This window comes from Aeromonas sp. CD, assembly GCF_033349375.1.
Taxonomy (GTDB): Bacteria; Pseudomonadota; Gammaproteobacteria; order Enterobacterales; family Aeromonadaceae; genus Aeromonas; species Aeromonas hydrophila.
In genome coordinates, this window is sequence record NZ_CP137631.1 from 2532622 (window position 1) to 3455367 (window position 922746).

Genomic DNA, 922746 nt, shown 5'->3' on the forward strand with positions numbered 1-922746 from the left:
ACGGTGGGGGTGATCACCCGCTTGAGATAGGGCAGCACGAAGGAGGAGCCCATCACCAGGAAGGCCCCGACGAAGGAGACCCCGAGCAGGGTCGAGACGATCAGCTCCTCGTGTAGGCCATCTTTTTTCATGGCGCTGCCCAGCGCGATCATCACGGTGACGAAGGAGAAGTTGACCGACTGGATGGAGAGCAGCCCCGAGCCGATGGGGCCGTAACGGTTCACCTGCAGCCAGGTGCCGATGCCGGAGGCGATCATCGCCATGGAGACCAGGTAAGCGGTGGTCTCGGTGGAGAGGCCAAGGGCCCCGCCCACGATGAGGGCCGGCGTCACCATGGGCACGAAGATGGCCAGCAGGTGGGTCACGGCCCCCATCAGGGTTTGATAAAAGGGAGGTTTGTCTTCGAGCGCGTAAATCAGGTCCGAGTGCTTGCGTGTTGTTTTAGACATCTTGATTGTCCCATCACACAGAATATGGGCGGAGTACTCATTCCGCTGTCAGGTGCTGGGGGCGAGCCTGCGCCCGCCCCTCACCTTTTCTTTTGTTATGCCGACGCTTGTTACTCCAGCTTGCACAGTTCGCGCAGGATCTGCTCCGGCGTGAAGTGCCACTTGCGCAGCCAGACACCGCAGGCGTCGTGGATGGCGGTGGCGATGGCAGGTGCGGCGCCGTTGACCCCGATCTCCGAGATGGACTTGGCGCCGTAAGGGCCGACCTTGTCATCACTCGGTACCAGGAAGGCCCGAAAATCGCGCGGAATGTCGCCAATCTTGGGCGCGCCATAGCTCTTCAGATCCCGGGTGAGCGGAATACCCATGCCGTCGTAGCAGATCTCCTCGGTCATGGTGTGGCCGATGGCCCGCATGGTCGCCCCGTAGATCTGGCCGAGCGCCAGCTCCGGGTTGATGGGGGTGCCGCAGTCGAGCAGGGCGTAGAACTTGTCGAGCCGGATCTCGCCGGTTCTGACGTTGACCGCCACCTCGGCGAAGTTGGCGCCGTACGGGAAGGCGAGCTCAGAGGTGATGTAGCTGGCAGTGCCCACCAGAATGCCGAAGCCGGTACCGGTCTCGGCCTTGTGGGCCAGCTTGGCGAGGCTCACCTCCCCCAGCTTGCCGCGCACCAGGCCCGGGAACGCCAGCTCAACATCGGCTACCGGCTCGCCCAGCATGGCGGCACCGTGAAACAGGATCTTCTCCTTGAGGTTCTCGGCCGCCTTCTTGGCCGCGTTGCCGGAGAAGCAGGTACCGGACGAGGCGTAGGCCCCCTTGTCGAACAGGGCGTGGTCGGTGTCACCCGAGATGACGTGCACATCCCCGAGCGGGCAGTGCAGCACCTCGGCGGTCAGCTTGGCCACCACGGTATCGAGGCCGGTGCCGATATCGGCGCCACCGGAGTGGACGATAAAGGTGCCGTCCGATTCCAGCTTGACCATGCAGTTGGCCTGATCGATATCCGGGATCCCCGATTTTTGCATGATGATGGCGACGCCACGACCGATGCGCCAATCCCCGTCGGCGGCTTTGGGGCTGTCCCACGCGATAAGTTCGCGACCCTGTTTGAGGATGGGTTCGAGGGCGCAGCTGGCCGCATGGGGCACAGAAGTGGGCATCTTGCCCTCGCCGATGGCCCCCAGCACCTTGAGGATGTCCCCCTCGTGCACCCGGTTGTGCTCCACCATGTCGAGCTGATCGATGCCGAGTTTCTCGGCAAGTTCCGCAATGGCCATGGTCAGCGCGAAGTTGCCCTTGGGTGCGCCGTAACCCTGATAGGCCCCGGTCGGGCAGATGTTGCTGTAGTAGGTGTTGACGGTAAAGCGCACGTTCTCGCACGGATAGAGCGGCAGGGAGAGCGCCGGGCCGTTGCTTGGCACCGTCAATGAGTGGTTGCCGTAAGGGCCTGTGTTGGCGCGAAAATCCATCTCGATGGCGGTGATGGTGCCATCTTTCTTGGCCCCCACTTTCACCTTCACCTTGGCCACGTGGCGGGAGGTGTTGCTGATGAACTCCTCTTCACGGGTGTAGCGGAAGGTGACGGGACGGCCGGTCACCCTGGTCGCCCAGGCGCACACCTCTTCCAGCAGGATATCCTGCTTGGAGCCAAAGCCGCCCCCTACCCGCTCCTTGATCACGTGCACCTGGTGCTGCTTCATGCCGACGATGCGCGCCACCTGACGGCGCACGTGCCAGGGCACCTGAGTGGAGGCGTGAATGACCAGACGCTCCCCATCCATGTAGGTGAAGCAGATGTGCGGCTCGGTCGGGCACTGCTGGGCCTGGGTCGACTCGTAGGTGCGCTCGACAATCTCGTCCGCCTCGGCAAAGCCCTTGGCCACATCGCCAATCTGGCCATGGACGCTGGCGGCTAGGTTCTCGTGGGGACGGGAGCCGATGGGGAAGTTGATGATCATGTGCTCGTCGCCGCGGCGCACCGAGCAGGCGTTCTGCTGTTCGAGATCCGCTGGCGCACCGGCCATGTAGACGATGGGCTCGTCATGCACCAGGGGTGCATTGGGGGCCATCGCCTCGTCGATGTTCATGACTGCGGGCAGCACCTGATACTCGACCTCGATGAGTTTGAGCGCCGCCAATGCGATGGCTTCGCTCTCGGCCACCACGGCGGCAACACGATCACCCACGTGGCGCAGCTTGCGGCCAAACATGCGGCGATCGAGCGGTGACGGCTCGGGGGCACTCTGGCCACCCGGGGTGTAGTAGACATCCGGGCAGTTGAGGTGGGTGATGACGTGCACCACTCCCGCCATGGCTTCGGCGCGGCTCACGTCGAGTTTGGTGATCACCGCATGGGGATGGGGACTGCGCAGCATCTTGATGATCAGCGCATCCTCGCTGACCCTGTCCTCCACGTAGCAGGGCTTGGCCTGCACCATCTTGGCGGCGTCCACTTTCGGGCAGCTCTTGCCGATGTGGCGCAGATCGTCACGAAACTCGGGGGCAATCTGGCACAGGTAATCGGGATCCTTGAGGCGCGAGCTGGCAAGCTCGATGGCCTGATAGAACTGCTGGTAGCCGCCATCGCGGTGAAACAGACCCGAGAGCGCGTCGTCGATTTGATCACGGCTGGGGCTGGGGTGGCGATCAAGCAGGTCGGTGACGATGAGCGCCGCAGCCGGATCATTGTAGCCGGACTGCACCACGCCCACATCTACCATCGCCTGCTGCACCAGACTGAGCTGGTTCCAGCTGCCGAGCGACTCGGCGGTGCGCACCTCTGATCCATCCAGTTGGGCGGCGATCAGCAGGGAGGCGTTGATCACCTTGTCGTTGAACAGGATGGCGTCGGAGCCGGCAAAGCCAAAGCCGTCGTCGCTGTTGCGCACCGAGTGCATCCGGCACTGGTTGAACAGCACCCGCTGGGCATTCTCGCCAGCCGGGGCGATGACGGTGCGCAGGGCACCGTTCAGGGTAAAGTTGAGTTCCATCATGCCTGTACCTCCTGCTGCTGGCACTCCACCAGCAGATCCGCCACCACCACGCCGCTGATATAGCGCTTGTAGGCCACGCTGCCACCGAGATCCGCGCGCGGCGCAATCAGCGCGCTCACCGCCGCCTCCAGCGCCGCATCCCGCAGCTCATGACGCTCCACATCCCGCAGGCGCATCGGCTGCGGTGTGACGCCCGCCAGGGCGACCCGCATCTCGCCAAGGGCGTCGAGGGCCACGGCGGCCGTCATCACCGCCAGGCCATCGGCGTTGCGGCTGATGCGGCGAGTGGCGCAGCGCAGCTCGGGCTCCGGCAGCACCACCCCCAGCACCAGCTCCTTGCGCTGGCCGGCCAGGTAGGCATCTATGGGTTGCAGCTGGTTGTTCTCCAGCACCACCACGGCTTCGAGCACCAGCAGCACCGGCAGCAGCGGGGAGCCCTGCTGCTGGCAGGCAATTTCGCCGCCGAGGGTGGCCTGATTGCGCACATGGCGGGAGTAGACAAACCCCAGCGCCTCGCACAGGGCGGCCGGGGTACGGGGGTCATCTTTGAGGGCTTGCAGGGTAACGGTGGCACCGATGTGGAGTTGACCATGCTGCTGCTCAATCTGGCCAAGTCCGAGCCTGTCCAGCGAGATGGCGACCTTCTTGTCGGTGCGGGTCGGCGCGGCGTTGAGCTTGCTGCCGCCCCCCATGTAGACGGCGTCGTTGCCAAAGCGGGCCTTGAGTTCCAAAGCCTGACCCAGTTGCTCGGGTCGGAAGAATTGCTCAATCATGTGTCGTCCTTACTCTTGCAGCCCGCCGCCGGGCAAATCCACAGGGCGGGCAATCCAGTCCAAACGTGCGGAGGGCGGCCTCAGGCCAGCGCGTCCATGCGTTGCCACAGGCGGCTCGCCACCTTGCTGGCCTGCTGATAAATGGGCTCGACGTCAAAGGCGAACTCGCGATCCTGATAGACCATGCGCCCCTCCACCATCACGCTGTTGACCGAAGATGAGCCCATGCCGAAGGCGAGATGGCCACCAAGGTTGCGCGGGGCCAGCGGGGTCGGTGCTGCGTAGTCGCAGATGGTGAGGTCGGCCTTGTAACCTGGCTCCAGTCGGCCAAATTTGGCGCCGAAGTTGCGCTCCAGCAGGCGGTTGCCGTTCCAGAGGAAGCGGGCAAAGCTGTCGGGCCAGAGCGCTCCGCCGGCATCCTTGTGTTTGAAGTAGGCAAACTTGAGCTCTTCAAGCATGTCGGAGCCGATACCATCGGTGCCAAGTGCCAGATTGCGATACTCCGGCAGGTGCATGTTGTAGCCCACGTGGTTGTTCATGTTGGAGCGGGCGTTGTGCACCAGGAAGGCATCGCGGCTGTTGAGCAGCTCGATGTCGGCCGGGCTCAGGTAGATGCCGTGGGCGATCAGGGTCTTGCTGTCGACAAGGCCATACTCGTCCAGCCGGGCGATGGGCTCCTTGCCATGGTGGTGGTGGCCGTGGGCCATGTCGTAGCGGTCTTCCGCCACATGGATATGCAGACCGCGGCCGGTCACCTGCACCGCTTCGCGCAGCATGGCGAGCCCTTCGTCGGGCACGGTGAAGGGGGCGTGGGCACCGATATGGGCCTCCACCAGATAGGGTTCGCTCCCCTTAGCCTTGGCGGCATCAATGGCTTGCGCGAACAATATGTTCTCCTCCACCCCGGCCTGCAGTTCGGCGAGGCCACCGTTGCGATCCGTGGTCTCGAAGCAGGTCATGCCGCGCAGACCCGCCTCCACAAACCCTTTACGCAGCACATTCAGAGAGCCCTTGATGAAGTTGGGCGAGGCGTGGTGGTCGATTACCGCGCTGCAGCCGCTCTTGATCGCTTCCAGCGAGCAGATGAGGCCGCTGTAGTAGAGGGACTCCTCATCGAGCGCCCGATCGAGCCGCCACCAGAGGTTTTTCAGGGTGGAGATAAAGTCCGGGCAGGGGGCGATATTGGCCATAATCCCCCGCGACAGGCCGGAGTAGAAGTGGTTGTGGGCACAGACGATGCCTGGCATCACCAGCTTGCCGCCCATCTCCCGATAGTTGGCCTGCGGGTAGAGGGCCCGCAGATTGGGCCCCACCGCTTTGATAAGCGATCCTTCGATGGCGATATCCACCCCCTCCAGCACCCGGGTCGGCTCCAGCTGGACGGCGGTGACGTTCTTCAGAATAAACATGGTTGGCTCCTTCGCTTATTCGTTGTTCGCTCAGGCCTCGACGGCCCCCAGCAGGTAGTGGTGATGGGCATGGACATGGCTGATGATCCGGCACATGTCGCTAAGGACCGCTGGCGCATCCTTGATCCGGCTCTGGGCATCTATGGTCAGGCGATAGGTCTCGCCATCCTGACGCACCCGCAGTTCGCCACCGTCAGCCAGATAGAAACCGGGGTTGCGGCTGTTGTCGAAGTCCTCGGGCAGGCTGAAGATGGTGACCTTGTCCTGATAGGGCTTGCCCTGCCACGGGCAGAACTGGGCGCAGTTGCCGCACTCGTTGCAGTAGGCATCCAGGTGCAATGTCTGGAACTGATCCTTGAAGCCCGGCACCGCGATGGCGACGTTGGCCCGGTTGGGACAGACATCCACGCACTTGCTGCAGAGGTAGTTGCACTCGAGGCAGCGGTGCGCCTCCTGCGCCACGAAGGCATCGCGTTCGCTCTTGTCAACCAGGGTGACGGCGATGTTTCCCTTGCGGCGGTAGATCTCGTCCTTGCCCGACGGCTGGGTGGTCACGTCATGCTGCTGGCTGGCGATATGCTCACGGGCCAGCACCAGATCCGCGGCGCGGCGGGCACCGCCGATGGCACCGACGATGGAGGACGGGCCGCTCTGCACGTCACCGATGAGGAAGACGTTGCGACGGCTGGTTTCGCCGGTCTGGCCATCCACCTCGGGCCAGCCATCGCTGCCAAGAGGAATGCCCATGGCTTTGAGCACCTCGCAGTCAGGCTGCTCGCCGATGGCGGTGATCAGGGCATCCATCTGCATCACTTCGGTCTGCTCGGTGGGCACCGGACGGCGGCGGCCCTGCTCGTCAGGATCCCCCAGCGCCATCATCCGCACAACAAGCTTGCCATCTTTGTCAAAGCGCTCCGGATTGGTGAGGAAGCAAAAACGCACCCCATCCTCTACCGCTTCCAGATACTCCTCGCGATAGGCGGGCATCTCTTTCTCGCTGCGACGGTAGATCACGGTCACATCGCTGACACCGGGCACCTTGAGGGCGGCGCGGGCGCAGTCCATGGCGGTGTTGCCGGCACCAACCACAGCCACATGGCGGCCCAGCGGCAGCGGCTTGCCCTGATTGAAGCTGCGCAGGAAGTGGAAGGATTTGTAAATCCGTTCGTGCCCCCCCTCAAGGCGCATGCCGCCATTCTTGTCGGCACCGATGCCGACGAAGACATAGGTAAAGCCCTGGGCGTGCAGCTTGTCGACGGTGAGCGCCGGATCGCAACCGAACTCGAACTTGACCCCGTGAGCGGCGACAAAGTCGATATCGTGCGCGATAAGCTCGGCCGGGATGCGGAACTCGGGGATGATGTGCTTGACCACGCCACCGGCATCGGCTTCGCGCTCGAACAGGGTGACCGGATGACCGGCACGGGCCAGGAAGTAACCGGCGGAGAGACCGGCCGGGCCGGCGCCAATCACCGCCACCGGGTGCTTGTCACCGCTGCCTGCCGGTTTGTGCCAGCGCGCCTTGTACCCTTCCCAGCCCAACTCGAGGGCCACCTTTTTCAGCTCGCGGATATTGAGCGGGCTGTCGTAATCGAGACGGGTGCAGTTGTACTGGCACTGGTGATCGCAGATATGGCCGGTGATGGCGGGCAAGGCGTTGCGCTGATAAATCAGCTCAAGGGCAGCGACATATTCCCCCTCGCCCATCAGGCGAATGTACTCGGGGATATCCTGATGCACGGCGCAGGCGGTGACACAGGGCGCCACGTAGCAGTCAGTCAGCGGCAGACCACCGCCGACCTCGATGCGATCGTCGGACTTCCACTCCTTCTGGGTGTAATCCATGGTGAGCGCCTTGGCGGCCAGGGCCTCCAGCTTCTCGACATCCACCTGACTCATGCCCCAGCTGCCCGACGCGTCGATCTCGTTGAGGCACTCGATCTGGCGCAGGTAGCCACCCGGTTTGAGCAGGTCGGTGGCCATGGTGATGGGACGAATGCCAGTCTCGAAGATATCACTGATGTTGAACTTGCTGGCACCGCCCGAGTAGGAGATGGGCAGCTTGCCATCAAAGGCGCGGGACAGCACGGCCGCCACGTTGATGGAGAGCGGGAACAGCGCCCGGCCGGACATATACATCTCATCCCCCGGCAGCGCCCCCTTGCGGTTGATGGTACCGAGGGTGTTGGTGAGCTTGACCCCGAAGGTGAGCCCCTTCTCGGCCCCCAGCGCCATCAATCGGGTCAGCATGGCCTTGGCCTGATCCAGCTTGAGGTCGTGATCGAACGACGCTTCGCTCAGCCCGATGTAATCAAAGCCGCAGGTATCGAGGATCTCGCGCACCCGCGGGTAGCCCAACAGGGTCGGGTTCAGTTTGACGAAGGTGTTGAGTCCCTTCTCTTCCAGCATGTAGCGGCAGATGGCCTCGATTTCGTTGGGCGGACAGCCGTGCATGGTGGAGAGGGTGACACCGTGCACCAGCTCGGCCGGAATGCGCTCCACCAGCTGTTGCAGGCGAGCCCGCCGCGCCCCCAGCCCCAGCTCGGCGATAAACTGCTCGTCGGCCACGAGGTCTCGCACCACCTGCTGGTACTCGGCAAATTTCGGATTGCTGCCGGCATCCATCAGGCTGTGAATGAACTGCTGCATCGGCGGCTGTTTGATGCCATCGAGGTTGTAACCCACGCTCATGTTGAAGATGAAGGACTTGGCCTCCCCGTCGAGACGGGGGTCGAACACCTCCTCCAGCAGGTAGAGGGCAAACCAGGCCTTCAGGTACTCGTCGAACGCCTTGGGCAGGGTGAACTCGGTGGACCACTCGGTGTTGAAGCATTCGTCTTCGGCATCGATGCAGGGTTTTTCCAGTTCGAGACGGTCCAGGATCTGCACCGTCTTGAGCTCGATAAAGCGCCCGCCGGTCAGCCAGGAGGTGACGATGTTCTGGGCCAGCTGGGTATGGGGGCCGGCTGCCGGGCCGATGGGGGTCTCGCAGGTTTCACCGAACACCTTGATCTTGCGCTCGTCCTGCTTGCGATAGAATTGCGCGGCGGGAATGCCGAAGATGGATTGACTCGCTTTATATTCCGAGAAGATACGGACCAGAAGGTTCTTGAAGGGAACGGGTCGCATAATATCGCCCATGTTGATCTCCTTGCAGCGGCACTGCTCATTGACAGGGTGAATAAATGGGGCCCATCCATAACCACGCATAAAAAGCCCCTTGAAACTGACTAGAGCAACAATCAGGCCAGCGCCGGATCTTTTTATTTTTCAGCCATAAAAACGTGAGGCACCTCCAATTAATAAAACATCGAAAGCCGATACCAGTTTCGACAATGAGAGTGGCTATCAACACCGAATTTAAATAATGGAAACGCCTCTCTCGTTGCTGAAAATGATCTCACTTTGGCGTGGCGCGCTATCAGTTTGATAAAGAGCGAGGCCGCCGCCATTATCAGGCAGGCCAGGATGATAATGGCCGCGGTCGGCCCCTGATAACGGGTTAGACAAGGGGATAAATATGCAAAGCAAGGCCCGGCAAGCCTCTGCCAGTCGACCAGTTCAGCGCTCGAATGATTCGCTTGCCAGCAGTGCCTGATAGCGCTCCGGGGTGTCCACATCCTGCAGGATGGCGGCGCTCTGCACCTCGATGAATCGATGGGGGTGCGCCAGCAGCCAGCGGCGCACAGAACCCTGTGCCGGTGCCGCCGCCAGCGCTGTGGCAAGGGCTCTGGGCAACAGCACGGGGTGGCCCGCTTCCCCCTGATAGGAGGGAAAGAGGGTCTCGTCCCCCCGCGCCTGCCAGAGCGTGCGGTACACCTCGGGGGGGATGCAGGGCAGATCGCCGTGGCTTATGAAGAGGTGTTCGCTGCTACAGGCGGCGAGCCCCGCGCGGATGGAGCTGCCAAGCCCCTGTGCATAATCATGGTTGTGTACCAGCCGGATACGGGGGTGATTGGCGTAGCGACTGATCAGCTCATCGGCGCGATGCCCCACCACCAGAATGACCCGGTCACACAGCACCAGGGCATTTTTGAGACTCTCATCAAGAATCGTGCTCTGGCGATACGGTAGCATCAATTTCCACGCGCCCATTCGTGATGAGAGCCCGGCCGCCGTAATTAGGCAGTCGCACCGCTCACGCGAATGCCAGTGCTTCTCACTGACCGCGCCTCTATTTTCATCGGTCGTCGCCATGGCTATTTCATCACCCATTCTGCTCACCTCGCCAAATATCGAGAGTGTATTAAACCCGCTCACCGAAAATATTGATGGGCGTACCACTTTAATTAGTCTTTGCGGCGCCGGGGGGAAAACCAGCACCCTCTTCTGGCTGGCCGACTATTTCCATCAACAGGGCAACAAGGTGCTGCTCACCACCAGCACCCGGATGTTTCTGCCCGCCTCCTCCTCTCGGCGCACCCTGCTGATCGAGGCCGACCCCATCCGGCAGCTGACCCGCTGCCAGGCCCTGCCCGATGAGCCGATGCAGCTGGTGCTGTTCAGCCACCTCGATCGGGCCAGCGGCAAGGCGGTGGGGCCGAGCCCTCAGCAGATCGATCTGCTCAAGGGGCAGCAACGCTTCGACATCATCCTGGTGGAGGCGGACGGCGCCCATCACAAGTTATTGAAAGCGCCCGCTTTGCACGAACCTTGCATTCCTCAGCACAGTGACTGGGTGATCGCCCTGGTGGGCGGCGCCATGGTGGGCGCCAGCGCCGACCCGGCGCAGATCCACCGCTGGGCCGAGTTCCAGGCCCGGTGCGGGATTGCGGCCGGTGAACGGCTCGACTGGGCCCTGTTTGATCGGCTCATCGCCCACCCCGAGGGGGCGTTCAAGGGCACCCCGCCCGGGGCGCGCCGAGTCTGGTTTATCAATGGCGATTATCAAAATGAGCAGCAGTGGCTGCCCGCCCTGATAAACCTGCTGCAACGCCACCCCGAGCTCCACGCCATCTGGCAGGGGGCCGTGCGTGAACCCGGCGCCATTCACCATGTTTGCTGTCGGCCTGCCCCCGAAGCCGCGCAGTCGCTGACCCGTTAAGGATGATACGAGGTACCTTATGAATCTGCTTGCACACGCTGCCCGACTGGAGCAGGAGAACACCCCCTTTGCCATGGCCCAGATCATCGAGAGTCGCGGATCCACCCCGCGCCATCAGGCCCAGATGCTGGTGATGGCTGATGGCCGGATCCTCGGTACCATCGGCGGCGGCATGATAGAGCGGCTGGTGATCGAAGAAGCCGTGGCGGCCATTGCCGAGCGCAAGCCGCGCATCTTCCACGGCCGGATGGCCCGCAACGGTGAGCATGCGGTGGGCTCGGATTGTGGCGGCGCCATGTCGGTCTATATCGACGTCTACGGCCTGCGCCCCCGTCTGGTATTGATCGGCGCCGGCCACGTCAACCGGGCGCTGGCCCATGCCGCAGCGCCGCTCGGCTTTGATATCCATGTAGGGGACTGCTTCGAGGGGAGCCTCAGCCCAGATCGCTTCCCGGCCGGTACCCACCTGCAGCAGGCCGACACCATCAGCGCGGTGATCGAGCAGCTTGCCATCGAGCCCGCCAACTTCGTCATCATCGCCACCAACCACCAGGACAAGGAGGCGCTGGAGCGGCTCATCAGCCGTCCCCTCGCCTACCTGGGGTTGCTCGCCAGCAAGCGCAAGGTGCAGACCTTCACCCAGGCCCTGCGCCAGCAAGGGGTGAGTCAGGAGCAACTGCAGCGGCTGCACGCCCCCATCGGCTACAACATAGGTGCCGAAACCCCGGAGGAGATCGCCATCAGCATCCTCGCCGAGCTGTTGCAGGTTAAAAACGGTAAATCGGGTGGCCTGATGCAGGATGACGTGCGCCTCAAGCGGGATCAGCTGGTGGTGATGCGCGGCTCCGGCGATATCGCCACCGGGGTGGCGCTGCGTCTCCACCATGCCGGCTTCAAGGTGGTGATGCTGGATCTCGACAAGCCCACGGTGATCCGCCGCACCGTCGCCTTCGCCCAGGGGATGTTCAACGGTGAAACCAGCGTCGAAGGGGTGCGAGCCAAGCGGGTCGAGAGCGTCGAGCAGGCGTTCGAGCAGCTGGATCTGGGCGTCATTCCGCTGCTGGTTGACCCCGACTGCGCGACCCTCGCCGAACTCAAGCCCCGCTATCTGGTGGATGCCATCTTGGCCAAGCAGAATCTCGGCACCCACAGGGAGATGGCCCCCATCACGGTGGCCCTTGGCCCGGGCTTTGAGGCGGGTCGCGACTGCGATGCGGTGATCGAGACCAACCGCGGCCACCATCTGGGCCGGGTCATCTATCAGGGCCCTGCCCAGCCCAATACCGGCATTCCCGGGGTGATCGAGGGGCACTCCGCCCGCCGGGTGGTGCGCGCCCCCGTCGCCGGGGTGATGAAGAGCCTGATCAAGCTCGGCGATCTGGTGCAGGAGGGGGATGTGATCGCCCACGTGGGGGACGCCCCCATCATTGCGCCGCTCTCGGGCATGGTGCGGGGGCTGCTCAGCGATGGCATCGAGGTGACCGTCGGCTTCAAGATCGGTGATATCGACCCCAGGGGCGAGCGGGCCGATCCTACTACCGTCTCTGACAAGGCGCGAGCGATCGGTGGCGCCGTGCTGGAGGCCATGATGCATCTGGCCCAGCGCAGATAGGCCAGCACAGAAGCAAAAAAGGGCCCGCCATGATGGCGGGCCCTTTTTATCTCTTTGCCGGCAATCGGCTTAGCCCTGCTTGACCCGGGTCTCCCCCGCCACCGACACCAGGGACCGCTTGCCCTTGCGGCTGATGACGATAAGCGCCAGCACGATCAGGGCGATGCCGCTCCCCTCCACCGGCCCCGGGTTCTCACCGAGCAGCCACCAGGAGAGCAGCACGCCGCTCACCGGCACCGCCAGGGTACTGAGCCCGGCGATCCCCGCCGGCAGCTTTTTCAGCACGAACAGCCAGAGGCTCCAGGCCAGCGCCGTGGCAAAGATGGCGCTGTAGGCGAGCGCGCCAAACACATAGGGCTGCCAGTCGATAGGCCGCTCCGGCACCAGAACCGCCACCAGCGCCATCACCAAGGTGGCGTAGATCATCTGCCAGGTGGTGAGAGACATCAGATCCACCCCGGGGTGGCGGGCATACATCCGCTTGGCGATGATGGCGCTGATCCCCCAGCAGATGCCGGAGGCAATGCCCAGCAGCGCGCTCTTCATGGAATCGAGGCGCAGTTGCCAGGGCTCGATCACCAACAGCAGTCCGCAAGCCGCCACCCCGACCGCCAGATAGTGCAGCTTGCGCATCCGCTCACCGAGAAAGAGCGCCGCGAAGATCACCACCCAGAACGGCATGGTGTAACTCAGAATGGCCACCTTGCCCGCCCCGCCGCTGATGAGCGCCCACTGGGCCAGCCCCACCATGCCGCAGGTCTGGAACAGGGCGATGGCGAGGGTGTAGCGAAACGGGGTGGGTTTGAGATAACGGCGGCCGCGCAGGCACTGCACCAGCAGCAACACCAGGGATCCGCACAGGCAGCGCAGGGCGGTAAACTCGAACGCCCCCGCGTAGAGCATCACCTGCTTCATCACGATCCAGCTGTAACTCCAGATGGCGGTGAGCAGGACCAATCCCCCCAGCGCCGCCATGTTCAACTTGCCATTCATTGTGCTGCCTTGTTGCTGCGGTCGGTACGTCCGCCATTCGGGGCGCCATCTTACTCCTCTGCCGCCCCCCTGCCCACCGCAGATAAGAGCTGGCCGGCCCATGCTTCCCTCTGCCAATCCCTGGCACCAGCCAACAGAAAGGGGGCCGACGGCCCCCAGGTTACAACCTTGCTCGCCCCTACTGGCTTATCAGGGTGCCGGTCTTGCCGGCAATGCCGTCGGCGGCCTTCTCCAGCAGGGTGATCAGGGATTTGCGCCCCGCCATGGAGGTGGCGAACGAGAGCGCCGCCTCCACCTTGGGCAGCATGGAGCCTTTGGCAAACTGCCCCTGCTCGATAAAACGCTGGGCATCCCCCACGCTCAACTGATCGAGCCACTGCACCTCGGGCTTGCCGAAGTTGATGGCGACCTTCTCCACCGCGGTGAGGATGATCAGCATGTCGGCATCGATGAGCTCCGCCAGCCTGGCACTGGCCCAATCCTTGTCGATCACCGCGCTGGCTCCGCGCAGGTGATTGCCCTCCCGCAGCACCGGAATGCCGCCGCCACCGACGGTGATCACCACCTGACCGGCGGCCAGCATGGCAGAGACGGTCTCCTTCTCGATGATGTCGACGGGTTTGGGAGATGCCACCACCCGGCGATAGCCACGACCGGCATCCTCTTTGAGCCGCTCGCCCTGTGCCATCAGCGCCTCCGCCTCCTCCTTGCTGAAGAAGCCACCGATGGGTTTGCTCGGGTCGAGGAAGGCGGGATCGTTTTTATCCACCTCAACCTGGGTCACCAGGGTGGCCACCGGTTTGTGGATACCACGCGCTAGCAAGGCTTCGCGCAGGGCGTTTTGCAGGTCATAGCCGATATACCCCTGACTCAGGGCCACGCAGACCGACATGGGCAGGTGGGGTGCCTTGGGATCGTGGCGGGCCGCCACCTCGAACGCCTGCTGGATCATCCCCACCTGCGGGCCGTTGCCGTGAGTCACCACCACCTCGTGCCCCTGGGCGATCAGGTCGGCAATGGTGCCCGCCGTGCTCTGCACCGCCTTCATCTGCTCGGGCAGGTTGTTGCCCAGCGCATTGCCACCAAGGGCCAGTACGATTCGCTGTTTCATCTTGTTATCTCCAGTGAGGGGACAAGCCGGCGCGATACCGGCCCACCTTTCGTTGTTCACATAACCTTGCTGAACTGCGTGTTTTGAACGGATTGTTAGCCTGCCACCACGGGGCAAGGCGAGTGCAGCTCCGGCGCCAAGGCCGGGTCAAAGGGCGCTCTGGCCAGAAAGCGGCCATGGCCGCGTTGCCCCAGAAACTCGCCATCGCGGGCGACCATCTCGCCGCGACTCAGGGTCAGTCTGATCTGGCCCGGGCAGCGCATCCCCTCGTAGGGGCTGTAGTCGCCGTTGTCGTGCAGCAGTCGGTGAGAAATCAGGGTGTCACCGCGGGGATCCATGATCACGAGATCGGCATCAGACCCCAGTTGCAGGTTGCCCTTGCGCGGCCAGAGGCCAAACAGGCGCGCCGGGTTGGCACTGGTGAGGGCCACAAAGCGGGACGGCGAGATGCGCCCGCCCAATACCCCGTGGGCAAACAGCAGCTGCATCCGGTTTTCGACCCCGGGCAAGCCGTTGGGGCAGCGGCTGAAATCGCCGCCCGAGAGGGTCATGCGCTGGGCGTGGGAGAAGTTGCAGTGATCGGTGGCCACCGTATCGATGTCGCCCGCAGCGATACCGACCCACAGCTTGTCCTGCTCGCTACGCCCACGCAGCGGCGGGCTCAGCAGATAGTCGACCCCGTTTTCCTTGTAATAACACTGCTCATCGAGCAGCAGATATTGCGGGCAGGTCTCCACCCAGACCGGCTGCCCCTGACGGCGCGCCAGTTTCAGATACTCCAGCCCCAAGCCGTTGGAGAGATGGACGATATAGAGCGGCGCATTGCCCGCGAGCCCCGCCAGATTGATCATCCGGGCGATCGCCTCCGCCTCGCACTCCAGCGGGCGGCTTTGCGGGTGATACCAAGGCTCACAGTGGCCGGCGGCCAGCAGGGCTGCCCGGCGCGCCGCGATGGCGGCGTCGTTCTCGGGGTGAACGGTGGCAAGCGCCCCCACCTCCTTGAGGCGGGCCAGGGCGCGCAGCACGTCGTGGTCCCCCAGCTTGTACTGGTAGGTGAGATAGAGCTTGAAGCTGCTGATCCCCTCCTCCTGCACCATGGCGGCCATTTCGTGGAGGATGGCGTCATCCACATGCTGGACAACGCCGTGAAAGCTGTAGTCGACCACCGCCTGATTGGCGGCGTAGTCGTGATAGCGGGCCAGCTGGTGATGCAGGTTGCACCCCGCCGGGCCAAATCCCATGTGATCGACGATGGTGGTGGTGCCACCACAGGCGGCGGCACGGGTACCGCTGAAAAAGTCATCGCAACTGCGGGCAATCCCGACATCGATGTTGAAGTGGGTGTGGACGTCGATGCCGCCCGGCATCACATAACAGCCGCTGGTATCGATCACTTCGGTCTCGCCATCGGGCTCGATAGCGGCGGCGCGCGCGCGGATCACCCCGTTCTCGATCAGCAGATCCTGACGATATTCCCCCTGCGCATCGACCAGCACACCGTGTTTGATCAGCCGTTTCATCCCCACCACCTCGCACATCCGATCGCGTCAAACAGCAAGGCCCCGCCTGCTAAAGACGGGGCACTTGCCACAGCCGGGCGGTGATGAGAGTCACCGCCCGGCAGACCCCTTATTTGTCCAGCTCGGCCAGATAGAGCATGGGGATCACGGCGTACATGGCGGCGCACTTGACCAGATGCTCCTTCCAGGTCTTCTCGTTCGGCGCGTGGGCCTCCGGCTCTTTGCCCGGACCAAAGCCGATGACCGGGATGCCGTGACGACCCATGATGGAGACGCCGTTGGTCGAGAAGGTCCACTTGTCCACCACAGGCGCCTTGTTGAACAGCTGGGTGTACGCCTTGGAGAGGGTTTTGACCGTGATGTGATCCTCTTCCACCTTCCAGGTCGGGAAGTAGCACTCGGTCGGGTAGACCAGGCCGGTGTAGGCCGGACGGTCGTACTGATACATGGAGACCTCGGCACCGGCGGCTTTTACCGCTGGCAGGGCGCGGATCTCGTCGAGTGCCCCTTGCCAGGTCTCGCCCCAGGTCAGACGGCGGTCGATGGAGACGGCGCAGCTGTCCGCCACGGCGCAGCGGCTTGGCGAAGTAAAGAAGATCTCGGAGACGGTCAGGGTGCCCTTGCCGAGGAAGTCGTCGTTGCCGAGGTTGTGGCTGAGTTCCTGCAATTCGCCGAGGATGGGGCCCATCTTGAAGATGGCGTTGTCACCGCGCTCCGGCGCGGAGCCGTGGCAGCTGACACCCTGCACCTCGACGCGGATCTCCATGCGGCCGCGCTGGCCACGGTAGATCTGGCAGTCGGTGGGTTCGGTACTGACCACGAACTCGGGGCGGATCTTGCTCTGCTCAATGATGTACTGCCAGCAGAGGCCATCGCAATCCTCTTCCTGCACGGTACCGGTCACCAGCAGGGTGTACTCGTCTTCCAGTCCCAGATCCTTGATGATCTTGCCGGCATAAACCATGGAGGCCATGCCCCCTTCCTGATCGGAAGCGCCGCGACCGCCGATGATCTCGTGATCTTCCATCCCCTCATAGGGGTCGAAGGTCCAGTTGGCGCGGTTGCCGATACCGACGGTATCGATGTGAGCATCCATGGCAATCAGGTGCGGACCGTGGCCGATATAGCCCAGCACGTTGCCCATGGGGTCGATCTCGACCTTGTCGAAGCCAACTTTTTCCATCTCCTGCTTGATGCGCAGCACCACCCGCTCTTCATCGCAGCTCTCGCTCGGGATGGCGATCATGTCGCGCAGGAACTGAGTCATCTCGGCCTTGTACTGGTAGGCCTTCTCCAACACCATTTCAAACGGAATTTGCTTGCTCATTGTGATTCTCCATAACAACTGAGAGTGCGCGACCTGTTCGTCGGCAGCGCCCTGTGCCCGTTACCGCGCCCCGTTGGCGAGGCGCGATCAGTTCTTCAATTCGTGTCTCTGTTCTCGCAGGGATTAGTCACAGGCAGGGTGCTTGCCTTCCCACACGACTTCCCGGTAATGGGCCACGTCGGTGTCCCCTTCGGTGTTGATCACCAGCACCACCGACTGCTCATCGAGCCCCAGCCGGGCCATCAGCGCGGCGCGATCCGGGTGGTGCCGCACCGCCGCCAGCACGCCGGTGCCAACCGAGCCGGATTCGCCGGAGATGATGCGGGGATCATCGCCAAGGGGGTTGCCGAGCACGCGCATGCCGAGCGCCGATACCTTGTCGTGACAGGAGATGAACTGGGTGGTGCAGCCGCGCAGCACAGGCCAGCCGAGGGGATTGGGTTCGCCGCAGGCGAGGCCGGCCATGATGGTGCGCATGTCGCCCCCCACGTTGACCATCTCCCCCGCCACGCCGGAGCGGTAGATGCAGTCGGCCTGATCCGGCTCGACCACGATACTGTGCAGATTCTTCGCCCCGAAGCAGTCCACCAGATAGCCGAGCACGCCGCCCGCCAGCGCCCCGACCCCGGCCTGTAGCAGCACGTGGGTGGGCTGCTTGATGCCCATGGCCTGCATCTGCTCGACCGCTTCGTCGGCCAGGGTGGCGTAACCCTGCATGATCCAGGTCGGGATCTTGGTGTAACCCTCCCAGGCGGTGTCCTGCACTATGTGCCAGCCGCGCTCCTCGGCCATCTTCATGGTCAGGCGCACTGTGTCGTCGTAGTTCATGTCGGTGACGATGCACTCGGCCCCCAGCGCCAGGATGTGGTCCACCCGCTCCTGGGCCGAGCCCTTGGGCATGTAGACCACCGCATGCTGGCCCACCTGCTTGGCGGCCCAGGCGACGCCGCGACCGTGGTTGCCATCTGTGGTGGTGGCGAAGGTCATCGGCTCCTTGATGGTGCGCTTGATGAGATCGAAGGTGAAATCCTCCACCGCCACCCCGTATTTTTCACAGAGCAGGTTGGCGATGGCGTAGACGCCACCGAGCATCTTGAAGGCGTTGAGGCCAAAGCGTTTGGACTCATCCTTCACCAGGATGTTCTTCACCCCGATATAGCCGGCAAGCGCTGTCAGATCGCACAGGGGGGTGGGCTCATAACCGGCCAGTTTTTTATGAAAGGCGCGGGCCTTTTGCGCCTGCGCACGGGAAAACAGGGGCAGCGACTCACCGGTAAAGAAACGGTTATCGGCAATCTCCATCTTCAGGGAAAATTGGGACATGAATACCTCGCAAAGAGTCATCTCGCCGGGGATCATCGAGTGAAAAGCGCCCCGGGGAGAGAACCCGTGACAATAACTGCGTGATGACGACGGCCGGACGGGACTTATTTCCCGCCCGGCCAGGCCATTATTTGACGCGTTTTTGCGCCTCTTTTATCAAGCCTTCGAGGGCGGTGCCCGGTGCCGAGAATTTACGGGCAACAATCATGGCGGCGATAATATAGGGCTTCCAGCTCGCCTCTTTATAAGTGGCGATCCGGTATTTCTCGAATACCCCTTCACTCACTTCCCCTTCCTTGCAGGAGACACCTGAAATATCCGCCGGCAGGCAGTGCATATAGAGCGCCTCGCCCCCCTTGGTGAGTTTCATCATCTCTTCGGTGCAATGCCAATCCTTGTGTTTGGCGTTCTGCGCCAGACAATGCTGCTCCAGCTCCTTGAGGCCCGCATGGTCGTTGGCCCGCAGCAGCTCGGTGCGCTGCTCCATCACCTGATAGGGCGCCCAGGACTTGGGATAGACGATGTCGGCATCCTTGAATGCCTCTTCCATGGAGGTAACCTGGCGGAAACTGCCGCCGGAGGCCTTGGCATTCTCCCGGGCCACTTCGATCACGTCCGGGATCAGGTCATACCCTTCCGGATGAGCCAGGGTCACGTCCATACCAAAACGAGTCATCAGGCCGATGATGCCCTGCGGCACGGAGAGCGGCTTGCCGTAGCTCGGCGAGTAGGCCCAGGTCATGGCAATCTTCTTGCCCTTGAGGTTCTCGAGGCTGCCGAAGTGCTCCTGCAACCAGGCGAGATCAGCCATGGACTGGGTCGGGTGATCAATGTCGCACTGCAGGTTGACCAGCGCCGGGCGCTGGGGCAGCACGCCCTTCTCGAACCCCTCGTCGAGCGCGGCGCCCACTTCGCGCATGTAGGCGTTACCGGCCCCCAGGTACATGTCGTCGCGAATGCCGATGGCATCGGCGCAGAAGGAGATCATGTTGGCGGTTTCACGGACGGTCTCGCCGTGGGCAATCTGGGACTTGCCCTCGTCCAGATCCTGCTGGGTCAGGCCGAGCAGGTTGAGGGCGGAGGCGTAGGAGAAACGGGTACGGGTGGAGTTGTCACGAAACACCGAGATGCCAAGACCGGTATTGAACAGCTTGGTGGCGATGTTTTCGGCGCGCAGTCCCTTGAGGGCCTCGGCCAGTTTGAGCACCAGCGCCAGCTCCTGAGGGGTCTGCTCCCAGGTCAGCAGGAAGTCTTTTTCATGCAGGTTGGACTTGAGTTCATTGATCTCTTTGATTAACTGGTTCACTGCTTTCATCGTTAGCCCCAATCTGTTGATGAGAAATACATTGCTCCCCTTCCACTCACAGGTCACCGAAACAAGGGCCATTGGGTGAGTTCATCGGTCAGCGTCAAATAAGGGCAATCAATAAGCGTGCCAACGCATAAATAAGCGGGAAATAACCAGAAAAGGTGTCTTGAATGTGAGCCGGCGCACAGCCTGAGGCTATATGTCGCCCCGCCAAGGCTGTTAAGTCTGCTTATTTTCCAGCTGATGGCTGCGCGCTGCTGAAATAGCGCGAGAATAGGGTGAGAGGAGGCCAAGCCGGTGCTGATAATTATCAGTCCGGCTATCACCAGCACCTGCCAATTGATAGAAAGCGGGGCCACATTCTCATAATGATAACGCCGCGATTGTCGGTCGCGGCGCGGTCAAACGGGGCCGCCAGGCGACCCGCGGCGGGCTCAGGCCTGCACGGCTATCTCGTACTTCTTTATCTTGCGATAGAGGGTGGCGATGCCGATCCCGAGTGCCTGGGCGGCCAGCTTCTTGTTGCCAAGGCGCAGCAGGGTCTCCTCTATCATCTGCTTTTCCATGTTCTCCAGCCCGTTTTCGCCAAGTGGCAGCGCCAACCCGCGCTCGACCTGGCCGGTAGCCGGCTCTGGCTGGCTTGCCTCTGGCGATGGCCAGTGCCCCCCCGTAGCCGGCACCGAGTTGCCAGCGGCAGGAGTGAGCGCAGGGTCGGCCAGCACGCCATGGGGATAAGGGTCGGGCGAGAGCGGCATGCGCGCGATTTGCACCGTGCTGCGTGACGGCTCGTCCGCCCCGCTGCGCTGGTTGCGCAGGATATTGGGGGGCAGCAGGATGCTCTCGATCACCTCCCCCGCCTGCACCACGTTCACCAGGTACTCAATGAGGTTGCTGAGCTCGCGCACGTTGCCGGGCCAACGGTAACCCTCCAGCAGAGCCATCACCTCCGGGCTCAGCCCCGGATACAGCAGGCCGATACGGCTGGTGTGCAGGTTGAGGAAATAGTGGGTCAGCAGCGCCACGTCCCCCTCCCGCTCGCGCAGGGGCGGCAGGTGGATGGGAATGACGTTGAGGCGATAGAAGAGATCCTCGCGAAACTTGCCCTCGGCGATGTACTGCTCCAGATGCTGGTGGGTCGCGGCTATGATGCGAATGTCCACCGGCACCGGCCGACTGGCGCCGATGGGGGTCACCTCCCGCAGCTCCAGCACCCGCAGCAGCTTGGCCTGCATGGTGAGCGGCATGTCCCCGATCTCGTCGAGAAACAGGGTGCCCTGCTGAGCGGCCTGGATCAGCCCCTGCTTGCCGGTGCTGGAGGCCCCGGTGAAGGCCCCCTTCACGTAGCCAAACAGCTCGCTCTCGAGCAGCTGCTCGGGGATGGCAGCGCAGTTGATGGCGATGAAGGGCTTGTCGCGGCGCGGGCTGAGCCGGTGGATGGCGCGGGCCACCACCTCCTTGCCGGTGCCGCTCTCGCCGCACACCAGCACGCTGGAGGGGCTCAGGGCGATGCGATGGAGCAGCTTTTTCAGGGCCCGCATCGGCTTGCTCTCTCCGATCAGCATGCTGACCCCCTCGTCGGGCTCCAGCGGTGGGTTCGGCGTGCCGTGGGACTGATGAAACGCCATCAGAAACAGCTGCTGTCCCTGCACGTGGTGCAATTGGCCGATGATCAGCTCCTGACGATCCCCCAGGGTGACGATGTGCTGCAGGTGGCCGGTCAACCCCTGCTGGGCAAAGGTGAGCGGGCGCAGCCCTATCTCGCAGCCCAACAGCGCCTCCTGCTGGCAGTTGAGCTGCTTGAGCGCGACCTCGTTGGCGTAAAGCACCTGGCTCTTCTCGTCGAGCAGCAGGCAGCCCTGATCCATGTGGTTCATCAGGCTCAAAAAGACCTTGTTGACCCCGTCCGACAGGCCGCGCGAGTCGAGCAGCTTGGCCACGAAGATGCTGGAGATGTGCTGCACATAGTCGCACACCTCCTGCAGGTTGTTGTTGAGGCGGGCCTGCTGCTCCGGATTGAAGGCCACCAGGCTGATCACTCCGATGCAGTTCTCCTCCACCATGATGGGCACCCCGAGAAAGGCCCGCTCCCGGCAGCTCTCCTTGCAGCTGCACCCCTCGCAGACCGGATCCTCGCTGGTGTGGGTGACAATCTTCTCGCGCTGATGCTCGATGACGTAGCGCAACAGGCGGGAGTCCCCCTCCAGCTGGCGACCGAAGAACTTGCCGTAAGGGCCGGTTCCCGCCACCCGCACCATGTTGGCGTCCACGATTTCCACTTCCAGTTGCAGCACGCTGGCCAGCATCTTGGCAAAGCGCAAAATGGTGGGCTGGATCTGCATCAACAAACATTGGTTACTGACGGACATCATGTTGTAAATCCCCTGGCTCCCACCCCGGGTGGGATTCATGCTGGCCAGATACTATGCCAATTCGATGGCAACGACTTCGCCGAGGATCACGAAAAGGGAACTTGCACCCACCCCGCTACCGGGAGTGAGAGCTGGCGCAGGCTGGACGTTCTGGTCAGTCTTGAGGGCCTGGTGGTCGTAATCGATCAGGATGTCTTGCCCAAGGGCTTTGGCACGGGCAATCAGAGCTGCAGCGATCTGCCCGTCCAGTTGCCAGTGGCCACTCGCTACATCGAACGGGCGACCATCACGAGCCTTGAATGGGCCGACCGGCAACAGCTGGTACCAGCCATCGTCTTGGGGAGTGAGTTGCGCATCGAGCACCGCCAGCCGCTCCCCGCTGACGGGGTTGGCTTGGAGGATGGCCACGAAGGGCGCTGAGTATGGGGTCTTGGATATGTTCATGCCGCCATAGTGCGGCGGCATGAAGGGGGATGGGGTTTATGGTGGGTTACTCATACACCATTGTAATATTTTGGGCATCATGGAAAATAATGATATTTTACATTGAGTTATAAACATTATTTTTATCTATCTGGAGGCTACCTTGGCACGTGATAACTTTACAAAACTTGTTATTGAAACGTTAAGATCCAGGGTTTCTCATCGATGTTCAAACCCTGATTGTCGTGTCCCTACATCCGCACCATCTAGTGGCAACAAGGCTCACACCATCGGAGTAGCGGCGCATATCTGTGCTGCATCACCAGGAGGCCCTAGATACGATGCTGAGATGAGCACGCACGAAAGAAAAGACATTAATAATGCCATCTGGTTGTGTCAAAACTGCTCAGTGAAAATTGATCGAGACCCTAATTCATTCTCTGTAGATCTTTTAAATAGTTGGAAAATTGAAGCCGAGCGTAAAGCCACATTAGAGTTAGGTAAAAAATTACCCAGCGATGAAGAGGCTGTTAGTTTGCTAACAGCCGCACTAACAGGGCACACAAACAATGCAATAACAAATGTGATTCGCAACTCACACAAAGCGACAGATACAGCATTGGAAAACCTCGACCCCAGATTCAAAGTGCAAAGTTCCTATAATAATGGCATTACAACATTCACTTTACATGCTAAAGAAAATGTTCCTATTGCAATGACGGTTTTCAATAAAAAAGATAACCCTTATGACTTTAAAAAATTATTTGAACAAGGCCAACCACTTGAAATAAAATCGGGTGATTTGCATTTAGAAGGTTCAAAGCTTCTAGAAAAAATCACGGGAGAGAATAAGGGTTCATTTTACTTCGAACCGAACAAGCTCAAAGCTATACATAAGTTGTGGCTGGTTAACGAAAAAACTCATGAAACTTATTTTTTTGATGAGATTGATGGGCATGTATCTATAGGTTCAAAATACCTTTCATACAAAGGTAGCGCATGTGATGGACTTTTTGAGATAGGTTACTTAAAATCACGCAATGCTGCAGACAAAAAGACAACAATGAGTATGTCTTTAAAAATAGCAAAATGGAATGATGTAAACATAATAAACTTACCATTCTTTGAGAAACTAAAATGCCTTATATCTAATATAGCCAATGGCTGGATAGTTTTTACATCATTAGAAATAGATGGCGAAACCATACTAAAAAACACTGGTTCAAAATATGATGACAATGACTTCACCAACGAAGCATACGGCATACTTGAATACACAAACAATTGTAGAATTATCGCAAGGAATTGTAAGAAGGACATCCTATTTTCATCATCCGTTTTAGTTTCACAGGAAGATTCTTTTTTTATCGCTGAACTAGCCCATGGATTGGAAAACACTATTACTTACAACGCAAGTGATATTAAAGAGAATCCCACATTGGAGTTAATAGCTGATAATGGATGTCAAAATATCCATAAAATTAAAAACTGTAATGACCCTGGGTCAATTAGAATAGTTCAATCATCAGGTGACACCGTAAGAATATTTAACCAAGACGTTACCTTGCCACCTAAAGTATTTGCTTTTGAATCTGTGATCCCTAGAGTCTTGGATGATATGGAAGAGATTAAAGAAAATGACCATGTTCTTATCGAACTGTCACCTCATGATAATTTCACAGCTCAGATATTTTACGAAAATGGCATATACAGACAATGTTAACGGTTGATGAGCTCTGATCAATCAGGCTATATAACTTGTTTTTTATAAATCAAGATACATTTAAACGACAAGGAGATGAGCAAACTCTCCCCCTTGAATTTTTTACTTTACATCCCCCCCAGACCACGCTATCAATTGAGCGCCGCTGTATCGTAAGGTGAGCGGTGTAAGGCTGATCCGGTTGTGCCGGTCAGTACCCGCTCTGAGCCTATGCAGGCCGACGGGACTTCAACTTGAACCGAAGTCCGTCCGGCCATTCTCCAATCCATACCGTCACGGACTTCAATATCAAACTGATTGAGGTCACGACCATGGGTAACATCGCCAAACAACGCCACCAAGCTGCCGTTCGTCAATCCTTTCACTGCTTCTATTGCGGACTGCCGATGTGGGAAGCCTCCCCTGCCGCACTGATGCAGCAATATCGCCTCACCCCTGCCGAAGCTCGGCTATTGCAGTGCACGGGGGAACATCTACAACCACGCAGCAACGGCGGTTCGAACCAGACCGCCAATATCGTGGCCGCCTGTCGGCACTGCAACGGCTCCCGCCACAAAACGCCCAAGGTGCTATCCCCTGAGCAGTATCAGAAAAAGGTGCGGGAGCGTGTGGGTAAAGGGGGCTGGTTTCCTAAAGGGATCACCAGCAAGGTCAAGGGGAACAAAACCAATGGTGTTTAAGGCTGTTTAACCGCGCCAATGGCCAACACCTTGCTATCAGGCTGATCATACGCCTTGGCGGGTAACGCGAACGCAGGGCCGTAGGTTCGATTAGCGAAGCGGAATCGGACATTTGTGGCCGCTAGAAAAAAGGACGCCCTCAGGCGTCCTTTTTATTGCTGAAGAGGATCAACTGCCCAGATGCAGGGCCAGCCAGACTGCCAGCGGGATCACCAGGACCGAGAGCGCATTGCCGCCAAGCACTATGCTGGCCACTTTCTCGGGCTGGCACTGGTACTGCTCGCACAGCATGTAGTTGAGCACCGCCGGGGGCAGCGCCACCGACAGCATCAGCAGCGGGATCCAGGCAGGTTGCAACGGCAGCAACCAGACAGTAAGCCCCAGGGAGATGCCACCGGCCAGCAGATAGAGCAGGTTGCACTTGAGGGCGAGCCCCAGGTGATCCAGCTCCCCTTCCATCAGCCGGATGCCGAGAGCAAACAGCATCAGCGGCACCGAGATCTGGCCGAGCAAAGAGGCGCTGGTCACCAAGTATTCGGGCAGCGGGATATGCAGATTGGCCACCAGCAGGCCGGCCAGGGCGGCCCACAGCACAGGGCTTTTCAGCCAGAGCCAGCGGGAGGTGTTGGCCGAGAGGATGAACATGCCCACCGAGAAGTGGAGCAGGTTGGAGAGCACGAACAGTATGACGATGGCGCCCAGCTGCTGCTCGCCGAAGGCCAGCACCATCAGCGGAATGCCGAGGTTGCCGGTGTTGCGAAACATGGCGGGCAGGATCAGGGCCGGTCGGCTGATGCTGCGAAGCCTGAGCAGGGAGAGCAGCAGCCCCGGCAGCAGGATCACCAGGGCCCCCGCCGCGATGAGCGAGAGGTGAGCCATCAGATCCAGCGGGTATTTGACCAGCGCCGAGAACACCAGCGCCGGGGTGAACAGCTCGATATTGGCCCGGTTGACGTAACCCAGCGCACCGCCCGGGCGCAACCGGCCGTAGAGGGCGCCAAGCCCCACCACCGCAAACACCGGAACGACGATATTGAGCAGCGCGCTGAACATGGGCGAGTCCTTTACAGTTCGCGGGCGGGGGTACCCATCAGCAGCACGGGATCCAGGGTCACTTCCTGGCGGCCGTTGCTCACCCAGAGCTGGCCGTCGGATATGGTGCAGGTGAGCTGCATGGTCCGCTCCACCATCTCGGTCAGCGGCAGGGTCTGGCCGTCGGAGAGCTCAATCACGGTGAGGTTGTCGTGCAGGCCGAGTTTGCCCTGGTTCTGCTTCCACCAGACGCTGGTGCCACGGCCGCCGTAGAGATAGAGCACCACATGACGGGAGCGGTTGCACGCCTTCTTGAGACGGCGCTCGTCGGGCTGGCCGAGCTCTATCCAGAGTTCAATCTCGTCGGAATAGTTCTTGCGCCACAGTTCCGGCTCGTCATCGGCAGAGAGGCCCTTGGTGAACTCCAGCCGCTCGGCGGCGTGCCAGGCGAAGGCCGCCAGCCGGATCATCATCCGCTCGTCGGTCTCGGAGGGGTGGCGGGCCAGGGTGAGAGAGAAGTCCTGATACAGATTGCGATCCATGTCGGACAGGCTGAGCTGAGCCTTGAATACGGTTGCCTTGAGAGCCATAGAAAACCTTGAATACCTTGGGAAGCGGGCCGAAACGAAAAACTGCGCGCCAGTGTAATCAAAATCGGCGGCCGGTTCGACCTCAAGCAGCACACATTTGTGCCCCTGGAGCGCAGATAACTGCCTGCCAAGGCTCAAAAAACAAATGCCAGTCCGAAGACTGGCATTTGGCGGTATGAACGAAAGAAGCGGATCACTTCTCGGCGGACTTGACCCCGAAGGCATTGAGCAGCAGGCAGCAGGTCACTGCCACCGCCACAAACCCGCTCAGGAAGATAAAGGGCATGGCCCCGTATCCCAATACAGTCCAGATGGTTTGTTCAAGCAGACTCATTATGTGTCCTTCATCCAGTGAAATGGGTGTCCCTTTCGTGACGGGGTTATCCCCCCGTTCCTGATAATGCTATTTGACCCCAACCAGCGCCTGAGTCCTATGCCACCAAAGTAATAAATAGGGGGCTAGTTTGAGTTGGATCAACAATTTATCCCTTGCCGAGGAAAAATATGGACGGGATTCAACCAGTTGTCAGCCTGCTGCTCCCGCATTTTCCATCTTGGCGCCAAAAAGAAGGAGGCGACCCCGGGGTCGCCTCCTTGTCGGTTGGCCTGTTGCCGCGAGCGGCGCCCCCTCAATAGAAGCGCTGCTGCTCCGCCGCCATCGCCTTGAGGCGATCGCAGGGGGCGAAGCGGTCGCCGTAGCGCTTCTGGTAGTGCTCAAGGCGCCCCACCAGGTGCTCGATGCCGAGGCTGTCCATGTAACGGAACGGGCCACCCAGGAACGGCGGGAAGCCGATGCCGAAGATGGCGCCGATGTCGCCGTCGCGAGCCGAGGCCACTACTCCGCTGTCCAGCGCCATGGCCGCTTCGTTGAGCATCATCAGCACGCAGCGCTCGGCTAGCTCCGCCTTGGCCAGCTTGGCCTGGGGGGAGATGCCGAGCACACCGTAGACGCTCTCGTCCACCGTCTTCTTGCCCTCTTTGCCGGTGAGCTTGCTGCGCGGGGCCGCCTTGCCGTAGAGGTAGAAGCCCTTGCCGTTCTTGCGCCCCTTGCGATCGTTTTGCAGCAGTTTGTCAAAGGCCGCCGGGGCCTGGAACTGCTCGCCCCCCAGCTCTTTTTCGAGGATCGGGGAGATCTTGGCACCCACGTCGATCCCCACCTCGTCCAGCAGGGTGATGGGGCCGACCGGGAAGCCGAAATCGAGCAGGGCGCCGTCCAGCACCTCCACCGGCTCCCCTTCCAGCACCAGGCGCGCCGCCTCGTTCATGTAGGGGGCCAGGATGCGGTTGACGTAGAAGCCCGCCTCGTCCTTGACCACGATGGGGGTCTTGCCCTGAGCGCGGGCAAAGGCCAGGGTGGTGGCGACCGTCTCGGCACTGGTGCCGGCGTGGGGGATGATCTCCGCCAGCGGCATCTTGTCCACCGGGCTGAAGTAGTGCAGCCCCACCACCCGCTCCGGGTGCGCCGCCGCCGAGGCGATCTGGTGAATAGGCAGAGAGGAGGTGTTGGAGGCAAACACGGTGTGCTCGCCGCACTCGCGCTCCACGTCCTTCACCATCTGGTGCTTGAGGGAAAGATCTTCGAACACCGCTTCCACCACCATGTCGACCCGGTGGAAACCGGAGTAGTCGAGGGTGCCGGTCAGCAGGCTCATCTGCTTCTCAAGCTCGCTGCGCAGCAGTTGGCGGCGCTTGAGCTTCTTGGCCAGGATGTCGTAGCTGTAGCGCATGGCATTGCCGATGCCACTGCTGGCCACGTCCTTGATCCGCACCGGTACGCCTGCCTTGGTGGCGGTGACGAAGGCGATACCGCCCCCCATCAGACCGCCGCCCAGCACGGCGGCATGACCCACTTTGCGCGGCTCGGCCCCCTGATAGGTGACCTCCTTCTTCATCTCGGTGGTGGCAAAGAAGATGGAGCGCAGGGCGGCTGATTCGCTGGTCATCACCAACTCGCCAAAGTGGCGGGATTCGGCGGCAAGGCCGGCCTGCATCCCCTCTTCCACCCCGATGCGCACCACTTCCAGGATCAGATCCGGCGCCGGGTAGTTGCCGCGGGTCTTCGCTTTCACCCCTTTGCGGGCCTGATCGAACAGCACCTTGCGGCCAAGTTTGTTGGTCTCCAGCAGTTTGCCCTGCAGATCCCGCTTGAGCTCGTGACGGGGCTTGCCCTTCTTGGCCAGCTTGATGGCGGCATCCAGCAGGATGGAGGGCGGCACCACGTCGTCCACCAGCCCCAGTTTCTTGGCCTGCTTGGCCCGCACCTGCTTGCCGGTCAGCATCAGATCGAGCGCCTTGGCCACCCCGATGAGGCGCGGCAGACGCTGGGTCCCGCCGGAGCCCGGCAGCAAGCCCAGTTGCACCTCGGGCAGGCCGAGCACCGTCTTGCCGTGATCGGTGACCACCCGGCCATGGCAGGCCAGCGCCAGCTCCAACCCGCCGCCGAGGCAGGGGCCGTGAATGGCGGCGATCACCGGGATCGGCAGCGACTCGATCTCGGCGAAGATCACCTGCCCTTCCCGCGACAGCGTCTCGGCATCCTTGGCGCTGGTACAGGCCGCCAGCATGCTGATGTCGGCGCCGGCGATGAAGGAGTCCTTCTTGCCGGAGACCACCACCAGGCCGATCAGCTCTTTATTGGCTTTCACCTCGGCCAGCACCGCGCGGATCTCCTCCACGAAGGCGGCCTTGAGGGTATTCATGCTCTCGCCCGGCACATCCATGGTGAGAATGCCGATGCCATCCTGGCGCACCGCCAGGGAAAAAGTCTTCTCGCTCATCACTCTACCTCCAACACCATGGCCACGCCGAGACCACCTGCAGCACAGGCGGTGTTAAGCCCCAATCCCCCACCCCGGCGCCGCAGCTCGTGCAGGGTCTGGGTGATCATCCGCGCACCGGTCGCGGCAAAGGGGTGACCAAAGGCCAGCGAGCCACCGAGGACGTTGAACTTGTCCATGTCCACCTCGCCGATGGCCTGATCGCGACCCAGCTTGCTCTGGGCAAACTCTTTGCTGGCAAACATCTTGAGGTTGGCCAGGGTCTGGGCGGCGAAGGCCTCGTGCATGTCGATCAGGGTGAGATCGGCCAGCGTGATGCCGGCGCGGTCCAGCGCCAGCGGGGTGGCGTAGGAGGGGCCCATCAGCATGTCCTGCCACACGTCGATGGCAGAAAACGCGAAACTGCGGATGTAGCCGAGCGGCTCGAGGCCAAGCTCACGGGCCCGCCCTTCGCGCATCAGCAGCACGGCGGCGGCGCCGTCGGTGAGCGGAGTGGCGTTGGCAGCGGTAACGGAGCCGTGCACCCGGTCAAACACCGGCTTGAGCTTGGCGTAGCTCGCCAGATCCGAGCTTTCGCGGATGTTGTTGTCTCGCTCCAGCGGCGCCTTGTAGGGAGGCACGTGGGCGGTAAACACCTCGCCACTGAGTTTGCCATCGGCCCAGGCCTGGGCGGCCAGGGTGTGGGAGCGGTGCGCCAGCGCATCTTGCGCCTCGCGGCTGATCTGGTGGCTCTTGGCCATCTGCTCCGCGGTCTGCCCCATGGAGAGGCCGGTGGAGTACTCGGCCACTGCGGGCGGCACCGGCAGCAGATCCTTGACCCGCAACTGGCGCAGGATATTGAAACGCTGCTGCAGATTGCGCGCCTTGTTGAGATCCACCAGGGCGCGAGCCAGCTTCTTGCTCACCCCGATGGGCAGCACGGAGGAGGAGTCGGCGCCGCCGGCGATGGCGATGTCCACCGTGCCGGCCATGATGGATTCGGTGACGTTGGCGACAGCCTGGAAACTGGTGGCGCAGGCGCGCGACACGCTATAGGCATCGGTGCTGACGCTCATGCCGGTGCCGAGCACGATCTCGCGGGCAATGTTGGGAGCTTCCGGCATCTGTACCACCTGGCCGAACACCAGCTGGTCGATGAGCTTGGGATCGAGATCGGTGCGAGCGAGCATCTCGCTCACCACCAGTTTGCCCAGATCCACCGCAGGCACGCCGTGAAAGGCGGTGGCCTGCTTGGCAAAGGGAGTGCGCAAACCCGCCACGACGGCAATCCGTTCGCCCTGGCGAGTCGTCAGTTTCAATGGCTCTTTCATCCTGGCTCCTTGGTTAAACGAGAAGACTAAAGGGAGAGGTCTGACCTCATTGCGCCACATCTTAACAATCCACTCACAAATTTCATACGACTGATTGAAACTAAATTACCGCCATCTTGGCCCCCTCCCTCGCCCTTGTGCGCCAACTGGAGTATAAAAAGATCAACTTCTATGAAAACAACGGGTTTATTGCATGGCAGCGGCCGAGTTCAGACAGCTTGGGGACTATCTGGGTAGTCAAATTCTGGGACAGGGCCCCCTCATCGAGGGGCTGCTGATCGCCCTGTTATGTGAAGGACATGTGTTGATCGAGGGTGCCCCCGGTCTTGCCAAGACCCGGGCCGTCAAGGCGCTGGCCGGCGCGGTGGAGGGGCGCTTCGCCCGCATCCAGTTCACCCCCGACCTGCTGCCTGCCGATCTGACCGGCAGCGAGGTGTTTCATCCCCAGGATGCCAGCTTCGTGTTTCAGCCTGGCCCCCTCTTCAACCACCTGGTGCTGGCGGACGAAATCAACCGGGCCCCGGCCAAGGTGCAGTCCGCCCTCTTGGAGGCGATGGCCGAGCATCAGATCACCGTGGGCAAAAAGAGCTGGCGCCTTCCGCCGCTCTTTATGGTGGCCGCCACGCAAAACCCGATAGAACAGGAGGGGACCTATCCCCTGCCGGAGGCCCAGCTCGATCGCTTCTTGCTCAAGCTGCTGGTGGACTACCCGAGCCCCGCCATGGAGCTGGCCATCCTCCAGCTCAACGCCCGCGGCGACACCCTGCCGACGCCGCCGCTCACCCTGAGCCAGGTCGATCTGCTGGCGGCCCGCAGCGCGGTGCAGGCGGTGCAGATGCAGGGGCGCCTCGAGCACTATCTGGTGCAGCTGGTCTGTGCCACCCGGCCGGGCAGCGGCCTGTGTCCGGAACTCGAACCCCTGGTCGCGGTGGGCGCCAGCCCCAGGGCCAGCATAGGTCTGGCCAGAGCGGCTCGCGCCAGGGCCTGGCTGGCCGGACGGGATTTCGTGCTGCCCGAAGACATCCAGCAGCTGGCGCCGGCCGTGCTGCGCCATCGCCTCATTCCCAGTTATCAGGCGCTGGCGGACAACCTCGACAACGAGGCGCTCATCACCCTGCTGCTGGACGCGATCCCATGCCCCTGAGCCCGCTCGCTTCCTCTGTGCGGGTCCTGTTGCCATGACGAGTGCCGCCGATCCCCTCGCCCATCCCGATATCGCCCTGCCGCTTGCCAGGCTGCTGGCGATCAGGCTGTGGGCCCGGCAGGGGCCACGCTCGCGCATTCAACCGGTGGCGCAGGGGCGGCTTGGCCGTACGCCGGGGCTCACCTTTCGCGAGCTGCGCGCCTATCAGGCCGGCGACGAGGTACGCCATATCGACTGGCGGGTGACCGCCCGTCTTGGTCGCCCCTATACCCGGCTCTACAGCGAAGAGCAGGATCAGGCCCACTGGCTGCTGCTCGATCTCTCTCCGGCCATGTACTTCGGTTCTTGCCACCAGCTCAAGGCGCGCCTGGGTTGCGAGCTGGCCGCCGCCCTGCTCTGGCAAGGTGAAAAGCAGGCCAACACCCTGATCTGCCACGGTGTGGAGCCACACCTGCAACACCAGCGCGGCCCCCTGGTGCCCTTGCTGGAGGCCCTCTGCCACCACTACCGGCTGGGGTTGGCGCGCACGCCGCCCCCCCACGACCTGGCCCATACCCTGGCCCGGCTCAACCTGCCCCACGGTGCCAGATTGACTCTCATCACCGATCACAGCCCTTTCGACGAGGCACTCTGCCGCCAGTTGCAACTGCTCGGCCGGCGCCACGACCTGCATTGCTGGCAAATTCGGGATCCGCTGGAGGCAGCCCTGCCCGCCCAGGGCCGTCTGGCGGTGCGCGCCGGCCAGCAAAGCGGCTGGCTCGAGGCCGGCGAACCGGGGTTCGCCTGGCGCTATCAAGAGGCCGCCGAGCAGCTGGCCCGCCAGAGCCATCAGCAACTGCTGCCGCTGGTGCAGCGCCTCTACCGGCTCGACAACGGCCAGCCGCTGCAACGCCAGTGGCAGGAGGGGGCATGCCGTCAATTCTGAACTGGCTCGCCAGCGCCGTGCCGGGTCGCAGCGTCCCCACCTCCCCGCTGGCGGCCCAGCTGCGCGACATTCACCCCGGCCCGCCGCTGCAGCTGGCCTCTGATCCCCGCCTGCTGGGCTGGTGTTGGCTGCTGATCGCGCTGCTGGTCGGCGTCATGATCATCCTCGGCGTGCAGAGCCTGCTGCGTTATCACCGCTGGCGGCGACAGCTCGACTGGCAGGCCCTCGATCTGGTGCCCCAGCTGCAAGCCGTGTTGCGCGAGGCCGTATTGCCCCGCTGGCCCGAGGCGGCCGTACTGCAAGGAGAGCCTTGGCTCGTCTTTCTCGATTCTTTGGGGCTCGATTCTCTGGGGCTCGATGCTCTGGGGGGCAGCCGCTTTCGCGAGCTGGCCCCGCACTGGTCTGCCTGGCTCTACGGTGGTCAGAGCCCGGATGCGCAGCAGCGCCTAGCGCTGCGCCGGGCCTACCTCGCCTGGGGACGTCACTGCATCTGCCCGCCAGCCTGGTTACTGGACCTGCGCACTCGCTGGCGGCGGGCGCGAACCCGCGCCAGCGACGTGCACGCCGGGAGAGAGTCATGATCCTCGCCTGGCCCTGGTTTGCCCTGGCGCTGGTGTTGCCGCTGCTGGTGCGCTTTGGTCTGCCGCCCCGCCCCCGCGGCGCACATGATCCTGGCGTATTGACCCATGCCGGCTTTCCCCTGCTGCGCCCCCATGCCGGCCAGCCCCTGTGGCGGATGGCGCTGTGCTGGTGCGCCCTGGTGCTGGCGCTCTGCCGCCCCCAGTGGCAGGAGCCGCCTCAGGTGAGCTATCAGAGCAGCCGGGATCTCATCCTGGCGGTGGATCTTTCCGACAGCATGCGCACCCAGGACATGCTGGATGAAGGGGAGCAAAAAGACCGGCTCAGCGCGGTGCGCCAGCAGATAGACAGGCTCATCGCCGCCCGCCCCGGCGATCGCATCGCCCTCATCGTATTCGCCGATCACGCCTACCTGCTCTCGCCCCTGACCCAGGAGACCAACGCCCTGCTCGGCCTGACCCGCGAGCTCGATTTCGAGCTGGTGGGACGCACCACCGCCCTCGGCGAGGCCATCCTGCTTGCGCGCCAACACAAGGCCCCCGAACGCTCCACCGCCCTGTTGCTGGTCACCGACGGGCGCAACACCGCCGGCAGCGCTGACCCCCTGCGCGAGGCCAAGCAGGCCGCCGCCGCAGGCATTCGTATCTATACCCTGGGGGTGGGCGCCGATCCGGATACCTTTGCCGAGGCGATGACCCCCGCGCAGGCCCCGGCCCAGAGCGACCCCAGTGCCGAGCTCGACGAAGCCCTCTTGCAGCAGCTGGCCGAAGTGGGCCATGGCCGTTACTTTCGGGCACGCACCCAGGGGGATCTCGAGGCCATCAATCAGGCGCTGGATACCCTGGAGCCCGTCGCCACCGCGCAGACCCGCTATCGCCCCAATCAGGAGCTCTACCCCTGGCCGCTGGCGCTGGCCTGGCTGCTGCTGAGCTGGCCTGCCCGGTTGCGCTGGCCGCTGCGGCTGAGCCGCAAAGCCGCACTGCCTGACAATCCGTCCCGAGGCGCCCCATGATGGAGCTCACCCTGCTGCGCCCGCTCTGGTTGCTGGCCCTGCTGCCCTGGCTGTGGCAGGGATGGCGCCGTCGTCGCCAGGCCCCGCTGCTGGCCCCCGCCATGCAGGCTTATCTGCTGCCGGGGCAGCGGCGCCACTTCCCCTGGCTCTGGCTGGCCTGCCTGCCGCTGATCCTGGCCTTGAGCGGCCCGGCCCTGCGTCAGCAGAGCCAGAGCGTTCCAAGCCCGGCCCTCGACATCTGGCTGCTGGATCTCTCCCGCTCCATGCTGGCCACCGATCTGCTGCCGGACCGGGCCACCCGGGTGCGGGTGTTGCTGCAGGATCTATTGGCTGACAGAGCCCAGCAGGAAGCGGCCCATCCCATCGCCCTCATCCTGTTTGCCGGGGATGCCTACCTCGCCATGCCGCCGACCCGGGATCTCCAGGCCCTCGCCCTGCTGCTGCCCGACCTGCGCCCGGCCATCATGCCGAGGCAAGGCAGCGCACCCGAGCGTGCGGTGGCGCTGGCACTCAAGCAGATCCCCGCCGGCCAGCAGGCCCGCCTGCTGCTGATCACCGACGACCTGACCGCCCGTCAGGCCGAGCGGATCAAGGCGGTGTGGCCCTGCCAGGGCAGCCTCTTTTGCCACGCCCAGGTACAAGCGCGCCTCGACGTCTTGCTGGTCAACAGCGGCCAGGCCAGTCGCCTGCCCGCCACCATAGGCGGTGGCTTCGGCCGCGCCCTGTCAGCACCCGATATGGCTACCCTGCAGCAGTTGGCCGGCGATCTCGGCGGTCAACTGCAGTGGCTGCAACAGGGGGCGCCACGCTTTGCCCCCCTGCCCATGAGCCAGACCACAGGTGCACACCAGGCCATGGATCTCGGCCCCTGGCTGCTGCTGCCCTTGCTGCCGCTGGCGCTGCTGGCCCGTATCGGCACCCTCTGGCTGATGCTGGTGGGGGCGCTGCTGCTGACCCCCCCCTCTCTGCAAGCCAGTCCGGCGCCAACTGCGCTGCCGCCTGCTGCCCATGACAATCAGGCCTGGCAAGCCTTCTTGCAAAAGCGCTATCAGGAGGCAGCCCGCGCCTTTGCGGATCCCGTCTGGCAAGGCAATGCCTGGTATCGGGCTGGCGACTACGCCAAGGCGGCCGCCGCCTATGGCCGGGCCAGCACGGCCACTGCCCACTACAACCGGGGCAATGCCTTGGTGCAGCTCGGTCAGCTGGCGGCCGCCGAGCAGGCCTATCTGGCGGCGCTGGCGCTGGAGCCGGGCCATCAGGATGCGCGCTACAACCTGACCTTGCTGCGTGCCCAACCGCCCGAGGCAACCCCACAGGCGCAGGATCCCAAGCCCCTCGATGCCCCGGAGCAGGCCGCCACCCCGGATGCCCCTCTGCCTCCGTCACCTCCCGTCCTGCTGCTGGAGCAGCGGCTGCGCAAGGAAGATCAACGTCGGCGCCAGCAGGAGAGCGATCGCGGCCTCGCCCCTGGCACCTTGAAGGGAGAGGATCCCTGGTGAGCCGCTTCTTAGCCCCTAGCCATGCCCTGTACCTGTTGCTGCTCTGGCTGATGACGGCGCAGGTTTTTGCCGCCCCGCCCCGGGCCGAGCTGCTGCCGGGGACCGATCGCCGCGACTGGTTGCTGATCATTGAAGCGGACGGCGAGCGCCAGAGCAGTGAGCTTGCCATCCCCCCTCTGCTGCGCCAGTTTGCGGTGGGCAAGGTGACCATGAGCCGGATCAGCGCCCCGCAGCAGAGCCTGACCCGCTGGCAGATCCCCCTGCACCTGCTGGATACCAGCCCGCAGCAGGTGCCGGCCCTGCCACTGGGGGCGGAGCAGACTCCGTCCATCCCCTTTCCACCACGCAGCGAAGCCGGCAACCTGGCGCCAGCGCCTGCCATCTCCCCCATTGAACTGCAGGCCCGGGTGCTGCAACAGGGGCCGCTCTACCCCGGCCAGCCGTTTGTCTATCAGCTCAGCCTCTGGCTGCCGGCCAACATGGAGGCCCCCAACCTCACCGAGCCGGCCAGCGATGCCTTCACCATTCGCCGCCTCGGCAACGATCAGTGGCAGCCACCGGCAAGCCCCGGCCTGCCCGGCCGCCTGACCCGCAGCTGGCTGCTGCAGGCCAAAGAGGCAGGGCGCCATCCGCTGGAATCCCCCCGCTTTCAGGGGCGCCTGCCGCAAGATGACGGCGGCAGTGACCCGCTCTCGGCCCGGGCGGCCACCCTGTTCGTGCAGATCGACGAGCCCCCGCTGCAACCGGTGGCGAGCCAGCTCACCCTGGGTCAGCGGCTGGATCCGCCCACGGCGGCCAGAGCGGGTGAGCCGGTGATCCGCACCCTGACCCTCACCCTGGAGGGGGGTGATGGCAACCGCCTCAATCTGGCGCGCCTGCTCGGCTCATCCGGCCTGCCCACCGGCATCAGGGCCAGGCCGGATGGGGAGCAGCAGCAGGAGCGCTATCTCGCCAGGGGGACGCTGCGCTTCGAGCGCGAGTGGCGCCAGGCCTTGACCGTGGACGAGCCCGGTGACTACCTGCTGCCCGCCATCGAGCTGGCCTGGTTCAACACCCAGCGCGGGCGCATCGAATATGTTCGGCTGCCCGCCACGCCCCTGCACATCGCCGCAAGCACGCAGTCGCCGCCGGCGCAGGATGGGCCGAACGACGAGAGCCTGCGGTGGGTGATCTGGGCCCTGCTGCTGCGCGCCTGCTGGCGCCACGGGCCGCGCTGGCACGCCTTCTATCGCCTGCAACAGGCGCTGTGTCGGGCCGATGCCGAGCAGGCCCGGGCCCGCTTGCTGGCGTGGGCCAGCCTGCGCTGGTCACTGCCCCATCCCCGCCTCGATACCCTACCCTGTCGTCGCGATCCCGCCCTGGTGCCCCATTTTGCCGCCCTGGAGCGCGCCTGCTTCGCTACCGTATCCCCTGCTGAGAGCCACCCGCCAACCTGGGCGGACTTTGCCAGCGCCCTATGCGGCCACGAAACTTTTGCGATAGCCTATGGCCTCAGGCAACTGGCCAGGATCGGTTGATCCTGGCCTTCATTCAAATAAGGAAGCCCAGCGATGGCTTTAGGTTTTTTCAGAAAAAAAGGTGCCACGGTCGGAAAGGATCCCACGACCTCCCCGGTCTATGGAGGTATGGCAGACAAACAAACCAAATACGAAGCCTTGGTACATGCCCTGCACGGGGACATCTACCGCTACGCCTACTGGCTGTGCCGGGATCCGCAAGTGGCGGAAGATCTGGTGCAGGAGACCTTTCTGCGCGCCTGGAAGAGCATCGACTCCCTGCTCGACGACAAGGCCGCCAAGGCCTGGCTCATCACCATACTGCGGCGGGAAAATGCACGCCGGTTCGAGCGCAAACAGTTTGACCTCGTCGATCTCGACGAGCATCCCCAGAGCGATCAGGAGGCACTGCACAGCGAGCAAGAGATGGAGAACGAGTGGCTCAGACGCCACATCGCCCGCCTGCCGGCCGAATATCAGGAACCCCTGCTGCTGCAGGTGCTGGGGGGCTTTAGCGGCGACGAGATCGCGGCGCAGCTGGGGCTCAACAAGAACACCGTCATGACTCGCCTGTTTCGGGCCCGCAATCAGATAAAAGAGGCCATGGAGTCAACGACCCAACAGAGAGGACACACCAATGGATGAGCTGGAATTTCGCCGTCGGGCCATAGCCCATCCACATGAGCAGGATCCCGCGTTTCTCGCGCAGGCCCAGCGCTCCCCCGCCAATCGCAAGCATCTGGACGAGATGAAGCAGCTCGATCGCAGCCTACAGCGAGCGATGGAGGTCGAGGTGCCGGCCGGGCTGGCCGAACGCATCCTGCTCAGACAGGCGCTGGAAGCTGATCAGGAACAGGTGGTTCCCCTGCCGGTGCGCCCGCACAACAACTGGCGTGCGCTGGCGATGGCTGCCTCAGTCGCCTTCCTGCTCGGCATGAGCACTCGCTGGCTGAGCTGGCCGCTGGCCGCTCCCGACGAGCTCTCGCTGGCCCAGGTCGCCATGGCCCACGTCTATGGTGAGGAGCCCTTCATCAAGGATGTGGACGAGCAGGTGAGCTTGCACACCATCAACGCCAAGATGGAGAAATATGGCGCCACCTTGATGGGCATGCAGGGGCTGAAGATCACCTATGTCAACCACTGCTCCTTCTATCAGGGGCCGGCGCTGCACATGGTATTGCAGGGCAAGATGGGCCCGGTCACCCTGTTCCTGGTGCCCAAACACGTGCCACTCACCCTGCAGCCCAGCTTTGAAGATGGCCAGCTCAAGGGCGAGATCCTGCAACTCAAGGGGGCCAACATGGTGCTGATCGGTGGGATGGAGGAGCCGCTGGCGCCGGTGGCAGAGCAGCTGGAATCCCGGCTGCACTGGTCGATTTAACAGGCATTAACCCAATCTTGACTCGCCTCAAACCGGGTCAAGCCAACGGGCAGACCAATCAGGTTGGCTGCCCGTTTATCTCCTTTCCCGTCACGATTCTCCCCTATTCGCCGCTCATTCCCCGCAAATACCCAAAAATATTTTTGTGATGCAGATCGCCGTATGTGGGTGTTTTTTATCCAATTAATGGTAAAAGAGACTATTTAAGCGGCGAATTCAAACAAATGATTAACACTCTGGAAACTTTTATGTATTCTGCTGTCACTGGTCTGATTTCTTACCTCCTACCAGATCCATAGAATCACGCCAGAATTGAATGGGAAGAAGCTGAAATAACAACAGATCTTGTCACATACAGAGGCAAAATAGCCCTGATGCCGACGGAAAATCTGCCTACAAGAGAGAACACTATGACAACTGCCTTTTTCAAAAAGAGCCTGATCGCTGCCGCCGTCACCCTGGCCAGTACCCAAACCTTCGCCGCCGCGTTCCAATTGAACGAACACTCAGCCTCCGGCCTGGGTCGTGCGTATGCAGGGGAAGCCGCCGTGGCGGACAACGCCTCCGTGTTGTCCCGCAACCCGGCAGCCATGACCCAGTTTGACAAGATGGCGTTCTCTGTCTCCGGTACCTATATCAAGCCGGACGTGGATGTAAATGGTGACATCTATGCAGGCTCCGCCAAGATGGCCGGTGCCAGCGAAAGCGGCATTGCGCCGAGCGCCTTCGTGCCCGCCACCTACTTCATCCAGCCGCTGAACGACCAGTGGGCCTGGGGTATCGGCCTGTTCTCCAACTACGGTCTGTCGACCGAGTACACCGAGAACTTCAACGGTGGCTCCATTGCCGGTAACACCGAACTGCTCACCTTCAACATCAACCCGAACATCGCCTACCGCGTCAACCAGCACTTCAGCGTCGGCGCCGGTCTGAACCTGGTCTATGCCAAGGCTGAGCTGAACCGCCGTGCCGGCGTACTGGCCGCCGTGCCGCCGCTGAGCAGCGTGCCGGGTATCGGCAAGGACACCATCGTCAGCCACCTGAAGGGCGACGACTGGGGTTACGGCTGGAACGTGGGCACCATGTATGAAGTGAACGAGAACAACCGCTTCGCACTGACCTATCGCTCCCAGGTAGACCTGAAGTTCAAGGGTGACTACCAGGGCACCTCTTCCGGCTTCAAGACCGTCGGTGGCGAACTGCCGTTGGATCTGCCGGCCCAGGCCGAGTTCGCCGGTTACCACCGTCTGAACCAGCAGTTTGCCGTGCACTACTCCGTCAACTGGACCGACTGGAGCGCCTTCCAGGAGCTCAAAGCCACCAGCGGTCAGTGCAACAGCACCGACGGTGCCGGCGTCTGCCTCTACAAGCCGGAGAAGTTCAAGGACTCCACCCGTTACTCTCTGGGTGGTACCTGGTACGTCAACCCCTCTTGGGAAGCCCGTATCGGCTTTGCCTACGACAACACCCCGATCGAGCCGGAATACCGCAGCCTGAGCATCCCGGATTCCGACCGCGTATGGTATAGCGCTGGCGCCACCTACCACATCGACAAGGACATGAGCGTCGACTTCGGCATGGCCTATCTGGACGGCAAGAAAGTGGACGTCAACGAGAAGCTGGTCGAAAGCAACGAAGCCCTGCGCTGGAAAGGCACCTCCCACGGCAACGCCTTCCTCGCTTCCGCTCAGTTCAACATGAAGTTCTGATAATCAGCGAATTGACCAGAGCGCCTGCGGGCGCTCTTTTTTATTCCAAATTCATGTTTCAGCGTACATCTGTAGTAAACAACTGTACGCTTTTCTTTTTTTATCAAGCTATTAGCAGCACATCCCCCAGCATTTAATCCCGTTTTCATCCCCTCGCCCCCACGCCCGTTGCCTTACTGGTCATACCATATAAAATCCTGCCTCCAACCATAAGAACGTTCGAACTTCAGGTTCATTTTCAAGGACAATGCAATGCACTCCATCATGAAGCCGTCTCTCATCGCCCTGCTGGTGCTGTCGAGCCAGGCCCAGGCGGCAGGTTTTCAGCTGGCCGAGCAATCCGCAACCGGCATGGGCCGCGCCTTCGCCGGCGAAGCCGCCATCGCCGACAATGCCAGCGTACTCTCCCGCAACGCCGCCGCCATGACCCGTTTCGATACCATGGCCTTCTCCGGTGGCTTCATCTATGTGCGCCCCGACGTCAACATCGAGGGCACCACCCGGGTACCGACCCCCAAGGGGCCGGTCAGCCTGGATGCGGCGGCCCACGACATCGCCGATGATGCCTGGGTGCCCAACGCCTACCTCATAGTACCGCTCAACGACCAGTGGCGCCTGGGGCTGGCTGCCACCTCCTATTACGGGCTCGGCGTCAAGATGCCGGACAACTACAATGCCGGTCACTTCGGCAATGTCTCCGACATCAAGACCGTGGATCTGGGTGCGTCGCTGGCCTACCGCGTCAACCGCGTCTGGTCCGTCGGTGCCGGCCTCTCCGCCATTCAGGGCGAAGGGGAAGTGGGTGGCACCTTCCCGTCCAACAACCAGATCGCCAAGCACCTGAAAGGGGATGGCTGGGCCATGGGCTGGAACCTGGGCACCCTGCTGGAGCTGTCGGAAGCGACCCGCGTCGGTCTCTCCTACCGCCACGACGTCACCCTGAAGCTCTCCGGCGACGCCATCGGCATCGATCAGAACGGGCAACCCTTCACCGATACCGGCAGCCTGGATCTGCCGCTGCCCGCCACCGCCGAGCTGGCCCTGTTCCATCAGCTGACGCCGGCACTGGCGCTGCATTCGAGCATCAACTGGACCAACTGGAGCAAGTTCGTGCAGCTCGAGTCCGAGCTCGATCACCACGGTGTCATGCACATCAAGGACGAGCACTGGGAAGACAGCTGGCGCTATGCGCTGGGTCTGACCTATCAGCTGGCTCCCCAATGGCAGCTGCGTTCAGGCCTTGCCTACGACCGCAGCCCGGTCCCGGCGGATCGCCGCACCATCTCCATCCCCGACTCGGATCGGGTCTGGTACAGCGCCGGCGTGGGTTATCAGATCGATCGCAACCTCTCGCTGGATCTGGGGGTGACACTGATCGACGGCAAGAAGGTGGACGTGAGCGAGACCATGCAGCTCAAACCCGGCATCCCGCAGACCACCTCCACCTTCCAGGGCACCTCGGAAGGGGACGCCTGGCTGGCTGGTCTGCAGCTCAATTACCTGTTCTGATGCGAGCGGGCTCTCCCGCCCGCTCATTCAAACACTATGCCAGTTATTGACCGTTTCTGGTCCCCAAGCGCTGGCATAGTGGAGTGCTTCACAATAAAATCAATCCAGTACACACGCTGGAGAGATGCATGTATTCCTACGTAGCAAGGCAGCCCATCCTGGATCGGGAGTTGAAGACCCACGCCTATGAGCTGCTGTTTCGCGACAGTCTGGATAACGTGTTCCCCTCCATCTCCTCCCAGCAGGCCACCGCCAGGCTGGTGGTCGAACAGTTCCTGCAACAGAACATCGATCAGCTGCTCGGCGGTCGCCCCTGCTTCATCAACTTTCCCCACTCCCTGCTGCTCGATGGTCTGGCCGAGTGCCTGCCGCCGGAGAAGGCGGTGATCGAGATCCTGGAAGATGCCGATCCCGACGATGCGCTGCTGGCCAAGGTGAAGCAGTTGCACGGGCTGGGCTATCAGCTCGCCCTCGACGACTTCACCCTGTCGCCGGACTGGGAGCGCTTCCTCCCCTACATCCACATCATCAAGTTCGATCTGCGCGCCACGTCGCTGCTGCAGATCAAGGTGTTCATCCAGCAGCATCAGCAGCTCAAGCTCACCTATCTGGCGGAGAAGGTGGAAGACAAGGCGGAATTTGAACGGGTCAAGCGCCTCGGCATCGATCTGTTCCAGGGCTTCTTCTTCAGTCGACCCGAGATGGTCAAGCAGGCGACCATGGAGCCGGCCCAGGTGGTAGTGATGCAACTGCTCAACGTGGTCAACCAGCCCGAACCCGACCTCAACCGCATCGAGCAACTGCTGAGTCAGGACATCTCCCTGTCCCTCAAGTTGCTGCGTTACGTCAATCACCTCAAAAGCCACGCCAATCCCATCTCCTCCTTTCGCCAGGCGGCGGTCTATCTCGGCCACACCCAACTCAAACGCTTCGTAACCCTGGTCGCCGCCACCAGCGCCGGCCACGGCAAGAGTGCCGAGCTCTATCAGATGTCGATGATCCGGGCCCGCTTCTGCGAGCTGCTGGCCCACACCCATGCACCGACCCAGGAAGCCCAGCAGGCCTTCATCACCGGCCTCTTCTCCCTGCTCGATGTGTTGATGGAACAGCCGATGGACAAGCTGCTCGGCACCATTCCGCTGATCGAGGAGATCCGGGTCGCCCTGCTGGAACGCAAGGGCAACCTGGGGTTCTATCTGTCGTTTTGCGAGGATTACGAGAGTGCGAACTGGCAGCGGATCACGGCCAGAACGGCCCGGCTCGGGCTCAATGAAGAGAAGGTCAGTCAGCTCTATCTGACCGCCACCGCCTGGGTCAACCAGCAACTCCAGGCGATGGCGGAAACAGATTAACCCAGCTCGATGGCGACCGCCGTCGCCTCCCCGCCCCCGATGCACAGACTGGCCACCCCGCGTTTGAGACCGCGTTCGCGCAAGGCATGGATCAGGGTCACCAGGATCCTGGCACCACTCGCCCCCAGCGGATGACCGAGCGCGCAGGCGCCGCCATTCACGTTGACCTTGTCATGGGGCAGCTGGCAACCGGCCATCGCCAGCAGGCTGACCATGGCAAACGCCTCGTTGACCTCGAACAAGTCCACCTCCTCCACCCGCCAACCCACCTTGGCCAGCAGGCCCTTGATGGCCCCGATCGGCGCGCTGGTAAACTCGACGGGCAGGGCCGCATGGCTCTGATAACCCACCAGTCGCGCCAGCACCGGCAGCCCCAGCTGCGCGGCAGTGTCGGAGCGCATCAGGATCAGCGCCGCCGCGCCATCCGAGATGGAGCTGGCATTGGCCGCCGTGATGGTGCCCGTCTTGCTGAAGGCCGGCTTGAGCTGGGGGATCTTCTCGGGCCTGGCCTTGGCAGGCTGCTCATCCTCGGCCAGCAGCAGGGTATCTGCGGCCCTCACCGGCGCCAGCTCCGCCGCAAAGGCCCCGCTGCGCTGGGCCGCCAGCGCCCGCTCCAGCGATGCGATGGCAAAGGCATCCATGTCGGCACGGGTCAACCCGGCGCGATCGGCGCTCAGCTGGGCATAATGCCCCATCAGCTGGCCTTCGTAGGCATCCTGCAGTCCGTCGAGGAACATGTGATCGAGCACGCTCTGGTGCCCCATCCGAAAACCGCTGCGCGCCTTGTCGAGCAGATAGGGGGCACGGCTCATGCTCTCCATCCCGCCGGCGATCACCACGTTCGTGTCGCCGAGCCGCAACCCATCGGCCGCCAGCATCACCGCCTTCATGCCGGAGCCGCACACCTTGTTGACCGTGGTGCAGGGGATGCTGTCCGGCAGACCCGCCTTCAATACCGCCTGACGGGCGGGTGCCTGGCCGACCCCGGCACTCAGCACGTTGCCCAGATAGGCTTCATCGATCTGCTCTCCCCTGAGCCCCGCTTCTGCCATGGCCGCAGCAATGGCACAGGCGCCCAGTTCGGGTGCCGTCAGGTTGGCCAGGGCTCCCTGGAAGGCCCCCATGGGGGTACGTTTGGCCGCAACAATCACGATATCCATCAATTGCACTCTCCTTGTTACATTGAAATAACATATGCTGCCACCGCTGCGGGAACAAGACTTGCGGGGCAGTTGACGTTTGGGTAAGGTGCCAGCCAGGATTGACAGTCAAGATAGCGCCATGAACCGAACCAAGGATGACACGCGGACCTACAGCATCAGCGAACTGGCCCGTGAATTTGATGTTACGACCCGAAGTATTCGTTTTTATGAAGATCAGGGACTTTTGAATCCTGCCCGCCAGGGACAGACCCGGATCTACAGTCGGCAGGACCGAGTGCGACTCAAGCTGACCCTGCGCGGCAAGCGACTGGGCTTCAGCCTGGCGGATATCCGCGATCTGTTCGATCTCTACGATGCGGACAAGAGCAGCCGTACCCAGCTGCAGACCATGCTGGGGCTGGTGGCCGACAAACGGGAGACCCTGCAGCAGCAGCTGGAAGACATCAAGATGGTGCTGCTGGAGCTGGACGCCGCCGAGCAGCGCTGCCAGCAGGCGCTCGCTCAGCTCGGCTGACGGTCACAGCAACAAGCATAAAGAAAGGGGCCCGCGGGCCCCTTGTTCATTGCAGCTGGATTATTTGTTCCAGCGGTCCGGATCGTAATCCGGGCTGTAGCGGTCGACGATGACGGCGCAGGCCGCATCGCCGGTGATGTTGAGGGCGGTACGGATCATGTCGAACAGGCGATCCAGCGCAAACAACAGCGGCAGCCCTTCGATGGGGATCCCGGCTGCCAGCAGCACGGCGACCACCAGGAAGCTCGGGCCCGGCACGCCGGCCTGGCCGATGGCCCCCAGGGTGGCGGTCACTATGATGGCGGCCCAGGCACCCATGGAGAGATCGATCTGGTAGACCTGGGCGAAGAAGATGGCGACCAGGCCGTAATAGATGGCGTTGCCGCTCATGTTGATGGTGGCGCCCAACGGCAGCACGAAGGAGGCCGTGGCATTGGTCACCTTCAACTCCTCCTCGCAGGTCTCCATGTTGACCGGCAGGGTCGCCATGGAAGAGGCGGTGGAGAAGGCGACGATCTGCGGCTTCTTCATGGCAGACAGATACTTGCGTACCGGCGTGTTGGAGAACAGCACGATCAGCAGCGGATAGACCACAAAGGCGAAGATCAGGATGGCGGCCAGATAGACCACGAACAGCTTGAGCACCAGGGTCAGCACGTCGAAACCGTAGGTGCCGATGGCATCGGCCATCAGGCCGAACACGCCGAGCGGCGCGATCAGCATCACCTTGTTGATCATCCAGACGAAGGCATCCACCAGGGTGTTGAGGCCGTCCACCAGGGGTTTGGCCCGCTCGCGGGGTTGCTTGGCCAGGGCGATGCCGAGGAACATGCAGAACACCAGGATCTGCAGTATGTTGGCTTCGTTGAGCGACTGGAAGACGTTGGTCGGGATCATCCCGAGCAGGGTGGCGACCGCATCGGGCAGCGCGCCCTTGTCGGCATAGTCACCGGAGAACATGGAGGCCATGGAGCCGAACTCGACCCCGACACCGGGTTTGAAGATCTGCCCCATCACCAGGGCCAGCAGTACCGCCAGCGCCGAAGTACCGAGGAAGAAGGCCAGCGTGGTGACGCCAATCTTGCCCGCCGCCGGGCTGGCGCCGAGGTTGGCCGCCCCCGACAGGATGGCCACCGCCACCAGCGGGATCACCAGCATCTTGATCAGCTGGATGAAGAGAGTACCGAGCGGTGCAAACACGGTGGCTTGTTCACCCATGAACGCCCCCACCAGTGCCCCCAGCACCATGGCGACCACTACCTGGAAGCCAACGTTCTTAATGAGTCCTTTTGTTAACACAGAATGTTCCTTTAAGTAGCAAATATTCGCACTTTCCCAGTGCAATCAACCAAACAGGGGATGAGCAGCTGTCCATTCCCCTGAGCGCGCGCTTTATCTCATATTTATTCGCTGTTTTAAATCGTCAAATCGTTAACGGGAGTTATTGATAAGTTTGCAACAAAGTAAAGATTCAAAAGGCTCACGGCAATTTTTCCCGCTTTATTCATGACAACTGGCAAAAGATTGTGCTATTTTGGCTGGGCAAACGTGCATACAGGGATGAAAACATGCTGAAAGTTAACGAGTATTTTGATGGAAATGTAAAATCCATCGGTTTCGAGCAAAAAGGCGACAAAGCCACTGTGGGTGTGATGGAAGCCGGTGACTACCAGTTCAATACCGCCGCCCCCGAGAGGATGACGGTGGTCAAGGGTGCGCTCACCATCCAGCTGGCCGATGAAGACGAATGGCACACCTATGAGCAGGGTCAATCCTTCGACGTGGCCGGCCACTCCTCCTTCAAGCTGGAAGTGAAAACCCCCACCGCCTATCTGTGCGAGTTTCTCGATTAAACCGCCGGCAACCCTTGCCTGAACACGCACAAAGGAGCAGCCCCCGGGCCGCTCCTTCTTTTTTGACGCAAAGCGCCCTCCTCTTTGCCACCCATCCTTGCTTTCATTTGCGTGCCGCCATCACACCCCTCGGTTTTCCCGCTTTCCATCGACTACAAAAAATTTACAATATTTAGACGAAACCCATAATCGGAGTGGTGTCATGATCAGTGTCTTCGACCTGTTTTCCATCGGGATCGGTCCCTCTTCTTCTCATACCGTGGGGCCGATGCGCGCCTCCTACGCCTTTGTTAACGCGCTCAAGCAGCAGGGTGTGCTGCCCAGCACCGAACGGGTAGAAGTGGAGTGCTACGGCTCGCTCGGCCAGACCGGCAAGGGCCATGGCACCGGCAAGGCCATCATCCTGGGACTGGCCGGTTTCGAACCCGAGTCGGTGGACATCGAAGCCATCCCCGCCTTTTTGACCGAAGTGGAGCGCAGCCAGTCGCTGCTGCTGGCGGGTGAACAGCCGAGCCAGTTTGCCCGCAGCGGCGCCATCATCTTCAACCGGCGCAAGACCCTGCCCGCCCACTCCAACGGCATGACCCTGCGCGCCTTCGCCGGGGAACAGCTGCTGTTTAGCCAGACCTACTACTCCATCGGCGGCGGTTTCATCATCGAGGAGAGCCACTTCGCCAACGCCAAGGAGGAGGCCGCCCGCTTCGATGCGGCCCACCCCATCCCCTACCCGTTCGAGAGCGGCGCCCAGTTGCTGGCCCACTGCCAGGAGAGCGGCCTCTCCATCTCCGGCGTGATGCTGGCCAACGAGAAGGTGTTTCGCACCGAAGCCGAGATCAAGGCCGGCCTGCGCAAGATCTGGCAGGCCATGCAGGGCTGCGTCGAGCGCGGTTGCCGCAGCGAGGGGGTGCTGCCCGGCGGCCTCAAGGTGAAACGGCGGGCCCCGGCGCTCTATCGTCAGCTCAGCTGCGAGACCAATTTCAACAAGGATCCGCTGATGGTGATGGAGTGGGTGGATCTGTTCGCGCTGGCCGTCAACGAGGAGAACGCCGCCGGCGGCCGGGTGGTGACCGCCCCCACCAACGGCGCAGCCGGCATCATCCCCGCCGTGCTGCACTACTACGATCGCTTCGTGCGCAAGGTGGATGATGAGCTGCTGCTGAGCTACTTCCTCGCCGCCGCCGCCATCGGCATCCTTTACAAGAAGAACGCATCGCTCTCCGGCGCCGAGGTGGGCTGCCAGGGCGAGGTGGGCGTCGCCTGCTCCATGGCGGCGGGGGCGCTGACCGAGATCCTGGGCGGCAGCCCGGCGATTGTCGAAAACGCCGCCGAAATAGGCATGGAGCACAACCTTGGGCTCACCTGCGATCCGGTAGGTGGTCAGGTGCAGGTGCCCTGCATCGAGCGCAACGCCATGGGGGCGGTCAAGGCGATCAACGCCGCGCGCCTGGCCCTGCGCGGTACCGGCGAGCACAAGGTGTCGCTGGACAAGGTGATCAAGACCATGTGGGAAACCGGCAACGACATGAAGACCAAATACAAGGAAACCGCCCGCGGTGGCCTGGCGGTTAACATTACCGAGTGTTAAAAATCGGTAACTTGCTCCATTTGGTTCCTAAATACCCGGCATTGTCGGGTATTTTTATGGGCAAACGCTTAACAAAATGGATAAGCATCAAAATAAATTTTATACTCGCCCGCTCTGATTCAACAAAAATAGATCTATTTCAACTTTTTTTGGGCTTTGAGCCGTTACACTGTGGTTATCTGGTTCATTGACCTCGGCGACGACGCCCTCGTCCCATGGATCACCCCGTTTCTGCGAGTGGGCATGGCGCCCCCTTCTATCCTGAGGTAATTGTTACATGATCAGCGTTTTTGATATCTTCAAAATCGGTGTTGGCCCCTCCTCTTCCCACACTGTCGGCCCGATGAAAGCAGCCAAACAGTTCGTGGATGAACTGCGTGCAGGCGGCAAGATCCGTGACATCACCCGGATCCAGGTCGATGTCTACGGCTCACTCTCCTGGACCGGCAAAGGTCACCACACCGATACCGCTATCATCATGGGTCTGGCGGGCAACCTGCCGGAAAATGTCGACATCGACGGCATCCCCGAGTTCATCTCCCGCGTCGAGCAGACCGGTCGTCTGCCCATCGGCCTGCACTGCCATACCGTCAGCTTCCCGCGCGACGCCATGGTATTCCATGACGAAGCCCTGCCGCTGCATGAAAACGGCATGAAGCTGACCGCCTTCATCGAAGATACTGCCGTCTACAGCAAGACCTACTACTCCATCGGCGGTGGCTTCATCGTTGACGAAGAGAACTTCGGCAAGGCCGACAGCGGCGACATGTCCGTCAGCTACCCGTTCAAGAGCGCGGCCGAGCTCATCGCCCACTGCAGCCAGACCGGCCTCTCCATCTCCGCCCTGATGATGGAGAACGAGAAGTGCTTCAATACCCCGGAAGAGATCTACAAGAAACTTGGCAAGATCTGGACCACCATGCGTGAAGGTATCGAGCGTGGCTGCCGCACCGAGGGCGTTCTCGCCGGCCCGCTGCGCGTACCGCGCCGCGCCGCGCCGCTCTATCGTCAGCTGACCACCAACGAGAACCTCTCCAACGATCCGATGAACATCGTGGACTGGGTCAACATGTTCGCCCTGGCGGTGAGTGAAGAGAACGCGGCCGGTGGCCGTGTGGTGACCGCGCCGACCAACGGTGCCGCCGGCATCATCCCGGCCGTGCTGGCCTACTACGACAAGTTCATCCAGCCGGTTGGCCGCGACGACTACACCCGCTTCTATCTGGCCGCAGCCGCCGTCGGCATGCTCTACAAGATGAACGCTTCCATCTCCGGCGCCGAAGTGGGCTGTCAGGGTGAAGTAGGCGTCTCCTGCTCCATGGCCGCCGCCGGTCTGACCGAGTTGATGGGCGGCAGCCCGGAGCACGTCTGTGAAGCCGCCGAGATCGGCATGGAACACAACCTGGGTCTGACCTGTGACCCGGTCGCCGGTCAGGTGCAGGTACCCTGCATCGAGCGCAACGCCATCGCCGCCATGAAGGCGGTCAACGCCTCCCGCATGGCGCTGCGTCGCACCTCCAAGCCGCGCGTCTCGCTGGACAAGGTCATCGAGACCATGTACATCACCGGCAAGGACATGGACTCCAAGTACCGTGAAACCTCCCGCGGTGGCCTGGCCATCAAGGTGATGCAAGTCGCCTGCGAATAAGTCGGCGTGGCAACAATAAAAACGGCGGGAATTCCCGCCGTTTTTATTGTCTGTCGTTTGGATATTCCGTCCCGTCTCGTCCGGCGAGTCCGCCGCCTCCGATCGTTATTCCCACGCTGATGGCTTGCCCCCAATGGCAAATCCGGCGGCACCATTCCGATCGCTATTCCCACGCTCGCTGCTTGCCCCCGGCGACAAATCCGGCGGCACCATTATCGATTATTCCACGATACGATCGGCCAGGGTGCCCACCGCCACCACGAAATAGTGGGAGCGATTCCAGTCCCGCAGCACCCGATAATTGGGATAGGCGAGATAGGCTGCCCCGCCCTCCCCATCGGGCTGCACCAGCGAGGCTTGCAGCAACGCCTGCGGCAAGTCTGTCCCATCTGCTTTGCGCACTCCGAGAGCCTGCCATGCCGACAGCGCCCGGGTCTCCTCCAGTCCGACCAGCGCAGGATCCAGCCCTGCCGGTACCCTCACCCGACGACCCCAGGTTTCATCCCCGTGCCAGCCGTTCTGATGCAGATAATTGGCTGCCGAACCAAACACATCCGCCAGATTGCCCCATAGATCCTGCTTGCCGTCCCCGTCCTGATCGACCGCATATTTAAGATAGGACGAGGGCATGAACTGCACCTGTCCCATGGCGCCGGCCCAGGATCCCTTGAGATCGGCTGGCGCCATTTTCTGCTGCTCCAGAATGCGCAGGGCATCGAACAACTGCCCCTTGAAGAAGGCTTCACGGCGCCCCTCCCAGGCCAGGGTCGCCAATGACGACACCAGCGGATATTTGCCGGTCAATTTGCCGAAATTGGTTTCAATGCCCCACAGCGCGACAATAAAACGCGGTTGCACATCATATTCCGCCCCTATTTTTGTGAGCAGCGGCAAATACTGACGATATAGCCGTTTGGCTTGATTGACTTTCCATTGCGGCACGGCGCGAGGAATATAAGTGGCGAGGGTCTGTTTAAATTCCGGCTGATTTTTATCGTGCCGAATGGCGACCTCAATGAGGTGAATATCGGCGAAGGCGGCAGTGACCGTCGCCGGCGAGATCCCGGCGGCCAGGGCCTCTTGTTTGAGACCCGTCACATAATGTTCAAAATCGGGGCTGGCCTGCAGCGGGTAACTGATGATCCCGCTTATCAATAACAGAGCCAGCCGACCCTTCATTCCCGTTCGGCCTTTAATTGGGCCTTGTGTTGTTCCAGCAGGTTTTCCGGTGGCGGTGGCACCTGCAGATAGAAACCCTGACTCTGCAGCGCCTCCATCACCCGGCTGGTGGAGGCGATCCCCAAGGGCTTGGCTGGGTCCAGTTTGGTCATCAATACCAGTTCGGGACGGCCGAATGCACTCATCAGCACCTCGGGTACGCGGGAAAAATCCTCTCTTCTTTCAACAAAAAGATAGGTCTCGGCTTTTTTGCGACTTTTATAGACTGCACACAACATGGAAATTGATATAATCCAACCGGTTTATTGCCTCTGAGGATGGCAAACTATAACATCGGGAATTGAATAACAATAACGGATTACCGTCTCTGTCTCGGGGAAGATTCATGGTTGAGCGCGATAACGAATTGAAAGGGACCACCTTCACTATTTCTGTGTTGCATATCAGCGATGGCAAACCTGAGCGGATCCGCCAGTTGCTGGCGGCCAAAGTGGCTCAGGCGCCCCAGTTTTTTAATTGTGCCCCCCTCGTCATCAATGTGGAACGGCTCACCGATATCCCCGACTTCGAGCAGCTCAAGGAGCTGGTGGAATCGGAAGACTTCGTGCTGGTCGGGATCACGGGGGCCCAGAGCGAGGCGATGAAGACGGCGGCCAAGGCGGCCGGACTGGCGGTGATGGCCTCCGGCAAGAGCCGCAAGGCCGAGCCGCAACCCCAGCCAGAACCGGCACCAGCCCCGGCCCCCATCGTCGAGGTGAAAGCTGTGCCGGCGCCGCTGGTAGCGAGCAAGGTGCATGTGGGCCCGGTGCGCTCCGGCCAGCAGCTCTATGCCGCCGGCACCTCGCTGGTGGTGTTGGGTTCGGTCAGTCCGGGCGCCGAAGTGATCGCCGACGACAGTATTCATATTTATGGCACTCTGCGCGGCAGGGCCATTGCCGGTGCCAAGGGCAACCCCCAGGCACGGATCTATTGCCAGCAATTGCAGGCCGAGCTGCTCTCCATCGCAGGCACATTCCAGCTGAGCGATGCATTGCCGGCCGGCCTCATCCAGCAGCCGGTTCATGTCCGGCTGGATAACGAACAACTCCGTATAGACCGTATCAAATAGAGTTACAAGGAAGCGAGAATGGCGCGAATCATAGTCGTTACATCGGGTAAAGGTGGCGTTGGCAAGACCACAACCAGCGCGGCCCTGAGTACCGGTTTAGCTCAGCGTGGCCACAAGACCGTGGTCATCGATTTTGACATTGGTCTGAGAAATCTGGACCTCATCATGGGCTGCGAACGGCGCGTGGTGTATGACTTCGTCAACGTCATCAATGGCGAGGCCAACCTCAACCAGGCCCTCATCAAGGACAAGCGCTGCGAAAACCTGTTCATCCTGCCCGCCTCCCAGACCCGGGACAAGGACGCCCTCACCCGTGAAGGGGTCGAGAAGATCCTGGATCAGCTGACCGAGATGAAGTTCGACTACATCGTCTGCGACTCCCCGGCGGGGATCGAAGCGGGGGCCCTGATGGCGCTCTACTTCGCCGACGAGGCCATCGTCACCACCAACCCGGAAGTCTCGTCGGTGCGCGACTCGGACCGCATCCTCGGCATCCTGGCCTCCAAGTCCCGCCGCGCCGAGCGTGGCGAAGACCCGATCAAGGAACACCTGCTGCTCACCCGCTACTGCCCGACTCGCGTCAACCGTGGCGACATGCTGAGCGTGCAGGACGTGCAGGAGATCCTGGCCATCAAATTGCTCGGGGTGATCCCGGAGTCCCAGGCGGTGCTGCGTGCCTCCAACTCGGGGGAACCCGTCATCCTGGACAAGGAGTCCGATGCCGGTCAGGCCTATGAGGATGCCGTTGCCCGTCTGCTGGGCGACACCAAGGATTTTCGTTTTCTGGAAGAAGAAAAGAAGGGCTTCTTTAGCCGACTGTTCGGGAGTTAAGCATGTCATTATTGGATTATTTTCGTTCCAACAAGAAACAGAGCACCGCACAACTGGCCAAAGAGCGGTTGCAGATCATCGTGGCTCACGAGCGTTCATCCAGAGGGGGGCCGGATTACCTGCCCCAGCTCAAGCAGGATATCCTCGACGTGATCCGTAAATATGTGCAGATCGACCCTGACAAGATCACGGTCCAGCTGGACAAGAAGAGTGATGAGTTGTCCGTGCTGGAGCTCAACATCACCTTCGCCGATGACAAGAAGGGATGAGCTGACGCCCTATGCGTGACCCCTTCCCCCAATGAAGACCGGATCCTGTGCCAGGATCCGGTTTTTTATTGCCACGGCGCCGCCAGCCGTACTCGCCAAGCAAGCAGGGGCCAGCTAGAATACCGCGCGCCACCGGCCGGCCTTGCCGACGGGGTTTTTCTTTTATTTTCAGCTGGAACAGACCGCTTATGTCTTCGAATGACGAAATGCACAGCGTCGAGGAACTGCTCGACACCGCTCTGGAACTCTTCATGGAGCTGGCCTCCGACAACCTGCCGGAGCAGGAGATTGCCCGCTTCAATCAGGAGTTCAACGATCGCGGCCTGCTGGCGGAAACCGATCCGGCCGATGACTGGGAAGCGGACGTGGGATTCGAAGTCAGCGACGCCGACTATGCCGAAGTCTGGATCGGGCTTGGCAACGAGCAGGAAGAGTACGAGCACCTGTTCGCCCGCATGCTGCTCTCCCGCCGTGTTGACGAGAAGTTCTGCCACATCGAATGGCTGCCCCAATAATTCCGGATCCCGATGATCCCAGCCACTACGTCTGGGAGCCAGAACCGGAGCCCGACCCCGTGCGTCCCGCCCTCGCCAGACGCCTGCTGAGCGGGCTCGGCAAACTGCTGCTGGCGGCACTGCTCAGCACCATCGTCTCGGTGGCATTGCTGCGCTTCATCGATCCGCCCATATGGACCTGGCGCCTCGAGCGGGCGCTGTTTCCACCGGCCAAGGTGGCCGAGGTGAAGCACGACTGGGTGCCGCTCGAGCAGATCTCCCGCGAGCTGCAACTGGCGGTGATCGCCGCCGAAGATCAACGCTTTGCCGAGCACAATGGCTTCGACATGGATGCCATCAGCTCGGCGCTCAAGCACAATCAGCACAGCGAGCGGGTGCGCGGCGCCAGCACCCTCAGCCAGCAGACCGCCAAGAACCTCTTCATGTGGAGCGATCGCAGCTTCCTGCGCAAGGGGATCGAGGCCTGGTTCACCCTGCTGATGGAGCTGGGCTGGGACAAGTCCCGCATCCTCGAGATGTACCTGAATATCGTGGAGTTCGGGCCCGGCATCTACGGCGCCGAGGCCGCTGCCAGGCACTACTTCGGCAAACCGGCCGCCCGCCTGACCCGCTACGAGGCCTCCCTGCTGGCCGCCGCCCTGCCCAATCCCTGGCGCTACCGGGTCAAGCCTCCTTCACCCTACGTTCAGCAGCGCTCGGCCTGGATCCGCCGTCAGATGGGCCAGCTGGGTCAGATCACCCTCAACAAGGTGCATGAGGCCGATTGACGATCCGGCCGCCAAGGCTCAACTACTGGCGGCCGGATCGTCTGCCGGCGGGCCCAGATGGCCGCCTATGGTGCCCCGATGCAGCGGCAGATAGTGCCACCACCAGGCCTCTCGCCGCCGTTTGATCTGCTGTCGCCTTGTCCGTCGTTTCATGGCACCTCTCCCTTGGCCATTCCCCCTTCAACCATACCCCTTTGCCGGCGCCCTTGCCCAGACCTGGCGCACCATGGCCACTGGTCTGGCCGCCACCGCCAATAATTGCTACAGTAGCGAACCTCGATGTATCTGGAGTGATTTCATGGAACAGCGTACCCCGGATCAACTGGTCGAATGGGCCTATGATCAGTTTCTTGAGCAGGCCGCAGACATGCTGGCCCCCGAACAAATCGTCGACATCACCCTGGAATTCGAACAGCGTGGCGCCGTCGAGGCGACCCTGCCCAACGCCGACTGGTCAGCCGAACTCGGTGTGCCGGTCGACATGGAACGCTGGGTCGAGGTGTGGGTCGGCTTGCTGGATCATCAGGAGGAGTTTGAGGTGATTTTTGCCACCTTCCTGCTGCCCCGCCATCTCAATGAGCACGATGTCCATGTGCGCTGGCACCGCCAGCAACAGGCATGAAAAAGGCGCCCTCGGCGCCTTTCTCTTTTCTGCAGAGCCCCTCAGGGGCGGGCCGCAATGGCCTTGACCAGACAGCGGCGGCACCAGCAGGCGCTGGCCTCCCCCATGGGCAGGGCCGGCAACTGGCTGCACCAGCACTCGGCGATGGTCGCGCCAGCTGACACGGCGCAAAATGCCGGTTCACCGCAGCCGGGACAGCGGTGGGTGCTGGTTGAGCCGTCCAGCTGCGCCATCACCGCCAGCTGGGCATCACTGTCCATGGCGGACCAGCGGCCTATCTCGGTCAGGGTACGGCCACAGCCAAGACAGAGGCCGTCTTTCGCCTGGCAATGGCCAATGCAGGGGCTCGGCACTTATTCGCCATCCGGCGCGCTATCGGCAGCCACGAGCGTGATGCAGTTGTCCTCGAGCACAATCTTGCCCTGCTTGTAGAGGCCGCCGATGGCCTTCTTGAAGGTGCCCTTGCTCATGCCGAGCAGCTTGTAGATGAGCTCGGGTTCGCTCTTGTCACCCACCGCCAGGCTGCCGCCCTGCTTCTTGAGACGGGCCAGGATCAGCTCACCGGCATCGTCCATCCGCGCCATGCCCGGCTTTTGCAGGGTCAGGTCCAGCTTGCCGTCATCACGCACCTGCTTGACCCAGGCGGTCAACGGCCGGCCCGTGGTCACCCGGCCGAACACCTCGTTCTTGAACAGCATGCCGGCGTATTCGCCGTTGACGATGGCCTTGATGCCGAGCGGCGTGCGCTCGCCGGGCAGGGCAGTCACTTCGTCACCCGCCTTGAAGGGGGGCTTGTCGGTGCGCAGGAAGCGTTCGAGGCGGCTGGTGCCTACCATGCGGCCTTCGTGGTCGAGCATCAGCCGCACCAGATAGACGTGGCCCACCTGCATCGGTTTGTTCTGCTCACGGGTCGGCACGAACAGATCCTTCTTCATGCCCCAGTCGAGGAAGGCGCCAATCTTGTTGGCATTGACCACCTTGAGGCCGACGATGTCGTCCACCATGGCAAATGGCTTGTCGGTGGTGATCACCGGCTCGCAGTCGGCATCCAGATAGAGGAAGACCTTGACCTCACTGCCCTCGGCCACCCCTTCCGGCAGTTGGCGTTTGGGCAGCAGCAGCTCGCCATATTCGTCGGCTGCAAGCCAGGCGCCGCGCTCTTCGAGCTCGACTACGGTAAGGGTGTTCATCTTGCCAATCTGTAGCATGGTGTTCTCTTCTTTCATTGTCCGGATGGCCAATTTTTCATTGTCCGTATGGGCGCGCATGTTACCCCAAGAGCGGTAACAGGGCCTAGTCCCTTGCCCTGTTCGCGGGTGATTTTCAGGGCCTTTTGGCCACGTTACGGCGATATAATCGCCAGTCAGCCGCCCTTTAGCTGCAAATAACCCCACTTTTGGGTAGACTTCGCCGCTGTCAAAATCCAGAGGAACTGTCGATGAATCCATCCACTCGTACCCGTCATCTCAATCAATGGATCCAGACCCACAGTGGGCAGGACATGACCTACCCGGCGCTGCACGGCTTTTTGTGCGCCCGCCTGGTCGGACCGGATGCCCCTGACTGGCAGGCCCCGCTGGCCGGTCTGTTGCCCCATGACGCCGAGCTGGATGAGAAGAGCCGCGCCGCGCTGCACCATCTGATCGCCGAGCTGGAAGCCCAGGCCGATGAGGCCCAGCTCGCCCTGCCGAGCCAGTGCCGTCTCTCCACCGAGAGCCCGGAGCAGGTATTCGAGCAGAGCCACCCGCTCGGTCAGTGGTGCTACGGCTTCAGCCAGGGCTTTGCCACCTGGCCCAAGCCCAAGGATCTGAACGACCCGACCACCCAGTACCGTTTCAGCCTGGCCGCCGAGCTGAGCCTGTTTCGCGACAAACCCATGGCGCAGATGCTGCACTCGGCCGCCGGCAGTGACCTCCCCTTCATGGAGTTCTGCAAGCGCCAGCGCCAGAACATGAAGACCGCCCTCAACCAGCTGCTGCAACTGGACGAGTATCAGGCCGTGCCAAGCACGGAGCAGACGCTGGACAGCGAGCAGGCCGAGCAGTGGCAGCAGTGGTTCGAACTGGCCGATGCCAGTCGCGATCCGCACAGCCGTCTCGGCTGGTTCGACAAGGTGATCGCCGACGCCGAGCCGCTGTTCGACGCGGCTTTCTGGCAGCAGATTGCCGGCCATGGCTGGAGTGCCCACGAAGCGCGCCCGCTGCTGGCCGCCCGGGCCGGGCGGGCCGACTGCCTGCTGCGCCTCGGCCAGCTGGAACCGGCGCACAGCGAATATCTGGCGCTGCTCGAGCTGTGCGTGGCCGATGAGCTGGGTTGCCGCTATCCCCTCTCCAGCCTCTATGCCCTGCAAGGGGAGTGGCAGGCGCTGCAGGCATTGCTGGTGCGCTTTGATGAAGCCTCCAGCTGGCTGCTCTACAACAAGGCGCTGATGACGTTTGTCTGCGCGGGGGCCGAGGCCGCACAGCCGCTGCTGAGCGCCGCTATCAAGGCCAACGCCCATGTGCCGGCCTGTCTGCTGGGCCAGCGCAAACTGCCCAAGCAGGAGCCCCACAGCTGGCAGGCAGGCAGTCGCGATGAGGCGGCGCTCTACACCCTGCAAAGCCGCGAGGCCTGGCTCAAGCACAACGCCTTGATCTGGCTGCGCAAAGGCTGAGCCCGCAGCCACAAAACCAGCCTCGAACAGACCCGGTTGCGGCGGAGGACGTGCGCAACCGCACATTTCTCTGGTGCATGTTCAGACAAACGGCCTTGTGTTACGTATCATCAAGGCCAAAGTATCAAGAGAAACTGCACCCGATGCAGCCGTCACAGCAGGATGTCATATGTCAAAGATCATAGAGCTGCTTGCCCACTATCCCCCCTATCAGCTGGTTCACGCCGCCGAGATGGTGCGCGACACCTTTGAGCAGTTTTACCAGCAGCGCTATCAGCTGACGGTGCCCCAATGGCGCCTGATGATGGTGCTCGGCCCCAACTACCCCATCAGCCAGAAAGAGCTGGTCGAGGCGAGCGGGATGGACAAGGTGCGGATCTCCCGTGAAATTCACCGGCTGGTGGAAAAAGGGATCCTGTTCACCGAGAGCAGCGAACACGACAAGCGGGTCAGCCTGGTCTCCTTCACCCAGGCGGGGCTCACTCTGTTCCAGCAGCTCAAGACCGAAGCGGGCAGCTGGCAGCACACCCTCACCGACTACCTGCCGGCCGAGGCGCGTCAATCCATTCGTCTGCACCTGCAAAGCGTCAGCGACGCCATCGAACAACTTCACCTGCTGGATAGCGAGCGACCCTCATGAACCTGAACAACTTTGCCACCATGGACGTCAACATGCTGCTGAGCCTGGTCAACATGCAGCTGCGTGATCGCTTCGATGATCTCGATGATCTCTGCAAGGCGCAGGATCTCGACAAGGAAGCGCTGGTCGCCAGGCTGGCCAGCGGCGATTTCCACTATCAGGAAGATCAGAAGCAGTTCAGATAGGGATCCGGATCACAACCCGGCCCATGCCGCTGGCTCCGGCGGCAAAAGCTGCTATGGTGATGGCTACCCCGGTCAACTGACCTGCGGCAAGAGGTATGGATACATCTTGCTGTCACAGACCGCGGTTAGCCTTCTACTCACCAGCCGCAGCCAAGGATGACCCATGATGTTCCTGACCCGCCCAACCAGCCTGATCACCCTCTGTGCCCTGCTGATGATCAGCCTCTTCTCACCGCGCCTGCCCGACAGCGCCGAGCAGTGGCTCACCACCCTGCTGCTGGGCTCCCTGGTAGCGGTCTGCCTGATGGTCGGCAGCGGCTGTCGCCGCTTTCTGCGGGATTGACCTGACGGGCCGCTTCATCCGATCAGGCACCAAAAAAACAACGCAGCCCGAGGGCTGCGTTGTTGCTTTCTGGCTTGTGGCTGGTTGCTCTCTTGATCAGAGCGCCAGGGTCTCCAGCTGGCCCTTGGCCTGCTCGATGCCCTTGGCCTGGGCATCCGGGCCCATGCCCATGCCTTCGGCGTAGATGAAGTCCACCTCCTTGATGCCGATGAAGCCCAGCACGGTACGCATGTAGGGGGTCACCAGATCGGTGGCGCTGCCGACGTGCATGCCGCCGCGGGGGCTGATCACCAGGGCGCGGGTGTTTTCCACCAGGCCGACCGGACCGGTTTCGGTGTAACGGAAGGTGACGCCGGCGCGGGCCACCAGATCGATCCAGTTTTTCAGCTGGGTCGGGATGTTGAAGTTGTACATGGGGGCGGCAATCACCACCAGATCGCTTGCCTTCAATTCGGCAACCAGCTCGTCGGACTGGGCCAGCACGGCCAGTTGACGCTCATTGAGGTTCTCACCACCGCGCAGGCCCATGGCCAGCTCGCCATCCAGTACCGGCAGGTTCAGGGACGCCAGATCACGCACGGTGACGGTGTCGGACGGATGGTCGGCCAGGAAGCCGTCGATCAGGGCGTTGGATTGGGAATATTGGCCCAGGATGCTGGACTTGAGTACGAGGATATTGGCCATGGTGAAACTCCATTTGGTTGTCGGTTGAACAGCGGTGCTGTCGATGGAGGTCACTCTAAACATTGGGCTTCTATACAGATAGCGAAAATAGATGCTCAACTTATTCAAAATATTTGATGTTAGCTCACTCTCTCGCCAGCCACCGATCCTCCGCCCCGCCAAGGCTTGGCAGAACAAACGATTGCCGTTATGATCCGCCGCACTTTTTTCAGCGTTCCGGATCCCATGACACCCTTGCGCAGGCACTCTCCCTTTGCCGGTGCAGTCTGGATGATGGTAGCGGGCCTCTGCTTCGCCGCCGTCAACAGCCTGAGCCAGTATGTCAGCTTCAAGCTCGGCCTTCCTTCGACCCAGGTCGCCTTCCATCAATATCTGATTGCCCTGGTCTGCCTGCTGCCCTGGCTCATTCGTCACGGTCTGCGCCAGTCGCTGATGACCAACCAGCTGCGGCTGCACCTGCTGCGGGTCGCCCTGGCGGTGGTCGGCATCCAGTTCTGGCTGTGGGCGTTGGCGGTGCCCGTTCCCATCTGGCAGGGCATCGCGCTGCTGATGACGTCGCCGCTGTTTGCCACCCTGGGGTCGGCCCTCTTTCTCAAAGAGCAGGTGAGCCGGGCCCGCATTCTGGCGACCCTGGCCGGCTTTGTCGGCGCCATGCTGATCCTGGCCCCCTGGACCGACGATTTCAGCTGGGCCTCCCTGCTGCCGGTGGCGGCGGCCCTGTTCTGGGCCGGCTACTCCTTGCTGGTGCGCTATCAGGCGGCGAGCGAGTCGTCCCACACCATCGTCGTCTACCTGCTCATCTTCAGCACCCCGTTCAACGCCATGCTGGCGCTGCCGGAGTGGCAGTGGCCGAGCGAAACCCAGTGGCTGCTGGTGGCTGCCTCCGGCGTGCTGTCGGCACTGGCCCAGATGTCCATCGCTCGCGCCTACAGCGTGGCCGAGGCCTCGTTCGTGCAACCTTTTGATTTTGCCAAGCTGCCGATGAACGTGCTGGCCGGCTGGCTGGTGTTTGGCTGGGCGCCGCCCGGCCGATTGTGGCTCGGGGCCGCCATCATCATCGGCGCCATCACCCTGCTCACCCATCTGGAGCAGCGCGCCCACAAATCCGTTTCCTGAGGTACGCCATGCGTGCCTCTTTTTTTGCCCGCTATTCGCGCAATAGCGGCCATCAACCATCACTCACGACATCAGGAGAGATCACATGTTTGGAACCGCTACCCGCCCCGGCGCCACCCGCACCCTGCTGCTGGGCTCCGGCGAACTTGGCAAGGAGGTCGCCATCGAGCTGCAACGCTTCGGCATCGAGGTGATCGCTGCCGACCGCTATGCCGATGCCCCCGCCATGCAGGTGGCGCACAGCGCTCATGTGCTGGACATGCTGGACGGCGCCGCCCTGCGCGCCTTGGTCAATGAGGTCAAACCGGATCTGATCATTCCCGAGCTTGAAGCCATCGCCACCGATACCCTGGCCGCCCTGGAGCAGGAAGGCGTCAAGGTGGTGCCGAACGCACGCGCCACCCAGCTCACCATGAACCGGGAGGGGATCCGCCGCCTCGCCGCCGAGACCCTCGGCTTGCCCACTTCCCCCTACCGCTTTGCCCAGAGCAAGGAAGAGTTCATCGCCGCCGTTGACACTATCGGCCTGCCCTGCGTGGTGAAGCCGGTGATGAGTTCGTCCGGCAAGGGCCAGAGCGTGCTGCGCGATCTCGCCAAACTGGACGAGAGCTGGACCTATGCCCAGGAGGGCGGTCGCGCCGGCCGTGGCAAGGTGATCGTCGAAGGGTTTGTCCCCTTCGAGTACGAGATCACCCTGCTCACGGTGCGTGCCGTCGACGGCATCCACTTCTGTCAGCCCATCGGTCATCGCCAGGAAGATGGCGACTACCGCGAATCCTGGCAGCCGCAAGCGATGAGTGAACTGGCGCTGGCCCGCTCCAAAGCCGTGGCGGCCAAGGTGGTCGAAGCCCTCAGCGGTTACGGCCTGTTCGGGGTCGAGCTCTTCATCAAGGGTGATGAGGTCTGGTTCAGCGAAGTATCCCCCCGCCCCCACGACACCGGCATGGTGACCCTGATCTCTCAGGATTTCTCCGAGTTCGCCCTGCACGTGCGCGCCATTCTGGGGCTGCCCATCGGCACCATCACCCAGTACGGGCCGAGCGCCTCCGCCGTGGTGCTGCGCGAAGGTCACAGCCAGGACATCCGCTATCAGGGGATTGGCGAAGCGCTGGCCCTGGTGCCGGGTGCCCAATTGCGGCTGTTTGGCAAGCCGGAGAGCGCCGGTCGCCGCCGACTCGGCGTGGCGCTGGTCCGGGCTGAAGATTGCCCCACCGCAGTCGAGCAGGCCAAAGCCGTGGCCGCCAAGGTGGACGTGCTCTTCTGACCACTGTTTTTTGCCTCGCACAAACAAACGTTTGCCTGCGTGATCCGGCGCAAGGGGCATGGCAATGCCCCTTTTGCATTGAGGCGCCTCGCTTATAATCCCCCCTTCACCTATGTCAGGAGTACAAGATGTTAACTGCCGTGATCTTCGATATGGATGGTGTTCTGATCGACTCGGAACCCTTTTGGCAACGGGCCCAGATGGCCGTGTTCTCCGAGCTGGGACATCCCCACACGGTGGAAGATTGCGAATCGACCATCGGCGTGCGCATCGATCAGCTGGTGGCCCACTGGTATCGCCTGCGCCCCTGGAGCGGCCCGAGTCAGGAAGAAGTGGTGCAGCGCATCCTGGATCGAGTCAACGCGCTGATCCTCTCCGAAGGTCAGGCCAAGGCCGGCGTGCTGGAAGCGCTCGATCTCATCGAAGCCCTCGGCCTCAAGGTGGGTCTGGCCACCTCCTCCCCCTTTGCCATGGTGGAAGCGGTGCTCGGCAAGCTCGGCATTCGCGATCGCTTCCTGGCGGTTCACTCCGCCGAGGTGGAGCGCTTCGGCAAACCGCACCCGGATGTCTATATCCACGCCGCCGAGAAGCTGGGAGTGGAGCCGGTGCATTGCCTGGCCATCGAAGACAGCTTCACCGGCCTGCTGGCGGCCAAGGCGGCCTCCATGAAGGCGCTGATCGTACCCGACCCCGCACTGGTGGGCGATCCCCGTCTGGCCATTGCCGATCATCAGCTACGCTCGCTCACCGAGCTGGATGCCGAGATGCTGGCCAACTGGACCAAATAAACAACAAACAGGCGCCGATCGTTCCCATGCACCCAGCATGAGTGAGCGATCCCCGTCTGGCCATTGCCAATCATCAGCTGCGCTCGCTCACCGAGCTGGATGCCCCGATACTGGCCAGCTGGGTCAAGTAAACAACAGGCAGGTGCTGTCGGACTGACCTCCTGCCTCCCTTGATCCCGGTCATAAACGTGCGCTTGCTCGCGGTCAGGACAGAGCGAACCAACTAGAATCAGGGGAGATAGGCGGCCCACGGGCCCGAGGAGGTCATCATGATCGAGTACACCAGCAAGCGCATCGTCTGCCCCCACTGTGGCCATCATACCCGGGTCGAGCTGGATGCCAGCCAGGGGGATCAGGAGTTCTACGAGGATTGCATGGCCTGCTGCAACCCCATCCACCTGCGACTGCACCGGGATGAGGCGCGCGACTGCCTGCAACTGTTTGTGGACGCAGACGATGAACAGATGTTCTGACTGCGAGTGAACCCACCCACCAGATCGCCAAGGGCCTGCGTGATGCAGGCCCTTTTCAATGGCAAATCCCTGAGAGCGCGTTGGTCAGCTTACCCCGGCTGACGGGCCGCCAGTACCCGCTCCACCGTGTCGACGATAGCCTGGGTCTGGGGGTCAATCTCGATGTTGGTATGCCAGCCGGCTTTGACCCAACCCAGGTTGGTACGGGCCAGCGTCTCGGGAATGAGATTGACGCAGAACTCGTTGCTGCGCACTTCCCCCACCGTCAGGCTGATGCCGTCGATGCCGATGTAACCCTTGGTCAGCACGTATCTCATCAGTTCGGGGGCGAGGCGATACCACACCTGCCGGTTGTTGGGAGTGTCGATGACCGAGACGACCTGCGCGGTGCCCATGATGTGGCCGGACATGGCGTGGCCGCCAATCTCGTCGCCGAAGCGGGCCGCCCGCTCCACGTTGACCTTGTCCCCCGGCTGCAGCTGGCCGAGGTTGGTGAGGCGCAGGGTCTCCTGCATCAGATCGAAGCTGACCAGCTCCCCCTCGACCCGGGTGACGGTCAGGCAGCAGCCGTTGTGGGCCACGGAGGCGCCCAGCGCCAGCCCCTCGCCCCAGGCCGGGCTCGGCATCCGGATCACGTGGGTACGAAAGTTGGGCAGCTCGTCGATGGCCACCAGTTCGGCGGTTCCCTGTACTATGCCGGTGAACATGTCTCGTCTCCTGCTATGAAAAAAGGCAGGGTAACCTCGCCCCGGACCCCAGACAAGCGCGCTGGCTGACAAGCGGGCGGCCGATCGCTATAGTGACGGCATTCAAACCAGCGCTGACAAGGAAATAAAAATGCAGGTATATCAATGCTGTGAGGCCATTCGCATCGCCTACAACCAGATTGGCTCCGGGGAGCAGGGCTATGTGCCACAGGCCATTGCCGCCACCATCAGGGCGCTCAACGCCGTGGCATCGGACGAGCGGGTACCGGCGGATCTGCGCGAACAGGCCGCCTACGCCGCCGCCAACCTGCTGATCAGCGATCACGAAGACGCCTGATCCGGCCCTTGCGCCAAACGTTTCGTCCCGGATGAATTTCAGGCTAGAATGACCCCCCCGCACTTTGCATTCCCGTTTCGGGAGTGCAAAGGCTCTTCCCGCTACCCGCTCTTTTTACGCTTTATCTGATCCACTCGGAGGTGTCAGTGCAACGTTATTGGTCCGAGGCGAGGCAACTCGTTCGTCTAGCCAGTCCCATTCTGGTGGCCCAGGTGGCCCAGGTCGCCATGAGCTTCGTCGATACCGTGATGGCGGGCCAGGTCAGCGCCGTGGATCTGGCGGCGGTGTCGGTGGCCTCCAGTTTCTGGCTGCCGATCATCTTGCTGACCCAGGGCATCATCATGGCCCTCACCCCCATCGTTTCCCAGCTCAACGGGGCCCGCAAGCGGGACGAGGTACGTCCCGCCGTGCATCAGGGCTTCTGGCTGGCGCTGATGGTGATCCCGATCGCCATGCTGGCACTCTATTTCAGCCCGCTGGCGCTGCAGCTCATGGACGTGGATCCGGTGATGGCCGCCAAGACCACCGGCTTTTTGCACGCCATCATGTGGGGCCTGCCCGCCTTCGTGATGTTCCAGGTGCTGCGCAACTTCAGCGAAGGGCTCTCCCACACCATGCCAACCATGGTGATCGGCTTCGTGGGGCTGGCGGTCAATATTCCCGCCAACTACATCTTCATCCACGGCCACCTCGGCATGCCCAAGCTCGGCGGGGTCGGCTGCGGCGTGGCTACCGCCATCGTGCTGTGGGCCATGCTGCTGGCGATGATCGTCTATGTGAAGCTCTCCTCCCACTTCAAGGAGATCAACCTGTTCTCCCGGCTCGCCCGCCCCAATGGCAGCCGGATCTGGCGCCTGTTCCGCTTGGGCTTCCCCATCGCCATGGCCATCTTCTGCGAGGTGACCCTGTTCACCGTGGTGGCACTGATGCTGGCCCCCTTCGGTGCGGAGACGGTGGCGAGCCACCAGATAGCCCTCAACTTCTCCAGCCTGGTGTTTATGCTGCCCTTGTCGATTGGGGTGGGTGTCACCATCCGGGTCGGCCACAGCATCGGCGAGGGTCAGCCCGAGCACGCCCGCGTCGCCGCCCGCACCGGCCTGATGCTGGGCATGGCGGTGGCTGCCGGTACCGCCGCCCTCACCGTGCTGCTGCGCGAGCATATCGCCAGTATCTACACCGACGACCTGCAGGTGATCACCCTCGCAGCCATACTGCTGTTCTTCGCCGCCATCTATCAGATCTCCGACTCGGTACAGGTGGTGGCCGCAGCCGCCCTGCGTGGTTACAAGGACACCAAGGCGATCTTCTACGTCACCATCGTCGCCTACTGGGGCCTCGGACTACCCACCGGCATGATCCTGGGGCTGACCGACTGGCTGGTGCCGCGCATGGGGCCGCAGGGCTTCTGGATCGGTTTCATCGTCGGCCTGACCGGCGCCGCCCTGATGCTGGGTGCCCGGTTGCGTCATATCTATGGCCGCTTTGCCAGCCCGGAGGCCTGCAGCGCCCTCTCCAAGGCGCAATAGGGCAAACTCGCCTGCAAAATCAACAGGCTGCGCAAGAACTGGGCAAACAGTCTGCTTTGTGCGTGCGGCCTGTTGACAGCCTTGGGGGGCATGGGTAGTATGCCGACCACGCCAGCAGTGCTGGTGTGGTGAAACGGGTTTCTGACCCGGTTTGCAAAGTGGGTTTATAGCTCAGTTGGTTAGAGCACTACCTTGACATGGTAGGGGTCGTTGGTTCGAATCCAATTAAACCCACCACTTTTCCGTGATGCGTCCTTAGCTCAGCTGGTTAGAGCACCACCTTGACATGGTGGGGGTCGGTGGTTCGAATCCACTAGGACGCACCATCATGGAAACCTGTTATGCGTCCTTAGCTCAGCTGGTTAGAGCATCACCTTGACATGGTGGGGGTCGGTGGTTCGAATCCACTAGGACGCACCATAACAGTTTGAATAAGTTGCAGGAATTGAGTGTGAGCCGATGGCTCAAGTACAGATGTGGGTTTATAGCTCAGTTGGTTAGAGCACTACCTTGACATGGTAGGGGTCGTTGGTTCGAATCCAATTAAACCCACCACTCCCCTGCAATCAGATAAAGTCGCCTTGCGCACCCTGCGTCCTTAGCTCAGCTGGTTAGAGCATCACCTTGACATGGTGGGGGTCGGTGGTTCGAATCCACTAGGACGCACCAGATTAGGAAAGCCCGCTCCTCGAGCGGGCTTTTTGCATTTCCCCTTTCCTGCTTCTCGCGGCATCCTCACGGCTGCACCCGCCATACGCTCAACCATGCCTGGCAGGCCAACCTCCCCGCCCGCTCCACACCGCTCAGAAGAGATCGAGCTGCTGGCCGCAGATCCGCTCGAACGACTCGCCAATAAAGGGGAGGATCGCATCGGCAATGGGCCTTAACTGCTTGTCGATGTAGTGCTCGTAGTCGATGGCGCTGCGCCGGTATTCCAGCGGCTCGGGGCCATTGAGAGTCATCAGATAGGCAATAGAACCCCGATGCTGATAGCGCTGGGGCAGGCCGCGGCGCAGGTTCTCCTCGTCCGCCAGACGCGCCGCCCGCACATGGGGTGGCACGTTCTTCTGGTACTCCTCGAGTTTCTGGCGCAGCCGCTTGCGATAGACCAACAGCTCGTCGTGCTGGCCGGCCCGGGTCTCGTCCACCATGGTGCGCACATAGCCGCTGGGATCCTGGTCGTGAAACACCATTTCGTAGAGGCGGGTCTGAAACGCCTTGGCAAGGGGCGTCCAGTCGGTGCGCACCGATTCGAGCCCCTTGAACACCAGCTGCTCCTCTTCACCTGCCTGATGGCCCGCCACCAGCCCCGCATAGCGCTTCTTGCTCCCTTTCTCCAGCCCGCGAATGGTGGGCATCAGGAAGCGGCGATAGTGGGTCTCGTACTGGATCTCCAGATAGCTTGGCAGGTTGAACTCGCGCTTGATCAGCGCAGCCCAGTTGTCGTTGATCATCTTCGCCAGCCGCCGGCCAATCTCGTCCGCCTGCTCGGGGCTGGCATCCCGCCCCAGGTGCACGAAGGTGGAGTCGGTGTCGCCATAGATCACCTCGAAGCCCTCCCCTTCGATCCACTCCCGGGTCTGCTGCATGATGCCGTGACCGCGCAAGGTGATGGAGGAGGCAAGCCGCGGGTCGTAGAAGCGGCAGCCCCCCGAGCCCAGCACCCCGTAGAAGGAGTTCATGATGATCTTGATGGCCTGGGAGAGCGCCTTGTTGCTGGCGGCCTTGGCCCGATCCCGCGCCGCCCACAGAGTAGCGATGAGATCCGGCAGGAAGTGGCGCTCGCGGGAGAACATGGCGCCGCGAAAGCCCGCAATGGCGTGCTCGGGATGCTGCAGCCCCTCGATGAGCCCCATGGGATCGATGCAGAAGGTGCGGATGATGCTGGGATAGAGGCTCTTGAAATCGAGCACCAGCACGTGGCGATAGAGGCCGGGTTTGGAGTCCATCACATAGCCGCCGGGGCTTGCGAGCCCGCCGTCGGCCGGCAAATTGGGGGCCACGTAGCCGCCGCGATGTAGCCGTGGCAGATAGAGATTGGTAAAGGCGGCCACCGAGCCCCCTACCCGGTCCAGCTCAAGGCCGGTGAGGGAGGCGCGCTCGATGGCAAAGGGGATGAGGTGGCAGAAATCGAAAATCTCCCACACCAGCCGGCAATCTTCCAGGTTGTAGCGGGCCAGCGCCTCCTTGTCGGAGTGGAACAGCTCGGTGATCTTCTCGCCCCGGTTGGCCACGTCCTCGATATCCTTGCCGCGGCCGAGCAGCTCGCTTGCCACCGCATCCAGGCTGTAGCTCGGGAACTGCCAGGTGGCGCTTTTGAGGGTGTCGATGCCATCCAGCACCATACGCCCGGGAATGATGACGCTGCCGCTCTGGGGGTCGTTGCGCGAGGATCGCCAGAAGCAAAGCTCGTGGCCGCGCCCCAGCCGCAACCGCCGTTTGTTGAGCTCGGCGCGGCGCAGCAGCAGGCGAAAGTCGAAGTTGACCACGTTCCAGCCGATCACCAGATCCGGGTCGTGCCGCACAAACCAGCGCTCCAGCGCACTCAGCAGGGCGCTCTCGTCCGCGACCCACTCGACCTGGGTTCCCCAGCTGTCGGCATCCGCCTCCGGCGTACCGATCATGATGACCCGCGCATCCTGTTCGCTGTAGAGCCCTACCGAGAAGAGCGCCCCGTCCATGGCGCACTCCACGTCCAGCGACACCCAGGAGAGGGTCGGCGTCACCGCCTGCGGTGCGCAGCGCGCCTCGTTGACCTCCCAGTAGCCGTGCTTGCCCCCTTTCTTGAGGGTGCGCCCCTCGAAGCGCACGCCGGCGGTGATGAAACGCTCCATCAGGTAGCGCTCCGGCAGCCGGATATCCGCCTCGAAGTGCTCCAGCCCGCGGATGAGCAGCAGCTCGATGGCGCGGTGAAAGGCGCTCAAGGTGGCAAAGTAGCAGCCCACCACGGCGCGGCCATCGAAGGTGTGCATTGGCAGGCGGCGAAACCGCCCGCTCACCCCGGCCCCCTTGAACAGCTCGGCGGCTTCTTCCATATGGCTCTGGGGCAGGAAGAAGACCGGCTCCTGCCCCGGCACCACCAGTCGCACCGGCCCCTGCGCGCTCCAGAGCCACATCACGATCTCGGTGCGTTCGCCATGCCCGTTGCGACCGCGCACATCCCGCCCGTGACGGGTCAGAATAAAGCCGTCTCGCGGTGGTGTAGTGGATGGGATGGGCGGGTGATCGGTCATGCAAGTCATCGGATCAACATGGAAATGGGAGTATTGTACGTTCATACAGTGCTTTGCTGCAATTGCCACGCCAGCCGCCATGGCCACGCCAGGCTGCGAGTCGCGCCGCAAACTGGTAAGCTCGGCCAGAGTGGCAGCTTTATGCGCCATGCCATTCATCCAACACCCCACTCTTCACCCGACATCAGGAGGTCATGGTGGCGCTTTACTCTCTGCTGGATCAGCTGGCCATTCCCTATCAACGCATCGATCACCCCCCCGTCTTCACCTGCGAGGAGGCCAGCCGGCTGCTGCCCAAGCTGCCCGCCGCCAAGACCAAGAACCTCTTTTTGCGCGACCCGAAGAGCGAGCGACTGTTTCTGGTGGTGACCCCGGAAGAGAGCCGGGTCGATCTCAAGGCACTGGCTGCCGCCCTTGGGGTCAAGCGGCTGAGCTTTGGCTCGCCGGAGCGGCTGGAATCCGTGCTTGGCCTCATCCCGGGTGCGGTCACCCTGCTCGCCATGGTGCGCGACAGGGAAAAAGCGGTAGAACTGGTGGTGGATGAAACGATCTGGCAGGCCGAGCGGGTGCAGTGCCACCCGCTGGTCAATACCGCCACCCTGCTTATCCGCCTCGACGACGTGCGCCGCCTGCTGGCCCACCTCGGCCGGGAGGCCACCGTCATGCGGCTGCCGGTCGTGACCTCAGCATGAGATAAGCATAAACGCCCCGGCGTCATGCCCCGCCCCTGATTAATCGAGTCAGCAGCCCTCTTGTGGCGGTTGTTGCCGCGATCGTGCCCGGATCACTTAAACCATTGCTCAGCGGCGCAATTCATGCTGTGATCCGGCCCAGTCACCCGGCCCTGAGGTCGCTGCGCCGTTCCCGGCAGGAAGAGCCCAAACCCTTGATGCAGAGTCTGTTTTCCTCGGCCCAGTTGCTGAGTCTGGTGCTGTTCGTCAGCCTGTCGCATATCGGGGTCGCGGCCATCTTCGCCTACCTGTGGCATACCCAGCGACCGCTGCGCTCCCTGCTCTACTGGTCGGCCAGCGAACTGGCCATCGCCGCCGCCTTTGGCTGCCTGCTGCTGCGAACCCTCACGGGGGATAGCTCCCTTGCCAATATCCTGCTCACCAACCTGCTGCTCATCGCCACCCCGCTGCTCTATGAGCGGGGGCTGCGCCATTTCTTTCGGCGCGAGGCCGACCGTTTTGGCTGGCTCTGCCCGCTCCTCGCCCTCGCCGGCTTCCTGCTGTTTGCCGTTACCGCCGCGCAGCTGCCACCGGATGACATACACAGCCGGATCGTGGTGCTCTCCGGGGCCATCTCACTGCAGATATGCCTGCTGCTGTGGCAGCTCTGGCGCTATCAGCGGCTGGCGCCCGCCTACCGGGTGTTGCGCTTCGCCATCCTGCTGCTCGCCCTGCAACTGGCCCTGCAACTGGTCAGGATGGCCAAGCATCAGTGGTGGCCGGAGTCGGCCGCCTCCAGCCTGACCGATCCCCTGCTCGGCCCGGTGATCCTGCTCAGCCTGCTCTTTACCATTGCCCGCAGCTTCATTTTGCTGAGCCTGGTGCACACTCGCCAGCAGCAGGCGCTGCTTGCCACCCAGCACGAGCTGGAGCGACGCGCCAACCTGGATACCCTGACCGGGCTGGACAGCCGCCACCATTTCGAGCAGCAGCTGGCGACGCGCGCCTGTCGCAGCGCCCGCCCCTGGCAGCTGCTGCTGATCGACCTGGACAACTTCAAGCAGATCAACGACCGCCACGGTCACCCCGCCGGCGACGCCATGTTGCGGGCGGTGGGCCGGGTGATCCGGGAGAGCCTGCCGCCGGCGGGGCTGGCCGGGCGCCTTGGCGGCGACGAGCTGGCGCTGCTGGTGATGGAGACATCGCAGACGCTGCCGGCCTGCTGCCAGACCCTGCAGCAGCGGGTCGCAGACGCCACCCGGCTGCTGGCCGGCGGCCCCATCAGCCTCAGCATCGGGCTGACTTCGCTGCTGCAGGGCGAGAGCTTCGAGCAGGCCTATCCGCGCGCGGATCGGGCACTCTATGCCGCCAAACAGGCTGGCCGCCAGCGCGCCTGCATCCAGGAGCCGCACCACAGCGAGCCCAGGCCGCTGTGGCCCCTGGCCACCCAGACCTGATGCAACCCCCCATCGAGTGCCGGGCCGCTCGGCCGACCGACGCCCCCGCCTACCGCCGCTACGTGGCCGAATGTGGCGCCGCCGGGTTGCCGCTCTATCAGGTGGCGCAATTCGACCCGGATCAGTGGCTGCAGGAGTTGCTCGCCCATGCCGATGGGCTGCATCTGCCACTGGGCTACCCACCCACCACCACCTATTTTGCCCTCGAAGGGGAAGAGATCCTCGCCACCTTGCGCCTGCGTCACGGCGACAACCCCGCCACCCGCCAGTGGCTCGGCCACATCGGTTACGAGACCCGTCCCACCCGCCGGGGTGAAGGCGTCGCCCGCACCCTGCTCGGCTGGCTGCAGCGCCATGTGCTGAGGGAACCCGTGCTCATCAGCTGTGACGAGGCAAATCCGGCCTCGCTCAAGGTCATTGCCGCCGCCGGCGGGCAATGGCTGGATCGCCGCTATCATGCCGGCGATCGCTGCTGGATCCGGTTTTACCGGCTGGCCCCGGCCAAGGGGCCAGGACCGAGCGGTAGACAATAAAAAAGAGCGCCTCAGGCGCTCTTTGTTCGCTGGTCACAACCACCAGCAAGATCAGTAGCTGTCTTCCTCTTCGGCCTTCATCCTGGCCTGACGGGCCAACGCCTCCTCCTGGGCGCTCTCAATCTCGTGCAGCACGGAGTCGAGATCCACCTGCTCGCGGCTCTCCTCGAACATGCCGGTCAGCTCGCTGTCGGGGGTCAGCTTGCCATCTTCATACAGGGCCCACATCTCCCGGGCGTAGCGGGTCTTGAGCAGCTCTGGGGCATACATGCCGTAGTAGTTGCGCATGTTGTTGACGTCTCGCTCCAGCATGGCTTTGGCCTGGTTGTTGGCGGCGGCATCCACCACCTGGGGCAGGTCGATGATGACCGGGCCCTGTTCATCCACCAGCACGTTGAACTCGGAGAGATCGCCGTGGATGAGGCCGGCGCAGAGCATGCGCACCACATAACGGATCACCTTGGAATGGTCGATGACCGCCTGCTCGGCAGAGAGCGCCACGTCGTTGAGACGGGGAGCGACATTGCCCTCTTCGTCGGTGATGAGCTCCATCAGCAGCACGCCATCGAGGCAGACATAGGGCCTGGGCACCCGCACCCCGGCCGCCGCCAGCTTGAACAGGGCATCCACTTCGGTGTTTTGCCACACCTCTTCGTGCTGCTTGCGACCGTATTTGGAGCCTTTCTCCATGGCGCGGGCATCGCGACTGCCGCGCACCTTGCGCCCTTCCTGATAGACCACAGCCTGCTTGAAGCTGCGCTTGGACGCCTCTTTATAGACTTTGGCGCAGCGGATCTCGTCGCCGCAGCGCACCACATAGACGTCGGCCTCTTTGCCGCTCATCAGCCGGCTGATGACGTCATCGACCAGGCCGTCATCAACCAGAGGTTGGATTCGATTTGGAATTTTCATGGCCGCCCTTTTACCCTATTTGCGCATCAGAAGATAGCCCCTCCCGGGCCACTTGCCTATCCCTGTTTCCTGACGGCGCCCGACGTGCCGGCAACCGCGGTGATCCCGGTGCGATAACCCGCGCCGCCGGGTCGGCCGGCCTCACTCCCTGGGAGGAAGATCGCCACGGATCCGCTTAATGCCCTCTTCGTAGAACCCATCCGATCCTTGCTGGTGCTCCATGGTCTCGAAGATCTTGAGAAACCACATGTACTGTTCGGGATGCTGGCGCAGCTGCTGCTCCACCATGGCGTTCATGGCACAGACATCGGCCACCAGATCCGCACCGGGATAGGGGTCGAAAGGCGGCTCGATCTCCAGCCGGTAGCAGCCCTCCTCCTCGTCATAACAGGCGAGAATGGGCACCGCCCTGGCGCCGGTCAGTTTCACCAGTTTGGGCAAGGCCGGCAGGGTCGCCTTGGGATGGCCGAAGAAAGGCACGAAGATGCTGGCCTCGCGGCCGTGATCCTGATCCGGCAGGTAGAAGAAGCTGGCGCCGCTGCGGATCGCCTTGATGGCCGGCTTGATGCCGACGCTGCGCTCATATACCTTGCCGCCCTTGGCCCGCTCGCGGTTGATGTACCAGTCAAACACCTGATCCTTCGGGCTCTTCATCATGGTGCACATGGTCAGCCCCCGAATGGCGAAGTAGCGGCCGATCATGTCCACCGCCCAGGTGTGGGGCACCACCAGGATCACCGGCCGGCCGGCGGCCTGCTCTGCCTCGATATGCTCCCAGCCACGCACCTTGACGCGGCTGGCCAGATGAGCGGCGCTGCGCAGGGTCAGCTCGGCAAAGCCCATGAAGGTCTTGAGACCGACCCGGATCGATTTGAGCAGCAGGGCCTGACGGCCAGCCTCGTCCAGCTCGGGAAAACAGATCTTGAGGTTGGTCTCGGCAATGTAGGCCTGCTTCTTTGAAATTCGCAGCAGAGTAGGCGCCAGACGATTGGCGAGCCGGTCGCGCAGGCCATGGGGCACCAGCGCCAGCAGACAGAGCAGACCGAGCGCCAGCCAGCTGCCCCACCAGCGCGGATGCAGCAGACGGGGATGAAATGAGGTGTCAAAAACCGGATCGTGTGAGGACATGGCCGCCATCAAGTCATAGAAAATAAACGGTTATTTTAATTATCCTGACAGATTTTTCCACTTTGGCGGCCAGGCCCCCCGGCCATCGGGCTGGCAGACAAGGAAGCCCTTCCCTCATGGCGGGTCACCATCGCCAACAAAAATGGCCCCGCAGGGCCATATGACATAAAGGGTGCCGCCTCAGGGCAGCGGTTGCAAGCCACTGCGGATGCGCTGGATCCCCGCCTCGTAGCGGCCATCCAGGCCAACCTGATCCTCGCGGGTATCGAAGATCTTGAGGAACCACATGTACTGACCTGGGTCGCGGCAGAGCTGCTGCTGCACCATGTCGTTCATCCGGCAGGTGTCGGCCATCACGTCCTCGGTGGGATAGTTGTCAAACGGCGCGTCGATCTCCAGCCGGTAGCAGTGCTTGGCCTCGTCATAACAGGCCAGCAGCGGTACCGCCTTGGCGCCGCTCACCTGCACCAGCCGTGGCAACGCCGGCAGCGTCGCCTTGGGGTGCCCGAAGAAGGGGGCAAAGATGCTCTTCTCGCGGCCATGATCCTGATCCGGCAGATAGAAGAAGCTGCGACCGCCCTTGATGGTACGGATCACCGCCTTGATGCCGGCACTGCGCTCATAAACCCGGCAACCGTTGCGGGCGCGGGCCCGATTGAGGTGCCAGTCAAAGACCGGGTTGCGCGCCCGCTTCATCATGGTGCACATGGGTACCCCGCGCCGGGTGAAGTAGTACCCGGCCGCATCTACCGGCCAGCTGTGGGGCACCACCAGGATCACCGGTCGGCCGGCGGCCTGCTCCGCCTCGATATGTTCCCAGCCGCTGACCTGCATCCGGCTCATCAGATAGGCGGGGCTGCGTACGGAGAACTCGCCAAAGCCGAGCAGACTCTTGAGACCGACCCGGATCGAGGTCATCAGGATGGCGTCGCGTTCGGCCTCGCTCTTTTGCGGAAAACAGAGTGCCAGGTTGGTTCTGGCGATATAGATCTGCTTTTTCGAGATACGGAACACCAGCGGTGCCAGGGCGGCGGCGAGACGGTCGCGCAGACGGACCGGCACGAAGGCCAGCAGCATCAGTACGCCAAGCGCCAGCCAGCTCAGCCAATAGCGTGGATGCAGGAATCTGGCCTCGAAGCGGGTGTCAAACACGGGATCATGGGAAGACATGGATGGGGATCAAACTAAGAAAATGGAGCTGCATTGTATTCGTCCTGACAGGTAATACCAGTGAAATTCATCATTGTCCCCCCAGGCTGGGCGCTGGCGCAAAAAACGGGGCGCCAACGGGCATGAATGGCACCTTTCGCTGCCAGAACCGGTACAAAAAGCGCTTCACCCGAGGGTGAAGCGCTTGGTCATTATCCGGTTGATGGCCCCTGTCTGTCGCAAGGCTGCTCATCAACGCCCCGTATCCCGGCTCTCGCCGTCTTCTTCTTAGCGACGAACCATGCCGTGCGCCACCTCGTCGCTGCCGTCGAGCGGCAGGAAGAACATCAGGTAACGCAGGGCCACATAACCGACGATCAGGGTGGCGGCGCCCAGTTCGAAGTGGGCCAGCAGCCGGATCTGCTCGACATACTCGGCAGCCTGGGGCCACTGCTCGACCAGGTGGCTCACCTTGAACAGGGCGGTGGCACCGATCACCAGCGGGAAGGTGAAGGCGGCGTAGCCCGGTGAGAACGGCAGACGCAGCAGCTTGATGAAGGCCAGATAGATGATGCCGGTCATCAGCACCGCAATCCCCAGCAGCACGGCCACCAGCAGCAAGGAGGGGTCCTCGCTCACGGTCAGGTAACCGGCCAGTGACAGGCTGGCGGGGGCCGCCAGGATGGCGATGGTCGGCTTGGCGGCATCCGGCACTTCATGGCTGAAGATGAGGCGATAGAGCATCAGCGGCAGCATCAGGCCATAGCAGAGCATGCCGAACCAGAGCAGGCCGTTGGCCAGCGCCGCAAACTGGCCGCCCGGGAAGGCGACGTCCGCGACTATGATCCCCACCGGCGGCACGAACCAGCTCGGCACCATGTGGTGGATTTCAAACTGTTTGGCCCGATGCCAGACGAAAGTGGCCAGGAACGCCAGGTGCAGCAGCACGGCAAACAGCCAGAGCCCTTCCCCCAGACCGGCGTCGAGCATGCCGACCGCCTTGGAAACCACCATGGTGCCCATGGCATAGGTGGGCACCACGCTGCCAACCACGGGGTGGGCCAGATCCTGCCACAGCAGGCGCGGGTGCAGCAGAAACTTGAAGGTCAGGATCACCAGCAGCACGGCGGCAATGGCTGCCCCCAGCAACTGCAGGCGGCCATCGAAGTGACCGGCATTTTCCCAGCACCAACCGAGACTGGCGATCCCGAGCGCCAGCCCTGCCATGGGAGTCGGGGCTTTGCCTAAGGATTGACGGGTTCTTGCGATCATGTCTGAAACCTCTGATGAGAGACGATGGGCATAGGATAATGGCCCCGTATCGTTTACGATATCTAAATGAATTAAATCAATCGTTCAGAATATCCAAACATGAAGCTGACCCTGCAACAACTCAAGGTCTTTGCCACCATCGCCCGTTACGGCAATCTGGGGCTGGCCGCCAATGAACTGTGCCTGAGCAAGGGTGCCGTCTCCCAGTCGTTGCAGGAGCTGGAGCGCCAGCTCGCCACCCCGCTGTTCGATCGCATTCACCCCAGATTGCAGCTCAACAACGAGGGGCGCCTGCTGCAACCGGCGGCCGAGGAGCTGCTGACCCGGATGCAGGACATCGAGACCCTGTTCAGCCCGGATGCCGAACCGAGCGGCCAGCTGCGTCTGGGCGCCAGCCAGACCATCGGCAACTACCTGCTGCCGGCCCTGCTCGCCACCAGCAAGCAGGAGCTGGGACAGCCGCCCCGCGTCACCATCACCAATACCCACCAACTCTGCCACCTGCTGGCCAACTTCGAGCTGGATCTGGCGCTGATCGAGGGGGAGAACCATCACCCGGATCTGGTCAGCGAGCCCTGGCTCCACGACGAGATGCTGATCGTGGCCCAGCCCGCTCACCCCCTCGCCGGCCGCAGCCGTCTCTCCCTCGCCCAGCTGAGCGACGAGACCTGGGTGCTGCGCGAGCCCCAGTCCGGCAGCCGCGAGCAGTTCGAGCAGCAGATCCAGCCCGAACTGCCGCGCTGGCAGGCGGGGCTCGAACTCAACACCCTGGAGGCGGTGATGCTGGCGGTCGAGAAGGGGCTTGGCATCTCCTTCATCTCCCACCTGGCGGTGTCGGATCGGCTGCAGGCCGGCCGTCTGGTGGCCCTGCCCCTGACCCGTCGCTTCCCCCGTCAGCTCTCCCTCATCTGGCACCGGCAGAAGTATCACTCCGCCACCCTGCGCCGCTTTCTGCAATTTTGCCGCGCCCAGGAGGATGTGTTGCCCAGCCAGACCAGCAGCACCTGAGCCAATGGGATGATCGGGCAGCCTATTGCCCGGCATTGCCTTTGCCACCAGGATATCGGCAGCAATAGAAGAGGGAGAGCCCAGGCTCTCCCTCTTTGTCATTCAGCCTTGTGACTCAGCGTTTCGCGGGCTGCAATCCCCGCTCGACCCAGCCCAGCACTTGTCTGCTCAGCGCCTGCGGCACCCAGGGCGAGTCGCTCAATCCTTCTCTGACGCAGGCGGCAAAGTGATCCGCCTCGTGCTGCATGCCGCCGCCCCCGACCGGCTGCGCGATGTCGTGCGGCCAGGCTGGCAGGGGGTCGCCACCACGCCAGGCTATCTGCTGGGGATTCCACCACTTGCCCACCAGCTCCAGCGCCCAGCCGGGCCCGGACAGCCAGGCCGACTTGTCGAGCTCCGCGACGATGGAGGCGGCCAGTTCGGCCTTGAGCGGGCCGGCAAACTCAAAGCGGGCGGCTTCGTCCACCTCGCCCGCCTGACGAGACAGCGTGACCTCGGGCTCACCCGCCGCCAGCCCGAGCTGGTGACAGAGGGCGGCATAGAGCCAGAGCGGATAGACCCCCACATCCCAGGCGGCGCCGCCGGCCAACGCCGGGTCGAACAGCTTGCCGTCCCGCGCCTGCACCGAGCCAAAGGCGGCCCGCAGCCTGTCGGGGGCAGGCAGGGCTGCAAGCCGTCCCAGCAATTCGCGCATGGCGGGGAAGCACATCACCTTCATCGCCTCCATCAGCAGCAGGCCTCGCTCGGCGGCGAGCCGCACCAGCCGATCCCAGTCCGCCACCCGGGTCACCGCCGGTTTTTCCACCAGCACGTGCTTGCCCGCCAGCAACATGAGTTCGATCAGGGCGGCGTGCTCCGGGTGGATCACCGCCACATAGACAGCCTCCACCTGGGAACTGGCCGCCAGCGCCTGATAGCTGCCATGGGCGTGGGGCAGCCCCTGTTCGTCGGCAAAGGCCTGCGCCCGCGCTTGATCACGGGCGGCGATCGCCACCACCCGGCTGCCACTGGCGTGCCCGTTCACATCCTGACAAAAACGGCGGGCAATGGCCCCCGCGCCGGCAATCCCCCAGCGCAGCGGCTGGTCGCTTGATCTCTGTTGCATCCCTGTTTCCTTATGCTGTCTGCCGGTCGGTCATCATGCCTTCGCCAGGCTGCGCAACCAGCGGATCTCGTCACCCCAGATGGACTCGTCGATGGTCTCCAGGATCAGCGGAATGCCGTCGAAGCGATGGTCATTCATGATGTGATGGAACACCGCCTCCCCCAGGTTCCCCTCGCGCAGGCTGTGGTGGCGATCGACCCGGCTGCCGAAGGTGCACTTGGCGCCGTTGATGTGCATCCCCTTCAGATAGTTGAAGCCCACCGTCTGTTCGAACTCGGCAAAGACGGCGGCGCAAGCGTCTGCGGTGCGCAGGTCATAACCGGCAGCAAAGGCGTGACAGGTGTCAAAGCAGATGCCGACCCGGCTCTTGTCCTCCACCCCGTCGATGATGGTGGCCAGATGCTCGAACGACCAGCCGAGGTTGGTGCCCTGGCCGGCGGTGTTTTCGATCACCGCCGTCACTCCCTGGCTGCGCTCCAGCGCCCAGTTGATGGATTCGCTCACCAGCTTGAGGCTGGCCGCCTCCGGGATCTGCTTCAGGTGGCTGCCCGGATGAAAATTGAGGTAGCAGAGCCCCAGCTGTTCGCAGCGCTTCATTTCGTCCAGAAAGGCGTCACGGGACTTGGCGAGGCCATCGGGGTCGGGATGACCCAGATTGATGAGGTAGCTGTCGTGGGGCAGGATCTGCTCGGGGCGAAAGCCCCCCTTCTCGCAGGCCAGCTTGAAGGCGCGGATGCTGGTCTCGGAGAGCGGCGCCGCCTGCCACTGGCGCTGGTTCTTGGTAAACAGGGCGAAGGCATTGGCGCCGATGGCCTGGGCGCGGGCGATGGTATTCTCCACCCCGCCGGCCGCACTGACGTGGGCTCCGATAAATTTCATCTCATCTCCTCTGCACTGTTGCTGGGTCTGGCCGCGCAGCAAAGGGGCGGCCAACATGGGGCGCCATTATGCCCAAGCCCGCCCCTTGCGCCAAACCGGGATTGTCGATGGCAACCATAGAGAGGCCCGCAGTGCCGGCCGCCGATGAGCGGAACGTCAACGAGTCAATCGGCCACGTCGCTCCCGATGCTGTGCTGCACGCCATCGCGCAGTTTGTCAGGCTCCAGTGCCGACGCCAGAATGCCGCTCAACCACAGGATGAACGCCTGCACCCGGGTGGCCAGCTGACGGCGATGGGCATAGAGGGCATGAATGGGCAGCGGGGGCGGCTGCCACTTTGGCAGGATGGCCACCAGCTCTCCGCTGGCCAGCAGTGGCTCCACCCCGACCTGCGGCAGCTGGATGATGCCAAGCCCGGCCAGCGCCGCCGCCAGATAGGATTCGCTGTCGTTCACCGTGAGTGCCCCGCTCATCGCCAGCACGGCGCGAGAGCCATCCGCCTGCAGATACTCGAAACCGCTCTCCCTGGGTCCGCTGCCGCCACCGTAGTGCACCAGCCGATGGCCACTCAGCTCGCTCAGGTTGCCCGGTGTCCCATGGCGGGCCAGGTAGGCAGCACTGGCACAGTTGATTTGGCGGTAGTGGCCGAGGGGGCGCGCCACCAAGCTGGAGGGCTCGAGTGCCCCGACCCGGATCACGCAGTCAAAGCCCTCCCGCACCAGATCGACCCGCCGGTCCGTGCTGCTCAGCAGCAGTTGCAGGTCGGGGTGGGCCGCAAGCCAGGCGGGCAGCGCCGGGATCACCAGATGGCGGGCCATCCGGCTCGGCATGTCCACCCGCAGCTGGCCGCTCAGCTGCCCCTGCTGGCGAAACAGCGCGTTGAACTCCTCCATGTCCGCCAGCAGATCCTGGCAGCGGGCGTAACAGAGCTTGCCATCCGGGGTCAGCTGCACCCGCCGCGTGGTGCGCTGCAGCAAGCGGGTGCCCATCTGCTCCTCCAGCCGCCGAATGGTCGCCGAGAGCGTCGCCTTGGGGACTCCTAGCTGTTCGGCACTGCGGGTAAAGCTCTCCAGCTCCGCCACCCGCACAAACATCCTCATCGCATCCAGTTGATCCATGCCGCTATTGTCTCGCCAATTGGAACAGTGCATTCATTATCACCTTATTTATCCAATCAACAACGGACAATAGAGTGATCACATCGGCTCATCCCGAGCGCATTACCCACAGACAGGAGTCCTCACATGACCCACCCCATCGCACTCATCACTGGCGCCAGCCGCGGCCTTGGCAAATAGGCGGCGCTGGCCCTCGCCGCTCGCGGCGTCGATCTCATCATCACCTATCGCAGTCAGGCCGATGAAGCGGCGGCCGTGGTGGCCGAGGCGACCGCACTCGGTGTCAAGGCCCACGCCTTGCCCCTCGATGTGGCCGACAGCAGCAGCTTTGCCGCCTTCGCCCGCCAGGTACAGGAGCAGCTGGGCGCATGGCAGCGCCAGCAGATCGATTTTCTGGTCAACAACGCCGGCATCGGCATTCACGCCACCATAGAGCAGACCACCGAACAGCAGTTCGATACCCTGTTCAACATTCACCTGAAGGGGGTGTTTTTTCTGACGCAACAGTTGCTGCCGCTTCTCCGCGATGGCGGGCGCATCCTCAACCTGTCGAGCGGGCTCACCCGCTTTGCGCTGCCCGGTTATGCCGCCTATGCGGCCATGAAGGGGGGTGTCGAAGTGCTGACCCGCTATCTGGCCAAGGAGCTGGGGCCGCGCGGCATCGCCGTCAACGTGGTGGCGCCGGGGGCCATCGAAACCGACTTTGGCGGGGGTGTGGTGCGGGACAATCAGGCCGTCAACGACTTCATCGCCAGTCAGACCGCCCTGGGACGGGTGGGCCAGCCGGAAGACATCGGTGGCGTGATTGCCGCCCTGCTCTCCCCTGACAGCCGCTGGATCAATGCCCAGCGCATCGAAGCCTCGGGCGGCATGTTCCTCTAGACCTGTCCCCGCAGAGGATGCGCGCTGCCAACAGCGGCAGCCCGTCAGTGACTTGAGCTGACGTCAGGCACCTGCCCGCAGGCGGCACACAGCGCTTGCGGCAGATGGGCGGCCAGGGTCGCAACCACTTCCACATCGACCCGGCGCTGGCTGGCCAGTTGCTGCAAAAAGCCGAGCGCCTGCCCGGCGCTCAACCCCTCCCGGTAGGGTCGGTTCTGCACCATGGCCTGGAAGATGTCGGCCACCCGCAGGATCCTCGCCTCCAGCGGCATCGCTTCGGCGGTCAGGTGGAAAGGGTAACCGCAGCCATTGGGCTCTTCATGGTGATAGGAGGCCCACAGGGCGATCGCCTCGAAGCCGTCGATATGGCGCAGGATCTGGTAGGTCTCGAAACTGTGGGTATTGATGATGGCCCGCTCCCGCTCATCAAGTGACCCCGCCTTGTCGAGGATCTCGTCAGGCACCCGCAGCTTGCCAAGATCGTGCAGCAACCCGGCAATCTCCAGCTGCTCGCAGTGCCCCTCTTCAATGCCCATCAGCTCGGCCAGCAGCCGGGCCAGTCTGGCCACGCCGAGGGAGTGGGCCACGGTGAAGGGACTCTTGGCATCGACGATGGCCGAAAAGATCCGCGCCAGCTGCTTGAGCTCGCCGTTGCTGGTGAGACAGGGTTCCCGCTCGCTCAGCATGTCGTGCATGTAGTCGCTGATGGCACGCCCCTCCAGTTGCAGCCAGAACGCCTCCGAGCGGGACGCCAAGAGGAAGGCCGCCACCAGCTCGGGATCGAAAAACTCGCCGGCACACGCCTCGATCCGTTGCCGGATCTAGTGGGTGTGTATCAACAGAGAGCCGTCACCGTAATGAGGTGCCGCCAGGGCATCCACCCGGTCCACCAGGAAAATGATATTGGCCTGGCGCATCACGCCCGCCGCCAGTCCAGGGGTTTGTACCAACCGGTGCCAGTGGGTGTGGTGATACCGGATGGGTTCGGCCAGGGGCGCCAGCGGCGGAAAGTCCTTGAGCAGGTCATGACCGACCTCGCAGTGGCGCTGGGAGGACTCCCAGTCAAACTCGCTGACCAGATGGCTGTGGATGAAGGTGGAGGAGACGCCGATGTCGTGCAGCACCCCCAGCTCGAACAGGCAGGCTCGCTCGCTGGCGTTTGCTCCCAGCGCCTTGCCGCACTCGGCGGCCATGATGCCGACCCGCTTGCCGTGCGCCACATCGCCGATGCCGACCAGATCCAGCGACGCCGACAAGGCGTATACCACCTGGCGCAGATCAACCTGCTGGGAAACGTGCTCACCGCTGCGGGTATGAGGGGTGTTGCTGTTCATGATGCGCATCCACATCTGCCAACGTGAAACATCCCGTGTCTGGGGCCGAGTTAACACATTGAATCTAAATCAGGAAACAGGGTCTCGACGGGCGCGGCGCTCTCTGAATCCGCACTAATTGATAAAAAGATGAGTTGGATCAATCGGGCAATATGCGTGCCCGTTGTGCGAACAATGTCGTCGCTCCAGAGCGTCGCCAAATGCCGGGAACCCAGGGGTCATAGTCATTCGGAAATGGTCTATGGTTAGAGCGAAACGGTCGCAACAGGCTGGATATCAATGAGTTTCCCATAAGGAACCCACCATGAAAGCGCTAACCTTACCCCTGTTTTACCTCTTGTCTTTACTCTTCAGCGGCCAGGCCAACAGTGCCGATGAAGTCATCCTCAGCGTCGCCGCCAAGGGTTGCTGCAACAACGCCGGCAAGATGGAGTACAGCCGCGCCCAGCTGCAGGCGCTGCCGCAAGCCAGCGTCACCACCACCACCCCCTGGACCCAGGGTTCCCATGTCTATCGCGGCGTCTTGCTCAAGACGCTGCTCGATACCCTCGGCGTCACTGCCGACAAGATAAAAGTGATGGCCCAGAACGACTACTTTGCGGTGATTCCGCGAGAAGATGTCGAGAAATACCCTGTGCTGCTGGCCATCGAGGAAGATGGCAAGGCACTGACCCTGCGCAACAAGGGCCCAGTCTGGGTCATCTACCCCCTGTCGGACCACCCCGAGCTCAATATCGAGCAATATCACAGCCTGATGGTGTGGCAAGTGCTCAAGCTTGAAGGGATGTAATGATGATCAAGGGCAAGTTCCTCTCCCTTGCCTTTATCATGGTCTCCTTTCTGGGGGTGACCATCTGGTCACTCTTCAATTACGATCGCACCTTCAATGACATGGTCAAATACAACCAGCTCTCCGCCTGGTCTCTGGCCCAGCTGGAGCTGGAGCTGCACGGTTTTGACGAGCAGCTGTCGCTCTATCGCAGCGGTCAGACCGATGCCGGGCAGTTGAACAAGGCCTATGACATCGCCTGGAACCGGCTGGACATCTTCTTGACCGGGCAGGAGACCGCGCTTATTCGTTCCCGCTACCAGGCCAGCGAGAGAGTCGGTGCCTTCTTTGAGGTGCTCAAGGAGTATGAGCAGGACGTGGTCAACCCCACCCCCGATTCAGCCCGGCTGGCCGAGATGGAAGGCAGGCTGAACAAGCTGCTGCCCGCCATCCGGGATCTGATGGTGATGAACTTCACCGGCCCCTCCGCCATCAAACAACGCCAGGAGCTGCAGCAGTCCAAGGAGGGACACGTACTGGTGCTGGTCGTCCTGCTGGCCATCGGCCTGCTCATCCTGTTCGTGGTCTCCCGGGAGATGAAGCTGCAATACTTCCTGGCCTGGAACGACCCGCTGACCCTGCTGCCCAACCGGGCCGCCTTCATGACCCGGCTGGAGCGGCTGGCCAAGGGCAAGCAGCCCGCCGATTGTACCCTGACCATCTGCCTGGTCGAGTTGAACAATTTCAAGGAGGTCAACGACAGCCTGGGCTATGCCGCCGGGGATGAACTGCTCACCATGGTGGCCAACCAGATCAGAGAGTATGCCCATGACCAGGCCTTCATCGCCCGCATGGGCGGCGATGAATTTGCCCTCTTCATCTATGGCGCCATGCCCATCGAGCACCGTGTTCCCTACCTTGTCCGGCTGCTGGCTGAATTGAGGCCCACCGTCTTTCAGGCCGATCCGGCGCATCGGGTGCGCGTCAGCATGGGAATAAGCCAGCACCCCATCACGGCCCACAAGATCGAGGAGCTGATCCTGTTCGCCGACATTGCCCTCGCCAATGCCAAAAAACTCAAGGAGAACCACCTGCAGGTGTTCAACCACCGGATGTTCGAGCACTACAGTCGCAACCGGAAACTGGCCGCCGAGCTGCGTGAACATTTGAATGTCATCTCCAACAGCACCCTCTATCTGCACTATCAGCCGGTGATAAAACCGGGCAATGCCTACAACATGGGCGCCGAGGTGCTGATCCGCTGGCATCACCCCGAATACGGCTTCATCAACCCGCTGGACATCATCGCCATGGCAGAGGAGAACGGCCTCGGCGAGCTGCTCGGCAAATGGATCTTCAGCCGGGTCAACCACGACATGTCGCAGCTGCCGGCCAGCTTCGTGGACAAGCTGGAGCTGGCCATCAACCTCTCCAACTCCATGTTCACCCCGGCTCTGTTCCACCAGGTCAACGAGATGCTGCAACAGAGCCCGCTGCGCGCCGAACAACTCATTCTGGAGCTGACCGAAACCATCGCACTCGACGATCTGCCGCTCAGCCAGCGCATCTTCAAGGAGCTCAAACAGATCCACGTGCGCATCGCGCTGGATGATTTCGGCACCGGCTGGTCCTCCTTCTCCTATCTGATGTCCCTGAACTTTGACAAGCTCAAGATTGACAAGTCCTTCGTCAGCAACATCGAGACCGACCCACGGCAATTCATGTTCGTCGAGTCCATCACCAAGCTATCCCATCAGCTGGGGCTGGTAGTGGTGGCCGAGGGGGTCGAGAGCCTGTATGAACTGCAGCAACTGGCCCATATCGGGGTGGACGAGATCCAGGGCTACTACTACTCCAAGCCGCTCTCCCCAGCCGAATTCTTCATCTATGCCATGACCCATCTTGCCCACAACACGGAAGAGACCGTGGACGCCAGCTATCACTGACCTCACATCCCATTGCGGATCACCCCCTCTTTCACCTCACCGTCTCGTTTCCACCAAAAATAACAGGCCCCGCCGGTGGGCGGAGCCTGTCAAAGTACTGCTGCTCGATTTGCTTAGAGCGTTTTGCCGCCCGAGCTTATCACCGTCTGGTACCAGTAGAAGCTGTCCTTCTTGAGCCGGCGCAGGGAGCCGCCCTGCTCGTCACGCTCCACAAAGACGAAGCCGTAGCGCTTCTGGTAACCGTTGAGCCAGCTCAGGATGTCGGTGAACGACCAGGCGCAATAGCCAAGCAGTTCCACCCCATCCTGCAGCGCCTCCTGGCACGCCTTGACGTGGCTGCGCAGATAGTCGATGCGGTAGTCGTCGTGCACCCGATCTCCCGCTGCCAGCTTGTCGAACTCGCCGAGGCCGTTCTCGGTGATCATCAGTGGCAGACCGTAGCGGGAAGAGAGCCGGCGCAGGGCGATGCGCATCCCGGTCGGGTCGATGGCCCAGTCCCAGTTGCTGGTCTCAAGGTGCGGGTTGGGGGCCGTCTTGTAGAGGCCGGGAATGCCGCTCGAAGGGGTGGTGCCCTTTTGCCCCGTGGTGTTGATGCGCTGCAGGGTCTGGCCGCCGAGCGGATTGTCGGTGAAGGTCAGGGTGTAGTAGTAGTTGACCCCGATGTAGTCGGGTGTCCCTTCCCGCAGCAGCTCGAGATCGCCCGGCAGGATATCCGGCGCCTCGCCGGTTTCCCGCAGGTAGGCGAGCGCCGCCTGCGGATAGCGGCCAAAGCAGTAGGCATCCAGCCACCAGAGGTTGGTGAACTCCTCGGCGTTTTCAAACGCCAGCATGTCTTTGGGATCGCACGACGCCGGATAGGCAGGCGAATAGGCAAAGCTTGGGCCGATCAGCCCCCCCGGCACGTGCTGGCGGAACGCCTTGATGACCCGGGCGTTGGCCAGGAACGCGATGTGGTTGGCGGCAAAGAAGCGCTTGCGGTCCTGCACTGCGGGCGGGTGCGTGCCGAGCTGATAGGCGTTGGTCAGGTTGTAGTTCTGCTCGTTGAGCGACACCCAGTACTTCACCTTGCCGGCAAAGCGCTGATACAGGGTCACGCAGTAGCACTCGAAATCCTCGATGATGCGTCGGTCTTCCCAGCCGCCGTACTCATCCTGCAGCGCCTGGGGCAGATCCCAGTGATAGAGGGTGAGCACCGGCTCTATCTGGTGCGCCAGCAGGGTGTCGATGAGTTTCTCGTAGAAGGCCAGCCCCGCCTCGTTCACCTCGCCGCGGCCGGTGGGATAGATGCGCGGCCAGCTCACCGAGAAGCGGTAGGCCTTGAGCCCCATTTCCGCCATCAGCGCCACGTCCTCCTCCATGCGGTGGTAGTGATCCACCGCCACGTCGCCGTTGCTGCCCTCAAAGGTCTTGCCCGGCAACTTGGTGAACAGATCCCACACCGAGGGGCCCTTGCCATCGGCGTTCCAGGCCCCTTCCACCTGGTAGGCGGCGGAGGCGGCGCCCCACAGAAAATCGGCGGGGAAGTCGTTGAACTTGTGGTGATGCATCTGGGTTGCTCCTTCTGCGGCGGTGGCACCGGCCACCTCTATCGCGCCGGCTGGCGGCGCCCAATGGAATTGGCATAAGCATCGAACAGTTATAAAATTCCGTCCAATGACAAATCAAACCATTCAACATTCCAAATAGGAATCATGGGAGCCGGCATGGAGTTACGGGATCTGAAAGCCTTCGTCACTTTGGGGGAGGTGCTGCACTTCGGTCAGGCAGCAGTTCGCCAGCACGTCACCCAGTCGGCCCTGAGCAAACAAATACGGAGACTGGAAGAGGAGCTGGGCGGCGAGCTGTTCGAGCGCAATGCCAGCAGTACCCGCCTCACCGTGCTGGGGCGGGCCCTTTACCAGGATGCCAGCGCCTTGGTGGCGGCCAGCGAGCAACTCGGTCGCACCGCCCGTGACGTGCTGGCGGGCAACAGCGGCACCCTGCGCATCGGCTTTGGCGTTGCCACCAAGATCCTGGTGCCCGCCGCCATCGCCCGTTTTCGCACCGAACGCCCGCAGGTCACCATAGAGCTCAACGATCTCTCCACTCACCACCAGTTGCTGGCCTTGAGCGAGGGCAAGCTGGATCTGGGTTTTTGCCGCCTGCCCGCTCCCAAGGGGTGGCACTGTCTGCCGGTGGTGCGGGCGCACTTTGTCGCCGTGCTGCCGGCCAGCTACGCCGGCGTGAGCGAACTGGCGGATCTGGTGGACAAGCCGCTGGCTATCTTGCGCCGGGACAAGGCCCCCTCGTTTTATGATCACCTGATGAACTATCTGGCCCAGAGCGGGCTGCGCTTTCGCGATATCCAGTACGTCAACGACTTCGCCGCCGGCGTCGCCACCGCCGCCGCCGACATCGCCTGGACCCTGGTGCCCTCCTCCACCACCATAGAGCACCCGGATGTGCTGACCCTGCCGCTGCGTGATACCGAGGCGAGCTGGATTATTGGCCTGATCCGCCCGCCCCACAGCAAGGGCCCGCTCATCGACGCCTTCTGGCAGATTGTCGCCGAGTTGAGTGAGCCTGCTCCCGCGCTGCAAGCGGGGTCTTATCCAGAGCAGCCATGAGCCTGCGCGGCGCCTCTGTCATCCCGTCTGGCAGGCGGCCGCTTGGTGATAGCGCGGACATCCCTTTGTCGATCAAGCCATTATGGTGAACCAGGAGGCTGGATAGTGATAGCTTTTCGGCAGTTGGCTCCATTAGAATCAATCACTTTACGACCACTCACCCCCATCGCGGACGCCACACTGCCATGCTGCTTCACCGGTTATTGAAAATTGATCTGCGTCGTCTGATCCTGGCGCTGGCCGTCGTCGGCGTCATGGCGACCCTGAGCAACAGTTTTTATGCCACCTACGAGGCGCAGCGGGAGCTGTTGATCTCCAATACCCTGGATGCCAACCGCGTCTACGCCGCCAAGCTGGCCGACATGACCAATACCATGATCCAGTCCAGCCAGAGCCAGCTGGCCTACAGCGCCACCCTGCTCGCCCCTGCCATGGCCGATGATGTCGTCCTGCTGGGCGAAGTCCGGCGCTTGCAACAGCAGACCGCGACCTTCAACTCGGTGGCCGTGGTCAATGCCGATGCCGTGGTGATGAGCGTCTACCCGGATACCCTCAAGATCAAGGGTGCCAAGCTCACCTCCGCCGGTTCCAGAGCCGCCATCACGACCCGGCGGCCGGTGATCACGGATCCGTTTATTTCCCTCTCCGGCAACTATCTCATCAGCCTCTCCAGTCCCATCTTCGACAAGGAGAAGAACTATCTCGGCTATGTGGCAGGCACCATCTATCTCCAGTCACCCAATTTGCTCTCCGGCATGCTGGGCCAGCACTACTACCAGGATGGATCCTCCCTCTATGTGGTCGATCGCAACAGAACCCGCATCTATCATCCGGACCGTGCCAGGGTCGGTGAAAAAATCCGTGACAACGGGGTGGTCGACCTGGTGTTGAACGGCGAAGAGGGGGCGCTCGAGCTGACCGACGAGACGGGCACCGAGATGCTGGCCGGCTTTGCCCCCATCCGGCAGACCCACTGGGGAGTGGTGGCGCAGCGCCCCCGTGCCGCCACCCTGACCGGGCTGGATCAGCAGATGATGCGGGTGCTGCTCAAGATCATTCCCATCAACCTGCTGATCCTGCTGTTCATCTGGATTTCCGCCATCTTCATCTCCAGGCCGCTGTGGCAACTGGCCCACAAGGCCAAGCTGATGGATCAGCAAGAATCGCTCAAGAACCTCGCCAGGATCCGGGCCTGGTACTTCGAGGCGGCGCAGCTCAAGCAGGCCATGCTCAAGGGGCTGGGGCTGCTCAATACCCGGATCACCCAGTTGCACAATGACAGCCATACCGACGCCATGACCGGCCTGTTCAACCGCCGGGGCATGCAGCAGGTGCTCGACAGTTATCAGACACTGGATCAACCCCTCGCCGTGATTGCGCTGGATATCGACCATTTCAAGCAGATCAACGACGGTTTCGGCCATGATGTCGGGGATCAGGTGCTGGCCACCCTCGCCACCCTGATGCAGCAAGGTGCCAGGCAGGCTGATGCCGTGTGCCGCAGCGGCGGTGAAGAGTTTCTGATCTTGCTGCCCGGCCTGTCGCTCCCTCTCGCCTTCGAGATCGCCGAGCGGCTGCGCCAGCGGGTCGCTGCGCAACCCATGCCCGGCGCCGGCCACATCACCATCTCGCTCGGGGTCGCCCATTGGCCCGGCAGCCATGACGATCTCAACGTCGTCCTGAAGCAGGCCGACCAGGCACTTTATGAAGCCAAGCGACGGGGCCGCAATCGTACCGTACAGACTGGTCGTGACCAGCAACGTGCCCCCGACGGCGCTCTGCCACCGCCCGAGGATGCTCCCGAGCGCGTGCAACACGGCTAGACAACGTCAGTTGGGCAACCAGGTGTACAGACCCGGGGCCATGGACGTCAGCTGCGGCAAGCGGCTTGATGCGATCGGCGGTTCGCCGTCAGCCAGCACATAGCCCGACTCGATGGCTCATTGCCCAGATCAGACGTCGAGCCTGCGCTGGGTCAGCCACTCCACCATGGCCGGATCGCGGTGCGAGAAGAAGGCGCTGACCGCCGTACCTTCAAGATGGCAACGCCGCTCAATCCCGCCACCAGATTGTGAAACCGGCCCGCCCGATACAGAGCGGAATCCTGGTGTTCGGGCAACCCCGATTGCACTACAGACGAGATGAGACCGGCCATCACGGCACCTGTGAGTCATAACAACAGAACGGCCCCGGCGAACCGGGGCGACGCGAGCCAGCGTCTCGACACGCGGCAGTGGCCGACTCGCTTTCCAGCAGGGCGCCTCAGCGCCCCACCAGTTTTCCCAGGTGCGCCGGGTAGCGCCCCCCTTCCAGCTCGATGCCTGCCACGGCGGCGTCAATGTCGGCCAGCTCGCGGCTGCCGAGCCTGATGGCAGCCGCCCCCAGGTTCTCTTCCAGCCGGTGCAGCTTGGTGGTGCCCGGAATGGGCACGATCCAGGGCCGCTGGGCCAGCAGCCAGGCGAGCGCTACCTGGGCCGGCGTCACCCCCTTGCTGGCAGCCAAATCCCCCAGCACCTCCACCAGGCGCAGGTTGGCTGCGCGGGCGCCTTCGGCAAAGCGCGGCACTATGCTGCGAAAATCGTTCGCCTCGAACCGGGTATCAGCCTTGATGGCCCCCGTCAGAAAGCCCTTGCCGAGCGGGCTGAACGGCACAAAACCTATCCCCAGTTCGTCGAGCAGCGGCAGGATCCCCTGCTCCGGCTCACGCCACCAGAGGGAGTATTCGCTCTGCAGCGCCGCTACCGGTTGCACCTTGTGGGCACGGCGGATGGAATCGACGCCGGCCTCGGACAGGCCGAAGTGACGCACTTTCCCCTCGCGGATCAGATCCTGTACGGTGCCGGCCACCTCTTCCATCGGCACATCGGGATCGACGCGGTGCTGGTAGAAGAGATCGATGACGTCGGTGTTGAGGCGGCGCAGCGATGCTTCCGCCACGGCGCGGATATTCTCCGGCCGGCTGTCCAGCCCATCAGGCACCTTGCCATTTTTGAAGCCGAACTTGGTGGCGATCACCACCTTGTCGCGAAACGGGGCCAGCGCCTCCCCCAGCAACAACTCGTTGTCGCCAGGGCCATAGGCCTCGGCGGTATCGAAGAAGGTGACCCCGAGCTCATGGGCACGCCGGATCAGGGCGATCGCCTCTGCCTTGTCGGTCGCGGGGCCATAGCCAAAGCTCAAGCCCATGCAACCCAGACCGATGGCGGACACCGTCAGCCCGCTGTTACCCAATTGACGTGTTTGCATGTTTGCTCCTGTTCTCACAATGCAGCCGAAACTGCCCTGATAACCATGGATGCTCAGCCTCTTGTCTCAACCCAACCGAGGGGAGACAAGCGTTAAAGGCTGGCACCTTGGATGGACGAACTATAGAGATGGGATAAACATCGAACTAGACGGTAAATAGCGGAATCAGTTACAACCAAATGATGTAAATCCATGAGCAAGACCATGATCAACGAATTGCGATCCATCACCACCTTCGTCCATACGGCCGAGCTTGGCAGTCTCAGCAAGGCGGCCGAGGCCCAGCAGATCTCCCCTCAGGCCGCCAGCAAGGCGCTCGGCCAGCTGGAAGCGTATCTGGGGGTGCGCCTGTTTCATCGCACCACCCGCAGCATGTCGCTGACCGAAGAGGGTCAGCGGTTTCTGGAGGCGTCGCAGCCTGCCCTGCTCGGCCTGCAGCAAGCCCTGACGGCAGCGCGCCAGACCCGTGAGGAGTTCGCCGGTCCGCTGCGGATCGTGGGCCCGCGCTCCGTGGTGCAGACCATCATAGGGCCGGTGCTGGAGGAGTACTGCCGGCGCTATCCCGATGTGCAACCGGATATCCAGCTCGATGACAGGGTCGGCAACTGGGTGGAGGAGCGGGTCGATGTGGGACTGCGTATCGGCATCTCTCCCCAGGAGGGGCTGATCGCGCGCCGCCTGTTCCCCATGCAGCTCATCATCTGCGCCGCCCCAGCTTATCTGCGCAAATATGGCGTCCCCCTCACCCTGCATGATCTCGGCCTGCACCGCTGCAGTGCCTTTCGCCACGCGGGCAACGGTCGCCTGGTGCCCTGGCATGTCAAGATAGGGGACGAACTGCAGGAACATCCGGTACGCCCGGCACTCTCCACCAACGACGAGATGGTGGAGCTCGGGGCCGTGCTGGCTGGTGACGTCATCGGCCAGCTGGCTGGGCCGACGGCAGCGGCGCATATCCGCGCCGGCCGCCTGGTGCCCCTGCTGCTCGAGCACATGACCCAGATGCACGGCCTGTTTCTCTACTATGGCAGTCGCGCCGCCCAGCCCGCTCGGGTACGCCACTTCATCGATCTGGCGATAGCCTGCCTCGCGGACAAGCGCGACTATGTGCTCGAGATGGATGAACTGGCGCAGGCCCATCTGGCCGGCACGGCGTCACTGCAACCGACATAACGCCCCAAATAAGCTCTCGGGGTTACTGATTGCCGGGTGCTTTCCTGGCTTGGGCGTTGGCGCACGGCAAGCACTTCTCTTTCGAAAAAGGGTCGTAGAGTAGTGAGGATAAAGAGGATGAAATGGCAATAGAGGCCACGGAAAGTGACTGAAGGGAAAATGCTCACAAGGGGACCGCGCTGAAGATCAAGGGGAAGTTTGCGCCAGACTCCAGGGCACCTAGCGGTCGTACCTGACACCTTGCCGCAGAGAGTCGGAGATCCGAGATGAAGACGCCGAGCTCATCCACACAAAGTGGATTACCAAGCGGTCTGAAGGGGGTATTAGCTGTAACTTATTGAAGTGCAGAAACAAGTGGTGGCCCTACCAGCCACATCCCGGCACTCGAGTCCCCCGCCTTGGCTGCTACCTTCCGGTCCTGACCAGGTCGACGGGTTATCAATGCGAGAGGACCAATAGGACCACCGGCGAGGAGAATAGGCAAACTGGCCTCTCAATGCAACGGCTTTCTGCCCTCGCCCGTGCTGTTCGCCTTATTTTTCAACAATCTGGCCAAGGGTTCAGCTAAACAGCATGAATTTGGCGCCCACCAGCAGCATCAGCAGGGCGAACGCCTGCTTGAGCCGCTGGGGAGAGAGCCGGTGCGCCAGCTTGGCCCCGACCCGGGCAAACTGGGTACTGGTGAGCACGATGCCGAGCAGCGCCGGCAGATAGATGAACCCCAGGCTCCACTCTGGCAGGTCTGGATGGTTCCAGCCGGCGTAGAGGTAGCTGAGGCTGCCCGCCAGGGCAATGGGCATGCTGCAGGCGGCGGAGGCCGCCACGGCGTTGCGCATCGGCACGCTGTTCCAGCTCAGATAAGGCACGGTCAGCGAGCCGCCACCGATGCCGAACAAGGCCGACATCCAGCCGATGACAGTGCCGGCGATGCCGGTGCCGAGCGCCCCCGGCAGATGACGCTCCGCTTTGGGCTTGAGGTTGAGCCCCATCTGCAGCGCCATGGTCCAGGCGAAGCAGCCGATGATGATGTTGAGGGTGCTGGCGCTGAGCAGGTTGGCGGTCATGCCGCCGAGCCAGGCCCCGACCAGCATGCCGGCGCCGAGCCGGCGGATCATCACCCAGTCGACCGCACCGGCCTCCTGGTGGGCACGCAGCGAGCTGAAGCCGGTGAAGATCATGGTGGGCAGCGAGGTACCGAGTGCCAGATGGGTAATGATGTCGGGCGCAACGCCCTGGGCGTGAAAGCTCAGCACCAGCACGGGCACTATGATGAGACCGCCGCCGATGCCGAACAATCCCGCCAGCATGCCGGCGAACGCCCCCAGCAGCAGATAACCCATAAACAGCATAAAAATTCCTTCCGAGGCGGTGCAGCGAGCAAAGAGTGCGCTGCACATAAAAAAAAAGAGATGGCCCTTGGGCCATCTCTTTATTGTGCCGGTTAACTCAAGGGAATGGTACCGTCCATCACCTTGTAGAAGGCCAGCACCGCGCAACCGAGCAGGGCCGCCGTCATCCCCTGCTCCAGCCGGTTGAGGCCGCGCAGCCCGTGGTGCTGACGCGCCTTCCAGTAGATGAAGATACCGGGGCTATAGAGCAGCGCCACCAGCAGCAGGTACTCGACCCCGGCGGCATAGACCAGCCAGCAGCCGTAGCCGGTGGCCACCAGCGCCAGGAACAGGTCGCGCTTGCGCTGATGGGGTTGACCTGCGTAGGTCTCCCCTTTCAGCGCCAGCTTCAGCCCGTAGGCACCGGAGAAGACGTAGGGCACCAGCGCCGCCGAAGTGGCGATGTTGACCAGCGCCAGATAGGTGCTGCTCTGGAAGTAGATGATGATAAGGAAGGTCTGCACCAGGCAAGTGGAGCACCAGAGCGACACCTGCGGCGAGCCGTTCTTGTTCTCCTTGGCAAACCAGCCGGGGAATACGCCGGTCTTGCCCGCGATGTAGGGCACTTCCGCCGCCAGCACGGTCCAGCTCAGCAGGGCCCCCATCACCGAGATCACCAGGCCGATGTTGATGAGCCAGGCGCCCCAGGGGCCGACCACGGCTTCCAGGATCATGGCGGTGGAGGGGTTCTTGAGGGCCGCCAGTTGCGGCTGGTTCATGACCCCCAGCGAGAACAGGGTCACCATCACGTAGAGCGCCAGGGCACCCAGCAGCGCCAGCACGGTGGCACGGCCCACGTCCTTGCGGTGGCGGGCACGGGCGGAGACCACCACGGCCCCCTCGATACCGATGAAGACCCAGAGCGTCACCTTCATGGTGGACTTGACCTGATCCATCACCGAGCCCAGCTCAGGGGTGCCCTGACCCCAGATATCCAGGGTGAAGGTCTCCATATTGAAGGCGAGCAGGATGGCCACGCAGAACACGATGAGCGGCACCATCTTGGCGATGGTGGTGACTATGTTCACCAGCGCCGCCACCTGAATGCCGCGCAGCACCAGAGCGTGCACCGACCAGATCAGGATGGACGCCAAGGTGATGGCCACCGGCGTGTTGCCGTCACCGAAGATGACCTTGTCCGGCGTGTCGAAGAAGTAGCTCAGCGCACTGAACACCACGATGGCGTAGGAGACGTTGGCCAGCAGCTGACAGAGCCAATAGCCCCAGGCGGCGTTGAAGCCGATGAAATCGCCGAAACCGGCCTTGGCATAGCTGAAGATGCCGCCATCGAGATCCGGGCGACGCATGGAGAGGTTCTGATACACCAGCGCGAGGCAGATCATGCCGATACCGGTGATGGCCCATCCCAGCGCGACGGCCCCGGCACTGGCATGAGCGGCAATGTTTTGCGGCAGACTGAAGACTCCGGCACCGACCATGGAGCCGATCACCAGCGAGATGAGGGCACCAAGCCCCAGTTTCTTGTCCATCTCAATCCTGTTTAATTAGGCGGCGGCAGAGCGTCCGTATTCATACTGCGCGCAATATGGGAGGGGCTAGAAATCCGTACCCCGTGAAAAAGGCGGCAACTATATTGCATGACTATTCCGACCGCAATCCCTCGTACCGTCAATCATGCACCGTCTTGACCGCGCGCAATTTTACAGCACTGACCCCGGGGGCCTGTGAGCTGGCTCAAATTAAGAAAGACCCGTTGATATTTCACATTTTTCCATGACCTGAGCCCCGTTTTTACGGATCAGACCTGCATGAGAATGCAGCTTGCAGCCGAGGTCGACAAACCCGGCTGCTGACAAACGTTTCAATAAAAATGCCCCTGCGCCGAGGGCCAGGGGCATCTGCAACAGAGCGCCGATATTCAGAGGCGCAAGCCGCCGTCCAGCTCGATCATCCGCCCCGACAGATAGTCATTGGCGAGAATAAAATGCACCGTCTGGGCCAGCTGCGCCGCCTGCCCGAGGGTGCCCACCGGGATGGCCTGCTGCATGCGGGCCATCGCCTCCGGCTTCATCGCCGCCGTCATGTCGGTGGCAAACACCCCGGGAGCGATGCCCATCACCCGGATGCCGTGGCGAGCCAGCTCCTTCCCCCAGGTGACCACCAGCGAGGCCACCCCCGCCTTGCTGGCGGCATAGTTGCTCTGGCCGATGTTGCCGGCGCGAGCGATGGAGGAGATGTTGATGATGACGCCCCCCTCCCCGCCGGTGGCCATCAGCGCCGCCCCCTCGCGCCCGCACAGGAAGGTGCCGGTAAGGTTGACGTCGATGACGCTCTGCCACTGGGCCAGGCTCATCTTCTCCGTCAGCCCCCCCTCCTTCACCTTGATCAACATGCCGTCGCGCAGAATGCCGGCGCAGTTGATGAGGCCGTGCAGAGCACCGAACTGCCCCTTGATGGCGGCGAAGGTCGCCTCGACCTCCGGCTCGCTCGCCACGTTGCAGACGAACAGGGCGCACTGACCGTCACGGCTGCGCACTTCCGCCTCGGTCACCTCCAGATCGGTGCGGTTGACGTCGATGAGCGCAAGTTGTGCGCCCTGCTCCGCCAGACTCAGGGCGATGGCGCGGCCCAGCCCCCTGCCCGCCCCCGTGATGGCGATGACTTTCTGTGTGATATCCATAAATGCTCCTGGTGAGATGGCAGGTCAATACCGGGTAAAAAAGCGGGCAGCGACGCTTAACCCGGCTCTGTCTTGTCCAGATAAAGTTCGACGATGCTGGAAAAATCCCGAGCCCCCTGCCCCTTGGTGGCGTGCAGGTTGAAGAGGTTGCGGGCCAGGGCCCCCATCGGCACGGCGCTGTGGGCATGCTCGGCCAGGGCCATGGCCAATCCCAGGTCTTTGACCATCAGCCGGGTCATGAAGCCCCCCTGATAGTTGCGCGACGCCGGCACGTTCTCCATCACCCCGGGCCAGGGGTTGTAGCGCTCGAGACTCCAGTTGTTGCCCGAGCTCTTGCCCATGATGGTGGAGAGCACCCCCGGATCCAGCCCCTCCTTGACCCCGAGCGCCAGCGCCTCGGCGGTGCCCGCCATGTGGATGGCGAGCAGCATGTTGTTGCACATCTTGGCGATCTGGCCGGCGCCGAGCGCCCCGGCGTGAAACAGGTTCTGCCCCATGCAGGCGAGCACGGGTTTGGCCGCCTCAAAATCCGCTTGTTCGCCACCCACGATGAAAGTGAGCGTACCCGCCACCGCACCGGCCACGCCTCCCGAGACGGGGGCATCGAGAAAACGGATGCCGCGCGCCTGCGCCGCCGCCCCCACCTGACGGGCCGAGGCCACGTCGATGGTGGAGCAGTCGATGGCCAGGGCGCCGAGCGGCAGGGCCGCCAGCAGATCCTGCCCGCCCCGCTCACCGGCACCCTCGCCCAGCCAGAGGCTGCGCACATGCTCGCCCGCCGGCAGCATGCTGATCACCAGCTCGCAGCCGCTCACCGCCTCGCGGGCGTCGCCGGCGGCGATACAGCCGGCCTCGATGGCGCGGGTCAGGCTCTCAGCCACCAGATCAAACACCTGCACCGTGTGCCCCGCCCTGGCCAGGTTGGCGGCCATGGGGCCGCCCATGTTGCCAAGCCCGATAAATCCAATCCTTGTCATGGTCTGTTCCTTGTGTGTGATCGCCCGTCAGCAGGGACGCAGGGGGTTGTTCCCCTCGGGCCAACGATAGAAGTCATCCAGCCAGGCCTCGCCCGCCTGCGGGGCCTGCCAGCGGGGTGATTTGTCCTTGTCGATGAGCAGCGCCCGCACCCCTTCCACGAAATCCCCTTTGAGCACGCAGTTGACCGAGAGGGCCAGCTCGTCGGCAAACACCTCGGCCAGCGACTGGCGCCGAGCCTGCCAGAACTGACGCCAGAGGATGGCGCGGCTGATGGGGCTGCCGCTCTGGCAAGTCTCTCGCGCCAGGGCCAGCGCCGGTTCGTCCAGCTCGGTGCCCGCGAGGCGTGCCAACACCCCTTGCAACGAGCGGCCGGCCAACAGCGCATCGATGCAAGCCTGGTGGGGCAAGAGCACGGGGGCCGGCAGCGTCTGGCCAAGGGATCGCTGCAACCCAGCCAGCAGCCCCTCGATCTGCTCGCCAGTATCGGCAGAGTCAGACCAGTCGAGGGCGGCGAGGCGCGCCGGCAGCTCCATCCGCTCACGGCTCGCCATGGCGTGATCCGCCAGACCCAGGCCGATGGCATCCGCCCCGTTGAAGCGGGCCCCGGTGAGGCCGAGCCAGAGCCCGAGCCGCCCCGGCATACGGCTCAAAAACCAGCTGGCCCCCACATCCGGATAGAGGCCGATGGTCACCTCCGGCATGGCGAACAGGCTCTTTTCGGTCACCACCCGGAATCCGGCCCCGGCAAAGAGGCCTATGCCGCCGCCCATGCAGATACCGTCCGCCACGCAGATGAGGGGCTTGCTATAGCGATGGATGTGATGATCGAGCCGGTACTCCTGCAGGAAGAAGTCGCGAGCATAGCCAAACAGTGCCGACTCGCTCGCCTCCTGTTTGCGGTAGTAGAAGGAGCGGATGTCGCCACCGGCGCAAAACGCCTTCTCGCTGGCTCCCTGCAGCAGCACGCAGACGATGGCCGGATCCTGCTCCCAGCGGGTCAGCGCCGCCTGCAACAACTGGATCATCTCAAGGCTCAGGGCGTTGAGGGAGGCGGGGCTGTCCAGGGTCAACATGCCGATGTGGCGACCATCCGCCGTGGGATGGGTCTCGATGCGCACAGGCTCACTCATGGCGAGCCCCCGCAGACCGGGTATCAGCCCCTGCGGCATGGCGGGCCGCCATCATTACCTCATTCATCCTTCACTCCCTCACTCTTCATCGGCTTGGATTGGTCGTAATGCCAGCGCGGGGCTCGCTTCTCGAGGAAGGCGGCCACCCCTTCACGCTGGTTGGCATCGTCAAACAGGGTGAGAAACAGGCTGCGCTCGAGCGGCAGTGCCGTGTCCCGATGGCTGCTGCGCCCCTGATTAATGAGGGTCTTGCAGGCGCGCAGCGCGCTCGGGCTCTGACGCTCCGCCAGCTGGGCCATCTGGTGCGCCGCCTCCCAGGCGTGGCCCTCCTTCACCACCTCCTCCACCAGCCCCATCTCGTAGGCCAGAGTGGCGCTCACCTTCTCGCCGCAGAGGATCATCCGTTTGGCCCAGCCCGGCCCCACCAGTTCAGTCAGGCGCTGGGTGCCGCCGGCGCAAGGCAAGAGCCCCACCGAGGCCTCCGGCAAGCCCAGCTTGGCCTGCTGCTCGGCAATGCGGATGTCACAGGCCAGCGCCACCTCGAGGCCCCCCCCCATGGCGTAGCCATTGATGGCGGCGATGCTGACCCCGTGAAAGCGGGCCAGCGCCTCGAAGGCGTGGCCAAAGGCCTCGGCCACTTCGCGGGCGTGCTCCAGGTTGCCGTCGGCAAACATGTTGAGGTCGGCGCCGGCACAGAAGAACTTGTCTCCGGCCCCGCGGATCACCAGCGCCACCACGTCGGGGCGGCTGTCGAGCTCCACCATCATCTGCAAGAAGGCCTGCAGGCTGGCGAGGGTCCAGGTGTTGGCGGGAGGATGGTCGAGGGTGATGTAGGCCACGTGACCGTGATATTCGAGCCTGATCCTTGTCATTGCGTTGTCCTTGTCAAAAAACCTGCCCCATGATGACAGGGTTGAATGGAGCCGACCTGCGGCTGGCTCACAAAGCCTGACGACGCGTCACGCCAGCCGCGTCGTCAGGGCGGGCTGCCGGGCACGGCGGCCCCACCCCGCTACTCCAGCGCCAGCCCGGGCTCAGCCAGCAGGCGGCGGGCGATGATGAGCCGCATCACTTCATTCGTCCCTTCCAGAATGCGGTGGACCCGGGTATCGCGCAGGTAGCGCTCGAGCGGGTACTCGCGGATATAACCATAGCCGCCAAAGAGTTGCAGGGCGTCGTCACAGATGCGGTGACCCACGTCGGTGGCAAAACGCTTGGCCATGGCGCACCAGGCGCTCTTGTCTGGCGCCCCGGCATCGAGTCTCGCGGCCGCCTGACGCACCAGCAGCCGGGCAGCAGCCAGTTCAGTGGCCATGTCGGCCAGACGGAACTGCACGCTCTGAAATTCGCTGATCGGGTGGCCAAATTGCTGGCGCTGCTGTACATGGGCCAGGGAATCGTCGAGGGCCTGCTGGGCAGTGCCGACCGAGCAGGTGGCGATGTTGATGCGCCCGCCATCGAGCGCCTGCATGGCGAACTTGAACCCTTCCCCCTCCTGCCCCAGCCGGTAACGGGCGGGAATGCGCACGGCGCTGAAGTTCACCTCCCGGGTCGGCTGGCTGTTCCAGCCCATCTTCTCCTCCGCCTTGCCATAACTCACGCCGGGCGTCTGGGCCGGTACCATGAAGGCGGAGATCCCCTTCGCCCCCTCGCCACCGGTGCGGGCCATCACCACCAGCACGTCGGTGCTGCCGGCGCCCGAGATGAACACCTTGCTGCCATCGAGAAGGTAATCCTCGCCGTCACGCACCGCGCGGGTCTTGAGGGCCGCCGCATCGGATCCAGCGCCCGGCTCGGTGAGGCAGTAGGAGCCCAGCAGTTCGCCGCCGGCGAGCCTTGGCACCCACTCCTCGGCCACCTCGGGAGGCAACCAGCTGCCCAGCATCCAGCTCACCATGTTGTGGATGGTCAGATAGGCGGTGGTGGAGGTGCAACCCATGGCGAGGCGCTCGAAGATAAGGCTGGCATCGAGCCTTGGCAGGCCGAGGCCGCCGTACTGCTCCGGGGTGTAGAGGCCACAAAAGCCGAGCGCCGCCGCCTGCTTGATAGTCAGGACGGGAAACTCGTGCTCCTTGTCCCAGCGCGCGGCGTGGGGCTTGAGCGCCTCCTCGGCAAAAGCGCTGGCGGCCTCCACATAGGCCTGCTGGTCCGGGGTCAGGTTAAAATCCATCTTGTTTGCTTCCTTATACTTGTTCGGTCGATCCGTTGCTGTCAGTGAGTGCGCCCGAGCAACCTGCCGTCAGCGCAGCTGGATGGTCATGTTGGGGCCGGTCGGGATGTCTTCGTCGAACCAGCGTTCGGTCACCGTCTTGGTCTCGGTGTAAAAACGCACCGCCTGCTTGCCGTAGGCGTGCAGATCCCCGTAGAAGGAGCCGCGCCAGCCGGTGAAGGAGAAGAACGGCAGCGGCACCGGGATGGGCACGTTGATCCCCACCTGGCCCACCGCCACCTCATGACGAAACTTGCGGGCGGCAGCGCCACAACCGGTGAAGATAGAGGTGCCGTTGCCGTAGGGGTTGTCGTTGATGAGGGCGAGCGCCTCATCGAGGCTCGCCACTTCAAGACAGGCCAGCACGGGCCCGAAGATCTCCTCCTGGTAGATGCGCATCTCGGGGCTCACGCCGCGAAACAGGGTCGGCCCCACCCAGTTGCCCACCGGGTAGCCGGGCACATCGCAAAAACGGCCGTCCAGCAGGCACTCGGCTCCCTCGGCGATCCCCGCCTCAATGAGCCCCTCCACCCTGACTTTGGCCTCCGGGCTGATGAGGGGGCCATAAGCCGCCTCGGGATCGTGCCAGACGCCGGGCTTCACCTTGGCGAACTCGGCGGCGAGCTCGGGGATCCACTCCCGGGCACTGCCTACGAACACCGCAACGCTGATGGCCATGCAGCGCTGACCGGCGGCGCCGATCCCGGCCCCCACCAGGTTGCTGAGCACCTGCGCCTTGTTGGCATCCGGCATGATCACCATGTGGTTCTTGGCACCAACAAAGCACTGGGCCCGCTTGAGCTGCGACGTGGCGCTGCGATAGACGTGACCGCCAACCCGGGCCGAGCCGACGAAACTGACCGCCTTGATGTCGGGATGGGCCAGCAGCGCATCCACCTGCTCGGCGCCGCCGTGCACCACCGACAGAATGCCCTTGGGGGCACCCGCCTCGGCAAACAGCTCGGCCAGCCGCATGGGGGTGAGCGGATCCTGCTCGGAAGGCTTGAGCACAAAACCGTTGCCGCAAGCCACCGCCAGCGGGAACATCCAGAGCGGGATCATGGCCGGAAAATTGAAAGGAGTGATGCCAAGGCAGACCCCGAGCGGCTGCACCCAGGAGTGACCGTCGACCCGCCGCGCCACGTTGCCCATGGTCTCCCCCAGGGTTTGGCTCGCGATGGCGCAGGCCTGCTCCACCACCTCGATGCCGCGCCACACATCCCCCTTGGCATCCGCCAGATTCTTGCCGGTCTCCTGGGCCAGCAGGGCCGCCAGCTCGTCGTGATGCGTCTTCAAGAGATGCTGGTAGTTGAACATCACCCGGGCCCGCTCGGAGGCCGGCACCTCCCGCCACAGCAGATAGGCGTCGTGAGCGGTGCGCACCGCCAGTTCAATTTCCGCCGAGGTGGCCTTCGGCACCCGCGCCAGCAGGCTCTGATCCGCCGGGTCGGTCACCTCGATCCACTGCTCGCTCGCGGAAGGATACGCCTCCCCGCCGATGTGCAGCGGCACGTCACCGAACCGGGTCTGATGGTTGTTCATGGGCACTCTCTCCTTGCTGGCACATCATGGGCCGCTTGCGAACGGACCATGGGCACTCCTGTGACGGGGACCATCACGACCGGGCAATCGCCCTTGCCGTCATGGCGCAACAAATTTACCTTAGACTAACAATCAACTTACGTTTACGCTAACGTAAACTTAAATCACAAATGGACTGACCAGTTTGGCCCCCTGTTTCAGCTCGGCTGCCAAGCTGTCATCCCCTTCATATGAGGAGAGCAAGGATGCATGCAGTGATGGACGAGACCCTGTGCGCCCTGACCGAGCAGGTCGAGGCCTTCTGCCAGAAAGTGATCGCGCCGCGCGCCGGCGACATCGATCAGAGCAACGTCTTCCCCCGCGATCTCTGGCCCCGCATGGGGGAGCTGGGTCTGCACGGCATCACGGTGGCGGAGGAGTATGACGGGGTGAACCTCGGCTATCTGGCCCATGTGCTGGTGATGGAGCAGGTGAGCCGCGCCAGCGCCTCGGTCGGCCTCTCCTACGGCGCCCACTCCAACCTCTGCATCAACCAGCTCCACCGCCACGGCACGGCGGAGCAAAAAGCGCGCTACCTGCCCCCGCTGGTAAGCGGCGAGCATGTGGGAGCGCTGGCCATGAGCGAGCCGGGTGCAGGTTCCGACGTGGTCAGCATGCGCCTCACCGCGGTGCGCGAGGGGGATCACTTTGTGCTCAATGGCAACAAGATGTGGATCACCAACGGGCCCGATGCCGACACCTTCGTCATCTATGCCAAGACCGATCCCGCTGCCGGCCCCAAAGGGATTTCCGCTTTTATTGTCGAGGCGGGCACTCCCGGTTTCACTACTGCACAGAAGCTCGACAAGCTCGGTATGCGCGGCTCCAGCACCTGCGAGCTGGTGTTCGACAACTGCCGGGTGCCGCAGGAAAACCTGCTGGGCCCCCTGCACGGCGGGGTCAAGGTGCTGATGAGCGGGCTGGATTACGAGCGGGTGGTGCTGGCGGCGGGCCCCCTTGGCATCATGCAGGCCTGCATGGACGTGGTGCTGCCCTATGTGCGCGAGCGCAAGCAGTTCGGCCAACCCATAGGCGAGTTCCAGCTGGTGCAGGGCAAGCTCGCCGACATGTATACCCGCCTCGCCAGCAGCCGGGCGCTGGTCTACTCGGTGGCGAGCGCCTGCGATCAGGGCCGTACCAGCCGCAAGGATTGCGCCGCCGCCATCCTGTTTGCCGCCGAAAATGCCACCCAGATGGCGCTCGATGCCATCCAGCTGCTCGGCGGCAACGGCTACATCAACGAATACCCCACCGGCCGCCTGCTGCGGGACGCCAAACTCTACGAGATCGGCGCCGGCACCTCGGAGATCCGCCGCTGGCTCATCGGCCGCGAGCTGATGGGAGAGAACGCATGAGCAGGCTCCACTCCCGCCTCGACACGGCGAGTCCGGAATATGCGGCCAATCGGGCCGCCATGCAGGCACTGGTCGACGATCTCAATGCCCGCCTGGAAGAGATAGCCTTGGGCGGGGGCGCTGCCAACAACACCCGCCATCAGGCCCGTGGCAAGCTGCTGCCCCGCGAGCGCATCAACCAGTTGCTGGACCCAGGTTCCCCCTTTCTCGAGCTCTCGGCGCTAGCCGGCTGGCAGGTCTATGACGAGCCGGTGCCCGCCGCCGGCATCATCACCGGCATCGGCCGGGTCTCTGGGCGCCTGTGCATGCTGGTGGTGAATGACGCCACCGTGAAGGGCGGCACCTACTACCCGCTCACGGTGAAAAAACACCTGCGTGCCCAAGCCATCGCCGAGCGGCTGCGCCTCCCCTGCCTCTATCTGGTGGATTCCGGCGGTGCCTTCCTGCCGATGCAGGACGAGGTGTTCCCCGACCGGGATCACTTTGGCCGCATATTCTACAACCAGGCCCGCATGTCGGCCCAGAACATCCCCCAGCTGGCGGTAGTGATGGGCCTCTGTACCGCCGGCGGCGCCTATGTGCCCGCCATGGCGGACGAGTCGATCATGGTCAGGGAGCAGGCCACCATCTTTCTGGCGGGGCCGCCGCTGGTCAAGGCCGCCACCGGCGAAGAGATCAGCGCCGAGGCGCTGGGCGGGGCCGAAGTGCACTGCGCCCACTCCGGGGTGGCGGATCACATGGCCCGCGACGATGGCCACGCCCTGGCCATCGCCCGCACACTGGTGACCCACCTGGGCAACGAGCCGGTAGAGACCAGTCCCGGCTATGAGCCCCCCTGCTACCCCATCGAGGATCTCTACGGCCTGGTGGGCACCAGCCTCAAGCGCCCCTATGACGCACGGGAGCTGATCGCCAGGTTGGTGGATGGCTCGGACTTTGACGAATTCAAGGCGCTGTTCGGCACTACACTGGTGACCGGCTTTGCCCGGATCTGCGGCATGCCGGTGGGGATCCTCGCCAACAATGGCGTGCTGCACAGCGACAGCGCCCAGAAAGGGGCCCACTTCATCCAGCTTTGTAACCGGCGCGCCATCCCGCTGATCTTTTTGCAAAACATCACCGGCTTTATGGTGGGAAGCCAAGCTGAGCGCGAAGGGATCGCCAAGCACGGCGCCAAGCTGGTCACCGCCGTGGCCTGCAGCCGGGTGCCCAAGATCACCCTGATCGTCGGCGGCAGCTTTGGTGCCGGCAACTACGGCATGTGCGGGCGCGCCTACGACCCCGATTTTCTGTTCAGCTGGCCCAACAGCCGCATCTCCGTCATGGGCGGCGAGCAGGCGGCCGGGGTGCTGGTGCAGGTGCGCCGGGACAAGCTGGCGGCTGAGGGCAAGCCATTGAGCGAGCAGGAGGCGGCCGCCATCCGCGCCCCGGTGATCGAGCAGTATGAGCGTCAGGGTCACCCCTACTACGCCAGCGCTCGCCTGTGGGATGACGGCGTCATCGACCCGGCCCAGAGTCGCACCGTGCTGGCGTTGGCGCTGGCGGCCTGTCAGGGGGCCGAGACCGGCCCGGAACAGTACGGCATCTTCCGGATGTAAGGAGTTCACATGTCCGATCCACTCAGTCACGCCCTCCAGCCCGGTTTTCGGCTGGAGCGACATGGCCCGCTGGCCGAGCTGGTGCTCGACCGCCCGGCCCGCCACAACGCCTTCGACGCCGACCTCATGCTGGGGCTGCTCGACGGTCTCGACGAGCTGGCCCACACCCACGGCCAGGCCCTCGCCGATCGCCCCCACGCCTTGCTGCTGCGGGCCGAAGGCAAGCATTTTTGCGCCGGCGCCGACCTCAACTGGATGCGCAACCTGGCCCATGCCGATTTCGAGCACAACCGGGAAGACGCCCGGGTGCTGGCCCGGCTGATGCAAACCCTGGACGAGCTCCCTTTCCCTACGGTGGCGCTGGTACAGGGCGCCGCCTACGGCGGAGCGCTCGGCCTCATCTGCGCCTGCGATCTGGTGCTGGCCGCCGATGACGCCCGTTTCTGCCTCTCCGAGGTGAGCCTCGGGCTGGTGCCCGCGGTGATCAGCCCCTACGTGGTGCGCGCCATGGGGATGCGCCAGGCCCGCGCCCTGATGCTCTGCGCCGAACCGTTCGATGCGGTGACCGCCTGCCGGCTCAATGTGGCGCACCGGCGCTGCCCGCCGGATCAGCTGCTGGCCGAAGGACGCGCGCAGGCCCTGCGCCTGTGCCGCAACGGGCCGGAGGCGATGAAAGAGACCAAGCGGCTGCTGGCCGCCCTCGAGAGCCACGGCGCCAGCCTGCACGAAGAGAAAACCGTCGAGACCATCGCCCGGGTAAGGGTCGGTCTCGAGGCTCAGGAGGGGATGCAAGCCTTCTTCGACAAACGCCCTCCCGCCTGGCGCCCCCGTTTCAAGGACGAAGCATGACTCAATACCACCCCATCAAGCCCCTGCTGATCGCTAACTGTGCTCAATATAACTGGCGTGTTGATCAACACGCTTCGCACTTGTGCGCCTTGAACGACAGGGAGCCAGCATGACCCATCACACTCCAATTAAGCGCCTGCTGATCGCCAACCGCGGCGAAATCGCCGTGCGCATCATCAAGACCGCTCGGCGCCTCGGCATTCACACCATCGCCCTCTACTCGGACGCCGACGCCCGCGCCATGCATGTGCGGGAAGCCGACGAAGCCTGGCATCTGGGGCCGGCCCCCGCCCGGGAGAGCTACCTCGACACCGGCAAGGTGCTGCGCATCGCCCAGCAGGCGAACGCCGATGCCATCCACCCGGGCTACGGTTTCCTGTCCGAAAACAGCGACTTTGCCACCGCCTGCGAGCAGCGGGGCTTGCGCTTCATCGGGCCAAGCGGTGCCGCCATTCTCGCCATGGGCGACAAGTCGGGCGCCAAGGCGCTGATGCAGGCAGCCGGCGTGCCGGTGCTGCCCGGTTATCACGGCGCGGATCAGCACCCCGACTTTTTGCGCGATCAGGCGAGCCTGGTGGGCTTCCCGCTCCTTATCAAGGCGGCCAGCGGCGGCGGTGGCAAGGGGATGCGCCGGGTCGATCAGCTCGCTGACTTTGACGACGCCCTGGCGGCGGTCAAGCGGGAGGCAAGCGCCGCCTTCGGTGACGACCACGTGCTGCTGGAGCGCTATCTTGCCCGCGCCCGCCACGTGGAGGTACAGGTATTTGCCGATACCCTTGGCAACGCCATCTATCTGGGGGATCGGGACTGCTCGTTGCAGCGCCGCCACCAGAAGGTGATCGAGGAGGCCCCCGCCCCCGACATCGCACCAGTGCTGCGCCGTGCCATGGGCGAGGCCGCCGTCGCCGCCGCCCGGGCCATCACATATCGGGGGGCCGGCACCATCGAGTTTCTGCTGTGCGGGGAGGAGTTCTTCTTCATGGAGATGAACACCCGGCTGCAGGTGGAGCATCCGGTCACCGAGGCTGTCACCGGCCAGGATCTGGTGGCCTGGCAGCTGGCGGTGGCCGAAGGCAAGCCGCTGCCGCTCACCCAGGAGGAAGTGGTGCTGCACGGTCACGCGGTGGAGGCGCGCCTCTACGCCGAAGACGTGGCCGCCGGTTTTCTGCCCGCCAGCGGCCCCATCCAATGGCTCCACTGGCCGGCTGGCGTGCGCATCGACACCGGCGTCGGCGCTGGCGATGCGGTGAGCCCCTATTACGACCCCATGATCGCCAAGCTGATCGCCCACGCACCGAGCCGCAGCGAGGCCTTTGCCAGCCTGGCCGACGCGCTGGCGGCGCTGGAACTCGGCCCCTTGGTGCACAACGGCCCGCTCTTGCTGCGCCTGTGCGAAGAGCCCGAGGTATTGGCCATAGACCACCACACCCAGTGGCCCATTCCCACCGATACCCTGCCCGTTCCGGCGCTGGCCTGGCCGCTCGCCGCGCTCTGGCTCGCCAGTCGCGAGCACGGCGCCTCCCCCTGGCAACAGGCCGCAGGCTTTCGGCTGGGCCCCACCCACAGCTTTAGCGCAGCGGTGCGCATCGGCGAGGAGGCCCGCGTGCTGACCCTCGTCGAGCGGGCCGGCAGCCTGCTCTGGCAGGGCGAGCAGATCCCGTTCGAGCTCGGGGCGGATCAGATCCGCCTGCAGCAAGCCGGCAGCTGGCGGCGCTACCCGCTGCACACCCTCGGCGAGGGCGACTATCTGCTGCAACTGGCGGGCAGGCGCATCCGCTTTTCAGCCGATGATCAGCATCATCAGCTGCACCATGATCACGAGGCAGGCGACACCCCCGGCATCTTGGCCCCCATGCACGGCATCGTCGTGGCGTTGCAGGTCGAGGCCGGCCAGCCGGTCAGCAAGGGGCAGCCCCTGCTGGTGCTGGAGGCGATGAAGATGGAGCACGTCCTCAAGGCCGACCGGGATGGGGTGATCGAGGCGCTGCAGTGCCGCCAGGGCGAACAGGTGAGTCAGGGCGCCCTGCTGGTGCGCTTTGCCGAGCAGCATACCGCGCAGGAGGAGCGCTCATGAGCCGAGCACAGGAGAGCCGGGACGACAAGGTCAGCCTGGTGGAGATGGGGCCGCGGGACGGCCTGCAAAATGAGGCCGCCACCCTCTCGCTGGTGCAGCGGCTGGAGCTCATCGCCCGCCTGGCCGAGAGCGGGCTGCAGCGCATCGAGGTGGGCGCCTTCGTCTCCCCCAAAAAGGTGCCGCAGATGGCGGATTCCGCCGCACTGTTCAACGCCCTGCCGCGCAGGGGGCCGACCCGCTATGGCGCCCTGGTGCCCAATCTGCAGGGTCTGCAGGCCGCCATTGCCGCCCGCGCCGACGAGATAGGCCTCTTCACCGCCTGCTCCGATGGCTTTACTCAGGCCAACATCGGCATCAGCGTGGAAGAGTCGCTGGTGCGCTTCGCCCCGCTGGTGCAGGAGGCCCGCAGCCTCGGCATCAAGGTGCGCGGCTACCTCTCCACCGTCATCGCCTGCCCGTTCGATGGCCCGACCCGGCCCAAGCGGGTCGCCGCCATGGCCGAGCGACTGCTGGATCTGGGCTGCCACGAGATATCGCTCGGCGACACCATCGGCGTCGGCACCCCGGGCACCGTGGCCCCCATGCTGGATGCGGTGCTGCACGAGATCCCGGCCGGCCGGCTTGCGGTCCATTTTCACGACACCTATGGCCAGGGGCTGGCCAACCTGCTGCCGGCGCTGGAGCGCGGCATCCGCACCATCGACAGCTCGGTGGCCGGGCTCGGCGGCTGTCCCTATGCACCCGGCGCCTCCGGCAACGTCGCCTCGGAGGAGGTGGTCTACCTGCTGCACGGCCTTGGCATGAGCACCGGCGTCGATCTCGACCAGCTGGCTGCCACCGGCCAGTGGGTGAGCGAGCAGCTCGGTCGCCCCAACGGCTCGCGGGTCGGCCGGGCCCTGCACGCCAATGCCGAGCGGCTGCGCACCCGGCTGTGCCAGCCATCCCCGCAATAAGGAGCCCCGCCATGTCCAATACCCTCGTCCACGGGCTCGCCGGCAAGGAGGTGACCTACAGCATCTCCGAGCTGGCCCACGAGTTCGACATCACGCCGCGCACCATCCGCTACTACGAGGACGAGGGGCTCATCACCCCGACCCGGGAGGGGCAGACCCGCATCTACAGCCACAAGGACAAGATCCGGCTCAAGCTGACCCTGCGCGGCAAGCGGCTCGGCTTCAGCCTGGCGGAGATCCGCGAGCTGTTCGACATGTATGACACCGACCGCTCCAGCAAGACCCAGCTCAACTCCATGATCCAGCTCATCGAGGCCAAGCGTCACTCCCTGCGCCAGCAGCTGGAGGACATCCAGATGGTGATGGCCGAGCTGGAGGCAGCCGAGCAGCGCTGCGTTAATTCCCTTAACAGCTTGAAAACCAGCGCAGATTAACCGAATCTGGGATTATCTCTGCCTCCTGGGAGACCCCATGAAACGCTGGTGCTGGTTGTTGCTGCTGCTCTGCTGTACGGCATGGGGCCACCCGCTGATCCGGGTCGGTGGCTACCCCTATGCCCCCTTCGTCGTAAAAGACGACAGCGGCCACTATCGCGGGCTGACCCTGGATCTCATCGCCCTGCTCAACGACATCCAGCAGGATGTGCACTTCGTGTTCGTGCCCACCTCTGCCCCCCACCGCTACAAGGCGCTGGCCCTCGGCCGCTTCTCGCTGATGCTGTTCGAAGATATCCGCTGGGACTGGAATGCCGACCAGGTGCGCATCAGCCATCCGCTGCTGCTGGGCGGCGAGCGCTACGTCGCCCTCAAGGCACCGGGGCGGGATCAATCCTTCTTTGACAACCTGGCCCAGCGCCAGCTGATCGGGGTCAGCGGCTATCACTACGGCATCGCCGACTTCGATGCCAGCGCGAGTACCCTGAAGCAGCGCTTCAATATCACCCTGGTCAAGGACAACATCAGCGCCCTGCTGGGACTGTTCAAGGGGCGCGGCGAGGTGGCCATCCTCAACCTCTCCTACCTCAACCAGTTCGACAAGGAGTACCCCGAGCAGGCAAGCCAGCTGCTGCGATCCAACCGGTGGGATCAGCAGTATGAGCTGCGCGCCCTGCTCAGCCCGGACGCCGGGATCTCGGTACAGCAGCTGGAACAGTGGCTGGCCCAGCTGAAAGAGAGTGGGAAATTGGCAAGCCTTTGGACAAAGTACGGCGTACAGCATCAAGTGGCACCATGATCATGCCCTGAAAGTTTGTTACCCTATGCGCATCAATTGGAGACCCTCATGCCCAAGCCTCTGCGTGCCCGTCTGCTGCGCTACGCCCTCTACCTCTGCGCCGCCCTGCTGCTCTCCCTGCTTATTCTGTTATGGCAAGCCCCCACGCTGACCCAGCGCCACCTGCCGAGCTGGCTGGCCAAACACTACGGCCTGCACCTGAGCCTGGGGGAGATCGACGTCGGCCTGCGCCACCCCTCCCTCGCCATTGGCCCCACCACCCTGTTCGATGACCAGCAGCAGCCCCTCGTCGCCTTCGAGCGTCTGCAACTCACCCCCTTGCTGGGGGAAAGCTGGCGCCAGCGCGCCCTGATCCTCGGCGAGGCGCGCCTCGTCAAGCCAACCGTCAACCTGGTGCGGCTGGCGGATCAAGGCAAAACCGTCCGTTTCAATCTGACCGAGGCGCTGGCCAGCCTGCTCGCGCCAAGTGACGCCGCGACCACCGACAGCGGTGCCCCCTTGCTGGTGCAGATCAACCAGCTGGCGGCAGAGCAGGGTCACATCGCCTATCAAGACAGCCGCAAGCAGAGCAGCCCCGGCTGGGTGCCCACCCTGACCCTGAGCGGGCTCGACCTGCAACTGCCGACCTTCTCCACCGCCCCTGGTCGCGCCAACCCCTTCGCGCTCGCCGCCACCCTCAACCAGCAGAGCCCGCTCAAGGCGAGCGGTGAGCTCGACATCATGAGCGGCGCCGGCAAGGGTAAGATCAGCCTTGGCAAGCTGGCGCTCGCCCCCTTCGCCCCGCTCTGGGCCCCTTATCTCGACGTCAAGCTGGCCAAGGGCGAGGCCAACGCCGAGCTTGCCTACCAGATAGCCGAGGGCAAGCAGGGGCTGAGCTGGCAGCTTTCCAAGGGCAAGCTGACCCTCAATGACTGGCAGCTCCAGCGTCGCAAGGGCGGCGAATTTGCCCGCTTCAAGCAGCTGGCGCTGACCGGCATCGCACTCGACGGCAACAAGCAGGCGCTGCAGATCGACCGGCTGGCGCTCAAGGCGCCGGCCGTCAGTGCGGTGCTCGATGCCGACCAGCAGCTGGATCTGGCAACCCTGCTGCTCCCCCAGCCGCCGGTCAACACCAGTAAAGCCGCCAAACCGGCGGCACCGAACCAACCCTGGCGCTGGAGCCTCAAGCAGACTCGCATCGAACAGGGCCAGCTCAAGCTGACCGAATCGAGCAGCGGCAAACCACTGCTGCGCGAGCTCTCCGCCCTGACGCTGGCGCTGGGCCCGCTGGGCAGCCAGAGCGGACAGAGCAGCCCGCTCACCTTGAGCGGGGCGCTCAACAACCAGGCGAAACTGGACTTTGACGGCGACCTCGCCCTCGCCCCCTTCAGCCTCAACGGCGAGATCAGGCAACAGGGCCTGCCGCTCAGCTGGGCCCAGCCCTATCTGCAGGATCTGCTGCGCATCAGCGTGCGCGATGGCCAGCTTGCCAGCCGCACCAAGCTGGCGCTGGCCACCGATGCCAAGGGGGCATTGAGCAAGCTGGAGCTGAGCGGCGGACTCGATATCGAACGGCTCAACGTGCTGGATCGGGCCGACAACCAGCGCCTGCTGCAAATTGAGCAGTTGCAGCTGAGCGGCCTGCACTACGACGGCATCAGCCAGCAGGTGAAGATCGACGACATCCTGCTGCGCAAACCCTTCGCCCGCATCGAGATCAACGAAGACAGGGTCACCAACGTGCAGCAACTGCTGCTGCCGCAACCCGCCACGGCCAAGCCCGCCAGCAGCGGGCCGGCCCCCCGCGTCAGCATTGCCCAGGTCCGCACCGAGCAGGGCAACCTGCGTTTTGCCGATCGCAGCCTGAGCCCGGAATTCGTGGTGGACATCGCGGCCCTCAGCGGCCAGAGCCGCCACATCAGCAACATCCCCGGCCAGCGCTCCGAGCTGGCCTTCAACGGCAAGGTGGACCGCTACGCCCCGGTGACCATCCGCGGCGGCACCAATCTGCTGATCGAGCAGCCGGTGCTGGACGTGGCCGTCACCTTCAACAATCTGGAGCTCACCACCTTCACTCCCTACTCCAGCACCTACGCCGGCTATGCCATCGACAAGGGCCAGCTCTCCATGAAGCTCAACTACCAGTTGCAGGGCAACCGGCTGGAGGGGGACAACGACATCACCATCAAGAAGCTGCAGCTGGGGGAAAAGGTCAAAAGCGAGCAGGCCAAGGATCTGCCGCTGGGACTGGCGGTCGCCCTGCTGAGCGATGCCAACGGCGTCATCCAGATGAACCTGAAGGTGAAGGGCAATCTGGATCAGCCGGACTTCAGCCTCGGCAACATCTTCTGGGACGTGCTCGGCAACACCCTGCGCAAGGCGGTCACCTCCCCCTTCTCGCTGCTCGCCTCCCTGGCGGGCGGCAGCGAGGATCTCGATGAGCTGCCCTTCCTGCCCGGTGAGCCGGATCTCACCCCCACCCAGCAGGAGAAGCTGGCCAAACTGGCGCAGGCCCTCAAGGACAGGCCCAAGCTCAGCATGAACATTCGCGGCAAGGTCAACTTCAACGAAGAGCGCCCCATCCTGCAGCGCCAGAAGCTGGAGCGAGTGCTGGCCAAGATCACCGGCGGCCCGGTGGACCTCGAGCTGCTGGAGCAGGACCCCGCCATGCAATCGGCGCTGGCACAAGCTTATGAGGCCCGTTTCAACGAAGATCTCGGGGATCTGGCCGATCGGCGGAAGCTCGATGAAGAGAGCCCGGCCCTGCGCGCCCAAGCGGTGCTCCTGCTGCGGGATCAGCAGCTCATCACCGCCAAGTCCCTGCGCAATCTGGCCATGCGCCGCGCCCAGAACACCAAGGAGTTTCTGGTGGATCGCCAGGGGATCGCACCGGAGCGGCTGTTCGTGCTGGACAGCCAGGTCAAGGAGGCCGACAAGGAGGCCAAGGTGGTGCTGACCCTGGACGATTAAGCCGCTGACCTCAGCAGGATGAGGGGGATGTCATCCCCCTCATCCTTAATATGGCACGCTCGTCTCCTCCTGGCCCCCACCACCAAATCCATCGTCTCGCCGCAGCCTCGCCTTCCCCTTGCTTCGACCAGCCACTGGCTCTCTCGGCAATTCAGCCACCGCACGGCCACGCCTGCGCGCGATGACACTGCCACAGCCACTTATCAGCCCAGAATTCTCTCACTTATCCCCCTTTTGTCTTCGGTCGTTTCACACCTTAACTCCCTAAGCGAACCAGTCAGGCGCCTAACAAGTCCGGCACAAAGATCCCTGCTCGACCTTGAGGGTGCTGCGAGCAGACAGCTTGGCCGTTTGCCTTAATCAAGTAATGAACGCCTCTTGTCTGATGGCATATGAGAGTTTTTTTTAGCCTCAAATGTACTCGGGCTTGGCAATGGGCATCCCGTTTACGGCACTGCTCAGCCCATCGGACAGATTTGTATGAAACTTTCAGAATCGTGCTGCTAAATACAATTTTTCAACCTTGTCCACACCATTCATTCACCTGTCATCTACCTGGATCGCACGAATGGTCAGCCAGGTAAAAATTCCCGTTATTTTTTTACCGTTTCGGCCATTCCCCCCCTTGCCCAGCGCCAAGAGCCTGCCTAAAATCGCGCGTCTTTTATCAACCCCCACCTCTATTTTTGGAGAACGCCACGTGAGCGAAAAATTGGCCAACCCTGCCCCTCTGGGTCTGATGGGTTTCGGTATGACCACCATTCTGCTGAACATCCATAACGCAGGTTTCTTCCCCATCAGCGCCATGATCCTGGCCATGGGCCTGTGCTATGGCGGTCTGGCCCAGATCATCGCCGGTATCATGGAGTACAAGCGCGGCAACACCTTCGGTGTGACTGCCTTTATCTCCTACGGCACCTTCTGGTGGAGCCTGGTGTTCCTGCTGGTGATGCCGACCATGGGTCTGGCCGAAGCCACCCCGCACGCCTACATGGGCTGGTACCTGCTGATGTGGGGCATGTTCACCCTGTTCATGCTGATCGGGACCGTCAACTACCCGCGCGTGAAGCAGTTCGTGTTCGCCTCCCTGACCGTGCTGTTCTTCCTGCTGGCCGCCCGTGACTTCACCGGCAGCACCCTGATCGGCACCATCGCCGGTTTCGAAGGCATCATCTGTGGCGCCAGCGCCATCTACCTGGCTATGGCCACCGTGATCAACGAGCAGTTCGGCCGCACCGTGATGCCCATCGGCGATCACAAGAAAGCCGCCGCCGTTCAGCTCAAAGCCGCTGCCTAAGCACCCGGCCGACACAGCTGTCACGAAAAAGGCACCCCGCGGGGTGCCTTTTTGTTGGGCGCGATTTACCAGGATCGCCCGGCTAGCCGTGATGCTCGGGCTCCCCCGCCAGCAGCCGGGTGGCAGGAAAACGCGCTGCCGGTTGCTGGCCGAAGAAGCGGGTGAACTGCTGGTACACCGCCGGATAGGTATCGCGCAGGCGCAGCGGATCGGTAAAAAAGCACTCGCTGCACACCGCAAAAAATTCGGCCGGGTGCGAGGCGGCATAAGGATCGATGGCGGTAGGCTCGTGACGATCCAGTTGCGCCTGCATGTCATCGAATGCCGTCTGCAGCGCACCGCTCCACTGGCGCGGATCCATGCCCGCCGGCAGCGGCGGCGCCCCGTCTGCCTCCCCTCCCAGCATGTCGAGCTTGTGGGTCAGCTCGTGGATCACCAGATTGAAGCCGTCCCAGTCCCCGTCCTGCTGCAGCTCGCTCCAGGCCAGCACCAACGGCCCCTGCGGCCAGGATTCGCCGGCGTTCTCCTCTTCAACCTCACTCACCAACCCGAACTCGTCCTGCACCTGCTGCCGGCGCACCACCGGCTCGGGGATCAGAATGATCTCGTGAAAGCCCCGATACCAGTCGAGCCCCAGGTGCAGAATGGGCAGCGCCGCCTGCAGGGCCAGCACCGCCTGCTGACGGGGAGTGAGCGACACCCCGAGCTGGGTCAGGGTCTTGCGGGCCAGCAGCTGCTGCGCCAGCCCGATCAGGGTCTGCTCCTCCTCCCGGGAAAAGCCCTGCAAAATGGGCACCGCAGCCAGGGCCTGCTGCCACTCCAGCGCGCCGGGCCCATTGTCATCTTGCCGGGACGCACCACCAAACACACTTCGTAAGCGAGACCAGAACACGCAGACTCCTCTTGCTGATCAGACTGTTTTCACAAACCGTTTCGGACGCTCGACATACCCCTGCGCCAGATAGAAGCGATGGGCCCCCTCTCGCTTGAGGCTGCTGGAGAGCTCCAGCTGGCTGCAACCCAGCGCTCGTGCCCGCTCCTCTGCCGCCGCCAGCAGGTCGGCGCCGACGCCGCGTCCCCTTGCACCCTCATCGACAACCAGCGCCGAGATCAGGCCCCACGCTGGTGCAACGTGCAGCGGGCTCAGCCAGTGCCACACCAGCACGCCCGCTATCTCCTCCCCCAGGCAGGCCACCAGCACCTCGCGAGCCGGATCTTGCGCCAGCCACCGCTCGCCCAGCACCTGCGGGCTGACCGAGTAACCCAGCTGGCCGAACAGGTCGGCCATGGCGGCCGTATCCTCGGCACACGCCGGGCGGATCATCGCGATTTCTTGCTCCATCTTCATCCTTGGCCTTGATTTTGCTCTCCCTCTCCCGCCGCAGAGCGCCGACGAAAGAGGAGATGATACCGGGCCGGCACCGCATTCTGTCCAGTTGCACCGGCCATTTGTTAATGTCAATTCACAAATTAACAAGATAACAACATATTTCGCTGGGAAGCCCCAGCACAAATCGATATGTTAAAACCCGCGGACTGGCCAGTGGAAACATCCACCGACCCGTCCCACACCATAACGAGTGACCCGAGGGTCACCACCAATTTGAGGGAGCGGGGCACAGACCCCGCCAACAAGACAGCACAACAAAGGAGTTGTTGTACATGAATGAGATCGTCAATGCCATCAATGGTGTGATTTGGAGCCCGGCGCTCATCTATCTGTGTCTGGGGGTAGGCCTCTACTTCTCCCTGCGCAGCCGCTTTTTGCAACTGCGTCACATCAAGGAGATGATCCGGCTGATGTTTGATGGCAAGAGCACGGATGCGGGCGTCTCCTCCTTCCAGGCGCTGGCCATGACCCTGGCTGGTCGCGTGGGTACCGGCAACATCGCCGGGGTCGCCACCGCCATCACCTTCGGCGGCCCGGGTGCCATGTTCTGGATGTGGATGGTGGCCTTCCTCGGCTCCAGCTCCGCCTTCGTGGAGTCCACCCTGGGCCAGGTCTACAAGGAGAAGATCAACGGCGAATACCGCGGCGGCCCGGCCTTCTACATCGAGAAAGGGCTCGGCATGAAGTGGTACGCCTGGACGTTCGCCATCGCCACCATCTTTGCCTGCGGCGTATTGCTGCCGGGGGTGCAGGCCAACTCCATCGGCGCCAGCCTGCAAACCGCGTTTGATATCGATCCGAACGTCACCGCCGCCGGTCTGGCGCTGCTGCTCGGCTTCATCATCTTCGGCGGCGTCAAGCGCATCGCCAACTTCGCCAGTACCGTGGTGCCCTTCATGGCGCTCGGCTACATCATCGTCGCCTGCGTCATCATCGCCCTCAACATCCACGCCCTGCCTGGCGTGATCCTGCTGATCTGGAAGAGTGCCTTCGGCTTTGATGCCGGCTTCGGCGCCATTCTGGGTCTGGCCATCATGTGGGGGGTCAAGCGCGGGGTCTACTCCAACGAAGCGGGTCAGGGTACCGGGCCGCACGCCTCCTCCGCGGCTGCGGTAAGTCACCCGGCCAAACAGGGCCTAGTGCAGGCGTTCTCGGTCTATATCGACACCCTGTTCGTCTGCTCCGCCACCGGCTTTATGTTGCTCATCACCGGCCTCTACAACGTGCAGGGTCCGGACGGTGCCGCCCTCTACACCGGCATCGCCGGGGTGGCCGCGGGCCCAGGCTACGTGCAGACCGCTATGGAGAGCATGATGCCTGGCTTTGGCAGCATGTTCGTGGCCATCGCGCTGTTCTTCTTCGCCTTCACCACCATCGTCGCCTACTACTACATCGCCGAGACCAACATCGCCTACATCAACCGCAAGGTGAACCGTCCCTGGCTGACCTTCGTGCTGAAATTGACCCTGATGGCCTCCACCGTCTATGGCACCGTCAAGACCGCCGAGCTCGCCTGGGGCATGGGTGACATCGGCGTCGGGCTGATGGCCTGGCTCAACATCATCGCCATCCTGCTGCTGCAAAAGACCGCCTTTGCCTGCCTGCGCGACTATGAAGCGCAGCAAGCCAAGGGGCTGGATCCGGTGTTCCACCCGGAGAAGCTCGGCATCAAGAACGCCGACTACTGGGCCGGCCACCGCTCCGAAGACAACCTGGAGCAGGAGAAATCCGGTCACCCCTTCGAACCGGACCAGGATCGCAAGATCTCCTGATCGCGCACCACTCCCCAACAAAAATGGCAGCCGAGGCTGCCATTTTTATTTCTTTAAATTCAACACCTTGCATTAACTCAATTAGTTGAATGCCAAAAGCATCGACGACGCCTACCTGGACGATGACGAAGAGGCTGGCACTGCCACCGATGAGGGCACCCTGCATACCGTGGCCTGGGCCAGTTGGTGGGGCATTCGCACCTTCCAGCAGATCGGCGGCGCCCCGGTTGGGGGATGGCGCGAGCTACGTCGCATCAGCAACGCCAAGCAGCATGCCGAACTGGTTGGCCCACCCAAGCCCGTGCTGCAAGACCCGCGCTTTGAGGCAGCCCGCTTTGCCGCAGATAACGGCATCTTTCGCTGCTACCTGCACGCCATGGGCGGCGCACTGGCGACCTGCGCCGAACACCCCATCAAGCTGGCCCACCTTATCGAGGAGCAGGCCAATGCTCAAGGCGAAGACATCAAGCGCCTGATGGGCATTACCTCCGCTAGCCTGGGCATCAAGACCCGCCTGCAAGGGTGGGAAATTGTGCCTGCCGGCACCCATGAAGCCAGGAAAGCCGCCGAGGCTGCAGCGAGGGGGGTTGGGGTTAAGACGGGCGACAGCCCGGCACCTTGGCGCTCTGACAATAACTGTACGCTACCGGATCCTTGTGCCTTCACAGACCAGATCATGAGGGAACAATGGGGGTTATCCCCCTTCTCCATTGAGCGTTTGCGGGCGGGTGCCAGCATCAGCGCGGACGGTTTCCCCCTCTGGCTTGAGAACGGCCAGGCCGCTTGACCCCATCGGACGATGACGGGCCCTTGATAGAGCTGGAGTGGCTACATGCCATGGTCGGTGTATCAGAACCGGACGAACAGCCCGACACTATTCCTCCCGATGATGAGCATTGGCCGATACTGGTGATGGATTGCTACGAGCAGTTCAACGCCTGCGGATTCGAGGCATGCCAGCAGTGAATCGAAGCACAACCCATATCGGTGTGAACTCTGGAGAGTGCTTGATAAATTAGACTGGGCAGAGCGGCACGAAGTGGAAAGCCCGTTGTTTGACGAACTGATGAGCGAAGTAGAGTTTGACTGACCTATTTTCAAAGCTGAAAGCCCTGCCGGGCGAATTGCTCGTCACAACCCATACCTACAGGCCTTTGACGGCACCGCAGTATGAGGCACTGGAATGCCTGATATACCAGATGGGCCCTCAGATTGACGACACACCGGCATGGTCGACTGAACGGATGCTTGAATGGCTACAACAACACACACCGCATATCAGAGGGGTGGCCATCGCCATGATGCGTTGGAACTATCGACCTGAATGTACGGGCCTCACCCTCTACCTCTGGCGATTAATGGCTGCAAGAAAGCCCTTAAGTGGAAGGCCGAGTACCGGTGATATGAGTGTCAATCAAATACATATAGACATCAGATATATGCTGGCAATATCATTATCTGCATTAAATAATTTGGCATCAGCGTTAAGGAATAGCGTCATAAAAATTGGTTTATTATTGAACGATTTTTCCGTCATCTTGACACTCTTATTATAAAGAATTGGAGTTAAAAATTGCCATATCAAACAGATGAGAGACTGAAAAGTTATCTAGATACAAACCAGTTACACAGAGAACAACTGTGCAGGGCTGTATTAGCCATAGACAAACGATTTTTTGATGTGAAGCCTAGACACCCTAGGGGCGGCCCTGATGGAGGCAGAGATATAGAAGCATTCTTTCGAGATGAATTATTAGCATATGGAGCTGTCGGTTTCGTAAATCAAGCTAATGACTCCAAAGAGCAAAAAAAAACCATTAGTGAAAAATTTACTAGTGATCTAGATAGCGCTCTTGACTCCAAAGAAAAGCCAAATGTTTTTGTATTCTTCACAAATGTCAACCTTACAGTTGGAGAGAAAGACGCCCTTGTCGATAAAGCGAGACGTCGAGGTATTACACACTGCGAAATCCTTGATCGAGAAAGATTAAGAATAACTTTAGACAGTCCAGATGGATTCTCATTAAGATTTCAATACTTGAATATTACGTTATCTGAAGAAGAGCAGGCTAGTTTTTTTGCTCGATGGGGTGATGATATACAATCCGTTATTTCAACCGGCTTCCAACGTATAGAGGGGACTCTTAACAGACTCCTTTTCTTACAGGAATCAACTGACCCTCTGAATCACCTAACCCTATCGTTTGAGTTGAAGGAAAAGTATTCTGCAGATGAAATAGGTCATTTCCGGCTATTCTGTACTATGTTTTTAAAAGAGCCAAAGCAGAAGATATTTGAAATAATTTTTGGCAGCTCAGATAAATCAAACAGAATGAGAAATGACGTTGACTTTACAGAGCAGCCATCTGGTATTAAACATGGTATATCTAGAGGACAATGGGAGAGCTACCTTAATATTGAAAGCTCCGGAGAAAGTGAAATAGATAATGAGAATGATGAAGAATTTAAACAAGTTGGGAGTGGTTCAGCGATAGGGCTAAGCGAAGTTGAATTTATCTCAATACATTACAGCAAGGATAGTTTTATAAGATACCGTCCAAGCATATGTCTTAAAGATCTTGATGATGCTATGTTCTTGCCAATGACCAACAAATCGCTTGCAGAAAAAATTAAAGCCATTCACATATATTCAAATGGCTACAAGATTCAAGAGATAGGTCCTGGAGATTTAAAATTTGACGATGATAAATATGAACCTGACATTCCAGTAACATTTACACCAGAGGAATTAGAAGACCCTTGGGTAAGAATACGCCCAAGCCACTTTTCATCGGCATTCCACATTCGTTTTTTTGAACAGACCCCTAAAAGAATGTTTGCTCCAGTTCAAGTAAAAAATAGCCTAGAAGGTCCAGGTGGAAATACATAACAAAGAGAAATATTTTGGCAATGCTTTTTATGGAGATATTTCCGCTTTTTAAAATTAATATTCATTGCTATATCGGAGATAGAAATGCCATTAATTCACAATGAAAAAAATATTAATACACTCAAAGAAGAGCACTCTCTTTTTTTAGATTTATTAGCTCCAGTGATTAAGAAAGTCAGACCCCGTTCAGATTTAAAAAGTACAAAACTATGGAGTATAAAGGAAAATCTTGATAATTTTTACAATCTATCTGAGGAACAGTGCAATAAACTAGTCCCTATAGTTGTAAAATATATATCAATAAACAACCTTCTCAATCCCGCACATGATATTTAATTCACGAACAAAGAAATACTAAACATAATAACGCAAGATTTTGATTTTGATGACTTTGACCAAAAATATAATGACTATTTTTTTGAACTTAGTATGGCAAGCCGATTTTTAAATATGTACACGCCGTCAAAAATAAACCTTGGAACAATTTGCGACATAATTATAGATAATGAACTAGCCATCGAGCGCAAGTATATTCACAGCAAAGAAAATATCTGCAAGAACATCACGAGCGCTATGAAGCAAATTGATTCCAGGGTTGGTGAAAACCTAGCAAAATATGGTTTTATAGCTATAGACATATCGAATGTTGTGAATTTTGACGCTGGAAAAAAGTTCGCAATAGAACATTTCAACAACCTCTACAAAGATAATCAAAACAATGTATCCCCTATGGATGTACTTAAATCAAAAGAATTTAAAAAACCGATAATGGAAAGCTTTTTGTCTGCCGCCAGAGATATGTTTATTTCTGCCATCAACGGAAATGACATGAGCAACAACCTTAATCTGAATACTCGTGCCATTTTAATTCAGGCAAATACTTCATTTCATGTTGAGACTGCAGATAAAATAATTCCAGCTCCATTTAGAATGCTAGATCACTATATCTACCCACTGTTGGATGAAAACCTTCAACACATAACAAAACAAAGAATCATGTCATTGTGCAAAGGTATATGATTTATTTTCGAAAAAGTAATACAGTGTTATTAATAATGTAGATTATTATCATAATCTCATTCAGTCTGCACTTTCTTACAGGGGCGCTATTGCGCCCCCAGCCCTTTCAGTATCAACTGCCGCCCCTCTGGCGTCAGCGACCCCATCAAGCTCAGTACCAGCTGGTTGGTGGTCTTGGCCGAGGGGCTTAGGGTATGGGCGAACGACAAGGTGGCCACCCAGCTGTGGCCACATTCTGCATCAGTGCACTGGCAGTAAACATCCGAAACATCATCGCTCAGTCGGTTGGTCTTGGTAATGCGGCCCCGCTGGCCACACACTTTGCAATAAACCCGCATTGCCCCTTTTCTATCCAAATCAACAGCCTGTCTTGCCACGGCAAACTCTGAGTCCTGCGATCCGACCTATTACACTGCCGTCATCTGGCCGGAGCACGACCGCAGGTCAAACTTCGGCGTGGTTCTGGCGTTCAACACCAAAGAAGTCAATGGCAAGCTCAAGCTGTTCGCCATCCTCTGCCCAAACCGCGATCTCATCTACTAGAACCAGAACGGCCAGTATCAGCTCTGTTCCATCGACCCCTTCGAGAACTTCACCTACCTGGGGTGCACCTACTTGCTGGGCCCCGGCGTCACCGATGAGCCCAACCCGCAGATGAGGAAATGAAACCAGAACGGTTCGATCAGATGCTGGGGGCCCTCAATGGCCTTGGCACCAGATCGATACCATTTCTTGTTTATCCCTGCCTGTCAGAGCGCGTTGCGGCGCGGCCCGAACGGCAGGCGCCAGCGAAACAGGCTGTTGAGGGTGGCGCGCCACTGGTTGGGGCGTCCCAGGATCTGCTTTTGCAACCGGGTCTCTTCCTTCAGCATCACCTCGTCGCTGCGGGCCCAGGCCTGATTGTAGAGCTGCTTGATCCCCGCCAGCGCGTCCGGCGACTTGGTGATGAGGGTTCTCGCGAACTCCCGCGCCTCGGCCAGCGGATCGTCGCAGACCCGGCTCACCAGACCGAGGGACTTGGCCTCCGGTGCCGGCAGCTCGCGCCCGCTCATGGCCAGCTCCATGGCGGTATCCACCCCCATCAGGTTGCGCATGGTGACGCTGCCGCTCATGTCGGGGATGATGCCCCACTTGATCTCCATCACCGAGAAACGGCAATCGGGGGTGCTGAAGCGAAAGTCGGCGCCGAGCGCGATCTGCAACCCGCCGCCAAAGCAGACCCCCTGAGTCACGGCGATCACCGGCACCGGCAACTGATGCCAGCCATAGGCCACCCGCTGGGCCAGGTTGGTGGCTTCATCCGCCTCGCGTTTTAAGATCTCGAGCGCCGCCACCGGCTGCTTGAGCATGGATTTCACATCCAGCCCGGCACAAAAGGCCCGCCCCTCCCCGTGCAGGATCACCGCCCGCAGCCCCTTGTGCTGGCGCAGCTGGTCGAGTACCCCGTCGATGGCGCTGAACATGGCCCTGTCCAGCGCATTGAGCTTGTCGCCCCGTGCCAGCATTACCTCGGCGATGCCGTCCCGGATCTCGCATTTGACCCTTGGTTTTTCCATTTTCCCCTGCCCTCTCCTGAGTTCGCACTGGTCATACCACAACGTTATCAGAGTGTTATCGCCAGGTACAGCGAGGAGCCCGGTTTCCCCACTGCCGAGGCACGTGCGACTAAAGTCGGCTGGCTGGCCAGGCGGCGCTTTGTCAGACTGGCTTGACGCCAACGGCCAAGGATTGCCATGACCAGCCTGTTCAACTTTGCCCGCCCACCGTTTGACTGCTTGAGCGCAGAGGAGCGTCAACGGCTCGAGCAGCACCTCTCCATCTGCTACTTTCGCGCCGGCCAGCCAGTGCTCAAGGCGGGCGATGCCCCCCCCGGCCTCTATCTCGTCCTCAAGGGGGCGGTGGAGGAGTCGAGCCCCCATCACCAGTTTGGCGACTATGGCGAGGGGGACTTGTTCGATGTGCGCGCCCAGTTCGACGGCCACTGCCGCCACCAGTTCAGTGCGCTGGAAGATCTGCTCTGCCAGCTGATCCCCAGAGCCACCTTCATCGAGCTGTGCGAGGGCAACCCCGCCTTCGCCCGCTACTTCACCGCCAGCCTGGCACAGCGGCAACAACAGCAGGAGCAGCGCGCCCAGCTGGGGCAGAAGAATCTGGCGGAGTTCATCCTGACCCGCATCGAGCCTAGCCATCTGCAGCCGCCGCTCATCGTCGACAGCCGCCTGTCGCTCTTAGCCGCCACCGAGGCCATGGTGGCCAAGGGCACCGACTGCCTGCTCTACCCGGCCACGGATGGCAGCCTGAGTCTGGCGACCCGTAAAACCCTGCTGCACGCCCTGACGCTCAAGGGACTGCCGCTGACGACGCCGCTGGCGGTACTGGATCCAACCCCGCTCATCGGCCTGCCGCTAGGCAGCTATCTGTTCGACGCCCTGCTGCTGATGACCCGTCATCGCATCAAGCGGCTGGTGGTCTGGCAGGGGCAGGCCGTGGCGGGGATCCTGCACCTGACCCAGGTGCTCGGCCTCTTCTCCACCCACTCCCATGTGCTGACCCTGCGCATCGCCCGCGCCGACACCCTGCCGGCGCTGGAAGCGGTGGCCCGCGAGCAGCAACAGCTGACCCGCTCCCTGTTCAGCCAGGGGATCCACATCGCCTTTTTGATGAAGCTCATCGCCACCATCAACGAGCAGCTGATCGCCAAGGCCTTTGCGCTGGTGATCCCTCCCGCGGTGCAGGAGCGGGTCTGTCTGCTGATGCTGGGCTCGGAGGGGCGCGGCGAGCAGATCCTCAAAACCGATCAGGACAATGCCCTGATCCTGCCCGCCGACCTGCACTGGCCGACCCAGCAGGCCGACCTGGCCGCCTTCAGCGATCTGCTGGCCCGGCTCGGCTACCCACCCTGCCCCGGCCGGGTGATGGTCAACAATCCGGCCTGGGTGAAGCCTCTGGCGCTCTGGCAGCAGGAGATCGAGCGGGCCTGCGTCGAGGCCAGTGAAGCAGACTTGCTCTGGCTCGCCACCCTGGCCGATGCCCACCCCATCGCCGGCGATCACGCCCTGCTTCCTCCTCTCGCGCGCAAATTGCGCGAGCAACTGGCCGAGCGGGGAGATCTGCTGGCGGAGATGGTGCGACCGGCGGTGGCGTTTCATGCGCCGCTCACCCTGTTTGGCCGTCTGGAACGGGCGCCGGAGGGACTGGATCTGAAACGCGGTGGCCTCTTCCCGCTGGTACACGGCATTCGCATGCTGGCGCTGGAAGCCGCCATTCTGGAGACCTCTACCCTGGCACGGATCGAGGCACTGGTAACGGCCGGGCGGCTCAGCGCCGGCTTTGGCGACAATCTGGCGGAGGCGTTCAGGCTCTTTATCCGACTGAGGCTACGCAGCCAACTCAAGGAGGGGGAGAGCCGGGTGCAGGTGAATGATCTTAGCCACGGCGAGCGGGATCTGCTGCGCCAGGCGCTGCATCAGGTGAAGAAGTTCCAGCAGTGGCTCACCTTGCACTTTCGTCTGAGGCAATAGCCATGTTGAGCCGCCTGCGCCGTCATTGGCATGGTCGCCGTGTTCAAGACCCGGCGTTTGCCCCGCTCTATGCCGCCCCACCCGCCGACGAGTGGGTCGCCCTCGACTTCGAGACCACCAGCCTGGATCCCGCCCAGGCCGAGATCGTCGCCATCGGCGCGGTGCGCATCCAGGGCAACCGGGTGCTGACCGGCGAGGCGCTGTCCATCCGGGTGCAAGCGCCGGCCAGCCTGAGCGAACACTCGGTGGTGATCCACGGTCTGCGCCATCAGGATCTGCAACAGGGCATGACGCTGGAAGCCGCGCTGCGCCTGCTGCTCGCCTTTATCGGCCCGCGCGAACTGGTGGGGTATCACATCGCCTATGACCTGCGTATCCTCAATCTCGCCTGTCAGCGATACTGGGGGCTGACCCTGGCGCAACGGGGGATAGAGGTGAGCCGGCTCTACCACGATCACCTCTATCGCCGCTATCCCGATGCCGCCATCGACCTGCATCTGGCCGCCATCAGCAGCCACCTGGGCCTGCCGGCCCTGCCCGCTCACGACGCCCTGAGTGACGCCATCACCGCCGCCCTCATCTTCTTGCGCCTCACCCGGGGCGGGCCACTGGCTTATCCCAAAGTCTAATTGTCCATAAATAACATTTGATTCACATTTTGCTTACATGAGCAGCCCTGCTGCTCGGTAGGGACCTCCCTTCATTCACCGTCGACACTCAATGTCATGGAGCACTGCAATGGAACAGCAACCGTATCTTCGGATCCAGCAAGATCCCAACTTCCAGGAGTTGGTCGCCAAGCGCCAGCGCTTTGCCTGGTCCCTCTCCATCCTGATGCTGGGGCTCTATCTGGCCTTCATCATGCTCATCGCCTTCGCCCCCGGCTGGCTTGGCACCCCCTTGAGCGAAGGGTCCACCATTACCCGCGGCATCCCGGTCGGGGTGGGCCTCATCCTTTCCTCCTTCGTGTTGACCGGCATCTATGTGTTTCGGGCCAACGGCGAGTTTGACGAACTGAACCAGAAGATCCTCAAGGGAGCCCAATCATGAAAGGCAAGTCTCTGCTGTTGCTGGCCACGCTGGCCTCCTCCCCCCTGCTGGCAGCCGATGCGCTGACCGGCGAGGTCCATCGCCAACCGCTCAATATCTCGGCCATCGTGATGTTCGTGATCTTCGTGGCGGCCACCCTGTTCATCACCTACTGGGCCTCCAAGCGCAACCGCTCGGCCTCCGACTACTACGCCGCTGGCGGGCGCATCACCGGCTTCCAGAATGGCCTGGCCATCGCCGGTGACTACATGTCCGCCGCCTCTTTCCTCGGCATCTCCGCGCTGGTCTACACCTCCGGCTACGATGGCCTCATCTACTCCATCGGCTTTCTGGTGGGCTGGCCCATCATCCTGTTCCTGATCGCGGAGCGGCTGCGCAACCTCGGCAAGTACACCTTTGCCGACGTGGCCTCCTACCGCCTCAAGCAGACCGAGGTGCGCACCCTCTCCGCCAGCGGCTCGCTGGTGGTGGTCGCCCTCTACCTGATCGCCCAGATGGTGGGCGCCGGCAAACTGATCGAGCTGCTGTTCGGCCTGCAATACCATGTGGCCGTGGTGCTGGTCGGCATTCTGATGGTGCTCTACGTGCTGTTCGGCGGCATGCTGGCCACCACCTGGGTGCAGATCATCAAGGCAGTGATGCTGCTCTCCGGTGCCAGCTTCATGGCCATCATGGTGATGAAGTCGGTCAACTTCGACATCGGCACCCTGTTCAGTGAAGCGGTCAAGGTGCACGAGAAGGGCATCGCCATCATGAGCCCGGGCGGCCTGGTCGCCGATCCCATCTCCGCCATCTCGCTGGGTCTGGCCCTGATGTTCGGCACCGCCGGCCTGCCCCACATCCTGATGCGCTTCTTCACCGTGAGTGACGCCAAGGAAGCGCGCAAGAGCGTGTTCTACGCCACCGGCTTCATCGGCTACTTCTACATCCTGACCTTCATCATCGGCTTTGGCGCCATCCTGCTGGTCAGCACCAACCCGGACTTCAAGGACGCCACCGGCGCCCTGCTGGGCGGCACCAACATGGCTGCCATTCACCTGGCCGATGCGGTGGGCGGCAGCCTGTTCCTCGGCTTCATCTCCGCCGTGGCGTTTGCCACCATACTGGCGGTGGTGGCCGGGCTGACCCTGGCCGGTGCCTCGGCGGTCTCCCACGATCTCTATGCCAGCGTCATCAAGAAGGGCAAGGCCAACGAAGCCGACGAGCTGCGCGTCTCCAAGTACACCACTGTGGTGCTGGGGGTGGTCGCCATCGGTCTCGGCATCCTGTTCGAGAAGCAGAACATCGCCTTCATGGTGGGGCTCGCCTTCTCCATCGCCGCCAGCTGCAACTTCCCGGTGCTGTTCCTCTCCATGTTCTGGTCTCGCCTGACCACTCGCGGCGCCGTCTACGGCGGCTGGCTGGGGCTGGTGAGTGCGGTCAGCCTGATGATCCTGGGCCCGACCGTGTGGGTGAAGGTGCTGGGCCATGCCCAGGCCATCTTCCCCTACGAGTACCCCGCCCTCTTCTCCATGGCGGTGGCCTTCGTCGGGATCTGGCTGTTCTCGGTCACCGACAAGTCACAAAATGCGCTCGACGAGCACGCCAAGTTCTTCCCGCAGTTTGTCCGCTCCCAGACCGGACTGGGGGCAGCCAGCGCCAGCGCCCACTGAACCTTCGATTGACGGTTGCAAGCCGGCCCCTGGGCCGGCTTTTTTCATGTCGAGAGGCAGTAGTCAGCACCCGTTGCAATAGGATCGATGCGGCCATCGCCGCCAGGGTGCGCGAGCACACAACACCACCCTCTCTATCCCCCCTGCAATAGGCCCGGATCACAGTTCTTGCTAAAACTTTCGGGGGATCTGTGCCATAATGCGCGCCATTTGACAGACCAACCGGGACATTCCAGTGCTTTCGAGTAACAACATCACCATGCAGTTCGGCGCCAAGCCGCTGTTTGAGAACATCAGCGTCAAGTTTGGCGGCGGCAACCGCTACGGCCTTATCGGTGCCAACGGCTGTGGCAAGTCCACCTTTATGAAGATCCTCGGCGGCGATCTGGAGCCCACTGGCGGTAATGTGAGCCTGGACGTCAACGAGCGTATCGGTAAGCTGCGTCAGGATCAGTTCGCCTACGAAGAGATGCGCGTACTGGACGTGGTCATGATGGGTCACACCGAGCTGTGGGCCGCCATCGCCGAGCGCGATGCCATCTACGCCAACCTGGAAGCGACCGACGACGACTACATGAAGGCCGCCGAGCTGGAAGGCCTGGTCGCCGAGTATGACGGCTATACCGCCGAATCCCGCGCAGGCGAGCTGCTGCTGGGTGCCGGCATTCCCATCGAGCAGCACAACGGCCCGATGAGCGAAGTGGCACCGGGCTGGAAACTGCGGGTGCTGCTGGCACAGGCCCTCTTCTCCAACCCCGACATCCTGTTGCTGGACGAACCGACCAACAACCTGGACATCAACACCATTCGCTGGCTGGAACAGGTGCTCAACGATCGCGAGAGCACCATGATCATCATCTCTCACGACCGTCACTTCCTGAACTCCGTCTGCACCCACATGGCGGATCTGGACTACGGCGAGCTGCGCGTCTACCCGGGCAACTACGACGAGTACATGACGGCCGCCACCCAGGCCCGTGAGCGCCTGCTGGCCGACAACGCCAAGAAGAAGGCCCAGATCGCCGATCTGCAATCCTTCGTGTCGCGCTTCAGCGCCAACGCCTCCAAGTCCAGCCAGGCCACCTCCCGCCTCAAGCAGATCGACAAGATCAAGATTGAGGAAGTGAAGGTCTCCAGCCGGCAGAACCCCTTCATCCGCTTCGAGCAGGAGAAGAAGCTCTACCGCAACATCCTGGAGATCGAAGGCGTATCCAAAGGCTATGGCGAGGCTCCGCTGTTCAAGGGCCTCAACATGATGCTGGAAGTGGGCGAGAAGGTCGCCATTCTGGGTACCAACGGGATCGGTAAATCCACCCTGATCAAAACCCTGGTGGGCGCGCTGGCACCGGACACCGGCACCATCAAGTGGTCCGAAAACGCCCAGATCGGTTACTACGCCCAGGATCACGCCGAGGACTTCGACACCGATCTCAACGTGTTCGACTGGATGGCCCAGTGGAAACAGGAGAACGAAGACGAGCAGGCGGTACGCTCCGTACTGGGCCGTCTGCTGTTCTCCCAGGACGACATCAAGAAGCCGGTCAAGGTGCTCTCCGGTGGTGAGCAGGGCCGCATGCTGTTCGGCAAGCTGATGATGCAGCGCCCCAACATCCTGATCATGGATGAGCCGACCAACCACCTGGACATGGAATCCATCGAATCCTTGAACCTGGCGCTGGAGATGTACAAGGGCACCCTGATCTTCGTCTCCCACGACCGCGAATTCGTCTCCTCCCTGGCGACCCGCATCCTGGAGCTGACTGAAGACGGCATCCGCGACTTCGGTGGCACCTATGAGGATTACCTGCGTACTCAGGGTGTGGTGTAACCCCCTCCTGCCCGCATATCCCGTCAATGAAAACCGGCACCTGAGTGCCGGTTTTTTTATGCCTGCGATATCTGCCGGACGATACGGATCATCCCGAGCGTCATATCCCCTTCCCCCTGCCAGGACCGGGTTGTCATTCCGCCAGAAAGGAGACCGGATACCACCTTGCAGAAAAAGAAACGGCCCCATCAAGGGGCCGTTTTCACATGGATTGGGGTCGGTTCGACTTATTCGACCGTGGCTTCCACATCGGTGAAGTACTCGATCTTGGCAGACTTGCGCAGCTCGTCGATGAGAGACTTGTAGCTCACCTGAGCCTTGCCCTGACCCAGCTGGCCTTGCAGCAGCTTGGCCATGCCAGACGGCTCCTTGGCGACAGTCACCTTGTCCAGGGCCACCACCACGCGGTCGCCATTGGCTTCGGTCACCAGCTCGACGCTCGGCTTGCCGTCGATCGGATGAGGCATGCGGAAGGCCTGCGCCACCAGGTTCTGATCCAGATCCTGAGCGAAGCGGGCTACCCCGTCATGATTCTCCACCTTCAGACCCAGCGCGGTCAGCTCGGCCTGGATATTCTCGCCAGCCTTGAGCTTGTCCAGCAGACCCTGCGCCTTGCCACGGGCCACTTCACTGGCCTTGTCGTGCTTGATGGCTGCAATCACCTGGTCTTTCACCTCCGCCAGCGGTTTGGCCGCTTTCGGCTGGTGACCGGTGATGTGCATGACCAGCGCCTTGCCATCCGCCAGCTCGATCACGTCGGAGTTGGTGTTGTCATCGCGCAGCTGCTCGGAGAAGGCGGCGGAGACCACCTTGGGATCGTTCAGCGGTGCCGGCGCATCAGCCTGGCTGAAGTAACCGGTGGACTGCACCTTCAGACCCATGGTGTCGGCGGTCAAGTCCAGCGAATCCGGGTTCTCGAAGCTGCTGTCGGCCATCTTCTGCTGCTCGGCAAAGAACAGCTCCTTGGCCTTGTCTGCCTGCAGACGGCTGATGGTCTCTGCTTTCACATCGGCAAACGGCTTGGTCTGGGCCGGTTCAACCCCCAGCAGCTTGATGACGTGGAAACCAAACGGGCTCTTCACCACGCTGGAGAGATCGCCGGCCTTGGCCAGCGCAAACGCGGCCTTCTCGAACGCCGGATCCATCACCCCTTTCTCGAACCAATCCAGCTCGCCGCCTTTTTTGGCGGAGAAGGTATCGGAAGAGTCGGCCTTGGCCAGCGCGGCGAAATCGTCACCGGCCTTGGCTTTGGCCAGCACGGCCTCGGCCTTCTGCTCGGCGGCTTTCTCGTCCTTGCCGAACGGGATCAGGATATGAGCCACATGACGACGCTCGGCACGCTGGAACAGATCCTGGTGCTGATCGTAGTAATCCTGGGCATCCTGCTCGCTCACCTTGACGTCTTTGCCAAGGGCGGCAGCGTCCAGCAGCAGATAGTCAACCTTGACCTGCTCATCATTCATGAAGTGGCTGCTGTTGGCCTTGTAGTACTGCTCCACCTCTTCATCGGAGACTTTCACGTCCCCCAGGTAGGCAGATGCGGCCAGGCGCACCAGACGCAGATCGCGAGTCTGGTTGTAGAGCTTGTCCAGTTGCTCGGCTTCACCCTTGAGTGCAAATTCGGTGCCCAGCAGGGCGCCCATCAGTTGCTGGCGAACCATGTCCTGACGCAGGGAGTCACGGAACATCTCCGGGGTCATGCCGGCGCGGCGGATCAGCTGCAGATAGCGATCGTTGTTGAACTTGCCATCTTCGGCAAACTCGGGCATGGCGACGATGGCCTGCTTGATCTGCTCATCGCTGACGCGCAGACCCAGTTCACGGGCCTTGCTGTCGAACAGGGCCTGATCGATCAGACGGTCCAGCACGCCACGGCGGAACTGCTTCATGTAGTCAGGATTGGCGGCCAACTGGCTGAAAGACTCCCCCATTTGGGATTCCATGCGGGCCCGCTCGTTGCGATAGGCATTTTCCAGCGCAGCGGAGCTGATGTCATTGCCGTTGACGGTGGCGGGGGCGGTACGAGCCGGGCCGTTGAGGTAGCTACCTACACCGGCCAAGGCAAAGGAGAGGATGATCAGGCCCAAGATAACCTTGGCTACCTTGCCCTGCGCCCCTTCGCGTAGTTTATCCAACATCATGTTTGTACTTATGCTCCCGAACTCGATGGGCGTAAATAATGAAAAGGCGCACCGATTGCGATGCGCCTTGGTCAATCAGTATGAGGGAGAGCCCTCTCACTTGTCTGGTCTGTGACCAAGGACGGTGGCCGATGTGATATCAGCGCCCGGCTTAGTTGACAGCGTCTTTCAGGGCCTTACCGGCTTTGAAGGCAGGAACTTTACCAGCGGCGATTTCGATGGTCGCGCCAGTTTGCGGGTTACGGCCAGAACGGGCAGCACGCTCGCGCACGGCGAAAGTACCGAAACCCACCAGAGCAACCTGGTCACCCTCTTTCAGGGCTTCACCCACGGCGTCAATGAAAGCATCCAGCGCACGGCCAGCAGCGGCTTTGGAGATATCAGCACCGTCTGCAATCTTGTCAATCAGTTGAGATTTATTCACTCTTATATTCCCCTTTTATCGAACATCGCTGCGGCGCCGATTTCCCTGGCCACAACAAGTGGAGGTTTTATAGCAAGCCTCCTGATCAGTTGCAAGTGACAATCTAGCGCAAACCCGCGCCACATCACGCATTGCGACTCATCATGAGTACCCGATCGGTGGTCAAGGCTACTTCCGTTATCCGGCGCATGCAAGCCTTAACCACCCCCCGAATGCGCCAAATTTGCGGCGCATCAACATTTACACGACAGAAACGCGCTCAAACCCTTGCGGATTGTCCTGCAACGCCAGTTCCAGCACCTCGTCAATCCAGCGAACAGGATAGATTTCAAGGTCTTGTTTGACGTTGTCCGGGATCTCCTCGAGGTCACGCTCGTTCTCTTTCGGGATCAGCACCCGCTTGATGCCACCGCGATGGGCGGCCAGCAGCTTCTCTTTGAGACCGCCAATCGGCAGCACTTCGCCGCGCAGGGTGATCTCCCCCGTCATGGCCACATCAGCACGAACCGGATTACCGGTCAAGCTGGAGACCAGGGCGGTACACATGGCGATACCGGCGCTCGGACCGTCTTTCGGGGTCGCCCCTTCCGGTACGTGCACGTGAATATCGCGCTTCTCGTAGAAGTCGGCATTGATACGCAGCTTCTCGGCACGGGCCCGAACCACCGTCATGGCGGCCTGGATGGACTCCTGCATCACATCCCCGAGGGAACCTGTGTAGGTGAGCTTGCCCTTGCCCGGCATGTTGGTGGTCTCGATGGTGAGCAGATCGCCCCCCACCTCGGTCCACGCCAAACCACACACCTGACCCACCTGGTTCTGGTCGGTGGCCTTGCCGTAGTCAAAGCGCTGCACCCCGAGGAACTCCTTGAGGTTGGCCTGATTGACCTGAACATGCTTGATGCTCTTGTCCAGCAGGATGCGCTTGACCGCTTTGCGACAAATCTTGGAGATCTCGCGCTCCAGGCTACGCACCCCCGCCTCGCGGGTGTAGTAGCGGATCACCCCGACCAGAGCGGAATCCTCGATGGTGATCTCGGACTCTTTCAGGCCGTTGCGCTGGATCTGCTTGGAGACCAGATGCTGCTTGGCGATGTTGAGCTTCTCATCTTCGGTGTAACCGGAAAGGCGGATCACTTCCATCCGGTCCAGCAGCGGACCCGGGATGTTCATGGAGTTGGAGGTGGCCACGAACATCACGTCCGACAGGTCATAATCCACTTCCAGATAGTGATCGTTGAAGCTGTTGTTCTGCTCGGGATCCAGCACTTCCAGCAGGGCAGACGCGGGATCGCCACGCATGTCCGAGCTCATCTTGTCGATTTCATCGAGCAGGAACAGCGGGTTCTTCACGCCGACTTTCGCCATCTTCTGGATGAGCTTGCCGGGCATGGAACCGATATAGGTACGGCGGTGACCGCGGATCTCCGCCTCGTCACGCACGCCGCCCAGCGCCATGCGTACGTATTTGCGGCCGGTCGCCTTGGCGATGGACTGACCGAGCGAGGTCTTGCCCACGCCGGGAGGCCCTACCAGACAGAGGATCGGCCCCTTGAGCTTGTTGACGCGCGCCTGCACCGCCAGATACTCGAGAATGCGATCCTTGACCTTCTCCAGGCCATAGTGATCGGCATCCAGCACCTCTTGCGCCTTGCCCAGGTCTTTCTTGACCTTGGAGCGCGCCTTCCACGGCACCTGTACCATCCAGTCGACGTAGCTGCGCACCACAGTGGCCTCGGCCGACATGGGCGACATCATCTTCAGCTTGGCGAGCTCGGCCTGCGCCTTCTCACGGGCATCTTCCGGCATGCCGGCCTCTTCAATCTTGCGATTGAGGGCTTCGAACTCATCCGGACTGTCTTCCAGCTCACCCAGCTCTTTCTGGATGGCCTTCATCTGCTCGTTGAGATAGTACTCGCGCTGGCTCTTCTCCATCTGTTTCTTGACCCGGGAGCGGATGCGTTTCTCGACCTGCAGCAGGTCAATCTCCGACTCCATCATGGCCATCAGAAACTCGATGCGCTCGGACACGGAGGCGATTTCCAGCACCTTCTGCTTGTCTTCGAGCTTGAGCGGCATGTGGGCGGCCATGGTATCGGCCAGGCGCGCCGCATCGTCGATCGCCGAAATCGAGGTGAGCACCTCGGGCGGGATCTTCTTGTTGAGCTTGATATAGCCTTCGAACTGACCGATGGCGGAGCGCACCAGCACATCCTGGTCCTTCTCCTCAATCGCCTTGGAGGCGATGTACTGCGCCTCGCCAACGAAAAAGTCCCGGTCGTCGATCATCCGCTCAAGACGGGCACGCTGGCCCCCTTCCACCAGCACCTTGACGGTGCCATCGGGCAGCTTGAGCATCTGTAGAATATTGGCCACTGTCCCGACAGAGAAGATCTCCTCCACCGTCGGCTCATCGGTTGACGCATCCTTCTGGGCCACCAGCAGAACTTTCTTGTCCTGCTCCATGGCCGCTTCCAGACAGCGAATGGATTTTTCCCGCCCCACAAAGAGTGGAATGACCATGTGGGGGTAAACCACCACGTCACGAAGAGGCAGGACGGGAATCTCGATGCGTTCTGAACGCTCTAGGTTCATATATGTCCTCTCGGCTTGTTATACCGTTGGCAAAGCGCTTGGCTGAGTATATGGGGGCGCTTAGATGAGATTCAATCGCCGAAACCGCAAAAAGCATGAAAGGGGCAAAAAGCCCCTTTCATTTGATTAAAAATCAGACATTTACTCTGATGCGGCGGCCTGGGTCTCGGGATTTTCGTAGATCATCAAGGGCGCGGAGTCCCCTTTGATCACGGTTTCGTCGATCACCACCTTGCTGACACCGTCCAGCGACGGCAGGTCATACATGGTATCGAGCAGCACGGCTTCCACGATGGAACGCAGACCGCGGGCGCCGGTTTTACGCTCCATCGCCTTGCGGGCAATGGCGTTCAACGCGTCGTCACGGAACTCCAGCTCCACCCCTTCCAGATCGAACAGCGCGGCATATTGCTTGGTCAGCGCGTTCTTCGGCTCTTTCAGGATCTGGATGAGGGCAGCCTCGTCCAGCTCGGTCAGGGTCGCAACCACCGGCAGACGGCCGATGAACTCGGGGATCAGACCGTATTTGATCAGATCTTCCGGCTCCACCTTGGCAAAGCTCTCGCTCAGGGTCGCCTTGGCGCTCTTGGACTTGACCTCGGCACCAAAGCCGATACCGGTGCCCTTGACGGAGCGCTGCTCGATCACCTTGTCCAGACCGGCAAAGGCGCCACCGCAGATGAACAGGATCTTGGAGGTATCAACCTGCAAGAATTCCTGCTGCGGGTGCTTGCGGCCACCTTGCGGCGGCACGGAAGCGATGGTCCCTTCGATCAGCTTGAGCAGGGCCTGCTGCACCCCTTCCCCGGACACGTCGCGGGTGATGGAGGGGTTGTCCGACTTGCGGGAGATCTTGTCGATCTCGTCGATGTAGACGATGCCGCGCTGGGCCTTTTCCACGTCGTAGTCGCACTTTTGCAGCAGCTTCTGGATGATGTTCTCCACGTCCTCGCCCACATAACCGGCTTCGGTCAGGGTGGTGGCGTCGGCCATGGTGAAGGGAACGTCCAGCAGACGAGCCAGGGTTTCAGCCAGCAGGGTCTTGCCGCTGCCGGTCGGACCGATCAGCAGGATGTTGGATTTGCCCAGCTCCACACCACCGGACTCGCTGCCGCTGCGCAGCCGCTTGTAGTGGTTGTAGACGGCTACCGCCAGCACCTTCTTGGCGTACTCCTGCCCGATCACATAGTCATCCAGATGAGCGCGGATTTCATGAGGGGTCGGCAGCTCGCTACCATCGCGCTTGGGCGAGATCTCGCGGATCTCTTCGCGGATGATGTCGTTACACAGCTCGACACACTCATCACATATGTAGACGGAAGGGCCAGCGATCAGCTTGCGCACTTCATGCTGGCTTTTGCCGCAAAAAGAGCAGTAGAGCAGCTTATCACCCTCACCCTTGCGTTTTTCTGTCATTCAGCAACCTCGTTTTATCAATAGAGGATGGATTGTCCTGTTGAGTTTACAACAGTCCGGAACACCCTGCCCATGCCTGATCTGCCGATTGAGGGCATCATCAAACCAGATGATGCCCTCGACGATGGTACGGGCTAGCTCGTCGCTCAGCCGCGGCGGCTCAGGACACCGTCAACCAGACCATAGGCCACGGCCTGCTCGGCCGACATGAAGTTGTCACGGTCGGTGTCACGCTCGATGGTGGCCATGTCCTGACCGGTATGGAAGGCCAGACGCTCGTTCAGGGTATTCTTGATCTTCAGGATCTCCTGGGCATGGATCTGGATATCAGATGCCTGGCCCTGGAAACCGCCCAGCGGCTGGTGGATCATCACGCGGGCATTGGGCAGGCAGAAACGCTTGCCCTTGGCACCACCGGCCAGCAGGAAGGCACCCATGGAGCAGGCCTGCCCCATGCACACCGTGCTGACGTCCGGCTTGATGAACTGCATGGTGTCATAAATGGACATACCGGCCGTGACGGCCCCACCCGGAGAGTTGATGTAGATGCTGATGTCCTGATCCGGATTTTCAGATTCCAGGAACAGCAGCTGAGCCACCACCAGATTCGCCATGTGATCTTCAACCTGACCGGTCAGGAAGATCACCCGCTCCTTCAGCAGACGAGAATAGATGTCGTAGGAACGCTCCCCTTTCGCGGTTTGCTCTACCACCATCGGGATGAGCGCATTGCGTGGGGATTCAGTCACATCGTTATAGTTCTTGTACATAAGGCATTGTCCCTAAAATAAAATGGCCCGAGTGGAGATCACACGAGCCATTATACTTAACAGTCTTGACCTTAAGTCAAATGTTCTTAGGCAGCGGCACCGGACTTGTTGATCACTTCGTCAAATGCAACTTCCTTCTCGGTCACCTGAGCCTTGGACAGGATCAGGTCGATGGCTTGATCTTCGACTGCCAGGTTGCGAACGCCGTTCAGCATCTGTTCGTTCTTCTGGTAGTACTCGATCACTTCCTTCGGATCTTCGTAGGCAGTGGCCATGGATTCGATGATGCTGTTGACGCGTGCTTCATCAGCCTTGATCTCGTTGGTACGGATCACGTCACCCAGCAGCAGACCTACGCGTACACGACGCTCGGCCTGACCCTGGAACAGCTCGGCCGGCAGTTCAGGAGCGTTGCCGCCCTGGAAGCCGCCGAAACGCTGCAGCGCCTGCTGACGCAGGGCATCGATTTCCTGAGCAACGGCAGCCTTCGGCAGATCGATCTGGTTGGCTTCAACCAGACCGTTCAGAACCTGCTCTTTCACGCTGTTTTTCAGGGCTTGAGCCAGTTCGCGCTCCATGTTCTTGCGCACTTCGGCTTTCAGCTCTTCAACGTTGCCGCTCTCGATGCCGAAACGCTTGACGAACTCTTCGGTCAGCTCAGGCAGGATCTGCTCTTCAACCTTGTTCAGCTTGGAAGCGAACTTGGCGGCTTTGCCTTTCAGGTTTTCAGCGTGGTAGTCAGCCGGGAAGGTCACGTCGATGGTGAACTCGTCGCCTGCTTTCTTGCCCATGATGGCGTCTTCGAAGCCCGGGATCATGCGACCGGCACCCAAAACCAGGTTGAAGCCTTCGGCCTTGCCGCCGTCGAACTCTTCACCGTCGATGGAACCGACGAAGTCCATGGTCACACGCATGCCATCAGCAGCGGCGGCGTCCACTTCACTCCAAGTAGCGTGCTGCTTGCGCAGGGTGTCGATCATGTTGGCCAGATCTTCATCCTTCACGGTAGCAACCGGTTTCTCGACCTTGATGGTCTCGAGGCCAGCCACTTCAAACTCAGGGTACACTTCGAAGGTCGCGGTGAATTCGAAGTCCTGACCTTCCTGGATCTCTTTCGGATCCATGGTCGGGGCACCGGCCGGGCTCAGTTTGTTTTCGATGATGGCCTTGATGAAGTTGCTCTGCATCATTTCGTCAGCAACGCGAGCATGAGCCATGGCGCCGAACATCTTCTTGATGATGGCAACCGGAGCCTTGCCAGGACGGAAACCGTCGATGCGACGGGTTTTGGCCAGGCCGTTCAATTCTTTGCGCACGGCGGCGTCAACGGTAGCGGCCGGTACGGTGATGGTAAGACGGCGTTCCAGACCCTGGGTTGTCTCTACAGAAACTTGCATTCTTCTACCTCGTTCAACTCAGCACTGCGTGCTGACCCTTTATTGCCCCTGGGCAAAGCCCGGAGTCTTCCTGTTTATAAAGACAACGACTGTCTTTGTGATGAGAAAATATGACGCGACATTATAGCGGCGCACTTTGATCGAGTCGAGCCACACGTCCCCCAACCGGGCAGGGGATGGCACAATTCCCGCCAAACTGCCCCTTATATGGGGAATAGCGGGGCCGACTTCAAGCACACAAGCCGCAAGAATTTGCACTTGCTCACCTTTTTTCGTGCAAGAGCCTACTTTTTCACCTCATATCCCTCCATCGCGGTCTCTTTTCACCCCCTGCGACCCAAATTGTCCACCCCGCCCCTTCAACCATTGCGTCCATGACCATCGCTCGTTATGGTGGCAGCCATCTTGATAAGTCTGGAGTCACCGACATGGCCTTTTTCCGCTTCTTGTTCAATCTGCTCTGGTTCGTACTGGGAGGCGTCTTCATGGGGCTGGCCTGGTGGCTGGCCGGGCTGATCTGTTTTATCTCCCTCATCGGGATCCCCTGGGGACGTGCCTGTTTCGTCATCGGCACCTTCACCTTCTTCCCGTTCGGCAAGCAGGCGGTCAACCGCAAGACCATGACCGGTCTGAGCGACATGGGTACCGGTACCATGGGGCTGATTGGCAACATCATCTGGTTCGTGCTGATCGGGATCTGGCTGGCCATCGGCCACATCGCCTCGGCGCTGGCCTGCTTCGTCACCATCGTCGGCATCCCGTTCGGCATCCAGCACCTCAAGCTGGCGCTCATCAGCCTGGCCCCCATCGGCCAGATGATCGTCACCAATCAGGAGGCCGAATCCGGCCGTTATATTCGCTGAAGGCGATGCCGCCAGCCGCAAAAAAGGGCAGACTAGGGTCTGCCCTTTTTCATTGCCACTCTTCGAGGTCATCCATGCTGCCCAGCCACTTCTTCGCCAATCTCGCCCGCATGAAGCTCATCTACCGCTGGCCGCTGATGCGCAACATCCAGCCCGAGAACATCGCCGAGCACAGTCTGCAGGTGGCCATGGTGGCCCACGCCCTCGGCCTCATCAAAAACCGGCTCTTTGGTGGCAGCGTGGATGCCGATCGCGCCGCCGTCATGGCCCTCTATCACGACAGCAGCGAAGTGCTGACCGGCGATCTGCCCACCCCGGTCAAGTACTTCAATCCCGAGATTGCCCGCGAATACAAGAAGATTGAGCTGGCCGCCGAGCAGCGCCTGCTCGGCATGTTGCCGCCGGAGCTGGTCGAGGATTTTCGCCCGCTGCTCGATTCGGCAGCTCAGGATGGCGAACTGGCCAGGCTGGTGAAGGATGCCGACACCCTCTGCGCCTATACCAAGTGCCTGGAAGAGATCAATGCCGGCAACCGGGAGTTCGAGCCGGCACGCAAGCGCCTCGAGCAGATGCTGGCGGCCCGGATGAGCGACGAGATGCGCTACTTCATCGACATTTTCGTGGCGAGCTTCTCGCTGCCGCTGGATGAACTCAACGCCCACTGAACCCGCCAGATACCCCAAACGGAAGGGCCCGCCGGTTTGCACCGGCGGGCCCTTCATTTTTATCAGCAGACAGATGCCGCCTATCAGTGCCCCAACTCGCGGGACGGCACCAGCCCGCTCGCCCGCCAGGCGGGGTAGAGGGTGGCCAGCAGGCTCATCAGGATGGCAGCGCCAGTCACGATGAGCAAGTCCTGCATGTGCAGCTCGGTCGGCAGGAAGTCGATGAAGTAGATGTCCGGGTTGAGGAAGCGATGGCCAATGAGCTTCTCGATGACCCCCAGGATCTGGGTCAGCTTGCTGGAGAGCAGGCCGCCCAGCAGGGCGCCGAGCAAGGCACCCGCCACCCCGTTTACCATTCCCTGAATGACGAAGGTGAGCCGGATCTGGCCCGGGCTCGCCCCCATGGTCTTCAAGATGGCGATTTCGCTGCGCTTCTCGTTCACCGCCATCACCAGGGTGGAGACGATGTTGAAACAGGCCACCGCCACCACCATCAGCATCACCACGTACATCACGGTGCGCACCATCTGGATGTCCTGATAGAGATAGCCCTGGCGGCTCATCCAGCTGCTGATGTAGACGTAGTGCGGGAACTTCTGGGCGGCCGCCACCGTGATGGACTGCGCCTTGAGCACGTCGTTCACCTTGAGGCTGAAGCCCTCCACCGCGCTGCCCATGCCGGTGATGGCCTGGGCATCCGCCAGATGCATGAAGCCGAGCACACCGTCCAGCTGGCCACCGATCTCGAGCAGCCCCACCACCTTGAGAGACTCACGCTTCGGGTTCTTGATGCCGGCGGCATCGCCGCCCTGGGGCAGCAGCAGGGTGACAGTGTCCCCTATCTTGACCCCCAGCTTGTCGGCGATGGTCTTGCCGAGGATGAGGCCGTGCTCGCCGGCTTCCAGCTCGCGCAGACCGCGGCCCGTCATGTAGTTGCCCGCATCGGACAGATTGGCTTCGAGCTCCGGCAGCACGGCGCGCACCTGCAGTCCCTTGAGGGCACTGCCGTGCTCCAGCAGGCCGTCGAGCCGGATCACCGGGGCGGCAGCCTCCACTCCGGGCTGGGCCAGCAGGTAGTCCCGCAGCTTGGGCCAGTTGGGGAGTGGTGCCTCCATCCCCATCAGCTCGCCGTGGGGCACCACGGAGAGCACCCTGTTTTTAAGCTCCCGCTCAAAGCCGTTCATGGCGGAGAGCCCCAGGATCAGCGCCATCACCCCGAGGGCGATGCCGATGAGGGAGGAGGCGGAAATAAAGGCGATGAAACCGTTGCGACGGCGGGAGCGGCTGTAACGCAGGCCCAGAAACAGGGGCAGCGGTTTGAACATCAGGCGACCTCCGCCATCACGCCGCTCACCAGGGTCACCCGGCGATGGAGCTTGGCTGCCAGGCTGAGATCGTGGGTCACCACCACGAACGCGGTGCCGAGCTCGCGGTTGAGCTCGCAGAGCAGCTCATAGACGGCGGTGGCGCTGGCGTGATCCAGGTTGCCAGTGGGCTCGTCCGCCAGCACCAGGCTGGGCTCGTTGACCAGGGCACGGGCGATGGCCACCCGCTGGCGCTCGCCACCGGAGAGCTCGGACGGTCTGTGGTTGAGACGGTGGGAGAGCCCTACCCGCCCCAGCATCCGGCTCGCCTTGTCGGTCGCGCTCTTCACCGATTCACCGGCGATCAGCAGCGGCATGGCGGCATTTTCCAGCGCGGTGAACTCGGAAAGCAGGTGGTGGAACTGGTAAACGAAACCCAGCTCCTGATTGCGAAACTTCGCCTGGGTACGGCTGTCCCAGCGATGGATGTCCTGCCCCTTGAACAGCACGGCGCCGCTGGAGGGGTTGTCGAGCGCCCCCATCAGGTGCAGCAGGGTGGTCTTGCCGGAGCCCGAGCTGCCCACCACCGCCAGCATCTCACCGGGCGCCACGCTAAGATCGATGCCCTTGAGTACCTGGGTCTCCAGATCGCCCTCTTTGTAGACATGGTTGAGGGCCTGACAGCGCAGCAGCGGCTCGCAGGAGACGGATTGATTCATAAAGGAGGCTCCACTTGCACCTGTAACAACGCCGGCGCCGGCAGCAACACCGGCACCAGTAACAACAGAAGATGAATTATTCATAACGCAGCGCCTCGGCCGGTTTGACCCGGGCCGCACGGGCCGCCGGGTAGAGGGTGGCGCTGAAGCTGAGCAGCACGGCGCCCAGCAAAATGGTCACGACCTGGGCGGGTTCGACGATGACCGGCAGGCCCGAGCCGCCGGCCGTCATGTAGAGGTTGAGCCCCACCGCATCGAGCAAGGGGTTGAGCCCCATGGAGAGTGCCAGTCCCGCCAGACCGCCGAACAGGGCGCCGATGACGCCGCTGGAGGCCCCCAGCACCATGAAGATCTTGACGATGCCGGCCTCGCTCATACCCATGGTGCGCAGGATGGCCACCTCCCCTTCCTTGTCGGTCACCACCATCACCAGGGCGGAGAGGATGTTGAAGGTGGCGACCGCGATGATCAGCACCAGCATCAGCCCCATCATCCGTTTTTCCATGGCCACCGCCTGGAACAGCTCGCCGCGCTCGCGGCGCCAGTCCTGCCACTCCAGGCCGTCCGGCAGCGCCGTTTTCACCACCTCGTCGGCGGCGAAGGGGTCATCCAGCCAGAGGCGGATGCCGCCCACCTGATCCGCAGGCAACCGCAGCATGCGCTGGGCATCCCCCAGCGCAATCAGGGCGACCTGACTGTCCACGTCGGCACCGACCCCGAAGATGCCGGAGACGGTGAAGAGGCGCTGGGCCGGCACCCGACCAAACGGGGTGAAGCGGGTGCCTTCGGTCAGGATCAGACGGACCTGGTCGCCCATGGAGACCTTGAGGCGATTGGCCACCCCCTGCCCCAGCACTATGTGGTATTCGCCCGCCTGCAGGCTGTCCAGACGCCCCATCTGCATCTGGGCGTGCAGGATGTCGTCCTTGGGCCACTGGGCGGGATCGATGCCCTGCACGCTGACGCCGGTGAGCTGACCGGGGCTTTGCAGCATGCCTTCGCTGTCGAGCATGGGGGCATGGGCAATCACGTGCGGCAGCCTGGCCAGATCGGGCAGGCCCTGCGGCGCGGCATCGATGCGCCCCGCCGGGCTGGTCACCACCACATGGGGGATCACCCCGAGGATGCGGCCCTTGAGCTGCCCTTCAAAACCGTTCATCACCGAGATGACCACCATCAGGGCGGCGACCCCGATGGCGATGCCGAAAGTGGAAAACAGGGAGATAAATGAAACGAAGCGATTGCTGCGTCGCGAGCCTGCATAACGCAGGCCGATGGCCAGCGACAGTGGCTGAAAAAGTCCAGTCTTCAAGGATATCTACATTGCCAACAAAATAAGATACCGGATAATAAAGGGAAACCGTCTATGACAACAAGGGATAGCCTCCATGCAGGAACAGTTCTTCAGTGTCACCCATGCCACACCGGTCAATGTGATCCCCATGCCCGGTGACTTTCATCTGCCCTCGCTGGAAGCACTGGAGGCCGAGCTGCCCGAACCCTTTCGCATCGCCTCCGCCATTACCTCCATCGACATGGTGACCAGCCGCCTGATCCGCAATCAGAACGATTCGATGCACGATCTGGTGGAGATCATCAACCAGCAGTCGCGCAAGATCGATATGATCATGGGCTATGTGCTGTCGGTACAGGATCACCCGGAACATCGCTTCCACACCCTGCGCTTTGGTGCCGGTCAGCTGACCTATCTGCATCCGCGCCAGGGCCACGGCGAGGTGCCGCACCTGCACCAGATAGTGCGGCTCAAGATCTTCCTGCGCGAAGAGGCCTCCGCCATCTACTGCTACGGCCAGGTCAAGCAGCTGGAGCCGAGCGAGCACGGCACCCACGTGATGCTCGACTATGTGCGGATCCGCGAGGATGACCGCGAACTGCTGGTGCGTGCCAGCCTGCATATCCAGTCCAAACAACTCAAACTTCGTGCGCAAGACCGTCAACGTTAAAAGAATCGAATGATGCCAATGAAGCTTCCCGCCTTGCCCGCCAAGGCGGGCCAAAAGTTAACGCTCGGCCAGCTGACAGGCAGCAGCCTCTCGCTGATGGCCGCCCGCCTCACCCAGGAGGCAGATCGTCCCGTCCTGCTGGTGACCGCCGATACCCCGAGCGCCCTGCGCCTCGAACAGGAACTGCAATACCTGCTGGCCGACACGGGCTGCCCGGTGCTGCTGTTCCCGGACTGGGAGACCCTGCCCTACGACACCTTCTCCCCCCATCAGGACATCATCTCCCAGCGGCTCGAGACCCTCTACAAGCTGCCGCAGATGAGCAGCGGCGTGCTGATCGTGCCCATCTCCACCCTGATGCTGCGCACGGCGCCCCGGGTCTATCTCGACAAATACAGCCTGATGGTGAAAAGCGGCCAGCGCCTCAATCTGCAGCAGCTGCGCGCGCGCCTCGCCGAGGCGGGCTATGTGGCGGTGGAGCAGGTGCTGGAGCACGGCGAATTTGCCGCCCGCGGCTCCCTGCTCGACCTCTTCCCCATGGGCAGCAGCAGCCCCTATCGCATCGACTTCTTCGACGACGAGGTGGACTCCATCCGCCCGTTCGACCCCGAGACCCAGCGCTCCAGCGAGCCGGTCAAGAGCGTCAGCCTGTTGCCGGCCAGGGAGTTTCCCACCGACGAGGGGGCCATCGAGCTGTTTCGTGGCCAGTATCGCGAACAGTTCGAGATCTCCCGTGCCGAGGGCTCCGTCTATCAGGAGGTGAGCAAGGGACGCTGGCCGGCCGGCATCGAGTACTATCTGCCGCTCTTCTTCCAGCAGACCGCCAGCCTGTTTGATCACCTGCCGGACAACACCCTGCTGCTGACCGTGGGGGAGATCTACCCCGCCGCCCAGCGCTTCTGGAACGACATCGCTCAACGCTACGAGGACAGGCGCTGGGACAATACCCGTCCCCTGCTGCCACCCCAGCAGATCTATCTGCCGGTGGAGCAGCTGTTTGCGGCGCTCGGCCAGTACGCGGCCGTGCGGCTGCAGGAGGCCCCCACCGCCGGTGATGCGGGCCAGCACGACCTGCCCATCTCGGCGCTGCCCGAGCTGCAGCTCGATCACAGCAAGGAGCAGCCACTGCTGGCCCTCAACCAGTTCCTGCAAGGTTTTACCGGCCGCACCCTGTTTGCGGTGGAGTCCGAGGGGCGACGCGAAGTGCTGGGCGATCTGCTGGCCCGTATCGCGCTGCAGCCCAAGGAGTTCGCGTCACTCGACGCCTTCATCACCAGCAAGGCCCGTCACGGCCTGCTGGTGGCACCGCTCGAGCGCGGCTTCTTGCTGCGAGAGCCGGGGCAAGAGGAGCTGGCGCTCATCACCGAGACCGAACTGCTGGGCGGCAAGATCCGCAGCAAACGGCAACGGGAGAAGAGCAAGAACCTGAGCTCGGATGCGGTGATCCGCAACCTCGGCGAGCTGACCCAGGGTCAGCCGGTGGTGCACCTGGATCACGGGGTCGGCCGCTATCTGGGGCTGGAAACCATCGATGCCGGCGGCCTGCCCACCGAGTTTCTGACCCTGGAATATGCCGGCGGCGACAAGCTGTTCGTGCCGGTCACCAGTTTGCACCTGATCAGCCGTTATACCGGATCGGACAACCCGCCCAGCCACAAGCTCGGCGGCGAGGCCTGGGTCAAGGCCCGGCGCAAGGCGGCCGAAAAGGTGCGCGACGTGGCAGCCGAGCTGCTGGATGTCTATGCCATGCGGGCGGCCCGTCACGGCTTTGCCTTCAAACACGACCGCGAGGCCTATCGCCAGTTTGCCGCCGGCTTCCCGTTCGAGGAGACCGATGACCAGCTCAACGCCATCAATGCGGTGCTCGGCGACATGTGCCAGGCCAAGAGCATGGATCGGCTGGTGTGCGGCGACGTGGGCTTCGGCAAGACCGAGGTGGCGATGCGGGCGGCGTTTGTGGCAGTGCACGGCGGCAAGCAGGTGGCCGTGCTGGTGCCCACCACCCTGCTCGCCCAGCAGCACTACGACAACTTCCGCGACCGCTTCGCCAACTGGCCGGTACGGGTCGAGGTGCTGAGCCGCTTCCGCTCCGCCAAGGAGCAGACCGCGGTGATGAAAGAGCTCGCCGAGGGCAAGGTCGACATCATCATCGGCACCCACAAGCTCCTCGGCGCCGAGCTCACCTTCAAGGATCTGGGGCTGCTCATCGTCGATGAGGAGCATCGCTTCGGGGTGCGCCAGAAGGAGAAAATCAAGGCGCTGCGGGCCGACGTGGACATCCTCACCCTCACCGCCACCCCCATTCCGCGTACCCTCAACATGGCGATGTCGGGCATGCGGGATCTCTCCATCATCGCCACCCCGCCCGCCAAGCGGCTGGCCATCAAGACCTTCGTGCGCCAGCAGGAGCCGGCGGTCACCCGCGAGGCAGTGCTGCGGGAATTGAAGCGCGGCGGCCAGGTCTACTACCTGCACAACGACGTGGAGAGCATCGAGAAGTGCGCGGCGGATCTTGCCGAGCTGGTGCCGGAGGCGCGCATCGGCATCGCCCACGGCCAGATGCGCGAGCGCGAGCTCGAGCGGGTGATGTCGGACTTCTACCACCAACGCTTCAACCTGCTGGTCTGCACCACCATCATCGAGACCGGCATCGACGTGCCGAGCGCCAACACCATCATCATGGATCGGGCAGATCATCTCGGTCTGGCCCAGCTGCACCAGCTGCGGGGTCGGGTCGGTCGCTCCCACCACCAGGCCTATGCCTACCTGCTCACCCCCCATCCCAAGCTGATGACCAAGGATGCGGCCAAGCGGCTGGAGGCCATTGCGTCCCTTGAAGATCTCGGCGCCGGCTTTGCGCTGGCGACCCACGATCTGGAGATCCGCGGTGCCGGCGAACTGCTCGGTGACGATCAGAGCGGCCAGATTGAATCGGTCGGCTTCACCCTCTACATGGAGATGCTGGAGCAGGCGGTCGAGGCGCTGAAATCGGGCAAGGAGCCGTCGCTCGAACAACTCATGAGCCAGCACACCGAAGTGGAGCTGCGCCTGCCGGCGCTGTTGCCGGACGACTACATCCCGGACGTCAACATGCGGCTCTCCATGTACAAACGGATCGCCAGTGCGGCGGACGAGCAGGAGCTGCGCGAACTGAAAGTGGAGCTCATCGATCGCTTCGGCCTGTTGCCGGAGCCGACCAAAACCCTGCTGGAGCTGGCGGCCTTCCGCCAGCGCGCCACGGCGCTGGGCATTCGCCGGGTGGAGATGAGCGAGCGCGGCGGCTATCTGGACTTTACCCAGGAAACCAAGGTCAACCCTGCCTATCTGGTCAAGCTGCTCTCCGAGCAGCCGCGCATCTACAAGATGGACGGGCCGACCCGGCTGCGCTTCCAGGTGCCGACCCAGGACAGGGCCATGCGCCTCAAGCTGGTGGACGGCCTGCTGGCGGATCTGGCCAACAACAGCCTGTAGGCGGAAAGCGAAACAAAACGGGAGCCACTGTGGCTCCCGTTTTGTTTATGTTGGCTGGTGACGAGCGTCTCCCTTCTCCCCTTGTGGGAGAAGGGTCGGGGATGAGGGACCATTCCCCTCACCCTGCCCTCTCCCAGAGGGAGAGGGAATCGCACCGGTAAACGTTGGGCTTCGCTGCGCTCAGCACCAACCTACACCTCTGACGATCAACCCTGATTAGCCGGATCCTCATGGGAAGAGAACTCGCGCATAAAGGCCTCGGCCCGATCCACCATATTGGTGGAACCCACAAAATAAGGGGTACGCTGGTGCAGCGCGGTGGGCTGGATGTCCATGATGCGGCCAAAGCCGTCTGACGCCTTGCCCCCGGCCTGCTCCACCAGGAACGCCATGGGGTTGCACTCATAGAGCAGACGCAGCTTGCCGTTCGGCGAGTTGGTGCCGGACGGATAGATGTAGATGCCGCCCTTGAGCAGGTTGCGGTGAAAATCGGAGACCAGGGAGCCGATGTAACGGGAGGTATAGGGTCTGTGGGTCGCCTCGTCCCGCTCCTGACAATATTTGAGGTACTTCTTCACCCCGTCCGGGAACTTGATGTAGTTGCCCTCGTTGATGGAGTAGATCTTGCCCTCCTCCGGAATGCGGATGTTCTCGTGGGAGAGGCAGAAGCAGCCGATGGAAGGGTCGTAGGTAAAGCCGTTGACGCCAAAGCCGGTGGTGTAGACCAGCATGGTCGAGGAGCCATAGACCACGTAACCGGCGGCGACCTGGCGATTGCCCGGCTGCAGGAAGTCTTCCAGGGTGACGCCGGCGCCCGGCTTGCTGACCCGGCGGTAGATGGAGAAGATGGTGCCGACGGAGACGTTGACGTCGATGTTGGAGGAGCCATCGAGGGGGTCGATCAATACCACGTACTTGGAGTGACGGGAGAGCTCGGAATCGAAGGAGACGAAGTCTTCCTCCTCTTCGGAGGCCATGCCGCACACTTCGCCACGGGCTTCCAGCGCCGCCTTGAAGCGCTCGTTGGCGTAGACGTCCAGCTTCTGCTGCACCTCGCCCTGCACGTTTTCAGCGCCCATGGAGCCGATGATGTCCGCCAGCCCCGCCTTGTTGATCTCCCGGTTCACCACCTTGGCGGCCAGGCGGATGGAGCTGAGCAGCGAGGTCAGCTCGCCGGTCGCGGTGGGATAATCCGCCTGTTTTTTGACGATGAACTCGCCCATGGTGATCATGTTTCGCATTATTGTTCCTTTAAGATCGTTTCCGTTGGCTTTGAAAACGTTTGCACGCATAGACAAAAAAAGTGCCGATCCTCGGCAGCCTTGTTTTGTAACCTAATGTAACGCCTGTTTTTTGTTTTTGCAGCGAATTAAGCCGCTGAATAAACGCACATCTCCCCCACCTTTTTCGTCCTAAATCGCCCTCAAAGTGGTTTCAATCGGTAACTTTCCCGATGTTAATTCGTGGCAAAAACTCACAAAGATGTCGCCATGAGGATGGCAACATCCCCGCCATGCCCCCTATCTGGGACCCATGCCATGGGGGACCTGTCTGCCTCTTGAGATCTCGCCATCAATCCCGCACACTGGCCCGGCTTTGGAAGCAAAAAAACATAAGGATATTCAATGAAAAGGACACTCATTGCCGGCACGGTTGCCGCCCTGTTCGCACTCCCCGCCCTGGCAGCCCAGGTACCGGCAGGTACCAAGTTGCTGCCGGCAGAACAGCAAACCTTCATCCGCAACATAGGTACCGAACCCGCCTCCATCGACCCCCAGATGGTGGAAGAGACAGCGGGCAGCGAAATCGTCAACGACCTGTTCGAGGGGCTCTACACCCTGGACGGGGACGGCAAACTGCAACTTGCCGGCGCCCTTGGCTACGAGCTCGACCCCACGGGCACCGTCTACACCTTCAAGCTCAGACCCGATGCCAAATGGTCCAACGGCGAGCCGGTGACGGCGGCCGATTACGTCTATGGCTGGCAGCGGGCGGCGGATCCCAAGAATGCCTCCAACTACGCCTGGTTCATCGAGCTGACCGGCGTCACCAATGCCGCCGAGGTCATACAGGGCAAACAGAGCCCGGATACGCTGGGCATCAAGGCGCTCGATGCCCATACCCTGCAGATCACCTTGAAAAACCCGGTGCCCTTCTTCCTGAAGACCCTCTCCCACTACACCACCTTCCCGGCGCCGAGGGCAACCATCGAGAAGTTCGGTCATGAGTGGGTCAAGCCGGGCAACATCGTCTCCAACGGGGCCTTCGTGCTCAAGGAGTGGACCCCCAACGAGCGTCTCATCTCCGAGCGCAACCCCTATTACTGGGACAACCAGCATACGGTGCTGAACAAGGTGTTCTATCTGGAGATCGTCTCCGACACCGCCGCCTACAACCGCTATCGCGCCGGCGAGCTGCACTACACCAGCTATCCGCTCGAGCAGTACAAGCAGCTCAAGCAGCAGAGTCCGCAGGAGCTGGTGAGCGTGCCGACCCTGGCCACCTACTACTACGTGTTCAACACCCAGCGCAAACCGTTCGACAACCCCAAGGTGCGCAAGGCGCTCTCCCTGGCCATCGACCGCGACACCATCACCGAGAAGATCCTGGGGCAAGGCCAGATCTCCGCCTTCAGCCTGACGCCGCCCATAGTGGACGGCTTCGAGCTCAAGCGACCGGCCAGCGAGCAGATGAGCAAGGAGGAGCGGATCAAGCAGGCCAAGGCGCTGCTCGCCGAAGCGGGCTACGGCCCGGGCAAGCCGCTGGATGTGGACATCCTCTACAACACCAACGAGGGGCACAAGAAGATAGCCTTGGCCATCTCCTCCATGTGGAAGCACAACCTGGGGGTGCAGGCCAAGCTCAACAACATGGAGTGGAAGACCATGGTGTCGGCCCTCAACGAAGGGGACTTCGGGGTCAGCCGCTACGCCTGGAACGGGGATTACAACGATGCCTCCACCTTCCTCGACATCATGACCTCCAGCAGCAGCGCCAACAGCGGCAAGTGGTTCAACAAGCAGTATGATGCCCTGCTGGCCAAGGCTCATGACGCCAGGGATCCGGCGGAACGCAACCAGCTCTATCAGCAGGCCGAGGCCCTGATCGATGCAGAAGCGCCCATCGCCCCGGTCTATTTCTACGTCAAGTCCCGCCTGCTCAAACCCAACATCAAGGGCTACCCCTATCAGAACCCGCAGGATCTGGTCTACTCGAAAGACCTCTATCTGACTGCGCAATAAGGCTCGCTACCCCGCAGACAAAAAGACCGCCTTTCGGCGGTCTTTTTTCTCACTCGTCCCGGCAGGCGGCCAGCGCCACCCTGCGCCGGCGCAACACCACAGGCTGCACCAGCAACTGGGCCAGCAGCACCCCAAACAGGGTCATGCCACCACCGATCAGATGATAACTGGTCAATCTCTCGCCGAGCCAGCTGATGGCCAGAGCGGCGGTCATCACCGGCAGCAGGTTCATGAAGATGGCGGTACGGCTTGCCCCGAGCAGGGCGATGCCCTGCATCCACAACCAGGGCGACAGGGCCGAGGTCGGGATCCCCGCATAGAGGATCAGCCAGAGCGCCCGGCCATCCGGCCACTGCCCATCCACCAGCAGGTAGAACGGAGTGAGAAACAGCAGGCTGCAGAGCACCTGGCCGTAGAGCATGGACCAGTTGTCGAGCCCCAGATCCCACTTCTTGAGCAACACGCTGTAGAGCGCATAGGTGCCCGCCGACAGCAGCATGTAGACGGAACCGATGTGGATGCCCTGAGTAAAGAGGCGAGCGGGATCCCCCTGCCCCAGCAAGATCGCCAGCCCCAGGATGGAGATGACGCCGCCAAGCAGCGCCCCCCAGGTGGGGCGCTCGCGCAGCAACCAGATGCTGAGCAGCACCGTCATCAAGGGGGTGAGCCCCATCATCAGGCCAATCTCGGTGGCCCCCAGGGTCTGCGCCGCGTAATAGCCGAAGGTCTGGTTGAGCACCATGCCGAGCAGGGCCAGCGCCGCCAGCTGATAGAAGCCGGCGCGCAGCTTGGCGCGATCCCGCCAGGCCCGGTGCGCAAGGAACGGCGTCAAGATGATGGCGGCCACCATCCAGCGTGACCAAGCCAGCGCCGCTGGCGAGAGCACGCCCACCGCCAGTTTGCTGACGATAGCATTGCCGGCCCAGATGGCCATGCAGGAGAAGGGAAACAAGAAGGCAAGTGGCATCGCTATATCCAGAAAAAAGCAGCGGGTATTTCTGGCGGCAGTATAGGGGGGTCAACAGGATTAGCAAGCGCCGCGCCGCCAAGGCAGAATTGGCTGACATAAAGGGGGTTCGAACAGCGCTGAAGAGGCCGGAGGGAGCCCAAAAACAATCATGCCCGCACGGTGGCGGGCATGACGCAGATCAGCGAGGTGACGAAGCAATCACGCCGCATCCATGTGCAGTCTCGAGATCAACTCGTTGACCTCGACCACGGTCTGACGGTGGGGAATGTCCGCCGACGTGGGCATCATCAGCAGGCCGGACTGGAAGTCAAAGCGTCCTCTGCCGTGGATGTAAATCCGCCCCTTGAAGAAGGTTTTGACATGTTTTGCCACCATCAGCGGCAGGTACTTCTTGAACACTCTCATCGTTTGCAACCTCTTGCAGTTGTATCCGTATGACAGCAGCTTCTGCGAAATAATTCCGTAAATTCTGTATAAAAATCCGGAAAAATCGCGACTCTCTTCCCCAAAAAACCAATCTATAACTTTTTATTAACTTTTAGCGTATTGTATGTGGTCCTTCCAACCAGAGCAAGACCCCCTTGCCATCTTGCCACTCGATACAGGCCAGACCTGAGGTGGCAAACATGGGGGCACCGGCTGCCGGACAGAGGCTCTGCACCAGATATCCCACCAGCGGCAGGTGGCTCACCATCAGGATGCTGTCGTGTTTGGCTGCCAGCGCGGTGAGGTAGCTCGCCACGAAGGCCGGATCGCCATAAGGGGTGATGTCACCACTCTCTTCGACGGCCCCTGCCTTGGGTAATTCACTGCATATGCTCTGCCAGGTTTGTTTGGCGCGCAGGTAGTTGCTGTGGATCACCCGATCCAGCTTGTCGCCAAGCTGGGGGGCCAGCCAGCGGGCCATGTGGATGGACTCTTCGATTCCCTGCTCGGTCAGTGGACGCTGTTCATCTGTTTTCGCATTCATGCCAGCCTGGCCATGACGCATGATGTAGATTTTCATTACAACCTCGCCCAACGGGCCTGTTTTGATAGCGGGGGGATCTTACCCCGCCATGCCGGGGGAAACAATTGCGCTACCTCTCAGAAAAGGGTTTGCCTCACCGGGTAGCGGGGTCGATAATCATGTTTAAATTCAAATAAATCCAACAAGAGTCACGCGCCAATGAGCCCATATGCCAGTCCCAACGACCATCGGCAGTACCACTATCTGGAGCTGGCAAACCGGCTCAGGGTCTTGTTGATCTGCGATCCCGACACCGACAAGTCTGCCGCCTCCCTGGCCGTCAACACCGGCCACTTCGACGATCCGGCGGACCGGCAGGGGATGGCTCATTTCCTTGAGCATATGCTGTTCCTTGGCACCTGCACCTATCCCAAACCTGGTGAATACCAGCAATTTATGAGCCGTCATGGCGGCAGCAACAACGCCTGGACCGGCACCGAGTTCACCAACTTCTTCTTCGAGATCGACAACGGCTTCTTCGAGGCCGGGCTGGATCGCTTCTCCCAGTTCTTCATCTGCCCCACCTTCGATCCCGAGTGGGTAGACAAGGAGCGCAACGCGGTCGACTCCGAATACCGCCTCAAACTGCAGGACGACGTGCGCCGCAGCTACCAGGTGCATAAGGAGACGGTCAATCCCGTTCACCCCTTCGCCAAATTCTCGGTGGGCAATCTGGATACCCTGGCCGATCTGCCCGGTCGGGATCTGCGCTCCGACCTCATCCGGTTTTACGAAACCCACTACAGCGCGGATCGCATGGCGCTGGTGATGATCTCTCCAGCCACCATCGAGACCCAGCTCGGCTGGTGCGATCGCTTTTTCGCTCCCATTTTGAATCGCAATTTGGGAACGCCGCCCCTCGAGATGCCCCTCTACCGGCTCGATGACCTGGGCATTCGCATCCAGATCAACCCGGTCAAGGAGACCCGCAAACTCGCGCTCACCTTCCCGTTGCCCAACGTGGATGAGTATTACGACAAGAAGCCCCTCACCTTCCTGAGCCACCTCATCGGCTACGAAGGAGACGGCAGCCTGCTCTCTCTGCTGAAAGCGAAGGGCTGGGTCAACCAGCTCTCCGCCGGCGGTGGCATCAGCGGCGCCAACTTCAAGGACTTTGGCGTCAACTTCGGCCTGACCCCGCTCGGGCTCGAGTACGTCAACGAGATAGTGGCGGCCCTGTTTGGTTACTTGAAGCTCATCGAGCGCTGCGGGGTGGAAGCCTGGCGCTATGACGAGAAGCGCACCGTGCTTGAGTCCGCCTTCCGCTTCCAGGAGCGGGGCCGGGCGCTCGACACCGTCTCCGGGCTGGTGTTGAACCTGTTCAGCTATGCTCCCGACGACCTGCTCTACGGCGACTACATGATGCGCGCATACGACGAGCCGCTCATTCGCCGCCTGCTCGCCAAGCTCACGCCACACAACCTGCGCCTGACCATCACGGCGCCGGAGCTCGGCACGGACCGGCTGGCCCGCTGGTATCAGACCCCCTACAGCGTGACCACCATCACCGAGGCGGAGAAGATCCGCTGGCAGCAGAGCGAACCGGATCCAGCGCTGGCCCTGCCGCTGCCCAACCCCTTCATCAGCAACCGGCTCGACGTACGCACGCCCGAGCTCACCGCCGACATGCCCGCCTGCCTGATTGATCGGCCCGGCTTTCGGCTCTGGCACCTGCACGAACATCAGTTCAGCGTGCCCAAGGGCAACCTCTACATCTCCATCGACAGCGAGCATGCGGTCAAGAGCCCGCGCCACATCGCCATGGCACGCCTGGCGGTGGAGCTGCTCACCGACCACCTCAACGCCCTCACCTACCCGGCGGAGCTGGCGGGGCTCGGTTACCAGATTTATGCCCATCAGGGCGGCTTTACCATCAACCTGAGCGGCTTTGCCGACAAGCAGCCGCTGCTGCTCGACATGATCCTCGGCAACCGCACCCTGGGTTACCCGGATCCGGCCCGCTTTGCCGAAATCAAAGAGCAGCTCATTCGCAACTGGGACAACCAGTCCAAGGCGCGCCCCATCTCCCAGCTGTTCAACCAGCTCACCAGCCTGCTGCAGCCCAACAACCCGCCGTTCGAGCAGCTGCTGCGCCACCTGCGCAGTGTCGAGCTGAGCGAGATGCCCGCCTTCGTGGCGAGCCTCTTTGCCGAGGTGCATGTCGAGACCCTGGTGCACGGCGACTGGACCGCCGCCGAGGCCCTCGAGCTTGCCGCCCTGCTGGAGCGCCACCTCGGCGTCAACAGCCAGCCCAGTGCCGAGACCCGTCGTCCACTCATCTCCATTCAGGACAGGGGCACCCTCATTCGCGAACAGGGCTGCGAGCATGAAGACTCGGCTCTGCTGGTCTACTACCAGTCGCGCACCACCCGGGCGCGGGATCTGGCCTGCTTCACCCTGGCCAACCACATCATGTCCTCCACCTTCTTTCACGAGCTGCGCACCCGTCAGCAGCTCGGCTACGTGGTGGGGGCCGGCAACCTGCCCCTCAACCGCCATCCCGGCCTCATCTTCTATATCCAGTCGCCGGTGGCCGGGCCACAGATCCTGCTGGATGCGGTGGAAGAGTTCATCGACCTGTTTCCGCTGGCCATGCTCGAGCTCACCGCCCGTCAATGGCAGGACAGCAAGGCGGGCCTGCAGGCCCAGCTGAGCGAGCGGGATGCCAACCTGCGCAGCCGCGGCCAGCGGCTGTGGGTCAGCATCGGCAACAAGGATCTGGGCTTTGATCAGCGCGAAAGGGTGTGCGAGGAGGTCGGCAACCTGAGCCGCGCCGATCTGGTGCGCTTTATCACCCAGCTAAGATCGAGAACGTCGGATCGACTGATCCTCTGCAGCTATGGTCAGGGCCACGAGCACGACGAGCGCATCACCGGCCAGTTCATCGACGACCCGCGTGCGTTCCGGCTCAATGCCGCCACCTTCGAGGCCTGATCAGGCCTCCTGCGCCCCTTCTTGCAGCCAATAAAAAGCCGACCCCGTGGGGTCGGCTGGAAAAACCATAATCAATTGCGACCAGAGCCGCCAAAAGTGAACATGAGCGTGAAAATCAGACACTGAGTTGATGGTCGACGGGCAGTCCCAAACCAGAGCGCGCCTGCCGATGACAACAGTGATTGAGAAACAGGCTCATCTTAGGCACTCCCCTCCCTTGTCACGTTGATCTATGTCAAAGGAGGTAATAAAGAGTCAACCAGCTGCAGCTTTATGGCGAATTTTATCGCCTCAGCTCACGCTTTTGGTCAAGCCTCTGGACGGCGCACCAGCCGGTAGGCCACCTCGTCGAAGTAGGAGAGCTGGCCAGACAGCACCCTGGGGTGATCGAGCTCGGCTGCTCGCCCCAGCACCTCAACCTGGAAGTGGCGCTCGAACAGGGTGCGCACCTCCATCTCCCCCACCGAGAACGGCGGCTGACGCTGCTGCTCCGGCTGATATTCCAGAGTCACCAGCAGGATCTGACCACCCGCCTCGATAAGCCGGCTCATCAGCTCGGCATATTGACGGCGCATGGCGGTCGGCAGCGCGATGAGGGCTGCCCTGTCGTAGGCCAGCCGATAGCGGCGGCCAAGTTCGGGGGCGGCGAAAAAATCCCCCTCATAGATGCGCAGGCTGTCGTGCTGATGGCACTGATAGGGCCCCTCGGTACTCACAGTGTCGCTCAGCTTGTTCTCGCTGAAAAAGCTGTCGATGGCGACGGCCGAGAGCTCGAACCCGTCGACCGGATGGCCCTGCCCGCTCAGCCAGAGCATGTCGCGGGACTTGCCGCACAGGGGCACCAGCACGGGCTCGCCCTGCTGCTGGGCCGACCACCAGGATTGCAGCCAGCGATTGAAATCCGCCTGATGAAAGCCGATCCGGTTCTCTTCCCAACGCTGATGCCAAAAAGCCGCTTCCATCCAGTCACCCCTGTCATATAAAGATGCCTCAATATCACAACTTAGCCCGCTGCACGCAAGCACCAACAAGGCGGCAGCCGTAACTTTTGCCCAAAAAAGCGGGACAAAACAAAAAAGGGCCCCAAGGCCCCCTTTTGACATCTTTTTGTCATCCACTCCTGCTCTTTTTCGCCTGCTTTGCGCCTGCTTGCTACCGCGACGGCAGGGCGAGCCGGATCAGAGCAAGACTGGCTCGGCGCAGATGACCGGCGCCACCGCAGCAAGCCTGGCAGCAATCTCGGCAAAGTCGGGGCGCGCCGCCACCACCGCGGCGAGACAGTCATCCACCAGCACATGCAGGGCATCCAGTTTGTCATCACGGGGAGCACAGCGGGCCAGCAGCTCTTCCAGCAGGCAGCCGAAGGCTCTCACTTCCAGTCGCTCCAGCAAGCCGGCCAGCTCACCATCGGTTCGCTCATAACAGGAGGCGGCGCCGAAATCCCCGAGCAGCAGCCGCCCCTCCTCTTGCAAGGAGTGCAGCATGTTGTGGGCGTAGAGATCGCCGTGCAGGATGCCGCGCCCGTGCAGATGCAGCGCGGCGCTCGCCACCCCCTGCACCATGGCCAGCAGCGCGGCCGGGGTAAAGCGGGCATCGGCCGGGTAGATGTCGCGAGTGCAGGAGTCCAGGCTCGGCGGCCCCGCCAGGTTGATAAAATCAGGGTCTATCAGCGCCATCACCAACGCTGGGATGCCGGAGGGGTGATCGCCCACCCGCCCCTCGACCCCGACCAGATGGGGATGACGACCAGTCGCCAGCGACACAGCCAGCTCGCAGCGGGGCAGCCCATCGCTGGTCACGGCCCCTTTGAAGCACTTGACCGCCACCGCCCGCGACCCCGCCGGCGTGGCCAGCTCGGCGCCATGGATGACACCGGATGCCCCCTGCCCCAGCAGTTCGCCCACCTTAAGTGAATCCCACGGGATATCGGCCACCGAGGCGCACTGGCCCAGCCGCTGCTCTTGCTTGTCGCTGAAGGGATTGCCCGCATACGCCAGCCAGGCTAGGCGCGGCAGGCTCGCCAGCCAATCCGGGAGCGCCTCGAGCCGGTTGGCGGCGATGCGCACCAGCTCCAGGCGCTGGCAGTTGGCGAGGGTTACCGGCAGCTCGCGCAGGCGATTGCCCGAGAGCATCAGCTTTTGCAAGGCGTTGCACTGACCCAGCTCATCGGGCAGCTGCTCCACCGCGTTGTCGGTCAGGATAAGCCAGCGCAGCCCCACCGGCAGCGACGCAGCAGGCACCGTGGCGATCCGGTTGGCCTTGAAGCCCACCATGGTAAGTGCCGGGCAGCGCCCCAGCACCTCGGGCAGCTCGGTAAAGCGGTTCTCGGAGCAGAAAATGATGCGCAGCTTGCTGAACCCGGCCAGCTCGTCAGGCAGCCGGTTCAACTGGTTGCCGGTGAGGTCCAGCACCTCCAGCGTCTCTTTGAGACTAAAGATCTCGGGCGGGAACTCCGTCAGGTTTTCGGCGAGTTTGAGGTGGCGGGCGCCGCAGAGTTCACCTGCGCGCAGCTGTTCCAGGGTATGCATGACATCGTCTCTATCGGGGTGACCGGCTCGCGGCCAACGGCGCTGCCGGTGGTTGGCCCAACAGTCAAACCGGCAGTCAAAAAAAGAGGGGGCATTATAGAGAATGACGGCCGAAGATCCCCTGTTTTGTTGCCTCAGGGCTGCTATCTGCGCGCAGCAAGGCGGCATGGGGGTAAAGAGAGCAAGATCCGGGTCGTGTCAGCGAGGGCCGGTTGCCATAGTGGGGTCAAACCAGAGTGGGGTCGAACCCGTTGAGGTTCCAACCCACTGCCAACCCCGTGCGCCACTTAGCTGGCGCACAACACACCTGCGAGGGAACTGCCATGTCATTACTGTCCAACAAGGTCGCCATTATCACCGGCGCCAGCTCCGGCATCGGCCGCGCCAGCGCCATCCTGTTTGCCCGGGAAGGCGCCAGCGTCGTCGTCGGCGCCCGCCGCCAGAGCGAGCTGGATCTGCTGGTGGAGGAGATCCGCCATGAGGGGGGCCTGGCGGTGAGCCTGGCGGGAGACGTGAAAAGCGAAACCTATGCCCGCGCCCTGGTGGATCTCGCACTGACCCGTTTCGGCGGGCTCGATATCGCCTTCAACAACGCAGGCACCACGGGGACACCGAGCAGTGTGCCAGCGCTTGAACTGGCGCAGTGGCAGGAGACCCTGGATACCAACCTCACCAGCGCCTTTGTGGGGGCCAAGTACCAGATCCCCGCCATGCAGGCACGCGGCGGCGGCTCGCTCATCTTTACCTCCACCTTCGTCGGCCATACTCTGGGGCTGCCCGGCATGGCGGCCTATGCCGCAAGCAAGGTGGGCCTCATTGGCCTGACCCAGGTGCTGGCCGCCGAATATGGGGCACAAGGGGTGCGGGTCAACGCCCTGCTGCCGGGGGGCACCGACACCCCCATGGGACGGGCCTTTACCAATACCCCGGAGAGCCTCGCTTTTGTGCAGAATATGCATGCCCTAAAACGGCTGGCCCAACCGGAGGAGATCGCCCGCTCGGCCCTTTATCTCGCGTCCCATGCATCCAGCTTTACCACCGGCATTGCCCTGCTGGCCGATGGTGGGGTATCTATTTGTCGCACATGACCCTGTCGCACCCAAGATCCTGCGGCTGCAAACCTATCGTGAGAGCGCCTTATGTCTGATTACGCCCGCATCGCCGATGCCATCCGTTTTATCGCAAGCCAGGTGGCGCGTCAGCCCACTCTGGACGAGATAGCGGCGCACGTGCACTTAAGCCCCTTTCACTTCCAGCGGCTGTTCAGCCGCTGGGCCGGGGTGACGCCCAAACGCTATCTGCAGGTGCTGACCCTGGAGCGGGCCAAGGCGCTGTTGCAGGAGTCACGCCCACTGCTGGAGGTGGCCGATACCCTGGGCCTTAGCAGCGGCTCGCGGCTCTACGATCACTTCGTGCAGCTCGAAGCGGTGACGCCGGGCGAGTACAAGCAGCGCGGCGCCGGGCTGATCATCGATCACGGGGTGCACGACACCCCCTTCGGCCAGGCGTTTGTCGCCCTGACCCCGCGGGGGGTGTGCAACTTCTCGTTTCTCGATGAAAAGGCCCCAGAGGCGCCGCTGGCTGCTCTCGCCCGGAGCTGGCCAGAGGCAGAACTGAGGGAGGCACCATCACGCACCCAGGGGGTCATCCACACCATGTTCGACAGCAGCAAGGCGCCGGATCGCCCCATCTCGCTGCATGTGAGCGGCACCAACTTTCAGATCAGTGTCTGGCGGGCGCTGTTGCAGATCCCGCCCGCCAAGGTGGTGAGCTACGCCCAGGTGGCAAGCGCCGTCGGCAACCCCAAGGCCGCCCGCGCCGTGGGGCTGGCGGTGGGCGCCAACCCCGTCGCCTTGATGATCCCTTGCCACAGAGTCATCCAGCAAAACGGCAAACTCGGCGGCTATCACTGGGGCGAAACCCGCAAACAGGCGATACACGCCTGGGAAGCGGCGAGGTATGAGTAAACTTGGCCTGTTTCTGCTCGCCCTGATGGGGGAGAAACTGGAGTGTTGGTTGTGAGTCAGCAGACTATCAGGTCACGCCGAACGAGCTGGCAGTGATATAAAACGGGAATATGAGAAGAATCGGGGCGCAAATCGCCCCTCTTGTTGCTTTGGCGAGGCATGGTGCCTAGCCACCCCACCCCAGCGGATTTACGAAGAGACGTAGGGTGCAATAAGCGCAGCGCATTGCACCGTTTTCAGAGCGATTTTTTGGCAAACTAGAAGGAACAAAAGTAGAGGTGCAATTTCATTCCACCCTACGACACTCTAAATAGCGGAGGAATACCCCAGCCAGATTAACATTTCTCTGGTGAAGTAAGAGTTTCAATACGATCTTGATTTGATAGACAAACGTCAATTCCGTACTCAGTTAACTTGTAGCTAAAATACTCATTACCATTGAAATCAGAGCTATTTAATTTTTCGATCATGCCTAAACGGGTGAGTTTTATTATAGCCAAGTTGATTTTAGCCGAACTTAAATCATATTTAATGAAACGATTATACAAATACCAACTAACGCAACCATCAACATCTGAGTTTACAGACTCAAGCAACACTGACAATGCGATCATATCTGTATCGGTGAGCGTTGCTAATTGAGCATTTACATCAATGCGTGGTTTTTCCTGAACAGAATCAAGTTCAAGCAAACCTTGTAGTTTGAAAGCTCGTTTTATTTGTGTAGCGGAGTAATTGAGAGATGACGCTAAGTCTTCATCACTTCTGTTTGCATCAAAATCAGTTGGAGTAATACCTAGAAGATCACTTGGGAAATGCAAGTCAACGCCACGTGGCTTTACAATAAAACACCGGTTCTTTCCTATTGCACCAATAAACAAACCAAGTTCAAAAACTACGTTATCTCTTACAACATACTTTTCTCTAGATCTAATAATTGTCAGATCATCAGGAGAAAAAATGAAAATAGAGAAATCCACAGACTTAGCTTTTGAAATCAAATCATCAAGAGCGTTACTCGAAATATTAAATGTACCATTCCGCCATATTGTAACTTCTGCATCAAACTCTAAGTTTTCAGCAATTGCATCTGCTATAGGTAGGCTTTCAACAGATGAACCGATAAATACTCTTGGCTTTCTCATAGTCTCTCCAATTTTTTGTTAAAAAATTTGCAAAGCCGTGAACGAAGTAAATAATATATTAAGGGTCATTTATTGAAATATGTCTCTAATACATTACCTGATGCCTCATCAACTCTGCAGTTGAATCCCGCAAAATTCCCTACCCATAATGGAGATTCACTTGTAATGTAGGTGTAGGCATCAACCGCACCTTGACCAATATCTGATGCCCGCCAAATAAAACTCCCCGCACGAGCATAGCAAAATAGGTTTCTAGCCGGGCTATTTCTCTCAAAGGCCATCCAGTCATATATGACCAAAACGTGTTCGTGAATCAGTGATGCACTGAGGACTGGATATTCACCTTTAAAGCGAACACCATCACCTTCAATCCAGTTTTCATGCACTGTAAGCTGCATGTGACCTCTAATGGCGATTAGATGGGAAGCGGTACAGGTCAGTTTACTGAGCTTGCCATATAACTCTGCGGCTACTCTAACTTGACGAAAAAAGGCTGTTACCGAGCCAGTATGCTAGCGAGCAAGGAAGATAATAAAAAGTGTGAGATGGCTGTTTCCTGAGCAAGATCAACAAATTAAATAAGAAGTACCAATGCTGGCCACATATCAACGGTGCCGGATCCTAGATAAAGAAAAGACGCCCTAAGGCGTCTTTCTTGTTGCTGGACGTTGGAGCCAACCGGTTGAGGGCTTTTCCCCTTCCCGCCTTGCCTCGCAACCTAATCAGATCGGGGTGATGGAGGTGATATGGGCCGAGCCATCCAGGGATTGGAAGATCTGCACCACGGCTTCCCCGTGGATCGGGTTGGGCAGCGGCACTGTGGTTTTGCACTTGAAACGGTAGTTGGTGCCGGCGACGACCTGGGTGGAGACTTCAAAGGGGGTGTACTGCACCCCGACAAATCCTTCCAGCGCCTGGTTGAATACGGCCTGATCTTTGGCGCTCAGCTTGTGGTAGGCAGTCCATCCGCCCAGCAACACTGCTTGTTCTGACATAACAAACCCTCCGTGATCTCTTGTCCCTACTCGTTTGGCTGTTCGGGTTCCGCCCCGTTTATTCAAGTGGTGTCCGGACTCCACCGGGGGCCATACCAGACATCGGTATGTCCGGTGTCGACAGTGCACATAAAAGCGTTGCTGTCGTCACCCTCCCCTGCTGCCACGGCCGCAGCCTCACGGCGTCGGTCTCAATTGGCATGGCTGAGCCTAGTGCGAGATCCATAAAACACCCCCTGTCAGATATGACAGAGGCAGGGAGGTGAGAAAGCGGCTAGCGAGCAGAAAAGTGAGGCGCAAACGATTGGAAAAAGAAAAGACGCCGCAAGGGCGTCTTTTTTACATTTTTATGCTTGAAGGGTGAAAGGGCCTACGCCGCTTATTCCCATTCGATGGTTGCAGGCGGCTTGCCGGAGACGTCGTACACCACGCGGGAGATGCCGTTGATCTCGTTGATAATGCGGTTCGACACGTGACCGAGGAAGTCGTACGGCAGGTGGGCCCAGTGGGCGGTCATGAAGTCGATGGTCTCGACGGCGCGCAGGGCAATGACCCAGTCATATTTGCGACCATCGCCCATCACGCCAACGGAGCGTACCGGCAGGAACACGGCGAACGCCTGGCTGACCTGGTTGTAGAGGTCGGCCTTGCGCAGCTCTTCGATAAAGACCGCATCGGCCTTGCGCAGCAGATCGCAGTACTCTTTCTTCACTTCGCCAAGCACCCGCACGCCCAGACCCGGACCCGGGAACGGGTGACGGTAGAGCATGTCGTAGGGCAGACCCAGCTCGAGGCCAACGCGGCGCACTTCGTCTTTGAACAGCTCGCGCAGCGGCTCCACCAGACCCATCTTCATCTCTTCCGGCAGGCCGCCGACGTTGTGGTGAGACTTGATGACGTGAGCCTTGCCGGTCTTGCTGGCGGCAGATTCGATGACGTCCGGATAGATGGTGCCTTGCGCCAGCCAGCGGGCGTTTTTCAGCTTTTTCGCTTCATCGTCGAACACTTCGACGAAGACGCGGCCGATAATCTTGCGCTTGGCTTCTGGCTCATCTTCACCGGCCAGGGCGGAGAGGAAGCGTTCTTCGGCGTCGACCTTGACGATGTTCAGACCAAAGTGATCGCCAAACATCTCCATCACCTGCTGGCCTTCGTTCAGGCGCAGCAGACCGTTGTCGACGAAGACGCAGGTCAGGCGATCGCCGATGGCACGGTGCACCAGCATGGCAACCACGGAGGAATCGACCCCGCCGGAGAGGCCCAGGATCACCTCGTCGTCACCCACCTGCTCGCGGATGCGGGCAACGGCGTCGTCGATGATGGTGGCCGGGGTCCACAGGCATTCGCAGCCGCAGATGTCTTTGACGAAGTGCTCCAGCATGCGGGCACCCTGACGGGTGTGGGTCACTTCCGGGTGGAACTGCACGCCGTAGAAACGCTTGGCCTCGTTGGCCATGGCGGCGTGCGGGCAGGTGGCGGTCTGGGCGATGGTGGTGAAGTCGGCCGGGATGGTGGTGACCTTGTCACCGTGGCTCATCCACACATCCAGCAGCGCATTGCCGTTGTCGGCGATGGCATCTTCGATGTTGCGCAAGAGGGCACTGGTCTTGCCAGAGTTGCCCAGCACTTCCACCTTGGCGTAGCCGAATTCACGCTCGGTGGAGGATTGCACCTTGCCACCCAGCTGCTCGGCCATGGTTTGCATGCCGTAGCAGATGCCGAACACCGGCACGCCGGCGTTGAACACGTACTCGGGGGCGCGCGGGCTGCCCGCTTCGGTGACGGACTCGGGGCCGCCGGAGAGGATGATGCCGCTCGGATTGAATTCGCGGATCTGCTCTTCGGTCACATCCCAGGCCCACAGTTCGCAGTAGACGCCGATTTCGCGCACGCGGCGGGCGATCAGCTGGGTGTACTGGGAACCGAAGTCGAGGATAAGGATACGGTGCTGGTGAATGTCTTTAGTCATTTTATTCCTGCATCAGGCTGATGTTGTCACAAAAAGCACGGGATAAAAAAGCGGTGGAGAAACGGGGCCGCAGCCCCGTTTTATCAGCCCATCCGATAGTTGGGGGCTTCTTTGGTAATGGTCACGTCGTGAACGTGGGACTCTTTCATCCCGGCGCCCGAGATGCGCACGAATTCGGCCTTGGTGCGCATGTCGTCGATGGTGGCGCTGCCGGTCAACCCCATGGAGGAGCGCAGGCCGCCCATCTGCTGGTGGATGATCTCTTTGAGGCGGCCCTTGTACGGCACGCGGCCTTCAATCCCTTCCGGCACCAGCTTGTCAGCGGCGTTGTCGGTCTGGAAGTAGCGGTCGCTGGAGCCCTTGGACATGGCGCCGAGGGACCCCATGCCACGGTAGGATTTGAAGGAGCGACCCTGATAGAGCTCGATCTCGCCCGGCGCCTCTTCGGTACCGGCGAACATGGAGCCCACCATGACGCAGCTGGCGCCAGCGGCGATGGCCTTGGCCACATCACCGGAGAAGCGGATGCCGCCATCGGCAATTACCGGGATACCGGTGCCTTCCAGCGCGTCGACGGCGTCGGAGATGGCGGTGATCTGGGGCACGCCCACGCCGGTCACGATACGGGTAGTACAGATGGAGCCCGGGCCGATACCCACCTTGACGGCGTTGACGCCGGCAGCGGCCAGCGCCTTGGCACCGGCGGCGGTGGCGACGTTGCCGCCGATGATCTGCAGATCAGGGTAGGCTTCGCGGGTCGCCTTGATGCGATCCAGCACGCCCTGGGAGTGGCCGTGGGAGGAGTCGATCAGCAGCACGTCCACACCGGCTTCCACCAGGGCGGCGACGCGCTCTTCGTTGCCGGCACCGGCACCGACGGCAGCACCCACCCGCAGACGACCCTTGTCGTCTTTACAGGCGTTCGGCTTGCGCTCGGCTTTCTGGAAGTCTTTGACGGTGATCATGCCCTTGAGTTTGAAGTCGGCGTTGACCACCAGCACCTTCTCGATACGGTGCTTCTGCATCAGGCCAACCACCTCTTCGCGGGGGGCGCCTTCACGCACGGTGACCAGACGATCCTTCTGGGTCATGATCTGTTCGACAGTCTGGGAGAGATCGATCACGAAGCGCACATCACGACCGGTGATGATGCCCACCAGCTGATTGCCCTCGGTCACCACCGGATAACCGGCGAAACCGTTCTTGTGGCTCAGCTCCTTGATCTGGGCGATGGTCATGTCGGGGCGTACGGTGACGGGGTCAGTGACCACGCCGCTCTCGTACTTCTTGACCTTGCGCACTTCGGCAGCCTGCTGCTCGATGGACATGTTCTTGTGGATAAAGCCGATACCGCCTTCCTGGGCCAGTGCGATAGCCAGACGGGCTTCGGTCACTGTGTCCATGGCAGCGGAGATCATAGGGATGTTCAGGCTGATGGCAGAGGTCAGCTTGGTACGCAGATCGGCAGTATTGGGAAGAACTTCGGAGTGGGCGGGAACCAACAGTACATCGTCGAAGGTTAACGCTTCTTTGGCAATCCTGAGCATGGCAATATCTCACCGTTGAGGAAGTGGGGGTGTAAAATATTGCCGACGAAGTTTACTCACGCATTGGTCACTGGTAAAGAAGTTTTTTGAATTTTTTATGGCGTTTTGGCCTTTTCAGCCGCCAAGCCGCTAAAAAACCAACATTTTCAGTCGCAAAACAGCCTTTTGGGGACAAAAGAGTTGTCTCATTGCGGTTTTATGCAAAAAAGTTCCTGTTTCATTTTTTCAGACAGCCCTGCTTCCCCTCCCCCGTTGCAGACTGTTTGGCCCTGGTCGAGCGCACTCGACAACCAGCTCATGCGCGCTTGGCCGTCCCCCTCAAACACTAAATCGGGCAGAGCAACATCCGGGGTGTGTCACCTAAACCAGCACGCCCAACGAAAGGGCCTTTTCGTGGTGCGGGTTTCCTTTGTGATTGTGCCTGCGTATCATGATTAACAGTCTGAATTGAAATGGAATTTCATGATGAGCCACGGACACCAGCAAGGGCGCATGGCCATTACCCTGGCGGCACTGGGGGTCGTCTATGGCGATCTCGGCACCAGCCCGCTCTATGCCCTCAAGGAGAGCTTCGCCAGACACCTGGGTCTGCAGCCCACCCGGCGGGGATCCTCTCCATCGTCTCCCTCTTCTTCTGGACCATCATGATCGTGGTCTCATTCAAATATGTGCTGCTGGTGCTCCGGGCCGACGACAAGGGAGAAGGGGGGATCCTCACCCTCGCCTCGCTGGCCTCCCGCCGCCTTCCGGCCAAGCCGCACGCCCTGCTCATGCTGCTCGGTCTGGTCGGCGTGGGGCTGTTTATCGGGGATGCGGTGATCACCCCCGCCATCTCGGTGCTCTCGGCGGTCGAAGGGTTGCAGGTGATCACGCCGGAGCTGGCGCCGTTCGTGCTGCCCATCACCCTCACCGTACTGGTGATCCTGTTCGGGGCCCAACATTACGGCACCGCCGGCATCGGTCGCCTGTTCGGCCCGATCATGCTGATCTGGTTCGGGGTGCTGGCGGCGCTCGGGGCCTATGAGATCGGGCAAAACCCCGCCATCCTGCAGACCGTCAACCCGCTCTACGCCCTCGATTTCATGGTCAACCGACCGGGTATCGCCTTCATCACCCTGGGGGCCGTCGTGCTCTGCGTCACCGGGACGGAGGCGCTCTACGCCGACATGGGCCACTTTGGTCGTGGCGCCATCCAGCTGGCCTGGGGCTCCCTGGTGATGCCCGCCCTGCTGCTCAACTACTTCGGCCAGGGCGCCCTGCTGCTGCGCAATCCCGCCGCCATCGAGAATCCCTTCTACCTGCTTGCCCCCTCCTGGCTGGCCTTTCCCCTGCTGATCCTCGCCACCCTGGCCACCGTCATCGCCTCCCAGGCGGTGATCTCGGGCACTTACTCGGTGGTGCGCCAGGCCATTTTACTCGGCTACCTGCCGCGCCAGGAGATCCGTCACACCTCGGAGCACGAGATAGGCCAGATCTACCTGCCGCTGGTGAACTGGCTGCTGCTGGGAAGCATCGTCATCGTCATCCTCTGGTTCCAGAGTTCTAGCAACCTGGCCGCTGCCTACGGCATCGCGGTGACCGGCACCATGGCACTGACCACCCTGCTGTTGATGGTGGTGGCCGCCCGCCGCTGGAAGTGGTCGCGCTGGCTGATCGCGCTGGTGTGCGCGCCGCTGCTGCTGGTCGATGTCACCTTCTTTGCCGCCAATACCACCAAGTTTCTGGCCGGTGGCTGACTCCCCATCCTGTTTGCGCTGCTGGCCATCATAGTGATGACCACCTGGAAGCGCGGACGGGAGCTGGTGCTCGACAAGCTGGAGCACAAGTCACTGGCGCTGAAGGGGTTTGTCGACAACATGCTGGTGCACCCGCCGCTGCAGGTACCCGGCACCGCCGTGTTTCTCTCCAAGTCGGTGCAGGTGGTGCCCCACGCCATGCTGCACAACCTCAAACACAACAAGATCCTGCACGAACGGGTCATTTTCCTGACTGTTCAGATCAAGGACGAGCCTTGGCTCTCCTTCAAGGAGCGCATCGAGCTCACCCACCTTGGCGAGGGGTTCTGGCAGGTGGTCGCCCACTTTGGCTACAAGGAGGTGCCCTCCATGGAGGAGATCTTCCAGGCCTGCGCCCAGGAGGATCTGAAGGTCACCATGGCCAAGACCTCCTTCTTCCTCTCCCACGAGAACCTGGTCAGCACCGATCTGCCCGGCATGGCGCGCTGGCGAGAAGGCTTGTTCGTCTGGATGAACCGCAACTCCCTCAAGGCGACCGACTTCTTTCATATTCCCGCCAACCGGGTGGTGGAGCTGGGGGTATTGCTGGAGTTGTGACGCTGCCCTCTGTCGCCCCCACCAGAGTCATGACCAAATAGGAAAATCGTTTTTCTTGCAGTGTTCTTTCGGGAACAGAAGTGATCATCTACACGGGATATGATGAACCCCATCATGGCAACGGTGCATAAACCGACCATAGCAATGGGGTAAAGGGCGCGCAGTATCTGGCCTGACAACTTGATACCAGGACAAATGAGAATGAACAATGACATTGTCTGGCCATGCTCGCTTCATCCATCCACACAAGCGAGCCTGCTGGCGCTGGCTAAACCATTTGATTGCCAGCGCCTGACGGGCAGTCTGCCGGGGGTGCTCTATGTCTCGTCCGGTTGTCTGGTTGCTTATGCGGCCAATGCCAGCATAAGCAACTCCCTTGGTCTGATTTTTGGACGTGGCTGCTGGCTGGGAACACAGTCCATTCATAACCCGGCTTATGCCCCCTCCGAGTGCTATGAGACGCTGCTACCGACCGAGTTGTTGTTGTTTCCCAGAGCAGACATTGAATCGTTATCAGAGCAAGAGCCGGAAGTATTCAAGTTTCTGTTTCATATCGCCCAGCAGGTGGTGCGCATCAGTTTGCAGATGGGGAGCAATACGCTGTTTTGCCTGACTACGCGCATCGTTTATGTGTTGCTGGAGCTGGTCGCCAAAAATACAGCGGCAAATACGCCTGTCCCCTCGCTCAATATTACCCAGCAGCGGTTGAGCCAGATCACCGGAATTAGCCGCCCCAGAGTCAATGAGGTGCTGAAGGAACTGGCTCGTACCGGCGAGATAGCGATTCGGCGCAGTGAATTGAATATCACCGACATGGCCGCCTTGAAGGCCAGGTTGCATCCGTTCAGCCTGATGTATTACGACCCAGTACCACACATCCAGCCCCCAATAAGCGGGTAGCCAGAGGGGGCGTGTCACAACGCCTTCTGGATATTCATCACATTGTTTAGCAGAGGATTTCATGAACCAACCCAGTTTGCAGTTACCTCCTCTTCCGGCCGGACGCCATTATCGTTTTCACACCATGGTGAAGCCCGGTGGCGCACGCTGCAACATCGACTGCGATTACTGCTTCTATCTGCACAAGAGTGACTTGCTGGGCCACGAGCGGCACGCCCGGATGGACGATAACGTGCTCGAGCAGCACATACGCCAATACATAGAGGCCCAGACCGGGGATGAGGTGATTTTTTCATGGCAAGGAGGCGAGCCCACGCTGATGGGGTTGGCATTCTTTGAGCGCATTGTTGAACTGCAGGCACGTTATGCCAAACCCGGCCAATACATTGGCAACGACCTGCAGACCAACGGCATTGCACTGGATGATGACTGGATTGCCTTTCTCAAAACCCACGGTTTTCATGTCGGATTGTCCATTGACGGGCCTCGTTCCCTGCACGATGCCTATCGCAAGAGTCGTAGCGGCAAGTCGACCTTCGATCAGGTCATGGTGGCAGCCCGGCGCCTGCGTGAGGCCGATATCCCCTTTGCCGCGTTATGCGTAGTCAATCGACTCAATGCCCTGCATCCGGTGGCCGTGTATCGCTTTCTGGTCGATGAGGTCGGGGCTGCGCGGGTACAGTTTACCCCGGCAGTCGAGCCGCAGGCATTCAAGGTTCAAGCCCCCTCTCTGCTCTCGGCCAAAAGCCAGCCCAAACAGGGAGACGCCCGGGCGACCCCGGCCCATCCCCTTTCCATCGTGACCGCCTGGTCGGTCGATCCTGACGACTACGGTGCTTTCCTTTGCCAGGTCTGGGATGAGTGGTTTCAAAAAGACATAGGAACTGTCCACGTCAATCTGTTTGAAACTGCCATAGCCCAATCGGCAGGTCTGCCAGCCCAGACCTGTACCCAGTCAGAGTTTTGCGGCAAGGCGCTGGCCATTGAACATAACGGAGATGTCTTTTCCTGCGACCATTTCGTTTATGAGAACTATCGCATCGGCAATATCTTGCATACCCACCTCGGCGATATGGCATTTTCCAGCGTACAGCAGCAATTTGGCATGAATAAAAAAGCGTCATTGCCAACACAATGCCGCCGTTGCGACTACCTGAAATTATGTTGGGGGGAGTGTCCCAAGAACCGCATCATCAACACAAAAAGTGGTGAGCCTGGCTTGAATTATCTTTGCCAGGGGCTTTATCGATTCTATGACCATATAGGCCCAGATGTTGTACGAATTCTAAAAGCGCTGGGTTATCTCACTTGATAATTCAGCCGACTTGAAACAAGGCAGAGTCGTTGTTTATTTAAATACAACCGAGGAGAGTTATCATGCGTAAAACGCTTATCGCGACCGCGATGCTCACGGCAATGTCCGTCGTGCCATCGCTGCATGCCGCAGAAGCAAAAAAACCAAATATTCTGGTCATTTTTGGTGATGATATCGGCTGGCAAAACGTGAGTGCCTACGGCATGGGCACTATGGGTTACCGTACTCCCAATATTGACAGCATTGCCCAGCAAGGGGCCATGTTTACCGATCATTACGCCCAGCCCAGCTCAACGGCAGGACGAGCAGCCTTTATCACCGGGCAGTACCCCATTCGTTCCGGTATGACGACGGTCAGTATGCCGGGGGGCTCGCTGGGTCTGAAAAGCGCCTCCCCCTCCTTGGCCGAAGTGTTGAAGGCGCAGGGTTATGCCACCGGTCAGTTTGGCAAAAACCACCTGGGCGATCACAACTTCTCCCTGCCCACGGTTCACGGCTTTGACGAGTTCTTTGGCAATCTCTACCACCTCAACACCCAGGAAGAGTCCGAGCAGCGGGATTACCAGCGCTTCGCCAAAGAGCACTCCGGCTCTGTCGAAAAGTACGACCAGAAGTTCGGTACCAGAGGTGTGCTCCACTGTTACGCCACAACGACAGACGACAAGACGGTCGAGCCGCGCTTTGGCGAGGTGGGCAAACAGAAGTGTACCGATACGGGTCCGCTAACCCAGGAGCGCATGAAGGCATTTGACGAGGACGAGGTGATCCCGAAAGCGCTGGGCTTTATGGACAAGGCTGGCTCTGCCGACAAACCCTTCTTTGTCTGGCTCAATACCAGCCGCATGCATCTCTATACCCGGCTCAATGAGAAATGGCGTTATGCCGCGGAAGAGTACACCAGCGAATATGACTATCACGGCAGCGGCATGCTGCAGCATGACCATGATATTGGCCTCGTACTCGATTATTTGAAGAAAAAAGGGCTAGATAAAGACACCATTGTTGTTTACAGCACGGACAATGGCCCGGAACACTCCTCCTGGCCTTATGGCGGTACCACCCCCTTCCGTGGCGAAAAAATGTCAACCTATGAAGGCGGGGTGAGAGTCCCCATGATGGTGCGCTGGCCGGGTCATATTCCTGCTGGTACCGTCTTGAACGGTATTCAGGGGCATCAGGATCTGTTTACTACCCTGGCAGCAGCGGCAGGTGAAACCAATGTCGCAGACAAGATGATGAAAGAGAAGAAACAATATATCGATGGCATCAACAACCTCGATTATTGGGAAGGAAAAACCAGTAAATCCAACCGCGACTCCATTCTTTATTATTACGAAGACAAACTGACTGCGGTGCGACTCGGCCAGTGGAAATTCCACTTCTCCACCAAGGAGGATTATTATGCCAATGTGGTGCCATTGACCGTTCCCAAGATATACAACCTGCGAGCCGACCCTTTCGAAAGCTATGATGCCCGCGATGCGCAGGGCCATCTGCTGCAAAAAATGTCGTGGCTGCTGGCCCCCGTCAATGAAATCGTCGGCGATCACCTCAAGACGCTGGTGCAATATCCCCCTGTTCAGGGCGGTACCAGTTTCGACATGTCCAATCTGGTTTCCGAGACGATCAAAAAAGGCCAGCAGTAAATCACTCTTCATGAACCCAATGCGGCCCCCCAAGGGCCGCTTTTTATTGTCTCCAGCACTGCCATCTGGCGCGATATTGCTTCTCACCGTCGCGTAATGCCGCCCTGCCACGGCGTTTGGATCCAGGCTTCATTGCGCTTCCTTTCATATCAAGACCAAAGCGCTAGGCCTTTGATGACCAACGGCACACCCCTTTATCTCACCCAGCCGGCGCTTGGCATCAGCGGCTGCCTTTACGATTAAAATGCGATTGATAATGGTTGTTGTTTGTGATTCTTGTTATCAGGCATGCTAGCAGCCTGACGCCTGTTCTGGCGCCTTCACACTAGCCGTTTGAGTATGAATATGAAGACCTGGAAGGGAGACAAGTGATGGACTCCTGCAGCCCGAGACCAACACTGCCCGCCAACGATCCCGACGCCGCCCGTCTCGTTTGCCTTGCCATCGCGATCTCTCTGCATCTTGCCGCCTTCTGGTGGCTCTATGCGCACCAGCCTGCGCCCATCACCCCGCCCCTGCCGCTGACCCTGTCGGCCCGCTGGGTTGGTGAGGCAGCGACCAATGACGCGCCAGCCAAGGCGGCCCCCGCCCCTGCTCCCACAGCGCAGCACGTACAAAAAGTGCAGCAAGTACAAAAAGTGCCGCAAAAAGCCAAGCCGTTGCCGACCCCCAAAAAACCGCCGCTCAAGCCAGTTAAAAAGAGCGTCAAGCCGGTGGTCAAACCGCTTAAACACAGTCCCCCGCCGGTGCAGCCCGCCAAGGTCATGCCGGTGAGCAGTCCGCAACCGCCGGCCAGTGCGCCCGCTCCTGCGACGGCGGCAACGGCCGCACAAGCGAGCGGCGGAAGTACCAGTCAAAGTCCTGCCCACAAGGCTGGCGGCGGCGCGGGCAACAGCGCCCCCATCGCCCGCGATGCCCGGCTCAACAACCCCGAGCCCCAATACCCCTATGAGTCGAGACGACGGGGAGAAGAGGGGCGGGTCATCCTCAATGTGCGGGTGACGGCCGAGGGCACCGCCGCCTCGGTGGAGGTGGACAAGAGCAGCGGCTATCGGCGGCTGGACATGACGGCCCGCAAGACCGTCAGCCGCTGGAAATTCATTCCTGCCAAACAGAACAACGTGGCCGTCGAGGCCTCGGCAAAAGTCACCATCATTTTCAAATTAAGGGCTTGAACATGGATCCTGAAATCGCAAGCAACGGCATGGGCATCGCCCACCTGCTCAGCCAGAACAGCGGTGTGGGGCTGATCCCCTTCATCCTGCTGGTATTGATGTCCCTTGGCACCTGCTATTACGCCCTGCTCAAGGGCTACCTCGCGCAGCGGGAACAACGCCTCAACGCCCGCTTCATCGCCGATTTCTGGCAACACGACAGCGTGCAGGAGATGGAGCGCCAGCTGGCCCACCTGCCGCCGCAGGAGGCCTATGGCCGGCTGACCGGCGCCGCGCTGGCGGCCGTGGCCCAGTTGAACCGGGCCGAGGAGCGTGCGGTCAGCTGCAAGCTGGGCTCGCCGGATGAATATCTGCTGCGCGCCATGCGCCGTGCCATCACCCAGGAGCGGGTGCGGCTGGAGCAGGGGCTGGCCTTCCTCGCCTCGGTGGGCTCGGCAGCCCCCTTCATCGGGCTGTTCGGCACCGTCTGGGGCATCTACCACGCCCTGCTGGCCATCGGCGCCGCCGGCCAGAGCAGTCTGGACAAGGTCGCCGGCCCCGTGGGCGAGGCGCTGATCATGACCGGCTTCGGCCTCGCGGTCGCCCTGCCGGCCGTGCTCATCTACAACTTCTTCGTGCGGCGCAATCGCCTCAGGCTCGCGGCGCTGGAAGAGTTTGGCCACGATCTGTTCACCCTGCTGGTGACCGGCTTCGAGCAGGTCGCCACCAACAACGTCACCCCGCTGGTCGAGCGGGAAACCAGACAGGGGCGCGGCTGATGGCATTTGGCAAACTGTCGGACGAGGGGGACGATCAACCCCTCTCCGAGATCAACATGATCCCGATGATCGACGTCATGCTGGTGCTGCTCATCGTCTTCATGATCACCGCCCCCTTGCTCACCAACGCGGTCAAGCTGGAGCTGCCAGAGGCCAGCAGCCAGCTCAACCAGCCAGACAAGCAGGACATCAATCTCGCAATCGATGGCGCCGGCAAGATCTACTGGAACGATCAGGAGGTCGACGAGGCCGCCCTGCTCGCCAAGATGGAGAGCGCCGGCCAGGCCGAGGGGGAGCTGCCCGAGATCCAGCTGCGCATCGATCGCAAGGTGGAGTACGGCATCATCGCCAGGGTGATGGCCCAGGCCTCCCAACACGGCCTGCACAAGATTGCCTTCGTGAGTCAGCCGGAGCCGTAACGCTCCCGTCACCCACACACCGGTACGCCAGGGCATGGATGCCCTGCTGCCATCCAGGCAGTTGCCAGCACAGGCACCTTGTCGGCATCATGCCGATGCAGCGCCAATATTGGCCACCATCACCTCAAGGACGACACCATGAAACCTGCCGATTATGGGCGCCTGCTCCTGCTGGCCGCCATCTGGGGCGCCAGCTTCCTGTTCATGCGCATCGCCGCCCCGGCGTTTGGCGCCGTCAACACCACCTTCCTGCGGGTCCTGTTCGCCCTCATCGGGCTTGCCGTCATGCTCCTGCTGCTGCGCGCCCCCATGGGCTTTCAGGGCAAGCTCAAGTCCGCCATGCTGCTCGGCGTCATCAACTCCGCCATCCCGTTTCTGATGTACGCCATCGCCGCCCTCTGGCTGCCGGCCGGCTACTCGGCCATCCTCAACGCCACCACGCCGCTGATGGGGGCCCTCATCGGCTTTTCCTGCTTCAACGAGCACCTTGACAGGCGCAAATGGCTGGGGGTGGTATTGGGGGTGATCGGGATCAGCCTCATCACCACCACCGGCGAGGTGAGTGCCGGTGGGCATCTGCTGCCCGGGGTGCTGGCCTGCCTGTTTGCCACCGCTTGCTACGGCCTCGCCGGCTTTCTCACCCGCAGCTGGATCACCCATCGCGGCGGGCTCGATGCCAAGCTGGTGGCCTTTGGCAGCCAGCTGGGTGCCAGCCTGTTCCTGCTGCCCTTTTTCGCTTACCAGCTGGCGGCCGGCCCCGCGGTCGACTGGGCCGTGCCCACCGCCTGGGCCAGCGTGCTGGCGGTCGGCGTGGTCTGCACCGCCCTCGCCTATCTGCTCTATTTTCGACTGATCGCCGATATCGGCCCGCTGCGCAGTCTCACCGTCACCTTCCTCATTCCCCCTTTTGGCATCTTGTGGGGCGCGCTGGTGCTGGGCGAGACCTTGAACCAGGGCTTCGTGCTGGGGGGCCTGGTCGTCTGCCTCTCGGTCTGGCTGGTGACCAGCCAGACCAGCACCCCGGCCGTTCAGGCCCGGGCGCAGCCTCAGGATCCGGACGCACGCTGAGCCCGACAGGGCCAGCGCCGCTCGGCGTTCGCCCCGAACTGCGTTAAGATGGCGCCATTGTTTTATGCCCCCGCCCCCAAGGCGGGGCACACAGTGCAGGACCAGCCTTGAACTACCGCAACGAACCGAGTCAAAGCAGACAACAGCAGGTCTTTACCGTCACCCGCCTCAACAGCGCCGTGCGCATGATCCTGGAGCAGGATCTGGGGCTGGTGTGGCTGACCGGCGAGCTCTCCAACCTGGCGATGCCAAGCTCCGGCCACTGGTACTTCTCGCTCAAGGACATGTCGGCCCAGGTGCGCTGTGCCATGTTCAAGGGCAACAACCGGCGGGTGGCCTTCCGCCCTCAGGACGGCATGCAGGTGCTGGTGCAGGCGCGGGTCTCGCTTTATGAGCCGCGCGGCGACTACCAGCTGATCATCGAATCGATGCAGCCGGCGGGTGATGGCGTGCTGGCGCTGCGCTTTGAGGAACTCAAGCGTCGTCTCGGCGCCGAGGGACTGTTCGACGAGGGGCGCAAGCGACCGCTGCCCCGCGAACCGCGCGCGGTGGGCCTCATCACCTCCGCCACCGGCGCTGCCCTGCACGACATGCTGACCGTGCTCAAACGCCGCGCGCCGGATCTGCCGGTGTTTATCTACCCGACTCAAGTACAGGGCAGCGCCGCCATCGGCCAGATCGTCTCTGCCATTGCCCTGGCCAACCGCCGCGCCGAGGTGGATGTGTTGATCGTCGGTCGCGGCGGCGGGTCGCTCGAAGATCTCTGGTGCTTCAACGAAGAGGCGGTGGCGCGCGCCATCGCCAACTCTGCCATCCCGGTGGTGAGCGCGGTGGGCCACGAGGTGGACGTCACCATCAGCGACTTTGCCGCCGACTTGCGCGCCCCGACCCCGTCGGCGGCGGCCGAGCTGGTGGCGCCGGATCAGAGCGCCCGTGCCCAGCGCCTCGCCCATCTCAAGCAGCAACTGCTGCAGGCCATGAGCCGCCAGCAGACCGCCGCCCGCCACGATTTCATCCTGCTGCAAAAGCGGCTCGACCATCAGGATCCGAAGCGGCGGCTGGAGCAGCAATCCCAGCGCCTCGACGAGCTCTCCGCCCGTTTGCAGCAACTGATGAATCACAGACTGCATCAGGGGGAGCGGCGCCTCGCCAATCTGGAGCTGCGCCTGCAGGGCAAGAGCCCGGAGCGCTTGCTGGCCGCCGGCAAGCGTCGCCACCAGCTGGCCGAGGAGCGCCTCCATGCCCTCATCGCCAAGCGCCAAGACCTTGCTAGCCACCGCCTCGCCATGCTCAGCGCCCGCCTCGACGGGGTGAGCCCGCTCGCCACCCTGGGGCGCGGCTACTCCATCACCCGCACCCAGAGCGGTGAGGTGATCAGCCGCGCCGCCCAGGTCGATGCCGGCCAGACGCTGGTCACCCAGCTTGCAGAGGGGCAGCTGCGGGTGCGGGTGGAAGAGGTCCACCAGCCATAACGAACAAGGGGGCACATCAGGTGCCCCCTTGTTTATCATCCTCTCTTTGTTAGGCCCTCTCGGCCAGTGCACTCACACCAGCGAATGGCGCACCGCCTGCGCCGGATCGGCAGGTGACGTACCCGACCCCGCCAGCGGGTTGAGCTGCAAGTATTCAAACAGTCCGGCCTGCAGATTGACGTTCCAGAAGCGCCCCGCCAGGGTGAGCTCAAACCGCGCCTCGCTCAGCGTTGCCAGTCCGTGCTGCTGCCAGGCCTCGAACAAGGGTTGCAGATGTACCCGCAGCGGCGTCGGCAAGCGGGCCAGCGCCAGCCAGCCGCTGTCGAGCGCGCCGCGCAGCAGACCATCGAGGCGGCCATTGGGATTGCGCCCCATCACCATGCCGGGGGCCCGCTGCTCCGCCGCCAGCGCCTCGTGCCAGAGCGCCAGATCCCGGCCATACATGAGGCCGTGCCCATGCACGTTGCCGCCGGCCCCGGCCCCGAAGGGGAGGATCTCGGCGCCGCGCTTGGCCATCTGGTTGTAGCGGCTCTGTTCGGCCTCGCCGCGCCGCCAGTGGCTGCAGGAGAGCCGCTGCCAGCCCCCCTGCTCCAGCGTCTGGGCGCCATAGGCATACATGACAGCGCGCTGCTGACCGTCGGCGGCCCAGCCGAGCTTGCCCCTCGCCTCGGCACGGGCCAGATTGGTGCCGGCCATGGCGATGAGCTGATAGAGATCCACCCCGTGCACTCCGCTCGCCATCACATCCGCGATGTCCTGACGCCACACGGCATCATCCTGGCCCGGCAGGCCGAAGATGAGATCGGCCACGATCACCGCGTCGTTGTGACGGGTCAGCTCCCCCAGCCGGGTCAGCAGGGTCTCCCTATCGTCGAAGCGGGCCGCCTCTTGGCGCACCTCGGTATCAAAGCTCTGCACCCCGAACGAGAAACGGTTGAAGCCGCCCGCCAGCGCATTGTGCCACTTGGCATCATCAAAACCGTTGAGGCGCCCCTCCAGGGTCACCTCCGCATCTGAAGTCAGGGGAAAACGACGGATGGCAGCGGCCAGCATCGCCAGCTCGTCGGCGCTCATGTCCGTCGGCGTGCCGCCCCCCACATAGACGGCCGAAAAGGGACGGCTCTGGGTGAAGGGTGTCTCGGCAGCCTGGGCAAGCGCGCGACAGAGCGCGTCGACATAGCGGGTGATGCGGGCCGGGTTGGCGCCATTTTCAAAGAAATTGCAGAAGCTGCAGCGCTTGCGGCAAAACGGGATGTGGATATAGAGCGCCCGCTCGTCCGCCTCGCTCTCGCGGCGCCACCAGGCTTGCCAGTCGGCATGGTCGAGGGTGAGCGGGCGCATGCCACCTCGACTGGCGTGGGCCGAGGTCTTGGCGCCAAAGGCAAACTTGAGGGGATCCGGGGTGGCAAGACCGGTCATGGTCGGGGTCAGCAGTGGTGTCATCGCAGGCAGGGTTATCAAGTGAAATAATGCAAATGATAACCACTATCAATAAATGCCAAGTTTGTGCTGGATCAACTCAACGACGAACAACCTTCGTTTGCTACGCACCATTAACCTCCAACACGGATCCAGTTAACAGATAATTTACTCAAGATGAGGTAGGGTGTGCCGATAGAGAACCATCTCCCCCGTTCTGATGAGCGAGCGTGGGGAGAGTCATCAACCATTGACGATCGCTCACCTGCGCATGGACCTGCCAACGATGCAAAATCTGTCTCTGAACTGGAAAATCTTTCTCCCCCTCGCCCTGGTCATCGGCTGCACCTTCGCCCTCAGCTTCGAGCTCTCCGCCTGGCTGCAACGGGATCTCGCCATCCGGCTGGCGGGTGAAAAGGTGGAGAGCGCCGCCAACACCTACATGGATCAGCTCAACGTGCTGATGATGACGGGGGCCATCGCCAACCGCCAGATCGTGCAGACCAAGCTCAAGAGCGAGGCCGGCATCGTCGAGGCCCGCCTGATCCGGGCCCCGGCGGTGACCAGCCTGTTCGGCCCCGGCCACCCGGATCAGCAGATTGAAGACAAGCTGGACGAGCGTGCCATCAACCAGGGGGAGACCATTCTCGAACAGCAGGGCAACCAGCTCACCCTGATCAAGCCCTTCAAGGCCTACAAGGAGTACCGCGGCACCCAGTGCACCACCTGCCACCAGGTGGCGGAAGGTACCGTCATGGGGGCGGTGCGCATCAGTTACGATCTCAGCCACACCTTTGGCGAGATCCATCGCAACAACCTGATCCTGAGCGGCAGCCTGGTGGCGGTGTTCGGGCTGGGCTTCGGCCTGCTGGGCTGGGTGCTGCAGCGCTACATCAAGCGGCCGGTACGCCACCTGCAGCTGGCCATGACCCGCATGGCCAAGGAGCGGGATCTCTCCCTCCCCCTGATCAATCCCAACCGGGATGAGCTGGGCGAGATGACCCGCGCCGTCAGCGACATGGTGCAGGGGTTTCGCCACAGCCTGCAGGAGGTGGAAAGTGCCACCCACCAGCTCTATCAGGAGTCCAACCAGATCCGCCAGGTGGCGACCCAGACCGAAGGCTCGGCCCGCCAGCAGGAGAGCATGACGGTACAGGTGGCCGCCGCCGTCAGCGAGCTGGCCGCCAGCTCCCACGAGGTGCGCGAGCACGCCCGCAAGAGCGCCGAGCTCTCCGCCCTCACCAACCAGGATGCGGCCAACACCAGTCGCCTCGCCCAGCACTCCATCAACGACATGGGTGAAATGTCGGCGGAAATAGAGCGAGTCGACAGGGTGATCCAGCAGCTCGACAACCGCTGTCTGGCGGTCGACGGGGTGCTGGAGGTGATCAAGGGCATTGCGGATCAGACCAACCTGCTGGCCCTCAACGCCGCCATCGAAGCGGCCCGGGCCGGCGAGCAGGGCCGTGGCTTTGCGGTGGTGGCCGACGAGGTGCGCGCCCTCTCCAACCGCAGCCGCGCCGCCAGCGAGGAGATCTCCCAGATGATCGCCGCCCTGCAAAACGAGGCCCAGAGCGCGGTGTCGGTGATCGGGGATGCCAAGGCCAAGGCGGACGAGAGCATCCACAAGACAGAGGCGACCCTGGCCGCCATGCAGAACATCATCGGCCGCATCAGCAGCATCAACGACCTCAACGCCCAGATGGCGCAGTCCGCCGAGGAGCAGGACAGGGTCTGCAGCGAGGTGGACGGCTCGGTGAGCAACATTCGCAACACCTCCAACGACACCCTGGGCCAGGCTCACGCCGCCAATCTTGCCAGCGTCCAGCTGGTGGAGCAGTGCCGCAAGCTCGAGCAACTGCTCAAGACCTACCGCTGGTGATCATGCCTGCCGCCCGCTGTGGCCAATAAAAAAGCGCGACCCAGGGTCGCGCTTTTGTTTTGTGCCGTAGCTCAGGCGCGCCACGCGGCGCCGCCAGGCCGGGATCAGCCTGCGTTGCGGGTGGCCACCGCATCGGCCAGATTGCGCAGCAGGATTTCGGTGTCGGCCCAGCCGATGCAAGCATCTGTGATGCTCTGACCGACGGTGAGCTCGCACCCTTCCACCAGATCCTGACGCCCTTCCACCAGATGGCTCTCCACCATGACGCCGAACACAGCCCGGCTGCCGGCACGCAGCTGACCGGCCACGTCCTCGGCCACCAGCATCTGGTTCTTGAACTGCTTGCTGCTGTTGGCGTGGCTGAAGTCGATCATCACCTTCTGTGGCAGACCGGCCTTGTCCAGCCCCTTCACCACCTCGTCCACGTGGGCGGCGCTGTAGTTCGGCTCACGACCGCCGCGCAGGATGATGTGGCAGTCCGGGTTGCCCCGGGTCGCAACGATGGCGGAGTGGCCGTACTTGGTCACCGACAGGAAGTGGTGCGGCGCACTGGCAGCCCCGATGGCGTCGATGGCCACCTTGATGGTGCCGTCGGTGCCGTTCTTGAAACCCACCGGGCAGGAGAGACCGGAGGCCAGCTCGCGGTGCACCTGGGATTCGGTGGTACGGGCACCGATGGCGCCCCAGCTCATCAGATCCGCCACGTATTGCGGAGTGATCATGTCGAGGAATTCGGAGGCGGTCGGCAGCCCCATGTCGTTGAGATCCAGCAGCAGCTTGCGACCGATGCGCAGGCCGTCGTTGATCTGGCAGCTGTTGTCGAGGTAAGGGTCGTTGATCAGCCCCTTCCAGCCCACCGTGGTACGCGGCTTCTCGAAGTAGACCCGCATCACGATCTCCAGCTGGCCCTTGAGTTCGTCACGTAGCACCTTGAGGCGCTTGCCGTACTCCAGCGCGGCGGCGGGGTCGTGAATGGAACAGGGGCCGATCACCACCAGCAGGCGCTGATCTTCACCGGCCAGGATCTGATGGATGGCCTGACGGGATTCAAAGACGGTACTGGATGCGGTCTCGGTGGCCGGAAACTTCTCAAGCACCGCAACCGGGGGCAATAACTCTTTGATTTCACTGATACGAACGTCGTCGGTTTGATGCTGCATGACAAGGCTTCCTGCTAGATGACTGCGATAAAGAAACTTCAATCTAGCCCGCACGGGCAGCGGTGTAAATAGAAAATTACATTATCTTGGAAGGAATTTTCTTATCCTGCCTTGCAAGTTTTAATAATACTGCTAAGCGAGGATGAAGAGAGGGGGTAGCAGAGCGGGACAGCCCAAAGAAACAGGCCCGCAGCGAGGCGGGCCTGGGTTCATCACGCGCGCTGACTGATGCTGGCCAGCTTGTCGAAGTAGTCCGGGAAGGTCTTGGAGGTACAACCCGGATCATTGATGGTGACGGCGGTATCGGACAGCGCCACCAGCGAGAAGCACATGGCGATGCGGTGATCGTTGTAGGTATCGATGGCCGCATGCTTGAGCTGTGCTGACGGGGTGACGGTGATGAAGTCACGCCCCTCCTCCACCTCGACGCCCAGCTTGCGCAGCTCGGTCGCCATGGCGTGCAGGCGGTCGGTCTCCTTCACCCGCCAGTTGTAGATGTTGCGAATCGAGGTAGGCCCCTCGGCGAACAGTGCGGCCACGGCGATGGTCATGGCCGCATCGGGGATGTGGTTCATGTCCATGTCGATGCCGTGCAACGGCGCCTGCTCGGCCTCGATGAAGTCATCGCCCCAGGTGATGCGCGCGCCCATCTTCTCCAGCACGTCGGCGAAGTGGATGTCGCCCTGAATGCTGTGCTTGCCGATGCCGGTGACCCGCACCTTGCCCTTGATGGCGCCTGCCGCGAGGAAGTAGGAGGCGCTGGAGGCATCCCCTTCCACCAGGAAGTCACCCGGGCTGACGTAGCTCTGGTTGCCCTTGATGTAGAACAGCTTGTAGTTGTCGTGCTCGATGACCACCCCGAACTGCTTCATGATGTGCAGGGTGATGTCGATGTAGGGCTTGGAGACCAGCTCCCCCTTGATGTGGATGCGGGTGTCGCCCGCCGCCATCGGCGCCGCCATCAAAAACGCCGTCAGGAACTGGCTGGAAACAGAACCATCGACATGGACGTCGCCGCCCCACAGCCCCTTGGCATCCACCACCAACGGCGGATAGCCATCTTTCTTCAGGTACTGGATATGGGCGCCCGCTTCACGCAGGGCATCCACCAGATGGCCAATGGGGCGCTCTTCCATGCGCGGTTCCCCGCCCAGGGTGTATTCACCGGAGCCCAGACACAGCGCGGCACACAGCGGTCGCATGGCGGTGCCAGCGTTGCCGAGGAACAGATTGACCGGCTCTTTCACCGCGAAGCTGCGACCCAGACCGTGCACGGTGCACTCGGTCTTGTCGGCGGAGAGCTTGTACTTGACCCCGAGCTGGGTCAGCGCCGCCAGCATGTGACGAATGTCATCGCTGTCGAGCAGGTTGGTGAGCCGGGTGGTGCCACGGGCCAGGGCTGCCAGCAGCAGGGCCCGGTTGGACACGCTCTTGGAGCCGGGCAGATTGACCTCACCGGCCACACGAGAAATAGGTTCCAAACGCAACGAATTCATAGACTTCCTGTACGATCTCAAAAAAATGACCTGACCGGACGTTAGCAGCCCGCGCCCTGCTCGGCAAGACTGCGGGTGGCACAAAAGCAGGCGGCGAGGGCGGCCGGTCCGGCATCACGGAAAAAACAGACGCCGGGGAGTCCCCGGCGTCGGCAATCGGGGAAAAACGCCTCAGCCGTGGCGCTTGGCAAAGCCGTCCATAAAGCTGACCAGCGCCTTCACCCCTTCCAGCGGCATGGCGTTGTAGAGGCTGGCGCGCATGCCGCCGACAATGCGGTGTCCCTTGAGCGCCAGCAGGCCGGCGGCTTCCGATTCGGCCAGGAACAGCTTGTCCAGCTCGGCATTTTTCAGCTGGAACGGGATGTTCATCCGCGAACGGCAGCTGGCATCCACCTGGTTGCCATAGAAGCTCGACTGATCGAGATAGCCGTAGAGGAAATCGGCCTTCTCCTTGTTGCGTGCTTCCATCGCCGCAAGGCCGCCCTGTTCTTTCAGCCACTCAAATACCAGCCCGGCCAGATACCAGGCGTAGGTGGGCGGGGTGTTGAACATGGAGTCGTTCTTGGCAGTGAGCTGGTAGTCGAAGATCGACGGCACATCGGCACGAGCCTGGTTCAGCAGATCATCGCGCACGATGGCGATGGCCAGCCCAGAGGGGCCGATGTTCTTCTGGGCGCCAGCATAGATGATGCCGAAGCGGCTCACGTCGATGGGACGGGAGAGGATGGTGGAGGAGAGATCCGCCACCAGCGGCACCTTGCCGGTTGCCGGGATGTCAAACATCTCGATGCCGTCGATGGTTTCATTCGGGCAGTAGTGCACATAGGCCGCATCGGCGCGAAACGCCGGGGTCGGCAGCAGGTGAGAAATACCCTCGGCACTCTTGGCCACCCCGTCAAAGGTCTGGATGTCGCCGTACTTGCGCGCCTCGTCCACGGCACTCGCAGCCCAGACACCGGTCAGCAGATAGTCAGCCTTCTTGTTGGCGCCCCCCAGCAGGTTCATGGGCACGGCGGAAAACTGGCCACGGCCGCCGCCGTGCATGAACAGCACCTTGTAGTTGTCCGGCACCGCCAGCAGCTCGCGCAGATCGGCTTCGGCCTTGGCGGCGACCGCCATGTAGGGCTTGCCGCGGTGGGAAAGCTCCATGACCGAGGCTCCCAGCCCCTGGAAATTACAAAATTCGCGCTGGGCGCGCTCCATGACTTCGACCGGCAGCATGGCGGGGCCGGCGCAGAAGTTGTAAATCTGTTTGCTCATGACGCTTTCCGTGAGTGGATGAGTGTGATCGGTGACTTGTCTGGTTTTACACAAGTGCAGCCCCCGGATCAAAGGCTTTTTGGGAGCTGGCTCAACCTTTTGTCGACCCGCCGCCGGCGCAGTTGGCAGAAAAAAGCCCTGAACGGGTCAGGGCTTGCAGAGAACATGCGTGGAAACGGGCGCTTGCCGGCGCTCAATGCCCCCAGCCCCCTTTTTTCACCAGGTTACAGCTTGGCGGTGAGCTCCGGCAGCAAGGTGAAGAGATCCCCCACCAGCCCGTAGTCGGCCACCTGGAAGATGGGGGCCTCGCTGTCCTTGTTGATGGCGACGATCACCTTGGACTCTTTCATCCCCGCCAGATGCTGGATGGCGCCGGAAATACCGACCGCGATATAGAGCTCGGGGGCCACCACCTTGCCGGTCTGGCCCACTTGCAGATCGTTGGCGACAAAGCCCGCATCCACCGCCGCCCGCGAGGCGCCCACCGCGCCGCCCAGCTTGTCAGCCAGCGCCTCGATGAGCGCGAACTGCGCCTTGGAGCCCAGTGCCCGCCCGCCGGAGACCACCACCCGCGCCGCCGCGAGCTCGGGTCTGGCGGAGCGCACGGCGCGCCGTTCGATAAGGCGGGTACGGCATGCTACCTCGCTCACCGGCAACCGCGCTACCTGAGCCTGGCCACCGCCCACCGCCTTGGCGAAGGCGGTGGGCCGGATGGTCAGCACCTTGATGGGGGCGCTGCTCGCCACCCGGGCCACGGCGTTGCCCGCATAGATAGGGCGCAGGAAGGTGTCACCACTCTCGATGCCGGTCACCTCGGAGAGCATCTCCACCCCGAGTCTGGCCGCCACCCGCGGCAGCAGATCCTTGCCCTGGGTGCTGGCGGCCATCAGGCAGTGCTGATAATCCCGCGCGATGTGGGCCAGCAGCGGATCTACTCCGTCGCTCAGCCCCTCCGCCAGCATGGGATGCTCGGCCAGCAGCACCCGGCTCACTCCCTGCAGGGCGGCGGCCTGCTCGCCCGCCTCGGTCAGCCCCTGCCCCAGCAACAGCAGATGCACCTCGCCGCCCAGCTGGCTCCCGGCGGTGACCAGGCGGGCCACGTTGTCGGCCAACCGGCCCTGATGATGTTCGGCAATGATCAATACGCTCATGACTGCCCCTTGCTATCGTCCGTTGATGTCCCTGCCTGTGCGCCCATCACGCCCCCGAGCTTGTCGCCGGCGGGCGGGGTTCTGTTGATTGCTGGCAGCATCAGAGTACCTTCGCTTCGTGCTTGAGTTTGTCCAGCAGCTCGTCCACCGAGCCCACCATGATGCCGGCGCTGCGGGCTGCGGGGGCCATCACCCCGAGCAGCCGGGTCTGAGCGGCCGGTTCGACGCCGAGGTCGGCGAAGGGCGCGCTCTCGAGCGGCTTGCGCTTGGCCTTCATGATGTTGGGGAGCGAGGCAAAACGCGGCTCGTTGAGGCGCAGATCCACGGTCACCACCGCCGGCAGCGGCATGCCAAGGGTCTCGAGGCCGCCGTCGATCTCGCGGGTCACCTGCAATTCCCCCTCCACCAGCTTGATGGCGGAGGCGAAGGTGGCGAGCGGCCAGTCATTGAGGGCGGCGAGCATCTGGCCCACCTGGTTGTTGTCGGAGTCGATGGACTGCTTGCCGAGCAGCACCAGATCGGGCTGCTCCAGCTCGCACACCTGTTGCAGGGCGCGAGCCACGGTGAGCGGCGTCAGGGTCTCGCCAGTCACGTAATGACGCGCCCGATCCGCCCCCAGCGCCAGGGCGTGACGCAGCTGTTCGGCCGCCGCCTCGGGGCCGAAGGTCACCACCACCAGCTCGCTCGCCACGCCGGCTTCACGCAGCCTGACCCCCTCTTCCACCGCAATTTCACAAAACGGGTTGATCCCCATCTTGACGTTGACCAGCTCCACGTCTGAGCCATCGCTCTTGACCCGGACCTTGACGTTGTAATCCAGCACCCGCTTGACCGCGACCAGCAGCTTCATGACGCGCATCCCTCGCTTCTGTTGAGTGAATCCATGAAAACCCTCACATTTTTTTGCTTACATTCACTTTACGTTTACGTAAACTACCAGCACTACCCTAGGCCAAGTCGAGCACAGAGGCAAGATGGAACGCGAAGCAATGGAATTTGATGTCGTCATCGTCGGTGGCGGCCCGGCGGGACTCAGTGCCGCCATCGCCCTCAAACAACACAATGCCGAGCTGTCGGTCTGCCTGCTGGAGAAGGGGGCGGAGATCGGCGCCCATCTGCTCTCCGGCGCCCTGCTGGATCCCGTCGCCCTCAAGGAGCTGCTGCCAGAGAGCTGGCAACAGGCCCCGCTCGGGGTCGAGGTCAACGACGATCAGGTGCACCTGCTGCAAAGCGACAGTCGCGCCCTGCAACTGCCCAACTGGGCGGTGCCGCCGCGCATGCACAACGAGGGCAGCCACATCATCAGCCTCGGCAACCTCTGTCGCTGGCTCGGTCAGCAGGCCGAACAGTTGGGAGTCGAAATATACCCGGGTTTTACCGCAAGCGAACTCATCATGGAAGCGGGACGGGTCAAGGGTGTGATCACCGGCGATCTCGGGCTGGATCGAGCGGGCAATCCGAAAGCGGATCACGTGCCCGGCATGGCGCTGCTCGGTCGCTACACCCTGTTTGCCGAAGGGGCGCGCGGCCATCTCGGCAAGCAGCTGATCGCCGACTTTCAGCTGGAAAACGCCGCCCAGCCGCAGCATTACGCCATCGGCTTCAAGGAGCTGTGGCAGCTCCCCCCTGGTCAGGGCAAACCGGGCCGGGTGCTGCACGGCAGCGGCTGGCCGCTCTCTGAGGGGAAGGAAGACAAGAGCCAGGGCGGCTTCTATCTCTACCATCTGGAGCAGGATCAGGTGGCGGTCGGTCTCATCGTCGATCTCAACTACCGCAACCCCTGGCTCAGCCCGTTTGACGAGTTTCAACGCCTCAAGCACCACCCGCTCATCGCCGCGGCTTTGCAGGGGGGCGAGCGCATCAGCTACGGCGCCCGCGCCATCGCCAAGGGGGGCTGGCACTCCCTGCCCCGCATGCACTTTCCTGGCGGCCTGCTCATCGGTTGCGATGCCGGCACCCTCGACTTCTCCCGCATCAAGGGGATCCACACCGCCATGAAGTCCGGCATGCTGGCGGCCAGGACAGTCGCCATGAGTCTGCACGGCGGCGATGAAGGGGGCCGGGATCTGGCCGAATACGGCGATGCGCTGCAACAGAGCTGGCTGGCCCATGAGCTCAAAACAGCGCGCAACTTCGGCGCCGCCCTGCACCGCTGGGGCCCCTGGCTCGGCGGCGCCTTCAACTGGCTGGAGCAGCGGCTGTTTGCTCGTACCTCGCCGTTCACCCTGCTGGACAAGGAGCCGGACTACCGCCAGCTGCGCATGGCCAGCCGCTGCCAGCCCATCGACTACCCCAAGCCGGACGGCAAGCTCAGCTTCGACAAGCTCTCGTCTGTCTACCTCGCCAACACCAGCCACGACGAGGATCAGCCCTGCCATCTCAAGCTGCAGGACGAGACTATCCCGGTGGCGGTCAACCTGCCCACCTGGGCCGAACCCGCCCAGCGCTACTGCCCGGCCGGGGTGTTCGAGATCCTGGGTTCGGAGAGCCTGCCCCGCCTGCAGATCAACGCGGCCAACTGCATCCACTGCAAGACCTGCGACATCAAGGATCCGAGCCAGAACATCGTCTGGACCCCGCCGCAAGGCGGCTCTGGCCCCAACTATCCCAACATGTAACAGGCTTGCCCATGCAGACCTGCGCAGACAACAAATGCGCAGACAACAAAAATGCTCAGCCCCAACACATCAAATAGAGGCGATTTCCGGCGCACGGCCGGGGGCTGTCGCAGGACACTCGGCAGCCTATCATCCCGGCCGGTGAACCCGACTCCTCCCTCGTGCCGGGGGGAATAAAGGAGGCGACGCCGGGATCACCCGTTTCGAGGTCGGCGTGGCTGCTCCGACCTCGCTGTTTTTTTGAGCGAACAGGCTGAACCTCCGATGAATAGGCCCTGACAAGCGCGGCCCGCCCCTGTATAGTTCGCCGCATTCAGGTTTTCCATCGGCCCGTTCAGCTTGTCCACGGGATCGCTTTCTACGCGCTCTAAGGCCGCATGACCTGTGCAACCATCCCTGATTACCCATGACTTCTTAAGGGGGGACAGATGATCACCGCCTACATTCTCAATAACAAGGTACTGGACATAGTCACGCTCGGGCCTGACGACATAGTGCCTGACAACACCGTCTGGCTGGATGCCTACAAGCCGGACACGGCGGAACGAGAATGGTTGACGGGCCTGTTTCTGGAAGAGGTGCCCGACAAGGAGGAGCTGGATGACATCGAAGCATCCGCCCGTTTCTACTGGGATACCGACGGTCTGCACATTCACTCCCTGTTTCCCCAGCGGATCGGCCGTGACACCAAGGGTGTCCACGTCTCCTTTACCCTGCGCAACAACCTGCTGATCAGTATCCGCGAGGATGACATCGGTCTGGTGCGCCTGCTGCGCCACTATATGCGCCAGGATCGACTGGAGGTGGAAGACGCCCTCGACATCCTGTTGGAGGTGCAGAATCTGAAAGTCGAATACCTCTCCGATCTCATCGAAGATGGCTACAAGACCCTGGAAAACACCGCCGATCAGATCTTCGAGCCGGATCAGATCAATCCCATGCTCAAGGAGTTGATGGCCCAGGAAGAGGCCAACGGCCAGATCCGTCTCTCCCTGCACGATACCCGTCGCGCCCTGCGCTTCTTGAAGCGCAGCCTGCGCCAGCGGATGAGCAACGAGCAGAACAAGTGGATCGACGAGATGCTGCACGACGTGGAGTCTCTGTTGCCCCACACCCAGTTCCTGTTCGACAAGATCAACTTCCAGCTGGAGGCCTCCATGGGGGTCACCAACCTGGAGCAGAACAAGGTGATCAAGATCTTCTCGGTGGCCGCGGTGATCTTCCTGCCGCCGACGCTGATCGCCAGCATCTACGGCATGAACTTCGGTCGCATGCCGGAACTCGCCTGGGAATACGGCTATCCGCTCTCTCTGGTGTTGATGGTGATGTCGTCGCTCGGCACCGGTCTGTTCTTCAAGCGAAAAGGCTGGCTGTGACACCGGCGGCCCGGCACGAAAAGAGATAAGCGGATTGGGGGGCATGGCCCCCCGATTAATTCCCGTCCCCCACCCCCGCCTTGCAAAGGGCCCCCCTTCGCCCCATATCCCCTTCATCCTTTGCACAGACGACCCCGGGCAACCATGACCCTCTACCCCGAACACAGATATGACGATCACGGCCAGCTGCGTCCTCCGCTCTGGTTCTGGCCCATCGCCCTCTTACTGACCCGCTCGGTCTGGCTGTTTCTGATGGCCGGCGTCACCCGCGAGAGCGGCAGCGCCATCCTGACCCTCTTCTACCCGGACCGGCTCGCCCTCTACATCAGCCTGCTGACCGACGTGCCCGCCATACTGGCGCTGCTCGCCTGCGGCGGCACCTATCAGCAGACCCGCAGCCTCCGGGCCTGGCTCAGGCGCCACAGCCCTTTGCTGCTGCTCTGCTCCGCCACCAGCGGCCTGCTGATGCAACTGCACAGCCTCAATTTGCAAAAGTGGTCGTTCAGCTGGCCCACCGCTTTGGTACTGGTCGCTACCCTCTGGTCACTCTGGTATCTGCTGCGCAGCCGCCAGCTGCGTGAATACGCAGCCGATCAGCCCCACGCCGGCAACTGATCAGCCAGGTTCAACCAAGATGACCAATCACCCGAGGGGCAAGGTCATCAACCAGGCGCCTCACTGGCGCGTGACCCGGATCTGCAGGGTCTGGCGATCGCTCTGACTGCCACTGCCCCCCTGCAACTGGGTGCCCAGGCTGCTGCCCTGCTGCGCCGCGCTGGTGGAGAGCTCCCCCACCGTCAGCCACTGCCCCGGGGCACCGCTCACCTCGGTGGCACTCTGCCCCCGGTTGATGGTGCCCTGCTCCAGCCTGGCCTGCTCGCTGCTGAGCGCTATCTGTACCCTGTCGCCGATCAGGGTGGCCGTAGCATAGAGGCCGTTGATGAGCGGTATCAGCCCCACTACCTGGCCTCCACTCCACTGATAGAAGGTGACCGGTTGATAGGTGCCCATCTGCAATAGCACCGGCCGACCCGACAGGCCGCGTACCTGCCAGCTGTCGTTCTGGCTGCGCTGATACTGCTGGGCATTGCCCTCCAGCAGCCACTGCCGCTTGGCCGCATCCCGGCCCAGCCCTACCCCGGCCTGCTGACTGCTGGAAGCGCCGTCCACCCGCCACTCGATGAGCAGACTCTGGGGCGGCTGGTTGAATTTGGCCAGCGCCGCTTCGGCTTCCTGCAGTTGGGCGGCGCTGCCGCTCAGCACCAGCTGGTTGCCCATGGCGCTCACCCCCAGCTCCGGATAGAGATCCTTGAGGGTCTGCACCGCCGCCTGGGTCTCGAATACCGGGATCACCTTCACCTCGGCCTGCAGCGGCAGGCACCAGAGTCCCCACAGCAGCCAGAGTCCAAACCCGCGCCATCTTCTCATCTTCTCCTCCCGTCCCACTCGGCGGCCAACCAGATCATGGCCTGCATATCACCTCGTCATCATGGGCCATCCGCCCCGCTTTTCAATGATTTTGCCCGTGAGCAATGCGCGCCGTGAAGGTCAGGCCCTTCATTTTTCTATGAAAAGAGCGGAGACAGATCAAATAACACAAATAAAAATGATTACCATTTGTTGTCACGAAAAAATCGCTCGGATACAATTCGGTCTCATTTTTTTGAGCTTGCCGTCGATGAAGCCAGTGACCACCACCCCCGCCGCCATCCACCTGGCCCTGCTTGTCAACATGCTCTCCATGGGCAGCATGATGATGGTGATGCCGCTCGGGCCGGATCTGGTCATCAGCCTCGGCATGCAGCCGGAACAAACCGGCTACTTCAGCGGCGGTGCCACCCTGGGTGCAGCCCTGATGGGGCTCATCGCCGCCCCCTGGCTCGATCGGGTCAACCGCAAGCCCGCCCTGCTGGTGCTGCTCACCCTGCGTTTTCTGCTGCTGATGGCCTGCGCCCTGGTGCAAAACAGCCAGCAGCTGCTGGTGTTGTTCGTCCTGTCGGGCTGTGTGGCCGGGCCCCTCGCCGCCATCCTGATGGCGGCCGTGCTGGATCTGGTACCGCCTGCCGAGCGGGGCCGCCGCCTCGCCTACGTGGGCATGGCGTTCTCGCTGGCCGCCATCCTGGTGGTGCCCATCGCCCTGGTGCTGGCCCAGTGGTTTGGCTGGCAGAGCCCCTTCCTGCTGTTTGGCATCTGCGGCCTGCTGCTGGCCCTGCTCTGCGCCACCCTGCTGCCTTCGCTGCCGGTCAGCCGCGCCCCTCACGGCAGCGGCCTGCGCCAGTTGCTGGCCTCCCCGCTCTGCCAGGGCGCCCTGTTCGTCCTCTGTTTGCAGATGTTCGGTCACTTCCTGCTGATCCCGCACTTTGCCAACTACTTCCAGTTCAACCTGGCGTTCCCGCGCGAGCAGATCGCCGCCCTCTATCTGTGCGGCGGCCTCGCCAGCATGGCCACCATGCGGCTGTGCGGCAGCTGGATTGATCAAGGCCGTGCCCAGGCCGCCATCCTGATCACCAGCCTGCTGCTGGCGCTGATCACATTGCTCGGTTTCGCCATGCCGGTCGGCGTGCCCGTCTACCTGCTGTTCACCCTGTTCATGGCGCTGAGCTCGGCCCGCTCCAGCACCACCCTCGCCATCACGGCCTCCATCCCGGCCCCCCATCAGCGCGCCGCCTTCATGTCTTTTCAGGGCACGGTCACCAATGTGGCGGCCGGGCTCGGCAGCCTGCTCTCCGCCAGGTTGCTGGTGTCGGATCAGAGCGGCGTCCTGCACGGATTTGCCCATCTGGCCTGGATCAATATCGGCTGCGGCCTGCTGGCCTGCGGCGGTGTCTGGCTCCTGCTCAAGGGGCTGGCACAGACAAGGAATAACAATAACCCCGAGTCTGGCACCGCCAGACAAGGAAGTCAGTGAGCCACCGGCCCCAGAGCCGGACCCCATAACCTCTGTTTTATTCATGGAGTTTTGACTATGCAGTTGCAGCCTGGCGTATTTCGCTTGAACCCGATTTTGCTCTCCCTCGGCCTGTTTGCCTTGCCGGGCCTGGCCCAGGCCGAAGCGGTCAAGGCCAACGAGACCATGGTGGTTACCGCCACCCAGACCCAGCACACCGAACTCTCCGCCCCGGCCAGCGTCTCTGTGGTGACCCGCGCCGATCTGGACAAGATGAACGCCAACAACGTCGGCGAAGCACTCAAGCACGTGCCCGGCGTCAACATCATCGGCACCAACCCCACCGGCCGCAGCGAGATCAAGATCCGCGGCATGGGCGGCGACTACACCCTGCTGCTGATCAACGGCAAGCGGGTCAACGCTCGCGAAACCCTGGGCAGCTCGTTTGGCAATGACTTCGACTTGAGCTCCATCCCCATGGCCGCCATCGAGCGCATCGAGGTGATCCGCGGTCCCGTCTCCTCCCTCTATGGCGCCGACGCCCTCGGCGGCGTGGTCAACGTGATCCTGCGCCAGGCCAAGGAGCAGACCGAGGCAGCCTTCGGCTACACCCACACCATGCCCACCAAGGGTGATGGTGGTGATGCCAACCGTGGCAACGCCTTCGTCTCCGGCGCCCTGATCGACAACAAGCTGCTCGGCAGCGTGGTGGTGGAAGGCTATCAGCGCGACCGCTGGCACAGCGATCAGTCCAACAACCCGGACGCCGATGCGCTGGAGAAACGGGAAGTGGTCAACATGCTCTCCAGCCTGAAGTGGCTGGTGGCCGACAACCAGGATGTGGAGTTCGATCTGGGCTACAACCAGAACGACATGGACAGCTATTTCAACAACGTGCCGCGTGCCCCCACCGCCCCGGCTACCCCGCACAACGTGCAAAAACTCGATCGCCTGAGCTTGGGGCTGACCCACAACGGTCGTTGGGAGCACTTCGACAGCCGCGCCCGCTACTACTTCGAGCAGACCGATCTGATGGATGACTCCCAGCTCAACGGCGGCGCCGCTGATGTTACTCAGACCAACCACACGGTCGACGGCCAGCTGAGCGGCTACCTGGGGGATCACCTGCTGACCTCAGGGGCGGAATTCCGCAAAACCGAGCTGGAGCACAGCCGCAGCATCACCAGCGGCAGCGTGGATGCCAGCCAGAGCGCCCTCTACCTGCAGGATGAGTTCAGCCTGGGGGATCTGGCGCTGACCCTCTCCGGTCGTCTGGATCACCACGAGACCTATGGCAACGAGTTCAGCCCGCGCGCCTATGCGCTCTACAAGCTGAGCGACGAGTGGGTGATCAAGGGCGGCGCCGGCAAGGCGTTCAAGGCCCCGACCCTGGCCCAGTCCAGCGAAGGCTTCGCCACCACCGCCTGCCGCGGCGCCTGCAAGGTGATCGGCAACCCGGATCTGAAACCGGAAACCGCCGTCAGCTATGAGCTGGGCACCGCCTATGAAGCCGATCGCTTCGGCGCCGGCCTCACCGGCTTCCACAACGACATCGAGGATCTGATCCAGAGCGATCAGTGGGGCCCGGGCTACCGTCCGACCGTCATGACCTACCTCAACGTCAAGAAGGCGCGGGTCAAGGGGCTGGAGCTGACCGGCTGGGTCGATGTGATGGACGACGTCAAGCTGACCGGCAACTGGACCATGCTGGACTCCGAAGACAAGAGCACTGGCGACGATCTGGCCAAGACCCCGGATCACACCGGCAACCTGAGCCTGGATTGGCAGGCCACCGAGATCGTCAGCACCAACCTGGCCTGGCAGTACGTAGGCAGCCAGTTCATCAAGGTGCCGATGCACAACTCCCAGGCACTCAAGTCCGACAGCTACCAGACCCTGGACGTCAACACCAAGTGGAAGGTCACCCCGGCGCTCGACTTCAAGCTGGGCATCACCAACCTCACCAACACCAAGCGTGACCAGGTCGCCACCGACGCCGACTTCATTCTGGAAGGTCGTACCGTCTACGCCGGCGTGGATTACAAGCTGTAAACCCCGCAGGGAGCCCGTCAGGGCTCCCTTTTCTGCTGTTATTGCCTCGACGTGAAGGAGTAGCCGGGTGCACAGACACCAAACACACCTGTTCTGGCTGGGAGTGGTTCTCCTGCTCCTGCTCATCTGTCTTTCACTGGCCACCGGCGCCGGTGTCTATGGTGGCCGCGAGGTCGCCGGATTTCTGCTGGGCGATCCCGCCCTCATGGCCGACGAAAAGCTCGCCATGATCGTTCATACCCTGCGTCTGCCCCGCACCCTGTGTGCCCTGGTGGTGGGCGTCTGTCTTGCGCTGGCGGCCTCCATGCTGCAAAGCGCCACCCGCAATCCGCTGGCCGAACCCGGCCTGCTCGGGGTCAACGCCGGCGCCGTGTTCGCCCTGGTGATCGGCCTCACCTATTTTGGCGTCGAATCCGCCTACGGTTACCTGCTCTGGTCCGGCATGGGGGCCCTGCTCGGCAACCTCATCGTGCTCGGCCTCGGCCTGATGGTGGGGCGCTCCAACCCCCTCAAGCTCATCCTGGTGGGGGTCGCCCTCTCCGCCACCTTCGGCGGCCTCTCCAACTTCCTGCTGCTCTCCAACCAGGTGGTGCTGGAACAGTTCCGTTTCTGGAATCTGGGGTCGCTGGCCGCCTCGGATCTCGATGCCGTGCTCACCGTGATGCCCTTTGCCCTGCTCGGCCTGCTGCTGACCCTGGCGCTCTGTCGTCAGCTCACCCTGATGCAGATGGGTGACAACCAGGCGCTGGCGCTCGGCATCCGGCCGACCCGGGTGCGCATCGGCGTGCTCTTGGCCGCCACCCTGTTTACCGCCTGCGCCATCGCCATCGCCGGCCCCATCGGCTTCGTCGGTTTTCTCGCCGCCTACTGCGCCCGTCTGGTGGAGCCGGTGCGCCTCGCCATCCAGGTGCGCTTCTCCGCCCTGTTCGGGGTGCTGTTCCTGCTCGGCGCCGACATCCTGGCGCGCTGGCTGATCCAGCCGTTCGAACTGCCCAACGGAGTGATCCTGGCGCTGATCGGTGCCCCCGTGCTCATCCTGGTGGTGCGCAGCGGCGGTTTCCGCTCCCTGCTGGCCGTCAAATAAGGTTGCCTGCCTCATGAACAATTCCATCAATCCCTCCCTCACCACGGCGCTTCCTACCGGCACCGTCTGCCTGCGCATTGGCAGCCGCACCCTGTTGCTGCACCGCCGCGCCTGGCTGATCACCCTGGGGCTCTTGGTCGCACTGGTGCTGCTCTCCCTGCTGGCGCTGACCCTGGGCTCCGGCAAGCTCACCATGCTGGGGGTGATCCAGACCCTGCTTGGCGAGGGCAACCGGCTGAGCGAGGTGACCGTCTTCAAGATCCGGCTGCCGCGCATCGTCGCCGTGCTGGTGGCGGGCGCGGCCATGGGCCTCTCCGGCTGCCTGGTGCAGACCCTCATTCGCAACCGCCTCGCCACCCCGGACATGATCGGGGTCAACGAGGGGGCCTCCTTGGCCATCATCGCCTTCTCCCTCTACCTGACCCTCGGCAGCTGGCCCTGGTGGGCCGCGCCGCTTGGCGCCCTGTTTGCCGCCGCCGTGCTCTATGCCCTGTGCAACAAGCCGGGGGAGCAGGGCTACCTGTTCGTGGTGATCGGCATCGGCGTCTCCGAGCTGATGAACGCCATCGGCCAGTTCGTGATGTCCACCCAGTCGCTGGTGCACCTCACCAGCCTCTACCTGTGGAACATGGGCAATTTCGTCGGCCAGGGCTACAGCACTGTGCTGCCGGTGGGGATCCTGATCCTGCTGGTCTGCCCCTGGATCATTTATCTCTCCCGGGCCCTGGGCGTACTGCGCCTCGGCCCCATCACCGCCCAGAGTCTGGGGGTGAACGTCAACCGGGTGCAGCTCGGCGTGCTGGCCCAGGCCATCGTCGTGGCGGCGCTTGGCACCGCCATCGGTGGCCCCGTGGTGTTCATCGCCATGGCGGCCCCGGTGCTCGCCTCCTGGCTCAGCCGGGATCGCATCGTGCCGCTGTGGATTGCCGCCCTGTGCGGCGCCCTGCTGCTGCTGGCCAGCGACACCCTGGTGCGGGTGCTGGCCAGCCCCCACGAGGTGGCCACCGGCATCATGACCCGCATTCTCGGCGGCCTGCTGCTGCTGTTCATCCTGCTCAAAGACCGCCAGAAGGCCGACTGACGATGCCATTCATCCATTTTCAAGACAGACCGAGGGCCGCCTGATGACGCTCACCATCAATCACCTGCAATTTGGCTATCAGCACAAGCCCGTCTTCAAGGACATCTCCTTCACCATTCCCCAGGGCAAGCTGGTGGGGATCGTCGGCCCCAACGGCGGCGGCAAGTCCACCCTGCTCAAACTCCTGGCAGGCCAGGAGCAACAGCAGGCCGGCGAGATCCTGCTCAAGGGCAAGCCGCTGGCCAGCTACGGCAAGAAGGCGCTGGCTCGCGAGCTCGCCTACCTGCCCCAGCGTCCGCTGGTGCCCGCCGGCATCCAGGTCGAGCAGCTGGTGCAGTACGGCCGCCATCCCCATCAGGGCTGGTTCAATCAGTGGAGCGAGGAGGATGCCCGCATGGTGCGCTGGGCCTGCGAGCGGATGCAGCTGGGCGACATTTTGCAGCAGAGCGCCAGCTCTCTCTCCGGCGGCCAGGCCCAGCGGGTGTGGCTCGCCATGGTGCTGGCCCAGGATGCGGACATCATCCTGCTGGATGAACCCACCAGCGCCCTCGACATCGGCCACCAGACCGAGGTGATGGAGGCCATCCATCAGATCACCGCCGAGGGCAAGACGGTGCTCATCGTCATCCACGATCTCGCCACCGCCGCCCGCTACTGCGACGAGCTGATCGCGCTGGGGGACGGCGGCATCCAGGCCATGGGGCCGGCCCGCGAGGTGGTGACCAAGTCCCTCATCGACCGCCTCTACCAGACCGACGTGGACATACTGCATGCCCCCGGTGACGGCGCCCCCATCATAGTGCCGCGCCGCAGACCGCACGCCTTTGCCATGCGCCAACCAGCCTGAGCCCCATAAAAAAACCGCCGAGAGGCGGTTTTTTATGCTTGTGTCTCGGCGCGCCGCCACTCACAGCAGCAGGCTGGTGAGCACCCCGCCCGGCCGTGTTTGCCAGAGCCCTGTTTGCCAATGCAGTGCCTGCCAGTACATTGGCTGCCAGTACAACGTGCAGCGCCAACCCGCCGGCAGTGTCGGGGTCAGCCCGCCCACCAGTTCGAGGGTGAGGATCTGCTCCGTCATGGCCAGCCAGCGGGCATCGAGAAAGTCAAAATAGCGCCCCACCCTGGGGTAGAGCGCCTTGAACAGGCTCTCCTTGGCCGAGAAGATCAAGGTGAGCGCCTCAGCCCTGCTGAGGCCAACGGCGTGGGCAGCGGCCGCCAGCCGGTCCCACTCCTCCCCGCTGGCAATGCCGGGCCAGAGCTCGCTCGCCTGCCCCTCTGCCAGCCAGCCCTCCAGATCCAGCCCCATCCCCGCCCGGCCGGGGCGCACCGCACACAGCGCCATGCCGCCCCCCTGCAACAGGCTGTGGCTGATACTGCCCTCAAACCCCGCAGGCCAGCAGGGTTCGCGGGCGGCCCCTATGCTCACCTGCTGCTGGCCCAGACCAAAGGGGTGCAAGGCCCGGCGCGCCGCCAGCCGGCCGGCCAGAAACTCCCCCAGCCGCTTGGGGGCCGCGCGCTGCAAGCTGGCGGGCAGCACCATGCCGGCCGCATCGTAACAGGCCGGGGTGAAGGCGGCGGGGTCAAAGCAGACCCGTTGCAGCGCCATGTGCGCCGTGCCGGGCAGCGGCAGGCTGTCGGCCTGCACGATAAAGCGATCCAGTGAACAGGCTGGCGCAGTGGCAATGAACATCACGAAGAGCCCTTGGTGGGTGAGCCCGCATGGTAGCAAACCGCGCCCTCCTCATGCCACAAACACAAATGACAATTCTTATCATTTGAATTTGTGGTAGCATGAGTTCGCCCGTTTGGGGCCCAGTGTCCCACTGATTTCACCAAGAAGGATGTAACGATGAAGATCTCCTCTCCCCTGGCTGCCGTGCTGATGCTGGCCAGCCTGGTCGGCTTCCAGGCACAGGCCGGCAGCGAGACCCGTCAGGTGACCGATGCCGACGGCAAGACCCAGGTCGTACCGGCCCAGCCCAAGCGGGTGGTGGTGCTGAGCGAAATCGATCTGGACAGCGCCCTGACCCTGGGGCTGCAACCGGTCGGCACCGTCAATGGCCGTGGCCAGTCCACCCTGCCCCGCTACCTGCTGCAACAGGCGGGCAAGGAGATCGCCGTGGTCGGCGATCTGGACAACCCCAACCTGGAGAAGCTGATCGATCTGGAACCCGACCTCATCCTCACCGGCCAGACCAAGCCCGAGCTGCTGGCCCTGCTCAAGGAGATCGCCCCCACCGTGGTCACCGGCAACTGGGGTGACTCCTGGAAAGAGATCTTCAATCGCAGCGCCCACGTGCTGAACCGGGACGCCGAAGCCAAGACCTTCCTCGCCCAGTATGACGCCCGCCTGCAGCAAGCCCGCAGCAAGCTTGCCAAGCATCAGGGCGAGCGCCTGAGCATAGTGCGCTGGAACCCCAAGGGCCCGAGCTACATGCACAGCGGCACCTTCGCCAGCAGCGTGGTGGAAGAGATGGGGCTGACCCGACCGACCCACCAGATCGGTGACAAGACCCCCCACTCCCCGGCCCTGAGCCTCGAATCCCTCAATCTGCTGGACGGCGACTGGCTGGTGATCGGCACCCTCAGCGCCAGCGGCGATGCGGTGGATGCCATGAGGCAGGCCGAGCAGACCCCGGCCTTCCAGCAGCTCGGCGCCATCAAGAGCAAGCGCTTCGGCGCCGTGGACGGATCCCTGTGGACCTCCACCGGCGGCCCCCAGGCGGCCCTCAAGGTGATCGACGACGTCGAGCAGCTGCTGGCCAAACCCGATGCGGCCCCCATCACCCAATAAGCCCGCGTGATCAGCGCCCAAAAAGAAGCCCGCATATGCGGGCTTCTTTTTTATCCATGGCTTTTAACGTCCAACTTATTCCGGCAAGGGCAGCGCCTTCCTATCTAATTTTCCGCTGCCGGTCTTGGGCAGGGCATCCAGCAGCATGAGCCGCGCCGGCACCATGTAGTGCGGCAGCGTCGCCTGCAGCCCCTTGCGCAGGGCCAGCCGGTTGAGGGTCACCCCGCTTTTCGCCTCCACGTAGCCCACCAGCATGGCCTCGTCCCCCTCGCCCACCAGACGCACCGCCGCCTCCTGCACCCCGGCCTGACGACGCAGTCCCGCCTCCACCTCGCCGAGCTCGATGCGAAAGCCGCGCAGCTTGACCTGATCGTCGCGCCGCCCCAGATAGAGGAAGCTGTCCGCCCCCAGCCGCCGCACCCGATCGCCGGTGCGATAGAGGCGATGGGTGGCAAGGCGCAGGAAGGCGGCGCTGGTCAAGGCCGGCTTGCGCCAGTACCCCTCGCACAGGGCCGGACTTTCGATGCAGAGCTCGCCGCACTCTCCCTCTGCCACCGGCTGCCCCGCCTCGTCCAGCACCCAGTGCCGATAGCCGGGCAGGCTGTGGCTGATGGTGATCTGGCCATCAGTCGGTGGCCAGCGCACCTCGCTCACCAGCGACCAGACGGTGGCCTCGGTGGGCCCGTAGCAGTTCCACAGCCGCCGGGTGCGGGCACAGAGCTGCTCGGCCAGAGCTGGGTCCAGCGCCTCGCCACCGCACAGGGCGGTGAGGGTATTGCGCCCCTGCCAGCCGGCCTTGAGCAGCATGCGCCAGCAGGCCGGGGTGGCCTGCAGCCAGTTGATGGAGGGGTCGCCCTCAAGCAGCGCCAGCATCCCCAGTGGATCCTTGTTGTGCTCGCCGCCCGCCACCGTCAACCGGCCACCGCCCCAGAGCGGTCCCAGCATCTCCAGCAGGGAGATGTCGAAGGCCGGGGTGGTGATAAAGAGCCAGTGGCAGCCAGGTGAGAGCCCGAGCCGCTCGCGGATCCCGTCGAGGAAGCAGAGCAGGGCCCGCCGGCTGATGACCACCCCCTTGGGCTCGCCGGTGGAGCCCGAGGTGAACATCATGTAGGCGGCCAGGGCGTCATCCACCTGAGGCCAGGAAACGGGCCCTGCCGCTACCGGCCCGTCGAGGGTGCGCAGCGGACAGCCGAAGGCGGGAGCCGGCCTGTCGCCGTCGCAGATCACCGCCGACAGGCGCGCCTGACGGGCGATCCCCTGCAGCCGCTCCACCGGAAAGTCCGGCTCAAGGGGCACGAAGGTGAGGCCGAGCCGCAGGCAGGCCAGCAGGCTGGCCACCAGATCGGGGCTGCGGGAGAGATAGAGGCCGACTCGCTCCCCCACCGCCAGCCCCTGCAGGCGGGCGGCAATCTGGGCCACCCGATCATTGAGCGCGCCGTAGCTAAGCCACTGCTCATCTGATCCGCCCTCACTGATGCCCTCCCCGCCCATACGGATGGCGGGGGCCAGCGGGGTGGCGGCCAGACATGCCGCCAGCCGCACACCCAGGTTGGCCGCCCCCTCACGGGGGGCAGGCCGGGTTTGCACGAGCGAAGCCTCATGCTTGATGGTCACCGTCATAGCGCGACCTCCGTTTGGCGCACCAGCCAGTGCCGATAGAGCCGGCTGGGGGATGGATGGGCCTTGAGGGTCTGCAGGGTGAGCGGCGCCCGCTCCTGGCCAAACGCCTCGTTGAGGGCCGCTAGCAGGGCGAGTTGCTGCACCGAATCCACCCCGAGTTCACACAGGGTCTGCTGCCAGATGCCGGGTACGCCGCACTGGCGCTCCCACAGGGCCACCAGAACGCGGGCCTCGGCCGGTGGCTGAGCCAGGCCGGACTCAGCCTTGGTGGCGGCCACCTGTGTGACAGTCGATGGTGTGGCAGCTCCTTGTGCTGGGAACGGCGCGGCCGCCGCCACTCTGGCCGGTTGGCTCAGATCCGCCTGCGCCAGCCAGTCGAGCTCGGCCAGCCAGGCAGCCAGCACCGCCTCGGCCCGGGCCTCGGGGATCTGCTCGCCGTCAAACTCGAGGCGCAGCTGGAACGTCTCGCCCCGGCTGCTGACCACGAGCGACAGAGGCAGCTCCACCTTCTCCACCACGGCGCCAAAGCGCGGCACCAGCTGGTGGGGTTCGGGGGCGGCAGGGGCCGCCGGCATGGGGTAGTTCTCGAACACGAACAGACTCTGAAACAGGCGCGCCCGGCCTTTGGTCAGTGCCGCCAGCGACTGGGTGCCGTGCTCGTTGAGCGCCATCAGGTCGGTCTGCAACCGGGCGATATGCTCGGCCAGAGTCAGTTCGGTGCGCCACGCCAGCGCCAGTGGCAGGCTGTTGATGTAGAGCCCGACGCTCGCGGTGATCCCCTCGATGGGGTAATCCCGCCCCGGGGTCACGTTGCCCACCAGGGTGACGGCATCGCCAGAACGGCGTGCCAGCAGACGGTGCCAGGCATATTGAGCCAACAGGCCCGCAGTCACGCCAAGGTCGCGGGCACGATGGGCGAGCAAGGTTGCCACCTCGGCCGGCAGCGCCGTGGCACACACCGCCGGTCGCTGCTGGGTATGGCGCCCGCTTGAGCTAGCGTCCAGCGTCACCCCGAACAGGCAGGCGAGATCGTTGGGCGTTGCCAAGAGCTCGCCTCGCCCCTGCCAGTAGGCCTCGGCGCTGCGGGCTTGGCTGGCGATATGGCGGCCAAATTCTAGCCAGGCGGTATCCGGCTCGCCCTGCGGCAGCAGGCCGTTCATCAGCGCCTGATAGCCGCGATGCAGGGCACCCAGCAACACGGGGCCGCTCCAGCCATCCAGCACGCCGTGATGGGCGCTGAAGATCACCTTGTGGTGATCGGGGGCCAATTTGAAGCAGGCAAGTCGCAGCAGGGGCGCCTGCTCGAGCGGGATCGGGCTGGCCAGATCCTGCTCGCGGTAGGCCTGGACCCGTGCCTCTGCATGTTCCACTTCAGACAAGTCTTCATAGTGGAACGGCAACTCGGCATGCTTGAGGATGCGCTGCAGCGCGACCCTATTCGCCAGCACCAGTTCGCTGCGAAGGGCCGGCCAGCGGGCGATCTGACCCTGCCAGGCCTGACGGTAAACCGCCACGTCCAGCGGCTGGTGATAGTCGATCTCGGTCTGCAGGTGATAGGCGTGATCCCGGGGCAGCAGCGCCCTGTGATGGAACATGCTCTGCTGAAGCGATGTCATCGGCAGCAGGGTCTCCACCTCACGCCCGCTCAGCACCCGATCGAGCGCGGCTTGCGAGAGGCCAAGCCCCGGGAAGTCGCTCGGGGTATGGCGCGGGGCCTTCAGGTTGCAGCAGTGTTCCACCAGCGCCGTCAGGTTGTCCGCCAGCCGCGCCATCAGGGCGTCGCTCGCCTGCTGGTTGAGGGCGCCCACCTGGCGCAGGGTGAGGCGACCATCAAACACACCACCGTGCAGGCTGACCAGCTCGCGCGGCAGGTTGTCAGGGGAACTGGGTGCCCCCGGCGCCATCGGCAGGGGTTGCCAGGGTTGAGCGGCCTCGCCCTGATGGCTGACCCCCAGGTAGTTGAAGACCACCAGGGCTTCGGGCAGTGCCCAGCCACGTGGGTGGTGCAGCCGCAGGGCGTTGAAGCCCACCCCCTTGTCCGGCACGGCGCGCAGCTGCTCCTTGGTGGCGCACACCAGCGCATCCCACGCTCCGGCATCCGCCAGCGCCAGCGGGTAGGTGCTGGTGAACCAGCCGAGGGTACGGCTCACATCCAGTTCAGCATCGATGGCCTCACGACCGTGTCCCTCCAGCATCACGCAGTGACGGCTGCCGTAACCCTGCTCGCTCAGGGTGCGGGTCAGGGCCGCCAGCAACAAGTCGGGCACCCGGGTGAAGTAGGCCTGGTTGGCGGTGTCGATGAGCCGGGCAGTGGTCTCCTGACTCAGTTGCAGCAGGCTGGCGGCGGCGCGGCCATCGGCGGCGCGCGCCGCTTCCAGCAGGTGACCCTGGCTGCCCTCCCCCTGAGCCAACCAGAAGCCAAGCTGATCCTCTTCCCGTTTGGCGTAGGCTGCGAGCCCCTCGCCCCACTGGCGATAGCTGCTGCCCTTGGCGGGCAGCGGCTCGCCCCTGCTCACCCGGGCCAGATCCTCGGCCAGAATGCGCCAGGAGACCGCATCGATCACCAGGTGATGGAAGGCGAGGAAGAGCCCCTCCACCGTCTCGCCCTCCCGCTCACCTTCCAGAGAGAGATTGCGCAGGCGGGCCCAGGCCAGGGTGTGGCCGCTGGCGGGGTCGAAATCTCCCTGCAGCTCGGTCAGGCGGGCCTGCAGCTCGGCCTCATCGAGGCTGCCGGCATCCAGGGTCGGCAGCGGCGGCAATGTCAGCTCGGCCAGATAGCGCTGACCGGCCGGGGTCACCGCCAGGCGCAGGGCATCGTGGTGCTGGCGCAGGGTATCCAGCCAGCCGCGCAGGGCCTCATCGTCCACCCCGGCCGGCAGGCGCAGGATCACCCCCTGGTTCCAGTGACCGGACTTGGCAAAGCCCTGCTCGAAGAACCAGTGCTGAATGGGGTGGAGCGGGAACTCGCCGGTCAGGCTGCCCTGCTCGCTCCTGTGGCTGACGGCCTGCTGCTGGCCGAGCTGGCGGCAGAGGCGGCGCACCGTCTTGGCTTCGAACACGTCCTTCACGCTGCAGTGCAGTCCCGCATCCCGCAGCCTGGTGGTGAGCTGGATGCTGAGGATGGAGTCACCGCCCAAACGGAAGAAGTCATCCTCCACCCCGAGCGGTTGCTTGAGCACCCCTTGCCAGATGGCGAGCACGGTCTGCTCCAGTTCGTTTTGCGGCTCGCCCTTGCTCTGCTGCCAGACGATGGCGGGCAGGCGGCGCAAGTCCAGCTTGCCGTTGGGGGTGAGCGGCATCTCGGGCAACCAGCAGAGGCGCGCCGGCACCATGTATTCGGGCAGGCACTCGCCGGCCCGCTGCAGCAGGGTGTCGCCGTCGGGCTCCCTTGCCCCGGCCTGCAAACAGGCATACGCCAGCAGGCGCCCCTCCTGCACCACCACCTTGATCTGGCGGATGATCGGGCACAATTCGGCGAGCCGGGTCTCTATCTCACCCGGCTCGATGCGATAGCCACGCAGCTTGATCTGCTCGTCTATCCGGCCCAGATACTGGATGTTGCCATCGCGGCGCAGCAGGGCCCGATCGCCGGTGCGATAGAGGCGATGGGGTCGATCCGCCAGCACCAGCTCGATAAAGGCCTCCTGGGTACGCTCCGGCAAATTGAGGTAGCCGCGGGCCAGCCCCAGCCCCGCCAGGCAGAGCTCTCCGGGGACCCCCACCGGGCAGAGGTTGCCCGCCTCGTCCAGGATCAGCGCCTTCAGGTTGTTGATGGGGCGACCGATTGTGATGGGCGCCCCTGGGGTGAGCCGCGCGCAGAGCGCGGTGACGGTGCACTCGGTCGGGCCGTACATGTTGAACAGGGCCACCCGCTCCCCCCAACGCTCCACCAGGCTGCTCGGGCACGCCTCGCCGCCAAAACCGATGGCCTTGAGGGAACCGAGATCCGCCGGTGGCAACAGATTCGCCAGCAGGGCGGTCGGCAAAATCATGTGGCTGGCGCCGCAAGCGATCGCGGCACCGATCACCCCCTCGCCCGGCTCGCCGAAGTGCAGGGCCGCGCCGCAGTACAGGGGCAGCAAGCTGGTCATGTTGCCGGCATCAAACGAGAGGGACATGCAGTTGAACATGGCGCCATTCTGATCAAGAGCGATCCGCTCGCCGTGATCCGCCATCAGGTTGACCAGGCTGCCCTGCTCCACCATGACTCCCTTGGGCAGGCCGGTGCTGCCGGAGGTGTAGATGATCTGGGCCAGCATGGCGGCGTCCCGAGGCAGTGTAGGCGTGCTGGTTGGCATCTTGTCCAGCGCAAGCTGGTGCAGATCGTGATACGCGGCACCCGTGCCCGCCAGCGCCTCGCCAAGCCGCGGGTCCGGCACGCCGCCCAGCACCAGGCTGATGGATGCATCGCCTAAGATATGGGCCAGCCGCTCGGCGGGATAGGCAGGATCGAGGGGCACATAGGCCGCCCCCGCCTTCCAGCAGGCAAGCAGGGCGATGACGAAGGCGACATCGCGTCTGGCCTGAATGCCGATGGCGGTGCCCGGGGTAACGCCACAGGATTGCAGCCAGTGGGCCAACTGGTTGGAACGCACCTCCAGCTCGCCATAGGTCAACGATTGCGCGCCGTCGCTGACCGCCAGCGCGTCCGGGCACTGCCCAGCGCGCCGCTCGATATGACAGAGCAGGGTGTCGCGGCTCGGGTAATCCCGCGGCAGATCGGCAAGCTGTGCGGCGAGCGCCGCCTGGTCAGTGCCCGCCTCCAGCGGCAGTTGCCAGATGTCGGTCTCGGGGGCCGCCACCACGGCGCGCATCAGGTGCAACAAGCGATCGGCAAGAGCCTGGATGGTCTCTCGCTCGAACAGGGCGGTGGCAAACAGCCAGTCCACCCTGACGGAGTCCATCAGCTCGGTCACCTTGACCGAGATGTCGGTCTTGGCCGGCAGCACAGGCGAGGTCTCCTCCACCAGCTGGCAGCCGGGGATGAGATCGTTGAAGTCCACCTTGGCCTGATAGACCAGCATGATCTGGAAGATGGGGTTGATGGCGGTAGTGCGATCGGCGCCGATGGCCTCGGCCAGCGCCTCGAAGCGGTAGAGCTGGTGATCGAAGGCCGCCAGATCCTCCTCCCGGCACTGCTGCAGATAGTCGACAAAGCTGGGCTTGCCGCTGAGTTGAGTGCGCAGCACCAGGGTGTTGACGAAAAAGCCCACCAGCGACTCGATCTCGTGGCGCTCGCGATAGGCGAGCGGGGTGCCGATCACCACCTCCTTCTCGCCGCTCTGGCGCACCATCAGCAATGCAAACAGGGCGTGCAGACCGATGAAGTTGGAGGTGCTGTGACGTTGGCACAGGCGCTTGAAGCTCTCCCACAGATCGTTGTCGATGGTGGAGAAGACCAGCTCGCCGCCGCTGTCCTGATGGGCCGGGCGCGGCTTGTCCAGCGGCAGACCGTGTACCTCGGGGCTGCCACCGAGCCGGTCGACCCAGAACGGCTTGAACTCGGCGTGATAATCGAGAAAACGCGGTGAGTTGAACCAGCGGGCATAGTCGATGTAGGTGAGCGGCAGTTCGCTCACCTGCAGGGGCTCGCGGTTCTGATGGGCAAGAAAGGCGCGCTTGAGATCCGCGAACATGTTCTTGACCGACCAGCCGTCGGAGATGATGTGGTGCTGGGTGATCAGCAACACGTGCTCGCGGCTGCCCAACCGAATAAGGTGTACCCGGCTGAGATCCCCCTGGGTCAGGGAGAAGGGGCGGCCTATCTCCTCGCGCACCCGGCGGGCCACATAGGCCTCCCGCTCGGCACCGGGCTCTGCGCTCACGTCCTCAATCTGCAGCGTGAAGGGCGTGTGGGGCAGGATCTCCTGCGCGCCCCTGCCCGCCTCGTCCTTGATGAAGCGGGTGCGCATGCTAGGGTGGCGGGCAAACAGGTGGTCGAAGGCAAACTCCAGCGCCGCCGTGTCCAGCTCTCCCTTGACGCGAAAATAGACCGGCATGTTGTAGAGGTGGGAGGCCTCCTCGTACTGCTCGATAAACCAGAGCCCGCTCTGGGATGACGAGAGCGGCCCCTGCCGGGCGCCCTCGGCGACGATAGGCGCCTCGAAGGCGGCGCGGGCCGCCAGGCAGCGCACCAGTTCATCCTTGTGGGCCTTGATGGTGGCGCCGATGGCCGGCGTCACCGCCTCCTTGCTCGACTGGGAGATAAGCTGGCCTTTCTCGTTCAGCGCCAGCTTGACCCCCTGCCGTTCCAGCTGTTTCAACAGCAAAATCATATTGTTCATCTGTTTCTCAAGCCTCAGGCACTCAGGGTGGCGCCGCCGTCGACGACCAGATCCTGCAGCGTGATGTGGCTGGCCAGATCCGAGGCCAGGAAGAGGACGGTATGGGCGATCTCCGCCGGGGTGGCTACCTTGCGCAGGGGGATGCCGAGCTTGAACTGCTCCGGCAACCCGACAATGGTGCGGGCCATGGCCTCCTCGCTTGGCAGCATGCCGCGCAGCATGGGGGTATCCGTCGAGCCCGGCGACACCAGGTTGGCGCGCACGCCGAAGGGGGCCAGCTCCAGCCCCACCGTCTGGGTCAGGCTGGTGACGGCCGCCTTGGAGGCGCAATAGGCCGCCATCTGCATGCGCGGCACATGGGCGGCGTTGGAGCCGATGGTGACGATGGCGCCGCGCTGCTGCTCCTTGAAGTGGGGCACCAGGGCCCGCAGCAGATAGAAGACGCCGCTGGCGTTGACCGTCATGCAGTCGTGCCAGTCGTCATCGCTCAGGGCGTCGGTGGGGCCGAGGCGCAAGACCCCGGCCCCGTTCACCAGCACATCGAGCCCGCCGTCTGCCAGCAGCGCTGCGCAGCAGGCGTTGACCGCCTTCGAATCGCCAATATCGAGCAGCCGGGTGGCATAGGGGTAGTCGGCTTCGGGAAACGCCAGATCCAGCCCCACCACGGCGGCGCCGGCTGCCACGAACTGCGTTGCCACCTCGCGGCCGATGCCGCGCCCGGCTCCGGTCACCCAGACCCGCTTGCCAGTGAAATCAAAGGCCATTGCTTGTTGCTCCTTGCTCATCACCACACCATCTCCACGCTCTCTTCGTCCTCGGCAAGCAGGCCGTCGAGGAAACGGCAGAAGTCATCGAGGCGCGGGTGATCGAACACGTCGGAGACCTTGACCTGCACCCCGAACTCGGCGCCGAGCCGGTTGACGATCTGGATGGTCTGCAGGGACTGCCCCCCCAGTTCGAAGAAGTTGTCCGTGGGCGCCATGGTGGCGAGCCCCAGGATCTGCTGCCAGATGGCGCCGACCCGGTTCTCGGTCTCGCTGCCCAGGGTCAACGCTTCGCCGCCCGCCTGATAGGCGGCCAGCAGGGCCTTGCGATCCAGCTTGTTGGAGCCGGTGCGGGGCAGCTGGTCATAGTGGCGATAGTCGGTGGGGATCATGGCGGCAGGCAGCACCTTGGCCAGCTGCGTCTTGATGACCCGGCTGTCGCGCTCCGGCCCCGCCACGAAGGCCACCAGCCGGCGCACGCTGCCGATGCTCACCCCCTGCACGCAGGCCTCATCCACCCCCGGCAGGGCCAGCAGCTGGGCCTCCACCTCGCCGGGCTGGATGCGATAGCCGCTTATCTTGAATTCGTTGTCGCGCCGGCCGAGGTAGACCAGCCGGCCAGCCACCAGGCGCACCCGATCGCCGGTGCGATAGACGGGCAGCTCCTCCCCACCTATCCGCAGGGTGCCAAAGCTGCCTTGTACACCCCCCACATAGCCGTTGGCCAGCTGCGGGCCGAACAGCACCAGCTCCCCCTCGCTGGCGGGTTGTTCCCCTGCCCCCAGGATGAGCGCCTGCATGCCGGGCAGCGGCAGGCCGATGGGCAACTGGGCCTGGCTCGGGTCTTCCTGCTGCAGCTCCTGAGTGGTCACCACCACTGTGGTCTCGGTGGGACCGTAGGTGTTGAAGAGGCGCACATCGGAGCGGCCCTGACGCTGCCACTGGGCTAGCTGCTCGGGGTAGACTGCCTCGCCGCCGATGATTACGGTGGTAAGCCCGGCAGGGATATGGGCCTGACCCGCCGTCAACGCCACTACCCACTCGTTCCAGAAGGCGGTGGGCAGGTCGAGGTGGGTGATCCCCATCTGCTCCACCCCGGTCGCAAAGGCGGGCATGGATTCGAGCAGGGCGTCGGTGCGCAGCACCAGGGTGGCACCGGCGCTCAAGGTGGCGAACACCTCCTCGATGCTGGCGTCGAAGTTGAAGGGGGCGAATTGCAACATCCGCGCGTCTTCATCCAGGTGATAACGGCAGCGGGCGGCGGCGGCGAAGTGATCCAGCGCGCCGTGGCTCACCGCCACCCCCTTGGGCAGGCCGGTCGAGCCCGAGGTGAACATCAGGTAGGCGACGGCGCGGCCGGCGGCCGGCTGGTTCAAGCGGTTATCGCTCACCAGATCCCCCGCGAGGAGCGTGCGCCCCTCAAACAGGCTGGCCAGCTTGTGGCGGTACTCGGCCTGGGTGATCAGGGTCTTGACCTCCCCCAGCCGCAGAATATGGCCCTGGCGCTCCAGCGGCTGCTCGGGGTCGAGCGGCACGTAGACGGCGCCCGCCAGCAGCACCGCCAACTGGGCGAAGATGGCCTGGGGGGTGCGGGCCAGCATGACCCCCACCTTGTCGCCGGGGGCGACGCCTGCGGCTTGCAGGGCGGCCGCCATCTGTTCGGCTCTGGCCAGCAGCGCCTCGTAGCTGAAGCGGGCCTCTCCCTGCTCCAGCGCGATCTTGTCCGGGGTCTGGGCGGCGAAGTGGCAGAGCGCCTCCAGCACCGGCCGTGTCTTGATCACTTCATGGGCAGGGCCGGCGATCAGGGCGCTGGCTCGCTGCTCGGCCAGCCAGTCGGCCTTGAGCGCACCCAGGGTCTGGGCGGGCTCGGCCAGCCAACGTCCCAGCAGGGCAAACAGGGTATCGGCGATGGCTGCCAACTCTCCCTGCTGGTAGCAGCCGGGGTTAGCGTCCAGATCCAGTCTGGGCTGGCCATCGACGCCGACCTGCACCTCGATGGTGAGATCCTCCACCGGGCCGGCGCTGATATTGAGAATATGGGCAGATAGCGGCCCGAAGCGGCGAGCGTGATCAAACGGCATGATGTTGACCAGGGGGCCGAACAGGCGCTTGTCGCCCCCCACCAGGCCAAGGTCGCGGCGCAGCAGTTCGTAGCGGTAGTGCTGGTGCTTGCGCACCCCACGCTTGGCCTTGGCCACGGCGCCGGCGGCTCCCGCCAGACTCAGCCCCTCTTCGAGCTCCAGAGCAAGGGGGGTAATGTTCATCTGCATACAGGGCACGGTCAGCGATACCGAGCCAATGCGGTTCATCATCATCAGGCCGAGCAGGGTCTTATCCTGGCCGCTCGACAGCGCCAGCTGGGCCGACAGGCCGGCCAGCAGCAGATCGGGCCAGCCCAGCTTGTGCTCGTCGGCAAAGCCGGTCAGGGATTGCCACAGCGCCGCCGGCAGCGGACGGCTCTCGCGGATAAAGTCGGCCGCGATGGGCGCGCGGGTCTCGCCAAAGGACTTCACCTCGGGCCAGGCTTGCAGCTGCTCCTGCCAGAAGGCGCAGGCGGAGGCGTTCTTGCCACTCTGCTCGCGGCTCGCCTCTTCCGCCAGCACCTCAGCCAACGAGCCGAAGGGCGATGGGGAGTTCATCTCACCGGCCAGCCCCTCTGCATACAGTTCGGCGATGCGCTGGAACAGCAAGGTGGTGCCAAAGCCATCGAGGGCGATATGGTGCACGCAGCTGTAGAGGTAATCGCGGCCGGGGCCGCGCAGCAGGGCGAAACGGCAGGGCGCCTCTTGGGTCAGCTCGAACGGGCGGCGCAGATCGGCCCAGGCCCAGGCGCGGGCCTGCGTCTCGTCATCGCGCTCGAGGGAGACCTCTTCATAGGCCAGGGGCAGCTCATGCGAGACGAAGCAGACCGTCTCGCCGTCCTGTTCGAAATGGCCCTTGAGCGCCTCGCACTCCCCCACCGCCTTGGCAAGGGCTGCGACCAGTACGGCCGCCTCGACCTTGCCATCGAAGGCAATACACTCGGCGGTGTTGAACATCGCCTTGTCATCGTTCAGCAGATGTCCGGACCAGAGCCCCTGCTGGGGGATGGTCAAGGGGAAGCGGTTCATGGGGTCACCTCCAGCGCCTGGGCTGCCAGCTTGGCCTCGATGAGGCGCCACCAACCGTTGAGGGTCGGCAGCTTGGCGAGATCCACGAAGCCGAGCTCGACCCCGGCGGCGCGCCACTCGGTGAGCAGGGCCATGATCCGTACCGAATCCAGGCCATAGTCGATCAGGCTCTCGTCCGCATCGAACTCTTCTTCATCCTCGTCGATATGGCTCAGCAACCGTGCCTTGAGCCCCTCATACGTCAGCAACGGATTGGTCAGCAAGGGATTAGTGGGCTGGGCGGCAGAAGCGGAAGCCGGGGCAAGGGCCAGCACCTCCTCGCAGGGGATCACCTTGCCGCAGCGGGTCGCCACGTAGTCCAGCGCCATCTGGTGATCGGCCAGGGAGAAGTCTGCCACCCCGTCCGCCAGGAAGAAGGGCTGGATATCGCGCATGAAGGCGTCGCAGGCAGTCATCATGCAGCCGATATGGCCGTAGATGCCGCCGATGATCAGCTGATCCCGCCCCAGTTCTTTGAGCATCTGCTCCAGCTCGGAGCGCTGGAAGGCGCTGTAGCGCCACTTGACCAGCACGGTGTCGTCACGCTCTGGGCGCAGTGCTGCCACCACCTGCTGCTGCTCGGGCCGCTTGTTGAGGCCCGGGCCCCACATGTCGTTGAGCAGGGCGCGATCTTCAGGGGATTGATCCTTGGGCTGGGCGGTGTAGAAGACCGGAATGCCAAGGGCCTTGCACTGCTTGCGCACGGCAGCCAGGTGCTCGGTGAGCGCCGCAATCAGCGGGCTGTTTTCGCCATAGAAGGCGGTGAAGTACTCCTGCATGTCGTGGATCAGCAGGGCGGCGCGTTTGGGATCCAGAGACCAGTCGACCTTGTTGGCCTTCCACTGGCTGGGCATGGCGTAATTGTTCAGGGTTGGGATAGCCATAACGTCATGATTCCTTTTTTAGTTTTATGCTGTTGTCAGGGGCTGGTTGGCGGCGATGGCGTGCGCAATGCGTGCCCGCAGCCCCTGCTTGTCAATCTTGCCCACCGCCGTCATGGGCAGGGCGTCCAGGGTTTCGAAACGGTCGGGCAGCTTGAAGTCCGCCACCCCGCGCTCACGCAGAAACTTGCGCAAGGCCAGCGGCTTGAGCCCCGGCTCGGTGGTGACGATAAAGGCGCAGCTCTTCTCCCCCATGGCGCTGTCGGGCATGGAGACCAGGGCCGCATGGGTGATGGCCGGGTGGTGCAGCAGCTGGTTTTCCACCTCTTCCGCCGCGATCTTCTCGCCGCCCCGGTTGATCTGATCCTTCTGCCGCCCGACCACGGTGAGGTAACCATCGGCATCCTGTACCACCAGATCGCCGGAGCAGTAGAAGCCCTCGGCATCGAACACCCGGGCGTTGTGGGCCGGGCTCTGGTAGTAACCGCGGAAGGTATAGGGGCCGCGGGTGTGCAGGGCGCCAGGCTCGCCGGGGGCGACCGGGTTGCCCGCCTCATCGAGGATGCGCACCTCGTCATCCGGGCTCATGGGGCAGCCCTGGGTGTGGATCACCTTCTCGTCGGGATCAGAGAGCCGGGTGTAGTTGACCAGCCCTTCCGCCATACCGAACACCTGCTGCAGCCGGCAGCCGAGCAGCGGCCCTATCTTGCTGGCCACCGCCTCCCCCAGCTTGGCGCCGCCCACTTGCAACAAGTCGAGGCTCTCGAGCTGAGTGCGCGCAGTGGGATCCGCTTCCGCAGCCTGCAGCCAGAGCGAGACCGCCGGCGGCACCAAAGAGGTGAAATTGACCCGGTGGCGGGCAATCAGCGGGAAACAGCTGATGGGGCTGGGGTCGGGCGCGAGCACCACGGTGCCGCCCGCCTCGAACACCCCCAGAGCGCCAGGGGAGCTCAGGGGGAAGTTGTGGGGCGCCGGCAGGGCGCACAGATAGCGGGTATGGGGCCCCAATTCACAGATTTCATTGCTGCGGCGCACGCTGTACAGGTAGTCGTCATGGGTACGGGGAATGAGCTTGGGAGTGCCGGTGCTGCCACCGGAGAGCTGGAAGAAGGCCACCTCGTCCGCCGGGGTCGGGCCAGATTTCACCGGCTCACTCTCAGCCCCCTTCGCCAACCAGCGGGTCAGCCCCAGCTCTCCCCCATCGCCATCCAGCAGCACCAGCTCGGCGCCTATGGTGGTCAGCAACTCGCTCTCGCGCCCCTTGCTTGCAAACAGCGGATGAGCCAGCGAGCCGATAAAGAGGCGCGGTGTGATCTGCTCGGCATAAGAGAGGAGTTCCAGCCGGTTGTGGCTAAAGAGCGCATTGACCGGCGCGATGCCGGCCTTGAGCAGGGCGAAGAACACCAGATAGAACTCGGCCACGTTGGGGAGCTGCACCAGCGCGGTATCCCCCGCCCCCAGGCCGTGGTGAGCCAGATTCGCGGCCAGTCGGCTCGAGGCGGCGTCCAGCTCGCCATAGCTGAAGCGGCGCTCACCGCAGAGGATGGCCTCGGCGTCGGGGGCCAGCTCGCACTGGCGCGCCAGCATGGCGGTCAGCGGCTCGCCGCGCCAATAGCCCTTGGCGCGGTACAGCTCCGCCAACGCGTCAGGCCAGCGGGTATAGGGCAGGAAGCGGTTGGACTGGGTCATTGCGCCACCTCCGGACTCAGGCCCAGGGCTTTCAGATCCGGCTGCCCACTCTGCCAGCCCAGATATTGAAGCTGGCTCATTGCGCCACCTCCAAATCCAGGCCCAGGGCTTTTAGCATGGTGCCCAGCTTGGTGCCGGTCTCGGCCCACTCCATGGCGGGATCCGAGCCCGCGACGATGCCGGCGCCGGCGAACAGCTCGACCTGATGGCCGTCGAGCACGCCGCAGCGGATCACCACGGCCCACTCGCCGTTGCCCTGGCTGTCACACCAGCCGACGATGCCGCTGAACAGGGCGCGCCGGAAGGGCTCCTGCTCGCGGATGAACTGGCGGGCCAGATCGGTGGGATAGCCGCACAGGGCCGGGGTGGGATGAAGCTGACAGGCAAGTGACAGTACCGACGCCTCGCCGCCATTGAGCCGGCCGGCGATGGGGGTGCCCAGATGCCAGAGGGTATCCGTGCTCATCAGCGAGGGATGAGCGGGGATCGCCAGCTCGCGGCAGTGGGGCGTCAGCACCCGGCGGATCTCGTCGATCACCAGACGGTGCTCATGCTGATCCTTGCGAGAGGCCAGCAGATCCCGGGCCACCATTTCATCTTGCGCCGGCTCGCTCGCCCGTCTGGCGGAGCCCGCCAGCGGATGGGTGAACACCTCTCCCCCGCTGACCCGCAGCAGCAGCTCGGGGCTGGCGCCAAGCAGGCGGCGGTCCTGGCCGAGCGGCAGGGAGAAGTGGAAGGCGTGGGGATTCTGGGCCATCAAACGGGCCATCACCTGCTTAGGGTCGGCGGGCTGGTACAGGGTAAGGGTGAGTTTGCGCGACAGCACCACCTTGGCGAGCCGGCCCTCGGCAAACGCATCCAGCGCCGCACTGACCGAGGCCTGGAATTCGCTGGCCGGCGGGGTGCTCTGCACCGAGATGACCCGGTTGGCCTCAATGGCCTGCTCTGCCATCGCCGCTGTTGCCGGCACCTGTGCCAGCGGGACAGGGCGATCGCCCCGCTCATAGCGGCCGGGCACATAGAGGCAGGAGGCTTCCGCCGGGTCAAACGCGAAGGCACCGATAAGCAGGGGGTTGGCCTGGCCGGCGGCGCTGGCCGCGGCCAGCGCGTCGGCGATCTGTTGTTCCAGCAAAGGCCATTCACAGGCGGGGGTGGTGATAGGCTGGCCCAGGTCAGTGGCACTGAGCGTGCCCTGACCCGAGGTAAACAAGAATTCGGGCGAAGACGCAGCCTGGGCAGGCGCGCTATTTTCCATCACAAGAGTATCCACGTTACACCCTCAAATATGATTCAAAATGATAATGATTATCAGTTTGTATTTGTGCGGCGGTAAAATACTCGCTTTGAAATCCCCCGGTCAATGGGATTTTTATGCCGATAAAACTGGAACTTATCTGTGGATATGGCGGGTGCCACGGCTGCTGCGGCCCACCGTGCAGGTCCGGCCAGCCTTGTCCGTATGAGCACCGCAGCCAACCCCCCATATGAGGCTGCGACAAAAACCGCGGACTCGCCGCCCACGCTGGCAGCGAACGCCATTTCCCCCTAAGATGGCGCCATCTTTATGACCATTGTCTCAACCCACGGGATCCTCGATGTTAAAGCACCTGCTTCTGCTCCCCCTCAGCCTGCTGCTGGCCGCCTGCTCACTCACCCAGTACAACGTCAGCGAAGGGGAGATCAACCAATACCTCAAAGAGAGGGTCGCCTTCGAAAAGCAGCTGGGGATCCCCGGCATCATGTCGAGCAAGATCCGCCTCGATGAGATGCAAAGCCGCATCGGTCGCCGCCAGGCCGACCGGGTCGAACTGGATGCCGCCGGCGATCTGCAGGTAGCGAGCCCCCTTGGCAGCCAGCAGATGAAGATCCGCCTCTCCCTGAGCGCCCGCCCCGACTACGTGGCCGAGCAGGGCGCCATCTATCTGCGCGATCTCGAGCTCATCTCGGTCAAGACCGAGCCGGCCGACGTGGGTACCGCCCTCACTCCGCTGCTGCCCACCTTCAACCAGTCGCTCTCGCTGTTCCTCTCCCAGACCCCCGTCTACCGGCTTGACGGCAGTCGCAAGAACGAAGCCAGGATCAAAGATAAAGTCGAGGCGCTCAAGGTGGAGCCCGGCCGGCTGGTCATCCCCTTCAAGCTGCTCTGACCCCCAACCGCGCCCCTCTTCTCTTCAACTCCAGGGGCGCGGTTTTTTCTTCTCAAGCCCCGCCCTTTGCCTCATAATGCACACCATTCTCATTTAGATTCATGAGAAGCGTCATAATAAAATCAAACATATGGTGAGAAGGGACATGAGAAAAACCGTACTGGTCCAGGCGATCGCCTGCGCGATCCTGAGCGGCGCCGCACACGCCGCCGTCAAGGTAGAAGACAAGACATTCAACACCGCCGCCAACATGCTGGCCTACACCGAGTTCGAACTCTCCGGCGAGCCGCTGGCCGAGGCCCTCGGTCTGGATCTGGATGTGCTGGACGCCAACCGCGCCGATGAGCCGACCCCGTTCGACTTCGCCGCCGGCATCGAATCCTACGAATACTCCGAAGAGGCGATGTACGCCCTCAACTACCAATCCGGCATGGGCCCCCATCTGGTGAACGGGCCGCAAAACCAGGCTCGCGGCGGCACCATGGCCTCCCTCGGCCAGCGGGTGCTGGCCATGGCCGATGCGGTCGGTTTCCCGGCCGATGAAGTGCCGCAGGGCATGTATCCCCTCTCCCTGCCCTACTCCTCCGCCAACCCGGAGTTCGCTCAAGCCGTCAACGCCACCCCGGTCAACGGCGACCAGATCACCATCAAGACCGCCAAGGGCAACGAGAAGAGCGTCAAGACCCAGGTACCGGCCTACTTCCGCGACTACGCCACCCTGCGCTGGAGCGGCAGTGACAACCTGCTGGTGCCGGCGGCCGTGGGCGGCATCCTGCTCAAAGAGGTGATGTGGTCCCAGGACTTCCTCGGCGGCATGCACGTGGCCGAGACCGATGAAGAGGTGGAAGCCGCGTCCGCCACCATGGATCAGGACGGCAAGCACAAGCTGGGCGTCTCTGCCGCCGACGGCTTCAACGGCATGATGCTGACCGAGCAGTCCATCGACAAGCTGGCCATCCTGCAGGGTCAGCTCGGCTTTGACGGCAAGCAGCTGGGTGCCAAGATCACCCCGCAGTACGATCCGGCCAAGGGTATCGTCTACTTCCCCCATCAGGTGAAAGTGACCGAGACCGGCAAGAACGACGTCGGCGCCATCGGCAAGCTCGAGGTGGTGGACGGCTCAGCCCAGCTGCGCGACGCCTGGATGATGCTGTGGCCGCTCTCCGAGTTCTACGCCTTCACCGATCAGCGCAGCGCCAACACCAACCAGAACCCGGCCTTCCACGCCGTGTTTGACGGTGCCCCGTTCGCCGCCGCACCGGCTGCCAACAAGGGCAGCGATGCCGCCAAGCTGGTGGCGGGTGACGATGCCTTCTCCCTGGCACTGAACCTCTCCGGCATGGTGTTCAAGAACCTCAATGCCCTGCACTTCGAACCCAAGGCTGGCACCCTGGTGGACAGCTGGCAGGCCGGCAAACAGGGCAAGCACGTCACCACCTTTGACGCTGCCTACAGTCTGGTCGCTCTGCAGATCTTCCAGCGCGCCCAGGATGCGCTGCCGGTCGGCTACGCCGCTGGTGACAATGGCGAGCTGAACCTGAAAACCGCCCAGGGCCAGCAGGCGCTGGTGCTGATCCGCCAGCAGGCCGACTTCATCCTGGCCAATCTCAAGGGCAAAAATGGGCTGGTACACGATGGAGTCACCCTGGGTGGCAAGCTCGATGCCGGCCAGTCCATCGATGCGCAGTTTGCCGCCATCCGCGGCCTGACCGCCGCCTTCCTGGCAACCTCGGATGCCAAGTACCGCACGGCGGCGCGCGAGCTGTTCATCGCCGCCGATAAGGCCTACTTCAACCAGAAGGCCGGTACCTGGCTCGCCGGCAAGCAGGGTGAATACACCCCCTGGACCCAGGCCGCCATCTCCGGCGCCCTGCGCTCCGCCATGCTGAACCTGCGCAACGAAGGCGGCGAGAAAGCCCCGGCGCTGGAGCTGGCCCAGCTGACCCAGCGCTACGTGAGCTGGTTCCGTGGCACCGTCAACGGCGGCATGCAGATGGCCGAGTGGATCGGCGACTCCGGCGAGAACGTCATCGAAGGGGCCGGTGGTGACACTGACGAAGATGGCGTCCCGCAAGTGACCGCCGCCGGTGGCAAGCACGGCACCGCCATGGTGATGGCCGCCAAGGCGCTGATCACCGAAAAATAATCAGCCACTCGCTGAATAGAAAAAGGGAGCCATATCGGCTCCCTTTTTAGTTGTGGCGTCTGGCGTTGTGCATGACATCACCCCAGCTTGGCCAGCATCTCCTTGGTTACCAGCACGATACCCTGCTCGGAGCGATAGAAGCGGCGGCTGTCCTCGTCGGCGTTCTCCCCCACCACCAGCCCGTCGGGCAGCTTGCAGCCCTTGTCCACCACCACCCGCCGTAACCGGCAACCCGAGCCGATCTCGACGCCGGGGAAAATGATGGCCTGATCCAGGGTGCAGAAGGAGTGCACCCGTACATGGGTGAACAGCACGGAGTTGAGCACGAAGGAGCCGCTGACGATGGATCCCCCCGCGAACATGGAGTTGATGGTCATGCCGTGCTGGCCGTTTCTGTCCTGCACGAACTTGGCCGGCGGCGTCATGGTCTGGCTGGTCCAGATGGGCCAGTTCTCGTCATAGATGTCGAGCTCGGGCACCACGGAGGCGAGATCCATGTTGGCCTCCCAGAACGAATCCAGGGTACCCACGTCGCGCCAGTAGGGTTTCTGCCCCTCCTTGGCCCCCACGCAGGACATGGTGAACGGGTGGGCAAACGCCTTGCCCTCTCCCACGATGCGCGGGATCACGTCCATGCCGAAATCGTGTTTGGATTCCTGGTTGTGGATGTCCTCTTCCAGCAGCTGATAGAGGTACTCCGCCTCGAAGATGTAGATGCCCATGGAGGCCAGGGAGACGTTCTCGTTGCCCGGCATGGCGGGCGGATTGGCCGGCTTCTCCACGAAGGCGCGGATCTTGCGCTGCTCGTCGATGTCCATCACCCCGAAGGCGGAGGCCTCCGCGCGCGGCACCTCAATGCAGGCCACCGTCACCTTGGCGCCGAGGCGCACGTGATCGAGCAGCATGGCGGCATAGTCCATCTTGTAGATGTGATCCCCCGCCAGCACGACGATGTATTTGGGGCCGTAGTCACGGATGATGTCGACGTTCTGGTAGATGGCGTCGGCGGTGCCGCGATACCAGTGCACCTCGTCCACCCGCTGCTGGGCGGGCAACAAGTCGATGAACTCGTTCATCTGGTAGCGCAGGAAGGACCAGCCCGATTGCAGGTGGCGCAGCAGGCTGTGGGACTTGTACTGGGTCACCACCCCGACCCGACGGATGCCGGAGTTGATGCAGTTGGAGAGCACGAAGTCGATGATGCGGAACTTGCCGCCAAAATGGACGGCAGGCTTGGCGCGGTTGTCGGTCAACTGCTTCAGGCGACTGCCCCGTCCCCCCGCGAGCACCAAGGCCATACTCTGGTTCAATAGTTGCCGTGCTTTGGCAGTATTTACGGGTTCTAACAACATAATTACCTCTGCCTTGTTTTGGTCCATTTTCGATTCATCTTCGCCTGTTTCCGGCGCCATGAAAGTGGTTTCACTCACATTTAACTGATTTCAATTGGCCCTTTTCCAGGAGTTGAGCGGGATCTCATGCTTTGCGGCGCGAGCTTGGTTAGAATTTCAACATCAACGACATCATCAAGGATGACACCATGTTGAACAAGCTCGGGAGCAACCAGCTGCTGGTGATCGCTCTCCTCTGTGCTCCCCTGCTGCTGTTGCAGGGGCTCTGGCTCGCCTTCACCAGCACGCTGCTGACCCTGCTTATCATCCTCGCCACCAGCCTGCTCGGCTTTGGCTTGCTGAGCATGCTGACCCTGCGCCTCCAGCAGGCAGAGCGCAGCCACCAGGAGCAGGTGTGGTGCCGGGCGCTGCAGCTGCGTGACCCCACCTGTCTCACCACCCCCGAGGCCCAGGCCACCCTGCAGCAACTGCTCGCCCACTTCAACGAGGCCGAGCGCGACGCCCACCGCCAGATCAGCGAGCTGCACAATCAGGCGACCCAGGACGAGCTGACCCAGCTGCAAAACCGCCATGCCTTTCGGCGCGACATGACCGAGCTGCTGCAGCGGGATCAGGACACCCAGACCGCCACCCTGGTGCTGATCCGCGCCACCGAGCTTGGCAAGCTCAACGCCCAGCGCGGCTTTCAGTCGGGGGATGCCTACATCAAGGATATCGCCAATATCATCACCAGGGTGGTGAGCCGCTTCCCGGGCCATCAGGTCTATCGCATCTCGGGGGCCGACTTCGCGGTGCTGGTGCAGCCAGTCGCCAACATCCCGCCCCCCCTGCTCGGGCGGGATCTGAAGATCGCCTTCGATCACTATCAGCAGCAGCATGAACTGGAGAGCGCCGCCTACTCCGGGCTGACCCGGCTCAGCAGCGGCCAGAAGATCGAGGCCATTCTGGCCAGGGCGGATCTGGCGCTGGCCCGCGCCCAGACCGAGACGGTCAATGGCTGGGCCATCCAGCAGGATGACAGCGTGGTGGAGCTGCAGGGGCAGCATCACTGGAAGCTGGTGCTGACCGAGCTGCTGGAGCAGGAGCGCATCAGCTTCACCTACCAGCCGATCCAGCCGATGCACCGCAGCATGCTGGCCTACAACGAGATCTACACCCGTTTCAGCAGTGCCGACGGCACTGTGCTGCCCACCGACACCCTGTTCGCCATGGCCCAGCGGCTGGACATGGTGATGCGGCTGGAACAGATGCTGGTGACCCACGTGATGCGCCAGTACCGGGCCTTTGGCTCGAATCAGAGTCGTTGGGGCATCAACCTCTCCAGCAACCTGCTGCAAAACAGCGCCTTTCTGATCTGGCTTGACCGACAGCTGCTCAACGACCCCAACACCAGCGCCAACCTGGTGTTCGAACTGGATGAAGAGCATCTGGAGCGCAACCTGACCGGGGCCAAGCGGGTGTTCGAACTGCTCAGGCGCAACGGCAGCCGCTCCGCCATCTGCAACTTCGGCAAGGGGATAGGGTCATTCAACCTGTTTCGCGAGCTCAAGCCCGACTACATCAAGCTGGATCCGGCCCTCATCACCGGGCTGGAGCAGGATCTGACCAATCAACAGTTCGTGCGGATGATCGTCGACGTGTCACACCGGATGGGGTGTCAGGTGATTGCGGAAGGGGTGGAGCAGCTGGGTCAGAAGCAGCTGCTGCAGGGCATGTATGTGGACGGGCTGCAGGGCTATCTCATCGCCAAGCCCCAGCAGTTGCGACCGGATATCAGCCAGCTCGGGCTGTTTACTGAGGATGCTTCAACTTCAACAGAGTCAGAATGATGTCGTTGAGCTGGCGATAGCGCTCCAGTTCCTTCTGATCGTAACGGGTCGCCAAGGTGGTGGGATTGTGGCGATTCTTGAGGTAACGGTTGATCTGCAGCCGGTTGAAACCGGCCACCTGATAGACCTGCCCCAGCAGGGCATTGAGCTCTTCGTGTTCAAGACCGGCCTTGACGAGGTAATCCTCCTGGGCCGGGCTCTCCAGCTGGCAGCTCTGCTTGGCGATGCGGCCGGTCTCCTGCAGATAGCTGAGCCACTGCTCCAGGTAGAGCGGCTTGCAGCCCGCCAGCAGATTGAAGAAACCCACCGCATCGCAGCGGCAGTCGGTCAGCAGCAGCACCGCCAGTTGATCGTCATCGCAGCGGAAGGTGACGGGGCCGCTCTGCCCCCAGTCCAGCGCCTGAACCCGGATCTCGGCTCGCGCCCCTGCAACGCCGGTGACGTCGAATACAAACATGGCTCCTCCCGCTCGGCAAAAGGTTGATGATGGACCATCCCTCTGGCGGGTGCAAAGCCAAATCGCCTTTTCATTCAGTATTCTGCAAGCCGGCCATAAAAAAACCGACATCCTCGCGGATATCGGTTCTCGTCAGACGGGCCCAGGCCCGGCTCAATGCAGTGTGGTTCAGGCGTCCAGTTCCACCAGCGCCTTGGCCAGCTCGATGGGCTCGAGCTCCTGCCCTTCCAGATCGGCGTTCCAGTTCGGGCCGACCAGCACGTCGTCTTCGTCCAGATCGTTGATCCAGATGTCGAGAAACTCTTCCAGCTCGATCACTTCCGGCTCGTAGTCGGCCCATTCGTCCACGCAGTGCAGGCGGGCATCCCCTTCGGCAGACCAGAGCGGCATCACGTCGGCATCTTCGAACTCGGCAGAGCGGCAGACGACCCAGTCTTCACCGTAACGCAAGCCCCATACCTGACCCGACTCGCGGACTTCTTCGATGAACAGTTGGAAATTGGCGTCAAGATTGTCAGTTAACTTACTCATGGGGCTCTCTCTCTATCGGGTGCTGCGGCCACGGCAGTGCCGAGTGGCAATGCGGTGGCCAAATGGTGTCGCAAAAGTGACATGGACTCAAGCATCTTGGGGTTTATCACACAAAAAACTGCCCGCGGCCGGGTTTTACCTGACAAAACGCCTCCCGAAGGAGGCGTTTTCAGCGCAAGAGGCGGGATCAACGCTCCCAGTACACCTCTTCCAGGCTGTCTTCCTTCTCCGGCAGACCGCGCGACAAACGCGGGCTGCTCTGGGCCAGCACCTCGTAGCTCACCCGGTTGGCGTACTTGCACACCTGGGAGAGCGAGGAGTAGGTGAGAAACTCGGCCACGTGCTTGGCGGAGTTGGGCACGGCGCTGCGGTGATAGGCGTTGGCCACCATGTCGTGCAGCACGGCGGAGAGTGCCCCGTCCCCTGCCCCGTTGGTGTTCTTGATCTTCTCCGGCCCGCCCATGTAGGGAGAGATGTGGGAGTAGATGCGCTTGGGCACGCGGCAGCCACTGCGGGTCATGGGGCGGCTGAACTCGTACATGTTGAACTCGGGGATGACACCGGGCAGCAGCGGCAGCGTGGTTTCACGCTTGAAGTCCTCTTCGGTGTAGGCAGCCATGTAGAGCCCCACCGGCCCTGCGGTGCAGAGCACCATGTCGGCCCAGTCCAGCGCCTTGTCGGCGGCGGCCAGCGGATCGGAGAAGCCGGTCAGGGCCTCGCCCTCCTCCTCGTTCATGGCGAGCACGGTGACGTTCTCGCTGATGAAATCGCGCCACCACTGGGGGTCGGACTCGATGACGAAGCGGGTACCCAGGGTCAGCACCACCGGCACACCGGCCTCGCGGGCATAGCGTACGGCGGTCATGGCCGCGTCCTTCATCGGGGTGCCATCTTCACCGCGCACCAGGTAGGCGGTGATGACCAGGGCGGAGGACTCCTTGATGATGGTCTCGGGGATGTGGGCCACATCCAGATGGTCCATCTTGCCGGCGTTGATGCCGAAGCTGCGTTCGCCCCCTTCGGTGATGAAGGTGAAGCAGCGGCCGACCGGGCCGTCTACCGGCTGCAGGTAGTCGAGGTTGACCCGTGACGAGGTGTTGCACAGGTAACGGTAGGCGTAACTGCCGATGCGGATGTCCTGGCTCATGACGCCGAGCAGGATGGAGTGGGAGTCCGCCAGCACCGAGTAGTTGTGCATGGTGTTGCCGATGGTGCCGCCGGCAAACTCGCTCACCACCATGTTGTTGCTCTTGAGCTCGTCGTAGATCTGCTCGGCCACGTCATCGGAGATGAGCATGGAGTGGCCGCGGCTCAGGCCGTAACGCTCGAGAAATGCCAGATCAACGTGCGCCTCGATGTCGACCAGTGTCTGGTCAATCCCGACCACATAGGCCTTGCCCCGCTCCGCAAGCACCGCGCTCTGGGAGATGAGGGGATCACGACGATCCACTGGAAAGTAGTGTTTGGACTTGCGCTGACCGGGAAATTTCATGGCAATGTTCTTGTGCTCTGGGGGAAAGAGGGGCGGGATTTTAACACAATCCGCCGCGCCGAAAAGTCGCCTGATTAAAATATGAAGTCAGTATAGACACGGGCTGCAGAGGAAAACGTTTACCAAAACCCATCAAAAAAACCACCTCGCAAGGAGGTGATTTTTGCAGCGAACAAGACTCAGCCGGCGGCGAACCCCTGTGCCAGCGCCAGCACCGAGAAGAGCCCCAGCGCCAGCCAGAACAGCAGGGTGCCGACCAGCCTCGGCAGGTTGGGTGCCTTGGGGATCTGGATGCCGATGGCATGCAGGATGCGTCCCACCAGCAACGCCAGGCCGCCGGCATGGAGCCAGAAGGCCCCGACACCCGCCAGCTCGCACAGCGCCATCAGCAGCAGGGTGAGCGGCACGTACTCGGCAAAGTTGCCGTGGGCCCGGATGGCGGCGCGCATCTCGGGCGCCTCCCCTTCCCCTATCATCACCTTGAACTGGGCCCGGCGCTTGACCACCCAGAAGGAGAGCAAGAGGAACAGCAGCCCCAAGAGGCCGGCGTAAATCAGGGTGATATGCATCATGGTGAAACTCCTTCTCCTTGGATAGCGAACGACTGGCAGCCGGTGCCGATGGGCGGCACCAGCTGTATGTCTGTCAGGCCAGCTCGCGGCAGATCAGCGACACCATCATGCGGATGTGGGCCTGATCGCTGTTGAGGGCTGGAATGTATTCAAACTGCTCGCCACCGGCGGCCATGAAGATCTCCCGGTTCTGCACCTGGATCTCCTCCAGGGTTTCGAGGCAGTCGGCGGCAAAGGCGGGGCAAATCACGTCAAGCCGCTTGATCCCGGTGGCCGGCAGGCCACCGATGGTCACGTCGGTGTAGGGCTTGAGCCACTCCTCCTTGCCAAAGCGGGACTGGAAGCTGGCGGTCCACTGGCTGGCATCGAGCCCGAGCGCCTCGGCCAGCAGGGCGGCGGTGCGCCGGCACTGGTGACCATAGGGATCCCCTTCCCGCTCGTAGCGCTCGGGAATGCCGTGGAACGACATCAGCAGGTGCTCGCCCTGGCCGTGCTGTTTCCAGTGGCGGCGCACGCTCATGGCCAGCGCCTGGATATATTCGGGGTGAGCATGGTAATCACGAATGAGCCGCACCACCGGCAGGTTGCGCTCTTTTTTCATCGCCTTGGCCCAGCCATCGAACACCGAGGCGGTGGTGCTGACCGAATACTGGGGATAGAGCGGCAACAGGATCACCCGGTTGACCCCCTTGGCCTTGAGCGCCTGCCAGCCCTCATCCAGCGAAGGGGAGCCGTAGGTCATGGCCAGCTCCACCGGCACCTCGACCCCTTCGCGCTTGAGCTCCTGCTCCAGCGCCGCGCGTTGCTGCTTGCTTATCACCATCAGCGGCGAGCCCTGCTCGGTCCACACCTGCTGATAGAGCTTGGCCACCTTGGGAGAGCGGGTCGGCAGGATGATGAAGTGGAGCAGAGGACACCAGAGGTAGCGCGGCAGGTCGACGACCCGCTGATCGTGCAGAAACTGGCTGAGAAACGCCTTGACGGCGGCCGTGGTGGGCGCGGCTGGGGTACCCAGATTGACCAGCAAGATCCCGGTTTTCGTGGTCACGTATGCTTCCTGTCGTTCTGTTGTTATGTCTGAATGCAAGAAAGGGCCCATGCCGGGCCCTTGTCTCACTGGCACATTGCCGCTGGCCCCTTGGGGACGATTGCAATGGCGGGCTTAGCCCAGGATGGTCGCCAGCTGCTTGCTGACCAGATCCACCGGCTGGGTGCCATCGATCTTGACGTAACGGGTGTTGCCCGCTTCCGCTTCCTTGCCGTAGAAGCCGATGAGCGGTGCGGTCTGCTGATGGTACACATCCAGACGCTTGCGCACTGTGGTCTCTTCGTCGTCGGCACGGATCACCAGATCTTCACCGGTCACGTCGTCCTTGCCTTCCACTTTCGGCGGGTTGAACACCACGTGGTAGGTACGGCCGGAGCCGGAGTGAACGCGACGACCGCTCATGCGCTTGACGATCTCTTCGTCCGGCACGTCGAATTCCAGTACAAAGTCCACGGCAACACCGGCGTCCTTCATGGCTTGCGCCTGGGGAATGGTGCGCGGGAAACCGTCCAGCAGGAAGCCGTTGGCGCAATCCGGTTGGGCAATACGCTCTTTGACCAGGCCGATGATGATGTCGTCAGAGACGAGCTGACCTGCGTCCATCACGGCTTTGGCCTTGAGGCCCAGCTCGGTGCCCGCCTTGATCGCGGCACGCAGCATGTCGCCGGTGGAGATCTGCGGAATACCGTGTTTTTCCATGATGAACTGAGCCTGAGTACCCTTGCCGGCACCCGGAGCCCCCAACAGAACAATGCGCATACACGCTCCTATTGATTGGTTATTCAATTCTTGAGAAGGCAAAAAACTACACGGTTTCGCCCATTTTCACAAGCTTGCCCCGTGTGAGTGGCTTATTTTTCACCATCTTTCCGACATGGCAATACGACCATTGGCGCAGATCCGTGTACGAAAAATGAGTGAAAATGCAGCAGCGCTGCACGCAACTGGCGCCCACCCCAAACGGGGCAGGCGCCAGAAAAGAAAGAGCCCACTGCACGCAGTGGGCCCAAACATCATGCCTGGAGTAACAGACGGTTGATACGGGAGACGAAGCTCGCCGGATCATTGAGCCCACCCTGCTCGGCCAGCTGGGCCTGTTCGTGCAAGAGGGTGACCCACTCGCCGAACAGCGCCTCGTCCTGGATGGTATCGAGTTTCTTCACCAAGGCGTGGTCGGGGTTCAGTTCCAGAATGTACTTCTGCTCCGGCACCGGCTGACCGGCGGCGCGCATCAGCTTGATCATCTGGGTGCTCATGCCGTGGGCATCGGTGACGATGCAGGACGGTGAGTCGGTCAGACGGTGGGTGACGCGCACCTCTTTTACCGCCTCACCCAGGCTCTGCTTGACCCGCTCCACCAGACCGGCGTTGGCTTTCTCGGCCTCTTCCTGCGCCTGTTTGGAGGCTTCGTCTTCCAGATCGCCCAGATCCAGCTCGCCACGGGTGACGGAGACCAGCTGCTTGCCGTCGAACTCGGTCAGGTGGCTCATCAGCCACTCGTCGACCCGCTCCCACATCAGCAGCACTTCGACACCCTTCTTGCGGAAGATCTCGAGGTGCGGGCTGTTCTTGGCGGCAGCGTAAGAGTCGGCGGTGATGTAGTAAATCTTCTGCTGGCCTTCCTTCATGCGGCCAACGTAATCCTCCAGCGACACGGTCTGGGCTTCGCCCTCGCCGGCGGTGCTGGCAAAGCGCAGCAGCTTGGCGATCTCTTCGCGGTTGGCGTAATCCTCGGCCGGGCCTTCTTTCAGCACATTGCCGAACTCGCTCCAGAACTTGGCGTACTTCTCGGCATCATCCTTGGCCAGCTTGGCGAGCATGGTCAAGACACGCTTGGAGCAGGCCTTACGCAGGGAGACGGTCACCTTGTTGTCTTGCAGGATCTCACGGCTGACGTTGAGCGGCAGATCGTTGGAGTCCAGCACCCCTTTGACGAAGCGCAGGTAAGCCGGCATGAACTGCTCGGCGTCGTCCATGATGAAGACGCGCTGCACGTAGAGCTTCAGGCCGTGTTTCTGATCCCGGTTGTAGAGATCGAACGGTGCGCGGGCCGGCACGTAGAGCAGGCTGGTGTACTCCTGCGCCCCTTCCACCCGGTTGTGACCCCACAAGAGCGGATCTTCGAAGTCGTGGGCGACGTGCTTGTAGAACTCCTGATACTCCTCGTCCTTGATCTCTTTCGGGTTGCGGGTCCAGAGCGCAGTGGCGCGGTTGACCTGCTCCCACTCGCCCGGGGTGCCGACGATGGTTTCACCGTCTTCTTCGCCCTCTCCAACACTATCCGGGGTGCCCTCTTTGAACATCTCCACCGGCACGCTGATGTGATCGGAGTATTTGCTGACCACGGAGCGCAGACGCCAGTCGTCGAGGAACTCGTCCTCTTCGGCACGCAGGTGCAGGATGACGTCGGTACCGCGACCGGCTTTGGTCACGTCAGCCACGGTGAAGGAGCCTTCCCCTTCCGACTCCCACTGCACGCCCTGCTCCGGAGCCGTACCGGCGGCGCGGGACACCACGGTCACCTTGTCGGCAACGATGAAGGCGGAGTAGAAGCCCACCCCGAACTGACCGATCAGCTGGGAGTCGCGGCCCTGATCACCGGAGAGGTTCTTGAAGAACTCGGCGGTGCCGGACTTGGCGATGGTGCCCAGGTGCTCGATCACCTGATCACGGGTCATACCGATCCCGTTGTCGGAGATGGTCAGGGTCCGATTTTCTTTATCAACCACCAGGCGAACGCGCAACTGGCCGTCGTTTTCGAACAAAGAGGCATCGGAAAGCGCCTTGAAGCGCAGCTTGTCCGCCGCATCGGAGGCGTTGGAGATCAGCTCGCGCAGGAACACTTCTTTGTTGGAGTAGAGGCTGTGGGCCATCAGGCTCAGCAGTTGTTTGACTTCAGTCTGAAACCCGTGGGTTTCGGCATGAACGCTTTGGGTCATCGACACTATCCTCAGGCGATTCGGGTTGAACATATTCCCGATCCAAGATGGGGCCGGCGATCGCCATTTCAAGGGGGACAAAACGTCGAGGCGTGTGAATGGCGATTTTTGCGCCAATCGACCCTCTTGCCCAACAAAAAACCCGCCGAGGCGGGTTCTGGTATTGCTGCTGAGTCGCGACACAGGGCCTGTTGAAGAACAGACGCTGACTCAGTTGAGGGGCTGACGCCCCATCAGAGAGTGGGAGAGCGTGGTGCCGTCCACCAGCTCCAGCTCGCCGCCCACCGGCACCCCGTGGGCAATCCGGCTCACCTTGACGCCGGCGGCGCGGGCCATGTCGGCGATGTACCAGGCGGTGGCATCCCCTTCGATGGTGGGGTTGGTGGCCAGAATAAGCTCGCTGATCGCCTCGTCTTTCAACCGTCGCTCCAGGATCTCCAACCCCAGCTCCTCGGGGCCAATGCCGTCCAGCGGCGAGAGGTGGCCCATCAGCACGAAGTAGCGGCCGGAAAACTGACCGGTCTGCTCGATGGCAGCCACGTCCGCCGGGCTCTCCACCACGCACAGCAGGCCGTTCTCTTCGCGCTTGGGATTGGCGCAGATCTCGCAGCGCTCGTTCTCGGTGAAGGTGCGGCAGTGGCTGCAGTGGCCAATCTCGGTGAGGGCGCGAGAGAGCAGCTGGGCCAGCCGCAGGCCGCCGCTGCGCTCACGCTCGAGCAGGGTAAATGCCATGCGCTGGGCCGACTTGGGGCCGACACCCGGCAGCACCTGCAGGGCTTTCATCATCTCATCCAGCAGCGGGCTGAATTTCATGGGCTTGGTATCCTTTGACGCTGTGTCGGCCGCGGCGCCCTGACTGGCAAGGAGCGCAACCGAACCTATCTTGTTGGCGCAGGACTATACCCGAGCCAACTCCGAGCGCCAATGGCCTTGTGCCCTCAGCCCTCTGCCGAAACGGGGGATGACGCCGCGCTTGCCAGCAGGATGCGCTGGCGGCCGCTGTAGATCTCCGCCCGCCCCGGGCGGCAAAAGCCCACCAGGGTGAGCCCGGTCTGCTCGGCCCGCTCGACCGCGAGCTCGGTGGCAGCCGAGATGGCGAGCAAGATCTCCACCCCGGCGCTGGCGCACTTTTGTACCATCTCGAAGCTGGCGCGGCTGGTCACCAGGATGGCACCGTCACGGCGACCAGTACGGCACAGATGGCCTACCAGCTTGTCCAGCGCGATATGGCGCCCCACGTCCTCGCGAATGGCGAGGATGTTGCCCTCGCCGTCCACGTGCACGGCGGCATGGGTCGCCCCCGTGCTCTGCCCGAGCAGCTGGAGCGGGCGCAGCGCCGCCAGCACCTTGTCGATATGACCCACCGCAAAGCGCTGGCTGTCGGGCAGCCTTGGCTGGGCGCGAACCACCTGCTCCAGACTCTCGCTGCCACAGATGCCGCACCCGGTGCGCCCGACCAGGGTGCGCCGTTTCTCTTTCAGGCGATGAACGCAGCGATTGGCCAGGGTGATGTGCAGCTCGATGCCGCGGCAGGCGCTCTGCTGCTCGATGTCGTGGATATCGAGCAGGCTGTCGATGATCCCCTCACAGAGCGAGAAGCCGATGGCGAAATCCTCCAGATCGGCGGCCGAGCACATCATCACACTGTGGGCGATGCCGTTGTAGACCAGCGCCACCGGGGTTTCGCAGGGCAGCTGCATGGCGCTGTCGGTGGTGACGCCGCGCTGATGGTAATGGACCACCTCGCGGTGGGCGCTGAGCGCCTGCGGGGTGTCGGGGTCAAGTTCAAGCAACATCTGGGGGCCTTAGTTGAGGGTGCGGGGATCTTTGGCCGAGATCCCGAGCCGTTTCATTTTCGACAGCAAGGTGGTGCGCTTCATGCCGAGGCGCTGGGCCGCGCCCCGCTCGCCGGCAACGATACCGTTGCACGCCTTCAGCGCACGGATGATGCTAACCCGCTCATCCTCCCCCTGTGCCGCTTCACCCTGCGGCAAGGCGGGCAGCGGCTCACGGAACAGCTCCCGGGCCGGCTCGTCATAGACCAGGGTCTCTATCTTGTGAAAGCCCTTGAGGGGCAGCAGCTCGTCCGGCGAGAGATTGAGCACGTGGCCGCGGGTCATCACCACCGCCCGCTCGATGATGTTTTCGAGCTCACGGATGTTGCCGTACCAGGGGAGCGACACCAGCATCTTCATGGCGTCGGCCGGGATGGAGGTGATGGTGCGGCGCATCCGCTTGGCGATCTTCTTGATGAAGAAATTCACCAGCAGCGGAATATCCTCGCGCCGCTCGCGCAGGGGCGGCAGCTCGATGGGAAAGACGTTGAGCCGGTAATAGAGGTCGCTTCTAAAGCGCTTGTTCTTGACCATGGAGAGCAGATCGCAGTTGGTGGCTGCCACCAGCCGCACGTCGATGGCAATGGGGTTGCTGTTGCCCACCCGCTCCAGCTCGTGCTCCTGCAATACCCGCAACAGTTTCGGCTGCAAATCCAGTGGCATGTCCCCCACCTCGTCGAGGAACAGGGTGCCATTGTGGGCCCGCTCGAAGCGACCGATGCGCTGGGTCAGCGCCCCGGTGAAGGCCCCCTTCTCGTGGCCGAACAGATCGCTCTCGATGAGGCCAGTGGGGATGGCGGCGCAGTTCACCTTGACCATCTCGTGATCGTGGCGAGCACTCAGGGCGTGAATGGCCTGGGCGATCAGCTCCTTGCCGGTGCCGGTCTCCCCCAGAATGAGCACGGTGCAGTCGCTCTGGGCCACCAGCTTCACCTTCTCCAGCACCTTCTCCATCACGGCGCTCTGGTAGATGATGTTGGCAAAGTCCCCCTGCGGCGCGGGTCCGTCGACCCGAAGGGTCTTCTCCCTGGCGCCGGTGGTGTTGGAGATCTCCTGCTGCGCCTGCACGTTGTTCATGGCAATCGCCGTGCGCGCCGCCACTTGTTCGAGCAGCGAGATATCGAGATCGGCGAAGAAATCCGCCTCGGGGTGAGAGAGGATCAACACCCCCAGCAGGTTGCCCCGATAGCGCAGCGGCAGAATGCAGGAGCTGTCGGCGTCGGGGGGCAGGATCTGGGAGGTGAAGCGGCAGCTCGACTGGCAGCCGTGGCCCTGCTCGCGATAGAGGAAGAAGGGCTCGCTGTGACCGAGGGCCCCCTGCAGGCAGTTCTTCTCAAAACACGAATGGTTGATGATGCCGGGCTGTTCGCGCTGCTGCTGATTGACCAGGTAGCTCTTGAAGCTGTCGGAGGTGGCGTTGTACTCGGCCAGGCACAGGCTGCTGATGCCAAAGTGGTGGTGCAGTATGGTGAACAGGCTCTGGGGCAACTCGGCGATGCGCACCAGTTTGATCACCGCGTTGGTCACGTCCACCAGGATCTTGCAGCTGTCGCGCTCAAGGCGCAGGGAGTTGGCCTGCTCCAGGGTGCGCTCCTTGTCCAGCACGTTCTCCAGCGCAATGGCGACGATGGCCGCCAGCTGGGTCAGCTTGGCCAGGGTCTCCATCGGGAAGGCGTTGGCCTCGCGGCTGATGAACTCCACCCCGCCCAAATGGCTGCGGGCGGTGGTGATGGGCAGCTGGCAGTAGGATTGCAAACCGTCATAGACAGGAGTGCTCGCCAGCTGTTCGCAGCGGTGGCGAAAGCGGCTCGCCGGCAGCACGATGGCCTGCTCGCGGGAAAAATGGAGATCGGCCTTGCGGCAGATGAGGTGCGCCGGCCCCAGCTCCCCCAGGTAGTAGAAGACCGCCTCCTCCCCCGTCCCCAGATTGAGGATGAGGTTGACCCGATCCACTTGGCGAAAGCAGGGCTGGATCCGGTTCAGCTTTTTGATGAAGTCGTCCAGGGTGACGGCGGAGAGCAGGTTCTTGGAGAGGGAGAGAAAGCCGTCATCCCAGATGGGGGAGATGTCGGTCAACGGAATGGCACTCACATTCAGCATTCAGGCCTCGCATTACATCTAGATGGGTACCCTTGCCGGCCAATTGCAGCACGGCAACAACGGTAAACAATGCATCAGCCATCGCAGTCAGATGTTATAATTAATTTTTAAAAACTTAACGCTTAATTATAAAAACTAACATGCAGAGAAATAGCATCGCGCAGATTATCGCAGGATGGCTGGCATAATAAGTTAGCCCCATCCCCATTACAACCAAGCCGGCCCTGGCACATATTACAGCTCCGTCAGCGGATATTTCCCGCCACGCCCAAATATGGCGTCACTATCGCCGTCATTCGCCGCATATCGCTGCCAACTGGCCCCTCCTCTGCCCCTGTTGCCGCTGTCGCAGGCTCATGAGGAGAGCAGCCGGTAGTTGTGCAGCTTCAGCCCGCCGAAGATGAAGGCGGCCGAAAAGAGCTGAAGCCCCAGCAATAACCCACTGATATTGTCAGCTATTTCCACCGACACTACCCGATGGGTGAGATAGACCCCGAGCCCCAGCACGCCCGCCAGCAGGCAGTTGACCAGGGTGGTGGAGAGAAAGGCGATGAGCCAGGCCGCCTGCACGCTCAATGCCGCCAGCACGGCGCTCATGGCGATGCGCGCGGCGATAAAACAGCCGAAGAAGGCAAACCCCAGCAGAAATATCAATTCGTCGTGCCATAGAAAACACCCAATCCCTAACAACATCACCAGCAAATAAGCGGAGACATAAAAGATCCCGAACGAAAGATTTAATTCATTTTTCATGATGGACACCTGCCAGCTGAAAAAAGGATGAGCGGATCCGGGCCCTGTATACAGAGCCTGGATCCACTTTATTAACGACGATTACCCTTTGGCGGCGCTGCGCAATTTCGCCTTGAGCGCGCTGTATTCAGTCTGGACGTACACTTCCGCCCCCGGCTGCTCCTCGATACGCTCAATTTTCACTGCGCAGTACTTGTACTCCGGCGTGTAGGAGACGGGGTCCACGTGCTCGATAGTGAGCTCGTTGCAGGCCCCGATCCACCACTGGTAGGTCATGTAGACCACCCCGGCGTTGACCCGCTCGTTGTAGTTGGCGCGGGTGATCACCTTGCCACGGCGCGACGAGATCCAGACCAGCGCCTGATCCTTCACCCCAAGCTTTTTGGCATCGCTCGGGTGGATCTGCACATAGCCGGGCTCATCGGCCAGGGTCTGCAGCGCCGAGCAGTTGCCGGTCATGGAGCGGCAGGAGTAGTGACCTACCTCGCGCACGGTGGAGAGCACCAGCGGGTACTCGGCACAGGGCTGCTCCAGCGGCGGCCGCCACTCGGAGGCTATCAGCTGGCCCTTGCCGCTCGGGGTGGTGAACACGTTCCCCTCGAACAGGGTGCTGGTGCCCGGGTGATCCTCGGTCGGACAGGGCCACTGCACGCTCTTGAGATCGGCCATCTTGTCATAGCTGACCCCGGCGTAGAGCGGGCAGAGTCCGCGCAGCTCGTCCCAGATCTGCTCGGTGTCGCGATACTCCATGGGATACCCCATGGCGGTCGCCATCAGCGAGAAGATGGCCCAGTCGGGTTTCACGTTGTCCGGCGGCGTCACCGCCTTGTAGAAGCGCTGGAAGCCGCGATCCGCCGAGCTGTAGACCCCCTCGTGCTCGCCCCAACTGGTGGCGGGCAAAATGACGTCGGCCATCTCGGCCGTCTGGGTCATGAAGATATCCTGCACGATCACCAGCTCCATCCCCGCCAGGGTACGGCGGAACTGACCCAAGTCTGCCTCGGTCTGGGCCGGATCTTCCCCAAAGATATAGAAGGCCTTGCACTTGCCCTCCTCCACCTTGTGGCCAAGCTCGGTCAGCCGATAGCCGGGTTTCTGGGAAAGCGACTCCACGCCCCACGCCTTGGCAAACTTGGCGCTGATGGCGGGGTCGCTCACCGACTGATAACCCGGGAACTGGTGCGGCAGCATCCCCATGTCGCAGGTGCCCTGCACGTTGTTCTGCCCGCGTACCGGCCCGCAGCCGGTACCACGGCGACCGAAGTTGCCGGTCAGCAGCGCAATCCCCGCCAGCCCCTTGACCACGTCCACCGCCTGACCGTACTGGGTCACCCCCATGCCCCACAGGATCATGGAAGCAGGCGATGCGGCATAGGTGCGAATGGCGGCGCGGATATCGGCGGCTTTGAGGCCGGTGATCCCCTCCACATATTCCGGGGTGTACTTGGCGACCGTGGCCTTGAAGGTGTCGAACCCTTCGGTGTAGTTGGCGACGAACGCCTTGTTGTAGAGCCCTTCATTGATCAAGACGTTGGCGAAGGCGTTGACCAGCGCCATGTTGGAACCGTTTTTGAGCGGCAGCCACTGATCGGCGATGCGGGCGGTCTCCACCATGCGGGGATCACACACAATCACCTTGGCCCCGTTTGCCTTCGCCTTGAGGATATGGCGGGCGACGATGGGGTGAGAGTCAGCAGCGTTGTAACCAAACACCAGCAGGCACTTGGTCTCTTGAATTTCGGGAATGGCGTTGCTCATGGCGCCGTTGCCTACCGTTGTCTCCAGACCGGAGACTGAGGGTGCGTGTCACACCCTCGCGCAGTGATCGACGTTGTTCGTCCCAAGCACCGCACGGGCAAATTTCTGCATCACATAGTTGGCTTCGTTGCCGGGGCCACGGGCAGAGCCGGTGGTCATGATGGCGTCCGGGCCATATTTCGCCTTGATGGCAGAAAGGCGACTGCTGGCGAACTCGATCGCTTCATCCCAGGAGACGGCTTCGAGCTTGCCACCGCGCTCGCGGCGGATCATCGGGCTCTTGAGACGGGGGGTCAGCAGGTTGGTGTCGTTCAAGAAATCCCAACCGTAATAGCCCTTGAGGCAGAGCTGCCCCTCGTTGGTCCGGCCGTTGGCGCCTTCGGCCCCCACCACCTTGTCGTTTTCAACCAGCAGGTTGATCTTGCAACCGGTGCCGCAATAGGGGCACACGGTAATGACTTTTTTCATGACTCACACTCTTGTTTGTTAACGAAAAACGGCTCGGCAAGCCCGCTCACACCCGCGCCGGCATCGCCAGCAGGGCCTCGGCACTGGCCAACTGCTTCTGCCGGTTCAGGGTGTCAAGGTGGGCCGGCGTGACCAGCCGCAGCGCCTGGGTCGGGCACACCTCGACGCAGGCCGGGCCCGCCTCGCGGTGCTGGCAGAGATCGCACTTGAGCGCCTGCGCCTTGGTCTGCGGCCGCTTGAAGAGCGAATCGGCCGTGGGGGCCACCTCTTTCACCACCACCGCCATGGCGCCGTAAGGACAGGCCACCACGCAAGACTTGCAGCCGATGCAGCGCGCCTGCAACACCTTGACGCAACCATCCTCGCTGACGATGGCATTGTTCGGGCAGGCCATGGCGCACGGCTTGTCTTCACACTGGCGGCAGAGCACCGGCGTGGTCACCTTGCTGCCCACGATCACCTTCAGGCGCGGCTGAAAATGGCTGTCCTTGGAGACCAGATGTCCATCCTCGATGGCAAGATGCAGGCCGCCCTCCCGCTCAAGGGTCCCGCTGCAGGACCCTGACTGGTGTGAAACGGCGCAGGCCACCTCACAGGTACGACACCCAATACAGAGACTGGGATCTGCAATCACGAAGCTGTTCATAGAGAGGGATCCTAAATGGTTCGTTACACCCGACCGCCCTCACCCACCTGGCAGGCGACAACACGGTCTGCCCCCACAAAGCATTTATCAGACCAACACGGGCAGATGGCCGCCATAAAATCACAAACCAATGAAAATAAAGAGGTAATCTGGATGGTAAAGGCGGCATTTGCCGTAACTGACGAGGGTGACGAAGGGGCCAGCCCCCTGCTCGACATGACAAAAGTGACGAGGTCGACACTGGCTGACAAGACCCTGCCCCAACCACTTTACGGAGCAGATCAGAGGGATTTAGAGCAAGGATCGGACACCATAAAACACGCAAGCAAAGGGACGAAATCCGGGGAAGCAAGCCAAGAGCCCAAAATGAGCCGCCTCTTGGCTGATTTGTTGAGCCAGAGCCGGTTTTAGGCCCCTGCCCCTTCATTTTTCTATCCCTCCGGTTAATATGTATCACTTGGCAGCCAGCGCCTTAAGTATTCTTTCAATGAAATGAAACTCTAAAGTAGAACAGATTAAAAACAGGAAATTTATGTCTCTCACTGCAAATAATGATCGTGATGCTTTACAGAAGCTATCTGTTGAAATAAATCCGATATCAATGCTGGATCTAGCGAGTGATTTACTTTTTATCAGGGGCCATCATCAAATTAGAATTACTGATGGGCCAGGTGATGGAGCGAGAGATATTCACTCCCTTGATCCAAAAGGGAACATACACATTACCCAATGTAAATATCATAACAACCCAGATAAGTCTGTTAGCTCTAGAGAACTCGCAGAATTACCTATCGCACTCACAAAGTTCTCTTGCTCGAAAGGACTTTTTATTACGAATATCAAAATCAGCCCACAGGGTAAACGAGAATATTTAAATGACTACCCTAATTTTGATTTGGACTTTACAGATGGCTTAACTTTAATTCGTGAGATTCGAGCAAATCCAATTCTTCGAGCTAGATGGATTGACTGTGGTGGGCAAGACTGGTCCTTTTCATTAACATTCCCAGTTTTAATCCGACGCCACTCAGATGACATCCCCATACTACCTGAATTTTCATATGAAAATAACCTACTTGAAAAAATAGTAGATGCGCTCAATAAACTCATTAAGCCAATTGTGTCAACTAGTACAACTGGATTTATAGATGAAGAACACTTTCCATTATACCGAGAACCTAAAAGATTAACGCAAGAGGAAGGCCTATTACCACAATTACGTTGTTCAATTATTAAGTGTAGTGGCATTAAAACTATTGCTGATAAACAGTTTCTTGAAGAAGCTATTTCAGCCACAACTTTAAATATAATTGGAGAAAAGGAGACTCACTATTCTGTTTGCATTGGGATACCCGCTTTAGTAGATTTGTCTGGCTCAACGAAAGACCATATTGTAAGACTGGGGTCTGATGCAATTACAAAAGTAAAGACTCCTTGCGGGATATACGATGAATATAAATTTTTCTCTCTAGAAAACTCAAAATGGACTGCAACAACTGATGCTCGAGTTAGTCAAGCTGATTATATAAGATTATTTAGTGATACTTTAAACACTCTTATTGATTTCACACATATCTCACCTGTATCTCGAGCTCAATCTCGTTGTAATAGAACAATACGCCTGAACCAACTTGAATCATGGCAATTATCAAAATTTGCATTATCTAAATATAACCCTGACTCTTGGCGATGTGATAAAGTTCCACCACCGAATGAAAAAATCAAATGGCCTTGGAATGAGTCTTGGCTTTGCGGGTGGCTTCATATAAATTTACTCAACGGATTTGTATCTGTACCGTCCACAACCTCAGAGTCATCCTTTTTTTCTGTTGATGAGGTGGAAGAAACATCTCGATTAACTGCACTGCATAATGCTTTACTAGAGGATGATAATTTTGAGTTAATAGAGCCTAATCGCGCACGACATATGTTAGCTTCTATAGCTTATGATCCTTTTGAAGAGGAAGGTGATGTTATCTTCAGAACGGCAGATCTTATTGTAGATGAAAATAGCATTCCTACTCCAGTATTACCTGCTCAGAGAAATATTGAGGCAGCAATTTTCTTCTCTGAGAACCCAAATAATTTCATTGATAATACTATTGAAAAAAGCCATATAAATAAAAGAAACATAAAAGTAACACATAAAGTTAAAAAAATCACAGAACCAATTAATGTTTGGATGGTGGCCATTAACTTTAAATTCATCAATATTAATGACATTCCATCTAGTTCAATATTGGATGACATATACATTTGGCTTGATGGTTTTATCTCTGAGATGAAATTGCAAATACCAACATTAGAAGTTCATACCAAGGATGCATGGAAGAATTTAACTGGTGTAACTTTAGGCCTCCCATGGTATGAGTCTGATATGGTTTATATGACTTTGGGTACCGATGATAGCATTGTTGAAATTCGAGGTAAGAATAAATAACCAAGTTAAAATAGAATATTTATCGTTCTAGTACGCGATTTAAAATTAGTGGTGCAATTCACTTCGTTCATTGCACCCTACTTGCTGTCTCTTGATAAATAAAGACTCCATCGCAGCCTAACCCCCTCTCCTTTACTGCTAAAGCCCCTCTTTATTGGTCAGCATTTTATCGTTTATTTCTTAGCCAGCTTGATGCAAAACGCTGGCAAAAATGGATAGCCAGCTAAAACAATCACTTACCAGGGGTTGGACGGGGTATTTCAATCAGCGGCCAATTAATAATTTCGTTAGCCACCCCTTTTTGATTATTTATACCTGAGCATAAACCCACGACGGGTGTGTCATTATACCCTTAACGGCAGATGAACAGACTGTGTCCCATGATGAGCCTCTTTATATCCAGTTAGCTCCCTTTCCCATCGCAATCCATTAATGCGTTCCTGCGGCACCTGCCGCACGCCCGATAGACGGGGGCGGCCCGTGCTGGCCAATCGTCACCATCAAACTGACAGACAACTTCATGAACGGTAATCACAAACAAGCCCTGTCCGGCGTTACGCTGGCGGCGATCGGCGTGGTCTATGGCGACATCGGCACCAGCCCGCTCTATACCCTGCGCGAGTGCCTCTCCGGCCAGTTCGGTTTCGGGGTGGAGCCCGCCTCCATCCTGGGCTTTCTTTCACTGATCTTCTGGCTGCTGATCCTGGTGGTCTCGGTCAAGTATCTCTCCTTCGTGATGCGGGCCGACAACGCCGGCGAAGGGGGCATTCTCACCCTGATGTCGCTGGCCACCCGCAACACCCCGGCCAAGTGGACCCCCTTGCTGATCATCCTGGGGCTCATTGGCGGCAGCTTCTTCTATGGCGAGGTGGTGATCACCCCGGCCATGTCGGTGATGTCGGCCATCGAGGGCTTGAACATCGCCGCCCCCTCCCTCGACCCTTATATAGTGCCGCTCTCGGTGCTGGTGCTGACCCTGCTGTTCGCCATCCAGAAACACGGCACCGCCACCGTGGGCAAGCTGTTCGCCCCCATCATGCTCACCTGGTTCATCACCCTGGCGGTGCTGGGCCTGAACAGCATCTTCCAGCATCCCGAGGTGCTGGGGGCGCTCAACCCCGTCTGGGCGCTGCGCTTTTTTGCCAAGTACCAGACCGCCTCCTTCTTTGCCCTCGGCGCCGTGGTGCTGGCCATCACCGGGGTGGAGGCGCTCTACGCCGACATGGGGCATTTTGGCAAGAGCCCGATCCGGCGCGCCTGGTTTATGGTGGTGTTGCCCTCCCTGGTGCTCAACTACTTCGGCCAGGGGGCGCTGCTGCTGGCCCATCCCGAGGCCATCACCAACCCCTTCTTCCTGCTCGCACCGAAATGGGCGCTGCTGCCGCTGCTGCTGCTGGCGACCCTGGCCACGGTGATCGCCTCGCAGGCCGTGATCTCCGGGGTCTTCTCGCTCACCCGGCAGGCGGTGCGGCTCGGTTATCTCTCTCCCATCCGCATCGTGCACACCTCCGAGCAGGAGTCCGGCCAGATCTATATTCCGGTCATCAACTGGATGCTCTATATCTCGGTGGTGATCGTCATCATGAGCTTCGAGCACTCCAGCAATCTGGCGGCGGCCTACGGCATCGCCGTCACCGGCACCATGGTGCTGACCTCCATCCTCTCCTGCTCGGTGGCTCGCCACAGCTGGCACTGGAACAAGTACCTGGTGGCCGCGCTGTTTATCGCGCTGCTGGCCATCGACGTGCCGCTGTTTGCCGCCAACCTCGCCAAGATCTTCTCCGGCGGCTGGCTGCCGCTCACCCTGGGGGCGGTGATGTTCACCGTGATGACCAGCTGGAAGAGCGAGCGCTTTCAGCTTATTCGCCGCCTCAACGAGCACGGCAACTCGCTGGAGCCGATGATCGCCTCGCTGGAAAAATCCCCGCCGACCCGGGTGGCCGGCACGGCGGTCTATATGTCGCGGGTGGTCAACGTGATCCCCCACGCGCTCTTGCACAACCTCAAGCACAACAAGGTGCTGCACGAGCGGATCATCCTGCTCACCCTGCGGGTGGAAGAGGTGCCCTACGTCCACAACGTGCGCCGGGTCTGCATCGAGCAACTCTCCCCCACCTTCTGGCGGGTGGTGGCGAGCTACGGCTGGCGCGAGACCCCCAACGTGGAGGAGATCTTCCACCGCTGCAACGCCGAGGGACTGAGCTGCCGGATGATGGAGACCTCGTTCTTCATGGCCCATGAGTCGCTGATCATGAAGGAGCGCCCCTGGTATCTCTACCTGCGCGGCAAGCTCTTTATGCTGTTGCAGCGCAACGCCCTGCGGGCACCGGATCAGTTCGAGATCCCGCCCAACCGGGTTATCGAGCTGGGATCCCAGGTGGATATCTGATGGCGTGAGTTGCGCTAAAGAGAGAGGGAGGCATTGGCCTCCCTCTCTTGTTTCTGCTAACCCCGATTACGGCCCCTCATCCCCAGCCCTTCTCCCGCAAGGGGAGAAGGGTGCAAACCGCAGATACCTCCCCTTCTCACGACAGCCGTAGGGTGCAACAAGCGCAGCGCCGTGCACCGCGACCATATAGCTGACTTCCCCCCTCATCCCCAGCCCTTCTCCCACAAGGGGAGAAGGGAGCACACCACCGCGGCCATATGTTGGGGAACGCTGCAATTCACGTCGTTCTTTGCTCCCTACTCTCTCCCACCGATGCCCTACCGCAGACCCATAGCCCTTTCGCCCCTTGTCACAACCCCGCATTCATCCATGCCGATACCGTTTTGCGGGGTGACGAACCCTCTCCTCCCCTTCGTCACAAGTGACGAACGTCACGCTTCGACAGTGGGTCAAGCCCTCGACACCTGTCGGCGCTATTTTTAACGTCATTTAAAAACAAACACTTACACTCATCCAGCTAGGCAAAACCAAGCTGGCCCGTATCTTGCCAACCTGCCCCTACTTTCTCCGTTCGCGACACGACAAGGTAGGCTATGAACCGCTTCGTTATCGCTGACCCCAAGCTTTGTATCGGCTGTGGCACCTGTATGGCGGCCTGCAGCGAGGTACACAAAGCGCAAGGTTTGCAACAAGCCCCCCGTTTAACCGTTATGCGACACGAGCAGGCGACCATGCCGGTTCAGTGCCGTCACTGTGACGATGCCCCCTGCAGCAAGGTGTGCCCGGTCGAGGCAATTCGCCAGACCGGCGATTGCGTGCAACTCAACGAGTCGCTCTGCATCGGCTGCAACCTCTGCGCCGTGGCCTGCCCGTTTGGCGCCATCCAGAGCGGCGGCAGCCGTCCGGTGGCCGTGGCCACCAGTTACGACACCTATATCCCCTGCTCCATCCGCTCCAGCAACCCCTCCACCTCTGCCGGCCTGCGCTGCTTTGGCGAGGATCTGCTGAGCTGGGAGCCGGGCGTGCGCAGCATCGCGGTCAAATGCGACCTGTGCGAGTTTCGCACCGATGGCCCGGCCTGTGTCGGTGCCTGCCCCTCCCAGGCACTGAAGCTGGTCAATGACGGCGACACCGAACGCGCCGCCCGTATCCGTCGCCAGCATGCGGCCGACACCAACCCGCAAGGGGCCTCTGCCTTCTCGGCGCCCGCCACGGCGCTCCCTGCATCCGATTTATCCACCACAGAGGGAGCGTGCTGATGTTGTCCCCCCTTGTTATGGCCACGCTCCTGCTCTTTTTGCTGGGCGCCGCCGCCGGTTTGCTCCTGCAAAAGCTGCCCGCACTGGCCAACCGCCTCAACAGTGGCTTTGCCCTGCTGGGTTCGCTCGCGGGTCTGGTCGCCGCCATCCAGATCTTTGCTCAAGGCGCGCCCGTCGACGGCCAGCTCTGGCTGCTGGGTTCGGTTCACCTCGATATGCTCTCTGCGCTGATGCTGCTGGTGATTAGCACCGTCGGCATCGCCGTCGCCCTCTACTCCTTTGCCTACATCCGCGAATATCAGGGCAAGGGCGATGTGGCCATCGGCGCCTTGATGAACCTCTTCCTGTTTGCCATGGTGGGCATGGTGCTGGCCGACAACGCACTCGGTTTCTTGCTCTGCTACGAGCTGGTGACCCTCACCACCTACTGGCTGGTCAAGACCAACCCGCAGGCTGCCAAGCAGAGCCGCCTTTATCTGGTGATGAACCATATTGGCATGGCACTGGTGCTGATCGCCTTCTGGCTGCTCTGCCGTGAAAGCGGTTCGCTGGAGTTCGCCGCGCTGCGCGAGCACCATCTGGCGGGCGCCCTGGCCTCCCTGGTGTTCCTGCTCAGCTTCTGCGGCTTTGGTCTGCGCGCCGGTTTCGTGCCGCTGCACGGCTGGTTGCCGGTGGCCGAGCCAGTTGCGCCGTCCCATATCTCGGCGCTGATGTCCGGTGTGATGGTGAAGCTGGGTCTCTTTGGCATCTTGCGGGTCAGCATCGATTTTCTCGGCGCCAGCCAGCTCTGGTGGGGCTATGTGGTGCTGATCTTCGGTGCCTGTTCGGCAGTGCTCGGGGTGCTGTTTGCGCTGGCCGAGCACGATCTCAAGCGGCTGCTCGCCTACCACACGGTGGAGAACATCGGCATCATCCTGATGGGGATGGGGATCGGCATGATCGGCATCGCCAACCAGCAACCGGCGCTGGTGGTGCTGGGGCTGCTCGGCGCCCTCTATCACCTGCTCAACCACGCCATCTTCAAGAGTCTGCTCTTTATGGGCACCGGCTCGGTGATGTTCCGCCTGCACACCCGCGATATGGACAAGATGGGGGGGCTGGCCAAGCTGATGCCCTGGACCGCGCTGGCGTTCCTCATCGGTGCCATGGCCATCTCGGCGCTGCCGCCGCTCAACGGCTTTGTCAGCGAGTGGTTTATCTATCAGTCGCTCCTTTCCATGACCAAACTCGGCACCTCCGTCGTCGCGCCGCTCGCGGCAGTGATGCTGGCGGTGACCGGCGCCATGGCGGTGATGTGTTTCGTCAAGGTGTACGGCATCTGCTTCTGCGGCGCACCGCGCAGCGAGAAAGCGAGCCACGCCCGCGAAGTGCCGGGCGCCATGGTGGCAGGCACCCTGCTGCTGGCCGCGGTCTGTCTGGTGCTGGGTCTGGGCGCCCCCTGGATTGCCCCACATATCGCCAGCTATGGTCAAGCCTTGGTAAGCGGCCAAATGAACGTGGCCACTGGCGCCACCCTGCTGCCACTCGATAGCAGTCAGGCGATCCTCTCCCCGCCCGTTATCGCCATCACCTTGCTGGGGCTGTTCCTCATCCCGCTGCTGGTATTGGCCATCTTCAAGGGGCCCAAGCTGGGTCGTCGTCACGCTGGCACCCCGTGGGCCTGTGGTTACGCCTATGAGGAGCGCATGAGCCTCACCTCGGGCGGTGTCACCCACACCTTGCGCCAACTCTGCGCGCCGCTCTATCGCAAGCAGCCGCAGCTCGATCTGGCCAGCGCCCTGCACGGGGTGAGCGATACCAGCAGCAACACCGGCTGGCTGCTGCACGGCCTTGTGCTGGCGCTCTTTATCCTGATGGCTGTAGGAGTCTGATATGCCTATTCTTGAAATGCCGAGCTGGGGCATGGTTGCCCTTGCCCTGACCCAGGCCATCGCCATGCTGGCGCTGGCGCCGCTCGCCACCGGTTTCAACCGGGTGCTGCGGGCCAAGATGCACTCCCGTCAGGGGCCGGGCCTGCTGCAGGATTACCGGGATATCGCCAAGCTCCTGCGCCGTCAGGAGGTAACCCCCGAGCCTGCCGGCATCATCTTCAACCTGATGCCTGCGCTGCTCATCGCCGCCCTCTTGCTGGTGGGGATGGCGCTGCCGACCCTGACTCACGAATCTCCCTTCCCCATCGCCGGGGATCTCATCACCGATATCTATCTATTCGCCATCTTCCGCTTCTTCTTCTCCCTCTCGGGGCTCGACAGCGGCAGCATGTTTGCAGGGATCGGCGCCCGCCGCGAACTGACCCTCGGCATTCTGGTGGAGCCCATTCTGGTGCTCGCCTGCTTCATCATGGCGATGATGGTGGGCAGCTCGGATCTGGGCAACATCAGCAGCTATGTGGCGACCCAGCCACTGGCCGCCCCCATCGCCACCCTGCTGGCCGGCGCCGCCTGCGCCTTCGCGGTGTTTGTCGAGATGGGCAAGCTGCCCTTTGACTGCGCCGAAGCCGAGCAGGAGCTGCAGGAAGGACCGCTTACCGAGTACTCCGGTGCGGGGCTGGCCCTGCTCAAGCTCTCCATCGGCCTCAAGCAACTGGTGGTGGTGCAGCTCTTTCTGGTGATTTTCCTCCCCTTCGGCAAGGCGGCCAACTGGAGTCTGCCTGCGCTCATCGGCGCAGCGCTGATCCTCGCCTGCAAGCTGCTGGTGGCCTTTTTGCTGGCTGGCATCATCGAAAACGCCATGGCCCGAACCCAGTTCGTGCGCACCCACAAGCTCACCCGCTACGGGTTGGGACTGGCCCTGCTGGCGCTGCTCGCCTATCTGGTCGGGATCTGAATCATGCCCGCCAGCACAGCAACTTTTTCCGATTTCATCATTTGTGAATGCTCATTCCCGAACATTAAAGTGAGAACTGCATGACCATCGCCATTTCGGATCGCATCGGCTGCGACTACATCCAGCAGGTGCGAGCACAACTGCCCCACGCCATCGTCGACGAGGAGTGGCAAACCGCCGATCAGGCCACCATCACCGTCAAGCCCACCAGTCTGGTTGAGACCGCCAGCCTGATCTTCCATCAGCTGGGGGGCTGGCTTCCGCTCTCCTTTGCCAATGACGAGCGCAGCCTCAACGGCCACTTCGCCGTCTACCACGTCTTCTCCATGGAGGGCGACACCAAGTGCTGGATCACCGTCAAGGTGCTGGTGGATGCCGATACCCAGGAGTACCCCTCCATCACCCCGACCATTCCGGCGGCGGTGTGGGGCGAGCGGGAGATCCGCGACTTGTACGGCCTGCGCGCCATCGGTCTGCCGGATGAACGCCGTCTGGTACTGCCGGATGACTGGCCGGAGGATATCCACCCCCTGCGCAAGGACGCCATGGATTATCGCCAGCGCCCGATGCCCACCACCGACACCGAGACCTACCCCTTCGTCAATGAGCTCGGCAGTGATGCCAACCGCATCGTGCCGGTCGGCCCGCTGCACATCACCTCGGATGAACCGGGCCACTTTCGTCTGTTCGTCGATGGCGAAGACATCATCGATGCCGACTACCGCCTCTTCTATGTCCATCGCGGCATGGAGAAGCTGGCGGAAACCCGGATGGGCTACAACGAAGTGGCGTTTCTGACCGACCGGGTCTGCGGCATCTGCGGCTTTACCCACAGCGTCGCCTACACCACCTCGGTGGAGAACGCCATGGGCATTCCGGTGCCGGAGCGGGCCAAGATGATCCGCGCCGTGCTGCTGGAGGTGGAGCGCCTGCACAGCCATATCCTCAACATCGGCCTGTCGAGCCACTTCACCGGTTTCGACACCGGCTTCATGCAGTTCTTCCGGGTGCGGGAAAAATCCATGACCCTGGCCGAGCTGCTGACCGGTGCCCGCAAGACCTACGGCCTCAACCTGATTGGCGGGGTGCGCCGCGACATCTTCAAGGAAGATCGCATCAAGGGGGCCCAGCTGGTGCGCGAACTGCGTGATGAGCTCAAACCCCTGGTGGCCATGCTGCTTGATACCGCCAACATCTCTTCCCGCCTCATCGGTATCGGCAAGCTCGACCCGCAAATTGCCCGCGATTTCAGCTGCGTCGGCCCCATGGTGCGGGCGAGCGGCTTCAAGCGCGACGTGCGCCGGGTCCACGACTTTGCCGGCTACCGCGAGCTGCCGATGGAGATCCAGACCAAGGCGGGCTGCGATGTGCAATCCCGGGTGCTGGTGCGCATCCACGAGCTCTACGACTCCCTCGACATGATTGAGTTCGGCCTCGAGCACCTGCCGGAAGGGCCACTGCTCACCGAAGGCTTCACCTATCAGCCGGGCAAGTTTGCGCTGGGCTTTACCGAGGCGCCCCGCGGCGAGAACGTCCACTGGAGCATGACCGGGGACAACCAGAAACTGTTCCGCTGGCGCTGCCGCGCCGCCACCTACGCCAACTGGCCTGCTCTGCGCTACATGCTGCGCGGCAATACCGTGGCGGATGCGCCGCTCATCATCGGCAGTCTGGATCCCTGCTACTCCTGTACCGACCGGGTCACTCTGGTCGACCCCAAGAAGGGCAAATCCACCGTGGTCTCCTACAAGGAGATCGAGCGCTACGGCATCGATCGCAAAAACTCTCCGCTGAAATAAGGGGTCATCATGATCAAGCTGTTCAAGACCATCCTCAAGGCTGGCACCCCGACCGCCAAATACCCCTTCGCCCCTTATGAGGTGAATAGGGATTTTCGCGGCAAACCGAAATATCAGGCGGATCAATGCATCGCCTGCGCCGCCTGCACCAAGGCCTGCCCGGCCAATGCGCTGGTGATGGAAGTGGACATGGAGACCGGCGAACGGCGCTGGGAGATCTCCATGGCGCGCTGCATCTTCTGCGGCCGCTGCGAGGAGGTCTGCCCGACCCGCGCCATCGCCCTCTCCCCCGAGTTCGAGCTGGCGGTGACCAACAAGGCGGATCTCTATGAGGAGGCCCGCTTTGCGCTGGCCCCCTGCACCCTGTGCGGCACCTACTTTGCCCCGAGCAAACTGGTGGCGCTGGTGGAGGACACCCTCAAGCAGGCGGGCACGCCGCTCGCGACCCCGGAGCGCCTGCACCACTGCCCCGACTGCAAACGAAAACAGAGCATGCTGAGCCAGCCTGACTCGGCCCTGATCACACCGATAGCCACACCGATGGCCGCACAAAAGGAGTGGATGTGATGAGCAAGATCAAAGGCATAGAACCGGTTGTCGGCCATGCCCATACCCGCGCCGTGCCGCTGGCACAGGATCCCGAGATCACCAAACTCAAGAAGACCCTGCTCAAGGACATTCGCCGCTCGGCCTATGTCTACCGGGTCGATTGCGGCGGCTGCAACGCCTGCGAGATCGAGATCTTCGCCACCATCACCCCGCTGTTCGATGCCGAGCGTTTCGGCATCAAGGTGGTCGCCTCCCCCCGCCACGCCGACATCCTGCTCTTTACCGGCGCGGTGACCCGGGCGATGCGGGTACCGGCCCTGCGCGCCTACGAGGCGGCGCCCGATCCCAAGATCTGTATCGCCTACGGCGCCTGCGGCTGTGACGGCGGCATCTTCCACGACCTCTACTGCGTCTGGGGCGGCACCGACAAGATCGTACCGGTGGATGTCTATATTCCCGGCTGCCCGCCTACTCCCGCCGCCACCATCTACGGCTTTGCCGTGGCGCTCGGTCTGCTTGAACAGAAACTCAAAGCTACCAGCCACCAGGTGCAACCGGGTGAGCGGGTCGAACTGCGCCACACCGGCATCCCCAACGAAATCCGGGTAATGATCGAGCGCGAAGCGCGCCGCATGGCCGGTTACCGGCAGGGACGGATCATCGCCGACGAGTTTATGGCCCTGCTCGAAGGGGCGACCCAGCAGGATGTGGATCTGCGCATCCAGAGCTACCTCGATCAGCACGACGATCCGCGCCTGGCGGAGATCGTCAACAACCTCGCAAACGCCTGCCTCAACCGGGCGGCCGGCAAGGGAGAGGCGGTGCATGGCTGACCAGGTTTTCTTCTATCGCCTCTCCCGCAAGTTCGTCGACGAGCAGTTCGATGTCCCCGAGGAAGCCAAAGAGGTGATGTACTACAGCCTCGCCATCGGCCACCACCTCGGCATTGTCGATTGCCTGCGAGCAGACCTGGTCTGCTCGCTGACCGGTTATCGCGACTGGGTAGCGAAACTGGAGGCAGGCAGCGAAGCGCGCCGCAAGATGGAGGGGTTTCTCACCTTTGGCGAGATCACCATCTATCGCGAGCACTGCCATATGCTGGCCTGTGCCTTCGACCGGCTGCGCAAAGCAGGCAATCTGCTCGATGAGCAGGAGCTGGGCTGGACCAACACCTTTATGGATCAGCTCACCGCCCTCTATAACGACCCCCATATGTACCTGATGGTAAGGAGCCGCTGATGGGCTGCAATCTCGTGTTGACCGTGGGCAATGCCATGATGGGGGACGACGGTGCCGGCCCTTATCTCGCCGACAAGCTGCAAGCCGCCCCCCTGCCCGGCTGGCTCCATATCGACGGCGGCATCGCACCGGAGAATGTGGTCTACAAGGTGCGGGAGCTGCAACCGGAGCGAGTGGTGCTGGTGGATGCCGCCGAGATCGGCGAGAAGGCGGGTACCCTGCAGGTGATCCCCCCCGACACCATCGCCGAGATGTTTATCTTCTCGACCCACAATATGCCGCTCAATTTTTTGATCGATGAGCTCAAGACTTTTGTCCCCGAGGTGATCTTTGTCGGGGTACAACCGGCCATAGTCGCGTTCTCCTTCCCGATGACCGAGATGGTGAGCCGCGCCATGGATTATCTTTACGATCATCTGGAAGAGGCTAAAGATAGCGAGTTGTTAATAAACCGGCTGGCCCAGTGGAATATCACCAATGCGGCCACCGATTATTTGCCGGCTTGTTAACGGCAGCAGTCTGCGCTCCCTCTAAAGGCATATATAAACGCCCGATGTTAAATTAAAAACATCGGGCTAATTGCCATGAAATTGATATAAATCAACGCGCGAACATTTTTCAGAAAATCGGCCAACTCGCTATTTTTAAACATAAAAAAGCGTTGCCAGTCACAGAAAATTGCCACAAAATGGTGGCCATTGCGGAAGCTGATGGGGTCTGGTGGCCTCCTCGGTCTTCAAAACCGATGAGAGCCGAGAAGGCTTTGGCAGGTTCGATTCCTGCCTCTTCCGCCAAATTTCATATATTGGAGAGAAACCGTCAATTATTTTTCAGACTGGTTGACGACTGTTTCACACATTGTTCTAACAAGGCGCCTGTCGCATTGCCAATATAATCTGAATGCGCTCCGACACCCTTATTTATCTGCTCGAACATTAATTTATCCATTCGCCTTTTTTATTAATTCATGAATGGCGAAAAGCAGCAAATAAGCAGCGTTGAAGCGGCCTTCCTCCGGCAAGGCGGCGTGCATGTCACTCCCACGCACAGCCCGGGTCATCCCATGCCAACTCCGTCTGACGTATCCTCCCTCGCCCCCAGCGCCTCTTATGCCGCGACTCCAGCAAACCAGCGTCGCTTGCCACAAGTAGAACAGCTGCTGCAGCAACCCTTTCTCGCCGGTTTTATCGAGGCGCTGAGCCGCCCGCTGGTGACCCAGGCGGTGCGCGACACCCTGAGTGAACTGCGCCAGAGCGAGGCGTTTCGCCAGCATGGGGTTACCCCTGAGCACCTTGAGGCGCTGATTGCCAAGCGCTGCCAGCAGCAGTTGCGCCAGCGTCAGACCCGGGTGATCAACGCCACCGGCACCCTGGTGCACACCAATCTGGGGCGCTCGCCGTTAAGTGCCGATCTGTGGGACGAGGTGCGTGACCTCAATACCGGCTACAACAATCTGGAGCTGGATCTCGCCACCGGCAAGCGCGGTGGGCGCAAGGGGCTGATCGCCCCCCTGCTCCGTTGCCTCACCCAGGCCGAGGATTCGCTGGTGGTCAACAACAACGCCGCGTCGCTCTTTTTGCTGCTGCAGGAGGTGGCCAAGGGGCGCGAGGTGATCGTCTCGCGCGGCGAGCAGATCCAGATTGGCGGCGGCTTTCGCATCCCCGACATTCTGGCCCTCTCCGGCGCCAAGCTGGTGGAGGTGGGCACCACCAATATCACCACCGCCAAGGATTACCTGGATGCCATCACAGAGCAGACCGCCTTGGTGCTGATGGTTCACAGATCCAATTTCGCCATTCGCGGCTTTACCGAATCCCCCGATATCGGCGAGGTGGCCCGCGCCCTGCCCGAGCACGTGGTGCTGGCGGTGGATCAGGGCTCCGGCTTGACCACCGAGGAGTTTGCGCCGGATGAAACCTCGGTGCGCCAGTACATCAAGGCAGGGGCGGATCTGGTCTGCTACTCAGGCGACAAGCTCTTGGGGGGCCCGCAATCGGGCATCATCAGCGGCCGCAGCGACCTTATCAAGCGGCTGGAAAAACACCCCATGATGCGCACCTTCCGCTCGAGCCGCATCATCCACTCCCTGCTCGAGCGCCTGCTCATCCACAAGCTCAACAAATCTCCCGTCGGCGAGGGTATCGCCCAGCGCACCTTGAGCAATCCTGCCGCCATGCAGGCGAGAGCCTCCCAGCTGATATCTGCCCTGCCCGGCTGCTTTGTGCCGGTCCCCGCCCAGCTGGTAGTGGGTGGCGGCACCTTGCCGGACGAGTTCTACCCGGCCCCTGCGCTGGAGTGCACCGACCCGCGCCCAGCCCAGCAACTGCTCGACGCCCTGCGCGAACTGCCGGTGCCGGTCATCGCCACCGTGCGCCAGCAGAAGGTGCTGCTCAATATGGCGACCCTGCTGCCAGCGGAAATGGATCTGCTGATCGCCCAACTCAAGGCGTTGCTGCTGCCCACCCCGATCACTGCGAGCGAGGAGCCCTGATCCCATGACCCCCTATCGCGCCGTTATCGGCCTTGCCGGCCACGTGGATCACGGCAAGACCCTGCTGATCAAGGCCCTCACCGGCATCACCACCGCCCGCGCCCACGAGCAGGCCACCGGCATGACTCAGGATCTCGGCTTTGCCCACTTTGACGACGGTCAGGGCAACACCATAGGCGTCATCGATGTGCCCGGCCACGAGCGCTATATCCGCAACATGGTGGCGGGGCTCTGGAGTCTGGATCTGGTGCTGCTGGTGATCGCCGCCGACGAGGGGTGGATGCCGATGACCGGCGATCATCTGAGCCTGCTCAAGGCGATGGGGGTGCCGCGCCTCTTGGTCTGCATCAACAAGTGCGATCTGGTAACGCCCGATGAGCTTTTACTGCTTGAAGAGAGCCTGCTGGAGCGGGTGATGGACGAGAGCGGCATGGTGCCCGATATCGTCAGCGTCAGCGCCAAAACCGGCGCCAATATGACTGCCCTGCACGCCGCTATCGTTCGCCAGCTTGCCGATCTGCCTGAATCACATACAACCCGCGAACAGGCCGCCCCGCGACTGTATGTGGACAGGGTCTTTACCGCCAATGGCACCGGCACAGTGCTCACCGGCACCTTGCAACAGGGCCGCCTCAAGGTGGGGGACAAGCTGCGCCTCTACCCCGCCGATCGGGAGGTGCAGGTGCGCTCCCTGCAGGCCTATCACCAGAGCGTCGACGAGATTGGCGCCGTCTGCCGGGTGGCAGTGGGCCTGAAAAAAGTGCCCCACAAGGAGGTGGCACGCGGTCACTGCCTCACCAGCGCTGCCGGCCAGTGCGAGGCAGCGACTCATCTGATCGTGCGGCTAAATGTGGTCGGCGGCAGCATCCGGGAGCAGCGCAACCGCGAGGTCGAAGTGGCCCTCGGCAGCTGGCATGGCCGGGCCCGTTTCGTGCCCATCAAGGACACCCAGCTGGCACGGCTGATCTTTGCCAGCCCCATCCCCTGCTTCTTTGGCCAGCCGCTTGCCATCATTCGCCACGGCAGCAGCGAGCTGTTGCACGGCGCCCGCATCGTCTGGTGCGGTGACATCCATCCCGCCAGACGCAAGGCGCTGCACGCCCTGCTGGGCGAGCTGCCTGATGACTTGGCGCGCTACAACCCGGCCACCCTGCAGCTGGGGCTCAATGGCTATGTGCTGGCCAGCCGCTTTGACCAGCGGCCCGAGCAGGTCACCCCCCTCGGTGACTGGCTGCTGGATAGCTGCTGGCTCACCCAGAGCCGCGACCAGCTGCTCGCCACCCTGGTCGGCGAACCGCTCAGCGCAGCGGAGCTCACGACCCGCTTTGGCATAGCCCTACCGGTCACTCAGGCCCTGCTCCAGCAGCTCAAAAGCGAGCAGCTGATCCGTCTGCACCATGACAAGTGGCAGCCGGGCAGCGGCGAGTCGGAAGATGATCTGGGAGAAGAGGCACTGCTGGTGCTCAAGGTGGTGCGAGATCAAGGCAAGGAGGGGTACGAGCCCGGTAAACTGGGCCCCGGCGGCGTGGCGCTGGATCCCTTTATCACCCGCAAGCTGCCCGCGGCCCTGCAGCAGGGCTTGCTGCAAAAAGGCGCCCTGCAAAAGCAGCTGCGCAATCTGGCGCGACTCAAGTATCTGGTGCAGCTCGATGGCCCCATCTACTACGACGCCGCCCTGTACAACCAGATGGTCGCCGCCGTGCTGGCGGGCCAGCAGGTGGGAGATCTGATCGACATGGCATCCTTCAAGGAGATCACCGGTTTGTCGCGCAAATACGCCATTCCGTTCTGCCTGCGCATGGAGATGGATGGCTGGGTGCGGCGCGAGGAGAACGAGCGCCGGGTGCTGCGTTTGCCAGCCACTCAAGATGAGATGGAGCCTGCATGAGCGCTGCCATCGCCCCCGCTATCTCTCCGAGTCATGCGGCCAACCGGCTGCGCCGCGAATTTCATATCGACGGTATAGTGCAGGGGGTCGGCTTTCGCCCCTTCGTCTATGGGCTGGCACTGCGCCACGGCATTGCCGGTTATGTGTTGAACGATGCCAACGGCGTCACCATTGGCGCCGAAGGATCCCCTGAGCAGCTCACAGCCTTTGCCCGCGAACTGCGGGAACTGGCGCCGCCGCTTAGCCGCATTGATCACTTCAGCGAGCGGGAACTGCCCCTCGCTCATGATCCCGACTTCGATGGCCAATTTCATGGCCAGTTTCGAATTAAAGCGAGCCAGCAGCAGAGCGCCGCCACGGTCGCCATCTCGCCGGATCAGGGGATGTGCGAGGCGTGCGCCAACGATGTGGCCAACCCTGCGGATCGCCACCATCGCTACCCCTTTACCAACTGCACCCACTGCGGCCCGCGCTACACCATTATCCGCCGCCTCCCCTATGACAGACCCCACACCGCCATGGCGGGCTTTGCCATGTGCCCGCGCTGCGCAGCGGCCTATGAAAACCCGCTGGACAGACGCTACCACGCCCAGCCGGTGAGCTGCCCCGAGTGCGGGCCCCATCTCAGCTGGCGCAGTGGCCGCGGCGATGCGCTGGCCGAGCGCGAGGACGCCCTGCAAGCAGCTGCAAGCGCTCTGCAAGCGGGGGCGCTGATTGCGGTCAAGGGGATGGGGGGTTATCACCTGATGTGCGATGCCCGCAATGAACAGAGTGTTGCCAGATTGCGAACGCTCAAGCGGCGCGCGCGCAAGCCGCTGGCGGTGATGATGGGCTCCCTTGCCGAGGCCAAATTGCATGTCACCGGCAGCGAAGCCGAGTGGAAGCTGCTCGCCTCTCAGGCCAGACCCATCACCCTGCTGCGCAAGCGCAAAAATGATGATCGACCGTCAGAATCCCAACTGACAACCGCGCCGCTGGCCGAGGGGATTGCCCCCGGCATCCCCTACCTTGGCATCATGCTCCCCTATACCCCGCTCCATCAGCTGCTGCTGGACGCCTGTGCCATGCCGCTGGTGGCGACCAGCGCCAATGGTCGCGGCAGCCCGATCCATATCGAGTGCGAGGCGGTGGTCAGGGAACTCGGGGGCGAGATTGACGGCATCCTGGATCACAACCGCCCCATCCTGCACCCCTGCGACGACAGTCTGGTGCAGTGGGCGGGCGGGCGGCGCCAGACGTTGCGCCTCGCCCGGGGCTATGCCCCCTGCACTCCCAGCCTGCAAGAGGCGGTCAAGGCGCCGCTGCTGGCTGTCGGGGCGCAACAGAAGAACCAGCTGGCGCTCGCCTTCGGCCGCCAGCGCATCTACAGCCCCTATATCGGCGATCTGCACAGCCTGCCGATGCAGGAGCACTTCGAGCAGACCCTGGCCACCTTTCGCGAACTCTACGATCTCAACCCCGAACGGCTGGTCTCGGATCGCCACCCCGGCTACCTCAGCCACCAGTGGGCCAAAAGGTATTGCCAGAATCAGGGTGCCACCCACCTCGAGGTGCAGCACCATCACGCCCACCTGCTGGGGGTGATGGCCGAGCACAACATCACGGGCCCGGTGCTGGGTGTTGCCTTCGATGGCACCGGCCTTGGCGATGACGGCACCCTCTGGGGCGGCGAGCTGCTGATCGCAGACGTTCGGGGATTTGAGCGGGTTGCCCACCTCAAACCCTTCAAGCTGATCGGCGGCGAGGCGGCCATCCGCGAGCCGGTGCGCCAGCTGCTGGGGCTGCTGTTCGAATCCTATGGCGTGGATGAGATCAGTGCCCTCGATATTCCGTTGATCAACAAACTGCCCCTTGAGCGGATCCGCAACCTGCACCAGCTCTGGCAGCTGGGTCGCAACGCCCCCTACACCAGCTCCATCGGTCGGCTGTTCGATGCGGTGGCGGCGCTCTTGGGGGTGATTGATACCCCGGATTACGAGGGCGAAGCGGGGCTCTTGCTGGAGGCAGCCGCCTCGCGGCTAGCCCCCGATGAATTGCCCTTCCCCCTCGCCTTTGATCTCAGCCAATCAGCAGAGGGGCCACTGCAGATCGAGTGGGCCGAGCTCATCCATACCCTTGTCCACGAGCGGCGCCAAGGCACCTCAACCGCCCGCCTGGCCGCCGGTTTTATCCGCGCCATCAGCAATCTGGTTATCGCCCTGGCCGAGCGTTTCCCCGGCTATCCGGTGGTGCTGGGGGGCGGCGTGTTTCAAAACCGGGTGCTGATGGACCAGCTGGTGCCCGCTCTCGAAGCCGCCAGTCGGCAGGTATTGACCAGCGAAACCCTGCCGCTCAATGACGGTGGCATCGCCGCCGGTCAGCTCTGGTTTGCCATCCACCATCTTGCCACGCACCAGCCTGTCACCACCGGTTGTGCCACCTTGTCGGAGTCCTGAAATCCATGTGTCTATCCATCCCTTCTCAGGTGGTGCAGCTGCACCCCGAAGATAACTGCGTCACCGTCGATACCCTGGGGGTGCAGCGACGCGTCAGCTGCATGCTGCTCGAAGAGCCCCTCCAGGTGGGCGACTATGTGCTGCTCCACATCGGCTTTGTGATGAGCAAGATTGACCAGGAGGAGGCGCAGGCCAGCCTGGAGAGTTTCCGCCAGATGGTGGCCCTGATGCCCAACCAGGATATCTTGCCATGCTGACCTTGAATGATCTCTTTCAGGGCTTTCGTCAGCCCGAGGTGATCCGCGCCCTCGCCGCCCAGATCACCGAACTGGCCAAAGATCTGCCCGAGCCGCTGCGGGTGATGGAGGTGTGCGGCGGCCATACCCATACCATCATGAAATACGGCCTGCACCAGCTGCTGCCGGCCAGCATCGAGTTTGTCCACGGCCCCGGCTGCCCGGTCTGCATCATGCCCAAAGAGCGCATCGATCAGGCCATCGAGCTGGCTAGCCAGCCCAGCGTCATTCTGGTCACCCTGGGTGATATGATCCGGGTGCCGGGCTCCAAAGGCACGCTGGCCCAGCAGCGGGCCAAGGGGAGCGATATCCGCCCGGTCTATGACCCCCTCGACGCCCTGCGCATCGCCCGTGAGAACCCGGAGAAAACCGTGGTCTTCTTCGCCATCGGTTTCGAGACCTCTACCCCCATGACCGCCGCGCTCTTGGCCGCAGCTGAAGCTGAAGGGGTAGAGAACCTCTTGTTTCATATCAACCATGTGCTGGTGCCCCCTGCCATTCATGCGGTGATGGCTGACGGGGTGGCCAAGGTAAACGCCTTTATCGGCCCCTCCCACGTCAGCGTCATCACCGGCGCCGATATCTACCTGCCCATCGTCGAGCGTTATCAGGTGCCGGTGGTGGTGAGCGGCTTCGAGCCGGTGGATGTGATGGAGGCGCTCTTGATGATGGTGCGCCAGAAGGTGGAGGGTCGCTACGCCCTGGAGGTGCAATACAGCCGCGCGGTCACCGCCAGTGGCAATAAAGCCGCCCAGCGGCTGGTCGAGCGCTTTTTCGAGACCCGCGAGCACTTTCGCTGGCGAGGTCTGGGGGATATCAACGCCTCCGCCCTGCGCCTGCGCGATGCGTTTGCCAAACGCGATGCGGAGCGTCACTTCGCGCTCAATCAGACTCCCATCGATGACCACAAGGCGTGCCAGTGCGCCGATATCCTGCGCGGCCTGGCCAAGCCGAACCAGTGCAAAGTCTTTGGCCGGGGCTGCACCCCGACCCAGCCCATGGGCAGCTGCATGGTCAGCTCCGAAGGGGCCTGCAATGCCTACTACCGATATATGGGGATCCAATGAGAGAAATTCAGTCAAGCCACGGCGGTCGGGTGATGAGGAGAGATGAACCAGCCTGTTTCTGCAATCTTGTGGAGAACCAGACCCGATGAGAGAAATCCAGTTAAGCCACGGCGGCGGCGGTGTCGAGATGAATCAGCTGATCAACCAGCTCTTCTTTCGCCACTTTGGCAACGAGATCCTGCTGCGCGGTGAAGATGCCGCCCTGCTGCCGGTGAGCGGCCCCGTCGCCTTCACCACCGACAGTTTTACCGTCTCGCCGCTCTTCTTCGAGGGGGGCGATATCGGCAAGCTGGCCATCGCCGGTACGGTCAACGATCTGGCCATGATGGGGGCCAAGCCCGAGTATCTTAGCTGCAGTTTTATCATCGAGGAGGGTTTCCCCTACGCCGATCTCGCCCGCATCGTCGAGTCGATGGCGGCCGAGCTTGCCAAGAGCGGCGCCCGTATCGTCTGCGGCGACACCAAGGTGGTGCCCAAGGGGGCCGCCGACAAGATCTTTATCAACACCAGCGGGGTCGGCACCTTCCCGCGGCCTGAGCAGAGCCGGGGCATCTCGGTGCGCAACCTCAAGGCCGGTGACGCCATCCTGGTGTCGCGGGATATCGGCAGCCACGGCGCCTGCATCCTGATGGCCCGTGACGCCCTGCAACTGGGCTCCGATCTCAAGAGCGACTGCACCACCCTCTGGCCGCAGGTAGAAGCGCTGCTAAAAGCGGGGATTACCCCGCACGCCCTGCGCGATGCCACCCGCGGCGGCCTTGCCGCCGTGCTCAACGAGTGGAGCACGGCCTCCGGCGTTGCCATCGAGCTGGAGGAGTCCGCCATTCCGGTGTGCGATCCGGTGCGTGGCCTGTGCGAGCTCTACGGTTTCGAGCCCCATGATCTCGCCAACGAGGGGACCATGGTGCTGGCCCTGCCTGCCGAACAGGCGCAGGACGCACTGGGCATCTTGCGGCAATTCAACCCAGCAGCCAGCCAGATCGGCGTGGTGCAGGCGAGCGATGGTCACAAGGTGATCCTCAATAACCCCTGGGGTAGCCGCCGTTATCTGGAGCTGCCGCAAGGAGAGCTGCTGCCGCGGATCTGTTGAGCGGCCATGCCGTTCAGCCATATGCCGTTTTCTCAATTAGGGGGAGGAGTCACTGCTCCTTCCCATATCGGTTAAGGAGCCACCATGCACGAAATGTCTCTGGCCATGGCCGCCATCGATCTGGCGGCTGAACAGGCCACCCAGCGGGGCTTTACCAAGGTGACCGCCCTCTGGCTCGAGGTCGGCAGCTTCTCCTGCGTTGACCCGGACACCATTGCCTTCTGTTTCGAGGCGGCCGCCAAGGGCACCGCCGTCGAAGGGGCCCAGCTGCACTTTCAGCACCAGGCGGCAGAGGCCTGGTGTTACGACTGCAACCAGACGGTCACCCTCACCGAGCGCGGGCAGGCCTGTCCCGAGTGTGGTGGGTACAAATTACGAGTCGCGCAGGGTGATAGCCTGCGCATCACCGACATTGAGGTAAGTTGATATGTGTAGCGTATGCGGATGCGGCCAGGCGCGGATCGCCGGCCATGAGCACGATCATGAGCATCATCACGAACATGAACATCACCATGAACATGGGCATGAGCATGAGCATGAGCATGAGCATGAGCATGAGCATGGCCATCATCATGCTCATGACGCCCATCACCATCATGACCACGAGCAGAGCGCGCCGCGCACCCTGATCATTCACCACCACTATCACCATCAGGGGGATGTCCATCACCACTACCACGGGGTGCGGGCTCCCATGGGCCATGAGGGGCATGATCAGCCTCATGAGCACTACCATGATCACCCCCATGACCATCATCATGAACATGCCCACTCTCATGACCACGGCCATTCCCACGCGCATCCCCATGATCACAGCCATGACCATGACCATGACCATGACCATGACCATGACCATGACCATGACCATGACCATCAGCAGGGTGATCTGCACTACGGCAAAGGGGAAGCGGGATTGTCGGTGCCCGGCATGGGGCAGCGTCAGCTGATCGCCATCGAGATGGATGTGCTGGCCAAGAACAACGCGCTGGCCGCCCACAACCGCGAACACTTCGATGAGGCGGCCCAGCTGGTACTCAATCTGGTGTCTAGCCCGGGTTCAGGCAAGACAACCCTGCTGTGCGAAACCCTGCGCCAACTGGCTGACAAGCGCCCTTGCGCCGTGATCGAAGGGGATCAGCAGACCAGCGCCGATGCGGATCGCATCCGTGCCACCGGCGTCCCTGCCGTGCAGATCAACACCGGCAAGGGCTGCCATCTGGACGCCAAGATGGTCCACGACGCCTGCCACCAGCTGCCCGCCAATGAAGGGGGCATCCTCTTTATCGAGAACGTGGGCAATCTGGTCTGCCCCGCCAGCTTCGATCTCGGCGAGAAGTACAAGGTGGCGATCCTCTCCGTCACCGAAGGGGAAGAGAAGCCGGTGAAATACCCGGATATGTTCGCCGCCGCCCAGCTGATGGTGATCAACAAGATCGATCTGCTGCCCTACGTCAGCTTTGATGTGGCCCGCTGCATTGAGAACGCCAAACGGGTCAACCCCTATATTCAGGTGATCCAGGTCAGCGCCACCACAGGCGAAGGGATGGATGCCTGGCTGAACTGGCTGGCCAGTGCCTAAACCGGTTAAACGCCGCTGATAACGGTAGAAAACAAGAGAGGGAGGCTGATGCCTCCCTCTCTTTTATCTGTGGACCTTGTCGGCCGTCCTATCTGTCCAGAGTGGCCAGCCTCTCACACTCGCGTCTCCTCACCCTGGCCCTCTCCCCAGGGAGAGGGAACCGGTTCGTGGATGCCGACAGCGTGCTGCAACAATACGATTCCCTCAAACGCCTCAGAGGGGCTTCGAGCATAACAACCAGCCCTGTTTTCCAAACCCCGAGATTTTCCAAACCCTAAACCCTGAGCCTAGTGAAATGGCACCTTCCGCTCCCTTCTCCCCTTGCGGGAGAAGGGCTGGGGATGAGGGGACCTAACCCTCAAGCCGCGCTTTCGGTCAGCTCCCCAGATTCGGGCTGCATCGCGCCAAAACGCAGCACCCGATGGCAGATCTGGCGCAGCAGTGCCTGCTGGTGACTGAAGACAAGCATGCCAAGACCACGCAGCTCGCACTCCATCATCAACTCCCGCCAGAGTTGACGCTGGATTTGCGGATCCAGCTGGGCGGTCACCTCGTCGGCAATCAGCAGACGGGTGCGAGGATCGAGGGCGCGCAGCAGCGCGATGCGGGCCAGCTCACCGCCGGAGAGTTGACCGGGCTTGCGACCGAGCCACGCAGGCTTGACCATAAAGCGGGCCAGCATGGCGTCATCGGGGCGCCATACATCCCACAGCGCCTGCCCGGTGGTGCGGTAGGGATTGAAGGTGAGTTCCGGGTGCTGGGGCACCAGCTGGATGGGGTTATAACCCTTCACCGGTTCGGCCAACGGCTGCCCATCCAGCAGGATCTGCCCGCCGTCCCCAACCGATTGCCAACCGGCCAATACTCGCCCCAGCGTGGTCTTGCCATGGCCGCTCGGCGCGGAAATGCCCAGCCGCTCCCCCGCCTTCACCGTCAGCGACAACCCCTGCCAGAGGGAGCGTTCCCCCTGGGCGATGGTGAGATTTCGTAGTTCCAACATCAGGAAACCTCCGGCACAGAGAAGAGAGCATTGAATTCCGGCAGCGCCTGCCAGTGGGCGCGGAGCATCTCGCTCCCCTGTCCCTGGCGCAGATGGTGGCAGCTCAAGGTGTCGCTCACCTGGCCCTGATGCAGCGCGACGATGCGATCGGCAAAGCGGGCCGCCAGCGCCAGATCGTGGGTGACCCAGAGGATGCCGCTGCCCTGATTGGCCAATTCACGCAACTGGCCGAGCAGCTGGCAGGCCAGCCCCTCGTCGAGCCAGGCGGTGATCTCGTCTGCCAGAATGTAGCGGGCACCGCCGAGCGCCGCGGTGCAGGCCAGAATGCGCTTGGCCATGCCGCCGGAGAGCTGGCGCGGGAATCTGTCCAGGGTGGTCGCGGGCAGCTGGTAGCGCAGCAGCTGCTGGCCGAGCCGCTCGCGAGAACCGCTCTGGCCGCAGAGGCGTGCCGCCCGTCCCAGCTGACGCTCCACCGTCAGCAACGGATTGAGGGCACTCACCCCCTGCGGCACATAGCAGAGGGTGTGGCCGCGCAGTCCGGCACGGCTGGCGTCGCACAGGGGCACGCCATCGAGGGAGATGGTGCCGCGCATGCGCAGGTTGTCCGGCAGCAGGGTCAGGGCACTTTGCAGCAGCAGGCTCTTGCCCTCGCCGCTCCCCCCCACCAGTGCAACTATCTCCCCCGGCGCCAGTTGCAGACTGATATTGGTCAGCAAAGGCTGCCAACTGCGCCGCCCCAGCCAGGAGTAGTGAGCCGCCTCTATGGTCACCTGGTCGAAGCTCAGCATGGTTCACTCCTGTGCCACAGCAACTGTTGCAGGGCCCGCGAGTCATCTGAGCGAACAGCAGCGCCAGCCAGACTGTGCTGACGCCAGATGGCGTTTTCAAATCTCAGCATGGTTCTCCCCCAAACCCAAACCAGAGTTGTTGCAGGGCGCGAGTGGCCTGATCAAACAGTAAAACCAAGGTCAGCAACATCAGACCGGGGAAGAGGGCCAGCCACCAGCCACCGCCGGCCAGATAGCGCAGGGCATCGGCCAGCAGCAGACCCAACGAGGCCTCGTGGGCCGCCAGGCCAAAGCCGAGGAAGCTCAGCGCCGCGCTGTGCAGCACCGCGTGGGGGAACATCAGCAAGGTGCCTATAAACCACTGGGGCAACAGCCCCGGCAACAGGTGGGTACGCCAGCGACGCAGCGCCCCCATCCCCTGACAGCCGGCCAGCACCACGTAATCGCTGCTGGCGATCCGCCGCGCCTCGGCACAGAGAATGAGCGCCAGCTTGGGCCAGTGGGTGAGCGCCACCGCCAGGATCACCCCGCGCATGCCGCCCCCTGCGGTAAAGCAGATCAGGATCAACAGCAGCATATGGGGCAGCGCCAGCATGGCATCGATCACCAGCCGCACCGCCGCATCACATCTGGGGTGAATGAGCGAGACACTGGCCGCCACCATGGCCAGCAAGCCGCTGCACAGGGCCGTGCTGATGCCCAGCTCCAGACTGGTGAGGGTACCCTGAAAGGCCCGCAGCCAGAGATCCCGCCCCATCTGGTCGGTACCGAACCAGTGAACCAGCGAGGGGGGCTGCTGGCGCGCCAGCAGATCCATCGGCACATCCTGATGAGAGAGGCTCCAGCCGTAGCTGGCCAGCAGCAGCAGGCAGATCAGCGCAAAACCCAGACGCAGCAGGGAGGGGAGCGGATTAAACAGCATGCACACCCTCCCAACCGCGGTTGATGCGGGCCAGCAGCACCCGCGCCGCCGTGTTACCCAAAAAGACCAGCAGGGTGCAGAAGAGCACGATTCCCATCAGCAGGGGGATATCCCCCCTCAGCCCCGCATCCACGGTGGCCTGGCCGAGCCCCGGGTAGGAGAAGACCTTTTCGGCCAATAACGATCCGCCAATCAGCTCCCCCAGCGAGGCAAACTGCAGACAGATGGCCGGGGTCAGGGCATGACGCAGCACGTGAAAGCGCAGCATGGGCCAGCCGCCATCGCCCTGGGCGCGGGCGTAGCGAATAAAATCGCTCGCCAGCACCTCGGCCACCCGCTCCCGGGTGTGCAGGGCAATATTGCCAAGCCCCAGCAGGGCCAGGGTGGTGACCGGCAGCAACAGATGACGCAACCGCATCAACCAGTCCGCCTCATCGGCAGAGAGACCCGGCGTCCAGGCGCAGCAGACCGGCAACAAAGGCCAGTGCACCGCAAACAGCGCCAGCAGCAAGAGGCCGACCCAGAAGGTGGGCAAGGAGGCGAGCAGGTAAGCAAAGCGGCAAATCAGGCGATCGGGCCAGCGGTTGAGATAGCGACCGGCGCAGAGGCCCAGCAGAATGCCGAAAAAGCCGGAGAGCAGCCAAGCCCCCGCCAACAGCAGGAAGGAGGCAGCAAAGCGCTGGCCAATTACCTCACCCACAGGTGCGTTGTAGAGCATGGAGTAGCCGAGATCCCCCCGCAGCACCTGGGTGAACCAGTGCCAGTAGCGCAGCCAGAGCGGTTGATCCAACCCCCAGCGGGCGGCAATGCGGGCGTACTGCTCCGGCGGCACATGGAGCAGATCGTTGCCGATATAGGCCTTGATGGGGTCGATGGGGGAGTAACTCAGCAACACAAAGGTGGCGACCGAGACCAGACATAACAGCCCTGCCAAACGCAGCAGGGCTTTTAGCAACAGATAACCTGAATGACTCAAGGGCGAACTTAACGGCACGTCCACCGCCAATCCTGCAGGTTGTTGAGCAGTGACCAGCTACCGTGAATTTCCGGCGCCCCCTTGCCAAGGTCGATGCAGCGGTTCGCCAGATAGGTGTGCTGCACGTTGAGCAGCCAGGCCCAGGCCGCATCCCCCTGTACCCCGGCGCCACGCTTGCCATCCCACTCCACCTGCTGCCAGAACGGCACGGCCGCCTGCCAGTTCGGGGCATCCAGCGCCTGCTTGAGGTGACCATCCACCACCGGATTCTGGTAATAGCCCGGGTTGTAAAACTCCACACCGGCGGAACCGCTCTGGTAATGGTGATAGAGCTCCATGGGATCCAGACTCCCCCACCCCATCAGCACCGGATTGGCGTGCATCTCGCGCTCCACCTGCTCCCAGCTACCGGACTTGAGGCTCACCTCGAGGCCGATGGGTTTGAGCATGGCCCGCACCGCTTCCGCCAAATCCCGGCGGGTGCTGTCGCCACTGGTGTACCAGAGGGTAACGGCGGCGCGCAGGGAACCCTTGTGGCGAATGCCGTCACTGCCCATCTTCCAGCCGGCCTCGTCGAGCAGGGCATTGGCGTGGGCCGCATCGCCATCCTTGAAGGCGGTGGCTTTATTCAGCCAGGGCAGGCCTTCTACCGCGCTGTAGGCGGGAATGGCGTGTCCTTCCAGCAGTTGATCGGCCAGCAGCTTGCGGTCGATGGCGTAGTTGATGGCGCGGCGCACCGCCACGTCCGAAGTCACGTCGTTGCCGATGGGATAACCCTTGGCATCCTTGCCGCCCGCTGGCGGGATGGGGAAGACGATGCCGCGATTCTCCACGCTCGGGCGCACCCACAGCTTGAGGGAGGCAGGGACTGTGGGCGCCAGCGACGGGGCGATGCGTACCAGGTCGAGCTGGCTGCGCTGGGCGGCGGCATAGGCGCTCTCTTCATCGATAAAGACAAACACCAGCCGCTTGAAGTCATTGCTGCCGCCGGCGTAATGGGGGTTGGCCTCCACCACCAGCTGCTGGCCGGGCAGGAAGCTCACCAGCTGGTAAGGGCCGGCGCCGACCGGATGGCGGGCGTAAGCCTTGGGATCGTAATCCCGCTTCGACACTATCCCGAGCGATCCCAGCACGTTGACGAAGGTGCTCTGGGGGGCGCTTAAAGATATGGCAACCTCGGTAGGCGAGAGCACCTTGGCCGAGACAAAGTTGCCCATGTCGATCTTGCCGCCGCCCTGGGCTGCGCTGTTGTAGGTAAAGGCCACGTCTTCGGCGGTGAGCGGCGCGCCGTTGGAGAATGTCAGATCCGGCTTGAGGCGGATAAGCCACCCCTTGCCATCCTGGTTCGGGGTCACCGCCTGGGTAAGCACGTTTTGCCAGCTGAGGTCGGCGTTTTGCTTGAGCAGCGGGCTGTGCAGCAGCAGGTAGCTGCCGTGGCTCCAGCCAAGCAGCGGGTCGAACCCTTCGGTGGGCTCACTGCCGATGGCGAGCTTGAGTTCGGCGGGGACGGGCTGGGCAGCCAGCGCCATGGAAGAGAAACCGCCCGAGAGCAGGGCCAGCAAGGCGGCCGCCGTGACAGAGAGGCCTTTGCGGCGGGCGATGTTGCTGCCTGAGTGGCAGCCAAAGCATTGAATGGTCATAAGATCCCTTGTTCGTTTTACCACTCACTACCCAAAAAACAGGGGCACGACAGAAGCGAGTGAGGGGCCAAAACGGCCCCTATTCTAAACCTGATTGCAGATGAGACCTAGCGCTGGGTGTCGCCCACAGGGTCGCCGCGCCGGCCGCTGAACAGGCGGCGCCGGCTCAAGTTCACGCCGCCCTCCCCCTGCTGCACCGGAAGCGAAAGCAGCATCTTGAGGGTGCTGCTCACCAGCGCGCGCCCCTCGTCGGCCCCCAGATGCGGGTCGATGGGGGACATGAGCGAGCAGGCCAGCAACTGCCCCGTCTCGGGCAATGCCCCCACCATAAAGGTCAGGTTGCCGCAGGGGAGCTGCAGGGCGAGCCGATCGCTGCTGCTGCGCACCGGCCAAAGCTGATCCGGCCCCGGCAGCACCACCACGCTCAACATCCAGGGGGTGAGCACGCAGCCAAGCCACTGCCCTTCAAACAGGGTGCACTCGGCCACGATGGGCATGGCCGGGTGATAGAACGGCAGGGCCTGCATCTCTTCTCTGGCGATCCGCTCGTACTGGGCCACCAGCAAGGGTGCGGGATTGGTGGCAAAACCGATAAACTCCTGCGCCGGCTCTGTCGCGGCTTCGTTCACTGCCTCATTCACAATGGATTGCGCCATACGCCCTCCCGCGCTCGCTCGGCCTTCTCCTGCTCAGAGAGCGGAATGGCCGGTGCCCCCAGGCTGGCCAGCAGGGTCAGGATCCGATCCGTTGCCTCCCCCATGGCAGCCGCCACCACAGGAGTGAGGCCGATGCGGGGCTCGAGGGATTCAGGCTCGACCCCGATCAGGGTGAGCCGCCTGGGGGATTCCCCCGTCATGTGCAGCGCCGAGAGCACGTCCGCCAGCCCCAGCTGGTGCGGGGAGATCTTGCGACCAAACAGGGTCGGGATCTCCTCATCCTTCAGGGTCACCACGGTACCCGGCGGATTGCCGCTGCGCACCGCGTCCGCCAGTATGATGTGGTCGCGACTGGCCATGGCTTCGAGCAGCTCCATGCCTGCGGTGCCGCCATCGAGCAGCTCGATGCCGGGGGCGAAGCGGTAGTCGCGCTCCAGCCCCTCGACGATCCGCACGCCGACGGCCTCATCGCTCAATAGCAGGTTGCCCACGCCCAGGATCAGGGTGTTCATCACAGCACCTTCACCTGAGTTGTTTCACCACTCTGGGTATCCACCACGTGCACCGCACAGGACATGCAGGGGTCGAACGAGTGAATGGTGCGCACCACCTCCAGCGGCTTGGCCGGATCGGCCACCGGGGTGCCCACCAGGGACTGCTCGTAGGGACCGGGTTCATCATTGAAGTTGCGCGGGCCCGAGTTCCAGGTCGACGGCACCACCGCCTGATAGTTCTCGATCTTGCCGCCCTTGATGACGATCCAGTGGGAGAGCATGCCGCGCGGCGCCTCTTCAAAGCCCACCCCGCGAAACTCCTTGTCCGCCGGGATCTCGGTCTTGATGTAGGCGCTGACATCCCCCTTGCCGATGTTGTCCACCAGCGCCTTCCACTGATGTGACAGGGTGTCTTTGAGCACACAGCAGCGCACCGCACGACCGATGATGCGGCCCAGGGTGGAGTGCAGCTGTTCGGTCTTGATGGCTGAACCGGTGAGCGTCTTGTAGAGACCGTTCAGCTGATCGAAGTGCGCCACCGTCTCCGGGTGCTTGGCGGCGAGCTTCACCAAGAGGTCTGCGAGGGGCCCCACCTCCACCACCTTGCCGTAGAAGGTGGGAGATTTGACCCAGGAGTACTTGCCGTCATCCTGCCAGCCGGTGTAGTCGGGCTCGGTCTTGCCCTCCCAGGGCTTGAGGGGGGCGTCATCCTTGTACCAGGCGTGCTTGTTGCTCTCGGCGATGCCATCCATCAGCCAGGCATCCTGATGGCTCTCGATGGGACGATAGCCGGCCAGATCGCCGTTCTCGATGTAGCCACCCGGCATCAGGAAGCTGCCGCCGTCACCGTCGGTGGGCAGCTCAGGCACGCTCAGGTAGTGCTTGGCCCCCTGCCCCAGGTTCAGCCACTCGGGGTAGTGCGCGGCTATGATGGCGGCATCCACCTTGTAGACCTGCTCGATGAACTCGCCGAGCCGATCGATGAAGCTCTTCACGTAGAGCAGCCGTTCCAGGTTGAGCACGCTCGGCGCATCCAGGTTGATGGGGTTGGCCACCCCGCCCACCGCCAGGTTCTGAATGTGGGGAGTCTTGCCGCCGAGGATGGCGACGATGCGGTTGGCATCGCGCTGGCACTCCAGTGCCTGCAGGTAGTGGGCCACGGCGATGAGGTTCACCTCCGGGCTCAGTTTCATCGCCTTGTGACCCCAGTAGCCGTTGGCGAAGATGCCGAGCTGACCGCTCGCCACCAGGGCGCGGATCTTGTCCTGCACCTTGGTCAGCTCGTCGGCGCTGTTGAGGGACCAGGTCGATACTCCCTTGAGCAGGTCGGCCGCTTTTTGCGGATTGGCCTGCAGTGCGGCGGTGATGTCCACCCAGTCCAGCGCGGAGAGCTGATAGAAGTGGACGATGTGATCGTGGATGTTGTGGGCCGCAATGATCAGGTTGCGGATGTACTGGGCGTTGACCGGCACCTTGGCGCCGATGGCGTTCTCCACCGCCCGCACCGAGGCGATGGCGTGAATGGAGGTGCACACCCCGCAGATGCGCTGCACTATCATCCAGGCATCGTGCGGGTCGTTGCCCTTGACGATCTCCTCCATCCCGCGCCACATGGTGCCGGACGACCAGGCCTTGGTGACGACGCCGCCTTCGATTTCACAGTCGATACGCAGGTGACCCTCGATGCGGGTGATGGGGTCTATGGTGATACGTTGGCTCATACGTTGGCTTTCCCTCGGGCCTGATAATCTTGGTGAACACGTTCAAGTGATGGCAGTACCGGCAGCAGCCGGATCAGCAGCAAATAGGCACACACCTCGATGGCGACGAAGCCCAAGGAGATCAGCACTTCCGCCGCGGAGGGGAAGTAGTGGTAGCCATTGCCGGGGTTGAAGGCGAGCAGGGAGTAGTCCAGTCGCCAGAGGGCGGCGCCCAGCAGCATGCTGAGGGCCCCCAGGAACAACATGCGCGAATCGCGGCGGCTCTTGTCCCAGTGGAACACCAGCAGCGGGAAGATCATCAGCGCGATCTCGCTCCAGAACATCAAGGCGTAGCGATCCCACTGGGAGAGGTACTCCGACTTGTCGTTGATGACGATCTCGGCAAAGCGCAGCGCCACGAACAGGATCAGGAAGATGTCGATCACCTGGGTCAGCTTGTAGAACAGCGGCTTCTCGTTGGGGCCGCGCCCCGCCAGCCCGGCCTGCACCAGAGAGCCCTCAAACACCACGATGGAGAAGCCCATGATGAAGGCGGTGAGCAAGGAGAAGACCGGCAGCAGCTCGTAGCTTTGCCAGAGCGGATGGATCTTCTCCCCCGCCACTATCATCAGGGAGCCCATGGAGGATTGGTGCATGGTGGGCAGCAGGGCCCCCAGCGCCAGGATGAAGAACATGACCTTGTTGATCCGCGCAAGGGAGACCTTCCAGCCAAACTTCTCCATCAGCACGGGGGCAAACTCCAGCGCCATCACCCCGATGTAGATGGTCATGCAGACCGCCGTCTCGAACAGCACCGAGGAGGTGTTGAAGAAACCCGGAATGTAGAAGTAGGGCAGGTTCCAGTAACGGCCGACGTCGATGGTGATGGAGAGGCCGCCCAGCGAATAGCCGAACAGGCTCGCCAGCAGGGCCGGTCGCACCAGCGGATGATACTCACCCCGGTTGAAGACGTAGACCGCCCAGGCCAGCGCCCAGCCGCCGCAGGCGAAACCGGTGCCGATCAGCAGATCGAACGAGATCCAGAGCCCCCAGGGGTAGCCGCCGTTGAGATCGGTGACCGAGCCCAGCCCGAAGATGAGGCGTTTGAGGATCAGCATGCCGCACAGGATGACGAACGGCGCCAGCACCATGACCGGCCAGCTGACCAGCCTGCCCCCCAGCGGATGTGCCTTGTGATTACTCATGATCCTTGCCTCCCGATTGCTTGTCATGGCCCGCGTGCGAGTCATGATCGTCGCCATCCTGATGGTCCTTGGTGTTGCGGCGAATGAGCACCGACAGCCCGGTCAGCACCACCAGCGGCAGCACCATCCCCTTGTAGAGGGTGTGCTGGATGTGCTCGGAGCGCGCCCCGGAGGAGAGCTCCGGCAAGTCAGGCATGTCGAGCTTGGTGTAGGGCACCCCGGCCAGCACCAGCACCTGGGTGCCGCCCCCCTCCTTCTCGCCATAGACGTAAGGCTGGTAGTTGGGCACCTCGTGCAGGTAGGGATCGTTGGCGCTGAAGGTCTGGCGCGGGTAGGCGTATTCGCTGCCCGGCGTGGCCAGCAGCCGGCGCTTGGCCTCGGCCATCAGCTCTTCGCGGGTGCCGAAGATGACGGCGCCGGTGGGGCACACCTCGACACAGCCGGGCAATTTGCCCTGATCGATGCGCTCAAGCCCCTTCTGGTTGCAGAGCTCGCACTTGTGGATCGCCCCGAACGGGTTGTCGTAGTCATATTTGGGCACGTCGAACGGGCAGCCCACCATGCAGTAGCGGCAGCCGGTGCAGACGTCCGGGTCGTAATGGACGATGCCGGTCTTGGGATCCTTGGTCAGCGCCTGCACCGGGCAGACGGAGACGCAGTTGGGATCGACACAGTGCATGCACTGCTTCTTGATGTAGGCATAGCCATCCACCAGCTGATCCTTGTGCTCACCCGTGCCACTCTTCCACACCTGAATGATGTTGTTGGTGTAGGGGCTCAGCTTGTCATTGTTGGACCAGGTTGCTTCCCCGGCCGGATTGGCCGGGTTGCCGTTGAGGCGCTGACACTCAGCCACGCAGGCCTGGCAACCGATGCAGAGGGTGGAGTCGTAGAGCATGCCGAGCGCGCCGGGAATGGGCGGCTTGTTCTCGGCCGCCGCCAGGGCACTGCCGGAGACGGTGGTGCCCGCCGCCAGCGCACCGACGGAGGCGAATTTGAGGAAATTGCGTCTGTTCACGGTCACTCCTCCCGTGAGGTGTGCTGCCCGGCTTCATGGCGCTTCTGCTGGCGACCGAGCTCGCGCACCGTCATCAGACTCACCCCGACCAGCACCCCGAGCGCACCACCGATAAGGCCGGTGGCGGTGGGCGACATGTGTCCTCCCTCCTGGATGGCCACGTCGGGCTTGTTCACCCGCGGGGTGGGATTCTCCACCTTGGCGAGCTGGAAGATCCCCTTGCTGAAACCCACTCCCTGCTCGTTGCAGCCGTAGCAGGGATGGCCGATACCCACCGGCCAGATGCCGCCGCCCACGTCGCAGAACTCCAGGGTCGAGCAGTTGCCGTAGGTCTCCGGCCCCTTGCAGCCAAGATGGTAGAGACACCAGCCCTGACGGTGACCCTCGTCGCCAAACTCCTTGGCGAAACGGCCGGCATCGAAGTGCGGGCGGCGCTCGCAGTTTTCGTGGATGAGCCGCTCATAGGCAAACAGCGGCCGCTTCTTGGCATCGAGCGCCGGCAGCTTGCCGTAGGTGATGTAGTAGGCGACCGTGGTGAGGAAGTTGTGGGGATTGGGCGGGCAGCCCGGGATATTGATAATCGGCGTGCCGAGGTTGCCGAGGGCCTCTTCCAGGCTGACGGCGCCGGTCGGGTTGCCGCCGCTGGCGGGCACCCCGCCCCAGGCGGCGCAAGAGCCGATGGCGATGACGGCAGCCGCATCGGCAGCCGCGCGGCGAATATGGTCGACGATGGGTTCACCGGCCACCATGCAGTAGATGCCGCCATCTTTAAGCGGGATGGAACCATCCACCACCAGCACATACTTGCCCTTGTAGCGTTCGATGGCATTGTGCTTGTTCTCTTCGGCCTGATGGCCGAAGGCCGCCGAGAGCACCTCGTGGTACTCCAGCGAAATGGTGTTGAGGATCAGGTTCTCGATGGTGGGGTGGGTGGCGCGCAACAGCGATTCGGTGCAACCGGTACACTCCTGCGCCCCTATCCAGATCACCGGTGGCCGCTCGGGGCTGGTGAGCGCGGTGGCCATCCTGGCCACGGCATGCTGGCTTAATCCAAGGGTTGCGGCCATCCCGGCGCACAGTTTCATAAAGTCACGGCGATTAATTCCATGAGCCGATAAAAAAGTATCCTCGACCATTCTTTTTATTCCCGTAGTGAGCACTTGTTTGATAAATGCTTAATAGCGGAAATGCTAAGTACTCCCCCCCTGCCCCGCGTTGATCTCCATCAAGTGACGGAACATTATTAAAATAGAAAACTCATCAGCATGGATTTAAAAATTTCATATGTAGCATAGACTTAGAAAGCATGACACTAACCACAGAAATACCCACTAGGGGGTATTTTTGTGTGTTAATGAATTTAATTCATTTAAATTACCCGTTAATTCGTGATGTTAAATAATCAGAATGAAAGCGTTGTCACACTATTTTACCCGGTCTTTATGTTACCAGCCATAGGCTATTTCACCTCGTCAAAAGTGGCTGATAATATATACCTTTATATTTGTATAATTATATGTAAACAAGTGGAATGGACGCGCAAACGATATTTATTATCAGCTTCAAAAATAAGCTTACCTGCCTATTTCAAGAAATATCCCCCTTGCTTGATTAATTAACTGTCATCAACAGGGTATCTGCATTTCCCCCCTATTTCCCCTCTTGCAACATGTGGCCCACCCCCTCCTTCCCGGCCCGGCTGCGCCACCTGGCCCATACAACTGGTTCCATTTGCCTCTATTAGTCAGTGATGACATAAAAATCTCTCCAACATCAAGCTGTTGAACAACAATTATCACTGAGCCCTGAGTGGGCTCTGCCCTTGGCGCTAAGGGCAAGGAACCCATGAAGTCGATGAGGATGACCGATGAGCAAAACCATACTGGTGGTGGATGATTCCGTGGGGATCAGGGCTGCCATCACCATGACGCTCAGCAGCGCCGGTTTTGAGGTGATTGAGGCCGGCGACGGCGCAGCCGCCCTCATCGAACTGGATCAGCGGCGGGTACACCTCATCATCTCCGATCTCAACATGCCCGGCATGGATGGCATGACCCTGCTAAGACGGGTCAAGGCCCAGCAGACTACCCGCTACCTCCCCTTCATCATGCTGACCACCGAAGACTCTGAGCAGATCAAGCGGGAAGGATTCGAGGCCGGCGCCCGAGTCTGGCTCACCAAGCCGTTCGAACCGCTCAAGCTGCTGGACGATGTCTGCAAGGTGGTGCAGCCATGAGCCTGACGATCGACACCCGGCAGACGCCGGTGACCGCCACCCTGAGCGGCGAACTCAGCGTCATCACGCTGGGGGATCTGCAGGATGAACTGTTCGGTCTGCTCAATTTCTCGGTATTGACGCTGGATCTCACCCCGCTGGAGATGCTCGATGGCTGCGGTGCCCAGCTCATCGCCATCCTGCGGCAGGAGGCTGGCCAGCAGGGCAAGCAGCTGCGACTCGAGGCCGCTGAAGGGAGCCAGGCCCGCCATGTCTTGAGCCTGATGGGATTGTGGTCAGCCGACCATGGGGAGGGCCGCGTGGATGGACATCAATAAGGCCCGCGCCCTCTTCTTTGAGGAGGCCTACGAGCAGTGCGACAATCTGGAACACGCTCTGCTGGATCGCGACACCTATCCGGCCAACCCCGACACCTACAACCTGATGTTTCGCACCGCCCATACCATCAAGGGCTCGGCCGGCATGCTGGGGCTGGCCATGCTGGTGCGCTTCGCCCACGCCATGGAGAACATGCTGGAGCGGCTGCGCAGCGGCGAGATCGCGCTGGACGAACACCTCATCAACCTGCTGCTGGCCTGCAACGATCAACTGCGCGACCTGCTGCAAGGAGCCGAACACAACCCCGAGCTGCAGCAGACCGAGACCCAACAGATCCTGGCCCTGCTCTCCCAGCTGCAAGGGCACCAGACCCTGCCCAGCCAGCCGCTGATCATGCCGGCTCCCGCACCGGTCAATCAGGCGGATCGGCGCGTCTGGCATCTCTCCCTGCGCTTTTATCCCGCTCTCTATCAGGACGGCTTCGATCTGCTGGCCTTCATTCGCTACCTCGGCAACCTGGGGGAGATCCGCGTCATCGAGCCGGTCTGGCAGGAGTGGCCCCCGCTGCAACTGCTCGATGCCACCGAGTGTTTTCTCGGCTACGAGATTGGCCTGCTCAGCGCCGAGCCGGCCGAGCGGATCCGGAGCACTTTTGATTTCGTTGCCCACGCCAGTCTCATCTGCCTGCTCAGCCCCCATCAGGATCTGGCGCAGTTTTCAGAACAGGGGCAAAAGCTGGCGGCCTGGTGCAATGAGCCGCTCGCGGCCCAGCTGCAGCGCTGGGTGCAGGCCGGCGCCCTGAGCGAAGAGGAAGCGGCCTGCATCGCGCGGGGCGAACTGACGCCCGGCGCGGCAAGCGCAGAACCGGCCCTGGCGCCGCCCATCCAGTCAGCCCCCCCGCCGCAGGAGGCCCCCCCACAGCAGGCCAGACCCGCACCGCTGCGGGCGGAGGGACACTACATCCGCATCGAGGCGGCCAAGCTCGATCGGCTGATCAATCGGGTCGGCGAGCTGGTGATCGCCACCTCGGCCACCACTCTGCAGGCGAGGATGAGGGGCGATGCGGAGCTCATCGAATCAGTGGCCATCGTCAACACCCTGGTGGAAGGGATCCGCGACGACGCGCTCACCCTGCGCATGGTACCCATCAACGAGATCTTCAACCGCTTCCCGCGACTGGTGCACGAACTGTCCCAGCAGACCGGCAAGGAGATCCAGCTGCAGATCCGCAACGCCGATACCGACATCGACAAGTCGATGGTCGAGAAGCTGACCGACCCCCTGATGCACCTGGTGCGCAACGCCGCCGATCATGGCCTTGAGGAGCAACAGGCTCGGCTCGCCGCCGGCAAGCCGGCGCAGGGAACCATCACCCTCAACGCCTATCACGACGCCGGTGCCGTGGTGGTGGAGGTCAGCGATGACGGCCGCGGCATCGACCGCGACAAGATCCTCGCCAAGGCCCATGGCCAGGGGCTGCTGCCGGAAGGCAAGGTATTGAGTGAACAGGAGATCTTTCAACTGCTGTTTCTGCCCGGCTTCTCGACGGCCAGCGATGTCAGCGATCTCTCCGGGCGGGGAGTCGGGCTCGACGTGGTCAAGCGCAATCTGGAGTTTCTGCGCGGCGAAACCACCATCGACAGCCGGCTGGGGCTGGGCACCACCTTCAGGCTGAGACTGCCGCTCACCCTGGCCATCATCGACGGTTTTCGCATCGAGGTGGATCACGCCTCCCTGGTGATCCCCCTCGACATGATGGTCGAGTGCATCGATCTGCCGCCGGATGCCCTGCGTACCCCAGCCCGCCAGATCAACGTGCGCGGCGAGTGGGTGCCCTTCATCGTCCTGCGCGAGCTGTTTGCCCTGCCCCCTGCCGACGAACCCGAATTCGTGGTGATGGTGGACTATGCCGACCATCGTGCCGGCATCGTGGTGGATCGCCTGATTGGCGAGGTGCAGGCGGTCATCAAGCCGCTCGGCGAGCTGTTCAAGTCCCTGCGCTACGTGAGCGGATCCACCATTCTTGGCAACGGTCAGCCGGCGCTCATCCTCGACGTCCCCCAGCTCATCCAGCTGGCCTGGCGGCGGGAACAACATGCGCTCCGGCAACAGGCCGATGCCCTTTACAGCCTCAGAGATTGACCACACACCTTAAGCACATCAACGGAATTGACGGAGTCAGACCATGGACTGGTTTCACAACTTGCAAGTCAGAACAAAGCTGGTGTTCTCGTTCTCCATCCTCATGGTGCTGCTGGTGGTGCTGTCGCTCACCAGCTACTACTCCACCAGGACCATGGTGCAACTGGTCAGCAACATGCACGCCAACCAGCTGTTGCCGATCAAGGACATCGCCAACGCCAACATCTATGCGGTCTACCAGAACCGGGCCCTCTATCGCTACATCGGCGAGGTCGACCCGGATCTCAAGGCCCAGGCGTTGGTCAATGTCGACAAGTTCGAGAAGGGGATGTGGGATTTTCTGGCCAGCTACCGCAAGACCTATCTCACCCAGCGGGAGGTGGACCTGCTGACCCGCTTCGATCAGGCCTGGGCCACTTACAAGCAGTACGCCAGCGAGATCCTGAAGCAGGCTCAGACACCGGGCCAGGATGGGGAGCCCGAGCGCAACGCCTTTCGGCTGATGGGTGACAAGGGACGCCCCGCCTTCGACATCGCCGATGGACTGCTGAGTGATCTGGTCAAGGTGAATGCCGAACTGGCATCCCAGTCCATGGATGAGAGCCAGGCCATCTATCAGGACAACCTGCAGATCCTCATCGCCATCGCCAGCGCCGCCTTTCTCATCTGCCTCATCCTGGCCCTGCTGGTGACCCGCAGCATATTGCGCCAGCTGGGGGGCGACCCTTCCTACACGGTGCAGGTGGTAGCCCGGGTCGCCGAGGGGGATCTCTCCACCCCGGTGCAGCTCAAGGCCGACGACACTTCGAGCCTGCTCTATGCAATCAAGAGCATGGCCCACCGCCTCTCCGACACCCTCAACGAGGTGGGCGCCATGTCGGAAGCCATCGGTTCCGCCTCCGAGCAGGTGGCCGCCACCGCCAATGCCCTCTCCCAGACCTCTTCCGAGCTTGCCTCCAGCGTCGAGCAGACCAGTGCCTCGGTCGAGGAGATGACCGCCACCGTCAGCCAGAATGCCGACAATGCCAAGGTGACCGAAAACATCTCCACCCGGGCGGCCAGCAGCGCCACCGACAGCGGCAAGGCGGTCGGCGAGATGGTGCACGCCATGAAGGAGATAGCGTCGCGCATCACCGTCATCAACGACATCGCCAACAAGACCGACTTGCTGGCCATCAACGCCGCCATCGAAGCGGCCCGCGCCGGCGAGCACGGCAAGGGCTTTGCCACCGTCGCCGCCGAGGTGCGCAAACTGGCCGAACGCTCCCAGACCGCCGCCAAGGAGATTGGCGAGCTGGCCGGGCGCTCGGTCAGCGTCGCCGAGCAGGCGGGATCCTTGCTGCGTGAAATGCTGCCCGGCATCGATCAGACCGCCACCCTGGTGCAGGAGATCGCCTCCGCCTCCCGCGAGCAGCGGGCCAGCGTCTCCCAGATCAACATCGCCGTGACCCAGATAAGCGACGGCATGCAGGCCTCGGCCGCCTCGGCGGAAGAGCTCAGCTCCACCTCGGAAGAGCTGAGCTCCACCGCCCTGCAGTTGCAGGAGCTGATGCAGCAGTTCACCCTGCGCGGCGGCAACACCCGCCAGCCCTATACCCCGCACGGCGGCGCCCATGTTGTCCGGCGCAGCAAACCGAAGTCTGCATTCTCCCGCCCCTACCCTTTTCATGAAGAGGATCTGGAGCGAGAGATAGACGATGGCAAGTTCACCAACTACTAGGAGCCGGCGATGAGAGACAAGCTTGCCCCTGATACCAGCGCCCACTTTCACTGCGTCACCTTCATGCTGGGCGGTGAACTGTACGGCATCGACATCGGCTGCATTCGCGAGATCATCGAGTTCGAGGGGATGACCCCGGTGCCCATGATGCCGCGCTTCGTGCGGGGCATCATCAACCTGCGCGGCGCCGTGGTGCCGGTGATCGACCTCTCAATCCGTTTCGGCCGGGGCCAGACCCTGCTGCAACCCACCACCTGCGTCGCCATCCTCTCCCTGCCCAACAGCACCGGCGAGGAGCAGGAGATCGGCATGCTGTTGGATGCGGTCTGCGAGGTGCTGGAGATCCGCAGCGACGCCATCGAACCGGCTCCCACCTTCGGCACCCACATCCGCGGCGACTTCATTCAGGGGGTGGTCACCATCGATCAGCAGTTCGCCATCCTGCTCGACATGCACAAGGCCCTCTCCATCGCCGAGCTGAGCGCCATGGCCGAGGCGGCCACCGAGCAGCAGTTCTCCCCGGAACAGGGCGGCTGACCATGGTGGCGCCCCCCTTCACGGCCGAACTCACCCCGACTCTCAGCCAGGGCGAGTTCGATCTGTTTCGCCGCTTCATCCTGAATTCGGCCGGCATCGATCTTGCCCCCTGCAAGCGGGCGCTGGTGCAATCCCGACTCGCCAAACGGCTGCGGGCGCTGCACCTTACCAGCTATCACTCCTACTGGGAGCGGATCAATCAGTCCATCGATCCCCACGAGCGGCAAGTCGCCATCAACCTGCTCTCCACCAACGAGACCTATTTCTTTCGTGAATCCCAGCACTTCAGCTGGCTCAAGCACCATGCCGAACAGCTGCTTGCCACTCGCCGCCAGCCGCTGCGAGTCTGGTCCGCCGCCTGCTCCACCGGGGAAGAGGCCTACTCCGCCGCCATGGTGCTGGCCGAACAGCTCGGCATCAACGATCGCTGGAGCATCCACGGCACCGACATCAACACCCGGGTCATCCCTTTTGCCCGCCGCGCCGTCTACTCGGTCGAGCGGGCCCAGCACGTGCCGCCCCATTTGTGGCTACGCTATTTTCAGCGCGGCCATGACGAGTTCGCCGGCAAGATCCGGGTCAAGCCGGAGCTGGCCGGCAAGGTCACCTTTGCCAATCTCAACCTGCTGACATGCGGCGACTATCCGGAACGCAACTTCGACGTCATCTTCCTGCGCAATGTGCTCATCTACTTCAATGACGAGACCAAGGCCCGGGTGCTGTCGCAGCTTTGCAACCTGTTGCGCCCGGACGGCTACCTGCTGGTCGGCCACTCCGAGATCATCCGCCAGCAGGATCTGCCGCTGGTGCAGGAGGCCCCCTCCCGCTACCGCTGCCTGCCCCTTCAGCCCAAGGAGCTGCCATGACCATACGGGTGCTTATCGTCGACGACTCGGCCCTGGTTCGAGAGGTTCTGACCCAGATGCTGAGCAAGGCGGAGGACATCGAGGTGATCGGCGCCGCCTTCGACCCCATCTTCGCCATGCAGCAGATGAAGAAGTGCTGGCCCGACGTCATCATTCTCGACATCGAGATGCCACGCATGGACGGCCTCACCTTCCTCAAGAAGATCATGGCCGAGCACCCCACCCCGGTCATCATCTGCTCCTCCCTCACCGAAGAGGGAGCCATGATCACCCTGGAAGCGATGTCGGCGGGGGCCATCTCCATCGTCACCAAGCCCAGCGTCGGCATCAAGAGCTTCCTGCAGCAGTCCGCCAACGACTTCATCCAGGAGATCCGGGGCGCCGTCGGCGCCAAGCTGCGCAATCTGCTGCCCGGTGCCGCCCCGCTGCCGGTCACCCCGAGGCGCAATGCCGACGAGGTGCTCTCCCCGCCGGCGGAGCGGATCTCCTTTCGCACCACCGAAAAGATCGTTGCACTCGGCACCTCCACCGGTGGCACCCAGGCGCTGGAGTACCTGCTCTCCCGCCTGCCCGCAAGCTGCCCGGGGATCGCCATCGTTCAGCACATGCCGGCCCGCTTCACCGCCTCCTTTGCCGAGCGGCTCAACGGCCTCTCCCAGCTGGAGGTGAAAGAGGCCGAGACCGGCGATCGCCTGCTGCCCGGGGTCGCTATCATAGCCCCGGGGGGCAAGCACCTGCTGATCCAGCGCAGCGGCACCCAGTATCTGGCAGAAGTCAAAGAGGGGCCGCCGGTCTCCCGTCACTGCCCCTCGGTGGACGTGCTGTTTCGCTCGGTGGCGGTGAGTGCGGGGCGCAACGCCCTCGGCGTCATCATGACCGGCATGGGGGATGACGGCGCCCGCGGCATGCGGGAGCTGCACGACACGGGCGCTCGCACCATCGCCCAGGATGAAGCCAGTTGCGTGGTATTCGGCATGCCCAAAGAGGCCATAGCCCACGGCGGAGTGGATGAAGTCATGTCCCTCACCCACATTACCCAGACGCTCAGCCGTCCGGATCTACGAGGCGTGTAATTATGTCATTGGAAAAATGGCAAGGCCGCAGTGCCATGGTGGTGGATGACTCCCGCACCCAGCAGTACGAAGTGACCTGCCTGCTGCAGGAGCTGGGGTTCGGCCAGATCCACGTTGCCCATGATGGCCAGGATGCCCTGGACAAACTGCAGCAGCTCGAGCGCATCGATCTGCTGCTGACCGACCTCAACATGCCCGGCATGGACGGAGTCGAGCTCATCAGCAACCTGGAGAAGAATACCCACTACCGGATGTTCGTGGCCGTGATGAGCGGGGTGGAGCGGGACGTGCTGGACGTGATCCACGCCATCGCCGATGCCAGCACCCTGGAGGTGATCGGCGTGCTGTCAAAACCGCTGCGACAAAGCGATCTGCGCAACATGCTGCAGCATTGCGATCCGCTGGCACACCGGGAAAACAAGAAGTGGATGCAGCTCACCTTCACCGCCGAGGATGTGCAGCAGGCGCTGGACAACCGCCAGCTGATCCCCTTTCTGCAGCCCAAGGTGCTGATGGCGGACGCCAGTCTCTATGGCTTCGAGGCGCTGGTGCGCTGGATCCATCCAGAGCACGGGGTCATTCCCCCCATCTGCTTCGTTCACCACCTCGAAGAGGGGCAGCTGGCGCTCGATTTCTTCTACCAGTTTCTGCATGCCACCTGCGAGGCGATCACCACCCTGGGCGCACTGTCCGAGCATCCCACCTGCTCCATCAACATGCCGGTCAGCCTGCTGCTGACGGACAAGCTGGTCGAGAACATGATTGCCATCGTGCAGGCCCATCAACTGCTCTGCAGCGCCATCATCATCGAAGTCACCGAGACCACCTTCATGTCCAACCTCGCCATGTCGCTGGGCACCCTGGCACGATTGAGACTGCGGGGATTCGGCATCGCAATGGATGATTATGGCACCGGCTACTCCTCCATGAAGCAGCTATCTCGCTGTCCTTTCACCGAGATCAAGATTGACAAGGAATTCGTGCACGACGCCCATAGCAGCCCCAAGAAGCTGGCTATATTGACCTCAGCCATCGTCATGAGCCAGAAGCTCAACCTCAAGACGGTCGCCGAGGGAGTGGAGACCGAAGAGGACTGGAAGCAGCTGGCAATGCTCGGCTGCGAGCTGGCGCAAGGCTATTACATCAGCCGACCGCTGCCGGTCGATCAGATTGAAAAATGGTTTGCCGAATGGCAGGCCAGGGCGACCTGAATCGTGTCCCTTTGCGCTATTGAGGAACCCCGCTCTGAGAGGGCGGGATAACAACAACACCGGCAGTATCGACATCGCTGCATGGACGCTTGAAACAAGCATGAGGCTACCATGAACAACCTACTTCGCCAGCTCTCCATCAAGACGCGGCTTATCGTCTCCTTCCTGTTGCTGAATCTCATCCTGATCGGGGTCGGCCTCTACGGCAAGCAGAACACCAACACCATCAATGACATGCTCAACGACATGTACCTCAACATCCTGACCCCCATCACGGATGTCGCCAACGCCAACATGCAGGCCATCTATCACAACCGCTCGCTGTTCGATTATGTCATCGAGCCGAGCAAAAGCGGCATGGACCAGATTGCCAGGGATATGGATCTGCACGAGCAGAAGATGGCCGCCCTGCTGGACAAGTACCGGGCAACCCAGCTGAGCGAACCGGAGAAACTGGCTCTGGCGGACTTTGACCGCGCCTGGCCGCTTTACAAGGAAGCGGCGCACAAGGCGATGGCGGCAAGTGCAGCCAACGACAACGACAGCGCCATCAAGCTGATGAAGGGCGAGGCCGCCACCACGTTTCAGGTGGTGGACGATCTGCTCAGCAAGCTGGTCGACATCAACCAGGGGCTGGGCAAACAGGCCTTTGATGAGAGCGACGTGATTGCCAGCGACATCACCACCGCCACCTACACCATACTCGCCATCTCGGTGCTGCTCTCCTTGCTGCTGGGCTGGTTGCTCAGCAGCAGCATCAACCAGCCGCTGCTCGCCATCATGCAGGATCTGCAACAACTGGCGCAGGGCAGGCTCACCGCCCCGGATCAGGCCGAGGGCAACGACGAACTGACCCGCATGCAGCAGGCGATGATCAGCACCCGCCGCAGCCTGCGCGACATCGTCTCGACCATGCAACATGCCGCCGAGAGCCTCACCGCCAGCGCCTCCCAGTTGGGAGCGGCGGCCGAGCAGGTCAATACCAGCTCCCAGCAGCAGTCCCTCGCCACCGCCAACACCGCCGCCTCGGTCGAACAGCTCACCACCTCCGTCTCCCAGCTCTCCTCGTTCGCCAATCAGGCCAACAGCGTGGTGATGCAATCCGGGGAGATAGCCCAAGCCGGCGAGAAGCAGGTCAAGCACGCCTCCCAGGAGGTGCTCAGGGTCACCACGGCGGTCAACGACTCCGCCAAGCAGGTGCAGGGACTGTTTGACGACATCACCCGCATCAGCCAGATCTCGGTGATGATCCAGGGGGTCGCGGATCAGACCAACCTGCTGGCGCTCAACGCCGCCATCGAAGCGGCCCGGGCCGGCGACATGGGCCGCGGCTTCGCCGTGGTAGCCGACGAGGTACGGACCCTGGCGGCGCGCACCACCCAGGCCACCCAGGAGATCAACGAGATGCTCACCTCCATCCAGCAAGGGGCCACCAGCGCGGTCAAGGGGATGAACGCCTGCTCCGACAGCATGAGCACGGTGCGGGAGACCACCGAGGGGTCCAGCGAAACCATGGCCCAGGTGGATCAGAGCTCCCGCAAGGTGGTGGAGCTGATCCAGGAGATAAGCTCCATGCTCCACGAGCAGGCCGCCGCCAGCCAGCTCATCGCCCAGTCGGTGGAAGAGATCACCCAGATGTCGCTGGAGAACGTCTCCGCCGCCGAAAGCGTCAATCATGACGCCTCCCAGCTGACCACCATCATCCAGCAGCTCAATCAGGGCATCGGGTTCTTCAAGGTCTAATATAAACGCCGAGACCTGCCCGGCCATGGGTCGGGCGGGTCTCTCCCCCTCACTCTGCCATCAAGATCCCATCTTTACCCCGCCTCTTTGCCACGGGTTTGCCACGGGCTCACGACGGCCGGCGCTGGAATGCCGACATCAGAACAGCGTTCACTCAAACATCCATCAAACACAGCCCAAAACTGCCTCATTCCCCTCTCGTTTGGAGGGGCAAAACCAGTGATAAATACTGGGTCATAGGGAGCCAGAGAAAGCGTTGGCAGGCAAATTTATACAGAGGAATATCCCGTATTTTGCGCATTTTCATATTCCCATTCGCCACATAATTTACCAACCAAAAAACAACTGATAACATCTTTTTACATTTTAAAGCATATAAAACAACATGATTCAGTGCCCCCCCGTTTGCCCGTCGCGGCAGCCAGGATCACCGGATCAGGATTGAAACCAGCAGCCAACTTCTCATCGAGCAGACACCCGACCCCATGATGAACACAGTTACGGCCAGCATCGATATCGATGCACTCCAGCACAATTTCGCCGTGGTGCGCCGCCATGCCCCCCACAGCAAGATCATCGCGGTACTCAAGGCCAATGCCTATGGCCACGGGCTGCTGCCGGTGGCCCATGCACTCGCCCAGGCCGATGCCTATGCAGTGGCCAGGGTCGAGGAGGCACTGGTGCTGCGCTCCAACGCCATCACCAAGCCCATTCTGGTGCTGGGAGGCTTCTTCAGTGCCGAAGCGCTGCCGCTGCTGGTGAAACACGAACTGCAAACCACCTTGCATACCTGGGAGCAGCTGGCACTGCTCGAGCAGGCCAGTCTGCCCGCCCCCATCAAGGTGTGGCTCAAGCTCGATACCGGGATGAACCGGCTCGGGCTGCGCGCCGAGGAGTTGCCCGCCTTCATCGAGCGGCTGAGCCATTGTCGCAACGTGGTGCAGCCGTTCCATCTGATGACGCACTTCAGCCAGTCCGATGAGCAGGATACCCAGGCCACTCAGTTGCAGATCGAGGAGTTCAACCGCCTCTCTGCTCATCTGCCGGGCGAGCGGGCCATGGCCAACTCCGCCGGCATCCTCGCCTGGCCGGCATCGCGCAGCGACTGGATCCGGCCTGGCCTCATGCTCTACGGCGCCTCCCCGTTTGCCGGTCAGCTCGCCGCCGACCATGACCTGCGCCCGGTCATGACCCTCAAGAGCCAGCTCATCGCCACCCGCGCCTGCGCGCAGGGCGAGGCGGTCGGCTATGGGGGACACTGGGTCGCGGATCGAAATACCACCCTCGGCGTGGTGGCGGCGGGCTACGGGGATGGCTACCCCCGCATGGCGCCCGAAGGGACCCCCATGCTGATCAATGGCCGCCGGGTACCCATCGTGGGTCGGGTTTCCATGGACATGATCACCGTCGATCTGGGGCCGGCGGCCCGCGACAAGGTAGGAGACGAGGTGACGCTGTGGGGGGAAGGGCTGCCGGTGGAACAGGTGGCCGAAAAGATAGGCACCATCCCCTACGAGCTGCTGACCCGCCTGACCAGCCGGGTCCATCTCACGCACTGCGACAAGCGCGACCAGATGCCGATGTTAAAGCTGGCCTGAGCAAGCGGGTACGGGCCTGCAATGTGGGCCCTGTTATGCCGTCATCAGGCAATAAGTGGGCCGCTCCTCATGGCGGGAGCAGCAATACCACGGCAGGGGCACCCTTCCTCTCAGCGTTGGGATGAAGGGCGCCCCTGTTGCCCGGTTCAAGGAAGATCGAAGCCAACCAGGCTCTGCTCGATGCGGGCGTCAGGCATCATGCGCCGCAGCCCGTCCACCAGCCTGGCAGCGGCCTCCTGCAACGCCGCCAGCGGCATCTCGGGCAGGCTCTCCAGAATGAACCACATCTGTCTGGCATCGCAATCCAGGCGCGTTCTCACCCCCTGACGCCAGTTCCAGCGCCGGCAGGTAACGCCCAGATCGTCGCGCCAGATCACCTCGCCCGCCTCCGGGCACTCCTGCGCCGGCGCCCCCTCTTTCATGGTGTCAAAGGCTTCGCTGCCATCGGCAATGACCAGCCGGGGCGTCCCGACATAGGCGGCCAGGTTTTCCCCGCCGACCGGGAGGGCGTAGGCGAGGCTGATGGCATTGTAGAGATCCACCACGGGATCGATGCTCGGCAGAGCGCCATCACGCAGCACCCGCTTGCGCAGGGCATCCGCCGAACAGGGAGTACGCTGGGGCTTGGCGCCAAACCCCTTGAATACCGCGCCCCAGGCGGCCAGATGCGCTTCGGTCCAGGGCGCGGGGTCGTGCAGAACCCGCTGGCAGGCCTGCGCCAGCGCCTCCGTAGCGATGGCCGGATTGACGATCTCGTCGGTCTGCAGGGTAATGCTGATAGCCCGAAAGCCCGGGGCCAGCGTCGCCAGCGCGGGATCGATTGACGGTTGTACCGATCTCATGGAATATCCTTATATCGACTATTTTATTTCATGATAATGACCGATGACCAAGAGAGTCAATATAACGACCGATGCCGGCGCCGATGTGGGGCATGTCACTGCCGCCGTCTCCCGCCGGCTCAAGGAGTACAGACAACAGGGCCGACTGTCGCTCGATGAGCTGTCGCGCCGGGCTGGTGTGAGCAAGGGGATGCTGGTCGAAATCGAAAAGGGAGCGGCCAACCCCAGCATCGCCATCCTGTGCAAGCTGGCCGCTGCGCTCGGGGTATCGGTTGCCGATATCGTCGACGTGGCCAGCACCCCGACGGTGCACCTGATCGAGCCGCAAGCCATCCCGACCCTGTGGCAGGGCCCGCTCGGCGGCTCGGCCCGCCTGCTGGCCGGCACCCGGGGACCGGACATGATAGAGCTGTGGCATTGGCAACTGCACCCCGGCGAGCAGTTTGACTCTGACGGCCACCCACCCGGCACGGTGGAGCTGTTTCACGTCGAGCAGGGCACCCTGCAACTGCAGTTGGGAGCGAGCGAGCTTGCCGTCACTCAGGGTTGTTCGGCCGTGGCCCGCACCGACCTGCCCCATGCCTATCGCAACGCAGGTGACAGCGTGCTGCGCTTTACCATGACGGTGGTGGAACCGCACGGCTGAAGCTGACCGCTACGAGGTGACAAACCGTGTCCTGATAAACAACGCCTCCTGATAAACAAAAAGGCCCCGTCTTGCGACGGGGCCTTTGCCAATTAGTGGCGAGCACGGATATTCCTACGCCCAAAGCAAAAAACCGACCATCAGGTCGGTTCTTCAATATGGGCGATGGGCCGGGATTGACTCGCGCCATCCCTGACGCTCGCCCTGCGGGCGGCCTCTGGCCGTCCAGATGGGCTATCCTGCCCACCTGTCGAACCAGGGCTCGAACCAAGCCGCCCGTCACCGGATAAAGTAAAAGGGCCTGTCTTGCGACAGGCCCTTTTACTTTATTTGGCGGTGAGGGAGGGATGATTCGCCACTGCGTGGCTCACCCCTTCGGGGCGGCCTGCGGCCGTTCATCGCAGCAAGCTGCTCTGCTCGAACCCGGCGAGGGTTCTTACCCTCCCTCTTCGACATGAGCTGATAATTCTTCCCCCAAAGCAAAAAACCGACCATCAGGTCGGTTTTTTGTAATTTGGCGGTGAGGGAGGGATTCGAACCCTCGATACGTTGCCGTATACACACTTTCCAGGCGTGCTCCTTCAGCCACTCGGACACCTCACCAAATTTTGGTCTGCTGTTTAACGTGCTCAGCCAGCACGATGTTCGCTGCGCTGTTGCGCTGGAACGGGGCGTAATGTACGGGATACGACGGCATGCGGTCAATGCAATTTTTCACTTTTTGCGTTCGCTTGCTCATTATCCGAACCAAGTGACTAAAAACATGCCGTTTCGTATCCCTTTCCATCAATTTCCAGTCGCTTCGTGCAAGTGCTCGCCTTTGAGCGCCTCTTCCAGCGAGCCGTAAAACTCCAGCTGACCGGGCACCGGACGCACCTTGGCGCGCGCCAGGGTCTTGAGCGGCTGGAACTGCAACTCGGCGACCCGCAGTTGCACCCCCGCCTTGGCCATCTGCTTTTCAAATTGCAGGAAGGCGGAGAGCCCGCCGGCGTCCAGGATGGAGACCGCCTCCATCTGCAGCACCAGCAGCTTGTGGCCCTTGACCTGGGCTACCAGCTCGCCGAACACCCGCTCGGCAGCGGCAAAGAACAGCGGGCCGTTGATCTTGTAGAGCAGCGCCTGCTCCGGCACCTCATGGGCGTAGCGCTTGTGATCCGCCAGATCGTGCAGCTTGGTCATCTTGGCAATCTCGCGCATGAACAGCAGGGAGGCGAGGATCACCCCGAAGGTGATGGCGATGACCATGTCGAAGATCACGGTCAGCGACAGACAGACCAGCAGCACCAGCACGTCGGATTTGGGGGCACGGCGGATCAGCTCCACCACCTTATGCGCCTCGCTCATGTTCCAGGCGACGATGAGCAGCAGGGCCGCCATGGCCGAGAGCGGCAGCCAGGAGAGCCAGGGCGCCAGCACCAGAATGGCCGCCAGCACCACCAGCGCATGCACGATGCCGGAGATGGGAGAGGTAGCCCCGGCCCGCACGTTGGCGGCGGAGCGGGCAATGGCGGCGGTGGCGGTGATGCCGCCGAAAAAGGGGGCGACTATGTTGCCAAGCCCCTGCCCCACCAGCTCGGCGTTGGAGCTGTGCTTGCGACCTGTCATGCCGTCCAGCACCACGGCGCAGAGCAAGGATTCGATGGCTCCCAACATCGCCATGGAGAAGGCGGCGGGCAACAGGCGCTCGATGGCGGCCAGGTTCCACTCTACCGGCGAGCCATCCGGCCCCGGCAGAGCCCAAGGCATCACCAGGGTCGGCGCGATGGGCGGGATCCCCATGCCCTGACTGCCGTCGGCCAGGGTATAGCTGAACTTGCTGCCGATGGTGGCGACGTCCACCCCGAACTGATGCAGGCCAAAGCCAAGGCCCACCCCCACCAGCACGGCGGGCAGGTGGCCTGGCACCGGCAGCCGCAGGCGCGGCCAGAGCAGCAGCACCGCCAGGGTCGCAACCCCGACCAGCGTATCCCCCCACTGCCAGCTGGGCAGGGCATGGGCCAGCGCCTCGACCTTGCCGAGGTAGGTTTCCGGCATCTCGGGCACGTGCAGACCGAAGAAGTCCTTGATCTGCAGGGTTGCAATCACGATGGCGATACCACCGGTGAACCCCAGGGTCACCGAAGGCGGAATGTACTCGATGAGGCGTCCGAGCCGGGCCACCCCCATGGCCACCAGAAAGAAGCCCGAGATCAGGGTCGCCATCAACAGGCCACCCACGCCGAACTGCTGGGCCACCGGATAGAGGATCACCACGAAAGCGGCGGTCGGCCCCGAAATGGAGAAGCGGGAACCGCCGGTCACGGCGATGACGATGCCGGCGATGATGGCGGTATAGAGACCGTGCTGCGGCGGCACGCCACTGGCGATGGCCAGCGCCATGGCCAGTGGAATGGCGATGATGCCGACCGTGATGCCGGCGATCAGGTCGCGGCCGAAGCGGGGAACGCTGTAGGGTTCGTCAATACAGGATTGGCGTAAAGCAATGGCCAGCTTCACGCTTTGCAAAGGTGCTTGGTTGTGCATGTATTCGTAATACCAGAAGAGGGAGATAAAGGCCGGATTGAACCGGCGCCCGATCATCATCAAGGGCCGGCAGAGCTGTCGACACGGCGATGGTATCCTGGCCAACCATACCCCAGCCGATGAAATATTTCGATGGGCGGGATCAATGAATGGCCGTTACCACGCAAAATTACCGTTTATTGTCAGCATATCGACCACTTTTCTCACCATTACGCAGCACACTCACTTCGCCTGCTAACCAATTTCTCCCGCCCTTATGCGTGTCCCTGCCTCTCCCCTCCTTTATGTCTACCATTGTTCGGCCATAAGACAGCTGCTTATCCCGCACCATGCCTCGGCATATCCTCATCCATCCCCTCTTCATGCCACTGAGCCGTCTCGATGAACCCGAGAGGTCAACGCCAAGCTGCTGATTGTGCTGAAAATAGTCCGCAGCGGCCAAGTTTTGGGCAAACGGGCCAAAATCCCCTTTTTGCAGCGGATCGCGGGTTGACACCCGGCGGATGGGCCATTAATATCCGCACCGTCTCGACGAGACAGGCAATTCCTCCTTAGTTCAGTCGGTAGAACGGCGGACTGTTAATCCGTATGTCACTGGTTCAAGTCCAGTAGGAGGAGCCAATTCCCTCGTAGTTCAGTCGGTAGAACGGCGGACTGTTAATCCGTATGTCACAGGTTCAAGTCCTGTCGAGGGAGCCACATTTTAAAGCCCAGCCTTATGGCTGGGCTTTTTTCGTTTCCCCTTTCTCTGCCGCCATCAGCCCTCTGTGCGCAAACAGGGATGCCCTCGATGGCGGATCCGCGCCATAATCAGCGCAACCTCACCCTCTTCAGGAGTTTTCATGCGCCGTTTCAACTTCATGCTCAATGGCAGCCGGTTGATGATGTTCCCCTTCTATGTCTGCATTCTGGTCTGCGTGGCCCTGCTGATGGTGAAATTCGCCATGCTGCTTTATGCCCTGTGCATCGACATCGTGGGCATTCACTACATGGATCTCATCACCGGCGTGCTCACCCTGGTGGACTTCGTGCTGGTGGCCCAGATGCTGATCCTGGTCTCCATCTGCGGCTATGTGCAGTTCATCCAGACCCAGGAGCAGCGCGAGGCACTTGGCAACAACTGGCTCAGCAAGATCAACTTCGCCTCCCTCAAGCTCATCGTCATCAACTCCCTGGTCACCATTGCCGGGATTGAAGTGCTCAAGGCCTTCCTGGATGACGGGGTCGGCAACGAGGTGGAGATGAAGTGGTCGGTGATCGTGTTCCTCGCCTTCTCCACCGCGGCGCTCATCTACGCGGTCACCGAGCGGCTGGCGGACCACAAATAGCGCCGGTTTTCATTCAGCCTTTATTCATCAAGAGCGGAATTGATAACTCTTTTCATTACCTTTCCTGCATTGTAAACTTGCTCCCCCGGGCTGCACTGCCCGGGCGTTGGAGCACCTATGACAAGCCTTTCCCTCTCACCACGACACTGCTGGCAGTGGCTGGCCTATCACCATCAGGCCGCCGAGGGCTCCCTCTATCTGATGTTCTTCTCCGGCCTGCTGCTGTGGGAACCGCTGACCCCGCTCTGGTCGCTGGCACGCTGGAACCTGTTCCTGCATGTCGCCCTCTCGCTCACCCTGTTCCCCCTGCTGTTCGGCGCATTCTGGCTCTCCCATCGCAGCCTGCTGCGCAAAAGCCGCAAGCCTTTCCTGCGCACCACCGGCCGCATCATCGAAGCCTTGCTGTTGATCTGTCTGGCCAGCGGGTTGCTGCTGGTGCTGCACGGTACCCCGGGCGATAGCCTGGGCAACCTTGCCAGCTGGGCCCACTGGCTGAGCGCGCTCGCGTTGACTCCTCTGGTGCTGCGCCATGCCTGGCGCTGGACCATCTTGAAATGGCGCACCTGATCTTATGTTGAAGTTGTTGTTATCCCTGATGTTGGCCACCCTGCTGCTGGGGACCGCCTCGGCCCAGGAGATGGGCGCCGCCATGATTGCCTATGACGAGGGGAGTGCCCCGCGCCTGGTCACCGCCAACCAGAGCGCCGGCTCGGTCACCCTGCTTGAGCGCGATAGCGGCAAGCGGCTGAAAGAGGTACAGCTGGGGGGCGATCTGCGCCAGATGGCTCGCGCAGACGACGGCACCCTGCTGGTGAGCGACTATCGCGGCGATCGCCTGCTGCTGCTGGATGATGATCTCACCCTGGACCAGGCGATCCCCACCGGCCATCGTCCCTACGGGGTCATCTTCGATCCCAAGCGGCAGTGGTTCTGGGTCACGCTGTTCGAATCAGCTCGCCTGCAGGCCTATGACACGGCGGGCAAGCTGCAGCTGGATGTGGCCACTGCCGAGACCCCGCGCGGGCTGGCCTTGACCGACAATGATCGCCTGCTGCTCACCCACACCATGACCGGCCAGCTCGCCATCTATGATCTCGCCAAGCTTGAGAAGGACGCGAAGAGTGCTGCCTTGCCCAAGCCCAAACTCATCACCCTGGCCGAGACCCACAGCGACACCCCAAGCGACTCGCAGGGCTTGCCGCGCCTGCTGGATGGCATCACCCTCTCCCCCGATGGCAGCGAAGCCTGGCTGCCCCACGTGCTGTGGAGCTTCGACCACCCCTTCCAGTTTCAGAGCACCGTCTTCCCGGCCGTCTCCATCATCGATCTGGATGAAGAGAAAGAGCGGGTGGACGAGCGCAAGCAGCTCTTTTTGCAAATCAACCTGCCCAGCGTCGGCAACCGCAGCCAGATCGTCTCCAACCCGTTCGCGGCGCGCTTCGCCGCCGATGGCAAGCGGGTCTATCTGACTCTGGCGGGCTCGGAGGATCTGCTGGTGTTCGACCTGTCGCGCAGCGGCAAGCAGAACAGCAACCGCCACCGCCGCAAGAAGTTCCAGGGGGGCGCCAAGGCGACCCAGCTCCTTCGCCACCTGCCGGGCCAGAATCCGCGGGACTTGTTTGTAGACGGCGACCACATCCTGGTGCACAACGTCATGGGGCAGGATCTCACCCGCCTCAACACCGGCGGCAACGGCCCGTTTGCCCGGGTCACCGTGGATGTGCCCCACTTCGCCAAACTGGTAGAGATGGATCCGCGCCCCGAAGCGCTCAAGCGCGGCGAGCGGCTGTTCCATCTTGGTAACACGCTCGGCAACAACGGCGCCAACAGCCGCTTCCCCATGGCGGGGGACAACTGGATGAGCTGCAACTCCTGCCATCTGGACGGTTTCAACTTCACCAACCGCTATCTGATGGCGGCCCATCGCCAGCAGAGCGGTGACAACGCCATTAACGGCCACGCCAACCTCGCCAACATGGTGGCGGGGGACTTTATCGGCGAATACCTGCGCATGACCCAGCAGACCCAGGGCGGCATGGGCCATGATACCCGCGATGGCGCCGAGCCGGTTGACCCCGCCAAACCCCAGCCCGAGGTGAAAGCGATGATGGAGGATCTGCACACCTTCGTCACCGCCGATGGCAACCTCCCCTATCTTGCCAACTGGCTCAGGCTCGATGCCCCGCGCACGGATCCCACCAAGGCGCCGACCACTCATCCCAAGGAGTGGCTCAACTCCGCCTCCTGCCAGAACTGCCACCAACAGGCGTTCCAGGATTGGAGCGAGAGCAACCACCGGCTGATGGGCAACTCCCACCCCTACTACAAGGTGGTGCAGGCGCTGGCTCGCGAAACCGAGGGCGAAGCCTTCGGCCAGTGGTGCCAGGGCTGCCACATGCCCCAGCAGGTGATGAACGGCCAGCAGGATCTGCCCAAGGGCTCCCACATGTTTGAGCGCGGTGGTACCTCGCTCATTGCCGCCCACAAAGCAGGCGAGCCCGTGGTGGAAGAAGGCACAAGCTGCGTGCTGTGCCATCGCATCACCAAGGTAGAAGATGCGGGCGGCAACAGCGCCTTTACCGTGAATCTGAAAGACCGCGAGAGCTATGTGTTCGAGGATGCCGCCGGTGGCAGCCTCCAGCACTGGCTGGCGGAGCGGCAGATCAACGCCCGCCCCGCCATGCACAAGGCCTCCTACCAGAAGGATTTCTACCGCGACGCCGCCCTGTGCAAGTCGTGCCACAACGAGTTTGCCCCCGGTACCGGCGCCAACATCGTCAACACCTGGGACGAGTGGGAGAACTCCAGCTTCGCCAAGGCGGACGATCCCGCCAAGCGGCGCACCTGCATCGACTGCCACATGAACCCGGAGCCGGGCAACGGCGGCGCGCCGGTGGCCGGCCAGTCCACCGAAAATGGCACCGTGAAAGAACGGCTCTATCGCCACAACTTTACCGGCGCCCAGCACCAGCTGGTGGGGCTGAGAAGTGCAACGCTCGAGCAGGAGAGCCTGGCCCTCTTGCGCTCAAGCGCCACCCTCTCGGCCCGTATCGAGCGGGGGGCCGCTAGCCCGCAGCTGGTGGTGCGGGTCGCCAATACCGGCGCCGGCCACGCCCTGCCCACCGGGGTCGCCGATTTCCGTGAACTCTGGCTGGAGCTGACCGTCACCGACGCCAGCGGCAAACTGGTAGTCCACAGCGGCCAGCCGGTGGATGGCGCCGTCCCTGAAGATGCGCGGCTATTTAGAAAAGTGTTCGGCGATGCCGAGGGCAAGCCGGTGGGGCTCAAGTTCTGGCGCTACGCCAAACTGCTGGAAGACACCCGCATTCCGGCCGATGGCTGGCGCGATGAAGCCTGGCCGCTGCCAGCGGATGCCAAGGGGCCCTTCAAGGCCGATATCAAACTCAATTTCCGCACCTACCCCAAGTGGGTCAATGATGCGGTGCGCGCCGCCGAGCCGAGCTTGCCGGAGCCACCCATAGTGCTACTCAATCGGTTGCAACTCACCTTGCCGCCTCTTCCCGTCACGCCCGCTACGGAGCCTCAATCCTGATGTTTGCAAGTTTTCTCATTACCCTGCGCGAGGGGCTGGAAGCCTTCCTGCTGGTCGGCATCTGTCTCTCCTACCTCGCCAAGCTGGGGGCGAGCCGCTACAACAAGTTCGTCTATCTGGGGGTGGGGCTGGGTCTGTTTGCCTCCCTCGTCGTCGCCTTCCTGTTCCAGGTGGTGGTGAGCCAGTTCGAGAGCGAGCGCTACAACCATTTGCTGATGGCGGGGATCCTCATTTTCGCCACCCTGGTGCTCACCTACATGGCAGTCTGGATGCAGAAGCAGGCCAAATCCCAGGTGGGAGCCATGACGGCGCGCATCGATGCCGCCATCGACGGCGGCAATCTGTTTGGTCTGGTGCTGCTCGCCTTCCTGGCGGTGATGCGCGAAGGCTTTGAAACCGTGCTGTTCTTCTCGGCCCTGGTCTACTCCGGACAAGGGGTGGATCTGCACGAGGGGCTGATGGGAGCGCTGGGCGGCCTGCTGCTGTCGGTGGTGCTGGTGTGGGGGCTGCTGCGCTCCACCCGCAAGGTGGCGCTGGCCCCCTTCTTCCGCTGGACCGGCCTGCTCATCATCATCATCGCCGCCGGGCTGCTATCGTCCGCCGTCAACATGTTGCAGGCAGCCGGGCTCATCACCTTCTGGACGACGCCTGTCTTCAACATCAGTCACATTCTCGACGATCAGGGGGTATTTGGTACCTTCCTGCGCGCCCTGTTTGGCTACAATGCCTCACCAGCCGGCCTGCAGTTGCTGACCTGGGCCAGCTACCTGGTGATCTTCGTCACCGTCTGGCATCGCAACTATCGTCCCCAGCGCTGATCGCCCAGCGCGGCACCGGATGACAAGGCGGCTCAGCGGGCCGCCTTTTCAACGTCTTCTCTTTTGGTCAGCTTTTCGGATAACAGAGTCATGAGCGACAACAACACACAACACATTGCGGTACTGGGCGCCGGCCCTGCCGGTCTGATGGCCGCCTGGCGCCTGCGCCAGGCCGGTTTTGCGGTCACCCTGTTCGAGCAGGAGAGCGTGGTGGGCGGCATGTGCGCCACCCAGACCTTCAAGGGGCGCGACGGTGAGTATCGCTTCGACTACGGCGGCCACCGTTTCATCACCAAGAACCCCGAGCTGCTCGCCTTTATCGACGAGCTGATGGGGGACGATCTGCTCCATGCCGAGCGCAAGAGCGTGATCCGCTTTGGCGGGCGCACCTATGACTACCCCTTGAACCTGCCCAACCTGCTCAAGACGGCACCGCTCGCCCTGATGGCCGGGGCGGTGAAAGACTTGCTGCTGTTGCCCTTTGCCAAGAAGCCCACCGATTTTGCCAAGGCGAGCTTTGCCGAGTGGATCCAGAGTCACTTCGGCCGCACCCTCTATCGCCAGTTCTTCGAGGGTTACACGGCTAAGCTGTGGGGCATCAACCCGAACCAGCTCTCCGCCGACTGGGCCGGTCAGCGCATCAGCCTGATCGATCTCAAAGACGTGGCGCGCCGCCTGCTGCCAAGACGCAACGGCAGCATTTCGGTGCGCACCTATGCCCGCAAGTACCGCTACCCCAAATATGGCTTCGGCCAGATCTTCACCACCCTGGGGGAGCGGTTGGTTGCCGAAGGGGTTGAGCTGAAAACCGGCGCCACCATCACTCGTCTCGAGCAGGCTGATGGCCGCATCGAACGGGTCTATTGGTCACAAGATAACGTGGAGCAGAGCGCCGCTTTCGATCAGGTGATCTCTACCCTGCCGCTGCCGCTCACCTGCCAGCACCTGGGCTTGCCGTGCGATCTGCACTACCGCTCCCTGCGTTTCGTCAACATGCCGCTCAAACAGGAGAACCTGTCGGACAACACCTGGCAGTACCTCTCCGACCCCCATATTCTGGCGACCCGCCTGCAGGAGCCGCGCCGCCGCAGCCCCTTTATGGCGCCAATGGGGCAAACATCCGTGATGCTGGAGATCCCCTGCAACCCGGGAGATGCCACCTGGCAGGCGCCGCTCGCTGATCTGCGCGGCCGGGTCACCGCCGATCTCGCCAGCCTCGGCGTCGATACCCAGAAGCTTGGCGATGAGACCTTCGAGGCCCGCAGCGAGTACGCCTATCCGCTGATGGATCTCGGCTATCAGGCCCGCCGCAACGAAGCCATCAAGGCGCTGATGCCGATCACCAACCTCATCATGACCGGCCGTCAGGGGACATTCCGCTACATCTTCACCGACACCGCCATGGAGATGGGGATGATGGCGGCCGACATGGTGATCGACGGGGTGGACAGACGCCACGCCATCTTTAACCATCGCAACGAAAACACCGTGATCGAAACCCAGAGCGTGGCCTGACCGCGCCATTGGCATAAGTAAGGAGAACAGGATGACCATCCGCCCGGGTTTACTTGCCCTCACCCTGCTGCTGACCCTGAGCGGGCAGGCGCAGGCTTACTCCTACGCCGCCGCCGGCAAGGAGCCGCTGATCGACGCACGCGAAGCGCTGCTGGGCGCCGCCACTGACGGCAAGGATGCCAGCGCCACCTTGAGCGAGATTGCCGAGGAGCTGACCTATCTGGAACAGCACCACAAGGTCGAGCTGCAAGCACCGCTGGCCGCCGCCATCAAGGCCAAAGACGCCGCGGCTACCGCCACCCTGCTCAACCGTGCCTACAAGGCGGAGATCGAGCGCCGTCTCGAGGGGGCCAGCCAGAACCTTGGCGACTACCAGACTGCCAAGGTGCTGGTGGTCAAGAGCAAGCGCTTCCTCGACTTGATCCTCCCCTCCCTCGGTGAGGAGGATCGCAAGGCCGCCGAACAGGCGCTGGCCAAGGTGCTGGATGCCATCGGCAACCCGGGGGTGTTTGGGGTGGGTGCCAAGCCTGCCGATGCCACCGCCTTCGCCGCAGCCGAAAAAGCGCTGATGGCCGTGCTGGCGCCGCTTTGATGACCTCTCATTGATGCCGACGGCCCCCCTCATCCCCGCCCCTTCTCCCGCAAGGGGAGAAGGGGGGCGTCATCTCGGCCGATTACGCTTCGCCAATCGGCCCTACTTGCTAATCCTGCTGCAACTGGCCTGGCTCGGCTGGCTGCTGGCCTTCCCGGTGGCGCTCGATTCCGACGATGCCCTCAATTTTGCCCACGGGGTGACGCGCTTTAGCGTGCTGGAGTTCTCCCCCCACTTTCCGGGCTACCCCGCCTTTATCTGGCTGGCGCGGCTGATCAATCTGCTGGTGGACGAGCCGGCCCGCGCGGTGCAGTGGGCCAGCCTCTTGGGTAGCAGTTTGCTGGCGCCGCTCGCCGCCTCCCTCGCGGTGAGATTGTGGCAGCGGCCAAGCCTGCTGGCGCCGGTCTGGCTGCTGGTGCTGGCCCTGCCGCTCACCCCGACGCTCGCTCTTTCCGGCCTCTCGGACGGGCCGGCGCTGGCCGCCTGGCTAGGCGCGCTCCTGGCCTTGCAACAGCGCAAAATAGCGCTGGCGGGTTTGCTGCTGGGCCTTATGCTGGCGCTGCGTCCCTCCTATTTTGTGCTGGCGCTGCTGCCCCTGTGGCTGGGGATGGCGCAAAAGGGCACGCGCATCAGGTTTGTGCTCCCCATCGCCTTGGTAGGAGTTATCAGCCTGCTGTTTGTCTGGCAGGCCGATGGCTGGGCCTATTTCAGCGAGGGACGCCGCTTTACCGACGGCCACTTTACCCTCTGGGGCAACACGGCGGCGGCCCACGGCGATCGGCTGCTGAGCTGGGCGAATACCTTCAACGAGCAGCTCACCCCGCTCTGGCCCCTATTGATGGGAGCCTTGCTGGTACTGCCACTCTGGCAACGGTCAAAGGATCACCATCCAGCTCCTTCCGTGCTCTGGACCCTCTACTGGCTCGTCCTGCTGCTGTGGACCCTGTTTGGCCAGAATCCGGACAATCCCCGCCATCTGGCGCCCATCACTCTGCTCGGCCTGGTGCTGCTGGCAGGCTGGCTGCCGCGCCGGGGCGAGCTGCCAGCCATGCTGGGATCCCTGTTGCTACTGCTCTGCACCCTCACCCCGCCGGCGGCACCAGCCATGACCCGGGCTGCCAAGGTGGCAAAACAAACGTGCCCGGCGTTGGTGACCCAGTGGGGAGTGAGGCTGCTGCGCGAAACCACGGCCCTGCCCGTCACCGACGGCTGGTATCAGGGGGATGCTCGCCTTGCATTGGCGCAAGGGGCCTGCCGGCTCAGCCGGCGTCCCCTCGGCCCGGAGGAGCTGCCCGCCGGTGGCCAACGGGTCTGGTTTGCCCCCCGCTTTCACGCCGAGCCCGGCCTGTGGCTCGGCATACAGGATCACCCCCGTCACCAAAACTGGTAGACTGGATGTTTGTCACTCCCTGACTTCGCACTCATCAAGACTGGATAGCCTATGCCCCAACCCGCAGCCCTCTCCCCCCGTTTTCTGTTCATCCTGCTCGGCGCGCTGGCGGGCCTGACCCCGCTCGCGGTCGACATGTATCTGCCCGCCATTCCGGCCATCGCCCGGGATCTGGCCACCAGCATCGACGGTGCCCAGCTCACCATCAGTGCCTTTCTGGGCGGCTTTGCCATCGGCCAGCTGTTCTACGGCCCGCTCGCCGACAGCTATGGCCGCAAGCCGGTGATCCTGGCGGGACTGGTGATGTTTGCCATCGCCTCGGTGGGCTGCGCCATGGCGGACTCCCTGCCCGAGCTGCTGGCGTATCGGATGTTGCAGGCAGCTGGCGGGGCGGCCGGCTCGGTGGTGGTCAATGCGCTGCTGCGCGACCTGTTCGAGAAGGAGGCCTTCTCCCGCGCCATGTCGTTCGTCATTCTGGTGATGACGCTCGCCCCTCTTGTCGCGCCGGTGGTGGGAGGCTACATCAGCGCCCACAGCGACTGGCGGGTGATCTTCTGGCTGCTGGTGGGGATCAGCCTGCTCATCTGCCTGATGATGCAGTGGAAAATTCAGGAGACCCTGAAACCAGAGCACAAGCAGCCCCTCAACCTCGGCCAGATCCTGAAGAACTACTGGGGCGTGCTCTCCCATCGCGGCGCCATGGGCTACGTGCTGTGCGGCTCGCTCTCAAGCTCGGGTATGTTCGCCTTCCTGAGCGCCTCTCCCTACGTCTACATCGAGTACTTCAAGGTACCGACCGAGCACTATGGCTGGCTGTTTGGCCTCAACATCCTGCTGATGATGGTGGTCACCTTCGTCAACAGCCGGCTGGTGAAGGGGGTGGGCGCCGAGCGGATGCTGCAATACGGCCTGCTGGTACTGCCCTGTGCCGGCGCCCTGCTCATCTACAACGCCTGGAGCCAGACCGGCGGCCTGTGGGGCATCGTCATTCCGGTGGTGTTGTTCGTCGGCCACATCAGTCTGGTGGGTGCCAACGCCATGACCGGCCTGATGGGCCACTTCCCGCAATCGGCAGGCACCGCCTCGGCGCTGGCGGGCACCTTGCGCTTTGGCATCGGCGCCGTGGTGGGGATCCTGGTCAACCTCAACCCCCCCGAATCCCCGCTGCCGATGGCCATCGCCATCGCCGGCTGCGGGTTCGGCTCGACCCTGAGCTACTGGCTGCTGACCGGCAAAAAATAGGTCCCGGCCCCGACAAACAACAAGGCCGCCCACCTGCATCGCAGGGGGCGGCCTTGTGTTATCTGCACCTTGTCAACGCATCTCTGCCCAGAGGGGTGAGGGCTCAGCCTATTTCTTGCCAAACCCCGAGCGCTTGAGGGTGTAGCCGGCACTGTTTTGCCAGGCGTCCAGCCCGCTGCGGTTGTTGCCCGCCACCAGGCTGGCGGCCAGGCTCGGGCTGTTGAACAGCTGATCGGCAGTGAAGACGAAGCCCCCTTCGCTGCGCGGGGCCAGGATCCCCTTGCCCAGCAGCTCCTGGCGCAGTTCGATCACCGCTTCGCGCAGGGAAGCCGCATCCTCGCCGTTGGCGGTGGAGCCCGCCAGCACCATGAAGCCGGGGTTCTGCCGCTTGCCCACCGGATAACCGTGCGCCTCGGCCCCCTTGCCGTTGAAGTGGTAAAGCTCGCGCTCGCCCGGCTTGTTGTCGGAGAGCGCCTTTTGCAGGGTCATCAGCTCGTTGTAAATCTCGATGGGGACCACGGCAGCCTGCTTGTTGCCCTTGCTGTCGATGATAAAACTGACTTGCTTGTGTAACATCCTTGCGCATCCTGTGACCCATGGAGGCCCCTATTCTAACCACCACAGGCGAGCGGGATCCAGCCAGGATCCTCACCTCTTTTGCAGCCTTGATCACTAACTGGCACTCTCGCGCAAGGACAAAGCCGTGTGATCATTAGGCAGGGGAGCAACGTACATGGCATGATGAAAGCCATTGACCATCAACCGGTTATCCCATGCTGACCCTGCGCAATCTCGGCAAGAGCTTCGATAACGGCAGCGAACGGCTGCCGCTGTTTCACCACCTTGATCTGACCCTGGCGGCCGGCGAGATCACCCTGCTGCTGGGGCAGAGCGGCTGCGGCAAGTCGACCCTGCTCAATCTCATTGCCGGCCTCCTCCCCCCGGATGAGGGGGAGATCTGGCTGGGGGAGACCCGCCTTGACAACCAGTCGGCGGACGAGCGGGCCCGTCTGCGCGGCCGCCACTTCGGCATCGTCTATCAGGACTTCAACCTGCTGCCGACTCTGACCGTGGCCGAGAACCTCGCCCTTCCCCTTGCCATCAACCAGCTTGTCCACGATGAGGCACGCATTGACGGCCTGCTGGAGCGCCTCGATCTCGCTCACAAGCGCCACGCCTGGCCGGAGCAGCTCTCCGGCGGCCAGCGCCAGCGGGTGGCGCTGGCCCGCGCCCTCATTCACCAGCCCCAGTGGCTGCTCGCCGACGAGCCCACCGGCAGTCTCGATGAACACAACGCCGAACAGGTGATGGCGCTGATGATGACGGCGGTGCGGGGCACCGGCGCCGGCCTCTTGCTGGTGAGCCACAACCCCGCCTATGGCGCCCTGGCGGATCGGGTGCTGCGCCTTGAAGGGGGTCAGCTGGTCGAGCTCAAGGGGCACCACCATGACTGACGCCCGCCACGGAGGGCAGTGATGTTGCCGCTGCCGCTCAAGGCGCTGCTGCGCCTCTATCGCGCTCATCCCTGGCTGCTGCTGATGAGCCTGGTCGGGCTCACCCTGGGGGTCTCTTTGGTGGTGGCCATCGAGCTCTTGAACCACAGCGCCCGCACCAACTTTGTCGCCGCCCGCAGCCAGCTGGCGGGGGAAGCGAACTACCGGCTGGCGCCGGACGGCGGGCTGGACGAGCAGCTCTATGTGACGCTGGTGCGCAGCCAGCCGAACCTCGACGCCATGCCCCAGCTGCACGGCTGGCTGCAAGATGAGCAGGGGCGCAGTTTTCAGCTGCTGGGGATGGATCTGTTCAACCCCGGCCCCTTGCGCCGGCTGTTTGGCGCCGTGCCGGACAATAAGCCCACCTTCTCCCTCACCCGCGCCGACAGCGTCTGGCTGGCTGCCCCCGAGGCCAAGCGCCTGGGCTGGCAAACGGGCCAGAGCCGGCGCTTCGTGCTGGGCGGCGGTAAAGGGGCGTCGCCCCGCCTGCTGACCCTCACCCTGGCCGGCACCTTCGAGCCCGGCGCCGTGCCCATGGAGCGGCTGCTGGTGACCGACATCGGCCTCGCCCAGCCGCTGCTGGGCAAGGAAGGACGGCTCGATCGCATCGTCTTCAAACTCAGCGAGGGCGAGGCCAATACCTTGCAAAGAGCCTTGCAGGCGGCCCTGCAATCCTATGCCCCCCATCAGCCCCTGTGGCTTGAGCCCATCAGCCCGGCGCTCGATGCCAGCCAGCTCGGCGATGCGCTGGCGCTGAACCTCACGGCACTCTCCCTGCTCGCCATGGCGGTGGGGCTCTTTCTGGTGTTCAACGCCCAGCGCTTCGTGCAGAGCGTGCGCCGCCCCCAGCTGGCCCAGCTCATCATCCTCGGCATGCCGCCGCGCCGACTGCTGCGCTGGCTGACCCTGGAGATCCTGATCCTCGCCAGCATCGGTACCCTGCTCGGGCTGCTGTTCGGCAGCCTCCTGGCCCTCGCCCTGATGGGGCAGCTCACCCAGGCGCTGGCCGATCTCTATGGCCCCAACCCCATCGATCTGCTGCGCCTCTCCCCCGCGAGCCTTGGCAAGGCGCTGGTGATCGGCCTTCTGGGCACGCTCGCCGCCAACCTGCCCGGCTGGTGGCAACTGCTGCGCCAATCTCCCCTTGAGCTGCGAGAGGGCAACAGCCGCCCGCCGGCTCATCCCTGGCAACGTCGGGGGCTCGCCATCGCCATCTTGTTGCTCTGCGCCCTCTGTCTGTGGCGGCCAGAAAGCGGGCTGGGCGGCGCCCTCTTCGTGGCCGGCGGCTGGCTGCTGGCCATGGCGCTCGCCCTGCCCGATGTGCTGCGCGCCGTGCTGGGCCGGCTACGCCGACGCGAGCGCGGCTCCCTCAGCGCCCGGCTCGGGGTGGCCGAAACCCTCTATCACCTGGATCGCACCGCCATCGCGGTGATGGCGCTGCAACTGGCCATCGCGGCGGCCATCGGCATCGGCGTCATGGTATCGAGCTTTCGCTCGAGCGTGGAGATCTGGCTCGGCCAGCGCCTGGCCGCCGATCTCTATGTCACCGCCCCCAAGGGGGTGGCCGGCAGCAAGGGCACCCTGAGCGAGCAGACCCTCAACACCATCCTCGCCGCGCCGGATGTACGCGCCGCCTCGCGCCGCTCGGTGCACCCGGCCCGCTGGCAGGGGCAGCCCATCGAGTGGGCGCAGATGGACTTTATCCCCGAGCTCAAAGCCGCCTATCCGCTGCTGGCCGGACGCTGGCCCGCCACTCCCGACGAGGTGCTGGCGAGCGAACCGCTGACGGTACGCCTCGGGGTCAAGGTGGGCCAGCGCCTCGAGGTGAGCGGCGAGCAGGGGCCACGCACGTTCACCGTCACCGGCGTCTATCAGGATTACGGCAGCGACAAGGGGCAGATACTGCACGCCTTCGAAGGGGGCAAGGTGCAATCCCTGGCCCTCTTCAGCCCGCACGTGGATCGCCTCGCCGATCGCCTGCGGGCCCAGTTTGGCGAGCGGGTGAACCTGTTGCCCGCCCCTGCCATCCACGCCGCCGCCCTCAGGGTGTTCGATCAGACCTTTGTGGTGACCGAGCTATTGAAGTTGCTGATCCTGGGGATCGCCTTCGTCGGCATCGGCTCGGCCTTTATGGTGCTGGGGCTGGCCCGGCGCGGCGAGTTGCAGACCCTGCAAAGCCTTGGCCTGAGCCCACGCCACTGCCGCCGGCTGCTGGTGTGGCAGGGGGCGGGATTGGGGCTGCTCACCGCGCTGTTGGCCCTGCCGGTGGGTTATGGCCTTGCCTGGGTGCTGATTGAGGTGGTCAACCCCCGCGCCTTCGGCTGGCGGCTGGCCTTCGAGGCCGCCCCCCTGCACGCCGTCACGGCGCTCCTGCTCGCCCCTGTCTGTGGTGCGCTTGCCTCCTGGTACGCCGCAAGGAGAGTGGTATGAAAACATTCAACATCTGCTCGCTGGCGCTGATCTGCACCCTGTATGGCGCCGGGATCAGCGCCAACGATCTGGGCGCCATCCTTGGTGGCGGCAACGATCACTTCAAAAAGGCCCTGCCGGGTCAGTCCATCCACCTGCCCGCGGATCACGATGCCCACCCCGACTACCGCTCCGAGTGGTGGTATCTCACCGGCAACCTGAAAGACGAGCAGGGGCGCGGCTACGGCATGCAGTGGACCCTGTTTCGCCAAGGCATCGAGCAGGAGATCACCTCGGAGAACCCCTGGCTCACGCCCCAGCTCTGGCTGGCCCAGTTCGCCATCACCGATTTGAGCAAAGGCAGCCACCAGCAGGACGAGCGCACCAGCCGCCAGGGGCCAGGACTGGCCGGTGCCAGCGGCGGCCAGTATTGGCTTAAAGAGTGGCGGCTTACCTCTCAAGGAGAGGCGCTTTTTCCCGCCACCCTCAAGGTGCAGAGCAAGGCGGGGGATCTTGATTTGCAGGTGAGTGCCGCCAAGCCGGCGGTGCTGCAGGGCAAACAGGGTTACAGCGAGAAGAGCCCGGGCAACGCCTCTTTCTACTACTCCTACCCGCGCCTGACCATCAGCGGCACCTTGACCCTGGATGGCGAGACCCGCAACGTCAGCGGTGAGGGCTGGTTTGATCACGAGTGGAGCAGCTCGGTATTGGCCCAGTGGCAATCGGGCTGGGACTGGTTTTCGCTGCAATTTGAAGATGGCCGCGAGCTGATGCTGTTTCGCCTGCGCACCAAGGCAGGACGCACTGAACCGGAGAACCGCTACGGCATCCTGATTGAACAAGACGGCAGCAGCCGGGTGCTGGATCCTGAGCAGATCCGCCTCACCCCCGGCAAGACCTGGCGCGGCCCCAAGGGGCAACCCTACCCCATCGAGTGGCAGCTTAAGGCCGGGGATCTCAACCTCCGCATTCAGGCGCGCCAGCCCGATCAGGCCATGACGGGACGCTTTGACTACTGGGAGGGAGCGGTCTCCGTCTCGGGGGATGCCAAGGGGGTCGGCTATCTGGAGATGACGGGGTATTGAGCTGTTCAGATATTCGGAAATGAGTTTGTTCACCTGATTTCTGAATGGCTTTCTCTTACCATACTTAATAGATTGAAAATAAAGGTTTTTTATTCTCAGACAAAATAGCAGAGATCCACTGCATGCAAAGTGTCAGATCTTGCAGTTGATACTTATATAGAGAGTGTTGAACATCTATCGGCAATCAGAAAAATCTTCATGCCTTTAATTTCATCAGTGTCCTTGATGGCAAGTTAAGTCGTCCATCCGGCCTCTTCGAAATTAAAAAATAGCATCATTACTACAAATTAGAGGATGATAATATGGGAAGTTTAACCATAGTGAATGCCCTGGGTGTTGATGTAGAAATTATCGAAGCAAGCCCTTATCAATTCATGACACTGACCATCAAGAATGGCCAGTCAGCAGTGGCAAACGTTGCAACCAATTTTGAACGATTCATATTGAAAATCAGAGTGCTGGGAAATATATATTTCTATGACCTTAATAAAGGTCATTGGTATGGCGGTGATGGTGATAACCACTACCCTAACCCAAACAGCAAAGTGAATATAATTTTGATTGGCGATCGCGGCAGTTATATTGAGACCAGCTATAACTATGCCGCTGATAATACAACCACCATGTGCAAATATGCATCAGACACCAAAGCATTGGATAAAGTCTAAATCCTCCCCTGACACATTTTAAGATTGTGCCAATCAGACCCTAGGCAGCCCCAGGGTCTGATTGATAACACAGGATGATCAGTATTTTTCACCCACCATCATCAGACCATGCTGTTCGGGGAAGCCCACCACCAGGGTCGTCTTGCGGGTATCCGGCATCTCGAATGCGGTGACGTAGGCCGTTGCCCCCTCTTTGGCCTTGCCCAGGCCCAGCATCCACTTGTTCTCAAGCGGGCTGAGATCGCTTGATGGCTTGAAGCTGCACTTGCCAAACCCGCTCAGGTTAAGCTTGCTGAGCCCCTTGCCAGACTCTGCATTGCCCTTGCCGGTCAGGGTACAGCCCGCCTTGGGAAATTCGATCTCCAGGGTCAGGGAGCCGCCGTTGTTGGTGCTGCGGATCAGCCCCACCATGGCATCGCCAAAGCCGGCGTCCTCTGCCACCCGCCAGCTGTCGCTGGTGATCGTCCGGGTGGCGAGCTTGTTCACGGCAAGGTGGCCGCTCCAGTCGCGATAGAGGGCGGTGCTCTGATCCGGATCCCGGAACTGGGTGCCGGTACGGCTGAAGTCAAAGGTCCAGCGCTTGACCTCCTTGCCAGCCAGATCGGTTACCGCCTCGTCTTGAAAACTGATGAGGTTGTGGTCGTTGCTCTGGGCATCGAGCCGCTTGCCCCGCACCGAAGTGCGCTCCAGCAGCACCGGATAGATGCCATCCTTGTTCTCTTTCTGGGCCGCCTGCCCCATCCATTGTGAAGAGGTAATCGACTTGCCGTCGTTCTCGACCCAGACGCCCCAGCGCTGCTCACCATCCCCCTTGGGATAGACCAGCGCCAATCCTTCCAGTCCCTTGATCATCTTGAGCGGCCCCTGATCGCCGTTGCGGCTGAGCAGGTTTGCCTCATAGACGCCGGCATCGGGCAACGGCAGCGGCGCGCGCTTGGCGATGCTGTTGGCCGCCTTCTCGCTGTCACAGGCGGACAGGGCGGCGGTGCAGGCGATGGCCAGCATGGCTTTGTGGTGCATTCTCATGACTCTTGTTCCTTGCAATTGCTTTGTTATGTGAGGTGCATTCAATCGCCGCTGAATTTACTGGAGGAAGGGTTCGCCGGTCGACGCAAGATCTGTAACCAGCTGTTACAAGGCATTTGTTGATAAAGCGATAACTAGACTCTAACAGCGACAGCCATTGATTCGTGTGGCTGTAGACAATGAGTAGCGATTCTGACTACCTGAAAAAGCATCCCCATCCCGGTAGACGCTAGTGGTGTTGGCTATCGGAGATGGCCGGTGACTAAGTTACTAAATTCTACGGGTGAACCAACGCTCACAAGTAAGGCATAGGCTTAGCCACCATTGGAATTGTGGACTTAAATTTTTTTCACATATTGATCATCGACCTGTCTCCTTTACATTTCTTCCCAACACTAGGTTCCTGAACACTGTAAAACCTTCAAAATACTAATTTTATTTTACTTACTAAATAGGTAATGATTTAATGCAGTACCCATACGAGACATTACCAGTGCGAATTTATGAAAGCATCTGACTGGATAGCAACAAGGGTTTATTAACACTCACGAATGGAACCGTGAAAATAAACCACAGATATTTTATTAAATTTACTTAATGTCCATTAAGATATGAATATGCCATTAATTTACTACCCTACATATAGAAATCCAGACAAATTAAAACTAAGCGAAATCAAAAAACACAAATAAAACCACGCTATGTGGCATAATTAACCACAATGGAGCACGTATGAAAAAATCAATGCTATTTATTATGATGACATGTTCTCTTTCTGCACAGGCTGACTGGCATAAAGCATATGAAACGGACAACTCTGGCAATGTTGTTTATGGTGAATTATGCGCATTAAAAACATATATAGAGAATGGTTATGATGTGAAAGTAATCATTTCTGGAAATGGACCACACAATAATTACTGGAACTCTTCAATATCACCATCAGCCATTTCTTTTAAAGACAACTATATTTATGCCAGAGCTACCCCCGGTATTGCTGAAAAATTTAATGAACAAGGGCTAATTGACTTTCAAAACACAAACAATGCTGCAGATATGTATAAAGCAGAAAGTATAATAGATAGTTCTGGTCGCGTAGTAACACAACGCTATAGTCTTAATGGCGATAGATTAAGAGAAAAAACCATTTTTGTAGCAGCAACAAAATGGTTTGTTGATACAGCATCGCCTCTGCTTTCAAAGAATTCATGTCAGTAAACTTATATAATAAGGTTGATATGTAACATAAAAACTTAATTGTATCTATATCATCAGAGAGCCATTAATGAGTTGACTTAGGTTAGCCTCTCTGAAAACTAAAATTTTTATTCTCAGACACCGGCCGAAACCGGTGTCTTTTTTATAAAAACGTTGAGCAGGATGGTATGTTCGACAGATAAAATTCTGCCAAATTTTTCATCTCGCCGCCTGATCCACCAGATAGAGGATGCTGTGATAGGGAATGCCGGCGTGCTGGCTGAGCCCCATTTCACAGGTACGGCTGTTGCTGAATCCCTGGCGGCAATCCCTGGGTACCTGGGCGGGCAGGCTGGCGAGGGCGGCGGCGTTGAGCTCCGGGGTCATCAACCCCTTGTCGCCGGCAAAGCCGCAGCACTGGATATGCTCGGGAACTATCACCTCGCGGGCGCAGGTGCGAGCTACCGCCAGCATCTTCTCCCCCAGCCCCATGCGCCGGCTGCTGCAGGTGATATGGAGCATCACTGTCTCATCAATGGGGGTCAGCTCAAGGTGGGGCAGCAGGTGTTCCAGCACAAAGGCGGAAGGTTCGAACACCCGAAGGCCCTTGCCGAGCGCCCCCGAGAGCAGTCGCTGCACGCAGGGGCTGGTGTCGAGCAGCACGGGCCAGCGCCCCTGCTCGCTTGCCTGCCACAGCGCAGCCGCCAGCTCCGTACGCTTGGCGGCTGCCACCTCTGTCATCCCCTTGCTGTCATAGGGCATGCCGCAGCAGAGCCCCTCAACTCTCGCCGGCACGATGACCCGGCAGCCCGCTTTATTGAGCAGGGATAACACCACATCCGGCAGTGACGGGGCATCCTCCTGCTGGCCGAATACCCGGCTGGCGCACGACGGCAGATAGACCACAGCGCGTTCGCGTGAACCATCATTGCACCCCTCCCCTTGCGACCACTGGTAGCGGCTCGGCCCCGGCAGGGTCGGCAACCAGGCGGGCGTGCGCTGCCCGCTCAGATGGCGAACCCCGTTTACCAATCCGGCCAGCGCCTTGTCTCCCAACACCTTGCCGGCAATGGCTTTGAGGCCGAGGGCCCCACGGGCGGTGCGGGTAACGCCGGCGAAGTGATCGGCGCTCCAGCGGGCAATGGGCACGAAGCGCCGGTATTTGTCAGTGCGCAGCTTCTTGATGAGCGCTCCGGTGTTGATGCCGACCGGGCAGCGATCGGCGCAGAGCCCAGTCGCGGCGCAGGTGTCGATGCCCTGATAGTCAAACAGCCGGGCCAGCTCGCGGGAGGGCTCATCGGCACGATTGCGGCGGGCCAGTTCGCGATAGAGCACGATGCGCTGGCGCGGCGAGAGGGACAGGGTGCGCGAGGGGCAGACCGCCTCGCAAAAGCCGCACTCGATGCACGGATCCACGATGGCATCGCTCGCCGGCATGGGCTTGAGATGGGCCAGGTGGGCTCTGGGGTCGTCGTTGATGATGACGCCGGGATTAAGCAAGCCATCCGGGTCCAGCAGCGCCTTGATGCGGCGCATCAGCGCCATCCCCTCCGGCCCCCATTCGAGCTCCACATAGGGGGCCATGTTGCGGCCGGTGCCGTGCTCGGCCTTGAGGGACCCGCCAAAGCGCACGGCGACGAGCTCGGCCACCGCATCCATAAAGGCGCCGTAGCGGGCCACCTGCGCCGGATCGTCAAAACCCTGGGTAAAGACGAAGTGCAGGTTTCCCTCCAGCGCGTGGCCAAAGATGATGGCTTCAGCGTATTCAAAGCGATCGAACAAGGCTTGCAGCCCTGCCACCCCTTCGGCCAGACGCTCGATGGGAAAGGCGACATCCTCGATGATGACGGTGGTGCCGGTGGTGCGCACCGCCCCCACCGCCGGGAAGAGCCCCTTGCGAATGGCCCAGAGGCCAGCGCTGTCGCCGGTAAAAGGCACAGAGGCGACCTGAGCAAACTCGGCCGCCATGGCCATCACCTGCTCGCAGCGATCCACCAGCTCCTCTTTCGATTCCCCATGCACTTCGATCAGCAAGGCGCAGGCAGCCACCAGCGTCTTGATAAAGCCCGGCAGGCCGGGCTTGCCCGCCACCGAGTGAAGGGATCGTCCATCCATCAGCTCCACCGCCGCCACCGGCGCACTTTTCAGGCGCGAGGTGGCCAGACAGGCCTGCTCGGCGTCCCGGAACACCAGCAGGGCCGAGGCCTTGTGGGGGTATTCCGGCACGGTGTCGAGCACCACCTCGGCGATAAAACCGAGGGTCCCCTCCGAGCCGATCATCAGGCGGGTGAGGATATCGATAGGGTCCTCATGGTCGAGCAGGGCATTGATGGCGTAGCCGGTGGTGTTCTTGAGCCGGTACTTGTGGCGAATCTTGGCGGCAAGCGCCTCATTTGCCAGCACCTCGGCGCGCAGGGCGGCGAGCCCCGAGAGCAGCTCCGGACGCTTGGCCGCCAAGGCGGCGCGGCTGTGGGGGTCGCCGCTGTCCAGCACGGTGCCATCGGCCAGCAGCAAGGTCATGGCGTGCAGGGTGTGATAGCTGTTGTGGGCGGTGCCGCAGCACATGCCGCTCGCGTTGTTGGCGGCGATGCCGCCCAGCTTGCAGGCGTTGATGGAGGCGGGATCCGGTCCAATCTTGCGCCCCAGAGGCGCCAGATAGCGGTTGGCATCGGCGCCGATCACCCCGGGTTGCAGGGCAATGCGCGCCCCCTCGTCCAGAATGCGGTGGCCGCGCCAGCTGTCGGTCAGGGTGATGAGTACCGAATCGCTCAGGGCCTGGCCCGAGAGGCTGGTGCCGGCGGCGCGAAAGGTGCACGGCAGGCTCAATTCGCGGCACACCGCCAGCACGAAGCGCACCTCATCCAAGGAGTCGAGGCGCACGATGCGCTCGGGCACCAGCCGGTAGAAGCTGGCGTCCGTGCCGTGGGCCAGCCGAAGATCAGGGTCGCTCACCAGCCGCTCCGGCGGGATACGCGAGAGCACGGAAGCGTCAAATTCATTCCAGGGCATCAGCAATCCTCCACCAGCACTACCAGCAGGCGGCTCGGGCCGTGGGCGCCGTAGGCCAGGGTCTGCTGGATGTCGGCGGTCTTGGAGGGGCCGGAGACCAACAGCAGGTTGGTGGGCATGGCCTGCTGCCAGCGCCCGGCCGCCACCAGCCCCGCCAGGTTGTCGGCGATGGTGGAGGCCGCCAGCAGGGCGATATGGCAGGGGGGCACCAGGGACAAGGTGCGCGGCTCGCCGCCATCCGGCAGCAACACCAGGGTGCCGGTATCGGCGATGGCGCCCGCGCAGTGGGTGATGCCCGCCTGACAGACGTCGAACAGATCGTCCTTCCAGCCGGCAAACTCCCCCGCCGGGGTCAGCACAGAGCGCCCGGCGCAGGCGGCCGCGACCGCCGCTTGCCAGCGGCCGCCCTGGCCACAAGCCAGACTCGTCACTCCCTCTTCATCCAGCCAGGCGGCCAGATCCCGGGCAAGGTTTGCCTCCTTGACGGTGAGGATCTCGGCGTGGCTGGCGCTGATCCCGGCAACAAAGCGCTCGCGCCGCGCGCCGTCATCGGCCCCGTGCCATGGCTGCCAGCCATGGGGGGCGTGGGCTATGGGGGTAGCGGCGCCGCGCAGGCGGCTTAATATGGCCTCTTTGCTCGACATCTCAGGACTCCTTCTTCTTGCGCAGCAGGGCGTGCAGGCTCTGGGGGGCGGGTTTGGGGGCTTCGCGGCACTGGGTCCAGGGGCCCAGGTGTTTGGGCATCAAGCCCCGCAGGCGACCGGCCACCCCGGTCGCGGCGTGATAGAGGCGCGGGTGGGTGGCGGCAAAGGCAAAGCCCTGCATGGCGAGGGTCTCGAGCCGGCTCTTGGCCACCCCCTGCCCCGCCAGCGGTTCGTGGCCGGGCTGTGCGTCGTGTTTGGCCTCCCGGCGCAGGCGCTGCAACAGGTCGGGAATGGGGATGCGCACCGGGCACACCTCGCCGCAGGCACCGCACAGGCTGGATGCAGTCACCAGATCCTGGGTGCTTTCCAGCCCCAGCAGGTGGGGGGAGATGATTTTGCCGATGGGGCCCGGGTAGATGGTGCCGTAGGCGTGGCCACCGATGCGGGTGTAGACCGGGCAGTGGTTCATGCAGGCGCCGCAGCGGATGCACTGCAAGGTCTTGCGCAGTTCCTCGTCCCGGTAAGCCTGGCTGCGGCCGTTGTCGAGCAGCACCAGGTGCACCTCGTCCGGGCCATCCAGCTCCCCTGCCCGGCGCGGGCCGCTGATGACGTTGAAGTAGGTGGTGATGGCCTGGCCGGTGGCCGAGCGGGTCAGGGCGCTATAAAGCGGCGGCACATCGGATAAAAACTCCACCACCTTCTCGATGCCGGTGATGGCCACGTGCACTTTCGGCACCGTGGTGCACATGCGCCCGTTTCCCTCGTTCTCGACGAGGCACAGGCTGCCGGTCTCCGCCACCGCGAAGTTGACGCCGGAGAGCCCCATGCCGGCACGGCGAAACTCTTCACGCAAGGCCCGCCGCCCGGTCTGGATCAGCTCGTCCACGTCGGTGGTGGGGGTGAAATCCGCCAGATTGCCGGCAAAGGTGTCGCTCACCTCCTGCTTGTTCTTGTGGATGGCGGGCATGATGATGTGGGACGGGGTATCGCCATCGAGCTGGACGATAAACTCCCCCATGTCGCTCTCAAGGCAGCGGATACCGTGGCGCGCCATCTCGTGGTTGAACCCCACCTCCTCGCTCACCATGGACTTGCCCTTGACGATGGAGCTCACCCCATGTTTTTGGGCGATGCCGAGGATGATGGTGTTGGCCTCGGCCGGTGTCTGGGCCCAGTGCACCCGGATGCCGTTGCGCTCGCAGTTGGTTTCGAGCTGCTCCAAGAGTTCCGGCAGGCGCGAGAGACAGCGCTGGCGAATTTGCTCCGCCGCATCGCGCACCGCCGCTTCTTCGGCGGGGTCAGAGAAGGCATCCCGCCGCTTGCCGCGCAGGTAATCCATGGCACCGCGAAAATTCTGGCGCAGCACGGGGTCGGCCAGGGCCGCCTCGGCCTGGGGATGGAAGCGGCGCGGCGAATACTTGGTGTGCTCACTCATGATGGGCCTCCTCTTTGTCTGACAACCGCTTGCTGTGGGCGAGCAGGAAGCTGGCCAGATGCATGGCGGGCAGTGTCTTGCCCTGATAGGCCAGGGAGCCCTTGATGTTGAGCAGGCACCCCCAGTCGGCGCTCACCAGGGTGTCGGCGCCGGTGGCCAGCAGGTGGCGGGTCTTGTCCTCCACCATGGCCTGGCTGATGTGGGGATGGCGCACCGAGAAGGTGCCGCCAAAGCCGCAGCACTCGCTCTCGTAGGCCTGCTCATGCAAGGTGACCCCATCGAGCTGGCCCAGCAGGGCACGGGCCCGGCTGTGCACCTGCATCTCGCGCCGGGCCGAGCAGGAGGTGTGCATGACGATGCTCGCCCTCCCCACCCCGTGCCAGCACACCCGGCAGACCTGGGCCAGAAACTCGGTGAGCTCGAACACCCGCTCGCAAAACGCCGCCACCTCGCGGCGCTCGGGAAAGAGGCGCGCATAGTGATGGTGCATCATGCCGCCACAGGAGCCCGACAGCACCACCACCGGCCAGGGCTCGGGGAAGAGCGCCATCTGGCTTTGCGCCACCTGGCGCGCCTCCTCTTCATGGCCCGAGGTGTAGGCCGGCTGCCCGCAGCAGGTCTGTTTCTCGACAAAGTGCACCCTTATCCCTTCCCGCTCGAGCAGGGCGATGGCATCGAGCCCCGCCACCGGGTCGAACAGGTCCACCAGACAGGTGGCGTAGAGATAGACATCGGCCGGCTTGGCCGGATAGACCCGCATTACCTTCATCACTTGCTCTCCTTACTTGAGCTGCAGCAGTGCGTCCGAGATGTGGAAGCTGTACATGAGCGCCAGCCCGATCAGGCCTGTGGCCAGCAGGTAGTAGAGGGTCGGCAGCGCGGTCTTGCGTAGCGTCGCCCCCTCACGGCCGAGCAGCCCCACGGTGGCCGACGCCGCCACCACGTTGTGAATGGCAATCATGTTGCCGGCCGCCGCGCCCACCGCCTGCAGCGCCAGCATGGCGGCGGTGGAGACCCCCAGGGTCTGCGCCACTTCAAACTGGAACTGGCTGAACATCATGTTCGACACCGTGTTGGAGCCGGCGATAAAGGCCCCCAGCGCGCCGATAGTGGCGCTGAGCGCCGGGAAGAACTCCCCCACCAGCCCGGCGGCGAAGTTCGCGGTGGTCACCGGCATGCTGGCGAGATCCGCCCCGTTGACGCCGGAGTTGATGAAGATGCGCACCATGGGCACGGTGAAGATCAGCACGAAGCCGGCGCCGATCAGGGTGCGGCTGGACTCCCCAAGAGCCCTCCCGAAGGGGGCGAGAGAGCGCGATTGCAACAAGGTGGCGAGCAGGGCGCAGAGCACCAGCAGGCCCCCCGGCAGGTAGAGCGGCTCAATGGAGGCGCTGACCCCCTTCTCCCCCAGCAGATCCGTGAAGGCAAGGCTCACCGACAAGAGGCTGGCCTTGAATTCCGGGCTCACCCGGCTGGCCACCAGCAGGAGGGCCAGCGCCACATAGGGGAGCCAGGCCAGCAGCAGCGACATGGGGCGGGCGGCGGCCTCTTTGAGATCGAGCTTGAGGGAACCCAGCCACTCGGCGGGCCACTCCTGTTCGGGGGCGAAATCCCAGCTGGATTTCGGCACCAGAAAACCGGCTCGCGCCGCCGTCACCACCAGGGCCAGCCCCACCAGGCCGCCGATGAGGGACGGGAACTCGGGGCCAAGCAGCATGCCGGTCAGGGCATAGGGCACGGTGAAGGCGAGCCCGGCAAAAATCGCAAACGGCAGGATGGCGAGCCCCTCGGTCCAGCTGCGGTGGCGGCCGAAGAAGCGGGTCAGCATCATCACCATCAGCACCGGCATCAGGGTGCCGACGGTGGCGTGAATAAGGGCCACGTTGGTGGTCACCTGTTGCAGGTAGATGTCCCAGCTACTGCCACCGGCGCTCAAGGTCTGGCCGATGGCCTGGCTGTCGAGCCCCTTGTTGATCCCCACCAGAATGGGGGTACCCACCGCACCGAACGAGACCGGGGTGGACTGGATCATCATGCCGAGCAGCACCGCGGCCAGCGCCGGAAAGCCGATGGCCACCAGCAGCGGCGCCGCGATGGCAGCCGGAGTGCCAAAACCGGAGGCCCCTTCGATAAAGGCGCCGAAGCACCAGGCGATGATGATGGCCTGGATGCGCCGGTCCGGCGAGATGTTGGTAAAGCCGCCGCGAATGGCGCTGATGGCGCCGGTGTGCTTGAGGGTGTTGAGCATCAGGATGGCGCCGAACACGATCCAGAGCACGGTCACCGTGATCACCAGCCCCTGCAGGGTGGAGGCAAAGACCCGGGTCGGGCTCATCTGCCAGCCCCACAGGGCGATGAACACGGTCAACAAAAAGGCGACGGGCATGGCGCGCTTGGCGGGCCAGTTGAGGCCGACCAGCAGCACGGCGGCCACTAGGATCGGCGAGAAGGCCACCAGGGCCAGCAGGGTGTCTGTCATCATTGCGTCCTTGTCCGAGCGGTGCAGAGGCGCACCTTGTTGTTGTTTTGTTAAGCGGACGTGACCTTACCCTGTTCCTTTTTCGTGATATATGGAAATAATGAACAACATTCGTTCCAAAAGTTGATCAATATGGCCAGTACCGACGACCTCATCCTCTTCGCCCAGGTGGTGGAGGCCGGTTCCTTCAGCAAGGTGGCTGAACAAAATTCCCTGACAAATTCGGTAGTTAGTAAACGGATCGGGCGCCTGGAGGAAGATCTCGGGGTGCAGCTGCTCTATCGCACCACCCGCCGGCTCACCCTGAGCGAGGCGGGCAAGGAGCTCTATCAGGGTGCCAAAAATGTGAAGGCCGCCGCACTGGACGCCTTCGACGCGGTGGCGGGTTTTGGTGAAAAGGTGAGCGGTCATGTGCGGATGTCGGTGCCCACCATCTCCGGCGAGCTGCTGCTGGCCGATGCGGTGGCCGATTTTTGCCAGCAACACCCTGGGCTCACGGTGGAGATGTCGCTGGACAACCGCTTCGTCAATCTGGTGGAAGAGGGGTTCGACCTGGTCATTCGCACCGGTTATCTGGATGACTCGAGCCTCATTGCCCGCCACATCCTCGACTCCCAGTGGGTGATCTGCGCCGCCCCCGCCTACGTGCGCCGCTTCGGGGCGCCGCGCGAGCCGTCTGACTTGCTCACCCACAACTGCCTGCGCTACGCCTACCAGAGCACGGGGGCCTCGGAGTGGGCCTTCAAGGGGGAAGAGGGCAACTATCTGCTGTCGGTATCGGGCAGCTTTTGCACCGACAACGCCGGCGCCCTGCGCAAGGCGGCGCTGGGGGGACGCGGCATCGTCTATGTGCCGCGCTGCCTGGTCTATCACGACCTGATGAATGGCGAGCTGGTGGATCTCTTCCCCGATCAGGTAGGCAAGAAGCTCGGCATCTACGCCGTCTACCCCTTTACCCGCCAGCCGCCGCGCAAGATCCGGCTGCTGATCGAGCACATCCGCCAGCGCTACCTCGACATTGCCCACTATTTTGGCTGACGGGGGGTGGCGGTCATCCCGTATCAACGGAGGGGCTTTTTTGACCCAGGCGGCAGAGTTGCCTACCATGGCCCTCCCCTTTACCGCTCAGGACCAGCCCATGTGCACCGTCTTCTCCGGCCAGGATCCCAGTCACTACGCCTGCACCACCCGCTCGGTGCGGATCTGCGGCCACAGCACCAGCATCCGGCTGGAAAACAAGTTCTGGACCATCCTGGAGCAGCTCTGCCAGGCCCAGGGGCGCTCCATGGGGCTGTTTCTCTCCGAGCTCTATCAGGAGGCGCTCGGCAACGGCATGGAGATGAGCAACTTTGCCTCCCTGCTGCGCTGCTCCTGCCTGGTTCATCTGGAAGCAAGACAGGAGCCGGACGTCGCCGCCTGAGGAGCCTTTTCCTTCCTCATGAAAAAAGGGCCGCAGCACCAGGCTGCGGCCCCTTCCTATTCCACGCTTCAAGTTCAGGCGAAGCGGCCGGCCCGCTCGATGAACTCGATCTGGTAACCGTCGGGGTCGGTCAAAAAGAACAGTCGGGTCAGCAGGGTGCCCTCATGGTGCATCGCCTTGACCGGCGCAGGGGCCAGACCCAGCGCCGTCAGACGCTGATGCGCCGCCTCGATGTTTTCCACCGTCACCGCCAGATGGCCATAGCCGTTGCCGTGGCTGTAGGGCTCGGCCTGGCCCTGATTGTGCGTCAATTCGAGCTCGAAGCCACTCTGATCATTGGCAAGGTAGGTGAGGGAAAAACCATCGAAGGGGAAGTGCTCCCGCACTTCCAGCTCGAGGGCCTCGCGGTAGAAACGCACGGATCTATCCAGGTCGCGAACCCGGATCATGGTGTGGATGAGTTTGGTCATAGGGACTCCTTGGTGATGGGAGTCACAGGGTAACCAAGGGCTCAGCCCGCCGGGTAGTAGTGGACTAGCACCCGGAGATTGGCGGCCAAAACCTGACATTGCCTCACAGGCTCAAGCCACCAGGGCCGCATCAAATCGGCGGCTGGCGCCGATTCAGCCGGGCTGGGCGGTGAGAAAGGCCAGCGACTGGCGGTTGAAGTGCTCGGGCCGCTCCACGTTGCAGACGTGGCCGCAACCGTCGATGATCTCGAGCCGGCTGTAGGGATCACGCGCCACCTGCTCGCGCACCGGCGCCAGGAACATGTGATCCTCCTCCCCCATCACATAGAGGGTCGGAATGGGCAGGGCCCGCTCCTTGAAGTAGCGCATCAAGGGGTTCACCTCGGTGGCGAGGCGAAACCAGCGCTTGAACTCTTTTTGGCACAATTTGCGCGCCTCGCGCACGAACAGGTTGCGCGACTCCTGATGGTGCTGACGGGGCATGATGATGAAGGCAAACAGCCGGTAGAGCCACATGTAAGGCAGGATGTGCTGGCCGAGGCGGCCGAGCTGTACCAGCACCCGCGAGCGGATGTCGAGCCGCAAAATGGCGCCGCCCAGCACCATGCTCTTGACCCGCTCGGGGCAGAGCTCCGCCAGATGGCGAATGAGGATGGTGCCAAGGGAGATGCCGACGAAGTGGGCGCGGCGAATGTTGAGGTGATCGAGCAGTTGCAGGATATCCTCGGTCACCGCCCGAAAGCTGTAGTGGCCCTTGATCACCTGCTGCAGCTTGTGGGACTGGCCGTGGCCGCGCAGGTCCAGCAGCAGCACGTTGAAGTGTTCGCGATAGGCGCGCAACTGCTTGAACCAGATGGAGGAGCTGCCGCCCGCCCCGTGCACGAATACTACCCAATCCCGCTCGGGACCCAGCTCGAAGGTCTTGTGATACAGCATCTTGCGACTCCCTCATCGACGGCATTGGGGTATAGTAGGCGCGCATCTTAGCAGATTTTTTCACCCGACTAATACGTTTGCACCGCAAGCGGCCAGGAGCATGACCATGGAGTTGACCCGTTTGAGATCCTTTCTGCTGACCCTGCCGGGCGCTCAGGAGGATACCCCCTTCGGCCCAGAGATCCTGGTCTATCGCATCGCCGGCAAAATGTTTGCCCTGCTGGACTGGCAGGCCGAGCCGCTACGGCTGAACCTCAAGTGCGAACCCGAGCTGGCCCTGCTGCTGCGCGAACTCCACCCCGAGGTCAAACCGGGCTGGCACATGAACAAGCAGCACTGGAACACGGTCACCTTCAGCGACGGCCTGGCCGACGATCTCTGGCAGGGCTGGGTGCATCACTCCTACGAGCGGGTGGTGGCCGGTCTGCCCAAGGCCAAGCGTCCGCAGGCGCCGCAGCGATGAGCCCCGCCATGGCGGCAGAGCCCAGGCTCGTCCAGCTGAACGAGCAGCACATCCCCGCCCTTTGCGCCCTGTTCGAGCAGTCGGTGCGAAGGATTGGCCCGCAGCACTACAGCCCGGAGCAGGTGGAGCAGTGGGCCCTCGGCGCCCATCATCCCGGCTTTGCCGGCCAGCTGCGCGAGCACCACGGCTGGGTGCTGGAGCAAGGCGGCGAGCCACTCGGTTTCGTCACCCTGAGTCAGGATGGCCACCTCAGCCTGCTCTATGTGAGCGCCGATCACCCGCGCCGGGGCTATGGCGGCCTGCTGCTGGCTGCGGCCCTCGCCGAGGCAAAACGGCTCGGACTCACACAGCTGACAACGGAAGCCAGCGCCTTCAGCTATGGGCTATTTTTACGGTATGGCTTTGAGCTGACCGGATTGGAGAGCGTGGAACGTGGCGGGGTCGGTTTTATCCGTTATCGCCTGCACTGCCGCTTGCCAAGCTAGGTCCAGCCACTAAAATACGCACAGTTTTTCGTATTGTTGAGGATTGAGGCCGCCATGGTTGTAGAAAGCGAAGGCTATATCGCCCTGATTGAGTATCTGGTGGAGAGTCTGGGACTGTTTGAAACCCAGCAACAGAGCAGTGGTGAACAGACCATCGAAGATCTGGTGAGTGGCCGGGTGGCCAGCAACCTGATGGCCATTTGCGAGCAGAACCCGCAGCTCGATCCCAAGTTGCGCTTCGTGATCATGCAGGAAGCCGATGCGGTGGTGGCCGATCTGGAAGAGGTGCTCTCCGCCGTCTGGCTGCGCGCCCCGACCCCGGAGCAGAAAGCCTTCCTCGAAGAGTTCATCGACCTCATCAAGAACCTGTTTGACGGCGCCATCAGCTGATCACAATGGCGAACGCCAAGTTCGCCACTCCCCCGCAAATTTTCCGCACCGCAAACATGAAAAGGGCCGCCTTCAACGGGCAGCCCTGCTTGCTATCATTTCAACTCATCAAGCTTTTCAATGACTTTTATGAATTTTCGAGGCAAGAAATGTGTCTGGTCTTAGCCGCCATCCATGGTGGCTACTAGGTTAGGCAAAGCGGGTTCAATTTAGTTCCCGCTCATGATACATTTTTTTATGATTTTTTTCACTCTCCTGACAAAACCCGATAAAAAGGCCGCAAACGCGGCCTTTTTCTTTTCACCATCAATGACAAGTAACAGATACCCGTCATCTTCACCTAGCGGTTGAGGCTCGGTGGCAGGCAGACACCGATGCCACCCAGGCCGCAATACCCGTCCGGATTCTTCTCCAGATATTGCTGATGGTAATCCTCGGCGTAATAGAAGGGCGCCAGCGGCAGAATGCGGGTGGTGATGGTGCGCCCGTCACCGCTCGCCGTCATCGCCTGCTGATAGGCAGCCAGACTCTGCTGGGCAATCGCCTCCTGGGTGTCGTCCCCGAAGAAGATGACGGAGCGGTACTGGGTGCCGATGTCACCGCCCTGGCGCATGCCCTGAGCCGGATCGTGCTGCTCCCAGAACAGCTTGAGCAGGTCGCCGTAACTGATCACCTTGGGATCAAACACCACCTGCACCGTCTCGGCATGGCCGGTCAATCCGCTGCACACCTCCTTGTAGGTGGGATTCTGGGTCACCCCGCCCTGATAGCCGGCGGCGGTGGAGTAGACCCCGGGCTGTTGCCAGAACAGGCGTTCCACCCCCCAGAAGCAGCCCATGCCGAACCAGGCCACCGCCATCCCTTCAGGCCAGGGTCCCTGAGTCGGGTGACCATTGACCGCATGCTGCTGGCCAATCACCATCGCCTCGCGGCGTCCCGGCAGCGCGTCTGCCGGCGAAATAATCTGTTCCATGCACCCTGTCCTTGTATAAAAACCTGTGCGATCGCACAGCTGACGAAAAGGAATATCGAAGATAACAGTTTATGGGCCGGGATCAACCTGAGGCGTACCCTCACACCGCTGACACCCCTGCCCCACCTGGTGTTCCCGCTGTTCGGGCCGCCTGACCGCCACGATGACAAAATCACGTCAAATCAATATTTAGTCTTGATTTGTGCATTTATTTTCATATATTGAGCCTATTGCTGTTTTTTTATGGAAGAAGCCTCAAGTGCGTGAACGCGAACCCAGCCTGGTCTATGCCTTTCGGCAGTCTACCCCCTACGTCAATGTGCACAGAGGCGCCACCTTCGTGCTGATGATGGGGGGGGAAGCCCTCTGCCACCCCAATTTCGCCAACATCGTCAGCGATATCGCCCTGCTGCAGACCTTAGGGATACGCCTGGTGCTGGTGTTCGGCTCCCGTCCGCAAAACGACGAGGCGCTGGCCCGTGCCGGCATCGAGGCCCAGTACCACAAGCGCATCCGGGTCACCGATGACGAGAGCTTCGCCATCATCAAGCAGGTGTGCGGTGGGTTGCAGTACGACATCACCGCCCAGCTCTCCATGGGGCTCGCCAACACTCCCATGCAGGGGGCCCGCATCAGCGTGGTGAGCGGCAACTTCGTCACCGCCCAGCCGCTCGGGGTGGATGACGGCATCGATTTTTGCCACAGCGGCCGGGTACGCCGCATCGACGTGGAGGGGATCACCCGCCAGCTGGATCAGAAGAGCCTGGTGCTCATCTCCCCCATCGGCTGCTCGGTCACCGGCGAGAGCTTCAACCTGAGTTCGGAAGAGGTGGCCCGCCGGGTGGCGGTGGATTTGAAAGCGGACAAACTCATCTGCTTCAGCAGCACCCAGGGGGTGATGGATCGCCACGGCGAAGCCATCTCCGAGCTCTTCCCCGAGCAGGCCGAAGAGCTGCTGGTGGAGCTGGAGCAGGCGGGGGAAGAGATGTCCGGCACCGCCCGCTACCTGCGCGCGGCCATCGCCTCCTGCCGCGGCGGCGTGCCCCGCTCCCACCTGGTGAGCTATCAGGATGACGGCGCCATGCTGCAGGAGTTGTTCAGCCGCGACGGCCTCGGCACCCAGATCGTGCGCGAAAGCGCCGAGCAGGCGCGCGCCGCCACCATCGAGGATATTGGCGGCATCCTGGATCTCATCCGCCCGCTAGAGGAGGAAGGTATTCTGGTACGCCGCTCCCGCGAGCAGCTGGAGATGGAGATCGACAAGTTCACCATCATCGAGCGCGACGGCCTCATCATCGGCTGCGCGGCGCTCTACTGCTTCATGGAAGAAGCGATGGCGGAGATGGCCTGCGTCGCCATCCACCCCGACTACCGCAACTCCAACCGGGGGGATCAGCTGGTGGCCAAGGTGGCCGAGCGGGCCAAGCGACTCGGCATCCGCCGCCTGTTCGTACTCACCACCCGCTCCATTCACTGGTTCCGGGAACGGGGCTTCGATCCGCTGGAGGTGGAAGATCTGCCGGTGGCGCGCCAGCGCCTCTACAACTGGCAGCGTCGCTCCAAGGTTTTGTCAAAGGCAATCGTATAAGCCATTGATTTTGCGTTGGCTTGGCTGACTTTTTGAACTTTTTCACAAACTCGATTGACAGTGCAATCCAACGCAAGGTATTTCTAAATGCACTCCACCGCCCTGGTGGAGCCAGAAGAGGAGCGCTGCCCAGGCAGCCCGAGGGAGGACACCAGTGTCCGGTGAACTTGGGTCAGGGGGAGCAGCGCCGAGACATCTGAGGCAACTGGATACCTCAGTGTCGGCTGCGGGGGCTGAATCCCCCGGGTTGTCATCGGTAGTGGTCATCCCCCACCGCGCCCCGTCAGGGGCGGGTACGGGATGGGCTCTGCGGGTGGAGTGCTTCTGGCCGGGATAGCTTCGATCATTCCTGCCATTTTCAGCCTCCTCCTCTCTTTTTGCCCGATGGATCCGGATTTTCATATTAAGACAGGAGTAAGCAATGAGCCCGATCAATGTCGCCAAGTTTGGCGGAACCAGCGTCGCCAACGCGGCAGCCATGAACAACTGCGCCGATGTGGTGCTGGCCAACCCGGCCACCCGGGTGGTGGTGCTGAGCGCCAGCGCCGGCGTCACCAACCTGCTGGTGGCACTGGCTCAGGGCGATCTGGACGAGGCAGGCCAGGAGGCGCAACTGGTCAGGCTCACCGAGATCCAGCAGGCCATTCTGACGGAGCTGGGCGACCCAGGCGATCTGAGCGACCTCATCCACGGCCAGCTCGGCGAAATCCGCACCATGGCACGCCAGGCCCATCTGCACACCGATGCCGAGCTGGCCGACAGGCTCATCGCCTGCGGCGAGCTGATGTCCACCCGCCTCTTTACCGAACTGCTGCGCCAGCGTGGCGTCAAGGCCTGCTGGCAGGATGCGCGCCAGCTGCTGCGCACCGACAGCCGCTTTGGCAAGGCCAGTGTGGATCTGACCGCCACCCGCACCCTCTGCCAGGCCGAGCTGGGCCCCCTGCTTGGCGACAGCCTCATCATCACCCAGGGCTTTATCGGTGCCGACGGCGATGGGCGCACCACCACCCTCGGCCGGGGCGGCTCCGACTACAGCGCGGCCCTCTTGGCCGAGGCACTCGACGCCGGAACCATCGAGATCTGGACCGACGTGCCCGGCATCTACACCACGGATCCGCGCCTGGTCACCCGAGCCCGCCCCATCCCCGAAATCAGCTTCGTGGAGGCGGCCGAGATGGCCACCTTCGGCGCCAAGGTGCTGCACCCGGCCACCTTGCAGCCGGCGGTGCGCCAGGACATCCCGGTGTTTGTCGGCTCCAGCAAGGATCCGGCCGCCGGCGGCACCTGGATCCGCGCCAGCACTCGCACCAATCCGCTGTTTCGCGCCGTGGCCCTGCGCCGCAACCAGGTGCTGGTCACCCTGCACAGCCTCAACATGTTCCACGCCTACGGTTTTCTGGCCGAGGTGTTCGGCATCCTGGCCCGCCACCGCATCTCGGTGGATCTCATCACCACCTCGGAGGTGAGCGTGTCGCTCACCCTGGATCACACCGGCAACCAGAGCAACGGCGAGCCCATCCTCGGCGACAAGGTGCTGGCAGAGCTTGGCCAGCTGTGCAAGGTGCAGGTGGAGACGGGGCTGGCGCTGGTGGCGCTCATCGGCAACCGGATGAGCGAGGCGGCCGGGGTGGGCAGTCAGGTCTTTGACGCCATTCGCGAGCACAACATCCGCATGATCTGTTACGGCGCCAGCGCCCACAATCTCTGCTTCCTGGTCAAGGAGGACGAGGCAGGCCACATCGTCAACCGCCTCCACCAGGAGCTGCTCGACTGATGTACTGACACCGCATGGAAATAACAAAGAGGGGCCGGTTGGCCCCTCTTTTTATATAGGGTGATACGCAGATGAGATCTAAGTGCGGTTCTCCCTAGCCCACCAGGGTCGGTACCGGCAGCAGGTTGGCCCGGATCTCCTCGCGCAGCCCTTCCAGCCGGCTCAGCAGCGCCGCCTGACTTAAGCCCGCCTCGTCGGGGCCCAGGTTGTCCACCAGCTCGGCGAAGTGTTCGGCCACCGCCTGCTGCAACCAGTCGAGCCGGCGCAGAGTGAGCGGGCCGCAGCTCTTGCCGCTGAGATCGTCGGCAATGTCGAGCCGATGGCTGCGATACATGTCGCGCCACCAGTTGGCAGCCAGCGCTTCCTCGCTGGCCAGGGCCGAGCGCCACTCTCCCAGCAGGCTCTGCAAACGGGCCAGCACCGGTGCGCTAGCCCCCTCCCGGGTCAGGTGTTGCAGCTCCCGCTGCGCCCAATTGATACACAGGCCGCGCCAGTAGCGAAACTGCGGCAGCGGATCCGGCTCGTCGAGCCACAGGCCCGAGAGGGTGCGGGTCTCCAGCCGCTCCGGCACGTGAAATGCGGGATCGGTGAGGCCGTTGGAATTGAATTCATGGCGGGGGTCAAAGGGCCACATATAGCCAAAGTCGAACACGCTGATCTGCTGGCCATCGTCGAGCAGGTTGCCGGGGCTCGGATCCCAGTCGAACCAGCCCCAATGGGCCAGCTCCGCCTGCACCGCCAGCATCTGTGCCAGGTTGCGCTCGTTCAGTTCATGCACCGGCACGCCCCGCAGCCAGGGGGAGACCAGCACGCCAGCACGGGCCGAGCCAAAACAGGTACAGACCACGTTGGCCAGGATGGTGGGATGCAACTCCCGCAGGGCCTCAATCTCGCGGCGGCGCTCCAGCTCGGTCAGGAAGGCGGTTCTGCCGTCCACGTTGGCCACCAGGGAGTCGTGCCGGCGCCGCTTCAGGCACCAGTGATGTCCCTCCACCTTGAGGTGGAACACCTCGGCGGTGAGGCCGTGACGATAGACCTTGAGCACCGCCGGATGATCCTCCTTGAGTCGCACCAGCTTGGCCACGGACAAGGGACAGTCCTGCTCGCGCCCGATCCGGATCTCCTGTTTGCTCTCCAGCATACGGAGCAATCTTGCCTGACGTGCCGCTACTTTGGGATTCATACATGTACCTCCATCCATATTGAGAGACTAAGCAGCAAGGCAGAGGCAGGCCAGTGGCAAAGCGCCATGATGACGCTTTCATCACAGAATGAGTGCGGCCCCCGGATCGGGATCACAGTTTGCATGGTTTCACGGTCACGTAATGTTCATTGTCCGGTCATTAAATTGACAACAAGGAACAAGCCCATCACCATCGGGTCAAATTAAATGCAGCAGCCATGTTTCATCGCCACTCGCTCAAAGGATGAGCCCATATGAAAGCCCCCACTTCAGCGCGCTTGTCAGCCAGGGTGCCCGCTCTGCCCGCCGTGCTGCTCGCCATGCTGGCCGCGCTGCTGCTGCTGACCCTGTTGCTGCCGCAGATCAACCCCACCAGCTGGCTCGGTCGGGCCCAGCCGCTGGTGCTGGGGCCGGCGGACAACCCCATCGCCACCCTCACCCGTCACGCCCTGCTCTACAAGAGCGACAGCCGCGGCCTCTATCTGGTGGTTCGCAGCCAGTGGCAGTTGCGCGGGCCGCTGCAGGAGGGTGACAAGGTCAGGGTGGAGCTGCTCAATGAGAGGGGCGAGCGCATCGATCAGCTGAGCCAGCCGGTGGACAAGCGCCAGCAGTGCCGCAAGGGGCGCTGCACCCTGGATCTCAACAGCACCCTGCGCGCCCCCGACGACGCCCTGGCCAGCCGCTATCAGCTGCGGATCGGCCTGCTGCTCAAGGAGAGACCCGAGAGCGGTGAATTCAGCCAGATCCTGCAAACCCTGCCGGAGCGGGGTTTCAACCTCACCTATCTCTGCACCAGTCTGCTGCTGGTGCTGGCCCTGAGCGCCGCCGTGCTGAAGGTGGTGCTGCCCACCCTCAGGCGCAATCTGCGCTGGCGCATCGCCGGCAGCCTGCTGCTCGGCAACCTCACCTTCGTGCTGCTGCACGGCTTCGTGGTGTTCAAGCTGGGGGAGTTTCTGCTCTGGTCAGGCTTTCGCCCGGAGCACTACTACCTGGCCTGGGGCAGCATGGTGCTGGGCTGGAGCCTCTGCGCGCTGGCGGGCTTCAACCTCTACATGGGGCTGGTGTTCACGGCGCTGTCCGGCATCGGGCTGCTGGCGAATTTCATGAAGATCGCCATCTACGGGGTACCGCTCGGGGGAGACGATCTCGGCAACCTGGTGGCGCTGCTGCGCATCCTGCTGGAGCAGCACCCGGTGCTGCCGCTGCTGGGCGGTGCGCTCGCCCTCTTCTTGTGCTGGCACTTCGCCCTGTCGCGCTGGATCCTGCGCACCCTGGCCGCCACCGCCGCCTTCTTTGCGCTGTGCGTGTTCGCCACCCAGACCGGCAACAAGCTGCTGGGGCCCAACATTCGCTATGTGGACAGAGCGGTCAACTACCACAGGGACATCATCCGCTCGGGGCCCGGCCTCTATCTGTTCAACCTGGTGGACGAGATGCTGCAAAGTGGCAGCGTGTTTCGCTATCCCTTGCAGATCAACGAGTTCACCCCTCAGCTCAGCCACGTCAGCCTGAGCCAGCCACCCCGTTTCGATCTGGTGATCGTGCTGCAATATGAATCCCTTTGGCTCGGCTGGCAGGGCAAGATCTGTGCGCCGCCCCCCACCCTGAGCCTGCCGGCCAGCGTGCAGCAGTGGCACAAGACCATCCACTCCCCCACCACCGGCGGCATGACGGTACTGGCGGAGTTCGAGATGAACACCGGTCTGCCGGTGGGGCTGCTCAAACAGGGGATGGTGCCCTACTACTACCTCTCGGAGCAGGTGCCGGGCCTGGCGCAAAGTGCGAAGCAAAGTGGCTACCAGACCCTGTTTGCCCACCCCTATGTGGAGAAATTCTGGGGCCGCGCCAAGGCGATCCCGGCCCTTGGCTATGAGGAGCGCTGGTTCGATACCCGCTTCACCACGCTCGAACACAAGGGGCTCTATATCTCGGACGATGCCCTCATCGACCACCTGCTCAAGCGCAGTGAGCAGGATGAGCAGCCGCTGTTTGCCTACGCGGTCACCATGCAGGGGCACGGCCCCTTCGACGGGGATCGCTACCAGGCCCAACAGCTCGACAAGGCATGCCCGGATCAGAGCGATGCCGATCGCCAGCTGCTCAACACCTACTACACCGGTGTGGTGGATGCCATGGCGTCGCTGGAGCATCTGCTGACCAGCCTGGATCGTTCAGGCAAACGCTACCTGGTGGTGGCGTTTGGCGATCACCAGCCGTTCCTGATGTCCGCCGGCAAGGGCATTCACGGCGACAAGCCGCCCCGCGATGCCAGCTACCAGATCCCCATGATGGCCTTTGCCCGCGCCGATGACTCCCTCAATCTGGCGACCCAGTTTGCCCCGGTACGCCAGCTCTATCAGATGGGCCAGGCCACTCGCCAGCTGCTGGCGGGCGACATGACCCCCATCCCGGATCTGGCCCTGCTCCACCCGGTGCTGGGCGAAGAGAAGGGTTTCGATGTCGCGCCCCTGGTGCCGCAGATCCGCGCCAGCTTCCGACCCGACGCCCTGCCCTGAGCCCCGCTATCGCGGCACATAGACAAAGAGGTCGCCCGGGCGACCTCTTTGTCTATGTGCCGATGCGGCGATGGCAGCCAACGCGGGCTCACTCGCCGAGCCAGGGCTCGCACAGGGTGAGATGCTGGGCATCGAGATCCAGCATCGCCTCGATGCCAAGGGGCAGGGTCAGCATGGGGTGGGTGTGGGCGCAGTCATACTCCGCCAAAATGGGGAAGGTCGGTTCCCCCACCACCTCCAGCAGGATGTCGAGCGGCCGCCGACCGCTGCCCTGGCTGTCGAACAGCTCGTGTTTGCCGAGCACCAGGGCACCGATGCGATCAAACACCCCGCACAGCTTGAGGTGGGCAAACGAGCGCTCCACCGTCGTTGCCAAATGGAGGCTGTCTTCCAGCAGCAGAATGTCCCCCTGCTCGATGGCCGGCATATAGGGGGAGCCCCAGATCCCCGCCATCGTATTGAGGTTGCCGCCGATAAGCCGGCCACGCACCCGACCGGTACCCACCGAGATCAGCCGATTGGGCTGACAGACCTTGGCCCGGGTCTGGTTCTCCCAGTCAAGCCGCTCCTCGGTCCATTGCGCCGGGGTCGGCACCGTGTGGGGCACGGCGGCGCCACCGGCCTGGCAGATCTGGCGAAAGCCCGACAGCGTCTCGTCCACCAGCGGAGAGAGCTCGCCGAACGAGGCCACCAGCGCCGGCCCGTAGAAGGTGACGAGGCCAGTGCGGGCATGAATGCCGAGCAGCAGGGCCGTCACGTCGGAGTAACCGATGACTATCTTGGGATCGCGCTTGAGTGCATCAAAATCGAGGTAGGGCAGCAGGGAGTTGGAGTTGTTGCCGCCAATCACCGACATGATGCAGCGCACCTCCGGATCGCGAATGAGGGCATTGAGCTCGTCAGCCCGGGCGGCAATGGAGCCGGATCGCCAGTGATCGCGCTGGCCGGTGAGGCTGCCTGCCTTGAGTCTGAAGCCCTGCCCCTCCAAAAACGCTCCGGCACGGGCAAAGCGGTTTGGCGCCCAGGCGGTGGCCGCACTGGAGGGAGAAAAAAAGCCGATGGTATCGCCGGGCTTGAGCCCCGGCGGTTTGAGTAGCGTCATCCGATAAGCCCTGTTCCGAATATGACCATTCAGGGCATAACGCCCACAAGAAAGGACTCATAATAGCCATACCATGACTCTAAAGACAGCAGGAAAAGAGGGCAAAGCCAAGGGAGTGGCCGGCGCAACCCGGCCAGTCATCAGGAGCTCGAGTGCTGCATGGAGGTACAAAGCAACTCATTCGCTCGCCGGTTTGATCCAGAAGCGGTGCACCCATTTCTGGGTGATCTCCTCGTAGGAGCCATCACTGCGCATCTGATCGAATGCCTTCTGCAGCAGCTTGATGGTGGCTTCATCCGTGTTGCGGCTGAAGGCGAAGTAGAACAGCATGGTCTCCTGAAACTGGAACATGGGGACAAAATCCGAGTAATGATGTCCCAATGACTCTATGTGATAGGCAGCTCCCATCTGCATGGCCGGGGCTATGTCCGCCCTCCTGCGCAGCATCATGCGAAACTTGTCATCCTCGTCGTGCACCAATACCAAATTGAGCCCTTTTCCCGACAACTCACGGGCCATCGCCGAATCTCGCACCACGGCAATCCGCCAGGGAGCCAGCTCGGCCAGCTGACTGGCCACCAGATCGTCGCGGTTTGCCAAGCGATAGAACCAGATGACACGAGGACCGATTGGACCAACCCAATGGAAGAGCGCCTCCCGCTCCGGCAGCCGTATCATGCTGAAGATGACGGTATTGGGATCATACTGCGCCATCTGATAGGCCCGCGCCCAAGGCAGCAGCTGTATCCCCTTGCTGTCGAGCGTGACACCGCTGACCTCCAGCATTCGGTGCAGCATATCCACCGACAGCCCGGTGACCTGACCATTTCCGTCCCGGTAGTTATAAGGGGGCAGCTCCTCTGTCACCGCCTGAATGCTTGCCCCCATGGCGCTGCCCAGCCAGCACCACAGCAATAACCAGCGAACATGGGACATGATTGACCTCCGGACCGTCCTCTCTTGTGACAAGTATGGCGCGCATCAGCCGTACTGCTTATAGCGGCTGGCCATCAAGAGCAGACGGCGGCTCGGTCGCCATCACTCCACGCCGACACGCAGAAACAGAAAAACCGGCACGAGGTGGCCGGTTTTTTGTTGTTTCAAGGGGTCAGACCAGCACGGCGGTGCCGCTGATGCTGACCATCAGCATGCTGCCGCTTTGCCCCACCACCTCGTAGTCGATGTCGATGCCGACCACCGCATTGGCCCCCAGTGCCGCGGCGCGCTCCTTGAGCTCGTCGAAGGCGATTTCCCGGGCCCGGGCCAGCTCTTTTTCATAGGCACCGGAGCGGCCGCCGATGATGTCGCGGATGCCTGCGAACAGATCCTTGAACACGTTGGCGCCGAGAATGGCTTCGCCCACGACGATGCCGCGGTACTCGCGAATGGTCTTGCCTTCCAGGGTGGGAGTGGTTGAGAGGATCATCTTGCTTTCCTTGTGGAGTGTACTGGGGAGACAGCCTAAAGCAGCGCAGGAGACCAGGCAAGCAGACAGACTCGATACGTGCCAGTCAGACCCTGGCTGATCGTGCCCCATATCCCGAAGCCAGTGCCCGTTGGCAGGCCTGTTTACCGGTGGAAGGCACCGGTGAAAAGCAACACCGGGCCACCGGCATGCCCCGTGCAGACGCCCCTTTCATTAGCCGATCCGGCTCAAACATCAAGTGACAAAACTATCAGTTGTGGCCCATTTTGCCTTTCCCTAGGGTGAGTCTGTCCCGGCACCAGCGCAGGGACAGACCCACTTCGTCACGAGGAGAGCAGCATGATGCAGCAGGATACCCGACTACCTCACCCCACCCTCGCACTGGGGGCATGTTCCCCCGCCAGCCCGCTCGCCGACACCGCGATGGAGGCCATGTCATGACCACGATCACCACCCTGGATCTGGGGGATCAAGGTCTGCTGGCCGCCTACCTGTCGGCGACCTCACCCGCCCTGCTCAACCAGACCTATGCGAACTTGCTGTTGATACAGCAGTCCTTGGCCAACAGCGAGATCGACTCCACCCTCGCGGTAAAAATCGAGGCCTACCAGGCCCAGATGATGAATCAGGCACGCTATTACCAGCAGACCAACCTGTCCGGTCTTATCCACCTGCTGAGCAACGGCTCCAACTTCTACGCCCTGGTCGCCGCGTTCAACCGCCTGCTGGGTCAGGAAGACGACGCCGCCGTTCTCGCGGGCGGGGCACGGCTGGGACAACAACTGACGTCACTCGTCGATCAGGCCCAGAGCTACCGGCTAAATGCCCAGGCACTCAATACCCGCGTGCAGGTGGCCTGGAGCTCCCTGCGCCCCCTGATGACCCAGTTCAACGGCGTCATCACCCAGCTCGAGCAGGATCTGATGGCCGACGCCAAGCGTCAGACCGAGATCATTGACGCCCTCAACCAGGCTATCGCCGCCAATATCCAGGCGATCGTCGACGAGGGCGGCAAAGCCGGTGAAGGGGTCAACCAGCTGGGACGGGCCATCGTCACCTCGCTGACGCTGGAGCAGAAACCGGCCGACAAGGGGGCCAAACCCGCCACGTCGCAGGAGATAGCCAAAGAGACCGATCAGCAGACCCAGTACATGATCTCCGGCCTCAAGGCGCTCTCCTCAGGCATCGCTGGCTCCAGCCAGGCGGCCCGCGAGCTCAAGACCAACACCGACAAGCTGGCCCAGGCCTATCAGGCGCTGGCTGCCACCAACACCCTGCTGAGCGTGGCCAAGTCGGTGCAGGCGCAAAACCAGCTGTTTGTCGACACCTACAGCCGGGTTGCCGACACCGTCACCCAGTTGCCCGCAGGCTGGCAGAAGGTGGCCGACGCCTATCAAGGGGCCGTGCCCGTGGTCACTGACCTCAACAGCCCCGACGACGTACGCCAGCTGCGGCGCACCGTGGCGCTCAACACCCAGTCCTGGCAACTGCTCTCGAGCCAGGTTGACGACATCAAGGCAGCCTACGCCGGCAACGGCATCCTGCCCGACGCTTAATCCCACCACGCAAGGACACGCCAAATGACCAACGCAACAACCATCACCATGGACCAGGGTATGGCCAACCAGGCTTCCCAAGCCATGCAGATCCAGACCTACTGCAACAGCGTCAAGCAGCAGGTGCCGGTGGACTTCAGCCAGTTCCCGAACCTCAAGGACAACCAGACCCAGATCAACCAGGGGCTCGATCTGGCGAAGGGGCACGCCGACCTCTATCTCAATACCATCCAGCCGCAGATCATCACCAACATCAGCAACATCTCCAACTACTTTGCCCTGCAAAACGCCATTCCGGCCGTGCTGCCGCCCGGCTCCACCAAGGCTCAGTGGCTCAGGCAGCTGAGCGTCATCAAGGAACAGGCTACCGAATATCAGCGGCTCTCCGCCGACACCCGCCTGGTGATCGTCAATCTCAACAACAACCTCATCACCGACTCCAGCAACTTCCAGGGAATCGTGGTGAACCTCAACAGCAAGGTGCAGGGGGATAACGGGGTGCTCGCCCAGCTCAACGGCGACATCGACAAGGTGAACGCAGCCATCGACGGCGCCATCGCCGGCATCGTCGCCGGGGGGCTGCTGGTGATTGGTGGCGCCTTCGTCACCGCCATCGGTGCCGTGGCCGACTTTGTGACCGCCGGCACCTCGACCCCGGTGGTCATCGGCGGGGTCGCCATGATGGTCGCCGGGGCCGGTGGCATCACGGCTGGCGCCATTGTGCTGCACAACTCCCTCGGCGCCCGCCAGGATCTGTACCAGAAACGCAGCAGCCTCAACAGCGAGGTGCTGATCGCCACCCAGATCGGCAACGGCTACAAGGGGCTGCAGGTGCAGGCGCAAAACGCCGTCACCGCCGCCACCCAGATGAGCAACGCTTGGGACTCCCTCACCTCCGATCTGGGCAGCCTGATCACCGACCTGGACAAGGGGATCACCAGCGGCGACGACATCCGTCAGCTCTGGCTGACCGCCGCCGACACCACGGTCAAGACGGTGCTCACCGACGTGACCACCATCAAGGCCCAGATGGCCGGGGTGAGCCCGCTGCAAGTGCCGCAAACCGACACCATCGCCAACTTCGTGGCGCGCCTGGCCGCCTAAACCCCGGGAGGGCGGCCTGGCCGCCCTCTTCCATCAAGGAGACTCCATGAGCAACGGCATTCTTTCCCAATCCATTGCCAACATGCAGCAGGCCGAAGCGACCATTCAGTCCTTCAGCGGTCTGCCGCAAAACGCCGTCAACATCCAGCAGAACGTCGGTGAGGTGGTCGCGGCCCTGCTGCCCCAGGTGCAAACCATGCAGCAGCAGGTCCTGGCATTTGCTGCCCGCCTGGAGCTGCAACTGACGCAACAGCTGGCCAATACCGGCCCGTTCAACCCCGAGGCGCTCAAGGCGTTCGTCGATCTGGTCCAGCAGGAGATTGCCCCCATCCAGACCCTGACCGCCCAGACTCTGACCGCCAGCCAGAGCGCCAACGATCGCATCACGCAAGACAACATAGCGTTGCAACGGATCGGCGTGGAGCTGCAAGCCACCATCGCCGGGCTGCAATCCAATCTGGACGGCGCCCGGCAGGAGCTGGACTCCCTCAACAAGAAAAAACTCTACCTACTGGGGCTGGGATTGCTGGGGCTGCCGGGCCTCATCGCCCTGGCCGTTACCCTGACGCAGACCCAGAACAAGGTGAGCAGCCTGGAGGGACAGGTGAACCAGATTGAGGGGCAGATCCAGCGTCAGCAAGGCTTCCTCGGCCAGACGACGGCCTTCTCCCAGCAATTCGGTTCCCTCATCGATCGGGTAAGCAAGGTGGGCAACACCATCACCCTGCTCGGCGGCGACATTGCCAACGTCGCCCGCGATGCCGGGCAAGGAGACCCGGAACTGGCGCGGCTGTTCTTCACCGCCGCCCTCACCGAGGTGCGCACCCTGCAAGTGGACGCCTCCTGATACGCCTGCAACAAAAAAGGAGAGGCCAGGGCCTCTCCTTTTTCATAGTGCGCGTTTCATGGTGTGCGGGGCCGTTGCCGCCCCGCCACGTTCGCCCCAGGCGGCTTAGTGCAGCTTCAGGGTCGGGCGCAGCACCCGGTTGATGCGGCCCACCAGCATGATGAGGCCGGTCTTGACGTAGCCGTGCAGAGCGATCTGGTGCATCCGGTAGAGCGAGATGTAGACCAGACGGGCGATGTAGCCCTCCACCATCATGGAACCGCGCATCAAGTTGCCCATCAGGCTGCCCACGGTGGAGAAGCGGCTCAAGGATACCAGCGAACCGTGGTCGTGGTAGAGGTAGGGCTTCATTTCGCCGCCGTTCATCTTGGCCAGGATGTTCTTGAACGCCTGGGTCGCCATCTGGTGGGCGGACTGGGCGCGCGGCGGCACGAACTTGCCATCCGGCTGCGGGCAGGCGGCGCAGTCACCGATGACGAAGATGTTCTCGTCACGGGTAGTCTGCAGGGTCTCTTTCACCACCAGCTGGTTGATGCGGTTGGTCTCAAGGCCGGCGATATCCTTCATGAAGTCCGGCGCCTTGATACCGGCCGCCCACACCATCAGGTCCGCTTCAATCAGCTCGCCATCCTTGGTATGCAGACCATCGGCAGTCGCTTCGGTGATCATGGTGGCGGTACGCACGTCCACACCGAGCTTGACCAGCTCCTGGTGAGCTGCGCCGCTGATGCGCTCCGGCAGGGCCGGCAGGATGCGGGGGCCCGCTTCCACCAGGGTCACCTTCAGGCTGTCGGTGGTCAGGTTCTTGAAGCCGTAGGCGTAGAGCTGCTCGACCGCGTTGTAGAGCTCGGCAGAGAGCTCTACACCGGTGGCGCCGCCGCCGACGATGGCAATCTTCACCTTATCGCCCGGCTGGTATTCGGTGGCGAACTGCAGGAAGCGGTTCATCATGCTGTTGTGGAAGCGGTGCGCCTGGGAGGGGCTGTCCAGGAAGATGCAGTGATCCTTGATGCCCTTGGTGTTGAAGTCGTTGGAGACGGAACCGATGGCCATCACCAGGTAGTCGTAGGGCAGCTCGCGCTCGTTGACCACGATGTCGCCGTTATCGTCGACGATCTTCCCCAGCACGATGCGTTTCTCGTCGCGCTTGATGTCGGTCAGGGTACCCAGCTGGAAGTCGAAGCCGTGGTTCTTGGCGTGGGACTGGTAGCTCAGGGCGTCGATGCCCGCGTCCATGGAGCCGGTGGCCACTTCGTGCAGCAGGGGTTTCCACAGGTGGGTACGGTTGCGATCAACCAGGGTGATCTTGGCCTTGTTCTTCTTGCCCAGCTTGCGGCCCAGGCTGGTGGCCAGCTCCAGACCGCCGGCACCGCCGCCGACGACAACAATATTGGTCATGGTTAATTACCTCGGTTCCATTAAAGCGAAGGGAGCCATCGGCTCCCTTGATAGTTGAATCCATGACGTGACGATCAATCAGGCTTCTTTGAAAGCCTTCATCTGTTGCAGGTGATGAGAGATGTTCTTGAACTTGTGCGTCTCTCGCTCATCCCACACGATGTTGTAATAATTCTTCAATTCACGCTCAGTTTCGCCATTATCGCGCACTTCATCCTGAACGGAAAGGATGCAGAGGCAATTTCCTGAATTTTTACTACGAAATTCAGACACACATTTGGTGCCGATATCCTCGTACTCTTCCGGTCGGTCGATCTTGCCCTGCATGGTGATTTCGGGGTGCAGGTTGGGGTTGAAGATCACCTGCTTGATGCCGCACAGGAAGCCAATGCGCTCGCTCCAGTACCCACCCAGCCCCACCCCGCAGATGAGGGGTTTGGGATCGGTGCTCATGTCGAGCTGCTTCTTCACTTCCTTGAGCAGGTGGCTCATGTCATGACGGGGGTGAACCGTGCTGTAGTGCACGAAACGCACATCATCATCAATAAACTGCAACTGCAGCACTTTCTCGTGATTGCCCGGGCTGGTGGCATCGAAGCCATGCAGATAGATGATCATGGATAAGACCTCAGGATCTGTGTCGGTTTTATCGAAACTACCCCAGCGGCATGGCCCTGCGCCACCAAAACATCCTACTTTCTTGCTTTGGATCACGCCCTCGGTTACGGATGAAACCAGACGGCGCGCAACAGTCCACTGCCGGCTATCAATCTGAGAGCCCGACCGACCGAAATGATAACCGGGCTACCAATCTGAAAGCCCGGTCCCATCGACTGGCAAACGATTGTCAGCCATCGGCGCGTGCAAGCGTGATCCCGCCTGCAAAAATGCGCATGAACAGGGCCAACAGACACCCATGCATACCGACTGAGCACGGTTCCTGCACTCCCCCTGCGATACCGCGTGAAGGCAACCTTCGCCTGCGCGGCCGGATCCAGGGCGACCCGGACCCCATCCATGAACGGGGCAGCCAGCCTGCCCCATCTTGCCCGGCCAGAGCCGCCGGGTCGCAAGGAGTGATCTGTTCATGAACCAGACCCAGCCCCCCGGGGCGGCCAAGGGCCGCGCCATCGACGAAGTGGAGCGCCTGCTCCCCCCCGGCCAGCTCTTTACCCTCGGCCTGCAGCATGTGCTGGTGATGTATGCCGGCGCCGTGGCGGTGCCGCTGGTCATCGGCGGCAGCCTGGGGCTGCCCAAGGATCAAATCTCCTATCTCATCAGTTCGGATCTCTTCTGCTGCGGCATCGTCACCCTGCTGCAGTGCCTTGGCATCGGCCGCTTCGCCGGCATCCGCCTGCCGGTCATCATGTCGGTCACCTTCGCCGCCGTCATGCCCATGCTGGCCATCGGCGCCAATCCGGCGCTGGGGCTCACCGGCATCTTCGGCGCCACCATCGCCGCCGGCATCCTCTCCACCCTGCTGGTGCCGCTCATCGGCCGCTTGATGCCGCTCTTCCCCACCGTGGTGACCGGGGTGGTCATCACCTCCATCGGCATCAGCATCATGCAGGTGGGCATCGACTGGATGGCGGGGGGCAAGGACAACCCCGAGTACGGCAGCCTGCGCTACATCGGCACCAGCTTTCTGGTGCTGGCCTTCATCCTGCTGGTGACCCGCTTCACCAAGGGTTTTTTCAGCAACATTTCGGTACTGCTCGGGATCATCTTCGGTTTCGGAGTGGCCATCGCCATGGGAGAAGTGAGCCTGGACGGGCTCGGCGAGGCGGCCTGGTTCGCCCCCATAGTACCGTTCGCCTTCGGCTGGCCCACCTTCGATCCCATCTCCATCGCCACCCTCACCGTCATCATGCTGATCACCTTCATCGAGTCGATGGGGATGTTTCTGGCGCTCGGCGACATCGTCGGCCACCCGGCCAGCCGGGGCGACATAGTACGCGGCCTGCGGGTGGACGGCATCGGCACCATCATCGGCGGCATCTTCAACAGCTTCCCCCACACCTCCTTCTCCCAGAACATCGGCCTGGTGAGCGTGACCGGGGTGTCGAGCCGCTGGGTCTGCGTCATGTCGGGGGGGATCCTGCTCGCCTTTGGGCTGGTGCCCAAGATGTCGGTGCTGGTCGCCTCCATTCCCCCCTTCGTGCTGGGGGGCGCCGGCATCGTGATGTTCGGCATGGTGCTGGCCACCGGCATCCGCATCCTGGCCAGGGCCGACTACAACAGCAATCGCCACAACCTCTATATCGTCGCCATCAGCTTAGGCGTCGGCATGATCCCCACCGTCTCCGGCCACTTCTTCCAGCACTTCCCCGCCGCCCTGCAACCGCTGTTTCACAGCGGCATTCTGCTGGCCACCCTCAGCTCGGTGCTGCTCAACCTCTTTTTCAACGGCTACCAGCCGGACCTGCGCCACCAGCCGAGGCCCCTGCTGGTGGGGCCGGTGCGCCCGCCCGCTCAGCCGCAGCCAGGCAAACCCGCCTCATAAAAAACCGCCGGGCAGTATGGCTGCCCGGCGGTTTCATTCAGCAAGCCTGTGTTAGCCGCGAGTCTGGGCGAAGCGCTCCACCGCCGCGGCCACCAGCGCCAGGCTGCCCTGCCAGAAGACGCTCTGGCGAATGTCCTGGCCCAGGTGCTTGGCCACCAGATCTTCGGCGCTCATGCGGCCGGTATCGCGCAGCAGGTCGCGATAGGCCTGGGCCACATTCTGTTCTCCCGCCTTCTGGCGATGCATCAGTTGCTGATAGACGCCGAGGCTGAACAGATAGCCGAACAGGTAGGGGTAGTTGTAAAAACCCAGCCCGGCGATGGAGAAGTGCGCCTTGGCCGCCCAGAACAGGGGGTGATAGCGGCACAGACTCTGCTCATACCAGCGGCCCCAGGCCTCGTCGGTCAGCGCCTTGAGCCGCGCCGGCGAGACATAGCCAGACGCCCGCTCCGCCACCAGGGCGCGCTCGAAATCAAAGCGGGCCGGGATATTGACCAGGAAGGTGGCGGCGCCGTCCGCTTCCGCCCAGGCGATGGCCTGCTGCTCTTCGGGGGTCTGCGCCTGCTCGAACAGGGCGCTGCGCACCAGGGTCTCGGCGAAGATGGAGGCTGTCTCCGCCAGCGTCATGGGGTAGCTGCGCTGGCTCATGGGCAGATCGCGAATGAGCCAGTTGTGCCAGGCGTGGCCAAGCTCGTGGGCCAGGGTGATGACGTTGTCCATGGTGCCGGCATAGGTGATGAACACCCGCGGCTCCACCGGCTCGGCAAACTTGGTGCAGTAGGCCCCGGTGCGCCGGTTGGGGGTGGGCGCGGCATCGATCCACCCCTTTTCGGCCATCATGCGGGCAAATTCCCCCATCTCGGGATCAAAACGGGAGAACGCCTCGGCGATGATCTCGATGGCCTCCTCGAACGGGATCTCGCGGCTCACCGCGGCCGGTGGCGGGGCGAACAAATCCTCCGGCCCCAGCTCTTCGATGCCAAGGCGCTCGGCCATCAGCCCCAGCGCCCGCTGACCGAGCCCGCGTGCGCGCCAGGTCTCCTGCATCAGGGTATCCAGGGTCGCCCGCTCGATGTGGCTCTGATGGCAGGAGAGATCGAGCGCATCGAGCTGGCGGCTGCGGCCGCGCTGGCGCGCGAGCTCAAGCCGCCAGCCGTTGAGGGCGTTGAGGATGGCGGCCACCGTCTCCTGCTCCCCCTCCCAGCCGGCGCTGATGGCATCGAACGCTTCCCGGCGCAGGGCCCGCAGCGGGCTGGAGAGCAGGTTGCTCGCCTCGGCCAGCCCCATCTCGCGGCCATCGATCACCAGCCGGATCTTGCCCACCAGATCGTTGTAGAGGTTGCCCCAGGCGTGCAAGCCGTCGGTGCCAAGGCCGATCACCAGTTGCTCCGCCTGCACCGGCAGGCGCTGATCCTGCAAGCGGCGCTCGTGACGCAGCCGGTATGCCTCCTCCCCCAGCAGGGAGTCGGCCATCAGCTGCTCGAATTCAGCCTCCGGCAGCGCCAGCATCAGATCCTCGACCGGGGCCAGGGTCTTGAACAGATCGGCATTGAGGGCGCGGGCGCGGGAGGCCAGCTGCTTGGCCAGCTCGTCGCGGGCATCCTGACTGCCCTGACAGGCCGCCAGCACGGCCAGGTTCCAGCCGATGTTGCGAATGCGCTGGGCCCGCAGCCGCACCTCGCGCAAGAAATCCTGCAGCGCCTGCGCATTGGCCCGCACGGCGCCAAGCCCCTCGAGGAACAGCCCGAGCTCGTCCACACTGGCGCGCGCCAGGGCGAGATCGGCTGCCACCTGCGGGCAGTCGAGGGCGGGATAGATATGCTGGTTTTGCCACTGTTGTGGGTAGATTCGTTGCTGCATCAAATGCTCGTCATCAGGTTGCGGGGCCGGGCCCCTTTGAATGCGCGTGGCGAGCCACAGGGCCCGCCACCAGGATAAAAACCGCCGGGCTGCCTACACCAGCCGCTCGAGGCGAGCGACCGCCTCTTCCACATAATCGAGGCTCTCCTGCCAGAAGGCGGGCTCACGGATGTCGACCCCCAAATGCTTCTCCACCAGCTCTTCTGCGCTCATGCGGCCGGTGTCGCGCAGCAGCTCGCGATAGGCGTGAACGAACTCACGCCCCGCCCGCGCCTGCTGGGCATAGAGTCCCAGGCTGAACAGGTAGCCAAACAGGTAGGGGTAGTTATAGAACCCGAGCTCGGCGATGGAGAAGTGGCCCTTGCTGGCCCAGAACAGCTCGTCATATTGACTCAGGGTGTCACCATACCACTGCTGCTGCGCCGATTTCATCATCTGCCGCAGCTGGCCGGCCCCCACGTAGCCCTCCTCCCGCGCCGCCACCAGGGCCCGCTCGAAGGTAAAGCGGGCCGGCACGTCGAGCAGCAGGCTGGCGGCGCGCTCCCCGTCCAGCCAGGCGATGGCCCGGCGCTGCTCCATGTTGTCGGTGGCCGCCAGCAGGGCATCGCGCACCAGCGCCTCGGCAAATAGGGAGGCGGTCTCCGCCAGCGTCTTGGGGTAGTCGCGCTGCTCCAGCGGCAACTCCCGCAGCAGCCAGCTGTGCCAGGCGTGCCCCAACTCATGAGCGAGCGTGATGACGTTGTCCAGGGTCCCCTCGAAGGTGAGAAACACCCGCGGTTCGGGCGGATCGGCATACTCGGTGCTGTAGGCGCCGCTGCGCCTGTGCTCGCTCGGTGCTGCGTCAATCCAGCCATTGGCCGCCATCATGCGGGCAAAGGCCCCCATCTCGGGGTCAAAGCCGGTGAAGGCGTCGGCCACCAGGACCAGCGCCTGTTCGAAACTGATCAGGCCGCTCGCCGCAGCCGGCGCCGGGGCATAGAGATCCCAGGGGGCGAAATCACTAATCTGCTGGGCGCAGGCCATGGCACGCAGGGCCCGTCGCCCCAGCGCCTTGTGCTCGCCGGCTGCCGTCATCAGGGTCTCCAGGGTTACCCGCTCCAGGTGTCCCTGATGGCAGGAAACGTCGAGCTCATCCCACCTGCGTTCCCTGCCACGCTGGCGGGTCAGCTCGTTGCGCCAGCCGTTGATGGCGTTGAGGATGGCGGCCACCGTCTCCTGCTCCGCCCCCCAGGCGGCCTGGATGGCGTGCCAGGCGGCGGCGCGCCGCGCCCGCTGCGGGTGGGCCAGCAGGTTGTCCGCCTGGGCCAGCCCCATGGGTTGCCCCTCCACCACCGGCCTGAGCCTTCCTACCAGGTTGTCGTAGAGATCCCCCCACCCCTGCAGGCCATCCACGCTCAGCCCCGCGATCAGCTGCTCACTCTCGAGCGACAACCACTGATCCTGCTGGCGCCGGTCGTGGCGAATGGCATAGGCGAGCTCGAACAGCTCGGGATCCTGCAGCAGGGCGCGTACCAGCTCCTCGGGAGCGCGCACCCAGAACAGGGTCACCGGCTTGCAAAGCTGGGACAGGTTTGCCTGCAGCTGCTGGCCGCGGGAGAGCAGCACCCTGGCCGCCTCGTCGCGCCCATCCCGGCTGAGCCGGTTGTAACCGTAGGTCTGGCAGTTCCACTCCAGCCGGCGCACCTCGCGCCAGCAGGCCCGGATGGCCCGAAGCAGATGGCGCAAGGCATTGATGTCGTGGGTCTTGGGCAGTTCATCCAGCAGGGGTGGCAGGCGGTTAAGGGCCTCGCGGGCACACTGGAAATCGGCGTCGATCGCCGGGCAGTCGGGGGCGGCATAGATGTGATCATCCAGCCAAACGGGTGGTTTCATGACCTTCCTTGTCTGTTTGCGTCCATGTGGGCTGACCCCGCCTCTGTGAGCGGGTGTCAGCCGGATAGTACGAAGGGGGCAGGCCCTTGCCTAGCCCCCATCCGAGGCAACAGACGAGACAGTCTCTGACGGAATGGCTCCCATCGCAGGGATATGCTCCGCGAGGTTCAGCCCGCCGCCACTATTTGGCGGGCTTGAGCTTGCTCACCAGGGTCATGGCCAGCACCAGCACCAGCCCGGCCACCACGCCGGCCACGGCGTTGAGCAGGGTCGGCGTCACCAGCGCGAGGGCGGCGCCGACCGCAGGCAAGGTGGCCACGGCGGCGGCGGCCCCTTCAATCAGGTGGTGCACAAAAGGCCAGCCGTGCACCAGGATGCCGCCCCCCACCATGAACATGGCAATGGTGCCGACCAGTGCCAGCAGGTGCATCAGCCGCGGCGCCGTCACCAGCAGCCCCTGCCCCACCGCCCGGCGCAAGGCACTGCCATTGGGCTTTTGCAGCAGGTGCAGGCCGATGTCGTCGAGCTTGACGATGAGCCCCACCAGGCCGTAGACCCCCACCGTCATCAGCAGGGCGATGCCCGCCACCACCGACAGCTGCAGCGCCAGGCTCGCCCCCTGTACAGTGCCAAGGGCGATGACGATGATCTCGGCCGACAGAATAAAGTCGGTGCGAATGGCCCCCTTTATCTTCTGCTGTTCAAACGCCACCAAATCATCGGGAATGGGTGCGGTGTACGCCTCCCCCTCACTCGCCTCATGGGGCAGAAACTTGTGGGCCAGCTTCTCGGCCCCCTCGAAGCAGAGGTAGGCGCCCCCCAGCATCAAGAGCGGGGTGATGAGCCAGGGCACCAGGGCACTGATGGCGATGGCGGCAGGCACCAGGATCAGCTTGTTGCGAAACGACCCCTTGGCCACCGCCCACACCACCGGCAGCTCCCGCTCGGCGCGCACCCCGGAGACCTGCTCGGCATTGAGGGCCAGATCGTCCCCCAACACCCCGGCGGTCTTCTTTGCCGCCATCTTGGTCATCAGCGCCACGTCGTCGAGCACGCTGGCAATATCGTCGAGCAGGGCCAACAAACTGGTTCCGGCCATATCAGAGAATCCTTATGTCAGTAGAAGAGAGCTTCCCGCAGCACACCACGCCCTTGTTGGCCACGACCTTGGTCATCAGCGCCACGTCACCCGGCACGCTGGCAATATCGCCCGGCAGGGCCAACAAACTGGTTTCGGCCATATCAGAAAATCCTCATTAGGGTGGCAAGGGCCCCACGGTTAGCCGATTTGCATTGCAGGCTCCGAGAGCGATGCCGGCCGAAGGGGGATCCCTATTGCGGGAAAAGATGGCACAGTGTAACGAGAAGCCGCCCGTTCGGCAGCAACCACATCAGGGTCATTTGGCCTTGTTTCATCCGGTGCCCGCAGGCCCAAGGAGTATTCCATGCAACCCTGGCAACCGCTGATCACATTCTGGTTTGGCGAAGAGACCGACGACGTCACCCGCGCCAAACGCCAAGCGCCCCTCTGGTGGGGCAAAAACAGCGACACCGACGCCCTGCTCGCCAGCCGCTTCGGTGACCTGGCCGTGGCAGCCACCGCCGGCGAGCTCGCCCACTGGGCCGACTCGGCCGAGGGCCGGCTGGCCCTTATCCTGCTGCTGGACCAGCTGCCGCGCAACATCCACCGCGGCACCCCCGCCGCCTTTGCCCAGGATGCCAAGGCGCGGGATCTCTGCCTCAAGGGGCTCTCTCTGGGGGCGGATCTGGCGCTGCCCCCGCTGGGGCGGGTCTTTTTCTACCTGCCGCTGGAGCACGCTGAATCCCGCGAGCAGCAGGCCAGAAGCGTGACCCTGTTCGAGGGACTGGCGGCCGAGCAGGCAGACGGCCCGGCGCGGGAGACCTTCGCCGGCTTTGCCGACTTTGCCCGCCGCCATCAGGTGATCGTCGAGCGTTTTGGCCGCTTCCCCCACCGCAACGCCATCCTGGGCCGCCAGGACACCGCCGAGGAGGCCGCCTTCTTGCTGCAACCTGGCTCGGGCTTTTGAGCCTCATTTCAGCTGCGCATAAAAAAACGGGCCCGAGGGCCCGTTTTGCATGGGAATGGCGGAGTTATGCCGCCTCCGCCAGCTCCTCTTCTTTTTTCTGGTAAGCCTGCGGCGAGAGGCCCAGCAGCTCCTGCACGGTGGAGGCCACCGTGATGGAGGAGATGGTGCCCACCAGGATGCCGGCGAATAGGGTGAAGGAGAAACCGTAGAGGGCATCACCACCGAACAGCAACAGGGCTCCCACCGTGAACAGGGTGGTGCCCGAGGTGATCATGGTGCGGCTGAAGGTGGCCTTGATGGCCACGTCGGAGCAGTCGTGGATCCCCATCTGGGTGCGCGAGCTGAGCAAGTCCCGCAAGCGGTCGGAGATGACGATGCTGTCGTTGAGGGAGTAGCCGATCACCGCCATCAAACCGGCGATGACGTTGAGATCGAACTCGATGTTGAACAGCGCCAGCAGCCCCAGCGCCACCAGGCCGTCGTGCAGCACCGACACCAGGATGCCGATGGCTTGGCGCCACTCGAAGCGCACCGCCAGGTAGGCGGAGATGGCCAGCGAGGCCACCAGCACCGCCAGCATCCCCTGCTGGAACAGCTCGGCGCCCACCTGAGGGCCGACGATGGTGGTGCGCAGCAGCTCCACCGGCAGGTTGAGCTGCTGACCCAGCATCACCGCCAGCTCCTCGGCCGCCCAGGGCAGCTCGTGAGGCGGCAGCTTGATCAGCCACTCGCCGGGCACGCCGGCGCCGTGCAGCTCGACCACGCCCGCCAGAGGGGCCGTCAACAGGGCGTTGAGCTCGTGGGCCTCCTTCAAGGTCTGGATGCGAAACTCCAGCAGGATGCCGCCGGTGAAGTCGAGCCCGAGCGACAGCCCGTTGATGGCCAGCACCGCGATGCTCGCCACGGTCAGCAGCACGGAGGCCCACAGGCCGATGTAACGCCAGCGGGTCAACCCCATGGCAATGATCATTCTCAGCATTGTTGTTCCCTCGACAGCAGATGGCTCGGGCTTCCCGCAAGGAAGCGCGTGACGCGGGCGCGGAGCAGGCTCGAACGCGCGGCGCGATGACACAGGTGGTGGTCAGTCATGGTCACACCCTCAGCAGCTTGGCGCTGCTCTTGCCCCACAGGGGGTTGATGATGGCGCGCGTGCCCCAGATGCCGGTCACCATGCTGGAGATGAGGCCCAGGATCAGGGTGATGGAGAAGCCCTGCAGCGGCCCGGAACCGATGGCATAGAGCACCACGGCGCAGATCAGGGTGGTGATGTTGGCGTCGAAGATGGTGCGAAACGCCGAGCGGTAACCAAAGTCGATGGCGTTGGCCAACGAACCCCCTTCCCGCAGTCGGTCCTTGATCCGCTCAAAGATCAGCACATGGGTATCCACCGCCATGCCGACGGTGAGCACCAGACCGGCGATCCCCGGCAGGGTCAGTACGGCGCCCGGCAGCACTGCCAGCATGCCCACCTGCATCAACAGGTTGGCGATGAGCGCGGTGATGGCGACCCAGCCGAACTTGCGATACCAGGCCATCATGAACAGCATCATGCCGGCCATACCGAACGCCAATGCGGTGAAGCCCGCCTCGATGTTCTGCAGACCCAAGGTCGGGCCTATGCTGCGCTCTTCCAGGATCTTGAGGGGCGCGGTGAGGGCGCCCGCGCGCAGCAGCATGGCCAGCTCCTGGGCTTCCGGCAGGCTGCCGATCCCGGTGATGCGGAACTGGTTGCCAAGGGCGGTCTGGATGGTGGCGACGTTGATCACCTCGCTCCTGGCCCGCAGCTTGCCTTCGGCATTGGTCTTGTACTCGGTAAAAACGGTGGCCATCGGCTTGCCCACGTTCTGGCGGCTGAACTGGTTCATCTTGCTGCCGCCCAGACTGTCGAGCACGATGTTGACCTGGGGTTGCCCCATCTCGCCCATGTTGGCGCGGGCATCGACGATGTGCTCACCGGTCAGCACCGGCTTGCGGGCCAGCCCCACCGCCTGGCCGTTGCGATCCGCCATGAAGAAGCGGCTGTCGGCCTGGGCCTCGTAGAAGGCCAGCGAGGCAGTGGCCCCGATCACCTCTTTCGCCTGCTTGGGATTGTGCACCCCGGGCAGCTCGATGCGGATGCCGTCCTGACCCTGGCGCTGTACCGAGGCCTCGACGATGCCGAGCTCGTTGATCCGCTTTTTCAGGATCGACAGGTTCTGGGTCACCGCGTTGTTGGCCAGCAGGGTACGCTCGGCCTCGCTCATCACCAGCCGCAGCTCGTTGCCGCTGCGCTTGAGGGTCCACTGATCCTGCCGGGTGCCGGCGGAATCCTTGATGATGGTGAGCCAGGGCGCCTGATCGGCCACCTCAGGCAAAATCACCCTCACCTCCCCTTCGCTCACCCGGGCCACGTTGGCGCCGCGCAGGCGCGCCTCGCGAAACTGGGTGCGCAGCATGTCCACCAGGTTTTTGGTCTGGTTGTCGACCACGAAGCTCAGATCGACCCCGATCAGCAGCTGGGAGCCGCCACGCAGATCCAGCCCGAGCTTGATGGGGGCGGCGCCGAGCTGGCTGATCCAGCCCGGGGCGTTGGAGTAGAACTCCAGGGTCAGCGCCGAGCTGTCATAGCCCTGCTGCTCCAGCAGCTGCTTGGCACGCTGCTGTTCGGCCTGGCTGGCAAACACCAGCTCGACCCGCTCGCCCTGTTGCACCTGTTTCTGCGGCTCGATGCGGTTGTCGGCCAGCAGGGTACGCTGCGCCTCGGTCAGGCTGGTCTGGCCGTGCAGACCGAGGGAGGGCTGCTCACCGAAGAAGGTGGGCAGGGAGTAAAACGCAAAGGTGAACAGCATGAGCAGCAGCAGGGCGTACTGCCACATGTTCATGCGATTCAAGGTGATACGACTCTTTTTTCTCATGAAATCAGCCTCTGTCAGGAGAAGGCTGCGCACTCGCCACGCTGGCGGCACGCAAGAAAATACGAATGAGACAGTGGCCCGTTCACGCGCGGTGAGCAGGCAGCAGGAGGCGATGAGGTGGTGCGAAAGGACCGGACCCCATCGGGATCAGGCGAGGTAACTCTGACAGAAACGGTATTGCAGGTGCTGGCGTTGCAACCGGTGCCGATGGATGGTGGCAAACCGATCGCGGAAACTGTGTCTGCGATAGAAGAGGGCGGCATAGAACAGCAGGCCGCACAGCAGCAGCAGGATCGCCTGCTGGGACCAGCTCATGATCAGCTGGTACACCACGTTGCCGGGCTGATGATCGCTGCGCAGGGAGTGTTCGAGCCGCAGCAGGTAATTCTGGTGGGAGCTGACGAACTTGACGACCCCGTCGTCACTGTCGCTGGCACTGTGGATCACCTGAGCGCCATCGGTCGGCGCCGCACTATCCCCCATCAGCTGTACCTGCTGGCTCGACTGCTGGGCTGCGGGCAGCTTGAATCCCTCCACCGAGAGGGTAGAGAACAACAGAGCGAGGGTGATGAGCAGGGTCATCAGCGCCAGTTTCACTTTGTCGGTCAGGCTCAAAAAGTTAATTCCCGCATAATAGAAAGGGCAAACTACCACAGGGGGCCCGTTGGAACAAGGATGAAGGGAGTCGCCAACCCCCTACCCCACAGGCTGGCCGCAACTATCATCCCTCAGACATCTGTCTGAAATCGCGGGCATAACCCTTGAGCAGGCTGTAGAGGTGGGCCCGCTGGGAGATGTCCAGCGACTGGCTTAGATCGCTCAGCCAGTTGACGGTGCGCTGGCGCGACTGATCGGTGTAGCCGGTGAAGCGGCCATCCATCAGGCCGTCCCCCTGTTGCAGCAGGGCGGTGAGCTGGGCGCCGAAGTCCTGGCTCTGGCGCTGCTTCATCAGCCGGTCCAGCTCCTTGGTCCAGGCGGTCTGGAACTCAAGCCAGGGAGCCAGCAGCTCGTACTGCCACTGGGCCCACTGGGCCACCAGCGGGGCCTGGGCCGGTTTCACCTCGCCAATCCAGAACACCAGCCGCTCGTTCATCTTGTCGCGAAACTCCTTGAGCATCTCCTCCCTCGGCTTGTCGGCAAACTCCTTTTCCCGTTCGGCCTGGCGGGTGAGCCGGTCCTTCATGAACATGGCCACCTGCGCCTCGGTCAGGGTGCGTGCCAGCCGCACCGCCCGCGGCACCGTGTTCTCCAGGGTGCGGGTCAGGCTCTGCTGGGCCGCATCCAGATGGCGGGAGACCTGGGCCGGGGTCATGGGGCTCGCCACCGCCTTGGCCAGCGCATCGAGATCGTCGGCATAACGGGGCACCTCGCGCTGGCGGTGCCAGGCCATCAGCCCCTTCACTTCGTTGTCCAGCAGCCGCTTCTGGCTGCGATCCAGCGAGAAGTAGTCGTCCAGCTGCCAGACGATGGCCACGTCGAGCCAGTAATAGACGACCCGGGTGGAGCAGCCGGCCAGCAGCAGACAGAGCAGCAGCAGACTCCAGCTACTGGGCTTGCGCCAGGAAAAGGTGGTCACCATGCAAGGCTCCAATGTTGATGAAACAGGGTTGACGCAACGGATGATTCATAATGCCTGATGCCTACTCCAGCCGCTGCCGGTTGAGAGCGATCAGCGCCTGGTAGTCGGGCCCCGGTTGCTGCTCCGCCATCAGCAGCGCCCACAGCAGCCCGATGTAATCGACCCAGGGCAAAAAGGCCCGGCTCTGAAAGCCGTGTGGGCCGACCGGCCCCCCTGCCCGCTCGCAGTAGGCCTGCTCCAGTGCCTCGCGCTGGGCATCCTGCCAGCCGTGGGTGCGCTGGATGCTGGCCACCTCGAAACCGGGATGCCCGGCGGCGCCATACTCCCAGTCGATGACCCAGGGCCGGCTCCCCAACAAATTAGCCGGATTGAGATCATGATGGCAAGGGAGCCAGCAATCGGCAGGCTCGCGGCTGGCCAGCAGCCCCCGCTCCAGCGCCGGCAGCCAGACCGGCACCCGGGCCAGCCGGGCACGATAGCCTGCACTGTGGGCCCGCACCGCCATCACCACGCTCGGCACCGGCAGCCGGTGCAGCCGCGTCAGCACCCCGGCCAGCAGCACTGGCTGCAACGCAGCCGGGGGCGGCGCCGCCAGCCAGTTCGGCTCGTCGCACCAGTCCAGCAGCATCAGGCCAGTGGCGGGATCGCTGTGATGGCAGGGCAAGGCCAGCCCCTGCCCCACGGCCCCCTGATAGAGCTGCCATTCGGTGGCCCGATCGATGCCAAGGCGCACCGGATCGGGGTGGCCCTGGCGCAAAAAGTGACTGCGCCCCGAGGGGAGGCGCAGTCGATAGTTGCAGTTGGTCAGGCCGCTGGCCAATGGCGCCAGCCGGCCCGAGCGCCAGGGTGGCGGCAGGCGGGCCAGCAGGGCGCGCTCGGCCGCCGCCAGAGAGCCCTCGCTCGACTTACCAGCCAAAGGTGGACTTCTTGGCCTGCTTGCGGATCTCCTTCTGGTCTGCCCACAGCAGCTCGCCGTTTTGCAGATCCATCAGGTTCATGGTCATCTGGTAGTAGACATCCTTCACCTTGCCATTGTCCTTGACGATGCTGGCGAGGTTGCCATAGACCATGTAGCGGGCGCCGGTCTGCTTGCCCAGGCGCACCATGGAGGCAGGATCCACCATGCCGCTGCTCTGCTGGTATTCGAGCTGCTGCTTGACCGCCGCCACCTTGCTCATGTCGACGAAGCGGAACTTGCCGGCGCGCAGCAGCTTGGTACGGATGGTGTCGGTGATGGCCTCGGTGTCGATGTGCTCGGAGGTCTTGTTGCGGATGGAGTCCATGAACATCACCGGACGGCCGCCGGCGGTGATCTCGCTGGTGGCCGGCGACGCCAGCATGGAATCCGCCATCTTGTCGGCGATGGCCTGCAGATCGCTGGAACCGTAATCGACGGTTACCGTCTCGGTTTCGGTCGGGTCGCCATAGCTGACGGTAGTGCTGGAGCAGCCGCCCAGCAGCAGGGCGCCAGTCAGGATCAGCAGGGCATGATTCATTTTCATCAGTAGGATTCCTCAATCACTTCGCGTACGTAAATCCGGTAGCCCCGGGCGGCCGGGCTCGGCGCCAGGGCAGACAGGATGCGGGTCTGATAGCCGTGCAGCTTGAGCGGCGTCCAGCCGCGGCCATCGCTGGCCACCTCCTGCCCCGCCTCATCATACCAATAGAACAGGTATTGCAGCTTGTTGTCGCCGCGCTGGGTGCTGGCCGCCGCCACATTGACCTGCAGCAGGCCGTTCTGTTCGCGCCGGCTGAGCTCGGTCAGGGTGACATTGACGTTTTGATGCTGCTCCGCCACTGGTGCGGCACCCGCCGCCCCATAGAGCGCAACACCGGAGGTATTGGTGGCGCAGCCTGCCAGCAGCAGAACCAGGCCCAGGGCCAACCCGTGTGCTTTCATCTTGCTCTCCTTGCCGGCGACCCCGAGGGGCCCGACCGGTCACTCATGTGTATTGCCATCGTTCGCCGTCACAGCGGCATCACCCGCGTCGTCAGCCCGGCGCCGAGCCGCTGCACCCACACCAGGGTGGTGCGTCCCTGGTGGATGGTGAGCGGCAATTGCCGCTGCGCTGCCCCCGCGCCCAGGGTGAGGACCACCTCGCCCGCAGGCAGCATCCCCTGCCAGCTCGCTGCCTGCGCCGGCAACGTCAGCCAGCTGCGGGTATCAGCCCGCTCCGAGAGGGTATTGAAGATGCCAACCAGAATGTTGCCCACATCGCCCCCCTCCTTGGCCGCGGTGCGCCGCACCTGCTCCTTGGCCACCAGCCGCAGCGCCTGGCGGGTCAGCATGCCGGGCAGCCGCTCCTGCAGATCTTTGGCCGCCAGCGCCTCCAGCCTGACCAGCTCGCTGGTCTGCTCGACCCGCTTGCCCACCGATACCGTGAGCGGCCCGGTGTCGCTGGCCCGATTATCGTAATAGGGGATGGCCACGGTAAAGGTGCGAAAATCGCCGCCGGAGGTGGCAATGGGCAGCGGCAGGAACAGCTCGCGCCGTGCCGGGATCAGCCCATCTTCAAACAGCACCACCAGCTGGCCCTGATCCTTGGCCAGGGGCGGCGCCTTGCGGCCCACCTTTTTCTCGGTCTCGCGGATCTCGTCCGCGGCGCCACGCAGCACAGCCAGGCGCAGCAAGGCATCCTGCAGACTGCGGTTGTCCGGCGCTATCTGGTAACCGCGCTGATAGTCGACCCAGGCATCGTTGAGATCGCCGGCCGCCTCATAGAGCACACCGGAGAAATAGAAGGTGTAGGCGTTCTGAAAACCGTTCTTGACCCGCCCGATCAGCCGGTCGAGCTCGGGGGCGCCGCGCGACATCAGCTGGCGCATCTCCCCTTCGGCCTCGGCCTCTTCGCTCTCATCCTTTGCCTTGCGCACCTCGTCGGCCCGCCGTTTGAGGGCCTGCTCCTGCACCTGGTTGGCGCGGCGCACCTCCACCAGGGCGCCCTCGGCATCCCCGCGCTGCAGGTAGTTGAGAGCCAGATAGTGGTGCAGCATGGTGCGCTCGTAATCGGGCGCCCGGTAGGCCATGGTCTGGTCGTTGGTGAGCAGGCTGCCCGCCTGGGCCAGCCCCTGGCTGACCCGGTACTCGGCCTGATTGTCTTCCCACGCCAGCCGGCTGTCGGCGGCGGCAAAGGCCTGCTTGCTGGCGGCATCCTGACTCGCCAGCCAGGCGATGCGCCCCTGCTCGAGCCGGTCCAGCACATAGGTATCGTCCCCCGGCGTGGAGTCGCGCACCTCGGGCAGCGCCTCGGCGGCATGACCCAGCAACAGCTGGTTGCGCAGCGGCACCATCTGATCGGAATAGGAGACGAACATGTCTTGCCAGTGGGAGGCACACCCCCCCAGCAGGGAACCGGCCAGCAACAGACCGGCCAGAGGAAGGCGCGGCATCACAGGCTGAGCAGGGGTCCCAGCGGCTGGCCGCCGACCAGATGCAGATGGATGTGGTAGACCTCCTGCCCGCCGTGGCGATTGCAGTTCATGATGAGGCGGTAACCATCCTCGGCAATGCCCGCTTCGCTGGCCAGCTTGCGGGCCACGGTGAACATCCGGCCCAGCGCCAGCTCGTGATCCGGCTCCACGTCGTTGACGGTGGGGATCAGCACGTTGGGGATGATCAGAATATGGGTCTTGGCCTTGGGCTGGATGTCGCGAAAGGCGGTCACCAGGTCGTCTTGATAAAGGATGTCGGCGGGGATCTCTTTGCGGATGATTTTGCTGAAAATGGTTTCTTGCGCCATGGATAACTCCTTTATATGAAAAAGAAAATTCAATGCCTGTCTCAAGCGGTTCCAACGCCCGTCATCGAGGCCCGGCAAGTGTGACACAAGCCGACATTTGACACAGCCGTTGTCCCATTCTCTTCAGTTATTGTTAAAAATACCGATAGCCGGAAGACGTCTGCCGACGTTGCTCGCCCACAGTGGTAGCAGGGTATCAAATGGACGGGGTATTCAGGCAAGGGACTTTTGCATATACAGCGGGACAATAATGAAACAAACAATGTCAGACCTCTCCATTTTGCAGAGGGTCTATCTTGGCTTTGCCATCCTGGTGGCCGTGATGGCGGCCACCTCGGTACTCACCTTCCGCAGCCAGAGCGAGCTCAATCAGGCGCTGGATCAGGTCACCCGGCAGACCATGCCGCTGGTGATCGCCAGCAGCCAGACCCAGATCAGCCTGCTCAGCGCCAACAAGTGGCTCACCGACGTGCTGACCGAGCAGGATCTCAAGCAGATCCCGGCCGAAGTGGCCGAGCTGCAGCAGGCCAAGGCGCTGGTCGACCAGACCCTCGCCACCCTCGCCCGGCAGGCGGCGGAGCACCCGGAGCTGCAGGGGGAGCTCGGCGCGCTCAACCAGCTGGTCAAGGACTACCTGCAACTGACCGACACCCTGCCCACCGAACACCAGGCCCTGCTCACCCGGCTCTACAAGGTGAACCAGGCCAAGGGCCAGTTCCAGGTCAGCCTGCCCCAGTTCAAGAAGAACCTGGGGGACATGATGATCACCATCGACGACAGCTTCATCAAGATGCTCTCCGAGACCCTGACCACCAAGCTCTCCGCCATTGAACTCTCCACCATGGATGCCCTCAACCAGAGCATCCCCGCCCCCATCGAGGCGGCGCTCAAGCGCAACAAGATGCAGATCGAGGGCTTCAACAGCACCATCAAGGATCTGCAGGGGGAGCTCAAGGATTTTGACAACAACATGGGCCACTACGTGCACGGCTTCGTGCGCGACACCACCGCCAGCGACGGCGTGCTGGCCCAGTACCTGGCGCTGATGCAGCAGCAGGAGCGGATGCGCGAGCAGAGCAAGCAGGCCAGCAAGCTCATCGTCAACATTCAGAGCAAGCTCGAGCAGATCACCGCCCAGAGCCAGCAACTGATGAACAACAGCATCCGCGCCTCCGGCAAGGTACAGACCCAGAGCACCCTCACCCAGGGGGTGGCACTGGTCATCGCCATCACCATCGCCATCCTGGTGGCCTACACCCTCGGCAAGGCCATTCGCCGTCCGCTCAAGGAGCTGCTGCGGGTGCTGACCGAAGTGACCCAGGGCGACATGACCCAGCGCATCGGTTTTCGCAGCAACAATGAGTTCGGCCGGCTCGGCAGCCAGGTCAACCTGCTGATCGAGCAGATGGGCGAAGTGCTGAGCCAGCTCTCCCAAGCGTCGGCCCAGCTCAACAACGCCGCCCATGACAACCGCCACACCACCGAATCGGTGCGGGCGGACCTGGAAAAACAGCGCCAGGAGACCGCCTCGGTCGCCGCCGCCATGACCCAGATGGAGGCCTCGGTGCGCGAGGTGGCCCAGGCCGCCAACCAGACCCTGGAGCGGGTGATGGACGTGGAGAAAGCCTCCGAGACCGGCCGCAAGGTGATGGCCGGCAACATCACCACCACCCACCAGCTGGCGGGCAAGCTGCAGCAGACCGGCAAGGTGATTGGCGACGTGAGTGCCATGAGCGGCCAGATCGGCAACATCCTCGACGTCATTCGCGGCATCGCCGAGCAGACCAACCTGCTGGCCCTCAATGCGGCCATCGAAGCGGCGCGGGCCGGCGAGCAGGGACGCGGCTTTGCGGTGGTGGCCGACGAGGTGCGCAGCCTGGCCGGGCGCACCGCCCAGTCCACCAGCGAAATCCATACCATGATCGAGAACCTGCAGCAGGGGGTCGCCAAGGCGGTGACCGTGATGCAGGAGTGCTCGCGCGAGATGGACAGCTGCATGGATCAGAGCTCCCACGCCAACAACGCCATGGAGGAGGTGCAGGGCATAGTGGTGCTCATCAGCGACATGTCGAGCCAGATCGCCTCTGCCGCCGAGCAGCAGCAGGCCACCAGCGCCGACATCGCCACCAACCTCAACCGTATCTCCGACATCTCGGATCTCAACTATCAGGGCATAGAGCGGGTGGCCGAGACCAGCCAGCAGCTGGACTCGCTGGCCGAGCAGCAGGAGAGCCTGGTCAAGCGCTTTAGGCTCAGCGCCTGACGCCCACGCCAGCCCCGGCAACGACAAGGCCCCGCAGATGCGGGGCCTTGTTTTTTTACTGGCAAGCGGCGCGGGATCAGGCGTAGGCGATGGCGCCCTTGCCCACCCCTTCATAGGCGACAATCTTGATGAACTTGTCGCCCACGCTCTTCTTCACTTCGCGGGCAATGTAGTGGGCCAGCAGCTCGATGGTGGTGTCGGTGTCGATCATCTCCACCTCCGCCGCCGGCATGGCCAGCTGGAACAGCCCTTGCGGCGCCACATACTTGAAGCCGACGTAGTGCTCGCCAGCCTCTTGCAGGATGGCCTTGGCCTGCTCGCTCAACGCGAGATCGCCGAAGGCCACCCGATCCTCGTCGGTCCCCAGATAGATGTCGGCCCAGCGCTCGGCCCAGTTGAGCTCAAGCTCCTGGTCGCGCTCGCCGTCCACGTGGATCTCGATGGGAGAGCGGTGGCCGTGGGCGATGCGCTGGCAGTTGCCGTCGTGCTTCTTGAGGCCGTGGCTGTAGTGGTAGAAGGCGCCGTCAATGGCCTCCTGGCGCAGGGTCAGCGACAAGTCCTTGATGTTGCCCGGCAGCCGCTTGGCCAGCACCGCCAGCAGATAGCGGGTGACGGACTCCTTGTCTACCTGGGGGGCCGGAATGAAGGCGAAGCCCTGGCTCGGGCAGCGCAGGTGAATGGAGCGACCCGGCCGCAGCAGATCGACGGTGCTCTCGTCACCGTCCAGCTGGGCCACCTGCACCAGGGGGCACTCGGTCGGCACCAGCAGCTTGTGATCCACCTCATCGTCGATGATCGACTTGATCAGTTTCTTGACCCGGCCGAAGTCCAGCAACATGCTCATCTCGTTGAGCTCGCCGCTCATTTCGATGTCCACCAGCCAGCTCTCCCCCACCATACCACGGCGTTCGCACAGGTAGCTGGAGTCGATCACGGTCAAATCTTTTACAAATAACTTCATCAGTCAGGCCTTGCTACAGAGAAAGGGCGGTTTGCGCTATTATGACCCGCGATTATCGGCAAAGGAACTGGAACCCCCCATGAACAAATTGCTTATCAAGAATGCCACCCTGGTCAACGAAGGCCGCATCTATGCCTCCGACGTGCTGATCGAGGGGGAACGGATCGCCCACATCGCCCCGGATATCAGCGCCCCCGATGCAGTGGTGATCGATGCCGCGGGCCGTCACCTCATCCCCGGAATGATCGATGATCAGGTCCACTTCCGGGAGCCAGGGCTGACCCACAAGGGGACCATCGCCAGTGAATCCCGGGCCGCCGTGGCCGGTGGCACCACCAGCTTCATGGAAATGCCCAACGTCAATCCCCAGACCACCACCCTCGATGCCCTCGAAGCCAAATACCAGATAGCCGCCAACTCCTCCGCCGCCAACTACAGCTTCTACCTCGGCGCCACCAACGACAACCTGGAAGAGATCAAGAAGCTCGATCCGAAACAGTCCTGCGGCATCAAGATCTTCATGGGTGCCTCCACCGGCAACATGCTGGTGGACAATCAGGAGACCCTGGCCGCCATCTTCCGCGAGAGCCCGGTGATGATCGTCACCCACTGCGAGGACACCCCCACCATCAAGGTGCTGGAAGACGAAGCCCGCGCCAAGTGGGGCGAGGATGTGCCGATGCGCGAGCACGGCCGCATCCGCAGCGCCGACGCCTGCTACAAATCTTCCAGCCTGGCGGTCTCCCTGGCCAAGCAGTACGGCGCCAAGCTGCACGTGCTGCACCTGACCACCGCCAAGGAGCTGTCGCTCTTCACCGCCACCCCGGATCTGAAGGATCTCAAGGACAAGAACATCACCGCCGAGGTGTGCGTTCACCATCTGTTCTTCAACGAGGCGGACTACGACACCCTGGGCAGCCAGATCAAGTGCAACCCGGCGGTGAAGAGCGCCGCCGACCAGCACGCCCTGCTGGATGCGGTGCGCAATGACGTGCTCGACATCATCGCCACCGACCACGCCCCCCATACCTGGGAAGAGAAGCAGAACAGCTACTTCAAGGCGCCGTCCGGCGTGCCGCTGGTGCAGCACTCCCTGCTGGCCCTGCTGGAGCTCTACCACAACGGGGTATTCTCGCTGGAGACCATCGTCAAGAAGACCTCCCACGCGGTGGCCGAGCGCTTCCAGGTGCAGGATCGCGGCTACATCCGCGAGGGTTACTTCGCCGACCTGGTGCTGCTGGATCTGGGCAAGCCCTACGTGGTCAACGACAGCAACCTGCTCTATCTGTGCGGCTGGTCGCCCTTCAACGGCTACCGTTTCCACAGCACGGTGGAGATGACCCTGGTGAACGGTCAAATAGCCTGGCAAAACGGCCAGGTCACCAACGAGGTGCTGGGCAAGCGGCTCACCTTCACCCGCTGATCCCTCTTGTATGTGCGCCGTCACCACAGTGCCATCACAGGCCGCCCACCCGGGCGGCCTGTTTTTTTGCAGTCGCTCACGGCCCTGTCATGCGCGGTTTTTCGGCGATTGGCGGCACTTTAAGCGCAGATTGCTCGCAAAGCAGGCGAACGATCCCGGAGTGGAATTTCCGCTGTTGACAGGCAGGGTCCATCTCCATAAACTCAGCCCCCGTCAGCCGAGCTGACTCCGTCGGTGTGTAGCGCAGCCAGGTAGCGCATCTGCATGGGGTGTAGAGGGTCGGAGGTTCGAATCCTCTCACACCGACCAAATTCCCCGAGAAAGGCCTTGTCAGATGACAAGGCCTTTTCTTTTTGGCGCGGCGCAGCCCTTAGCGGCACAACGCTGCCCGCATTGTGTCGCCGATCGGTTTGTGCTGTAGTGATGCCGTGTTTTGCCAACCGGTGTTCGAGATGCCCTCTCCCCGCCCCTTTTGCCAGCGTCTGCTGTGGCTCGGCCTCTGCGCTCTCCTGCTGCTCGGCTGCGCTACCCCTTATCAGAGCCAGCCATCGTTCTGGAACGGCCAGACCGGTTTCTCCCAGACCCGGCTCGGGCCTGACAAGTGGCAGCTGGAATTTGTCGGCAACGATCTGGTGAGCCGGGAGACCGCTCGTAAGTATGTGCTGAAACGGGCGGGTGAAGTGGCGCAAGCTGAAGGTTATCAGTGGCTTGAGGTCAATGAATTGACCCTGCAACGGGACGCGGTCAGGGTGACGCCGAGTCGCCCCCTGTTCGGGTTCGATGACGACGAGCCAGATCCCTTTCTGGATCAGCGCACCGTAGAGCACCGCATCTCGGCGTTGCTCATCTTCACCCTCACTCACAGCGCGAAAAACGACCAAACCATGAAAGCCGATTATCTTGCAAACATTAAAATAAACAGCGATTAATATAGCTAAATTGCAAGATCTATATCACATACAACTAATGACAAGATAAAATTCTGCCACAAGGCGCTGGATTTACCCCCCCGGATTAGGCATGCTGCCAGCACACCGGCTGTCAGGAATCTACGGCTCGGATCACAAAAACGGACTGAAGTGGCACCCTTGCCGCTTGAAACGCTCTGCACTTATCAAAACTGGGACCCACCCCATGAAAATGAACAAATTGACGGTTGCCATCCTCATCGCGATGCTGGTTGGTATCCTGACTGGCCAGGGCTATCGCATGTTTGCCCCTGACCAGGCCGCCGGCTTTGCCAGCGACATCACCCTGTTGACCGATATCTTCCTGCGGCTGATCAAGATGATCATCGCCCCCCTGGTGTTTACCACCCTGGTGGTCGGCATCGCCAAGATGGGCGATACCCGCACCGTGGGCCGTATCGGCGCCAAGACCCTGGGCTGGTTCATGCTGGCCTCCCTGCTGTCACTGACCCTGGGTCTGGTGATGGTCACCCTGATGCAACCGGGCGTGGGGCTCTCCCTCTCCCTGCCTGACGACACCGCCAGCTCCGGCGTGGTTGCCAGCGCCATCTCCCTCAAGGATTTCGTCACCCACGCCATTCCCAAAAGCGTGATCGAGGCGATGGCCACCAACGAGATCCTGCAGATCGTGGTGTTCTCCCTGTTCTTCGGGCTGGCTGCCGCCGCACTGGGTGATGCCGCCAAACCGGTGGTGATGCTGATGGCCAGCGCCGCCGAGATCATGCTCAAAGTGACCGGCTACGTGATGAACTTCGCTCCGTTCGCGGTGTTTGGCGCCATTGCCGCCATGGTCGCCAAGGAAGGGCTCGGCATCCTCGCCACCTATGGCACCTTCATGGCGCAGTTCTACCTGGCTCTGGGTTGCCTCTGGCTGCTGCTGATCGCCATGGGCAGCCTGTTTATCCGCCGCCGCATCGTGACCCTGCTGGCGATGATCCGCGAGCCGATCCTGCTGGCCTTCTCCACCGCCAGCTCCGAGGCTGCCTACCCCAAGACCCTGGATCGTCTGGAGAAGTTCGGTTGTGACAAACGCATCGCCAGCTTCGTGCTGCCGATGGGCTACTCCTTCAACCTGGATGGCTCCATGATGTACTGCACCTTCGCGGTGATGTTCATCGCCCAGGCCTACGGCATCGAGCTCTCCATGGCCCAGCAGATCACCATGCTGCTGCTGCTGATGGTCACCTCCAAGGGGATGGCCGGCGTACCGCGCGCCTCTCTGGTGGTGATTGCCGCCACCCTCAACCAGTTCCACATCCCGGAAGCGGGCATCCTGCTGCTGCTCGGCATCGACCACTTCCTCGACATGGGTCGCTCCGCCACCAACGTGCTGGGCAACGCCATCGCCGCCAGCGTGGTCGCCAAGAGCGAAGACAGCCTGGGTGAAACCGAACCTCTGGGTGAGGTGGATACCGCCAAGGCGTGATCCCCGCATCATTCACATACAAACGGCCCGCAGATGCGGGCCGTTTTTTATGTCTCATGGCGACACAGCAAGGCTCAGCACCAACGCCTCACCCGCCGGCAATAATCGGCATAGCCATCGCCAAAGCGGGCCTGCAGCGCCCGCTCCTCCGGCACTATCTGCCAGCGGCTGAGCCAGCCCCACAGCAGCAGCGGGCCGAGCCACACCAGCAGCCCGCCCAGATAACAGGCCAGCGCCATCGTCCAGCAGAGCAGCCCCAGGTACATGGGATTGCGGCTGAGGCGATAGAGCCCGCCCGTTACCAGCGCACTGGCCTGCTCGGGGTGCAGCGGCGTCACCGTGGTGCCCTGGCGGCGAAAGCGCAGCACGCCTCCCAAGCCAAACACAGTGCCCAGCACCGCCAGCAACAGAGCAGCCAGCCACCAACCGGCGCCAATGCCACTCTCGGCGGCGCCCCCCCATCCCAGCATGGCCGCCACGATCAGACCAAACAACAGCAGCGGTGGCACCCGACACTCAAGACTCATCATCTATTGACTCCTGGAGGGTGCCACGATCGGCACCTTGCGTTACACTTCCCGACGGGAATAGCGCCCTGGAAAATTGTCAAAGTTCATAACAATAACAATGCCTTGGCTACACTTTATCCCATCTGCGTGAAAACGGCCCCCTAGCGACCGTCATGCACCTCAACCCAAACAATAAAAAAGGAACCACCCCATGCACAAGAAGACACTGCTGGCCACGCTGATCCTGGGCCTGCTGGCCGGTCAGGCCGTCGCGGCCCCTTACCTGCCGCTGGCCAGCGATCATCGCAACGGCGAAGTGCAGACCGCCAGCAATGCCTGGCTGGAAGTCGATCTCGGCGCCTTCGAACACAACATCCAGACCCTCAAGGATCGCCTCGGTGACAAAGGGCCGAAGATCTGCGCCATCATGAAGGCAGACGCCTACGGCCACGGTATCGACCTGCTGGTGCCCTCGGTGGTCAAGGCCGGCATCCCCTGCATCGGCATCGCCAGCAACGAAGAGGCCCGTGTCGCCCGCGAGAAAGGCTTCGAAGGCCGACTGATGCGGGTGCGCGCCGCCACCCCGACCGAGGTGGAACAGGCCCTGCCCTACAAGATGGAAGAGCTCATCGGCAGCCTGGTGAGTGCCCAGGGCATCGCCGACATCGCCCAGCGCCACCACACCAATATCCCGGTGCATATCGCGCTCAACTCCGCCGGCATGAGCCGCAACGGCATCGATCTGCGCCTGGCTGACTCCAAGGAAGACGCGCTGGCCATGCTCAAGCTCAAGGGGATCACCCCGGTCGGCATCATGACCCACTTCCCGGTGGAGGAGAAAGAGGACGTCAAGCTGGGGCTGGCCCAGTTCAAGCTGGACTCCCAGTGGCTACTGGAAGCGGGCAAGCTGGATCGCAGCAAGATCACCATCCACGCCGCCAACTCCTTCGCCACCCTGGAAGTGCCGGACGCCTACTTCGACATGGTGCGCCCGGGCGGCCTGCTGTACGGTGACTCCATCCCCTCCTACACCGAGTACAAGCGGGTGATGGCGTTCAAGACCCAGGTTGCCTCCGTCAACCACTACCCGGCCGGCAACACCGTCGGTTATGACCGCACCTTCACCCTCAAGCGCGACTCCTGGCTCGCCAACCTGCCGCTGGGCTACTCCGATGGCTATCGCCGGGCGCTGAGCAACAAGGCCTATGTGCTGATCCAGGGCCAGAAGGTGCCGGTGGTGGGCAAGACCTCCATGAACACCATCATGGTGGACGTGACCGATCTCAAAGGGGTGAAACCCGGTGACGAGGTGGTGCTGTTCGGCCGCCAGGGTGAAGCCGAGGTGAAACAGGCGGATCTCGAGGAGTACAACGGCGCCCTGCTGGCGGACATGTACACCATCTGGGGCTACACCAACCCCAAGAAGATCAAGCGCTAAACCAGTCTTTGCCATAAAAAAGGGCTCCCGCGGGAGCCCTTTTGCTTGTTTGCCAATTATGCCGTTTTCTTGCGAGTCACCCAGAGGCTCAACCCCATGGAGGCCAGCAGGATCAGCGCAACCACACCCAATGCAATGCCGGTGGGGATCTTGAAGATATCCAGCAGCAGCATCTTGACCCCGATGAACATCAGGATCAGCGCCAGGCCGTACTTGAGCAGGGCGAAGCGCTCGGCCACGCCGGCCAGCAGGAAGTACATGGCACGCAGACCCATGATGGCGAAGATGTTGGAGGTCAGCACGATGAAGGGATCCGTGGTCACCGCGAAGATGGCCGGGATGCTGTCCACCGCGAAGATGAGATCGCTCACCTCCACCAGCACCAGAATGAGCAGCAGCGGCGTGGCGTAGCGCACGCCATCGCGCCAGACGAAGAAGTTCTCCCCCTCCAGCGTCTCCGTCACCTTGAAGCGGCGACGCATCCAGCCCAGCAGCGGGTTGTTGGCGAGATCCGGCTCCTTGTCGGCCGCCCACAGCATCTTGACCCCGGTCAGCAGCAAGAAGGCGCCAAACAGGTAGAGGATCCAGTGGAACTGCTCGATGAGCCAGCTGCCGGCGAACACCATGCCGGCCCGCATCACGATGGCACCTAGTACCCCGTACAGCAGCACCCGGCGCTGCAGCTCGGCCGGAATGGCAAAGTAGCCGAACAGCATCAGCCAGACGAAGACGTTGTCCACCGCCAGCGCCTTCTCGATGAGGTAGCCGGTGAGGAACTCCAGCCCCTTCTGGTTGGCAATTTCACGGCCTGCACTGTGATCCAGCCAGAACCAGATGGCCAGGTTGAACAAGAGCGCCACGCTGATCCAGATGAGGGACCAGATCCCTGCCTCTTTGAGCGACACCTTGTGCGCCTTGCCACCGCCGACAAAGCGGATATCAATCCATAACAGGACCAGCACTATGCTGAAGAAACCGGCCCACATCCACCATTCACCCATTTTTCACTTCTCCCAAAAACGACAAAACCCACGACCGAGAGGCGTGGGTTTGCGTTTGGAGCAGATACACCTTGCCTCTCGGCAAGGTCTCACTTACAGCCGACTTGCGTCAACTGCCCGGTTGCCGGGTGCACTGCAGGATATGGGTGCACCGTAATGACGACAAACCGGCGAGAAGTTACTCCCCTTGTTGCGCGGATAGTAACAGCGGAAAAAGATAACGCCAAGAGGCATCTTCATGCCGGCTGCAAAAAAACAGGGCGCCACCCGGGCGCCCTGTTCTACCTGCTCATCCTCAGAGCGGATCCGCCTTGAGGCAGGAGACCGCATGGTCGAAGTTGCCCTCGAGCTGAGGCCGGGTCTTGGCACACTCCGGACCGGCCACCGGGCAGCGGGTACGGAACACGCAGCCTGACGGCGGGTTCATCGGCGATGGCAAGTCCCCCTCCAGGATCTGGATGGTCTTGCTGCGCTCCAGATCCGGATCCGGAATGGGCACCGCCGACATCAGCGCCTTGGTATAGGGGTGCAAGGGGTTGGCGAAGATCTCCTTGCGGGTCCCCAGCTCCACCGCATTGCCCAGATACATCACCAGCACCCGATCCGAGATATGCTTGACCACCGACAGGTCGTGGGCGATGAAGATGAGCGACAGCCCCATCTCCTTCTGGATAGCCTTGAGCAGGTTGACTACCTGGGCCTGGATGGAGACATCCAGCGCCGATACCGGCTCGTCACAGATGATCATCTTGGGCTCGAGGATCAGCGCCCGGGCGATGCCGATGCGCTGGCACTGACCGCCGGAGAACTCATGGGGGTAGCGGTTGACCAGGTTGGGCAAGAGCCCCACCTTGCTCATCATGGCCCGCACCTTCTCCTTCACCTGATCTCGGGAGAGGTCGGGATAGAAGGTGATGAGCGGCTCGGCGATGATGTCGCCGATGGTCATGCGCGGGTTGAGGGAGGCCAGCGGATCCTGGAAGATCATCTGGATCTCTTTGCGCTTCTCGCGCAGCGCCTTCTGGTCGAGCTTGGTCAGATCGTTGCCAAGCCACACCACCTTGCCGTCGGTGGCCGGCACCAGGCCGATCAGCGCCCGGGCAAAGGTGGATTTGCCACAACCCGACTCGCCCACCACGCCGAGGGTCTCCCCTTCGTACAGGCGCAGGGTCACCCCGTCCACCGCCTTCAGGGCGGAGGGTTTGGCCCAGGGCCAGGCCTTGTCACTCTTGATGCTGAAGTGGACCTTGAGGTCGGACACTTCCAGCAGCAGTTTCTTGTCAGTCCCCATTTAGTTCACTCCCTTGATCATGGCATCCGATACCCAGTGGCAGGCCCGCTCCCGGCCGTTGTTGAACGGCGTCAGGAGCTTGGAGGATTGCTGGCCGCATATAACAGCATTCATACGCTCACCTCCTTGGCATTGATGGCATCAGACACCCAATGGCAGGCCCGCTCCCGGCCGTCGTTGAACGGCGTCAGGATCGGCGACTGCTGGCCGCAAATCTCGCTCACCCGGTGGCAGCGCTCCTGGAAGGGGCAGCCGGTGGGCAGACGCAGCAGGTTGGGCGGATTGCCCGGGATGGTGGGCAGCTCTTCCCCTTCGGTGTCGAGGCGGGGAATGGCGCGCAACAAGCCCTCGGTATAGGGGTGGCTCGGGCGATAGAAGATATCGTTGACCTTGCCGTACTCCATGGTACGACCGGCATACATCACCAGCACCTTGTCGCAGATCCCCGCCACCACGCCTAGATCGTGGGTGATCATGATGATGGCGGTGTTGAACTCGCGCTTGAGCTCGTTCATCAGGGTCATGATCTGGGCCTGCACGGTCACGTCCAGCGCCGTGGTCGGCTCGTCGGCGATCAGCAGTTGCGGCCGGCACAACAGCGCCATGGCGATCATCACCCGCTGGCGCATGCCACCGGAAAATTCGTGAGGATACATCCCCATCCGCTTGCGCGCTTCCGGGATCTTGACCGCATCCAGCATGCGTACCGACTCTTCGAACGCTTCGGCCTTGCTGACACCCTTGTGCAGCATCAGCACTTCCATCAGCTGATCCTTCACCTTCATGTAGGGGTTGAGCGAGGTCATGGGGTCCTGGAAGATCATGGCGATCTTCTCGGAGCGGATCTTGTTGAGCTTGTGCTCGGGCAGGTTCAGGATCTCGTCGCCCTGAAATTTGGCCGAACCGGTGATGACGCCGTTCTTGGCCAGCAGCCCCATGATGGCAAACGCGGTCTGGGATTTGCCCGAACCGGACTCGCCGACGATCCCCAGGGTCTCGCCCGCAGCGAGGGAGAAGTTGAGGTCGTTGACCGCCACCACATTGCCGTCCGGGGTCTTGAACTCGACCCGCAGATCTTTTACATCCAGTAATTTCATAAAAACTCCTTATCGATCTTTCGTGACGTTTTCCTGTCGATCCGATGCGCCATCCGCCCGATTGAGCCGCACTCTGCGGCCCCTCGGCGCGTTGTTTCAGCGCTCCTTCGCCGTTCTATCAGCGATCTTTCGCCGCTTTCTCAGCGATCCTTCGGATCGAGGGCGTCACGCAGACCATCCCCGAGGAAGTTGAAGCAAAACAGGGTCACCACCATGAAACCGGCGGGGAACAGGAGTTGCCAGATGGCCACTTCCATCGACTTGGAGCCTTCATCCAGCAGAGCGCCCCAGCTGGTCATGGGCTCTTGTACGCCCAGCCCCAGGAAGCTCAGGAAGGATTCGAACATGATCATGCCCGGCACCAGCAGGGTGGCGTAGACCGCCACGATCCCCAGCACGTTCGGCACGATGTGACGGGTGATGATCTTCCACTTGGAGACGCCGCAGACGTGAGCCGCCTCGATGAACTCCTTGCTCTTGAGGCTCAGGGTCTGGCCTCGCACGATCCGCGCCATGTCGAGCCAGCTCACCGCGCCGATGGCGATGAAGATGAGCGCCAGGTTGCGGCCGAAGAAGGTCACCAGCATGATCACGAAGAACATGAAGGGGAAGGCGTTGAGGATCTCAAGCACCCGCATCATCAGGCTGTCGACCCGACCGCCGATAAAGCCGGAGGCCGCGCCGTAGAGGGTACCGATGATGACGGCCACCATGGCCCCCATGATGCCGACCATCAGCGAGATACGCCCGCCGAGCAGGGTGCGCACGAACAGATCGCGCCCCAGGCTGTCGGTGCCAAACCAGTGGCCGGTTTCCATGTCCGGAGCCGCCTGCATGGCGCCCCAGTCAGGATCGTCGAAGGTGTATTGGGACAGATGCGGTCCCACGATCACCGCCAGACCTATGATGGTCAGGATGATCAGGCTGGTAAGCGCAGCCTTGTTGCGCAGGAAACGGCGACGGGCATCCTTCCACAGGGAGCGTCCTTCCACCACTTCCACTTGCTGGGCGAACGCCTCGACGGCTTCGCGTTTTTCAGTTGTGACAACCATGATGTACTCCCGACTTAGTAACGGATCTTGGGATCGATAAAGGCATAGAGAATATCGACCACGGCGTTAAAGGTGATGGTGAGGGCGCCGACCAGAATGGTCAGACCGAGCACCATGGAGTAATCACGGTTGAGGGCACCGTTGACGAACAGCTGACCAATCCCCGGCAGGCCGAAGATGGTCTCGATCACCACGGAACCCGTGATGATGCCCACGAACGCCGGTCCCAGATAGGAGACCACCGGCAGCATGGCCGGACGCAGCGCGTGTTTGAGGATGATGTGGCGCAGCGGCAAGCCCTTGGCGCGGGCGGTACGGATGAAGTTGGAGTTCATGGTCTCGATCATGCTGCCCCGCATGATCCGCGAGATGGCGGAGATGTAGTACATCATCATGCCGAACACCGGCAGCACCATGAATTGCACCCCGCCGCCCTGCCAGCCACCGGCCGGGAACCAGCCGAGATGGATACTGAACAGCAACACCAGCAAGGGCGCCAGCACAAAGCCCGGGATCACCACCCCGGCCATGGCCGACGACATCAACAGGTAGTCGATGACGGTATTCTGTTTCAAGGCGGCAATGGTGCCGAAGGTGACCCCCAGTGTCACCGCGAACAGAAAGGCAAAAGAACCAATCTTGGCCGACACCGGCAGCGCCTGGCTCACCAGATCGTTGACGGTGAAGTCCTTGTATTTGAAGGAGGGACCGAGGTCACCCTGCACCAGATTGCCCAGATAGGTGAGGTATTGCACGCCGATGGGCTTGTCGAGGCCATATTTGGCTTCGATGTTGGCCAGAACTTCCGGCGGCAGAGAGCGTTCGCTGGTGAAGGGGTTGCCCGGCGCGAAACGCATCATGAAGAAGGAGACGGTGATCAAGACCAGCAGAGTCGGGATCGCTTCCAGTAGACGTTTAAAAATGAATTTCAACATAGACAATTCCTGTCCTGTACTGCTTCCAAAGGGTCGCGGTTGTAATAAAGGCCCGCCATCCGGCGGGCCTGCTTTGTTATGCGACGTGTTACTTTACTCAGTGAGCAATGATGTACATGTCTTTGCTGTAGAGGTTGTCCAGCGGGTTGGCCGGGTAGCCGCCCACGTAGGACTTGACCATGCGGGAGGTCACGTACTGATAGATGGGAGCGATCGGCATGTCCTTGGCCAGGATCTCTTCAGCCTGCACATAGAGCTTGTTGCGGGCATCGGCATCCACCTGATTGCGCGACTCGTTCATCAGCTTGTCAAACGCCGGGTTGGAGTATTTGCCGTCGTTGTTGCCGTGAGTGGTCTGCATCAGATCCAGCATGGAAGAGGCTTCGTTGTAGTCGGCGATCCAGCCGGCACGGCCCACATCAAACTGACCCTGTTTCTTGGTTTCCAGGTAGGTCTTCCACTCCTGGTTGACCAGGCTCACCTGCACGCCCAGCTTCTTCCACATGGAGGCCACGGCAACCGCCACCTTCTTGTGGTTGTCGTCGGTGTTGTAGAGCAGCTCGAACTTGAGCGGTTTGCCCGGGCCGAAACCGGCTTCGGTCAGCAGCTCTTTCGCCTTGGCATCACGCTCTGCCTGGGTCAGCTTGGACCAGGCCGGCGCCACCGGCTTGAAGCCGTCCACGAAATCAGGCACCAGGGTGTAGCCCGGGGTCTCGCCCTTGCCCATCACCTTGTCGGCGATCACGTTGCGGTCGATGGCATAAGAGAGGGCGGTACGCACCCGCACGTCATCAAACGGCTTGTGCTTGAAGTTGTACTGGTAGTAGTAGGTACCGACATAGCCGCTCACCTTCACCTCGTTCGGCAGCTCTTTCTTCATCTGCTTGAAGCGCTCGATGGGCATGTTGTAGGTGAGATCCACTTCGCCGGCCAGATAGCGGTTCAGCTCGGCGTTGGTGGACTGGATCGGCAGATAGGTCACCTTGTTGATGACGGTCTTGGCGTTGTTCCAGTAGTTCGGGTTGCGCTCGACGTCGACGCGCTCGTTGACCACCCAATCCTTCAGCACATAGGCACCGTTGGATACCATGTTGCCGGGCTGGGTCCACTTGTCACCGAACTTCTCGATCACCTTCTTCGGCACCGGGTAGGTGGTGGTGTGGGAGAGCATGCTGACGAAGTAAGGCACCGCCTTCTCCAGCTGTACCTCGAAGGTATAGTCGTCCACTGCCTTCACGCCCAGGGTGTCGGCCGCTTTCTTGCCGGCGATGATCTCGCTGGCATTGACGATGGTCGGGATCTCCAGATACCAGGAGTAGGGAGACGCCGTCTTGGGATCCACGGCCCGCTTGAAGGCGAACTCGAAATCGTGGGCTGTCACGGGATCCCCGTTGGACCACTTGGCATCTTTGCGCAGGTGGAACACGAAGTGTTTGTTGTCCTTGGTTTCCCAGGACTCGGCCATGGCGGGAAGCACTTCCCCTTTGGGGCCGGAGGCAACGAGACCTTCGAACAGGTCACGCAGAATATTGGATTCAACCGTTCCTTCGGTTTTATGCGGGTCGAGAGTGGCAGGCTCGGAGCCATTGCCTTTTACCAGCTGCTGAACGTCAGCCAGTTTGGTACCTGCGGGAACATCGGCGGCTTGTGCCGCGTTGACACCGCCGAACAGTGCTGCCACCAAGAGGGTATTAATCATTGTTTTTTTATGAGTCATTTCCATACTCCACAAGAACATTCCATGCAATTTTCCATCAACGGGACAAGTACCCCGCTGCCAGCATAATTCCCTGACATTTCTGATAATGCAATAGATATTGTCAGGCAGGACTGGACTTCATGGTCAAAAAAGCAGCTTTTAACCAATTATTCAGAATTTAAATATCGCGTGATGGACGTTTTTTATACAAACCCGCTCGATTCTAGGAAATGACCAACAAAAAAGAAACAATAAAAAGCCGGTCACGAGGACCGGCTCCAACAAAACAGACCTGAATCACATCAATCCGGGGAAGACCCCCTTGATCCCCGCCACCATGATCTCGATGCCAAGCGACATCATGATGAGACCCATGATCCGGGTGACCACGTTGATGCCGGTGTTGCCCATCACCTTGAACAGCAGGGGGGCGGCGCGGAAGATGAGCCAGGAGCAGAAGGCAAACACCATCACCACCACCGACATCCCCAGCATCTGGGACCAGGTGCTCTGGCTGGCATAGACAATAGAGGAAGAGATGGCGCCGGGGCCGGCCATCAGCGGCAGCGCCAGCGGCACCACAGCGACAGATTCCCGCGCGGCGAGCTCCCCTTTCTCCTGCTTGTTGTGCTTCACCTCCCCCAGCTTGCCCTGCAGCATGGACCAGGCGATCAGGGTGATGAGCGAGCCGCCGGCAATGCGAAACGACGCCAGCGAGATGCCGAAACCATCGAGGATCAGCTGCCCCATGTACATGGAGACCAGCAGGATGATCATCACCGCAATGTTGGCGGTGGTGTTGGTCTTCATCCGCTCTTCCGGCGTTTGGTGGCTGGTCAGGCTGACAAACACCGGCAACAGGCCGAGCGGGTTGATGATTGCGAACAAACCGATGAAAAACTTCAGATATAAAGAGACGTCAATTGCTGCCATAGGCGCCATCCAGAAGTAGAACGAGGCCCTGCGGGCCACCCCGATAAACCGTGCGTAAATTTACACCATGGCCGAAACCTTCACCAATCAAATAATCTCACCCTTTCCGTGGCTTTTCAGTTAGTTCCTCTAATGTCACGACGAAATTCAACATATCGAGTTGTTAATAAAGATTGTCGCCATTTAACACTCTGATAAAATCACTTCGAGCTTTATGCGGCCACGGAGTTTTGGCGCAACATTTCATCTTCGTAAAAAAGGATTTTGTAATGATTGATACGGACATCAAGTTGCAATGGCATCTGGATTCACTGCCCGCAGGCAGTGTCGCCCCGCTGCAGGGCTTCTTCGACCGGCTGCCGGTTGATCCCTATATCCAGGGCCGCTTTCGCGAACGCCGTTACGGCCGGGTTGAAAAAGAGGGCAGCCGCTTTTACCCCCTCGACAACGGCGTCTTCTTTCAGGCGGCCGCCATCAACAAGTTTTTGGGGGATGTGCCCAGAACCTATGCCGAGCTGGATCCCGCCTTCGTCGCCCACCCGACCTTCCAGCTGATGCTGACCCGCTTTGCCCGCCACACCCGGCTGGCGGATGGCCAGGCCATCGGTATTCACCAGATGCGCATCGTCACCGGCGAAGGTGAAAGCGTGCCGCCCGCCCCGGAAGGTGTACATCAGGACGGCTTTGATTTTATCGGGGTGTTCTTTTGTGGCAGTGACGGGGTCAGCGGCGGCGCCTTGCAGCTCTATCATGGATTAAAAGAACAACCATTTTTTCAACAACAATTAAACGCTGGCGAGTATCTGATCCTGGATGATCGCCGTTTCTATCACAATGCCGCCCCCATACTGCCCCAGGGTCCGCACCGGGGACACTGGGACGTAATCGTGCTAACTGCTTGAAAAATGGTGCGTGAGCCCCTGTTCACGCCCCATTCATCCCGCTTCTGGCCCACTCAACAACTGCGCAACATCTGGCAAACATGTATTGTGAAACAAAATTTCTTTTGTTCTTTTGTTACACATGATCCAGATCAAGTTTTTCTGAGTCAGCCCCGCTCTATAATCGACTCAGAAAGCGATTTAGTAAGGCATGTAAATACCCCGTTGTGGTGATTCTGTTCTTGACAGGGCATCTATAATTGCCGGGCATTGCCAACGTCTTACTAAACAGTTTTCAAATCATCAGGAGATAAACATGGCAGTAACCAATATGGCTGAACTGGATGCACTGGTCGCCCGCGTTAAGGAAGCCCAGCGTGAATTCGCCAGCTTCTCGCAAGAGCAGGTAGACAAGATCTTCCGTGCCGCCGCCCTGGCCGCCAGCAATGCCCGTATCCCCCTGGCCCAGATGGCCGTGGAAGAGTCCGGTATGGGTATCATCGAAGACAAGGTTATCAAGAACCACTTCGCCTCCGAATACATCTACAACAAGTACAAAGAAGAGAAGACCTGCGGCATCCTCAGTGAAGATGACGAGATGGGCACCATCACCATCGCCGAGCCGGTAGGTATCATCTGCGGTATCGTACCGACCACCAACCCGACCTCCACTGCGATCTTCAAATCTCTGATCTCCCTGAAGACCCGCAACGCCATCATCTTCTCCCCGCACCCCCGTGCCAAGAACTCCACCAATACCGCTGCCAAGCTGGTACTGGATGCAGCCATTGCCGCCGGTGCACCGAAAGACATCATCGGCTGGATCGATCAACCGACCGTTGAACTCTCCAACGCCCTGATGAAGCACAACGACATCAACCTGATCCTGGCCACCGGTGGCCCGGGCATGGTGAAAGCCGCTTACTCCTCTGGCAAACCTGCCATCGGTGTGGGTGCCGGTAACGTACCCGTTGTCATCGACGAAACTGCCGATGTGAAGCGCGCCGTCGCCTCCATCCTGATGTCCAAAACCTTCGACAACGGCGTGGTCTGTGCCTCCGAGCAAGCCGTCATCGTGGTTGACTCCATCTATGACCAGGTGAAAGAGCGTTTCGCGACTCACAACGGTTATGTGCTGACCAAAGAAGAAGCTGACAAGGTCCGCAAGGTCATCCTGATCAACGGTGCCATGAACGCCAATATCGTGGGCCAGCCTGCTACCAAGATCGCCGAAATGTCCGGCGTGACCGTGCCCCCCACCACCAAGATCCTCATCGGTGAAGGTCTGGAAGTGTGTGAAGAGGAAGAGTTCGCTCACGAGAAGCTCTCCCCGACCCTGGGTATGTTCCGCGCCAAGAACTTCGAAGAAGCCGTCGAAATGGCCTGCACCATGGTCAACCTGGGTGGTATCGGCCACACCTCCGGTCTGTACACCGACCAGGACCGCAACGCCGACCGCATCAAGTACTTCGGCGACAAGATGAAAACCGCCCGTATCCTGATCAACACCCCGACCACTCAGGGTGGTATCGGTGACCTGTACAACTTTGCCATCGCACCGTCCTTGACGCTGGGTTGCGGTTCCTGGGGTGGTAACTCCATCTCCGAAAACGTGGGTCCCAAGCACCTGATCAACAAGAAGACAGTCGCAAAACGGGCAGAAAATATGCTGTGGCACAAACTTCCGAAATCCATCTACTTCCGTCGTGGTTCCCTGCCGATCGCCCTGGGCGACCTGGAAGGTAAAAAACGCGCACTGGTCGTGACCGACCGCTTCCTGTTCAACAACGGCTACGCCGACGAAGTGGTTCGTCTGCTCAAGGGCCTGAAGATGGAAGTGGAAGTGTTCTACGAAGTAGAAGCCGACCCGACCCTGTCTGTGGTTCGCAAAGGTGCCGAGATGGCCCACTCCTTCAAGCCGGACGTGATCGTCGCGCTGGGCGGTGGTTCACCGATGGATGCGGCCAAGATCATGTGGGTGATGTACGAGCACCCGGAAACCGCGTTCGAAGATCTGGCCATGCGCTTCATGGACATCCGCAAGCGTATCTACAAGTTCCCGAAAATGGGCGTGAAGGCCGAACTGGTCTGTATCACCACCACTTCCGGTACCGGCTCTGAAGTGACCCCGTTTGCGGTCGTGACCGACGACGCCACCGGCATGAAATACCCGCTGGCCGACTACGAGCTGACCCCGAACATGGCCATCGTCGACGCCAACCTGGTCATGGGCATGCCCAAATCCCTGTGTGCCTTCGGCGGTATCGATGCCGTGACTCACGCCATGGAAGCCTACGTTTCCGTACTGGCCAACGAGTACTCCGACGGTCAGGCGCTGCAAGCCCTGAAACTGCTGAAAGAGTACCTGCCGTCCAGCTACCAGAACGGTGCCAACGACCCGGTTGCTCGCGAGAAAGTACACAACGCCGCCACCATCGCCGGTATCGCGTTCGCCAACGCCTTCCTGGGTGTGTGCCACTCCATGGCTCACAAACTGGGTGCTGAGTTCCACATTCCGCACGGCCTGGCCAACGCCCTGCTGATCAGCAACGTGATCCGCTACAACGCCAACGACAACCCGACCAAGCAGACTGCGTTCTCCCAGTACGACCGTCCGCAGGCTCGTCGTCGCTACGCCGAAGTGGCCGACCACCTGGGTCTGACTGCCGCCGGTGACCGTACCGCAGCCAAGATCGAGAAGCTGCTGGTATGGCTGGACGAGCTGAAAGCCACCCTGGGCATCCCGGCCTCCATCCGTGAAGCCGGCGTGTCTGAAGCTGACTTCCTGGCCAAGGTTGACCAGCTGGCCGTGGAAGCCTTCGATGACCAGTGCACCGGCGCTAACCCGCGCTACCCGCTGATCAGCGAGCTGAAAGCCATCCTGCTGGACACTTACTACGGCCGTCCCTTCACCGAAGACGCTCAAGTAGCTGCCAAGGTTGAAGCCAAAGTTGAAGGCAAGAAGAAGTCCAAAGCCTGATAAGCTGAACCGACTCGAGAGCCCGCGCACATGCGCGGGCTTTTTTGTTTGTCTATCTGCTTAATTTTGCTAGCTTGTTCATAGGCATTCATGAAATGCGAGCTAGCGTATGGCGCTGATACAAGCCTCCATCGAGCAGTTGCGGGTAGGCCACTACATCCATCTCCCCACGGGATGGACCAACCACCCTTTTATGTTCAATGCATTCAAGATCAAGGATCAGCAGCAACTCGACATCATTCGCCATCTCGATCTCAGCCTGCTGATGGTGGATCCCGACAAGAGCGACCTGCCTATCGAACCCATCTTGCGCGGTGACATTCCTTCCGCCGGGCCTGACCTCTCGATCATCGAAGAGCTGGTGGAGAGCGGCCCTGCCCCGTTTGATGAAAAAGCCTTTCGCCGCTCCCTGCGTGCCGCCGACAAGGCGTTTGGCCAATCCATGTCCGAGCTGCGCGATGCGCTGGGAGCACTTAACCTCAAACCAGATGAAGGGCTCGCCAATACGGCGCAGATAGTGCGCAATGCCGCCGCCCGCATCAGTGCCCACGAGGGGCCGCTCGGCCTGCACCTCATTCGCAGTCCACACACCGACATCCTGTTGCAGCACAGCCTGAACGTAGCCTTCATCGCCATGCTGATGGCCCGCGAGCTCGGCATGAACCCCATCGAGATCGAGGAGACCGGGCTGGCCGGCCTGGTGCACGACATAGGCGAGCTGAAGATCCCGACCCAGATCACCCAGAAACGGGGGGAGCTCAACAAGTCCGAGCAAAACTTCCTCAAGATGCACCCCCAGTACGGGCTGGAGATGCTGACCCAGCTGCAGGCCTTCGAGCCCAAGATCCGCCAGGTGGCTCATCTGCATCATGAGCGCCTCGACGGCAGCGGCTTTCCCCTTGGCATCAAGGGGGGCGAGATCCCGCCGCTGGCGCGGATCATCGGGCTGGTGGATTACTATGACGAGCTGCTGCACCCGCGCAACAGCGCCACGCCGGCGGCGCCGAGCCAGGCCATCAGCCAGCTCTACAAGCTGTCGCAGAAGAAATTCGACCAGGATCTGGTCAAGCTGCTGATCAAGGTGCTGGGGGTCTATCCGCCCGGCTCGCTGGTGATGCTCTCCGACGACTCGGTGGCGCTGGTGCTCTCCACCGAGCCCACCATGCCGCTCAAGCCCAAGGTGCTGCCCTACATCAAGGCACAGCGGCCGGAAGGGGTGGCGATGATCGACCTGCGGGAAGATGAGCGCACCATCAAATCATTTATCAAGCAGGAAGAGCTGGATGAGGGGCAACGGCTGTTTTTCAACCTGACCCGACGCTTCTGTTACTATTTTGCCTTCTGAGTTATCCCCAGAAGCTGGGGATAACTCATTGGACAAACCTGAATAATCACTCGATTGCCCGCAAAATTGTTCGCCATCCACCATGGATAAAAAACGCCCAGCCAAGGGGCCGGGCGGAGCATGCCACCTCCGTGTGGCGTATCCAGCGGATACATTCATGCTCCATCCAGCAATATCAACCCTGGGGCGATTACACAAATATCAATTTAACATGCTGATTTAATATGGTTTTATTTCACGTTTCTGGCACACTACGGCCGCAATCCCGTCCTGGCGCCCCGCAGAACAAGATCCTGATCACACTTATTCAAGACTGCCACTTTTTTCGGCATGGACTCTGAGGAACGTTTTTTATGCAGTTGGTCCTCTCCCTGCTTCAACAGATGAGCGTCAGCCTGGTCATCGCCTACCTCTTTTCCAAGAGTCCGCTGCTGCGTCCGCTGGCCAACTACTCGGTCAGGCTGCCTCACAAGGTGCTCATCTATATTACCTTCTCCTGCTTCTGCATTCTCGGCACCTACGTGGGGCTGGACATCGACGACGCCATCGCCAATACCCGCGCCGTCGGCGCCGTGCTGGGCGGGCTGCTGGGGGGCCCACTGGTGGGCTTTCTGGTGGGGCTGACCGGCGGCCTGCACCGCTATAGCCTGGGTGGCTTCACCGATCTCGCCTGCGCCATCTCCACCACCTGCGAGGGGCTGCTGGGCGGGCTGGTGCACTGGCGGCTGATGCGGGCGGGCAAGATGGATGCGCTGTTCGAGCCGCGCATCGCCTTCTTCACCACCCTCTACGCCGAGATCATGCAGATGGTGATCATCCTGCTGGTGGCCACGCCATTCGATAAATCCCTGCTGCTAGTGCGCACCATCGCCACCCCCATGATCCTGGCCAACTCCTGCGGCGCCGCGCTCTTCATCAGCATGATCCGCGATCAGCAGCAGATGTACGAGAAGTTCTCCCGGGTCTTCTCCGCCAAGGCGCTCAATATCGCCAACCGCACCGTCGGCATCATGAGCCAGGGCTTCACCCCCGAGGCCAGCCACAAGATTGCCCGCATCATTCAGGAGGAGACCGGGGTGGGCGCCGTCGCCATCACGGATACCGACAAGATCCTCGCCTTCATCGGCATCGGTGAGGATCACCACCAGCCTGGTACCCCCATCACCTCGGCCATCACCATGCAGGCCATCGCCCGCAACAAGGTGCTGTTTGCCGACGGCAACAGCCAGCCCTACCGCTGCAGCATCTCGCCCCAGTGCCAGCTCGGCTCGGTGCTGGTGATCCCGCTGCACGGCGACGAGGGGGTGATCGGCACCATCAAGCTCTATGAGCCCAAGAAGCGGCTGTTTCTCAAGATCAACCACACCCTGGGGGAAGGGATTGCCAACCTGCTCTCCCAGCAGTTGCTGACCGGCCGGCTGGAGCAGCAGCAGCGGCTGCTGGTGCAATCCGAGCTCAAGCTGGTGCAGGCCCAGATCAATCCCCACTTCCTGTTCAACACCCTCAACACCATCAGCGCCATCACCCGGCGCGAGCCGGAGCGGGCGCGCCAGCTGCTGCTGCACCTATCCCTGTTCTTTCGCAAGAACCTCAAGCGCCAGAGCGGCCTGGCCACCCTGCAGGAAGAGCAGGAGCACTGCCAATCCTATCTGGAGATCGAGCTGGCCCGCTTTGGTGACCGGCTGACGGTGCAAAACGAGATCCCGCCGGCCCTCGCCGACCTCAAGCTGCCGAGCTTCACCCTGCAGCCTCTCATCGAGAACGCCATCAAACACGGCATCTCCACCCTGCTGGAGCAGGGGCACATCCGCCTCTACACCGAGCAGACGGCAGAGCGGGTCACCATCCACGTGGAGGACAATGCCGGCACCTGGCAGGAGAAACCGGCCGGCGACGGGCTCGGCATGACCCTGGTGGACCGCCGTCTCAAGAGCGCCTTCGGCAACCGCTATGGTCTGAGCGTCAGTTGCGAGCCCGACTGCTGGACCCGGGTCTCCGTCACCCTGCCAAGGGAGCTGCCATGATCCGGCCGCCGTCCACTTCATTTTCACCCACCACCCCAATCACGCAGGAGACCCCCATGATCCGCACCCTCATCGTCGATGATGAGCTTTACGCCCGCGAGGAGCTGATGCAGCACCTGGCCGCCGAGCCCGATATCGAACTGCTGGGGGCGGCCGCCAATGCCATCGAGGCGCTGCCGCTTATTCAGCGGCTCAAACCCGACGTGGTGTTTCTCGACATCCAGATGCCCAAGCTCAGCGGCATGGAGCTGGTGGCCATGCTCGATCCCCTGCCCCGCATCGTCTTTGTCACCGCCTTTGACGAGTACGCCATCCAGGCATTCGAGGAGAACGCCTTCGACTACCTGCTCAAACCGGTGGAACCGGCCCGTCTCGCCAAGACGCTGGCGCGGCTCAGGCAAGATCTAACCCCCCAGCCCATGACGGCGCTCGCCCCCGCCATTCGCCATATCCCTGGCTACCTGCACAACCGGGTACGGCTGCTGCCCATCGAGCAGGTGGAGTACGCCTTCTCCGATCTCGGCGGAGTGCACGTGGCGAGCCAGGGCGAACTGTTCCATACCCAGCTCACCCTTAAATCGCTGGAGGAGAAGACCCCGCTGCTGCGCTGCCACCGCCAGTACCTGGTGGCCCCGGCCGCCATCTTCGAGATCCGGCTGCTGGAGAACCTGCTGGCGGAGATAGTGACGCCGAGCGGCGCCCGGGTGCCGGTCAGCCGCCGTTACCTGAAAGAGTTGAAGGAGATGCTGGGGCTGGAGTAAGCCCCGCGATGTGAGCCGGATCACGAGCGCCGACCGCTCGGTCCGCCATATGACCGCTCATGCCGTTTTACCTGCCGTCAACAGAGCAAGCCCCTACACTGGCCGCGCACACCCAACAATAACAAAGCAGGAGCGTAGCAATGATCTGGTTCTTCCTCTGTGTCGGCTTACTTGTGGCCGGCTATTTCGTATACGGCAAATTCATCGAACGGATATTTGGCCCCAAGCCGGAGCTGAAAACCCCCGCCATCACCATGGCAGACGGGGTGGACTATGTCCCCATGTCGGACAAGAAGGTCTATCTGGTTCAACTGCTCAATATCGCCGGCGTCGGCCCCATCTTCGGCCCCATCCTGGGTGCCCTCTACGGTCCGGTCGCCATGCTCTGGATCGTGTTCGGCTGCATCTTCGCCGGTGCGGTGCACGACTACTTCTCCGGCATGCTGTCGGTGCGCGCCAAGGGCGCCTCGGTGCCCACCGTGGTTGGTGAGCATCTGGGCACCACCGCCAAGCACTTCATGAACCTGTTCGCCGTGGTGTTGTTGATGCTGGTGGGCGTGGTGTTCGTGCTGAGCCCGGCAGGCCTTCTGGCCAACCTCACCTCCACCGATCTGGTCTACTGGATTGCGGCCATCTTCGCCTACTACATCCTGGCGACCATAGTGCCCATCGACAAGATCATCGGCCGTTTCTACCCCATCTTCGGCGCCCTGCTGGTGTTCATGTCGGTCGGCCTCATCATCGGCCTCATCGTCTCCGGCAAAGGCTTCTACAACACCGGGATGGATTTCTCCAACCTGCACCCAACCGAGCTGCCGCTCTGGCCGCTGCTCTTCATCACCATCGCCTGCGGCGCCGTGTCGGGCTTCCACGCCACCCAGTCACCGCTGATGGCGCGCTGCATGCAAAACGAGAGCTCCGGCCGCTTCATCTTCTACGGCGCCATGATTGGTGAAGGAATCATCGCCCTCATCTGGTGCACCCTGGGTCTCTCCTTCTACGACAGCACCGAGGCGCTCAACGCCACCCTGGCCAGCGGCGGCCCCTCTGCCGTGGTGCACGAGGTCTCCACCAGCCTGCTCGGTACCGTCGGCGGCATCCTCGCCATCCTCGGCGTGGTGATCCTGCCCATCACCTCCGGCGATACCGCGTTTCGCAGTGCCCGTCTCATCGTCGCGGACTTCCTGAAACTGACCCAGAAGCCCATGGCCAAGCGGCTGCTGATCGCCATCCCCATGTTCATCCTCGGTTTCATCATCTCCAAGGCCGAATTCGGGGTGATCTGGCGCTACTTCGGCTGGGCCAACCAGACCACCGCGGTGATGATGCTGTGGGCGGCGGCGGCCTACCTCGCCAAAGAGGGCAAGCTGCACTGGGTCTGCACCATTCCCGCCATGTTCATGACCGCCGTGGTGTTCACCTACCTGGCCAGCGCCCCCATCGGGTTCGGGCTGGAGATGGGCATCTCAACCATGATTGGGCTGGCCAGCACCCTGATCGTCACGGTGGCCTTCCTAGTGAAATTCAGGCCTGCGCTGATCAACAAGCCCAGCGAAAGTTGATCCACGCCAACCATGTCAAAAAAGGAGCCGTAAAGGCTCCTTTTTTTGCTGAACATTTCCCTTCAGCAATGCCATACTCCCAGCGTAAGTCCTTGTCATGGATACGACTTTACGGACTTGCCCCCAACAACATCAGCATCTGTTTTGACGACTTGGAAACTACTTAAGCTTCAGTACAACAAAACAACTTAAGATTTCGGGCCCGACAGGAGGGAAATCAGGTGGCTGACTGCCTTGCAGAGCCCTGATCCCAATGACAATGCGGTGCGTCAAGCCAGCGGAGGCGTAAATGGCACTCGATTATTTTGCTCTTGGTCTGCTTTTTTTTGTGGGTTTGGTCATTTTTTATGGAGTCATCGTCATTCACGACATTCCCTATGAAATAGCCAAACATCGTCAGCACCCCCATCAGGACGCCATTCACGTGGCTGGCTGGGTCAGTCTGTTCACTCTGCACGTGCTGTGGCCCTTCCTCTGGATCTGGGCCACCCTCTATCGTCCCGAGCGGGGCTGGGGCTTCAACCAGCGGCTGCAGCAGGATGAAGATGATATCCAGCAGCTCAAACAGGAGCTGGCCGACCTCAAGGCCCGCCTCAATACCATCGAACAGACCGAGCAACAGGGATAAATCATGGACCTGCTACTGATCCTGACCTACACGGCCGTCTGCGTGGCCATCTTCAAAATCTTCCGTATCCCGCTCAACAAGTGGACCGTGCCCACCGCCGCGCTGGGCGGCGTGCTGCTCATCGGCACCCTGATCATGCTGATGAACTACAACCATCCCTATTCCGAGATGGCGCGCAACTACTATGTCTCCACCCCGATCGTGCCGCTGGTCAAGGGCCGGGTCATCGAGGTGCCGGTACAGGCCAACCAGCCGGTGAAGAAGGGCGACGTGCTGTTTCGCCTAGATGCCGCCCCCTTCCAGCTCAAAGCAGACAGTCTGACGGCGCGGGTTGAATCCAACCGCAACCACCTCAAGTCCATCGAGGCCAGGTTGCGCTCCGCCAAGCTCGACCGGGATCGCGCCAGCGATCTGATGCGTCGCGGCGTCGGCAAGCAGCGCGACCTCGACGTCACCCAGGCCAACGTGGACGACATCGTGGCCCAGCTTGAGCAGCAACAGGCAACGCTGGAAGATCTGCAGGCCCAACTTGACGAGGCCAAATATCAGGTCGCGCAGACCGTGGTCTATGCCCCGAGCAACGGTCACGTGGTGCAGCTGGCCCTGCGCCCCGGCATGATCGCCACCCCCTACATGTATCGCCCGGTGATGACCTTCATTCACGAGGATGAGAACGCTTACGTGGGCTGGTTCTGGCAGAACAGCATGCAGCGCCTGGCGGTAGGCGATGAGGCCGAGGTGGTGATCGACGGCATCCCCGGCAAGATCTTCCAGGGCAAGGTGACCGCCGTGATCCCGGCCATCGCCGCAGGCAATGTGCAGGCCAACGCCGGCCTGCTGGATCAGACCAGTGCCGTGCGGCCGGGCCGCCTGCCGGTCCTCATCTCCATCACCGACCCAGAGTGGGCCAAGTATCAGGTGATCGCCGGGGCCAGCGGCCAAGCCGCCATCTACACCAAGCACTTCCACCATGTCTCGGTGATGCGCAAGGTGCTGCTGCGCATGGCCAGCTGGATGAACTACGTCTTCCCCTTCCACTAAGCGAAGACGTCAACGCCAGCGGGCCGGCACCATGCCGGCCCGCTGTTTTTTGGCGCCAAGATCCCTATAATGGCGCCATCCTGCACCACCCCATATCGATACCCCAAGCCTGCATGTTCGTTCTCAGACCCTATCAGACCGACGCCGTCAACGCCGTGATCAGCCACTTTCGTCAGCACCCGGATCCCGCCGTGGTGGTGCTGCCCACCGGGGCTGGCAAGAGTCTGGTGATCGCCGAACTGGCCCGCAAGGCGCGCGGCCGGGTGCTGGTGCTGGCCCACGTCAAGGAGCTGGTAGAGCAGAACCACGCCAAGTACGAAGCATGGGGACTCAAGGCCGACATCTTCGCCGCCGGGCTCGCTCGCAAGGAGGCGAGCGCCCAGGTGGTGTTTGGCTCGGTGCAGTCGGTGGCGCGCAATCTGGCTGCCTTCGACGGGGCGTTTTCGCTGCTCATCATCGACGAGTGCCATCGGGTCTCGCTGGATGACGACAGCCAGTACCATCAGGTGTTAGGCCACCTCAAGGCCGCCAATCCGGCCCTCAAGATCCTCGGTCTCACCGCCACCCCCTATCGGCTCGGGCTGGGCTGGATCTATCGGCGCCACTACCACGGCATGGTCAAGAGCCACGGTGAGCGGCTGTTCGGCGACTGCGTGTTCGAGCTGCCCCTGCGCTTCATGGTCAAGAACGGCTATCTGACCCCGCCCAGGCTGGTGGATGCCCCCATCGTCCACTACGACTTCAGCAAGCTGGTGGCACGGGAGAACGGTCTGTTCAGCGAGGCGGATCTCAACGGCGAGATCAAGCGCCAACAGCGGGTCACCCCCCATATCCTGAGCCAGGTGCTGGAGTATGCGGCCGACCGGCAGGGGGGGATGATCTTCGCCGCCACCGTCGAGCATGCCCGCGAAATTCATGGCCTGCTCGGCGCCAGAGGCCAGCAGGCCGCCCTCATCACCGGCGAGACGCCGGGGCCGGAGCGCGACGCCCTCATCAACGCCTTCAAGGCGCGCGAGCTCAAGTTTCTAGTCAACGTGGCGGTGCTCACTACCGGCTTCGACGCCCCCCACGTGGATCTCATCGTGATGCTGCGCCCCACCGAGTCGGTGTCGCTCTACCAGCAGATCGTGGGTCGCGGCCTGCGCCTCTCGCCCGGCAAGACGGACTGTCTGGTGCTCGACTACGCCGGCAACAACTTCAACCTGTTCGCCCCCGAAGTGGGGGAACCCAGGCCCCACGCCGGTACCGAGCCGGTGCAGGTGCCCTGCCCTGCCTGCGGCTTTGCCAACACCTTCTGGGGCAAGACCGACGAGGATGGCAAGGTGATTGAGCACTACGGCCGCCGCTGTCAGGGGCTGTTTGAAGATGACGAGGGCCATCGCGAGGAGTGTGACTACCGCTTTCGCGCCAAGATCTGCCCCGCTTGCGGCAGCGAAAACGACATCGCCGCCCGCCGCTGCCAGAGCTGCGATCAGCTGCTGGTGGATCCGGACGACAAGCTCAAAGAGGCGCTCAATCTCAAGGATTGCATGGTGATCCGCTGCGCTGGGCTGACCCTCACTGCAGGGCGCGGCAAACAGGGGGAGCGGCTGGAGGTGATCTATCACGATGAGGATGGTCTCACCCTCAATGAGTACTTCGGATTTCACTCCGAGGGCGCACGGCGCTTGTTTCAACAGCACTTTGTGCGTCATCATTGGCCCGCCCCGGGTCTGGAGCCCGAATTTGCCACCCTGGCGAGCGTGCTGGCGGCAGAAAGCCAGTTCCGCCACCCCGATTTCGTCATCGCCCGCAAAGCGGGACGGTTCTGGCAGATAAAAGAGAAGATTTTTGATTATGAGGGTCGCTATCGCACCGCCAACTCGATGGCGTGATGGCCAGTGGCGACCGGCATAAATCGTATGAATTGCTTTGCCACGGTCGATCCCGCATCGGCGGGTGAAACCAGGTTGAATTGTCAGGGCCGGCACCACTGCCGAGCCCTTCGTCACGTTTAGAGGATGTTATGCAGCGGCTGTTGATTGGTTTTTGTGCTCTCTTTTCCCTGGCGGCCCAGGCCGCCCCGCTGACCCCGCCCCAGGGGGGCCAGTACGCCATCATAGTGCAGGGCAACAACGGGGTTGAATTTGCCCGTCATGCGGATCAGATGATCGCCCCCGCCTCCACCATGAAGGTACTCACCGCGCTGGCGGCCCGTCTCGAGCTCGGTGCCGACTTCCGCTTTGCCACCGACATTCAGGCTCAGCCCGGCGCCAAACAGGGTGATGTCATCAATGGCGACATCTGGATCAACTTCGTCGGCGACCCCACCCTCTCCCGCATGGATCTGCTGGCCCTGTTCAAGCAGCTCGGCGTGAACCGCATCAAGGGCAACGTCTACGTCAATACCGGCGCCTACAACGGCTACGAGCGTGGCAACGGCTGGTCGTGGGGGGATCAGACTCTCTGTTTCGCCGCCCCGGTCTCCTCGGTCATCATCGACAAGAACTGCGCCTACGGCACCATCACCGCCACCCAGATCGGCAAACCGGCCACCGGCAACGTGGCCACCGGCGTGCCCATCGGCATCGGTGCCGACAACGTGGAGGTGATGAGCTATGGCGACATGGCGCGCCAGTTCTGCGCACTGGAAGTGGACATGGCCAAGGGCAACTTCTACGAGCTCAAGGGCTGCATCACCCCGAACAAGGAGCCCCAAGGGCTGCGCTTCGCCATCCACGACGTGGAGGCCTGGGGCTGGGACAACATCCGCTGGGCCATGGACAGGGCCGGTATCAAGCATGAGGGCCTGCTGCGGGTGACCCACAAATCGCCGGACAATGCCGAGACGCTGGGCACCCACTACTCGGTCTCATTGCCGGTGATGCTGGCCAAGATGCTGAAAAAATCGGACAACCTCTATGCCGATACCTTCCTCAAGACCGTCGGGCGCCACTACTACAACAAGCCGGGCAGCTATCGCAGCGGCACCATGGCGGTGCGCGCCATTCTGACCAAGAACGGCATCGATCTGGGCAACGCCACCCTGGCCGACGGCTCGGGCCTCTCTGCCCACAACCTCATCAGCGCCCGCCAGATGCTGTCGGTGCTGAACTTCATCCAGAAAAATGATGCCGAGCTTGGCCTCATCAAGCTGCTGCCGAGCTCCCAGGTGGACGGCACCCTGGCATGGCGGCGCAGCGTCACCGCCCCCATGATGAAGAACAAGGTGCACGCCAAGACCGGCACCATCACCGGCACCTCCAACCTGGTGGGCTTCATCGATACCGCCGGCGGCCAGCGCAAGGCCTTCGTGATGTTCCAGCGCGGCCTGTCGCAGGATCCGGCAACCCACGAGCGCTACCGCGCCAGCAAGGCCGCCTGGCCCTGGACCCTGTTCGAGAAGGGGGTGCTGGAGAGCATCTATCAGCAGCAGCCGATCCAGATCGCCGATCAGGGTTGAGCTGCCATAAGGTGATTGACGATCACGGCCGGCGAAGCGCGCCTTATCGAAGATGGCGAACGGCCGTATCGACAATTTCCACTTTGACTAGTCACGAGGCGGGGCTATCCTGTTCCCAGCCTCATATGAATGGAGAGAGAACATGTTTGCAGTGATTTTTGGCCGTCCCGGTTGCCCCTATTGTGTCCGTGCCAAGCAGATCGCCGAGCAGCTGGTTGAACAGCGTGACGATTTCAAATTCCGCTACGTGGACATCCACGCCGAAGGCATCACCAAGGAAGATCTGGCCAAGAGCGCCGGCAAGCCGGTCAATACCGTGCCGCAAATCTTCCTGGACGAGCAGCACATCGGTGGCTGCACCGATTTCGAAGCCTATGCCAAAGAGAACCTGGGTCTCTACCAGTAAGCTCACATTGTGAAAAAGGCGCCATCAGGCGCCTTTTTCATGGTCAATGGTCAGCCTCAGCCGGCAACCGGGGTGAAACGGCTCACCACATCTCCCTGATGCTCGATCCACTCCATGAACATGGCCACCGGGCGGGCATAGACGGCGCCATCCTGCTCGCTCTGGTAGATCACCAGCTGCTCCCCGGTTTCGGTGTGCAGGGCCAGGGTCAACACCTGATAATACCCACCCTTGAAATGGCGGTAGCGACCAACTGCGGGGGCTTGCATGGGAACTCCTTCGATATCGACGCCGGGCGGCGCCAGCATGGCGCGCAGACCACATGCTCTGCTTTTGGGGCCGGCGCCGACAAAAATAATGACATTTTTCACGCAAGCCAATCGTGCCAGCGAGAGTGAATATTTCAACACAGTCGGGTAGCTTTGTTAATCAGCCCCTCATCTTTCACTGGTGAAACTCGGTTACCACAAACGATCGTGCTGAATTTAACGCTTTGGCAACCCTGTTTTAGGGCTAAAAATCAGGGAATTCTACTAAAAAGAGGATTGTTCTAGCATTCAATTCTGTGAAGAATAGGGGAAAAGAAATTTGATACTAAAAAACGCCTTTTTCGCCAACGCGCCCCCAGGGGGAAGGAATCACAGTCACCATGTTCACTATCGACAAGTCGCACAAGCTCGACGATGTCTGCTATGACATCCGCGGCCCGGTGCATAAAGAAGCTCGCCGTCTCGAAGACGAAGGCCACCGCATCATCAAGCTCAACATCGGCAACCCGGCCCCGTTCGGTTTCGATGCGCCGGAAGAGATCATCAAGGATGTGATCCTCAACATGCCGCTCAGCCAGGGCTACTGCGACTCCAAGGGGCTGTTCTCGGCCCGCAAGGCGGTGATGCAGTACTACCAGCAAAAAGGGATGCGCAAGGTCGACATCGACGACATCTACATCGGCAACGGTGCCAGCGAGCTCATCGTGATGGCGATGCAGGCGCTGCTCAACAACGGCGACGAGATGCTGGTGCCCTCCCCCGACTACCCGCTATGGACTGCGGCGGTGACCCTCTCTGGTGGCCATGCGGTGCACTATCGCTGCGACGAAGGGGCCGACTGGTATCCGGATCTCGACGACATCCGTGCCCGCATCACCCCGCGCACCCGCGGCCTGGTGCTGATCAACCCCAACAACCCGACTGGCGCCGTCTACGGCAGCGAGTTCCTGCTGGAGGTGATCGAAATCGCCCGCCAGCACAACCTCATCATCTTCGCCGACGAGATCTACGACAAGATCCTCTACGACGACATCTCCCACACCAGCGTCTGCACCCTGTGCGACGATGTCATGGTGGTGACCTTCAACGGCCTCTCCAAGGCCTACCGTGCCTGCGGCTTCCGTCAGGGCTGGATGGTCATCACCGGTCCCAAGGGCCGTGCCAAGGGCTACATCGAGGGGCTGGAGATGCTGGCCTCCATGCGGCTCTGTGCCAACGTGCCGATGCAGCACGCCATCCAGACCGCCCTTGGCGGCTACCAGAGCATCAACGAGCTGATCCTGCCGGGCGGCCGCCTGCGCCGCCAGCGCGACAAGGCGTGGGAGCTGCTCAACGACATCCCTGGGGTCTCCTGCGTCAAACCCAAAGGGGCGCTCTACATGTTCCCGCGCCTCGACCCCAAGGTGTACGACATCCGCGACGACCAGAAGATGGTGTTCGATCTGCTGCAGCAGGAAAAATTGCTGCTGGTGCAGGGCACCGGCTTCAACTGGCCGGCGCCGGATCACTTCCGGCTGGTGTTCCTGCCCCGGGAAGAGGAGCTGGAAGAGGCCATCGGCCGTCTCGCCCGCTTCCTCAAGGGCTACAAGCAGTAAGCAAGGCTCATGAAAAAGGCTCCCGCGGGAGCCTTTTTGTTGTCTGTCGTTTGCTAGCCGCGCCATCAGCCGTGCAGCAGGGCACCGGCCACCAGCACCGCCATGGTGATGAGAGCCACCCCGATGATGAAGGGCAGCACCCAGCGCACGAAGCGATCGTAGGGGATCTTGGCGAGCGCCAGCCCCGCCACCAGATGAGCGGCGGTGGGGGCGAACAGGTTGATCCAGCCAGAGGCGGACTGATAGGCGGTGATCACCAGATCCCGCGAAATGCCGGAGAAGTCTGCCAGCGGCCCCATCAGCGGCATGGAGACGGTCGCCAGCCCCGAGGTGGAGGGGATGAAGAAGCTCAGGATGATGTGCACCAGATAGGCCATCAGGATGAACACCGACGACGACAGCCCGCTCACCAGCCCCTCGGCCCAGTGCAGTATGGTGTCGATGATGACCCCATGCTCCATCACCACATAGATGCCGCGTGCCACCGCCACCACCAGCGCCACCCCGATGAGGTCCCGCGCGCCGTTGAGGAAGGTCGCCACGTAGTTGGACTCCGGCATCCGGTTGATCAGCGCGATCAGGATGGAGGCGCTGAAGAACAGGGTGGAGAGCTCGTCGAACCACCAGCCCAGGGTGGGTAGCAGGTCGATGCCCAGATCCGACCAGGGCACCACCGCATAGATCATCAGCAGGAAGGTGCCGAAGAAGACCAGCATGGTGAGCTTCTGCTTGCCGCTGAAGGCGAGGTTGCCGCTCTTCATCTGGGAGAACTCGTCGTCATAGGCGATGTCGGCCAGTACGGAGCGGGACTTGTCCTGCTGCACCTGCTTGGCATAGCGCATCACGAACCAGGAGGCGAAGATCACCAGCAGCAGCCACTGCACAACCCTAAGGCCAATCCCCTCACCGATGGGGATACCGGCAAAACCGGAGGCGATGCCGGTGGCAAACGGGTTGACGGTGGAGGCGAGCACCCCGACCCCGGAGCCAAGCAGGATGATCCCCGCCGCCACCATGCGATCGAAGCCTGCCGCCATCATCACCGGCACGATGAGTGCCCAGAAGGCCACCGTCTCCTCCGCCATGCCGAAGGTGGAGCCGCCCAGGGCAAACAGGGCGATCAGCACGGGAATAAGCAGCCGCTCGCGCCCGGCAAAGCCGCGCACGATGGCGCCTACACCGGCATCCAGTGCTCCGCTCTGCATGGTCACCGCCAGAAAACCGCCGATGATAAGCACGAACAGCGCCACGTCGGCTGCCTTGTGAAAACCCTGAATGGGCGCCTTGAGCACATCGAATACCCCCTGCGGTTGGGAGGGGAGCTCGGTGTAGCTGCCGGGCACCGGCAACAGTCGCTCGTCGCCGCTGTAGTCGGCCACGGCCGCCGCCGCAATCGGCTGCTGGGTCTTGGCCGTCACGTAGTTGTATTTGCCCGCCGGCAGCACCCAGGTCAAGGCCGCCATCAGGGCGATGATGATGAAAAGCAGGGTATAGACAGTGGGGAGTTGGCGCTTTTTGGGCGCTTCATGTGGAGTGGTCATAGCTTCCGTACCTCGGCAATGCCGTCATGTGATCCGATCACCGCCAGACTAGCGGGTTTGATATGGGAAAAAGGTGATCGCGGATAATAAAATTTCGCAACTTAGCGGGATTTTTGCCAAAAAAACAGGGCCCCGCGGGGCCCTGTTTTCACTTGGGTCAGACTCAGAGCTCGACCACATCGAATTTCACGTCCGGATTCACATCCGCATCGTAATCCACCTCGTCCAGCCCGAAACCGAACAGACGCAGGAACTCCTGCTTGTAACCGGTGTAGTCGGTCAGCTCACAGAGGTTCTCGCTGGTGATGGACGGCCACAGGTCGCGGCAGGTCTGCTGCACGTCTTCGCGCAGTTCCCAGTCATCCATACGGATGCGGGCCTGATCGTCCAGCGCCATGTCGGCAGCGTAGAGACGGGTGCGCATCATGCGATCCACCTGCTCCATGCAGCCCTCGTGAATGCCCTTCTCCTTCATGATCTTGAAGGCCATGGAGATATAGAGCGGCATCACCGGAATGGCGCTCGATGCCTGGGTCACCACGGACTTGAGCACGGCCACGTGGGCGGTGCCGCCCTTGGCGGCCAGATCGCCACGGATGGCGGCGGCGGCGCGGTCCAGATCTTCCTTGGCGCGGCCCAGAGTACCGTGCCAGTAGATTGGCCAGGTCAGGTCGGTGCCGATGTAGGAGTAAGCCACCGACTTGGCGCCGTCGGCCAGCACACCTGCATCGCGCAGGGCCGCCATCCACAGCTCCCAGTCCTGACCACCCATGACGGTGATGGTGTTCTGGATCTCTTCCTCATTCGCCGGCTCGACGGTGGCGGTGATGATCTGATCCTTGTTGGTATCGATGGCGGTGGTGGTGTAGACCTCGCCGATGGGCTTGAGGGCAGAGCGCACCACTTCGCCGGTATCCGGCAGTTTGCGCACCGGCGAGGCCAGGGAGTAGACCACCAGATCGATTTGACCCAGATCCTGCTTGATGAGCTCAATCACCTTGGCGCGGCACTCGTTGGAGAAGGCATCGCCGTTGATGCTCTTGGCGTAGAGGCCCGCCTCTTTGGCGGCCTTGTCGAAGGCAGCGGAGTTGTACCAGCCGGCGGTGGCAGTCTTGGTCTCACTGCCGGCTTTTTCGAAGAAGACACCGAGGGTGGCAGCGCCGGAGCCGAAGGCGGCGGCAATGCGGGAAGCCAGGCCATAACCGGTGGAAGCGCCGATCACCAGCACCTTCTTGGGACCATTCTCGATGGTGCCCTTGGCCTTGGTATAAGCGATCTGGCGACGAACATTGGCTTCACAACCGACCGGGTGAGTGGTGGTGCAGATAAAGCCGCGAACCTTGGGTTTGATGATCATATGGGGTCTCGGATCCGTTTAATGGATGAAATCGGGGCATAAGATACCTCATCTTGCCGCGATAAGGTGCTCTGATGTGTTGAATCGCGGGGAAAATGAGCAAAGCGTGGGACAAATGCCGCCCAAGGGGCCTGCCGTCAGCCTGCCGGAGCGGGGCTGACCTCCCCGCCCCTCTGCATGGCTTGCCGACATGACAAGATCAATAATGACAAAACAAACAATTAACCCTGATGGCTGAGGCGACAGCCAAACAACCTGTACTAGTATTCAGCCGGTCGGGTATTGTCATGAAAGGCCTCGTCAGGGTCTTAACAAGGAGCTCCGCCATGTTTTGGAATCGCACGGGTAAAAGTGAACAGAGTGAACAAGCGGCACAGATCGCAGAACTTGGCGCCTTTGAGCAGGCCATCCAGTCACGGGTTCCCTATATCGAGTTCACCCCGGAAGGGGTGGTCACCTTCGTCAACGATCGCTTTCTCGCCATCGTGGGCTACGCCCGGGAGGAGGTGATCGGCAAGCACCACAGCGCCCTCTGCTTTCCCGAGGATGTGAAAACCCGCGAATATGAGCAGCTGTGGCAGGATCTGCGCAGAGGGGAGTCGCGCAACGGCCGTTTCATCCGGCAGGCCAAATCGGGCAAGGCGGTCTGGCTCGAAGCCAGCTACTTCCCGATCCTCCTCGATGGCAAGGTGATCAAGGTGGCCAAGGTGGCCTCCAACGTCACCGAACAGCAATCCACCCTGGAGCGCACCCAGGCCCTGCTGGCGGCACTGGACAAATCCCTGGCCGTCATCGACTTCCAGCCCGATGGCACCGTCATCACCGCCAACCAGAATTTCCTGCACTGCTTCGGCTACCGGCTGGACGAGGTGGTGGGCCAGTCCCACCGCATGTTCTGTGACGAGGCCTTCTATCAGCAGAATCCCAACTTCTGGCGGGATCTGGGGACGGGTTCCATCCAGTCCGGGCTCTTCATGCGCCGTGGCCGCCACGGCGAGAAGATCTGGCTGGAGGCCACCTACAACCCCATCTTCAACCATGAGGGCAAGGTGATCAAAATCATCAAGCTGGCGAGCAACATCAGCGAGCGGGTGGAGAAATCCATCTCGGTGCGCGAAGCGGCCCAGAAAGCCTGCGCCATCGCCGGAGAGACGGTGCTGAGCGCCGCCAGGGGACGAGAGGTGATCGACAAGGTGCTGGAAACCTCGGCCCACATCAACAGCTCGGTCAGTGAAGTCAGCCGGCAGATAGAGAACCTCAACCAGCAATCCAGAAGCATAGAGTCCATCATCTCGACCATCAGCAGCATCGCGGATCAAACCAACCTGCTGGCGCTCAACGCCGCCATCGAGGCAGCCCGCGCCGGCGAGCAGGGCCGCGGGTTTGCGGTGGTGGCCGATGAAGTGCGCCAGCTGGCGGCCAGAACCTCCACCTCTACCGGCGAGATAGTCTCCGTCATCCGGCTCAACTCCGACATCACCTCCAGGATCACCCAGACCGTCTCGGTGGTATCGGATAAGGCGATGGCGGGCCAGGCCCAGGCCGACATCATCGCCGGCGTCATTCAGGAGATCATCGAGGACGCCAACTCGGTGTCGGACACCGTCAAGGGCCTCTCCATCTAAAGGCCTCGCCATCACAACACACGGGGCCAGGCCCCGTGTTTTTTATCTTCCGATCAAAGCGTCAATCCCGCCCCGACAGATAGTGCCTGGCCTCCTCGTCGGCCTGCTGCAGGGCGCACTCCCACAGCTCGGCGATGCAGAGCCCCTCCTCGCCCACCGCTTCCTCTTCCAGCGCCTCCAGTGCCCGCGCATCGGCCAGGGTGAAGGGATTGTGGCCAAGCAGCAGTCGCGCCTGCGCCAATAACCTCATGTCACTCATGATCCCGCTCCTCGCTGCTACCAGCCCTGACTGTAGTCAATTTGCGGCCGTCACGAGCCTGTGGTGGCCGCCGGCATCCGCACGCGCCTTGCCGGCAGCTGTCCCACCGCGATCCCCAGCAGCACGGCGCCACAGGCCACCCATTGCAAGGCGTTGAGGGTCTCTCCCAGCAGCAAATAGGCCAGCAGCAGGGTGAACACCGGGATGAGATTGACGTAGGCCGCCGCCAGCGTCACCTTCACCTGAGTCACCGACCAGTTGTAGAGCAGGTAGGCCCCCAGGGTCACGCAGACGCCGAGAAAGACGATGACCGCCATGTCCTGCCAGACCCAGGCCGTCGGCCAGGGTTCGCCAAAGGCAAAGGGGGCGAAGAAGAGGGTGCCGACGAAGGCCTGCAACGCAGTCAGGGTCAACACGCTGTAGCGGCTGCAGAGCTTCTTGAACACCACCGAGTAGGTAGCGGCGCAGAACATGGCCGCCATCTCCAGGCTGTTGCCAAGCAGGGCATTGGGGGAAAATTCATCCGCCCCGCTGCCAAAGCCGAGCAGCGCGATGCCGAAGATGGCGATGGCAAAGCCGAGCAACTGGCGGCTGCTCACCCGCTCGCGGATCAGCACGAAGGCCACCAGCGCCACGATGAGCGGCAACAGGGCACAGACCATGCCGGCCTGACCGGCACTGGTGTAGCGCAGGGCGTTGACCTCCAGCAGGAAATAGAGGCAGGGCTCCAGTGCCCCCATCAACACCAGCCAGCGCCAGTCCCCTTGCTGATAGCGGAAATTGCCGAGATAGCGGTAGCAGCACAGCCAGCAGAGCGCCGCCACGCTCATGCGCATGAACAGCACCTGACCGAAGCCCCAGACCCCCAACACGTGCTTGAGCGCGATGAAGGAGCTGGACCAGAGCAGCATCGCCAGGGTCAGGGTAAAAATGGGTAAAGGGCGCACGTTTCCTCCATGAAATTGGCCATTTGAATAATAACCATGCGGCCTTGCGGTTGTTAAAAGGCACCTAAAATCAGATAATACCGCCGCCTTCACACCGGATAACCAACCTGCAATGACTGAGTACCTGCTTTTATTGGTCGGCACTGTGCTGATTAACAACTTCGTGCTGGTGAAATTCCTCGGCCTGTGCCCCTTCATGGGCGTCTCCGGCAAGCTGGAAACCGCCATCGGCATGGGGCTGGCGACCACCTTCGTGATGACCCTGGCCAGCGCCTGTTCCTATCTGATGGAACACTATATCCTGATCCCGCTGAACATCGCCTACCTGCGCACGCTCGCCTTCATTCTTGTGATCGCCGTCGTGGTTCAGTTTACCGAGATGGTTATCCGCAAAAGCAGCCCCACCCTCTATCGTCTGCTGGGCATCTTCCTGCCGCTCATCACCACCAACTGCGCCGTGCTGGGGGTGGCGCTGCTGAGCATCAACGAGCACCACAATTTCATCCAGAGCATCATCTACGGCTTCGGCGCCGCCACCGGTTTCTCGCTGGTGCTGATCCTGTTTGCCGCCATGCGCGAACGTCTGGTGGCCGCCGACGTCCCGACCCCGTTTCGCGGCGTCTCCATCGCCATGATCACCGCCGGCCTGATGTCGCTGGCCTTTATGGGCTTTACCGGCCTCATCAAGATATAGCGCTATGACTCACATACTCTTTGCCGTTCTGGTGTTGGCTCTGCTGGCTCTGGCCTTCGGCATCATCCTGGGCTTTGCCGCCGTCAAATTTCATGTGGAAGCCGATCCCATCGTCGATCAGCTTGACGCCCTGCTGCCGCAAACCCAGTGCGGCCAGTGCGGCTACCCGGGCTGTAAGCCCTACGCCGAGGCGCTGGCCAATGGCGACCAGATCAACAAGTGCGTGCCAGGTGGCGATGCCACCATGCGCAAGATTGCCGACCTGATGGGGGTCGAACCCCAACCACTGGGCGGCGCCGAAGCCGCCGCTCCCATCAAGAAAGTCGCCTTCATTCATGAAGATCAATGCATCGGCTGCACCAAGTGCATCCAGGCCTGTCCGGTCGATGCCATCGTCGGCGCCACCAAGGCGATGCACACCGTCATTGCCGACGAGTGCACCGGCTGCGATCTCTGTGTCGATCCCTGCCCGACCGACTGTATCGAAATGATCCCGGTGCCGACCACGGTCGACAACTGGAAGTGGGATCTGGCCAACGTCGCCATTCCGGTCAAGATAGTGGAATAAGTAACCATGCAGTCCTTACTCGAACGCATCAAAGCCGGCACTCTGTGGGATTTTCACGGCGGCATTCACCCTCCCGAGAACAAAGACCAATCCAGTCTCACCCCGGTGGTGGACGCGGGTCTGCCGCCCCAGCTCATCATCCCGGTGCGCCAGCACGCGGGCCCGGCCGGCGACCTGCTGGTGCGGGTCGGCGACAAGGTCAAGAAGGGCCAGCCGCTCACTCGCCATGACAAGGGGCGTTTCGTGCCGGTGCACGCCTCCACCTCCGGCACCATCACCGCCATCGGTCACCATACTGTGGCCCACCCCTCCGGGCTCGACGATCTCTGCATCACCCTCACCCCGGATGGCGAAGATGCCTGGGGCGAACGTCAGGGCCGCAGCGACTACTGGAATCTGGAGCGGGGCGAGCTGCTCGAACGCATCCAGCAGGCCGGCATCGCGGGCCTTGGCGGCGCCGTGTTCCCGACCCACAGCAAGCTCGATGGCCGCGGTCAGCTGACCGAGATCCTGATCGTCAACGGGCTGGAGTGCGAACCCTACATCACCACCGATGACCGGCTGATGCAGGAGTACGCCGACGAGATCATGGACGGTATCCGGGTGCTCAAGCACCTGCTCAAGCCCAGGCTGACCCTGATCGGGGTGGAAGACAACAAGCCAGCCGCCATCGGTGAGCTGACCCGTCATACCACAGACGAAGACGTACTGGTCAAGACGGTGCCCACCAAGTATCCCTCGGGCGGCGCCAAGCAGACCATCGAGCTGCTCACCGGCCGCCAGGTTCCCAAGGGGGGCCGCGCTGTGGACATGGGCATCATGGTGCTCAACGTGGCCACCGTGTTTGCCATCAAGCGCGCCATCATCGACGGCGAGCCGCTCATCTCCCGCATCGTCACCCTCACCGGCGACGCCTTCAAGAAGCCGGGCAACGCCTGGGTGCTGCTGGGCACCCCGGTGCGCTGGTTGCTGCAGCGTTTCGAGCTGCAGCCCGAGGCGGATCAGCGGGTGATCATGGGCGGGCCCATGATGGGCTTTACCCTGCCCCATGCCATGGTGCCGGTGGTCAAGGCTACCAACTGCCTGCTCTCCCCCACCCGGGCCGAGCTGCCGCCGCCCGGTCCGGAGCAGGCCTGCATTCGCTGCAGCGCCTGTGCCGACGCCTGCCCGGCCAACCTGCTGCCGCAGGAGCTCTACTGGTACAGCCGGGCCAAGGAGTACGACAAGGCAGAGGGGCTCAACCTGTTCGACTGCATCGAATGTGGCGCCTGTGCCTGGGTCTGCCCGAGCGAAATCCCACTGGTGCAGTACTACAAGATTGCCAAGGATGACATTCGCGAGGCGCGTGCCGAGGCCGAGAAGGCCGAGCGCGCCAAGCAGCGCTTCGAGGCCAAGCAGGCCCGCTTCGAGCGGGAAAAAGCCGCCCGCGAAGCCCGTCATGCCGAGGCTGCCGCCCAGCGTCGCCAGGCCATGACGGCGGCCGGCGGAGAAGATCCGGTGGCCGCGGCATTGGCCCGCATCAAGGCCAAGCAGGACGCTGCGCCGGTCAGCACCAGCGAACTCGCACCGGACAACAGCGCCATGATTGCCGCCCGCGAGGCGCGCAAGCAGGAGGCCATCGCCCGCCGCGCCGCCAAGGCGGCCGCCAGCGAGTCCGACTCGGCTCAGGCCGATACGCCGGCAGCAGACGGGCAGGATGCCAAGAAAGCGGCGATTGCGGCGGCGCTGGCGCGTGCCAAGGCCAAAAAAGCGGCTCAGGAGCCAGGCGAAGCAGCGGCTGTGGATAGCCCTGCTGCTGCGTCTCAGTCTGACCCCGTTGCCGACACGGATCCCAAAAAGGCGGCCATCGCGGCAGCCATTGCCCGCGCCAAAGCCAAAAAAGCTGCCAGCACGCAAGGTGATGAAGCGGCTGCGGATAGCCCTGTAGGCGCGCCCCAGTCTGACACCGCCGCCGACACGGATCCCAAGAAGGCGGCTATCGCTGCTGCCATTGCCCGTGCCAAGGCCAAGAAGGCCACTCAGGCGCAAGGGGACGCAGCCGTGACCGAAGGTGAAGAGACCGCCGTGGCAGTCCCTGCAACAGCGCCGCAGCCTGACTCAGCCGCCGACGCGGATCCCAAGAAGGCGGCAATCGCAGCAGCCATTGCCCGCGCCAAGGCCAAGAAGGCCGCTCAGGCGCAAGGGAATGCAGCCGTGACCGAAGGTGAAGAGACCGCCGTGGCAGCCCCTGCCGCAGCGCCGCAGCCTGACTCTGCCGCCGAGGTCGACCCCAAGAAAGCGGCCATCGCTGCCGCCATCGCCCGCGCCAAGGCCAAGAAGGCCGCTCAGGCGCAAGGTGAGGAGGCCGTTGCCAAGCCCGCAGAGGCGCAAGACGAGGAGGCCACAGCCAAACCCGAGGTGACCACAGTGGCGGCACCGGCTGCCGATGCGTTGCAGCCAGCCTCCGATGCGGATCCCAAGAAAGCGGCCATTGCCGCCGCCGTGGCCCGTGCCAAGGCCCGGAAACTGGCGGCCGAGGCAGCAGCCCAAGCCTCTCTTTCTCCATCGACCGACAAGAGCCACTGATCCATGTTCAATATCGCGAGTGCGCCGTTTGCCCACAACCGCAAACAGACCCAAACCCTGATGTTGCTGGTGATCCTGGCCTGCCTGCCCGGTTTTCTGGCGCAGAGCTGGTTCTTTGGTTGGGGCACCCTGATCCAAATCCTGCTGGCGCTGGTCACGGCGCTGGGCTCGGAGGCGCTGGTACTGCGCTTGCGCGGACGCCCCGTCAAGCCGGCCCTGCTGGATGGCAGCGCGGCCCTGACCGCCGTGCTGATCGGTCTCTCCCTGCCGCCGCTGCTGCCCTGGTGGATGCTGGTGCTGGGCACGGCGTTTGCCATCATCATCGCCAAACACCTCTATGGCGGGTTGGGTCAAAACCTGTTCAACCCCGCCATGGTGGCCTATGTGCTGTTGCTGGTCTCCTTCCCGGTGCAGATGACCAGCTGGCTGCCGCCCTCCAGCATCGCCGCCTATGACATCGGCTTTGGCGATGCGGCCTCGGTGATCTTCACCGGCTTTAGCCTCGACGGTTACAGCATGGCGCAGCTCAAGCAGGGGGTGGATGGGCTGACCATGGCCACGCCGCTCGACACCCTGAAAACCGGGCTGACTCAGGGCCTCACCGCCGGCGAGGTGATGACCCACACCGTATTCGAAGGCTGGGGCGGCATCGGCTGGAGCTGGGTCAACCTCGGCTACCTGTTGGGCGGCCTGTTCCTGCTGCAGCAGAAGGTGATCAACTGGCGCATTCCGGGGGCCATCCTCGGTTCCTTGCTGCTGGCAGCCACCCTGGGTTATCTGATCACCCCGGATGCCACCGCCACCCCCATGTTCCACCTGTTCAGCGGCGCCACCATGCTGGGGGCCTTCTTCATCGCCACCGATCCGGTGAGTGCCAGCACCACCCCGCGCGGCCGCCTGGTCTATGGCGTGCTCATCGGCGTGCTGGTCTATGTCATCCGCCGCTTTGGTGGCTACCCGGATGCCTTCGCCTTTGCCGTGCTGCTGGCCAACCTGTGCGTACCGCTGATCGACAGCCTGACACGCCCGAAAGTCTACGGAGCCCGTCGCAAATGATCCTCGCGCACACCTCACCCTCAGGAATGATGCAATGTTAAAGAGCATGCGCAAAAACGGCGTCACTCTCGCCCTGTTTGCCCTCGCCTGCACCGCCGTGGTGGTGCTGACCAACGAGCTGACCCAGGGGCGGATCGCCCATCAGCAACAGCTGGAGAAGCTGCGCACCCTCTCCGCCCTGCTGCCGGAGGGAAGCTATGACAACGATCTGGTCGCCAGCTGCAAGCTGGTGCAGAGCAGACGCTATCTGGGCAGCGACCAAGCCATGCCGCTCTACACCGCGACCAAGCAGGGCGAAATCACCGGCTACGCGCTGGAAACCGTCGCCCCCGACGGCTACAGTGGGGCCATTCGCCTCATCGTGGGCACCGATGCCAAAGGCGCCGTCAGCGCGGTGCGGGTGTTGGCCCACAAGGAAACCCCCGGCCTTGGCGACAAGATCGAACTGAAGAAGTCGGACTGGATCAACAGCTTCGTCGGCAAGTTTCTCAGCCACGACAACGAGGCCAGCTGGGCCGTGAAGAAAGACGGCGGCAAGTTCGATGCCTTCACCGGCGCCACTATCACCCCCCGGGCCGTAGTCAAGGCGGTGAAGAACCTGTTGCTGCTGCAACAGGAGCACCCAGAGTTGCTGCGCGACGCCCCCGCCTGTGACGCCACCCCCTAACGCCGGAGCACAAGCTTATGGAACAAGTCGATGTGATTGACGGGCAGAGCCCGCTCAGCGAGAGCAATAGCCGCCGCGAAGAGCTCAAGGAGCTGATGCTGCAGGGGCTGTGGAAGAACAACCCCTCCCTGGTACAGGTGCTGGGCCTCTGCCCCACCCTGGCAGTCTCCTCCACCTTCACCAATGCGCTGGGGCTTGGCCTTGCCACCATGGCGGTGCTGGTCAGCTCCAACCTCGCCATCTCGCTGGTGCGCAACCTGGTGCCCAAGGATATCCGCATCCCGGTCTACGTGATGATCATCGCGGCGCTGGTGACCAGCGTGCAGTTGCTGATGAACGCCTACACCTACGGCCTCTATCAGGCGCTCGGCATCTTCATCGCCCTCATCGTCACCAACTGCGTCATCATCGGCCGGGCCGAGGCGTATGCCTCCAAGAACCCGCCGCTGCTGGCGGCCCTCGACGGCTTCATGATGGGGCTCGGCTTTACCCTGGTGCTGCTGATGCTGGGTGGACTGCGCGAAATCATCGGCATGGGCACCCTGTTCGACGGTGCCGACCTGCTACTGGGAGAGTGGGCCAAGTCACTGCGCATCGAGCTGTTCCACGCCGATGCCAGCCTGCTGCTGGCAATCCTGCCCCCTGGCGGCTTCATCGGTCTCGGCCTGATGATCGCCGGCAAGAACGCCATCAACGACTGGATGGGTCGCAAGCAGAGCGCCGAGAAGGCCCACTGCAGCGTGCCGGCCGCGGGTGCCCGCGCGACCCAGCTCTGAGCCAAGAGAGAGCCATGAACAATCAGAAACGTAGGCAGATACTGGAGCGACTGCGGGACGACAACCCCCACCCCACCACCGAGCTCAACTTCAAGACGCCCTTCGAGCTGCTGATCGCCGTGCTGCTGTCGGCCCAGGCCACCGATGTCAGCGTCAACAAGGCCACCGACAAGCTCTACCCGGTGGCCAACACCCCCCAGGCCATGCTGGAACTGGGGGTAGACGGGGTCAAGGAGTACATCAAGACCATCGGCCTGTTCAACACCAAGGCCGAGAACGTCATCAAGACCTGCGCCATCCTGCTGGAGCGCCACGGCGGTGAAGTGCCGGAGAACCGCGAAGCCCTCGAGGCCCTGCCCGGGGTCGGCCGCAAGACCGCCAACGTGGTGCTCAACACCGCCTTCGGCTGGCCCACCATCGCCGTCGATACCCATATCTTCCGGGTCTCCAACCGCACCGGCTTTGCGGTGGGCAAGAACGTCGATCAGGTGGAGGAGAAGCTGCTCAAGGTGGTTCCCGCCGAGTTCAAGCTGGACGTGCACCACTGGCTGATCCTGCACGGACGCTACACCTGTCTGGCTCGCAAACCGCGCTGCGGTTCCTGTATCATCGAGGACTTGTGCGAGTACAAGGAAAAGGTCTACCCGGAGGGCTGAACACGGCTGCCGGCTCGCATGCGGCGCAGCCATGGCGCAGCTCCTGGCGAGCACGGGCTTGAGCCAAGCGCCGGTATCCGCCCCCCGGGCGGCACCCATACCACAAAAACCACTACCCGGAGAATTGAGCAATGAGAATCCTGCATACCATGTTGCGCGTCGGCGATCTGCAACGCTCCATCGACTTCTATACCCGAGTGCTGGGGATGAAACTGCTGCGCAAGAGCGAGAACAGCGAATACAAGTACACCCTGGCCTTCGTCGGCTACGGTGACGAGAAAGATGAAGCGGTGATCGAACTCACCTACAACTGGGGTGTCAGCGAGTACGAGCTGGGCTCGGCCTACGGTCACATCGCGCTGGAAGCGGACGACATCTATGCCACCTGCGAGGCGCTGCGCGCCGCCGGCGCCAAGATCACCCGCGAGCCGGGCCCGGTCAAGGGCGGCACCACAGTAATTGCCTTCGTGGAAGATCCGGACGGTTACAAGATTGAGCTGATCGCCAAGAAGGATGCCGGCAGCGGCCTCGGCGACAGTTTCTGATCCAGACTGAGCCCCGAAAAACAAAAAAGAGCGCCAAGGCGCTCTTTTTTATGGATTCGTTTTCCTCAAATGGAGCCGTTGCGGCCCATGTTGATCACCACCCGCCGGTTCTTGGCGCGACCATCTTCGGTTTCGTTGGAGGCGACGTGCTGCTTCTCGCCGTGCCCCTCCACCGAGATCTTGCCGGGTTCGATGCCCAGATCCACAAACACCTTCTTGATGGCATCGGCCCGTTTCTCGGAGAGCTTCTGGTTCGGCCAGCGGCCGCCATAACTGTCGCTGTAGGCGTCGATTACCACCACGTCGATGCTCTTGTCCACCTTCACATACTCACCGATCATCGCCAGCCGCCGCTTGGAAGCCAGCGACAGCTCGTCACTGTTCTTGTCATAGGTGAGCACGCTGAAGGCAATGTCGTTGAAACTGTAGGGCAGCAGACCATTGAGGCAATCCACGAAGGCCTGATACTTGACCCGGAAGTTGACCGAGGAGAGCGAGACCCGCACCGGCCGATTCTGCCGATACCAGTCGCGGTACTGGAAAGTCGGCATACGCCCCCCTTCCAGCTCGTCCAGCATGGTCCAGGCGGTCTGCCCCTCCACCAGCCCGTCAAACTGCTGGTAGAAGCGCAGCTGGCTCACTTCCCGCCCGGCGATGCCGGGGCGCCAGACCGGCGGCATGATGCCCAGGCTGACCGTCTGGGTCTGGGCCTGCTGGCGCAGCCCCTTGAGCTCGAAATCCAGATTGATCTTGCGACCGGCGCGGCTGACGAATGCCCCCGTGCCCCAGTTGGGGATGGGGTGCTCGAGCCGGCACTCCACCTGGGTATCGGAGGTCAAACGCCAGACGGATTGATCCAGGCCGGCACCGAATTCGGTGACTCCCGCCTGTAACTGCATACTCACGGATATGCTGACCAACCCCAACATCCAAGCGTTCAACTGCCTGCCCTCCACACGATCTCAGGTTAGATATCGGCAGGGGCAGGACAAGCTTTAGGGCAAACCGATCAGTGGGTCGAGGCGGCGTCCATCAGTTTGAAGCGAGCGATGCGCCCCGCCAGCTCCCGCGCCAGCTGATCCAGCTCGGCGCTGTTTTGCTGCAGGGTTTCCGAGTGCTGGCGATGCGCCTCGTACACCTCGCGGATGGTCATCACGTTGTGCTGGATGTCGTCGGTGACATAGCGCTGCTCCTCGGTGGCGGTGGCCACCTGGGCGGTCATGTCACTCACCTTGCGCACCTCGTTGACGATGTCGGTCAGCTCGCTGCCCGCCCGCTTGGCCTCGGTCACGCTCAGCCCCGCCTGCTCGGTCCCCAGGTGCATGGCGGTGACCGCCTGATTGGCCCCCTGCCGCAGCCGCACCAGCATCCGCTCTATGTCGTCGGCGGCCTGCTGGGTGCGCGACGCCAGCGCCCGCACCTCTTCCGCCACCACCGCAAAACCGCGGCCGGATTCGCCGGCGCGGGCCGCCTCGATGGCGGCGTTGAGGGCCAGCAGGTTGGTGCGATCCGAGATCTGCTTGATGAGGTTGAGCGCCTCGCCCACCGATTCGGTGTCCTGATGCAGGCTGTCCACCAGCTGCTGGGTATCACTCAAGGTACCCGCGACCTGCTGGATAGCATCGATGGTCTGATCCACCTCCTTATCACCCTGCCGGGCCCGACCGATGGCCTGCTGGGTCGCCAGCGAGGTCTGGGTCGCGTTGCGTGCGATCTCGGCGACCGTCGAGGCCATCTCGGTGGCCGCCGTCGCCACCAGATCCACCTGGCCAAACCCCTTGGCCACCCCGGCGTTGACTTCCGCAATGACGTTGGCCGAGGCGGCGGCGCTGCGGGCCAGCACCTCGCAGGAGCGGCGCACCGCCAGCATCAGCCCCTCCAGATGTTCGAGGAAGTGGTTCAGATCCCGCGACAATGCCCCCAGTTCATCACCGGATCGCCAGTTGACCCGCACCGTCAGATCGTTCTCCTGCACCAGCCGCTTGAAGGTATGGTGCAGGGCCATGAAGCCCAGGTGCAGATCCCGCACCACCCACCAGCAGACAAAACTGGTGAGTAGCACGCACAGCAGAACCCCGGTGGCGGCCCACCAGAAGTCGCTGGCACTCTTCGCCCGCATCTGATCCACCCGCTCGGACAGCTGCTGATAGAGGCGGTCTTCACTCTCCTTGAGCAGGCTGATCTTGTCGGTGCTCAAGGCAAACCAGGCCTCGGCATCCACCCCGAAGCCGCCGCTGGCCGCCTTGTCCAGCGCCAGCTTCTCCATGGCGGCCACCTTGCTCACCACCGGCGAAGCCAGGCTGTCGGCCAGCAACTGGCGCTGGGAGGGGCTCGCCACCGCCTGGAAACGCTCGAGATAGGTATTCTGGGCCGCCAACAGGGAGATGAACTGCTGCAACAGCGCCGGCGTGAAGCTGTCACGGCCGAACACGTTGCTTAAGGTTGCCCGCTCCAGCCCCATCCGCTCCTTGCTCTGCAAGAAGGCGGCATAGGCATTGGTCTGCAGCGCTATGGTGGCATCCCGGCTATTGATGCTGATCTGATCCACCACCGCCAGCAACTGGGTGATCATCCGGGTATAGAAGCTGACCTGCTCCGCCACCTCGACCCCCAGCGCACTGACCCGCTCGCGCATGGCGGTGAGCCCGGCCAGCTCCTGCTGCACCTCTTTGAGTGCCAGCAGGGCGGGATCCTCACGAAAGCGCTGCAGCAGGGTATCGACCTGCTTGCGCTGCGCCGGCAGGGCATCGCGGAACTTGTTGCCGCCAGAACCCAGGAAGCCGGCCGACATGCCACGCTCCTTTTGCAGCTCGTGGGCCAGCTGCGCCGCTTCCCGCACCACCGCCAGTGCGGCCTGGGCCTGACTCATCTCCTGCTCGACCCGATAACGCTCATAGACGTATCGGCCGGAGAAGAACAGCAAGGCCAGCAGTGGCAGGCAGACCACCAGCAACATCTTGTGCGCCAATCCCAGCTTCTTCATCGTTGCTCCCCATTCCATTGTTGAAGTGGTCAATTATAAGCCCGCGTGTCGATAATAGAATCGGCCAGCGCGCCGATGGCGGCCGATGAGGGACAAAGGCCGGCTTTTTTGCCATAATGCCGCCTCATTTCACGCCGACCGAGATACCATGACCGACGCTGTTCACACCCTCAAGGGCCGTTTTCGTGGCTTTTACCCCGTCGTCATCGATGTTGAAACCGCCGGGTTCAATGCCAGAACCGACGCCTTGCTGGAAATCGCCGCCTATACCCTCAAGATGGACGAGCAGGGCTGGCTCGTGCCCGACCAGATCTTCCATTTTCATGTCGAGCCGTTTGAAGGGGCCAATCTGGAAAAAGCGGCGCTGGAGTTCACCGGCATCGACCCCTTCAATCCGCTGCGCGGCGCCGTCAGCGAGAAAGAGGCGCTGACCGAGATCTTCAAGGGCATCCGCAAGGGGATGAAGGAGCAGGATTGCGGCCGCGCCATCATAGTGGCTCACAACGCCACCTTCGATCACGGCTTCGTCATGGCCGCCGCCGAGCGGGCCGGCCTCAAGCGCAATCCGTTCCATCCGTTTGCCACCTTCGACACCGCCGCCCTCTCCGGCTTGGCGCTGGGCCAGACCGTGCTGGCCAAGGCGTGCCAGAGCGCGCGCATTCCGTTTGACAATAAAGAGGCGCACTCCGCCCTCTACGACACCGAGCGCACCACCGAGCTGTTCTGTCATATCGTCAACCGCTGGAAGAGCCTGGGTGGCTGGCCCCCGGCCCACCCGGACGATGTGGCCGACGACGCCAGCGAGTAACGACGCCCCCTTCCCAAGAGGCTGCCACGGCAGCCTCTTTTCTTGCGTCATCTGGTTTGACCAGAATGTCGAAAAAAGGCCCATCCAGCACCGTTTTTTACCTCTCCCGACTCATTACCTGGGTTGAACCGCCGGGAATCCTGTAGATAGGCCATTCACCTGATTTTTTACTCGACATTTGTCACATTTTTCGCAAACTAACTGCCTTTCACACGACAGACAGCAACACAAACTATAAGGAAAGCAAATGAATCCTGTTGTTATCGCGGTGGCGCTGATGCTGGTGCTCAGCCTGCTGCGGATCAATGTGGTGGTCTCTCTCGCCATCGGCGCCATCGTCGGCGGCCTGATCGGCGGTCTCTCCCTCGAGCAGACCCTCAGCACCTTCAGCGGTGGCCTGGGCGGCGGCGCCGAGATCGCCCTCTCCTACGCCATGCTGGGGGCCTTCGCAGTCGCCATCTCCCGCTCCGGCATCACGGATCTGCTGGCGCGCAAAGTGATCAGCCAACTCGGCAAGGATGCCAGCAGCTCCCGCATCCTCTGGGTCAAGACCCTGCTGCTCAGCTCGGTACTGGGGGTCTCCATCTCCTCCCAGAACCTGATCCCGGTCCATATCGCCTTCATTCCCATCCTGATCCCGCCGCTGTTGCACGTCATGGCCCAGATGCAGATCGACCGCCGTCAGGTGGCCTGCGTCATCACCTTTGGCCTGACCGCGACCTATATGCTGCTGCCGGTGGGCTTTGGCGGCATCTTCCTCAACAACATCCTGGCCAAGAACCTGATCGACAACGGCGTGCCGGTCGAACACAGTCAGCTGCCGCTGGCCATGGCTATTCCGGTGCTGGGCATGTTCGTCGGCCTGCTGATCGCCGTCTTCTTCAGCTACCGCAAGCCGCGCCAGTATGATCTGGAGAAGATCCTGGCCGCCGAGCCGGAAACGGTCGATCTCAACCTCAACCACATCTGGGTCGCCCTGCTGGCCATCGCCGTGGCGCTGGGGCTGCAGCTGATGACCAACAGCATCGTGCTGGGGGCGCTGGCCGGCTTCGTCATCTTCACCTGTGGCGGCGTCATCAAGTTCCGCGAGAGCCAGGATGCCTTCACCCAGGGGGTGCGCATGATGTCCCTCATCGGCTTCATCATGATCTCCGCCGCCGGCTTCGCCGCCGTGATGAAAGAGACCCACGGGGTGGAGAGCCTGGTACAGGCCGTCTCCGGCATGATGGCCGGCCACAAGGGGCTGGCCGCCTTCCTGATGCTGCTGGTGGGCCTGCTCATCACCATGGGGATAGGTTCCTCCTTCTCCACCGTGCCCATCATCGCCACCATCTATGTGCCGCTGTGCCTCCATCTCGGCTTCTCCCCCCTGGCGACCATCTCTCTGGTGGGCACCGCCGGCGCCCTGGGGGATGCGGGCTCCCCCGCCTCCGACTCGACCCTGGGCCCCACCTCGGGCCTCAACGCCGACGGCCAGCACGACCATATCTGGGACAGCGTGGTGCCCACCTTCATCCACTACAACATCCCGCTCATCATCTTCGGCTGGATTGCCGCCATGGTGCTCTAATCCCCCCAAGATGCATAAACATAAAAGGCGACCCCAGGGTCGCCTTTTTGTTGCCGTCACCGCGATGACATAGAGCCGGACAAACCAGCACGGGCGCCCCTCTCAGCCTGCTCTTGCTGCTGTATCCTTACCTTTTATGCTGGCGTCGCTCGTCCCAACCCTCCGCTACCCTGCGTTTACCCGTCTCTTCCCTGCCCCATCCCCACACTACCAGGACGATGTCAGGCAACCCATCGGCGATATCAACAGTGCGCCATGGACTGACCCCCTTTCACATCCCCCCAATGCGGTGCTGCGGCGTCGCCTGGGTGAACGACGGGCAACAAAAAGGCCGCTCGATGAGCGGCCTTTTTAGCTAGCAGTCAGGGTTTAGCTGTCGCGGCGCTTGCCACCGAATTTGCGACCCTTGTCGAAACCGCCTTCACGGCGATCCTTGTTGAAGGGACGGTCACCCTGCGGACGGCGATCCTTGTTGAAAGGACGGTCGCCACGGAACGGACGATCACCGCGGGGCGGACGGGGAGCAGTGTTGCTGCCGGCCGGCACTTCGGTATAGCGGCTGATCTGCAGCGGACGCTGGCAGACGCGGGCCTTCTTGATCACTTCCAGCACTTCGGCGCTCATGCCCTTGGGCAGATCGACGGTGGAGAAGTCATCGGCGATGTCGATGTTGCCAATGAAACGGCTCTCGATGTTCGCTTCGTTGGCGATGGCACCCACGATCTGGCCCGGCTTGACGCCGTGATGGGCACCCACGTCGACGCGGTAGCGCTCCATCTCCACGTCCGGGTTGTCTTTGAGCGGACGCGGCTCCAGGGACGGCATGCGACGAGCCGGGCGATCGCCACGGTCGGCGAAATCACGGCCACCACGGTCGTTGAAGTCACGACGCTCGAAACCACCGCGATCGTTGCCGGCGTTGAACACCGGATCCGGAATGGAGTCATCCAGCAGCAGCGGTTGGTCGCCCTGTACCAGTTTGGCTAGTGCGGCAGCCAGTTCCAGCGGATCGGCAGAGTCTTCTTCGATCAGCTCGTTCACCAGGTTCACGTAGATCTCGAGCTCTTCGCCCATCATGGTTTCGCGGATGCGCTCCTTGAACTTGGCCAGACGGTGCTGGTTGATGTCCTCGGTGCTCGGCATCTTCATCGGCTCGATGGCCTGACGGGTTGCGTGCTCGATGGCACGCAGCATGCGACGCTCGCGCGGTGCCACGAACAGGATGGCTTCACCCTTGCGACCGGCACGACCGGTACGGCCGATACGGTGAACGTAGGATTCGGTGTCGTAGGGGATGTCGTAGTTCACCACGTGGGTGATGCGCTCAACGTCCAGACCACGGGCGACCACGTCGGTGGCGATCAGGATGTCCAGCTGGCCTTGGCGCAGCTTGTCGACGGTACGCTCACGCAGCTTCTGCGGGATGTCACCGTGCAGCGCTTCACAGGCGTGACCACGGGCAGCCAGCTTGCCAGCCAGTTCTTCGGCGGCGTTCTTGGTGCGTACGAACACCAGCAGGGCTTCGTAGGGCTCGACTTCCAGCAGACGGGTCATGGCGTCCAGCTTGTGCAGACCGGTCACCTGCCAGTAACGCTGACGGATGGTGGTAGCGGTCGCAGTCTTGGAGGCGATCTTGATCTCTTTGGGCTGCTTCAGGTGCTTCTGGGCCACACGACGGATCTGCTCCGGCATGGTGGCGGAGAACAGGGCAACCTGACGACCGGCCGGGCACTGTTCCATGATCCAGTCCACGTCGTCGATGAAGCCCATGCGCAGCATCTCGTCCGCTTCGTCCAGCACCAGGGCTTTCAGGCCGGAGAGGTCCAGGTTCTTGCGACGGATCAGGTCCATCACACGGCCCGGGGTACCCACGACAACCTGAGCACCGCGGCGCAGGGCGCGGGTCTGGGTTTCGTAGGAGGCGCCGCCGTAGATGGGCAGCACGTGGAAATCAGGCATGTGGTGGGCATAGCGTTGGCACGCTTCAGCCACCTGCAGGGCCAGTTCACGCGTCGGTGCCAGCACCAGGATCTGGGTGTTGCGGTTACCAGCTTCCAGACGAGACAACAGAGGCAAGGCAAAAGCAGCGGTCTTCCCTGTACCGGTTTGCGCCTGCCCCAGCAGATCATGGCCCGCCATCAGGTGGGGAATTGCTGCGGCCTGGATGGGGGACGGGCGCTCATAGCCCACGTCCTGCAGCGCTTTCAGTACAGGCGCGGCCAGTCCAAGCTCACTAAAAAGGGGCAGTTGTTCGGTATCAGACATAGATTCTTCCAGATTAAGGCAGGCGGCTAACACCGCGGAATAGCAAAAAGGCGGCGATTATAGCGCCACTTTGTTCTGCTGTCTTGAAAAATGTGATAAGCCTCTCAAGACGTTGGCAATTATAGAGGGATCTTGCGACTATGGCTTGCTTATTTTTCACTCATGGTGCGTTATTGCAGATCACGCTTCGCCAGAGTCCTTGTCCCGCTTGTGTTTGAGCACCGCCATGGTCAACCGGCTGGTGCACAATAAACGACCACGTTCATCGCGAATTTCTATCTGCCACACCTGAGTCGTCGCCCCCAGATGCAATGGCGTGCAGCGCCCCGTCACCACCCCTTCCCGCTTGGCTCTCAGGTGGTTGGCATTGACCTCCAGCCCCACGCAGTAACTGTCGGGTCCGACCGCCATGTTGGCCGCGAGCGATCCCAGCGTCTCCGCCAGCACCACAGATGCGCCGCCGTGCAACATGCCAAGCGGCTGATGGGTGCGGTGATCCACCGGCATGGTGGCCTCCAGCCAGTCGGGACCAAAGGCGCTGTAGACGATGTCGAGGTGGGCCATCAGAGTATTGCGGGAGCTGGCGTTGAGCCCTTCAAGGCTCATGGGCTTGCGCCAGATGGGGCTGCTTTCTTGACTCATGGTGAGCGGACTCCTTGCGTGATCAACGGGTTATCGCTGCGCCGTAGCGGCAAACCAGCAGTGTCGGCGAAAAAAGAGCAAAAAAAAAGATGCCCACGCACGGGCATCTTGCATCGAGGTTGACCCTCACCAGGGATAGGTCACCCCTGGCCACTCGGCCCAGGGCTGGTCCCGCCCCGGCAGGCGTGGCTCGGGCCACTGCCATACCTTGCCGAGCCAGGCGCGCAATTCGGCCTCCAGTTCGGCATCGGTGAGCGGCGCCTCGGTCACCTTCCAGAAGAACAGCTCTACCGCTACCTCCGGCAGCACCGAGGGGTAGAGGTAAATCCCGCCCCAGAACTCGGGCTCCCGTGCCGGGCTCCAGAGGCCATAGGCAAAGGAGCGTTTGGCCAGAAACTCGGAGTGCTGCCACTCCAGATCGGCCTCGTGCTGGCTCAGGCTGAAATTGGCGGAGGGCCACACGTCGTCCGGGCGAAACAGCTGATGAAGCTGCTCGCGCTCGCGCAGCATGGCGACGAACTCCACCACTGCCTGGGTCGGGTTGACCGGCAGCAGCAGGAAGTGCGGGTGCCGATAGGCTTGTGGCACCCGAAACCGCTTGGGCAGGGTCAGCATCAGAGCAGTTCCAGCAGGGCCTGCAGCGGGTGTTTGAGCTTCTCCCCCTCCATCCGCTTGACTTGGCTGCGGCACGAATATCCGGTGGCCAGACAACGGGCTTGCGGCAGGCGAGCCAGGGGCTCGGCCCAGCTCAGGCCATAGATCCCCTTGGAGTTCTCCACCTGTTTGGCATCGTGGCCATAGGTACCGGCCATGCCGCAGCAGCCCACCGACACCGGTTGCAGCGTGGCACCGAAGCGGCGGAACAGGGCACTCCAGTCACCGTGGGTCGATGGCTTGGCGGTCTTCTCGGTACAGTGGGCGAACAGATACCAGGGCTCGACGCCGGCATCCGCTTCTCGCACCGGCAACGCCTCGGCCGGCAAGGAGAGCAGCCACTCCTGGGGCAGCAGCACCTGGAAGTCGCCACGGGCAGGACCGAGCGCCTTCACGTATTCGTCCCGATAGCAGAGCACCAGAGAGGGATCGACCCCCACCATGGGGATGCCGAGCGCCGCCACCTTGTTGAGGAACTGGGCGCTGCTGGCGGCGGTACGGGCAAAGGCGCGCAGGAAACCTTTCACGTGCTGGGGCTTGCCGTTGGGCTTGAACGGCAGCAGATAGGGCTGCAGGCCGAGCTTGCTGGCGAGCTTCACCAGATCACGCACCACGGGGGCGTCGTAATAGCTGGTGAAGGGATCCTGCACGATGAGCACCACTTTTCGACGCTGCTCGGGGCTCATGGCCTCCAGGCCCGGCAGATCGAAGTAGCGGGCGCGATGGTCGCGCAGCTCCTCGGCCAGGGTCGGCACGCTCAATAACGGCACGTCCACCATGCCGATGCTCTTCTCGGTCGCCTTCTGGGCCCACTCTTTCTCGAGGAAGAAGTTGACCAGTTTCGGCGCCTTGGCCAGCAGGGGGGCGTAAGCTTCCACCGTGCCGACGAAGTAATCCTTGGGGCCGCGCAGGTAGCGGCTGTGATAGAGCTGCATGAAGCGGGCGCGGAAGGTGGGCACATCCACCTTGATGGGGCACTGGCTGGTGCAGGCTTTGCAGGCCAGACACCCCTCCATCGCCTCCATCACCTCGTGGGAGAAGTCATACTCGCCGCGGGCGCGGGCCACCGTGTTGCGAAACTTGTCGACAATCTGCTTGAAGCGCAGACCGCCGCTTTGCAGCGCCACCTCCTCACTCAGCGGATCGAAGCCCTGCTCTGCCAGCTGGCGCAGCCATTCGCGCATCAGGCCGGCCCGCCCCTTGGGAGAGTGACGGCGGTCGCGGCTGATCTTGACCGAGGGGCACATGGGGGAGTCGGTCTCGAAGGTGAAACAGAGGCCGTTGCCGTTGCAATCGAGGGCACGGGTATAGCTGGTGCGCACCGCCAGCGGGATCTGGCGGTCGAACATGCCGCGCTTGGGCCCGTCCACCGACACCAGCTCGGCGCCGCTGCCATAAGGCATGCAGATCTTGCCCGGGTTGATGCGGTTGGCGGGGTCAAACGCCCCCTTGACCCGTTGCAGCTCCTCCCACAGCTCGCCGAAGAAGGCGGGGCTGTATTCGGAGCGAAAGCCCTTGCCGTGCTCGCCCCACATCAGGCCGCCGTATTTGGCGGTGAGTGCCACCACCTGATCGGAGATGCGCCGCAGCAGCACCTCCTGCTCGGGATCGCACAAGTCCAGCGCCGGGCGCACGTGCAGCACCCCGGCATCGACGTGGCCGAACATGCCGTAGTCAAGGCCGTGGGCATCGAGCAGGGCTCGAAACTCCATGATGAAGTCCGCCAACGACTCCGGCGGCACGGCAGTGTCTTCGGTGAAGGCCACCGGCTTCTTGCGCCCTTCGGCATTGCCGAGCAGCCCCACCGACTTCTTGCGCATGGCGTAGATGGTCTCGATGCTGGCCAGGTGGTTGCACACCTGATAGCCGATGATCCCCGCCTCCCCCTTGGCCAGCAGGGCGTCGATGCGCCGGCACAGCTCGGCCACCTTGGCCTTGTGCTCATTCTCGTCAGTGTCGGCAAACTCGACGATGTTGAGCCCCTGCAGATCCTTGCCCGGCACCTCCTGAATGAACTCTTTGACCGAGTGCCAGATGATGTCGGCGCGGGCCAGTCCCAGCACCCGGGAGTCCACCGTCTCCACCGACAGCGCCTGGGCCTCGACCATAAAGGGGGCATTGCGCAGGGCCGACGGGAAGCTGTCGTACTTGACGTTGACGAGCGTGCGGTAACGCGGGATGGGGGTGATGTTGAGCCTGGCTTCGGTGATAAAGCCCAAGGAGCCTTCCGAGCCGCACAGCACCCGGCTGACGTCCAGAGTGTCGGTATCGGGCTGATAGAGGTGCTTGAGATCGTAACCGGTCAGAAAGCGGTTAAGCTTGGGGAAGGTGGCTTTGATGTCGGCGCGGCGCTCCTTGCCGATGCGATAGAGGGTGCGATAGATCTCCCCTTCACGGCTCTCCAGCGCCAACTTGTCAGCCAGACGCGGGCCGGTCACCGGCTCGGTGGCCATGAGATCGCCGTTTTCCAGCACGGCCTTGAGGCCCAGCACGTGATCCGAGGTCTTGCCGTACACCAGCGACCCCTGGCCGGAGGCGTCGGTGTTGACCATGCCGCCCAGGGTAGCGCGGTTGGAGGTGGAGAGATCCGGCGAGAAGAAGTAGCCGTGGGGCTTCAAATAGGCGTTGAGCTGGTCTTTGACCACCCCGGCCTGGGCCCGCACCCAGCCCTCTTCCAGATTAATTTCCATGATCTGGTTCATATGGCGCGAGAGATCGACGATAATGCCGCCGCCCAAGGATTGACCATTGGTGCCGGTACCGCCGCCGCGAGGGAAGAAACTCAAGGTTGCGTACTCGGGCCCCTGGGCCAGCTTGAGCATCACCGCAATATCGTCCGCACTGCGCGGATAGAGAACCGCCTGAGGTACTACCTGATAGACGCTGTTATCCGTCGCCATCGCCAACCGGCTTGCATAAGACTTTTCGATATCACCACGAAATGCTGATCGCGCCAGCAACTCAAGAAACTGCAGGGTTGTAGGTGACAAACTGTCCTGGTAATCGAGTCTCGGGATCATGAATCCTTGTTCCCTTCCTTTGCTTGATGCCGGAACTCCGGCGACAACGACCGTTCGGGCCAGCCTCTTCGCGGGCCCCCGAACCAGTCCGCTCACATGTGAGCGGGCAGTATATCAGCTAGAAAACCGCTTGCGCGCGCAATCTTCACCATTTGAAAGGAGGACTTTTATGGCTCATTACAGCCATGTTATCAGTACGCTTATTCGCACCGAAAAACAGGCGCTGACCTTGTCGCTGTTTGGTTGCATCACCTTTGCCATTTTCGGGATCGGCTATGGCCTGTTCGTCGGTTCCAACGCCATCATGCTGGACGGCATCTTCACCCTGTTCAGCATGGGCATGACGGGCCTGGGGCTCATCACCGCCTACCTGGTTACCCGTCCCTCCGACGCCCGTTTTCAATACGGCTACGCCCACTTCGAACCCATCGCCAACGTCATCAACGGCACCATCATTCTGCTGCTCTGCCTGGCGGCACTCTACAACGGCCTCACCACCCTGCTGGCGGGCGGACGGGAGATCGATCTCGGCCACGCCCTCATCTATGCCGTCGTATCCACCTTCTTCTGCGGCATCATCTACCGGGTCGAGGCCGACGTGGCCGAGCGGGTCAACTCCGAGCTGGTACGGGTGGACTCCAAGGAGTGGCTGGTCGACACCCTGCTCAGCACCACCCTGCTCATCGGCTTCGTGGTCGCCATCGGCCTCGATGCCATCGGCTACGGCCACTACAACCGCTACATAGACCCGGTACTGGTTTCGCTGCTGGCCCTGTGCGCCACTCTCATCCCCATCAAGGTGCTCGGTCGCAACCTGCGGGAAGTGCTGAAGATCGCCCCCAAGGGGGATGTCTCCCGGCTGGTGGCCAGCGAAGTCGAAGCCCTGCGCCTGCGCCATGGCTTTGAGTGCTACAGCCATCTGGCGAAAAGCGGCCGCCGCTTCGATCTCGAACTCAACATTCTGGTGGCCCCCGGTCAGGAGTGGCCCGTCGAGCGCCAGGATGCCCTGCGCCAGGAGCTCTGGTCCCGCCTCGGCGATACCCTGGGGGACGCCTGGCTGTCGGTCTGCTTCACCCGCGAGAAACGCTGGCTGTAAGCCACACGGCGGGGCTTGCCTGGCAAGCTCCGTCCGCGCCTGTCGCCCCAGAGGGCGAGCGCGCCTTTCTCGGAGCTCCCCCCTCTTGCCAAATACGGGATTCCCGTTATCATCAGGGCTCACTTTTAACCCGAGGTTTTATTGCCCATCATGGACAATCCCCGAAGTTGCCCTTCGTTTCTTCCCGTCAAAGCCTATCTTTATCTGCTCAATCAGCGCCTCTGAATAACGCCATTGCCTTGCTGTCACTGCGGCCATCGTACGCAGTGCTTACCCTTTGCTCTGTCTGTTTTTATTGAGGTCACTACATGGAATTGCTGCTGGATCCCCACATCTGGATCGGTCTGTTTACTCTGATCGTCCTGGAAATCGTGCTCGGGATCGACAACCTGGTCTTCATCGCCATCCTGGTGAAAAAGCTGCCCCCCGCCCAGCGGGACAAGGCCCGCGTCATCGGCCTGTCACTGGCCCTGCTGATGCGCCTGGGGCTCCTGAGCGTGATGTCCTGGCTGGTCACCCTGACCACCCCCATTTTGCACCTGTGGGATCACCCCTTCTCCGGTCGGGACCTGATCCTGATGGGGGGCGGTCTGTTCCTGCTGTTCAAGGCCACCTCAGAGCTGCATGAGCGGCTGGAAGCCAAGCCGCCCGAAGACGGGCCGGTCGGCGTCTACGCCAGCTTCGGCGTGGTGATCACCCAGATCCTGGTGCTGGATGCCATCTTCTCGCTGGACTCCATCATCACCGCCGTCGGCATGGTGGAACACCTCGGCGTCATGATGGCGGCCGTCACCATCGCCATGCTGGTGATGGTGCTCGCCTCCAAGCCGCTGACCCGCTTCGTCAACGCCCACCCCACCGTCGTGGTACTCTGTCTGAGCTTCCTGCTGATGATCGGTTTTAGCCTGGTGGCGGAAGGGTTTGGCTTCCATATTCCGAAGGGTTACCTCTACGCAGCCATCGGCTTCTCGGTGCTGATCGAATTCTTCAACCAGCTCTCCCAGCGCAGTGCCGAGCGCCACGAAGCCAAGCAGCCCCTGCGCGAGCGCACCACTGCCGCCATCTTCAAACTGATGGGCAGCAAGGCGTATCAGGACCGACCGGACGACGATCTGGACGCCCCCGCCGCCGAGCCGGTGAGCTTTGGCGAGGAGGAGCGCTACATGGTGACCGGGGTGCTGTCGCTGGCCGAACGCTCCATCCGCACCATCATGACCCCGCGCTCCGAGATGGCCTGGATCGACGTCAACGACTCCAACGACGAGATCCGCGCCCTGCTGCAGCAGGAGCCCCACAGCCTGTTCCCGGTCTGTGACGGCGATCTGGACGAGGTGATCGGGGTGGTCAAGGCGCGCGACCTGCTGTTTGCCCTCAACGAAGGGCAATCCTTGAGCGAGCTGGCCAAGCAGAACGACCCCATCATAGTGCCGCAGACCATCAACGTGATTAAGCTGCTGGCAGAGCTGCGCCAGGCCAAGGGCAGCCTCATCCTGGTGGCCGACGAGTTCGGCGTGATCCAGGGGCTGGTGACCACCCACGACCTGCTGGAGGCCATCGTCGGCGAGCTGCCCGATGAAGATGAAACGCCGGACATCGTCCGCGATGGGGAAGGCTGGCTCATCAACGGCAGCACCAACATCCACCATGTGGAGCAGGTGCTGGAACACGAAGGGCTGGTGAGCGAGAGCGACGAGTACGTGACCCTGGCCGGCATGCTGCTCTCCCACTTCGGCACCCTGCCCGCCCCGGGCCAGCGGCTGCAACTGCAGCAGCTCGGCTTCGAGGTGGTCGAGGTGAGCGAGCGGCGCATCGAGCGGGTGCGCGTCATGCCGCTGGAGGCCTGACGCCATTGCGTGAACCATGTCTAGTCCTGAAATAGGTTTACACATTTTCAGTTAACTTCTGACACCCAGAACCCCCGATGTACTACATCGGGGGTTCTGTATTTCAAGGCCTGGTGTGGCCGCTCCAGATTGTAGATATCCACCGCTTCACGCACCATCTCCCGTGCTTGCGCCAGGTTCTGCGGGCTTTGCAACAGCAGTTCTCCTTTCAAAATCCCGTTCACCCGCTCTGCCAGCGCATTCTGGTAACAGTCATAACCATCTGTCATCGAGCACCGTACTCCGTGCCGTTCATGCAGCGCTTGATACAACCCCGAACAATACTGCACGCCGCGGTCCGAGTGATGAACAAGTTCCCCGTCACCACGCCGTTGCTTCAGTGCGTTCTTGAACGCCATCGCCACCGACTCGGCATGCATTCCTTCGTGTACATGATGGCCCACTATCTTGCGTGAGTAGACATCCGTCACCACGCTCAGGTAGAGCGGCCCGCTCTTGGCTGGCAGGTAGGTGATATCGGCGACCCAAACCTGCTCTGGCGCCACCGCAGTGATTTGCACCGGGCTGGGTTTGAGCAAGTTGGGATGGCGATAGAAGCGGTGAAAACTGTGGGTGGTCTTGTGATATGCCCGCCTGGGCTGTACCAGCAGGCGGTGCTCGACCAATATCCGAAACAGCCTGTCCCGCCCGACCTTCAGCCCGGCATCGTCCTGACCTTGCAGCAGATAATGTAGCTTGCGGGTACCCACCCGTGGTTGTCGCAGCCGAACTTTGCGTACGAAACGCACCACCTGCAGCTCCTGCGCATGGCGCAGGTCGGCGACCCGATTGCGCTTGTAGTAAGCCTGACGGCTTATTCCCAGAAACCGACAAGCACTGACGATGGTCAGCCCGTCGACTTGCCGCCGCGAGAGGACTTGCCGGGTCGCTTTTTTACGATGGAGACGCCGTAGTCATTCTTCAGCACATCGACCACAGCCTCAAAGAACTGGGCCTTCTGGCTCATTATCGCCAGCTGCTGCTCGAGCTCCTTGATACGCTGTTCAGGCGTCTGGTTGTCGGGGTCAGGCATGGTGATACTCCTGCCGGCTCGCACAGAAGCCCCTTGGCTCCAATCCTGCCGTCCATGTTTACGCAACCATACCAGAATGGTCGAATTGCCCTGAATGCCATAGCGGGATTGTGCCTGGTGGCAGGTGAGTTCACCTTTTTCAATCTGCTCCACCACGGCCAGTTTAAAAGTCAGCGAGTAATCGCGTTGTGTCCGTTTCACACCTTGTCCCATTGGGAGCTCCATCTATTCGGGGGAAGAAGGTGTAAACCATATTCAGGACGGGACACCATGCTGAAAAAGGGGGCCTTGCGGGCCCCCTTTTTATTCAGGCGCCTCCCCCTGCCCCTCCCTCTTTTCACCATTGCTGCCATCAGCGCAATTCTTTTCTGCAATTACCCCTCTTTTTCGCAAGGGATGCCGGCACTAGAGTGAGCCCATCATCACCATGAGGAATTCACCATGCACCACGATCACCTGTTCTGCCCCCTGCGCCTCGGCCAGCTGCACCTCAACAATCGCATCGTCATGCCCCCCATGACCCGCTCCCGCGCCAGCCAGCCCGGTGACGTGGCCAATGCCATGATGGCCACCTACTACGCCCAGCGCGCCGGGGCCGGCCTCATCATCAGCGAAGGCACCCAGATTGACCCCATGGGCAAGGGCTACGCCTGGACGCCGGGGATCCACAGCGCCGAGCAAGTGGCCGGCTGGAAGCAGGTGACCGACGCCGTGCACGCCAAGGGCGGCACCATGTTCGCCCAGCTCTGGCACGTGGGCCGGGTCACTCACCCTGACAACCTCGGCGGTGCCCAGCCCATCTCCTCCTCCGCCATTCAGGCAAAAGGGGTGCGGGTATTCGTCGACAACGGCAGCGATGCCCCCGGGTTCGTCGAAACCGTCACCCCGCGCGCCATGACCCAGGCCGATATCGACGCGGTGGTGGGGCAGTTTCGTCAGGCGGCTCGCAACGCCATGCTGGCCGGCTTTGACGGCATCGAGCTGCACGCCGCCAACGGCTACCTCATCAACCAGTTCCTCGACTCCGAGTCCAATACCCGCACCGACGGCTACGGCGGTTCCTTGGAGAACCGGCTGCGTTTCCTCAAAGAGGTGACCGAGGCAGTCTGCAGCGAGATCGGGGCCGACCGGGTCGGGGTGCGCCTCGCGCCGCTCACCACCCTCAACGGCACCGTCGATGCCAACCCGCAGGAGACCTACCTGGCCGCCGCCCGCCTGCTGGGCCGGCTCGACGTGGTCTACCTGCACATCGCCGAGGCGGACTGGGACGATGCCCCGCTGATGGCGGAAGGCTTCAAGCAGGGGCTGCGCGACGCCTTCCCCAACACCCTCATCTATGCCGGCAAGTACGATGGCGAGCGTGCCCGGGCGGCGCTCGAGGCGGGCTGGGCCGACATGATAGGCTTCGGTCGCCCCTTCGTGGCCAACCCCGATCTGCCCGAGCGGCTGCGCCACGGCTATCCGCTGGCCCCTCACGATCCGGCCACCCTGTTTGGCGGCGGCGAAAAGGGCTTGACTGACTACCCGACCTATCAGGCGGCCGCCCAGCCCCACACGGCCTGAGTCACACCCGCCCAGGCATAAAAAAACGCGCCCACCCTCTCTGGTGGGCGCGTTTTTTTGCCTGTCATGCTTGCCGGCGCCGCAGGCTAATGAAGGCTGACCCCGTAGCAGGCGGCGTAGCTTCTGATCTCCCGGGTCAGCCGCGCCTTGTCGGCCAGGCTCAGCCAGCTCGCCTCCACCGCGTTCAGTGACAAGCGGCAGAGCTGGTTCATGCTGGCCCCCAGCTCATGGGCCAGGGCGTGGAAGTTGGCATTCATGTAGCCGCCGAAATAGGCGGGATCGTCGGAGTTGATGGTGACGCACAGCCCCTGCTCCAGCAGCGCCAGCACGTTGTGGTGGGCCATCTTGTCAAACACCTTGAGGCGGGTGTTGGAGAGGGGACAGACGGTGAGCGGCAGCCGGGTATCGGCCAGATAGCGCAGCAGATCGGGATCGTCAACGCAGCGCACCCCGTGATCGATGCGCCGCACCTCAAGCTCCCGGATGGCCTGCCAGATGTAGTCCGCCGGCCCCTCTTCGCCGGCGTGGGCCACCACCGGCAACCCCAGCTCGCGGCAGCGGGCAAAGACCCGGGCAAACTTGCTGGGCGGGTTGCCCCGCTCCCCCGAGTCAAGGCCGATGCCGTGAATGCGCGACAGGAAGGGAGTGGCCTCTGCCAACGTGGCAAAGGCATCCTCCTCGCTCAGGTGGCGCAAGAAGCTCATGATGAGCCGCCAGCTGATGCCAAACTCCCGCTCTCCGCGCTGCAGCGCCCGCTCGATCCCGCCCAGCACGGTGGCGAAGGGCACGCCACGGGCGGTGTGAGTCTGCGGGTCGAAGAAGATCTCCACGTGCACCACCTTGTCGGTGGCGCAGCGTTCCAGATAGGCCCAGGTGAGGTCGAAGAAATCCTGCTCGGTGATGAGCACGCTGGCCCCCAGGTAGTAGAGATCGAGAAAGGATTGCAGACAGTCGAACTCATAGGCGGCACGCACGCTGGCCACGTCGGGCCAGGGCAGGGCCACGCCGTTGCGCTGGCCCAGGGCAAACATCAATTCCGGCTCGAGCGAGCCTTCGATATGGAGGTGCAGCTCCAGCTTGGGCAGACCGGCAATAAAGTTATCCATGATGACGGCTCCATCGGTTCACAGACAGCGGGACCAGCCAGTGGCAGAGCGGATCCCTCCCCTCTGTCGTTCATTGTGCACCTATCTCTGTTTATGGGGGAGACTTGTCATCAAACAGACTTATAATGGCGTCACAAAAACAACATAACTATTTGAAGATCTTGAGAGTTGGCGCAACTTTCCGCCGCCTCTTGCGCCTACACAAGGAGTCCCCATGAAGAAAAACGTCATCTGCGACATCGACGGCGTCATCCTGCACAACAACGATCTGGTGCCCGGTGCCGACCGCTTCGTCCACCGCCTGCTGGAGCAGGGCAGCAAGCTGCTGTTTCTGACCAACTACCCGGCCCAGACCCAGAAAGATCTGCAAAACCGCTTCCGCTCCGCCGGGATCGAGGTGCCGGAGGAGTGCTTCTACACCTCCGCCATGGGCACCGCCGACTTTCTCAAGCGCCAGGATGGCAAGAAGGCCTATGTGATCGGCGAAGGGGCGCTGACCCACGAGCTCTACAAGGCCGGCTTCACCATCACCGACATCGACCCCGACTTCGTGGTGGTGGGCGAGACCCGCAACTACAACTGGACCATGATGCAGCTGGGGGCCAAGTTCGTCGATCAGGGGGCCCGCTTCATCGCCACCAACCCGGATACCCACGGCCCCATGATGCACCCGGCCTGCGGCGCCCTGTGCGCCCCCATCGAGCGGATGACCGGCAAGAAGCCGTTCTACGTCGGCAAACCGAGCGCCTGGATCATCCGCGCGGCGCTCAACCGGATGGAGGCCCACTCCGACGACACCATCATCATCGGCGACAACCTGCGCACCGACATTCTGGCGGGCTTCCAGGCCGGCCTCGAGACGGTGCTGGTGCTCTCCGGGGTGAGCAAGGTGGCCGACATCGACCGCATGCCGTTTCGGCCGAACCACATCTTCGACTCAGTGGTGGATATCGACATCGTCTGATCCCTGCCGGCTGACGGGCCGGCCTGGCGCCAGGTCCAGGTCGGCCTCGTTACTCCTGAAGGACGCGCAATGGAACCTGTCATGATCGCCGTGGCCTTCGGCTGCGGCATGCTCGTCAACCTCATCGGCCTGCCGCCCCTGCTGGGCTTTCTGGCGGCCGGCTTCATGCTCAATGGCATGGGTTATCAGAACACCCCGGCCCTGAACGAAATTGCCGATCTCGGCGTCACCCTGCTGCTGTTCACCATCGGCCTCAAGCTCAACGTCAAGATCCTGATGCGGCGCGACGTCTGGGGCACCACCAGTTTGCACCTGCTGCTCTCCACCCTGCTGTTCACCGTGGTGCTGCTGGTGTGCAAGGGGCTCGGGCTGGCGCTGGCCATGTCGCTGGACTGGCGGCTGGCGCTGCTGCTGGGCTTTGCCCTCTCCTTCTCCAGTACCGTGTTTGCGGTCAAGGTGCTGGAGGAGCGCAGCGACATGAACGCCCTCTATGCCCGCCTCGCCGTCGGCGTGCTGGTGATGCAGGATCTGTTCGCGGTGGCCTTCCTGGCGGTCTCCAGCGGTCAGTGGCCCAGCATCTGGGCACTCTGGATCCTGGGCCTGCCGCTGCTGCGCCCCTTGCTGCTGAAACTGCTGGAGCGGGCCGGTCACGGCGAGCTGCAGGTGCTGTTCGGGATCTTCCTGGCGCTGGTGGTGGGGGCCGCCGGCTTCGAGGTGGTGGGGCTCAAACCGGATCTGGGGGCGCTGGTCATCGGCATGCTGATCGCCTCTCACCCCGCCTCCGCAGGGCTGGCCAAGTCGCTGTTCAACCTCAAAGATCTGTTTCTTATCTGCTTCTTTCTCACCATCGGCCTCAACGGCCTGCCGACCCACGATACTATGTTGCTGGCGCTGGCACTGGTACTGGCCCTGCCGCTCAAAAGCGCGCTCTACTACTTGGTCTACAGCGGCGCCCACCTGCGGGTGCGTACCGCCCTGCTCTCCACCCTGGCGCTCACCAACTTCTCGGAGTTCGGTCTCATCGTCGCGGCCATCGCCGCCAAGGCGGGCTGGATCTCCCACGAGTGGCTGGTTGCGATCTCCCTGGCGCTGGCGGCCAGCTTCATGATCTCGGCCCCCCTCAACGGCCAGAGCGAGCGCATTTACCATCGGCTCGGCAACTGGCTGCGCGGCATGCAGGCCACCACCCTGCACCCGGAGGACAGGCCCATCGAGCTCGGCGATGCCGAGGTGATCATCCTCGGCATGGGGCGGATCGGTCAGGGCGCCTACTTCGAGCTGGAGAACAAGTACGGCACCGTGATCCTCGGGGTGGAGAACGACAGCGAGAAGCTGCCCACCCTGCGCGCCCAGGGCATGAACGTCATCGAGGGGGATGCCACCGATACCGATTTCTGGGACAAGGTGCTGCTCTCCAACCAGGTCAACTTGGTGCTGCTGGCCATGCCTCACCACTCGGGCAACCTCTACGCCATCGAGAAACTGCGCAGCCACGGCTTTGCCGGCAAGATTGCCGCCATCGTCCGCTTCGAGGACGACATCGCCTCCCTGAAAGAGCAAGGGGTGGATGCGGTGTTCAACGTCTACGACGAAGCGGGCAGCGGCTTTGCCCGCCACGTCATCAAGCGGCTGCAGCCACGCTGACGGGGGGCGGCGGCCCCCTTGGCAAGGGAGGCGCTATCGTTTACGTTATGCGCAACCTCGTTTAATAAAACGAACAATTACGGGGCCTGGATGGCCCCGTTTTTTATCCCTTGCCAAGGAGGCAGCATGAAGACCCTCAACGACTGGATCCTGCTCGATCGCCATGAGGCGGCCCCCACCCCGCTGATGCCCGCCCCCGAGCGCCTGCGCGCCGGCAATCCGCGCCAGACGGTATGGAACCACTATACCGACCCGAGCAAGCAGTTTCACGTGGGCTTCTGGGCTTGCGAGCCCGGCCGCTGGGCCATCCACTACACCGAGCACGAATACTGCCAGCTGCTGGAGGGCGAGGCGGTGATCCACGACGGCCAGGGCGGCAAATTGCCCCTCAAGCCCGGCGATCAGTTCGTCATCCCGGCCGGCTTTGTCGGCGAGTGGGAAACCCTCACCCCCTGCCGCAAGCTCTACGTGATCTTCGAGCCCGCCGCGACTTGACGTCTGCGTCAACCCGGGCCGCCGTAGCCGCCCTTTTTCAGGTCGACCGGGTTGACGTGTACGGCATGATTTTCTGCGGTTTTCCCGCTTGCAAAAGGTTTTTGCACTAGGCATTGTGATTGGCGAGGAATGTAAATGGAATTTCGAGCCCGAACGTGGGGGGCTCATATAAAAATCAAGAGGATTACCGCCAATGTGTTCTATTTTCGGCATTCTGGACATCAAATCCGATGCGGCCGCACTGCGCAAATCGGCGCTGGAGATGTCCAAGCGATTGCGCCACCGCGGTCCTGACTGGTCCGGCGTCTACAGCTCCGACAAAGCCATTCTGGTGCACGAGCGCCTGGCCATCGTCGATCCGGGCAACGGCGCCCAGCCGCTCTACAACCCCGAGCGCACCCACGTGCTGGCCGTCAACGGCGAGATCTACAACCACAAGGAGCTGGAGAAGAACCTCAAGGTCGACTTCCAGTTCCAGACCCACTCTGACTGTGAGGTGCTGCTGGCCCTCTACAAGGAGAAGGGCCCCGCCTTTTTGGACGATCTCAACGGCATCTTCGCCTTCATCCTCTATGACGCGGAGCAGGATGCCTACCTGATTGGTCGCGACCACATGGGGATCATCCCCCTCTATACCGGCCGCGACGAGCACGGCAACTTCTACGTCGCCTCCGAGATGAAGGCGCTGGTACCGGTCTGCAAGAGCGTCGAAACCTTCCCACCGGGACACTACCTGTGGAGCAAGGATGGCGAGCTCAAGCAGTGGTACAAACGCGACTGGATGGAGTACGGCGCGGTCGAGCACAACGTCAGTGACAAGGCCGAGCTGAAAGCCGCGCTGGAAGCGGCGGTCAAGCGCCAGCTGATGTGCGACGTGCCCTATGGCGTGCTGCTCTCCGGCGGGCTGGATTCGTCCGTCATCTCCGCCATCACCAAGCTCTATGCCGCCCGTCGGGTGGAAGACGATGGCAAGAGCGAAGCCTGGTGGCCGCAGCTGCACTCCTTCGCCGTCGGCCTGGAAGGCTCGCCGGATCTCGCCGCCGCCCGCAAGGTGGCTGATCACCTGGGTACCATCCACCACCAGATCCACTTCACGGTGCAGGAGGGACTGGATGCCCTGCGGGACGTCATCTATCACCTCGAGACCTATGACGTCACCACCATCCGCGCCTCCACGCCGATGTACCTGATGGCCCGCTACATCAAGGCGATGGGGATCAAGATGGTGCTCTCCGGCGAAGGTTCCGACGAGCTGTTCGGCGGCTACCTCTACTTCCACAAGGCGCCCAACGCTCGCGAGTTCCACGAAGAGAACGTGCGCAAGCTCGCCTCGCTGCACCTCTATGACTGCCTGCGCGCCAACAAGTCGATGGCCGCCTGGGGTGTGGAGGGTCGTGTGCCCTTCCTCGACAAGGAGTTCATGGACGTGGCGATGCGCCTGCAGCCCGCCGACAAGATGTGCGGCAAAGGCAAGATCGAGAAGCACATCCTGCGCGAAGCGTTCGAGGATCTGCTGCCCTTTGAGGTGGCGTGGCGCCAGAAGGAGCAGTTCTCCGACGGCGTAGGCTATTCGTGGATCGACAGCCTGAAAGCCATGGTCGAGGAAGAGGTGACGGATCAGATGTTAGAGGCGGCGGCCTTCCGCTTCCCCGTCAACACCCCGCTCACCAAGGAGGCCTACTTCTATCGCGCCATCTTTGACGAGCACTTCCCGCTGGAGTCCGCCGCCCGTACCGTGCCCTACGGCAAGTCGGTCGCCTGCTCCACCCCGACCGCGCTGGAGTGGGATGCCAAGTTCAAGGAGATGGCAGACCCGTCCGGTCGCGCCGTGATGGACGTCCACCAGCAGGGTTACTGATCTGCCGGCGACCTCCTTTGCCTGAATGCCAAGCCCCTCCTGCGAGGGGCTTGGTTTTTTCCCGCCGACCCATTCCCGCTTTTTGCATAACAAGCGCCCATCTCGCCCTTGGCGGCCAGGCTCGCTCGTGTCACATTGTTGCGGCTTGGAAGCAACCACAACAACACAAGGAGCACGTGATGAACCGACTGCTATTGCCGCTGGTGCTTGGCACCGCCCTGTTTCATGGCGAGGCGTACAGCGCCGGCCACCTCTGGAGCCAGACCCTGCCCGATTACAGCCAGGGCTATGACGAGCAACGAGACCCGGCCCGCGATCTCGCCGCCGCTACCGCCAAGGCCAGTGCCGAGGGCAAGAAAGTCCTGCTGCTGGTGGGCGGCGAGTGGTGCAGCTGGTGCCAGGAGATGAACCACTTTCTGGACCAACAACCCGACCTTGCCAGTCAGCTCAACCGCACCTTCGTGGTGGTCAAGGTGAACGTCAGCAAACAGAACAAGAACGAATCCTTCCTCAAAGGTTATCCCGAGTATCTGGGGGTGCCCCACTTCTACGTGCTGGATGCCAAGGGCAAGCTGCTGGAATCCTTCAACACCGGGCTGCTGGAGAAGGGGGACAGCTACGACGGGGAGAAATTCGGCAAGTTCATCGCCTTCTTCCAGCCCAAGACCACCCACGGCTGACTCGCCAATCGATGCAATCAGGGCCCAGCACGGTCGATGACTGTGTTGGGCCTCGATGGCCGTGCAAGCAGGGGATTGTAGGCCTGCGGCAAGCCGGCCATCCCCCCGACAAGGACGAAAAGATGTTACGGATACTGGGCAAAGCCTCTTCCATCAATGTGCGCAAGGTGCTGTGGGCCTGCGCCGAGCTGGATCTCCCGTTCGAGCTGGAGGAGTGGGGTGCCGGCTTCAAGCCGACGGACACCCCGGCGTTTCTGGCACTCAACCCCAATGCCATGGTGCCGGTCATTCAGGATGACGACTTCACCCTGTGGGAGTCGAACACCATCATCCGCTATCTGGCGACGCGCTACGGTGACAACGCGCTCTATCCCGTCGAGGCGAGAGCCAGGGCCCGGGTCGATCAATGGATTGACTGGCAGGCATCGGACTTGAACAGCGCCTGGCGCTACGCCTTCCTGTCGCTGGTGCGGCGCTCCCCCCAGCATCAAGACCATCAGGCCCTTCACGCAGCTTGCCTGCAGTGGTCTCACTGCATGGGGATCCTGGAGAAACAGCTTCAAGCAGCGGGGGGATATGTGGCCGGCCCCCACTTCTCGCTGGCGGACATTCCCATCGGGCTGTCGGTCAACCGCTGGCTGGAGACGCCCTATGATCGCCCGCAACTGCCGGCCGTGAACGACTACTACCAGCGACTGGGCGAGCGACCCGGCTTTCGGCGCTATGGCTGCAACGGAACGCCCTGAGGCGAACGAGAAGGGAGGGAGTTGGCAGAGTGAACACGGCAGGCCGGGCCGGGATGACCGGGCCCGGCCTGCCGTATGTCAGGGCTGGGCATCCGGCTGCTGCTCTGGCGCGGCCTTGATAAAGGCCTGCAGCTGCTCGCAGTTGGCGACGATACGGTTGATGGTGGGGTAGTCTTCCAGCGACATGTCGTAGCGGCGGGCGTTGTAGACCTGGGGCACCAGCATGCAGTCCGCCAGGGTCACCTCGTTGCCGACGCAATAGATGCCGGCGGTGGTCATCAGCAACTGCTCCAGCGCGGCGAAGGTCTCGTCAATCCAGTGGCGATACCACTCGTCGCGGTGTGCCTTGCCCTGCCCCAGCGACTGCTCCAGATAGTTGAGCACCCGCAGGTTGTTGAGGGGGTGGATGTCGCAGGCGATCATGTTGACGATCTGGCGTACCCGGGCGCGCTCCTGCGGGGCCGAGGGCATCAGCGGGTGGGCGGGATAGGTTTCGTCGAGGTACTCCATGATGGCCACCGACTGACCTACCTGCACCTCGCCATCCACCAGAAACGGCACCAGCCCCTGGGGGTTGAGCCGGCGATAGGCCTTCTCGCGCTGCTCGCCCTGCCGCAGATTGACCGGATGTTGCTCATAATCGAGCCCCTTGAGCTGCATCACGATCCGTACCCGATAACTTGCCGATGAACGCCAATATCCAAACAACTGCAACATAATCTGTCCCTGTGTTGGCAGGTGCAAGGGCACCTGCCGCTCACCAGCCGGCCTCGTATCCATGCTGGCCCCTCACTTCGTCTGACTGGCCCCCGCCGGCGTGACCCGCTGCAAAATGGTGCCAAACAGACTCATCCCGTTGCGATCCTGCATCGCGATGGACACTGTATCACCAAAGCGCAGAAAGGGTGTAGTGGCTTGACCTGACTCGATAATTTCCAGCATTCGCAGCTCGGCGAGGCAGGATGAACCGCGGCTTCGGTCGTAGTTGGAGACGGTGCCCGAGCCGATGATGCAGCCCGCCCCGAGCGGCCGGGTCTTGGCGGCATGAGCGATCAGCTCATAAAAGTTGAAGGTCATGTCCACTCCGGCGTCGGGGGCCCCGAACAGGGCGCCGTTGAGGTGGGTCTCGAGGGGCAGGTGCACCTTGCCGTCGCGCCAGTCATCCCCCAGCTCGTCCGGGGTGATGGCCAGCGGAGAGAAGCTGCTGGAGGGCTTGGACTGGAAGAAGCCAAAGCCCTTGGCCAGCTCCCCCGGGATGAGGTTGCGCAGGCTGACGTCGTTGACCAGCATCAGCAGCTTGATGTGGCCGGCGGCTGCCTGCGGGCTGGTGCCCATCGGCACGTCGTCGGTGATGACGGCGATCTCCGACTCGAAATCGATGCCCCACTCCTCCGACCCCATCGGGATGGAACCCCGCGGCGACAGGAAGCTGTCCGAGCCCCCCTGATACATCAGGGGATCGTGCCAGAAGCTTTCTGGCATCTCGGCGCCGCGGGCCTTGCGCACCAGCTCCACGTGGTTGACGTAGGCGCTGCCATCGGCCCACTGGTAGGCGCGCGGCAACGGGGAGAGACAGGCCGTCTCGTCGAACGGGAAAGCATCGGCGCAGGCACCATCGTTGAGCTGCTGATAGACGGCGGTCAGCTTGGGCGCCAGTTCGGCCCACTCGTCGAGGGCCGCCTGCAGGGTGGCGGCCAGCTGCGGCACGCGCACCGCGCGGCTCAGATCGCGACTCACCACCACCAGGGCGCCGTCCCGTTTGCCATTGTTCAGGGTTGCCAGTTTCATAGGGATTCCTCTTATTTGCCGTTCGTGGCTGGCGTGAGTTCCGGGCGCAACCAGCTGGTGACGTAACGCGGGTTCTCCACCCCGTCACACAAGCTGCCGACGTTGAGCGCATCGCGGGTATCGAGCATCACCGCCACCTCGTCAGTGAACTTCTTGGCGTAGGCCTGACCCGCCGCAAACGCCTTGGGATGGGGACCGTGGGTGAACCCGGCAGGATGGAAGGTGACCATGCCCCGCTCGATGTTGTCCCGGCTGAAGAAATCCCCGGCGTGGTAGAAGAGCACCTCGTCGTAGTCGTCGTTGCTGTGATAGAAGGGCACCTTGAGGGCGCCGGGATCGCTCTCGATGGGGCGCGGCACGAAGGTGCAGACCACGAACCGGCTCGCCACGAAGGTGGAGTGGGCCGAGGGCGGCAGGTGGTAGCGATGGCTCATCAGCGGGCGGATGTCCCGCCAGTTGAGGCGCACCACGCAGAGATCCCCGTGCCACCCTTGCGCATCCAGCGGATTGAACGGCCAGGTGATGACCGAGACCTGGTTGTGACGCTTCACCTGCAGCGACCAGGGGTTCTCATCCTGCTGGGCCAGGAAGCGCTCGTTGATGGCCGGCACGTCCAGCGCCGCCGGATCGAAGATGGCGTGATTGCCCACCAGCCCCTTGTCCGGCAGCTGGTAGCTGTCGTTGGTCGCCTCGATCATCAGGATGAACAGGGGCGCCGTCGGCTCGATGCGCCACATGGTGCCGCGGGGGATCACCAGGTAGTCGCCATCGCGCAGGGTCAGGTGACCATAGTCGCAATAGAACTCGCCGCTCCCCTCGTGGATAAACAGGAGCTCGTCGCCATCGGCGTTGCGCACCAGAAACGGCATGGGCTCATGCAGGCGCCAGATGCGGTAGCGGCAGTGGGGGTTGCTGAGAATATCCGGCATCACCCAGGGGGAGAGGGAACTCACCTCCTCGCCGAGGGCGTTGAGATCGAACAGGCGCGGGCGCAGCGGCCCCTCCCAGTTGACCCAGTCGGTGGGGGCATGCTTGTGGTGCATGTGGGTGGCCGGTCCGAAAAAGCCGGAGCGACCCAGTTCGCGCTCATAGATGGCCTGCTCGGGCAGGTCGGCATGAGCCTGACGGGAGTGTGTCCCCTCCCGGTGGGGAAAGTTAATCCAGTTGCGCATCGCCAACCTCCCTTGCTTGACAACCAACCCGTGTGTGGCAGCTCCCGTTACGCATCATTGAGCACCCCGCGACGGATCTGATCCAGCTCGATGGATTCGAAGAGTGCCTGGAAGTTGCCCTCGCCAAAGCCTTCGTTGCCCTTGCGCTGGATGATCTCGAAGAACACCGGGCCAATGACGGTGTCAGTGAAAATCTGCAGCAGGATACCGTCCTTGGTGGGGGAGCCGTCGATGAGGATGCGCAGCTCTTTGAGCGCCGCCAGATCCTCCTGGTGCCCCTCGACCCGGCTGTCCACCTTCTCGTAGTAGGTGTCCGGGGTCGGCATAAAGCCGGTGCCACGGCCACGCAGGGTACGGATGGTGTGGTAGATGTCGCTCGACGCCATGGCGATGTGCTGGATCCCCTCCCCCTTGTACTGACGCAGGTACTCCTCGATCTGGGACTTGTCGTCGGAGGATTCATTGATGGGGATGCGAATTTTGCCGCAAGGGGCTGTCATGGCGCGGGAATGGAGCCCGGTCAGCTTGCCCTCGATATCGAAGTAGCGAATTTCGCGGAAGTTGCCGATCCGCTCGTAGAAATTGGACCAGACGTCCATGTTGCCACGCTGCACGTTGTGGGTCAGGTGGTCAATCTCGTACAGCCCGGCGTCCACCTCGGCCATGCGCGCCTGCCAGTCGGGATAGAAGACGAAGTCCACGTCATAGATGGAGCCCTTGTCGCCGTAGCGGTCGACAAAGGAGAGGGTGCTCTCGCCGATGCCGTAGATGGCGGGGATGTTGAGCTCCATGGGGCCAATCTTGCCGACGAACGGCTTGGCGCCCTTGCCGATGGCGTACTGTTGGGCCTTGCCGGCATCGCTCACCCGAAACGCCATGCCGCAGACGCTCGGCCCGTGCAGGCTGGCAAACTGCTCGGCCTGGGAGTGGGGCTCGGCATTGACCACGAAGTTGATGTCCCCCTGGCGGTAGAGCCAGCACTGCTTGTGCTTGTGCTGCGCCACCTCGGCAAAGCCCAGCGAGACGAACAGCGCCTTGAGGGCGGCAATCCCTTTGGCATCCGGCGCCGTGTACTCGACGAATTCAAAACCATCGGTGCCGAGCGGATTGATGGTGTGAGTACGGGCAGAAGAAGTGGTCGTCATGATGCGCTCCTTGCGATTGACTGATAACGAAGAGGGTCACACCGGGGCGCTGCGGGCAGCCGCCACCGGCATTGTTAACAACTTGTTTCATTAGAGGTGGCGGCGCGGTGGAAGAGAAGAGGCGGCGTTCAGATAGTTTGCCGGGGGGATGGCCAAAAGATGTAAATAGATTGTGACATTAAGGCCGCAACCTTGTGGCGCGCTCGGTGGCGCCCCGCAAGGCTGTCAGCTTTGCCTTACAGGGACCAGTGTCTGGGCTCGATGCGGGGCAATGCCTGCCGCGCTTGTTGCAGCCGCGCCGGGGTGGGGTTGATGAGCCACGCCGCCTGCCCCTCTGCCAGCAGCGGCAAGTCGTGCAGGCTGTCGCTCAGTGCCAGGGTTGCGCCGAGGGCGTGGATCCCGGGCAGGATCTTGTGGCGGCCGTGGCAGTAAAAACGCGGCATCAGGCCGCCGAGGCGATAGTGCATCCGCGAACCCAGAATGCGATGGGGCAGATGGCCGGGCAGTTGCTGATGCAGTTGCCCCCGCACTAGGGCGCGAGGGCTGGCGGAGAGCACCCAGCAGCGCTGCCCTTCGGCCAGCAGCAGGGCGCGCGCCTCACGAAACAGCCCAGGCCGGGTGCGGCAGTAGGCCCGCACCAGGCGGCGCCACCCCAGCGGCGACAGCCCGAGGGTGATGGCCCACCAGATCAGTGAAATGCCGCGTCGGCGCTGGCTTGGCAGCAGATAGACCAGCCCGCCCAACGCCATCACCGGCCACAGCAGCAGCGGCCAGATGCGGCGGCGCAGGATGAAACGCAGCAGCCCGGCATGGCTGTCATCCGGCGCCAGGGTGTCGTCAAAATCCGCCAGGATCCAGCCGCTGGCGGGCAGATCCGGCACGCCTGGTACTGTTGCCCCCTTCATTCGGCCAGCCCCGCGATGGCGGCGTGCAACTCGGGCAGCACAAACAGCGTGCCTTCATCGGGCGGGCAGACGAAGTCGAACGCCTCCCCCGCCAGAGTGAACGCGAGACGCCAGGCGTGCAGATAGCCGCGATCGGCCGCCGTGCCGCCGTAGCGCTCATCCCCGAGGATCGGCGCCCCCACGCTCTTCAAGGCCACCCGGATCTGGTGGGTCTTGCCGGTTCTGGGCTTGATCCGGTAGAGCCGCAAGCCTTCGCGCACCGAGACGGAGTCGAACCAGCTGATGGCCGGGTTGTCCTGGCTGCGCGCCAGCATCCAGCTGCCACCCCGCCCCTTCTGCATGTCCCCCTTCACCCAGCCCTGCTTCTTCTTGGGCTTGCGATCGGAGAGGGCCAGATACTGCTTGCTCACTTCCCGCGCGGCAAAGGCCATGCTGAGGGCCCGGTTGGCCTCGGTGGTGCGCGCCAAGAGCACCAGCCCGGAGGTCATCTTGTCGAGCCGATGCACCGGATAGAGCAACAGACCGGTGTCGGCCTTGACCCGACTGACCAGCCCCGGATGGAGCAGGCCGGCCTCGTCGGTCTCGTCATGCATGCCGAGCCCGGGCCCCTTGTTGATAACCATGAAATCTTTGTGCTGCGCTAGTATCCGGTACATCAATAACCCTTTAGAATGTTTTTAATTACAAGAACATGACCCTGCGGGGTCGCACCCCATGAACACTCAGAACAAGACTCGCACGGATGAAGAGATACCTGCTTTGGCTGCTGCTGATTGGCATCAGTCATGCTGTTCCCTTGCGGGCCAGCGAATCCACCCTTGAAGCGCCGGAGCGGGTCGTACTCCAGCTGCGCTGGCTGCATCAGCCCCAGTTCGTTGGCTATCACATGGCCAAGGCCAAGGGCTTTTATGCCAGTGCCGGGCTGGACGTCGAGATACGGCCCGGCGGCAAGGACATCAGCCCGGTAGAAGAGGTGCTGAGCGGACGGGCCGACTTCGGGGTCGGCAACACCGAGGTGCTCACCAGCTACGCCAGCGGCAAGCCGCTGCTGGCGCTCGCCAGCGTCTATCAGCACTCGCCGTCCATCTTTCTGGCCCGCCGTGACAGCGGCATTCTCACCGTTGACGACATGCGTGGCAAACGGATCATGATGTTTTCGGCCCATCAGGACGCCGAACTGCTGGCCACCCTCTTCTACCAGGGGCTGAGTGAGCGTCAACTCATCCCGCTGCCCACCTCGGTCAACATCGAGGATCTCATCGAAGGCCAGGTCGACATCTTCAACGCCTACCTCAGCAACGAGCCCTTCTATCTGGAAGAGCGCGGCATCCCCGTCTCCGTCATCAATCCGCGCAACTACGGCATCGATTTCTACAGTGACATCCTGTTCACCACCCAGGCGCAGGAGCGCGCCCATCCGGATCGGGTAGCCCGGTTTCGGGCCGCGAGCCTGGCGGGCTGGCGCTACGCCCTCGCCCACCCGCAGGAGGCCATCGCCCTGCTGCGCAAGGAGTATGGCGTCAACCGCAGTCAGGCCCACATGGAGTACGAGCTGCAGGTGAGCAAGGAGATGATCCAGCCGCTCTATGTGGAGATCGGGTATATGAATCCCGATCGCATGACCCACATCATGCAGCAGCTGGTCGAGATCGGGCTGGTGTCCAAGCCGGTCTCTTTGCACGAATTTCTCTATCAGGCCCCTTCCGAGCAGTGGATCTTCTGGCGTCCCTGGTTCCTGCTGAGCCTGGCGGCCAGCGTGCTGATCCTGCTGCTGGCCCTCTATCTATTGATGTGCAACCAGCGGCTCAACCGCGAAATCGCCCTGCGCCGCCAACGGGAGGAGGAGATCTGGCAGCTGGCCCGCCGCGACCCGCTCACCGGCCTGCCCAACCGGCTGAGCCTGATGGAGCGGCTCGATGCCCAGATCAAGGGCCCGGCCCCCGGCTGCCTGCTGTTTTGCGATCTCGACGACTTCAAACAGGTCAACGACAACTTCGGCCACAGCCACGGCGATGCCCTCCTCTGCCAGCTGGCGGAGCGGATCAGCCGCAGCCTGGGCCCGCAGCACTTCTTCGCCAGGCTGGCCGGCGACGAGTTCGTGCTGCTGTTGCCGGGCCACAGCCAGCCGCAGGCCGACGCCATCGCCGAGCAGATCAGGGTCACCATGCAATCGCCATTCGAGGTGGAAGGAGTTCCGCTGGCGGTCGGCATCAGCATCGGCACCAGCCAGTACCAGCCGGGCTGGCGCGCCGAGCAGTGGCTGATCCAGGCCGACCGTGCCATGTACCAGGACAAGGGGGCTCCGCTGGCTGAGCCCCCAGGCTGACCCCAAGTCCCCGACAGCACAAGGCCACCCGCAGGTGGCCTTGTTGTTGTATATATGGATGGCAGCGGCGACTAACCGAAGGTCTGCCCCAGGGATTTGAGCTGTCTGGCCTTGGTCAGCAGGATCTCGCTCGACTCGTCCACATCCTGCATCTTGCTGCTGTTGGCATGGGAGTGCTGGGAGATGAGATTGACGTTCTGGCTGATGTCTTCCACCACCGCCTGCTGCTGTTCCGCCGCCGCCGAGATCTGGGCCGAGAAGTCCATCACCAGCTCGATCTCCGTCAGTACCTGATGCAGGCTGTCCGACCCCATCCGGGTCATCGCTACGCAGGCCTGGGTCTGTTGCAGGTTGTTCTGCATCATCCCCTTCCAGCCGTTCAAGGTGCGCTGGATCTGGCCGATGCTGCTCTGGATCTGTTCGGTCGCCTTGTGGGTGCGGGTAGACAAGGTGCGTACCTCGTCCGCCACCACCGCAAAACCGCGCCCCTGTTCGCCGGCCCGGGCCGCCTCGATGGCGGCGTTGAGCGCCAGCAGGTTGGTCTGATCGGCAATGCCCTGAATTTCCCCCATCAGCACCCCGATGCGATCCGACTCGCTGGCCAGCGCCACCGCCGAGGCAAAGGCGTGCTCCGCCTCCTTCGCCAGATCGGTGATCTTGTGCTCGGTCTCGATCAACTGCTGATCCGTGTGCTGGCAGTGAGCCTTGGCCTCGGCAATCTGGCTGTTGGTGTCCTGGATGTTGCGGGCGATCTCCTGGGCCGTGCTCGCCATCTCGGTGATGGCGGCCGCCATCTGCTGGGTCTGGGCATCCTGCTCGGCGATGTCCGAGCTGGCCTCGCTGGAGGCGCTCTTCAGGTGCACCGCCAGATCCTGCAGGGCGTGAGTGGCATCATCCACCCGGCCGAGCACGGTGCGAATACGGGCCTGCAGCAGCTTGATGTGGAAGTCGGCGATGGCGCTTGGCTCCTGGCCCGAGTAGATGAGCCGGGTCAGGCTGTCGTACTCGCCGGCCAGTTGCTGCAGATAACGAGGGGTGGTAATGAGCTCGTGGCGATAGAGCAGCCCCAGCAAGATCAGCGGCAGCGCCATGTAAAGCGCGGCCCAGCCGCCCAGTTGCACGGTGCCGAGCCAGCCCAGTGCCAGCAACCCGGCCACCGCGACCCCGTGGCGCAGCCGTGCCAGCGAAATCCTGGGCCTGCCGCCGCCCTGCTCCGCCGCCCGCAGCCGGGCATAGGTACGGGCGGCGATCTGCTTCATCTGCGGATCGGCGCGGCAGCGCACCGACTGATAGCCGCTGATCTTGCCCTGCTCGAAGATGGGGGTGACGTAGGCATCCACCCAGTAATAACGACCATCCAGGCAGCGGTTCTTCACCATGCCGCGCCATGGCTGGCCCTGCTTGAGTTTGCCCCACAAGTCGGCAAATGCCGCCTTGGGCATGTCGGGATGGCGCACCATGTTGTGGTGCTGCCCCACCAGCTCGGCCCGGCTGTAACCGGCGACCCGGCAGAAGTTGTCATTGGCGTAGGTGATCACGCCCCGCAGATCCGTGGTGGACACCAGCTGTTCATCAGCTGCGAAATCCACTTCCTGATCAACAAGATGGCCTTTTTGTTCGCGCATGTAGCCCCCACTCTTACGTTGTTGCTCAGTAGAGTGTTGGGAAGCAATCAGCACCTGTAAAGGTCAATGCAAAAAGATTCTGACGGGGAGAAAACGGATCGGGCCGACAGGAAATAATCATTGATTTAAATCAACATTTCCTGCCGGCGCGCGATATTTATTGCAGTGAAAGATGGCTGGCAATGGTCTTGAACAGCACCGGGTAGTCATCCTCGAAATGGTGCGAACCAGGCAGGGTCACCGTGGTCACGTTGGGTTGTTGCAGACGGGGACAGAGCCGTACCGGCGAGTCGTCATCCGCCCCCTGCACGCAGAGCATCGGCAGGGTGTGGATGGCGTTGACCTCGGGCTGGGTGGGATAGCTGCCCGCCTTGTCGTGGGTCACCATGTCGCTGACGTGGATCTCGAAGTCGGAGGCGGTCGAGGGTGAGAGCATCACGGCCCCGATCAGGCTCTGGCGATAAGGTTCGGGCAACCGGTTGATCACGAAGGGCACTATCTCGGCACCGAAGGAGAAGCCCACCAGCAGCCAGCGCTGGCGCCCCCAACGGGACTGGTAATCGTCCAGGATCCGCACCAGATCGGCGGTGACCTGCTGTGGATCCTTCTTCTTCCAGTAGTAGGTGAGCGAGCTCCAGCCCACCACCGGCATACCGTGCTGCTGCAGCTGGGCGCTGAGCCCCTTGTCCAGCGCCGCCCAGCCGCCGTCACCGCTCATGAACACCACCATGGGTGCGCTTGAGGCTTGCGCCACCGGCAGCTCCACCAGCCCCAGCTCCTCTTTCACCGGCGCGGCAGAGAGCGAAAAGGCGCAGCACGCCAACAGCAATAACAGGATTTTCATGGCCGACTCCTATTTTTTGATGAGCCCGAACGGGCCTCGGCTGATCAGGGATATCAGGTTGGTCAGCACCCTCGGCAGCACCAGCTTGCTGGTACAGAGCAGGTAGCGCGGCTCCCAGTCTGGCGAGAACTTCTCCTTGTAGCGTCTGAGCCCCTGGAAATTGTAGAAACGGCTGCCCCGGGTGAAGATGGTGTTGCCAAGCCGGGTCCAGTAGCTGCTCAGGGGGTGATCGTTGAAACCGGACATGGGCGCCATGCCGAGGTTGAAGCTGGCGTAGCCCTCGGCCTTGCCCCACAGCAGCAGCTCGACGAACAGGAAGTCCATGATGGGCGCCGTGCCCGTGTCCAGGCTGTAGCGCATCAGATCGATGGAGAGGCTCTCCTTGTTGTCGCTGACCCAGAGGTTGGCAAAACCGACGATCTGCCCCTCGTGACGCACCAGCGCGGCCGGGCTCAGGCTGAGATAGGCGGGCTCGAAACTGCCCACCGAGAAGCCCTTCTCCTTGCCCTGCTTGCTCTGCAGCCAGGTGTCCGACACCTCCTTGAGGCGCGGTAACAGTGCAGGCACATATTCAGGCGCCACCACCTCGAACGACAACCCCTCCCGCTTGCCCTTGGCATGGCTCTGGCGCAGGTTGCGCAGCCGGCTGCCAGCCAGCTCGAAGGCCGCCAGCTCGACGATGGCCTCCTCCCCCAGCTTGAACGGGATCAGGCCCAGCTCCAGATAGAGCGGCAGGTAGCGGGCCGACACCTGATAGAACACCGGGCTGGCATCGTGCTGATCGCACAGCTCGCGAAACTGCCAGAGCAGCTCCTCGATAAGCTCAGGCTGACCGATGGGATCCCCCATCACGATCCAGCCATTGCCCTCGACGCCGTACATCAAAAACGCCTCGCCGCCGGGATGAAACAGCAGTGACTTGTCGCCAAGCTGGGCCAGGTAGCCATGACCACCCCCCTCGCGCAGCACCAGGGCATGGGCGCGGGCCAGCTCCTCTGCTTCCGGCTTGCGCCCGGAGACTCGCAGCGGCGCCAGCAGCTGGGCCACCCCGACCACGGCCAGCACAGCCACCACGCTGCCCATGGCCCGCAGCCCGCGGGAGGCGGCGCCATGGGGCGAGAAGTGGAACCAGAGGGCGTGGTCATATTCCACCTGACGGTAGGAGAAGAGCAGCAGCCAGAGCGCCCCCAGCAGCACGGCCCCCACCGAGATGAGCCAGCCCGGGGTGAACTGGGCGTGCAGCAGGGAGCCCTTGCGATAGAACAGTGAGCGGCAGGGAGTGATGATGAGCAGGAACAGCCCGAGCAGCAGGGCCGACTCCCAGTCAAACCCCTTGAGCAAGGAAAAGACCATCCCCAGTCCCAGCAGCAGCTGGGTGATGCGAAACGCCGCATCGTGGCGCCGGTAGAGGCTGCGGGCCAGCAGGATCAGCAGCACGCCACTGACGCTGCCAAGCACATGGGAGAGCTCCAGCAGGTGCAGCGGCAATACCTGCAGGAACATCTCGATACGCCCGCGCATGGTGGGGATCATCCCCGAGCAGAGCAGCAGGCTGCCCGCCGCGAACGCACCCAGGCTGATCAGCGCCGGCAGGAACTCGCGCACCGCGGTCATGATGCCCTGCAGCCGGCTCCAGCGCGCCTTCTGCTGCAACAGCTCCTGGCTGGTGAACAGCAGCAGGGCGCACAGGAAAGGCAGCACATAGTAGATGCAGCGATAGAGCAGCAGGGAGGCCAAGAGCTTGTCCACCGGCAGGTATTTGGCCAGCAGCAGGCTCATGCTCGCCTCGAACACCCCGATCCCGCCGGGCACATGGGCCAGCACCCCGAGGAAACTGGCCAGTACGAAGGCACTGAGCAGCACCGGATAGGAGACGCTGTCCGCCGGCAGCAGCACATAGAGCACGGCGGCGGCGGCCATCCAGTCCAGCAGCGCCACCAGCAGTTGCAGCAACCGGGTTCTGAATACCGGCAACACCAGCTCGTGGCCACGCCAGATCAGCGCGGATTTTGGCCAGAACAGGTAGCCAAGCACCGCCAAGAGTGCCAGCCCACCCGCCACGTTGAGCAGCTGATCGGCCCACAGCGGCCAGTCCGGCAGCAAGGTGGTAGCCTGTCCCACCAGCAGGGCCGTGCCCCCCCAGGCCAGCAGGCCGAGGAAGAAGGTCACCGAGCAGAAGACGATGATCCTGGCCACCTCCCCAGTGCCAAGACCCAGCGACGAGTAGATGCGATAGCGCACCGACGAGCCGGTCAGCAGGGCGAACCCCAGGGTATTGGAGAGGGTGTAAGCGATGAACGAGGTGACCCCCACCTGCTGCCAGGGCAGCCGCTTGCCGAGGGCGTGCACCGCCAGCAGGTCGTAGCAGCAGAGGCAGGCATAGCTGAGCAGGGTCAGTAACAGGGCACCGCCCAGCAGCGGCAGCGGTAAAGACCAGATGGCCAGCCGGATGTCGTGCCAGTGCCAGAGGTGAGTCAGACGATAGAGCACGGCCAGCGCCGCCCCCAACAACAACAAGCTACATAACGGGCCTAACCAGATAAACAGATGACGCCGCATTGCCGATCCCTACCGACGCGAGGCCATGGCCATGCGCGTCACGTTGCTGAACATGGCCACCCGCAGCGGGAGCGCAGACCGCACTCCTTCGCGCCTTGGCCTTCAAATAGATGTTTTATGGGCCGTGGGCGGCGAACGGTCGGCACTGATGACATGGCCAGTTTGGCCCTGGCTGCCCGGAAAATACCCCCGCCCAGCATGGCATCCCACTTTATATCGACTTTTTTGCAAAAGACGAGCCTTGCATTCGAAATAAAATTACTCGGCTGCCGGCAGATTAATTCACCAACAAGGGCCCTGGTGAACCAGACTCGCAACAAGCGGCACCATTGCCCAATCAATAACCAATACCGATCCACCCTACAGGTAAAACGGCCATATTACCCATCACTCATGCATGGTTGCCACCTTTCCCAAATAACGACCAACGAGCAATCCGGGCCAATAAAAAAGGGAGCCAGGCTCCCCTTTATCTCAATATGGCGTTACTGCACGCTGCGACATTGGCTGAAAATATCCAGCTGCTGGTCATATACCGCCGTATTCACATCCCAGATCCCCAGCATGGACGAGAACAGGTTATCGTGGGAATAACGGCCATTGGTCGCCTTCTGCTGCAGGCAATCAACATTGACGCCCTTCTCTTTGGCAAAACCGGGCGACATCCATACCTGCATGGGGACCCGGGTCTGATCATCCGGCGCAAATTTGTAGGGGGTGCCGTGCAAATAGAGCCCCAATGCCCCCAGTGACTCACCATGGTCGGAAATATAGATCAGCGCCGTGTTGTATTTGTCTTCATATTTCTTCAGCCGTTCGATCATGCTGGCAATCACAAAATCGGTGTAGCGAATGGTGTTGTCGTAGGTATTCTCCAGCTCCTGATCGGTGCAGTTTTCGATATCGCTGCGCTGGCAATCCGGCAGGAAATGGCGATGTGACCCCGGATAACGCTTGTAATAGGTCGGGCCATGGCTGCCAATGAGGTGAAAGCCCACCAGCTTGTCCCCCTTCATGCCGGCCAGCTCGTCGTCCAGCCCCTCCAGCACCACCTCGTCATAGCAGGTGTTCTTGTCGCAGAACTTGGGGTGATCCTTGGGCTTGACCACCATGTTCGGCACCCGATCGCACACGCCCTTGCAGCCGCCGTCATTCTCCTTCCAGAAGATGGAGATACCGCTCTTTTGCAGCACATCCAGCAGCCCTTCGCTGTTGCGGGCCTGGTTGCCGTCGAACTGGTTGTGCCCCATGTTGGAGAACATGCAGGGCACCGAGACCACCGTCGCCGTGCCGCAGGAGCGCACGTCGTTGAAGGAGATGATCCCCGCCTGTTTGCTGGTGAAGGGGTTGGTCTCCTTGTGATAGCCGTTCATGGAGAAGTTCTTGCCGCGTGCCGTCTCCCCCACCACCAGGAACATCATGGTCGGCTTCTCCTTGCCGGCCACCCGCCTGGCATCGTCGCCCATGCGCTGGAACGGCACCGGCTCCGCCAGATAGCGTTTGTAGAGATACTTGGTGGTGCTGTACATGTAGTTGGCCGGCGTGATCTCCCGGTTCAGGGTCTGGTTGTTGCGCCCGACCGAGGCATAGTCCTGATAGTAGGCTGCGGCGATGAGCCCCAATACCGCCAGCGAGGCCAGCATGGAGAGCCCGCGCTGCAACAGGCCCTGATACCATTTGGCCGGATACTCTATCTTGACGAAGAACAGCAGTACCGCCGGCAGCACCCCGGCCAGCAATACCCAGACCACGATGGGTACGCTCAGGTAGGAGTAAGCCTCGCTCTGGTTGGTCTCAAAGATGTTCTGGATCATGTCGCCATCAAACAGCACCTTGTATTTCATCATGGTGTAGCTGGCAATCGCACCGGTGATAAACAGAAAGGCAAAGAAAGGCTTGATGAAATAACGCACAGAAAATGGCATGAATACAAAGTTCAATGCCGCTACCAATACGATGGGAATGGAGATGGCAAACCCGATTTTAAAATGCTCAAGCTGCGTCAATATCTCATAAAAATGCAGCAGGACTGGCCAGTTGAGCAAGAAGGCAAAGATAAATGCCAACAACAAAATAAATGGAACAATTCTTATTCTAAGAAAAGAAGGCATGCATATCTCCCTGTTACTCTTCTTTATTACACGTCGAAATAGCCGAACCAGAGTCGACTCGCCGATATTTTTCGCCGGATGGTAACAGCGGGCTGAAAACACCAAATATACTATTTTCAAACATCTTCAATAATATGAGGTATATCAACAAGCATCAGCAGACTGACAGCCTAGCCGGCGATACTTAAGGAAAAATTAAGATGCCCGTGTTATGCAACCGCTCAAAAAACAGCCATGCATATACGACTCACCTCCCCGCCTGGCGCTCGCACCACTCTTTTTCAAGACGGCCGCTCCTCCTTAAGTTTTGCTTAAGACAGCTCGGCGAGGCTGTTCCCTGACGAGTCCTCGTCACACGACAGATGCGAGAGAGGGTTAACATGCACAACAGCAACAGCGCAGCAATCAGCAAGGTGCCAGAGATCACCCTGGCGTTCTGGATCATCAAGATTCTGGCGACCACCCTGGGGAAGACGGGGGGACGCCGTCTCCATGTCGATGGAACTCGGTTATCTGGTGAGCACGGCCATCTCTGCCGTGATCTTTTTCGTGTCGGTCAGCGCGCAGATCGCGGCAACCTCCTATAACCCCCTCCTTTACTGGACCACCATCATCGCCACCACCACGGTCGGCACCACCCTGGCAGACTTTGCCGATCGCTCGCTCGGGCTGGGCTATGCCGGTGGTTCCACCCTGCTGCTGGCTTTGCTGATGGGCTCCTTCCTGCTCTGGTATCGGCTGCAGGGCAGCATCTCCACCGGCAGCATTACCACGCCGCGCACCGAGCTGTTCTACTGGGTCACCATCATGTTCTCCCAGACACTGGGTACCGCACTGGGTGACTGGACCGCAGACGAGGCCGGCTTTGGTTATGCAGGCAGCGCCGTGCTGTTCGGCGTCATGCTGGCCGCCATCGCCGCACTGGTGCTGATCTCCACCCTGCGCAACCGGCAACCGGTTCGGGCTGAACTCGATATCGAACAGTAATCACGCAGCAAGCCAACCCGGCCACCTCTGGGTCGCCGGGCTGGCTATGCTCTGTGGGAATTGATGCGAGGCAAGGCTCCCCCCGATGACGACAGGCAACAGACAAGACCCGGCCCCACCCTCCCGCCGGATCCCGCGCGGGGTCTGGGTGCTGGGCTTCGTCAGCCTGCTGATGGACATCTCGTCCGAGATGATCTACAGCCTGCTGCCCCTGTTCATGGTGACGGTGCTCGGCAGCAGCGCCCTCACCATAGGGCTCATCGAAGGGATGGCGGAGGCCACGGCACTGATGGTCAAGGTCTTCTCCGGCACCTTGAGCGACTATTTGGGGAGACGAAAGGGGTTGGCCCTGCTGGGTTACGGGCTGGGAGCCCTGACCAAGCCGCTGTTCGCCATCGCCACCGGCAGCGGGCTGATCCTGACCGCCCGCCTGCTGGACAGAGTTGGCAAGGGCATTCGTGGTGCCCCTCGCGATGCACTGGTAGCAGACCTCACCCCCCCTGAGCTGCGCGGCGCCGGCTTTGGCCTGCGCCAGTCCCTCGACACGGTCGGCGCCCTGCTGGGGCCACTGCTGGCCGTGGGGTTGATGCTGCTCTGGCACGATGATTTTCGCGCCATCTTCTGGCTGGCGGTCATTCCTGGGCTGGCCTCGGTCACCCTGCTCGCCATCGGCCTGCGTGAACCCAAAGAGAGCGATGGGCGCGAGCGCCGCAACCCCCTGCGGCGCGACAACCTGCGCCGGCTGGGTAAACCCTATCGCTGGGTGCTGCTGATCGGCGCCCTGTTCACCCTGGCCCGCTTCAGCGAAGCCTTTCTGGTGCTGCGTGCCCAACAAAGCGGCATGGCGCTGGCGCTGGTGCCGCTGGTCATGGTGGCGATGAATCTGATCTATGCCCTTAGCGCCTACCCGTTCGGCCGCCTCTCGGATCGCATGAGCCACCGCACCCTGCTGATCTGGGGGTTGTTGGTACTGATTGCCGCCGACCTGGTGCTGGCGGCCAGCACTCACTGGGGCGTGCTGCTGGCAGGGGTGATGCTGTGGGGCATTCACATGGGGATGACCCAGGGGCTGCTGGCCGCCATGGTGGCCGCCACGGCCCCGGCGGATCTGCGCGGTAGCGCGTTTGGCTTCTTCAACCTCGTCTGCGGCCTCGCTATGTTGCTGGCCAGCCTGCTGGCCGGCCTGCTGTGGGACCATCTGGGCCCCGCCTTCACCTTCTACGCCGGCGCCGCCTGCTGCCTGCTCACCCTGCTGATACTCTGCTGGTACAAGCCGCCGATATCCAACACGGCGCCATGACCCGAAAACACCGGCGTCCGGATAGCAAAAAGCCCCCTGCAACCAGGTTGCCGGGGGCTTTTCTAAAGATGGCGGAGGCGCTCAACCCCATCATCAACGGTGATTTTCAGACAAATAGATTGCTAGCCTGGACGGGGCCCACATCCTCTGGCGCCTGCAACAACGGCAGCAAAGTGACATGTGCTCAGTGGCGCAAATCACCTGACATGGTACAGATTAATGAGCAGGATGGTCGCCCCGCTCAAGCGTCGTGGAAATAGCCCGTGACAGTGCCTCCAGCTGGCCATCCAGACTGGCATCAATGATCCCCACTTCGGTTTCCAGGATACATCCCCCCTGATCGAGCCGGGCATCGGCGGAAATATCCAGATAACCGATCTCCGGAAAATCCTTGTGCACCCTGGCGATTTGATCCCGTACCGCCGTGACTTGCTCAGGGTGCACCCGCACCGTGACCTGCTTCTGGTTGCTCACCAACGAGAGTGCCTCGCGCACAACCTTGAGGGTCAACGCAACCTGGTCATAGTCATGCAGGATCTTGCGCACGGCCTGCAACACCACCTCGCTCATCTGCTGTTCTACAGTGCGATAGTACTCTTGGCACTGCAGTTGAGTCTGGTGGATCAACACCGCCTGTTCACGGCGAGCCTGCTCCATGCCAGCTTGCCAACCAAGCTCGCGCTGTTGCTCGTACACGGTACGAGCTTCCTGCACAATCTCGGCCGCCTGTTCCCTGGCCGCCTCAACCAGTGCCTGGGCACTCAGATAAGATTGGTAATCCTGACTGCGCAGGATCCGCTGACCAGGCTCCAGTTGTAGGTGTTCACTCTTTATTTCAACAAATGGCAGCATTGTGGTGTGACCTGTTTGGCGATTTTAAGACAGAGCGCCCGAGCCAGTGGCAACGACTCACTCGCCAGATGCCAGGATGGTACGGTGGATGATGGGGGAAGACGCAGGGCAAGCCTGCGAGCCCAGCCAGGTTCAGCATTCCCTGCGGCTGCCAACCAGAATTGCAAGCCAGCCGCTTCCAGATAAGAGCCATTCAGTTCAAGCGGCAACGGCTGCTGCCAGCCTGCAGGCCAGGGGCCGATCAACAGATCAAGCTGGGACAGCAGATTCCTGTGCCCCTCTTCCCCCAACAAGCCGATGATATGGCGCAGCGTGCTCCCCTGCAGACAATGACGAATGGCCTCCCCATGCAACACGGCACCAAGGTGTGACAAGGTACTCGCGAGCTCAGATTGGGGGAACAATGCCAAGCCGCCAAGGGATGAGGGCGACTCATAGGCAATCTCCAAGGCCAGCGCCTCAAGCAGCGCCTCATTAACGGCGGGGTGGGTACGCCAGTCCGGCAGTGCGTCCTGCAGCCAGCGCCATGGATCGGGAAAATGGCCGTCATCAAGATAGGCTGCCGGACAGAAGCGCAATTGATAAGGTGTCAGGCCTACCGTCATCAACGACTCCGGCTCCGGTGCCACATGTACTGGGCCAGATTGGTGGTCACGACCAGCATCAACAACAGGGCAATCAGTCCTGCCAGCCGCCACTTCGACGACTCACTCACCTCGATGGAGAAGAGGCTGGTGTTTCGCGATACCAGAGGCATCTGGCGAATATCGGCCGAAGGTACCAGCACCACGCTGATCCGATCATAAGCCAACCCCTCAATGCTGTTGTTGACCAGCTGCTTGATCTGCGGAATATAACTGTCCAGCTGGATATCGGCGGCATGCTTGATGAAAACGGATGCCGAAGCGGGTAAGGGTTTCTTGCTGATCCCTTCATTTCCTTCAGGCAGCACCACATGTACTCTCGCGACCAATACGCCATCGATCTCCGAGAGGGTATGGGAAATCTCCTGGGCTTTGGCATAGTTGAGCCTCGCCCGCTCTTCGGTAGGCGAAGAGATGAGACCATCCTTGGGAAATACGTCCTGCAAGGTGGAGAAACTCTCCCGCGGGTAGCCCTTGCGCTTGAGTGCCTCGATGGCTTGCGCTACATCGGACTCCTCCACCAACAACTTGATATTGCCATCCTTGTCCGGTTGCTTGTCTGAGGAGATCCCCTCGGTACGCAGCAACGCCAGCATTTCATTGCCTTCTTTCTGACTGACTCCGGTATAGAGCTCCACTTTGCAGCCACCTAGCAGCAGTGAGGTGCACAACACCCCCATCAGCATCGATCTCTTCACACTACCTCACTGGGTCTTCAACAGGGTTTCTACGTTCTGACTCATCTTGCCAACTGTCTTGGCAATCAGCTCTTCCTGCATGGTGATACGCATCAGCGCCCACTGCATCTGCATCAGGCTGTTGGGATCGTCTCCCGGCGTCGACAGCTCGGCCCGCAGGCTCTCCTTGGCCTCCACAAACTGCTGCTTTATTTCCCCCAGCTCACCAAGCAAAGAACCGCCTATGCCCTGGGATGGAGTACTCATCGCCTGTTCAAAGCTGGCAACTTGGGAAGAGGCAGTGTCCGCCGTTTTCAACTCATCCAGGCTGGTCACGACCGCCTGGGCTGACTGGGTAATCTCCATTACGCCTCCAGATCAAGTTTGTGTGAATGCCGTATCAGGTTGTTCACCACGCCGTTAAGCGGGATCAACGTCATCAGCTCACGACGAGCCAATTCCTCGAGATATGCCAAGTCAACCTGAGTTCCATTGGCAGCCTTCTTGATGTCTGCCATCACGTTCAGCAGCACAGTCTCCCGCCGTGATGACAGTGGATCAAACTCTCGCATCCGCGCACGCAGCTCAGGCTGGTCAATGGCAGCAACGACAGGCAGCTGACGGCCGGAAAAATGTGCCACCAACCTCTCGGTGACAGGCTGGAACAGTCGCTTGCCAACCGCCTGGGCATGCTCTCCTCCCTGCTGATGGATCTGCCAGAGCAGGTCCCGCTGGGCAGAAGGCGAAGCACCCTCAAGCAGGGTCTCAAGCCCGGTCCCCTGCTGCCAGCGACTGAACAGGGTAGGCTCATCTGCTTTTGCCAGCAGCCGTTCAAACTGATGTTGAACCTGTTGCCTGGGAAGTGGTTCGGTATCGGCAAATCCGCTTCGAGGCGGATGCTCGCTGCCTTCAATCTTCATAATGCCATCTGCTCACGCAAGCCGGCTGCAAACTGACACAGGGAGGGCTGACCGCTCGCTTCCAGCCTTGCCAACCGCAATACCAGCTCATCGTGCATGCCGAGCCGCCATTCACACAGGGCGAACCAGGGTTCAACATCCGCAGAGTGGTGCGAGGTTTCCAGCAGCAGTGCGCTCTGATAGTCCCCTTGATTCATCAAGGATGAGAGGCGGATCAACGTGACGCATTCGGCCATGCACTCCTCTTGCGCCAGCCAGTCGGCAATGGATGCGGCCTCCTGGTGGCAATGATGACCTGTTCCAGCCAGGGCCAGTTCTGCCAGTTGTTTTTTGAGTTGGACGTTCATCATCAGATCTTCTGTAAAATGCCCTGCATCAAGTCTTTCATCGCCCGCGTCACGGTAGAGTTGATGTTGTACACCACCGACCATTTGTTGATCTTGTGCTGCAGCTCGGCCAGCAGGGCCGGGTTGTCAGAGGCATTTTTCATGTCCTCGATTGCCGCTTTGACCTCTTTATTGGCGGCATTGGCCTGTGTGGAGAGGTTTGATGCTACCTGGTCGAGGGTAATGGAACTCGTATTCTTGTACTCGAAGTAATCAGCCATGGTTGTGCTCCTCTATCTTGCCAATAATCTTGAGCCCCGCCTCGATGGCGTCGGCTTCCTGTTGCCACTGCTGATACTGCTGCTGGGTCCCCCCGCGCAGCAGTTGCCGCTTCACGTCACCCAGCGCCTGGACAAGCTGCGCATGCAGCTCGCGGGCAAATACCGGATCAGCGCCGGACAGTCGCGTTTCCAAATTGGTCATCATGACGCTCGGTTCCTTTTAACTTGACGATGTATTGCTGTTTGCCCTTGCTGACCACCACGGCATCAGGACGAATCGCTAATACGCGAACCCCGTTGGCAGTCGCCCCGCCGATTGGATAACGCTGGTTATCCACCAGGGTCACGTAAGGAATCCGGCCAAACGAGACACTGCGTACCTCAAACTCCAGCTCATCCTGACGTGGGATCCGCTCCTGATTGACCAGCTCCAGCACAGGGTGGGAACCGAACTCGCGCTTGAATTGCTGCTGGGTCAGTTGAAACTTGGCCAGCTGGGCACTGTCCAGCTGGCCGGACACCTCGATACGGCCGCTGGTTTCAGCCACGCGCAACAGCCCGGCCAACCCCTGCTCCTGCAGCAGGTCATCGAGTCGTTTACGATAGGCCCCTGCCACCTGAACCTGATTCTCAATCCCCAGCACACCGGGCACTTCTTGCCTTAGTAGCGTATCAAGCGTGCTCCACTTCGGGTCCTGGGTATCAATCTCGCCACTTAGCCGCAGCCAGCCAGGTTCCTTGCCATTGCGGATCTGGAGTCGCTCATACCCCAGCTTTTGCAAGATGAAGCCGGCTCCCTGACGCAGATCCTCCATGGTGCGAACGTCCAGCCGATAATTGAAACCATTCCCTTCCAGATACTGCTGCAGGGCCAGTCGCGTGCTGTTCTCATCGACATAACCAGCCAGCTGCCAAATGCCATGGGCATCGTTAATCAGCGTGACCTGCTGATAGGCTGGTGCCGCAAGGAAACGCTTCAGAGCCTGCTCCTGGCGTGCCGCATCATTTTCACTGCTCCCCTGCCACCAGCCATGTCCTAGCAGTGCCAGCACGGCGATGATCAACATCAGGCATAGCCCTCCCATCCAGACATCGGCACGTGCAGCCCGTTTCGGTGGGCGAAGGGCTGTCTGCACGGTAGTCAGTGGCTCAAGTTGCTCTGGCAACGAACGACTGCTATCACAAAAACTCCAGAGCAGCGGGCCAGCTTCCAGCCGGGTTGCCGCCTTGAGCAAAGCCCCAGCAGCCAACACTTCCCCATCCTGGGTCGGCATCACGCCCTCGGCCCACTCCTGCAGTACGATGCCCTCTGCCGTCACCATCAACGTCAGATGAACAGGCGCCATGCCCTCGTCCACCAATACCAGGTCGGCTTGCAGCGGATCGGCACCGATTATCAGGCGCCCCTCCGGCAGGGGCACTTCAACGCCGTGGTTCAACCCGCGGTATATGCGACATTTCCAGCTCATCGCGCTTCCCCGGCTTGCACGCACCAGGTCAATGCCGGCGTACACTTCTGCGCCTTGCCCATTTCGACCAGCCGCCACCCCAGTTCATTGCCCATCTGGCATTGCGTCAAAGACGAACTCTTGCCTCCCTGGCGCATCAGTTGCTGCACCTCGCGAGCGGCCGCCAACGGCTGACACTGGGCACCTCCCAGTACCTTGCCAAGAGAGAGACTCTGGTTGGATATCTCGTCAACTCCCAGCACACCTGCACGCAGATCCTGACCATGCCCCAGCGACAGATAGTGGGCGATGCCATCGTCGATCAGCCGAGGCTCGATGATGAAGAGTCGAACCTGACGGCGTGTCTGACTCTCTTTGCTGCGAAACAGGGCGCCCAGGTAGGGGATGTCGCCCAGAAAAGGCACCTTGCTCAGGCTCTCGCTCAGTTCATCGCGGTAGATACCGCCGATCAGCAGGCTCTGGCCATGTCCTACCCGGGCTATGGTATCCACCACGGTACGACTGATGGTAGGAATGCCATCCAGACCCGAGCTGTTTGGTTTTTGATTACCATCCTCGATATGCAGGCTCAGACTCACTTCCGGCCTATCTCCCAGCTGGATCACTCTGGGCGTCATTCTCAACATGGTGCCATAGGTGATCCCTTTCAGCTCCGCCACTCGCTCACCACTGATCTTGACGTAGTAGGTTTCGCTGTGGTCGATCACCGCCTGGGTATTTTCCTGAGTCAGCAGTGTCGGCCGGGAGACGACCTGGGCATTGCCCTGGTTCTCCAGCAGATTCACTCTGGCCAGCAGATAGTCGAGCCCCTTGGAATCAACCAGGCTACCCAGCGCCGCGCCGCCCTCGATCCCTTTGCGATCGCCGGTGGTCTTGATAATCACCTGCTGATTGGATCCGGTACGGATCCCGACTCGCCAATCCACCCCCAGTTGGGAGAGATCCTCGGCATTGATATCAATGATGGAGAGAGCCACTTCAATACGGGCAGACGGCTTGTCCAGTGCAGCAATCAATTTGCCATACATGGCCATCCGCTCCGGAGCATCGCGCACCAGCACGGCATTAAGGGAAGGATCAGCCTGCACGATTGCCTGCCCTGAATGGGATGTGCCCCCTTTTGTGCCCTCACCATTGACCATCTGTACGCCAGCATCGCTGAGCAAGCGAGAGAGAATGGTGGCAACGCCGGGTGCCTCAACATCCGTATCGCGATACTGAATGGAACGATCGGTCGCGGAAGCGTACTTGAGCGGGAAGATCTCGATGGCAAGCGGTCCCGTCTTCTCGCTACGCAATTGGGACTGTTGCTCCAGCGCCAGGGCAGTTTGTTCAACCAGCTCAAGGTAGCGGGGAGGGCCGGAAACATAGACCAAGCGATTGTCTGTGTCTGGTCGCCAGCCAAAACGCGCCTCCCAGATCCCGGCACGCTGCAGAGCTTGCTGCAATTCCGCCGCACCAGTCTGTGCCAATTTGATGAGACGAGACTGAACTTCACTGTTCTTGAACACGTACAGCACGTTGCCATCGTAGTACCAGACCAGGTTGTAGAGAGAGGCGAGCTGCTGCAAGAACGCCTGCGGCTCATCATGTTCGAACTGGCCATTGACCTGATCATTGACCTTGTCGCTGACGACGACCGACACCTCGTAGTTGGCACCGAAGTTGACCAGCACATCACGCAGGCTTTCCCCTTCCGCCACATAGCTATAGGGCATAGGCAACCAGTCAAGCTCTTGTGCCAATGTGGGACGCGACCACATCATCATCCCCATGCCGAGCCATAGCAGAGGATGCAGCAGACGTTGCATGTTTACGGATGCCATATCATCTGTCTCCATTCCGGGGCTAAGGCCGCCTCATTCAACTGGGGCTCCAACCGCTCCAGCAAGGTAATGTGCTGGCTCAGAAAGACTTCCAGCTGGTGTTCATCAAGCCCGTCAAGCTCCAGCCTGGCTTCCAGTTGCAGATTGCCGAGATCATCGAGTGTCAGAGCCTGGGGCGCATGGCGTCCCCAGGCCACGACCTGTTGCAAGAGGCGTTTCAACAATGCCGGATCCAGAGATTTACCTTCTGACGTGACGGCGCTTGCCAGGGGAGTGCTCAGCAGCAGTTCGTTGTGCCTGGGTAGCAAAAACAGAGGATAACCATCGAGGCGCAAATGATATTTGCCCTGAACGTCGGCAACAAAAGGCCCTTGGCCAAGCTTTTCGGCCAATCGATTAAGTAGATTTTGCATAGTTCCTCGGGTTATCTAGCGGGCCGGTGGCTGCCAGTAGAAGCGGTCCTGAGAAAGGGCCAGCCCTCTTTCAGCAAGCCACTCGTGCAACATCTGAGCAGCTGTGGATTGATGCGGTAACACCTGCAGGGCATGCCAGAATGCCTCCAGCTCGAGCGGTACCGGCATGAGCACAGCCGGGTCCCCCTCCTCAGTCTGCTGCCCATACCAGGCAGGCCAGGACAGATGAAGGCGATCTTCACATTCGGCCTGCAGCTGTTGCAGTTCCCGTTCACGCTGAGCCAGCTGAGCCAGCTGGGCTGCAATCTTGCTCTCAATGCCAGACTGTACATCCACCACCGTCTGCCAGAAGGCGGCCTGAGCATGCAACTGCCGCCGCATGACCTGCAACTGTGCCAACTCATTGATCCAGCCGGTGTGAAGGGGTTCCTGATGACGGACCCACCAGCGATGCAAGGGATATAACACCCAATGCCATAACTGCGACCGCTCTGCCAGATTGATGCTATCCCCCAGTTGGGCAATCCAGTCACCCTCCTCACCCGCACCCAACCGCAGGATCCGCTGCAGATCCTGACGTGACACGGCCATGGCTACATCCACGCGGCGCTGAAACCAGACCGATGCCAGCAGACACTCCAGACGGGTTCTGGGTAACAGCCGCTGCAACAGGCTCATCTGCTGGGCAGTCAACACACCGGCATCCTGATAGCTGAGCACGGACTGCTGGCCAACCAGCTGGTCTTTACAAAGAGACGCTGACTGGACGACAGTGACCCGGCGGCCTGCAAACAGACCTTGTTTGGGAGAGTGGTGATCTTGCTGACTCATGCTATGCCTTGCTCATCTTGCTGCGGGCAATAATGGGATAATGTTTTGATATGCGACCATTCTATCCATTACGCCCTTCCCTGACTTATAAAAAACGTCAGATTATTTTAGTCCGACGTTAATCTTTGCCATGTCTGGCACGACTTGGCGTACAACCGAAACGGCGGCGATAACTCTGGGTGAAATAGGACTGGCTGGAGAAACCGGCTTCCATCGCAATATCCACTATGCTCATCTCGCTATTGAGTAATAACTGATGAGCATAGAGAATACGCCGCTCGCTGATCCAGGCTCGGGGAGATACCCCATAAATAGACCCGAAAAGCTCCTTGAATGTGGTCAAGCCCATGCCAAATTCTTTGGCAAATTCACTGAGTTTCCACTCCATCAAGTAATGCTTTTCCATGAAGTGCTGCAACCGTTCAACCTGGCGGTTGCTCAATTGACGCAAAATCGACATCAGTTGCGGGCCGGACTCACCAAAAGCCAATAGAAACAACAGCTCCTCAGTACGTAGCTGAGCTAATGCTGGCGGGTATTCATGTTCGGTCAAGCCACGTAAACCCTGAATACATTGGGTCAATAGTGGCGAGGCACAAAATGGCAACAGACTGGGTGCCATGGCGTCAATTCTGGGCACGTCGCTCAGCAGTGAACCAAAACGTTGCAAGAAGCCTTGCAGAAAGGTATTTGAAAGGGGTAACCAAAGCAGGTGGCAAGGTGCTTCACCGGTACAAACCGCATAATTGCCACGGCGTACGAACATCAACTCATTGGCGGATAACTCGTAGGTATCGGTGCAGTCTTGCCAGGTCATGGAGCCTTCCAGCAGGATGTATATTCCCTCCTGTGTATGCTCAATGACGTTAAAAGCAGACATGCACCACTGGAGCTGGGCTATATCGCCCTTCTCTGTGGTTGTAATGCCTTTCATATTTTTCGTTTTCCTGAATCTGCGTGTGGTGCCTGTGACGCCTCAGCAAAGACAGGATTTCTGCTGGGAGTCTTATTATTGGCGTTTTATTTTTAAATTAATTCATCTCAATACCAGCAACTAATTAATCACCATTGAAATGAGGGGGAGCATCCTACAACAGCTATACGCAAGAAAACCAGCCACAAATTAGAGTCAATACACTAGCTATGCGTTATTTGGAGATTCAAATTAAGTTACTGTTATATGCTGGGATAGTTTGTTACAAAAAGAAACTTTACCATTGAATCATAAGAGCCATAAACAGCTGATTTCAGTATTGTTTGTGAACAATGTCATTATTGACATAATGGATAGCAAGTCTTGGCCTGCAAATTAATGACGTAACCATCAGGATTAAACGCCTTAAAAACTTTCTGCTGATGACTGGCTTGTACTGCTGAACTGCCGATGAAACGCAATCGCGTACGCAGATATAAGTCACCCTCAGCCATTTGCAAAGGTGTCAGGCGCAGCTCAAATACCAATGGCAACATGGTCACGTCATATTCCGTTGCCGCCACAGCCAAAGGACGACCATCGATCACGCTCAGCACAGTGACCTCCACCCGGGCTGGGAAAGGCAATCTTCCCGCCAGACGCACCTCTCCTTTTACCTGTGTCAACGCGGGTTTGAACACGGGTGTCGTGACGCAACCACTCAGCGCAGTCAGCAACACCAGCGCAAGCCATATTCTCATACGACCCTGATCCTGCGAGCGGACAGCGGCAAATGCTCACCCTGCTGCAGACGCTGCAACGCCACTTCCTGAACCCGATCGAGGGCAATGGAACCACGCAACAATACCGACAAGGGCTGCTGAACGCGGGTCATGGGGAGCACATGCATCGCTCGCCCGGCAAAGCTGCCATCTCTTGCTTGGAGCGTGCCTTGCGATACCGTCATCGCTTGCTGTTCCTGTATCTTCATGGCTATACCCGAACTCCCCTCATCTCTTCATGGCTATGCTCGACCTCATGCCGTGATTGCAGCAACTCCTGCCAGAACTCGGCATGTTCCAGCATGCTGGCCAGACTCTCTTCGAGGGCTGTCAGTGTCAGTTGACTGGCGGACATCTGACGATATAGCTGTACCGTCAGGCTTTCGTCATCAAAACCGAAGTGCAGATTGAACTGATACCAATGGCGGTTGAAACTGGCCAGTTGACGAAAAATACCTTCGCCAACCTGATGCAATTCGGCGACGTCAACCTGCAAAACCAGATGATCCCGCTCTGGTACCAGGATCAGACCCAGCTTTAGCTGGTCATCAAAGCACAATGCCGCAACGCCTTCCGGATTCAAGGCTAAAGATGGCAAGCCATATTTGGTCGCAAACTCAGCAAACAGCTGATTGATGGTGAGGGTTAGATCCATGATGTCCTCCAGCAGAGAGGAGAGGATGTTAGCCTGCCCGTACCACGCTGGCTGTCACTCAAAGGCGGCTCTTTTAAGAAAAATGATAAAAAAAGCGCCCGGATGGGCGCTTGACACACATTGGTGATGAGGCCGTTATGCCACGCCAAATGCGGCACGCATGGCCTGATTGTGGCTCTGGGCGTATTGCTGCATCATCTGAAGCACATCTTTCATGAAGTTGTTGTTGAAGTTCATCAGATCTTCCACTTTTTGCTTCTGCGTCTGGGCAATGCTGGAACGCACTTCATCTTCCTTGGCATTGGCCTGGGAATAGCCCTGGAAAACCTGCGTGGTGCTATTGCCCATTTGGGCAGACCCTTGCAACACGGTGCCAGCCAGCTGCTGACGCGCATTGTTAGCCTCAAACTTCTTGTTCAGTGTTTTCAAGGCAGCCTTGTCATGCTGGTTCCTGGTCATTAACTCCTGACCAGCATCCCCCATTTCTTGCCCCGTACTCTTCTTCACGTCCGCCATTTTTTGCAGATCTTTCTCTCGACCCGCCATATTGGCGTTCAGTGCCTTATCCTGTTTGATGGCTTTGGCAGACTTGCTCAAGGAAAAGCCGCCCATGACGGCCGAAGCGACGGTCATCACACCGGATACCACCGCCATGGCGATCATCAGATTGGCGCCATGTCGCATCTCGCTCACCTGATCCTTCTGGGCGGCGATCACGGCCTGATTTTCCATGTCCCGCTGCAGCAAACCCATCTCGCGGGCCTTGCGCGCCATCTCGAACAGCAGGCTCATAATACTGAGAACATTGTCGAGCTCAGACCCCCCCTTGGTCAGCAGGCTCGAATCCAGCCCCTGACGTGGCCCTATCAACTCGGGCAACGCTTGACGTTGCGGGGTCGTGTGCACAGTCTTGTGACCTGGCTCATGGGTGGTCCCCTGCCCTGTCAAACCTTCTTTGTTTTCTACCCCCTGCCCATCGGCAGGCGCAACATAGGTGTTACCCGGGATGTAGTTATTCGCATTGATATTGTTCATCTTGTATTCTCCTTAAATGGCTGTCGGTCTGCTGGCAAGGCTGTTGAGCATGGCCCCCTTGGCCGTGATCATCTGGAAAATCATCTCCATTACCTGCTGGAATGATTCCGTCATCTGCGACAAGGCTTCCTTGAGTTTGTCCATCACCCCTTGCAACTCGGTCATCACCTGCCGATTCTCCAGCAGGTTCGCCTGTTTGATCTGCGCATCGGCCTGCAACCCGCTATCGATGGCCTTGGCTGTCCCGGTGCCAATATCAACTACAAGATCGGCCGCCTGAGTGGCAAATTTGACGGCCTTCATGGCGGTACTGGCGGCACTTGCCCCAAAAGTGACCGCAATAGAAACAATGGCCACTAAAATCTCGGCCGCAATCATGATGGGCCCCAATACTTTCATCGTTTCGGGCGAAATACGGCCATCTGCAGCGGCTTGCTGGATCGCCATATTCGCGACCCCAACGGCACCGCCGACGATCATCATGGCTCCAACGGCAGCCCCTACGCCGGTAGCGATCAAGATGGCACCAATGACCATGGAGGCGATGGCGCTGATCCAGCCAAAGATTTTGGAAGCCAGACCCGACTTCTTGGCCTTGTCGGCAGCCTCGCTGGCTTCCTTCATCTTGGTCTGGTTTTCATCAATTTTTTTCAGATTCTCGGCGCGGATCCGCTCGAGATCGGCCAGTTTCAACTTCTTCTGGGTCTGCTCCAGTTCGCTGGTCATCTTGCCCAGCTCAATCTCGAACTCTTCGGGAGACGCAAACGCCAGTTTGTTCAGCAAGGTACTGCTGCCCAGCAGCTTGGCCGCGTTGGCAGCCCCCAGCTGTGCCGTCTTCCTCAATTGATCAAGTTCCTGCTGTTGGGATGCACCCACCTGCTGCCTGATACCTGGCATGGGTTGCGGTAACACCACCCCCTGCCCATGTTTTTCGACGTGACGATGGCTATCCCCGGCAGCCACCTGAGTGGCTTGGCTGCTCCCCTTGTTGTCCTCGACCAGAGGGGGTTGCATCCCTCCGATGGAGAAAGGGCGTTCACTGCTTATCGAATGCATGCTCCATATCCTTTTTGGTTTTGACTACTTCCAACATGATGCCGGCACGGGCGGCCAGTTCCGCCAGCTCCGGCTTTGCTGCCGCCAGCAACTGGGCCGAGTGGAAGCCACTCTCGGCCCCCTCGAGTTCTCCCAACTGCAGGAGACACTCGGCGGCATGGAAGGGAAAGCGGGGCTCCTGCAGGTCCATCATGGCGCCATAGCTGTAACTGTCGATGGCCAGCCGGAATTGTCCCAGCGCCTGGCGGCAAGCCCCCAGTCCCAGAAAAAAACGCGCTTCGTAATGGTCCAGCACGCAGAGTGCCTGAAAAATCTTGTGTGCCTCGTCATGCTTGCCGGCGTGATATTGATTGAAACCCAGGGTATAGAGCTGCTCGAGGGTATCTGTAGATACCTCATTGAGCATGGCGAGGGTGCCACCATCCTGCAGGAAGGCCTCTACCGCCTGCTCATTCACTTGGGTCATGTCGTGTTCCATTACTGCTCCTGAAAATTAAATAGCCTGAAGGATCTGCTGCATTACGCTTTCATATTTCTGGATAAAACGATTGAGCGCTTCAATAACCGAGTTATAACGAGAGCTGATATCATTCAGCTCCGTGGTCTTCTGGCCGAGTTTGTCATTGAGGGGTTTGGCCCGATCGCCCACTGTGGTCGCAAAATTGCTCAGTGGGTTGTTATCTTTTTCATATTTATAGGAATGATGAACGTTGTTCAAAGCACCGGTATCTTTCTTTGGTGAGGTCAGAAAATCCCTAGCCGAGAGGAATACCGGTTTGTCACTTTTAAGATCGCTCAGTTCATTTCTTAACTTAGCGCGATATTGCTCACTGGTAATGCCCAGCTCTGAAGCTTCATAATCCACTATTTTATCAATATCACCATTACCGCTGACCAACATTGCCTCTTTTCTCTCGATGGCTATTTCTTTCAGCAGCTGGTACTGAGGATTATATTGACCATTGGCATCTTTCTTGGCAAAAGCCTCATGGCTGTCATAACCATAATGCTTGTAATCGAATATATTGACGCCTTTCCTGCCGACTTCTACGGTACCGTTATGTTGCTGTGCGGTGCTGATCTCCGTCTGTATGATCGAGTAGCTTCGCAACTCGGCGGTCAACTTGCCCACCTCGTGTTTGAGCGTATCCCGTTTACTGCTGTGGCTGCCCATGGCATCGAGCATGGCTCCGATGACATCATCATCGATGCGATCGGGGGTCAGGGAAAAGTGGGTGGCAGCCAAAAACTCTCGCAGGGTAAATTTCGTCTTGCCAGCGGCGGCAGCCTCATTAATTAACTTATGAAGCTGCTCAAATCCAGCTTTTATCTGAAGATCGTATTGTCCGCCCGGATTTTTCGAGTCGGCAGGCATAAAATAGGCGAGTACTTTTTTAAAAAGTGCTTCATTGTCTGTTACGACTTGGCTGTCAAAATATTTACCGTCTATTTTAGGGTCATGGGTCGCGGTAATTACTATTTTCTTATCTTTGATAAGTTTGACCAGTTCATCTAATGCCGACGAACTGCCACCTTGCAGCTGATTCAGTTCAACCTTTCCAAGATCCGACAGAAACAATTGGGGATCTTTTTTGTACGAGCTAATTTCCATCGCTATATCCTATATGACCAAACCGCGCATCATGGCCGGGCGTTTGGGACGGGCCCCACTGTTTTTTTCCTGTGGGGAGTGTTGACGACGTCGATGCAGCTCCCCCAGCAACTCCTGCTCAGCCTGTGACTTTTGTGCCGCGGAACCTTCCGCAAACAACAAGTGGGTTATTTGTGGGCTGATACCGAGGGAATCCCACATTTCATTCAATAAAGCGGCGCGCTGCTCACTGTCTTTTATTGCCAGCTCCGCTTGCGCAATCGTTGCCTCATCGGTATTGCCCGGGCGTTCTTTCATCTTGCCTCCCATTTTAATTTTGCGTGCAGTCCCTTCCTATCAAGGGAGGTCGCTGTTTTGTTGTTTTCTCATGGATGTCAACGAGATAACTTTTGCAACATCGAGTGAAAACCAACCTGGCTGCGGCTCACTTGCCCCGGCCCAACAACGGTAAAAACGGGATAGCCGGTCACTGCTCAGGGGGCTGTCGCCCAGCACACAGACATTGCCATACAGCACATAACCGCTCCCCAAGACGGAAAAACCGGCTCGGGCCAAAAGATAAAGGGCGGCGAATGGATTACTGAGCCCTGATCGTTCATGCACTCGCTCAATAAATACAATCCAGATACGCCGCTCTGACGCCTCGACACGCCAGGCAACCCGTAGCCCTGCATGCTCAAATACATGGCCAAGCGGGATAGGCGTTCTGCACAAGGTATGCACGGCGCAGGCAATCCCTCTTTCTGCAAACCAGGGCAGCAAGGGATCCTGCGTCATAGACCCACTCTCCCCAGCGGCTGAATATTGATCTGCTGAGTCAACTCCTGATAGGAGAGTACCGGCAGCGCATGGTAATCACCTTCGATGAGCTTGCGCACATAGCGGCGAATATCCATGGAGACGATGAGCACCGGCTTGTTCTGCATCTGGGTCAGGTCTCCTACCGTATGGCGCACCTGTTCCAGAAAGCTCTGGGTAATAGTGGGGTCGAGCGCCAGGTAACTGCCCGCGCTGGTTTGACGAACACCGCCACGGATCTGCTCCTCCACCTGCTGATCAAGCAGATAAGCAGGCAGAATATTGTTGCCGTTGGCGTACTTGTAGCAGATGTAGCGTTTGAGGCTGCTGCGGATATATTCGGTGAGCTGCACCACATCCTTCTCCTTCTGGCCCCATTCAACCATGGCCTCCAGAATCGCACGCATGTTGCGGATGGAGATGTCCTCCCCCACCAGCCGTTGCAATATTTCAGTCATCCGCTGCAACGGGATGATCCGCTGAGCCTCTTTCACCAACTCTCCATAGCTCCCCTCCATCTGCTCCAGCAGATAGCGGGTCTCCTGAATACCGATAAAGTCCTCGGCATACTCACGCAGCACATGGGATAGGTGCCAGGTCACCACCTGATCGGGGGTAAGAGCAGCAAGGCGCATCTTCTCGATCCGCTCCTGATGCTCCTTGGCCACCCACAGGGTGGGCTGCCCCGGCAACAGCGGAGTGCCCTCTTCATAGGGGATCCCCAACAGCTCAAGCTGAGAGGCATTCTCCTGTACCAGCAGATAGCCCGGTCTCAGCAGGCCACGGGCTACTGGTACCTCCTGCAGCTGGATCAGATATTCACCGGCGCCCACACCTTCGTTGAATCGCAGGTGGATCCCAGGAAAAGGCACCCCCAGATCGAGGTAGAGAGCCCGCCTCACCCGCACCAACTCATCGTTGAGGGCGATGGCCTCCAGCTCAGCTTGCAGGGCGGCGTCCACATCGATCAGCAGAGGAACCGTCATGGCAAACTCTTCCTTTTCACCGAGCTTGCCGCGGGGTTTACCACCGGCCTTGGGTTTGCTGCGAGCCGCCGGGGCCCCTGCTCCCTGCGCCAGGACAGTGGGCAAATCCTGGTTGCTGGTCTGCGCGTTACGCTGGCGCAATCCGATAAAGTAGCCACCAGCGGTCACGACCGCGGCCAGGGTGAAGAAGGTCACCATCGGGAAGCCAGGGATCAGACCAAACAGCACCAGCAGCACACCACCGATCAGCATCGCCTTGGGCTGGGCCACCACCTGGGCACCGATGTCGGAACCGAGATCGGCCGACTCTTCGGAAGAAACCCGGGTCACGATAATGCCCGCCGTGATGGCGATAAGTAGCGCCGGCACCTGAGAGACCATGCCGTCCCCTACCGTCAGGATGGAGTAGAGCTGCAACGCATCGGCCGCCGACAACCCCTTCTGGGTCACCCCTATGGTGACGCCACCGAGTATGTTGACAAAGATGATGATGAGGCCCGCGATGGCGTCCCCCTTCACGAACTTCATGGCGCCATCCATGGAGCCAAACATCTGGCTCTCCTTCTCGATGACGCTGCGCCGCTCCCGCGCCTCATGAACGTCGATCACCCCGGCACGCATGTCGCCGTCGATACTCATCTGCTTGCCGGGCATGGCATCGAGGGAGAAGCGGGCGCTAACCTCCGCCACCCGCTCCGAGCCCTTGGTGATCACCAGAAACTGGACGATGGTGATGATGAGGAAGATGACAATCCCCACTACCAGATTGCCCCCCACCACGAAGTTGCCGAAGGTGTAGACGATCTGGCCGGCATCGGCCTGCAGCAGGATCATTCGGGTAGTGCTCACCGAGAGGGCGAGCCGGAACAGGGTGGTGATCAGCAACACCGCCGGGAAGGCGGAGAACTGCAATGGTGAGTTGATATAGACCGCCATCATCAGCAGCACCACCGAGATGGTCATGTTGATGGCGATGAGAATATCGAGCGCCACCGGCGGCAACGGCAGTACCATCATGAAGACGATGGCAAGCAGCAATACCGCCAGCATGATGTCCTTGCGCTCGCCAATCCGGCGCAGCAGCTCAAGGGTGCGTTGATTCATTCTGCTCTTCCAGTTCGAGATAGTATTGATAGGCAAAACGGGCTTCATCGAGTCGCCCTGCCAGCTGGCAGGCTCGACTGCGGCAGAGCCATAAAGCTTCGTCGGTCACGCCTTCCGAGACCAGATAATCGACATGAGCCAGTGCTTCCTCTCCTCTGCCCAGCTTGAGCAAGGCCACCAACAGCGTACGTCGCCCGCTCTCGTGTCCTGGATGGAGCTGCAACAGTGCCGTCAACAGGGTACGGGCACGATCAGGGTGGCCGTACTGCAAATGCAGCCAGCCGGTGAGCAACAACAGATCCTGTTGCTGTGACGAAAGGGTCATGGTCATACCTTGTGCAACAGATGAAGCGTCATCTGCATCAGTTGTTCATCTTCATGCATCTGTTCGAGCAATACCGACGCCGCCATGAGCTCGTCCGTTCCCCCCTCTTTCAATAGGGCTCGCAACCCCTGCATCGCCAGGGTGAAATCCCGTGGCCGCAGCAAATCGTGAAAGCCGTGGGCGGGAGCGGCAAAGTCCAGCAGTGCTCGTTCTGCCAGGCGTTCGGGATAGAGCCGGTTGATGTGAGGTTCGATGGACTGTCCATCAGGCAACAGGGCGTAGCGTCCGGGCAAGCTCTGCTCTTGCTCATCCAGAGTGAGGGCGCTGAGCTGCTCGATGCCGATATGGGCGGCAGTAATACGGCTCATCGTCTCCATCCCTTGCGAAAGCGCTCAGTGATCCCCTCGGAGCAGGCGATTGCTGGATGACAGGCTGTCGTGATCCAGCTCATGGTGCCAGGGCCTCGCGTTGCAGCTGCGTCAGGGTTCTCAGCGCCTGATGCAGCAGCGGCAGAGTGATCGCTCGCTCATCCAGCGTGACAAACAAAAGCAGTTGATCCTCACCCAGCCAACCACAACGCACTGGCAAGACGGGAGCCTGCGCCGCAGCGGTAAGGGTCATCGCATGGCGAATGGCATCCGCACTCTGATGCCACGGCACTCGGCGAGCCAACCAGAGGGTGAGCCGTCCCTGATGACGCTCCAGTTGCAGCGTACCGCTCTGTTCCAGTTCCAGCTGGATCAGGTGGTGAGGATGCTCTCCAATGGGAATGCCCAGATCCTGGCAAAACTGTACCAGCTGAGGTTCAATCCAGTTCATGACGGGTCTCCAGACAATTCATCCTCTTCCCGCTCGATGGCGTTATCGAGCGCCCCCTGACAACATTGCAGCAGGTTTTGACGCTGCTCTTCCTCACTGAACAGTTCGATCGGCAACAAACGGATCAACCGCTTGAGCTCCTGATAGAGCTGCACCTGTTGCCGGGTATCCGCCAATTCCAATGCAGTCCCGACCAGCTCTACATCCCGTACCGTTGCCCAGCGCTTCTCCACCAATGCAATCAGATCGCCCATCAGATCAGAAGGCCCGTATGCCATGGGCCGCCCCCTCCTTCACCCGCTGCCACAGTTCATCTACCTGAGCCGAGAGGGTATTGAGCAACCGCAGCTTGTGCATGTCGCTCATCACCCGCTCCAACTTGACCGGATCGAGCCAGCGCTGCTGTGAGTCGAGATCAGCACTGAGTGCCTTCATCATGAAACCGGTCACTTTTTCCAGAGAACCGTTGCCAAAACGATGGTGAATATCACGCCACGCGCTGGAGAGGGCGCGATAGTCCTGCACCGCATCACGATAGAGGTCCCGCAGTGCCTGCTCACTCCCCACACCTTGCCTGGCAGCTTCGGCTGCCGGGCCCGTGATGCGCGCGCCAAGTACGATGGCAGTGCCCTGCTCATCAGCCAGTTTGGCCAGCGCCTGCTCAATGAGATTGAGAGTGCCCTGCATCTCGGGGCGTCCCGCCAGGTTTTTTCGCGCCTGGCAAAGCGCTTCAAACTGCTCGCTAACCTCACCGGAATAGCTCTCCAGGTAGGCCAGAAGTTGCGATAGATTGGCCAGTCGCCCGCTGCCAAGATGACTCACCATTTCCTTTATCTTCTGCTGACGTTCAAGCTCGGGAACCTTGTCCAGGTACTCCCCCACCAGCGCCTCGATCTCGCTGATCCGGGCATGGCTGTCGCTCAGCTTGCGCTTGGACAGGGATAATTCGGCTCGTTCAGAAAAGGCAAACGTGAGCTCTTCAGCCGCATCAGCCAAGGATTGGGATGCAGGCACCAGGGCGACCCGCTCGCCCTGAAATTGCCCTCTCTGCAAAGCAGGTTGCCGGGACACCTCCTCTGCCGCGTGCCCTTCAGGCTGGGCGGCAGAGAGGTAGGGGTTGCTCTGGATAATGGCCATGGAAACTCCCGTGATGAATGGATTGACGAGGATTGCATTATAAAAATCACCGTTCCTCACCTATGCCAAAATCAGCCGTGAATTTTTAGCCCTCTCCCAACTGTTTTCTAAAAAGTCCCGACTCGCGCTGAAATCCAGCTCTGGCCACCATCACTTATAGTGCTCACCGTTTTTACTGGTGTTGCTTCCTATGAATCTTTCCTTCGACCACATTGCAGGCCAACTGCGTCACGCCATTGACGACGCTCGGTTGATCCAGATCCGTGGCCGGGTCACCCAGGTGACCGGGACCCTGCTGAAAGCCGTGGTCCCCGGCGTTCGCATCGGCGAGTTGTGCCATCTGCGCAACCCGGACAACACCCTCTCCTTGCAAGCAGAAGTGATCGGATTTGCCCAGCATCAGGCGCTGCTCACCCCCCTTGGCGAGATGTTCGGCATCTCCTCCAACACCGAGGTGAGCCCTACCGGCGCCATGCATCAGGTCGGAGTGGGCGAGCATTTGCTTGGCCAGGTATTGGATGGGCTTGGCAATCCTTTTGCCGGCGGACACCTGCCAGAGCCAGCCGCCTGGTATCCGGTCTATCGGGATGCTCCTCCTCCCATGAGCCGAAAACGGATCGCACAACCCATTTCGCTGGGTATTCGCGCCATCGATGGTCTGCTGACCTGTGGCGAGGGACAGCGGATGGGGATCTTCGCTGCAGCCGGTGGCGGCAAGAGCACCCTGCTGGCTTCGCTTATTCGCAGCGCCGAAGTGGATGTCACCGTGCTTGCCCTCATCGGCGAACGTGGCCGGGAAGTGCGGGAGTTTATCGAGGCGGATCTGGGAGAAGAGGGGTTAAAAAAGGCCGTCCTGGTGGTGGCAACCTCTGATCGCCCCGCCATGGAGCGCGCCAAAGCCGGCTTTGTCGCCACTTCTATCGCTGAATACTTCCGGGATCAGGGCAAACGCGTGCTGCTGTTGATGGATTCCGTCACCCGCTTCGCCCGTGCCCAGCGTGAGATTGGCCTGGCCGCCGGTGAACCGCCAACCCGCCGCGGCTACCCGCCGTCGGTGTTTGCCGCCCTGCCCCGTCTGATGGAACGGGCAGGCCAGTCGGACAAAGGTTCCATCACCGCTCTTTATACCGTGCTGGTGGAAGGTGATGACATGACCGAACCCGTAGCCGATGAAACCCGCTCCATCCTCGATGGCCACATCATCCTCTCGCGCAAGCTGGCGGCCGCCAATCACTACCCGGCTATCGACGTACTGCGTTCCGCCAGCCGGGTCATGAACCAGATCATCGAGCCTGGACATCAGGTACAGGCCGGTCGCCTGCGCAGCTGGCTGGCCAAGTACGAAGAGGTCGAACTGCTGCTGCAGATCGGCGAATACCAGAAGGGTCAAGACAAGGTGGCCGACGAGGCAATCGCCCGCATTGAAGCGATCCGCCAGTGGCTCAAACAAGGCACCCATGAGCCGAGCTCGCTGCCCGAGGCGCTCGCCACCCTGGAGGCGTTGACCCGATGATCAGCCGTCTGCAACAGATAAAACAGTTGCGGCTGGAGCGGGCCGAGCAGCAACTCGCCGCCCAGCAGGCCAGATTGCAGCAGGCCCATGCTCGGCAACGAGAGGCGCAGCAGGAGTGCCTTGACTACCGTCAGTGGCGCCTCGTCGAAGAAGATCGTCTGTTTGCCCTCTGTCAGGCAGAGCAGCTTGATCGCAAAGGACTCAAAGAGTGGCAACAGCAGGTCGCCCTGCTGCGAGAACAAGAAGCCCACCTTGAACAACTGGCCGCCGAACAGGGCGAGCGGGTAGCCGAAGAGCGCACCCGGCTACAGGCGTGCCAGCTAGCGGTGCACCGTGCCCGCCAGCAACAGGAAAAGTTTGCCGAATTACACCGGCAGGAGCTGACAGCCCAGCAAGCCCTGCGCGACTACAACGAAGAGCAGGAACAGGAAGAGTTCCGCCAGCAGATCAGGATGTGACCAGAGATGAACCGACTCACCGCCCCCCGCGCTGATACCAAGATTGCTTGCGAGCAGCACAGCTTGCAACGCGAAGCGAACAAGGCTGATCCGGCGCAGCAGCAGCGCTTCGAACAGGCCCTGCTGCTCGAGTCCGCATCACAGAAAGTGCGTGATCAAAAAAGAGTGCCAGGCAGACAGGAGCAAGAGCGTCGGTCAAAACCGGATGCCCCCCTGTCAAACAGCAAAGCGGCGAACAAGGAGGCGGAGCTGGCAGAGAGGACGCTGGCACGTCCAGCCCCACACGCCAAAGCCCCTCATGGAAAGCAGGAGGGAAGCAATTGGCTGGAATCCCTATTGCTTCCTGCGACATCGCCTCAGATCCACGAGGGTATGCAGGCACCAACCACGCAGCAAGAGCGTGAGACCGCACAAGCTGAGCAGTCTAGGAGAGTGCCGAGTGATATCACCGGCAGTCCTAAGTTACTTGGCGCAGCCGAACCGGAGACTAAGGACGGAATCAATGAAAATACAGCAGACCTGCCACTGACCGAGGTTTCCAACGAAATACTCAGCCGGCTACAGCTAAGCGACAGCAACAAACTGCAAGGGCCCAGCGAACTGGCCACTCGGCCTGAGGTCAGCGAACGGCTGCAAACAGAAGATGAACCTATTGAACTGGCACCAGTGGCCAGCGAGGAAGAGTCGTTTGCGCAAGAGAACTTTGCCGGCTCGGCCATCCGGGTTACTCCTCTCGCGACCACGCCGGGAGATCTGCTGCTGGCCCGGGTAACGCCCAGTGTCAATCATCACGAACTGGGCCAGCTGATCAGCCGGCTGGCAGTGGATATGCACCTTGAACTGGGTCGTCTGGAACGCCCCCCTTTGCTGCAACTCTCCCTGCCCGCGCTCGGGGAACTCACCATCCGCATCGATCGCCATCAGGGCATGCTGCAGGTGGAGATGCTGGCCAGCGAACAGGGTTCCCAGCTGCTCAATCAAGGGCGCGGTGAGCTTATCGATCGCCTGCAACGCCTCTACCCCGGTGAGCGAGTCGCCGTTGATCTCTTTACCCGGGGCGACAGCGAGCAGGGGTCGCGCCAGAAACGATCCATCTATGACGAGTGGGATGCCGACGCATGACATCGATTGCCTTTACCTCCGCCTCACCGGCGGAGCTGACCCTGCAACAGCGGCTCAGCCAGTGCCGCCACCACTATGGCTGGAGCGGCGGCGAGCTCATACTCGCCATCGCATCGCAGCCAGCGTCCCTCGACTACCGGTTGCAACTGCAGTGGCAGGGGCTCTCCCTGCCGCTTTTGTGCCATGGCGCCGAACTGGCCCGCTGGCTTGCGCCGGACTTGCAGCAGGCAGCGCTTTTCAGCCTGCCAGAATCGCTGCAACTGGCGCTGATCGAGCGCCTTGGTCAACCTCTTGGCAACCTCAGCTGCTCGGCGTTGGCTCCGCTCGCCACCAGCGACACCGCCGGTCAGCCGGCACTACAACTGCTGCTCAAGCGGGAGGGGGCCACCCTCACCTTCTGGCTTGCCGAACCAGGCCCGCTGTTTGGCAAGCTGCCCACTCGACCAAGCCAACAGCGCCTGGCGCTGCCCCTCACCCTCTCCTTGCAGTGGGGAGCGATGCGGGTCGCCATTAGCGAGCTTGAGACGCTGAGCTGCGGCGATGTGTTGTTGCCACCACCTCACCCATTGATCGGCCAGCAGTTGCTGGTCTGCGTCGAGGGGCGACCCTTCGCCTATTGCCTTCCCCATCAACAACATCTGGAACTGACTGCCATGCACAACGCCGCCGATGACAATCTCGATGCAACCCAGCTGGATAACCTCCCCATCCAAGTTACCTTTGAAGTGGGCCGCCAGACGCTGGACTGGCACTCTCTGACCACCTTGCAACCGGGCTCACTCATCGATCTCGGCGCCCCCGTCGACGGCGAGGTACGCATCATCAGCAATGGCCATCAGCTCGGTAGCGGCAGGCTGGTTGAGATCCAGGGGCGACTCGGTGTGCGGGTCGAGAGCCTCAAGAGCGAGTCGCCGTCATGATCCAGTTGCCAGACGAGCTAAACCTTATCGTCGGGCTGGCGCTGCTGGCGCTGCTCCCTTTTATTGCCGTGATGGCTACCTCCTTCGTCAAGCTGGCGGTGGTCTTCTCGCTGCTGCGCAACGCCCTGGGGGTACAGCAGATCCCCCCCAACATGGCGATGTACGGACTGGCCATCATCCTCAGCATCTATGTGATGGCCCCGGTCGGTTTCGCAACCCAGGATTATCTGCGCCAAAACGAGGTCTCGCTGGCCAAATCCGAATCGGTGGAGAAGTTTCTCGACGAGGGAATGGCTCCCTATCGCGCCTTCCTGAAAAAACAGATCAAACCGCGGGAGCACGCCTTCTTCATCGACAGCACCAAACAGCTTTGGCCCAGCGAGTATGCCGATCGACTGGAATCCGACAGCCTGCTGATCCTGTTGCCTGCTTTTACCGTGAGCGAGTTGAGCCGGGCTTTCGAGATAGGGTTCCTGATTTATCTCCCCTTTATCGCCATCGACCTCATCATCTCCAACATTCTGCTGGCGATGGGGATGATGATGGTGTCCCCCATGACCATCTCGCTGCCCTTCAAACTGCTGCTGTTTGTGCTGCTTGATGGCTGGGCCCGTCTCACCCACGGGCTGGTCATCAGTTACGGAGGCTAATATGAGTCACGCCGATATCCTCCACTTCACCAGCCAGACCCTCTGGCTGGTGCTGATCCTCTCCATGCCGCCGGTGTTGGTGGCAGCGCTGGTGGGGACGCTTGTCTCTTTATTGCAAGCCTTGACCCAGATCCAGGAACAAACACTGGGCTTCGTCGCCAAACTGATTGCCGTGGTGATCACCCTGTTTGCCACTACCGCCTGGCTTGGCAACGAACTCTACAGCTTTGCCGACATGGTGCTATTCAAGGTGCCTCAGATCCAATGAACCTGGATAGCCTGCAGGGCCAGATGCTGGCCTACACCCTGTTGCTGCCGCGCTTTATCAGCTGTTTCGTCATGTTGCCGGTACTGAGCAAACAGATGCTGGGGGGGGCGATGATCCGCAATGGCGTAATCTGTTCGCTGGCCCTCTTTGCCTACCCCATGGTGGCCGACACGTTGCCACCCACCATCACAGCACTGGATCTTGCCCTGCTGGTAGCAAAAGAAGTACTGCTTGGCCTGCTGATCGGCTTTGTGGCCGCCATCCCCTTCTGGGCTATCGAGGCAAGCGGCTTTCTCATCGACAACCAGCGTGGCGCCGCCATGGCCTCCATTTTCAACCCGAGTCTTGCCAGCCAAACCAGCCCGACCGGACTATTGCTGACCCAGACTCTTATCACCCTCTTCTTTGCCAGCGGTGCCTTTCTCGCCCTCCTTTCTGCTCTGTTTCAGAGCTATGCCAGCTGGCCTGTCGCACACTTCTTCCCCACCATCGGCGATCGCTGGGTGAGCTTCTTCTACAGCCAGTTCAGCCAGATGCTGCTGCTTTGCGCTCTGCTGGCCGCACCGCTGCTTATCGCCATGTTTCTGGCTGAATTCGGGCTGGCACTCATCAGCCGCTTTGCCCCCTCCCTCAACGTCTTCGTACTGGCAATGCCGATCAAGAGCGCCGTTGCCAGTCTGCTGCTGGTTATCTACATCAAGTTGATGATGGACCACGCCTATAGGCAGGTGCTGGCGGTCATGGATCCGCTGCGACTGCTGATCCCCATTCTGGAGGCTCGATGAGCGGAGAGAAAACCGAGCTGCCCACCCCTAAAAAATTGCGAGACGCACGCAAGAAGGGGCAGGTGGTCAAAAGCAAGGAGGTGGTTTCCACCGCCATCATTCTGAGTCTTATCGGCATGTTGATGGCGATGTCCGATTACTATCTGGAACACCTGGGCAAATTGATGCTGATCCCGGAATCCCACCTCAACCTCCCCTTTACCCAGGCCCTCAACCATGTGCTGGAAAACCTGATGCAGGAGATGGCTTATCTCTGCATCCCGCTGCTCGGAGTCTCGGTACTGGTGGTACTCATCTCCCACTTTGCCCAGTACGGCTTTCTGCTGAGCGGCGAATCCATCAGACCGGACATCAAGAAAATTAACCCGGTGGAAGGGGCCAAGAAGATTTTCTCCATCAAAAGCCTGATGGAGTTCGTCAAATCCCTGCTTAAAGTCACCCTACTCAGCCTGCTGGTCTGGATCACCATCGAGGGCAACTTGCAGGCGCTGTTACAACTGCCAGGGTGCGGCATGAGCTGTATTCCGCCTGTGCTGGGAGGCATGCTGAGCCAGCTGATGGCAGTCTGCGCCATGGGCTTCGTGGTGATCGCCATCGCCGACTACGCTTTCGAACACTATCAGCACACCAAGCAACTCAAGATGAGCAAGGACGAGGTAAAACGGGAATACAAAGAAATGGAAGGGAGTCCAGAGATCAAGAGCAAGCGCCGTCAATTCCATCAGGAGCTGCAGTCGAGCAACATGCGTGCCGACGTGAAGCGTTCCTCGGTCATCGTCGCCAACCCGACCCATATTGCCATCGGCATCCGCTACGAGCGAGGTGAGACCCCCCTGCCTGTGGTGACTCTCAAATTCACCGATGTCCAGGCTCTGCAGGTTCGCAAGATAGCAGAAGAGGAAGGTATTCCAGTACTGCAGCGTATCCCATTGGCCCGTGCCCTCTATCGAGATGCGCTGATCAACAACTACATCCCTGCCGATCAGATCGAAGCGACCGCCGAGGTGCTGCGCTGGCTGGAGCAGTGGCGCCAAAATGAAGGGCCGCAATGGTAACCGCCATCGGGTTATCTGCGTACCGCTTCATCTAAAAATACCCGACTTCAATTTATATCCAGCTGACCCCTGTTCTTGCGACCCTGTGCACCAACATCATCAATCACACGAAGAGATGGGTATGAAACTCAATTCCCGATTGCCCCAACAACTGCATACCTCTCAACCCAGTCAACTGTCTGCTGACGAGTGGCAGCTGCTCGCAGCGGATAGACGCTCGCCAGCCGACACTCCAGACAGAACATTGATGACTAATCGACGGCCACAAGCAACGTTCGTTTTTGACACCACCAGCCAGGAATTCCCATGACATTCGATGCCATGCTATCCGCCCTCTGCCGCCATCTGTACCTGCCTCCGCACTACCGACATGCAAATGGACTGGACATCCCGGCGGGCTCCTTCACTCTTCATATCAGACAACAGGATCGGCTGGTGACTCTGTTCATTCCACTGGGCGATATTCAGGCCACATCGCTCGCCAACATGGCTGATTGGCCGATACTCCAGCTCAGCAACACAGATGAACGTAATACCCTGCTCTGGGCTCGCGAGTGGCTCGACAAGCTCAACCAAGACATCATGGTAGATTTGATTAGCCGCATGTTGCATCAGGCGCAAGCCTTAACGCTGAGCTGTCAACCGTCCACGACCTTATCAGACAATCGACACTCGGCAGCTCTTCACGGCTAAATTCCATAGAAGTAACTTATCCCGACAAGATTTCGGCTAAATGTTGAGCGGCCGGATAGCAAAAAGCCCCCGGCAACCAGGTTGCTGGGGGCTTTTCTGAAGATGGCGGAGGAGGTGGGATTTGAACCCACGGATGGTCGCCCATCGCCGGTTTTCAAGACCGGTGCATTCAGCCGCTCTGCCACCCCTCCGAACGGCGTGCATACTACGTCAGCCCCTTGTTCATATGCAATACATATTTGATTTGGGATAGTAGGGGACAACAGGCTGGGGTGGGGCTTGAAATCAGCGCTCGTCATCCCGACATTCAGTGCATACAATGCGTTAACGAGGCGGATTGCCGCCTCACCCCGGAAATCAAGAGGACACCCAAGATGGATACCCGTTCTATCTATACCGGCACCCAGAGTGCCGCGCGCGATACCAACAAGGTACTGCGCAACACCTATATGCTGCTCTCCCTCACTCTTGGCTTCTCTGCCGTGGTGGCCGGGGTAGCCACCGTGATGAACATGCCGCCCCTGCACTGGGCCATCTTCCTCATCGGCGTCTACGGTCTGATGTTCCTGACCGAGAAGAATCGCGAAAACGGCATGGGGCTGGTGTTCACCTTCGCCCTGACCGGTCTGCTGGGCTATAGCCTCGGCCCCATCATCAACATATACATGAACAATGGCGGCGGCGAGATCGTGATGACCGCGCTCGGCGGCACCGCGCTCACCTTCTTCGGTCTGTCGGCTTATGCCCTGACTACCAAGCGTGACCTCTCCTTCATCGGCGGCATGCTGTTCGTCGGCTTCTGGGTACTGCTGGTGGCCATGATCGCCAACATCTTCCTGCAGATGAGCGCCCTGAGCCTGGCCCTGTCCGCCATGTTCATGCTGTTCTCCTCCGGTGCCATCCTGCTGACCACCCAGCAGATCGTACGCGGCGGCGAGACCAACTACATCTCCGCTACCGTCACCCTGTACGTCTCCATCTACAACATCTTCCTGAGCCTGCTGAGTCTGCTTGGCGGCAACCGCAACTAATCAAACACCCCGCTTCGGCGGGGTTTTTATTGGCACCTGTTTCTGTCAGGATAAGTTGTAAATCAAGGATATGAAGCGAAGTGGCCCTGATCCAAATCAGGGCCGTTTCGTTGTTGACCGGTTATGCTCTGGTTTTCGTTTCGCTCAAGGGTTACGCTCTCCCATGCCCACGGATTTCTCTGGCCTGTTGCGCCGTTTGCTGACTGACAGTCATATCTATTTCGCCCTCAAGGTACTGCTGGCCATCATGGGGCTGCTTGCCTTCACCCTGGCGACCGGCGACATCCAGCTCACCGTGCTGCTCTCCCTCGGGGTGGTGGCTGGCGCCATCGCCGAGACCGACGACAGTCTGTGGGGCCGGGTCAAGAACCTCGCCATGACCCTGCTCTGCTTCCTGTTCGCCTCCCTGTGCGTGCAGTACCTCTTCCCCACGCCCTGGCTGTTCGCCCTGGGGCTGGCGGGTTCCACCTTTATCTTCGTGATGGTGGGGGCGCTCGGTCAGCGCTACGCCACCATCAGCTTCGGCTCCCTGCTCATCGCCATCTACACCATGCTGGGGGCCGCCAAGGCGCCGGATCTCTTCTATCAGCCGCTGGCGCTCGGCGCCGGGGCACTCTGGTATGGCCTGGTGTCGCTGGTCTGGCTCTGGCTGCTGCCCTACAAGACCCTGCACGAACAGCTGGCCCAGAGCTACTTTGCCCTCTCCCGCTATCTGCTGGAAAAATCCCGCTTCTTTCCGGCCGACGAGCACGGCGCCCAGGCCATTCGTCACAACCTGGCCCAGCTCAACATCAACCTGGTCAACGCCCTGACGCTCACCAAGTCGGCGCTCAACGCCCGCCTCAGCACCCGTCACCGGGCCTCCCCCGAGCTGGCCAGCCTGCTGCGCCTCTACCTGCTAGCGCTGGAGATCCACGAGCGGGCCACCTCCAGCCACTATCCCTACAGCAAGCTGGAGGCCGAGCTCAAGCAGGGCATCGTGCTTGACGGCTTTCAGGAGGTGTTCCTGCAGCTCTCCGAGGCGTGCCAACGGCTCGGCTACGCCATCCTGGTGCACAAGCCCTATGCCCACAACAAGCGCATCCACTGGACGCTGGAGGCCCTCGGCGATCAGCTGGAGTTCACCCACCTCAAGCAGCACTACCCGAAAACCCTGCTGACACCGATGAAGTTTCTGCGCCGCAATCTGGCCAGCATCAACCAGCTGCTGCAAAGCGCCGAGGAGCTGCAAAATCCCGAGCTGGCGCCGCAGAGCCTGCCGCCCCTGGCTCGCCCCGCCCGCCTGCCGCTGCTGACCCAGCTCAAACAGCACCTAACCCCCAACTCCATGGTGTTTCGCCATGCCCTGCGCCTGTCGCTCGGGCTGGTGGTGGGCTATGGCATCCTGCAGGCGTTCCACTTGGACAAGGGCTACTGGATCCTGCTGACCGTGCTGTTCGTCTGTCAGCCGAGCTACAGCGCCACCCGCCGCCGGCTGGTGCAGCGCATGCTCGGCACCTTCGCCGGCCTGCTGGTGGGGATCCCGGTGCTCTGGCTGTTCCCCGAATTGCACGTACAGCTGGTGGTGATGGGGCTGGCCGCCTTCCTCTTCTTCACCCAGGTGCGCAGCAACTACAGCGCCGCGGTCTGCTTCATCACCCTCTACGTGTTGATGGCGTTCAACCTGCTGGACGGCATCGGCTTCGCCATCCTGGGGCCGCGCATGCTCGATACCTTCCTCGGCTGCCTGCTCTCCTACGCTCTGGTGGCCTGGCTGTGGCCGGACTGGCAGTACAAGCGGCTGCCCACCCTGATCGCCAATTCGCTCTCGGCCAACGCCCGCTACCTCTCGGCGGTGCTCGCCAGCCTGCAGCAGCAGCGGGATGAGTCCATCGACTACCGGGTAGCGCGCAAAAGCGCCCATCTGGCAGACAGCGAGCTGGCCATGGCCTGGCAGAGCATGCTGGTGGAGCCGCAGAAGCGCCGTCGTTTTCTCGACCTCTGCTTCACCCTCACCTGGCGCAACCACGCCCTGCTCTCCTATATCTCGGCGCTGGGAGCCCATCGCGACAAGCTGGAGGCCATCGGCGAGCTGGACGAGATCAGCCGTCACCTGAGCCACACCCTGGAGCGGGCTGCCGGTCACCTGGCGGGAGAGATGCCGGAGCAGATCGAGGGGCAGTGCCCGGTCATCACCCCCGACAGCAGCGAGGAGCAGCTGATGCTGACCCAGCAGCTCAACCTCATCAGCCAGCTGGCGGATGAGTTGCTCACCCTGGCCAACGAGAGCCGGTTGCTCACCCGGGAACAAGGCGCTACCATGCCCGCCCAATCCTGACAGGCCACAAGGAGCCCACCATGTCCGAGCACCACCAGCTGGAATTCAACGGCCAACTCATCGAAACCGATGCCAAGGGTTATCTGCTCAACAGCAGCGACTGGAGCGAGGCGCTGGCACTGGTACTGGCCGAGCAGGAAGGTATCGTGCTGGAGGAGCCGCACTGGGAAGTGGTGCGCTTCGTGCGCGCCTTCTATCTGGAGTTCAACACCTCCCCCGCCATCCGCGCCCTGGTCAAGGCGATGGAGAAGCAGTACGGCCCCGAGAAGGGCAACAGCCGCTACCTCTACAAGCTGTTCCCGGAAGGCCCCGCCAAGCAGGCCACCAAGATTGGCGGCCTGCCTAAACCGGTGAAATGCATCTAAAAAAATACCGCGCCCATCCAAGATGCCGCGCGGTATTTTTTTACCTTGTCGACCCTGTTAGGGGTTGTAAGCCACCACGGAACCACTCAAGCCGGTCATCTGGCCGATGCGGCTCTGCATGCCCTGCAGCTTGGCCTTGGAGACATCCGGCCCGATGAAGACCCGGTTGAGCTGACCCTGGACCGGCGTGCGCGGCGAGGTGTGCGCCGAGTAGCCCGCAGCCCGCAGCTTGCCCACCAGCGCATTGACACTGTCGACGTTCTTGAAGGCGCCGAGCTGCAGGATCCAGCTGCCCTGAGCCGGCGCAGTAGCGGCAGGCGCCGGGGCTGTCGTTGTGGTCGGTTGTCCCATCTTGCTGGCAATGAGATCGTCCATCGACTTGATCTGGCCCGCCTGCGGCTTGTTCTCAACCGGTTTTTGCACCTCGACCGGCTTGGGCGGCACCACCTTGGGCTTGGGCTGCTCCACCGGTTTCTTGGCAATCACTTCGGGCTTGGGCTGGGGCTTGACCACAGGCGGAGTGACGGGCTGGGTCACCGGCTTGGCGGCCGGTTGCTGCACCGGCGGCTGGCCCTGCTTGGCCCCCAGGGTTACCGGCTCGGGCACCTCTTCCACCTGCCACTGCTCGGCGGCAGAGGCCTGCTGCTGGCTGGCCAGGTGTTCCGCCGGCAGGGTGCTGGCGGCCGATACCTGCAAGGCGGGCTTGGCGGGCTCCAGCTCCGGGCGCAGCGGGATCTTGGCAAACGCCTCTTCCTTCTGCTCCAGCTTGTGGCCGTCCATCAAATCCGGCAGAAAAATGACAACTAGGGCCACCAGGATGACGGTGCCCACCAGACGGTTTTGAAACTTAGAGGCCAAGTTGAATCCTACCTTTACGTAACTCAATATGCGATTCGGCTCCCCGCCAGAGGGCCGGGGAGCCGGGGTGTGGCCTAGACGGCGACACCCGCCAGAATGTCGGCAACAGTGTAAAACGAACCAAACACAATGACCATATCATCAGGACTCGATGCGGCCAACGCAGCAGCATAGGCCTGCCCCACGCTGTCAAAGGTGGTCGCCGGCCCCCGCTCGCTGCCAAGGGCGGCCGCCAGCTGGGCCGCGCTCGCCGCCCGCGGGCCGGTCAGGCCGGCCAGATACCACTCACCGATAAGGCCATCGAGCTCGGCGAGCGACCCCGCCATGTCCTTGTCCTTGAGCATGCCGACCACGGCGCGGCGCACGCCGGTGCAGGGCATCTTGCGCAGCTGGGCTGCCAGGTAGGCTGCCGAATGGGGGTTGTGGGCCACATCGACGATGACCAGCGGCGCGCTTTGCAGTTGCTGCATCCGGCCGGCCAGCCGGGCATTGGTCAGTCCTTGTCGAATAGCCTCTTCCGGCAGCGGCAGGCCGAGGGACTCCAGCGCCGCCAGCACGGTGACCGCGTTCATCAGCGGCAGGGCCGGTTTGGGCAGGTCTCGCCACTGATGAAGGCCGTGATAATCCCAGCCGCTGGCGTGCTCATCACCACGAAAATCAATGCCGACCTGACGCAGGCAGGCACCGAGACGGGCAGCCTCGCTGGCGATGGTGACGGGCGGATTGGGCTCACCGCTGATGGCGGGTTTGCCGGCGCGATACACCCCCGCCTTCTCCACCGCCACCGCCTCGCGGGTATCCCCGAGCCAGTCGCAGTGATCGAGCGCAATGGAGGTGATCATGGCGACATCGGACTCCACCACATTGGTGGCATCGAGCCGACCGCCCAGCCCCACTTCCAGCAGCAACACATCCGGCGCGGCGCGCCGGAACAGCCACAAGCCCGCCAGGGTGGCGAACTCGAAGAAGGTGAGCGCAATCTCGCCGCGGGCCGCTTCCACCTCGGCAAAGGCGGTGCAGTGATCGCTGTCGGCCAGTTCGGCCCCGTTGATCCGCACCCGCTCGGTGAAGCGCAGCAGATGGGGAGAGGAGTAGACGCCGACCTGGTAGCCGGCTTCCATCAGTATGCTGGCCGCCATGGCACAGCTGGAGCCCTTGCCATTGGTGCCAGCCACCGTGATCACCTTGAACGGCAGTTGGGTAAGACCCATGCGGCGGGCCACGGCGCCGACCCGATCCAGCCCCATGTCGATGTTGACCGGGTGGATCTGCTCCAAATAAGAAAGCCAGTCGACCAGCGACCGGCTTTGGGATTGTTGCATGTTGGAACTCATCTTCACTCTTCGATGACGTGAGTATTCAGCATTTTGGCGAGCAGGCTGGCCAGACGGTTGCGCATCTCGCGGCGATCGATGATGAGGTCGATGGCGCCCTTCTCCAGCAGGAACTCGGAGCGCTGGAAGCCTTCCGGCAGCTTCTCGCGCACGGTCTGCTCGATGACGCGCGGACCGGCAAACCCGATCAGTGCCTTGGGCTCGCCCACGTTGATGTCACCCAGCATGGCCAGACTGGCGGAGACGCCACCCATGGTGGGGTCGGTCAGCACGGAGATATAGGGCAGGCCGGCTTTGGACAGACGGTCCAGCGCCGCACTGGTCTTGGCCATCTGCATCAGGGAGAACAGCGCCTCCTGCATGCGGGCACCACCCGAGGTGGAGAAACAGACCAGACCGCGACCTTCCTTGATGCTCTCCTCGACGGCGCGCACGAAGCGGGCACCCACCACGGAGGACATGGAGCCACCGATGAAGGAGAACTCGAATGAACAGGCGACGACCGGCACCCCCTTGAGGGTCCCTTTCATCACCACCAGCGCATCTTTTTCTCCCGTCTCTTTCTGGGCGGCAGACAAACGATCCTTGTAGCGCTTGGAATCCTTGAATTTCAAGACATCCTGCGGCTCCAGCTCGGCACCGATCTCGGTGCGGCCCTGCTCGTCGAGAAAGCTCTCGAGACGGGCACGGGCGCTGATGCGCATATGATGATCACACTTGGGGCACACTTCGAGATTGCGCTCCAACTCTGCCCGGTAGAGCACCTGTTCACAAGCACTGCACTTGGTCCACACCCCTTCCGGAATGTTGTGACGACGAGGTGTAGTGATCTTGCTCTTGGGAAGGATCTTCTCAAGCCAGCTCATGGAATTCCTTAATGCTTTTGTGCCTGACAAAACGCATCGAGCCTAGATTGTTCAATGACTTAATAGCTCGATGGCAATAAATGACGGATCATTAAACCACAAATTTTCGGGGCCAGTTACTAAAAACTGGTCGTACCCGGTGCCGAGTCCGGCAGCCACAACGGGCCGAGCGGCATCCGCGGCAACCCCAGCTCCGCCGGGTAATCCACGTCCACCAGATAGAGTCCCCCCGCCTTGGCAGTCGGGCCTGCCAGGTTGCGATCCTTTGCCGCCAGCACCTCGGCAATCCACTCCACCGGCTGGAGCCCCTGCCCCACCAGCAGCAGGGAGCCGGTGATGTTGCGCACCATGTGGTGCAGGAAGGCGTTGGCCTTGATGTCGAGCACGATGTAGGGGCCGGAGCGGCTGACACACAGGTGCGTCACATTGCGCCAGGGGGTGTTGGACTGGCAGGCGACGGCCCGGAAGGTGCTGAAGTCGTGCTCCCCGAGCAGGCTCTGGCCCGCCTGGTGCATCAGATCGGCATCGATGGTTTCGTGGTAGTGACTGACGCCACTGCCGAGGATGGCTGGCCGGTAGTTGTGGTTGTAGATGACGTAGCGGTAGCGACGGGCGGTGGCGCTGAAGCGGGCATGAAACCCCTCCTCCACCTGCTTGACCCAGCGCACGGCGATGTCCGGCGGCAGGTTGGAGTTGAGACCCAGGGTCCAGGCCCCTTCGGCGCGATTCGCATCGGTATCGAAGTGGATCACCTGGCCGGTAGCGTGGACACCGGCATCGGTGCGCCCTGCGCACTGGATGGCGACGGGGTGATTGGCGATCCGGCTGAGGGCCTTTTCCAGCTCCTCCTGTACACTGATCACTTCGCGCTGACGCTGCCAGCCGAAATACCGGCTGCCGTCGTATTCAATACCTAGGGCAATTCGCATGGATAAACTTGTCTTCTGATGAAAAGGGGCGGTGAACGAAACGGGGCGGATTATACGCGCCTCGCCTCAAAAATCCCAAATAGCCGCGTCCAGGCCGAACCAGGCGCCAAAACACCGATGCCAAAAACAAGGGGCAGCCCATCGGCTGCCCCTGCTTTCACCACTATGCGCTGGCTCTCTAGCCAAGGCGCTTGAGCAGCTTCTCGGCCTCGGCCCGTTGATGCTCGGTGCCCTGCTCCGCCGCTTCTTGCAGCAGTTCGCGGGCACTATCCTTGTCGTCGATCTCGAGGTAGGCACGAGCCAGATCCAGCTTGGCACCCACACCGCCATCGTCGGCATCCACGTCAAACCCGGTAGACTCCGGCAGCACCTCGGGGAAGCCATCCAGCCCCACATCCAGCGAGAATCCCTGATAGGGTTCCTGCTCGGTGGTGGTGGCGTCGGCCTCGGCCAGCAGCTTGTCGATCTCGACATAGCCGCTCTCCTGGGCCTGCTCCCGTGGCTTCACTTCGCCCGGATGGGACTCCACCTCGGCGAAGGCATCCTCGAAATCGGCCAGGGCCAGCTCGTTGGGATCCCACTCCAGATCTGCAGCGGCCTCCTGTTTCCCCTTGGTCGGCTCGGGCTCCAGCCCCAGCTCCGCCAACAGCTCATCGGCACTGGCGTCGGCCGTGGCACTGGCCGCCTTGTCGGCACCCGGCTCGGCAAAGGCGCTCTCGAAGTCGCTCAAATCGAAGGAGGCGAGATCCTCGTCGCTGACCATGGTGTCGCCATCGGGCTGACCGTCATCGCTGCCATCCAGCGCCAGATCGGCTTCCAGGTCTGCGTCCAGCTCGGCGAACAGGGCTGCCTGCAGCTCCTCTTCGCTCATGATCTCGTTGCCAGCCTTGGGCTTGGGATTGAATTCGCTGGCAAGGTCCAGATCCGGCTCGGTGTCGAGGGTGATGGACTCGTCATGGGCCAGATCCAGCTCGGGCACCAGATCCGGATCCCGGATGGCGGCCTTGGCGGGCGGGGCCGGCTCGGCATCGAAGCTGGCCAGGTCCATCTCGCCGTCGTCGCTGAACACCAGATCGGCCGGCGCGGCAGGCTCTTCCACCGCCATGTAGCCATCCGGCGTGTTGAGGTCCGGGCGCGGTCGTACCGGCTCGTCGTCGGTGATGCCGACCGTCATCAGCTCGTCAAATTCGCTGCTCTCCTGATCCATCACCATGGCGGTGGATTCGGACAGACTCTTCTCCTGCTCTTCCAACTCGCGACGGGCCCGCGCCCGCAACCACAGGGTCACCAGCGCCAGCACCAGCAGCACCGGCAACAGGATGATCATGGCCAGGTTGAGCGGCGAGGAGAGCAGGTCCATCAACCAGTTCTGCTTAGGCTCGGGGGCCGGTGCCACCGGCGGAACCGGCTTGGCCTTGAGCTCGGCAATCTCTTTTTGCAGCGCGGTCTGATCCTGCAACTGGGCCTTGAGGGTCTCCACCTCTTCGGTCAGGGATTGCAGCCGCAGCTTGAGCCTGTGGTTCATCTCGGTGACCTGGCCGAGCTGGGCATTGGCATCTTCCAGTGCCAGCGCCATCTCGGTGGAGGGCTTGCCGACCGGTTGATTGACATCGGCCGGCAACGGCGCCGGTGCGCTGGCCGTGGCGGCGCTGGTGGCAGCCGCCTGGCTGGCTACCGGCTCGGGAGCCTTGGCAACCGCCTTCACCTCGGTGGCCGGCTGGGGTGTCTCCACCTTGGGTGCCGGGGCCGGAATGGGCGCCGCCTTGGCGGGCGCGACCTTGGCTACCTCGGGTTTGGCCGGCTCGGCCGCCTTGGTCGGGGCCGCTTTGGTGGTCACCGGCTTGGCCGGCTGGGTATGCTTGCTCGCCAGGTATTTCGGGCTCAGCCCTTTCCAGCTGGCGTTGTCACTGCGGAATTTGGCGCGGGCCTCGGCATCGGTGATGACGCTGGCCTCGGCGGTGGTGGGCAGCTGGATGCGCGAGCCCACCAGAATGTGGTTGATGTTGCCATCGGCGAAACTGCGGGGGTTCTTCTCGTAGATCGCCACCATGGTCTGGTAGACGCTGACACTGCTGGAGGGGCGGTACTTGCTCGCCAGGCTCCAGAGGGTATCGGTGGGACGAATGGGGCCATAACTGCCGGCATTGCTCGCGACCTGCCGCACGATCGGCTGGGCCGTGGCTCGGCTGGGTTGAGACGTGGCGCGGGGAGCGGCGACGGGTTGTGCCAGCGGCTGGGAATTGACGGCGGGCGGAGCCGGCTCGTCCGGGCCTTTGAGCTCAACAAAAAAAGGCTCCCGCGCCGAGTCTTCGGCCTGGGCCGTGCCCAGCAGACCCAATGCGAGTAGCGTTGCCAATGTTATGCGGGAATGTCCCATATTCGTTCCTTCGTATGACGGCCCTATCACATTGAAAAATCTGGATAGTTACCCCAAAACAGTCGGTTCAATATAAATCAGGCTCAGGTTGCAAGCCAGCAGTCCGACACATTTAGCACCCAACTTGCCCCTGAGTGTAGGAAAAAACTTAATCAGTTGATATCACGAAAAATTCTCGGGGCTGCAGAGTGCGCCCCCGGTCACATCCACCCCATGGGTACACTGGCTGGCAGCCTGGCGGGTTTCCCTCCCCGCCAGGCCAATGGACCCGACGATCAGAGGTAATCGCGCACCAGCAGTTCAGCAATCTGCACGCTGTTGGTCGCCGCGCCCTTACGAACGTTATCGGCCACGATCCACATATTTATACCGCAGGGGTGAGAAATATCCTGGCGAACCCGGCCCACCAGCACCTCGTCCTTGCCGGTTGCGTCGCGCACCGGGGTCGGATAGTCGTTCTCATCGTCAAACAGGGTGACGCCCGGCGCATTGCGCAGCAGCTCCTTCACCTGTTCGGCGTCGAGCGGTTGATGCAGCTCGACGTGGACCGCCTCGGCGTGACCGTAGAACACCGGCACCCGCACGCAGGTGGGGTTCACGGCGATGCTGACATCCCCCAGGATCTTCTGGGTCTCCCACACCATCTTCATCTCTTCCCGGGTGTAGCCGTTGTCGGTGAAGCTGTCGATCTGCGGGATCAGGTTGAAGGCGATCTGCTGCGGGTAGAGGCTCGGCTCCACCGGACGACCGTTGAGCAAATGGGCGGTCTGGCCGGCCAGCTCGCTCACCCCCTCCTTGCCGGAGCCGGAGACGGACTGATAGGTCGCCACGTTGATGCGGGCGATACCTACTTCATCGTGCAGCGGTTTGAGCGCCACCAGCATCTGGATGGTGGAGCAGTTGGGGTTGGCGATGATGTTGCGGTTGCGAAAATCGGCCAGCGCATCCGGGTTCACTTCCGGAATGACCAGCGGGATATCTTCGTCGTAACGGAAGCAGGAGGTGTTGTCGATGACGATGCAGCCGTGCTCGGCGGCAATCGGCGCCCACTTGGCAGAGACCTCGGCCCCGGCGGAGAAGAGGGCGATCTGCACCTGGCTCCAGTCAAACTCCTCCACATCCAGGATCTCGACGTTCTTGCCGGCAAAACGCACCGTGTCGCCGGCGCTGCGGCTGGAGGCCAGCGGATAGAGGGTGGCGATCGGGAAGGCACGCTCTTCCAGGATCTCGATCATCGCCTCGCCCACGGCGCCGCTGGCGCCCAATACCGCTACGTTGAATTGCTGACTCACTGCTGTTCTCTCCTATGATGGTGCCGGTGACGCGCGCTGGCATCACCGCTGGCAGGCGGACCTGCCTGATAGCGGGTCTGGCGTCGGGCCAGACCGGGTATGGGCGGGACAAGGCTCCCGCCCCTTCAAGTATGTAAAGTATTCAGTCTGGCTGGCAGACAAACCCGAGCCGGGCCAGGACAGCGCCGGCAAACGGCCCCTTCAACTGCAGGGAAGAGAGCTCGCGCCGCTCCGGATAGTGTTTGCGCTGCTCATCGAAGCTGCCCGCCACACCGAGTCGGTTGCGAAAACGGGCGTCATCGCGGCGCACGTCATAAATAAGGTGGACCAGCTGCTTGATCAAGGCCTGATCCGTCGGCTGGCCCGGTGTCACCTCCCGCACCTCGGGGGTCGGCAACAAACTCTGCAGATCCTGGCGCGGCGTACGCCCCAGCTGCCGGCAGAGAGCCTCATAGAGCATCCAGGTGCCGCGGGCCTTGCCTTCCAGGCTGTAACCCGCGATGTGCGGGGTCGCGAGCTCAGTGTGGGGCACCAGGGCCTGCAGCGGCTCCGGCTCTCCTTCCCACACGTCCATCACCAGCCGCAGCGGCGCCTGACTCTGCTGGCGCGCCAGCAAGGCCCGGTTGTCCCACACCTCGCCACGGGAGGCGTTGATGAGGATCTGCCCGGCCGGCCGGGCGGCAATCTGCGCCGCATCCAGCAGGTGGAAGGTGGCGTCCGGTCCCAGGTGGGTGATGGGAACGTGGAAGCTGACGATGTCGGCGCCGAGGGCCTGCTGGTAGTCGACAAACTGCGCCGCCTCGTTGGCCTCGGCGGCGCGGGCACGGGGCGGATCGCAGCGCAGCACCCGCATGCCGAGGGCCTCGGCCTTGCCTGCCACACACTCGCCGGTGTTGCCGGCGCCGATGACCGCTAGGCTCATCTCGCTCAAGTTGAGCTCATGGCGCTCGGCCAACACCAGCAGGGCGGAGAGCACATAGTCGCCGACCGAATATTTGTTGCAGCCGGGGGCGCTGAAGAAGGGTATACCCCGCTCGGCCAGCAGCCCCTTGTCCACGTGATCGGTGCCGATGGTGGCGGTGCCGACGAAGCTCAGTCGTGGGCAGCTGGCCAGCAGTGCGTCGTCCACCCGGGTGACAGAGCGCACCAGCAGCACGTCGGCCTCTTGCAGATCCGCCGCCAGCATCTGCCTGCCGGGCAGCGGGATGACCTCGCCAAATTCGGCAAACAGTTCACGGGCGTGGGGCATATTTTCATCAACGACGATCTTCATCGGGCTCTCTCACTTCGCTAGCGGCCACAAGCGCGCCATTCTAGCCCAAACAGACCGAAGTTTCAGATGCTTATTCATCCATGAGCGGCCGCCACCGTGACTTTCTGGCGGGAATCTGCGCGCTGCTGACCCATCTCTGCTCAACCGAGTGGCGCGGCCTGCACAAGCACCCTCGGGAGCTCCCCTTGCCACCAGTCGGATTGCACGCGGCGGGTTGGCCATCACCACACTCATTTGTAACCCCATGTTACAGCGAGCCGGGCGCGACTTGACCGACCGCACTGGGCTGGCACAATGGCGCCTCTTTTTTTGCTGCCCATAAGTGGGCACCTTGCCGAGCCCCGTTATGCCGACTCACGCCTCTTCCCTGCCGCGCCGCCAGGTGCTGTGTTTCAGTGCCGCCCTGATCCTGCCGCTGCTCCTGCTGGCCTGCCTGCCCTGGCAGCCGTTCATGAGCCAGGCCCTGCACTCGGACTGGCTCTGGTGGCCCTACGCCCTCACCCGCATGGTGGATGTGCCCGGCATCGGCGTCAGCATCCTGGCCCTGCTGCTGCTGACCCGACACAAGCTGACGCTGAGCCTGCCGGCGCTGCTGGCCCTCGGCGGAGCCCTGTTTGCCGTGCTGGCCGGCGACTGGCTCATCAAGAGCCTGATCAAGCATCTGACCGAGGAGCCCCGCCCCTACCTGCTCTGGCTGGAGAGCCAACAGCTGATCCCCGCCATCCAGCAGTTCTACACCGGCAAGGTGGAGGTGCGCAGCGAGCAGGTCCATGCCGCCAGCCAGCTGCTGGCACTGCCCGAGTGGCTCGCCAACCACTGGCAGGCGGAGGTCAACTACGCCTTCCCTTCCGGCCACAGCATCGCCGCCATGAGCCTGGCCCAGTTCTTCGGCCTGATCTGGCTGGCGCGCGCCCCTGCCGGCGCCTGGCTGCTGCCGCTGTGGGCCATCGGTGTCGGCCTGTCGCGCATGCTGATCGGCATGCACTGGCCGCTGGATGTGCTGGCGAGCGCCCTGCTCGGCAGCCTCACCGCGTTGTTCGCCGCCCGCTGGTGGCTGCGCCATTACTGACATCTGCACGACACAAAAAAACGGGCACCCGCGGGTGCCCGTTTTTGTTCAAAGCCTGTGACGCTGGCCACTCAGTTGCTGGCGCTCGCGCCTTGCCACCCTTCGGGGTACTTGTAACCGACGAAGCGCTTGGCGGCATAAGCCTTGAAGGCGGCCGAGTTGTAAGCCGCAGCCACATCTTTGGCAAAGGGCTTGTCCGCATCGGCACTTTTTACTACCACCCAGTTGATGAAGTTGTAGCTGCGCTCAAGGAACAGCCCGGAGCTGAAGGGAATGCCGCTTGAGGCGGCAAAGTTGCCGTTGATGACCGAGAAGTCCACGTCTTCGCGCGAGCGGGGCAGTTGAGCCGCCTCCAGCAACACCAGCTTGAGGTTGTGCGGGTTTTTCACCACGTCGAACTCGCTCGCCTTGAGCGGGTTGATCCCCTCCTTCAGGGTCAGCCAGCCCAGATCCTGCAGCATCAGCAGCGCCCGCGCCTGATTGGTGGGGTCGTTCGGAATGGCCACCGTGCTCCCCTCCTTCACCGCCTTCAGCTCTCCCAGCTTGCCGGCATAGAGGCCCATGGGGCCGGTCGGCACCTGGGTGATGGGGGCAAGCGACAGCCCCCGATCCTTGGCAAAGCTCTCCAGATAGGGCTTGTGCTGGAAGCAGTTCACGTCGAGCGAGCCGTCGGCCAGCGCGATATTGGGGGTCACGTAGTCGGTGAACTCCACCAGTTTGACCTGGTAACCCTTGGCTTCGAGCTGCGGCTTGATGGAGTCGGTCACCATGTCGGCAAAATCCCCCACCGTGGTACCGATGACGATCTCCTGTTTGGCCGGATCGGCGGCCAGCGCGGCCAATGGCAGAGTACCGGCCAGCAGGGCCAGGGCGGAAAGGGCAAAGAAGGAACGACGCTGCATAAAAACTCCCTGTAAACATCTCAACGGCTGGCGCGATGGCAGAGTCGTGCTTGAATCACCAAAACCATCTAGCCATCCAAACGGCTAATTAAGCACACCATAACAGAGCCGTTTCTCTTCGCCAAGCAACAAAACCGGGCAAGCTTTACCGGATGGCAGTGAAAGCGGGCACTCAGCGCTGCGGGGTACCCAGAACAAGAAATCTTTGATAAACCACACAGTTATTGCCTGACCCCCTCCCCAAGCGGGCCTCAAGTGACTTATTGTGGTCATTCGGTACCATTTTGCGTCAGGGTGCCAGGTTCGCTGTGTCAGGCTCACCCTGTGGGAGAAGGCGCGCGCTGACAGCGTCATTCAGGCACAGTAGCGGCGATATGAACACCAGCCCCTTATGCTCGCAATTAACAGAGGAGATAGTTTTATTCAGCCAGCCAAGGAGTTGCCGTGATCGATCACGTTGAAATCAAGACAATGCATTTTGCCGACTGCAAGCACTTCTACCAAACCGTGCTCCGCCCACTGCATATGGAACTCAAGTGGGCAGATGACGCTGCTGCCGGTTTTGGTCTGATCGGTTATAACAAGGTGAGCTTTTTGATCGAGAAATTCGACCGAAACACCCCCTGCCATCTTGCCTTCAGCGCCACGACGTCAGCACAAGTCGATGCTTTTCACTTGGCAGGTATGCAAGCGGGCTTTCGCTGTAACGGACAACCGGGACCTCGCATTCACTATTCCCCTGATTATTACGCCGCATTTTTGCTTGATCCAGATGGGAACAATGTAGAGGCCGTGGTACATATTTAATTACTATAAATGTCGATGTTGAGCAGGCCTAAATAGCTTAACCAGACGATAACGTTAAAAATAGGGACAAGGAATATGTCAAAAGCGATTCAAGGATTTGAGTATTCAATTAAAGATGCCGAAGAGCTGCTAGCCCATTTCGACGGTATCAATGCCAATCCCCCACCACCCAGCAGTGAAGTTTTAAAACGCGCAGGTCTGGTAATGGCACTCACTGCTTGGGAAACCTATGTGGAAGATCGGCTGGTTGAGGAAATGCATAAAAAATTAGCCATAGTACAGGGCAGTTACTTGGGTGATTTTATCCTGAAAAAATTACATACAGATTTAAAGTCATTTCATAATCCAACCTCAGATAAAACGAAAAAAATATTTATGGATTATCTTGGATTTGATGTCACAGAGGGGTGGCGCTGGTCGAACTACGAGCCAGATAAAGCGCGCTCAACACTCAATCAATGGATTAAAAAACGTGGTGAAGCTGCGCATCGTTCTAAGCCTATCAGCACTGGCGTACTAGCCCCCCATCTTATAAAACGCGATGAGTTGGAAAAAGTTATCCGATTTATCAGAGATCTGGTTAAATCTACCGACTGTTATATAAATGAAAAAATTGATCTGCACCACGCTGCAGTTTTTGAACGCCAAAACCAGCTTTCAAGCTGATTGAGGAGCCAATAAATGGAGTGGTTAGTTGCTTTAATTATTTTTGTCGTGATAGCTGCCATTTTTGGAAAGCCATCATCTTGCAGTATCTGTGGCCAGTCTATAAAAAAGACATATTATAAATGGACCATCAGTGGAAAGAAGCAGATTCTTTGCCCTAAATGCAATTCACAGATGGAACGAAAAGTTAGCAAAGAGGCGTTTAATCGTCGCTTTGGTTAATAAACAGCCTCTTGTTAACAGGCCAATATTGAGTATTTCAACTGGCGGCCCATCGTTTAACTGTCACAACATTTACAATTTGAATTACTTTATTTTTGACCTGCTCCGTCCCTGCCGGTAGGTTTATGCCTTATCGACACAGTGCCGTGACTCATATTTTATACGTCACCTTGTCAGTCGCGAACGACATGGAGGGTTCGCAAACTCACCAGCAGGGAGCAAGACCACGCCATATTCAAGGAGTATTCATGACCCCCAAACAACATCTGCTCGCCAAGGCCATCTTTATCGTTGCGACCATGCTCTCCCTCGCCATGATTGCATTCGTTGCCTGGGCCGTCGTCACGGTCAGTCCGCTCCACCCGGCTGACATGGCGCCGTCGCAGAGTCTCAGCCTTGGCCTGGCAATCGCCATCGCCCTGTTTGTGCTCGCCTTCAACTATGTGGCCTACCGCGGGCTCACCGAACAGGTGACGGCCTTCAAGGTGGTCTTCTGGTGCTTCGTCGCCCTGCAGTTGTTCGCCTTTCCGATCGGTACCGTCATCGCGCTGACCCTCATCTATCTGTGGAACCAGTCGCGCGCATCCCTCGCCCGCCCACTCGGCGCCACTGTCTCACTCTGATCCGGGAGAATATCCATGCTGACCACCACGAACACCGGCCTGCTGGTCGTCGATATTCAGGGCAAACTGGCCCGTCTGGTCGAGGGGAGCGACGCCCTGATCGCCAACACCGCCAGACTGGTGGCGGGGGCCAGACTGCTGGGCCTGCCGGTTGTCTGGCTGGAGCAAAACCCGGACAAGCTCGGGGCTACCGTGCCCGAGCTGCAGTTGATGCAGGCAGGCGATCTTGTGCTGCCCAAGCACAGCTTCGGCGCCCTGGGGGAATCGGCGCTGGCCAACGCCCTCGCCCGCCAGGGCGTCAGCCACTGGCTGGTGTGCGGCATCGAGGCCCATATCTGCATCTACCAGACGGTACAGGGACTGCTGGACGCGGGCAGCCAGGTGTCGCTGGTGGTGGATGCGGTGTCGTCGCGCAGCGCCGCCAACCGGGAGCTCGCCATCCACAAGCTGGCGGCGCACGGGGCCGAACTCACCTCGGTGGAGATGTGCCTCTACGAGCTACTAGGCGATTGCCGCCATCCGGCCTTTCGATCCATTCTGGCGTTGATCAAATAGCCCTCCTGCCGGATGGCCTCTCCATCCGGTCATCCGACGTTTCGCGCCATATTGCTGGTGCTGATCAAATCAGCCCTCCTGTCGACCGGCCTCACCATCCAGCCTTTCGCGCAATATTGCTGGCGCTGATCAAATCAGCCCTCCTGTCGACCGGCCTCACCATCCAGCCTTTCGCGCAATATTGCTGGCGCTGATCAAATAGCCTCCCCTGCCGACCAGCGACTTCATCCCACACGGCGCCATTGGCGCCGTGTGGCTTGCCTGCACTGACCCTCACTCTGTTTTCGATCTCGGCAGCCCCCGCCAGCACGGGGCGCCTCCCATTTCGCGCCGCTCCGCCCGTCCCCTTTCGCACCGGCTTGTCCCGCCAAACGTTAATGAACAGTTACTAATAGGTTGATCTACAAAGATAAATATCAACATCAGCCAGCTGAGAAAAGTTCTCAATACACCACATAAAAGGATTCACAGGAACCCCCAGATGGTCTGTAAAATATTTGTTGTGGGATTTTTTTGAGCCTTATCTCAGAATCAAAACGAGTGCTTTTTGACTCTGTTTTTCCCGTGTATAGATGCCAGTCGCACCCAGGACGGTGCGATATAAGATGGAGTTTATTAATGAGAAAAACATCGTTAGCGTTGGCAATCTCGGCCCTGCTCTCGGCCCTGCCCATCGCTTCAGTTCAGGCGAGTGAGAGTTGCACCCCATTGACCGGCAAGGAAGTCGGCCTCGATACCGGCCGCAGCAGCGCAGCACGCTGCCTGCCCGGCATCAACCCGCTGCAGGATCAGCAGTGGCACCTGCTCAACAGCGGCCAGAATGCCTTCAGCTCCCGCGGCGGCGTGGCAGGCAACGACCTCAACCTCTGGTGGGCACATCGCACCGGCGTGCAGGGTCAGGGCATCAACGTGGCCGTGGTGGATGACGGCCTGGCCATCGCCCACCCGGACTTGGCCGACAATGTACGCCCCGGTTCGAAGAACGTGGTCACCGGCAGCAGCGACCCCACCCCGACCGATCCGGACAGTGCCCACGGCACCTCGGTCTCTGGCCTGATCGGGGCGGTTGACAATAGCATCGGCACTCTGGGGGTGGCCCCCCGCGTCCAGCTGCAGGGGTTCAACCTGTTGGATGAGCGCAGCAAGCAGCTGCAGAAAGACTGGATCTATGCGCTGGGCGGCAGCACTGCCACCGCCGACAACCGGGTCTTCAACCAGAGCTACGGCATGAGCCTGGTGGATCCGCAAAGCGCCAGCGGGCTGGATCAGGTTCAGCTCGATCGCCTGTTCGAGCAGCAGACCCAGCAGGCGCAGGGCGCGGCCTACATCAAGGCGGCAGGCAACGGCTTCAACCGCATCGCAGCGGGCGACTACATGTTCAGCCGCACCGGCGTCCTGCCCAAGCTGCCGTTCGAGAACAGCAACATAGACCCCTCCAACAGCAACTTCTGGAACCTGGTGGTGAGCGCCATCAACGCCGACGGAGTGCGTTCTTCCTACTCCAGCGTCGGCAGCAACGTCTTCCTGAGCGCCCCCGGCGGGGAGTACGGTACCGATGCGCCGGCCATGGTGACCACGGATCTGCCCGGCTGCGACATGGGCTACAACCGCACCGACGATCCCAGCACCAACCGGCTGCACAACAACCCGCAGCTGGATGCCACTTGCGACTATAACGGCGTGATGAACGGCACCTCGTCGGCCACCCCCAACACCTCGGGCGCCATGGCGCTGCTGATGTCCGCCTATCCGGATCTGTCGGTGCGGGATCTGCGCGATCTGCTGGCCCGCAACGCCACCCGCATCGATGCCGGCCAGCAGCCGGTCCAGGTCAGCTATACCGCCGCCAACGGTCAACCCCGCCAGGTCACCGGCCTGGAAGGGTGGGAGCGCAACGCCGCCGGCCTCTGGTACAGCCCCACCTATGGCTTTGGTCTCATCGACGTGAACAAGGCCCTGACCGCCGCCGCCAACCACACCCCGCTGCCGCCGCTGGTGCAGTTGCCGGCTCAGAAGGTCACCGTACCGCGCAGTGAAGGGAGCATCGCGGATGTGGGCAGCAGTGCCACCCGCTCCAGCACCCAGGTGGCGCAAGCCTTGACCGTGGAAGCGGTCCAGGTCACGGTGAGCCTGGATCATCAGCGCCTGCCCGACCTGCTGATCGAGCTGGTCTCCCCGTCCGGCACTCGCAGCGTGCTGCTCAACCCCAACAACAGCCTGGTAGGGCAATCCCTCGACCGGCAGCAGCTGGGTTACGTGCGCACCAAGGGGCTGCGCGACATGCGCATGCTCTCCCACAAGTTCTATGGCGAAGCGGCCCAGGGCGAGTGGCGACTGGAGGTGACCGACGTCTCCAACAGCAGCCGCCAGCTGACGCTGGTTGACCTCAACACCAACCGCCGCAGCACCCTGACCGAGCGCAACAACAGCCAGCCGGGTCAACTGCTCAACTGGTCCCTGCGGGTGATCGGCCACGATGCCGCCCGCTCATGATCACAAGGAGTCACAAGATGAAACACAGCTTACTCGGCCTGGCCCTGGCCGGCCTCCTGGCTTCGGCCGGCGTGCACGCCGCCGATGAGTCGGTGGTGATCGACGGCAAGCAGTACCGCACCATCGAGGTGAACGGTCAGACCTACCTCACCCCGGACAACGGCAGCAAGCAGCGGGTCGCCCGCAGCGCGGACGGCAAAGCGCCCCGGCAAACCCTGCGCAGCGGCGACGTGCTGCTGCAAGGGGTGGCCAGCCCACAGCTCACCGCCAGCGGCACCCTGCTGGTGGAAGCCGATGACAACCAGGCCAGCGCGCTGGCCAGCCGCCACGGCCTGCGCTTCAAGCAGAGCAGCGGCGGTATCGCCCTGCTGGAAGCCAAGCCGGGCACCGATCTGAACGCCGTCGCCACGGCGCTCAAGCAGGAGGGGGTCAAGGTGCAGATTGAACTCGCCGGGGCCCTCAAACAGCCCAAGTGAGCCGTCCCGGGCCCTTGCCCGGGCATATCAGCTGACCTTCGAGGGGGCCGCCGGCCCCCTCGCGTGTTGCGCGCGGTCATCCTCAGTGGCCATCAGGCCACCCGTTTTTTCCGCATATACCCTGCCCTTCTCCCCTCTTGCCACCTTCCACCCTTGGTTTGGCACCGCCTTTCGATGCGACCTCGCTCACAACTCGGCCCCTTTGCTCCCGCCGGCACATTTCTCGCTCCCCCGGGGCAAGGCGGCCCTCGCCCGGCTTGTTAACCTGCCTGCAGCCAAACGCCAGCCCACGGGTCCGTTCGGCCTTCCTTGCGATATCCAATGGCAGCCGCCAGCAGAGCGGCCCAGCCCGGGTGGATGCCTTCCACCCGGTGTCGATATCTCCTTTTTATTTTTATTCAGACAGTTACGAGGACGTCTTCATGCCTATCACCACAAAATTGAAAGCGGTTTCACTGGGCGTCAGCCTGGCGCTGGCCGGCCTGCTGGTCGGTTGCAACCAAAATGACTCGGATCCCCTGGTCAAGGACGATGCCTATTACCGCGGCCAGGCCGAGGCCATGGTGGCCAAGCTGACCCTCGGCGAGAAGCTGGACCTGCTCTCCGGCCCCGGTTACGGCAGTGCCAACGGCGCCATCAACGTCAAACAGGACGTGCCCGGCGTGGCGGGTTACATCAACGGCGTGCTGCGCAGCGCGGACGGCATCGACATTCCGGCCCTCAAACTGGCCGACGGGCCGGCCGGGGTGCGGATCAACGCCAACCGCGACGGTGACAGCGCCAGCTACTACGCCACCGCCTGGCCCATCGGCTCGCTGCTCGCCTCCAGCTGGGACGTCAAGCTGGTCAAGGCCGTCGGCGAAGCCATGGGGGACGAGGTGCGCCAGTACGGGGTCGACATCCTGCTGGCTCCGGGCATGAACATCCAGCGCAACCCGCTCAATGGCCGCAACTTCGAGTACTACTCGGAAGACCCTCTGCTCACCGGCAAAATCGGCGCCGCCATGGTCAACGGGGTGGAGAGCAACGGGGTAGGCACCACCATCAAGCACTACTTTGGCAACAACTCCGAGACAAACCGCAACCAGATCAACGACATCGGCGAACCGAGAACCTTCCGCGAGATCTACCTGCGCGGCTTCCAGATAGCGGTGGACGAGGCCCAACCCTGGGCGGTGATGACCTCCTACAACAAGGTCAACGGCACCTATGTCAACGAGCGCAGGGATGCGGTGACCGACCTGCTGCGCGGCGAGTGGAAGTTCGACGGCCTGGTGATGTCCGACTGGTTTGCTGGCGACGTGGCCAACAACGCCTACAAGCAGGTGCTGGCGGGGCAGGATTTGATCGAGCCGGGCAACGTCAAGGAGCAGTTGCAGCAATCCATCGAGCACGGCGATCTCGACGAGGCCAAGGTGAACGAGGCCGCCATCCACATTCTGACCCAGGTGATGAAGAGCCCCTCCTACAGCCAGCTGGCCATCAGCAACAGCCCGGATCTGACCGCCCACGCCAAACTGGCCCGTCAGGCCGGCGCCGAGAGCATGGTGCTGCTGCGCAACGACGCCGCGGCCCTGCCGCTGGCGGCAAGCAGCACCCTGGCCAGTTTTGGCATCAACCAGATCAACACCTACAAGGGTGGCACCGGCAGCGGGGATGTGAACGCCGCCAGCACCACCACCATCGCGCAGGGACTGGCGGCACGCTTCCCGGTCAACGAGGCGTTGCAGAGCTACTACCGCGATTTTTACGAGAACAACAAGGTCTATCACGAGGGGCAATTTGGCGCCAAGGGCTACTACACCTGCGCCGAGGCGCCGATCAGCGGCGATCTGGCGACCCTGATCGCCAGTGCGGCCGCCACCCAGCAAGCCGCCGTCATCAGCATCGGCCGCCAGGCCGGGGAAGGGGCGGATCGCAGCAGCGGCAAGGGGGACTATCTGCTCGGTGATGACGAGCGCGCCCTCATCGACGCGGTGAGCAGCGCCTTCCACGCCCAGGGCAAGAAGGTGGTGGTGGTGCTCAACGTCAACGGCGTCATCGACACCGCCCAGTGGAGCGACAAGGTGGATGGCATCCTGCTGGCCTACATGGCTGGCCAGGAGACCGGCCACGCGGTGGCCGACGTGCTCTCCGGCGCGGTCAACCCGAGCGGCAAGCTGGCCCAGAGCTTCCCGCACAGCTACGCCAGCGTACCCTCCGCCAGCACCTTCCCGGGCGAGGACACCGACGGGGACGGCGAACCGGACGATCTCTACTACAACGAGGGGATCTACGTGGGCTATCGCTACTACAGCACCTTCGAGCAGGCGGTCTCCTACCCGTTCGGCTTCGGTCTCTCCTACACCAGCTTCAGCTACACCAGCCCCGCCATCGCCAGCAATACCCTGGAGGGTGGCAGCGCCGGCAGCCTGGTGCTGACCGCCACCATCACCAACACCGGTGCCGTGGCAGGCAAGGAGGCGGCCCAGGTCTATGTGAGCGCCCCCGAGGTCAAGCTGAAGAAACCGCTCATCGAGCTCAAGGCCTTTGCCAAGACGGCGCAACTGGCACCGGGGGCCAGCGAACAGCTGAGCTTCACCATTCCGGCCAGCATCCTCGCCAGCTTCGATGAGGCCAGCAACCAGTGGATCGTGGAGCCGGGTCGCTACAGCGCCTACATCAGCCCCTCGTCGGATGTCTTTGCCAGCACGCCGGTCAGCTTCACGGTGAGCAAGGAGATAGTGGTGAGCAACACCACGCCGGGGGCACTGGCACTGCCGGCCGGGGTGGATCCCGCCAGCGTCACCACCATCACCCGCTAACAGGGGCAGGCACGGCCGGGCACCCAGCCCGGCCTTGCCCGAACATTGCCCAACAATGACCCGACCACGGGACCGGCCTTGCGCCGGTCCCGTTGTTATTGGCGGGCGTTGCGATAGGCCAGCGGCGTCATCCGGGTGTTGGCCTTGAAGAAGCGGTTGAAGGCACTCTGGGACGAGAAGCCGACCCGATCGCTGATGTTCTGCAGCGGTTGATCCCCCTCGCCCAGCAAGCGGCAGGCTTCGCTCACCCTCGCTTCCCTGAGCAGGGTCGAGAAGCTGCTCCCCTCCCCCTGCAATTTGCGATTGAGGGTCCAGCGGCTGACATTCATGGCCGCGCACACCTCCTTGAGCAGGCTCTCGTCGCTCTCCAGCTCTCCTTCCCGGATCTTGTGGCGGATCCGCTCCCCCACCAGATAGGCAAAGGGAGCCCGCTCGGCGATGTCGGCACAGATCTGTGCCAGCTGAACCTGTTGCAGATGACCCAGCGGCTCGTTGTAGCAGTGGCTTGGGCAGTCGAGTTGGGCATTGTCGATGGTCAGGGTGTTTTCCCCCTGCTCCCAGCGGCAACGGGTGGCGAAGAAGTGATCCAGCAGCTGATGGCGCGGTGGCGGCCGCCCCGTGAAGCCCACCAAGACCCGGGGATCCGCCAGATAGACCCGCAAAATCCGGTAGAGCATGATGAAGTTGGGGATGGCTTGACTCGCCCCCAGGCTGGCAGGCCCCTGATTGACATACAGGTATTGGCTGGCCTGCGTCCCCCGCCGTACCCGCAGCTCGTCACAACTGCCGATGATGGGGCGATAGGCCAACAGCACCTCGAGCGCCGCCCGCGGCGAGGGCTGGTTCAGACACAGGCTGATGAGGGGTGGATAGTGCTGGTAGAGCTGGCCGATGTCGTAGGAGAGAATGGTTTCGTGAAAACTGGCCAGATAGGGCTGCATCAGTTGCAGCATCCGGTAGTGGCTGTGGGCCGGCAGCCGGCCCTGCTCCCGCTCGATGTCGAACGACGTGAGGCCGCCCGCCATCAGGATGGCATCGGGATCGCCCCCCTGCTGCTGGCAGGCTCCCAGCATTCGTCTGATCACCTGATTTGATACGCTCTGTGACATCTGCCGTCCTGGCCTCCGTGCTGACAGGAAACTGCTCGTGATCCCCCGGCCCGCCACTGACGGTAGGCCTGCCACCCCGTGCGGCGGGCTGGCGGGACCATTATGGGGCGGTTGCAAAGCGAGCAGATGTAACGGAGTGTAAAAGCACGCGCCAGCGCGCCATTTTGGGCAGATGTGGCCGCCATATCGGACCAGTAGCGTCAGGTTCAGCCATGAAAAATGGCGCCCGTGGGCGCCATTTTGGTGGGGGGGTGTGCAGCCTGCGTCAGTTCGCCTTGTGCTGCTCGGCCAGATAGAGCCAGGTGTCGACCACGGTATCCGGGTTGAGGGACACCGAGTCGATGCCCTGCTCGACCAGCCAGGCGGCGAAGTCCGGGTGATCGGATGGCCCCTGGCCGCAGATCCCCACGTACTTGCCCGCCTTGCGGGCGGCGGCAATGGCCATCGCCAGCAGCGCCTTGACCGCCTCGTTGCGCTCGTCGAACAGGTGGGCGATAAGCCCCGAGTCCCTATCAAGTCCGAGCGTCAGCTGGGTCATGTCGTTGGATCCGATGGAGAAGCCGTCCACGTGCTCGAGGAACTTGTCTGCCAGGAGAGCGTTGCTCGGGATCTCGCACATCATGATCACCTTGAGCCCCCGCTCGCCACGGCGCAGACCGTTCTCGGCCAGGATGTCGATCACCTGCTCTGCCTCGCCTACGGTGCGCACGAAGGGGATCATCACCTCGACGTTGGTCAGCCCCATGACATCACGCACCCGCTTGATCGCCTCGCACTCGAGGGCAAAACAGGGGCGGAAGCTGTCGGCGATGTAGCGCGACGCACCGCGGAAACCGATCATCGGGTTCTCTTCGTGAGGCTCATAACCACGGCCGCCCACCAGGTTGGCGTACTCGTTGGACTTGAAGTCCGACATTCGCACGATCACCCGCTCCGGCCAAAAGGCGGCGGCCAGGGTGGCGATGCCCTCAGTCAGCTTGGCGACGTAGAACTCACGCGGGCTCTCGTAGCCGGCAATCATCTTGCCGATGGTGGCCTTGAGCTCGGGGCTCTGCTGGTCGAACTCTAGCAGCGCCTTGGGGTGCACCCCGATCATCCGGTTGATGATGAACTCGAGGCGGGCCAGCCCGACGCCGGCATTCGGCAGCTGGGCGAAGTCGAATGCCCTGTCCGGGTTGCCGACGTTCATCATGATCTTGATGGGCAGGCGCGGCATGTTGCCCACCTCGGTCACCGCCACGTCGAAGTCGAGTTCGCCGTCGTAGATGAAACCGGTATCCCCTTCCGCACAGGAGACGGTAATGAGTTGACCCGGTTCAATACGCTTGGTGGCATCACCGCAACCCACCACCGCCGGAATGCCCAGTTCGCGAGCGATGATGGCGGCGTGACAGGTGCGCCCACCCCGGTTGGTGACGATGGCGGAGGCCCGCTTCATGATGGGCTCCCAGTCCGGGTCGGTCATGTCGGTGACCAGCACGTCGCCGGGCTGCACTTCGTCCATCTGGCTGATGGAGGAGATGACCCGCGCCGGGCCCGCCCCGATCTTGTGGCCGATGGCGCGCCCCTCGATCAGCACCTTGCCCGCTTGCTTGAGGGCGAAGCGCTCGAGGGTGTTGGCCTCCTGGCGGCTGCGCACAGTTTCCGGGCGAGCCTGCACGATGTAGAGCTTGCCATCCTGCCCGTCCTTGGCCCACTCGATGTCCATCGGCCGGCCATAGTGCTGCTCGATGATGAGGGCCTGCTTGGCCAGCTCCATCACCTCGGCATCCGTGATGCAGAAGCGGCTGCGCTCAGCCTCGCTGGTGTCGACGATCTGCACCTGGCGGCCGTGGCTGGCATCGCCGGAATAGGTCATCTTGATGAGCTTGGAGCCGAGAGTCTTGCGCACCACCGCCGGGCGTCCTGCCTTGAGGGTCGGTTTGTGCACGTAGAACTCGTCGGGGTTGACCGCACCCTGTACCACCATCTCGCCAAGTCCCTGGGCGCCGGTGATGAACACCACGTCGTTGAAACCCGACTCGGTATCCAGGGTGAACATGACGCCGGAGGCGGCGAGATCCGAGCGCACCATGCGCTGGATCCCGGCCGACAGGGCGACGCCCTTGTGGTCATAGCCCTGATGCACCCGATAGGAGATGGCGCGATCGTTGAACAGTGAAGCAAACACATGCTTGACGGCAATCATGACGGCGTCGATGCCGCGCACGTTGAGGAAGGTCTCCTGCTGGCCGGCAAAGGAGGCATCCGGCATGTCCTCGGCAGTGGCGGAGGAGCGCACCGCAAAGGATGCGTCAAGCCCACCGCTGAGCTTGTCGTAGGCAACCCGGATCGCCTGTTCCAGCGCGCTCTGGAACGGGGCTTCGATCACCCAGTCACGGATCTGCTGGCCGGCCCGGTTGAGGGCGGCGATGTCGTCCACATCCAGGCTGTCGAGCAGGTCGTGGATCTTGCCGTTGAGGCCGCTTGACTCCAGAAACTCGTTAAACGCAAAGGCGGTGGTGGCAAACCCGCCCGGCACCGACACGCCGGCACCAGAGAGGTTGCTGATCATCTCGCCAAGGGATGCATTTTTGCCGCCAACTCGTTCTACGTCCTGCATTCCGAGTTGCTCGTACCAGAGTACGTACTGTTGCACTTGCATGTCTCCAGGTTGGTGGGCACTGTGCCGCCATGGCACCTTGTGCGCCAGTTTATGTGCGTTATTGTCTGTTTCTACTGTTGCCAACGACCATGAAAACGTTTTCTACTTATTGTCAAAAAAATCCCCGAGCAAGATTTGGGGATGGTCGAATGACACAGACATTCTACAATGCCAACACAAAAAGGTAACGACTCAGGTTTGCAAGCCACTTCACAACTTGGGCACGGCAGACCGGTTGACAAAAACGATATGGTTTCGAGAGATACTTCTTGCTTGCCAGCTCGCCGACCCCCTCACAGGAGCCCCCAGTGCACACCGTATTTTATGTTTCAGACGGCACCGCCATCACCGCCGAAGTGTTCGGCCACGCCGTGTTGAGCCAGTTTCCGCTGGCCTTCGAGCAGATCACCATCCCCTTTGTCGAAACCCTGGAGAAGGCACGCCAGGTACGGATGCGCATCGACGAGCAGTTCCGCCAGACCGGGGTACGCCCCATTTTGTTCCACACCATCGTCGATCATCAGGTGCGCGAGGAGGTGCTCAAGGCCCAGGCCAGCAGCCACGACTTTCTCAACACCTTCGTCAGCCCGCTGGAACACGAGCTCGGGGTGAAGGCCGAACCCAGGCTGCACCGCACCCACGGCATGGAGAACCGCAAGCTCTATGACGATCGCATCGAGGCAGTCAACTTCGCGCTGGCCAACGACGATGGCATCACCACCAAGGAGTATGAGGAGGCCGACATCATCCTGATCGGGGTCTCCCGCTGCGGCAAGACGCCGACCAGCCTCTATCTGGCGCTGCAGTTCGGCATTCGCGCCGCCAACTACCCCTTCATCGAGCAGGACATGGGAGTCCTGGATCTGCCGGCTGCCCTCAAGGCCAATCGCCACAAGCTGTTCGGCCTCACCATCGCCCCCCAGCGGCTGCACGAAATCCGCAACCAGCGCCGCGCCAACAGCCGCTACTCCTCGCTGGAGCAGTGCGAACAGGAGCTGGCCTGCGTCGAGCGGCTGTTTCGCCAGGAGGCGATCCGCTTCCTCGACACCAGTTCCCACTCAGTGGAGGAGATCAGCGCCAAGATCCTCGAGGCCACCGGCCTGCGCCGTCAGCTTTATTGAGAAGCCTGCCCGCTGGCAAGCTGACGACACGGCAAACGCCAATAAAAAAGCGCCGGATACAACCGTATCCGGCGCTTGTCGACTGGACCTTAGCGGGGCTGGGAGCCCGGGCGGTTCAGCTCTTTGTTGTTCATCAGCATGGCGTAGAAGTTGAGCACACCGTGACGCCGGCGTACCCGCTCGGTCAGCCAGAGGGCCGGTAGCAGGCCGATGGCACCGGCGATCAACAAGACCGTCCGCAAGTGCATCACCAGATAATCATCACCCTGTACGGCCCACACCAGCAGACACCCCGCCGCCATGGTCAGCAACAGGGGCGAAAGCCACACGGTGAGCCACAGCGCGACGGCCAGCAAACTGCCAATAATACGTTGCATGAAGTGCATCCTTGTTGCAAACGAGGCTTCATAAAACAGGAATTGCCGACAGAGTCAACCAAACCGCACTCAATTGCTCACAATGCAACCAACCACTTCCCCACCAGCTTCACCGCTCTCTAAAAACCTGCCTTTCGCCGAAAAAACCAGCGAATGATGAGGAAAACAGGTGCATCCGCGATGGATTATCACTATTCTGCTTCCGTTGGTAGTCGCCATAAAAAACAGAAAGCGACTCACTGTAACGAAATAAATACGGATTTCGTCACGCTTCAGGCACGCTTTGCCGTGCACGGTCACATGGAGTGACCCGACGGACGAGATGACAGACGAATGACTTCAGAAGACGTAAGGAAGGAAGAATGGATCTTCAACAAAACGGCGAGGAGCTGAAACGCGGTTTGAAAAACCGCCATATCCAGCTCATCGCACTGGGCGGCGCCATCGGCACCGGCCTGTTTCTCGGCATTGCCCAGACCATCAAGATGGCGGGCCCCTCTGTGCTGCTTGGCTATGCCATCGGTGGTTTTATCGCCTTCCTGATCATGCGCCAGCTGGGCGAGATGGTGGTGGAAGAGCCGGTAGCCGGCTCCTTCAGCCACTTCGCCTACAAATACTGGGGTGACTTCGCCGGCTTTGCCTCCGGCTGGAACTACTGGGTGCTCTACGTGCTGGTGAGCATGGCCGAGCTGACCGCGGTGGGTATTTATGTCCAGTACTGGTGGTCCGAGATCCCGACCTGGATGTCGGCGGCCTTCTTCTTCGTGTTGATCAACGCCATCAACCTCTCCAACGTCAAGGCGTTTGGCGAGATGGAATTCTGGTTCGCCATCATCAAGGTGGTGGCCATCATCGGCATGATCGGCTTTGGCGGCTACCTGCTGGCCAGCGGCAACGGCGGCCCGGACGCCAGCGTCAGCAACCTGTGGGCCCAGGGCGGTTTCTTCCCCAACGGCATCAGCGGTCTGGTGATGGCGATGGCGGTGATCATGTTCTCGTTCGGCGGGCTCGAGCTGGTCGGCATCACGGCTGCCGAAGCCGACAATCCCGAGAAGAGCATTCCCAAGGCCACCAATCAGGTGATCTACCGGATCCTCATCTTCTACATCGGCGCCCTGGCCGTGCTGATGTCCCTCTACCCCTGGGGCAAGGTGGTGGAAGGTGGCAGTCCCTTCGTCATGATCTTCCACGCACTGGACAGCAATCTGGTGGCCACCGTGCTCAACATGGTGGTACTGACCGCGGCCCTGTCGGTTTACAACAGCTGTGTCTACTGCAACAGCCGCATGCTGTTTGGTCTGGCCAAACAGGGCAACGGCCCGCGCAGCCTGCTCAAGACCAACAAGAGCGGGGTGCCGGTGGTGGCCATCTCCGTCTCCGCCGCGGCAACCCTGCTGTGCGTACTCATCAACTACCTGATGCCGGGCAAGGCGTTCGAGCTGTTGATGGCACTGGTGGTCTCCGCCCTGGTCATCAACTGGGCCATGATAAGCCTCGCGCACCTGAAGTTTCGCAAGAGCAAGCAGGCCGAAGGCGTGGTTCCCAAGTTCAAGGCGTTCTGGTATCCGTTCGGCAATTACCTCTGCCTCGCCTTCATGGCCGGCATCCTGGTCATCATGTACCTGACCCCGGGCATCCAGATCTCGGTACTGCTCATCCCGGTCTGGATCATCGTGCTGGCCATCGGCTATCAATTCAAGCAGAAGCGCCAGGCTCGCGTCGCGGCCAACCTGGGCTGATGGCAGCAGCCTCATCGCCCCTCAAAAGCCGGTCACTGACCGGCTTTTTTCTACCCGGATATTCCCCTGCAAGCAGGCACCACCCGCCTCCCCTCTTCAGTCCACCATGACCCTGTGAGCACGAGCTCAGCAAGCGGCCATCGCCAGCCCTCTCTCTTTGGCAAGCATCCTTGCGCGTCTAAAAACAACAAGCCCGAGACTGAGCGCTCGGGCTTGTTGCAGAAAGGCAGGTAGAAAACTGCAGGATTATTCCAGCAGGAAGACGGCTTCCACGTTGTCCGTGATGGTGATCTGCTGTTGTTGGTAGCTGTTTTCCATCATGTCGGCGGCAGGTGCCATGGCGGCAGCCTTGAGGGCCCGACTGTAGATCGGCATGGGGCTATTGTTGCGGTACTCGACGCTGTAAACCTTGCCGAGTTTCATGCCAAACGCCTTGGCCAGAGACTCAGCCTTGGTTTTGGCATCTTCAACCGCTCCGAGGCGCGCCTGCTCCTTGATGGTTTGCGGCGCCTTGAGCCCGTACTCAATCTGGGACACGGATTCCAGCCCTGCCTTGAGTGCGGTGTCCATCAGCTCGCTCAGCTTGTCGAGTTGATAGAGTTTGACCGCAAGCTGGCGCTGGGCACGGTAGCCCACCAGTTCCGGCTTCTTGTTCTGCGGATACTGGTATTCCGGAGAGATCACCAGATTGCCCGCCTCAACGTCGCTGCGCTTGATGCCCAGCCCTTCCAGCTGGCCAAAGAAGGCGGCAACCTTGCCATCCACCTGCTGCTTGGCCTTGATGCCCTGTTTTTCCAGCGCCGTCACGGAGACATTCAGCGTCAGCATGTCGGGCTCGGCTTTTTGCTCGGCATAACCGCTCACCACCAGATGGGGGGCTTGCGGCACTTCAAGGGCAAACAGGGGGGCACTGATAACCAGGGCAGACAGGGTAAGCAGGGGACGCCACATAAAAAAAGACCTCAATCTATTGGAGTGAGGTCATTATGCCCGTCGTCGAATGGGATTCATATATCGTGCAACGGCGGGATCTGATCCAGCACCTGATTGGTCATATCGATATTGATGCTGATCTCGCCACCCGGCAGCCCCTGATGAGCTGCAGCCAGTGGCGTGGCGCTGCGGGAACCCAGCAGCACATCATCATCAAAATGGAAGGAGTCCCACGACAGAACATGTCCGGCCAGCGGAGCTACCGGCTCTGTCATCGTGGTAGTCACCAGGGGGGCACAGTCGATGTTGTCGGAGTGGCCGAGCAGATCCTGCAGGCATACATCGCTCAAACTCTGCAACGTATACTCCTGCTGCCCCTGTTCATGACCGACCAACACCATCATGTGGGGTGGCGCTGCATCGACGGCTGGCGTGAATGAGATAGTAGCCGCCGCAAAGTCCACATTCAGTGAACCAGCAACCTCGCCATCATCGCTCTCCAGATCCAGCGCATCAATCCGATCACCCGCCATCGTGGCATGATAGCCAAACTGGCCGGTACAGGTAATGCTGCCCTGCCCGTCCCAGCTATAGCGAATGCCATCGATATCAACCCAATTAAATGACTGCATGGTGACCCTCTCCTGTACTGCCGCTATCTTAGCCGCCCCCTCAGTCAAAAAACAGGGGCCAGGTATTACCCGGCCCCCTTGGCTGGTTACGGATCAACCTTGAGGTTGCCGTCATCCAGCAGTTGCTTGATGATGTCGTGGTTGGTCGTCAGCCCACCGCTGTGATCCAGATCCAGGCTGCCCTGGAACTGTACCGTCAACTGTGAACCACCACTGGTAAGCCCATTTGTATCAATGGTCAGCTTGTTGGTCGCAGTATCAAACTTCAAGTAGTTGTCCAGTGCCGTCGCCAGATCGTTGTTGTTGGCTGCCGAGGGAACACCAACCAGCAGATCCGACAGATCCAGTACATCACCACCGCTGGTCGGATTACCCAACGTGAAATCAGTAATGTTGTCGGTACTGCCATCCGCATCGCCAGCAAGCCACTTGAAGGTATCACTGCCCGCGCCACCGGTCATGGTATCGCTACCCAGACCACCGATCAGAATGTCATCTCCAAGCCCGCCAATCAAGGTGTCGCTACCAGCACCACTAATCAGAGTGTCATTTCCTGATCCACCATACAGGTAATCATCCCCATCCCCTCCATCAAGGAGGTCGCTTCCTTCCTGACCGAAGAGGATGTCATTGCCACTGCCTCCATCCAGAGTGTCATTACCACCACTACGACCACTCTCCTCGCTCAGTTCAGTGAGATGGGTTCGGATGTAATCCACCGTCTGTGCTCGCGTCCAGCCATGGTCGGACTCCAACGTTTCAAAGACCAGCCAACCGGAACCCGCAGGTAGACTCAGTCCAAGCTGAGTGGACAACGCATCAGTATTGAGCGCATCACCAAACAGAATGTCATTGCCTGCGCCTCCTTCCACCACATCATTGCCGGCCCCCAGCAGCACAGTGATCTGATCCCCCTCGGTCAGCGCCGCCGTCAACTGCTCGGCACTGGTCACAATCTGGGCCTCCCCTATCGGAGCGTTAAAACCCTGCTCAATTCCTATATTGTCTATCCGTACTTCAGCCGTCCGAGAATTGGAACTGTCGAGCAATTCGAACACAAACCCGTATTGCCCAACCGCCAACCCATCGGTGGTAATAGTGCTGTAAGAGGTGGTACCGGAATTACTGATACCCGTGACGGTACCGCTTTGCAGGGGATTGGTCAGATCCCAGACGCCGCCATCTAGTTTCACCAATTTCCAGGTGAAGCTGTCGCTCGCATTGACAGAACTCAATGCATACTGGAATTGCAAACTTGCCCCGGCTTGTGCGGCAGAAATCTGGATGGCATTTGCCACAGCCAGCGCCAGCACAGTCCGATCCGTATCGGAGCTCGTGCGATCCTCACGAATCCGCAAGTAACCGTCGGTAACTATATGCGTTCCCTGTTGATCACCGCTACGTACCCACCCGGCAGCCGCATTGATACCACTACCTCCAGAACCAAAGGTAGCCAGATCAAGGAAACTACCAGCAGAGTAGAACTGCGAGCCGGTTTCCGTTGTATTGTCAAAGAACTTGAGTAGTTCCTGATTGACACTGCTAGTCACCCCGATGGAATTGACCTGGCTGATGCTGCTCAGTGATTCAAACGCATCTATAGACTCCTTGATTACTATGTAGTTAGTACTATCACCCGGGCCGGCAACCTGATTGCTGTCGTTGATGTAGTAGGTTGGATTGCCATCTGTTACGAAGAAGGTCAGGTTTTCATAATCGGGCTCTGCCTGACTGCCGTTGTTGAACCACTGCACTGCCTGATTGAAGGCAGCCTCATAATTGGTCCCTCCATTGGCAACCAGGGCATCAATGGCATCGGTCAGGTTGATTACATTACTATCATCCAGGCCCACAATGGTCACGAGTTCACTGGCATTGGTGGCAAAACTGATCAGGGTAATATTGATCTCGCCATCATGATCTTTGAGCTGATTAGCCAGATGAGTCAGGGATGACTTAAGCATATTCATGCGGTCCCCATCCATACTGCCAGAGACGTCGACCAAGAGGGCTATATTGTAGCTCTGGCCGGGTATAAACTTGGTGGTGGTGCCACCCACATCTCCCACCAAAATATCGTGACCTGCACCACTTGCCACAACACCATCTACACTTCCATCCGAATTGGGCACTTTGTGGTCATCCCCAATAGTAGCCGTTCCCATACTGTCAGGGGTATCCGACATATTGCTGCCAACCACCAGAATATTTGAGGCAATAGGGGGCTCATTGCTTTTGACCGATACAGTGAAGTTGGTGCTGGCCTGATCGCCATCCCCATCCGTCAAGGTAGCGCTGAAATCGAGATCAATATCGGGGGGAGTGATCTTGTCTATCACCCCAAAGTTCTCGATGCGCACCGAATCATTACCATCTAGCACAAATCGTACGTTGAGCTGGCTGAACTCACCATCCGGTTCTATGCTGGCCAGCTGCATCGATCCTTTGAGTCCAGACAGGGTGAGTTCACCTGTGTCGACGACTGTCACACCATCGGCAGCATAAGCCACCCATTGTATGGTGCTGGTATTGGTATTGCCGACCCCATACACGTTGAAAGAGAGCCCATCAACGGCCGTCGTAGCGGATACCTTGAACCCTTCGTTATTGTCTAGGTTACCATTCTTGATCCCAAAGCCGTTATTATTCGGGTTAAGATCATCCGCATCACTGCTCGGCAGATTTTGAGGGTTGTTCACACTGCCATTGAACAGCAAGCCATCAAACAGGACTCCAATCCCGCCAGCCGTCACCCCGATAGTCTCGACAGGCCCACCGGCACCGAACTGAGATCCAATAGAGAAAGTTTGCGTTGGCTGAGGGGTGACAAGTTCAAAGCTATAAGTATTGTCATCATTGAGTGTCAGGGTATAGAAGACTTCTGGTGGTTGCCCGCTGCCATCTATGGTAGCTACCAGAGTCTTGCCATCTATGGATAAGGTCTCGGTGATCCCCGCCAAATCCGGCCATCCTGTTAATTTCAATCCACCAGTAGCCAGAGGCCCATCGGCACCAAAAGAGATGCCAGATAGCCCACCGGTTGTGATGGCGGCAACATTCACTACCTCAAGACTTTCAATACCGGTAATCACTGGTATATCATCTTCAATAATCACATTGACCTGCTTAGTATCACTCAAGTCACCGTCGCTGGCCGACAAGTTGAAGGTAAATGCTCTCACTCCTTCCTGATTATCTCCAAACTCATGATCAATGGGGCCCAGTAGGTCAACCGTGTATTTTCCCATCGAATTCACCGATACCTGTATAATTGGATTACCACCCGCAGAACCAACCAAGATCGCAGAACCTATACCGCTCCACACAACAGACTCCCCGCCAGAGCTCAAGCTAGATGGTGCGGAGAGAGTAAAGGTAAAGACACTGCTGTCGATATCCGTTACACCTGCCGTGGCATTGGCTGATGCGCTGTCAGTGGTATCGCCCGGATTAGGTGAATTATCCGGATTGGCGCCAAATAACCCCTCTTCAGATATACGCAGATCCGAAACGGTCAACATAGGTGCATCGTTGGCCGTATTGACTGTCACAGTGAAGTTCTGATTGGCCGTGCCCCCCTCGTCCGTGGTCCCTGCCACATTGCCATTCACCACCCCACTCCAGTCCGCTGGCAAGCTAAAGCCCGGCACACCCGCTGCGCTCGCACCGCTCCAGCTGTAACTGCCCGCCACCGCGCCAGCCACCCAGCCTGCCCCCATCACTGCTCCTGCCGGCACCCCACTCAGTGTCACCGTCACGTCGGTCACCTGCTCCGAACCATCCGCGTCGGTCGCATTGACACTCAGCTGCCCCGCCAGCGATACCGCCACCGGTGCATCCGTTTCATCCAGCACCAAGCTGGTAGCGCTGACACTGATATCCCCTTCCACTCCGATAGTGACCGTGCCACTGCTGTTGGCCGTGCCTTCATTGGTGGCCGCCACCACGGTGTAACTGATGGGCGCACCGGTGTTGTTCGCACTGCCCAACACCCCGGCCGTTGAATAGTCCGCCGGGAACACCAGCCCGAACGCCGGCGGCAATGCCCCCGCCACCACGTTCACTGTCAGGATGTTACCCACCAGAGTACCGCCCACCGCCGTGGTTCCCGCCGGCAAGCTGTTGAAGGTGTATACCAAGCTGGTCCAGCTCTCCGACCCATCACTGTCGCTGATGCTCACCGTGTTGGTCAACAGCACCTGCACTGTGGCATCCGCCTCGTTGCCTACCGCATTCAGCGCCTCGGCGTTGAAGTCGATGTCATGGCTAGCATTGAGGGTCACAGTGAAGTTCTGATTGGCCGTGCCCCCCTCGTCCGTGGTCCCTGCCACATTGCCATTCACCACCCCACTCCAGTCCGCTGGCAAGCTAAAGCCCGGCACACCCGCTGTGCTCGCACCGCTCCAGCTGTAACTACCCGCCACCGCGCCAGCCACCCAGCCTGCCCCCATCACTGCTCCTGCCGGCACCCCACTCAGTGTCACCGTCACGTCGGTCACCTGCTCCGAACCATCCGCGTCGGTCGCATTGACACTCAGCTGCCCCGCCAGCGATACCGCCACCGGTGCATCCGTTTCATCCAGCACCAAGCTGGTAGCGCTGACACTGATATCCCCTTCCACTCCGATAGTGACCGTGCCACTGCTGTTGGCCGTGCCTTCATTGGTGGCCGCCACCACGGTGTAACTGATGGGCGCACCGGTGTTGTTCGCACTGCCCAACACCCCGGCCGTTGAATAGTCCGCCGGGAACACCAGCCCGAACGCCGGCGGCAATGCCCCCGCCACCACGTTCACTGTCAGGATGTTACCCACCAGAGTACCGCCCACCGCCGTGGTTCCCGCCGGCAAGCTGTTGAAGGTGTATACCAAGCTGGTCCAGCTCTCCGACCCATCACTGTCGCTGATGCTCACCGTGTTGGTCAACAGCACCTGCACTGTGGCATCCGCCTCGTTGCCTACCGCATTCAGCGCCTCGGCGTTGAAGTCGATGTCATGGCTAGCATTGAGGGTCACAGTGAAGTTCTGATTGGCCGTGCCCCCCTCGTCCGTGGTCCCTGCCACATTGCCATTCACCACCCCACTCCAGTCCGCTGGCAAGCTAAAGCCCGGCACACCCGCTGTGCTCGCACCGCTCCAGCTGTAACTGCCCGCCACCGCGCCAGCCACCCAGCCTGCCCCCATCACTGCTCCTGCCGGCACCCCACTCAGTGTCACCGTCACGTCGGTCACCTGCTCCGAACCATCCGCGTCGGTCGCATTGACACTCAGCTGCCCCGCCAGCGATACCGCCACCGGTGCATCCGTTTCATCCAGCACCAAGCTGGTAGCGCTGACACTGATATCCCCTTCCACTCCGATAGTGACCGTGCCACTGCTGTTGGCCGTGCCTTCATTGGTGGCCGCCACCACGGTGTAACTGATGGGCGCACCGGTGTTGTTCGCACTGCCCAACACCCCGGCCGTTGAATAGTCCGCCGGGAACACCAGCCCGAACGCCGGCGGCAATGCCCCCGCCACCACGTTCACTGTCAGGATGTTACCCACCAGAGTACCGCCCACCGCCGTGGTTCCCGCCGGCAAGCTGTTGAAGGTGTATACCAAGCTGGTCCAGCTCTCCGACCCATCACTGTCGCTGATGCTCACCGTGTTGGTCAACAGCACCTGCACTGTGGCATCCGCCTCGTTGCCTACCGCATTCAGCGCCTCGGCGTTGAAGTCGATGTCATGGCTAGCATTGAGGGTCACAGTGAAGTTCTGATTGGCCGTGCCCCCCTCGTCCGTGGTCCCTGCCACATTGCCATTCACCACCCCACTCCAGTCCGCTGGCAAGCTAAAGCCCGGCACACCCGCTGTGCTCGCACCGCTCCAGCTGTAACTACCCGCCACCGCGCCAGCCACCCAGCCTGCCCCCATCACTGCTCCTGCCGGCACCCCACTCAGTGTCACCGTCACGTCGGTCACCTGCTCCGAACCATCCGCGTCGGTCGCATTGACACTCAGCTGCCCCGCCAGCGATACCGCCACCGGTGCATCCGTTTCATCCAGCACCAAGCTGGTAGCGCTGACACTGATATCCCCTTCCACTCCGATAGTGACCGTGCCACTGCTGTTGGCCGTGCCTTCATTGGTGGCCGCCACCACGGTGTAACTGATGGGCGCACCGGTGTTGTTCGCACTGCCCAACACCCCGGCCGTTGAATAGTCCGCCGGGAACACCAGCCCGAACGCCGGCGGCAATGCCCCCGCCACCACGTTCACTGTCAGGATGTTACCCACCAGAGTACCGCCCACCGCCGTGGTTCCCGCCGGCAAGCTGTTGAAGGTGTATACCAAGCTGGTCCAGCTCTCCGACCCATCACTGTCGCTGATGCTCACCGTGTTGGTCAACAGCACCTGCACTGTGGCATCCGCCTCGTTGCCTACCGCATTCAGCGCCTCGGCGTTGAAGTCGATGTCATGGCTAGCATTGAGGGTCACAGTGAAGTTCTGATTGGCCGTGCCCCCCTCGTCCGTGGTCCCTGCCACATTGCCATTCACCACCCCACTCCAGTCCGCTGGCAAGCTAAAGCCCGGCACACCCGCTGTGCTCGCACCGCTCCAGCTGTAACTACCCGCCACCGCGCCAGCCACCCAGCCTGCCCCCATCACTGCTCCTGCCGGCACCCCACTCAGTGTCACCGTCACGTCGGTCACCTGCTCCGAACCATCCGCGTCGGTCGCATTGACACTCAGCTGCCCCGCCAGCGATACCGCCACCGGTGCATCCGTTTCATCCAGCACCAAGCTGGTAGCGCTGACACTGATATCCCCTTCCACTCCGATAGTGACCGTGCCACTGCTGTTGGCCGTGCCTTCATTGGTGGCCGCCACCACGGTGTAACTGATGGGCGCACCGGTGTTGTTCGCACTGCCCAACACCCCGGCCGTTGAATAGTCCGCCGGGAACACCAGCCCGAACGCCGGCGGCAATGCCCCCGCCACCACGTTCACTGTCAGGATGTTACCCACCAGAGTACCGCCCACCGCCGTGGTTCCCGCCGGCAAGCTGTTGAAGGTGTATACCAAGCTGGTCCAGCTCTCCGACCCATCACTGTCGCTGATGCTCACCGTGTTGGTCAACAGCACCTGCACTGTGGCATCCGCCTCGTTGCCTACCGCATTCAGCGCCTCGGCGTTGAAGTCGATGTCATGGCTAGCATTGAGGGTCACAGTGAAGTTCTGATTGGCCGTGCCCCCCTCGTCCGTGGTCCCTGCCACATTGCCATTCACCACCCCACTCCAGTCCGCTGGCAAGCTAAAGCCCGGCACACCCGCTGTGCTCGCACCGCTCCAGCTGTAACTGCCCGCCACCGCGCCAGCCACCCAGCCTGCCCCCATCACTGCTCCTGCCGGCACCCCACTCAGTGTCACCGTCACGTCGGTCACCTGCTCCGAACCATCCGCGTCGGTCGCATTGACACTCAGCTGCCCCGCCAGCGATACCGCCACCGGTGCATCCGTTTCATCCAGCACCAAGCTGGTAGCGCTGACACTGATATCCCCTTCCACTCCGATAGTGACCGTGCCACTGCTGTTGGCCGTGCCTTCATTGGTGGCCGCCACCACGGTGTAACTGATGGGCGCACCGGTGTTGTTCGCACTGCCCAACACCCCGGCCGTTGAATAGTCCGCCGGGAACACCAGCCCGAACGCCGGCGGCAATGCCCCCGCCACCACGTTCACTGTCAGGATGTTACCCACCAGAGTACCGCCCACCGCCGTGGTTCCCGCCGGCAAGCTGTTGAAGGTGTATACCAAGCTGGTCCAGCTCTCCGACCCATCACTGTCGCTGATGCTCACCGTGTTGGTCAACAGCACCTGCACTGTGGCATCCGCCTCGTTGCCTACCGCATTCAGCGCCTCGGCGTTGAAGTCGATGTCATGGCTAGCATTGAGGGTCACAGTGAAGTTCTGATTGGCCGTGCCCCCCTCGTCCGTGGTCCCTGCCACATTGCCATTCACCACCCCACTCCAGTCCGCTGGCAAGCTAAAGCCCGGCACACCCGCTGTGCTCGCACCGCTCCAGCTGTAACTACCCGCCACCGCGCCAGCCACCCAGCCTGCCCCCATCACTGCTCCTGCCGGCACCCCACTCAGTGTCACCGTCACGTCGGTCACCTGCTCCGAACCATCCGCGTCGGTCGCATTGACACTCAGCTGCCCCGCCAGCGATACCGCCACCGGTGCATCCGTTTCATCCAGCACCAAGCTGGTAGCGCTGACACTGATATCCCCTTCCACTCCGATAGTGACCGTGCCACTGCTGTTGGCCGTGCCTTCATTGGTGGCCGCCACCACGGTGTAACTGATGGGCGCACCGGTGTTGTTCGCACTGCCCAACACCCCGGCCGTTGAATAGTCCGCCGGGAACACCAGCCCGAACGCCGGCGGCAATGCCCCCGCCACCACGTTCACTGTCAGGATGTTACCCACCAGAGTACCGCCCACCGCCGTGGTTCCCGCCGGCAAGCTGTTGAAGGTGTATACCAAGCTGGTCCAGCTCTCCGACCCATCACTGTCGCTGATGCTCACCGTGTTGGTCAACAGCACCTGCACTGTGGCATCCGCCTCGTTGCCTACCGCATTCAGCGCCTCGGCGTTGAAGTCGATGTCATGGCTAGCATTGAGGGTCACAGTGAAGTTCTGATTGGCCGTGCCCCCCTCGTCCGTGGTCCCTGCCACATTGCCATTCACCACCCCACTCCAGTCCGCTGGCAAGCTAAAGCCCGGCACACCCGCTGTGCTCGCACCGCTCCAGCTGTAACTGCCCGCCACCGCGCCAGCCACCCAGCCTGCCCCCATCACTGCTCCTGCCGGCACCCCACTCAGTGTCACCGTCACGTCGGTCACCTGCTCCGAACCATCCGCGTCGGTCGCATTGACACTCAGCTGCCCCGCCAGCGATACCGCCACCGGTGCATCCGTTTCATCCAGCACCAAGCTGGTAGCGCTGACACTGATATCCCCTTCCACTCCGATAGTGACCGTGCCACTGCTGTTGGCCGTGCCTTCATTGGTGGCCGCCACCACGGTGTAACTGATGGGCGCACCGGTGTTGTTCGCACTGCCCAACACCCCGGCCGTTGAATAGTCCGCCGGGAACACCAGCCCGAACGCCGGCGGCAATGCCCCCGCCACCACGTTCACTGTCAGGATGTTACCCACCAGAGTACCGCCCACCGCCGTGGTTCCCGCCGGCAAGCTGTTGAAGGTGTATACCAAGCTGGTCCAGCTCTCCGACCCATCACTGTCGCTGATGCTCACCGTGTTGGTCAGCAGCACCTGCACTGTGGCATCCGCCTCGTTGCCTACCGCATTCAGCGCCTCGGCGTTGAAGTCGATATCTCCGGATGGAGTTACATTTATGACGAGAATGGAATCAACTGTAGATTCCCCATCAGTCACTGTGTATTGCACTGGGGGAACAGCACCGTCGTAGTTGGGAGCCGGGGTGAATGTGAAGCTGCCATCACCATTGACGACAAGCGTACCGATCCCGTCGATTGTCACACTGGTTCCGACAGCCACATTGACGTTGCCTCCCCAGCTGAAGAGCAGAACCGACGCAGCTGACGGCCCATCGGTATTGACCGTGTTGTCCAGCAAATTGCCATTCAATACATCGTCTTCCGCAACAACCAGCTGTTCACCCTGATCCGTCAGTTCATTGACCAGCAAGGGCTCTACTACTTGTTGTGTCTCTACAACCGGCTCTGTCTGATATGTGGTGTCAAAGCCTGCGGCAGCAATGGTTGCATCACCAATACGGTCAATGGTGACAAAGCCACCATTACCACTGGCACCGGCCACTCCACCGATCCCACCACCACCACCGGCGGCAGGTGCCCCACCGGCAGCAGAGGCTTCAAAGTTCTGCGTCGGGTCAATCCCTTGCAAGATCGATTGTTGCAATGCGGCAATATCAGGAGAGGTCGCACTTCCTGCATCTGGAGCTTGTGGCTGTCCCGGTACCGGAGCATCAGGGGCTGCGGCATCTGGAGTGGCGGATGCAGGAGAATCGTCATAGGGAGCCAATACCAGTTTGGCGTCATCTGCAATATTGAGCTTGGCTCCTGGCTGGAGGATCTCGCCTTTTTGCAATGGGCGGCTGCTTCCATCAGCCAGCACGATTTGAACATTGCCTTCAATGGAAGAAACCACAACCGTTTTGTCGATGATTTGAGTGCGCATATCCTTTGCTCCAACGTGACAGATCTCGATGTCTACACCATAGATGTCGATACGCTTCGCATCCGTTGCAAAAATGTATTGGATTTGTTCCGTCTTGGGGGAATGCAATGTATTAAATCGAAGGGTCTTTTTTATAATGTCAAATCAATCACTTGACAGTGCCTCAAGCGAATCTCAAACAGGGAGGTGCCCTAAAAATACCTATTCTTATTCATCTTTAGAATAAAAAAAGGGCCCTTATGGGCCCCTTTTAATTTGATAACGTTCAAGCCAGTGGGAATGCGGGATGAACAAAACCCTGATAACCATCGATATGCAATTTGGCCAGCAACTCAACCTGATGTTGATCTTCAACCCGGGTCGCAATGGTTGTTACTCCTGCATTGTGAGCCGCGCGGCACACTGCTGCCAGGAAGGAGGTATCCGCTCCCGGCTCCATCACCTGACTGGTATAACCATGGTCGACCTTGACATAGGCTGGAGCCAGCTCCTCCAGATATCCCAGTGACTGGAAGTGACGTCCATAATGATCCACCCCCCACTGGAATCCATGTTCTTGCAAGGCCTTCACCAAGGCGGTGACATGATCTTTATGCTTCATGATGGCGGCTTCCGGGATTTCAAACAGCAGCCGATCTTGCAGCTCGGCATGATCCGCCAGATAGCCGGTCAACCACGCTCTGAACTCATCGGAACACAGCGAGCCAGCGGTAATATTGACCGCCAAGACCAGGTCCGCCTGTTGCTGGAGCAATGGAATAGAAGCTTCAAGTATCGCCTGATCGAATTCACCACCCAATTTGAACTGTTCGATGGCCGGCAAGAATTGACCGGCAAAATAATCGGTGCCATCACGAGAAATAGAGGCAAACAATTCGGCATGCAAACGAACACCGTTATCAAATCTGCAGGCAGGTTGCGCCTTGAAGCGCCACAAGTGCCGAGCGATGGCATCTTGTACCAGATCGCGCCAAGCCAGACGACCCATCAACCCTTGATCAACACCGCCCTCCATGACTACTGCGCCACGACGTTCATTACGCGCTTTGCCCAAGGCGTTGTCGGCCTTGGTCAGCAACGCTGACAAATCGTCATTGCCATCCCTGCCTGCAATACCGATAACGGAGAGTGCACCGCCCTCACCCATGGGATTCACAACCAGGTCGGCAATGCGACCGTTGATCACCTCCGCCAAATCTTTCAGCTGGGCCAGATCATCGGTAGGGCACAGCAAGGCATATTCCGTGGCCGAAATCCGCGCCAGTGCCGACCCATCCCAGCCTTTCAACTGCTCTTTCAGAGCCTGTGCTATCGACTTGACCATGTTGTCACGAGCAGCAAACCCCTCCTCACGGTACAGGTCATCCAGCATATCGACAGCGACCAGCATGACGCCGCCTTGTCCCGCCTCGGCAATCCATGCGTTTACCTGACCCACGAAATAAGCCCGGTTGCCCAAGCCGGATACGGCGTCCACATAAACCCGCTCCCGCAATTTTTCAGCCTCATCAGCCTGTTCCTTGAACTGCAGGGCCAGCTTGCTGGAAAGCGTATTGATGGCTTGTACCACCTGTTTCAATTCATGGGTCTTGGGTTCAGGAATGGCATGGCCAAAGTGATGCAGCTCGATCTCCACCGCCTGCTCGCAGATCTGCTTGAGCGGCTTGAGCAAATAGTTGAGCGCACGCATCAACAAAATGGTGGTGATGAGAAAACCTATCAGAAACCAGCTCGCCAGTTCGCTCATACCACGCCACAGCTCGTAGTAGGCTTGCCCGGGGTGACCAACAACCTTTAATTTGCCCAGTTGCAGCCAGCCAGAGGTCAGAATCGATTCGTTGGATACTTCCGGAAACAGGCCCAAATTAATGAACCACTGCGGCACTCCCTGAATATTGTTGGTATTTTCCTGCTCAATGACATCCTTGGAAGCCAACAAGTCCAGACGGACCAAGCGATAATACCCCCCATCAAATATCGCTTGGATGACGGATTCAGCCCCCACCTTGTCACCATTTTCTAGATAAGGTGTCAACGCCAATCCCAGAGATGTGGCGGTGTTGATGACAGTGGTTTCCTGTTGCTGCGCCAGGTAGGTACGAGTCGAGTTGAATTGCACCCAATAGGTGGCTGCAAACAACAACCCGAACAGGATCAACATGGTGGCCAGTAATTGTCTGTAGAGCGTCATAGGTTAATCATCCAAATTCAACACAGGCTGAGCCAATCGCCCCGAAGTCATGCGATTGCGTAAATCATTCCATAATCCCAGGCGTGAGGACTGTCCAGCCAGTTCCCCTTGACCACGCGCCTTCATCAACCACAAGTGACTACCGTTAAAGCTGTATATCGGCATCAGATCCCGGCGCTGGCTGGCTGGCCGGATCGACCCAATCAAGTTATCCAAAATCACAGGAACTGAGGATGGCGTGTCATAGTAAGCAACCACCATATGAAACTGGTTGTAATCCAATGCCTTGACATAGACCATCCGCATTTTTTCATCCGGCACCCCCAATTCCAGCAGGGTAAAGTACTTTGAAATGCTGAAGTCTTCACAATCACCACCCGCTGCGCCTAAAAATTCCAACGGGGTCGCCCAATAGTCTTTTTTGCGCCACAACTTGATGTCGTCGATAAAACGCATCTGGTTAAAAAACTGGTTTACCTTCTCCAGTTTCTGACGGTCTGTCAGACCGGCGGCACGATTCTGCATGACCAGCGTGCGCCAAGTAGTGACCCGTTTGCCGGCTCTGACACCGTACGTTTCCTGTGCCCGCTGTACCAGTTTGAGATCTTCGGGGGTAAGAGGCTGGCTGGCAGAAAGCAGCAAAGGCAGCGAAACCAACAGCAACCAGAGTGACCAGCGCAACCAGCGTGCGCGCAAAAACGGAGCCAAGCCGAAGCTTGACGCCATGCCGACACTGCCTGCCCGATGCTGCTCAGTCACATGCATCTTCAAAAGACCCACTGGCTGTTACTACGCTGGCCAGAAGTGGCCGTCAGAGACAAGGGATGGCGGCAGCCCGGCTGCAGCCATCCCTTTCACTCGCATCAAACCTGATGCGCACTCCATTACTGTTTAGCTTGCCAATCGGCGGGCTGCTTCACATTAAACGCATTGAGCAGACTGCCAGTGGCATTGAGGATCCGATAATCCGCCAACAAGGAGTCGTACTCGGCCGTGATGTAGCTGCGACGGGCCTCAAACAGTTCGTTCTCGGTGTTCAGTACGTCAAGCAAGGTACGCTGGCCCAATCCGAATTGCTTCTTGTACGCCTGTACGGTGTCATAGCTGGCATCCACGTGCTCTTTCAGGAAGGTCTTCTGTTTGGTCAAAGACTCTTTGGCGTTCCAGGCCAGGCGGGTTCCCTCTTCAACCTGACGGAAAGCATTCATATGAATATCTTTCGCCTGGGAATAGAGAGCAGACGTCGCCTTGCTCTGCGCCAGATCGGAACCACCACGGAACAGGTTGTAACGCATGCGTACCATGGCGGTCAGGTCGTCATTGCGTCCTTTTACTGCATCAATGTCCTCGTTCCAGTTCTGATCCACTTCAAACGTGACGTTGGGATAAAAACCGGACTTGGAGCCTTCATGCTGATACTTGGCGGCTTCGATATCCTGCAAGGATGACAGCAAGGTCGGATGCACTTCGGTCGCCGTCTTCAAGGCGGCATCCAGGCTGCCCGGAATGAGCTGAGCATCCGGCACCGGCTGTACCAAATCTTTTGGCATCTCGTTGACTACCCGGATGAATTCGCTCTCGGCATCCCGGTAGTTGTTTTCGGCAGCCGCCTGATTGGCATAGGCTCTGGCAACACGACCATCAATTTGGGTCTGGTCTGCAGTGGATCCCAAGCCAGAATCGGTCCGCTTGCTGATGTCGCTGCGGATCTGCTCGTGAGTTTCCAGGTTCTGTTTGGACAGCTCGAGGATCTCCTGCTGACGCAGCATGTTGAGGTAAACCTCAGCCACGCGCAGGGCTGTATTCTCCGCCTCGGAGATCATGGCCAGACGCTGGGCGTTGGCTTCGGCATCGGTACGAGCCACGTTGCTGCTGACGTTGAAACCATCAAACAGCATCTGGCGCAGGCTGATACCGGCCTCTTTACGGGTCATGGAATCATCGATGGTGGTCGAGTTCGCCCCGGCCGCACGAGTTGACGGGCTGTCAGTCTTCTCATAGCCGACACCGCCGCGCAGATCGATGGTGGGATAGTAACCACCTTTGGCTCCATCATGCTGATACAGTCGCGCCTGATAGAGATCAAAAGCTTCCTTGATTTTGGGATGGGTAGCCAGTGACTGTGCCACTGACTGTTCCAATGTTTGGGCCTGGGTAAGGCCCGGGAACAGCACGGCGCCACTTACTAACATGGCAACAATCGTCTTCTTCATGGTATCTCCAGTCATGTTGTTTTTAGATTGTTGGCTTATCGTTCTCTCAGTGCCGACTGCTTTGCCCGTAAAATCGGCTTAAGCAAATAGTCTAGGACACTTTTTTTACCAGTAATAATATCTGCACTGGCTAACATACCGGGGATGATGGGAAGTGCGTTAAGCTCATCGCCCAAGTAACTTTTCTCGGTGCGTACTCGTACCAGGTAAAAGGAGTTGCCCTCTTCATCCTGGATCGAGTCAGCACTTATCTGTTCAACCTTGCCATGTAATCCTCCATAAATTGTGAAGTCATAGGCAGTAATCTTGACCACGGCCTCCAGCCCTGGCCGCAAGAACGCGATATCTTTGGGCGACACTTTGGCCTCGACCAGCAGAGTGTCTTCCAGCGGAACAATTTCCATCAGATCCATGCCGGGTTGCACCACACCACCCAGCGTGTTGATCTTGAGTTTCTTGATGGTACCCTTGAGCGGCGCGATCACGCTGGTGCGATCCACCCGATCCCGTAGCCCAACCTGGCCTTCGGACAGCTGGCTCAATTTGCCTTGCCGTTCATTGAGCTCGGTCTGCGAATCGGCCCGGAATTTCAAGGCAATGTCGTTGCGCTTGGAGATGGTCTCCCGCAACACGGAATCGAGCTTGGGAATAAGCAGCCGGTTGCTCTCCAATTCCCCCTGCATTTCGTTGACCTGCCGTTCCAGCTTGATCAGTTCGACCTGAGGTACTATCCCCTCCTTGGCTAAGGGGCGGCTGATATTGAGTTCCTGCCGCGCCAGATCCACACTACGCGCCACCGTCCTGATCTTGGCGTTGAGCTCTATGGTCTCCTGCTCTTTCTGTTCAATCTGTTGCCCCAGAATATAGAGCTGGTTGTTCAAGTTGTTGAGGCGCTCATCCTGAACTGATTTTTCTCGAGCCGCATATTCGGCAAAGACGTTTTCGAAACCATCCGGGAAATCGATGGGTTGCTTGTCGACCACGACCTGCTCGCGCCACCCCAGATTGGGGCCGGTCTTGACCACCACGCTCTGGATTTCGGCGCGCAGCCTGGCAATATCCCCCTTGAGGGTCACCAGCTCCTGCTCCCGTTCACGAAAATCGGAGCGAAAGCGAGTGTCATCGATGCGCAAGAGCGGCTGCCCTTTTTCAACGATGTCACCCTCTTTGACGAAGATCTCCTTGACGATCCCCCCCTCCAGGTTCTGGATCACCTGCAACTGACGGGAAGGGATGACCTTGCCCTGGCCAACGGTGACCTCATCGAGCTCAGCCCAGGCAGCCCAGACGATGGCGCTCATAAAAAACAGGAAGCAGGCCCACAGCAATGCCCTGGCCCTAGTCGGGGTACTCAGTAATACTGCAGCCGCACCGTCATCGACGAATTCAAGGTGTTCTGGTGACGGCAACATGGTATCGGATGGCGCCTTCTTGAACAGGCCAAATTTAGCCATTGGACGCCTCCTGTACACGCACCTTGCCCTCTTTCAACTGCTGCAGCACAGCCTCTTTGGGCCCATCGGCCACCACCTGCCCCTGTTCAACCACGATGACCCGTGAAGCGACATCGAGCATGGAGGTTTTATGAGTGATCAGGATCAGGGTCGTTTCCGGCCCCAATCGTGCCAACTCATGCTTGACCTGCATCTCGGACTGGTTATCCATGTTGGAGGTGGGTTCGTCCATCACCAGAATGGGGGGGTCGTTGAGCAGGGCTCGCGCCAGCAGAATGGCCTGACGCTGACCACCGGAGAGCTGGCGGCCCCCTTCACCGATCTGCCGATCCAGCCCGTTGGGATCCCGATTGGTAAAATTGGTGACGCCGGCCCGTTTGGCTGCCCGCATGACCCGTACATCATCCACCAACGGATTGCCCAGCATGATGTTGTCGCGTACCGAGCCAAAAAACAGGGTCACGTCCTGCGGGACACAACCTATGTTGCGCCGGATCACCGAGGCCGGCAGCTGATCCAGCTCGAATCCATCGAGCCGCACCGAGCCATCAGTGGGCCGATACAAGCCCATTAATATTTTCTCGAGCGTGGTTTTACCCGCCCCGATCCGGCCTATGATGGCCACCTTCTCGCCCGGCTCGATCCGCAGATTGATGTTGTGCAGGGTGCTGGTTTCCATCCCAGGGTACTTGAATGATACATTGTCAAACTCGATCCGACCGGAGATCACGGGATGGTGGATATACTGTTTGCCCTCTTCCTGCTCGCCCGGTGTCACCATGATTTTTTCCAGGATTTCCAGGGCGGACTTGGCCTGGTTGTAGCGGGTGGAGAGCACAGACAACTGCACCATGGGCGCAATGGCACGGCTTGACAGCATGACGGCAGCAATCATGCCCCCCATGGTGACCAGCCCTTCCGAAATCTGATAAACGCCGACAATCACCAATGCCACCGTCACCACCTGCTGGATGTAACTGGCCAGCGAAGACATGGAGTTGGTGATGCGGCGGGTCTGCACGCCCCAGGTCGAGATATGGGAAACGGCCTGCTCCCAGCGATGCTGGAACATGCTCTCGGCCCCGAAAATCTTGACGGTCTCAAGGCCTGAAATACTCTCGATCAGGTTGGCGTTCTTCTGGGAAGCAAGACGCGACCCCTCTTCGATGGACTGCTTGAGCGGCGCCTGAATATAGAAGCTGTAAATAATGAGGATTAGCATGGCAACGATCGGTACCACGACCATGACCCCGGCGAAAATCCAGATGATGAACAGGAAGAAGACCGCAAACGGCAGGTCGATGAGGGTAGAGACGGTGGCGGAGGTAAAAAATTCCCGTACTGATTCGAACTCCTGCAGATGTTTGGCAAACGCACCGGTCGAGGCCGGCCGCGACTCCATCCGCATGCCCATCACCTTGGCGAAGATCTTGGCCGACAACAGCACATCCGATTTTTTACCGGCGATGTCAATGAAGTAGCTGCGCAGCTGGCGCATCACGAAATCGAAGGTGAACACCACCATGGCCCCGACCGCAAGCACCCAAAGGGAATCGAATGCCAGATTGGGCACTATCTTGTCGTAGACGTTCATGGTGAACAGCGGGCTGGCGATGGCAAACAGGTTGATGAGGATGGACGCGATCAATACGTCCCGATAGATGCCACGGGATTCAAACAGAGTGCTCCAGAACCAGTGCCCGTCACGGGTCTCCAGCACCTTGGGGGAGCGCTCATCGAACTTGAACTGCTTTTTGACAAAAAACAGTCGGCCCAGATACTCATCACCCAGCTGGGCAGCAGTGAGCCACTGGGCCGCATCTCCCGCCTGAGGAAAGATGACCTTGCCCTGACTCCTGTCTTCATTCCACTCCAGCAGAATGCAGGCGCCACCGTTACGCATCTGCAGCACGCAAGGCAGCAACAAGGGGGAGATTTCGGCAAGCGGCTGGATCACTTCCCGGGCCGACAGTCCGCCCCGCTCGGCGGCACGGCCAAACAGGTTGGGCGTCAGCAGGCCGGACACCAGTGGCAAACCGGTCGTCAGGGCATCCTTGCTGTTGGGCACCCCATAAAAGCGGGTCAGAAAGACCAGGCACTCCAACAACTCGTCAATACGGTTAGTTTCTGCTTGCATAGCATCCTGTCACTGCATGATTGGGCCGGCTCTATCGCCACACCGATATTCAAGCTTCACGGGCGCAGTTTGGCGCAGACGATCCCGTGACATAAAGAACAGAGCTCCCCGAGAAGGGATCAACAGCCTGATACACATTAAGCACAGGTACATGACACTGAATGTCATTGGCAGACCTGATAGGCATTACACCCAAAGGCGAGACGGGCAGTTTAGTTGCGGATCGCGACACAAGATGGCGCCACCTCCGATATATCCCGTCCAAATTGGAAATAATACAAGCTTATTGATAATGATATCTTTTTCAAGCCAAGTACTATATCAAGACAATTTTACCGAAACTATACCGCAAAGACTGAATTTCATCTAATAACTCACTGTTTTTTTGATGAAATCTGATTACCTAGTCGATATTGCCAGAAAGCGAAAAAGGGCGCCCCAGCGCATGACCCTGGGCGCCGGAGCGGGCCAGTTCACTAGCAATGTCAGCCATGGCTGTCCAGCGATTCTCGCACCAGGCCGGCGCCAACAGAGTCGGACGGCGTGCCGACGCCGAGATGCGGTGGTACACCACCTCGGGCGGCGTGTGCTGGATCATGGCGACCGCCGCTTCCACATACTGCGCCAGGCTCGGCACCTCCAGTCGACCCGCCTGCCACGCCTTGCCGAGGGTGCTCCCCTCTACCACGTGCAGCGGGTGCAGTTTTATCCCCTCCACACCCGTCTCCACGATGCGCTGCAGCGTATTCAGGCTGTCCATGGCGACTTCACCGGGCAGACCGACAATCAGGTGGGCGCACACCTTGATGCCCCGTTGATGGGCTCTGGTCACAGCGTCAACATAGGCGGCATAACCATGGCCCCGGTTGATGCGCTGCAGCGTCTTGTCGTTGGCGCTCTGCAACCCCAGCTCCAGCCATACCTCGTAACCCCGGGCCTGATAACCGGCCAGCAGGTCCAGTACCGCATCCGGTACGCAATCTGGACGCGTCCCTACACACAAGCCCACCATGTCGCTCACCGACAGCGCCTCTTCATACATGCGCTGCAGGTACTCCACTTCGGCATAGGTGCTGGTATAGGCCTGAAAGTAGGCGAGATAACGTTTGGCCCGGGTCACTTCATCCCGGCGAGCCAGCAGTTGCTGCACTACCGAAAGCTGCTGGGCCGACTCGTCGGCAAAGGAGGAGACATTGCAGAAGGTACAGCCGCCACGGCCCAGCGTACCGTCCCGGTTCGGGCAGGTGAAGGCACCGTGAATGGAGAGCTTGTGGATCTTCTGGCCATGGCGCTGCTTGAGATCCTGGCCGAATGTATTGACGAGTTCGTGTAACTGCATGACACCTCCAGTAAAGGGGCGTCATTGTACGAGCTTGGCCGCGCGCAGCGCTGCGCTGGATCAAGAGAGGATAGAGTCGGGAAAACATATAAATATTCACCAATAGCTGGATAAATATCAGCAAATGGGTAGTTATCGACGCTTTCGAGACTCATCCCCAATTTGGCGAAGGCCCAACACCACCACAAAACCATCTTCTAACAGTTTGTTGAATAATGAAAATTTTCTCATAGACGGTGGTTTTGCAAATGCAAGTCATCTACTTCGTTATTGTGATCTCGGCCATTCACTTGTCGAGTGGATTGGTAAAATTACTACAAATCCTTGCCCCCATTGAGTCAACCAACAAAGCCCTATATGACAATACAAAACTCTACAAAAACAAAAATAACCAGAGCAATCGCCAGTTAATACCCCATATAGACCCGCACCCCGACATTTTGTTATGAGTTTGTGATAATGAAAACAGCCGGGATGTCCAATTGACCTTGCCGAAAAATCCCATTAGTTTGGAGATTCGCCACCTCAGGCGGACGGAACCACAAGAGCCAATCGCAATTTATGCAGTCTGTTGATGACAGTGCGATGCAAGGCCGAGCAAGGGAGAAATGCAATGTCACTATATGATCCAAAGCTGGAGAGGGATAACTGTGGCTTCGGCCTGTTGGCCCACATGGAAGGTGAAGCCAGCCACAAGCTTGTCCGTCTCGCGATGTCAGCATTGGCTCGCATGCAGCACCGCGGCGGTATCTCCGCCGACGGCAAGACCGGCGACGGCTGCGGTCTGTTGCTGCAAAAACCCGACAGCTTCTTCAGAGCTGTCGCCGAAGAGAAGGGATGGCACCTGGGCCGCAACTACGCGGTCGGCATGCTGTTTCTCAACCCCGATCCCGTCTTGGCGCAAGCCACTCGCGACATCATCGACGAAGAGCTGGAAAAGGAAACCCTGAGTCTGGTCGGTTGGCGCAAGGTGCCTATCGATACCAATGTACTCGGCCCCATCGCCAAGGCCTCCCTGCCCAGCATCGAACAGGTCTTTGTCAACGCCCCGCCCGGCTGGGTCGACAAGGATCTCGAGCGCCGCCTCTATATCGTGCGCCGCCGCATCGAGAAACGCATCAGCGACGACTACTTCTACGTGGTCAGCCTCTCCAACCTGGTCACCGTCTACAAAGGACTGTGCATGCCGGTGGATTTGCCGCGCTTCTATCTGGATTTGGCCGACATTCGCATGCAGGCGGCCATCTGCGTGTTCCACCAGCGTTTCTCCACCAACACCAGCCCACGCTGGCCGCTGGCGCAGCCGTTCCGCTACCTCGCCCACAACGGCGAGATCAACACCATCGCCGGCAACCGCCAGTGGGCCAAGGCACGCAGCTACAAGTTCGCCACCCCGCTGATCCCCGATCTGCAAGAGGCCGCCCCCTTCGTCAACACCACGGGGTCGGATTCATCCAGCCTCGACAACATGCTGGATCTGTTCCTGGCCGGCGGCATGGACTTGTTCCGTGCCATGCGCCTGTTGATCCCACCTGCGTGGCAGAAGCACCCGAACATGGATGACGACCTGCGCGCCTTCTACGACTTCAACTCTATGCATATGGAGCCCTGGGATGGCCCGGCCGGCATCGTCATGACCGACGGTCGCTACGCCACCTGCGCGCTCGACAGAAACGGTCTGCGTCCGGCCCGCTACGTCATCACCAAGGACAAGTTCATCACGCTGGCCTCTGAAGTGGGCACCTGGGACTACACCCCGGACGAAGTGCTGGAGAAGGGCCGGGTCGGCCCGGGCGAGCTGTTCGTGGTGGATACCAGCAACGGCAAGATCTGGACCAGCTTCGAGATCGATGACGATCTCAAGAGCCGTCACACCTACAAGCAGTGGATGGACAAGCACTGCAAGCGGCTGGTGCCGTTCGAGCAGATGGATGACGCCAGCACCGGCGCCCGCGAATTCTCCGACGATCAGCTGAAAACCTATCAGAAGCTGTTCGGCTACTCCTATGAGGAGCTGGATCAGATCATCCGGGTACTGGGTGAGAACGGCCAGGAAGCGGTGGGCTCCATGGGTGATGACACCCCGATGGCGGTGCTCTCCTCCAGCCAGCGCACCCTGTACGACTACTTCCGCCAGATGTTCGCCCAGGTCACCAACCCGCCCATCGATCCGCTGCGGGAAAACCACGTCATGTCGCTGGCCACCTGTATCGGCCGCGAGCAGAACGTGTTCAACGAGACCTTCGGCCACGCCCACCGGGTGCTGTTCCAGTCACCGATCCTGCTCTACTCCGACTTCCACCAGTTGCTGGCACTGGAAGGGGAACACTATCGCCATCAGGTGATCAGCCTCAACTTCAAGCCCGAAGAAGGCCTGGAAGCGGCGATCCTGCGCATCTGTGAAGAGGCCAAGGCTGCCGCCAAGGCCGGTACCGTGCTGTTGATCCTCTCGGATCGGGACGTCAGTGCCGACAGCCTGCCCATCCCGGCCGCCATGGCGGTAGGGGCGGTGCAGCGCACCCTGGTGGACAACAACCTGCGCTGCGACGCCAACATCCTGGTGGAAACCGCCAGCGTGCGCGACCCGCACCACTTCTCGGTGTTGCTGGGCTTTGGCGCCACCGCCATCTACCCCTACCTCGCCTACGAGACGCTCGCCAAGCAGGTAGAAGAGGGCGTGCTCAAGATGAGCCTGCGCCAGGCCATGCTCAACTACCGCAACGGCATCAACAAGGGGCTCTACAAGGTGATGTCCAAGATGGGCATCAGCACGGTGGCCAGCTACCGCTGCTCCCAGCTGTTTGAAGCGGTGGGCCTCTCCAAAGCCGTGGTCGAGATGTGTTTTCGCGGTGTATCGAGCCGCATCCAGGGCGCCGATTTTGCCGACATCCAGCAGGATCAGTTCAATCTGGCCCGTCAGGCCTGGCTGGCCCGCAAGGCCCTCACCCAGGGTGGCCTGCTCAAATTCGTCCACGGCGGCGAGTACCACACCTACAACCCGGACGTGGTGCAGACCCTGCAAGTGGCGGTGCGCTCCGGCAACTATGCCGATTACAAGGAATACGCCCGTCTGGTGAACGAGCGCCCGGTCGCCACCCTGCGCGATCTGCTCACCCTGAAGAAGGTCGACAACCCGGTGGCACTGGAGCAGGTGGAGCCGGCTGCCAAGCTGTTCCCCCGCTTCGACTCCGCCGCCATGTCCATCGGCGCGCTGGGCCCGGAAGCCCACGAAGCGCTGGCGGTGGCCATGAACCGTCTGGGCGGCCAGAGCAACTCGGGTGAAGGCGGCGAGGATCCCAAGCGCTTCGGCACCGAGAAGAATTCGCGCATCAAGCAGGTGGCATCGGGGCGCTTTGGCGTCACCCCCCACTACCTGATGAACGCCGACGTGGTGCAGATCAAGGTGGCCCAAGGCGCCAAGCCCGGCGAAGGGGGCCAGCTGCCCGGTGACAAGGTGACGGCCCAGATCGCCAAGCTGCGTTACTCCGTGCCCGGCGTGACCCTGATCTCGCCGCCGCCCCACCACGACATCTACTCCATCGAGGATCTGGCCCAGCTCATCTTCGACATCAAGCAGATCAACCCGAACTGCCTGGTGTCGGTGAAACTGGTGTCCGAGCCCGGCGTTGGCACCATCGCCTGCGGCGTGGCCAAGGCCTATGCGGACTTCATCACCGTCTCCGGCTACGACGGCGGCACCGGCGCGAGCCCGCTCACCTCGGTCAAATACGCCGGCTCCCCCTGGGAGCTGGGGCTGGCCGAGACCCAGCAGGCGCTGGTCGCCAACGGCCTGCGTCACAAGGTGCGGCTGCAGGTGGACGGCGGTCTCAAGACGGGTCTGGACATCATCAAGGCGGCCATTCTCGGCGCCGAGAGCTTCGGTTTTGGCACCGGCCCCATGGTGGCGCTGGGCTGCAAATACCTGCGTATCTGCCACCTGAACAACTGCGCCACCGGCGTCGCCACTCAGGATGAGAAGCTGCGCCGCGAGCACTTCACCGGCCTGCCGGAGATGGTGATGAACTACTTCAAGTTCATCGCCGAGGAGACCCGCGAGCTGATGGCCCAGCTTGGCGTCACCCAGCTGACCGATCTCATCGGTCGTACCGACCTGCTGGAAGCGCTGCCCGGCCTCACCGCCCGTCAGGCCAAGCTGGATCTCTCCGGCATTCTGGCCAGCCCGGTGGCACCGGCAGGCTCCAGCCTGTTCAGCCAGCAGCACAACCCCACCTTCGACAAGGGGCCACTGAACCTCAAGATGGTGGAAGATCTGCTGGAGGCGGTGGAAAACATGAGCGGCGGCGAGTTTCGCTACGACATCCGCAACACCGACCGCTCGGTGGGAGCGCGTCTGTCCGGCGAAATCGTCAAGCGCCACGGCAACCAGGGGATGGCGGCCGATCCGGTGCGGGTCCACTTCAACGGTACCGCCGGCCAGAGCTTCGGCGTCTGGAACGCCGGCGGCCTTGAGATGATCCTCACCGGGGACGCCAACGACTACGTGGGCAAGGGGATGACCGGCGGCAAGCTGGTGATCAAACCCCATGTCGGCGTGGCATTCAAATCCCACGAGGCGGCCATCATCGGCAACACCTGCCTCTACGGCGCCACCGGCGGCAAACTTTACGCTGCGGGCACCGCCGGCGAGCGCTTTGCGGTGCGCAACTCAGGGGCGCTGGCGGTAGTCGAGGGGATCGGTGACAACGGTTGTGAATACATGACCGGCGGCATCGTCACCGTGCTCGGCACCACAGGCGTCAACTTCGCGGCGGGCATGACCGGCGGCTTCGCCTACGTGCTCGACGAGTGCGGCAACTTTGCCAAGCGCACCAACCCCGAGCTGGTAGAACTGCTGGACGTGGCGGATCTCGCCATCCATCAGGAGCACCTGCGCGGCATCATCACGGCGCACCTCAATGAAACCGGCAGCTCGCGCGCCGAGGAGATCCTGGCCAACTTCGACTCCTATGTGCCCAAGTTCAGGCTGATCAAACCCAAGTCCAGCGACGTCAAATCGCTGCTTGGCCACACCAGCCGTTCCAGTGCAGAACTCAGAATCCAGGCGCAATAAGGAGGGAACCCTATGAGCCAGAACGTATTTCAGTTTATCGACGTGCAGCGGGTCGACCCGCCCAAGAAGCCGCTCAAGATCCGCAAGATCCAGTTCGTGGAGATCTACGAGTCCTTCAACCAGGCCCAGGTCGGCATGCAGGCGGATCGCTGCCTCGACTGCGGCAACCCTTACTGCGAGTGGAAGTGCCCGGTGCACAACTACATCCCCAACTGGCTGAAGCTGGCCAACGAGGGCCGCATTCTGGAGGCGGTGGAACTCTCCCATCAGACCAACAGTCTGCCGGAGGTGTGTGGCCGGGTCTGCCCGCAAGACAGACTGTGTGAGGGTGCCTGCACCCTCAACGATCGCTTTGGCGCCGTCACCATCGGCAACATCGAAAAATACATCACCGACAAGGCGTTCGAGATGGGCTGGAAGCCCGATCTCTCCAAGGTGGTCAAGACCGGCAAGCGGGTCGCCGTCATCGGCGCCGGCCCGGCGGGCCTCGCCTGTGCCGACGTGCTGGCTCGGGGCGGTGTCACCCCGGTGGTGTTCGACAAGTATCCGGAGATCGGCGGTCTGCTCACCTTTGGCATCCCCTCCTTCAAGCTGGAAAAAGAGGTGATGCAGCGTCGCCGCGAGATCTTCGAGGGGATGGGGGTGGAGTTTCGCCTCGAGACCGAGGTGGGCCGCGATGTCACCTTCGCCGACCTGCTCGGCGAGTTCGATGCGGTCTTCCTCGGGGTCGGCACCTACAAGTACATGAAGGGCGGCTTTGCCAACGAGGAGGCGCCGGGAGTCTATGACGCCCTGCCCTACCTCATCGCCAACGCCAACCGGTTGCTGGGCTTTGAGAAGGCGCAAGCCGATTACATCGACTTCGCCGGCAAGCAGGTAGTGGTGCTCGGCGGTGGTGATACCGCCATGGACTGCGTGCGTACCGCCATCCGTCAGGGGGCCGACAAGGTGATCTGCGCCTATCGCCGCGACGAGGAGAACATGCCGGGCTCCAAGCGGGAGGTGAAGAATGCCCGCGAAGAGGGGGTTGAATTCATGTTCAACCTGCAGCCGGTCGGCGTCGAGCTGGACGCCCAGGGCCGCACCTGCGGCATCAAGGTGGTGAGCACAGAGCTCGGCGCCCCCGATGCCAATGGTCGCCGCAATCCGGTGGTTGTGACAGGCTCCGAGCAGGTGCTGGCTGCCGATGCGGTGGTGATGGCGTTCGGCTTCCAGCCCAATCCTCAGCCCTGGATGGCGGAACACGGCATTGAGCTTGATGGCCGGGATCGCATCAAGGCCTCGGAGCAGGCCGAGCATGCCTTCCAGACCAGCAACCCCAAAGTATTCGCCGGTGGCGACGCGGTGCGCGGCTCCGATCTGGTGGTGACCGCCATCTATGAGGGGCGCAAGGCGGCCGAAGGGATCATGGACTATCTGGCCGTGTGATCTGCCGTCGCAACCAAGCCATCATGCAAACAGCCCCGCTCGTGCGGGGCTGTTTTTTTATGTCGCTCAGCCACAACCGGCTAGATGCTCCAGCTCTCCGGCAGCCGCTCGGTGAGGGTGGAGATGTATTCGAAGGTACGCGCCCGCTTGGGGGTGGTGAACATCTGGCGCGCACTGCCCGCCTCCACCACCTCTCCCGCCTCCAGAAAGATCACCTGCTGGGCGATCTGGGCCGCCAGACGCAAGTCGTGGGTGGCGATCAGCATGGTGGTGCCCTCACTGGCCAGCTGGCGCAGCACCGCCACTACCTCCTGGGCAAGCTCGGGATCCAGCGCCGAGGTGGGCTCGTCACAGAGCAGCACCTTGGGGGCCGGCGCCAGCGCCCGGGCAATGGCCACCCGTTGCTGCTGACCGCCGGAGAGGGTGGCGGGCACCGCCTGGGCCTTGTGTCTGAGCCCCACCTTGTCGAGCAGTTGCAGGGCGCGCGCCGCCGCCCGCTCCCTGGGCCACTTCAACACGGTCACCAACCCTTCCATCACGTTCTCCAGCACCGTCATGTGCGGGAACAACTGGAAATTCTGGAACACCATGCCGGTCTGCTGGCGCAAAGCCAGCACGCTTTGCCGTGACAGATGCCGGGTAAAGTCGAGCTCGCTGCCCCCCAGCACCAGCTGGCCTGCGTCGGGTCGCTCCAGCAGGTTCACGCAGCGCAGCAAGGTACTCTTGCCGCTGCCGGAGGGGCCGATCAGGGCGGTGACGCTGCCCGCGGCCACCGCCAGCCCCACCCCTTTCAACACCCGCTGCCCCGCAAACTGTTTCTCGATGTCACTCAAGCGGATCATAGGGCGACCTCCCGGGTCTCTTTGTAAGCCAGTCGCTGCTCCAGCTTGTCTTGCAGGGTGGAGAGCACCGAGCTGAACAACAGGTAGATGAGGGCCGTCTCGACATAGAGGATGAGCGGCTCATAGGTGACGGAGGCGAGCCGCTGAGCCGCCTGAAACAGCTCGGGCACGGTCACCGCCGCCGCCAGCGAGGTGTCCTTGACCAGGGAGATGAAGGTGTTGGAGAGCGGCGGCACCGCGATACGCGCCGCCTGCGGCAGGATCACCCGCCACATCACCTGGGGCCAGTTCATGCCAATCGAGTAGGCCGCCTCCCACTGCCCCTTGGGGATGGCCGCCAGGGTGGCACGGATGATCTCCGAGCTGTAGGCACCGATGTTGAGGGTGAAGCCGATCACCGCGGCGGTGAAGGCATCCAGCACTATGCCGGCGCTCGGCAGACCGTAAAAGATCAGAAACAGCTGCACCAGCAGCGGGGTGCCCCGAATAAGCCAGACATAGAAGCGGACCAGCATCACCAGCGGGGCCGGACCATATAATCTGGCCAGCGCCACCGACAAGCCGAGCACGATTCCCAGCACGAAGGTGATCAGGGTGAGTGGCACGGTAAAAATAAGCCCCGCACTGAGCAGGGGCCAAAAAGAGTCGATCATTAACTGCAACCAGGCCGGCACGTTAATATCCTCAGTTGTTATTATGTTGCCGCGATATTATTGCGAGACGTCGGTGCCGAAATATTTCTGCGATATTTTCTGATATTCGCCATCCTGCTTGGCATTGCGCAGCGCCTGATTGATGGCGGCCAGCAACTCGGGTTGTCCCTTGGCGAGCAGGGCGGCAGATTGATCCCCCTTGGCCTCGGTGGCCGCCACCTTCAGCTTGGCGTCCGGCTTCTGTTTCTTGAAGTCGAGGAAGGAGAGGCTGTCGTTGAGGGTGGCATCCACCCGCCCGGTCAACACCAGTTCAAGGGACTGGTTGAATCCCTCGGTGGCCACCACCTCGGCGCCCGATGATTTCGCCAGCTGGGCAAAGTTGCTGGTCAGCGACTGGGAGGATTTCTTGCCCTTCAGATCGGCAAAACTCTTGATGCTGTGGTTGTCGCTGTGCACCACGATCACCGCCTTGGAGGTGATGTAGGGATCTGAAAAATCATACTTTTTCAGCCGCTCCGGGGTGATGGCCACTTCGTTGAGCACCAGGTCGTAGCGCTTGGCGTCCACCCCGGCGATGAGCCCGTCCCACTTGCCCTCGACGAACTGCGGCTTCACGCCGAGACCGCTTGCAATCAGCTCGCCTATCTCCACGTCAAAGCCCACCAGCTTGCCGCTCTTGTCGTGATAAGTGAAGGGAGGATAAGCCCCTTCGGTACCGATCTTGATCACCCCGGCCCGCTGGATCTCGGCCAGGCTGGACTGTGCCTGTACCGATGTCATGAGTGCCAGCGGCAGTGCCGCCATTAAAAACAGGGAGTGCCGTTTTTTCATTATTCACCTCGTTATATTTATGAACATCCAGAGCGCTTGCCAACCACCACAAAATAAAACCAGCCGGTTATCATGTGTAAATTAATTATCGGTAGAGATAACCTTCATAGTGCTTGCTGGCGGTATGGATGAAACATAACGTGGCTCATGGCATGACCCAACCATGAAATACGAGGATATTTAGCGAAATAATGGATAACGAAAAATAATGACCGGACTGGCCGAGGAATAGCCCCGCTGGCGGCGCTCCGCCAGCGGAAACCATGTCAGGCGGGTTGCGACTCCCGCGGGATGCTGGTGACCCAGTGACGACGCCAGTGCGGCGCCTCGTAGAGATCGGGCCAGAATTCGGTCTGATGGCAGATGGTATTGCCACGCACCGTGTGGAAGGTGATGGCACGCGCCTCAACTTCACCGTCGGTGATCACCACTTCGGTCACCACCTCCCGCCCCTGCTCCAGCAGGCGGACGACATCGAAATTCCAGGGCCCGGCCGCCGGGTAGCGTCGATTGATCTCGACGAAGTTGGCCCGCCCCTCGATCCGCTCCCCCGACTGGGGCCAGTCACAGAGGAAGTCATCGCTCAGCCACCTGGAGGCCTTGACGAAATCGTTGCTCTGCATGGCCTGCCAGTAGGCCTCCACCACTGCTTTTGGTTCCATGGTCTTGTTTTCCATGCCTGTCCCCTACAACCGCACCACCAGCCACTCCCCCTTGCCCACCGGCACCAGCGAGGTCGCAAAGGCCGGATCCTGCTCCACCTCTGCCATCCACTCGGCCAGCTCCTCGCGATGGGAGATGGCATTGTCCACCACCAGCAGACCGCGGGGGGCCAGCAGGCGCTGGATCTCGGGCCACCAGGCCTGGTAGTGCTGGCGATCGGAGTCGAGGAAGATGAGCGGGTAAGCGGCCGTCGGCAGGGTGGGCAGCAGCGTACCGGCTTCCCCTGCCAACTGCTCAATCCAGGATTCAAGCCCGGCCCGCTGAAAGTTGGCGGCCGCCATGGCCCGTTTGCTCTCGTCCAGCTCGATGGTGGTGACCCGGCCCCCCAGCCGTTTGACTGCCTCGGCCAGCCAGAGGGTGGAGTAACCGTTGGAGGTGCCGATCTCCAGCACCGCATCGGCCCCCCTAGTTTGTACCAGCACCGCCAGCAGCTCGCCGGTATCGCGGGTAATGTTGAGCATCTTGCTGCCACGGGACTGTTGCGCGCCGTCATTCTGCTCGCCAAACAGCTCCAACTCCCGTTTCAGTTGTTCCAGTGCCATGTCTCCTCCTTGACGGTGTAAACGAGTCGGCCCGGTGCATGGCATGGCTGGACCGCCCCTCATGTTCATCATTTTGCTGTCGGCCCGCTCGGTGCCGTATCCCCCAGCAGGTAGCGGGGACCCTCGCCCTGCCCGGCGGCCTGATCATCCGGATTGTAAAGTGCGCAGTGCTCCAGCGAGAGGCAACCGCAACCAATGCAGGCGCCAAGCTTCTCCTTGAGCTGCTGCAGAGTGGTGATGCGCCGATCGAGCAGGCTCTGCCACTGGCCGGCAATGCCGTCCCAGTCGCGGCGATCCGGGGTGCGCCCTTCCGGCAGACCGGCCAGGGCCTCCCCTATCTCGCCCAGACTCAGCCCCATGCCCTGCGCCACCCGGATGAAGGCGATGCGGCGCAGCACATCCTGCGGATAGAGCCGCTGGCCCCCCTCGCTGCGCACACTGCCAATCAGCCCCTTCTGCTCGTAGAAGCGCAGGGCGCTGGCCTTGACGCCCGAGCGTTTGGCTATCTGGCCGATGGCCAGCCATTTGCGTTCCATCGCCACGCTTGACCTCAAGTTAGCTTTAACTTGCACAATCCTGTCTCCCCTTATGAAAGGAGTCAAATGATTATGCATCATCTTCATCATCTGCTCGATGCCAATCGAGCCTTTGCCCTCAACGGGCGCGGCACCACCAACCACTGCCCGATGGCATTGCACGCCCTGCACGAGATGGGCGCCAATCCCCGCCAGCTGCAGCAGTTCTTCGCACACTGGCAGGCCAACTATGCCCTGCCGGGGGGTGAACAACGGCAGGGGGATGAGGAGGAGCTGCAGTTTGTCCGGCTGCGTCAGCAGTTGGCAACACGGCTGGACGACGAGGGTTGGCTGCCCACCTTTGCCAGCCTGCTGGAACAGGGTCTCTCGCCGGCCGGCGGCGCCTTCCATCCGCTGATCCGCTTTGCCTGCGCGCTGGAAAATGGCCATCTGGGAGAGCAGGCCGCCGCATTGGCCGCCTGGCAGTGCAGACCCTTACGGGTGCCGGCCGGGCAGCGGGCGCCGGTGCAGGATATCGACGCTCTGCTGAGTGCGCTGGCCCAACAATGGGAAGGCGCATGCTGGCAGGGGGAGTGGATCACCGAGCGACTGCGGCAGGTGACGGATGCGCCGACCTGGGCCACCGGGTTGCCGAGCGGGGTATCGTCATCGGATCTGCTGGTGCAGCTGGCCGACGCGGCCCTCGCCCTCTACTGGCAGACCGGCAATTTTACCGTGCTGCACATGGTGACCGGCAGTCGCGCTGCCGCCATCGTCACCAGCCACCTGCCAACGCCATGGCAAGCGCGCTGGCAGGCTTTGATGTGGCAGGCAGTGGCGGCCGCCTATGTCACGGTCGGCGCGCCGTCACTGCAGACGCCGGTCTGGCCCGATACCGGCAAGCTGTCGTGGCAAAACGTGCTGGCCCGGGCAGTGGCGAGCCTCGATGATCATGTGATCAAGCTGGTGCATTGCTGCTGGCGGGAGGGACTCGCCAGGCCTTTGCTGGCAGACCGTTATCTGGCGGTGGCCGCCCGCGCGGCAGGCCTGCTGGCGCCGCTCACCGGGCCGGATGCTATTTAGGTAGTACGCAGGGGCTGCCCTAGGAGGCGGGCAGCCGGGTGAAGTGAATGACGGGGCAGCGGGGAGCCACGCCCCGGGTCAGGGTCAGCGGCTGGGCGCGGTAGCTCAGTTGGTAGCGGCCGGGGTGGGAGAGATCGTAGACCAGGGTCAGATCCGCGTCGGCCTGGCTCTGCTGACCGGCCCCCAGCAAGAAGAAATCCTCGGCGCCCGGGTTGCCCCGCTTGGCCAATGGGCCCTTGTAAGGTATCGGCCGATCATCGAGGGTGAGATCAATGGCATCGGCAAACCAGCCTTCGAACGGTGTGAACCAGCTCAGCACTTCAAGCGGCCCCTCCCCCCGGTTGGTCAGGGTCATCACCAGCGGCAGCGGCTCGTTGACCCGGCTTTGTGCCTTGACCGACAGGTCGCACTGCAGGGGGGCCAGCGCCAGGGTGGTGAGCAAGAGTGTCATCATGATCGCTCCTTCCTGTGACAAACAACATGGACAAGAAGGGGCCTTGCGGCCCCCGGTCGGCAAATCAGTTTTCGCTCGGCGTATTCTCGGCGAAGTACTCGTGGTTGTCGGCGTTGTTGAGCGCCTTGACCGGATCCGTCTTCGCCAGGTTGCGGGCATTGGCCTGACCGTAACCCAGATCGTCGGTGCCCGCCACCACGTTGAAGTGGCTCAGCTCGTGGACGATGGTGCCGGCACGGGAGTCGGTCCCGCTGACCGGTGCAGTCCAGAAGCTCTTGCACAGGTAGACCTTGTAGGGCTGATCCGGATAGACATAGGCAAAGTAGCTCTGCTTGCAACCGCAGTCGAAGGTGAGCGGCTTGTTGTCGATGGCATCCTTGATCTTGCTGAAGTGGGTCTCGGCCTGCTCCCAGCGCGATGCATCATAGGCGCCAAACCAGCTGCGATAACGCTGGCCTTCCGGCTTGTCCACCGCCAGGTAGCTGCTGGAGTTGTTGGTGATGCCGCTGGCCGCATCGAGCGCCGCCAGGATGTCGCTCTTCTGGGTGTTGGTGCAGCGGCCGCTGAAGCTGACCGAGGCGGTCACCGCCTGCGGCTCGGCCAGGGGGGCCGCCTTGGCCAGCACCCGCTCGTCACTCACTCCGTCCACCCACAGGGTCACCACATTGGATTCGCTCACCTGGGCCTGCTTGGCCTTGGCGGCTTTCGCCTCTTGCGGCAACGTCGGCAGCAGGTAGCGGATGCTGTACTGGCCCTGGGCACTCATGTCGTAGAGACCGGAGACCTCGGCCTGCACCGTCAGGCTCTGGCCGGCCTTGAGCAGCTGGAAGTCCTTGTCGGTCGGGGCTGCCCGCTTGATCAGGGCCCCCTCGTAGCTGACCGGCTGGCCGTCCCGCTCCACCAGGAACAGGGGGGCATCTTCGCTGCCCGGCAATTGCCATTTGAGCAGGCGGACCGGCTTGTCCCCACTGTTGGTCAGGGTCAGGTTGACGCGCACGTCGTCACTGTTGCCATCCACCAGGGTGAGCTGGGCGTCGAGCCCTGCGGCGCAGAGCGGGGAGGCCAGCACGCCGGCCAGCAACAGGGCAATGGGAGTCGCTTTCATCATGTTTCCTCATTCATTGAGTGTCGCCTTGTCAGGCGGTTTGCTTCCTTCAAGGCCCTCTTTGGGGCCCACTCACCCTAGAGCAGTTTTTTTCCGCGACCATCCCACCATATGGGGGACGCCCCCCAGGATAGGGGGAATGCCCAATGTCCCCGCTTGCTGCGACAAGAGTCGCGCCGCCCTCCCCCTTTCCCCTGCCTGCAACTACGCCCCGCGCTCATAAAAAACCCCGGCACCGGGCCGGGGTTTCAGACAAATGAAGCAGACCCCGTTCAGGGGCCTACCAGCAGCGCCAGCGCCGGTTGTGCATTGTCCGGCACCAGCCGGTAAGCCTTGTGGTGCTTGACCAGGGTGGTTTTCTTGTTGCCCTGGCTCAGCAGCAGGTGGTGGGCAAAGGCCGCCCGTGCCAGCCGGGCCTCGTCGCCGCGCACATAGAGGGTGAGCGGCTTGATAAGCTCACCCGCCTCGATGTGGCCCTGATACTCGCTGGCGCTGATGATGAGGCTCGGCTGACCGCCCGATTGCAGACGCAGCTTGGCGCTCACCTCGCTGTCGGTAATCACTAACCAACCCTCGGCCACGAGCTCGGCCAACAGGGCGGCCAGCCGGCTGCCGAGCCCGGTCGGCTCGGCCATGGCCCGCTCATACTGGCTCATGATCCGCTCAAGCAGCCCCTTAAGATCGGCGCCGGCCCCCAGGGTGCGGCCAAGTTGCACCCAATCTTTCAAATCCTCCATCACCAGCCGGGAGAAGCGCTTCTCCTTGAGGGAGTCGGCCATCCAGGTGCAGAGAAAATGGCTCTCTTGCGCCGGGGTACGCTTGCCAGCCTTCTGCTCGGCGGTGCGGGCCAGTTCGGCCAGACTCTGGCTGGCCATCTCGAACAGGGCCTGATTGTAGGTAGGAGCGGTCATAAGCAATCCTTGAGTTGACCACCAGGGGTCAACACCGATGACAGAGATGGCAAAGGCGCCAGTGGCGCCTTTGCGGTTCAATAGAGCGGCCTGCGCGCCTTATTTCGGCTGGCGCGGCTTCTTGGCGGCAGCCAGGCGCTTGAGGCGCTGGCCCTGCAGCTTGGCCTCGGCCATGGCCTGGGCGGCGGCGTTGTCTTCCCGCTGCGGGCGCTTGCCGAAGCGGCGACGCTCCTGCAACTGCTTGATCAGCTCGTCGCGGCTGCTCACCTCGTAGCCCGGCACCATGATGCGGCGGATCTTCTGGCCGATCAGCGCCTCGATCTCCAGCAGGGTGCGCTCTTCTTCACGGCTGACGAAGGAGATGGCCATGCCGCTCTTGCCGGCACGGCCGGTACGGCCGATGCGGTGCACGTAGTCTTCCGCCAGGAACGGCAGATCATAGTTGACCACGTACTCGAGATCCGGGATGTCCAGGCCACGGGCGGCCACTTCGGTGGCCACCAGCACCCGCAGCTTGCCTTCGGTGAACTCGCGCAGGGCGCGGCGACGGCTGCCCTGAGCCTTGTCGCCGTGCACCACGGCGGACTTGATGCCGTCGAGGTTCAGCTCGGCCACCAGCTCGTCGCAGCTCTCGCGGGTACTGGCAAACACCAGCACCTGCGGCCAGTTCTGCTTGCCGATGAGCTCGGAGAGCAGCTCGCGCTTGCGCTTCTGCTCCACCGGATAGACGGTGTGGCTGACGGTATCGGCAGTGGAGTTCTGCTTGTTGACGCTCACTATCTGGGGCTTGTCCAGCATCAGGTTGGCCAGTTTTTTCACCGCCTCGGAGAAGGTGGCGGAGAACAGCAGGTTCTGACGGGTCTTGTTGACCGCCTGCAGGATCTGCTGCACATCGGCACTGAAGCCCATGTCGAGGATACGGTCCGCTTCATCCAGCACCAGGCACTCGACACCGGAGAGGCTCAGGTTGCAGGCGGTGAGGTGCTCCAGCAGCCGGCCCGGGGTCGCCACTATGATGTGAGCGCCCGCTTTCAGTTTTCTGGCCTGCACATCCTGCTTGCCACCGCCGTAGATGGTGAGGGTGGTGATATCCAGATGCTTGGCGAAGTCATTGATGTTGCTCGCCACCTGGGCCGCCAGCTCGCGGGTCGGGGTCAGGATCAGCACCCGGGCGTTGGACGGCTGCACCGGCGCGGGGTTGTCCACCAGCCGCTGCAGGATGGGCAGGGCAAAGGCAGCGGTCTTGCCGGTGCCGGTCTGGGCGCTGGCCAGCACGTCACGACCGCGGCGGATGGCCGGGATCGCCTGCTGCTGCACAGGGGTCATCTCCTGATAACCGCACTCTGAGATGGCGCGCAAAATCTCTGGGGCAAAATCGAACGATTCAAATCTCATAATGGGTTCCTGTGTTCCAGCTGGACTGTGGCTGGCTTGGTTAGCTCGGCATGAGCGAAAAGTCGGTGCAGACCACCGACGGCTGTGCCTGACATCAAGTCAGAGAGTGGCCGGAAAATGGCGGGCGCGAAGTGTAACAGATAGATGGCGCAAATTCTGCCTCAAATACACGCCCTTTTCATGGGGGTCAGGGCCACTGGCTGGCAAGGCGAACACGCCCCGTCAGCAGCCCTTCACGTCCGTACGGGAGTTCAGCCACCTCGACCATTCTGGGCCAGGAAGTCTCTTTGGAACAGGCACATGCGAATGGCGGTGCGGTATTGGCCATCGATGAAGAACTCCTCTTTGAGCTCCCCCTCCGGCTCGAAGCCCAGCTCCTGATAGATGTGGATCGCCCGGGCGTTGTCCCGATCGACGATGAGATAGAGCTTGTGCAGATTGAGCACGTTGAAGCCGTACTTCATCGCCTTCAAGGTGGCGGTCTTGGCATAGCCTTTCCCCTGATGGGCGGGGGCGATGATGATCTGGAATTCGGCGCGGCGATGGATGCTGCGGATGTCCACCAGCTCCACCAGCCCCACGTTGTCCCCCGCTACCTCGAGGATGAAACGGCGCTCGTGCTGGTCGTGAATGTGCTTGTCATAGAGCTGGGCCAGCTCCATGTACGCCTCGTACGGCTCCTCGAACCAGTAGCGCATGATGCTGGCGTTGTTGTTGAGTTGATGGACGAACTTGAGATCCTCGCGCTCGAGGGGGCGAAGGGTCAAGGTGTCGTGGGATGGCATAAGGTACCTGATTGCAGCGTGAAGGGGCGCCGGCCAGCCAGGAGCGGCGGCGCCATGAAAAATGAGAGCAACAGACGGCGGGGGCCCTGCCCCGACCGGTCAGCGAATGCGGTTGGTCGGGCGCTTGAGCAGCCGGATGGCGATGGCGGCCATGGCGATGACGAACAGGCCGAGGGAGGTCACCAGCAGGCACTTGGTCAGCAACTCGTGATACTGGGCAAACACCGGGGCCGCCATCACCGCCTTGCCCACCAGACTCAGCACCAGGGCCCAGAGGAAGGCGCTGGCAAAACTGGCGATCATTACCCGCGGCAGGTGCAGCCGCGAGACCCCCATCAGCATGGGCGTCAGCACCCGCACGAAGGGCACGAAACGGGAGGAGAACATGGCCCAGAAGCCGTAGTTGTGCAGCAGGCGGGAGGCCCGTGGCAGGCTGCCGTCCGGGATCATCCGCTCCACGTGCCCCATGAAGGCGGTGCCGTGCAGCGCCTGCCCCTGCACATAGGCGATCAGGCTGCCAAGCCCCGCCGCCAGCGGCATGTAGAGCAGCGTCACCTCGGGGCCGAGCACCCCCATCCCCACCAGCCCGCCGGCCAGCAGCACCAGGCTGTCGCCGGGCAGGGGCAGAAACACGAAACTCGATTCGAGAAAAAGGATCACCACCAGGCAGGTGACGAGCAGGCCCACCGCCTGCATCTGGATCAATTGGTCAAAGTCCTGTTGCCATATGGCAAGCAGCATGTCCTGCATCTGGTGACTCCCATCAACTTCGTGAGCATCCATCCTGGGCGGCCTGACGGCCTCCGGTGCGGCAGACCCTCCCTGTCGCCAACCCCTTTTCTCCCTGAGGGTGGCCCGTTATACACCCGGCCAAGTGAACAAGAAATTAATACAGGTCATGGATAGGGGAGATAATCGGCCAAGGCCAGCAAAAAATCGGGCCCGCTCCGGCTGGAGGGGCCCAGACAGCAACACGGCGTCAACTGCGCTTGAGGCGCTGCAGCTTGGTGAGGGTGAGCAGGGTCTGGGCCGAGAGATCGCACACCGACAGCACGAAGGCAAGTTCGTCGGGATGCCATACCTCGCTCAGTCTGGCCCGCTCGGCGATGATGAAGCCGAGCAGCTCATCTCCCTGCTTGAGGGGAGCCATCAAGATGGTGCCGGAGAGCCCCTCCAGCCCGAGCTGGGCCAGCATGGCGCCAAAGCGCGTCAGATCGTAGGGCTCGCGCAGGATGAGGCAGGGCTCATGCTCGGGCTTGGAGACCTCGTAGCGCCCCTGGATCAAGGCATAGGGCAGGTGAAAGCCCTGCTGGTGATGGAGCTTGGGCAAAAAGAACAGATCCTGGCAGTACATGCTCTGCTTGTCTTCGGCACTGAACCAGACGCTGGCCCGCGCCGCGCCGGTGCCGGAGCAGATCGCCTCGTTGATGTGGCGCGCCGCCTGGCCCGGATCCTCGCCACTCAGCAGATCGCTCTTGGCCAGATGAATGAGGGCACCGTGCTGCAGTTTCTGGCGGGCTTCGCTGTCGAGCTGGCGCTGACGCAGGCTGTCCAGATGATCGAGCATCCGATTGCAGTCGATCGCCACCTGGGAGATCTCGTCATTGCCCTCCACCAGCAGCCGGCGCACCACGCCGTCGTCGCCGATGAGCCGCAGATTGGCGCTCAGCCGCTGCAGACGGGCGGCGATATAGCCGTTGAGGATCAGCAGCACCAGGGCCCCGAACAGCAAGGTCCCCAGGCTCAGCAGCCAGAAGATGTGGCGCTCGATGGCCTTGCCCTCCAGCATCAGATCCCGTGGCAGGGTGAAGCGAAAGATGAGGGGGGAGTCCTCCTGCAGGGTATCGATCTGGGCCAGGGTGAGCAGTCGCTCCTCCTGCGGCAGGATCAGGCTGTCGTTGGCCCTGAGCCGGGCCAGGGTGGTGACCCCCAGGCTGGTGGCCAGCTGCTGTGGGCTCAAAAAGGAGAGCGAGAGATTGGTGCGCTTTTGCAACTGATGGACCAGCCGGGTGGTGAAGGCCTTGAGCAGCAGCAGGGTGCCGCGACTCGGCCCCTCCCCCTCGCTGGTCAGGATCTGGGTGGCGGCCAGCAGGTAGTAACGCTCGCCGTCAAACCAGATGCCGGCATTGGGCTTGAGGCTGCCGTAGCGCACCAGATAATCGGTCAGAGGAGCCAGCTGGGCCGGTGTCTGCGTCACCAGCTGGCCACCATGATAGGCAAACGCCGCCTGCGGCTGTTTGTCGGCATCATAGAGCGCCACCAGATCCACTCCCAGGGTCTCGAAGGTGCGCACGTTGAGATTGGCTGCCAGATAGGCGGGATCGCGGCTCACCATGTAGGCGTAGGTCTCGTCCCACTCGGACCAGTCCTGCCCCAGCATGGTGAGCTGGCCAAGCTCGGCCTGCACCACGGCCCGGACCCGCTCGCGGTTGCGCTCCACGCTCATGCGCTCCAGCTCGCCGAACTTGTTGCCTACCACATAATGAAGGCCGACATAGCCGACCCCCAGCAACAGCAGCAGCGTCAGCACTATGGTCAGCGTAATCTTGCGGCTGATCTTCATCTTTACCCACACTCCCGGACAGGTGACCCATTGAGTTTAATGGATTTTGCCTCTGCGCCTGTCCCTTGCGCGAAAAAGCTCGCCAGGGCGACCAACCTGCGATGCCGGGGAACGAATGGGCACAAATGGCGTCATCCGGCTCACGTCGGAGCTGCCAAGCGAGCAAATAATCGCTACAGTGTAACCGTGCCTCATCGGAAGAGGCTTCACGGGATCCCGGCATGTTCACACCTCTCCCCCTTCCACTGCGCCCCGCCCTGCTGCTTGGCCTGCTGTGCAGCTGCCAGGCCATGGCCGACGACGACTCGCGGGTGCAACAACGCGCCAACGCCGTGGTGTCGCTGATGACCTTCACCGTGGTGCCCGACATCACCGCCAGCAACATCAACATCGGCAGCGGCACCAATCAATCCTCGGCCCTCAACATGACCCAGATCGGCGGCGGCGCCACCATGAGCGAGAGCGTGCCGATTTATCTGGAAGGAACCCTGGGATTCAGCCGCTACGATCCCCAGTTCGTGGTCAGCAACGGCAGCGAGAGCCGCACCGTTCCCACCAAGTGGAACAGCCTGACCGCCACCGGCGGGATTGGCTGGGACATAGGGCTGCACCGGGACAGCCACGGCGGCAACTGGGTGCTGCGCCCCATCGGCAACGTCACCCTCGGCACGGTGGCGAGCGATCTGCGCATCGGCAACTGGCTGCTGGGCCAGTACACCGGCAAGAACCTCGATTTTCTCGATGGTGGCCGACTCGACGTCTACGGCCTCGGCGGCGCCATGATGCTGGACTACGAGCTGTTTTCCCCCGGCCAGGACATCGACGCCGAGCTGCGCTACTCCTATCAACACCTGCAGAGCTTCGGCGGCACCGCCGCCAGTGTGACCGGTCAGGCCAACGCCGAAAACCTCGGCCTCTATCTGCGCCGGCGCGCCCCCATCGGCAATCTGACGCTGCTGGGCAAACCCGTGCGCTACGTGATGGAGGGGGCCCGCACCGAATACCTGGGCGAGCAGCGCGGCCTGCTCGGCTTCAACTCCCTCAACTCCCTCGGCCTCGGAGTGGAGCTCGACAGCAGTAAGTACGATATCTTCGTCACCCGTACCCGGCTGGTAGCCCGTTATATGTTCAGCCACAACACCAGCGGCTACGGCGTTGGGCTGGCGATGAGTTTCTAGGCCACTCCCTGCGGCTGCTTCCCTCTCTGGCATTGGCACAAAAAGAGTGATGCGCCGCTCAGTTGGTGCAAGCGGTCACACATTCCTTCTGGTCAACTCGCTACAGTGCTCACTTCGGCACCCCATTTTCCGGATGGCGCCAATCCTCTGGTGCCACACCAGGCTCACACCATAAGAGTGCCCCGTCACCAGGGAGAGGTATCGGGAGCGAGGAGAGATGACATGGACGTTACCGCCCTGATGGCCGTTCTGCTGAACCAGCTCTGGTTTCTGCTGCCACTGTTTTTGCTGGCCACCATCGCCAAGAGCCCCTGGTTCAAGGGCATGATCGGGGAGTGGCTGCTCAATCTCAGCATCCGGCTCTTTCTCGATCGGCAGGAATATCATCTGCTTAGCAATGTCACCTTGCCGCTCGAGCAGGGCAGCACCCAGATCGATCAGGTGATCATCTCCCGCTTCGGGGTATTCGTGATAGAAACCAAAAACATGAAAGGGTGGATCTTCGGCGATCCCAGACACAAGCGCTGGACCCAGCAGCTGTTTCGACGCCGGCACGGCTTTCAAAACCCGCTGCATCAAAACTATCTGCACCTGATGACCCTCAAATCCCTGCTGGGGCTGGCGGATCACCAGTTGCATTCCATCGTCTATTTTATTGGCGACTGCACCTTCAAGACCCCCATGCCGGAGAACGTCATGCGTCGCGGACTGATCAGCCATATCAAGAGCAAGACCACTCCCGTCTTGAGCACCGCCGACGTTGATCGGATTGTCGACACCATTCAGCAAGGCCGCTTGACCGCCAGTTGGCAAACCCACCGGCAGCATGTCACCCAGCTCAAGGCACGCCATGCCGACCCATCCGCCAACCATGTTTCCACCCGCACGCCTGTCAGGCAATCAGTTGCAAACCCACCCTCACAGAGCGTATCGCCAGCGGACAATCCACCCCCGCTCTGCCCCAGATGTGGCAGCACAATGGTATTGCGCACCGCAACTCGAGGGGAGAACAAGGGCAATCAGTTTTGGGGATGCAGCGGATTTCCAAAATGTAGAGGCATTTTGCAGGGGAATTGATCCACTTCACGACATAAAACAAAGGCGGCCCATTGGCCGCCTTTGTTATTGCAGTTACAGCGACCCCAGCCGCTTCAGACAGGTTTGCTGGCGCCACTGCACCCGCTTGGCAAACCAGGCGGTGGTGAGGTTGCGGGTGATCTTGGGGCTCTTGAGAGAGATGCCCGGCAGCACAGCGCGGGGCAACCGGCTGCCCGCCTTGCGATCGGCCAGCACGAAGACCCTGTGATAGAGATCGCTTTGGGCAAACTCGCTGGTGTCGCCGAGCTTCAGGCTCTGGTGGATGGCCTGCGTGCTCATGCTGAGCTGGCTGGCGATGGTATGCACCGCCAACTCGGTCTTGCCCGGCAGCTCGGAGTCGTAGCGAATGAGATCCCCATCCAGCGCCAGCGGCTTGCCGCTCAGCCGGCTCACCGCCGCCTGGAAGGCGGCGTTGCGGCTCGCATACCAGCCGGCATTGAAGTCGGCATAGCGGTAGAGGTGATCCGGATACTGGGCCGGGTAGTTGAGCAGGTGACGGGTGCCGAACCAGATGCCGCCACGACGACTGAACACCTCGTGGCGAATGGACTCCTTGATCGGATAGGGATAGCCATTGGTATTGGCCTCGGCAAAGGCGATGCTCACCTGCATGGGGCCGCCGGTGCGCACCGGGTTCATGTTGCCAAACAGGGTCTTGCCCATGGGCACCTCCCCTATCATGTCCTCGAAGATCTCGCTCATCTCCCGCTCGGTGCGCAACTTGTCGATGCGTTCGGCGTAAGTTTTGCCGGTGGGCGAGTTGATGGAGAGCGCAGTGCGCACCACGAACTCGGGGATCAGCAGCTTGCCGGCGCGGGCGTTGATCTCCTTCCAAGCGATCTTGCCAAGGCCCGGCACCACGGGGTCGGCCTGAAAGGTGGACTCCTGCTCCGCCACCGCCAGCACGGAGCAGACGTTCTCGTCGGTCACCGCCAGATCCTGTTTGGCGAGAGCGGTGACGATATCCTGGGCCCAGCCGTTGCGATCCACGGTGCGGGCCGGCAGCAGCCGCACGATGCGTGACTGCATGCTGGCAGGCGCCCGGGGGACCTGGGCCTTGGGCAGCGGAGCGGGTCTGGCGATGGCTGGCCCGGTGACGGCGGCGCTGCCAGGCTTGCTGGCATCGCCCTGACTGACGGGTTCACTGGCACAGGCGGCCAGCAGCAAGGTGGCCAGCAGCGGGGCCAGATAATGACGACAGACGATGAGATGAGACATGAATGCTTCCCGGTGGATGAGGCGTCCCGGCACCCGCAAAGGGTATCCGGACGCAGACAGGCAGGGCATTGTAGAGGATTGGGACGGGGAGCAGAAGCCATCAATGACAAGGGCCCCCGCCTGTGTGGCGAGGGCCCCCAAGGGTCGGGACGACGCCGGGATCAGGCGCTCTGGCGCAGCGCCTCTATCTGGGCGGCGCCATTGATCACTGCCTGCAGGGAGGCGCTGACCACGTCGCGGCCGATGGCCACCCCGCAGGTGCGGGTCCCGTCGACGCTCAGCAGCACGTAGGCGGCGGCGCGGGACTCGGTGCCGGCGCTCAAGGCATGCTCGGAGTAGTCCAGCACATCGATGTGCATCCCGGTCTGGCGCTGCCAGCCGTTGACCAGCGCCGTGATGGCTCCCTCCCCTTCACCACTCAATTGCAGCGAGCCGGTCGGGGTCTGCAGCTCGAGGCGCAGGCTCTCCTGGCTGTCGCGACCAAGCTGGAAGCGACCGATGCGATAGCCGTGGGCGGGTTCGAGATAGTGGCGCTCGAACAGGGTGCGGATCTGCTCCGGACTTATCTCGCTGCTGCAAGCCTCAGCCTCGGCCTGGACCCGGCGGCTGAAGTCAATTTGCAGCCAGCGCGGCAGTTGCAGGCCAAGGTCGCGCTCCAGCAGGTAGGTGACACCTCCCTTGCCGGACTGGCTGTTGATGCGGATCACCGCCTCGTAGCTGCGACCGAGATCGGCAGGGTCGATGGGCAGGTAAGCCACGTCCCAGTAGTGATCCGGCTTTTCCGCCGCCAGCGATTTGCGGATGGCGTCCTGGTGGCTGCCGGAAAACGCCGTGTAGACCAGCTCGCCGGCATAGGGGTGGCGCGGGTGCAGGGCAATCTGGGTGCAGGCCCCCACGGTGGCAACGATGGCATCCATGTCCGCCAGGTTGAGCTCGGGATCGATCCCCTGGCTGTAGAGGTTCATGGCCATGGTGACGATGTCCATGTTGCCGGTGCGCTCGCCGTTGCCGAGCAGGGTGCCCTCGATGCGATCCGCCCCCGCCAGCACCGCCAGCTCGGCGGCGGCCACCCCGCAGCCCCGATCGTTGTGGGTGTGAATGGAGATGCTCACCTCCGGGCGCGCCTTGAGGTGGCGGCAGAACCACTCCACCTGATCGGCAAACACGTTGGGGGTGCTCACCTCCACCGTCGCCGGCAGGTTCAGGATCATCGGGCGGGCAGCCGGGCGCCACTCGTCGATCACCGCGTCACACACCTCGACGGCAAACTCCACCTCGGTGCTGCTGAAGCTCTCCGGCGAGTACTGAAAGCTCCACTCGGTGCCGGGATTGCGGGCCGCATACTCCCGCACCCAGCGCGCCCCCTGCACGGCGATGGCCTTGACCCCTTCGCGCCCGGAGTTGAACACATAGTTGCGCTGGGTCGGGTTGACCGAGTTGTAGACATGAACGATGGCCCGCTTCGCCCCCTTGAGGGCCTCAAAGGTACGGGCAATCAGATCTTCGCGCGCCTGCACCAGCACCTGGATGGTGACGTCGTCCGGAATGAGATTGCGATCGATAAGTTCGCGCACGAAGTCGAAATCGGGCTGGGAGGCGGCCGGAAAGCCCACCTCGATGTGCTTGAAGCCGATGTGCACCATCAGCGCCCACATCTGCAGCTTCTGGGCCACCGTCATCGGCTCGACCAGCGCCTGGTTGCCGTCGCGCAGATCCACCGCGCACCAGAGCGGGGCCCGCTCCAGCACCCGGTTGGGCCACTGGCGATCCGCCAGATTGATGACGGGGGCACGGCGGTATTTGCGATGATCGAAGCTCATATTCTGATTCCCTTGGCAGATGTCCTGGCGGTACGGCTGGGCTGATTGACGGGGACAAGGAGGGGAAGCGGGTTGGCGCGGTAACGCTGGCCCTGGCCGGTCGTGCGGCGGTAGCCCCACGCCCGGTTTCCTGTGGCCCCTTCCGGTAAGTGGGGGCCGGCCGCACAACCCGATAAGGCTGCGGGCCCGATCTGCTCGCCCTGCGTTGGCAGGCGCAGACGACCTGGGTCGATAAATCCTGTGACGAGAAACCAGTATAGAGAGGCGACGCGGGCGAGAGATTGCAAAGAACGCTGTCAAATACATCTATTGCGCAATCATTGCGACACTTTCTGCTTCACGGTGGTGAATATCACCCAGAGCCTGTTGCTCGGTGACGCCGGTTACCATGGCTCCCAATCTCTTTGCCAATAAAAAACCCCGCCATCGCTGACGGGGTTTTATCGGGTCACGAAGGAGGCGTCCCTCCTTCATCACTCGGTCTTAGCGGCTTTTCAGCTGGCTCTCGACCTTCTGGTGCAGCTCCTGCACCGAGTTGACGTTGGCGGTGGCATCCACGCTGATGGCCATGCAGGTGGCAAACGCCTCATTCATGGTGGTGGTATACGCCACCTTGTTCTGCAAGGCGGCGCGACGCAGTTGCTTGGAGTCCTGGATCGCCACCCGCCCTTCGGCGGTGTTGACGATGTAGGTGTACTCGCCATTCTTGATGCGGTCGAGAATGTGCGGGCGACCTTCATGCACCTTGTTGACCAGGCGCGGGTTGATGCTCGCTTCACCCAGTGCGACTGCGGTACCGTGAGTGGCATCCAGCTCGTAGCCCAGCTCCAGCAGCTTGGCAGCCAAATCGACCACCTGCGCCTTGTCGCTGTGACGCACTGACAAGAGGGCACGGCCCTCTTTCGGTACGGCGTGGTTGGCCCCCAGCTGCGCCTTGGCATAGGCCTCGGCGAAGCTGCTGCCCACCCCCATTACCTCACCGGTAGAGCGCATCTCCGGCCCCAGCAGCGGGTCAACCCCCGGGAACTTGGCGAACGGCAGCACCACCTCTTTCACCGAGTAGTAGGGCGGGATGATCTCTTTGGTAAAGCCCTGTTCTTGCAGCGACTGGCCGGCCATCACACGAGCGGCAATCTTGGCCAGCGGGGCACCGGTCGCCTTGGAGACGAACGGCACGGTACGGGCGGCACGCGGGTTCACCTCGATGAGGTAGATGTCATCGCCCTTGACCGCGAACTGCACGTTCATCAGGCCGATAACGCCGAGCTCCAGCGCCAGCTTGCGCACCTGCTCACGGATCTCGTCCTGAATCTTCTTGGACAAGGTATAAGGAGGCAGGGAGCAACCGGAGTCACCGGAGTGGATACCGGCCTGCTCGATATGCTCCATGATGCCGCCGATGACCACATCCACGCCGTCGCAGATGGCATCCACGTCCAGCTCAGTCGCATCGTCCAGGAAGCGGTCCAGCAGTACCGGCGATTCGTTGGAGACGCTCACCGCCTCGGCGAAGTAGCGACGCAGATCCTGCTCGTCATAGACGATTTCCATCGCGCGGCCACCCAGCACGTAAGAGGGGCGAACCACCAGCGGGTAGGTAATACGCTCGGCCAGCAGCACGGCCTGCTCCAGCGCGGTGACGGTGCCGTTTTCCGGCTGCTTGAGGCCTAGGCGCTCGACGGCAGACTGGAAGCGCTCGCGATCTTCGGCGCGGTCGATGGCATCCGGGCTGGTACCGATAATCGGCACACCGTTGGCTTCCAACGCCCGTGCAAGCTTCAGCGGGGTCTGGCCACCGTACTGGACAATCACACCCTTGGGTTTTTCGATGCGCACGATTTCCAGCACATCTTCCAGGGTGACCGGTTCGAAGTAGAGACGGTCGGAAGTGTCGTAATCGGTGGAGACGGTCTCCGGGTTGCAGTTGACCATGATGGTCTCATAACCGTCTTCACGCAGGGCCAGCGCCGCGTGCACGCAGCAGTAGTCGAACTCGATACCCTGACCGATACGGTTCGGGCCGCCGCCGATGATCATGATCTTGTCGCGGTTGCTCGGGGCCGCTTCGCACTCCTCGTCATAGCTGGAGTACATGTAGGCGGTGTTGGTGGCGAACTCGGCGGCGCAGGTATCGACCCGCTTGTAGACCGGGAAGATGTTGTGGCGGGCACGCAGTTTGCGCACTTCCCCTTCGGCCACACCGAGGATCTTGGCCAGACGGGCATCGGCAAAGCCTTTGCGCTTGAGGGCACGCAGGAAGTCGGCATCCAGACCGGCCATGCCGCGCTCTTTCACCTCTTCTTCCAGCTTCACCAGCTCTTCAATCTGTACCAGGAACCAGGGGTCAATCTTGGTCAGCTTAAAGATGCCATCCATGGAGAGACCGGCGCGGAACGCATCGGCGATGTAGAAGATACGGTCGCTACCGGCATCCTGCAGTTCGTGACGGATGCGGGTCAGGGAGTCCGGGGCGTTCAGATCCACCATGGGGTCGAAGCCGGTCTTGCCGGTCTCGAGGCTGCGCAACGCCTTGTGCAGGGACTCCTGGAAGTTACGGCCGATAGCCATCACTTCGCCGACCGATTTCATCTGGGTAGTCAGACGGTCGTTGGCACCGGCGAACTTCTCGAAGTTGAAGCGTGGCACCTTGGTGACCACGTAGTCGATGGCCGGCTCGAAGGAGGCCGGAGTGCGACCGCCGGTGATGTCGTTCATCAGCTCGTCGAGGGTGTAACCGATGGCGAGCTTGGCGGCGATCTTGGCGATGGGGAAACCGGTCGCCTTGGAGGCCAGCGCGGAGGAGCGCGACACCCGCGGGTTCATCTCGATGATGACCATGCGGCCATCTTTCGGGTTGATACCGAACTGGACGTTGGAGCCGCCGGTCTCGACGCCGATCTCGCGCAGCACCGCCATGGAGGCGTTGCGCATCAGCTGGTACTCCTTGTCGGTCAGCGTCTGGGCTGGCGCGACCGTGATGGAGTCACCGGTGTGGATACCCATGGGGTCGAAGTTTTCGATGGCGCAGACGATGATGCAGTTGTCGTTGCGATCCCGTACTACCTCCATCTCGTACTCTTTCCAGCCGATGAGCGACTCGTCGATGAGCAGCTCTTTGGTCGGCGACAAGTCCAGACCACGCTCGCAAATTTCGACGAACTCTTCGGTGTTGTAGGCGATGCCGCCACCGGAGCCGCCCATGGTAAAGGAGGGACGGATGATGCAGGGGAAGCCGACCATCTGCTGCACGCCCCACGCCTCTTCCATGTTGTGGGCGATGCCGGCACGCGGGCACTCCAGGCCAATGCTGCGCATCGCCTTGTCAAAGCGGGAGCGGTCTTCAGCCTTGTCGATGGCGTCGGCGGTGGCGCCGATCATCTCGACACCGAACTCGGCCAGCACGCCGTGCTTCTCCAGCGCCAATGCGCAGTTGAGCGCAGTCTGGCCACCCATGGTGGGCAGGATGGCGTCCGGGCGCTCTTTCTTGATGATCTCGCGCACTACTTCCCAGGTGATGGGCTCGATGTAGGTGGCGTCCGCCATCTCCGGGTCGGTCATGATGGTGGCCGGGTTGGAGTTGACCAGAATGACGCGGTAGCCCTCCTCGCGCAGTGCTTTGCAGGCCTGGGCGCCGGAGTAGTCGAATTCGCAGGCCTGGCCGATGACGATGGGGCCGGCGCCGAGGATCAGGATGCTCTGAAGGTCGTTACGTTTTGGCATGGCTTCTCTTTTCCTCTTAAGCGCGATACTGCTTGATCAATTCAATAAAGTGGTCGAACAGACCGGCACAATCGTGCGGGCCCGGGCTCGCTTCGGGGTGACCCTGGAAGCTGAAGGCCGGACGGTCGGTGCGATGGATGCCCTGCAGTGACCCGTCGAACAGGGAGACGTGGGTCGCGCGCAGGCAATCCGGCAGGGTCTGCTCGTCCACCGCAAAGCCGTGGTTCTGGGCGGTGATCATGACGGTGTTGTCGTCCAGGCTCTTCACCGGGTGGTTGGCACCGTGGTGACCAAACTTCATCTTGATGGTCTTGGCGCCGGAGGCCAGACCCAGCAGCTGGTGACCCAGGCAGATGCCGAACACCGGAATATTGGTCTTGAGGAAGGCCTCGATGGCCTCGATGGCGTAGTCGCACGGCTCGGGATCGCCGGGGCCGTTGGAGAGGAAGATGCCATCGGGGTTCAGCGCCAGTACCTCGGCAGCCGGGGTCTTGGCAGGCACCACGGTCAGGCGGCAGCCACGGTCCACCAGCATGCGCAGGATGTTGCGCTTGACGCCAAAGTCATAGGCCACCACGTGGTATTTGAGCTGGTCGGCAGCCGGGGTGACGTGCCCCTTGCCAAGCTGCCAGCTGCCTTCGGTCCAGTTGTACGCCTCGCCAACCGTCACCTCTTTGGCCAGATCCATCCCCTTCAGGCCGGGGAAGGCGCGGGCCTGTTCGAGGGCATAGGCTTCATCAACCTGTTTCCCGGCCAGAATGCAGCCAGCCTGGGCGCCTTTCTCGCGCAGGATGCGGGTCAGTTTGCGGGTGTCGATGTCGGCGATGCCAACGATGTTGTGAGACTTGAGGTATTCGGAGAGGGATTGCTGATTGCGGAAATTGGAGGCAAGTATCGGAAGGTCCCGGATGATCAATCCCTGCGCGTGGATTTGACTGGACTCTTCATCTTCGCTGTTGGTGCCGGTGTTGCCTATATGGGGGTAAGTGAGGGTGACTATCTGACGGGAATAAGAGGGATCGGTGAGAATTTCCTGATAGCCCGTCATCGACGTATTGAAAACCACTTCACCAACGGAACATCCCTCGGCGCCTATCGACACGCCTTTGAACACAGTTCCATCTTCCAGCACTAGCAATGCAGTGTGATTCAAGACAACCTCCAGTTATTTAGCTTTAAATTCAGCAATTTACCTGGGTGTTGCGGGCTCGGTTCCGGCCTTGGACAGGACTCGAACCCGGCAGATTTCTGGCAAATTGGGCGCATTCTACTTAAAAACGATCGCATTTCAACGTCTTTTCTCATCTGAAATGCATCTAAATTCAATAAACAAGCAACATTACCCATTATCTATGCACTCAATCGCTTTGCAACCCCCACCCTGAAAAGAAAAGGCAAAAGTTGCTACCAATCCAGACCAAGAGACCAACATTGATACAAAAACCAATTTTTAATCCTTAAAAAACAACACAGTGAAGTTTCATATAAAAAATCTCAATGCCTTAAAACAGCTTTTTGAGGGAGGATGAGTGGCCTTGAAAAATGGAAAACGTTTTTCTATGTTTGAATTTTTAGTCTGTTTTGGTGGATGTAAAAAAATGCCCTGACAGGGGCTGTTGAGGCCCAATTTCGTTACCAGCCGATGACATTTGTGCAATGGCAGATCCAGCGCAGCAGCAGAGAGGAAGGATTTATGCCACTTCGCATGAAAATCGCTGCGTAAGCGGCATTTATACAAATCACCAATAAAAAACCCCGCATGAGCGGGGTTTTTAGCAGACAAACGGGCCGGGCAGCCTCTTCGTGCGCACCACGGGTGCCGTGATGTCAGTGGATGTGGTTACTTGAGGCCGAGCACGTCCTGCATGTCATAGAGGCCGGCGCCCTGCCCCTTGAGCCACTTGCCGGCGCGCACCGCACCGTTGGCGAAGGTGAGGCGGCTGGAGGCCTTGTGGCTGATCTCCACCCGCTCGCCGATGTCGGCGAACATGACGGTGTGCTCCCCCACCAGATCGCCGGCGCGAATGGTGGCAAAGCCGATGGTGTTGCGATCCCGCTCGCCGGTGATCCCCTCGCGGCCGTAGACGGCGCACTCTTTCAAGTCACGTCCGAGCGTCTTGGCCACCACCTCGCCCATGGAGAGCGCGGTGCCGGACGGTGCATCCACCTTGTGTCTGTGGTGCCCCTCGATGATCTCGATGTCGGTGTAATCCCCCATCACCCTGGCGGCCTGCTCCAGCAGCTTGAACACCAGGTTGACGCCGACCGAGTAGTTGGAGGCGAAGACGATGCCAATTTCGCCGGCGGCAGCCTTGAGCGCCGCTTTGCCCGCGTCGTCAAAGCCGGTGGTGCCGATCACCATCTGCTTGTGGTGAGCCCGGGCGAAGGCCAGGTTGGCCAGGGTTACCTCGGGGCGGGTGAAGTCGATGATGAGATCAAACTCGTCCCGTACCTTGTCCAGGCTGTCGCTGATGATGACGCCGAGCCGACCCAGCCCGTTGAGTTCGCCGGCATCCAGCCCGATCACGGCGGAGCCCGGTCGCTCCAGCGCCGCCCCGACCACCACGCCTTCGGCATGGCTGATCGCCTCCAGCAGCACCTTGCCCATACGACCATTACAGCCCATCACGGCCACACGGATCGGATTGTCCATCTCCACCCTCTCATCTCTATTAAGGAAAGAGACCGTTTTACCAGCCTGCGCCCGCTTTGAAAAGCCCGCCGTGGCCGCCGTTAGCCACCCGAAAATTCAACAACATATCTCTTTAAATCCGAATATTTGACGGATTTAATCAATTAGGCAAAATCACCAGACAAAAAGCAGTATCCATCTGGACGGCTATCTTGACCCGGCGGGCACGACTCACTACTGTAGACGCCCCATAGCGGCAGGATGCCCGCCACGCTCACCCCACTGCGGGCTGGCTGAGACAGGGAGGTCATGTTCAACCATCGAGGAACACATGATCCAGACTCAACCCAGCGCCAGAGCCCTGCTGCCTCTGCTGGTCTTTCTTGCTCTCTTTATCGGTACCGGCACCTGGCTGACCCTGCAGGAGGTCGAGTTCGCCTTCTATCAGCTGCCCGCCCCCGTCGCCGCCCTCCCCGCCGTCATGCTGGCGCTGGTGCTGGGCAAGGAGGGATTCAACAAGAACCTCGAGACCTTCTTCAAGGGGGTCGGTGACAGCAACATCATGGCGATGTGCCTCATCTATCTGCTGGCGGGTGCCTTCGCCACCGTGGCCAAGGCCACCGGCGGGGTGGATGCCACGGTCGCGCTCGGCCTCTCCCTCATCCCCGGCTGGTTCCTGTTGCCGGGGCTGTTCCTCATCTCCGCCTTCATCGCCACCGCCATGGGTACCTCCATGGGCACCATCGGCGCCGTGGCACCGGTGGCGCTGGGCGTGGCCCAGGCTGCCGGCATCGATCCGGTGCTGATGGCCGGTACCATCCTCTCTGGCGCCATGTTTGGTGACAACCTCTCCATCATCTCCGACACCACCATTGCGGCCACCCGCAGCCAGGGCTGCGAGATGAAGGACAAGTTTCGCGAGAACTTCAAGATTGCCGCTCCGGCCGCCATCGGGGTGATCCTGCTCTATCTGACCCTGGGGTCGGTCGGGGATGCCCCCGCCACCGAGGCCCATGTCGAGCTGCTCAAGGTGATGCCCTACCTGCTGATCCTGGTGCTGGCCCTCTCTGGCATGAACGTCTTCATGGTGCTGGGGCTCGGCATTCTGGCGGCCGGCGGAGTCGGCCTGCTGGGGGATTACCCCCTCGGCCAGTTCAGCAAGGATATCTATCAGGGCTTCACCGGCATGCAGGAGATCTTCCTGCTCTCCATGCTGATCGGCGGCCTCGGCGCCCTGATGGAGCGCCAGGGGGGGCTGGCCTGGATAAGCGCCCGCATCAGCGCCCTCATCGCCCGCTTCACCCGTCAGCACGACGGCGAGCAGAACGAGAAGGCGGCCGAGCTCGGCATCGCCGGGGTGGTGAGCCTCACCAACCTCTGCACCGCCAACAACACGGTGGCCATCATAGTCGCCAGCAAGGTGGCCAAGGAGCTGGCGGATCATCACGGGGTCACCCCGCGCCGCGCCGCCTCCATGCTCGACATCTTCTCCTGCGTGGTGCAGGGGCTAATCCCCTGGGGTGCTCAGGCACTGCTGCTGGGCTCCATCTTCGCCCTCTCGCCGCTGGCAGTGGTGAGCATGAGCTTCTACCCCATGGCGCTGGCGCTGGCCGCCCTGGTGGCGGTGTTCGTCAAGCACCAGATGCGCAAAGCCGCCCACGCCTGATAGTGCGGCCGCCGGGTCCCCGAGGATCCGGCGGCCGAGCCGCGCTGTTCAACCCGGCGCGGCCTTGTTAAGGTGATCGCCTGTCAGCGCGATCCGCTCGTCGCCCCCCGCCCGTTCATCAGAGGAGCCCCCATGCCGGATACCCAGCCTGAAAGACAATCCCTGCGCCAACTCATCCGCCAGCGCAGAAAAAGCCTGACCCAGGCCGAGCAGCAGCAGGCGGCCCAGCAGCTGGTTGCCCAGTTCAAGCAGCATCCCGAGATCCTGGCGGCCAAACGCATCGCCCTCTATCTGGCCAACGACGGCGAGCTCAATCCCCTGCCCGCCATCCACTGGCTGTGGGCCCAGCAAAAAGAGGTCTACCTGCCGGTGCTGCACCCCTTCACCCCGGGTCACCTGCTCTTCTTGCGCTACACCGCCACCAGCCCCATGACCCGCAACCGTTACGGCATCGCCGAACCTGAGCTCGACATGCAGCAGGTGGTGCCCCACAGCACCCTCGATCTGATTTGCACCCCGCTGGTGGCGTTCGATGCGGCAGGCAACCGGCTCGGCATGGGCGGCGGTTACTACGATCGCACCCTCGCCTGCTGGCATGAACATCGGCTCGGCCCCAAGCCGCTGGGGCTCGCCCACGACTGCCAGCAGGTGGACGCGGTGCCGCAGGAAGAGTGGGACGTGCCGCTGCCCCAGATCATCACCCCCAGCCGCTGCTGGCACTTTCCCGGCTAGGACCATCCGCCCCCCTCTGCCGCGATCGTCACTCCCTGCTGCCACCGCCATGGTGCAATGACATGGCGCAATAAACAGGCAAACGATTTACATCTTGCGAGTTTTTGGCCCGGAACGTGAGCTGGGTGGTCGCTCTGGGGGGGCGGCTTGGATATAATGCGGCCGCTTTTTTCCAAAGGATCGATCATGACTCAAGATGAAATGAAGAAGGCGGCCGGTTGGGCTGCGCTCAAGTATGTGGTTCCCGGCACCATCGTCGGGGTAGGCACCGGCTCTACCGTCAACCACTTCATCGATGCACTGGCGACCATGAAGGACGAGATCAAGGGGGCGGTATCCAGCTCCGTGGCCTCCACCGAACGCCTCAAGGGCTTCGGCATCACAGTGTATGACCTCAACGAGATCGACGCCCTCTCCGTCTACGTGGACGGTGCCGACGAGATCAACGGCACCCGCGACATGATCAAGGGCGGCGGCGCAGCCCTCACCCGCGAGAAGATCGTCGCCGCCGTGGCCGACAAGTTCATCTGCATCATCGACAACACCAAGACGGTCGACGTGCTCGGCACCTTCCCGCTGCCGGTGGAAGTGATCCCCATGGCCCGCGAATACGTGGCCCGCGAGATCAGAAAGCTCGGCGGCAACCCGGTCTGGCGTGAAGGGGTGGTCACCGACAACGGCAACCACATCCTGGACGTGAAAGGCATGGCCATCACCGACGCCAAGGGGCTGGAAGTGCAGCTCAATGCCATCGTCGGCACCGTCACCAACGGCCTGTTCGCCCACCGCGGTGCAGACGTGGTGCTGATTGGTACTCCCGACGGGGTCATCACCCAATAAGGTTGCCTGCCAAGACGCAGCTCAATGGCATCATGGTCGGCACCGTCACCCACGGTATGTTCGCCCACCGCGGTGCAGACGTGGTGCTGATTGGTACTCCCGACGGGGTCATCACCCAATAAGGTTGCCTGCCAAGAGGCAGCTCAACGGCATCATGGTCAGCACCGTCACCCACGGTCTGTTTGCCCACCACGGTGCGGATGTGGTGCTGATTGGTACTCCCGACGGGGTCATCACCCAATAAGGTGCCTGCCAAGATACCCCAATGAAAGACGGCGCCCCATGGCGCCGTTTTTATTGGTTGCTCAATGAGTTGCAAACCCTCGTTTACAACTATCGTTGAAAACTTCAAAGAATTTGACTTTCGTCACAAATATTCCCTCTCCCAAACGTTTTTGCTACTTTACGGTTTTCTTCACACACCATATCTGCACTCACTTTTGCAAACATAGAGGGATCGTCATGACTGCCAAGTTTTCACTGGACAAGGATAAAATCAAGGTACTGCTGCTGGAGGGGGTTCACCCCAACACGGTGGAAACCTTTCGTGCCGCAGGTTATACCAGTGTGGAGTATCTGAAGACCTCTCTCTCCGAAGAAGATCTGATCGAGCGCATTCGTGACGTGCATTTCGTGGGGCTGCGCTCGCGCACCCAGATCACCGAGAAGGTGCTGGATGCCGCCAACAAGCTGGTGGCCATCGGCTGCTTCTGCATCGGTACCAACCAGGTCGAGCTCGACGCCGCCCATCTACGCGGCATCCCGGTGTTCAACGCCCCCTTCTCCAACACCCGTTCGGTGGCCGAACTGGTGCTGGGCGAGATCCTGCTGCTGCTGCGCGGCATCCCGGAGAAGAACGCCAAGTGCCATCGCGGTGTGTGGGAAAAGCTAGCCAACCGCTCGGTGGAAGCCCGTGGCAAGAAACTCGGCATCATCGGCTACGGCCACATCGGTACCCAGCTCGGCATCATCGCCGAGAGCATCGGCATGAAGGTCTACTACTACGACATCGAGAACAAACTCTCCCTGGGCAACGCCATCCAGGTGCCGAGCATGGTCGAGCTGCTCAACATGTCCGATGTCATCAGTCTGCACGTGCCTGAGACCGCCTCCACCAAGGATCTGATCGGTGCCGAGCAACTGCGCATGATGAAACCGGGCGCCATCTTCATCAACGCCTCCCGCGGCACCGTGGTGGATATCGATGCCCTGGCCGATGTCATCAAGAGCGGCCACATCTCCGGCGCCGCCATCGACGTCTTCCCCAGCGAGCCCAAGTCCAATGACGAGGAGTTTCTGACTCCGCTGCGCGGGCTGGACAACGTGATCCTGACCCCCCACATCGGCGGCTCCACCCAGGAAGCCCAGGAGAACATCGGGCTGGAAGTGGCCAACAAGCTGGTCAAATACTCGGACAACGGCTCCACCCTCTCCGCCGTCAACTTCCCCGAGGTCTCCCTGCCCGGCCACAAGGGCTCCAGCCGCCTGCTGCACATTCACCGCAACCAGCCCGGCGTGATGAACCAGATCAACCAGATCTTCGCCGACGAGGGGATCAACATCGCCGGTCAATACCTGCAGACCAGCAGCCACATCGGCTACGTGGTGATCGACGTGGAGACCGAGCACAGCGAGAAGGCGCTGGCCAAGCTCAAGGAGATCGGCGGCACCATCCGTGCCCGCATCCTGCACTGATTGGCCTGCAGAGCCGTCCAGCAAAAAGCCCGTCGTGATGACGGGCTTTTTTATGCTGCAGCGCCTGAATCCTGTTCGCCCCCTGCTCCCCTCGCGGTAGCAGGAAAATAGGCGATAGAAAATGCGGCCTGACTTACCACCAACCCAGCAGGTTGCGGCCAACCAAAGCGCCCCACACCAGGGCGTTCAGGGCCAGCGCGATAAAGACGGCGGCGGAGCCCAGATCCTTGGCGCGACCGGAGAGCTCATGATGTTCGGAGCCGATGCGATCTACCACCGCCTCAACCGCGGAGTTGAGCACCTCGACGATCACCACCAGCCAGCTGATGCAGACCAGCAGCAGGATTTGCTCGAGGGTATCTCCAATCCAGAACGCCAGCGGCATCAACAGCAGGATCAGCATCAGCTCCTGCCGGAAGGCCGCCTCGTTGATCCAGGCTGACTTGAGCCCCTTCATGCTGTAACCGGTTGCATTGATGATGCGGGTGACCCCGGTTGCCCCTGGCTTTGCCACGCTATCTACCTCATTTGGAATCGTTTTGGGGCTCACATCCTATCAGAGCCCCTCGAGGTTTCCATCAGGGGTTTTTTGCTTTATTTTATCCCTTTGCCTCTTCGGCACTCAGTCATTGCTACTGCCCACGCCACCCATTTCGAGAATCGAGTCGTATGTCCATTCACACCGATGAATTGCGCACCCGTCGCCTGGAGTCCCTGATCACTCCCAGCGAACTGGCGCACGCCTTCCCGTTAAGCGACACCGTTGCCCAGAATCTGCTGGATGCCCGCCGCGAAGTGGAAGCGATCCTGGCCGGTGAGGATCAGCGCCTGCTGGTCATCATCGGTCCCTGCTCCATTCACGATCCGGCCGCCGCCCACGAGTACGCCCTGCGCCTCAATGCCCTGCGCGAGCAGTATAAAGAGAGCCTGTGCATCGTGATGCGCACCTATTTCGAGAAGCCGCGCACCATCGTCGGCTGGAAAGGCCTCATCAATGATCCGCGCCTCGATGGCAGCTTCGACGTCAACGAAGGGCTGAAACTGGCCCGCAAGCTGCTGGTGGACATCAACGCCCTCGGCATGCCCACCGCCACCGAGTTCCTCGACATGGTGACCGGCCAGTACATCAGTGATCTCATCACCTGGGGCGCCATCGGCGCGCGCACCACCGAATCCCAGGTGCACCGCGAGATGGCCTCTGCCCTCTCCTGCCCGGTCGGCTTCAAGAACGGCACCGACGGCAACACCCGCATCGCCATCGATGCGGTGCGCGCCGCCCGTCACAGCCACATCTTCTACTCCCCGGACAAGGACGGCAAGATGACCATCTACCGCACCGCCGGCAACCCCTATGGCCATGTGATCCTGCGCGGCGGCCACCGCCCCAACTACGACACCGCCAGCATCGATGAAGCGTGCGAAGCGCTGGCCGACGTCGACCTGCCCGAGCGGCTGGTGGTGGATTTCAGCCACGGCAACAGCATGAAGGATCACCGTCGCCAGCTGCTGGTGGCGCAGGACATCTGCGATCAGCTGCGCCGCGGCCGCACCGGCATCGCCGGCATCATGGCCGAGAGCTTCCTGGTGGAAGGGCGGCAGGATGTGGAGAACGGCTGCGCCGTCACCTTCGGCCAGAGCATCACCGATGCCTGCCTCTCCTGGAGCGACACCGAAACCCTGCTGGCCATGCTGGCCGAGGCCGCCCAGGTGCGCCTTGCCAAGCAGCAGGCCTGAGTGCGGATGACGAACGCCGACTGGCGGATCGTGCCTCTCGACAAGACGCGGCTGGCACAGTGGGCAATCCTGCGCCAGCAGTTGTGGCCGCACCACGCACTCTCGGCCCATCTGCAGGAAGGGGCCGAGCTGCTGGCCGCTGCCCATCTCAACGCCTTTCTGGTGCTGGATGCGCAGAGCCAGGCGGTGGCCTTTGCCGATGCGGCCCTGCGCCGCGATTACGTGAACGGCTGCGAGAGCAGCCCTGTGGTCTATCTGGAAGGGGTCTATGTGCAGCCGGCTTCGCGCCGGCGCGGGTTGGCCCAGGCCTTGATTGCCCGGGTGGCCCAGTGGGGCCGCGAGCTGGGTTGTCGCGAGCTGGCCTCCGATGCCGCCATCGACAACCTCGCCTCCCAGCAGTTGCACCAGCGGCTCGGCTTTACCGAAACGGAGCGGGTCGTCTTCTTCAAAAAGGCCCTCGGCTGACGCCAGGGCCTTGTTTGTTTCTCACAGGCTCGGCATAAACCAGACCCGGCCGCCCGCCTCGATGCGATCGGTCTTTATCTGAAACACCTGCGCCAGCAGCGCCTCGTCCACCAGCTCGACGCCCCCCTCCCGCACCACCCGTCCCTGTTGCAGACAGAGCAGGCGATCGGCCCAGTCGATGGCCAGGTTGATGTCGTGGATGGCGAGCACCACCAGCAACCCCTGCCCGGCCAGCTGCTTGAGCAGCCGCAGCAGCGCCAGCTGATGGTGCAGATCCAGCCCCGCCAGCGGTTCGTCCAGCAGCAGTACCCGTCCGCCAGGGTTGAGGCTCGGCCACACCTGCAGCAGGGTGCGGGCGATCAGCACCCGCTGCTGCTCCCCGCCCGACAGGCGGCTGAAGTCCCGCGCCAGCAAGGCTTCCAGCTCCAGCGCCTGACACAGCGCCTGAATGGCCTCGTTCTGTCTGCTCGCAGGTTGAGCCTCATCGAGCCCCAGGCTCAGCACCTGAAACACCGGGATATGGAACAGCTGGGGCTGGCGCTGGGGCAACATGGCGCGCCGCTGTGCCAGTGCCGGCCAGCTCAAGTCCGCCAGCGACTCCCCGCCGATGCGCACCTCCCCTTGCCCCGGCAAGAGGCCGGCCAGGGCGCCGAGCAGGGTCGACTTGCCGCTGCCGTTGGGGCCGAGCAGGGCCACCAGCTGGCCCCCCTGCCAGGCAAGGTCGAGGGGCACGAGCCGGTTGGCGACGGCCAGGGCGCGGGCCGCCAGCAAGGGGGACTGACCCCCGAGGTGATCAGCTGCTGGCATGGGCATCTTGCCTCAACAACAGATAGATGAAGAGCGGGGCGCCGACCGAGGCGGTGATGACCCCGATGGGCAGCTCCCCCGCCTGCAGGACGGAGCGAGCGATGAGATCGGCCGCCAGCAGCAGGGCGCCGCCCCCCAGCGCCGAGGCAGGCAACAGGAAGCGCTGATCGCTGCCGCCACAGAGCCGCAGCAGATGGGGCACCACCAGGCCGACGAAGCCGATGACGCCGCACAGCGCCACCGCCATCCCGGTGAGCAGGCACACCGCCAGCACCAGCCGCACCCGCATCTTGTCCACATCAAGCCCCATCAGGCGGGCCTGGGTCTCTCCCAGCAGCAGTTGCTGCAGCGCCTTGCCCTGCCAACCAAGCCAGCCGAGGGCGAGCGGGAACAGCAGCCACCACCAGGCCAGTTGCTGGCTACCGTAGGCCAGGCTGCCCATCATCCAGAACATGAATTCACGCAAGGAGCCGTCATCGGCAAAGTACATCAGCCAGGTCATGGCGGCGTTGGTGAGGATGCCGATGGCCACCCCGAACAGCAGCAGCCGGGCATGGCCGAGCCGGGCCCGGCGCGCCAGCCGAATGAGCAGCATGGTCACCAGCAGGGCGCCGCCAAAAGCCGCCAGCGACAACCCCCAGCCGGGCAGATAGACGCCGAGGGCCTTGGCCACCGCCATCGCCACCATGGCGGCCAATCCCGCCCCGCTCGAGACGCCGAGCAGGCCGGGTTCGGCCACCGGGTTGTGCAGCATCACCTGCAGCACGGCACCACCGCAAGCGAGCGCCGCCCCCGCCAACAGGGCCAGCAGGGCGCGCGGCAGGCGCAGCTCCAGCAGGATGCGCTGCTCGAGATCCCCCAGCGGCTGCCAGGGCAGCAAGACGAATTCGCCCCAGACGAGGGAGCAGAGGAACAGCGCCAGGGTCAGCAGCAGCAGGCCGAGCAACCAGCGCCGCTGCCAGCGCTGCTGGCGGGCGAGCAAAGAGAGATACACAGGGGCTCTCCGAAGGTGAGAACGAGCCGGCGCCAGAGCCTGTCGAGCAGCTGGCGCGAGTCATGAAAAACGCATGATAACAGCGTGTTACTACCCAAGGTCAAGGCTGGTAAGGCTTGGCGAGGGCGGCGATCTCGCCGCTTGCCACCAGCTCCTGCAGGGCCAGTGCCAGCGGTTGCTGCAGCGCCTGATGGGGGGAGTGCTTGCTCATGCCCAGATAGAGCACCACAGGTTGCGGCGGCTGATAGGCCGCCTTCAGCAGGCCGGCCTCGTTGTCCTGGCTCAGGGCGTAGTCCACCTGGCAGTCGGTGCCGATCATCAGCGGCAGGTGACCGCGCTGCACCATGCGCAGCAGCTGATCCTCGGTGGGCACCCCGTGCTTGTCGAGCCGGTTGTCGGCATCAAAGGGGGCAAAATAGGCCGAATTGAGCACATAGCCCACCTTCTTCCCCTGCAGGTCGGCGTAGGTGCGCAGGGTCGATACCGCCGCCGCCTTGCCGTAGAAGGCCGGCCGACACTGATAGTAGGCCGGCTGCAGATAATCGATGAAGGCTGCCCGCTCCGCCGTCATCGCCAAGCCGATCATCAGGTCCACCTGGCCGGTCTGCATCTGCTTGAGCGCCCGCCCCCAGGGCACCCGTTTCACCTCGAAGTGGATGCCGCTGCGGCGCTGCAACTGCTGCAAGATGTCCATGTCCAGTCCGCCGAAGCGGCCGTCCGGCTGCACGATCCGAAACGGCGGCCAGACATCGGTGGCCACCGTCAGGGTCGGCGCCCCATGCACCAGGCAGGCAAACAGCAGACCAAGCACACCCCAGCTTGTCTTGCCCATCCCGTACAACCCTCTGTGACTTCATCCTTGATGGATTAAAAATACCCTGCCGCCCCACTTATGAAAACCCGTGGTTCGGAGATAAAATGCGATTGATTTTAAAGGAGAACCTAATGAACCCTATCTTTACCAGCATCGGCCTGCTGCTGTGCAGCAACGTCTTCATGACCTTCGCCTGGTATGCCCACCTCAAGAGCATGAATCACAAACCCTGGATCATCGCCGCCCTGGTGAGCTGGGGCATAGCGCTGTTCGAATATCTGTTGCAGGTGCCTGCCAACCGCATCGGCCACACCGTGCTCTCCGTCGGCCAGCTCAAGATCCTGCAGGAGGTGATCACCCTCACCGTGTTCGTCCCCTTCTCCATCTTCTATCTGAAAGAGGATCTGAAATGGGATTACCTGTGGGCCGGCCTGTGCATCCTGGGCGCGGTGTTTTTTGTCTTTCGCGAGAAACTCACCGGCGCCTGACGCTGTACACTCAATGACATTCGATGTAATTGCATCTGCTTGATAGACGAGGCAAAACCAATGGAATTGCGAGACATGCTACAGATCCTGGCCAAGCAGGATGGCTCCGACCTCTATCTGTCGACCGGCGCCCCCCCTTGCGCCAAGTTCAACGGCGGCCTGCGTCCGCTCAGTGAAACGCCGCTCGAGCCCGGCGAGGTGGCCAGAATAGCCGACGCCATCATGGACGGCGAGCAAAAGCAGCAGTTCGAGCGGGAGCTGGAGATGAACCTCGCCATCTCGCTGCCCCAGATCGGCCGCTTTCGGATCAACATCTTCAAGCAGCGCAACGAAGTGTCGCTGGTGGCGCGCAACATCAAGACCGAGATCCCCCGCTTCGAGGATCTGAAACTGCCCCCCGTACTGCTCGACACCATCATGGAAAAGCGCGGCCTGGTGCTGTTCGTCGGCGGTACCGGCTCGGGCAAGTCCACCTCGCTCGCGGCCCTCATCGACCACCGCAACCGCAACAGCGGCGGCCACATCATCACCATCGAGGATCCGGTGGAGTTCGTGCATCGCCACCGCAAGAGCATCATCAACCAGCGCGAGGTGGGGGTGGACACCCGCAGCTTCCACGCAGCCCTGAAGAACACCCTGCGCCAGGCGCCGGACGTGATCCTCATCGGCGAGATTCGCGATCGCGAGACCATGGAGCATGCGCTGGCCTTCTCCGAAACCGGCCACCTGGCCATCTCCACCCTGCACGCCAACAACGCCAACCAGGCGCTGGATCGCATCATCAACTTCTTCCCGGAAGAGCGCCGCCCCCAGCTGCTCAACGACCTTGGCAACAACCTCAAGGCGTTTGTCTCCCAGCGGCTGGTCAAAACCAGCGACGGTGGTCGCCGGGCAGCGGTGGAGATCATGCTGGGCACCCACACCATTCGCGACATGATCAAACGCGGCGAATTTGGCGGCCTCAAGGAGGTGATGGAGAAATCCAAGGCCCTCGGCATGGTCACCTTCGACAGCGCCCTGTTCGATCTGGTGGTGGAAGGCGCGATCGACGAGGAGGAGGCGGTGAAGAACGCCGACTCGGCCAACAACCTGCGCCTCAAGATCAAGCTGTGGAAGGAGAAGGGCCAGATCGCGAGCAGCAGCGATGCCACCGGCTGGAGCCTCGAGCCCACCAAGGACGAAAAAGACGATCTGTTCTGACCTCGCCCGCCCTCTGAAGGCTCCTGCAAACACCCGCTTCGGCGGGTGTTTGCACAAGAAACGCCCGCATCTGGCCGCTCTTCAACGCCACCGCCCTCCCCGCCAGCCCGGCCCCGCCGTGACATCTGGTGAACTATCGCGCCATCTGCGACAGATTTTGTCATCACAAATGACAAAACCATCACTTCACCGCAAAACCGTGTGAGAAGTGTGAGTGAAAGCACTTTCATACTGGCTTCAAAGGAGGCAGTATCAAGAAGTTCTATCAATAAAGGGGTATTCAATGTTGTTACAACCTGCCAATACAGCACAGTCCAGACAGTTGCTGAACGAGACCATGGCCTTGGTTCTCGCAGGAGGGCGGGGCAGTCGCCTCAAACAGTTGACGGACAACAGGGCGAAACCGGCAGTGCATTTCGGCGGCAAGTTCCGCATCATCGACTTCGTACTCTCCAACTGCATCAACTCCGGCATTCGCCGGGTCGGGGTGGTGACCCAATACAAATCCCACAGCCTGCTGCGCCACCTGCAGTCCGGCTGGTCTTTTCTGCGCTACCAGATGAACGAGTTCATCGACCTGCTGCCCGCCCAGCAACGGGTAGACGAGGTCAACTGGTATCGCGGCACCGCCGATGCGGTCTACCAGAATCTGGACATCATTCGCGATCACGGCCCCAAGTATGTGGTGGTGCTGGCGGGGGATCACATCTACAAGATGGATTACGCCGCCATGCTGCTCGATCATGTCAACATGGGGGCCAGGGTCACGGTGGCCTGCATCGAGGTGCCGCGGGATGAGGCGAGCGCCTTCGGGGTGATGGCGGTGGATGGGGATCGCAAGATCAACGCCTTCGTCGAGAAGCCCGCCAACCCGCCCGCCATGCCGGGTAAAGCGGACACCGCGCTGGCCTCCATGGGGGTCTACATCTTCGAGGCCGACTACCTCTACCAGTTGCTGGAAGAGGATCTCGCCAACCCGGCCTCCCACCACGATTTCGGCATGGACGTGATCCCGCGGGTGGTGCAAGAGGGCACCGCCTACGCCCACCCGTTCAGCATGTCCTGCGTCGGCTGCTGCCCGCAAAAGCGCCCCTACTGGCGCGACGTGGGCACGGTGGATTCGTTCTGGGAAGCCAACATGGATCTCGCCTCCGTCACCCCGGAGCTCGACATCTACGATCAGGACTGGCCCATCTGGACCAGCCAGAACATGACCCCGCCCGCCAAGTTCGTGCAGGACAGAAACGGCCAGCACGGCATGACCATCAACTCCATGTTTGCCGGCGGCACCATCGTCAGCGGCTCCTTCATCGTGAGCTCGGTGCTGTTTACCAATGTGCGGGTCGACTCCTTCTGCACCCTGGATCAGGCGGTGATCTTCCCCGGGGTCGAGATAGGCCCGGGCTGCCGGCTGCGCCGGGTGGTGATCGACAAGGGCTGCAAGCTGCCGGAAGGGCTGGTGGTGGGGGAAAACGCCTGCGAGGATGCCCGCCGCTTCTACCGCTCCGAACAGGGCATAGTGCTGGTCACCAAGGAGATGCTGGCCAGATTGTGATGCCGAACAATCATAGCAGAGGGAGTCATAGAGGCTCCCTTTTTACATTTGCTTACCGCTCACCCCTTGCCTGACAGGCCGCCGGGCATGCTACTCTGCGCTCGGCCCTGCCTTCGTCTCACCATGGAATCGCATATGAAAAAACTGGATGTTGCCCGCCTTGCCAGCCTCGCCGACGAGGCCGCCCACTCCCCGCGCCTGCGCATGAACCACAACCTGCATCAGGAGCTGGCCGACCCCATCCAGCGCCTGGCCATCGCCATGGAGCCGGGCACCTATATCCGCCCCCATCGCCACCTGCAGACCTGGGAGCTGCTCACCGCGCTGCAAGGCCGCTTCGTGGTGCTCAACTTCGATGACGAGGGCACCGTCACTGCCCGCGCAGTGCTGGGGGAAGAGACCTCGGTGCTGGAGACCCCCGTCGCCAGCTGGCACGCGGTGCTCTCTCTGGATCCCGGCGCCGTCATCTTCGAGGTGAAACACGGCCCCTACGCCCCCTTTCGGGAAGAGGACTTCGCCCCCTGGTCACCGGCGGTGGACGACGTCGCCGGCCAGCAGGCGCTGATGGCCTGGTATCGCCACGCCGAGGTGGGCCAGCGCTGGCCGGGGCGCTGATCTGCCCCCCCCCCTCCTACCCGAACACGGCGAACACGGCGAACACGCGCCAATAAAAAGACCCGCCAGCGGCAGGTCTTTTTTTATATCTGAATGCGGGGTATCGGGCGTGAGCTCAACCCTTCTGCACCAGACCAATCTGGCCCGGCTCGCACCACTCGAACATCACCTCCTGGCTCTTGCCGCAGCAGGAGCCACCGCACACCTGGGTCTCCCGCTTGGCGACCCGCCCCTTGCGCATCCAGACGCCGAGCATGGCCTCCACCGCATCTTCCGAGGTGTGGAAGTGGCGGGCCAGCTCGCGCCGGCTCACCTTCTGCTGCGCGGCGAGGTACTCCCCCAGCTCGCGCAGGATCATAGGGTCACCACCTTGCGGGCGACGATGTCGCCGTGGCGACGACCGGCCCACCAGAGCAGCAGCAGGGAGCCGCCGTAGCTCGCCACCCAGAACAGGCTCTGCTCGGGGTGCGCGGCAAAGGTGGCCAGCTGATAGAAGACGGTGGCGCACATGAAGGCCATGTAGTTGCACCAGGCGGCGGTCAGCAGGGCCCACTGGCGACCGGTTTCCCGCACCAGGGCGCCCATGGCGGCGGCGCAGGGCATGTAGAGCAGCACGAACAACAGGTAGGAGAAGGCACCGGCCGCGCCATCGAAGTGGCTCTGCATGTTGCCATAGGTGGAGACGTCCACCTCCTGCGCCTCGGCGGCAGCTTGCTGGTCATCCAGGTTGCCCACTGCCAGCCCCATGGGGTCGGTCGGGTCGATGTCGGCCAGATTGGTGGCGACCGCGGCGATCGCCTCCTGGAAACTGTTCACCAGGGAGAACTCGCTCGCCTCCTCTTCCCCGTCGCCGCTGCCGGCGTAGAGGCTGTTGAGGGTACCGACCACCGCCTCTTTGGCGAAGATGCCGGTGACGATGCCGACCGTGGCCTGCCAGTTGTCATCGCGCACGCCGATGGGGTGCAGCACCGGGGTCACCGCCTGGCTGATTTTGCTCAGCACCGAGCTCTCCTGATCCTGGTGGCCGAAGCTGCCGTCGGTACCCAAGGAGTTGAGCACGCTCAGCACGGCGACCACCAGAACTATGGTTTTACCGGCGCCAAAGACGAAGGATTTGAGCTTCTGCCAGGTCTTGATGCCGACGTTGACCGGGCGCGGCCACTCGTAGTCCGGCATCTCCATCAGCATGGAGTCGCTCTTGCCCGGCAGCAGGGTGCTGCGCAGCAACAGGCCGGTGAGCACCGCCACCAGGATGCCGATGAGGTAGAGACCGAACACCAGGTTCTGGCCCGACTCGGGGAAGAAGGCCACCGCGAACAGGGCGTAGACCGGCAGGCGGGCACCGCACGACATGAAGGGAGCCATGGCCGAGGTCATCAGCCGTTCACGCTCGGAGTTGAGGGTGCGGGTCGCCATCACCGAGGGCACGGTGCAGCCAAAGCCCATCAGCATGGGGACGAACGCCTTGCCCGGCAGGCCGAGGCGACGCATCAGGGCATCCACCACAAAAGCCGCGCGGGCCAGGTAGCCGGAGCTCTCCAGTACCGCCAGGAACAGGTAGAGGCAGCCGATCACCGGGATGAAGGTGGCAACGGTCTGCAAGCCCACCCCAAAGCCGTCCGCCAGGATGGCCCCCAGCCAGTCCGGCGCATGGACGAGCCCCAGCAGGTGGTGCACCCCGTCGACAAACAGGGCGCCGCCCATGATGTCGAAGAAGTCGATGAAGGCGCTGCCCACCTTGATGGCGAACATGAACATCAGGTACATCACCAGCAGGAAGAAGGGGATGCCGAACCAGCGGTTGAGCAGCACCCGATCGAGCCGCTCGCTCTGGGCCGCAGTGAGCTTGCCCTTCTGCTGGCACGCCTGGGCGGCCCACTGGTGGATGTGGCCGTAACGGATGTCCGCCAGCTGCAGGTCCACATCCTGCCCGTGGTGAGCGCGGGCCACCACGTTGGCGGCGGCGGCCTGCTGACCGGGCAGCAGGGTCTCCTGCATCACCGCATCCTCTTCCAGCAGGCGCAGGGCGCGGCCACGGGTGGTGAGGTGGTGCGGGGCGAGCAGGGTCTCGAGCTCCGCCAGATCTTTTTCCAGCTCGCTACCGTAGTCCAGCAACAGCGCCGGCTGCGGCTGGCCGATGAACTGCTGGATCTGGTTCTTGAAGGTGGCGACCTGCTGGCGATTGTGGGCCGAGAGGGCCACCACCGGGCAGCCGAGGGTGTTGGCGAACTTGCGCTCGTCGATGGTGATGCGCCGCTTTTGCAGGATGTCCATCTTGTTGAGCACCACCACCATGGGCAGCCCCAGCTCGCGCAGTTGCAGCGTGAGGTAGAGGGAGCGCTCCAGGTTGGCGGCGTCGATGACGTTGAGCAGCAGATCCGGCTGCTGGCCCTCCACGAAGCGGCTGGCGATCTGCTCGTCCAGGCTCCCCTCCTGGTTGGCCAGGCTGTAGATGCCGGGCAGGTCCATCAGTTTGTAGTCGTGGCCCTGGGCACTGAATTCGCCCATCTTCTTGTCGACGGTGACGCCGCTCCAGTTGCCCACCTGCTGGCGGGCCCCGGTCAGGGCGTTGAACAGGGAGGTCTTGCCGCTATTGGGGTTGCCGACGGTTACCAGGGAGTAGTTCATACCGGTTCAACCTCGATAGTGCTTTGACCAAGACGATTGTTTTGTGAGGTGTATTTCATACCGGCTCGACCTCGATTTGCTGGGCAAGGCTTTTTTGCATGGAGAGGCAGATCCCCTGACACTGGATCTGCAGCGGATCCCCGAGCGGGGCCGCGCGCAAATAGATGACTTCAGTCTGGGGCAACAAGCCCATCACCATCAGCTTGCGCCGCAGGGGACGGGTTAATTGATTCATGTTCTTGATGCGAGCACTCTGTCCCGGTGACAACTGCGCGAGTACCATGACTGACTCCTGAAGTTAAACAATAATAATTCTCTTTTACTTGGGGCATTATAATCCGTGTTTTCAACGCTTATTTGAGTAAAATCAAACTCCGCTTAGCTAACCCACAAATAACTGCCATGAGTCACGACAACAACAGCCGCCTGGTTTACAGCACGGACGGCGGCATCATCAAAGAACAGAGCCAGCCGCAATCCGCCTCCCCCTTCCCCACCGACGGGGTGGTGCGCATCCGCCGCGAAACCAAGGGGCGCAAGGGCGCCGGGGTCATCACCATCCACGGCGTACCGACCGAACAGCAAAAGAGCCTCGCCACCCTGCTCAAGAAAAAGTGCGGCACCGGCGGCGGCCTGAAAGAGGGAGTGATCGAGATCCAGGGGGACAAACGGGATCTGATCAAGGCCGAGCTCGAGAAGGCCGGTTTCAGCGTCAAGCTGGTAGGCGGCTGATCCCCGCGCCGCCCGGCTTGCGTCACTTTCGCTTTTTCCCTAGAATGCCCGCTCCCATCGAGGGGGAGTAGTCTCGCCAGCCGGTCCCAAACCGGTTCGCGACCCTGATCAACATACTTGGTGCCAACTCACCATGGTCAGGGTGATCCACGCCAGCCGCGGATTTGACAAGACCTTTGACGGGCCAGTGCCAATACCGGGGACGGATGGCGCAGGCTTGTCTCAGGTATAACAATTCCGTCCCCCGGTCATTTTTATGGAAGCCTTGTTAACCTCAACCCTCAGCGTGGCCATCGCCGAAATCGGCGACAAGACCCAGCTGCTGGCGCTGTTGCTCATCTGTCGTTTTCGCAAGCCCTGGCCCATCATCGCCGGCATGCTGGCAGCTACCCTGCTCAACCACGCCGGCGCAGCCTGGCTTGGCGAGTTCATCAGCCGCTGGCTCGATCCCAAGGTGATGACCTACCTGGTGGCCGGTGCCTTCATTGCCATGGCCGCCTGGATCCTGGTGCCGGACAAGATGGACGACGAGGAGAGCCCGCTCGACAAATACGGCCCCTTCATGGCCACCTTCGTGCTGTTCTTCATCGCCGAGATCGGCGACAAGACCCAGATCGCCACCGTGCTGCTGGCGGCCAAATACGACTCGCTGACCCAGGTTATCACCGGCACCACCCTCGGCATGATGCTGGCCAACGTGCCGGTGGTGCTGCTTGGCAAGCTGGGGGCCGACCGCCTGCCGCTCAAGGGGATCCGCATCGCCTGCGCCATCCTGTTCGTGGGCCTCGGGGTGAGCACCCTGCTGTTCGCCTGACCCGGCCGGATCAGAAGGTGGCGAGGCAAGGGTGAGCACTTGCCGACGCCACTCCCGCGCCCATGTCGTGTCCTTGCAAGCAAGCCCCGCCCTTTGGCGGGGCTTTGTGCATCCGCTTGCCGGGCCGGTAGCGCCCGCAGACGGGGGCTGCCAATCGGCGCCATGGCCGTGGCATAATGCGGCAAACCTGATGGAGCATCCCATGCACTTCACTTCAAGACAGACGCTGCTCGACTGGGTCAGGCGTGGACGCCTCGCGCGGGCCAGTCTGCCCGCCGCCCTCGCCCTGTGCGAGCTGCCCCCCGGCCCTGCCCGCTGGCAGTGGCTGTTCGATCGGCTGCTGCTCTGGCTTGGCAGCCTGTGCCTCGGCGCCGGTCTGGTGTTCTTCGTCGCCTTCAACTGGCAGGAGCTGGGCCGCCTCTCGCGCCTCGCACTGCTGGAACCGCCGCTGCTCGCCATGCTGCTGTTGCTGTGGCGCAAGCCCCTCGCCGACACGCCCCGCCAGGCGCTGCTGCTCGCCATCGCCCTCAACATCGGCGCCCTGCTGGCGCTGGTGGGACAGACCTACCAGACCGGCGCCGATCCCTGGCAGCTGTTCGCCACCTGGGCGCTGATGCTGCTGCCGCTGGCGGCGCTCGGCCAGAGCCCGCTGCTGTGGACCTTGAGCTGGCTGCTTGGCCAGCTGGCGCTGGTGCTCTACTGGCGGCTCGGCCTGTTCAACTTCTTCTTCGCCTTCAACGAGGAGGCCCTCGGCTGGTGCCTGACCCTGTTCAACGCCGCCCTCTGGGGCATATTGCTGCTGGTGCCCGCTCACTACCGGCTGATGCCCTCCTGGCTGGCGGGGCTGGCCGCCGGGTTCGGCGTCACCCTGCTGACCCTGCTGGCGCTGTTCGATGTCGCCTCCCCCTGGGTCTGGCCGGCCTGGCTCGGCTGGCTGGCGGCCGCCTACCTGCGCTGGCATCATAGATTCATCGCCGGGCTCGCCATGGGCTGCCTGAGCCTCATCGTGGTGCTGCTGACCGCGCTCGGCAAATGGATGGAGCCGGACGTGGATGGCTTCCTGCTGCTCTGCCTCATCGCCATCGGCCTGTCGGTGGCGGCCAGCCGCTGGCTGCAACAACAACGGAGGCCCCATGAGTGATCTGACCCCCTGGCAGCGACTGCAACAGGCCCAACTGGTGGAAGGAGATGCCCCCCGTGACGACCAGCCCCACTGGTCGAGCCGCTTTCTGCTCGGCATGGTGGGCTGGATTGCCGCCCTGTTCCTGCTGTTCTTCCTGTTCATGTCGTTCTCCCAGCTCACCCGGGATGCCGACAGCGCCCTGCTGATGGGCATCGTGCTGATGGTCATCGCCTTTTGCCTCAACCGCTTCGCCACCCGCAGCGATCTGTGGGATCAGTTCGTGCTGGCGCTGGCGCTGGCCGGTGACGCCTGGCTGCTCTACGGCCTGCTCGATCGGCTGGATCTGCACTCGGCCCCGCTCTGGTTCGGCCTCGCCCTGCTGTCGCTGGCCATCGCCGCCCTGTTCGAGCACTGGCTGATCCGGCTGTTCCACAGCTTCGCCGCCGCCATCCTGCTCACCCTTGCCCTCGCCTGCCTCGGCCTGCAACTGCTGGCCCTGCCGCTGGTGATGACGGCGGTGGCCCTCTGCTGGCTGCAGGCCGAGCACGATCCACTGCGCCATCAACTCTATGAATCCCTCACCCTGGGGCTGGCACTCTCCCTGCTGGTGCTGGGACGCCTGCACCATCCGCTGTGGGACGGCGGCGCCAGCATGCTCGACGAGCTGGGCCACTCCCGCCTGCCGCTCTGGCTCAACCCGCTGCTCTGCGCCGCCCTGTTGCTGGGGCTGATGGTCCGGCTGAAACTGCCGCTGCTGTACGGGCTGCCGCTGGTGCTGATCAGTGCCCTCATCCCCGGCATGGGGGCCGGCGCCCTGGTGCTGGTGCTCGGCTTTTATGCCGGCAGCGTCGGCCTGATGACCCTGGCCGGCCTGCTGCTGGTCGGCTTCGGCTCCCTTTATTACTACGATCTGGGGCTGACCCTGATGACCAAATCCTGGCTGCTGCTGGGCTCGGGCGCCCTGCTGCTCGGCGCCCGCCAGCTGCTCAAACGGCTGAGCCTGCGGAGCCCCTCATGAGACGACTCGCCCTGCTGCTGACCGGTATCACCATCCTGGCGGCCATCAACGTCACCGTCTGGCGCTACGAGCGCGCCATGAGCAGCGGCGAGGTGGTGCTGCTGCGCCTCGCCCCGGTCGACCCCCGCTCCCTGATGCAGGGGGATTACATGCGCCTCAACTACGAGCTGGCCCGCCAGCTCGGCAACCGGCAACAAGATGAGGCCCCCGCCGACACTCTGGTGATCCGCCTCGACGAGCAGCAGGTTGCCAGCTGGGTGGAAGGGGGCAAGCCGGATCAGCTGGCCCGCGATGAGCGGCGGCTGCAGGTGCGCCGCAGCGGTGGCCAGTGGCTCATCGGCCCCGACGCCTACTTCTTCGAAGAGGGCACCGGCGAGCAGTACGAGGCGGCGCACTACGGCGAATTTCGCCTGCAGGAGAGCGGCAAGGCGCTCTTGGTGGGGCTTCGCGATGAACAGTTGAAACCGGTGGGAAATACCAGAGCGCGCTGGTAACTACTGGCAATATCAGGCTTTTTTGCCCACACTAGGGCAAGATGGATCGCCCGCGCTACGCCAAGGAATGCCCATGAGGATAAGGTTTTGCGGTTGCCTGCTGCTGTTGTCATGCCTTGGCACGGCGCAGGCCGAACTCGGCAAGCTGGAGTACCTGACCGAGGAGTATCCCCCCTACAACTTTGCCGACCAGGCCGGTCAGCCCAGCGGGCTGGCGGTGGAGCTGCTGCAACTGATCTGGCAGCGTACCCAGACCCCCGCCCAGCCCATTCGCATCCTGCCCTGGGCGCGGGGTTACTACCTGCTGACCCAGAAACCCAACGTGGTGCTCTTCTCCACCGCCCGCACCGACACCCGCGATCCCCTGTTCAAGTGGGTGTGCCCCATCGGTTACTCCGAGTACGTGCTGCTGGCCCACAAGCGCCGCCCCCTCACCCTCAGCGCCGTCCAGCAGATCAACGACTACCGCATCAGCGCCGTGCGCGCCGATGCCTCCGAACAGCTGCTGCTCAACCGCGGCATGGACGAGAGCCGCATCATCTCCGCCAACCGGCTGAGCCAGGCGCTGAAGATGCTGGTGTCGGGCCGCGCCGATCTGCTGGCCACCGGCAAGCTGGCGGGCTATGACGCCATCAAGGCGCTGCAGCTCGATGCCAATGACTTCACGGTGGCCTTCGTGCTGGATGCCGAGGAGCTCTGCTACGCCTTCAGTCGCCAGGTGGATGACGGCGTCATCAAGCAGTTCCAGCGCGCCCTCACCCAGGCGCTCGCCTCTTCGGAGTATCAGGGGCTGCGGCTCAAATACCTGCCCGCCCCCTGAGCAAGACCCGGTAGCTCTCGCCGCCAGTGCGCGGTGAGTGGCGATTTGGCGGGCTTTGATAACACTTGAGAATGACGCTACACCCCACCAGGATGGCCAACATGAAAAAATGGATTGGATTCGCCGCACTCGCGTTTGTCACCCTCGCCCAGGCCAGCCCGGAGCTTGGCAAGCTGCACTACCTCACCGAAGAGTACAAACCCTACAACTTCTCCAACGAATCCGGCGCCCCCACCGGGCTCGCCGTCGAGCTGCTGCAGCAGGTTTGGCAGAAGACCAACACCCCGCAGCAGCCCATCACCATCATGCCCTGGGCACGGGGTTACTACTTGCTGACCCAGAAACCCAACGTGGTGCTCTTCTCCACCGCCCGCACCGAGGCGCGGGATCCGCTGTTCAAGTGGGCCTGCCCCATCGGCTATGCCGAGATCGTGCTGATGGGGCTGGCCAAGAGCCCGGTCAACATCGCCAAGCTGGAGGATGCCGAAAAGTACAACATAGGGGCGGTGCGGGCCGACGTGGGGGAGCAGCTGCTGCTCAACAACGGCTTTGACGAGCAGAAGATCATGACCGCCAACCGCCTGCCCCAGGCGCTCAAGATGCTCACCTCGGGCCGGGTCGATCTCATCTCCACCAACAAGACCACCATGCTGGATCTGATCGCCTCCCAGCAGCTGGATCCCGCCCAGTTCAAGGTATTCTGGATGCTGAGCTCGGAGCAGTTCTGCTTCGCCTTCAGCCACCCGGTGAGCGACGAGCTGGTCAAGGAGTTCCAGAGCGGCCTGACCCAGGTGCTGGCCAGCAGCGAGTTCCAGCAGATCCAGGCCAAGTACTTCCCCGCCCGCTGAGGGGCGGCATGAAAAAGGGGCCCGCCGGGGCCCCTTTTGCTTGTCTGTCTCGCCTGCGCGGTCAGCTCGGCCGACGGCGCTGGCGCTTGACCTCATACATGCAGGCATCGGCCAGCCTCAGCGCCTCGTCCACCGTGCTGCTGGCAGGATCGATGGCCACCACCCCCACGCTGGCGCCGGGGTAGTGCAGCAGGCCGGCGGGCACCTCGAGCTGCACCAGGCTCGCCTCGAACAACCTGCGCTGAAAGCCCTGCACCGCCGCCTCCCGCGTCTCCTCGCCACACTGCGGCCCCATTCCCACCGCCACGAACTCGTCGCCCCCCACTCGCGCCAGCAGATCGCTGCCGCGCAGCACGGTTGACAGCGCCGCAGCCACCCGCTGCAGCAGCAGGTCGCCGGTGTCGTGGCCGTGGGTATCGTTGATGGCCTTGAAGCCGTCGAGATCGATAAAGCCGAGCAGCAGCGGATGATCGACCAGCTCCGCCAGTGAAAACAGACGGTTGAGCTCGTGCATCAGCGCCCGTCGATTGGGCAGCCCGGTCAGCGGGTCGCTTAGCGCCTGGCGCGACAGCTCGTGGTTGGCCTGTTGCAACTGCTGCAGCAGCTGTTCGCGCTCTACCTGTTCGGCGATGAGCCGGGCAAAGAAGGCGAGCAGGTGATCCGAGCCCGCCGTCAGCGGCTTGTGTTCGGCACTGGCGGCGCACAGGGTGCCATAGAGGGAGCCCGAAGGGGTGCGTACCGGGCAACTCAGGTAGGTGCGAATGCCAAGGGCCCGCGCCGCCTGGGAATCCCCCCAGCAGCTCGCCACATCCTCGGTGTAGAAACGCCCCTCGTCGAGGGCCCGCCGGCAGAGGGTATCGTCCCAAGCCACCGAGGCCCCTTCGGGGATCTGCAGGTCGGCGGCGTTGCGGGCAAAGCGGATATGTTGGGTGTCGTGACCAAGGTCGATTTCGGTCAGATAGGTGGATTCAAGCCCGGTGACCGTCTCGAGCATCTCCAGCAGCGGACGGGTCAGGCTCTCCAGATCCCGCGCCCCGGTCACTTGCAGCGACAACGCCTGCAATATTCTGTCCATGCACACCTCCCTGCTTGCATGTCTATTCCTGAAACGATAGCCAACCCCGGGGGCCCTTCACAAGCCGCGCGCCCCCGCCGTGGCACAATTTTTGCGGTTTTGGCGGCCTTTGTCGTCGAACGACCCTTGATTGTCCGGCAACGCGCTCCGTTTGCAGCCAACGCGAAGTCAGCCCGCTCTGAGCCATGGTGACCGCCCCTATTGAGGGCAGTGGCGCCTGTCGTGGACGTTATTGGCTGCGGCGGCTTGGCTGTGAATGCCGTCGAGGGCTGGCCCATGCTGGCTCCTGGCGCTCATCGCCTTTGTCGGTGGCGCTGTCCCGCTCTGCTCATCACTGCGCCCGGCGCTCTGCTTGTCTGCTGATCAGCCAGACATGGCGCTCATCTTCCATCACACCCCGACTGCGGGTCAACCGCCGGTTGCCACTTTGCAGCAAAGGAGAAAAACCATTTAATTCTGATAGTTGCATCACTAATTTCATGGATTTGGATGGCCCCGCCGAGGCGGGTTCCGTAAGATGACCATCGGCCCCTGTTGGCCCCGAGTATTCATGGATGGTCAAGAGCGCAAGGTGGCGGCGACAGTCAGGGGCGGCAGCGTCTTTGGCAGATAGCGCGCGGACTGTGAGCCCGCCGCCCTGTTTGGCACAACGCCAAATACGGCTCGGCGCTCTCCGGGTTATTTGACCCGCATCAGGCGATGGCGGATGTCACCCAGCTCGACCTGGATCACCTGGGAGCGCTGCATGGCATCGACCCGCTGCAGCATGTCGGCACTGTACTGCTTGCGCCGCATCCACTGCATGGGCTCCTCGAAGCTGCCTTCGTTGACGATAAAGGTATCCGTGTAGGTGTCGTTCACTATGCTAACCACCCAGATGCGCTGCTGAAACTCCGAGAGTTCGGCAAAGAGCGCGGCACCACGGGTTGCGAGCCAGCGCCCTGCCCGAGTGATCCTGTTTTTACTGCCAACGAGCGGGTTTGCCATAAGTGATAAGGGTTGGATAAAGGACGGTTGGGCATCCTAGCATTCCAGAGGATGGCGCACCAAGCAGCGGGAGGGTCGCCTCTCCCACCACGGGATGAGGCGCAGGGTGCAATAAGCCTGTAGGGTCGATTAGCAAAGCGTAATCGTCCGCGGTAACCGTCCCCTCTCCCCCTGCGGGAGACTGGTAGGGTGCCAATAAGCGGAGCACATTGCACCGGAGAACGATCCCCTCTCCCCTTGCGGGAGACAAGTAGGGTGCCAATAAGCGAAGCGCATTGCACCGGGGAACGATCCCCTCTCCCCCTGCGGGAGACAGGTAGGGTGCCAATAAGCGAAGCGCATTGCACCGGGGTAAATGCTCCCCTCTCCCCCTGCGGGAGAGGGCTAGGGTGAGGGGTTGCTCGCCTCTTGTGGCATGGCTTCGCCATGCAGGACACGAGGGCGCTGCCCTCGACAGGGTTTCGCCGCCGCTGCGCGGCTTGGCAAGTGACTTTTCTTTGCGTGGCCAAAGAAAAGTCACCAAAAGAAAGGCCACCCCCACTTGTTCGCCCTCCTGCGTCGGGTTCCCTCGGTTCACCCGTTTGTCGCACGGCACGCGCCGATGGGCTTTGACCTTCACCATCCCTGGCGTCGGTCAAAGTCCGCTGCGGACATCCTTGTCCTTGCGCCAAACCGGGGCGAGCGTTGCTCGTCCAATTCCGATTTGGCCCCTGGCCCCGCGGCGCTCGCTCGGCGTCCTGCCTCGCGGCCTGGACAAACGGGCCCACCTCGGCGAACAACAGGGAGAAAAAACTGAATCCTTAACCCCGAGGCCAACCTAACAATTCTTACTTATTCGGGGAATGGTTTTGCATTGAGGGCACGACAATTAGCATTTAGCCAAGACCTAACGTTACTTCTCGAACGACCTATTACAAACTACTAACGCTTTAATAACTTATATTCCCTTGTTATTTTATTAGGATTTAAAAATGCCTGACCAATTCAACGTTAAAGATATATACGAGCAGAATTTAAACTTCCTAATTGGCGCTGGAGCATCACATGGTTTTCTACCAACTTTAGCTTTAGAAATTAAAGATGAAAATGGTCAAAAACATACATTTGAAACATTAGCTAAAAAATTTGAAAGCAGTAATGAGATGAGAGCATTGCTTTTTATGCTGTATTATAAAGAGTGTATAAAACCTGGCTTGCCATATGTATACCCTAAGGGGGTTCCTGCACCACCTAAGACACCACAAAAAGAGAGCGTCATCAGTGAATATAAGCATTTCATCACAACATTGATTCATATCTTAAATAGACAAAAAAACTCCGCAAAAAAATCCAATATATTTACCACGAATTATGACAATTGCTTTGAAACTGCCAGTGAGGAGTTACTAGCTGAGCGTACAGCTCAGTTTTATGTCAATGATGGGAGTATAGGATTTCAAAAGAAAATTTTTCATACTCGGAATTTTAACAACCGCCTTGTCAATAAAGGTGTTTTTGAACGATACGATCAAATCCTTCCTCAAATAAATATCCTACATGCTCATGGATCCGTTCATTGGGAAAAAGGAGACCGAGATAGTGACATCGAGATTAATTATGGCATAAGCAATTACAGCATCACATTTAAAGAAGATGAAAATGAGATAATTTCCACCTTCAAAGCAATCCTATACGATGAAGCCAAAACAAATATTGATTTGCTCGACTTTGAGCTTGGTACGGATTTAACACCACTAAATATCAATGATTTTTGGCAAAGTTACAACAAAATCCCAATTGTTAATCCAACAAAATGGAAATTTCATGAGACCGTTTTTGAAGAGGCTTACTATCAAATTCTGCGCTATCTAAGTTATGAATTAGAGCGACCGAATTCAGTGCTAGTTACGTTTGGTTTCTCTTTTGCTGATGAGCATATACTTACCCTAGTTCAGCGTTCCTTGTCTAATCCATCTTTAACAATGTACGTGTCGTGTTTTAACAAGCCGGAATTAGAATGGATGAGGGATAAATTCAATGGATATCCAAATGTAAAGTTCATTTATTCAGATAGTGAACCACTTAGTTTTAGCCATTTTAATAAAACGGTTTTCACCCTAAGTAGACCAAAGGGAGAAAATGGTAAAGATACGAAGAAGCTACCTGCAGAAATGAGAGAGGAAGCTGAAGAGTTAGGTGATGAACTATGAGCATTGCTATCGGTGAAGTGATCTCAGTCAGGGGAACAAATATAATTGTCGAACTCTACGAGGAGTCCAATAAAGAAACTCTTTTCTATAATGGAGAAAAATTCAATGGCGTATCAATTCAGGAGTTTATATCAATCCGCAGAGGGTTCAAAGATATCGTTGCAAGAGTTCAAGGTGAATACCTTGATGAGAGAGTAAGGGATGAGGAAAACAATTGCTACATTCGTAAAATTGAGCTAGTACCTATTGGATATTTCCACTTCGATAATTTCCATGAAGGTATCAAACACTTGCCAATGATTCGTGATATTGCTTATCTAATGAATGATAGTCAGGTCAAATCACTCTTTGGCAAACCAGATGATAGATTTATTGTCGGTGAGACTCTTACTGAAGAAGTCCCTATATCACTTCCTTGGGCTAAGCTATTCAATACTCATATAGGCGTATTTGGAAATACTGGCAGCGGTAAATCAAACACACTAACAAATTTATACACAACACTATTTACAAACAAACTGAATAACTTCAAAGGAAAAAGTAACTTTGTTGTGATAGATTTTAATGGTGAGTATACAAATAAACAGCTGATTTCTGACATAAATTTCAAGGATGTATATCAATTAGACACTCGTACTGAAGATGGGAATAAGTTCCCCATAGTAAATGATGTATTTTGGGATGAAGAGATTTTTGGTATTTTATTTAAGGCAACCGAAAACACACAAAAGCCTTTCTTGAAGAGAATAGTTTCTGGAAGAAATAAATACATAGGGAACCATAATAGCCTATTCAAATATATTAATAAAACACTTGAGCGAGCATTAACAAGTACTGCCCCCAAAAAGGAGTTTGTAGATTTAATAAGTGAAATAGCAAAAATCATAGACTCAAAACCATTAAGCCAATTATCTGATCAAATGGCTTGGCAAGGAAAGGATGGTCCATTATATTTCCCGAATAAGCCCAAGCCAAATTACATTAATGGAGGAGAGCATGACCCTGCATACATTGCACATTGCAAGAACATCATTGACACTATAAATATTGGTCAACTTTCACCCTTTGATGAATTGAGATTAAGAGTCAATGTCCAACTTCTTTCTGACCTTGTCAGCGGTTATGTACAGTTTGATCATATTCAACCTCTATTAAAAAGGATGGAGGCATCTTTAACTGCTCTGACTAGAGTTTTTACCGTAGGTCAAGCTCTACCATCAGAAAAGTTATTGACTGTTATATCTCTCCGAAAGACAAACCAAGAAATAAAGAAAATACTACCTCTATTACTTGCAAAATATTATTATGAAGCACATAAACAAAAAGTGATAAATCAAACACCGCCTCACCATACTTTTCACATGATTATAGATGAAGCTCACAATATTCTTTCGACACAGTCAAATAGAGAAAATGAAACCTGGAAGGATTATCGACTGGAGTTATTTGAAGAAATCATTAAAGAAGGTAGGAAGTTTGGGTTTTTCATGACTTTGTCAAGCCAAAGACCTGCTGATATTTCACCTACGATCATGTCCCAACTACATAACTTTTTCATCCATCGCTTAGTGAATGATCGAGATCTAAAATTACTTGAGAATACGATTAGCTCACTCGATGATTTATCAAGGCAGATGATACCTAACCTAGCAAAAGGATGTGCTGTTATAACTGGAACATCCTTTGACATTCCAATGGTTGTTCAGTTCAACGAAATGGCTGAGGGTAATAGACCCGACAGCGATGATATTGATATTGAAACTCTCTGGGGGTAAGTACTTAGGTATTTATTCAGTTGTTGTTACATTAGATCCGACACCATTCCGTGGCATATTTTTGCAAAGGTTGTGGATGTTCGAAAAGAGGGAAGGCTATCTGCCCTCAGACAGGCCATAAAAAAAAACCGCAGCCCTTGGGCTGCGGTTTTTTTATTGGCTCAACCGGTTGGCGCGAGCAGCGCCACCGGCCTTAGGCACGGCGCCAGCTGGTTTTGCCGGCGCTGTCTTCCAGCACGATGCCCATCTCGGTGAGACGGTTGCGGGCGGCATCCGCCGCGGCCCAATTCTTGTCGGCACGGGCCTGATTGCGCTGGGCGATCAGTTGCTCGATTTCGGCAACCTCTTCATCCGCTTCGTCACCCTTCAAGAAAGCCTCGGGATCCTGTTGCAGGATGCCGAGCACGGCGCCGAGTTCCCGCAGACGGGCACCGAGGCCGGCGGCAACGGCCATGTCTTCACCCTTCTGGCGGTTGATCTCGCGCACCAGATCGAACAGGGCGGAGTAGGCTTCCGGGGTGTTGAAGTCATCGTCCATCGCTTCCTTGAAGCGCGCCACCTGCTCGTCGCCACCGGCAGCGGCAGCCGCCGGCAGATCGCGCAGGGCGGTGTACATGCGCTCCAGCGCGGCGCGGGCTTGCTTGAGGTTATCTTCCGAGTAGTTGAGCTGGCTGCGGTAGTGGCCAGACATCAGGAAGTAACGGACGGTTTCGGCGTCGTAGTGGGCCAAGACGTCGCGGATGGTGAAGAAGTTGCCAAGGGATTTGGACATCTTCTCTTTATCCACCATCACCATGCCGCTGTGCATCCAGGTGTTGACGTAGTCGCCACCGTGGGCGCAGCAGGACTGGGCAATTTCGTTCTCGTGGTGCGGGAACTGCAGATCGGAGCCACCGCCGTGGATGTCGAAGTGGTTGCCAAGGTGCTTGGAGTTCATGGCAGAGCACTCGATGTGCCAGCCAGGACGGCCCGGGCCCCAGGGGCTGTCCCAGGTCGGCTCGCCCGGCTTGGACATCTTCCACAGCACGAAGTCGAGCGGATTGCGCTTGGCATCCACCACGTCGACGCGAGCGCCGGCCTGCAGCTGCTCCAGATCCTGGCCGGAGAGCTTGCCGTAGTCGGCGTAGGAGTCGACGATGAACATCACATCACCGTTGTCCGCCACGTAGGCGTGATCTTTATCCAGCAGGGATTGCACCAGCTCGATGATCTCGCCGATGTGCTGGGTGGCGCGCGGCTCGACGTCCGGGCGCACCATGCCAAGGGCATCGAAGTCGGCGTGCATGTCGCCGATCAGGCGCTCGGTCAGATCGTCACAGGTGACGCCGGTCTCGGCGGCGCGCTTGATGATCTTGTCGTCCACGTCGGTGACGTTGCGCACGTAGTTGAGCTGATAGCCGCTGTAGCGCAGGTAACGGGCCACTACGTCGAAGGCGACGAAGGTGCGGCCGTGGCCGATATGACAGTGATCGTAGATAGTGACGCCACACACATACATGCCCACCTTGCCTGGGTGGATAGGTTTGAATTCTTCTTTTTGACGAGTGAGTGTGTTGTATATCTTCAGCATCTTATGACCACTGCCTGTGAGTAAAATGGCCTGCCATTCTACCCGCATCGCGCGTAGAAAACGAGGCAGAAAACGTGCCGGATCAGGCGCACCATCTATGCCGCAGGGCCCTGATGGGCTAGAATTGCCACCACTTTATGCCATACACCTGCGGGCACCTGGTCGCCCGCATCAAATGAAAGGACATATCATGGTCACTCTGCACACCAATCACGGCGACATCACCCTCACCCTGAACGCTGAAAAAGCCCCGGAAACCGTGGCCAACTTCCTGCAATACTGCCGTGACGGTCACTACGACAACACCATCTTCCACCGCGTCATCAACGGCTTCATGATCCAGGGCGGCGGCTATGCCCCGGGCTTCGAAGAGAAAGACACCCGCGCCCCCATCAAGAACGAAGCGGCCAACGGCCTGTCCAACAAGGTCGGCACCATCGCCATGGCCCGCACCATGGAGCCGCACTCTGCCAGCGCCCAGTTCTTCATCAACGTGAACAACAACGACTTCCTCGACTTCAAATCCGCCACCACCCAGGGCTTCGGCTACTGCGTATTCGGTGAAGTGACCGCCGGCATGGACGTGGTCAACAAGATCAAGGGCGTCAAGACCGGCAACTACGGCCGCATCCACCAGGACGTGCCGACCGAAGATGTCGTGATCACCAAGGTGACCCTTGCCGAGTGATCTCTGCCTTCTGCGAGATGAACTGACTGCGGCCCAGGCCGCAGTTTTTCCATCTGCGAAGGCCGACCCCATCGACTGGCGCCGTCTCGATTACCTGGCCCACGGCAACCCGCGCCAACGCTCGGCCCATGCCCTGCTCACGGCCGGGGTGTGGGATGCGCTGGCAGCGCAGTGCAGCGATCTGGCGCTGGTGAGCACGGTCACCATCGGGCTCGACCGGCCCGGCAGCGATCTCGACATCATCTGCCGCCACCCGGACCCGGCCGCGTTTGCCGAGTCGCTGGCCGCCCAAGGCTGGCAGGTTGCACAAAAGGATGCTGATATCTGGCTGGCCGAGCAGAGCGTCACCGGCGCCGATGGTCACCCTTGGCCCCTTGAGCTCTACCTCACCCCGGATCCCCTCGAGCGCCTCAACGGCTGGCGCCACCTCAGCCTGATGGCCGCCCTGCTTGAGCAGTTCGGCGCGGCGTTTTATCACCAAGTGCTGCGCCTGCGCCTCGAGGAAGGGCTCAAAGGGGAAGCGGCCATGTGCCACTTGCTGGGCCTTGCCGGCGACCCGTATGCCGCACTGCTCACCCTGGAGGGCGGCGAGCTTGCCCCACTGGCGTGGCAGCCGGAGGCGACGGGCCTCCACTTCACTTCTAATTTCACTGCTAGCTCCAATACCACTTCCAGCCACCTCAACAGGGCCCAGCGCACTTTCTCATGAGCACCCTTTTTATCAGCGACATTCACCTGTGTGCCCAGCGGCCCGACATGACCGCCGCCCTGGTGCGCTTTTTGGCGCACGACGCCCCCGGTGCCGATGCCCTCTACGTGTTGGGCGATCTGTTTGAATTCTGGATTGGCGACGACGATCCCAATCCCCTCCACGGCGAGGTAGCCGACGCCTTTGCGGCCCTGAGCCAGCAGGGGGTGCCCCTCTACTTCATTCACGGCAACCGCGACTTCTTGCTGGGTCAGGCCTTTGCCAAGCGCGCCGGCATGACATTGCTGGGGGATCCCTGCGTCATCGAGCTCTATGGCGAGCGGGTGGTGCTGAGCCACGGCGATCTGCTCTGCACCCTGGATGAGGGCTACCAGAAGTTTCGCCGCATCACCCAGCTCAAATGGCTGCGCTGGCTGTTCCTGCGCCTGCCGCTCGCGCGCCGCCAGGCCATCGCCCACAAGATGCGCGGCCAGAGTCAGATGGAAAATGCCCACAAGAGCCAGACCATCATGGACGTGACCCCGGCAGCGGTGGACCAGATGCTGCGCCAGCACGACTGCCGGATGATGATCCACGGCCACACCCACAGACCGGCCATCCACGACTTCCAACTCGACGGCGCGCCTGCCCGGCGCATCGTGCTGGGGGACTGGTTCGAGCAGGGCTCTGTGCTGATCTGCCGCCCCGGCGAGCAGCGCCTCGAGCAGCGCGCACTGATCTGAATTGGCCGGCTGGCGGCAATAAAAAAGGCGGGAAGATCCCGCCTTTTGTTTGCCTGCGATTTACTCTGCTCTTTGCCGGGACAACGGCTACATCACCGTCATCTGCCCCGCGTAGAGGATGAAGTAGCGCAGCAGCAATATCCCCACCAGGCTCAGGCTGCACATAAGCACCAACCGGGCCGGTTGATGGGCCTTGGCCGGACTGCCCACCAGCCCCAGCAACTGGGGCAGCAGGATCCCCAGCCCGATGACCCCGAACCAGAACACCTGGGACCAGAAGCCGCCGCCGATGGCCGCCCACATGGCCGCTTCCCGCTGGCCGCCACCAAAATAGAGGCCGGTGAAGAAGCAGAGCAGCAGGAACAGCTCGATGGCGACGATGGGCCGCTCGAAGCGGTGCACAAAGCTCACCCCGCGGCTGTGGCCATCCTCCCGAAACAGGGTGACCGCCAGCAAGATGGTGGAGGCCACCCCCGAGCTGATACCGGAGACCAGAAACAGCGCCGGCAGGATCGGGTTGTTGAGCATGGGGTAGGTCTTGAGGGCGGAGAGCAGAAAGCCGGTATAGGCCCCCAGCAGCACAGCCAGCAGCAACAGCAGTGGCGCCAGCAGCCGCTCGAGGCGTGCGAGCCAGCCAATCAGGCCGTCTACAAAAGCGAGCTTGTCGGCCAGCAGCCGTCGGCGCAGGGCCTCTATCTCGGCTCTGAACACCACCGCCAGCCAGGCGAACAGCACCGCCATGTAGACCTGAAACAGCATGACCCCCATCGACATCACGGAGTCGAACTGGTAGTGGAACATCAGCTTCCAGAAGGTCCAGGGGCGGGCCAGATGGAAGATGAGGATAAGCAGCCCCAACACGACGCTCACCGGCGCCAGAAGGGCGGTCGCCTTGATGATACCGCTCTCGCTGCCGGCTCCCTGCCGACGCAGCAGCACCGAGAGGATGGCCGAGCCTGCCGAGATGCCGAGCAGGAACAGGTAGATGGCGATGGGGCCATCCCACACCAGCGAGTCGAAGTGAAACGCATCATGCCACATGGTGCCTCCCTCCCGTCAGCCGGTCTGCGTCATACGGATGAGATGGGATCATGACTTCACCTCCCCTTTCGGCACCCGGTACATCTTGGGCGAGGTACCGAGGAACTGCTTGTAGCGATAGGTGGTCTCCTGCACCAGCCGCCGGCTGATGGGGCTGTTGGGATCGTCCAGATTGCCGAACACCAGCGCCTTGGTCGGGCAGGCTTCCACACAGGCCGGCTGCTTGCCCGCCGCCAGATTGGTCTTGCGGCAGAAGTCGCACTTGTCGGCAACCCGGGTGACCGGGTTGATGAAGCGCACCTGATAGGGGCAGGCAGCCAGGCAATAGCGACAGCCGACGCAGAGGTCAGGGTTGATGTCGACGATGCCATCCTCCGCCCGGATGTGGGAGGCGCCGGTCGGACAGACGTGCACGCAGGGGGCGTTGTCGCAGTGCTGGCAGGACTTGCGAAAGAAGCGGTACTCCTGCGCCGGATACTCCCCCACCGGGCCGCTGCGCAGGATCTGCAGGCGGGCCACCCCTGCCGGCACCTGGTTCACCTCGCGGCAGGCGTCCATGCAGGCGGTGCAGCCGATGCAGGCCGTCTCGTCGTGGATCATGCCGTAGCGCACACCCTTGATGGCCATGCTGTTGGCCAGGGCACGCGGGGTCCCCGTCAGCAGGATCAGGGCGCCGGCGCTCATGCCCACCATGAAGTCGCGGCGGGTCGTGCTCATGAACCCTCCTTGACGGCGCTGCCCAGATCGGCCTCGTGCTGCTTGCGGTGGCAGTCGACGCACAGCTTGATGCGCGACTTCTCGGGGATCCCCACCATGGGCTCCTTGGCCGGATGCAGCTGGTGACAGCTGGTACAGCTGACCCGGGTGGCGTGCACGTCGTGGGCCCAGAGAGCCTTGCGCAAATCATCCGGCTCATGGCAGCTCATGCAGACGCCGTTCTGCTGGCTCAGCGGGAAGGCGTCATTGCCAAAGCGCATCACATCGACCATGCCGCCGCGCTGTTTACGGTGATCGGCCGACGCATTGCCGTGGCAGTTGGTGCAGGTGACCTGCTCCCCCGTGTTGGGGTTGGTGACCTGGCCATGCTTGCCGTGCATCCCCTCCTCCCCGTCGTGGCACTTCTCGCACTTGGCGAAACGGGCCGCAGCCTTCTTGGCGGCGGCTTTCTTCTTTTCCGCCTTGGCCTGCCGTTCGGCCAGGGTGGGTTGCGCTGCCTGATCGGCACTGGATGTGGCACTCGGCGCAGCTGGCGTCGCATCCGCTGCCTGCGCGCGGGCCAGCGCCAGCTGACCCGCCCCCAGGGTGAGGGAGGCGAGCAGCAGCCACTTGATGATTTTTTTCATAGGAAACTCCGAAACGGTGGCACCCGCCGGGTGCCGTCTGCCCGCCTGGCAACAAAAAGGAGCTGGTGACAGCTCCTTTGACGGTCATGAACACGAGACCACACCCCGCCAGAAGCGGGGTGGCTGCGTCAACGGGAGGGGCAGCGACGTTACTGCTGGCTTGCGTAGTACTCGGCCAGCGCCTTGAGGTCGGCATCGCTCATGGCGATGATGGCCTTGTTCATCTTCTCGTCGTTGCTGCGCTTGCCGGCCTTGAACTCCTGCAGGGAGGTCAGCAGGTAGCCCTTGGGCTGGCCGGCGAGGATGGAGGCCTCGTCTTCAGCCACCGAGCCGCCTTCGGAGTGGCACTTCTTGCAGCCGGAGTCGTCGTGCAGTTTTTGCCCCGCCTTGGCCAGCGCCGCATCGAACGGCTGCTTCATCGGCTGGTAGGGCAGCTCGGCATAGTGCGCCGCCAACTCGTCGATCTGCTCGTCGCTAAGGCCCTTAACAATGTCGGTCATGTTCCCCTTCTTGCTGGTATCACCAGTGACATGATTAACGGTCTTGGCCGGCCGGCCGTCCAGGTAGGTGCGCATCTGCTCGGCAAGATTTGATTCTGCCAGCCCTGCAATAGTCGGAATATCGTTCTGGGTGCTGATCCCCTGATTTCCATGACATGAGTTACATGTATCCACCAATGAGTCCAGGTTGGCATGTGCGGTGCCAATAGAGCCCAAAAGCAACGACAGTCCCAGTATTTCCAGCTTCACACTGCGTTTCATTTCTTATCCCTCTTCCAGAAAAGGTCTATAAACCCCAGTAAAAACAGACATTTTTATACTCAAGGTTGATTTTCGATCCGTTTTTGAGACTTAGATCAACGCCATCTAATATATAAACCTTACAATTAAGATGGAAATGATTTATACCGTATTTAGTCCTCTTTTGACCCTTAAGTGGTATCTTTTTGGGAATTTTTTGAGCTGGCTCATATATGGAACAATAAGTCCGATAAAAAAGGATAAAACAATGAAATACTGGAAAGTATTGGTGGCTGCAGCAATGGTGTTCACCCTCTCCTCCTGTGGGGGCGGTGGTGATGGCAATGACCAGACGGATCCACCTCCCCCTCCGCCGGGAACCCCAGATTCGCTGGTGATCTCGGCCTCCACCCCGCAACTTGGCGAGAGCGGTCAGCTCTCGGTGCAATTCAAGGTAACCGACAAGCAAGGCAAGGGTTATGAGCTGGGAACCACCCTTCCCTCCTTCACCCTGGCCAAGGTGATCCCCGGCCGCGACGCCAAACGGGAAGACCCTGTCATCTGGAAGAGCTTCATCTACAGCACCAAGAACAACCGGCCCACCGGCGAGAACGGCGGCAAGCTGGAAGCCCTTGGCAATGGCCAGTACCGCTATACCTTCTCCTTCAATGCCACCACGGTGCGCGACCCTTATCCGAGCGATTCGCAGGACAACAACGGCTTGATCCGCTGGGATGAGGCAGCGACCCACCGCCTCGGCATCTACTTTGGCGGCAGCAACGGCATTCCGGTCACCGACTACGTGCTGGACTGGGTACCGGCCGGCACGCCGCCACTGCTGACCCGCGACATCCTGGAGCAGCAGAGCTGCGACAGCTGCCACATGAAGCAACCTATTCACCACAGCAACCGGGCCGATCCCAAGCTCTGCGTCACCTGCCACAACGAGAGCGTGCCCGGCAGCGGACGGGGCGATCTGACCACCCTGGTGCACAAGCTGCACGGCAACCTGGATGCCACCGCCACCAAGCTGGTGAGCCACTTCCCGCAGGATCCGCGCAACTGCGACACCTGCCACAAGGGCGTCACCCCGACCACTCCGGATGCCAACAACTGGCAGCACGCCCAAGAGAAACCCTGCGGCGCCTGCCACGCGGACTCCACCACGGCAACCGGCTACGTCAGCCACATCAACGGCAAGATCACCAGCGGCGCCCTCTGTACCCAGTGCCACGCCGAGACCCCCGGCAACACCAAGTCCCCCAGCAGCGTGCACATGGGCTACCTCGCCAACGAGGCCGCCGGTCGCGACAAGCTGGTGTTCAAGTTTGACGACGTGCGCTACGCCGCGCCCAACATCGAGGTCGAGCTGACCGTGACCGCCAACGGCACGCCGGTCGAGACCATGGACGGGGTGCTCAAGTACATCAAGTACGGCGATCTGGCCAAGGCTCCCTACGTGCTGGTCAACTGGGATCAGGGCAGCGGCTTCGAGCTGGGCTACACCAACCCGCAGACCTTCGTCGCCGGCAACAAGATTGACTTCACCAAGTGCGAAAGCCAGGGCGGCGGCAGCTTCCTGTGCCGCAAAGAGGTGGGTAACGAGGTGACCGGCACCCTGGCGGCCACGGTCGCCGAGCTGCAGGTGTGCGTCGCCCGCAAGGCGGATCGCAACGGTGCCTTCGCCGCCGGGGATCTGCTCCCCTGCAGCAGCACCGCCAGCGCCCTCTCCTACGTGGCCATCAACCCGGTCAAGGCCTACTTCCGGGTCGAAGGCGGGGTGGACGGCAGCTATGTGCTCAAGGCAGGGGCGGATCTGGCCTCCTGCAACGGCTGTCACAAGGATCTGGCCATCCACACCGAGGGCAACGCGGGCTCGGCCCACGCCTCCAAGGACTTCGCCCAGTGCACCAGCTGCCACAACGCCACCCGCACCTCCTTCTATGCGGGTGTGCCGGGGGATCTGAAGTACCACGTGCACTCCTTCCACGCCTTCGGCTCCCATCGCAGCGGTGATGCCACCTTCCCGGGCAAGCTGAACAACTGCGAGTCCTGCCACACCAAGGGTCAGTACAACCTGCCCAACCAGCAGAACGAACGACCCTCGCTGGTGGCGACCACGGCGGACAACAAGCAGCCCAAGTTCTTCAGTCCGACCCTGGTGGTCTGCGCCAGCTGCCACCTCAAGTCGCCGCTGGGACTGGTCAAGCCGGACAACCCGGTCGCCGGGGATGAGTGGGCCACCCACATGAAGAACAACGGCGCCATTTTTGGTGCAGAGACGATAGAGGCCGCCACCGGAGTTGAACAGTGCGCGTCCTGCCATGCCGTCGGGCAGGAGCAGGGCGTCGACAAGGTTCACAAGGTGTATGACTTCCGTTGAGACCACCAGGCCGGGGGGATGCCTCCCCCCGACCCTTTGCCGTTGAAGGACACGATATGAAAAGAATCACCCCGCAGTGGCTCCTGGCGGGTTTGCTGGCACTCGGTTGCCTGCCGGTCTGGGCCAAGAGCGATGCCCAGCCGGCGGCCGATGCCGATCCGCGCCTGCAGGTCGAGGCCACCCTCGACCAGAAATTCGACCAGGGCAAATACTCCCCCAAGGGGGCCGATACCTGCCTCAAGTGCCACGATGCCGACTCGCGCAAGCCCGCCACCGGCATCTTCCACAATGTGCATGGCAACCTCGGCAACCAGAACGGACCGATGGCCGACAAGCAGTGTGAAGCCTGCCACGGCCCCGCCGGCAACCACCCGCGCAATCCCCGCAAGGGGCAGAAGCGGGAACCCATGATCACCTTCGGCCCCGACTCGCCGGTGCCGGTGGAGAAGCAGAACAGCGTCTGCCTCTCCTGCCACACCGATACCCAGCGGATGGGCTGGCATGCCAGTGCTCACGCGGTGGAGGATGTCTCCTGCACCAGCTGCCACAGCCTGCACCAGGCCAAGGATCCGGTGATGGACAGCAAGCTGCAGGTGGAGACCTGTACCAGCTGCCACGCCCAGCAAAAGGCCGATCTGCACAAACGCACCAGCCACCCCATTCTCAATGGCGAGCTGCCCTGCTCCAGTTGCCACAACCCGCACCAGTCGCAGAACGAGGCCAGCCTCAAGCAGCCCAGCCTCAACGAGAGCTGCTACGAGTGTCACGCCGAGAAACGGGGCCCCTTCCTGTGGGAACATGAACCGGTGACCGAGGATTGCTCCCTCTGCCACAGCCCGCACGGCTCCATCAACCAGGCGCTGCTCAACAAGCGGGTGCCCCAGCTGTGCCAGGAGTGCCACAGCGTGCCCCATGCCAACGTCTCCATCCCCGAGGGGGATCTCAAGGTGCGTGGCGGCAGTTGCCTGAACTGTCATAACCAGATCCACGGGACCAACCATCCCAGCGGTCAATCACTGCGGCGCTGAGGAGAGAAGTCATGAAATACTCAACACTTTGGCTCTCCCTGTTGGCGGTCTGCTCGGCCCAGGCGGCCGAGGAGCCGCTGGCAGTCGGGGATTACGCCCTGCAACAGAGCAAACCGGCCAAGACCGAACGCTGGAGCTGCAAGTCCTGCGAGCGCGATGAGGGCTGGTTTGGCGAGGTGGGGTTGGGTGCCGGCTATGCCAACGACGATGGCGCCACCCGCTTTCGCAACTGGGTTCCCAGTCAGCAGGACAGCGGCATGCTCGGCATCTTCAACGCCGACCTGCAATACCGGGGAGAAGGCTCCCGCTACGGCAGCCTGGCGGTGAAGAACCTCGGCATGGAGCGCTTCAGCCTGACGACCGAACAGGGCCACTACGACGGCATGCGCGCCCGGCTGGGCTACTCGGAATCCCCCTTCTACTGGAACAGCCACGGCCGCAGCGTCTATCAGCCGGGCGAGAGCCCGCTGACCCAGGGATCGCTGGCCGAGTTCGACAAGGAGGTGGTGCGCAAGAAGCTGACCGCCGGGCTCGCCTATACCCCGAAGAGCCCGTGGCGCCCCTACGCCGATTTTTCTCATGAGAAAAAAGAGGCCACCCTCGCCTACTACCAGTCGAGCGTGCCCGGCATCGGCAGCGGGCCAGGCCTCTTGCCCAAGCCCGTCGACGGCAGCTCGACCACCCTGGTCAAGAGCGGCGTCAGCTACCTGGGAGAAGGCTGGCTGGTCGATCTCGCCTACAACGGCTCCCTCTACCGTACCGATGACACGGCGCTCTACTATGGCAGCGTCGCCGATCCTTACGCCAACGAGCGCGCCTACGAACCGGACAACAACTTCCACCAGCTGAGCCTTTCCGGACAGTACAACTGGGATCGGCAGAGCCTGACCGGCCGCGTGCTCACCAGCCAGGCCACCTCCAACGGCAGCCTGACCGCGTTTCGCAACGCCCCCATCACCCAGGATGACTTCCACGGCGAGGTAAGCACCCTGCAGGCCGATGCCAAGTGGGTGGGCCGCTTTGGCCGGGATCTCACCCTGCGTGCCGGCGGCGAGTATCGGGACCGCAAGGACAAGTCCGATGAATACGCTGTGGTCGGCAAGCAGCGCGGCAAGAGCGATCGCACCCGCAGCAAGGCGGATCTCGCGGCCGACTACCGGCTCAGCCGCTCGGTCAAGCTCACCACCGGCTATCAGTACAAGGCCGACCAGCGCGAACAGGCCGACCGGCAGGACACCGACGAGCACACCCTGTTCCTCAAGGGGCGCTACCGCCCGGCCGGGGCGCTGCAACTGGGCGGCAAGCTCGCCTGGAGCACCCGCGACGGCTCGGACTGGCGCCACGACAGCGCCGGTGGCAATGGCAGCCCGACCCTGCGCCAGTTCTATCTGGCGGACAGGGACAGGGTCGAACTCAGGGGGGATCTTGGCTATCAGTTCAGCGAGGGGATGGATGCCCGCCTCGAAGGGTGGTGGGCAAGAGATGATTACAAGGAGCCGGACATAGGGCGCAGCGAGGGCAAGGATTATGGCATCGACCTGACCCTCAACCAGCAGTTCGACGACAACCTGAGCGGCCACCTGTTCAGCAACCTGCAGTGGATCACCTCCAGCCAGAACCACGCCTACACAGGCGCACCGGACTGGGATCCCTACAGCACGGCGGTGCGCGACGAGATCACCACCCTCGGGCTGGGGCTCACCCAGAAGAAGGCGTTTGACCGGGATCTCGAGCTCGGGCTCGATTACAGCTTCGCCTATGGCCGTGGCAAAACCGACGCCAGCAAGGGCTATGACTACCCGGATCTGACCAGCAAGCAACACCGGCTGGAAGGCTACGCCCTCTATCAGCTGACCAAGCAGCATTCGCTGCGCTGGGATGTGCGCTACGAATACTTCCAGGACGTGGATTACCTCTACACCGGCGAAGAGCGCAACCTTGGCAACCTGAACCAGGACTACAACGGCTACTTCACTGCCGTCTCCTGGCTCTACAAGTTCTAAAGGGGCGGCCACGCGCCGGATAAGGGCAGACACTTTGTGTTGTCAGCCCAAGAATAAAGAGGGGAGCCCAGGCTCCCCTCTTTCATGTCAAACCCGCCAGCCTGTGTGACAGGCCATCAATGACAGGATGTGAACACCAGCACCATGTCAACACTTCCCCAGCCAAGCCACATGTGGACATTGATGAAAAAATTTAAATAGATTTCAATTGGTTAAAAACAATCAGCAGCGCCCAATGACCATGAATTGAAATTTTGATCGCCACTCTCTGTCATTACTTTTATTCCTTTCCGACCAGCAGCACCGACAGCCTGCGCCACTCTTCAGCAAACCGCTGCCTCAGATAAAACTGCCTGAGCATGATGGACAGTTTCTTGGCAAACCCGGCCTTGGCCTCTCTTGCCAGCAAGCACTGGATCTCCGCCCAAAGCGAATCACGTTCAAAGCCGGTCCAGATCGGTAGCACGGGTGCCAGAGTGTTGGTGTAACAAACCGGCGCCACCCATTCGAACAAGACCATCTCGACGTGGGCAACGGGAAAGCCCCGTACCACCAGAGCGATCAACTCGAAATCGACCTCATTATCGACAAAGAGATCGGACAGCGCTTCACACAGGTCAATGTCTGCCAATGACTGGGCCACTCGCCAGCGCCTCCCAAGACGGTATCGAATCAAGTTACACCACAGACACCAAGCAGGTTCAAGCTAATCGATGCACCGGGCCATCCCCCCCCTAGCCGGTGAAGCTCTCCCCCTGGCGAGTCTGAGTAACATGGCTAGACCACGGCGAGAGACTCGGTCGAGGTGATGGACCAACAGCGCCGAGCGGTTGCCGGCGAGCTACGACACCTGGAGGCGCCCCGTTCGTGGATGGGGCCCGAGGGCGTGAATATCTTCCAGCTGCAGTTGTAGTTGATAAACGTGGTGGAGCAACTGGCCACTGCCAGCCACACCCACGGCAGTTGGCCGGCCAGCAATCCCCATCATCGAGCAGAGCGATCTAAGGCTTCAGCTTGTGTCGGCATGGTAAGATGTTGTCGTTATATTTTGAGGAACAGATCCGTGGCTCTGAAAACGACGCTGAAAAAAATCACAATGAAACTGTTCAATCAGGTGCGCATATCGTCTGGTAATCGGATACAGCTATCTCCGAGTACCCGCCTGAGAAAGTGTGTAATCTCAATCGGTGATGGTGAAAACCACGTCCAAGTAGAGGACGCCCAAGTGCGGAGATGCAGCATCACTATTGAGGGGCGAGGCAATCGTCTGATAATTCACAAAGGCTGTAACTTGCGCGGATTGATCATTGAAGTACTGGGGAATCATTGCACCTTAGAAATCGGTAAGAATGTGAAGAATACCGGCCCTGGAAAACTATCATGTCGTGAAAGAGGCACTCGCCTTGTAATTGGAGATGACTCCCTTTTGGCGACAGGAATCACGATGCTGACCAGTGATGGCCACGATATCTACGACTCTGCAGGTACACGCATCAACCCAGCCAAAGATATCATCATCGGCTCGCAAGTGTGGATAGGCCAAGAAGCTATGATATTGAAAGGTGCTCATATAGAAGATGGCTGTGTGATTGGCGCCCGCTCTATCGTTACAGGCAAAATCGAGGCTGCAAGCATTGCAGCGGGTAATCCCGCGAAACCTATTCGCTCGAACATTACTTGGAATGAGCATCTAACCTATTGACAACTCCACAGGCAGATGAAGAGGCCCCACATCGTGGGGCCTTCTTCTATCTGCCTGACAGCGCCTAAGCATGGCCAGGGAATGGCGCCGCATGAAGACGCAGCCATCGGGCAGCGCTGCATCATACGTGAAGCCTGCGTACGCTAACAGCCTTCCAGATCATAGCGGCGACGCCCACCGCCGCGTCTGCGTCACGGAATCCGCGCTCATCCGCTCCCGCCTGCGGGCTTCGCCAGGAAAATTTTTTGCAAAAGTGGATTACCGCAAAACCATAGGCCCAGCCCCCTCGCACCAGATAAAAGATCTCGGGCGTGATAAGGATCTGAAAAGAAGGATCCTTTTTGCTATTTTTTACATTTTGCAGGGGCTCTGGATAGCCAAACTTAAAATATAACTCATTGATTACAATGAGAAAGGCGTGCTTTTCGTGGAGATGTGAATGTTCAAAATGGATCCACTTGACCATGATTGAGCACCTAAAATGCTTTTATGTCAGATAGTTAAGAGTAATGGATAGTATTCTGATAACTGAAGTATTGAAAAGAACAAAAACTTTGGTGTTCGAGCAGCAAACTGACTTCCACTCAGCATGTATGGGGCTTCCATCCTAGAACCAATTAGAGGATTGTCGAATATATCCGAAGCCCATACGATACCTTACAAAAGCACGTAAGAGAGGCTATCGTGACCCAATCTGATGCCCAAAAAATACAAACTGACAAGACAAAGAGCTCAGAAATCCAATCCATACAAGCAACCAACACTCCCCGCTCATTACTTCCCTTTCTAAGGTATTTACTGGCAGCTCTTCCGTTGATGACTGCTGCAATATATCTATGTGGTATGGCATACCATGTTGGCTATCTAGATAGCATACGGTCTTACCAACCATCAGTTCCCCCTAGCAATTGATGAGTCAATTTTGCTTGGGTTCATCTCGCTAGTGCGAATGCTTCAGGACAAGGTACTCATTGCTGCGGGCGTGATCGTGGGAATGTTGTCTCTTCTCATTCTGGCATCAATGACAGCCAAATGGTGTAAAGCACTATGGAGAAAAACTTTAATCCCGAATTTGTGCGGCAAGGTTTCTTTATGGGTAGATAGCAAACGACCTTCGAAGGAGGATTCAGCCCCATACCTCAGTTGGATTGAATGGATAGCTATTCTATACGGCGTATTTGCAGTGTTGACTGTACCCACGGCTCTTGTATGTGTCGTTGCATTGTTTTCTTTTCTCCAAGGCGTTGACACTGCAGATGAAGAACAAAAACATATGGCTAAAGGATATTTTGCCAAGCATCAAGCACAGGTGACATTAGCCACCAAAAACAGGCCAATGATCCAAGTAGCCTGTAATACTAGCCATTGCGCATGCTGGGATGAAGATGGCACCACTATCCTGCGCCAGGATCAGATAAATAAAACTCTGCTTGTTCCCAAAGAAGCCAAGAAATTCTGAGCACCAAAACAAGGCTACACATTGTACAGACCTAGTTATCACCTGACATCGGCCTCAAACTGGTATCTTGTCTACTCGACTAAGTCACTGAAAACTCTGTCGCTACTTTAGCACAAACAAAAAGGCCACTATCACTAGTGGCCTTCGTAAGTCTTTGATTCTAATGGTGCCCGAGGCCGGAATCGAACTGGCACGACGCGAACGTCGAGGGATTTTAAATGCCTAGCGGATGCCTTTAAAAACAATAAGTTACACAAAAACATGCACTTACAAACACGGCATCATGCGGCAAGGCGCGGTGTTATGTGCGCTGTGTGGATCAAAAGTGGACACTAGCGCAGGTTGTTGAGAGTCAATGGGTTAAGCCGCAGAACATCCTCAAGATGGTCGGGGGCGAAGTGGGCGTAGCGCATCGTCATGGTGATGGTCGAGTGACCGAGTATCTTCTGCAGCACCAGAATATTGCCGCCATTCATCATAAAGTGGCTGGCGAAAGTATGCCGCAGCACGTGGGTGCTCTGCCCCTCCGGCAGCTCGATACCGGCCCGGCAGATCGCCGTTTCAAAGTGGTGATAGCACTCGCTGAACAACTTGCCCCTGCGTTTCGGAATGAGCGCTTTCAGCTCCTGGTTGATGGGTACAGTCCGGCGTTTTCCCCCCTTGGTGTGGGTGAAGGTCAGCCGGTTCTGCGCCACCTGTGACTGGGTCATATTCTGGATCTCCCCCCAGCGCGCCCCGGTGGCCAGGCAAAGGCGCACCACTGCCCCAAGGTCGGGGTTGCTGGATGCATCACAGGCAGCAAGCAGCGACTTGATTTCATCAGGGTAGAGAAAGGCCAGCTCCGACTCCGTCACCCGGTAGAGCCGCATCCCGGCCAACGGATTATCCCCCTGCCACTCTCCCAACCGCTTCAGTTCATTGAATACTGCCCGCAAATAGGCATGGTCCCGGTTCACCGTCGAGACACTGACCCCCTTGCTAACGTGAGTGGCGGCGCGGCGATCGCTGACGACCCCAGTGAGGCGTGCTTCCCGATACTTGGCAAAGTCATTGGCGGTAAACTCGCTGGCCAACGGATTATCCAGGCTCTCGCAGATCAGCAACAATTTGGAGCGGCGCTGTTCCCCATCACGCAGGCTCTGGCCATGCAGGCCAAACCAACGTTCGACCAAATCAGCCAGCCGGCGTGTATCGGCAGCCTCACCATCTGGCGTCACTTCCCCCAACCAAGGCCTGGCAGTATGCGCTTCAAGCTGCCACGCCTCCCATGCGGTGGCCTCCGCTTTGGTGGCAAATCGCTTGCGCCGACGCGGCCCATTACGGCCACCTGGGCGAATATCTGCAAGCCATGAGAGCTGATTACCATCAGCTAATTTTCGGATAGCCATAATTTATATCTCATTCGTAATATATCTCTTAGATGGCAACTCAAATGTATAATCCTGATGGGTTTGGTTCGTTGTGCCAGCAGGTAGACAGCTCCCAGTCAATTCAGGGCTAACTAACTCAATCCATATTATTTTATTACTACGCACCCCATTAATTATATTGACATTAGACGTAATCTTAGTATTGATATTGGTTGAAATATTAGTAATCTCATTGGTGATATCAAAAGGTTTTTTATCACCATCAACATAAGCAATAAGCTTTCTACCGCTTAACCATTGTTCTTCCACTCGGGTATAAGCTAAAAGATAACCTACGAACCTTTCCTTACCTGCACATCCAAACACAGAAATATTATACTCAAGCATATCTCGCCACAAAATATGTATATCTTTCGGGAAAAGTTCGAAAAACCCATATTTTTCTAAAAGATATTTTAAATTGTTTCGCCCAAATTGACTCAGGCCATGATAGAACAAGAAATACATTTCATATTTAGATGCTTGGGCGACAACAAGATCTATATATTTCTTCTTTATCATAGTATCATAACTAGCTTCATCGATTAGCTTTAATGTTTGATAAAACCCATTAAAATATGGACCTAGCTTATCCTCATGCTTTTGATAGAATTTCACATATACATCGCTCGGTGATGTCGACCTATCTTTATAAATTGATGGGACAGTGCTTTGATGAACAAATTCACACATATCCTTATACAGTTCATAAAAAACTTGCCTTCCATTATATATATCAATCACTTCTTTACTAAAGCCTGTCACCTCACTAGGCATTCTTCGTGACTTTTGCATGGTCAATGACTGTATCACTTCATTATTAAAGGACATCAATTGAAATAGCGAGCTCTCAAATGACTGCTTGTCAAGCATTTCGGTTTGCTTTATAAATTGGTCACCTTGGCTTTTCATTTCCTCTCTTGTCGCAGTGAGCTCTGCAGACTGAAAAAGTATTGATATGAAGAGAGCAGCAAATGCCACACCAGAAAAAAGAGTATTAAGGCCACCATAGACATCACCAAACCTACCAGAATTTTCCGGTAAAACCACCCCGCTCTTTATATCTGAAAAATCAATATTAAAAAATATTTTAGTATAGTTAAACCAAACGAAAAAAATAATTGAAATTAAAATTGCAAATAAAAACCAAATAGCACTTCTTCCTAATTTCATTATCATTCCATTAAACAGTTATTATTAACGAAGGCCTAGTTTTAGAACTAATCATGCTATGAATACGAAACAGAGCGCATCGGCGCCCTATCGTTTTCTGAAAATCCGGTGTTCTACCATCACGCCGATGATTTCGATGTGCTGACGGTCGGAGTGCATGGTGGGGAAATCGTCGTTGAGGGGCACCAGTTCGAAGACCTCTTGCCCACTCTCGTCAATGCCGCGGGGCCGGAACTTCTTGAAGGTGGCCTCTTCGCTGCCGTTCTTGGCGACCACATAGTCGCCTGGGCGTGGTTGTTCATCGGGGTCGATGATGACCAGGTCCCCTTCATTGAAGAGCGGGGTCATGGAATTGCCACGCAGCCAGAGGCCAAAGCCACAGGGCCCGATATCGACGCTGGATGTCACATATTCGACATTGCCATCGAAGGTGGTGGCCTGCTCACACACTTCCCGCCAGTTTCCGGCCTGAACATAACTTATGATCGGAATTCTGTTTCCATGTGGTATTGGAACAGACTCAATACTGGGGTATTCAAAATGCAGCCCCTCAAGACTTTCCTGTCGTTCCTGTTTAGGTAAAGAGCCAACCCCATGAAGCAGCCAGTGTTCATCAACACCGAGAGCAGCCATCAAATGAGATAGCCTTTCATCACTAGGTACAACTTCCCCCCTCTCCCACTTGCTTATCAAGCCATGGCTTACACCAAGTGTGTCAGCAAGTTGGGATGGTTCGAGGCCAAGCTGTGCCCGTTTAGCTTTAATCCGCTCCCCAACCTGCATCGCATACAAGGAAGTTGGTGGCTTTATTGCTCCCGTCAACAGCCAATCTACGGACACACCCAAAACATCCGCTAAATCATTGAGATAGCGACCTTTAGGCTGATTTAGACCTGACTCCCACTTTCCAACAGAAACATCACTCACACCAATCGCTTTAGCGAGTGCCGTCTTAGAAAGACCTAGGGCAGTTCTTCTGCTGAGTATTCGATCTGAAATGTTCATTGGCCTAGCTTAACCTTGGGAATCCGAACTTAAGCTAACTTATGGGCAAATTTAAGTTTGCTTATGACTCAAGCCTAGGTTAGGATTTTTACAAATCCGAACTTATGGTCGAGGTGTGACAGTGAAAAAAGCAGATGCGATTAGCTACTTCAACTCAGCTGCTGCATTGGCAAAGGCGTTGAAGATCTCAGAGGCCGCTATTTCTCAGTGGGGCCAAAACGTTCCCCAAGGCCGTGCCTACCAAATCGAAGTGCTGACCGGTGGCCAGTTGAAAGCCAACCCGGCGGCACCTTCTGCCCGCCCGGCGCTGTAAGGAGATCGCCATGACGATGGAAAGTCATCCCGTCGAGCCCATCACCGAGGTACTGCGTGAGCTGGCGGTCATCAAGCAAGGGCTGGCCTTGCAAGCCCTGCCGGCCATTCCGCTCGATGCCTTTTTGGACATGCTGCTCGACGTCTACAAGTTCAAGCTCCCCAAGCGCACCGCCCAGGACATGATTGCCGATGGCCGTATTCCCATCATTCCCAAGCTGCGCGCCGGCGATCAGCCCTGGGTCAATCTGGTGCGCTGGCGCGAGATGGCCAGCGAGCCGGAGCAGTATTTCAAGCTGGTCAATGAGAACTCCGGGCGGCGGCTGGCAAGCCGTGCGCTGACCAAGAAGCCCACGTCCCGCTCTGTGGCTTGATCCCACAGTAGCGACTGCGAACAGGAGCTGAAAGTGTCTAACTGTCAACAAAACCTACACCGCCATTTCGCCAGTGCCTGCGACCGCTTCAAGCAGGTGCACAACCTGACCGAGCTGGCCGCGCAGATCGGCATGAGTGCCGATGTGCTGCGCAACAAGTTCAACCCGGCGCAGACGCGGCACAAGTTGACGGCGACGGACCTTATCGACCTCTACCGCGTCACGGGTGACGACACCCTGTTCGACGGGCTGCTGTTTGATTGCCAGTTGACGGCCGTGCGCCTGCCTGCGGCGGCGACCGCAGCACCAGAAGCACGTGCCCAGCAAGCGCTCAATGCGGGGGCCCAGATCCTGGGTGTCACCGCTCAGGCGACCACCCTGCTTGCCGGTGACCGCCTCACCAAATCCAACCGAAACACCGTTGTCTCCGGCATCTGGGCTGGCATCGAGCACCTGGTGCTGCTGGCTACCGAGGTCGAAGACCGCTTTCACGCCGCCCCTGGACTTGCGTGTGCTGCCGACATGGCCCGCGCAGCCCTCGGCGCATAGGAGACCAGACATGAGATTGATTTGCCCCCATTGCGGATCTCGCGCCAGCACCCGCACCTCCACCCGGATGAGCCCGCTGTGCGGCATTGCCACTTACCAGTGCAGCAATGTGGAGTGCGGCCACACCTTCAAGGCGGGGTTCGAGATCATCGCGACCATCAGCCCCAGCGCCATGCCCAACCCGGCCATTGTGCTGCCCATGGTCCCACGCAGGACGAAGGCGGTGGCCCAATGAGCAGGCTTCGCGCCGAACAAGCGGGGCTGATCCCGCTGCCGTTTTTGCTGTTCACCCGCGCCACGGTCGTCACCGATAGCGACGAGCCGGTGCTGCGCAACACCACTCGTTTTGATGGCAGTTACCTGGAAGACCAGCACGGCCGCCGCGGCGCCTTGCGCTTCCAGTCTGCTTGCCAGCCGCGCCGCCACTGGCTGGCCAGGCTGCTGCAGGCATAACCGAAGGGCCACCCCATGAACACCGCCAAGGTTTTTGAGCTCGTTCAACAGCCCAGCGCCAAAGACAAGGCGCTGGCAGAGATGCGCGGCCTGTTTGGCCGCAATGGGGCGGCCAGCCGCTGGTCACGCCTGTCTACCAAGGCCCGCGCCGTCATCTGCTACGCGGCCGGGGTATCGACCACCCAAGCCGGGCGCGAGCTGGACCAGTTCGACTTTGAACAGCAAGAGGCCATCCGCCTCGCCTTGGGCGAGCTGCTGGGCACCTTGCACGAATTTGATGGCAGTGTGCTGCACCGCCGCGAATGGCACCGCACCACCACCCGCTGCAACGAACCGACCCGCAGCGAGCTGGAGCAAACCGCCCATGAAGAGAAGCGCCGGGCCGAGCTCAACGAGCAGGCCGGCATATTGGAAAGCCGCAGAGCGGTTGCAAGAAGAGTGGCCGGAAACGGCCAATAACCAAGGCCTACGGGCTATCAAAACTGAGGAATGACCATGTTTGGAAAACTGTTTGGCAAGAAAGCATCTGCCGCCAAGGCCGAGATCAAAAAGTTCGAAAACCGCGACCTGATGGAAGCCACTGTCGGCGGTTGCCTGCTGGTCGCCTTCGCGGATGGCGACTGTGAAGACGCCGAGCTCAAGACCATCGAATCCCTGCTGCGCACCAACAAGGCGCTGGAAGGGTTCGGCCATGAGCTGACCGACACCGTCAACCGCTTCACCGAGCGACTGAAAGCCGGTTACCGCGTGGCCCGTGTCGAGATCCTGCGGGAAATCGAAGAAGTGAAGGGCAACCGTCAGGAAGCGGAAGACGTGCTGGTCACCATGCTGACCATCGCCGAAGCCGACGGCGAGATTGAAGAGGCGGAGCAGAAAGAGCTGACCACCGTCGCCGACCGTCTGGGCCTGCGGATTGCCGATTATGCCTAACCTGCGCTGGCTGCTGGTAGGCGCCTTCCTGCTGCTGTCGGTGGGGGTCGATTTCAGCTCCCACATTCTCTCGATGGCTGCGGATGGGCTGTTGGTAGGGGTAGCAATCGCCATCGCATGGCCGCTGCTGAAACAGAAGAAAGCAAAGGACTGATGACAACGGGCCGAAGGGAATCGGCCCCATCCCTTAGTCGCTACGAGTGGCGATTAAGGGATGCCGAAAGCCGGCAATAAAAAACCCCGCAAAGGTGGTGGAACACCGCGGGGTTTCACAAACAAAACTGAGGGTTAACTCATGAACAATGATACAGCAGAACAGGCGATCCGCAAAGTCGCCAACTCCTTGATAAATACCCACCGCCCCCAGCTGGTGGCATGCCATAGCACCGCCGTCGAGGCGAGCCTGAAAGCACAGGCAGAACTGGCCGACGAGTTGAGCCTGCTCGACATCTACGCCGATCTGACCAAGCGCCTCGAGATCCTGCGTGGTGGCCAGCGCCCCCACATCATCGGGGTGGACATGGCCAGCGGCCCAGACAGCACCGCGATATTCCAGCCGCCCTTTGCCCATGAGCTGCAAGGGGGTGCCCAGTGATCGCCATCACCGCCAAGCACACCGCCCCATCACCGACCGCCCCGCTCTGCTGCTGCGGTGAACTGGGGATCTCCATCCGTATCGAGGCCGGCCATGTTGCCATCGACGAGCCGGATTACAGCGACATGGAAGGGGGTGCCCTGTGACTGATGACCTGTTCGAACTGGAGCCGCCGCTCGACGAGCTGGGTGGCGCCGAATCTGGCCCGGCCCACATGCAGCCGCCGGCACCGGTCAGCCAGCTGACCAAGCACTGGGAAGTCGCCCAGGAAGAATTCAACACCCCGGGCAGCGATGCTCTGCGCAACCGCCGAGTGACCAAGGAGCTGCTGGCCCTTGGTGCCATCCGCGCGGTGTACTGGCTGGCGCTGGGCAGTAACGAGGTTGCGCTGGCCAAACAGATTGCCGAGTGGTGGGCAGAGTGCGAACCGCTCCACGGACTGGGGGAGACCATCAGATGAGCCACCAACAACTGATCGACCAGTGGGTCGACAAAATGCTGAACGCCGAAACGCGCCTGCATGGCCTGCAGCTTGACCTGGTCGAGCTGCGAGCAGATGGCCCCCATGGCCAGCGCACGCCGGCCAGAACCCATCTGACCTTGTGCCGCCAAGCACGCCATGCCGCCCGTCAGGCATCGAGCAATATCCAGTCTCTCTACACCGGAGGCGCCATCTAATGACTCACCAGAAACCAGCCGGGCTTGCCCCGGCTTTGGGCGTCGTGCGCCCTGCAAACAGCCCAGCACCGTCGCAAATGGTCACCCTGGAGCCCTGCACCAAGTGCCGCCAGATGGCTGTTTGCCTGCCGGTCACCGGCCGGCACGGTCGCCGCGCCTATCCCTACTGCGTCGAAACCTGCTGGCCACTGGCCCGCGCCGCCAGCGAAACCGTGGTGAAAGCTGACACCGCCCGCATCTCGATGCGCTGCAGTTGCTGCGGCGAGTTCGGCCATGTGCGCCCGGTCATCCTGGCCGGCAACCGCCTCACCAGCCTCTCTTTCTGCGAGGCCACCTGCTGGTCTGATCGGCTGGCCGAGATGGAGCTGGTACCGACCTGCAGCGACTGCGGCCGCTACCTGCAGCCCAACGAGTATGCAGACCGTAAATGCGGGGTGTGTAAGTGATCGACTCCATCACCAACCTGCACGGCATCCAGCTCCCCCAGCACTACCTGGTCGGGCACCACGCCATCAACATGGCCGGCGCGGCTGAACAGCTGGCCCGCATCGAATGGCACGTTGCCAAGCCGCTGGCCAAGCACTACCTGCACCGCTACCCGGCCAACCACAAGACCGCCAATATCTGGCTGCGCCGCATGGTGGATGCCTGCGCCGCCGCTCAAAGCCGGTTCCCGATCCCGGTGATCCACTTGCGCAACGACGTGCGCCGCGAGCTGGTCGCCGCCGAGTGGGCGCGCCGCTGCCAGACCTTGCTGAACAATGGTACCGAGCATGAATGGGATGCCGCAAAGCTGCTTCGAGATCTGGGCTCGCAAGCACAGGCCTGGCACTTCTGCCCGCCACTGCCGGCAGACCCACGCCACACAGCCATAAAACTGCTTCGCCGCCAGCTGACTGACAAAGAGCGGGCGGATATGGATCCAGCCGTTGAGAAGTTCGAAGGGGCCGCCGCCAGCCTGCTGGTGCGCCTGCTTGATGAGTCCTGGTGGCAGCGCAAAATCAACCGCGCCTGGGCCATCTACTGCGAGCTGATCGCCATCCTCACCGGCCAGGTGCGCAAAGGGGTCAGCCCCTACGCCAGCGCCCATGCGGTACGCGAGTTCACCCAGCGCAAGGCCGCCCAGCGGGCATGGATGGCGGGCATGAGCGCCGTCAATGAAGAGCTGGGGCAAGAGATTGACCTGGCTGACGCCATCATGGCATCCGTGGCCAACCCGGAGATCCGCCGTCATGAGCTGATGGTGCGCATGCGGGGGTTTGATGATCTGGCTGCTGAACAGGGCAAAGTGAGCCTGTTCCTGACCCTGACCGCCCCATCCTGCTATCACGCTTGGCGCCAGGGCAGCAAAGACAAGTCGAAGACCTACCAGAACGACAAATTCAACGGCGCCACCCCGACCGACACCAACCGCCTGCTGTGCAAACAGTGGGCCCGCTTTCGGGCAGCACTGGCCCGTGAGGGGATCATGGCCTTCGGTTTTCGGGTGGTGGAGCCGCACCACGACGGCACCCCGCACTGGCACTGCTTGCTGTTCATCAATCCGGAGCATCAGCAAGTCTTCCTGACCCTGCTGGCTTACCACTTTACCGATGCAGAGCGCAGCGAATTGAAGATGCCAAACGGCGATCTGCTCGACCAGTTGGATGAGATGAAAATCCGCAACAAGTTCCCCCGCATCAAGTGGCTGCTGGATGTGAACGACAAGGCCGTGGTCAAGGCCATCAGCCCAAGAGTGAACTGGAAGGAAATGGACCCTGCCAAGGGCAGCGCCACCGGCTACATCGCCAAGTACATCGCCAAGAACATCGATGGCCACAAGGTTGGAATGGACTACGAGGCAGAAGCACCCGTCGACCACACCACCATCGCCGTGGCGGCCTGGGCCAGCTGCTGGCGCATCCGTCAGTTTCAGCAGATAGGTGGCCCGGCCGTGAGCGTGTGGCGCGAGCTGCGCCGCCTGGGGGACGAGGTGATCGAGTGGGATTGCATCCTGGAAGCCGCCCGCACCGCAGCAGACAACAACCGCTGGGGCGACTTCATCGACGCCATGGGCGGCATCGACCTGCCCCGCAAGGAGCACCTGATCCGCCTTTCCAAGCGCCTCGATGAAGCCGCCAACAAATACGGCGAGGACGTCCTCAAGCTGATGGGGGTGATCACCGACATCGGCCAGACCACCGCCGTCACCCGCACCGAGGGCTGGCAGATAGTGCGCAAGGGTGTCACCGGGTCGGGTTTGGGCGAGCGCAGCGAGTTGCCCTCAGGCGGCGGCAGCCGCCCCCCTCGGAGTTCTGTCAATAACTGTACGAAAGGATCCAAATCGGGGGTTAAAGGATCCACTCTGGCTAAAGAGCTGGTCCGTATGGGTCTTGATGTGAGTAACGAAGACCTGCTGCTGCAGGGCTGCATCATCAACGCCGACGGCCAATATGTGCGACTGGTCGGCGATCGGCTGATTGTGACCCGCACCTGGCCGGGTGCCGGCGATGCCGTGGCCGACCAGCTGACCGCCGAGGTCGAGGCAGAACAGGCCAGCAAGCGTGCCGCCAGCAGCGAACAGCTGAAACAGCAGGCCCGCGAGCTGGTGCACTCCGGCGGCAGCGTGACCGAGTGGCTGGCCGCCCTGCCGCTGGCCAAGGCCGAAGAGGCGATCGCCATCTTCACCCGCCTGCTGGATGACGAAGAGGACCGGGCCAGTTACCAGCCCACCGAACAGGAGCAGGCCCGCGTCGCGAGCATGCAAGCCGACAACGACCGCCATCAGGCGGAGATTGCCAAGGCGCGGGCGCGCCTGGGCGTGGAATGAGGAGAAGGGTATGGACCTGAAAGCATATCAAGCACTGGAAACAATGCAGGAGCGGGCCAAGTACCTGCTGCAGCAAGAGATCACCACCATGATCGACATCGTTGACCTGACGCCAGTGGCACGGGCTTGCATCGGGAAAATTCAGTTACCAATCGTAGGGGCACCAGGCGAGACAGATGAGCAGGTAGTCGCCAAGGCAAAAGCATGGTTGCAGGAAGTTGCAGGGGGTGAGGCGTGAAAGACTGGATTCGTCGCCATGTTGAGGCATGGTGGGTACTGCTGGCAGCAAAAATCCTGATCGGCCGGAACGTTCATAGATGCAAGGTCGTGTCTCGCAAGGACAACAACGACATGTGGTATATGACCGAAAGTCTGGAGCAGATAGCCAAGCGGATGCGTAACAAGTACGAGGGGCCGAAAGCATGAGCCTATTTCAATGTGAGCACTGCGGTTGCTGCGAGAACACCGCTCTATCCAGCCAGGGATTCGTCAATGGAATGGAGCGTTTTTATGACTGGTCGTATGCACCAGAACGAAAAGGCTTGAGGCTGTGTAGCGCATGTGGCCCGACCAGCTTCGCATCTGGCAAGCCTACTGAATACGGAAAGTGGCATGGTCGTTTCCCCAGAACGTTCCTGCCGATGGGGATGTTTCACACAAACCGCGTCGGCAACTTGGAGCACAACGAAACCGGCAGCGAGAGTTTTCGGGAGTTTGAGATAGCCAGTAAGGATGGCGAGGAGGCCGCATGCACCACAAAATGAAAATCCTGCCGGCCTACTTCCAGCCGGTACTGGACGGCGCCAAGCCGTTCGAGATCCGCGACAACTCAGACCGCAACTTTCAAGAGGGTGACACCGTCACCCTCAAGGAATGGAACGGAAAACGCTATACCGGCCGCGCAGCAAAATTACAGATCACCTTCGTCACCGACTACGCCCAGCAGCCAGGGTTTGTGGTATTCGGGATGAAGGCTGTCGAAGATAACGCTGGCCGCCCTTCAAAGGAGGAGCTTGAGCTGCTGGCTGCGGCACTGACTGCCCAGGCTCGAGAGCTCAGAGACTGCGGGCCGGCAGAGTGGTCATCGTTCAGCGACATGGTCGAGGGCGCGCTCAACAATATCCGGGTCGATGTGGGGGTGCTGCGTGACTGACATCATCAACCGCGCCGACGTCGAACGCCTGCTGCCGCTCTGCCAGCGGCTCTGGCCCACCATCAAGCAGCAGCCGCCGGGATCGGCGGGTCGTGCCGCCATCACCAGCACGCTCGACAACATGCCGGCCGCCGACCGCCATATCTGCGATCTGCTGCTCGACCGCCTGGAGCGGGTCATTCAATTCGAGGATGCCTGGTTCCCGTTCTACCAGGGTGAGCTGGACACCATTACCCCACCGGTGAAGGCCAAGCGGGTGCTGCCTGCTGGCCAGACGGCAAAGCAGGTCTGGAAGGACACCCGGGCGAGACAGGGTGCATATGCCAAAGGGGGATGCCGATGAAAAAGCCGAAAGATGCGAAGGCCAGGAAGGAGGCCCAGCGCAAGCGCCAGGCCGCGCTTGGCATCAAGCGGGTGGAGGTGGCGCTCTCCACCCGCGAGCGCGAGCAGCTGGAAACCCTGCGCCGGGCCAGAGCAGGATCCGGTGAACCCTACAGCGCCGACGAGTACTTCAGCACCCTGCTGCGCCGTGACTGGGAACGCTGGCAGCAGCAACAGGCGGAGCTGGCAGCACAAGCCTGCCAGCACTGCGGAAACCCGCTCCCGGGCGGCTGCGCTGGCACCTTCAAAGGTGAGGCGGCCTGCTGGCACACCATTGAGGCCAAAACCTTGGCGCTGTGACCGGTCACAAAGCTACTGGGCCCCAGGAGCAGGTGAGACAACCTGTCTTTTCATGCAACAATTTGTTGCTAATTTTTGAGTAAAAGTTATACTCACGACGAGCCTACAAGCCGACAAATCAACGAACCGACAAATCAACGAACCGACAAATCAACGAACCGACGAATCAACGAATCAACGAATCAACGAACCAACGAATCAACGAACCGACGAATCAACGAACCGACGAATCAACGAACCGACAAATCAACGAACCGACAAATCAACGAACCGACGAACCGACGAACCGACGAACCGACGAAAATTAGGATACCGAACATGGCTCAAACAGTACGCTTAGACGATGACTTCATCGCCGACGTGAAGATCCACGCGTCTGCCGCACATCGCTCTTTGCCGAAGCAGATTGAGTACTGGTCCAAGATCGGCCGCATGGTCGAGGACAACCCGGACCTGCCTTTTAGCTTTATCAAAGACGTGATGCTCGCCGCAGAGCAAGTCAAAGAAGGGCAAGTAACCCGCTATGTCAGAAGAACAAAACGAGATTGAGGTTTTTGAGTCGAACCTGTTCACCAAGCAACTCAAAAAGCTCTCTGCAAATGACCTGAAAGTAGTGGAAGACGAGATCGAACGGGTCATTGATGACCCCGAGATCGGCGAGCAGAAGAAGGGGGACTTGTCGTACCTACGGGTGCACAAGTTCAAGCTCAAGGGGCAACTGGTGCTGCTGGGCTACGCCTGGAAAGACGCAGAGCTGCAGCTATACCTGCTGAGCATTGGCCCCCATGAAAACTTCTATGACGCCCTCAAAGAGCGTCGCAAGGCCGATTTGAAACTGATCGGCTGACCCTGAATGGGCCCTCTCGGGCCCATTTTTCTATCTGGGATCAACCGCACCAACCACCATCTGCATGTTGAAGAACAAATGACATGAGTGTCATGAGAGCAATGGACAGCTGATTGAGGTCGATGGTCTGCTCGGTGTAGTTCTGCGCTGGCGAGGGAAAGCCACAGGCCACCGGGGAAAGGAACAGGGGCAGCTCCAACGAGGGAGCATCGGGAGTGAGTTGAGCAAACATGCGGGACATCTCGACAAACTGTATAAAAACACAGTGCAGCAAGCAGCCCAGAGAGGATCACCGTTCAGCGTTTGGCTCCACTTTCCATGCTGCCGCTCGGCTAGCGTGCGGAAGATCAAACTTTAGGATTAATTTAGTCAAACTTGTTGAAATAAAAGGAGGCAGGGTCAACATGAGTCCAGCCATATGGGCAAAACATCAAAAAATCTCGTTTAACAAGGTGTAGAAATGAAAGTCAAAAATATCAACGGAACGGCTGGTAACAAATGTAAGTGCGGTGACTGGAAAGCACATTGGGAAAATTTTAGTGGTGAAAAAGCTGGCCTCTGTCTTGAAGAAAGCTGCTTAGAAGATGCCGACGATGGTGCACACGTGCAGAAAGATAGCTCTACTGACAGATCATGGTACATCGTTCCACTATGTCATAAGCACAATATGCAAGCCGCTGAATTAGAGCTTGTGGCGACAGCAACCCTAGTATCTGCAAATGTTAGCAAGACTTGTGGTTAGTAAAAATTGTAACCAGGGTAGTCTCTGACTGCCCTTTTGAGCACGACTGCTCTTCATTCCCTACTAGTGTATGTTTCCCGCCGAAACTAACGTCCCCTTCCCTGTGTAGAACCGGTACCCTACCGGCGGTGTTGTGCTGCTGGGCGGGGTGATTGTGGCTTATCCCGCCTTATTGGAGCTGATTGGGTGTTGCTGGTCGCGCTGCGTTGCGCGATACTGCACAGGCAACGGCAAAATCCGTTGCCGGGATTGGCGTCCCGCTCAGTGAAGCGCACAACACGCGCCTGCGTGTTTTTTTGTGCGGCCCAGTAGTACCCGCAATTTCAGTTATGGCGGGCTGGGCAGGGGCCCTTCGGGGCGCCGGGTCTTTGCTGCCGGTACGCCAACCTTGCTCAGTTCGTCACCAGATGATTGGCGTCGATGGTGGCGATTACCTTCACAGCAAAGGAATTCAAGCCATGAACAGCATCAGCTTCCATGACACCCAGTTCACCGTTATCCCCCACCACGGCCAACCCTGGCTGACCGCCGCCCAGATCGCCCAAGCCCTTGGCTATGCCCGAGAAGATGCCGTGAGCCGCATCTATGCCCGCAATATCGACGAATTTACCTCCGGTATGACCGGGACCGTCAATTTGACGGTCCCGGGAAACCCCATGCAGATCCCGGTTCGGATCTTCTCCCTGCGCGGCGCCCATCTGATCGCCATGTTCTCCCGCACTGCGCTGGCCAAAGAGTTTCGCCGCTGGGTGCTGGATGTACTGGACCGGGAGACCGCCGTCCATCCGCAGCCCCTCACCACCCTGAGCGATGACGAACTGCATTCGCTCGCCTGGTTGTGGCGCGCCGCCGATTACATGATGGGGGCCGCCCGCCGCATCTATCCCCTGCTCGAGGTGGCCGAACACCGTGAGGCCGGCACCTACTACTCCATCATTCACGAATACCCGATGACCCTGGCCGCCGCCCAGCGCATCCTGGCCGACAAGACCCGCCATATTCAGAGCGCCACCCACAGCCACCGCGACTGGAACAGGTTGATCCCCCACCTGCACCGCCTGCCGGCAGCAAAAAGTTGGTAAATGTGACCGGTCACGCACTAAGGTGCGTGACCGGACTCGCACGAGAGGGTAGCCTATCTAAACAACAAGCAAGGAGAGCACCATGTCAGAAGAAAAAACTATTTTGTGGCCCGGCAAATCTGGCGAAAAATATAAATATTGGATTAATCCTATAGGTACAGGATTCAAAGATATTGGAGGTAATTATATTTTTGCAAAAGAAACGTCCCCCGGTATGTGGTCGCCTGTGTACATAGGCCAAACCAATAGCTTGTCCACAAGACTTGCAAATCATGAAAAAGAAGCTTGTGCCAAGCGCAACGGTGCAACTCATATCCATGCTCATACATCAGAGAATGAAGCAGCACGTTTGGCGGAAGAGAAGGACCTGATCGTCAATTGGAAACCAGTATGCAATGAACAACATACTTAAGTTATAAACCTCATTGTAGAAGCACTTCGAACTCAGCTTCACAGTGCTTCTATAGAACCAAACATAGTAAAAAACTAGAGAAACTAGAGAAACTAGAACGTGGTACCAACACAGCTTGAAGATTTTCTAAATACCCCTGCTAATATGCATGCCAGAGAAGCAATATTGATGCATCGTCTATTCTATGACGTTAAACTATCTGCTGCTCGGCATGGATATTATCTAAATACATACTTTGATGATGTTGACCATGATGGCTTTGATGTTATTTTTGATGATCAAGATAGGATAAAAAAGATACAAGTAAAAACTGTAAATGCAAACAGCAAGACAAAACAATGGAAAATACATAAAAAGATACTAAAGCCATCAATTAATAATATAGATAATCTTGCATTCGAGCCATCAGTTAATGGGGAGGGAACTGAGGGCGGTGTTATTTTAATTGAATTTAAAGATAGTGATAATGGATTAGATGTCACTTATTATTACACCGATGTTTTTGTTTTAATGGCGTTTGATTGCGATGTCATTAAGCATTCAAGAAAAAATAAAAGAACAGCAGTTGATAATTGCATTAAAAAACTAACTCAAGGCTCAAATTCAGAATTATTATCAGTACCAAAGTCAGCCTTTCTAAAATGCAACGATGTTGATTCATTACTTGCACTAATGGGAATTCATAGCACTCAACAAAAATACTGGATTTGGTATGTTACGATGATTGCAAATCATACCAGACCTTTTGCAAGCAAAACCATAGATCTTCCATGCCCACTTGAAGACCTTAAAAAACATGCTAATAACGACATATTAGCCCTAGCATCATTAACATGATAAAAAGCCCGTAGGTAATATCTTACCTACGGGCTTTAAATTTGGTGCGGGCGGTGGATTTGAACCACCAGGGTCCTACTGGATAGAAATGCCCTTGCTTACATCCGAACAATATTTGAACCTTTGGTTACCCGCAGAGCCCTTCCGCACCATTCAAACATCTGCATTAGATCCATAACTGGCACCCCGAAAACCGTACACCCCAAAACAAAGAATGACGCAAGATAAACCAAAAATGAACAAACACCGTTCATCAGTTCGCTACTAGGCATCGTTATACCCAATACCGAGCGCTCGGCTATGCCAAGCAGCTAAAAATTTGAGTGTGAAGAATACATTATTGGCAGTAAAGGTTCAATAGAGCCCCCACAATCACATCTCTAACGTGATTGAAAGGATCTGACGGAAAATGAAGGATCGCAAAAAGGATCCGTTATCCCCCGCGCGGCCAGCGCTGGCGCGAGGAACCGTTTCCCGACCCTAGTCGTTCACCTGCATGATTTTCCACACATAAAGCGGGCAGGCGAGGCGGGGTCTTGACTGCGCGCGCCGGGTGCTGAGGGGCCGCCGCCCCGGCGCGTCAGCGCGCTGAACGCCAGGTAAAACAAAGCCCCCTCGGTGAGGGGGCTTTCGTGACACCTTGAACATACACAAACTCCAGATGTTCGATGTAACTGTAGCCTCGGCTATGCCGCCTGCCCTGTCAGGTCTGACAGTCGGTAGGGATTGAACCGGATCACCTCCTCCCCCGCCCAGTCATTGAGCGCCAGCAGGCTGGCCTTGATGCTGTCTATCTCGTTGATGTCGAACACCTGGGCAGCCTTGGTCACATCGCCAAAGCCGCCGGTGCTGTTGGGCATGACCCCCATCAACTGGGGCGGCACCCGATGGCTGGCAAGCTGGTCATCCCGGCTCACGTTCTTGATGCTGAGGAAGTCATCCTTGGCGGCTACCTCGGCTACCGGGATCAGCTTGACCCCATCCTTGCTGCCGCCCGGGGTGTAGAGCAAGAGGTTGCGGAAGTTGCCGGGGCCCTTGCTCTGGCGCAGGGCTTCTTTGAGCTTGGCAATGTCCCCCTCGTTCTGCACCGCGTCGGTGATGTGCATGATGAAGCCCGCGTGGCTGCCGTTCTCGTAGTAGCGGCGGCGGAACAGGGTGGCCGACTCGTTGAGCAGGGTGGAATTGAGCCCGCCGACATAGTCGGGGATGCCGTAGATCTCCTGGTTGATGTCCGCCTCCATCACGTGGCCCACCCGGCCAGTGGGCAGCGCCTGCTCCTGGCCGGGTTGGGCAATCCACCAATACTGGTTGAGATCCAGCGCGCGCCGGGTGTACTTGGCGCGCAGGTGGTCATAGCGCAGCACCCCGCCGAGCCGGTTCTGCACCGCCTGCAGGTAGCCGTTGCCGAAGATGAGGTAGTCCAGCACCAAGCCGGTGAAGGCGGCCAAACTCAGTTTGGGGTGCGGGATGAAGCAGGAGCGCAGGATGTTGCGCTTTACCTGGATGGCCGAGGCGTGATGCACCCCGGCCCGATAGACCCGGGACAGCCCATTGAGGGAGAGGGGCGGCTCGTACCAGCGGCCGTTGTGCATGGCCTCCAGGTAGTCGAACACTTCCCGTTGCGATAAAACGGGCACCGGCTCGCCAAAGCTGAACGCCTCGATGGCCTCGCCGGGTTTCTGGGTCGCCGTCATCGGCGGGGTATGGCGCAGTGGGCGGCGCTTTCTCATGCGAAAATCTCCATCATGCTGGTATTGGCACCGGTGGCACCTGCCAGCGGTTCGTGTAACAGGGCCTGCATCGTTGCCCAGGCAATGTCGGCGTGGCTCGTTTCGTCGGAGCGGCTCGCCTCAAAGGTCGGCATCTTGCCGCCCGCGGTCACGGCGCGCCGGATGCTCATGAAGGCCTGGGCCAGATCGGTCATCCCGCTGTCGAATTCCAGCCGCCCCTTGTTCATCACATCCTGGGCCTTCATCACCATCTGGATTTTCACGCTCGGGTTGTACTGGATGGCGGTCACTGCCGGGTAGAACTGCTTCACCAACTGGTAAACCCCCTCCCCGATCCCGGTGGTGTCGATGCCGATGTAGCCGACGTTGTAGCGATCGCACATGGCCTTGATGGCCCGCGCCTGGGCGTCGAAGTCCATCCCGCTCCAGCGGTGGCGCTCCAGCGGTGGCGCTCCAGCACCCGGAACTTGCCGCCGGGCACCGCCGGCGGGGCCAGCACGGCGCAGCCCGCGCTATCCCCCTGCCCGCCCTTGGCCGGGTCATAGCCGATCCACACCGACCGGTTGCCCAGGGGGCGCAGGGCAAAGGGTTTGTAGTCGTCCCACAGCTCCCAACTGTCGACCATGCAGCGCTGCAGGGTGGCGAGCGGGAACACGCTCGAGGTGTCGTCCATGAATTCGCACATCAGCAGGTTGCGGAAGCGCTCATCGGAATACTCACTGTGCAGTTGGGCCATGTCGAACAGGTCGCAGCCGCCGCGCACCGCATCTTCCACCGTGACGATCTGGCGCCATTGGCCATCGCCACCGAGTTTGCCGTCCATCAGGTGGGCGTGGCTCAAGTCAAATTTGATCTGGTCAGCCTTGGGCCTGCCCTTGTTGAACTCCTCACCCGACCAGAATTTGTATGCCGGATGGGAGAGGCTGGAGGGGGTGGAGAAGTAGGTCTGACGCCACTTTTTGTGCATCGCCATCCCGCTGGCTACGTTGCGAAAATCCGCAAAGCCATGGATCCAGAAGTATTCGTCCATGTAGATGTTGCCATGGTAGCCCTGGGCGGTGCGGGCGTTGGTGCCGAGGAAGTAGAGGTGCGCCCCGTTCGGCAGCACCATGGGGTCGCCCTTGAGCTCCACCCCTTCTGCGTTGGCAAACTGGATGATGTACTGCTTGAAGATGTGGGCCTGCGATTTGCTGGCCGACAGGAAAATCTGGTTGCGCCCGGTGACCAGGGCGTCGATGAAGGCCTCGAAAGCAAAGAAGTAGGTCGCCCCGATTTGGCGCGATTTGAGCAGGTTGCGCCGCCGGTGCTGCTTGCCCGCCTCATACCAGACCCGCTGGTAATCGAACATGGTCGACTCAAAGCGCTCGATCAGCCGCTCCTGCTGTTCGGGCTCCACCACGTTGCGCTCGGGGGCTTTCTTCGGCCCCTTGTTGCGGTTCGCCACCTTCGGGTTGAGGTCGGCCTCGTTGCCGCCCTTGCTGTATTTGTTGACCCGGGCGATGCGCTCCAGCTGGCGGCCCAGCAGGTCAATCTCCTTGAAATCACCGCCGGTTTTCACCTCCTTGGCGATCAGCTGGCACATCCGTGCCTCGATGGCGAAATCGACCCGGTCAATGGGTTTGATGTCATCCCAGCCGTCGCGGGATTTCCAGGTGCCGACCGTCCCCTCCGGGGTCGCCAGCAGCTCCGCAATGGCTCGGATCTTGTACCCCTGAAAGTACAGGTGCATGGCCTGCCTGCGGGGTTCGATATGGGGGAAGAGTAAGGGTGCTGTCATGGCGCCAGTCTACCCAGCCGCTACTGCTCCAAACGCCCCAGCGCCAATGTGCCAGCGCCGCACACACTGGCCGCCGATTGCACGATCCCGCCGCTCACCCAGACCATAACCGCGACATCACCACCCAATCACCAAAGGGATCCCAGCCCATGGCAAAGTCCAAATTTTTCCGTGTTGCCGTAGAAGGGGGCACAACCGATGGCCGCGCCATCACCCGCGAATGGCTTGAGCAGATGGCCCAGCGCTACAACCAGTCCACCTACGGCGCCCGGGTCAATATGGAGCACATCCGGGGTATTGACCCCAACGGCCTGTTCAAGATGTACGGCGATATCACCGCCGCCAAGACCGAAGAGGTCACCATCGAAGGCGAGCTGCGCCTGGCCCTGTTCGTGCAGATTGACCCGACCCCGGAGCTGGTCGAGTTGAACAAGAAGCGCCAGAAGGTGTTCACCTCGGTCGAGATCCACCCCAACCTGAACGAAAAGGGCGCCTACCTGATGGGGCTGGCGATCACCGACTCCCCCGCCAGCCTGGGGACCGACATGCTCCAGTTCTGCGCAGGTGCAGGCGACAAGTCGCCGTTGGCCTCCCGCAAGCAGCACAAGGAGTGCCTGTTCACCGAAGCGCTGGAAACCGTCATCGAATTCGAAAGTGAACAGGAGAAAGGCCCCTCCCTGGCCGAGCGCATCGCCGCGCTGTTCTCCAGCCACAAGAAGCAATCCACCGCCGATTTCAGCGATGTGCACCAGGCCGTCGAGACCGTCGCGAAAGAGGTCACCACCCTCGATGCCGACCTGCAGAAGAAGTTCACCGAGCAGGCCCAGACCCTCACCGAGCTGAACAGCAAGCAGGACGCCACCGCCAAGGAGCTGGCCGACCTCACCGCCAAGCTGGAGGGCCAGGAAGCGTTCAACCAGCAACGCCCGCCCGCCACCGGTGGCGATAGCGCCTCCATTCAAACCGACTGCTAAGGACCATGCCCAATGCGTAACGAAACCCGCCAGAAGTTCAACGAGTTCACCAGCCAGGTGGCCAAACTCAACGCCATCACCAGCGCCATGGTGCAGTTCAACGTGCAGCCCAGCGTCCAGCAGACCCTGGAAACCAAAATGCAGGAGTCGGTCGCCTTCCTCGGCATGATCAGCGTCATCCCTGTCGATGAGATGAAAGGCCAAAAGGTCGGTATCGGCATCACCAGCACCATCGCAGGTCGCACCAACACCGACACCAAAGACCGCCAGCCCAACAGCCCGCACGGTCTCTACGACCAGAGCTACGAATGCGCCCAGACCAACTTCGACACCCAGATCGGCTACGGCCAGATCGACGCCTGGGCCAAGTTCCCCGACTTCCAGACCCGTGTCCGTGACGCCATCCTCACCCGTCAGGGGCTGGACCGCATCATGATCGGCTGGCATGGCACCAGTGCCGCCGCCGACACCGACCGCAACGCCCACCCCCTGCTGCAAGACGTCAACACCGGCTGGCTGCAACACATCCGCACCGACGCCCCGGCCCAGGTCATGAGCGAGGGTACCGAGGGTAGCGGCAAGATCTACGTCGATGCCACCGACGGCGATTACAAAAACATCGACGCCCTGGTATTCGACGTTGTGAGCGAGCTGATCAAACCCTGGTATCAGGACGATACCGACCTGGTGGTCATCTGTGGCCGCAAGATGCTCTCCGACAAATACTTCCCCATCATCAACGACGCAGGCGACAACCAGAACAAACTGGCCGGCCAGGTGCTGGTGAGCCAAAAGCAGATCGGCGGTCTCAAAGCCGTGCGCGTCCCCTTCTTCCCCGAAGACAAGCTGCTCATCACCAAGCTCAGCAACCTCTCCATCTACTGGCAGACCGGCGCCCGCCGTCGTCACATCGAAGACGAGCCCAAGCGCAACCGCATCGTCAACTACGAAAGCACCAACGACGCTTACGTGGTCGAGGACTACGACTGCGCCGCCCTGGTCGAAAACATCGTCATCGGGCCGAACCCGGCCCCCGGCGTGTAAGGGGGTGGCATGACTCCCGCCCGCCGCCACCGCGAAAGAGCACTGGCCGCCCTGCAAGGGGCGGCCAACCCCCAGTTCGACCAGGCCCGAGCCAACGCCTACGAACTCCAGCTGATGCAGTTGGCCGAACACCGCCGCACCCTCAAGGGCATCCAGAGCATCGAGCGCAAGATCGACGCCAAGCGCACCATGCTGCCGGTCTACACGCCGTGGATTGATGGCCTGCTGGCCGCTGACCGGGGCGGACAAGATGACGTCCTCGTCACCGTCATGCTCTGGACCCTCGACACCGGCGATCTCGAAGGGGCCTTCAACATGGCTGATTACGTGATCCGCCACGGCCTCAGTACCCCCGATCGCTACGAGCGCACCGCCGCCACCCTGATCGCCGAAGAGGTCGCCGACACCGGCATCAAGCTGCAAGAGGCAGGCGCGGGCCCCAGTTATGGCCTGCTGTGCGCTTACCTCGAGCTGCTGACCGACTGCGACATCTTCGACCAGGTGCGCGCCAAGCTGCACAAGGCTGTGGGCCGCGCAGCACTGGCCGACGGGTTCAAGGAACAGGCAGCCCAGCACTATCGCCGCGCCATCGAGCTGCACGACAAGGTAGGCATCAAAAAAGAGCTCGAAGTGCTCGAGCGCGAACTGAAAAAAGAACAGCAGCCCGACGCCACCGGCGGCGGCAGCTAACCGAGCGAACCCCGCACCCTGGGCGGCTCGGGCCTGACGAATGCGTTTCGCATACCAGACGGCCCGACCACCGCCCAACAAACGGGCTACCACCAGAACCAGGAGCACCATGAGCACCGGATTAATCGCCACCGCACCGACTGCACCGGATGAAGGGCAAGTCACCAGCGATCCGTTCTGGCCAGCCATATCACTGGCCGACCTGCGCGACACCGTCAGGCTCGATGGCACCGTCACCGCCAAGCGCCTCACCCACGCCGTGATCGACGCCGTCACCAGCGTCAACCGCGATCTGGCCCAGTGGCGCACAGCTCGCCAAGCCGAAGGCCACGCCACCCTGGCCGCCGTGCCGGGCGAGCTCATCAACAACGAATCGGCGCACCTGCACAGCTACCGGCGCGCCGTCTACGCCATGACCCGCGCCAACCTGCTGGAGCGCTACACCGACTACAGCGCCACCGGTGACGGCGTCAAAGGGGCAGACGCCAAAGTGGTCAGCTCAGATGACCTCTACCGCGACGCCCGCTTTGCCATTCGCGACATCATCGGCACCACCCACATCACGGTGGAGCTCATCTGATGCAACTGCGCAGCCAGCAGGGTGACACCCTCGATCTCATCCTGTTCCGGCATTACGGCTACACCGCAGGCATCACCGAGCAGGTGCTCGAACTCAACCCCGGTTTGGCCGAGCTCGGCCCCATCCTCCCGACCGGAACCCTCATCACAATGCCAGCGGCCCCCACCCAGGCCGAGCAGCCGCTGATCCAGCTATGGGACTGACCATGAGCCGCCTCGACGACGAACTCGAACGACTGGCCGACATCAGCGAGCAGCAACTCGCTGCCCGCATCCACGCCGCCCGCATCAGTGGCACCGGCCCGCACTACTGCATCGACTGCGAAAACCCCATCCCGCAGGCTCGCCGCGAAGCACAGCGGGGCTGCGAACGCTGCGCCGAGTGCCAGACCATCTACGAATTCCAAACCGCTCGCCACTACGGCAGCAAACGATAAAAACAGGAGAGCACGATGCCAGAACCGATTTCATCCAGTGCAGCAACCAGCACCCTCACCGGTCTGGCGCTGCTGTCCCTCTTCCCGGGCGTAGACCCAGGCGTCCTGCTCGGTGCATTCGCCGGGGCGCTGGTGTTCATCGCCACCACCGCCGAGCTTGGCAACCTGCGCAAGGCGGGCCTGTTCGTTGCCGCCTTCGTGGCGGGCGCGCTGGCGGCCCCGCTGGTTGCCGCCATGCTGGCCAGCGTGCTGCCGCTCAGTGTCGAAGTCCCCAGGGCCGTCGGCGCCATGCTGGCCTCGGCGCTGGCCGTCCACCTGCTGCAGTGGATCCTGCGCAAAACGCCGGAAGACCTGCTCAAACTCCGCAAAGGGGGCTGATATGCACCAACAGGACAGTAAAGCCTTCTCCGGGGTCTTGTGGCTTGCGGGACTCCTGAAAGTTGTTGAGAAATCAGCGTGGCAATGGGCGGCCATCTGCTTGTTGTTGATGTTGATTGAATTTGTGAGAGACGCACCGTTCAACCCGCTGAACTCCTTCGTAACGTCGGTCGTTTGCGCATTGGCTTGCGCATTCGTAATTGAACTACCGCGAGTGGTAATCCGGTTCATCAAATGGGCTCGGCGTAAGCGCCAAGCCTGCAAAGGGGGCTGACATGCTGACCATCCTCTACGCCATGATCTGCACCGCGATCGCCATGCGCATCGCCACCTTCAACCGCAACGGGGGCGACTATCGCCCCCTGCCGGCCCTGCTGGCATGGGTCATCACCGTCGCCGCCGGGTCCGTGCCGCTGCGCGTCCTGCTAGGGGTAATGCCAGCGCCAGACCCAGCCGCGGTGCTGCTGGCAGCCGTACTGCTCACCGCCCTGATCGGCTCTCGCGGATCCGTCATGCGTCTGCTGCCACGCCGTCGCCAGCAACCGACCACCGCCAGCCACCTGAACGGGAGGTTTCAACCATGAGCCTGAAAAAAGGGGATACCGGCACCGCCGTTGCCGATCTGCAGCGCCGCCTGACCAAAGCCGGCTATCCGGTCGAGCCGGATGGCTGGTTTGGCGATGCCACAGAGCGCGCCCTGCTCGCCTTCCAGCAGGACTACATGATCGCCGCCATCGGCCAAGCAGGCCCCCGCACTATGGCAGCCCTGCTCGGCAGCGAGCGCGGCAACCAGCTGACCATCAACCACATGCAGAGCGGGGCTGATCTGCTGGGCCTGCCGCTTGCCACCATGGCCACCGTTGCCCAGGTCGAGAGCATCGGCGAAGGCTTCACTCAAGACCAGCGCCCGGTGGTGCTGTTCGAGCGGCATGTGTTCTACAAGCAGCTCACCAAGCACCTGGGCAAGGCCGCCGCCGACCAGATGGCTGCCAGTTATCCCAACCTGGTCAACCCCAAGCGCGGCGGCTATGCGGGCGGCTCGGCGGAGTGGGAACGGCTGCAACTGGCCATCAGCCTGCACCGGGATGCCGCCATCGAGTCGGCCAGCTGGGGCATGTTCCAGATCATGGGCTACCACTGGCAGGCGCTGGGCTTTACCTCTGCCAGCGACTGGCAGACCACAATGCAGCGCAGCGAGGTCGACCACCTCACCGCCCTGTGCCGTTTCATCCAGCAAGACCAAACCATGCACAAGGCGCTGCAGGGCCGTAAATGGGCCGACTTCGCCCGCCGCTACAACGGGCCGGCCTATAAGGACAACGACTACGACACCAAGCTGGCCAAGGCATACGACCACTTTGCCAAGGTCTATCCGGTACAGGAGGTGACAGATGCACATTGAAATCACAGGCCGGATGACGGGCAAAACCACCCGTCTGATAGCCGCCGCGAACAAGACGCGGCAGGAAGGCAAAAAGGTGGTCATCGTGCTGGCTACGCCGTTGGATAAACAGCGACTGTGGGTGTTTCTGGACATTGCCAGCAAGGTCAAAGGGGCATACGTCGCCAGCTGCGACATGCTCAACATCGACAGCAGAAAAGAGCTTCCCCAAGCCGAACAGGAAATTCTAGAAGCCCTCATCAAAGACAGCGACGCCTGTTGGTTCTTTGACGAGTTTGACTGGTATGAAAACCAGCTTGATATACCAATCATGCCGAACGGCTACTACACGACCACCCCGCGCCCGGGTTTCGACCTGATGAACGACTCGGGAGACAGAGTGATCAACAAGCTGATCGACAAGGCAGAAACCTTTGTTGATACGGTGGTAGTGATGCCATGCAACAGCGTCCTGCGCGCTGAGGGGATGGACTTTTGGGGGATCGATTATGTGGCTTAACCTGCTGCGATCACCCCTCACCTGGTTGCTGCTGGCGCTGGCCATCGCCTTGGCCGGCTGGGGCTGGTCTGCCACCTCGGCAGCGACCGCCAGGGGCAAGGTCGATACCCTGCAAACCGATCTCAAGGCCGCCAACGACAAGGCCAAAGAGGCAGAGCAGCGGGAAAAGCTCAAAGACGGGGCCATCGACACCCTCACCGGCGAACTGACCGCCCAAGCAACCGCCGCCGCCACGCTGCAGCGCCAGCTTGGCGATCTGACCATCACGGCCGCCACCCGGGCCGACACCATCAAGAGGCTCAAACGTGAAAATGCCGAACTCAAGGAGTGGGCTGATCGCCCTCTGCCTGATCCTGTTGTCAGGTTGCTCCAGCGCCCCGCCATCACCGGCGCCGCAGACTATCAGGCTCACCTGTCAGGGGCTGACCCCCTGCCAGCTGCCGCCGGCCGGCCCGGCCAATAACGGCGATCTGCTCGACCAGCTGACCCAGACCGAGGCCACCTGGGCCACCTGCGCCGCCCAGGTCGACAGCATCATCACCTGTCAGAAAAGGCACCAGAACGGGAGAGAAAATGGAAAAGCCAAAACAGATCCGTGAGGTGTTGCAGCAGTGCATCCCGCTGCTGCGCCAGAACCCGGATCACATGATGATATTCGTCGACAAGGGCAAGCTGGTTGCCACCGGCGCCGCCAGCCTGTCGTTTGAATACCAGTACGAACTGACCATCATCGTGGCCGACTTTGCCCAGAACGTGAACACCGTCATGGTGCCGCTGCTGGCATGGATCAGGCAGTACCAGCCAGAACTGATGATGAACAGCGACAAGCGTGAAAACGCCATGCGGTTCGAAGTCGAGATCCAGAACAACGAAACCTGTGACATCGAAATCAAACTGCCGCTGACCGAGCGGGTCAAGGTTTGGAAGGATGAGCAGGGCCTGCACTTCGAACACCTGCCGGAGCCGCCAGAAGACCCCTACGACGGCATCACCTGGGAACTGTTTATCAACGGGGAATATCAGCCATGGCCGCCGACATCGACCGTCTGAACGACTTCGCCGCCAGGTTAGAGCTGATCAGGGCCAACCTGTCGCAACGGGAGCTGGCCAAGTTTGCTGACCAGATGGCCAAAGAGATGCGCGAAAGCAACGCCAAGCGCATCAAAGACAACGTCACCCCGGAAGGGGACAAGATGGACCCGCGCAAGCCGCAGCGCGGCAACCGCGAGATCAAGTTCATCTACACCACCAGTGACAAAGAAGTGCGCCACCTGAAAAGCTGGCGCGGCACCCGCAGCTACATCATCGGGTTCGACATCATGCGGGGCGGCATCCGCACCTTCAAACGCTCCCGCATCAAGCGCTTCATCAAGGTTGATGCCAGCAAGGGCGACACCATCAACAAAAGCCGGCTCAAGCGCAAGATGTTCTCCCGCCTTATCAAATCGACCTGGCTCAAGGCCAAGGGCTACAGCGACAGGGCCGAAGTCACGTTCGCCAGCACCGCCGAGAAAATCGCCCATATCCACCACTACGGCCTGAAAGACAAAGGCAGTAAGGGGCAAGACATCCAGTACCCGGCACGCCGCCTGCTGGGCATGGACGCCAACGACATCGACAAAGTGGAAGACCAACTGCTGGCCCAACTCACCAAAGGGCTGTAGTCGCTGCGGCCAGTGTATCCGCCGTGGATACACTGGACGCCCCTCGCCTTACCCGCCATTGCCCAAAACAATGACCCCATGCAACTGACCCTGATCGAACTCCAACGCCAGCTCGACAACCTGATCCGCATTGGCACCGTCACCGCCGTGCGATCCGGGGAATGTCGCGTCAAAACCGGCGACATCATCACCAACTGGCGGCCCTACATCACCGAACGGGCCGGGAATAACCGCACCCGCCATCGCCTCTCCATCGGCGAGCAGGTCATGTTGTTGTCAGTCAGTGGCGATCTGCGCAATGCGTACATCGTGGGCTCCCTCAACGCCGCCGCCGCAGACGAGCCACTGAGCGATGATGACAACCCGGATCTCGACCGCACAGAGTACGCCGATGGCGCCGTCATCGAGTACAACCCGGCCACCGGGGCACTCAATGCCAGCGGTATCAAGACCGCCACCCTCTCGGCCTCCGTCTCCGTCAAGCTGATCACCCCCATGGTGGAGTGCACCCAAGCGCTCAAGGTCGGTTCGACCATTGAAGCGGGCGGCAAGATCACCGCCCCCACAGCCAAAATAGGCAACGTCGAAGTCACCACCCACAAGCACAGCGGAGTCAGCACTGGTGGCGGACAAACTGGGGGCCCGGCATGAACTGGCTCGGCATGAATGCAGCCACCGGCCGCGCCATCAGCGCCACCGACCACATCATCCAGTCGGTGCGCGACATCCTCATCACCCCGGTGGGCTCGCGGGTCATGCGTCGTGACTACGGCAGCGAGCTGTTTTACCTCATCGACCAGCCACAGCATCAGGCCACCCGCTTGCGCCTGATGGCCGCCACCGTGCAGGCCCTCATCAACTGGGAGCCGCGCATCACCATCACCCGCGTCGATGTGCTGGGCGGCGGCATGGATGGTGCCCTCACCATCGAGCTCACCTGGCAACGCAAAGATGGCGGCGCGCCAGATTCAAAAACAGAAAGTGCCACTATCACTATCCCCACAGGAGCCACCCGTTGAGCGCCATAGATCTATCAAAGCTGCCACCGCCTGATGTGGTCGAATTGCTCGACTTCGAGGCCATCCTTGCCGAGCGCAAAGCATCCTTGATCGCCCACTATCCGGCAGACCAGCAAGCGGCCATTGCTGCCACGCTGGCGCTTGAATCTGAGCCCCTCACCAAGATGCTGCAAGAGAACACCTATCGAGAGCTGATCCTGCGGGCCCGCATCAACAGCGCATCAGTCGCCAACATGGTGGCGTGGGCAGAAAAGGCTGACCTCGATAATCTGGTGGCCAACTGGAATGTCGAGCGGCTTGTCGTGCAGCCGGGGAACGACACCGCCACCCCGCCGATCCCCACCATCATGGAACGTGATGCCGCCCTGCGCGAACGCGCCTTACTGGCATGGGATGCCCTCAGCGTCGCAGGACCACGCGAGGCCTATCGCTATCACGCCCGCACCGCTGATGGCGCTGTGATGGATGCCGAACCTACCTCACCGAGCCCGGGCGTGGTGGATGTATACATCCTGGCCGCCACCGGCAACGGCACCCCGGCTGCGGAACTGCTGACCAAAGTAGCCACCTATCTCACCGATGAAGATCGGGTGCCGCTGACCGATAACGTGCATGTCAAAGCCGCCCAAGTGTTGCCATACACCCTGGCCATTCGCCTGTTTATTCCGGCGGCCGGGCCATCTGCGGCCGCCATCACCGCCGAAGCTGAACGGCGATTGCTTGATGTGATCAATCCGCGTCGCCGCATCGGGGTAGAGGTGCCGCGATCCCTCCTTGACTCGGCCCTGCATGTGCAGGGGGTCACAAAGGTCGAGTTGGTTGGCTGGGCAGACATCACCCCGGAAAAACATCAGGCTGCATGGTGCAGCGGATACACCATCGAGCAGGTGATCCAATGAACCTGCTGCCACCCAATGCCACCAAAGCCGAGCGCAACCTGAGCACCGTGGCCGCCGCCGCGATGGCACTCCCCATTCCATGCCGAGATTTATGGTCGACAGCCAGATGCCCGGCCAACGTCCTGCCGTATCAGGCCTGGGCATTCAGCGTCGATGACTGGGATGATGACTGGTCAGACTCGCAAAAGCGCGGCGCCATGGCAGCCAGTTTCAGCATTCACGCTACCAAAGGCACCCCAGGCGCGGTGCGTCGCGCACTGGCTGCCATCGGCTATCGCGCCACCCTCCAGCAATGGTTCGAGTTTGGCGGTCAGCCGTACACCTTCAAAGTGCGCGTCAACGTTCCGCCTGAAGGGGTCGCGGCAGGCAACACCGCCGCCATCACTCGCCGAGTCGACGAAGCCAAAAACCTGCGCAGTCACTACACCCTCAGTCTGGTCATGAGCACAGACATAGGGCAGGGGGTGGCGGCCGTGCCGTCCATCACCCCGCGCTACATCTGCCGCCCATATCAGGCCAGCCTGCCAACAACCAGCATTGCTGCCCCCCTGGGCGGCATGCCGCGCATTGCGGCGACTTACAGAGTGAATGCCATATGACACAAACCTACTTTACCGTTCTGACGACCATCGGGGCTGCCAAGCTGGCCAATCTGGCCGCAACCAGCCGAGCACTGAACCTCACTCAGTTCGCGGTAGGAACCGGTGGCGGCGATAGCTACGCGCCTACGGCCGAACAGCTGCGCCAAGCCACTAAGCTGATCGATGAAACCTTTCGCGGCCCGATTGCGGTACTGGAACAGGATGCCAACCTGCCATCCCAGTACTACATGGAAGGCTACGTCCCCCTCGATGTGGGTCCGTTTATCGTGCGCGAGGCAGGCTGGTTCGATGCCGACGGCGACATGATTTTCGCCACCCGCTATCCGCCGGTGGAAAAAACCATCCCAGCCCAGGGGGCGCAAGTCGATCTCCCGCTCGGCACCTACGTCTCGATCCATCAAGTGGATGGCGGGCAAATCCAGATATTGGTTGACCCGTCCAAAGTACTGGCATCACGAACCTACGTTGACCAACGTTTTGCATGGGTGCCCTTCACTGGCGCTGGGGCGGCCATGAACCGTTCATATCGCTTCATGGGCGCGGGTGAGCTCACCTTGCCAGACAGTGGTGACGTCATCGTGATCGTGGATCACTCGGTCAACATCAAAAACACCGATTGCATCGTCAAAGCCAAGGCAGGGGAAACCATCATTACCCCCCATGGCGCCGATCAAAAAACGCGGCTGCGCATCACGGGCAAACAATTCGTCTACTCAAAAATTAACGGTCAATGGAGAGTGTCATGATCGATCTTGGTGCAACCATGACAGAGCACAAATACCCAAGGCTCAAACAAAGCATTGTGCTGTTTGACATCAACCCAGGTACCCGCCAGCTCACGCTAGAGCCGGGGGTGTACCGTGTCGCCGTGGTAGGTGGTGGTGGTGGCGGGCGCTCCAGCGCCGTCAATACCTACTACTACGGCGGGGGCGGCGGCGGGTACGACGAAGCCACTTTGACCGTCAACGCCGAGACGGTTTACTCCTACACGGTCGGCCAGGCCGGCGAGATGGGAGCAGATGCAGGGCTGCCCGGCGGTACGTCGAGTTTCGGCGCTATCGTGTCGGCCACAGGCGGGGCAGGTGGCACCACCGGCACCGCTCAGGGCGGCATGGGACTAGCAGGCAGCGTACGCCGCAAAGGGGGCGCCGGGCTCGACCGTGCCGGCGGCAGTGCAGCCCACCAGGGTGGTGATGGCCTACCGGGATATGCTGGCGGATCGGCATCGGGTGGTGGTTTTAGTACCCAGGCCAAAGCAGGTATTGCCGGTCGTAGCTATGTAGACGGCTGGAACATTGGGCTTTTACCAACTGAGTACGGCAGCGGCGCCGAGTTTTATAGTGGCTTTTTCATGTCACCAGCCCAAATGGGCGGCGGCGGCTGCGGCGCGGGCCAAACACCCAGTGTGGATGCCTATGTCGGCGGCGGTGCCGGCGGTCAGGGCCGTGGCGGCGTCGGTGCGGTCATTGTAGAGAGGATTGGATAATGAACCATTATGCGAGAGTGGTGGACGGCATCGCCGTCGAAGTGTGGAACGATGGCGGCCTGAACCTCAAGCCGGTGGACGTGCATGTGCCAGCCCTGGCCGCGCAGTTCACGCCCTGCCCTCCACATGTGTTACCTGGTGCCACCCTGAACGGCGGCGAGTGGATAAATCCCCCTCCCGTTGTAATTGAACCAGTTGACCCACCCACTTCCGATTGACTGGTTGACAATCACGCGACCATCAACACCAACACCCCGCCCTGTGCGGGGTGTTTCGTTACTGCCGCACATCAACCCCTTGTCACCGCCGATCCAGTGTATCCACGCCGGATACACTGGCCGCAGCTCGCCTGCCATCCCCTGCCCCTGCATCCTGACCATGCTCGCATTTCCTTGCAAAAGCTCCGTCCGGACAACAGGAGAACCTATGGCACTGGACCAATTTCACCACGGCGTGCGCGTCGTGGAAGTCAACGAGGGCACTCGCACCATCCGCACCGTCGCCACGGCGGTGATCGGCATGGTCTGCACCAGCGCCGATGCGGATGCCGCCTACTTCCCGCTCGATAAACCGGTGCTGATCGCCAACCTGCCGGCGGCCATCGCCAAGGCTGGCACCCAGGGCAACCTCAAGCGCTCGCTGCAAACCATCTATGACACCGTCAACACCATCGTCATCGCCGTGCGCGTGGCGGATGGCGCCGACGCGGCCGCCCTGACCAGCAACATCATCGGCACCATCAAGCCGGATGGCAGCTACACCGGCCTCAAGGCACTGGAACGGGCCGCCCCGATGACCGGCGTCAAACCGCGCATCCTCTGCGTGCCGGATAACTGCACCTTGCCGGTGGCTACTGCGCTGGGTGGTGTGGCCAAGAAGCTGCGCGCCTTTGCCTACGTGCCGACCATCGCAGAGACCGTCGAGGCTGCGCTGGCCTACCGCGAAAACTTCTCCAGCCGCGAACTGATGCCGATCCACGGCGACTGGACCGCCTGGGACGTGGCAGCCAATACCAGCGTCAAACTGGATGCCTGCCTCAAGGCTGCCGCCATGCGGGCGCTCATCGACAAAGAGATCGGCTGGCACAAGACCCTGTCGAACGTCGGCGTGACCGGGGTCGACGGCATGACCAAGTCCCTGTTCTGGGATCTGCAAGACCCCGACACCGAGGTCGGCCTGCTCAACGCCAACGAGATCACCGCCCTCATCCGGGCTGATGGCTTCCGCTACTGGGGCAACCGCACCTGCTCCGATGATCCGCTGTTCGCCTTCGAGAACTACACCCGCACCGCCCAGATCCTGGCCGACACCATGGCCGAGGCACACATGTGGGCCAACGACAAGCCGCTCACCCCCACCCTGGTGAAAGACATCATCGAGGGCATCAAGGCCAAGGGCCGCGAACTGGTGGCGGGCGGTTACCTGCTCGGCTTTGACTGCTGGTACAACGAAGAGCTCAACGACAAAGACACCCTCAAGGCCGGCAAGCTGCGCATCGATTACAACTACACCCCGGTGCCGCCGCTCGAAGACCTCGGCTTCATCCAGCGCATCACCGACCACTACCTCATCGACTTCGGCGCCCGCGTCGCGGCCGCAGCATAAGGAGCCACCATGGCACTGCCAAGAAAAGTCAAACAACTCAACGTGTTCACCGACGGCACCAACTGGATCGGCGAAGCGGAAGACTTCACCTTTGCCAAGCTCTCACGCAAGTTTGAAGCCTATCGCGGCGGCGGTATGGGTGGCGCCGTCAACATCGACATGGGGCTGGATGACAGCGCCCTCGATACCTCTTTCACCATGGGCGGCTACAGCGCCGAGATCCTGGGCAAGATGGGCAATGGCAAGATCGACGGCATCGCCCTTCGCTTTGCTGGATCCATCCAGCGGGATGACGTGGTCGGCGTGCAGTCCGTAGAAGTGTTCACCAGAGGTCGTTTCAAAGAAATCGACTGGGGCACCGCCAAGGTCGGTGATAACAGCCAGGCCAAGGTCACCATGGTCAACACCTACTACAAAGTGACCATTGATGGGGTCGTTATCCACGAAATCGACCTGCTCAACATGATTGAAATCGGCCCCGACGGCGTCGACCGCATGGCCGAGCACCGCAAAGCCATCGGCCTCTAACCCATTCACCCATCCAACGGGCGGCCCTTATCCCAACAGAAAGCGCCGCCCTCACCACATCCACAACAGGAACAAGCACCATGGACCAGAAAGAAATCACCCTCGACACCCCGATCCAGCGCGGCGAAAGCACCCTCAACAGCCTGATCATCCGCAGCCCCAAGAAGGCGGGCCACCTGCGCGGGCTCAACACCATGGACATCGTCCAGATGAACGTCGATACCCTCATCAAACTGCTGCCCCGCATCACCGACCTGACCGAAAAGGAAGTGAACGACATGGACCCGGCTGACCTGCTCAAAGCCGGGGTGGTGGTGGTCGGTTTTTTGATGGGCTCGCAGCAGGAGGCCTACCTCACTGCATAGACGACCTGATGGCCGAGATCGCCATCATCGCCCACTGGCCGCCGTCCGAGATGGCGGCCATGGAAATCAGCGAGCTGATGGGCTGGCACCAACGCCTCGTTGAGATTCACAACCGCATCAACGGGGCAGAAGAACAATGAACCCTCTCAAACTCCAAATCCTGCTCGGGGCGGTCGACAAGCTCACCGCCCCCCTCAAAGCCGTCAGCGGCCAGAGCCGCATGACCGCTCAAGACCTGCTCGCCACCAAGAAGCGCATCAAAGAGCTCGAAAACCAAAGCGGCCAGATTGAAGGCTACCGCACCCTGGGCCGCCAGATTGGCGCCACCCGCGCCCAGCTCACAGCAGCCCAGCGCGATGCCCAGCAGATGGCTCAACAGCTCGCCCAGGTCGAACAGCCCACCAAAGCCATGACCAGGGCGATGGAGCAGGCCAAACAGAGGGTGCGCGACCTATCCCAGCAAGAGCGTGAAATGGTCGCCCGTCACGGCAGCCTGAAACGCGCCATGAACGAAGCAGGCATCAACACCAAACAGCTCGGCGATCACCAGCGCCGCCTCAAGACTGACCTGGCTGCCGCCAACGGCCAACTAGACCAGCAGCGCGCCAAGCTGGGCCAGCTGGCTGACCAGCAAAAGCGCCTCAACCAGGTCAAGGCCAGCTACCGCCAGACCCAAGAGCTGCGCGGCCAGATTGCCGGCCACGGCGCCACCGCACTGGCGACAGGTACCGCCATGGGCATGCCGATTTACAGCGCCATCAAAGAGTACTCGAGCTTTGAAGATGCCATGAAAGGGGTGGCCAAGCAGGTGGATGGCGCCAGAACAGATTCAGGCGAACTGACCTCCATCTACTACGACATGGCAAAAGAGATAAAGGCCATTTCAGAAGAGATCCCACAGCTCAACGGCGCGATCGATATCGCAGCACTGGTTGAAGGCGCCGCCCGCATGGGGGTACAAGGCAAAGACAACCTGCTCAACTTCGCCAAAACCGCCGCCAAGGCGGCAACCGCCTTTGAGCTGCCGGCCGGACAGCTAGCCGAAGACATGGGCAAGATTGCCAACCTCTACAAAATCCCCATCAGCAACATCGAACAGCTCGGCGATGCCATCAACTTCCTCGACGACAACGCCCAATCCAAGGGTGCAGACATCATCGACGTGCTGCAACGTCTGGGGGGCGTGGCCGACAAGCTCGATTACAAGAAAGCGGCCGCTCTGGGTTCGACCTTCCTAAGCCTGGGGGCTGCGCCGGAAATAGCCGCCAGCGCCTCCAACGCTATGGTTCGCGAGCTTTCCATCGCGACCATGCAAAGCAAGCGCTTCCAGGCTGGGATGAAAGCGATCGGCATGCAGTCAACCGCAGTAGAAAAGGCCATGGCCACCGACGCCATGGGCACCATCACCAAGGTGCTGGAGAAGATTAAAAAGCTGAACGTCGAAGACCAGCTCAGGGTCACCACCCAGATATTCGGCAAGGAATACGGCAAAGACGTGGCCAAGCTCTCCAATAACCTGGATGAACTCTACCGACAGTTGAAACTGGTGAACGCCGAGAAGTCGAAGGGGTCGATGCAGCGAGAGTCAGACATCGACAAAGACTCGCTCTCATCGCAGTGGCTGATCCTGCAGGCCGGGATAAAGAACGTGAAGGCAGACCTTGGCGAGCTGCTGCGCGGCTCCCTGATGGACATCATCAAATTCACCAAAGAGATCGTCGCCGGCACACGCAACTGGGTTGAAGAAAACCCCAAGCTCGCCAACACCCTGGTCAGGATTGCGGCCGTGACATCCATCATCGCTATTGCACTGGGCGGGCTGTCGTTGACAGTTGCCGCCCTGCTCGGTCCCCTGGCCATCATGAAACTCATTTTTGGAGTGTTGGGTATAAAGGGCACGGTATTGGGCACAGTGCTTAAATGGCTGCTGGCTCCGTTTAGGCTACTGCTTGGTGTCGTGCGCTTGTTGACTGGTGCGTTTATCAGAATGGGCATCGCGCTGCTCACCAACCCCATCACCTGGATCATCGGGCTAGTCGCAGCCCTAGCCTATGGTGCATACCTGCTCTACACGAATTGGGATGGGGTATCAGCATGGTTTACCGAACTCTGGGCCAAATGCAAGGGCCCAGCGCTGGCTTGGTGGGAGCTGGTCAAAGAGCTGGCCAGCTGGACGCCCATCGGCTTGTTCATGACCTCATGGGACAAGGTATGGCTCTTCTTCGACACACTGCCAGATGGCGCAGTCAACAAGGGCAAAGCCATCGTGCAGGGACTGATCGACGGCATCACTGCCAAGTGGAAGACCCTGATGGAGAAAATCAAAGCTTTCACCCAGTACCTGCCGGACTGGTTCACTGGCGGTGACGTCACCATCGGGCAGGACAAATCGACCGGGCCGGGTTATCTGACCGGCAACATCAACCAGCCAGCAATGGCCGGCGCCAGTGGCTACGGCCCCCGCATTGTACCAACACCGGTACCAAAACCTGTCGCGGCCAGAGGTGGCAACTCAACGACCACCCACCAATGGACCATCGTGCAGCAACCGGGGGAAACACCTGATGATCTCGTTCGCAAGATTGACCAACGGATAGAACAGCGCGAGCGGCAAGCCGCCGCCCGTGGCCGCGCCACGCTGGGCGATCGCAACTAAGGAGCAACCACCATGATGATGACCCTGGGCTGGTTCGTGTTTATGCGCTCGACCGTTGCCCCACAATCCCAGCAAGACGAATGGGCATGGCGCCACCCGGGCAATAACCGGGTCGGTGCCCGCCCGGCTTACCAATTTCTCGGCCCTGACGATGAAACCAGCACCCTGAGCGGAGTGCTCTACCCAGAGTTGACCGGCGGGCCTGTGTCGCTCGACATGCTGCGCCAGATGGGCGACAGCGGTGAAGCCTTCCCCCTGATCCAGGGCGATGGCGTGATGCGTGGCTCGTTCGTCATAGAGGGCATCAGCACCACCCGCACCGAGTTTTTCAGCGATGGCGCCGCCCGCAAGATAGAGTTCAGCATCAAGCTCAAGCGGGTTGACGACAACGACAGCACGCTGGGCAACACCCTGCTGGGGCGCACCGCGGGCAACCTGCTAGGCCGCTTGGGGGTGGGCAAACTCATGGGTAGCATCGGCGGCAAGCTGGGGGGGATCCTCTGATGGGGGCGCTTGACCAGTTCGGCAGCCGCCTGGCCGAGAATCTTGGCATCACCAGCTCGCTCGATGCCCTGCGCCAAGGCCATCCGGTGCCGGCCTACCAGGTGCTGGTCGATGGCAAAGACATTTCGGCCGCCATCCGCCCGCGCCTGATGTCGATGACCATCACCGACAACCGGGGTTTCACCGCCGACACCATCGAGATCACCCTCGATGACAGCGACGGTCAGCTCGACATGCCGCGCCGGGGGGCCACCCTGCGCTGCCTCATCGGCTGGCAAGGCAGCGCCCTGGTCGACAAGGGCACCTACAAGATTGACGAAGTGGAGCACGCCGGCGCCCCAGATGTGCTCACCATTCGGGGCAAATCGGCTGACCTGCGCGGCAGCATGAACAAGCTGCGCGAGCGCAGCTGGCACCAATCCACCGTCGGCAGCATCGTCGAACAGGTGGCCGCCACCTACCAGCTCACACCCTGCGTGGGTGACTCGCTCAAGGGGCAGCTGATCGACCACATCGACCAGACCAACGAAAGCGATCTGGCCTTCCTCACCCGCTTGGCCGGCCAGTGCGATGCCATCTCTACCGTCAAATCTGGCCGCCTGATGTTCATCAAGGCAGGCCAGGGCACCACCGCAAAGGGCCAGCCGCTGCCAGCCATCACCATCACCCGCCAAGATGGCGATCAGCACCGCTTCTCAGTGGCAGACCGCGACGCCTACACCGGCGTGACGGCCTACTGGCAAGACAACAAAGCCGCAGAGAAAAAGAAAGTCGAGGTGAAGCGCAAGAGAAAGACCAAGCCGAAACCAGAGCGGCCATTGCCGCCGAGCGTAGTGGTCAACAAGAAAGAGAACGAGCTGCTGGTCGGCAGCAGCGAGAACGTCAAGGAGCTGCGCCACGTCTACGCCAACCAGGCCAACGCCATGCGGGCAGCCAGGGCAGAGTGGGAGCGGATCCAGCGCGGGGTGGCCGAGTTCGACATCACCCTGGCCAGGGGCCGGTCAGAGCTCTACCCGGAACAACCCACCACCGTCAGGGGGTTCAAGCCCCAGATAGACGAGGCCGACTGGCTGCTCACCCAGGTGGTGCACGACCTCACCAACCAGGGCTACACCAACCGCATCCAGCTCGAGGTGAAACTTGACGAGCTACCGGAATAAATCTGTGTGGATCAAATGTGGACACTGGGAGAAAACAAAAAGGCCGCTATTGCTAGCGGCCTTAGTAAGTCTTTGATTTTAATGGTGCCCGAGGCCGGAATCGAACCGGCACGACGCGAACGTCGAGGGATTTTAAATCCCTTGTGTCTACCGATTTCACCACTCGGGCACCGTAATCGGTATCAAGCTCGCGCCGCGGGCTTGTCAATATGGAGGCACGTTCCGGAGTCGAACCGGACTAAACGGATTTGCAATCCGCTGCATAACCGCTTTGCTAACGCGCCATGCAAAAGAGAGAAACTCTCTATTGTCTGAATTTGGAGCGGGAAACGAGACTCGAACTCGCGACCCCGACCTTGGCAAGGTCGTGCTCTACCAACTGAGCTATTCCCGCAATGGTCTGGCTGACTGCCTGACTACGAGGACGCATTCTAGCGATGTTCCTCGCCCAGTCAACCAAAAATGTTTAATACCCTGATCGTTCGGGTGTTTTTTGCCCTTTTCCTGTATTTTCAACGTTCACGACCGTTTCCCTGCCCCAAGTGCGGGGAAACGGTGCTTAGTACAAACGCAGACTAGAAGCGGGAGTGGTAGGTCAGATCGCCCCAGGCGGCCTTCATGTACTGGAACATGGACCAGAAGGTGAGCACTGTGGCCACATAGAGCAGCACATAGGCCAGCCACACCATCCAGATGTCGTACTGCCAGATGAGACCGGTGAGCGACACCATCTGGATCATGGTTTTCCACTTGCCAATCCAGCTGACCGCCACCGAGGAGCGCTTGCCAAGCTCGGCCATCCACTCGCGCAGGGCGGAGATGATGATCTCGCGGCCAATCATGGTCATGGCAGGAATGGTCACCCAGATGGTGTTGTAGTGCTCGACGATCACCACCAGCGCCGCCGCCACCATGATCTTGTCGGCCACCGGATCGAGGAAAGCGCCGAAGGCAGTGGACTGGTTCAGCTTGCGGGCAAGGTAGCCGTCAAACCAGTCGGTCGCCGCCGCCAGGATGAAGACGATGGCCGCCGCCAGATAGGACCACTGATAGGGAAGGTAGAACAGGATGACGAAGACGGGGATGAGCAAGATCCGAAAAAACGTCAGCAGATTAGGAATATTTGTCATTATTTTCAGCCACTTCTTGTATGCCGCTACATGGTAGCCCCAAGCCGATCACGGATGCAACCGGACAGGCGCCCGCCTTGGTCTATGAATCCATCAACAACCTCAGGATGCGGGCCATTATGGCATTTACGGCCCCCCTGCGTCACGGCTCTTGTGTGCCGGGATCCCCGAAGTGAATGAACCCAGGGTGAATGATGTGACTCAACTCGCCCCTTGCCGATACCTTGGGCGACAGCCCCTGTTCGCCATCAGGGCAAACAGGGGCAACATGGAGGCGCATGCCCCCCTTCTCGGCTACCAATGGCTAGAGCGAGTGCAGTGCGTCGTGGATGGACTGGGCCAGCTCCTGGCTGATGCCGGGCACCTTGGCGAGCTCCTCCACCCCGGCTTTTTTCACCTCCTGCAGCCCGCCCAGGTACTTGAGCAGCGCCTGCCGCCGTTTCGGCCCCACCCCCGGAATATCTTCCAGGGTACTGGTGGTGCGGGCTTTCGCCCGTCTCGCGCGGTGGCCGGTGATGGCAAAACGGTGGGATTCATCGCGAATGTGCTGAATCAGGTGCAAGGCGGGCATATCTGCCGGCAAATGCAGCTCTTCGTGACTCTCCCCCAGGATCAGGGTCTCCAGCCCCGCCTTGCGGGTCACCCCCTTGGCGATGCCTACCAGGAGCGGATATTTGCCCCCCAGAAACTCCAGCTGACGGGCCAGGATCTCTTCGGCGCGGCGCAGCTGGCCGAGACCGCCGTCGATAAACAGCACGTCCGGCACCTTGTCCGGCTCCTGCTGCTTGCCAAAGCGCCGTTCCAGCGCCTGCTCCATGGCGGCGTAGTCATCGCCGCCGGTGATGCCGTCGATGTTGAAGCGCCGATATTCCGATGAGAGCGGCCCTTCCCGGTTGAACACCACGCAGGAGGCCACGGTGCGCTCACCCATGGTGTGGGAGATATCGAAGCACTCCATGCGGGCGATGGGGAGCTCCAGCTCCAGCAGCTCCTCCAGCTGGTCGTAGCGGGCGGTGGTGGTGCTCTTGTGGGCGAGCCGCGAGCGCAGCGCGGTCTGGGCGTTGATGGAGGCAAGCTTGATGAAGCGGGCCCGCTCGGCGCGGGTACGGCTCACCACCCGCACCTTGTAGCCGGCGGTCTGGCTCAGGGTCTCGGCGATGACGTTCTCGTCTTCGAGCGCCACGTCGAGCAGCACTTCGCTCGGGATCTGCCGCCCCCCCTGCCCCGACAGATAGAACTGCAGCAGGAAGGATTGCACCACCTCGTCGAGTTGGGTATCGGCCGGTACTTTCGGGAAGTAGCTGCGCGAGCCCAGCACCTTGCCCTGGCGGATGAATAGCACGTGGATGCAGGCGGTCCCCTGCTCGAAGGCCACCCCCACCACGTCGAGCTCGTCCAGCACGTTGCCGCTCACCGACTGCTGTTCGGTCACCCGGCGCAGCGCCTGGATCTGATCCCGGTAGCGGGCAGCTTCCTCGAAGCGCAGATCGCCGCTGGCGGACTCCATCTTGCCCACCAGCTCGCCGATCACCTGCTGGTTCTTGCCCGCCAGAAACAGCTTGGCCAGCTCCACCTGCTGGGCATACTCGGCCTCGCTCACCAGCCCGGCCACGCAGGGGCCGGCGCAGCGCTTGAGCTGGTAGAGCAGGCAGGGGCGGCTGCGGTTGGCATAGACCGCATCCTCGCACTGACGCACCGGGAAGATCTTCTGCATCAGGTGCAGGCTCTCGCGCACCGCACCGCCGGAGGGGTACGGGCCGAAGTACTCCCCCTTCACCTTGCGGGCACCGCGATGAACACCGATGCGCGGGTGCTGGTGCGCGGTGATGATGATCCAGGGGTAGGATTTGTCGTCGCGCAGCAGCACGTTGTAGCGAGGCTGGTACTGCTTGATGAGGTTGTGCTCGAGGATCAGCGCCTCGGTTTCGGTGTGGGTGACCGTCACCTGCACGTCGGCGATCTGGCGCACCAGGGTGCGGGTCTTGATGCTGTCGACGTTGGCCCGAAAATAGGAGGCGAGCCGTTTTTTCAGATCCTTGGCCTTGCCCACGTAGATGACGGTACCGCCGCTGTCATACATGCGGTAGACGCCGCTCTGGTGGGTGACGGCACTGAGAAACGCCTTGCTGTCGAAGAGAGGTTCAGACGAGGTCATGCAGGCTCCGGCAAACGGGGATCGAGGTGCTGGATCTGGGGGATCACGGCAAACGGAAGTTCGAAAGAGAGGCTCATCGGCAACTCGGCTCAACGGATGAAAGCAGAAGACGGCACAGAGCATACTGCGCCAGGCCGGCAAAAAGCAAAAAGGCGGCACAGGCCGCCTTTGATGGCTACACGCCGCCCGTTACAGGGTGTCGGCATCCAGCATGCCATAGCGAATGGCCAGATGGGTCAGCTCCACATCGCCATTGATGTTGAGTTTGCTGAACAGCCGGTAGCGGTAGCTGTTGACCGTCTTCGGGCTCAGGTTGAGCTGTTCGGAAATATCGGTCACCTTCTGCCCCTTGGTGATCATCATCATGATCTGCAGCTCGCGCTCGGAGAGGGACTTGAAGGGGTTCTCGTCGGCCGAGGCAAACTGGCTCAGGGCCATCTGCTGGGCGATCTCCGGGGAGATGTAACGCTGACCGGAGTGGACCAGGCGAATGGCGTGGATCATCTCGTCCGGCGCGGCCCCCTTGGTGAGATAGCCGGCGGCACCCGCCTGCATCACCTTGGTCGGGAACGGATTTTCTGAATGAATGGTCAGCACTATGATGCGCACATCGGGCCGGATCCGCAGGATCTTGCGGGTCGCCTCCAGGCCGCCGATGCCCGGCATGTTCATGTCCATCAGGATCACGTCGGGATGGTGCTGACGACAGAAAGTGACTGCGGTTTCCCCGCTCTGCGCCTCGCCCACCACCTTGATCCCGCGGACATCTTCCAGAATGCGTCTTATCCCTGTACGCACCAACTCATGATCATCGACCAGGAATACATTAATCACCCAAACACCCCGTTTTTTATCTCGTTATATGCCAGTTAGGGTTAACACGGCGTCTTGCATCATAACCAAACTCGCTGATTTGGCAAACCATGGCCGGGAAAAGTTTGAAAGTGCTCATAAATGGTGTTTTGAATCAAATAATTATATAAAGATTAAACACAAAAAACGGCGCCCGCAGGCACCGTTCAGAGTCATTTTTGCTGTTGTCGGCATCAGTTCGCCAGCAGCGCGCGCACCTTGTCCAGATCGGCCTGGGTATCCACCCCGACCGGCGGCGCCTCGAGCGCCTGGGCCACGTGGATCTTCTCCCCATACCAGAGCACCCTCAGCTGCTCCAGCGCCTCTACTTGCTCGAGCGCGCTCGGCGCCCAGTCCACGTAACGCTGGATGAAGCCGGCGCGATAGGCGTAGATGCCGATGTGGCGCTGGTAGTGATCGCCAATCTGCTCGCGATTCGCGGCAAAGCGATCCCGATCCCACGGAATGGAGGCGCGACTGAAGTAGAGCGCGTAGCCCTCCTGGTCGGTCACCACCTTGACGGCGTTCGGGTTGAACACCTCCTCGGCGTCCTGGATCGGCACCGACAGGGTGGCCATGGGCGCCGTGGCGGCGGCCAGGTTGTCCGCCACCTGACGGATGATGACCGGCGGAATGAGCGGCTCGTCCCCCTGCACGTTGACCACTATGGTGTCGGCGGCAAAGCCGTAGTGGCGGCACACCTCGGCCAAGCGCTCGGTGCCGGACTGGTGATCCTCCGAGGTCATGCACACCTCGAAACCAGCCTGCCCGGCGCAGGCGGCCAGCGCCTGCTGCACCCGCTCGTCATCGGTAGCGACGATCACCCGATCGGCGCCCGACTGCAGGGCCTTTTCCACCACGTGCTGCACCATGGGCTTGCCGTGGATGTCGGCCAGCGGCTTGCCCGGCAGCCGGGTGGAGGCGTAGCGGGCAGGAATGACGACGACGAAGCTCATGACGACAGCTCGTCGCTGCTGAGCGGACGGGCGCGGTTCTCTAGCAGCACCGGGATCCCCTCCTCCAGCGGATAGGCCAGCTTGTCGAAGCGGCAGACCAGCTCATGCACGGCCTTGTTGTAGTGCAGCTTGCCCTTGCAGACCGGGCAGGCAATGATGTCGAGCAACTTGATGTCCAAAGCCAAAACGATACTCCTTCAACGATGTCGCACCGGCGGTTTCATCACGCCGGCGATGGATGTCGAACAACCAGATATTGCATGTGGGGCATGATAAGCCCCTTCTCCCCCACGCGGGCGAGAGAGATTAACCTTGTGCCTTGGTTGCGCCTTGCCCCTTCCCGCTCGCCCCCAGCTTGTGCAGCAGGGTATCGAGCAGGGAGGCGGGCAACTCGGCGCTGACCGGCAGATACCACCAGTTGTCGAGGGCAAAGGAGCGGCACTTGACCGCATCTTTCTCGGTCATCAGCAGCGGCTTGCCGGCAAAGCGGTCCACCAGCTCGTCCCGATCGAAGGGGTGGTGATCGCCGTAGGCCACCCGCTGATCCAGCTGGTAGCCAAGCCCCTCGAGGGTGGCGAAGAAACGGGGCGGATGCCCAATCCCTGCCAGCGCGTCGACCGGACCCGCCAGCGGCGTGGCCAGCGGGGTCTCGTCGCACACCCGATGCGGCGCGTCGGCGACCAGCCTCATGGGATACTCTCCCCGCCCTGGCTCACCGCCGTTGCAGATGATGGCGTCCACCCGCTTGAGCCGGGTGACCGGCTCGCGCAGCGGCCCCATGGGCAGCAGGCAGGCGTTGCCGAAACGGCGCGCCCCGTCCACCACCACCAGCTCGATGTCACGGGCCAGCGCATAGTGCTGCAGGCCGTCGTCGGTGATGATGATATCCACTTCGCCGCTCTGCTCCAGCAGACGCACCGCATCGGCCCGCCTGGGCGCCACCACCACCGGGCAGCCACAGCGCCGGGCAATCAGTACCGGTTCATCCCCCGCCTGCGCCGTGGTGCTGGCGGCATCGAGCCGGTACGGGTAATGGGGCGCCTTGCCGCCATAGCCGCGGCTCACCACCCCGGGGCGATAGCCGCGGGCCTGCAACTGCTCCACCAGCCAGACCACTACCGGGGTCTTGCCGTTGCCGCCCACCGAGATATTGCCCACGACTATGACCGGCAAGGAGGAGCGATAACCCTTGCGCCAGCCGTGGCGATAGGCGTAACGGCGAGTGCCGCTGATGACGGCAAACAGCAGGGCAAAGGGGGCCAGCAACCAGCGCCAGCCACTCTTTGCATACCAGAGCCGCTCCAGCATCAGGCGTTGCCACCTGCGGTGGCATGGCCGAACTGGATGGCGCGCAGCTGGGCATAGGTGCCCTGCTGGGCCATCAGCGCCGCGTGGTTGCCGCGCTCGACGATATGACCCTCATCGATCACCAGGATCTCGTCCGCCTTCTCGATGGTGGAGAGGCGGTGAGCGATCACCAGCGAGGTGCGCGCCTTGCACAGCTCGTCGATGGCTGCCTGGATGTGGCGCTCGGACTCGGTATCCAGCGCCGAGGTAGCTTCATCCAGCAGCAGCACGGGGGCATCGCGTAGCAGGGCACGGGCGATGGCGATACGCTGACGCTGACCGCCGGAGAGCGATGCACCGTTCTCGCCGACCACGGTGTCATAACCGTTGCTCATCTTGCTGACGAACTCATCGGCGTGGGCGATGCGGGCCGCCTGCTTGATCTCGTCGAGGCTGTATTTCTCTTCCGCGGCGTAGGCGATGTTGCTCGCCACCGTGTCGTTGAACAGGTGGACATGCTGGGAGACCAGGGCGTACTGCTTGCGCAGCTCGCTCAGGCGGTAATCGCGGATATTGACGCCGTCCAGCAGGATCTCCCCCTGTTCGATGTCGTAGAAACGGGTCAACAGGCTGGCAATGGTGCTCTTGCCGGAGCCGGAACGGCCCACCAGGGCCACCGATTTGCCTGCCTCCACCTTGAAGCTGACGTTGTGCAGCGCCGGGGTGTCCTTGGTCGGGTAGGTGAAGGTGACGTTGCGAAACTCGATCTCGCCGCGGGCGCGCTCCAGGGTACGGGTGCCGGTATCCTGCTCCGGCTCGGTGTCGAGCAGGCCGAACAGGCTGTGACAGGCAGTGATGGCGCGCTGGAACTGGTTGTTGACGTCGGTCAGGCTTTTCAGCGGCTTGAGCAGCATCATCATGGAGGTGATCATGACGGTGAAGGTACCGGCAGTCAGCTCGCTGCGCACGCTGTCGATGGTGGCCACATAGAGGAAGGCGGCCAGCGCGATGGAGGCAACCATCTGCACCACCGGGCTGCCGATGGCATCGGCGGCGACCATCTTCATGGTTTGCTGGCGCATGTTGTTGCTGACCTTGAAGAAGCGCTTCTCCTCCACCTTCTGGCCACCGAACATCAGCACCTCTTTGTGCCCCTTGAGCATCTGCTCGGTGGAGGTGGTGATGTCACCCACCGCCTGCTGGATGTGGCGGCTGATCTGACGGAAACGGCGGCTGATGAGGCCGATGATGATGCCCACCACGGGCCCCACCACCAGGAAGATCACCGACAGCTGCCAGGAGTGCCAGAACATCAGGCCGAGCAGGCCGATCACGGTCGCCCCTTCCCGCACCAGAGTGACCAGGGTGGTACTGGCGGCCGAGGAAACTTGGCTGGCGTCATAGGTCACCTTGGAGAGCAGGTGACCGGTGTTCTGGCGGTCGAAGAAGCTCATCGGCATCGCCACCATGTGATTGAACACCTGCTGCTGCAGACGCATCACCACGTGGTTGCCGACCCAGGCCATGCAGTAGTTGGAGAGGAAGTTGGCGACGCCACGCAGGGCCACGATGCCCAGAACGAAGAAGGGCATCCACTTGAGCACGGTCGGATCGTTGCCGTTGATCCCCTGATCGATCAGCGGCTTGATGGAATAGACGAAGGTGGTATCCACGGCGGCGTAGCCCAGCATGCCGATGATGCCGCCGATCAGGCCAAGCTTGCGGTCACGGACATAGCCGAGCAGACGCTTGAAGACAGGCCAGCTGTCTTGTGAGGTTTCTTGTTGCATGAATAGCCGTTAATAAGGGAAATGACGGGCTATTCTAGCCAAAGCGCAGGATTACACCAAGCGGTGCCCATCACCAAGGCGGGAAATCACGGCCGTTATCCCAGCCAAAGCGCAGGATTACACCAAGCATCGCCAGCGCATGTCCCTCGCCAAGACAGGAAATCACGGCCGTTATGCCAGCCACAGCCGGGTTTTCACCAAGCGGTGCCCATCAATAAGGCGGGCAATGACGGCCGTTATCCCAGCCAAAACCGGGTTTACGCTCAGCGATCAGACCAGAATGCAGGCCGCCACCAGTCACCCTTGCGGCGAAACCAGGGGCCCTGCTCCCGTTCGGCCCGGATCCGCAGCCCACCCGGCACAGGCTCGACCAAAATTTCTCCGTCCAGCCCGGTGACCCATTGGTGCGCCTCCTGGTAGCGGGCCACCACCTCGGGGCGGGGAAATCCCCACTGGTTCATGAAACCGGCGCTGTGCACCACATAGCGGGGGGCCACCGCCGCCACGAAGGGTGCCGTGGAGGAGGTGCGGCTGCCGTGGTGAGGGCTCACCAGCAGGGTGCTGGAAAGCCCCTCCCCTTCCAGCGCCAGCAGCCGCTGCTCTGCCTGCCGCTCGATGTCGGCACTGAGCAGGATGCGCCGCTCCCCGTCGCGGATCTGCAGCACACAGCCGTCGTTGTTGTGGCCGCCCCCCGGTTGCTGCGGCCAGAGCACCGCCATCTCTAACCCCTCCCAGCGCCACTGCTGGCCACGCCGGCACAGGGCCGTGAAGCGGCCGAAGTCGAATGAAGAGAGCTCGTGGCGCACCGGCAGAGCCTGCAGGATGGCGCGCCGATTGCCGGCGTGATCCCGGTCCTTGTGACTGATGACCAGATAATCCAGCACCCGCACATCGAGCCGGTTGAGCAAGGGCAAGATCACGGCATCCGCCATGTTGTAGCCGCCCGGGTAGCGATCGCCGGTGTCAAAGAGGATGCCGCGCTCGCCCCGGGTGATCAGCACTGCCAGCCCCTGCCCCACGTCCAGCACCCTCAGTTGCCAATGGGTCGGCGCCGGCCAGGCCGCCAGCAGCAGGGCTACGCCCCCTGGCAACAGCAGCGGACGACCACCCGGCACATGCCAGGCGCACCAGAGTAGGGTCAGCAGCGCCGTAAGCGGCAATACCCAGCCCGGCACCGGCCACCAGAGCTGCCACTGGCTGGCCAGCCGGGCCAATGCCCACAACACCCACTGCAGACCGACATCGGCCAGCCAGAACAGCAGGTGGGCCAGCTCCGCCGAAAGCGGCGCCAGCAGCACCCCGATGAGCGCCAGCGGTATGATGGCGATGCAAAAGAGCGGCAATGCCAGCAGATTGAGCAGCAGCGACAGCGGGGCAATCCCCTCGAACAGCGCCAGTTGCAGCGGCAGCAGCCCCAACAGCAACAAGCCCTGCAGACGAATGAGCCCGGGGTTAGCCTCCAGCAGGCTCGCCACCAGCAGCAGAGCCACCGCCAGGAAGGAGAGCCAGAATCCGGCCGAATAGAGGGCGAAGGGATCCCACAGCGTGAGCACCACGAAGGCCCACAACCAGATGCGATGGGCCGGCCACTCCCGCCGTCGCCAGCGCAGCAGACTCCACACCAGCACCATGATGAGGGCCCGTTCGGTAGCCACCGCAAAACCGGCCAGCCAGCTGTAGAGGGCGGCAAACAGCAGGGCGACCAGAATCGCCCCCCGCAGCCCGAACAGCCGCCCCAGCCACCAGCCGAGCACCGCCACCAGCGCGATGTGCTGCCCCGAGATGGCGATGATGTGGGTCAGCCCGCTGCCGCGAAACAGGCTCCACTGCTCATCCGTGATGCCGCCCTGCTCGCCGAAGGTGAGCGCCGCCAGCAGCGGGCCCTGGCTCAGATCCTGCCAGCTGGCGGCAGCGCGGGCCAACCAGCGCTCGCGCAGCCCCGTCTGCGCCGGCTCAATCTGGATCACCCGGCGCAGGTTGCCGGTGGCGGTGATCCCCTTGCCGAGCAGCAGACGCCGCCCATCCATCCCCGCCTCGTTGGCCAGGCCGTGGGCCGGTTTGAGAGAGACCACCAGAGTGAGGCGACTGCCTGCCGTCATGGCGGGCAGCGCCTGGTAGGCATTGATGCGCACCAGCGGCGCCGGAGTGAGCGCCTGCTCGTCGAGCCTGTTTACCCGCAGTACCAGCCGGATAAATTTATCGCCCTCGGGTTCTGCACTTTGCAGCTGTGCGGTTATGATGTGGCTCGTTTTTTTGCCAAGCTGATCCAGCCAGGCAAGCCGGTAGTGCAAACTCCCCTGCATCCAGAGGATGCCGCACAGCAAAAACAGCAGCCGCCAGCAGCGGTAACCGGCCAGGGGGAACGCGAGCAGCAGCATCAGGCCACCCCATTCCCATGAAGGCAACCATGGCCAAAGCAGTGAGGAGCTTGCCCCGAGGGCAAACGACAACAGACGCAGATCCATGGTGCAAGTATTTAGCAAGGTTTCAATATGCCCAAACGACTCATACAACGCTGGCTGCCTGATCCGGCGACACTCAAGGAACACAAGCACTTGCGGCTGTTTGGCAAGCTGCTGCTGGATGCCAATCTGTGGCACCTCAATCGGCGCTCGGCGGCCGGTGCCTTCGCGGTGGGGCTGTTCATGGCCTGGGTGCCGCTCCCCTGCCAGATGTTGCTGGCGGCCGGCGGCGCCATCGCCTGCCGGGTCAACCTGCCGCTCTCGGTAGCCCTGGTCTGGCTCTCCAACCCCTTCACCATGCCGCCGCTGTTCTACGGCGCCTATCTGACCGGCTGCCAGCTGCTGGGGCAATCCTCCCAGCACATCGAGATCGAGTTCACCTGGGCCTGGCTGGTGTCGGTGTTCGAGACCGTGGCCCCGCCGCTGCTGCTGGGTTCGCTGGTACTCGCCCTGCTCAGCTCCCTCATCGGCTACGCCCTCATTCGTACCTGCTGGCGCATCAGCACCGTGCGTCAGTGGCAGAAACGCAAGGTGGCACGCGCATGCTGAATCGCTGGTTTGCCCGCTTCAAGATAGACCCCGATACCCTGCGCCAGCAGAAGTGGTTCTCCCTGTTTGGCGAGCGCCTGCTCGCCCCCGCCCTCTGGCAAGGGGGGCCGCGCGCCCTGAGCGGGGCGGTGGCGGCCGGCATCTTCGCCTGCTGGTTTCCCATCCCCATGCATTCACTCATCGCGGTCGGGCTGGCGCTGGCGTTCAGCCTCAACCTGCCGCTGGCGCTGCTGGCGGTCTGGTTCAACAACCCGCTCACCCTGCCCTTCATGTACCTCTACGCCTATCGCACCGGTTGTCTGGTGCTGCACAAGACGCCGGAACCGTTTCACCTCAGCTGGACCCTGCACTGGCTGGAGCACGAGGCGGCCACTCTGGTGCCCCCCTTCCTGCTCGGCAGCCTGTTGCTGGCGGTGCTCACCGCCGCCACCGGCGGCCTCCTCACCCTGCTGCTGTTGCGCCTCGGCAAGCTGGTCCGCTCCCGCTGATCTCACCCGCCTCGTCAGCCTCTGGCGCGCTGACGAGGCACTGCCTTGCCATCCCCGGATCCTGCCACCACACTCCTTGTAACCCGTTGTTTTTCGTCCCCCATTTGCCACAAGGAACCCACCATGGCCGAACCGCTCACGCTGGCCCATGCCAATGGTCATCCCCTCTCCCTGCTGCCAGCCATGGCCAATCGCCACGGCCTCATCACCGGTGCCACCGGGACCGGCAAGACCGTCACCCTGCAGGTGCTGGCGGAGGGGTTCTCCCGCCTCGGCGTGCCAGTCTTTCTGGCCGATGTGAAGGGGGATCTGAGCGGACTGGGCGCCGCCGGGGCGGGCTCGGCCAAGCTGGACGCCAGGCTGGCCCAGCTCGGCATTCCGGCCCCTGCCTTTGCCGCCAGTCCCACCCTGTTCTGGGATCTGTTTGCCGAACAGGGCCACCCGGTGCGAGCCACCGTCTCCGACATGGGGCCCCTGCTGCTCGCCCGCCTACTCGGTCTCAACGATACCCAGAGCGGGGTGCTGGAGCTGGTGTTCAAGGTGGCGGACGACGAGGGGCTGCTGCTGCTCGATCTCAAAGACCTGCGTGCCATGGTGCAGTTTGCCGGTGACAACGCCAAATCGCTCACCACCCGTTACGGCAACGTCTCCACCGCCTCCATCGGCGCCATCCTGCGCAACCTGCTTACCCTGGAGAGTGCGGGCGGCGATCACTTCTTCGGCGAACCCATGCTGGACATTCAGGACCTGTTGCAGACCGATGAGGCTGGCCACGGTCATATCAATGTGCTGGCCGCCAGCAAGCTGACCCAATCCAGCCGGCTCTATGCCTGCTTCCTGCTCTGGCTGCTCTCCGAGCTGTTCGAGCAGTTGCCGGAAGTGGGGGATCCGGACAAGCCGGTGCTGGTGTTCTTCTTCGACGAGGCGCACCTGCTGTTCAACGACGCCCCCAAGGCGCTGCTGGAGAAGATCGAACTGGTGGTGCGGCTCATCCGCTCAAAGGGGGTCGGCGTCTACTTCGTGACCCAGAGCCCGGCCGACATCCCCGACAGCGTGCTGGGGCAGCTTGGCAACCGGGTGCAGCACGCCCTGCGCGCCTTTACCCCGAGCGATCAGAAAGCGGTGCGGATCGCCGCCAACACCCTGCGGGCCAACCCCGCCTTCGATGCCGCCGGCGTCATCACCGAACTCGGTGTCGGCGAGGCGCTGGTCTCTCTGCTCGACGAGAAGGGACGGCCCAGCATGGTGGAGCGCGCCTTCATCGCCCCGCCCGCCAGCCGCATCGGCCCCTTGAGCGACGCCGAGCGGCAGGCGCTCATTCAGCGCTCCCTGCTGCACGGCCGCTACGAGACGCCGGAGGATCGCGAGTCGGCTTTCGAACGGCTCAACAGCGGCAAGGTGACAACCACTGGCGAGCAAGGCAGCGAGCCATCATCCAACGGGGAAGGCGGCCTGCTCGATGCCCTCAATGGCATCCTGTTTGGCCGCACCGGCCCCCGTGGCGGCCAGCACGACGGCGTGGTGCAGACCGCCGCCAAGAGCGTGGCCCGCACCATCGGCAGCGAGGTGGGTCGCCAGCTGGTACGCGGCGTCCTCGGCTCCCTGCTGGGGGGCGGCAAACACCGTCGCTGAGACCAGCCTCAGGAAATGAAAAAGCCCGCCGGGTCTCCCCGGCGGGCTTTTTACTGAACGGATATCGGCGGTAGTGCTTACAACACCTTGGCGATCGCATCGCAGAGCGGATCTATGTTGGCACGGGTGATACCGGCCACGCTGATCCGGCCCGAGCCGACGATGTAGATGGCAAACTCGCTCTTGAGGCGCTCCACCTGATCCTTGGAGAGGCCGGAGAAGGAGAACATGCCGTTCTGCTCGCGGATAAAGCTGAAGTCCTGGTTCACGCCGCGCGCGGCCAGTTTTTCCACCAGCAGCTCACGCATCTCGCGAATGCGCACCCGCATGGCAGCCACTTCTTCCACCCACTCGGCATAGAGGGCCGGATCGCTCACCACGGCAGTGACGACGGCGGCGCCGTGTGACGGCGGGTTGGAGTAGTTGGCACGAATGACGGTCTTGACCTGGGTAAAGGCCACATCGGCAATCTCCTTGGTCGCGCTGACCAGGGTGAAGGCGCCAACCCGCTCGTTGTAGAGGCCGAAGTTCTTGGAGAAGGAGCTCGCCACCAGCAGCTCGTCGTGGCACTCGGCGAAGATGCGCAGACCTTCGGCATCCTCTTCGATACCGCGGGCAAAGCCCTGATAGGCGAAGTCAAACAGCGGCAACCAGCCGGCGGCAGCACTCTGCTTGGCCAGTGCGCGCCACTGATCAGCGGTCGGGTCGATACCAGTCGGGTTGTGGCAGCAGCCGTGCAGCAGCACCAGATCGCCTGCCTGCACTTCAGCCAGCGAGGCCTGCATGGCGGCAAAGTCGAGCCCCTTGCTGGCCGCATCGTAGTACTTGTACCACTTGACGGAAAGGCCGGCAGCCTGGAACACGCTGACGTGGTTGGCCCAGGTGGGATCGGAGATCCAGACAGTCTTGGCCAAGCCGTTGCGCACCACGAACTCGGCGGCGATGCGCAGGGCACCGGTACCGCCCGGCGCCTGAGCGGTCTTGGCCCGACCGCTGGCGACCAGCGCAGAATCGTGCCCGAACAGCAGTTGCTGCACGATGCGGCCATATTCGATATTGCCTTCGATACCGAGGTAATTCTTGGTCTTCTCGTCGGTCAAGAGCTTCTGCTCGGCTTTCTTGACGCAGTGGAGAATGGGGGTGGCACCGGTCTCATCCTTGTAGATCCCGACCCCCAGGTTGATCTTGTGGCTGCGAGAGTCAGCACGGAAGGCTTCGGTCAGGCCCAGGATCGGATCCGCTGGGGCGGCAACAACCTTTTCAAACATGGTATTCCCTGTATTCCGTTGAGTTCGTTGGCTGGCAAAGCGTGTTGGCACACCGTCCGTGACACGCAAAACACGTGGCAAACAAAAGCGCCCATCTGGCGAGCGCTTCGTCAACTCTTTATATCACCGTGCTGGGTGGGGGCAAACCGCTTTTTCGGCCGGATCTGCGGCAATCTCAACCGATGGCATGCCACTGCGGCGCCAACGCGCACACCTCGGCAGACAAGCCACCATTGGACTCAACCAAACCGCTACAAACTGCTAACAATGACTTGGGGATCCGGCTCGGCTCCCAGGGGCGGGAGTCGGTCAGCGGCAGGGCATAGGCCGTCATGATGGGAGCCAGCGCAGTGGGCAGCCACCAGCTGGCCGGACGACCCAGGCGCTGGGCCAGGGTCAGCACCCGATCCACCCCGCTCGGGTCGAGGGAGGTAAGATGGCTCCACTGCACCTGAGGCGGCAGCGCGGCGATCACTTGCTGCAGCGCCTGCTGCGCCGAGGCGGGAGCCCAGACCAGCAGTGTCCCCACCGGCAGCACCAGCTCGGCAAAGGCGCCGACGCTGTCGGTGGTGATCACCCGCAGCAGCTCCCCCTCCCCCCACAGGATCTTGCCAAGGCCTGCTAGGTTGCGCTCGGGCAGCGCCACCTCGCCGAGCGCCTGCAACCAGGGGGCGGCATCGAGCAGGGTGCCGCCGCTGAAAAACAGGCTGAACGGCTGGGGGGCGCGCAGGCGCAGCAGCTGATCGGCGCAGAGCCGGATCCCCTTGTCTTCAAAATCGATCTGCTCGTTGGGGGAAAAGCTCACCTCGCTCTTGCGATAGAGCGCGGCGAGCACCCGCTCATTGACCTGCTCAGCCAGCTGCCACCCCTGCCCATGAAGCCACTCCTCCGGGGTCGGTGGTGCCGTGGCGATCTCGGCCAGCGTCAGTTCACGGGTCAGGTAGCGGCGGCCGGCGGGTGTCAGCTCATAGTGGTGGTTGCCCAGCGCCAACAGCAGCTGGTTGTCCTTGAGCAGGCCTAGCAGGGGTTGCCACTGACGGGCGCGGACCACCGAAGTAGGGTTGTCCAGCAGCTGGCGGGCCAGCTCCCGCCACTGCGGGTGACTAAAGTCAATCAAGCGTCATCCTTCCTTGTCTGCCGAACATACTGCAACGAGCTGAATAATCTAGCGATTCGCTGGCCGGGAGCCAAGTACAGAAAAGAGACAACGTGAACTGGCGCAAGCCAAACAGGAGAAAGAGAGGATGATCAACAGAGGGGAACAGAAATAATCAAGTGGGAAACAGATAAAACAAAACGGCCAAGCAAGCTTGGCCGTTTATCAACTAAATCAGCGCAGAGGCTGGATTAGAAGTTGTATTGCAGGGCAACGGTCCACTCGTCGTCCATCTTGTCGATACCCTGGATTTTGTACTCGGTGTAAGCTTTCAGCTTGGAAGTGAAAGCGTACTGTACACCCAGCAGGGTTTCGTCAACCATGTCTTCGTAGGAAGAACCCGCGGTGTTGTCTTTACCTTCCTTGAAGTTGTAACCGGCCAGGAAGGTCCAGGCATCAACGTTATAGGAAGCCGCCAGCTCGTAGCCACGACCTTCACCCTTATAACCTGTGGTGTCGTTCTTCAGATCACCGTCAGTGTAGACACCGGCGAAGTAGAAGCCGTTGATGGCGTAGTGTGCACCCAGAGCCCACTCGGACTTCTTACCAGTGTTGGTATTAGTGGTACTTTCCAAATCGGAGTATGCATAACCGCCATTCAGGCCCAGACCGAAGTCGAAGTCATAACCAGCGGCAGCGGCGTACCCGTAGTTACGCTTGATGCCAGGGAATTCGGTAGTGAAGGAGTTACCACCGACATCAGACACTTTGACTGCTTCATTGTCATTGGTCTGATAGGACAGTTTGCCCTTGAAGCCACCGAAGGTGTTGGAGTAGATGATCTGGCCTTCTTGACGGCCGTCATAGAAGTTACCGTAGCTACCCCATTCGTTGAAGATATCGGTCGGTTCCAGCACATCGTAGAACGCGGTATCGGTCTGACCGAAAATGATCTTGCCGTACTGGGTGCCATCAAAACCAGCATAGATGTGACGAGATTTGAATTTGGTGTCGTCAGAGTTTTCGGCAGCTACTTGCCACTCAGTCTTGGCGATTGCGGACCAAGTGTTGTTCAGCGCAACTTTGCCGGACCAGCCCAGACGGGAGGTACCGATCAGTTCTGCATCACCATGTGTATCAGCCTGAGTGAGAGGATTGGGGTTATCACTGTCACCGTAGTAGTTAGCCTGTACACGGCCGTATACGTCAAAAGTGGTACCGTCTTTGTCATAGATCACTGCAGCGTTAGCGGCAGATGCGAACAGAGCCGGGATAGCAATAGCCAGAATTGTCTTTTTCATAGTTTCCAATGCCTACTGTAATTAAACACTAAGTCGTTGTTATTCCCTGTGTTAGCGATGTACTTTGCATCACTATGGCGCCGAGACTAGCACCGGGTTTTCCAATCCGCAATGAAAAAACTTGGAACTTTTTACGAAAAGCATAGTCATAGCGGAAAAATTGTGACCTGAATCCCACATTGTTTGCACGTCATGGGAAAACGTTTACAGTGATAACCGCTGGTATTATTCGGTCAGATTGGTGATTTATCACACAACAGCGGTGCCGCGCCCTATATAAAGAAGAGGAGGTCGGATCTGTGCGTTGCCACATGCCTCGACCCGGGTTGCCAGTTGCAGGTATCCTGTTCCCCTTCACCCTGTGCAACGGTCATTTTTTCATGCTGTCTACCCGTCTCAAAACCACCATTCGCAATACCTATCGACAAATTGCCGATGGCTTACCCGGTTTTGTGCCGCGCAAGGAGCAGAATTTTCTGGTGGCCGAGATAGCCAAGACACTGACCGGGGAATATGACAAACAGCGTCGCATCCTGGTGGCCGAAGCCGGCACCGGCATCGGCAAGTCTCTCTCCTATGCCCAGGGGGCCATCCCGGTGGCACGGCTCACCCAGAAGAAGCTGGTGATCTCCACCGCCACCGTGGCGCTGCAGGAGCAGCTGATCCACAAAGACCTCCCCTTCTACCACCGCCACAGCGAACTGCCGTTTCGCTTCATGCTGGTCAAGGGGCGCCAGCGTTACTGCTGCGAACACCTGCTGGAACAGGCCGCAAGCGGCAGTGAGATGGCCAACTTCGAGCTCGACTTCGGCAGCCTCAGCAAGCACAAGCCGTCAGACGCCGACAAAAGCTGCTATCAGGCACTGTGGCAGGCCTACACCGACGGCAAATGGGATGGCGATCGGGACAACTGGCCCAAGCCCATCCCCGATCTCTGCTGGGATCGCATCGCCGCCGACCGCCACACCTGCAACAAGGCGCTCAGTCATCATCAACACTGCCCCTTCCACCGCGCCCGCAACGACATGGATGCGGCCGATGTGCTGGTGGTCAACCATGCCCTGCTGCTCTCCGACCTCACCATGGGGGGCGGCATCATATTGCCGCCACCGGACGAGTGTATCTATGTGCTGGATGAGGCCCACCACCTGCCCACCATCGCCCGTGATCACGGCGCCGCCTCGGCCAGTGTCAAGGGTTCGCGCCGCTGGCTGGAGAAGCTGGCGCAGGGTGCCGGCAAGCTGGCCAGAACCCTCAACAAGGAGAGCCTGCTCGATCCCCAGCTCAAGCTGCAGGATGCACTGGCCTCCCTGCAGCCGGATCTGAAGGCGCTGGAGCAGTGGCTCGCCGCCAACGACCGGCTGTTCAATGAGGAAAAACACTATCGCTTCGCCGATGGCGTCTTGCCCGACCCACTGCCGATGCTGGCGGAGAACCTCAAGGAGGCGAGCAAGAAGGCTCTGCGGGCGCTGGACAGAATGCAGGGCGCCATTAGCGAGGCGTTGAAGGATGGCGAGATCCGCCGCAAGGAGGCCGAACCCCTGCTGGCGGAGAGCGGCTTCTATCTGCAGCGGCTGGAGGGGTTTTGTGCCCTGTGGGAGATGCTGGGGCGGCACGTGGCACAAGGCAAGACGCCGCTGGCCCGCTGGATGGTCAAGAGCGATGACGGCGACATCTGGCTGCATGCCTCCCCCATCGAGGTTGGCTATCTGCTGGAAGAGTGGCTCTGGTCCAGGTGTCTGGGGGCCGTGCTGGTGTCGGCAACCCTGACAGCCCTCTCCTCGTTCAGCTATTTTCGCCATCAGGTGGGGCTCAAAGAGCACGACGGCACCCGCTATCTGCGGCTGCGCTCCCCCTTCGATTACCAGAAGGCCGAGCTCTATCTGCCCAAAATGGAACACGAGCCCAGCGCCCCCGCCTTCACCCAGGAGCTCATCAGTACCTTGCCTCGCATACTGGCAGGCAAGGAGGCGAGTTTGGTGCTGTTCTCCTCTTACCGGCAGATGAACGAGGTGGCGGTGGGGCTGCGGGCCAAGGGGCTCTCCCTGCTGGTGCAGGGCGAAGCCTCCCGTAATGCCCTGCTCACCCTGCACAAGCAAAAGTGCGATGGCGGCCAGGCCAGCATCCTGTTCGGTACCGGCAGCTTCTCGGAAGGGCTGGATCTGCCCGGCCACTACCTCACCAACCTGGTGATCACCAAGCTGCCGTTCGCGGTGCCCAACTCGCCGGTGGAAGAGGCCACCGCCGAGTGGGTCGAGAAGCGGGGCGGCAACCCCTTCCTGCAGCTGACGGTACCTGAGGCGTCGCGCAAGCTCATTCAGGCCTGCGGTCGTCTCATCCGCAAGGAGGCGGACAGGGGCCGGGTCACCATCCTCGACCGACGTCTATTGACCAAGCGTTATGGCAAGGGGTTGCTCGACGCGCTGCCCCCCTTCAGCCGTCGGATTGAGTAAGACAGGGGCCCATTGGCTCGGTCAGAACCCGTGCCGTGGCTTGCGTTCGCTTTAAGCATCGGGGCCGAGAGGCAACCCAGGCGCCATAAACGCCTATTGCTGCCCTTGGGCAAACCTGTAAAAATGAGCCCCTGTTTTTCAGTGGGCACTCGCCGACTGTTCAAGGAGATGAAATGAAACTGACTGTTCTGGTGCCGGCCCTAGCTGGTCTGTTGTGGGCAGGTAGTGCCCTGGCCAATACCCAATTGGAAGTGACCACCCCCTACGTCGTACAGCTGATCGATGGCCAATCCATCAATCCCAAGCTGCTCGACAAGACCAACACCTTTCCCCTCAAGGCCGGCAAGCACCAGCTGGTCGTCGCCTTTGAAGGCAACTACTCCAGCCGCAGCGACATCAAGCTGGTGACTGCAGAGCCACTGGTGATCAACTTCACCGCCGCCGACAACCAAAAGCTGGTGCTGGACTACAAGAAGCCGCGCAACGAAGCTGAAGCCAAGTTGTTCGTCAAAGAGCAGAAAGTTGCGCTGAAAGACAAGAGCAGCAACCAGGTCGTCGCCAGCGAGCAGTTCGTGCTGCCGAAAGTCGAAGGCTTCCAGCTGACCCGTGACTATCAGCAAGAACTGATCAACATGGGCAAAGCCTTCAATCAGCCCAAAACTGTTGCCATCTCCACCGCCGCCGTCATGGCCGCCAACAGCGCCCCGGTGCAAGTGGCCCCGAGCAAGGCTCAGAGCAACCCGGAAGCCCTGACCCAGTTGCAAAACTGGTACAACAAGGCCGATGCTGAAACTCGCAAAGCCTTCCAGATCTGGGTGATCCAGCAGCAGTAATGGCGCGCGAGCACTCGTTTCGTGCGACAAGGGGAGCCTGGCTCCCCTTTTTCATATCTGCCTCTCTGCCAAGGCCCTGCCGTCATGTCACTGCGCATCTTCTATCACCCCCTCTACTCCGCCCTGACTCTGCCAGCGTGCCATCGCTTCCCGCTGGCCAAGTACCAGGCGTTGTTCGAGCGGCTCGGCAGCCTCGGCTATCCGCTGGCAGAAGCCGCCCCCGCCACCCCTGAGCAGATCAAACGGGTGCACGATGCCGCCTATGTGGAGGCAGCCCTCGCCGGCACCCTTGATGCCGGCGCCATTCGCCAGCTCGGTTTTCCCTGGTCTCCCCTGTTGATGGAGCGCACCCTGCGCTCGGTGGGGGCCACCCTGGCCGCCAGCCGCCATGCCTTGGAGCAGGGTTGCGGCCTGCAGATCTCCGGCGGCTATCACCACGCCCACCGGGATGTTGGCAGCGGCTTTTGCCTCTTCAACGATCTGGTGATCGCCGCCCAGGTGTGCCTGGACGAAGGGCGCTGCGAGCAGGTATTGATCGTCGATCTCGATGTCCATCAAGGGGATGGCAGCGCAGCACTGTGCCAGGGGCGGCGCGACATCATCACCCTCTCCCTGCACGGGGAGCACAACTTCCCTCGCCACAAGCCCGCCTCCCACATGGATTTTCCCCTGCCAAGCGGCATGGCGGACGATGCCTATCTCACCACGCTGGCAGAGGCGCTCAACCTGGCGCTGCGACTCTACACCCCCGACCTCATCCTCTATCAGGCCGGGGTCGATGTGCACCAGGGCGACGAGCTTGGCTATCTCGCTTTGAGCGATGAAGGGGTCCGCCAGCGCGATGCCATGGTCTTTGACTGCGCACTGCGGCACGGGCTGCCCATCGCCGCCGTGCCGGGCGGCGGCTACCGGCGCGACTGGCAGCAGTTGATCCCGCTGCATATGTCCTTGTTTGAAGAGGCGAAAAAGCGCTACGGCTAGCCGGTCATCTCTTCGTCAATCTCTCCTCTCCATGAAGCTCTAACTGGCAACCGTTGCAAACAACAAGGCGGCCCTGGGGCCGCCTCTTCTTTATACCGGGTACCCTATTGATACCGGGCACCCTAGCACCGTCTTGCCCCCCTTGTCGGGAAGCAAGATTGGGGTCCTGCTGCCCCCGTTCAGGCGTGGGCCACCGGCGTCGGGTGTTCACCCAGCTTGCGCAGCAACATCAGCAGATAAACGCACGACACACCGGCGATCACGATGAACAGCTGATTGTCCGAGTAGTGCTGCATCAACAGCGCGGTACAGGCCGGCCCCAGCAGACTGCCGATGGTGTAGCTCAGCAGCAGCGCCTGGTTCATCGCCACCAGCTGATGGTGCTCGACCTTCTCACAGGCCCATGCCATGGCCACCGGGTAGAGGGTGAAACCGGCGGCGCCCAGCACAAACAGCGCCGGGCCCATCGCCACGCCGCCGAGCATGGCCCCGCATCCCAGGATCACCACCAGTACCTGTACCCGCAGCACCGGCAGGCGACCAAACCGATCCGCCAGACGACCCACCGGCCACTGCCCCAGGATACCCGCGCTCACCATTACCGCCATCCAGTAGCCGATGCCGGCATCGCTCACCCCCCGGTGGTTCAGATAAAGCGGCATCAGGCCGTACAGCGACCCCAATACCATGCCGGAGATGATGCAGCCATCGACCCCGAGCCGCGCCTGCCGCAGCCGCAGCATCGGCCAGACCCGGGTGCTCCCTTGTTGCTCATTGCGCTCACTGACGATGCGGGTGAACAACAGCGGCAGGATAGCCGCCAATATCAGCCCGGTCGCCCAGGGCAGTACCTCCATCAGGCCGGTCGGCAGCTTGCTGACCAGCAGTTGCCCGAGCACGGTCCCCAGGTAGTAGACCATCATGTAGGCGGCCAGCAACCGCCCTCGATTGCGCGCATTGCCGCTGCACATCAGCGCACTCTCCACCACCACCCAGATCATGGCGCAGCCGATGCCGGCGAGGAACCGCCAGCCGAGCCAGCTCCAGAAACCAAGGGTGATACCGAGCCCGACACAGCCAGCGGCAAAGAGGGCGGAGGCCAGGTAGTAGCTGCGGTTGAACCCGTAGCGCTTGATCAGCGCCCCCGCCAGCAGGGTGCCCAGCAGGTTGCCGCTGAAATAGGAGGAGCTGACCATGCCCACCTGCCAGGTCGGCAGATTGTCATGGGCCAGCCAGAGCGGCACCAGGGTGTTCAACACCGCGATGGCCAGCGTGAGCAGCAGCAGGCCGCAGAGCAACAACAGCACTGGCCGGGTGTAGGTGGTCATGGGTAATACCGTGCGGAGAGTCAAAATGCGAGCGCATCATGCCACCGCCAATGCCATTGTCAATCGGCGTTAATTCGCGCTGGGGATGTTTTTTTCGCGCAGGCAACAAATCCTCATTTGGCACAGAGCTACACTTGCTCGGCAGCCGGCTTATCCCTTGATTAACGGGTAGTTTGGCGGTGTTGGTGAGGGCATGGCCGGTCGTTCATCCTCATAGTTCTTGCGCGGCTCTATGAACAGGGCAGCGGAGCTGCGCACACACAAGTACGCCACAGCAGTGGCCAAGCCGCCCCGTCACTGATGCTCAGTCTGCCCAAAAACGAAGAGGCGACCCCAGGGTCGCCTCTTCGTCAGTAACAGACACAATGCCGGTTAGCGCTGACGCTTCTTGGCGTACTTGCGACGTGCCCGCGCCTGACGCTCCTCTTCCCGTTCCGCCTTCTCCTTGGCCTTCTGTTCGGCCTCGGCCTCGGCTTCCACAATCTCGACGCTCACCATCGCCGGGGTCTCCAGCGAGATGCGACCCAACAGGCCTGAGCGGAACTCGTTGACCAGGATCTCGGAGGCCTTGTGCAGATCGGCCAGGCCGCCCTTGCGCATGAAGCCGCGCTGGCGGGCGATGAGCTCCAGCAGCTCGATTTCGGTCTCCGGCAGCTCGCTCAGCTGATAGCGCGCCTGGATCCGCTCCGGGTAGGCCTTGATGAAGTAATCGGCGGCAAACATGGCTATGTCGGCGTAGTCAAATACCGTGTCCTTGATGGCGGCCGTGATCGCCAGCCGATAACCGCAGGAGGGCGGGTTGAGCTTGGGCCAGAGGAAACCCGGGGTATCGGTCAGGATGACGTTGTTGTCCAGCTTGATCCGCTGCTGGGACTTGGTCACCCCCGCCTCGTTGCCGGTGCGGGCGATGATGCGCCCGGCCAGAGTGTTGATCAGGGTGGATTTGCCCACGTTGGGAATGCCCATGATCATGGCACGCACGCCACGCAGCTCCAGATTGCGCTCCGGCAGCATCTCGTGGCAGAGGGTCAGCAGTTGCTTGATCTTCTCCGGCTCCTGCTGGGTCAGGGGCAACGCCTTGATCCCCTTCTCCTGCTCCATGTGGGCCACCCACAGCTCGGTGATCTCGGGATCGGCGAGATCCGCCTTGTTGAGCACCTTGATCACCGGAGTATCGCCGCGCAGCTCGGGCACCAGCGGGTTTTCGCTGGAGAAGGGGATGCGGGCGTCGAGCATCTCGATGATGACATCGACCTGGGGCATGACCTCGGCAATCTCTTTGCGGGCCTTGTGCATGTGGCCGGGGAACCAGTTGATGGACATATCCGTTACTCTCATCTAGGGACTGCGGGCGCTGGCTTGCGGTGGCGCGAGCGGCGAGCGGTGGCGGACGCAGGGCGTCGCAAGGGGGCGCATTTTACCTGCACACGCCCTGATTTGACAGGCCATTCTAGCCGCCAGCCCGCAATCCGGCCAGATTCTCTCCCACCCGGCCCCCTCGCCCATCGGCGTCCCGTGCTCCGGCTGCATTAATATAAGCTATTGATACAACATAACATTCACGCAACACCTTCATCGGATTGTCATCCCGTTTCACTAAAAGTGTCATCTGCGACCTCTAGGCTGCGCTCAGGTTTTACAAGGAGCGAACCCCAATGAGAAAGATGGCAGGACTTGCATTGATGATCGGCGCCGCCCTGGCCGCCGGCTGCAACTCCAACAACGACAGCAGTGCGCCCGCCCCCGGCGCCAAGAACGTGATCTTCTTCCTCGGCGACGGCATGGGTCTCAATACCCTGACCGCCGCCCGCATCTACGGCGTCGGTGAAGAGGGTAGCCTCACCATCGATACCCTGCCGGAGACGGCCTTCATCAAGACCTTCTCCCACGACGCCCAGGTGACCGACTCGGCCCCCTCCATGTCCGCCTACATGACCGGGGTCAAGAGCAACAACGGCGTCATCAGCATGGACAGCGACGCCACCCAGGAGAGCAACTGCAGCAAGAGCGGCGGCAAGCCGGTCACCACCTTGCTGGAGCTGGCCAAGGCCGCCGGCCGCGGCACCGGCGTGGTCACCACCACCCGAGTGACTCACGCCACCCCGGCTGCCACCTATGCCCACCTCTGCAACCGGGATCTGGAAGCCGACATCGCCGCCCAGCTGGTGCCCGGCGGCGCCGGTTACAACAGCGCCCTCAAAGAGGGGGTGGACGTGGTACTCGGCGGCGGCAGCAGCTTCTTCTTACCCAAGGCAGACAAGGGCAAGCGCGAGGATGGCCGCAACCTCATCGATGAGATGAAGGCCAAAGGCTACCAGTTTGCCGGCAATCTGGACGAGCTGAACAAGGCCGAGGCGGGCAAGCCGCTGCTGGGGCTGTTTGGCTCAAGCCACATGAAATATGACCTGGACCGGCCCGCCAGCGAGCCTTCCCTCACCCAGATGACCCTGGCTGCCATCAAGCAGCTCAAAGACCAGAAACAGGGCTACTTCCTGATGGTGGAAGGGGGGCGCATCGACCACGCCCTGCACGACACCAACGCCAAGCGTGCCCTGCAGGACACCCTCGCCTTCGACAACGCCATCAAGGCGACCCTCGACGAGGTGAAGAAAACCGATCCCGAGCTGAAAAACACCCTGATCGTGGTCACCGCCGACCATGACCACACGCTAGTCCTGAATGGTTATGCCAAGCGCACCGGCAAGACCACCGCCAACAACCCCGGCGTGCTCGGGCTGGTGAAGAACTACGAAACCGGCGAGCCGAGCAAGGATGCCGATGGCATGCCCTACACCATCATCGGCTTTGGCAACGGCTACAACCGGGTGGACGGGCCGCGCAGCAGCGTGGCGCCGCTGGATGACGCCACCGTCTCCGCCAACGACTATCACCAGGAAGTGGTGGTCAAGGTGGGCGAAATCGGCAACGAGACCCACGGCGGCACCGACGTCTTCCTCGGCGCCATCGGCCAGGGAGCGGACAGCTTCCACGGCTCACTCGACAACACCGCCGTGTTCGGCAAGGTCAAGGCTGCGGCCGGGCTGTAAGGAGCATTCCCATGAAAAGAGCCATCAACCAATCCATGAAGCAGAACCTGCATAAAACCCTGGTCAGCACGGCCCTGCTGGCCGCCCTCGGCGGCGCGGCCCAGGCACAGGCCGCCGACGCAAAAAACGTCATCCTGTTTATCGGCGACGGCATGGGCCCCACCGTGCTCACCGCCACCCGCCTCTACAAGGTGGGAGAAGAGGGCAATCTGGAGCTGATGAAGCTGGCCCAGAGCGCGCGCATCAAGACCTTCTCCAACGATGCCCAGACCACCGACTCGGCCCCCTCCATGGCGGCCTACACCACCGGGGTCAAGATGAACAACGAGGTGATCGCCATGAGCAGCGACACCAGGGCCGTCGCCCCCGGCAAGGACGCCAACGGCAACAAGGGCGTCAACAACTGCACCAGCGACAACGGCAAGCCGGTACCCACCCTTCTCGAGCTGGCCAAGGCGGCGGGCAAGTCGGTGGGGGCCGTCACCACCACCGAGCTGACCCATGCCACCCCGGCCGCCACCTACTCCCACATCTGCCATCGGGATGCGGCCTACGCCATCGCCGCGCAGGCGGTACCGGGCGGTGCCGGCTTCAACCAGGCGCTGGGGGACGGGGTCGACGTGCTGATGGGGGGCGGCGCCAACCACTGGACACCCTATAACAGCACCAGCAACAAAGGGGGCCGCGCCGACGGACGGGATCTCACCGCCGAGCTGACCGCCCAGGGCTATCGCTACGTCACCACCAAAGATGAGCTGGCTGGCGTCAACTCGGGCAAGGTGCTTGGGTTGTTCAGCGCCAAATCCCACCTCGACTACGAGCTGGACCGCGTCGCCAAGGGAGCGGCCAATACCCAGCCGTCGCTCTCCGAGATGACCGCCAAGGCGATCGATCTGCTCAGCCAGAACAGCCAGGGCTACTTCCTGATGGTGGAAGGGGGCCGCATTGATCACGCCCTGCACGGCACCAATGCCAAGCGCTCGCTCACCGACGCAGTGGCGCTGGACGACGCGGTCAAGACGGCGCTCGGCAAGGTGGATTTGAAAGATACCCTGATCGTGGTCACCGCCGACCATGACCACACCATGACCATCAACGGCTACTCCGCCAAGGGCAACAAGGTGCTGGATCTGGTGAAAAATGGCGATGGCTCGACCCAGAACGACGTGGATGGCAAGCCGTTCACCACCCTGGTGTTCGGCAACGGTCCCAACCGTCCCGATGTGCGCCCCACCCTCACCAGCGATCAGGTGATGGCGGACGACTACCTGCAGGAGACCGGTGTCAAGCTCGGCTCCGAGACCCACGGCGGCGGCGATGTGATGCTGTTTGCCGACGGCGCCGGCAGCAGCCGCTTCAAGGGGACGCTGGACAACACCCGGGTGTTCGGCAAGCTGAAGGAGGCGCTCGGTCTGTAAACGGCAGGGCCCGGCATCGCGCCGGGCCCTGCTCGTTCGAGCGAACCCCATGATGCGATATTTACTTCCGTTGTGGCTGCTCGCCAGCAGCCTCGCTTTTCCCCTCCTGGCCGATGAAGTCCCCGATCTGGCCGCCCGCATCCGTTATCAGGACAGGGTCACCAGCAGCGACGGCATCAGCAAGGAGAGCCAGTGGCAGGAGAAGTGGCTGCGGGTTGGCGATCAGGTGTGGAGCCAGCGGCTCATCCCGCTGCCCCTTGCCCGCGCCTATCACGCCACCCACGATGCCACCCCGGGCCACAAGCACTTTACCCACCAGATGGCGGCGCGCTGGGTGACCCGCGACGAGCAGGGGATGCTGCAACTGCGCTACGCCGACAGCTGGCACAACCAGCTGGTGGAGGTGCCGGAGGAGGAGTACGGCCAGGTGGCCTTCAAGCCGGACTGGCCGCGGATCCGTCACCTCATCAACCCGGCCCTGTTGCAGGAGATGACACCCCTCGATGAGGCGGCACCCGAACAGGCGCGCTGGTATGAGAAACGCGAGGGCAGACAGCGTACCCGCATCCTCTGGTCCAGCCGCTGGCAACTGCCACTGGTGGTGGAGTCGGCAAGCCTCGACGGTTATCGCAGCTACCGGATGGAGGTGACTCTCAAGCCCCTGCCAAAGAGCCTGCCCTGGCAGCAGCTGGAGGACTACCAGACCCTGGATCTGCGGGATTTCTTCGACTGACGGGACGCCCCGAATGGGGTGAGCTGATTTGTGCTGACGGGATGTTACACTCTGTGTACTCATCCCGGATCCGGCCTGCCATGCGTATTTCCCTGCTCTTGCTGCTTTGCGCCCTGCTCTTCCCCGCCACCCAGGCTAAGGCCGTGGTGGTCATCGCCGCCGAGATCCCCCCCTATGTCATTCGCTCCTATCAGGGTGCCCCGAGCGGCATGGCCATCGAGGTGCTGGAGGAGGCGGCCCGCCGCCTGAAGGAGCCGCTCACCATCGAGCTGATGCCGCTGGCCCGCGCCCTCAGCCAGACCCGCCACCGCCAGGACGTGCTGCTGGTGCCGCCGGTGCGCAGCCCCCAGCGCGAGCCGCAGTTTCTGTGGATTGCGCCGCTGCTGGACGAGGCCTTCGTGCTGGTCAGCCATCGCCAGTACCACCCGGCCCCCATCACCAGCAAAGAGCTGTCCGGCCTCACCGTCGGCGTAATGCGCGGCTCCTATGGCCAGAGCCTGCTGCAGCCCTACCCGCAAGTGAAACAGGCGCTGGTGGCCGAGGAGATCCACAACGCCAGCAAGCTGGCGCTGGGCCGCATCCAGGGCTGGGCGGTGGCCTGGAACAGCGCCCGCTACAACCAGCAGCAGGCCGGCCTGCCGCTGGCGGATCTGGTGCGCGGCGACACCCTGCAGCGGGCCTCGCTCTATCTGGCCGCCAGCCCCCGTTTCCCGGCCGCCGAGGCGACCCGTTGGCGCAAGGCCATCGCCACCATGCGCGACGATGGCAGCCTGGCGCGCATCATCAAGCAGTACGATTACCAGGCCCCCTGACAAGCTTGTCAGGATAATTGCCAAAGCAGTCCAGAATGGTTATGGTATCCCCATGAAAGCGCTCATTATTTTATCAAGCCAGCTCACACCCCGTTGAGCCCCCGCCCTCGCCTCCGACAGCGAGTCGTTCGGGGGCATCGCATTCCCGATCTGTTTTTTCGTATCGCACACTCTTTTTCGACCAGCTTGCCCGTCATCCTGGTCCTTTAACCCATTGATAAGGAATATCTTATGAAACAACCTCATCTCGTGATCTCCAGCCTGGATCTCGACCGCATCGAGCAACTGCTCGGCAACCATCCCCAGCACCTGGCCCTGCAGGAGGAGCTGGATCGCGCCGAGATGCGCGAGCCGGCCGACATGCCGCCGGACGTGGTCACCATGAACAGCACGGTGCGCTTCAAGATGCCGAGCAGCGGCAACGAGTTCTGCCTGACCCTGGTCTACCCCAAGGACGTGCAGGGTGACGAGTCGAAGATCTCCGTGCTGGCCCCGGTCGGCAGCGCCCTGCTCGGCCTGAAGGTAGGCGACAGCATCGCCTGGCCCGGCCCGGCCGGTCGCACCATCGAGGTGGAGATCCTGGAAGTGGTCTATCAGCCGGAGCGTGCCGGCGAGCTGCATCGCTAATCCTCCCGGGTACGTGCCAAGCGGCTGCCGCAGGCCTGCGCACGTGCCCACCCCTGATCCCGATCAAGCTTTGCCACAGAAGCGCCACCGATCCCGCTCATATGCCCTGCTTTCTCTTGAGCCCGGACGAGGCGGCAGGTATCTTGTTGGCCGCGCCAGCACCCTGGCCGCAGACTTCAGGCTGACATCATGATAAAGATTGCCCTCATCGACGATCACCAGATCGTCCGCTCCGGTTTTGCCCAACTGCTCAATCTCGAACCCGACCTGCGGGTGGTGGCCGAATTCGGCTCCGCCGCCGAGGCGCTGGCGGGACTGCCCGGCAGCGGCGTGCAGCTGTGCGTGTGCGACATCTCCATGCCGGACCAGTCCGGGCTGGATCTGCTCAAGCGCCTCCCTTCCGGCCTCGCCGTGGTGATGCTGTCGGTGCACGATAGTCCGGCGTTGATCGAGCAGGCGCTGCAGGCCGGCGCCAAGGGGTTCCTCTCCAAGCGCTGCAGCCCGGAGGAGCTGATCGCCGCGGTGCGCACCGCCGCCCACGGCGGCTGCTACCTCACCCCGGACATCGCCCACAAGCTGGCCTGCAACAGCCAGGATCCGCTCACCAACCGGGAGCGGGAAGTGGCCCAGCTGCTGGCGCGGGGCCTCGAGGTGAAGGCCATCGCCGAGCAGCTCGGTCTCTCCCCCAAGACGGTGCACGTGCACCGCGCCAACCTGATGGACAAACTCAAGGTCAGCAACAACGTGGAGCTGGCCCACCGCATGCTGGACAGCTGGTGATCCCGCGTCTTGCCAGCTATGTCGCCATCTCGCTGGCGGCCTGCTTCATCTTTGCCGCCGGCTGGTTTTGCCTGTGGAGCATCGGCCTGCACCTGGCGGGCTCGCCCATGCTGGCGGCTCTGCTGTTCCCCTTCGGCCTGCGTCTGGGGCTGCTGCTGCAAAGCCCTATCTCCTACTGGCCGCCGCTGCTGCTGTGCGAATCCCTGCTGCTCTACTGGCTCAATCAGGAAGTGGGGCTGCCGCTGTGGCCGCTCATTCAGGCGGGCAGCCTGCTCACCCTGCTGCCGCTGCTGATCGCCCGCCGCCAACCAGTGCGCAACGACTGGCAACAGCTGCTGGTGCTGCTGGCCACCGTCACGGTGGCGGCGGGACTGCAATCCCTGCTCTGGCATCTGGCCGGCGAGGATGGCCTCACCGCGCTGCTGCTCACCCTCACCGGCGGGCTGACGCTGACCTCCACCTGCATGCTGATCTGGCACTACCTCACCCGCGCCACCTGGGTGCCGCTCGGCCCGACCCTGGTGGATCAACCGGTGGACTGGCGTTTTCGCCATCTGGTCTGGTATCTGCTGCTGTTCGTGCTGAGCCTCTGGCTGCAGCTCGGCCTGCCCGACTCGCTGGTGCGCTTCACCCCGTTTTGTCTGGCCATCCCCATCATGGCCATGGCCTGGCGCTACGGCTGGCAGGGGGCCCTGCTCGCCACCCTGATGAACACGGTGGCACTGATGGCCGGCCAGGCCTGGCACGATCATCCGCTCGATCTGCTGCTCTCCCTGCTGGCCCAGAGCCTCACCGGCCTGCTGCTCGGCGCCGGCATCCAGCGCCAGCGCGAGCTTAACCAGGCGCTGACCCGCCAACTCGCTCACAATCGCCAGCTCACCGAGCGGCTGCTGGAGACCGAAGAGAGCATCCGCAAGGAGGTGGCGCGCGAGCTGCACGACGACATCGGCCAGACCATCACCGCCATCCGCACCCAGGCCGGCATCGTGCGCCGGCTCGCCCCGGACAATGCCGGGGTCGGCCAGAGCAGCGCCCTCATCGAGACGCTGTCGCTTGGCATCTACGACGCGGTGCGCGGCCTGCTCGGCCGGCTACGCCCCCGCCAGCTCGACGACATGAGCCTGGAGCAAGCGGTACGCGGCCTGCTGCGAGAGCTGGAGCTGGAGCGCCGCGGCATCGTCACCCGGCTCGAGTGGCAGCTGGCGGATGCCGGCCTCTCCGATGCCCAGCGGGTCACCCTGTTTCGGGTCTGTCAGGAGGGGCTCAACAACGTGGTGAAACACGCCAATGCCAGCTCGGTCACCATTCGGGCCCACCGTCAGGGTGAGCGACTGACTCTGCTGCTGGAAGACGATGGCTGCGGCCTGCCGGAACACCGCACGCCCCAGGGCTACGGCCTGCTCGGCATTCGCGAGCGGGTGCAGGCGCTGGGAGGCGCATTGCAGCTCTCCTGCGTGCACGGTACCCAGCTGACCGTGACCCTGCCCGGCCGCAAACGGGAGGAGAGTCATGAGTAACACCCAGTCGCAGGGGAGAACCGCCTGATGCTCAGTTTCATGAGAAGCGCACCGCCCCAGCCCCTCATCCGCGATCAGGCCGAGATCGACGCCTGTTATCGCCACTGGCGGCTGCACATCTTGCTGACCATGTATCTGGGTTACGCGGTGTTCTACTTCACCCGCAAGAGTTTCAACTTCGCCATGCCGGACATGCTGGCCAGCGGCATGTTGAACAAGGCCGACATCGGCATGCTGTGGACCCTGTTCTACATCACCTACGGCTGCTCCAAGTTCTTCTCCGGCATCATCAGCGACCGCGCCAACCCGCGCTACTTCATGGGACTCGGGCTGATGGCGACCGGGGTCATCAACATACTGTTCGGGCTCTCGTCGTCGCTGTGGCTGTTCGCCGCCCTCTGGGTGGCCAACGCCTTCTTCCAAGGCTGGGGCTGGCCTCCCTGCTCCAAGCTGCTCACCAGCTGGTACTCGCGCAGCGAGCGCGGCTTCTGGTGGTCGGCCTGGAACACGGCCCACAACGTGGGCGGCGCGCTCATTCCCCTCATCGTCAGCACCCTGGCCCTGCAGCACGGCTGGCGCTACGGCATGATAGTGCCCGGCCTGATCGCCATCCTCGCGGGGTTGTTCCTCTGCTGGCGGCTGCGCGATACCCCGGCCGCCATGGGGCTGCCCACGGTGGGCGAGTGGCGAAACGACGCCATGGAGCTGGCCCAGCAGACCCAGGATGCCGGCCTCTCCCATCGCCAGATCCTGCGCAAATACGTGCTCGGCAACCCCTATATCTGGCTGCTGGCCTGCTGCTACGTGCTGGTCTACGTGGTACGCACCGCCATCAACGACTGGGGCAATCTCTACATGACCGAGCAGCGCGGCTTCAATCTGATGAGCGCCAACTCGGCCATCTCCATGTTCGAGGTGGGTGGTTTTATCGGTGCCCTGGTGGCGGGCTGGGGATCGGACAAGCTGTTCAACGGCAACCGCGGGCCGATGAACCTCATCTTTGCGGTGGGAATATTGCTGGCGGTGGGATCGCTCTGGCTGATGCCCTTCTTCAGCTATGTGATGCAGGCGGCCTGTTTCTTCACCATCGGTTTCTTCGTGTTCGGCCCCCAGATGCTGATCGGCATGGCGGCGGCCGAGTGCTCCCACAAGAATTCGGCGGGGGCCGCCACCGGCTTTGTCGGTCTGTTTGCCTACATGGGGGCGGCGCTCTCTGGTTATCCGCTGGCGAGGGTGCTGGAGATCTGGCACTGGCAGGGCTTCTTCGTGGTGATCTCGGTGGCCGCCGGCGTCTCCGCCCTGCTGCTGCTCCCCTTCCTCAAGGCGCAGGCGCCGCGCCCCCGCGACGCCGATTGACCGGCTAGGCTTGTGCCAGCCGGCAGACCCGGTTCTTGCCCTCCCGCTTGGCCTGATAGAGGGCGCGATCCGCCTGGCTGAACAGGGTGTCGAAGTGCCAGCTGTGCTGGCAGCGCACTAGCCCCATGCTGACGGTGATGCCGATCCCTTGCATGTCCTGCGCCGCCAGAGAGCGGATGATCTGCTCGCAGCGCTGCTGCTGCGCCACTTCATCCTCCTGCGGCAACAGCAACACGAACTCCTCGCCGCCAAAGCGACTGGCCACCAGCGCCTGCTGAGCGCCGAGATAGGCCCCCACCGCTGCCAGCACCCGATCCCCCATCTCATGACCATGGCGATCGTTGATCTGCTTGAAGTCATCGAGATCCAGCACCGCCAGGGCGCCGAACTCGGTCATCCGGCGCCGGGCCATCAGCTCCATGAAGCCGCGCCGGTTGAGCAGACCGGTGAGTGGATCGTGGCTCGCCTGCTGGCGCAGGGCCAGTGCCCGGTACTGGGTGCAGAGCAGCAGCACCCCGAAGGTGGAGAGGTAGCTGCCCATCAGCATGGAGAGGAAAGGCAGTACGTTGACACCGCTCTGATCCATCAAGACTCTGGCGTCCCCCTGCAGCAGAAATGCCATGCGCAGCAGGTTGAAGCCGTAGAGCAGGATGTTGACCACGGTGAACACCAGTACGGCGGGCAGATAGGCGGGATAGCCGTGCCGCCAGATGAGAAAGACGATCACCGCCCCCAGCACCATGTAGCTCAGGCAGGCCAGCAGCACCCGGGGGGCCATCTGATCGTTGAAGGCAATGCTCCAGCTCAGGATCAGCACATAGATCAGCATGAACCAGCCGCTGGCAGACCAGCTGAGGGGCTGGCCGAAGAAACGCTGCAACGCCAGCGGCATCAGGGCGATGCAGACGGTGATCAGCAGATTGGCCAGCCAGATCCCCGCCAGACTCGGCATGAAGGCCTGCAGGGTAAAGAGGCTCTGGGCCGCCAGTGCGCACAGACTGGACCACCACCAGTATCCGAGTCCGGGGATCTCCCTGTGGGTCGACCAGATGATGGAGAGGGTGATGAAGCCGAGGCTGTAGCCACCCAGCGCCATGATCATCAGGGTGAATACATCCAGCTTGAGCAGTATTGAGGCGTCCATACCAGTGCCACTAAACGAAGGTAACTGAGTATATTGGAAGCGCAAAACAAGACCCAGCGGTGTCTGACTAAATCCTCAATTAAAAATCATCTGGTGGGTGGCAATCGCACACAATAAATTCATTCGAATCTGTTTTTTGGCACTTGGTGGCCAGGTGAGCAACAATTGACACTGCTGGTGACGGGCTGGCCTGTAACAAAATGTGCTGAATACATTTTTGGCTTGAACCCGTCTCATTAGATAGATATGTTGTTTTCGTGTGATTTTATGAGTGTCGCCACGGGAAAAAAGCGCCACTAACCTATTGAGTCATCTGGCACAATCGGAATTTGGTACATTTTTCACTCAGCTCGCGACAAATAGAATCTCATATGGGGCTTTTGCCTCAATCAAGACAATAATCCTGTCTTGCCCTGTTGCCGGATGCAGCAGTCTCTTGTGCCACGGAGTCGCACGGGATCAGGTTCAAGGCCGAACACACTTTTGACAGAGACGTCACTTATGATCAAAAAACTCATTCTTTCTACCCTGCTGCTGTGCGGGCTGGCCAATGCGGCGCCCACTTCCACCCTGGATGCCGTGCTGGAGCGCGGCGTGCTGCGGGTCGGTTTCGACGCCGGCTATCAACCCTTCGAAATGACCAACAAGCAGGGCCAGTACATCGGCTTTGACGTGGATCTGGCCAAGATGGTCGCCAAGGAGATGGGCGTGAAGGTCGAGTTCGTCAACACCGCCTGGGATGGCATCATTCCGGCCCTTTTGACCGACAAGTTCGACGTCATCATGGGCGGCATGACCGTCACCCCCCAGCGCAACCTGCGCGTCAACTTTGCCGACCCCTATATCGTGGTCGGGCAGACCATCGTCCTGCGCAAGGACAAGGCCGGCGAGATCAAATCCTTCACCGACCTCAACGATCCCAAGTACAAGATCGCGGTCAAGCTCGGCACTACCGGCGAGCAGGCAGTCAAGCGTCTGATCCCGAAAGCCACCCTGCTGCAGTTTGAAACCCAGGATGACGCCAAGCTGGAAGTGATCAACGGCAAGGTCGATGCCTTCGTCTACGACCTGCCCTACAACGCCATCTTCGCCACCCAGAACAAGGGCGCCGTGGTGCACCTCGACAAGCCGTTCACCTTCGAACCGCTGGCCTGGGCCATCCGCAAGGGCGACCAGGACACCCTCAACTGGTTCAACAACTACCTGCGCCAAATCAAGGGCGACGGCAGCTATGACCGCCTCTACCAGAAGTGGTTCGAGTCCACCGCCTGGCTGAACCAGCTCAAGTAACCTCGCAAGGGGCGGCCCGCCGCCCCTTCACGCAGATCCCCACACAATAACTACAACGAGGTTGCGACAGTGCACAACCCAACAAGACAGATGGAAAAACAACCCAATCAACTGCTCTGGCACGGGATCTTCCTGCTGATCGTGCTGGCCGCCATCTTTGGCATCTACAAGGCCGTGCAATCGGTGGATTACACCTGGCGCTGGGAGCGGATCCCCCAGTACATCGCCTATCAGGCGGAACAGAAAAACTACGCCGAATTTGACGGTACCGTGGTCGCCGGCACCACCGAGGCCGACAAGGGCAAGCTGTTTTTGCAAAACGACCTCGATCCCAACCAGCGCCAAGCCATCGCAACCAGCGGCGGTCAGGTAGCGGAAGGGGACACCGTCTTTCGTGGCGACACCCTCGACACCCAGCTGAGCTGGACTGCCGGCCCCATCGCCTGGGGCGTCTGGGTCACGGTCAAACTCTCGCTGGTGGCGGGCATCTTCGCCATCCTGCTCGGCACCCTGGCCGGGCTGGCCCGACTCTCCCCCAACCCCGCCCTGCGCAACCTGGCGGTTACCTACGTGGAGCTCATCCGCGGCACCCCGCTGCTGGTGCAGATCTTCATCGTCTACTTCTTCATCGGCACCGTGCTGAACCTCGACCGATTCACTGCCGGGGTGGCGGCACTGGCGGTCTTTACCGGCGCCTACGTGGCGGAAATCGTCCGTGCCGGCATCAGCTCCATCCACAAGGGGCAGATGGAAGCGGGCAGAAGCCTCGGCATGACCTCGGCCCAGACCATGCGCTACGTCATCCTGCCGCAGGCCTTCAAGCGGGTGCTGCCGCCGCTGGCAGGCCAGTTCATCAACCTTATCAAGGACTCCTCGCTGGTCTCTGTCATCTCCATCACCGATCTCACCAAGGCGGGGCGCGAGGTGGTGAGCTCCACCTTCAGCCCGTTCGAGGTGTGGTTCACCGTGGCCCTGCTCTATCTGGTGCTCACCGGCACCCTTTCCTTCCTGGTGCGTCGTCTGGAGGTGAAATATGCGCGCAGCAACTGATCCGATTATCAAGGCACGATCTGTGTCGAGAAGTTCTGCCATCACCGGCATCCCCTGCCCCTTCCCGGTGCGTCGTCTGGAGGTGAAATATGCGCGCAGCAACTGATCCGATTATCAAGACACAACCTGTGTCGAGAAGTTCTGCCATCACCGGCATCCCTTGCCCCTTCCCGGTGCGTCGTCTGGAGGTGAAATATGCGCGCAGCAACTGATCCCATTATCAAGGCCAGCGGCGTGGAGAAGTTCTACGGCACCGAGGTGCACGCCCTCAAGAACGTCAGCACCCAGGTCGCCGAGGGGGAAGTGGTGGTGATCGTCGGCCCCAGCGGCTCCGGCAAGTCCACCTTCCTGCGCACCCTCAACCAGCTGGAGACCATCAACGACGGCAATATCGTGGTGGATGGCATCAGCCTGACCGAACCCGGTGACGTCAACAAATTGCGGGAGGAGGTGGGCATGGTGTTCCAGTCTTTCAACCTCTTCCCCCATCTGAACGTGCTGGACAACATCTGCCTCGCCCCGCAGAAGGTGCGCGGGCTGTCGCGTCGCGATGCCGAAGACAGAGCCAAGGCCCTGCTGCTCAAAGTCGGCCTGTCGGCCAAGGCCGAGAGCTACCCCTCCCAGCTCTCCGGCGGCCAGCAGCAGCGGGTGGCCATCGCCCGGGCGCTCGCCATGCAGCCGCGCATCATGCTGTTTGACGAGCCCACCAGCGCGCTCGACCCCGAGATGGTGGGCGAAGTGCTGGACGTGATGAAGGGGCTGGCCCGCGAGGGGATGACCATGGTGGTGGTGACCCACGAGATGGGCTTTGCCCGTGAGGTGGCAGATCGCGTGCTCTTTATGGAGAGCGGCGAGCTGCTGGTAGACGAGAAGCCGACGGACTTTTTCGACAATCCCCCCTCCCCGCGCCTGCGCCAGTTCCTGAGCCAGGTGCTGTAATAGCGCCGGCGATAAAAAGCAGCAGAGGGAGCCCATGGCTCCCTCTTTGCGTTGATGCCCTGCCGACCATATCTATTTTGTCGCTTTGCGTTTTGCTTCATCCAGCATGGCTTGCAGTGCCGGCATGTTGCGCTCTGCCAGAGATTGGCCCACCAGCGAGCTCTCCTGAAAGATGGCCGGCATGGTATCCAGGGATTTCTTCCCGACCGGACTCTGATAAAAGGCGATCAGCGCCTTGAGCTCAGCCTCGGTGAAATGCTTGCGGTAGATAGCGGCCACTTCGTTACTCATGGCCCCCCAGGAGAGGTAACGGCTCACCCAGGCTTCCAGTACATCGCGGTGCTGGGCCAACTCCTGTGCATGTTCACCGGCGCCCCGGATGATCAGCGGGATCATCTGTGCCTGCATCTGGGCCTGCAGCTGCTCCGCCTGCTGTTCGCTGTTGAGCAGATTGACCAGTTCCTGAGCGGGATCGGCCCACACACTGCCACTCCACACCAGGGCGATGACAACCCCTCTTTTCACCCACTGCATAACCACCTCACTAATCATATAAAAACAACAGGTTACATTGATTTATCAAACAGACCAGTCGCCAGATGGCGGTGATGCGTACAAGGTCTATGATGGTCACCCGGATCTGTGCCGGCGACGCCCTGTGGTGCTGCCTTTCCCGCCGCCGTCACCGGTGACCCACCAAAAACAGCAGAGGGACTCTCAGTCCCTCTGCTGTTGGCCGACACCCTGTGTTTACCGGCTAAATCTGACTGGCTCCCTTATCAGTTCAGCGCGGGGACTTTCCCAGATAACGCTCCACTATGGTTCGGATCCCGTCCCGCTTCTTGAGCTCGTAGAGCCGCTTGTCGAACTGCTCGGCAAAGTCCTCCTTGAAGTCAAACTCCCCCTTGCGGCTGTAGCCGAGAAACCCCTGCTCCTTGCTGAGCACCGGCCCCTGTTTGAGCTGGGACATGTCGGCCACCGCCAGCTGGTTGCCCTTGATCATGTTGAGCAGCTCATAGAGCAGGGAGAGGCGGTCGTTGACGGTACAGTCCACCCGGCCGCGCACTATCTTGAGCAGGTTCTCCCGGTTGCTCTTCACCTCCTCCAACCCGATCTTCTGCTGCTGAACGGCCTGCCAGAAGGGGGCACCACCTATGGTAAAACCGGCATTCATGCCAAAGCGCAGCCCGTAGTAGTCGGCCGGGAACTGCGCCTGCGGGGTATTGACCGCCACCCCGGCGCCGCACATCACCACCAGCTCCTCGTCGAGCAGGGGCTGGGAGTAGGGCCACATCCAGGGGCGGCTGTCGGGTTGGTAGTAGGGCGGAAAGATGGCGAAGGCACTGCCCTGTTCCACCATGCTGAGACCCCGCCGCCAGGGCATGGCCTTGAGCACCACCTCGTACTCGTCCATGGAGGCCGTCACGCTGCGCACTATGTCGGCATAGATCCCCTTCACCTCCTCCCCCTCCTGCCAGGAGTAGGGCGGATAGTTGGCATCGGCCAGGATCTCGACCCGGGTCTTGGCCTGCGCCAGCAGGCAGACTCCCATCAACAAACAGCACCACAGCCGCATCATCTGCCACTCCAGAGGTAGAAAGCCTCATCAAGCATAGTCACTGCGCCATGGCTCAGAGGGCCATCACGCCCTTTCATGGCCATGCGTTTGCGGACTCCCGCCGCCAGCGTCAGATGGCGACGGCCATCGGGTGAAAATTGTTAATGAAAGATTAAATTCATCCTTTATGCTGGAGAGCAATTGCTCTGACTGGATACCCGACATGGATGTGCAACTGCTCCTGCTCTACCTCTCGCCGCTCTTTCTGGCCTTCATCGGCTGGGAGATGTTCTACCTGCGCAAGCATGGCGCCGCCTATCCCACCGCCGGCTACCAGTGGAAGGATCTCTTCGCCAACGCCACCCTGGCGCTGATGCATCAGGGGGGCGATGCGCTGACGGCCATCGCCATCGCCTACCTCTACGACGCCCTCTGGGGCTGGCGGCTGCTGGATATCGATCTCAACCTCTGGAGCCTGTTGCTGCTCTTTCTGTTGCAGGATCTCTGCTACTGGCTGTTCCACTTCGCCAGTCACCACGTGCGTTGGCTCTGGGCCTCACACGTGGTGCACCACAGCTCGGAGCGGCTCAACCTCTCCACCGCCTTTCGCCAGAGTCTGATGTACCCGGTCTCCGGCATGTGGCTGTTCTGGATCCCGATGATCCTCATCGGCTTCCCGCCCGAGGCCGTGGTGGCCACCGTGCTCTTGAGCCTGGGTTTTCAGTTCTTCGTCCACACCCAGGTGGTGGGCAAGCTCGGCAGGCTGGAGTGGGTTTTCAACACCCCCTCCCACCACAGGGTGCACCACGCCAGCAACGCCAAATACATAGATCGCAACTTCGCCGGCGTGCTCATTATCTGGGACAGGCTGTTTGGCACCTTCGTGGAAGAAGACTTAGGCGAGCCGTGTCGCTTCGGCATCACCAAGCCGATCCACAGCTTCAACCCGCTCACCCTCACCTTCCATGAGTGGCGCGACATGCTGCAAGAGGCCCGCGGCCTCCCCTGGCGGCAAAAACTCGCGGTGCTGTTTGGCAAACCGGCCGGTCCCGCCAGCCACTAAGTCCTTGCCGCCGCTAAAAAAGTGCGCGTCGCAGATAAAAAGAGAGCGCCCCTTGGGCGCTCTCTTGCATTGGGTCACACCTCACTCAGACATGGGCAAAAGACCAGATGGCGGGGATCAGGCTCAGCAGCGTCACCCCGGCCAGCAGCCGCTCGCGCCCGCTGAGCCGCAGTTCGGCCCCCAGCTGGCGGCGGCTGTAGAGAAACAGCAGCAGACCCGGCCCGTAGAGCAGCAAGGAGAGCAGCAGGTACTCCACCCCGGCGGCGTAGAGCAGCCAGAGGCCGTAACCGCTCGATACCAGCGCCACCACCCGCATCAGGCCATTGCCCTCCCTACGCAAGGAGAGCTTGAGCAGGAACAGGCCGATCAGCAGATAGGGCACCAGGATCATCGAGGTGGAGATAAGCAGCAGGTTGGTGTAGCCCTTGCCAAGCAGCCACACCAGCAGCAGGCAGCCCTGCACCGTCAGGCTGGTAAGCCACAGCGATGCGATGGGGGTACCATTGCGGTTCTGGCGCCGGAAGATGGCCGGGAAGGCGCCATGGCGCGCCGCACTGAACGGCACCTCGGCCGAGAAGAGGGTCCAGCTCACGTAGGAGGCGAGCACCGAGACGATGAGGCCGACGCTGATGAGCAGCTTGCCCCAGGAGCCAGTCATCTGGGCCATCAACCCCGCCATGGAGGGATTGGGCAGGGCCGCGAGCTCGGGGCGGCTCAGGATCCCCAGCGCCAGCACCGAGATGAGCACATAGAGCAGCAGCGCCAGCACCACCCCGAGCACGGTGGCGGTGCCCACGTCCCGCTTGTGTCTGGCCCGGGCCGACAGCACCGCCGCCCCCTCGATGCCGGTGAAGACCCAGAGGGTGATCAGCATGGTGTTGCGCACCTGCTCGGAGACCGGCGTTGCCAGGGTTCTGCCCTGCTGATCCGCCGCGAAGGTGACCGGGTCGAACCAGTAGCAGGCGAACAGGATGAACAGCAGCAACGGCAGGCTCTTGGCCAGGGTCGCCACCAGGTTGAACAGGGCCGCCTGCTGCACGCCGCGGGCCACCAGCAGGTGCACCGCCCAGAGGATGCAGGATTCACCGATGAAGGCCGCCAGGGTATTGCCCTCGCCAAACCAGACCCGCTGCGGGGTGTCGACGAAGCTGCCCAGCGCCGCGAAGGCGATCACCAGATAGCCCACCACGCCGATGGTGGCGCAGAGCCAATAGCCCCAGGCGGAGAAGAAACCCACCAGATCGCCAAAGCCGGCGCGGGCATAGCTGTAGATGCCGCCATCGAGATCCGGCCTTAATCGTGACAGATACAGAAAACTCATGGCCAGCGCCAGGATGCCAACCCCGGTGACGGCCCAGCCGATCAGCACGGCGCGCGCGCCGGCCACCTCGGCCATGTTCTGGGGCAGACTGAAGATGCCCGCCCCCACCATGGAGCTGAACACCAGCGCGGTGAGGGACCAGAGCCCGATCTTGCTCTCTTTCATGGGCGCTCCTTAGCGCAGCCGACTGCTCAGTGCCTGGATATGTTCCGGCCCGATGCCGCAGCAACCGCCGATGAGGGAGGCTCCAATCCCACGCCAGCGCTCGGCCCAGCCGAGGTAATCCAGCGGCCCCAGATCGGTGCGGATCTCGTCCAGCCCGTCGTTGGCGGTCGCCTCCTTGGGCTGGGGCGGGAAGGCGTTGGCATAGGCGCCGAGCCGGATGTCGCTGCGACCCTGCTCTTGCAAAGCGGCGCCGGCCACCCTGAGCGCCCCTTCGATCACCTCGGGCTGACAGCAGTTGAACAGGATGGCGTCCACCCCGGCCGATGCCAGCGCGGTAACCGCATCGGCCACTCGCTCGCCGGAGCGTAGGGTCGGCTCACTGCCCGGCGCCTCGTCTTCCAGAGTGAAGGAGACCCAGAACGGCTTGCCATCCTCGGGCAGCAGGGCCCGGATCGCCAGCGGCTCGGCGATGAGGCTCATGGTCTCCGCCAGCCAGAGATCCACGTGGGACGAGAGCGCCCGAATAAGCGGGGTCGCCAGCTCGCTCACCCGGCCTGCGTCGAACAAGTCGGCGCGGTAGGAACCAAACAGCGGCGGCAAGGAACCGGCTACCTGCACGCTGCCCGGCTGCTCGTCGGCCACCTCGCGGGCCAGCTGGCCGGCCAGCGCCGCCAGCCCTTCCCCCTCTGCCACAAAACGCGCATCACCAATATGAAACGGCACCAGCGCATAGCTGTTGGTGGTGATGACCCGGGCCCCGCTCGCCACATAGGCCTGATGCACCTCGCGCACCGTCTCGGGGGCCTCCATCAGGGCCAGCGCCGACCACTCCGGCTGGCGAAACGGCGCGCCCCGCCGTGCCAGCTCGCGTCCCATGCCACCATCCAGTACCCACAAATCCTTTGTATCCATCTCTGTCTCTCTGCGTGTCCCCGTCGTGACGGGTATTTATTGTGCCAAGCCAAAAAGCCATCAAAACATCTAGACGGCTAGAATGCCTTTTCATCATGACCCAAAGTAGAACAAGAGGCAATCGGGTGCTACGAACAAATCTGAACAAGCTCAGGGAGATAACGGCAAAGGAAGGGAGGTATGGCTGTTGAAAGCTCAACACCAGGATGAGAAACGACAAGAGGCCACTCGAAGGTGGCCTCTTGTGGCAACAGGTGCACTGGCGGCTCAACGCCCGGCCAGTACCCGCTTGGTCTGCTTGACCCAGTCGGACACCCGACCCTGCTGGGGATACCCCTGCCAGATCTGCTCCCACTGGGCGGGGCTGAGCGGGCGGCCCAGCCGGCGCTGCACCCCGGCATAGAGGTAGTCGTGAGCCGTGGTGCGTGCCTGGGCCGAGGTGAGGAACTTGGCCACCGGATCGGTCAGGCGCACGTCCCGCATGCCCAGCAGCGGGTAGTCGCTGTGCACCGCCGCCAGCATGGTCTCGCGCATGGCCGATTCGATGTAGCCACGGGCAAACAGGGCGGTCACCGACTCGAGCGATCCTTGATCCGGGCCGTGATACTCCTCGTCGAACACCGGACTCGGCTCCGCCACGGCGCTTTGCACCACCGCATCCGGGTCCTGCTGCGGCACCACCACGGCCGCCTTGGAGGCTGCCGGTTTGGCGACTGTGGTGGCCTTGCGCGGTGCGCTCTGGCTGCAGGCACCGAGTGCCAGGGCGAGCGCTACACAGGCCAGCGCACGGGAATGAGACTGCATCTTCATGATTGCTAACTAGCTCCTTTTACGATTCCTGAGCGGGTTTCTCGGCCGGCGTGGGCTCGACCCGGGTGACCAGCAGCTGGTCAATCTTGTAGCTGTCGATGTCCACCACTTCGAACTTGTAACCGGCGTATTTGACCGAATCGGTTCGCTTAGGAATCTTGCGCAGCATATACATGATAAAACCGGCGATGGTTTCATAATTCTGGTTTTCCGGGAACTCCTCGATGTCGAAGGCGCGCATCACGTCGGAGATGGGGGTCACCCCGTCCACCAGCCAGGAGTTCTCGTCCCGCTGCACGATCTGCTCTTCCACCACGTGGGTGGCCCACTCGCCCATGACGGTGCTCATCAGGTCGTTCATGGTGACGATCCCCACCACCAGGGCGTACTCGTTCATCACCACGGCAAAGTCACCCCTGTGGTTCTTGAAGTACTCCATCGCCTCGTAGAGGTTGAGGGTGTCGGGGATGATGATGACGTTCTGCACCAGCGAGCCGCTGTTGAGGTCGATGCTCTGGCCGCTGATGACCCGGATCAGCAGCTCCTTGGAGTCGACGAAGCCCTTGATGCTGTCGAGGTTGTGGTCACACACCAGGAACTTGTTGTGGGGGTGTTCGGCAATCTTGGCCTTGATGCTCTCCTCGCCCTCTTGCAGGGTGAAGTAGATGAGGCTCTCGCGCGCGGTCATGGCGGAGGTGACGCCGAGGGACTGCAGCTCGAACACGTTCTCGATGAGCTGGTGCTCCTCGCGCTGGATGACGCCCGCTTCGGCGCCCGCATCCATCACCGCATAGATATCGTCGGAGGTGATCTCGTCGTTGCGCACCATGGAGATGCGCAGCAGGCGGAACAGGCCGTTGGCCATGCCGTTGAACAGCCACACCAGCGGCATCAGCAGGGTGACGCACAGCAGCATGGGGCGCACCACCACCACGGCGATCCGCTCCGGCATGGTCATGGCGAGGCGCTTGGGCATCAGATCGGCGATCAGGATGAACATGCCGGTGACGAACACGAAGGAGGCTGCCGAGCTGATCTCGCCCAGCCAGGGCCCCTGATAGAACTCGGAGATGAACGCCTTGATGGCCGGGTTCAGGGCAGACTCGCCCAGAATACCGCCCAGGATGGCGACGGTGTTGAGCCCGATCTGCACCACGGTAAAGAAGTTGCCCGGCTGGGCCTGCAGTGCCAGTACCTTTTCGGCATGGCGGTTGCCCTCATCGGCCATCACCTGCAACTTGATCTTGCGGGAGGCGGCGAGGGAGATCTCGGAGAGAGAGAAGAACACGCTGCCGGCGACCAGCAGCATCAGGAAAAATAAACTATCGGCAAAACTCATGATTAACCTATTGCAACAGCCGCCTTAGCACAAGACGGCAAACTGGGTCCGGGGGACCGGACCGTGAGTCAATCCGGGACTCACACAGGGGGCATATTCTAGCAGAAAAGCGCCAAGCGGGTGGCGATATCTTGCACTGACTGAAAAGGCAACAAAAAAGGCGCTCAAAGCGCCTTTTTATTCATCTCAGACTCACCCTTTCCCCAGCAGGGTGCCCAGATCGTCCGCCTTGGTGTGGCGCACGTCCTTGCCCTTGACGTAGTAGACGATGTACTCACAGATATGCTGGCAGCGATCCCCCACCCGCTCGATGGCCCGCGCCGCCCACAGCACGTTGAGCACCTGCGGTATGGTGCGCGGATCTTCCATCATGTAGGTCATCAGCTCGCGAATGATGGACTCGTACTCCCGATCCACCTTGTCATCTTCCTTGTAGACCGCCAGCGCCGCGTCCAGATCCATGCGGGCGAAGGCGTCCAGCACATCGTGCAGCATCTTGATGGTGCGACGCCCCATGTTCTCCAGCGACACCAGCGGCGGCTGCGGCTTGTTGGCGTTGTCGGTCAGCATGCGGGCGATCTTGTCCGCCACATCGCCGATGCGCTCGAGATCGGTGATGGTCTTGATGATGGCCATCACCAGTCGCAGGTCGGAGGCGGTGGGCTGGCGCTTGGCGATGATGCGGGTGCACTCCTCGTCGATCGCCACTTCCATGGCGTTGACCTTGTGGTCGTTGGCGACGATCTTGCGCGCCGCGTCCAGATCCTGATCGTGGATCGCCGCGATGGCGTCGGTCAGCTGCTGCTCCACCAGCCCGCCCATCACCAGCACCTGGTTGCGCACGCTCTCGAGCTCGGCATTGAACTGACCGGAGATGTGTTTGTTGAGGTTCATATTGTCCATACAAATAATCCTTGATGCTCCGAGTATGCCTTAGTCGTTGAACTGACCGGTAATCTGTTTGTTGATGCTCATCTTGCTCATCTCCATCGCCAGCATTCCTTAGCCGTAACGACCGGTGATGTAGTCTTCGGTCTTCTTCTTGGCCGGGGTGGTGAAGATGGTGTTGGTGTCCGAGTACTCGATGAGCTCGCCCATGTACATGAAGGCGGTCTGATCCGACACCCGCGCCGCCTGCTGCATGTTGTGGGTCACGATCACCACGGTGAACTGGCTCTTGAGCTCGTTGATCAGCTCCTCGATGGTGAGGGTGGAGATGGGGTCGAGCGCCGAGGTCGGTTCATCGAGCAGCAGCACTTCCGGCTCGATAGCGATGGCACGGGCAATCACCAGTCGCTGCTGCTGACCGCCGGAGAGGCCGAAGGCGTTGTCGTGCAGCCGATCCTTCACCTCGTCCCACAGGGCTGCGCCGCGCAGGGAACGCTCTGCCGCCTCGTCCAAGGTACGGCGGTCGTTGATTCCCTGCAGACGCAGGCCATAGACCACGTTCTCGTAGATGGACTTGGGGAAGGGGTTGGGGCGCTGGAACACCATGCCCACCTGACGACGCAGGGCGGAGACATCGACGCTCTTGTCGTAGATGTTGTGGCCGTGCAGCTGGATTTCGCCCTCGATGCGGCAGATCTCCACCAGGTCATTCATCCGGTTGATGCAGCGCAGCAGAGTAGACTTGCCGCAGCCGGAGGGGCCGATGAAGGCGGTGACCTGGCCCTTTGGGATCTTCATGTTGACGTTGAACAGCGCCTGCTTGTTGCCGTAGTACAGGTTGAGATCCTTCACTTCCAGCGCGGTCTGCTCCGGGCTCAGGTTGAGCAGGTCGGTCGCGGTGTGCTGGCTGGATGCGGTCGTTACGTTGATCATCTGTTACCTCAAAATCTGTCGGTGGCGGCGGGCACTTTCAGGGCCCGCGGCCGGAACGCTTGGCTGGCAGGGAACCCCGTTCCCTGCCCGTCTCTGTGGTGGCTGGTCTATCAATGTTCCAGCGACCGGAATTTCTCGCGCAAGTGGTTGCGGATCCCGATGGCCGTCAGGTTAAGGCCGACGATCACCGTCACCAGCAGGAAGGAGGTGGCGTAGACCAGCGGACGCGCCGCCTCGACGTTGGGGCTCTGGAAGCCGACGTCATAGATGTGGAAGCCCAGGTGCATGAACTTGCGCTCCACGTGCAGGTACGGGAAGTTGCCGTCCATCGGCAACGTGGGAGCAAGCTTCACCACCCCCACCAGCATCAGCGGCGCCACTTCACCGGCCGCGCGGGCGATGGCCAGGATGAGGCCGGTCATGATGGCCGGGCTCGCCATCGGCAGCACGATGCGCCACAGGGTCTCGGCCTGGGTGGCTCCCAGTGCCAGCGAGCCCTGGCGAATGGTGCTCGGGATCCGGGCCAGCCCCTCTTCGGTGGAGACGATCACCACCGGCAGGGTCAGGATGGCCAGGGTCAGCGCCGACCAGATGACACCGGGGGAGCCAAAGGTCGGGCTCGGCAGCGCTTCCGGATAGAACAGCTGGTCCAGCGAACCACCGAGGGTGTAGACGAAGAAGCCCAGACCGAACACGCCGTACACGATGGAGGGCACGCCCGCCAGGTTGATCACCGCGATGCGGATGATCTTGGTCAGGCTGTTCTTGCCCGCGTATTCGTGCAGGTAGACCGCCGCCACCACGCCGAGCGGGGTCACGATGATCGCCATCAGGAACACCATGAACACGGTGCCGAAGATGGCCGGGAACACCCCGCCCTCGGTGTTGGCCTCGCGCGGATCGTCGGAGACAAACTTGCCGATCTGGTGGAACCAGTAGCCCACCTTGGCCGGCAGACTCATGTCGTTGGGCCACACCACGTCCAGCACCTTGGACATGGGCATGGTCACCAGCTCGCCGCGCATGTCCTTGACCGTGATGCTGTCTCTGTCCGCCTGGGCACGCAGGGAGAACAGCTCTTTTTCCAGTACCTGATAACGGTCGTTGAGGGCCTGACGCTCACTCGCCAGCTCGGCTTTAAGCTGATCGGTCAGCTTGTCGTCCAGCTCGGCCTTGCGCTCTTTGAGGCGCAGCCGCTCCAGCTGATAGTTGATGCTGCCGATGTCGCCTTTTTGCAGATCGTCGGCCTGCTCGGAGAGACCGTTGGCCCGCGCCAGCACCCGCTGCAGGGCAGGATGCAGGTTCTCGGTCAGCGCCTTGCCATCCTCTTTCACCCCGACGATGTAGCCGTAGAAGTTGCCGTTGGTCGCACGCTCCACCATGGCCAGCTCGGTCGGCAGGCTCTGGGACTTGATGTCGGTCTCCAGTACCCAACGGAAGTCCAGGTCGACGAACTCACGGTTGCCGGTCTTGACCAGATAGCGGGTCAGCAGCTCGCGCTCTTCCCCCTCCAGCGGCAGGCCGGCGGCCCGCAGCCGCTCTACCGGCACCAGCTCACGGTCGTTGATTTCGCCGATCAGCACGCTCTTGTTGCCCTGGGCGTCTTCCAGTTGCCACTCATAGATGGGATGGGGCCAGAAGTAGACCAGCCCACGCCAGCCGATCAGCAGCAGCAGACCCAGTACCGCTACCAGACTCAGGCTGACGGCGCCGCCGGTCATCCAGATCCAGGGGGCCCCCGATTTAAACCACTTACCCATTGTCGATTCCTCGGTCCTTTCAGAGCAGCCCATCACAGAGAGCTGTATTTTTCACGCAACCGCTGACGGATGAACTCGGCCAGGGTATTGAACAAGAAGGTGAACACGAACAGCACGAAGGCAGCGAGGAACAGCACCCGATAGTGCGAGCTGCCCACTTCCGATTCCGGCATCTCCACCGCGATGTTGGCGGCCAGGGTGCGCAGCCCCTGGAACATGGAGAAGTCCATGATGGGCGTGTTGCCGGTGGCCATCAGCACTATCATGGTCTCGCCCACGGCGCGGCCAAGGCCCATCATCACCGCCGAGAAGATGCCCGGGCTCGCGGTGAGGATCACCACCCGGCTCAGGGTCTGCCAGGGGGTCGCCCCCAACGCCAGCGAGCCCTGGGTGAGGTGCTTGGGCACCGAGAAGACCGCGTCTTCGGCGATGGAGAAGATGGTCGGAATGACCGCGAAGCCCATGGCGATGCCCACCACCAGCGAGTTGCGCTGGTCGAACTTGATGCCCATCTCGTGGGTCAGCCAGATGCGCGAATCACCGTGCATGAAGGCGTTCTCGATGAGCGGGCTCACAGCGAAGGCGCCCCAGCCAATCAGCAGCAGCACCGGGATCAGCAAGATGGCGTGCCACCCTTCCGGCAGCCAGGATTTGCCGCGCTCCGGCAGGTAGTTCCAGATCAAGGCGGTCAGCAGCATCCCCATCGGCAGCAGGATCAACAGCAGTACTACCCCGGGCAGCGCCCCCTCGATGATGGGTGCGAGCCACAGACCGGCCAGGAAGCCGAGGATAACGGTCGGCAGGGCCGCCATGATCTCCACCGTCGGCTTGACGTATTTGCGCAGCCCCGCCGACATGAAGTAGGCGGTGTAGATGGCACCGGCGACGCCGAGCGGCACCGCAAACACCATGGCATAGAAGGAGGCTTTCAAGGTACCGAACACCAGCGGTACCAGGCTCAGCTTGGCTTCGAAGTCGTTGCTGGCGGAGGTGGACTGCCACACGTACTGGGGCTCGGGATAGCCTTCATACCACACCTGTTGCCAGAGGGCCGACCAGGTCACCTCGGGGTGCTCGTTCTCCACCGCGAACAGCTTGAAAGCATCCCCCTGCTGCATCAGCAGCACGTTGTGACGGGGGGAGATGGCCAGGGCCGACAGGGCGCCGCCCTCCACCTTCTCGCTCAGCAGCTTGGTCTCGCCGGTGGCGTGGAAGAAGCTGACGGTGCCCTCTTTGTCGGCACTGATGAAGCCCTTGCGAAAGTGCTCCGGGGTCAGCTGCGCCACGGCACCATCGCCCTTGAAGTCACGGATCTGGGTGAACTGGCGCTTGCCATCCCGAGCCACTTCGAACCACTGGGAGATGACGCCGTTGTCGTTGCCCACCAGCAGGGAGGAGGCGCCGGAGAGCAGCTCGACCCGGGTCACGTTGGCGTTGGGGGCGTTGATCTCCATGACATCGCGCAAAGAGATGTCATTGAGGTTGTGAATGTCGTAAACGGAGAGGCGGTTGCCTTCGCGCACGAACAGAATGCGCAGGTTGGGGGTCAGCAGCATCTGATCCACATGGCGCGGCAGGGACGGGATGCTGTAGTTCTGGGCGCTCCACTCGATGTCACCGGAGAGGAAGTTCTCCTCGCCGCTCATCACCGCCATCACGCCACGACCATCGGCGGTCACGGCCGCGGTGGCCATCTTGTCCTTGGTGGCCTCAAACACCATCAGCGTCAGCGCCTTGCCCTGGGGGTCCACCACGACCGGCTCTTCGCCGAAGGGGGACTGCAGGCTGGGCTCGATAACCCGCACGTCGTTGGGATAGGAGACCTTGAAATAAGGCTGCACCACCTGGGCCTTGCCATCGGCAAAACCATAGGCGATGAGCTTCTGGCCTGGCGCAGGAGGGGCGACGGCGGTGATGTCACCCTTCACCTGCGCCTGACCCAGCACCTGGCCCACCTTGACCTTGCCATCCCCTTGGACGGCGAAGAAGTTGACCTGGCCTTTGTCGCTGAAGCGATAGCCAATCTCGTTCTGCTCTTCCACCCCGAGCCAGGCGGTCTTGCCCGCCACGGGCAAGGTAAATGACGCGGTCGGCTCCATCGTGGCGCCATTGAAGATGGGTTTCACCACATAGAGCAGGTAGAAGAAAATGAGCAACAGAGCAACCAATACCAGAGCACCACCCGTGGTGACCCCGTACTTGGCCAACTTATCCTTGATACGGCGCTTTCTGCTGCCCGCCATACCTAAGTTTATCGATTCCGATGACATGCAAAACCTCAATGTGAGCTAGGCTTGGCGGCATTATATGGCGGTTGCATGACAGTTTTGTTACATCAAGGCCCTCTGGGAAGAGGTTATTTTGAAGGGGAATTCAGACCAGGATCCGCTGGCGGATAGTATTGCCAACCATCTGTTTTACAAAAAGATAAAGGAAAATATAAAGCGCGAAGGCGACCTCGCCGACTTCGCCGTTCTCAGTCGGCGGAGCCGCCGCTTTGTTGCAGTGCCAATCTGGCGGCCTTTTTCTCGGCGCGCCGCCGCCGAAAGAAATCCGACAACTGGGCCGAGCAGGCATCGGCCAGCACACCGCCAGTCAGTTCGACCCCGTGGTTGTGGCGCGGGTCCTGCAAGATCTCGAACACCGAGCCCGCCGCGCCGGTCTTGAGATCACGGGCACCATAGACCACCCGCTTGACCCGGCTGTGGATGAGGGCACCGGCGCACATGCAGCAAGGCTCCAGAGTGACATAGAGGGTGGTATCGAGCAGACGGTAGTTTTGCAGCCGAACGCCGGCGGCCCGGATCGCCATTACTTCGGCATGGGCACAGGCATCGTGCTCGCTGATGGAGCGGTTCCACCCCTCCCCCACGATCTCGTCACCCAGCACCAGCACGGCCCCGACCGGGATCTCGCCGATCCCCTCCGCCCTTTCGGCCAACGCCATGGCATGGCGCATCCAGCGTTCATCCTGCTCGCGCTGGCTCACTGACTCTGTGATGTCTGATGGTTTCACACCCTGGTTCCTCTCTGTGACGGGTTGCCGGCGATGCACTTGCAGCTTGATTGCCGGCCGACCATTGCCCGCAACCGGGTAACGCCGCCAAGCAGCATGATGGCGAGATCCCCAGCAATACGGGGCGGCGATTATGCCAAATCTGCGCCACAGCCCCAAGTCGCATCTTGCCTGCACAATAAAGAAGCAGTCAGCATCTCCCTGATAAAAAAGGAGTTGCACCCATTTGCTCAGATCATTAGACTTCCCTCCGTCAGCTCGAACTGACCTCGTCGGTGTGTAGCGCAGCCAGGTAGCGCATCTGCATGGGGTGTAGAGGGTCGGAGGTTCGAATCCTCTCACACCGACCAATTTCCCCGAAAATAGCCCAGTCTCGCGACTGGGCTATTTTTTTGCCTGCTTTAATATTCCTGCCGCAACTGTCGCAGCGCATCAGCAGACCGTCTGAATGCTCTTCCTGGGTGAACCTGTCGCAGAGTCACCACACAGTTGTGGTACAAATTTCATTCAGAACCGCTTGAAACCTTTCAAGAGTCCCGCTAGGATACGCAACTTTTCCGCCGGCAGTTCAAACAGGGAGGTGGGAGCGCGGGTGATGGAGTCACCGACCGGCTTGCAATCAATGAGGCAAGCACCCATGACCAAAGCAGTTGACATACAGCCCGAGTACGCCCCCCAGCCCCAACCGGATACCGAGTCCGCAACCAATCAGTATGCCACCGAACACGGCCCGGTCGTGCGGCTCGATGTCGTCGATCTGGCGGCCCCGGACGATGATTACTGAGCCGACGGCGCAGACATGCCGCTCTTGAACTACCGGGATAAAATGGCAGCGGCACTGGAAATGGCGCCCCGTTTTACCTCCTTTGAGGGCCAGGATGGCCCGCTGACACAAATAACAATAAAATGCTAAATAACTAAACGACAGTAGTCATATCCACTACCACATCCCCTCCCCGCCCCCAGGCACCTCATCCACCCAAGTGATACAAACCTACGTTATTGCGCCTCACTTTCTCCTCTTCTGCCGACCAGATCCCATTCGACCCCTTTTGATCATCATTGTTTTAAACAAATGTTCTCTCTTTAACGTCAGCAGGAGTTACATACCTGCTGGGTTTACATCTTTCATTTCATACATGTGTTTTTTAGAAGCTTGGAGTTAGGTCGGGATTTGTTTTTGCATTTGTAATTTTATTACGTAATAACTTACACAGCTACGTCCATGCTCCCCCTCACCATCCGCCACCGGCAGGGGATGAAAAACAAGAGCATAACCATCTGCATAGAGTTTTTACGCTAATCTAATAAGTTATTTATAAACATCAACTTAACATCATGACCAAAACGTGCGTTTTAAAAAACATGTTGACGAATAGAGCAATATTTCGCACCTTATGAATCGTGTTACCCCGTTGTTACGGGAAGTTTGAAAAAACAGGGATCGACTTTAGTCGTAGTTAATTAGTTCAAAATGTAATTCTCAAAGGAGTGAACCCTATGTCGGCACCGGCCCAGACCCACTGCAGCGCTCGTCTGCGCATCCAGGGCGAGACGCATCCCGATTACGCGCAAATTCTGACGCCGGATGCGGTGGCCCTGGTATCCGAACTGGTGGAACGCTTTGCTCCCCAACGGGACGAATTGTTGAAACAACGTGTGGCGCGCCAGGCCCGCATTGACGGCGGCGAGCTGCCCGATTTTCTGCCTGAAACCGCCCACATCCGCGCCGGAGACTGGACGGTGCGCGGCATTCCCGCCGACCTGCAAGACAGGCGGGTGGAGATCACCGGCCCGGTCGAGCGCAAGATGGTGATCAACGCCCTCAACGCCAACGTCAAGGTATTCATGGCGGACTTCGAGGATTCGCTGGCACCGGCCTGGAACAAGGTGATCGAGGGTCAGATCAACCTGCGCGATGCGGTCAACGGCACCGTCTCCTACACCAGCCCGGAAGGGAAGGCTTATACCCTGAACGCCGATCCGGCCGTACTCATCTGCCGGGTGCGCGGTCTGCATCTGCCGGAAAAACATGTCACCTTCGATGGCGCTCCCATTCCCGGCGGCCTGTTCGACTTCGCTCTCTACTTCCTGCACAACTATCAGGCGCTGCTGGCCAAGGGCTCTGGCCCCTACTTCTACGTCCCCAAGCTGCAGAGCCATCTGGAAGGGCGCTGGTGGAGCGAAGTGTTCGCCTGGACCGAGGACAAATTCGGCCTGCCCCGCGGCACCATCAAGGCCACCGTGCTGATCGAAACCCTGCCAGCGGTGTTCGAGATGGACGAGCTGCTCTATCAGATGAAGGATCACATCGTTGCCCTCAACTGCGGCCGCTGGGATTACATCTTCAGCTACATCAAGACCTTGAAGAACCACCCCGATCGCGTCCTGCCGGACCGCCAGGTCGTGACCATGGACAAACCGTTCCTGTCCGCCTATTCGCGGCTGCTGATCAAGACCTGCCACAAGCGCGGCGCGCTGGCCATGGGTGGTATGGCGGCCTTTATCCCGGCGAAAGATCCTGCCGTGAATGAACAGGTTTTTGCCAAGGTGAAGGCTGATAAAGAGCGTGAAGCCAACAACGGCCACGACGGTACCTGGGTAGCCCACCCCGGCCTCGCCGATACCGCCATGGCGGTGTTCAACGCCGCCATCCCGGCTGGCGCCAGCAACCAGATAGGCGTGCTGCGCGAGCAGGATGCCCCCATCACGGCCGCCGAACTGCTGGCCCCCTGCGAGGGTGAGCGCACCGAGGCAGGCATGCGCACCAACATCCGGGTGGCGCTGCAATACCTGGAAGCCTGGATCAACGGCAACGGCTGTGTGCCCATCTACGGGCTGATGGAAGACGCCGCCACCGCCGAGATCTCCCGCACCTCCATCTGGCAGTGGATCCGCCACGGAAAGAGCCTGTCGAACGGCAAGGTGGTGACCAAGGATCTGTTCCGCCAGATGCTGGCCGAGGAGCAGGAGGTGGTCAAAGCCGAAGTGGGGGCTGAGCGTTGGCAGGCAGGTCGCTTCGCCGAGGCGAGCGAACTGATGGAACAGATCACCTGCGCCGATACTCTGATCGATTTTCTGACGCTGCCCGGTTACGAGCGGCTCTGAACTACGGGCCTCCCCAGCGGGGCTCGCCAATAACAAGTCAATGGAAACGTGAAATCAATGAAAGAGGGAACTGATATGGCACTGACCCGTGAGCAACAGATCCAGGCTATCGAGAAAGACTGGGCGGAAAACCCCCGCTGGAAAGGGATCAAGCGCGGCTACAGCGCCGAAGACGTGGTAAACCTGCGTGGCAGCCTGCAACCGGTGCACACCCTGGCCCAGCGCGGTGCCGACAAGCTGTGGGAACTGATCCACGGCGGCGCCAAGAAAGGCTATGTAAACTGCCTCGGCGCCCTGACCGGCGGTCAGGCAGTGCAACAGGCCAAGGCGGGCATCGAGGCAATTTACCTCTCCGGCTGGCAGGTGGCGGCGGACAACAACCTCTCCTCCACCATGTACCCGGATCAGTCCCTCTACCCGGCCAACTCGGTGCCGTCGGTGGTGGAGCGCATCAACAACTCCTTCGCCCGTGCCGACCAGATCCAGTGGGCCAACAAGGTGGGCCCGCAGGACAAGGGCTTCATCGACTACTTCCTGCCCATAGTAGCGGATGCCGAAGCCGGTTTCGGCGGCGTGCTGAACGCCTTCGAATTGATGAAGGGGATGATTGAAGCGGGCGCCGCCGGCGTGCACTTCGAAGATCAGCTCGCTTCAGTGAAAAAATGCGGCCACATGGGCGGCAAGGTGCTGGTACCGAGCCAGGAAGCGGTGCAGAAGCTCATCGCGGCCCGTCTGGCAGCCGATGTCTGCGGCACCACCACCCTGGTGATCGCCCGTACCGACGCCAACGCCGCCGACCTGCTGACCACGGATGCCGATCCGTACGATGCCGGCTTCCTGACCGGTGAGCGTACCTCAGAAGGCTTCTACAAGGTACAGGCCGGTATCGAACAGGCCATCTCCCGCGGTCTGGCCTATGCCCCTTACGCCGACATGGTGTGGTGCGAAACCGCCAAGCCGGATCTGGACGAGGCGCGCAAGTTTGCCGAGGCCATCAAGGCCCAGTACCCGGACAAGATCCTGGCCTACAACTGCTCGCCGAGCTTCAACTGGAAGAAGAACCTGGACGATGCCACCATCGCCCGCTTCCAGCAGGAGCTCTCCGACATGGGCTACAAGTACCAGTTCATCACCCTGGCGGGCATCCACAACATGTGGTTCCACATGTACGAACTGGCCTACCAGTACGCCCGTGGCGAAGGGATGAAGCACTATGTCGAGATGGTACAGCAGCCGGAGTTCGCCGCTGCCGAGCGGGGTTACACCTTCGTGGCACACCAGCAGGAAGTGGGTACCGGTTACTTCGACAAGGTGACCACCGTCATTCAGGGTGGCCAATCCTCGGTGACCGCGCTGACCGGCTCGACCGAAGAAGATCAGTTCCACTGATAGACGGAACTCTTTGAGAGAGCCCTTGAGATAGCAAAACCCCGGCCACTGGCCGGGGTTTCTTTTTTGAAAGGCCCTTCTCCCGAAGGGAGAAGGAACAAAGCGATAGAATCTGTTCACGGTCTGTGACGAGAGGTCGTCAGCAAGGTGAAGAGCAGCGCAGGAACCGGAGTGTATATGGATACATAAGGATTCCGAGCAGCACATGAGCCTTGCTCACGGCCTCGCAGTAAGAACGTGGCCAGGTTCTCAGAGCTCGAGGATCTCTTTGACAAAGGGGATGGTCAGCTTGCGCTTGGCACGGAAAGAGGCGTTGTCGAGCTGATTGAGAGTGGTGAGCAGGGTGCGCATGTCGCGCGAGAGGCGGTTGAGCAGGAAGCGACCCACGTCGATGGGCAGTTTGAAGCCCCGCAGCTCGGCACGCAGCTGCAGGGCACTGAGCTTGCCTTCGTCGTCCAGCTCGTCGAGGTGGAAACTCACTCCCCAGTCGAGGCGGGAGGCAAGATCCGGCAGCTGCAGCCCCAGTTTGCGCGGCGCGCTGCACCCGGTCACCACCAAAGTACCCTCGCCCTTCTCCTGCCAGCGGTTGTAAAAATCGAACAGGGCCCGCTCCCACAGCGCATTGCCGGCGATCGCCTCCAGGCTGTCGAGACAGACCAGCGGCAGGCTTTCGAGGGCGTCGAGCATGCTGGGATCCAGCTGTTCGAACTGATCGAGGGAGAGATAAGCGGCTGCGGCGTCGCGGGCATTGACCTCGGCGCAGGTGGCGTGCAGCAGATGGGAGCGGCCCGATCCCTTGGCCCCCCAGAAATAGAGGAAAGGTGAGCCCTGACCAATGGCCGCATTTTTGAGGGCGGTGATCAGATGAGCATTGTTGCCGGGATAAAAACTGACGAAGGTTTCATCATCCGGTAGTTGTACGGCTAAAGACAGTTGGGCCGGTTGCTTCACTCGTTGGGCTTTGACTGTGACATTTGCGGGCAAGTGTATCATCGCGAAGGCGGATAGAGAACCGCCCGGACGATGCCGGGCGGTGTGGATCCTCATAAAGGATCCAGGCTGCGACCATTGCTAACGAAAGCGGCTACTCCTTGGCCGGCGCGAAAAACCGCACCCTGGGCCCACGCTGGTTATGCCCGGCCAGCCGGTCAGGATCCTTGCCAGGATCAGGGCTGCGACCATTGATAGCTCAGCCCCTCGGGGGTATCCGCCAGCTGGCGCAGCCGGCTCTCCAGCTGCAGCCCGCGGATGAGCTCGGCCTTGTCCCCTTGCAGGCTCAGGTTGAAGGTCACCTTGTCCCCCTCCAGTTTGCCAATCTCCACCTTGGTGACGCTGGCCATTCCCTGCAACATCTTCTGCACCGTGATCATGCCGTCGATGCCGGACAACCCCTCCACCACCAGTGTCTGGCTGGAGGCGACACCCGAGATGCGCGCCCCATAGTTCTGCACCAGCCAGCCTGCCAAGGCATCGGCGAACGTCTGCGCCACCTCGGCCTGGGTGCCGGCGCCCTCGCCCTTGGTCAGTTCGCTCAGCTCACCGCCCGCTTTGGGGCCGTAAAGTCCCCAGTCGATGCTCCACTTGCCTTCCTCCTTGCCATCGGGCGTCAGCTTGCCCAACACCACCATCTCTGCGCCATAGCGCTGGCTCGCCTTGAGGATGGGGTCGGCGAAGCGGCCCCAGACGTCGGTGGCGTTGACCGCCATGTTGTCGTCCAAGTCCATCAGCGGAATGCTGACCGGCAGCCCCATGGCTTGGGCTTGGGTACGCAGGGCGGCAGCCCAGCCATCGCTGGACTGATCCGGCAGAATGCGCCGCTCCCCTTCATTGATCACCAGCCAGATGGCCACTTGTGGCCGGGCCGGGCCCAGCAGGGCAAACTTGCTCTCGGCCACCAGGGCATTGACCTTGGCCACATCGAAATCGGCCTTGAGAAACTTCACCGGCCCCACGTCCTGATAACCGTAGTGCTGCACGAACTCGCCGGGGGCTGCCAGCGCCTTGACCACCGCTGGCTGGGTCAGGATGTCGCGCTTGCCGGTCACCTTGATCAGCACCTCGCCCAAGGCCTGGGACTGGGCCGCCGCCATGTCGCCGCTGGTGGGCGCCTTGCCCTGATAGAGATCGGTCACCTGGGCGGCCGACACCATGAATGACAAGCCGCAGCAAAGGGCGGTCACAACACGTTTGAGCATGAGAGGAGTCTCGAAATGGGAGATGGTGCTTATGGTAGCGGCAAGGCGCGCATGGCAGCAAGCCGGGGTGGGAGAAACAGCGGAGCCGGCGGGGTGCCGGCTCCGTTTGCGCGCCTGCTGGCGCGCGATGAGGCGATCGAGGCTTACTTGGTGCCGAAGATCTTGTCGCCGGCGTCGCCCAGACCCGGGACAATGTAGCCCTTCTCGTTCAGGCCCTGGTCGATGGAGGCGCAGAACAGCTCCACGTCCGGGTGAGCGGCTTCCAGCGCCTTGATGCCTTCCGGCGCGGCAACCAGCACCAGCACCTTGATGGACTGGCAGCCCTTCTTCTTGAGCAGGTCGATGGTGGCGATCATGGAGCCGCCGGTGGCCAGCATGGGGTCGATGACCAGCGCCAGACGCTCTTCGATGTTGCTGACGATCTTCTCAAAGTAGGGGACCGGCTGCAGGGTCTCTTCGTCGCGGTAGATGCCGACCACGCTGACGCGAGCGCTCGGCATGTGCTCCAGCACGCCATCCATCATGCCAAGACCGGCACGCAGGATGGGCACGACGGTGACCTTCTTGCCCTTGATCTGGTCAACTTCCACTGGCCCATTCCAGCCATCGATGGTAACCTTCTCGGTTTCGAAGTCAGAGGTCGCTTCGTAGGTCAACAAACTGCCCACTTCCTTGGCCAGTTCACGGAAACGCTTGGTGCTGATATCGCCTTCACGCATCAGACCGATCTTGTGCTTGACCAGGGGGTGTTTGACTTCAACGACTTTCATTATTATCTCCTCTAACTGCCGCAAAAAAATCGCGGAATCATACAACAAAAGCCGCCGCTTGTAGAGCATTTCCGCGCAAAAACGCGCAAACGATTTCCTTTCTGGTTTTTCACCGCCACTGTTAGAATACGCCCCGAATTTTACCCTCCACTTCTTTATATGACGGGGAATACGCGTGACTGACAAAACCTCACTGAGCTACAAGGATGCTGGCGTGGATATCGATGCCGGCAATGCACTGGTTGAACGTATCAAGGGCGTGTCAAAGCGCACTCGTCGTCCTGAAGTCCTTGGTGGTCTTGGCGGCTTTGGGGCCTTGTGTCAAATCCCTGCGGGCTACAAGGAGCCGGTGCTGGTCTCCGGTACCGACGGGGTGGGCACCAAGCTGCGCCTCGCCATCGACCTGAAGAAGCACGACACCGTCGGCATCGATCTGGTGGCCATGTGCGTCAATGACCTGATCGTGCAGGGCGCCGAGCCCCTCTTCTTCCTCGACTACTATGCCACCGGCAAGCTGGACGTCGACACCGCCGCCGCCGTGGTCACCGGCATCGGTGCCGGCTGCGAGCAGTCCGGTTGCGCCCTTGTGGGCGGCGAAACCGCCGAGATGCCGGGCATGTATGAAGGGGAAGACTACGACATCGCCGGTTTCTGCGTCGGTGTGGTGGAGAAGAGCGAGATCATCGACGGCAGCAAGGTCGGCGAAGGGGATGCCCTGATCGCCCTGGCCGCCAGCGGCCCCCACTCCAACGGTTTCTCGCTGGTGCGCAAGATCCTGGAAGTCTCCAAGGCCGACGTGCAGCAGCCGCTGGGTGACACCACCCTGGCCAACGCCCTGCTGGAGCCGACCCGCATCTACGTGAAACCCGTGCTCAAGCTCATCAAGGAGTGCGAGATCCACGCCCTGTCCCACATCACCGGTGGCGGCTTCTGGGAGAACATCCCGCGCGTGCTGCCCGCCGACACCCAGGCGGTGATCGACGAGCAGAGCTGGCAGTGGCCGGCGGTGTTCAGCTGGCTGCAGCAGGCCGGCAACGTCACCCGCCACGAGATGTACCGTACCTTCAACTGCGGCGTCGGCATGATCATCGCCCTGCCGGCGGATCAGCTGGAAAAAGCGCTGACCCTGCTCAAGGCCGAAGGCGAGAACGCCTGGCATATCGGCCATATCGCCAAGGCGGCCGATGGTGAGGAGCAGGTCATCATTCAATGAATGACCGGATCAACAGCCAAATGACCTCCCCCATGAAACGCATCCTGGTGCTGATCTCCGGCAACGGCAGCAACCTGCAGACCATCCTCGACGGCTGTGCCGACGGCAAGATTGCCGGTGAGGTGGTCGGCGTCATCAGCAACAAGGCCGATGCCTATGGTCTGGTACGTGCCAAAGAGGCGGGGGTGGCCACCGCCATCCTCGCCCAGCAGCAGTTTGCCAGCCGGGAGGAGTATGACGCCGCCCTGCTGGCGCTGATGGCGGACTATCAGCCCGATCTGGTGGTGCTGGCCGGGTTTATGCGGATCCTGAGTGCCGACCTGGTGAGGCATTTTGCCGGGCGGATGATCAACATCCACCCCTCCCTGCTGCCCAAGTACCAGGGGTTGCACACCCACCAGCGCGCCATCGACGCCGGTGACGACGAGCATGGCGCCAGCGTCCACTTCGTCACCGAAGAGCTCGACGGCGGCCCGGTGATCCTGCAGGCCCGCGTCCCCATCTTCGAAGGGGATGATGCCGACGAGGTGGCGGCCCGGGTACAGGTACAAGAGCACAGCATCTACCCCCTGGTGGTGCAGTGGTTCTGTGAAGGGCGCTTGCAGATGCGGGCAGGGTCTGCCTTGCTCGATGGCAAGCAGCTTGGCCCGGCAGGCTATGCCAGCGAGTAACCGCTAACCGCAGTAATAAAATGCAACAAGGGAGGCCCAGGCCTCCCTTGTCATTTCTATCTACCAGCGCACTTGCTGTCATCACGTCCGATTACGCCGCTATGCGGCTAATCAAACCTACACCGGATTGTCGATATCGATAAAGGTCACATCCAACCCGTGCACCGTCGCCAGCCACTCCCCCAGCGCCTTGACACCGTAACGCTCGGTGGCATGGTGACCGGCCGCGTAGAAGTGCATCCCCATCTCGCGGGCGGTGTGGATGGTCTGCTCGGAGGCTTCGCCGGAGATGAAGGCATCGATGCCCTGCTCCGCCGCCAGATTGATGTAGCTCTGACCGCCGCCGGTGCACCAGGCCACCGAGCGGATAAGCTCGGGGCCACTGTCGCCGCAATGGAGCGGCTCACGGCCGAGCCGCTCGGCAATCAGCTTGGCAAAATCGCTGCCGCTCATGGGCTCTTCCAGCTTGCCCACCATGGCGACGCTCTTGCTGTTCCAGGGCTCGAGGCCACGGCACACCTTGATGTCGAGCAGCTTGGCGAGCTGGGCGTTGTTGCCCACCTCGGGGTGCACGTCCAGCGGCAGGTGGTAGGCAAACAGGTTGATGTCGTGGGTCAGCAGGGTCTTGATGCGGCGCTGTTTCATGCCGGTGATCTGGGCCGGTTCACCACTCCAGAAGTAGCCGTGATGAACCAGGATGGCGTCAGCATCGGCGGCCACGGCCGCATCGATCAGGGCCTGGCTGGCGGTGACGCCGGTCACCACCTTGCGAATGCGCTCACGCCCCTCCACCTGCAGGCCATTGGGGCAGTAATCCTTGATGGCATGCGGTTCGAGCAGATGGTTGAGTACGGTTTCGAGTTTTCGATGAGAGATCATAGGGGTCCCTTATAAAGGCGCCGACCCTGTGCTGCGATGCAGACAGGAATCGGGCTCATAACGCCGAGGCCCCATGATAATCGAGGCTGGCCGCCAAGACCATGATGCCTCCCGCACTGCTGCCCATGGCAGGGCCTGGAATGGCTTCAGGCCGGCAGGTCGATCCCCGCCTCGCGCATCTGGGCCAGCTTGTAGCGCAGGGTGCGCGGGCTGATGCCGAGCCGGTCGGCCACCGCCTTGCGGCTGCCGTTGCAATCCTGCAGGGTGTCGAGAATGATCTGGTGCTCCTGCTGCTTGAGCTCGCTGCCCAGGTGTTCGCTGCCACTGCTGCGTTCACTGCCGACAAGGCGAATCTCTTCTTCCTCCACCTCTTCCAGGATCAGGTGCTCGCAGCCGATGAGGCCATCCGGGCTCAGGATCAGGGCGCGCTGCACCACGTTGTCGAGTTCGCGCACGTTGCCGGGCCAGGGGTGAGCCAGCAGCCGCGCGCGCGCGGGCTCGGTCAGCTGCGGCGTCGGCAATCCCTGCTGACCGGCATGCAGCGCCAGCAGGTGCTCCGCCAGCGGCAGTATGTCACCAGGACGCTCCCACAGCGCCGTCCAGCGCAGCGGGAAGACATTGAGGCGGTAGTAGAGATCCTCGCGAAACAGGCCGTCCTGCACCGCTTTTTTCAGATCCCGGTTGCTGGTGGCGATGACCCGCACGTCGAGCGGGATCATCTTGCGGCTGCCGAGCCGCTCCACCTCTTTCTCCTGCAGCACCCGCAGCAGCTTGGCCTGCAGCCCCAGATCCATCTCGGTGATCTCGTCGAGCAGCAGGGTCCCCCCCTGCGCCTGCTCGAACTTGCCGGGGCAGCCCTGTACCGCGCCGGTAAAGGCCCCCTTCTCGTAGCCGAACAGGGTCGCCTCCAGCATGTTTTCCGGAATGGCGGCGCAGTTGATGGCGACGAACGCCTGCTCGGCGCGGCTGGAGTTGTCGTGGATATAGCGAGCCAGCACCTCTTTGCCCGTCCCGCTCGGGCCGGTCACCATCACGGTGGCCTCGCTTCTGGCCACCCGGGTCGCCAGCTGGAACAGCTCGGCGGTCTTGGGATCGCCGTAGACCACGGCCCGCTTCTCCACCTTCTGGGCCGGCACATAGCGGCTGACCTGGTTGAGCAGCACCTCGGGCGAGAAGGGCTTGGCCAGATAATCGATGGCGCCTTCGCGCATGGCGCGCACCGCACCGTCAATGTTGGCGTAGGCGGTCATCAACAGCACCGGCACCTGGGGATATTGCTGACGAATGTTGGCCAGCAGGGTCAGGCCATCCATGCCCCCCATCTGGATATCCGAAATCACCATGTCGAAACTCTGGCGCGACAAGGCCAGCAAAGCCCGCTCGCCACTGTCCACCTCGCGGCACTCATAGCCGCCGAGCAACAGGGTATCCACCAGCGCCTCGCGCAGGCCATTGTCATCTTCCACTACCAGGATCCGGGCCTGAGTCATGCTACACCTCCCACCACAGCCAACCTGGCCGCTGCAATATTCATTTCCACGAGCCTGACGCTCATGCTACACCCCCCAGTTGCACCGCTTGCTGGTGCAGGGGGAACGACAGGGTAAAACAGGTTCCCTCGCCGGGTACCGAGGCCACGCTGACCTCGCCCTGATGGGCACGGACCACGGATTGCACCACCGCCAGCCCAAGGCCGGTACCCTGGGAGCGGGTGGTGAAGAAGGGTTCGAAAATCTGGCTCAGCAGGTGAGCGGGCATCCCCTTGCCGTTGTCGAGAATGCGCAGCTCCACCCGGGCGCCGCTGCGTACCGCGCTTACCAGAAGCGACGTGGCGCCGGCCTGCTGGGCGTTGGCAATGAGGTTGTTGACCGCCCCCGCCAGCGCGCTGCTGTTGGCCAGCAGGCAGAGATCGGGCTCCGGCGCCTCCATGTGCAGCTCACAGCCCTGCTGGCTGCAAAATGCCTCGGCGCCGGCCTGCACCTCGGCCAGCAACCCCTGCACCGACGTCGGGGTCACCACCTGGTTGTCGCCGTTGCGGGCAAACAGCAGGATGTCGCTGATCTGCTTTTCAAGATCCTGCAGGCGCGCCATCAGCTTTTGCTGGAACTGGCTGCGGGATTCCGGCTTGAGAGTGCGGTTGGCCAGGTTGGCGGCATAGAGCATGGCGGCGGAGAGCGGCGTGCGGATCTGGTGGGCCAGCGAGGCAGCCATGTTGCCAAGGGCGGACAACCGCTTCATGTGGTTGATGCGGTCTTGCAACTGGCGGGTTTCGGTCAGATCGTTGATGAACACCAGCTGGCCCGGCTGATCCGGCAGCGGCTGGGTCGACAGCTGGACCCGGCGCCCATCGCGCAGGGAAATTTCGTGGCCGTCATCCTCGCGGGGCTGGAAACAGCGGTCGATGATCTGGCGCCAGGCCTGGCCTTCCAGCGGCTCCCCCAGCAGCGCCTTGGCGGCCGGGTTGGCGCGGGTGATCCGGCCCTCGCCGTCGAGCAGCAAGACACCGGTGGGCAGCGCCGTGAAGATGGCGTAAAGCTGGCTCACCTCGTGAGACTGGAGCGGGGTATCCTGCGGCTGGGCTGTCATAAAGCTGACCTCAAACTGGCGACTGAGTCAGCTTATTCAATTTCCATGCCACTAAAATTTATATATAAAATCAAAGCCTTGAAGCTGGGCGTCAAGGCTTTGACCCTTATGCTTCCTTGCTCATCCCGTATTTTTTCATCTTCTCCACCAGGGTGGTGCGGCGCATGCCGAGCAGGTCGGCGGCGCGGGCCACTACCCCGTCCTGGGACTCCAGCGCCTGACGGATCAGCTCCACCTCCAGGTCGGCCAGCATCTCCTTGAGGTTGACCCCCTCCTCCGGCAGCTGCATGGCGCGGGCGTGGCTGGCGGGCAGATCCAGCTCGGGCGGATCCTGGAACACGGCGGCCAGTGCATCGCGCTCGTCCATCTCGGTCAGCCGCTCGTCCCGCGGCTCGCACGGCAGCAGACGATAGCGGCTCGGCAAGTCAGCCACGTCGACGATCTGCTGCGGATAGAGGATGAGCAGCCGTTCCAGCAGGTTGGATAGCTCGCGTACGTTGCCGGGCCAGGGGTACTGCATCAGGGATTCCATGGCGCGCTGGGTCAGGCGGATCATCCCCTGATGCAGCTCGGCATGGCGGTTGAGCAGCTCCTGCAGCAGCAGCGGGATGTCGTCGGCCCGCTCCCGCAGCGGCGGGGTCTCGATGGGGAAGACGTTGAGGCGATAGTAGAGATCTTCACGAAAACCCTGGGTACGGATCATGGCTTCCAGATCCCGGTGGGTGGCCGCGATGATGCGCACATCCGCCTGAATGGGCTTGCCGCCGCCAACCCGATCAAACAACCGCTCCTGCAGCACCCGCAGCAGCTTGACCTGCATCGGTAGCGGCATGTCGCCGATCTCGTCGAGAAACAGGGTGCCCCCCTGTGCCAGCTCGAAGCGGCCGCGCCGCGCCGCGATGGCGCCGGTGAAGGCCCCCTTCTCGTGGCCGAACAGCTCGCTCTCCAACAGCTCCGCCGGAATGGCACCACAGTTGATGGGAACAAACGGCCCTTGGCTACGGCCAGAGAGTTCGTGGATGGCGCGCGCCACCACCTCCTTGCCGGTACCCGACTCACCGAGGATCAGCACGTTGGCATCGGTCTCGGCCACCTGGCTGATGAGCCGACGCACCTCCTGGATCCCCTTGCCCTTGCCCACCAGCAGCCGCAGCAGCGCCTGCCCCTTGTCGTGGGTCTGCTGACGGGGATGGAGGGAGACGAAGGCCTGGCAAAAGTGCAGATGGCGGGTCAGGGATTCGTAGGTGAAGGGCGCCTCGGCCACCCCGATGAAGTTGCTGTTGGGGAAATCGGCCTCCACCAGCGACAGGAAAGGCACCCGGGGGAATCCGGTCAGCAGCTCGCCCAGCGGGCGGCCGTTGAGGGAACCGGTCAGCACCCCCTGCAGCGGGCCGGATGACTCGATGGCCACATCCAGATCGCCCTCGGCAACGTCCTGCCAGGGGATCCCCATGAACGAGAGAACTGTCCCCAACTGTTGGCGCCGCTGCGCATCGGCGTCAACAATCAACACTCCCATTGCCATCATATCCATCCCTCTATTCTCGACGTAACTTATTGTTTTATTGTGCTTATGTGGTCAAACCACGCACTTTATGCAGGATGCACAAAGTGCCAAAATTCCGACGCATTGTCAAAATTTGTCGCATTTCACCTAAGTTTATCGACCCAACGGCGCAACAAGATAAATTTTGTCGCCTCTTTTTTTGGGTACGGTGGGCAGGTAGCGGGCAAGCAAGAGAGGCTGGAACACGAGCAGATGCACCTGTTTGCGGCCGGCAGCAGGCCGCAAACAGGAGGTGGGGATCAATGGCGAGCGTGAGTATGGGGTGCGGCGTAGCGACACTCGGGGAAGCGGCTGCAGGCCAGGAACAGCCGGCCGGCATGGGGGCCCTTCTTGGCTTCCCGCTCCACCAGCGGCGCATCACAGCGCGGACAGTGCGGCACCTGATGGGGATACTCTTCTTCCTCATCCTCTACCTCGGCAAACAGATTCTCCACCAGCTCGGCGTCGGCCGCCGGCAGCGGCGCACTGCGTGGCGATACGATCGCCTTGATGGGGGCCACGGCCGGGGCACGACCGCCATGGCGAGGCTCTTCCACCTCGACCCGATCCAGCTGCAGGGGACTGAAAGTGGGCTCGCGGCGATCCCCTGGCAGCAGATCCTCATCCGGAGCATGGCGGGGACCGCTTAGCAACGGCAGGATCTGTTCGCGCAGCTCCTCGACCTGATAATGGCTGCTTGCCGGGATCTGCAGCAGCGGCAGACCAGCGCTGTCAAAGGCCGCCTTGAGGAAACTGTCGCGCACCTTGCGCTTCTGGTGGCGATGGGAGCTGTCATCGAGCTCGATGGCGCAGATGAAGGAGAGATCGGAGGGGTGGCAGAGCAGATAGTCCACATGCTTGGCGCTGATCTTGTTGAACGCCTGCTGCCACTTGCTCTTGCCCATGCCCGTCTCCGGCGTCAGCACATCGGCCACCCGCACCTTGGCAAAGACCCGGGCCTGGTCGCCGACCGCCAGATCCAGTACGCCGAGGAAGGAGCGCTCGGCGGGGCTGAACAGGGTCTCCTGCAGATCATAGGGCAGCGCCTTGCCCTTCTTGCCCCTGCTCCAGAAGATCGCCAGCAGCAGCAACACCAACAACACCAATCCCGATACGACAAGGCTATTCATACGCGCACATCCCGTTCACAAGAGCTATCCGGTTCACAATACAAAACAGGGGCATCACTCTACCACGGTGCAGCGGGCGCAGGCAGTGCAGAAATGGCGCCAACCCCCTCCCGGCGGTGCTTTTTCGCCATATTTGCGGTGGGCGGGGCTTCATATGGCCTGTGACAGCAGGCACAATGCTACGGAGTACCCATTTTCCAAGGAGAGCAGGATGCAAAAGCAATTGGTCGTGACCGTGATAGGCGCTGACAAGCCCGGTATCGTCGAGAGTCTGGCGGACGTCATCACCCACCAGCAGGGCAACTGGCTGGCCAGCTCCATGAGCGAGCTGGCAGGACAATTTGCCGGCATCCTGCACGTGAGCGTGCCTGACGAACACTACCGCAGCCTGTGCGAGGCGCTGGTGATGCTGCCCGGCCTCACCGTCAGCTTCGCCGAAGGCCAGCTCAGCCAGGAGCCGGAACGGCAGGTGATGGTCAGCGTCACCGGCAACGACCGGGCCGGCATCGTCCACGAGGTGGCCAGCATCCTGCGTCAGCTCAACGTCAACGTAGCCGACCTCACCACCGGCTGCGAGCCGGCCCCCCACTCCGGCGCCCCGCTCTTCTACGCCCACGCCCTGGTGGCGCTGCCGCCCCGACTCGAACTGGGGGATCTCATCAGCGCGCTGGAGTCGCTATCGGACGATCTGGTGGTCGACATCGATCAGGCCATCATCGACTGAGCGGATGGTCATCAATCTGTCATATTTCCACGCCATAACTGCCGCGCAGACGCGACCTGACCACAGAGGCATCACATGAGCACCGACAAGCAGTATGAAGAGAAGGAGCTGAGTTGGCTCTCATTCAATGAACGGGTGTTGCAAGAGGCAATGGACAAGACGGTCCCGCTCATCGAGCGGGTCCGCTTCCTCGGGATCTTCTCCTCCAACCAGGACGAGTTCTTTAAAGTGCGGGTGTCGGACGTCAAGCGCCGCATCCTGATCAACGAAGTGCACGGTGGCGACGACGAGGCCAAGGTGCTGCTGCGCGCCATCCAGCAGAAGGTAATGGCGCTCGGCGAAGCGTTCGACAACACCTACAAGGAGCTGTTGATAGCGCTGGCCCGCCACAACATCTTCCTGGTCAACGAGTACCAGCTCTCCGAGTCCATCCAGCAGTGGCTGCGGGTCTTCTTCAAGGAGAAGGTGCTGCGCCACATCATCCCGATCCTGCTCAACAAAGAGGTCAACCCGGTCAAGTTCCTGAAAGACGAGTACACCTATCTGGCCATCGAGATGAAGAAGAACGGTCAGGTGATCCAGTACGCGCTGGTGGAGGTACCGACCGACGATCTGCCCCGCTTCTTCCAGCTGCCGCCGGAAGGCACCCGTCGCAAGAAGCAGATCATCATCCTCGACAACGTCATCCGCTTCTGTCTCGACGAGATCTTCAAGGGCTTCTTCGACTACGACGAGATAGCCGCCTACGCGGTCAAGCTGACCCGGGATGCCGAATACGATCTCTCCGACCAGCTGGATTTGAGCCTGGTGGACAAGATGAGTGATGGCCTGAAGCAGCGCCTCACCGCCATGCCGGTGCGCTTCGTCTACGAGCGGGAGATGCCGGCGGCCATGATCAGCTTCTTGAAGCTCAAGCTGCAGATCAGCTCCTACGACGCCATCATGCCGGGCGGCCGTTATCACAACTTCAAGGATTTCATCGGCTTCCCCAACGTGGGCCGGGACTATCTGGAAAACCCCAAGCTGCCGGCGCTGGATTGCCGCGATTTTGACGGCTTCGTCAACGCCTTCGACGCCATCACCAAGCAGGACATACTGCTCTACTACCCGTACCACAAGTTTCACCACTTCACCGAGCTGGTACGTCAGGCGGCGTTCGATCCGGCGGTCAGCGCCATTCGCATCAACATCTACCGGGTGGCCAAGAAGTCGCGGATCATCCACTCCCTCATCGACGCCGCCAACAACGGCAAGAAGGTGACCGTGGTGGTGGAGCTGCGCGCCCGCTTCGACGAAGCGGCCAACATCGACTGGGCCAACATCCTGACCGATGCCGGCGTCAAGGTGGTGTTCGGGGTACCGAGCCTCAAGATCCACTCCAAACTCTGCCTCATCACCCGCCATGAGCAGGGTGAGGCGGTGCGCTACGCCCACATCGGCACCGGCAACTTCAACGAGAAGACGGCGAAGATCTATACCGACTTCTCCCTGCTGACCCGCCACCCGGACATCACCGCCGAGGTGGAGGGGGTGTTCGAGTACATCGAATATCCCTATCGGCGCTACAAGTTCAACCACCTGCTTGTCTCCCCCATCAACAGCCGCCGCCAACTCTACCGGCTCATCGACAACGAACTGGCCAACGCCAAGGCGGGCCAGCCGAGCGGCATCACCCTCAAGATCAACAACCTGGTGGACAGAGACCTCATCAACCGGCTCTATGCCGCCGGTCAGGCCGGGGTGCCCATCCAGATGATCATCCGCGGCATGTGTGCCCTGCGTCCGGGCGTACCGGGCCTGAGCGACAACATCCGGGTCATCAGCATCATCGACCGCTTCCTCGAGCACCCGCGGGTGATGGTGTTCCATAACAAGGGCAATCCCCAGCTCTATATCTCCAGCGCCGACTGGATGAGCCGCAACATCGACGGCCGCATCGAGGTGGGCACCCCCATCTATGACGAGCGGCTCAAGCAGCGCATCCTCGACATTCTCGAGCTACAACTGAGTGACACCTGCAAGGCGCGGGTCATCGATGCCGACCAGAAGAACGAATACGTGAAGCGGGGCAACCGCCGCAAAATCCGTTCCCAGGTCGCGATTTACGACTACCTCAAACGCATAGAGTCAAACAATGGACAATAGCCTGTACGCCGCCGTCGATCTCGGCTCGAACAGCTTTCACATGGTCATCGCCCGCCTCACCGAAGGACGGCTGCAGATCGTCGATCGGCTCAAGGAGCGGGTCCGGCTGGCAGAGGGGATGGACGGCCAGCGCCGCATGTCTGCCGAAGCCATGACCCGGGGCCTCGACTGCCTCGCCCTGTTTGCCGAGCGGCTGACCAACATCAAGCCGGATCAGATCCGCATCGCCGGCACCTATACCCTGCGCCGTGCCAGCAACGCCCGCGAGTTCGTGAGCGAGGCGGCCAAGGTGCTCAACCACCCCATCGAGATCATCAGCGGTCAGGAAGAGGCGCGCCTCATCTATCAGGGGGTGGCCCATACCCAGCACATCGAGGGCCAGGTACTGGTGGTGGACATCGGCGGCGGCAGCACCGAGCTCATCATCGGCGAGGGCTTCGATCACAAGGCGCTCACCAGCCGCAAGATGGGCTGCGTCAGCTTCACCCAGAGCTTCTTTGCCAGCGGCAAGCTGAGCGAGAAGGCCTTCAACAATGCCGTGCTGGAGGCCCAGCACCAGCTCGCCCCCATCATCAACCAGTACCGCAAGCTGGGCTGGCAGAGCTGTCTCGGCAGCTCGGGTTCAATCCGCACCGTGCGCGATGTGTTGCAGGGGGAAGAGTGGACCGATGGCGCCATCACCCTGGCAGGGCTGGAGCGGCTCAAGCAGGAGATGCTCAGGCACAAGCGGGTCAGCGATCTCAAGCTGGCCGGCCTCACCGAGGAGCGTCAGGAGGTATTTGCCGCCGCGGTGGCCATCCTGCTCGGGCTCTTCACCTCCCTGCCCATCGAGCGGATGGACTATTCCGATGGCGCCCTGCGTGAGGGGCTGCTGTACGAGTTCGAGGAGCGCCTGCAGCACCACGACATTCGCGAGCGCACCGCCCTGGCACTCTCCACCCATTATCGCATCGACAAGCGTCAGGCTGGCCGGGTCGAACAGAGCGTGCTGACCCTGTTCGATCTGCTCAGCGGCCCCTGGGAGATGCCGGAGGAGCCCTATCGCGCCATCCTAGGCTGGGCGGCGCGACTGCACGAGATCGGCCTTGCCATCAACTACAGCGGCATTCACCGCCACTCCGCCTATATCCTGCAGCACACCGACCTGCCCGGCTTCAACCAGGACGATCAGGCCCTGCTGGCCGCGCTGGTGCGCTTTCACCGCAAGGGGCTCAAGCTCTCCGAGCTCCCTTCTCTGCCCAATCACGACGAACAGACGGTGCTGCGCTGCATCCGCATTCTGCGCCTCGCGGTCGCCGCCCACCACCGGCGCCAGGACAACCTGCTGCCCGATTGGCATGTGCAGGCCGCCGGCGATCAGCTGGTGGTCACCCTGCCACTGGACTGGTGCGACGAGAACAAATTGCTGATGCAGAATCTGGAGAAGGAGCACCGCTACTGTCAGGAACAGGGCTGGCCACTGCTGTTCCAGCTCGGCTGACGCCGATGCAGCGAGACAAAACGGCGAAACAAAAAAGGCAGCCCACGGGCTGCCTTTTTTGTTTTCGGGATGGCGGCTTACTGCAGCTCGGGCAGCAGCAGCTTGGCGATTTCGAAGTAGATGATAAGACCGGTACCATCCACCAGAGTAGCGATGAAGGGGGCGGATACCACGGCCGGGTCGATGCGGAAGCGACGCAGCACCATGGGGATCACCGAAGCGACGGTGGCGCTCCACAGCACGATGGCGATGATGGTCAGGGTAACGACCATGCCGATCTCGGGACCAACCCCCAGGCTCCAGGCCCGTACCCAAGCGGCCAGCGCGATGGCGGCCGAGATGAGCAGACCGGTGGAGATCTCCTTTTTCAGCACGGTGCCGAGGTTGCGCAGGCTCACCTCCCCGACCGCCATGGCTCGCACTATGGTGGTGGTGATCTGGGTACCACTGTTGCCGCCGGTGCCGATCAGGAGCGGAATGAAGAAGGCCAGCGCGATGGCCGCTTCCAGCTGCTCCTCAAACGCCCGCAGCACGGTACCGGTATAGGCTTCAGCCACGAACAGGATAAGCAGCCAGCCCACCCGCTTGCGCCACAGTTGCCAGGGAGTCGCCTGCAGATAGGGAGTGTCGAGCGGCGAGGAGCCACCCTGCATCTCCGCATCCTCGGTGGATTCGAGCTCCAGGATGTCGGCGGCATCGTCCACGTGGAAGATACCCACCAGCTTGCCCTGATCCTCGACCGGCAGGGTCGAGATGTCGCGGTCGATCAGCAGGCGGGCGGCCAGTTCCTGATCTGCCCGGGCGTTGATGCGCACCGTCTCCCGATCCATCAACTCGCTCACCGGCAGTTGCGGGTCGGCAATCAGCAGGGACTTGAGCGAGATGCTGCCAAGCAGGCGGTGGTCGTTGTTGACCACATAGAGGTTCTGGAACAGCTGGGCGTTGTCCCAGGCATCGTGGATCAGCTGCTTGGCGCTGCCCACCGTCTCCTGATCACCGATGGCCAGGAATTCGTGGCGCATGTTGGCGCCCACCGATTCGGTCGGCCAGTCGAGCAGGGAGTAGAAGGTGGACTGCACCTGCTCCGGGAAGCGGGCAAGCAGCATGGTACGATCACTGCTGCCCAACCGGCGCAGAATGGCCAGCATGTCGCGACGGGGCATGGCCCCCTGCAACACGCTGACGATGCTGGCATGCAGCCGCATCAGCAGACGCCCGGCACAGTCTGCCGAGAGCGAACTGAGCAGCGCCGCCCCCTCGGCTGTGGGCAGGGTATCGAAGATGCAGTTGAGCTCTTCCGGACGCAGGCTCAGCAGCTGATCGGCACGCTGAACCGGATCCAGGTTGTGCTCCAACCAACCCTGCAGGGCAGCCAGATCGAGCAGTTGATGACGATTGAGTAGAGTCTGTGTTTTCTTCATCACAAATGACCTCATGTGATTTCAGGCAAGCCTGAGCGCGAACGGTGATCCGTCGCCGTCTGAAAGAAAACAGCAATTTGATTGACGAGTAATAGGCAGGAAATGACGCCGTCCGGCGTGTCATCATCCCCACGTACCAGCTTTAGCACTGCATAACGTATCCGGCATGCCGGAAGCCACTTGGGTTTACACCTTAATCCGATGAAAACTGTCCTGATCTTGGGCGTCTCTGGACGTCGTGAGATCAGTGGCCTGTGTTTATACAGGAGCCTCGCCTAACGAGATGCTGCAAATATGCGCACAACCCTCTGTTGTGCGGGCTGCATGATTATCGAATGCTCAATAGGAGTCAACCCGTCGCAATGTGCTAAATAGCCTGTGGCAACAGCTTGTTACAATTGGCCGGCATGGGGAGTTGAATGAGGATAAACGAATGGGAAAAACAGGGGCCAAGTGGTAACCATCGCTCGCAGCCACCAGGGCCGCGAGCGATAAGTGACCGGTCAACGAATGTAGTCGAACAGGGTCAGCTTGCTGATCTTGCTGAAGGAGAGCTGGGTGGCGCTCAGCGCCGCATCCTCTTTTGACAGGGTGGCAATCACCTCATAGAGATCCGCCTCGGAAACCTTGGCCCTCGCCTGCTGGTTCAAGGTGCTCAGCCCTTCGTTCGAGCCCATCACCTGCTCCAGCCCGTTCATTCTGCCGCCAATCTCCCCCAGCCCCTGATCCACGTTCAGCCGGGCATTCTTCATGTGGGCGGTGGCATCCGCCACCTTCAGCTGGAAGGTATCCGGCGTGATGTTGGGATCCCGCAGCGCCGTGATGAAGTCGGACATGCCATCGAGGATGTTGTTGTTCTGGGGCGGATCCAGCACGAAGTTTTGCGCCGCCCCCCCTGCCGGCAGCGACAGGGTCAGCTCCAGCCCGTTGAAGGGGATCTTGTTGCCTGCCACATAGTCGCCGCTTTGCAGCAAAGCACCGCCGCCATCCCTGATCTCATAGGTATCCGGCGTGCCGGCAATGGTGTTCACCGTATACTGGTTGCTGGCAAGCGAAGGATCGTAGTTGTTGCGATAGAAGCTGTCGAAGTTGCCCTGATCGGCCACCCCGACCTGAATATTGGCGCTCCCCGCGCTGCTGGTTCTGCGGGTCGGCACTATCTCGAACAGATTGAAACCGGAATCGTTGGCAGGGATCTGCACCGTCGGCGACACCTGAATGTTGCGCTGGCCGGTATCCCCCTGAAAGACATAATTACCGCTGGCATCCTGAATGAACGGCTGGGTCTTGCTCTGATTGCCGCCGAAAATGTATTCGCCCTGGGAGTTCTTGCTGTTCATCAGGTCGAACATCTGCTTTTGCAGCCCCTCCAGCTCGCTGGCAATCGCCTGGCGATCCTCGTACCCCACCGCCGAGTCGTTCGCCTTCTGGATCAGGGTCTGGGCACTGGTCATGGCGGTGTTGAGGGCGGTCAGCACCGTCTCCTCGTGGCCCAGGCTGTTTTCCAGCAGGCTGCCGTTGACCCCGTACTGCTTGAACAGATCGATCTCCTTGGTCAGCGCAAGCTTCTGGCTCATGCCGGAGGGATCCTCCCCCGCCGACTTGAACTTCTCCCCCGTCATCAGCTGCTCGTAGGCCGTGCTCAGCCGCTCGTTGGCACTGTTCAGCGAGGAGATGTTGCGGTCATAGACCATGTTGGTGGTGATACGCATCGGTTTACCTCACGGATGACAGCAGGGTGTCGAAGATGGTCTTGGCGGTGCTGACGATCTGGGCGGAGGCGGCATAGGACTGCTGATAGCGGATCAGGTTGGCCGCCTCCTCCTCCAGACTGACGCCGGAGACACTCTCGAAAATCCCCCTGCTCTGGGTCAATTTCGTTTCATCGGCCTTGAGCTGGCTCTTGGCCTGGCTGGTGGTGTTGCCCACCCCGGTCACCAGGCTGGAGTAGGCCTCGTTGAAGGTCATCTTGTCGTTGCTGGTGCCGGCATTGCTGCTCTTGCGCACCAGATCCTTGTTCTGCAGCTCGGCCAGCGCCAGGCCGTTGGCGTTGTCGGCAAAGCCGTCGGTGTTGTAGCTCAGGGTGAAGCTGTCATTGGCCTCCACCTTGCCGGTGATGCTGAACTCGTAACCCGGAGTCTGGGTCGGGGTGGCATAGACCTTGGGGCCGCCCAGCGGATTCTCGAGGGCCGCCATCAGGTTCTGTCCCTTGCTCGCGGCCGGCGCAACCCCGATGAGGGTGGTGCCATCGGCGGCATAGACCTCGTAGTTGCCGCTGCCGTCTATCTTCACTACCTGGGGTGAAGCCGGATCCAGGCTGTTGGTTCCAAAGCCAGAGCCGGTGCCGGTATTGGTAATGCCATTGAGCTTGATCTCGCCCGAACCGAAGTTGTTCTTGCCTTTATCGGCCTTGAGCGGCGATGCCAGCGCCAGATCTTCGGCCCGGGTAACCAGCTGACCCAGGCCGGCTGCCGCCCGCTTGGTGGGTTGCAGCAGGATCCGATCCCCCGCCGCCGGGGTGCCAGAAAGATCAAACTGGATGCCGTGGCCCGCTACCTGCACAGTGGCGGGTGGCGTGGTGCCGGTGGCCAGCGAGGTGCGGTTGCCATCCTTGTCCACCGAGAACACCTCGTAGCCGGTGGCACTGCTGAACTGCACCTCATAGTCGAAGGTGGTCACTTCCGTCCCCTTGCCGGGCACGAAGCTCACCTTGGCGGCAGCGTTGCCGGTGTTCTGGCTGTAGGCCAGACCATCGCTCGTACCGAGAGAAAAGAGATCCCCCCCCAGCTCGTTGTCCAGATCCATCCCCAACCGGTTTTGCTGGTTCATGGCATCGGCCATGGCGGCCGCCAATTGACCCAGCTCGCGCTTGGCCGGTTCCAAGTCGTTACGAGCGGAGAAAAGTCCCCCTATCCCGCCGCCTATGTCCTTGTCATTGAGGGTAATCTTGTTGGGGTCCATGACCAGCTGCAACTCAGATTCACGAGAATCTGGATTGCCCGGCACCACGCTGAGCTGGGCAACGCTGCCGTTGAGCACCAGGGAGTGGCCTGTGCTCATGTTGACCAGCATGCTGCCGTTGGCCTGTGGCACGGTGCGGATCTCCATCTTCTCGGAGAGCTGGCGAATGGCCTCGTCACGCTGGTCGAACAGCATCAGGTTCTCTTCCGGCGTGCCCTGGGTGCGAATGATGGCCTGGTTCAGATCGTTGATGCTGTTGATCAGGCTGTTCACCCGCTTGGCCTCATCCTCGATAGTGGTGTTGATGGTGTCGGTCTGCTTGTCCAGCTGGGCCGACAGGGTGTGAAAGCGGTTCACCATGCCACTCAACCCACTTAAAGTCGTCTTGCGACCAGAGATATCGGCCGGGGCTTCGTTGGCGGTATGGAAGCCCTCGAAATAGGAGCTGATGGCGGCGCCGACGCTGTTGCTGGTGTCACCCAGCAGGCTGTCGGTGTTGGCGAGCTGCTGATAACGGGTGGAGGAGGCATAGAAGGCGGACGTGTCGCGCCTGACCTCTCCCTGGGCATAGGCGTTGATGACCCGCTCGGTCAGCATGTCGCCGGTCCCCAGTCCGTTGGCATTGGTATAGATCAGGGTCCGTTCACGCACATAGCCCTGGCTATTGACGTTGACGATGTTGTTACTGGTGGTCTGCAGCAGTCGCTGCTGGGCCATCACACCCGAGGTACCAATTCCAAGCAGGTCGCTTGCCATGACTTACAGCTCCATTTCTGTATTGTTGGTCGCGGAGTAGCCGGCAATGGCATCACTGCGCAATACCTGTTTCAGTTTCCTGGCGTAGTGCGGGTCGGTGGCGTATCCAGCCTGTTGCAAGGCTTCGAAATAACGGTCCGGACTGTCCACCTTCGCCAGGGCTCCCTTGTAGCGGGAACCCGAGGTCAGGAAATCCACATAGTCGTTGAAGCTCTCCTCGAACGACTCGTAGGAGCGAAACGCCGCCTTCTGGCGCGATGCCACTCCTTTCTCGTATTCCAGGGTGCTGACCACCGTCTTGGGCCCTTCCCAGCGCGGATCGGCCTTGATGCCAAACAGGTTGTGGGTCACCTGCCCCTCCCCGTTCTTGATCACCCGCTTGCCCCAGCCGCTTTCCAGCGCCGCCTGGGCCACCAGCACTGCCGGACTCAATCCCAGCTTGTCGGCCGCCTTCTTGGCCAGCGGCATCAGCCGGTTGACAAACTCCTCCGGGGTGTCAAACACCTGGGTCGTTTCATCGAGCGCCTTGGCGCTGCGAATGCCGTGCCCCACTTGCGCAGGCCCCATGGGCGGTATGGTGCGGCGACTGCGATGAGCCGTTGCCAAAGGCTGCACATCGCCACTCATCTCTTTGTCAGCAAAATCTTTGCCAACTTTTGAAGCTGAGATGAGATCGTTGGCGGCCGAGGTGGGCGGTTGGTAGGGTTTATAGACCCGCTCGGTACGCTGCGGCATCTTGAGCACCCGCCCGTCGTGATGGGTAAAGGTCTCCGGCGAGAGCTGCTTGGCCACCATGGCAGCCAGGCCGATACCGCCTTTGCTCGACATGTCGGCGACCCGCTGTTCGTCCAGCATCCCCTCATAGAACTGGGTGTAGCTGCTGTTGAAGGGGCTGTCCTGGGTCAATACCTGGTTGGCCTGGCGCATGCTTTGAAACAGGGTCTGGGTAAAAATGGACTCAAACTGACGAGAAGCCGCCATGAGCGCATCCGCCTTGCCTTCCTTGCTCTGGCTCAGCTGGCGCAGGCGATCCAGGTTCTGGATATCCTGCACCATGCCCAGATTCACGCCGCTGTTGGTATCTAACTCTGCCATTTTGCTTACCTCATTGCCGCCCGTGGCAACCCCTTGCCGCTTTATTACAGTATGACCAGCTGGCCTTCGATGGCGCCGGCCTGTTGCAGCGCCTCCAGGATCGCCATCAGATCGCCGGGAGCCACCCCGACCTGATTCACTGCCCGCACCAGATCATCCAGGGTGGCCCCGGTATCCAGCTTGAACATGCGTCCCTGCTCCTGCTGCACGTTGATGGTGGAGTTGTTGGTGACCGCCGTCTGCCCGCCGGAGAGCGGATTGGGCTGGGACACCTGCTGATTTTCCGCGATGGTGACCGTCAAGCCGCCGTGGCTGATGGCCGCCGGCTTGAGCCGCACCTGGCTGCCGATGACGATGGTGCCGGTACGGGAGTTGACGATGATCTTGGCTGCCTCGCTGGCCGGATCTACCTCCAGGTTCTCGATGGTGGCGAGGTAGGAGACCCGCTGGCCCGGGTCCCGCGGTGCGTAGACCTTGACCGAGGTGGCATCGAGCGCCTGCGCCGTATTGGGGCCGACCAGATCGTTGACCACGTCCGCCAGCCGGCGCGCCGTGGTGAAGTCGGGGCGGTTGAGGTTGAAGGTGATGGTATCCCCCTGGCTGAAGGAGTTCGGGACTTCTCGCTCCACGGTGGCCCCGTTTGCGATACGGCCCACGGTCGGGGTATTGATCACCACCTTGGAGCCGTCGGCCCCCTCGGCACCCAGCCCGCCAACCACCAGACTGCCCTGCGCCACCGCATAGACCCGGCCATCCAGCCCCTTGAGGAAGCTTTGCAGCAGGGTACCGCCGCGCAGGCTCTTGGCCTCACCGATGGCCGACACTGTGACGTCTATGGTCTGGCCCGGCTTGGCAAACGGCGGCAGATCCGCATGAATGGCCACCGGCGCCACGTCCTTGATCTTCGGCTTGATGTTGTCCGGCACCTTGATGCCGAAATTGTTCAGCATGGTGCGAAAGGTCTGCTCGGTGAAGGCGTTGCTCTTCTCACCTGTGCCCGGCAGACCGACCACCAGACCGTAGCCGATCAGCTGGTTGCTACGTACCCCTTCCACCGAGCTGATGTCCTTGATCCGGGAGGCATGGGCCATCCCCAGGGGCAACAGGCAGCAGAGCAGGGCAGCAAGACGGAGCGACTTCATAACACCTCCTAGAGCGGCCACCAGGGACCATTGAAAAAGCTGGTGAGCCACCCCTGTTCCTGGCTATTGGCCAGATCACCGGTGCCACCGTAATGGATGCGGGCATTGGCCACCTTCTGGGAGGAGACGCTGTTGTCAGTGGTCACATCCTCGGGGCGGATCATGCCGGTGATCCGGATATATTCGTTGCCGTTGTTGAGCATGATCCACTTCTCGCCGCGCACCAGCAGGTTGCCGTTGGGCAGTACCTTGGCCACGCTGACGGAGATGTTGCCCTGCAGGCTGTTGCTCTGATCCGCCTTGGCCTGTCCCTTGAAGGCACCGTTCTGGCTGAGGGAGGCCGACAGATCATAGGGGCCGGCCGTCACCGGCACACCACCCAGCATCGCCGTGTTCATCGTCAGCTTGTTGTCCTTGCCGCTCTGGGTATTGGCCTTCTTGGAGGCGGAAGTGGACTCGGCCAGCTCGATGGTGATGATGTCTCCCACCTTGTGCGCCTTGATGTCCGAATAGATGCCGTTGACCTGATCGGGCTGGAAGATAGCACCGGTCGGTCTGACCGAGACCGGCTCCGACTCCCCGTAGACGGGGGCAAACTCGGGATCATCGGGCTTGGCGGTATTGGGCGTACTGCTGCATCCCCCCAGCGCCAGCAGTCCCAGCATCCATATGGCTTTCATCATGCGCCTCCTACTTATGTGCGCTGGATCAGGAAGGACATCATGCCGTCCACCGCCGAGAGAACCTTGGAGTTCATCTCGTACACCCGCTGGGCCTGGATCAGGTTCACCAGCTCTTCGGTCACGTTGACGTTGGAGGTCTCCAGCATGCCCTGCTTGATCACCCCAAGCCCGTCCGTGCCGGCCACCCCCTGAATGGGAGCACCGCTGGACTGGGTCTCGACAAACATGTTCTCCCCCATGGGCTGCAGGCCCGAAGCATTGACGAAGTCGGTGATGTTGATCTGGCCGATGACCTGGGAAGCGCCATCGCCCTTGAGCTGTACCGACACCTGGCCATCCTCACCAATCGTCACGCTCTGGGCGTTCTCGGGGACCTGGATTTCCGGCTGCAACGGATAACCGTTGCCCGGCGTGACAATGGTCCCTTCATCGTTGAGGGTGTACTGGCCGTTGCGGGTATAGGCGGCGCTGCCGTCCGGCAGCTGGATCTCGAAGTAACCACGGCCGCTTATCATCAGATCCAGCGAGTTGTCGGTGGTTTGCACGTTGCCCTGGCTGTGGTTCTTCTGGGTGGCCACCACCTTGGCACCGGCCCCCAGCATCAGGCCGGAGGGCAGCTCGGTGTCGGCCGATGAACGGCCACCGGGCTGGTTGATGTTTTGATAGAGCAGATCCTCGAAGATGGCCCGGGATTTTTTGTAACCCACGGTGCTGGCGTTCGCCAGGTTGTTCGAGGTAACCGAGATATTGGTCTGCTGTGCATCCAAGCCGGTCTTGCTGATCCAGAGTGCAGGGTTCATGTAAAACTCCTTGGTTAGCTGATACGCAGCAGCTGGGTTTGGGCCTCGTCATTCTCTTCCGCGGTCTTCATTATTTTGACCTGGGTTTCAAACTGACGTTGCAACCGAATAAGGTTGGTCATTTCATCGACCACATTGACGTTGCTCCCCTCGAGGGAGCCGGCGATAAGGCCTACAGTGGCCGACGCCGCTTCATTCTGGCCATCCTTGCGACGAAACAGGCCGTCCTGCCCCTTCTCCACCGCATCCACCGCCGGATTGACCAGCTTGATGCGCTGGAAATTCTCCGGCAGATTGGCGGCGGCCCCTTCCGGACGGCCACTGATGGTGCCGTCCCGGTTGATTTCAATTTTCTCCATCGGCAGCGGTAGCACGATGGGTTGACCGCCGTCGTCCACCACGTTCAACCCGGTGGAGGTTTGCAGGTTGCCGGTCGCGCTCAGCTGCAAATTGCCCATGCGGGTATAGGCTTCACCGCCCTTGGGATCCTGCACCGCAATCCAGCCCTGGCCGTCGACGGCAACGTCAAGATCCCGACCTGTGGTCATCAGCATGCCATGCTGCAGGTTCTGGCCAGGCCGCTCCGCCATGGCGAATACCCGGGTGGGCAACCCCTCGCCAAACGCCTGCATGCTGCGCGCCTGCTCGAAGTCGGACTTGAAGCCGGTGGTATTGGCGTTGGCCAGGTTGTTGCTTCGAACAGCCAGGCTGTTCATGCTCTCCTTGGCGCCCGACATGGCGATGTATAGCAGGTGATCCATGGGATCCTCCGTCAAACTGATGACTCTGACAGAGGAAATGCAATTTGAATGCCAATCCCCATTACCTCGGGTCGCCAAGGCGGCAAATCCCCATGAAAAAGGCTATGTCCCAATTACGTGTTGCATGGGGCGCCCCAGCGCCTCATGCAAGCAGCGTGAGATATTCACTTCCCGCCCATAGCGCTCCAACATCCTGCGCCAACCCAGATAATTCCTCAGATAGTGGGTCGCTACCCCATGGAACCGCTCCATCCACTCCTTCAATCGCCTGTGGTACCCGTTCACATGTTGGATGTGATATGCACCCACCACCCGCTCTCCCGCTCGATTGCGCACCACTTGGTGTGTTATCCCTTGCCCCTTGCTGAAACTCGCATACACCCCGGCACCATCGCTGCACAGGACGGCATCCGGGGCGATAAGCGGCTGAAGCACTGCCTTCACCGCCCTGGCATTCAACTGTTCCAACTGGAAGTCAGCCAGGTGGCCTGCCCGGTCTTGCACCACCATCACCGGGATGTAATCCGGTCCTGTGCCTCGGGTACGGCCTTTACCTCCACGATGGCGGGCCGGGCGGGGCAATCCGCGCTGTCCTTTGAACGACTCCAGGAAGAAGGTCTCATCGACCTCGACAATACCCTCTTCCCGTACCGCCTGGTGGCTGGCCATGGCCTTCAGGAAGCGGTGACGCCACAAAAAGGCGGTGTTTTTACCGACCCCACAGCGGAGCGCCGCCTGCCGGACGGTCAGACCGTCGATGAGGGCCTGAGCATAGTCTTCCCAGCATTGTGGCTTGCGAAGTCGGGCGAGAGGCGTGTTGGTGAGCACGGAACTGGTGCGCAGACACTGCTTGCAGCGATAACGGCGCAGCCCTCGAGACCAGCCCCATGGAGCCAGCTGTGTGGCCTCGGCCTGGCAGTGAGGGCAGCATTGGCATGCGGGAAGTTGAGTGGCCAACGAGGTGATGGGGTGAGGGGTGGTGAGTTCCTGTTGCGCGAGACGACGCTGACGCAAAGTGAGCAATGGGAAGAGGGACAGTAGATGTTGAAAGGCTTGGGTATCCATGATGGCGGCCCTCAAGGTGATGACCTACTTCAAGGTTAGCCTTTCAACACATAACTGGGACAGAGCCATGAAAAAGGGCGCCGAAGCGCCCTTTGTTAACAAGAGGGTGATTAGCGGATCTGCAGTATGGTCTGCTGCAGGGAGCTGTTCACTTCCAGCGAACGGGAGTTGGCCTGGAAGTTGCGCTGCGCGGTGATGAGGTTGACCAGCTGAGAGGTCAAATCCACGTTGGATTGCTCCAGCGCGGAGGACTTGATGCTGCCCAAGGTGCCCGAGTTGGGGGTGCCGGGCAGCGCATCGCCAGAGAGCAGAGATTGGCGCCAGGAGGTATCACCGACCTGGGTCAATCCTTGCGAGTTGGCGAATTTGGCAAGTGCCACCATGGCAACCTTCAACGTCGTCGCATTGCTGTAGGTCGCTGACACAATACCGTCCGGCGTAATCTCAACCTTGGTCAAATTACCAACGGTGGCACCATCCTGAGTCAGTTTGGTGACGTTGAAAGGTGAGCTGTATTGAGTCACATCACCGAGACGGATCTCCAATGTTTGAGTGGGATCGGCACCGTTGGTGATAATCCCGGCCGCAGTGCCAAGGGTGACGGTTTTGATCGGATCTACTGGAACAGTCAGCGTGGGATCCAATTTGCCGGCGGAGGTAAATGTCATCTGGACACCGGTGGGGACGCCTGTGGCTGGGCTGGGTGAGCCACCGGCGATATCGATGGGCTTATCCCCCTCATACATGTACATGCTCCAGGTACCCGGTGTCAGCGGTGTTCCTGGGGCAGCCGGATCCTCATGGCGGACAAAATATTTGGTGATCACGTGGGGGGCCCCCAGCGAATCATATATCGTCACCGAGGTTGAGTGAGCAAAGGTGGCTGAGTTGGTGTGATCAAACGCAGTCGGTGACGTTGGTTTGGTTTTCGACTCGATACTCAGGTTGAAACTGGCTTCCACCAGCTCGGTCATTTTTGGCTCACCCGCCCGATCCGGTATTTGAATCGGTTTGGTGGCGTTGATGCTGACCGCCTTGGGCGTCCCATCCGTGTTGATTTCATAACCTTGCAGATAGTTGCCCTGATTGTTGACCATATAGCTGTTTTCATTCAGCTTGAAGGCGCCGGCTCGGGTAAAGGTACGATCCAGATTGGTCAGACCGTCCGAGGTCACGAAGAAGCCATTGCCCTGGATGGACAAATCAAGGGCGTTGTTGGTGAATTGCAGCGCCCCCTGGTGAAACTGCTGTGCCACCGCCCCCGTCGCCACACCGTTGCCGACCTGGGTCTTGGCATTGACGAAGATGGAGTTGGCGTAGACGTCCGCAAACTCGGCACGAGACTCTTTAAAACCCGTGGTATTGACGTTGGCAATGTTGTTGGCGGTAACGTTCAGATCTTTTTGTGCCGCGTTGACACCGCTCAAGGCATTGTTAAATGACATATCCAGCTCCTTAGATCGATGCTGTTGGCGTGGTGGTTGATGGTGTTTTCACCGTACCTGCAATCTGCAAGATACTGTTCAAGCTTGTTGTACCGAGGCCTTTCAAATTGAGCTGGGTCGGATTGCTTGCCGTACCCAGGATCACGCTGTCGACCTTGCCGTAGGCAAAGATCGGCACACTCTCCGACTTCCCGTCCACGGTACCGTTTGCCTTGAGAGTGTATTTGCCCTCTTTGGCCGGGTTGCCGTCCTTGTCCTTGCCATCCCATACAATCTCGACGTTCCCCTTCTGATCACCTTCCAGCGGAAACTCCTTGATGACCTGTCCGCTCTCGTCTTCGATGGTGATCTTGACGTTCGAATACTTGTTTTCTGTACCCACTGCGACCACACCCGGCAAAGAACCATCTTTTTCCAGGTAGCCGACGTTGCTCTGCAGCAACACGTTTTGCCCCACCAGTGCCGATGCCTGCAGCGCCTGGCTGGAGGTCATCAAGGTATTGAGGCTGCCAATCTGGTTGGAGAGGCTGCTGATCCCCTGGGACGTCGACATGGAGGTCATCTGGGAAAGCATCTGGGCGTTGTCCACCGGCTTGAACGGATCCTGATAGGAGAGCTGCATGGTCAGCAACTTCAGGAACGACTCCTGATCCAGCTCCTTCTTGGGCGCAGTGGTCGTACCCGTGGTCTGGGTGGTCGTGCGGCTGATGCCGTTCACGCCACTGGTTGTATCTGCCATCTATGCGTCCCCCTGTCAGGACTTGCCGAGGTTGAGCGTCTGCTGCAGCATCTTCTTGGCAGAGTCTGCAACCTGCACGTTGGTTTGATAGCTGCGCGAGGCGTTGATCATGTCCGCCATCTCTTCCACCATGTTGACGTTGGGTTTGAAGATGAAGCCGTCTTTATCCGCCATGGGGTGGTTGGGGTTGTACTCCTTGAGCAAGGGAGCCTCGCTCTCGACAATCCCCTTTACTTCAACCCCTGCCGACGCCTGCTTGTCCGACATGGCCTGATCCAGCTGGGCGGCAAAAATTGGCCGCCTGGCATGGTAAGTTTTTTCCACGCTGGAGCTGACACTGTCGGCGTTGGCCATGTTGCTGGCTACCGTGTTGAGGCGAACAGACTGTGCACTCATGGCCGAGCCTGCAATGTCAAAGACCTTGAACAAACTCATCACTGTTCTCCTTTCAAGGCCTTCAGCAGGCCGCTGATCTTGCTGTTCATAAATTCAAGGGAGGTCTGGTATTCAAGGCTGTTGCGCAAGAACTCGCTGCGCTCCTGCTGCACGTCCACCGTGTTGCCATCACCGGTATCGGGCTGCAGGGGATTGCGATATTGCGTAACGCCTGGGGCATCCATCTGCAGAGCGAAATGCTTCTCACTGGTCGTGGCAAGGCCAAAGCCCTGTTGTTGCTGGGCCTCTTCCAATGCTTGCGAGAAGTTGATATCCCGAGCCTTGAAGCCCGGCGTGTCCGCGTTGGCAATGTTGCTGGACAACACCTCTGCACGCTTGGAGCGAACGCTCAGCGTGTATTGATGAATACCAAATGCCTTGTCGAATGAAATTGCCATAGCACACCTCCTGCTTGATAAATTGTTAGCAAGAGGTGTGCCAAAGAGGGATTTAAGCGGGGATCATTTAACCTTGTAGACGATGCCGGGGTTGCACCGGATCATCTCGAACCTGTCGGTCAACCCGGCCAGTGACTCGGAAGCCCCCAGCATCAGATAGCCGCCGGGATTGAGGCTGGCAGCAAACTGGTTGAGGATCTTGGACTTCACTTCCGGTGCAAAATAGATGAGCACGTTGCGACAGAAGATGATGTCGAACTTGCCAAGCAGGCTGTAGCTTTCCAGCAGGTTCAATGGCCGGAAGGTGGTCAATTTTCTGACACGCTCCACCACCCGCATCTTGTTGTCACCATAAGGTTCGAAGAACAGCTTCTTGCGCTCTGGCGACAGACCGCGAGCCAGCGCCAGACTGTCGTACACCCCTTCCTTGCACTGGTTGAGCATGGTGCTGGAGATATCAGTCCCGACGATCTGCACCCCACCTGGCAAGGTGCCCGGTTTCTTGACCTGCTGTTCCAGCGCCGTCATGGCAATAGAGTACGGCTCCTGCCCAGAAGAGGAGGCCGCAGACCAGATCTTGATCGGTCGGCCACTCTTGCCGAGCTCCGGAAATATCTTGTCCGTCAGCAGCTGGAAGGGGTAAGTATCGCGAAACCACAGGGTTTCGTTGGTAGTCATGGCATCAACCACTGCCATTTTCAGGTCACGCTCACGCACACTCATCGCTCGAGTAACCAGATCAGACAGACTCTCAATACCAAACTGAGTCATCAAGGGTGAAAGCCGACTCTTGACCAGATACTGTTTGTTGTCACCCAGCACGATTCCGCTCTGTACCGCCAGAAAATTGCTGAATTGTTTGTATAAGTCGTCCGAAAGTGTCTTCATGCAGTTTGTTCTTCTTGATTAGAGTGCGCCTTGTACGGCCTTGGCCAATTCATCCGGCTGGAATTTGGCAATGAAATTGTTCGCACCAACTTTCTGCACCATGGCCTGATTGAACACCCCACTGAGGGATGTGTGCAGAATAACATGTAAGTCCTTGAGATTGGGATTGTTGCGGATCTCGGCGGTAAAAGTATAACCATCCATTTCCGGCATCTCGATGTCCGAAATCACCAAGGCGATCTGATCCTTGATGGGACCGTTTTTGGACATCTCCAGCAACATGTTGAGCGCTTCACGCCCATCCTTGGCCAATACGCACTGCACGCCGATGGCTTCGAGCGCGCGCTGTACCTGCTTGCGAGCCACGGAAGAGTCATCTGCCACCAGCACCGGGCGTCCCAGGGTCGGATGCTCCACGCTGGCTTCCACCAGCTCTTTGCTGACCTCGGTCGATACCGGCGAGATTTCGTTGAGAATGCGTTCCACGTCCAGGATCTCGACCAACTCACCGTCGACCTCGGTCACTGCCGTCATGTAGTTGATGCGCCCGGCCCCTTTCGGCGGCGGCAGGATGGATTCCCAGTTCATGTTGATGATGCGCTCGACCGAGTGCACCAGGAAGCCCTGAATGGAGCGGTTGTATTCGGAGATGATGATGAAGCACTTGGTCAGATCTTCGATCGGACGCTTGCCCATCGCCATGCTGAGGTCGATCACCGAGATGGTTTGGCCGCGAATATGGGCCACCCCGCGAATGCAGGAGTTCAGCTTGGGCATGACAGTCAAGGGAGGACACTGCAACACTTCACGTACCTTGAATACGTTGATGCCAAATCTTTGACGTCCGTTGAGACGAAACAACAATAACTCCAGCCGGTTTTGCCCAACTAGCTGGGTACGTTGGTTGACCGAGTCCAGGATACTGGCCATAAACACTCCCTAAAAACGCTTGGCATTAATCATGCATGCGTGTTGGCTTGCGTCAGACTATCGATGTCACTACGAACGAATTCTGAAGCAAGCATAGTTAAATATGGTGATATACGTGAACAACTTATCGGCCTGCGAGCGAAAATGATTAGTAGACTTTTCCTCACCTTACTGCTGTTTTGCAGCATTTCTCACGCCACGGCATCCGAGGTGACCAGTTACTTGCAAGAAAAGGCGCAGAATTTTGTGCTCGGCCAGCTCAATGTCCCGCTCGATGCCCAGGTACAGGTGCAGGCAGCCTCCATCGATGAGCGCCTGCCATTGAGTCGCTGCGACGAACATCTTGCCATCACGCTGCCCGCCAAGATGGAGATCCGCCGCAATACCACCGTCTACCTCAAATGTGAGGAAGAGAAGCCCTGGGATCTCTACCTGCCAGTGCGGGTCAGCATACAGAAGCCTTATGTGACCGTCTCCACCCCGGTGGCCAAGGGCGATATCCTGAGCGAAAGCGTATTGACGCAGGCCTATCAGGATCAGACGCTGATCCGCGGCGACTATCTCAGCGATACCACGGCGCTCATTGGCGTGCGCAGCAAGCGCGAACTCAAGCCAGGCCAGCCTATCCGGCTCAGTCAGGTCTGCGTGGTCTGCAAGGGCGATCAGGTGACCCTCAGCGCAGAAAATAGCAGCATGCAAATCAAAACCATGGCCCGAGCCTTGCAAGATGGCAGCTTCGGAGACATGATCAGGCTCGTCAATATCCGCTCAGGCAAAACGGTGCAGGGTAAAGTCAACGCTGTTGGCTCCGTGGTGGTCACCTTCTGAGTGTTTTTCAGATCACTTTTTTTCTAAAGTTATGGCGATGACCACCGATAAACAGGTAAGCGAACAGCAAAGCAGACGAAGGTAAACACTATGGCTATTAACAATATCAACAACTTGGCGAACAACCGGTTGCAAAATACCGGAAGCAGCCAGGGTGCCAATACCAAACCAGCGACCTCGTCCCCCGATAACCGTGCGGCGACCGTCAAGACCGACTCCGTCTCCTTGACCAGCGAGGCGCAGCAATTGCAACAGATGCAGAAGAACCTCAACTCAGCCTCCACCGGCAATGAAAGCCGGGTCGAGAGCCTGAAGAAAGCCGTGGCCAATGGTGAATATCAGGTCAACAGCGAAGCTGTGGCCAAGAAGATGTTCAGCTTCGAATCCAACCTCGACAAGTTGCTGGGATAATGGATTTACCTTCGCTGCTGCACACTCAAGACGACTACCTCTCCCAGATGCAAGGCTTGCTGGAGGAGGAGTTCAACCTGCTCAAGCAGCACCAGGCTCTGGCGCTGCCCGAGCTGGCAGAGCGCAAACAGAAGCTGCTTGCCGATATTGAAAAACTGGACAAGGCCATGGCGCTGCTGCCAGACCTGAAACAGCAACTGAACGCCTACCCCGAGCAGATGCGCACCCTGCGTGAGAAACTCGATGCCTGCCAGGAACAGAACGATCTGAACGGGCGCCTGCTCGAGCTCAGCATCGTCTCCAACCGCCGGCTGGCCAGCTACCTGAGCAAGCTGCGGGATCGCAACTCCCTGACCTATGACGCCAAGGGCAATACCCGCTCCGGTACCCGCTCCATCGGCATCAAGGCCTGATCTCCTCGTTATGACGGCTGGCGGCTCCGCAGCACGCCCCTCCCAATCCCTTCTCTTTTACAGTTCCAGCCGCATCAGCACTTCGCTGTCCGCACAGGCGTGAATACCGAGCACCCCATCCTCGTAGCGGCCATAACTTGCCGCCAGGTTGCCGCGCGGAAAACAGATGGATCCCGGGTTCATCAGCACCAGCTCCCCTTCGCGCTGCAGCACAGGCAAATGGGTGTGGCCGCTGATGAACAGGCTGCCGGCAGGCAGCGGTACCTCTGCTGGCCGATAGAGATGGCCGTGGCTGACAAACCAGCGCCGACCATCCACCAGCATCTGGTTGTAAGGGGCCGTGATGGGAAAATCCAGCAGCATCTGATCCACTTCCGAATCACAGTTGCCCCGTACCGCCATGATGCGGGAAGCCAGCGTATTGAGTCGTTCGGCCACGGCCGCAGGGGCATAGCCCGGCGGCACCGGGTTGCGCGGGCCGTGGTTGAGCAGATCGCCGAGCAGCAGGTAGTGATCCGGCTGCCAGGGGACAAGCTGCTCCAGCACCCGCTCCAGCGCACTCAGGCTGCCGTGCAGGTCGGAAAGAATGGCAATTTTCATGGCAAGCTCCTTACTGCTGGCTGAAGTAGAGATCCTTGGTGGCGATCGCCCCCTTGAGGTTCTGCACCGGCAGGCCGCGCAGGGTGGGATCCACCAGCCGCATCTGGTTGTAGTGATAGACGGGAATGGCCGGCATCTCGTCCATCAGCAGCTGCTCGGCCTGGTGGTAGAGCCCGGTCCGCGCATTGCCATCCAGGGTATCAGCCGCCTGCTGCAGCAAGCCGTCGAAGGTCGGGTTGCAGTAACCACTCTCGTTCTGGGGATCCTGGCAGCGGAAGCTGTTGAGCATGGCGGAGGGCTCCACGTAATCCCCGAACAAGAAGGAGCGGGCCAGCATGAAATCACCGCTGTCTTTGGCCACCTGATAGGCATTCCACTCCATGTTGTTGAGCGTCACTTCAACCCCCAGCGGCTTCCACATGGACGCGACCGCCAGCGCCAGCTTCTTGTGATTCTCCGAGGTGTTGTAGGTGAGCGTCAGCTTGAGAGGGTGCTGACTGTCATAGCCCGCCTGGGCCAGCAGTGCTGCCGCCTTGGCCAACCGGGTCGGCTGATCCTGCAGGGCCAGGGGGGAGCTCAGCGCCTCGTAGCCCGGCATGCCGGGCAGCAGCGACCAGGCGGCCTGCTCTCCCTGCCCGCTGACCTTCTCGGTCAACAGGTGCCGATCGATGGTCATGGCCAGCGCCTGGCGCACCCGCACGTCCTGCAGCTCGGGGCGACGCAGGTTGAAGGTGTAGAGGTAGGTGCCCAATAGCGGCAGTCCCCAGATCCGCTCGGGGGTCGCCTCCTTGGTCTTCTGGTAATACTCCAGCGCCACCTTGTTGGTGAGCTGGATCTCCCCCGCCTCGTAGCGCAGCCGCTCGGCATGCTGGGAGGCGAGCGGCAGGTAGGTCACCCGCTGGATCCGGGTGTGGGCATCATCCCAGTACTGGACGTTGCGCTCGGCCTCGATACGCTCATTGGGCACCCAGTTCACCAGCTTGTAGGCACCGTTGCTGACCAGCTTGCCGGGCTGGGTCCACTGCTTGCCAAACTGGCTGACCGCTTTCTGGTTGACCGGCACGAAGGGGCGCTGGCTTATCAGCTGCAGGAAGTAGGGCACCGGCCGCTCCAGCGTCACTTTGAGGATCTGGTCGCTTTCCGCCTCCACCCCCAGGGTGTTGAGATCGAGCGCGCCGGCGTAGATGGACTGGGCATTGTTGATGCCGGTCGCCAGCAGCAGGCCGGCTGAGGGCGAGGCCTGGGCCGGATCCAGCAGACGGCGCCAGGCATAGACAAAATCGGCGGCGGTGAGCGCGTCACCATTGGACCACTTGAGCTGGGGGCGCAGGAAGAAACGCCAGACCAGCCCGTCCTCGCTGGTCTCCCAGCGCTGGGCCTGGGCCGGCACGATCCGCCCCTGCCCATCTTCGCTCACCAGTCCCTCGAACAAGTCCACCAGCACCACTTCACCGGGGAAACCGGAGCGGATCTGGGCCGGATCGAGGGACTCGGGTTCGGCGCCATTGCCCTTGACCAGAGTCTGGCGATCAGACAGCGCAGGCTCCTGGGATACCGTGGTCGCCTGCAGCGGCGGCGCCAGCAGCAGACCCAGCAGCATGGGAGGGAGCCAGCGACGGGCTGGCCGGGAAGCGGGGCACAAAACCATGACATAAACCTCGTTCAAAACACTTATTTCAAGAAGGGGGAAGGCCGGCGGCGCGCCTGAATACGAATGCATGATGCCGCGCTTGTTATCCCCGAAGACGCCCCGTATTGTATCGGGCTTGCCCAAGAGATGGAGTCTCTCGGGCTATTTTTTTCCGTAGTTTTTTATGAGGTGCGAGCGGTTGTCGCCTGCGTCCTGCATCTGGCTACATTTTCAGGAGTTTTTATGGGGTACGAGTGGCTGGCACTGGCAGCAGCCAGTTTATGGGCGGTAGCTGCCCTCATCTCCGTCAAACCGGCGCGCCACCTGGGGGCATTTGCCTACAGCCGCTGGCGCATGTTGCTGGTCAGCCTGATGCTGGGGTCGGCCAGTCTGGCCACCGGTGGCTGGCAGACCCTGACCCAGAGCGCCCTGCCCCTGCTGGCACTGTCGGGCTTGATCGGCATCTTCGTTGGCGACACCGCCCTGTTTGCCTGCATGAACCGGCTGGGGCCAAGACGCAGTGGCCTGCTGTTCTCCTGCCACGCCCTCTTCTCCGCCCTGCTCGGCCTCTGGCTGTTTGGCGAGCAGCTCGGTGGCTGGCGACTGGTGGGGGCCATGCTGGTGTTTGCCGGTGTCATGCTGGCCATCCTGTTCGGCCGCCGTGGCAATGCTCAGCAGAGCGAATGGGAACAGGTGCGCGGCCATCTCGTCATCGGCATCGGTCTGGGCCTGACCGCCGCCTTCTGCCAGAGTCTGGGTGCCATCATCGCCAAACCGGTGATGATGAGTGGCACCGTGGATGCAATCAGCGCCTCCGGCATCCGCATGGGCAGCGCCCTGCTGGCCCACTGCGCCCTGCGGGCGCTGAGAGTACCGCTGTCATTGCCGCACAACCCCATCAACCGCCAGGTATTGGGGATGATCGGCATCAACGGTTTTCTGGCGATGGCCATGGGCATGACGCTGATCCTGGTCGCCTTGCGCCAGGGGGACGTCGGCATGGTGGCGATCCTCTCCTCCACCACGCCGGTCATCCTGTTGCCACTGCTGTGGTGGCACTCGGGTCAGCGCCCTTCCCTGGCGGCCTGGGCCGGCGCCCTGCTGGCGACCCTGGGCACCACGCTGGTGCTGGGAGCCAGCGGACACTGACTCCCGAAGGATCAGAACCGGGCGATCTCGTCGGCGGTCAGCTCGCGATATTCGCCCGGTGCCAGCTCTTCATCCAGCGTCAGGTCACCCACCCGCTCCCGGTGCAGTCCCACCACCTTGTTGCCGATGGCGGCAAACATCCGCTTCACCTGATGGTACTTGCCCTCATGGATGGTCAGACGCGCCTCGCACTCTCCCAGGATCTCCAGCTGGGCCGGCCGGGTCTTCTCGGTCTCGCTGCGCAGCAGCACCCCTTCGGCAAACAGCGCGATGGCATCCGGGCTGACCGGGTCTGCCAGCCAGACGTGGTAGGTCTTGGCACACTCATGGCGGGGGGAAGTGATGCGATGGGACCACTGACCGTCGTCGGTCACCAGCACCAGACCGGTGGTGTCGAGATCGAGCCGCCCCACCACGTGCAGCTTGCCCATGGCCGGCTCATCCATCAGGAAGAACACGGTGGGGTGATCCGGGTCTTCGTTGGAGCAGACATACCCTTCCGGCTTGTGCAGCATGAAGTAGCGGTTGCGCTGATCCAGGGTCAGGGTGACACCGTCAAATTCCACCTGGCTCTGCTCGTTGATGTGGAAGGCGGGCTGCTTGACCACGATACCGTCCACCATCACCTCTCCCTGCCGGATCAGTTTGCCCGCCAGCGAGCGGGTCAAGTCGGAACAATCGCAAAGAAATTTATCGAGCCGCATGCACAACCTCAGAGTCCATCAAGAAAGGGGCGTCATTATATCGGCCGGGGCCGACAACTCCAGCACTAAGCGCCGCGGCCGCCACGCATGTCGCCATGACGAACCGGGGCGCCGGTGTTAGACTGCCAACAGAGGGCCTAACGTTACGCATAATAATAAAGTTCAGGAAGCCGTATGAAGTCGCAAACACCTCATCCCGTTATTCCCGTCAACCAGCTGCAACCCGGCATGTACGTGATCGCCATCATCAGCCAGACCGGCGGCATGGAGATTGCCCAGATGGGGCTGGTGACCACCCGCCAGCAGATCAACGATCTGGTCAAGCGCGGCGTACTCACGGTGCGGGTCGATCTTGCCCGCAGCAAACTGCCCGGCATCGAGCAGGTCATCTCCCCCGACCCGGCCATCTCCCCGGCCAGCACCCAGCGTTCCTCCGGCAGCGGCAACGGCGAGGGACGCGAGCTGAAGATCCGCCGGCTTTATCAGGAGGCCCGCGAGCTGCAGGGCAAGTTCATCCGCCACCTCAAGGCGGGGGAGCCCATCGACATCACGCCGCTGGCGGCGGTCGCCGAAGAGATGGTGGACACCATGTTCACCCACGGTGACGCCATGCTCTGCCTGGCCCGCATTCGCGCCAAGGATGCCTACCTGATGGAGCACTCGATGAACGTCGCCATCCTGCTGGCGAACTTCGGCCGCTATCTGGACCTGGATCGCAGCGTGCTCAAGGAGCTGACCCTGGGCGGCCTGCTGCACGACGTGGGCAAGATCATGACCCCGGACGAGGTGCTCAACAAGCCGGGCAAGCTCACCGACGAGGAGTTCGCCGTCATGCGCCAGCACGTGGTGCACAGCTACGAGATCCTGAGTAACACCCCCGGCATCACCGCCACCATGCTGGAGGTGGCCGCCAACCATCACGAACGGCTCGACGGCACCGGTTACCCGCAGCGGCTCAAAGGCGAGCAGCTCTCGCTCTATACCCGCATGAGCGGCATCGTCGATGTCTATGACGCCGTCACCGCGGATCGGGTCTACAAGCAGGGGATGCAGCCGACCCAGGCCTTTCGCATTCTGCTCAAGGGGATCAACCACCACTTCGATGCCGAACTGGTCACCAAGTTCATCAAGTGCATGGGGGTCTATCCGGTGGGGACGCTGGTGCAGCTCTCCAACCAGCGGCTGGCCATCGTCATGCAGCGCAATCCCCATGAGCCGCTCAAACCGGTGGTGAAGGTGATCTATCACGGAACCCAGCGCCACTACCTCGAGGTGCAGTGGCTGGATCTGGCCAAGAACGGGGTGCAGGAAACCATCGAGAGCACGGTCGATCCCAAGGAGTTCGGCATCAACCTCGCCAACTTCGTCTAGTCGGCATCTCCCTCCCGCAACCGCTCGACGCAGTGCTGGATGAGAAACTCCTCATCCAGCGGCGACAGATCAAAGCGGATGCAGGCCTCTTCGATGGCCCGGATGTCGTGTTGATGGTGCTCGCTGAGCCAGCGCACGGCGCGGCGCAGATCTTCACCATGGGGCAGCAGGGTATGGTCGCTCATGGGGCACCTCCGATCAGCCATCGATAGTGGCCCATCACAGCGGGCCCTCTCTTCTAGCTTAGCCCGCCTGCCGCCCCTTCATCCTGCCTTCAAGCAGCCTCAGGCAAACGCCCGCTGCCAATCCTGATCAAACTTCGCCAGCGCCGCGTCCACCGCCGGCACCCGCAGCAGCTGTTCGGCCACATCGAGCGGCAGTGTGATGGACTGGCAACCCGCCAGCAGGCAGTCAAGCGCCTGGCGCGGAGTGCGGAACGATGCCGCCAGCACCTTGCTGTGCGGCGCATGCAGCGCCAGCAGCTGTTGCAGCTCCTGTACGGTGGCGATGCCATCGCCCCCCTGGGCATCCAGCCGGTTGACGTAGGGCGCCACGTATTCCGCCCCCGCCACCGCCGCCAACCAGCCCTGCAGCGGGGTATAGACCGCCGTGCCCAGGGTCGGCACCCCGTTGGCCGTCAGGGTCTTGATGGCTGCCAGCCCCTCTTCACATACCGGGATCTTGATCACCAGGTCCCGGTCCAGCTCACGCAGGGCAAATGCCTCGCGCACCATCTCGGTTTCGGTTTTGGCCATCACCTGGGCAAACAGCCGCGCCTTGGGACCCAGCACCTCCCGCAGGGCGGGCAGCAGCTCGGTCAGCGGCATGCCGCCTGCCGCAGTAATGGACGGGTTGGTCGTAACGCCGGCCAGCGGCAGGATCCGTGACCAGCGGCGCACCGCAGCCACATCGGCAGTATCGAGATAAAGCTCCATCTCTGACTCCTTAATGGGATGTTCAATCTGTCGCCATTCTAGCGAGATAACATCCGCACATTGTTTGATCAAAATCAAATCAACTTTCGAACGAAAGAAAATAGAATGCAAAAACAAAAGGAGGCGGTATGATTTTCGACCTGCAACGCTATTCAACCCATGATGGCCCCGGCATTCGCACCCTGGTGTTTCTCAAGGGGTGCTCGCTGGCCTGTCGCTGGTGTCAAAACCCGGAAAGCCGCTCTCCCAAGCCGGACATACTACTCGACCGGCGCCAATGCATCGAGGGATGCCGGCTCTGCAGCGATGCCTGCCCGGCAATCTTGCGTGACAGCCAGAGTGTCCAGCTCACCCGCTCAGCCCTCGGCAATCAGGATGTGGAACGGCTGCGCGGCCTCTGCCCCAGCGAAGCGCTGCAGGTGTGCGGCCGGGAGGAGAGTCTGGACACCCTGATGGCCACCATCTTGCGGGATCGCCCCTTCTTCGAGCGCAGCGGCGGGGGGGTGACCCTCTCCGGCGGCGAGCCCTTCATGCAGCCCGAATTTGCTGCCAGCCTGCTGGCCCGCAGCAAGGCCAAGGGGCTGCATACCGCGGTGGAAAGCTGCCTGCACGTGCCCTGGCACCAGATTGAACCTAGCCTCCCCCACCTCGACCTGCTGCTGGCGGATCTCAAGCACGTGGATGAGAAGCGCTTCTTCGACTGGACCCGTGGCAAGGTAGCCCTGCCTCTGGCCAACCTCAGGCGTCTGGCCGAGCTCGGCGTGGCCATGCAGATCCGGGTGCCGCTCATCCCCGGCTTCAATGCCGACCGCGCTTCCATCGAGGCCATCACCCGGGCCGCCGCTAGCCTCGGCACAGTGCAGGAGATCCACTTTCTCCCCTACCATACCCTGGGCGCGGGCAAGTACGCCCTGCTCGACCAACCCTATCAGGCCCCACCGCAACCGCTCGATGACCCGGCACTGCTCGCCTTTGCCCATGAGTGTGCCCGTGCGCAGGGGCTGACCCCGCTCACCCGGGGCTAGCAACACCCCATGACATCCGCCACTGACCGTCCACTTACCGTCAACTCACCATCCTATGACCAGAGGATAAGACCATGACCCAGCTCGATCTCACCACCCTGCCCCCGCGGATCCGTGCCCACAAGGAGAGCCTGATCCACATCGTCCAGCCGCCGGTCTGCACCGAGCGCGCCCGTCACTACACGCAAGCCTATCAGGCCCATCTGGCCCGGCCGCTGCCGGTACGCCGCGCCCTGGCGCTGGCCCACCACCTCAAGGAGCGCACCATCTGGATCAAGCACGACGAGCTCATCGTCGGCAACCAGGCGAGCCAGGTGCGGGCGGCGCCGCTCTTTCCCGAATACACGGTGGGCTGGATCGAGAAGGAGATCGATGAGCTGGCCGACCGCCCCGGCGCCGGCTTTGCGGTAAGCGAGGCGGACAAGCTGGCCATCCACGCCCTCACCCCCTTCTGGCGCGGCCAGACGGTGCAGGATCGCTGCTACGGCCTCTTTACCGACGAGCAGAAGGGGCTGCTGGAGAGCGGCATCATCAAGGCCGAGGGCAACATGACCTCGGGGGATGCGCACCTCGCGGTCAACTACGAGCAGCTACTTGCTCTCGGTCTCGACGGCCTCAAGGTCAAGGTGGCCGAGCGGCGCGGCCGGCTCGATCTGGCGGACTGGGCTGATCTGCAGCGCGAGCAGTTCCTGCAGGCCGTCGCCATCACCTTCGATGCCGTCAGCCAGCACATCGAGCGTTACGCCGCACTGGCCCGTGAACTGGCGCAGCAGGAGCCGCGCCCCGAGCGCCGCTGTGAGCTTGAGACCATCGCCCTCAACTGCGCCCACATCGCCCGCCGGCCTCCCGAGACCTTCTGGCAGGCGCTGCAGCTTTGCTACTTCATCCAGCTCATCCTGCAGATCGAGTCCAACGGCCACTCGGTGTCGTTTGGCCGGATGGACCAGTACCTCTACCCCTGGTATCGCCGCGAAGTAGAGCTGTCGGAATCCCTGCCGCGCACACGCGCCATCGAGCTGTTGCAAGGGTGCTGGCTCAAGTTGCTGGAGGTGAACAAGATCCGCTCCGGCACCCACTCCAAGGCCTCCGCCGGCAGCCCGCTCTACCAGAACGTCACCATCGGTGGCCAAAACTGGCGCAATGGCAAGGCCCATGATGCGGTCAACGGCCTCTCCTACGCGATTCTGGAGTCCTGTGGCCAGCTGCGCTCCACCCAGCCCAACCTCTCGGTGCGCTACCACGCCGGCATGAGCGAGGATTTCCTCGACGCCTGCATCCAGGTGATCCGCTGCGGTTTCGGCATGCCCGCCTTCAACAACGACGAGGTGGTGATCCCCGAGTTCATCAAGCTCGGGGTGAGCGAGGAGGATGCCCACCACTACGCCGCCATCGGCTGCATCGAAACCGCGGTACCCGGCAAATGGGGCTATCGCTGCACCGGCATGAGCTTCATCAACTTCGCCCGCATTCTGCTGGCGGCGCTCGATGGCGGCCGCGATGCCACCACCGGCAAGGTCTTCCTGCCCCAGCCCCAATCACTGCGGCAAGGCACGTTCGGCCACTTCGACGAGGTGATGGCCCGCTGGGACGAGCAGGTACGCTACTTCACCCGAAAATCCATCGAGATCGATTGCGTGGTCGACAGCGTGCTGGAGGCCCAGGCCCACGACATCCTCTGCAGCGCTCTGGTGGATGACTGCATCGAGCGCGGCAAGACCATCAAGCAGGGGGGCGCCGTCTATGACTGGGTCTCCGGCCTGCAGGTGGGGATCGCCAACCTGGGCAACAGCCTGGCGGCGCTGAAGAAACTGGTGTTCGAACAGGGAGTGGTGGATCAGCGCGAGCTGGCCGAAGCGCTCGAGCAGGATTTTGCCGGGGTCAAAGGCGAGCAACTGCGCATGCGCCTCACCAATACCGCCCCCAAATATGGCAACGATCTGGACGAGGTCGACATGCTGTTGGTACAGGCCTACCAGAGCTACATCGACGAGCTCAAGGGGCTGCACAACACCCGCTTCGGCCGTGGCCCCATCGGCGGCACCTACTATGCGGGCACCTCCTCCATCTCGGCCAACGTGCCGTTTGGGGCGGCCACCATGGCCACCCCGGATGGCCGCCACGCCCGCACCCCGCTGGCGGAAGGGGCCAGCCCCGCGTCGGGGTCGGATCGCCTCGGCCCCACGGCGGTGTTCAACTCGCTCGGCAAGCTGCCCACGGCGGCCATCCTCGGCGGCGTGCTGCTCAACCAGAAGCTGAGCCCGGCCAGCCTTGAAAACGAGCGGGACAAGGCCAAGCTGATGAGCCTGCTGCGCACTTTCTTCGAGGTGCACAAGGGGTGGCACGTGCAGTACAACATCGTCTCGCGGGAAACCCTGCTGGCCGCCAAGGCCCATCCCGACCAGTATCGGGATCTGGTGGTGCGGGTGGCGGGCTATTCGGCCTTCTTCACCGCCTTATCCCCCGATGCGCAAGATGATATCATCGCCCGCACCGAGCACAGTCTCTGACGGGCCCCACCAGGGGCAGCTGTGCCCCATTATGACCGGCAAGCCACCCGCGCGGTGGCTTGCCGCTATCCACTGCCAGCCAGCGAGGCCCCATGAACCCACGCCACCAACTGATCCTCACCCTGGTCCATCAGGCCCGCAAGATGAGCGTGAGCGAGCTATCCCAACGTACCGGGGTCTCGGAGGTGACGGTGCGCAACGACCTGACCGCGCTCGAAAAACAGGGGCTGCTCAAGCGGGTGCACGGCTCGGCCATGGCGCTGGAGAGCGACGATCCCGATGCCCGGATGAACATCAATTACCTGCTCAAGGAGCGCCTCGCCGAGCGGGCCGCCCAGCTGGTAGAGGATGGCGAGACGGTCTTTATCGAAGGGGGCAGCGCCAACGCCCTGCTGGCCCGTCATCTGGCCCTGCACAAGCGGGTCACCATCATCACCATCAGCAGCTACATCGCCCACCTGCTGCGCGACACCCAGGCCCAGGTGGTACTGCTCGGCGGCCTGTTCCAGCATCAGAGCGAGAGCGTGGTGGGGCCGCTGACCCGGCTGTGCATCGAGCAGGTGCACTTCTCCAAGGCCTTCATCGGGGTAGACGGTTTTCATCCAGAGATGGGCTTCACCGGCCGCGACATGATGCGGGCCGACGTGGTCAACAGCGTGCTGGCCAAGGGGGTGACCAATGTGGTCATCACCGACAGCAGCAAGTTCGGCGCCATCCACCCGAGCCCGCTCGGTACGCCGGGCCAGATCGGCGTGCTGGTCACCGACGATGCCCTGCCCGCCCCCATGCGGGCCACCCTGGCCGCACGCGGCATCACAGTGCACTGCGTCGCCGCCTGAATCGCACCTTGCCACCCGTTGCCGGGTTGTTTCCCCGCCTGGCAGCTTGACGGCGCCCACCGAGGCTGGGGTATGCTCGTCCTCTTTTGGCCTCTCCTGCCTGAGGCCACACACCGAAGGACGCCGCATGCACACCAAGGACAAGTTTCTGGCCGCTCTGGTCATCCTCTGCTGGGGGCTCAACTTCGTCGCCATCAAGTGGGGGCTGGAGGGCATTCCCCCGCTGCTGCTGGGGGCGCTGCGCTTCGTCGGGGTGGTCTTTCCCGCCATCTTGCTGGTTCCCAGACCCGCCATGCCGTGGCGCTGGCTGCTGGCCTATGGCGGTGCCATCAGTCTGGGACAGTTCTCCTTTCTGTTCTGCGCCATGAAGTTCGGCATGCCGGCGGGCATGGCCTCGCTGGTACTGCAATCCCAGGTGGTGTTCACCCTCTTGTTCGCCATGATCTGGCTGGGTGAGCGCTGGCAACCCCACCACTGGGTGGCCCTGCCGCTGGCGGGGGCCGGTCTCTATCTCATCGCCACCCATGGCGAAGGCAACCTGACCCTGCTCGGCTTCGTGCTGACCCTCTGCGCGGCCGCCTGCTGGGGCCTTGGCAACGTCATCAATCGCCAGATCGGGCTGCGCTACCAGACCACTCTGCCGAGCCTTATCGCCTGGGGCGGACTGGTGCCCATCCTTCCCTTCCTTGCGCTCTCCTGGTTGTTCGAGGGGCCCGAGCTGATGGCCAGCAGCCTGCTCAACATCAGCTGGCAGGGTTTCCTGTGCGTGCTCTATCTCTCCTTTGTCGCCACCTGGCTCGGCTACGGCCTGTGGGGACGGCTGCTGATGCGCTACCCGGTGGCGCAGGTGGCCCCCCTCTCCCTGCTGGTGCCCTGCGTCGGCATGGTGGCAGCGGCACTGCTGCTGGACGAGCACCCCACCCCCTTGCAGTGGCTGGGCTCGGCCCTGGTGCTGCTGGGATTCGTGGTGCATCTGCTGGGTGGCCGGCTGCGCTGGTTCAAGCCGCAGACTGCAGCCTGATCCTTATTTGCCCGCCGCCATTGACCAGGGCGGGGAAACTTTCCATGATGAGCCAGCCCCCATCGGGGCTGGAGCCACCAGCGAGTGGCCTGCAGGACGCAGCCATCAGGAGAGCAAGGACATGCCATCGACCTTCACCGCCAACCCCCGCATCATCCCGCGCCTTCTGCGCACCAGCGCCATTGCCCTGACCCTCTGCCTGAGCAACTACGGCTGGAGCGCCACCCTGCCAGCCGGTCTGACCTGGGAGAGCAACAACGCGGATCCCGTTTTCGCGGATCCGGCCGCCAAGCGGGGCGGCACCTTTCGCGGCTTCATGACCAGTTTTCCGTTGACCCTGCGGGTGTACGGCCCGGACTCCAACGGCGGCTTCGCCGGCTATATGCGGGAGACCAATCTGCCACTCTTGAGTACCCATCCCGTCACCGGCAATCCCATGCCGATGCTGGCCAACGAATGGGCCTTCGGAGCTGACCACAAGACCCTCTATCTGCGCATCAATCCCAAGGCACGCTGGTCGGACGGCCAACCGGTCACCGCCGATGACTGGCTGTTCACCCTCAAGCTGCTGCGCAGCAAGGAGATCAACGACCCCTGGTACAACAACTACTACAGCACCCAGATAAGCGAGGTGACCAAGTTTGATGACCACACCCTGGCCATCTCCAGCGGCACGGCCAAGAGTCGCCAGGATCTGCTGGAATCTCTGCCCTTCAGCCCGGCCCCCAGCCACGCCATCAAGATCACTGCCGACTGGGTCAAGGCATACAACTGGAAGCTGCTGCCGGTGACCGGCCCCTATCAGCTTGGCGAGGTGAAGAAGGGCAAGTCGGTCACCTTCGAGCGGGTCAAGGATTGGTGGGGCAATGACGAGCGCTACTTCCAGTACCGCTTCAACCCGGATCGGATCGAGCTCAAGGTACTCAGGGATCAGAACATCGCCTGGCAGCACTTCCTGCGCGGCGAGCTCGATACCTTCCCGCTGGTGATGCCCAACTGGTGGCACGACAAGAGCAAAACGCAGGAGTTCACCAAGGGTTATATCGAACGCCTCTGGTTCTACAACCAGACACCCCAGCCCCCAACAGGGCTCTATCTCAATACCGCCGATCCGCTGCTGCGCAATCTCGATGTGCGGCTCGGCATCCAGCACGCCCTCAATCTCGACAAGATGCTCACCACCCTGCTGCGGGGGGATTACCAGCGCCTCAACAGCTATGGCTCCGGCCAGGGGGAGTTCACCAACACGGATCTCAAGGCCCGCCCGTTTGATCCCGAGCTGGCGCGCCACTACTTCGCCAAGGCCGGTTTCACCAAACCCGGTCCCGACGGTACCCTGCAAAACAGCCAGGGCCAGCCGCTGACCCTGGCCATCACCTACACCACGGCGGAGCACGCCCAGCGCCTCACCCTGCTGCGCGAAGAGGCCAAGAAGGCGGGGCTCAACCTCGAGCTCAACCTGATGGACGCTTCGGCCGGCTTCAAGTCGATGCTGGAGAAAAAACACCAGAGCGCCTGGATGGCCTGGTCAGGCAGCCGCTATCCCGCCTATTGGGAGTTCTTCCACAAGATCAACGCCAACAAGCCGCAGACCAACAACATCATGAACATCGATGACGATGCCATCACGGCCCTGGTGGAGCAGTACGACAAGGAGTTCGACTTCGCCAAAAAAGCGGCGCTGTCGCGCCAGATCCAGCAGCGGCTCTATGAGCTGGCCAGCTTTGTGCCCGCCTACCAGGTGCCCTACACCCGGGAGGGGGCCTGGCGCTGGATAAAACTGCCCAAGCTGCCGGCTACGCCCAAGAGCGAGTTACTCTACTGGCCGCTGGACGGCAGCAACAGCGGCTACAGCTACGGTGGCCTGTTCTGGATTGATGAAGAGGCCAAGACGCAGACCCAGACCGCCATCAAGGCGGATCAGACCTTCCCGGCCGTCACCCGGGTTGATACCACCTATCAGCAGAAATAGGGGCCTGTGCAGCCTGCCTCTTTGCCAAGATTGGCCTAGGCCACCAACAAAAAGACCCCGCACAGTGGCGGGGTCTTTTTTGCAACCGGGGTTGCCAGCTGGAAGCAGCAGCGATTAACCGCGCTTGGCCTGCTTCTGGGCGATGGCGTCGGCCACGTCGGCCGGCTCCAGCACGATACCTTCCTGATCCGGGGTCGGGAACACGGCAACGCACAACTCATCCTGCTCCATGCCGTCGATCCAGCGCTCCAGCCACACCTTGAGGGTGATGGACTGCGGCTTGCAGTCGGCCCACTCCCCTTCGGCCCACGCCTTGGCGTATTCCGGGTGCGGCCATACCGGGATGCAGTCTTCATCGTCGGTGGTCAACATCATGACGCCGTGCTCGTCGGTCAGAACGAACAGCTCTTCGTGCTCGACCAGCTTGCTGATGAAGTGATCAAAGCGGTAGTCCGCGTTCAGTTGCAGCGCTGCATTGCGCTCGGTGTCGCTCAGTTCATAGCTCATCGGTCAAGTCTCTTGTGCAATAAAGGGCGCCATGTTCACATCTTGCCGGCGCCTTGTCCAGTATGAGAGATCGGTCACCGATTTTTCGCGATCTCATCCCAGCTCGGGGGTCACCAGGGTGATCTCCGCCATCTCGCTGAAACGCTGGCGCAGCCAGTAGGCGGATTCCACCTCGACGAAGCAGAGCTGCTCCCGTCCGGCCAGAGCAGCGGCCAGGATCTGCTCGAAACGGGCCTGTTGTTGCGCTTGCCAGGCGGCGGCCAGCTTGCCGCCATGGGCCTCATCCACCACCTCGCGGCGCAACTCGAACAGGTTGTCGGTGATCGGGCTGTTGATCTTGGCCGGGTTGTGCCAGTACATCAGCAAATTGTCCATCATCTCGCTGTCGTAATTGGCCAATGCATCCAGCTCGGGTGTCGCACCCTCTTCACCGGTGGCAAAATCACACCAGGCTGCCGTCAGCGGGGCCAGGGTCTGGGCGGCAGCCCCCTTGCCATGCTGACGCAGGGCGGCGACATCCGCTCCCTTGCAGGCCGGCAGCCAGACATCGCCCTGATGCTGCTCGAGCAGGGGCAACAACAGCGAAGCGGGATAGACGGGGAAACGCGTCCCCAGTGTGTGCAGCAGTGATACCAGTGTGATCTTGACCATGGAATACGCCTTGAACCGGAGGCCGATACGCAGCGTTCGGCCAGAAAGACAAAGGAGGCTCCTATCCTATCATGTTTGGCATGGCAGGGGCGGACTCAACTACGCCTCCTGCAAGCACTGGCAGGACGACCAAAAAAGCAGCGTTTGAGCACGTATGGAAAGGAGAAAGCCCAATAGTTTGAGCCAGCGCCCACTAAAGTGGATCCGGGAATGCTAGTTTGCATACATCTTTAGCGTAAGGAGTGCATTCATGATCGGGATCGACCAGGTTTCTAACGAGTTTGTAAACGATTTGAAAATACTGGCATGTTTTGATCCGGCCAACATGAGCCTGGGGATCAAGTTGCGCAGCGACATGTCCGACGAACTCTGCCAGGCAGCGTCACGTCTGCATCAACAGGGGCTCATCAGCGCGGAAGATGGTGGCTATCTGACGCCATTTGGCATGACCATGGTCGAGCACCTGCAGCACCTGCTGGTCGCACTCAAACCGCTTTGATTGCTTTGGGAGCCCACAGCGAAAAGTTGAGCAGCTCCCAGCGTTTCCCCTGACGCAGCAGACAGGCAAACAGCAAAGGACCTTCGGGTCCTTTTACTTTGCCATCGACCATCCACTCCCCTACCCGTTTTGGCAATGGTTGAGCCTTGATCTCGTCGGGCAGAGAGCCGCCGCCCACGCGCACCTCGACAAACTGCTGGCATACGGCTTTTGCCTCGGCCTCGACAATATCCCGCCCCTGCACATCGGCAGAAGTGATCAGCGTGGCGGCAAGCAGAAGAGATGACAGCATAGTGGAGGCAACGAGAGAGTAGGAAGTAGCACCATTAACTCTCTGCAGATGAGAGTCAAGCGTCCAAAACAAAAAGCCGTGGAACCAGAGGCACCACGGCTTTCTTAAATTCTGTAAGAATTACAGAGCAGTTACGTTCTCAGCCTGCGGGCCTTTCTGACCTTGGGTCACAGAGAACTGTACGCGCTGACCTTCAGCCAGGGTACGGAAACCGTTACCGCTGATAGCGCTGAAGTGAACGAAAACGTCCGGGCCGTTTTCTTGCTGGATGAAGCCAAAACCTTTGGTTTCGTTGAAAAACTTAACGGTACCGGTGATCATGTTAGACATATCTTTAAACCTGTATTCAAAATAATTACTTATGCTTTTCAGCGGATAAAGCTCAAAAAACGGGATTAACTTATGAACAACAGGAAAAGATGTAAAACATCATATTCATTGACATAACTATCGCCCTTTCAAGCTGGTTTAGATTATACGTGGCTTTGGGGATTACGCAAACAATTTGTGCCCTGCCACGGCAGGGCACACATGTCACAATACGGGGGCTTCCAGCGCCTGTACCAGGGCCTTGAGGAAGCGTGCCGCCTCACCGCCGGTGCAGGCTCTGTGGTCAAATGTCATCGACAACGGCAGCGCTCTGACCGGGCGTGCCTCCCCATGGATGAACACGACTTTCTCGAACAATTTGCCCGCCCCTATGATGGCCACCTGAGGCGGCGTCACGATCGGGCTGGCATAGCGCCCCGCGATGGCGCCGAAGTTGGTGAGGGTGATGGTCGCCCCCTGCAACATCTCGCGCGGCACCGCGCGCGCCTTCACGTCGGCAATCATGCGATCCAGCCCTTGGCGCAGATCGGCCCCTTCCCGCTCGGCCACGTTTTCCATTACAGGGACGTAAAGTCCGTGCTTGGAATCCACCGCAATGGCCACGTTGACCTCTCTGAACAGCCGCCTTGACAAGGTGTCGCCGTCAAACCAGGCGTTCATGGAGGGTTCGGCCCGACAAGCCACGCCGATGGCCTTGATGAGGCGCACCGTGACGTCTTCATCGGGGCGCCAGTGACGCAAGTCCACCTCGTCGGTGATGCTGACCGGCACTACCGTTTTGTGGGACAGCTCCATCGCCTTGGCCATGGCCCGGCGCGAGCCCTTGAGGAACTCGTTGCCACTGCTCTGCTGGGCCTCGAATGCCTGCTGCACGTCCTGCTCGGTCACCATGCCGGCACTGCCGCTCCCCTTGAGCCGCTCGATATCCAGCCCCAGTTTCTGGGCCAGCAGGCGTACGGCCGGCATGGCCTGCACCAGGGCACCGCCGGGGGCAATGGCCCCCACCACGAAGTGATCCTCGATGTGCTGCTGATGGGCATTGACCTTGCCGACGACGGAGCCGTCATCCTCGCCGCCTTCGAACTCCACCAGCGGCGCACCGATGTGAAGGATGTCCCCCTCGGCACCACACAGCCTGGCGATAACCCCCGCCACCGGCGAAGGTACATCCACCAGCGCCTTGGCCGTCTCTACCGACAACAACACCTGGTCGACGCTCACGGTATCGCCGGCGCTGACCTTCCATTCGACGATCTCGGCTTCGGCCAAGCCTTCACCCAGATCCGGTAATTTGAAAAATTTCATAGCCACTGGTTCTCCATCAGCTGATGAGCCGCATCGGCAATGTCCTGCTCGGTGATGAGGTAGTACTCTTCGTTGCGGTAATAGGGGACGGCGGCGTCCACCCCGGTGAGCCGTCTGGGCGGTGCCTTGAGGGAAGTCAGCGCCTCCTCGGTGACCCGCGCCACGATTTCGGCGCCCACCCCGAAACTGCCGCACGCTTCGTGCACCACCAGCAGGCGGCCGGTCTTGCGTACCGACGCCAGGATGCTCTCCATGTCCAGCGGCTTGATGGTGGCGAGATCCAGCACTTCACACTGAATGTCCTGCTCCGCCAACAGGTTCGCGGCCCGCATTACCTCCTGGATGCAGGCTCCCCAGGCGACGACCGTGATGTCGCGGCCAGGACGCAGGGTAAAGCAGACATCCAGCGGCAACCCGATGCCGTCATCCACCACGTCGGATTTCATCGAGCGATAGATGCGGTCTGGCTCGAAGAACATCACGGGATCCGGGTCGCGAATGGCCGACAACAGCAGGCCATAGGCCCGCTTCGGGCTGGAGGGGATCACCACCCGCAGTCCGGGAATGTGGGCGAACAGGGCTTCCACGCTCTCGCTGTGGTGTTCGGGGGAGTGAATGCCGGCGCCGTAGGGGGAGCGGTAAACGATGGGGCAGGTGATGCGGCCCCGGGTGCGATTGCGCATCCGCGCCGCCTGACAGATGATCTGCTCCATGCCCGGGAAGATGAAGCCCTGAAACTGGAATTCAGCCACGGGCTTGAGCCCCTGGGTAGCCATCCCGACCGCCACCCCGGCGATCAGCCCCTCGGCCAGCGGGGTATCGATCACCCGCTTGAAGCCGAACTTGTCGCGCAGGCCCACGGTGGCACGAAACACCCCGCCGTTGACCCCCACATCCTCGCCGAGTACCACCACATCCGGGTCCCGCTCCATCTCGTGATGCAACGCCAGATTGACGGCCTCGAGCAACGTCATATCACTCATGCTTCCTCCCCGCTGTGCTGCTGCATGCCCTTGGCGATGATGCGCTGGCGCTGCGTGCGGTAATCCTTCGGCAACTCGGCAAACTGGTAGTCGAGCAGGGTTTCCGGGGCCTGCGCCGCCGTGTTTTCATACACGGCCACGGCGCGCTCGACCTCGCGGGCCGCCTCGGCCAGCAATGCCTGCTCCTGCTGCTCGTCCCACCAGCCCTGTTCAAACATGAACTGGCGCAGCCGCTTGACCGGCTCCTTGGCCCAGGCGGCTTCCACCTCGGCCGCTTCCCGATAACGGGTCGCATCGTCGGCCGTGGTGTGATCCCCCAGCCGATAGCTGACCGCCTCGATCAGGGTCGGTCCCTTGCCGCTGCGGGCGCGCTCGACGGCGCTGCGGGTGGCCTCATAGACGGCGACCACATCGTTGCCGTCCACCTGAATGCTGCGCACACCGGCCCCAATCCCTTTCTGGGCCAGGGTGGGGGCGCTCGACTGCAACTTGCGCGGCACCGAGATGGCCCACTGGTTGTTGTTGATGATCATCACCATGGGCAGGTGCCAGACGCCGGCACAGTTGAGCCCCTCCAGGAAGTCGCCCTTGGAGGTGCCGCCATCGCCGATGGTCACCACGGCGACCCTGGCTTGATTGCGCAGTTTGAAGGCCGCGGCGATGCCGGCGGCATGGGTGATCTGGGTGGCGATGGGCACGCAGATGGGCAAGTCCTCGGAGAGTTCGCCATCCGCCTTGTAAAAGACGCTGCCACGCTCGTCCCCACCCCAGTACTGCAGGTTTTTCTCCATGGGCACGCCCCGTACATAGAGGGTGGGCATGTCCCGGTAGTAGGGCACATAGACATCCTGCGGCTGCATGGCGAGCCCGACTCCAATCCCGACCGCCTCGGCGCCCAGGTGGGAGGGAAACGTACCAAGCTTGCCGGTTCGCTGCAGCGCGATCGCTTTCTTGTCATAGCTGCGCACCATCACCATGTTGCGGTAGAAGGTGTGCAGTATCGCCTTGTCCAGCCAGGTCGGTAGTGTGGCGACCGGGCGCCCTTCCTCATCGAGGTAACGAAGGAAAGGGATGTCGACATGGGTCATAACTGGCTCCTTGCCGTTGTCAACGTCACCACCATGAGGTGACCCTTTGAATGTAAATAGATTGTTAACCAAAGGGCAATGGGATTTAGCCAGGTAAGACCAGTAGAAACTTCTTTAATTTCAGAAAGAAGCTGGATTTTTCGGCTGAGAGGAAACGAAACAGGGAGCCGCATCGGGCTCCCTGTCAGGATGGAGACGGGATCGCTCAAGGCTCCCGGCAAGGGCTGCACGCCCAGCAATGCCGGTGGCAGCCTGCCATTACCATCAGAAGTGGCGCCAGATTACTCCCACAGCCGGGTCGGCACCACCAGCAACACGGTACGCTGGCCGATGGCCACGTTGGCGTTGGGGAACACCACCGCCTCCCGCGGTTTCTCTACCGTGTAGCGCAGCTCGCCATCCTCGGCCAGCACGAAACCCTGGGGAAATTCGGTGAAATTGTCCACATCGCTGGCAAACAGGAAACGAAACTGCTCCGAGCGCTTGTTGATCACCCGGTCGATGGCAAAGATGGTGAAGTCATCCGCCCGCCAGGGTTCCAGCACCACCTCGTCCCGGGTCACCAGATCCTGCAGCGCCTGCCGGGTTTCGATGAAACGGGTCATGTCGTTCTCGCCAAACGGGCGCACCTTGCCCAGCTCCACCGTGAAGGCGTGAGCACCGTGGCGGTGGGAGCTGTAATAGCTGAAGGTGGTGGTGGGACCGCTGGAGAGCAGAATGGTGCGCACGCCGCAGGCACCGAGAAACTGCACCTGCTCCTTGCAATGGGGCCGCTCGTGGGGGAAGGGATAGACGGCAAACTTCTCGTGACGCGAGCCGCGAATGGCGGTGTGCAGGTCGTAGTGGTAGCGCGGTCTGGCCGGATCGGCGAAGAAGCGGCTCACATACTGCTCGAGGCGCATGGCGCGGATCCGCTCCTGGTTGCACAGCCCCTCCCCCTTGCTGTGGGCACCGGAGAAGAGCCGGTTCATGTTCTCCTCCACTTCGCGCACGCCCAGGTTCATGGCCGCCGGGTTGCCGAACAGGAACAGCACCCGGTGACGGGCCCTGAGCTCGCCACTGAGCAGGCGGCTCAGCAGCTGGTTGCAGATCTCGATGGGGGCCGTCTCGTTGCCGTGGATGCCGCAGGAGAGCACGATATCCTTGCGCCCGCCCGGCAGGTCGCCGGCACCGCTGGCAGGCTCCAGGCAGAGCACCCCCGTATCCCACACACTCGCGCGAGCACCATCCGGCAGATCAAATGAGAACGGCTCAAGCTGCCACTCGTGGCGGCGAGTCAGGGCCAAAAAGTCATGCTGGGGAATCATCCATCTCACCCTTTTGTCAGGAACGCTTGGCCGGATTATACGCAAGGCCCTCGGGCTTAAAATCAATTTTTAAACAAATTCAAACAGTAATGTTACAAGTGTGGGAGGGAGGAACATCACGGGGGAACAAAAGGGGTCGGCTACATGCCGTGAGAGAGGGAAACGGGTACAACGAAGAAAACGGGCCCAGGCAAACGGGACTGTCTGTCACGCCATGGCGGCGCTGGCTGGCAACAGTGAGTCAGCGGTAAAACGAGGCATCCTTGCCCGGCAGATCAACCACGCCAGAACGGCTTGGTGGTCTCTTGATAACGATCGGCTTCGTTCAGACCGATGTCCTTGAGCAGGTACTCGGGCAGCTCGGAGAGCTGGCGACGGCTGCGGCTGCGTTCCAGCCAGGTCAGTACGGTCATTTTGACGCGAGCAGCCAGATTCAGTTGGCTGGAATGCTGGTAACCGGCTTCGGTATAAGTCATGTTGGCCATGATGTGGCTCCTCTTTAACGATGTCTGCGCGGGGTGCGAATTTGTTGCGCAAAGCTTAGTCAGGGGGGATAGCCGACTCAATTGACGAATTTTGATAGCAGACATTATTAAAACTAATGGTTGATGTCGTCATATACATGAAACTAACGCATTGATTAATAACGATTTAACTATCTTTCCGTCTGTGCAGGATAGCCTGCAGCATATTCTCCTGCATGGATCCCTTCTAACTATGCAGTTTCCTCTACTGGCTATGCATTCACTGTGGGCACAAGCAAGGCGGGCAACCTGACTTTTACATCCAGTTGTTAACCAAGCGATCTTTTATTGATCCTTTATTAACAGTCAGATACAAAGCCGTCACCTTCAAATGACGCCTATCTATTGTCCCTTTCCAACCCCCCGGCACGCAGGCACTTGGCACCCATACCGTAGGCTGATATGGTTATTTATACAGTGCTTTCACTGCCCTACGTTCAGCCCGTTCACCAGGGCTGACAGAGGCAAACACAGGACATGCCGATGGAGACATTTACCCCCACAGCCGCCTTGCGCCAGCAGATGGACCGGCTTGAACAGGCGCTGGACAGCCTGGCCGCACAACTGAAACAGCTTGAGTTGCTGGAGGCCCACGTCTATCCCCTGCCCGCCGTACCGCAAGGACAGGAGCATGAGCCCATCGAGCAGATCGAGGTGGGTTATCTGGGTGAGGAGGCCGCACTGGCCGCGGCCCTCAGCGCCTATCGGGATCACAGTGCCCGCCCCGGCTGCTCCACCAAGGCCACCCACCGCCTGCCGGGCTGGCTGCGCTTTCCTGCTGCCTGTGCGCCCCTGCTGCGACCGCTGATCGACGAGGTCAACGGGTGCAAGCTCGCCTTCAAGGCGCTGGTGCAGCAGGCTGGCGGGCGGGATGAGAAGTTCGAGCTGGTACACAGGGCGCTGCCCGGGGTCATTACCCTGCAGGTCTATCGCAAGCTGACTTGGCTTCAGGGAGAGCTGCATTCGCTCGGCTTCACCTGGGCTGACAAGCAGAGCATCAGTCGGCTCAGTCGGGAGCAGGTGCTGGAGATGCTGGAGCGCAGCCGCCGCTATATCCCGGCGCTGTCGAACAATGAGGAGTGGAGCAAGATGGTGGATCAGGAGGTGTACGACATCCGCCGCCTGCCTGCGGACGCAGAGCTCAGGATCCGCCGGCCGGTCAAGACTCACCCGATGATCAACCTGCTCTGGCAAGACCGAGAGCCTCGCAAGCAGCAGCTCAAGGCGAGCCTGCCCCTGCTGCTCTGCTCGGACACCCAGCCCGCCGTCACCCACCTTGGCCACTACCCGCCCAAGCTGCGCCAGGCCCGGCGGGATCGCAAGATTGGCGGCGAGCCCATCATAGAGCGGCTGCATCTCTACCTCTATCAGGGATAACCGGCACGAGCGGTTGTGCGGCCTCGTCCAGGCGTCAGGGGCGCCAAACTGCATGAGCCAAACAACACGTACCACACAACAAGGGGAGCATCATTGGATGCTTCCCTTGTCTGTTGCCCGAGTCAGCTGATCGCGGTCAGCTCATCAGCAGGGCCCGCAGGCTCTCCACATCCAGCCCACGCACTTCCGACTGGCCGCTCAGCAGGCCGTCGGCCAGCGCCCGCTTCTCATCGTGCAGGGCGACGATCTTCTCCTCCACCGTCTGCTCGCACACCAGGCGATAGACGGTCACCGGCTGGGTCTGTCCCATGCGGTGGGCCCGATCGCTCGCCTGATCTTCCACCGCCGGGTTCCACCAAGGGTCCAGGTGCAGCACGGTATCGGCCTGGGTGAGGTTGAGGCCTGTGCCCCCCGCCTTGAGGCTGATCAAAAACAGCGGCACCGCCTCGTGGCGAAAACGCAGGATGGACTCCTGCCGGGACTTGGCCGAGCAGCCGCCGTCCAGGTAGCAGTAGTCCCACTGCTGCTGCTCGATGCGGGCCCGCAACAGGCTCAGCAGATCGACGAACTGGCTGAACACCAGCACCCGATGACCATTGCCGATGGCCTCCTCCAGCAGCGCCATCGCCTCGTCCAGCTTGCTGCTGGCCTGGGACCACTCGGGCATCACCAGCTGGGGCGAGCAGCAGAGCCGGCGCAGCCGGGTCAGCCCGCTCAGCACGTGCATCAGGGCGCGGCCGTCGGCACTTTGTACCTGCTGCACCACTTCGCGCCGGGTTGCCTCATAGAGCTGACGCTCTTCGGGGGAGAGGCTGATGTGATGGATGATCTCGGTCTTGTCCGGCAGTTCGGTCAGCACCTGCTGCTTGAGACGGCGCAGGATGAAGGGGCTGATCACCGCCCGCAGCAGGGCCATGTGCTGGGGATCTTTCACCGCCTTGCCGAAGCGGCGCTTGAACTCGCCGAGGCTGCCGAGCAGGCCGGGGTTGATGAAGGTGAACAGGCTCCACAGCTCCCCCAGGTGGTTCTCGATGGGCGTACCGGAGAGCGCAAGCCGAAAATCGCCGTCCAGCTGGAACAGCAGCTTGGCCCGCTGGGTACCGGCATTTTTGATCTGCTGCGCCTCATCCAGCACCATGGAAGACCAGCGACGGGCTTTGAGCGCCTCCGCCAGACTGCCGAGCATGCCGTAGTTGAGCAGGATGATCTGGCCCGCCTTGGCTTCGCGGATCATCCCTTCCCGCTCGGACGGGTTGTCGAACACCACCACCTCCAGCTCGGGAGCAAAGCGCGCGACCTCCTCCTGCCAGTTGGTGACCACTGACTTGGGTACCACCACCAGCGCCGGGCCCAGATGCTGGCGCATGCGCAGCACGATGAGCGCCTGCAGCGTCTTGCCAAGGCCCATGTCGTCGGCCAGGCAGGCACCAAAGCCGTGGTGGGCCAGGGTCGCCAGCCAGCGTACCCCCTCCTTCTGATAATCCCGCAGCGGCCCCATCAGCTCGGCCGGACACTCCACCTCCTGCTGCCACTCCTGTTGCAGGGAGTGCCAGGCGGCATCCCCCTCGGTGGTGATGACGGAGAGCAGGCGGGTCAGCGGGTAGGCCAGCTTGTGATTGATGCGCTGCTCTTCGTCCAGCATGGCGCCCAGCATGGTGAGCCGCTCCACCAGCTTGTCGCTCAACATCAGGCTGGTCTTCTCGTCCAGCTGAACAGTGCGTTGACCCGGGGTCAGCTGGCGCAGGATGAGGCGCAAGTCGAGGATCTGGTGCTCATCGAGAGAGAGCGCCCCCTCCACCTGGAACCAGTCCTGGCGCCGCTCGATCCGCAGGCTCAGGGCGGCTTCATCGAGGCTCTTCAAACGCGCGCTGTCCTGATGCCAGTGAATGACCACGCCGGCATCCACCAGCTCCGGCAGGGCATTGACCAGCGCCAGTGCCTGCTCTCCTTCGAGGCGCCACTCGCTGCCGGGCAACTCGATGGGCAACTGATTGCGCAGCCGCTGGGCCTCGCCCTTCTCGGCCGCCAAGTCCCGCTGCCAGTAGTGATAATCCTTGATCCCCTGGCGCACGATGGACTCGCCCTTGCCAAGGGGCTGCGGCGGCAAATCGTCGAACCGGGTCACCAACCGGACCGCCAGCTGGCCATCCTGCCAGTCGAGCTGAACCGAGGCCACGCCGGGCCAGGGAGCCAGCTCGGCATTGCCGTGCAGGCCCGCCACCTGGCTGTGCCAGGGCAGCCCCGCAATGGCGTCCAGGGTATGTTGCAGTTCCGCCAGCCCCTCGGCCGGCAGCAGCGGAATGGCCTCCAGCGCGGGCAGCCGGTCGAGCAGCGGCTGCGGGGTGAGGATGAGCTGCCACAGATCCTGCGCCAGCGGCAGTATGTGAGCCCCTCGCGCCGCGGCAGCCGGACTCAGCACGGCGCTCATGCCCTGCTCGGTGGCCACTATCTGCAGCAAGGGGGCCGTGATGGCCAGCTGCAGCTTCTGCCCTCTGGCATTGAACAGGCGGGAATGGTTGGCAAGCGGGGCCCACACCTCGCGCGGCAATCGCCCCAGCGTGCGTGGCAGCGTGCGGACCAGCGCCCAGTCCTCTTCGTCGAGCAGATTGGCGTACTGGGTGGAGAGCAGGGTTGGATCGACCCGGCGCCCGGCAGTCCACTCCCCCTTGGTGCTCTGTTTCTGGATCTTGCACTCGAGCTCGGGCCCTTCCGCATGCAGCAGCCAGACCAGCCGCTCCTGCGGCTTGCGCACCCCGCTGGCGCGTCCCAGCCCCTGCAACCAGTTGAGCCAGCTGGCGGAGGCGGGCGTCTTGTCCTCTGAGTCCTGCTCGTCGGCTTCCTGATCGCCGCTGGCGGCGCGCAGTTGCTGCAGCGGCGGCTGCTGCGCCCCCTGCCCCAGCAACAGCCGCAGCAGATCCTGACAGAAGGCCATCAACCTGTGGCGGGGGGCAGCATCCAGCACGTGAGAGAGATCCCATTTGTGCAGGATGGCCACCTGGGGGCTCTGCTCCCCGTGCCGGGCAAGGGCGCAGAGATCGAGCCAGAGGTAGCCCCAGTGCAACTCTTCCGGCGGCAATTGCAGGGTATCGAACAGCCCGACCGCCTGGCCGTGGCGATCACCCGCCCACTGCCCCAGCAGATCCGCCAGCAGCGGAAACTGGTTGGCCAGGCTGCGCTGCCACTTCTTGCGCTGCTCGCTGGCGAGCACGGGGTCGGCCTGCTGCAACCAGCCAAGCCAGAGCAAGGCACTGAAGGTCAGTGGCCACTTACCCTGCCCATCCTCTTGCCCTTCCTGCGCCTGCCAAGCCCCAAGCGCTGCCAGCAGGCGCTCGGCCAGGGGTTGCTCTCCCCCCTGCTCCGCCAGTTGTTGCAGGGCGGGCCAGTGAGTGTTTGCTTTCCCGCTCAGCTCGCCACAGAGCCACTGCCACTCGGCAGCAAAGCCATCGCTCAGCTTGGCCAGCTCGGCGGCACACTCGCCGGCCGCCTGGGCCAGCGGCCACTGCTCATGGGGCTCGGCATCCAATAACGTTTGCAGGGCGAAGTGCTGCAGCATCAGCCGCTGCCACTGGGGGCTCGAGCCTGCCAGCAACCGATGGGCATCGGGCAGATCGAGCAGGCTCAGCAGATCGGCCGCCAGATAGTAAGCAGGCACTTGCCCGGCCTCCCCCAGACAGAGCTCACGCACCAGCGCCTGCGCCATCTCCTGACCGGTGACCGACGGCACCCGCGCCCAGTTGGGCATGGGACAATCGCTGCAACGCACCGCCAGGATCAACGCCAGGGTTCCCTCTGCCGTCAGACTCCACTGTTGTTCCCCACGCAGCCGCACCAACCCCAGCAGTTGCAACTGACTCAACTTGTCGAGCAGGGCCTGCCCAAGCGGCAGTTGTTCTTGCAAATAGCGGGTACTGGCGGTGCGCTGCAACTGCAGCTCACCGAGCAGGGCATAACAATCTGAAGAGAGAGTGGACGCAGACATCGAGACTCACGGGCAGGTGCAAAAGCGGAATTTTAACGGGAAAGCGGCGGCGGCTCGACCCTTAACGACGAAATAACGCAAAAAAGCTGCGGCATCCTCGTCAGGGGCGGGCTCGGGTCAAGGTGAGGCAATGGGGTTCACCGGATGGAGATGACAGAAAAGGCGCACAAAAAAAGGCGCCTCGGCGCCTCTTGATGGACATATTGCCAGCGCGTCAGCCTTCCAGCTGCGCCAGACGCTCGGCCAGCAGCTGCAGCTGCGCCTTGAGGCTCTCTACCTCCTCCTCCAGCGCCGTCAGTCGATCCGCCGCGGGCGAGGCATAACTGCTGGCAGGGGCCGTCTCGGCCAGCGCCTGCAGATCCACCTCGCCACTGAACAGGTGGGCATAACGGGACTCGCGCTTGCCTGGCTCGCGCGGCAGCTTGACCACGTAAGGTCCCTGCTCGGCGAGCTTGGCCAACACGGCATCGACCTGGGTCACGTCGTCGAAGCTGCACAGGCGGTTGGTGCGCGAGCGCAGCTCCCCCGGCGTCTGCGGACCGCGCAGCAGCAGTTCGCAGATAATGCCGAGCTCCTGAGCGGTGAACTTCAGCTCGCCGAATTCGGTGTTGCAGAAGCGATGCTGATAACGGGGAACCCGGGCATTGAAGCCGGCGGTATTGACCACCAGCCGCTTGCGGATCAGCTCATCCACCACAGCCCGGATGTCGAGCTCTGACAGCTCCAGCACCGGCTCGCGGTTGCTCTTCTGGTTGCAGGCATTGACCAGCGCATTGAGAGAGAGGGGGTATTGATCCGGGGTGCAGATCTCTTTTTCGATCAGACAACCGATCACGCGGGCCTCCAACGGGCCAAGCACTAACTCCATTTCATACTCCCTACTGAACAAGACGTTGAGGCCACTATCTTAGCCATGGCACCTCTGCCGTCCAGCAGCGGCCGCCATTTTTGCGAGGCGATGGGGCAGTTGATGAAACATCGCACAGCCTGCCCTCCCGGCATGGCCTCGACAACCGCCATCAGGCCGAGGGTTTGCGCTCCAGCGCCGTGGCCACGGAGGTGGCGGCCGAGCCGGTCAGCAGGGGATCCCCCGGATAGAGCGCCAGCGCCTCACGGCGCAGTACCCGGGCCTCCTCTTTTCGTCCCAGCGTATCCAGCGCGATCACCATGTTGGCGTAGATGTTGGCTCTCGGCGTGTGGCGCACAAACGCCTGACCCCACTCGAGATACGCCTCCAGCTCTACGTGATTGTTGGCCTGCAAGCCCACCATCAACCGCACCGAGTTGACATCAAACTCGACCCGGGTCAACCAGGCCATGGGATTGACGACGTCGAGCAGCAGAGTCGGCTCCTTGTAGCCACCGTGCTCGTACTTGGTGACCACCCAGGCAGTGTGAATGGCGGTCAGCATGAAGGGCACCACCAGCAGGGGAATGATGATGGCCACGAAGCGCAGCAACAACCAGGGGCGATAGACATACTCGCGCCAGCTGGCACGGCCCGAGGCCTGCAGCCCCTCCTCCACTTCCGCATCCAGCACATATACCAGCAGCAGCAGGGCCCACCACAGGGCGATGGCATGATAAAGCGGATACTCGGTCTGGGTGTGCAGCAATATGGGGGTCACCAGCGCCAGCAGCGTCGCCCCCTTGACCCAACCGGCTTTGCTCACGCGCCACAACAGAGCGCCGCCCATCAGCACCATGCCGATCATGGGAGCCAGCCCCCCTTCCACCGCCCAGTAAAGGAACTCGTTGTGGGGGTGATCGAGGTTGTATTCAATCTGTACCATGGCCGGGTTCAGCGCCTTGTCGGCCATGTAGTGGTACAAAAAGGTGGTTTCAAAGCTGCCATAACCCCAGCCAACCCAGGGAGACTGGGCAATCAGCTTGGCGGCGTAGGGCCAGTAGATGGAACGCATGCCGCCGGACTGATAGGCCTCCAGCCCGCGTTTGACACCGCTGATCCCGTACTGGGAGGCGATCCCCAGCCCGACACCGATTGCAACCAGACCCAGTACCTGTGCCAGCCGCCGCTGACGATGCAATGCGGGCACGAGCAGGAGCAGTGCCAACAGGCCCCCCAACTGCCCCACCCGGGATTGCAGCGCCACCAGCAGCAGACTGGCCGCCAGGATCACCCCATAGCGCAGCCCCTTCAGCCAGGGGTTGGTATTACCGCGCAGCTCCAGCCAGCCGGCCAGGGCAAGCCCGGTCGCCATGAAGGTCGCCATCACATTGGGTTGTTGAAAGATGCCGTAGGGGCGGTTGGCGCGGGTGTCATACCCCAGCCAGTTACCCGGGATCAGCAGGTAGTACTGCACCAGGCCGAGCAGCGCCTCGATGGCCACCGCCCCCAGCAGCAGATAGAGCAGCCGGTCACGAGACGCCCGCAGCAGCTGCCACTGGTAGAGACAGAACAGAAACAGCAGACCGGCAAACAGCCCCAGCAAACGGGGAATCGCATAGTCTTTCAGGTCAAAGTCGGGATAGGCCATGGGCAGCAGCAGCAGCAACGCCCCCAGCCAGAGGCAGCCCTGCAAAGAGGAGAACACCAGCCGCTGCTGCAGCGTCACCTGCCACAGTCCCAGACCGATGACCAGACTGGCGAAGATCCAGCCCCAGGCATTGAACGGCAGATAGAGCCCGGCCCCACCGGGGTTGTGCATGAAAAAATGCATGCCCAGCAGCCAGTACGATGAAAATAAAATCCAATATGAGCTACCCATATATTTAACGAGCCCCGAACCCTGTCAACATTGTTTTAATAGTTTTGAACACTATTAATATATCAAGCCACAGTGAAAAATTCTTAATGTAATAAAAGTCATATTCTAATTTTATGCGAGTACTATCGGTATCAGATGAGTATCCATGCATCACTTGAGCCCAACCACTGATGCCTGGGCGGACCATATGACGATACATATAGAATGGTAACTCAGACTCAAACTTTTCCACAAAGAAACGCTGTTCAGGGCGCGGCCCAATCAAGCTCATATCGCCCTTAAGGACATTAAAAAATTGCGGGATTTCATCAATACGATATTTACGCATAAAATGACCAACACGAGTCACCCGACTGTCAACCTTCTGAGCAAAATTTGCGCAACACAATGATGAACTATCATACATACTACGGAATTTATATATTACAAAGTATTTATTTCCAAACCCAACTCTCTTTTGTTTAAAAAAAACAGGGCCGGGACTTTCCAGCTTTACTAATACTGCAGTTATAAGTACCACAGGCATAAAAAGGGGCAGTATAATTATAACTACCAAAAGATCAACAAACCTTTTTAAAAAAAAATATAATAATGAGGGAATAGCGGAACCCAAGTCATTTTCATATAGTTGTTCAACACTCACTCGGCCTGTTAATGACTCATATATAGTTTTACTATGATAGATAGGTACCCCTAACAAAACGAAATCAGTTAATAACTTCTGCCATTCACTGGTCAAATCAGAAGAGTGAAAATCAACAACTACAGCATTACCAAAAAACAGAGATGAATCAGGTTTGTTAAGAACATTCCATTCAACAGCAGTCAAGGCACACAGTTTCTGATAGTTGCCAACTGGGATGATAGAATACTTAACCTTGCCAAATCGTACTCCTAGGTAATAAATAGCCCAGCAAGATACTAAAGCAAATACATATGAACTTATAATTACAGGTCTACTATACTCAAGACGAAACAGCAGCAACACACCGAATAATATACTATACACAGTAGTTACTGTTGGAATCATATAAGATAAAGCATTAACTCCAGGATAGCAAAGCACTCGACTCAGGAAAAAACCAGCAGTAATGCATGTTATAAAGATGCCTAAAAGTGTATTTATTTTTACATCATCAAGGAAACTCCAAAAGTCCCCTCCCCAAAACAAAAATGCAGGTAGTAATGTTGACACCAAGGATGTAAAAAAGAACATTATTGTATAATTAGACCGTACAAGGTCATACCAACGACCACCATATGGATAATATCTATTATTTATCATGAGAAACTCATTTTAGTTATCAACGGGGTGAGCGCCATCGATATGCTGAGCCAATATGTCAAAGTATATGCCAATGATTTTTTTTTCATCGAATCTGGCACTGACTAATTGCCTCCCAGCATTACCCATCAAGGTTCTTTGAGCTGTAGTCATCCGTATGAATATCATCATCGCATCAGTCAATGATGAAACATTTCTAGCTTGACAGAGTAACCCGGTTTTATCATGTAGCAGTACATCTCTACATCCAGGAACATCGGTAACAATAATAGGCTTTGCCATTGCAGCAGCTTCGATCATGGCTCTTGGCAATCCTTCGCGATAAGAAGGTAAAACAATACAATCACTTTCCATTATTATAGGCCTAACATCATGTGTAGTACCGAGATATTCCAACACACCTTCATTGGTCCATTCATGCAACTGTGCATATCCAATCGCTCGTGGATTATCAGCCTGAACATCGCCTAACAATTTAAACTTTATGTTTGGATGACTAATGTGAATCTGCTTTGCCGCCGCTGCATATTCTCCAACCCCCTTATCCCATAACAACCGCGCAATGAGCAAAAAACTAACCGAGTCATCTTTAGGAAATTTTTCTGAAGGATAAAAAAAACTCAAATCAACGCCCTCACCAGGCAGTAACAGAGTCTTTCTTTCATCTACCAACTGTCTTGATAAAAACTCAAGGCGATCATCTTCATTTAAAAAAATGACTAGCTTAGGATATTTGAAAGCGAATTTATAAAGCAACCTTACTACTTTAGGCACCCAACCATCATTCATAAAGGCATATCCTAACCCAGTGGTGATAGCCAAGGTAGGTGTGCGACAAAGATGTGCCGCAAAAGAACCATATATATTTGGTTTTACTGTATAATGGATAATTAAATCCGCATTGACTTTCCTATATATCCTCACGAAATCAAATATTAATTTGAGCTCAACAATTAGGTTGACTCCTTTAGGAGATAGTTCCAATGGAATAAATGAACATCCCAAATCACAGAGCGAAAAAACTGTATTATCAGGTGGAGCAACAATGGTTATGCGATATCCATGTTGGATAAGTGCAGATAATAATCCGCGGCGAAAATTCCACATTGACCACGCTGTATTGCTCACCATACAAAGATGTTTGCTCATGTGTAGTCCTGGTACAAAGTTAACCAATGTAGACAGACAGTCTCTATTGAATAATGGTTAATAACCCGAGTCCGAGCCTCTTTGGTCATCGCCTCTCTCTCAAGCGGCGAAAGCATCATAGCCTGCTCAATCGCGGTAAATAGCTGCTGACTATTTTTAGGGGGGGCAAGTAATCCAGCAGAGCCAACCACTTCCCTCACTCCACCACAATCGGTGGCAACCACTACCCGCTCAGTAGCCATAGCCTCAGCCACAACTAAACCAAACCCCTCCCAAGCTGATGACAATACAAATATATCTGCTGCACTCATCCAATCTTCAACATCATGGCGCAGCCCCAAGAAATGAACTCGCTCACTAATCCCTTGTGCGCTAGCAATTGTGGTCAAGTATTCTTTTTCCTCACCCTCACCTATAATGACCAACTTAATATTATTGAATCTCGAAGATAACATCGCAAATGCAACAAGCAAATTTTTATAGTCCTTGGCAGCGGTCAGTCTGCCTACCGAAATTAACAATATGTTATTGTCATCAATTCCAAGCTGAGAACGTAATTTATTTCTGACTGTGGCGTTAAAATAAAAACGCTCCGTATCAATACCGTTATACATGACTTTCATTCGCCCGGCAGATACCGCGCCTTGTTTAATAAAAGCCTCAACAGCCTCTTGGCTTACATTTGTGTTAAGATCACACAACATTTCGGTAAACCGGTATGCACATATCCGCCACCCTCTACCCTCATTAACACTATGCGCAGAGCAGATAAGCTTCGGAAATGACACTAATAATCGTAATAGCCGAGCAAAAATATTTGCATGCACCATATGACTATGCACCACATCCGGTTTATATTGATTAAGTAACCTAATTGCCTGCCAGTATGCTTTGAAAACACTAAATGGAGTTTTCCTCATCTGCAGTGAAACGATGTCTGCTGTAGCCGAATGTGGGCGATTGCTAATTTCACCGGTCATCGAGATAATTAATATATGGTGGCCCAACTTAATAAATTGATCTGCCAAATCGCACACTTGTCGTTCGGCCCCCCCCATACCAAGACCTGTGATTATCATCGCAATTTTCATGCTATTTCTTCAACCAACAGTAAAGAACACACTGGAGACTTCTGATACATGCTTTGACCTTGCCGAACAATCGAGTATCTCGGATCACTTGGTCTCGATAAAACAAACCAAAACCACATGGATTCCTTTTTATATTTTTTTTAAAATTTGAGGTGTAGCCATCTGGAAGATATTCACAAAAATATATTACCTGGTCTACATAAAAAATTATCTTACCTATATCGGAAATTTTATTCCATATATATAATTCTGGTACAAATTTTTCGTTCGGGAACTCTGGAAAAGGACACTCGCGCATAACATTAGTGCGAAAAACATAAGCCAAGTCACCTTTTAATATATGCCCTGCCATGATGGGCTGTATTACCATTGACTTACTCATTTTTGTACCAGAGATACCAATTATATGGCCAGATAACGTCGCTTTTCTAAAACTCATTCCGACAAACGCTGTGCCAATATGATTAATGTAATTATATAACTTGGCAACAGCATCACATGTTAATAAGTCATCACTATCTACAATAATAATCCAATCACCGGTTGCATGAACCACGCCTTTATTTATAGCGCGATGCTTCCCCCCATTTTCTTTATAAAAATAATTAATTGAAAAATCTGATCTAACACTATAATCAAAAATAAGTTCGGCGGTACCATCTGTGCTACCGTCATCAATTACGAGCCATTCAAAGTCCAACCTCGTCTGCTGACACAAACTATCATGCAGCCTTGGTAAGGTGTATGCTCTATTGTAAGTTGGCGTCATTATTGTTATCATTGTATGATCTTACTCAGACGGTCTTTATATTCATAAATGAAATATATTGATATAGTAGTAATCATCATAAGGAAAGCATTAACTATATAAACAACATATATTTCACCAGAACGAAAAACCTTTAATAAAAGCCAATAGTTAAATGCGCTCATAATTAATAGAAATAACCATTTATACATTATCAATAGATATTTTTTATCACGATATAGTCGTTGCATAAAAACGCTATCCACAGCGAAAAAAGAAAGAGCAGGTAACATCATAATGGCTAATTCTGCAGCTAATTCATAATGTTTACCGAATATGAAATAGACAATATCATCTAACCATAACCACCCCATTAATTGCAAGACACATGCAATTAATAACACACCTAAACACACTGTGTGTATTTTTTTCACTCTGCGCCCATATAGCATCATTGGAGCTATCGATTGCACAACTATGCCAAGCACAAGTACTCCCTGTTCGAGCATTTGACTAGCCACACCATACATAGCTAGTTGTTCATACCCTAAGTAATGCTCAATAAAGAAACGATCAATCCTCATATAAATCAGCATCAACATCAATGGTACCCAGAGCGCCCCCCCTCTATTTAGCATTATCACGGCCACTTTTTTATGCCAATCCCAGATTCCACCTCTAAAATGAATAACACAACTCAGAGAAATAGCTAATAACATTGCTTCTATTGCCCTAGTTGAGTAGATAATTAAATAAGATGAAAATAGAACAGCAACGCTTACCAAAAACGCCCTTAATAATAAAACTGCAAGACGAATCGCAACAACGATACCTATATTTGTTGTAGCTTGATAGAAGTTGGCAATGACTGAAAATGGTTCATTAAAAATTAGAGCGAATGCCAACAGTGTCAGCATTAGCCTTACATCTTGATCCGTAACAATAAAGTTGGCATAGCATAATGCGACAAGCAAAGAAAAAAATGCAAAAAACTGACGAAATAGAAATACTGAAGATATTATCTTCCAGCGTAAGTGAGGATGCCGAACTAATGCCGGAACAACTACTTCCGAGCCGGCGATCAATGTAACTGATGATAGTAAAACTAAGGCATTGAGCGAATAGAGCCATTTCCCATATAGTGACACACCGAGTAAATTACTAATTACTCCCTCGCAAAAAAAAACCAACCCAACGGTCACCATTTTTTCAAATAATAGAATACTAACATTAGTAATAATTGCGAAATATTCTCGAAAAAATATCACAATCTGGCCTAATCGCATCCAAGTTGCCTCATGATAGAAACAGGTAACTCAATTTCTAGCCAGCAAAAAATCTACATTGTGTGCTGGTAGCTTCACAATGTTCTCCGTAAACGTATGCTGCTTCGCTAGCCACACCAGATCACAAATACCATCTGTCGGTTCGAATGCCGCCGGCGCATTCATCAAGATGTCACGTACTTGCTGGTGATCAAAACGATGGCAAGCATCATCCAATGACGCCAACAAGGGACGCAGTCGAAACCAAGGAAGCCAAGTCTCTTGTGCCACCATGATCCTAGAATGCTCAGTGCCCCTGGCATCATCACCGATCAGTAGCTCTTCATAGAGTTTTTCACCCGGCCGCAAACCGGTTACCTCGATTGCAATATCACCATCGGGTCGTAACTCATCACGTAGAGTCAGGCCACTCAGGCGGATCATTCGCTTGGCCAGTTCCATGATCCGTACTGGTTGCCCCATATCTAGCACAAACACATCGCCCCCCTCCCCCATGGCACCGGCTTGTATCACTAGTTGAGCAGCCTCTGGAATTGTCATGAAGTAACGAATTATATCGGGATGAGTCAGGGTGATTGGTCCACCCTTATCTATCTGCTGCCTAAACAACGGCACCACAGAACCGGAAGAACCGAGCACATTACCAAAGCGAACCATGCAAAAACGGGTTTGATGCTTTTCACGGGTCAAAGCTTGCAAAACTAACTCAGCCATACGCTTGCTAGCCCCCATGGTATTGGTCGGGCGCACCGCTTTATCGGTGGAGATCAGTACAAACGTTTCCACTCCGGCTTCAATAGCGGCCTGCGCCGCATAGAGAGTACCAAATACGTTGTTACGTACCCCTTCGATGATATTGAACTCGACCAATGGCACATGTTTGTACGCTGCCGCATGGTAGACAGTCTGGATCCGAAAGCTCTGCATCACTGTTTTGAGGCGATGCTGGCGCTGTACAGACCCTAATAGCGGTATTAGCTCAGTTGCGATCCCTTCGCGCTGACATTGTTCGCTCAAATTTTTATGCAGGTCATAGAGGGCATACTCAGATAGCTCGAACAATACCAACTGAGAGGGGTGACACCGTAAAATTTGGCGACAAAGCTCAGAACCAATTGATCCTCCAGCACCAGTCACCATGACGGCCTTACCTGTGATATTGGCCTCCATTAATCTAATCACAGGTTCTACAGGGTCTCTTCCCAGCAGATCGTCGATAGAAACCTCATTGAGCTGATCTATGCGCGCAGAACCGTTAACCAAATCGGCCATGCCCGGGATAGAGAGCACTTCACAAGAAAGGGGCTCAAGTGCCTTGATCACCTCTTGACGGCGCGCCCGGGTGCTGCTCGGGATAGCCAGCAAGATCTTCTGTACACCATGGAGCTCAATCAGAGTTGGCAGTTGGGCACTGTGATAAACGGTGCATCCCTGGATCACACAGCCCTGTTTGCCGGGATCATCATCAACAAAGGCGACCGGGTAAAACTCATTACCTTGCAGCAATGCCACCTGTAACTGACGTCCCGAAGAGCCAGCGCCGTAGATCAATACCTGAGTACGTGCCAAACGGGTAGTATTAAGCAGCGCTCGAAAAAACAGACGCACACCACCGACCAACAGAACAAGAAATGAGAGATAGATAACCGATACAGTTCTGGGCAGGAAGATATCGAAGTAAAACGCAGATATAACGAAGAAACAGGTAGAAAGAAATGCCCCTAACAAGATAGTCCAGAGCACTCGAAAACTGACATATCGCAAGACCGCACGATACAACCCCAGACGAACAAATAAGCCTATGCTGACAATAATGATTGCCCCTAGCAGTGCCCAGTGATGAGGGCTATCGATTGGCCAACTATGTTCAAGCCGGATCCAGTACGCCCCCCAATAGGTCATAGTGATCAGGATCATATCAACGGTGACAGATACAGCACGTTTGCTGGTACGTGATAGGGAACCCAGACAAGTCAGTAGCCAGCTACCGCCGGGGAAAAGCTCATCTCTCATTCTGGGACTCCTGCCTTCAGGTAATACGCAAAAAAAGCTAACGGCAAGTAGGCAATAACCAGACCCATAACACCATCTAGCTGGCCCAATATAATCATGACAGCGATCGGCGCAAGCCAGAGGCTATTTATAAGAAGCACAGCTAATGTCACGTTTCGATGACTTTGCCAACGTCTCGCCAGATATTGATAGCCATGAGTACGATGAGCCTCACTCAGACGACATTTCAGACGATACCGATTCAGCAGCGTCCAGGTTGCATCAACCACAAACACCCCGAGCATGACGAGCCATGCCCACAGGAATTGAGGTGCAGAAGCTGCATCCAGCAGCATCAGAGAAGCCAACATCAAGCCAAGAAATCCACTGCCACCATCCCCCATAAAGATCCTGGCGGGCGGAAAATTCCAGCACAAGAAGCCCGCTGCCGAAGCCCCCAGTAGTAGCGCCAAGCCTGCAGACGACCACTTCCCCCCAACCAGATAGTGAAATAACGCCATGAAGAGGCAGACGACAACGGCCTCGCCAGCCGCCAAGCCATCAATGCCATCTATAAAATTGTACAGGTTGATAAACCAGATAACCCCCAGCCAGGCCAGTAGATAACCAAACCAGGCAAGATCCAGCTGCCAACCAAAGAAAGTCAGCGCAGGCAAACCATCAACCGCAGATACCACCAAAGCTGCAGCCATGCTCTGCACTATCAGGCGGGTTCGGGGCTTGAGAGAGATGTGATCATCGATAAAACCAACCAGTGCAATGCCAAGAGCCGCAACCCAAATCAATGCGACAGTGCTCTGGGATATGCCAGAGGGCAGTGGGATCAGGACGACAAATAAAGGGGCCGCCAACAGAAAGGTCGCCACGATAGCCATGCCACCGCCTCTGGGGGTGGGCACCTGATGCGAACTGCGATGATTGGGTTGGTCAAGCAAGCGGGTCTGGGCGTAGCGCCTGAACAGGCCGGTCATGGTAATTGAAAGAAAAAGACAAAACATCAACAACAAAACAAATGCCAGCATCAAGACGACTCACTATGGGAAAATGCCATCAGAGATAGGGTCTGAGAGAGCGAATAGGGTGCCGACCATTGTAATCGGCTCTGAGCCTTACCGGTATCCATTTCCAGAGAGCCATAAATCCGTTGCAGCTTGGCATCAATCCCCACACAACGGCCAAGCCCTCTTATTATTCCTGGTGGGAGATAAAAGAGCCGACAGGTAACCCCCTCTGCATCAGCAATCGCCGCCAGCAACTGCGACGTCGACACTGCGACGGGATCTGCGACTAAAAAGACCTGGTTCACTGCGGCAGGGTGCGTCATCGCATGGGCAATGAAGTCACATAGATTAGGTAACGCCAACAGGCTACGCACATTGGTCAAACGGGCAAAAGGGAGCGGGATCCCTTTGCGCACCCACGTCATCATGCTGGCAAAGTTAGCCCTCACTCCTTTCCCGTAAATAAGAGGAGGACGAATGATGGTTACAGCCATACCACACTCTTTCGAGAGCACCATCAGACCCTGTTCAGCCTCATACTTAGAGCGTCCATAGGGATCTTCTGGCGGACTCTGCACATTCTCATCAAATGGTTTGCCTGGCTCGGTCTGCTCGCCATTCACTTTGATCGAGCTGATAAAGATGAAGCGCTTTACCCCTGCCTCAGCCGCCTGCCGGGCAAGAGTGAGTGTGCCCTCTGTATTCACCGCTCGAAAAACAGCCAGAGGATCTGCCGTGGTATCTGACATCACATGCACCCTGGCTGCACAGTGAACAACCACATCCACCTGTTGCAAAAGGACCGTCCAGTTTGCATCGGCAGTCAAAGAGGGAGCCTGAACTTGGTACGAAGCAAACGGGTTACTGCGCACAGCACCTTTCACATTCTCCCCACACCTAAGCAGGTGTTCACAGACCGCCTTGCCCACGAATCCATTGGCTCCTGTGACCAAGACTGTACTTTTGATATCTGCCATTACCACCAACGCCAACCGTGAATATTGAAGAAAGTCACCATGGAACGCCCAAACATCCTGATATGGCGCCAGCCTTTGCGCGATGCATGACCACCATGATGGACCACCTTCACCTGAGGGACATAGGCAATCCGGCTAATCTTTCCTGCCCGTAAACTGATGTCAAAATCTTCAAAATAGAGGAAGAAGCGAGGATCAAAGCCTCCGAGCTTCTGCAGAACATCTGTACGAAACAGCATAAAACAACCACTGACAATAGGAGGATCCCACAGCACGTCATGCTTATTGAGCTGATCTGCCAGCTCGTATTTTGCCAAGCGCGTCTGGAATAACCTCTTCACAAATGCAGGAGCAAAACCACGCAACAATAAATCAAATACGGTTGGATAGCGTTTGCAAAGCCGCTGTACCTTACCATCTCCCCATGTAGCAAAAGGCGTCAATAGTCCACAATCCGGATGTTGCTCCATAAACTCGAGAGCATTTTTCAATGTATCAGGAGCGATCTCAAGGTCGGGATTTAGGATAAGATGGTAATCAGTATCCAAAGCTCGCAATTGTAACGCGAGATTATGCCCTCCACCAAAACCAGGATTATCACCATTTTGAATAAGGCTAATAGGATGACACCAGATCCGCTCTAAAAATTTAGAGTCAATAGAGAGTAGAGACAAAGGTGTATTATCTACAAATATTAGGCTGGCATTCACCCCTGCATCTATAATTGCCCTAGACATGGACAACAGTGCAGATTCTAATAAAGCTTTGTGTGGATTATAGGTTACAAGACCTATTGAGATTTTTGCCACCTTCACTCCTCGCCTTTTTTATTACGTAACCACCCACCCTGTAATAAATACATCATTACTCGCTCAGCACACTGCTCAACTGAAATAACACCTGCATCTAGCACTAAGTCAGGATTAGTTGGCACTTCGTAAGGTGAATCAATCCCTGTAAAATGTGAAATACCACCAGCCCTTGCCTTCTGATATAGCCCCTTGGGGTCTCGCCGTTCACAGATAGGTAGCGCCGTACTAACATAAACCTCTATAAAGTTTTCCCCTAGTCGCTCTCTAACCAAAGCACGATCATTAGCAAAAGGTGAAATAAATGCAGCTGAAACAATTAGGCCAGCTTCAACCATGAGCGTTGCGACTTCAGCAATACGTCTAATATTTTCAACTCTATCTGTATCACTAAAGCCCAGATCACCATTTAATCCATGCCGAATATTATCACCATCAAGCACAAAACCATGATACCCTTTGTTATAGAGCTTTTCATCAACTAAATTTGCTATCGTTGACTTACCGGAACCACTTAATCCGGTAAACCAGAGCACTACTGGCATTTGATGTTTTTGCTGGGCTCTTAGTTCTGGTGAAATTCGATGAGTGTGCCATATAAGGTTATTCATAATAAATTACCCTCACGATGGGAAAAATGGAAAAAATAAAGGAATTACGACCGCTACAACAACCAGATAGAACAGTGCCAAAGGTAGCCCCAAACGTAAAAAATCAACCAGACGATATTCACCTGCATTCAACGCCATCAAATTGGTCTGATAAGAATAAGGATTGACAAAACTACAACTAGATCCAAATGCCACCGCAAATACAAATGGCAGTGGTGATACATCTATTCCCTGTGCCAATGCTAATGCCAAGGGAGTCATCATAGCCGCGGTTGCATTATTAGTGACCACCTCAGTTACCATCCAAGTGGCAAGCAGCATCCCGATTAAGGCCAACTGAGGTGACGTATCAACCAATAAGGTTTTCATCATTTCAGTGATTACCTTCATCAGTCCACTTGCATCCATTGCTTTTGCCATCACCAATGCAGACATCACGATCAACCAAAGCCCCAAGGGTAGACGACGACGCAGTTCATTGAGAGTTAGTGTTCCTGAAATAAGCAGAATGCCCAAGTAACAAACCATGGATTTAAACAGAGAGCTTATCCCTAATGCTGACAGCATTATAGCGAGCACAAACCCACCGATCATCAGCCACTCAGTCAAGGGTTTGATGGTCACAGCTGGTCGAGCACCTCGTATTATAATAAAATTTTTAGCAAGGTTGGCTCGCCCCAAAAAATCTCTCCCTGTCGCTATAACCAAAAAATCGCCGCAACATAATACCTGTTCCCCCATAGTCCCACTGAGAGTCTCACCATTACGGCGAATCGCAACCACTGCCGCATCAAACCTGGCACGAAAATCAGAATCTTTTAGACGGATTCCACAAAGGGATGACTCTGGTAATATCAATACTTCGGTCAACTCGTCAGCTTTAAGTCCATGACGCTGCGCATAGCTTACCAATCCATTGAAACGAGCTAATAGGCCTAATGAAGCAGGCTCACCCGAAAATAACAACAGATCATCGGCTTCAAGTCGCTCATGTGGAGAAACAGGACAGATTTTTTGACCAGTTCTAATAATCTCAACTAAAAATAAACGTTGTAAATGACGCAATCCAGCCTGCGTTACGGTCTTTCCCACAAGTGGTGAATCAAACTCTAGACGACTTTCAACCAAATAGTGTTCTATTGATTCGGCGGTTAGTGGTTGTGCAGGTAGTTGGTAGCGGCGACACCACAACCAAAAGAGAGTAACAACGACAACAACCGCTGCTACAGGTGTAAAATCAAGTAAATGCAAGCTTGGTAAGCCTGCTTCAATTATCATTGAATTAATGATAAGATTTGTTGAAGTACCAACCAGTGTCAACATACCACCGATAGATACAACATAAGTCATCGGCAATATTAGACGACGAGCAGGGTGATAGGTGACCGAACGTAAAGGACCAAGCATAATTGAAACAATAGCTGTATTGTTCAAAAAAGCAGAACTAGCAATGCAACTCAGCATCACTCGCCACCAACAACGTTCAAAATCCTGAGCAAGCATCCAAGCAGCAGCACGTTGCAATAGAAATGTTTTTTCCAACACAAAAGCAGCACAGATAAGCAAGATTAATGTAAGTAAACCGTTATTAGCCGCACAGGCTAATAGTGCCTCACTACTGATTGCACCGGGCACATACAGAGACATCAATGCCAATCCAAAAATACGAACAGCAGAACCTTGCCAACGAGCCAACGCCAGCAAGGTACCAATAAAAACGCTCAGTACCCACCATGACATGATTGTCATCAGAGTAGCTCCCTTAATTTTTTCGCTCCCCAATGAGGAAAATATTTACAAATCAGTTCATTAAGCTCTATTTCAAAGTCGGAATAGTGGTGATGTGAAGGACGGTTATCTTCAAAAAAGTGCGCAATCATACCGGCGCCCATAGTTGCATTTGTTAACCTATCGATAATGATGAGAGCACCGGTCTCACGGCATGTTTTATAGGTGTCAACAGGTATCGGCACTGTGAAACGAATTTGACAATGCGCGATCTCATTGAGCTGCATGTGCACAGCTGAATGGCGGGATAGATCTTCGATATTAACGCGATAATCGATAAAATCCACGAACCCAGTGAGCGTTCGTGTACCAACTCGTATCTCATATTGTCGATGTAGCTGTAGTGGTGTTTCGTGTAGCCATACCAGCATACAACTTACTTTATCTACACAATACCAAGACTCATCTACAGCAGCTAATATATCACCTCGACTGATATCGACCTCATCTTCAAGCGTAAGTGTCACTGCCTTACCATGAGAAGCTTTTTTGAGATCACCATCAAAAGATACTATGCGTGCTACCCGGCTATTTTTACCAGACGGCCAGACTTTAATGGCATCACCAACACGGATACTACCTCTGGCAACAGTACCACAATATCCTCTAAACGTAGCATCAGGACGATTGACATACTGTACTGGAAAACGGAAGGAACCCTCACTGTATTCAGATATTTTTACCGTTTCCAATAAGGGAAGTAAACAAGGTCCATGATACCAAGGCATCATATTTCCTGATTTCACAACATTTTCACCACGCAAAGCTGACAGTGGAATAAATGTAATATCAATGAATTCTAGTTCCGCAGCAAAGTGAAGGAAATCATCACAAATTCTTTTAAAAACACTTTCACTATACGAAACCAAATCCATTTTATTTATGGCTACAACGATATGACGGATACCAAGCAAAGAACAGATAAAACTGTGACGACGAGTCTGGGCCTTTACACCACTACTAGCATCAACAAGAATGATTGCTAAATCACAATGTGAAGCACCAGTAGCCATATTTCTGGTATATTGTTCGTGACCAGGAGTGTCAGCGATAATAAATTTTCGTTTATCTGTAGAGAAATAACGATAAGCTACATCAATAGTAATACCTTGTTCCCGCTCAGCCTGTAAGCCATCAACTAATAATGCTAGGTCAATATCTTGATCCGTGGTATTGAACTTTCGAGAATCACGTTGTAAAGCAGCCAACTGGTCATCATAAATTAGCTTTGCATCGTGCAATAATCGCCCAATTAAACTACTTTTACCGTCATCCACACTGCCACAAGTCAAAAAACGCAACAGCGATTTGTTATCATTTGTTGCAAGATAAGTCTCAAAATCACTCGCTATGATATTTTTAGTCATTTTAAAAATATCCTTCCATTTTCTTTTTTTCCATCGACGCTGATTGATCTGAATCAATGAGTCGTCCTTGACGTTCAGAGGTTCTTGCCTGCAACATTTCCGCAATAATTGTTGGTAGGTCGTCTGCATTTGATTCAAAAGCCCCGGTGAGAGGGTAACAACCTAGTGTACGGAAACGTACCGTCTTGAACTGTGGTAGTTCTCCGGGAAGCAGCCGCATTCTGTTATCATCAACCATAATCAGAGTACCATCTCTCTCAACCACAGGTCGCAGTGCTGCATAGTAGAGTGGCACAATCTCAATCTTCTCTCTGTAGATATACTGCCATATATCCTGTTCAGTCCAGTTAGACAGTGGAAAAACACGTATACTCTCACCCGGATTAACTCGGGTATTATACAGTCGCCACAACTCAGGCCTCTGATTTTTCGGATCCCAGCGATGTTGTTTATCACGAAATGAAAACACTCGCTCCTTGGCTCTACTTTTTTCTTCATCACGTCGAGCACCACCAAAGGCCGCATCGAAACTATATTTATCGAGAGCCTGTTTAAGTGCCTCAGTCTTCATAAGATCAGTATATGAAGAGCCATGGTCAAATGGATTGATACCTTTATCCTTAGCCTCCTGATTAGTATGAATCAACAAGGTAAATCCATACTGGGCTGCCATTCGATCACGAAACTCAATCATCTCACGGAATTTCCATCCGGTATCCACATGTAACAACGGGAAAGGGATTCTTCCTGGATAGAAAGCTTTGCGTGCCAAATGAAGCAATACGGAAGAATCTTTTCCAATAGAGTAGAGCATCACTGGATGCTCGAATAGGGCAACGACCTCGCGGAATATGGTAATTGCTTCATTTTCCAACAGATCAAGACTATTTCCCATTACAGAAGCTCCACGTCAAGGTTTAACAATAACCATGATACCATTGAATGCCACTTCCTGGTATTTTAAGGCGCATACTTTAAATGCATTTATAATGTCGTGATGTGAACTGTGAGCATATAATACTACATGACCATCACGAATTTCTTGGCAAGAATTTTCTACATCCCTTATCGTCGAAAGCATATCAATATCAACATTGTCAGACATGTAATTATCAAGATAATATTTATAATAAGCCTCGTTAGGTGCCCATGATGCAAAAATTTTATATTTTGAGGCACTATAGTTATTTGATATAAACTTCGCTGCCTCTTTGTACTCCTCTTTCGCATATACATTGGCTTGACTATTTGCAGGTGGTGAAAGCCATGAGATAAGAAAAGCTACGAGTAAAAACACTGTTTTTCTCTCTGTCAGATCAGATAGAGCATTAAACAAAATATAAATACACCAAGGAATGATGAATATAAAGTGGCGAGGGTGGAGGATCCCTGATTTTTTACAGACAAATGCCAACACACCGATTGACAGTAAGATAGCAACAACAATGTATTGCTCAGTGTGTTTTCTTTTCAAGAAAATAAAGATTGTAGCAAGCACAATGGCGACTAACCCCCAACCAAAATAACCATACATTATAGTCAACATTGAGTTTAGGGACTGAGTGTATGATAGTTGAGACCACGCAACGCCACCACTCGCGGTGAACAGAAGACTATGATAAGAAAAATATATCCATAGCACAACAAAAGGCACTGGAATTGCGGGGAGAAAATAATGCTTTCTTTTTATATCATCCCATGCAATGGAAAGATAAATAATACCGATAAAAACAGCCATGTAATAATGAGTTAAGAAAGACACTGTCGCTAACGCATAAAATGTATACCGCCAAGCATTCTTATTTTCATAGGCCGACTTAACTTTCATAAATGCCAAAAGACAGAGAGTCGAAAGCATCATGAAAAACATATAACTTCTAGCTTGCGTAACATAACTTTGAGTTACGGGGATCCATAATAAAAGCAGTGCAGTGGCAATAATAGATAATTCAGATTTATTACTAGGTCGACATGTGAACAAAATAAATAACAGCATCAAGGTGATAATAGCAATATTAAAGCCACGGAGTGAATATTCGGAATCTCCGAAAACTGACGCCCAAGCTTTGAGGGAAAGATCATACATAGGTGGATGTTGTTCGCCGGCCTTCACTGTCAGAAAACTGTCATCCATCTCAATCTGAACCACTGTCTTTCGCTCATATTGGAGGTCAAGCAGAGGATGATAACGGATTACAGAAGCAGTGAATAACTCGTCGGACCAAAAACCCCGTTCATTGAGGGTAGGTATCATTTTCCATATAGCACAGAACATTACTAATATGTAAAAAATAACTAGTCTCACACCACTATCACCCCAAAAATACCGTATTGTTGCTATCATACACTTAACTCTATGGCTTTGTTATATATGCAGGTGTCTGACCGGTAATACAAAAAACCGTTATCATAGACCACCGATGTACATACGGGAGCGAATGATATTGCCTACCTGCTAATTCAGACAGTCACTATTTTGTTCACTCCCGCACGCGCGCTCTATTGCACTAAGTTACTTAACAATATCATGTATCGGTCTTCTGCTCAGAAAGCGCTTGATCGCTCTTTGTAACCGAAACGGAATAATACGTGCCAAGGAGCCAATAAAAGGTCGATTTCGTATCTTCCACAAGTACTGTAAAAGACGCTCTTTACTCGACAGCAGCACGACTGTGGGGGCAAGTGACAACTTCTCACACCATTCTCTTGCCAACATATCACTGTCAAGTGACATCGCAGCCGGCTCAACACACAAATATTCACCAGAATAGAAATGCTCACTCAATTCGAAGTTGTTATCATTCTGAGTAGTCGCAACAAATGAGCCCAGATCCGCCCCTTGAGCATATGCTCGCCAGAAGGCAGCACAATCAAGAGGTTTCATATCCCAGGGTAACAACGAAGAGTAAGAGCGTCCCTGAGTGCGTTCGACAAAAGCGCCAAGATCCGGGCAAACAACAGGGTAGCAACGTTCGAGTGCAATGGAGAGCGTATAGCTGTAGGTCTCGGGCCACAGCGCTGGGAACCAGACCACATGCGGTTTAATGCTATCTAGCTTCTCATCTAACTGAGACAAACTATAGGCACCGTGGTTCACGATACCACGCAAGGGACGATAACCGTAACCCAGTAAATGGAATTCCACTTTGACGGGGTCGCACAATAGGGCAACTTGCTCAAGTAAGTCCGCCCCTTTCTCGCGACTCAGGGCGCCCAGGATCAGCACCCGCAAGGGTTCACCAGCTACATGTGTCTGCCGGGGCTCAGCATAGTCTTGAGCATCCGGGTGATATGCCACGACGGCTTTGCCAGACAGCTCGCTCTCGTTACCATAGAGTCGGCTAAAGCGTTGATAGAGGTCACCGCAGGGATAGATGATCCGCTCAGCTCGTGAGAGCAAAGGCAGCGCACCATTTCGCCACTCTTCGCCGGAGACATCAATATGCGCAGCTTGCCGACATACCTCATCCCACTCCAAATGCTCATCACTAACAAACTGTCCATAGCTATCCGTCAAAGTGGGATTGCCATTGATCATGTAATAATCATGAATCGTCACATCATATGGCACGCCGAGCGAACTCGGTAGTAACCAGGCTCGCGGTGATAGCCCCATGATATGATGAAAATGCATTCTCCCTACTCTAAGCTCACGTAAAAAAGCCACAAGCAATTCATATTCGGTGTGAATGTTGAAGACAAACGCATCACTTTTATCTTCTTCCTGGGCACTTAGGTAGAGATTGACGTGACCTTCTTGGAAGCCTGGGGTCATACGAAGGAAGTAGGCTTTACCCAGATAGTGAGTTGCCAACTCGGAAACATGTTGTGCCACACCACCACCGAGGTGATGAGTGACCGAAAGCACAACCGGAAGGCCACTTTGTGCCACAAATTTGACCTTTGCCATCATACGCGCCCGCTTGGCCGGATCTTGCCCAATAAAGGCCATCACATCGCGGGTATAGTTGGGATGCAGAGCATTGAGCAACTCCAGGGCCCGCGCCTTACGAGGGTCCCCTTCTTCTTGAAAACTGACCCCTCCTTTGTGGTATGCAAAGATATTAAGCTGGTGATAATTTTTCCAGCCCAGCTTATGGGCACGCTGACACCAGTCATTTTCCTCACCATAGCCCTTGCCAAAGGTTTGCTCATCGAAATAACCGACGGCATTGAGGCAATCGCGACGGATATACATGCAAAAGCCCACTCCTGTCGGTACTTCGACGAGCTCATCTTCCAGAGGCAATGTGGCAAACAGGCTATCCAAGGCGTTGACATCAAGCCCCGCAAATAGCTCATTATCCTGACAAAAATGAGGAAAGCTGCAGATGGTAGCATTATTGGAAAAAGGGGTTAGGCTGGCGACACGCTCATGGCGATAAGCTGCACAGCGCATCCGCTCCAACCAGTCTGAATTAGCAACCTCGACGTCGCTGTTAAGAAGCAGCACATCACGGTCAGGGTGCAGCGCCATTCCAAAATTGACCGTCCCCACAAATCCCTTGTTTTGCTCATTCTCATAAAGCTCAAATCCCAAGGGGCTGGCTTGCTCACGCAACCACTGAGTCAATGCAGGCTCGGGGGAACAATCATTGACGACAATCAGCTTCGCCCAATCTGGCATTTCCTGTAACAATGACAGTATGCACTCTTTGGTCTCATCAAGACCCCGATAAACAGGAATAATAATATCGAGGGGTTTTATTTCAGACATGTATGTACTCACAACTCAGTAACAAATCGATTAATAAACCAGCGTAGCACCGGTCGTGCAGCAATAGAATCAAGACTCACTTGAATTTTATTTTTGTGCGACTGAAGATTTTCTATATGCAGCTGAAGACTTTCCATATGCAACTGAAGTTCATCCATGTGAAGTTTCATCGTTTTCAGTTGTTCATCTCTCTGCTCTACGACTTTAATTGCATATCCATGTGATTCACCTTCAGCTTTGAGTAATTCATTGAGCTTTTTAAGCTCAATGTCACGCTTTTTTAATGTGTCAAGCGCATCAGAGTGCTCTGACCCTAGGGAGTGTAAGTGCTGTTGAACCTGTCTAAGCTGTTCATCGCGCTGTTCAATAGTAACCAATGCCTGAGAGTGACTCTCTCCCAATACGATAGAAGCAACAACGACAGCATTAATTGTGCGAAAATCTCTAATGAGTGCTTGCAGCCAAAAATCCGCAGTAGCCAATTCCACACGATAATTGGAACGTAAATTGGACCAATCATGCTGCAAAATATAAATACCACTGGATGCAATTTGATTCACTAAAGCATCTAGACTAGATAATCGAGACTCATTGATACCACGTCGCTGCTGCCTCTGCATAGTTGGATCAATAAATTCTGTAGCGCTAATTATTGGCAAAGCCAACTCTTTTTGAAGCTGGGCTAAAGCACTAACAGGATCGGCAAGCATACTCTCATAATCCAGCCAGCTACGTAGCTTACCCTGAGTATACAATTCAGCAGAGAAAGTATATTCGGCCCAAAGGAGCCCTGCAAGTAAAAGGCTCATTTGATCTCGTTTTTGCAACGATCGAGCGACCTGGTCTATATCCCGATTCATCAATAAATAACACGCATCATCACCCAACGCATTAATTGCCAGCTGCCAGCAAGGTAATAAAACTGACAATCTAGGATCTTTCAAACCACACAATGTTGCATCTGCAAACTCCGAATGACGTAAGAAAGCACACATCCTCTTGAATAAGGGCGAACTAGGACGCCATCCTTGTTCTAACCGAGCAGATAGTGAGAACGGATCAAACCAAGCAGCATTAAGTTCTTTTAGCAAGGCTTCATTGATAGCGACTAATTCCGCATGCTCCCAGAACCCTTTTTCATTCACATCACCTTGCAGATCAATAAATGAATTACCAAAGACAATGCCACTGTGGGCTAATGCTCCGGCAATTGCACTCGTTCCGCTTCGGTGCATGCCGAGAATAATAACCCAACGTCTAACTTTGTTTTTCATCATAACCGCCAGTTAAGAACAAACATCATTTTTTGGACTCATACATAGAAGATGATCAATCTAAAAAATATAAGTTTGCATATAAAAACGGAAGCGACCCCATCATCTACATACTCCTCAACATCACACAACAATAGAATTAATGAAAACACTAAAAATATAATATGCCCCTAAACATCCTAGAGGCTAAGATGAACTACAAAGATATTTTATAATATAAGCGAAGTTTTATTTTATCAAAGATAAAATAAAACTTTAAAAAACAACAAATCAAGCGTTCTTTAAATGTAACTTGGTAGTTTCCACTAAATATTTTCGCTGGGGGTATTGTCACATTTGGTATTTTCAAGAAATGACTAACTTTTTCAAGCGCACTATCATGCTGAAGACGGAGCTGTTCATTTGTTAGTATCAGTACATTTTCTTTCGGGAAATGCGAATATATATTTACCAGCTGTGAAAAATAATGCCCACGACTACGATAAGAAAAAATCCGATGAGCGGAACCAAGCTTGTAGCAATCAACATCTGTAGCGAGTCGCTTTTTTTCCGAAAGAAGAGCTGAAAAATAACTAAGTTTTTCATCGCCGCGCTTTTTTTCCATTTGATAATGAGAAAGTGCACGTTCAGCCGGATCTCTTAGAATAATGATAACTCTAGCATTAGGATTATAATTAAAAAGCCTAGCAGGAATCTCTTTAAAAAACATATAAATGGGGGTCGCATCACAACAAATTTCTTCCCCATTATATCGGCTTAATAGCTTCTGATATGCTATATCTATGCAGTCCGATGATGTGTTTTGTAGTACAGGATTATCAAACACATGAGCCTCTTTCCCATCTACGACATAAACATTTGGATGCTTAGCGAGGAAATCAGCTAGCGCAGTGGTCCCACCTTTCTGAGTCCCAACGATAAAAAGATTGACTTTTTTCATCACTCATAAACCACGATTATCTAATCTAATCCGAGGGGAAAAATCAACCATTCCTGTTGAATCGGCACTCTCACAAATAACTTGGAACATGGCAACATCCACACCACGATGCAGAAAGGTTCGCTCTCCTTGAATCAAGGCGGAACATCCACAGTTCAAGAAATAGGTGCCATTTCGTAGAGCGCACTCAAACTCAAATTCAACAGCAAGTTTAGTTCCTGCAGCCACATATGCGATACGATGTTCATGATTACGCGTAGAAGTCCCTCCCCCCAGCTCAACACCTGAGAGAGTTTTTATTAGCATGCCGAAACCGACTTCGAATGCTTCTTGATCAAAATAGACATTGAAGCAATACCGATAACGCTGTCCGGAATCAAGAATATTAACTATTTCACCCACACTATTTTCGAGTCTAACTTGAGTAATCAATGCCCCATTAGATTCGTACCACACTGTCGATTGTGGAGTAATGTCAGCCAAAAAGCCGCCAGAAGTAGTGGTACTTGGCGCTTCTATATCTGCAGATGCACTTACATAGCTATTACCGAGCCCGGTCTGACATAGGTGATCACGAAAACGTTCTCGCTCATCTCCTTCCATATGCAATAGCTTGTGATAATTATGAATGACATTTTTTGGCTCACCTTCCAATAGCACTTCTCCTCGATCGAGTAGCAGTGCACGATCGCAGAGTTCAATGACGCTACCTGCCGAATGAGATACCAACAAGATGGTCACCCCTTGGGCCTGTAACTGCTTCAAACGAGCATAACACTTGCGTTGAAATGCATCATCTCCCACCGCCAAAGCTTCATCAATGATAAGAACGTCAGGATCGGTATTGATAATGACCGAGAAAGCCAAACGAACCATCATACCGGAGGAATAGGTCTTTACTGGCTGATCAATAAAATCGCCGATGGCCGCAAACGCCAAAATCTGCGGCAAACGCTCACTTATTTCTTGGCGTGACAAACCAAGGATCGCGCCATTAAAGAACACGTTTTCACGCCCTGTAAACTCGGGATTAAAACCAGAACCTAGCTCAAGCAAGCCAGCTACGCGTCCCTTACAACTAATTTGGCCACTATCTGGCTGCATCACCCCGGTAATGAGTTGCAACAAAGTTGACTTGCCAGCACCATTGTGGCCGACAATCCCCAACGTTTCACCAGGATTCACCATTAGGTGGATATCACGTAAGGCATGAAAAAGCCTCACATTAGCCTTAGGATTGAGCGCATGCCAAAGCGCCTGCCATGGACTTTGGTAGATAGGAAAAGACTTATTTACGCCTGTAACGGCAAGAACGGGCTGAGACATGGATCGTCAGAAGGTTGCAAACAAGATGGCTAATGATATCAGTAAATGGACCTAGAATTAAGGCTTAGCCATATCGCTAACGGCAAAGTATGTCAGTAAACGAATTATTATATAAAAAATAAGGGCGCCGAGGCGCCCTTATTTTTCACGACATTAATTACAGAGTGAAGTCAACCAGGGAGGAAGTACCACGGGTACCGTTCTGGATGTCAACGCCTTCAGCGTTGGATTTCTTCACTGCAACTTCACCTTGGTTGGTCTCAACTTCAAACAGGAAGCGAGCCTGACGACCTGCAGTGATAGCAGCACCGACATCAGCAGCGACATCAGCCGGCTTCAGGGTTACAGCACCACCACTTGGCAGAGTTACAGACAGCGGTTTGCGAGTAACCAGTACTGTACCCTCACCACGGCCGTTGGCATCGTGAGCAGCATATTCAGTGATGGTTACAAAGATCTTACCGCCTTCAGCCGGCAGGATCTTAGACACGTCACGGATATGGATGGTGTTGGAAGAGGTGCTACCAGTGGTGATAGTATCGAACTTCATGCCGTCACGAGTAATGATGAACAGATCAGCAAGCTCATCTTTGAAGTAGTTATAGGTAGCTTGGCTATCACCTTCAATTTCAGCCTTAACGCTAAGATTTACGGCCGGAACCGGAACCGCGTTATCAGCAGCTACGTACAGGGTACCCAGGCTGTTCAGAGCGTCGCTCAGACCACCGGCCAAGTTGCCAGCGCCCAGAACTGCAGTAGCAGACTGACCATCGGCAGCGGCTTTCCAGCCGATATTGGCGCCGGCCTTATTCAGCAGGTTGCCACTTGCATCTTTCTTGAATGCAGACACATCACCAGTCAAGGTCAGTTTGACTTTGTCACGCTGGATGGTCTGGTTGGTGGTTACGTTAGCCAGCTCGAAACCAGTTGCTGTTACGTCGACATCGCCAACGTTCAGCTTCAGGAAGCCTTCAGAGACCAGAGCAGTTGCCTTACCAGCATCAGTCAGGCTCAGTTGGAACAGCTTACCAAGTTTGAACAGCGGTTTGGTAGCAACAGGGTCAGCAGTGTAAGAGGCGTTCAGCAGAGCACCTGCGGTCAGGGCTACGGTGCCTTGAGAGCCAGAAACCAGCTTAAACGCTTGGTTAGCCAGGTTCAGCTTCAGCTCCACTTCAGCACCAGCAACTGCGGTCGCTTCAACGTTAGGAGCCAGTGCCAGACGCAGACGCTTACCGTTGTTGTCGATGGTATGATCGATAGTCAGTTGGGTACCGTCGGAAGTGGTCTTAAAGAACTTCTGAACATCGGCGACAACACCGCTGTTGGCCGCGACGCCATCCGGGCTCACCAGCAAGCCAGTGAACGCGTTGGCAGTAGCACCGTTAGACAGCCACTGACGGATTTCAGCATCGTTGAACTGACCATCCCCTTGGATCTCCATAACAATGAAACCATTGTTTTTCAGATCACCAAGTTCACTGAAATTCAGAGTCAGGTTTTGCTGGGCGGTAGAGAAGTCCAGAACCGGCTGCTTGGTAACAGAAGCCAGGGAAGTAGTGACGAAAGTGTTGTCGTTCGGGGTGATTACGACATCAGCAAACGCAGGAGCGGTAACGCCAACCATAATGGCCGCTGCAATCAGAGTCTTCTTAAACATAAGTTTTCCTTAAGGATCCTTATTGGATATTTATTCAATAGGGCTGAACCTATCCGTTGATCAACCTTCGGTGCACTGTGAGCACCGAGCACAGACCGACAGTTTCCCGCAAAAAAGAGCACTGTTGCAGTCCGTGTCCTGTGAGATACAACAGTTTCACTGCGCTCCGAAGTGCGCCTGCATATTCTTAGCCATCAGACTCTACTATGTCAATTACAAATCCGTGATGAAGATCGTCTTTTATGGTTTGATCACCCGACTTGCTCGCGGAGCGAGCAACAACGTCATATCCGAAGAGCAAAAAGCGACCAAACTACTGACACAACAGCAGTTCTCTATCACATACCATTACGTTTTGGCATGGGGTCCCAACCACTTAACGTGCGGAACTGGTCGGTATAAAAATCGGCCTCTTCCTTGGAGGTAATGACAAATGGCGTAATAAGAAGCACCAACTCTGTTTTTTCATGCTTGTTTGTCTGATATTTAAACAGACTTCCTAGAACGGGTATGTCTCCCAGCAAGGGGACTTTTTCCTCATTGTCGGTTTTATTCTGGCTTAGCAAGCCACCAAGGTAGACTGTCTTGCCACTATCGGCCAACAACTTGCTCTGTACTGCCCGGCGATTAATCGGGGGCGTATCCCCTCCTCCAGCCGATACGGAGCTGATCTCTTGTGAGATGCTCATCTCAATCAGACCATCATCGTTGATCGAGGGTGTGATTTCGAGAGAGAGACCAGTATCAATATATTTGTAGCTAGTTGTTACCTGTGGATCACCACTACCTGTACTACCATTTGAAATCTCACCGGTTTTTACCACTATTTGATCACCGATCTTAATACTGGCAGTTTCTTGATCCAGGACAACTAGCCGTGGACTGGACAATACCTTGGCATTCCCTTCACTCAACGCTGCCGAAAACTTGGCAGTGACATCACCAAAAACACCGTTGAGGTTAAGATTACCCGTCTTACCAATCAGCCCTGTTGTACCACCGGTAATGTCACCTTTAGCTATATTCCACTCAAAACCGAGAGAGCTATCGTTAGTGACTTTCACCTCAGCGATCACCGCCTGGAGCAAGACTTGACGAGGCCGCTGATCCACAAATTGTAACAACTCAACCAGTCGCTGATAGTCACTATAGCGACCACTAAAAATGAGCGCATTCCGTTTCGCATCAACCACTACCCGATATTGCTCTGTCATCACACTCATGGTTTGCGCATTTGCTTTTTTCGGGGCTATGGCACCACGGTTTCCCGGTTCACTACTCAAGCTGCGGTCTGAAGCCCTTGCGGTACCAGTTGTATTCTGTTGATCACGAACTTGTTCAGCAGCAGCTAATAAATCTTCTCCAGGTTCCTTCTGTGAGGAAGAAGAATTACCGTCGCCAAATATTGATGATACAACCGCCCAAGTGTCAGCAACCTTTGTATTTTTCAGAAAATATGCGTACACCCCATCACTACCACCAGTAGGACGAGGCTTATCAAGTCTTCGCACCCAATCACGGGTATACTCTAACCATGCTTGTGTACTTGCAGTAACTAATAAAGTGTTATTGGACATGGGTACTAGGACAACACCATTGACTCCTTTATCAAGATTTACTGGCACGCTAGCTGCATCAAGCGCTTTAACAAGATCGGCCGTGAGCTCTTCTAATGTGAGAAATGAGGGCTGAACGACAGCCAAATGAGATGCAACACGATTAGGAACGTCTACTTCTGCAAGAATCTTTTGCAGTTGATCTATTTCATCACGCTTAGCAATGACCATCAATGCATTAAGATTATTTTGCATCAAGACTGTTCCATTACTTTCTTTCACCATACGCTCAGCAAGTGTCGTTGCCTGGCCTAATGGGAGGTAAAAAACAGGTATTATTTCCACCACTTTACCATAACGCAATGCAGGTTGAACCGTACCGGATACGATGGTAGGAATAGCATTAGCTGTCTTTTCAGCAGGAATCACTTTTACTACACCATCTTCCAGCGCCAACGCTACACCATTAACCTGCAATACCTCCTCAACCAAGCCTAATAAACGGCGGGCATCAACAGGTTTACTTAATCTTAAGGTGACTGGTTCAGTTTTGTTTTGTAATGATTGATCGACAATATAATTGAGCTCTAACACTTCACCGAGCGCCAAATTAATAAAATTATTAATTGGCATTTTGTCTGCGCTCAAGCTTAGTGTGTCTTTAGGTAGTACCAGCTTGGCTGCGCCGACAGAATCGCGATCTTGTGAACGCAATAGCGGAGCTGAACGGACACTTTGTGTAATCTGTGGAACAGAACTTGTATGTGTATTAGTCTTTTTCTTCTCTGCCAAGATAGTGGTCGGAACAAGACCACTGTTTTGGCTTTCCATCACAGGCTGGAGTTCCACTTTTGGAGTCGCAGCACAACCGGCTAACACAGCACTACAGATAAGAGTGAGAGAAAAACGACGAGCCATTGCGCTCATTATCAAATAACCTCTTTTAAAAATTGTGAGCCTTCTTATTTAGGCTGTACCGGAATGGGGAAAATTTCAAATACCTGAATCTTACTATCATTCTCTACTTCAACCTGCCGCCTTGATATCTTTATGACTTTCCCCACACCTGCTAGCTGTTCTCCGACCCTAACTGCTATGGGCTTTTCTCCCTGAAAAACGGCAACACGCTCTAAGCCACGCATAGTAATTGCAACTAAACGTATCTCTAGCAGTTCCTTTTTACTCTGGTGCCCCCCCGCATCTTCTGACGATCCAACCTCAACTCTCTCTCTCGAGACAGTAAAGATATTGCCGCTAGGCTTTACGGGTAAGCTCGCTGGAGCAGCATATTTAGTTATCTTATCAGGCAGGGGATTATCTATATCTGATGGGGTAAATACCATCCAGTTGTATACCCCATTGATAACTGTCAACACAATCAAAAACACTGTAGACTTTGAGCTTATCCATGGCGTCACGATTTATCCCCTTGACGGCTCTGAAAACGAAGTTCATTAAGGGGTAGTTGACGAAATGATACGAGAGAAGTTGTCATTTCAGCCTGCTGGCTATTTTTAATAGAGATAGTCATTTTTTCTGGAATAATAATTTTTTGTGAAGCTGATAGACTATATATAAAATCAAGAATATTTTGCGAGCTTCCGGTAAATGACCATTGACTACTTATCTCCTCACCAACCCACGGACGAACGGTTGGTTCTTGAAAACGACGGCTACCAAATGAAAGCAAATGTTTTTTATACTCTATTTCAATGAGGCCGACTTGTTCCGCAACACCACGATTATAGTTTTTACTATCAAGCAGGCCACTGAGAAGTTGCTGATACTGAACATTCAACCCCTTATATTGTTGTTCTAAAGTATCCCTACTGTTGCTTATCCGCCCAAGACGCTCTATTTTTTTCATATCCGCAAACATGTCATCTCTTGACTGGCTGCGATAATCAAGATAGGGAGCATATATTAGAATGTATAGAAATATTGTAACAATTAGTAGTGATGCCCATTGCACTAACGGACTACTTAAATCATTAAGGAGTGCTTGTTTATTCAGCCCTTTCAAATCAAATTTAAAATCCATCTTATTCCACCAACACAATTTCTGCCTTAAAAAGCTGAGCACCGTCACCACGGACCGTCACATCTCCGAGCAACCTTACCTGAGACACCATTGGCTGCGCACCTAATACATCAAGCAGTTTAACACTATCTTTAACACCACCTTGAATAATTACACGACCATTCTCATAACTCAGTTCAGTTAACAGCACATCATCGGGCAGTTTTCTCATCAGCATTTCCAAAAGTTGTACTACTGTTTGCTGCATCTTTTTTGTTGCAGCAAGGCGGCTAAGAGTATGATTATTGTCGACAATTTCAGTTCTTATTTTCACCAAGTCACTAGTCGAACTGGTTAAATCAATTAACTCACTTTCGAGCATGTTCGATTTCATCTGCAGTACAGCTAAATCCCCTCCCATAAAAATCAGGCTGGCGCAAAAAAAAGCGGCTAGTTGCCTTTTATAATCCCAAGGTGCACCGACATCGAAAAATCCCGAGCATTTACCGGCAGACAATACGGATTGAGCTGGCGTTTTTGTCTTGTATTTTTCCAGCGTTTTGCCTGATAACTGTATACATTCATGCGTTGCGAATACATCAATGTCTTGTACAGATAGAGCCTGGAACCAACGTTTATAGAGGAGATTGTCAAGGGGATAAAATTCTTGAATCTCTCCTTGGCGAGAGACCAAACAACCGTAAAGGTTGTTTTGTTCTTGATAACATAAGAGACCTTGATCGTTTCTTATAGAAAAAATACTACAGTGATAAACAATAGAGGGAATAATATGGGTTACAGGGCAAGGGAAGTGGACTTCTTCTTGATTCCAAAACCAAAGTGCGATTCGCCACTTATCATTATGTTGATAAACCAAATAATATTGCCCACAATGAGTCCATTGCGCTAACGAGACCAACTCATTCCGAATACATTGCTCTATTGATGAGCGGCCAACCAAGCTTACCTCATATTCTAGATATTTAAAAAGACAGTAACTCTGTGGTACCAGACCAACTACTTTGTTAAAACGCTTGCTGTTGGTATTGACAGAATTATAGCTCGATGAAACATCAGCACATTTGGTTACCATGGTATCCACCACTGTGGTGCTGAGAAGAGAAGATATTTTACCTTTCAAATAATCAATCATTTTTTATATAGAATCTTTCATTGTCAGGAAAAAGCCAAAGGCTACGCCGAGGTGGAAACCGGCTAGTAGTTCTAATTTGGTACTCGCCACGAGCATGATACCCGTTATATTCATAATAAATATAGTATCTTGAACTTTGTGTTAATTCAAGACCTTCACTATTTAGTCCCAACTCTAACAATATATTTGACAGCGAGCGCCATTGCCTATTACGTTTATACCTTTTAATTTTTCCTATTTCCGTAGAGCTGAATGTATATATACCACGAGATAGCAGCCCATCAGGGATAGAAGCATAATTTATCCACGATGATCCGAGAAGCGCAGTATAATCCCTTAAGCCATCGCTATAATCACCATTATATACTTGTGGCGAAATTCCTTCGATAAGCATAAGCTCATCAAGTGAACGAAATAAAGCACCACGTCCATAATTACTATGGAGATCCTGCCATTTGAATATGTGTTCTGAGACACTACTTGGATCGCTAACTTGATAACTACTTAATAATCTCTTCATCTTGTCATGATCATAAAACCGGAGGCTTAGAATTCCAGCTTGATCTTGTACTTTGACAACGACGTCATTACTTAACTTAAGAGGCTCACCATCAACGGGGATATACACATTACCTAGAGCAAACCCACCAGGTTCTTGCTCGCCCACAAGCATAGATAGAAACAATCTGTGCTCCGCATCATTGATTTTTAATCGAGCAGCCCATCGACTTTTCTCATACGCCTGCTCGGTGAGTATTGTATCGGTACGGGTGACCATCATCAGGCTAATGCTGATCAATATAGTCATCACAATCAGCGTCATCGGCAGTACCATGCCCATACCACGCTTCATTTTTTGAAAACCTCATCATCAACATGACTGCTTGATGTATATCGAGTCACAGTGAAAAACCAGTCTATTTTTTTTCCATTTGATAGAGCCATGTTGATGTTAACTAGTAGTGGCATTGCCATTTCTTTATTACTATCAAAAAAGTCAAGCCATACTGGCTCACTTCGATAATATATGTTATCACTCATTGGTATGGACTCTCCATCGCTTGGTTCATGAATGGGAGCAAGATATCTTATATGATAACTTTTAATGTCTTTTATTAAGTTTGTTGCTTCATTATCTCTATCAAAATATTGATTCCCATAAAATGGATCAGCATTCTTCTTCTCTGCATAGTTAAGAGTAAAACCATCAATATTACTGGTAAACCAGATAGTGGCAGTAGAATAATTGCCAGGACCAGATAGGATTGGAGATCCAGTTAAAAGATAGAGACCATCATTATTCCCCTTAAAAAAAGGACTCGCCTCACCATAACCAACTGGAAATAATGTTGCACTACTATCATTAAACATCATCGCTAGCCAGTTAAATCTGGATTGCAATGTGTTACTTAATTCAGTTCTATTTTCTAAACGAGCCCAAGCAAGGCGTCCTTGGTCTAGGCCAGACAAAATCATAGACAGTGAGAAGGAAAATATCACTATAGTCACAAGTAACTCGACCAAAGTGAAGCCATTGATTTTTTTATTTTTCATGCCAACCAATTAGTTCGAATGAAAATGCCCGAAAGTTGCCATTATAAAGGCTATACTTAGCTGTAATCTTATACATTTGTAATTCATATCCAGATTGGGTTGTATCCTCGTTACGGATTGGGAAAATACCACTTATTGGTTCAGCGTTCCACTCGTAATGATAATCACCAACCTCACCAATACCTGACTGTTTTTTAAAGGGGTTAATATCCACCAAAGAGTTGAATATATTCTCCTCGATCAATATTCGTTCTTGTAACTTATCGACTCGAGATAATCTGAATGAGCTTTCATTTACAAACCTGAAAATCAAAGTACTTATTGTCGCCATGATAGTTAACGCAACCAGAACTTCGATCAAAGTAAAACCATCATTTATTTTTTTCATATGACAAGGTTAACTGACAGTCCAAATTAGTAAATGATAAACGCCAAACATTATTCGATTCAGTCTTGATCTGCACGTCACCCCCCGAGCATACCTTATCAGGGCGAAAAATAATCGGACGATCATTTACTATATATATATTGTGTCTTTTCGAAATTTCTTTTATTTTACTTTGCTTTGCTGAAAAAATAAAAAAACGACCATCTTTTCTACTTTCCAAAATTGCATTTCTTACATCCCCCAAATACCTCTCAATTTTATTTTTTTCTGTATACTTGATAAATTGCCCCCACAAATTGGGGGCAACAACAGCAGTTAACAATGCAGAGAGTGCCACCACGATCAATAGCTCAATCATGGTAAATCCTTTTTCATGCATTAGAATCGACCTATGTCCTTATCTTCGCCTTCACCACCTTTACGATTATCCTTTCCCAATGTATATAGAGCATATTCACCAGTATTTTTTAACTCATAATGATACGGATGACCCCACGGATCATTCGGAAGATCTTTTGCCAAGTAGGGGCCATCCCAATTAACGCTACCTTCAGGTGCCTGGATCAACGCAGCGAGGCCTTGCTCAGTTGTAGGATAATCATTGTTGTCAAGCCTATATGTATTCAGTGCCGACACAAGCAATTCTATCTGGGCTTCAGCAACTTTTGTCTTAGATGAGCCCACTTTTTGGAATAATCTCGGGCCCACCAAACCGGCTAACAATGAAATTAAAACTAATACAACCAGCAGCTCAATGAGAGTAAAGCCACGTAATTTTTTCAACCTCATTTTACCATCCTATATCGTTCACAGAAATAATACCAGAAATAAGAATAACCATAATTGAACCCACGATAGTCCCCATGATCACTATTACTAATGGTTCCAAAATTGAAAGTATTTGCTTTATCCCTTTTGAGAGTCGTCGCTCATAAAGCGTATTTATCTCTTTAAAGCAAATTGGTAACGATGCTCCGACTTCACCTGTCTTTATCAATCTGATTACAACTAGCGGAAAAACATTATAAATTGACAATGCATCTGCCAGTCGCTCACCCTCTTTTATTCTCTGTATGACTCTTTGGATGTCCCTTTTTCCCTTTTCTCCTGACATAGCATTGGCTGATAACTCGACCGCATCAACCAACTCAACGCCTGATTCTAGCAACTTCTGCATGCTACCACTGAATTGTACTATCACCCAAGCACTGAAGAGAGTAGAGAAAAAAGGCAACTTTAATAACAATGCAAGTATTTTTTCGTACAATGTACCGTATTTAATTCCATATATAAATGCAGATATTATCAACACCATTAACACTAAAATAATAGTGATATGATCACTAATGAAGTCTGATACTGAAATTAACTGCACCAGGCTACTCCCCGCAGCAGCCGCTTCGTCAGTAATCATTGATTTGAAATTTGGAATAACATATAAGAACAGAAAAAAAACAACCGTGACACACACCACCAATAAAAACACTGGATATGTTAAAGCTGTTTTTACCTCTGAAACTATCTTTTCTTCTCGTTCCACACGCTCCGCAATACTAATGAGAGACTCATGTATACTACCATTTTCCTCACCTAACCTGAGCATTGGCGATACATAGTAAGGAAATATATCGGGCAAACTCACAACCGAGTCAGACAAAGATGACCCCGATGATATATCCGACTTCATTCTTTTCAGGGCGAGTACAAGATTTCTATCTACTGTAGTTTCTATTAATGATTCAAGACACTCATCCAGTTGCATACCACTCTGCCTGAGAGTCGCAAGCTCACGTAATGTCGTCATTAATGTTTCTCTTGAGATCTTTGCTTTAACGACGCCCCGATACTTCTCGAGTAGAACAACACTATATCCACGCTGTTCAAGTGTCTTGTGAGCTTTTTCTTCATTTTCAGCTTGAACCCACCCATTTAATATTTTCCCATTGGAGGCTCTCACTATATATTTAAAGTAATTCATCCCACAACTCTCATAACTTCGTCAAGAGATGTATCGCCATGTGCTGCACGTAGAATCGCATCTTCTTTCAGCGTTCTCATCCCCTGTGCATCAGCAATTATATTTAATGATGATGAATTGATGTCACAATCATAGCTATTATTCCATCGCATTAACTCGAAAATAGCTATGCGTCCTTTATAACCAGTATGGTTGCAACTTTCACAACCTGAAGCAGACTTAAACATTACATTTTTAGGTAACAAATGTGCCCATTTTTCCGAAAACGAACACCAATCAACTCCTATCTTTTGTACTGGTAGTGAGTGTGGAATCGAACACTCTGGACAAAGCTTGCGAAGTAATCGTTGAGCCATAACGCCAACAATAGTTGATTTAATAAGATAATCAGGAATCCCAATATCCTTGAGGCGAATGAAGCTACTAGGAGCATCATTTGTGTGTAGTGTAGAATAAACAAAGTGCCCGGTTAGCGCTGACTGTATTGCTATTTGAGCAGTTTCTTTATCTCGCATTTCACCAATAAGCATGACATCGGGATCTTGCCTTAAAGCAGACCTAAGTACAGTCGCAAAATCTAGTCCAATATCACTATTTACTTGAATCTGTGTTAACCCAGGCATTTGATATTCGACAGGATCTTCAACTGTGATTATCTTCTTATTATCATCATTAATTTGTCCCAGCAAGGTATACAATGAGGTTGTTTTACCGCTTCCTGTTGGGCCAGTTATCAAAAAAATACCATTTCTTTGAGCTATAATCTCACTGATTATAGAAAGTTGGTCTGGAAACATGTTAAGCTCACGTTTCTCAGAAGAATTGCTTCCACTCAATAAGCGTAAAACTGCATTCTCACCATGCACTGTTGGCGTAGTAGCCACCCGGATATCTATGTAGACCCCAGATAACCTCACTCGCATCCGTCCATCTTGTGGAAGTCTACGTTCAGAGATATCCAAACCAGACATCAATTTAATTCTTGATATAATCGAAGCATGCTGCGATATACCAGGTTTGTCAATTGTTTTTAATACGCCATCGATCCTAAAACGAACTATAAATGTATCTTTGTTGATTTCAAAATGTATATCTGATGCCTTACTTTTAATCGCACTTTGAATACATTCATTAACAAATCGAACAACTGGAGCAGAAGATACATCATGCCGCTCCTGTTCACCTTTCAGATTCGCCGAGGTATTCTCTTGTATTCCAGAATAGAGTTTACGTAACTCGTAGTTAGAAACAAGGACAGGAACAACATGGAGATCGTAAATTTTTTTCAGAGAAGACGAAACAAAAGAATCCCACACATCAAGCAATGCAACGTAAAGAAGTGCGTTGTCAACTAATAATGGATATGCTTGACGTTGTAGCCACCACTCTTGGTGAAAAAATGAATCAACCAACTCTGTTTGTATGTTGTCTATTTGACCAACTTTCTCATCAATAAAAACATCCAGAGTGTATAGTTCAAGTTGCTCAGCAAGTGCATTAATCACTTCTGCTTCAGAGCAGAAACCATGAGAAATACATATTTCACCGAACCGAATATTTTCAGATGAGTGCTCTACTTGTATTTTTAGAATTTCATCAATATTATCATTAGTTATATATCCTTTGGATACAAGGAGTTCTCCAATCTTCATCTTTATCTCACTTCACGAATATCATATATGATTATAGAAAATTATACGATTAGAGGGCGTCACTAAAGCTTCGTTTCAACTTACTAAACATCTTCGATGATATAAATAATCCAATTAGTGACACCAACAGGAGATAAAACAATCGTTCAAGTGAAAATGCCCCACCATATATTATATCTCTCAATGCGTCCGCTATAATACTGATCGGATTCAAATATAAAAACTTTGCGAGTGATGCTGGAGCAGTTTTAATTGAAAAAAATACTGTACTAGTAAACAACAATACCAGGCTTGCAGCTGGAATTATCTGTTGTATATCCCTTACAAATACAGAGATTGATGAAACTATATATGCAATTGCTAGAAGCGTGGTCATATAAACCATTAAGATAAATGGAATATATATGAAGTTTGAAAATGAGGATATATATCCCATGCATAGTGAATAAATAATTGACAGCGAAATGCCAACGACAAAGTTGACGGTTGAAGATAGCACAACTGACAGAGGCAATACTTCTATGGGGAAAACAACTTTCTTCACAATTTGGGCGTTACTCCTTATGATTGTAGCAGAATTCGCCATCACCTCAGATATGAAAACATGCGTGACAATCCCAATGAAGAGCATTAATGCATAATCTGCATATTCACTATCACTAACCGCCCATCTGGCTTTAAAGACATGTAAGAAAACCGTCGAGTATACCATTAACATAAATAGTGGATTTATGACATTCCAAACAGCGCCAAATATGGTACCTCTATACTTAGCACTGATATCTCTTTTAACAAGGGACCATGTAATATATAAGCTTTGTTTATTCACTATACTCACCATGTTCTGATCATATCTTTCAGAGATTGCGCTGAAATATCTTTCTTTGACAGTAATGGTTGATCTTCTATAGGCCATGCTATTTTAATAGCTGGATCGTTCCACATTAATGATCTTTCACTCTCGGGAAAATAGTATTCAGTCGTCTTATATAAGAATTCGGCTTCTTCAGTTAGAGTATAAAAGCCATGTGCGAACCCTTCTGGAATCCACAACTGTCGTTTGTTTTGTGCACTGAGGTTAACGCCAACCGATTGCCCAAAGGTCGGCGAGTCTTTTCGGATATCGATCGCAACATCAAACACTTCACCCGCAACACAACGCACCAGCTTACCCTGCGCATGGGGGGGTAACTGATAATGCAAACCACGCAACACGCCTTTTGAAGATTTGGAGTGATTATCCTGCACAAAAGTAACCGGATATCCTACTGCGTCTTCAAATAGCTTGTGATTGAAACTCTCAAAGAAAAAACCACGTTCATCACCAAACACTTTTGGTTCAAAAATAAGCACGTCGGGAATAGCTGTCTTAATTACATTCATCTTTATATCCATACGTAATTCGACGTTTATGGAGGGACATTTCTCCTCCCCCCATATCACATCAGACTTTGGCCACCATTCTTAACAAGTATTGTCCATAGGCATTCTTTGCCAATGGTGCTGCAAGTTCACGGACCTGGTCGGCATTAATGAACTTCTGGCGATAGGCGATCTCTTCCGGACAGGCCACTTTCAACCCCTGACGGGTCTCGATGGTCTGAATAAAGTTGCTCGCTTCTATCATGCTTTCATGGGTACCGGTATCAAGCCAAGCATAACCACGGCCCATCATGGCAACCGACAGATTGTCTTGTTCCAGGTAGATACGGTTCACATCGGTAATTTCCAGCTCACCACGGGGCGATGGCTTCAGGCTCTTGGCGATCTCCACCACGCTGTTGTCGTAGAAATAGAGGCCAGTGACCGCATAGTTGCTCTTGGGCTCCAATGGCTTCTCTTCCAGAGAGATAGCAGTACCCTCTTTATCAAATTCCACCACCCCATAACGCTCGGGGTCGTGCACGTGGTAGGCAAAGACGGTAGCACCGCTCTCTTTAGCAGCTGCGGCCGCCAACTGTTTCTGCAGGTCGTGGCCGTAGAAGATATTATCGCCCAGCACCAGTGCACAGGGGTCTGAACCGATGAACTCTTCGCCCAGAATAAAGGCTTGTGCCAATCCGTCCGGACTTGGCTGCACCTTGTATTGCAAACTCAGGCCCCACTGGCTGCCATCGCCCAACAACTGTTCGAAACGGGGGGTATCTTGCGGGGTACTGATGATCAAAATATCCCGAATACCCGCCAGCATCAGGGTGCTCAGCGGATAGTAGATCATCGGCTTGTCATAGATGGGCAGCAGCTGCTTGCTCACCGCCATGGTGACCGGATAGAGACGGGTGCCAGAGCCACCAGCCAGAATAATGCCTTTACGTTTGGTCATGATGCTTGTTTCTTATTTTTAAATTGCAAAAGAGAAGGGTGGCTTGCAGCCACTCCTTTTCTGTTTTATCCCTGCCAGCCAGGGAGGCGTTCAACACATCCCTGGCCAGTGATTTATTTGCCGAGGATCTCGGTCAACATCCGCTCCACACCGACCGTCCAGTCAGGTAGATCCAGATCGAAGGTACGCTGGAACTTGCTGGTATCCAAGCGGGAGTTATGAGGGCGCTTGGCCGGGGTCGGGAAGGCGCTGGTCGGCACCGCATTGAGTTGTGTCACCGCCAGTTCCACCCCAGCCTCTCTGGCTTTGGCAAACACCAGCTGGGCGTAGTCAAACCAGGTGGTGGTACCGGAGGCAATCAGATGGTATAGCCCGGCAACCTCAGGTCTGCTCTGCGCCACGCGGAGCGCATGAGCGGTGCAATCTGCCAGCAATTCGGCGCCGGTCGGGGCACCAAACTGGTCATTGATGACTGACATCTCGCTACGCTCCTTGCCAAAACGCAGCATGGTCTTGGCAAAGTTGGCGCCACGGGCAGCGTAGACCCAGCTGGTGCGGAAGATCAGGTGGCGAGAGCACAGGGCCGCAGCCTGCTCACCCGCCAGCTTGGTCTCGCCGTAGACGTTGAGCGGGGCGGTCGCATCGGTTTCAAGCCAAGGGCGCTCACCACTGCCATCGAACACATAGTCGGTGGAGTAGTGCACCAACCAGGCTCCCAATGCTTCAGCTTCTTTGGCAATCGCAGCCACACTGGTGGCGTTGAGCAGCTCGGCAACCCCCCGCTCGCTCTCGGCTTTGTCTACCGCAGTGTGGGCTGCTGCGTTCACGATGACATCCGGCTTCACCAAGCGCACAGTCTCCGCCACGCCGGCCGGCTTGCTGAAGTCACCGCAGTAGTCGGTCGAGTCAAAATCGACGGCTGTGATACGGCCCAGCGGTGCCAGTGCACGTTGCAGCTCCCAGCCAACCTGACCATTCTTGCCAAACAGCAGAATATGCATCAGGCACGCTCCCCATAGTTCTGTTCAATCCAGGATTGATAGGATCCGCTCTTCACGTTGTTGACCCACTGCTGGTTATCCAGATACCACTGCACTGTCTTGCGGATACCTGATTCAAAGGTCTCTTGCGGCTGCCAGGCGAGCTCGGCGCTCATCTTGCTGGCGTCAATGGCATAGCGGCGGTCATGGCCGGGTCGATCTGCCACATAGGTGATTTGATCGCGATAAGAGCCCGCCTTCGGCACCATTTCATCCAGCAGATCGCAGATGGTATGAACAACCTCCAGATTCTGTTTCTCGTTATGACCGCCGATGTTGTAGGTCTCCCCGACCACGCCAGTCGTCACCACCTTGTAGAGCGCGCGCGCGTGATCTTCCACATAGAGCCAGTCGCGGATCTGGTCGCCCTTGCCATAGACAGGCAGCGGCTTGCCATCGAGCGCATTGAGGATCACCAGCGGGATCAGCTTCTCGGGGAAGTGGAACGGGCCGTAGTTGTTGGAGCAGTTGGTGACGATGGTCGGCAGGCCGTAAGTACGACGCCAGGCGCGCACCAGATGGTCACTGGAGGCCTTGGAGGCAGAATAGGGGCTGCTGGGGGCATAGGGGGTGGTTTCGGTAAAGAGCGGCAGTGCCACACCGGGGGCTACTTCATCCGGATGGGGCAGGTCACCATATACCTCGTCAGTGGAGATATGGTGGAAACGGAAGGCCGCCTTGCGCACCTCGTCCAGCCCGTTCCAGTAGGCACGAGCCGCCTCCAGCAGCATGTAGGTGCCGACGATATTGGTCTCGATGAAGTCGGCGGGGCCTGTGATGGAGCGATCAACGTGGCTCTCGGCGGCTAGGTGCATCACGGCGTCCGGTTGATGCTGGGCAAACACCCGATCCAGTTCGGCGCGGTTGCAGATATCCACATGTTCAAACGCATAACGCTCGCTTGTCGATACATCGGCCAGGGATTCCAGATTGCCTGCATAGGTGAGTTTGTCGAGATTGATAACGGCATCCCGGGTATCACGGATGATATGGCGCACCACGGCAGAGCCGATAAAGCCGGCACCGCCGGTCACGAGGATTTTCATAGTTATGCTCTTGAAAAAGAAGATAAATTAGGTTTTTAACCTGCTACGCATCATTCATGGCTGCAAGAATGCTCGCTCACGTGGCGAATATCTGGTTCCAACCACGAAAAAGGCAATAGCTACCGCCCCTAGGTTACAGCCCCCAGTTTGCTGCTTTTAACCAGATTGTGTGTGCTGTTGGCCATAGCGTCCTCCAGCTTGGGGTAACTCTGTAGTCGATGAAGATAACAAAATTTCGCTCTATACAAGAGTACCCTGACCGTCTAATGAGGGACCTGAATAAAGTTCCATGATCCCTTACGACAAAGAATGGATTCTAGCGTTTTTTCTGGTGGCTTGAACAGCCCAAACAGCAGCATTCACGATGGAGAACCTGCAGACTATGCATTAATTCAACGGTCCATGTTCCAGTAAAAACATACTGCTAGGACATGACAATAAGACCTCATTTGAGATCCAACCTAGGGATTTGATCACTTCTATGCAATGGAGATACAAGCTATTGCGCAAGGCATGATATCACTCCCCCACCCGCTTGCCCTTCTGTTGATACAGTTCCCACTATCCGAACCACGTGTTATATCACTTGGGTTTCATATGTACATGTTTTTGCTGAAAACAAACAGGGCGAACCTGATGGTTCGCCCTGTGACGGTAAGATAACGCAAGGAGAGATCTGTGGCTACTGTCAGCTTTTTTCTTTGCCACCCTCGGCATCGGCGGCTTGCCAGCCACCGCCGACGGCCTTATAGAGCGCAACCTTGTTGCTGAGCTGCGCCAAACGGGTACTGATCAGCCCTTGCTTGGCACTGAACAGCGAGCGCTGGGCATCGAGTCGGGTGAGATAACTGTCCACCCCCTTCTCGTAACGTACCTCCGCCAGCTTGAAGTAGGTCTGGTTCGCCTCCACCAGTGCCTGCTGGGCCTGCAATTGTTGCTGATAGTCAGCCTGGGCGCCGAGCGTATCCGCCACTTCCTTGAACGCGGTCTGGATGTTCTTCTCGTAGCTCGCCACCGCCTGCCTGGTGCTTACCTCGGCCACGTCCAGATCCGCAATGCGCTTGCCGCCGTCAAAAATCGGCAGGTTGATCTGCGGCATGAAGGTCCAGGTGCCGGTGCCGCCGTCAAACAGTCCGCTCAACTGGTTGCTGGCGGTGCCCGCCGTCGCGGTCAGCGAAATCGCCGGGAAGAAGGCCGCTCGGGCGGCGCCGATATTGGCATTGGCCGCCTTCAGGCTGTGCTCGGCCGCCAGGATGTCCGGGCGCTGTTGCAGCAGGCTGGATGGAGCACCCACCGGGATGGCCGCCAGTTGCACCTCGGCCAGGGTCGCCGGCTCGGTCATCAGCGCGGGGACGCCAGTCCCGAGCAGCAGCGCCAGGCCGTTGCGATCCTGCTTCACCTGCCGTTGATACTGGGCCAGGCTCACCTTGGCACTCTCCAGCGCGGTACGGCCCTGGGCCAGCTCCATTTCGGAGGCGGCCCCCAGCCGGTACTTGTGCTCGGTCAGACCATAGCTCTCCTGCTCGGTGGCCAGGGTCGCCTCGCTCAGCGCCAGCAACTCCTGATCCGCCAGCAGGGTGAGATAGGCGTTGGCCACCGAGGCGATCAGCGCGATCTGGGTACTGCGCTGAGTCTCAACCTGCGCCAGATAGTTTTCCAGCGCCTGATCTTTGAGGCTCTGGATCCGGCCGAACAGGTCCAGCTCATAGGAGGTGATGCCGATGTTGGCACCGTACTGGCTGCTGATGGTGCCCTGCCCCGTGCTGCTGAGATCGTCTGATCCCTGCTGGCGGGTGCCCGAGCCATTGGCCGCCAGGGTCGGCAGCTGGGCCGCCCGCTGGATCCGGTATTTGGCCTCGTAGGCCTCCACGTTGAGGGCCGCGATGCGCAGATCCCGGTTGTTCTCGAGGGCCGTGGCGATCAACTGCTGCAGGGCAGGATCGAGGAACTGCTGGCGCCAAGGGGAAACGGCCACCTCCCCTGTCTGGTTGCTCTGCCAGGCGGCGCCTTGCGGCAGCGCCGGGCGCTGGTAATCGGGGGCCATGGAACAGCCCCCCAGCAGCAGAGTCACGCTCAGGGCGATCAGGGTCTTAGTCATGTTTGATCTCCTCGGCATGGGCCAGACGCGCCTGCTTGGTGCTGTGCTTGGTGAAATAGCGCATCACCAGCACGAAGAACAGCGGCACGAAGAAGATGGCCAGCACGGTGGCACTGATCATCCCCCCCATCACGCCGGTACCGATGGCGTTGCGGCTGCTGGCGCCGGCCCCGGTACTGATCACCAGCGGCAATACGCCGAGGATGAAGGCGAGCGAGGTCATCAGGATCGGACGCAGACGCAGGCGCGCCGCCTCCACCACGGCTTCGCTCAGCCCCATGCCCCTGTCATAGAGCTCCTTGGCGAACTCGACGATGAGGATCGCGTTCTTGGCCGACAAACCGATGGTGGTCAGCAGGCCCACCTGGAAGTAGACGTCGTTCTCCAACCCACGCAGGGTGGCGGCCACAATGGCCCCCAGCACCCCGAGCGGCACCACCAGCATCACCGAGAACGGAATGCTCCAGCTCTCGTAGAGGGCGGCCAGACAGAGGAACACCACCAGCAGGGAGATGGCGTACAGGGCCGGTGCCTGAGAGCCCGCCTGCCGCTCCTGATAGGAGAGACCGGTCCACTCGATGCCGATGCCTTCCGGCAACTGCTTCACCATCTGCTCGATGGCGGCCATGGCGTCACCGGTACTCTTGCCCGGCGCCGCTTCCCCGACGATCTCCATCGCCGGCACGCCGTTGTAACGCTCCAGCCGTGGCGAGCCGAAGCTCCAGTCGGTGCTGGCAAAGGCGGAGAAGGGCACCATCTGACCGGCGCTGTTGCGCACGTACCAGAGCTTGAGATCTTCCGGGTTCATCCGGAAGGGGGCATCCGCCTGCAGATAGACCTTCTTGACCCGGCCTCTGTCGACAAAGTCGTTCACATAGGCAGAACCCCAAGCACTGGAGAGCGTGCTGTTGATGTCGCTGATGGAGAGCCCCTGCGCCAGCGCCTTCTCGTAGTCGATCTTGATGTCGAGCTGGGGGGTGTCTTCCATCCCGTTCGGGCGCACCCGCACCAGGTTGGGATCCTGCGCCGCCATGCCGAGCAGCTGGTTGCGCGCCGCCATCAGCTTGTCGTGGCCCACGCCGGCCCGATCCTGCAAGAAGAAGTCAAAACCGGTCGCCGTCCCGAGCTCCGGGATCGGAGGCAGGTTGAAGGCGAACACCTGGGCTTCCTTGATGCTGAACAGGTAGCCCATGGCGCGGCCGATGATGGCATTGGCACTGCGATCAGGCGTGTTGCGCTCCTTCCAGTCTTTCAGCTTGATGAACGCCATGCCGCTGTTCTGACCGCTACCGGCGAAGCTGAAGCCCGCCACCGTCAGCACGGAGTCGACGTTATCCTTCTCGTTTTTCATGAAGTAGTCGCGCATGTCGGCCAGCACCACCTCGGTGCGCTGCTTGGTCGCCCCGACCGGCAGCTGCACCATGGACATGATGACCCCCTGATCCTCTTCCGGCAGGAAGGAGGTGGGCATGCGCATGAACAGGATCGCCAGTACCGCCAGCATGGCGGCGTAGATGATGCCGTAGCGCACCCCTTGCTTGACCACCTTGCGCACACCGCTCTGGTAGCGGTTGGCGCTGGCGTCGAAGGCCCGGTTGAACCAGCCGAAGAAACCGCGCTTGGCACCGAACTCGCCATGCTTGATGGGCTTGAGCAGGGTGGCGCACAGGGCCGGGGTCAGGATCAGCGCCACCAGCACCGACAGCACCATGGCCGAGACGATGGTGAGCGAGAACTGGCGATAGATGGCACCGGTCGAGCCGCCGAAGAAGGCCATCGGCACGAACACCGCCGAGAGCACCAGGGCGATCCCCACCAGGGCGCCGGTGATCTGGGTCATGGACTTGCGGGTCGCCTCGAGCGGAGAGAGATCCTCCTCGCTCATCAGACGCTCCACGTTCTCCACCACCACGATGGCGTCATCCACCAACAGGCCGATGGCCAGCACCAGACCGAACATAGTCAGGGTGTTGATGGAGAAGCCGAACGCCGACATGACGCCGAAGGTCCCCAGCAGCACCACGGGCACTGCGATGGTCGGGATCAGGGTGGCGCGGAAGTTCTGCAGGAACAGATACATCACGCAGAACACCAGGAAGATCGCCTCCACCAGAGTCTGTACCACCTCCTCGATGGAGATCTTCACGAACGGCGTGGTGTCGTACGGGTAGACGATCTCCATGTTGGCCGGGAAGTAGGTGGAGAGCTCATTCAGCTTGCCACGCACCTTCTCGGCGGTATCCAGCGCGTTGGCGCCGGTCGCCAGCTTGATGGCTACCGCCGCGGTGGACTGACCGTTGTAGAGCGCCTCGGCATCGTAGCTTTCACCGGCCAGTTCGACCCGGGCCACGTCTTTGAGCCGCACCTTGGAGCCGTCCTGGTTCACCCGCAGCAGGATGTCGTTGAACTCCTCCACGGTGGAGAGCCGGGTCTGCCCCATGATGGTGGCGGTGAACTGCTGATCGGTCACCGCCGGGGTGCCCCCCAGTTTGCCGAAGGCCACCTGGGTATTTTGCGCCTTGATGGCAGCCTGCACGTCACCCGGGGTCATCTGCACCCGGTTGAGCTTGTTGGGATCGAGCCAGACCCGCATGGAGTACTGGCTGCCGAACAGGGTGATGTCCCCTACCCCGTCCAGACGACTGAGCGGCTCCTTGATGTTGGCCACCACGTAGTCGGCCAGGTCATCGTTGGTCATGGCGCCATCTTTGGAGATGAAGGCGGCCACCATCAGGAAGCTGCTGGAGGTCTTCTGGACCCGGATCCCCTGCTGCTGCACCTCTTGCGGCAACAGCGACATGGCTTGCTGCAGCTTGTTCTGCACCTGCACCTGGGCGATATCGGGGTCGGTCCCTGGCTGGAAAGTGAGGGTGACCGATACCCGGCCGGAGGAGTCCGACTGGGAGGACATGTAAAGCAGGTGATCCAGCCCGGTCATGTTCTGCTCGATGATCTGGGTCACCGAGTCTTCCACCGTCTTGGCGGAGGCCCCCGGGTAGCTGGCAGAAATGCCCACCGCCGGCGGCGCAATGCTTGGGTACTGGGCGACCGGCAGCTTGATGATGGCCAGGCTCCCCGCCAGCATGATCACCAGGGCGATCACCCAGGCGAAAATGGGTCTGTCTATGAAAAATCGTGCCATGAGGCGACTACTCCATCCTACTTGTTGGCCGGGGTATTGGCCGGCGCCTGGGCAGCGGCACTCTGTTCAGCAGGTGCCACGACGACCCCGGGTTTTACCTTTTGCAGGCCGGCGACGATCACCCGTTCGCCCGCCTTGAGACCGGATTCCACCACCCAGTCACTGCCGACGATGCGGCCCAGCTGCACTTCACGCAGCGCCACCTTGTTGTCCGCCGTCACCACCATCACGGTGGCGCCGCCTTTCGGGGTACGGGTCACCGCAGTCTGCGGCACCAACAGCCCCTCGGCGCGCTCGCCCTCCTGCAGGGTGGCACGCATGAACATGCCCGGCAGCAGCAGCTGATGAGGGTTGGGGACGATCACCCGCAGGGTCACCATGCCGGTGGTCTCATCCACGGTCACGTCGGAGAACTGCAGCGAGCCCTCTTCGCCGTAGGTGGAGCCATCTTCCAGCTGGAAGCTCACCCGGGCGCCTTTCTGCTCGTCCTGGGTCAGCTTGCCGGCCGCCACCTGACGCTTGAGGCGCAGCAGATCGGCGGTGGACTGGCGCACGTCCACATACATGGGATCGAGCTGCTGGATGGAGGTGAGGCTGTCGGCCTGCTGGGCCGTCACCAGTGCACCCTCGGTCACCGCGGACTTGCCGATGCGGCCGCTGATGGGGGCCGTGATGCGGGTGTAGGCCAGGTTGATGTTGGCGGTCTGCAGCGCCGCCTTGGCGGCACCGATTTCGGCCAGCTGCTGCTTCCAGGCCGCGTCGGCGTCGTCATACTCCTGGCTGCTGATGGCCTTCACCTTCACCAGCTCGGCATAGCGCTTGGCCTTGAGACGGGCGCTTTGCTCATTGGCCTGTGCCTTGGCCAGGTTGGCCTTGGCACTGGCCACCGCAGCCTGATAGACGGCGGGGTCGATCTGGTACAGCAGCTGGCCGGCCTTGACGTCGCTGCCCTCGGTAAAGAGACGCTTGAGAATGATGCCGCTCACCTGGGGGCGCACTTCGGCGACCCGCAGCGGGGCGCTGCGACCGGTCAGCTCGGTGGTGAGCTGCAGCGGCGCCGTGTGCAAGGTGACGACATCCACCGCGGCCGGCGGCATCGCACCGGGCCCCTGCTGGGCACTGCCCTGTTCGCCGCAAGCGGTCAGCAGACCGCTCGCCAGCAGCGCAAGGCCGACTGAACGTGCGAGAATATGTTTATGCATGGAGAACCTGAGCCTCTGTCTATCAATGAATAACCACAGGGTTTATAGGACCCGGTTGGTAAAATCGGAAAGATGAGGCAATATACATACATTCATAAATGTATGTAAGTGACTTTTTTTACTTTTACAAGGTGCGCGCAGAGATGGCCAGAAGAACCAAAGAAGAGGCGCAGCAGACCCGCTGCCACATCATGAGTACGGCCCTGGATCTGTTCTGCTCACACGGCCTGGCCAAGACCAGCCTGACCGACATCGCCAGGGCCGCCGAGCTGACCCGGGGCGCCATTTACTGGCATTTCAAGAACAAGGAAGAGCTGTTCGTCTCCCTCTGGGAGGAGCTGTGCCAACCCCTCTCCCACCAGCTCGATGCCTGCGTCTCCGAGCTGGAGCCCGACCCCCTCGGCAAGCTGCGCACCTTCCTCAAGGGAGTGATCATCAAGATAAGCACCGAGCCCGCCCATCAGCAGATGTTCACCATCATGTTCAACCTGGAGTCGCTGGAAGGGGAAGCCATCTCCTTGCGCGAACACATGCGCAGCCAGTCCAGCAACTTCTTCCGGGATCTGGAAACCACCCTGGGCAATGCGGTGCGCCTCGGCCAGCTGCCACAGGGGCTGGATCTGCAGCGAGCCGCCACCCTGCTGCACTGCACCCTGGATGGCTACATCATCAACTGGCTGCACTTTCCGGAACGCATCGATCTGCGTCAGGAGGCCGACTTCCTGCTGGACAGCCTGTTCACCCTGATCGCCCTGCCAACCGGCCCGGCCGCCCGTCGCCCCTGAGCCAGCAAGGCCGAACACTGGCGGCCCTTGCCAGGTGCAGACAACCCCTCACTCCCTTCCATCTCCTATTATCCCTTTGGCGCCCCGGCGCCAAATTGGCTCAAGTTTGCTATAGTCACGCCCCCGAAATTGAGTTGCGCCCCCCGAATCAAGGTGCCCGCCATGTCCCGTTCGTCTCCCTCTTGCCCTCCGGCCTCCACTGCCATGCCCTCAGCCGACCCATGGTCAGCGGCGCGCCTATCGTTTCTGGCGCGGCTTCCCCCCGGCGCCCACCTGCTGGAGGCGGGCTGCGGCGAAGGCGACGATCTCTGCTTTTTTCGCCAGCAGGGGCTGGTGGTGACGGCCTTCGATGCCCGCCTGGCACAGGCCAGGGTAGCCTCGCGGCGCAGCGGCCAGCCGGTGCGGGTCTGCCGCATCGAGCAGTTGCATAGCGTGGTGCCCTATGACGGCATCTGGGCGCGCGGGGCCTTGCCGGCGATCGCGCCAGACGAGCTCAACGACGCTCTGGCCCATCTGGCCGGCCTGCTCAAGCCCGCCGGAGTGCTCTACTGCGCCTTTCCCCACCCCAGTGGCCAGCCCGTTGCCACCGGCAGCACACCTGGTGAGCCCTCAGCCGAGGTGCACCTCTGCCAGACCCGGCTCGATGAGGACGGCCTGCGCCAGCTCATCGCCCCGCTGCCGCTGCAACTGCAGCAGTGCTGGGAGAGCGAGCAGGCGGATGGCCGCTGGCTGCACGCCCTGCTGATCCGCGCCTGAAAGGGCGCGCCAAATTAATCACCAACCTTGCTTCGCGCTCACCTCGCCAGTGGCTATCACCACCATGATCACATTTAACAATATTTAACTCGACATTAACGCACGCACGACAGACATGATGCGGATTTTGTGTTAAAAAGCGGCATTAAAATCAAAATTAAATAACAAATCAGACACTAACACCTGGATTTACTTATGAAACTTGTCCTCAAACTGGTTGCCGGCATCCTCGCCGGTCTCTTGCTCGGTCTCTACGCCCCGGAATGGGTCGCACGCGTGCTGTTTACGGCCAAGACAGTCATAGGTCAGCTGATCACCTTCACCATTCCGCTCATCATCCTGTTCTTCATCATGAGCGGCATCGCCAGCCTGCCAAAGAACTCCGGCAAGCTGCTGGGCAAGACGGTCGCCCTCTCCTACTGCTCCACCATACTGGCGGGTCTGTTCGCCTTTACCGTGGCCAGCAACCTGATCCCGCGCCTGACCACCGCCGCCGAGCCCACCGCCGAGAGCGCCATCAAGCTCGCCTCCTACATCAACCTGGAGATCCCGCCGCTGTTCGGGGTGATGTCGGCGCTGGCCGCCGCCTTCGTGTTCGGCATCGGCATCAGCGCCACCCAGGCCACCGATCTGCGCCGGGTCGCCGATCAGGGCCGTGACATCATCGACCGCCTGCTGGCCAAGGTGATCATCCCGCTGCTGCCCTTCTACATCGCCGGCGTCTTCGTCGAGATGACAGTGGAAGGCACCGTATTCGCCACCCTGAAGACCTTCGGCGTGGTGCTGGTGATGGCCATCGTGATGCACTGGCTCTGGCTCTCCGTGCTGTTCGTCGGCACCGGTCTGGCCCTGGGCCGCTCCCCGGCCCAGCTCATCAAGAACATGCTGCCGGCCTACTTCACCGCGCTCGGCACCATGTCCAGCGCCGCCACCATCCCGGTCGCCCTGCAGGCCAGCAAGAACAACGGTGTGAGCGACGGCATCGCCAACTTCACCGTGCCGCTGTGCGCCACCATTCACCTGTGTGGCTCCACCATCACGCTAGTGACCTGCGCCACCGCGGTGATGTTCCTCTCCGAGCATCTGGCCATTCCGGGTATCGACACCATGCTGCCCTTCATCATGATGCTGGGCGTCATCATGATCGCCGCGCCGGGTGCCCCGGGTGGCGGCGTCATGTCCGCGCTGGGTCTGCTCACCTCCATGCTGGGGTTTGGTGAGGCCTCCATCGCCCTGATGATCGCCCTCTACCTGGCCCAGGACAGCTTCGGCACCGCCTGCAACGTCACCGGCGACGGCGTCATCGCCCTGTGGGCCGACCGTTTCGCCCAGAGCGGCGAACCAGCGCTCAGCGCCGAGCAAGACGCGGCCTGATAGAGCAAGCAGATAAAAAAACGGGAGCCATCGGCTCCCGTTTTTTTATTAGGCGTTTTCTTCCGGCGGCAGCGGCTCGGTAAACACCAGCCGGTTACCGAAGGGATCCCGGACCTGCAGCTCGCGGCAGCCCCAGGGCATGGTCTCAATGGCGGGGTTCGCATAGGCATAACCCTTCGCCCGCCACTCGGCCAGCAACGCATCTAGCTTGTCGGTCAAGAGCCGCAGAGCCGCTCCCGGGCAGGCATCCCCGTGATGCTCGGAGAGGTGGATGATCCAGTCCCCCCGTGAGACCTGCAGGTAGAGCGGCATACCCGGGCCAAACCTGTGTTCCCAGTCGATGACAAATCCCAGGTAGTCGAGGTAAAAGTCACGCAACTTGCCTTCATCGAAGCTGCGCAGGATGGGTATGATCATGATGTCTCTCCTCTGCCGTTTGAGTAGTCGGGGTAAAGCCCCAAAGTCTGACCTGCGCGAAACTGCGCAGGTCAGACACCATCATGGCGTCCCTCTTCGGCCATGTTGCCTGCTCATGGGTTACTGCCACGGCGGCGGATCACCCCTTCCTGCGCCGTGCTCGCCACCAGCACCCCATCACGGGTGAAGAACTGGCCGCGCACCAGGCCGCGACCGGCGCTGGCGCTCGGGCTGTCCACCACGTAGAGCAGCCAGTCGTCCAGCCGGAAGTCCCGGTGGAACCACATGGAGTGATCGATGGTGGCCACCTGCATGTCCGGCTCCCAGTACGACACACCGTGGGGCTGCAGGGCGGTGAACAGGAAGTGGAAGTCGGAGGCATAGGCCAGCAGGTATTTGTGCACCCGCTGATCGTCCGGCATCTGGCCATTGGCCTTGAACCAGACGTGGCGCAGCGGCTCGTGCACGTCGGGGCGGATCGGATCGACCAGGGTCACCGGGCGAATTTCGATGGGCTTCTCGCACATGATCTTGTCGCGCAGGGCGGGCGGGATCTGCTGCTCGTAAGGGCGCACCAGCTCCAGCTCGCTCTTGAGCTGCTCGGGCGGCGTGATCCCCGCCGGCATGGCGATCTGGTGTTCAAAGCCGTCCGCCTCGACCTGGAAGGAGGCGTTGAGATAGAAGATGGGCTTGCCGCCCTGAATGGCCTTGACCCGGCGGGTGGAGACGGTCTGACCGTCGCGGATGTTCTCCACGTCGTAGACGATGGGACGGTTGGCATCACCGGGGCGCAGGAAGTAGGAATGGAAGCTGTGCACCTGGCGATCGCTTGCCACCGTCTGCTTGGCGGCTGACAAGGCCTGCCCCATTACCTGTCCGCCAAACACGGCCCGCAGACCGAGATCCTGGCTCTGGCCCCGAAACAGGCCCTCCTCGATTTTTTCGAGCGCCAGCAACGCCAGCAGCTCATCAAGTACCTTGCTCATTATTATCTCCTGTGTCAGTGCGGGAAGGCTAACAAGCCCGCCCGTGCCGAGCAACCACCCCCGCCCCTGCCAGTCACCTGCCCGGCCCCATTAATTCAGCATTACGCTCGCTCGAACAATAACGAACTCAAAAGGCGCCAACAAAAAGGCCCGCCGAAGAGGCGGGCCTGTTGCAGTGCGGCCTTGCGGCCACGCAGCACTTACTTGCTGCCGGTACCCGAGTTGCGGGTGGAGGAGGTCTGCTTGCGACGAGCCGTGGTGGCACGGGCGCGCGGCTCCTTGCCCTGCATCTCCTTGTGGCGCTTGACGGCGCGACGGATCTGGGCGGCCTGCTTGTGACGACTGGTTTTGCCATCCTGTTGCAGATCGACCTTGGACTCGGTCTCGTTGGGCAGGTTGACCAGGCCACGCAGGTAGTTCACCTCGGGCAGTTTCAGCTCCTGCCAGCCACCGCGCGGGATGCCGCGATCCAGCTGCACGTCGCCGTAGCGAATCCGCATCAGGCGGCTCACCTGCACTTCCTGGGATTCCCACAGGCGGCGCACTTCACGGTTGCGACCTTCGGTCAGGGTGACGTTGAACCACTGGTTCAGACCCTCGCCGCCGGCCGGCTTGATCTTGTTGAACTTGGCCATGCCGTCTTCCAGCTGCACGCCCTTGCGCAGGCGCTGCAGCATGGCTTCGGTGATCTCGCCAAAGACCCGCACCGCGTATTCCCGCTCCACTTCGTGGCTCGGGTGCATCAGCCGGTTGGCCAGCTCACCGTCGGTGGTGAACAGCAAGAGACCTGAGGTGTTGACGTCGAGGCGGCCGACCGCAATCCAGCGGGCCCCTTCCATCTTGGGCAGACGATCAAACACGGTGGGACGACCTTCCGGATCGTGACGGGTACACATCTCCCCTTCCGGCTTGTGGTAAGCCAGCACGCGGCAGATAACTTCCTCTGCGGCACGGGTCTTGATCTGGTGACCATCCACCCGGATCACGGCGTTCACTTCGACGCGATCCCCCAGTGTGGCGACCTTGCCATCCACACTGACCCGACCTGCGGTGATCAGGGCCTCCATCTCACGACGGGAGCCGTGACCCGCGCGGGCCAACACTTTTTGCAGTTTTTCACTCATCGGGGTTACCTGATTGTTGATCGCTGCCCGCAGCTGCCAATGTCAGCGTGGACAACGAGGGTTGCAGTTCGGGATCCAGCTCGGGGAGCTGCTCCAGACTCTGCAGATTAAAATAATCCAGAAATTCTCGGGTGGTGGCGAGCAGCTCCGGGCGGCCCACCACCTCCTTGTGACCGATGCTGCGCACCCAGCCACGTTCTTTCAGGGTATTCACTATCTGGCTCGAGACCGCCACCCCGCGGATGGCTTCGATCTCGGCCCGGGTGATGGGCTGACGATAGGCGATCAACGTCAGCGTCTCCATCACGGCACGCGAATAACGGGGGGCCCGCTCGCTCCAGAGCCTGGAGAGCTCCTCGGCGTACTCCTGGCGGGCCTGAAAGCGCCAGCCGGAGGCCACCTCCTTGAGCTCCACCCCCCGTTCGCTGTAATCCTGTCTGAGCTCCGCCAGCAACAGCTGGACGTAGCGGCTGGTGACCGGGTAGTCCGCCAGTACGCTGCTCTTGAGCTCGCTGACGTTGAGCGGGCGTCCGGCGACGAACAGCGCCGCCTCGATCAGCGTCTTGAGTCGTTCAGCCGGCAGCGCCATGGTCTGCTCCTCGCAACATCGGGCTCTTCAACCGTTCAGTGGGCAGCGCCACGCTCGCTCTCCTCATGCTGGCCGGCCAGGGCAAAGTGAATTGGCCCCAGCGGTTCCGCCTGCAGGATCCAGATCAGCTGCTCCTTGCACAGCTCCAGCAGTGCCAGAAACGTCACCAGCACCCCCATGCGCCCCTCTTCGGCGCGCAGCACCCGATCCAGGCGCAGGGTCTGGCCCAGCGAGAGCATGGCAAGGATCTCCGCCATGCGCACCCGGGTCGGGATCTGCTCACGGCGGATCTGGTGATGTTCAAAATGAGTCGCGCGTTTTACCACACTTTGCATGTAAAGGGCGAGCTCAACCAGCGAAACATCGGGCGTCAATGGCTTGAGATCGCCAAAATCCGGCGGCAGCGCGGTGGCGATGAAGATCTCCCGCTCCAGCCGCGGCAACTCGTTGACCCGCTCCGCCCCCACCTTGTAGCGCTCGTACTCCTGCAGCCGGCGGATGAGGGTGACGCGGGGGTCTTCCCCCTCCTCCTCATCTTCCAGCTCAGGCGCCTTGGGCAGCAGCAGACGGGATTTTATCTCCGCCAGCCAGGCCGCCATCAGCAGGTATTCGGCCGCCAGCTCCAGATTGAGGCCCTGCATCAGCTCCACGTACTCCATGTACTGGGCGGTGATCTGCAGGATCGGCAGGTTGAGGATGTCGAGCTGCTGGCGCCGGATGAGGTAGAGCAACAGATCGAGCGGCCCCTCGAAGGTATCGAGAAACACCTCCAGCGCATCGGGCGGGATGAACAAATCCTGGGGCAGCTCGTGATAGGGCTGCCCCAGCACCCGGGCGATGGGAGACGGGACGGCCTGGGGGGGAATGGCTTCCCCCGCCGGGCTCGCCACCCTCTCGCCCGCCGTGGGCGCGGTCGTCACCGGCACAGGATCGGCAGTATCACTCAAACGGAGTCGGGTCCCCGGCACCACGCCGGCGCAGCACCGGCTCGTCGTCGGAGAAGTCCACCACGGTAGTGGGCTGCTCGCCCAGATAACCGCCGTTGACCACCAGATCCAGCTGTTTGCCCAGCTTGTCGAAGATCTCCTCCGGGTCGAACTCCGCCATGTCCGACTCCGGCAGGATCAGGGTGGTGGAGAGCAGCGGCTCGCCGAGCGCTTCCAACAGCGCCTGGGCAATCTTGTTGTCCGGTACCCGGATGCCGATGGTCTTCTTCTTCTCGTTCATCAGGCGGCGCGGCACCTCCTTGGTGGCCTTGAAGATGAAGGTGTAGGGGCCGGGGGTGTTGTTCTTGATCAGGCGAAACGCCGTGTTGTCCACCTTGGCATAGGTGGAGATCTCGGAGAGATCGCGGCACACCAGGGTGAAGTCGTGATTGGGATCGATGCGGCGGATGCGGCAGATGCGCTCCAGCGCGCCCTTGTCGCCCATCTGGCAACCCAGCGCATAGCCCGAGTCGGTAGGATAGACGATGACACCGCCGTTCTGAATGATCTGTACCGCCTGGCTGATCAGGCGGGCCTGGGGGTTTTCCGGATGTACGTAAAAGTGCTGACTCATGACTCGTTCTCGCAATGGGGGCGGCAATGCCTGCCCGCTTGATGGCCGTGGAGCCAAGCTCCACGACACTACCTTAATCTGTTTGACGCCCGCCGGCGCCCCTCAACGGCTGGCCAGCAGGGCGGCGTGCTGCTCGGCGCTCAGGCCGAAGTGGCCGGGATGAGCCAGCCAGAGCGGCGTGCCCTCCTTGGGCAACCAGAGGTGGCGGCCCAGCTCGGTCCAGTTGGAGGGGAAGTGAAAATCCGATCCTACCGAAATGTAGAGGTCGTGCTCCTTGGCCCACTGGCCGAGATTCGCCCGCTCCTGCGGGCTCTGCTGGGGCAGCGAGACCTCCATGGCATCACCACCGGCCGCCTTGAAGGCCACCAGCAGCCGCTTGATCCACTTGGCGGTGAGGTCGTAACGGCTCGGGTGGGCCAGCACCGCCAGACCACCAGCGGCGTGAATGGCGCTGATCGCCTCGCCCATCTCGGGCCACTCGGCCGGAGCATAGCCCTTGTTGCCCCGGCTCAGGTACTTTTTGAAGACCTTCTGCATGGTATCGGCCACCCCGCGCGCCATCAGCACCCGGGCAAAGTGGGCCCGGGTCACGGCGGCGTCGCCAGCCAGCTGCTTGGCCTCTTCATAGGTGCCGGGGAGCTGGCACTTCTCCAGACGACGCCCTATTTCCTGGGCGCGCGCCTCCCGACGGGCCAGCTGGCCGGCCAGAAACGCCACCAGCTGCGGATTTTTTTCATCCACCCCCAGCGCCACGATATGAATTTCGTGGTGCTCCCAGCCGGTGGAGATCTCGACCCCGCTCACCAGCCGCAGCGGCAGTTGCTCGGCATCGATGGTACTGCGCACCTCATCAAGCCCGGCAAGGGTGTCGTGGTCAGTGACTGCTAACACCTCGACCCCTTGTGCGGCGGCGCGGCGCACCAGTTCGGCGGGGCTCAGCACGCCATCCGAGGCCGTGGTATGGCAGTGTAGATCGAATCTCATCAGATTATTCCGCTCTCGTGGTCAGGTCACCATGGGTACACATTCGGTGAAAGAAGGCTAAAAAGCGACTTGACTTGGCCGCGGCTTTATCGTTTTCTGTAGGCACTTCATTGCAAACATCTTTTTACAGGACTTTATCATGCAAACGACTTCCATCCTGACCATCTGGTGGTGGCACACTCCCTGACATGCGGGCGTGTGGTCGTTGCTGTACCTGTAAATCTGACAGCAAATAAAGAACCCAAAGAAAAAGCCCGCTGACCCCAGCGGGCTTTTTTATTATCCGGCAAATGGACCTGTGATGAAACCGAGAATTCAGACAAGCAACCTGACCTGGCGATGGCGCCCCTGAACCAGCCACCCCAGACCCATTAAATTTTCAAGGAATTCAACGTCATGAACATCGGTAAACAGCATCACACGCAAGGGAACGCACTATGACAGCCAGCCATCGCCTTCCTCTGGGTGAATTCGATACCCTCACCCTCAACGCCCCCTATGTGGCCGATCCGCTGGCACTCTACAGCGAGCTCTGCCAGGGTCGCCCCAACAACCTGCTGCTCGAATCGGTCGAGATCGACTCCAAGGCCGGCAAACAGAGCCTGCTGCTGGTGGACGCCTGCCTGCGCATCGAGTGCCGTGGCCGCACCGTGCGGGTGCGCAGCCTGAACGACAACGGCGCCCAGCTGCAGAGCCTGCTGGCCGAGCGCCTGCCCGCCGCCGTTGCCCAGAGCCTGGTGGCCGGCGAGCTGCAGCTCGACTTCCCGGCCTCCGATCGGGAACAGGACGAAGACAGCCGCCTCAAGGGGATCAGCGTGCTGGACGTGCTGCGCACCCTGCAGCGGGAGCTTGATTGCCAGCTCGGCAAAGAAGCCCTGTTTATGGCCGGCAGCTTCGCCTACGACCTCATCGCCTCCTTTGAAGATCTGCCCGAGGTACCGGAGGGGAGCAACGACTGTCCCGACTACTGCTTCTACGTAGCCGAGACCCTGATCACCATCGACCACATCGCACGCTCCACTGCGCTGCTCGCCTGCATCTTCGGCGGTGACAGCGACGAGAGCCGGGTGGAAGACAGGTACCACCGCCTGAGCGAGCGCCTCGCCCAGTTCAAGCACGCCTGCCAGCAAGCCCCCGCGCAGGCCCCGGCCACCCCGGCCCTCGCCGGCGGCATGAGCATGGACAAGAGCGACAAGCAGTTCTGCGCCGAGGTGGAGAAGCTCAAGGGCTTCATTCGCCGCGGTGACATCTTCCAGGTGGTGCCGTCCCGCTGTTTCTCCATGCCCTGCCCCAGCCCCGTCGCCGCCTATCGCCGCCTCAAGCAGACCAACCCCAGCCCCTACATGTTCTACGTGCAGGATGAGGGCTTCACCCTGTTTGGCGCCTCCCCCGAGAGCGCGGTGAAATTCTGCGCCACCAGCCGCGACGTGGAGATGTACCCCATCGCCGGTACCCGCCGCCGCGGCTTCAACCCCGATGGCAGCATCAACCGGGATCTCGACGGCCGCATCGAGCTGGAACTGCGTCAGGACGAAAAAGAGGTGGCCGAACACCTGATGCTGGTGGATCTGGGCCGCAACGACATCGCCCGCATCTCGGAGCCCGGCACCCGCTACGTCAAGGAGCTGCTGAAAGTGGATCGCTACAGCCACGTGATGCATCTGGTCTCCAAGGTGGTCGGCACCTTGCGCTCCGATCTTGACGCCCTGCACGCCTATCAGGCCTGCATGAACATGGGCACCCTCACCGGCGCCCCCAAGATCCGCGCCAGCGAGCTGATTCGCATGATGGAAGGCAAGCGCCGCGGCAGCTACGGCGGCGCGGTCGGCTACATCAACGGCGCCGGCGAGATGGATACCTGCATCGTGATCCGCTCCGCGTTTGTCAAAGAGGGCGTGGCCCACGTGCAGGCCGGTGCCGGCGTGGTCTATGACTCCAAACCCCAGGCCGAGGCGGACGAGACCCGCGCCAAGGCGGCGGCCGTGCTGGCCGCCATCGCAGCCAGCCATGGCACCTCCCTGCAAGCCCTGAGCGCCCAGCAGGAGCAACATAAGGACGTGAGCCATGACTAACATCTTCCTGCTCGATAACTTCGATTCGTTTACCTACAACCTGGTGGATCAGTTCCGCTCCCTCGGTTATCCGGTGCGGATCTACCGCAACAGCCTGCCGGCGAGCCGCATCATGAGCGAGATCGCAGCCTGTGAAGGGGACGCCGTGCTGGTGCTCTCGCCGGGGCCGGGCGCCCCCCACGAAGCGGGTTGCCTGATTGATCTGATCAAACTGGCCCGTGGTCAGGTGCCCATCCTCGGCATCTGCCTCGGTCATCAAGCCCTGTGCGAAGCCTATGGCGGCACGGTCGGGGCGGCGGGCGAAATCGTCCACGGCAAGCGTTCGCTGATTGAGCACAACGGCCACGGCGCCTTCGCGGGGCTGCAAAGCCCCTTGCCGGTGGCCCGCTACCACTCGCTGGTCGCCACCTATGTACCGGAAGAGCTGACGGTGATTGCCCACTATCAGGGCATGCCCATGGCCATCGAGCAGCAGGATGAGCGGGTGCTGGGCTTCCAGTTCCACCCGGAATCCATCATGACCTCGGAAGGGGCCCGCCTGCTGACCCAGGCGCTCGCCCATATCACCCGTCCAGAAAGCAGCGTGCGGTAAGGAGACCAACATGCATCATCATCTCAATACCCTCTATCAGGGTCAGTCTCTAAGCCGTGAAAGTACCCGCGACGCCTTCGGCCAGGTGGTACGTGGCGAAGTGGATCCCATAGTTCTCGCCAGTCTCTTGACCGCCCTCAAGATCAAGGGGGAGACCCCGGAGGAGATCGCCGGCGCCGCCGAGGCCCTCTTGGCAGAAGCGCGCGACTTCCCGCGTCCGGATTATGAGTTTTGCGACATCGTCGGCACCGGGGGCGATGGCCTCAACACCATCAACGTCTCCACCACTTCGGCGCTGGTCGCCGCCGCCTGCGGCCTGAAAGTGGCCAAGCACGGCAACCGCTCGGTCTCGAGCAAGTCGGGTTCGAGCGATCTGCTGGACAAGATGGGCATCAAGCTCGACATGAGCCCGGCGCAGGCGCGCCGCTGTCTGGACGAGCTTGGCATCTGCTTCCTGTTCGCCCCCCAGTATCACGCCGGGGTGCGCCACGCCATGCCGGTGCGCCAAGCCCTCAAGACCCGCACCCTGTTCAATGTGCTGGGGCCGCTCATCAACCCGGCTCGCCCCACCTATCAGCTGATGGGGGTCTATGCCCCCGAGCTGGTGCGCCCCATCGCCGAAACCCTGCTGGCACTGGGGCTGAAAACCGGTATGGTGGTGCACGGCGCCGGGCTGGATGAAATTGCCATCCACGGCCCGACCCAGGTAGCCCAGATCCGTGACGGCGAGATCCGCGAGTTTCTGCTCACCCCGGCTGACTTTGGCCTGGAGACCTATCCGGTCAGCGCCATTCAGGGGGGGGAGCCTGAAGAGAACCGCGCCATCACCGCCGCCATTCTGGAAGGGCGTGGCACCCCGGCCCACAACGCAGCCATTGCCGCCAACGTGGCACCGCTGCTGCTGATGGCAGGCAAGGCGAAGGATCTCAAGAGCGCGGCCGCCCAGGTGCTGGCGGTGCTGGCAAGCGGCAAGACGGCGGAGCTCGCCGCTCGGCTGGCTACTTTGAGCCATCAGGACGCGGGTCATCAGGAGGCATGATGTCAGCCACGACTCTTCACAGCAGTCATTCAGAACGCCCGCAGGGCAATAGCCAGCTTCGCAAGGATAACGAGATGTCAGACCTTATTGCCCCCCATGCTTTTCTGAACATGGCCTCCATCAGCCAGACCATCCTCGGCAAGATCGTGGCGGCCAAGCAGGAGTGGGTCGCGGCCCGCAAGCTGGCCCAGCCGCTGGCGAGCTTCCAGAGCGCGCTGACCCCAAGCGATCGGGATTTCGTCGGGGCGCTCAAGGCGGGCTCCACCCGCTTTATTCTGGAGTGCAAGAAGGCCTCCCCCTCCAAGGGCTTGATCCGCGACGATTTCAGCCCGGAGGCCATCGCCGACATCTATGGAAAATACGCCACCGCCATCTCGGTGCTGACCGACGAGAAGTTCTTTCAGGGGGATTTTGCTTTCCTGCCGCGGGTGCGCAGCCGCGTCCAGCAGCCGGTGCTCTGCAAGGATTTCATGATTGACCCCTATCAGGTCTATCTGGCCCGCCACTATCAGGCGGACGCCATCCTGCTGATGCTCTCGGTGCTCACCGACGAGGGCTATCGTGCCCTGTTCGCGGTGGCCAAGGAGCTGGGCCTTGGGGTGCTGACCGAGGTGAGCAACGAGGAGGAGCTGACCCGCGCCATCGCACTGGGGGCGCCGGTGATCGGTATCAACAACCGGGACCTGCGGGATTTGAGCGTCGATCTCAACCGCACCAAACAGCTGGCCAAAGACATTACAAGCGATCGGGTAGTGATCAGCGAATCCGGCATCAACCACCGCGCTCAGGTGGCGGATCTGCGCCACCACGCCAAAGGCTTTCTGGTGGGCTCATCCCTCATGGCCGAGCCGGATCTGGAAGCAGCGGTGCGCAAGCTGGTACTGGGCCAGAACAAGGTATGTGGCCTCACCCGCGCCGAGGATGCCGCCGCCGCCCATCAGGCGGGCGCGGTATTTGGGGGTCTTATCTTTGTGGCCAAAAGCCCGCGCTACGTGGACATTCCCGCCGCCCGCGCCGTGATGGCGGGCGCGCCGCTCTCTTACGTCGGGGTATTTCGCAACGCCCAGCCCGCCACCATCGTCAAGACGGTGGAGGCGCTAGGGCTCACCGCAGTCCAGCTGCACGGGGATGAGGATGCCGCCTATATCGAGGGACTGCGCGCGCTGCTGCCGGCTGGCTGCCAGATCTGGAAGGCAGTTGGAGTCACAAGTGGTGAGCCGCTGCCCGCCCTCGACTACCCGGCGGATCGCCTGCTGCTGGATACGAAAGTCGGCAGCCAGAGCGGCGGCACCGGTCAGGCGTTCGACTGGGCCCTGCTGGCCCATCTCGATAAAGCCAAGTTGATGCTGGCAGGCGGACTCAATCCCGACAATGCCCTGCAAGCCGCGCAAGTGGGCTGCCTCGGCCTTGATTTTAACTCCGGGGTGGAGAGTGCCCCGGGCCAGAAGGATACACACAAGCTGGCGGCCGCGTTTGCCGCCCTGCGCCAACTGTAAGCGCGCCCTGTGAGGCCGCCACTGAATCACTGTTTCGTAATTGATGTTCCGTTTTCGACTCAAGGTATAAGGAAGAAACCATGACCCTGCTCAACCCGTTTTTTGGTGAATTTGGCGGCATGTACGTGCCCCAGATCCTCATCCCCGCCCTGCTCCAGCTGGAGAAGGCCTTCGTCGATGCCAAGGATGATCCGGCCTTTATCGCCGAGTTTCAGACCCTGCTGACCGAGTATGCCGGTCGCCCGACTCCGCTCACCCTGACCCGCAACCTGACCAAGGGCACCAAGACCCGCCTCTATCTGAAGCGTGAAGACCTGCTGCACGGCGGCGCCCACAAGACCAACCAGGTACTGGGTCAGGCGCTGCTGGCCAAGCGGATGGGCAAGAAAGAGATCATCGCCGAGACCGGTGCCGGTCAGCACGGCGTGGCGACTGCGCTGGCCTGCGCCCTGCTCGGCCTCAAGTGCCGGGTCTATATGGGCGCCAAGGATTGCGAGCGCCAGAAGCCCAACGTCTTTCGCATGAAGCTGATGGGCGCCACCGTCATTCCGGTGCACTCCGGCTCCAGCACCCTGAAAGATGCCTGCAACGAGGCGCTACGGGACTGGGCCGCCAACTACGAGTCGGCCCACTACCTGCTTGGCACCGCCGCCGGCCCGCACCCCTTCCCCACTATCGTGCGGGAGTTTCAGAAGATGATCGGCGAAGAGGCCAAGGCCCAGTGCTTCGAGAAGGAAGAGCGGCTGCCCGATGCGGTGATCGCCTGCGTTGGCGGCGGCTCGAACGCCATCGGCATGTTTGCCGACTTCATCGACAACCCTGAGGTGCGCCTGATCGGGGTCGAGCCGGGTGGTCACGGTATCGAGAGCGGTGAGCACGGTGCGCCGCTGGGTCACGGCAGCAAGGGGGTCTTCTTTGGCATGCACTCCTACCTGATGCAGGACAAGCAGGGGCAGATTCAGGAGTCCTACTCCGTCTCGGCGGGGCTCGACTTCCCCTCCGTCGGCCCGCAGCACGCCCACCTGGCCGCCATCGGCCGCGCCGAGTATCCCTCGGTAACCGACAAGGAGGCGCTGGACGCCTTCCAGGAGCTGGCCAAATCCGAAGGTATCATACCGGCGCTGGAGTCCTCCCACGCGCTGGCCCACGCCCTCAAGATGGCCCGCAGTGAACCGCAAAAAGAGCAGGTGCTCATCGTCAACCTCTCCGGCCGTGGCGACAAAGATATCTTCACCGTTGCCGACATCTTTGAAAAAGAAGGAACCTTGTCATGAACCGTTACGCACAACTCTTCTCCCGTCTGGATGAAGCCAATCAGGGCGCCTTTGTGCCGTTCGTGATGCTGGGTGACCCCACTCCTGAACTCTCGCTGGCCATCGTCGATGCGCTGGTCGCAGGGGGCGCCGATGCCCTCGAGCTTGGCATTCCCTTCTCCGATCCGGTGGCGGACGGCCCCACCATTCAGGGCGCCGCCCTGCGGGCATTTGCCAGCCACACCACCCCGGACGACTGCTTCGAGCTGCTCGGCCGCATCCGCGCCAAATACCCGCAGCTGCCCATTGGCCTGCTGGTCTACGCCAACCTGGTTTATGTGCGCAAAATTGACGGCTTCTACGAGAAGTGCCAGCAGGCAGGCGTGGATTCAGTGCTGGTCGCCGACGTGCCGGTGCAGATGTGCGCCCCCTACAAGGCGGCCGCCGACAAGTTCGGCATCGACAGCATCTTTATCGCCCCGCCCAATGGCGACGCCGAGACCCTGCAACAGGTGGCGGAGCTCGGCAATGGTTACACCTATCTGGTGAGCCGCGCCGGCGTGACCGGTGCCGAGACCAAGGCCGGCATGCCGGTGGAGGGGCTGATCAATACCCTGCGCGAGTTCAATGCCCCCCCCGCCCTGCTCGGCTTTGGCATCAGCGAACCGGCTCAGGTGCGTGAAGCGATCGCCGCTGGCGCCGCCGGTGCCATCTCCGGCTCCGCCGTGGTGAAGATCATCGAGACCCACCACCAGAACCCGGAACATATGCTCACTCGTCTGAAAGAGTTTGTGGAAGGGATGAAGGCCGCGACCAATCGATAAGGGGCGGCATGAGTCACATGCCATTAGCCGTGAGTGAGCCGGCTGCGAATCCGCCTTACGTATAACAGCCATCGTTGCATCGCCGCATCCAAGGGAGCCTGACCGGCTCCCTTTCTTTTTTCTTGCTTGCACCCTCGTGCAGCTCCCGGCTGTTTGCCCCTCTCCCTCCGGGAGAGGGCTGGGGTGAAGGCGGCTTTGCATTCCCTGCCAAATGAGTTGCTCTCTCAACCCACGCCTCAATGACTAATTTATTGATCCAACACAGATTCCCGCCAAAACCCGCTTCTCAACGCACCACCTCCCCCTTAAGATACCCGAATGACAATCAACCTCTCGGAAGAACGCCATGACAGCGATTGTTGCTATCTCGCAGGTTAACAGCAGCAAACTGGGAGCTGTCACTCAGGGGCGGTAGCCTTGCCGACGCTTGCCATCACCGACTACTTCATTGTTTCTTTATACAGGTGACATGGAAAAGTTAAACGAGGAGGTCAAGCGGATACATTCAAGCATCAGAGGAAGACGGGTAATACATTGATTTAGCTTGATTTTTTTCTTGGCAACCATCATGGCAAAGCGGAGTTATATGGAAGACTCTGCTATCGGATTAGTGCCGCCTTCTATCTAATCACTGTTAGGCGCTGCGCAATTCCAGTTTCAGGCTTTTCGCTCTTTTCACCGGCAGCTGATTTTCTGTTTTGCGTTTGGTTTTTTTCAGCAATCCAGCGACGCTTTCCGCTGCGGTTGAAATTTCAGCGTTCTGGTTGGTGTGGGCACCGTTTCACGGCGGCTGAATTGGAAACACTGTCTCAGCAACGCATCAGCTTCAACGTGCTTGCCACCGATTCGTGGCGCTTGGCTTACGGGCGTGGTAATTTATCTGCAGTTTCGTCGCGAAACTGGTTCAATGCAGTGAACCGCTGTTTTTTTAATCCGACTGAGTGCTATTTAAGCAGCGTGGTTCGCCTAACTCCAACGTTATGCGCCCGACATGTCACAATCTATTTAACACCGAGAGAGCTAATGAATAATTTTGAAGTGCAAAAAAATGAAAATGGAAAGATCATTGATTTTCTTGATGGCGTTGAATTAGAAGCCACACCTGAAGAGTTTGTAAGGCAGCAATATTTACGGATTCTTCATTTCGAATATCAGTACCCCAAAAATGTTCTCGCGCGAGAAGTGCCCATTCACTATGGCAGTAAAGAGCTAACAGATAAATTGGGCAACATCGTCAGAGCTGACATTGTTATATATCGAACAAGCAAGGCAAAGCAAGACAGAAATCAAGGCGCAATTGCTTTGGTTGTCGAGTGTAAAGCTCCGAATATAACCACTGGATACAACCAATTAGTATCGTATATTTACAATACGAGTGCAGAAGGAGGCGTTTGGTATAACGGTGACGCGCCACAATATTATCGACGACTTTTTGCACCAACAAATGATCTAATTGACTGGACTGGCGTCCCAAGAAAAGATGAGGCATGGGATGCGCTTGGTCAAAGAAAAAAAGAAGACCTAAAGCGTCCAAAAGACATTAAGGGGCTGATGCGACAGTGCCATAACAAACTTCATGGGCGCGGTGTTGATGGCGATGAAGATGATCTAACTATGGATGTGGTCAGGCTCATCCTTGCTAAAGCAATGGATGAAGAGCGCGCTGATGAATATTGTGAGTTTTATTGCACCCCAGAGGAATATAGAACAGAAGAAGGCAGAGATGCAGTTGCATCACGAGTTCATAATTTGTTTGCGCAAGCGAGGTCGGACAATTCAGATGTGTTCTCAGAACACGAAAAAATTTCAGTTGGATCACGATCTATTTGTGATGTTGTGATCGAGTTACAACGTTATAGATTGCTCAGTGACCTTCATGAGTCTGAAGATTGGGACATCATGGGTCATGCTTATGAGCAATATACGGCCACCTATTTAAAGAAAAAACGAGGCCAGTTCTTTACCAATCGCCTAGTCGTAGACTTTTTGTCTGAAGCTCTAGATCCAGATTACCAGGATATTATTTTAGACCCAGCAGGAGGGTCAGGAGGGTTTCTCACAGGCGCGATGCGCTATGTGAGAAAGAAGATACTAAAATCAAGCGCAACAAATATATCGAAGCAGCGGCAACTTGATAAGCACCGCACAAATCTTTTTATGGTTGAAATCAGTAAGCGGCTAGTAAAGATCGCTAAAACGGCTATGATTCTTAATGGTGACGGTCATACTGGAATGACGCAAGGTGATTCCCTTGGCAAGATTTCAGATCTTAATGAGAGGGTTGTAGCTAGATGTGGTCCAGGGAAACCAACAATAATTTTAACGAATCCGCCATTTGCCGGAGTTGGCGAAGGTCGTATAACCGATCCCCAGGTGCTTGATAACTTCAATACAGGTATCCGATGGTCAACGCGAGGCGGTGAATATTTTTCAACGGGAGAGAGAAACACAGAGGGTGTACCACCTGAAATGTTATTTTTCGAACGTTGCCTGCAATGGATAGCTCCAGGTGGAAAAATCGGCATCGTTATGCCAAAAAGTTTCCTGGATACGCAAACGTACTACCCAGCAAGGCGGCTGCTTCTTGAAAATTATCGTCTGCTGGCAGTCATTAACTGCCATAAAGACACGTTTCAGCCGCACACAGGCGTGAGGACAAGTCTTTTAATTGTGGAACGCCCTTTGCAGGCTAATAACGTTGAGTCTGATTACGAAATATTTATGGCTATTTCAAAAAAAATCGGACAAGACAGCGAAGGCTTCCCAATTTTTAAGAGGAATTCTGACAATGAAACGACAGAAGTAATTGACCATGATCTTGATGAGATTCTGGAGGATTACAAACTGCACAAAAACGGCAAACTCAATAACTCCGAGTACAGATTCTCCATTAAAAAATCAGATATAGATACTCAGTTACGAATAAACCCACAGTTTTATTTGCCAAATTTAAACGAGACCATTCGGCAAATCGAGTCTATCGATGGAATTGAAGACTGGTCAGTAGTGACTCTTGGTCAAATTTGCCCTGGCGTTAGAATATTCAAAGGTCCAAGGCTTAAAAGTGAAAACCTAATAGTCGAAAATCCAGGCGAAGGCATTGAGCCATACTATACGCCTTCAGCAGTTCTTCAAGAAAAATCTGACAGCGCAAAATTATTGAATGTTGCAATCGCATCAGCTAAGCAAATTGCAACAATAAATGCAGTAAGAGTATACCGAGGTGACATAGTAATAACTAGATCAGGAACTATTGGTCGGGTCGCATATATCACCAAAAGATTGAATGGCGCAATTGTATCAGATGACTTGATTCGCGTTCGAATTCCAGATGAAAAAATCAGAAGCTATGCGTTCCAATTTTTGCAGTCCGAGATGGCATTAAATCAAATGCTAAAAAATGAATACGGCGCAGTGCAGCAACATTTAGAGCCGAATCATGTGTCAGATATTTTGATTCCGATACCTGCCAACTGGGTTGATGCCAACCAACTTATTGAAAATGTAAGGAATCAACTTTTATTAAAAGAAGCTTTAGAGGATGCAACGTCCAGCCTTGATCAGGATGTATGCAATCTCATTGGCAATTTGATTGAAAGAGCCAGGGTAAAAAACTCATAACATAGGGGTCAAGCATACTAGGAAATCTGGGACACCCATCTTTCTGAACAAGGTGTTGCATCACCAGAGTCAAAGAGATGGGTGTCCAAGTTCTGCTTTTTGGCTCAGCCAAGATATATCCAACAACCCTTGCCAATCCCGCGACTACCGCCCCCTTCCCCACACCCGCCACCCCATCAACACCAGCATCAATACAACCCCCGGCAGCCAGACCCCGTAGAGCTCTGAGAGGATCACCGCCTCACCTCGGGCGGTGAGATAGGCCTCCAGCTTGAAGGGGGCGACCCGAATTACCTGCCAGGGGGCGAAGAAACGCTCGTCACGCCAAGGCCAGAGCCAGCCAACCCCCTTGCCGCCGGTGGTCAGCGAATCGAGCGGGCTGTGGGAGAGCAGCGAGATCAGCAGAAACGATCAGACGGTGGCGGCGCTCGCCTTAAGCTGGCGGTGAAACAGCATGGCCAGCGTGGGCAGGGCAAAGGCAAAGGCAAACAGCAGTGAGTGGGTAAAGCCGCGGTGGCCAAAGACATGGCCGTAGGCGACCCCAGTTTGAAGGCGAGTACGTCGGCATCGGGCAGCATGGCGATGGCAATCCCTGCCAGCAGCAGGCGCGGCGGGATAATCCGGCTGCCAAGCCCGAGCCCAAGGCAGAGAGGCACGGCGGCGTGAGTGACTATGGTGGGCATAGGGTGAAGCTCCAACTGAAAACGTGAGCCTACCTTATCCCCGCTTGGTGAAGTGAAGGTGAAGTTGCGGGTCGCCAGCCTTGAGCCCATGGCGGGCATTGCCTACAATGACCCACTTTTTATCACACTCAGGTAAATAAAATGAGCGACAACAAACCGGCCCTGCCCGACCGTCTGGCGGCCAACCCGCGCAGCCCGCACCATGTGGCTGAGTGCTTCCAGCACGAGATCGGCATTCGCGTGAACGGCAAGGAGCGCACCAATGTCGAGGAGTACTGCATCAGCGAAGGTTGGGTGAAGATCCCCTCCCCCAAAGCCAAGGATCGCTATGGCAACCCCATGCTGATCACTGTCAAGGGCACCGTCGAGGCTTTCTACGCCTAAGCCGCCTTGACCGCGCGCCCCGCTGGGCCCGCCGCCATGCTGTTCAGAACACCGGCCTTGTGCCGGTGTTCTGCTTTGGGCTCTGCATCTTGACGCCTGTGGCGGGCAAGGAGTGTCGCAGCGGGCGCCGCTCTCTCTTGCATCGGGCCTGCGTCTCGGCAATCCTTGCCGCCCCTTGAACTGGCAAGATCTCATCCATGAACAAGCTGTTTGTCCTGCTGGCGCTGTTGACCCTGAGCACAGCGGTCCGCGCCGATATTCTTATCAATCCCCAGATCGTGGTGAACGGCCAAAGCAATGGCGGCGGGCGTATCCACATCTGTACCCTGACCCCCTTCAACAGCGTCTATGCCGATGCGGGGCGCAGCGAATGGCTGGCGCGCCAGAAGGTGAGCCGCCGCTGCCAGCAGGGCCAAGGCAACAACAGCCTGTTTTGCGAACCGGCCAAGGCAAGCTGCCTGACAACCCGATTGGACGAAGGGGACGACGCCAGCACCCTGCTGGTGTTCGACGGCGCCCACCAGAGCGGCGAGTCCCTGCGCATCGACCGGGATATTGCGGATCTCGGTCGCTACGGCTTTGCCAACCGCATCTCCTCCTTCACCGTGCCGGCTGGCTGGGTGGTGCGTTTCTTCGAGGAGACCGATTTTCGCGGTGGCTACTACACCCGCAAGGGCGGCGAGCAGGAGGCGACCGACTTCAACAACCGCATCCGCTCGGTGCGGATCCTGAGCCGCTAGCGCCCTGCCCCATCACCTCTTCGCCATAAAAAAACCTCTGCCTGGGCAGAGGTTTTTGCTTTTCGATGCTTACTGCCAGTTGGGGTCGGCCTCAACCTGCTTCATCAGGGCGGCCTGCATCCCCTTGTCCGGCTGGCCGAGCCAAGTGTAGCGGGCGAACCTGGACGGGGTTTCGCGGGCAGCATCGCTATCCGGCAGGTCGATCAGCACGCCCCACACCCGCTTGGCCTTGGCATCCACCAGCAGTTGCATGTAGTGGCTGGCGCAGTCGTGAGGCTTGCAGACCGAACCGCTCTGATACGGGGTGCCGACCACGGCTTCGAGCGGGGAGCTGGTGCCGTTGCCGCTGCGCACCCACTTGGGCAGGTTCTTGATGCCCTGGGTCGCCTTGGCCCAGGGGGCCTTGAAATCCGCCGACAGCAGCAGATCCGAGGTATAGATAGCGGCGGCAAACGCCGGCGCGGCGCCGACCAGCAGCAGGGAGAGCGCCAATGCGCGAGAGAAACGGGTCATGATGTGATTCCTTGTTATATGAATGCCTGAACGGGCGCGGGCTGGCCGCGCGCCATCACGCTACCGCCTGCGCCCGCTCCTGTCGAGCCCACTCTGTGCCGAGGCGTCAGTGGCTGGCGCCAGATGGACGACACCCCGCCGCGCCAGTGGCGAGACGGGGTGTGCATGGGGCAAGGGTCGCTTAGCCGAGGGAGGCGAACAGCCCCGCCAGGGTGGCGCTCATCAGGTTGGCCAGGGTCGCCGCCAGCACCGCCTTGAAGCCGAGGCTCGCCACGTCGTGGCGGCGCTCCGGTGCCATGGTGCCGATAGAACCCAACTGCACCGCAATGGAGCCCAGGTTGGCAAAACCGCACAGCGCGAAGGTGATGATGATCTGAGTGTGGGCGCTGAGATCCTGCTTGATGTTGGCAAAGTCCAGGTAGGCGACGAACTCGTTCATGATCACCTTCTGGCCAATCAAGGATCCTGCCGCCATCATCTCGCTGGCCGGCACGCCGATGAGCCAGGCCACCGGGGCAAACAGATAGCCCAGCAGCTGCTGCAGGGAGAGATCGGCCCAGCCGAACCACTCACCTACCGTGGTGAGACCGGCGTTGATCATGGTGATGACGCTGACAAAGGCCAGCAGGATTGTGCCGATGGCCACCGCGATCTTCATGCCGCTCATGGCGCCGCCCGCCAGGGCGTCGATGGCGTTGCTGTAGTCGCTCTTGTCGAGGGTGATCTCGGCCTGCTCGCGCACCTGTTGCTGCTCCGGTACCAAGAGTTTCGCCATCAAGAGGCCACCCGGCGCCGCCATAAAGGAGGCGGCGATCAGGTATTTCAGATCCACACCGAGCCCGGCGTAGCCACCGAGCACGGAGCCTGCCACCGAGGCCATGCCACAGGTCATCACCGCAAACAGCTCGGAGCGGGTCATGCCGGCCAGGAAGGGGCGGATCAGCAGCGGCGACTCCCCTTGCGAGAGGAAGATGTTGCCGGTGGCCACCAGGGATTCGGCGCGGCTGGTGCCGAGCAGGCGGTGAATGCCGCCCCCCAACACCCGGATCACCCACTGCATGATGCCGAAGTGATAGAGCACGGCGATCAGCGCGCTGATGAAGATCACCAGCGGCAGCACCCGCACGGCGAAGATGAAGCCGTTGCTGGCCAGATCGCCAAACACGAAGCGGATGCCGCTGTCGGCAAAACCGAGCAAGGCGGAGACGCCGTTGCTCATGGCACCGAGCATGATTTGACCGGGGGGGAAGTAGAGCACCAGGGCGGCAAAGCCGGTTTGCAGGGCGAGGGCCCCCAGCACGGTCCGCCAGCGGATGGCACGGCGGTTTTCACTGGCCAGCCAGGCGATAAACATCAGGGCCAGCATACCGACCAGACTCAATAACAGCGTCATCTTGCACCTATGAAGAGAGAAGTTTCATACGGCAAGTCTGCAGACAGGCATCGCAGGGAACGGGCGGGAGAGGTGCCGACCCCGCGACACGCAGACCACAAACCTACAGGTTAGTGGCGGGTCCCATCCTGGGGTCATTCACGTTCCGGGTGACGGCGAGTATCGGGTGACGCCAGCGCCGTCGCAGAGAGAGCTGCGGCCGGGTGGCAGGTCGGGCGGCGATGGTACAGTGATCGCCGTCACAGAAAAAGCGGTAAAACGATTGGCAAGCATAACTTTTTTATGTCTTAGGAAAGTGTGCTCAAGGATGCAACATCCCCCGGGTTTGCGTAGACAGAAGATAGGAATGATTTGCAATAACTGGCTGAGCTACTGGCCAGCGTAATATGCAGCAGGTATCAGCAGGAGATCTTGCTTCAAGAGACAGATCACAGTGTTATCTACACCGCCCCCTCTACATACAGTATTAAAATGCACATAGCCGATTACTTATTCAGACCATCAACCAGCTCCCTATCAGTGACAAGTACTTATTTTCTCGCACGTGTTAAAAACAAGGATATAAATAGTCGAAATCATCGGTTTCGTTTCACATAACAGGCAGAAAACTGTCATCCACCACCCGCCAAAAAACGCCGATTTTTATAAAAACAACCTATAAAACTGATATTTCAGTGCATTTCTTCCAGCTATTATCGCGTCACCAGAAAGATGAAAACGTTTTTCAATTAAACACCTTAAAATTTCTTTATTCTCATCAAAAAATAGAAGTTTGCTCATACAATGAGCACCCTGCATATGTATACCTTTCCGGTGCTAGAGATGGCACAGAAAAATACTTGAATCCTGAATATAAAAATAATAATCACAATAAAATCATACCCATACCAAAACTCAGCCAGGGTTTGGGTTAATGAAAACATACCATGAAAAAGCCACTTGAGGATTCAATACACTCTCCTCTGCCCTGGACGGCACAGACAGTTTTTTAAATTTATCAGTTCAGACTATTAGGAACACACGCAACATGCACAAAATCCTGCTCGATCAAGCTATGGAACTCACTAAGGCTCAAGGAGAGTGCTGGATCGTTTTAAAAGATGGCTCACTCAAAGCCGTTAATGTCGGCGATATACTTCCTAAGGGTGTGCTACTGGTATCCCCTTCGGATGTAGAACTGACACCGCCAGCCATGGCGAGTGTAAATAACCCAATTCCCGACGAAACCATCCCCTCCGCCGGGAGTGAAATCTCCCCGACCGTTGAGCAAGAGCTGGCAGCCATCCAGCAAGCAATTCAGGATGGGCAGGATCCGACCGAAATCGCCCAAGCAACCGCCAGCGGCGGTGCTAGCGCAGGAGGCATAGCGGGCTCAGGTAATGCGGGTGTCATTGTCACCGAACGTACCGCCAAGGCGACCATTTCCGAAGCGGGTTTTGATACAACCCATAGCAGCCGTGACCCGCAGCACCAGGATGCGCTACCGGGTGACGAGATCGCAGGCATGATAGAGCATCCACCGGTTGCTTTTGATCAGCAGCAGATCATTTCTGAAGACACACCGACCCTGTTCGCGCAGGTTCCTGTAGCGCAGGATCTCGATAGCGACGGCATTAATCCTCAGGGTTACACCCTGGTGAGTAGCGTACAGAGCGGTCAACTGACCCTCAATGCCGATGGCAGTTACCAATATATTCCCTCCCCCGAGTTTCAATCCCTACGAGAGGGTGAGACGCGCCAAGTCTCCTTTACCTATGTTGCAACCGATCCGAGTGGCAACCAGAGTGCCCCGGCCACGGTGACCATCACCATCACCGGCACCAACGACACCGCCACCATCGGTGTTGCCACCCCGGGTGCTGACCAGGGCGCCGTCAAAGAGGACGTGACCCTCACCACCGGCGGCAAGCTGGTCGCCACCGATGTCGACAACGGCGAAGCCGTGTTCCAGCCCCAGACCCAGATCAAAGGCGCCCACGGCACCTTCTCCATCGATACCGATGGCAACTGGACTTACGAGCTCGACAACAACGACCCGCAAGTACAGGCCCTCAAAGAGGGTGAGTCCCTGCCCAGCGAAACCTTCGTGGTCAACAGTGCTGATGGCTCTGCCCAGCACACCGTCACCGTCGCCATTACCGGCACCAACGACAGCGCCACCATCGGTGTCGCCACCCCGGGTGCTGACCAGGGCGCCGTCAAAGAGGACGTGACCCTTACCACCGGCGGCAAGCTGGTCGCCACCGATGTCGACCACGGCGAAGCCGTGTTCCAGCCCCAGACCCAGATCAAAGGCGCCCACGGCACCTTCTCCATCGACAAGGATGGCAACTGGACTTACGAGCTCGACAACAATGACCCGCTGGTGCAGACCCTCAAAGAAGGCGAATCCCTGCCCAGCGAAACCTTCGTGGTCAACAGTGCTGACGGCTCCGCCCAGCACACCGTCACCGTCGCCATCACCGGCACCAACGACAGCGCCACCATCGGTGTCGCCACCCCGGGTGCTGACCAGGGCGCCGTCAAAGAGGACGTGACCCTTACCACCGGCGGCAAGCTGGTCGCCACCGATGTCGACCACGGCGAAGCCGTGTTCCAGCCCCAGACCCAGATCAAAGGCGCCCACGGCACCTTCTCCATCGACAAGGATGGCAACTGGACTTACGAGCTCGACAACAATGACCCGCTGGTGCAGACCCTCAAAGAAGGCGAATCCCTGCCCAGCGAAACCTTCGTGGTCAACAGTGCTGACGGCTCCGCCCAGCACACCGTCACCGTCGCCATCACCGGCACCAACGACACCGCCACCATCGGTGTCGCGACTCCGGGTGCCGACCAGGGCACCGTCAAAGAGGACGTGACCCTCACCACCGGCGGCAAGCTGGTCGCCACCGATATCGACCACGGCGAAGCCGTGTTCCAGCCCCAGACCCAGATCAAAGGCGCCCACGGCACCTTCTCCATCGATAAAGATGGCAACTGGACCTACGAGCTCGACAACAATGACCCGCTGGTACAGGCCCTCAAAGAGGGTGAGTCTCTGCCCAGCGAAACCTTCGTGGTCAACAGTGCTGACGGCTCTGCCCAGCACACCGTCACTGTCGCCATCACCGGCACCAACGACACCGCCACCATCGGCGTCGCCACCCCGGGTGCTGACCAGGGCGCCGTCAAAGAGGACGTAACCCTCACCACCGGCGGCAAGCTGGTCGCCACCGATGTCGACCACGGCGAAGCCGTGTTCCTGCCCCAGACCCAAATCAAAGGCGCCCATGGCACTTTCTCCATCGACAAGGATGGCAACTGGACCTACGAGCTCGACAACAACGACCCGCTGGTGCAGGCCCTCAAAGAAGGCGAATCCCTGCCCAGCGAAACCTTCGTGGTCAACAGTGCTGACGGCTCCGCCCAGCACACCGTCACTGTCGCCATCACCGGCACCAACGACACCGCCACCATCAGTGTTGCTACCCCGGGTGCCGACCAGGGCGCCGTCAAAGAGGATGTGACCCTCACCACCGGCGGCAAGCTGGTCGCCACCGATATCGACAACGGCGAAGCCGTGTTCCAGCCCCAGACCCAGGTCAAAGGCGCCCACGGCACCTTTACCATCGATAAAGCTGGCAACTGGACTTACGAGCTCGACAACAACGACCCGCTGGTGCAGGCCCTCAAAGAAGGCGAATCCCTGCCGAGCGAAACCTTCGTGGTCAACAGTGCTGACGGCTCTGCCCAGCACACCGTCACCGTCGCCATTACCGGCACCAATGAAGCGCCCGTTGCACAGGACGATGGTCTGGCCAACAACAAGACAGTCACTCTCGATGGACAGAACTGGGATACCAGCGGCGATATCAAGGTCGATTACTATGTCATCGATGCCAAGACCGGACAGAAAGTGGCCGATGCCGAGAAATCAGATTACACCGGCGATGGCGACCATCGCTTCGGGGTGAAATCCGGAATCGAGCAACCAGGTGCAGACACGGTTCAGGCCGGGCAGCTCGGCTACCTCGACAGCGCGGATCAGAGCGAAGCCATGCGCTTCACCTTCCAGCAGGGGCAGGTTGCCAACCATGCCACCATCCAGGTCAAGAACCTGTGGAGCGACATAGCGCATGGCAGTTGGGAACCGGGTATCGAGCGGGGTGTCTGGAAAGCCTTCTACAAGGGCGAGCTGGTTGCGACCGGTATCTTCGAAGGCACCTCTGGCGGTCGACAGGATGTGCAGATCGATGCCGGTGGCCGTTACTTTGACACCATCGAAATGTCAGCCATTGGCTACAAGGATGGCATCGTCGATCCGAAAGGTTCCGAGTACTTTATCACCCAAGTCACCGCAGAACTGACCCGCTTCGATAAGGCCTATCAGACCAATGAGACCGGCGTACTCTCCCTCGATGTGTTGAGCAATGACTCGGATCCCAACGGCGATGCCATCACCATCGTGCCGGGTAGTTACCCGGACTATGTCACCCTGGTCAATGGCAAGCTGCAGTTTGATGCCGCCAAATACCTGCTGACGTTGCCTGAAGTTGAACGGGATTTGGCTGCGGGCGAAGCCAAAGAGATCAAGTTTGACTACGTCATTCGCGACACTCACGGTGCCACCGATCACGCCAGCGTCACCATCACCCTGATCGGTGAGACACAAGCTGCTCCGGCGCCACTGCATGTGACAGTGCAAGAGGATGGACTGGCTGGCGGTACACACGCACACAGCGAAGGCCCTCTGCCGGGCGCTCAGGGTGCTACGCCCCACGACTACCAGTTTGCCACTCAGCAGCCAGGCACTGCAGCAAGCAGCGCTGGCAAGCCGCTGAGCTACGAGGTGAGCAGTGATGGTCTGACCCTGACCGGCTTTATCATGGAGGCAGGCCAAAAGGTCAACGTGCTGACGGCGCAGCTGAACCCGCAGAGCGGCACTTATCAGCTGGATCTGTTCCGCCCGCTCGATCATGGCACCGCCGGCAAGGACACCCTCTCCCTGCCGTTCGAGCTCGACATCAAGATTGGCAACCAGCACACCAAGGGAGAACTGGTGATCGATGTGATCGACAGCGCTCCAGCCCCTGCCCACCTGACCCTCACCACCGGGGACATGGCGCCACAATCCAACTCCGTCATCATTGCACTGGATATGTCCGGTTCCATGAATGACTATGTCAAGGACGCAAATGGCCAGTGGGCCACCCGATGGTCACTCTCGCAACAAGCCATCAAGGCGATGTTCGAGCAGTACGACAAGCTGGGAGATGTACAGTTCAAGATTGCCACCCATGCAGGTTATCCGGATGGTCAGATCTCAGGCTGGCTGCACTCCCAGGCCGAGATCCAGCAGTTCTTCAGCAAGCTGAGCCCGGCAGGCTGGACCCCCTACGCTCAGGCACTCAACCAGCTTGATGCCATTCTGTCTGATAGACAGGATCAACAGGCCATGGCGGGGAGCAACAAGCAGTTCTACTTCCTCTCCGATGGCGCCCCCTCGGACTTTGGCTACTGGTTGAACAATAAAGACCAGTCAGAGATGTTCCGCGATCGCTTGATGAAGGGCATCAGCCCGGATGAGGTGGGTGGGGAGCAGCACTATCAGGATCTGCTCACTGGCCGGGTTGAACCGACCAAGGCCGAGCAGTTGCTGATCCTTGGCGAGTCCATGGAGCACATTCTGAATCAGCATGGCAACCCTTTTGACAACGTCAATATGCTCGCCATCGGTCAGAGCTCCTCGCTGGAGTATCTGACCCCTATGGCGGGTCATGATGGTACCGCCATCAAGGTGGAAAAGGATGCCGACCTCATCAGCACCCTCACCGAGTCGGTACCAGGCCAGTTGCACGGGGATCTCACCGGACCATCGATCGAGGGCGAGTGGGTCGATCGCCTGACCCATGATGGCCACACCTACTTCTACGATCAGCAGCAAAACGGCATCTTCGCCCACAACAACGATACCGACATCAAGATAGCCGATGGCAGCAAGCTGACCCTGGATACCACTAATGGCAAACTGGCGCTGAACTTTGAAACCGGCCAGTACGACTATCAGGCCAAGGATGTGCATGGCGATGGAGAGGACAAGTTCCTCCTTACCCTGCGCGATGGAGATGGCGATACCGCTGACACCACTCTGGTTATCAAGGTCACTGATCTGCAAGGGGGAATCAGCGCATCACCCTTGACTCAGGGGACGGATGAGAAATCTGCCGCCTTTGCTCACTCTGTTCCCTTGCTCGGTACAGAGACGCAAGATGCACTCATTGAGCTGCCTGTCAGCCAGCCGGCGGCCTCTGTCAATCATGTGGAGAGCCCGATAACGACCGGGATAGCCATCAGCGATCTACTTGGACATGATGAGATGGGCAGCCTGCTCACCCAGGTCGTGCCAGCTACTCAGCACTCTGCTGGCAGTACCCCTGAAGGGCTGACCGTGTCAGCGCTGCCGGATGACAATGCCCCTGACTTGCTCAGTCATACCATGTCAAACCCGGTATTTGATGAGTTGTTGTCACAACAGCAATTTATCCAGTAACCCCTCAAGCCCGGCCCCCAACCCAACCGTTGGGGGCTTTTTTATCCCGATGTGCCCTTCATTGGATCCCGCTCGTTCCCTGCGAAACCGTTAGCCGCTCACAGTTTAAGACCCTGATCCAGAGTAATATTTCCCTCTTCCATTTCCCCCCATGATCGACGAGGCATCTTCTCCTGACCAAATTCAACTGCGAGCCGACCTACATGAAGCAGACTCTACTTTCTTTGACGCTGGCCGGCCTGTTGGCACTACCAGTGTGTGTCTCCAGCAATGCCTGGGCTGCCCCGGTACGCTCCCTGCAAAAGGAGCAAAATTACGACCAGTACATCAGCAAGCGCCAGGTGGTGGATCAGCTGCTGGCGGACGCCTGGCAGATCTTCAAATCCCCCGCTCGCATCTCCACCGCCGGCTTCACCGCCAAGATGCCGAGCAACATGGAGCAGGTGACCGATCTGCTGCTGCAGGCCTACCAGCTCGAGCCCTATCGCACCGACCTGCTCATCTCGGCGGCCAACGCCCAGATCTACAACGGCAACGTGGACAAGGCCATCGGCCTGTTCGAACAGGCCCTCAGCACCGCGCCCGATGACATCGACCTGCTGAGCTACCTCGCCACCTGGCAGACCTTCAAGCACAACGAGGCCGCCGCCAAGGGGTATCAGAGCAAGCTGGCCAGCCTGAACCCGGGCCGGGCCGCCGATCTGCAGCGCATCTTCGACACGGTCGAGCGCGTCGTCGCCACCCCGCTCAAGGAGCAGGGGGAGCGCTCGCCCAAGCCGGGCAACCGGGCCATCGTCACCCTGGGCTATGCCCTCAATCCCGACGGCTCCATGCACGACATCCTGCTGGGCCGGCTGGAAACCACCCGGGCGCTGGCCAAGGCCAACCCGGCGGCCCTCATCATCCTGACCGGCGGCGTGCCCCAGCACCGTCAGACCGAGGGCAAGCTGATGGCCGACTGGCTGGTGAAAAAGGGGATAGATCGCTCGCGCATCATCGAGGAGAACTACGCCACCAGCACGGTGGAGAACGCTCTCTACAGCGGCTATGCCCTCGCCCGCCATCAGATCGAGTACGCCACCCTGGTGAGCTCTGCCAGCCATGTGCACCGGGGCCAGACCCTGCTGGAGATCGCCTGCTGGCAGAGCGGGCCGGCCGGGATCCGGATAGACAGCGTCAGCTACCCCGACAAGCCGCTCTCCGAGCTTGCCAAGGTGAGCGACAGCGAGCTGCTCGGCATCTACCGGGACGCCCTGCGCACCTACGGGCTCTGGAGCTACCGCTCCGCCCCCCTGCTGGAGCGTTGAGCCATGTCTAATAAAAAAACCGCCATTCGGCGGTTTTTTTATTCTGTCGCTAATGCTTATATTGCTTTGGGATCTTCACCAAAACGGTTCTCTCCCGTAGTCCCCGCGCAGAAACTGAAGTAGAGCAAAATAAAGGGGCCCACCACAGGAATACAAGAGATGAGGATCCACCAGCCACTACGATCGATATCGTGCAACCGGCGTACCGTCACCGCAAAACCAGGTAAGGCAACCAATAATAAATAAATACAGAGAACTGATACGCCAACTTCTGGACTGGTAGACAAGACACACACCACGCCAATGATGCAAGCGACCAAAAAGTTGAACAGGCTGAACATCCAGTACTCTTTACGTCGAGCTCGCCCGCACAGTACTGCATATTTTTTAAGAGCAGAAAGATACCATTGCATTGTATTAACCCAAATTTATCTATTGTTATGTTTATGCCATTTCATGGCCGTGGCACGCTATCACGAGAACTCAATGGAGTCCAGAAAAAGCTACCTTTCAATCAACTTTTGTTCTTGCATGATCAACACGTTACAAGGGTGAGAAAACAACATCGCCATCTTGGACAAGATTATCACCCAATATAACGCCATGACCAGCCTCTGCGCCGACCGGTCACGCCGCCGTTATTGATCCCGCATAAAATAACAGTGCACGTTGCCGGTAATTATTTTCAAATAGATCAACGAGGCCATCAAATATCACCAGAAATATGTAAATCGACACACCTTGCAATATTTCCATACAACTTCCGGCTGCCATCCGGTCAGCCCGCCCCCGTACTATTTCGGGGTTCAGGCTAGATAAATGGAAATAGACAATGAAATACACGCTGCTCATGACCCTGCTGGCACCGGCATTGCTGGCAGGCTGTAATCTGGAAAAGAAAGAAGAGCCCTTCCAGGCTCGCCATATTCGCGCTGGCTATGACGCCGGCCAGGTCTGCCAACAGCTGCGCCAGGGCTGGCAGGAGGACGGCATCGCCATTCCCGCCAGTCAGGTCAGTTGCCACTACCTGACGGTGCCGCTCGATTACGACAAGGAGTGGGTCCAGATCAAGGAGACCAAGTGGGAGAAGCGCTCCGCTGCACACGCCGACAGTTCCCTCTCCGCCGACAACAGCCCCCGCTTCTCCTCCTGGTCGGACAAACCCGTCCGCCCCCATGTCAAACAGGAGACCCGCACGGTCAAGGGCGACACCCTGGATATCTTCTATCTGCACTATCGCGCCAGCGGCGACTATCGCGGCACCCTGTTCTACAACCCGGGCGGCCCCACCTCGGCCACCCCGGATCTCGGCCTTCTGCTCGACCTGCTGCGCAGTGCCAACCCCGCCATTCTTGAGCACTACGACATCGTCACCCTGGATCCCCGCGGGGCCGGTTACAGCGCCATTGGCCACGAACTGCGCAGCTGCCTGCTGACCGACAAGCAGGGCCTTCGGCCAGACATGAGCCCGGCACAGCTCGCCCAGCTGTTCGCCAGCCGGGACAAGGGCGCCCTGCCGGCGCTCCAGAGCGGGGCGGATCAGGGCAAGGCCTTCAGCACGGCCATCTTGGCGCGCTGCGACGAGCCGCTGCGGCTGCATGCGCCGCACCTAGGCTCGCGGGCCGTGGTCGAGGACATGGAGCGCCTGCGCCAGCACCTGGGGCGCGAGCGGATCACCCCCATCACCTTCTCCTACGGCACTCGCCTGGCCGCCCTCTATGCCGCCCGCTACCCGAGCCACGTGGCCAATCTGGTGGTCGACTCGCCAATGTCCCCCGCCGAGAGCCGCTATCCCGCCATCTTCCGTGGCGATGCCGAAAATGCCAATCGCATCCTGGCCTGGCGCTTCGGGGATCAGGCGCTGCAGCGCAGCATGGCGGTGACCCGCCAGGTTCGTGACAATGGCCGCTATGTGGACAACCAGGGCAACGTGCTCGACCGCGACCGCTGGGAAGCGGTGATGAGCGATGCCATCAGCGGCAGCCAGCGCGACGATCAGCTCGCCTTCTGGCAGCAGGACGATGCCGGCCCCCTGCTGGCCCGCCTCGCCAAGGAGCAGGCCGACGAAACCCCCTATTCAACGCTGCTGGAGATGCCTTTCTTCAGCGCCATCCACTGCACCGACAACAGCGAGCCCTATGGCTGGCAGACGCTGGACCCGGAAGATGCCGCCTTCCAGGGGGCCGGCGCCCTGCTGCTGGCCAACAGCTTCAACACCTGCGCCGACTGGCCTTATCCGCGCCAGCCCATCGCCAGCTATGGCGCCGGCGAGATAAGGCTGCCGGATGATGCCAAGGCCCTGGTACTCGGCGCCGAGTACGATCCCAATACCCCCTTCGCCGGTGCTCGCCAGATGCAGGCCGCCTTTGGCAGCGCCGCTCGAATGGTACAGGTGGCGCAGAGCAACCAGCATGGCCAGCTCAACAGCTCCCGCTGCGCCCAGGCGGCCCTCAGCACCCTGCTGTTGGGGGATGTCGCGAGCCTGCCCGCCGAGCAACGCTGCCTGGCTGACTGACGGAGCACGACCCAGCTGAGCACAATCCAGCTGAATACGGCCCAATAAAAAGCCCGCCGAATTGGCGGGCTTTTTCATGCTGGCAGGCGTCCTCAGGCGGCGACCAGCGACTCCAGATCGCGCCGGCTCAGGCGCTTGCTGTCCACCTTCACATAGACGGAGCGCTCCGAGGCGGCCAGCAGCACGTCGCTCACCCCCTCACAAGCGCGGATCTTCTGCTCGAGCGCAGCGTCGGCCTCCACCCCTTCCGGCAACACGATGCGCAGGCTGCTCACGTAGGGGGGCTCGGCCATGGTCAGGCTGACCCCGAGCCAGACCAAAGCCAGCGCGGCGCAGCCGCCAAACACCAGGGCGCCGCCGCCAAGGCTGTAGAGCAGGCCGCCGAGGCTGCCGCCGATGGCCACCCCGATGAACTGGCTGGTGGAGTAGATCCCCATGGCGGTGCCCTTGTAGCCGGGGGGCGACTCCTTGCTGATCAGAGAGGGCAGCAGCGCCTCCATCACGTTGAAACCGATGAAGAAAATCTGCAGGCCGGCGAGCAGGCCCCACAGCTGCAGGCCGCTTTGCCAGAGCACCAGCTCGGCGATGAGCATCACCAGCACGCAGATCTGGAACACCCGCTTCATCTTTCTGCGCTTCTCGGCATAGATGATGAACGGCACCACGCTGACGAAGGCGATCAGCATGGTGACCAGATAAGCCTGCCACTGGCTGTCGCGGGGCAAACCGGCACGCTCCAGCAGCGGCGGCAGCGCCACGAAGCTCGACATCAGCAGGGTGTGCACGCAGAGGATACCGAAGTTGAGCTTGAGCAGGCGCGGGTTGGTCAGCACGGTGCGCATTCCCCCCTTCACCATGCCGGACTCGCGATTGAGTAGATGGCCGCTCGGGGTCGGCACCAGCCAGAGGGTGACAGCGATGCCCCCCAGCGCCAGCAGGGCGATCAGCCAGAACAGGCCGGAGAGCCCCAGCGCATGGGTGATGAGGGGGCCGGTCACCATGGCGATGGCGAAGGTGATGCCAAAGCTCACCCCGATGAAGGCCATCGCCTTGGTGCGGTTCTGCTCGCGGGTGAGATCCGACAAGAGCGCCATCACGGCGGCCGAGATGGCGCCGCTGCCCTGCAGGGCGCGACCGAGGATCACGCCCCAGATGGAGTGGGTCAGTGCCGCGATCACGCTGCCGAGGGCAAACATCAGCAGACCGCCGACGATGAGGGGCTTGCGGCCCACCTTGTCGGAGAGCAGGCCGAACGGGATCTGGAACAGCGCCTGGGTCATGCCGTAGATGCCGATGGCCAGGCCGATCAGCGCCTCGGAAGCACCCGCCAGCGACATGCCGTAGGTGGTCAGCACCGGCAGCACCATAAACATGCCGAGCATGCGCAACGAGAAGACGGAGCCGAGCGCCCAGGTGGCACGGCGCTCGCCCCTCGTCATGGTGAAATCATTCATGATGGCCTCGATAGGTCAGGGAAAAGGAAGACTCAAGGGGTGGCCGACACGCGCCATGCCACACCCGACACAAGGGAAAAGTGCCCGACGGGGCGGCCCCATAATAACAGAGCCGGGAAGGTTCCCGGCTCTGGATTTCATGTATTTAGGGGCACAACTCACACTATCAGGGCAGCATGCTCACCAGCACCGCAGGCTCGGCCTCCGGCTGGAAGTCCACTGACATCATCACGCTCAGGCAGGTGATGGTGACGATGGAGAACATGAACAGCTTACGCGCCCAGAGGGAGTCATCCACCGCCGCCTTGTAGCCAGACAGCGCCATCCCCAGCCACCAGACGCTGACCGCGGTGGCCACCACCAGATACTTGTAACCGGCATAACCGCCGAGGAACAGCATCAGGGTCGGCACCATGAAGGCCAGGATGTAGAGGGTGATGTGGAGCTTGGCCACCGGGATCCCCTTCACCACCGGCAGCACCGGGATGTTGGCCGCCTGGTAATCCTTGAAGCGGAAAATCGCGATCGCATAGGAGTGCGGCATCTGCCACAGGCTGAAGATCGCCAGCAGGATCAAGGCGCCCGAGTCGAACTGACCGCTCACCGCGCAGTAGCCGATGACCGGCGGTGCCGCGCCGGAGAGGCTGCCGACCAGGGTGCCGTAGACCGAGTGACGCTTCATGTAGAGGCTGTAGACCCCCACATAGACAATGAAGCCCAGCACCGCCAGCAAGGCGGCCAACGGATTGGCCGCAAAGTAGAGCAGTGCAATGCCCGCAATGCCGAGCGCGGTGGCGTACCAGAGCGATACGCCGGGGGCGATCAGACCCTTCACCAGAGCACGGTTCTTGGTGCGCTCCATGATGCAGTCGATATCCCGGTCGATGTAGTTGTTGAACACGCAACCGGAGGCGACCACCAGTGATACACCAGCCATGGTCAGGATGAACAGGGGCACATCCAGGCTCCCCTTGGAGGCCAGCAGGAATCCTCCGATAACCGAGATGAGGTTACCGAAGATGATGCCCGGCTTGGTCACTTGCAGGTATTGCTTCATCATCATTGCCAACCTGCTCAGTGAACCATCATGTTGATGTTGAGGTTGTACATGATCCACAGGGAACCCACGACCACGATGGCGATGATGAGCACGGTAAAGATCAGTGCCACCAGGTTCCAGCGCTCCTCGGACGAGGTGTTCATGTGCAGGAAGTAGACCAGATGCACGAAGATCTGCACCACCGCCATGCCGACCACGGTGGCCAGCACTGTGGTGTGGGAAGCGGAACCGTCCATCACCATCCAGAACGGCACCGCGGTCAGGATCAGGGACAGCACGAAGCCGATCAGGTAGCTCTTGGCGCTGCCGTGGCTAGCGCCGTGATTGTCAACGGTATGATTGCTCATTTACATGACCCCCATCAGATAGACCACGGTGAAGACGCAGATCCACACCACGTCGAGGAAGTGCCAGAACAGGCTCAGGCACATCAGACGAGTACGGTTGCGATCGGTCAGCCCCTTCTTGGCTACCAGCACCATCATCACGATGATCCAGACAAGACCACTGGTCACGTGGATACCGTGGGTGCCCACCAGGGTGAAGAAGGCAGAGAGGAAGCCGCTGCGATCCGGACCGTAGCCCTCGGCAATCAGGTGATGGAATTCATAGATCTCCATCGCGATGAAGCCGGCGCCGAACAGGAAGGTGATGAACAGCCAGGTGTTGACCGCCGCGACCTTGTTCTTGTTCATGGCCAGCATGCCGAAGCCGAAGGTGATGGAGCTCAGCAGCAGCAGCATGGTTTCGGCAAACACGAACGGCAGTTCGAAGATATCCTTGCCGCTCGGACCGCCGGCAGTGCCGTTGACCAGGACCGCATAGGTCGCGAACAGGGTCGCGAACAGAATGCAGTCACTCATCAGGTAGATCCAGAAGCCGAATACCTTGGTGGTACCGGCATCATGGTGCCCATGATCGTCATGGGCGCCGTGAGTGTGATGGAGTACGTCAGTTGCCATGGCGTTACGCTACCTTGTCGATGTTGGCAAAATGCGCTGCCTCAATGCGCTCGATCTCGTCGATCTGGACGTAGTAGTCCACGTCATCGTTGAAGCTGTGGATGATCCAGGTGGCGATCATGCCGACGAAGCCGGCGATGGCCATCCACCAGATGTGCCAGATCATGGCAAAGCCGAACACCACGCTGAAGGCGGCGATGATCACACCGGCACCGGAGTTCTTCGGCATGTGGATGGGGGCATACTGGGCCGGCTTGCGGTAGGCGCTACCGTCTTGCTTGGCTTCCCAGAACGCATCCAGCCCCTTGATCTTCGGCTCGATGGCGAAGTTGTAGAACGGCGGCGGCGAGGAAGTCGCCCACTCCAGGGTACGACCGCCCCAGGGATCGCCGGTCAGGTCGCGGTTCTTCTCGCGGTCACGAATGCTGACCACGATCTGGATCACCTGGCACAGCACGCCGAGGGCGATGAGGCCGGCGCCACAGGCGGCAACCACCAGCCAACCGTGGAACTCGGGATCGATGTTCTGACTGACGCGACGGGTCATGCCCATGAAGCCCAGCACGTAGAGCGGCATGAAGGCCACGAAGAAGCCGGTGATCCAGCACCAGAAAGCGCGCTTGCCCCAGACGTCATCCAGCTTGAAGCCGAACGCTTTCGGGAACCAGTAAGTGATACCGGCAAAGCAACCGAACACCACGCCGCCGATGATGACGTTGTGGAAGTGGGCGATCAGGAACAGGCTATTGTGCAGCACGAAGTTGGCGGCCGGCACGGAGAGCAGTACCCCGGTCATGCCACCCACGGTGAAGGTGATGATGAAACCGACGGTCCACAGCATGGGCGAGGTGAACTCGATGCGACCGCGGTACATGGTGAACAGCCAGTTGAAGATCTTCACCCCGGTCGGGATGGAGATGATCATGGTGGTGATGCCGAAGAAGGCATTCACGTTGGCGCCCGACCCCATGGTAAAGAAGTGGTGCAGCCAGACAATGAAGGAGAGCACGGTAATGGCGATGGTCGCCCACACCAGCGAGGTGTAACCGAACAGCTTCTTCTTGCAGAAGGTCGCCACCACTTCGGAGAAGATCCCGAATACCGGCAGTACCAGGATGTACACCTCGGGGTGACCCCAGGCCCAGATCAGGTTGATGTACATCATCATGTTGCCACCCATGTCATTGGTAAAGAAATGGGTACCCAGATAACGGTCTGCGGTGAGCAGGGCGATGGTGACGGTCAGGATCGGGAAGGAGGCGATGATCAGCACGTTGGCGCACAGGGCGGTCCAGGTGAACACCGGCAGACGCATCATGGTCATGCCTGGGGCACGCATCCGGATGATGGTGGCAAAGAAGTTGACACCAGTCAGCAGGGTCCCAAGGCCCGAGATCTGCAGACTCCAGATCCAGTAATCGACCCCGACTCCCGGACTGAACTCCAGTCCCGACAGGGGTGGATAGGCCAGCCAGCCGGTCTGGGCGAATTCACCGACCCCGAGGGAGACGTTGATCAGCACCACGGCCGCGGCGGTAAACCAGAAGCTCAGGTTGTTCAGGAAGGGGAAGGCGACGTCACGGGCACCGATCTGCAGCGGCACGACTATGTTCATCAGACCGATCACCAGCGGCATGGCCACGAAGAAGATCATGATGACGCCGTGGGCGGTGAAGATCTGGTCGTAGTGATGGGCATTCAGGTAGCCTTCGCCACCGGCTGAGGCCATGACCTGCTGGCCACGCATCATCACCGCATCGGCGAAGCCGCGCAGCAGCATGACCATGCCGAGGATGAGATACATGATACCGAGGCGCTTGTGGTCAACCGAAGTCAGCCACTCTTTCCACAGATATTGCCACTTGCCGAAATAGGTGATGAGACCGGCGATAGCCAGGCCCCCCAGAATGATACCGACTATCGTGACCATGATAATCGGCTCATGGTACGGAACAGCGTCGAGTGTTAATTTTCCAAACATCAGTTAGTACCCGCTTTCACAGTCTTGTCGGCCGGCATGTGGCCGGCGTGGTCCATCTGCTCGCCCTGGGCCTCATGGTGCATGGCGTCGCCGTGCTCCATGCCTGCGTGGTTCATGGAGGCGTCATGCTCCATCCCCTCGTGGCTCATGGGCTCGTAATGGGACATCGCGGCCTGCTTTTCGCCGTGTTGCATGGCGGCGTGCTCGCCGTGCTTCATGTCGCCCATAAACTTGTTGATGATGTTGACGAACAGCTTGGGATCGGCGCTGGCGAAATACTCCACCGGGTGGTTTTCGCTCTTTTTGGCCAGAGTATTGAACTCATCCATGGTATTGAGCGCCTTGGAAGAGGCCTTCACCTTGGCGACCCAGGCGTCGAAACCGGCTTGATCCTGCGTCGCGATGGCGTTGAACTTCATACCGGAGAAGCCGGCACCGCTGTAGCCACCCGAGATGCCCTTGTACTGGCCTGCCTCGTTGGCAATCAGGTGCAACTTGGTCTGCATGCCCGCCATGGCGTAGATCTGGCCGCCCAGCTGGGGAATGAAGAAGGAGTTCATCACGGTGTCGGACGTCACCCGGAAATTGACCGGGGTATTGACCGGGAATGCCAGCTCGTTGACCGAGGCGATGCCCAGCTCCGGATAGACAAACAACCATTTCCAGTCAAGGGAGATGACATCGACCTGGATCGGTTTCACCTCGGATTCCAACGGTTTGTAGGGATCCAGAGAATGGGAGGTTTTCCAGGTGATCACCGCCAGGATGGCGACAATGATGACGGGTACGGTCCAGACGACCGCTTCAATCTTGTTGGAGTGGGCCCAGTCCGGTGCATAGGTGGCGCTGGTGTTGGACGCTCGGTATTTGTAAGCGAACGCCACCGCCATCACGATCACCGGCACCACCACAATCAGCATCAAGCCGAGTGCGGTCAATATCAGTGACTTCTGCTCCAGACCAACTTGCCCCTTGGGGCTCATCAGAGCCATGTCGCAGCCGCTCAGCAAGCCGGCAGTCGCGAGCAATAGCAAAGCGCCCAAGCCCCTCTTTACATCAAAAGGTCTCATGCTATGTCCTCATCTTCGCAAGGCTAAAGTTGTAAAAAAAACGCAGCATTCTATTTCACGCGGGGGGGATGTGAACAACATGAAAAATTAATCTTTCACTTGTGTGTTGATTGCGATTTCTGTGTGTTGCATGTTAATGGCTTGACGTCATGAAAATTATCAAAACCGCCTCGACCCCCTTTCATCGCCAATTGGTGCTATTTCATCCTGCATCTGTTTATTAAACAGACACCCCGACATTTAACCATTTACTTAACAAGGATAAATGGCACCCCTTTGTGGCTATCCGGCGAAATCCCGGGCTGAAATCCGTGCACATTTGGTCGCTCATGACCGACCAATAAGGGGACTCGAAATTAACCATAATTAATCAAATTAAATTTCAATTAATTCCATGAGGTTGGTGCGGCTTTACCCACAAACATGCACACCGCATACATCTCATATGACCTCGCCGATCACAGGGCCCATCATTTTGTTTAATAAGTTATTATCAAATCCATGGACTCCATCCGGATATGGCGGTAGGTTGCGCCCCTTCGTTACTCGCCAGTCACGAATTCAACCCTATCCCATTTTCCATTCGACTCTTCATACACAGGGATTGCCATGAGCATCACACGCAGAGACTTTCTCAACGGCGTCGCCATCACCATTGCGGCCGGGGTTGCCCCCATCAGGCTGCTGCAAGCGGCCGAAGGCGGCACGGCGCTGGCTGAAAAAACGCTGGTCTACCCGCCCGCCCTCACCGGGCTGCGCGGCAACCACCCGGGCTCCTTCGAACCGGCCCACAGCATCGCCCGCGACGGCAAACAGTATGACTTCGCCAACATTCCCCTCGAGGGCGAATACGACCTGGTGATCGTCGGCGCCGGCATCAGCGGTCTGGCGGCCGCCTGCTTCTATCAGCAACTGCTCGGCGCGGACAAAAAGATCCTGCTGCTCGACAACCACGACGACTTCGGCGGCCATGCCAAGCGCAACGAGTTCACCACCCCGGACGGCCTGCGGCTGGGTTACGGCGGCAGCGAATCCCTGCAATCGCCGCGCTCTGTCTACAGCCCGGTGGCGCTGGGGCTGCTCAAGGCACTGGAGGTCAACATCGACGAGCTGGCCAAAGGCTTCCAGCAGACCTTCTACCCGGATCTGGGGCTGAGCCGCGGCGTCTACTTCGATGAGAAGCACTTTGGCGTCAACAAGGTGGTGAGCGGTGACCCGGGCCACAACGTGGCCGACGACATCCCGCGCGATCGCCTGAACGGCCGGCCGCTGGCACAGTTTATCGGCGACTTCCCGCTCGATGAGAGCGACAAGGCAGCCCTGCTGGCGCTGCACGAGGAGAAGACCGACTACCTGAGCGGCATGACCCAGGCGGAAAAAGACCTCTGGATGACCCGCAACAGCTACACCAGCTTCCTGCGCGACAAGGTGGGCCTGAGCGAGCGGGCCATCACCTACTTCCAGCAACGCACCAACGACTTCCAGGCGGTCGGCATCGACGCCACCGCCTGCGCCGATGCTCGCCTGTGCGCCCTGCCCGGTTTCGGTGGCATGAACCTGACCCCGCTCGATGCCGAGGAGCAGGCGGAGCTGGACGATCCCTACATCTTCCACTTCCCGGACGGCAACGCCGGCCTGACCCGTTTGATGGTGCGCAAGCTCATCCCGCAGGTGGCCCCCGGCCACACCATGCAGGACGTGGTGCTGGCCAAGTTTGACTACAGCAAGCTCGACCTGCCCGAGCACAAGGTGCAGTTGCGCCTCGGCAGCACGGCGCTGCAGGCCAAAAACGTACCGCTCAAAGATGGCAAACAGGGAGTGGACGTCACCTACATCAAGGAGGGGAAACTGCACCGGGTGCGGGCCAGGCAGTCCATCATGGCCGGCTACAACATGATGATCCCCTACATGGTGCCCGAGATGGCGGAGCCCCAGAAGGAGGCGCTGCGCCAGAACGTCAAGGCACCGCTGGTCTACACCAAGGTGGTGATCAAGAACTGGCAATCCTTCGTCAAGCTGGGGGTGCACGAGGTCTACTCCCCGGCCGCCCCCTACAGCCGGGTCAAGCTCGACTACCCGGTCAACCTTGGCGGCTACGAGCATCCCAAGAACCCGGATCAGCCCATGTGCCTGCACATGGTCTACGTGCCGACCCTGCCGGGCAGCGGCCTCTCGGCCCGCGAGCAGTCCCGCAAGGGGCGCGCCATGATCCTCGGCATGCCGTTCGAGCAGCACGAGCAGATGATCCGCGAACAGTTGCAGGGGATGCTGGGCGGCGCCGGTTTCAACCATGAGCAGGATATCCTCGCCATCACGGTCAACCGCTGGTCCCACGGCTACTCCTACATCACCAACACCCTGTTCGATGACGAAGAGCAGTGCGACAAGTGGATCGAGCTGGGCCGCCAGCCGGTCGGCAACATCACCATCGCCAACTCCGACTCGGACTGGAGCCCCTACGCCCACTCCGCCATCGATCAGGCCTGGCGCGCCGTCAACGAGCTGGTTGCCATGCACAAGGGAGGTGCCAAATGATCCGTTCCCTGACCCTGACAGCCAGCGCCGTGCTGCTGGCCCTGCCCGCCTTCACCCTGCAGGCCACGCCTGCCATGTCGGCCGGCGAATACGTGGCCAAGCTGGGTGACTGCGCCGCCTGCCACACCAGCGAGGCGAGCAAGCCGCTCGCCGGCGGCAAGGGCTTTCCCACCCCCATCGGCACCGTGTTTGCCACCAACATCACCCCCGACAAGACCCACGGCATCGGCAACTACAGCCTGCCCGAGTTCATCAAGGTGATGCGCGAAGGGATCACCCGCAGCGGCGATCCCCTCTACCCGGCCATGCCCTACACCGCCTACGCCAAGATGAGCGATGAGGATCTCACCGCCCTCTACCACTACCTGATGCAGGATGTGCAACCGCAGGCAGTTGCCAACAAGGAGAGCGACATCCCCTGGCCGCTCAACATGCGCTGGCCGCTCAACGGCTGGAACTGGGTCTATCACGATGACAGTCGCTTTACCCCGGTGGCCGGCAAGAGCGAGGAGTGGAATCGCGGCGCTTATCTGGTGCAGGGAGCGGGCCACTGCGGCAGCTGCCACACCCCGCGCGGGCTCGGCATGCAGGAAAAAGCCCTGACCGAGGCAGATCCTCTCTATCTGAGCGGCGCCACCCTGGGTGGCTGGTATGCCCCCAACATTCGTGGCACCCGCTACGACAAGCAGGCGCTGATCGATCTGCTGAAAACCGGACGCAGCCAGCATCAGGCCGTCAGCGGCCCCATGGCGGAAGTGATCACGCACAGCAGCCAGTACTTCAGCGACGCCGATCTGGCCAGCATCGCCACCTACCTGACCGAACTCGGCGACGACGCGGCAGTCAGCAAGGGCAACCGGGCCTACGCCAGCGCCGGTGGCAAGGCGGACTACGCCATGTACTGCTCCACCTGCCACGGGGTCAACGGTCAGGGCAATGACCACGTGATCCCCTCGCTGGTGGGCAACCAGACCGTGCTGGCCGAGGACCCGAGCAGCCTGCTCAACGTGCTGCTGCACGGTGCCGAGACCCCGGTCACCCAGGGCAACATCGGCTACCACATGCCGGGTTATGGCTGGACCCTCAACGATCAGCAGATCGCCGAGCTGGTCAACACCCTGCGCGCCTCCTGGGGCAATGAAGGGGTCGCCATCAAGCCGGAGACGGTCAAGGCCCAGCGCGCCCTGCACCAATAACTCGCGCCGACCATAACGAAACGGGCCTCCAGTGGAGGCCCGTTTGCTATGTGAGTGACGACTCACCCCTTGCGCGGTTTGGAGCCGGAGAGCGGCACCGCCCCCAGCCGATAATCGCCATAGGGGAAAATATTGCGAAAGCGCTGGGCCACCGGCTCGGGGATGGAGCGGGAGAAGACCAGCTTGACCCCATCGCCATCGCGCTGACCCAGGATGCGCCCACGCACCGTCTCGTGGCGCAGGATCTGCCTGGCATGCTCGATGAACGCCGGCGACACCTTGCCCCGCTTGACCTGCACCTTGCCTGGCGCAAGCCGGATCTCGAACAGGGCGCCACGCCCCAGCTTCATCAACCACCAGATGAGGGCGATCGCCACCAGCAACGACAACCAGGCCATCCTGTTTCTCCTTCTTCACACGGTTGCGGACAGTATAAGCCGCAACTGACCCCCGATTGTTTGGTGCGGATCACAGCCGCGCCTCAAGCCCGGCCGCAAGGCACCCTGCTCGCCGAGCCCCCTAGCGGCTGCGACCCCAGGCCACCAGCGTCTCCCGATAGAGCGCCAGCAGCGCCTGATCCCGCACCGCCACCCCGACCTGCTGGGCACGGTAATCGGCCCAGCCGTCGTGGGGGTGAGACTTGCCGTCAAATTTCTGCAGGGTGTGACCGATGGCAGGCCCCTCGTTGATGACCCGCACCGGCCCCTCGCGCAAGGTGAACAGGGTTGGATCGATCACGTAGGCGATGGCGGACGGATCGTGCACGTGGCAGCCGTCGAGCCCGATCCGCTCCGAGTAGAAGCGCAGGTAGAAGCGGCTGACATCCCACAGGAAACGCCCCGGTTCGCCCGCGTCGTCGCGCAGCGCATCCAGATAGGCGCTGCTGAAGAAGCTCTGCTGGGTCACGTCCAGCCCGATGATCACCACCGGCCAATCGGCGGTGAATACCCGGTCGGCGGCATCCGGATCGTCGTGGATATTGGCCTCGGCATAGGGAGTCACGTTGCCGCGATGACCGTTGACGCCAAACGCGCCCCCCATCACCACCACCTGCTTCACCAGGCCGGTGATCTCGGGGGCCTCTTGCAGCGCCAGCGCCAGGTTGGTGAGCGGACCTATGGTGACCAGGGTGATCTCGCCGGGCGCGGCCTTCACCGCCTCGACGATATACTGCCAGGCCGGCCGGGGATCCGGCGCCAGGGTCACCTCCCCCGCCGTCACGTCCCCAAACCCGCTCGGCCCGTGCACTACGGTCGTCGGGCCCACCGGCTCGCGCCGCAGCGGCGCGGCCGCCCCCTGCGCCACGTCCGCCTTCATGCCGTATTGCTGCTTGAGCCAGAGGGCGTTGCGGGTACCGTTCTCGATGGTGGCGTTGCCAAATACGGTGGTGATAGCGAGCAGCTCGATGGCGGGATGGGCTTCGGCAAACAGAATTGCCATGGCGTCATCGATACCGGGATCGGTATCCAGAATGATCTTGTGAGTCATGGGGCCTCCTTGGGCAACAGAGCAGCCAGTGTAGCGAGCCGCCGCCGCTTTAACAGCGCCGGGATCACAGCCTGAGGCTTTGCCCTTGCCCGTCTTGCCCAAGTGGCGGCATTTCATACAGGGATGACGGCGCGGCAGGGGACAAGTAGGGTCGAAGCGGGTGGCGTCGGCGAAATAGTGGGCAAGCAGATGGCCGGGGACGGCGGCAACCTTGTGAAGCGGCGGGCTGGGTGGTATCACTGGGCCACATGATTCACCCCGCTCACCACCTGCCGAGGCGCCATTGATCACCCTGATAAAAGAGTCCGACCAGCTGAAGATGCCCTGGAAAAACAAGCAGGGCACCACAGCCCAGATCCTTATCTCCCCTGCCGGCACCAGCCTCGACAAGCTCGATTTTGCCTACCGGCTGAGCTCGGCGCCCATCAAGGGGGCCGGCCCCTTCTCGAAATTTCCCGGCTATCAGCGCATCCTGCTGCCCATCAGCGGGGCCGGCTTCGTGCTCAACGGCCACCCCTACGCCACCTTCGAGGCGGCCCACTTCAGCGGGGATGACGACACCCACTGCGAACTGCTGAAAAAAGAGGTGACGGATCTGGGGCTCATCTATGATCCGGCCCGCCTCAGCGCCAACGTGCGGGTGCTCAACCTGCCCTTCCCGCTCACCCTCACCCTGGAAGCGGACAAGACCTATCTCTGTTACCTGTTGAGCGGCCAGCTCACGGCGGCGGGCCACCCCATGGCGGTCAGCGAAACCCTGCTGATCAGCGGCGAGCAGAGCATCCACTTCGACTGCCAGAAGAAGAGCGCCATCGCCTTCTTTACCCTGCAGCCCATTATTTGAAGAAACTTTCCTATATTAGCCATGCTCAAAAAACACCCTCCAATATTGAATGTCATCAATATTGGAGGGTAGTATGGGTCTCATTGCTTTCATGTAATGAGAGGCCCTATGCAATACACTCTTGAAGGATTCGAGGCGCCACCAGAACTGACCTCGGAAGAAGAAAAAAGCAATCAACAACTACAAACCAAAATAAGAGAAATTCTTATTGAATTTCAGTATGTTGAAGACAGTAAAATGTCTGCGCCAAAAACATTCAAATGCCGTGTTCCTTATGAAGATTTATACGGTCTTAAAGCCATTAGCGCTTTTGTAATTAACCATCCTCTATATGGCCTCACTCGAATTGAGCCCCACCAACAACAGGTATCTGGCTCTGTTGACCGTAAGTTCCCTTTCTTCCTACAAAGTGCCTATAAGGCGCCTGAACCTAATGTCATTATTTTGATAGAAGGACAAGGACATAAAAAAGCAGCCTTTGAATGGTTAAAGACTGAGTCAGCCAAATGCACAACTAAAAACATCCGATGTTTTGACTTGGCCGATTTCACACTTTGGATTTGATATCTCGGTGTAGTAATCAGCGTTTGGGCGCCCGTCCGCCGCTGTCGAGACAGGCCTGCATGGAGTCGTAGGGGGTGTAGTGCTTGGTGCGGCTGTAATAGGTGCCGCCCTGGGGATGGCAGATACCGTTTTTGCTCTTCTTGACCGGCGGCTCCGCCGCCAGCGCAATGGCGCACACCAGCAGCAGGCAACTGCTGATCACCCATTTCATGGCTTTCATGACGACCTTGCTTCCTCTCGAGCGGGCCCAGCAGGCCCGAAAGGCGACTATTTTACCCTCTCACTCCCCCGCTCACCCGGCGCCGGATCATAAAACAGCGCGCCATAGCGCCATCACAGACATCCAACTCACGCCGCAAGCGGGCACAAAAAAGCCGGGCAGTGCCCGGCTTTTGGGTGACAAGCTGTGCTTAGCCGACCTTGAAGGTGCCCTTCATCATGGCGAAGTGGCCGGGGAAGGAGCAGAAGAAGGTGAGATCTTTGCCGGCCAGGCCGTCGGTCTTGAAGGTAACGCTGGTGCTCTCGCCGCCGCCCACCAGTTTGGTGTGGGCCAGCACGCGCGGGTCATCCTTGGGCAGGTAGTTGTTGTCGGCACCGGCGCTCATGCCCGCGGTGGCCACAGCCTGATAGTCGGCGGTGTTGGCCAGCGCCCAGTTGTGGCCCATGGCGGTCACCGGCATCTTGCCGGTATGGTTCAGGGTCACGGTGACCTCTTTGCAGGTGGCCGGGACGCTCATCTCCTTGAGGTTGTACTGCATGGCATCATTGCCTTCGATGACCAACGCGCACTCATCGGCCAGAGCCGGGGCCGCCAGGGTGCTCAGAAACAGCAGGGTAATCGCCTTTTTCATCATCCTCTCCTTTGATTGGCAATAGATGGCAACACAATTGCCTGCGGGCTCGCACCATGGCTGGCAAACATGCTGTCAAAATCGACCTTATTCTACTCAACTGTCGTCATTCGGCTATGTCTTTAGCGCAAAGCTGCGGGTCAGGTCACCAGATTGCCCCCATTTTTTGTCTGGACGAACCGGCCGCGCCACCCACTAACCACTCTTTGTTTAATTATCCCCCGCACTTTTGTCCGGCCGCGACTCGCCCGCCGCCGTCCCCTTGGCTAAGCTGGCGACCCCGGCACGCTTGCCTCCAGTGCCATCCGTTTCAGCCAAAGAGATCCGTCATGTCGCTTCTTGCTCGCCCGGCCCACCGTGGCCTGTTGTTGACCCTGCTGCTGATGCTGACCGCCTGTCAGCCGGCCCCGACCCAGACCCGCATTCAGGGCAAGACCATGGGTACCTTTTACGCGGTGACCCTGAGCGACCCTTTCCCGGGCGGTGAGCCGGCGCTGCAGCAAGAGGTCGATGCCCTGCTGGTACGCATGAATCACGAGATCTCCACCTACGACCCGAACTCCCTCATCTCCCGCTTCAATCAGGGCAGCGGCCAACCCCCCATGGCCATTCCCGCCACCATGGCCAACATCGTGCAGCAGGGCATCGACGCCGGCCATCTCACCGCAGGCAAGCTCGACGTCACCGTGGGCCCGCTGGTCAACCTGTGGGGATTCGGGCCGGACAAGCGGCCCGTCAAACGGCCCAGCGCCGAGCAGATTGCCAGCGCCCGCCACAAGGTGGGCATCGACCGGCTGACATTGGTGCCCGAGGGAGATCACTTCCTGCTTGGCAAGCGCATCCCCGACCTCTACCTCGATCTCTCCACCCTGGGTGAAGGGGCAGCCTCTGACGAGATTGCCGTCCTGCTGGAGCAAAAAGGGGTACACAACTACCTCATCGAGGTGGCCGGCGCCGTGCGCAGCAAGGGCAACAACGCCAAGGGCAAGCCCTGGCGGGTGGCCATCGTCGAGCCGTCCGACCAGCCCGGCGCCTTCTCGGACGTGGTGATCCCCAACGGCATGGCCCTCAGCACCGCCGGCAGCTATCGCAACTACTACGAGCTCGACGGCAAGCGCTACTCCCACATCATCGACCCCGCCACCGGCCAGCCCATCAGCCACAAGCTGGTCTCCGCCAGCGTCATCACCCCGACCGCGCTCGAGGCCGACGCCCTCGACACCGCCCTCATGGTGATGGGACCGGAGCAGGCGATGGCCTTTGCCAAGGCGCACGGTCTCGCGGTCTATCTCATCGTCAAGACCGAGCAGGGCTTCGCCGCCAGCCATACCCCCCAGTTCGCCCCCTATCTGGTGGCCAAACAGCCGTAAATTAGCCGCCATAAACCAGCCGTCATAAAAAGAGGCCCCGCACTGCGGGGCCTCCTTGTCTTCACGTCTGTGTTAGTCGATGGGAATGCGCCGGGGCCACCGGTGGCTTGGCATCAGGCCAGTGACCACCGAGCGGATGCTTTCAGACTACTCCCCACAGCCGGCCGAGTCGGCGGACGGGCGCGCCACCCGGTTGCCCGCCCCGTAGAGAAGAAACACCAGCACGCAAATCGCGGTCATCACGGCGAACAGGGCCGGGCCGCCCCACACCTGCAACAGCCAGCCCCCCACCAGGGGCGAGAGCGCCCAGCCGAGCCCGGCCAGCGCGCTGGCCCCGAAGTAGCTCCCCTTGAGATGGGCCGGCGCCATCTCGTCGATCAGCACGTTGAAGAGCGGGAACAGCACCGCCTCCCCCACGCTCAGCAAGAACACCGCCACCAGCCAGGGCCACAGCAGGGCCGGACTCGACAGGGCGAACAGCACCTGGGCGGACGCCATCAGCAGGATGGAGAACTGCAGCCGCAGGCTCACCCGCCAGCGCCGGGTCAGGTGCAGCAGCGGAAACTGCAGGGTGATGATGGTCAGCGCATTGGTGGCCACCAGCAGGGCCACCAGGGTCTCCACCTCGGGGGCGCCGGCACGGGTCAGGTACTGGATCAGCGGCGACTCCACCTGGGCGTAGACCAGCATCATCAGCAGGTTGGCGAGGATAAACAGCATGAAGGCCCGATCCCGCCCCACCACCCTGAGCATGGCCCCCAGGGTGAGGCCCGCATCCGGCCGGCCAACGCACTCGCGGCGAAAACCGAGCAGGAAGGCGATGCCGAGCAGGCCATAGCTGGCGGCCGTCACCACGAAAGTCTCCTGGCGCGCACCCAGCCCCACCATGACGCCGATGAGGGGCCCCACCCCCGCCCCCACATTGAGCAGGAAGTAGCGCAGGTGCTGAGCCAGCTCCCGCTGCGCCTTCTCGGGCAGCAGATCCCCCATCAGCGCCTTGCCCGGCGTGTCGATGAAGGCGTAGGAGAGACCCGATCCAAACACCCCGAGGGCGATGAGCCAGAGGGAGTGGCCAAACCCGAGCAGCAGGTAGGCGCCGCACGACAGGGCGCAGCCGAGCAGCAGTATGGTGCGCCGGCCGAGCCGGTCGGAGAGCCAGCCGACGTAGAAGCCGATGAGGCAGGAGAGCACGGCCGCGCCGCCCAGCAGCATCCCGATGCCGGACGCCGAGAGATCATACTCCCGGTAGAGCAGGATCGAGAGAAAGGGCCAGACCATGAAGAAACTGGTGCGCACCATGAAGGTACCCAGGATCACGATCCAGACCAGCGGAGGAAAGGGGGGCAGGCGCATGGGAACTCCTTGTCGCGCAATGGCAGCTGATCCGCAGGGGAAAGCATTCAGTGGTATCAAAAGACACCTGAGCGCACAATCCCCACCCCGAAAAAAACCGCCCGAAAGGGCGAGCTCAGCGCCGGTCGATGGGCGGCTTCATCGTTCAGGTCAGGCAGGCGTTCGCCACCTACCCTCCCCCAGTTCACCCCCTATTTGGTCTGGCAGAAGCCATGAATGGCGGGGCTTGGCGGAAAAACCGCGGCGGCGCCCCATGTTCAATTGCCTGTCTGCGCGCTTTGGTGGCACACTTCTGTTATCCGCCCGTAGCGCCCTGACCAGACAGATGCAGACACCGGAATCCGAGCCAGAGAAAAAAGCCCCACCCAAACCGAAGCGCATCCTGCTGGTCAACGAACAGCGCTCCTTTCAGGTGATGATGAAGGCGATGCTGATCAACATCGGCATCAGCCGCATCACCTATGCCAACTCGGCCGAAGAGGCGAGGCGGCGCTGCCAGAAAGAGACCTTTGACATCTACCTGCTCGATTACGAGCTGGGGGTCGGCGAGAACGGGCGCCAGCTGCTGGAGAGCCTGCGGGATCAGAAGCTCATTCCGCCCCAGAGCGTGGTGATCATGGTGAGCGGCGACAGCTCCCGCGCCATGGTGCTGAGCGCGCTGGAGGCCGAACCCGACGAATACCTGATGAAGCCCTTCTCTCAGGAGCAGTTTTCGTTTCGCCTCAAACGCGCCCTCGCCCGCCGTCAGGCTCTGGAGAGCGTGTTCAGCGCCCTTGCCAAAGAGGATCTGCCCACCCTGCTCGCCGCCTGCGCCGAGCGGGCCGACGCGGTGCCGCGCTTTGCCAACTTCTGCCGTTGTCTGCAGGCCGACACCCAGCTCAAGCTGGGCCAGGCCAAGGAGGCCCGCAGCCTGATGCGCCAGCTGCTGGCCGGCCAGGAGAACAGCTGGGCCCGGCTCACCCTCGGCAAGGCGTGCCACACCCTGGGGCTGAACGAAGAGGCGGTGAGCCACCTGCAGGCCACCCTCAAGAACACCCCGCTGATGGTGGAGGCCCACCTCTGGCTGGCAGAGTCCCAGCTCGCGCTCGGCAATGACGAACAGGCCCAGCAGGAGCTCAAGCGAGCGGTCGACATCTCGCCCCAGTCGGTCCAGCTCTCCCGCCGGCTGGCGGAGGTGTGCCTGCTGCGCCACGACTACGCCCAGGCCAAGGACGTGCTGCTGTCGCTTATCGACCTGTCGCGCAACTCCATCCATCGCACCCCCCACTACCTGGGGGCCTATATCCAGTCGCTGACCCTCTACGCCCTCAACAGCAACGACATCTACCACATCGCCAACCTGCAAAAGCAGGTCAACTCGGCCCTGTCGCGCATCCGCGATTCGCTGATGATGTCGGAGTTCAACTACCCGGTGTTCGAGCAGATCTGCCAGGCCCGGGTGCAGATCGCGCTGGGGGAGCTACTCAAGGGCAAGAAGATGCTCTACCGCGCCAACCAGAACTGGCTCGATCAGCCGGCCACCATGCCCCCCAGCCTGCTGGGCGAGACCATCCTCGCCCTCTATCAGCTCGGCGAGTTCGAATATGCCGAGAGTTTGCAGGCGCTGCTGGCCGAAGACGAGGATCGGCTGCTCACCACCTGCATCCAGGCCACCCGCGACGACAAAACGGTGCTCGAGCGTCGCCAGCGCTACCAGCAGCTCAACGAGCTGGGCATCAAGGCCTATCAGAGCGGCGAGCTGGAGCAGGCCCTCGGCCACTTTCGCGAGGCGCTGCGCCGGGCCCCGGCCAATACCGGCGCCGCCCTCAACAAGATCCAGGTGCTGCTGCAGCTGATGCAGAAAAACCGCAAGAGTCCGGAGTTTGGCGCCGAGTGCAAGGAGACCCTGGAGGTGCTGGACGGCATCCCCCTCAATCCGGCCCAGCAGGATCGTTTTCGCAAGCTGCGTCAGGAGTTTACCCAGCTCAGCTGACCAGGGCACGCTCGCCTATGCTGATACTGACTCGGCAAAGGGAGGAGAGTGGCGATGGCCATGTGTCGATATCTGGTGGCGGACGGTCGCCACTGCAGCGAAGAGGCGGGGGACCATGATCTGTGCCGCTGGCACGATCCCCACGCCAATCATCAGGATCCCCACACCGCCCGCGAGCTGGAACACTACATCCAGCAGGGCGGGCTGTGTCACGGCCTGCAGCTGGCCCGCGCCAATCTGGCGGGCCTCAATCTGGTGAAAAAAGGGGCCCCGCAGGGGTTCCTGCTGGAGCAGTGCAACCTCTACCGTGCCAATCTGCAGGGGGCCCACCTCTACGGCATTCGCATCAAGGGCGGCAGCCTGATGAAGGCGGATCTCAGCGAAGCGAACCTGCACTGCGCCACCCTCGACGACGTCAACCTGCTCGGCATTCGCTGGCACAACACTCGCCTCGACAACCTGGATACCGGCAAGCGGCTGATGCAGGAGCGGCGCGGCCGCAAGGAGCGCGACCCGGTGCAGGCCCGCATCTGGCTGAAGGAGGCCGAAGAGACCTATCGCGATCTGCGCAAGGCCTCGGAGGCGCAAGGCATCTTCACCATGTCCGGCCGCTACATCCAGCAGGAGCTGACCATGCGCCGGCTGCAGCTGCCGTTCTGGTCGACCCAGCGCTTCACCTCCTGGATCGTCGATCTGTTCTGCGGCTACGGCGAGGCCCCCATGCGGGTGGTGCTCTTCTCCCTGCTGCTCATCTTCATCTGCAGCATCTTCTACTTCTTCTTTGGCCTGAGCTTCAACGGCAACCACCTCATCTACCGGCCCGGCGCCCCTTTTGAGCAGAACGCCATCTTCCTGCTGGAGTGCCTCTACTACAGCGTGGTGACCTTCACCACCCTGGGTTATGGCGACTTCACCCCCATCGGCCTCTCGCGCCTCTTCGCCGCCTTCGAGGCCTTCACCGGCAGCTTCACGCTGGCGCTGTTTGTGGTGGTGTTTGTCAAGAAGATGACCCGCTGAACCCGCTGCGGCGGGCGGCCCGCCCCGGATGTGGCCCCTCGCCTTCACTTGCATCCACGGCGGATTCCTAGTCCAATAGCCACTTATAAAAATGACATGAGCATCCCGGACATGAAGATCATCTCTTTCAATATCAATGGCCTGCGCGCCCGCCTGCACCAGCTGCAAGCCATCATCGACAAGCATCAGCCGGATGTGATCGGCCTGCAGGAGATCAAGGTACACGACGAGGCCTTCCCGCTGGCCGACGTGGAGGCCATGGGCTATCACGTGGCGTTTCACGGCCAGAAGGCCCACTACGGGGTGGCCATCATGAGCAAGCAGAAGCCGGTCAAGGTGGAGAAAGGCTTCCCCACCGACGATGAAGAGGCCCAGCGCCGGATGATCATGGCCACCTTCGAGCGCGAAGACGGCTCCCTCATCAAGGTGATGAACGGCTACTTCCCGCAGGGTGAAAGCCAGGATCACGAGACCAAGTTCCCGGCCAAGCAGAAGTTCTACGAAGATCTGCAGCACTATCTGGAGACCAACCACACGCCGGATGACCAGCTGGTGCTGATCGGGGATATGAATATCTCCCCCACCGATCTCGACATCGGCATCGGCGAGGCCAATCGCAAGCGCTGGCTGCGGGATGGCAAGTGCTCCTTCCTGCCCATCGAGCGCGAATGGATGGAACGCCTGAAAGGGTTCGGCCTGACCGATACCTTCCGCGCCGCCAACCCCACCGAGTACGAGCGCTTCTCCTGGTTTGACTACCGCTCCAGGGGTTTTGACGAGAACCGGGGCCTGCGCATCGACCTCATCATGGCCTCCGACGCCCTCAAGGACACCGTGACCGAGACCGGCATCGACTACGAGCTGCGCGGCATCGACAAGCCTTCGGATCACGCCCCCATCTGGGCCTGCTTCGCCTGATAACGACAACGGAGGGGGCATTTGAAGCCCCCTCTGTGACCAAGCCCCCACTTCCCCCGCTTTTTCCTTCTTATAATTCCCTCCGGGTCTCCTGCTCCCCAGCAAGGTCACGATGCAGGGTCTGCCAGACTGACACAAATTGTCGCGGCCCCCTCCGCCACTGCGCGATCGACACCGACAACTTTCAGTGTCGAGCAGCCTGGGTTCAATATTCGTGCTCTATCATTAGAAAACTGTCAGTAATCCAATGAGTTAAATTTGTAACCATGCAGTTAACCATGTTCATGAAGAAAAAGGCTGGGCGCGGCAATCGCGCACCATCCCACAGGAGTGTGATGATGAAGGTGCAATACGTCAGGGAAGAGATGTTCAAGCGCGGCTGTATCGCCCTGGCACTGGCCAGCGCACTGACCGCCTGTGGTGATGAACCGGCCACCGGAGCCCAGGCACTGCCGCCCGTGCCCGTGGTGGTGGCCGAGGTCAAGCTGACCGACGTGCCGATGACCACCGAGATGGTGGGCGAGACCGCCGGCTTTCGCGAAATTGACGTGCGTTCCCGGGTGAGCGGCATCCTGCTCAAGCGCACCTACATCGAGGGGCAGCCGGTCACCGCCGGTCAGGCGCTGTTCCTGATCGACCCCGAACCCTACAAGGTGGCGCTGGAGCAGGCCAAGGGCACCCTGGCCCAGGAGCAGGCCCGCCTCAACAAGGCCCGCGCCGACCGGGATCGCATCATCCCGCTGTTCAAGCGTCAGGTGGTGAGCCGCAAGGACTATGACGACACCATCGCCAACTACGAGGCGGCCATCGCCAGCCATCAGGCCGCCCAGGCCAAGGTGAAAGAGGCCGAACTCAACCTCAGCTACACCCAGGTCACCGCCCCCATCAACGGCATGGCGAGCAAGAGCTCCCAGTCCGAGGGCAGCCTCATCTCCACCAGCGGCGAAAACGGCCTGCTCACCACCATCACCCAGTTCGATCCCCTCTACGTCAACTTCTCCTACTCGGAGCAGGATCGCCTCAACTTCGAGAACTCGGTGAAAAAGGGATTGATTGAGGCCAAGGATGCCACCAACTGGCGCACCCACATCCGGCTGGCAGACGGCTCCGTCTATCCCGAGGCGGGCAAGCTCAACTTCTCCGACAGCCGGGTCGACCCACAGACCGGCACCATCCGGGCCCGTGCCATCTTCGACAACAAGGACGGCGTGCTGCTGCCGGGCCAGTTCGTGCGCATGACCATCGATCTGGGCACCCGCAAAAATGCCATCCTGGTGCCGCCGCGCGCCATCGTCCAGTCCCAGGCCGACCGCATGGTGATGGTGGTGGACAAAGAGAACAAGGTGGTGCCCCGCCCGGTCAAGCTGGGTTCCGTGGTCGACAGCGGCGTGCTGATCGACAGCGGCCTCGAGCCCGGTGAGCGCTACATCGTCGAGGGGCTGATGAAGGCCCGTCCCGGCGCCGTGGTCAAGCCCGTCTCTGCCGAAGAGATGAAGGCGATCACCACCAAGATGGTCGGCCAGAACGCGGCCAAGTAAGGAGTTCGTATGTTTTCCAAGTTCTTCATCGAACGCCCCATCTTCGCCAGCGTGATTTCGATCATCATAGTGCTGGGCGGGTTGGCGGCGATGCGATCGCTCCCCATCGAGCAGTACCCGCAGATCACCCCGCCGGTGGTGTCGGTCACTGCCTTCTATCCGGGCGCCACCCCCGAGGTGATCTCCCAGACGGTGGCTGCACCACTCGAGCAGCAGATCAACGGCGTGGAGCGGATGCTCTACATGCAGTCGGGTTCGGCCTCCAACGGCCAGATGAACCTCAACGTCTACTTCGAGATCGGCACCGATCCGGATCAGGCCACCATCAACGTCAACAACCGGGTCTCGGCCGCCATGGCCCAGCTGCCGGAAGAGGTGAAGAAGCAGGGGGTGACGGTCAAGAAGAAATCGACCTCGATCCTGCAGGTGGTCACCCTGCAATCGCCTAACGGCACCTTCGACACCACCTACCTGTCGAACTACGCCCTGCTCAACATCATCGACGAGCTCAAGCGGATTCCCGGGGTCGGTGACACCACCCTGTTCGGCGGCACCGACTACGCCATGCGCATCTGGCTCAGGCCGGATCGGCTGGCCCAGCTCGAACTCACCCCGAGCGACGTGATCGGCGCCATCCGCGAGCAGAACACCCAGTTCGCGGCCGGCAAGATCGGCGCCCAACCCACCACGGCCCCCATCGACTTCACCTACACGGTGCAGACCAAGGGACGGCTGGAGGATGTGCGCGAGTTCCAGAACATCATCATCCGCTCCATGCCGGACGGTTCGAAGATCCGGGTCAAGGACGTGGCCAGGGTAGAGCTCGGTGGCAAGGACTACGACCTGCTGGCCAAGGCCAACGGCAAACCGGCCATCGGTATCGCCACCTATCTGCAACCGGGCGCCAACGCCGTGGCGGTAGCCGATCAGGTGCACGCCACCATGCTGCGCCTCAAGGAGCGCTTCCCGCAGGACATCGAATACCAGATCCCCTACGACACCACCGAGTTCGTGAAGATCTCCATCGAGGAGGTGGTACACACCCTGTTCGAGGCGATCGTGCTGGTGTTCGTGGTGGTCTACCTGTTCCTGCAGAACTTCCGCGCCACCCTGATCCCCTGTATCGCGGTGCCGGTGTCGCTGATCGGGACCTTCGCCGGCATGCTGGTGCTGGGTTTCTCCATCAACCTGCTGACCCTGTTCGGCATGGTGCTCGCCATCGGTATCGTGGTGGATGACGCCATCGTGGTGCTGGAGAACGTCGAGCGGATCATGCAGGAGAAGAAGTGCTCGCCCAAAGAGGCCGCCATCCTCGCCATGCAGGAGGTCTCCGGCCCGGTGGTCGCCATCGTGCTGGTACTGTGCGCCGTGTTCCTGCCGGTCGCCTTCATGGGCGGCATGACCGGGGTCATGTACAAGCAGTTCGCCATCACGGTGGCGGTGTCGGTGGCCATCTCCGGTCTGGTGGCACTGACCCTGTCGCCGGCCCTCTGCGCCGTGCTGCTCAAAGAGGGCCACCACAAGCCGGCCCGCTTCTTCGTCTGGTTCAACAACGCCTTCGACGGCCTCACCCGCCGTTACGTGCGCGGTGTCGCCTTCCTCAACCGCCGGGTCGGGGTGGCGTTCACCATCATCGCCTTCATCCTGGTCTCCATCTACGGCCTGCTGATGAAGGTGCCGGGCGAGCTGGTGCCGAACGAAGATCAGGGCTACCTGCTCTCCGCCGTCATGCTGCCGGATGCGGCCTCCCTCACCCGCACCCAGGCGGTGGCGAACGACTTCGACCAGATGGCGATGGCCAACCCCAACGTGAAGGACGTCATCACCTTCTCGGGCTTTGACATCCTCTCCAACGCCATCATCAGCAACAGCGGCATCAGCTTCATCACCCTCAAGGACTGGAGCGAGCGGCAAGGTGCCGGGCAGGACTCCTTCTCCCTGGCCAAGACCTTCCAGGGCATGAGCCTGATGGGGCTGGCGGACGGCTTCGTCGCCTCCTTCAACCCGCCCCCCATCACCGGCATGTCCACCACCGGCGGGCTGGAGGCCTACCTGCAAAACCGCAGCACCGGCAATGCCCAGGCCTTCTCGGCCGAGGTGCAGCGCTTCCTCGAGGCGGCCAAGCAGCGCCCCGAGTTCGCCAGCGTGACCAGCACCTACCGCGCCAACGTGCCCCAGGTCTATCTCGATCTGGATCGCGAGAAGGCCAAGGCGCTGGGGCTGCCCATCAACGCCGTGTTCGACACAATGCAGGCCACCTTCGGCCAGGTCTATGTCAACGACTTCAACCAGTTCGGCCGTACCTACCGGGTGCAGTTGCAGTCCGAGGCAGACTACCGCGCCAAGAAGAGCGACATCCGCAACGTCTATGTGCGCTCCGACAAGGGGGAAATGATCCCGCTCAGCAGCCTGGTGACGGTGCGTGACGCCACCGGCCCCGAACTGGTGGAGCGCTTCAACATCTTCCAGGCGGCCAAGATCATGGCGCAGCCGGCGCCGGGCTACAGCTCCGGCCAGGCCATCGCCGCGCTGGAAGCCGTGGCCGACGAGTCCCTCGGCAACGACGCCAAGCTGGAGTGGACCGGCTCCGCCTATCAGGAGAAAGCGGCCGCCGGCAGTGCGGGCACCGCGTTCGGCTTCGGCATCGTGATGATCTTCCTCATCCTGGCGGCCCAGTACGAACGCTGGAGCCTGCCGTTTGCGGTGATCACCGCCGTCCCGTTCGCCCTGTTCGGCGCCCTGCTGGCCACCTGGCTGGTGGGTCTGACCAACAACGTCTACTTCCAGATAGGACTGGTGACCCTCGTCGGGCTGGCGGCCAAGAACGCCATCCTGATCGTGGAGTTCGCGGTGATGAAGCACGAAGAGGGCATGAGCCTCATCGAGTCGGCGCTGGAGGCGGCGCGGCTGCGTTTTCGCCCCATCGTCATGACCTCGCTCGCCTTCATCCTCGGCTGTGTGCCGCTGGTCACCTCCAGCGGGGCCGGGGCGGCGAGCCGCCATGCCCTCGGCTGGCCGGTCATCGGCGGCATGCTGGCGGCGACCTTCATCGCCATCTTCTTCATCCCGCTGTTCTTCCGCCTCATCATGCGGCGCTCGGAACGCGCCGGCAGCAAGACGGCGCAACCCAAGTCGTAAGTCGTGAGTCACAGCCCCCGCCATGCGGGGGCTTTTTTTATCCGCCAGACGGGCCAACACCTCGCAACCGGGCCCGAGCCGCGAGCGGGATCACGCGGCAGCCATCCCGTTGCCCACATACCTTGACCTTGCTCTCAAGGTAAGGTTTACAGTGCCCCCAGTCATTGTCAGGATTTCCCCATGCTCGTAGCGAGATTGCCCATCGAACGCATTGCCCGGCTGTTGCTGGGGCTGATGCTCGTCTGCAATCTCACCCTCTGCATCGGCTGGCACGGGGTGGATGCCCTCAATGCCGCCATGACTCACGACAATCAGGCCATGAGCGACAGCACCATGCAGGGGCTCTCCTGCCACGGGGCAAGCCCGGATGCGGGAGCCCAAGATGCTGCCAGCCAGGAGTGCCAGATGCACGGCGGGCTCACCTCGACCGGCACTCCCGGCCTGCCGCTGCTGGCAGCCCTGCTGACCCTGCTCGCGCTGCCGCTGTTGCTGCTGCCCCTCGGGACGGCGAGCAGCGTGCTGGACAACTGGTTGCGGGATCCCTTCCTGCGATCCCGCGGCACCCACCCTCCCTCCTGGCCGCGCCGACACCTGATGTTGTCGGTGCTGCGCCACTAGAAAGATCTTCTCTCGCGGCAACAGCAAGCCTAGGCTTGCCCGTTTTCTGCCGCCTTGCCTGACCCTGCGCCCTGGCCAAACCGGCCCGCGCGCAGGGAGCCGTGCGCGCTGACACAGCTGCGCCCCGTTTGCCGCCTCGTGGTGATGCCCTGCCATCGCACACCACCACACCGGCGGCCTGACAGAAGAGAAGAGATATCATGTCATCCACCCCCGTTACCCGGTCTGCCAATGCGCGGCCGTGCCCGCCGTCCCTTCGCCTCCCGCGCGCCGGAGGCTTGTCATGAACAAGACGTTGTTGATGTCCGCCCTGCTGCTAGCCCTCGGCGCCGGTGGCGGCTACTGGGCCGCCAAACAGACCACAACTGGCACTGCAGCCAAGGAGAAGACGCCGCTCTACTGGGTCAACCCCATGGATCCGCGCGACAAGCGCGATGCTCCCGCCAAGGACAACATGGGGATGGACTTCATCCCCGTCTATGAGGAAAAACAGGGGGGCTCACCCGGCACAGTCACCATCAGCCCCGAGATCCAGCAGAACCTGGGGGTTCGGCTCGCCAAGGTGGAGAAACTGCCCATCCACCAGCAGATCGAGACGGTGGGCTACGTCGGCTATGACGAGGACCGGCTGGAGGCGGTCAACGCCCGCATGGCAGGCTGGATCCGCACCCTCGCCATCAAGAGCGAGGGGCAGCAGGTGAGCAAGGGGAGCCTGATCTACGAGCTCTACGCCCCGGATCTGGTCAATGCCCAGCACGAGTATCTGCTCGCTCTCAACACCGCCAACCCCCTGCTGCTGCGCGCCGCCGAGGGCAAGCTCAAATCCTTGCAGGTGCCGGCAGATCAGATAGCAGCCCTCAAGCGCAGCCGCCAGGTGCAGGAGACGGTGCGCATCTATGCCCCCAGCAGCGGTTATGTCTCCGAGCTGAAGGTGCGCGAGGGCCAGTATGTGGAGCCCGCCGCAGCGCTCTTCAACATCAGCACCCTCAAGCAGGTGTGGGTGAGTGCCGAGGTGTTCGAGCGCCAGGCGGCCCAGCTGAAGGTGGGCGATCCGGTCACCATGACCCTCGACTACGCCCCCGGCCGCCACTGGCAGGGTCGGGTCGATTACCTCTACCCGACCCTGGATGCTGCCACCCGTACTCTCAAGGTGCGGCTGCGCTTCGCCAACCCGGACGAGTTCCTGAAACCCAATATGTTCGCCAAGGTGAGCATTCGCACCGGGCAGGGCGAACCCCGGTTGGTGGTACCGAGCGAAGCGGTGATCCGCACCGGCAGCCAGGACAGGCTGGTGTTGGCGCTGGGGGATGGCAGCTTCAAGTCGGTCGCCGTCACCCTGGGCCCCCAGTTTGGCGACAAGGTCGCCATCAAGGCAGGGGTCGAAGCGGGGGACAGCATCGTCAGCTCGGCCCAGTTTCTGCTCGACTCCGAATCGGCCATCGATTCGGACTTCCAGCGCATGACGGCGGTGCGCCCTGCCCAGGTGTGGACCCAGGGCGAAGTTGAAAGCATCGATCTGGCCAGTCGCACCCTGATGGTCTCCCACCGGCCCATCCCCGAGTGGCAGTGGCCCGCCATGGAGATGGAGTTCACCGTGGCCGACGGGGTCGACATCAGCCAACTGGCCGAGGGGCAGACCCTCCATCTGCAGGTGATGCAGGAGGGGGATGAGTACCGCATCACCACCATCCATCAGGAGCAAGCGCCAGCAACCGGCGATGCCACCAAGCCTGCAGCAGATGAGATGGGCAAGATGGAAGGCATGGACCATAGCCAGCATCAGATGGCGATGCCCGAGATGGAGAAGAAGTCATGATCCCTTCCATCATTCGCTGCCTGACAGACAACCGCTCTTCGCTCTCTGCACCAAATGAGCAAGGAGCCCAATCATGATCCCGTCGATTATTCGCTGGTCCATCGGCAACCGCTTTCTGGTGCTGCTGTTGACCCTAATGCTCACCGCCTGGGGGCTCTGGTCGGTCAAACAGACCCCGGTGGACGCCCTGCCGGATCTCTCCGACGTGCAGGTGATCATCAAGACGGCCTATCCGGGCCAGGCACCCCAGGTGGTGGAGGATCAGGTGACCTACCCGCTCACCACCGCCATGCTGGCGGTGCCGGGCGCCACCACGGTGCGCGGCTACTCCTTCTTCGGCGACTCCTTCGTCTATGTGCTGTTTGACGACAACACCGACCTCTACTGGGCCCGCGCCCGGGTGCTGGAGTATTTGAGCCAGGTTGCGCCCAACCTGCCCGCCTCCGCCCGTCCCCAGCTCGGCCCCGATGCCACCGGGGTGGGCTGGGTCTATCAGTACGCGCTGGTGGACAGAACCGGCAAGCATGACCTGAGCGAGCTCACCTCCCTGCAGAACTGGTTCCTCAAGTACGAGTTGCAGACGGTGGAGGGGGTCTCCGAAGTCGCCACCGTGGGCGGCATGGTGCGTCAGTATCAGGTGCGGGTCGACCCGGACAAGCTGCGCGCCTACGGCATCCCGCTCTCCCTTATCGAGACCGCCATCAAGCAGGGCAATCAGGAGACCGGCGCTTCCGTCATCGAGATGGCGGAAGCGGAGTACATGGTGCGCTCCAACGGCTATCTCAAAAGCGTGGAGGATCTGAAGCAGATCCCGCTCGGTACCACTGTGCGCGGCGCCCCGCTGCTGCTGGGTGACGTGGCGGATGTGGTCACCGGCCCCCAGAGCCGGCGCGGCCTGGCCGAGCTCAACGGTGAAGGGGAAGTGGTGGGCGGCATCATCGTCATGCGCTACGGCGAGAATGCCCAGCACACCATCGACGGGGTCAAGGCGCGGCTCGCCCAGCTGAAAAGCAGCCTGCCAGAGGGGGTGGAGGTGGTCACCGTCTACGATCGCTCCGACCTTATCCAGCGCGCCATCGACAACCTCTCCGGCAAGCTGGTGGAGGAATTCGCGGTGGTGGTGCTGGTCTGCCTCGCCTTCCTGTTCCACCTGCGCTCATCCCTGGTAGTGGTCATCTCCCTCCCTATTGCGATTTTGACCGCCTTTATCGTGATGCACCTGCAGGGGATCAACGCCAACATCATGTCGCTCGGCGGCATCGCCATCGCCATCGGCGCCATGGTGGATGGCGCCATCGTGATGATCGAGAACGTCCACAAGCACATGGAGCGGGAGGCGCTCACCGACAAGAACCGCTGGCGTATCATCACCGAGGCGAGCATCGAGGTGGGCCCCGCCATCTTCTTCTCCCTGCTGATCATCACCATCAGCTTCCTGCCGGTGTTCGCGCTGGAGGCGCAGGAGGGGCGGATGTTCCACCCGCTCGCCTACACCAAGACCTATGCCATGGCGGCGGCGGCCGGGCTCGCCATCACGCTGGTGCCGGTGATCATGGGCTACTTCATCCGCGGCAAGGTACTGGCGGAGCAGGCCAACCCGCTCAACCGCTGGCTGAGCCAGGGCTATGTGCCTTTGCTCAAGGCCGTCTTGGCCCGTCCGAAAACCACCCTGGCCATCGCCGCCGTGGTGATGGTGGCGGGCTTCTGGCCGCTCAAATACCTGGGCTCCGAGTTCATTCCGCCGCTGGATGAAGGGGACATCATGTACATGCCCACCACCGCGGCCAATATCTCGGTGGGCAAGGCGCGGGAGATTTTGCAGCAGACCGACAAGCTGATCCGTACCGTACCCGAGGTACAGAACGTGTTCGGCAAGGCGGGGCGCGCCGAATCGGCCACCGACCCTGCAGATCTGGTGATGATGGAGACCAGCATCCAGCTCAAGCCCCGCGATCAATGGCGCCCCGACATGACCCCGGAGAAGCTCAAAGAAGAGCTCGACTCCCTCATCCGCTTCCCCGGCCTCACCAACGCCTGGGTCCCCCCCATCAAGACCCGCATCGACATGCTGGCCACCGGCATCAAGACCCCGGTCGGCATCAAGATTGCGGGGCCCGATCTCAAGGTGATCCAGCAGCTCGGCCAACAGCTTGAACAGATCGTCGGCAAGGTGAAGGGCGCCTCATCGGTCTACGCCGAGCGGGTGGCGGGTGGCCGCTATGTGAAGGTTGACATCGACCGGCTGAAAGCGGCCCGTTACGGCCTCAACATCGCCGACGTGCAGGCGGTGCTCGCCACCGCAGTGGGCGGCATGGAGGTGGGCCAGACCATCGAGGGGCGCGAGCGCTACCCCATCAACCTGCGCTACCCCCAGAGCTATCGCGACTCGGTGGCCAGCCTCGAGCTGCTGCCGGTGGTCACCCCGAGCGGCGCGCGTATCGCCCTGGCGGACGTGGCGCGGGTTTACATCAGCGACGAGGCCCCCATGCTACGCAGTGAAAACGCGCGCCTCAACGGCTGGGTCTACATCGACATTCGCGGCCGCGACATTGGCTCTTTTGTGGCACAGGCCAAGGCCGAGGTAGACAAGCAGCTGGTGCTGCCGGCGGGCTACGCCCTCACCTGGTCCGGTCAGTTCGAATACATGGAACGGGCCAAGGCGCGCCTCGCCTACGTGGTGCCGCTCACCATCGCCATCATAGTGCTGCTGCTCTATCTGGCGTTTCGCCGCTTCCAGGAGGTGCTGCTCATTCTCACCACCCTGCCGCTGGCGGTGGTGGGCGGGATCTGGACCCTCTGGCTGCTCGACTTCAACCTCTCGGTGGCAGTCGGGGTCGGCTTTATCGCCCTGGCCGGGGTAGCGGTGGAGACCGGCGTCCTGATGCTGGTCTACCTCAACCACGCCTGGGACGACCTCTTCGCCAGCGGCAAGCCGGACAAGGCGGGCCTGCACCGGGCGGTGATCCACGGCGCCGCCCTGCGCCTGCGCCCCAAGATGATGACGGTGGTGACCATCATCGCAGGCCTGCTGCCCATCATGTGGAGCCACGGCACCGGCTCCGAGGTGATGCAACGCATCGCCGCCCCCATGATTGGCGGCATGGTGAGTGCGCTGGTGCTCACCCTCTTGGTACTACCCGCCGCCTACTACCTGTGGCGCAGTCGTTCCCTGCAACAGCTGACCACCGCGGATCAGCAGGAGTCATCACTCTGATGAACAGACCATTTTCAAGCGGACAAACAGCAACCCCGTTGCAACTCCATAAGCCAAACAAGGAAACCAGGATGAACTACAAGATGCTGACACTGACCCTGCTGATGGGCCTCGCTACCCACACCAGCCTGCAGGCTGCCGAGATGATGAACCATCAGGGCCACGACATGAGCCAGATGGGGCAAATGGAGGGCATGAGCGAGATGGGCGAGATGATGATGACCAAGGGGGTCATCACTCGCATCGACGCGGCCAACGGCAAGGTCGGCATCAAGCACGAGGCGATCGACAACCTCAAGATGCCCGCCATGACCATGGTCTTTCGGGTGGCCGATCCGGCCCTGCTCCAGGATCTGAAAGTGGGAGATGCGGTGCGCTTTCACGCCGAGAACCCGGCCGGCAAGCTCACCGTGACCGCCATCCAGAAACAGTAAGCGGAGTCATTTCAATAAAAGACGGCGGGATCATCCCGCCGTTTTCTTTTACTGCGCCATCTACTGCACCATCCGCTACTGCACTATCCGCTACTGCACTATCCGCCGAGCGGCCTCCTCAGCCGTTCGGATAAGCCTGAGCGATATTCGCCTGAGCTATCCCGAGCAACTGAACAGACATGTCCTGCAATACATAGAGGTCGCGGCGACGGGTCCAGGGTTGATCGGATTGCTCGTCATACCAGACGGGCAGTTCGATCCCCTCCGGGGCATGGCTCGCCACCTTGCGGGCACGGCAGGTGATGATGCAGCGTTTGACATGGTCACGGTGACCGATGACGGCCGCCGTGCCGAGGGCGGCGGCCTCTCCGCCGGCATAATCCCTGACGATGGCCTCCACCACCCCGTCCGTACTGAGGTAGACCAGCTTGCCCTCATCATCCCAGTAAGGCTCGATGGAGATGACATCCCGGGCCGGGATATCGGGATAGCGGGCCGAGTCGAGGAAGCGGGCGATCTCCCACTGCACGTACATGGGCACCGGCTTTTGCCGATAGAGGGCCGCGCAGCAGGCGGCCAGCGCCTCGTTCATGGGGCCGGGCTCGGCCAGTTCATCCGGGTTGCCCGAAGCGTTGGGGCGGTTGCCAAAGGCAAAGGCGATGACGCAGTGAGCCTGGTCGATGGCGACCCGGGACGGGGTCATGTTGAAGCAGGCCTCCTCGATGAAGGGGGCCAGCTGGCGGGCCGTCTGCTCGTCGTGCAGCTCGGCGCTCAGCCGGTCGGTCAGGGTGGTGCGAAAATCCCCCGCACTCCCTTGGCTGTCATTGCTGCTGTTGCAGCCGGCCAGGGTGGCGACCAGGGGGGTACTCAACAGCCCCAGGGTGACTCTGCGTCTGTGCTTGTCCATAACGACTCCTTTGTTGATGTCCACGGCTGAAAATCAACCCGTTGGAGTCCATACCGTACGGAAAAAACAGGGGGATAAAAGTCAGAAAGGGAGACAGAGGGGAGGAACGTGCAGCGCCTCACACTTCCCGGGCAATTCGCAAGCAAGCCCTTTTGATTCAATTGCTTGGCGTATAAAAAAGCAGGGCGCAGGGGGAAACCCGCCTGCGCCCCGTCGCTGCTGCACCATCAGCCGCGGATATGGTCGATAAAGGCGTCTATCTGTTCGCGGCCGCAGGCCGGGTTCATGAAGACCGCCTTCTCCCCGGCGATGTAGGAGTACTTGCCACGGGCGTCATAGTCGGAGTGAGCGATGGCCTCCACCCAGTTGGTGTAGAGCCCCACCTTGCCGCGCCCGGTGAAGAGGCTGCGGTGGTAGTCGGTGTTGCGCTGCAAGCGCGCCTTGTAGGCCGCATCCGGGCTGCGCGCCAGCTCGAAGGCAAACTCGGCGTCGGGGTCCTGCACCCACTCGGGGTTGTAGATCTTGAAGCCCACGCTCGGCCCCTGGTTCTCCTGGGCCACCAGCTTGACGTTGCCGAGCTGGCTTAACCGGAAGCGGAAATAGTTGGCGTTTTGCAGGCAGTGGGCCAGCACGGTGCGGTAGCCCTCCACCCCCAGGTAGTTGAGCGCCGCATAGGCGCCGAACAGGCCGCTCGCCCCGCGGGAGCACTCGATGGTGGACTGCAGGTGGGTCTGGCCCTGAATGTCCCGCTCAAAGTAGGAGAAGTTCTCCGGGTCGTTCTCCATCGCCTTGAGGTCGTCCTGCTCCTTGATCATCACCAGGCTGGAGGTGTAGGGCACATAGCCCCACTTCTGGAAGTCGACGGTGAAGGAGTCGGCGTATTTGAGCTCGGCAAAGCGGCTCACGTTGCGCTCGATCCCCGCCAGAGTGGCGCTGTTGATGGCCAGCGGGTTGGCGGCAAAGTCGTAGTCCAGGAAGAAGATCATCGACCAGCCGATGGCGGCATCGACGTGGATGTGCGGCTTGACCGCCACCTCGAACCGCTCGCACAGCCGATCCCGCAGCTCGACCACGGGTTTCACCTGGTCCACCCCGAAGGTATCGGTGGTGCCCATGGTGAGCATGATGGTGGGCACCACGTGCTTGAGAGCAAAGCAGGCGGTCAGGGTGCGCTCCAGGTGGTCGAGATCGATGTCGTTGTTCTCGCCTACCTGGATGCGGATGGTCTTGTTCTCGATGTCGACCCCGAGCAGGGAGAGGTTGGTGATATTGGAGTAGTGGCCGCCCTGGGAGTTGATGATGCGGTAATCCTGATAGTGGCCGAGCCCCTTGTGCTTGGCCTCCGGCAGGCTCTTGCGGATGCCGAGCAGGTAGCCGTAGAGGTTACAGAAGGTCCCCCCCTGGGTGAAGATGCCGGTGGCGCGGGCCGGATCGTAACCCGCCAGCAGCGCTATCTGGCGCACCACCTTCTTCTCCAGCTCCTCGGCCACCCCGGCATATTCGGAGTAGACCAGGTTCGGGTTGGCGAGGATCCCCATCTGGGCGCCGTAGATGGCGGGGTCCGCCGGCATGGTGATGACGTTCTCGACGCTGGAGGGGTTCTCCCAGTCTTTGGACAGGGCGCCGGCAAACAGCAGCTCGGCCATGGGCTCGCCCGGGGTGCGCATGGTGGCCGGCACCGGCATGGTCTCGCACAAGTCGGCGAGGCGGGCGCGGCCATCGGGCCAGTCATTGAGCCGCGCCGCCGGGGCCAGGCCACGGGCACGAAACTCGTTGAGGGTGGCAAAACCGGGTTCACGAAAGACCGGCCAGAGATCGGGGTTGCGCGAGAAGAAGTTGGCTTTGACTGTGGCAAAACGACGTTCGAATTCGGGGTGGATGGCGTTGACGCCTTCATCTTTCAAATAGACCAAGTCACTCATTTTTATACCATTAGTACAGCAAATGTGCAGTCCTTATACCCCTGGGTCGCCGTTTGAAACAGCGACAATATCTAATGGCCTCCCCTACTTTTTGTCATGCATGAGGGCGGACGGCGGCTGGCAAAAAGGCGCCTTTCGGGCGCCTCTTTTGATTTTGTGATCCACCCGCCCCATCGGCGAGAAAAGCGTCAGCGCAGCGCCGCCAGCAACCAGCGAGAGAGCTCTTCCAGCTCGAGCTCCCGGGCCGCAAACTCGCTGCGCCACTGGCGCAGCAGGTCGTCGAGGGCATCGGCGCGGTAGGCCGTGCCGGGCAGCCGCGCGGCCAGCGCATCGAGCGGCGCCGGATCCAGGCTGTCGCTGAAGATCTGCGCCCGCCCTATCACCCCCTTCTCCACGTCGAAGTGCAGCTCCACCCCGCCCCAGCCGAAGCGCTCGTCCAGCTGATGGCTGAACGCAGGCGCATGGCCGAAGTTCCACTCCCAGCTGCGCTGGCGGGCGAAGGTGTCGGCAAAGCCCGGCAGATCGGGCATCTGCTCGGGGGAGATATGCTCGGGCTGCACCCGCTCGCCATAGTGGCTGAAGAAGGCCTCCTGCAGCGCCTCGCTCACCTGTTGGTGATCGAGGCCCGGCAGCAGCTCGCAGAGGTTGGCCACCCGGCTGCGCACCGAGCTGATGCCTTTGGCCGCCAGCTTCTTGGGGTCGGGATTGAGGTAGTTGGCGAGCCGGCCGAGGTCTGCGTCCAGCAGCAAGGTACCGTGGTGAAAACCGCGATCATGGGTCTCCCGATAGGCCGAGCCCGACACCTTGCGCTCCCCGTCCGGGGTCGCCACCAGCAGATCGTTGCGCCCGGAGGCAAACGCCTCGACCCCGAGCCGCGTGAGCGCGTCCAGCACGATGGCGGTGGAGATGCTCTTGTCGTACTCCGGCTTGCCCGCCATGAAGGTGAAGCAGCTGTTGCCAAGGTCGTGAAACACGGCGCCGCCGCCGCTGCTGCGCCTAGCCAGCGTCACCCCGTCCTCCTCCATGCGACGGGTGTTGCACTCCTTCCAGGGGTTCTGGGCCCGGCCGATCACCACGGTATTGGCATTGCGCCACAGGAACAGCACCCGCTGGTTCGGATCCATCTGACGGAAGATGCACTCCTCCACCGCCAGGTTGAACAGGGGGTCGTGAGAGTCGGACAGCAACAGACGCAATCGGGACATGAGAAGGCCTCATCGGGATGGAAGAGTCGCTATCATAACACCGGGGTCGACAGGATCCGGCCCCCTTCTGCCTGTTTCGGCCTGTTACTGACTGATAACGCAACAAATGAAAGATCGACACAATCTGACAGCAACATGAATGTATCCGTTGATACGGCGACACAGGCTGACGCATTGCGCTGAAAATTAAGTAATCACTCACTGATATTGAGGTAAACGGCTGGCAAATACGATTAAAATGCGACCGTTTTTATTGGTCATATGGCTCCGTAATTATTCGCATAATTGCCAAAAATACCGAGCAGGAAAGCCAAATGTGATGAGTGACACAGAAATCTTTTTTTCTGTTGCGCATCCCCCATTCCAGCGCCCTTTCGCCCCCTTGCGGGCAACAAGGAATTGTTTGACTCTAGGACTGACCCCCGTCTCCCGAGAGGAATGAGTATGAGTGTCGTAAATTCCTCCCTTCATCGCCTGCTCCGGTATCTGCCCATGCTTGGTTCAGCGATGTTTTGCACCCTTTTCTCCCTGCCATCCAAGGCGGTGGACAAGATAGTGGTGCAACTGCCCTGGCAACATCAGTTCCAGTTTGCCGGTTATTACGCGGCCCAGGCCAGAGGCTTCTATCGAGATGCCGGGCTGGATGTCACCCTGCGACCCGCCGTCACCGGCACCAATGTGGTCAACGAGGTGATGTCGGGCAATGCCCAGTACGGGGTCAGCGGCAGCGATCTGCTGCTGGCGCGTGCCAGTGGCCAGCAGGTCGTGGTGCTGGCCTCCATGCTGCAGCATTCCCCGCTGGTGCTGCTCACCCTGGAGCGGCCCGACATTCGCCAACCGGCGGATCTGGCGGGCAAACGGCTGATGCTGGAGCCCGGCTCCCAGGAGCTGCAGATCTACCTCAATCGCCATGCCCCGCCGGGCAGCTGGAGCAAGCTGCCTTATGAACAGGGGCTGAAGGCGCTGCTCGCCGGCCAGGTAGACGCCATCAGTGCTTACAGCACCACCGAGCCCTTCTATCTGGCCCGGATGGGGATCCCCTACCGGGTGTTCTCCCCCCGCAGCATCGACTTCGATTTCTACGGTGACAACCTGTTCACCTCGGAGCGCGAGCTGAACAACCGGCCGGAGCGGGTCTACGCCTTTCAACAGGCGAGCCTCAAGGGGTGGCGCTATGCCATGGAAAACCCGGCCGAGATGATCAACTGGATCATGGAGCAGTACCCGAGCGGTTATGGCCGCGAGCAGCTGGAGTTCGAAGCCAGTGCCACCCGGGAGCTGATGCAGCCAGATCTGGTCGAGCCCGGCTACATGCAGCCGGAGCGCTGGCAGCAGATCGCCAGAAGCTACCTCGAGGCCGGCCTGCTCTCGGCCCTGCCAGACCTCGAGCACTTTCTCTACAACCCGGATCGGGAGCGGATCCGCCAGCAGCGCCAACTGCTCGACAAGAGCGTGGCGGTGGCCATGCTGGTGACCTTCTCCCTGCTGACCCTGCTCGGCATCTTCTGCTACCTCTACCTGCGCCTGCGCCAGGAGGCGCGCGACCGCCAGCGGCTCACCCGCGAGCTGGCCCAGAGCGAGCAGCACTACCGTTTCGTGGCGGAGAACAGCGCCGACGTGATCTGGACCATGGACACCGCCACCTTGCGCTTTCGCTACGTCAGCCCGGCCATCCTGCCGCTCAGCGGTTACGAGGCGATCGACGTGCTGACCCTCCCCATCAGGCAGCTTATTCCGGAGACATCCAGAAAGCAGCTGCGCGCCGAGCTGAGCGGTTCCCTCGCCGCCTGGCAACGCGGCGACCACGAGCAGACCCGCTGCGTCATTCGTACCCAGCTGCGTCACAAAGAGGGACATCTGGTGGCCACCGAAACGGTCACCACCCTGCACGGCAACGAGCAAGGGGAGCCGGAGGCGATTCTGGGGGTGACCCGTGACATCACGGAGCGGGCCGCCCGCGAGGAGATGATGCGCCGGCTCGCCTTCTACGATCCCCTCACCAACCTGCCCAACCGCCGGCTGCTGCAACAGCGGTTGAAAGAGGCCATGGAGAGCGAAGCGCAGCTGGCCCTGCTGTTCATCGATCTCGACCACTTCAAGCCGATCAACGACACCTTCGGCCACGAGACCGGCGACGTGCTGCTCAACATGGTGGCCGAACGGATGCGTCACTGCGTGCGGGAGCGGGATCTGGTGGCACGGCTGGGAGGGGACGAATTCGTGATCCTGCTGCCCGACACCGGGGACGAGGCGCTGGCGGTGGCCGACCATCTGCACCAGAGCCTGCGCCATCCGTTTCGCATCGACGAGGAGCAGGAGCTGCGCATCTCCAGCAGCATAGGGGTGGCGCTCTATCCGGAGCACGGCACCGACCCCAAGACCCTGATGCACCACGCCGATCAGGCCATGTATCAGGCCAAGGGCAGAGGGCGGGGCCGGGTCTGTCTGTTCACCGCCGGGCTGGATCCGGAGCAGGGCTCGCTGGTGTGGCAGAGCAGCCACGAATGCGGCCACCCCCGTATCGATGCCGAGCATCGTCAGCTGTTCGTGCTGACCAACCGGCTGCTGGAACACATGAAGGATCACCAGGAGCACCCGGCCCTGTTCCTGGAGTGCATGGAGAGCCTGTTCGACGTGGCCCGCCACCACTTCGCCTTTGAAGAGCAGATGCTGGCCGAACTCGGCTATCCGGAGCTGGCCAGCCACCAGCAAGACCACCAGCTGCTGCTGCAAAAAGCCAGCCAGCTGATGACCGCCGCCAGGGCGGGCACCCTGGGCAACGACGAGTTGCTCAACTTCATCATTCAGGAGCTGGTTGTCGGCCACATGAGCCAGGCCGACCGGCGCTACTTCCCGCTGATGAAAGGGCGCTGACCCAGCGCCCCAGCCACCTGAACGTGTGAAACGAGAAGGGCCACCGAGGTGGCCCTTCTGTCATTGTGCATCCGGCACCTGCGCCAAGAGTTGGCCAACCAACAGGCCGGCCGCAGGGATGGCAATGACGCAGGCAAACATCATCGGCAGCCAGGAGGCCCGTATTAGGGTGCCGCCCCTAGTCCATTGCCCCGGCGCGATGATCAAGCCGGTTGCTTCAGGCGGGACGGGAAGCGCCATGCTGGCCTCCTCGTCTGTCCCATACCCGATCCACCAGCAAGATCCCGCTCACCATGGCGGCGACAAACAACAGTACCATGGGCTGGCCGCTGGAAATGAGACTCAAGCCTGGCCCCGGGCAGATCCCCGCCAACCCCCAGCCAATGCCGAACAGGGCCGAGCCCCCGATGAGGCGGCGATCCAGTTTGGGGGCCGGCACGCTGGCCATGGGCTCCCCCAGCAGGCTGCGCTTGAGCGGTTTGACCAGCAGGAAGTAACCCGGCATGAACGCCAGCAGTGCCCCGCCCATCACGAACGCCAGGCTGGGATCCCAGTGACCCGCCAGGTCGAGAAACCCGATGACCCGGGCCGGATCTATCATGCCGGAGATGGCAAGACCCAGACCAAACAGCAGACCCGCAAACAAACTTGTCAGCAACTTCATGGCGAGCAGCCCCTTACAACAGATGATGAGTGACGAACACGGTGATAAAGCCAGCCGCCATAAAGGTGAGAGTGGCGACGATGGAGCGCAGGGAGAGCCGCCCCATGCCGCAGATGCCGTGGCCGCTGGTACAGCCATTGCCAAGGCGGGTGCCGATGCCGACCAGCAGCCCGGCCAGCAGCACCAGTGGCCAGCCGGGCAGGGGGCTGAATGCGGGCATGCTGGCCCACCCCAGGTTCAGCGCCAGCCAGGCCCCCGCCCCCAGTCCCAGCAAGAAGAGCAGCCGCCAGGGTGCCCTGTGTTGCAGCGCACCGGCCAGAATGCCGCTGATCCCGGCCACCCGGCCGTTGAACAGCATCAGGATCAGGGCCGCGAGCCCCACCAGCATGCCGCCGCCCAGAGAGAGCAGCCATTGGCTTTCCATCATCGAGATTCCTTATTTTCTGAGTGACAAAAATGGGTTTGCAGCGCCGCCAGCACATCGACGGCCGCCTCGCTCAACAGCGAGTAGTAGATCTGCTGGGAGACCTTGCGCGAGCGGATAAGACCCTGGCGCTTCAATACCGACAGTTGCTGGGAGAAAGCCGACTGACCGAGCTGGCTGTGAGCCAGCAACTCCCCGACCCCCTTCTCCCCCTCCACCAGCTGGCAGAGCACCAGCAGCCGCTCGGGATGAGCCAGCGCCTTGAGCAGGGAGGCGGCAGCTGTCGCGTGTCTGTTCATCTCGTCGAATTGGCTCATGGCAGTAAATTAGCAATTGCTGATATTTGGTTCTATTGTATAAAGCGACACTAAATTAGCAATATCTAAATTAACTGGGAGAAGGTCATGACGGTAGATAACGGAGTCAGAGTCGTCGCGGGCTGCATGTTGCTGCTCTCGCTGCTGCTCACCGCCTGGGTGAACCCGGGCTTTGTCTGGCTGAGCGTCTTTGTCGGGGTCAATCTGATCCAGAGCGCCTTCACCGGCTTCTGTCCGGCCGCGATGCTCCTCAAGCGGCTGGGGCTGAAATAGCGTGACGAGTAACGATGGTCAGAGCAGAAGGTGGAACGAGAGCGGTGAGAGTGCTCACCGCGCTTTCAGCGTCCTGGCGGTAGCCAGCCGGCCCCGATTATTGACAAACTTGTATCTAAATGTTGCTGAAAGGGTGATGAAGCTTTACCTCACCGCTCTGGATGAGTACCATCAGGCCGTCAATCAACAGCGGAGACCATCAGTGGGCAACTCATCAAGTGACAGTTGTAGACCGACCCTCGTCGTCGGTACCCGGGTCGCGAGCTAGCCGCAGGTCTTCCTCTGCCGCATGCTCGCAGCCCTGCGAGAAGCGGAAATCCACTCCCCTCTTCTCTTTTTTACACTTGACGTCAGGTGACCTGGCTTTGCCATGACACCTTGCCTGCATAGTTTCTGCTTCCCACAAGGAGGCTGCTATGCGTTTTGTTTCAACTCTGTCCGTATCCAACCGGACTCACCCCCTGCTGAGCAGACTGGGCCGCGGCTTGCTGCCGCTCTGGCTGCGCGGCAAACCGCGCCAGCACCACTACCGGCTGCAGATCCGTTGCGAGGATCGGGCCGACATGGAGCAGGTGCTGGATCTGGTGAACCACACCCTGCAACCGGCGGGCCTGCAACCCCTGCAGTCCCTGCGACCCGGTCGCAGCGGCGGGCGGGAGCTGGTGCTCAACCTGCACTGCACCCCGCCCCAGCGTCGCTATCTGGTGCAGTTCGTGCATCAGGTGGGGGTACATCACCCGGTGCGCTGGGAGCTGCATCCCCGCCGCGACCCCGAACTCGTGCTCAATTGATCGTGCACGACTGATATCCGGGGCCAGCCATGCTGGCCCCTTTCAATCCGTTTCACCGCCCTGCCCGCCATCCTGGATGGACGGGCCGGGCGCCTCGTGCGTGTTTCTCGTCAACTCATGGCCTGCTCGCACGGGGCCGTTGGCGGGGGGACCATACCCTCGCCCGCCTTCAGAAAGGCCATCTGCAACAGAAGGAGTACGCCATGAGAATGTGGCAGCAATTCGACATGATCTCTCTGCTCGACACCCTGGCCAGCCTGCTGCTGGCCTTCGTGCTGGGCAGCCTGGTGGGACTGGAGCGCCAGTACCGCCAGCGCACCGCGGGCCTGCGCACCAACGTGCTGGTGGCGGTGGGCGCGGCCCTGTTCGTCAACCTGGCCCAGCGCATCTATGACCTGCACGGCGGCACCTATGGGGTGGTGCACGTGGTGGCCTACATCGTCTCCGGTATCGGCTTTCTCGGCGCCGGCGTCATCATGCGCGAGTCCGGCAACATCCGCGGCATCAACACCGCGGCCACCCTGTGGGGCGTGGCGGCGGTCGGCGCCGCCAGCGGGGCCGGGCTGGCCATGGAGGCGATCCTCGGCGCCCTGTTCGTGCTGGCCGCCAACACCCTGCTGCGCCCGCTGGTCAACCAGATCAACCGCCGTCCGGTGGACAACACAGATACCGAGGTGACCTACCGGGTGACAGCCCTCACCCAGCGCGAGTACCAGAAGGAGGTACTGCACTGGCTGGAAGAGATGCTGGAGCAGGCCAACTACCCGTTGAGCGAGCTCGACATCGAGCCCTTCGGCGAGCGGGATCTGGAAATTTCCGCGGTGCTGCTGGCTACCTCCATCGATGGCGACGAGCTCGACGCCCTGATGGTGAAGCTCGGCATCCACCCCCACATCAAGCAGGTGTTCTGGCGCGCCAGTACCACCGACTGACACCAGACTCCGCCATTGAAAATGCAAAAGCCCCGCCATTGCCGGCGGGGCTTTTGCTTTTTCAGGATGCGAGGAACTCAGGCGACCCGGGCAGCCCGCTGACTGCGCCGGCGAATACGCGGATTGATCACCTGAGCGGTCTGGGACGGCGGGTTGCCCGCAATAAGCTTTTGCATCAGCTCGAAGGTCGCCCGGGCCAGGGCCGGGCAATCCTGAGCCACCGAGTCGATGTGCATGGGTATGCAGTCGAGCAGGTCGTGATCATCGAAAGTGCACAGCCGCATGCCCGTCTCCATCAGCCCCGCCTCGTTGAGGTAGCGCAGCACCCCCTCCAGCAGGGTAAAGGAGGCGGTGAAGAGCCCCTTGGGCGGCGCACCTAGCTCGGCCACCAGCTCGGCCATCAACTGATAGCCCGAGCTTGGCTGGTAGTCGCGGTGGCGCACCCGGGTCGAGTCAGCCTCCAGACCGGCGCGGTGCAGCCCAAGCTCGTAGCCCGCCAGCCGGTGACGGCTGGGGGAGAGATCCAGCAGGCCGCCGAAGTAGTAGATCTCCTCGCCGCACTGACCGGCCATCTCCTGCACCAGCTCGGCGGTGGCCTTGCAGGCATCGGAGATCACCATGGGCAGACGCGACTCGCCGATGTGGCGGTCGAGCTGCACCACCGGCAGACGGTCGTGAATGCGGGCATAGATATCGTCGCTGTGGCCGCTGGAGGCGACGATGAGGCCATCCACCTGGCGGCTGATGAGGTTGTCCACCACCCGCTGCTCCAAGGTGGGATCATCCTCGGAGCAGGCGATGAGCAGCTGGATCCCGGCCTCCCGGCAGTGGGCCTCGAGGGCGCGGGCGATGCTGGCAAAACCGAAGTTGGTGAGATCGGGGATCACCAGCCCCCAGGTGTAGCTGCGGGTCTCGCGCAGGGCACGGGCATGAAAGCTCGGCTGGTAGTGGCACTCGTCCGCCACCGCCTGGATCCGCTTGCGGGTGTCATCGGCGATGCGGTACTCCGCACTCTTGCCGTTGAGCACCAGACTGGCGGTCGCCTTGGACACCCCCGCCAACTCGGCTATCTGGGCAATCGTGATCCGTTTCTTCTTCTCCACCTGGCCTCCCGGCAAACTGACACCGGGCTATTGTACTAGGCAGGCCGCCAGCGGCCAGTGATCGAGGCAAATTTTGCCGCCCGCGACCTGTTTGCCCGGCGCAAGCTGCGGCCCCGGTCCCGGGAAGTAGCGCGCCGACAGGGTATGGCGGCCGCCATCGACGAAACACTCGAGGCTGGATCGATCGCACAAGACGGTGATGCCGCCGCCCTGCCAGGGGCAGCATCGCTCCTCCCACGCTCCGCTCTGCCAGTTCAGGCGGCGCAGCACCAGGCGCCCCGGCTGCCAGCATAGCTCGGCCACGGCGCCAAACCAGAGGCTTCCCTCGCCGCACAGCGCCAGATCGAGCCAGGCCGAGTCGATGGCCAGGGCAGGCAGCTCGCCCGGCGCTCCCTCGAAGCGGGTCGGAGCCCCCTTGAGGGCCGCGATCTCCGCCACCGGCCGCTGGCAGAGCCAGTCGCCTTGCCAGAACAGCTCCCGCGGGCAGCTCATCTGGTGCAACCAGCCATAGGGGATGGTGGGCTGACTCATCTCGTTCTCTTCGGGCAGTCCCAACCAGCCGAACAGCAAGCGCCGCCCCTGGCTATCCAGAGTGGTCTGGGGGGCATAGAGCTCGAAGCCCCGGTCCAGCTCGTGGAAATCCCCGTGCACGAAGTGCGTGCCATCGAAACTGCCCGCCAGCCAGCCGCACTGGTAGAGGTTGCGATAATCCTCTCCCCGGGGGGCAATCCCCTGCGGGCAGCTAATCAGCACATGGCGCTCACCAAGCGCAAACAGATCCGGGCACTCCCACATATAACCAAACTCACCGAGCCCCCCGCGCCCGCTACCGGCGATGGGGCCCACCCGCTGCCAGCTTTGCAGGGTCTCGCCGCGATAGAGCAGCACTTCACCCTTGTCATCCTGGGTGCGAGCACCCAGCACCATCAGCCACTGCTGGCCGTCGTGCCACACCTTGGGGTCGCGCACATGGCCGCTGTAGCCTTCAGGCAATTCCAGTACGGGGCCCAGCTTGGCAAAACCGCCCTCACCATCGGCGCGGGCCAGACACTGATAGGCGGTGCGGCTGCCGTCCGGGTATTTGACGTTGCCGGTATAGATGAGGGTCAGGCACCCCTGCTCGTCGCTCACCGCCGAGCCCGAATAGCAGCCGTGGCTCTCATACTCCTCGGTGGGCAGCAGCGCCACTGGCTCGTGCTGCCAGTGCAACAGATCGGTGGAGGTGACGTGCCCCCAGCCCTTGTTGCGGTGCTCGCAACCGAGCGGGTTCCACTGGTAGAAGAGGTGGTAGCACCCGCCGTGCTCGATGAAGCCGTTGGGGTCGTTGAGCAGCCCCACCGGGGCCGCCAGGTGCCAGCGGGGCCGATGGGGATCGGCTGCCGCCTTGAGCTGTCCGGCCAGCAGCGACCGGACAATCTGGTTGAGCAGTGCAACGTCCTTCATCACTCCACCTTGTACTTGAGCAGGTAGGAGGCGACGAAGGCGGCGCCAAAGGCGATCACCAACCCGACGATGTAGTGGATGAGGCTCATGGGCTGGACGATGGCCATGCCGGGAATGCCGGTCAGCCCCACCGCCGTCATGCCGACCTTGGCCGCCACCACGTAGGCGCCGCCGCAGGCCCCGCCGAACAGACCGGCCAGGAAGGGCTTGATGTAGCGCAGGTTGACACCGAAGATGGCCGCTTCGGTGATGCCGAGCAGGCAGGACATGGCCGCCGGCACCGTGATGGCCTTGATCTTGACGTCCCGGGTCTTGAAGTAGACCGCCAGACAAGCCCCGCCCTGCGCCACGTTGGCCATGGCCCAGATGGGCAGCAGGAAGTTGACGCCGATCTGCGGATTGGCCAGCAGCCCCGCCTCGATGGCGTGGAAGCTGTGGTGGATGCCGGTAATGACGATCAGTGAATAGGTGCCGCCGAACACCAGCCCCGCCAGCCAGCCCGCCTGCTCATAGAGGGCGCTCAGACCGAACGAGATCCCATCCCCCAACACCCGCCCGGCCGGGCCGATAAAGAGCAGCGCCACGAAGCCGGTGATGATGACGGTGAGAAACGGCGTGAGGATCAGATCCAGCGCGTCCGGAATGCGCCTTCGCAGCTGTTTCTCCAGGTGGGACATGAACCAGACCGCCAGCAGCACCGGGAAGACGGTGCCCTGATAGCCGATCATGGCCACGTCCAGCCCGAAGAAGTCCATGGTCTTGAAGCCACCGGCCACCCCCCAGGCGTTGGTCAGCGCCGGGTGGGTGAGAATGCCGCCGAGGGTCGCCCCGAGGTACGGATTGCCGCCAAACTCCCGCGCCGCCGTAAAGCCGATCAGGATCGGCAAAATGATGAAGGCCGCCGAGCTGAACATGTCGAGCATGACGAACAGGGCGCTGTCGGCGTTGACCCAGCCGTAGGTGCGCACCATGCCGAGCAGCCCCATCAGCAGGCCGGAAGCGACGATGGCCGGAATGATCGGCACGAAGATATTGGAGAGGGTCCGCGCCAGCCGCTGGGCCACGTTGAGCTTGGCCGTCGCCATGTCGGTCAGCTCCGCCTTGCTGGCGGTGCCGGTCCCGGTCAGCGCCACGAACTCCGCATAGACCTTGTTGACCAGGCCGGTGCCGAAGATCACCTGGATCTGGCCCGCGTTGCTGAAGCACCCCTTGACCCCCTCCAGCTTGTCGATGGCGGCCTTGTTCACCTTGCTGTCATCGGCCAGCACCAGCCGCAGCCGGGTGGCGCAGTGGGCGGCGCTGACGATGTTCTCCCTGCCCCCGAGCAGGGGCACCAGATCCTTGGCTATCGCACTGATATTCATATTCTTCCTCTTATGACCCGCCGCGCTGGCGGGCCCTTGTCACATGAGAGTAGGGGCTGTCGAGCCGGGCTTCTAGCCGCGGATCAACAGCCGCTTGCGCCTGATCGCAAAAATTCATCCAGTTCGGTGCGGGTCGGCAGCGCCGTCATCGCCCCCTTGGCGGTGGTGGCAAGCGCCCCGCAGCCGTGAGCCTGGGCCAGGATGGCGGGCAGCTCGGCCAGCGTCGGCAGCGACGAACGCCCGGCCAGGGCCGCCAGCAGACCAGCGACGAAGGCGTCCCCCGCCCCCGTGGTATCGAGCGGGGTCACTTTCGGCCCTACCCACTCCAGCAGCTCGCCACCCAGACGGGCCACCACACCGGCCGCCCCCCGGGTCACCAGCACCAGCGCCGGCCCCGCCATGGTGGCGAGCCCCGCCGCCAGATCATCCAGACCACTCAGCAGTTGCAGCTCCTCCACCGACAGCTTGACCACATCTGCCTGCGCGATGGCTTCGCGCACCAGCGGCAGCATCTCGGCGGGGTTGCCCCACACCTCGGGCCTCAGGTTGGGGTCAAAACAGACCCGTCCCCTGGCCGCCTTGATGGCCGCCATGGCCTGCAGGCAGCTGCCGCGCACCGGTTCGTTGGCCAGCGCAATGGAGCAGGTGAGCAGCCACTGACCGGCGTCGAAGCGGGGCAACTCATTCGGGGTGAGGAACTGGTCGGCACTGGGGCGCACCATGAAGGTAAAGCTGCGCTCCCCCTCGTCATCCAGTGCCACCAACACGGTAGAGGTGCGATGGTCTGGATCGAGCCGCAGCGCAGCGATATCCACCCCCTCCCCGCTCAGGGTCTTGGCCAGGAAGCGGCCGAACGGATCGCAACCGACCCGGCCGATAAAGGCCGCCTCACCGCCAAGCCGCGCCACGCCGACCGCCACATTGGCCGGCGCGCCACCCGGACACTGGAGGTAGTGCCGCTCCCCTTCCGGGATCAAGTCCACCACCGCATCCCCCATTACCCACACACGATTCGTCACCTTGCTACTCCACTGCTGCATCGGATCGACTGCCAAACCCGGACTCTGTTCTGTTGGCTGGCATTATCAGCTAAACCGTTTTAGCCAACCAACAGATCCCGGCACCAGCGGCCATTTTTGTGATCGGGATAACGAACTAGAACCAGGTTTCCATCTGCACGCCAAAGTTCCATTCACCGCCGGCGGTGAAGTTGCTCTGGCCCATGGCATCGTTGCTGGCGTAGTGGTCGAGCTCGGAAGACCAGTCCATCCAGGTGGCGAACACCCGCAACTCGGGCCGCTCGAAGAAACCGGCGGTCTGCGCCTTGAAGGTGGGGGCGAAGGTGAGCTTGGTGAAGTCACCGCTCACCGCCTGGCGACTCTTGTAACCCTTGGGATCCAGATCCATGTACTGCCAGGTCGCCTCGTAGACCAGCTCGACGTTCTGGCTCAGCACCTGGGCCAGCCGGCCATTGAGGGTCACCCAGCGGTATTCGTCTCCCTTCACGTAACGATCCTTGCTCTGCTCGGCCAGCAGGGCCGGGGCGATACGCCAACGCGGGGCGAGATCGGTGGCGCCAAACACGGCGACCCGCACCGCATCGGCGTCCGGCAGCAGCTCGCTGTCGGAGCCCAGCCCCTTGAGCTCGGCACCCAGGCCATGACCATACAGCACCGCCGCCTTGGAGAAGCCGGGGTTGATGCCAAAGAAGCTGTCGGCGTGGTAGGCCAGCAGGGTGTGCGCCCCCTTGTTCGCCGCTTCGCTGCCCGCGCCGCCATCGTTGATGCGGGTCTCGTTGTCCTTGGCGGAGAGGCCGTTCACCATCCACTGCCAGTTGCCAACGCGGTTGTTCATGGTGAGGATGTAGCTCTCGATGTCGGAGAGAGCGCTGGCGCTGATGTCGCCGTAGTCGCGCCCATAGAGAGAGAAGTTGGCCTTCCAGCTGTCGGCCAGCTGCACATCGTAGACACCGCCGCCGGTACCGGCCAGGAACACCACGTCCGAGTCGAGCCAGTGGATGTCGAAGTTGTCGCGGTCAAAGCGCTTGCCCGCCCACAGCACCGCATTATTGAAGGGGCCGTCGAAGCTCGCCAGATTGCCGATCTCGGCAAACACCTGACGGGTGTTGAGGCTCGAATCGCTGGCGGTCCAGTCGTTGCTGGTCTCCACCCCGTCCGCCAGCATCAGCTTGTAGCGGGCCCAGCTGCCATCGGCGAAGGTCTGGGTCTTCAGCAGATTGGCCTCCATGTAGGTGTCATCTTCGTTGCCAAGGCGACCCACGGCGCCGCCCACCGAGCCGGCCGGGGTGATGTAGGGGCCGCCGCGGCCCCCGTTGCCATTGCCATTGCCATTGCCGTTGACCAAGAGGCCCGAGCGGGCATAGCCGTGGAACTCGAAGCCCTGGGCCCCGGCGGTCTGCTTGTCCACCTTCTCGCTCTGGGCCTTGGCCACCACGGCCGTTTCGCGCGCTTCGTTTGCCTTGCTCTGGGCCTCGTCGGCCCGCGCTTCGGCAGCGGTGGCGCGCGCCTCGGCTGCCTGCACCCGCGCCTCCAGCGCCGCCAGACGGGCCTCGATACCGCCATCCGCCGCCCACAGCGGGCTGCTCATCCCCAATCCCAGCGCTACCGCCAGCGCCAACTTGTTCTTGCACATCATCATCGTCCTCACCTGTCATCTGTTGCCCGGTCGGGCCTGTTGTTATCGATGACGAGAGCATAGCTAAACCAATTTAGCTAACTCAATACGTCAGCTAAACCGTTTCAGCTGCAGTGTGAGCGGGATAACATTCGTACAGCAGGAATTGGCGGAAGTTGTGAGGAAGATCCCTCATAGGGATCCACTCAATAAGCGGGGATCTTGCTAAAACAGGGGCAAAAAAAGAGCCGGCACAGGGCCGGCTCTTTTTATCTGGGTCGCGAAAATCAGCTGGTCAGATCGTCGAAGAAGCGTTTCACCCCTTCGAAGAAACCTTCCGATTTCGGCTTGTGGGTCTTGGCGGCGGCGCCGCTGAAGGACTCGTCCAGCTGGCGCAGCAGCTCTTTCTGGGACTCGGTCAGCTTGACCGGGGTCTCCACCACCACCTTGCACATCAGATCCCCCACCTGGCCGGAGCGCACTGACTTCACGCCCTTGCCCCGCATGCGGAACATCTTGCCGGTCTGGGTTTCCGGGGTGACCTTGAGCTTGACCCGGCCATCCAGGGTCGGCACTTCGATCTCGCCCCCCAGGGCTGCCGCAGTAAAGCTGATGGGCACTTCGCAGTAGAGGTTGTTGCCGTCACGCACGAAGATCTCGTGCTCCTTGACGTGCACCTGTACGTACAGATCGCCCGCCGGTGCACCGGCTTCCCCCGCTTCCCCTTCACCGGAGAGACGGATGCGATCGCCAGTGTCGACGCCAGCCGGGATCTTGACCGACAGGGTCTTGGTCTTCTGGTAGCGACCCTCGCCATGACACTTGCGGCACGGATCCTTGATGATCTTGCCGCGACCGTGGCAGTGCGGGCACGCCTGCTGCACCGCGAAGAAGCCCTGACGCATCTGCACCTGGCCGGAGCCGTGGCAGGTCGGGCAGGTCTGGGCCGAGCTGCCGGTGTGGGCACCGGAGCCGTTACAGACTTCACAGTGGACCAGGGTCGGCACCTTGATCTCCTTGGAGACCCCGCGTACCGCCTCTTCCAGCGTCAGCTCCATGGTGTAGCGCAGGTCGGAGCCACGGGCCGGGCCACGACGGCCGCCGCCACGGCTGCCACCAAAAATATCGCCAAACACGTCGCCGAAGATGTCGCCGAAATCGGCGCCGCCACCAAAGCCGCCGTGGCCACCGCCACCCTGGCTCTGATCCACGCCGGCGTGGCCGTACTGGTCATAGCGGGCACGCAGATTGGCATCGGTCAGGATCTCGTAGGCTTCCTTGACCTCTTTGAACTTCTCTTCGGCCCCGGCATCGCCCTGGTTGCGGTCAGGGTGATACTTCATGGCCAGACGCTTGTACGCCTTCTTGATCTCGCGTTCGTCGGCATCCTTGGATACCCCGAGCACTTCGTAGAAATCGCGCTTCGACATACTCATCCTGTTGCTATATCAGCAGTTACGCAGACGGGCGTTGGTTACCCAACGCCCGTAAATTCATTGACTAAGCCGATGGGCGAAGCCTGCTTCGCCCATCTGGGTCGGGCTTACTTCTTGTCGTCTTTCACTTCTTCGAACTCGGCGTCGACCACGTCGTCGTCAGCCTTGGCGGAAGAAGAGGACTGACCGGCATCAGCACCGGCGGCACCTTGCGCCTGAGCCTGCTGCTGGGCAATTTCCATCAGCTTCTGGGACGCTTCCAGCAGAGCCTGCTGTTTGGCTTCGATGGCAGCCTTGTCGTCACCCTTGATGGCGCTTTCCAGCTCGCTCAGCGCAGCTTCGATCTTGGTCTTGTCGTCGGCAGGCAGGGCTTCACCGGCTTCGGTGATCTGCTTGCGGACGGAGTGGACCAGACCATCAGCCTGGTTGCGGGTCTGCACCAGCTCTTCGAACTTCTTGTCCTCGGCCGCGTTGGCTTCGGCTTCGCGTACCATGCGTTCGATCTCGTCATCAGACAGACCAGAGGAGGCCTGGATGGTGATCTTCTGCTCCTTGTTGGTCTCCTTGTCTTTGGCGGAGACGTGCAGGATGCCGTTGGCGTCGATGTCGAAGGTCACTTCGATCTGCGGCAGACCACGCGGTGCCGGACGGATGCCTTCCAGGTTGAACTGGCCCAGAGACTTGTTGTCGCTGGCGCGCTTGCGCTCACCCTGCAGCACGTGAATGGTCACGGCAGACTGGTTGTCTTCGGCAGTGGAGAACACCTGGGACTTCTTGGTCGGGATGGTGGTGTTCTTCTCGATCAACGCAGTCATCACGCTGCCCATGGTTTCGATACCCAGCGACAGCGGGGTCACGTCCAGCAGCAGTACGTCGGTCTTGTCACCGGACAGTACGGCACCCTGGATGGCAGCACCCATGGCCACGGCTTCGTCCGGGTTGACGTCTTTGCGCGGCTCTTTGCCGAAGAAGTCGGCAACAGCCTTCTGCACCATCGGCATACGGGTCTGACCGCCTACCAGGATGACGTCGTCGATCTCGCCAACGGCCAGACCAGAGTCTTTCAGGGCGACACGGACCGGCTCCAGGGAGTCTTTCACCATGTCTTCCACCAGGGATTCCAGCTTGGCGCGGGTCACCTTGATGTTCATGTGCTTCGGACCGGTGGCATCTGCAGTGATGTACGGCAGGTTCACGTCGGTCTGCTGGGCGGAAGAGAGCTCGATCTTGGCTTTTTCGGCCGCGTCTTTCAGACGTTGCAGGGCCAGCTGATCTTTGCGCAGGTCGATGCCCTGCTCGCGCTTGAACTCTTCAACCAGATAGTTGATGACGCGGTTGTCGAAGTCTTCACCACCCAGGTGGGTGTTACCGTTGGTCGCCAGTACTTCGAAGGTGGTCTCGCCTTCCACTTCGTCGATCTCGATGATGGAGATGTCGAAGGTACCGCCACCCAGGTCATACACGGCAACCTTGCGCTCGCCCTTGACCTTGTTCACGCCGTAGGCGAAAGCCGCGGCAGTCGGTTCGTTGATGATGCGTTTTACATCCAGACCGGCGATGCGACCGGCATCCTTGGTAGCCTGACGCTGGGCATCGTTGAAGTAGGCCGGCACTGTGATGACCGCTTCGGTCACCGGCTCGCCCAGATAATCTTCGGCGGTCTTCTTCATTTTCTTCAGCACTTCGGCAGAGATCTGCGGCGGTGCCATTTTCTTGCCTTTGACTTCTACCCAGGCGTCACCGTTGTCGGCCTTGGCGATGGCGTACGGCATGATCTCCAGATCGCGCTGTACTTCGTCATCTTCGAAACGACGGCCGATCAGACGCTTGATAGCGAACAGCGTGTTCTTCGGGTTGGTGATGGCTTGGCGCTTGGCCGGCTGACCAACCAGGATTTCGCCGTCATCGGCATAGGCAATGATGGACGGAGTAGTACGGTCGCCTTCCGCGTTCTCGATCACGCGAGCATGGTCGCCATCCAGAATAGCGACGCAGGAGTTGGTAGTACCCAGGTCAATACCGATGATTTTACCCATTTGACGAATCTCCAAATACTTTGAATAAACTGGCGAGGGGCTCGCCTTAATGCGTTAACGGCTAGGTGGGGGCTGCCAATCTGGCTTTCAAGCTCCCGGCATCAAATTTTTTGTGCCGCCGTGGCCTTGCATCCTATATGGGGTCGCAAGCCGCCGCTTCAAGCCCCGCCCTGAAAAAACCTGCCTTCATTCATTGCCATTGGCAGGATGAAGACCGGCTATCTGTGCACCCGGCGACCACAGGGCCAGGGCACTTGCCAATAAAAAGCCCGCCGAGCGGCGGGCTCAGCACAGCGATGGGGCTCAGGCCGGGGCCTTGGAAACCATCACCATGGCCGGACGAATGACGCGGCCGTTGAGCTCGTAACCCTTCTGCATCACCGCAATGACGGTGTTGGGGGCAAGCTCGGCATTCTCGATCATGCTCATCGCCTGATGGGCATTGGGATCGAACGGCTGATTGAGCGGATCCAGCGGATTGAGGCCAAACTTGCCGACCGAGCTCTGCATGGACTTCAGGGTCAGCTCGACCCCTTCGATCATCGGCTTGAGCGCCTCGTTTTCCTTGTCGGCCAGCTCGATGGCACGCTCCAGGTTGTCCAGTACCGGCAGCAGCTCGGCGGCAAATTTCTCCAGCGCGAACTTGTGGGCCTTCTCCACGTCCTGGGCCGCACGGCGACGCAGGTTTTCCATCTCGGCGACGGCACGAATGGCACGCTCGCGCTCCTCGAGGGAGGCTTGCTGGGCGGCATCCAGTTGTGCCTCAAGCTCGGCAATGCGGGCCTGCTCGGCTGTCACTTCACTGTCTACATCGGTCGGCTCGACTGGCTGGACTTCCACTTGCTCCATCGCTTCAACCTTTTGTTCTTCGTGGTTCATGACATCTCCAATTCCGGGGTTACTTATTGAGGGCCCGACCACCCGGTTGAGCGACCGGGCGGCAATGGGCCGACTATGTTGGCGCTATTATGGGGATGGATCCCCGGCTTTCAAGGGGAAAAGGGCGCCATTATCGCCAAGAGCGTGCGGTGGCGGGCAATTTGGGGCTTTTTCCCCGCATCCGCTGCGGCCAGACCAGCCGGTGGCAGACAAATCCCCCCCAAAGCGCGGTATACTCCCCCCAATACTCATCCCAGACCCGACAGACTATGGATTCTCCGTTCAAAACCATCGCCCTGATTGGCAAACCCCACCACGAAGGGGCCAACCAGACCCTGACCGGCCTGCATCAATACCTGGCCACCCGCGGTTTTCGAGTACTGGTGGAGAGCCGGGTGGCCCATGCCCTCGGCATCATGGACGAGAACGTGATGGACCTGGTGCAGCTGGGCCAGCAGGCGGATCTCGCCATCGTGGTCGGCGGTGACGGCAACATGCTGGGGGCCGCGCGGGTGCTGTCGCGCTTCGACGTGGCGGTGATCGGGGTGAACCGGGGCAATCTCGGTTTTCTGACCGATCTCTCGCCGCAGGATTACCTGCTGCCGCTGGAGCAGGTGCTGTGCGGCCACTACAAGAGCGAGCACCGCTTCCTGCTGGAGGCGGCGGTCTATCGCCATGGCGAGCGCAAGTCCAACAATCTGGCGGTCAACGAAGCGGTGCTGCACCCGGGCAAGATTGCCCACATGATCGAGTTCGAGGTCTACATCGATGGCAGCTTCATGTACAGCCAGCGCTCGGACGGCATCATAGTGGCCACCCCCACCGGCTCCACCGCCTACTCATTGTCGGCGGGGGGCGCCATCCTCACCCCCAAGCTCAACGCCATCACGCTGGTGCCCATGTTCCCGCACACCCTGAGCAGCCGCCCCATCGTGCTGGACGCCGACAGCGAAGTGCGGCTGCTGGTCTCACCGGACAATCAGGACGACGCCATGCAGGTGAGCTGCGACGGTCAGGTGACCCTGGCGGTCCACCCGGGGGACGAGATCCTCATCAAGAAGAGCAGCCACAAGCTGCATCTGGTGCATCCGCTCGATTACAGCTACTTCCACGTGCTGCGCAACAAGCTCGGCTGGGGCAGCAAGCTGTTCTGACCCACGCCTGACGTTCCTGCGCATCCTGTTGCGGGTCGACTCTTTACTGTATGGAAAACCAGTATATACTGGATGCATACACAGTAATGTTGGCCCATACAGGATGAGACCATGCTGACCCAGCTGACCGTCAACAACTTCGCCATCGTCAAGTTTCTCGAACTCGATCTGCAACCGGGCATGACCTGCATCACGGGTGAGACCGGGGCCGGTAAATCCATCGCCATCGACGCCCTGGGCCTGTGCCTGGGGGAACGGGCCGAGGCCGGCATGGTACGACCCGATAGCGACAAGAGCGAGGTCAGCGCCCGCTTCCTGCTGGACGGCAACCCGGCCGCCCGCGCCTGGCTCGCCACCAACGAGCTGGAAAACGAAGGGGAGTGTATCGTGCGGCGGGTCATCTCCGCCGAGGGACGCTCGCGCAGCTACATCAACGGCGTGCCCGTCCCCCTCACCCAGCTCAAGAACCTGGGCCAGCTGCTGGTCAACGTCCATGGTCAGCATGCCCACCAGATGTTGCTCAAACCCGACTATCAGCTCGCCCTGCTCGATGGCTACGCCGGCCACCATCTGCTGCTCGATGAGGTACGTCGCCACTACCAGCAGTGGCGCCAGCTGCAGAACGAACTCAACCGGCTCAAGGCCGAGCAGCAGCAGCGGGAGGCCCGTCGCCAGCTCATCGAATATCAGGTGCAGGAGCTGGACGAGTTCGCCCTGCAGCCGGGGGAGTTTGAAGAGATTGAAGAGGAGCACCAGCGCCTGGCCAACGGCACCGAGCTGATGCAGGAGTGCGGCGCCTGTCTCGACCTGCTCTATGACAACGAGGAGACCACCATCGCCGGCCTGCTGCAGACCGTCGTCGACCGGGCCGAGAGCCTGGTCGCCATGGATAGCCGGCTTGGCGACGTGCTCGGCATGCTCAACGAAGCGCTGATCGGGGTGCAGGAGAGCCACAGCGAGCTGCGCAATTATCTGGACCGGCTGGAGCTGGATCCCGAGCGTTTCAACGAGCTGGAAGCCCGCCTCTCCAAGGCCATCAACCTGGCCCGCAAGCACCATGTCAAACCGGCCGAGCTGGCCCTGCACCACCAGGAGCTGGCCGCCGATCTGGCGCGCCTCAACTCCGACGAGGAGCGGCTGGAGGGGATGGAAGACGAATTGGCCGAGGCCCGCCTGGCCTTCGTGCAGGCCGCCGAGGCCCTGAGCCAGAGTCGCCAGCGCTACGCCGAGGAGCTTGGCGCCAAGGTGAGTGCCAGCATGCACGAACTGGCGATGCCGGATGGCCGCTTTGCCATCGAGGTGCGACCCGATGCCCAGAGCAGCCTCTCGCCCCTTGGCATCGATCGGGTGGAGTTCATGGTCACCACCAACCCGGGCCAGCCCATCCAGCCGCTCGGCAAGGTGGCCTCCGGCGGTGAACTGTCGCGCATCAGCCTGGCCATCGTGGTCATCAGCGCCCGCAAGGTCTCCACCCCCACCCTGATCTTCGACGAAGTGGACGTGGGCATCAGCGGCCCGACTGCCGCCGTGGTGGGGCGCCTGCTGCGCCAGCTGGGTGAATCCACCCAGGTGATGGTGGTCACCCACCTGCCACAGGTGGCGGGCAAGGGCCATCAGCACATGGTGGTCAGCAAGCACACCGACGGCAAGACCACGGAAACCCAGATGCAGGCGCTGGATCAAGGGGCCCGTCTCAACGAGCTGGCCCGCCTGCTGGGGGGAGACCAGATCACCGACAATACCCTGGCCAACGCCCGCGAACTGCTGGCCTGCTGAGATACAGGTCAGCCATCTGCACGCGGGGCCCACGGTGAGCATCGGGTACCTCGCGTCACCTCGCCTGCTGGTGACGGCGGTTTGTGGCTTAGCGGCTGGAGCATCATCACCATGCCGCCGTTGCCGCATTCTGGAGAGATCACCCCCTGACGGTTTGCCTGGTCACGGCCTGCTTGACCGGATCGAAGTCTCATAGCCTCTCACTCATACCGAGCCACGGCCTTATCTCTTTGCTTGTCCGCCTTAGCCTCCTCAACTCCTGCCGCGTGGACCTTGCGGCGATGGGCGAGCCCGCCAGCGTTTGCCACGCGGCTATCTCCTTCCGCTTGTCTCCCTGTCCGAGTTTGCCTCCCTGCTCTAATCTGCCGCCCTGGTCTGCCTCCCTGTCCTGCCCCAAGATGATTCAGCAACAGGGGTGGGCACCCCTTTGACCACAGGATTTCGCCCGCCGCAGAGCGGCCTGCGCCGGTTGCCATCAGCGGGGACGGCGCATAGAGTGAAACCAGAGCGGGGGCCAGCCCCCTGTTTTCCCATTTGCCCCGCATACCTGATCTTGCCTCAGGTACGTCATCAACCGCAGGAATGGCACCATGCTCCATGTGTTCGGTCACAAGAATCCCGACAGCGACAGTATCTGTACCGCTCTGGTTGCCGCCGACTGGCTCAATCGTCAAGGTCGGGCGGCCCAGGCCTACGCCCTCGGCGAGCCCATTGCGGAAACCCGCTTCATTCTGGAAACCGCCGGCGTTGCAGCCCCGCCTCTGCTGCAGGGCAGCGTGGCCAACAAGGAGGTGTTCCTGGTGGATTTCAGCGAGCTGGAGCAGGGCCCAGAAGGGCTGGCCGAGGCGGACGTGCAGGGCCTCATCGATCACCATCGCATCGGTACCCTCATCACCCGGGGCCCGCTCGATGCCTGGATCCGGGCCGTCGGGTGCAGCGCCACCGTGCTGCTGGAGCTGATGGGCTATGACACCCTCTCCCGCGCCCAGGCTCGCCTGCTGCTGGGGGCCATCATCAGCGATACCTTCAGCCTCACCTCGCCCACCACCACGGCCCGCGACCGCGCCGCCGTCCATGCCCTGTTGCCGCTGGCCGATCTGGCGCTGGAGCCTTTTGCCCAGACCCTGCTGGAACGGCGCACTCAGCTCGGTGACGCCCCCATGACCGAGCTGCTTGCCGCCGATGAGAAGGCTTACCAGATCGCCGGCTACCAGCTCTATGTCAGCCAGATCTGCGTGATGGATCCCGCCCAGCTGCACAGTCGCCAGGCCGAGCTGGAACAAGCCATGCAAGCGCGGCTGATGCAGGACGAGCTGGATGCCTATGTGTTGATGCTGACCGACCTGGCCAAGGGGGGCAGCCAGCTCTACTTCGCCAGCAACGGCATTCTGCCCGAGCAGCCAACGCATCTGGTTGGTGCCGTCAGCCGCAAGAAGGAGGGGCTACCCTGGCTGACCCGCTATCTCTCCGGCGAGCAGATCTGACCCCAGGCGGCGGGCCGACCTCTGCCGGTTCGCCGCCCACTCCTCTTTTCAGCCCCCTCACCCCCCGCCTCACCGGCCCATTCACGGCGCTTCCCGGCCAGATAACTCATGCTTTGCTCACACTTTTAACGCCTCGTATCCCATTTTCCCGCCAAAACCCGGTTTTCCTTCATTTTCCATTCAACTCGGTCTGTTATGATGATGTAAACGAACATGGCCTGGCGATGCATCACCGACACGAGGTGACGCCTGCCGTACAGAGAGCCAGGTTCGTGCTATGCGACACATAGCGGGCACACAGTGGTATGGGACAGGCCGTTTGTCCTGGGTGACCCGCGCCATGCCAAGGGAGAACTGCTTATGACCTCAACCAATATTGTGCTGTTGCTGGAAGGCAAGGATTACGAGCAGGAGACGCTGGCCAAAGCGAGTCAATTGGCACAAGCCATGGGGGGCGAGCTGACCCTGTTGCACCTGACCCACAGCAGCAAGATGCGCCGCAAGAGCCTGTCGCTGTCGGAAGAGGAGCGCAGCGCCCAGGGCACGCTGGATGCCAAGGCCATCATCAGCGAACTCATCACCACCCTGCAGCACCCGGTGGATTACCAGTGTCTGGTGGTCGATGACGTGGTGCCCGACCTGAAACGCTGGCTGGCCGCCAACCCGACCGATCTGCTGCTGGTCGGCAGCCGCCACCACTGGATGGAAGGCTCCCTGGCCCGCCTGCTCATCTACAAGCTGCCGATCGACATCCAGATCTGCCACGAGCCCTACAGCGAGCAGCTCAAAGCCGTCGGTTGATGACCGGGGTGCCCACCCGCGAGGTGGGCACCCTGTTGCCACCTCCCTTTCGGGGTCCTTTTTACCCCGCCATCCCCTGCTTGCCCTCCTCATTGCCCCGGCCTAATGACAAGGCTATCTACATGTTTCCTTACATATTCATCGCTGTTTTTTAAGCCTCGTTTGCTGCAGGATATTGCCCTTGCACGCCTTCGTTCGCTTCTTTCAGGTGAAACATGAACATAACTCCCCAGCAGAGAAAAATTGCCCTGCTCGCCCTCGTCCCCCTGCTCGCCATCGGCTGGCTGATCTGGCCGAGCAAGACGCCCGAGCCGGTGCTGACCGCCCAGGTGACCCGTCAGGACGTAGAGCAGACCGTGCTGGCCAGCGGGGTACTGCAGGCCATCGAGCAGGTGGATGTCGGTGCCCAGGTCTCCGGTCAGGTCACCTATCTCGCGGTGGAGGCTGGCCAGAAGGTCAAGCAGGGGGATTTGCTGGCCGAGATCGACCCGCTGATCGCCCAGAACAACCTCAAGACCGCCGAGGCGGATCTCGCCAGTCGCCGCGCCCAGCTCAAGATCAAGCAGGCCCAGCTCAAGCAGAACGAGCTGAGCTGGCGCCGTCAGCAGCAGATGTTCAGGCAGGAGGCGAGCTCGCGCGCCGATCTGGAGAGCGCCGAAGCCCTCCTGGCCGTGACCAAAGCCGAGCTGCAAAGCGCCCAGGCCGAGGTCGAGAATGCCCAGATCAAGGTGGAGCGAACCAAGACCGAGCTCGGCTACAACCGCATTCAGGCCCCCATGGATGGCACCGTCGTCAGCATTGTGACCCGTCAGGGCCAGACCCTGGCCGCCAGCCAGACGGTGCCGACCCTGCTCAAGCTCGCCAACCTGGAGACCATGACGGTCAAGGCGCAGATCTCGGAAGCGGACGTCACCCGCGTCAAGGCCGGCATGCCGGTCTACTTCACCCTAATGGGAGACCCGGATACCCGCTACCACGGCACCCTGCGCACCGTCGAGCTGGCCCCCACCAACATCAACGAGCAGGCCACCAGCACCACGGCCACCAGCAACGCCGCAGTCTACTACTACGCCCTGTTCGACGTGCCAAACCCCGATCACACCCTGCGGGTCGCCATGACCACCCAGGTCACCATAGTGCTCGGTGAGCGCAAGCAGGTGCTGACCATTCCGCAGACAGCCCTTGGCAAGAAGCTCGGTGAAAACGAGTACGAGGTCACCCTGCTCAAGGAGGACGATCAGAAGGAGACCCGCCGCATCAAGACCGGCATGAAGGACGACATCAAGATCGAAGTGGTCAGCGGCCTGAGCGAACAGGAGAAGGTCACCCTGGGCCAGGGCAAGCCGGCCAGCAACAATGACGTGGAGATCATGCTGTGAGCGAGCCGCTGATCCAACTCAAGGGGATCGAGCGCCGCTACCAGAGCGGGGAGCAGGAAGTGACCGTGCTCCATCCGCTCGACCTCACCATCGAGGCGGGAGAGATGATCGCCATCGTCGGTGCCTCCGGCTCCGGCAAGTCGACCCTGATGAACCTGCTGGGCTGCCTCGATCGGCCGAGCAGCGGCCAGTACCTGTTCCGTGGCCAGGATACCGCGACCCTGGATGCCCTCTCCCTCGCCCGGCTGCGCTGCCACCACTTCGGCTTCATCTTTCAGCGCTACCACCTGCTGCCGCACCTCAATGCCGCCGCCAACGTGGAGATCCCGGCCGTCTACGCCGGTACGCCGCGGGCCGAGCGCCAGGCCCGCTCCCAGGCGCTGCTCACGCGGCTGGGGCTCTGCGATCGCAGCCATCACACCCCGAGCCAGCTCTCCGGCGGCCAGCAGCAGCGGGTCAGTATCGCCCGGGCGCTGGCCAACGGCGGCGAGGTGATCCTGGCGGACGAGCCGACCGGGGCCCTCGACAGCCAGAGCGGCAAGGAGGTGATGGCCATTCTCAAGGAGCTCCACGCCCAGGGTCACACCATCATACTGGTGACCCACGACATGGAGGTGGCCAGCCACGCCGACCGGATCATCACCCTGAAAGATGGCCGGGTGCAGGAGGACTGCGGCCGCAAGCCGGCGGCGGTCCCCGTGACTCCGACCGCCGCCCCTGCCGGCAAGGAAGGGGCTGGCCACGACTGGGATCGCTACCGGGAAGCGGCGCGCATGGCGCTGCACGCCATGCTGGCCCACCGCATGCGCACCTTCCTCACCATGCTTGGCATCATCATCGGCATCGCCGCCGTGGTGAGCGTGGTGGCGCTCGGTCAGGGGGCGCGCGCCAAGGTGATCGATCAGATCAACGCCATGGGCACCAACACCATCGACATCTTCCCCGGCAAGGATTGGGGGGACGAGAAGGCGGCCAGCATCCAGACCCTCAACAAGCGGGATCTCGATGCCCTGCTCGGTCAGCCCTATCTGGAAGGGGCCAGTCCCCAGATAGCCGCTCCCGGCCAGCTGCGTTATCGCAACAAGACCAGCAGCGGCAGCATAGTGGGGGTCGGCAACGACTTCTTCCGGGTCAAGGGGATGAAGCTCACCAACGGCCGGTTGTTCGACGAGCGCGACATCCAGAACCGGGCGGCGGTGGCGGTGGTGGACGGCAAGACCATCGAGAGCCTGCTCGGCAAGCAGGATCCCGTCGGCCAGGTGGTACTGGTCGGCACCCTGCCGGTGCGCATCATCGGCGTGGTGGAAGAGGAGACCGGGTTTGGCCGCAGCAGCCAGTCGGTGAACGTCTGGCTGCCCTACAGCGCCGTGATGAGCCGCCTCATCTCCCAGAACCACTTCAGCCAGCTCACCATCCGGGTCAAGGACGGGGTGCAGCCGGCGCTGGCCGAACAGGCCGCCATAGAGCTGCTGACCCAGCGCCACGGGGTGAAGGACTTTTTCACCTTCAGCAGCGACAGCATCATCAAGTCGGTGGAGAAGACCACCGCCACCATGACGCTGCTGGTCTCCGCCATCGCGGTGATCTCCCTCATCGTCGGCGGCGTCGGGGTGATGAACATCATGCTGGTGTCGGTGGTGGAGCGTACCCGCGAGATTGGCATTCGCATCGCAGTCGGTGCCCGCCAGTCCGACATACTGCAGCAGTTTCTGATCGAGGCGGTGATGGTGAGCCTGCTGGGCGGCATGCTCGGGGTCGGCGTCTCCCTCTTCATCGGCCTGCTCTTCTCCCTGTTCGTGGAGAGCATCCAGATGCACTTCTCGCTCTTTTCCATCCTGATGGCGTTTGGCTGTTCCTCGCTCGTCGGGATCCTGTTTGGCTATCTGCCCGCCCGCAATGCCGCCCGGCTCGACCCGGTCGAGGCGCTGGCGAGGGAATGACGATGTACCACTTATCCAAACTGGGGCTCTGCCTCACCCTGGCGTTCGGTCTCGGCGCCTGCAGCCAGCAGAGCAGCTATCAGCGGCAGGATCTGGCGCTGGCCGACCACTGGCAACAGCCGGACGACGGCCTCACTCGGCAGCAGGCCGGCCCCTGGTGGCAAGGCTTCCACGACCCCGAGCTGGATCGTCTGATCGAGGCCGTGCTGGCCGCCAACCCGGACATGCAGGTAGCCGGTCTGCGCCTGCGCAGTGCCCTGCTCGGCGCCGACCTGGCCGACACCAACCTGACCCCCTCGGTCAATGCCGGCATCAGCGGCAATGGCACCAAGGATCTGAACAGCGGCAAGGCCAGTGGCAGCATGGGCCCCTCCCTGACCCTCGGCTACGAGGTGGATCTGTGGGGCCGGCTCACCTCGATACGGGATCAGGCGAGCTGGGAGGCCGAGGCCTCCGCCCAGGATCTGGCGGCCACCCGCCTGATGCTGATCGGCAAGGCGCTGGAGCAGTACTGGCAGCTAGCCTATCTCGGCTCGGCCATCACCCTCGGCCAGCAGCAGCTCGCCAACTATGAGCGCGCCGAGCAGCTGACCCAGGCCAAGTACCGGGCCGGCGCCGTGACCCGGCTCGACCTGGTGCAGGCCAGCCAGCAGAAAGCCGGCAAGCAGGCGGAGCTCAGCTCGCTCCTGATGCAGCAGGAGCAGGCCCGCAATGCCCTGCGGCTGTTGCTCGGCCGCAGCAGCGGCCCGCTGACGTTCGAACCCAAGGCGCTGCCGACGGCTCCCATCCCCACGCTGGCGGTCGGCATTCCGGCCGATGTGCTGGCGCGGCGCCCCGACGTGCGCGCCGCCGAGCTGCGCCTGCGCAAGACCCTGGCGAAAGGGGACGAGATCCGCACCGGTTTCTACCCCACCCTGAGCCTGACCGGCGGGGCCAGCAGCAGCTCGGACACCCTGACCCAGGTGCTGCAAAACCCGGTGGGTACCCTGGGCGCCACGCTGGCGCTGCCCTTCCTCGAATACAACAAGACCCGGCTCGCCATCGCGGGCTCCAGGCTCGATTACCAGATAGCCGAAGCGGAGTTTCGCAAGCAGCTCTACAGCGCGCTGGTGGAGGTGGAAGATGGTCTGGCCGCCCGCCATCACGGCGAGCAGCGCCTGAGCTACCTGGCCGAACAACTGGACTTTGCCAAGGAGGCGGAGCGGCTGGCCAGAGCCCGCTACCAGGCTGGCGCCACCGGGGTACAACCCTGGCTGGATGAGCAGAACCGGTTGTGGGATGCCGAGCTCGCCCTGCTCGGCCAGCAGAAGGAACAGCTCAACACCATGGCCAGGATCTACAAGGCACTGGGGGGGAGTGACCGCAGCTGACCAGCCTTGCCTCATGCCCTCGCACCGCGCGAGGGCATGAGGCCTCTCCCTTATTTCTCCCCTTGTGTGCCTTTCCCCCTCGGCCTGGGTCTGACAGCTGACACACAAAGCAATTGATAATAATTTTCATTTAATGAAAAATGGGCGCCATTATCAGTCAGGAGTATGCCCATGTCCCAGTCCGCCCCGGTCAATCGTCCCCGTCTGCTCACGGTCAAGCACATTCAGGATGTGAGCCCGCACCTGCGCCGGATCTGCCTGACCAGCCCGGAGCTCGCTGACTACCCCTTCACCTGTGGCGGCGCCCATATCAAGATCATGCTGCCCCAGCCGGGCCAGGCCCATGCCGTATTGCCCACCCCCACCCCGCAGGGGCCACGCTGGGAAGATCCGAGCCAGCGCCCCATCATGCGCACCTTCACCATTCGCGCATTTCGCCGCGAGGCGCTGGAGCTGGATATCGACTTCGCCCTGCACGGCGATGGCGGCCCCGCCAGCCGCTTTGCCAACGAGGTCAAGCCAGGCGACCTGCTGGCGATCTCGGGCCCAGGTGGTCCGGACCCCATGTTGCAGCCTGCCAGCCACTACTACATGGTGGGGGATCTCACCGCCCTGCCCGCCATCAGCGCCATGGCCGAGGTAATGCCCGCCGATGCTCACGGCCACATCGCCCTGCTGGTGCCCTATCAGGAAGATGTGCAGGATCTGTCGCTGCCCGCCGGGGTAACCCTGCGCTGGTTTGTCGGCTCCCCCGAAGAGACGGCGCCGCTGGTGGAGTACTTCACCGCCCTGCCGCTGGAAGAGCAACAGAGCTACTTCTGGTTCGGCGGGGAAGAGGGATTGGTGGTCCCCATGCGCCGCCACGTACGGCGCACGCTCGAGGTGGATCGCACCCGGGTCTACGCCGTGCCCTACTGGCGCCATGGCAAGGATGAAGAGGCCTACCACCATGCGCGTCACGACGTGATGGACAGCTGAATCAGCTGATTTCCCCCTGAAATATCAAGCTCATGGTCTGCCGGCCATGGGCTTGATTGCCATTGGTGCAATGCCACCCGCCTGTTCTCCCCCCCATTCTGGTATGCCACTCGGTTGTGCTTGCATTTGTGGCCGACAACAAGATAATGATAATCACTCTCAACAATAACAGGTGATGACGCCCCATTGCAGCTCCCTCGCCCGGGTCCCGGTGTGGAGTGCACGTCATTCACTCCATTTGCACAGCAAGGTAATCCAGATGGCAGTCTTGAACTCGGTAATGCGCGCCTTCGCGGTGGAGGCTCTTCCCACTCCTACCGACCTGTTGGCACTTCACCCCTGTCCCGCCGACCTGGCAACCCGGATCGATCAGCACCGTCAGCAGGTTCGCCAGATCCTGAGCGGGGAAGACGATCGCCTGCTGGTGGTCATCGGTCCCTGCTCCATTCACGATCCCCTCGCCGCCCTCGATTACGCCCGGCGGCTGGCAGTGCTGGCCCACGACTATCGGGATCGGCTGCAGATTGTGATGCGCACCTATTTCGAGAAGCCCCGCACCACGGTGGGCTGGAAGGGGCTGGTGTTCGATCCTCATCTGGACGGCAGCAACGACATAGGCCATGGCCTGCAACTGGCACGCCAGCTGCTGCTCGACATCAACCAGCTGGGGCTGGCCACCGCCACCGAGTTTCTCGACACCACCAGCTTCCTCTACCTGGCCGATCTCATCAGCTGGGGAGCGATCGGCGCCCGTACCACGGAGTCACAGGTGCACCGGCAGCTGGCTTCGGCCCTGCCCTGCCCCATCGGCTTCAAGAACGGTACCGATGGCAACATACGGGTGGCCATCGATGCCATTCAAGCCAGCGAAGCCTCCCACCTGTTTACCACCCCCGGCAGCCAGGGCGGCATGGTGGTGATCAAGAGTGAGGGCAACCCGGCCGGCCACATCATCTTGCGTGGCGGCACCCGCCCCAATTATCACCAGAGCGACGTGGAAGAGGCGGCCGAGCGACTGGCACGGCAGGGGCTCACGCCCCGACTGATGGTGGATTGCAGCCACGGCAACAGCCAGAAGCTGCACAAGAACCAGATCCGGGTGGCAGGAGAGCTCTGCCGCCAGCTGGGGGAAGGCAGCGATGCCATCGCCGCCGTCATGGTCGAGAGCTTCCTGCAGGGAGGCAGCCAGAAACCGGCGCCGCTGGCCGAGCTGGTGTATGGCCAGTCGGTCACCGATGCCTGCCTGTGCTGGGACGATACCCAGACCCTGCTCGCTATGCTGGCAGAGGCCGTCGAGACACGGCGCCAACACCCTGCTCGGGCACAACCGGACACCGCCCGCTGGCATGCCCAGCTGGCAAGTTGAACGACCATAAGCAATAAGGCTCCCACAACGGGAGCCTTATTATTTTGCCGATATTCCTGCCCTGTCGACTGCTCGAGCCTACCGATTAAATGACCAGCTCACTCTTTTTCCATGCAAAGTACGCTGACATTCGGATCCGGCTGGCATTAATAATATATTGGCTCAGGTATTACCCACTGCAGGCCACAGACAAGCAGTCTCCCCCGGTCAGGGTGGATAATCACGCGGTAAAATCCGGCGGGTTGCGGAACAAAAAAGAGGCACCCCTTGCGGCTGACTTAATGCTTTTTCCATTGCAGCATCGCCAGCCAGCTAATACCTGACGGGCTATATGAGTCCAGATATGGCTGGCATTCCGATGATCGCGTGACAGCAAAAACGCGTACAGGGAGCCATTGGTACGACCATATCCAATTAATCGTTCCATCATGGGGCGACCAATTGACGTGCAGAGCACCGGTCTGAATGCGACACAAGAAGGTCGTATCAGGGGAGTTGGGGAATTGACAGAAGATATTTTTGGTGAGCACAAATAATAATGCCGCCTCATGGGCGGCATCATTCATGACTGATCCCATGGATCAGATCAGGAAATCATTCAGATCCTTGCCCAGTGCCACTTGTTCGGCAATGGCTTTCGGCATGCGGCCCTGACCGGTCCAGGTTTTCTCCTGGCCATCTTCCTGGTACTTGTACTTGGCAGGACGCGGGGCGCGCTTGCTCTTGATCGCACCAGCAGCGGCAGCCGGGGCGGCGGCGCTGTTCAGCAGCTCACGGGGATCGATACCGGCCTGCTGCAGCATTTCAGTGAACTCGCTCAGCTTGCGCTGACGCTCTTCCTGTTCGGCACGCTCTTGTTCAACAGACTCGGCACGCTCGTTATATACCAGCTCGAACTTTTCTTTTGCTTCTTGCAGCTGTTCAAACGGCAATTCACGGATGGCAGCGCGCAGGCTGCGAATGTTCAGCAGAACTTTCAGAAACTCGTTCATTACTTCCTCACAGAATTATTTTTGTTTGTCACAGGGATAACACAGCTTGAGAATAGCACGGCTGTTTGATGACAACATAATGATTTTATAGCCGCTGTCACTTTCTTAACAAAAAAGAGTGGCTGAATATACCGCTGACTTTATTCAGCCATTCCCCATTACGTCACACCAGCTCATCTTTTGCCATGCAATTCCCCATACCGGGTATGGCAAATAGCGCAGATGTGCCCCGTTATATTTTCCATCACAGTTGCGACCGCTATTTTTACAATTGGCCACGGTTGTTAAAACCTGACTCACCCACATGAGACTCAAGGTAGACGATTGACACTATATATTACCGGCAGCATCCGCTCGTTACTGCCGGCAATGCAGCTCTGCAACCATGATCTGATCAGTCGCAGGGCGCTGGCGCCCTATTCCAGAATCAACCGCCGCCAGGGGCCGGTGATCTCGCAGTGGCCGGTTTCTGCCGTATTCTGCCACCCCAATCGATGATAAAAGGCCAGCGCCGCCGTGTTGTGGGTCGCCACCTTAAGCGAGGCCGGTTTCTGAAATGGCGCCAGCCCACGACTCAGCAGCGCTCGCCCCATCCCCTGCCCATGCCAGTCGGCCGAGACATACAGGTGGTGAACGAAGCTTTCATCTCCCCAGATGGAGACAAACCCGCAAGGCGCTCCCCCCTGCTCGGCTACCCAGATCTGCTCGCCCCGGGTCTGCTCGTCAAAATCTTCCAGCCGAAAATGCGCGGGATCGACCCAGTGAAACGTCTGCCGCCGCCCTTTGAGAAACAGCTGCGCCAGCTGGGGAATATCCGTCTCTTGCATGACTCTGATCATCAAAGCGTCCTTGTCATTGTGACTGCCTGACCCCACTCTCAATGGAACACAGGCACCATGTCAAATCGCACGGGCATAATAGTCTCTCGGCAATGGCAGGGGTGTGACACACCTCTGTCCATTTCATGAGCCATGGGACTATACTGCCTGAGTCCCATGTATGGATGGTTTGAGGCTCGCTGATTTATGGATAACAAGCAGATAGAAGGCAACATCTTTGTTCCGGCCCATATCGACGATGTCTGGCGCGCCTGGACAACCGAGAGTGGCCTGCGCAGTTTTCTGGCGCCGGAGTGCCTGATGGTGCCCGAACCGAATGGTCCCTTCGAAATCTATTTCAGACCCGATGCCCCGCTGGGTGAACGTGGCAGCGAAGGTTGCCGGGTGATGGCCGTCATGCCCCACGACCTGCTCAGCTTCAGCTGGAATTTCCCGCCCTCCCTGCCCCACATTCGCCTGCAGAAGACCCAGGTCAGCCTGCGGTTCGTGCCGGAAGGCCAGGGCACCCGGCTCTACTTCCTGCAAACCGGCTGGGCCAACGACCCGGACTGGGATCAGGGCTACGCCTATTTTCGCGAAGAGTGGCTGGAAACCAGCCTGCCGCGCCTGCAATACCGCTTTACCCACGGCCCCATCGACTGGAACAACCCGCCGGACAAGCAGCAACTGAAATCCCTGGCTCAATAAGAGCCCATATAAAGAAACACCGCCAGCTGGCGGTGTTTCTTTTTTCATGGAGATCAGACTCGGCACACGCTGACTCACACCCCCAGCCGATCGCGCAGGGTGTACCAGGCGGCGCCGGCGGCGGTGAAGGGGATACGGAACAGGCGGCCACCCGGGAAGGGGTAGTGCGGCAGTTTGGCAAAGGCATCGAAGCGCTCAGCCTGACCGCTCAACACCTCGGAGAGCAGCTTGCCCGCCAGATGGGTACAGGTAACGCCATGGCCGCTGTAGCCCTGCATGTAGTAGATGTTGGAGCCGATACGGCCAAACTGTGGCAGACGCGACAGGGTGAGCAGGAAGTTGCCGGTCCAGGTGTACTCCACCTTGACGTCCGCCAGTTGCGGGAAGGTTTTCAGCATCTTGGGGATGATCAGCCGTTCGATGTCCGCCGGATCCCGCGCCCCATAGACCACGCCACCGCCATAGATCAGCCGGTGATCGCCGGAGGTACGGTAGTAGTCGAGCAGGTAGTTGCAATCTTCCAGGCAGTAGTTTTGCGGCAGCAGCGAGCGGGCCCGCTCCTCCCCCAGCACCTCGGTGGCGATCACCTGAGTGCCGCAGGGCATGCTCTTGCCGGCGAGCTCGGGCACCAGATTGCCAAGATAGGCGTTGCCGGCCACCACCACGAAACGCGCCTTTACCGCCCCCTTGGCGGTCTTGACCAGCGCAGGCGTGCCCGGGGTGATGCTGATAACGGCGGACTGCTCAAAGATCTTGCCCCCCTGCAAGTGGATGGCTTCCGCCTCCCCCAGCGCCAGGTTGAGGGGGTGGATGTGGCCACCGCTCTTGTCGAGCAGGGCCCCGACGTAGCGATCGCTCGCCACCACCTCGCGCACGCCGTCGGCATCGAGCAGCTCCAGCTTGTCGTTGCCCCACTTCTCCCAGCGCGCCTTCTGCGCCTTGAGCTCGTGCAGCTGCTTCTCGGTCTCGGCGGCGAACACCCCGCCCTCCTGGAGATCACACTGGATGTTGTAGCGCTTGATCCGCTCACGGATGATCTGGCCCCCCTCAAACAGCATGGAACCGAGCAGCCTGGCCTGATCCGGCGGGCAGTTCGCTTCTATGGTGTCGATGTCACGGCTGTAGGAGTTGACGATCTGGCCACCGTTGCGACCGCTGGCGCCAAAGCCCACCCGGGCCGCCTCCAGCACCACCACCGAATAACCCTTTTCCACCAGGTGCAGCGCGCTGGAGAGGCCGGTATAACCTGCCCCGATGACGCAGACATCGCACTCCAGCTGTTCGGTCAGCGTCGGATAGGGCGAGTGTTTGTTGGCACTGGCTGCGTAGTAACTGTTTACATGTTCGGTCATGATCCCTGTTTCCTTACCGGTTCTTTTCCCAAACGAGACGATGTCTCGGCACTAGAAGTTGGCCGGGGTGTGGGCGCTGACGATGCGGCACACCTGCCCCGACGGATTGCTGAAACTGTGGGGCTCGCCCGTGTCGATCACATAGCTGTCCCCGGCGCTGAGCGGATAGGCCTGGCCCGCCACCGTCAGGATCACAGATCCCTCCAGCACGGTGCCCACCTCCTCCCCCAGATGCGTGACCTGGCCGCCGGTGTCGGTACCGGGGGCGTAAGTCTCCAGCATGAAACCGAGCTGGCGGCGGTTGTTGCCGTTGTGCACCAGCTTCATGGAGACCCCCTGGCTGCCCAGCTCGATCAGCTGCTCGGCCTTGATCACCACGCTCGGCGTACCGCCCTCCTCTTCCGCGAAGAAGCGCGACAGCGGCAGCTCATAGACGCTGAGCAGTTTTTGCAAAGAGGCCACCGAGGGGCTCACCTTGTCCTGCTCTATCATGCAGATGGCGCCATGGGTCAGCCCGCTCAGCTCGGCGACCCGCCGCTGGGAGAGCCCGAGCCGACGGCGGGTGGCCGCCAGACGCTCGCCCATGCTCTGCGCCACGCCCTTGTCCGTCATGGGGTTGTCGGTCATGGACTGCCAGCGCGTCTCGCCCTGTGGTTGCTGCATTCGGCCACCTCCCTGTGTGCCTGTCAGGTGCCAGCTGGGCACCCGGTTAAAATAGCGAGTCAATCCCACCGACCTGTTTGTTATCCTGCACAGTGTATGCCGTTCATTATTTTGCACACCCTGCACCGCAAAAACCGGTAAAATCGCTCCAACAGCTCCATTTCTAGCACGCGAGACACAGTTTACTCAAATATATTTAACACTTGAAAAACATTTCAGCTCAATTTATGGTCTTCCTGTGCTTATTATTCTATACGGTGGCGGCACAGGATGAGCCGGCCCCCTGACCCACAATCGAGGCTTGCTATCTATGTCAGCATCACAACCCGCACTCTCCCTGATCAAATCCCTTGCCTATATAGATGGCCGCTGGTGTGAAGCCGGCGGCGGACGCCGGTTCGAGGTGCACAACCCGGCCACCGGTCAGGTCATTACCCAGGTGCCCGACATGGACGAGGGCGATACCCGCCGCGCCATCGCCGCCGCCCACGCGGCCCAGCCCGGCTGGGCGGCGCTCACCGCCAAGGAGCGCAGCAACCGGCTCTACGCCTGGTTCGAGCTCATCATGGCCAACCAGGAGGAGCTGGCCCGCATCATGACCTGCGAGCAGGGCAAGCCGCTGGCCGAGGCCAAGGGGGAAGTGGCCTATGGCGCCAGCTTCATCCAGTGGTTCGCGGAAGAGGGCAAACGCGCCTACGGCCGCACCATTCCGGGCTTCTCCAGCGATCGCCGGCTGGCCACCATCAAGCAGCCGGTCGGAGTGGTCGCCGCCATCACCCCCTGGAACTTCCCCATCGCCATGATCACCCGCAAGGCAGGCCCGGCGCTGGCCGCCGGTTGCACCATCGTCATCAAGCCGGCCGCCGAGACCCCGCTGTGCGCGCTGGCGCTGGCGGCACTGGCGGAGCAGGCAGGCATCCCGGCCGGAGTCATCAACATCGTCACTAGCCATCAGGCCGCGGCGGTGGGCAACGAGCTGTGCAACAACAAGACGGTGCGCAAGCTCTCTTTCACCGGCTCCACCCGCATCGGCAAGCTGTTGATGCGCCAGTGCGCCGACACCATGAAGAAGCTGTCGCTGGAGCTTGGCGGCAACGCCCCCTTCATCGTGTTTGACGACGCCGATCTCGACGCCGCCATCGCCGGGGCGCTCGCCTCCAAATACCGCAACGCCGGCCAGACCTGCGTCTGCGCCAACCGCATCCTGGTGCAGGCCGGCATCTACGACGCCTTCGCCGAGAAGCTCACCGCCGCGGTCAAGGCCTTCAAGGTGGACGACGGCATGAGCGAGGGCACCCAGATAGGCCCGCTCATCAACCCGGCCGCCGCCAGCAAGGTGGCCGAGCTGGTCAAACAGGCCACCGCCGCCGGCGCCGAGCTGTTGCTGGGGGGCGAAGCCCACCCCGCCGGCCCGCTCTTCTACCAGCCCACCATTCTGGGCAAGGTCGATAAAGCCAACCCCATCCTGCAGGAGGAGATCTTCGGCCCGGTGGCGCCCTTGGTGCGCTTTGACACCGAAGCCGAGGCCATCGCCCTGGCCAACGACACCCCCTATGGTCTGGCCGCCTACTTCTATGGCCGCGACATCGCCCGCGTCTGGCGGGTGGCCGAGCAGCTCGAATACGGCATGGTCGGCATCAACGAGGGGATCATCTCGACCGAATTGGCCCCCTTTGGCGGCATCAAGGAGTCGGGCCTGGGGCGTGAAGGGGCGGCCGAGGGGCTGGAGGAGTACCTCGAGACCAAATATCTCTGCTTTGGCGGCATCCGCTAGGCAGTCACATCTTGCGCCGGCAGCCGGGCCTGCAACAGGGGCCCGCCACCCGCCGGCGCAGCCATATCAGTTCACAAGGACGAAGTGAGTGCTCCCAAGGGGGCCTCGCCACATTGAGACAGGGGCCCGGCCCCTCAGGGAGGAAAGATGAGTCAGTCAGCATCAAACAAGGCGTGGCAAGCGCGCCGTGAAGCGGCCGTGGTCAACGGCGTCGGCACCCTGCTGCCGGTGTTTATCGAGCGGGCGCAAAATGCCGAGCTGTGGGATGTGGAGGGCAACCGCTACATCGATTTTGCTTCCGGCATCGCCGTGCTCAACACCGGCCACAACCACCCGAAAGTGGTGGCGGCGGTACGCGCGCAGCTGGAAAAATTCAGCCACACCTGTTTCCAGGTCACCCCCTACCCCGGCTATATCGAGCTGGCGGAAAAATTGAATGCCCTGGTGCCCGGCCCCACCCCGAAGCGCACCCTGTTTCTCTCCACCGGCGCCGAGGCGGTGGAGAACGCCATCAAGATCGCCCGCGCCCACACCGGCCGCAGCGGCACCATCGCCTTCAAGGGAGGCTTTCACGGCCGCACCATGATGGGGATGGCGCTCACCGGCAAGGTGGTGCCCTACAAGACCGGCTTCGGCCCCTTCCCGGGAGAGGTCTATCACCTGCCCTTCCCGAGCGACTATCTGGGGGTGAGCGAGGCCGATGCGCTGGCCGCGCTGGATCTCTGCTTCAGTTCGGATATCGAGCCGACCCGGGTGGCCGCCATCATCATCGAGCCGGTGCAGGGTGAAGGGGGCTTCTACCCCGCCTCCGCCAGCTTCATGCAGCGCCTGCGCCAGCTGTGCGATCAGCACGGCATCCTGCTCATCTGCGACGAGATCCAGAGCGGTTTCTGTCGCACCGGCAAGACCTTCGCCACCGAATATGCCGGCATCGAGCCGGACATCATGACCCTGGCCAAGAGCCTGGCCGGCGGCTTCCCGCTCTCCGCCGTGGTGGGCAAGGCGGAGGTGATGAACGCCGCCAAGCCGGGTGGCCTGGGCGGCACCTATGCCGGCTCCCCCATCGCCTGCGCCGCCGCCCTGGCGGTGCTGGAGGTGATCGAGGAGGAGCAGCTCAACCAACGGGCCAACGCTCAGGGCGAGCAGATCAAGGCCCGCCTGCAGCAGTTGGCGGAGCGCTTTGACTGCATCGGCGACATCCGCGGCCCCGGCGCCATGGTGGCCATGGAGCTGGTCAAACAGCGCGATGCGGCCAGCCCGGATGCCGACCTCACCAAGCGGCTGGTGGCCGAGGCGGGCAAGCGTGGGCTGGTGCTGCTGGCCTGCGGTGTGCGTGCCAACGTCATCCGCTTCCTGGCGCCGCTGACGGCCTCGCCGGCCCTCGTCGACGAGGGGCTGGATCTGCTCGAGCAGGCCCTGCTGGCAGCCCAGGGCTGATCAGAACCGCAACATCCGCTCATCAGTGCAAAAAAATGCGTTTTTGCCCCCTTGATATGCTTGTCAAGGGGGCAACACGAATGCACAATGCGCCGCCGCAACAAAGGACCGACCACTTGCTGAGTCAGGTTCTTTTTTTGCGGCAAACAAATCCACAACGAGGCCGGAACCGACCGGAAATGATAGCGAGATGGGTTGCCATCTCACGACACCCGCTTCTCTAGTGAGGAACACCATGGGGTATTTCACTGCTTTCCTGCCGGCCCACGCCGGTCTGCGCCGCGTCTCTGGCGCCCCCTATGCCCAGGTTGATACCGTCAGCCTGATCCCTTCGGCCCGGATTGAGGGGAAAGCACAATGAATGCCCAACCCGTCGGCCTGAAAAAAAGCCTCAAACTGTGGCACGTGGTCATCATGGGGCTGGCTTACCTGACCCCCATGGCCGTGTTCGACACCTTCGGCATCGTCACCGAGATCACCGAAGGCCATGTGCCCACCGCCTACCTGTTCGCCCTCATCGGCATGCTGTTCACCGCCATGAGCTACGGCCACCTGGTACGCAAGTTTCCCTCGGCAGGCTCCGCCTATACCTATGCCCAGAAGGTGTTTCACCCTTACGTGGGTTTCATGGTGGGCTGGGTCTCCCTGCTCGACTACATGTTCATGCCGATGATCAACATGTTGCTGGCCAAGATCTACATGGAGGCCCTGTTCCCGAGCGTGGAACCCTGGACCTACATCCTCGGTCTGGCCACCGTCATGACCCTGCTCAACCTGCGCGGCATCAAGCTGGTGGCCAACTTCAACAGCCTGATCGTCATCATGCAGTTCAGCATCATCGCCGTCTTCATCGGCCTCATCGCCTGGGGTGTCTACCATGGCGAAGGGCTCGGCACGGTGGCGAGCAGCCGTCCTTTCTTCTCCGAGCACATGAATGTGGCCCCTCTGCTGACCGGCGCCTCCATTCTCTGCCTGTCGTTCCTCGGTTTTGACGCCATCACTACCCTGAGCGAAGAGACCCCGGACGCCTCCCGGGTGATCCCCCGCGCCATCGTGCTGACGGCGCTGATCGGCGGCGTGCTGTTCATCTCCGTCTCCTACTTCCTGCAGCTGTTCTTCCCGGACATCTCCCGCTTCCAGCAACCGGATGCGGTGCTGCCGGAGATCGCCCTCTATGTAGGCGGCAAGCTGTTCCAGGCAGTGGTGCTGGTCTGCACCACGGTGGCGGTGCTGGCCTCCGGGCTCGCCTCCCACGCCGGCGTGTCGCGCCTGCTCTACGTGATGGGACGGGATCGCGCCCTGCCGAGCCGCTTCTTCGCCTACGTTCACCCGACCTGGCAGACCCCGGCCCTGAACGTACTGCTGGTGGGGGTGCTGGCCCTCTCGGCGGTGTCGTTCGACCTGGAGATGGCGCTGGCGCTGATCAACTTCGGCGCCCTGGTGGCCTTCACCTTCGTCAACCTGGCGGTGATCGCCCACTTCTACGTCAAGCTCGGTCACAACAAGACGCTGCGGGATCATCTGGTGTTCCTGCTGCTGCCCCTGTGCGGGGCCGCCTGCATCGGCGTGCTCTGGCTCAACCTGGAGCCGGCCTCCTTCGAACTGGGGCTGATTTGGGCCGCACTCGGCGCCCTCTATCTGCTGCTGCGCCTCACCGTGTTCCGGGTCCAGTTGCGCCGGCCCGAAACCGACGCCTCTTAAGCCTTCTTTGCGTTCACAGCGCCCGCCCTCTGCGGGCGCTTTTTTTTACCCCTGTCAGCCCTGCGCAACAGCCATTTTCACGCGTGACCTGCGTCGCTGCAGCCCCCGTCAACACTGGCTGCCAGCCCGGTGGCGCAGCCCGACCTGACCCAGGTCAACAAAATCCCCCGACGAGGGCTTTTTTGCTTGTGTCCTCCCCCCCCTGAGGGCACAATACGCCGCCCCTGAGAGCCGATGTTTTTTGCAGCATCGGTTCTTCGTTTTTTAGGGGAAAACCACATTCACCAAGAGGCCGGACTTTGTACCGGAATTGATATCGAGATTGCCAGGCAATCTCCCGACGTTGTGAGGAAAAACATGGGGCATTTCACTGCTTTCCTGCCGGTGCCCGCCGGCGTACGCCACCCGTCTGTGCCGCAGACCGGCGTCCCCTGTGTCCAGCGACGCGCTGCGTCCCTGATCCCGTCCCCCTTCGCCGACCTGGCGATCGCAGAGGAGAAAGCGTGATGGCCGGTGCCAAGCTGCTCAAGACGCTCACCCTCTTCCAGGTAGTGGTGATGGGTCTGGCTTACCTCACACCCATGGCGGTATTCGATACCTTTGCCATCGTCGGTGACATTACCGAAGGCCGCGTCGCCACCGCCTATCTGCTGGCGCTCGGTGGCATCCTGCTGACCGCCTTCAGCTACGGCCATCTGGTGCGCCGCTTCCCCTCCGCTGGCTCGGCTTATACCTATGCCCAGAAGGTGTTCAACCCCTACATCGGCTTCATGGTCGGCTGGTCCTCCCTGCTCGACTACATGTTCATGCCGATGATCAACATCCTGCTGGCCAAGATCTACCTGACCGCCATGTTCCCCGGCGTCGAGCCCTGGATCTTCATCTTCGGTCTGGTGACCGTGATGACCTTCCTCAACCTGCGCGGCATCAACCTGGTGGCCAACTTCAACGGCGTCATCGTCTTCATCCAGCTCGCCATCATCACCGTCTTCCTCGGTCTGATGGGCTGGGGCATCTATCACGGTGAAGGGGCAGCGACCCTGTTGAGCAGCCGGCCGTTCCACTTCGAGTCGGCCGGCATGGTGCCGCTGTTTACCGGTGCCACCATCCTCTGCTTCTCGTTCCTGGGTTTTGACGGCTTGAGCTCGCTCTCCGAAGAGACCCCCAACGCAGACAAGGTGATCCCGCGCGCCATCGTGCTGACCGCGCTGATCGGCGGCATCATCTTCGTGGCCGTCTCCTACTTCCTGCAGCTCTACTTCCCGGATCTGGCCCGCTTCAAGGAGCCGGACGCCGTGCTGCCGGAGATCGCTCTCTACGTCGGCGGCACCCTGTTCCAGAGCGTGGTGCTGGTGTGCACCACGGTGGCCGTGCTGGCCTCCGGCATGGCTGCCCACGCCGGCGTGTCGCGCATTCTCTACGTGATGGGGCGTGACCGGATGATCCCGGAGCGGGTGTTCGGCTACATCCACCCGAAATTCCGCACCCCGGCCATCAACGTGCTGATGGTGGGCGCCCTGGCGCTCTCCGCGGTGTCGTTCGATCTGGACATGGCGCTGGCGCTGGTGAACTTCGGTGCCCTGGTGGCCTTCACCTTCGTCAACCTGTCGGTCATCGGCCAGTTCTGGGTGCGCGAGAAGCGCAACAAGAGCCTCAAGGAGCACCTGCTGTTCCTGGTACTGCCGCTGCTGGGCGCCGCCACCATAGGCGCACTCTGGATCAACCTGGAGCAGAGCTCGCTGGAGCTGGGCCTGATCTGGGCCGGTCTTGGCGTCACCTACCTGTTCCTGCGCCTCGCGGTGTTCCGCATCCCCTTCCGTCAGTACGAAGAAGCGGCCGACACCCAGTAAGGGCGACGAGCAGAAGCACAAATGCAGAAGGGGAGCCATGGCTCCCCTTCTTGCTGTGCACGCCGCGCTCGCGGCCCCACCCAAAGCAGGCAGGCTGATCAGCCCTGATTGATCACCGCGGTGGCGGCCGCCTTGAGCGGATCCTTGGCCACCGCCTTCACATCCTGCTGGGTCTGCTTGAGCTGCTGACCGGCCTGATTGACCTTCTGCTGGGTCCCCTGCAGCTGGCTCTTGCCCTCTTTGAGGCCGGCAGTTTTCTGGTCCAGCACGTCCGTGGTGTTCTTCTTCACCTCGGCCTTGGCCTTCTCTTTCTGCTGGCGCACCAGCTTGTCGGTATCGCAGTTGCCCTTGACCCCTAGGGTCGCGTTGAGCGCCTCGTTCTTCACCGCCTTGTCGAGGTTGCACTCGGATTTGAACACGCTCGCCTGCGCACCGGCAGACAGCAGACCCAGGGACAGACACAGCACCCATGCACGCATAACAACATCACTCTCGTTGAGGGAAGGAAAGGGGGCAGCATAGCGCCCTGACTCCCGGCTGCAAGTCGCGCGGGGGATCTGCGGCCAAACCGGCCGGGATCCCGGCCTGCTCCGACACCTCCTGTCCAATGGGCCCCACCTTTCATGTCATCAAAGCATCACAAAAGTGTCACTTTGTCATATTTCTGTCATGGAGCCTTGGTCTAATGCGCCCGTCCATTTTCACGCAGACTGTCCCAAGAGGCTTCATGCACAGCACACCATCTTTCGCACAACAGCAGACCCGTCGTACCGGCCCACTGTTCAACTGGCTCGCTGTCATCACTCTGATCTACCTGATCCTGGTTGCCGTCGGCGCCGTCTCCCACGGCTTCAAGGGCTTCTCCGGTGGTGCCGAGGGCGCGGCCCAGATCTTCGCCTTCGCCAGCAACCCCTTCGTCGCCCTGCTGCTCGGCATTCTGGCGACCGCCCTGGTGCAATCCTCCAGCACGGTGACCTCGGTCATCGTCGGCCTGGTGGCCGGCGGCCTGCCCATCGGCATGGCCATCCCCATGGTGATGGGCGCCAACCTTGGCACCACCATCACCAACACCATCGTCTCCCTCGGCCATATCCGGGATCGGGGCGAGTTTCGCCGCGCCTTTGCCGCCGCCACCGTGCACGACTTCTTCAACCTGCTGGCGGTGTTTATCTTCCTGCCGCTGGAACTGATGTTCGGCCTGCTGCAAAAGAGCGCCGAGGCGCTGGCCGACCTGCTGGCGGGCTCCGCCGACATGTCGATGCAGGGCATGGACTTCATGAAGCCGCTGCTCTCCCCGGCCCTCACCTTCATCGACGGCCTGGTGGCCTTCCTGCCGGGCAAAGGGCCCGCCATCGCCACCATCTGCATCGGCATCCTGCTGATCCTCGGCTGTGTCACCTGGCTCGGCAAGGTGCTGCAGAAAGTGCTGGTAGGCCGTGCCAGGGATCTGCTGCACCGGGCGCTGGGCCGCGGCCCGCTGACCGGCATCGCCTCCGGCACCCTGGTCACCGTGATGGTGCAGTCCTCTTCCACCACCACCAGCCTGATGATCCCGCTGGCCGGCGGCGGCGTGTTCAGCACCCGTCAGCTCTACCCCTTCACCCTGGGCGCCAACATCGGCACCACCATCACCGCCCTGCTGGCCGCCACCGCCATCAGCGGCGCCGGTGCCAAGCTGGCGCTGACCATCGCCCTGGTGCACGTGCTGTTCAACCTGTTCGCCGTGGTGCTCATCTACGGGGTGCCCTTCCTGCGCGAGCTGCCGGTCAAGGCGGCCGAGGGGCTGGCCCGGGTCGGCAGCGAGAACAAGCTGCTGGCGCTCGGTTATGTGGCGGGCCTCTTCTTCGCCCTGCCCGCCCTGATGATGGTGGCCGCCAAGTAACGACGGGGGCCGGGGGATGCGCTGCGTCCCTCGGCCCCGGCTCTGCCTCTGGCTTTGCCCGTCCAGTCACATCTTGCCGCCCGCCGGCTCGCCCTCGCTCCCCGGCTGGGATAAGATGCCGCTCTCACTGCCCTCTCGGCATTTCACGACATAGGGATACCCGATGAAATTCGTTTTGATCGCGCTGCTGGTTGCCGGCGTCGCCTACTACTTCTACTCGAGCAGCAACAACAAGAAGCAGGCCGTGGAAAACGTGCGCAAGGGCGCCGAGTTCCTCGCCGCCAACAAGGAAAAACCCCTGGTGACCACCACCGCCTCCGGCCTGCAGTATGAAGTGCTGACCCCGGGCAGCGGCACCGTTCACCCCACCGCCACCAGCAAGGTGAAGGTGCACTACGAGGGCAAGCTGCTGGACGGCACCGTGTTCGACAGCTCGGTCGCCCGCGGCGAGCCCATCGAGTTCGGCCTCAACCAGGTGATCGCCGGCTGGACCGAAGGGGTGCAGCTGATGGTGGAAGGGGAGAAGACCCGCTTCTACATCCCCGCCAACCTCGCCTACGGCGATCGCGCCGCCGGCAAAATTCCGCCGGGATCCGTGCTGATCTTCGACGTGGAACTGCTGGGTATTCAATAAAAACCGGCCAAATCCCACCCAGCGCCCGTGCTGATCTTCGACGTGGAACTGCTGGGTATTCAGTAAAAACCGGCCAGATCCCACCCAGCGCCCGTGCTGACCTGCGAGGTGGCGCTGTTAGGGATTAAGTCCGCATCAAGATGAACTGATGGCTGTGGGGCAAGACGCTCTCAGCCTTTCTCAGGGCCGGCCACTGCGCCGGCCTTGTCATGAGTAAAATCGCCCACCCTCCTCCCCATCACTATCAACCAATAGTGAACAGTGCTTATTCATATAGCTGGATTGTTAACTTCATTATCGGGGCAGATAATGACCATATCGTCAGTGGCATGTCGCCCTGGCCCACAGTTTTCGGTGCGCCGCGCACCGGCATAACGCATATGGAGTCTGTCATGTCTATCGCCCCCGTCTGGTTCATCTCCCATGGCGCCCCGGATCTGGTTCTGCGCGACCAGCCGGCGACCCATTTCCTCAAAAATCTGCGCCTTGGCGATCTCAAGGGGCTGGTGGTCATCTCGGCCCACTGGTTTACCCGCAGCGAGCTGCAGATCAACGTCGAGCCCAACCCGGCCTTGATGTACGACTTCTACGGCTTCCCCGAGCCGCTCTACCACATCCGCTGGCCGGCCAGCAGCCCGCTCTGGCTGCAGGAGGCGGTGAGCGATCAGCTGCTGCTGGCGTGCCTGCCCGCCGAGCCGGTGCGCCGCGAGCTGGATCACGGGGTCTGGTCGCCGCTCTCGCTGATGGATCCCGCCAGCAGCGTCCCGCTGGTGCAGCTCTCCATCCCGGCCAGCTTCACCCCGCGCCAGCTGTGGCAACTGGGGGAGGCGCTGCAGCAGCTGCGCGCCCAGGGGATCGGCATCCTGGCCTCCGGTGCCATCACCCACAATCTGCGGGCACTGGGGCCGGAAAACTCGCCGGTGCCGGGCTGGGCCCGCAGCTTCGTTAACTGGCTGGAGCTGACCATGAGCGAAGGCGACCGGGTGGCGCTGGAAGATTACCGGGCACGGGCGCCGGGGGCGGTGGAATCCCATCCCCACGACGATCACCTGCGCCCGCTGTTCGTGGCACTCGGCGCCGCCGGCCAGGACAAGCCGGTCAAGCTGCACGACAGCTGGGATGGCGGCAGCCTCTACATGGGCTCCTACCGCTTCGGTTGAGCCCTGGCAGTGCCAGACAACGCAAGATGGCGGGTCACTTCCCGCCATTTTTTATGGCGTCGGCACTGACAAACTGCTGAATAAAGGTTCATTGTCCGCCGCTCTTCGGTAGAATCGCCGCTTTCGATCACCATCTGACCAGCGGGAGGGGGCGCAAGCCGGCAATGAACCTTATTCGACCCCTGCTGCTGCTCTGCCTGCTGTTTCCCCTCTGCGCCCAGGCGCTCACCCTGCACAGCCGTCACTACCTGCAGAGCAGCCCGGCCCCCACGCAGGCGGCCGAACAGCAGTGGCTGGCCCGGCACCAGCTGCTGCGCGTCGGCGTGCTGCGCCACGACTACCGCCCGTTCGCCATGACCGGGCCGGACGAGCACTTCGAGGGGATCTCCGCCGACTATCTCGACATCGTCGCCAAGACCCTGCAAAAGCCGGTCGAACTGCGGGTGTTCGACGACAAGCGCAGCGCACTGGCGGCGCTGCGGGCGGGGGAGCTTGACCTTGTCAATCTCGGCAACCTCAGCCTGAGCGGCCCCGACCAGGCGGGCATCGCCCTCAGCCAGCGCTATTTCAGCAGTACCCCCGTCTTCTCGGCGCTCGCCGCCGAGCAGGGCCCGCTGCTGCTGCCAGGCCAGCGGGTCGCCACCGTGCAGGGTTATGTGGACGAGGCCGCCTTCAAGCGCTACTACCCGGATCTGGTGCTGGTCAACTACCCCTCCAACGTGGCGGCCTTCGATGCGGTCTTCTTCGGCCGCGAGCCACTGCTGCTAAGCGACCCCCACTCCCTGCACTACCTCAACAGCGAGCGCTTCGACAAGATCCGGCAGCGCAGCCAGGCACAGCCCGCCATCGCGGCGGACGGCTTTCGCTTTGCTGTCTCGGCCGACAGCCCCCGGCTGCTGGCGCTGCTCAATCACGCCCTGGCGGGGGTGAGCGACATCACCCACAGCCTCATCTTCAGCCAGTGGAACGGCCCCATCCGCGACATCGTCGAACGCCCCAGCGAGCTCTACAGCGCAGAGGAGCGCGCCTGGCTGGCGACGGCCGGCCCAGTCAGGGTGTGGTTGATGGACGATCTCTATCCCTACGGGGTGCGCGACTACGACAACCAGCTCACCGGCATGTCAGTGGAGATGCTGGAGAAGATCAGCCGGCGCTCCGGCCTGCGCTTCGAGTTCGTCAGTTATGGCTCGGAGCTGGCGCGCAACGAGGCCCTGCTCAGGGGCGAGCTGGATCTCATCGGCGCCATCTCCCGCCCGGTGGCCGAGAGCTACCGGCTGCGCCCCTCCCTGCCCTATGCCACCGACGACATCTATGTGCTGGTGGCCCGCAAGGGGGATGCCTTGAGCGGTGATCTGGCACAGCTCGCCGGCAAGCGGGTGGGCAGCACCCACTACAACCCCATCGCCCGGCGGCTCGACAACAGCCGGGTGAGCTATCTGGAGAGTGCCGACGAGGCGATGGCCGCGGTCGACGACGGCCGGCTCGACGCCGCCATAGTGCCGCTCTATTTTGCCCAGCATGCGGTGGAGTGCGGCCGGCTCAGCCAGATCCGCATCGCCGGCCCCGCCGACAACCAGCCCATCCGGATGGGCTTTGCCAGCCTGCCGGGCAACCGGATGCTGATGGATGTCATCGACAAGACCATCCTCTCCATCGCCCCCAACGAGCTGGCCACCATGAGCTACCAGTGGCGCAACCGCAAACTGCCGGCCCCCACCTTCATGGAGCGCAACGCCCCCTACTTCTACCTGCTGCTGGCCGGCCTGTTCGCCATCGCCCTGCTGCTGCTCTATCGCAACCGCATGCTCAACCGGCTGGCCCGCTCGGAGCAGGCCTCCCGCCGCCAGCTGGAGGAACACGTGCGCTTCATCGAGGCGCTCGGCGAGAGCCTGCCCCACCCCATCGTGGTGCGCGACAAGCGCGGCAAGGTGATCCTCTGCAACAGCAAGTACCTGGCCATCCTCAACGCCCCCATCGAGCGGGTGCTCGGCACCTCGTTTGCAGAGGGGCTCAAGGGGCTGCTGGGCGCCGAGGCCATCACCACCCTGGAGCAGGATTTTCAGCAGGTGCTGCAAAGCGGCAGCCCCATCTTGTCGGATCGCATCTTCAGCCAGCGCGGTCCGCGCCAGTTCGTCTACCACTGGATGGTGCCCTACTTTGACTACCGCGGTGCCATCAGCGGGGTGATCAACGGCTGGATCGACATCACCGAGCGCAAGACCATGGAGGAGGCGCTGCGCCGCGCCAAGGAGCAGGCCGACCGCGCCAGCCGCGCCAAGAGCGACTTTCTGGCCACCATGAGCCACGAAATCCGCACCCCCATGAACGCCATCCTCGGCATGCTGGAGCTGGCGAGCCAGGATCCCGCCCTCGCCCCCTACACCGGCGAGCAGCTGCGCATCGCCTCCGAATCCGCCAACGGTCTGCTGGATCTCATCGGCGACGTGCTGGACATCTCCAGCATCGAGTCGGGCCAGCTGACCCTGGCCCCCGAGCCGTGCGAGCTGGCGCCGCTGCTGCAATCGGTGGCCCGCGCCTTTGCGGGCATGGCCGAGCAGAAGGGGCTCAGCTACCGGGTCGAGCTGGATCCCCTGCCGCGGGTGCTGATCGACGGGCCGCGCCTGCGCCAGATCGTCTTCAACCTGCTCGGCAACGCCATCAAGTTCACCGAACGGGGGGAAGTGAGCCTGCAGGCCAGCCTCGCGGGGAGCGCGGAGCAACCCCAGCTGCACCTGCTTATCCGCGACAGCGGGGTGGGCATCGCCCCCGACAAGCTGCCAGGGCTGTTCAACCCCTTCTACCGCGCCCACGACCCTTACCAGTTTGCCGGCACCGGTCTTGGCCTCAACATCGCCCGCATGCTGTGCCAGCTGATGGGAGGCAAGATAGCGGTCAGCAGCGAGCTTGGCGCCGGCACCGAGCTCAGGATCCGGCTGCCGCTCACCCCGCTGGCGCCAGAGCCAGCGTGCGACCCCTTGCCTGCGCCGCTCGATGCCGAGTCGGCCATGGAGCCCTCCCCCAAGCGGCCATCAACCCCGGCCGCCGCCGGCCGGCTGCGGGTGCTGGTGGTGGACGACAACCACGCCAACCAGGTGCTGCTGCGCCAGCAGCTCAAACACCTGGGCCACGAGGTGAGCGTGCGCGGCAACGGCGCCGAGGCGCTGCGGGCCATCCAGAATCAGGACTTCTCTCTCATCATCACCGACTGCCAGATGCCACTGATGGATGGCTTCGAGCTGACCCGCCGCCTGCGCGCCCGCGGCCACACGTTGCCAATCTGGGGCTTTACCGCCCACGCCACAGCGCGCGAGCGGGAGCGCTGCCTGGCCGCCGGTATGGACGAGTGCCTCTACAAGCCCATCGGCCTGGCCCGGCTGCGCACGGCCCTGGCCAGCCTCGAGCAGACCAATGCTGGCGCATTGAGCCCGGTCTGATAATCTGAGCCAGCTTGCGCGGGCCTGCGCTCCCGCCCTATCCGCGCCAGCCGTGTCCACCCCAGTCCTGCCAGCCCGATCTCTGTCACACCCTCGCATACTCACGCCAGCCCGCCATCTCTTGGGACTGGAGTCTGCCAGCGGCAGGGTGTGTAATAGCCGTTTGTGTTTGGCGACGACCCGGAACCCCATGCAACTCAAACCCCTTCTCAAGGGGCGCTTTCAGCCCCACTGGCAAGCCGGCCACGATCTCATCGAACAGGTGGTCAGCTCCTGCATCACGGAGCGGCGTCTCATCCCCGAGGGAGAGCCCCTGATGCGCCAGGGTGAACCGCTGCGGGATCTGGTGCTGGTCAAGAGCGGCCGCATCGCCATGGGCCACACCGCCATGAATGGCCGCCGCTTTCAGCTCGGCACCCTGGAGTGCGACCACCAGCTGTTTGGCGAGATGGAGTTCTTCACCGGCTACCGCTGCCAGCTCGACATCATCGCCGAGGAGCCGCTGGAAGTGGCCCGCATTGACGGCGAGCAGCTGGAACAGGCGCTGGTCGCCCACCCCAAGGTGGCGCTCTTCTTTGCCACCGCCATTGCCATCGACTATCAGGACACGGTGGATATCTTCACCTGCCGCATGCTCTACCCCATCAGCTACAACATCGCCCTCGACCTCTATCACAGCCACTGCCACCACAACCCGGTGAGCGGCTTTCGCAAGGGGTATCAGGAGGCGGAGCGCTTCGGCACGACCGACCGGGTCTACCGGCGGGCGGTGAAAGAGCTGATGGATAAAGGATGGGTGGAGCGCGGCGAGGAGGGATTGCAGATCCGCGATCTGGCGGGGCTCAAGGCCTTTCTGGAGCAGCCATAAGTCACAGGCATCAGTTGCCAGTTAAAGACAAAAAAGAGGGGCGGTTTATACCGCCCCTCTTGCTGTTTACTCCCCCGCTCAGGCGAGACAGGGCTGGGGCCGGGCCATGCGCAGCGACGCCACCAGCATGGCGAGGATCACGCCATAGATAAGCGGGATGGCGTACATCACCGCCTGCAGACCAATCACCTGCTCCAGCAGGGCGCTAATGGCCGGGCTGAACATGGCCCCGGCGCTGCCGCTGATAAGGATGTAGGAGACGTTCTTGCTCGATGCCTGGCGCACAAACGACACCCCGTAGGCGATAAAGGCGTTGTAGAGCGCGGCGCAGACAAAACCGTAACCGTAGGTGAGATAAGGCAGCTGGCTCAGGTTGTCGGTGGTGACGATAAGCGCCGTCATCCCCATCGCCAAGGTGATGATCACCAACAGGAAGGTGCGGATCGCAATGCGGGTCACGATGGCGGTCGACACCAGCGCGCCGAGCAGGGCTGCCGTCCAGTACTGGGTGATGATATTGCCCGCCTCCTCGAAGGGGATGCCGAACTTGTTCTTCACGAACATGGGCGCCCAGGTGAGGAAGGTGTAGAGCGCCAGCATGCCCAGAAAAAGCCCCAATCCGCCGCTGATGATGCCGAGGTTCCACTCCGAGTGCTCGTTGCCGGCGCTCTCGCCGCCCGCCTCGCAGCTGCGGAAGTTGGTCAGCACCGCCACCAGCATGGTCGCCAGCGCCACCACACCCACCGCCAGATAGCTCCAGCTCCACGCCATGGCGTGAGTCAGGGTGTAAGTAGTGATAAGCGGGAAGACCACCCCGGCCACGTTGAAGGTGGCATCCTGCACCACCAGCATGGTGCTCTGCATCCGCGCCTGCCAGACGCTCACCACCAGGGTCCCTGCAATGCAGAGCCCCACCCCGCCGCACAGGCCGATCACCGTCATGGCCGCCATCACCACATAGAGCGAGCCGGTCAGATGGAGCGAAGCCGCCGCCAGCGCGATCAGGCCGTAGCAGAGCAGCGTCATCCGCTTGAGGCCCACCTTCTCGATGAGGAAGAAGGCGGCAATGGTGCCCGCCAGCGCTCCGCCGTTGAGCAGGGAGAAGATGGAGGCCACCTGATTGACATCGGCGCCGAACTTGGCGGCGATGGGGTCGATCAGCATGCCGAACTGGGTCGCAAAACCGGCCATCACGAAGTTGGCCAGGAAGCTGATGGCAGTGAGGGAGAGCTTATTGTTCATATTGGATCTCTCTTGGGGTCAGGGTGCGTGCAGGGTTGGGCGGGCCGCGGCGCTTACAGCGCGGTGTGCAGCGCCAGCTCGATCATCTGGTTGAAGGAGAGTTGCCGCTCGGAGGCACTAGTCTCTTCACCGGTCAGGCAGTGGTCGGAGACAGTCAGGATGGCGAGCGCCTCGATCCCTTGCTGATGGGCCAGCCCGTAGAGACCGGCCACCTCCATGTCGATGCCGAGCACGCCGAACTTCTCCAGCGCCGGAATGAGGTTGTCGTCCGGATCGTAATAGAGATCGCCGGTGAAGATATTGCCCACCTTGACCGGAATCGCCTTCTCCTGCGCCTTGGTAAAGGCCTTGTGCAGCAGGGCGAAGTCGGCCGAGGTGGCCATCTGGTAGCCGGCGCTGCGCTTGGCGTTGGTCGGGGAGTCGGTGCCCGCCGCCTGCGCCAGAATCACGTCGCGCATCTGCACGTGGCGCTGGGTCGCCCCCAGACTACCGATGCGGATGATCCGCTTGACCCCGAAGTCGTTCACCAGCTCGTGGGCGTAGAGCACCATGGAGGGGATCCCCATGCCGTGGCCCATCACCGAGATACGCTGGCCGTGGTAGTAGCCGGTATAGCCCAGCATGTTGCGCACATTGGTCACCTCGCGCGCATCGGTCAGAAAGGTCTCGGCGATATAGCGGGCCCGCAGCGGATCACCCGGCATGATGACGGTCTCGGCGAAATCGCCCGGGTTGGCATTGATATGAGCGGTCATTGTTGTTGTGCTCCAGTTTGACTCGTGTGGATGAGGGCATCCTAGCCCCCGTCCCCTCTCCTCTTGCAGGACAAAAGTCCTGTTGCCCCGATCGAGATCCCAGTTCCGGCAACTTCTCCAGAACCACCTCAGCTTGCCCCCCTTCGCCGCCGCTTATTGGCTCTGAATCAGCCCTGCCCTTGCGGCAAGCGCTGCATCACCCGCCCAGCGATAACGTCCTTGCGCCCCCAAAAGCGCGGGGGGCCTGCTGGCCCCCCGCAAACACACCGGATAAGAAAACGCCTTACTTGGCGGCGCTATCCTTCACGCACTTCTGGACAAAGCTGTTCTTGGCCGCGCCAGCCAGCTTCTTGTCGGCCGCCGCCTTCTCACACTTGGCCGCCGGATCCACCGCCGTGCCCGTCTTCACGCACTTCTGGATAAAGCTGTTCTTGGCCGCACCGGCCAGCTTCTTGTCGGCTGCCGCCTTCTCGCATTCGCCGGTCGCGGCGCCAGCGGCATCTTTCACGCACTTGCCGACAAAGCTGGTCTTGGCGGCGCCCGCCAGTTTTTTGGCCGCGGCCTGCGCCTCGCACTGCAACTGGGCCGAGTCGTTGGCAAAGACCGGATTGGCCAGCAGCACGCTGCCGCAGAGCAGGCCGAACAGGATGGCAATACGCTTCATATGACGTTCCTTATTGTGATGTGTTGGCATGGTGACCTGTTTGCATGGTGATCTGATTGCAAGTAACTGTTATGACAAGAGCTGATTGTTGCCGCAGATCCCCCACCTCGCCAGCTTGGGAGACGGAGCACAGGGCACCATCGCACTATAGCGCCGATTGGCTAAGCGGGATTCTCCCCGACCAGCTCCGTCTCAACAGCAAGCCAACCCCTTCTTCTCCACGACGCTCGCCGATCCCAATAAAATCAAGGGCCATGGGAATCCAGCTTCCTGCCACAGCGATTTCTTGAGCCAGCGCATAAAACGCAGATATTCCTGATAGTTACGTCATTTTTTGACTGGTGAGACCAGATTCGATTGGCTTAACATAGCCATCCGGTGCCTATTCATTGGCGATGGGTTGCTACCCTCTCCGGTTAATGGAGCATTTTGGAAGCTGTAATCCACGGGCGGTAGCGTGGCAATAGAAAATCAAAAACCGAATCTCTCTTTCTCGCAAAACATTAGGTTTTACTTCGTTCAGCACCAACTCGCGAGGGTTAGTCCAACGAAAATTAACTCCCCATAATTCCAAACGACGATTATTATCAAGTCTTTTAAAGAAGGTATTCTATGGACTCTACAACCCTAGCCTTGAGCAGTGTTGCATTAAAAGAAATTGTTTCTCATATGACAAAAAAAATATTAGAGAAACCATGGGGGTTTGATACTGAAAATGGAAAGGAGATATTAAATCAGCTATCTGAGGAATATATACTTAACACCTACACTGATAAATATGTTTCTAGAAACTTAAAAATCAGAACTTTGCATAGCGCTGAAGATGATGTTTATTTAGATGAAATATATTCCCCATTAACCTTGCAGGCTAAATCAGACTTTGAAATCCGAGTTGATGATAATATAAATTTGGATTACAGCAAGGTAATAAACATTATTGGTATCGCTGGCCAAGGTAAAAGCACTATATTAAGAAAGATTTTTCTTGAGGAGATAAGACGTGCTAATATTTTTCCATTTTTTATTGAGCTGCGAAAATTAGATAATTCTTCCATACTAAACTACTTTAAAAAGACATTGAATGAAGTCGGGATAGATACTAGCGATGCCAGAGTAGAATATCTATTGCAATCGAGAAAGGCTCTATTATTGCTAGATGGCTTCGATGAAATACCAAGCAAAGACAGGATAAAAACATTAGCGGAAATTGTTAGTTTAAACACTCAGTTTAATGCAAGAATAATAGTAACTAGTCGGCCAGGAACTGAAATTTGTCATGAGCCAGGCATCTCAAACCTCACAGTTAAAAACCTCACTAAAGACGACGTAATAAATATTATTAAAAGACTTGATCGATACAATTCATCATCTGAACTTAAAACACTACTGGATAATAATAAAAGTTTAAGAGAAACCTTAAAAACCCCTATTTTGGCAAATTTACTATATGTTTGCTATCCGTATCTTGATAAGGTTCCAGAAAATGTCATTGACTTTTATGATAAATTATTCATCACCCTGTACAGCCGTCATGACAAAATTAAAAACTTCAATAGAGAAAAGTACGCATCAATCCCTGCTGGCAAAGCTAATGATATTTTTAATGCTCTATGTTTCGAAAGCATAAGAAAAGACCAACTTGAATTCAACGAGTCAAAACTGAATGAGACTCTTTATTCTGCAATGATGCTATGTGACTGCGCAAATGAAAATTCAGAAAACATAAAACAAGATATTATAAACATTACATGCCTACTCCAAAAGGACGGGTATGACAGGTATGTATTTTTACATAGATCCATACAAGAATTTCATGCGGCAAAATTCATTGCTTCCCTTCCTTTAAATTCGAAAAAGAAAGTTTATTCAAAACTCAAAAGCAATATAAACACAAGTGATTCCTTCTATGGTGCAATAGGTTTTTTAATGGACATTGACACAGATGACTGTGACTCTGAATTAGTATTGTCATATATGAATGACATTGGTATGGACAAACTATCTTCTGACAAAAGTGATACTGCTTTGCAAGAAATAACAGAATCAATAGTTAACAATCTATCAGCTAATGCCATATATAAAAACAATATCCTAGATTTTAGTTCAGTTACAAGTCTGGATGGACAAAAAGCCATCAGAGCAATGCGCTTGTTTAGCGAAAAAATAACCAGCATTGATGATTTTGCTTTAGGCCTAGATGAGCATATTTTTGAAATGTTAGATGATTTCACTCAAATTGCCAATGATGAACGACATACGAAAAAAGGAAATGAAATAATGATGTTGGTAGAAAAATCATTGCTTAGTGGAGGTTCCATATGCATGGGGGAAATTATAAAATCAATAGATGATAAAAAAATTTACAATCAAACCTCAAAGTTCATTTTTGATTTCTACAACTCCCATTACAAATTGATTTCAGAGAGAGTAAACAGATTGAGAAGTGCCATAGATATTGACTGGAACTTGGAATAATAAATAATTGAATTTATTGTTTTAATTACCAACAACCACCAATTGGCATCTTTTAATTCAAGAAAAACTTAAAGGCACTCACCATTCTTAACGAATCATTAAACGGCTAACTCATCTGCAAGCAATACCCCCTTTCAATCCCGACTCCAGCAACAAACTAGGGATTGTGGGAAACGATCAGCAGCTCGAACTTGAGTCATCTTTCCCAATCCAGAAAATAAAAATCCTCCGTTACCGGGGGATTTTTATTTCTATCGGTTAGATCGCATCAAAGGCTCAAGCCAGCAGAAATGCCCTTAACCGAGCAAACTCCGCTGGTAAATTAACGAACAGCAGCGGCTGGTTGGCAAGCGTGCCGGACTGCGGCACATCCAGACCCAGGCTCTCGTCCACCGACCTCTTGAACTTGTACAGAAGTTCATACGCTTTTCACCGTCTGCTTCTCCCCCTCCAACCAATACTCCCTTTCAACCCCCACCCCGGCCACAAACTCGGGATCGTGGGAGACCAGCAGCAGGGTGCCTGGGTAGTCGGCCAGCACCTGAGTGAGCAGCTGGCGCGAGGGGTGATCCAGATGGTTGTCTGGCTCGTCCAGCAGCAACAGGTCAGGCTGTTGCGCCAGCACCATCAAGAGGCCCAGCTTTAACCGCTCGCCACCGCTCAGCCCATGGCTGGGCGCCAGGGCGCGATCGCCGCGCAGTGCGATGCCCGCCAGCCGGGTTCTTGCCTCGCTCTCGGAGAGTGTTGGCGCCGCAGCCAGCAGGTTGGCGAGCGGGCTGAGGTCTCGCGCAATCAGGCTGAGTCCCTGATCGAGACACGCCAGCCGGCCATTGATGCGAAAGCTGCCTGCATCGGGTACCAGCTCACCGCGCAGCATCTGCAGCAGGCTCGACTTGCCGCAGCCGTTGCCACCGGCCAACAGACAGCGAGCCCCCCGTTGCAGCACCAGATCTACCTGCTGATCATGCCAGCGCCTGTGGCGCGCCGCCGTGATCACCAGTGGCTGGGCCGCCCCCTTGCGATCGCTTTTCGCCGGCCACTGCATGACAAGCGGCTGCACCGCCGCCAGCGCGGCCGCCGCCTCGGCGCGCGCCTCCAGCTGGGCACTGTGGCCCCGCTCATGGCGATCCAGCACCTTGCCAAGGGATTTGCCCGCCTGTTCCGCTTTGAAATCGAGCAGGATCTTGGCCTGGGAGCCGCGCTCGCGCCGTCCCTGACTGGCCCGTCTGGCCGCCTGTTCGCGCACCTTTTGCACGCTGCGCGCCGCCGCCTTTTCACGACACTCCGCCTGCGCCAGCCGGGCGCTGCGGGCAGCCTGCAGCTCGGCCTGCTGCGCCAGAAATGCCTCAAACGAGAGGCTGGCACTCTGCAGCCCCTGCTCGCCCAGCTCCAGGATCTGGCTCCCCTGATTGAGCAGGCGCAGGTCGTGGCTTACCAGCAGATAGCCACCACTGTGGCTGGCCAATCGCTGGCTCAGCCACGCGATGCCACTGGCATCCAGGTGGTTGTCAGGCTCATCGAGCAGCAGAAAGTGAGCAGGTCTAGCAAACAGCGCCAGCAGGCGCAAACGGGTGAGCTGACCGCCGCTCAGGGTGCTGACCGGGGCGTGGGCATCGAGTCTGAGCCCAGCCTCTGCCAGCAGGTCGGCAAGATCGCTGCGCAGGTTCCAGCGATCAGCCAGCCGCTCGAAATCGTCCAGGGCGCAGCTCCCCTGCTCGATGCGCTCAAGGGCCCGCAGCGGCTCGCCCCAGCCGATAAGGTCGGCCACGCTGGCTCCGTCGTCATGAGCCTGCACGGGCGCAAACTGGGACAACCAGCCGATGGGAGTCAACCACTCGATCTTGCCAGAAGCCGCGCGGCGCTGGCCCGCCAGCAGTTCGAGCAGCAGGCTCTTGCCGATGCCGTTGCGGCCGATCAGGGTGCAGCCCGCAGCGGGTAAAGTGAAGGTAAGGGGCACAGTGCAGGCGCCGAAGGGCAGCTGCAAGGCGTTGATATGACATGCGATATGGGTCATCTGAACTCCTATGGGCCAATGCGGGAGCCGCAGGCCAAGAGCCAAGCCAAATGACAGGGACACGTGTCCACAAATGGGAAAACAAGCAAGGAATCAGCATCAACCTGTCACGGTAAGACGCACCCGTTCTCCCTGGCGGGAGAGGAACCAACAGCGGGGTGCGGACAGGTTAAATGCGCATCGGAGGAAGTACTCATATATCAGAAGAGCCAAGAGGCTAACCCGGCGTATGCGGGCAGGTCAACACACATCATCTGGTTAAGATCCTGTTGTCAGCCATTTTCAGCCAAAATGAAGCCTCGTACGAAAACCACTCCTTGAGGGATAGTTCAATACCCATATGGAGCACAACTGACGGATGACATGATCTAGAATGTGCGCTCTTTTTTTATTCGGGATTCGATTATATGAAACGCGCTTTCTTCGCCGCTCTCACCATGCTGGCTGCACCTGCCATGGCTGAACAGACCATTGCCCACCACTTCGCCACACTGGAATACCAGCGGATCATCGATGGCTGCCAGATGTATCGCCTCAATACCCCGCAAGGCGCGACCCTGCTGTTCGGACACAACTTCAATGACACCGGCGTCAATGCGGAGGGAGGTGCCTCTGCCGGTACTATGGATCTCTACTCCTACATGTATTCCGACCCGAAATATCGCAGCTACTTCCTGCGGGGCACCAATAATCTCTATCGGCCCTCCACCAGCGACTCTTATACCTTTATGACTCTCTCCGTCGGGGCCGGCAGATCCCCCGACAACTTCATGTTGTCCCAGCGCAAGAACATCGAACGGGCGACCTCTTACTCCAGCGGCGATACCCAGCTCTCGATGCATTTCTACGACGGACAGGATCAGCCGAAATATGACAAGGCGATGCCGAAATATCTCTCGCTGTGCGGCAGCAATATTGCTTCCTTCGAGCCATTGACCAGCCTTAGACTGCGCATCGCCAGTTCCACCATCAAGGTGCAGTACCCAAGATTCAACCAGCCTGCCGGGATCAAGGCCAGCAATGATCTGGTCAGCGAAGTCCAGCTCGCCTGGAGCAATGCCGACAACAGCGCCATCACGACCCGTCAGCATAAATACACCCGCATCTCCCGTGCCGAGAAACTCGACAAGCCGCAAGATCAGAAATTTGTCGAACTGGCCAAACTCGGCATCAACGACGACCGCTATATCGACATCAACGGCGACCAGAATTCTCTGATCCCCGGCAAGGAGTATGCCTATCAGGTGCAGTACTGTGACGATTACGACTTCTGCGAAGCGAGCCCTCAGGTGATTGGCAAAGCCAATTAAGCAGCCCGCTATCGATCCATAAAAAGAGCCCTGCCGGGCTCTTTTTATGTTGTCTCCCCCACAACGTGCTACTGCCAGCAGAAGAGGCAACTAAGGTATCCGGCTGAACCACCTATCCCCCTCAGATCACTGCCCGAATGGCGCTTAATGCTTGCCATATGGAAACCCACCTACGTATGATGCCAAACGGCACCGTTTTGGGGCATGCAGTGCTCTCGCAACCCTGGCGGCCATTTCGCATCATCACCCACCTTCTCAATGAACAGTGAGCCCTTATGAATGTTCGCTACTGCGCCCTGTTGGCGTGCTGTCTGCCGCTGGCAAGCCATGCAGAGGTTGTTGCTCCTTATCAGCTTGATGCCGGCAAGGTCATCTTCAAACCCTATGGCAATCAAGCGGGGATCCCGCTGGCCGGAGCTGTGCCGACAGACTTTGATGTCACATACCGCAACGATGATTTCAGCATTGCCCACTCGCAGGGGCGCTATTTCTGCAATGCCCAGCCACTGCCCGACAGCTTCGATCTCAACACTGCCAAAGCGCTCGGCAGTTTTCTGCTGAGCGGGCAGCAGGCCTATGCCTATTGCGAGCAGATCAAGGTGCCAGTGAATACCGCCGCCTTCGCCTTGCTTGACCACCCTTTTGCCAGCGACGATCGCCATGTCTTTCTCGTCACCGGCGAACTGCTCGAGGGAGCGGACCCCAAACACCTGAAGACGGCCCATGGTCAGGCTGCTGATCAGCGCCACTACTACTATGTGGCCGACCAGACCAAGGTCATTCCTCACAAAGGAAAAGTGGCGTTGTACGACGTCTGCCAAGGGTGGGCCAACATCGATGGCACTCTCTATTTCGAAGGTGAACCCCAACAAGAGGTGGATGCCGCCAGCTTCCACTGCCTGAACTTCTCTTCCGCCGTGACCAAAGACGGCTTCTATAGCGGCAACCAGCGGATCGCCCCCCTGCCAAAAGGGGTCGACAGCGCCCTTATCAAACCGCTGCAGGAGAACTTCGTCACCGACGGCACACGCGTTTGGTATGTGAACGTCCAGCCGACTGAACTGGAAGGGGTCAACCTGGCCGCAGCCAAGGTGGAATACGACCAGCTCAGCGATGGGGTGCACAACTGGGATTGCAGTGTTCACGATGATCTGGGCAACCCCAGCTGTGAAAAAATGGCTGTGGAATAACTTGCTCCCAATTTCTGCTTGCTCTCGACCTCAACGCAGAAAACAAAAATCCCCCGATATCGGGGGATTTTTTATGGCTGCCATTCAGCACCCGGCTATCTTGCTCAACCAGCCTTACTCAATCAGAAACGCTCTTAACCGGGCAAACTCCGCCGGCAGGTTGTGGGACAAGAGCGGCAGCACGGCGTGCTTGGCGAGCGGGCCGGGCAGCGGCACGTCCAGCCCCAGGATCTCGTCCACCGACTCCTTGAACTTGGCGGGATGAGCGGTGCAGAGGAAAACCCCTACCTCGTCCTCAGCCAGCTGTTCGCCCAGCAGATCCCAGGCAATCGCCCCATGGGGTTCGCACAGGTAATCCAGCTCGTGCAGGCGTTTGAGGGCCGCGCGAGTCTGGGCATCGTCACGCATGCCAGACCCCAGGGTCTCCAGCGCCCAGCCGTTGCGACGGCACAGCTCCTCTACCCTAGGCCAGTTGTTGGGGCGGCTCACATCCATGGCGTTCGACAGAGTCGCGACCGTCTGGTGCGGATCCCACTGACCGGATTTGAGGTAGCGCGGCACGGTGTCATTGGCGTTGGTGGCGGCGATAAAGCGCTTCACCGGCAGCCCCAGCGCCTTGGCGATCAGGCCCGCAGTGAGGTTGCCAAAGTTGCCGGACGGCACGCTGATGACCGCCTTGGCGCGATCGGCTTTCGGCAGCTGGGCCACGGCTTCGAAGTAGTAGCAAACCTGGGCCAGCAAACGGCTGATGTTGATGGAGTTGGCGGAGTTCAGACCGATCGCCTTTTTCAGCTCCTCGTCATCGAAGGACTGCTTCACCAGCGCCTGGCAGGCATCGAAGTCGCCGTCGATGGCGATGGTGCGGATGTTGCCACCTAAGGTGCAGAACAACGCCTCCTGCAGCGGGCTTATCTTGCCCTTCGGGTAGAGGATCACCACCTCGATCCCCTCCAGCCCGTAGAAGGCGTGGGCCACGGCGGCGCCTGTGTCGCCGGAGGTGGCGGTGAGGATGGTGATCTTGTCGTTGGTACGGAACGCTGCGAGGCACTGGGCCATAAAGCGGCCGCCGAAGTCCTTGAACGCCAGGGTCGGGCCGTGGAACAGTTCGAGGGCATAGGTGCCATCTTTGAGTTTCACTAGCGGCGCCGGGAAGGTGAAGGCGGCCTTCACCAGCTCGTGCACCTGAGGCGCGGCCACTTCGTCCCCCAGCAGGTGGCCGAGGATGCGGGCGGAACGCTCCACCAGCGGCAGATCCAGCAGAGCATCGACGTCGGCCAACGGCTCGAGCTGCTCGGGGAAGAACAGACCCTGTTCGCGGCCCAGACCCTGACGCACCGCCTGGGCGAAGCTCACCTGTTCACTCTTGTCCTTGATATTGTAAAGATTCATAGCTCGCTTCCTGTTACCCGTGCCCCGGCCATGTCGAGTTTGCAAACCCGGGCAAATCCATCTTCGTTCTGCACGAAATGTGCGTCCATCCAATCTTTCATCCGCTCGGCCTGGGCCAGATCCTTCATCACCACGAACACGCTGGGGCCGGAGCCCGAGATGCCGGTGGCCAGCGCCCCGTTCTGGGCGGCCTGGGCCCGCACCTCGGCAAAACCTTCAATGAGCGCCGCGCGGTAGGGCTCGGCAATCACGTCTTTGAGTACGCTCGCCGCCAGCCCCTCCTGCCCGGTGTAGCTGGCGTGCACGAAAGCGGCCAGCCGGCGGCCATAGGTGAGGCAATCCTGGCGGCGATACTGGGCCGGCAGTATGGCGCGGGCGGCGGCGGTCGAAACCACAGTGCCCGGGTAGCAGACCACCCAGTACCATTGCTCAAACACCGGGATGCCCTGGCTGATGACGCCGTGCTCTTCCAGCACCAGCTGCATGCCGCCCAGATAGCAGGGGGCGACGTTGTCGTAGTGGACGGAGCCGGAGATCTTGCCTTCCATCTCCCCCATCAGCAGCAGCAGGTCGTGTTCATTGAGGGGCGCGCCGTGAAAGGCGTTGAGACCTTCCAGTGCCGCCACCACGCTGCAGGCGCTGGAACCCAGGCCCGAGCCCACCGGCAGGTTTTTCTCCAACACCATTTCGAGCGGCTTGAGACCAAGGCCCCGCTTCTCCAGCGCCTCGCCATAGGCGAGCCAGCAGTCATGGAGGATGTTCTTTTTCGGGTCAGCCGGCAACTTGTGGGCGTAGCGGCCCACGCTAGAGAGGGCAAACGGCACGTCGGCAGCTTTCACCTGGACGCGATCCCCGAGCAGGGAGCCATCCACGGGGGCGAGCGCCGCCCCCAGTACATCGAATCCCACGCTCAGGTTGGCGCTGGAGGCGGGGGCATAGGCCACCACGCTGCCGCTCTGGTACATGTCTGAACTCATGCTTACAACTCCTGCTTCCAGTTCTGGGTACGCAGCACGTCGGCAAAGACGCCCGCGGCGGTCACTTCGGTACCGGCGCCATAGCCACGCAGCACCAGCGGGATCGGCTGGTAGTAAGTAGAGAAGAAGGCGAGCGCGTTCTCCCCGTCTTTGACCTTGAACAGCGGCTCGTCGGCGCCGACCGCCTTGATGGCGACCTTGCACTTGCCCCCCTCGATGGAGCCCACGTAGCGCAGCACCTTGCCCTGAGCTTGCGCGGCCGCAAACTGGTCGCGGAACCAGCCGTCAGCCTCCGGCAGGCGGGCCATGAAGGCTTCCACATCGCCACTCACATCAAAGCCGGGCGGCAGGGCCTGCTCCACTTCTACATCGGAGAGCTCCAGCGCCATGCCGGCCTCGCGAGCCAGGATCAGCAGCTTGCGGGCCACGTCCATGCCGTTGAGATCGTCGCGCGGATCCGGCTCGGTAAAGCCGTTGCCACGGGCAATCTTGGTGGCATCGGAGAAGGCCATCCCTTCGTCCAGCTTGCCGAAGATAAAGGAGAGCGACCCGGACAGCACGCCGTCGAAGGCGCGCAGCTTGTCGCCGGCCTTGATCAGGTTCTGCAGGTTCTCGATGACCGGCAGGCCGGCGCCCACGTTGGTTTCGTACAGGAACTTGCGACGGGTCTGACGGGCGGTGCGGCGCAGCGCCTTGTAGTAATCCAGCGACCCGGTGTTGGCCTTCTTGTTCGGGGTGACCACGTGGAAACCGGCGGCGAGGAAGTCGGCATACTGGACGGCGATGGCCTCGCTGGAGGTGCAATCGACGATCACCGGGTTGATGAGGTGGCTCTCTTCCACCAGCTTTTGCACCGCTTCCAGGCTGAAGCTGTCACGGGCTTCCACCAGCTGTTCACGCCAGTTGGCGAGGTTCAGCCCATCCTTGTTGACCGCCATCTGGCGGCTGTTGGCGATGCCTACCACCCGCAGGCCGGTGCCCTGCTCGGCCAATACCGGCTGCTGGCGGGCAATCTGATCCACCAGGGCCGCGCCGACACCGCCGACGCCGACCACGAACAAGTCGATGAACTGCTGGCTGCCGAAGAAGTTCTGGTGGCAGGCCTTGATGGCTTCCGCCACCTTGCGATCCCGCACTACGGCCGAGATGGAACGCTCGCTCGAGCCCTGGGCGATGGCGACAATGTTGATGGAGGCTTGCGCCAGCGAGGTGAAGAAACGGGCCGCCATCCCCTTGCTGGTACGCATGCCGTCACCGATGAGGGAGATAATCGCCAGATCCTGCATGATCTCGAGCGGATCCAGCAGCTGGTTCTTGAATTCGAGCTCGAACTCGCGCTCCAGCACCTTGCGGGTCTTGTCGCAGTCATAGCTGTGGATACAGAAGCTGACGCTGTACTCGGAGGATGACTGGGTGATGAGGACGATGCTGACCCCGGCGCGGGAGACGGCGGAGAAGATGCGGCCGGCCATACCCACCATGCCCTTCATGCCGGGGCCGGAGACGTTGAACATGCACATGCCGGAGAGATCCGAGATGGCCTTCACCTTCAGGTCATCATCCCCCTGCTCGACGCCGATAAGCGTCCCCGGCCCTTGCGGGTTGAAGCTGTTCTTGATGAGGCAGGGAATGTGGAACTGGGCCACCGGCGCGATGGTTTTCGGGTGCAGTACCTTGGCACCGAAGTAGGAGAGTTCCATCGCCTCCTTGTAGGAGAGGGTCTTCAGCAGATAGGCGTCCGGCACCAGGCGCGGGTCACAGTTGTAGCAGCCCTCGACGTCGGTCCAGATCTCGCAGCACTCGGCATCGACGCAGGCGGCCAGCACGGCGGCGGAGTAGTCGGAGCCGTTACGGCCGAGCAGCACGGTCTCACCCTTGTCGCTGCCACCGGTGAAGCCCGGCATCAGGTAGAGACAGTCGGAGCGCAGGCCCTTGGCGGCGAAGCGCAGGCGGGAGGCTTCGATGTCGACGTGAGCCTCCAGATAGCCGCCGTCGGTCACCAGCAACTGCTCCGGCACTATGATGTCCAGCTCGAGGCCGCGCACCCGCAGCAGCTCGTGCATGAAGGCGATGGAGAGGTTCTCGCCCCGGCTCAGGATGCGGGCCTGCACGTTGTCCGGGCAGAGCCCCAGCAGGCGGATGCCCTGCATCAGCCGCTCCACCTGATCCAGTT

The 922746-nt window shown here is 60.8% G+C and carries 806 protein-coding genes, 15 tRNA genes, 2 other RNA genes, 7 pseudogenes and 2 riboswitches (2 of these 832 cut by a window edge); of the genes and pseudogenes, 404 read left to right on the forward strand and 426 right to left on the reverse strand.

Features of this window, described 5'->3' with window-relative positions; translation table 11 throughout:
* The 6 genes from R2E40_RS11795 to mocA all read right to left on the reverse strand — a co-directional run.
* Positions 1-449, reverse strand: the 5' end (the start) of a protein-coding gene (locus R2E40_RS11795) for a nucleobase:cation symporter-2 family protein (RefSeq protein ID WP_042067390.1). Its footprint begins 1069 nt before the window's first position; 449 of the gene's 1518 nt are visible here — the first part of the coding sequence; its start codon is at positions 447-449; the stop codon falls past the left edge of the window.
* 110 nt (positions 450-559) lie between these two features.
* Positions 560-3442: a molybdopterin-dependent oxidoreductase Mo/Fe-S-binding subunit gene (locus R2E40_RS11800; protein WP_318163420.1), complete on the reverse strand. Its 2883-nt coding sequence runs from the start codon at positions 3440-3442 to the stop codon at positions 560-562.
* Entirely contained in the window at positions 3439-4215 is a 777-nt protein-coding gene (gene ygfM / locus R2E40_RS11805) for a molybdopterin-dependent oxidoreductase FAD-binding subunit (protein ID WP_042067391.1), read from the reverse strand. Before ygfM ends, R2E40_RS11800 begins: the two co-directional genes overlap by 4 nt.
* 80 nt (positions 4216-4295) lie before the next feature.
* The gene (ssnA, locus tag R2E40_RS11810; protein WP_042067392.1) at positions 4296-5624 is read right to left on the reverse strand and encodes a putative aminohydrolase SsnA; all 1329 of its coding nucleotides are present in this window, start codon (positions 5622-5624) and stop codon (positions 4296-4298) included.
* Positions 5625-5654: 30 nt separating this feature from the next.
* Positions 5655-8765, reverse strand: coding sequence for a putative selenate reductase subunit YgfK (gene ygfK / locus R2E40_RS11815; RefSeq protein WP_318163421.1), 3111 nt, complete (start codon positions 8763-8765; stop codon positions 5655-5657).
* A gap of 420 nt (positions 8766-9185) precedes the next feature.
* Positions 9186-9839 (reverse strand): molybdenum cofactor cytidylyltransferase, encoded by a 654-nt coding sequence (gene mocA / locus R2E40_RS11820; protein ID WP_080769235.1) that lies wholly within the window; start codon positions 9837-9839, stop codon positions 9186-9188.
* On the opposite strand from mocA, the gene yqeC reads away from it, so the two are divergent.
* Both yqeC and yqeB read left to right on the forward strand, forming a co-directional pair.
* Entirely contained in the window at positions 9820-10668 is an 849-nt protein-coding gene (gene yqeC / locus R2E40_RS11825; RefSeq protein ID WP_042067395.1) for a selenium cofactor biosynthesis protein YqeC, read from the forward strand. The genes mocA and yqeC overlap by 20 nt on opposite strands.
* Before the next feature lie 19 nt (positions 10669-10687).
* A complete protein-coding gene (gene yqeB, locus R2E40_RS11830) occupies positions 10688-12280 on the forward strand; it encodes a selenium-dependent molybdenum cofactor biosynthesis protein YqeB (protein ID WP_318163422.1) in 1593 nt (530 codons plus the stop codon).
* Between the two features lie 69 nt (positions 12281-12349).
* Here yqeB and R2E40_RS11835 read toward each other — a convergent pair whose 3' ends face one another.
* From R2E40_RS11835 to R2E40_RS11870, 8 genes are all read right to left on the reverse strand, one after another.
* Complete coding sequence (locus tag R2E40_RS11835) at positions 12350-13273, reverse strand: DMT family transporter (protein ID WP_318163423.1); 924 nt, start codon at positions 13271-13273, stop codon at positions 12350-12352.
* Positions 13274-13451: 178 nt separating this feature from the next.
* Positions 13452-14384: a carbamate kinase gene (arcC, locus tag R2E40_RS11840; protein ID WP_318163424.1), complete on the reverse strand. Its 933-nt coding sequence runs from the start codon at positions 14382-14384 to the stop codon at positions 13452-13454.
* Positions 14385-14479: 95 nt separating this feature from the next.
* Positions 14480-15904 (reverse strand): dihydropyrimidinase, encoded by a 1425-nt coding sequence (hydA, locus tag R2E40_RS11845; RefSeq protein WP_318163425.1) that lies wholly within the window; start codon positions 15902-15904, stop codon positions 14480-14482.
* 109 nt (positions 15905-16013) lie between these two features.
* Entirely contained in the window at positions 16014-17231 is a 1218-nt protein-coding gene (locus R2E40_RS11850) for a YgeY family selenium metabolism-linked hydrolase (protein ID WP_216989419.1), read from the reverse strand.
* A gap of 123 nt (positions 17232-17354) precedes the next feature.
* A complete protein-coding gene (dpaL, locus tag R2E40_RS11855; RefSeq protein WP_318163426.1) occupies positions 17355-18554 on the reverse strand; it encodes a diaminopropionate ammonia-lyase in 1200 nt (399 codons plus the stop codon).
* 127 nt (positions 18555-18681) lie between these two features.
* Positions 18682-19869 (reverse strand): knotted carbamoyltransferase YgeW, encoded by a 1188-nt coding sequence (ygeW, locus tag R2E40_RS11860; protein ID WP_318163427.1) that lies wholly within the window; start codon positions 19867-19869, stop codon positions 18682-18684.
* A gap of 428 nt (positions 19870-20297) precedes the next feature.
* Entirely contained in the window at positions 20298-22232 is a 1935-nt protein-coding gene (locus tag R2E40_RS11865) for a sigma 54-interacting transcriptional regulator (protein WP_318163428.1), read from the reverse strand.
* Positions 22233-22283: 51 nt separating this feature from the next.
* Positions 22284-22676 carry a phage protease gene (locus R2E40_RS11870; protein WP_318163429.1) on the reverse strand — a complete coding sequence of 131 codons (393 nt, stop codon included), beginning with the start codon at positions 22674-22676 and terminating at the stop codon, positions 22284-22286.
* 142 nt (positions 22677-22818) lie between these two features.
* Between R2E40_RS11870 and R2E40_RS11875 the strand changes: the two genes are divergently transcribed.
* Together R2E40_RS11875 and R2E40_RS11880 are read left to right on the forward strand one after the other, a co-directional pair.
* Entirely contained in the window at positions 22819-24378 is a 1560-nt protein-coding gene (locus R2E40_RS11875; protein ID WP_318163430.1) for a hypothetical protein, read from the forward strand.
* A 233-nt stretch (positions 24379-24611) separates the two neighbouring features.
* Entirely contained in the window at positions 24612-25058 is a 447-nt protein-coding gene (locus R2E40_RS11880; RefSeq protein ID WP_318163431.1) for an HNH endonuclease, read from the forward strand.
* Between the two features lie 168 nt (positions 25059-25226).
* Here R2E40_RS11880 and R2E40_RS11885 read toward each other — a convergent pair whose 3' ends face one another.
* From R2E40_RS11885 to fadI, 5 genes are all read right to left on the reverse strand, one after another.
* Complete coding sequence (locus R2E40_RS11885) at positions 25227-26111, reverse strand: AEC family transporter (RefSeq protein ID WP_318163432.1); 885 nt, start codon at positions 26109-26111, stop codon at positions 25227-25229.
* 11 nt (positions 26112-26122) lie between these two features.
* Positions 26123-26680 (reverse strand): YaeQ family protein, encoded by a 558-nt coding sequence (locus R2E40_RS11890; protein ID WP_318163433.1) that lies wholly within the window; start codon positions 26678-26680, stop codon positions 26123-26125.
* Between the two features lie 193 nt (positions 26681-26873).
* Positions 26874-27014 (reverse strand): TIGR02808 family protein, encoded by a 141-nt coding sequence (locus R2E40_RS11895; RefSeq protein ID WP_005301193.1) that lies wholly within the window; start codon positions 27012-27014, stop codon positions 26874-26876.
* A gap of 295 nt (positions 27015-27309) precedes the next feature.
* A complete protein-coding gene (gene fadJ / locus R2E40_RS11900) occupies positions 27310-29457 on the reverse strand; it encodes a fatty acid oxidation complex subunit alpha FadJ (RefSeq protein ID WP_043162545.1) in 2148 nt (715 codons plus the stop codon).
* Entirely contained in the window at positions 29457-30767 is a 1311-nt protein-coding gene (fadI, locus tag R2E40_RS11905) for an acetyl-CoA C-acyltransferase FadI (protein ID WP_024945337.1), read from the reverse strand. Before fadI ends, fadJ begins: the two co-directional genes overlap by 1 nt.
* Positions 30768-30960: 193 nt before the next feature.
* Between fadI and R2E40_RS11910 the strand changes: the two genes are divergently transcribed.
* From R2E40_RS11910 to R2E40_RS11960, 11 genes are all read left to right on the forward strand, one after another.
* Positions 30961-31911 (forward strand): AAA family ATPase, encoded by a 951-nt coding sequence (locus R2E40_RS11910; protein WP_318163434.1) that lies wholly within the window; start codon positions 30961-30963, stop codon positions 31909-31911.
* Between the two features lie 34 nt (positions 31912-31945).
* Positions 31946-32836, forward strand: a complete 891-nt coding sequence (locus R2E40_RS11915) for a DUF58 domain-containing protein (RefSeq protein WP_318163435.1) — start codon at positions 31946-31948, stop codon at positions 32834-32836.
* The gene (locus R2E40_RS11920; protein ID WP_318163436.1) at positions 32821-33417 is read left to right on the forward strand and encodes a DUF4381 domain-containing protein; all 597 of its coding nucleotides are present in this window, start codon (positions 32821-32823) and stop codon (positions 33415-33417) included. Before R2E40_RS11915 ends, R2E40_RS11920 begins: the two co-directional genes overlap by 16 nt.
* Entirely contained in the window at positions 33414-34427 is a 1014-nt protein-coding gene (locus tag R2E40_RS11925; RefSeq protein WP_318163437.1) for a VWA domain-containing protein, read from the forward strand. The genes R2E40_RS11920 and R2E40_RS11925 overlap by 4 nt, the downstream gene beginning before the upstream one ends.
* The gene (locus R2E40_RS11930) at positions 34427-35926 is read left to right on the forward strand and encodes a tetratricopeptide repeat protein (RefSeq protein ID WP_318165552.1); all 1500 of its coding nucleotides are present in this window, start codon (positions 34427-34429) and stop codon (positions 35924-35926) included. The genes R2E40_RS11925 and R2E40_RS11930 overlap by 1 nt, the downstream gene beginning before the upstream one ends.
* A complete protein-coding gene (locus R2E40_RS11935) occupies positions 35923-37443 on the forward strand; it encodes a hypothetical protein (protein ID WP_318163438.1) in 1521 nt (506 codons plus the stop codon). Before R2E40_RS11930 ends, R2E40_RS11935 begins: the two co-directional genes overlap by 4 nt.
* A 33-nt stretch (positions 37444-37476) precedes the next feature.
* Positions 37477-38067: a sigma-70 family RNA polymerase sigma factor gene (locus R2E40_RS11940; RefSeq protein ID WP_017408325.1), complete on the forward strand. Its 591-nt coding sequence runs from the start codon at positions 37477-37479 to the stop codon at positions 38065-38067.
* Complete coding sequence (locus R2E40_RS11945; RefSeq protein WP_318163439.1) at positions 38060-38803, forward strand: DUF3379 domain-containing protein; 744 nt, start codon at positions 38060-38062, stop codon at positions 38801-38803. Before R2E40_RS11940 ends, R2E40_RS11945 begins: the two co-directional genes overlap by 8 nt.
* Positions 38804-39213: 410 nt before the next feature.
* Complete coding sequence (locus tag R2E40_RS11950) at positions 39214-40512, forward strand: outer membrane protein transport protein (protein WP_024945328.1); 1299 nt, start codon at positions 39214-39216, stop codon at positions 40510-40512.
* Between the two features lie 252 nt (positions 40513-40764).
* The gene (locus R2E40_RS11955; RefSeq protein WP_318163440.1) at positions 40765-42021 is read left to right on the forward strand and encodes an OmpP1/FadL family transporter; all 1257 of its coding nucleotides are present in this window, start codon (positions 40765-40767) and stop codon (positions 42019-42021) included.
* A 128-nt stretch (positions 42022-42149) separates the two neighbouring features.
* Positions 42150-43373: an EAL and HDOD domain-containing protein gene (locus tag R2E40_RS11960; RefSeq protein ID WP_318163441.1), complete on the forward strand. Its 1224-nt coding sequence runs from the start codon at positions 42150-42152 to the stop codon at positions 43371-43373.
* On the opposite strand, the gene R2E40_RS11965 is transcribed toward R2E40_RS11960, so the two are convergent.
* The gene (locus tag R2E40_RS11965; protein WP_318163442.1) at positions 43370-44533 is read right to left on the reverse strand and encodes an acetyl-CoA C-acyltransferase; all 1164 of its coding nucleotides are present in this window, start codon (positions 44531-44533) and stop codon (positions 43370-43372) included. The two genes, R2E40_RS11960 and R2E40_RS11965, sit on opposite strands and share 4 nt — an antisense overlap.
* A 121-nt stretch (positions 44534-44654) precedes the next feature.
* Between R2E40_RS11965 and R2E40_RS11970 the strand changes: the two genes are divergently transcribed.
* Positions 44655-45050 (forward strand): MerR family transcriptional regulator, encoded by a 396-nt coding sequence (locus R2E40_RS11970; protein WP_016350830.1) that lies wholly within the window; start codon positions 44655-44657, stop codon positions 45048-45050.
* 60 nt (positions 45051-45110) lie between these two features.
* Here the strand turns inward: R2E40_RS11970 and R2E40_RS11975 are convergent, their stop codons facing one another.
* The gene (locus R2E40_RS11975) at positions 45111-46349 is read right to left on the reverse strand and encodes a dicarboxylate/amino acid:cation symporter (protein ID WP_011705999.1); all 1239 of its coding nucleotides are present in this window, start codon (positions 46347-46349) and stop codon (positions 45111-45113) included.
* A gap of 269 nt (positions 46350-46618) precedes the next feature.
* On the opposite strand from R2E40_RS11975, the gene R2E40_RS11980 reads away from it, so the two are divergent.
* The 3 genes from R2E40_RS11980 to R2E40_RS11990 all read left to right on the forward strand — a co-directional run bounded on the left by R2E40_RS11980 (position 46619) and on the right by R2E40_RS11990 (position 50136).
* Positions 46619-46903, forward strand: a complete 285-nt coding sequence (locus R2E40_RS11980; RefSeq protein WP_026080125.1) for a pyrimidine/purine nucleoside phosphorylase — start codon at positions 46619-46621, stop codon at positions 46901-46903.
* A 202-nt stretch (positions 46904-47105) separates the two neighbouring features.
* Positions 47106-48488, forward strand: coding sequence for an L-serine ammonia-lyase (locus tag R2E40_RS11985; protein WP_011705997.1), 1383 nt, complete (start codon positions 47106-47108; stop codon positions 48486-48488).
* A 277-nt stretch (positions 48489-48765) separates the two neighbouring features.
* Positions 48766-50136, forward strand: coding sequence for an L-serine ammonia-lyase (locus R2E40_RS11990; RefSeq protein WP_024945324.1), 1371 nt, complete (start codon positions 48766-48768; stop codon positions 50134-50136).
* 219 nt (positions 50137-50355) lie between these two features.
* Here the strand turns inward: R2E40_RS11990 and R2E40_RS11995 are convergent, their stop codons facing one another.
* A complete protein-coding gene (locus R2E40_RS11995) occupies positions 50356-51315 on the reverse strand; it encodes a lytic murein transglycosylase (protein WP_318163443.1) in 960 nt (319 codons plus the stop codon).
* Positions 51312-51593 carry a YcgL domain-containing protein gene (locus tag R2E40_RS12000; protein ID WP_011705994.1) on the reverse strand — a complete coding sequence of 94 codons (282 nt, stop codon included), beginning with the start codon at positions 51591-51593 and terminating at the stop codon, positions 51312-51314. Before R2E40_RS12000 ends, R2E40_RS11995 begins: the two co-directional genes overlap by 4 nt.
* 107 nt (positions 51594-51700) lie before the next feature.
* Between R2E40_RS12000 and minC the strand changes: the two genes are divergently transcribed.
* The 5 genes from minC to mtgA all read left to right on the forward strand — a co-directional run bounded on the left by minC (position 51701) and on the right by mtgA (position 54805).
* The gene (gene minC, locus R2E40_RS12005; protein ID WP_024945321.1) at positions 51701-52423 is read left to right on the forward strand and encodes a septum site-determining protein MinC; all 723 of its coding nucleotides are present in this window, start codon (positions 51701-51703) and stop codon (positions 52421-52423) included.
* Between the two features lie 18 nt (positions 52424-52441).
* The gene (gene minD / locus R2E40_RS12010) at positions 52442-53254 is read left to right on the forward strand and encodes a septum site-determining protein MinD (protein ID WP_011705992.1); all 813 of its coding nucleotides are present in this window, start codon (positions 52442-52444) and stop codon (positions 53252-53254) included.
* 2 nt (positions 53255-53256) lie between these two features.
* A complete protein-coding gene (minE, locus tag R2E40_RS12015; RefSeq protein ID WP_011705991.1) occupies positions 53257-53523 on the forward strand; it encodes a cell division topological specificity factor MinE in 267 nt (88 codons plus the stop codon).
* 188 nt (positions 53524-53711) lie between these two features.
* Complete coding sequence (locus R2E40_RS12020; RefSeq protein ID WP_180345345.1) at positions 53712-54038, forward strand: HI1450 family dsDNA-mimic protein; 327 nt, start codon at positions 53712-53714, stop codon at positions 54036-54038.
* 59 nt (positions 54039-54097) lie between these two features.
* Positions 54098-54805, forward strand: a complete 708-nt coding sequence (gene mtgA, locus R2E40_RS12025; protein ID WP_318165554.1) for a monofunctional biosynthetic peptidoglycan transglycosylase — start codon at positions 54098-54100, stop codon at positions 54803-54805.
* A gap of 18 nt (positions 54806-54823) precedes the next feature.
* On the opposite strand, the gene R2E40_RS12030 is transcribed toward mtgA, so the two are convergent.
* On the reverse strand, positions 54824-54958 hold the full coding sequence (locus R2E40_RS12030; protein ID WP_256123504.1) for a hypothetical protein: 135 nt from the start codon (positions 54956-54958) through the stop codon (positions 54824-54826).
* A gap of 145 nt (positions 54959-55103) precedes the next feature.
* Here R2E40_RS12030 and R2E40_RS12035 point away from each other — a divergent pair, with 145 nt between their 5' ends.
* Positions 55104-55427 (forward strand): HI1450 family dsDNA-mimic protein, encoded by a 324-nt coding sequence (locus tag R2E40_RS12035; RefSeq protein ID WP_016350838.1) that lies wholly within the window; start codon positions 55104-55106, stop codon positions 55425-55427.
* A gap of 41 nt (positions 55428-55468) precedes the next feature.
* Here R2E40_RS12035 and R2E40_RS12040 read toward each other — a convergent pair whose 3' ends face one another.
* Together R2E40_RS12040 and R2E40_RS12045 are read right to left on the reverse strand one after the other, a co-directional pair.
* On the reverse strand, positions 55469-55780 hold the full coding sequence (locus R2E40_RS12040) for a DUF1289 domain-containing protein (protein WP_016350839.1): 312 nt from the start codon (positions 55778-55780) through the stop codon (positions 55469-55471).
* Positions 55781-56653, reverse strand: coding sequence for a S1 RNA-binding domain-containing protein (locus R2E40_RS12045; protein ID WP_162516438.1), 873 nt, complete (start codon positions 56651-56653; stop codon positions 55781-55783).
* A gap of 212 nt (positions 56654-56865) precedes the next feature.
* Here R2E40_RS12045 and R2E40_RS12050 point away from each other — a divergent pair, with 212 nt between their 5' ends.
* The 4 genes from R2E40_RS12050 (at position 56866) to R2E40_RS12065 (ending at position 59248) form a co-directional block, all read left to right on the forward strand.
* Complete coding sequence (locus R2E40_RS12050) at positions 56866-58080, forward strand: UPF0149 family protein (RefSeq protein WP_318163444.1); 1215 nt, start codon at positions 56866-56868, stop codon at positions 58078-58080.
* Between the two features lie 169 nt (positions 58081-58249).
* On the forward strand, positions 58250-58720 hold the full coding sequence (locus R2E40_RS12055) for a MarR family winged helix-turn-helix transcriptional regulator (protein WP_016350842.1): 471 nt from the start codon (positions 58250-58252) through the stop codon (positions 58718-58720).
* Complete coding sequence (locus R2E40_RS12060; RefSeq protein WP_029302933.1) at positions 58717-58905, forward strand: DUF4250 domain-containing protein; 189 nt, start codon at positions 58717-58719, stop codon at positions 58903-58905. The genes R2E40_RS12055 and R2E40_RS12060 overlap by 4 nt, the downstream gene beginning before the upstream one ends.
* Positions 58906-59068: 163 nt before the next feature.
* Positions 59069-59248, forward strand: a complete 180-nt coding sequence (locus R2E40_RS12065; RefSeq protein ID WP_017408281.1) for a hypothetical protein — start codon at positions 59069-59071, stop codon at positions 59246-59248.
* A 96-nt stretch (positions 59249-59344) separates the two neighbouring features.
* Here the strand turns inward: R2E40_RS12065 and R2E40_RS12070 are convergent, their stop codons facing one another.
* Positions 59345-59932 carry an FMN-dependent NADH-azoreductase gene (locus R2E40_RS12070; RefSeq protein WP_029302932.1) on the reverse strand — a complete coding sequence of 196 codons (588 nt, stop codon included), beginning with the start codon at positions 59930-59932 and terminating at the stop codon, positions 59345-59347.
* 225 nt (positions 59933-60157) lie between these two features.
* Here R2E40_RS12070 and R2E40_RS12075 point away from each other — a divergent pair, with 225 nt between their 5' ends.
* From R2E40_RS12075 to R2E40_RS12095, 4 genes are all read left to right on the forward strand, one after another.
* Positions 60158-61048: a DMT family transporter gene (locus tag R2E40_RS12075; RefSeq protein WP_318163445.1), complete on the forward strand. Its 891-nt coding sequence runs from the start codon at positions 60158-60160 to the stop codon at positions 61046-61048.
* An 85-nt stretch (positions 61049-61133) separates the two neighbouring features.
* Positions 61134-62312: a formate-dependent phosphoribosylglycinamide formyltransferase gene (purT, locus tag R2E40_RS12080; protein ID WP_318163446.1), complete on the forward strand. Its 1179-nt coding sequence runs from the start codon at positions 61134-61136 to the stop codon at positions 62310-62312.
* 128 nt (positions 62313-62440) lie between these two features.
* Entirely contained in the window at positions 62441-63100 is a 660-nt protein-coding gene (gene hxpB / locus R2E40_RS12085; protein WP_318163447.1) for a hexitol phosphatase HxpB, read from the forward strand.
* Positions 63101-63369: 269 nt separating this feature from the next.
* A complete protein-coding gene (locus tag R2E40_RS12095) occupies positions 63370-63573 on the forward strand; it encodes a CPXCG motif-containing cysteine-rich protein (RefSeq protein WP_005301298.1) in 204 nt (67 codons plus the stop codon).
* An 89-nt stretch (positions 63574-63662) separates the two neighbouring features.
* Here R2E40_RS12095 and R2E40_RS12100 read toward each other — a convergent pair whose 3' ends face one another.
* Positions 63663-64280 carry a riboflavin synthase gene (locus R2E40_RS12100; protein WP_045526759.1) on the reverse strand — a complete coding sequence of 206 codons (618 nt, stop codon included), beginning with the start codon at positions 64278-64280 and terminating at the stop codon, positions 63663-63665.
* A 130-nt stretch (positions 64281-64410) separates the two neighbouring features.
* Between R2E40_RS12100 and R2E40_RS12105 the strand changes: the two genes are divergently transcribed.
* The 7 genes from R2E40_RS12105 (at position 64411) to R2E40_RS12135 (ending at position 66812) form a co-directional block, all read left to right on the forward strand.
* Complete coding sequence (locus R2E40_RS12105; protein WP_005301307.1) at positions 64411-64617, forward strand: YaeP family protein; 207 nt, start codon at positions 64411-64413, stop codon at positions 64615-64617.
* A 146-nt stretch (positions 64618-64763) separates the two neighbouring features.
* Positions 64764-66143 carry an MATE family efflux transporter gene (locus R2E40_RS12110; RefSeq protein ID WP_318163448.1) on the forward strand — a complete coding sequence of 460 codons (1380 nt, stop codon included), beginning with the start codon at positions 64764-64766 and terminating at the stop codon, positions 66141-66143.
* Positions 66144-66303: 160 nt separating this feature from the next.
* Positions 66304-66380 (forward strand) — tRNA-Val (locus R2E40_RS12115).
* Between the two features lie 12 nt (positions 66381-66392).
* Positions 66393-66469: transfer RNA gene (locus tag R2E40_RS12120), tRNA-Val, on the forward strand.
* A gap of 17 nt (positions 66470-66486) precedes the next feature.
* Positions 66487-66563: transfer RNA gene (locus R2E40_RS12125), tRNA-Val, on the forward strand.
* 58 nt (positions 66564-66621) lie between these two features.
* Positions 66622-66698, forward strand: a tRNA-Val gene (locus tag R2E40_RS12130).
* Positions 66699-66735: 37 nt separating this feature from the next.
* Positions 66736-66812, forward strand: a tRNA-Val gene (locus tag R2E40_RS12135).
* A gap of 134 nt (positions 66813-66946) precedes the next feature.
* Here the strand turns inward: R2E40_RS12135 and R2E40_RS12140 are convergent.
* Positions 66947-69385, reverse strand: coding sequence for a DNA polymerase II (locus tag R2E40_RS12140; RefSeq protein WP_318163449.1), 2439 nt, complete (start codon positions 69383-69385; stop codon positions 66947-66949).
* 185 nt (positions 69386-69570) lie between these two features.
* Here R2E40_RS12140 and R2E40_RS12145 point away from each other — a divergent pair, with 185 nt between their 5' ends.
* From R2E40_RS12145 to R2E40_RS12155, 3 genes are all read left to right on the forward strand, one after another.
* On the forward strand, positions 69571-70068 hold the full coding sequence (locus R2E40_RS12145; RefSeq protein ID WP_318163450.1) for a prolyl-tRNA synthetase associated domain-containing protein: 498 nt from the start codon (positions 69571-69573) through the stop codon (positions 70066-70068).
* A 197-nt stretch (positions 70069-70265) separates the two neighbouring features.
* On the forward strand, positions 70266-71504 hold the full coding sequence (locus tag R2E40_RS12150; protein ID WP_318163451.1) for a GGDEF domain-containing protein: 1239 nt from the start codon (positions 70266-70268) through the stop codon (positions 71502-71504).
* Positions 71504-72037, forward strand: coding sequence for a GNAT family N-acetyltransferase (locus tag R2E40_RS12155; protein WP_318163452.1), 534 nt, complete (start codon positions 71504-71506; stop codon positions 72035-72037). Before R2E40_RS12150 ends, R2E40_RS12155 begins: the two co-directional genes overlap by 1 nt.
* Before the next feature lie 51 nt (positions 72038-72088).
* Here R2E40_RS12155 and R2E40_RS12160 read toward each other — a convergent pair whose 3' ends face one another.
* The 4 genes from R2E40_RS12160 to R2E40_RS12175 form a co-directional block, all read right to left on the reverse strand.
* Positions 72089-72949, reverse strand: a complete 861-nt coding sequence (locus R2E40_RS12160) for a PA4780 family RIO1-like protein kinase (RefSeq protein WP_318163453.1) — start codon at positions 72947-72949, stop codon at positions 72089-72091.
* A 141-nt stretch (positions 72950-73090) separates the two neighbouring features.
* Entirely contained in the window at positions 73091-74086 is a 996-nt protein-coding gene (locus tag R2E40_RS12165; protein ID WP_318163454.1) for a lauroyl-Kdo(2)-lipid IV(A) myristoyltransferase, read from the reverse strand.
* Between the two features lie 171 nt (positions 74087-74257).
* The gene (gene lpxM, locus R2E40_RS12170) at positions 74258-75247 is read right to left on the reverse strand and encodes a lauroyl-Kdo(2)-lipid IV(A) myristoyltransferase (RefSeq protein WP_011705968.1); all 990 of its coding nucleotides are present in this window, start codon (positions 75245-75247) and stop codon (positions 74258-74260) included.
* Between the two features lie 267 nt (positions 75248-75514).
* Positions 75515-76498: a TDT family transporter gene (locus R2E40_RS12175; protein ID WP_318163455.1), complete on the reverse strand. Its 984-nt coding sequence runs from the start codon at positions 76496-76498 to the stop codon at positions 75515-75517.
* A gap of 99 nt (positions 76499-76597) precedes the next feature.
* Between R2E40_RS12175 and R2E40_RS12180 the strand changes: the two genes are divergently transcribed.
* Positions 76598-77506: a LysR substrate-binding domain-containing protein gene (locus R2E40_RS12180; protein WP_113995305.1), complete on the forward strand. Its 909-nt coding sequence runs from the start codon at positions 76598-76600 to the stop codon at positions 77504-77506.
* 115 nt (positions 77507-77621) lie between these two features.
* Here the strand turns inward: R2E40_RS12180 and R2E40_RS12185 are convergent, their stop codons facing one another.
* The 3 genes from R2E40_RS12185 to R2E40_RS12195 form a co-directional block, all read right to left on the reverse strand.
* The gene (locus R2E40_RS12185) at positions 77622-78611 is read right to left on the reverse strand and encodes a Gfo/Idh/MocA family oxidoreductase (protein WP_318163456.1); all 990 of its coding nucleotides are present in this window, start codon (positions 78609-78611) and stop codon (positions 77622-77624) included.
* Between the two features lie 33 nt (positions 78612-78644).
* Positions 78645-79490: a deoxyribonuclease IV gene (nfo, locus tag R2E40_RS12190; protein ID WP_318163457.1), complete on the reverse strand. Its 846-nt coding sequence runs from the start codon at positions 79488-79490 to the stop codon at positions 78645-78647.
* Between the two features lie 164 nt (positions 79491-79654).
* Positions 79655-80608 carry a LysR family transcriptional regulator gene (locus R2E40_RS12195; RefSeq protein WP_318165555.1) on the reverse strand — a complete coding sequence of 318 codons (954 nt, stop codon included), beginning with the start codon at positions 80606-80608 and terminating at the stop codon, positions 79655-79657.
* Positions 80609-80794: 186 nt separating this feature from the next.
* Between R2E40_RS12195 and R2E40_RS12200 the strand changes: the two genes are divergently transcribed.
* Complete coding sequence (locus tag R2E40_RS12200; RefSeq protein ID WP_318165556.1) at positions 80795-81490, forward strand: SDR family NAD(P)-dependent oxidoreductase; 696 nt, start codon at positions 80795-80797, stop codon at positions 81488-81490.
* Positions 81491-81534: 44 nt separating this feature from the next.
* On the opposite strand, the pseudogene R2E40_RS12205 reads toward R2E40_RS12200, so the two are convergent.
* A pseudogene (locus R2E40_RS12205) lies at positions 81535-82839 on the reverse strand (HD-GYP domain-containing protein).
* A 289-nt stretch (positions 82840-83128) separates the two neighbouring features.
* Here R2E40_RS12205 and R2E40_RS12210 point away from each other — a divergent pair.
* Complete coding sequence (locus R2E40_RS12210; protein ID WP_318163458.1) at positions 83129-83614, forward strand: molybdopterin-dependent oxidoreductase; 486 nt, start codon at positions 83129-83131, stop codon at positions 83612-83614.
* Positions 83614-85539, forward strand: coding sequence for a bifunctional diguanylate cyclase/phosphodiesterase (locus R2E40_RS12215; RefSeq protein WP_318163459.1), 1926 nt, complete (start codon positions 83614-83616; stop codon positions 85537-85539). The genes R2E40_RS12210 and R2E40_RS12215 overlap by 1 nt, the downstream gene beginning before the upstream one ends.
* A 113-nt stretch (positions 85540-85652) precedes the next feature.
* On the opposite strand, the gene R2E40_RS12220 is transcribed toward R2E40_RS12215, so the two are convergent.
* A complete protein-coding gene (locus R2E40_RS12220) occupies positions 85653-87086 on the reverse strand; it encodes a glycoside hydrolase family 1 protein (RefSeq protein WP_318163460.1) in 1434 nt (477 codons plus the stop codon).
* Positions 87087-87242: 156 nt separating this feature from the next.
* On the opposite strand from R2E40_RS12220, the gene R2E40_RS12225 reads away from it, so the two are divergent.
* Both R2E40_RS12225 and R2E40_RS12230 read left to right on the forward strand, forming a co-directional pair.
* Positions 87243-88145 carry a LysR family transcriptional regulator gene (locus R2E40_RS12225; protein WP_318163461.1) on the forward strand — a complete coding sequence of 301 codons (903 nt, stop codon included), beginning with the start codon at positions 87243-87245 and terminating at the stop codon, positions 88143-88145.
* A 203-nt stretch (positions 88146-88348) separates the two neighbouring features.
* Positions 88349-89968 carry a GGDEF domain-containing protein gene (locus R2E40_RS12230; RefSeq protein WP_318163462.1) on the forward strand — a complete coding sequence of 540 codons (1620 nt, stop codon included), beginning with the start codon at positions 88349-88351 and terminating at the stop codon, positions 89966-89968.
* Positions 89969-90407: 439 nt separating this feature from the next.
* On the opposite strand, the gene R2E40_RS12235 is transcribed toward R2E40_RS12230, so the two are convergent.
* Positions 90408-91391, reverse strand: a complete 984-nt coding sequence (locus R2E40_RS12235) for an aldo/keto reductase (RefSeq protein ID WP_318163463.1) — start codon at positions 91389-91391, stop codon at positions 90408-90410.
* A 192-nt stretch (positions 91392-91583) separates the two neighbouring features.
* On the opposite strand from R2E40_RS12235, the gene R2E40_RS12240 reads away from it, so the two are divergent.
* The gene (locus R2E40_RS12240; protein ID WP_318163464.1) at positions 91584-92564 is read left to right on the forward strand and encodes a LysR family transcriptional regulator; all 981 of its coding nucleotides are present in this window, start codon (positions 91584-91586) and stop codon (positions 92562-92564) included.
* 361 nt (positions 92565-92925) lie between these two features.
* Here the strand turns inward: R2E40_RS12240 and ffs are convergent.
* From ffs to R2E40_RS12285, 9 genes are all read right to left on the reverse strand, one after another.
* Positions 92926-93022: signal recognition particle sRNA small type (ffs, locus tag R2E40_RS12245), an RNA gene on the reverse strand.
* 102 nt (positions 93023-93124) lie between these two features.
* On the reverse strand, positions 93125-93913 hold the full coding sequence (locus R2E40_RS12250; RefSeq protein ID WP_029300700.1) for a sulfite exporter TauE/SafE family protein: 789 nt from the start codon (positions 93911-93913) through the stop codon (positions 93125-93127).
* 92 nt (positions 93914-94005) lie between these two features.
* Positions 94006-95442 carry an arginine-ornithine antiporter gene (gene arcD / locus R2E40_RS12255; RefSeq protein ID WP_011705952.1) on the reverse strand — a complete coding sequence of 479 codons (1437 nt, stop codon included), beginning with the start codon at positions 95440-95442 and terminating at the stop codon, positions 94006-94008.
* A gap of 389 nt (positions 95443-95831) precedes the next feature.
* Positions 95832-96593: an SDR family oxidoreductase gene (locus R2E40_RS12260; protein ID WP_318163465.1), complete on the reverse strand. Its 762-nt coding sequence runs from the start codon at positions 96591-96593 to the stop codon at positions 95832-95834.
* A 56-nt stretch (positions 96594-96649) separates the two neighbouring features.
* On the reverse strand, positions 96650-97570 hold the full coding sequence (gene mmsB, locus R2E40_RS12265; RefSeq protein ID WP_318163466.1) for a 3-hydroxyisobutyrate dehydrogenase: 921 nt from the start codon (positions 97568-97570) through the stop codon (positions 96650-96652).
* Positions 97571-97597: 27 nt separating this feature from the next.
* On the reverse strand, positions 97598-98701 hold the full coding sequence (locus tag R2E40_RS12270) for an enoyl-CoA hydratase/isomerase family protein (RefSeq protein ID WP_318163467.1): 1104 nt from the start codon (positions 98699-98701) through the stop codon (positions 97598-97600).
* 59 nt (positions 98702-98760) lie between these two features.
* Positions 98761-99573, reverse strand: a complete 813-nt coding sequence (locus R2E40_RS12275) for an enoyl-CoA hydratase (RefSeq protein WP_318163468.1) — start codon at positions 99571-99573, stop codon at positions 98761-98763.
* A gap of 140 nt (positions 99574-99713) precedes the next feature.
* A complete protein-coding gene (locus tag R2E40_RS12280; protein WP_318163469.1) occupies positions 99714-100871 on the reverse strand; it encodes an acyl-CoA dehydrogenase family protein in 1158 nt (385 codons plus the stop codon).
* Between the two features lie 69 nt (positions 100872-100940).
* The gene (locus R2E40_RS12285) at positions 100941-102452 is read right to left on the reverse strand and encodes a CoA-acylating methylmalonate-semialdehyde dehydrogenase (protein ID WP_318163470.1); all 1512 of its coding nucleotides are present in this window, start codon (positions 102450-102452) and stop codon (positions 100941-100943) included.
* A gap of 245 nt (positions 102453-102697) precedes the next feature.
* Here R2E40_RS12285 and R2E40_RS12290 point away from each other — a divergent pair, with 245 nt between their 5' ends.
* The 9 genes from R2E40_RS12290 (at position 102698) to R2E40_RS12330 (ending at position 114799) form a co-directional block, all read left to right on the forward strand.
* A complete protein-coding gene (locus tag R2E40_RS12290; RefSeq protein ID WP_318163471.1) occupies positions 102698-103846 on the forward strand; it encodes an isovaleryl-CoA dehydrogenase in 1149 nt (382 codons plus the stop codon).
* The gene (locus tag R2E40_RS12295; protein ID WP_318163472.1) at positions 103843-105444 is read left to right on the forward strand and encodes a carboxyl transferase domain-containing protein; all 1602 of its coding nucleotides are present in this window, start codon (positions 103843-103845) and stop codon (positions 105442-105444) included. The genes R2E40_RS12290 and R2E40_RS12295 overlap by 4 nt, the downstream gene beginning before the upstream one ends.
* Positions 105445-105453: 9 nt before the next feature.
* Positions 105454-106293, forward strand: coding sequence for an enoyl-CoA hydratase-related protein (locus R2E40_RS12300; protein WP_318163473.1), 840 nt, complete (start codon positions 105454-105456; stop codon positions 106291-106293).
* A 109-nt stretch (positions 106294-106402) separates the two neighbouring features.
* The gene (locus R2E40_RS12305; protein ID WP_318163474.1) at positions 106403-108367 is read left to right on the forward strand and encodes an acetyl/propionyl/methylcrotonyl-CoA carboxylase subunit alpha; all 1965 of its coding nucleotides are present in this window, start codon (positions 106403-106405) and stop codon (positions 108365-108367) included.
* Positions 108364-109320 carry a hydroxymethylglutaryl-CoA lyase gene (locus tag R2E40_RS12310; protein ID WP_060389214.1) on the forward strand — a complete coding sequence of 319 codons (957 nt, stop codon included), beginning with the start codon at positions 108364-108366 and terminating at the stop codon, positions 109318-109320. The genes R2E40_RS12305 and R2E40_RS12310 overlap by 4 nt, the downstream gene beginning before the upstream one ends.
* 11 nt (positions 109321-109331) lie before the next feature.
* Positions 109332-109754 carry a MerR family DNA-binding transcriptional regulator gene (locus tag R2E40_RS12315; protein WP_318163475.1) on the forward strand — a complete coding sequence of 141 codons (423 nt, stop codon included), beginning with the start codon at positions 109332-109334 and terminating at the stop codon, positions 109752-109754.
* A gap of 37 nt (positions 109755-109791) precedes the next feature.
* Positions 109792-110553, forward strand: a complete 762-nt coding sequence (locus R2E40_RS12320; protein WP_318163476.1) for a substrate-binding periplasmic protein — start codon at positions 109792-109794, stop codon at positions 110551-110553.
* Positions 110554-110601: 48 nt separating this feature from the next.
* Positions 110602-113502: a DUF748 domain-containing protein gene (locus R2E40_RS12325; RefSeq protein WP_318163477.1), complete on the forward strand. Its 2901-nt coding sequence runs from the start codon at positions 110602-110604 to the stop codon at positions 113500-113502.
* Between the two features lie 700 nt (positions 113503-114202).
* On the forward strand, positions 114203-114799 hold the full coding sequence (locus R2E40_RS12330; RefSeq protein WP_011705937.1) for an acetate uptake transporter: 597 nt from the start codon (positions 114203-114205) through the stop codon (positions 114797-114799).
* 82 nt (positions 114800-114881) lie between these two features.
* Here R2E40_RS12330 and R2E40_RS12335 read toward each other — a convergent pair whose 3' ends face one another.
* Together R2E40_RS12335 and R2E40_RS12340 are read right to left on the reverse strand one after the other, a co-directional pair.
* Complete coding sequence (locus tag R2E40_RS12335; RefSeq protein ID WP_043119081.1) at positions 114882-115691, reverse strand: zinc-dependent peptidase; 810 nt, start codon at positions 115689-115691, stop codon at positions 114882-114884.
* An 18-nt stretch (positions 115692-115709) separates the two neighbouring features.
* Positions 115710-116147, reverse strand: a complete 438-nt coding sequence (locus R2E40_RS12340) for a GNAT family N-acetyltransferase (protein ID WP_318163478.1) — start codon at positions 116145-116147, stop codon at positions 115710-115712.
* Positions 116148-116461: 314 nt separating this feature from the next.
* On the opposite strand from R2E40_RS12340, the gene R2E40_RS12345 reads away from it, so the two are divergent.
* The 6 genes and pseudogenes from R2E40_RS12345 to R2E40_RS12370 all read left to right on the forward strand — a co-directional run bounded on the left by R2E40_RS12345 (position 116462) and on the right by R2E40_RS12370 (position 121871).
* Entirely contained in the window at positions 116462-117961 is a 1500-nt protein-coding gene (locus tag R2E40_RS12345) for an alanine/glycine:cation symporter family protein (RefSeq protein WP_011705934.1), read from the forward strand.
* A gap of 91 nt (positions 117962-118052) precedes the next feature.
* Positions 118053-118742: pseudogene (locus R2E40_RS12350) on the forward strand (replication endonuclease); the annotation flags it as partial.
* Between the two features lie 56 nt (positions 118743-118798).
* A complete protein-coding gene (locus tag R2E40_RS12355; protein ID WP_318163479.1) occupies positions 118799-118927 on the forward strand; it encodes a hypothetical protein in 129 nt (42 codons plus the stop codon).
* Positions 118928-119043: 116 nt separating this feature from the next.
* The gene (locus R2E40_RS12360; RefSeq protein WP_318163480.1) at positions 119044-119517 is read left to right on the forward strand and encodes a hypothetical protein; all 474 of its coding nucleotides are present in this window, start codon (positions 119044-119046) and stop codon (positions 119515-119517) included.
* A 17-nt stretch (positions 119518-119534) separates the two neighbouring features.
* Positions 119535-120851 (forward strand): hypothetical protein, encoded by a 1317-nt coding sequence (locus R2E40_RS12365; protein WP_318163481.1) that lies wholly within the window; start codon positions 119535-119537, stop codon positions 120849-120851.
* Between the two features lie 573 nt (positions 120852-121424).
* Complete coding sequence (locus R2E40_RS12370; protein WP_318163482.1) at positions 121425-121871, forward strand: hypothetical protein; 447 nt, start codon at positions 121425-121427, stop codon at positions 121869-121871.
* Between the two features lie 86 nt (positions 121872-121957).
* Here the strand turns inward: R2E40_RS12370 and R2E40_RS12375 are convergent, their stop codons facing one another.
* Together R2E40_RS12375 and R2E40_RS12380 are read right to left on the reverse strand one after the other, a co-directional pair.
* A complete protein-coding gene (locus R2E40_RS12375) occupies positions 121958-122209 on the reverse strand; it encodes an ogr/Delta-like zinc finger family protein (protein ID WP_318163483.1) in 252 nt (83 codons plus the stop codon).
* 411 nt (positions 122210-122620) lie between these two features.
* Positions 122621-123427 (reverse strand): crotonase/enoyl-CoA hydratase family protein, encoded by an 807-nt coding sequence (locus R2E40_RS12380; protein ID WP_318163484.1) that lies wholly within the window; start codon positions 123425-123427, stop codon positions 122621-122623.
* Positions 123428-123604: 177 nt separating this feature from the next.
* Between R2E40_RS12380 and R2E40_RS12385 the strand changes: the two genes are divergently transcribed.
* The 5 genes from R2E40_RS12385 to R2E40_RS12405 all read left to right on the forward strand — a co-directional run bounded on the left by R2E40_RS12385 (position 123605) and on the right by R2E40_RS12405 (position 129922).
* The gene (locus R2E40_RS12385; protein WP_318163485.1) at positions 123605-125392 is read left to right on the forward strand and encodes a putative nucleotidyltransferase substrate binding domain-containing protein; all 1788 of its coding nucleotides are present in this window, start codon (positions 123605-123607) and stop codon (positions 125390-125392) included.
* A gap of 2 nt (positions 125393-125394) precedes the next feature.
* Positions 125395-126021: a 3'-5' exonuclease gene (locus tag R2E40_RS12390; RefSeq protein WP_318163486.1), complete on the forward strand. Its 627-nt coding sequence runs from the start codon at positions 125395-125397 to the stop codon at positions 126019-126021.
* A gap of 109 nt (positions 126022-126130) precedes the next feature.
* Positions 126131-126442 (forward strand): DUF485 domain-containing protein, encoded by a 312-nt coding sequence (locus R2E40_RS12395; protein WP_011705924.1) that lies wholly within the window; start codon positions 126131-126133, stop codon positions 126440-126442.
* Positions 126439-128094, forward strand: coding sequence for a cation acetate symporter (locus tag R2E40_RS12400; RefSeq protein ID WP_102988639.1), 1656 nt, complete (start codon positions 126439-126441; stop codon positions 128092-128094). The genes R2E40_RS12395 and R2E40_RS12400 overlap by 4 nt, the downstream gene beginning before the upstream one ends.
* Before the next feature lie 235 nt (positions 128095-128329).
* Positions 128330-129922, forward strand: coding sequence for an ABC-F family ATPase (locus tag R2E40_RS12405; protein WP_011705884.1), 1593 nt, complete (start codon positions 128330-128332; stop codon positions 129920-129922).
* Between the two features lie 227 nt (positions 129923-130149).
* Here the strand turns inward: R2E40_RS12405 and ppiD are convergent, their stop codons facing one another.
* The 6 genes from ppiD to tig form a co-directional block, all read right to left on the reverse strand.
* Positions 130150-132063 carry a peptidylprolyl isomerase gene (gene ppiD / locus R2E40_RS12410; protein ID WP_318163487.1) on the reverse strand — a complete coding sequence of 638 codons (1914 nt, stop codon included), beginning with the start codon at positions 132061-132063 and terminating at the stop codon, positions 130150-130152.
* A gap of 151 nt (positions 132064-132214) precedes the next feature.
* Entirely contained in the window at positions 132215-132487 is a 273-nt protein-coding gene (gene hupB, locus R2E40_RS12415; protein ID WP_005315375.1) for a nucleoid-associated protein HU-beta, read from the reverse strand.
* Between the two features lie 240 nt (positions 132488-132727).
* Positions 132728-135082, reverse strand: a complete 2355-nt coding sequence (lon, locus tag R2E40_RS12420; protein ID WP_011705882.1) for an endopeptidase La — start codon at positions 135080-135082, stop codon at positions 132728-132730.
* Between the two features lie 141 nt (positions 135083-135223).
* Positions 135224-136498: an ATP-dependent protease ATP-binding subunit ClpX gene (gene clpX / locus R2E40_RS12425; RefSeq protein ID WP_005301524.1), complete on the reverse strand. Its 1275-nt coding sequence runs from the start codon at positions 136496-136498 to the stop codon at positions 135224-135226.
* A 146-nt stretch (positions 136499-136644) separates the two neighbouring features.
* On the reverse strand, positions 136645-137268 hold the full coding sequence (gene clpP / locus R2E40_RS12430) for an ATP-dependent Clp endopeptidase proteolytic subunit ClpP (protein WP_005301526.1): 624 nt from the start codon (positions 137266-137268) through the stop codon (positions 136645-136647).
* A gap of 86 nt (positions 137269-137354) precedes the next feature.
* Positions 137355-138665: a trigger factor gene (gene tig / locus R2E40_RS12435; protein WP_016350912.1), complete on the reverse strand. Its 1311-nt coding sequence runs from the start codon at positions 138663-138665 to the stop codon at positions 137355-137357.
* Between the two features lie 428 nt (positions 138666-139093).
* On the opposite strand from tig, the gene R2E40_RS12440 reads away from it, so the two are divergent.
* Positions 139094-139528: a YccF domain-containing protein gene (locus R2E40_RS12440; RefSeq protein WP_011705879.1), complete on the forward strand. Its 435-nt coding sequence runs from the start codon at positions 139094-139096 to the stop codon at positions 139526-139528.
* Positions 139529-139602: 74 nt separating this feature from the next.
* Positions 139603-140193, forward strand: a complete 591-nt coding sequence (yfbR, locus tag R2E40_RS12445) for a 5'-deoxynucleotidase (RefSeq protein WP_011705878.1) — start codon at positions 139603-139605, stop codon at positions 140191-140193.
* Between the two features lie 83 nt (positions 140194-140276).
* On the opposite strand, the gene lolE is transcribed toward yfbR, so the two are convergent.
* The 3 genes from lolE to R2E40_RS12460 all read right to left on the reverse strand — a co-directional run bounded on the left by lolE (position 140277) and on the right by R2E40_RS12460 (position 143528).
* The gene (gene lolE, locus R2E40_RS12450; RefSeq protein ID WP_016350914.1) at positions 140277-141518 is read right to left on the reverse strand and encodes a lipoprotein-releasing ABC transporter permease subunit LolE; all 1242 of its coding nucleotides are present in this window, start codon (positions 141516-141518) and stop codon (positions 140277-140279) included.
* Positions 141518-142216: a lipoprotein-releasing ABC transporter ATP-binding protein LolD gene (gene lolD / locus R2E40_RS12455; protein WP_020480138.1), complete on the reverse strand. Its 699-nt coding sequence runs from the start codon at positions 142214-142216 to the stop codon at positions 141518-141520. The genes lolE and lolD overlap by 1 nt, the downstream gene beginning before the upstream one ends.
* A 76-nt stretch (positions 142217-142292) precedes the next feature.
* Complete coding sequence (locus tag R2E40_RS12460; RefSeq protein WP_016350916.1) at positions 142293-143528, reverse strand: lipoprotein-releasing ABC transporter permease subunit; 1236 nt, start codon at positions 143526-143528, stop codon at positions 142293-142295.
* Between the two features lie 76 nt (positions 143529-143604).
* Between R2E40_RS12460 and R2E40_RS12465 the strand changes: the two genes are divergently transcribed.
* Together R2E40_RS12465 and mfd are read left to right on the forward strand one after the other, a co-directional pair.
* Positions 143605-144180 carry a hypothetical protein gene (locus tag R2E40_RS12465; RefSeq protein WP_011705874.1) on the forward strand — a complete coding sequence of 192 codons (576 nt, stop codon included), beginning with the start codon at positions 143605-143607 and terminating at the stop codon, positions 144178-144180.
* 9 nt (positions 144181-144189) lie between these two features.
* On the forward strand, positions 144190-147651 hold the full coding sequence (gene mfd, locus R2E40_RS12470) for a transcription-repair coupling factor (protein WP_318163488.1): 3462 nt from the start codon (positions 144190-144192) through the stop codon (positions 147649-147651).
* A gap of 206 nt (positions 147652-147857) precedes the next feature.
* On the opposite strand, the gene fbp is transcribed toward mfd, so the two are convergent.
* A complete protein-coding gene (gene fbp / locus R2E40_RS12475) occupies positions 147858-148892 on the reverse strand; it encodes a class 1 fructose-bisphosphatase (RefSeq protein ID WP_318163489.1) in 1035 nt (344 codons plus the stop codon).
* Between the two features lie 384 nt (positions 148893-149276).
* Here fbp and R2E40_RS12480 point away from each other — a divergent pair, with 384 nt between their 5' ends.
* Positions 149277-150893: a peptide ABC transporter substrate-binding protein gene (locus R2E40_RS12480; protein ID WP_073350532.1), complete on the forward strand. Its 1617-nt coding sequence runs from the start codon at positions 149277-149279 to the stop codon at positions 150891-150893.
* Between the two features lie 49 nt (positions 150894-150942).
* On the opposite strand, the gene R2E40_RS12485 is transcribed toward R2E40_RS12480, so the two are convergent.
* The 3 genes from R2E40_RS12485 to sixA all read right to left on the reverse strand — a co-directional run bounded on the left by R2E40_RS12485 (position 150943) and on the right by sixA (position 152869).
* Entirely contained in the window at positions 150943-151860 is a 918-nt protein-coding gene (locus R2E40_RS12485; RefSeq protein ID WP_024943970.1) for a DMT family transporter, read from the reverse strand.
* 201 nt (positions 151861-152061) lie between these two features.
* Entirely contained in the window at positions 152062-152268 is a 207-nt protein-coding gene (locus R2E40_RS12490; RefSeq protein WP_016350921.1) for a DUF1107 domain-containing protein, read from the reverse strand.
* Between the two features lie 133 nt (positions 152269-152401).
* Positions 152402-152869, reverse strand: a complete 468-nt coding sequence (gene sixA / locus R2E40_RS12495; protein ID WP_011705868.1) for a phosphohistidine phosphatase SixA — start codon at positions 152867-152869, stop codon at positions 152402-152404.
* 162 nt (positions 152870-153031) lie between these two features.
* On the opposite strand from sixA, the gene R2E40_RS12500 reads away from it, so the two are divergent.
* The gene (locus R2E40_RS12500; protein WP_318163490.1) at positions 153032-155806 is read left to right on the forward strand and encodes an insulinase family protein; all 2775 of its coding nucleotides are present in this window, start codon (positions 153032-153034) and stop codon (positions 155804-155806) included.
* A gap of 308 nt (positions 155807-156114) precedes the next feature.
* Here the strand turns inward: R2E40_RS12500 and R2E40_RS12505 are convergent, their stop codons facing one another.
* Both R2E40_RS12505 and R2E40_RS12510 read right to left on the reverse strand, forming a co-directional pair.
* A complete protein-coding gene (locus tag R2E40_RS12505; protein WP_318163491.1) occupies positions 156115-156768 on the reverse strand; it encodes a thiopurine S-methyltransferase in 654 nt (217 codons plus the stop codon).
* A 216-nt stretch (positions 156769-156984) separates the two neighbouring features.
* Positions 156985-158334 carry a leucine-rich repeat-containing protein kinase family protein gene (locus tag R2E40_RS12510; RefSeq protein ID WP_318163492.1) on the reverse strand — a complete coding sequence of 450 codons (1350 nt, stop codon included), beginning with the start codon at positions 158332-158334 and terminating at the stop codon, positions 156985-156987.
* A gap of 323 nt (positions 158335-158657) precedes the next feature.
* Here R2E40_RS12510 and R2E40_RS12515 point away from each other — a divergent pair, with 323 nt between their 5' ends.
* Positions 158658-159422 carry an SDR family oxidoreductase gene (locus tag R2E40_RS12515; protein ID WP_318163493.1) on the forward strand — a complete coding sequence of 255 codons (765 nt, stop codon included), beginning with the start codon at positions 158658-158660 and terminating at the stop codon, positions 159420-159422.
* 51 nt (positions 159423-159473) lie between these two features.
* Positions 159474-160301 (forward strand): methylated-DNA--[protein]-cysteine S-methyltransferase, encoded by an 828-nt coding sequence (locus R2E40_RS12520; protein ID WP_318163494.1) that lies wholly within the window; start codon positions 159474-159476, stop codon positions 160299-160301.
* A gap of 335 nt (positions 160302-160636) precedes the next feature.
* Here R2E40_RS12520 and R2E40_RS12525 read toward each other — a convergent pair whose 3' ends face one another.
* The 5 genes from R2E40_RS12525 to guaB all read right to left on the reverse strand — a co-directional run bounded on the left by R2E40_RS12525 (position 160637) and on the right by guaB (position 165957).
* Complete coding sequence (locus tag R2E40_RS12525) at positions 160637-161446, reverse strand: nucleotide-binding protein (protein ID WP_318163495.1); 810 nt, start codon at positions 161444-161446, stop codon at positions 160637-160639.
* A gap of 65 nt (positions 161447-161511) precedes the next feature.
* Positions 161512-161844, reverse strand: coding sequence for a hypothetical protein (locus R2E40_RS12530; protein ID WP_139348866.1), 333 nt, complete (start codon positions 161842-161844; stop codon positions 161512-161514).
* Between the two features lie 324 nt (positions 161845-162168).
* Positions 162169-162441 carry a hypothetical protein gene (locus tag R2E40_RS12535; RefSeq protein WP_010633780.1) on the reverse strand — a complete coding sequence of 91 codons (273 nt, stop codon included), beginning with the start codon at positions 162439-162441 and terminating at the stop codon, positions 162169-162171.
* Between the two features lie 379 nt (positions 162442-162820).
* Positions 162821-164410, reverse strand: a complete 1590-nt coding sequence (gene guaA / locus R2E40_RS12540; protein WP_016350936.1) for a glutamine-hydrolyzing GMP synthase — start codon at positions 164408-164410, stop codon at positions 162821-162823.
* Positions 164411-164493: 83 nt separating this feature from the next.
* Complete coding sequence (gene guaB, locus R2E40_RS12545) at positions 164494-165957, reverse strand: IMP dehydrogenase (RefSeq protein ID WP_011705859.1); 1464 nt, start codon at positions 165955-165957, stop codon at positions 164494-164496.
* A gap of 465 nt (positions 165958-166422) precedes the next feature.
* On the opposite strand from guaB, the pseudogene R2E40_RS12550 reads away from it, so the two are divergent.
* From R2E40_RS12550 to xseA, 9 genes and pseudogenes are all read left to right on the forward strand, one after another.
* A pseudogene (locus tag R2E40_RS12550) lies at positions 166423-168290 on the forward strand (potassium transporter Kup).
* Between the two features lie 201 nt (positions 168291-168491).
* The gene (locus R2E40_RS12555; RefSeq protein ID WP_318163496.1) at positions 168492-169190 is read left to right on the forward strand and encodes a Crp/Fnr family transcriptional regulator; all 699 of its coding nucleotides are present in this window, start codon (positions 168492-168494) and stop codon (positions 169188-169190) included.
* Positions 169191-169251: 61 nt separating this feature from the next.
* Positions 169252-170502, forward strand: a complete 1251-nt coding sequence (locus R2E40_RS12560) for an anaerobic sulfatase maturase (RefSeq protein ID WP_318163497.1) — start codon at positions 169252-169254, stop codon at positions 170500-170502.
* Positions 170503-170567: 65 nt separating this feature from the next.
* Positions 170568-172151 (forward strand): arylsulfatase, encoded by a 1584-nt coding sequence (locus tag R2E40_RS12565; protein ID WP_318163498.1) that lies wholly within the window; start codon positions 170568-170570, stop codon positions 172149-172151.
* 371 nt (positions 172152-172522) lie between these two features.
* On the forward strand, positions 172523-173326 hold the full coding sequence (locus R2E40_RS12570) for an energy transducer TonB (RefSeq protein WP_318163499.1): 804 nt from the start codon (positions 172523-172525) through the stop codon (positions 173324-173326).
* Between the two features lie 2 nt (positions 173327-173328).
* Entirely contained in the window at positions 173329-174084 is a 756-nt protein-coding gene (locus R2E40_RS12575; protein ID WP_011705856.1) for a MotA/TolQ/ExbB proton channel family protein, read from the forward strand.
* Positions 174084-174503 carry an ExbD/TolR family protein gene (locus tag R2E40_RS12580; protein ID WP_011705855.1) on the forward strand — a complete coding sequence of 140 codons (420 nt, stop codon included), beginning with the start codon at positions 174084-174086 and terminating at the stop codon, positions 174501-174503. The genes R2E40_RS12575 and R2E40_RS12580 overlap by 1 nt, the downstream gene beginning before the upstream one ends.
* A gap of 138 nt (positions 174504-174641) precedes the next feature.
* On the forward strand, positions 174642-175571 hold the full coding sequence (locus tag R2E40_RS12585; protein WP_318163500.1) for a DMT family transporter: 930 nt from the start codon (positions 174642-174644) through the stop codon (positions 175569-175571).
* A gap of 107 nt (positions 175572-175678) precedes the next feature.
* The gene (gene xseA / locus R2E40_RS12590) at positions 175679-177043 is read left to right on the forward strand and encodes an exodeoxyribonuclease VII large subunit (RefSeq protein ID WP_318163501.1); all 1365 of its coding nucleotides are present in this window, start codon (positions 175679-175681) and stop codon (positions 177041-177043) included.
* A 72-nt stretch (positions 177044-177115) separates the two neighbouring features.
* Here the strand turns inward: xseA and hutW are convergent, their stop codons facing one another.
* The gene (hutW, locus tag R2E40_RS12595; RefSeq protein WP_318163502.1) at positions 177116-178486 is read right to left on the reverse strand and encodes a heme anaerobic degradation radical SAM methyltransferase ChuW/HutW; all 1371 of its coding nucleotides are present in this window, start codon (positions 178484-178486) and stop codon (positions 177116-177118) included.
* 262 nt (positions 178487-178748) lie between these two features.
* Here hutW and R2E40_RS12600 point away from each other — a divergent pair, with 262 nt between their 5' ends.
* Complete coding sequence (locus R2E40_RS12600; protein WP_318163503.1) at positions 178749-180344, forward strand: methyl-accepting chemotaxis protein; 1596 nt, start codon at positions 178749-178751, stop codon at positions 180342-180344.
* 104 nt (positions 180345-180448) lie between these two features.
* Here R2E40_RS12600 and aroG read toward each other — a convergent pair whose 3' ends face one another.
* From aroG to R2E40_RS12625, 5 genes are all read right to left on the reverse strand, one after another.
* Entirely contained in the window at positions 180449-181504 is a 1056-nt protein-coding gene (aroG, locus tag R2E40_RS12605) for a 3-deoxy-7-phosphoheptulonate synthase AroG (RefSeq protein ID WP_011705850.1), read from the reverse strand.
* Between the two features lie 212 nt (positions 181505-181716).
* Positions 181717-183000, reverse strand: coding sequence for a 3-phosphoshikimate 1-carboxyvinyltransferase (gene aroA, locus R2E40_RS12610; protein WP_043123365.1), 1284 nt, complete (start codon positions 182998-183000; stop codon positions 181717-181719).
* A 171-nt stretch (positions 183001-183171) separates the two neighbouring features.
* Entirely contained in the window at positions 183172-184260 is a 1089-nt protein-coding gene (serC, locus tag R2E40_RS12615; RefSeq protein ID WP_011705848.1) for a 3-phosphoserine/phosphohydroxythreonine transaminase, read from the reverse strand.
* Positions 184261-184484: 224 nt separating this feature from the next.
* Positions 184485-185411 carry an electron transfer flavoprotein subunit alpha/FixB family protein gene (locus R2E40_RS12620; protein WP_318163504.1) on the reverse strand — a complete coding sequence of 309 codons (927 nt, stop codon included), beginning with the start codon at positions 185409-185411 and terminating at the stop codon, positions 184485-184487.
* A gap of 100 nt (positions 185412-185511) precedes the next feature.
* Positions 185512-186261, reverse strand: coding sequence for an electron transfer flavoprotein subunit beta/FixA family protein (locus R2E40_RS12625; RefSeq protein ID WP_318163505.1), 750 nt, complete (start codon positions 186259-186261; stop codon positions 185512-185514).
* Between the two features lie 124 nt (positions 186262-186385).
* Here R2E40_RS12625 and R2E40_RS12630 point away from each other — a divergent pair, with 124 nt between their 5' ends.
* The 3 genes from R2E40_RS12630 to R2E40_RS12640 all read left to right on the forward strand — a co-directional run bounded on the left by R2E40_RS12630 (position 186386) and on the right by R2E40_RS12640 (position 190020).
* Positions 186386-188029 (forward strand): electron transfer flavoprotein-ubiquinone oxidoreductase, encoded by a 1644-nt coding sequence (locus tag R2E40_RS12630; protein ID WP_318163506.1) that lies wholly within the window; start codon positions 186386-186388, stop codon positions 188027-188029.
* A 428-nt stretch (positions 188030-188457) separates the two neighbouring features.
* The gene (gene corA, locus R2E40_RS12635) at positions 188458-189405 is read left to right on the forward strand and encodes a magnesium/cobalt transporter CorA (protein ID WP_011705843.1); all 948 of its coding nucleotides are present in this window, start codon (positions 188458-188460) and stop codon (positions 189403-189405) included.
* Between the two features lie 144 nt (positions 189406-189549).
* A complete protein-coding gene (locus tag R2E40_RS12640; RefSeq protein WP_201904762.1) occupies positions 189550-190020 on the forward strand; it encodes a DUF2919 domain-containing protein in 471 nt (156 codons plus the stop codon).
* Positions 190021-190080: 60 nt separating this feature from the next.
* Here R2E40_RS12640 and R2E40_RS12645 read toward each other — a convergent pair whose 3' ends face one another.
* Entirely contained in the window at positions 190081-190833 is a 753-nt protein-coding gene (locus R2E40_RS12645; protein WP_318163507.1) for a hypothetical protein, read from the reverse strand.
* 250 nt (positions 190834-191083) lie between these two features.
* Here R2E40_RS12645 and R2E40_RS12650 point away from each other — a divergent pair, with 250 nt between their 5' ends.
* The 5 genes from R2E40_RS12650 (at position 191084) to R2E40_RS12670 (ending at position 197356) form a co-directional block, all read left to right on the forward strand.
* Positions 191084-192313 (forward strand): siderophore amonabactin export MFS transporter, encoded by a 1230-nt coding sequence (locus R2E40_RS12650; protein WP_318163508.1) that lies wholly within the window; start codon positions 191084-191086, stop codon positions 192311-192313.
* 57 nt (positions 192314-192370) lie between these two features.
* Entirely contained in the window at positions 192371-194344 is a 1974-nt protein-coding gene (locus R2E40_RS12655) for a siderophore amonabactin TonB-dependent receptor (RefSeq protein ID WP_318163509.1), read from the forward strand.
* 67 nt (positions 194345-194411) lie between these two features.
* Positions 194412-195428, forward strand: a complete 1017-nt coding sequence (locus R2E40_RS12660; protein WP_049047220.1) for an amonabactin ABC transporter permease subunit 2 — start codon at positions 194412-194414, stop codon at positions 195426-195428.
* 13 nt (positions 195429-195441) lie between these two features.
* The gene (locus R2E40_RS12665) at positions 195442-196509 is read left to right on the forward strand and encodes an amonabactin ABC transporter permease subunit 1 (RefSeq protein WP_318163510.1); all 1068 of its coding nucleotides are present in this window, start codon (positions 195442-195444) and stop codon (positions 196507-196509) included.
* Positions 196510-196552: 43 nt separating this feature from the next.
* On the forward strand, positions 196553-197356 hold the full coding sequence (locus R2E40_RS12670) for an amonabactin ABC transporter ATP-binding protein (protein ID WP_045526902.1): 804 nt from the start codon (positions 196553-196555) through the stop codon (positions 197354-197356).
* A gap of 60 nt (positions 197357-197416) precedes the next feature.
* Here the strand turns inward: R2E40_RS12670 and amoD are convergent, their stop codons facing one another.
* A complete protein-coding gene (gene amoD, locus R2E40_RS12675) occupies positions 197417-198202 on the reverse strand; it encodes an amonabactin biosynthesis phosphopantetheinyl transferase AmoD (RefSeq protein WP_318163511.1) in 786 nt (261 codons plus the stop codon).
* 156 nt (positions 198203-198358) lie between these two features.
* On the opposite strand from amoD, the gene R2E40_RS12680 reads away from it, so the two are divergent.
* A complete protein-coding gene (locus R2E40_RS12680; protein ID WP_201899125.1) occupies positions 198359-199303 on the forward strand; it encodes an amonabactin ABC transporter substrate-binding protein in 945 nt (314 codons plus the stop codon).
* A gap of 75 nt (positions 199304-199378) precedes the next feature.
* On the opposite strand, the gene amoH is transcribed toward R2E40_RS12680, so the two are convergent.
* The 7 genes from amoH to amoC all read right to left on the reverse strand — a co-directional run bounded on the left by amoH (position 199379) and on the right by amoC (position 214960).
* A complete protein-coding gene (gene amoH, locus R2E40_RS12685) occupies positions 199379-200923 on the reverse strand; it encodes an amonabactin biosynthesis glycine adenylation protein AmoH (protein WP_318163512.1) in 1545 nt (514 codons plus the stop codon).
* Positions 200920-207207 (reverse strand): amonabactin biosynthesis non-ribosomal peptide synthetase AmoG, encoded by a 6288-nt coding sequence (gene amoG / locus R2E40_RS12690; protein ID WP_318163513.1) that lies wholly within the window; start codon positions 207205-207207, stop codon positions 200920-200922. The genes amoH and amoG overlap by 4 nt, the downstream gene beginning before the upstream one ends.
* A gap of 14 nt (positions 207208-207221) precedes the next feature.
* The gene (gene amoA / locus R2E40_RS12695; RefSeq protein WP_318163514.1) at positions 207222-207971 is read right to left on the reverse strand and encodes an amonabactin biosynthesis protein AmoA; all 750 of its coding nucleotides are present in this window, start codon (positions 207969-207971) and stop codon (positions 207222-207224) included.
* A 20-nt stretch (positions 207972-207991) separates the two neighbouring features.
* Entirely contained in the window at positions 207992-211081 is a 3090-nt protein-coding gene (gene amoF, locus R2E40_RS12700) for an amonabactin biosynthesis non-ribosomal peptide synthetase AmoF (protein WP_318163515.1), read from the reverse strand.
* Entirely contained in the window at positions 211078-212004 is a 927-nt protein-coding gene (gene amoB, locus R2E40_RS12705) for an amonabactin biosynthesis bifunctional protein AmoB (RefSeq protein WP_318163516.1), read from the reverse strand. The genes amoF and amoB overlap by 4 nt, the downstream gene beginning before the upstream one ends.
* A gap of 24 nt (positions 212005-212028) precedes the next feature.
* On the reverse strand, positions 212029-213690 hold the full coding sequence (gene amoE / locus R2E40_RS12710) for an amonabactin biosynthesis (2,3-dihydroxybenzoyl)adenylate synthase AmoE (RefSeq protein WP_318163517.1): 1662 nt from the start codon (positions 213688-213690) through the stop codon (positions 212029-212031).
* Between the two features lie 76 nt (positions 213691-213766).
* Complete coding sequence (gene amoC / locus R2E40_RS12715) at positions 213767-214960, reverse strand: amonabactin biosynthesis isochorismate synthase AmoC (protein ID WP_318163518.1); 1194 nt, start codon at positions 214958-214960, stop codon at positions 213767-213769.
* Between the two features lie 325 nt (positions 214961-215285).
* On the opposite strand from amoC, the gene R2E40_RS12720 reads away from it, so the two are divergent.
* Both R2E40_RS12720 and R2E40_RS12725 read left to right on the forward strand, forming a co-directional pair.
* Entirely contained in the window at positions 215286-215837 is a 552-nt protein-coding gene (locus tag R2E40_RS12720; RefSeq protein ID WP_024944003.1) for a lipoprotein, read from the forward strand.
* 145 nt (positions 215838-215982) lie between these two features.
* A complete protein-coding gene (locus R2E40_RS12725) occupies positions 215983-217983 on the forward strand; it encodes a hypothetical protein (RefSeq protein ID WP_252451782.1) in 2001 nt (666 codons plus the stop codon).
* Positions 217984-218060: 77 nt separating this feature from the next.
* On the opposite strand, the gene glgC (R2E40_RS12730) is transcribed toward R2E40_RS12725, so the two are convergent.
* Positions 218061-219335: a glucose-1-phosphate adenylyltransferase gene (gene glgC / locus R2E40_RS12730; RefSeq protein ID WP_011706313.1), complete on the reverse strand. Its 1275-nt coding sequence runs from the start codon at positions 219333-219335 to the stop codon at positions 218061-218063.
* A 188-nt stretch (positions 219336-219523) separates the two neighbouring features.
* Between glgC (R2E40_RS12730) and R2E40_RS12735 the strand changes: the two genes are divergently transcribed.
* Entirely contained in the window at positions 219524-221164 is a 1641-nt protein-coding gene (locus tag R2E40_RS12735) for an EAL domain-containing protein (RefSeq protein WP_275201803.1), read from the forward strand.
* Here the strand turns inward: R2E40_RS12735 and R2E40_RS12740 are convergent.
* The 13 genes from R2E40_RS12740 to R2E40_RS12800 all read right to left on the reverse strand — a co-directional run bounded on the left by R2E40_RS12740 (position 221127) and on the right by R2E40_RS12800 (position 235763).
* A complete protein-coding gene (locus R2E40_RS12740; RefSeq protein ID WP_318163519.1) occupies positions 221127-221621 on the reverse strand; it encodes a hypothetical protein in 495 nt (164 codons plus the stop codon). The genes R2E40_RS12735 and R2E40_RS12740 overlap by 38 nt on opposite strands.
* Before the next feature lie 168 nt (positions 221622-221789).
* Positions 221790-222152, reverse strand: coding sequence for a DUF2750 domain-containing protein (locus R2E40_RS12745; protein ID WP_010674427.1), 363 nt, complete (start codon positions 222150-222152; stop codon positions 221790-221792).
* 187 nt (positions 222153-222339) lie between these two features.
* Complete coding sequence (locus tag R2E40_RS12750) at positions 222340-223644, reverse strand: inosine/guanosine kinase (RefSeq protein ID WP_011706316.1); 1305 nt, start codon at positions 223642-223644, stop codon at positions 222340-222342.
* 179 nt (positions 223645-223823) lie between these two features.
* Positions 223824-224216 (reverse strand): MAPEG family protein, encoded by a 393-nt coding sequence (locus tag R2E40_RS12755; protein WP_219313354.1) that lies wholly within the window; start codon positions 224214-224216, stop codon positions 223824-223826.
* A gap of 73 nt (positions 224217-224289) precedes the next feature.
* Positions 224290-225264: a ferrochelatase gene (hemH, locus tag R2E40_RS12760; RefSeq protein ID WP_318163520.1), complete on the reverse strand. Its 975-nt coding sequence runs from the start codon at positions 225262-225264 to the stop codon at positions 224290-224292.
* A gap of 114 nt (positions 225265-225378) precedes the next feature.
* On the reverse strand, positions 225379-226023 hold the full coding sequence (gene adk / locus R2E40_RS12765) for an adenylate kinase (RefSeq protein ID WP_011706319.1): 645 nt from the start codon (positions 226021-226023) through the stop codon (positions 225379-225381).
* Between the two features lie 254 nt (positions 226024-226277).
* Positions 226278-228203, reverse strand: a complete 1926-nt coding sequence (gene htpG / locus R2E40_RS12770; protein ID WP_318163521.1) for a molecular chaperone HtpG — start codon at positions 228201-228203, stop codon at positions 226278-226280.
* 210 nt (positions 228204-228413) lie between these two features.
* The gene (gene recR, locus R2E40_RS12775) at positions 228414-229016 is read right to left on the reverse strand and encodes a recombination mediator RecR (RefSeq protein WP_010633741.1); all 603 of its coding nucleotides are present in this window, start codon (positions 229014-229016) and stop codon (positions 228414-228416) included.
* A 125-nt stretch (positions 229017-229141) separates the two neighbouring features.
* Positions 229142-229999: a formate dehydrogenase accessory sulfurtransferase FdhD gene (gene fdhD / locus R2E40_RS12780; protein WP_318163522.1), complete on the reverse strand. Its 858-nt coding sequence runs from the start codon at positions 229997-229999 to the stop codon at positions 229142-229144.
* Between the two features lie 9 nt (positions 230000-230008).
* Positions 230009-232138, reverse strand: a complete 2130-nt coding sequence (locus R2E40_RS12785; protein WP_318163523.1) for a sigma 54-interacting transcriptional regulator — start codon at positions 232136-232138, stop codon at positions 230009-230011.
* Between the two features lie 354 nt (positions 232139-232492).
* Positions 232493-232891: a hypothetical protein gene (locus R2E40_RS12790; RefSeq protein WP_005301849.1), complete on the reverse strand. Its 399-nt coding sequence runs from the start codon at positions 232889-232891 to the stop codon at positions 232493-232495.
* Positions 232892-232972: 81 nt separating this feature from the next.
* A complete protein-coding gene (gene fdhF / locus R2E40_RS12795; RefSeq protein ID WP_318163524.1) occupies positions 232973-235117 on the reverse strand; it encodes a formate dehydrogenase subunit alpha in 2145 nt (714 codons plus the stop codon).
* Positions 235118-235163: 46 nt separating this feature from the next.
* On the reverse strand, positions 235164-235763 hold the full coding sequence (locus tag R2E40_RS12800; RefSeq protein ID WP_017781341.1) for a 4Fe-4S dicluster domain-containing protein: 600 nt from the start codon (positions 235761-235763) through the stop codon (positions 235164-235166).
* A gap of 15 nt (positions 235764-235778) precedes the next feature.
* Here R2E40_RS12800 and R2E40_RS12805 point away from each other — a divergent pair, with 15 nt between their 5' ends.
* The 19 genes from R2E40_RS12805 (at position 235779) to hypA (ending at position 257957) form a co-directional block, all read left to right on the forward strand.
* The gene (locus R2E40_RS12805; RefSeq protein WP_318163525.1) at positions 235779-236174 is read left to right on the forward strand and encodes a hypothetical protein; all 396 of its coding nucleotides are present in this window, start codon (positions 235779-235781) and stop codon (positions 236172-236174) included.
* A 121-nt stretch (positions 236175-236295) separates the two neighbouring features.
* On the forward strand, positions 236296-238203 hold the full coding sequence (locus R2E40_RS12810; protein WP_318163526.1) for a restriction endonuclease: 1908 nt from the start codon (positions 236296-236298) through the stop codon (positions 238201-238203).
* A gap of 520 nt (positions 238204-238723) precedes the next feature.
* Positions 238724-240592, forward strand: coding sequence for a low affinity potassium transporter Kup (gene kup / locus R2E40_RS12815; RefSeq protein ID WP_010633733.1), 1869 nt, complete (start codon positions 238724-238726; stop codon positions 240590-240592).
* Positions 240593-241185: 593 nt separating this feature from the next.
* Positions 241186-241851 carry a 4Fe-4S dicluster domain-containing protein gene (locus tag R2E40_RS12820; protein ID WP_318163527.1) on the forward strand — a complete coding sequence of 222 codons (666 nt, stop codon included), beginning with the start codon at positions 241186-241188 and terminating at the stop codon, positions 241849-241851.
* Entirely contained in the window at positions 241851-243722 is a 1872-nt protein-coding gene (gene hyfB, locus R2E40_RS12825; RefSeq protein ID WP_318163528.1) for a hydrogenase 4 subunit B, read from the forward strand. Before R2E40_RS12820 ends, hyfB begins: the two co-directional genes overlap by 1 nt.
* A gap of 1 nt (position 243723) precedes the next feature.
* Entirely contained in the window at positions 243724-244677 is a 954-nt protein-coding gene (locus R2E40_RS12830; protein WP_318163529.1) for a respiratory chain complex I subunit 1 family protein, read from the forward strand.
* An 80-nt stretch (positions 244678-244757) separates the two neighbouring features.
* Positions 244758-246476, forward strand: a complete 1719-nt coding sequence (locus tag R2E40_RS12835) for a hydrogenase large subunit (protein WP_318163530.1) — start codon at positions 244758-244760, stop codon at positions 246474-246476.
* A 9-nt stretch (positions 246477-246485) separates the two neighbouring features.
* Positions 246486-247043, forward strand: a complete 558-nt coding sequence (locus R2E40_RS12840; protein ID WP_005345227.1) for a formate hydrogenlyase complex iron-sulfur subunit — start codon at positions 246486-246488, stop codon at positions 247041-247043.
* On the forward strand, positions 247043-247858 hold the full coding sequence (locus R2E40_RS12845; RefSeq protein WP_043168358.1) for an NADH-quinone oxidoreductase subunit B family protein: 816 nt from the start codon (positions 247043-247045) through the stop codon (positions 247856-247858). Before R2E40_RS12840 ends, R2E40_RS12845 begins: the two co-directional genes overlap by 1 nt.
* The gene (locus R2E40_RS12850; RefSeq protein ID WP_318163531.1) at positions 247851-248264 is read left to right on the forward strand and encodes a formate hydrogenlyase maturation HycH family protein; all 414 of its coding nucleotides are present in this window, start codon (positions 247851-247853) and stop codon (positions 248262-248264) included. The genes R2E40_RS12845 and R2E40_RS12850 overlap by 8 nt, the downstream gene beginning before the upstream one ends.
* Positions 248264-248773, forward strand: coding sequence for a hydrogenase maturation peptidase HycI (gene hycI / locus R2E40_RS12855; RefSeq protein WP_318163532.1), 510 nt, complete (start codon positions 248264-248266; stop codon positions 248771-248773). The genes R2E40_RS12850 and hycI overlap by 1 nt, the downstream gene beginning before the upstream one ends.
* A 193-nt stretch (positions 248774-248966) precedes the next feature.
* Positions 248967-249058: transfer RNA gene (locus R2E40_RS12860), tRNA-Sec, on the forward strand.
* Positions 249059-249327: 269 nt separating this feature from the next.
* Positions 249328-250755 carry an L-seryl-tRNA(Sec) selenium transferase gene (gene selA / locus R2E40_RS12865; RefSeq protein WP_318163533.1) on the forward strand — a complete coding sequence of 476 codons (1428 nt, stop codon included), beginning with the start codon at positions 249328-249330 and terminating at the stop codon, positions 250753-250755.
* A gap of 4 nt (positions 250756-250759) precedes the next feature.
* On the forward strand, positions 250760-252643 hold the full coding sequence (selB, locus tag R2E40_RS12870; protein WP_318163534.1) for a selenocysteine-specific translation elongation factor: 1884 nt from the start codon (positions 250760-250762) through the stop codon (positions 252641-252643).
* A complete protein-coding gene (hypF, locus tag R2E40_RS12875; protein ID WP_318163535.1) occupies positions 252640-255078 on the forward strand; it encodes a carbamoyltransferase HypF in 2439 nt (812 codons plus the stop codon). The genes selB and hypF overlap by 4 nt, the downstream gene beginning before the upstream one ends.
* Positions 255079-255083: 5 nt before the next feature.
* Positions 255084-255335 carry a HypC/HybG/HupF family hydrogenase formation chaperone gene (locus tag R2E40_RS12880; protein WP_016350988.1) on the forward strand — a complete coding sequence of 84 codons (252 nt, stop codon included), beginning with the start codon at positions 255084-255086 and terminating at the stop codon, positions 255333-255335.
* The gene (hypD, locus tag R2E40_RS12885; protein ID WP_318163536.1) at positions 255329-256441 is read left to right on the forward strand and encodes a hydrogenase formation protein HypD; all 1113 of its coding nucleotides are present in this window, start codon (positions 255329-255331) and stop codon (positions 256439-256441) included. Before R2E40_RS12880 ends, hypD begins: the two co-directional genes overlap by 7 nt.
* 85 nt (positions 256442-256526) lie before the next feature.
* Entirely contained in the window at positions 256527-257531 is a 1005-nt protein-coding gene (hypE, locus tag R2E40_RS12890; RefSeq protein ID WP_318163537.1) for a hydrogenase expression/formation protein HypE, read from the forward strand.
* Between the two features lie 84 nt (positions 257532-257615).
* Positions 257616-257957, forward strand: coding sequence for a hydrogenase maturation nickel metallochaperone HypA (gene hypA / locus R2E40_RS12895; protein WP_024944968.1), 342 nt, complete (start codon positions 257616-257618; stop codon positions 257955-257957).
* Here the strand turns inward: hypA and R2E40_RS12900 are convergent.
* Positions 257935-258339 (reverse strand): hypothetical protein, encoded by a 405-nt coding sequence (locus tag R2E40_RS12900; protein ID WP_318163538.1) that lies wholly within the window; start codon positions 258337-258339, stop codon positions 257935-257937. The genes hypA and R2E40_RS12900 overlap by 23 nt on opposite strands.
* Between R2E40_RS12900 and hypB the strand changes: the two genes are divergently transcribed.
* On the forward strand, positions 258226-259110 hold the full coding sequence (hypB, locus tag R2E40_RS12905; RefSeq protein WP_318163539.1) for a hydrogenase nickel incorporation protein HypB: 885 nt from the start codon (positions 258226-258228) through the stop codon (positions 259108-259110). The genes R2E40_RS12900 and hypB overlap by 114 nt on opposite strands.
* Positions 259111-259468: 358 nt before the next feature.
* On the opposite strand, the gene R2E40_RS12910 is transcribed toward hypB, so the two are convergent.
* The 11 genes from R2E40_RS12910 to hybO form a co-directional block, all read right to left on the reverse strand.
* Positions 259469-260110: an ATP-binding cassette domain-containing protein gene (locus R2E40_RS12910; protein ID WP_318163540.1), complete on the reverse strand. Its 642-nt coding sequence runs from the start codon at positions 260108-260110 to the stop codon at positions 259469-259471.
* Complete coding sequence (locus R2E40_RS12915) at positions 260110-260898, reverse strand: ATP-binding cassette domain-containing protein (RefSeq protein ID WP_318163541.1); 789 nt, start codon at positions 260896-260898, stop codon at positions 260110-260112. Before R2E40_RS12915 ends, R2E40_RS12910 begins: the two co-directional genes overlap by 1 nt.
* A 103-nt stretch (positions 260899-261001) precedes the next feature.
* Positions 261002-261820: an ABC transporter permease gene (locus R2E40_RS12920; protein WP_318163542.1), complete on the reverse strand. Its 819-nt coding sequence runs from the start codon at positions 261818-261820 to the stop codon at positions 261002-261004.
* Complete coding sequence (locus R2E40_RS12925; RefSeq protein WP_318163543.1) at positions 261810-262820, reverse strand: ABC transporter permease; 1011 nt, start codon at positions 262818-262820, stop codon at positions 261810-261812. Before R2E40_RS12925 ends, R2E40_RS12920 begins: the two co-directional genes overlap by 11 nt.
* Positions 262805-264436: an ABC transporter substrate-binding protein gene (locus tag R2E40_RS12930; protein ID WP_318163544.1), complete on the reverse strand. Its 1632-nt coding sequence runs from the start codon at positions 264434-264436 to the stop codon at positions 262805-262807. Before R2E40_RS12930 ends, R2E40_RS12925 begins: the two co-directional genes overlap by 16 nt.
* Positions 264437-264543: 107 nt before the next feature.
* Entirely contained in the window at positions 264544-265092 is a 549-nt protein-coding gene (gene hybE, locus R2E40_RS12935; RefSeq protein WP_318163545.1) for a hydrogenase-2 assembly chaperone, read from the reverse strand.
* Complete coding sequence (locus tag R2E40_RS12940; RefSeq protein WP_005301934.1) at positions 265074-265604, reverse strand: HyaD/HybD family hydrogenase maturation endopeptidase; 531 nt, start codon at positions 265602-265604, stop codon at positions 265074-265076. Before R2E40_RS12940 ends, hybE begins: the two co-directional genes overlap by 19 nt.
* On the reverse strand, positions 265604-267307 hold the full coding sequence (gene hybC / locus R2E40_RS12945; RefSeq protein ID WP_318163546.1) for a hydrogenase 2 large subunit: 1704 nt from the start codon (positions 267305-267307) through the stop codon (positions 265604-265606). Before hybC ends, R2E40_RS12940 begins: the two co-directional genes overlap by 1 nt.
* Positions 267304-268491 (reverse strand): Ni/Fe-hydrogenase cytochrome b subunit, encoded by a 1188-nt coding sequence (gene hybB / locus R2E40_RS12950; protein WP_011706348.1) that lies wholly within the window; start codon positions 268489-268491, stop codon positions 267304-267306. The genes hybC and hybB overlap by 4 nt, the downstream gene beginning before the upstream one ends.
* A complete protein-coding gene (hybA, locus tag R2E40_RS12955) occupies positions 268484-269509 on the reverse strand; it encodes a hydrogenase 2 operon protein HybA (protein ID WP_318163547.1) in 1026 nt (341 codons plus the stop codon). The genes hybB and hybA overlap by 8 nt, the downstream gene beginning before the upstream one ends.
* Positions 269510-269511: 2 nt before the next feature.
* Entirely contained in the window at positions 269512-270645 is a 1134-nt protein-coding gene (gene hybO / locus R2E40_RS12960) for a hydrogenase 2 small subunit (protein WP_065477131.1), read from the reverse strand.
* A gap of 731 nt (positions 270646-271376) precedes the next feature.
* On the opposite strand from hybO, the gene R2E40_RS12965 reads away from it, so the two are divergent.
* From R2E40_RS12965 to alr (R2E40_RS13010), 10 genes are all read left to right on the forward strand, one after another.
* Complete coding sequence (locus tag R2E40_RS12965; RefSeq protein ID WP_318163548.1) at positions 271377-271745, forward strand: response regulator; 369 nt, start codon at positions 271377-271379, stop codon at positions 271743-271745.
* Entirely contained in the window at positions 271742-272062 is a 321-nt protein-coding gene (locus tag R2E40_RS12970; RefSeq protein WP_318163549.1) for an STAS domain-containing protein, read from the forward strand. Before R2E40_RS12965 ends, R2E40_RS12970 begins: the two co-directional genes overlap by 4 nt.
* Entirely contained in the window at positions 272049-274205 is a 2157-nt protein-coding gene (locus R2E40_RS12975; protein ID WP_318163550.1) for a chemotaxis protein CheA, read from the forward strand. The genes R2E40_RS12970 and R2E40_RS12975 overlap by 14 nt, the downstream gene beginning before the upstream one ends.
* A 43-nt stretch (positions 274206-274248) precedes the next feature.
* Entirely contained in the window at positions 274249-275925 is a 1677-nt protein-coding gene (locus tag R2E40_RS12980) for a methyl-accepting chemotaxis protein (protein WP_412055125.1), read from the forward strand.
* A gap of 9 nt (positions 275926-275934) precedes the next feature.
* Positions 275935-276462, forward strand: a complete 528-nt coding sequence (locus tag R2E40_RS12985; RefSeq protein ID WP_318163552.1) for a chemotaxis protein CheW — start codon at positions 275935-275937, stop codon at positions 276460-276462.
* A gap of 2 nt (positions 276463-276464) precedes the next feature.
* The gene (locus tag R2E40_RS12990) at positions 276465-277328 is read left to right on the forward strand and encodes a protein-glutamate O-methyltransferase CheR (RefSeq protein ID WP_318163553.1); all 864 of its coding nucleotides are present in this window, start codon (positions 276465-276467) and stop codon (positions 277326-277328) included.
* Entirely contained in the window at positions 277325-278401 is a 1077-nt protein-coding gene (locus R2E40_RS12995; RefSeq protein ID WP_017408151.1) for a protein-glutamate methylesterase/protein-glutamine glutaminase, read from the forward strand. The genes R2E40_RS12990 and R2E40_RS12995 overlap by 4 nt, the downstream gene beginning before the upstream one ends.
* Positions 278402-278403: 2 nt before the next feature.
* Positions 278404-279612 carry an EAL domain-containing response regulator gene (locus R2E40_RS13000; RefSeq protein ID WP_318163554.1) on the forward strand — a complete coding sequence of 403 codons (1209 nt, stop codon included), beginning with the start codon at positions 278404-278406 and terminating at the stop codon, positions 279610-279612.
* A gap of 111 nt (positions 279613-279723) precedes the next feature.
* On the forward strand, positions 279724-281355 hold the full coding sequence (locus tag R2E40_RS13005; protein ID WP_318163555.1) for a methyl-accepting chemotaxis protein: 1632 nt from the start codon (positions 279724-279726) through the stop codon (positions 281353-281355).
* 485 nt (positions 281356-281840) lie between these two features.
* Positions 281841-282953 (forward strand): alanine racemase, encoded by a 1113-nt coding sequence (alr, locus tag R2E40_RS13010; RefSeq protein WP_318163556.1) that lies wholly within the window; start codon positions 281841-281843, stop codon positions 282951-282953.
* 146 nt (positions 282954-283099) lie between these two features.
* Here the strand turns inward: alr (R2E40_RS13010) and R2E40_RS13015 are convergent, their stop codons facing one another.
* Entirely contained in the window at positions 283100-283795 is a 696-nt protein-coding gene (locus R2E40_RS13015; protein WP_318163557.1) for a B3/4 domain-containing protein, read from the reverse strand.
* Between the two features lie 43 nt (positions 283796-283838).
* Here R2E40_RS13015 and R2E40_RS13020 point away from each other — a divergent pair, with 43 nt between their 5' ends.
* The gene (locus R2E40_RS13020) at positions 283839-284441 is read left to right on the forward strand and encodes a helix-turn-helix domain-containing protein (protein WP_168755722.1); all 603 of its coding nucleotides are present in this window, start codon (positions 283839-283841) and stop codon (positions 284439-284441) included.
* Between the two features lie 331 nt (positions 284442-284772).
* Here the strand turns inward: R2E40_RS13020 and R2E40_RS13025 are convergent.
* From R2E40_RS13025 to dauA, 3 genes are all read right to left on the reverse strand, one after another.
* Positions 284773-284901, reverse strand: a non-coding RNA gene (locus tag R2E40_RS13025) — RtT sRNA.
* A gap of 55 nt (positions 284902-284956) precedes the next feature.
* A tRNA-Ser gene (locus R2E40_RS13030) sits at positions 284957-285044 on the reverse strand.
* Between the two features lie 183 nt (positions 285045-285227).
* Entirely contained in the window at positions 285228-287024 is a 1797-nt protein-coding gene (gene dauA, locus R2E40_RS13035; protein ID WP_174843540.1) for a C4-dicarboxylic acid transporter DauA, read from the reverse strand.
* A gap of 485 nt (positions 287025-287509) precedes the next feature.
* Here dauA and R2E40_RS13040 point away from each other — a divergent pair.
* The 10 genes from R2E40_RS13040 (at position 287510) to R2E40_RS13085 (ending at position 297402) form a co-directional block, all read left to right on the forward strand.
* Positions 287510-287585: transfer RNA gene (locus R2E40_RS13040), tRNA-Asn, on the forward strand.
* A gap of 2 nt (positions 287586-287587) precedes the next feature.
* Positions 287588-287663, forward strand: a tRNA-Asn gene (locus R2E40_RS13045).
* A gap of 143 nt (positions 287664-287806) precedes the next feature.
* On the forward strand, positions 287807-288292 hold the full coding sequence (locus tag R2E40_RS13050; RefSeq protein WP_011706364.1) for a YqhA family protein: 486 nt from the start codon (positions 287807-287809) through the stop codon (positions 288290-288292).
* 117 nt (positions 288293-288409) lie between these two features.
* Entirely contained in the window at positions 288410-288859 is a 450-nt protein-coding gene (locus R2E40_RS13055) for a hypothetical protein (RefSeq protein WP_017764270.1), read from the forward strand.
* Between the two features lie 4 nt (positions 288860-288863).
* Positions 288864-291845, forward strand: coding sequence for a hypothetical protein (locus R2E40_RS13060; protein ID WP_318163558.1), 2982 nt, complete (start codon positions 288864-288866; stop codon positions 291843-291845).
* A complete protein-coding gene (locus tag R2E40_RS13065) occupies positions 291845-292663 on the forward strand; it encodes an FTR1 family iron permease (protein WP_103827545.1) in 819 nt (272 codons plus the stop codon). The genes R2E40_RS13060 and R2E40_RS13065 overlap by 1 nt, the downstream gene beginning before the upstream one ends.
* 90 nt (positions 292664-292753) lie before the next feature.
* Positions 292754-294178 carry an NAD(P)/FAD-dependent oxidoreductase gene (locus tag R2E40_RS13070; RefSeq protein ID WP_318163559.1) on the forward strand — a complete coding sequence of 475 codons (1425 nt, stop codon included), beginning with the start codon at positions 292754-292756 and terminating at the stop codon, positions 294176-294178.
* Between the two features lie 31 nt (positions 294179-294209).
* Positions 294210-294770, forward strand: a complete 561-nt coding sequence (locus tag R2E40_RS13075; protein ID WP_318163560.1) for a hypothetical protein — start codon at positions 294210-294212, stop codon at positions 294768-294770.
* Between the two features lie 106 nt (positions 294771-294876).
* Positions 294877-296160: a hypothetical protein gene (locus R2E40_RS13080; RefSeq protein ID WP_318163561.1), complete on the forward strand. Its 1284-nt coding sequence runs from the start codon at positions 294877-294879 to the stop codon at positions 296158-296160.
* 51 nt (positions 296161-296211) lie between these two features.
* Positions 296212-297402, forward strand: a complete 1191-nt coding sequence (locus tag R2E40_RS13085) for a Bcr/CflA family multidrug efflux MFS transporter (protein WP_139393025.1) — start codon at positions 296212-296214, stop codon at positions 297400-297402.
* 108 nt (positions 297403-297510) lie between these two features.
* On the opposite strand, the gene R2E40_RS13090 is transcribed toward R2E40_RS13085, so the two are convergent.
* Positions 297511-297978 (reverse strand): DUF4357 domain-containing protein, encoded by a 468-nt coding sequence (locus R2E40_RS13090; protein WP_016351033.1) that lies wholly within the window; start codon positions 297976-297978, stop codon positions 297511-297513.
* A gap of 197 nt (positions 297979-298175) precedes the next feature.
* On the opposite strand from R2E40_RS13090, the gene R2E40_RS13095 reads away from it, so the two are divergent.
* From R2E40_RS13095 to R2E40_RS13110, 4 genes are all read left to right on the forward strand, one after another.
* The gene (locus tag R2E40_RS13095; RefSeq protein ID WP_282464605.1) at positions 298176-298856 is read left to right on the forward strand and encodes an ABC transporter ATP-binding protein; all 681 of its coding nucleotides are present in this window, start codon (positions 298176-298178) and stop codon (positions 298854-298856) included.
* Between the two features lie 21 nt (positions 298857-298877).
* Positions 298878-301325, forward strand: a complete 2448-nt coding sequence (locus R2E40_RS13100; protein WP_318163562.1) for an ABC transporter permease — start codon at positions 298878-298880, stop codon at positions 301323-301325.
* Positions 301322-302389: a lipocalin-like domain-containing protein gene (locus R2E40_RS13105; protein ID WP_318163563.1), complete on the forward strand. Its 1068-nt coding sequence runs from the start codon at positions 301322-301324 to the stop codon at positions 302387-302389. Before R2E40_RS13100 ends, R2E40_RS13105 begins: the two co-directional genes overlap by 4 nt.
* A gap of 302 nt (positions 302390-302691) precedes the next feature.
* A complete protein-coding gene (locus R2E40_RS13110; RefSeq protein WP_318163564.1) occupies positions 302692-303057 on the forward strand; it encodes a hypothetical protein in 366 nt (121 codons plus the stop codon).
* Positions 303058-303135: 78 nt separating this feature from the next.
* Here R2E40_RS13110 and R2E40_RS13115 read toward each other — a convergent pair whose 3' ends face one another.
* The gene (locus tag R2E40_RS13115; RefSeq protein ID WP_318165557.1) at positions 303136-304077 is read right to left on the reverse strand and encodes a hypothetical protein; all 942 of its coding nucleotides are present in this window, start codon (positions 304075-304077) and stop codon (positions 303136-303138) included.
* A 738-nt stretch (positions 304078-304815) separates the two neighbouring features.
* On the opposite strand from R2E40_RS13115, the gene R2E40_RS13120 reads away from it, so the two are divergent.
* The gene (locus R2E40_RS13120; protein ID WP_318163565.1) at positions 304816-305301 is read left to right on the forward strand and encodes a hypothetical protein; all 486 of its coding nucleotides are present in this window, start codon (positions 304816-304818) and stop codon (positions 305299-305301) included.
* A 198-nt stretch (positions 305302-305499) separates the two neighbouring features.
* Here R2E40_RS13120 and R2E40_RS13125 read toward each other — a convergent pair whose 3' ends face one another.
* Genes R2E40_RS13125 through R2E40_RS13145 form a run of 5 tightly spaced genes read right to left on the reverse strand, consistent with a single transcriptional unit; the run spans position 305500 to position 312847 of the window.
* The gene (locus R2E40_RS13125; RefSeq protein WP_318163566.1) at positions 305500-308289 is read right to left on the reverse strand and encodes an FAD-binding and (Fe-S)-binding domain-containing protein; all 2790 of its coding nucleotides are present in this window, start codon (positions 308287-308289) and stop codon (positions 305500-305502) included.
* Complete coding sequence (locus R2E40_RS13130; protein WP_318163567.1) at positions 308289-308933, reverse strand: LutC/YkgG family protein; 645 nt, start codon at positions 308931-308933, stop codon at positions 308289-308291. The genes R2E40_RS13125 and R2E40_RS13130 overlap by 1 nt, the downstream gene beginning before the upstream one ends.
* A gap of 1 nt (position 308934) precedes the next feature.
* Complete coding sequence (locus R2E40_RS13135; protein WP_318163568.1) at positions 308935-310368, reverse strand: LutB/LldF family L-lactate oxidation iron-sulfur protein; 1434 nt, start codon at positions 310366-310368, stop codon at positions 308935-308937.
* Positions 310361-311137, reverse strand: coding sequence for a (Fe-S)-binding protein (locus tag R2E40_RS13140; RefSeq protein ID WP_318165558.1), 777 nt, complete (start codon positions 311135-311137; stop codon positions 310361-310363). Before R2E40_RS13140 ends, R2E40_RS13135 begins: the two co-directional genes overlap by 8 nt.
* A 12-nt stretch (positions 311138-311149) precedes the next feature.
* Complete coding sequence (locus tag R2E40_RS13145; RefSeq protein ID WP_318163569.1) at positions 311150-312847, reverse strand: L-lactate permease; 1698 nt, start codon at positions 312845-312847, stop codon at positions 311150-311152.
* Between the two features lie 60 nt (positions 312848-312907).
* Here R2E40_RS13145 and R2E40_RS13150 point away from each other — a divergent pair, with 60 nt between their 5' ends.
* Both R2E40_RS13150 and R2E40_RS13155 read left to right on the forward strand, forming a co-directional pair.
* On the forward strand, positions 312908-313885 hold the full coding sequence (locus R2E40_RS13150; protein WP_318163570.1) for a LysR family transcriptional regulator: 978 nt from the start codon (positions 312908-312910) through the stop codon (positions 313883-313885).
* Positions 313886-313925: 40 nt separating this feature from the next.
* Positions 313926-314267 carry a ribbon-helix-helix domain-containing protein gene (locus R2E40_RS13155; RefSeq protein ID WP_238325208.1) on the forward strand — a complete coding sequence of 114 codons (342 nt, stop codon included), beginning with the start codon at positions 313926-313928 and terminating at the stop codon, positions 314265-314267.
* A 74-nt stretch (positions 314268-314341) separates the two neighbouring features.
* Here R2E40_RS13155 and R2E40_RS13160 read toward each other — a convergent pair whose 3' ends face one another.
* Both R2E40_RS13160 and R2E40_RS13165 read right to left on the reverse strand, forming a co-directional pair.
* A complete protein-coding gene (locus R2E40_RS13160; RefSeq protein ID WP_318163571.1) occupies positions 314342-314737 on the reverse strand; it encodes a VOC family protein in 396 nt (131 codons plus the stop codon).
* A 153-nt stretch (positions 314738-314890) separates the two neighbouring features.
* Entirely contained in the window at positions 314891-315673 is a 783-nt protein-coding gene (locus R2E40_RS13165; protein ID WP_005302068.1) for an alpha/beta fold hydrolase, read from the reverse strand.
* Between the two features lie 106 nt (positions 315674-315779).
* On the opposite strand from R2E40_RS13165, the gene R2E40_RS13170 reads away from it, so the two are divergent.
* From R2E40_RS13170 to R2E40_RS13180, 3 genes are read left to right on the forward strand one after another with little or no spacing between them, the layout of a single operon-like run.
* The gene (locus R2E40_RS13170) at positions 315780-316136 is read left to right on the forward strand and encodes an MmcQ/YjbR family DNA-binding protein (RefSeq protein ID WP_016351046.1); all 357 of its coding nucleotides are present in this window, start codon (positions 315780-315782) and stop codon (positions 316134-316136) included.
* Positions 316133-316621, forward strand: a complete 489-nt coding sequence (locus R2E40_RS13175; RefSeq protein WP_029302790.1) for a GNAT family N-acetyltransferase — start codon at positions 316133-316135, stop codon at positions 316619-316621. The genes R2E40_RS13170 and R2E40_RS13175 overlap by 4 nt, the downstream gene beginning before the upstream one ends.
* Positions 316622-316675: 54 nt before the next feature.
* Positions 316676-317011, forward strand: coding sequence for a DUF3802 family protein (locus tag R2E40_RS13180; RefSeq protein WP_024944925.1), 336 nt, complete (start codon positions 316676-316678; stop codon positions 317009-317011).
* Positions 317012-317351: 340 nt separating this feature from the next.
* On the opposite strand, the gene msrA is transcribed toward R2E40_RS13180, so the two are convergent.
* Positions 317352-317984, reverse strand: coding sequence for a peptide-methionine (S)-S-oxide reductase MsrA (gene msrA / locus R2E40_RS13185; protein WP_024944924.1), 633 nt, complete (start codon positions 317982-317984; stop codon positions 317352-317354).
* 259 nt (positions 317985-318243) lie between these two features.
* Here msrA and argA point away from each other — a divergent pair, with 259 nt between their 5' ends.
* Together argA and lysC (R2E40_RS13195) are read left to right on the forward strand one after the other, a co-directional pair.
* A complete protein-coding gene (gene argA / locus R2E40_RS13190; RefSeq protein WP_318163572.1) occupies positions 318244-319572 on the forward strand; it encodes an amino-acid N-acetyltransferase in 1329 nt (442 codons plus the stop codon).
* Positions 319573-319679: 107 nt separating this feature from the next.
* Positions 319680-319904, forward strand: a riboswitch (Lysine riboswitch).
* Positions 319905-319993: 89 nt separating this feature from the next.
* A complete protein-coding gene (lysC, locus tag R2E40_RS13195; protein WP_318163573.1) occupies positions 319994-321346 on the forward strand; it encodes a lysine-sensitive aspartokinase 3 in 1353 nt (450 codons plus the stop codon).
* Positions 321347-321440: 94 nt separating this feature from the next.
* Here the strand turns inward: lysC (R2E40_RS13195) and R2E40_RS13200 are convergent, their stop codons facing one another.
* Positions 321441-322529: a hypothetical protein gene (locus R2E40_RS13200; protein WP_318163574.1), complete on the reverse strand. Its 1089-nt coding sequence runs from the start codon at positions 322527-322529 to the stop codon at positions 321441-321443.
* A gap of 254 nt (positions 322530-322783) precedes the next feature.
* Between R2E40_RS13200 and R2E40_RS13205 the strand changes: the two genes are divergently transcribed.
* Positions 322784-325045, forward strand: a complete 2262-nt coding sequence (locus R2E40_RS13205; protein WP_318163575.1) for an LTA synthase family protein — start codon at positions 322784-322786, stop codon at positions 325043-325045.
* Positions 325046-325133: 88 nt separating this feature from the next.
* Here the strand turns inward: R2E40_RS13205 and R2E40_RS13210 are convergent, their stop codons facing one another.
* From R2E40_RS13210 to R2E40_RS13220, 3 genes are all read right to left on the reverse strand, one after another.
* Positions 325134-326147 (reverse strand): LD-carboxypeptidase, encoded by a 1014-nt coding sequence (locus R2E40_RS13210; protein ID WP_318163576.1) that lies wholly within the window; start codon positions 326145-326147, stop codon positions 325134-325136.
* A 177-nt stretch (positions 326148-326324) separates the two neighbouring features.
* On the reverse strand, positions 326325-327083 hold the full coding sequence (locus R2E40_RS13215; protein ID WP_318163577.1) for a substrate-binding periplasmic protein: 759 nt from the start codon (positions 327081-327083) through the stop codon (positions 326325-326327).
* 172 nt (positions 327084-327255) lie between these two features.
* Positions 327256-327573 (reverse strand): heavy metal-binding domain-containing protein, encoded by a 318-nt coding sequence (locus tag R2E40_RS13220; protein WP_011706400.1) that lies wholly within the window; start codon positions 327571-327573, stop codon positions 327256-327258.
* Positions 327574-328010: 437 nt separating this feature from the next.
* Here R2E40_RS13220 and R2E40_RS13225 point away from each other — a divergent pair, with 437 nt between their 5' ends.
* From R2E40_RS13225 to R2E40_RS13235, 3 genes are read left to right on the forward strand one after another with little or no spacing between them, the layout of a single operon-like run.
* Entirely contained in the window at positions 328011-329129 is a 1119-nt protein-coding gene (locus R2E40_RS13225; protein ID WP_318163578.1) for a hypothetical protein, read from the forward strand.
* Positions 329130-329153: 24 nt separating this feature from the next.
* Positions 329154-330233 (forward strand): HBL/NHE enterotoxin family protein, encoded by a 1080-nt coding sequence (locus R2E40_RS13230; RefSeq protein WP_017408109.1) that lies wholly within the window; start codon positions 329154-329156, stop codon positions 330231-330233.
* A gap of 46 nt (positions 330234-330279) precedes the next feature.
* Positions 330280-331080 (forward strand): hypothetical protein, encoded by an 801-nt coding sequence (locus R2E40_RS13235; RefSeq protein ID WP_029300414.1) that lies wholly within the window; start codon positions 330280-330282, stop codon positions 331078-331080.
* A gap of 105 nt (positions 331081-331185) precedes the next feature.
* Here the strand turns inward: R2E40_RS13235 and R2E40_RS13240 are convergent, their stop codons facing one another.
* Both R2E40_RS13240 and ycfP read right to left on the reverse strand, forming a co-directional pair.
* A complete protein-coding gene (locus R2E40_RS13240) occupies positions 331186-332478 on the reverse strand; it encodes an NAD(P)/FAD-dependent oxidoreductase (protein WP_139704540.1) in 1293 nt (430 codons plus the stop codon).
* A gap of 78 nt (positions 332479-332556) precedes the next feature.
* Positions 332557-333096, reverse strand: coding sequence for an alpha/beta hydrolase YcfP (gene ycfP / locus R2E40_RS13245; RefSeq protein WP_016351064.1), 540 nt, complete (start codon positions 333094-333096; stop codon positions 332557-332559).
* Between the two features lie 469 nt (positions 333097-333565).
* Here ycfP and R2E40_RS13250 point away from each other — a divergent pair, with 469 nt between their 5' ends.
* Positions 333566-334981 (forward strand): nucleobase:cation symporter-2 family protein, encoded by a 1416-nt coding sequence (locus R2E40_RS13250; protein WP_318163579.1) that lies wholly within the window; start codon positions 333566-333568, stop codon positions 334979-334981.
* A 51-nt stretch (positions 334982-335032) separates the two neighbouring features.
* On the opposite strand, the gene R2E40_RS13255 is transcribed toward R2E40_RS13250, so the two are convergent.
* The 4 genes from R2E40_RS13255 to R2E40_RS13270 all read right to left on the reverse strand — a co-directional run bounded on the left by R2E40_RS13255 (position 335033) and on the right by R2E40_RS13270 (position 339954).
* Positions 335033-336841 carry a M3 family oligoendopeptidase gene (locus R2E40_RS13255; protein WP_318163580.1) on the reverse strand — a complete coding sequence of 603 codons (1809 nt, stop codon included), beginning with the start codon at positions 336839-336841 and terminating at the stop codon, positions 335033-335035.
* Positions 336842-336934: 93 nt separating this feature from the next.
* A complete protein-coding gene (locus R2E40_RS13260; protein ID WP_318163581.1) occupies positions 336935-338713 on the reverse strand; it encodes a M3 family oligoendopeptidase in 1779 nt (592 codons plus the stop codon).
* A gap of 181 nt (positions 338714-338894) precedes the next feature.
* The gene (locus R2E40_RS13265; protein ID WP_257688435.1) at positions 338895-339812 is read right to left on the reverse strand and encodes a DUF808 domain-containing protein; all 918 of its coding nucleotides are present in this window, start codon (positions 339810-339812) and stop codon (positions 338895-338897) included.
* Between the two features lies 1 nt (position 339813).
* A complete protein-coding gene (locus tag R2E40_RS13270; protein WP_257688434.1) occupies positions 339814-339954 on the reverse strand; it encodes a hypothetical protein in 141 nt (46 codons plus the stop codon).
* A 204-nt stretch (positions 339955-340158) separates the two neighbouring features.
* Between R2E40_RS13270 and R2E40_RS13275 the strand changes: the two genes are divergently transcribed.
* Positions 340159-340761 (forward strand): DUF924 family protein, encoded by a 603-nt coding sequence (locus tag R2E40_RS13275; protein WP_257688433.1) that lies wholly within the window; start codon positions 340159-340161, stop codon positions 340759-340761.
* A 64-nt stretch (positions 340762-340825) separates the two neighbouring features.
* Here the strand turns inward: R2E40_RS13275 and secF are convergent, their stop codons facing one another.
* From secF to hinT, 9 genes are all read right to left on the reverse strand, one after another.
* Positions 340826-341740 (reverse strand): protein translocase subunit SecF, encoded by a 915-nt coding sequence (gene secF, locus R2E40_RS13280; protein WP_024944906.1) that lies wholly within the window; start codon positions 341738-341740, stop codon positions 340826-340828.
* 112 nt (positions 341741-341852) lie between these two features.
* On the reverse strand, positions 341853-343655 hold the full coding sequence (gene secD, locus R2E40_RS13285) for a protein translocase subunit SecD (RefSeq protein ID WP_162516653.1): 1803 nt from the start codon (positions 343653-343655) through the stop codon (positions 341853-341855).
* A 147-nt stretch (positions 343656-343802) separates the two neighbouring features.
* A complete protein-coding gene (locus R2E40_RS13290; protein WP_318163582.1) occupies positions 343803-344309 on the reverse strand; it encodes a hypothetical protein in 507 nt (168 codons plus the stop codon).
* A 67-nt stretch (positions 344310-344376) separates the two neighbouring features.
* The gene (locus tag R2E40_RS13295; RefSeq protein WP_318163583.1) at positions 344377-345234 is read right to left on the reverse strand and encodes a DUF6279 family lipoprotein; all 858 of its coding nucleotides are present in this window, start codon (positions 345232-345234) and stop codon (positions 344377-344379) included.
* A gap of 61 nt (positions 345235-345295) precedes the next feature.
* Positions 345296-346150 (reverse strand): choline kinase family protein, encoded by an 855-nt coding sequence (locus tag R2E40_RS13300; RefSeq protein ID WP_318163584.1) that lies wholly within the window; start codon positions 346148-346150, stop codon positions 345296-345298.
* Positions 346140-346736 (reverse strand): penicillin-binding protein activator LpoB, encoded by a 597-nt coding sequence (gene lpoB, locus R2E40_RS13305; protein WP_005302153.1) that lies wholly within the window; start codon positions 346734-346736, stop codon positions 346140-346142. The genes R2E40_RS13300 and lpoB overlap by 11 nt, the downstream gene beginning before the upstream one ends.
* Positions 346736-347134 carry a YcfL family protein gene (locus R2E40_RS13310; RefSeq protein ID WP_318163585.1) on the reverse strand — a complete coding sequence of 133 codons (399 nt, stop codon included), beginning with the start codon at positions 347132-347134 and terminating at the stop codon, positions 346736-346738. Before R2E40_RS13310 ends, lpoB begins: the two co-directional genes overlap by 1 nt.
* A gap of 68 nt (positions 347135-347202) precedes the next feature.
* Positions 347203-348624, reverse strand: coding sequence for a hypothetical protein (locus R2E40_RS13315; RefSeq protein WP_318163586.1), 1422 nt, complete (start codon positions 348622-348624; stop codon positions 347203-347205).
* A complete protein-coding gene (hinT, locus tag R2E40_RS13320; RefSeq protein WP_010633658.1) occupies positions 348624-348974 on the reverse strand; it encodes a purine nucleoside phosphoramidase in 351 nt (116 codons plus the stop codon). The genes R2E40_RS13315 and hinT overlap by 1 nt, the downstream gene beginning before the upstream one ends.
* A gap of 262 nt (positions 348975-349236) precedes the next feature.
* Between hinT and R2E40_RS13325 the strand changes: the two genes are divergently transcribed.
* On the forward strand, positions 349237-351237 hold the full coding sequence (locus R2E40_RS13325; protein ID WP_318163587.1) for a methyl-accepting chemotaxis protein: 2001 nt from the start codon (positions 349237-349239) through the stop codon (positions 351235-351237).
* Between the two features lie 76 nt (positions 351238-351313).
* Here the strand turns inward: R2E40_RS13325 and R2E40_RS13330 are convergent, their stop codons facing one another.
* Positions 351314-352198 carry a 6-carboxytetrahydropterin synthase gene (locus R2E40_RS13330; RefSeq protein ID WP_318163588.1) on the reverse strand — a complete coding sequence of 295 codons (885 nt, stop codon included), beginning with the start codon at positions 352196-352198 and terminating at the stop codon, positions 351314-351316.
* A gap of 79 nt (positions 352199-352277) precedes the next feature.
* Between R2E40_RS13330 and R2E40_RS13335 the strand changes: the two genes are divergently transcribed.
* The 4 genes from R2E40_RS13335 (at position 352278) to R2E40_RS13350 (ending at position 356015) form a co-directional block, all read left to right on the forward strand.
* Positions 352278-353621 carry a dihydroorotase gene (locus R2E40_RS13335; RefSeq protein ID WP_318163589.1) on the forward strand — a complete coding sequence of 448 codons (1344 nt, stop codon included), beginning with the start codon at positions 352278-352280 and terminating at the stop codon, positions 353619-353621.
* Between the two features lie 232 nt (positions 353622-353853).
* Positions 353854-353930 (forward strand) — tRNA-Pro (locus R2E40_RS13340).
* Between the two features lie 143 nt (positions 353931-354073).
* Entirely contained in the window at positions 354074-354550 is a 477-nt protein-coding gene (locus R2E40_RS13345; protein ID WP_318163590.1) for a CC0125/CC1285 family lipoprotein, read from the forward strand.
* 205 nt (positions 354551-354755) lie between these two features.
* Positions 354756-356015: a dicarboxylate/amino acid:cation symporter gene (locus R2E40_RS13350; RefSeq protein ID WP_024944897.1), complete on the forward strand. Its 1260-nt coding sequence runs from the start codon at positions 354756-354758 to the stop codon at positions 356013-356015.
* A gap of 74 nt (positions 356016-356089) precedes the next feature.
* Here R2E40_RS13350 and R2E40_RS13355 read toward each other — a convergent pair whose 3' ends face one another.
* Positions 356090-356545 carry an isoprenylcysteine carboxylmethyltransferase family protein gene (locus R2E40_RS13355; RefSeq protein WP_318163591.1) on the reverse strand — a complete coding sequence of 152 codons (456 nt, stop codon included), beginning with the start codon at positions 356543-356545 and terminating at the stop codon, positions 356090-356092.
* A gap of 190 nt (positions 356546-356735) precedes the next feature.
* Here R2E40_RS13355 and alr (R2E40_RS13360) point away from each other — a divergent pair, with 190 nt between their 5' ends.
* Positions 356736-357962, forward strand: a complete 1227-nt coding sequence (alr, locus tag R2E40_RS13360) for an alanine racemase (protein ID WP_253626416.1) — start codon at positions 356736-356738, stop codon at positions 357960-357962.
* Positions 357963-358018: 56 nt separating this feature from the next.
* On the opposite strand, the gene R2E40_RS13365 is transcribed toward alr (R2E40_RS13360), so the two are convergent.
* From R2E40_RS13365 to R2E40_RS13400, 8 genes are all read right to left on the reverse strand, one after another.
* Complete coding sequence (locus R2E40_RS13365) at positions 358019-358963, reverse strand: TerC family protein (protein ID WP_011706425.1); 945 nt, start codon at positions 358961-358963, stop codon at positions 358019-358021.
* 295 nt (positions 358964-359258) lie between these two features.
* Entirely contained in the window at positions 359259-360254 is a 996-nt protein-coding gene (gene oppF / locus R2E40_RS13370) for a murein tripeptide/oligopeptide ABC transporter ATP binding protein OppF (protein ID WP_011706426.1), read from the reverse strand.
* On the reverse strand, positions 360255-360368 hold the full coding sequence (locus R2E40_RS13375) for an oligopeptide transporter ATP-binding component (RefSeq protein WP_318163592.1): 114 nt from the start codon (positions 360366-360368) through the stop codon (positions 360255-360257).
* Positions 360365-361351 (reverse strand): ABC transporter ATP-binding protein, encoded by a 987-nt coding sequence (locus R2E40_RS13380; protein WP_076360984.1) that lies wholly within the window; start codon positions 361349-361351, stop codon positions 360365-360367. The genes R2E40_RS13375 and R2E40_RS13380 overlap by 4 nt, the downstream gene beginning before the upstream one ends.
* 140 nt (positions 361352-361491) lie before the next feature.
* The gene (gene oppC, locus R2E40_RS13385) at positions 361492-362403 is read right to left on the reverse strand and encodes an oligopeptide ABC transporter permease OppC (RefSeq protein ID WP_011706428.1); all 912 of its coding nucleotides are present in this window, start codon (positions 362401-362403) and stop codon (positions 361492-361494) included.
* A gap of 14 nt (positions 362404-362417) precedes the next feature.
* Positions 362418-363338: an oligopeptide ABC transporter permease OppB gene (oppB, locus tag R2E40_RS13390; protein WP_011706429.1), complete on the reverse strand. Its 921-nt coding sequence runs from the start codon at positions 363336-363338 to the stop codon at positions 362418-362420.
* 97 nt (positions 363339-363435) lie between these two features.
* A complete protein-coding gene (locus tag R2E40_RS13395; RefSeq protein WP_011706430.1) occupies positions 363436-365055 on the reverse strand; it encodes an ABC transporter substrate-binding protein in 1620 nt (539 codons plus the stop codon).
* Between the two features lie 279 nt (positions 365056-365334).
* The gene (locus R2E40_RS13400; protein WP_016351085.1) at positions 365335-365970 is read right to left on the reverse strand and encodes a YchE family NAAT transporter; all 636 of its coding nucleotides are present in this window, start codon (positions 365968-365970) and stop codon (positions 365335-365337) included.
* A gap of 269 nt (positions 365971-366239) precedes the next feature.
* Here R2E40_RS13400 and R2E40_RS13405 point away from each other — a divergent pair, with 269 nt between their 5' ends.
* From R2E40_RS13405 to R2E40_RS13455, 11 genes are all read left to right on the forward strand, one after another.
* The gene (locus R2E40_RS13405) at positions 366240-366872 is read left to right on the forward strand and encodes a 2OG-Fe dioxygenase family protein (RefSeq protein WP_029302770.1); all 633 of its coding nucleotides are present in this window, start codon (positions 366240-366242) and stop codon (positions 366870-366872) included.
* A 295-nt stretch (positions 366873-367167) separates the two neighbouring features.
* Positions 367168-369831 carry a bifunctional acetaldehyde-CoA/alcohol dehydrogenase gene (gene adhE / locus R2E40_RS13410; RefSeq protein ID WP_016351087.1) on the forward strand — a complete coding sequence of 888 codons (2664 nt, stop codon included), beginning with the start codon at positions 367168-367170 and terminating at the stop codon, positions 369829-369831.
* 109 nt (positions 369832-369940) lie between these two features.
* Positions 369941-371176 (forward strand): HD-GYP domain-containing protein, encoded by a 1236-nt coding sequence (locus R2E40_RS13415; protein WP_016351088.1) that lies wholly within the window; start codon positions 369941-369943, stop codon positions 371174-371176.
* A 353-nt stretch (positions 371177-371529) separates the two neighbouring features.
* Complete coding sequence (locus tag R2E40_RS13420; RefSeq protein ID WP_318163593.1) at positions 371530-373200, forward strand: sensor histidine kinase; 1671 nt, start codon at positions 371530-371532, stop codon at positions 373198-373200.
* A gap of 56 nt (positions 373201-373256) precedes the next feature.
* Positions 373257-373961, forward strand: coding sequence for a two-component system response regulator BtsR (gene btsR / locus R2E40_RS13425; RefSeq protein WP_318163594.1), 705 nt, complete (start codon positions 373257-373259; stop codon positions 373959-373961).
* Positions 373962-374101: 140 nt separating this feature from the next.
* Positions 374102-375523, forward strand: a complete 1422-nt coding sequence (locus tag R2E40_RS13430) for a carbon starvation protein A (protein ID WP_318163595.1) — start codon at positions 374102-374104, stop codon at positions 375521-375523.
* Between the two features lie 289 nt (positions 375524-375812).
* On the forward strand, positions 375813-376151 hold the full coding sequence (locus R2E40_RS13435) for a DUF3302 domain-containing protein (protein ID WP_011706438.1): 339 nt from the start codon (positions 375813-375815) through the stop codon (positions 376149-376151).
* A 3-nt stretch (positions 376152-376154) separates the two neighbouring features.
* Complete coding sequence (locus R2E40_RS13440; protein WP_318163596.1) at positions 376155-377192, forward strand: HlyD family secretion protein; 1038 nt, start codon at positions 376155-376157, stop codon at positions 377190-377192.
* A gap of 113 nt (positions 377193-377305) precedes the next feature.
* Positions 377306-379066, forward strand: a complete 1761-nt coding sequence (locus R2E40_RS13445) for a DEAD/DEAH box helicase (RefSeq protein ID WP_318163597.1) — start codon at positions 377306-377308, stop codon at positions 379064-379066.
* A 131-nt stretch (positions 379067-379197) separates the two neighbouring features.
* A complete protein-coding gene (gene dacB, locus R2E40_RS13450; protein ID WP_318163598.1) occupies positions 379198-380634 on the forward strand; it encodes a D-alanyl-D-alanine carboxypeptidase/D-alanyl-D-alanine-endopeptidase in 1437 nt (478 codons plus the stop codon).
* Between the two features lie 142 nt (positions 380635-380776).
* Positions 380777-381040 carry a GrxA family glutaredoxin gene (locus tag R2E40_RS13455; RefSeq protein ID WP_010633640.1) on the forward strand — a complete coding sequence of 88 codons (264 nt, stop codon included), beginning with the start codon at positions 380777-380779 and terminating at the stop codon, positions 381038-381040.
* 56 nt (positions 381041-381096) lie between these two features.
* On the opposite strand, the gene R2E40_RS13460 is transcribed toward R2E40_RS13455, so the two are convergent.
* Entirely contained in the window at positions 381097-381309 is a 213-nt protein-coding gene (locus tag R2E40_RS13460) for a DUF1653 domain-containing protein (RefSeq protein WP_017408079.1), read from the reverse strand.
* Positions 381310-381689: 380 nt separating this feature from the next.
* Between R2E40_RS13460 and R2E40_RS13465 the strand changes: the two genes are divergently transcribed.
* The gene (locus R2E40_RS13465; protein WP_011706443.1) at positions 381690-382904 is read left to right on the forward strand and encodes a pyridoxal phosphate-dependent aminotransferase; all 1215 of its coding nucleotides are present in this window, start codon (positions 381690-381692) and stop codon (positions 382902-382904) included.
* A 65-nt stretch (positions 382905-382969) separates the two neighbouring features.
* Here the strand turns inward: R2E40_RS13465 and R2E40_RS13470 are convergent, their stop codons facing one another.
* Both R2E40_RS13470 and fabV read right to left on the reverse strand, forming a co-directional pair.
* Positions 382970-384445, reverse strand: a complete 1476-nt coding sequence (locus R2E40_RS13470) for a YfcC family protein (protein ID WP_011706444.1) — start codon at positions 384443-384445, stop codon at positions 382970-382972.
* Positions 384446-384608: 163 nt separating this feature from the next.
* Positions 384609-385802, reverse strand: a complete 1194-nt coding sequence (gene fabV / locus R2E40_RS13475; RefSeq protein WP_017408076.1) for an enoyl-ACP reductase FabV — start codon at positions 385800-385802, stop codon at positions 384609-384611.
* Positions 385803-386128: 326 nt separating this feature from the next.
* Between fabV and R2E40_RS22935 the strand changes: the two are divergent.
* Positions 386129-386887 (forward strand): annotated as a pseudogene (locus R2E40_RS22935) (PAS domain-containing protein); the annotation flags it as partial.
* Positions 386888-386995: 108 nt separating this feature from the next.
* A complete protein-coding gene (locus R2E40_RS22940; RefSeq protein WP_258955074.1) occupies positions 386996-387427 on the forward strand; it encodes a methyl-accepting chemotaxis protein in 432 nt (143 codons plus the stop codon).
* Positions 387428-387488: 61 nt separating this feature from the next.
* On the opposite strand, the gene R2E40_RS13485 is transcribed toward R2E40_RS22940, so the two are convergent.
* Together R2E40_RS13485 and R2E40_RS13490 are read right to left on the reverse strand one after the other, a co-directional pair.
* Positions 387489-387686: a hypothetical protein gene (locus R2E40_RS13485; RefSeq protein ID WP_227291228.1), complete on the reverse strand. Its 198-nt coding sequence runs from the start codon at positions 387684-387686 to the stop codon at positions 387489-387491.
* Positions 387687-387736: 50 nt separating this feature from the next.
* A complete protein-coding gene (locus tag R2E40_RS13490) occupies positions 387737-388633 on the reverse strand; it encodes a DMT family transporter (protein WP_318163599.1) in 897 nt (298 codons plus the stop codon).
* A 112-nt stretch (positions 388634-388745) separates the two neighbouring features.
* Here R2E40_RS13490 and rsxA point away from each other — a divergent pair, with 112 nt between their 5' ends.
* The 8 genes from rsxA to gloA all read left to right on the forward strand — a co-directional run bounded on the left by rsxA (position 388746) and on the right by gloA (position 396160).
* Positions 388746-389327, forward strand: a complete 582-nt coding sequence (gene rsxA, locus R2E40_RS13495; RefSeq protein WP_005302262.1) for an electron transport complex subunit RsxA — start codon at positions 388746-388748, stop codon at positions 389325-389327.
* A gap of 4 nt (positions 389328-389331) precedes the next feature.
* Positions 389332-389895, forward strand: coding sequence for an electron transport complex subunit RsxB (gene rsxB / locus R2E40_RS13500; protein ID WP_011706450.1), 564 nt, complete (start codon positions 389332-389334; stop codon positions 389893-389895).
* Between the two features lie 6 nt (positions 389896-389901).
* Positions 389902-392460: an electron transport complex subunit RsxC gene (rsxC, locus tag R2E40_RS13505; RefSeq protein ID WP_318163600.1), complete on the forward strand. Its 2559-nt coding sequence runs from the start codon at positions 389902-389904 to the stop codon at positions 392458-392460.
* Between the two features lie 3 nt (positions 392461-392463).
* Positions 392464-393516 (forward strand): electron transport complex subunit RsxD, encoded by a 1053-nt coding sequence (gene rsxD, locus R2E40_RS13510; RefSeq protein ID WP_024944882.1) that lies wholly within the window; start codon positions 392464-392466, stop codon positions 393514-393516.
* A gap of 34 nt (positions 393517-393550) precedes the next feature.
* The gene (gene rsxG / locus R2E40_RS13515) at positions 393551-394183 is read left to right on the forward strand and encodes an electron transport complex subunit RsxG (protein ID WP_318163601.1); all 633 of its coding nucleotides are present in this window, start codon (positions 393551-393553) and stop codon (positions 394181-394183) included.
* Positions 394184-394200: 17 nt separating this feature from the next.
* Positions 394201-394959 carry an electron transport complex subunit E gene (locus R2E40_RS13520; protein WP_318163602.1) on the forward strand — a complete coding sequence of 253 codons (759 nt, stop codon included), beginning with the start codon at positions 394201-394203 and terminating at the stop codon, positions 394957-394959.
* Positions 394960-394973: 14 nt separating this feature from the next.
* The gene (gene nth, locus R2E40_RS13525) at positions 394974-395615 is read left to right on the forward strand and encodes an endonuclease III (RefSeq protein WP_318163603.1); all 642 of its coding nucleotides are present in this window, start codon (positions 394974-394976) and stop codon (positions 395613-395615) included.
* A gap of 131 nt (positions 395616-395746) precedes the next feature.
* Entirely contained in the window at positions 395747-396160 is a 414-nt protein-coding gene (gene gloA / locus R2E40_RS13530) for a lactoylglutathione lyase (protein ID WP_011706456.1), read from the forward strand.
* A gap of 65 nt (positions 396161-396225) precedes the next feature.
* Here gloA and R2E40_RS13535 read toward each other — a convergent pair whose 3' ends face one another.
* Both R2E40_RS13535 and R2E40_RS13540 read right to left on the reverse strand, forming a co-directional pair.
* Entirely contained in the window at positions 396226-397101 is an 876-nt protein-coding gene (locus tag R2E40_RS13535; protein ID WP_318163604.1) for a flagellar protein MotY, read from the reverse strand.
* A 68-nt stretch (positions 397102-397169) separates the two neighbouring features.
* Positions 397170-399143: a methyl-accepting chemotaxis protein gene (locus R2E40_RS13540; RefSeq protein ID WP_318163605.1), complete on the reverse strand. Its 1974-nt coding sequence runs from the start codon at positions 399141-399143 to the stop codon at positions 397170-397172.
* A 148-nt stretch (positions 399144-399291) separates the two neighbouring features.
* Between R2E40_RS13540 and rnt the strand changes: the two genes are divergently transcribed.
* Both rnt and R2E40_RS13550 read left to right on the forward strand, forming a co-directional pair.
* Positions 399292-399951, forward strand: a complete 660-nt coding sequence (rnt, locus tag R2E40_RS13545) for a ribonuclease T (RefSeq protein WP_275201692.1) — start codon at positions 399292-399294, stop codon at positions 399949-399951.
* 247 nt (positions 399952-400198) lie between these two features.
* A complete protein-coding gene (locus R2E40_RS13550) occupies positions 400199-401521 on the forward strand; it encodes a Na+/H+ antiporter family protein (RefSeq protein ID WP_065477001.1) in 1323 nt (440 codons plus the stop codon).
* Between the two features lie 369 nt (positions 401522-401890).
* Here R2E40_RS13550 and R2E40_RS13555 read toward each other — a convergent pair whose 3' ends face one another.
* From R2E40_RS13555 to R2E40_RS13570, 4 genes are all read right to left on the reverse strand, one after another.
* Positions 401891-403786 (reverse strand): DEAD/DEAH box helicase, encoded by a 1896-nt coding sequence (locus tag R2E40_RS13555; RefSeq protein WP_016351112.1) that lies wholly within the window; start codon positions 403784-403786, stop codon positions 401891-401893.
* 180 nt (positions 403787-403966) lie between these two features.
* Complete coding sequence (locus R2E40_RS13560; RefSeq protein WP_029300255.1) at positions 403967-404428, reverse strand: hotdog fold thioesterase; 462 nt, start codon at positions 404426-404428, stop codon at positions 403967-403969.
* Positions 404429-404554: 126 nt separating this feature from the next.
* Complete coding sequence (locus R2E40_RS13565; RefSeq protein ID WP_318163606.1) at positions 404555-405043, reverse strand: hypothetical protein; 489 nt, start codon at positions 405041-405043, stop codon at positions 404555-404557.
* Entirely contained in the window at positions 405043-408102 is a 3060-nt protein-coding gene (locus tag R2E40_RS13570; RefSeq protein WP_318163607.1) for an FAD-binding and (Fe-S)-binding domain-containing protein, read from the reverse strand. Before R2E40_RS13570 ends, R2E40_RS13565 begins: the two co-directional genes overlap by 1 nt.
* A gap of 169 nt (positions 408103-408271) precedes the next feature.
* On the opposite strand from R2E40_RS13570, the gene R2E40_RS13575 reads away from it, so the two are divergent.
* A complete protein-coding gene (locus R2E40_RS13575) occupies positions 408272-409198 on the forward strand; it encodes a cation diffusion facilitator family transporter (protein ID WP_201355789.1) in 927 nt (308 codons plus the stop codon).
* 308 nt (positions 409199-409506) lie between these two features.
* On the forward strand, positions 409507-411042 hold the full coding sequence (locus R2E40_RS13580) for a TerC family protein (RefSeq protein WP_045527137.1): 1536 nt from the start codon (positions 409507-409509) through the stop codon (positions 411040-411042).
* A 47-nt stretch (positions 411043-411089) separates the two neighbouring features.
* Here R2E40_RS13580 and R2E40_RS13585 read toward each other — a convergent pair.
* A protein-coding gene (locus tag R2E40_RS13585) for an IS3 family transposase (protein ID WP_318163608.1) occupies positions 411090-412327 on the reverse strand; the annotation gives its coding sequence in 2 pieces (ribosomal slippage) (positions 411090-411979 and positions 411979-412327; 1239 coding nt in all).
* Between the two features lie 228 nt (positions 412328-412555).
* On the opposite strand from R2E40_RS13585, the gene R2E40_RS13590 reads away from it, so the two are divergent.
* Positions 412556-413677, forward strand: coding sequence for an alkene reductase (locus R2E40_RS13590; RefSeq protein WP_318163609.1), 1122 nt, complete (start codon positions 412556-412558; stop codon positions 413675-413677).
* An 86-nt stretch (positions 413678-413763) separates the two neighbouring features.
* Here the strand turns inward: R2E40_RS13590 and R2E40_RS13595 are convergent, their stop codons facing one another.
* Positions 413764-414783, reverse strand: a complete 1020-nt coding sequence (locus R2E40_RS13595; RefSeq protein WP_318163610.1) for an adenosine deaminase — start codon at positions 414781-414783, stop codon at positions 413764-413766.
* Between the two features lie 214 nt (positions 414784-414997).
* Here R2E40_RS13595 and R2E40_RS13600 point away from each other — a divergent pair, with 214 nt between their 5' ends.
* From R2E40_RS13600 to R2E40_RS13625, 6 genes are all read left to right on the forward strand, one after another.
* Positions 414998-415747 (forward strand): HAD-IIA family hydrolase, encoded by a 750-nt coding sequence (locus R2E40_RS13600; protein ID WP_011706469.1) that lies wholly within the window; start codon positions 414998-415000, stop codon positions 415745-415747.
* Between the two features lie 69 nt (positions 415748-415816).
* Positions 415817-417391, forward strand: coding sequence for a cation:proton antiporter family protein (locus R2E40_RS13605; protein WP_318163611.1), 1575 nt, complete (start codon positions 415817-415819; stop codon positions 417389-417391).
* Positions 417392-417517: 126 nt separating this feature from the next.
* A complete protein-coding gene (locus R2E40_RS13610) occupies positions 417518-417886 on the forward strand; it encodes a cupin domain-containing protein (RefSeq protein ID WP_318163612.1) in 369 nt (122 codons plus the stop codon).
* A gap of 193 nt (positions 417887-418079) precedes the next feature.
* A complete protein-coding gene (asnB, locus tag R2E40_RS13615; protein WP_318163613.1) occupies positions 418080-419744 on the forward strand; it encodes an asparagine synthase B in 1665 nt (554 codons plus the stop codon).
* A 179-nt stretch (positions 419745-419923) separates the two neighbouring features.
* Entirely contained in the window at positions 419924-420424 is a 501-nt protein-coding gene (locus R2E40_RS13620) for a thioredoxin family protein (protein WP_024944498.1), read from the forward strand.
* Positions 420425-420546: 122 nt separating this feature from the next.
* Positions 420547-421170 (forward strand): glutathione S-transferase, encoded by a 624-nt coding sequence (locus R2E40_RS13625; RefSeq protein WP_318163614.1) that lies wholly within the window; start codon positions 420547-420549, stop codon positions 421168-421170.
* Between the two features lie 78 nt (positions 421171-421248).
* Here R2E40_RS13625 and maiA read toward each other — a convergent pair whose 3' ends face one another.
* The 6 genes from maiA to R2E40_RS13655 all read right to left on the reverse strand — a co-directional run bounded on the left by maiA (position 421249) and on the right by R2E40_RS13655 (position 426836).
* On the reverse strand, positions 421249-421887 hold the full coding sequence (maiA, locus tag R2E40_RS13630; protein WP_043119137.1) for a maleylacetoacetate isomerase: 639 nt from the start codon (positions 421885-421887) through the stop codon (positions 421249-421251).
* A 72-nt stretch (positions 421888-421959) separates the two neighbouring features.
* Complete coding sequence (locus tag R2E40_RS13635; protein ID WP_318163615.1) at positions 421960-422958, reverse strand: fumarylacetoacetate hydrolase family protein; 999 nt, start codon at positions 422956-422958, stop codon at positions 421960-421962.
* An 11-nt stretch (positions 422959-422969) separates the two neighbouring features.
* The gene (locus R2E40_RS13640) at positions 422970-424130 is read right to left on the reverse strand and encodes a homogentisate 1,2-dioxygenase (protein WP_011706477.1); all 1161 of its coding nucleotides are present in this window, start codon (positions 424128-424130) and stop codon (positions 422970-422972) included.
* 47 nt (positions 424131-424177) lie between these two features.
* Positions 424178-425275, reverse strand: coding sequence for a 4-hydroxyphenylpyruvate dioxygenase (hppD, locus tag R2E40_RS13645; RefSeq protein ID WP_017408053.1), 1098 nt, complete (start codon positions 425273-425275; stop codon positions 424178-424180).
* Positions 425276-425511: 236 nt separating this feature from the next.
* A complete protein-coding gene (locus R2E40_RS13650) occupies positions 425512-426180 on the reverse strand; it encodes an HAD family hydrolase (RefSeq protein WP_318163616.1) in 669 nt (222 codons plus the stop codon).
* A complete protein-coding gene (locus R2E40_RS13655) occupies positions 426177-426836 on the reverse strand; it encodes a TIGR01621 family pseudouridine synthase (protein WP_042066717.1) in 660 nt (219 codons plus the stop codon). The genes R2E40_RS13650 and R2E40_RS13655 overlap by 4 nt, the downstream gene beginning before the upstream one ends.
* Before the next feature lie 86 nt (positions 426837-426922).
* On the opposite strand from R2E40_RS13655, the gene R2E40_RS13660 reads away from it, so the two are divergent.
* On the forward strand, positions 426923-428506 hold the full coding sequence (locus R2E40_RS13660; RefSeq protein WP_318163617.1) for an ABC transporter substrate-binding protein: 1584 nt from the start codon (positions 426923-426925) through the stop codon (positions 428504-428506).
* Positions 428507-428577: 71 nt separating this feature from the next.
* Here R2E40_RS13660 and R2E40_RS13665 read toward each other — a convergent pair whose 3' ends face one another.
* The 4 genes from R2E40_RS13665 to R2E40_RS13680 form a co-directional block, all read right to left on the reverse strand.
* Complete coding sequence (locus R2E40_RS13665; RefSeq protein ID WP_318163618.1) at positions 428578-430131, reverse strand: PAS domain-containing methyl-accepting chemotaxis protein; 1554 nt, start codon at positions 430129-430131, stop codon at positions 428578-428580.
* 157 nt (positions 430132-430288) lie between these two features.
* A complete protein-coding gene (locus R2E40_RS13670; RefSeq protein WP_042066721.1) occupies positions 430289-430975 on the reverse strand; it encodes an AcvB/VirJ family lysyl-phosphatidylglycerol hydrolase in 687 nt (228 codons plus the stop codon).
* A 9-nt stretch (positions 430976-430984) separates the two neighbouring features.
* Positions 430985-433534: a bifunctional lysylphosphatidylglycerol flippase/synthetase MprF gene (mprF, locus tag R2E40_RS13675; RefSeq protein ID WP_318163619.1), complete on the reverse strand. Its 2550-nt coding sequence runs from the start codon at positions 433532-433534 to the stop codon at positions 430985-430987.
* Positions 433535-434019: 485 nt separating this feature from the next.
* Complete coding sequence (locus tag R2E40_RS13680) at positions 434020-435645, reverse strand: MCR-3-related phosphoethanolamine--lipid A transferase (RefSeq protein ID WP_318163620.1); 1626 nt, start codon at positions 435643-435645, stop codon at positions 434020-434022.
* A 492-nt stretch (positions 435646-436137) separates the two neighbouring features.
* Between R2E40_RS13680 and R2E40_RS13685 the strand changes: the two genes are divergently transcribed.
* Positions 436138-436632, forward strand: a complete 495-nt coding sequence (locus tag R2E40_RS13685) for a hypothetical protein (protein WP_318163621.1) — start codon at positions 436138-436140, stop codon at positions 436630-436632.
* A gap of 85 nt (positions 436633-436717) precedes the next feature.
* Positions 436718-437932, forward strand: coding sequence for an MFS transporter (locus R2E40_RS13690; RefSeq protein WP_318163622.1), 1215 nt, complete (start codon positions 436718-436720; stop codon positions 437930-437932).
* Between the two features lie 216 nt (positions 437933-438148).
* On the opposite strand, the gene R2E40_RS13695 is transcribed toward R2E40_RS13690, so the two are convergent.
* From R2E40_RS13695 to sctW, 28 genes are all read right to left on the reverse strand, one after another.
* Positions 438149-438784, reverse strand: coding sequence for an HrpE/YscL family type III secretion apparatus protein (locus tag R2E40_RS13695; protein WP_017408043.1), 636 nt, complete (start codon positions 438782-438784; stop codon positions 438149-438151).
* A complete protein-coding gene (locus R2E40_RS13700; protein ID WP_318163623.1) occupies positions 438763-439389 on the reverse strand; it encodes a SctK family type III secretion system sorting platform protein in 627 nt (208 codons plus the stop codon). Before R2E40_RS13700 ends, R2E40_RS13695 begins: the two co-directional genes overlap by 22 nt.
* Positions 439389-440126, reverse strand: a complete 738-nt coding sequence (gene sctJ / locus R2E40_RS13705; protein WP_269382400.1) for a type III secretion system inner membrane ring lipoprotein SctJ — start codon at positions 440124-440126, stop codon at positions 439389-439391. The genes R2E40_RS13700 and sctJ overlap by 1 nt, the downstream gene beginning before the upstream one ends.
* A gap of 6 nt (positions 440127-440132) precedes the next feature.
* Positions 440133-440471 carry a type III secretion system inner rod subunit SctI gene (sctI, locus tag R2E40_RS13710; protein ID WP_029302735.1) on the reverse strand — a complete coding sequence of 113 codons (339 nt, stop codon included), beginning with the start codon at positions 440469-440471 and terminating at the stop codon, positions 440133-440135.
* A complete protein-coding gene (locus tag R2E40_RS13715; RefSeq protein WP_318163624.1) occupies positions 440471-441025 on the reverse strand; it encodes a YopR family T3SS polymerization control protein in 555 nt (184 codons plus the stop codon). Before R2E40_RS13715 ends, sctI begins: the two co-directional genes overlap by 1 nt.
* A complete protein-coding gene (locus R2E40_RS13720) occupies positions 441022-441375 on the reverse strand; it encodes a YscG family type III secretion system chaperone (RefSeq protein ID WP_103828107.1) in 354 nt (117 codons plus the stop codon). The genes R2E40_RS13715 and R2E40_RS13720 overlap by 4 nt, the downstream gene beginning before the upstream one ends.
* Entirely contained in the window at positions 441375-441632 is a 258-nt protein-coding gene (gene sctF, locus R2E40_RS13725; RefSeq protein WP_017408038.1) for a type III secretion system needle filament subunit SctF, read from the reverse strand. The genes R2E40_RS13720 and sctF overlap by 1 nt, the downstream gene beginning before the upstream one ends.
* Positions 441625-441837, reverse strand: a complete 213-nt coding sequence (locus R2E40_RS13730) for an EscE/YscE/SsaE family type III secretion system needle protein co-chaperone (RefSeq protein WP_017408037.1) — start codon at positions 441835-441837, stop codon at positions 441625-441627. The genes sctF and R2E40_RS13730 overlap by 8 nt, the downstream gene beginning before the upstream one ends.
* Positions 441800-443101, reverse strand: coding sequence for a type III secretion system inner membrane ring subunit SctD (sctD, locus tag R2E40_RS13735; RefSeq protein ID WP_318163625.1), 1302 nt, complete (start codon positions 443099-443101; stop codon positions 441800-441802). The genes R2E40_RS13730 and sctD overlap by 38 nt, the downstream gene beginning before the upstream one ends.
* Complete coding sequence (gene sctC, locus R2E40_RS13740; protein ID WP_223951358.1) at positions 443098-444942, reverse strand: type III secretion system outer membrane ring subunit SctC; 1845 nt, start codon at positions 444940-444942, stop codon at positions 443098-443100. The genes sctD and sctC overlap by 4 nt, the downstream gene beginning before the upstream one ends.
* A complete protein-coding gene (locus R2E40_RS13745) occupies positions 444915-445340 on the reverse strand; it encodes a YscB family type III secretion system chaperone (protein ID WP_318163626.1) in 426 nt (141 codons plus the stop codon). Before R2E40_RS13745 ends, sctC begins: the two co-directional genes overlap by 28 nt.
* A gap of 15 nt (positions 445341-445355) precedes the next feature.
* Complete coding sequence (locus tag R2E40_RS13750) at positions 445356-446171, reverse strand: T3SS regulon anti-activator ExsD domain-containing protein (RefSeq protein WP_318163627.1); 816 nt, start codon at positions 446169-446171, stop codon at positions 445356-445358.
* A gap of 118 nt (positions 446172-446289) precedes the next feature.
* The gene (locus R2E40_RS13755; RefSeq protein ID WP_029302727.1) at positions 446290-447105 is read right to left on the reverse strand and encodes a helix-turn-helix transcriptional regulator; all 816 of its coding nucleotides are present in this window, start codon (positions 447103-447105) and stop codon (positions 446290-446292) included.
* Positions 447106-447443: 338 nt separating this feature from the next.
* Entirely contained in the window at positions 447444-447845 is a 402-nt protein-coding gene (locus R2E40_RS13760) for a YscW family type III secretion system pilotin (protein WP_318163628.1), read from the reverse strand.
* Positions 447842-448075 (reverse strand): T3SS regulon translocated regulator ExsE family protein, encoded by a 234-nt coding sequence (locus R2E40_RS13765; RefSeq protein WP_318163629.1) that lies wholly within the window; start codon positions 448073-448075, stop codon positions 447842-447844. The genes R2E40_RS13760 and R2E40_RS13765 overlap by 4 nt, the downstream gene beginning before the upstream one ends.
* Positions 448076-448077: 2 nt before the next feature.
* A complete protein-coding gene (locus R2E40_RS13770; protein ID WP_269382415.1) occupies positions 448078-448521 on the reverse strand; it encodes a type III secretion system chaperone in 444 nt (147 codons plus the stop codon).
* A gap of 135 nt (positions 448522-448656) precedes the next feature.
* Positions 448657-449556, reverse strand: coding sequence for a YopD family type III secretion system translocon subunit (locus R2E40_RS13775; RefSeq protein WP_318163630.1), 900 nt, complete (start codon positions 449554-449556; stop codon positions 448657-448659).
* A 12-nt stretch (positions 449557-449568) separates the two neighbouring features.
* The gene (gene sctE / locus R2E40_RS13780) at positions 449569-450612 is read right to left on the reverse strand and encodes a type III secretion system translocon subunit SctE (protein WP_318163631.1); all 1044 of its coding nucleotides are present in this window, start codon (positions 450610-450612) and stop codon (positions 449569-449571) included.
* Entirely contained in the window at positions 450593-451090 is a 498-nt protein-coding gene (acrH, locus tag R2E40_RS13785; protein WP_029302796.1) for a SycD/LcrH family type III secretion system chaperone AcrH, read from the reverse strand. The genes sctE and acrH overlap by 20 nt, the downstream gene beginning before the upstream one ends.
* A 15-nt stretch (positions 451091-451105) precedes the next feature.
* Entirely contained in the window at positions 451106-452224 is a 1119-nt protein-coding gene (locus tag R2E40_RS13790; RefSeq protein ID WP_318163632.1) for a virulence-associated V antigen, read from the reverse strand.
* Between the two features lie 9 nt (positions 452225-452233).
* Complete coding sequence (locus tag R2E40_RS13795; RefSeq protein WP_269382421.1) at positions 452234-452521, reverse strand: LcrG family type III secretion system chaperone; 288 nt, start codon at positions 452519-452521, stop codon at positions 452234-452236.
* 39 nt (positions 452522-452560) lie between these two features.
* Positions 452561-453001: an LcrR family type III secretion system chaperone gene (locus tag R2E40_RS13800; protein ID WP_318163633.1), complete on the reverse strand. Its 441-nt coding sequence runs from the start codon at positions 452999-453001 to the stop codon at positions 452561-452563.
* The gene (ascV, locus tag R2E40_RS13805; protein WP_275945684.1) at positions 452998-455160 is read right to left on the reverse strand and encodes a SctV family type III secretion system export apparatus subunit AscV; all 2163 of its coding nucleotides are present in this window, start codon (positions 455158-455160) and stop codon (positions 452998-453000) included. The genes R2E40_RS13800 and ascV overlap by 4 nt, the downstream gene beginning before the upstream one ends.
* Positions 455093-455437 carry a type III secretion system chaperone AscY gene (gene ascY / locus R2E40_RS13810; RefSeq protein ID WP_041213427.1) on the reverse strand — a complete coding sequence of 115 codons (345 nt, stop codon included), beginning with the start codon at positions 455435-455437 and terminating at the stop codon, positions 455093-455095. Before ascY ends, ascV begins: the two co-directional genes overlap by 68 nt.
* 2 nt (positions 455438-455439) lie before the next feature.
* Complete coding sequence (gene ascX, locus R2E40_RS13815; protein WP_029302718.1) at positions 455440-455805, reverse strand: type III secretion system protein AscX; 366 nt, start codon at positions 455803-455805, stop codon at positions 455440-455442.
* Positions 455806-455884: 79 nt separating this feature from the next.
* A complete protein-coding gene (gene acr2 / locus R2E40_RS13820; RefSeq protein ID WP_044800275.1) occupies positions 455885-456256 on the reverse strand; it encodes a SycN family type III secretion system chaperone Acr2 in 372 nt (123 codons plus the stop codon).
* Positions 456253-456534, reverse strand: coding sequence for a TyeA family type III secretion system gatekeeper subunit (locus R2E40_RS13825; RefSeq protein WP_042066748.1), 282 nt, complete (start codon positions 456532-456534; stop codon positions 456253-456255). The genes acr2 and R2E40_RS13825 overlap by 4 nt, the downstream gene beginning before the upstream one ends.
* Entirely contained in the window at positions 456515-457393 is an 879-nt protein-coding gene (gene sctW, locus R2E40_RS13830) for a type III secretion system gatekeeper subunit SctW (RefSeq protein WP_318163634.1), read from the reverse strand. Before sctW ends, R2E40_RS13825 begins: the two co-directional genes overlap by 20 nt.
* Before the next feature lie 190 nt (positions 457394-457583).
* On the opposite strand from sctW, the gene ascN reads away from it, so the two are divergent.
* From ascN to R2E40_RS13875, 9 genes are all read left to right on the forward strand, one after another.
* Positions 457584-458906: a SctN family type III secretion system ATPase AscN gene (gene ascN / locus R2E40_RS13835; RefSeq protein ID WP_318163635.1), complete on the forward strand. Its 1323-nt coding sequence runs from the start codon at positions 457584-457586 to the stop codon at positions 458904-458906.
* A complete protein-coding gene (gene sctO / locus R2E40_RS13840; protein ID WP_207137790.1) occupies positions 458903-459364 on the forward strand; it encodes a type III secretion system stalk subunit SctO in 462 nt (153 codons plus the stop codon). Before ascN ends, sctO begins: the two co-directional genes overlap by 4 nt.
* A gap of 6 nt (positions 459365-459370) precedes the next feature.
* The gene (locus tag R2E40_RS13845; RefSeq protein WP_318163636.1) at positions 459371-460486 is read left to right on the forward strand and encodes a type III secretion system needle length determinant; all 1116 of its coding nucleotides are present in this window, start codon (positions 459371-459373) and stop codon (positions 460484-460486) included.
* Positions 460483-461406, forward strand: coding sequence for a type III secretion system cytoplasmic ring protein SctQ (gene sctQ, locus R2E40_RS13850; RefSeq protein ID WP_318163637.1), 924 nt, complete (start codon positions 460483-460485; stop codon positions 461404-461406). The genes R2E40_RS13845 and sctQ overlap by 4 nt, the downstream gene beginning before the upstream one ends.
* Positions 461403-462056: a SctR family type III secretion system export apparatus subunit AscR gene (gene ascR / locus R2E40_RS13855; RefSeq protein ID WP_017408013.1), complete on the forward strand. Its 654-nt coding sequence runs from the start codon at positions 461403-461405 to the stop codon at positions 462054-462056. The genes sctQ and ascR overlap by 4 nt, the downstream gene beginning before the upstream one ends.
* Position 462057: 1 nt before the next feature.
* On the forward strand, positions 462058-462324 hold the full coding sequence (ascS, locus tag R2E40_RS13860) for a SctS family type III secretion system export apparatus subunit AscS (RefSeq protein WP_017408012.1): 267 nt from the start codon (positions 462058-462060) through the stop codon (positions 462322-462324).
* Positions 462321-463109, forward strand: a complete 789-nt coding sequence (gene sctT / locus R2E40_RS13865) for a type III secretion system export apparatus subunit SctT (protein WP_042066755.1) — start codon at positions 462321-462323, stop codon at positions 463107-463109. The genes ascS and sctT overlap by 4 nt, the downstream gene beginning before the upstream one ends.
* On the forward strand, positions 463106-464164 hold the full coding sequence (gene sctU / locus R2E40_RS13870) for a type III secretion system export apparatus subunit SctU (protein ID WP_318163638.1): 1059 nt from the start codon (positions 463106-463108) through the stop codon (positions 464162-464164). The genes sctT and sctU overlap by 4 nt, the downstream gene beginning before the upstream one ends.
* 306 nt (positions 464165-464470) lie before the next feature.
* Positions 464471-464857 (forward strand): hypothetical protein, encoded by a 387-nt coding sequence (locus R2E40_RS13875; RefSeq protein WP_318163639.1) that lies wholly within the window; start codon positions 464471-464473, stop codon positions 464855-464857.
* 103 nt (positions 464858-464960) lie between these two features.
* Here the strand turns inward: R2E40_RS13875 and R2E40_RS13880 are convergent.
* A tRNA-Ser gene (locus R2E40_RS13880) sits at positions 464961-465048 on the reverse strand.
* 183 nt (positions 465049-465231) lie between these two features.
* Between R2E40_RS13880 and R2E40_RS13885 the strand changes: the two genes are divergently transcribed.
* The 3 genes from R2E40_RS13885 to R2E40_RS13895 all read left to right on the forward strand — a co-directional run bounded on the left by R2E40_RS13885 (position 465232) and on the right by R2E40_RS13895 (position 468570).
* Positions 465232-465888, forward strand: coding sequence for a Bax inhibitor-1/YccA family protein (locus R2E40_RS13885; protein WP_318163640.1), 657 nt, complete (start codon positions 465232-465234; stop codon positions 465886-465888).
* Between the two features lie 163 nt (positions 465889-466051).
* Positions 466052-468205 carry a YccS family putative transporter gene (gene yccS / locus R2E40_RS13890; protein ID WP_318163641.1) on the forward strand — a complete coding sequence of 718 codons (2154 nt, stop codon included), beginning with the start codon at positions 466052-466054 and terminating at the stop codon, positions 468203-468205.
* Positions 468206-468225: 20 nt separating this feature from the next.
* Entirely contained in the window at positions 468226-468570 is a 345-nt protein-coding gene (locus R2E40_RS13895) for a TusE/DsrC/DsvC family sulfur relay protein (protein WP_041216564.1), read from the forward strand.
* 57 nt (positions 468571-468627) lie between these two features.
* On the opposite strand, the gene dedD is transcribed toward R2E40_RS13895, so the two are convergent.
* The 7 genes from dedD to R2E40_RS13930 form a co-directional block, all read right to left on the reverse strand.
* Positions 468628-469428, reverse strand: coding sequence for a cell division protein DedD (gene dedD, locus R2E40_RS13900; RefSeq protein ID WP_253626380.1), 801 nt, complete (start codon positions 469426-469428; stop codon positions 468628-468630).
* A 74-nt stretch (positions 469429-469502) separates the two neighbouring features.
* Positions 469503-470762 (reverse strand): bifunctional tetrahydrofolate synthase/dihydrofolate synthase, encoded by a 1260-nt coding sequence (folC, locus tag R2E40_RS13905; RefSeq protein WP_318163642.1) that lies wholly within the window; start codon positions 470760-470762, stop codon positions 469503-469505.
* A 2-nt stretch (positions 470763-470764) separates the two neighbouring features.
* Complete coding sequence (accD, locus tag R2E40_RS13910) at positions 470765-471628, reverse strand: acetyl-CoA carboxylase, carboxyltransferase subunit beta (protein ID WP_011706493.1); 864 nt, start codon at positions 471626-471628, stop codon at positions 470765-470767.
* A 119-nt stretch (positions 471629-471747) separates the two neighbouring features.
* A complete protein-coding gene (gene truA / locus R2E40_RS13915) occupies positions 471748-472557 on the reverse strand; it encodes a tRNA pseudouridine(38-40) synthase TruA (protein WP_318163643.1) in 810 nt (269 codons plus the stop codon).
* 178 nt (positions 472558-472735) lie between these two features.
* Entirely contained in the window at positions 472736-474934 is a 2199-nt protein-coding gene (locus tag R2E40_RS13920) for a FimV/HubP family polar landmark protein (protein ID WP_318163644.1), read from the reverse strand.
* Positions 474935-475209: 275 nt separating this feature from the next.
* Positions 475210-476226, reverse strand: coding sequence for an aspartate-semialdehyde dehydrogenase (locus R2E40_RS13925; RefSeq protein WP_318163645.1), 1017 nt, complete (start codon positions 476224-476226; stop codon positions 475210-475212).
* A 142-nt stretch (positions 476227-476368) separates the two neighbouring features.
* Positions 476369-477499, reverse strand: coding sequence for a 4-phosphoerythronate dehydrogenase (locus R2E40_RS13930; protein ID WP_318163646.1), 1131 nt, complete (start codon positions 477497-477499; stop codon positions 476369-476371).
* 346 nt (positions 477500-477845) lie between these two features.
* On the opposite strand from R2E40_RS13930, the gene R2E40_RS13935 reads away from it, so the two are divergent.
* Positions 477846-478568: a phosphatase PAP2 family protein gene (locus R2E40_RS13935; RefSeq protein WP_318163647.1), complete on the forward strand. Its 723-nt coding sequence runs from the start codon at positions 477846-477848 to the stop codon at positions 478566-478568.
* A 71-nt stretch (positions 478569-478639) separates the two neighbouring features.
* On the opposite strand, the gene R2E40_RS13940 is transcribed toward R2E40_RS13935, so the two are convergent.
* The gene (locus R2E40_RS13940) at positions 478640-479470 is read right to left on the reverse strand and encodes a MetQ/NlpA family ABC transporter substrate-binding protein (protein WP_016351145.1); all 831 of its coding nucleotides are present in this window, start codon (positions 479468-479470) and stop codon (positions 478640-478642) included.
* 444 nt (positions 479471-479914) lie between these two features.
* Between R2E40_RS13940 and R2E40_RS13945 the strand changes: the two genes are divergently transcribed.
* The 7 genes from R2E40_RS13945 (at position 479915) to R2E40_RS13975 (ending at position 488116) form a co-directional block, all read left to right on the forward strand.
* Complete coding sequence (locus R2E40_RS13945) at positions 479915-480277, forward strand: VOC family protein (protein ID WP_318163648.1); 363 nt, start codon at positions 479915-479917, stop codon at positions 480275-480277.
* 75 nt (positions 480278-480352) lie between these two features.
* Positions 480353-480943, forward strand: coding sequence for a HEPN domain-containing protein (locus R2E40_RS13950; RefSeq protein WP_318163649.1), 591 nt, complete (start codon positions 480353-480355; stop codon positions 480941-480943).
* A 470-nt stretch (positions 480944-481413) separates the two neighbouring features.
* Entirely contained in the window at positions 481414-481788 is a 375-nt protein-coding gene (locus tag R2E40_RS13955) for a hypothetical protein (RefSeq protein ID WP_318163650.1), read from the forward strand.
* Between the two features lie 15 nt (positions 481789-481803).
* A complete protein-coding gene (locus R2E40_RS13960) occupies positions 481804-482343 on the forward strand; it encodes an isochorismatase family protein (RefSeq protein ID WP_318163651.1) in 540 nt (179 codons plus the stop codon).
* Positions 482344-482961: 618 nt separating this feature from the next.
* Positions 482962-484836, forward strand: coding sequence for a S8 family serine peptidase (locus tag R2E40_RS13965; RefSeq protein WP_318163652.1), 1875 nt, complete (start codon positions 482962-482964; stop codon positions 484834-484836).
* A 17-nt stretch (positions 484837-484853) separates the two neighbouring features.
* Positions 484854-485312 carry a serine protease chaperone gene (locus tag R2E40_RS13970; RefSeq protein WP_011706502.1) on the forward strand — a complete coding sequence of 153 codons (459 nt, stop codon included), beginning with the start codon at positions 484854-484856 and terminating at the stop codon, positions 485310-485312.
* A gap of 422 nt (positions 485313-485734) precedes the next feature.
* Positions 485735-488116, forward strand: a complete 2382-nt coding sequence (locus R2E40_RS13975; RefSeq protein ID WP_318163653.1) for a beta-glucosidase — start codon at positions 485735-485737, stop codon at positions 488114-488116.
* Between the two features lie 95 nt (positions 488117-488211).
* Here R2E40_RS13975 and R2E40_RS13980 read toward each other — a convergent pair whose 3' ends face one another.
* Positions 488212-489189, reverse strand: coding sequence for an AraC family transcriptional regulator (locus tag R2E40_RS13980; protein ID WP_318165559.1), 978 nt, complete (start codon positions 489187-489189; stop codon positions 488212-488214).
* A gap of 301 nt (positions 489190-489490) precedes the next feature.
* Positions 489491-491869, reverse strand: a complete 2379-nt coding sequence (ppsA, locus tag R2E40_RS13985) for a phosphoenolpyruvate synthase (RefSeq protein ID WP_318163654.1) — start codon at positions 491867-491869, stop codon at positions 489491-489493.
* 308 nt (positions 491870-492177) lie between these two features.
* Between ppsA and R2E40_RS13990 the strand changes: the two genes are divergently transcribed.
* Positions 492178-492990, forward strand: a complete 813-nt coding sequence (locus tag R2E40_RS13990) for a pyruvate, water dikinase regulatory protein (protein ID WP_005302533.1) — start codon at positions 492178-492180, stop codon at positions 492988-492990.
* Positions 492991-493079: 89 nt separating this feature from the next.
* Here the strand turns inward: R2E40_RS13990 and R2E40_RS13995 are convergent, their stop codons facing one another.
* On the reverse strand, positions 493080-493367 hold the full coding sequence (locus R2E40_RS13995) for a hypothetical protein (protein WP_010633583.1): 288 nt from the start codon (positions 493365-493367) through the stop codon (positions 493080-493082).
* Positions 493368-493729: 362 nt separating this feature from the next.
* Here R2E40_RS13995 and R2E40_RS14000 point away from each other — a divergent pair, with 362 nt between their 5' ends.
* Positions 493730-495106, forward strand: coding sequence for an amino acid permease (locus R2E40_RS14000; protein WP_318163655.1), 1377 nt, complete (start codon positions 493730-493732; stop codon positions 495104-495106).
* A 246-nt stretch (positions 495107-495352) separates the two neighbouring features.
* Here R2E40_RS14000 and R2E40_RS14005 read toward each other — a convergent pair whose 3' ends face one another.
* From R2E40_RS14005 to R2E40_RS14045, 9 genes are all read right to left on the reverse strand, one after another.
* On the reverse strand, positions 495353-496057 hold the full coding sequence (locus tag R2E40_RS14005; RefSeq protein ID WP_029300114.1) for an SIMPL domain-containing protein: 705 nt from the start codon (positions 496055-496057) through the stop codon (positions 495353-495355).
* Between the two features lie 56 nt (positions 496058-496113).
* Complete coding sequence (locus tag R2E40_RS14010) at positions 496114-496671, reverse strand: hypothetical protein (protein ID WP_039213295.1); 558 nt, start codon at positions 496669-496671, stop codon at positions 496114-496116.
* A gap of 86 nt (positions 496672-496757) precedes the next feature.
* Entirely contained in the window at positions 496758-507011 is a 10254-nt protein-coding gene (locus tag R2E40_RS14015) for a retention module-containing protein (RefSeq protein WP_318163656.1), read from the reverse strand.
* A gap of 157 nt (positions 507012-507168) precedes the next feature.
* Positions 507169-509094, reverse strand: coding sequence for an EAL domain-containing protein (locus tag R2E40_RS14020; protein WP_065476902.1), 1926 nt, complete (start codon positions 509092-509094; stop codon positions 507169-507171).
* Positions 509095-509097: 3 nt separating this feature from the next.
* Complete coding sequence (locus R2E40_RS14025; protein ID WP_024945793.1) at positions 509098-509820, reverse strand: transglutaminase-like cysteine peptidase; 723 nt, start codon at positions 509818-509820, stop codon at positions 509098-509100.
* A 158-nt stretch (positions 509821-509978) separates the two neighbouring features.
* Entirely contained in the window at positions 509979-511307 is a 1329-nt protein-coding gene (locus R2E40_RS14030) for a TolC family outer membrane protein (protein WP_029303871.1), read from the reverse strand.
* Between the two features lie 35 nt (positions 511308-511342).
* Positions 511343-512761 (reverse strand): HlyD family type I secretion periplasmic adaptor subunit, encoded by a 1419-nt coding sequence (locus R2E40_RS14035; RefSeq protein ID WP_318163657.1) that lies wholly within the window; start codon positions 512759-512761, stop codon positions 511343-511345.
* On the reverse strand, positions 512754-514898 hold the full coding sequence (locus R2E40_RS14040; RefSeq protein ID WP_029303873.1) for a type I secretion system permease/ATPase: 2145 nt from the start codon (positions 514896-514898) through the stop codon (positions 512754-512756). The genes R2E40_RS14035 and R2E40_RS14040 overlap by 8 nt, the downstream gene beginning before the upstream one ends.
* A gap of 403 nt (positions 514899-515301) precedes the next feature.
* Complete coding sequence (locus tag R2E40_RS14045) at positions 515302-516237, reverse strand: TIGR01212 family radical SAM protein (RefSeq protein ID WP_042066796.1); 936 nt, start codon at positions 516235-516237, stop codon at positions 515302-515304.
* A 613-nt stretch (positions 516238-516850) separates the two neighbouring features.
* Here R2E40_RS14045 and gltB point away from each other — a divergent pair.
* Complete coding sequence (gene gltB, locus R2E40_RS14050; protein WP_318163658.1) at positions 516851-521308, forward strand: glutamate synthase large subunit; 4458 nt, start codon at positions 516851-516853, stop codon at positions 521306-521308.
* A 12-nt stretch (positions 521309-521320) separates the two neighbouring features.
* Positions 521321-522736 (forward strand): FAD-dependent oxidoreductase, encoded by a 1416-nt coding sequence (locus R2E40_RS14055; protein ID WP_139748781.1) that lies wholly within the window; start codon positions 521321-521323, stop codon positions 522734-522736.
* Positions 522737-522816: 80 nt separating this feature from the next.
* On the opposite strand, the gene R2E40_RS14060 is transcribed toward R2E40_RS14055, so the two are convergent.
* The 6 genes from R2E40_RS14060 to soxR all read right to left on the reverse strand — a co-directional run bounded on the left by R2E40_RS14060 (position 522817) and on the right by soxR (position 526863).
* A complete protein-coding gene (locus tag R2E40_RS14060) occupies positions 522817-523578 on the reverse strand; it encodes an amino acid ABC transporter ATP-binding protein (RefSeq protein ID WP_318163659.1) in 762 nt (253 codons plus the stop codon).
* The gene (locus R2E40_RS14065; protein WP_017410894.1) at positions 523575-524231 is read right to left on the reverse strand and encodes an amino acid ABC transporter permease; all 657 of its coding nucleotides are present in this window, start codon (positions 524229-524231) and stop codon (positions 523575-523577) included. Before R2E40_RS14065 ends, R2E40_RS14060 begins: the two co-directional genes overlap by 4 nt.
* A gap of 57 nt (positions 524232-524288) precedes the next feature.
* Positions 524289-525062 (reverse strand): amino acid ABC transporter substrate-binding protein, encoded by a 774-nt coding sequence (locus R2E40_RS14070; protein WP_041217828.1) that lies wholly within the window; start codon positions 525060-525062, stop codon positions 524289-524291.
* 266 nt (positions 525063-525328) lie between these two features.
* Positions 525329-525739: a nuclear transport factor 2 family protein gene (locus tag R2E40_RS14075; RefSeq protein WP_016351173.1), complete on the reverse strand. Its 411-nt coding sequence runs from the start codon at positions 525737-525739 to the stop codon at positions 525329-525331.
* A 9-nt stretch (positions 525740-525748) separates the two neighbouring features.
* Positions 525749-526327 carry an O-methyltransferase gene (locus tag R2E40_RS14080; RefSeq protein ID WP_318163660.1) on the reverse strand — a complete coding sequence of 193 codons (579 nt, stop codon included), beginning with the start codon at positions 526325-526327 and terminating at the stop codon, positions 525749-525751.
* A 68-nt stretch (positions 526328-526395) separates the two neighbouring features.
* Positions 526396-526863, reverse strand: a complete 468-nt coding sequence (gene soxR / locus R2E40_RS14085; protein WP_318163661.1) for a redox-sensitive transcriptional activator SoxR — start codon at positions 526861-526863, stop codon at positions 526396-526398.
* A 66-nt stretch (positions 526864-526929) separates the two neighbouring features.
* Between soxR and R2E40_RS14090 the strand changes: the two genes are divergently transcribed.
* Positions 526930-527925: a questin oxidase family protein gene (locus tag R2E40_RS14090; RefSeq protein ID WP_318163662.1), complete on the forward strand. Its 996-nt coding sequence runs from the start codon at positions 526930-526932 to the stop codon at positions 527923-527925.
* Positions 527926-527944: 19 nt separating this feature from the next.
* Here R2E40_RS14090 and R2E40_RS14095 read toward each other — a convergent pair whose 3' ends face one another.
* The 7 genes from R2E40_RS14095 to R2E40_RS14125 all read right to left on the reverse strand — a co-directional run bounded on the left by R2E40_RS14095 (position 527945) and on the right by R2E40_RS14125 (position 535138).
* Positions 527945-528379 carry a hypothetical protein gene (locus tag R2E40_RS14095; RefSeq protein WP_024945781.1) on the reverse strand — a complete coding sequence of 145 codons (435 nt, stop codon included), beginning with the start codon at positions 528377-528379 and terminating at the stop codon, positions 527945-527947.
* Between the two features lie 64 nt (positions 528380-528443).
* Complete coding sequence (locus R2E40_RS14100; protein WP_318163663.1) at positions 528444-529487, reverse strand: M35 family metallo-endopeptidase; 1044 nt, start codon at positions 529485-529487, stop codon at positions 528444-528446.
* Positions 529488-529756: 269 nt separating this feature from the next.
* Entirely contained in the window at positions 529757-530395 is a 639-nt protein-coding gene (locus tag R2E40_RS14105; protein ID WP_029300062.1) for a DUF2913 family protein, read from the reverse strand.
* Positions 530396-530494: 99 nt separating this feature from the next.
* Entirely contained in the window at positions 530495-531790 is a 1296-nt protein-coding gene (locus tag R2E40_RS14110; RefSeq protein WP_016351179.1) for a DEAD/DEAH box helicase, read from the reverse strand.
* Between the two features lie 251 nt (positions 531791-532041).
* Positions 532042-532575, reverse strand: a complete 534-nt coding sequence (gene speG / locus R2E40_RS14115; RefSeq protein ID WP_318163664.1) for a spermidine N1-acetyltransferase — start codon at positions 532573-532575, stop codon at positions 532042-532044.
* Between the two features lie 99 nt (positions 532576-532674).
* Positions 532675-533325, reverse strand: a complete 651-nt coding sequence (locus tag R2E40_RS14120; RefSeq protein WP_011706529.1) for a DedA family protein — start codon at positions 533323-533325, stop codon at positions 532675-532677.
* A 229-nt stretch (positions 533326-533554) separates the two neighbouring features.
* Complete coding sequence (locus tag R2E40_RS14125; protein ID WP_318163665.1) at positions 533555-535138, reverse strand: CHASE4 domain-containing protein; 1584 nt, start codon at positions 535136-535138, stop codon at positions 533555-533557.
* A 221-nt stretch (positions 535139-535359) separates the two neighbouring features.
* Between R2E40_RS14125 and R2E40_RS14130 the strand changes: the two genes are divergently transcribed.
* Together R2E40_RS14130 and R2E40_RS14135 are read left to right on the forward strand one after the other, a co-directional pair.
* Positions 535360-536316 carry a hypothetical protein gene (locus R2E40_RS14130; protein WP_065476875.1) on the forward strand — a complete coding sequence of 319 codons (957 nt, stop codon included), beginning with the start codon at positions 535360-535362 and terminating at the stop codon, positions 536314-536316.
* A 222-nt stretch (positions 536317-536538) separates the two neighbouring features.
* Complete coding sequence (locus R2E40_RS14135; RefSeq protein ID WP_103828713.1) at positions 536539-537393, forward strand: nuclease-related domain-containing protein; 855 nt, start codon at positions 536539-536541, stop codon at positions 537391-537393.
* Positions 537394-537447: 54 nt separating this feature from the next.
* On the opposite strand, the gene R2E40_RS14140 is transcribed toward R2E40_RS14135, so the two are convergent.
* From R2E40_RS14140 to dapB, 5 genes are all read right to left on the reverse strand, one after another.
* Positions 537448-538701 carry a DUF1615 domain-containing protein gene (locus tag R2E40_RS14140; protein WP_412055126.1) on the reverse strand — a complete coding sequence of 418 codons (1254 nt, stop codon included), beginning with the start codon at positions 538699-538701 and terminating at the stop codon, positions 537448-537450.
* 92 nt (positions 538702-538793) lie between these two features.
* Complete coding sequence (gene leuA, locus R2E40_RS14145) at positions 538794-540452, reverse strand: 2-isopropylmalate synthase (protein WP_254202079.1); 1659 nt, start codon at positions 540450-540452, stop codon at positions 538794-538796.
* A gap of 483 nt (positions 540453-540935) precedes the next feature.
* Positions 540936-544172 carry a carbamoyl-phosphate synthase large subunit gene (gene carB, locus R2E40_RS14150; RefSeq protein ID WP_318163667.1) on the reverse strand — a complete coding sequence of 1079 codons (3237 nt, stop codon included), beginning with the start codon at positions 544170-544172 and terminating at the stop codon, positions 540936-540938.
* A 16-nt stretch (positions 544173-544188) separates the two neighbouring features.
* On the reverse strand, positions 544189-545325 hold the full coding sequence (gene carA, locus R2E40_RS14155) for a glutamine-hydrolyzing carbamoyl-phosphate synthase small subunit (protein ID WP_016351187.1): 1137 nt from the start codon (positions 545323-545325) through the stop codon (positions 544189-544191).
* A gap of 687 nt (positions 545326-546012) precedes the next feature.
* Positions 546013-546825, reverse strand: a complete 813-nt coding sequence (gene dapB / locus R2E40_RS14160; protein ID WP_043123972.1) for a 4-hydroxy-tetrahydrodipicolinate reductase — start codon at positions 546823-546825, stop codon at positions 546013-546015.
* Positions 546826-547135: 310 nt separating this feature from the next.
* Here dapB and R2E40_RS14165 point away from each other — a divergent pair, with 310 nt between their 5' ends.
* The 4 genes from R2E40_RS14165 (at position 547136) to serA (ending at position 551737) form a co-directional block, all read left to right on the forward strand.
* Positions 547136-548470 carry a Na+/H+ antiporter NhaC family protein gene (locus R2E40_RS14165; protein ID WP_318163668.1) on the forward strand — a complete coding sequence of 445 codons (1335 nt, stop codon included), beginning with the start codon at positions 547136-547138 and terminating at the stop codon, positions 548468-548470.
* Positions 548471-548602: 132 nt separating this feature from the next.
* Entirely contained in the window at positions 548603-549202 is a 600-nt protein-coding gene (locus R2E40_RS14170) for a 5-formyltetrahydrofolate cyclo-ligase (protein ID WP_011706539.1), read from the forward strand.
* Positions 549203-549388: 186 nt separating this feature from the next.
* Entirely contained in the window at positions 549389-550042 is a 654-nt protein-coding gene (gene rpiA / locus R2E40_RS14175; protein WP_011706540.1) for a ribose-5-phosphate isomerase RpiA, read from the forward strand.
* A gap of 462 nt (positions 550043-550504) precedes the next feature.
* The gene (serA, locus tag R2E40_RS14180) at positions 550505-551737 is read left to right on the forward strand and encodes a phosphoglycerate dehydrogenase (RefSeq protein ID WP_024946386.1); all 1233 of its coding nucleotides are present in this window, start codon (positions 550505-550507) and stop codon (positions 551735-551737) included.
* A gap of 133 nt (positions 551738-551870) precedes the next feature.
* Here the strand turns inward: serA and R2E40_RS14185 are convergent, their stop codons facing one another.
* A complete protein-coding gene (locus tag R2E40_RS14185) occupies positions 551871-552251 on the reverse strand; it encodes a diacylglycerol kinase (RefSeq protein ID WP_011706544.1) in 381 nt (126 codons plus the stop codon).
* Positions 552252-552406: 155 nt separating this feature from the next.
* Between R2E40_RS14185 and R2E40_RS14190 the strand changes: the two genes are divergently transcribed.
* Positions 552407-553471 carry a 3-deoxy-7-phosphoheptulonate synthase gene (locus R2E40_RS14190; protein WP_318163669.1) on the forward strand — a complete coding sequence of 355 codons (1065 nt, stop codon included), beginning with the start codon at positions 552407-552409 and terminating at the stop codon, positions 553469-553471.
* Between the two features lie 6 nt (positions 553472-553477).
* Positions 553478-553936, forward strand: a complete 459-nt coding sequence (gene aac(6'), locus R2E40_RS14195) for an aminoglycoside 6'-N-acetyltransferase (protein ID WP_318163670.1) — start codon at positions 553478-553480, stop codon at positions 553934-553936.
* Positions 553937-553957: 21 nt separating this feature from the next.
* Here the strand turns inward: aac(6') and R2E40_RS14200 are convergent, their stop codons facing one another.
* The 3 genes from R2E40_RS14200 to R2E40_RS14210 form a co-directional block, all read right to left on the reverse strand.
* Positions 553958-554743, reverse strand: coding sequence for an ATP-binding cassette domain-containing protein (locus tag R2E40_RS14200; protein WP_282467605.1), 786 nt, complete (start codon positions 554741-554743; stop codon positions 553958-553960).
* On the reverse strand, positions 554730-555737 hold the full coding sequence (gene btuC / locus R2E40_RS14205; protein WP_318163671.1) for a vitamin B12 ABC transporter permease BtuC: 1008 nt from the start codon (positions 555735-555737) through the stop codon (positions 554730-554732). The genes R2E40_RS14200 and btuC overlap by 14 nt, the downstream gene beginning before the upstream one ends.
* Before the next feature lie 100 nt (positions 555738-555837).
* The gene (locus tag R2E40_RS14210; RefSeq protein WP_318163672.1) at positions 555838-556569 is read right to left on the reverse strand and encodes a transporter substrate-binding domain-containing protein; all 732 of its coding nucleotides are present in this window, start codon (positions 556567-556569) and stop codon (positions 555838-555840) included.
* Between the two features lie 113 nt (positions 556570-556682).
* Here R2E40_RS14210 and R2E40_RS14215 point away from each other — a divergent pair, with 113 nt between their 5' ends.
* The 4 genes from R2E40_RS14215 to R2E40_RS14230 all read left to right on the forward strand — a co-directional run bounded on the left by R2E40_RS14215 (position 556683) and on the right by R2E40_RS14230 (position 560409).
* Positions 556683-557039, forward strand: a complete 357-nt coding sequence (locus tag R2E40_RS14215) for a DMT family protein (RefSeq protein ID WP_005302630.1) — start codon at positions 556683-556685, stop codon at positions 557037-557039.
* Between the two features lie 60 nt (positions 557040-557099).
* The gene (gene tapW / locus R2E40_RS14220; protein WP_318163673.1) at positions 557100-558239 is read left to right on the forward strand and encodes a type IVa pilus ATPase TapW; all 1140 of its coding nucleotides are present in this window, start codon (positions 557100-557102) and stop codon (positions 558237-558239) included.
* Between the two features lie 283 nt (positions 558240-558522).
* Positions 558523-559794: a glucose-1-phosphate adenylyltransferase gene (gene glgC / locus R2E40_RS14225; protein WP_024946380.1), complete on the forward strand. Its 1272-nt coding sequence runs from the start codon at positions 558523-558525 to the stop codon at positions 559792-559794.
* A gap of 135 nt (positions 559795-559929) precedes the next feature.
* The gene (locus R2E40_RS14230) at positions 559930-560409 is read left to right on the forward strand and encodes a WbuC family cupin fold metalloprotein (RefSeq protein WP_167385334.1); all 480 of its coding nucleotides are present in this window, start codon (positions 559930-559932) and stop codon (positions 560407-560409) included.
* Between the two features lie 115 nt (positions 560410-560524).
* On the opposite strand, the gene R2E40_RS14235 is transcribed toward R2E40_RS14230, so the two are convergent.
* Genes R2E40_RS14235 through R2E40_RS14245 form a run of 3 tightly spaced genes read right to left on the reverse strand, consistent with a single transcriptional unit; the run spans position 560525 to position 563320 of the window.
* Positions 560525-560767: a FeoC-like transcriptional regulator gene (locus tag R2E40_RS14235; protein ID WP_011706553.1), complete on the reverse strand. Its 243-nt coding sequence runs from the start codon at positions 560765-560767 to the stop codon at positions 560525-560527.
* The gene (gene feoB / locus R2E40_RS14240) at positions 560764-563037 is read right to left on the reverse strand and encodes a Fe(2+) transporter permease subunit FeoB (RefSeq protein ID WP_318163674.1); all 2274 of its coding nucleotides are present in this window, start codon (positions 563035-563037) and stop codon (positions 560764-560766) included. Before feoB ends, R2E40_RS14235 begins: the two co-directional genes overlap by 4 nt.
* Positions 563038-563092: 55 nt before the next feature.
* Complete coding sequence (locus tag R2E40_RS14245) at positions 563093-563320, reverse strand: FeoA family protein (RefSeq protein ID WP_005302641.1); 228 nt, start codon at positions 563318-563320, stop codon at positions 563093-563095.
* A 119-nt stretch (positions 563321-563439) separates the two neighbouring features.
* Here R2E40_RS14245 and R2E40_RS14250 point away from each other — a divergent pair, with 119 nt between their 5' ends.
* From R2E40_RS14250 to R2E40_RS14280, 7 genes are all read left to right on the forward strand, one after another.
* A complete protein-coding gene (locus R2E40_RS14250; RefSeq protein ID WP_042067821.1) occupies positions 563440-563769 on the forward strand; it encodes a translation initiation factor in 330 nt (109 codons plus the stop codon).
* A 256-nt stretch (positions 563770-564025) separates the two neighbouring features.
* Positions 564026-564583 carry a TMEM165/GDT1 family protein gene (locus R2E40_RS14255; RefSeq protein ID WP_010633534.1) on the forward strand — a complete coding sequence of 186 codons (558 nt, stop codon included), beginning with the start codon at positions 564026-564028 and terminating at the stop codon, positions 564581-564583.
* Positions 564584-564785: 202 nt separating this feature from the next.
* Complete coding sequence (locus R2E40_RS14260; RefSeq protein ID WP_318163675.1) at positions 564786-565724, forward strand: DUF2157 domain-containing protein; 939 nt, start codon at positions 564786-564788, stop codon at positions 565722-565724.
* The gene (locus tag R2E40_RS14265) at positions 565717-566724 is read left to right on the forward strand and encodes a DUF4401 domain-containing protein (protein ID WP_318163676.1); all 1008 of its coding nucleotides are present in this window, start codon (positions 565717-565719) and stop codon (positions 566722-566724) included. The genes R2E40_RS14260 and R2E40_RS14265 overlap by 8 nt, the downstream gene beginning before the upstream one ends.
* The gene (locus tag R2E40_RS14270) at positions 566721-567218 is read left to right on the forward strand and encodes a GDYXXLXY domain-containing protein (protein ID WP_318163677.1); all 498 of its coding nucleotides are present in this window, start codon (positions 566721-566723) and stop codon (positions 567216-567218) included. The genes R2E40_RS14265 and R2E40_RS14270 overlap by 4 nt, the downstream gene beginning before the upstream one ends.
* Positions 567219-567291: 73 nt before the next feature.
* Positions 567292-568038 carry a substrate-binding periplasmic protein gene (locus R2E40_RS14275; RefSeq protein WP_318163678.1) on the forward strand — a complete coding sequence of 249 codons (747 nt, stop codon included), beginning with the start codon at positions 567292-567294 and terminating at the stop codon, positions 568036-568038.
* 101 nt (positions 568039-568139) lie between these two features.
* Entirely contained in the window at positions 568140-568886 is a 747-nt protein-coding gene (locus R2E40_RS14280; protein WP_011706560.1) for a substrate-binding periplasmic protein, read from the forward strand.
* 61 nt (positions 568887-568947) lie between these two features.
* Here the strand turns inward: R2E40_RS14280 and R2E40_RS14285 are convergent, their stop codons facing one another.
* From R2E40_RS14285 to R2E40_RS14295, 3 genes are all read right to left on the reverse strand, one after another.
* Complete coding sequence (locus R2E40_RS14285) at positions 568948-569961, reverse strand: sensor domain-containing diguanylate cyclase (RefSeq protein WP_318163679.1); 1014 nt, start codon at positions 569959-569961, stop codon at positions 568948-568950.
* A 331-nt stretch (positions 569962-570292) separates the two neighbouring features.
* Positions 570293-570430 (reverse strand): hypothetical protein, encoded by a 138-nt coding sequence (locus tag R2E40_RS14290; RefSeq protein WP_318163680.1) that lies wholly within the window; start codon positions 570428-570430, stop codon positions 570293-570295.
* A 209-nt stretch (positions 570431-570639) separates the two neighbouring features.
* On the reverse strand, positions 570640-570822 hold the full coding sequence (locus R2E40_RS14295) for a hypothetical protein (protein ID WP_236659815.1): 183 nt from the start codon (positions 570820-570822) through the stop codon (positions 570640-570642).
* A gap of 1097 nt (positions 570823-571919) precedes the next feature.
* Between R2E40_RS14295 and R2E40_RS14300 the strand changes: the two genes are divergently transcribed.
* A complete protein-coding gene (locus tag R2E40_RS14300) occupies positions 571920-573137 on the forward strand; it encodes an SIR2 family protein (protein WP_318163681.1) in 1218 nt (405 codons plus the stop codon).
* A complete protein-coding gene (locus tag R2E40_RS14305; RefSeq protein ID WP_318163682.1) occupies positions 573134-574912 on the forward strand; it encodes an ATP-binding protein in 1779 nt (592 codons plus the stop codon). The genes R2E40_RS14300 and R2E40_RS14305 overlap by 4 nt, the downstream gene beginning before the upstream one ends.
* A 193-nt stretch (positions 574913-575105) precedes the next feature.
* On the opposite strand, the gene cysS is transcribed toward R2E40_RS14305, so the two are convergent.
* Positions 575106-576482, reverse strand: coding sequence for a cysteine--tRNA ligase (gene cysS / locus R2E40_RS14310; RefSeq protein ID WP_318163683.1), 1377 nt, complete (start codon positions 576480-576482; stop codon positions 575106-575108).
* Between the two features lie 190 nt (positions 576483-576672).
* Between cysS and R2E40_RS14315 the strand changes: the two genes are divergently transcribed.
* Genes R2E40_RS14315 through lpxH form a run of 3 tightly spaced genes read left to right on the forward strand, consistent with a single transcriptional unit; the run spans position 576673 to position 578601 of the window.
* A complete protein-coding gene (locus R2E40_RS14315) occupies positions 576673-577170 on the forward strand; it encodes a peptidylprolyl isomerase (protein WP_318163684.1) in 498 nt (165 codons plus the stop codon).
* A complete protein-coding gene (locus R2E40_RS14320) occupies positions 577160-577879 on the forward strand; it encodes a DUF4269 domain-containing protein (protein WP_318163685.1) in 720 nt (239 codons plus the stop codon). The genes R2E40_RS14315 and R2E40_RS14320 overlap by 11 nt, the downstream gene beginning before the upstream one ends.
* A complete protein-coding gene (gene lpxH / locus R2E40_RS14325; RefSeq protein ID WP_042052026.1) occupies positions 577876-578601 on the forward strand; it encodes a UDP-2,3-diacylglucosamine diphosphatase in 726 nt (241 codons plus the stop codon). The genes R2E40_RS14320 and lpxH overlap by 4 nt, the downstream gene beginning before the upstream one ends.
* Positions 578602-578688: 87 nt before the next feature.
* Here the strand turns inward: lpxH and nrfD are convergent, their stop codons facing one another.
* From nrfD to R2E40_RS14345, 4 genes are all read right to left on the reverse strand, one after another.
* Positions 578689-579642 (reverse strand): cytochrome c nitrite reductase subunit NrfD, encoded by a 954-nt coding sequence (gene nrfD, locus R2E40_RS14330; protein WP_318163686.1) that lies wholly within the window; start codon positions 579640-579642, stop codon positions 578689-578691.
* Between the two features lie 48 nt (positions 579643-579690).
* Positions 579691-580359, reverse strand: a complete 669-nt coding sequence (locus tag R2E40_RS14335; RefSeq protein ID WP_318163687.1) for a 4Fe-4S dicluster domain-containing protein — start codon at positions 580357-580359, stop codon at positions 579691-579693.
* Positions 580356-580985, reverse strand: coding sequence for a cytochrome c nitrite reductase pentaheme subunit (nrfB, locus tag R2E40_RS14340; RefSeq protein ID WP_318163688.1), 630 nt, complete (start codon positions 580983-580985; stop codon positions 580356-580358). Before nrfB ends, R2E40_RS14335 begins: the two co-directional genes overlap by 4 nt.
* Before the next feature lie 149 nt (positions 580986-581134).
* Positions 581135-581746: a c-type cytochrome gene (locus R2E40_RS14345; protein WP_318163689.1), complete on the reverse strand. Its 612-nt coding sequence runs from the start codon at positions 581744-581746 to the stop codon at positions 581135-581137.
* A 247-nt stretch (positions 581747-581993) separates the two neighbouring features.
* Between R2E40_RS14345 and R2E40_RS14350 the strand changes: the two genes are divergently transcribed.
* The 3 genes from R2E40_RS14350 to R2E40_RS14360 are packed head-to-tail and all read left to right on the forward strand — an operon-like array spanning position 581994 to position 587139.
* Complete coding sequence (locus tag R2E40_RS14350; RefSeq protein ID WP_318163690.1) at positions 581994-584108, forward strand: OmcA/MtrC family decaheme c-type cytochrome; 2115 nt, start codon at positions 581994-581996, stop codon at positions 584106-584108.
* Between the two features lie 56 nt (positions 584109-584164).
* Positions 584165-585136: a DmsE family decaheme c-type cytochrome gene (locus R2E40_RS14355; protein ID WP_318163691.1), complete on the forward strand. Its 972-nt coding sequence runs from the start codon at positions 584165-584167 to the stop codon at positions 585134-585136.
* 11 nt (positions 585137-585147) lie between these two features.
* On the forward strand, positions 585148-587139 hold the full coding sequence (locus R2E40_RS14360) for an MtrB/PioB family decaheme-associated outer membrane protein (RefSeq protein ID WP_318163692.1): 1992 nt from the start codon (positions 585148-585150) through the stop codon (positions 587137-587139).
* Positions 587140-587419: 280 nt separating this feature from the next.
* Here the strand turns inward: R2E40_RS14360 and R2E40_RS14365 are convergent, their stop codons facing one another.
* A complete protein-coding gene (locus R2E40_RS14365) occupies positions 587420-587782 on the reverse strand; it encodes a hypothetical protein (RefSeq protein ID WP_318163693.1) in 363 nt (120 codons plus the stop codon).
* A gap of 420 nt (positions 587783-588202) precedes the next feature.
* Here R2E40_RS14365 and R2E40_RS14375 point away from each other — a divergent pair, with 420 nt between their 5' ends.
* Positions 588203-588841 carry an acyltransferase gene (locus R2E40_RS14375; protein ID WP_318163694.1) on the forward strand — a complete coding sequence of 213 codons (639 nt, stop codon included), beginning with the start codon at positions 588203-588205 and terminating at the stop codon, positions 588839-588841.
* Between the two features lie 121 nt (positions 588842-588962).
* Here the strand turns inward: R2E40_RS14375 and R2E40_RS14380 are convergent, their stop codons facing one another.
* A complete protein-coding gene (locus R2E40_RS14380; RefSeq protein WP_318163695.1) occupies positions 588963-589307 on the reverse strand; it encodes a hypothetical protein in 345 nt (114 codons plus the stop codon).
* Between the two features lie 483 nt (positions 589308-589790).
* On the opposite strand from R2E40_RS14380, the gene R2E40_RS14385 reads away from it, so the two are divergent.
* The gene (locus tag R2E40_RS14385) at positions 589791-590300 is read left to right on the forward strand and encodes a hypothetical protein (RefSeq protein WP_318163696.1); all 510 of its coding nucleotides are present in this window, start codon (positions 589791-589793) and stop codon (positions 590298-590300) included.
* Positions 590301-590632: 332 nt separating this feature from the next.
* On the opposite strand, the gene R2E40_RS14390 is transcribed toward R2E40_RS14385, so the two are convergent.
* From R2E40_RS14390 to R2E40_RS14405, 4 genes and pseudogenes are all read right to left on the reverse strand, one after another.
* On the reverse strand, positions 590633-591688 hold the full coding sequence (locus R2E40_RS14390) for a tyrosine-type recombinase/integrase (RefSeq protein ID WP_318163697.1): 1056 nt from the start codon (positions 591686-591688) through the stop codon (positions 590633-590635).
* Between the two features lie 3 nt (positions 591689-591691).
* Positions 591692-592882, reverse strand: a complete 1191-nt coding sequence (locus R2E40_RS14395; protein WP_318163698.1) for a putative phage abortive infection protein — start codon at positions 592880-592882, stop codon at positions 591692-591694.
* Between the two features lie 87 nt (positions 592883-592969).
* The gene (locus tag R2E40_RS14400; protein ID WP_318165560.1) at positions 592970-593665 is read right to left on the reverse strand and encodes an XRE family transcriptional regulator; all 696 of its coding nucleotides are present in this window, start codon (positions 593663-593665) and stop codon (positions 592970-592972) included.
* Between the two features lie 51 nt (positions 593666-593716).
* A pseudogene (locus R2E40_RS14405) lies at positions 593717-593887 on the reverse strand (helix-turn-helix domain-containing protein); the annotation flags it as partial.
* A 121-nt stretch (positions 593888-594008) separates the two neighbouring features.
* On the opposite strand from R2E40_RS14405, the gene R2E40_RS14410 reads away from it, so the two are divergent.
* The 21 genes from R2E40_RS14410 to R2E40_RS14510 all read left to right on the forward strand — a co-directional run bounded on the left by R2E40_RS14410 (position 594009) and on the right by R2E40_RS14510 (position 603268).
* Positions 594009-594200 carry a Cro/CI family transcriptional regulator gene (locus tag R2E40_RS14410; protein ID WP_318163699.1) on the forward strand — a complete coding sequence of 64 codons (192 nt, stop codon included), beginning with the start codon at positions 594009-594011 and terminating at the stop codon, positions 594198-594200.
* Between the two features lie 10 nt (positions 594201-594210).
* Positions 594211-594573 (forward strand): hypothetical protein, encoded by a 363-nt coding sequence (locus R2E40_RS14415; protein WP_318163700.1) that lies wholly within the window; start codon positions 594211-594213, stop codon positions 594571-594573.
* A gap of 33 nt (positions 594574-594606) precedes the next feature.
* Positions 594607-595122 (forward strand): phage regulatory CII family protein, encoded by a 516-nt coding sequence (locus tag R2E40_RS14420; protein WP_318163701.1) that lies wholly within the window; start codon positions 594607-594609, stop codon positions 595120-595122.
* 10 nt (positions 595123-595132) lie between these two features.
* On the forward strand, positions 595133-595357 hold the full coding sequence (locus R2E40_RS14425; protein WP_017778679.1) for an ogr/Delta-like zinc finger family protein: 225 nt from the start codon (positions 595133-595135) through the stop codon (positions 595355-595357).
* The gene (locus tag R2E40_RS14430) at positions 595354-595575 is read left to right on the forward strand and encodes a hypothetical protein (protein WP_318163702.1); all 222 of its coding nucleotides are present in this window, start codon (positions 595354-595356) and stop codon (positions 595573-595575) included. Before R2E40_RS14425 ends, R2E40_RS14430 begins: the two co-directional genes overlap by 4 nt.
* 15 nt (positions 595576-595590) lie before the next feature.
* Positions 595591-596034, forward strand: coding sequence for a hypothetical protein (locus R2E40_RS14435; RefSeq protein ID WP_318163703.1), 444 nt, complete (start codon positions 595591-595593; stop codon positions 596032-596034).
* A 36-nt stretch (positions 596035-596070) separates the two neighbouring features.
* Positions 596071-596505 carry a tellurite resistance TerB family protein gene (locus R2E40_RS14440; protein ID WP_318163704.1) on the forward strand — a complete coding sequence of 145 codons (435 nt, stop codon included), beginning with the start codon at positions 596071-596073 and terminating at the stop codon, positions 596503-596505.
* Positions 596498-596659: a DUF3927 family protein gene (locus R2E40_RS14445; RefSeq protein WP_318163705.1), complete on the forward strand. Its 162-nt coding sequence runs from the start codon at positions 596498-596500 to the stop codon at positions 596657-596659. The genes R2E40_RS14440 and R2E40_RS14445 overlap by 8 nt, the downstream gene beginning before the upstream one ends.
* 141 nt (positions 596660-596800) lie before the next feature.
* Entirely contained in the window at positions 596801-597100 is a 300-nt protein-coding gene (locus R2E40_RS14450) for a hypothetical protein (RefSeq protein ID WP_318163706.1), read from the forward strand.
* Entirely contained in the window at positions 597097-597246 is a 150-nt protein-coding gene (locus R2E40_RS14455; RefSeq protein WP_318163707.1) for a hypothetical protein, read from the forward strand. The genes R2E40_RS14450 and R2E40_RS14455 overlap by 4 nt, the downstream gene beginning before the upstream one ends.
* The gene (locus tag R2E40_RS14460) at positions 597243-597560 is read left to right on the forward strand and encodes a hypothetical protein (RefSeq protein ID WP_318163708.1); all 318 of its coding nucleotides are present in this window, start codon (positions 597243-597245) and stop codon (positions 597558-597560) included. Before R2E40_RS14455 ends, R2E40_RS14460 begins: the two co-directional genes overlap by 4 nt.
* On the forward strand, positions 597557-597778 hold the full coding sequence (locus R2E40_RS14465; protein ID WP_318163709.1) for a hypothetical protein: 222 nt from the start codon (positions 597557-597559) through the stop codon (positions 597776-597778). Before R2E40_RS14460 ends, R2E40_RS14465 begins: the two co-directional genes overlap by 4 nt.
* 77 nt (positions 597779-597855) lie before the next feature.
* The gene (locus R2E40_RS14470; protein ID WP_318163710.1) at positions 597856-598224 is read left to right on the forward strand and encodes a hypothetical protein; all 369 of its coding nucleotides are present in this window, start codon (positions 597856-597858) and stop codon (positions 598222-598224) included.
* A complete protein-coding gene (locus tag R2E40_RS14475) occupies positions 598221-600587 on the forward strand; it encodes a replication endonuclease (protein WP_318163711.1) in 2367 nt (788 codons plus the stop codon). The genes R2E40_RS14470 and R2E40_RS14475 overlap by 4 nt, the downstream gene beginning before the upstream one ends.
* Before the next feature lie 10 nt (positions 600588-600597).
* Positions 600598-600825, forward strand: a complete 228-nt coding sequence (locus R2E40_RS14480; protein ID WP_318163712.1) for a hypothetical protein — start codon at positions 600598-600600, stop codon at positions 600823-600825.
* Entirely contained in the window at positions 600822-601013 is a 192-nt protein-coding gene (locus tag R2E40_RS14485; RefSeq protein ID WP_318163713.1) for a hypothetical protein, read from the forward strand. The genes R2E40_RS14480 and R2E40_RS14485 overlap by 4 nt, the downstream gene beginning before the upstream one ends.
* 322 nt (positions 601014-601335) lie before the next feature.
* Positions 601336-601740 (forward strand): DUF3850 domain-containing protein, encoded by a 405-nt coding sequence (locus R2E40_RS14490; RefSeq protein WP_318163714.1) that lies wholly within the window; start codon positions 601336-601338, stop codon positions 601738-601740.
* Positions 601733-602083 (forward strand): hypothetical protein, encoded by a 351-nt coding sequence (locus R2E40_RS14495; protein ID WP_318163715.1) that lies wholly within the window; start codon positions 601733-601735, stop codon positions 602081-602083. Before R2E40_RS14490 ends, R2E40_RS14495 begins: the two co-directional genes overlap by 8 nt.
* Positions 602080-602421, forward strand: a complete 342-nt coding sequence (locus tag R2E40_RS14500; protein WP_318163716.1) for a hypothetical protein — start codon at positions 602080-602082, stop codon at positions 602419-602421. The genes R2E40_RS14495 and R2E40_RS14500 overlap by 4 nt, the downstream gene beginning before the upstream one ends.
* A 318-nt stretch (positions 602422-602739) precedes the next feature.
* A complete protein-coding gene (locus R2E40_RS14505) occupies positions 602740-602970 on the forward strand; it encodes a TA system antitoxin ParD family protein (protein ID WP_005308760.1) in 231 nt (76 codons plus the stop codon).
* Entirely contained in the window at positions 602945-603268 is a 324-nt protein-coding gene (locus R2E40_RS14510) for a type II toxin-antitoxin system RelE/ParE family toxin (protein ID WP_318163717.1), read from the forward strand. Before R2E40_RS14505 ends, R2E40_RS14510 begins: the two co-directional genes overlap by 26 nt.
* A 40-nt stretch (positions 603269-603308) precedes the next feature.
* On the opposite strand, the gene R2E40_RS14515 is transcribed toward R2E40_RS14510, so the two are convergent.
* The gene (locus tag R2E40_RS14515) at positions 603309-603500 is read right to left on the reverse strand and encodes a hypothetical protein (RefSeq protein WP_412055127.1); all 192 of its coding nucleotides are present in this window, start codon (positions 603498-603500) and stop codon (positions 603309-603311) included.
* Between the two features lie 228 nt (positions 603501-603728).
* Between R2E40_RS14515 and R2E40_RS14520 the strand changes: the two genes are divergently transcribed.
* The 4 genes from R2E40_RS14520 to R2E40_RS14535 all read left to right on the forward strand — a co-directional run bounded on the left by R2E40_RS14520 (position 603729) and on the right by R2E40_RS14535 (position 606341).
* The gene (locus R2E40_RS14520) at positions 603729-604010 is read left to right on the forward strand and encodes a hypothetical protein (protein ID WP_318163718.1); all 282 of its coding nucleotides are present in this window, start codon (positions 603729-603731) and stop codon (positions 604008-604010) included.
* 458 nt (positions 604011-604468) lie between these two features.
* Positions 604469-605092, forward strand: a complete 624-nt coding sequence (locus tag R2E40_RS14525; protein WP_318163719.1) for a P22AR C-terminal domain-containing protein — start codon at positions 604469-604471, stop codon at positions 605090-605092.
* 82 nt (positions 605093-605174) lie between these two features.
* Complete coding sequence (locus R2E40_RS14530) at positions 605175-605504, forward strand: GIY-YIG nuclease family protein (protein ID WP_318163720.1); 330 nt, start codon at positions 605175-605177, stop codon at positions 605502-605504.
* 99 nt (positions 605505-605603) lie between these two features.
* Positions 605604-606341, forward strand: a complete 738-nt coding sequence (locus tag R2E40_RS14535) for a hypothetical protein (protein ID WP_318163721.1) — start codon at positions 605604-605606, stop codon at positions 606339-606341.
* Positions 606342-607027: 686 nt separating this feature from the next.
* Here R2E40_RS14535 and R2E40_RS14540 read toward each other — a convergent pair.
* Both R2E40_RS14540 and R2E40_RS14545 read right to left on the reverse strand, forming a co-directional pair.
* Entirely contained in the window at positions 607028-608071 is a 1044-nt protein-coding gene (locus R2E40_RS14540) for a phage portal protein (protein WP_318163722.1), read from the reverse strand.
* A pseudogene (locus R2E40_RS14545) lies at positions 608068-609848 on the reverse strand (terminase ATPase subunit family protein). Before R2E40_RS14545 ends, R2E40_RS14540 begins: the two are co-directional and overlap by 4 nt.
* 149 nt (positions 609849-609997) lie before the next feature.
* On the opposite strand from R2E40_RS14545, the gene R2E40_RS14550 reads away from it, so the two are divergent.
* The 28 genes from R2E40_RS14550 to R2E40_RS14685 all read left to right on the forward strand — a co-directional run bounded on the left by R2E40_RS14550 (position 609998) and on the right by R2E40_RS14685 (position 628339).
* Positions 609998-610822, forward strand: coding sequence for a GPO family capsid scaffolding protein (locus tag R2E40_RS14550; protein ID WP_017411180.1), 825 nt, complete (start codon positions 609998-610000; stop codon positions 610820-610822).
* 12 nt (positions 610823-610834) lie between these two features.
* Positions 610835-611866: a phage major capsid protein, P2 family gene (locus R2E40_RS14555; RefSeq protein WP_318163723.1), complete on the forward strand. Its 1032-nt coding sequence runs from the start codon at positions 610835-610837 to the stop codon at positions 611864-611866.
* Positions 611867-611875: 9 nt separating this feature from the next.
* On the forward strand, positions 611876-612556 hold the full coding sequence (gene gpM, locus R2E40_RS14560; RefSeq protein WP_318163724.1) for a phage terminase small subunit: 681 nt from the start codon (positions 611876-611878) through the stop codon (positions 612554-612556).
* 109 nt (positions 612557-612665) lie between these two features.
* Complete coding sequence (locus tag R2E40_RS14565) at positions 612666-613136, forward strand: head completion/stabilization protein (RefSeq protein WP_318163725.1); 471 nt, start codon at positions 612666-612668, stop codon at positions 613134-613136.
* A complete protein-coding gene (locus R2E40_RS14570) occupies positions 613136-613339 on the forward strand; it encodes a tail protein X (protein ID WP_017765313.1) in 204 nt (67 codons plus the stop codon). The genes R2E40_RS14565 and R2E40_RS14570 overlap by 1 nt, the downstream gene beginning before the upstream one ends.
* A 2-nt stretch (positions 613340-613341) precedes the next feature.
* Positions 613342-613572, forward strand: coding sequence for a TraR/DksA C4-type zinc finger protein (locus R2E40_RS14575; RefSeq protein ID WP_318165561.1), 231 nt, complete (start codon positions 613342-613344; stop codon positions 613570-613572).
* 15 nt (positions 613573-613587) lie between these two features.
* Positions 613588-613950 carry a putative holin gene (locus R2E40_RS14580; RefSeq protein ID WP_017411174.1) on the forward strand — a complete coding sequence of 121 codons (363 nt, stop codon included), beginning with the start codon at positions 613588-613590 and terminating at the stop codon, positions 613948-613950.
* 275 nt (positions 613951-614225) lie between these two features.
* Complete coding sequence (locus R2E40_RS14585; RefSeq protein ID WP_017765312.1) at positions 614226-614534, forward strand: phage holin family protein; 309 nt, start codon at positions 614226-614228, stop codon at positions 614532-614534.
* Positions 614531-615352 carry an N-acetylmuramidase family protein gene (locus tag R2E40_RS14590; RefSeq protein WP_318163726.1) on the forward strand — a complete coding sequence of 274 codons (822 nt, stop codon included), beginning with the start codon at positions 614531-614533 and terminating at the stop codon, positions 615350-615352. Before R2E40_RS14585 ends, R2E40_RS14590 begins: the two co-directional genes overlap by 4 nt.
* Complete coding sequence (locus R2E40_RS14595) at positions 615342-615851, forward strand: hypothetical protein (RefSeq protein ID WP_318163727.1); 510 nt, start codon at positions 615342-615344, stop codon at positions 615849-615851. The genes R2E40_RS14590 and R2E40_RS14595 overlap by 11 nt, the downstream gene beginning before the upstream one ends.
* Entirely contained in the window at positions 615841-616314 is a 474-nt protein-coding gene (gene lysB, locus R2E40_RS14600; protein WP_318163728.1) for an Rz-like lysis system protein LysB, read from the forward strand. Before R2E40_RS14595 ends, lysB begins: the two co-directional genes overlap by 11 nt.
* Entirely contained in the window at positions 616208-616450 is a 243-nt protein-coding gene (lysC, locus tag R2E40_RS14605; RefSeq protein ID WP_318163729.1) for an Rz1-like lysis system protein LysC, read from the forward strand. Before lysB ends, lysC (R2E40_RS14605) begins: the two co-directional genes overlap by 107 nt.
* A complete protein-coding gene (locus tag R2E40_RS14610) occupies positions 616425-616901 on the forward strand; it encodes a phage tail protein (protein WP_017411170.1) in 477 nt (158 codons plus the stop codon). The genes lysC (R2E40_RS14605) and R2E40_RS14610 overlap by 26 nt, the downstream gene beginning before the upstream one ends.
* Entirely contained in the window at positions 616877-617515 is a 639-nt protein-coding gene (locus R2E40_RS14615) for a phage virion morphogenesis protein (RefSeq protein WP_266125393.1), read from the forward strand. Before R2E40_RS14610 ends, R2E40_RS14615 begins: the two co-directional genes overlap by 25 nt.
* A 78-nt stretch (positions 617516-617593) precedes the next feature.
* Positions 617594-618166 (forward strand): phage baseplate assembly protein V, encoded by a 573-nt coding sequence (locus R2E40_RS14620; RefSeq protein WP_318163730.1) that lies wholly within the window; start codon positions 617594-617596, stop codon positions 618164-618166.
* Positions 618163-618534 carry a GPW/gp25 family protein gene (locus tag R2E40_RS14625; protein WP_139704713.1) on the forward strand — a complete coding sequence of 124 codons (372 nt, stop codon included), beginning with the start codon at positions 618163-618165 and terminating at the stop codon, positions 618532-618534. Before R2E40_RS14620 ends, R2E40_RS14625 begins: the two co-directional genes overlap by 4 nt.
* Positions 618531-619433, forward strand: a complete 903-nt coding sequence (locus tag R2E40_RS14630) for a baseplate J/gp47 family protein (RefSeq protein WP_318163731.1) — start codon at positions 618531-618533, stop codon at positions 619431-619433. The genes R2E40_RS14625 and R2E40_RS14630 overlap by 4 nt, the downstream gene beginning before the upstream one ends.
* On the forward strand, positions 619430-620032 hold the full coding sequence (locus R2E40_RS14635) for a phage tail protein I (RefSeq protein ID WP_318163732.1): 603 nt from the start codon (positions 619430-619432) through the stop codon (positions 620030-620032). The genes R2E40_RS14630 and R2E40_RS14635 overlap by 4 nt, the downstream gene beginning before the upstream one ends.
* Positions 620029-620781, forward strand: coding sequence for a phage tail protein (locus R2E40_RS14640; protein WP_139704706.1), 753 nt, complete (start codon positions 620029-620031; stop codon positions 620779-620781). Before R2E40_RS14635 ends, R2E40_RS14640 begins: the two co-directional genes overlap by 4 nt.
* Positions 620778-621521, forward strand: a complete 744-nt coding sequence (locus R2E40_RS14645) for a glycine-rich domain-containing protein (RefSeq protein ID WP_318163733.1) — start codon at positions 620778-620780, stop codon at positions 621519-621521. The genes R2E40_RS14640 and R2E40_RS14645 overlap by 4 nt, the downstream gene beginning before the upstream one ends.
* Positions 621521-621739 carry a hypothetical protein gene (locus R2E40_RS14650; protein ID WP_318163734.1) on the forward strand — a complete coding sequence of 73 codons (219 nt, stop codon included), beginning with the start codon at positions 621521-621523 and terminating at the stop codon, positions 621737-621739. The genes R2E40_RS14645 and R2E40_RS14650 overlap by 1 nt, the downstream gene beginning before the upstream one ends.
* Before the next feature lie 214 nt (positions 621740-621953).
* Complete coding sequence (locus R2E40_RS14655; RefSeq protein WP_318165562.1) at positions 621954-623126, forward strand: phage tail sheath protein; 1173 nt, start codon at positions 621954-621956, stop codon at positions 623124-623126.
* Positions 623127-623135: 9 nt separating this feature from the next.
* Positions 623136-623654: a phage major tail tube protein gene (locus R2E40_RS14660; protein ID WP_215281058.1), complete on the forward strand. Its 519-nt coding sequence runs from the start codon at positions 623136-623138 to the stop codon at positions 623652-623654.
* 80 nt (positions 623655-623734) lie between these two features.
* On the forward strand, positions 623735-624019 hold the full coding sequence (locus tag R2E40_RS14665; RefSeq protein WP_039214151.1) for a phage tail assembly protein: 285 nt from the start codon (positions 623735-623737) through the stop codon (positions 624017-624019).
* An 8-nt stretch (positions 624020-624027) separates the two neighbouring features.
* Positions 624028-624159: a GpE family phage tail protein gene (locus tag R2E40_RS14670; protein ID WP_041218506.1), complete on the forward strand. Its 132-nt coding sequence runs from the start codon at positions 624028-624030 to the stop codon at positions 624157-624159.
* On the forward strand, positions 624156-626675 hold the full coding sequence (locus R2E40_RS14675; protein WP_318163735.1) for a phage tail tape measure protein: 2520 nt from the start codon (positions 624156-624158) through the stop codon (positions 626673-626675). The genes R2E40_RS14670 and R2E40_RS14675 overlap by 4 nt, the downstream gene beginning before the upstream one ends.
* A 12-nt stretch (positions 626676-626687) precedes the next feature.
* Positions 626688-627179, forward strand: a complete 492-nt coding sequence (locus R2E40_RS14680) for a phage tail protein (RefSeq protein ID WP_017411157.1) — start codon at positions 626688-626690, stop codon at positions 627177-627179.
* Positions 627179-628339 carry a phage late control D family protein gene (locus tag R2E40_RS14685; protein ID WP_318163736.1) on the forward strand — a complete coding sequence of 387 codons (1161 nt, stop codon included), beginning with the start codon at positions 627179-627181 and terminating at the stop codon, positions 628337-628339. Before R2E40_RS14680 ends, R2E40_RS14685 begins: the two co-directional genes overlap by 1 nt.
* A gap of 82 nt (positions 628340-628421) precedes the next feature.
* On the opposite strand, the gene R2E40_RS14690 is transcribed toward R2E40_RS14685, so the two are convergent.
* From R2E40_RS14690 to R2E40_RS14740, 11 genes are all read right to left on the reverse strand, one after another.
* Positions 628422-628508 (reverse strand) — tRNA-Leu (locus tag R2E40_RS14690).
* Positions 628509-628549: 41 nt separating this feature from the next.
* Positions 628550-628623 (reverse strand) — tRNA-Cys (locus tag R2E40_RS14695).
* Between the two features lie 34 nt (positions 628624-628657).
* Positions 628658-628733: transfer RNA gene (locus tag R2E40_RS14700), tRNA-Gly, on the reverse strand.
* Positions 628734-628914: 181 nt separating this feature from the next.
* Positions 628915-629469 carry a CDP-diacylglycerol--glycerol-3-phosphate 3-phosphatidyltransferase gene (pgsA, locus tag R2E40_RS14705; RefSeq protein ID WP_011706577.1) on the reverse strand — a complete coding sequence of 185 codons (555 nt, stop codon included), beginning with the start codon at positions 629467-629469 and terminating at the stop codon, positions 628915-628917.
* A gap of 304 nt (positions 629470-629773) precedes the next feature.
* Entirely contained in the window at positions 629774-631624 is a 1851-nt protein-coding gene (gene uvrC / locus R2E40_RS14710; RefSeq protein ID WP_318163737.1) for an excinuclease ABC subunit UvrC, read from the reverse strand.
* 189 nt (positions 631625-631813) lie between these two features.
* Positions 631814-632458: a UvrY/SirA/GacA family response regulator transcription factor gene (uvrY, locus tag R2E40_RS14715; protein WP_011706579.1), complete on the reverse strand. Its 645-nt coding sequence runs from the start codon at positions 632456-632458 to the stop codon at positions 631814-631816.
* A gap of 212 nt (positions 632459-632670) precedes the next feature.
* Positions 632671-633432: a 3-deoxy-manno-octulosonate cytidylyltransferase gene (gene kdsB / locus R2E40_RS14720; protein WP_318163738.1), complete on the reverse strand. Its 762-nt coding sequence runs from the start codon at positions 633430-633432 to the stop codon at positions 632671-632673.
* On the reverse strand, positions 633429-633617 hold the full coding sequence (locus tag R2E40_RS14725) for a Trm112 family protein (protein ID WP_011706581.1): 189 nt from the start codon (positions 633615-633617) through the stop codon (positions 633429-633431). The genes kdsB and R2E40_RS14725 overlap by 4 nt, the downstream gene beginning before the upstream one ends.
* Positions 633618-633738: 121 nt before the next feature.
* Entirely contained in the window at positions 633739-634740 is a 1002-nt protein-coding gene (gene lpxK / locus R2E40_RS14730) for a tetraacyldisaccharide 4'-kinase (protein WP_318163739.1), read from the reverse strand.
* Positions 634740-636509 (reverse strand): lipid A ABC transporter ATP-binding protein/permease MsbA, encoded by a 1770-nt coding sequence (gene msbA, locus R2E40_RS14735; RefSeq protein WP_011706583.1) that lies wholly within the window; start codon positions 636507-636509, stop codon positions 634740-634742. Before msbA ends, lpxK begins: the two co-directional genes overlap by 1 nt.
* 263 nt (positions 636510-636772) lie before the next feature.
* Positions 636773-639064, reverse strand: a complete 2292-nt coding sequence (locus tag R2E40_RS14740; RefSeq protein ID WP_318163740.1) for a DNA internalization-related competence protein ComEC/Rec2 — start codon at positions 639062-639064, stop codon at positions 636773-636775.
* On the opposite strand from R2E40_RS14740, the gene R2E40_RS14745 reads away from it, so the two are divergent.
* The 3 genes from R2E40_RS14745 to R2E40_RS14755 all read left to right on the forward strand — a co-directional run bounded on the left by R2E40_RS14745 (position 639002) and on the right by R2E40_RS14755 (position 641640).
* Positions 639002-639520, forward strand: coding sequence for a DUF2062 domain-containing protein (locus tag R2E40_RS14745; RefSeq protein ID WP_011706585.1), 519 nt, complete (start codon positions 639002-639004; stop codon positions 639518-639520). The genes R2E40_RS14740 and R2E40_RS14745 overlap by 63 nt on opposite strands.
* Positions 639514-640008, forward strand: coding sequence for a DUF2062 domain-containing protein (locus tag R2E40_RS14750; RefSeq protein WP_045527395.1), 495 nt, complete (start codon positions 639514-639516; stop codon positions 640006-640008). The genes R2E40_RS14745 and R2E40_RS14750 overlap by 7 nt, the downstream gene beginning before the upstream one ends.
* Before the next feature lie 123 nt (positions 640009-640131).
* The gene (locus R2E40_RS14755; protein WP_318163741.1) at positions 640132-641640 is read left to right on the forward strand and encodes a helicase HerA-like domain-containing protein; all 1509 of its coding nucleotides are present in this window, start codon (positions 640132-640134) and stop codon (positions 641638-641640) included.
* A 77-nt stretch (positions 641641-641717) separates the two neighbouring features.
* Here the strand turns inward: R2E40_RS14755 and R2E40_RS14760 are convergent, their stop codons facing one another.
* The 3 genes from R2E40_RS14760 to omp38 all read right to left on the reverse strand — a co-directional run bounded on the left by R2E40_RS14760 (position 641718) and on the right by omp38 (position 645305).
* Positions 641718-642908, reverse strand: coding sequence for an amino acid aminotransferase (locus tag R2E40_RS14760; protein WP_077095400.1), 1191 nt, complete (start codon positions 642906-642908; stop codon positions 641718-641720).
* 175 nt (positions 642909-643083) lie between these two features.
* On the reverse strand, positions 643084-644025 hold the full coding sequence (locus tag R2E40_RS14765; protein ID WP_318163742.1) for a hypothetical protein: 942 nt from the start codon (positions 644023-644025) through the stop codon (positions 643084-643086).
* Between the two features lie 230 nt (positions 644026-644255).
* On the reverse strand, positions 644256-645305 hold the full coding sequence (omp38, locus tag R2E40_RS14770; RefSeq protein ID WP_318163743.1) for a porin Omp38: 1050 nt from the start codon (positions 645303-645305) through the stop codon (positions 644256-644258).
* A 380-nt stretch (positions 645306-645685) separates the two neighbouring features.
* Here omp38 and dinG point away from each other — a divergent pair, with 380 nt between their 5' ends.
* The 3 genes from dinG to R2E40_RS14785 all read left to right on the forward strand — a co-directional run bounded on the left by dinG (position 645686) and on the right by R2E40_RS14785 (position 649572).
* On the forward strand, positions 645686-647758 hold the full coding sequence (gene dinG / locus R2E40_RS14775) for an ATP-dependent DNA helicase DinG (RefSeq protein ID WP_318163744.1): 2073 nt from the start codon (positions 645686-645688) through the stop codon (positions 647756-647758).
* Positions 647759-647931: 173 nt separating this feature from the next.
* On the forward strand, positions 647932-648591 hold the full coding sequence (locus R2E40_RS14780) for a DUF2057 domain-containing protein (protein WP_318163745.1): 660 nt from the start codon (positions 647932-647934) through the stop codon (positions 648589-648591).
* Between the two features lie 84 nt (positions 648592-648675).
* Complete coding sequence (locus tag R2E40_RS14785) at positions 648676-649572, forward strand: histone deacetylase (RefSeq protein WP_318163746.1); 897 nt, start codon at positions 648676-648678, stop codon at positions 649570-649572.
* A 179-nt stretch (positions 649573-649751) separates the two neighbouring features.
* On the opposite strand, the gene R2E40_RS14790 is transcribed toward R2E40_RS14785, so the two are convergent.
* Both R2E40_RS14790 and ylqF read right to left on the reverse strand, forming a co-directional pair.
* Positions 649752-650900, reverse strand: coding sequence for an MFS transporter (locus R2E40_RS14790; RefSeq protein ID WP_045789428.1), 1149 nt, complete (start codon positions 650898-650900; stop codon positions 649752-649754).
* 372 nt (positions 650901-651272) lie between these two features.
* Positions 651273-652223 carry a ribosome biogenesis GTPase YlqF gene (ylqF, locus tag R2E40_RS14795; RefSeq protein ID WP_016351290.1) on the reverse strand — a complete coding sequence of 317 codons (951 nt, stop codon included), beginning with the start codon at positions 652221-652223 and terminating at the stop codon, positions 651273-651275.
* 332 nt (positions 652224-652555) lie between these two features.
* Here ylqF and R2E40_RS14800 point away from each other — a divergent pair, with 332 nt between their 5' ends.
* The 8 genes from R2E40_RS14800 (at position 652556) to R2E40_RS14835 (ending at position 661190) form a co-directional block, all read left to right on the forward strand.
* Positions 652556-653947 carry an alkaline phosphatase gene (locus R2E40_RS14800; protein WP_139748738.1) on the forward strand — a complete coding sequence of 464 codons (1392 nt, stop codon included), beginning with the start codon at positions 652556-652558 and terminating at the stop codon, positions 653945-653947.
* A gap of 11 nt (positions 653948-653958) precedes the next feature.
* A complete protein-coding gene (locus R2E40_RS14805) occupies positions 653959-655365 on the forward strand; it encodes an alkaline phosphatase (RefSeq protein WP_412055128.1) in 1407 nt (468 codons plus the stop codon).
* A 49-nt stretch (positions 655366-655414) separates the two neighbouring features.
* Positions 655415-656098, forward strand: a complete 684-nt coding sequence (locus R2E40_RS14810) for a hypothetical protein (RefSeq protein ID WP_318163747.1) — start codon at positions 655415-655417, stop codon at positions 656096-656098.
* 80 nt (positions 656099-656178) lie between these two features.
* A complete protein-coding gene (locus tag R2E40_RS14815; protein WP_318163748.1) occupies positions 656179-656910 on the forward strand; it encodes a substrate-binding periplasmic protein in 732 nt (243 codons plus the stop codon).
* Between the two features lie 231 nt (positions 656911-657141).
* Positions 657142-657537, forward strand: a complete 396-nt coding sequence (gene rnk / locus R2E40_RS14820; protein WP_011706600.1) for a nucleoside diphosphate kinase regulator — start codon at positions 657142-657144, stop codon at positions 657535-657537.
* A 189-nt stretch (positions 657538-657726) separates the two neighbouring features.
* Entirely contained in the window at positions 657727-658317 is a 591-nt protein-coding gene (gene uhpA / locus R2E40_RS14825; protein WP_318163749.1) for a transcriptional regulator UhpA, read from the forward strand.
* On the forward strand, positions 658314-659834 hold the full coding sequence (uhpB, locus tag R2E40_RS14830; RefSeq protein WP_011706602.1) for a signal transduction histidine-protein kinase/phosphatase UhpB: 1521 nt from the start codon (positions 658314-658316) through the stop codon (positions 659832-659834). The genes uhpA and uhpB overlap by 4 nt, the downstream gene beginning before the upstream one ends.
* Positions 659835-659861: 27 nt before the next feature.
* The gene (locus R2E40_RS14835; RefSeq protein ID WP_045527424.1) at positions 659862-661190 is read left to right on the forward strand and encodes an MFS transporter; all 1329 of its coding nucleotides are present in this window, start codon (positions 659862-659864) and stop codon (positions 661188-661190) included.
* A gap of 4 nt (positions 661191-661194) precedes the next feature.
* On the opposite strand, the gene R2E40_RS14840 is transcribed toward R2E40_RS14835, so the two are convergent.
* Entirely contained in the window at positions 661195-662334 is a 1140-nt protein-coding gene (locus R2E40_RS14840; RefSeq protein ID WP_318163750.1) for a GGDEF domain-containing protein, read from the reverse strand.
* Positions 662335-662835: 501 nt separating this feature from the next.
* On the opposite strand from R2E40_RS14840, the gene R2E40_RS14845 reads away from it, so the two are divergent.
* The 3 genes from R2E40_RS14845 to R2E40_RS14855 all read left to right on the forward strand — a co-directional run bounded on the left by R2E40_RS14845 (position 662836) and on the right by R2E40_RS14855 (position 665613).
* The gene (locus R2E40_RS14845; RefSeq protein ID WP_016351298.1) at positions 662836-663624 is read left to right on the forward strand and encodes a transporter substrate-binding domain-containing protein; all 789 of its coding nucleotides are present in this window, start codon (positions 662836-662838) and stop codon (positions 663622-663624) included.
* Between the two features lie 90 nt (positions 663625-663714).
* Complete coding sequence (locus tag R2E40_RS14850; RefSeq protein WP_318163751.1) at positions 663715-664674, forward strand: amino acid ABC transporter permease; 960 nt, start codon at positions 663715-663717, stop codon at positions 664672-664674.
* A 195-nt stretch (positions 664675-664869) separates the two neighbouring features.
* A complete protein-coding gene (locus R2E40_RS14855; protein ID WP_011706607.1) occupies positions 664870-665613 on the forward strand; it encodes an amino acid ABC transporter ATP-binding protein in 744 nt (247 codons plus the stop codon).
* A 72-nt stretch (positions 665614-665685) separates the two neighbouring features.
* Here the strand turns inward: R2E40_RS14855 and R2E40_RS14860 are convergent, their stop codons facing one another.
* Together R2E40_RS14860 and R2E40_RS14865 are read right to left on the reverse strand one after the other, a co-directional pair.
* Positions 665686-666147, reverse strand: a complete 462-nt coding sequence (locus tag R2E40_RS14860; protein ID WP_106552895.1) for a DUF2059 domain-containing protein — start codon at positions 666145-666147, stop codon at positions 665686-665688.
* Between the two features lie 250 nt (positions 666148-666397).
* Positions 666398-667165, reverse strand: coding sequence for a substrate-binding periplasmic protein (locus R2E40_RS14865; RefSeq protein ID WP_011706609.1), 768 nt, complete (start codon positions 667163-667165; stop codon positions 666398-666400).
* Between the two features lie 229 nt (positions 667166-667394).
* On the opposite strand from R2E40_RS14865, the gene R2E40_RS14870 reads away from it, so the two are divergent.
* Entirely contained in the window at positions 667395-668234 is an 840-nt protein-coding gene (locus tag R2E40_RS14870; RefSeq protein WP_318163752.1) for a sterol desaturase family protein, read from the forward strand.
* An 85-nt stretch (positions 668235-668319) separates the two neighbouring features.
* On the opposite strand, the gene R2E40_RS14875 is transcribed toward R2E40_RS14870, so the two are convergent.
* The 9 genes from R2E40_RS14875 to tadA all read right to left on the reverse strand — a co-directional run bounded on the left by R2E40_RS14875 (position 668320) and on the right by tadA (position 679378).
* A complete protein-coding gene (locus R2E40_RS14875; RefSeq protein ID WP_318163753.1) occupies positions 668320-669720 on the reverse strand; it encodes a basic amino acid/polyamine antiporter in 1401 nt (466 codons plus the stop codon).
* A gap of 9 nt (positions 669721-669729) precedes the next feature.
* Positions 669730-670632 (reverse strand): homocysteine S-methyltransferase family protein, encoded by a 903-nt coding sequence (locus tag R2E40_RS14880; protein ID WP_318163754.1) that lies wholly within the window; start codon positions 670630-670632, stop codon positions 669730-669732.
* Positions 670633-670899: 267 nt separating this feature from the next.
* Entirely contained in the window at positions 670900-671442 is a 543-nt protein-coding gene (locus tag R2E40_RS14885) for a hypothetical protein (RefSeq protein ID WP_318163755.1), read from the reverse strand.
* A gap of 19 nt (positions 671443-671461) precedes the next feature.
* Positions 671462-672781: a hemolysin family protein gene (locus tag R2E40_RS14890; RefSeq protein ID WP_073350860.1), complete on the reverse strand. Its 1320-nt coding sequence runs from the start codon at positions 672779-672781 to the stop codon at positions 671462-671464.
* Between the two features lie 192 nt (positions 672782-672973).
* On the reverse strand, positions 672974-673684 hold the full coding sequence (gene phoU / locus R2E40_RS14895) for a phosphate signaling complex protein PhoU (protein WP_005334097.1): 711 nt from the start codon (positions 673682-673684) through the stop codon (positions 672974-672976).
* Positions 673685-673783: 99 nt separating this feature from the next.
* Complete coding sequence (gene pstB / locus R2E40_RS14900; protein ID WP_011706615.1) at positions 673784-674602, reverse strand: phosphate ABC transporter ATP-binding protein PstB; 819 nt, start codon at positions 674600-674602, stop codon at positions 673784-673786.
* Positions 674603-674712: 110 nt separating this feature from the next.
* Positions 674713-676362: a phosphate ABC transporter permease PstA gene (gene pstA / locus R2E40_RS14905; RefSeq protein WP_011706616.1), complete on the reverse strand. Its 1650-nt coding sequence runs from the start codon at positions 676360-676362 to the stop codon at positions 674713-674715.
* A 32-nt stretch (positions 676363-676394) separates the two neighbouring features.
* On the reverse strand, positions 676395-678632 hold the full coding sequence (locus R2E40_RS14910) for an ABC transporter permease subunit (protein WP_011706617.1): 2238 nt from the start codon (positions 678630-678632) through the stop codon (positions 676395-676397).
* 206 nt (positions 678633-678838) lie between these two features.
* Positions 678839-679378 (reverse strand): tRNA adenosine(34) deaminase TadA, encoded by a 540-nt coding sequence (gene tadA, locus R2E40_RS14915; RefSeq protein WP_073350864.1) that lies wholly within the window; start codon positions 679376-679378, stop codon positions 678839-678841.
* Between the two features lie 273 nt (positions 679379-679651).
* Here tadA and R2E40_RS14920 point away from each other — a divergent pair.
* The 4 genes from R2E40_RS14920 to aceA all read left to right on the forward strand — a co-directional run bounded on the left by R2E40_RS14920 (position 679652) and on the right by aceA (position 683875).
* Positions 679652-679728, forward strand: a tRNA-Pro gene (locus R2E40_RS14920).
* Positions 679729-680015: 287 nt separating this feature from the next.
* Positions 680016-680162: a hypothetical protein gene (locus R2E40_RS14925; RefSeq protein ID WP_244089978.1), complete on the forward strand. Its 147-nt coding sequence runs from the start codon at positions 680016-680018 to the stop codon at positions 680160-680162.
* A 716-nt stretch (positions 680163-680878) separates the two neighbouring features.
* Positions 680879-682486 carry a malate synthase A gene (aceB, locus tag R2E40_RS14930; protein WP_011706619.1) on the forward strand — a complete coding sequence of 536 codons (1608 nt, stop codon included), beginning with the start codon at positions 680879-680881 and terminating at the stop codon, positions 682484-682486.
* A gap of 75 nt (positions 682487-682561) precedes the next feature.
* Positions 682562-683875 carry an isocitrate lyase gene (aceA, locus tag R2E40_RS14935; RefSeq protein WP_011706620.1) on the forward strand — a complete coding sequence of 438 codons (1314 nt, stop codon included), beginning with the start codon at positions 682562-682564 and terminating at the stop codon, positions 683873-683875.
* 249 nt (positions 683876-684124) lie between these two features.
* Here aceA and hda read toward each other — a convergent pair whose 3' ends face one another.
* The 3 genes from hda to upp form a co-directional block, all read right to left on the reverse strand.
* A complete protein-coding gene (gene hda / locus R2E40_RS14940; RefSeq protein WP_016351307.1) occupies positions 684125-684826 on the reverse strand; it encodes a DnaA inactivator Hda in 702 nt (233 codons plus the stop codon).
* 215 nt (positions 684827-685041) lie between these two features.
* Positions 685042-686070 (reverse strand): DUF2066 domain-containing protein, encoded by a 1029-nt coding sequence (locus R2E40_RS14945; protein ID WP_073350868.1) that lies wholly within the window; start codon positions 686068-686070, stop codon positions 685042-685044.
* Between the two features lie 143 nt (positions 686071-686213).
* Positions 686214-686840: a uracil phosphoribosyltransferase gene (gene upp / locus R2E40_RS14950; RefSeq protein ID WP_005302745.1), complete on the reverse strand. Its 627-nt coding sequence runs from the start codon at positions 686838-686840 to the stop codon at positions 686214-686216.
* A gap of 175 nt (positions 686841-687015) precedes the next feature.
* Between upp and purM the strand changes: the two genes are divergently transcribed.
* Positions 687016-688053, forward strand: a complete 1038-nt coding sequence (gene purM, locus R2E40_RS14955) for a phosphoribosylformylglycinamidine cyclo-ligase (protein ID WP_318163756.1) — start codon at positions 687016-687018, stop codon at positions 688051-688053.
* Positions 688054-688085: 32 nt separating this feature from the next.
* Positions 688086-688724, forward strand: coding sequence for a phosphoribosylglycinamide formyltransferase (purN, locus tag R2E40_RS14960; RefSeq protein ID WP_223950515.1), 639 nt, complete (start codon positions 688086-688088; stop codon positions 688722-688724).
* Positions 688725-688841: 117 nt separating this feature from the next.
* Here purN and R2E40_RS14965 read toward each other — a convergent pair whose 3' ends face one another.
* The 5 genes from R2E40_RS14965 to R2E40_RS14985 form a co-directional block, all read right to left on the reverse strand.
* A complete protein-coding gene (locus tag R2E40_RS14965) occupies positions 688842-689603 on the reverse strand; it encodes a Nif3-like dinuclear metal center hexameric protein (protein WP_412055129.1) in 762 nt (253 codons plus the stop codon).
* Positions 689604-689749: 146 nt separating this feature from the next.
* A complete protein-coding gene (locus tag R2E40_RS14970; protein ID WP_318163757.1) occupies positions 689750-691093 on the reverse strand; it encodes a sigma-54 dependent transcriptional regulator in 1344 nt (447 codons plus the stop codon).
* Positions 691094-691154: 61 nt separating this feature from the next.
* Entirely contained in the window at positions 691155-692189 is a 1035-nt protein-coding gene (locus tag R2E40_RS14975) for a sensor histidine kinase (RefSeq protein WP_011706627.1), read from the reverse strand.
* A gap of 106 nt (positions 692190-692295) precedes the next feature.
* Positions 692296-693717, reverse strand: coding sequence for a sigma-54 dependent transcriptional regulator (locus tag R2E40_RS14980; protein ID WP_029303977.1), 1422 nt, complete (start codon positions 693715-693717; stop codon positions 692296-692298).
* A 278-nt stretch (positions 693718-693995) separates the two neighbouring features.
* Positions 693996-694865: a DUF2726 domain-containing protein gene (locus R2E40_RS14985; protein WP_318163758.1), complete on the reverse strand. Its 870-nt coding sequence runs from the start codon at positions 694863-694865 to the stop codon at positions 693996-693998.
* A gap of 211 nt (positions 694866-695076) precedes the next feature.
* On the opposite strand from R2E40_RS14985, the gene R2E40_RS14990 reads away from it, so the two are divergent.
* The 3 genes from R2E40_RS14990 to ppx all read left to right on the forward strand — a co-directional run bounded on the left by R2E40_RS14990 (position 695077) and on the right by ppx (position 699214).
* Complete coding sequence (locus R2E40_RS14990) at positions 695077-695589, forward strand: glycine cleavage system protein R (protein WP_318163759.1); 513 nt, start codon at positions 695077-695079, stop codon at positions 695587-695589.
* 75 nt (positions 695590-695664) lie between these two features.
* On the forward strand, positions 695665-697734 hold the full coding sequence (ppk1, locus tag R2E40_RS14995; RefSeq protein ID WP_016351316.1) for a polyphosphate kinase 1: 2070 nt from the start codon (positions 695665-695667) through the stop codon (positions 697732-697734).
* Positions 697724-699214 (forward strand): exopolyphosphatase, encoded by a 1491-nt coding sequence (gene ppx, locus R2E40_RS15000; RefSeq protein WP_318163760.1) that lies wholly within the window; start codon positions 697724-697726, stop codon positions 699212-699214. Before ppk1 ends, ppx begins: the two co-directional genes overlap by 11 nt.
* A gap of 77 nt (positions 699215-699291) precedes the next feature.
* On the opposite strand, the gene mgtE is transcribed toward ppx, so the two are convergent.
* From mgtE to R2E40_RS15075, 15 genes are all read right to left on the reverse strand, one after another.
* Positions 699292-700635 carry a magnesium transporter gene (gene mgtE, locus R2E40_RS15005; protein ID WP_318165565.1) on the reverse strand — a complete coding sequence of 448 codons (1344 nt, stop codon included), beginning with the start codon at positions 700633-700635 and terminating at the stop codon, positions 699292-699294.
* Positions 700636-700755: 120 nt separating this feature from the next.
* A riboswitch (M-box (ykoK) riboswitch) is annotated at positions 700756-700925 on the reverse strand.
* 213 nt (positions 700926-701138) lie between these two features.
* Positions 701139-702347, reverse strand: coding sequence for a flagellar hook-associated protein FlgL (gene flgL / locus R2E40_RS15010; RefSeq protein WP_318163761.1), 1209 nt, complete (start codon positions 702345-702347; stop codon positions 701139-701141).
* Between the two features lie 4 nt (positions 702348-702351).
* On the reverse strand, positions 702352-704352 hold the full coding sequence (locus R2E40_RS15015; RefSeq protein ID WP_318163762.1) for a FlgK family flagellar hook-associated protein: 2001 nt from the start codon (positions 704350-704352) through the stop codon (positions 702352-702354).
* Between the two features lie 3 nt (positions 704353-704355).
* Entirely contained in the window at positions 704356-705447 is a 1092-nt protein-coding gene (gene flgJ / locus R2E40_RS15020) for a flagellar assembly peptidoglycan hydrolase FlgJ (protein ID WP_168967043.1), read from the reverse strand.
* A gap of 44 nt (positions 705448-705491) precedes the next feature.
* The gene (locus R2E40_RS15025) at positions 705492-706589 is read right to left on the reverse strand and encodes a flagellar basal body P-ring protein FlgI (RefSeq protein WP_253626220.1); all 1098 of its coding nucleotides are present in this window, start codon (positions 706587-706589) and stop codon (positions 705492-705494) included.
* Between the two features lie 8 nt (positions 706590-706597).
* Positions 706598-707269, reverse strand: a complete 672-nt coding sequence (gene flgH, locus R2E40_RS15030; RefSeq protein ID WP_253626364.1) for a flagellar basal body L-ring protein FlgH — start codon at positions 707267-707269, stop codon at positions 706598-706600.
* Positions 707270-707283: 14 nt separating this feature from the next.
* Complete coding sequence (gene flgG, locus R2E40_RS15035; RefSeq protein WP_253626221.1) at positions 707284-708072, reverse strand: flagellar basal-body rod protein FlgG; 789 nt, start codon at positions 708070-708072, stop codon at positions 707284-707286.
* Between the two features lie 14 nt (positions 708073-708086).
* Positions 708087-708833 (reverse strand): flagellar basal-body rod protein FlgF, encoded by a 747-nt coding sequence (flgF, locus tag R2E40_RS15040; RefSeq protein ID WP_011706640.1) that lies wholly within the window; start codon positions 708831-708833, stop codon positions 708087-708089.
* 102 nt (positions 708834-708935) lie between these two features.
* Positions 708936-709898, reverse strand: coding sequence for an IS1595 family transposase (locus R2E40_RS15045; RefSeq protein WP_318163763.1), 963 nt, complete (start codon positions 709896-709898; stop codon positions 708936-708938).
* Positions 709899-710008: 110 nt separating this feature from the next.
* Positions 710009-711343, reverse strand: coding sequence for a flagellar hook protein FlgE (gene flgE / locus R2E40_RS15050; RefSeq protein ID WP_318163764.1), 1335 nt, complete (start codon positions 711341-711343; stop codon positions 710009-710011).
* Between the two features lie 10 nt (positions 711344-711353).
* A complete protein-coding gene (locus R2E40_RS15055; protein WP_318163765.1) occupies positions 711354-712082 on the reverse strand; it encodes a flagellar hook assembly protein FlgD in 729 nt (242 codons plus the stop codon).
* Positions 712083-712097: 15 nt separating this feature from the next.
* A complete protein-coding gene (gene flgC / locus R2E40_RS15060; RefSeq protein WP_011706643.1) occupies positions 712098-712517 on the reverse strand; it encodes a flagellar basal body rod protein FlgC in 420 nt (139 codons plus the stop codon).
* A complete protein-coding gene (gene flgB / locus R2E40_RS15065; protein WP_011706644.1) occupies positions 712517-712915 on the reverse strand; it encodes a flagellar basal body rod protein FlgB in 399 nt (132 codons plus the stop codon). The genes flgC and flgB overlap by 1 nt, the downstream gene beginning before the upstream one ends.
* Positions 712916-712978: 63 nt before the next feature.
* Positions 712979-713803, reverse strand: coding sequence for a CheR family methyltransferase (locus R2E40_RS15070; RefSeq protein ID WP_011706645.1), 825 nt, complete (start codon positions 713801-713803; stop codon positions 712979-712981).
* An 18-nt stretch (positions 713804-713821) separates the two neighbouring features.
* A complete protein-coding gene (locus R2E40_RS15075) occupies positions 713822-714733 on the reverse strand; it encodes a chemotaxis protein CheV (protein WP_011706646.1) in 912 nt (303 codons plus the stop codon).
* 222 nt (positions 714734-714955) lie between these two features.
* On the opposite strand from R2E40_RS15075, the gene flgA reads away from it, so the two are divergent.
* From flgA to R2E40_RS15090, 3 genes are all read left to right on the forward strand, one after another.
* Positions 714956-715561, forward strand: a complete 606-nt coding sequence (flgA, locus tag R2E40_RS15080; RefSeq protein ID WP_318165566.1) for a flagellar basal body P-ring formation chaperone FlgA — start codon at positions 714956-714958, stop codon at positions 715559-715561.
* A 90-nt stretch (positions 715562-715651) separates the two neighbouring features.
* Entirely contained in the window at positions 715652-715972 is a 321-nt protein-coding gene (gene flgM / locus R2E40_RS15085; protein ID WP_011706648.1) for a flagellar biosynthesis anti-sigma factor FlgM, read from the forward strand.
* The gene (locus R2E40_RS15090) at positions 715972-716385 is read left to right on the forward strand and encodes a flagellar protein FlgN (protein WP_318163766.1); all 414 of its coding nucleotides are present in this window, start codon (positions 715972-715974) and stop codon (positions 716383-716385) included. The genes flgM and R2E40_RS15090 overlap by 1 nt, the downstream gene beginning before the upstream one ends.
* Positions 716386-716442: 57 nt before the next feature.
* Here the strand turns inward: R2E40_RS15090 and yfcE are convergent, their stop codons facing one another.
* Entirely contained in the window at positions 716443-716985 is a 543-nt protein-coding gene (gene yfcE / locus R2E40_RS15095; RefSeq protein WP_318163767.1) for a phosphodiesterase, read from the reverse strand.
* A 10-nt stretch (positions 716986-716995) separates the two neighbouring features.
* Positions 716996-718585 carry a peptide ABC transporter substrate-binding protein gene (locus R2E40_RS15100; protein WP_226031493.1) on the reverse strand — a complete coding sequence of 530 codons (1590 nt, stop codon included), beginning with the start codon at positions 718583-718585 and terminating at the stop codon, positions 716996-716998.
* A gap of 273 nt (positions 718586-718858) precedes the next feature.
* On the opposite strand from R2E40_RS15100, the gene R2E40_RS15105 reads away from it, so the two are divergent.
* The gene (locus R2E40_RS15105) at positions 718859-719764 is read left to right on the forward strand and encodes a DMT family transporter (protein WP_318163768.1); all 906 of its coding nucleotides are present in this window, start codon (positions 718859-718861) and stop codon (positions 719762-719764) included.
* Positions 719765-719775: 11 nt separating this feature from the next.
* Here R2E40_RS15105 and rsuA read toward each other — a convergent pair whose 3' ends face one another.
* Complete coding sequence (gene rsuA / locus R2E40_RS15110) at positions 719776-720468, reverse strand: 16S rRNA pseudouridine(516) synthase RsuA (protein ID WP_016351327.1); 693 nt, start codon at positions 720466-720468, stop codon at positions 719776-719778.
* A gap of 174 nt (positions 720469-720642) precedes the next feature.
* On the opposite strand from rsuA, the gene R2E40_RS15115 reads away from it, so the two are divergent.
* Positions 720643-721839, forward strand: a complete 1197-nt coding sequence (locus tag R2E40_RS15115; protein WP_029299785.1) for an HD-GYP domain-containing protein — start codon at positions 720643-720645, stop codon at positions 721837-721839.
* Here the strand turns inward: R2E40_RS15115 and R2E40_RS15120 are convergent.
* Together R2E40_RS15120 and fsa are read right to left on the reverse strand one after the other, a co-directional pair.
* On the reverse strand, positions 721836-722024 hold the full coding sequence (locus R2E40_RS15120; RefSeq protein WP_024944822.1) for a hypothetical protein: 189 nt from the start codon (positions 722022-722024) through the stop codon (positions 721836-721838). The two genes, R2E40_RS15115 and R2E40_RS15120, sit on opposite strands and share 4 nt — an antisense overlap.
* A gap of 99 nt (positions 722025-722123) precedes the next feature.
* On the reverse strand, positions 722124-722774 hold the full coding sequence (gene fsa, locus R2E40_RS15125) for a fructose-6-phosphate aldolase (protein ID WP_011706656.1): 651 nt from the start codon (positions 722772-722774) through the stop codon (positions 722124-722126).
* 128 nt (positions 722775-722902) lie between these two features.
* Between fsa and R2E40_RS15130 the strand changes: the two genes are divergently transcribed.
* From R2E40_RS15130 to R2E40_RS15150, 5 genes are all read left to right on the forward strand, one after another.
* The gene (locus tag R2E40_RS15130; protein ID WP_318163769.1) at positions 722903-723799 is read left to right on the forward strand and encodes a glycyl-radical enzyme activating protein; all 897 of its coding nucleotides are present in this window, start codon (positions 722903-722905) and stop codon (positions 723797-723799) included.
* A 74-nt stretch (positions 723800-723873) separates the two neighbouring features.
* Positions 723874-726306 (forward strand): formate C-acetyltransferase/glycerol dehydratase family glycyl radical enzyme, encoded by a 2433-nt coding sequence (locus tag R2E40_RS15135; RefSeq protein ID WP_318163770.1) that lies wholly within the window; start codon positions 723874-723876, stop codon positions 726304-726306.
* Between the two features lie 92 nt (positions 726307-726398).
* Positions 726399-727145, forward strand: a complete 747-nt coding sequence (locus tag R2E40_RS15140) for a DNA-binding transcriptional regulator YciT (protein WP_011706659.1) — start codon at positions 726399-726401, stop codon at positions 727143-727145.
* Positions 727146-727272: 127 nt separating this feature from the next.
* Positions 727273-728166 (forward strand): EamA family transporter, encoded by an 894-nt coding sequence (locus tag R2E40_RS15145; RefSeq protein ID WP_164927695.1) that lies wholly within the window; start codon positions 727273-727275, stop codon positions 728164-728166.
* Positions 728167-728287: 121 nt separating this feature from the next.
* Positions 728288-730138, forward strand: coding sequence for an extracellular solute-binding protein (locus tag R2E40_RS15150; protein ID WP_318163771.1), 1851 nt, complete (start codon positions 728288-728290; stop codon positions 730136-730138).
* A 114-nt stretch (positions 730139-730252) separates the two neighbouring features.
* Here R2E40_RS15150 and R2E40_RS15155 read toward each other — a convergent pair whose 3' ends face one another.
* Both R2E40_RS15155 and R2E40_RS15160 read right to left on the reverse strand, forming a co-directional pair.
* Positions 730253-730645 (reverse strand): DUF2750 domain-containing protein, encoded by a 393-nt coding sequence (locus tag R2E40_RS15155; RefSeq protein WP_005302792.1) that lies wholly within the window; start codon positions 730643-730645, stop codon positions 730253-730255.
* Positions 730646-730738: 93 nt separating this feature from the next.
* Positions 730739-731296, reverse strand: a complete 558-nt coding sequence (locus R2E40_RS15160) for a hypothetical protein (protein ID WP_318163772.1) — start codon at positions 731294-731296, stop codon at positions 730739-730741.
* A gap of 250 nt (positions 731297-731546) precedes the next feature.
* Here R2E40_RS15160 and R2E40_RS15165 point away from each other — a divergent pair, with 250 nt between their 5' ends.
* Complete coding sequence (locus tag R2E40_RS15165; protein ID WP_011706664.1) at positions 731547-731795, forward strand: TIGR02647 family protein; 249 nt, start codon at positions 731547-731549, stop codon at positions 731793-731795.
* Here R2E40_RS15165 and R2E40_RS15170 read toward each other — a convergent pair.
* The 7 genes from R2E40_RS15170 to R2E40_RS15200 all read right to left on the reverse strand — a co-directional run bounded on the left by R2E40_RS15170 (position 731782) and on the right by R2E40_RS15200 (position 737585).
* Positions 731782-732087 carry a hypothetical protein gene (locus tag R2E40_RS15170; RefSeq protein WP_318165567.1) on the reverse strand — a complete coding sequence of 102 codons (306 nt, stop codon included), beginning with the start codon at positions 732085-732087 and terminating at the stop codon, positions 731782-731784. The genes R2E40_RS15165 and R2E40_RS15170 overlap by 14 nt on opposite strands.
* A gap of 120 nt (positions 732088-732207) precedes the next feature.
* On the reverse strand, positions 732208-732417 hold the full coding sequence (locus R2E40_RS15175; RefSeq protein WP_005331438.1) for a cold-shock protein: 210 nt from the start codon (positions 732415-732417) through the stop codon (positions 732208-732210).
* Positions 732418-732621: 204 nt separating this feature from the next.
* The gene (locus R2E40_RS15180) at positions 732622-733722 is read right to left on the reverse strand and encodes a dihydrolipoamide acetyltransferase family protein (RefSeq protein ID WP_318163773.1); all 1101 of its coding nucleotides are present in this window, start codon (positions 733720-733722) and stop codon (positions 732622-732624) included.
* Positions 733719-734705, reverse strand: a complete 987-nt coding sequence (locus tag R2E40_RS15185; RefSeq protein ID WP_011706667.1) for an alpha-ketoacid dehydrogenase subunit beta — start codon at positions 734703-734705, stop codon at positions 733719-733721. Before R2E40_RS15185 ends, R2E40_RS15180 begins: the two co-directional genes overlap by 4 nt.
* A complete protein-coding gene (gene pdhA, locus R2E40_RS15190; RefSeq protein ID WP_016351338.1) occupies positions 734702-735793 on the reverse strand; it encodes a pyruvate dehydrogenase (acetyl-transferring) E1 component subunit alpha in 1092 nt (363 codons plus the stop codon). Before pdhA ends, R2E40_RS15185 begins: the two co-directional genes overlap by 4 nt.
* A 281-nt stretch (positions 735794-736074) precedes the next feature.
* Positions 736075-737100, reverse strand: coding sequence for a succinylglutamate desuccinylase (astE, locus tag R2E40_RS15195; RefSeq protein ID WP_011706669.1), 1026 nt, complete (start codon positions 737098-737100; stop codon positions 736075-736077).
* 275 nt (positions 737101-737375) lie between these two features.
* Complete coding sequence (locus tag R2E40_RS15200) at positions 737376-737585, reverse strand: DUF1127 domain-containing protein (RefSeq protein ID WP_011706670.1); 210 nt, start codon at positions 737583-737585, stop codon at positions 737376-737378.
* Positions 737586-738107: 522 nt separating this feature from the next.
* Between R2E40_RS15200 and R2E40_RS15205 the strand changes: the two genes are divergently transcribed.
* A complete protein-coding gene (locus R2E40_RS15205) occupies positions 738108-739001 on the forward strand; it encodes a DNA replication terminus site-binding protein (protein WP_318163774.1) in 894 nt (297 codons plus the stop codon).
* Positions 739002-739137: 136 nt separating this feature from the next.
* Here the strand turns inward: R2E40_RS15205 and R2E40_RS15210 are convergent, their stop codons facing one another.
* The 41 genes from R2E40_RS15210 to R2E40_RS15410 all read right to left on the reverse strand — a co-directional run bounded on the left by R2E40_RS15210 (position 739138) and on the right by R2E40_RS15410 (position 790900).
* Positions 739138-742980 (reverse strand): DEAD/DEAH box helicase, encoded by a 3843-nt coding sequence (locus tag R2E40_RS15210; protein WP_318163775.1) that lies wholly within the window; start codon positions 742978-742980, stop codon positions 739138-739140.
* Positions 742981-743194: 214 nt separating this feature from the next.
* Complete coding sequence (locus tag R2E40_RS15215) at positions 743195-743848, reverse strand: YceH family protein (RefSeq protein WP_318163776.1); 654 nt, start codon at positions 743846-743848, stop codon at positions 743195-743197.
* Between the two features lie 151 nt (positions 743849-743999).
* A complete protein-coding gene (locus tag R2E40_RS15220; RefSeq protein WP_318163777.1) occupies positions 744000-745709 on the reverse strand; it encodes a PglL family O-oligosaccharyltransferase in 1710 nt (569 codons plus the stop codon).
* Between the two features lie 4 nt (positions 745710-745713).
* Positions 745714-746994 (reverse strand): sugar transferase, encoded by a 1281-nt coding sequence (locus tag R2E40_RS15225; RefSeq protein ID WP_318163778.1) that lies wholly within the window; start codon positions 746992-746994, stop codon positions 745714-745716.
* Positions 746995-747006: 12 nt separating this feature from the next.
* Positions 747007-748143 carry a glycosyltransferase family 4 protein gene (locus R2E40_RS15230; RefSeq protein WP_318163779.1) on the reverse strand — a complete coding sequence of 379 codons (1137 nt, stop codon included), beginning with the start codon at positions 748141-748143 and terminating at the stop codon, positions 747007-747009.
* Positions 748140-749234 (reverse strand): glycosyltransferase, encoded by a 1095-nt coding sequence (locus R2E40_RS15235; protein ID WP_318163780.1) that lies wholly within the window; start codon positions 749232-749234, stop codon positions 748140-748142. Before R2E40_RS15235 ends, R2E40_RS15230 begins: the two co-directional genes overlap by 4 nt.
* A gap of 1 nt (position 749235) precedes the next feature.
* Complete coding sequence (locus tag R2E40_RS15240; RefSeq protein WP_318163781.1) at positions 749236-750003, reverse strand: glycosyltransferase family A protein; 768 nt, start codon at positions 750001-750003, stop codon at positions 749236-749238.
* Between the two features lie 8 nt (positions 750004-750011).
* On the reverse strand, positions 750012-751268 hold the full coding sequence (locus tag R2E40_RS15245) for a hypothetical protein (RefSeq protein ID WP_318163782.1): 1257 nt from the start codon (positions 751266-751268) through the stop codon (positions 750012-750014).
* Between the two features lie 30 nt (positions 751269-751298).
* A complete protein-coding gene (locus R2E40_RS15250) occupies positions 751299-753281 on the reverse strand; it encodes a nucleoside-diphosphate sugar epimerase/dehydratase (protein WP_318163783.1) in 1983 nt (660 codons plus the stop codon).
* Positions 753278-754303: a glycosyltransferase family 4 protein gene (locus tag R2E40_RS15255; protein ID WP_318163784.1), complete on the reverse strand. Its 1026-nt coding sequence runs from the start codon at positions 754301-754303 to the stop codon at positions 753278-753280. The genes R2E40_RS15250 and R2E40_RS15255 overlap by 4 nt, the downstream gene beginning before the upstream one ends.
* Positions 754303-755259: an NAD-dependent epimerase/dehydratase family protein gene (locus tag R2E40_RS15260; protein WP_318163785.1), complete on the reverse strand. Its 957-nt coding sequence runs from the start codon at positions 755257-755259 to the stop codon at positions 754303-754305. Before R2E40_RS15260 ends, R2E40_RS15255 begins: the two co-directional genes overlap by 1 nt.
* Positions 755259-756068: a glycosyltransferase family 2 protein gene (locus R2E40_RS15265; RefSeq protein WP_318163786.1), complete on the reverse strand. Its 810-nt coding sequence runs from the start codon at positions 756066-756068 to the stop codon at positions 755259-755261. The genes R2E40_RS15260 and R2E40_RS15265 overlap by 1 nt, the downstream gene beginning before the upstream one ends.
* Positions 756069-756070: 2 nt before the next feature.
* A complete protein-coding gene (gene cysC / locus R2E40_RS15270; protein ID WP_318163787.1) occupies positions 756071-756679 on the reverse strand; it encodes an adenylyl-sulfate kinase in 609 nt (202 codons plus the stop codon).
* A gap of 12 nt (positions 756680-756691) precedes the next feature.
* Positions 756692-758428: an SLC13 family permease gene (locus tag R2E40_RS15275; RefSeq protein WP_318163788.1), complete on the reverse strand. Its 1737-nt coding sequence runs from the start codon at positions 758426-758428 to the stop codon at positions 756692-756694.
* A complete protein-coding gene (cysN, locus tag R2E40_RS15280; RefSeq protein WP_412055142.1) occupies positions 758428-759834 on the reverse strand; it encodes a sulfate adenylyltransferase subunit CysN in 1407 nt (468 codons plus the stop codon). Before cysN ends, R2E40_RS15275 begins: the two co-directional genes overlap by 1 nt.
* A 1-nt stretch (position 759835) precedes the next feature.
* Positions 759836-760729, reverse strand: a complete 894-nt coding sequence (gene cysD / locus R2E40_RS15285) for a sulfate adenylyltransferase subunit CysD (protein WP_318163790.1) — start codon at positions 760727-760729, stop codon at positions 759836-759838.
* A 15-nt stretch (positions 760730-760744) separates the two neighbouring features.
* A complete protein-coding gene (locus R2E40_RS15290) occupies positions 760745-762178 on the reverse strand; it encodes a glycosyltransferase family 39 protein (RefSeq protein ID WP_318163791.1) in 1434 nt (477 codons plus the stop codon).
* A 168-nt stretch (positions 762179-762346) separates the two neighbouring features.
* On the reverse strand, positions 762347-764551 hold the full coding sequence (locus tag R2E40_RS15295) for a glycosyltransferase (protein WP_318163792.1): 2205 nt from the start codon (positions 764549-764551) through the stop codon (positions 762347-762349).
* Positions 764552-764559: 8 nt separating this feature from the next.
* Positions 764560-765825, reverse strand: coding sequence for a hypothetical protein (locus R2E40_RS15300; RefSeq protein ID WP_318163793.1), 1266 nt, complete (start codon positions 765823-765825; stop codon positions 764560-764562).
* 196 nt (positions 765826-766021) lie between these two features.
* A complete protein-coding gene (locus R2E40_RS15305) occupies positions 766022-766765 on the reverse strand; it encodes a sulfotransferase (protein ID WP_318163794.1) in 744 nt (247 codons plus the stop codon).
* Positions 766766-766768: 3 nt separating this feature from the next.
* Entirely contained in the window at positions 766769-768091 is a 1323-nt protein-coding gene (locus R2E40_RS15310; protein WP_318163795.1) for an ABC transporter ATP-binding protein, read from the reverse strand.
* 157 nt (positions 768092-768248) lie between these two features.
* The gene (locus R2E40_RS15315) at positions 768249-769748 is read right to left on the reverse strand and encodes an S-layer protein (RefSeq protein ID WP_318163796.1); all 1500 of its coding nucleotides are present in this window, start codon (positions 769746-769748) and stop codon (positions 768249-768251) included.
* A gap of 338 nt (positions 769749-770086) precedes the next feature.
* Positions 770087-772222 carry a secretin N-terminal domain-containing protein gene (locus tag R2E40_RS15320; RefSeq protein ID WP_318163797.1) on the reverse strand — a complete coding sequence of 712 codons (2136 nt, stop codon included), beginning with the start codon at positions 772220-772222 and terminating at the stop codon, positions 770087-770089.
* A 44-nt stretch (positions 772223-772266) separates the two neighbouring features.
* Positions 772267-772722 carry a hypothetical protein gene (locus tag R2E40_RS15325; RefSeq protein ID WP_318163798.1) on the reverse strand — a complete coding sequence of 152 codons (456 nt, stop codon included), beginning with the start codon at positions 772720-772722 and terminating at the stop codon, positions 772267-772269.
* Positions 772719-773345 carry a hypothetical protein gene (locus tag R2E40_RS15330; RefSeq protein WP_318163799.1) on the reverse strand — a complete coding sequence of 209 codons (627 nt, stop codon included), beginning with the start codon at positions 773343-773345 and terminating at the stop codon, positions 772719-772721. Before R2E40_RS15330 ends, R2E40_RS15325 begins: the two co-directional genes overlap by 4 nt.
* A gap of 1 nt (position 773346) precedes the next feature.
* Positions 773347-774477 (reverse strand): PilN domain-containing protein, encoded by a 1131-nt coding sequence (locus tag R2E40_RS15335; protein WP_318163800.1) that lies wholly within the window; start codon positions 774475-774477, stop codon positions 773347-773349.
* The gene (locus tag R2E40_RS15340; protein WP_318163801.1) at positions 774470-775318 is read right to left on the reverse strand and encodes a hypothetical protein; all 849 of its coding nucleotides are present in this window, start codon (positions 775316-775318) and stop codon (positions 774470-774472) included. Before R2E40_RS15340 ends, R2E40_RS15335 begins: the two co-directional genes overlap by 8 nt.
* A gap of 8 nt (positions 775319-775326) precedes the next feature.
* The gene (locus tag R2E40_RS15345) at positions 775327-776031 is read right to left on the reverse strand and encodes a type II secretion system protein (protein WP_318163802.1); all 705 of its coding nucleotides are present in this window, start codon (positions 776029-776031) and stop codon (positions 775327-775329) included.
* Positions 776021-776419: a type II secretion system protein J gene (locus R2E40_RS15350; RefSeq protein ID WP_412055130.1), complete on the reverse strand. Its 399-nt coding sequence runs from the start codon at positions 776417-776419 to the stop codon at positions 776021-776023. Before R2E40_RS15350 ends, R2E40_RS15345 begins: the two co-directional genes overlap by 11 nt.
* Positions 776403-776798, reverse strand: coding sequence for a type II secretion system protein (locus R2E40_RS15355; RefSeq protein ID WP_318163804.1), 396 nt, complete (start codon positions 776796-776798; stop codon positions 776403-776405). The genes R2E40_RS15350 and R2E40_RS15355 overlap by 17 nt, the downstream gene beginning before the upstream one ends.
* Positions 776798-777208, reverse strand: a complete 411-nt coding sequence (gene gspG, locus R2E40_RS15360; RefSeq protein ID WP_318163805.1) for a type II secretion system major pseudopilin GspG — start codon at positions 777206-777208, stop codon at positions 776798-776800. Before gspG ends, R2E40_RS15355 begins: the two co-directional genes overlap by 1 nt.
* A gap of 1 nt (position 777209) precedes the next feature.
* Complete coding sequence (locus R2E40_RS15365; RefSeq protein WP_318163806.1) at positions 777210-778397, reverse strand: type II secretion system F family protein; 1188 nt, start codon at positions 778395-778397, stop codon at positions 777210-777212.
* On the reverse strand, positions 778394-780049 hold the full coding sequence (locus tag R2E40_RS15370) for a GspE/PulE family protein (RefSeq protein WP_318163807.1): 1656 nt from the start codon (positions 780047-780049) through the stop codon (positions 778394-778396). Before R2E40_RS15370 ends, R2E40_RS15365 begins: the two co-directional genes overlap by 4 nt.
* Before the next feature lie 49 nt (positions 780050-780098).
* On the reverse strand, positions 780099-780878 hold the full coding sequence (locus R2E40_RS15375) for an ABC transporter permease (RefSeq protein ID WP_318163808.1): 780 nt from the start codon (positions 780876-780878) through the stop codon (positions 780099-780101).
* A gap of 5 nt (positions 780879-780883) precedes the next feature.
* On the reverse strand, positions 780884-781432 hold the full coding sequence (gene rfbC / locus R2E40_RS15380) for a dTDP-4-dehydrorhamnose 3,5-epimerase (protein WP_318163809.1): 549 nt from the start codon (positions 781430-781432) through the stop codon (positions 780884-780886).
* Between the two features lie 61 nt (positions 781433-781493).
* Positions 781494-782372 carry a glucose-1-phosphate thymidylyltransferase RfbA gene (gene rfbA / locus R2E40_RS15385; protein WP_318163810.1) on the reverse strand — a complete coding sequence of 293 codons (879 nt, stop codon included), beginning with the start codon at positions 782370-782372 and terminating at the stop codon, positions 781494-781496.
* Positions 782373-782485: 113 nt separating this feature from the next.
* A complete protein-coding gene (gene rfbD / locus R2E40_RS15390) occupies positions 782486-783373 on the reverse strand; it encodes a dTDP-4-dehydrorhamnose reductase (protein ID WP_318163811.1) in 888 nt (295 codons plus the stop codon).
* The gene (gene rfbB / locus R2E40_RS15395) at positions 783373-784458 is read right to left on the reverse strand and encodes a dTDP-glucose 4,6-dehydratase (RefSeq protein ID WP_318163812.1); all 1086 of its coding nucleotides are present in this window, start codon (positions 784456-784458) and stop codon (positions 783373-783375) included. Before rfbB ends, rfbD begins: the two co-directional genes overlap by 1 nt.
* 688 nt (positions 784459-785146) lie before the next feature.
* Positions 785147-786556 carry an efflux transporter outer membrane subunit gene (locus tag R2E40_RS15400; protein WP_318163813.1) on the reverse strand — a complete coding sequence of 470 codons (1410 nt, stop codon included), beginning with the start codon at positions 786554-786556 and terminating at the stop codon, positions 785147-785149.
* Positions 786549-789698 carry an efflux RND transporter permease subunit gene (locus R2E40_RS15405; protein ID WP_029299709.1) on the reverse strand — a complete coding sequence of 1050 codons (3150 nt, stop codon included), beginning with the start codon at positions 789696-789698 and terminating at the stop codon, positions 786549-786551. Before R2E40_RS15405 ends, R2E40_RS15400 begins: the two co-directional genes overlap by 8 nt.
* 17 nt (positions 789699-789715) lie before the next feature.
* A complete protein-coding gene (locus R2E40_RS15410; protein ID WP_318163814.1) occupies positions 789716-790900 on the reverse strand; it encodes an efflux RND transporter periplasmic adaptor subunit in 1185 nt (394 codons plus the stop codon).
* A gap of 143 nt (positions 790901-791043) precedes the next feature.
* Between R2E40_RS15410 and R2E40_RS15415 the strand changes: the two genes are divergently transcribed.
* From R2E40_RS15415 to R2E40_RS15425, 3 genes are all read left to right on the forward strand, one after another.
* Positions 791044-791685 carry a TetR family transcriptional regulator gene (locus tag R2E40_RS15415; protein ID WP_318163815.1) on the forward strand — a complete coding sequence of 214 codons (642 nt, stop codon included), beginning with the start codon at positions 791044-791046 and terminating at the stop codon, positions 791683-791685.
* Positions 791686-791889: 204 nt separating this feature from the next.
* Positions 791890-792441, forward strand: coding sequence for a class I SAM-dependent methyltransferase (locus R2E40_RS15420; protein WP_318165568.1), 552 nt, complete (start codon positions 791890-791892; stop codon positions 792439-792441).
* Between the two features lie 195 nt (positions 792442-792636).
* Entirely contained in the window at positions 792637-793815 is a 1179-nt protein-coding gene (locus tag R2E40_RS15425) for a dicarboxylate/amino acid:cation symporter (RefSeq protein WP_011706715.1), read from the forward strand.
* Between the two features lie 48 nt (positions 793816-793863).
* Here the strand turns inward: R2E40_RS15425 and R2E40_RS15430 are convergent, their stop codons facing one another.
* The 7 genes from R2E40_RS15430 to rnm form a co-directional block, all read right to left on the reverse strand.
* The gene (locus R2E40_RS15430; RefSeq protein WP_318163816.1) at positions 793864-794232 is read right to left on the reverse strand and encodes a glyoxalase superfamily protein; all 369 of its coding nucleotides are present in this window, start codon (positions 794230-794232) and stop codon (positions 793864-793866) included.
* Between the two features lie 113 nt (positions 794233-794345).
* Positions 794346-795218, reverse strand: a complete 873-nt coding sequence (tesB, locus tag R2E40_RS15435; protein WP_011706717.1) for an acyl-CoA thioesterase II — start codon at positions 795216-795218, stop codon at positions 794346-794348.
* Between the two features lie 200 nt (positions 795219-795418).
* Entirely contained in the window at positions 795419-796342 is a 924-nt protein-coding gene (gene rluB, locus R2E40_RS15440) for a 23S rRNA pseudouridine(2605) synthase RluB (RefSeq protein WP_318163817.1), read from the reverse strand.
* On the reverse strand, positions 796335-796931 hold the full coding sequence (gene scpB, locus R2E40_RS15445) for an SMC-Scp complex subunit ScpB (RefSeq protein WP_011706719.1): 597 nt from the start codon (positions 796929-796931) through the stop codon (positions 796335-796337). The genes rluB and scpB overlap by 8 nt, the downstream gene beginning before the upstream one ends.
* Before the next feature lie 35 nt (positions 796932-796966).
* Positions 796967-797878, reverse strand: coding sequence for a segregation and condensation protein A (locus tag R2E40_RS15450; RefSeq protein ID WP_029299697.1), 912 nt, complete (start codon positions 797876-797878; stop codon positions 796967-796969).
* Positions 797871-798491 carry an L-threonylcarbamoyladenylate synthase gene (locus tag R2E40_RS15455; RefSeq protein WP_016351379.1) on the reverse strand — a complete coding sequence of 207 codons (621 nt, stop codon included), beginning with the start codon at positions 798489-798491 and terminating at the stop codon, positions 797871-797873. Before R2E40_RS15455 ends, R2E40_RS15450 begins: the two co-directional genes overlap by 8 nt.
* 102 nt (positions 798492-798593) lie before the next feature.
* Positions 798594-799475 (reverse strand): RNase RNM, encoded by an 882-nt coding sequence (gene rnm / locus R2E40_RS15460; RefSeq protein WP_227291105.1) that lies wholly within the window; start codon positions 799473-799475, stop codon positions 798594-798596.
* A 437-nt stretch (positions 799476-799912) separates the two neighbouring features.
* On the opposite strand from rnm, the gene R2E40_RS15465 reads away from it, so the two are divergent.
* The 7 genes from R2E40_RS15465 to R2E40_RS15495 all read left to right on the forward strand — a co-directional run bounded on the left by R2E40_RS15465 (position 799913) and on the right by R2E40_RS15495 (position 810372).
* The gene (locus R2E40_RS15465) at positions 799913-801547 is read left to right on the forward strand and encodes an anthranilate synthase component 1 (RefSeq protein ID WP_318163818.1); all 1635 of its coding nucleotides are present in this window, start codon (positions 799913-799915) and stop codon (positions 801545-801547) included.
* Entirely contained in the window at positions 801540-802139 is a 600-nt protein-coding gene (locus R2E40_RS15470) for an aminodeoxychorismate/anthranilate synthase component II (protein ID WP_016351382.1), read from the forward strand. The genes R2E40_RS15465 and R2E40_RS15470 overlap by 8 nt, the downstream gene beginning before the upstream one ends.
* A gap of 10 nt (positions 802140-802149) precedes the next feature.
* A complete protein-coding gene (gene trpD, locus R2E40_RS15475; RefSeq protein WP_318163819.1) occupies positions 802150-803178 on the forward strand; it encodes an anthranilate phosphoribosyltransferase in 1029 nt (342 codons plus the stop codon).
* Positions 803178-804674 (forward strand): bifunctional indole-3-glycerol-phosphate synthase TrpC/phosphoribosylanthranilate isomerase TrpF, encoded by a 1497-nt coding sequence (gene trpCF, locus R2E40_RS15480; protein ID WP_318163820.1) that lies wholly within the window; start codon positions 803178-803180, stop codon positions 804672-804674. The genes trpD and trpCF overlap by 1 nt, the downstream gene beginning before the upstream one ends.
* Before the next feature lie 80 nt (positions 804675-804754).
* Complete coding sequence (gene trpB / locus R2E40_RS15485; RefSeq protein ID WP_318163821.1) at positions 804755-805948, forward strand: tryptophan synthase subunit beta; 1194 nt, start codon at positions 804755-804757, stop codon at positions 805946-805948.
* Entirely contained in the window at positions 805945-806751 is an 807-nt protein-coding gene (gene trpA, locus R2E40_RS15490; protein ID WP_043121624.1) for a tryptophan synthase subunit alpha, read from the forward strand. The genes trpB and trpA overlap by 4 nt, the downstream gene beginning before the upstream one ends.
* Before the next feature lie 1023 nt (positions 806752-807774).
* The gene (locus R2E40_RS15495; RefSeq protein ID WP_318163822.1) at positions 807775-810372 is read left to right on the forward strand and encodes an N-6 DNA methylase; all 2598 of its coding nucleotides are present in this window, start codon (positions 807775-807777) and stop codon (positions 810370-810372) included.
* A 144-nt stretch (positions 810373-810516) separates the two neighbouring features.
* Here the strand turns inward: R2E40_RS15495 and R2E40_RS15500 are convergent.
* A pseudogene (locus R2E40_RS15500) lies at positions 810517-811055 on the reverse strand (metal-dependent hydrolase).
* A 141-nt stretch (positions 811056-811196) separates the two neighbouring features.
* On the opposite strand from R2E40_RS15500, the gene R2E40_RS15505 reads away from it, so the two are divergent.
* Both R2E40_RS15505 and R2E40_RS15510 read left to right on the forward strand, forming a co-directional pair.
* Complete coding sequence (locus tag R2E40_RS15505; RefSeq protein WP_005302916.1) at positions 811197-811439, forward strand: DUF3297 family protein; 243 nt, start codon at positions 811197-811199, stop codon at positions 811437-811439.
* Positions 811440-811636: 197 nt separating this feature from the next.
* Complete coding sequence (locus R2E40_RS15510) at positions 811637-812179, forward strand: beta/gamma crystallin-related protein (protein ID WP_318163823.1); 543 nt, start codon at positions 811637-811639, stop codon at positions 812177-812179.
* A gap of 69 nt (positions 812180-812248) precedes the next feature.
* Here R2E40_RS15510 and R2E40_RS15515 read toward each other — a convergent pair whose 3' ends face one another.
* Together R2E40_RS15515 and R2E40_RS15520 are read right to left on the reverse strand one after the other, a co-directional pair.
* Positions 812249-812692, reverse strand: coding sequence for an inhibitor of vertebrate lysozyme family protein (locus tag R2E40_RS15515; protein WP_318163824.1), 444 nt, complete (start codon positions 812690-812692; stop codon positions 812249-812251).
* A 181-nt stretch (positions 812693-812873) separates the two neighbouring features.
* Positions 812874-814085: a NupC/NupG family nucleoside CNT transporter gene (locus R2E40_RS15520; protein WP_016351392.1), complete on the reverse strand. Its 1212-nt coding sequence runs from the start codon at positions 814083-814085 to the stop codon at positions 812874-812876.
* 1054 nt (positions 814086-815139) lie between these two features.
* Here R2E40_RS15520 and R2E40_RS15525 point away from each other — a divergent pair.
* Together R2E40_RS15525 and R2E40_RS15530 are read left to right on the forward strand one after the other, a co-directional pair.
* The gene (locus R2E40_RS15525; RefSeq protein WP_318163825.1) at positions 815140-820617 is read left to right on the forward strand and encodes a retention module-containing protein; all 5478 of its coding nucleotides are present in this window, start codon (positions 815140-815142) and stop codon (positions 820615-820617) included.
* A 203-nt stretch (positions 820618-820820) separates the two neighbouring features.
* Positions 820821-821924, forward strand: a complete 1104-nt coding sequence (locus R2E40_RS15530; protein WP_318163826.1) for an ElyC/SanA/YdcF family protein — start codon at positions 820821-820823, stop codon at positions 821922-821924.
* Positions 821925-821980: 56 nt separating this feature from the next.
* Here the strand turns inward: R2E40_RS15530 and R2E40_RS15535 are convergent, their stop codons facing one another.
* Positions 821981-822337: a DUF805 domain-containing protein gene (locus R2E40_RS15535; RefSeq protein ID WP_318163827.1), complete on the reverse strand. Its 357-nt coding sequence runs from the start codon at positions 822335-822337 to the stop codon at positions 821981-821983.
* Positions 822338-822756: 419 nt separating this feature from the next.
* Between R2E40_RS15535 and R2E40_RS15540 the strand changes: the two genes are divergently transcribed.
* Entirely contained in the window at positions 822757-824439 is a 1683-nt protein-coding gene (locus tag R2E40_RS15540; protein WP_318163828.1) for an alpha/beta hydrolase, read from the forward strand.
* 92 nt (positions 824440-824531) lie between these two features.
* Here the strand turns inward: R2E40_RS15540 and R2E40_RS15545 are convergent, their stop codons facing one another.
* The 6 genes from R2E40_RS15545 to cyoA form a co-directional block, all read right to left on the reverse strand.
* Positions 824532-825893, reverse strand: coding sequence for an MFS transporter (locus R2E40_RS15545; protein ID WP_318163829.1), 1362 nt, complete (start codon positions 825891-825893; stop codon positions 824532-824534).
* Positions 825894-826059: 166 nt separating this feature from the next.
* Positions 826060-826956, reverse strand: coding sequence for a heme o synthase (cyoE, locus tag R2E40_RS15550; RefSeq protein ID WP_005302932.1), 897 nt, complete (start codon positions 826954-826956; stop codon positions 826060-826062).
* Positions 826957-826967: 11 nt separating this feature from the next.
* Positions 826968-827300, reverse strand: coding sequence for a cytochrome o ubiquinol oxidase subunit IV (locus R2E40_RS15555; RefSeq protein ID WP_011706741.1), 333 nt, complete (start codon positions 827298-827300; stop codon positions 826968-826970).
* Entirely contained in the window at positions 827301-827915 is a 615-nt protein-coding gene (locus R2E40_RS15560; RefSeq protein ID WP_253626273.1) for a cytochrome o ubiquinol oxidase subunit III, read from the reverse strand. It lies immediately after the preceding gene.
* 4 nt (positions 827916-827919) lie between these two features.
* Positions 827920-829896 carry a cytochrome o ubiquinol oxidase subunit I gene (gene cyoB, locus R2E40_RS15565; RefSeq protein WP_318163830.1) on the reverse strand — a complete coding sequence of 659 codons (1977 nt, stop codon included), beginning with the start codon at positions 829894-829896 and terminating at the stop codon, positions 827920-827922.
* Positions 829896-830939: a cytochrome o ubiquinol oxidase subunit II gene (cyoA, locus tag R2E40_RS15570; protein WP_412055131.1), complete on the reverse strand. Its 1044-nt coding sequence runs from the start codon at positions 830937-830939 to the stop codon at positions 829896-829898. Before cyoA ends, cyoB begins: the two co-directional genes overlap by 1 nt.
* 636 nt (positions 830940-831575) lie before the next feature.
* Here cyoA and R2E40_RS15575 point away from each other — a divergent pair.
* Both R2E40_RS15575 and R2E40_RS15580 read left to right on the forward strand, forming a co-directional pair.
* Positions 831576-833501, forward strand: coding sequence for an FAD/NAD(P)-binding protein (locus tag R2E40_RS15575; RefSeq protein WP_318163832.1), 1926 nt, complete (start codon positions 831576-831578; stop codon positions 833499-833501).
* Positions 833498-834697: a cytochrome c gene (locus tag R2E40_RS15580; protein ID WP_318163833.1), complete on the forward strand. Its 1200-nt coding sequence runs from the start codon at positions 833498-833500 to the stop codon at positions 834695-834697. Before R2E40_RS15575 ends, R2E40_RS15580 begins: the two co-directional genes overlap by 4 nt.
* 62 nt (positions 834698-834759) lie before the next feature.
* Here R2E40_RS15580 and R2E40_RS15585 read toward each other — a convergent pair whose 3' ends face one another.
* Together R2E40_RS15585 and R2E40_RS15590 are read right to left on the reverse strand one after the other, a co-directional pair.
* Positions 834760-835095 (reverse strand): DUF3634 family protein, encoded by a 336-nt coding sequence (locus tag R2E40_RS15585; RefSeq protein WP_017780689.1) that lies wholly within the window; start codon positions 835093-835095, stop codon positions 834760-834762.
* A gap of 121 nt (positions 835096-835216) precedes the next feature.
* Positions 835217-836185 carry a nucleoside hydrolase gene (locus tag R2E40_RS15590; protein ID WP_016351435.1) on the reverse strand — a complete coding sequence of 323 codons (969 nt, stop codon included), beginning with the start codon at positions 836183-836185 and terminating at the stop codon, positions 835217-835219.
* A gap of 283 nt (positions 836186-836468) precedes the next feature.
* Between R2E40_RS15590 and R2E40_RS15595 the strand changes: the two genes are divergently transcribed.
* Both R2E40_RS15595 and R2E40_RS15600 read left to right on the forward strand, forming a co-directional pair.
* Positions 836469-837029, forward strand: coding sequence for a HutD family protein (locus R2E40_RS15595; protein ID WP_318163834.1), 561 nt, complete (start codon positions 836469-836471; stop codon positions 837027-837029).
* Positions 837030-837137: 108 nt separating this feature from the next.
* Entirely contained in the window at positions 837138-837593 is a 456-nt protein-coding gene (locus tag R2E40_RS15600) for a PD-(D/E)XK nuclease superfamily protein (protein WP_124252374.1), read from the forward strand.
* A 16-nt stretch (positions 837594-837609) separates the two neighbouring features.
* Here R2E40_RS15600 and R2E40_RS15605 read toward each other — a convergent pair whose 3' ends face one another.
* Together R2E40_RS15605 and azu are read right to left on the reverse strand one after the other, a co-directional pair.
* Complete coding sequence (locus tag R2E40_RS15605) at positions 837610-837813, reverse strand: hypothetical protein (RefSeq protein WP_016351437.1); 204 nt, start codon at positions 837811-837813, stop codon at positions 837610-837612.
* Between the two features lie 190 nt (positions 837814-838003).
* On the reverse strand, positions 838004-838444 hold the full coding sequence (azu, locus tag R2E40_RS15610; protein ID WP_016351438.1) for an azurin: 441 nt from the start codon (positions 838442-838444) through the stop codon (positions 838004-838006).
* A 329-nt stretch (positions 838445-838773) separates the two neighbouring features.
* Here azu and R2E40_RS15615 point away from each other — a divergent pair, with 329 nt between their 5' ends.
* Positions 838774-839814: an FAD:protein FMN transferase gene (locus R2E40_RS15615; protein ID WP_318163835.1), complete on the forward strand. Its 1041-nt coding sequence runs from the start codon at positions 838774-838776 to the stop codon at positions 839812-839814.
* Between the two features lie 147 nt (positions 839815-839961).
* On the opposite strand, the gene R2E40_RS15620 is transcribed toward R2E40_RS15615, so the two are convergent.
* Positions 839962-841167 (reverse strand): MFS transporter, encoded by a 1206-nt coding sequence (locus R2E40_RS15620; protein WP_318163836.1) that lies wholly within the window; start codon positions 841165-841167, stop codon positions 839962-839964.
* Between the two features lie 325 nt (positions 841168-841492).
* Here R2E40_RS15620 and R2E40_RS15625 point away from each other — a divergent pair, with 325 nt between their 5' ends.
* The 9 genes from R2E40_RS15625 to R2E40_RS15665 all read left to right on the forward strand — a co-directional run bounded on the left by R2E40_RS15625 (position 841493) and on the right by R2E40_RS15665 (position 855832).
* Positions 841493-843139, forward strand: a complete 1647-nt coding sequence (locus R2E40_RS15625) for a tetratricopeptide repeat-containing response regulator (RefSeq protein WP_024945060.1) — start codon at positions 841493-841495, stop codon at positions 843137-843139.
* A gap of 54 nt (positions 843140-843193) precedes the next feature.
* Positions 843194-844156, forward strand: coding sequence for an ion channel (locus R2E40_RS15630; RefSeq protein ID WP_017410694.1), 963 nt, complete (start codon positions 843194-843196; stop codon positions 844154-844156).
* A 111-nt stretch (positions 844157-844267) separates the two neighbouring features.
* Positions 844268-845074 carry an exodeoxyribonuclease III gene (gene xthA, locus R2E40_RS15635; RefSeq protein ID WP_318163837.1) on the forward strand — a complete coding sequence of 269 codons (807 nt, stop codon included), beginning with the start codon at positions 844268-844270 and terminating at the stop codon, positions 845072-845074.
* Positions 845075-845412: 338 nt separating this feature from the next.
* Entirely contained in the window at positions 845413-846612 is a 1200-nt protein-coding gene (locus R2E40_RS15640; protein WP_011706757.1) for an efflux RND transporter periplasmic adaptor subunit, read from the forward strand.
* A gap of 9 nt (positions 846613-846621) precedes the next feature.
* Positions 846622-849750, forward strand: coding sequence for a multidrug efflux RND transporter permease subunit (locus R2E40_RS15645; RefSeq protein ID WP_318163838.1), 3129 nt, complete (start codon positions 846622-846624; stop codon positions 849748-849750).
* Positions 849751-849930: 180 nt separating this feature from the next.
* Positions 849931-850368: a hypothetical protein gene (locus R2E40_RS15650; protein ID WP_318163839.1), complete on the forward strand. Its 438-nt coding sequence runs from the start codon at positions 849931-849933 to the stop codon at positions 850366-850368.
* Between the two features lie 283 nt (positions 850369-850651).
* Complete coding sequence (locus R2E40_RS15655) at positions 850652-852184, forward strand: efflux RND transporter periplasmic adaptor subunit (protein ID WP_318163840.1); 1533 nt, start codon at positions 850652-850654, stop codon at positions 852182-852184.
* Positions 852185-852257: 73 nt separating this feature from the next.
* Positions 852258-855398: an efflux RND transporter permease subunit gene (locus R2E40_RS15660; protein WP_318163841.1), complete on the forward strand. Its 3141-nt coding sequence runs from the start codon at positions 852258-852260 to the stop codon at positions 855396-855398.
* A 71-nt stretch (positions 855399-855469) separates the two neighbouring features.
* Positions 855470-855832, forward strand: a complete 363-nt coding sequence (locus R2E40_RS15665) for a copper-binding protein (RefSeq protein WP_318163842.1) — start codon at positions 855470-855472, stop codon at positions 855830-855832.
* 118 nt (positions 855833-855950) lie between these two features.
* Here the strand turns inward: R2E40_RS15665 and R2E40_RS15670 are convergent, their stop codons facing one another.
* The 3 genes from R2E40_RS15670 to R2E40_RS15680 form a co-directional block, all read right to left on the reverse strand.
* On the reverse strand, positions 855951-856739 hold the full coding sequence (locus tag R2E40_RS15670) for a hypothetical protein (RefSeq protein ID WP_101149032.1): 789 nt from the start codon (positions 856737-856739) through the stop codon (positions 855951-855953).
* A gap of 227 nt (positions 856740-856966) precedes the next feature.
* Positions 856967-858661, reverse strand: coding sequence for a pyridoxal phosphate-dependent decarboxylase family protein (locus tag R2E40_RS15675; protein ID WP_318163843.1), 1695 nt, complete (start codon positions 858659-858661; stop codon positions 856967-856969).
* A 188-nt stretch (positions 858662-858849) separates the two neighbouring features.
* Positions 858850-859866: a lipoate--protein ligase A gene (locus R2E40_RS15680; RefSeq protein ID WP_318163844.1), complete on the reverse strand. Its 1017-nt coding sequence runs from the start codon at positions 859864-859866 to the stop codon at positions 858850-858852.
* 444 nt (positions 859867-860310) lie between these two features.
* Between R2E40_RS15680 and R2E40_RS15685 the strand changes: the two genes are divergently transcribed.
* The gene (locus R2E40_RS15685) at positions 860311-862740 is read left to right on the forward strand and encodes a diguanylate cyclase domain-containing protein (RefSeq protein ID WP_252615933.1); all 2430 of its coding nucleotides are present in this window, start codon (positions 860311-860313) and stop codon (positions 862738-862740) included.
* 60 nt (positions 862741-862800) lie between these two features.
* On the opposite strand, the gene R2E40_RS15690 is transcribed toward R2E40_RS15685, so the two are convergent.
* The 4 genes from R2E40_RS15690 to R2E40_RS15705 are packed head-to-tail and all read right to left on the reverse strand — an operon-like array spanning position 862801 to position 864145.
* A complete protein-coding gene (locus R2E40_RS15690) occupies positions 862801-862980 on the reverse strand; it encodes a hypothetical protein (protein ID WP_318163845.1) in 180 nt (59 codons plus the stop codon).
* Positions 862958-863404, reverse strand: a complete 447-nt coding sequence (locus R2E40_RS15695; protein WP_318163846.1) for a YeeE/YedE family protein — start codon at positions 863402-863404, stop codon at positions 862958-862960. Before R2E40_RS15695 ends, R2E40_RS15690 begins: the two co-directional genes overlap by 23 nt.
* 13 nt (positions 863405-863417) lie before the next feature.
* Positions 863418-863831, reverse strand: a complete 414-nt coding sequence (locus R2E40_RS15700; RefSeq protein WP_318163847.1) for a YeeE/YedE family protein — start codon at positions 863829-863831, stop codon at positions 863418-863420.
* Positions 863828-864145 (reverse strand): metalloregulator ArsR/SmtB family transcription factor, encoded by a 318-nt coding sequence (locus tag R2E40_RS15705; protein ID WP_318163848.1) that lies wholly within the window; start codon positions 864143-864145, stop codon positions 863828-863830. Before R2E40_RS15705 ends, R2E40_RS15700 begins: the two co-directional genes overlap by 4 nt.
* A gap of 87 nt (positions 864146-864232) precedes the next feature.
* On the opposite strand from R2E40_RS15705, the gene R2E40_RS15710 reads away from it, so the two are divergent.
* The 3 genes from R2E40_RS15710 (at position 864233) to R2E40_RS15720 (ending at position 866141) form a co-directional block, all read left to right on the forward strand.
* The gene (locus tag R2E40_RS15710) at positions 864233-864418 is read left to right on the forward strand and encodes a DUF2892 domain-containing protein (protein ID WP_318163849.1); all 186 of its coding nucleotides are present in this window, start codon (positions 864233-864235) and stop codon (positions 864416-864418) included.
* 416 nt (positions 864419-864834) lie between these two features.
* Positions 864835-865209, forward strand: coding sequence for a hypothetical protein (locus R2E40_RS15715; protein ID WP_029304080.1), 375 nt, complete (start codon positions 864835-864837; stop codon positions 865207-865209).
* Between the two features lie 203 nt (positions 865210-865412).
* Positions 865413-866141, forward strand: coding sequence for an MgtC/SapB family protein (locus R2E40_RS15720; protein WP_024945078.1), 729 nt, complete (start codon positions 865413-865415; stop codon positions 866139-866141).
* 77 nt (positions 866142-866218) lie between these two features.
* Here the strand turns inward: R2E40_RS15720 and R2E40_RS15725 are convergent, their stop codons facing one another.
* The 8 genes from R2E40_RS15725 to grpE form a co-directional block, all read right to left on the reverse strand.
* The gene (locus R2E40_RS15725) at positions 866219-867244 is read right to left on the reverse strand and encodes a substrate-binding domain-containing protein (RefSeq protein WP_318163850.1); all 1026 of its coding nucleotides are present in this window, start codon (positions 867242-867244) and stop codon (positions 866219-866221) included.
* Positions 867245-867271: 27 nt separating this feature from the next.
* On the reverse strand, positions 867272-868687 hold the full coding sequence (locus tag R2E40_RS15730) for a sucrose-6-phosphate hydrolase (protein WP_318163851.1): 1416 nt from the start codon (positions 868685-868687) through the stop codon (positions 867272-867274).
* A complete protein-coding gene (locus tag R2E40_RS15735) occupies positions 868687-870051 on the reverse strand; it encodes a sucrose-specific PTS transporter subunit IIBC (protein ID WP_146061607.1) in 1365 nt (454 codons plus the stop codon). Before R2E40_RS15735 ends, R2E40_RS15730 begins: the two co-directional genes overlap by 1 nt.
* 83 nt (positions 870052-870134) lie before the next feature.
* Positions 870135-871091, reverse strand: a complete 957-nt coding sequence (locus R2E40_RS15740) for an aminoimidazole riboside kinase (protein WP_318165569.1) — start codon at positions 871089-871091, stop codon at positions 870135-870137.
* 115 nt (positions 871092-871206) lie between these two features.
* Positions 871207-872709, reverse strand: coding sequence for a carbohydrate porin (locus R2E40_RS15745; RefSeq protein ID WP_318163852.1), 1503 nt, complete (start codon positions 872707-872709; stop codon positions 871207-871209).
* Between the two features lie 263 nt (positions 872710-872972).
* Positions 872973-874115: a molecular chaperone DnaJ gene (dnaJ, locus tag R2E40_RS15750; RefSeq protein WP_011706780.1), complete on the reverse strand. Its 1143-nt coding sequence runs from the start codon at positions 874113-874115 to the stop codon at positions 872973-872975.
* A gap of 113 nt (positions 874116-874228) precedes the next feature.
* A complete protein-coding gene (dnaK, locus tag R2E40_RS15755) occupies positions 874229-876157 on the reverse strand; it encodes a molecular chaperone DnaK (protein ID WP_011706781.1) in 1929 nt (642 codons plus the stop codon).
* 303 nt (positions 876158-876460) lie between these two features.
* A complete protein-coding gene (gene grpE / locus R2E40_RS15760) occupies positions 876461-877036 on the reverse strand; it encodes a nucleotide exchange factor GrpE (protein WP_318163853.1) in 576 nt (191 codons plus the stop codon).
* Between the two features lie 269 nt (positions 877037-877305).
* On the opposite strand from grpE, the gene nadK reads away from it, so the two are divergent.
* From nadK to R2E40_RS15805, 9 genes are all read left to right on the forward strand, one after another.
* Positions 877306-878190, forward strand: a complete 885-nt coding sequence (gene nadK / locus R2E40_RS15765; RefSeq protein ID WP_207138043.1) for an NAD(+) kinase — start codon at positions 877306-877308, stop codon at positions 878188-878190.
* 111 nt (positions 878191-878301) lie between these two features.
* Positions 878302-879966 carry a DNA repair protein RecN gene (gene recN / locus R2E40_RS15770; protein WP_011706784.1) on the forward strand — a complete coding sequence of 555 codons (1665 nt, stop codon included), beginning with the start codon at positions 878302-878304 and terminating at the stop codon, positions 879964-879966.
* A 590-nt stretch (positions 879967-880556) separates the two neighbouring features.
* A complete protein-coding gene (locus R2E40_RS15775) occupies positions 880557-881450 on the forward strand; it encodes a DHHA2 domain-containing protein (protein WP_168756077.1) in 894 nt (297 codons plus the stop codon).
* Positions 881451-881810: 360 nt separating this feature from the next.
* Positions 881811-882251 (forward strand): universal stress protein, encoded by a 441-nt coding sequence (locus tag R2E40_RS15780; RefSeq protein ID WP_011706786.1) that lies wholly within the window; start codon positions 881811-881813, stop codon positions 882249-882251.
* 215 nt (positions 882252-882466) lie between these two features.
* On the forward strand, positions 882467-883630 hold the full coding sequence (gene macA, locus R2E40_RS15785; RefSeq protein ID WP_016351470.1) for a macrolide transporter subunit MacA: 1164 nt from the start codon (positions 882467-882469) through the stop codon (positions 883628-883630).
* Entirely contained in the window at positions 883627-885570 is a 1944-nt protein-coding gene (locus tag R2E40_RS15790; RefSeq protein WP_318163854.1) for a MacB family efflux pump subunit, read from the forward strand. The genes macA and R2E40_RS15790 overlap by 4 nt, the downstream gene beginning before the upstream one ends.
* Positions 885567-886940, forward strand: a complete 1374-nt coding sequence (locus R2E40_RS15795) for an efflux transporter outer membrane subunit (protein ID WP_318163855.1) — start codon at positions 885567-885569, stop codon at positions 886938-886940. The genes R2E40_RS15790 and R2E40_RS15795 overlap by 4 nt, the downstream gene beginning before the upstream one ends.
* 171 nt (positions 886941-887111) lie before the next feature.
* Complete coding sequence (locus R2E40_RS15800) at positions 887112-887918, forward strand: siderophore-interacting protein (protein ID WP_318163856.1); 807 nt, start codon at positions 887112-887114, stop codon at positions 887916-887918.
* A 259-nt stretch (positions 887919-888177) separates the two neighbouring features.
* Complete coding sequence (locus R2E40_RS15805) at positions 888178-889284, forward strand: 3-deoxy-7-phosphoheptulonate synthase (protein ID WP_318163857.1); 1107 nt, start codon at positions 888178-888180, stop codon at positions 889282-889284.
* A 278-nt stretch (positions 889285-889562) separates the two neighbouring features.
* On the opposite strand, the gene R2E40_RS15810 is transcribed toward R2E40_RS15805, so the two are convergent.
* The 3 genes from R2E40_RS15810 to R2E40_RS15820 all read right to left on the reverse strand — a co-directional run bounded on the left by R2E40_RS15810 (position 889563) and on the right by R2E40_RS15820 (position 891115).
* Positions 889563-889850 carry a hypothetical protein gene (locus R2E40_RS15810; protein ID WP_318163858.1) on the reverse strand — a complete coding sequence of 96 codons (288 nt, stop codon included), beginning with the start codon at positions 889848-889850 and terminating at the stop codon, positions 889563-889565.
* Positions 889851-889865: 15 nt separating this feature from the next.
* Positions 889866-890276, reverse strand: a complete 411-nt coding sequence (locus tag R2E40_RS15815; RefSeq protein WP_318163859.1) for an H-NS family nucleoid-associated regulatory protein — start codon at positions 890274-890276, stop codon at positions 889866-889868.
* A gap of 416 nt (positions 890277-890692) precedes the next feature.
* Positions 890693-891115, reverse strand: a complete 423-nt coding sequence (locus tag R2E40_RS15820) for a GNAT family N-acetyltransferase (protein WP_253626302.1) — start codon at positions 891113-891115, stop codon at positions 890693-890695.
* A 186-nt stretch (positions 891116-891301) separates the two neighbouring features.
* Between R2E40_RS15820 and R2E40_RS15825 the strand changes: the two genes are divergently transcribed.
* Positions 891302-891802: an SRPBCC family protein gene (locus R2E40_RS15825; protein ID WP_011706794.1), complete on the forward strand. Its 501-nt coding sequence runs from the start codon at positions 891302-891304 to the stop codon at positions 891800-891802.
* Positions 891803-891876: 74 nt separating this feature from the next.
* Here the strand turns inward: R2E40_RS15825 and R2E40_RS15830 are convergent, their stop codons facing one another.
* Together R2E40_RS15830 and puuR are read right to left on the reverse strand one after the other, a co-directional pair.
* Positions 891877-893154 (reverse strand): FAD-binding oxidoreductase, encoded by a 1278-nt coding sequence (locus tag R2E40_RS15830; RefSeq protein ID WP_318163860.1) that lies wholly within the window; start codon positions 893152-893154, stop codon positions 891877-891879.
* 51 nt (positions 893155-893205) lie between these two features.
* Positions 893206-893817 (reverse strand): HTH-type transcriptional regulator PuuR, encoded by a 612-nt coding sequence (gene puuR, locus R2E40_RS15835; protein ID WP_011706798.1) that lies wholly within the window; start codon positions 893815-893817, stop codon positions 893206-893208.
* A 310-nt stretch (positions 893818-894127) separates the two neighbouring features.
* On the opposite strand from puuR, the gene R2E40_RS15840 reads away from it, so the two are divergent.
* From R2E40_RS15840 to R2E40_RS15865, 6 genes are all read left to right on the forward strand, one after another.
* A complete protein-coding gene (locus tag R2E40_RS15840) occupies positions 894128-895591 on the forward strand; it encodes an NAD-dependent succinate-semialdehyde dehydrogenase (protein WP_318163861.1) in 1464 nt (487 codons plus the stop codon).
* A gap of 147 nt (positions 895592-895738) precedes the next feature.
* Positions 895739-897028, forward strand: a complete 1290-nt coding sequence (gene gabT, locus R2E40_RS15845) for a 4-aminobutyrate--2-oxoglutarate transaminase (protein WP_318163862.1) — start codon at positions 895739-895741, stop codon at positions 897026-897028.
* Between the two features lie 235 nt (positions 897029-897263).
* Positions 897264-897389, forward strand: a complete 126-nt coding sequence (locus R2E40_RS15850; RefSeq protein ID WP_254902341.1) for a hypothetical protein — start codon at positions 897264-897266, stop codon at positions 897387-897389.
* Positions 897386-898729, forward strand: coding sequence for an APC family permease (locus R2E40_RS15855; protein ID WP_011706801.1), 1344 nt, complete (start codon positions 897386-897388; stop codon positions 898727-898729). The genes R2E40_RS15850 and R2E40_RS15855 overlap by 4 nt, the downstream gene beginning before the upstream one ends.
* Positions 898730-899086: 357 nt before the next feature.
* On the forward strand, positions 899087-899236 hold the full coding sequence (locus R2E40_RS15860) for a hypothetical protein (protein ID WP_162837661.1): 150 nt from the start codon (positions 899087-899089) through the stop codon (positions 899234-899236).
* Positions 899236-900579 carry an APC family permease gene (locus tag R2E40_RS15865; RefSeq protein ID WP_318163863.1) on the forward strand — a complete coding sequence of 448 codons (1344 nt, stop codon included), beginning with the start codon at positions 899236-899238 and terminating at the stop codon, positions 900577-900579. The genes R2E40_RS15860 and R2E40_RS15865 overlap by 1 nt, the downstream gene beginning before the upstream one ends.
* Positions 900580-900677: 98 nt before the next feature.
* Here R2E40_RS15865 and R2E40_RS15870 read toward each other — a convergent pair whose 3' ends face one another.
* Positions 900678-901058 carry a hypothetical protein gene (locus tag R2E40_RS15870; protein WP_016351481.1) on the reverse strand — a complete coding sequence of 127 codons (381 nt, stop codon included), beginning with the start codon at positions 901056-901058 and terminating at the stop codon, positions 900678-900680.
* A gap of 248 nt (positions 901059-901306) precedes the next feature.
* Between R2E40_RS15870 and R2E40_RS15875 the strand changes: the two genes are divergently transcribed.
* From R2E40_RS15875 to R2E40_RS15895, 5 genes are all read left to right on the forward strand, one after another.
* Complete coding sequence (locus R2E40_RS15875) at positions 901307-902461, forward strand: Na/Pi cotransporter family protein (RefSeq protein WP_201885657.1); 1155 nt, start codon at positions 901307-901309, stop codon at positions 902459-902461.
* 163 nt (positions 902462-902624) lie between these two features.
* Positions 902625-903095, forward strand: coding sequence for an FKBP-type peptidyl-prolyl cis-trans isomerase (locus R2E40_RS15880; RefSeq protein ID WP_042065740.1), 471 nt, complete (start codon positions 902625-902627; stop codon positions 903093-903095).
* Positions 903096-903487: 392 nt separating this feature from the next.
* Positions 903488-904255 (forward strand): class III extradiol ring-cleavage dioxygenase, encoded by a 768-nt coding sequence (locus R2E40_RS15885; protein ID WP_318163864.1) that lies wholly within the window; start codon positions 903488-903490, stop codon positions 904253-904255.
* 164 nt (positions 904256-904419) lie between these two features.
* The gene (locus R2E40_RS15890; protein ID WP_318163865.1) at positions 904420-907689 is read left to right on the forward strand and encodes a response regulator; all 3270 of its coding nucleotides are present in this window, start codon (positions 904420-904422) and stop codon (positions 907687-907689) included.
* A gap of 190 nt (positions 907690-907879) precedes the next feature.
* Positions 907880-908557 carry a Crp/Fnr family transcriptional regulator gene (locus R2E40_RS15895; protein ID WP_043159657.1) on the forward strand — a complete coding sequence of 226 codons (678 nt, stop codon included), beginning with the start codon at positions 907880-907882 and terminating at the stop codon, positions 908555-908557.
* A 78-nt stretch (positions 908558-908635) separates the two neighbouring features.
* Here the strand turns inward: R2E40_RS15895 and tsgA are convergent, their stop codons facing one another.
* The 3 genes from tsgA to R2E40_RS15910 form a co-directional block, all read right to left on the reverse strand.
* Positions 908636-909799 (reverse strand): MFS transporter TsgA, encoded by a 1164-nt coding sequence (gene tsgA, locus R2E40_RS15900; RefSeq protein WP_244089487.1) that lies wholly within the window; start codon positions 909797-909799, stop codon positions 908636-908638.
* Between the two features lie 53 nt (positions 909800-909852).
* Entirely contained in the window at positions 909853-910554 is a 702-nt protein-coding gene (gene deoD, locus R2E40_RS15905; protein ID WP_065476578.1) for a purine-nucleoside phosphorylase, read from the reverse strand.
* Positions 910555-910837: 283 nt separating this feature from the next.
* Positions 910838-911218, reverse strand: coding sequence for a hypothetical protein (locus R2E40_RS15910; protein ID WP_318163866.1), 381 nt, complete (start codon positions 911216-911218; stop codon positions 910838-910840).
* A gap of 612 nt (positions 911219-911830) precedes the next feature.
* Between R2E40_RS15910 and R2E40_RS15915 the strand changes: the two genes are divergently transcribed.
* Positions 911831-913693 (forward strand): NACHT domain-containing protein, encoded by a 1863-nt coding sequence (locus R2E40_RS15915; RefSeq protein WP_318163867.1) that lies wholly within the window; start codon positions 911831-911833, stop codon positions 913691-913693.
* 418 nt (positions 913694-914111) lie between these two features.
* Here R2E40_RS15915 and R2E40_RS15920 read toward each other — a convergent pair whose 3' ends face one another.
* A complete protein-coding gene (locus R2E40_RS15920; protein ID WP_318163868.1) occupies positions 914112-915707 on the reverse strand; it encodes an ATP-binding cassette domain-containing protein in 1596 nt (531 codons plus the stop codon).
* A 407-nt stretch (positions 915708-916114) separates the two neighbouring features.
* Here R2E40_RS15920 and R2E40_RS15925 point away from each other — a divergent pair, with 407 nt between their 5' ends.
* Together R2E40_RS15925 and R2E40_RS15930 are read left to right on the forward strand one after the other, a co-directional pair.
* Positions 916115-917017 (forward strand): hypothetical protein, encoded by a 903-nt coding sequence (locus R2E40_RS15925; protein ID WP_318163869.1) that lies wholly within the window; start codon positions 916115-916117, stop codon positions 917015-917017.
* 275 nt (positions 917018-917292) lie between these two features.
* Positions 917293-918207 carry a DKNYY domain-containing protein gene (locus R2E40_RS15930; protein WP_318163870.1) on the forward strand — a complete coding sequence of 305 codons (915 nt, stop codon included), beginning with the start codon at positions 917293-917295 and terminating at the stop codon, positions 918205-918207.
* A 114-nt stretch (positions 918208-918321) separates the two neighbouring features.
* Here the strand turns inward: R2E40_RS15930 and thrC are convergent, their stop codons facing one another.
* The 3 genes in view from thrC to thrA are tightly spaced (at most 2 nt apart) and all read right to left on the reverse strand, a layout consistent with a single transcriptional unit that may run on beyond the window.
* Entirely contained in the window at positions 918322-919596 is a 1275-nt protein-coding gene (gene thrC, locus R2E40_RS15935; protein WP_318163871.1) for a threonine synthase, read from the reverse strand.
* Positions 919593-920573, reverse strand: a complete 981-nt coding sequence (gene thrB, locus R2E40_RS15940) for a homoserine kinase (RefSeq protein ID WP_024943687.1) — start codon at positions 920571-920573, stop codon at positions 919593-919595. The genes thrC and thrB overlap by 4 nt, the downstream gene beginning before the upstream one ends.
* Positions 920574-920575: 2 nt before the next feature.
* Positions 920576-922746, reverse strand: the 3' portion of a protein-coding gene (thrA, locus tag R2E40_RS15945) for a bifunctional aspartate kinase/homoserine dehydrogenase I (RefSeq protein WP_318163872.1). Its footprint extends 289 nt past the window's final position; only the last 2171 of its 2460 coding nucleotides appear in the window; its start codon lies beyond the right edge, outside the window — the gene reads right to left on this strand; the stop codon is at positions 920576-920578.

What these genes read in the sequence shown, in the direction of transcription:
- R2E40_RS11800 (WP_318163420.1), bottom strand. Translation starts at nt 3,442, where the DNA reads ATGATGGAACTCAACTTTACCCTGAACGGTGCCCTGCGCACCGTCATC.
- ygfM (WP_042067391.1), bottom strand. Translation starts at nt 4,215, where the DNA reads ATGATTGAGCAATTCTTCCGACCCGAGCAACTGGGTCAGGCTTTGGAA.
- ssnA (WP_042067392.1), bottom strand. Translation starts at nt 5,624, where the DNA reads ATGTTTATTCTGAAGAACGTCACCGCCGTCCAGCTGGAGCCGACCCGG.
- ygfK (WP_318163421.1), bottom strand. Translation starts at nt 8,765, where the DNA reads ATGGGCGATATTATGCGACCCGTTCCCTTCAAGAACCTTCTGGTCCGT.
- yqeC (WP_042067395.1), top strand. Translation starts at nt 9,820, where the DNA reads ATGGCTATTTCATCACCCATTCTGCTCACCTCGCCAAATATCGAGAGT.
- mocA (WP_080769235.1), bottom strand. Translation starts at nt 9,839, where the DNA reads ATGGGTGATGAAATAGCCATGGCGACGACCGATGAAAATAGAGGCGCG.
- yqeB (WP_318163422.1), top strand. Translation starts at nt 10,688, where the DNA reads ATGAATCTGCTTGCACACGCTGCCCGACTGGAGCAGGAGAACACCCCC.
- R2E40_RS11835 (WP_318163423.1), bottom strand. Translation starts at nt 13,273, where the DNA reads ATGAATGGCAAGTTGAACATGGCGGCGCTGGGGGGATTGGTCCTGCTC.
- arcC (WP_318163424.1), bottom strand. Translation starts at nt 14,384, where the DNA reads ATGAAACAGCGAATCGTACTGGCCCTTGGTGGCAATGCGCTGGGCAAC.
- hydA (WP_318163425.1), bottom strand. Translation starts at nt 15,904, where the DNA reads ATGAAACGGCTGATCAAACACGGTGTGCTGGTCGATGCGCAGGGGGAA.
- R2E40_RS11850 (WP_216989419.1), bottom strand. Translation starts at nt 17,231, where the DNA reads ATGAGCAAGCAAATTCCGTTTGAAATGGTGTTGGAGAAGGCCTACCAG.
- dpaL (WP_318163426.1), bottom strand. Translation starts at nt 18,554, where the DNA reads ATGTCCCAATTTTCCCTGAAGATGGAGATTGCCGATAACCGTTTCTTT.
- ygeW (WP_318163427.1), bottom strand. Translation starts at nt 19,869, where the DNA reads ATGAAAGCAGTGAACCAGTTAATCAAAGAGATCAATGAACTCAAGTCC.
- R2E40_RS11865 (WP_318163428.1), bottom strand. Translation starts at nt 22,232, where the DNA reads ATGATGTCCGTCAGTAACCAATGTTTGTTGATGCAGATCCAGCCCACC.
- R2E40_RS11870 (WP_318163429.1), bottom strand. Translation starts at nt 22,676, where the DNA reads ATGAACATATCCAAGACCCCATACTCAGCGCCCTTCGTGGCCATCCTC.
- R2E40_RS11885 (WP_318163432.1), bottom strand. Translation starts at nt 26,111, where the DNA reads ATGTTCAGCGCGCTGCTCAATATCGTCGTTCCGGTGTTTGCGGTGGTG.
- R2E40_RS11890 (WP_318163433.1), bottom strand. Translation starts at nt 26,680, where the DNA reads ATGGCTCTCAAGGCAACCGTATTCAAGGCTCAGCTCAGCCTGTCCGAC.
- R2E40_RS11895 (WP_005301193.1), bottom strand. Translation starts at nt 27,014, where the DNA reads ATGAGTCTGCTTGAACAAACCATCTGGACTGTATTGGGATACGGGGCC.
- fadJ (WP_043162545.1), bottom strand. Translation starts at nt 29,457, where the DNA reads ATGAGCGAGAAGACTTTTTCCCTGGCGGTGCGCCAGGATGGCATCGGC.
- fadI (WP_024945337.1), bottom strand. Translation starts at nt 30,767, where the DNA reads ATGAAAGAGCCATTGAAACTGACGACTCGCCAGGGCGAACGGATTGCC.
- R2E40_RS11910 (WP_318163434.1), top strand. Translation starts at nt 30,961, where the DNA reads ATGGCAGCGGCCGAGTTCAGACAGCTTGGGGACTATCTGGGTAGTCAA.
- R2E40_RS11915 (WP_318163435.1), top strand. Translation starts at nt 31,946, where the DNA reads ATGACGAGTGCCGCCGATCCCCTCGCCCATCCCGATATCGCCCTGCCG.
- R2E40_RS11920 (WP_318163436.1), top strand. Translation starts at nt 32,821, where the DNA reads ATGCCGTCAATTCTGAACTGGCTCGCCAGCGCCGTGCCGGGTCGCAGC.
- R2E40_RS11925 (WP_318163437.1), top strand. Translation starts at nt 33,414, where the DNA reads ATGATCCTCGCCTGGCCCTGGTTTGCCCTGGCGCTGGTGTTGCCGCTG.
- R2E40_RS11930 (WP_318165552.1), top strand. Translation starts at nt 34,427, where the DNA reads ATGGAGCTCACCCTGCTGCGCCCGCTCTGGTTGCTGGCCCTGCTGCCC.
- R2E40_RS11940 (WP_017408325.1), top strand. Translation starts at nt 37,477, where the DNA reads ATGGCTTTAGGTTTTTTCAGAAAAAAAGGTGCCACGGTCGGAAAGGAT.
- R2E40_RS11945 (WP_318163439.1), top strand. Translation starts at nt 38,060, where the DNA reads ATGGATGAGCTGGAATTTCGCCGTCGGGCCATAGCCCATCCACATGAG.
- R2E40_RS11950 (WP_024945328.1), top strand. Translation starts at nt 39,214, where the DNA reads ATGACAACTGCCTTTTTCAAAAAGAGCCTGATCGCTGCCGCCGTCACC.
- R2E40_RS11955 (WP_318163440.1), top strand. Translation starts at nt 40,765, where the DNA reads ATGCACTCCATCATGAAGCCGTCTCTCATCGCCCTGCTGGTGCTGTCG.
- R2E40_RS11960 (WP_318163441.1), top strand. Translation starts at nt 42,150, where the DNA reads ATGTATTCCTACGTAGCAAGGCAGCCCATCCTGGATCGGGAGTTGAAG.
- R2E40_RS11965 (WP_318163442.1), bottom strand. Translation starts at nt 44,533, where the DNA reads ATGGATATCGTGATTGTTGCGGCCAAACGTACCCCCATGGGGGCCTTC.
- R2E40_RS11970 (WP_016350830.1), top strand. Translation starts at nt 44,655, where the DNA reads ATGAACCGAACCAAGGATGACACGCGGACCTACAGCATCAGCGAACTG.
- R2E40_RS11980 (WP_026080125.1), top strand. Translation starts at nt 46,619, where the DNA reads ATGCTGAAAGTTAACGAGTATTTTGATGGAAATGTAAAATCCATCGGT.
- R2E40_RS11985 (WP_011705997.1), top strand. Translation starts at nt 47,106, where the DNA reads ATGATCAGTGTCTTCGACCTGTTTTCCATCGGGATCGGTCCCTCTTCT.
- R2E40_RS11990 (WP_024945324.1), top strand. Translation starts at nt 48,766, where the DNA reads ATGATCAGCGTTTTTGATATCTTCAAAATCGGTGTTGGCCCCTCCTCT.
- R2E40_RS11995 (WP_318163443.1), bottom strand. Translation starts at nt 51,315, where the DNA reads ATGAAGGGTCGGCTGGCTCTGTTATTGATAAGCGGGATCATCAGTTAC.
- R2E40_RS12000 (WP_011705994.1), bottom strand. Translation starts at nt 51,593, where the DNA reads ATGTTGTGTGCAGTCTATAAAAGTCGCAAAAAAGCCGAGACCTATCTT.
- minC (WP_024945321.1), top strand. Translation starts at nt 51,701, where the DNA reads ATGGTTGAGCGCGATAACGAATTGAAAGGGACCACCTTCACTATTTCT.
- minD (WP_011705992.1), top strand. Translation starts at nt 52,442, where the DNA reads ATGGCGCGAATCATAGTCGTTACATCGGGTAAAGGTGGCGTTGGCAAG.
- minE (WP_011705991.1), top strand. Translation starts at nt 53,257, where the DNA reads ATGTCATTATTGGATTATTTTCGTTCCAACAAGAAACAGAGCACCGCA.
- R2E40_RS12020 (WP_180345345.1), top strand. Translation starts at nt 53,712, where the DNA reads ATGTCTTCGAATGACGAAATGCACAGCGTCGAGGAACTGCTCGACACC.
- R2E40_RS12030 (WP_256123504.1), bottom strand. Translation starts at nt 54,958, where the DNA reads ATGAAACGACGGACAAGGCGACAGCAGATCAAACGGCGGCGAGAGGCC.
- R2E40_RS12035 (WP_016350838.1), top strand. Translation starts at nt 55,104, where the DNA reads ATGGAACAGCGTACCCCGGATCAACTGGTCGAATGGGCCTATGATCAG.
- R2E40_RS12045 (WP_162516438.1), bottom strand. Translation starts at nt 56,653, where the DNA reads ATGAAAGAAGAGAACACCATGCTACAGATTGGCAAGATGAACACCCTT.
- R2E40_RS12050 (WP_318163444.1), top strand. Translation starts at nt 56,866, where the DNA reads ATGAATCCATCCACTCGTACCCGTCATCTCAATCAATGGATCCAGACC.
- R2E40_RS12055 (WP_016350842.1), top strand. Translation starts at nt 58,250, where the DNA reads ATGTCAAAGATCATAGAGCTGCTTGCCCACTATCCCCCCTATCAGCTG.
- R2E40_RS12060 (WP_029302933.1), top strand. Translation starts at nt 58,717, where the DNA reads ATGAACCTGAACAACTTTGCCACCATGGACGTCAACATGCTGCTGAGC.
- R2E40_RS12065 (WP_017408281.1), top strand. Translation starts at nt 59,069, where the DNA reads ATGATGTTCCTGACCCGCCCAACCAGCCTGATCACCCTCTGTGCCCTG.
- R2E40_RS12070 (WP_029302932.1), bottom strand. Translation starts at nt 59,932, where the DNA reads ATGGCCAATATCCTCGTACTCAAGTCCAGCATCCTGGGCCAATATTCC.
- R2E40_RS12075 (WP_318163445.1), top strand. Translation starts at nt 60,158, where the DNA reads ATGACACCCTTGCGCAGGCACTCTCCCTTTGCCGGTGCAGTCTGGATG.
- purT (WP_318163446.1), top strand. Translation starts at nt 61,134, where the DNA reads ATGTTTGGAACCGCTACCCGCCCCGGCGCCACCCGCACCCTGCTGCTG.
- hxpB (WP_318163447.1), top strand. Translation starts at nt 62,441, where the DNA reads ATGTTAACTGCCGTGATCTTCGATATGGATGGTGTTCTGATCGACTCG.
- R2E40_RS12095 (WP_005301298.1), top strand. Translation starts at nt 63,370, where the DNA reads ATGATCGAGTACACCAGCAAGCGCATCGTCTGCCCCCACTGTGGCCAT.
- R2E40_RS12100 (WP_045526759.1), bottom strand. Translation starts at nt 64,280, where the DNA reads ATGTTCACCGGCATAGTACAGGGAACCGCCGAACTGGTGGCCATCGAC.
- R2E40_RS12105 (WP_005301307.1), top strand. Translation starts at nt 64,411, where the DNA reads ATGCAGGTATATCAATGCTGTGAGGCCATTCGCATCGCCTACAACCAG.
- R2E40_RS12140 (WP_318163449.1), bottom strand. Translation starts at nt 69,385, where the DNA reads ATGACTTGCATGACCGATCACCCGCCCATCCCATCCACTACACCACCG.
- R2E40_RS12145 (WP_318163450.1), top strand. Translation starts at nt 69,571, where the DNA reads ATGGTGGCGCTTTACTCTCTGCTGGATCAGCTGGCCATTCCCTATCAA.
- R2E40_RS12150 (WP_318163451.1), top strand. Translation starts at nt 70,266, where the DNA reads ATGCAGAGTCTGTTTTCCTCGGCCCAGTTGCTGAGTCTGGTGCTGTTC.
- R2E40_RS12155 (WP_318163452.1), top strand. Translation starts at nt 71,504, where the DNA reads ATGCAACCCCCCATCGAGTGCCGGGCCGCTCGGCCGACCGACGCCCCC.
- R2E40_RS12160 (WP_318163453.1), bottom strand. Translation starts at nt 72,949, where the DNA reads ATGAAAATTCCAAATCGAATCCAACCTCTGGTTGATGACGGCCTGGTC.
- R2E40_RS12165 (WP_318163454.1), bottom strand. Translation starts at nt 74,086, where the DNA reads ATGGCGGCCATGTCCTCACACGATCCGGTTTTTGACACCTCATTTCAT.
- lpxM (WP_011705968.1), bottom strand. Translation starts at nt 75,247, where the DNA reads ATGTCTTCCCATGATCCCGTGTTTGACACCCGCTTCGAGGCCAGATTC.
- R2E40_RS12175 (WP_318163455.1), bottom strand. Translation starts at nt 76,498, where the DNA reads ATGATCGCAAGAACCCGTCAATCCTTAGGCAAAGCCCCGACTCCCATG.
- R2E40_RS12180 (WP_113995305.1), top strand. Translation starts at nt 76,598, where the DNA reads ATGAAGCTGACCCTGCAACAACTCAAGGTCTTTGCCACCATCGCCCGT.
- R2E40_RS12185 (WP_318163456.1), bottom strand. Translation starts at nt 78,611, where the DNA reads ATGCAACAGAGATCAAGCGACCAGCCGCTGCGCTGGGGGATTGCCGGC.
- nfo (WP_318163457.1), bottom strand. Translation starts at nt 79,490, where the DNA reads ATGAAATTTATCGGAGCCCACGTCAGTGCGGCCGGCGGGGTGGAGAAT.
- R2E40_RS12195 (WP_318165555.1), bottom strand. Translation starts at nt 80,608, where the DNA reads ATGGATCAACTGGATGCGATGAGGATGTTTGTGCGGGTGGCGGAGCTG.
- R2E40_RS12210 (WP_318163458.1), top strand. Translation starts at nt 83,129, where the DNA reads ATGAAAGCGCTAACCTTACCCCTGTTTTACCTCTTGTCTTTACTCTTC.
- R2E40_RS12215 (WP_318163459.1), top strand. Translation starts at nt 83,614, where the DNA reads ATGATGATCAAGGGCAAGTTCCTCTCCCTTGCCTTTATCATGGTCTCC.
- R2E40_RS12220 (WP_318163460.1), bottom strand. Translation starts at nt 87,086, where the DNA reads ATGCATCACCACAAGTTCAACGACTTCCCCGCCGATTTTCTGTGGGGC.
- R2E40_RS12225 (WP_318163461.1), top strand. Translation starts at nt 87,243, where the DNA reads ATGGAGTTACGGGATCTGAAAGCCTTCGTCACTTTGGGGGAGGTGCTG.
- R2E40_RS12235 (WP_318163463.1), bottom strand. Translation starts at nt 91,391, where the DNA reads ATGCAAACACGTCAATTGGGTAACAGCGGGCTGACGGTGTCCGCCATC.
- R2E40_RS12240 (WP_318163464.1), top strand. Translation starts at nt 91,584, where the DNA reads ATGAGCAAGACCATGATCAACGAATTGCGATCCATCACCACCTTCGTC.
- R2E40_RS12250 (WP_029300700.1), bottom strand. Translation starts at nt 93,913, where the DNA reads ATGCTGTTTATGGGTTATCTGCTGCTGGGGGCGTTCGCCGGCATGCTG.
- arcD (WP_011705952.1), bottom strand. Translation starts at nt 95,442, where the DNA reads ATGGACAAGAAACTGGGGCTTGGTGCCCTCATCTCGCTGGTGATCGGC.
- R2E40_RS12260 (WP_318163465.1), bottom strand. Translation starts at nt 96,593, where the DNA reads ATGGATATCACACAGAAAGTCATCGCCATCACGGGGGCGGGCAGGGGG.
- mmsB (WP_318163466.1), bottom strand. Translation starts at nt 97,570, where the DNA reads ATGACAAGGATTGGATTTATCGGGCTTGGCAACATGGGCGGCCCCATG.
- R2E40_RS12270 (WP_318163467.1), bottom strand. Translation starts at nt 98,701, where the DNA reads ATGAGTGAGCCTGTGCGCATCGAGACCCATCCCACGGCGGATGGTCGC.
- R2E40_RS12275 (WP_318163468.1), bottom strand. Translation starts at nt 99,573, where the DNA reads ATGACAAGGATCAGGCTCGAATATCACGGTCACGTGGCCTACATCACC.
- R2E40_RS12280 (WP_318163469.1), bottom strand. Translation starts at nt 100,871, where the DNA reads ATGGATTTTAACCTGACCCCGGACCAGCAGGCCTATGTGGAGGCCGCC.
- R2E40_RS12285 (WP_318163470.1), bottom strand. Translation starts at nt 102,452, where the DNA reads ATGAACAACCATCAGACCCGGTTCGGTGACGTGCCGCTGCACATCGGC.
- R2E40_RS12290 (WP_318163471.1), top strand. Translation starts at nt 102,698, where the DNA reads ATGCATGCAGTGATGGACGAGACCCTGTGCGCCCTGACCGAGCAGGTC.
- R2E40_RS12295 (WP_318163472.1), top strand. Translation starts at nt 103,843, where the DNA reads ATGAGCAGGCTCCACTCCCGCCTCGACACGGCGAGTCCGGAATATGCG.
- R2E40_RS12300 (WP_318163473.1), top strand. Translation starts at nt 105,454, where the DNA reads ATGTCCGATCCACTCAGTCACGCCCTCCAGCCCGGTTTTCGGCTGGAG.
- R2E40_RS12305 (WP_318163474.1), top strand. Translation starts at nt 106,403, where the DNA reads ATGACCCATCACACTCCAATTAAGCGCCTGCTGATCGCCAACCGCGGC.
- R2E40_RS12310 (WP_060389214.1), top strand. Translation starts at nt 108,364, where the DNA reads ATGAGCCGAGCACAGGAGAGCCGGGACGACAAGGTCAGCCTGGTGGAG.
- R2E40_RS12315 (WP_318163475.1), top strand. Translation starts at nt 109,332, where the DNA reads ATGTCCAATACCCTCGTCCACGGGCTCGCCGGCAAGGAGGTGACCTAC.
- R2E40_RS12320 (WP_318163476.1), top strand. Translation starts at nt 109,792, where the DNA reads ATGAAACGCTGGTGCTGGTTGTTGCTGCTGCTCTGCTGTACGGCATGG.
- R2E40_RS12325 (WP_318163477.1), top strand. Translation starts at nt 110,602, where the DNA reads ATGCCCAAGCCTCTGCGTGCCCGTCTGCTGCGCTACGCCCTCTACCTC.
- R2E40_RS12340 (WP_318163478.1), bottom strand. Translation starts at nt 116,147, where the DNA reads ATGAAGATGGAGCAAGAAATCGCGATGATCCGCCCGGCGTGTGCCGAG.
- R2E40_RS12345 (WP_011705934.1), top strand. Translation starts at nt 116,462, where the DNA reads ATGAATGAGATCGTCAATGCCATCAATGGTGTGATTTGGAGCCCGGCG.
- R2E40_RS12355 (WP_318163479.1), top strand. Translation starts at nt 118,799, where the DNA reads ATGGTCGGTGTATCAGAACCGGACGAACAGCCCGACACTATTCCTCCC.
- R2E40_RS12370 (WP_318163482.1), top strand. Translation starts at nt 121,425, where the DNA reads ATGAAGCAAATTGATTCCAGGGTTGGTGAAAACCTAGCAAAATATGGT.
- R2E40_RS12375 (WP_318163483.1), bottom strand. Translation starts at nt 122,209, where the DNA reads ATGCGGGTTTATTGCAAAGTGTGTGGCCAGCGGGGCCGCATTACCAAG.
- R2E40_RS12380 (WP_318163484.1), bottom strand. Translation starts at nt 123,427, where the DNA reads ATGGAAAAACCAAGGGTCAAATGCGAGATCCGGGACGGCATCGCCGAG.
- R2E40_RS12385 (WP_318163485.1), top strand. Translation starts at nt 123,605, where the DNA reads ATGACCAGCCTGTTCAACTTTGCCCGCCCACCGTTTGACTGCTTGAGC.
- R2E40_RS12390 (WP_318163486.1), top strand. Translation starts at nt 125,395, where the DNA reads ATGTTGAGCCGCCTGCGCCGTCATTGGCATGGTCGCCGTGTTCAAGAC.
- R2E40_RS12395 (WP_011705924.1), top strand. Translation starts at nt 126,131, where the DNA reads ATGGAACAGCAACCGTATCTTCGGATCCAGCAAGATCCCAACTTCCAG.
- R2E40_RS12400 (WP_102988639.1), top strand. Translation starts at nt 126,439, where the DNA reads ATGAAAGGCAAGTCTCTGCTGTTGCTGGCCACGCTGGCCTCCTCCCCC.
- ppiD (WP_318163487.1), bottom strand. Translation starts at nt 132,063, where the DNA reads ATGATGTTGGATAAACTACGCGAAGGGGCGCAGGGCAAGGTAGCCAAG.
- lon (WP_011705882.1), bottom strand. Translation starts at nt 135,082, where the DNA reads ATGAACCTAGAGCGTTCAGAACGCATCGAGATTCCCGTCCTGCCTCTT.
- clpX (WP_005301524.1), bottom strand. Translation starts at nt 136,498, where the DNA reads ATGACAGAAAAACGCAAGGGTGAGGGTGATAAGCTGCTCTACTGCTCT.
- clpP (WP_005301526.1), bottom strand. Translation starts at nt 137,268, where the DNA reads ATGTACAAGAACTATAACGATGTGACTGAATCCCCACGCAATGCGCTC.
- tig (WP_016350912.1), bottom strand. Translation starts at nt 138,665, where the DNA reads ATGCAAGTTTCTGTAGAGACAACCCAGGGTCTGGAACGCCGTCTTACC.
- R2E40_RS12440 (WP_011705879.1), top strand. Translation starts at nt 139,094, where the DNA reads ATGGCCTTTTTCCGCTTCTTGTTCAATCTGCTCTGGTTCGTACTGGGA.
- yfbR (WP_011705878.1), top strand. Translation starts at nt 139,603, where the DNA reads ATGCTGCCCAGCCACTTCTTCGCCAATCTCGCCCGCATGAAGCTCATC.
- lolE (WP_016350914.1), bottom strand. Translation starts at nt 141,518, where the DNA reads ATGTTCAAACCGCTGCCCCTGTTTCTGGGCCTGCGTTACAGCCGCTCC.
- lolD (WP_020480138.1), bottom strand. Translation starts at nt 142,216, where the DNA reads ATGAATCAATCCGTCTCCTGCGAGCCGCTGCTGCGCTGTCAGGCCCTC.
- R2E40_RS12465 (WP_011705874.1), top strand. Translation starts at nt 143,605, where the DNA reads ATGCAGGAACAGTTCTTCAGTGTCACCCATGCCACACCGGTCAATGTG.
- mfd (WP_318163488.1), top strand. Translation starts at nt 144,190, where the DNA reads ATGATGCCAATGAAGCTTCCCGCCTTGCCCGCCAAGGCGGGCCAAAAG.
- fbp (WP_318163489.1), bottom strand. Translation starts at nt 148,892, where the DNA reads ATGCGAAACATGATCACCATGGGCGAGTTCATCGTCAAAAAACAGGCG.
- R2E40_RS12480 (WP_073350532.1), top strand. Translation starts at nt 149,277, where the DNA reads ATGAAAAGGACACTCATTGCCGGCACGGTTGCCGCCCTGTTCGCACTC.
- R2E40_RS12485 (WP_024943970.1), bottom strand. Translation starts at nt 151,860, where the DNA reads ATGCCACTTGCCTTCTTGTTTCCCTTCTCCTGCATGGCCATCTGGGCC.
- R2E40_RS12490 (WP_016350921.1), bottom strand. Translation starts at nt 152,268, where the DNA reads ATGAGAGTGTTCAAGAAGTACCTGCCGCTGATGGTGGCAAAACATGTC.
- sixA (WP_011705868.1), bottom strand. Translation starts at nt 152,869, where the DNA reads ATGAAAATCTACATCATGCGTCATGGCCAGGCTGGCATGAATGCGAAA.
- R2E40_RS12500 (WP_318163490.1), top strand. Translation starts at nt 153,032, where the DNA reads ATGAGCCCATATGCCAGTCCCAACGACCATCGGCAGTACCACTATCTG.
- R2E40_RS12505 (WP_318163491.1), bottom strand. Translation starts at nt 156,768, where the DNA reads ATGGAAGCGGCTTTTTGGCATCAGCGTTGGGAAGAGAACCGGATCGGC.
- R2E40_RS12510 (WP_318163492.1), bottom strand. Translation starts at nt 158,334, where the DNA reads ATGCATACCCTGGAACAGCTGCGCGCAGGTGAACTCTGCGGCGCCCGC.
- R2E40_RS12515 (WP_318163493.1), top strand. Translation starts at nt 158,658, where the DNA reads ATGTCATTACTGTCCAACAAGGTCGCCATTATCACCGGCGCCAGCTCC.
- R2E40_RS12520 (WP_318163494.1), top strand. Translation starts at nt 159,474, where the DNA reads ATGTCTGATTACGCCCGCATCGCCGATGCCATCCGTTTTATCGCAAGC.
- R2E40_RS12525 (WP_318163495.1), bottom strand. Translation starts at nt 161,446, where the DNA reads ATGAGAAAGCCAAGAGTATTTATCGGTTCATCTGTTGAAAGCCTACCT.
- R2E40_RS12530 (WP_139348866.1), bottom strand. Translation starts at nt 161,844, where the DNA reads ATGCAGCTTACAGTGCATGAAAACTGGATTGAAGGTGATGGTGTTCGC.
- R2E40_RS12535 (WP_010633780.1), bottom strand. Translation starts at nt 162,441, where the DNA reads ATGTCAGAACAAGCAGTGTTGCTGGGCGGATGGACTGCCTACCACAAG.
- guaA (WP_016350936.1), bottom strand. Translation starts at nt 164,410, where the DNA reads ATGACTAAAGACATTCACCAGCACCGTATCCTTATCCTCGACTTCGGT.
- guaB (WP_011705859.1), bottom strand. Translation starts at nt 165,957, where the DNA reads ATGCTCAGGATTGCCAAAGAAGCGTTAACCTTCGACGATGTACTGTTG.
- R2E40_RS12555 (WP_318163496.1), top strand. Translation starts at nt 168,492, where the DNA reads ATGAACAATGACATTGTCTGGCCATGCTCGCTTCATCCATCCACACAA.
- R2E40_RS12560 (WP_318163497.1), top strand. Translation starts at nt 169,252, where the DNA reads ATGAACCAACCCAGTTTGCAGTTACCTCCTCTTCCGGCCGGACGCCAT.
- R2E40_RS12565 (WP_318163498.1), top strand. Translation starts at nt 170,568, where the DNA reads ATGCGTAAAACGCTTATCGCGACCGCGATGCTCACGGCAATGTCCGTC.
- R2E40_RS12570 (WP_318163499.1), top strand. Translation starts at nt 172,523, where the DNA reads ATGGACTCCTGCAGCCCGAGACCAACACTGCCCGCCAACGATCCCGAC.
- R2E40_RS12575 (WP_011705856.1), top strand. Translation starts at nt 173,329, where the DNA reads ATGGATCCTGAAATCGCAAGCAACGGCATGGGCATCGCCCACCTGCTC.
- R2E40_RS12580 (WP_011705855.1), top strand. Translation starts at nt 174,084, where the DNA reads ATGGCATTTGGCAAACTGTCGGACGAGGGGGACGATCAACCCCTCTCC.
- R2E40_RS12585 (WP_318163500.1), top strand. Translation starts at nt 174,642, where the DNA reads ATGAAACCTGCCGATTATGGGCGCCTGCTCCTGCTGGCCGCCATCTGG.
- hutW (WP_318163502.1), bottom strand. Translation starts at nt 178,486, where the DNA reads ATGACACCACTGCTGACCCCGACCATGACCGGTCTTGCCACCCCGGAT.
- R2E40_RS12600 (WP_318163503.1), top strand. Translation starts at nt 178,749, where the DNA reads ATGCAAAATCTGTCTCTGAACTGGAAAATCTTTCTCCCCCTCGCCCTG.
- aroG (WP_011705850.1), bottom strand. Translation starts at nt 181,504, where the DNA reads ATGCAGCATCAAACCGACGACGTTCGTATCAGTGAAATCAAAGAGTTA.
- aroA (WP_043123365.1), bottom strand. Translation starts at nt 183,000, where the DNA reads ATGAATTCGTTGCGTTTGGAACCTATTTCTCGTGTGGCCGGTGAGGTC.
- serC (WP_011705848.1), bottom strand. Translation starts at nt 184,260, where the DNA reads ATGAGCAAACAGATTTACAACTTCTGCGCCGGCCCCGCCATGCTGCCG.
- R2E40_RS12620 (WP_318163504.1), bottom strand. Translation starts at nt 185,411, where the DNA reads ATGAGCGTATTGATCATTGCCGAACATCATCAGGGCCGGTTGGCCGAC.
- R2E40_RS12625 (WP_318163505.1), bottom strand. Translation starts at nt 186,261, where the DNA reads ATGAAGCTGCTGGTCGCGGTCAAGCGGGTGCTGGATTACAACGTCAAG.
- R2E40_RS12630 (WP_318163506.1), top strand. Translation starts at nt 186,386, where the DNA reads ATGGAACGCGAAGCAATGGAATTTGATGTCGTCATCGTCGGTGGCGGC.
- corA (WP_011705843.1), top strand. Translation starts at nt 188,458, where the DNA reads ATGATCACCGCCTACATTCTCAATAACAAGGTACTGGACATAGTCACG.
- R2E40_RS12640 (WP_201904762.1), top strand. Translation starts at nt 189,550, where the DNA reads ATGACCCTCTACCCCGAACACAGATATGACGATCACGGCCAGCTGCGT.
- R2E40_RS12645 (WP_318163507.1), bottom strand. Translation starts at nt 190,833, where the DNA reads ATGAGAAGATGGCGCGGGTTTGGACTCTGGCTGCTGTGGGGACTCTGG.
- R2E40_RS12650 (WP_318163508.1), top strand. Translation starts at nt 191,084, where the DNA reads ATGAAGCCAGTGACCACCACCCCCGCCGCCATCCACCTGGCCCTGCTT.
- R2E40_RS12655 (WP_318163509.1), top strand. Translation starts at nt 192,371, where the DNA reads ATGCAGTTGCAGCCTGGCGTATTTCGCTTGAACCCGATTTTGCTCTCC.
- R2E40_RS12665 (WP_318163510.1), top strand. Translation starts at nt 195,442, where the DNA reads ATGAACAATTCCATCAATCCCTCCCTCACCACGGCGCTTCCTACCGGC.
- R2E40_RS12670 (WP_045526902.1), top strand. Translation starts at nt 196,553, where the DNA reads ATGACGCTCACCATCAATCACCTGCAATTTGGCTATCAGCACAAGCCC.
- R2E40_RS12680 (WP_201899125.1), top strand. Translation starts at nt 198,359, where the DNA reads ATGAAGATCTCCTCTCCCCTGGCTGCCGTGCTGATGCTGGCCAGCCTG.
- amoH (WP_318163512.1), bottom strand. Translation starts at nt 200,923, where the DNA reads ATGACGGTGACCATCAAGCATGAGGCTTCGCTCGTGCAAACCCGGCCT.
- amoG (WP_318163513.1), bottom strand. Translation starts at nt 207,207, where the DNA reads ATGAACAATATGATTTTGCTGTTGAAACAGCTGGAACGGCAGGGGGTC.
- amoA (WP_318163514.1), bottom strand. Translation starts at nt 207,971, where the DNA reads ATGGCCTTTGATTTCACTGGCAAGCGGGTCTGGGTGACCGGAGCCGGG.
- amoF (WP_318163515.1), bottom strand. Translation starts at nt 211,081, where the DNA reads ATGAACCGCTTCCCCTTGACCATCCCCCAGCAGGGGCTCTGGTCCGGA.
- amoB (WP_318163516.1), bottom strand. Translation starts at nt 212,004, where the DNA reads ATGGCTATCCCAACCCTGAACAATTACGCCATGCCCAGCCAGTGGAAG.
- amoE (WP_318163517.1), bottom strand. Translation starts at nt 213,690, where the DNA reads ATGACCCAGTCCAACCGCTTCCTGCCCTATACCCGCTGGCCTGACGCG.
- R2E40_RS12720 (WP_024944003.1), top strand. Translation starts at nt 215,286, where the DNA reads ATGTTAAAGCACCTGCTTCTGCTCCCCCTCAGCCTGCTGCTGGCCGCC.
- R2E40_RS12725 (WP_252451782.1), top strand. Translation starts at nt 215,983, where the DNA reads ATGAGAAAAACCGTACTGGTCCAGGCGATCGCCTGCGCGATCCTGAGC.
- glgC (WP_011706313.1), bottom strand. Translation starts at nt 219,335, where the DNA reads ATGTTGTTAGAACCCGTAAATACTGCCAAAGCACGGCAACTATTGAAC.
- R2E40_RS12735 (WP_275201803.1), top strand. Translation starts at nt 219,524, where the DNA reads ATGTTGAACAAGCTCGGGAGCAACCAGCTGCTGGTGATCGCTCTCCTC.
- R2E40_RS12740 (WP_318163519.1), bottom strand. Translation starts at nt 221,621, where the DNA reads ATGTTTGTATTCGACGTCACCGGCGTTGCAGGGGCGCGAGCCGAGATC.
- R2E40_RS12745 (WP_010674427.1), bottom strand. Translation starts at nt 222,152, where the DNA reads ATGAGTAAGTTAACTGACAATCTTGACGCCAATTTCCAACTGTTCATC.
- R2E40_RS12750 (WP_011706316.1), bottom strand. Translation starts at nt 223,644, where the DNA reads ATGAAATTTCCCGGTCAGCGCAAGTCCAAACACTACTTTCCAGTGGAT.
- R2E40_RS12755 (WP_219313354.1), bottom strand. Translation starts at nt 224,216, where the DNA reads ATGATGCATATCACCCTGATTTACGCCGGCCTCTTGGGGCTGCTGTTC.
- adk (WP_011706319.1), bottom strand. Translation starts at nt 226,023, where the DNA reads ATGCGCATTGTTCTGTTGGGGGCTCCGGGTGCCGGCAAGGGTACTCAG.
- htpG (WP_318163521.1), bottom strand. Translation starts at nt 228,203, where the DNA reads ATGACCCAAAGCGTTCATGCCGAAACCCACGGGTTTCAGACTGAAGTC.
- recR (WP_010633741.1), bottom strand. Translation starts at nt 229,016, where the DNA reads ATGAAATTCAGCCCGCTGCTGGATGAGATGATGAAAGCCCTGCAGGTG.
- fdhD (WP_318163522.1), bottom strand. Translation starts at nt 229,999, where the DNA reads ATGTTGCTTGAACTTGACCCCGACACCCCGCAGGCGCTCAGCGCCCAC.
- R2E40_RS12785 (WP_318163523.1), bottom strand. Translation starts at nt 232,138, where the DNA reads ATGCTGAATGTGAGTGCCATTCCGTTGACCGACATCTCCCCCATCTGG.
- R2E40_RS12790 (WP_005301849.1), bottom strand. Translation starts at nt 232,891, where the DNA reads ATGAAAAATGAATTAAATCTTTCGTTCGGGATCTTTTATGTCTCCGCT.
- R2E40_RS12800 (WP_017781341.1), bottom strand. Translation starts at nt 235,763, where the DNA reads ATGAACAGCTTCGTGATTGCAGATCCCAGTCTCTGTATTGGGTGTCGT.
- R2E40_RS12805 (WP_318163525.1), top strand. Translation starts at nt 235,779, where the DNA reads ATGGTTCGTTACACCCGACCGCCCTCACCCACCTGGCAGGCGACAACA.
- R2E40_RS12810 (WP_318163526.1), top strand. Translation starts at nt 236,296, where the DNA reads ATGTCTCTCACTGCAAATAATGATCGTGATGCTTTACAGAAGCTATCT.
- kup (WP_010633733.1), top strand. Translation starts at nt 238,724, where the DNA reads ATGAACGGTAATCACAAACAAGCCCTGTCCGGCGTTACGCTGGCGGCG.
- R2E40_RS12820 (WP_318163527.1), top strand. Translation starts at nt 241,186, where the DNA reads ATGAACCGCTTCGTTATCGCTGACCCCAAGCTTTGTATCGGCTGTGGC.
- hyfB (WP_318163528.1), top strand. Translation starts at nt 241,851, where the DNA reads ATGTTGTCCCCCCTTGTTATGGCCACGCTCCTGCTCTTTTTGCTGGGC.
- R2E40_RS12830 (WP_318163529.1), top strand. Translation starts at nt 243,724, where the DNA reads ATGCCTATTCTTGAAATGCCGAGCTGGGGCATGGTTGCCCTTGCCCTG.
- R2E40_RS12835 (WP_318163530.1), top strand. Translation starts at nt 244,758, where the DNA reads ATGACCATCGCCATTTCGGATCGCATCGGCTGCGACTACATCCAGCAG.
- R2E40_RS12840 (WP_005345227.1), top strand. Translation starts at nt 246,486, where the DNA reads ATGATCAAGCTGTTCAAGACCATCCTCAAGGCTGGCACCCCGACCGCC.
- R2E40_RS12845 (WP_043168358.1), top strand. Translation starts at nt 247,043, where the DNA reads ATGAGCAAGATCAAAGGCATAGAACCGGTTGTCGGCCATGCCCATACC.
- R2E40_RS12850 (WP_318163531.1), top strand. Translation starts at nt 247,851, where the DNA reads ATGGCTGACCAGGTTTTCTTCTATCGCCTCTCCCGCAAGTTCGTCGAC.
- hycI (WP_318163532.1), top strand. Translation starts at nt 248,264, where the DNA reads ATGGGCTGCAATCTCGTGTTGACCGTGGGCAATGCCATGATGGGGGAC.
- selA (WP_318163533.1), top strand. Translation starts at nt 249,328, where the DNA reads ATGCCAACTCCGTCTGACGTATCCTCCCTCGCCCCCAGCGCCTCTTAT.
- selB (WP_318163534.1), top strand. Translation starts at nt 250,760, where the DNA reads ATGACCCCCTATCGCGCCGTTATCGGCCTTGCCGGCCACGTGGATCAC.
- hypF (WP_318163535.1), top strand. Translation starts at nt 252,640, where the DNA reads ATGAGCGCTGCCATCGCCCCCGCTATCTCTCCGAGTCATGCGGCCAAC.
- R2E40_RS12880 (WP_016350988.1), top strand. Translation starts at nt 255,084, where the DNA reads ATGTGTCTATCCATCCCTTCTCAGGTGGTGCAGCTGCACCCCGAAGAT.
- hypD (WP_318163536.1), top strand. Translation starts at nt 255,329, where the DNA reads ATGCTGACCTTGAATGATCTCTTTCAGGGCTTTCGTCAGCCCGAGGTG.
- hypE (WP_318163537.1), top strand. Translation starts at nt 256,527, where the DNA reads ATGAGAGAAATCCAGTTAAGCCACGGCGGCGGCGGTGTCGAGATGAAT.
- hypA (WP_024944968.1), top strand. Translation starts at nt 257,616, where the DNA reads ATGCACGAAATGTCTCTGGCCATGGCCGCCATCGATCTGGCGGCTGAA.
- hypB (WP_318163539.1), top strand. Translation starts at nt 258,226, where the DNA reads ATGGGCCATGAGGGGCATGATCAGCCTCATGAGCACTACCATGATCAC.
- R2E40_RS12900 (WP_318163538.1), bottom strand. Translation starts at nt 258,339, where the DNA reads ATGGGGATGCGCGTGGGAATGGCCGTGGTCATGAGAGTGGGCATGTTC.
- R2E40_RS12910 (WP_318163540.1), bottom strand. Translation starts at nt 260,110, where the DNA reads ATGTTGGAACTACGAAATCTCACCATCGCCCAGGGGGAACGCTCCCTC.
- R2E40_RS12915 (WP_318163541.1), bottom strand. Translation starts at nt 260,898, where the DNA reads ATGCTGAGCTTCGACCAGGTGACCATAGAGGCGGCTCACTACTCCTGG.
- R2E40_RS12920 (WP_318163542.1), bottom strand. Translation starts at nt 261,820, where the DNA reads ATGCTGTTTAATCCGCTCCCCTCCCTGCTGCGTCTGGGTTTTGCGCTG.
- R2E40_RS12930 (WP_318163544.1), bottom strand. Translation starts at nt 264,436, where the DNA reads ATGACCATTCAATGCTTTGGCTGCCACTCAGGCAGCAACATCGCCCGC.
- hybE (WP_318163545.1), bottom strand. Translation starts at nt 265,092, where the DNA reads ATGGCGCAATCCATTGTGAATGAGGCAGTGAACGAAGCCGCGACAGAG.
- R2E40_RS12940 (WP_005301934.1), bottom strand. Translation starts at nt 265,604, where the DNA reads ATGAACACCCTGATCCTGGGCGTGGGCAACCTGCTATTGAGCGATGAG.
- hybC (WP_318163546.1), bottom strand. Translation starts at nt 267,307, where the DNA reads ATGAGCCAACGTATCACCATAGACCCCATCACCCGCATCGAGGGTCAC.
- hybB (WP_011706348.1), bottom strand. Translation starts at nt 268,491, where the DNA reads ATGAGTAATCACAAGGCACATCCGCTGGGGGGCAGGCTGGTCAGCTGG.
- hybO (WP_065477131.1), bottom strand. Translation starts at nt 270,645, where the DNA reads ATGGTCGAGGATACTTTTTTATCGGCTCATGGAATTAATCGCCGTGAC.
- R2E40_RS12965 (WP_318163548.1), top strand. Translation starts at nt 271,377, where the DNA reads ATGAGCAAAACCATACTGGTGGTGGATGATTCCGTGGGGATCAGGGCT.
- R2E40_RS12970 (WP_318163549.1), top strand. Translation starts at nt 271,742, where the DNA reads ATGAGCCTGACGATCGACACCCGGCAGACGCCGGTGACCGCCACCCTG.
- R2E40_RS12975 (WP_318163550.1), top strand. Translation starts at nt 272,049, where the DNA reads ATGGACATCAATAAGGCCCGCGCCCTCTTCTTTGAGGAGGCCTACGAG.
- R2E40_RS12980 (WP_412055125.1), top strand. Translation starts at nt 274,249, where the DNA reads ATGGACTGGTTTCACAACTTGCAAGTCAGAACAAAGCTGGTGTTCTCG.
- R2E40_RS12985 (WP_318163552.1), top strand. Translation starts at nt 275,935, where the DNA reads ATGAGAGACAAGCTTGCCCCTGATACCAGCGCCCACTTTCACTGCGTC.
- R2E40_RS12990 (WP_318163553.1), top strand. Translation starts at nt 276,465, where the DNA reads ATGGTGGCGCCCCCCTTCACGGCCGAACTCACCCCGACTCTCAGCCAG.
- R2E40_RS12995 (WP_017408151.1), top strand. Translation starts at nt 277,325, where the DNA reads ATGACCATACGGGTGCTTATCGTCGACGACTCGGCCCTGGTTCGAGAG.
- R2E40_RS13000 (WP_318163554.1), top strand. Translation starts at nt 278,404, where the DNA reads ATGTCATTGGAAAAATGGCAAGGCCGCAGTGCCATGGTGGTGGATGAC.
- R2E40_RS13005 (WP_318163555.1), top strand. Translation starts at nt 279,724, where the DNA reads ATGAACAACCTACTTCGCCAGCTCTCCATCAAGACGCGGCTTATCGTC.
- alr (WP_318163556.1), top strand. Translation starts at nt 281,841, where the DNA reads ATGATGAACACAGTTACGGCCAGCATCGATATCGATGCACTCCAGCAC.
- R2E40_RS13015 (WP_318163557.1), bottom strand. Translation starts at nt 283,795, where the DNA reads ATGAGATCGGTACAACCGTCAATCGATCCCGCGCTGGCGACGCTGGCC.
- R2E40_RS13020 (WP_168755722.1), top strand. Translation starts at nt 283,839, where the DNA reads ATGACCAAGAGAGTCAATATAACGACCGATGCCGGCGCCGATGTGGGG.
- dauA (WP_174843540.1), bottom strand. Translation starts at nt 287,024, where the DNA reads ATGATGATCGGGCGCCGGTTCAATCCGGCCTTTATCTCCCTCTTCTGG.
- R2E40_RS13050 (WP_011706364.1), top strand. Translation starts at nt 287,807, where the DNA reads ATGCGCCGTTTCAACTTCATGCTCAATGGCAGCCGGTTGATGATGTTC.
- R2E40_RS13055 (WP_017764270.1), top strand. Translation starts at nt 288,410, where the DNA reads ATGACAAGCCTTTCCCTCTCACCACGACACTGCTGGCAGTGGCTGGCC.
- R2E40_RS13060 (WP_318163558.1), top strand. Translation starts at nt 288,864, where the DNA reads ATGTTGAAGTTGTTGTTATCCCTGATGTTGGCCACCCTGCTGCTGGGG.
- R2E40_RS13065 (WP_103827545.1), top strand. Translation starts at nt 291,845, where the DNA reads ATGTTTGCAAGTTTTCTCATTACCCTGCGCGAGGGGCTGGAAGCCTTC.
- R2E40_RS13070 (WP_318163559.1), top strand. Translation starts at nt 292,754, where the DNA reads ATGAGCGACAACAACACACAACACATTGCGGTACTGGGCGCCGGCCCT.
- R2E40_RS13075 (WP_318163560.1), top strand. Translation starts at nt 294,210, where the DNA reads ATGACCATCCGCCCGGGTTTACTTGCCCTCACCCTGCTGCTGACCCTG.
- R2E40_RS13085 (WP_139393025.1), top strand. Translation starts at nt 296,212, where the DNA reads ATGCCCCAACCCGCAGCCCTCTCCCCCCGTTTTCTGTTCATCCTGCTC.
- R2E40_RS13090 (WP_016351033.1), bottom strand. Translation starts at nt 297,978, where the DNA reads ATGTTACACAAGCAAGTCAGTTTTATCATCGACAGCAAGGGCAACAAG.
- R2E40_RS13095 (WP_282464605.1), top strand. Translation starts at nt 298,176, where the DNA reads ATGCTGACCCTGCGCAATCTCGGCAAGAGCTTCGATAACGGCAGCGAA.
- R2E40_RS13100 (WP_318163562.1), top strand. Translation starts at nt 298,878, where the DNA reads ATGTTGCCGCTGCCGCTCAAGGCGCTGCTGCGCCTCTATCGCGCTCAT.
- R2E40_RS13105 (WP_318163563.1), top strand. Translation starts at nt 301,322, where the DNA reads ATGAAAACATTCAACATCTGCTCGCTGGCGCTGATCTGCACCCTGTAT.
- R2E40_RS13110 (WP_318163564.1), top strand. Translation starts at nt 302,692, where the DNA reads ATGGGAAGTTTAACCATAGTGAATGCCCTGGGTGTTGATGTAGAAATT.
- R2E40_RS13115 (WP_318165557.1), bottom strand. Translation starts at nt 304,077, where the DNA reads ATGCACCACAAAGCCATGCTGGCCATCGCCTGCACCGCCGCCCTGTCC.
- R2E40_RS13120 (WP_318163565.1), top strand. Translation starts at nt 304,816, where the DNA reads ATGAAAAAATCAATGCTATTTATTATGATGACATGTTCTCTTTCTGCA.
- R2E40_RS13125 (WP_318163566.1), bottom strand. Translation starts at nt 308,289, where the DNA reads ATGCCCTGGAATGAATTTGACGCTTCCGTGCTCTCGCGTATCCCGCCG.
- R2E40_RS13130 (WP_318163567.1), bottom strand. Translation starts at nt 308,933, where the DNA reads ATGTCGAGCAAAGAGGCCATATTAAGCCGCCTGCGCGGCGCCGCTACC.
- R2E40_RS13135 (WP_318163568.1), bottom strand. Translation starts at nt 310,368, where the DNA reads ATGAGTGAGCACACCAAGTATTCGCCGCGCCGCTTCCATCCCCAGGCC.
- R2E40_RS13140 (WP_318165558.1), bottom strand. Translation starts at nt 311,137, where the DNA reads ATGAAGGTAATGCGGGTCTATCCGGCCAAGCCGGCCGATGTCTATCTC.
- R2E40_RS13145 (WP_318163569.1), bottom strand. Translation starts at nt 312,847, where the DNA reads ATGACAGACACCCTGCTGGCCCTGGTGGCCTTCTCGCCGATCCTAGTG.
- R2E40_RS13160 (WP_318163571.1), bottom strand. Translation starts at nt 314,737, where the DNA reads ATGACCAAACTCATCCACACCATGATCCGGGTTCGCGACCTGGATAGA.
- R2E40_RS13165 (WP_005302068.1), bottom strand. Translation starts at nt 315,673, where the DNA reads ATGCTGTATCACAAGACCTTCGAGCTGGGTCCCGAGCGGGATTGGGTA.
- R2E40_RS13170 (WP_016351046.1), top strand. Translation starts at nt 315,780, where the DNA reads ATGGAGTTGACCCGTTTGAGATCCTTTCTGCTGACCCTGCCGGGCGCT.
- R2E40_RS13175 (WP_029302790.1), top strand. Translation starts at nt 316,133, where the DNA reads ATGAGCCCCGCCATGGCGGCAGAGCCCAGGCTCGTCCAGCTGAACGAG.
- R2E40_RS13180 (WP_024944925.1), top strand. Translation starts at nt 316,676, where the DNA reads ATGGTTGTAGAAAGCGAAGGCTATATCGCCCTGATTGAGTATCTGGTG.
- msrA (WP_024944924.1), bottom strand. Translation starts at nt 317,984, where the DNA reads ATGGAACAGATTATTTCGCCGGCAGACGCGCTGCCGGGACGCCGCGAG.
- lysC (WP_318163573.1), top strand. Translation starts at nt 319,994, where the DNA reads ATGAGCCCGATCAATGTCGCCAAGTTTGGCGGAACCAGCGTCGCCAAC.
- R2E40_RS13200 (WP_318163574.1), bottom strand. Translation starts at nt 322,529, where the DNA reads ATGAATCCCAAAGTAGCGGCACGTCAGGCAAGATTGCTCCGTATGCTG.
- R2E40_RS13205 (WP_318163575.1), top strand. Translation starts at nt 322,784, where the DNA reads ATGAAAGCCCCCACTTCAGCGCGCTTGTCAGCCAGGGTGCCCGCTCTG.
- R2E40_RS13210 (WP_318163576.1), bottom strand. Translation starts at nt 326,147, where the DNA reads ATGACGCTACTCAAACCGCCGGGGCTCAAGCCCGGCGATACCATCGGC.
- R2E40_RS13215 (WP_318163577.1), bottom strand. Translation starts at nt 327,083, where the DNA reads ATGTCCCATGTTCGCTGGTTATTGCTGTGGTGCTGGCTGGGCAGCGCC.
- R2E40_RS13220 (WP_011706400.1), bottom strand. Translation starts at nt 327,573, where the DNA reads ATGATCCTCTCAACCACTCCCACCCTGGAAGGCAAGACCATTCGCGAG.
- R2E40_RS13225 (WP_318163578.1), top strand. Translation starts at nt 328,011, where the DNA reads ATGACCACGATCACCACCCTGGATCTGGGGGATCAAGGTCTGCTGGCC.
- R2E40_RS13230 (WP_017408109.1), top strand. Translation starts at nt 329,154, where the DNA reads ATGACCAACGCAACAACCATCACCATGGACCAGGGTATGGCCAACCAG.
- R2E40_RS13235 (WP_029300414.1), top strand. Translation starts at nt 330,280, where the DNA reads ATGAGCAACGGCATTCTTTCCCAATCCATTGCCAACATGCAGCAGGCC.
- R2E40_RS13240 (WP_139704540.1), bottom strand. Translation starts at nt 332,478, where the DNA reads ATGACCAATATTGTTGTCGTCGGCGGCGGTGCCGGCGGTCTGGAGCTG.
- ycfP (WP_016351064.1), bottom strand. Translation starts at nt 333,096, where the DNA reads ATGATCATCTATCTGCATGGCTTCGATGCCACCAGCCCGGGCAATCAC.
- R2E40_RS13250 (WP_318163579.1), top strand. Translation starts at nt 333,566, where the DNA reads ATGAACCAGACCCAGCCCCCCGGGGCGGCCAAGGGCCGCGCCATCGAC.
- R2E40_RS13255 (WP_318163580.1), bottom strand. Translation starts at nt 336,841, where the DNA reads ATGCAGCAACGAATCTACCCACAACAGTGGCAAAACCAGCATATCTAT.
- R2E40_RS13260 (WP_318163581.1), bottom strand. Translation starts at nt 338,713, where the DNA reads ATGAAACCACCCGTTTGGCTGGATGATCACATCTATGCCGCCCCCGAC.
- R2E40_RS13265 (WP_257688435.1), bottom strand. Translation starts at nt 339,812, where the DNA reads ATGGCCGGAACCAGTTTGTTGGCCCTGCTCGACGATATTGCCAGCGTG.
- R2E40_RS13270 (WP_257688434.1), bottom strand. Translation starts at nt 339,954, where the DNA reads ATGGCCGAAACCAGTTTGTTGGCCCTGCCGGGCGATATTGCCAGCGTG.
- R2E40_RS13275 (WP_257688433.1), top strand. Translation starts at nt 340,159, where the DNA reads ATGCAACCCTGGCAACCGCTGATCACATTCTGGTTTGGCGAAGAGACC.
- secF (WP_024944906.1), bottom strand. Translation starts at nt 341,740, where the DNA reads ATGCTGAGAATGATCATTGCCATGGGGTTGACCCGCTGGCGTTACATC.
- secD (WP_162516653.1), bottom strand. Translation starts at nt 343,655, where the DNA reads ATGAGAAAAAAGAGTCGTATCACCTTGAATCGCATGAACATGTGGCAG.
- R2E40_RS13295 (WP_318163583.1), bottom strand. Translation starts at nt 345,234, where the DNA reads ATGGTGACCACCTTTTCCTGGCGCAAGCCCAGTAGCTGGAGTCTGCTG.
- lpoB (WP_005302153.1), bottom strand. Translation starts at nt 346,736, where the DNA reads ATGAAAATGAATCATGCCCTGCTGATCCTGACTGGCGCCCTGCTGCTG.
- R2E40_RS13310 (WP_318163585.1), bottom strand. Translation starts at nt 347,134, where the DNA reads ATGAAAGCACACGGGTTGGCCCTGGGCCTGGTTCTGCTGCTGGCAGGC.
- R2E40_RS13315 (WP_318163586.1), bottom strand. Translation starts at nt 348,624, where the DNA reads ATGCCGCGCCTTCCTCTGGCCGGTCTGTTGCTGGCCGGTTCCCTGCTG.
- hinT (WP_010633658.1), bottom strand. Translation starts at nt 348,974, where the DNA reads ATGGCGCAAGAAACCATTTTCAGCAAAATCATCCGCAAAGAGATCCCC.
- R2E40_RS13325 (WP_318163587.1), top strand. Translation starts at nt 349,237, where the DNA reads ATGTCAGACCTCTCCATTTTGCAGAGGGTCTATCTTGGCTTTGCCATC.
- R2E40_RS13330 (WP_318163588.1), bottom strand. Translation starts at nt 352,198, where the DNA reads ATGAAGTTATTTGTAAAAGATTTGACCGTGATCGACTCCAGCTACCTG.
- R2E40_RS13335 (WP_318163589.1), top strand. Translation starts at nt 352,278, where the DNA reads ATGAACAAATTGCTTATCAAGAATGCCACCCTGGTCAACGAAGGCCGC.
- R2E40_RS13345 (WP_318163590.1), top strand. Translation starts at nt 354,074, where the DNA reads ATGCCCTCTCCCCGCCCCTTTTGCCAGCGTCTGCTGTGGCTCGGCCTC.
- R2E40_RS13350 (WP_024944897.1), top strand. Translation starts at nt 354,756, where the DNA reads ATGAAAATGAACAAATTGACGGTTGCCATCCTCATCGCGATGCTGGTT.
- R2E40_RS13355 (WP_318163591.1), bottom strand. Translation starts at nt 356,545, where the DNA reads ATGATGAGTCTTGAGTGTCGGGTGCCACCGCTGCTGTTGTTTGGTCTG.
- alr (WP_253626416.1), top strand. Translation starts at nt 356,736, where the DNA reads ATGCACAAGAAGACACTGCTGGCCACGCTGATCCTGGGCCTGCTGGCC.
- R2E40_RS13365 (WP_011706425.1), bottom strand. Translation starts at nt 358,963, where the DNA reads ATGGGTGAATGGTGGATGTGGGCCGGTTTCTTCAGCATAGTGCTGGTC.
- oppF (WP_011706426.1), bottom strand. Translation starts at nt 360,254, where the DNA reads ATGGGGACTGACAAGAAACTGCTGCTGGAAGTGTCCGACCTCAAGGTC.
- R2E40_RS13375 (WP_318163592.1), bottom strand. Translation starts at nt 360,368, where the DNA reads ATGAATGCTGTTATATGCGGCCAGCAATCCTCCAAGCTCCTGACGCCG.
- R2E40_RS13380 (WP_076360984.1), bottom strand. Translation starts at nt 361,351, where the DNA reads ATGAAATTACTGGATGTAAAAGATCTGCGGGTCGAGTTCAAGACCCCG.
- oppC (WP_011706428.1), bottom strand. Translation starts at nt 362,403, where the DNA reads ATGGTTGTCACAACTGAAAAACGCGAAGCCGTCGAGGCGTTCGCCCAG.
- oppB (WP_011706429.1), bottom strand. Translation starts at nt 363,338, where the DNA reads ATGTTGAAATTCATTTTTAAACGTCTACTGGAAGCGATCCCGACTCTG.
- R2E40_RS13395 (WP_011706430.1), bottom strand. Translation starts at nt 365,055, where the DNA reads ATGACTCATAAAAAAACAATGATTAATACCCTCTTGGTGGCAGCACTG.
- R2E40_RS13400 (WP_016351085.1), bottom strand. Translation starts at nt 365,970, where the DNA reads ATGGCAGCAATTGACGTCTCTTTATATCTGAAGTTTTTCATCGGTTTG.
- R2E40_RS13405 (WP_029302770.1), top strand. Translation starts at nt 366,240, where the DNA reads ATGATTGATACGGACATCAAGTTGCAATGGCATCTGGATTCACTGCCC.
- adhE (WP_016351087.1), top strand. Translation starts at nt 367,168, where the DNA reads ATGGCAGTAACCAATATGGCTGAACTGGATGCACTGGTCGCCCGCGTT.
- R2E40_RS13415 (WP_016351088.1), top strand. Translation starts at nt 369,941, where the DNA reads ATGGCGCTGATACAAGCCTCCATCGAGCAGTTGCGGGTAGGCCACTAC.
- R2E40_RS13420 (WP_318163593.1), top strand. Translation starts at nt 371,530, where the DNA reads ATGCAGTTGGTCCTCTCCCTGCTTCAACAGATGAGCGTCAGCCTGGTC.
- btsR (WP_318163594.1), top strand. Translation starts at nt 373,257, where the DNA reads ATGATCCGCACCCTCATCGTCGATGATGAGCTTTACGCCCGCGAGGAG.
- R2E40_RS13430 (WP_318163595.1), top strand. Translation starts at nt 374,102, where the DNA reads ATGATCTGGTTCTTCCTCTGTGTCGGCTTACTTGTGGCCGGCTATTTC.
- R2E40_RS13435 (WP_011706438.1), top strand. Translation starts at nt 375,813, where the DNA reads ATGGCACTCGATTATTTTGCTCTTGGTCTGCTTTTTTTTGTGGGTTTG.
- R2E40_RS13440 (WP_318163596.1), top strand. Translation starts at nt 376,155, where the DNA reads ATGGACCTGCTACTGATCCTGACCTACACGGCCGTCTGCGTGGCCATC.
- R2E40_RS13445 (WP_318163597.1), top strand. Translation starts at nt 377,306, where the DNA reads ATGTTCGTTCTCAGACCCTATCAGACCGACGCCGTCAACGCCGTGATC.
- dacB (WP_318163598.1), top strand. Translation starts at nt 379,198, where the DNA reads ATGCAGCGGCTGTTGATTGGTTTTTGTGCTCTCTTTTCCCTGGCGGCC.
- R2E40_RS13455 (WP_010633640.1), top strand. Translation starts at nt 380,777, where the DNA reads ATGTTTGCAGTGATTTTTGGCCGTCCCGGTTGCCCCTATTGTGTCCGT.
- R2E40_RS13460 (WP_017408079.1), bottom strand. Translation starts at nt 381,309, where the DNA reads ATGCAAGCCCCCGCAGTTGGTCGCTACCGCCATTTCAAGGGTGGGTAT.
- R2E40_RS13465 (WP_011706443.1), top strand. Translation starts at nt 381,690, where the DNA reads ATGTTCACTATCGACAAGTCGCACAAGCTCGACGATGTCTGCTATGAC.
- R2E40_RS13470 (WP_011706444.1), bottom strand. Translation starts at nt 384,445, where the DNA reads ATGACCACTCCACATGAAGCGCCCAAAAAGCGCCAACTCCCCACTGTC.
- fabV (WP_017408076.1), bottom strand. Translation starts at nt 385,802, where the DNA reads ATGATCATCAAACCCAAGGTTCGCGGCTTTATCTGCACCACCACTCAC.
- R2E40_RS13485 (WP_227291228.1), bottom strand. Translation starts at nt 387,686, where the DNA reads ATGAGTGACATGAGGTTATTGGCGCAGGCGCGACTGCTGCTTGGCCAC.
- rsxA (WP_005302262.1), top strand. Translation starts at nt 388,746, where the DNA reads ATGACTGAGTACCTGCTTTTATTGGTCGGCACTGTGCTGATTAACAAC.
- rsxB (WP_011706450.1), top strand. Translation starts at nt 389,332, where the DNA reads ATGACTCACATACTCTTTGCCGTTCTGGTGTTGGCTCTGCTGGCTCTG.
- rsxC (WP_318163600.1), top strand. Translation starts at nt 389,902, where the DNA reads ATGCAGTCCTTACTCGAACGCATCAAAGCCGGCACTCTGTGGGATTTT.
- rsxD (WP_024944882.1), top strand. Translation starts at nt 392,464, where the DNA reads ATGTTCAATATCGCGAGTGCGCCGTTTGCCCACAACCGCAAACAGACC.
- rsxG (WP_318163601.1), top strand. Translation starts at nt 393,551, where the DNA reads ATGTTAAAGAGCATGCGCAAAAACGGCGTCACTCTCGCCCTGTTTGCC.
- R2E40_RS13520 (WP_318163602.1), top strand. Translation starts at nt 394,201, where the DNA reads ATGGAACAAGTCGATGTGATTGACGGGCAGAGCCCGCTCAGCGAGAGC.
- nth (WP_318163603.1), top strand. Translation starts at nt 394,974, where the DNA reads ATGAACAATCAGAAACGTAGGCAGATACTGGAGCGACTGCGGGACGAC.
- gloA (WP_011706456.1), top strand. Translation starts at nt 395,747, where the DNA reads ATGAGAATCCTGCATACCATGTTGCGCGTCGGCGATCTGCAACGCTCC.
- R2E40_RS13540 (WP_318163605.1), bottom strand. Translation starts at nt 399,143, where the DNA reads ATGAAGAAGCTGGGATTGGCGCACAAGATGTTGCTGGTGGTCTGCCTG.
- rnt (WP_275201692.1), top strand. Translation starts at nt 399,292, where the DNA reads ATGACCGACGCTGTTCACACCCTCAAGGGCCGTTTTCGTGGCTTTTAC.
- R2E40_RS13550 (WP_065477001.1), top strand. Translation starts at nt 400,199, where the DNA reads ATGAATCCTGTTGTTATCGCGGTGGCGCTGATGCTGGTGCTCAGCCTG.
- R2E40_RS13555 (WP_016351112.1), bottom strand. Translation starts at nt 403,786, where the DNA reads ATGTCTGATACCGAACAACTGCCCCTTTTTAGTGAGCTTGGACTGGCC.
- R2E40_RS13560 (WP_029300255.1), bottom strand. Translation starts at nt 404,428, where the DNA reads ATGAGTCAAGAAAGCAGCCCCATCTGGCGCAAGCCCATGAGCCTTGAA.
- R2E40_RS13565 (WP_318163606.1), bottom strand. Translation starts at nt 405,043, where the DNA reads ATGCTGACCCTGCCCAAGCGGTTTCGGGTGCCACAAGCCTATCGGCAC.
- R2E40_RS13570 (WP_318163607.1), bottom strand. Translation starts at nt 408,102, where the DNA reads ATGATCCCGAGACTCGATTACCAGGACAGTTTGTCACCTACAACCCTG.
- R2E40_RS13575 (WP_201355789.1), top strand. Translation starts at nt 408,272, where the DNA reads ATGGCTCATTACAGCCATGTTATCAGTACGCTTATTCGCACCGAAAAA.
- R2E40_RS13580 (WP_045527137.1), top strand. Translation starts at nt 409,507, where the DNA reads ATGGAATTGCTGCTGGATCCCCACATCTGGATCGGTCTGTTTACTCTG.
- R2E40_RS13590 (WP_318163609.1), top strand. Translation starts at nt 412,556, where the DNA reads ATGCACCACGATCACCTGTTCTGCCCCCTGCGCCTCGGCCAGCTGCAC.
- R2E40_RS13595 (WP_318163610.1), bottom strand. Translation starts at nt 414,783, where the DNA reads ATGGATAACTTTATTGCCGGTCTGCCCAAGCTGGAGCTGCACCTCCAT.
- R2E40_RS13600 (WP_011706469.1), top strand. Translation starts at nt 414,998, where the DNA reads ATGAAGAAAAACGTCATCTGCGACATCGACGGCGTCATCCTGCACAAC.
- R2E40_RS13605 (WP_318163611.1), top strand. Translation starts at nt 415,817, where the DNA reads ATGGAACCTGTCATGATCGCCGTGGCCTTCGGCTGCGGCATGCTCGTC.
- R2E40_RS13610 (WP_318163612.1), top strand. Translation starts at nt 417,518, where the DNA reads ATGAAGACCCTCAACGACTGGATCCTGCTCGATCGCCATGAGGCGGCC.
- asnB (WP_318163613.1), top strand. Translation starts at nt 418,080, where the DNA reads ATGTGTTCTATTTTCGGCATTCTGGACATCAAATCCGATGCGGCCGCA.
- R2E40_RS13620 (WP_024944498.1), top strand. Translation starts at nt 419,924, where the DNA reads ATGAACCGACTGCTATTGCCGCTGGTGCTTGGCACCGCCCTGTTTCAT.
- R2E40_RS13625 (WP_318163614.1), top strand. Translation starts at nt 420,547, where the DNA reads ATGTTACGGATACTGGGCAAAGCCTCTTCCATCAATGTGCGCAAGGTG.
- maiA (WP_043119137.1), bottom strand. Translation starts at nt 421,887, where the DNA reads ATGTTGCAGTTGTTTGGATATTGGCGTTCATCGGCAAGTTATCGGGTA.
- R2E40_RS13635 (WP_318163615.1), bottom strand. Translation starts at nt 422,958, where the DNA reads ATGAAACTGGCAACCCTGAACAATGGCAAACGGGACGGCGCCCTGGTG.
- R2E40_RS13640 (WP_011706477.1), bottom strand. Translation starts at nt 424,130, where the DNA reads ATGCGCAACTGGATTAACTTTCCCCACCGGGAGGGGACACACTCCCGT.
- hppD (WP_017408053.1), bottom strand. Translation starts at nt 425,275, where the DNA reads ATGACGACCACTTCTTCTGCCCGTACTCACACCATCAATCCGCTCGGC.
- R2E40_RS13650 (WP_318163616.1), bottom strand. Translation starts at nt 426,180, where the DNA reads ATGAAGGGGGCAACAGTACCAGGCGTGCCGGATCTGCCCGCCAGCGGC.
- R2E40_RS13655 (WP_042066717.1), bottom strand. Translation starts at nt 426,836, where the DNA reads ATGTACCGGATACTAGCGCAGCACAAAGATTTCATGGTTATCAACAAG.
- R2E40_RS13660 (WP_318163617.1), top strand. Translation starts at nt 426,923, where the DNA reads ATGAAGAGATACCTGCTTTGGCTGCTGCTGATTGGCATCAGTCATGCT.
- R2E40_RS13665 (WP_318163618.1), bottom strand. Translation starts at nt 430,131, where the DNA reads ATGCGCGAACAAAAAGGCCATCTTGTTGATCAGGAAGTGGATTTCGCA.
- R2E40_RS13670 (WP_042066721.1), bottom strand. Translation starts at nt 430,975, where the DNA reads ATGAAAATCCTGTTATTGCTGTTGGCGTGCTGCGCCTTTTCGCTCTCT.
- mprF (WP_318163619.1), bottom strand. Translation starts at nt 433,534, where the DNA reads ATGCGGCGTCATCTGTTTATCTGGTTAGGCCCGTTATGTAGCTTGTTG.
- R2E40_RS13680 (WP_318163620.1), bottom strand. Translation starts at nt 435,645, where the DNA reads ATGCCTTCTTTTCTTAGAATAAGAATTGTTCCATTTATTTTGTTGTTG.
- R2E40_RS13685 (WP_318163621.1), top strand. Translation starts at nt 436,138, where the DNA reads ATGTCGATGGAACTCGGTTATCTGGTGAGCACGGCCATCTCTGCCGTG.
- R2E40_RS13690 (WP_318163622.1), top strand. Translation starts at nt 436,718, where the DNA reads ATGACGACAGGCAACAGACAAGACCCGGCCCCACCCTCCCGCCGGATC.
- R2E40_RS13695 (WP_017408043.1), bottom strand. Translation starts at nt 438,784, where the DNA reads ATGCTGCCATTTGTTGAAATAAAGAGTGAACACCTACAACTGGAGCCT.
- R2E40_RS13700 (WP_318163623.1), bottom strand. Translation starts at nt 439,389, where the DNA reads ATGACGGTAGGCCTGACACCTTATCAATTGCGCTTCTGTCCGGCAGCC.
- sctI (WP_029302735.1), bottom strand. Translation starts at nt 440,471, where the DNA reads ATGGAGATTACCCAGTCAGCCCAGGCGGTCGTGACCAGCCTGGATGAG.
- R2E40_RS13715 (WP_318163624.1), bottom strand. Translation starts at nt 441,025, where the DNA reads ATGAAGATTGAAGGCAGCGAGCATCCGCCTCGAAGCGGATTTGCCGAT.
- R2E40_RS13720 (WP_103828107.1), bottom strand. Translation starts at nt 441,375, where the DNA reads ATGATGAACGTCCAACTCAAAAAACAACTGGCAGAACTGGCCCTGGCT.
- sctF (WP_017408038.1), bottom strand. Translation starts at nt 441,632, where the DNA reads ATGGCTGATTACTTCGAGTACAAGAATACGAGTTCCATTACCCTCGAC.
- R2E40_RS13730 (WP_017408037.1), bottom strand. Translation starts at nt 441,837, where the DNA reads ATGATGACCAATTTGGAAACGCGACTGTCCGGCGCTGATCCGGTATTT.
- sctD (WP_318163625.1), bottom strand. Translation starts at nt 443,101, where the DNA reads ATGAGCTGGAAATGTCGCATATACCGCGGGTTGAACCACGGCGTTGAA.
- sctC (WP_223951358.1), bottom strand. Translation starts at nt 444,942, where the DNA reads ATGGAGACAGATGATATGGCATCCGTAAACATGCAACGTCTGCTGCAT.
- R2E40_RS13745 (WP_318163626.1), bottom strand. Translation starts at nt 445,340, where the DNA reads ATGCAAAATCTACTTAATCGATTGGCCGAAAAGCTTGGCCAAGGGCCT.
- R2E40_RS13750 (WP_318163627.1), bottom strand. Translation starts at nt 446,171, where the DNA reads ATGAGTCAGCAAGATCACCACTCTCCCAAACAAGGTCTGTTTGCAGGC.
- R2E40_RS13755 (WP_029302727.1), bottom strand. Translation starts at nt 447,105, where the DNA reads ATGAAAGGCATTACAACCACAGAGAAGGGCGATATAGCCCAGCTCCAG.
- R2E40_RS13760 (WP_318163628.1), bottom strand. Translation starts at nt 447,845, where the DNA reads ATGAGAATATGGCTTGCGCTGGTGTTGCTGACTGCGCTGAGTGGTTGC.
- R2E40_RS13765 (WP_318163629.1), bottom strand. Translation starts at nt 448,075, where the DNA reads ATGAAGATACAGGAACAGCAAGCGATGACGGTATCGCAAGGCACGCTC.
- R2E40_RS13770 (WP_269382415.1), bottom strand. Translation starts at nt 448,521, where the DNA reads ATGGATCTAACCCTCACCATCAATCAGCTGTTTGCTGAGTTTGCGACC.
- R2E40_RS13775 (WP_318163630.1), bottom strand. Translation starts at nt 449,556, where the DNA reads ATGAACAATATCAATGCGAATAACTACATCCCGGGTAACACCTATGTT.
- sctE (WP_318163631.1), bottom strand. Translation starts at nt 450,612, where the DNA reads ATGCATTCGATAAGCAGTGAACGCCCTTTCTCCATCGGAGGGATGCAA.
- acrH (WP_029302796.1), bottom strand. Translation starts at nt 451,090, where the DNA reads ATGGAACACGACATGACCCAAGTGAATGAGCAGGCGGTAGAGGCCTTC.
- R2E40_RS13790 (WP_318163632.1), bottom strand. Translation starts at nt 452,224, where the DNA reads ATGGAAATTAGCTCGTACAAAAAAGATCCCCAATTGTTTCTGTCGGAT.
- R2E40_RS13795 (WP_269382421.1), bottom strand. Translation starts at nt 452,521, where the DNA reads ATGAAAGAACGCCCGGGCAATACCGATGAGGCAACGATTGCGCAAGCG.
- R2E40_RS13800 (WP_318163633.1), bottom strand. Translation starts at nt 453,001, where the DNA reads ATGACGCAGGATCCCTTGCTGCCCTGGTTTGCAGAAAGAGGGATTGCC.
- ascV (WP_275945684.1), bottom strand. Translation starts at nt 455,160, where the DNA reads ATGAAGCCCGTTTTGCCTATCAATACTATCTCGAACTGGAAGAGCAGA.
- ascY (WP_041213427.1), bottom strand. Translation starts at nt 455,437, where the DNA reads ATGACCCTTTCGTCACAGCAACAGGATCTGTTGTTGCTCACCGGCTGG.
- ascX (WP_029302718.1), bottom strand. Translation starts at nt 455,805, where the DNA reads ATGAGCCGTATTACTGCCGCCCATATCGGCATCGAGCAGCTCAGCGCC.
- acr2 (WP_044800275.1), bottom strand. Translation starts at nt 456,256, where the DNA reads ATGAACTGGATTGAACCTCAGCTGGTACAGTTTTGCCAGGATCTGGGC.
- R2E40_RS13825 (WP_042066748.1), bottom strand. Translation starts at nt 456,534, where the DNA reads ATGGCATACGGGCCTTCTGATCTGATGGGCGATCTGATTGCATTGGTG.
- sctW (WP_318163634.1), bottom strand. Translation starts at nt 457,393, where the DNA reads ATGGCCATTATCCAGAGCAACCCCTACCTCTCTGCCGCCCAGCCTGAA.
- ascN (WP_318163635.1), top strand. Translation starts at nt 457,584, where the DNA reads ATGAATCTTTCCTTCGACCACATTGCAGGCCAACTGCGTCACGCCATT.
- sctO (WP_207137790.1), top strand. Translation starts at nt 458,903, where the DNA reads ATGATCAGCCGTCTGCAACAGATAAAACAGTTGCGGCTGGAGCGGGCC.
- R2E40_RS13845 (WP_318163636.1), top strand. Translation starts at nt 459,371, where the DNA reads ATGAACCGACTCACCGCCCCCCGCGCTGATACCAAGATTGCTTGCGAG.
- sctQ (WP_318163637.1), top strand. Translation starts at nt 460,483, where the DNA reads ATGACATCGATTGCCTTTACCTCCGCCTCACCGGCGGAGCTGACCCTG.
- ascR (WP_017408013.1), top strand. Translation starts at nt 461,403, where the DNA reads ATGATCCAGTTGCCAGACGAGCTAAACCTTATCGTCGGGCTGGCGCTG.
- ascS (WP_017408012.1), top strand. Translation starts at nt 462,058, where the DNA reads ATGAGTCACGCCGATATCCTCCACTTCACCAGCCAGACCCTCTGGCTG.
- sctT (WP_042066755.1), top strand. Translation starts at nt 462,321, where the DNA reads ATGAACCTGGATAGCCTGCAGGGCCAGATGCTGGCCTACACCCTGTTG.
- sctU (WP_318163638.1), top strand. Translation starts at nt 463,106, where the DNA reads ATGAGCGGAGAGAAAACCGAGCTGCCCACCCCTAAAAAATTGCGAGAC.
- R2E40_RS13875 (WP_318163639.1), top strand. Translation starts at nt 464,471, where the DNA reads ATGACATTCGATGCCATGCTATCCGCCCTCTGCCGCCATCTGTACCTG.
- R2E40_RS13885 (WP_318163640.1), top strand. Translation starts at nt 465,232, where the DNA reads ATGGATACCCGTTCTATCTATACCGGCACCCAGAGTGCCGCGCGCGAT.
- yccS (WP_318163641.1), top strand. Translation starts at nt 466,052, where the DNA reads ATGCCCACGGATTTCTCTGGCCTGTTGCGCCGTTTGCTGACTGACAGT.
- R2E40_RS13895 (WP_041216564.1), top strand. Translation starts at nt 468,226, where the DNA reads ATGTCCGAGCACCACCAGCTGGAATTCAACGGCCAACTCATCGAAACC.
- folC (WP_318163642.1), bottom strand. Translation starts at nt 470,762, where the DNA reads ATGAGTTCCAACATGCAACAATCCCAAAGCCGGTCGCTGGTCGACTGG.
- accD (WP_011706493.1), bottom strand. Translation starts at nt 471,628, where the DNA reads ATGAGCTGGCTTGAGAAGATCCTTCCCAAGAGCAAGATCACTACACCT.
- truA (WP_318163643.1), bottom strand. Translation starts at nt 472,557, where the DNA reads ATGCGAATTGCCCTAGGTATTGAATACGACGGCAGCCGGTATTTCGGC.
- R2E40_RS13920 (WP_318163644.1), bottom strand. Translation starts at nt 474,934, where the DNA reads ATGGGACATTCCCGCATAACATTGGCAACGCTACTCGCATTGGGTCTG.
- R2E40_RS13930 (WP_318163646.1), bottom strand. Translation starts at nt 477,499, where the DNA reads ATGAAGATCGTCGTTGATGAAAATATGCCCCACGCCCGTGAACTGTTT.
- R2E40_RS13935 (WP_318163647.1), top strand. Translation starts at nt 477,846, where the DNA reads ATGCCGACTCACGCCTCTTCCCTGCCGCGCCGCCAGGTGCTGTGTTTC.
- R2E40_RS13940 (WP_016351145.1), bottom strand. Translation starts at nt 479,470, where the DNA reads ATGCAGCGTCGTTCCTTCTTTGCCCTTTCCGCCCTGGCCCTGCTGGCC.
- R2E40_RS13950 (WP_318163649.1), top strand. Translation starts at nt 480,353, where the DNA reads ATGTCAAAAGCGATTCAAGGATTTGAGTATTCAATTAAAGATGCCGAA.
- R2E40_RS13955 (WP_318163650.1), top strand. Translation starts at nt 481,414, where the DNA reads ATGACCCCCAAACAACATCTGCTCGCCAAGGCCATCTTTATCGTTGCG.
- R2E40_RS13960 (WP_318163651.1), top strand. Translation starts at nt 481,804, where the DNA reads ATGCTGACCACCACGAACACCGGCCTGCTGGTCGTCGATATTCAGGGC.
- R2E40_RS13965 (WP_318163652.1), top strand. Translation starts at nt 482,962, where the DNA reads ATGAGAAAAACATCGTTAGCGTTGGCAATCTCGGCCCTGCTCTCGGCC.
- R2E40_RS13970 (WP_011706502.1), top strand. Translation starts at nt 484,854, where the DNA reads ATGAAACACAGCTTACTCGGCCTGGCCCTGGCCGGCCTCCTGGCTTCG.
- R2E40_RS13975 (WP_318163653.1), top strand. Translation starts at nt 485,735, where the DNA reads ATGCCTATCACCACAAAATTGAAAGCGGTTTCACTGGGCGTCAGCCTG.
- R2E40_RS13980 (WP_318165559.1), bottom strand. Translation starts at nt 489,189, where the DNA reads ATGCTGGGAGCCTGCCAGCAGCAGGGGGGCGATCCCGATGCCATCCTG.
- ppsA (WP_318163654.1), bottom strand. Translation starts at nt 491,869, where the DNA reads ATGCAAGTGCAACAGTACGTACTCTGGTACGAGCAACTCGGAATGCAG.
- R2E40_RS13995 (WP_010633583.1), bottom strand. Translation starts at nt 493,367, where the DNA reads ATGCAACGTATTATTGGCAGTTTGCTGGCCGTCGCGCTGTGGCTCACC.
- R2E40_RS14000 (WP_318163655.1), top strand. Translation starts at nt 493,730, where the DNA reads ATGGATCTTCAACAAAACGGCGAGGAGCTGAAACGCGGTTTGAAAAAC.
- R2E40_RS14005 (WP_029300114.1), bottom strand. Translation starts at nt 496,057, where the DNA reads ATGTGGCGTCCCCTGCTTACCCTGTCTGCCCTGGTTATCAGTGCCCCC.
- R2E40_RS14010 (WP_039213295.1), bottom strand. Translation starts at nt 496,671, where the DNA reads ATGCAGTCATTTAATTGGGTTGATATCGATGGCATTCGCTATAGCTGG.
- R2E40_RS14020 (WP_065476902.1), bottom strand. Translation starts at nt 509,094, where the DNA reads ATGACGCTCTACAGACAATTACTGGCCACCATGTTGATCCTGTTCGGG.
- R2E40_RS14025 (WP_024945793.1), bottom strand. Translation starts at nt 509,820, where the DNA reads ATGGCGTCAAGCTTCGGCTTGGCTCCGTTTTTGCGCGCACGCTGGTTG.
- R2E40_RS14030 (WP_029303871.1), bottom strand. Translation starts at nt 511,307, where the DNA reads ATGAAGAAGACGATTGTTGCCATGTTAGTAAGTGGCGCCGTGCTGTTC.
- R2E40_RS14035 (WP_318163657.1), bottom strand. Translation starts at nt 512,761, where the DNA reads ATGGCTAAATTTGGCCTGTTCAAGAAGGCGCCATCCGATACCATGTTG.
- R2E40_RS14040 (WP_029303873.1), bottom strand. Translation starts at nt 514,898, where the DNA reads ATGCAAGCAGAAACTAACCGTATTGACGAGTTGTTGGAGTGCCTGGTC.
- R2E40_RS14045 (WP_042066796.1), bottom strand. Translation starts at nt 516,237, where the DNA reads ATGCAGTTACACGAACTCGTCAATACATTCGGCCAGGATCTCAAGCAG.
- gltB (WP_318163658.1), top strand. Translation starts at nt 516,851, where the DNA reads ATGTCACTATATGATCCAAAGCTGGAGAGGGATAACTGTGGCTTCGGC.
- R2E40_RS14055 (WP_139748781.1), top strand. Translation starts at nt 521,321, where the DNA reads ATGAGCCAGAACGTATTTCAGTTTATCGACGTGCAGCGGGTCGACCCG.
- R2E40_RS14060 (WP_318163659.1), bottom strand. Translation starts at nt 523,578, where the DNA reads ATGATCCGCTTGAGTGACATCGAGAAACAGTTTGCGGGGCAGCGGGTG.
- R2E40_RS14065 (WP_017410894.1), bottom strand. Translation starts at nt 524,231, where the DNA reads ATGATCGACTCTTTTTGGCCCCTGCTCAGTGCGGGGCTTATTTTTACC.
- R2E40_RS14070 (WP_041217828.1), bottom strand. Translation starts at nt 525,062, where the DNA reads ATGAAAAAACGGCACTCCCTGTTTTTAATGGCGGCACTGCCGCTGGCA.
- R2E40_RS14075 (WP_016351173.1), bottom strand. Translation starts at nt 525,739, where the DNA reads ATGGAAAACAAGACCATGGAACCAAAAGCAGTGGTGGAGGCCTACTGG.
- R2E40_RS14080 (WP_318163660.1), bottom strand. Translation starts at nt 526,327, where the DNA reads ATGGCACTGGAACAACTGAAACGGGAGTTGGAGCTGTTTGGCGAGCAG.
- soxR (WP_318163661.1), bottom strand. Translation starts at nt 526,863, where the DNA reads ATGGAACGCAAATGGCTGGCCATCGGCCAGATAGCCAAACGCTCGGGC.
- R2E40_RS14090 (WP_318163662.1), top strand. Translation starts at nt 526,930, where the DNA reads ATGATTATGCATCATCTTCATCATCTGCTCGATGCCAATCGAGCCTTT.
- R2E40_RS14095 (WP_024945781.1), bottom strand. Translation starts at nt 528,379, where the DNA reads ATGATGACACTCTTGCTCACCACCCTGGCGCTGGCCCCCCTGCAGTGC.
- R2E40_RS14100 (WP_318163663.1), bottom strand. Translation starts at nt 529,487, where the DNA reads ATGATGAAAGCGACTCCCATTGCCCTGTTGCTGGCCGGCGTGCTGGCC.
- R2E40_RS14105 (WP_029300062.1), bottom strand. Translation starts at nt 530,395, where the DNA reads ATGACCGCTCCTACCTACAATCAGGCCCTGTTCGAGATGGCCAGCCAG.
- R2E40_RS14110 (WP_016351179.1), bottom strand. Translation starts at nt 531,790, where the DNA reads ATGAGATTTGAATCGTTCGATTTTGCCCCAGAGATTTTGCGCGCCATC.
- speG (WP_318163664.1), bottom strand. Translation starts at nt 532,575, where the DNA reads ATGCCATCCCACGACACCTTGACCCTTCGCCCCCTCGAGCGCGAGGAT.
- R2E40_RS14120 (WP_011706529.1), bottom strand. Translation starts at nt 533,325, where the DNA reads ATGCAGGACATGCTGCTTGCCATATGGCAACAGGACTTTGACCAATTG.
- R2E40_RS14125 (WP_318163665.1), bottom strand. Translation starts at nt 535,138, where the DNA reads ATGAAGATCAGCCGCAAGATTACGCTGACCATAGTGCTGACGCTGCTG.
- R2E40_RS14130 (WP_065476875.1), top strand. Translation starts at nt 535,360, where the DNA reads ATGTTCACACCTCTCCCCCTTCCACTGCGCCCCGCCCTGCTGCTTGGC.
- R2E40_RS14135 (WP_103828713.1), top strand. Translation starts at nt 536,539, where the DNA reads ATGGACGTTACCGCCCTGATGGCCGTTCTGCTGAACCAGCTCTGGTTT.
- R2E40_RS14140 (WP_412055126.1), bottom strand. Translation starts at nt 538,701, where the DNA reads ATGCCCTGCCTGTCTGCGTCCGGATACCCTTTGCGGGTGCCGGGACGC.
- leuA (WP_254202079.1), bottom strand. Translation starts at nt 540,452, where the DNA reads ATGAGCTTCGATCATCGCAAATACCGCCGTGCCCCCGTCATCAATCTG.
- carB (WP_318163667.1), bottom strand. Translation starts at nt 544,172, where the DNA reads ATGCCAAAACGTAACGACCTTCAGAGCATCCTGATCCTCGGCGCCGGC.
- dapB (WP_043123972.1), bottom strand. Translation starts at nt 546,825, where the DNA reads ATGGACAATCCGATCCGTGTGGCCGTGATGGGCTGTAATGGTCGTATG.
- R2E40_RS14165 (WP_318163668.1), top strand. Translation starts at nt 547,136, where the DNA reads ATGATCCAGACTCAACCCAGCGCCAGAGCCCTGCTGCCTCTGCTGGTC.
- R2E40_RS14170 (WP_011706539.1), top strand. Translation starts at nt 548,603, where the DNA reads ATGCCGGATACCCAGCCTGAAAGACAATCCCTGCGCCAACTCATCCGC.
- rpiA (WP_011706540.1), top strand. Translation starts at nt 549,389, where the DNA reads ATGACTCAAGATGAAATGAAGAAGGCGGCCGGTTGGGCTGCGCTCAAG.
- serA (WP_024946386.1), top strand. Translation starts at nt 550,505, where the DNA reads ATGACTGCCAAGTTTTCACTGGACAAGGATAAAATCAAGGTACTGCTG.
- R2E40_RS14190 (WP_318163669.1), top strand. Translation starts at nt 552,407, where the DNA reads ATGTCCATTCACACCGATGAATTGCGCACCCGTCGCCTGGAGTCCCTG.
- R2E40_RS14200 (WP_282467605.1), bottom strand. Translation starts at nt 554,743, where the DNA reads ATGCCAGCAGCTGATCACCTCGGGGGTCAGTCCCCCTTGCTGGCGGCC.
- R2E40_RS14210 (WP_318163672.1), bottom strand. Translation starts at nt 556,569, where the DNA reads ATGGGCAAGACAAGCTGGGGTGTGCTTGGTCTGCTGTTTGCCTGCCTG.
- R2E40_RS14215 (WP_005302630.1), top strand. Translation starts at nt 556,683, where the DNA reads ATGAACCCTATCTTTACCAGCATCGGCCTGCTGCTGTGCAGCAACGTC.
- tapW (WP_318163673.1), top strand. Translation starts at nt 557,100, where the DNA reads ATGGAATTGCGAGACATGCTACAGATCCTGGCCAAGCAGGATGGCTCC.
- glgC (WP_024946380.1), top strand. Translation starts at nt 558,523, where the DNA reads ATGTTGTTACAACCTGCCAATACAGCACAGTCCAGACAGTTGCTGAAC.
- R2E40_RS14230 (WP_167385334.1), top strand. Translation starts at nt 559,930, where the DNA reads ATGAAAAAACTGGATGTTGCCCGCCTTGCCAGCCTCGCCGACGAGGCC.
- R2E40_RS14235 (WP_011706553.1), bottom strand. Translation starts at nt 560,767, where the DNA reads ATGATCCTGCGCGAGCTGGGGGAGTACCTCGCCGCGCAGCAGAAGGTG.
- feoB (WP_318163674.1), bottom strand. Translation starts at nt 563,037, where the DNA reads ATGAACTACTCCCTGGTAACCGTCGGCAACCCCAATAGCGGCAAGACC.
- R2E40_RS14245 (WP_005302641.1), bottom strand. Translation starts at nt 563,320, where the DNA reads ATGGTACTCGCGCAGTTGTCACCGGGACAGAGTGCTCGCATCAAGAAC.
- R2E40_RS14250 (WP_042067821.1), top strand. Translation starts at nt 563,440, where the DNA reads ATGAGTCACGACAACAACAGCCGCCTGGTTTACAGCACGGACGGCGGC.
- R2E40_RS14255 (WP_010633534.1), top strand. Translation starts at nt 564,026, where the DNA reads ATGGAAGCCTTGTTAACCTCAACCCTCAGCGTGGCCATCGCCGAAATC.
- R2E40_RS14260 (WP_318163675.1), top strand. Translation starts at nt 564,786, where the DNA reads ATGCACTTCACTTCAAGACAGACGCTGCTCGACTGGGTCAGGCGTGGA.
- R2E40_RS14265 (WP_318163676.1), top strand. Translation starts at nt 565,717, where the DNA reads ATGAGTGATCTGACCCCCTGGCAGCGACTGCAACAGGCCCAACTGGTG.
- R2E40_RS14270 (WP_318163677.1), top strand. Translation starts at nt 566,721, where the DNA reads ATGAGACGACTCGCCCTGCTGCTGACCGGTATCACCATCCTGGCGGCC.
- R2E40_RS14275 (WP_318163678.1), top strand. Translation starts at nt 567,292, where the DNA reads ATGAGGATAAGGTTTTGCGGTTGCCTGCTGCTGTTGTCATGCCTTGGC.
- R2E40_RS14280 (WP_011706560.1), top strand. Translation starts at nt 568,140, where the DNA reads ATGAAAAAATGGATTGGATTCGCCGCACTCGCGTTTGTCACCCTCGCC.
- R2E40_RS14285 (WP_318163679.1), bottom strand. Translation starts at nt 569,961, where the DNA reads ATGGACAGAATATTGCAGGCGTTGTCGCTGCAAGTGACCGGGGCGCGG.
- R2E40_RS14290 (WP_318163680.1), bottom strand. Translation starts at nt 570,430, where the DNA reads ATGCAACTATCAGAATTAAATGGTTTTTCTCCTTTGCTGCAAAGTGGC.
- R2E40_RS14300 (WP_318163681.1), top strand. Translation starts at nt 571,920, where the DNA reads ATGCCTGACCAATTCAACGTTAAAGATATATACGAGCAGAATTTAAAC.
- R2E40_RS14305 (WP_318163682.1), top strand. Translation starts at nt 573,134, where the DNA reads ATGAGCATTGCTATCGGTGAAGTGATCTCAGTCAGGGGAACAAATATA.
- cysS (WP_318163683.1), bottom strand. Translation starts at nt 576,482, where the DNA reads ATGCTGAAGATATACAACACACTCACTCGTCAAAAAGAAGAATTCAAA.
- R2E40_RS14315 (WP_318163684.1), top strand. Translation starts at nt 576,673, where the DNA reads ATGGTCACTCTGCACACCAATCACGGCGACATCACCCTCACCCTGAAC.
- lpxH (WP_042052026.1), top strand. Translation starts at nt 577,876, where the DNA reads ATGAGCACCCTTTTTATCAGCGACATTCACCTGTGTGCCCAGCGGCCC.
- nrfD (WP_318163686.1), bottom strand. Translation starts at nt 579,642, where the DNA reads ATGTGGCATGATGCGTTTCACTTCGACTCGCTGGTGTGGGATGGCCCC.
- R2E40_RS14335 (WP_318163687.1), bottom strand. Translation starts at nt 580,359, where the DNA reads ATGAGCACGACCCGCCGCGACTTCATGGTGGGCATGAGCGCCGGCGCC.
- nrfB (WP_318163688.1), bottom strand. Translation starts at nt 580,985, where the DNA reads ATGAAAAAAATCATCAAGTGGCTGCTGCTCGCCTCCCTCACCCTGGGG.
- R2E40_RS14345 (WP_318163689.1), bottom strand. Translation starts at nt 581,746, where the DNA reads ATGAAACGCAGTGTGAAGCTGGAAATACTGGGACTGTCGTTGCTTTTG.
- R2E40_RS14350 (WP_318163690.1), top strand. Translation starts at nt 581,994, where the DNA reads ATGAAATACTGGAAAGTATTGGTGGCTGCAGCAATGGTGTTCACCCTC.
- R2E40_RS14355 (WP_318163691.1), top strand. Translation starts at nt 584,165, where the DNA reads ATGAAAAGAATCACCCCGCAGTGGCTCCTGGCGGGTTTGCTGGCACTC.
- R2E40_RS14360 (WP_318163692.1), top strand. Translation starts at nt 585,148, where the DNA reads ATGAAATACTCAACACTTTGGCTCTCCCTGTTGGCGGTCTGCTCGGCC.
- R2E40_RS14380 (WP_318163695.1), bottom strand. Translation starts at nt 589,307, where the DNA reads ATGGTCAAGTGGATCCATTTTGAACATTCACATCTCCACGAAAAGCAC.
- R2E40_RS14385 (WP_318163696.1), top strand. Translation starts at nt 589,791, where the DNA reads ATGCTTCAGGACAAGGTACTCATTGCTGCGGGCGTGATCGTGGGAATG.
- R2E40_RS14390 (WP_318163697.1), bottom strand. Translation starts at nt 591,688, where the DNA reads ATGGCTATCCGAAAATTAGCTGATGGTAATCAGCTCTCATGGCTTGCA.
- R2E40_RS14395 (WP_318163698.1), bottom strand. Translation starts at nt 592,882, where the DNA reads ATGAAATTAGGAAGAAGTGCTATTTGGTTTTTATTTGCAATTTTAATT.
- R2E40_RS14400 (WP_318165560.1), bottom strand. Translation starts at nt 593,665, where the DNA reads ATGCAGGTTGGGGAGCGGATTAAAGCTAAACGGGCACAGCTTGGCCTC.
- R2E40_RS14415 (WP_318163700.1), top strand. Translation starts at nt 594,211, where the DNA reads ATGACGATGGAAAGTCATCCCGTCGAGCCCATCACCGAGGTACTGCGT.
- R2E40_RS14425 (WP_017778679.1), top strand. Translation starts at nt 595,133, where the DNA reads ATGAGATTGATTTGCCCCCATTGCGGATCTCGCGCCAGCACCCGCACC.
- R2E40_RS14430 (WP_318163702.1), top strand. Translation starts at nt 595,354, where the DNA reads ATGAGCAGGCTTCGCGCCGAACAAGCGGGGCTGATCCCGCTGCCGTTT.
- R2E40_RS14435 (WP_318163703.1), top strand. Translation starts at nt 595,591, where the DNA reads ATGAACACCGCCAAGGTTTTTGAGCTCGTTCAACAGCCCAGCGCCAAA.
- R2E40_RS14440 (WP_318163704.1), top strand. Translation starts at nt 596,071, where the DNA reads ATGTTTGGAAAACTGTTTGGCAAGAAAGCATCTGCCGCCAAGGCCGAG.
- R2E40_RS14445 (WP_318163705.1), top strand. Translation starts at nt 596,498, where the DNA reads ATGCCTAACCTGCGCTGGCTGCTGGTAGGCGCCTTCCTGCTGCTGTCG.
- R2E40_RS14450 (WP_318163706.1), top strand. Translation starts at nt 596,801, where the DNA reads ATGAACAATGATACAGCAGAACAGGCGATCCGCAAAGTCGCCAACTCC.
- R2E40_RS14465 (WP_318163709.1), top strand. Translation starts at nt 597,557, where the DNA reads ATGAGCCACCAACAACTGATCGACCAGTGGGTCGACAAAATGCTGAAC.
- R2E40_RS14470 (WP_318163710.1), top strand. Translation starts at nt 597,856, where the DNA reads ATGGTCACCCTGGAGCCCTGCACCAAGTGCCGCCAGATGGCTGTTTGC.
- R2E40_RS14480 (WP_318163712.1), top strand. Translation starts at nt 600,598, where the DNA reads ATGGACCTGAAAGCATATCAAGCACTGGAAACAATGCAGGAGCGGGCC.
- R2E40_RS14490 (WP_318163714.1), top strand. Translation starts at nt 601,336, where the DNA reads ATGCACCACAAAATGAAAATCCTGCCGGCCTACTTCCAGCCGGTACTG.
- R2E40_RS14500 (WP_318163716.1), top strand. Translation starts at nt 602,080, where the DNA reads ATGAAAAAGCCGAAAGATGCGAAGGCCAGGAAGGAGGCCCAGCGCAAG.
- R2E40_RS14505 (WP_005308760.1), top strand. Translation starts at nt 602,740, where the DNA reads ATGGCTCAAACAGTACGCTTAGACGATGACTTCATCGCCGACGTGAAG.
- R2E40_RS14510 (WP_318163717.1), top strand. Translation starts at nt 602,945, where the DNA reads ATGTCAGAAGAACAAAACGAGATTGAGGTTTTTGAGTCGAACCTGTTC.
- R2E40_RS14515 (WP_412055127.1), bottom strand. Translation starts at nt 603,500, where the DNA reads ATGTTTGCTCAACTCACTCCCGATGCTCCCTCGTTGGAGCTGCCCCTG.
- R2E40_RS14520 (WP_318163718.1), top strand. Translation starts at nt 603,729, where the DNA reads ATGAAAGTCAAAAATATCAACGGAACGGCTGGTAACAAATGTAAGTGC.
- R2E40_RS14525 (WP_318163719.1), top strand. Translation starts at nt 604,469, where the DNA reads ATGAACAGCATCAGCTTCCATGACACCCAGTTCACCGTTATCCCCCAC.
- R2E40_RS14530 (WP_318163720.1), top strand. Translation starts at nt 605,175, where the DNA reads ATGTCAGAAGAAAAAACTATTTTGTGGCCCGGCAAATCTGGCGAAAAA.
- R2E40_RS14540 (WP_318163722.1), bottom strand. Translation starts at nt 608,071, where the DNA reads ATGAGAAAGCGCCGCCCACTGCGCCATACCCCGCCGATGACGGCGACC.
- R2E40_RS14550 (WP_017411180.1), top strand. Translation starts at nt 609,998, where the DNA reads ATGGCAAAGTCCAAATTTTTCCGTGTTGCCGTAGAAGGGGGCACAACC.
- R2E40_RS14555 (WP_318163723.1), top strand. Translation starts at nt 610,835, where the DNA reads ATGCGTAACGAAACCCGCCAGAAGTTCAACGAGTTCACCAGCCAGGTG.
- gpM (WP_318163724.1), top strand. Translation starts at nt 611,876, where the DNA reads ATGACTCCCGCCCGCCGCCACCGCGAAAGAGCACTGGCCGCCCTGCAA.
- R2E40_RS14565 (WP_318163725.1), top strand. Translation starts at nt 612,666, where the DNA reads ATGAGCACCGGATTAATCGCCACCGCACCGACTGCACCGGATGAAGGG.
- R2E40_RS14570 (WP_017765313.1), top strand. Translation starts at nt 613,136, where the DNA reads ATGCAACTGCGCAGCCAGCAGGGTGACACCCTCGATCTCATCCTGTTC.
- R2E40_RS14575 (WP_318165561.1), top strand. Translation starts at nt 613,342, where the DNA reads ATGAGCCGCCTCGACGACGAACTCGAACGACTGGCCGACATCAGCGAG.
- R2E40_RS14580 (WP_017411174.1), top strand. Translation starts at nt 613,588, where the DNA reads ATGCCAGAACCGATTTCATCCAGTGCAGCAACCAGCACCCTCACCGGT.
- R2E40_RS14585 (WP_017765312.1), top strand. Translation starts at nt 614,226, where the DNA reads ATGCTGACCATCCTCTACGCCATGATCTGCACCGCGATCGCCATGCGC.
- R2E40_RS14590 (WP_318163726.1), top strand. Translation starts at nt 614,531, where the DNA reads ATGAGCCTGAAAAAAGGGGATACCGGCACCGCCGTTGCCGATCTGCAG.
- R2E40_RS14595 (WP_318163727.1), top strand. Translation starts at nt 615,342, where the DNA reads ATGCACATTGAAATCACAGGCCGGATGACGGGCAAAACCACCCGTCTG.
- lysB (WP_318163728.1), top strand. Translation starts at nt 615,841, where the DNA reads ATGTGGCTTAACCTGCTGCGATCACCCCTCACCTGGTTGCTGCTGGCG.
- R2E40_RS14610 (WP_017411170.1), top strand. Translation starts at nt 616,425, where the DNA reads ATGGAAAAGCCAAAACAGATCCGTGAGGTGTTGCAGCAGTGCATCCCG.
- R2E40_RS14615 (WP_266125393.1), top strand. Translation starts at nt 616,877, where the DNA reads ATGGCCGCCGACATCGACCGTCTGAACGACTTCGCCGCCAGGTTAGAG.
- R2E40_RS14620 (WP_318163730.1), top strand. Translation starts at nt 617,594, where the DNA reads ATGCAACTGACCCTGATCGAACTCCAACGCCAGCTCGACAACCTGATC.
- R2E40_RS14625 (WP_139704713.1), top strand. Translation starts at nt 618,163, where the DNA reads ATGAACTGGCTCGGCATGAATGCAGCCACCGGCCGCGCCATCAGCGCC.
- R2E40_RS14635 (WP_318163732.1), top strand. Translation starts at nt 619,430, where the DNA reads ATGAACCTGCTGCCACCCAATGCCACCAAAGCCGAGCGCAACCTGAGC.
- R2E40_RS14640 (WP_139704706.1), top strand. Translation starts at nt 620,029, where the DNA reads ATGACACAAACCTACTTTACCGTTCTGACGACCATCGGGGCTGCCAAG.
- R2E40_RS14645 (WP_318163733.1), top strand. Translation starts at nt 620,778, where the DNA reads ATGATCGATCTTGGTGCAACCATGACAGAGCACAAATACCCAAGGCTC.
- R2E40_RS14650 (WP_318163734.1), top strand. Translation starts at nt 621,521, where the DNA reads ATGAACCATTATGCGAGAGTGGTGGACGGCATCGCCGTCGAAGTGTGG.
- R2E40_RS14660 (WP_215281058.1), top strand. Translation starts at nt 623,136, where the DNA reads ATGGCACTGCCAAGAAAAGTCAAACAACTCAACGTGTTCACCGACGGC.
- R2E40_RS14665 (WP_039214151.1), top strand. Translation starts at nt 623,735, where the DNA reads ATGGACCAGAAAGAAATCACCCTCGACACCCCGATCCAGCGCGGCGAA.
- R2E40_RS14670 (WP_041218506.1), top strand. Translation starts at nt 624,028, where the DNA reads ATGGCCGAGATCGCCATCATCGCCCACTGGCCGCCGTCCGAGATGGCG.
- R2E40_RS14675 (WP_318163735.1), top strand. Translation starts at nt 624,156, where the DNA reads ATGAACCCTCTCAAACTCCAAATCCTGCTCGGGGCGGTCGACAAGCTC.
- R2E40_RS14680 (WP_017411157.1), top strand. Translation starts at nt 626,688, where the DNA reads ATGATGATGACCCTGGGCTGGTTCGTGTTTATGCGCTCGACCGTTGCC.
- R2E40_RS14685 (WP_318163736.1), top strand. Translation starts at nt 627,179, where the DNA reads ATGGGGGCGCTTGACCAGTTCGGCAGCCGCCTGGCCGAGAATCTTGGC.
- pgsA (WP_011706577.1), bottom strand. Translation starts at nt 629,469, where the DNA reads ATGACAAATATTCCTAATCTGCTGACGTTTTTTCGGATCTTGCTCATC.
- uvrC (WP_318163737.1), bottom strand. Translation starts at nt 631,624, where the DNA reads ATGACCTCGTCTGAACCTCTCTTCGACAGCAAGGCGTTTCTCAGTGCC.
- kdsB (WP_318163738.1), bottom strand. Translation starts at nt 633,432, where the DNA reads ATGAGCTTCGTCGTCGTCATTCCTGCCCGCTACGCCTCCACCCGGCTG.
- lpxK (WP_318163739.1), bottom strand. Translation starts at nt 634,740, where the DNA reads ATGCTGGAGCGGCTCTGGTATGCAAAGAGTGGCTGGCGCTGGTTGCTG.
- msbA (WP_011706583.1), bottom strand. Translation starts at nt 636,509, where the DNA reads ATGCAACAAGAAACCTCACAAGACAGCTGGCCTGTCTTCAAGCGTCTG.
- R2E40_RS14745 (WP_011706585.1), top strand. Translation starts at nt 639,002, where the DNA reads ATGCCCAAACGACTCATACAACGCTGGCTGCCTGATCCGGCGACACTC.
- R2E40_RS14750 (WP_045527395.1), top strand. Translation starts at nt 639,514, where the DNA reads ATGCTGAATCGCTGGTTTGCCCGCTTCAAGATAGACCCCGATACCCTG.
- R2E40_RS14755 (WP_318163741.1), top strand. Translation starts at nt 640,132, where the DNA reads ATGGCCGAACCGCTCACGCTGGCCCATGCCAATGGTCATCCCCTCTCC.
- R2E40_RS14760 (WP_077095400.1), bottom strand. Translation starts at nt 642,908, where the DNA reads ATGTTTGAAAAGGTTGTTGCCGCCCCAGCGGATCCGATCCTGGGCCTG.
- omp38 (WP_318163743.1), bottom strand. Translation starts at nt 645,305, where the DNA reads ATGAAAAAGACAATTCTGGCTATTGCTATCCCGGCTCTGTTCGCATCT.
- dinG (WP_318163744.1), top strand. Translation starts at nt 645,686, where the DNA reads ATGCTGTCTACCCGTCTCAAAACCACCATTCGCAATACCTATCGACAA.
- R2E40_RS14780 (WP_318163745.1), top strand. Translation starts at nt 647,932, where the DNA reads ATGAAACTGACTGTTCTGGTGCCGGCCCTAGCTGGTCTGTTGTGGGCA.
- R2E40_RS14785 (WP_318163746.1), top strand. Translation starts at nt 648,676, where the DNA reads ATGTCACTGCGCATCTTCTATCACCCCCTCTACTCCGCCCTGACTCTG.
- R2E40_RS14790 (WP_045789428.1), bottom strand. Translation starts at nt 650,900, where the DNA reads ATGACCACCTACACCCGGCCAGTGCTGTTGTTGCTCTGCGGCCTGCTG.
- ylqF (WP_016351290.1), bottom strand. Translation starts at nt 652,223, where the DNA reads ATGTCCATCAACTGGTTCCCCGGCCACATGCACAAGGCCCGCAAAGAG.
- R2E40_RS14800 (WP_139748738.1), top strand. Translation starts at nt 652,556, where the DNA reads ATGAGAAAGATGGCAGGACTTGCATTGATGATCGGCGCCGCCCTGGCC.
- R2E40_RS14805 (WP_412055128.1), top strand. Translation starts at nt 653,959, where the DNA reads ATGAAAAGAGCCATCAACCAATCCATGAAGCAGAACCTGCATAAAACC.
- R2E40_RS14810 (WP_318163747.1), top strand. Translation starts at nt 655,415, where the DNA reads ATGATGCGATATTTACTTCCGTTGTGGCTGCTCGCCAGCAGCCTCGCT.
- R2E40_RS14815 (WP_318163748.1), top strand. Translation starts at nt 656,179, where the DNA reads ATGCGTATTTCCCTGCTCTTGCTGCTTTGCGCCCTGCTCTTCCCCGCC.
- rnk (WP_011706600.1), top strand. Translation starts at nt 657,142, where the DNA reads ATGAAACAACCTCATCTCGTGATCTCCAGCCTGGATCTCGACCGCATC.
- uhpA (WP_318163749.1), top strand. Translation starts at nt 657,727, where the DNA reads ATGATAAAGATTGCCCTCATCGACGATCACCAGATCGTCCGCTCCGGT.
- R2E40_RS14835 (WP_045527424.1), top strand. Translation starts at nt 659,862, where the DNA reads ATGCTCAGTTTCATGAGAAGCGCACCGCCCCAGCCCCTCATCCGCGAT.
- R2E40_RS14840 (WP_318163750.1), bottom strand. Translation starts at nt 662,334, where the DNA reads ATGGACGCCTCAATACTGCTCAAGCTGGATGTATTCACCCTGATGATC.
- R2E40_RS14845 (WP_016351298.1), top strand. Translation starts at nt 662,836, where the DNA reads ATGATCAAAAAACTCATTCTTTCTACCCTGCTGCTGTGCGGGCTGGCC.
- R2E40_RS14850 (WP_318163751.1), top strand. Translation starts at nt 663,715, where the DNA reads ATGGAAAAACAACCCAATCAACTGCTCTGGCACGGGATCTTCCTGCTG.
- R2E40_RS14855 (WP_011706607.1), top strand. Translation starts at nt 664,870, where the DNA reads ATGCGCGCAGCAACTGATCCCATTATCAAGGCCAGCGGCGTGGAGAAG.
- R2E40_RS14860 (WP_106552895.1), bottom strand. Translation starts at nt 666,147, where the DNA reads ATGCAGTGGGTGAAAAGAGGGGTTGTCATCGCCCTGGTGTGGAGTGGC.
- R2E40_RS14865 (WP_011706609.1), bottom strand. Translation starts at nt 667,165, where the DNA reads ATGGGAGTCTGCCTGCTGGCGCAGGCCAAGACCCGGGTCGAGATCCTG.
- R2E40_RS14870 (WP_318163752.1), top strand. Translation starts at nt 667,395, where the DNA reads ATGGATGTGCAACTGCTCCTGCTCTACCTCTCGCCGCTCTTTCTGGCC.
- R2E40_RS14875 (WP_318163753.1), bottom strand. Translation starts at nt 669,720, where the DNA reads ATGAAAGAGAGCAAGATCGGGCTCTGGTCCCTCACCGCGCTGGTGTTC.
- R2E40_RS14880 (WP_318163754.1), bottom strand. Translation starts at nt 670,632, where the DNA reads ATGGATACAAAGGATTTGTGGGTACTGGATGGTGGCATGGGACGCGAG.
- R2E40_RS14885 (WP_318163755.1), bottom strand. Translation starts at nt 671,442, where the DNA reads ATGAAGATGCAGTCTCATTCCCGTGCGCTGGCCTGTGTAGCGCTCGCC.
- R2E40_RS14890 (WP_073350860.1), bottom strand. Translation starts at nt 672,781, where the DNA reads ATGAGTTTTGCCGATAGTTTATTTTTCCTGATGCTGCTGGTCGCCGGC.
- phoU (WP_005334097.1), bottom strand. Translation starts at nt 673,684, where the DNA reads ATGGACAATATGAACCTCAACAAACACATCTCCGGTCAGTTCAATGCC.
- pstB (WP_011706615.1), bottom strand. Translation starts at nt 674,602, where the DNA reads ATGATCAACGTAACGACCGCATCCAGCCAGCACACCGCGACCGACCTG.
- pstA (WP_011706616.1), bottom strand. Translation starts at nt 676,362, where the DNA reads ATGGGTAAGTGGTTTAAATCGGGGGCCCCCTGGATCTGGATGACCGGC.
- R2E40_RS14910 (WP_011706617.1), bottom strand. Translation starts at nt 678,632, where the DNA reads ATGTCATCGGAATCGATAAACTTAGGTATGGCGGGCAGCAGAAAGCGC.
- R2E40_RS14925 (WP_244089978.1), top strand. Translation starts at nt 680,016, where the DNA reads ATGACCAAAGCAGTTGACATACAGCCCGAGTACGCCCCCCAGCCCCAA.
- aceB (WP_011706619.1), top strand. Translation starts at nt 680,879, where the DNA reads ATGTCGGCACCGGCCCAGACCCACTGCAGCGCTCGTCTGCGCATCCAG.
- aceA (WP_011706620.1), top strand. Translation starts at nt 682,562, where the DNA reads ATGGCACTGACCCGTGAGCAACAGATCCAGGCTATCGAGAAAGACTGG.
- R2E40_RS14945 (WP_073350868.1), bottom strand. Translation starts at nt 686,070, where the DNA reads ATGCTCAAACGTGTTGTGACCGCCCTTTGCTGCGGCTTGTCATTCATG.
- upp (WP_005302745.1), bottom strand. Translation starts at nt 686,840, where the DNA reads ATGAAAGTCGTTGAAGTCAAACACCCCCTGGTCAAGCACAAGATCGGT.
- purN (WP_223950515.1), top strand. Translation starts at nt 688,086, where the DNA reads ATGAAACGCATCCTGGTGCTGATCTCCGGCAACGGCAGCAACCTGCAG.
- R2E40_RS14965 (WP_412055129.1), bottom strand. Translation starts at nt 689,603, where the DNA reads ATGATCTCTCATCGAAAACTCGAAACCGTACTCAACCATCTGCTCGAA.
- R2E40_RS14970 (WP_318163757.1), bottom strand. Translation starts at nt 691,093, where the DNA reads ATGACTCAGGCCCGGATCCTGGTAGTGGAAGATGACAATGGCCTGCGC.
- R2E40_RS14975 (WP_011706627.1), bottom strand. Translation starts at nt 692,189, where the DNA reads ATGACAGCCCAGCCGCAGGATACCCCGCTCCAGTCTCACGAGGTGAGC.
- R2E40_RS14980 (WP_029303977.1), bottom strand. Translation starts at nt 693,717, where the DNA reads ATGATGGCAATGGGAGTGTTGATTGTTGACGCCGATGCGCAGCGGCGC.
- R2E40_RS14985 (WP_318163758.1), bottom strand. Translation starts at nt 694,865, where the DNA reads ATGAATAGCCTTGTCGTATCGGGATTGGTGTTGTTGGTGTTGCTGCTG.
- R2E40_RS14990 (WP_318163759.1), top strand. Translation starts at nt 695,077, where the DNA reads ATGCAAAAGCAATTGGTCGTGACCGTGATAGGCGCTGACAAGCCCGGT.
- ppk1 (WP_016351316.1), top strand. Translation starts at nt 695,665, where the DNA reads ATGAGCACCGACAAGCAGTATGAAGAGAAGGAGCTGAGTTGGCTCTCA.
- ppx (WP_318163760.1), top strand. Translation starts at nt 697,724, where the DNA reads ATGGACAATAGCCTGTACGCCGCCGTCGATCTCGGCTCGAACAGCTTT.
- mgtE (WP_318165565.1), bottom strand. Translation starts at nt 700,635, where the DNA reads ATGAAGAAAACACAGACTCTACTCAATCGTCATCAACTGCTCGATCTG.
- flgL (WP_318163761.1), bottom strand. Translation starts at nt 702,347, where the DNA reads ATGCGTATCACCACCAACATGGTCTATGACCGCAACATCTCCTCGCTG.
- R2E40_RS15015 (WP_318163762.1), bottom strand. Translation starts at nt 704,352, where the DNA reads ATGGCAAGCGACCTGCTTGGAATTGGTACCTCGGGTGTGATGGCCCAG.
- flgJ (WP_168967043.1), bottom strand. Translation starts at nt 705,447, where the DNA reads ATGGCAGAGTTAGATACCAACAGCGGCGTGAATCTGGGCATGGTGCAG.
- R2E40_RS15025 (WP_253626220.1), bottom strand. Translation starts at nt 706,589, where the DNA reads ATGAAGTCGCTCCGTCTTGCTGCCCTGCTCTGCTGCCTGTTGCCCCTG.
- flgH (WP_253626364.1), bottom strand. Translation starts at nt 707,269, where the DNA reads ATGAAAGCCATATGGATGCTGGGACTGCTGGCGCTGGGGGGATGCAGC.
- flgG (WP_253626221.1), bottom strand. Translation starts at nt 708,072, where the DNA reads ATGAACCCTGCACTCTGGATCAGCAAGACCGGCTTGGATGCACAGCAG.
- flgF (WP_011706640.1), bottom strand. Translation starts at nt 708,833, where the DNA reads ATGGATCACCTGCTATACATCGCCATGTCGGGCGCCAAGGAGAGCATG.
- R2E40_RS15045 (WP_318163763.1), bottom strand. Translation starts at nt 709,898, where the DNA reads ATGGATACCCAAGCCTTTCAACATCTACTGTCCCTCTTCCCATTGCTC.
- flgE (WP_318163764.1), bottom strand. Translation starts at nt 711,343, where the DNA reads ATGTCATTTAACAATGCCTTGAGCGGTGTCAACGCGGCACAAAAAGAT.
- R2E40_RS15055 (WP_318163765.1), bottom strand. Translation starts at nt 712,082, where the DNA reads ATGGCAGATACAACCAGTGGCGTGAACGGCATCAGCCGCACGACCACC.
- flgC (WP_011706643.1), bottom strand. Translation starts at nt 712,517, where the DNA reads ATGAGTTTGTTCAAGGTCTTTGACATTGCAGGCTCGGCCATGAGTGCA.
- flgB (WP_011706644.1), bottom strand. Translation starts at nt 712,915, where the DNA reads ATGGCAATTTCATTCGACAAGGCATTTGGTATTCATCAATACACGCTG.
- R2E40_RS15070 (WP_011706645.1), bottom strand. Translation starts at nt 713,803, where the DNA reads ATGAAGACACTTTCGGACGACTTATACAAACAATTCAGCAATTTTCTG.
- R2E40_RS15075 (WP_011706646.1), bottom strand. Translation starts at nt 714,733, where the DNA reads ATGGCCAGTATCCTGGACTCGGTCAACCAACGTACCCAGCTAGTTGGG.
- flgM (WP_011706648.1), top strand. Translation starts at nt 715,652, where the DNA reads ATGGCTATTAACAATATCAACAACTTGGCGAACAACCGGTTGCAAAAT.
- R2E40_RS15090 (WP_318163766.1), top strand. Translation starts at nt 715,972, where the DNA reads ATGGATTTACCTTCGCTGCTGCACACTCAAGACGACTACCTCTCCCAG.
- yfcE (WP_318163767.1), bottom strand. Translation starts at nt 716,985, where the DNA reads ATGAAAATTGCCATTCTTTCCGACCTGCACGGCAGCCTGAGTGCGCTG.
- R2E40_RS15100 (WP_226031493.1), bottom strand. Translation starts at nt 718,585, where the DNA reads ATGCTGCTGGGTCTGCTGCTGGCGCCGCCGCTGCAGGCGACCACGGTA.
- R2E40_RS15105 (WP_318163768.1), top strand. Translation starts at nt 718,859, where the DNA reads ATGGGGTACGAGTGGCTGGCACTGGCAGCAGCCAGTTTATGGGCGGTA.
- rsuA (WP_016351327.1), bottom strand. Translation starts at nt 720,468, where the DNA reads ATGCGGCTCGATAAATTTCTTTGCGATTGTTCCGACTTGACCCGCTCG.
- R2E40_RS15115 (WP_029299785.1), top strand. Translation starts at nt 720,643, where the DNA reads ATGAAGTCGCAAACACCTCATCCCGTTATTCCCGTCAACCAGCTGCAA.
- R2E40_RS15120 (WP_024944822.1), bottom strand. Translation starts at nt 722,024, where the DNA reads ATGAGCGACCATACCCTGCTGCCCCATGGTGAAGATCTGCGCCGCGCC.
- fsa (WP_011706656.1), bottom strand. Translation starts at nt 722,774, where the DNA reads ATGGAGCTTTATCTCGATACTGCCGATGTGGCTGCGGTGCGCCGCTGG.
- R2E40_RS15130 (WP_318163769.1), top strand. Translation starts at nt 722,903, where the DNA reads ATGATTTTCGACCTGCAACGCTATTCAACCCATGATGGCCCCGGCATT.
- R2E40_RS15135 (WP_318163770.1), top strand. Translation starts at nt 723,874, where the DNA reads ATGACCCAGCTCGATCTCACCACCCTGCCCCCGCGGATCCGTGCCCAC.
- R2E40_RS15140 (WP_011706659.1), top strand. Translation starts at nt 726,399, where the DNA reads ATGAACCCACGCCACCAACTGATCCTCACCCTGGTCCATCAGGCCCGC.
- R2E40_RS15145 (WP_164927695.1), top strand. Translation starts at nt 727,273, where the DNA reads ATGCACACCAAGGACAAGTTTCTGGCCGCTCTGGTCATCCTCTGCTGG.
- R2E40_RS15150 (WP_318163771.1), top strand. Translation starts at nt 728,288, where the DNA reads ATGCCATCGACCTTCACCGCCAACCCCCGCATCATCCCGCGCCTTCTG.
- R2E40_RS15155 (WP_005302792.1), bottom strand. Translation starts at nt 730,645, where the DNA reads ATGAGCTATGAACTGAGCGACACCGAGCGCAATGCAGCGCTGCAACTG.
- R2E40_RS15160 (WP_318163772.1), bottom strand. Translation starts at nt 731,296, where the DNA reads ATGGTCAAGATCACACTGGTATCACTGCTGCACACACTGGGGACGCGT.
- R2E40_RS15165 (WP_011706664.1), top strand. Translation starts at nt 731,547, where the DNA reads ATGATCGGGATCGACCAGGTTTCTAACGAGTTTGTAAACGATTTGAAA.
- R2E40_RS15170 (WP_318165567.1), bottom strand. Translation starts at nt 732,087, where the DNA reads ATGCTGTCATCTCTTCTGCTTGCCGCCACGCTGATCACTTCTGCCGAT.
- R2E40_RS15175 (WP_005331438.1), bottom strand. Translation starts at nt 732,417, where the DNA reads ATGTCTAACATGATCACCGGTACCGTTAAGTTTTTCAACGAAACCAAA.
- R2E40_RS15180 (WP_318163773.1), bottom strand. Translation starts at nt 733,722, where the DNA reads ATGAAATTTTTCAAATTACCGGATCTGGGTGAAGGCTTGGCCGAAGCC.
- R2E40_RS15185 (WP_011706667.1), bottom strand. Translation starts at nt 734,705, where the DNA reads ATGAGTGATATGACGTTGCTCGAGGCCGTCAATCTGGCGTTGCATCAC.
- pdhA (WP_016351338.1), bottom strand. Translation starts at nt 735,793, where the DNA reads ATGACCCATGTCGACATCCCTTTCCTTCGTTACCTCGATGAGGAAGGG.
- astE (WP_011706669.1), bottom strand. Translation starts at nt 737,100, where the DNA reads ATGATTCCCCAGCATGACTTTTTGGCCCTGACTCGCCGCCACGAGTGG.
- R2E40_RS15200 (WP_011706670.1), bottom strand. Translation starts at nt 737,585, where the DNA reads ATGGCCAACATGACTTATACCGAAGCCGGTTACCAGCATTCCAGCCAA.
- R2E40_RS15205 (WP_318163774.1), top strand. Translation starts at nt 738,108, where the DNA reads ATGGAGACATTTACCCCCACAGCCGCCTTGCGCCAGCAGATGGACCGG.
- R2E40_RS15210 (WP_318163775.1), bottom strand. Translation starts at nt 742,980, where the DNA reads ATGTCTGCGTCCACTCTCTCTTCAGATTGTTATGCCCTGCTCGGTGAG.
- R2E40_RS15215 (WP_318163776.1), bottom strand. Translation starts at nt 743,848, where the DNA reads ATGGAGTTAGTGCTTGGCCCGTTGGAGGCCCGCGTGATCGGTTGTCTG.
- R2E40_RS15220 (WP_318163777.1), bottom strand. Translation starts at nt 745,709, where the DNA reads ATGGGTAGCTCATATTGGATTTTATTTTCATCGTACTGGCTGCTGGGC.
- R2E40_RS15225 (WP_318163778.1), bottom strand. Translation starts at nt 746,994, where the DNA reads ATGATAAATAATAGATATTATCCATATGGTGGTCGTTGGTATGACCTT.
- R2E40_RS15230 (WP_318163779.1), bottom strand. Translation starts at nt 748,143, where the DNA reads ATGAGCAAACATCTTTGTATGGTGAGCAATACAGCGTGGTCAATGTGG.
- R2E40_RS15235 (WP_318163780.1), bottom strand. Translation starts at nt 749,234, where the DNA reads ATGAAAATTGCGATGATAATCACAGGTCTTGGTATGGGGGGGGCCGAA.
- R2E40_RS15240 (WP_318163781.1), bottom strand. Translation starts at nt 750,003, where the DNA reads ATGACGCCAACTTACAATAGAGCATACACCTTACCAAGGCTGCATGAT.
- R2E40_RS15245 (WP_318163782.1), bottom strand. Translation starts at nt 751,268, where the DNA reads ATGCGATTAGGCCAGATTGTGATATTTTTTCGAGAATATTTCGCAATT.
- R2E40_RS15250 (WP_318163783.1), bottom strand. Translation starts at nt 753,281, where the DNA reads ATGAGAGATGAGCTTTTCCCCGGCGGTAGCTGGCTACTGACTTGTCTG.
- R2E40_RS15255 (WP_318163784.1), bottom strand. Translation starts at nt 754,303, where the DNA reads ATGCTGGCATTTGTTTTGTTGTTGATGTTTTGTCTTTTTCTTTCAATT.
- R2E40_RS15260 (WP_318163785.1), bottom strand. Translation starts at nt 755,259, where the DNA reads ATGGCAGATATCAAAAGTACAGTCTTGGTCACAGGAGCCAATGGATTC.
- cysC (WP_318163787.1), bottom strand. Translation starts at nt 756,679, where the DNA reads ATGAATAACCTTATATGGCACACTCATCGAATTTCACCAGAACTAAGA.
- R2E40_RS15275 (WP_318163788.1), bottom strand. Translation starts at nt 758,428, where the DNA reads ATGACAATCATGTCATGGTGGGTACTGAGCGTTTTTATTGGTACCTTG.
- cysN (WP_412055142.1), bottom strand. Translation starts at nt 759,834, where the DNA reads ATGACTAAAAATATCATAGCGAGTGATTTTGAGACTTATCTTGCAACA.
- cysD (WP_318163790.1), bottom strand. Translation starts at nt 760,729, where the DNA reads ATGGGAAATAGTCTTGATCTGTTGGAAAATGAAGCAATTACCATATTC.
- R2E40_RS15290 (WP_318163791.1), bottom strand. Translation starts at nt 762,178, where the DNA reads ATGATAGCAACAATACGGTATTTTTGGGGTGATAGTGGTGTGAGACTA.
- R2E40_RS15295 (WP_318163792.1), bottom strand. Translation starts at nt 764,551, where the DNA reads ATGTCTGAAATAAAACCCCTCGATATTATTATTCCTGTTTATCGGGGT.
- R2E40_RS15300 (WP_318163793.1), bottom strand. Translation starts at nt 765,825, where the DNA reads ATGAAAAACAAAGTTAGACGTTGGGTTATTATTCTCGGCATGCACCGA.
- R2E40_RS15305 (WP_318163794.1), bottom strand. Translation starts at nt 766,765, where the DNA reads ATGAAAAAAGTCAATCTTTTTATCGTTGGGACTCAGAAAGGTGGGACC.
- R2E40_RS15310 (WP_318163795.1), bottom strand. Translation starts at nt 768,091, where the DNA reads ATGTCTCAGCCCGTTCTTGCCGTTACAGGCGTAAATAAGTCTTTTCCT.
- R2E40_RS15315 (WP_318163796.1), bottom strand. Translation starts at nt 769,748, where the DNA reads ATGTTTAAGAAGACTCTGATTGCAGCGGCCATTATGGTTGGCGTTACC.
- R2E40_RS15320 (WP_318163797.1), bottom strand. Translation starts at nt 772,222, where the DNA reads ATGGCTCGTCGTTTTTCTCTCACTCTTATCTGTAGTGCTGTGTTAGCC.
- R2E40_RS15330 (WP_318163799.1), bottom strand. Translation starts at nt 773,345, where the DNA reads ATGGATTTTAAATTTGATTTGAAAGGGCTGAATAAACAAGCACTCCTT.
- R2E40_RS15335 (WP_318163800.1), bottom strand. Translation starts at nt 774,477, where the DNA reads ATGATTGATTATTTGAAAGGTAAAATATCTTCTCTTCTCAGCACCACA.
- R2E40_RS15340 (WP_318163801.1), bottom strand. Translation starts at nt 775,318, where the DNA reads ATGGGCATGGTACTGCCGATGACGCTGATTGTGATGACTATATTGATC.
- R2E40_RS15345 (WP_318163802.1), bottom strand. Translation starts at nt 776,031, where the DNA reads ATGAAAAATAAAAAAATCAATGGCTTCACTTTGGTCGAGTTACTTGTG.
- R2E40_RS15350 (WP_412055130.1), bottom strand. Translation starts at nt 776,419, where the DNA reads ATGAAAAAAATAAATGATGGTTTTACTTTGATCGAAGTTCTGGTTGCG.
- R2E40_RS15355 (WP_318163804.1), bottom strand. Translation starts at nt 776,798, where the DNA reads ATGCATGAAAAAGGATTTACCATGATTGAGCTATTGATCGTGGTGGCA.
- gspG (WP_318163805.1), bottom strand. Translation starts at nt 777,208, where the DNA reads ATGAGGTTGAAAAAATTACGTGGCTTTACTCTCATTGAGCTGCTGGTT.
- R2E40_RS15365 (WP_318163806.1), bottom strand. Translation starts at nt 778,397, where the DNA reads ATGAATTACTTTAAATATATAGTGAGAGCCTCCAATGGGAAAATATTA.
- R2E40_RS15370 (WP_318163807.1), bottom strand. Translation starts at nt 780,049, where the DNA reads ATGAAGATTGGAGAACTCCTTGTATCCAAAGGATATATAACTAATGAT.
- rfbC (WP_318163809.1), bottom strand. Translation starts at nt 781,432, where the DNA reads ATGAATGTAATTAAGACAGCTATTCCCGACGTGCTTATTTTTGAACCA.
- rfbA (WP_318163810.1), bottom strand. Translation starts at nt 782,372, where the DNA reads ATGACCAAACGTAAAGGCATTATTCTGGCTGGTGGCTCTGGCACCCGT.
- rfbD (WP_318163811.1), bottom strand. Translation starts at nt 783,373, where the DNA reads ATGCATATTCTGCTGTTTGGCAAGAATGGTCAGGTTGGCTGGGAGCTG.
- rfbB (WP_318163812.1), bottom strand. Translation starts at nt 784,458, where the DNA reads ATGAAAATCCTCGTGACCGGCGGTGCCGGCTTTATCGGCTCTGCCGTG.
- R2E40_RS15400 (WP_318163813.1), bottom strand. Translation starts at nt 786,556, where the DNA reads ATGACTAAGACCCTGATCGCCCTGAGCGTGACTCTGCTGCTGGGGGGC.
- R2E40_RS15405 (WP_029299709.1), bottom strand. Translation starts at nt 789,698, where the DNA reads ATGGCACGATTTTTCATAGACAGACCCATTTTCGCCTGGGTGATCGCC.
- R2E40_RS15410 (WP_318163814.1), bottom strand. Translation starts at nt 790,900, where the DNA reads ATGCATAAACATATTCTCGCACGTTCAGTCGGCCTTGCGCTGCTGGCG.
- R2E40_RS15415 (WP_318163815.1), top strand. Translation starts at nt 791,044, where the DNA reads ATGGCCAGAAGAACCAAAGAAGAGGCGCAGCAGACCCGCTGCCACATC.
- R2E40_RS15420 (WP_318165568.1), top strand. Translation starts at nt 791,890, where the DNA reads ATGCCCTCAGCCGACCCATGGTCAGCGGCGCGCCTATCGTTTCTGGCG.
- R2E40_RS15425 (WP_011706715.1), top strand. Translation starts at nt 792,637, where the DNA reads ATGAAACTTGTCCTCAAACTGGTTGCCGGCATCCTCGCCGGTCTCTTG.
- R2E40_RS15430 (WP_318163816.1), bottom strand. Translation starts at nt 794,232, where the DNA reads ATGATCATACCCATCCTGCGCAGCTTCGATGAAGGCAAGTTGCGTGAC.
- tesB (WP_011706717.1), bottom strand. Translation starts at nt 795,218, where the DNA reads ATGAGCAAGGTACTTGATGAGCTGCTGGCGTTGCTGGCGCTCGAAAAA.
- rluB (WP_318163817.1), bottom strand. Translation starts at nt 796,342, where the DNA reads ATGAGTGAAAAACTGCAAAAAGTGTTGGCCCGCGCGGGTCACGGCTCC.
- scpB (WP_011706719.1), bottom strand. Translation starts at nt 796,931, where the DNA reads ATGGCGCTGCCGGCTGAACGACTCAAGACGCTGATCGAGGCGGCGCTG.
- R2E40_RS15455 (WP_016351379.1), bottom strand. Translation starts at nt 798,491, where the DNA reads ATGAGTCAGCACTTTTACGTACATCCGGAAAACCCCCAGGCCCGCCTG.
- rnm (WP_227291105.1), bottom strand. Translation starts at nt 799,475, where the DNA reads ATGAGATTCGATCTACACTGCCATACCACGGCCTCGGATGGCGTGCTG.
- R2E40_RS15465 (WP_318163818.1), top strand. Translation starts at nt 799,913, where the DNA reads ATGACAGCCAGCCATCGCCTTCCTCTGGGTGAATTCGATACCCTCACC.
- R2E40_RS15470 (WP_016351382.1), top strand. Translation starts at nt 801,540, where the DNA reads ATGACTAACATCTTCCTGCTCGATAACTTCGATTCGTTTACCTACAAC.
- trpD (WP_318163819.1), top strand. Translation starts at nt 802,150, where the DNA reads ATGCATCATCATCTCAATACCCTCTATCAGGGTCAGTCTCTAAGCCGT.
- trpCF (WP_318163820.1), top strand. Translation starts at nt 803,178, where the DNA reads ATGTCAGCCACGACTCTTCACAGCAGTCATTCAGAACGCCCGCAGGGC.
- trpB (WP_318163821.1), top strand. Translation starts at nt 804,755, where the DNA reads ATGACCCTGCTCAACCCGTTTTTTGGTGAATTTGGCGGCATGTACGTG.
- trpA (WP_043121624.1), top strand. Translation starts at nt 805,945, where the DNA reads ATGAACCGTTACGCACAACTCTTCTCCCGTCTGGATGAAGCCAATCAG.
- R2E40_RS15495 (WP_318163822.1), top strand. Translation starts at nt 807,775, where the DNA reads ATGAATAATTTTGAAGTGCAAAAAAATGAAAATGGAAAGATCATTGAT.
- R2E40_RS15505 (WP_005302916.1), top strand. Translation starts at nt 811,197, where the DNA reads ATGAGCGACAACAAACCGGCCCTGCCCGACCGTCTGGCGGCCAACCCG.
- R2E40_RS15510 (WP_318163823.1), top strand. Translation starts at nt 811,637, where the DNA reads ATGAACAAGCTGTTTGTCCTGCTGGCGCTGTTGACCCTGAGCACAGCG.
- R2E40_RS15515 (WP_318163824.1), bottom strand. Translation starts at nt 812,692, where the DNA reads ATGACCCGTTTCTCTCGCGCATTGGCGCTCTCCCTGCTGCTGGTCGGC.
- R2E40_RS15520 (WP_016351392.1), bottom strand. Translation starts at nt 814,085, where the DNA reads ATGACGCTGTTATTGAGTCTGGTCGGTATGCTGGCCCTGATGTTTATC.
- R2E40_RS15525 (WP_318163825.1), top strand. Translation starts at nt 815,140, where the DNA reads ATGGAACTCACTAAGGCTCAAGGAGAGTGCTGGATCGTTTTAAAAGAT.
- R2E40_RS15530 (WP_318163826.1), top strand. Translation starts at nt 820,821, where the DNA reads ATGAAGCAGACTCTACTTTCTTTGACGCTGGCCGGCCTGTTGGCACTA.
- R2E40_RS15535 (WP_318163827.1), bottom strand. Translation starts at nt 822,337, where the DNA reads ATGCAATGGTATCTTTCTGCTCTTAAAAAATATGCAGTACTGTGCGGG.
- R2E40_RS15540 (WP_318163828.1), top strand. Translation starts at nt 822,757, where the DNA reads ATGAAATACACGCTGCTCATGACCCTGCTGGCACCGGCATTGCTGGCA.
- R2E40_RS15545 (WP_318163829.1), bottom strand. Translation starts at nt 825,893, where the DNA reads ATGAATGATTTCACCATGACGAGGGGCGAGCGCCGTGCCACCTGGGCG.
- cyoE (WP_005302932.1), bottom strand. Translation starts at nt 826,956, where the DNA reads ATGATGATGAAGCAATACCTGCAAGTGACCAAGCCGGGCATCATCTTC.
- R2E40_RS15555 (WP_011706741.1), bottom strand. Translation starts at nt 827,300, where the DNA reads ATGAGCAATCATACCGTTGACAATCACGGCGCTAGCCACGGCAGCGCC.
- R2E40_RS15560 (WP_253626273.1), bottom strand. Translation starts at nt 827,915, where the DNA reads ATGGCAACTGACGTACTCCATCACACTCACGGCGCCCATGACGATCAT.
- cyoB (WP_318163830.1), bottom strand. Translation starts at nt 829,896, where the DNA reads ATGTTTGGAAAATTAACACTCGACGCTGTTCCGTACCATGAGCCGATT.
- R2E40_RS15575 (WP_318163832.1), top strand. Translation starts at nt 831,576, where the DNA reads ATGAGCATCACACGCAGAGACTTTCTCAACGGCGTCGCCATCACCATT.
- R2E40_RS15580 (WP_318163833.1), top strand. Translation starts at nt 833,498, where the DNA reads ATGATCCGTTCCCTGACCCTGACAGCCAGCGCCGTGCTGCTGGCCCTG.
- R2E40_RS15585 (WP_017780689.1), bottom strand. Translation starts at nt 835,095, where the DNA reads ATGGCCTGGTTGTCGTTGCTGGTGGCGATCGCCCTCATCTGGTGGTTG.
- R2E40_RS15590 (WP_016351435.1), bottom strand. Translation starts at nt 836,185, where the DNA reads ATGACTCACAAGATCATTCTGGATACCGATCCCGGTATCGATGACGCC.
- R2E40_RS15600 (WP_124252374.1), top strand. Translation starts at nt 837,138, where the DNA reads ATGCAATACACTCTTGAAGGATTCGAGGCGCCACCAGAACTGACCTCG.
- R2E40_RS15605 (WP_016351437.1), bottom strand. Translation starts at nt 837,813, where the DNA reads ATGAAAGCCATGAAATGGGTGATCAGCAGTTGCCTGCTGCTGGTGTGC.
- azu (WP_016351438.1), bottom strand. Translation starts at nt 838,444, where the DNA reads ATGAAAAAGGCGATTACCCTGCTGTTTCTGAGCACCCTGGCGGCCCCG.
- R2E40_RS15615 (WP_318163835.1), top strand. Translation starts at nt 838,774, where the DNA reads ATGTCGCTTCTTGCTCGCCCGGCCCACCGTGGCCTGTTGTTGACCCTG.
- R2E40_RS15620 (WP_318163836.1), bottom strand. Translation starts at nt 841,167, where the DNA reads ATGCGCCTGCCCCCCTTTCCTCCGCTGGTCTGGATCGTGATCCTGGGT.
- R2E40_RS15625 (WP_024945060.1), top strand. Translation starts at nt 841,493, where the DNA reads ATGCAGACACCGGAATCCGAGCCAGAGAAAAAAGCCCCACCCAAACCG.
- R2E40_RS15630 (WP_017410694.1), top strand. Translation starts at nt 843,194, where the DNA reads ATGGCCATGTGTCGATATCTGGTGGCGGACGGTCGCCACTGCAGCGAA.
- xthA (WP_318163837.1), top strand. Translation starts at nt 844,268, where the DNA reads ATGAAGATCATCTCTTTCAATATCAATGGCCTGCGCGCCCGCCTGCAC.
- R2E40_RS15640 (WP_011706757.1), top strand. Translation starts at nt 845,413, where the DNA reads ATGAAGGTGCAATACGTCAGGGAAGAGATGTTCAAGCGCGGCTGTATC.
- R2E40_RS15645 (WP_318163838.1), top strand. Translation starts at nt 846,622, where the DNA reads ATGTTTTCCAAGTTCTTCATCGAACGCCCCATCTTCGCCAGCGTGATT.
- R2E40_RS15650 (WP_318163839.1), top strand. Translation starts at nt 849,931, where the DNA reads ATGCTCGTAGCGAGATTGCCCATCGAACGCATTGCCCGGCTGTTGCTG.
- R2E40_RS15655 (WP_318163840.1), top strand. Translation starts at nt 850,652, where the DNA reads ATGAACAAGACGTTGTTGATGTCCGCCCTGCTGCTAGCCCTCGGCGCC.
- R2E40_RS15660 (WP_318163841.1), top strand. Translation starts at nt 852,258, where the DNA reads ATGATCCCGTCGATTATTCGCTGGTCCATCGGCAACCGCTTTCTGGTG.
- R2E40_RS15665 (WP_318163842.1), top strand. Translation starts at nt 855,470, where the DNA reads ATGAACTACAAGATGCTGACACTGACCCTGCTGATGGGCCTCGCTACC.
- R2E40_RS15670 (WP_101149032.1), bottom strand. Translation starts at nt 856,739, where the DNA reads ATGGACAAGCACAGACGCAGAGTCACCCTGGGGCTGTTGAGTACCCCC.
- R2E40_RS15675 (WP_318163843.1), bottom strand. Translation starts at nt 858,661, where the DNA reads ATGAGTGACTTGGTCTATTTGAAAGATGAAGGCGTCAACGCCATCCAC.
- R2E40_RS15680 (WP_318163844.1), bottom strand. Translation starts at nt 859,866, where the DNA reads ATGTCCCGATTGCGTCTGTTGCTGTCCGACTCTCACGACCCCCTGTTC.
- R2E40_RS15685 (WP_252615933.1), top strand. Translation starts at nt 860,311, where the DNA reads ATGAGTGTCGTAAATTCCTCCCTTCATCGCCTGCTCCGGTATCTGCCC.
- R2E40_RS15690 (WP_318163845.1), bottom strand. Translation starts at nt 862,980, where the DNA reads ATGGCGCTTCCCGTCCCGCCTGAAGCAACCGGCTTGATCATCGCGCCG.
- R2E40_RS15695 (WP_318163846.1), bottom strand. Translation starts at nt 863,404, where the DNA reads ATGAAGTTGCTGACAAGTTTGTTTGCGGGTCTGCTGTTTGGTCTGGGT.
- R2E40_RS15700 (WP_318163847.1), bottom strand. Translation starts at nt 863,831, where the DNA reads ATGATGGAAAGCCAATGGCTGCTCTCTCTGGGCGGCGGCATGCTGGTG.
- R2E40_RS15705 (WP_318163848.1), bottom strand. Translation starts at nt 864,145, where the DNA reads ATGAGCCAATTCGACGAGATGAACAGACACGCGACAGCTGCCGCCTCC.
- R2E40_RS15710 (WP_318163849.1), top strand. Translation starts at nt 864,233, where the DNA reads ATGACGGTAGATAACGGAGTCAGAGTCGTCGCGGGCTGCATGTTGCTG.
- R2E40_RS15715 (WP_029304080.1), top strand. Translation starts at nt 864,835, where the DNA reads ATGCGTTTTGTTTCAACTCTGTCCGTATCCAACCGGACTCACCCCCTG.
- R2E40_RS15720 (WP_024945078.1), top strand. Translation starts at nt 865,413, where the DNA reads ATGAGAATGTGGCAGCAATTCGACATGATCTCTCTGCTCGACACCCTG.
- R2E40_RS15730 (WP_318163851.1), bottom strand. Translation starts at nt 868,687, where the DNA reads ATGAAGGACGTTGCACTGCTCAACCAGATTGTCCGGTCGCTGCTGGCC.
- R2E40_RS15735 (WP_146061607.1), bottom strand. Translation starts at nt 870,051, where the DNA reads ATGAATATCAGTGCGATAGCCAAGGATCTGGTGCCCCTGCTCGGGGGC.
- R2E40_RS15740 (WP_318165569.1), bottom strand. Translation starts at nt 871,091, where the DNA reads ATGCAGCAGTGGAGTAGCAAGGTGACGAATCGTGTGTGGGTAATGGGG.
- R2E40_RS15745 (WP_318163852.1), bottom strand. Translation starts at nt 872,709, where the DNA reads ATGATGATGTGCAAGAACAAGTTGGCGCTGGCGGTAGCGCTGGGATTG.
- dnaJ (WP_011706780.1), bottom strand. Translation starts at nt 874,115, where the DNA reads ATGTCGAAGCGCGATTTCTACGAAGTGCTCGGGGTATCCAAGGATGCC.
- dnaK (WP_011706781.1), bottom strand. Translation starts at nt 876,157, where the DNA reads ATGGGTAAAATCATCGGTATTGACCTGGGTACTACCAACTCCTGCGTC.
- grpE (WP_318163853.1), bottom strand. Translation starts at nt 877,036, where the DNA reads ATGAACCACGAAGAACAAAAGGTTGAAGCGATGGAGCAAGTGGAAGTC.
- nadK (WP_207138043.1), top strand. Translation starts at nt 877,306, where the DNA reads ATGGATTCTCCGTTCAAAACCATCGCCCTGATTGGCAAACCCCACCAC.
- recN (WP_011706784.1), top strand. Translation starts at nt 878,302, where the DNA reads ATGCTGACCCAGCTGACCGTCAACAACTTCGCCATCGTCAAGTTTCTC.
- R2E40_RS15775 (WP_168756077.1), top strand. Translation starts at nt 880,557, where the DNA reads ATGCTCCATGTGTTCGGTCACAAGAATCCCGACAGCGACAGTATCTGT.
- R2E40_RS15780 (WP_011706786.1), top strand. Translation starts at nt 881,811, where the DNA reads ATGACCTCAACCAATATTGTGCTGTTGCTGGAAGGCAAGGATTACGAG.
- macA (WP_016351470.1), top strand. Translation starts at nt 882,467, where the DNA reads ATGAACATAACTCCCCAGCAGAGAAAAATTGCCCTGCTCGCCCTCGTC.
- R2E40_RS15795 (WP_318163855.1), top strand. Translation starts at nt 885,567, where the DNA reads ATGACGATGTACCACTTATCCAAACTGGGGCTCTGCCTCACCCTGGCG.
- R2E40_RS15800 (WP_318163856.1), top strand. Translation starts at nt 887,112, where the DNA reads ATGTCCCAGTCCGCCCCGGTCAATCGTCCCCGTCTGCTCACGGTCAAG.
- R2E40_RS15805 (WP_318163857.1), top strand. Translation starts at nt 888,178, where the DNA reads ATGGCAGTCTTGAACTCGGTAATGCGCGCCTTCGCGGTGGAGGCTCTT.
- R2E40_RS15810 (WP_318163858.1), bottom strand. Translation starts at nt 889,850, where the DNA reads ATGAATGATGCCGCCCATGAGGCGGCATTATTATTTGTGCTCACCAAA.
- R2E40_RS15815 (WP_318163859.1), bottom strand. Translation starts at nt 890,276, where the DNA reads ATGAACGAGTTTCTGAAAGTTCTGCTGAACATTCGCAGCCTGCGCGCT.
- R2E40_RS15820 (WP_253626302.1), bottom strand. Translation starts at nt 891,115, where the DNA reads ATGATCAGAGTCATGCAAGAGACGGATATTCCCCAGCTGGCGCAGCTG.
- R2E40_RS15825 (WP_011706794.1), top strand. Translation starts at nt 891,302, where the DNA reads ATGGATAACAAGCAGATAGAAGGCAACATCTTTGTTCCGGCCCATATC.
- R2E40_RS15830 (WP_318163860.1), bottom strand. Translation starts at nt 893,154, where the DNA reads ATGACCGAACATGTAAACAGTTACTACGCAGCCAGTGCCAACAAACAC.
- puuR (WP_011706798.1), bottom strand. Translation starts at nt 893,817, where the DNA reads ATGCAGCAACCACAGGGCGAGACGCGCTGGCAGTCCATGACCGACAAC.
- R2E40_RS15840 (WP_318163861.1), top strand. Translation starts at nt 894,128, where the DNA reads ATGTCAGCATCACAACCCGCACTCTCCCTGATCAAATCCCTTGCCTAT.
- gabT (WP_318163862.1), top strand. Translation starts at nt 895,739, where the DNA reads ATGAGTCAGTCAGCATCAAACAAGGCGTGGCAAGCGCGCCGTGAAGCG.
- R2E40_RS15850 (WP_254902341.1), top strand. Translation starts at nt 897,264, where the DNA reads ATGGGGTATTTCACTGCTTTCCTGCCGGCCCACGCCGGTCTGCGCCGC.
- R2E40_RS15855 (WP_011706801.1), top strand. Translation starts at nt 897,386, where the DNA reads ATGAATGCCCAACCCGTCGGCCTGAAAAAAAGCCTCAAACTGTGGCAC.
- R2E40_RS15860 (WP_162837661.1), top strand. Translation starts at nt 899,087, where the DNA reads ATGGGGCATTTCACTGCTTTCCTGCCGGTGCCCGCCGGCGTACGCCAC.
- R2E40_RS15865 (WP_318163863.1), top strand. Translation starts at nt 899,236, where the DNA reads ATGGCCGGTGCCAAGCTGCTCAAGACGCTCACCCTCTTCCAGGTAGTG.
- R2E40_RS15870 (WP_016351481.1), bottom strand. Translation starts at nt 901,058, where the DNA reads ATGCGTGCATGGGTGCTGTGTCTGTCCCTGGGTCTGCTGTCTGCCGGT.
- R2E40_RS15875 (WP_201885657.1), top strand. Translation starts at nt 901,307, where the DNA reads ATGCACAGCACACCATCTTTCGCACAACAGCAGACCCGTCGTACCGGC.
- R2E40_RS15880 (WP_042065740.1), top strand. Translation starts at nt 902,625, where the DNA reads ATGAAATTCGTTTTGATCGCGCTGCTGGTTGCCGGCGTCGCCTACTAC.
- R2E40_RS15885 (WP_318163864.1), top strand. Translation starts at nt 903,488, where the DNA reads ATGTCTATCGCCCCCGTCTGGTTCATCTCCCATGGCGCCCCGGATCTG.
- R2E40_RS15890 (WP_318163865.1), top strand. Translation starts at nt 904,420, where the DNA reads ATGAACCTTATTCGACCCCTGCTGCTGCTCTGCCTGCTGTTTCCCCTC.
- R2E40_RS15895 (WP_043159657.1), top strand. Translation starts at nt 907,880, where the DNA reads ATGCAACTCAAACCCCTTCTCAAGGGGCGCTTTCAGCCCCACTGGCAA.
- tsgA (WP_244089487.1), bottom strand. Translation starts at nt 909,799, where the DNA reads ATGAACAATAAGCTCTCCCTCACTGCCATCAGCTTCCTGGCCAACTTC.
- deoD (WP_065476578.1), bottom strand. Translation starts at nt 910,554, where the DNA reads ATGACCGCTCATATCAATGCCAACCCGGGCGATTTCGCCGAGACCGTC.
- R2E40_RS15910 (WP_318163866.1), bottom strand. Translation starts at nt 911,218, where the DNA reads ATGAAGCGTATTGCCATCCTGTTCGGCCTGCTCTGCGGCAGCGTGCTG.
- R2E40_RS15915 (WP_318163867.1), top strand. Translation starts at nt 911,831, where the DNA reads ATGGACTCTACAACCCTAGCCTTGAGCAGTGTTGCATTAAAAGAAATT.
- R2E40_RS15920 (WP_318163868.1), bottom strand. Translation starts at nt 915,707, where the DNA reads ATGACCCATATCGCATGTCATATCAACGCCTTGCAGCTGCCCTTCGGC.
- R2E40_RS15925 (WP_318163869.1), top strand. Translation starts at nt 916,115, where the DNA reads ATGAAACGCGCTTTCTTCGCCGCTCTCACCATGCTGGCTGCACCTGCC.
- R2E40_RS15930 (WP_318163870.1), top strand. Translation starts at nt 917,293, where the DNA reads ATGAATGTTCGCTACTGCGCCCTGTTGGCGTGCTGTCTGCCGCTGGCA.
- thrC (WP_318163871.1), bottom strand. Translation starts at nt 919,596, where the DNA reads ATGAATCTTTACAATATCAAGGACAAGAGTGAACAGGTGAGCTTCGCC.
- thrB (WP_024943687.1), bottom strand. Translation starts at nt 920,573, where the DNA reads ATGAGTTCAGACATGTACCAGAGCGGCAGCGTGGTGGCCTATGCCCCC.